This window comes from Paenibacillus sp. FSL H3-0321, from assembly GCF_038002865.1.
Lineage (GTDB): Bacteria > Bacillota > Bacilli > Paenibacillales > Paenibacillaceae > Paenibacillus_AQ.
This window is the reverse complement of record NZ_JBBODH010000001.1, coordinates 4,670,014-5,592,759: the sequence shown is the minus strand read 5'-3', so window position 1 is coordinate 5,592,759 and position 922,746 is coordinate 4,670,014. Positions and strand designations below refer to the sequence as shown.

Sequence of the window (922,746 nt, the reverse complement as noted above, 5' to 3'; positions counted from 1 at the left end):
ATTCCGGCGGCAACACTATCTGCAGCACTGCCCACTGCCCATTTCGAAACGCTGCCTGCATCCGTAAAGGAACTCAGCAGCTCTGAAGCCTCTTTATTCTGGAGCTTATCTTTCAACGCGGTGATTTGCATTGCTTTTGCAATCATTGTCATTGCTTGTTCACGGGTGATCTTGTCCAGCGGACGGAAGTTGCCGTCTTCAAACCCGTTGATTAGTTTGTAGGCATACGCTGTCTGCACTGAACTGCTGTACCAATCCGAAGCCTTCACATCCGAGAAAGCACCCGTACCGTTCTCCAGTTTCAGACCTAACCCCCGTACAACGATTGAGGCGAATTCGGCCCGCGTAATCTCTGCAGCAGGATTAAACGCTCCGTTCCCAACGCCGTCAATAATCATGCGTGAGCCCATGTTGTTGACGATATCTTTTGCCCAATGACCGTCCATATCCTTGAATTCCAGCGGATGCCAGATAATCGAGTAGGTGCTGTTGGTCAAGCTATTGACGATGGCAAAATATTGTTGATCAATCTTAGCCACTTTTGTCGGCACATGTCTCACCGATCCGTCCGGCTCAACCACAACCCCGGTTGTAATTCTGTTCGGGTCCACACCATCCGGAAGAGCAATCATCCGCTCTACATAAGCGTTGAACTTCGTTATTTCAACCGTGGTATCCCCGTATTGAGCCCGGATTACAAAATTAAGTGGTGGAGCAGCAAGCGTAAACTCACCTGCAGCCGCCGAATTCTCCACTATTCTCAGCGTATCCGCTGTCGGCTTAGCGATCTCAATTTGAATTTTGATATCTTCAAGGGCAACTGACGCTCCAAGCTGTGTTGAAATAGACTCAATGTTGATTTGCGCCGCAGGAAGCGTGTAAGTGGCATTTCCGCTTTTAAACTCAAGCACCGCCTGCTTTTGTTCCATGCTCTTGATCATTTGGCCGCTTAACTCGCCTATTACAATATTAGAACTGCTGATCACCGGAATCGTTATCAGAGCTCCTTGGCCTTCGGCTGCCAGCCTTTCTTCCAGCTTCTTCTGATCAATTACGACAGTTGTAACACTCTGCCCGTTCACAGTGGAGGTTGTTGCTGTTCCTGCTCTTTCCACCTTGCCATTAACAAAAACATCAACTCCGTCGTTTGTCACTGGAGTCGTGATTACAGGCGGGTTCTCATTCCCTCCTCCACCAGATGGCGCGGATGGCGCGATTGGCGTAACTTCGTTCGATAGAGCGGATGAGGCACTGCTGCCTGCGCCGTTAATCGCTTTTACCGTAAAAGTATAGGCCATGCCGTTTGTCAGTCCTGTAATTGTAATGGGACCTGTTGTTCCAACCCCCACAATGTTGCCGTGCGAAGCCGTAACCTCATAACCGGTAATTGCACTGCCTCCGGTCTCTGCCGGGGCCGTAAAGCTTACCACCGCTTGTCCATTTCCGGCTACTGCGGTTATATCCGTCGGCGCGCCCGGAACCGTTTTTGGAGTAGCACTCAATTCGTTCGAAGCCGCGCTATCCCCTACTTCATTGGCTGCTTTGACCACAAAATAATAGGCTGTGCCATTATTCAATCCTGTCGCCTTATAGCTGTATACCGAACCGCTGACTGTAGCTATTTCATTGCCATATTCAGAGGAAGAAAGTCTCTGGAATATCTTGTACCCTGTTGAACCCGTAACCGGACTCCAGATCAGGTTGATCTCCCCATTACCGGTAAAAGCGGATTGCAGGAACGGCACACCCGGGATAGGCACCGACGTATCGGTTACTGTAATAACAAGTGTCTGCACTGCGCCCGCTGTAAAGTTGAACGTTAAGCTCGTCGTGCCTTCTGCCAGCGTAGCCAAGTAATCCTTCTGGAGGGTTACTGTGTTGCCTGACACGGTGTAATCACTTCCTGCGGCAAGATATGCCACACCGTTTGAGATGCTGGTGAGATTATTGCCATTCAGCATCATCGTTATTACAACATCCGCCTGTTTGCCCGTATTCTTATCGAAGCTTGCAGTCTTCGGACTGATTGAACTGTTATTGGCTGTTGAAATCGTGTAGCTCTCGCTCAGCACCAAGCTATCCGTCATCCCCGGTTTCACCGCGATGGCCTTAATCGTCTTCGCGCTCGTCAGGGTGATCGCTCCGTTGTACAGCGTACTGCCGATGGTTGGCGTTGTGCCATCCGTCGTGTAGTAAATCAGCGCGCCGATGGTTGTGCTGCTCAGCGTTACCGCCGTGCCGGACGCTAACTCGCCTCCGGCTGGGTTGGCTGTTGGCGCTGCAACCTGCTGCGCCGTAATGGTGTAGCTCTCGCTCAGCACCGAGCTATCCGTCATCCCCGGTTTCACCGCGATGGCCTTAATCGTCTTCGCGCTCGTCAGGGTGATCGCTCCATTGTAGAGCGTGCTGCTGATGGTTGGCGTTGTGCCATCCGTCGTATAGTAAATCAGCGCGCCGCTAGTGGTGCTGCTCAGCGTTACCTCCGTGCCGGACGCTACCTCGCCTCCGGCTGGATTTGCTGTCGGCGCTGCAACCTGCTGCCCCGTAATGGTGTAGCTCTCGCTCAGCACCGTGCTGTCTGTCATCCCCGGTTTCACCGCGATGGCTTTAATTGTCTTCGCGCTCGTTAGCGTAATCGCTCCGCTATAAAGCGTACTGCTGCTAGTTGGCGTTGTCCCATCCGTCGTATAGTAGATCACCGCACCGCTGGTAGCGCTGCTCAGCGTCACCTCCGTGCCCGACGCTACCTCGCCTCCGGCTGGGTTTGCTGTTGGCGCTGCAACTTGCTGCGCCGTAATCGTGTAGCTCTCGCTCAGCACCGTGCTGTCCGTCATCCCCGGTTTCACCGCGATGGCCTTAATCGTCTTCGCGCTCGTCAGCGTAATCGCTCCGCTGTAGAGCGTACTGCTGATGGTTGGCGTTGTGCCATCCGTTGTGTAGTAGATCACCGCGCCGCTGGTGGCGCTGCTCAGCGTTACTGCCGTGCCGGATGCTACCTCGCCTCCGGCTGGGCTGGCTGTTGGCGCGTCCACTTGCGCCATGATCGTGTAGCTCTCGCTCAGCACCGTGCTGTCTGTCATCCCCGGTTTCACCGCGATGGCCTTAATCGTCTTCGCGCTCGTTAGCGTAATCGCTCCACTGTAGAGCGTGCTGCTGCTGGTTGGCGTTGTCCCATCCGTCGTATAGTAGATCACCGCACCGCTGGTAGCGCTGCTCAGCGTCACCTCCGTGCCCGACGCTACCTCGCCTCCGGCTGGGTTTGCTGTTGGCGCTGCAACTTGCTGCGCCGTAATCGTGTAGCTCTCGCTCAGCACCGTGCTGTCCGTCATCCCCGGTTTCACCGCGATGGCCTTAATCGTCTTCGCGCTCGTCAGCGTAATCGCTCCGCTGTAGAGCGTACTGCTGATGGTTGGCGTTGTGCCATCCGTTGTGTAGTAGATCACCGCGCCGCTGGTGGCGCTGCTCAGTGTCACCGCCGTGCCCGACGCAACCTCGCCTCCGGCTGGATTTGCTGTCGGCGCTGCAACCTGCGCCATAATGGTGTAGCTCTCGCTCAGCACCGAGCTATCCGTCATCCCCGGTTTCACCGCGATGGCCTTAATCGTCTTCGCGCTCGTTAGCGTAATCGCTCCACTGTAGAGCGTACTACTGTTGGTTGGCGTTGTGCCATCCGTTGTATAGTAAATCAGCGCGCCGCTAGTGGCGCTGCTCAGCGTTACCTCCGTGCCGGACGCTACCTCGCCTCCGGCTGGGCTGGCTGTTGGCGCGTCTACTTGCGCCATGATCGTGTAGCTCTCGCTCAGCACCGGGCTGTCCGTCATCCCCGGTTTCACCGCGATGGCCTTAATCGTCTTCGCGCTCGTCAGGGTGATCGCTCCGCTGTAGAGCGTACTGCCGATGGTTGGCGTTGTGCCATCCGTTGTGTAGTAGATCACCGCGCCGCTGGTTGCGCTGCTCAGTGTTACTGCCGTGCCGGACGCTACTTCGCCTCCGGCTGGACTGGCTGTTGGCGCGTCTACTTGCGCCATAATCGTGTAGCTCTCGCTCAGCACCGGGCTGTCCGTCATCCCCGGTTTCACCGCGATGGCTTTAATTGTCTTCGCGCTCGTCAGCGTAATCGCTCCGCTGTAGAGCGTACTGCTGCTGGTTGGCGTTGTGCCATCCGTTGTATAGTAGATCACTGCGCCGCTGGTGGCGCTGCTCAGTGTCACCGCCGTGCCGGACGCTACCTCGCCTCCGGCTGAATTTGCTGTCGGCGCTGCAACCTGCGCCATGATCGTGTAGCTCTCGCTCAGCACCGTGCTGTCTGTCATCCCCGGTTTCACCGCGATGGCCTTAATCGTCTTCGCGCTCGTCAGGGTGATCGCTCCGCTGTAGAGCGTACTGCTGCTGGTTGGCGTTGTGCCATCCGTCGTATAGTAGATCACCGCTCCGCTGGTGGCGCTGCTCAATGTCACCGCCGTGCCCGACGCTACCTCGCCTCCGGCTGGATTTGCTGTCGGCGCTGCAACCTGCGCCATAATGGTGTAGCTCTCGCTCAGCACCGAGCTGTCCGTCATCCCCAGTTTCACCGCGATCGCTTTAATCGTCTTCGCGCCCGTCAGGGTGATCGCTCCGCTGTACAGCGTACTGCCGATGCTTGGCGTTGTGCCATCCGTTGTATAGTAGATCACTGCGCCGCTGGTGGCGCTGCTCAGTGTCACCGCCGTGCCCGACGCAACCTCGCCTCCGGCTGGATTTGCTGTCGGCGCTGCAACCTGCGCCATAATCGTGTAGCTCTCGCTCAGCACCAAGCTGTCTGTCATCCCCGGTTTCACCGCGATCGCTTTAATCGTCGTCGCGCTCGTTAGCGTAATTGCTCCATTGTAGAGCATACTGCTGCTGGTTGGCGTTGTGCCATCCGTTGTATAGTAGATCACCGCTCCGCTGGTGGCGCTGCTCAGCGTGATCTCCGTACCCGACGCCACTGCGCCTCCGGCTCCGGTAGGATTCGCTGTTGGCGCATCCACTTGCGCTAGGGATCCGCTTGCCGACATCACCAATTGCGAATTCCCGGAGATAACAATTCCACCATTCAGCTCCATCAGGGCATAAATCGCATTGATATCAATGTCCGACAAATCAACTCCAGCATCCTGCCAGGTAGAGCCCTGGTCTCCTGTGTAGTAAATCCCCGGAACATTGTTGCTGTCGATTGCTACCATATAAATATTGTTTCCCTTTTGTCCCATCATCGTAGAAGCCCCATAGAAACTATAAGTACCAGTTAAAGTTGGGGCGCTCCATGCCGAGAGGTCCTCACTCGTGCGGGAGAATACTTCATAGGTTGTTGAATTATACCCGGTCAGGACATATTTACTTCCGTCATAAACAATATTATTAAAAGCTTCTGTGTGATTAGGATAAGCACCGGAGTGATTTACCCAGGTGTCCCCATCTGTTGAGGTCCAGATACTTGCCTGGTCTACATTACCACTGCTGTCATAGCCATACCCTAAAGCAATAAATTGATTATTATCATAGGTTACGGTATATATGGCATCAATGGATTGCACAGGCAGCACGGGCTCATTCCAGACCACCCCGTCAACCGACGTTTTTATTTTGGGCACCGAACCAGAGCCTGCCCCAACTGCAACAAATTTCCCGTTGCCAAAAGCGATGTCCGTCAAAGATGTGGAATCATTTATACTGCTCCGCACAGTCCACGCTGAACCATCGGTTGAGGTAGCCAGTGCTGCTGTCGTTTGACTCACATCGCCGATAGCCACGTATTTGTTGTTGCCATATGCTGCGGCTGTAAAGGTTCCTGTTCTTGAGGGTAAAGCGGCTTTACTCCATGAAGCCAAATCACCCGAAGTCCATATGGCCCCATCTCCACCTTCTTTGCCAACAGCGACATATTGGGATCCGTCATGGATAACTTCATAAAAAGCTCCCCCCCATTTATAGCTCCAATCCGAGCCGTTAGGGGATACCATCATTCCTTCATTTCCTAGACGGAAATACTTTCCGTTCACGAACATCGAGCTCTGAGTCACAAAATAATTCTTAAACGGCTGCATCGTCCACGTGGTTCCGTTCGTCGAGGTATACACAGCACCATAATTAGGAGCTTCATAGCCGAACATGTAATATTTTGTGCCATCATAAAATCCATTAAACATCTGATTATTATATTGAGAGGAATTCTGCTTAAAGGGGGCACCCAGCAAAGTGAAAGTTGAGAGATCTGTAGAGGTCCAAATATATGCCAAAGGATCTGAAATATAATAGCGGTCCTTCATCCATGTGATCATGTTTGTACCAATAGATGGTCCTGAAGGGCCTGACGGCTGTGCTACAGTCCAGGTTGTGCCATTCGTAGTGGAATATATTTTCCCGTTCCCGGTGCCAATAGCCAGTCTGGATCCATTATTTCCTGCCGTTATTCTCGTTACATAATCGCTAGAAGCAAGGCCAGTAGGGACGACTGAGGTCCAAGTAATTCCGTCTGCCGACGTTAAATATTTCCCCTCTGTTGTGGCGTAGAATGCACTGTTCCCGTTAAATTGAAGAAATTCAACATTCCCTATCCCCTTGCTCACATTGGAGGTGCGCTGCGTCCATGTTGTGCCGTCGGGTGAGGTCAGAATGACTCCCGCGCTCCCGCCTACGACGAATAATCCGTTTCCATAGGCTACCCCGTTAAAAGTGAATGAGCTCGGATCTGCCACTCCAGTGTAGGTGATGTCTGCTTTTGTTTTTACGTTCACCCAGGTCTCTGCATCCGCAGATTTAATAATCGCCCCGTAGTAACCTACTGCGATATACGTATTATTGCCATAGGCAAGATCCGACATTGCACTGGATGGTAAATTGTCGTAGCTTTTCAGCGTAAAAGAATCCGGTGCCGGATTAGCAGCATTTACAGCCTGCGGGTGAAACAAGAACAGCGTTAAAACCCCAAGCAACATCGTTCCAACAGAAAAATAACTTAAACCTCTTTTCATCATTAGCTGCCTCCATTATGTGATCTCGTCTATGAAACTGACAATTTTGTGAACAAACTTAATATCCCATAATTCGACATCCTACGCCTAAATCCTCTAAAAATTAATCATTTAAAAAAATAAATAAAAAAACAGCTATTTGGACAACTCCGCATAGTTGCTTTTGAGTTATTTCGATCTACTATTCAACTCTTATTAAGTATCTCAGGAAAAAATCGCCTGCTTACGCAACCATAACCCACCAGCACGCATCTTAATAGTAAAGGGAGGGGAGCTTCATCTGGATATTATAGAAAGAATTATTGCTAGGGATGAGTCGGCTCTCCGCCTGTTGATGGAGCTTTATGGTGATATGCTGCTCAGAACCGCCTGCCTGCTGCTTAAAGACCAGCAATCTGCCGAAGAAGCCGTGCAGGATACCTTCATTCAGGCTTACGCCAAAATGGTCCAGCTTCAGGATCCGCAGCGGCTAAAGGCCTGGCTGGTTTCCATTGTTGTCAACCGCTGCCGGATGAAGCAGCGGACGTGGAGCTGGCGGAGCATTTTTCCTGCGGCAGAGAGCGGACAATGGATGGAAGAGTCCGGTGCCTCCGCTGGAGCGGAAGAACATTTTATGGTGGAATGGCATCATGTGCGGTTGGTTGAAGCCGTCCGAAGCCTGGATTACATCTATCGTGAAAGTCTGACCTTGTACTATTTCCATGAAATGAGCATCCGCGAAATATCCGCGGAGCTGAATACAGCGGAGAATACGGTTAAATCCCGTCTGGCCAGAGGCCGGATACTGCTTAAGCAGACTTTGGAGAAGGAGGGCATTTCCTATGAATACGGATCGTGAACAAATCAAACAGCGGCTTGATGAGGAGCTCCGTCCCGTCACTTTCACAGGTCATGAACAGGTACTGCGGCAAACCCACCCTCCTACGGGCCGGGCCCGTCTGCTGGCACTGTGGAACAAGGAGCTGGAAATTCCGCTCAAAGCTGTTGGCGCATGCACGGCACTCCTCGTAACAGGAGCACTGCTGTTATATTCACCGCATACCGGTACTGAAACCCAGCAAGCTGTTCAGCAGCCGGGACAACGTGAATTAATCAAAGCCGGAGGCAATATGTACTGGAAAGACATCTATGAGCGGGCGGTGAAACGGTATGATAATTAGATTAAGGGTCAAACATCTGGTGCTGTTTGTGCTGCTGCCCCTCTCTCTGTTGGCTATAGTAGCTGTTGTACTGCCTTTCTCACGATCCGGAACAGGACCCCCCGCCTTAACGGCTTCCACAGCCAAGGATGATCGAATAAAACTTCTCAATACTCTAAATGGCAGCACCGGCAGCAAACGGATGGAGCTGATCCGCACAAAGATCATTGAACCCGGCAATCTGGATACTTCGTACAGCTTCAATGTGTATATCGGAGCTTCGATGACCCAGTCATCACAAAGTGAAAACGAAGAAATTTATTCCCCTCTGCTGCCCGGAGACAGGATCAAATTCCTGCAGGAGTATATTATGCAAGGCCCTGCTGACTATTCCATGCTGAATGCGGTCAAGCAGCTGCTCTATGAGTACGACGTGATTGGCACAATGGATGATGAGGCTGACCAGGCACTGGCAGCTGCGGTGGAGCGGATTAGCAGCACCTCTTCCTTGTCAAAGGAACTGACGCTGATCCGGGCAGAACGGGCACTGAACAGCGGTAATTTCACAGCGGCGGAAGCCCTGCTGAAGCAAGCGGATTTCCTTGTCCAGAACAACGATCTGGAAATGGATGCCCGTACGGCCTGGCTTGGCGGACGACTGCTTTTTGCCCAAGGGAAAAGCCGTGAGGCATTAACTCTGGTTACAACCGCGCTGGAACAATACCGGGTGGGATGGAAAGAACTGAAAAAGGAATATGGCGGGGACGAACTACAGTCAATCCATTCAGGAGAAAGCGGCAATGACAGCAGCGCTGAAGCCTTCGAGCAGGGAACTACTGACAGCGACATCAGACTTATTGCCCTTCGGACGGCACTGCAATCTGCTGTAGATATGGGTATCCATACACCGGCGACCCTACAGGGTACACTCACCAAAAGCGATGGAACCCCGGTGTCGCGGGCCGGCATCTTTCTCCGTGCAGAAAGTGAGGTCCATCATAGTGTTATGCGCAATACCGAACCCTATCAAATCGTTACCGATGAGAGCGGACATTATCAATTCAGAGGGGTTATTCCCGGCTTCTATCAGCTTCAGATCGGCGTCAGCTTTGCCCAGATCGACGGTTGGGCCTGGCCTGTACAGTCTGATGACTGGATTGAAATCAAGCCAGGGGACGATTTTACCGAAAATATCGTTCTGCAGCCGCTGCTTGAACTTAAATCTCCTGTCAATTCACAAGTAGTTACCGGTTCCTCCGTTAAATTTGAATGGGAGCCGGTCAAAACTGCGGCATATTACAACCTGAGCGGCACCGTTAATATAGAAGACGGCTCATTCACTACCATAGTTCGGCAGAACATTAAGGACAACAAGGTATCCATCCCGGCGGAAGAGTTATACGATGCCGGCGGCTTCTCCATCAGCGGCGGCACAGATAACTGGAAAACTATTGAACCGTCCTCCCTGCTTGGGTTCGCAGACCCTGAAGGCCGGTTCTCGTGGACCGTCGATGCTTTTGATGAGCAAGGCAAGCTGCTTACCCGCAGCAACGGCTACCGGCTGAACGATGATACCGTGGGCAATCTGCCTTTCTTCTACTACAAGTCGCGTACACTTACTGCCGCAGACAAGCTTGTTAAGGACAAGAAGCTCGAGCAGGCACTGCAGGCCTATCGCCGGGACTACGCCGCAAATCCGCAGGATGCCCATGCTCTGAAAATGCTGACTCATCTCCTGACAGCCAAAGCCTCCTATGCAAAAGATAAACAAGCGGAGGATGCGACAATACCCTTGTTAATCCAGCTCGTTCAGCTGCGTCCGGATGCCAATTTTACCTTTTCACTTGTAGATCACTACTTTGACCACGCCGACTGGGTGAACTATAACAAATATTACTCCATGTATAATGAGCTTATTCAGGAAAAACCAAGCTCTTATGAGATGGCCATCCATGCCACCGCACTTATGTTTCAGGGGCAATTGGCAGAGGCCCGCAAGCAGTTTGCCGTTGCGCTGGAGGAAGACCTCAGCCACCGCTTTATCGGCAGCTATCTGGCGGCGGAACTAGCCGCCGGCCAGCCGCTCACCTCGGTGCTGGAGCTGGCGAAACGTTATCCTGAGCACGGATATCGAACAAGCGGATACCGCTGGCCTCTGCTGATCTCGAAGCTTCAGTCTGAACGGGAAAAGCAGCCGGAGGTTTTTGACAACCTGCTGCAAGAGAAGCTTGCTTCCTATGTCGCAGGGGAATCGGAGGCATTGCAACAGTGGACCAAGGAGGGTGAGTCTACAGCGCTGAAAAACTTCATGAGGGCTGTTCTTGAGGTTAGTTAAGGAGTTTTCCGGCGATATTCTGCCCCTCTTCATTCGTTGGCATAAGCAAGGGGATAGAGCCGGGTAGTTGAACAACCCGTTTCTATCCCCTTTTGCCTTACTTCAGTTCATCCAGTGCGGCTTTATTTACTACATATGTTCCGGCCATCATATCGTGTAAGGCCCGGTTGTAGCGGGTAACCACAATAATCAGGCAATCGGCAATAATAATAAGGCCCAGAATCTCATTAAGACCATTGTTCAGATTTGCCCAATCGGAAAAATAGCCGGACAACGAAGAAATCATCTTTTCATCAGAAGTTATAACTACTGCAAGCAGCGAGTTGATCAGATAAAGGCTGTAGCGGATCACCGACTGCTTCACCGTAGGATAAGAACCGCTTCCGTTTACAATTCTTGTTTTGAGCAGCAGCCTCCCCGGTGTCCCGCCATACTTCACAACCATAAAAATATTGAACGCTGCCAGTGCCCCCCACTCGATCAACAGCGGAATTAAAGAATTGTAGTTCTCCGCCGACGCAAGCGACCATCTATTCAAATAATAAAACTACTCATTTCAAGCCTGGTTTCCAACGTTTGCTCCATCGAATATTTAACGCTCCCCCTGAAGTGTTTTTACTACTTCTTCATTCTAAGAAATTATTCGCCAAAATATTCAATTTCCCTCCAGCAGCGTCCCGATGGCTTTCCGCAGATTCACAATCTCCGCCATCAGTTCCCGGTTCTCTTCCTCTGTCTCCAGGGCATCGCTCCGCATTAGCCGGGCCAGGCTCATCTCCAGTAACTGCAATTCTCCTTCACGCATCTGCTCCTCAGGGGTCAGCACCCGGCCGCGTTTCTTTGCAGTATATTCCTCATAAGTGCCCGGGAAGAACTGCGGGCTCCGCCCATGCTCCAGCAGCAGCAGCCGGTTGGCGACCTTAGTGTGCAGATAACGGTCATGGGAGACGATAACCAGCCCGCCCGGATAGGCCGCAAGCGCCTCTTCCACCCGTTCCCGGGTGTCGATATCCAGGTAATTGGTCGGTTCATCCAACACCAGCAGATTGCCTCTGCCGAAGTAGAGCCGGAGGAACGCGACCCGGCATTTCTCGCCCATACTAAGATCGCCAATGTGCTTAAAGACATCTTCCCGGGGGAATAAAAAGCAGCCCAGAATCGTCCGCGCCTCCGTCTGCGTCATACCTGGCAATTCCAGCAGGCTGTCAAGTAAGGTCGATTCAGGATTGAGATGATCCAGCTCTTGAGCAAAATACCCGATTTGAGTACGCGGATGTTGGGTCACTTCACCGCCGGAGGGCTGTGCAACTCCTGCGATCAGCTTCAGCAGCGTGGACTTCCCGGCACCGTTCGGTCCCAGAACGGCAAGCCGGTCGCCCCGCCGCAAGGAGAGATTGAAGTCCTCCAGCAGGGCCGGGTTGTCTCCATAGGCACAGCGGATATTGTGTAAGCTCAGCAGCGCATCTCCCTTGAAAGCTTCACTCTCCAGCTTCATGCTCAGCTCGGGTGCTGCTTTCGGCAGCTCCACGCTGTTTTTCTCCAGCCTTGCCAGGCTGGCCTCCTTGGCATGGAGGCGGGAAACATTTTTCTTCGATTTCGAGCGCAGGAAATCGTTCTGCCCGGCGGCGCGGTGCGCCTGCTGGAACCATTCCGCGTAACGGCGGATGCTCTCCAGCAATTGCTCTTTCTCCTGCTCCTGCTTTTTGTATTGCCCTTCAAGCGTGCGGGCCTCCACCGCTTTCTGCTCGCGGTATTCCCTATAGGCGCCGGGATAACGGCGGCAGCCCTGTGGAGTCAGCTCCAGCACAGCAGTAGCTGTCCGGTCAATGAAAGTACGGTCATGGGAAACGTACAATACCGTACCGGGATAGCTCCGTACCCATTCCTCCAGCCACTCCATCGTCTCATTGTCCAGATGATTCGTCGGCTCATCCAGAACCAGCAGCTTGGGCTGCCGGGCGAGCAGCGCAGCGAGCTGAACCCGTGTCTTCTGGCCGCCGCTGAGCAGGCGGTACGGCTGGCTCCATAGCGCAGGATCAAGCTTCAGCTGTCTGAGGCATTTCTCCACCTTGGCTTCCCAGCCATAGCCGTCCAACTGCAGATAGCTCTCATAGATTTCTCCATATTCAGCCACCGCCTCTGCATCGGCACCTTCCGTATCCTGAAGCTGTTTGCCCAGTGTCTCCAGTCTGCATTTAAGCGCAGCTAGCTCTTTCCAGCCGGAGAAAACATACTCCAGCACAGTCATTTCAACTGAAATCTCCAGCTGCTGGTCCAGCACACCCCATTCCTCCGCTGGCAACCCGTAAGAGACACTGCCCTCCTCAAAGGCCAGACGGCCGAGCAGTCCTTGCAGCAGCGTCGTCTTGCCGATCCCGTTGCGCCCGAATAACAGCACGCGTTCCCCTTCTGTGATTTCAAACGACACACCTTCAAATAGGACAATGCCATTCCACTCTTTGCGTATATTTTTGGCTTTTATTAAGGTCTTGGTCATATTTATTCCTCCGCTTCATCAAATACCGAAACTAAAAAAACCGCAGCCAGCGGCCTGCGGTAGAGTTGTGTATGAAGGGGGAGAGATGCCAGGAAACAGTGGTGCGGACGTGGCCTCCCCTGTTTAATTGCAGGGCAAGCCGTCAACACCAGCTTCAATCCTCTATTAGCATCGTATAGGCCCCGAACGACACACGTATCCCTGACCGTACACCCTGCAAGGGCGTCCCGTGGCTTGTGCATAAGCACATCACAAGTTAACTGGTCTGTTGCTGGGAAACGTGTTAGTTATTCATCAGTCGGGTGAACCTCCGTAATTGTCCGAATTTATTATTGGTTACAGTATATAAAGCCTGCCCACGATAAACAAGGTCAAGAATAATTATAGTTAAGAGCTACCTGTGATCAGCATCAACTCCGAGTTGGATCTCCCTATAGATTCGGCCCCTCCTAGATTGAATTAATTCTATAGCTCTTTTTGCATTGCGATCCCTACGAGCTTCTCGCCATCCGGTTTGACCAGTACCTTATATCCGCAGGGGTTGAACCCCTGCTTGCAATAGAACAGCAGTGCTCTTGTATTCGTATTGTGGCAGTATAACTTCATCGTCCGGACTCCATGCTCCTGCTTGGCGGTATCCATCATGGTTTGGATCAGGTAAGCCGCAACCCCTGTGCCCCGGTAGCTTGGACTTACAATCACATTGCCCAGCCAAATTGTATCGCTCTCCTCATCCTTATCATAAAGATTGGCATAGGCAAACGGCTCCGGTGCATCCCCGGATACGATGACTGTCGGACTGTATCTGTTCTCAAGCACCTTCAGGATTTGCTCCGCCGTCAGCGGATAGTGGAATTTGGGGCTTACTAAAAAAACTTCTTCGGCGTCCCGGACAAAAGCACAGATGGAGTCCAGATCCTCCTGTGCTAAAGTCCGGCTGGTCAAATTCAGCGTCATACGGCTCACTCCTCACTTTAGTTGTTTTCCTTGTATCCTCAGACTGAAAGCATCCGCCAGATCACTATTTTTGCCGGAGCATCCAGTCAGCTTATATTCAATCTTCTTACTGGTGACCTCTTTACTGGTTCCTTTGCAGACACTGGTTCTGACTTTACCTTTTGCGTACTCATCGTGGGTATTATCATATATAAATTTCACTGTTTCTCCATCATAGGCAAGATCAATATAGATCGGGTCTGCTTCCTCCGTGTACTGTGTAACCCTGACCTTATCGGAGTGGTTCTCCTCTAAATTGCCGAGAAATTCATCCAGTCGCTCCGCATTGGTAATCATCCCATGGAGGTCTACAACATCTCCGCGTTCCGCAGCTTCGTCAGGACCATAGGAACGGCTGCAGGCCAGCAGCATAGTTGTGCAGATTATAACGTAAAGAGTTGTAAACAAAGCTTTCATCGAAAACCTCCTTTTGCACTTACCTACCTATAACTTCAATATTTATTCTGTAAATCCTGCCCTATCCCCGGTGACAGGATCAGTCGCAACCCTGGTGAATATTTGGACTTCCAAAAAGCGGACACTACCGTTACTCCAGTTCCAAAATTCCTCTTCACTGCTCCTTTCCTTTATCTAAAGTTTTTAAGTTCAATCTATATATGTTAAAAAGACCGCAGCCGGATGCCCTCCCGTCTGCGGTCATACAATTACGATGAACGTTACATTAGTCCGCGAAAGTCACTGTCTGCTCTTTCGGCTTCCAGGTGAACTGCAATCCGAATAGCCCGGTGACGTTGTCCAGCGGAATGAGCAGCCTGCTGCTCTCCAGCCGTGAAGCTGTTATTGCAACCACTTTTCCATTAACTACCGCTTGAGCAGTCTGAGGTTTATGAATCACGGTGCGATCCCCGATGGTAATAATAAGTGCACCGGTCCCTGGCTGAAGTTTCAATGTTCCGCCCCAGAGAGCGACGGATTCTCTTAGAGGTATAAAGACTTTGGAGTCCTCCACTACAAAAGGATCCTTTAGCTTTACACTTTCACCGTGAATGATGAACGTCCCGGCGAACACTTTATGGCCGAGGGTATAACCTGCTTTGGTAGCAATGGTTTCCATATCCGATGAGGAGGACGTAATAATAACGGTTGTATTCTTGGCCACCCGCGGATACAGCCAGTGGATATCGTCATTATGCATCCGGATGCAGCCGGCGCTGACATATTTGCCGATGGAGGATTCATTATTGTTGCCGTGAATGGCATAGGTTGTGCCCATCGTGCCGTTCACTTTCAGTCCGAGCCAGCGGTCACCGAGCGGATTGGCCGGATCTCCGCCGGGAATCTTCTCCTTGTAGTAAGGTCTGTTCTTGACCTTGACCACAATCGGAAAGCTGCCTTCAGGGGTCAGGCTTTTAGTTTTGCCCGTTGCAACCGGAAAAATTTTCTCCAGCTTGCCGCCGCTGAAATAACCGAGTTTGTTTGTCTTCTTGTTGACAATGATCAGCTCTGACGACGCTGCCTTTGCTGCCGCCGCTCCGGTAAAGCAAGCCGTAAACAGCAGCACAAACATTAGCGCCAGCTTGAGACTGCGTGCCCAATAAGCCTTGCACCAGCCGGCCGTATCATGCAGATTCATGTTGCCCCACCTCCAGGTTATGGGTGATTATGGAAACTCATCTACATAGACGAAATCAGGGTTCATTAGTTGCACCGCTGCCTGTACCTATTCGTTCTTGTTTGTCCCATACTCCCGAAAACTGAATAGGTATGAATATTCCGCCGACCCCTCAGAGATAATAAATCCGCAAGTTCAAACTCAAACGCCCAAGGAGGCAAATTACTTTGAATTCAAACCTTTCCAGCCAGATTAGTCATTGCGAGCAAATCATTCAACAGCTTGTGAGCCAGACACAGCAAGCCAGCCAGAATTATCAGCAGCTTCTCCAGCAGGAGCAGCAAAATGCGGTAAGACTGGAAGAACTGGCCCAACGTGAGCACAAGGCGAGTCAAATTATTCAAAATGCGCTGCAGGGCCATAACACAGCCATTCAGCAGCTGCAGCAGGTTACACAGACGCTTAGACAGCTTGAGCAGTCCTCTCAATTTGCCGGAAATACTACAGGCGCTCAAAGCTTTAACCCGTCCTTTAACCCTTCCTATGGTCAACAGCAGCCTATGCATGCGGTGCATACCCCGCTGAACCCGTCGTTCAATCCGATGCCATCGCATACCGGTTCTCCTACCGGCCAGAACTATGGCTCATTGATGAATCAAGGACGGAGCTTTCAATAGGACTTGCTTATCTTTCGAAAAGGCTGTCTCCGGCAGATTATTCTGCTTGAGACAGCCTTTTGTGCTTATCTATACGGCAAATCGGCTGTTGACCCTAGCTTCACACTACCAGTCTTCCTCTTTTCTCAGCCAGACTGATGGTTGCCTCCACCCCGGAATTGAACTCCAGAAAGTCGCTTTCAACTCCATCGCTGAAAATGACTCCGTCCTCCGGCATCTGCGAGGTAATCCGCAGCGGCTGCTGAGCGCCGATCTGCCCGAAGACAACTCCCGCGGAGGTCGTACAGCTGGGGAAAGGTTCCCGCACCGTGAAATAAAGATGCGGATGATCCCAGGCCAGCCGCTGCCCGGAACCGGCCAAGCCAAGTATTGCCTCCGCTTCCGCATCCACTTGCAGCCCGGCTGCGCTGCGGACAATGCCCGTCGCTCCGGCGAGGACGCTCTTGAGCCAGCCGGTGGAACCCATCCCGGTGGAGACAATGATGCCGCTGGAGGACTGCTGCTCGGTTACATCATTCAGTTGAAGCTGGTAACGTGCAGACACATGGGTTTTGCGGCCGATGAACAAATCATTGACGCCGTACAGGCTCTGGCCGTCATTAAGCTCCGCCCGGGCAAGCGTCACTTCGCGCACCTGGCGCTGGCCCCGGAACACCTCAGGCAGAAGGAGCCGCAGATCCTTGACGGTAAACGGCAGCAGTACTCCATCCCAGCGCTGCGGATCGGGATTGACACCGATCAGCGGCTGCTCCCGCAAGTATTTCAGTGTATTGGCTACAAGTCCGTCCTGCCCAAGTACAACCACTGTATCCTCGTCACCGAAGATGAAATTCGGGACATGCTGCCGCTCCAGCAGCTGAACTCTGCCTATGGCGCTCAGCTCAATCACTGCCGTCTCGACCGCCTTGCGGTAATGATGATCCTCGCTGATATAGTCGCTGAAATCCGCACCCAGCCGCTCAATATAGAACTGGGCCTGCTGGATCGTATTGTAGCGGACCACCAGCTCTTCCAGCCGTGTTTTGCGTTTGATCAGAATGGTTTTATTCTCGGACATCCGTCCGCTCATCGCCCTCCCGCTCCTCTCGCCGCACCCGCACCGTTTCCGGCCGATCCGGCCATAATTCCCTGCAGAAGATCCGGGGTAATGTTCAGCTGGCCGATCTTCCCGGCATTCTCAGCCAGTTCCTGGAAGGCGATGGCGATCAGCTTATCCGGCTTCATGCCGACATTGGTCAGTGCCTGCAGCACATTTGGCGATACCCCCTGCAGCGAATTCATGACCGCCGACAGCTCGTAGGCTTTGGCATCCGCTTCCGCTCTTTGGTTGGCCACAGTGAGTTCGATCAGCTCCTGCTTCTTCTCTTCCAGTGCGGTATCGAAGCTGAGCTGCTCTTCCTTCATTTCGTTCTGCTTTTGCTTTACTGAACGCTCTGCATCCAGCTGGGTCTCACGGATCTGCTTCTTCTTCGTCTCAACAGCAATCTCCGTATTCAGCTCATTCTCCTTCACCCGCCGCTCCTGCTCAATGGAGGCATTGCGCCGTTCATACAGCGCATTGTCTGCGCTGCGGAGAATTTCTTCTCTGGCCTGCGCCTCCAGTGCACGAAGGGTCTCCTTGTTCGGAACAATCGCCAGAATCGACAGCCCCATCAGCTCGATCCCCAGCTTCTCAATTTCCGCGTTCCGTTCAATCTCCCCGGTAATGGTCTTGGCCAGACGTTCGCTTGACTGGATGGCTTCCCGCAGGGGCAGTTGCTCCAGCTGCTTCTTGGTCAGCACCTTGGCGATGTTGATGACCCGCTGGGCCAGCTTGCCGGGATCATCGGACAGGTACGTGTTCTTTTTCAAATTGTAGGTATAATTGAGGATTTGTGTGGTCTTGCGGTAATCGACGATCCGGTAGGTCAGCTGGCCCTGGACGGTCACCGTCTGGTAATCGCTCGTAATCTCTTCGAACATAAACGGGACATCAATCGAGGATACCGGCACTACAACAACCGACGTGGTCGGCACGTAATAATGAAAAGAAAGACCGATGCCTTCACGAACGACTTTGCCGTTCTTCACCTTGAGTACATAATCACTGGGCTGGAATTTCACGAATCGGAATCCGAACATAGTCAAAACCTCCCGGTTTATGTTATTAACATTTTGTTATTAACAACAGTTTAGCATGAATATTTGATATTATCAAGTTGTTAATAACATATCGTAACTTAATTTATTTTGAAGAAGCGCAACTAGTTCTCCCCATCCGGGAGCAACAGATTTGTACAAAATGAAAGGACAGTTTGAATTTTGTCCATTGAGTAAAGAACGGGTTTCCTTTAAGATTGGTTTCTAACGAGAATGATTATCATTATTGTTAATCGTTATATATTTCTGGGGAGGCAAGATTCTATGAAAAAGGCAAGACAACCCTTCGCCGCGTTATGTGTCATCTTCGTGATGAGCACCCTTCTGCTCGCGTGCGGAAATTCAGAGGAACCATCTGCCGGCAATGCTGCGGCTAACTCTGCCGGCAGCAATACAGCCGCGAGCGCATCACCTGCTCCGGAGGCATCCGACGCTGGCACTGGTGAAGCTGCAGCGAAAACCCGCTCCTATACGGATTACAAAGGCCATACAGTGGAGATTCCGGTTACACCGAAACGTGTAGTTTACTCCGGAGAAACCTATGGTGACTTACTGGCATTGGGTGTGCAAGCAGTCGGTTATCCGCTTTCGATGGGCGATGGCCAGGTGTTCGAAGACCAATTGAAGGGTGTCGAGGATGTAGGATTCCCGATTAACCTGGAGAAGACTTTGTCGCTTCAACCCGACTTGATTATCTATGCAGGAACGGACGAAGCGGATTTCGAGGCATTGTCCAAAATTGCACCCACTGTAATCTTCGATACTTTCGCCCCGCTGCAGGAACGGATGGCGGAAATCGGCGGACTTCTTGATAAATCGGCTGAAGCGGAAGCCTGGCTGGCCCAGTACAAGTCAAAGGAAACCGCCATGTGGGAGCAATTGAAAAGTGACGGTCTGATGAAAGAGGGAGAAACCGCAGCCGTCTTCACCTATTATCCCGGTGACCGGCTGTTCGTAATGGCCACAACCGGACTGTCGCAGGTGCTGTATGGTGAGAATGGCTTCAAGCCAACCCCCGCGATCCAGAAGGTACTTGACGAAGGTATGGGATTCCAGGAAGTATCTATGGAGGCGATTGAACAATATTCCGGAGACCGGATCTTCCTGCTGACTCCTGTTGCCGATGAAGCCAAGCAATCCACAGAAGCAATGCTGAAAAGTCAGGTGTGGAAAAGTCTTCCCGCTGTTAAGAACGGCTATGTCTACACACAAGACATTATGAAGACATCAAGCGATGCAACTACCCGGGAATGGCTGCTGGGAGAAATCCCTAAATTGCTGAATAATAAATAATTCATCCCTTTTTAAGGGTCCCGGTGTTTAAACGGGGACATATATAAAACAAAGAAGCTTGTCAACGCCAGTTGATAAGCTTCTTTGTTTTATATACAATGTATTTATTGATAATCATTCTCATTATTGAAGGGAGACCGTACCTTGCAGCATCCCTCATCGCCACCTCTCCCTCTTCGCTCGCTATTGTTTCAGCTGTCCAACGCCGAACTGATTATTCAGCCTGCCGACTCCTGCCCAGTACAGCAGACACCACTCTGTCATACGCTTCTTGTCTTTACGGGCGGCAGCGGAGTGCTGCATATTGGCGGCCAGATTGCGCCGCTGAGTGCCGATAAGTGTTACCTGCTGTCTCCCGGAACCTCCTATAGCGCGGACAATCCGGAGATGACCCTGTATTATTACCTTATCTCTTTTACAGCCATTCATGCGGCCGAACTTCCGGAGCGTTATGCCGGGGAGTTGCTGCCGGGCAGACGGGAATTAATCGTTCATCCGTTCACCAGAGTCATCCGCCTGGCGGAAGAACTGGCGATGAAGGAAAACAGCGGCGACGATGTGCAGCACTACAAGCAGCAATTGAAATTTCAGGAACTGCTGCTGCTGCTCTTCGAGCACAATTATCCTTCCGGACAGCTGCCAAGTCCTGCAGAATCTGTGGAAAGAACTGTGGAGTATATGCAGAAGCACTATATGGAGAGCATCACGGTGAAGCAGCTGGCAGAACTTGCGGGCATCTCGCTCTGGCAGTATACTCCGCTCTTCCAAAAGCTTACCGGCACAAAACCGCTCGATTATCTGACCGAGCTGCGCATTCACCATTCGAAGCAATTTTTACTGGACTCCGCCGAACCCCTGCGGGAAATTGCCCGGCAGGTTGGCTTCTCTGATGAATATTATTTCAGCCGCCGCTTCCGCCAGAAGACCGGGGTCACCCCCGGACAATACGCCTATACGCAGCGCCGGAAACCGACGGTCAAGGATTGGACTGGCCATCAGGTGGAAATCCCTGAACGGCCACGACGCATTGTCTATCACGGAGAAACGCTGGGCGATCTGCTCGCGTTAGGCGTGAAGCCTGTCGGCGGAGATGAGGCTTTTGCGCGGAACAGCGTTTATAAGCACCGGCTCAAGAAGCTGGCTAATGTTGGTTTTCCGCTGGACCCGCAGCTGACTGCCTCATTAAACCCCGATCTGATTATCTTCGCCAACGCGGATGAGCGGGCATACCGGGTCGTCTCAAGCATAGCTCCGGCACTGACCTTCGATTCTTTCGCACCACTCGAACAGCGGATGCGGATACTGGGAAGCTGGCTGGGCAAGCAGCGTGAAGCCGAGGCTTGGCTGGCATCCTTCCATGCCAAAAACGCCGCCATGTGGCAGCGTCTTTACGAGGAAACACTCCAGCCCGGAGAGACGGCCTCCGCGCTGATATACGACCACGGAAACCATCTGTTCGCCATGGGAAGGACCGGGCTTTCCAGTGCCCTGTATGCCCCTGGCGGCCTACAGCCGACTGAGGTAATCCGGGGCATTCTGGATCAAGAGCTCGGATTCGCCGAGGTCGATCCGGCGCAGCTGCATACCTATGCGGGAGACCGGATCTTCATGCTCATTCCGGAGCGCAAGGACTCGCTGGAGGCCATGGAGCAGCTGATGCGGAGCCCGCTCTGGAACAGCCTTCCCGCCGTGCAGAAGGGCCAAGTCTATCTGCTAGAGAATGCGAAATGGAACTCTGCAGACGCGTTAACCCGGGAGAAACTGCTCAATCTGCTGCCCAAGCTGCTAGGCGGTCAGCCGGTATGAACGAAGGAGCTGCCTACATTCAGTTCACTTTCCCCATAGATCCAGAATCGAACGGACTTCCTGCAGCCGCCCGGGATCAATCGGCCGCAGCGGATCGCTGTCTTCTCTTACCGCGGACCCGAAATGCACCCGTTCCACAGCTGTTTCACCCAGAAACTCCCTCAGGCCAGAAGCTGTGAGGCCGCTTCCGGCCAGAATGGAGACGGATTTCGCGGAAGATAAACGCTCAAGCACCGCAATCCTTTCCGCGCCTTCGGGCGCAGTCCGCTGCCCTCCGGAGGTCAGAATATCTGTCACCTGAGGGTAGCGTGACAGAATCTCCAGGGCTTCGAGCTGATCCTCGGCCTCGTCAAAGGCCCGGTGGAAGGTCACCTCCATGCCGTCTGCAGCCTGAAGCAGCTGCTTGAGCAGCTCTTCATCCACCGTCCGGTCGCGGCGGAGCATTCCCATGACCACCGACAGCCCTCCTATGGCGGCAATATGGCGGATGTCGCGCAGCATTGTCTCCACATCCGCCTTGTCATACCGGAAAGACCGGGCATGCGGCCGCACCATGACTCTGACCGGGATGCCCACGGCTTCGCGCACGCCTTCCATCAGCCCCAGGCTGGGAGTCAGTCCCCCCTCCAGGATGCCTGAAATCAGCTCAATCCGGTCTGCTCCATGCCGTTCAGCAAGAACGGCATCATTTACGGTCGTTGCAATGACCTCTAACAGCATTGCTCCACTTCCTCTCCTTGATTATATTCATCCCTGCCTTTTTTCTTTTGTTAATCTACATCCCATGAGTATAATGAGCATGATACAGAATTCATCCTATTGTATTTAGCTGTTACATTTTATTGGTGAAAGGAACTAATCCGATGACCCCTAAAATCAATGTTGTACTATTGGAAACATTACTGCCGGAGACAGAGCTTGAATTGAGCGGGCTGTTGACAGAAGTAGTGGAAGATGGCGCCTCGATCGGATTTCTCCCTCCGGTCACAGCTGAGGAGGCTTCAGCCTATTGGAAAAGCGTCCCTGATCCGCATGTGCTGCTCTGGACAGCAATGGAGGGCGACAAAATCGCGGGTACAGTGCAGCTCCATTTAGCCGCCAAAGCCAATGCCCGGCACCGCGCGGAAATTGCCAAACTGATGGTTCATCCGGAGCACCGCCGCAAGGGCATCGCCGGACTGCTGCTCGATACCGCCGAACAAGCCGCAGCGGCAGCAGACAGAACACTGCTTGTGCTGGATACGCGGGAAGGCGATCCCTCCAACCTGCTCTATCAATCACGGGGATACATCGAGGCAGGCCGAATCCCGAATTATTGCCGGTCAGCCAACGGGCAACTGGATGCTACGGTATTATATTATAAGAATTTATAAAATTTATAAACCGGCTGGTTCTTTGACTGCTGTTTTTCCTGCGGGATCACAAAAATCCGGTGTTTCTGCGAATCGCAGAAACACCGGATTTTGCTATAGACAGAGCTATAATCCCTTTACGCCCACCACATATCCAGTGGCTGGTCGCGGATAAGAATGGACTGCAAATTGGTGACAGCCCGGTAGAATCCTTCATCCACTGACATCAGCGGATCTTCATGCTCAATGCTTACCACATAGTCGTAGCCGTAAGTGCGCAGTGCACTCATAATATCCGACCATTCGGAGATGCTATGCCCGCAGCCTACGGAGCGGAAGGTCCAGGCCCGGGTCTGTATATCCCCATAAGGCTGCATATCGGTCAGGCCGTACATGTTGATGTTGTCCTGGTCAAGATAGGTATCCTTGGCGTGAAAATGATGGATCGCGCCTGCCTTGCCGAGAATCTTGATCGCTCCTACCGGATCAATACCCTGCCACCACAGATGGCTCGGATCGAGATTCGCACCAATGGCATCGCAGGTAGCTTCTCTCAGCTTGAGGATCGTATATGGCGTATGGCACAGGAAGCCGCCGTGCAGCTCGATACCGATCTTGACTCCATGCTCTTCGGCCAGCTTGCCGATTTCCTTCCAGTACGGAATCAGCTTCTGTTCCCACTGCCAGGTCAAAATATCGCTGTATACGGTAGGCCAAGGAGTAACCGGCCAGTTAGGTGCTTTGGCGTCGTCACTGTCTCCGGCAGTACCTGAGAACGTATTGACAACCGGTACGCCCATGAGCGAAGCCAGCTTGATCGACTTGCGCAGAATTTCGTCGCCTTGGCGGGCTTCTTCTTTATCCGGTGAGATCGGGTTATTGTGGCAGCTGAAAGCGCTGATGATAATCCCGCGTTTGGTGAATTGTTCGAGATAGGCCTCGCGGGCCGATTCGCTGGCCAGCAGCTCGTCAGTCGGACAGTGCGCATTGCCCGGATTGCCTCCCGAGCCGATTTCCACGGCATTCAGACCAGCAGCAGCAATTTTATCGAGCATCTCTTCGAGCGTTAAGCTTCCGAATACCGGATCAAATACACCTAACTTCATTTATATTCCCACCTTTTCTCTGATTGGCTCCAAAGCTTCGGAATGGCCGTACACCGGATAATCACGTTTGGTCGGAGCACACCAATTGACGCCATTGATAATCACTTTTTGAATTTCCTTGTTGTAATAGGTCGGATGTGATTCATGGCCCGGTTGGAAATAAAAAATCTTCCCGCTTCCGCGCCGGTAAGTCGAACCGCTCGGGAACACATTGCCCCCCTCGAACCAGCCTACAAAGATGAGGCTCTCCGGTGCCGGCACATCAAAATGCGCCCCGTACATCTCTTCCTGCTCCAGGTCGATGTATTCGCCGATGCCTTCGGCAATCGGGTGGCTCGGGTCCATTACCCAGAGACGTTCCTTCTCTTCTGCTTCGCGCCATTTCAGGTCGCAGCTGGTGCCCATCAGCTTCATGAAGATTTTGGACATGTGGCCGGAGTGAAGCACAATCAGCCCCATTCCCTTCAGAACCCGGTTGTACACGCGGCTTACAATCTCGTCGCTGACCTCCTGATGGGCAACATGCCCCCACCAGACCAGCACATCCGTATTCTCCAGCACCTCTTCCGTCAAGCCATGCTCCGGCTCGTCTAGGGTTGCTGTTGCTGTATCAAAGCCTGCTTCCTGCAGGAATCCGGCCAGTTGTCCGTGAATTCCCTGCGGGTACACCCGGCGGATTCGTTCCTCCTGCAATTCATGACGGTATTCATTCCATATGGTTACTCTGGTCACTTTGGACACACTCCTAATTTGAGATAAATTCAGGGATATGCTGAGTTATCCGTTAATGCAAAATTGATAAGCATATATACATGTGGGACTTTAATGTCCTACGTTTCTTAAAGCGGGAAAATCACCCGCTAAATACATGGCTATGTTCATTTCTCGACACTTAAAGGGAAATTGGCCCTTTAATTCTGCCGGGTTCGGTGAATTTGAAAGATCCTTGAAAATTAGCGTGCTCAATTCCCCTTACTTGTCATCTGGATCTGCCAGACTCTCAATTAGCGGGCCGTTTTCCTGTTAATGTATGAAGCATGAGGCAGGGTATCTTTCATTATTACTCAAAATTCTTTAGTCAAAAAACACCGGCATTCCGGTCTCTGACGATTTGTAGATCGCCTCCAGAATGCGTGTAACCACCAGCGCCTGCTCCGGTTTCACCACTGGCTCGGTGTCGTTCACAATGCTGCGGATCCACTGCTCGGCTTCAACCACTGCAGGATCATCTCCGGCACCGTCGTAGAAGTCAACGCCAGCCGCATCAAGTCCGATATACTTCTCGAACGTCTTGCCATAAGCCTCTCCGTTAATGCGCAGCCCCTTCTCCATATCCGCTCCGCCTTCCGTGCCGCAGAGCGCAGTCTTGGCTTCGCCGACATCCAGCGTGTTCAGCGCCCAGCTGGCTTCAAGCACGATCGTTGCGCCATTCTCCATCGTAATGAAGCCGATGGCGGAGTCTTCAACGGTGAATTTCTCCGGGTCCCACGGCCCCCAGGCATTTGCGGCATTTTTGCGGCCGGACAGCTTGTGGTAGGCATTGCCCACGGCATACTTCGGCTTGTAGTTGTCCATCATCCACAGGGTCAAATCAAGAGCATGGGTGCCGATATCGATCAGCGGACCGCCGCCTTGCGCTTCTTCATCGAGAAATACGCCCCAGGTCGGAACCGCACGGCGGCGGATGGCCTTCGCTTTGGCATAATAAATTTCTCCAAGCTCGTTGTTCTCGCATACGGCATGCAGATAAGCTGAATCGGCTCTGAACCGGTTCTGATATCCGATCGTCAGCTTCTTGCCGGTGCGCTTCGCAGCATCAATCATCGCCTGGGCTTCCGCAGTCGTCTTGGCCATTGGCTTCTCACACATTACATGCTTGCCGGCCTCCATGGACGCAATCGAAATCTCCGCATGGGAAATGTTCGGCGTACATACGTGAATCACATCTATGTTGGCATCCTTAAGCAGCTCTCTATAATCGCTGTATACCGCAGCGTTGGCATCTCCGTAATCCGCTTTGGCCTGCTCGGCACGTTCAGGAACGATATCGCAGAAAGCTACCATCACCGCACCTTCCACTTTTTTGAGCGCAGGCATATGTTTGCCGTTCGCGATGCCGCCGCAGCCGATAATTCCAACTTTTAAAGTCATTCTCTCTTAACCTCCACTTGTTGATGTAATATCTCTATCTTACAAATCCGCGGAAGGGCTTTCTTCCTGCAATCTTGCCCTGTTATTCCTGAATATTGTCTTATGGTATTTCAGGGGCGATATCCCCGTCGCTTCCTTGAAAAAATGATGAAAAGTCTTCACGCTGCCAAACCCCGCTGCTTCCGCCACGGCAGACATGGGCAGATTCTGATTGAGCAGAATCCACTTGGCTTTATTCAGCCGGTATTCATTCAGAAAGGCGACAAAGGTCATGCCCGTATTCTTCTTGAACAGCTTGGTAAAATAATACGGGCTGAAGCCCATGTGCCCGGCTACCTCATTTAGCGTAATCGGTTCCTGGTAATGCTGCTCGACATAGATGAAGATCCGCTCCAGCCGTTCCAGCGTTTCCCGCGACTGAATCTGAGTATCCTCCGAGAACTTGGGCCCTCTGTTGCTTCTATTCTTCGGCACTTCCCGCATAATAACCGTCAACAGCTCGAACAGTCTCGCCTTGATGAGATAAGCATAGCCTTCACGCCGCTGCGTATCCTCCTCGTAAATGCTCTCCAGAAGGCCAATCACCTTCGTTGCTACCGCTTCCGGCCAGCTTGAACTGGATTGCTCCATCTCTGTGAACAGATCGCGAAGCGAATATTCATTGCCGCCGGGCGCAGCAACCTCCTGGAACAGTCCGAGATCAAACTGGATCACAAACCGTTCACTTTCAGGCGAGGCGAGGAAATAGTGCACATCTCCGCCATTGATAAACTGTATTTCACCCTGTTCCATGCGGATCGGGGTATCATTTATTCCCAGATTTAGTCTTCCCTTGGTGACATAGATGATTTCGATTTCTTTATGCCAATGCGGATATGTGAGATCGTCACCTCCGCAGACTAAGCTGCGGAAGGGGAAATGCTTATCCACATCCGGAAGTTCGAGATAAATATTCATTAGCGCGGCTCCTTGTCCGGGTAATTAGCTGCATTTAAAATTTCATTGAACCCCACTTTATCTTATCCCCCGGCAGAGGACACATCAAGAGGCGCAAAAAAGAGCCCCGCAGGGCTCTTTTTCACACTATATTTAAATCGAAAACAAATCAGAGTTTAATCTTCAAAACAACCTTCCGCACCGCTTCCTTCTTCCCCGCTTCAATCCCTGTCATATGCCCGTCCTGCGGATAGCAGACGACAAGCGCTCCCGGACCTGCGGTTACCGCCGACACCAGCTCACCCGTAAAGAACACCGCATCTTTCTCGGCGCTGTATTCATCTCTAACCTTGAGCTGCTCAATAGCGGAATAACCGATGCGCTCTGTGCCTTCAAGAATATAATGCAGATCAAGATTGATCCGGTGGGCTTCCCAGAAGCAGTCTCCGGCGTCCTTGGTCTCGTATTCATTGATGAAATAGAACATTTCTTCATTCACATCATGGCGGCCTGCAGCCAGCCCCGCAAAGTCTGTATCCCGCAGGAACTGCAGTCCACGCTGAATTTCCTCTCCGTAAGCAGCCTCATTCTCCAGTAAATGCCCCAATGTATCCACTATCATGCCCGAAATCCTCCTATATTCTCTTATATATCCCCGTTTTGCGGAATAGAAAAAGAATAGTTGATCTCTCGCGGCAGGTCTATGTATTTGTTCACGTACCCCCGGCATAGATTCTTACAATGGGGTCTAAGCTCACAAAACTTAAGTCTATGCTTTCGAAGTGAGTTTTGTTCGAAGTGGATTCAATGAGGTCTAAGCTCACAAAACTTTTAGGAGGCGGTATAATGCTCATTATCCTGATGTACATGTTCGCCGCACTGGGTGTAGGCTTGCTGCTGGCGGCAGCGGTGCTGCGGCATAAACTGTCCGATCCTTCGTCTGACTTGAACAAGCTGATCCATACACTGGCTGATTTTAACCTTAAATTCAGCAAGCGGTTCATCACTCCAGACAAATCTCATATCATTGCCCTGGATGAAGGAGGCAAGCAGCTCGCTATCGGCATGTATTCCCCTGACAACCATGAAACGGCCTCAGCTGCACTTTACACCTTTGATGTGATCCTAGGCTCTGAAATTGTTGAGAACGCCCTCACCCTGACCAAAGTCAGCAAAACCAGCCGGATTACCAGCAGCGGTGCAAAGGCCGGCACAGGTAAAGTACTGGATGCTGCCGCAGTCTACGGAACCGCAAACAGACAGGAAGACGGAAAACCCGAGGAAATTATTGAGCTTACGCTTAAAATCTACCTCAGCAGCAAAGATACGCCCGTACTGTCGATTCCCTTTCTTCCAAGGCAAGTACCAGCCAAAAAATCGGACCTGGAATACTCCCAGGCCCTTATGGAAGTACAGCATGTGCATGAGATGATCCGGGATATTGTCTCAGCATAGTTACTGTGCGGTCATCACCGCAGTTGCGTTCTATGCCGGCGGGGTAAAGCTAAAGTTCAACTTATATAGCTACCAGTTTGCGCGCTTATTGATATTCTTCATATCCGTATTCGTCCACTTGCCATAAATGAAAAAAGCCAGATTTGAAATGTCGGGAAAGTTGGAACGAATTCCCTGTTGTACGTTTTTATACTGGGCATCGGTCCAATCGGTATCCAACGCGGCGATGATTTCGGCATTGCCGATTTTTTGCCGGGTCTGGCTTAGTATTCCTTCGCTGTCATAAACCCAGCTTTGCGGAAATTCCCAATCGTCGAAATAGGCCATCGGAGAAACGAAATCCATGTATGGCATAAATTTGGCGGCATCCTGTCCGACTTCCACAAACTCCGGCGGCAGAATATAAGCCCCGAAAAAGAGTCCTGGCGTAATCCCGTCCAAATCGCTTTTCACATCACGCACATACTCCCCAAGCTTGGTCGTTCTCCAGTCATTCCACTCCTCCCGTTTCGCATTATCCGAAGCAAAGTTAATAGTAATTGGATCATAGCCGTATTGATTTTTATACTGTGTTCTCGTGTAATCGCCCATATCCATGTTGTAATCGTCAAAGCGGAGCCAGTCCAGGACAATACCATCGACATCATAATTTTCAGCAACTTCTTTGATGATAGAGCGCTCATAGGCTTGCACACCAGGATGGAGCGGATTCACGAAATATTCAGTGCCATTGGAGCCTGTAAAAGGCTTCACCTTGCCGTCCACAAGCGCGCGCATCTGCCACTCGCTGTTCTTGTCAAAGGCCGCACGGTCGTGGAACTGCGGAATCCATGCCCTCACCTGAATATTCTTTTTATGTGCCTCAGTAATAACATCCTTGACTGCGTCAAAATTGGAGTATCCCGAAGCGACCGGCGCAATCTTGCTCTTATAAAATGCATAGCCGGACGGAACCTCCTCATCCTCATCCTGCTTCACACTCAAATTGATGACGGAAATATTGTTCTTTGCCGCATTGCTCACGAAGCTGACAACATCATTATGGTTTTTGAAATTGGCGCCTGTCCGCACGATGATCTCGGATACGAAGGGTCCTGTTTGGGCAGATGTTGTCTGGGCCGGAACACTCAGCATAAAGCTCAGCAGCAGCGCGGGCAGGGCCATCAGCAAAGTCCGTTTTCTTTTACCTTTAGTCATTGTTTTCTCCGCCTTTCTATAATTAGATGGGGTGCAGATTAGATGTTACGAATTCCTTATTCCTCCTCCTTTCCCAGACAGACTGAAAGCTCGGAAAGCTTCTGCCTTATCCCTGTGTCCCGTCGTTGCCGGTGAGCTCTGTATGATGAAAGTAAGGGATAGTGATTTGAACAGTTGTTCCGATTCCAAGCCGGCTGTAGAGCAAGACACCGTATGAATCGCCAAATTGCAGCTTGATTCTCTGGTCTACGTTGCGGATGCCATACCCCATCTTGATCCCGCTTGGAGAGAAAATCTGCCGGATGGTTTCCTTAGTCATACCGATGCCGTCGTCAATCACCTTGAATACAATTCCCTGCTGACCAGCCTCCGCCGTAATGCGGATATGAATGGTCTCCCCGTAAAAAGCATGCTCAAGAATGTTCTCCACAAAGGGCTGCAAAATCAGCCTTACAGTATCAAAACCCAGCACCTTTTGGTCAATATCGAAATTAAAGGTGAGATGATCCTCATATTTGATTTTCTGGATGTCAATATAGGTCTGTACATGCTGCAGCTCCTTCTCGACCGGAATCATCGTCCTGCCCTCATTCAGTGTCAGTCTGTAGAATTTCGCAAGGCCGCTGACCATCGAACGGATTTTACTGATCTCACCAAACTGTGCCAGACGGTTTATGGAAGAAAACGAGTTATACAAAAAGTGGGGATTGATCTGTGCCTGAAGAATTTCCAGCTCTGCTTCCTTCTTATGCAGGTTGGAGAGGTAAACTTCCTGAATCAGGCGGTTCATATTCTCCCCCATATTATTTAGTGCCAGGGAGATCTGATTAAATTCGTCATTGCCCCGGTAACTAAGCCTTTTATGCAAATCCCCTTCCTGAAAGGAACGGAGAACAGACACAATTTTGACGACACGCCGGGAAAAATAGCCGGACAGCAGCATACCTGCTGCGGAAAAGAAACCGATCATAATCAGGCAGACGAGAATGGTTACGCTTTTGACCTTCTGGATATCCTGCTCCAAAACTTCATTGGGGATATTGACCGCAAGCGTCCAGTTCAGTTCCTCGACCGGCGCCTTGATTTGCAGATAATCCTTGCTCTCCAGCAGTGGGATTTGCTCGGGTTTCATATTTTCATCCCCTGAAGAAAGGTGGATAATGTCATGATTTTCATTTTCTATATACACTGTACTGCCCTTGCGGAACTTATCATCTTTCACGCTTTCGAGAAGATCGGCAAGCTTGACGGTAATCCGGACAAAACCAAATGGACTCGGTGCAGTGGGCTCATACGTATCCATCAATCTGCGGAGCAAGGAAATATTCCCGTAGGACTCATCATCTTCGATCTGGCGCCACTGCATCGTTACCCCGTATTGTTCCCGGGGAAAACCGCTGAACCATGGCTTGCCCAGAATCCGCTTTTGGTGAAACAGCTGGTAGAACCTCCCCTTCCGCAGCGGGTCCATCCCTTCGTAAGAATAGTAAACCTCGGGTATGGTCTCATTCTGAATATACAGGGACAGTGCAATGTTGCGGTTAGAGGAATGCACCGTATTTTGCAGCATCGGGATCAAATAGCTCTGCAGCGTCTCAAAGCTGTACCAGCCGTCATCGTAGCGCCTTAAGGAATCCGCCAGTGTGCGGTCATAATACAGTGAGTCCGTCAGCCGCTTGGTATCCTCCACCTTATAACGGATATTATCCTGAATCTGCTGAAGCGTGCCCCGGATATTGGCCTTTGTCTGTGTTCGGATGGATTCAACCGCCGTGTTATAAGCAAAGGCACCGACAAAAGCAACCGGGACAATCAGCAGTACAATATAAGAAATCATCAGCTTGTAGCCGAATGACAGAAACCGTTTATTTTGCTTCATAGGCCGCTGTTCTCCTTTGTTCAGCACTGCTTACGGTAATCCCCCGGTGTCATCCCATATTTGTCTTTAAACTGCCTGCTGAAATAAGTCAGGTTTTTATAGCCAACCCTTCCGGCCACCTCGAAAATTTTATATTGGGGATTCTGCAGTAAAGTGCAGGCTTTCTCCAGCCGCTTCTCTACTACGTAATCGCTGAAATTAATACCCGTTCCCTGCTTGAACAGCACGCCGAGATGATTCGGGGAAAAGCTAAACAGATTGCTCACATCCCGGAGTGCGATATTCTGGTCCAGATGCTTCTCCACATAGGCGCAGACCGATTCAAGCAGCTTATTATTTTTCTTTTGCTTCTTTACATGCAGTGTTTCAGAGATTTCAAATACCCTCCGGCGCAGCCAGGACTGGATATCATCCATGGTTTCGAATTTGAACAGAATGTCCAGGTTTTCCATTCGCATGCCCAGCATCTGGAACAGATTCTCGTTTAGTCCTGCCAGATAGGCATCCAGCCGGGAGATAATCTGAATGGCAAAGTTGTAGACGGTAGATTTGGACTTCATCCGGCGGACCAAGGCGAATACATTCTCAAGTTCATCGTGCAGCTGGACAAGCCTGTAATTCGACATTGCGGCAAACAGGGCATCCAGCGTCATTTCGAGACTCTGCACGTCCTCCACGCTGCCTGACTCCAGCTCGGAAAATTGGATCAGACGGCTTTTGCCCGCAAGCATTTTATAATCAAGCGCCTGTTTCGCCTGCTGATAAGAGGTGTGAATTGAAGCGGTGGAAGCTGCTGTGCTGCTCAGGCCTATTGTGATGGTGACCGGAAACCGGACCCCAATAAGTTCAATTAAACCGCTGAGCAGCGCTTCACATTCCGCCAGTTCCTCCATCTGCAGTACAAGCGCACATTCACGGCTGGAAAGCCTGCACAGCGACCAGATCCGGCACTCTGTGCAATAATCCAGTACCGTTTGATACAGCTGATTGACGATCTGCCTCGCCTCCAGCTCGCTGTATGCATTCAGCTTCCAGGCCACATCATCAATCTCAATCACGGCGACCCGCTGCGGAGCAGATGGGCTAATTCCGCATTGCACAAGGACTAGATCATCCATGGTTTCTGCTCCGTCTTGCTGACCATCCAGCAGGCCAAGCAGCCTGTTGTTCTTAAGTACAGGTAAGGTCTTATAGTAATCCGATTCCAGTCTCGACTGCTGGGCCTCATGATCCAATTGGGCCTTCACCTTCTGCAGCACCTCGATCATTTCTTCATCCTCTACAGGCTTCAGGACATAACTCTGCACATTCAGCTCCATCGCCTGCTTGGCATAGTGGAAGTCTTCGTAACCGCTTACAAATATGATTTTCAGCTGTGGGAGCAGCTGCAATGCTTCACGGGACAGCTCCAGACCGGACATAATCGGCATCCGGATATCGGTGATCAGAATATCAACATGATGATTCCGGATATAATCCAGCGCAGCGAAGCCGCTGCTCACCACCGCTGCCACATTCATCTGCAGATCCTTCCAGGGTATAAAGTGCTGCATCCCTCTTAAATCCAGCACTTCATCATCTGACAGCAATACGTTATACATGTTTGACCTCCAATCCGGCCGTGTGATCAAAGCCAACACTTTCTATTGATCACATCATATAACATTTCATTTTTACCGTGTTGCAAAACCTTCATCCTCATTGCAGAAGTCTACAAATCGTTGTTCTTATCAGTGTTTTTGCCGGAACGGTTCCTATACTATGAATTTCAGCAGAGAAATTTGCAAAGGAAGTGTTCAGATGAAAAAAAGCATCGTCACGTCTTCACCACCGGGAGTCCCTCCGGGCGTACGACCGGAAGCCAGCCGCAAATCCTTCTGGTTCAGATTCTCCAGGCAGCTGGATCTTCAACTGATGGTCATCCCGGCAATGATTCTTATCGTGATCTTTTCTTATCTGCCGATGTACGGGGTGCTGATGGCTTTTCAGGATTACGATATTTTTCAAGGATTTCTGCACAGCCCATGGGTAGGCTTCAAGTATTTCCAGATGTTCTTCGAGGCACCCGAATTCTGGACCGTCATGCGCAATACGATTGTGATTAGTGCCCTGAGACTCCTCATCGGATTTCCGGCACCTATACTGCTGGCGCTTATCCTGAACGAAGTGATTCACTCGCGCTTCAAACGGATGATCCAGACCATCAGCTACCTGCCCCACTTCCTGTCCTGGGTCATCGTGTCCGGATTTGTGACCTCCATGCTGGCAACCGATAACGGAAGCGTGAACATGCTGCTGCAAAAGCTGCATTTAATCAGCGAACCTGTCAATTTCCTGTCCATTCCCGGCTACTTCTGGGCCATCCTGATCGGAACAGGAATCTGGAAGGAGATCGGTTTCTCCGGCATCGTATATCTGGCCGCCATTGCGGGCATCAATCCCGAAATTTACGAAGCAGCCTCCATCGACGGAGCAAACCGCTTGAAGAAAATTTGGTACATTACCCTGCCCGGTATTTCCGGCGTAGTTACGATCTTCATGATTCTCGCAGTTGGCGATATCTTGAGCGCAGGCTTTGAGGACATCCTGCTCCTGGCCAAAAACCCTGTACTTCAGGACGTGTCCGATGTCATTGATACTTACGTCTACCGCGTTGGTATCCGCAACTCGCTTTTCTCCTACGCCGCCGCAGTCGGTTTATTCAAGTCGATAATCAGCGTCTTTTTGCTCACAGTTGCCAATCGGATAGCCCGTAAACTGGGACACAGTCTGTGGTAGTCTTCGGCATCGCAACTACACATTGAAATGCAGGTGATCACGGCATGAAAAACAGTCTTTCTGACAATTTGTTTCTCAGTCTCATTTACTCCATGCTCATTCTCATGGCTTTTGTAATGTTGTATCCGTTCTGGAATTCGATCGTTATCTCATTCAACGTGGGTTTGGACACGACGCGTGGGGGGATCACCTTTTGGCCCAGACAATTCACTCTGGAGAATTACATTGTAGTGTTTCAGGATAAGCGGCTAATGACAGGCTTCCTTATTTCCGTGCTGAGAACGGGGATTGGCACAATTCTATCCATTGCCTGTACATCAATCTTTGCCTATGGCATGTCCAAGAAACAGCTCATGGGACGGAAAGGGTATATGATCCTGTGCATCATCACGATGTACTTCAGCGGAGGATTGATTCCTTCCTTTCTGATTAACCGTGAGTTGGGCCTGATGAATAATTTCTGGGTCATGATTGTTCCGAATATAATCAGCGTCTGGAACATGATCATTTTCCGCACGTTTTTTCTCGAACTGCCGGAAGGATTGGAGGAATCGGCAAAAATCGACGGCTGCGGCCACTTCGGCATCTTTTTCAAAATTGTCATCCCGATTTCAGGTCCGGTGATCGCCACACTTTCTCTATTTGCTGCAGTATGGCACTGGAATGACTGGTTTACGGCCAGCATTTACATCACCTCCGGGCATCTGCTCCCGATTCAAACGCTGCTTCAGCAAATTCTAAGCTCCAACATTATGTCTGAACAGATGATGCAGACCAATGCAGCCGCTCAAGGCCACATGGCCCGGCTCCAAAGCGTCACAACCAAATCGCTCACCATGTCCACTATGCTGGTAGCAACTGTACCTATTTTGCTCGTTTATCCATTTTTGCAGAAATATTTTACCAAGGGTGTCATGATCGGTTCCATTAAAGAATGAACTTGGATAAGATCGGTGTAGCAATCATGGCTCACGGCTTATTCATAAAAAACAATCCCATGGGGGTATGAAGATGTTCATTACAAGTGGAAACGGCTTCGCCGTCCTCAAAAGGACGGTATCCGTTTCAGCGAGAAATAGAAGGATAATTTATAGCGTGAAGCATATAAACTCTTATATTTCAAAAAAATCATTCCTGCTGCCGGTATGTATGCTGGGTATGAGTATCATGCTTGCCGCATGCGGTGGAAACACCGGTGAAGACGGGGCAAAGCCAAGCAACAACACTGCCGGGACTGATTCATCCCAACCTTTTGTTTTCGGAGAAACACCGCTCACCTTTTCCTTTTTCGGCAATTATGACTGGTATACGATGAATCCTTGGGGCCAGGATCCGGCGACTAAATGGATTCAGGAGAACAAGAAAGTAACGGTCCAGTCGATCCAGTCCGGCGGTGCGGCTCTGCAGAAATTCAATACAATGATCGCCTCCGGCGAGTTCCCGGATGTCATCTGGGGAGACCGCGGAGCCGAAGTAGAAAAGCTGAGAAAAGCAGGCAAGCTCGTTGCGCTGGACCCCTATCTTGATAAATATCCTAATCTGAAAAAATGGGCAGGAGAAAAAACAATCAATATGCTCCGCTCCGAAGACGGCAAACTGTACCAATTCCCAAATTGGTACACGAAAAATCCGATGGGCAACGGTGGCTACGCTGTAAATAATAAGATCTACAAGGAACTCGGATCGCCGAAGCTGAAAACCTTTGATGATCTGTATGCCTATCTGAAGCTGGTGAAAGAGAAATATCCTGACATTATTCCATTCGAGGTCGGGATGCTGGGTCAAGGGATAGACTTTCTCTACGCCGGGATGGCGGAAGACCGGAATGTCGGGCAGGTCTCTCTGCGTGTGGTCCCCCAGGGGAATGAGCTGAAATCCCTCTTCAGTGATCCGGTCTACCGCGAAACCATGGTGTTCGCCAATAAATTGTTCCGGGAAAAGCTGATTACCCAGGATGCCATCACGCAGACCCGCGACCAGGTCAAGGAAAAGGTGAATAATGGCCGCATAGCGGTCTACGGGGATTTCGATACCACCGTTATCGGCACGGAAGCGAACAGCATGCTGCGCGCCAAAGATCCTGAAGGCGGATACACGATGATCTGGCCTTTGCATAAAGCCGGCGTAGATCCGAAGAAGGTATGGGTCAACGAATTTGATTCTCTTGGCTGGAATGTCAGTGTCATCACAACACAGGCTGAGAATCCAGAAGGCATATTTGCCTATCTGGACTGGCTGACGGGTGAGGAAGGGGAGCGTATTATTTTCTGGGGGCCTGAAGGCATGTACTGGCAGGGCATCAATGAGAAAGGCGCACCCATCTACACAGAAAAATATAAAAATGAAGCCGAGGAGCGTTCCAAGCTCATGGCCATCTGGGATACGTTTCAATGGGCAGGAAATACGGCATTTATTGATGGAGCCAAGGCTGAAAATGAAATGAGTCTGCCTGAGGATAAGCGCGACTGGGCTACGGTCTCCCAAACCACAATCGCCTGGAAGACCTCATTTGATGCCACGGAATTCGGCAATATACAGCCCCTTCCAGATTCAGAAGAGGGCATGATCATGCAGCGTGTAGCCGATATCGCCGATAAGGTGCGGGCTAAAGCCTTGTTCGCCAAGGATGAACAGGAGGTGATCGCCCTGCTAGACAAAGCCGAGCAGGATGCCCAAAAGGCCGGTTATGATAAGCTCCTGAAGTTTGAAACCGGGAAGTGGCAGGACAATATCAAAAAGATAAAAGGGAATTAAACCGTCCCGCTATAAAAAGAACAAGGGTGTTCCCTGCCATGTAAATGGCCGCGGGACGCCCTTTGCTTTGTCAGGATGAGAATGGAAACACATCAATGGATACGGCTGTGGTCAGAATCAATTGGCCCAAGGCACGGACCGGGGCCGCGCGTTTAAGCTTCAGTGAGTTTAAGGAGGTCAACCTTGCCTGCATTCAGCTTCTCAATAATCGCCAGCAGAAAGGTCTCTGCCAGACTGTTCTTTTTGATCTCCCGGGCCGCTTCTTCAAATGTGAACCACATCGCTTGATCCACTTCGGTACTCATCCGGCTCAAGTCTTCCGAAGCAGCCATGCTTATAAAGTTCAGCATCAGCGTATTGGACGGCTCAAAATAAAGGCTGCGCATATATTCATAAGCCACGATATCCAGCCCTACCTCTTCCTTTACCTCGCGGATAAGGGTGGCTTCCGCATTCTCCCCTTTGTTGACGTAACCTGCGAGCAGGATGTAATCCGGCCGGTTATACTGCTTGATTAGCAGAATCTTGTCCATCTCTTTGTTCAACACTGCGGTACTGATAGCCGTGCTAAAAACAGGAAACCGGAACATTCCGCATGCCCCGCAAAAAGGGATCAGCCCCTCCCCGCCGCATTCTTTCAAGATCAGCTCAGTTCCGCATTCTATACAATACTTCAAGAAACATCTCTTCCTCTCCAAGTACACTGAATTCTATCCTATTATACAGGTCCAGGGATATGTAATCGCTAGGTAAAATTTTAGGAATTCGCGTTCTGAGGGGATTTTTGGACAGGTTTTTTTTATCCGGTGTGGAATAAGAAGAGTAGCCTGATTCGTCGGGCTCTATTAAAAAACAACTTGGAGGGACTGCAAACAATGAATCCGCTAATTAACTTTGCGCATCGCGGCGCATCCGCTGTGTGTCCGGAGAATACGATGTCAGCATTCCGCAAGGGCCTTACCCTTGGAGCGACCGGGATTGAAACCGATGTACAGATGACAAAGGATGGCGCACTGATTCTGATTCATGACGAAACGCTGGGCCGCACGACAAACGGCAGCGGGAATGTGAAAGACCACACGCTTAAGGAACTGCTTGACCTGGACGCGGGCTCCTGGTTCGGGGAAGAATTCAAGGGAGAGCTGCTTCCCACCCTCGAAGATCTTCTGGATCTGCTCAAGGATAGCGATACGGTGCTAAATATTGAACTTAAGAACGGGGTCTTTATGTACCCGGGGATGGAGGAAAAGGTTATTGCCGCCGTGCGGGAATTCAACATGAGTGAACGCGTCATATTGTCGAGCTTCAACCATTACTCCCTGGCTCACTGCAAATCGCTGGCACCGGAGATTCGCACCGGGATTTTGTATGGAGAAGGCTTGTACCGCCCGTGGGATTACGCAGCTTCTCTGCAGGCGGATGCGCTGCATGCCTATCATTTCGCTGTGTTGCCGGAGTTTGTCTCCGAGGCGGCGGAGCATGGCATCGCCTATCATCCTTGGACCGTAAATGATCCGGAGCGCATGAAAGAATTAATCGCTGCCGGAGTGTCAGGAATCATTACCGATTATCCGGACTTGCTGGACAGACTGCTTACTGCCAAGGGAGAGTGATGGGGTGAAGAAAGTCTGGCTGCTGGGTTTCGGTTTTTTCAGCATCAGCATTACATGGAGTTTGTATAATGCGTTTGTACCTTTTTTCCTGGAGAAATATGTACACAGTGTAGCTTTGATCAGCTTCATGATGACCATTGATAACTATTTCGCCCTGTTTCTGCAGCCATGGATTGGCAACCGCAGTGACCGTACGGTGAGCCGTTATGGGCGCAGAATGCCTTATCTGCTGATCGGAATGCCGCTGGCTGCCGTACTGACGATGCTGATTCCGTTCCACACCGGGCTGTTCACGCTGCTGCTCTTTATGATGCTGATGAACCTGGCCATGAGCCTGTACCGTTCGCCGACTGTCGCGCTGATGCCGGATATTACGCCGGATAAGCAGCGCACCAAAGCGAACGGCCTGATTAACTTCATGGGAGGGATTGGGTCGATCCTGGCGTTTGGCGTCGGCTCATTCCTCTACAAGGCCAGCCCAGCATTGCCGTTCATTGTTGCCGGTCTCATCACGCTGCTCTGCCTGTTCATCGTGTCGCAGTTCATCAAGGAGGAACGGGATGGGGTGAACAAAGAAGCCGGACTAGGTAGCGAAGAAGTCACAGGTCTATCCGGAGATTCGCAACGCAGCGGTAACATTCCACGGGTCAAACCTACACGCATCTCCTTAAAAAAACAGCTCGACCGGACCACTGTCTGGCTCTTAGCAGCCATCTTCTTCTGGTTCGTAGCTTATCAAGGAGTAGAGACGCTGTTCACATTGTACGGCAAACATCACCTTGGCCTCAGTGAACAGGCAGCCTCCTTCTCGCTGACGTTCTTTTCGCTGGCCTTCGTAGTGTTTGCGATTCCGAGCGGCTGGCTGGGCGGGCGGTTCGGGAAGAAAAAGATGATTGTCACCGGAGTCTGCGGACTGACGGCAGTTTTTGCCCTCGTGGGATTTGCGGAGAATTTGCTTGTGCTGCGGATTCTGCTGCTCGTTGGCGGGATGTTCTGGGCCTGCATTAATATCAATTCATACCCTTATGTAGTAGCGACAGGCACGGAGGAAAGCATCGGTACACGCACCGGAATGTATTATCTGGTCTCCTCGCTGGCCGCCATCACCTCCCCACCGCTGCTTGGGCTGATGATTGACCTTACCGACTACTCCATTCTGTTCTATGCGGCAGCGGTGAGCATGGCAATAGCCCTACTCTGCCTGTTCCTGATGAAAGGACGCAGCAAATTAAATTAATTGGCTTTGGAGCTGCCTGCCCAATTGACAGATTTAAGCGTGTTGCCCTGCTTGTGTATGGTATATCGGCCCTTTCCGAGCTGCTTGGCGCTGTACATTGCCGAATCGGCTTCCTTCAGCAGCGTCATCGGGTCGATCCTGCCATGGCTCAACGTAATGCCGATGCTGACTGAAACAAACAGTTCATGCCGTTCCAGACTGTAAATGCGGGTCGTTTGCTCCAGAATCTGCATAGCAAGCTGCTCCGCTTCCTTACGGCCGCAGCGCTTGGCGACAATTACGAATTCATCCCCGCCGTTCCGGAAGATATGCCGTTTGCCTTTGGAGGAGAACTGTTTCAGACTGCCGCCAACGGCCTGGAGCAGCAAATCGCCCACATGATGGCCAAGTCTGTCATTGATTGACTTGAATCGGTCCAGGTCAAGGAACAGCACCGCAAGCTGCTCATTCGGTTTGCAGTGGTCCCAGAAGTGATCCATCCCGTTTTTGTTCAAGAGGCCTGTCAAGGTGTCCCTGTAGGCAAGTTCCTTCAATTGCTCTCTTTCGGTCAGGATCTGGCGAAGCTTGGAGAACAGATACGTCAGGGCCAAGAGAGTCAGTGCATACAGTGCCAAGGAGATAAACAGGCTGCCCTCAGCCTGTTTCAACCCGGACTGTGACTGCTTGCCCAGCCAGTGCATTCCGTATAATCCGCCGCTGGCGATCAGTATTATCAGGCTCGTGCGCACAGCACGGGCTCTTTGATTTTTATAGGTGAAATTCCGGGTCAGCCGGAGAAGGCTGTACACAGTCAACGCTGCGATGGGAACCGAAAATAGAGCCAATATATAATTACGGGCTTCTTCCATCATGATGCGCACTCCCTTTTACATGAAAATAAATCTGATTAACAGTAATAAGCGATAAGCTTATTATCGGCAGGCGCAGGCTGATCCTGCATGGAATGTTTTGGAAGATGCCGCATGGATAAGGTCTAGCTCTCCATATGCTTCACACAATTATACAACTCGCAGGTCCAGCCGTTGTCCCCTTTAACAATGCGGGTGATAGAGGTATTCTTCAACAGCACGCTGACATCCAGTCCGGGAACCAGTCCGGTCAGGCTGCTCCGCAGAATCGCGCCGTGGCTGACAATCAGGATATTGTGGCCGGGATGCTTCAATGCAATCTCTTCAATCGCCTTGCTCCCCCGTTGCTTGCCTGATTCATTACTCTCCAGCCCGAGGTCCAGCGACTTCCATTCTGTCCCCCAGCGTTCCACCCGCTCTTGCTCCGTGGTGCCCTCAAGCAGTCCCCCGTTCATCTCCCTAATTCCCGGAATCACTCCCGCTACCTGCAGGCCCAGCTTCGCTGCGATCACCTCTGCCGTCTGTCTTGCTCTCAGCAGGTCGCTTGAGTAGATATAGTCCCAGTGTTCTCCGCTGAGACGCTCTGCTATAGCCTCCGCCTGCTGAAGTCCTTCCTCGTCCAAAGGGTTATCCGTATGCCCCTGTATCCGTCCTTCTTTATTCCAAGCTGTGCTGCCATGCCGAATCAAGCCGATTCTTGTCATTGTTGCTACCCGCCTTTATTAATAATAAGTAAGCTTACTAGATTATAAACGAACAGTCTGGAAGATGCATACGCCACCGGATATAAGAATCATCAGTTGATCACCATTCTGCCTGCACTGAAGCCTAAGTAATTGACGGTTAGACTGCCCTTATATGATAATAAGACCCGGTGCTTCATTCTGGAGCATGTTCCAAATTCATCCTGCATAGCAGATCATGCTGCCGCCACTTAAAAGGAGATACTGTTCATCATGAAAAAAATCATCGCCCTCATCCTTACCCTGCTTCTCCCGCTTTACGTTCTTCCTCCAGCATCATCAAGCGCCTCCGCGGCGCCTGCGTCCAAGCTCGCAGTTTATGTGGACAAGGAGAATCATGCTTTCATTCCGCTGCGTTTCCTGAATGATTTTGCCGGCATCCGGTCGATCCTCACTCCTGGCGGAACGATAGAAATTACAAAGGGCGAGGCTTCCCTCCACCTGATTCCGGGCTCGGCGAAGGCTTCCGTGAACGACAAGGCCGTAACCTTGAGTGAGCCGGTCTTCAGCGGCAGCGGCACGACGTATGTTCCGCTGTCTCTGGTCAGCCAAACACTGGGCCTTCAGCTGAAGTGGAATCCGCAGGCCTCGTCGCTCACGCTGACAGCGGACGAAACTTCCGCCACCTTGCCCGTACTCAGCGGAGCACTCCTTAAAGCGGAATCCCCGGCGGTAGTCAGCGGCAAACGCACCTTTAAGGTCGGCAGCCGCTCCTTTACAGTCCAGACAGTCACCGCTTCCCTGCTCCATCCCTCGGTGAAGCTGGATGTAGTGCTTGCCGGCAACACGGTCGGCAAGACGGAGTCACTTGGCAGCATTGCCAAACGCAGCGGTGCTCTCGTTGCGATCAACGGGACCTACTTTGATGCCTACACTAAAGGGGCATACAAAGTCCCTTATGGTTATATCATCAGCGGCGGAAAGATGCTCAAGAACGGCGCTGGAGAACGGCGGGCCGTATTCGCTTATGACCGCAATCTATTGGCAGAGCTGATTCCTGGTACTGAATTCGCATCGCGCTTCCAGAGCGGGACCATCGAAGGTGCGCTTCAGGCAGGCCCCCGGCTGCTGGTTAACGGGAAGGTAGCGGTGGATGTGACCGCCGAAGGCTTCAGGGATCCCAAAATCCGCACCGGCGGCGGAGCCCGCAGTGCGCTGGGCTTGACGCGCGACCACAAGCTGATTCTTCTGACCACCAGCGGGGCTACCATTTCGCAGCTGGCGCAGATTATGAAGCAGGCCGGTGCCTATCAGGCCATGAATCTGGATGGCGGCGCCTCCAGCGGATTGTATTACAACGGTAAATATTTGACAACGCCGGGACGTCTGATCAGCAATGCGCTGGTCATCAAAACCCGTTAACCCATCCTTCCGCAACATTCAAGCAGCCTCCCGCAGCCGGATCTTTTTCCGGCAGCCCGGGAGGTTGTTTGCGTCTGAATCCTGTTTTGCATAAATTTCCCTTAGCATGTTACTGTAATACTGGACAAAGGAGTGAATTCATGGAAACGATTCTGATTGTCGAGGACGACGCCAAGCTGGCAGACCTGCTAAGCAGTTATTTGTCAAAATATGATTTTTATACCGTTATCGTAGATGACTTCAATAGAGTGCTGGAAACCTTTGAGGAGAACACCCCAAGCCTGGTGCTGCTGGACGTCAATCTGCCCAGGTATGACGGATTCTATTGGTGCCGCCAGCTTCGCAAATCCTCACTCTGCCCCATCCTCTTTATTTCTGCCCGCGACAGCGGTATGGATCAGGTGATGGCGCTGGAGAACGGCGGCGACGATTACATTATCAAGCCATTCCAATACGAGGTCGTGCTGGCCAAAATCCGCAGCCATCTGCGTAGAGCTTACGGCTCTTACGCCCACAGCCAGGAAGAGCGCAAGCTTCAAGCCGGAGGACTGACGCTGTATACGGAGCGTTATGTGATCCAGCACAACGGGCTGTCCGCTGAGCTTACGCAGAAGGAAACCGTCCTGCTGGAAGCGCTCTTGCTGAAAGAAGGGCGCGTCGTCTCCCGTGAACGGCTGCTGGACCTGATGTGGGAGGATCAGCATTTCATCGATGATAATACACTTAATGTTTATATCACCCGTGTACGCAAGAAGCTCAAGGATCTTGGTCTTGACGATATCATAGAAACGATAAGAGGCGCCGGCTACCGGCTGAGCCTCTCCGGAGAAACGCCATGAGACTGTTTCTTAAGGATCACCGGCCGCTGCTGCTCTTCTATCTGCTCCAGATGATCCTCATCCCCGTGCTGTACTGGGTTACGGGCGAATACAGACCCTTCTCGATTGTTTTATACGGTATGGGCCTCAGCTTTGCAGTTCTCATCTTATATCTGGGCTACCGGTATGTTCAGCACTATAAGCTATACACCCGCCTGAGCGGACCCGGCGGAGCTCCGGGGGAACAGCTTATCCCGCTTGACGATGCGCCGCTGCCCGAAGCGGTGACGGAGATGCTGCAGCACAACCACCGCTACTATCTGGACCAGCTGCATTCCCATACCCGGCGGATGGATCAGCATATCGATTTCATCAACCGCTGGGTACACCAGATGAAGACGCCGCTTTCCGTCATCCAGCTTACCCTTCAGGATTTGGAGGAGGATGCTGCCAGCAGCATCCAAGAGGAGTTGGAGCGGCTCCGCAAGGGACTGGAGATGGTTATTTACACCTCCAGGCTGGAACGCTTTGAGGATGATTTCCATGTTCAGCCTCTATTGCTTCGCAAAGCCGTAAGCGAGACCGTCGCCGACAACCGCAGGCTGTTCATCCGGCGGGGAGTCCGTGTAGACATTACCGTTGACGATGGACTCTCTGTCTACAGCGACGCCAAATGGCTGAGATTCATGCTGGCCCAGGTTCTCGTCAACGCCGTAAATTATACTGCTGGGACAGACAAGACAGTAACCATTTCCGCGGAGCAGACGGGAACCGGGAGCGTCTTACAGATTAAAGATCAGGGTATTGGCATCTCTCCCGAAGACCTGAAACGGGTGTTCAACCCTTATTTCACCGGAGAACGCGGCCGCCAGTATCATGAATCCACCGGGATGGGCCTCTATCTGGTCCGTGAGATCTGCGCAAGGCTCGGGCATACGGTAGAACTGCAATCCCGGCCCGGAGAGGGGACCACGGTTTGCATTACTTTCGGAGGAGCAGTTGATCCTCTTCGCGGCTGAACTGCAGCATCCGCTCAGCCTCCTAAGGCTGGCTGGAGCTGCCACAAGCATCACAACCGGGAGCATTCCGCCCGCCATGACCAAATGGCTGGTAGAGTGCTCTCTTCTTCATGCCTGCTAATCTCATAATGCAGTCAGAATAAGGAATCCGCTCCCAGGGGATAATACAGCAAATCATCCAGAATCCAGCAACGAGGAGGAGTATCGATGCCAACCCATCTGCAGCAAGGCCGCAAAAAAGGAACTGATCCCGCCCCGACTTCCGTGCCTGCACCGCAGCCTCTTCATCCCTCACTTGATATTACCTTGCAGGAGATTACTAAGCGGATCGGTCAAAGCTCCGACGTTGTTTTCCGCAGATTCACTAATGAATCTTTAAGCTCTCTCTCTCTTGCTTTTATATATATCGACGGGCTTGTTAACGCGGATGCCGTCAACCAGACGGTGCTGCAGCCGCTGATGGAAATGGTTGCCCCCAAGAGCGGCGCCATTTCAGCTAAGGACGCCTTCAGCCTGATTAAAGATCAGATGCTGCCAGTCGGGGGTGTCAAGGAAGGTAAAACACTGGAAAGTCTGCTCCCCATGCTCTTCGACGGCTATACCCTCATTCTGTTTGAAGGACTTCAGGTGGCACTGGCTGCCGATACCTCCGGCTGGGAGAAAAGAAGCATCAACGAACCAACCTCCCAAGGTGTCATCCGCGGACCCAAAGAAGGCTTCACGGAGAGCCTGCGGACTGGCACCTCCATGCTGCGGCGCAGACTCAAAACCTCCGATCTTAGAATAGAAGAGTATAAGATCGGTCAGCGCACTCAGACCGGTGTGGCGCTTGTCTATCTGGAGGGTATCGCCAGCGAACAGGTGCTGGCGGAAATCCGCCGGCGCTTAAACGCGATTGAAACCGACAGCATTCTGGAGAGCAATTACATCGAGGAATTCATTCAGGATGGCGGACTGACTCCCTTTCCGACCATTCAGAACACGGAACGTCCGGATGCGCTTGCCGGAGGCATTCTGGAGGGCCAGGTCGGAATTATTATTGACGGGACTCCCTTTGCACTGCTTGCCCCATCCACTTTCTTCAATTTTTTTCAGTCAAGTGAAGATTATTATCAGCGTTTTGATATTTCTTCTTTCCTGCGGCTGATCCGGTATGGTGCTTTTTTTGTATCCATGCTGCTGCCGGCCTTGTATATCGCCGTGACTACCTTTCACCAGGAAATGCTTCCGACAACCCTGCTGATCAGCCTGGCCGCCCAGCGTGAAGGTGTACCGTTTCCGGCACTGGCGGAAGCTCTGCTGATGGAAGTGACTTTCGATGTGTTGCGCGAGGCCGGGGTCCGTATGCCGCGCACCATCGGGCCGGCGATTTCCATCGTTGGGGCACTCGTGCTGGGACAGGCCGCCGTTCAAGCCGGACTCGTCTCCGCAGCCATGGTTATCGTGGTATCGTTCACCGCCATCTCTAACTTTGTCATCCCGTCCCTGGCCATCGCCAATTCGATCCGCCTGATCCGGTTTGTCATGATGCTGATCGCCGCTACCCTTGGCCTGTTCGGCATCATGTCCTTTTTGATGGTGCTGCTGATTCATTTGGCCGGACTGCGTTCCTTTGGTGTGCCGTACCTGTCCCCGGTAGCTCCAATGACTCCGCGATATTTAAAGGATATCTTTATCCGTGTTCCGCTCTGGAGCATGACCATGCGGCCAAAGACCAATCTGGGCAAAGAAACACGCAGACAAGGCCCGGATCAAAAACCGCAGCCGCAAGAAGAGGCGCAGAACAATCAGCAAACCAGGCAGCCGCAGGAGGAGGATCCCGCTTGAACGGTAAAATCGGCACCACCCAGGCCGCCATGCTGATCGTCAACACTATCTTGCCGACAGCCACCGTCGTGCTTCCCGTCATCATTGGCAACTACGCGGAGCAGGACGCGCCGCTGGCTATTTTGTTATCGACTCTGGCCGGGCTTGTGTTCGCCACGATTGTCGGGACAGTCATCCGCTACAGCAATGGCGCACCGTTTCTGACCTGGATTGGCGAGAAAAGTTCTCCTGTTGCAGCTACGATTCTGGGCCTATTGATGCTGCAGTTCTACCTGGACACATCAGCTACCATTTTGCGCGAATTCGTCAATTTCATCAAAGACAATGTACTCATCGACACCCCGGTCACCGTAATGACCATCCTGATTCTGTTAATTACGATCTATATGGTCAGGCAGGGCCTTGAGTCCATCGCCAGAGTGAACACCCTCGTACTGCTGCTGTACTTTTTCTTCGTGCCGCTCTATCTGTTCGGGCTGTACCGGGACATGGATGTGCACCAGCTGCTGCCGGTCTTTGATCACTCTCTGGCCTCCTTGACACTGGCCGGCATAACACCGGCTACCTGGATGTCCGAAGTGGCGGTGCTGCTGTTTCTGGCTCCTTATTTGCAGAATCCGCAAAAAGCGCGCATCGCCGGCTGGGCAGGACTTCTCTTCGTTTCTGTGCTGATGATGTTTTCGCTCGTAACGACACTGATGGTGTTCGGGTCCGAATTCATCAAACTCAGCACATATCCGGGTTTTTCCACCGCCGGGGTCGTTCATTTCGGCAGATTTATCGAAAAGCTGGACATTCTGTTCATCTCTTATTGGGTCCTGTCCATCTATCTGAAATTCTCGATCTTTCTGTTTGCGACGGTCGAATGCTTCAAACAAACCTTTCGCGTAAACAGCAATCGGCCTTTTACCGGAGCTTTGGGTCTGATAATCGCTTTAGAGTGTCTCTTTACCTGGCAGAGCGCAGACCAATTGAATCTCTACAACAAGGAAGGGCGTTTCCCGGTCTTCTTCCTGTTCAATGTTCTCGTTCCGCTGGCTGCGGTCCTGCTACATCTGCTCCGGAAACCAAGATCCAAACCAAAGGGGTGGAAAACATGAAGCAGCAGCACACCGAATCCTATTCCGCAACTCCCGCGAGACCTCTGGCTTATGCCGCAAAAAAAACGCTCTGCATTGGTCTCTGCCTCCCCCTCCTGTCGACTTTGCTGACCGGATGCTGGGATGACCGGGAACTGAGTGAGCTGGGCATTACCTCCGGTTCGGCATATGACTGGAAGAATAACGAGTGGAAAGCCACATACCAGGTCATCAACCCTTCTTCCGGTGCCAGCAGCATGGGAGGCAGTGGAGGCGGGAGCACCAGCTCTCCACCGTTTGTCACCTTCTCGGTAAAAGGACAAACGATTATGGACGCGATTGAAAGAACCAATCTGACCAGTACGCGTGAGATGTTTTTTTCTCATTCGCGCATCGCCATCATAGGGGAGTCTCTGGCCAAACACGGCATCAGTCAACTGATCGACATGTTCCTGCGCAAGCAGGACGCCCGGGAAACTGTATATGTATTTCTATCCAAAGACGAAGCCGGAGATATTCTGAATCAGCTGATGCAGCTGACCAAAAATCAGGGAGCCGGTATCCAGCTCATGATTGAGCAGGAATCGAAGCTGCTCTCCTTTTATCCCGGCATCCGGCTGTTTGAACTGGCCATGGCCCTGTCCTCCGAATCCGGCAGTGCCGTGCTGCCGGAAATCCTACTTACCGGTGACCAGATCATGGATGAAACCAGTGAGACTGGACGGACCGACCTGCCTTCACGGCTGGCGCTCGGAAGGCTCGGAGTCTTAAAAGGTGAAAAACTGGTGGGATGGCTTACGCAGAAGCAAGCCTTCGGCTTGTCCTTTCTGACGAACAAAATTGATTCTGCCACCATCGCCTTCGCCTCCCGGCCCGAAATCAGCGACAAACCGGACGCCTCGTTCATCCTCCAGGATTCGACCACTTCCGTTCATCCCGTCTGGGATAAAGATCACTACATCATGGATGTGAGCATCAAAGGAAGCGGCGTATTGCAGGAGCTTGGAAGCGTCATGGATTTGAATGAACGGACTTCAATAACGGGGATGGAGCAAGCCATTGAACAGCGCATCCTGGAACTCGTGGGCAACTCATGGAGTGCGGTCAAGACGCTGGGGGCGGACGTCACGGGCTTTGCTGTGAGGATTCACCGCAGTGACCGCAAGCGCTGGAAGCAGATTGAGAAGGACAAAAGCTGGGACCGCATGTTCCAGAATATTGAGATCAAACCGCATGTTTCGATCCAAATTGAACGGAGCGGGCTCAGTAACAAATCCTTTAAATCCATCCAGCATAAGTAAAGGAGCTGCTCTATGAAAATAGCGATCACTCTTCTGCTTTATGCCATAGCTTTCGTCTGGGGCTGCACCTGGCTGCGCGGAGAAGGAAGCAAGCTGCACCGGCTATGGTTTGGCTGCATTCTGGTCTGGTGTGCCTATGAGAACATTTGCGGGATTACAGAAACGCCGCATTTCAATATGGCTACCTTATATATTACTTACTTTCAACCCGCCGGCAGGTTCATTATCAAGTGGTTAGGAGGCTGATTTCGGAGTTATGCAAAAAAAGGAACAGGTGTCTGCCCTGCAAATTGCGTTTATGATTATGCTGTTCGAGATCGGCAGCACGCCGCTCTTTCTGCTGGGCGGCAAGGTCAAGCAGGATTCATGGCTGGCGATGTGCACAGGCTCGCTGGGCGGGTTCATCCTCCTGCTGCTCCTGCTGTGGATCCAGCACCGCTCGCCCATGCTGGACCTCATCGGCATGCTTAAATTTCATTTCGGAGGAGTTGCCGGCTCAGTGATCGGCTTGATCTACTGCTTCTACTTCGCGTATCAGTCGATGCGCAATGTCCGCGATCTCGGCGAGCTGACGGCTTTAACTTTGCTGCCGCGATCTCCGCTGCCCCTCACGATGTTCATTTTTGTAATGATTGCACTCTATGCCATTTGGAAGGGTGCAGAGGTTGTCTTCCGGCTGCCCGAGGTGCTGCTCCCTCTGGTTCTCTTCTTTTATTTCCTGATTGTGCTGCTGCTTGGCATTATGGGCTCCATTGATTTCTACCGGCTAAGTCCAGTCAACGAGGGTGGGTTCATGCCGATTGTAGAAGCTGCACTGCCGGATATTGTCTCCTTTCCCTTCGGTCAAATGATTGTATTCCTGATGTTGTGGTCCCTATGGGAAAAACCCGGTGTGCCGGTAAAAAATACAGTAACCGCCTATATTGCCATCAGCATCTTTCTCATCTTCATGAACGCGCTGAATGTGGCTGTCCTCGGGCCAACGATTGCAGGAATCAGCCAGCTGCCTTTTTTGAAGACAGTCCGTACTTTATCAAACCTCAAATTTGTGGAACGGCTCGATATTCTGGTAACGACCCAGCTCTTTATCGGGCTGCTGATCAAGATGATGCTCTTCTACTTTTGTGCGGTTAAAGGCATCAGTGAACTGAGCGGCAAACCGGCCAAATGGTGGGTATTTCCTGTAGGAGCGGCAATCTATGGCACTTCCTTTCTGGCGAGGGATTATACTCAGCATATTGCCATCGGCCTGGGGCCAAGCCTTAAGATTGACCCGCTGTTCCAAATCGGTTTCCCGCTGCTGCTCTCAATATCCATTCTGCTGCGGGGATGGTTCAAACGAACATCCTCCTGACAAAAGCGAACATAACCTTAACCGCGCTGTAAGGTAACGTTAAGGTAAAACCATAGCATGCCGGAAGCTCATCCTGTACACTCGGAATCAGAAGATAAGCACCCAAGGGGCAACAGCGGGTGACACTCACGTTTTCGGTTAGAAAGGAATGAATTCCATGAATGTGCTCGAAGTCACGGCAATGAATAAAGTATATCCGGGAAAAGTGCTTACGCAGGCTCTTACCGATATTCATCTCAGTATCGAACAAGGTGAATTTGTAGGAATTATGGGCCCTTCGGGCAGCGGCAAAACCACCCTGCTCAACATGGTCTCAACCATTGATCAGCCCTCCTCGGGTGAAGTGAAGATCGGCGGCAGCAATCCCTATCAGATGAACAAAAAAGAGCTGGCCCTGTTCCGCCGCAGGAAGCTTGGTTTTGTGTTCCAGGATTTCAACCTCCTGGAGACATTGACTGTGGGGGAGAATATCGTCCTGCCCCTGACTCTGGACAACCGCAAGCTGTCCGAGATGGACGCGCTGCTGCAGCGGGTGGCCGGGCGCCTGAATATTACAGACATCCTGAATAAGCGGACCTATGAAATTTCCGGCGGACAACGCCAGCGGACGGCGATTGCCCGGGCAATTATTACTTCGCCTGCCATTCTGCTCGCCGATGAGCCGACGGGAGCGCTCGATTCGAACTCCTCCCGGATCGTAATGGAGTCGCTGGAGGACATCAACCGCAAGGAAGGTACGACGCTGATGCTGGTTACGCATGATCCGCTGGCAGCAAGCTATTGCAACCGCATCGTCTTCATCAAGGACGGCAAGCTGGCTGCGGAAATCCACCGCGGCGACAACCGCCAAGCCTTCTTCCAGAAGATCATCGATACACTTTCATTCTGGGGAGGGAATAGTCATGAGCTTTCCTCAATTCGCGTTTAACAATGTGCGGCGCAACGCCCGGGCATATATGGCCTTTTTCCTCAGCAGCGCCTTTATGGTCATGATCTTCTTTTCCTATTCGGTGTTCATCTATCATCCCGACGTGTCCTCTATTGAGCTTGGGAAAAATTCGGCTACCGGGATGAAAATTGCTTCCTATATTGTCTTCATCTTCGCCTTTTTCTTTGTCCTGTACTCGATCAGTGCTTTCCTCAAGCTGCGGAATCTTGAATTCGGCATCCTGATGATTCTGGGCGCGCGTCCCGGGCAGATCAACAGACTGATTCTGCTGGAAAATATGATCATCGGCCTGCTGTCGATCTTGAGCGGCATGGCCGCGGGGATGCTGCTGTCCAAGCTGTTCCTGCTGCTCAGCACGAATATTATAGGGGTCACAGATATGCCGTTTTATTGGCCGGTAAAGGCACTTGTTATCACTTCCGTTTCCTTTCTGGCGCTATTCCTGATAAATTCAATCTTCACCCTGCTGTTCATCCGCAAGAACCAGGTGCTTGAGCTGCTCAAGGGAAGCGTGAAACCGAAAAAGGAGCCCAAAGTATCCTGGCTGCTCTCGCTTCTCGGACTTGCACTGCTGACAACAGGAGCTATTTCCATCGGGCAGGAGCTGTCTCCGAACACGCTGCTAATTGCTGCCGTCACAGGCATCGCCGGTACTTATTTCTTCTACTCCCAGTTGTCGGTGCTGGGCATCCGCCTGCTGAAGCTGAGCCGCAAACGGCTATGGCGCGGAACCAATCTGCTCTGGATCAACGAAATGAGCTACAAGGTTAAAGACAATGCACGGATGCTGTTTCTGGTAACGGTTGTCACTTCATTGGCCTGCATGGCTGCAAGTCTTCTTCTATCCATCAGTTCTTCGAACAATACGACGTATTTGAACAGTCCGTTCGCTATCGACTATTCCGTTGACAATGGACACGATCCCGAACCCGGACTGACCACCATTCATGATGCCCTGGAAAACGCCGGATTGCAGTACACAGAGAACAAAGTGGAATTCATCCGCGTTTCTATCCGAGGCCTTAACGATGTGGACCAGTTTGACAACGTTCAATTGCTGACGGTGTCCGTATTCAATCAACTGGCAGGACAAATGGATGTCACCGGAATCCCTCCTTTGTCTGACGGAGAAGCTGTGCTGCTGCTTAACCCCCAGAATGCCATTTTCGAATATAACGCAGGAGAGAAGGTTCTGCTGGCAGATCAAGTAAATGTGGAACTCGTCCTGAATCATCTTATCAATCCACCGGTCATGCCTTTTGGCCAATACAACCCGTCCGTGATGATTGTCAGCGACAGTGTGTATGCAGAAGCTGCCGGTAAGGCTAGAGCCAATGATCGCGAAATAAATTACTTTTATAAAATCCCGGCGTGGGATGCACTGCTTCCTAAGACCGGGGAGCCGGAGACTGTCATCTCCAGTGAGCTGGTGCAATGGAGCAGGGACAGGAATCATGCGACTGACAACTGGCATACGTTAATAAGTGCACGGGCTGATAGCTATATGAATACCAAGCAGGGAACCTCAATGGTCAGCTTTATCGGCATCTTTATCGCCCTGATCTTCTCGCTCTCTTCAGCCAGCTTTCTCTATTTCAAGCTGCACACGGAGCTGAACGCAGATATGCGGATGTACCATGCACTCTCCAAGATTGGACTCAGCACCAGAGAGATGTCGGCTTCCGCCACCAGACAGATTGCACTGCTGTTCTATATCCCTATTCTTATTGCAGCCGTGCAGACTCTTGTAGTTGTCCGTCCCGTGCTGAAAGTGATGGATATCACGAATGTTACCGTTCCTGTGCTGATCACATCCGCAGCTTTCCTGGTTCTGCAAACCGTCTATTTCATCATTGTCAGATCCCGCTATATTCATAGTCTGAAGAAGATGATGGTGTAACCCGGAGGCGTTAGGCTACAATGAATGCTGTATCCTAGTGATTGAGAATAAAACGCCGCTGCTTGATTGCAACCAGAGAGCAGAATAACAGGCGTACCGGAGGTTCTGCCCGATGTCCAAAGCCGATCATATGCTGTCCATCCTGTGGATGCTGCAACAGCGGAGAAGAACCGCTGCCGAACTCGCGGAGGAGCTGGAGCTCAGCATCCGCTCCGTCTACCGTTATATTGACGCGCTCTGTGCCAGCGGTGTTCCCGTAATTGCCGACGCCGGGCCGGGAGGCGGGTACAGCCTGCCTGAGCATTTCAGTGCAGCGCCCCTGTTCTTCGACACCGGGGAACAGAGGGCGCTCGTACAGGCCTCCGCTTTTGCCCGGGGCAGCGGATACCCTTATGTCGCAGCCCTGGACGGAGCGATTGCCAAGCTCAAACGCTACAGCAATGCGGCGCAGCTGTCGCAAATGGAGCGCCACGAAGCCGGCATGGAGATGCTCCATGCACCTGGCGCTGCGCTGCAGCCGCTGCTGGAGGAGTTGGAGGCCTGCATCGCAGGCAGCCTTACCCTGCAGATGGACTACCGCAAGGGAAACGGAGCGGATATTTCTGCCCGGTCTATAGATCCTTACGGGCTGGTGCTGTGGAAGGGCCAGTGGTATATGGCCGGCTATTGCCATCACCGCCAGGAAATCCGCAGCTTCCGGGTAGACCGGATTGGGGGACTGCAGCGGACCGGGGAAGGCTTTGTGCGCCCTGCCGGATTCTCCGCACGCGAGTTTCTGCTGCGCGGCCTGCTTCCCGGCCAGGATAAAGATTCCGCGCTGGTGGCTGTCATCATCCAGTCCGCGGAAGCCGTCCTGAATGATCTGTGCAGCCATTGGCTGTTCGGCCATACGCTTGCGGAACGAACCCCGGAACAAGCCAGATTCCTGCTGGATGAAGCCTCGTTATACAGCTACGCCCCCTATTTCCTGCTGCCTTACGGCAAAGCGCTTAAGATTCTCGAACCCGCAGCTTTGAGGCAGAAGCTGGCAGCCATCACTGCGGACCTTGCGGATTATTATAAAGAATAATATCTTTCCGGATCACTGACCGCAGCTGTCAGTGATTCTTTTGTATAGTGAGCTTATCCCTGAGGCAAACAATCATAGGACTTTGCCGAGGCAAATGAGAACATAAAAGGCAGGAGGAATACAGCATGAAAGAACTGAAATATCAATTTTATATCGGCGGAACACCAGCACAGGTGTGGGACAGCCTCGTCTCACCGGATAAAGTACAGCAAATCTATTACGGCAGCACGATCCATTCCAGCTTTACAGCAGGGGAGCCGCTGAAATATATCGGGCCGGGGGCAGATGGCCCTGACACCTTGCATGTATACGGCACAGTGCTGGAATTCTCTCTAGAGCAGGCGTTCCGCTTTACCCACAAGGTCGGCCCCTCCTATCTCAAGAGCGGCGAACCGCATGAATCACGCATCTCCTGGCTGCTGGAGCCGGTTGGCGGCTGTACCAAGCTGACGCTGATTCATGATCAATGGCAACCTGATGATCCGTCCTACGGCCCCAGCGAAAGCTCCTGGTGGCAGATTCTCAGCAACATCAAGACCTTGGTAGAGACTGGCAGTACGCTAGATTTTGGAAGCTGGGAGTAGAAGCAGCCGGTTTCCGCCACACCCAATCGAATGTATAGGCACCTTCCTGAGCCATCCCCAACCCTTGGAGAAAAGCAGCAACAGCTGCCTTTCTCCAAGGGTTATTTATTTTTCCCTAAGGAAACTTTTTTGTTGCAAGGACAAATTTATTTACGTATACTAATATTGTGGCAGACTACAAGAATCTAACCCATGTGCATAACATAAATCAATAAATCATACATGCTCAATCATTCTGGATGGAACGGAGGAAAATCTTATGGCCGGAGCCGTAATTCCATTATCTGAAGCTGTGAACGGCAGTACGCTGCGTATCCGCAGCATAGAAGTGCAGGGTGTGCTGAGGAGAAGATTGCTCGACCTCGGGTTTGTCGTCGGCAATGCTGTCGAGGTACTGCGGCGCAGTCCGCTCGGAGACCCTACCGCCTTCCGGGTAAGCAATACAACCATTGCCCTGCGCCGGGAAGAAAGCGCTCTGATTTACGGAGAATTAATCGGAGGTGATGAAGCATGAACCGTTACACTGTAGCTTTTGCAGGCAATCCCAACACGGGCAAGAGCACACTCTTCAATCTATTGACCGGCCTGCGCCAACACACCGGCAACTGGGCGGGCAAGACCGTCATCACCGCCGAAGGCGAGTTTACCCACAAGAACAATACCTACTTGGCTGTAGATCTTCCGGGTACCTACTCCCTGTATTCCAACTCAGCTGACGAGGAGGCTGCAAGGGACTACATTATTTTTGAACAGCCGGATGTGACGCTGGTGGTGCTGGACGCCACTTCGCTGGAGCGCAATCTCAATCTTGCCCTGCAGGTGCTGGAAATTACCGGGCGGGCCGTTGTTTGCATCAACCTGATCGATGAAGCGAAGAAGCTGGGCATTGATATTAACCTGAAGGCCATTTCGAAACGGCTCGGCGTGCCGGTAGCCGCAATTTCGGCCCGGAGTGAAATCGGCATTGAGGCGCTGCTGGATCAAATTGAGCGTGTAGCTACTGGTACTTATACAGCGGAGCCGCTGCGGATTACGTATAGCGATGAGATTGAACAGGGCATTGCTGCGCTCCTTCCTATGGTAGAGCAGACGGTCGGTTCAAGATATCCGGCACGCTGGATTGCCCTGCGGCTGCTGGATGGTGACGAAAGCCTGCTCGCTTCGCTCAAAGCCAATATGGGACAGAGGAATATTTCCGGATCGAAGGGGGTAGTGAGCCATGGAGTCACCGCATGTCATTAAGGGACCCGATCCGATGGATTCCCTGCTCTCTGCAGCGAAGAATCTCGCAGACAAGGGCGGAATCCGTGATGAAATCGTAAGCGGAATATATGGTGTATCTGCGGGGATCTGCAGAGATGCAGTCACCTACCAGGACAAAAAGAAACTGGGCAGCACTTATAAGCTTGATAATATTGTCACCTCCAAAATATGGGGATTCCCCATTATGCTCGCCGGGCTTGGCCTCGTCTTCTGGATTACGATTGCCGGCGCCAACTATCCCTCGAGCTGGCTGGCCTCTCTGTTCGGCATCATCGAAGGTTATTTAACCGCCGGATTCGAAGCGGTGAGCGCTCCGGCCTGGCTGCACGGCGTGCTTGTGCTTGGCCTGTACCGCGGAACCTCCTGGGTTATCAGCGTCATGCTGCCGCCAATGATGATTTTCTTCCCGGTATTTGCGCTGCTGGAGAATTTCGGCTATCTGCCGCGCGTTGCTTTTAATATGGACCGGTTGTTCAAGAAATCCGGCGGGCACGGCAAGCAGGCGTTAACGATGTCGATGGGCTTTGGCTGCAATGCTGCCGCCATTCTCTCCACCCGCATTATCGAATCGCCGCGTGAACGGATGCTGGCCATTCTGACCAATAATTTCGTGCCCTGCAACGGCCGCTGGCCGACCCTTATTCTGCTGTCCTCCATGTTTATGGTGGGGGCTGCTACGACTGGTGCGCTGCGGACCTTCTCGACAGCCCTTGTCCTGATGGGAATCGTAATGGTCGGTATCACGGTAACCTTAACGGTGTCCTGGGTCATGTCCAAAACCGCGCTGCGCGGCGTTCCCACCCACTATACGCTCGAACTGCCGCCGTACCGCCGTCCGCAGATCTGGAAGACGATTGTCCGCTCCTCCAAGGAGAAGTCGCTGAATGTGCTGACCCGCGCAATCGTCGTAGCTGCTCCGGCAGGCATTATCACCTGGATCCTAGCGAATGTGTTCGTTGGCGGAGACAGTGTGCTGAACCATATGGCCGCTTTCTTTGATCCTTTTGCCCAGCTGCTCGGCATGGACGGCTTTATTATGATGGCCTTCATCCTAGGGCTTCCGGCCAATGAAATCGTACTGCCGATTCTGCTTATGGGCTACATGTCCTCCGGTGCTATGGTCGATGTCGAAGGTATCGGCAGCATCAAGGATATCTTCCTGAGCCATGGCTGGACGTGGTTGACCGCGCTCAATATGATGCTGTTCTCCCTGCTCCACTATCCATGCGGCACTACTCTGATCAACATCTACAAAGAGACCAAAAGCATGAAATGGGCAGTGCTCTCGGCCGTCATTCCGCTGGGCATCGCCATTGCAGTCACCTTCCTGGTCGCACAGGCAGCGCGCTTGTTCGGCTGGGTCTGACAGAGTTCTTACGCGCCCGGCTTCTCCCGTATACAGGGAGGGGCCGGGCTGTTTTTGTGTATCCGCACATTTCCGGAGAAAGCGGAATTCCCGCTGCTGCTGCAACTGCCTGACAGGCTCCGTTCAAGGCTCCACTCCCGTGCTGTCCCGTAATTTGACTCCCTCCTTCCCAGATGTTAGGGTGAAATTGAAGCCATATTTTTCCGGGAGGGAATGTTAATGACGGAAGTAAAGCTTACTGTCGGGTACGACGAATTTGAAGAAGGTCAAAGAATAGGTACGGAGATTGAACGCTTGAGCGCAAGTCCTGAAGCTGCGCAACTAACCAGCCTCATCATTGGGGATTGGGGACAGGCCTATGAGAACAGCTCCGAGGAGGCTGTGTCAGCCCTTGTGAAATACAGCGGAAGCTTTCCGGCTCTGCGCAAGCTGTTTATCGGGGAGATGGGTTATGAAGAATGCGAAATTTCGTGGATTACACAAAGCGATCTTTCCCCGCTGCTCCCCGCTTATCCGGAGCTTCAATCACTCACCATTCAAGGCGGAAATGATCTGAGCCTCAGCAGTCTGCAGCATGACAAGCTGGAGGAACTGATTATTATTACCGGCGGACTTGGCAAAAGCGTTCTGGCAGAAATCGCTGCAGGACATTTGCCGAATCTGCGCAAGCTGGAGCTGTACCTTGGCGTGGACAATTATGGCTTTGATGGCGGACTGGAAGATCTCTACCCGCTGATCCAGCCGGATAAGTTCCCTAAGCTTACCTATCTGGGACTGAAAAACAGCGAAATTCAGGATGAAATTGCCGCGGCCGTGGCCGATGCACCCATTCTGGACCAGCTGCATACGCTGGACCTTTCGCTTGGAACGCTTAGTGACAAGGGTGCTGAGGCGCTGCTGGCCAGTGAGCGGATTAAAGGCCTGCAGGCACTGAACCTGAGCTATCATTATATGTCGAATGAAATGATTGCCCGCTGGAAGGCAAGCGGCCTGCCGGCCGATGTCAGCGACCAGCAAAAAAGCGATGACGAGGAAGATTGGCGTTATCCTTCCATCACCGAATGATGCAGGAACCGCAGCCGCTGATCCTGCTATGTTGTCCCGGCGACAGGCGCTCGGACGGCATCCAGCAGGCGCGGAGCCGCCTCGGGATGCCCCCGGCCCTGCTCATCCCGTACTCGGAGCTGCTGCGGGGAAGTTCGCTCGCCGAGCTGCTGGAGCAGACGCTGCACTTGCAGACCAGCGGGCGGTCGGGCCTGTGGCCAGAGCCTTCCGGGTCAGGTCCGGCAGCAGCTCCGCCTCTCCTGCGGCTGGATTCACCCGGCGGCAGCTTCGAGATTGAGCAGGGCCTCATTGCCTTGGGCGCACCGGATGCCGGGGAGCAGGATGACTCGCTGCACCCCTTCGGACATCATCCCGATCCCCATCCGCTGAGTCTCCAGGCCGCCGGGCGGCTGAAGGACATGCCCGGCGTGCTGCATCATCCATCTCAATGGTTCCGCGGCTACTGCCGGCTGCTGTCCAGGCTTCAGCGCGAGGCCGCAGAGCTGCTGCCTGAAGCCCGGTGGCAGAACCATCCCGGGGATATTGCCGCCATGACCGACAAACGCCGGACTCAGCAGATTCTGGCTGAGTCCGGCGTTCCGGTTCCCCGGCCCCTGGGCGGCGGACATCCGCCGTCAGACTATGCGTCCCTGCGGGAGCTGATGATCACGGAGCGGATGCACCGGGTATTCATCAAGCTGTCCTGCGGCTCTGCCGCTTCCGGCGTCATCGCCTATCAGATCAATCCCGCTACGGGAGCCGAAATCGCTGTGACTACTATTGGGGTCGAGCAGTATATCACTCGCCCTCCCGTGTACTATAATTCAGGGAAACTGCGGCGCTATACCGACTCCGCTGACCTGTCCGGAATCATCAACTGGCTCTACAGCCATGGTGCCTATGCCGAGCAATGGATTCCCAAGCCGGGCGCAGCCGGAGTTTCGTTCGATATCCGCCAGCTTGTCGTGCTTGGAGAAGCCTGCCATTCCGTTGCCCGGGTCAGCACTACGCCCATTACGAACCTGCATCTGCGCAGCCAGCGGATGTCTCCGGCAGAAGCCGGGCTCACGGAAGAGGTGCAGGAGCAGGTACGGCGTACAGCCGTGCAGGCCCTTGCCGCCTTCCCCCGCTCGGCTGTTGCCGGAATTGATATCCTCGTATCCTCCGGCAGTTCCCGGCGCACTTATGCTGCGGACGTAAATCCTTTTGGCGACTTGCTCTACGATGTGGAATATGACGGCTGCGGCACGTATGAATGGGAAATGAAAAAGCTGAATGCCATTGCAAATCATGAATGAGAGAAGTTATAGCGTATTGCTATTTTTAATCCATATCTATTAAGAAAGGGCGCTTATAACGGTTATGACAGATATGAATGCCATTGTTGGCACCCATGACATCCTGATGATCACACTGGATACCTTGCGCTACGATGCTGCCGTTCTGGAGGAAGAGAACTGCCCCAATCTGTGCGGCAGCGGTTCCTGGGAGAAACGGCACACGCCCGGCAGCTTCACTTATGCCGCACATCATGCCTTCTTCGGCGGTTTCCTGCCGACTCCCGCAGACACGGACAAAGCTTCGCATGTGAGGCTGTTCCATTCCAGAAATACCGGAATGAAGACCCATCCGCACACATGGCTGTTCGACACGCCGGATCTTGTATCAGGACTTGCTGCCGAAGGCTACCGTACGGTATGTATTGGCGGGGTTATTTTTTTCACTAAAAAGGTCCCGCTTGCCCGCGTACTGCCCGGTTATTTCCAGCACAGCTACTGGCGGATGACCTTCGGTGTCACGAACCCGCGCTCCACGGAGCATCAGGTGAACCACGCCCTGAAGGTGCTGAACGATACTCCGCTGGATCAAAGACTGTTCCTGTTCCTCAATGTGTCAGCCATCCACGGGCCGAACCATTTCTTCCTTCCGGGTGCCCGGAAGGATTCTGTGGACAGCCAGCGTGCCGCACTGCGTTATGCCGACGGAGAGCTGGGGCGCCTGTTTGAGCGCTTTCGCGAACGCGGCAATCCGGTCTTCTGCCTGGCCTTCTCGGACCACGGCACAGCCTATGGGGAAGATGGCTATCAGGGACACCGTCTGGCACATGAGACCGTGTGGAATGTCCCTTACCGGGAATTCATCCTCTAGATTGACAACCCGGTTCAACCCGGAAGAAAGGAGAAACGTATGACGTCAACCGGCAATTTCCTGCAGCATCCTAATGACAACGACGTAAGACCGTCTCTCTCTTCGGAGGAGCTTAAGCGCTGGAAAAAGCAGATTACCGCTAACCCTTACCGCAATTATCTCTATTCCTATCCGCACAAGACAGCCTATCGTGAATTCCAGCCTCCTATTCCGCTGGAACAGCTGTGGCTGGAAGAGCCTGCGGATTCTTTTTTTCTCTATATGCATATTCCGTTCTGCGGCGCACGCTGCGGCTTCTGCAACCTCTTCACCCTGCCGGACAAACGTGCAGATGTCCACGCCACCTATGTGGATGCGCTGGAACGGCAGGCAAAACAGTGGTCGGCCTTTACCGGCCATAAGCCGTATGCCCGGTTCGCGATCGGCGGCGGTACGCCAACCCTGCTGGCCGCCCCGCAGCTAAGCCGGCTGTTCCGGATCGCCCGGGAGATCATGGGCCTGGACACCGCCCTTGCTTCAATCTCAGTCGAAACCTCACCCGAGACAATTACGGAAGAGAAGCTCGCCATCCTGAAGGACAATACCGTGGACCGGGTCAGTATGGGCATCCAGAGCTTTGTCGCCGCCGAATCGGCGGCCATCTACCGTCCGCAGAACCCTGAGGTGGTATACCGGGCACTGGAGCTGCTGGGGAAATATCAATTCCCCATCCTGAATCTGGATCTGATCTACGGGCTTCCGGGCCAGAGCGTGGAGTCCTGGCTCTATTCGCTGAATCAGGCGCTCCTGTATGAACCGGAGGAGATTTTTCTCTATCCGCTCTACACCCGCGAGCATACGATTGTGAAGCCGGGAGATCTGCTGCGCCAGCAGGATCTCCGCCATGATTGCTATACTGCCGCTTGCCAGCTCCTCGCAGAGCACGGCTACCGCCAGTATTCTATGCGCCGCTTCGCTAAGGAAACGGCAGGCACCAGCAAAGCCATCCTCGGCTACAGCTGTCAGGAGGAGGGGATGGTCGGCCTCGGCTGTGGAGCCCGTTCCTATACGCGGGAGGTGCACTACGCCTCCCGCTACGGCGTCAGCCGCAAGGCAACGGAGAGCATCATTGCCGATTATGTGTCGTCCGAGTCTTATGACACGGCCGATTACGGCATTGTGCTAAGCCGGGAAGAACAGAAACGGCGTTTCATTCTGAAAGCTGTGCTGCACAGCGAGGGGCTGAAGCTGGCCGACTACAGCGGACGTTTCTCGGCTTCGCTGTGGAATGATTATCCTGAGCTTGACCTGCTGCTTCAAAGTGGTCTGGGCGAAGTAGAGGAAGGTATCCTGCGGTTAACCCCTGAGGGTCTGGGCTACTCGGACTCCATCGGCGACTGGTTCATCTCGGGTGAAATCAGGGAACGTATGGAAGGATTTATTTTGCCATGAATGCCGTCCTCTACTACCGTGGGGCCCTCACCTCCTGTAATTATGATTGTCCCTACTGTCCGTTCGGCAAGACGAGAGACAGCGCCGCTACGCTTGCCAAGGACCGCGAGGGATTGGAGACCTTTGTCCAGTGGGCTGCGGAGCAAGGTGCGGCGGGCCACCGGCTGTCGATCTTCTTCAATCCTTACGGTGAAGGACTGATTCACCGCTGGTATAAAGAAGCGCTGATTACCCTCTCCCATCTCCCCCATGTGGACAAGGTGGCTATCCAGACCAACCTGTCGGCCAGCCTGGATTTTATCCCGGAGCTGAACCCGGCCACGGCTGCCTTCTGGGCGACCTATCACCCGGGCCAGGTGCGGGAGGAGCGGTTTCTGGCCCAATGTATGGCTGTCTATAAGCAGGGCATTCCCTTCAGTGTCGGCAGTGTGGGCCTGCGCAGCGCCTTTCCGGCAATTGCCTCGCTGCGGGCCGCCCTGCCGGATGATGTCTATCTGTGGGTGAATGCCTACAAAGACAAACCGGATTATTACACACCGGAAGATCTCGCCCTTCTCGGCGGCATTGATCCGCATTTTCATATCAATACAGTCGACTATGAAAGCTTGGGCAAACTCTGCAATGCCGGCAGCAATGTGTTCTATGTGCAGGGACCCGGTCTAGTTAAACGCTGCTATAAGGACAGGGGCGTCATCGGCAACCTCTACCGTGACGGCCTGGAAGGCCTCGCTGCGGAGCGGAGCTGCCGCATGAACTTCTGCGACTGCTATATCGGTTACATCCACATGCCCGGGCTCCGGCTGGAGCAGATTTACGGCTCCGGCCTGCTGGAACGAATACCCTACGGAATCGCGGAGGTGCAGAGATGAGAGCAAATCGGGAAAGTGCTGGAATTGGAGCAGAGCACGAAGGTTCCGAGTTTGGAGCAGCGCACAAAAGTGCGGGGATTCTAGTTGAGCACGAAGGTGCAGAACATAGAGCAGATGCTGGAATTGGAGCAGAACACAAAGGTGTGGGACATGGAGCAGGTACTGGACTTGGAGTAAAGCACGAGGGCACCGGGTTTGGAGCAGCGCACGAAGTTGCAGGGATTCGTTCAGGTCCCGGTATGACTCTGTGGCTCACCGGCTTGTCCGGGGCGGGCAAATCAACGATTGCCTCGCTTCTGACGGACAGACTGAGAGAACAGGGACTGGCCGCCGAATGGCTCGACGGAGATGAGCTGAGGCGTGCGCTCGGACAAGGCCTCGGCTTCAGCCGGGAAGACCGGTTCGAGAATATCCGCCGGGCCGTCTACGTGGCCGGTATGCTGAATCGGCACGGCGTCATATCAGTGGTCTCGGTCATCAGCCCTTATGCGGAAATGCGCGACTATGCCCGCCAGTCGCTGCCCGGTTTCGCAGAAGTCTATGTAGATTGCCCTTTAGAAATCTGCGAGTCGCGGGATGTCAAAGGGCTGTATGCCAAGGCCCGCCGGGGCGAAATCCCCTCCTTCACCGGCATTTCTGATCCTTACCAGGCTCCTGTCAGCCCAGAGTTAACGCTCCGCACAGCCGAGCAGACGCCGGAGGAAAGCGTGAATGAGTTATGGTCCTGGCTAGCACAAAGCGGGACCCTAACTAAGCTTAATAAATAGACCCAAAGCGCCCTGTCTGCTTGCTCGGACAGGGCGCTTTGGGTCTGGGTGCTTGTGGATGAGGGACTAATGCCTGGGCGCCTGCTTAGTTGAGACACTGATGTGCTCTTCTGGCCGCCCACTTAGTTAAGACACCGTTGCGCTTCTGGAGGTCTACTTAGTAGAGACACTGTTGCGCTGGACCTCTGTCAAGAAAGTAGACGGTCACGCAACGGATTTTTGAGTAAATTGCTTAGCAAAACGAGCTGGAGAAAGATACCCCAGTGCGCCATGCATTCGCTTGCGGTTGTAGTAAAACTCAATGTACTGAAAAATGGCATTGTAAGCCTGCTCCTGGTTTTTGAAACGCGGGTTACAGTAAATGAGCTCCTTCTTTAAAATACTGTGCCAAGACTCGATGCAGGCGTTATCGTAACAGTTCCCTTTGCGACTCATACTGGATTCCATGTGGTACGTCTTCAACTGTTCGACATAATCCCTAGAGGTATATTGAGACCCTCGGTCGGAGTGGTGCAGCAACCCCTCACCAGGTCGCTTGGCTGCGTAAGCAGCCTGCAAGGCGTGCAGGACCAGACTGGTTTCCATATGGTTGTACAAGCGCCACCCTACGATTTCACGCGTGCATAAATCCATGACGCTGGCTAGGTACAAGCGGCCTCCCCGGCAAGGGATGTATGTGATGTCCGTGACCCATACGGTATTGGGTTTGAGCACTTTAAACTCTTGATTCAGTGTGTTGGGTGCGATGGGATTATTATGTTTAGAGTCGGTAGTCTGTACACGGTAGGGTTTAGACACGACGGAGCGGAGCTTCATTTGTCGCATGTACACACTCACGGTGCGTTCGGTAACGGTATAGCCCTCTTGGTGCAGCAGACGGGTGATCTTCGGACTTCCATAACGCTTTTTATGATCGGCAAAATGATACTGGATTCGCTCCATGATCGCTGCTTTGCGGAGTTTCTGTGTGCTGGTTTCTCCCGTCCGCCACTTGTAGTAACCGCTCCTTGAAACGTGTAGGGTGTCGCACATCTTCTCCAAGCGAAACTCGGAGCGATGGTTCTCCATAAACTGGAATCTTAGTTCCTTGGTTTGCTGAAGATGTGCACAGCTTTTTTTACAATCGCCAGTTCTTCTTCTGCATCGGCAAGTTTGAGTTCTTTCTCCTGGAGCAGACGGGTCGCCTCTTTCAACTGTGCTTCGAGTTCTCGTACCCGGTCCATACTCGCCGCCGGTTCATTCTTAAGCTCCCGATATTGACCCATCCACTGATGCAGCGTACTTTTCGGGATGTTAAGTTCTTCCGCTAAGTCGCCTAAGGTCTTCGTCTGTTCTTGAATGAACTTCACGGTTTGCTTCTTAAACTCTTCGTTATACCGTTGTCGTTGTTCTCCCATGTGAACACACCTCCGTTGCTATCATTATCGGTCCGTCCGTTAACGGGTGTCCACTATTTATTCTAATTGCAGGAGTCCGTCTAGAGTAATACATACTCGGCAGTGGCAGGCTACTATTGAACCCCCGCCGTACAAATCGCTCTACTCCCAAGCTACCTTCTGTGCATCCTCTCACATTTCTCAATACGACTCCGCGTGAACATCACCAAGCAACGCCACGCGCACTTCAATGTACCCTTATCACACACTTCTCCATGGTACCCTTATACACACTTCTCCATGGTGCTCTTATACACACCTGCTCACGCTCTTCTGCATACAACTTCATCATGTGCTTTCATTTACAATCTAGTTCATTTTTCTAATTGTCCGGCAAGCATCACCAGACGCCGGATGCCCTCCCGCAGCACACCTTCGCTGGCAAAGGAATAGCTGAGCCTCAGCCAGGATTTCATTTCACCGAGCGGATCGCAGATTTCTCCCGGTATGAAGGAGATCGACTGTTCCATACTGCGGTCAAACAACGCTGCCACAGAGATGGATTCGGGCAGCTTCACCCACAGGTTCAGCCCGCCCTCCGGCGCTGTCCACTCCCAGCCGGCAGACGCCAGCTCCTCCTCCACAATTTCCTTATGCACCTGGAGCGCAATGCGCAGCTTGCCGAGATGCCGCTGCAGCCGCGGCGAGGTGTAATAGTGCAGGAAAATCTTCTGGTTAAGCAGCGGAGTCCCGTTATCGGCCAGTGATTTGGCGGTAATCAGCCGCTCCATAAACGGATAACGGCAAGCGACCGCACAGATGCGCAACCCCGGAGCGACATACTTGCTGAAGCTGCTGATATAAATGACCCAGCCCTCCGTATCATAGGCAAAAAACGGCGGCGGCGGCTTCTCCCCGAAATACATATCGCGGAAGGGATCATCCTCCACCAGCAGGCAGCGGTACCGCTCGGCCAGTTCAACCATCAGCTTGCGCTGCCGCGCCGGAACGGTATATCCGGTCGGATTGTGATGGGTCGGGTTCAAGTAGAACATCCGCGGCTTGTGCCTGCGCATCAGCTCCTCCACCGCCTCCAGATCATAGCCCTGCGGTGTAATCTCCACTGGTATAAGCCGTGCACCGGCCCGGCGAAAAATATCCATAGCCACGCTGTACGTCGGCCGCTCCACCAGCACATTGTCCATCGGCCCGAGCACAATACCGGCGATCAGATTGATCGCCTGCTGCGCACCCGAGGTGATCAGCAGCTCCTGCGGCGACAGCTGCAGCCGGTGCTGATCGTGGAAATGGCGGCTCAGCGTTTCGCGCAGCTCCTCATCGCCCTGAACAGAGGAATAGGTTCCCATGACCTTCGGATAAAGGTCGAACACCTTTTTCACATAATCGGACAGGAACAGGTTCGGCAGCAGATTCGGATCAATAAGCGCCTGCGAAAATTGGTATTGGACCGGCATCCGCTGGATATCAGATAAGGGATTGGTCAGTGAATAAGTGGATACCGCTGCCCCCTCGCTTGAACCATCGCCCAGCGCCCTGTCGCCCGGAGATACATAATAACCGGATTTGTCTTTCACATAGACCTTGCCGTCCTCAGTCAGCACCCGGTAGGCCTTGAATACCGTCAGCCGGTGCACCTTCAGCTCTTCCGCCAGCAGACGGATCGAGGGCAGCTTATCATGCGCCTTCCATTCTCCACGTTCCATCCGGTTCAGTATGAATTCGCAGACCTGGCGGAACAAGGGATGGCTTTGGTCCGCCCCCGTAGCTTTTTTCATCGTAATCCACCCTCCCTGTGATAACCGCATATTGCAGCCTCTTCTGCAAATCCTCTTTCCCGTATTGTACCTCATTATTCCTCTCATCTGTTCTGCTGTCTGCAATCTGTTCTGTCCCCACCCCTATATGATTAACAAAATGATTCTACTGGGCTGCCATATTAACTTTACAAAGGGGAACTGGATATGATTCTGTTGGCTTACTCTCTTGTCTGTCTGATCTTCGGCACTACCTTTTTAGCGATTAAAATTGGTGTGGATGCCGGAGCGCCGCCTTTTTTCTCAGCAGGAATCCGTTTCTTTATGGCAGGAGCAATATTGTTCCTCTGGATGGTCTGGAAAGGCAAAGCAAGCTTCTCCCTGCTGCTGCGCAAAGAGATGCTGTTCACCGGAGCCGCGCTGACCTTTGGAACCTTCGCCGGGCTGTACTGGGCGGAGCAACATGTATCCTCCGGGCTTGCCGCCGTGCTGTCAGCTACCGGGCCGATGATGATTCTGCTGCTGCAGACCGCTTTGTTCCGTCAAAAAGCTCCGTCGTATTCGATCTACGGCTGTATCATCGGCTTCACCGGCGTTCTGCTGCTGGTTCTGCCCAGTCTGGCGATAGATGTCTCTCCCTTGTGGCTCATCGGCTGCGCTGCTGTGCTGATTGGGGAATGCTGCTATGCGGCGGGGGCAATTTACTCCAAAAAAGTAACCACAACCTTCTCCGAGGTTTCACCCGTCGCGTTGAATGCAGCACAAATGATATATGGCGGAGCGCTCCTGTTCATCCTGTCGCTTTTCACCGAAAATGTGCATCCCGGGTTTCTTCTCTCGTTCAAAACCGCCGGCTCGCTGCTCTACCTGACCGTTATCGGCTCAATGGTTGGACACACCTTGTTCTACTGGCTCGTCGCCAAGACGAATCCCGTCTTTCCGTCGACCTGGCTGTATATTTCGCCGCCGATCGCCGTTGGTGTGGGTCTTGTATTCTACGGGGAAGCTGTAAGCTGGATAACCGTCCTCGGGGTATTCACCATCATTGCCGGAACCGTGCTTGTGAATGCGGGAGCGTTGAAGCAGCTGATTTTCAAACAAAAACCGCCTGCCCCGATTCTTCAAAAAGGAAGCATTGAGGCTCTTCCACAGGAATAAATATTGTATATTTCCTAAACAAGAGAACAGCCTGGACCCCTGAAAAAATAATGGGCTCCAGGCTGTTCTGTTGTTCTCCTTCCCTATTTCCCAACACAGCTCAGTTCATTACCGTTCCTCATGGCTGAAATGAAAATTCAAAAAAAATATTATATATGACATACTATATGTTGCATTATTGATTATTATTGCGTATTATATAACCAAGTTAGGGGATTATATTACCATTAGGACGTCTAATTGAAAGGGGGATCTTGCTTAACAGAACTCCTTTTCTATAGAGGAGCACCTGATTGTATCCGGAAAGTGGAGGAAACCTGTGATTGAACTGACATCCCGTCAAATGCAAATCATTGACATTGTAAAAAAAAGAGCGCCGATTACCGGTGACCAAATTGCGGAAACCCTGAATCTCAGCCGGCCGACCATCCGCAACGACCTGTCCATCCTGGTCATGCTGGAGTACATTGATGCCAAGCCAAAGGTCGGATATTTCCCCGGCAAGAAAGCAGCTCAGCGTCAAGGCAGCAGCTCTCTGCTGCAGGAAACCAGAGTCAGGGATATCCAGAGTATCCCGATTATTATCCGCGAGACGACAACCATTCAGGATGCCGTGGTTACGCTGTTCCTGCAGGATGTCGGCACGCTTATTATTTGCGATGGCGACGGCAAACTGGCCGGTGTCGCCTCACGCAAGGATTTTCTGAAGGTAACGCTCGGCAATCCCGGCGCAGTATCCATGCCGGTGAGTATGGTAATGACCCGCCAGCCCAAGGTAGTAACCGTTTCTCCCGATGACCCGGTGCTTGAGGCCGCGCATAAAATGATTGTTCACGAGGTAGACAGTCTGCCGGTGGTTGTGCCCAGCGGCACGGAGGAAACCGGCCCCAAGCTTGACGTGGTAGGGCGCCTGACCAAAACCTCCATCGTAAAGCTTCTCCTCGATCTAGAAGCCAAAGGATAACGGAGGAATTGAAACGCATGGAGCAATCTTCACACTTCATTACGATCTGCTCAGATTCGATAGGAGATACGGCGGAGGCGGTTGTGCAGGCTGTCATTCACCAATTTCAGAATCAGCGGGTTACCATCAGAAGATACGGCAATGTAAGACATGAGGACGAACTGCGGAAACTAATGGAGGAAACGGCGCAGCTGCAAGGTTTTGTCGCCTATACACTGGTCCAGCCGGAGCTCCGGGAGATGATCCGTGAAGAGGCTGTCCGGCTGGACCTGAGGATTGTCGATATCATGGGCCCGATGATGCAGGCCTTCATCGACACTTTCGACGATGCGCCTCAGGCCCGGCCGGGACTGCTGCATCAGCTCGACGAAGATTATTTCCAGCGGATCGAAGCGATCGAATTCACGGTTGCCAGTGATGACGGACGCGATCTTGGCGCGATGCTTAAGGCCGACATTGTGCTGCTCGGCATGTCCCGCACCTCCAAGACTCCGCTCAGCATTTTTCTGGCCCACCGGGGCAAGAAGGTCGTCAATTACCCTGTTGTCCCCGAGATTGGCCCGCCGCAGCAGTTGATGAGTCTGCCGCCGAACCGGATCATCGGCCTTACGATGAAGCCGGAATATATGCTGAAGATCCGTTCGGAACGCCTTAAGATGCTGGGGTTGCCGGCAGGCTCCCAATATGCCAGCCTTGAACGCATTCAGGAAGAGACGGAGTATGCAGCAGGGCTTTTTGCCAAGCTGGGCTGCCCCGTCATAGATATTACGAACAAAGCCATTGAGGAGACAGCAGGAATTATTATGGGGTATATCTCCGATTCTCCGGAAACACCGGAAACATCCACACTAAAAATGTAATGGAGGGAAAGCATATGGAACGCGAATTGGCACTGGAGATTGTACGGGTAACTGAATTGGGCGCTTTATCCTCGGCCCGCTGGATTGGCCGGGGCGATAAACATGCGGCGGATGATGCTGCTACGACTGCTATCCGTTCCATGTTCGATTCCGTCTCCATTGACGGGACTGTCGTCATTGGCGAAGGCGAGATGGATGAGGCACCGATGCTCTACATCGGAGAACGGGTCGGGAACAAAAGCGGCCCTTCCGTTGATGTGGCTGTTGATCCGCTGGAGGGCACCGAGGTGGTAGCCTGCGGACTGCACAACGCCCAGTCGGTGATTGCCATTGCGGACCGGGGCAGCCTGCTGCATGCTCCCGACATTTATATGGAGAAGCTCGCCTGCGGCCCCGAGCTGGCCGGCAGGCTCAGCCTCGAAGATCCTGCCGGGGTTACGCTGCGCAAGGCCAGCATGATCACCGGCAAATCGCTCTCCGAGCTGACGGTGATGGTGCTTGACCGCAAGCGGCATGAGGAGCTGATCCGCAGCCTGCGCGAAGCGGGCGTACGAATCAAGCTGATCGGCCACGGCGATGTGGCCGGGGCTATCGCCGCCGCGCTGCCGGACAGCGATGTGGATCTGTACATGGGCTCCGGTGGGGCGCCCGAAGGCGTGCTTGCTGCCGCCGCGCTGAAATGCCTCGGCGGAGAGCTACAGGGAAGACTGCTGCCGGAGGGCCCTTTTGAGATGCAGCGCTGCCTGCATATGGGCATCGACAATCCGACACGCATTCTGTCCATGGAGGATATGGTCGGGACGGGCGATGTTATCTTTGCCGCCACCGGAGTCACCTCCGGTGAATTCCTGAACGGAGTCCGCTTCATCGGCAAGGAACGCGCCGAGACACATTCTGTCATCATGCGGTCACAGAGCCGGACGATCCGTTATATCCGCAGCATCCACTTCCTGCCCGGCAAGGAGATTCCGCAGGGCTACTCGGCCAGACCGAATGCGGCTTTTATGTAAAGAGCCTAACCTGTAGCGCAGAGGATATTCCTTCATAACCTCAAAACAAGGTTTCCCCGGGGCCGAAAAGGATCTTGGGGAAACCTTGTTTTGAGTTATAGTGACCGGAGTTAAACAGGAAACTTTCGCTTAATGCATCCGGCTGTGGTCTCTCAGCAGTTCATCGCTGGAATCGAGCTTCACCTTGCCTGTTTTGTCCACCCGGGCTTCACCAGTCTGCACCTTGTTTTTGGACACATCAGTAGTTCCGGAATATACATTCCCTGTCATTCCCGGCTGGTTCACATCATCCAGCGCCCGTGTTTCAGGAAGATCATGAACAGGAGCAGAATTCATTGTATCCAGCCCCGTATCCTGACGTCCCTCCAGCCCTGATCCGTTAAATGCAGCATCCACTGTGTCTGTTACAGAATTGCGGGCCGTCCCCGTAACATCTCCTGCTGCCATATTATCATCCATATAACGGTCGGCATTGGCTGAATTGTGGCTGCGGAACACAGAATATACCTCTTCGGCCCGTGTATTGTCCGCATCTACCATAACCAGAATACGACCTTCATCTACATAATTATCATAACTTTCCGCTTCATCCTCAGGAATGCCGAGACCAATCAGTCCACCGACCAGTCCGCCGGTTCCTGCACCAACAGCAGCTCCTGCCAATGTCGCGGCAATCGGTCCTGCGGCGAGGATCGGTCCGATTCCCGGTATGGCCAGCGCCCCGATTCCTGCAAGAAGCCCGGTGACACCGCCCAGCAAACCGCCGGTAGCCGCACCGGATGCCATACCCTCTGGCGCCTTGGTGCCCATCTCATTGTTAATCGCGTCAACATCATCTTTGTTTCTGGCAATCACGGAGATATCCTCTGTCAGAAATCCTTGGTTCTTCAAGTCTTCAATTGCCCGTGAAGCTTCATGCTCGGTATAAAATACACCTACTATTTTCTTATTCATAACGATTCCCTCCTGATAGTTAAAGTTTGATGTTGCTTAATCATTCTTTCATAGCTCTTAATTAACCAATCGATCATGCGCTAAACTGCTTTACTTTAAATTCAAAGGAGAGTCCTCAATTATATTTCTCAAACAGGAAATACTCTGGGAAATAAGGGAAATGACACTTTTTGTTCAAACATCCGCTTGGAAAGTTAACTAATCTAACACTAATCTCCCGGATTTATCCTATATATGTAGCCTTTTAGAACAATGCTCTCTACCTCATTACAGAGTTTGCAAAAGAGACTATACTCCTCCTAAAGATACGTCCACAATTCCCACAAGATCGAGGAGGCTTAACCATGAATATGCGTTTAAAGGTGTTAAAAAAACATCTGCTCTTCTGCTGCAGCGAGCACTGCAACAATCAGGAGGTAGAGGATGTTATGCAGGCATTCAAGGAACAGCTGGTAGAGCAAGGCATCCATAAGACGGTTAAAATCAACAAAACCAGCTGTCTCGGGCTATGCGGCAACGGACCGTTTGTTATCGTTTACCCTGACGGCATCTGGTACTACAATGTGACGACAGACGATGTTCCGCGCATCGTGGAAGAGCATCTGGTAAACGGCGAGCCTGTGGAAGAGCTGGTGATGCTGAAAATGGAGGCATAATCCAGCCTGCTCTGCGAGTCCCTCCCCCTCCAAAAGGGGGCTGGGACTTTTTGCGGTTTATCCGCCGTTTCGAATCTATTGTATAATGAGAGCATATCCCGGGCGTTGTCCAGGACAACCTCATACAGGAAAGAGGCTGAAGCATGGCCATATTCAAATATAATTCACAGCGTCCGTTCCGGGGGAATTCCGATCTGCATCTTCATTATTGGGGACGGGAGCAGTGTGCCCCCGGTCATACCGTTGGACCCTGTGTACGCGATTTGTACAAAATCCATTTTATCCACGAAGGTACCGGCAAGGTGGCCGTCGGTGAAGAGACACATACACTTCAGGCGGGTCAGGCCTTTCTGACCTATCCGCATATTGTGACTTATTACGCGGCTGACCTGAATACGCCTTGGAATTATTCATGGATAGCTTTTACCGGAGAAGAAATTGAACACTTGCTGTCCAAAACCTCGCTGTCGCCGGAGCATCCCGTCTTTCCGATGGATGAACTGCTTATGCCCTCACTGTATGATCGGCTGACAGAGGCAGCGGACCGCAGTGACTGCCTGAATCTGCCGCTCAAAGCAATGATGTATGAGTTCTTCTCTCTCCTGCTGAGCAAGGTACCGGCGGCCAAGGATGTATTCCCGATTCCGCGCCAAAAAAGCATTTACGTCGAGCAATGTCTCCACTTCCTGCATGCCCATTACTGTGAAAATGTCACGATGGAGATGATGTCATCTTCCCTTAGGCTGGACCGCAAATACGTATCCGCATTATTTAAACGGACCATCGGCCTTCCGCCGCAGCAGTATCTGCTAAATTACCGGATCGCCAAGGCCTGCGAGCTGCTGATGGAAACCGATTGTACCATCGGTGAGATCTCGCGTTCCGTCGGTTATCAGGACCCGCTGCTCTTCTCCCGCATGTTTAAGAAGGTCAAGGGCTGTTCCCCCAAAGGATACCGCCTCCAGCATGCCGATAATGACATTGTTCTATAAACTTCTTCCTTGCTGACATACGTTTGTCGCCGTGCTTTCGCTACAATAGGAACGTATCCGGAAATGTAGTAAACGCTTCCGAAGCCAGTTTTGTACGAAGTGAGGCAAAGAAGCTGATGCTTACAAAACTTAGTGATGCTTCCGAAGCGAGTTTTATTACGAAGGATGTATGAAAGTAATGCTCCATAAAACTTTTAGGAGGAAAACAAATTGTACAACGCGAATCCTGAACGCTACGACCAGATGAAATATAACCGCACCGGCCGAAGTGGCCTGCTCCTGCCTGCCATTTCGCTCGGGCTGTGGCATAACTTTGGCGGCAATGACGTCTTTGAGAACGGCCGCGCAATGGTCCGGCGGGCCTTCGATCTGGGAATTACCCATTTTGACCTCGCCAACAACTATGGTCCGCCCGCAGGCTCTGCCGAGGAGAGTTTCGGCCAAATTCTTAAGAAGGACTTCACCGCTTACCGCGATGAGCTAATCATCTCCAGCAAAGCCGGATATTACATGTGGCCCGGCCCTTATGGCGAATGGGGCTCGAAGAAAAATCTCGTTGCAAGTCTTGATCAGAGTCTGAAGCGGATGGGCCTTGATTATGTGGATATTTACTATCATCACCGTCCGGACCCGAACACGCCGCTGGAGGAAACCATGAGTGCGCTGGATCTCTTGGTGCGCCAAGGCAAAGCGCTGTATGTCGGCATTTCCAACTACAGTGCCGAGCAGGCGCGCGAGGCCGCTCAAATCCTCCGCCGTCTGGGCACACCTTGCCTGATCCACCAGCCCAACTACTCCATGATGTCCCGCTGGATTGAAGACGGCCTGCAGGATGTGCTTGCCGAAGAAGGCATCGGCACCATCGCCTTCTCGCCGCTGCAAAAAGGCATCCTGACCGACCGTTATCTGAACGGAATTACTGCGGATTCCCGCGCAGCCGGACCCAGCGTATTCCTCTCGGAGAAGGAAATTACCGAAGAGGTCATCGGCAAGGTACGCAAGCTGAATGAACTGGCTGCCGCACGCGGCCAGAAGATGTCGCAGCTTGCCTTGTCGTGGGTGCTTCGCGGCGGCAAAGTCACCTCGGCACTGATTGGCGCAAGCAAGGTAAGCCAGATCGAAGATGCCGTGGCATCCTTGAATGCCCCTGAGCTAAGCGCGGAAGAGCTGGAACAAATCGAAAAGATTTTGCAGGGATAACCCGGAGCTTAATCCTAAAGACGGCAATCGCGTCCATACAGCCAGCAGGCTAGACGGCGCGCGATGGCCGTCTTTTGGCATAGGAATGGTATAATGGACACAAAAACAGCACAGAAAGGGTTGCAGAATGAACAAAAACCGTTTGGGCCAATCCGATTTATATGTAAGTGCCATGGGCCTTGGCTGCATGTCCCTGGGGACCGATGAGACTCATGCTGCGGCGATCATTCACGAAGCGCTGGAGCAGGGCATTAATTTCCTGGATACTGCGGATCTATATGATGAGGGACGAAATGAAGAAATCATTGGCAACGCGGTGCGCCATCGGCGTGCGGACGTCATCCTGGCTACGAAGGTCGGCAACCGCAGAATCCCCGGCAAAGAAGGCTGGAGCTGGGACCCTTCCAAAGCCTATATTAAATCAGCAGTAAAAGAGAGCCTTCGCCGGCTGCAGACAGATTATATCGATCTCTATCAGCTGCATGGAGGAACGATCCAGGACCCCATCGACGAGACGATAGAGGCTTTTGAAGAATTGAAGCAGGAAGGCCTCATCCGTTATTACGGGATCTCCTCGATCCGCCCCAATGTGATCCGGGAATACGTGCAGCGCTCCGCTATTATTAGTGTGATGAGCCAATACAGCATCCTGGACAGACGGCCCGAGGAAGAGCTCCTGCCTTTACTGGCGGAGCATGGAATCAGCCTGATCGCCCGGGGGCCGCTGGCCGGAGGTATATTGACCGAGCAAGGGCGCAGCCGGACAGGCAAGGCGTACCTTGATTATGAAACCGGGGAACTGCCTGGGCTGCAGGAGCATTTGATGCAGCAATCCACTGGTTCCCGTACCCTGACGCAAACAGCGCTTCACTATCCGCTGGGGCATCCAGCTGTGGCTGCGATCATCCCCGGCGCGAGCAGTCTGATGCAGCTGAAGCTGAATATTGCAGCCGCCACGGCCTCCCCGCTCTCTCCTCAGGAGCTTGAGGCCGTCCGTAGCGCAAGCAAACCAAACCGCTACACAGTACACCTTTAATTCAATACACGAAGAAGAGAAGAGGCTATCCCTTGACTGTTGCCGCAGCCGGGATAGCCTCTTCTTCATCAAACTCTGCTGAATTAAGCCAACATCTATAATATCCTCTACGTCAGCCAAAAAACTGTGTAATGTACAGCATGGCGAGCAGTCCGAAGATAAACGAATAGGTGGAGGGCCGCTCATAGCCATGACCATGACTCTCCGGAATCAGCTCCTTATAGACGATGAAGAGCATAGCTCCGGCAGCAAAAGCCAGTCCGTAACCTACGGCATTATTATGCAAATAGCTGGCCGTGCAATACCCGATGACTGCCGACACCATCTCCATAAGTCCGGTTAAACCGGCCATAAACAATGCTTTTCGCCGGGTTGCCTGCGAATTCATCAGGAAGATGGCCAGAATCAGCCCCTCCGGCATATTTTGCGCACCAATGGCAATCGCCACCATAGGACCCAGGCTGGCCTGCTCGCTGGCATAGCTGAAACCTGTGCTGAGACCCTCGGGAATGTTGTGGATGAACAATGCGATCAAAACAAGCAGCGCCTTGGAATCCATGTTGGTGAATCCGGGTTTGTTCTCCACGTCGATATGCGGGATGTTGTTCTCGATCAGATCGAGCAGCAGCACACCGGTAATCAGTCCCAGCGTCAGAGCGATGATCCCCGACTCCCTTATCGCCTGCGGCATTAGGCCAAAGGTAGACGCTGAAACCATAATTCCGGCGGTGAAGGCGACCAGCACATCCTTCCACAGCTCGGAAAGTTTTTTCACAAACAGGATGGGAACCACTCCGAGAACAGTCGCCATCGCCGACAAAAAGCTGCCAAGCAGCGCAGTCGCCAAGTCTTCAACCCCTTTTATGGACAGGACCTCTTAGACAAGCTTATGCTAGCGGCAGCTTTCATTATGTCTGCTTGTTGATTTTTCTCTAGGGTGATGGGATCAGCGGCAAGGTCATCAGGTCCTCGTCCAGATAACTGCCGTTGAGCTTCACCGCATTCCGTTCCGTCCCGTAGCAGGTGAACCCCAGCGATTGGTACAGCCGGATGGCTGGAAGGTTATCTGAGAACACTGCCAAATTAAGGATTTCAAGTCCCGGAGACTGCCTGGCCCTCACAATCAGCTCCGTCATCAGCAAATGCCCCAGCTTCTGCTTCCGTGCCGAGGGACTCACATACATGGCGTATACATTGCCTTTATGGCTGATCTTGTCCCTGCTCTCACGGACAAATGTGACTACACCAACCAGTTCCTCCCGCCCATTAAAGCCGCCAAGCGTGAATTTACCGTCCACCGCATGAAGCCTGGTCCGGGTTGTCTCTATCGGCATTCCCAACTCCGCTTCATAGGAGCTGAGGAAAGCCTCAGGATGGTTCAACAACGACTGCAGCCGAATCTCGCGGTATATTTCCGCATCAGCAGAATTAAGAACTCTTATGTACATAGGGTGTATCCCTCCTCGGCCTGAACTGGAAGATTAATTCCAGATTGTAGGCCATTCCTTTGAATTAGCATAATATATTTTTAATATTTTAAATATAAAAACCTATTTTTCCCTTCGCTTTTGCGCAATTTTATCGTTCAATACGCCTATTTTTTTACAAAAAACTACTTTTATCTACAATAAAAAGCTAATATCACTTAGGTAGACCTATTTTTTTTCAAAGGAGGGTTAGTCTCCTAACATTCACCTTTACAAAAGTACTATTAAACGAAAGCTGGTGTCGTATTGAGAAGGAAGAACAAGGTACGCAGAAATACTCTTATTGTACTATTATGTATTTGTTTAAATCTAATGTCCTTTGGTCAAGCTTTTGCCGCATCCGGTGCTTCCGGGACTTCCGTTGCAGCAAAGGACATATCCGGCCACTGGTCAGAGAACGTCTTAAAAGAATGGCAGCAGCAAGGGTTACTTTCAGGCTATCAGGATGGAACCCTTCAGCCTGACCACAAGATTACCCGCGCGGAATTTGCAGCTTTGATTAACAAATCTTTCGGTTATACAAACACAGCGGAAATTGCTTATAAAGATGTTAAAGCATCTAATTGGTTCTACGCGGATATTGCAAAAGCAACTGCCGCAGGATACATAAAAGGATACACTGATCAGACGTTTAGACCTAACCAGCCGCTTACCCGTGAAGAAATGGCAGCCATTGTGAGCTCTATTCTTAAGCTGAGCGCCACCGATTCACCTGCTGCATTTTCGGATACAGCTGTAGGCCACCAGTGGAGCAAGCTCCAGATTAATGCCATTGCTCAAGCCGGCCTTATGAGTGGAAATGATCAAAAATTCAGACCGCTCGACACAGCCACCAGAGCAGAAGCAGTCAGTGTGCTTGACCGTGCATTGAAGTTTGCAGCGGCCAAATCCTCTGAAAAGGTCGTTTATGACAAAGCCGGGAACTATGGCCCGGAGACAGGTCTTACTACAGTAAAGGGTTCGGTATATATCGAAGCGCCCGGAGTTGTACTGAACAACACGCTTATCACAGGTGATCTGGTGATTGGTGAAGGCGTTGGCAAAGGTGATGTGACGCTAAAGAATGTCACTGTTAAAGGCACCACTACCATTGCCGGAGGCGGTAAAAACAGTATCCACGTAGTGGATTCAGTCCTGGTAACCGTCATTGTCAATAAAAAAGACGGAAGTATCCGAATCGTTACTGAAGGTGCCAGCTCGGTTGAACAGATCACGCTGCAATCCGGCGCGCTACTGGAAGAAGGCAGCGGTACAGGCAGCGGCTTCGGTAATGTCGATCTCTCCGCAGCAATTCCGGCAAATGCACAGGTATCCTTAGCCGGATCCTTCGAGACGGTGGATGTTATGGCAACCTCCATTCAAGTAAACCTGAGTTCCGGTTCGATCGGCCAGCTTCAAGTGGCTCCCGGCGCCGGAAATACGGGAATTGACATTACAGGCGGAGCACGCATCAATGCTCTAATTCTAAATGCCATTGCCAGAGTAACCGGAACAGGCTCCATTGGCACTGCCTCAATCAATGCCAACGGTTCAACTCTTGCCCAGACTCCTGAGCATGTAAACTACGGCAATAATGCTACAGCTGTCATCGGCACTCCGGTTGTTTCCGGAGGCGGCTCATCCGGTGGTTCATCTGGTGACTCATCCGGCGGTTCAAACGGCGGTTCAAACGGCAGCAATCCAGGCACTGTAACAGAGACAGTGTATGGCTTCGAAGGCGTAATTACGGATGTAGACGATCAGCCTGTAGCAGATATGACAATCCATTTCCGTAGAGGCCTCGGAGCAACTACAGGCGAAATCGCAGCAACTGTGGTTACGGATGCGGCAGGTAAATATTTTGCCAATCTGGCCCCTGGAGTTTACACCGGTGAATTATCGAAATCCGGATTTATTACTACTCACGTTGTTGGTGCTTCGCTAAGTACTCATAAGAATATTAACCAGAATGCCACAGCAATTAAAATCCCTGCCAACGACGAAATTCGAATTGTACTCACTTGGGACTTGCTTCCGCTGGATGAAGATTCACATCTGATTGGTGCTGCACCCAATAATAGATCATTCCATACCTGGTACGGCGATAGAGTATATAGTTATAATAATCAAACTTATGCCGATCTGGACCATGATGATGTAGATTCTTACGGCCCGGAGACGACCACCATTCGTAAACGTGTGGATGGAAAGTACACCTTCTTCGTTCACAACTTCAGCGGAAACGGCACAGCCCAAGCGAACACTTTAACCGCTTCCGGTGCCAAAGTAGAAATTTACAACGGCCACAATGCTACGCCTGTTAAGACGTACCACATTCCTGTTACAGACACCAAGATGCTATACTGGTACGTTTTTGATATGAACATATCCGGCAGCGAATTGACCTTTGTGGACAAGAACATGCTGACAGACACGGCTCCAAAGTCTGATCTTGATCAAGACAATGGTCAGGATACTGAGAGTCCTACTGTTAATACAAACTTCCTGAGTGTAGAAAATCATGCCGGTGCCAATGACGTTGTAAATGTGAGAAGCCTTGCACCCGGAGATGTGGTTTCCGTCTACGCAGACGAGATTGACCACAGCCAGTTGTTGCAAACTGCAACAGTGGCCGAAGGCTCAACCAGCGTTAAGCTGACAGGTCTTGATTTCGGTGCAGACAGCACCACTGTCTATATTTCCTTAAAGAAACCGAACCATTCGGAGAGCCATGCTGTACCTATATCTGTCTACTCGGAAGCACAATATGCTGAACTGGAAGCAACGGTCGCCGCTTCATTTAAGGATCAAGTACTGCCTGGCACAATGACTGTGGGAGATGTCGTTTATCTGCCTGATCCACAGCAGCCGCTGCCAAGGGATCTCCGTGTAACTGTATTGAATTATGATGGCCCATCCACAGTGACTGATGATGTATACATCCTAAGAGACTACATGGTATGGTACATGAATTACAACGGCACCGCAGATCCTGTCGACTATAGCATCAAACTGGAATTAAAACGCGACTTTTCCGCGGTTACCAAAGAAATTATTATTACGGTCCCTAGTGTATTCACCGCGCTGCCTGATTCAGTTGAACTTGCCGAAAAAATGCTGCTGGATGACTCAACGCATCCCGGCCTTGCGGAAGCTGTAACTGATGCCAAAGCCGTTATAAACAACACCGATGCAACAGCGGCGGATTGGCTCGAAGCCATAAAAGCTCTTCATGAAATTTTTAATCAGATTGCAAGAGAAAACGAATAGTTCATTAAGCAGATTCAAGTATACGTACAAATTAACGCCAAACAGCCAGGCTTCCCGGAGCCTGGCTGTTTGGCGTAGCTATAGCTTCTGCGTTTTGTTATAGCTTCTGCGTATTGTTATAGCTTCTGCGTATTGATTCCGACTTTCGCTGCAATAAGGAATAACGTAATCAAGCATCTGGGATCCCGGAATGCTAGGCAGTATGAATTAGGCAAGTAAAAAGCAGAGATTCAGACTGGAGCCCTACGCCTCCCGGGTATCACCCATCGCCTTCTGGATCTCAATTAAGGTATGTTCCCCACTTGTATGATTGCAGAAAATGCAGCAGAATTGCTCATTCTCCAGCCAAAAAATGATTCTGCTGCATTTCCTGCAGTAGATTCTAGGCAGGATGAGGTTTTGAGGTAGCGTCAAGAAGTTTGTGTAAAGAGTAGAAGTACCTCCCCGGGTACGGGTTGGGGGTGTAGGTGTTTCTGGGGGAAGGGGGAACCCCGACCCCCAGAAACAGGATTTATCAGTTACTCCTCTCCGGGTGTGGGCAAGGAAGGGTAGCGCGCTTCAAATAGCTCATTTAGCTTCTTTTTGACGGTATCCATACCAAAGCCAGGGACGACCCGTTCTGCATGACGCTCATTGTAGTCTAGCATTTCTAGATACACGATTTTCTCGGCCGCATCCATATTCGTCAAACTGTTCATCGGTTTGAGGCGCTTGCGGATTTCCTTGTTCATTCGCTCAATGGGGTTCGACGTGTAGATCGCTTTGCGGATGGATTCCGGATACTTGTAGAACGTTAGGAGTGTGGACAACTGCTCCTCCCAAGACTTCATTTCCTTCGGATACAGCTTGTTCCACTTGGCCTTGACCGTATCAAAAGTAGCCCGGGCCACTTCCTCATCCGGTGCGGTATACACCGTCTTCAGGGCTTCAATGACATCGGTTTTGTGCTCGATTCGGATTTTGGGGAACGTGGCTCGCACTTTGTGCACGACACAATGCTGCACATCCGCCTGCGGGTACGTCTCTTTAAAGGCAGCATCGAGCCCTGGAAGTCCGTCAAATACACCCAGCAGCACTTCCTGCGCTCCGCGGGTGTACAGGTCTTTAAGGACCTCCCGCCAGCCATTCGAACTCTCTTGACCGCCAACGTAGAACCCCAGGATTTGACGTTGTCCTTCTTCGTCGATACCCATCGCAAAATAGACCACCTCCCCACGGACAGTGCCCCGTTTGAGCTTCACGTACAGCCCATCCAGATAGATCACGGAGTAGCGTTTGCTTAACGGTCGTTTCTGCCACTGGTGGATATCGTCAAGGACGGTAGCGGTAATATTGCTAACGGTTGTCGGAGAGTAATGGCTCCCGAACATGCTTTCAATAAAACGGGCTACATCCCGGGTTCCCATGCCTGATTTGTACATCTGGATCACCGCCTCCTCGAGCCAACCGTCCCGCCGCTGGTACGGCTCAAACAGCTGAGTTTGGAAGAGGGCCTGGCGGTCGCGGGGGACCTCCAGACCCTCCAGGTTGCCGTATTTTGTATGCAGATCTCGCGTGTAGTATCCGTTGCGGCTATTGCGTGTACCTGCTTCCTCACTGGACATGAACGCCTGGATTTCGGCACGCATGATGGATTCCATGTTGTCTTTGACAAACTGAGTGACAAGATTTTCAAATAGATTATTAAGCTGGTTTTCGGGTAGAATAGTCATCGAGTAGGGTTCCTTTCTTGGTGGACTTCGCAATCCCGAGAATACCCTACTTTTTTGTTGCCTGACTAGGCTCCAAATCTTGGTACACAACTTATTTTACGCCATCGGTTTTGAGGTAATTTCGAGCAATTTGACTGTACGAAGTACAGCAGAATCCAAATTCCGCAAGCTAGCAGCCGATTCTATTGCACAAAGTACATTAGTTTGAAACCTACATATTCATGCTGCACTTTGCGGCTTGCAGGACAACTCCCCAGCTATGGATGATACATGCTGGACCTGAGGACTGTATTTGAGGGCTATATTCGAAGGCAGCCTTCGAAGCCTGCATTCGAAGGCTGTGGCTATGCTCAGAAGGATAGTTGTACTCTGTGCAGCTAAAACGCACAAATCAGGCCCCTTCCATGAGTTAGATGTATTTCGTACACTTAAAATTCGCAATTCAAGTCAACTACGCTAGATCGCGCAAATATAAGTGTACGGAGTACAATTATCTGTAATTTGTCTTCAAAACCCCTGAATTTAGTTGTACGAAGTACACTTAGCCGACTTCAACTGCTAATGTTCCTGCACTCACTCCAATTTATACTGCTGCTGTTAACATTACTATTGCTGCTTTCACTCCGCACTTATCACCTAATTGCCTAATTACCTACTCACCTGCTGATGCTTTAATCCTCCGGCGCCGCTTCCTCACTCCTACTCAATTCCTGCGTCCCTCAATCACCCGCTACTCAAACAGACTCAAATACCGTCCCAGGCCGTTTGCCTCCAGCTCCTCCTTGGGAATAAACCGCAGTGCGGCAGAGTTGATGCGGTAGTGCTGCTTCGTTGGCTCCGGGCCGTCGTGGAACAGATGTCCCAGATAGGCTCCGCTCAGCCTGCTCCGCAGCGCCGTCCGCACTTGACCGCTGCTGTAGTCCGCTTCCCTGCGGATCAGTCCCTCCTCAATAGGTCTGGTAAAACCGGGCCAGCCGGTGCCGGAAGCGAATTTATCGGCTGAGCTGAATAGCGGATCGCTGCTCAGCACGTCAACATACAGACCTTCACGGAAATGGTCCCAATATTCATTCTGGTAAGGCGGCTCCGTACTCTTATTCTGCGTGACTTCGTATTGCAGCCCGGTCAGCTGCTTACGCAGCCGCTCCCGGTCTTCGCGGTTGTTCCAGTGCTGCTCAGCGAATTCGCCTCGGCCTGAGCCCTTCAGATACATTTTATAATCCAACGGGTGGGTCTTATAGTAATCCTGATGCAAAGCCTCCGCCGGATAAAATGGGGCCGCAGGCAGAATCTCCGTCACAATTGGAGCTTTAAACCGCTTGCTTGCCTTCAGCGCCTCCTTCGAGGCTTCCGCCTTCTCCCGTTGCTCTTCGCTGTGCACGAAGATCGCCGTCCGGTAGGAATAGCCCCGATCCATAAATTGCCCGCCCTTATCGGTAGGATCTATGAGCTGCCAATATATCTCCAGCAGACGCTCATACGGGAAGAGCTCTGGCTCATAGGTAATCTGCACCGCCTCAATATGCCCTGTGGTCTCCGTTCCCACTTCCTCATAAGTCGGATTGACTGTATGCCCGCCGGTATAGCCAGACACCACCGAAACAATGCCCGGCAGCTCGTCGAACGGCTTGACCATACACCAGAAGCAGCCGCCGGCGAAGGTGGCGAGTTGTTGTACAGCTTTGTCTCCATTCATCCAGAACAACTCCCCCCGAATTTAGTCCAGGCACTTCATCCGTCCATGCCGGAATTCCATTATATATGAATATCCTGCTTCTCCAAAGAAATCAGGGCCACCGGCAAGCAAACGAGGATAACAATAACCGGAATGAGCACCGCTTGAATGTAATCGCCCGCACCCGATAGCAGGATCTGCTCCGAGTCCGCTACATACATCCCGGAAAATTTCATGATTTGCGTCATCAGGGAATGATCCGATACCCATTTCAAGAATGCCGAAGACGAATCCTTGAGATAACCTGTAAGAAGTAAATTACCGAAAATAAAGAAAAAGGTTGCCACCACAGCGGAAGCCGCTTTACGGATCAGCACCCCCAGCATCATGATTACGGCACAATAAGCCGCCAAATATAAGATATTCAACCCGAAAGTCCTGACCGCCTGAATGGAGTCGTCTCTTAAGCTCTCCATCCCGATAGGAGATCCGGTAACGAGCGCCGCAGCCAGGTATAAGATGGAGAAGAGTCCGAAAAATTGCAGCAGCCACCAAAAAATCGCCAGCAGCTCCAGCATATATTTACCCATATAATACCCCGGCCGGCTCTGCCCCGAAGCGATTATATTCTGCACCGAACCGTATTCAAAACCTTCTGTAGAGAAAAAGCAGGCATGCATCGGGATAACCAGATATAGGAACAGGGAGAATGAACCGGCGAGCTTTAAGGGCTGCATAGGACTGCTTAATTCATACCCGCCATGGTTCCCGATGATCACAACCAGCAGAATCGATCCCAGCACAAAAACAGCATTGATGCTTTTGAACGCCAGATCTTTTCGCAAATAATAAATTTCAGCCTGCAAAAAATTCCTCATTGACCTTTGCCTCCAATCAGATCCATATAATAGTGTTCCAGATTAGGCGCGGACAGGTTGAACCCTTCAACCGGAATTCCCTGCTGCAGGAGAACCGTCATCAGCTGCTCCAAATCTGCGGCCGCCTTAGGAATTTCAATGGCCCCGGCAGTATTGATGGAGATGTCTTCAAGCTGCAGCTTCTCCTTCAGAAGAGACATAGCAGCAGCCTGATGAGGTGTTGAAATTGTGATCATTGACTGTGCCGATTGCAGTAATTCTCCGGCAGAGACCTCTTTGATCAGCCGCCCCTGATGTATGAACCCGTATTTTGTCGCCAGCAGCTGAAGCTCACCCAGAATGTGGCTGGAGATCAATATCGTTACCCCCTGCTCATGCGCCAGCAGCTCCAGAATCCTCCGCATGTCCACAATCCCCACAGGGTCCAGCCCGTTGATGGGCTCGTCCAGCACAAGGAACTTCGGATGGTTAAGCAGCGCGATGGCAAGTCCGAGACGCTGGCGCATCCCGAGGGAATATTGCGAGGTTTTTTTGCTTCCGGCATCCGTTAACGCTACAGTCTGCAGCACCTCCCCGATTCTTGCTTTATCCTGAATTCCGAAGATCCGGCAATAAAAACCCAGGTTCTCCTCGGCGTTCATATGCGGATAAAGAGACGGCGTTTCAATCAGAAACCCAACCTGCCGCCTGGCACGGATAAGCTCCTGCTTTTCCCGCTGCCCAAACAGTGAAACTTCTCCGCTTGTCGGGTGTACAAGCCCGCCGATCACCTTCATCAGCGTACTTTTTCCGGCACCATTCTCCCCGACAAATCCGTAGATATCCCCCTCTTCAATGGTCATATTCAAATGCTGAAGCGCAAACGCGGAGCCATACTTTTTAGTCAGCTCTCTGGTTTCGAACACAAGCGGTTTCAATCAGAACACTCCTTCATCTCGCTGATATGTCTACTCGACTACCTTATCATGGGTAAGCGGTCCGGCCACACCGTCTGCTATTTTTAGGCAGGTTGTTGTCGTTTTTAAGGAGCACTTCATAACATCTGGCCCGTTTTTCCGTGGAAATAGTATAATAGAGCGATAAATACGGAACGGAGTGAAGGCATGATTCATATCGCCGTTTGTGACGACGATCTGCAGACTGCAGGACGGATTGAGAACCTGATTTTAGATGCCCGGCACCAATGTTCGGAAGAGCTGGAGGTATCCCTCTATTACTCCGGGGAAAGTTTCGCCCAGGCTCTTCAGGACGGAGACCGCTTTGACCTTATTTTCATGGATATTGAAATGGGTGGAATGGATGGAATTACAGCGGGGCAAGTGCTGCGGGAAGATGACGGAAATGATCTTGTACAATTGATTTATATCTCCAGCCATGAGCAGTATCATCTGCAGCTGTTCGATGTGCGGCCGTCGGGTTTTATTAAGAAGCCGGTTGAACCGGAAGCATTCATACATAAGCTTATTCCCGCCTTGCAAAAGGCCATACGTACCCGCCAGCAGGGCAAAACCAACTTCCTGCCGGTACAGCAAAAAGGAAAGGAGCTGCTGATCCCTTTTCGGGACATCCTCTATTTGGAGAGCAGCATCAGACGGGTTTCCCTTATCACGAAGGACAGGGAGATCCAGTATTACGGCATGCTTAAGGATGAGGAGCGCAAGCTGCCCGGCGGTCATTTCGTGCGGATTCACCAATCTTACATTGTGAACTTTTTCTTTATTAAAGAAATCAGTGCGAAGAGGGTTACGCTAGTCAGCGGCAAGGAGCTGCCGGTCAGCGAGAAGCACAGCTTATCCGTGCGGAAAGCCTACCTCAGCTTTAGGGGGACGCTCGTATGAATACCATGCTGCGGGAAGAGCTGCTGTATCTCATCACTTTTCCGCTGATTCCTGTAATCCTTCATTATTTCTTCAGCCGCAGCTTCACCTGCCGGATCAAGAGCAAACCTTACCTTGTCCTGATCTACGCACTCTATATGGCGTGTCATCTCGCGTTGCATCACAGCCAGCTTCCGGACATGGTTCTGCTCACCGCAAATATCATCTTGATCTTCTTATTGTCACTGCTCTACCGGGGGGATAACCTGTGGAGGGGGTATTCCGCTTTTTTTGCATCGGCCCTCATCTTCCTTGGCGAAGCCGTGATGCCGTTTGCGTATACGGATAGCGGATACATAGCAAACCTCTTTCTTTCCAAGCTGCTGGTATTGTCACTCGTATACCTTCTGCTGCGAATCACCAAAGGGGAAGGACGCGGTAATTTAGCGGGATGGTACTGGAGTCTGCTGCTGGTCTGCCCTGTTCTGAGCGTTATTACTTTGGTCTCGCTGTCGGACAACTTCTTCTTCCAGGCGTATCCTAACCTGTTCCCCGTGGTACCTACCCTGCTGCTGGCGATCAACTGCCTGATTTTTGTGCTCAGCGACCATATCCTGTGCGTGCAGTCCGAGAGAAGCAAACGTCTGCTGCTGGAACAGCAGAACACCTACTATGTTAACCAATATCTGATGACCCGGGACAAGCAGGAGGAAGCCTTCAAATTTCAGCATGACTTCAAAAACATCCTGCTTGGCCTGCGCGCCGGGCTTGCCAAAGATGAAGAAACTTCCGTCCATGAACTGGACCGGCTGCTGGGCACAATTGGACAGCCTGCTGGCAGCTGCGATACCGGAAACCCGGTCATTGATGCGATGATCAGCTACAAGGAGCAGACCGCAGGCAGCTATGACACCCCCTTTCGCTTAGAGCTGAACATTCCGCCGCAGCTTGAGCTGGACACTACGGTGATCAGCGTCATTCTCGGCAATACCCTGGACAATGCAATTGAAGCCTGCCGGGAGACCTTTAATCAGGAGCGTTATGTCTTGATCCATATGCATTATCTGAATGACAGCTTGTTCATAAAAATTCAGAATCCGTATGCCCATGAAATCAGCACCAACCGTTATGGTGAAATCTCTTCGACCAAGGCCGATACACGGTCGCATGGCATCGGACTGCGAAACATCCGGAAAACTGTGGAGGAATGGGGCGGCCTGCTGGATATTTCCTATAACAGCGGTCTGTTTCAAGTCGAGGTCGTTCTGTTCCATATCCCAAGAAAGCTTGATAAAACTATGAGTACAACGATCATATAAAGACAAAAAAACCACCTCCAGGTGGCTTATTTGTCTTTATTGCTCTCCCAAATGTCCTTATGCGTCCAACCTGCATGCACTAGAAGGAGCAGGGTCAGGATCATAACAAACTCTCTGAAACTATTGGAAGTACTCTCTATGTTGTATCCAAAAACAATATTCAACCGGCCCCACATCAGATTGAGGCAGAGCAGCGCGACGGTAATGTAGGTCACCCATACACTGCGGAGGTACAAATTATAACTCCGCTGCGGGCCGCGTCCGATGAAATATTTACTGTAACGGATCACATAGGCGGTGAACACGAAAAATGCAATGGCTTCCAGTGTGAATATAGTTAAATCAATAATTTCCATGAAGGTCATCTCCTCTCTTGCCTAAGCCGGAACGGTGCAGGTCAATAAGGCTTTCGATATCATTCGATTCATAGGCTTCCTGGATTCTGCCTAGTTTTTCAATCTCCCGTTTTACACGACTGGGTTTGATCTCGCTCTTTCTGAATATATCGAGGAGCTTCACTTGTCGACGACCTCCTCACCATTGGTTTTATCGGTGCTCCCTCTTTCTATTAGAAGTTTGACGAGTGTACGATTGTATTGGTTAAGCTGTTTCTCGTTCTCCTCATCGCGTTTCTGATAGTTCTGAATGATCTTTTCCTTACTGGCTAACTGCCTAACGCTCCAGATTAATGCAATAGAGAGAAGGACATTGAGCACGACTGAACCGCTGTTGTCGTTAAATAGGCCAGTCAATGCGTTCAAATCCATCATCATCCCCCCGTTCGTTGTTGGTCTGAGATTCCTGTTGTTTTCGGGTCTAAGCATAATCTGCTCAACCTGTCCAACCTTTCGGCACAAGACATATCATGCTTCGAGCCGGAAGATCGTATATTGTAATCTATTCTTTTTTTATGATTTTGATTGGGTAAAATAGTATTTTGTTAGAATCGCTCCCGTTCCACCTGAACTATTAATCATTCCTGCTGCATCCGGACAACAAAAAAACGGGACCTGTGAAGGTCCCGTTTCTTTGGATAAATAAGGTTGTGTAGACGAATTACATCATGCCGCCCATACCGCCCATGCCGCCCATATCTGGCATTCCGCCGCCTTTTTCAGGCTCCGGTTTGTCAGCGATGACAGCTTCGGTGGTCAGGAACATTGCAGCTACGGATGCTGCATTTTGCAGCGCGTAACGAGTTACTTTGGCAGGGTCAACGATCCCTGCTTCGAACATGTTCACCCACTCATCGGTAGCAGCGTTGTAGCCGATGCCGATAGCTTCTTTTTTCAGACGGTCCACGATTACGGAACCTTCTTGACCAGCGTTTGCTGCGATTGTGCGGACAGGCTCTTCCAGAGCGCGCAGTACAATGTTCACGCCTGTTTTTTCGTCGCCTACTGCATTTACAGCAGCTACAGCAGCATATACGTTCACAAGAGCAGTACCCCCACCGGAGACGATACCTTCTTCAACCGCAGCGCGGGTTGCGTTCAGGGCATCTTCGATGCGAAGCTTGCGTTCTTTAAGTTCTGTTTCAGTTGCAGCGCCTACTTTAACAACGGCTACGCCGCCGGCCAATTTAGCCAGACGCTCCTGCAGTTTTTCCTTGTCGAACTCGGAAGTGGTTTCTTCCAGTTGGGAACGGATTTGGCTTACGCGTGCATTGATGTCCGCTTTGTCGCCGCTTCCGTCTACGATTGTAGTGTTTTCTTTGGTTACGCGCACTTGACGGGCGTTACCCAGTTGTTCGATAGAAGTGCTTTTCAGGTCCAGTCCAAGCTTCTCGGTGATCACTTGGCCGCCAGTCAGGGCAGCGATGTCCTGCAGCATAGCTTCGCGGCGGTCGCCAAAGCCAGGAGCTTTAACAGCAACAGCGTTGAAGGTTCCGCGCAGTTTGTTCACGATCAGCATCGCCTGTGCTTCGCCTTCGATATCTTCAGCGATGATTACGAGCGGACGCGCCTGTTGTACGATCTTCTCAAGCAGCGGAAGAATTTCTTGCGTGCTGCTGATTTTTTTGTCAGTGATCAGGATGTACGGGTTCTCCAGAACAGCTTCCATTTTGTCCGTATCAGTGATCATATAAGGGGAAATATAGCCACGGTCGAACTGCATGCCTTCTACCACTTCAAGCTCAGTCAGGAATCCGCGGGATTCTTCAACGGTGATTACGCCGTCTTTGCCGACTTTTTCCATAGCTTCAGCAATCAGTTGGCCCACTTCATCGTCAGCAGCGGAGATAGCAGCTACTTGAGCGATAGCCTGGGAGTCTTCGATTGGTTTGGCAATATTCTGCAGTTCAGCAACAGCTGCTTTAACCGCTTTGTCGATCCCTTTGCGGATAACCATCGGGTTAGCGCCTGCAGTTACGTTCTTCAGGCCTTCACGGATCATGGCTTGTGCCAGAACAGTTGCAGTTGTAGTACCGTCACCAGCTACATCGTTGGTTTTGGTAGCAACTTCTTTAACGAGCTGTGCGCCCATGTTCTCGAATGCATCTTCAAGCTCGATTTCTTTGGCGATGGTAACACCGTCATTGGTGATCAGCGGGCTGCCGAATTTCTTCTCAAGCACCACGTTGCGGCCTTTAGGTCCGAGTGTAACTTTTACCGCATTTGCCAAAGCATCAACACCGCGCAACATCGAGCGGCGGGCGTCTTCACTGAATTTAATTTCTTTTGCCATTGTGTAATTAACCTCCTAAATTTTTGTGAACGTTACCTCACTGAATTGGCTTCGACAAAAATCACTTCGAAAGCACACGCTTAAGTTATGTGAGCGTTACTTCTTGAATCGGTATCGTGCAAAACTGGCGTTTGAAAGCATCGCTTAGTTTTGTGTAAGTAATTTAGCTATAACTTATGAACGGTCTTCTTAGTCAAGAATCGCGTGAATGTCGCTTTCTTTCATAATCAAATATTCTTTACCTTCGTATTTGATTTCAGTTCCGGCATATTTCGAGAAAATCACGCGGTCGCCTTCTTTAACTTCGAGTGGTACACGCACTCCGTCTTTCAATACACCGCTGCCTACAGCGATAATTTTACCCTCTTGCGGTTTCTCCTTAGAGGAGTCCGGAAGCACAATCCCGAAAGAAGTGGTTTCCTCTTGCTCGCTTGGTTCTACCAATACGCGTTCACCTAGTGGTTTGATCATGAAAAATAGCCTCCTTTGAAATTATGTTGTTTACCTTGAAAACATAGATAGGGTACCGGTGAATCCCAAGGATTCATGCGGCAGTTATGAAAATATCGTCTTAAGCGCAGCTTTTAAGCGCTAATCCCATATTTTCGAGCAGCATTAGCACTCAACCCTCTGTAGTGCTAACAACAATTTTTATGATACTCAACTTGAGGACGGATTTCAAGTCCTTTTACGTAAATTGTGATCTGTTTTTGGGAAAAATATGGTTTCAGAGGTTGTCCGACACATACTCTCTTACATTCTATCCAGCAGAAAATAAAATATGCTGCGGATTGCCAGGGCAACGAACGTTTCTCCGCCATTCGGATACTGAGCCTCGCCAATCTGCTGTTAGTATGGAGTTTCAATAGGATATGCACTAGTATCCCGCTGGCAGAAGCCAGCCCCAACTGCAGCAGCCGGCCACAGCCGCAGAGCAGCCCTGCGGGAGTCTTCTCCCCGCCGGGTCTACTCTTTCCTGACGTAGCGCGCCTCCCGCTCGTTGTCCATAGCCAGCTGCTTGCGGTAAACGAACGCAGACAGAAACACGCTGAACTCATACAGCACCAGCAGCGGGATCGTCACCAAAAAGTCCGAGATGAAATCGGGTGGTGTGATAACCACTGCGATGAAGACGAGCGCAAAATAGGCGTATCTCCGCATCTTACGCAGCCGCAGCGGATTGAGAATTCTCAGCTTCGTCAGGAACATAACAAGCAGCGGCAGCTCAAAGAGCAGAGCCAGCGGAATCACCAGGCTGAACATAAAGCTGAAATACTGTGCGATTCCGTAGGTTTCTTCCAGTCCCATGCCGCGGGTGATCGAGATGGTAAACGACAGCGCCATCGGAAATACAATGTAATAGGCAAAGGCAATGCCCAGCAGAAAAAGGATAAACACATAGGGCACATACCGCAAAGCCGCACTCCGCTCCACTTGCCGCAGCCCGGGACTGATGAAAGCCCACAGCTGATAGACGATGAAAGGCAGGGATACCGTTAGCGAAACTGCCATGGCAATCTTCATGTACATGCCAATGCCATCCCAGAAAGAGAAGGCATGCAGTACAAAACCCTGGGCATGGTCCGCATGGATCAGGTATAAATAGATCGGTTTGGCGACGAACAGTCCGCCTATGAGACCCACTACAAAAACAATCAGCACGTAGATAATCCGCCTACGCAGTTCGGTGAGATGTTCAACTACCGACATTTCTTCCGGTTCCAGAGTCATGACAGACACCACCCAATTGACATATGTATAGCATGATTAATGGCAGAAAAAAAGGGCGTCTTCCCAGTCTGAAACAGAACTGAGAGAAACGCCCCCGCGTAATGGATGGTATTACTCCGGCAGGCGTCTGTCCTGCGGGAGTTCTGTTGCTAATATGTGCGGGGCCGGCGGAACAGGAGCCTCACTCTTCTTGGCCGGCTCAGGTTCGCTGATAATTTCACGCGCCCCGTCCTTAAATTCGCGGAAGGTCCGCCCGACTGCCCGGCCAAGCTCAGGAAGCTTGTTGGGGCCAAAGAGCAATAGCGCTAAAATGACCAGTAAAATAATTCCGGGAGCACCAATACCGTTTAGCATAGTCATTCCTCCTTGTCACTTTGTCCGTTCATGATATCGTTAACAATAAATTAATAATACCATAACTTATGTCACACATCCATCTGTTATCCGGGATGATTTCTGTGACAGGACTGGAATTGACAACTTTATTGACGGTACTGGCCGGTTACCATGAGCAGTGCTTCAGGCAGTTGATCCATAATCGCTGCCAGATTCTCATGGACACCCTTCGGTGTACCCGGCAAATTAACGATCAGCGTTCTCCCGCGAATGCCGCAAATGCCGCGGAACAGCATAACCGAGCGGTTCTTCTGCATGACGGTACTGCGCATGGCCTCAGAGAGGCCGGGCACCTCCCGCTCAATCACACGCCGTGTAGCTTCCGGCGTAACATCACGAATCGCCAGATCAGTTCCTCCGGTAGTCAGCACCAGATCCGCCTGGAAATAATCCGTAAGTTCAATCAAAGCAGCAATAATCTCATCCTGCTCATCCGGCACGATCCGGTACTCAATAATCTCACCGCCGAGCTCCTCTTCCACCAGTTCCCGAATAACCTGGGCGCTCGTGTCTTCCCGTTCGCCCCTGGCCCCCTTATCGCTGGCCGTCAGGATTGCTGTTTTCCACGCCATAGGTTGTCCCTCCCTCTCTATGTATTATGTATGGAAGGCCTGCATTGCGCTGCCTCCTCGCACTTTCCGCCAAGAAGAACGGCTGCGCCGCCCTTTTTAGCAAATAAATACGTCCGCGGGTAATACTCTGAATGACACTCAGGTATCTGTTGTTGCGCTAAGCCTATTGCCACTCCTATGCTTCCAGCGCGTAATCTCCGTTTTTCCCGCCGCTCTTGGATACCAGCATCGTCGGACCGATAATCATGTCCTTTTGCAGCGCCTTGCACATGTCATATACAGTCAGCGCCGCCGCAGAAACCGCAGTCAGCGCCTCCATCTCCACTCCGGTCTTTCCGGTCGTCTTGACGGTTGCTTCTATATAGAGTTCATCTTCGCTGTTATCCGAGAAGCTGATATCAACACCGGTAAGCGGCAGCGGGTGGCACATTGGAATCCAGCTGGAGGTGTTCTTCGCGGCCATAATTCCGGCAACCTGGGCAACAGCCATAACATCGCCTTTGCCGATCTTGCCCGCTTTAATGGCCGCAAGCGTGTTCGGGTCCATCTGCACCTTGCTCCGCGCGACAGCTGTCCGCTTGCTAATTTCCTTGTCGCTGACATCCACCATGCGCGCTCTGCCCTGCTCATTGAAATGGGTTAACTCCACAGCTCCCTCTCCTTCCGGCAATGAATAATGCCGTCTTCCGTAATCAGCATGTCCATATAGGCATCATGGTCATCCATCGGCACTTCCTGCACCAGCTGCTGTCCGTACGCCAGTCCGGCCCATACCGGCGGTCTGGCGGATTCCGTAAGCTCCGCTTCCCAAGCTGCCCGCAAGCGGTCATAGTAGCCGCGCCCGTAACCGAGCCGTCCGCCCCGGGGGTCGAAGGCCAGCCCCGGCACGAATACAACATCCGGCACTCCCTCAGGGCACGGGAGCTCTATAGCGCCGGTAATCGGCTCTTGGATCCCGTAAGCTCCCGGCGCCAAATCCTCCCAGGAAGCTACCGCATGCAGGCTCATCCTTCCGCTGGCCTGAATTACCCGGGGTAGCACTACCTTACGTGCTTGCGCCCAAGCCGCGGTGATAAGCGGACGGGTATCCAGCTCCGAGCGGAACGAAACATAGGCCATGAATGAAGATGCTCCTTCCTGCCGGAGCCATTCTGATGCATGACTGCAGGCCAGAGAAGACCAGAACGTCCTCTGATCCAAGGACAGACTGTCACGGAGGGCGGCTTTCTCCGCGCGAAGCTCCCGCTTCCACTCAGCTAGCGGGAGCTTTTGGCCCGTCATAAGCAGCCGCCTCCTCTTGTTCATATACCTAGCTTATCATAGTTTGTAAACTCAGTTTACCACTCTTCTCCCCGGTTCGCCAAGGTAGCTTGAATCACGTTGTTATACGAATCATCACCCAACTATTTTTCGCTCCAGTACCCGGATTTCCCCTTCGGACGCTGGGGTCTACCTCTCGCGCCGCAAACGCTTTTCATGTAAACTATAGAATAAGTAAGTAATATGGCCGAAGCGTTCAAAGCCGAGGCGAAATAAGCAAGGGCGGAGGTTTCATCGGTATGCTTCTTCAAGCGACAGGAATTACGAAATCATATGGTATACAAAGCGTGCTGGACGGCATCAGTCTGCAAGTAAACGAGAAGGAAAGAGTGGGGCTCGTCGGCGTCAACGGCGCCGGCAAATCCACCTTTCTGCAGATTCTCGCAGGCGAGATGTCTTTTGACAGCGGGCAAATTCATAAATCCAAGGAAACCACAATCGGCTACCTGGCCCAGAACAGCGGCCTCCAGTCGGACAAGACCATTCAGGAGGAAATGCTGGCTGTCTTTGCTCCGCTGATTGAAGCGGAAGCCGAGCTGCGGCAGCTGGAAGCCAGTATCGCCGATCCCCGGCTCGCGGAGGATCCGAAGCGCTATGAGGACCTGCTGGAACGGTATGCCAAACGTTCGGATTGGTTCAAGGACCACGGCGGATATGAGATGAATACGCGGATTCGCAGCGTGCTTCATGGTATGGGCTTCGGTGAATTTGCACCGGAGACACCTATCGCGACGCTAAGCGGCGGGCAGAAGACGCGGCTGGCACTGGCCCGTATCCTGCTTCAGGCTCCGGATCTGCTCATGCTGGATGAGCCGACCAACCATCTGGATATCGAGACGCTCACCTGGCTGGAAGATTACCTGCGCGGCTATGCCGGCGGCATCCTGGTCGTCTCCCATGACCGGTATTTCCTCGACCGGCTGGTCACGACCATCGTTGAAATTGAACGGCATCAGTCCCGGAGATACACCGGGAACTACAGCCGCTACATGGAGCTGAAAGCTGCAGAGTATGAAATCCGCATGAAGCAATATGAGAAACAGCAGGATGAAATCTCGCGGATGGAGGATTTCGTGCAGCGTAATATCGTGCGCGCCTCCACCACCAAGCGTGCGCAGAGCCGCCGCAAAGCACTCGACAAAATGGACCGCCTCGACAAGCCGCTGGGGGATCTCAAGAAGGCCAGCTTCTCCTTCGAGCCTGATTTCATGTCGGGCAAAGAGGTGCTGCAGCTCCGTGACGTCGCTGTGGCCTTCAGCGAAAAATCGGCACCGCTGTTTCAGCACGCTTCCTTCGAGCTGCGGCGCGGCGAAACTGCGGCGCTGATTGGCCCGAACGGGATCGGTAAATCCACGCTGCTGCAGTGCCTGACTGGCACGCGCGAACCTTCGGCCGGAACGGTCAACTGGGGAACAAAAGTGAAAATCGCGTACTACGATCAGGAACAGACCCGGCTGAATCCGCGCAATACGGTGCTGGAAGAGTTATGGAGCGAGTACCCGATGCTGGAAGAAGCGCGAATCCGCACTATCCTCGGCAACTTCCTGTTCAGCGGCGAGGATGTCCTGAAGAAAGTCGCTGCCCTCAGCGGCGGCGAGAAAGCACGGGTAGCACTCTCGAAGCTCATGCTGCGCGGTGCGAACATGCTCATTCTCGATGAGCCGACCAACCATTTGGATCTGGTGAGCCGTGAAGTGCTGGAATCGGCGCTAATCGATTTCGAGGGGACGCTGCTTTTTATCTCCCATGACCGTTATTTTCTTAATAAAATGGCCGAGCGCGTTCTGGAGCTTCACCCCGGCGGCATCGACCAATATCTCGGAAATTATGACGACTATGTCGAGAAGAAGAAGGAGCTTGAAGACATCGCACTGGAGGAAGCCGAACTTGCCTCTGCCAAAGCGTCCCGGAATGCTGACATCGAAGCTTCAGCAGCAGAAAAAGGCACCGCTTCTTCCTATGAAGCCGACAAACAGGCCAAACGCGAGGAACGCAACCGCCAGCGGCGGATTTCCGAGCTGGAAGAGAACATTGCCCGGCTTGAGGAAGACATCGCCCGTGTCGAAAATGAAATGACCAAACCTGAAGTTTATCAGGACTATATGGCGCTTCAAGAACATGAAAGCGACCTGAAGAGCAAGAAAGCAAATCTTACAGAATTATTTAGCGAATGGGAAAACCTTGCTGACGAATAATGTAAATGTGTTAAATAAATATTTTTTAAGTGTTTCTGATTTGTTCAAGAATACTTATCCACAAGCTCATCCACAGATTTCGTGTATAACTCACGCTTCAAAAAGGCCCTTGGGGCCTTTTTTTAGGCGTAAAATCGCTATTTTCGTTGTCAAGGACTTTTTATCCACCGAATTATCCACATTATCCACAATTTCCACAAGAAATGCCCTCTGGAGAAATCAGCATTTTGGGGCTTCAAAAAAAGGGCGTTATTGCTGATTTTACACGGTTTTTACACAACTCGGACAGAATATGTGGATAACGTTGTCCACATCTTGACAAAAGATGCATTCGCTAATTTTCCACTTTTTTCGCTAAAAAAATTAGAGGTGCTCCAGCGGTAAAAGCCCTCACCCTGCCGTGCACAGGATGAGGGCCTTTCCATGTACTTCTCAGGCAGGAAACTCAACGGCCTGAGGAGGATTCTTCGCGCTCCTTTAGGATTCCGCGGCCTGAAATTCCGCGGCCACCGGATCAGCCTCTTCCCCGGCAGACAGCAGCGCGGAATTGCAGGCGGCAATGTAGGCAATCCCCGCCGCCATTACAATATCCTGATGGATCGCTGTCCCCCGGAATTTGCAACCTGCCCATTCCACCATAACGGCAGCCTCAGCCTGGGCGTTCTCACCGCTGCCGAGCGAATGCAGCTCCAGACCGTCAAAGCGGATCTGTTCAGTGATGCCTTGCGCGATCGCTGCAATGACTGCCTCCAGCGGACCGTTGCCGGTGCTGGTATGCGAGGTCTCCTTGCCGCTTTTCAGGTGATGCACCGTAACAGCAGCTACACGGCGCGGCGCACTGCCGGCCAGCACCTGAACCTCGCCCAGCCCGTAGACCTGCGCCTGCTGCCCTGTTGTGCTGCTGACCATCCGCAGCAGTTCGTCGTCGCTGACGGCCTTTTGACGGTCAGCGGTCTCCTTGAAGGATTCGTAGAGCGCATCAAGCTCTGCCGAATCCAAGGCAATGCCGTACTTCGCTGCCCGGTCCTTCAGCGCATGTCTGCCGGAGTGCTTACCCAGAATGATCATGCTGCGCGGAATGCCCAGCCGTTCAGGGTCCATGATCTCATAGGTGCTGCGGTCCTTCAGCAGGCCGTCCTGATGAATCCCCGATTCATGCTGGAAGGCGTTTCTGCCGACAACCGGCTTATTGTAGGCAATCGGAAAATGCATCGCCCCGCTGATGATCCGGGAAGTATCGTACAGCTTATCGAGGACGATTCCCGTCTCTGCGCCAAGGACGTCCCCGCGGGTTTCCAGAGCCATAACCAATTCCTCCAATGCACAGTTGCCAGTACGTTCACCAACGCCGTTGACCGTGACCTCGATTTGGGTCGCGCCGCCCTCGATCGCTGCCAGGCTGTTCGCTACAGCAAGGCCCAAATCGTTGTGGCAATGGGCACTGTAGCTCACGTTCCCGCCGCCTCTGGCACCCAGCCGCACCCGGCGGAACATCTCTCCGTATTCCTGCGGCAGCGCATAGCCGACTGTATCCGGCAGATTAATAATAGTCGCACCTTCTTCAATGACCGCTTCCACCATCTCGATCAGATCGTCGATCCCTGTCCGTGCGGCATCCATGGCGGTAAATTCCACGACATCGCAGAACTGGCGGGCATAGGCTGTCATTTCGCGGGCGGCAGCAACCACCTCGGGTCTGCTCTTGCGCAGCTGATGGCGCAGGTGAATGTCGGAAGAGGAGATGAACAGGTGAATCCGCCGGCGCTGCGCGTCCCGGGTTGCCCGGACTGCGGCATCGATGTCACCTTTGACCGCGCGGGCGAAGCCGCAAATCTCTACGCCCTCCACCTTGCGGGAAATCGTCTCCACCGCTGCAAAATCACCCGGACTCGAGACCGGAAAACCCGGCTCCAGCACATCGACACCCAGTTCGGCGAGCTTGTAGGCCAATATTATCTTTTGCTCGGGAGTCAGGCTCGCACCGGGGGCCTGCTCACCGTCTCGCAGTGTCGTGTCAAAAATCTGTATACGTTTCTTCACCGGAATAATCATGGAATAACCTCCTGAAAGTGGGTTGATTGAACGCATTCCCTTAGTGTGAGTATGCATTTTGCTGAGTTGGTCAGCGTAGTGGTCTGAGCTTTTGTATTACATTTTGGATTACATTTTTGTATTTCCGCTTGTATTACAGTTTGTATTACAGTTTGTATTTCAGTCTGTCTAACACATTGTCATCCTGTCTGTCTCACACTTTGTCTTCCAGTCTGGTCTTACGTGTTCTTCCCTGGCACTTCTTGCGCAGAACCGCACGTCGACTTGCGGCCCTGCTCATTTCCCGCCCACTGCTGCCGGCAGCAAGTAGAGAGTGGACCTCCCGCAGCATGCGGAAAGCCGTCACTCTCAAACGCCGTTACCGGAGGTGTCCGGTCCCCCGTTCACCTCCTGAACAACGCAAAAACCCGCCGTCTCAATAAAGAGACGGCGGGTCACCCCTCCGCGGTACCACTCTTTTTGACGCATAGGCTCCTGGTAATGCCAAGCCCAGCTGCGTCCAGCTCTTCCCCATGTATCCCGTACCGGTTTCATAAGGAACCGACCACGATACATGAAGGTCCGTTAACGGGGACAACCGTTGCGGCGTACCTCATGCCTTTCCGCCGCTCCGCTCCCGGGCGAGATTCAATGTTTTCCGGTGACTGCGTCGCACCACCCCGCAGCTCTCTGTTCACCTTCGTCATCTACTGCTCCCGTTCATTGCGTGTATTCATATTGATTTTGACCTCTGGAACCCTGAAAATCCATACAAAAAAGCCTGCCATCTCATTCAAGAGACGACAGGCTGTTAACCTTCGCGGTACCACTCTTGTTGATATCACGGATCAGCCAAACCTCTGCCATCCTAAGATATCCACTTTACAGCCAAGCAAGATCATCCGGCCTCATAATAATTCCGCCTGTCTTACCCGACCACCCTCTCACGGAGGTAACCCGTAACGGTGTACGAAAGGTACGGCAATCCTGCACGCCGTTCAACACTCCTGTGAACAGGAGGCCCCTGCTTCCACCGCTCCGCTCCCGGACGAGTTCAGGGCTCCTTCGACTGCGTCGCACCTGCCCGCAGCTCTCTTATCCCGGAGTTTCCTTACTGCTTCCATTCATCGCGTTTTGTTTCGTTTAATTGCCTTTGATTATACCCGCGGCTCCAGATGCTGTCAATAGGCGGCTACCGACCACTTCTCCAGCGACAAGCCGGGATCGGCCACCATGTCCAGCGGTGTGTCTCCGTCATGTACCCATTTGACATAGGCCGCCGCGCCGATCATCGCCGCATTGTCGGTGCAGTACACCGGCGGCGGGATGATCAGTTCGATCTTTTCCCTGTCACAACGGGCAATCAGCGCTTCACGCAAGCCTTTGTTCGCAGCAACCCCGCCGCACAGCAGCAGTTGTTTGGCCTCGCAGGCTTTTACGGCACGCACGGCTTTCTCTACAAGCACCTCGACAACCGACTCCTGGAAACCGCGGGCGATGCCGGCAACATCCGGCGTGAGCCCCTTCATCTTGCTCTGATTGACTACATTCAGCACAGCCGACTTCAGACCGCTGAAGCTGAAATCATAGGAATCCGGCTCTAGCCAGACCCGCGGCAGCGGCACAGCTTCCTCCGCCTCCCGGGCCAGCCGGTCTACATGGGGGCCGCCGGGATAAGGAAAACCAAGCGCCCGCGCCACTTTGTCATAAGCCTCGCCTACTGCATCGTCACGGGTGCGTCCAATGATCCGGAATTCCCCTTCCCGTTCCATATTCACGAGTTCAGTGTGTCCCCCGGACACTACAAGAGTCATGCAGGGATACTGCAATTCCTTGACCAGCCGGTTGGCATAAATATGCCCGGCAATATGATGCGTGCCGATCAGCGGCTTGCCCCAGGCCAGCGCAAGGCTCTTGGCCGCAACTACGCCAACCAGCAGCGCGCCTACCAGCCCAGGACCCTGCGTTACGGCAACTGCGGTCAGCTGTTGCGGCTCAACACCCGCCGCAGCCAGCGCTTCTTCGATGACCAGCGTTATAACCTCGACATGCTTGCGTGAAGCCACCTCAGGAACTACACCGCCGAACGCGCGGTGTGTCTCAATCTGGCTTGAAATGATATTCGACAGCACCTCGCTGCCGTCCTTGATAATCGCGACCGATGTCTCGTCACAGCTGGTTTCAATAGCTAATATAAGTACAGGCTGAGCTCCGCCCGTTTCTGTCTTCATTTCAGATCCACGCTTCCTTCCATCATTCCATGCTCCTCGTACTCCGGCAGATCCGCCCACATAATAAGCGCATCCTCACGGTTGTCGGAATAGTAGCCCTTGCGGGTACCCGCGGGCCGGAAGCCTTTTTTTCGATATAAATTCTGGGCTACCTCGTTGGAGACCCGCACCTCCAGCGTAATCGACTTCATGCCTAAATAAGCGGCTGTCTTCATCAGTTCATCCAGCAGCCTGTCCCCCCATTTGCGTCCCCGGTAGGCCTCGAGCAGGGCGATGTTCGTCACATGGGCTTCGTCCACAATTGCCCACATTCCGGCGTACCCGATAATATGGCTCTCCAGCTCCATAACCATATATTTAGCGAAATGATTATGCGTCAGCTCGTTGCGGAACGCTTCCTCGGTCCATGGCATAGTGAAGGCTTCCCGCTCAATTACAAGAATTTCGGGAATATCCTCCAGCTTCATCAGGCGGAAAATAAGCTCGCTACCCTGGTCTCTAATTGGCTCCGATTCCGTCATCTTTTGTTCAGGCTCCCTTCACTGCTCCGGCGCAGATTCGCTTCCGCTTCGGAAAGCTGGGTATAGTTCGGGATTAACCCGTGAATATCGTCACTTCCCGCCAGCAGCCGTTCCTCACCAAGGAAGCCTGTCCAGCGGCCCTCCAGCTCATAAGGTACGGCCCGCACACAACCTTCTTCCATCAATGTACGAAGGCTCTCCTCGCTGCCGTGCAGCTCGGTCTCCCCGACAAACCACAGGATACGCGGCTTTACGCCCTCTGCCGCTGCCTGCTTAAGCCGTTCTTCCAGCTGCAGCACCCAGTCTGCCATAAGGCGGATCGCATCGGGCTCAAGCCGCTTCGGGGACTCATCGCCATTGGCGGCAAACAACGCCGTATATGCTTGGCCCCGGCGCGCGTCGAGCAGCGGAATAATCCAGTCCGGGCCGTTCCCGGCCTTCTCCGGCACCTGTCCTCCGGCTTCCGGGCGCTGCTGCGCAAGAGCGGCGCCAAGGCCGCCCCAGGCCAGTGCATGCAGGCTCGACACGCCCGCTACCGGAACCTTCCAGGCCCAGGCCAGCGTCTTCGCTGCTGTAACCGCAATGCGCGTTCCCGTATAGGAACCGGGTCCGACTCCGACGGAGACTCCTCCCAGCATGTCGGGGGTAGTTCCCGAAGCCTGCAGCGCCTCCTGAATAATCGGCAGCAGATGGACCGAATGGTTCCGCTCCCCGGATGCATTAATTTCATGCAAAAGCCTGCCGTCTCCGGTGATGGCTACACCCAGGACAGCCGTTGATGTATCCAGCGACAAAAACCGCTTGCGCGGCTCTTTATTTTCATTCGTCATCTTTCTTTACCCCACTTCTGGATCAGAGCCCGGCAGACCTCGCCGTAAGGCTCTCCGATTCCGGTAACCGTGATCAGTCGTTCGTCCGGCCCGGCTGTTTCCATGTATATATGCAGATGCCGCGGCGGCATCAACTCTTGTATAATGCTGCTCCATTCCACCAGGCAAACGCCCTGTCCGTAAAAATATTCATCCAGCCCCAGCTCGTCCGCTTCCTGAAGCGAAATCCGGTATACATCCATATGATACAGCGGCAATCTGCCTTCATATTCTTTAATAATTGTAAAAGTAGGACTGTTTACAATCCCTTGTACGCCCAAATGGCGGGCATACCTCTGCGAGAATGCCGTTTTGCCCGCACCCAAATCGCCGTCCAGGCCGATAACCATCCCCGCCGTTGAAGCAGCAGCGACAGCGGCAGCGAGCAGCTCCGTATCCTGCAAGCTGTAAGAACGGTAAGTAAACACCGTTTCAACAATATTGTCCAAGCTGCAACTACCACCTTTTAGAATATACCTTACCGGTAACAATACTCTTAATTATATCGGTATGGTACTGCTACCGCAACAACCTGCTCTACTCCTTTCCCTCGGCAGCAAAGCCCCCGTTGCCGGTCTTTCTTATGCTGCAAGTGCAGTTATCCGTTCCCGGGCGCAGGAAGAGCAGGTTATGCGAGTCCACTTATTCTAACGGTTTCATAATCATGCATCGACAATTTGCCAAATACAAAAAACCGATTGAATAGGGGATACCCTTCAACCGGTTGGGTTCATTGCCTGCCATTAATTCTAACTTCCCTGCTCCTCCAGCCGTTCCACACCAACGGTATGCGTATTGGTCGGCCGAGAGCCGACCTGTACCGTAGCCATGCCATTATCCGCATCAACATGCTCAATCCATACCGGCTCTCCATCCAAATGCACGGAGATCATTTCTTTGGAGGCATAAATAGCCTTCGCCCGCTGTACATCCATTTTTTTGGCTCCTTAAAGTTTTGTGAGCATATGCTCCATTGATTTACCTTCGTACAAAACTAGCTTCGGGAAGCTTGCGCTTTATTTTTGTAAATATACGTTTTTTCACGCCCTAGCTTGATTCCATTCCTTCACAACATCACACTAAGGTCAATGTTCCTCTGTCTCCTCCTCGGCAGCAGGCGGCTCACCAATCGTTGCTACCGCATCGAGGTGCTCTGACTCATCACTTAACCCATTGTCCTCCCTTACCGCAATAATGTTCTCCCAATCCACGACCTCTGCCGGAATGTCCTGCTCCGATAAGCTGTCGATCCATTCATTCGGTCCACGCCCCATATAATACCTCCGCTGCGTTCCTGATTCTTTTTTCATCCTTCAAGGTTTGCTGACTTTATTTTTTCCCATGCTTCGCAAAAAATGCATCCGGCTAGAAAAAGCCCCGCCGCCCCATACTAAGCCAAAGCACTTATTATCAGGAGGCGATATCCATGCATACCGTTTGGAAAGGAGCCATCAGCTTCGGGCTTGTACATGTTCCGGTCAAAATGTTCTCCGCCACGGAGGATAAGGACATTTCCCTGCGTTATATCCACAAGGAATGCGGCAGTCCGCTGTCATACGTGCGCAAATGTCCCGTGTGTGACAAGGAAGTAGCCTGGGAAGAAATCGGCAAAGGCTATGAGTATGAGAAGGGGAAATTTGTCCTCTTCGACAAAGAGGAGCTGGATCAGCTTACCGAGGAGAGCAGCAAAAGCATCACCATTTTGGACTTTGTGGATTTAACGGAGATCGACCCGATTTATTTTCAAAAGACCTATTATCTTTCTCCCGATCAGGCCGGGATGAACGCCTACCGGCTGCTGATGGAAGCTATGCGCCAGACCGGAAAGATCGGCATTGCCAAAATTTCCATCCGCTCCAAAAGCAGTCTCGCCGCCATCCGCGTCTTGTCAGACTGCCTGGCGATTGAAACCATCTATTATCCCGACGAGGTGCGGCCCGTCTCCCAGGTTCCAGGCCTGCCGGAAGCCGGTATGGTCAATGATAAGGAGCTGGATATGGCCAAACTACTCATATCCCAGCTGTCTACACCCTTCGAGCCGGCAAAATACACCGATGACTACCGCCAGCGGATGCTGGATCTGATCTCCCATAAAATTGCCGGTGAAGAATTCCATATTGCTCCGGCGCGGCAGGAGAGCAATGTAATCGACCTGATGGCCGCGCTGCAGGCCAGCATCGAAGCGGTTCAGCATATCCCGACCGACCCCGGGCCCTCCCCGTCCGGTTCTGCGGCCAAACCGCAAACAGCCGCTGCCAGGAAAAAAAACGCCAAGGCCAAAACAACAGCCGCCGCTCCTGCAGCCGCTGTGCTTAACGAAGCAACCGGACCGATTCCGGTCATTTCACCTAAGCCGAAACGCCGCAGCGCCAAGAGCAAAGACACGGTTTCCTAAGCTTATTCGCTTATATTTCCTTTAGGAGGGGTTGCTATGAAGCTGCAGCCAGTCATTCCATTTGAGCCTGTACTGGCCGCGCAGCTTCCGTCCGGCGGCGAGTGGATCGCACAAATCAAATGGGACGGTGTACGCATGCTTTCTTATTACGATGGCAGCCATGCAGAGCTCATTAACCGCCGGGGCAACCGCCGCACGCCGCAATATCCCGAGCTGGCCGAGCCCCGCAGCTATTGCCGGGCCGGCTCTTTTATCCTGGACGGAGAAGTCATTGCGCTCAGTGGCGGCAAACCCTCCTTCCATGAGGTCATGCGCCGCGATAGCCTGAAGAATGAAGCAGCCATCCGGGCGGTTAGACCGCAGGTTCCGGTTCTATATATGGTGTTTGACATCCTGTATTGCAACGGACTATGGCTGCTCGATCAGCCCTTATCCAGGAGGCAGCAGTACTTAAATGAAATGCTGCTGCCCCATCCCCACGTCCAGAATGTGCCGAGCTATGCCAATCCGGCGGAGCTGTTCTCCGCAGCCCAGAGCGGCAGTCTGGAAGGCATCGTATGCAAGGACGTGAACAGTACTTACGCGCCGGGAGGGAAAGACAAACGCTGGCAGAAGCGGAAAATCATCTCCGATGTAACTGCCGTCGCCGGCGGGGTAACCTTTCGTGACGGGATTGTAAATGCACTGCTCTTCGGCCTGTACGATGACAAAGGTAAGCTGCATTACATCGGTCATGCCGGAGCGGGCAGAATGACGGCGGCGAATTGGCGGAACGTGACTGCGGCAGCCCACCGCCTCACCGTCCCGAAGATGCCTTTTGCAGCACTGCCCCAGCGCAGTAAGGATGCGGTATGGATCAAGCCCGAGCTGGTCTTCAAGCTTCATTTTCTGGAATGGAACAGCTCCGGTACCTTTCGCCAACCGGTCATCCAGGCACAAGTAGATCTGCCGCCGCAGTCTTGCCGGATAGAGCAGAAGGGGTAATTAGAAACAAGGAATCAAGCGCAAAAATTGTGCACTGTAGCTATGTACGAGGAAGGAAGGGAGGAATCCGGCATGCCGGCAACGATCAAAGGCTCCATTACTGTAGCCGGACAAGAAATTACGATAACGAACCCCGATAAACCATTATGGCCCGAGGCAGGGATTACCAAACGGATCTATCTGGAAAAGCTGGCCGCACTCTCCCCTTATTTGCTGCGCTATTGCCGGGACCGGCTGCTGACGGTAATTCGCTACCCCCACGGCATTTCCGGCATGTCCTTTTATCAAAAAAACGCCCCGGACCCCCTGCCGGACTTTGTCCGAACGGCGGTACAGGACAAAATTAACTATATCGTGCTTCAGGGCTTGCCAGAGCTGCTCTGGCTGGGCAATCTGGCTGCACTGGAGTTTCATCCTTCCCTGCATTATGCGGGAAGCGGGCTTCCCTGTGAATGGATGATTGATCTTGATCCCTCCCTTGAGGTGGAGCCGCGGATCATGGAAGCGGCCGCTACTGTCGGTGAAGTGCTGAAATCACTGGGACTGGCTTCCATTCCGAAGACTTCAGGGGCCACAGGTGTGCAGATCATCATTCCTATTCGGCCTGGTGTTACTTTTGATGACTTGCGCAAGATCGGGCATTTTGTGGGACGTTATGTCACCGAGAAACGCCCCGATCTGTTCACCCTGGAGCGGCTGAAGAAACACCGCGGAGACAAAATTTATTTTGATTATCTTCAGCACTACGGAGGCAAAACCCTTGCCGCTCCTTATACACCGCGTGCCAGACCGCTGGCCACCGTTTCTACCCCCCTCTTATGGGAAGAGGTACAGCGCAATGTCTCCCCTGCAGATTTTCATCTGCTGAATATTGAGGAACGCCTCAACCGCATGGGCGATTTAATTGTTGGTGTACCGCCTCAGCCGGTAGAGAACATTATCTCCCGGCTCCCTTAATTCTGAAGCAGCAATAAGCCCGCAACTGCCTTTTCAGGCTGCGGGCTTATCAGGCGTCCAGCTTTTGGACGGAAGGTATTATATATGAGAATACGGCGCTGCCAAACGCAACCGCCCTATTGATTACTCTGACTTTCGTAAATATACCTTCCTTCGGATAGCGTTCAGGTTGTGAGAATCGCTAGTGGATTGATTTTTTCTTAAAGCGGCCGCCTTTAACATCATGGATATTGCCAATTGCGATAAAGGCATCGGAATCCCAATCCTCAACAATCGACTTCAGTTTGGCTTCTTCCAAACGGGTGATTACCACAAAAATCACTTTCTTGTTCTCACCGGAGAAGCCGCCTTCCCCATCAAGATAGGTAACACCGCGTCCCAGACGCTCGGTCAGCGCTTCGCCGATATCACGGAATTTATCGCTGATAATCCATACCGACTTGGATTGATCAAGCCCCTCAAGCGTAATATCAATCAGCTTAAACGCAATATAGTAAGCAATTAGAGAAAACATCGCATTATTCCAGCCGAACACGAAACCTGCGCTTGAAAGAATAAACAGGTTGAAAAACATAACTACCTCACCTACGGAAAACGGCAGCTTCTTAGACACGAGAATGGCAACAATCTCTGTACCATCCAGTGATCCCCCGTAACGTACAACGAGTCCTACACCCACGCCGAGAATGACGCCCCCAAACACTGCGGCAAGCAGCGGTTCCACCGTTATGGGATTTACAGGATGGAGCAGCTGAGTACCGATGGACATTACTACTACGGAAAATAATGTGGATAAGGCAAAGGTTTTGCCAATCTGCTTATAACCTATAACCAGAAACGGCAAGTTAAGCAGCGTCAGCAAAATCCCGAGCGGGATGTCAAAAATATCGGACAGCATAATAGAAATACCCGTAATTCCGCCATCAATCAACTGATTGGGAACAAGAAAAATCTCCAGTGCAACAGACATCATACCCGCCCCGAGCACCATCATAATGATCCGCTGGGCCAGTCTGGCGGTCTTCAAAGCCCCCGACTTCTGCGGCTTCTTCTGTTCCTCATTCGTAAAGACATTTTGGCTCACAGTCATAGAACTCCCCCTATAAAAAAGTATAAACAAGAATAATCGAAAGCATAATTGTTAAGCTATACTTTCTTAAATTTCTTCTTATACCTATATTATATCATAAAAGAAGCTCAAATAAGGAACGGAACATGTTCGCGCCTTCGAAAAGTTAGGGTTTTGACCCTTTTTCCGTCATAATAGCGGCGAAAGCAGCTGACAGAGCCCTTGAATCAACTTGACATTTCGTCCCCTCTTGCTGAATTTTGCAGGGTCAATAAATTCGCTATGCTTGAGATCATTCTGGAACGCTGACTTAAGCGAATTAATGATCTCCGGCTGGAGCAGCACGGCGGTAAGCTCGAAGTTGGAGTAGAAGCTGCGCATGTCCAGATTGGCACTGCCCACAGTAGCCAGCAGATCGTCTATGATCATGATTTTGGCATGCATAAACCCCTTCTTGTAGCGGTAGAATTTCACCCCGGCATCCTGCAGATTCTCCAGATAGGATAAAGAAGCATTATAAACCAGCCTGTTGTCTGGTGTGGCAGGGATAATAATTCTCACATCCACACCGCAGAGCACAGCATTCTTAAGTGCCCGGCAAATCGTCGGATCGGGAATGAAATACGGTGAAGCAATCCAGATTCGCTGCCTGGCTGCACATAACGCGGCAAAATACATCTCCAGTGAGGCATCTATTGCTCCATCCGGACCGCTTGCCACAATCAGCACAGACTCCTGTTCTTCACAGCTGTGCTTTGGAAAAAAGCGCGGATGGCTCAGGGCGTCTCCTGCCGCCAATCTCCAATCCTTGAGGAACACGTATTGCAGATTATAAACTGCATCTCCTTCTAGCCGCAGGTGGGTATCCCGCCAGTAGCCCAGCTTGGGATCCTTGCCCAAATAATCATCCCCGACATTCAACCCGCCCGTATACCCTATTAGACCATCAACAACCAGAATTTTGCGGTGATTGCGGTAATTAAAGCGGCGGTCCATGAGTGAGGTCAGCGGCGGCAGAAAGAAATGGACCTCTACGCCCGCATTTTTTAAGGTGCGGATAAATCTGCGGCTCAGCTTATGACTGCCGAGGCCGTCGCATAGCAGACGCACTTTTACCCCCTGGCGGCATTTGCGGATCATGACTTCTTGAAACCGCTCACCCGTCGCATCATCCCGAAAAATATAGAACTCCAGATGGATATTCTCCCGCGCCGTTTCCATCGCTTCCAGCATATCCTCATAGGCCTCTTGGCCGCTGGAAAGAATCCGGCACTTATTGCGTCCGGTAACTGGACTTTCCGAGAGCCCGGAGAGCAGATGCAGCAGTTCATCGCGGCCTTCAAATTCCGGGTTGCCGGTGTCTGACGTATTTTTCACAATCTGAATTTTGCCGGAAACATGGGCGCGAATTTCACGAAGCAGCGGCGTGCAGCGTTTGCCGATCCTGCGGTTCTGCCAATAATCATGGCCCAAAAAATAATAGAACAACAGCCCGGCAGGCGGAGAGCAGAATGTAATGAACAGCCAGGCCAGCGCTCTTTGCGGACGGCGGTGCTCCAGCAGCAGTATTACGGCAATCTGCAGAATAAAAAGGCATAAAATAATTGCAATTATTCTCAAGGCGCACACCTCCTGAAAGTCTATAATAGCTGTCTCCTGCCTGAGCTTCGTACGAGCCGGTTTCGGGCTTTGGCACCCGCATCACTATATCCTCCATGAAAAACCGGGAATTAGCTGCACCCAAGCCAATTCTAGTACAGCTTTTGCCGTAACTCTCCTTCTTTATTCAACCAAACCGTTGTCATGTTCACCAAAGGCCTGGAATACATAGAGTAGTAGGACAATTCGGATGAGCCCATTTAATAGCTAACACTCGCAGGCACGGAGTTTTAGTTACCACGAGGCGGCTGCACAAGCCGCAGAAAGGAGTAGCTATGAAGAGTCAGCCCGATCATAACCGGATTACACTGCTCGTCGTCCGCGAAGCCGGACGTCCGGTCAGACAACTTCAGCTATCGAGGCCGCTTGCCCTGGCCCTCCCGGCCGCAGCCGCCCTGTCTATCTCCAGTCTGGTCACCTCCATGCATTTTCATGCCTCCCGCTCGATTGCAGAGCTGGAATCGGAAGCAGCGGCGCTATCCCTGACTAATCTTCGAATGGAAATGAAGGTCGCTGACAAGGACCAGACACTTCAGCAGCTCCGCAGTCAGGTGACTGAGCTGTCGGAGGAGGCCGAGAACATCAAAGACAAGCTAAAAAGTGTCAGTGAGCTGGAAGCGCAGCTCCAGTCGCTGATTGACAAGGAGAGCGGTTCTACCACTGGAACAGACTCTGGTAAAGGTACAGGCACAGACTCCGATACCGAAAAGACATCCTCCTCCAATGCGTCATCAGGGACGCTCTCTCATGCCACAGCTTCACTGGACACCGTAGACGGATCTGCTCCAGCCGTTACAACAGCGCTAAATGGTGTAAATCACACGGCTGCAGCGGCTTCCAATCCCTCTTCGCTGTCCGGTGTAAGCTACCGGATCGGGGCGCTTTCATCGGTACTGGGCAGTAAGGTAACCCCTCAGGTAGGCGGTGAATATATCGCGGTCTATCAGGAGGATCCCTTGGAGCTGGTCCGGCAAACTAAAGATGATTTTGCCGAAATCCGCAGCATGCTTGAAGAGATGGTGAACAGCATCTCCACCACGATTACCCAGGCCGAGAGGGCAAACAGCGTTCAAGCCAACCTTCAGGCCAAAAAAGCGCTCGCCGAAAAAGCCCGCTTGGCACCAGCCGTGATCTGGCCCACCCATTCCAATGTGATCACCTCAAGCTTCGGCTACCGCTCCGACCCTTTCAAGGGCGTTTCCGCCTATCATTCCGGCATTGATATTGCCGGTGATATCGGTGATCCTGTCTATGCAGCAATGGCCGGTGTGGTCACCGCCTCCGATCAGATGGGTGCAAGAGGAAAATACATTATTATCGAGCATGCGAACGGGCTGGAGACCTGGTATATGCATTTGAACGGAATGACCGTCAAAGCCGGTGACAAGGTGAACAAAGGCGAGCAAATCGGAATGCTGGGCAATACGGGGCGCAGTACAGGTCCCCATCTTCATTTTCAGGTGGTAAAACAGAACAAGGCGGTGAATCCGCTCAATTATGTAAAACCCTAAGGAGGAATTAATAGTGTGGAATAAACCAAAGCAGCAGGCATCCTTTAAGTCTACTGACTCGCTGATCGGTCTTGGAGGTACACTGGAGGGCAAGGTGCAGTGTGATACCAACTTGCGGATTGAAGGCAATTTCAGCGGGGAAATTCAGTGCCAGGGGACAGTGACCGTAGGTGAACAAGGAACGGTCCGTTCCAGCATTAAAGCTCAGGAGATCATTATAGCCGGCAAAGTGTTCGGCGATGTTACCGCCGACCGCCGCCTCACCATGACTGGAACCGGACAACTCCACGGCAACATCCTTGCAGGGACGCTCAGCATTATGGAGGGAAGTGTACTTAACGGTTCCATAGGCATGGCAGAACAGCCCGCCCCGGAGAAAGCGGGCGGACTGCAGGAGGATAAGAATAAAGACAAGGCAGGTAAACGTGCCTCCAAGGCGCAGAGCAAACTGGAAGCCGGCTAAACGGTTTGAACCTGTCTAGGCTCATTCCCGCAGCTTCCCATGTGCACCCGCCTCACAGTCCATCTACGTAAGGTCTTAAGCGGCGACATCCCTTTTACGGAACACGATCCAGGAAACCGCCAGAAACAGCAGATAATATACAGCCAGCACGGCGGCAGAGAACCCAAGGGTTACACCGCCAGGACCGGCATCGCTCAATATATATCCCCGCAAATCCATGTGGGTAAAGATCAGATACTTAGCCCACTCATACCTTTCCGGGCTAAAGATGACGATAAATAAATTTTTGGTAAACATAATAAACAAAGACAGACCGATCGCCAGTCCGCTTGCCCGGAATACACTCGATACCATAAAGGCAAGCGCAGCGGTTAGAAACAGCTCAACATAGCGGCAGAGCACATCGAGGAAGGAGTATTCAACCGGACTCCAATTTCCTAAGTTAGACGCTCCCGCTTCCGCTGAAGAGGAGAAGATCAATGACGAACCATAGGCGAAAGCAATTAATATTGCTGTGCTGAGCAGACTGAAGAGGATCATGGAAATATATTTTGAGAGCAGTATTTTGGAGCGGCTCCACGGGCGAATCAGCAAAAGCTTGATTGTTCCCCAGGAAAATTCGCCCGCCACGGAGTCGGATGCAACTACAACCGTGAAGATCGTATTCAGGAAAAAGGCAACGCTCACGGTCGTCTGAAAGCTCTCCCATAGTCCCATCCTGGACATATCACCACTGCTGGTAAAATAGAACAGTGCCGGAAACAGCGCACTCATTAAAGCCAGAATGAACAACATAATCCATGTACGAACACGGCTGTAAATCTTGATATTCTCATTATGTATGAGAGCAGCGAACTCACCCAATGCCTTCACCTCCTGTAATTTCCAAGAATTGATCTTCCAGTGAGCGGGACAGCGCCTTGATGCTGTAGACCTTGATGCCGCCTGCCACCAGCTTCGCATTCAGTTCGGCCACTTCCTCACGGCTTGCCACGACGGCCAGACCGCCTTCTCTCAATACTCCGCGGCCAATCAGGCTAAACGCCGCTTCCGGATCGCTCACCTCAAACAGTGTTTCCCCAGCTGGCATCACTGCGTCTCCCACTGTCTTCAGCTGTTTCACATCTACAAGCCGGCCATTCTGGATAATTGCGACACTGTCGCACATCAGCTCCATTTCGGACAACAAATGGCTGGAGACAAACACCGTTGTTCCCTCATCTTGGCAAAGACGGCGCAAATAATCGCGAAGCTCACGGATCCCTTGCGGATCAAGCCCGTTTGTCGGCTCATCCAGAATCAGCAGCTTCGGCCGATGCAGCAGGGCCTGAGCCACACCAAGCCGCTGGCGCATGCCCAGAGAATAGGTTTTTACTTTATCATGAATTCTCTGTCCAAGCCCGACGAGTTCCACAACCTCATTGATCCGCTGCTTGTCTACACCCGGTACCATGCGCGCATATTGGCGCAAATTCTGGTATCCGGTCAAGAACTTATACATCTCAGGATTCTCAACAATGGCACCGATATTGGCTACCGCTTCTTCGAAATGATCCTTGATGCTGCGGCCGCAGATCAGAATGTCTCCCTGGCTGATCGAAATAAGCCCTACCATCATGCGAATCGTCGTCGTTTTGCCGGCGCCGTTCGGTCCAAGAAACCCAAAAATTTGACCGGACGGAATGTCCAGCGTTAAATTGCTGACCAGCGTTTTGGAACCTATTTTTTTGGTGACGCCCATTAGGCTGGCTACAGGCTTCGACACTTCTGCCATATTTGGCATTATTTCACTTCCTTTCATTAGTTTGCATTACTATATTACCACAGCTTACCTTTTTCATGAAAATCAAGAAAAATACATTACATAATAAAGGACCGTACCCTTTCATTACAAAAGGATACGGTCCCTTGTTCTTCGACAATTGCTTAAAGATTAGCCACCGACACGGGCAAGCTCACGCATGTTGGCTTCAAAGGCTGCCATTAGGGCAGCTTCGCCGGTCAAGCCGGTTTGCTCAACTTTGCGGATTTGCTCCATCATCCGTTTGTAATCCTTTGGAATCACCCGGGCAAAATTCGGCAGAGCCGCTTCCCAGCCATCCAGAATCCGTCTTCCCGCGGCACTGTCAGTAAGCTCCGTATGACGGGCAATCAGACTGTGCAGTTCAGCGATTTCGTCCGGTTCTTCGACCCGCTCCAGAAGCACCATTTCCAGGTTGCAGCGTTTGATGAAGTTGTTGTTCGGATCGTATACATAAGCGATACCGCCTGACATCCCCGCTGCAAAGTTGCGGCCGGTTTCACCGAGCACAACTACGCGCCCGCCGGTCATATATTCACAGCCATGGTCGCCCACGCCTTCAACGACGACATTCGCACCGGAGTTACGGACGGCGAACCGTTCACCGGCGATGCCGCTGATGTAAGCTTCGCCGCCGGTCGCTCCGTAAAGCGCCGTATTCCCGATAATAATATTGTCCTCAGCGGCGAAGGTTGCCTTCGGCGATGGCTTAATAATCAGCTTGCCGCCGGACAGCCCTTTGCCCACATAGTCATTGGAGTCGCCTTCGACCGTAATCGTAATCCCCTTCGGCATGAACGCGCCCAGACTTTGTCCGGCAGATCCGCTGAAATGCAGGCGGATCGTATCATCAGGCAGGCCTGCCGCTCCATATTTGCGCGTCAGTTCGCTGCCCAGAATCGTTCCTACCGCACGGTTCACGTTCGTGATTGGCAGCGAAGCTTCAACCACCGTACCGAATTCCAGGGCAGGTGCGGCCAGCTCCAGCAGCTTCGAAACGTCGAGCGTTTCTTCAAGACCATGGTTCTGGCGTTTGCTGCGGTAACGTGTGCTTCCTTCCGGCATTGCCGGAGTATGAAGCAGGCTGCTCAGATCGACGCCTTTCTTCTTCCAATGACTCGAAGCGCGTACGGCGTCGAGGCAATCGGTACGTCCAACCATTTCTTCAATGGTGCGGAAACCAAGCTCAGCCATAATCTCACGCAGATCCTGCGCCACGAACGTCATGAAGTTAACAACATGCTGTGGATCGCCTGTAAAGTTCTTACGCAGATCCGGATTCTGTGTTGCTACACCGACCGGACAGGTATCCATCTGGCACACCCGCATCATGATGCAGCCTACGGCTACAAGCGGCGCAGTAGCGAATCCATATTCTTCAGCACCCAGCAATACAGCTACTGCCAGGTCACGGCCACTAAGCATTTTGCCATCTGTCTCGAGCACGACACGGTCGCGGAGGTTATTCAGCATCAGTGTCTGATGGGTCTCAGCGAGACCAAGCTCCCAAGGCAGACCGGCATGGCGGATAGAGTTCATCGGCGATGCGCCGGTTCCTCCGTCATAACCGCTGATCAGAATGATATCGGCACGGCCTTTGGCTACTCCGGCAGCGATGGTACCGACGCCTACCTCAGACACGAGCTTCACGTTAATGCTGGCACGCGGATTGGCATTTTTCAGATCGTAGATCAGCTCTGCCAAATCTTCAATGGAATAAATATCATGATGCGGCGGCGGTGAGATCAGACCTACGCCTGCTGTGGAGCCGCGCACTTCTGCCACCCATGGATATACCTTGCGGCCCGGCAGCTGTCCGCCTTCACCAGGTTTGGCCCCCTGCGCCATTTTGATCTGAATTTCATCCGCATTCACGAGATAGTTCGAAGTCACCCCGAAACGTCCCGATGCGACCTGTTTAATCGCGCTGCGGCGGGAATCACCGTTGCTGTCCGGAATAAAGCGTGCCGGATCTTCGCCGCCCTCACCGGTATTGCTCTTGCCGCCGATGCGGTTCATGGCGATTGCCAGCGTCTCATGTGCTTCCTTACTGATCGAACCAAAGGACATCGCACCGGTCTTGAACCGTTTCATAATTGATTCTGCCGGTTCCACCTCTTCCAGCGGAACTGGCTGATTTGTCGATTTGAATTGCAGCATGGAGCGCAGCGTCTGATGTTTCTCGCTTTCACCCTGAACAAGCGCTGCATATTTCTTGTACATATTGTAATCGCCGCTCCGCACGGAGTGCTGAAGCAGGTGAATGGTCTGCGGGTTGAACAGATGCTCTTCCCCGTCGCTGCGCCATTGGTACTCGCCGCCGGAATCAAGCACTTTATCGTTGCCGTCTTTGTCGGTGAAGGCGCGGTTATGATGAATCAGCGCTTCTGCCGCCACTTCTTCAAGGCCGATACCGCCAATACGGGAAGGCGTCCAGGTAAAGTAACGGTCGACAAATTCCGAATTCAGTCCGACAGCTTCAAAGATCTGTGCGCCACGATACGATTGAATAGTAGAGATACCCATTTTGGACAGTATTTTCACTACGCTCTTTGTCGCAGCCTTAATGTAGTTCTTCACAGCCTTCTCATGCGAAATTCCGCGCAGCAGGCCCTGGCTAATCATGTCATCCAGACTTTCGAAGGCCAGATACGGATTGACCGCACTTACGCCATAGCCCAGAAGAAGCGCATAATGATGGACTTCACGGGGTTCGCCGGACTCCAGCAAAATGCTGACCTTCGTACGTGTTCCCGAGCGGATCAGATGGTGATGCAGGCTGGATACAGCCAGCAGCGCCGGGATGGCCGCATTCTCGCGGTCCACACCGCGGTCGGACAGAATAAGAATATTATGTCCTTTGGCCATTACGCGGTCAGCAGCCTCATTCATGCGCTCCAGTGCGATACGCAGTCCTTCCGCTCCAAGCTCAGCCGGGAACAGAATCGGAATGGACATCGATTTGAAGCCCGCACGGCGGACATGGCGGATCTTGGCGAAATCCTCATTCGATAAAATCGGCGATTCCAGCGAGATCTGTCGACAGCTCTCCGGTTCTGGTTTCAGCAGGTTGCGTTCCGGTCCGATTGTCGTAGCGGTTGACGTTACCAATTCTTCACGAATTGCATCAATCGGCGGATTGGTTACCTGTGCGAACATTTGTTTAAAGTAGTTGTAAAGACGCTGCGGACGATCCGACAGCACAGCCAGCGGAGCATCATAGCCCATGGAGCCGACAGCTTCGGCGCCGGTTGAAGCCATAGGCTCCAGCACCTTGCGCAAATCCTCAAAGGTGTAGCCGAAGGATTGCTGCAGCTGCTGCACATTGTCATGTTTCGGGTTCGGCAGCTCAGGTGCATCCGGAAGCTCGTCAAGTCCGATCAGATGCTCATCCAGCCATTGGCGGTAAGGCTGCTCGGAAGCAATGGACGCTTTCACTTCTTCGTCAGAAATAATCCGGCCCTGCTTCGTATCCACGAGCAGCATCCGGCCTGGTCTCAGGCGGTCTTTATATAGTACATTCTCTGCCGGAATATCAAGAACTCCTGCTTCAGAGGATAAAATAATCATATCGTCTTTGGTTACATAATAACGGGCAGGACGCAGGCCGTTACGGTCAAGAATGGCTCCGATTTGCACACCGTCGGTGAAGCCCATCGCGGCAGGCCCGTCCCACGGCTCCATCAAGGTGCTGTGGTATTCATAAAATGCCTTCTTCTGCTCATCCATGCTGTCATGGTTGCTCCAAGGCTCAGGTACCATCATCATGGCCACATGCGGCAAGGAACGTCCGCTGAGATACAGGAACTCAAACGTATTGTCGAACATAGCGGTGTCGGAACCGTCCGGATTAACAACCGGCTTGATCTTGCTGAGGTCTTCTCCGAATACTTCACTCTTGAACAGCGACTGGCGGGCGTGCATCCAGTTCACATTCCCCCGCAGGGTGTTGATCTCACCATTGTGGATCATGAAACGGTAGGGATGGGCACGCTCCCAGCTCGGGAACGTATTGGTGCTGAACCGGGAGTGGACAAGCGCAATCGCGGATTCCAGCTCTTGGTTCTGCAGATCCAGATAGAACTGGCCTACCTGCTCAGTTGTGAGCATGCCTTTATATACGATCTTACGACAGGACATACTTGGCACGTAGAAGGACTCACCCTCTTCGGTACCGCCATAGCGGATTGCAAGTTCTGCGCGTTTGCGGATTACATACAGCTTGCGTTCAAAAGCCAATTCATCCTTGACGCCTGCGGAACGGCCGATGAATACCTGACGGACATAAGGCTTCGCTGCCTTGGCAGTTTTGCCCAGCATTTCGTCAAAGGTAGGCACATCACGATAGCCAAGCACCACTTGGCCTTCTTCTGCAATAATGTCGCTCAAGAGCGCCTCGTGGCGGGCCCGGATCTCCTCGTTATGAGACAGAAAGATCATACCCACGCCATAGCGGCCCTGCTCCGGCAGTTCAAAGCCAAGCTTAGCGGCTTCCCCTGCAAAGAAACGGTGCGGAATTTGCAGCATGATGCCGGCTCCGTCACCGGAGTTCGGCTCGCTACCCTGGCCCCCCCGATGCTCCATATTGAAGAGCATAGTCAAAGCGTTACTTACAATATCATGGGACGGTGTGCCTTTAATATGGGCAACAAATCCCATGCCGCATGCATCTTTTTCGAACTGGGGATCATAAAGGCCCTGTTTGCCGGGCAGTTCAGTGTGTCTCATTGTACGCAACCTTTCTATAATAAAGTAGAAGTTATCATCGGAAGAACCCGCTTACCGATCTGCATAATGGCGGCATCACTTTCACAAAAAATATAAGGAAAAAGCAAAGCGCAAAGCTCTACTTACATTATATTTACAGGAAAATATTTCAGAGAAAAATCTTAATAATTATTCAAGGCAGATTGGTTATATTATTTTATCATCGACCTGACATGAGCGCAATTTAAACTTTTTTATGAGTTTGATTAACAATTGCTTTTGCGGTACAGCTTTAGTGAATAAAAGCGTAAAAAATCTTTACAATGCATAATTATGCATTAAAACCGAATAAGTTCTTATGCAATGAAAACGCTTATTTCGTTTTCTTTCCATAACATGTCATTTTAATGTCGCATATCATTTCCGCAATAAGCAAAGAACGCCCCTTAAGGAGCGTCCTCTGCTTATTGTTATATTATTGCTATTAACCGATTATACAGTCAAAACTTGTTCACTTTTCATAGCAGCTTCACTTTCATGACTGCGGGTCATGAAATAGGTGAACGTAAGGGCTAGGAATACAAGGCCGTAGATCGCAAGCAGTCCTGCATCGTTCCACATTACACCCGTATCTCCCGTGGAAATTACTGCCTTGAATCCTCTGACGCTGTAGGTCATAGGAAGAAGCGGATTGAAGAATTTCATCCAGTTCGGAATCAATTCAAGCGGGAACGTACCTGCACTTGTCGTCAATTGGAAGATAAGGATGACGATGGCTACAAAACGTCCCGGTTGATCCATCCAGGTTACAATCGCCTGGATCATCCACATGAAGGCAAGACTGGTAATGAAGATAAATGCGTAGAAGAGCGGTACATTCTGCACTTCAAGACCCAATCCGTACAGAACAATAACTGCAGCGAGCAGCGCCTGAAGCACACTCATCATCGTGAATGTAAGCGTACGGCTGACAAACCGGTTGAACCGGCTGGCACCGATCACTTCGGAATCGCGCATTGGAATAATAATCGTGCTGATCAGTGCACCTACAAACAGTCCAAGGGACAGGAAGTAAGGCGCGAAGCCTGTGCCGTAGTTTGGCACGGCATTGACTTTAACTTCTTCGATCTCCACAGGCTGGGCGAACATCGACACCAGTGCGTCGGTCTTATTCACCGAACTGGTCTTTGATGCGGCATCGCCAAGCTTCGTTGCAAGTTCGCCTGAACCGGACTTCAGATCATCAAGACCATCCTTCAGCTGTCCGGCTCCATCGCTTAGCTTCTTCGAGCCATCGGCTACAGAGGTCAGGCCGCTGCTCAGCTGTCCGGCTCCGTTCAGCAGCTTCGAAGTTCCGGCTTCCAGCGCCTTGCCGCCATCGGCCAGCTTCGCACCGCCAGCTGCAGCTTCATCCAGCTTCGCGCCGAACTGCTTCATCCCTGCGGCAAGTGTAGTTCCGCCGGTTTCCAGCTTCGTTGCACCGGCCACGAGCTGTTTTTGTCCTTCCAGCAGCTGCGTGCTGCCGGCATTCAGCTGCTGCGCTCCGTCATGCAGCTGATTGACTCCAGCATCCAGCTGCTCAGAACCGGTATGCAGCTGTCCTGCACCCTGCACAAGCTGCTCCTGTCCGCTGTGGAGCGCTGATGCGCCTTCCACGAGTTGCTGCTGGCTTTGATCCAGCTGCGCGCTGCCTTGAGCGACTGCCGTACTTGCAGCCAGCAGCTTTTGCACATCAGGGCTGGCTGCAAGCTGAGGATTCGATTTGGCCAGCTGCTGCAGGCCATCGGCCACTGCTTTGGCTCCCGCGCTCACTTTCGCGCTGCCATCCTTGGAGGCCTTCAGACCGGCTTCCAGCTTCGCACTGCCTTCGACGGAAGAAGTAAGTCCCGCTTCCAGCTTCGCACTGCCATCGACAACCGACTTCGTGCCGGCTTGAAGCTTAGTCGTACCTTCTACAGCTGATGCTGTACCAGCCTGAAGTGAAGCTGCTCCGGTTTCCGTCTTCTTAAGGCCTTCACTCAGTTGCTTGCTGCCTGCTGCAGTCTGTGATACACCAGCCTGCAGTTTCTTGTGTGCAGCGGACAATTGCTGGAGTCCGCCTGCCAGAGTGCTGCTGCCGTTCTGTATGGCGGCGGCACCCGTATTCAGATCGCTCACACCTTTCGTAAGCGGCGCTACACCATCGAGCAGTTTACCTGTGCCCTCGGTCAGTACTACCAGGTTATCCTTCAGCTTCAGCGCGCCGTCATCCAGCTTGCTTGCGCCATCGGCAATTTTTGTTGCGCCGTCTCCGGCGTCGCCAAGCCCGCTGGCGATCTCCGTAATTTTATCGAATACGGATTCTGTATAAGCTTCTGTTATTTTGGCCGATACTTTTGTCTTAATATCCTTTACCGCAGTTCCGCCAATTTGGCCGGCAAGGAAATTGAAGCCTTCGTTCGGTTCATAAATAATTTTGGCCGGCTGGGGATCAGTACCCAGCAGGGTTGTTGCATTTGCTGAAAAATCTTCAGGCACAATGATCGCCATATAATAAGTACTGTCGTCAAGTCCCGCTTCTGCCTGGTCACGGCTTACGAAATTCCATTCGAACCCGTCGGTTTTCTTAAGTTCTTCTATCAGGTCATTCCCGGCAGTTAGCTTTGAGCCTTCGTAGTCGGCACCTTTATCTTCATTTACGACAGCGACCGGCAGTTCATTCATTTTACCGTAGGGATCCCAGAATGCTTTCAGGAACAACCCGCTGTACAGCACCGGAACGAATAGGACAACAAACATTGGGATCAGCACTTTAGGATTCTTCAGCACTGCCCCAAGGTCCTTGAAAAACACGGATAAAGATTTCATTCTGGTTCTCTCCTTATAATCGTTTGCTCTCTTTTAAAATGCTATGAATCTTCAACTCTTGCTATTGTATTGAAAGTTACAGTAATACCATATGACTGTTTTCCCCAATTGGTCAGTCCAGAGTAAAAAAAAACCTTTCCGGTTTTTGTTCCACTGCCGCCTAAGTAAAAGAACATCCAGGGAAAGCAGACGGTTGACGATGCCATCCCTATTCCAGCTCCAAACTTTACTTTGCTGTTGCCAGCCCTTCGGACAAGAACAAGTGAAAATAATGTTTGATTTGCTCTTTGTTCAAAGGCACATGCACCTTGTTAAGTTCAGCAGTCAGCACAATGTAAAGTCTAAACATTACAACAGATACGATCTTGGGGTCGCAAGGTTTGATTTCGCCTTGACGAATCGCCTGTTCCACCTCCCGTTTCAAATAGTCAAGCACAACACTCTCGATCTTGTCGAGTCCTTCACCAGCCTGCGGCGTTCCGAAATCGCGACTTTCCTGGGAAAGCTTAATGAACAGCTCGTGTTCGCTTCGAAATTCCAGCAAAGCATCCAGAACCCTGTGCAGGTTATCAAAAAAAGGCTTATCCTTTTTGATTTCCCGCTCGGCGATTTTTTTCATTTCGACAATGACATCACGCAGGATTTCATCGAACAGCTGCTCCTTATTCGTGAAAAAGGTATAAATCGTTCCTTTTCCCACATTCGCAATCTTGGCGACTTGATCCATTGTAGTTGCCTTATAGCCAAATAATGAAAAACATTTCGTCGCGGCTTTAAGCACCTGCTGCCTTCGATCTACCACAGCCACCCGTACACTCCCTTTCCTCGGAAATATCGCTGTAACCGCATTTTGACCAATTTACTAATCCGGTCATTCGGTCATTACTTACTTTAACATGATGCCTCCGCGTTTGCAATACTTTAACCAATGTATATTTTTTTTATTTATTGCAGTGATTTAACTTTCTATTTACGTCTTATCTGTATAATGTAAGAAGAAACGTCTGTCTCGTCTTTGAAAAAGGGCGGTTTCCCTGCGGGAAATGGAAGAATAGAATGGCCGGACACACATAGTCTTATATTATGAGATTAACAGCTAATTTCGCTGTATAATAGAAGAGATGATTATATAGAGGTATCTCCAATCCGCCAAAGAAGAGAACCCGCAATTCTACCTATGAAGGAAAGTAGCAGGTGAACTTATGCGAAAGAAAAGAGTACTGCTGTTTTCGGAAGGCTTCGGTACGGGCCATACAGGGGCAGCCTATGCTCTCGCCGAAGGAATAAAGCTGTTGAATCCGGATGTACAATGCCGGGTCATCGAGCTGGGAAAATTCCTGAACCCTACGGTCGCTCCTTGGATTCTTTCCGCTTACCGTAAAACAGTCAGCAGCCAGCCCAAGCTGGTTGGCATGATGTATAAGACCCAATACAATAAATCACTGAACCGGTTGACGAAGCTGGCGCTTCACCGGGTTTTTTATACACATGCCTTACAGGTTATCGAGCAGCTTAAGCCGGATTTAATTATTTGCACACATCCCATTCCCGCAGCCGTTATTTCGAGGTTGAAGCGGCAGGGTCTGAATGTCCCGCTCTTTACACTCATAACAGATTATGACGCACACGCCACCTGGGTCAACGCTGAAGCTGACCGGTATCTAGTCTCTACTCCGCGGGTAAAATCAATTCTGACCGGCCGCGGGGTATCTCCCGAGCTTGTGACGGTCACCGGCATACCGGTGCATCCGAAGTTCTGGGAGCGTTCTAACAAGACCCAGCTCCGCAAGGAACTCGGGCTCGCCGATATTCCTACCGTGCTCATTATGGGCGGAGGCTGGGGACTCATGTTCGGCAAGGATGTTATGGACTCGCTCACGGCCCGAATGGATGATATCCAGCTGATCTTCTGCATGGGCAGCAACGACAAGCTTGTGGCCAAGATGCAGGCCAATCCCCTGCTGAACCATCCCAACGTGAGGATACTTGGTTACAGCAGTGAAATCAATAAGCTGATGGACGCCTCCGATCTGCTGATTACGAAGCCCGGTGGAATGACCTGCACGGAAGGCCAGGCCAAAGGAATACCGATGCTCTTCTACAGCGCCATTCCCGGCCAGGAAGAGAAGAATTGCCAGTATTTCGTGGAGCTTGGCTTGGCCGAGGTGCTGGATTCGAATGTCGTGGACAAATGGTTCTCCCTCCTGCTGCGTGAATATGCCGGACTGGAGGAGCTGCGGAAGCGCCGGCTGGCTCCCGAGCGCCAGCAACCGCATAATTGCGCCTCTACGGTACTGCAGCTGCTGGGCAAACCGGCTGACGGAAAAACCGATTTGCGGGGAGCGCGGACACCGGCCCGCAATGAAGAGGCCGTCTATGTTACCCCTTAAGCTCGAATGTTTGCCGCCAGTTCTGCCTGAACTGCAAAGCCAAAAGAACCTCCAATCCATCAAAGTATGGATTGGAGGTTCTTTTATTATACCGTCAGCGGGAGTTTAGATCTCCACACTTTCCCCTGCATGCAGCGGATAGCCCTGAATCCCCTCCTGCCGCAGCCGGTCACAGAACTCTGCGCCATCCTGGGCAATCGCCGGAAATGTATTGTAATGCAGCGGAATCACTTTATCCGCACGAAGCCATCTTGCTGCCAGCAGCGCATCGTCAGGCCCCATCGTAAGCATGTCCCCGATAGGCAGCGCCGCTATATCAATTGCGTTTCGTTCTCCGATCAGACGCATATCTCCGAACAATGCCGTATCTCCGGCATGAAATAAGGTTTTGCCTCCGATGGTCAGCAGAATGCCCGCCGGTTGTCCGGCATAAATCCAGGTATCCCCTTCTGTAATGGAGGAGGAATGAAAGGCCTGGGTATATTTCACGGTGATTCCTTTATAGGTATGGCTGCCGCCGGTATTCATGTGTTTGACCTGCGCACCTTTGATGCGGCAATATTCTGCCAGTTCATAGACAGCAAAGATCGGACAGTCATTCTTCGCGGCAATCTCCAGCGCATCTCCAAAATGATCGGAATGTCCGTGGGTGAGCAGAACCGCATCGACCGAAAGCTCATCGGGTGAGATCCCCGAATTCGGATTTCCCGACAAAAAAGGATCAATAATAACTTTGGCTTCCTCCGTCTCAACAAGCAGCGCCGAATGACCGTAATAGGTGATTTTCATAGAGTGATCCTCCTAAAAGTTTTGCGGAATTATGCTTCTAGTTCATTGAAACCAAATTATTTATAAAAGGTATGATTGCCGATGGTCTTAGCGTACTCCTGCGAATGGTGGACCGTCAAATCCTGTGCCAGCTTCAGCGACAAGAAGAAATACGTATCATCCGTCACCTCTTTAACTCCAGAGAGCGCAGCATTTACCGCTTTAATGCTGTCCTTATTAGGTTTGACACGTTTAAGACGCCCGTTTGCCACAGGACTGAACTGGCTTTTCTGATAAATGACCTTGTAAATGGTGTCGGGAAAATTGGCTGACCGCAGCCGGTTCAGAACAACGTTGGCAACTGCCACCTTGCCCTGGTACGGTTCGCCTTCTGCTTCTGCCATAACGATTTTTTGCAGCAGTAGCAGGTCTTCATCGGATACGGCGTAGCTCCAGGTTGCTTGCGCTTGCTGTTCCTGGCTTAATAACTGCGTCCGGGAGAAGAACAATTTAGCGGGGGGATGTTGCTGAGATGCCGTTTTCGCTTGTTTTACGGTCTGGCTCCCCTTGGCTGCCGCCTGTCCGAGCGCTTTCTGCGCTGTTGCCGGCGGTGCCTTCACCACAGTGGCCTTAGTCTGAATGGTTACCTTCTTGGCTGCGCTTTGCGGCTTCAGCTTATCGGGAGTGAACCAATTCACGGCTGGCTTGCTGTTCCAGTTAAGCCTCAGATCGGCAACTGTGGTGTAGAGCATGGGTTTGGGTGATTCGGTTATCCTCTTGACACCGGTTGTGGCAGGATGCGACAGGACAGATGCGGCAGATGCATGGGTTGTCTGTAATTTATTCATTGGTACTGTATTTTTGCCCTCTGATACACGCTCGGAGTTCATCAGGCTTATTGAAGAGAAACACACTAGAATAACGCCAACGAGCAGCGCAATACAGCGATTTTGTTTAAAAATAACCATTTTTTACCTCCTATTTTACGGCACATTCCTATTGTATGTAACCGAAAATGGAAGCTTTGAAAACTTTCTTGTCGATTTTAATTTAGAAAAATGTCAATTTTTCAATCATTTCATACATAGGAATGGCATGCATTCTAGTAGCATACACCACAAAAGCATCTACCGTCCAGTCCTTTTCCGAACAATTGTTCTCCTTTTCTCCTCCACAGTGGCGTAAATCCGGCAGCTCTTCGGCGCTGAAGGGCTGCTCACCCCGGTATTTCCGGGCCAGGGTAATATGGGGATTATACTCCCTTGTCTCGGCTTTAAAACCCAAGCCAGAAGTCGCATTAACCACGTCCCGCTGCAGTTCCGCAAGTCTCGCAAGCTCGCCGGAAACCCCTGCCCAGAGCACCTTAGGCGCATGCGGAAGACCAAAAGTCCCCCAGTTCTCCAAGCTTAATCGAAACGGCTTGCTCTTTCCGGATATTTCCTCGAGCGCTTTGAGAAGTGCAGGAATTTCTTTTCTGGGTGTGTCACCGAGAAACTGCAGGGTAATATGATAATCTTCAGAATGTGTCCATTTTGCAAATTTCAGCTTCGCGGAGCATTTTTCAGACTCTTTTTCCAATAATTCACTCAGGTTTGAAGGGACTTTTACGGCAATAAACAAGCGCTCCATATCTCGCTCAGACCTATTACGCTCCATAAAAATTTCACCTTTCCAGACAGATTTGTTATCCTTATTCTATACATTATCAGCCAATCCTATAAAAAAGTATAACGGGAGGGAACCATCATGACGAAATCCATTGTTTGTTTACAGCCCCTTACACCCCAGCAGCAGAAGCTCATTCTCGATGCCGCCCCAGGTTATACCCTCACACTGGGAAACGCCAAAAATCCGGATTTGGAGCTTCTGGCCAATGCAGAAATTGTAATCGGCTGGGGCAAGGGCATCAGCGACACGCTGCTGCGGCCGGATTCACCGCTGCGTTGGGTTCAGACCTGGTCGGCAGGTGTAGAGAAACTCCCGCTTGATCGTTTGGAGGAGCGCGGAATCCTGCTCACGAACGCCAGTGGCGTTCACGCCGAGCCGATCACAGCTGTAATCTTTGGCTTTATGCTGCTCTTCACCCGTAATTTGCATACAGCCGTACGCAACCAGCAGAACCGCCGCTGGCATTCGGAAGGCAATGAAAGTGAATTAACCGGCAAAACAGCCGTCATTGCCGGCACCGGCTCCATCGGCAGTGAAACGGCAAGAATCGCCAAGGCTTTCCGGATGAAGACCATCGGCATAAGCCGTTCCGGTAAACCGGTTGCCGGTTTTGATCAGGTCTACACCACTGACGAGCTGCCTGACGCAGTCCGCCAAGGCGATTTCGTAATCAACACGCTGCCACTCACCGACGAAACACATGGGTTGTTTAATGCGGAAATCTTCTCCAAGTGCAAGCAAGGCACTTATTATATCAACATCGGCCGGGGAGCCACCACCCATACCGAAAACTTGATGGCCGCGCTGAAGAGCGGCCAATTGGCCGGAGCGGGGCTGGATGTCTTTGAGACCGAACCCCTGCCGCAGGATCATCCGCTATGGGGAATGGAGCAGGTGGTGATTACCCCGCATTGTGCCGGCACAACAGACCGGTATGCCGACCGCGTTGTTGATATTTTCACAGACAACCTGCAGTCCTATCTGCAAGATGGCGCCCCTTCGCGCAATAGGGTTGACTATAGCCGCCAGTACTGACGACAGCTCACTCTATTGACTGGCAGCCAAACAGCGTGCAGTTAACCTTCTACCGTCACGTTTATAATAAATACAAGCAAAAACAGCCCCTCACAGGCACATTTACTCCTTGCGTAAATGAACCCGCGAGAGGCTGTCTTCTTATACCTGAAAGCGCGTTACCGATTCACTAAGCTCGGTCAGCAGTGTTTTCAGTTGCCCTATGCCAGCTGCAACTTCATTGGTGGCGCTGAGCTGCTCGTGGGCCGAAGCTGAGGTTTCCTCCACACCTGCCGCCGATTGCTGGGCAAGCGCTGAAATATGCTGGCTGAACTCGTTCATCGTTTCGCTTGCTGCGGTCATCTGCTGAAGATTACCGCCCATCTCTTCAATGGTGCCGGACATAACATGCACCGATTTGTTGATGTCATCCAAAGCTTCGCCTGTCTCAGCAATTTGCCGGCTGCCTTCTTCTGTCCTCATGACCCCCATGCGCAAATGTTCGACCACCTCTTTGGAGTCCAGCTGAATGCCTTGCGTAATCCCGGTAATTTCCGATACCGTCCGCTGCACATCCTCCGAAAGCTTCCGTACCTCTTGCGCCACAACCGCAAATCCGCGCCCGCTGTCTCCGGCTCTGGCTGCTTCAATCGCAGCGTTGATTGCCAGAAGATGCGTCTGTTCGGAAATGCTGCGGATCGAGCCAACCAGCCGGAAGATTCCCTCATTCTTGCGGTTCAGCTCCTCCACCGTTTCCATGGATTGTGATACGGCTTCGGCGATTTGCCCCATTTGTGCCACTGAGCTCTCCATTAATTGTTTGCCTCTGTCACCCTTTGTCCGCACCTGCCCGGAATGAAGCGACAGATCCGTACCTTTGACTGCAAAAGCCTCAATCAGCATATTCAGATCCTCTATCGCTTTGGATGCTTCTACAGCTGCCTCCGCCTGGCTTCCAGAAGCTTTGGCCAACTCCTCCATAGTAAGGGCAATCTGCTGGCTGCCCTCCTTTGTATCGGAAATATTGCGGACCAGCTCATCCCCCTGCCTCGCGATAATACTGGAAACACTACGGATCTGATTCACAATCTCCAGCAATGTCCGGTTCGTATCGTTTACCGTCCTGGCAAGCAAACCGATTTCATCCTGATTTGCAAGCAAGGTATCCTCTGACGTCAAATCACCGCCTGATATTTGTTGCAAATGAACGGTTACCTGCTTCAGCGGATTGATGATTGTGCGCCGGATAACCATATTAATCAGACCGATCACAACCAGCACTACCACTACAGTAATCAGATTCACAATAATGGAAGTATGAAAAATCTCAACGGAACGCTCGCCCTCTTCAGACGCGGCTTTCTGGCTGAGATCAACCAGAGCATCCATATCGGTCTGCATCGAATTAAACGCCGTAATTCCTTTTTGCGAGACCTCCAGTGCCAGTTCTTCGTCGCCTGAGCCGCTCTGCTTGATCGCCTGGTTGTTAATAGTCATAAATTCATCCCATTTATGACTCAGCGACTGCAGCAGCTCCTTCTGCTCCTTGTCCCGCAGCGTATTTCTATAGTTGTTCATAGATTCAGCAACTTTACGGATAAATTGGTCACGTTCCGTTTCCAGCTTCTTTTTCTGTGCAGCATCGGTGCTTAAAATATGCTGCATACTGACCGCCATGATATGTTCGGTGTAATAATTGACATTATGTATTTCTTCCAGAGCAGGGACCATTTGTTCAACAATATTTCCGGTATTCTTTTGCATACCGTTCATTAAATAGAGAGAGGTTCCTCCGATAATCAAGACCAGCAAAGCCAAAACAACGTACCCGGAAGCTATTTTGAAGCCGATGCTTTGCTTCCCCTTGGATGTTACCCCCTTCAATGTCCCATTAACGAATTTGTTTACAGATCCCTTAAGTCCCAGATCCTTTCTCATTTGCGCATCCTCCTCAAACTTTTCCGAAAACCTTACATGTAATTCCATTCTGTTACATTTCATTTTCAAGAATGGGCAAACAAACAGATCTACCTTATATTTCGGCAGATTGAAATAAGAATTTTATATAATGTAAGATATTCATTGCATTCTCTTTAGAACATACCAAAAGACCCAAAGCACACCGCATAGGGGCTTCGGGTCTTCTGCAACGCACTGAGTCTGCGGGCTTTCACCTTGAGTCTTTAGCCTTATTCATTTGAAACCGGTTAATCAATATCCGACCCGGCTGCGGCAAGCGTCACTTCCTGCAGATACAACTTCGCTGTTCCTTCGCCGTTTGTGATCCCTTCAAGCTTGATGCCGATCGTCTTTACGGCAGTCAGGTCAACCCCTTCTGCTTCAGCGGCAGAGGGCAACGAAATGCTCAAAGTTGTATACCCGCTGGAGTCCACTGTTAAGGGCGCTCCGCTGTCTGACCATACCCAGCCAGCTCCTGTCTTGATGAACAGGCGCGCTTTAGCCGCGCCGCCCGACAGTTTGACCTTTGCGTTTATCGTATGGAGACCCGCAATATTCAGCTTCACCGGATCTACAGCGAGTTCAAAGGAGCCGTTATCAACCTGATCGAACTGAACCCCCACCGCCTGCTCCTCCTCCGAAAATTCCGGAGCTTTGGCGCCCGCTTGATCATCATTTGCCGTCACCCAGCCTGTGATATCTTCAGCGCTTGTGAACTGGTACAGAACTCCAGGCGCATGCGCATCCGGCTGTCCGCCAGTCCCGCCTGACATATCCGGAAGTGCCGGGTCATATACCGCTTTAATATCATCAAAGTATAGAACACCTTCATGGGACTGCCCATCCATAGCGTTCACATACAGATTGAAGTTTTGCACCTGCTTCAGTCTTTCCTCTGTGAGCGCACCGGCTTTACCCCAGCTCATTTCGGTCAATTTCTTCAGGCTTAGCACAACCTGCCCGTTCTGATCCGGAGTAATCACGGGATAGGCTTCGAAATATCCGCCGTCAATGACCAGCTGGACAACCAGCTTGAGCGGCTCTTCCTTTTCCGCGTAAGAGTTGCTGCCGTCGGAAGCAACCCACAGACTGACCGCGTTGTAAGCGGACCAATCCAGGGAACCAAGGTTCTTACCGATTCCTGTATAACCGGCACTATCAATGCTATAGTGCATTTTCAATCCATATCCCCCGGAATTTTTAAGGTCCGCACTTAAGGCTACGCTGACATCGTCGCCGCCAGCTTTAGGGTATTTTGCCGCAAGTGCATCATCGCTTGCACCGTAGGATTCATAATCATCCACCAGCGCATGGTCTGCCACCGGCGCGCGGTAGGTATTGTAAAGGCTGATATCATCAACATAAATAGGCAGAGCTCCTTCAGAGACCAGTCCGCTCCCTACAATGGAAATGGCCAGACCGGTTGCCGCTGCAGACTTCTCGGCATTATCCAAGTCAATGGAGGCAGCAAACCTGTAGTATGACGAGCCGTCCACCGTTACTTTTTCCAGGCTGGATAACGTTTTATAACTGGAATCCATGCCGTACTTGGTATTCCAATCTTCCGGAAGTTGAACGACGACGCGGATAGCGGCATTTCCGGTTTCATTCTGGGCAGATTCGGGAATCAGCAGATTGAATTTCACACGGCCCACTTTGGCCAGGTCTACCCCGTCCAGTGCCGCAGATGTAAGCTGCAGCTTCAGCTCCTGCCAGGTATCCCCAGAGGCCAATCCTTCCGAGATATTCAGATTCAGCTTTCCGTCTCCGTCCAGAGCCGCATGCTTGAACTCCGTCTTGATCGTCTCGCCGTTTCCGGCCAGACCGGACCAGCTGCCATTGTTCTGGATGAGCTGGAGATCGTCAGCCGTGTTGAACTTGATCTCTTTAACCGGTACCTCGCCGATCTTCACAAATACGGAGATGCTTTGCGTAAGCAGTGTGTCACCCGGTCCATAAGCTTTTACCGTAATGTCGGTGGAACTGCCGTTCAAGCTGGAATCCGGCTGCCAGACCGCAGCGTAATAGCCGTCCGCTCCCAGTGTCATTTCTTGTTCAACTGTGGACTTTCCGATTGTATAAGTGACCTTCACCGGTGTGAAATTTGCCGTTTTCGAACGGATGACTGCCGCGCCTTCAGTTACCGTACCGACATTATTCGGTGTAACGATATGCAGGAACGGTTCTTTCACTGCAGCATTGACCGCGCGGGAATACTTGTTGTCATCCTTCACATCCCCCGCAAAGGCAGTAGCAGCATCATTATAGAAATTCACAAAATCCGGAAGAAGCTCGTGATCGTCTTTATTCGGAACATTCTTGTAAGGAACATACAGATTATTGCCTTCGCCAAAGTTGGCCCAGGTCAGCATGTAGGAAATCTTCGCCGCATCCGGATCCGCCTTGATGGCGTTCAATAACTTCGTAAACCACTGCAGCTCATTATTTCCCGTTGTTTTCATTCCTGCGGCGCTGTATCCGTATTCCGAGAGGGTCACAATCTTACCCTTATCTTGAGCCAGACCGGAAATCATCTTCAAATCTTTCACAAGGCCATTCAGGAAAGACTCGGAACCTGCGTTGTCCTTATTGTCATATTGGTCCATACCGAGAATATCCACATATTGATCGCCCGGATAAGTCGTCAGATATTCACTTTCGTTGCCGTTAAACGGACCATTCGGGGAAAATACATACAGGAAGTTGTGGACTCCCTTAATGTCCCGCAGATATTCAACAGTGTATCGGTACAGCTCTGCATATTCGCTTTTGGTAGTCGTTGCTGCCCCCCACCAGAACCAGCCTCCATTCTGCTCATGGAACGGACGGAACAACACCGGAATCAGGTTGCCGTCGTCATCTTTGAGATTGCTCGCGAAGTCGGCAATCCGGTCGAGATAGGTGTTAAACCCGCTGTTCTTATCACCGCCCGGCAGAATACGCGCCACTACCGATGAGGTTGCCCCCGGGGAATTGCCCGTATCATTAAAGCTGCCGCCAGTCACAAAATTATAAGGATGCGTACTCAGCGTCAAGATGCCGCCCAGCTTATGCGCCTGCTTCATCGCAGCGTTGAGACCCAGCCTGCTGGCTTCATGATTCCCGCTGACTCCGGGAGGAGCTTCGTATCCGTCCAGACTGAGCGTATCCCAGCCAAACACAGCCGGATAATCGCCTACCGAGCTGTACACATCCGAGATTACATTTCCTGCTTTATCCTTGCCGGCAAAAGATACAGTCGTATCATGCTGATGCCCGAACATAATCTGTTTGCCGCTGGTTTCATCCAGATAAGCGAACAGAGATTTCGTTGCGGCGGATGCAGCCGGGTCAGCAATGTTGACGGTAACGGCAGGCGTCCCTATTCCTCCGGTGCTGCCTGAACCATTAGAGCCGGATGTGGTTCCGGTGGTGGTTCCGTTTGTTGTACTGCCAGAGGTCGTAAATCCGCCATTTCTTACAGAGAAGGTTCCATTCGTCAAAGCTTGTCCGTTAAAACTGACAGAAGAAGCACGAACATCAAGCTTGCTGATCGTCCCCTTGCCTGTTACCGCCGTACCGGAAGCGCCGCTGCCGATGACAACCTCAGCAATCTCCGCTTCTGCGCCCAGCTCAAGAATTGCAGCGCTTTCAATAGCCAGCTGACCAATCGTTGTATGGCCTTCAGCAATGATGCCGATTTTCCCGCCCGGACGGTTCAGGTTGACCGACGCCAGCTTGGAGTTGTTGAAATGAATCGAATTCTCACCACCGGAAATATAAACCGCGCCTTGAACAGTTACATTCTCCAGAGCGGCTTCTCCGCTCTCAATGCCAGGGGCCAAATACAGATTCCCCGAGATACGGGCATCCTTTAGCAGTACTCCGCTGCGGTTGATCAGAACATTGCCCTGAATGTCGCCCCCGGCAACCGTCCCAGCCTCGTGATAGTAGCGGCTGACCAGCCTGTCGACAATGCTGAGCACTTCTGCTCTTGTGATAAGGCGGTCAGGCCGGAAGGATCCGTCCGGATAACCGTTCAAAGTACCCTGCAGCGCCTGGATCGCCTCATTCGCATACAGGCTGATGCCGGAACTATCCGTAAAAGCAAGAGCAGCAGCGCCGTTGCCCGGTGTAAGCGAAAAGACCGAAGCAAGCAATACAGCAGTATCCTGGCGGGTCAACTTTGTATCCGCTTTCGCTTTATTGTCCGGGAAGCCTTTATAATAACCGGCCTGCTTCGCTACAGCCAGATCTTTGGCATACCATGCGCCTGCCGGCACACCCGAGAAATTGGATTCGGGCAGGGCACTAAATCCGAAAAGCTTGTTAATAATACTCGTCAGCTCAGCGCGGGTAACATTGTTATCGGGCTTAAAGCTGCCGTCCGGATATCCTTGCAGCACTCCATTCCCCTGCCATTTCGCGATGCTCTCTTTGGCCCAGTGGGTTGCAAGTTTTTCCTTGCGGGCACTGCCGGCCAGTGCAGGTACAGCCATCGAAAACATCATGAGGGCCGTAAGAAACAGCAGGAAACTCTTCTTAAACTTCTTCAAGACTTCATCCTCCTTTTGTGTAAGGGCTTTCAATAATAATGATAACTCCCCGGTAATATTAGCATCATTATAATAAATAAACAATAACAAAATAAAATAAATACATTAAATCTAACCTTTATTCTTCGAAGTTAAAACTTTTCTCGCACCAAAAACCCCTTAATTAAAAAGGATTGATTAGGTGTTCTAGAAATTAAAATTCAACTCCACTCATTCGTATTATCACCAAATATATAATAACAAAATAATAACAATACACAGCAACGAAAGACCAGAATTCTAAAACAGGGACCATAAATCAAAAGCAAAGACCAGAAAACGCACAAACAGGGCTCTCTGGAGAGCCCTGTTTGTGTTAAAAAGGTAGCGTTCTTAACTTCTTATCCAAGCTTTGCCTGTCCTAGTCCAGATCGTAAATAGAACCGACCTTCAGACCATAAAGCTCATTGTAGATTTTCTCAGCAAAAGCATCTGTCATTCCGGCAATATAATCAATCACCATATGCTCCCACGTCCAGATCGGCCTCTGCGACCGCTGATCCTTCTCAAAGCGCTGCAGCCAGTCGCTCGGAATAATCGCCTTCGACGTTTCAGGATCGAGGAATGCGCCCCAAAGCCGCCGCAAAATCCACTCGCTGCGTTTCTGCAGCCGCTGCACACGCAGGTCGCGAATCATCGTGACCCAGGCGAAGCTTTTGAGCACGCTGACCGTCCGCAGCATGTCCTCATCCTCTTTGCCCTCCTTGATAAAGGTGACCTTCTTCCAGTCTCCGTCATGAATCACGCCTAAGCTGGCGACAAAGGTGCTGACCCAGTAGGCTTTAACCTCACGCCGGGTGCGGGAGTAATCATTTTCGCAGGTCGGCATTTTCTCCATCCATACCCGCAGGAATGAGCTCAGCACCTCTTCAACTTTGGCATGAATAGCCTCCGACTTCCAGCCTTCCCAGAACAAATCCTCCAGCGTGGTAATCTTCTCGACGATCAGCCGCTGGATATAGGCATCATGCATAAAGTGCTCATGGACCTCGATCTTGCCGGCCTTTATGCCATCCTCCAAATCATGGGCGGAATAGGCGATGTCGTCGCAGAGGTCCATAAGCTGGGCTTCCAGCGTCTTCTTGCCTTCCGGCACCCCCCATTCCTTACGGACTTCCCTGATATAATCCCATTCATGAAGATACATGCCTTTCTTGAGTACCGTGCCGGGAAAAGGATACTTGTTGATACCCAGCAGCACTGCGTCGGAAAGGTTCAGGCCGTCGATGTTCTCGCGCTTCTCCAGAAACATGATCAGCCGGAAATTATGGGCATTGCCCTCAAAATGCTCATATTGCCGTTTCAGATTTTCGTGGATCGTCTGCTTCTGCAGCGGACCCGCGCCGGATTTCAGCGCTTCCTCCTCAGTCTTTTTGACCACAAGCTGCTCCAAAATATTATCGAGCACTTCTTCCCCTTTGTGGCCGAATGGCGGGTGGCCGAAATCATGCGCGATGGCTGCACATTCCACCACTTCGGGATCGATTACAAGACCCGGGTTGTCCGCCTGCCCTGTTTCCACCTCCGGGTAAGAGCGCAACAGGCTCTTGGCGGCTTCACGGGCAATTTGCGCCACTTCCAGTGAATGAGTCAGGCGCGTGCGGTAATAATCGCCGGTTCCGGCGCCGAACACCTGTGATTTGCCTTGCAGCCGGCGAAAAGTCGGCGAATGAATCAGGCGCGAATAATCGCGTTCATATGCGGCTCTAGAGGTTTCCAGTCGGGTAATCTCCGGATATTGCCGATGCTCTCTTTTCTCAATAAGTGTCATATCCGCTGCCCCTATCCATTGATCTGTATTTAGTACTTCATTATAAGTCATTTTCGGCAGAACTTTCACTCTAAAATAGAAAGTTGAGCAACTGCCCGGCCGCAGTGAATAGTTTGTAAGGTGCATGGAGCATTCTAAAGCAAAATAACCCGGTTCCTTTGCCACGGGTCATGTATGGAGTGAAAGGTGAATCTTATGAAAACAGGCTGCAGAATAACCTATACCACAATAACAGCATTCATGCTTCTGCTTGGGCTTACTAACAGCGCGCTAGCCAGTCCAAATATTAAAAACCGCTATTATTATGAGCAGCGCGGGGACATGATCTGGGAGGTTCCCACCAGTCAAAAAGTAATAGCACTGACCTTCGACGACGGACCCGATCCTTCCGAGACCACTCAGATTCTGGATGTGCTGCATAAATACAATGCCAAATGCACCTTTTTTGCTATCGGCAAAAAAATCGCCGCCTATCCCGAAGTAGCCAAGCAAGTGATTGCCGAGGGGCATGAACTGGCTAACCATACTTACAACCATGTGTATTTCAAGAAGCCTATTTCCGAGCAGCAGATTCTGCAGGAGCTGGAGTTGACCGAAAAGGAAATCGTAAAGATCTCAGGCAAGCACAGCAGCCTGTTCAGACCGCCTGGCGGCATGTACGATGATACGCTGATTGATGTATCCAACAATATGGGCCTGAAGCCGGTGCTGTGGTCCTGGCATCAGGATACCCGCGACTGGAACCGTCCTGGTGTATGGAGTATCTACAGCAAAGTCATCCGCAATGTAAAAAACGGCGATATCGTACTGTTCCATGATTATGTACACGGACAGTCGCAGACGGGTGAAGCGCTCAAAATCATCCTGCCTGAGCTTGCAAAACGGGGCTTCCGGTTCGTAACCGTTTCCGAACTGATTGAATTATCCGATGCACAGCAGGTGAAGCATGGCCGACATCTTGCTTTTTGAATACTTTTGCCGGCCTTTCCGTGGCTCTTTAATTGCGATTGACCTCAAAATGAGGTAGTCTTGAGCTATTATTATGACTTTATGATCGCTGCTGCAGTCCATCCTTTAGGAGGCTTTATCCATGTCTGAGAACACTTCCTATACTACCGAGGAAATCGCCCGGTTATTGAAGATATCCAAGCTGAAGGTTTATGATTTGATCAAAAAGGGCGAGCTGCCCTCTTACCGTGTCGGTAAGCAAATGCGTGTCGACCTCTCCGATCTGGAGGCCTACAAGCAGAATTCGCGCAGCGGAGCTTCGGCCGGTCTGCCTGCGGGCGATGCAGCCGCACTGCCCCATACTCCCTTTGCGCTGCCGCCAGCCACTTTTACAGCACCGCTTCACTTTTCCCAGCCGCCTGCGTTTACCGGTAAATCCGCCGGAGTCAATGTGGTCATTACCGGGCAGGATATGTCGCTGGACATTCTGGCTACCCACCTGGAGCGCAGCCAGCCCTCCTCCCGGCCGCTTCGTTCCTATGCCGGCAGTCTGGACAGCCTGATTGCGATGTATCATGGGGAGTCCGACATTGTCAGCACCCACCTGCTCGACGGAGATACAGGAGAATATAACCTGCCCTATATCCGCAAGCTGCTTGTCGGCTTCTCCTATGTTGTGGTGCATATGCTGGCGCGAAGTGCAGGATTTTACGTACTAAAGGGCAATCCGAAGGACATCCGTGACTGGTCGGATCTCCAGCAGAAGGGCCTCCGGCTGATTAACCGCGAGCGCGGCTCCGGTGCGCGGGTGCTGCTGGACGAGCAGCTGCGCCTGCACGGTATCCAATCCGCCCAATTAAGCGGTTATGACACTATAGAGAACAGCCATTTGGCTGTAGCCGGAATGGTGGCACGGGGTGAGGCTGCCGTCGGCATCGGCACAGAAAAAGCCGCCAAGATTATTGACGGCATTGAATTCATTCCGCTCATTCAGGAGCGTTATGATCTTGTAATGATCAAGAAGCCGGAGCATGAGCAATGGATCGGGACAGTCATCGAAATTTTACGGTCATCGGCTTTCAAGAACGAACTCAGCTCCATTCACGGCTATGACCTTACCGATACCGGAAGGGTCATTTACGAGACTTAAGCGGAAAGCAGCCAGCCAGTAATTCCTACTCGGCTTCAGTGGAATATTTAATTTTATAACTTCCGCTGGTCCCGGTGCCGACAATTTCCAGCTTGTATTTACCGTCCTTTTTAATCTCCACCTGCTCTTCTGCAGCCTCATTCGTAGGAAGCTCTTTCACAAGCTCATGATCGGGATCATACAGCTTCATGGACAGCTTGCCTTTATCCACTTTGGAGGTATAGTCCAGCAGCAGAGTTTCCCCTTCTTTGAGCTTCAGCGTCTTTGTTTCCGTACCTGACAGCAGCTTATAGAATGCCTTAATTTGTTTACCACTGCTTGATCCAACAAACATCAGCCTTTTTTCACAGCCCGTAAGCAGCAAAGCAGATGTCAATACTGCGAGTATCAGCAGGCTCCACTTTTTGTTCATTTCATTCACTCCCCGGTTCTAATCATGTGCCCGCAATGCGGGCAATATTCCTCTTTAGCACTCACGCTGCCGTCTCTTTTATGCTGCTGTCTGACCACAAAGTAGATCAGCAGCCCGATTAAATTGGGAATATAGATTACGGCAGTCATCCACAACCAGGTGTTCATCCCCATACGCGAAGCATCCCTGTAGATGAATACGGCTATAGCTCCATTCAAACCAATGAGCAGCAGCACGGCCAGCCCCATAAACAAAAACCAGCCACGGTCCTCGCTAAAGACATCCGACATATAGGGAAACATCCAATATCCCATTAAAGCCAGAGTAAGCAAGAAGCCGGTTGTAAGAACCCAAAAAAGCAATTTGCCAAGCGGCTTATGTCTCTTCATATGCCGTCCTCCTTTGAGAATAATGCGGATGTCTGGTGTCCGCCTGCCCCATATACCTGAAAAGTCATGCCCGGGCTGCTGCACCCGATCTGCCGGACAGGCAGAACAGCAGCGCTGCGGCGGCGGATGTCTGAATGAGACCGAAGGCCAGCAGCAGGGCCAGCTTCCACAGCAGGGGAACAGGACCCGTCAGCACGCAGGCTCCCAGCAGCATTAGCACAATAACTTGAATCACCACGACAGCGATAATGCTTCTTCCCAATCTTTCTGCAGCCGTTATTTTCCGGAGCGTATCCGCAACAAGCCGGGGAGGAGCCAGGGCCGGTTCATTAAAATATTGGCTTAGCAGCTGATCCTGCACTTCCTCTTCATTCATCACGCTTCCTCCTTTACATGCTGCATGGAGGTTTGCAGCAGCTTCTTCCCTTGATTGAGCCTTGACTTGACCGTTCCCACGGGAATGCCAAGCATCTCCGCAATCTCCTCATAGCTGAATTCGTTGTAATAATAGAGAACCAGCGGCGCCAAATACCGCTTGGATAACGCACGCAGCCCCTGCTCCAGCTCGGCGTTCCGTTCATTCCGCAGCAAGGCCTCTTCCGTGAGAGGCGACGAATCCCGGATGTTCAGGAAATCCGCCTGGAAAGACGCCTCACCCAGAAAACGGTGCTGGAGTTTTTTCCATCTGCGGTAGCGGTCCCTATGCAGATTGACCGTAACCTGAAACAGCCAGGCTTTAAAGGAACGCTCACAATCATATTTCTCCAGCTTGCGGATGACCCGGACCCACACCTCCTGAAACAGGTCCTCGGCATCCTGGGCATTCAGGGTAAGGTGGCGGCAAAACCGGTACAAATCATCCTTGTATCTGTCGACGAGCAGTCCCAGCATTTCACGGCGGCCGGACCGGCACCCTTCAATGAGTTGTTTATCGGTAATCATGTGCCCCCGCCCACCCTTTCAATTAACATTACGAATGAACTCCAGGCTTTGTTCGAAATTTCACATAATCATTTATTAGCCGTCCTCAAATGTTCTGTTCTCTCTATGATCATAGTAAATAACCTCCGGTCTCGCCATGATGCTTGATGGCAAAACCGGAGGTTATCCGCATACTTCGATTCAAGAACGGCGATTGACAAACATCAGCATAACGGCTGAGATTACGATAATCGAGCATACCCACATCCAGGCCAGCGTCATGTCGCCGCCGTCGACGGCCACATAAATGGCGGTGGGCACCGTCTGTGTACGGCCGGGAATATTGCCTGCTACCATAATCGTAGCTCCAAATTCGCCAAGCCCGCGGGCAAAGCCGAGCACATACCCTGCAGCCAGAGAACGGCTGGCAAGCGGCAGCGTTACATAACGCAGTACCTGCAGTTCACTGGCACCCTGCGCACGCGCCGCATCCTCAAGATCCTTTTCCACATCCTCAAACCCGGCCTTAACGGTCCGGTAGACCAGCGGAAAGGCCACAACCACCGCAGCAATAACGGCAGCTCCCCAGGTAAAGAGGATGGTGTGCTCTGTGAACTGCTCATACAGCCTGCCAATCCAGCTCCGACGTCCCAGAATGACCAGAAGCACAAAGCCGACCACGGTAGGGGGCAGTACAAGCGGCAGCAGCAGAATGGTCTCGACCAGACTGTATCCGGGGAACCTCCGGCCCGCCATCTTCTTGGCCGCGAAGGTTGCCAGAAGGAATACGATGATGCTCGTGATTACTGAGATTTTGACCGAAAGCCAGACCGGGGCGAAAAAATCAGTCCAATTGATCTCCATCCGCTTTCACCCCGCTTAAGTTCGTTTAGAATTACTTGGCAAGCTGAAAGCCGTAGCCGGTAAAAATATCGCTTGCCGTCTTGGTTTGCACGTAGTTATAGAAAGCTTTGGCCTCTGCCTGATGTTTGGAATCCTTAACGATCCCGACCGGATAATTGATTGCTTTGTGCACCTGTGCCCCTACAGTAAGAGCGATCTTCACCTTCTTGGAGGTTAGGGCATCCGTCTTATACACAAATCCGGCATCAGCATTGCCTGTTTCCACGTAGGAGAGCACCTGGCGGACATCCTTGGCGAATACCAGTTTGCTTTGCAGCGTATCCCATACATTCTTCGCGGTCAATGACTGCTGCGCATATTGGCCCGCCGGCACTGATTCCGGTTGTCCGACAGCGACCTTCTTGAACGTTTTATCTGTAAGCTGTGTGATTGTTGTAATCTTGGCTTTGGAATCCGAAGGCACAATGAGAACCAGCCGATTTTTTAGAAGTTCCGTATGGTCTGAAATGAGTTTGCCATCCACCAGCGCTGTCATTTGCTTATCTCCTGCTGAGAAGAACAGATCGGCCGGAGCGCCTTGTTCAATCTGCTTCTGCAATGTACCGGAAGCGCCATAGTTAAAGACGAGGTCGATATCAGGATGCTGCTTCTCATAAAGAACGGCAATCTTGTCAAGACTGTCCTGCAGGCTGGCTGCGGCAGATACAATAATTTCGGTTTTCTTCTTCGCCGCCTCTGCCTGTCTCTCAGGTATTGCCGACAAGCCCACAGCAAGCATTACAGTCATGACAACCAACGCTAATTTCTTGAACATTTCCATTCCTCCCATTTATATATCTTGTATATTTAGATGATATTCTAGCATACCTTTTTTCGTTTTTCTATACATTTGGTTATGTTTGCTTATATTTAGTTATGATTGATACAGATTACACCTTAACATACATTTCTATTTATAATGGGCTTCATAGCAAAAAAGCCCCCAGGCGTGTAAAACGCCTAAGGGCTTCCCTGGACTTCGTTGTTTTAATTCTTCATCCGCGGATCAAGCACATCGCGCAGTCCGTCTCCCATCAGGTTGAATCCGAGTACAGTCAACATGATTGACATCCCCGGAAAAATGACCGTCCACGGCGCTTTCTGAATAAACTGGCGCGAATCGGAGAGCATCTTGCCCCATTCCGGATCAGGCGGCTGTGCACCAAGGCCAAGGAAGCCGAGGGCTGCCGCTTCGATAATGGCCGTTGCGATGCCCAGCGTCCCCTGTACGATGATCGGCGTCAGGCTGTTCGGCAGAATATGGGTCAGCAGAATACGCGTATTCGTCATCCCGATCGCTCTTGCCGCCGTGATGTATTCCTCCGACTTCAAGCTGAGCACCTTGGCCCGAACAAGTCTTCCATAGGTCGGGATGTTCACAATCGCAATGGCGAGCAGCGCATTCCGCAGAGAGGGTCCGAGTATGGCCACAATTGCAATCGCGAGCAGAATACTCGGAAAAGCCAAGAGGATATCAAACATTCTGGAGATCAGCATGTCTACCCACTTGCCATAGAATCCGGCCAGAACCCCCAGAAACGTGCCGACAATAATAGAACCGATCACTGAGGAGAACCCGACCCAAAGCGAGATGCGGGCACCGTACAGGACCCGGCTGAACAGATCTCTTCCCAGATCGTCCGTGCCGAACCAATGGTCAGCCGACGGTGCCTTCAGCCGGTTCACCAGCTCCTGCGCCTTGAAGCTGTACGGCGCGATCAGCGGGGCAAACAGCGCAATTAGTACGAAAAATACGATAATGCAGAGCCCAAGCATAGCCGTCTTGTTCTTGCGGAATGCTCTCCACGCATCATGCCAAGGTCCGGAGCCCTTTTCGGCAGGCACCTTAGGGGGCGTTACATTAACTGTTGCCTGTGCCACAGATTCACCCCTCACTTGTAATTGATGCGTGGATCAACGACGGCATAGAGCAGATCCACAAGCAGATTAATGATAACGAAAATAAAAGCAATAATCAGAATACCGGTCTGAATGACAGGATAGTCACGCGAGCTGATCGCCTCAAATATATATCTTCCCACACCGGGCCAAGCAAAGATCGTCTCTGTCAGCACCGCTCCGCCGAGCAGAGCGCCTGTCTGCAGCCCCACCACAGTCAATACAGGAATCAGCGCATTTTTGAGCGCATGCTTGTATACTACGAGAAATTGCGATAACCCTTTGGCTTTTGCCGTACGGATATAGTCCGAATTCATTACCTCCAGCATGCTGGAGCGGGTCATCCGGGCGATAATCGCCATCGGAATCGTGCCCAGTGCAATGCTTGGCAGGATCAGATGTTTAACAACCGTCCACAACTGGTCCCAGCGGCCTGCCAGTATCGTATCAATCACGTAGAGATTGGTGATGCTCTCCACCGGATTGCGCTGGTCCATCCTGCCTATGGAGGGCAGCCAGTGTAATTTCAGCGAGAATAACAGCTGCTCCATCAGACCAAGCCAGAAAATCGGCATGGACACACCAATGAGCGCTATAATCATTGCGGTATAATCAAACCATGAATTTTGCCGCCAGGCGCTTAGAATACCGGCATTGACTCCCACAACAGTGGCGAACAGCATACTCGCCGCCGTAAGTTCCAGGGTAGCGGCCAGATAAGGCATAATTTCTTTGGCGATTGGCGTTTTGGTACGGATCGAGGTACCCAAATCGCCTTGCAGCAAATCGCCCATATAATTGAAATACTGCTGCAGCCATGGCTTGTCGAGACCCAGTTGTTCCCGCAGCGCCTGCTTGGACTGCTCCGTTGCCTTTTGTCCAAGAATCGTCTCAGCCGGATCTCCCGGAATCGCATGGATAATTGAGAAGACAATGATTGTCATCCCAATCAGCACCGGGATTAAAACCATTACACGTTTTAATAGGTAGGAGTTCAAATCAGCTCACCTACTATTCGAAGTAGATTGCGCTGTAATATTCCGTACCTGTCGGACCTGGAACAAAACCCTTGAGATTGGCTTTGGCAGCCAGCAGCGGAGTCGTGTGCACAAGCGGAATCCATGGCGCATCCGCTTTGATGATTTCCTGAGCCTGTTTGTACAGGTCGGAGCGTTTGGCTTGGTCCGTTTCCTTCTGTGCATTGATCAGAACGGTATGCAATTCTTCATTAATATAGAAGGAACGGTTGTTGCCCGGAATCGCATCTTTATCAAGGAGCGTATACAGGAAGTTATCCGGGTCACCGTTATCACCGGTCCAGCCGAGCATGTAGATGTCATCTTTTTCTCCGACTTTTGTGTCGTCAAGGTAAGTAGCCCATTCAGGGGACTGGATTACCGTCTTCACGCCAATTTTTTCCCAATCGGCTTGAATCGCCTCAGCAACCTTCTTGCCGTCAGGCATATAAGGACGGGAGACCGGCATAGCATACAAGGTCACCGGATCTGGCAGACCCTCAGAATATCCGGCCTCAGCCAGCAGCGCTTTTGCCTTCTCCAGATCATATTCATAATCCTTCACGGCATCGTTATAGCCCCATAGTGATGGAGGCATCGGGTTAACGGCGGCCGTTGCCTGACCTGAGAAGAACGCTTCGATAATGGCCTGCTTATTCACCGCATGGTTCAGTGCTTGTCTTACCTTCACGTTATCAAAAGGTTTCTTATTGAAGTTGAAACCAAGGTACGAGACATTAAACGGCGGGCGTTCAATCTTCTGCAGCTCGGTGTTGCCTTCCAGTGTGGACAGATCATCAGGGCTAAGGTCTTCCATCAGGTCGATCTCACCGTTCTGCAGAGCAGTAAAGCGCGCAGAGTTATCCGGAATGGAGCGGACGATAACTTTGTTCAGCTTAGGAAGCCCTTCTTTCCAGTAGCCCGGATTCTTGTCCAGTGTAATGGAATCATTGTGCTTCCATTCGGTGAACACAAACGGACCTGTGCCTACCGGCTCATTCTTGAAGTTTTCCTTCTTCTCCTTAATGGCTGTAGGGCTGGCAATCCCGAAGGAGGTCATGGCGATATTCTGCAGGAAAGGGGCCTGCGGCTGATTAAGCACAAATTGCACGGTTGTGGCATCAACAGCCTTCACCTCTTTAATGACACGGCTTCCGTCCGGACCGAACATAGAGTCGTAGTAGTCAAAGGAATCACCTTCAAATTTGTATTCACTTGCCGGATCACTCCAGCGCGTGAAGTTGAACACGACAGCCTCGGCATCAAAGTCTGATCCATCATGGAACTTCACACCCGGATGCAGCTTGAAGGTGTAGATTAAGCCGTCGGCTGAGACTTCCCAGCTGTCTGCAAGTGAAGCCTGCACCTCAGAGGTTCCCGGTTTGTATTCCAGCAGAGAGTCAAATACCTGATGGGCAATCTTCAAAGATTCACCATCGGTTACGATTGCCGGGTCCAGCGAAGCCGAGTCACCGCCGCGTCCCAATATCAGTGTATCCTGTGACGTTGCCGCAGAATCAGGAGAGCTTTCCGGTGCGGCAGTTGCCGCTGCATTGCTCCCCGCAGTTGATTCCGTGCTTGCGTTATTATTGCCTCCGCAGCCGCTTAACGTTAATACCGCCCCCAGCGTTACTGCCAGTGCAAGACTACTCCATTTCTTCATCTCTAGAAAACTCCCTTCCTTCATTAAAAGTATTAATGCGTCTATATGCAGCTGCGCCAAAGCGCTGCCATATACCAAGTCCACTAATTGCATTCATGAATGGTTGCTCGCTCTGAATACCAAGTGGAAACGGCTTTGCCGTCCTTTTTAAGGACGGTACCGTTCCAGCGAGAAATAGAAGGATAAGTTATCATGTGAAACATATAATTTCTTATATTTTAAGATAACTCCTGCCGGAGTCTTTCTAAGATGTCGTCAAGTCTTGTTAAGCCAGCCGGGTGTCAGCATCATCATATAAATGGCATGCGGTTAGATGCCCTGGCCCGGTCTCGAGCAACGGTGGTCTTACATTGCGGCATACGTCCATCACCCGGGGACAGCGGGTATTAAAGGCACAACCGACAGGCGCATTGGCCGGACTCGGCACTTCACCCTGCAGAATAACCCGTTTCTTGCGGATATCGGGATCGGGTTCGGGGACAGCCGACAGCAGCGCCTGTGTATACGGGTGCTGCGGTTCGGCATAAAGCTCGTACTTATCGGTAATCTCTACAATCCGTCCCAAGTACATTACGGCGACGCGGTCACAGATATGCTTCACCACACTGAGATCATGGGCTATAAATATGTAGGTAAGTCCAAATTCCTTCTGTAAATCCTGCATTAGATTAATGACCTGAGACTGGATGGATACATCCAGTGCAGACACAGGCTCATCCGCTATAATCAGCTTCGGCTGCAGGGCAAGCGCCCGGGCGATTCCAATCCGCTGCCGTTGTCCGCCGGAGAATTGATGCGGATAACGCTGGAGATGTGCCTTCGCCAAGCCGACCACATCAGCCAGCCGCTCGACAGTATCCCTCCGCTGCCTGGCATCGCCAACACCATGTACAATCATCGGCTCTTCCAGAATACGCTGCACCGTATTCCGCGGGTCAAGGGAAGAGAACGGGTCCTGAAAGACAATCTGCATCTCCCGCCGGCGCTTGCGCATTTCTTCCAGAGTGAGCCTGGTGATATCCTGGCCTTCGAACCAGACCTCCCCTGCTGTAGGCTCGATCAGCCGCAGCAGCGAACGCCCGGTTGTCGATTTGCCGCAGCCGCTTTCCCCCACCAGTCCAAAGGTCTCGCCTTTGTTTACGGAGAAGGAAATATCGTCCACCGCTTTGACAGCCCCTTGCACCTTGTTGAAGAAACCTTTATGAATCGGATAATACTTCTTGAGGCCAATAACCTCGAGCAGGTTCTCGCTCATACTGCATCCTCCTGTTGGCTGTCATGCAGCCAGCATCTGCAGCTGTGCCGGTCTTCCTGCAGTGACAGCTCAGGAAGCGACTCGCGGCAGATGTCCATCATATTCGGACAGCGGGGTGCAAACCGGCAGCCCTGCATATCTTTACTGAGAATCGGCACATTGCCGGGAATGGAATACAGCCGTTCCCGGACCTCGTTCATTCTTGGCACAGACTGTATAAGCCCCCTCGTGTAGGGATGGAGCGGATTCTTAAAAATATCGCGCACACAGCCTTCCTCTACGATCTTGCCGGCATACATAACAGCAACCCGGTGGCACATCTCCGCCACAACTCCAAGTTCATGGGTAATCAGCATGACCGCAGTGCCTTGTTCTTCATTCAACCGCCGGATCAAATCCAGAATCTGCGCCTGAATCGTTACATCCAGCGCCGTTGTGGGTTCATCGGCAATGAGCAGCTCCGGACTGCAGGAGATCGACATCGCGATCATCACCCTTTGGCGCATGCCGCCCGACAACTGGTGAGGATACTCATCAATGATCGCTTCCGGCCGCGGTATCCCTACTTTGCGGAGCATCTCGGCCGCATGCTCCCGCGCTGTTCTTTTCGATAAGCCGCGGTGAAGCCGCACAGTTTCGATAATCTGCTGACCTACCGTAAACAGCGGGTTAAGCGAAGTCATTGGCTCCTGGAAGATCATCGATACCGAGTCTCCGCGGATCTTTCGCATTTCTTTTTCCCTAAGCGGAACAAGGTCCTGCCCTTTTAATAGAATGCGGCCGCTTACGATCCGGCCGGGAGGATTCGGAACCAGCTTCAGGATGGACAATGAAGTGACGCTCTTGCCGCAGCCCGATTCACCAACCACTCCAAGAACCTCACCCGGATCAATATACAAATCGACGCCGTCCACAGCAGGAACCTCTCCACGATCCGTAAAAAAATGAGTATGCAAATCCTCAATTTCCAGAATTGGCTGGATCAAAATGAACCCTCTCTTCTATTAAAAATTGAACAAAGGTCAAATGACAGACCAGTAAATCTCTCTAAAGAGAGATTCAACCGCGAATACCTTACATAATAAGTTAGTTTTTAGCATTAAATCTACATAGTTGTTATTTAATGTATAACATTACTATATAAAACCATAGTAGACAAGAAAAATTTACAAGATTAACTAACCTCATAGGATTTAATGGTATAATTAATGACAAAACAAAAAGATCCTGCTCTATTTGTAGATCAATAGCCATCTTTCCAGTTGAACCCTCATCATATCCCTATAGTAAAACGGCTCCACAATCTCCGCTTCCTCTTCGAATTTCATGATCCAACGAACAAATCCAATATCCTGTTCAACAGCTACCTTAAAGTGGAGAAAGCGGCTCTGGCGGTCCACCTTGCTCGGTTTTACAAACAACTCCTCATATTTGATCCAATCCATCATCCGTTCCGAAAATTTCACCTTGAATTCGATCTCCAGACTGTCTTGGTCCAAACGCCACTTCTGCTTCATAAAAGACTGCAAATCAAATTGCTCCTTGGAAAAAAAACGGTTCAACGGCCTGACACTCGAGAACCCGTTGATGTGAAAAGCCCGGATCATGCCAAAGCGGTGGCAGAAACCGATTAAATGATAGCGGTTCTCCAGCGGAACCAGACAGTACGGATCGATCTGTATCTCCTTCTCTTCATAGGCATTTTCACTGTAATCCGCCTGAAAGCTTCGCTGTTTCATTATAGCCAGCAGAATTTCCGTCAGAAAAGGCGAAGGCTCCCCCTGCGAAGTCCCCCTCTCTGTCCAATGCTGCCCGGCTTCTTTTTTTACGCTTTCCATCTTCTCTTCCCTTTCCGCCTTCTGCTTATATTCCGCAGCCATGATTTTTTCATAGGCGTCTTCAAAATGCGCAGGCAGCAGTGGCTTAATGTCATTCATAATGCCGCGGAGCTGTGAAAATGCGGCCGATTCTTCTTCCGACAAATCTAAAGGATAGAGTGCAAAGTTCCCGATAAAAGCATATCCCTTCCCGTGCCCCAGGTGGGTAATAGGGATATGCATGGCACTTAGCGCATCCATATCCCGGTATATCGTTCTCTCACTGTTGCCGCAGCGTTCCGCCAGCTCACGGGCTAAAATTCCGGGTTTGGCCTGAACTAGCGTAATGATGCGCATCAGCCGGATTAATCGGTCTGTCATTTTCAGTTCCCCTTGATTTATGGTAAAATAGACCCATTATTTTAAATAAATTAGTTATATATATCTAAAAACAGGGAATTAATAACCTCGTTACAAAAATATAATAGAACTATTTTACTATATTACCACATTAATATATCGCTCTATCTGTCAGCCATTCTGGTTTGCACTCAGCGAAATAGTGCAGTTATGTATATGCCCTAGTTACCGGTTGTTGGATCTTAAACTGTGTATTCCTAGAGTCACCAGACCTGAATCCCCACGTCCAACTGCTTGTACAAAGCCTCCGCCTCTTTAACCAGCTGCATGTCTCCAGATTGGGTTGCCAGCAGCAGCAGATCATCCGCCTGTCTGCGCAACTTATCATAGGAAGCTGGGTCGGATGTCTTAGAACTTAAGGCCACTGCTTCTTCCATCACCATCGCTGTCTTGAGCAGCTCCAAATGCTTGGCTACATGAAAGCAGCTGACCGTGCCGAGCACATCGGTATGGTGGGTATACTCTAGGCTTAGCTTATGCAAGGGCAGCTCGCGGATGCGTTCCACCGGGGGTTGTTTATATTGCCACTGCAGCCAGAGTGCTTCATGGTTTCCGGCTGGCATCGCCGCCATAGTGAATTCCAGCGCTATATATTTCCTCCCTCCCGCATGTATTTTGCCAAGCTTAAGCAGCAGCGATCTTCCTTCCCCTGCCTCCACTACACATCCATAACATGCCTTCAGACTTACATGCGCTTCAAGCCATACTCTCAGTTCAATTTCACGGGCAACGACTTTGCGGCTTTTCTTGCGGGTTTCCACACCTTGGACCATGCCTTCCCACTCGACTAGCAAAACTACATCTCGAGCAGCTCCTGCAAAAATCCGGTTTTGACTCCATGTAAATATGGGCTGGATACTTGCTTGCATATTTCCACCTCTTTCTTTTTTTGGATCTTCTATTAATGTACCAATAATGGCGGACAACTCCTTGTCATGGAATATATGTTCGGACCTAGAATATCGACAAAAAAAGAGCCACTCCACTAAAAAGTGGATTGCCTCTTTGCGAAAGATCGTTCTTTTGTCTAAAGATGACGAAAAATTTGTGTAATTTCACCTATTCCCCAGCTTGCCGTTCCGGCGCTCTTCCTTGAACAAGAAACCCAGTGCCCCTTTGGCGCATAGCAATGAGAATAGAAGAAACAGCACTGCCCAAAAGATGGCCGGCAAAGGAGTCAACCTCGCCAGATTGGCCGCATCCCCTGCACGGGAGGGTGTAAATGCCGCAGACGACACCAGAAAAAGTGTACCCATTACGGATTCCTCAAGTGTGAGAAACGCCAGAAACAAGTAATAATATTTGCTGATCTTAGGCCAGAGAAACATCATTGCCAGATTCAGCGCAATAAACCCGGCCAGCCACATCATGCCGAATCCGCCCCGCACATATAAAATCAGCATTATGAGTGCTATGGCGGTCGATAGCATCAGCCCCCATTGCAGCCGGTTTCTTCTATATAAATAGAACAGCAGCAAAGAGAATAACGAAGCCAGCGGATATCCGGCCAGCGATACCAGTATCGCTTGTGCTCCCGCACCAATGGCCGAATAGGTGACCCCGCTGTGATCGGCGTACAGCTCAATGCGCAGCACACTTCCCGAGAGCAGCAGGGTCATGAGCGCATGGCCGAACTCGTGAACCATCGTATCCAGATTGCGGAACAAGGAAGAGAACGGGATTAACCGTGTCAAAAAGGCAGAACCTGCCAGAAACAATAGCGTCTTGAGCCATTTATTCATCACATCAGCCCCTTTCCGTTCAAAGTATACGATAATTTGTACACCTGTGGTAGCAAAACCGAAACCTGAGTGTCTTAAATGCTGTATTACTTTTATGGTTATTGCCGCAAGCCCCAGGGCAAGTGGAAACGGCTTCGCCGTCCTCAAAGGGACGGCATCCGTTTCAGCGAGAAATAGAAGGATAATTTATAGCGTGAAGCATATAAATTCTTATCTTTTAAAAAAGCTTAAGTCCCTTTATATCCATAACTCGGGACAAAAATGTGCTTTATCCGCCAAATGATGCCAGACTTCCCCTGTAAGGTACCCGGAAGTTGTCCGGCTATGTTAAAATAAAAGTAATATTAGCCTATACCAGGTGGTGATATGTAATGAAAAAACATGTAATGAGCAAATTGATCAAGCTGTTAAGTTCGGCCCTGCTGCTGCTTGGGATAACGGCAGCCCTGCCGGCTCCTGCGGCTCAGGCCAATTACTTCAGCGATATATATAAAGGATTGCAGAATTTCTCGGAATTGCCCGGTGAAGTTAATCAATTGCAGGAAAGCTACCAGCAAACGGTGGATGAGCTCCAGCAGACCAAAAATGAGCTGGGCGAAACAACCCAAGCCTTGGGACAGACGCTGCAGGAGATGGAGACGTACCGTACCCAGAACGAGGCTCTTCAGGAGCAGAACCGCCAATTAAGCCTGGTGGTAGATGAATTGAAAAACGATCGTACGGCCCGGGAAAACTACTATAACCGGATTAAAGTTACGGTCATTACCGGGGTTGCCCTTATATTCGGTTATTTCCTGCTCACCCGGCTGCTTCGCTTCGCGATGCGCTACCGGTCCAGAAGAAGCGACCGGCTGCGGTAGTCCGCAAGGAGAGCGTTACCCACAGAAACAAGAAGTCACAGGAACAAGGAAGTGTAAGCTATGAACGTTGATGTCCAGGATGAAGGCGACAGCGGCAGCGGACAAGCCGTTGCCTTTACTGTTGGAGAGAACGAAGAGGTTCATGTGCTGCACCCGCAGCAGATTATTGCTTATCAAGGTCCCTCTTCAGGCCGGGCGGACCGGCTGATGGATGTCAAGGGCATGTACCGCAAGCGCAAGCTGATCCGCTCGGATCTCTCCGGGCCCTGCCGGTTCGTTGCTGCACTCCCTCCAGGCTATCGGATCAAAACGCTGCAGCTCGACGGAAAAAGTGATCTGCTCTATGATTTCAGGCATCTCTTCTTCTATAGTAAAGGGGTTACGATGCAGACCCGGGTGCTCAGCATGAAGAATATGCTCGTGACACGCGATGTCATCAAGGTGAAGTTCTCCGGCAGGGGCAGCATCGGCATCTTAACTGAGGGAACGGTATGCGAAGCCGAGCTGCATCCCTTCGACCCGCTGTATGTGGATGCCGGAAGCGTCATTGCCTACCCCGAGAATGCCAAGCTTGAGCTGACCGTCTACGGCAATCATCTGGCCAGCCAGCATATGAGCTATCATTGGAAGATGACAGGCCACGGACCCGTACTGTTCCAAGCCGGTCGCCAGAGCCGGCGCTTTGAACGCGACAATAATGAGGACGGGATTATCAAACGGTTTCTCCGTGAGGCGCTGCCATTCGGCGGAGTGTTTATCAAGTAGGGATAAATATAAATCTTGATTAACAAAAAGAGTGCCCGTGCGTATCACGCAAGGGCACTCTTTAATTTACAGACAATGCACACAACCCATAAACCCGGCCACAGCTTCTATACCGGGAATCACGGGTTGTTCCTGATTGCTTCTACTTGGTCACTTGGTCTTATGCCAGGTAAGCATTCAGCATCCAGGCGCTCTTCTCAACACTGCTTCTGATACCAATCAGCAGGTCGGCAGTCGGTTGATCGCTCAGCTCTTCTGCTGCCGCGATGGAATGCTTCAGCTCTTCTGCAACAAGGGCAAAATCTTTTACGAGTTGGGTAACCATTTCTTTGGCGCTTTCGCCGCCGACAGCTTCCTTGAGCTCAGAGAGGGCCAGATATTGGGTCATAGTAGAGGCCGGTTGTCCGCCGATAGCAAGCAGACGTTCAGCCAGCTCATCCACATAACCTGCAGCTTCATTGTACAGTTCTTCGAATTTGGCATGCAGTGTGAAGAATTGCGATCCGCTCACATACCAGTGGTAATGATGCAGTTTCACTCCGAGCAGGGTCCAGTTCGCGGTTTGGCGATTTAAAGCAGCATGCAGTTCAGTCTGGCTCTTTACTTGTGTACTCATTCTAATAGCCTCCTATGGTTTGTATATATGTTATTGTATTTAGACTTGTTCTAAATCTATATACAATATAACATGAAGTTATGCTTTTTGCAACGATTACGACGATTTTGTTGCTGCAAATTCTAGCATAACTTTCTGTTATACTCCTATTATTTGTATCACATTGGAGCAAAAGCACCTATATTGACACAAATCACCTCATTGCGGCATAAAAGATTACATGAAATACAAGGGTCTAAACCTAGGTAGTTTCCGCTTGCGCCGCCTTGCCTTTTCCGCTCCGGAAGATCGCCCGCATCTCGTCGCGTTTGGACTTCGGACTAAGCACGTAGACTGTATCTCCTGCCTGAATGACGGTATTGCCATGCGGAGTGACGATATTCTTATCCCGTATGATCGCCGTGAAGAGAATATCATCAGGAAGCCCCAGCTCTGCAATCTGCATCCCGGCAATCGGCATAGAGGGCTGTATTCCGATATGATTGAATTCCGAGTCCGTCTTGCCAAGGGCCACAAGCTCCATGAGGGAAGGCTGCCCCGCTTCTTCCCGCCCGACCAGCTTCAATCTGGAAGCAAGCGGTGAAATCGTCGTCCCCTGAATAACAGCCGATGTAAGGACGACGAAGAAGACGACATTAAAGAACAGCCGTCCCTGCGGAAGACCCGCCAGCAGCGGATAGGTGGCTAGTACAATCGGCACGGCGCCGCGCAGGCCAGCCCACGAGATCAGAGTTTTTTCCCGGAAAGAGAATTTGGCAAAGAGCAGGCTTATAAATACCCCGGCCGGCCGGGCAATTACCATTAGGATGACAGACAGCAGCAGCCCGTCCCAAGCGATATTAGAAAGCTCCTGCGGGAACACCAGCAGCCCCAGCAGAATGAACATGGCAATCTGCATCATCCAGGCAAAGCCGTGATTGAAGTTCATGATGGTGCGGTGATACATCAGTTCGGAATTCCCCAGCGTCAGGCCAATCACATAGACGGCAAGCAGTCCGCTGCCGTGTACCATGGCTGTGAGGCCATAGGTCAGTACGGCAAACCCTATAGCCATTACCGGATACAGACCGGTGGAATCCAGGTTGATTCTGTTGATCAGATATACGGCCAGCTTGCCGATGATGATCCCCAGCAGCAGGCCAATCCCCATTTCCCATACAAAAGACAACAGCAGGCTCCAGATGGCAGTATCGGGATGCTGAATCCATTCAATCAGCGATACGGTCAGAAATACGGCCATCGGATCATTGCTTCCAGATTCAGCCTCCAGTGTGGAGGTCAGCCTTTTGTCGATATTTTTGCCGCCCAGAACAGAGAATACGGCGGCTGCGTCCGTTGAACCGACAATCGCTCCGAACAGCAGGCTTTCTGCCCAAGGCACTCCCAGTATGAATTTGGCGAAAACGCCTACTATGGCTGTAGTCAGCAGCACACCCACCGTGGCCAAGGATAGAGCCGGCGCCATAATCGGCCGGATATCCTTCATGCTGGTCTGCATCCCGCCTTCAAACAGGATCACGACCAGTGCAAAAATCCCGGCAATCTGGGTCAGGGATGCATTGTTAAAATAGACAAAGTGGCTGAGTACCATCCCCACCGCAATAAATAATACGAGCGCCGGCATGCCGAACCGTGTAGAGAATTTTGTGGAAAGCACTCCTACAAGCAGCAGCACCGCCAGCAGCATAATAATCTGATCTGCAAGATGAGTCATCGTTTACTTCGCACCCTTCTGATATGAAATCAAGCAGACGTTACCGCTCCTTGTGTTATTTACGTTATTAACCTCAAAAGTCTTTTCTTGAGTCAGCTGCGGTAAAGACTGCCGGGTGCCCTGCTCTGGTCATCTACACTTCCACACTGAATTTATAATGCTCAAACGGCCGTACATCATACATCTCTTCTATTAACTACATAACAAAAGCCTGACCATGAAAGGTCAGGCTTACGACTCATTTAACATTGAATATTATAATTCAAACTCCTCCGTTGAATCTGAAAGGCCGCCATTCTGTGTCCCCTTGTTATTTGCCACGGCAAGAATATACAGTTTATATTTTTTGCCTTTAATAATGGGACTACCGTTGACGTCTATTGTTGATGCTGTAATTACCGGATTCGTTCCGTTAGGAATGATGGAGTTGTAAGAGGAAGCAGTCACCCCAATGGCATCACCCAGGCCAAAACCCTGCTTGGCCGGAACTACTAATACCCGGTATTCAGAAATATTGGTCTCATTGGACGATTTGGTGAAGCGGGCCAGTATTCTGCTGTCGTTCACTTGATACGTGACGTTGGTTACAGAAACCACAGGGGTTTTGGACGACAACGTAATGTCCGAGGATGCCTGGGACAAGACATTAGAACCTGAGTAATTCCCACTACCAACAGATAATACATATACTTTATAAGTGGTTCCCTCTTTGATCCAATTGCCGCGCACATCTCTGGAGGATGAATTTAATATTTGACTGGTGCTATTCTCTGATGTGCTCACCGCTGTATAGTTGGAGCTGGATATACGATTGGCTTCGGATACGCTGAAGTTGCTGTAATATGAGGTTGGCACCACCATGATCAGATATTTGCTGATGTACCTTTCGTCCACAGCATGAGTAAATGATACTTTCATATCCCGTCCATCACCATTGTCGCTAACATCGCTTACTGTTAGATTAGAAACGGCTCCCATACTGAAGTCAGTCAGCAGCGTAATAACCGATGATGCGCTGGAAAGCACATTTGCACTTGAATTGCTTCCAACCGATAACACGTACACTTGATAACCAGTTCCATTTTTGATCAAATTACCCCGTACGTCTCTGGTTGATGAGGTCAGGATTTGATTGGTGCTGCTTCCTGATGTACTCACCGCTGTATAATTGGAGCTGGATACATTATTCGCTTCAGATACACTGAAGCCGCTGTAATAAGCTGTAGGTACGACCATAATCCGATACTGGTTAATATTAGCTTCGGCTGTGGGATGGACAAAGGACACTTTCATATCCCGGCCGTCTCCATAGTCATTAACATCACTAACGATGAAGCTTGAGATTCCTGTAGTGGACAACGTAATCGCGGATGACGCAGGAGACAGTACTTGATTGGACGCATTCCTGCTATCTACCGCCATGACAAACACCCGGTAGCTCACACCCGACTTTATAAGGGCTCCATCGACATCCCTGGATCCTGAAGCCAAGACCTGAGAAAGATTATTTCCCGTCTTGCTGACTTGGGTGTAGTTAGAGCTGGAAACTGCGTTTGCTGCCGCCACATTGAAATTTGTATAATTCGCTGCTTTGACTACAAATATCCGGTAAGAATTGACCTTCGATTCATCCGGCAACTTGTTGAAGCTGACGGACAAATCCCGTCCATCGCCATTATCCCCGACATCATTCACTTGTATATTGGTTGGTGCGGATACAATATTATTCACCAACGTAAGCGTTGCAGAACTATTCGAAAGGGCACTGGTATTATTCCCTTTGCCTACCGCCAAAACATAAGCAATATACGGTTGATTGACTTTAATTAATTCACCGCTGATATCCCTCGACCCAGCGTTCAGTTTAAACGCAGGATTAGCTCCGATAGACAATACCGTAGAATAATTGGACGGTGCTATCTGTTGGGCGGATGACAAGTTTAATGTGTTCCCCGCTTTCACAATCAGTACCCTGTAATGATCAACAATGGACTCATCTGCCGCCCGGACGAAGCTGACCTGCAGATCACGTCCGTCACCGCTGTCACTCACATCCTGCAGGACTACATTGGATGCCGGACTTACGCTTCCACCTTTACCTCCGGAAGTCGTTATGGACACAGTTCTCGCTTTGGAATTCCATACCACTTCCTGACCCAGAGCTTCGCTGACGAACCGTGTTGGAACCAGCGTTCTGCCCTTCAAACTTTGACCAGGCACATCCAGGATAACAGGCTTATTGTTAATCGTGGCAAGTGTGGAGCCAAGCTTCAATACAATCGTTGTATCCTCTTTTGTTGCTGTTACTGTTTTTGTCTGCTTATCCCACGTGGTGGTGGCATCAAAGGCTTCAAAAATGGCCCGTAACGGCACCAGCGTTCGTCCACGCACCGATATAGGGGGTTGATCAGTAGGTAAAGGAACACCGTCAATCACAATTTTGATAGGTGCATCTGCCTGAGCCGGGGACTGCAGCAGCATCGGGAACACCAGCAACCCCGCTAAAATCGAAATCCATAACTTCTTCACAAGCTCACCCTCCTGGATAATAAATAATTCCATTTTCTTGACTATCCCTTTGACGCATCAACCGGTCTAAAAGTTTCTCGATTTACTGGTTACAATAAATTAATTCAATTTCCACTCCCAGGCCAAGTATTCAGGGATATGGAAACGCAAAAAAAATCCCCGCCACACTTACGGCAGGGATTCATTTCGTGATCCGGCTGGAACGCCCCTTGCAAAGCTACACGACTTCCGGAATTTCAAACGGCTCCTGAAGCGAAGGCCGGCCTACCGGGTAATACCCGAAGCCCAATCCGCTTACCTGCTGCTCCGAGAAGGCGTTTCTGCCATCAATGAGGACGGTGCCGCTCATGGCTGCTTTTACCTCGGCCAGATTGATCTCTTTAAACTGCCTCCACTCTGTCAGCAGGCACAACGCGTCGCTGTCCTTCGCAGCTTCCAGCGCCGAACTGCACCACTGAATTCCGGAATGATTCCGCAGCCGCCGGAAATTATCCATGGCCACCGGGTCGTATACCTTAGGAGTGGCACCAAGCTGAATGAGCCGGTCGACGATCTCCAGTGCGGGAGCCTCCCGGACATCATCGGTTTCCGGCTTGAAGGCCAGCCCCCACAGCGCGATGGTTCTGCCCTCCAGGCTGCCCAGTGCCTGATGAAGCTTGCTGATGACACTATAGCGCTGTTCTTTATTGACTTCCACTACTGATTTCAGCAGCTTAAAATCATAATGCACATTGCCTGCGATTTGGATCAGCGCCGTTGTATCCTTGGGGAAGCAGGAGCCGCCATAGCCAATACCCGCTCCCAGAAACGAGGGCCCGATTCGTGTATCCAGTCCCATTCCCTTGGCTACCTCCGTGACATCGGCCTTTACCTTCTCGCAAATGTTGGCGATCTCGTTGATAAATGAAATTTTGGTAGCCAGAAAAGCATTGGAGGCGTATTTAATCATCTCCGCACTGCGGATGTCTGTGATCAATATTCTGGTGTTCAGCGGCTCATGCAGTCCGCTCAGCAGCTTGGAAGCACGCTGGCTGTCCGTCCCGATGATAATGCGGTCCGGAGCCAGCGTATCCCGGATAGCCGTTCCTTCACGCAGGAACTCCGGAAGCGAAGCAATATCGAACGGCCCTTCGTATAACTCGCTCAGCAGCTCACGGACTCTGTCATTGGTGCCTACCGGCACGGTGCTCTTCACGCAGACTACTTTATAACCGTTCATGGCCGCGCCGATCTCCCTTACGGCTGCATCGACGAACCGCAGATCCGCTTCACCGCTCGGCAGCGAAGGCGTTCCTACCGCTATAATCACCAGCTCTGCATCCGCCACTGCACCGGACAGGTCTGTCGTGAAGCGGAGCCGGCCCGCCTCCATATTTGTGCAGGACATCTCCCCAAGCCCCGGCTCATAAATCGGAATGCCGCCACTCAGAAGCAGCTCAATTTTCTCCGCATCCTTATCGACACAATACACCTGATGCCCAAGCTCTGCATAGCATACACCTGACACCAAACCGACATACCCTGTTCCTATCACAGTAATGTTCATGTCTCTGCTCCTCATCAAAGTTTTGTGAGCTTAAATAGAAGAACTTATCCCCTGGCGATATCGCCGAGAGCGATCCTCGCCTCCCGCTGCTCCGCCTGTTTGGCAAGTGCCGCCTGCCTGGACAAGGCATGAAGAACCAGCGCAAAGCTGCAGACAAATCTTGTCCCCATCCCGATGCAAATGCTCCATGCGGCGCCGGTTGCCCCATAGACCGGGATCAGCAGGAAGGAGCTTGCGATAATGGATACGCAGGTCAGCAGAAATACCGGAATTTGCAGCTTAATATAACGGGAGACGGTTAAAGCTGCACTGAGACAGCCTGTCATGTACCAGATCGTACTTGCCAGCATGATAATAATGAAGACGTTGTTGTACGCGGCATAATCGGGACTGTAGAGCAGGCTGAGCAGAAACTCACCCATGAAATAGGCAACGGAAAGACCCGCAAGTCCGAGCAGCAGGCATAGGCCCATGATCTGCAGGAGCAGCCGTTTGAACCGCTGCAGGTTGTCCCGGTAGTAGCGCGACAGTCTCGGACTCGACGCCTGTGTCATTGCATTGACAAAGGTGCCTCCCGCCATCATGATGTAGGCAATCGCAGAATAGTAGCCGAGCGCTTCCTCACCGCCGATATGCTGGAGAAAATAACGCGGAATGCTGCTGTTCAGCGAATCCAGCGTAGCGGTAATACCCAGTGGCAATACAAGCAGGAGCAGCCCCTTGAGCGTAGTCCGCTCCCCTTTCCCGAAATCCTTCCAGAGACTCACCAGGCGGCCCTTCTTCGGTCTCCCTTCCGCCGAACCGCTGTGCAGCATGGCAGCCCCGTTCTTCATGTCATAGAACAAGAGAATCCCTAGCCAGGCAAGCGCAAGCGCTAAAGCTCCGGCAGCAATGCTTTGGGTCAGATATACGCTTATCCCAAGCACAAGGACAGAGGACAACCCTTTTAGAATCATGGATTTCCCGACATACTCCATCTTTTCATTCCGCTGGAATAGTCCGAAATAAATGTCCGAGACGGATTCGACCATTTTGGCCGCGCAGACGAACCAGACCACAAGAAGCGTATTCAGGGATAGCGGAATGAATGCAGTAACAGCGAGAATGAGGAGGAATACAGCCGTCATCGACAGCAGTCTGAGTGTTAAATATTGCTGGAATGAATACTGGTTGTTGGCATCGGTAGCCTGGAAATCACGAAGCTGGAAATTTGCAAACAGAATGACCGGAGCCGTAATTGACAGAGCCAGCACATACTGGCCGACCATGGCCGGGCTTCCGAGCTTCGCCAGCAAAACCACCATCCCCCATTGGGATAACGAATAAATTAAATTTCCGGTGAACAGCCACGAAAAGTTTTTGCCGGAGGCCTTCTTCATCATTCTCATTGCTACTCTCCTTTAATGGTGCAGCCTTTCAGCTCGTGAATCGTTCTTTGAAATACACGGCGGGAAATCCGACATGAACCTGGTTCGCGGGAATATCTTTCATCACGGTGCTCCTTGCCCCTGCAACCCCCATTTCATAGATTGTTACTCCGGGGTATACAAAGACATGGCTAGCCACCCATGCTCCGTCTTTCAGCTCTATCGGTTTCGTAATGAGACCGAAATGGGGATCATTCAGCTTATGGCTGCCTGTACACAAATAGGCGTTCTGGGATATCACACAATGGTCACCGATCACGATGCTGTCCAGACTGTACAGCTCCGCGTGGTCTCCAATCCAGGAATAATCACCGATCTTGACCTTCCAGGGATACGTGAACTTCGCCGAAGGCCTTATCCTTACCCCTTTGCCTACCTGTGCGCCGAACAGACGCAGCAAAGCGCTGCGGAAGCCATGCATATTGTGCAGCGACACTCTGAACACGGTTGCCTGTATCAGCCACCACAGCATTACTACAGCGCCGCTTCTCCCTCTAACGAACCAGGATTGATCATACTTCGCTAAGTTCATCTTCATTGTTCAGACCTCATCCATAATTAGTTCCAACCGCTTTAGATAGTCCGCTTCCTTATACCTGCGTAGAATCTTACTCCGGTTCTCATCAGCCATTTGCTTCATTCCGCTCCGGTCCTGAAGCAGTCCGGCGATGACTCCGGCAATCGCCTCCGGCGACTGCGGTTCGATCAGAAAGCCGTTCTCCTCAGATACGATGTCGGGAATGCCGGCATGTTTCGTCGAGATAATGGCCAGTCCGTTGCCCATTGCTTCAATTATGGAGATCGGCTGCCCTTCATTGGGATAATAGGTCGGAAGCGCAAAGATATCGCAGCGCTCCAGCAGCCGTTTCTTGCGCTCCCCGGTTACCACGCCATGGTAAGAGACTTTATCCTGCAGCCTGTTCTGCTGAATGTAGGCCAGGAACTCCTCCTCATCCTCCCGATTGAAGAAGCTGCCGGCAAAATGAAAATGAATGTCCCGGTCCCTGAGGCGTTCCGCTGCCATCAACAGATCGAAGTATCCCTTGCTCTTAATGAAATTGCTCAGGTATACCACCTCAAGCGGCTTTCCGGTTTCCATCAGCCTGAAGATTTTGCTCTCATATTCCCATGAGGTTAAGAGCTGGCTGTCCTCAATGCAGTTCTCGCAAATTCTGATTTTCCCGGCATCGACAATCCCGGCAAACAGGCATTCCAGACTTTTGCTGAGGACAATCATCACATCCACTTTGGCGAGCAGTTTCTTGTTGATGGCCCGCTGCAGGGGATTAAACTGGCTGTACAGCTGTCTGAAGTAGCCGCCGTGATAATGAATGACCACTTTTTTGCCCTTCCTGAACAGATTGGCCAGAATAAACATGTCCCGCAGATTGCCCCACTTGGATTGTGAAATGGTAAAGTAAAAAATATCTGTGTCCTGGCGGTTGATCATGCTCATATGAGCAGCAACCTTCTTATTGTCCTTAATATCCACATGGGTAAGTTCGTATTTTTCGTTAAAAAGCCGGGAATTCAGAAGTGTCTCGAGTGCTTTGGACAATCCGTGCACAGGCGGGGGAAATTGGCCGATAATGCAGATTTTCTTCATTATGATCACCTTCATTGTCACTTGGGATAATGTTCTGACCTCCGTAGCTGGACCCACGGGCCCGAATGCATCTTAGCCATCTTTCTTTTATTCTCTGTGCTCTCCGCCTTGCCAATCCGCAGCCGGGACACCTCCTCGCTCTGCAGAATAGCCACCCAAAAGAGCACCTGGATGAAGGCAAAAGAATCAAATTGCAGAAGCGAATACAACAGCAGGACGACCATCAGCTTCGGGAAATTGCCCTTGTGGCTGAGCCTTACTAAAGAGAGCAATAATAAAATCAGCATAATCCCCAGCAGGCCGAATTCCGACAGCAGCCGGGTGTACATGTTATATTGCGGGAGGGTCAGATTGTATTTAGCGTCCCTAAGCTCCTCGTTCTCTTCAAGGGTATCAGCGGGAATATGGTCCAAATTATGCATAAAGCCGTAATAGTAATTCCCCATTCCATACCCGAACCACGGCTTATCGAGAAAGGATCGAAAACCCAGACTGGAGTAAGTGCTTCTGATGCTGAATGAATTATCTTCCGTAATACTGGCAGGATCCTCGTAGATATGCAGAATACGGTAGTAATGATCGGATTTTAATTGAAAGAGATTGTTAACAAACACGATATTCAGCAGAACAGCAGCAGCCGCAAGGTACATCATAAACTTCATGAATAACATCAGGAACTTTTCGGGCTTGCTGGTAACAATGACATACACGACCACAAAAAACAGCAGATCCAGATAATAACGGATAGACAAGGAGAGCAGCGATAACGGGATAAAGATCCATAGCAGGACTTTGTCGGATTTCGTTAAATAATTGTATTTCTTCAGGATGAGATAGGCCGGGAACAGCAGCAGATTGGTATGAAGTCCGATGTAGGATGGCTCCGAGAATGTAAAATGCAGCCGTCCTGCGGTGACGTAAGAATCCCTCTGGACGAAAAAACCGATTACACTGCTTAGCGCGCCGCTATGAAAGGCATACATATATACAAGCTGGAGCAGACCGATTATGACGGCCAGCCAATATCCTCTGAACATCCAGCGGAACAAGGTCAGGAATGAATCCTTGCGGTATTCGCTCGAATGTACATATATTCTGAAGCTCAGATAGATGATAATGCCGGCGGCCAGAGAAACCACTGCATCCTGAAGCCCCGCAAAGGAGTAATTGTTCTGCAGGCCCAGGATTGCGGAGATCAGGACTGCCGATACCAGAACGATAAAGATCCAGATCTCCTTTCTCTGGAACTTCATCCGGATCAGTACCGGAATCTTGAGTACACAATACAGTACGATAAAAATCAGAGAAACCGGCTTGTATGCTCCGCCGAACATATAGGGGAAATTGTCCAGCGGGAGCAATGCAAAAGCGAGATAAATGAAAGCATTCATAGCTATTCTCCTGTACTCTTCTTCTAGTAGATAAAACGGCCGGCATTTTTGCGGTTGACGTTGCTCAGGACGGCCCCAAGCACCCGTGCCTTAACCAGCGCCAGACTCTCTCTGGCCTTAAGCGCAGCGCCATTCTTCACCTTGCCCGGCTTGACTACCAGAAGGACGCCGTCACACTGGGCCGCGATGATCTGGGCATCGCTGTAGGTCAGCAGTGCGGGGGTATCAATCAGGATAAGATCGAACTTCCCGCTAAGCTCAGCCAGCAAATCTTTCATCCGCGGCGAGGTCAGCAGCTCCGCAGGGTTGCCGGAAAGGGGTCCGGCCGGAAGCAGCGTCAATGTTCCGTCAAGCACAGGCACAAGCACTTCCTCCAGCAGAGCCTGGCCATTTAGAACCGCGCTGATTCCCGGGTTTTGCTCTACATTAAATATGGAGTGCTGGGACGGGCTGCGCAGGTCCGCATCAATCAGCAGCACTTTTTTCCGGCACTGCGCGTAAGCCATCGACAAGTTGGCAGCAGTCGTGCTTTTGCCCTCGCCGCTTAATGCCGAAGTAATCATGAGCGTCCGGATGCCTTCATCCTGGTGCGAATAATCAAGAGTAGTCCGCAGCTTGCGGTAGGCCTCGGCAGCCGGGGAATCCAGACTGGGATCCGCAATCAGATAATGCTTAGACTTCGAACGTGACATTCTTCTTCCTCCTCGTCGGCTTGGCTGTATTTCTCGGGGCTGCCACCCGGTCCCGCTGTGTAATCGCCGGGACTGCCGAATACGTAGAGAGACCCAGCACATCGCGGATATCCGCTTCCGTCTTGATCGTATCGTCCAGGTAATCGAGCAAGAACATAAGTCCCGTTCCGATCATCAGGGACAGAACGAGTCCGATAATCATATTGAGCAGCGGCTGCGGTGATGTGGGATCTGGAGTATCAGCCGGATTGGCTTCGCTGAGGACGCTGATATTATCTATTTTCATCACCTTGGGCACTTCTGACTGGAATATGGCAGCCACTGCATTCACAATTGCAGCTGCCTGAGCGTAAGAAGTATCCACTGTCTCCAGGGACATCACCTGGGATTCCTCGACGGCGGATACAGTTACCTTCTTCAGCATTTCATCGGATGTGAGGCCAAGCTGAGGATACTGCTGGACGACCAGATTCATGATCCTCGGCGACATGATGATCTCCTTGTAGGTCGCTATCAGCCGGATGTTGGAGTTGATGGTGCTTAGATCCAGCTTGCCGCCAAGCAGTTCAACCTCCTGCTTGGGGGTTACAATAAGCTTCGTTGACGCCGTATACTGCTTCTCGGTGTATTCATACGTGTATATCCCCGTGGCGGTAGTAATCACAACAACAAGCAGGACCAGCAGCCATAATCGCTTTCGGATTACGGTCCAATACTGTTTTAACTCCACTCAAATTCCTCCATTCGAATTATTAGAACAAATAAACAAATAATAATTATTCAATACGCGACCCACAAGGCATAAACTATTGCTTTATCCCGTTTCCATACCTCTTTACATGCCCATTTTCAACATTCCGCAATTTCAGACAGTCTCTAAGGCTCTCAAAAAAATACCTCGATAAGAGTATTTGTCGACTCAATTATATTCGTTTCGAATAACATTGTAAACAAATAAAAATTTTCAGTTTTACAGCATGCTTTCCAGCATAAACAGTACGTCGGATCGTATGGCTGCAAGCTTCCGCCTGCTGGCAAGGCTGTCAGAAGCATGGCTGCCGAGGAACAGCTGAATGCCCGGCTGTGCAGAAACCGGCCGCAGACCATACCAGGACCCGTCCTCCATTATAAATTTGAGCGCGTCATACCGCGGCATATCCAGCGCCAAATGTTTCCCTTTGGCCAGTTGGATATGCTCCCGGGCCCGGAAGTCATACAACTGCTCAACCTTTAATCCGCCCACTACTCTTAACGCATCCTTGCTCAGCCGCCCCATGATAAAGCTCACCCTCTGCCGGCCTTCAAGTCCGCGGTATGTAAGCTCTATCCTGTCATCTGCGAACCAGCCGTGCTCCGCATACAAGTCCAGCAGCTCTTTGCCAAGTGTTCTGCCCCTGGACTTAAAATAGGCTGACATCTCGGCAATCAGCACAGCATACTGAATGGCGTCACTGCCAGCAATGGAGCCCCCGACCGCAAATCCGCCGTCCTCATCGTAACCGAACAGAAAAGGGAGATTGCCCGAGCGGCAAAATTTCCCCAGCGATGCCCCTCCGCCAAAACCTCCGGTAACATTGATCGTCTTAATCCCCTCTTTTCGGGCAATGGCCGAGGCAAGATCACTTGTAAAAAAAGACTTAAGCAGCACTCCACCGGCAGTGCTTCCCCCTCTGTTGTTCTTTTGCCGCAAAAGATAGTGGAGAAGAAGCGCCGCCGTTTCACTGTGGCTTAATACAAGATACTTGCCCATTTCCGTCTTAATGGACAAGGCCAGCTCACTATACTGCGGGTTGAACGCCAGAATCAGATCGGCATTCATCTCCGCAGCCGCCTCATTCGCCAGCCGCCAATCGTACAGCTCAAAGTATTGGGAGGACGACTTCGCGCTCTGCAGCTTCGGGTCCTGAACAACATGTACCGAGGTAAAGCCGGAACGCAGAAGCGTGCTGCGCAGCAGTCCTGCCTCCTCCTGCCCCGGCTGGATATAAAGGATACGCACAGAAGCGCCCATGATTTGATTGATTTCCCGGGAGACCGGAATCCGGTCCACATCTTCCAGATAGGCGCTGGCGACTTCCTCCCCGGTAAAGACAAGCCTGCCCGTACGGGCCGCCTCCTCTACATTCATCAATCCGATATGAAGCCCGTCTTCCCACTGTTCCATGTAACTGGCCACGCGCAGGTTGGTCTCCGTTTCTACCGGCATTCCATGCTCATCGTAAAGGGTGCAGCCGCTGTAGCCGGAGGCCTCCCCCCCGCTCGACATGAGCAGACCTCCGGCAGCATGTAAATACCGTACGGCGAAGGCCAGTTCACCTGCTGGAGAAGGCTGGCGGAACAGATAACATTTCACCTCATGATTCGCCAGAACGAGCGCCGCCTGCTCCGCAAGCCCTTTGGAAAAGGACGTTGAATCATAGCCGATGGCTATACCTCTCTGCCCGGCGGCAAAACCGCGGCTCTTGATCTCCTCAGCCAGTCCCCGGCAAACGCGGCGGATCGTAAATATATTCATCCGGTTCGTTCCAACCCCGGTAATTCCGTAAATGCCGTGATCCTCAAGCTGCAAATCCTGATAGAAGCGGTCGATAATTTCTGCAGACTTCAGCTCATTCAGCTCTTTGCTGAGATAAGCGGGCAGCTCTGCATTTTTCCAGCGGTTATAACGCCTCTGAACGATTTCCTCCAGCTGATCGGCGATTGCATGCATGTGTTGGCCTCCTTTGGGTTAGGATGATTCGACTATTCAGGAGGTTTTGAAGCAATGCTGTGACATCTCATCCCATGTAGGATACAGCTCGAGCATCCGGTTAGGTTCCCGTACCTGCCCGCTTTGGACCACTATCATCTCCAGGTCGGCAGAAGCTCTGAGCGTATGCAATGTCTTCATCGGAATATGCAGGACATTGCCCGGGCCGATAAGCATGAAATTCCCGTTCTGCACAAACTCTGCCTCTCCCTTGATAATGTTCCAAACCTCTTCCCGGCTGGTGTGCATCCGGTAACTGAGGCTTTTGCCGCCAAGAATGCATACCCGTTTGGTAACGGCACAGCGTCCGTCCTCATACGACTGGTCATCCAGTATTCTCACCCAGCCCCATTGACGCTCTTCATACATCGGTCCCTGATTATAATCAATGTAGTCCTTGATTCTCGGGCTTTCGCTCTTGTCTGTGACCAGAATCCCATCCGGGCTCACCGCCACAACAATATCGGATAAACCGATAATGGATACGGGGATATCAATCTCATTGATCAGGTGGGTGTTGCTGCAATCCCCGCTGATCGTTCCTCTGCCGATTTGATTGTTTTTCATCTCTTCTGTAAGAGTGTTCCACGTCCCGAGATCCTTCCAGTAGCCTTCATAGGGAACCACAGTGATATGGGCTGCCTTCTCTACCACTTCATAATCAAAGCTGATCTTGGGCAGCTGGTCATAGTGCTCCGACAGCTCCTCGTAGTTCACGGGCAGGCCTTGCCCGCTCAATATATCAATAAGATAGCCGAGCCTAAAGGCAAACACTCCGCAGTTCCACAGGGCGCCCTGGGCAATCAGATTTTTGGCCTCCTCTTCCTGCGGTTTCTCACGGAAATGGCTGACTTTCAGGCTGCCGCCGGAGGAATCCGCACCGCTTTCAGGGATGATATAGCCGTATTTGGAAGAGGGATACGTGGGCTGCACGCCGATCAGTGCAAGATCCGCTCTCGTTGCCGACACAACCTCCTCCAACTGCTTGACGGTATCAAAAAAGCGGTTTTCCACAAACGGGTCCACCGGCAGAATGGCGATCACTTCATCCGGATCCACTCCGATGAAGGAATACAGATAGGCCGCTGTAAGCGCGATGGCCGGGAAGGTATCCCTGCGTTCCGGCTCGATAATCAGAGGCACATGCGGGCCGAGCTGGCTGTGCATCATTTCAATCTGCGATTTCCCCGTAGCTACAAACGTGGATGCACCCAGTCCGCTGCGCTCAATCTGCCCCCATACCCTCTGGACCATAGAGACCATTTCCTTCTCTTCGTTCTCCAGTACTTTGAGAAACTGCTTGGAGCGGGAATCGTTGGATAACGGCCACAATCTTTTTCCGGAACCCCCGGACAATAACACCAGCTTCATGAATTCCCCCACCTTTTTATGAGATTTTCAAAGACAGCAGCAGCTCTCTATAACGTTCAAGAGACAGTTCTCTTCTTAAATACTGTTCCAAATAGGCTCTTCCCCGCATCCCGCAGGCCTCCAGCTCTTCACGATCCCATTCATAAAAAGCCAGCACGCTGCGGACAACCTCCTCATAACTGTGAGGCTCGACGAGAAGACCGCAGTTGCTTTCCCGAATCAGGCGGTACGCCTCACTTCCGTTCTCAAGGACACCAAGCACCGGCTTGCCTGCAGCCATAACCCCGTAGATTTTACTGGGAACGGAGACCCCCTTGATTCCCTTCTGATTAACTACCAGATGTACATGGGCAGCGTTCAGGGAGTACACCAGATCCTCTTTCGGCTGGTAAGGCAGAAAATAGACCTGCGAGAGTTCGTGCTCCGCCACATATTCCTGCATCTTGGCTTTCACCGCTCCCTCTCCGATAAAGACGAAGGCGAGATTATCGAGATGACGGAAGGCTGCCGTCTGCTTGATCAGGTTCTCCAGATCGTAATAGAGCCCGAGGTTTCCGGAATACATCACAATGAATTTATTCTGCAGGCCATGCTTCTCAAGGAAGCCCTGGACCTGTGGATGTTCCCTGCTTAAGGGAATAATCTCCTGTTCATTCGTCCAATTGTTAATGACGGTATTCTCTGTCACCTTCTTGTTGGCAAACCGTCTCAGCAGGGTCTCCTGCATATCCTGGCCTACCGTAATAATGTGATCCGCCAGCTTGCAGTTCAGGGTGTCCACCCACTGGGCAAGCTTCATCAGCCTGGCATTCTGCATGAAGCCGACCGCCTTCGCCTGCTCCGGGTTGAAATCCTGGATATTATAAATATGCTTCGACCGTTTCAGCAGCTTGCCGATCGTTCCGATCAGCCCCCCGAGGATCGGCGGTTGTGAGATCGTATAGATAAAATCCACGTTTCTTTGCTTCAGCACGGCAACAATGGCATAAAAAAAGTAGGTTACGATATATCGCAGCCTACTCCATTTATTCAGCTTATCGACAACAGGAAGACGGATACGGATAATTTCAATATTCTCCAGGTGGTCGGTAATGAATCTTCTCTCCTCTGTGTTCGCCTCCCCGGAATAGCCGGGCTGCGAAGCAATGACGGTAATTTGAAAGTCATTCTGCAGATGCAGGCACAGCTCGGTCAGCAGTTGGCCGGTGGAAGCATAATCCGGGTAAAAATAATTGATCACGAACACAATTTTCGGCTTCATAGCCTTGCACCTCTCTCGAAATAATCTTAGCCTTACCTTTTTAATGGCTGGGCCGGCTCGCCATCCGGATGGCCCGGACCACTGATTTGGCATAGGTCGTGGGATGCAGCTTCTTCCACATGCTCAGCTTGATCTTCCGGTCTGCTTTTAAATAGGATACATTGTCGAACAGCCACTGCATCGCTTCATCCATACTGGCCGGGTCCAGAGGATCGGCGATGATCCCGTTCTCCTTGTCGACAATCAGATCACTCGTCACGCCGGCATATTTGGAAGCCAGCACGAAGGTGTTGGAGACAAGCGCTTCGTTGACCACAAGCCCCCACACCTCAATCAGCGAAGGGACCAGCAGGCAGTCGGCCGCCGCCAAATAGCCGGTCAGCTCCTCCTTCTGCTTGTAGCCCTCGAACAGCACCTTCTCTTCCATGCCGTACCGCCGGACCATTTCCTTCAGTTTCTTCTCATCCGGTCCCGTGCCGATAATCCGCAGCCTCCAGTTCTCTTGGTTCAGCCGGGCCAATGACTGGATAGTCTCCTCCAGGCCCTTCCGCTTGATCAGTTGACCGACAAACAGGAGATTCAGCAGCCCCTCCTCTTCCTTATGGGGCTTAACCGCCAGGCGTTTCCGGTAGTAATAGCGGATATCCACCGTATTGAAGCCGACAGCCATTTTCTCATCCGGAATGCCGTAGTGGTTCAGGCATCTGGCTGAGTCCGAGCCATAGGTTACAAAGGAATCCGCCGAACGGAAATACAATCCGCGCACCGCATTCATCGCCCGGTTCTTCACTCTGCTGCTCTCCAGCGTGCTGCCCCACCAGACTACGAACTTTTTACGGAAGAGCTTGGCGTAGAACAAGCTGACCCAATAGCCAATCGCGTCATAGCTCGTGGTGATAATCACATCGGGATTCAGGCGTACCAGCTTAAAGAATAAGCCCGGGTTGATATGCACCCCGAAATCCATACGCTGAATGAACAAATGGAACCCGCGCAGGCAGCTGTACCGGAATCGCATATCCTGATAATCAATATTCCATTCCCGGTTGGCTTCCTTCTCCTCCAGAAACCAGACCGTAAGATCGATATCCTCCGATGCGTCGATCGTGTTATAGACCGGGATACGGTACGGGGCGATCTGATAGGCTATCAATAGTGTTTTTATCATAAGACCCTACCTTTTCTTGATCCTAACGGATGTATTCCAAAGCGGGTTGAACAAGTAATGCCGCCCCTTCGGGTTGTGGTTCCTCTTCGCCCTTGTACGGGGCCATCAGCAGCAGATAGAGCAGCGGGGCATCCAGCAGCGGTTGTGAGATCAGCGAAGTCAGAATAATGGGAATGACTGCGAGTAAATACCGCCTGCGGTCCCCGGCAGCAAGCGCCGGCACCAGATAGACAAGCATCGCGAGCAGCACGCCGGCCACGCCGATCATGGAAGAAGCTGCTACCAGGTTGATCCCCGCGTTGGGAATACGGGTGTTGTACATGCCTTCACCGAACGGATTGTTCCCGAGCGCTTCCAGCCCTGCTTCTGTAGCCATGGTACGGTCAGAGATGGAAGCGCCATGCGTTTCCGTCTTGTCGTTGATCCCGATAAACGGGGCGTACATGACCACCACATAAGTGAAGCAGAGCAAGACGACGCCTCTCATCACTTTTTTATTCATAAAGAGATACAGCACAAGGTTGGCGAAGAGAATCGCAAGCCCTGCCGTTGAGAACGAAGCGATAATCCCCAGCAGCAGTGTTCCTTTAATCCATAACCGGTTCAGCCGGATGGACTTCAGATTGAACAATGACCAGATCAGGAACATCTGCAGAATGCCCGATTCCCTGAACAGCCCCAGCAGCCGCGGAAACCGGATACCGTCTACGGTGTAAACGCCATACATGACGGTGAAGGGGAAGTAGGTCATCCCTGAGGAGGGATAGTCCCCGATTTGGATCCGGAACAACTCCAGCTGCTCCAGGTGAGTCACAAATACAGCCAGCGCGATCGTCACATAGTAGGACACAATGAATCCAATAAAAATGATCACCATGCTGCGAAAGAAAATATAGTTGGCCCTTGCCTCGCTTAGGATGAAGGCCGCGACGAGAACTACGGTGCAGTTCAGCACTGCAGCTTTCAACACATTCAGCAGAAAGATGGAGTTCATCAGCATGGCGTGGCCCAGCAGGTAGCTGAACAGCAGCAGTACCAGGAACAGCACAAGCCGATGAGGGCCCTGAATGGATATTTTCTTCATGGGATGCACCCGGCAATCAATGAGATGAAACAAAAAGGCAAGCATGGCCGCTGCGATTCCCAGTATGGAGTAGCTCTCTCCCAAAGCCGTGGGCTTGATCAAAAAGGCGGTCACCAGCAGGAATCCGATTTTTAAAACAAACGCCATTTACATTATCCTCCCTCCTACCCGGCAAGCTCCTCGAAATACCGCTGCTCGAAAATACCCGGCGACAGGAGCGCCTTATACTCCGAGCTTTGTGATTTCCGGCGGAGTTCATCCATGTTATGTATGGCATAGACGATTTTGTCGCCAAGATCACTGATATCCTCCGCCCGGAAGCTGACCCCCAGTCCATAACGCTCAATACAGTACCCGATCTCCCCGTGGCTCGGTCCAATAATCACCTTGCCTCTGACCGCCGCTTCGGTCAGCGGTCCGCTTTGGCCGGAGAACATTTTGCGGTAAGGCAGCACAATGATGTCCGCCCGCTCGAAATATAACGGCACCTCATGATCCGGAATATATTCCAAACATAGCTCTACCTTGTGCTCCAATCCCTTGTCGCGGATAATCTGCTCCAAATCGCCGCGTGTGAAATCCTGTTCCCTGCCTGCAACGAGGATGGAGAACGGCTGGCCGGTTAATCTCCCGGCTGCTTCCAATAGCAGGTCAATTCCCTTGTCATACCGCAGGCCGCCGAAGCAGAGTAAGGTCGGCACGGACTCCGCAGCGTCTTGGCTGGCATGGATGTCCGGCGCTTGAACGGTTTCCTGCACTAATGCAGGATGCAGGTTGGGATACACGATAGAGCTTACTCTTGACTGCTCCACGCTGGTCAGTTCCAGCACCTGCTTCCTCAGATAATCCCCGTGGACAATTAGCTTGTCGAGATGTTGACGCCGCAGCAGATTCCTCAGCAGCCTGCGCTTGCTCTCTCTTGGCGGATACCAGTGAAGCGTCGCTGTTATTTTCATCCCCCTCAGCGCAGGAATCAGGAACACCAGCGGAATGATCAGCGTATCCAGATATAACAGATGCAGAACGGACTTATGCTTGTAAGCAAAACGCAGTACCTGCAGCAGAAGCAGCGCACGGACCAGCATGGACGGCATATAACGGTGGTACCGCCTTTCCACCGCCCGCTGATAACTGATCCCTGCTGCCTCAAGCTCCGCCTGCCTGCTCTCTTCCAGTTTACTGGAATAGTATGTGACTTCACTGGAGGGCGCCCCCTTCAATACCCCCTTCATCACAGCCAGATTATATTGATAATGATGTCCGGTATTCAGCAAATCAAAGAACAGGTACTTCTTCTGATGATTCTCTTCAGATGCTTTCCATCGTCCCTTCACGAACCGGTTCCCTCCTTTGACCGCTGCCATTCAGAACCACTTTCTCCACGTAATACAACGAGAAGACAACCAGCGGTATGCCGACAAATTTGCCCAGGCCGATGCCTATGGCACCATATCTCGGGATCAATAGAACAAACAGACCCATTGTCACCAGTGTGGTGAGAAGTGAAATGGCAGTATTAAGCCTGACGTACCCGGTTCCATTCAGACAATAATAGGGGACTACACCAAGTGCACCCAGAGATACCGACAATACCAGCACCTGGAACAGCACATAATGGGCTTCAGCAAACTCCGGGCTGATCCATAGGGACAGAATCGGCTTGGCCAGCACAAAGGCTGCCAAACCCGCAGCTCCTACGAATGAAATGGCAATGACCAGTGACTGATGATAGGTCCTCCTGATTTCACGACGGTCATCACTCTTGGAAAGTGAACTGAATTTAGGCAGTAAATATCCTCCGGCCGCAGCGGGAATTTCATGGATTTTCACTACCACCTGCATGCAAACCGTGTAGTACCCCAGTACTTTGGCACCCAGAAATCCCCCGATAATCAATTTGTCCATCTGGGCATTCAGCGTGCTGATCAACATTTGGCCCCAGGAATAAATCCCGTAATGAAACAGCCTTCTGAAGCTGTCCCGCTCGAAATAGGGAGCAAATCGAAGTCCGGGAAGCGCCTTGCGTGTAACGAAGACATTGCATACCGCCAGCAGCACCGTAAACACGAACATCCACTGCACCAGCAGATACAAGTCTCCATACATGACGGCCAGTATGGTGAAGCCAATCGAGCTTGCCAGGTTGAATACGATATTCACCTTGCTGTTCAGATCGTAACGCTGCTTAGCCATGTAGGCACCGGAAAGAATGCCGTTGATGATCCGAATGCCGATGATTCCGCTAAGAAAATAGGAGACGGACAGCACGGTATCCAGCCCTTCCGCCTTCACCAGCAAAGGAAAAATATAAGTGCCGAACAGAAGAAGAAAAAAACTCGCCGACACCGCCAGAATGACCGACAGCGTAAGCGTTACCCGGAAGAGGGCATTAAATCTCTCTTCGCTGTCACTCTCGGAGCCCAGCTTGATCAGCGCATTGCCGAGGCCGAAATTCGATACCGCCAGCACATTAAGCACCGATTGGATAAGAATCCACAGCCCGTACTGCTGATCACCCAGATGCCTGAGCAGCAGCGGTGTTGAAATGAACAGAACGACAGGAGTAATACAATAAGAAAGCAGGCTGTAAATGACGTTATTGAAATCGCGATTGCGTCTCAACCCTGCCAGCCTCAATCTCAGTGCGGTCACAGAGCACTCACCCGCTTTCAGCCTTCATAATTTGAATAAAGGACGGCAGCGCCGTCCCCTGTTAGATCACCTATGCTGTATCGAAATATTAGTTCACTAAAGTAAAGGCATCGTGGTAGCGGATCTCAGCAGCGACGCGCTTCATATCTTCATCCACCATCATATGAATCAGCTCATGGAAGCCGACTTCCAGCTTCCAGTCCAGCTTGGTTTGCGCCTTGGAGGAATCGCCCAGCAGCAGGTCGACCTCAGCCGGACGGACAAATTCAGGATCGATCACCACATACTGCTCATAATCGAGTCCGGCATACGAAAAGGCCACCTGAAGCAGCTCACGGACCGTATGCATTTCACCTGTCGAAATAACATAATCATCCGGCTCCTCCTGCTGGAGCATCAGCCACATCGCCTTGACATAATCCCCGGCAAAGCCCCAATCCCGCAGGGAATCCAGATTGCCCATCCGCAGCTCGCTTTGCAGCCCATGCTTGATACGGGCAACAGCGTCGGTCACCTTGCGGGTGACAAACTCCAGTCCGCGTCTTGGCGATTCATGATTGAATAGAATCCCCGAGCAGGCGAACATGTCAAAGCTCTCCCGGTAATTGACGGTAATCCAGTGGCCGTACACCTTAGCTACACCATAAGGGCTGCGCGGATAAAAAGGGGTAGTCTCCCGCTGCGGGGTTTCTACGACCTTGCCGAACATCTCACTGCTTGAGGCCTGATAGAATCTGGCCGTCGGCTTCACAATCTTGACCGCCTCCAGCATATTGGTAACGGAAACGGCGGTGATCTGACTCGTCAGCAAAGGCTGCGGCCACGATGCGGCTACGAACGACTGCGCCCCCAGGTTGTATACCTCATCCGGGTCAGCGATTCTCACCGCTTCAATCAGGGAAGCCAAATCGGTCAAATCTCCGGAAATCCAATGAATGCGATCTTTAATAGAGTACACATTTTCATAGTTGGGCGTGCTCGTTCTTCTCCGCAGTCCGAATACCTCATAATCCTTGGAGAGAAGAAATTCCGCCAGATAGGACCCGTCTTGCCCTGTAACGCCCGTAATTAAAGCTCTCTTCATTGATGAATTCCCCCGCATCATTATTTTTTCACAGCATACGTATGTTGAAAATCAGCGTACACATCGTGCAGCCCGTCTTCGAGCCCAATTCTTGCTTTCCATCCAAGGGCATTGATTCTGGATACATCAACCAGCTTCCTTGGGGTACCGTCCGCAACGGATGTGTTGAAGGTGATTTCCCCTTCGTAGCCGGTAACCTTTTTAATCAGCAGTGCAAGGTCTTTGATCGCAATGTCATCACCCACACCGATGTTCACGATATCATTGCCCTCATAGTGCTCCATCAGATAGAGACAGGCTTCGGCCAGATCATCCGCATGCAGGAATTCACGTTTCGGATTGCCGGTGCCCCACACTTCCACCGACGGGCTGCCCTGTTCCTTGGCTTCATGGAATTTGCGCAGCAGCGCAGGCAGCACATGGGACGAATACAGATCAAAATTGTCATTCGGCCCGTAAATGTTCGTCGGCATCACAGAAATGAACCGGGTGCCGTACTGCCTGTTATAGGACTGGCACATGTTGATGCCGGCAATTTTGGCCACTGCGTAGGGCGCATTGGTCGGCTCCAGCTCTCCGGTCAGCAGATATTCTTCTTTGAGCGGCTGCGGAGCCAGCTTTGGATAAATGCAGGTCGATCCCAGGAACATCAGCTTGCTCACCCCGTTACGGTAAGCCGCATCAATGACATGGGTCTGAATGAGCAGATTGTCGCGGATAAATTCCGCAGGTTGTTCGTTGTTAGCTGCAATTCCGCCCACTTTAGCCGCAGCAAGGAATACATTCTCAATCTCCTGATCCTCAAAAAAACGGTCCACCTCAGCGCCGTTGCGCAAATCCAGTTCTGTTCTGGAACGGAGGACAAGATTATGAAAGCCCTGCTTCTCAAGTGCGCGGACGATGGCCGAACCGACCAGACCGCGATGTCCAGCTACATATATTCTCGAATGGCGATCCATACGCTTCACCCCGTTATAAATGATTTAGAATGCATTTTTCGATCTCACGAGCTGCCAGGCCGTCATAAACATAATCTTGAGATCCAGGCCCAGCGTTCTCTGCTCAATGTAGAGCAGATCGAGCTCCACCATTTGCTTAAAATTCAGTCCGCTCCGCCCGCTCACCTGCCAAAGCCCTGTACATCCCGGTGTGACCGATAGACGAAGCCGGTCGTATTCCGAGTACTTCTCCACTTCCCGTGGAAGCGACGGCCTTGGGCCGACAAGCGACATATCGCCCTTAAGCACATTTACCAGCTGGGGAAGCTCATCAATGCTTGTTCTGCGGATAAATCTGCCTACCCGGGTCACCCGCGGATCATTTCTCATTTTGAACATGGGGCCGCTCATTTCATTTTGGTTCAACAGGTTCGGCAGAAGCGCTTCCGCATCGGCAATCATCGAGCGGAATTTATAAATCCGGAACAAACGTCCTGCCTTCCCGACCCGGGTTTGACCGAAAAATACGGAACCGCGGGGATCTTCCAGCTTGATAACCAGCGCAAGAATAAGGAAAAGGGGGGACAGCACAAGGAGTGCCGCCGCAGATGCCGCAATGTCAAAGACCCGTTTATTAAATAGATATAATGTCTCCGGCCTGCCTCCGGCACGCCTTACTGCCGGATAGTACCTTTTAGCATACAGGGCCGCTTCCTCTTCTCTTTGACTGGAAGGTATCATCTATTATTCACCTCTTGACTTTGCATACGTACTGGTGTGTTCTCTATCCACAATTTCCCCGAGAGCACTTAACAGTTCATGCCTCAGATCCTGTCTTCTCAAGGCAAAATCAATCGTCGTCAGAATAAACCCGAGCTTCTCGCCCACATCGTACCGTACTCCCTGAAAGTCATAGGCATATACGCCCTGCTCCGTATTGAGCCTTTGAATGGCATCCGTTAACTGAATTTCACCGCCTGCTCCGGTCTCCTGGCTCTCCAGGAAATCAAAGATGTCCGGCGTAAGCACATACCGTCCCATAATCGCCAGATTGGAAGGCGCCTGGCCTAGAGCCGGCTTTTCCACAAAACGGTCCACCTCGTACAGCCGCCCTCTGGCCCGCAGCGGATCTACAATACCGTAACGGTTCGTTTGATCGGCAGGTACCGTCTGGACGCCAATGACTGATCTCCCAAGGCTTTCGTACTGTTCAATCAGCTGTCTGGTGCACGGAACGTCGCTTTGCACAATATCGTCTCCCAGCAGCACGGCAAACGGCTCATCTCCGATAAAGTTGCGCGCACACCATACGGCATGCCCCAGCCCCTTGGCTTCCTTCTGCCGGATATAGTGAAGAGTCACCTGGGAGGAACGCCTTACCTCTTCCAGCAGCTCCAGCTTCCCTTTCTCAAACAAGGTATGCTCAAGCTCAAACGCGATATCGAAATGATCCTCTATGGCGCGTTTTCCTTTGCCGGTAACGATGATAATGTCCTCAATGCCCGCAGCAATCGCCTCTTCCACGATATATTGAATGGTCGGCTTGTCTACGATCGGAAGCATTTCCTTCGGCATTGCTTTGGTAGCGGGAAGAAACCTGGTTCCAAGCCCAGCTGCTGGAATAATAGCCTTTCTTACCTTTTTCATCCCGAACACATCCCTTGTTTCTTTATTGACGAACTGAATTCTTGCAATAAGCGGGCATTTAACCCTTCCTCACGTCACACCCTTGACGATTAACGTCTAAGGTATCAGCACCCACAGCATGACCGAGTGTCTCCAGTGATATAGGTACAGGAGGCATTACCTTTGATCCTGCGAAAAATACAGGCAATGATATACGGAATCTCAGCGTTTGTCCGCTGTTGCTGCCGCACCAACAGTTGGCGGGGCACATATGCTAATGAAGGTTGACGTCTGCCGCTCTAAAGAGGACTGGCCTCCCTCTCATGGTTCTCATCGAGAATAAATGTTTAATAATTTAAATAAAGTTATTCATATCGCGACCAAATAAGTAAAAAAAATATTCCTTGCCTAATCTCTATCAAGTGAAAACGGCTTTGCCGTCCTTTTTAAGGACGGTACCGTTTCAGCGAGAAATAGAAGGATAAGTTATCGTGTGAAACATATAAATTCTTATATTTTTAAAAGCGCTTATCCCATTTCCTTTCATGTTCCCTTTCATTCTTCACATATTCTGACATCGAATGATTATCGCCATATATTATTCATTAGGAGTATTTGTCAAAATTATTATATTCATTTAGAATAACTTTGTAAACAATTAATGTTTTCTTTTCAAGAAAAAAAGTTTTTCAAAGTTACTCATAAACCATTTCATTAAGGAGAGGGATTCATGATGCGCTGGAAAATAGCTTTGCCCCTGGTTGCCGTCCTTACTGCAGCTCTGGCTGTGGGACTCATTTGGAATAAGGCTCCGGAGAAAGCCTGGAGCAGCGATACGGGCGCAGGAAGTGTTCAGGCTTTTGCCATTCCGATGTTCAATGTGAAGGATTACGGGGCCGTAGGGGACGGAGTCACCAATGATACGGCGAGTATCGCCAAGGCTGTAAAGGCTGCGCAGGATTCGGGGGGCGGCACGATTTATTTCGACAGAGGGACTTATCTAATCAACTCTATTCATATCCCTGAAAATATATCCGTTCTAGGTGCAGGCAGAAGAGATGCTACCTTGATCCGCAATGATAACAAGGATGAAGCCGCCTTGCGCCTGCTCGGCAAACAGAGTGTTCAAGGCATCGGGATTAAAGCCCGCATTGGCATTATGCCGAACGGGGACGACATCAACATTATCGACGTCAGATTCGAATGCAGCGTTCAAGGGATTCAGAATGCGGTGACAGTCAACCGGTTAACTGTATTTAACAGCCTGTTCGAAAATTCCGGCTATGGCATTCTGTCGAATATAAATCCGAGCTACGAGGTTAAGATCCTGAATACCCGGTTTGTGAATATCAAAGGAGACGGGATTGAAATCAATGCTCCAAGCCGTGACTGGGTCATCGAGAACTGTGTATTTGATACCAACACCAGCCCTTCCCGCTGGGCGGGATTTGGAGTAGGCGTTGCCTTGTCCGCAAAAGACATTGTCATCAAAAACTCCAGCTTTATTCATATCCGGGGACAAGGTGTTCATGTTGAAGATTATGCGGAGGTAACGATTGTCAATTCAATCTTTAAAAACAACGGCTCTGCCAATTATACCGGTGATCCCAAAGCGGATATCGCGGTATTGTCGAATGCAAAGGTGAAAGTGTACAACAGCAAATTTATGGCCTCTACCGTTGGATACAGCAAAGTGGCTATCTATAATACTGACTTACCTGTGGGGGGAACAATCACCGTATACAATTCCACGTTCCAGAGCAAAACCGTAAACAAACAGGTGACCACTGTTAATTCTATATTTCTCCCTTGAAAATAGAACACTCGTAAAGTACCGGGGGATGTGCGGGGGAGTTTCCCAAGCGGGTTGGCGGCTGTAAAAGGGATGGATGTTCGTTCAGTTATGTTTATGGTATAATATCCAAAAATGATTCAATACGAATTACGCCTATATCCAATCATGTTGGAACCCGCAATTGGAGGCATGCAGATGTTTGCTAAACGGTTGAAACAGCTACGAAAAACAAGAAAATTCTCAATGCAGGAGGTTGCTGAAGCGGTTGGCGTCGCCAAAAGTACGTATGCCGGGTATGAATCCGGATACCGTCAGCCTACCCTTGAAAATACTCAACTGATTGCCAAGAAGCTTCACACTACCTCAGATTATCTCATCGGCCTTACCGATAACCCCGACCCCATGGAAATCACGAACAATGCCAGAGAGATCCTTAACCAGCATCAGCTGCATTGGGACGGCGTTCCTTTGGAAGAGCAGGATTTGGAGCTTGTGCGCATGCTGCTGGAGCGGGTAGTTCAGAACAGGGCGGCCGCCGGTTCTGGCGACAATGGTCAACAATGAATCAATATCCATCATAATCACGGCGGTTCCGCTAGTTAAGGGAGCTGTCGTGATTATTTTTTATTCCTGCTCCTCTTGCAATTCTTATGTATACTTCTCTAGTCTGCTGAATACATTTCAACATATTCCTCTGCAGCCTAGTCAAAAACGAGTAAAATGAGTCAAAAGTACTTAAAATATTAGTTTTATCACCGACACATAGTGACATTCTTTTTTTTGAATTAGTAGTAAAGTAGGCTTACATGAATTACCTAATTTTAGATATTCGCGGAGGAGCTTAGTTGATGAGATTAGAATTTTCTATTCGCAGCTTGCTAAACCAGTTAGGAATGAAGCACGAAGGCACCATAGACCTAAAAGAAAGCTTCCACGCGTTGTATAAACACGGACATATCTCCGAAAGTGAATTCATAAATCTTTGCCGCAATTTCGATAAGAACGGAACAGGGCAGTCCTCGGTTTCCTTATAAATTTCTTATAACTTCATGCCCTCATCAGTTCTCTTAAAAATGCGGCCAGCCCAATCCCAACATCTCTATTCTCTTGAAAAAATCTGCAGCTCCTGAATGGACCAGTAATTTCCTCCCGAGCCGGTCTGCAGAATCCTGATGTACCGCGCATTCACCTTGGCAAACTCTATCTTGGTCTTCTCCAGCTTCCCTTTTCCGGAAGCTATGCGCTTCCAATTGCTGGCGTCATCCGATACATAAAGCTCATATCCCCGTGGATAATCATAAGAAGATAATGTGTAATCCATTTCCACCGCTTCTATACTATGTTCCTTCCCGAGATCGACCTGCAAATACTCTCCGGAGGCTTGATGTTTACCCGTATCCCAGCGTGTGCGCCGGTCTCCGTCAATCGCATTTCCGGGATAGGACGCCTCGGTATTGACATTGGAGGATACCTTCCACTGCGAACGGTCCAAAGGAACCAGTCCTGTTGCTGTAATCTGTGTCTTCTCCGACATGACGCTGGAACCAGGTACCCTAACCGCGTACGTATATAATGTTCCTTCCAGCAGCTTGCTGTCGGTGTATTCCGTATCCTTTATCCCCGTTGCGATAACCTTCAGGTCTGTGCCTGAGCCGTCGGCCCGGAGCACTTCATAGCTTGCTCCAGGGGCCTCCAGCCAGTTCAATTTTACGGACAAACCTTTGACTGCAGCAGCTTTAAAACTCTGCGGTGCAGTATCCGCCACCTCGGAGGATGGCTGCAGGATATACTGCACCGCTTCGCCCGGAGCTAAAGTCTCGGTAAACTCCAGTACAGGTGTAGCGCTTTTGCCGGATACATAGCTGCGTGCCGCCTCGTATGAATCACCGCTGCCGAACCGTTCACCTTCATACACAGTTTTCTTCGGCATGTTTATTTTCACATGAACCGTTTGCGGTGTATCCTCAAAGTTGACGAAATTGACCAGCACCTTGTTGGAGGTGGCTTTGCTTCCGGGTTGAGGCTCAAGTGTTGAGGTATCTACAGCTCGTACATATAACAGCTTGTCGGCTAGTTCATCCTTATTGGTGATTTCATAACTTAATGGAGCTCCGTGGGTAGCATAAGCTAGGCTGAGCCTTCTCATAATGCTGACCCGGGAATCCTCGCCTTCTTTGGTATAGTAGATCTCTGTTTTGGCCGGATCATGCTCTTCCAGATTGAATCCGTACTTGAACAGACTGAAATTCTTGAAGAAGGCGGCATGCTGGATGAACATATCCGCGTAGCCGATATGACCGCGCATAATCCGGTCGAAGACCGCCGATGTCCGTTCAGCCGCCCCGTATTGGTAGGCATCTACATGTGTGTCTGAAGTGCCGAACTCCGTCGTCAGCATTTTTTTGCCGAGGCCGTCCGCAGTTCCGCCAAAGGTTTTCAGATTCTCGGTAAAGCTTCCTCCATGGCTGAAAATATAGGATTCACCATAAGAATGTCCATTCGTTAAATCCGTCACTTCCTCCAGCTCGTTGCGTTGCTCCGAATCACGTTCCCAACCGTCCGGATCGCCGCACTGTTTAAGTGTGCCTTTCTGGTTGCCGCAGGAATCCGTACTATAACTCGGCCAATAGGCCCAACCCGGTGCCACGGTTTGCAGATGGGGAGCTATAGTTTTGCCTTTCTCGTTCAGCCAGTTGGCAATCGCCAGGTTTACTGCCTTCGAACGATTGAACAGGCCGGGTTCATTGTCCACCTCATAATATTGGAAGTAGGGGCTGTACTTCTGGAAATAATCAGTCAGTTTCTTCTCGGCATCATCCGGCAGTGAGCCATCCGCCTTAAGCTTAATATCACCGGTATACAAATACAGCGCAACGGCCTGCATGTTGTAATCCTTGAGCACCTTGTAGTACTCCTCCATATTCGAACAGGAGCGGCCGACATCGCTGGCACAGCTGGTGCGCATAATATTGCCGCTGTAAGCTACTCCAAGCCACTTCATAATATAAGGCAGATGCGTAACTGCACCTTCGTCAAAATAAAATTGCTTGTTGTTCACCATGGTGCCCGTCAGTGTGTAGCTGCCATGAATCGGCTCCTTGATTGGGGCATTCAGCGACTCCAGGCTAAGGTCATCCCAGGTCCACCAGTTGTACTTATCCTCCAAATCGGAGGAATAGATCCCGCGGGCCGCCTGCAGCTTTAGTTCGTTAGTTCCAGCCACCAGCTGCTCTTTCGGGATATATAGCTCATACGTTTTGCGGAACGTATATTTGCTGTCTGTACCGGCAACACCTGCAATCTGGATAATCCCCGACAGCTGCCGGTTGGAGAATACGCTCATTTGCGGAATGGATTTATAGGCATCTATGATGCTTACGCGAAATAAGACCCCGTTGACCGGGATCTTATCCAGCTTATACATAATCCTCAGCTCAGGATTAGTGTCGCCTCTAAGACCGGAGGGCACACTTTGGAGCTCCGCAGTCTTGGCCGAAACGGAGGCAACCTTAAATGCCTCCTTAGCGGCCGAAGAGCCGGCAGCCGCAAATTCACCGGCTGTTCCGTCGTGCTTGCCCAGTTGCCACAGCACAGTTCCGTCCGGCAATGCGGGTCCTGCATCTTTGGCTGCGGACAATTTGGACATGTCAACCTCCACCTCGGCCCTCTTCGTCCCGTCATCTCCGAAGATAGAAACAGACAATAGAAACAAGAGGGTTAAAGCTGCGAATTTTAACAGTAGATGTAGAGGTTTATTCTTGTTCTTCTTAGTTCTAGTCCTCATTCCTTGTCCTCGCTTTCTTCCGGGGTGCCTGCCTCACAATGACTTATTGCTTTCATTTCATTATTTGGAAGTCAACGCGCCTTTGGGAATAACCGCCTGCTTCTGGCTTGGGCTCTTCCACATAAGGCGAATACTGGCATCTCCACTGTTCTCGTAATATTCAACCTTGATGTCGTACGAGCTTCCCGCTTCCAGGACTATGCTTCCCTCACGGCTGACACCGCTTTGCTTCTTCCAGCTGTCGATGATCAGTTTGCCGTCGATCCATACACGTACCCCGTCATCCGAGGAGGCTATGAAATTATATTTCTCATTGTAAACCGGCTTGATTTTGCCGCTCCAGCGCACCGAGAAAGCATCCTTGCCAATTCCTGAAGACGGTGAATCTCCATGCCAGTTGAAGTCGATCTTATTGTCGTTGCGGACCAGGACGGCTTTGCCCGACAGATCCATATTATTGAAATATTCTCCCGTCAATCCGGTTCGGGATACCGGGGCCGGGTTATTGTTTTTACCGACCAGCATTAATTTATAATCATCCCGCGACACGGTATAATCATCGCTCATAAAGTTCTTAATCTGCTCGAGGTTATTTTTCTCGGTCAGCATTTTTCCCCATGTCATGGTATATACCCATTTACTCTGCGTTCGGGACAATATGAGCGGGTCTGGCAGTTCTCCGCTTTCACCGATCCCGATCGGCTTGCCGTCGGCCAGCTTCAGCAGCTTCTCATAATAAGACTGTCTATAGTCATTGTTATAAATATCCGCCGCCAGAACGTCAACCTTCCCGGCACCCGGATAATATGGCTCATAGCCATCCGACCACTCATTAGGCGCATTCGGATTCCATACCCACAGGAGATTATCCAGCTTGTGCACATTCGCCAGACGGTTATACATAATATCCCAAAGTTCGGTGAAGTTGTCCTTCTGCCCCCACCAGAACCAGTTCCCGTTCATTTCATGATAAGGGCGCCATAACACAGGCACTCCCGCATCGCGCAGGTCTCCCAAATATTCGGCTACCTCATCAAGCTCAGCGATCAGGTTCTTATACTGCGGGGTGCCCGGCGTAACATAAGCATCAAAATCCTCTTGGCTCAGGCTCATATGCACATTAGCCCAATCCGGGGAGGTACCCGGCAAATTCTGATGGAAGGTCATCGCCACAATTCCGCCGCCCTGGTGCCATTTGATCGCACTCTTCACGACATTCTGGCGCTGCTTCACGATGGTGCCCTCCGGCTGGTTGTTAATCGCTCCCAGCTCATAACCATGCAATACGGCATATTGTCCGCTTGCATGCTTCAGCTTATTGTTGAATTCATCCGGGGTCTCCAAATAGTCATGCTGCCCGGATATCATTCCCTTGCCTCCAAGATCAACCAGATAGCTGAGCAGATCGGCAGCCTCCTCCGAAGCTGAGGGATTGATGGGAGTGATGGCAGCAGCAGGTGTAACTATCGTCCGGGGAACCGGAAGACTCCTCGCTTCTGACCAGGGCAGCAGGGAAAATATTAATATAAGAGGTAAAATCGTATTAAACAGGCGGTACTTGCGGTAAGTGTTCAAATCGTAATCTCCTTTCTCCAGCGAAATGCCGCCACGGCACACAGGATGAGTTCCCTATGCAGGTTCATACATCCCGAGGCCAAATGGGGGCTATAGCTTAGTAGCCCTGCTGATAAGCAGGGCCACTAAGAGTGGACTTTAGGAATTATAATTGTAACGTCTTAACCAGCACCCGCCGGTGAATACAGAAGCTAACCAGTCGCTCTGCTTAGGAAGCGGAAGGAAGAAACAGGGCGCTCGCAGGAACAGTACCCTTCACTTGGCTTGGGCTTTCCCACATTAGACGCGCTCTGGCATCCCCTTGATTCTCGTAATACTCCACTTTAATATCATATAGCTGCCCGGCATTCAGGCTGATGCTTCCCATGCGTTCGGTTCCACTCTGTTTCATCCAGCTGTCAATCACAAGACTGTCATTGACCCAAACGCGGATGCCGTCATCTGAAGTAGTATAGATTGTGTACGTTTCACTGTAGAGCGGCTTAATCTTGCCGCTCCAGCGTACGGAGAAGAAATCGATGCCGATTGCAGCATCCGGGGTGCCTAGACGCCAATTGAAATCAAGAATGGCGTCGTTACGTACAAGTGCCGGAGTGCCTGACAGCAGCATATTATTGAAATATTCTGCCTTTAGCCCATTCTCAGCAGGTGCTGCTGTCGGTGTTGGTGCCGGCGTCGGTACCGGTGTTGGTGTTGGTGCAGGTGTTGGTGCTGGCGCCGGTGTTGGCGCAGATGTCGGTGTTGCTGTTGGCACCGGTGCTGGTGTTGCTGTCAGCGCAGGCGTTGCTGTTGCCGTTGCGGCTGGTGCTGCTGTCGTCGCTAAAGCCGGTTTTGCAACCAGGCTGGGTGTACTGTCCAATTCTGTCTGGCTGGCAGCAGCTGCCCCGGCATTCACAAACAATGCGCTGGCCGGAACCGTCCCTTTGGCTTGGCTTTGACTTTGCCACATTAAGCGGATATTCGCATCACCGGCATTCTCGTAATACTCGACCTTGATGTCGTACAACTGACCGCCTGTTAAAGCGATGCTCCCGGTACGCTCGGCTCCGCTCTGTTTCATCCAGCTGTCAATGACAGCTTTACCGTTAATATAAACGCGGATACCGTCATCCGAAGTGGTAAAAATCTGATAAATCTCACTATACGTTGGCTTGATTTGACCGGTCCAGCGGACAGAGAAGGAATCTACACCGATTGAAGGATCCGGCGAACCCTGGCGCCAGTTAAAGTTAAGCAATGCATCATTGCGCACCAAGGCCGGCGTACCGGAAAGCGTCATGTTTTTGAAGTATTCTCCCTTAAGTCCGCTCAACACAGGCGCTTCCACTGAATCATTAGAGTCAGGCGTTGGCGTTGCCGTCGGCTTCGACGTTGCCGTTGCCGTCGGTGTTGGCGTTGCCGTTGGTGTTGGTGTCGCTGTCGGTGTTGCCGTTGGTGTCGGCGTCGGCGTTGGCGTTGCCGTTGGTGTCGGTGTTGGCGTTGCCGTTGGTGTCGGCGTCGGCGTTGCTGTTGGTGTCGGCGTTGCTGTTGGTGTCGGCGTCGGTGTTGCCGTTGGCGCAGCGGCTGGTGCACTCCAACTCTTATATTTATTCCGGGTCAGTGTATAGCTATCATTCATGAAACTCTTAATCGTAGTTGTGCTATTTTTCTCATAGAGCATTTTTCCCCAGTTCATCATGAAAACGAAATTTTTCTGGGAGAGCTTCAGTTTGGCCGTGCTGGGCATCTCACCGTTCTCACCAATACCTATCGGTTTACCGGCAGCCAGACTAAGCAAACTGTCATAGTACTTATTCATATAGTCGTTATCATATATATCTGCTGCAAGAACATCCACTTTGCTTGCGCCCGGATAGGTCAGCGCATAAGGATCAGACCAGGCATTCGGTGCATTGGGGTTCCATACCCACAACAGATTGTTTAATTGATGAACGTTCACGAAACGGTCATACATAATATTCCACAGTTCAGCAAAATTACTTTTCTTCCCCCACCAGAACCAGTTGCCGTTCATTTCATGATAAGGTCTCCAAAGTACAGGAACGCCCGCATCCCGCAAGCTTTTGAGCGACACCGCCACTTTATCCAGATCCGTGATCAGGCTGGCGTATTCTGTCGTGCCCGGCGTTACATACCTGTTAAATTCCGCTTGGGTGAGCGGCTTCTGCACATTGGACCAGAGGTACGCCGTCCCCGGCAGATTCTGATGAAAGGTCATTGCGACAATGCCGCCGTTCTTGTACCAGTTGATCGCGCTGTTCACCACATTCTTGCGCTGCGATGCAGCCGTACTCTCCGACTGGCCGCTAATTACGCCAAGCTCATATCCGTGAAGAGCAGCATATTCTCCGCTTGTTCCCTTCAACTTGTTGCTGAATTCATCCGGGCTCTCCAAATAATCGTGCTGTCCAGAGATGATCCCTTTTCCGGTAATGGAATAGAGGTTACTAAGCAGCTTGACAGCTTCGGCTGAAGCGTCCGGATTAACCGGCACTGCTGTGCTTGATGAGGCTTCTGCGGTTGAAGGCGACAGCCCAAATCCTAAAGGCACAGCGGTTAACAATACGGCAAGAGACAGCAAGGTGGACAGCAGACGAGACTTACGGTAAGTTTTCAAAATCATCTTCCTTTCGGTAGCCAGGCTGCCACTCTTGCGAAGGCCCTATGGCTTTGCGTCCCTATCTTTCGATTAGGTTTGCCTTTGTCGTTTTGGAAGGATTAATCCCTCTTACCGTAAGTATCGTCCCTATGAAGTTTTTATTTAGAGCATTAATAAAAATAAATTAATAAATGGTTCTAAATGCCTGTTTTGGATTTGCAACAATTGGTTAAATAGATTATTTAGGCCTAAGAGATAAACTGTTGCAAAGCTATATCTTCCCAATCCAAGGTGATGCGGATGTTATCCTCTTCTACCAGTTCCGAACCGGTCTGTACCTCGATAAACTCTACATCCGTCAGCGCAAGAATCGCATGTTTGGTGCCTTCCGGTATACGCACCACATCTCCCGCCTTCACATTATGCATCTTCTCATTAATCACAATGCTTGCTTCACCGCTGACAAATGTCCAGATTTCACTGCGTTTATGGTGCAGCTGGTAACTGATATTTTTACCCTCTTCGATAAAAATCCGTTTGGTCAGCACTTCATTTCCCTCATCGTATTTCACATAATCTATGACCTTATAATGGCCCCAGCGGCGTTCTTCGTACATGGGTCTTTGTTCAAAAGACTTCAGCACTTCCTTGATTCTCGGACTCTCCGCTTTATGGGTAACCAAAATCCCGTCCGGGCTGGCAGCGATAATCAGATCCTTCGCGCCGATCACCGTAATCGGAATATCCAGCTCATTAATCAGGCATGTGCCTTCGGAATCCGCCGTCACGAACCCTTTGCCTACATGATTGCTGTTCATTTCTTCAGTTAGCGTGTTCCAGGTGCCCAGATCCTTCCAGAATCCGGCATAAGGCTGAACTACGATTTTCTCCTCTTTTTCCACCACTTCATAGTCAAAGCTTATGGAAGCAAGCAGTTTGTACTGCTTCTGCAGTTCCTCGTAGTTCAGCGGCAATCCCTTGCGCTGCAGAATATCAAGCAGATAGCCCAAGCGGAACGCAAACACGCCGCAGTTCCAGAGGGCATTCCGGCTGATCAGTTCCTCGGCCTGCTTACGGTCAGGTTTCTCCTGGAAGTGGCTTACCTGCAGATAACCGCTTGCTCCCGCCTCTGCGCTGGTAGGAATGATATATCCGTATTTTTCTGAAGCATGCTCGGGTACTACACCCATCAGCGCCAGGTTCGCTCCGCTCTCCTGCATCGTTTGCTCAAGCTGCACTACTGTATCGAAGAAGGCGGCTTCCACATAAGGATCGACCGGCAGGATGGCCACGGTCTCGCTTGGCGAAACGCCTTCCATGGAATACAGGTAGGCTGCTGTCAGGGCAATCGCCGGAAACGTATCGCGGCGTTCCGGCTCAACGATGATAGGCACCTCGCTGCCAAGCTGGCTTTGAATCATTTCCACCTGACTGCGGCCGGTAGCCAGATAAGCCGAACCCGACATATTAGCTTCCTCCAGCTGCCGCCATACCCGTTGCACCATGGATTCCGGCTCACCCGTCGGGCTCTCAAGTACCTTCAGAAATTGCTTCGAACGTGAATCGTTGGACAAAGGCCAGAGACGTTTTCCTGAACCGCCTGATAGAAGTACCAGTTTCATATGGAACCCTCCTCATTATGTGTTGACGCGAAAATATCGGATTGTTATTGGTTGCTTCAAACGTGAAAAGCATAAGACTTAGCTGTTATGAGAGTCACTGCAAGGAATGTTTGGACTTTCGGCCGCTGTTGTCTGCAGATTTCTTGATTTATACCGCTGTTCGCGGTGGAAATCCGCAGACAAAGGCGGACGCATTCGCTCCTACAGTTCCAAAATTCCTCTCCGTTCCATTCCAACAGCCTAGCTATTCGCTTCACCCGCAGGCGAAGCTCCCTGCTAAAGATCCGGCTATTGCCGCTTGGCTGGCGGCAGGTAAGAGCGAAGTGCTTTAGTAGAGTAGAGCAAGCTTGAGGCTTAGATCGCGCCGGCCACGCTGGCCGAATACCCGCTCAGTCCGCCCATTTGCGGGCGTCCGACGGAATGGTACTCCAGGCCGGTGCCTTCGATCTGCTCCTTGGAGTAGACGTTGCGGCCATCGATCAGAACCTGGCGGCGCATACTGCCCGCCAAGCGATGCAGGTCGATATCCTTGAACTGGCTCCAGTCGGTTAGCAAGCATACGGCATCGCTGCCTTCTGCCGCCTCTTCCGGCAGGCCGCACCAGCGGAGCTGCGGATGATCGTATTGCATTTTGAAGTTATCGGCGGCAATCGGATCATAGAGCTTCACTGTAGCTCCCTCCGCTACCAGCGCTTCGACGATTTCACGGGCAGGTGCCTCGCGTACATCATCAGTATTCGGCTTGAAGGCCAACCCCCAAATTCCGATAACCGCGCCGCGCAGGCTGCCGAGCGACTCATGAAGTTTGGAAATAATCATAAACCGCTGCCCTTTATTCACCTCAACCACCGATTTCAGCAGCTTGAACTCATAGTCCACGTTGCCGGCGATCTGGATCAGCGCATTGGTATCTTTCGGGAAACAGGAGCCTCCATAACCGATTCCGGCCTGCAGGAAGCTTGAGCCGATTCTCCGGTCCATCCCCATGCCTTCCGCCACTTCGGTTACATCAGCTCCCACTTTTTCACAAATGTTGGCGATTTCGTTGATAAAGGAGATTTTGGTTGCCAGGAAAGCGTTCGATGCATATTTAATCATTTCCGCACTGCGGATATCCGTTACGAAGATATTTTCAGTGAAGCCTTGATGAAGCTGGCGCATCGTTGGCTCCAAAAGCGGATTATCCAGACCAATCACAATCCGGTCAGGATGAAGCGTATCGCGGATCGCCGAGCCTTCACGCAGGAATTCGGGAGCGGAGACGATATCGAAGGGATGATTCGTGTGGGAAGCAATAAGATTGCGGATTTTCTCATTTGTGCCAACCGGTACGGTCGACTTGGTCATGATGATTTTATAGCCTTCCATCGCTTGCGCAATTTCTGTGGCTGCTCCCTCAATATACGTTAAATCCGCTTCGCCGCCCGGCAGGGAAGGCGTTCCTACAGCGAGGATGACGATATCAGAAAGGCGCACCGATTCCTGCAGATCCGCCGAAAAGGACAATCTGCCCTCACGGAGATTCATTTCGATCAGCGCCTCAATACCCGGCTCATAGATGGGGGATTCCATCCGGTTTAATTTATTGATTTTCTCCTCATCCTTATCGACGCAGATGACATGATTCCCGTTAAGTGTAAAACATACGCCAGATACAAGACCGACATAGCCGGTACCGATTACTGCCAGCTTCATATAATCATCCTCCTTTAAGAAAATTAACGTAGGCCTGTTCCACATACTGCTTGAACTGGACCATAAACGTCTGTTCATCGAATTTATGCGCATGCCCCATAATCTTGCTGATGTCCCACGCATAGGACTCCACTTCGTGGATAGCCTTCAGCAGATCATCCACTTCCTGATTCTGAAAGAATACGCCATTTACATAAGGGACTATGGTATCCAGCGCCCCTCCGGCCTGATAAGCAATGACCGGTCTTCCTGCGGCATTCGCCTCCAGGGGCGTAATTCCGAAATCTTCTTCTCCCGGAAAAATAAACGCCCGGCATTTCGACATCAGGCCCGTGACCTCTTCATCCTCAAGCCGGCCCAGAAAAGTTACATTATCTTTGGCCATTCCTTCCAGACGCTTACGGTCCGGCCCGTCGCCGACGATATAGAGCTTAAGGCCATTCCGGCTAAAAGCCTCCACTGCCAGGTCGATCCGTTTGTAGGATACAAGCCGGGAGACGATCAGGTAATAGTCGCCGATAGAGCTGGAACTTGTGAAGCGGGCTGTATTGATCGGCGGGAAGATCACATCGGCATCCCTATGGTAATAGTTCTGAATCCGCGTCTTCACTACGGAAGAGTTGGCCACGAACTGGTTTACATTTTTGGATGTCCGCTGATCCCAGGTCTTGAGCCGCTGCATATAGACCTTGAGCAGTCTTTTGAACAGTCCGGAATTCGATTGCCGCTCCATGTACGTGTCATAATCCCAGGCAAAGCGCATTGGCGTATGACAGTAGCATAGATGAAACGTGGATTCGGGAACCTTTATGCTTTTCATAAAAGCACTGCTGGAGCTCAGGACGATATCGTACCCGCTAAAGTCCAAATCACGAATGGCCATCGGATAAAGCGGCAGTACCCCTTTAAAATTGGCCTTCACTCCCGGGATCTTCTGCAGCCAGGAGGCCCGGATATCCGCATCTTTGAGGTTGTCGGTCAGGCGGCTTCCGTTAAAAACCGTCGTGAAGATCGGAGCCTCCGGATACATGTGGTGGAAGACCTCCACAACTCTTTCCGCTCCGCCCATTTGGATTAAGTAATCGTGCGCTATCGCAATTTTCATGTAAATCATCCTCAAAGTTTTATGGAGCAGCATCATCAAGTAGTGAATGCATGGAAGGAACGGTGCCCTTAAGCTTTAGCATTGTCCGGAAAAACAGCTCAGGTTGCGGCGAGCAATCCTTTGTAATAAGCGACGATGTCCTTGACCGTATTCTCGATGACAAAATGCTCTTTTACCCGCTTCATTCCACTTTCCGCCATCCTTCTTCGCTCTTCGGGATGGTTCAGCATCCAGGTGATGGAGTCTGCAAGTACGACTGGGTCTCCAGGCTGGATCAGCAGTCCCGTTACACCGGGAACCACAATCTCTACCGGGCCGCCTTCATTGGAGGCGATTACCGGCAGTCCAGCCGCCATGCCTTCGACGATAACCTGGCCGAATGGCTCGGGGGTAATCGAAGTGTGAATCAGCAAATCAGCAGTTTTCATAAGGCCTTGTATGTCATCCACATGACCCAGCAGTTTGACGTTGGTAAGCCCATCCTGCTGCATCTTCTGAATTAATTCCTGTTTATATTCCTCTTCCCCGAACAAGGCATCACCGGCCAGCCAGAACTGGACACGGCTGTCGTCCTTGAACGCTTTGGCAGCCTCCAGCACGATATGCTGGCCTTTCCAGTGCGCCAGCCGGCCCACCAGCAGGACGTTGAAATCCTTCTGGTCCCGTCTGCCGATGCTTTCACCGATTGCTTTGGCAAAAGCGGAGTAGACCACCAGTGTCTTCTTCGAGCGCGGCAGCTCCAGCGCATTCAGCGTGGAATGGGAATTGGCAATCACGCCATTGGGAAGCAGGCGTGACAGCAGCCGGATCGCCTTGGCGACAACCGGCTTCAGGTACGGGGCACCGATATGGTCCCGGATATGCCAGATCAGCGGCACTCCCGCTTTCTTCGCGGCAACTGCACCGTAGAAGGCCGATTTCAGGGAGTTGGTGTGCACACAATCCACCTTTTCCTGTTTGAGCAGCGGCGCCAGCTTGCGGCCGTAAGCCAGCAGCTTGAACGCCGCAGCCGGAGCGCCGAGATTGACGGCATTTCTGCCGCGGCTGCGGATGCTCTCATCAAGCGGGATGATGCGGACGTCGATGCCTTTTTCCCGCAGACGTTCAGCCAGCGCCCCTTCTTCAGCCAGGATGACCAGCGGCTGAATCTCTTTGCCGATGTTGGTGAGAATGTTGAACAGCGCAACCTCTCCTCCGCTCCACTTGGCGGTGTGATCAATATAAGCGACTTTTAGCATCCTGCAGCCACACCCTTTCCCAATGTTTGAAGGAATACCGATTCCACTTGATCGCCCACATGCTGCCAGGTGTATTTCTCCAGCACATGGTTTCTGCATTCGTCACGGCCGGGAAGCAGCTTGCGGTTGCTGAGCATATGGATCATGCCTTCCGCCATATCATCACTGGTTGAACCCTTGAACAGCAGCTCCGGGCGGAAGCCCTGCAGAATCTCTTTGTTGCCTCCGACCGGAGTAGCCATAACCGGAAGACCGGAAGCCAGTGCTTCAACGGTGATAAGTCCAAAGCCCTCGAGTGCCTGTGAAGGAACCACGAACATGTCAGCAGCCTGGTAGTAGGAAGCCAGTTCATGATCGGGAATGTAGCCAAGCAGCCTGACTTTGTTACTGAGACCATAATCGGAGATTTTTTCTTCCAGCTCTCCGCGTAGCGGACCTTTGCCTCCGATCAGCAGAATCGCGTTCGGGAACCGCTCGGATACCTGCTTCCAGGCTTCCAAAAGCTGCAGCAGCCCCATCCGGTTCATCAGCCGCCGGACCGTCAGTACCGTCGTTGCTCCCTCCGGTAAATTCAGCGTCCGGCGGACAGCCAGCCGGTTGCTGGCAGGGATGAACCGCTCCACATTGGCCGCACCCGGGATCACGATGATTTTGTGCAGCGGCACACCGTGCAGACTGTGCAGCATATCGCGGAAATATTCGCTAAGTACAATGAACTGGTCCGCCAGCTTGTAGGCCTTGCGTTCAATAGATTTGGCAATCGTTGTTTTGACCCGGTGCTTAATGCCCTGGCCTTCGATCTTCATCTCTTCATTCCATGGGCCATGAAAAGTCATGACCACCGGAATCCCCCGCTTCTTCGCTTCCATCGCCGGCCCAACGCCGTAGGGTGCGAAGTGGGTATATAGAATATCAATGCGCCCGCTCCCGCTGCCCATCAAATCTGCAGCTTTACGCTGAAAAGCATCCTTACGCTTCCAGATCGTTTCCTTGGGATCTCCGGCGTTATGAATAATCAGTTCCTTCGAGGTGGATGGCGTCTCCTGACTGCAGATCAGCGCATGCACCTGGTTGCGTGAGGAGAGCTGCTCGCAAACGGATTTAAAATAAGTGTTAAGCCCGCCGGGCTGTAACGAGGGCCAACTGAGGCCTGTCGTCATAATGTTTAATCCGTCACTGTACGGCATAGCTTCTCTCCCCTTTCTTTTCTTTCTCGGCCTGCCCCTGTGCGTTGTGCTGGGCCAGCTTGCCGGAGCTGTTCAATTCGTAATGCTTGAAGCCGACCATGAATTCATACATCACCCAAAATACGGATACCGCGAACCCTGCAATGCCTTTCTTGAACAAACCATGCAGAAAATATTTCTGCAGGAACCGTGCCGGCGGCCGCAGCAGCAGATTTCTCAGCTTAAACGGCTTACCGCTCGCATAAGCGCTCTGCGCTTCCAGGTCGGTGTATTTATTAAACCGGGTTACATGGTCATTGATGCTGCGGAAGCCCTGATGCCAAAGCGTTCCGTTCAAGCGAACCGTCCGTTCCTCCAACACCTCGGGCATTTCATGCACCAGGGAGTTGCGGATGCCGTACTCCTTGCGGTTGTACAGCCGCACCAGATATTCACCCTTATCCAGCCATCTGCCCAGAAAATCACCGATCCGGTATAGCGAGTAAGCTACGCCCCGGTCCGTCAGCGCCGGCTTGCGCTCAAGAATATCCTTCGCCAGCTCATCGCTGACCACTTCATCGGTATCAATCAGGAAGACCCAATCATGGACGGCGCGTTCCACTCCGAATTCTCTTTGCTTCGCGTATCCGGGCCATGGGTTGACGTATACCCGGCAATCCAGGCTTTCGGCCAATTGCACCGTCCCGTCTTTGCTTCCTCCGTCGATTACAACCACCTCGTCGGCGAAAAGTCGGCAGGATTGAATTGCTTTGGATATTCGAATTTCGTCATCCTGAGCAATGATGACAGCAGATATCGGGTAACTCCCCGGGCCGCCAAGCACGCTTGTCACTGAATCCATGAAGGTTTCCTCCTTTGTCTGTATGTTCTTGGCTTACATTCTATTTCAGGCTGGTTGCCGCAGAACCGCTGCGATGACGGATGTCCTTCCAATCGCTGTTGTCTTCGGATTTCTTTGATTAGACCGCTGTTGCGGTTGAAATCTGAAGACAAAGGCGACCGCTTCGCTTTTCCAGGTCATTCCGTCCTCTCCGCTAATCTGCCTTAAGCCTTCAATAAGGGTAGGCCAAACCCATATTTCTTTTTAACCTTGGGTATCCGCGGGTTTTTTATGAATATAGGAATTCATCGTCGTCTTCATCCACTTAATGTCGTCCCCGTTGATCAGCAGCCGCGGCAGCTTGACCTTCAGGTTGTATTTAATATTGAGAATAATGAACAAGAACCGCAGTACAGCCGATGACAACATCGCCACCCCTGCTCCGAACAATCCAAACTTCGGCACCAGCAGGAAGAGCATCGGGATCACCAGGATCAAGCCCACTCCCTGAAGAATGGATACGAATTTCGGTTTGCCAAGCGCCATAAAGACCTGAGCCAGAATCAGTGTGCCTCCGCTGATCGTAACTTCCAGCAGCAGCAGGCGGAATACGGTCAGCGCCGTATTGAAATCCTTCCCGTACAGCAACGGAATAACGAAGGGGGCCACCAGCATCAGGAACACCGCGCCGAGCAGGGTGCAGGTCGTACTGATCCGGAATGCTTTGAAGGTAAGGGCGATCGCCTCCTCCTTCGAGAGCTCAGAGGCCTTTGGAAAAAGCACCACGGTGATCGAGTTCGAGAAGAAGTTGACCATCCGTGACAAGCTCACTGCTACTGCATACAGTCCCAAATCGGCTGGCCGCAGCAGACCGGCAATAATGATCTGGTCGATATAGCCGGAGAATTGGCCGAGCAGGTCATTTCCGTAAGAGCCGAGGCCATACGTGAATAATCTTTTGAAATTCAGGTATGCGTCCTTCAGCTTCACCCTGTAGGTGCGGAGCAGCAAGATTGTCATTCCGATAAACAGCGGTACTGATGGAACCAAGTAAGCCAGTGCCGTAGTAAATGGATTCATATGATCCGTGAGGATCAGAACGCCAATGGCCGCCAGCGTCAGCAGAGGAACCAGATATCGCATCCAGTTAAAGGTCTTGTAATCCCCTCTGAACTGAAATGCCGCGTTGTTAATCTGCGAGATCACAATCAGCGGACACAGGATCATCGACCATTGCGCAAAAACCACCACCTCCGGACTGAAGGATTCCAGCCAGTAGGGTAGGACAAAGATTCCCACTGTCATGGCCACCATGCCAAACCCAAGGCCGATCATCAGTGCCACCCGGTAGAGCACCCCGGCCTCATCCGGATTCTTCTTGGCATTGTAGATCAGCGCCGAGGGAATACCGAAGCTCATACTGAACGCCAGAAACTGGGACCAGTTCACCATAGCTGTCTGTTCCCCGCGGCCTGTCGGCCCGAGATAGCGGGCAGTCAGCACACCCGTCAGCATATTGACCAGCAGAATCAGCACGCTGACGAACATGGTTTTTACGGCTGCCGAGCTGTTGTCCTTGCTCTTTGTGAATTTCTTGAGCGAGGACCAGACTGTGCTAGTGGGAAGTGATTTCGCGTTCAACTGCTGCATGTGGTGTTCCCTTCTTTCTGCTCTCAATAATCTCTTTGGCGCCTAGCCCAAGGCCGATCAGCATCCATATCAGATATCCCTTGAGTCCGGGGAATCCGTTGTCAGACACCAGGCTGACTACCGCCCCCATCCATGCTGCCAGCGATAGCCGGGCATAGGGCTGAAGACTGTCCTTGCTGGTGACTCTGACCACAATCTGTTTAATGACGGCCCCAAGTGCGCCGAAGAAGAATAAGGCGCCCAGTACTCCAAAGGTAAGCAGCAGTGCGATAACGCCGTTGTCCATGTTGCCGTACTCTCCAAGCTCCCCGCCGTTGCCAATCTTTGTTCCTTGGCCTACACTGCCGATTCCCTGGCCAACCGGATTAGCGGCTACCATCGGCAGCATGTTCTGCCATAAGCTGAGCCGTTCATTATAGGAGTGGTCTTCCTGTACGGAGGTAAGTGTCTCCATGCGGGCCACCAGCCCCTCTGCTCCCGGCAGCTTGGGAACGATCCAGATCAGCGCTACGGCGACAAATCCCAGCTGAAGCAGGGTTTTCCACTTCCCTTTGGAAGGAGAAGAGGCGATGTACACCAGCAGCATAACCAGCAGGACCAGCCAGGCGGAACGCACCAGCGTGGTCAGCAGACAGACCACAACGAGCAGGACACCGATCCAGCGCAGCGTGCCTTGCCATCTTTTCTCCAGAATCATCGGGACGAGGGCGAATACCAGGAAGGTCGCCGCCGGTCCGGGAGAATTCAGAGTGGAAAAGACGCGAATTTCCAAGGGATACGGTGTTCCGATGGACATCATATCTGCATTCCTCATCCAGAAAGCGTCCCAGGGAGGAACCGTCAGATATTGGATGATGCCGTAGATCGCCACCAGGACTGCGATATTGGCAAAAGCGTACAGCAGCCGGTCAATATCCTTAGGCTTGAAACGCGTTACCGCGAAGAACGGAATCAGCAGCAGCGGTACGATGTAGTTAGCCAAATCGTATACCGAGCCTATGCCGTTCTTCGCCAGACCGATCAATGCGCCGTAGGCCAACGCTACCGAGAACAGCAGGATGATCCGCGTGGAGGATTTCCGGATTCTGTGGATTTCCTTCAGCACCGGAATCGCAAGTGTTGCTCCCGTCAGCAGAGGCGCCAGGCTGAGCAGGGATACCGAGTGGTATACCCCTTCGTACCAGTCGGCGAAACGCCGCAGCTCCGGGGCCACCGCCCAGATCAGCAGAGTATAGGCGATCAGGTGTTTTGGCTTCAGCAGCGCCAGCAGGAAGGCGGGGAATAGAATCCCTGCCAGAATGACCCCCTGCAGACTGCTGGAAGAACTGAGCTTCGCACTGGCGAAGCCGATCAGCAGCGGAAGCCCCAGGCACATAACGCAGATCAGCGTCATCATGACACCTGACTTCACCGAAGTGAGGGATGGCAATGTCCGGTTGCTTTCATTCTGGCTCATCATCTTCATTTCCCCACCTCCGCCCTACGGCCATCCAAAATTCGTATATTTACTCAAATCTTCCGCCCTTGATCTTATCCCGCTTGCGCAGCTCTTTAAGCAGCAGGACCAGGAACTGGGCATCATCGACAAGATATCTTTTCCACAAGCGCCCCGGTTCCTGGCTCAGACGCCAGAACCATTCAAGCCCTGTTTTCTGCATAAAGTCCGGCGCCCGTTTGACGGAGCCAGAGAGGAAATCAAAAGTCGCTCCCACGCCGATGGAAATCGGCGCCCGGTATGAGGTGTAATGCCGGTAGATCCATTTTTCCTGCTTCGGTGCGCCCACACCGACGAATACAATATCCGGCTGGGTTTCGGTCAGCATTTGGATAATACGCTGATTCTCTTCCTCGTTGTGCTCAAAACCGTAGGAGGGAGAATAACAGCCGACAATGTTCATGCCGGGATAAGCCGCCTTTAAATTCTTTGTCGCCCGCTCAGGCACACCTTCCGCCGAGCCCAGAAAGAACAGCCGGTACTTTCTTTGCTCGAAGGCGTCACCCAGGCGGCTGAAGAGATCTGATCCGGATACCTTCTGCTTCAGCGGCTTGCCCAGCATCTTCGAAGCCCAGATCAGCGGCATTCCATCCGCCACTACGGCACCTGCTTCGGAATACACCGCCCTAAACTCTTTGTCCTTGCGAAGCTTGATTACATGATCGACATTGCAGGTCAGGATGTAGGATTGATTCCTTTCCTTAATGGTCTTGTCGATGTATTCAAGCAGATCCATGAAATCGTAGTTATCGAAATTGACATCGAACATATTCACTTGGTTCATCGTATCACTTCTTTTTGTGGGGAATCGGTTGGCTGTGAAGATCGATACAGGCAGTTCAGGTACCAACAGAACGGAATAATGGATTGGACCGTCGACAGCGTGTTGTCGGAAAAAGAATAAATTAGGAACGCTGCAATAAAGAGCAGATAGTAAGGTTTGACCGGCGGTGCCAAAGCTCTGTAAACCAGAAGAAACACAGCCAATAAGGAAAGCAACAGCAGGATGGCGCCGATATATCCTCCATCGAAATAAAACCGGATGTACTCGTTGTGCGGAACCACAAAGCCTTTGTACAGCGACCCGTCATTGGCTACAGTCACTGCACCGAGTCCTCTGCCCGCAAGGGGCGAATCCTCCGCTTTGTGCAGGAAATATTCCCAGGCCTCCGCCCGTCCCGACAAATCAACACCCGTTTCGGTCGTCCGTTCGAAGGAGCGCTTCTTGATGTTGTCCAGCTGCAGATAGACAGCCGAGACAATCAGGAGAAACGAGCACAGCAGCGGAATCAGATATTGCGTTCTCCCCTTTAAGTACTGACGGGAAATGTCGTAAAAATAGTAGAGAACCATCAAAACCAGGGCTAATATCGGTCCCCGCGTCCCTGTTCCGATCAGAATTAGAAAGTTCAGCGCCAGCATGGTGTAGAAAAACTTGATATGCTGCGGACTCCGTTTCACCTCAATAAATGCGATGCCCACTCCCATAAAAGCCAGCATAGCCAGATGCGCTGGAATGTTCGCCCCCTGTATCCGTATAGCGCCCGTGAACTCGATATCGAGAAATGAATGGATATGAGCCGCCTGCAGCACCACTCCAGCCAGCACGCTGACCAGCGGCAGCAAAGTGATGATGCGGATTTGCTTCTCAGCCACTTCTTTCTTCCAGTTGATCAGGAGAAACACGAAGGGAAGCGACAGACCGATAAAGGCTTTTATGGCAATGGATGAGCTCATCTCCGGCAGCCAGATCGAGAAGCCAAAGGTGATGAACACCAGTGCCACCATGGCCCAGAGCGGAGGACTGAGACGGAACTTCAGGCCATTGACCAGAATGCAAGGCACCAGAAGCATCAGGATAACCAGCTTATAGAGGGAAAGAATTTCAATCCCGAACATGATGCCGTTATACAAGAAGTTAATGGAGATCGCCGTCGTCAACAGAACGAAATAACTGATCAGTTCAGGACGAGAGAGAGAGACAACCAGCAATATAATCAGGAGTACGGCAGCTACCGCAATTGCCGGCTGGTAAATGACCGCTGTTCCGAGGAACAGGGCAGACACCAGGTAGAGCATTCCGTATGGCAAAGCGTTGATTTTTGAGCCCCACCCAAAATTAGTCATTGTCTTCCCTCACCCCGCTGCAGATTGCCTCTTCCGGTTCCAAATCATATGAAGAGTTCCCCGAATGCTCTCCAGCCGGCATCTGTTCAGAAGCTTTCTTCCCTTGCTTCTGGAGAGGATCGAATCCGCCATGATATAGACTACTTTGGCGGCCGTCTTGACCAGCAGGATCAGATTGCCCTTCACACCTTCGCTTTTCATAGCGTTGGATATGCCTTGACTGTAATATCTTTTCATAATCCAATCTTCAGTCAGACGGCCTGCCGGTACGAAATGATCGACCGCCATCTGAGGATGATAGAGAATGGAATGTCCTTCTCCCTGTATTTGACCGAATAACCAGGTCTCTTCACCGGAGAGAAGTGAATCTCCCTTTCTTCCGAGCTCCAGAGGAAACAGGCTGATGTCAAATACAAGCTTACGCATAGCCATGTTGGCTCCGCAGGGATGCAGCCGTTTCGGATATTCCCTCACCCGGTCACCCAGATCTACAATCGTGTAAGGCAGTTCAAACGGCTTAATAAGCCATTCAGGCCGCTTACTTTCAAAGATCGGAGCGATTTTCCCGCCCATGGCCATTACTTCCGGATGTTGTTCAAAACTGTCAACAATCGTTGTTATCCAGGTTCGGCAAGGAATCGCATCATCATCAAGAAAGGCGATGATTGGCGACTTGGAAGCCAGAATCCCCGTATTTCGGGCTGCCGACAACCCCTGTACCGGTTCCAGAAGATAACGGATATCCATCTCTGCTCCTTCCGTCTCCATAAAGCGTTTGGTGACGGACGCCGTATCATCCTTGGAGTGGTTATCCACCACGATAATCTCTGCCTGATGCAGATTCTCCAATGACAGCAGCGATTGAAGGGTCTTGACTAGCAAAACCGATCGGTTATAGGTACAGATAATGATGGAAATCTTAGGTACCTCTCCGTATTCAAGCATCGGCATTCACCCAATTTCCATATTTTTAATAAGCATTTTTGGATCCGAGCAGCATCAGGGCGGTTTTCGCAATGATTTTGAGATCCAGCTTCGTGCTCCGGATCTGGATGTAGGTTAAATCCAGCTGCACCATCTCGTCGAAGCCGACGCTGTTTCTGGCGTTTACCTGCCAATAACCTGTGCAGCCAGGTGTAACTATGAGCCGCTGCTTGTCGTATTCCGAATACTGCGCCACCTCTTCAACGAGCGGAGGACGGGGGCCAACCAGACTCATATGGCCCATCAGCACGTTCCAGAGCTGAGGCAGTTCATCAATGCTCGTCTTGCGCAGAAATCTTCCCGTCCGTGTAATCCGGGGATCATTCTTGATTTTGAACATTGCGCCGCTCACTTCGTTATAAGCCATCAGATTCGCCTTCAGCTCTTCAGCATTAGACACCATAGATCTGAACTTATACATTGGGAACAGCTTCTCTTCTTTGCCTACCCGGGTTTGCCGGAAGAACACTTTGCCTTTCGGATCCTCCAGCTTGATCAGGACAGCAACAAGAGTGAATAGCGGCAGCAGTACGAGAAGGCCAAGAGCGGAGAAAAAAATGTCGATAATCCGCTTCATCACCAGATAGGAATCCATACCTTTATTCCCTTCTTTGGCATGCAGCATGTAAAGTTTCGGCAGGACGGCCTCATAGTCTTCCGGCAGTTTTTGCATGCTCATTTCTCCTCATTCCTCCTAAAGGTTTTGTGGTTCTCCTCATTTTTAGCTAAGCGTGGTTTGTCCGGCCTTGCTGAGCCATTCCGACATGGCATCCATTACCGGATAGCGCAAGTCCTCACTCTGCAGGGCAAATTCCAATGTGGTTAAAATATATCCAAGGCGTTCGCCGACATCATATCTCGTACCATCAAAGTTATAGGCATATACCCGTTCGCTTTGATTGAGCTTCTGGATCGCATCCGTGAGCTGAATCTCGCCGCCAGCACCTTTTTCCTGCAGGTCCAGGTATTTGAAGATCTTAGGAGTGAACACATAACGGCCCATTATTGCCAGATTGGAAGGTGCTGTACCCAGGGCCGGCTTCTCGACGAAGTTGTTAACCCGGTAGAGTCTTCCATCCTGCAGATCCGGTTCAATAATCCCGTAACGGTTAGTGAATTCATCCGGAATTTCCTGAACACCAATCACTGAGTTCTGTGTTTCTTCATATTGGTCGATCAGCTGCTTCAGGCAAGGAACCTGTCCGGTTACGATGTCATCACCGAGCATAACGCCAAAGGGCTCGTCTCCGATAAAACGTCTTGCGCACCATACCGCATGGCCCAATCCCTTTGGTTCCTTTTGACGGATATAGTGTATTTCTACTTTAGAGGAACGCTGAACCTCTTTAAGCAGTTCAAGCTTGCCGTCCTCCAGCAGCCGGGATTCCAGTTCGAACGCATTATCGAAATGGTCCTCAATTGCACGTTTGCCTTTACCGGTAACGATAATGATATCCTCGATACCGGAAGCGATGGCTTCCTCTACGATGTATTGAATAGTTGGCTTGTTGATGATCGGCAGCATTTCCTTAGGCATTGCTTTCGTCGCGGGAAGGAAGCGCGTTCCTAGCCCAGCAGCAGGGATAATTACCTTTTTTACCTTTTTCATCGCACTTACCTCCTAAAAGTTTTGTGAGCTCATTTACTATGATTCATGGCAATGCCAAGAATTTTGGTTCCGGTCTGATCCATGAGCGTCTTCAGCTTGCGGAGCGCTTCACGCTTCGATTTGCCGTGCCTTGCCACGATGATGACACCGTCCGTCAGCGGGGCCAGGATTCTTGCATCACTGAACTCCACTGCCTGCGGCGAGTCGAGCAGGATAAGATCGAAGCTTGTTTTCAGCTCTTCCAGCAGAGCTGCCATTTTGTCGTTACCCAGCAGATCCGGCGGACTGACAGCGGTAATACCGGCAGGGATCACGGCCAGATTCGCCAAATTTCCGTAAACTGCGACATCTTTGGTTTCCTCAGTGCCGCCCAGATAAGCGGCAAGCCCATGGCTGCCTTCCACTTCAAACACGGAATGCAGTCCGGGATGTCTCAGGTTGCAATCCACAACGGCAACCCTCTTGCCATCCTGAACGAAAGAAACCGCCAGATTGGCCAGAATGGTCGTCTTGCCTTCTCCGCCTTCCGCTGAAGTGAAGAGCAGCACTTTGCCTGCGTTTCCGCCAAGCAGTCCCAGCTGGCGGATATAGGTGCGCAGCGAGCGGAAGGATTCGGAGATATGCGAGGACGGATTCAAGTCCGTGATCAAACTTTTATTCAGCCGCAACATAAGCGCCCTCCCCTACTCTCGAATTAGCATTTGCTGCTTTACCCAAATCACGTTTGCGGATGGTAGGAATGCTTGCAATGACCGGCAGACCCAGGTCGAATTCGGCTTCCTTCTCACTCCGGAGCGTTCCATTGAGTGTTTCCATCAGCAGGATGATCCCTATTGCAGCCATCAGCGAAACTACAAAACTGATGATGATATTCATGTTGGCACCACCGTTGATCGGTCCGGGAACATCGGTTGGGTCAGCAGGCGTCAGGAATGTTACATTATCAAGCTTCATCAGTGTCGGCAAGCTGCGGATGAACGACTGTGAAACCGCGTTTACTATCCCAGCTGCTTTGCTGTAGCTTTCGTCCTGCACGCTGATATTGATGACCGAGCTTTTCTCTGAAGATTTCACCTGCAGCTTCGACGCCAGCTGGTCTTCCGTCAGATTGAATTCCGGGTGATCCGCTACAACATTCTTCATAATCGTGGGGGATTTCATGATTTCCTTATAGCTCTCGATGAGGTTAAGGCTGAAGTTTAGATTGTTTAGATTGTTGCTCTCGGGTACATTTGCGGTGTTATTGACCAGCAGCTGTCCGGAGGCGGAGTAGACGGGTACGACGAAGTTCTTGCTGACGTAGAAGGTGGTGGCGCAGGAGATTAATACAAACACCATGATTAACCATAACCTTTTCTTTATCAGGTTAATGTAATCCAAAATCGTCTTTTCCACAGTAACCCTCCTTCCGCATTAATTCTGAAAGCAATCATGAAAGTTTCAGATATCTTACTTTTATTCTATCAACCCGTACGACTTGCCACATGGGTCATACCATCACTTTAATCTTCACTTTCGTGTGAGTCCTATTGGCACTTAAGTAGACCACTATGGTATACTTTAGTAGTATGCGCTTGGTAAATTGTAACAACTTATGGAAGGAACCCCTACACCAAGCCACCATATTGCGCTGAAATGTCCAAGAAAAAACGGCCTCACCGTCCTTTTCAAAAGGAAAGCGCAGCCGTTTCCGTGTAAAGTATCCCGGTTCATCTGCAGCTTGGAACCCGGAAGATAATAATTCGCACAAAAAAACACGGACATCTAAGTCCGTGCTCCATTCTTTAAGCCATCATAGCTTATCTTAATCATATGACATTTCATATTTGGTCAGCCCGACTGCATTGGCATACAATGCTGCTTGCGTCCGGTCGGCAACCTGCAGCTTCGCCAAAATTTGGCTCACATGCTTCTTGACCGTAAATTCGCTGATGAACAGGCGCGAGGCGATTTCCCTGTTGCAGGCACCCTGACCCAGCTCAATCAGCACTTCCTTCTCTTTCGGTGTTAATTCATCTGTCGGACTGCTGCCGCTCATCCGCATTTTATCTTCCATTAGGCCGGGGTCATAATACTTTCTGCCCTTATGGACCAGTTGAATCGCAAACAGCAATTCCTCCGGCAGCGCTTCTTTCAGCACATATCCATCAACCAGCACTTCTTCTGCCTTCAGGAAATCCTCCCGGCTTGCCGATGAGGTCAGCAGAATAAACTTGCTGGTCAAACCGTGTGCACGCGCTGCTTTGATTACGTCCAGTCCCGATTCATCGGCAAGCTTCAGATCAATCAGCACAAGATCAGGCTGCGTCTCCTCAATTACAAGAAGAGCTTCTTGGCCATTCGTTGCCTCGCCGGCAAAATGCAAATTGGGCTGCATCGAAATCACAGCTGCCAATCCTCTTCTCACCAAAGGATGATCATCAACAATGACGATTTTCACTAGAACGACCTCCTGCCTAAAATTTATGCATTTTTTAATTCAGCCACACCGACAGGTATCGAAATTAAAATTTTTGTGCCTGCATTCTCACTGCTGGACAATTGAAAATCGCCCCCAAGAGACTGCGCCAGATATTGCATATTCTTCATACCCAGTCCGCCTGTGTTATCCTCAGACTCCGTCAACAGCAGACTCGTATCAAAACCTACTCCATCATCGATTATGGAAAGTCTTATCCATTTTGGCTTAAGTGACAGTTCAACATCCACCCGGCTGGCCGCACCATGACGAATGGCATTGCCGGTCGCTTCAGAGATAATCCGGAAAAGCGCTTTGTGGTAGGGATACGGGAGACTGAAGTCATCGCCCGTGATCTTTAGTTCAATCTCCACATCATTCAGTCTGGACAAGCTCTTCAGATGAGACCTTACCATACCCAGCCAGGTTGGACCACCACTCTTCTTGGAGCTAAGACTGTAGATTGTAATCCTCAGCTCCTTGGCCACCTTGGTCGCCGAATCATGGATGAGCTCTATCTGCTCCTCCAGCTCGGAATCAGACATTTTCGGCCAGGTCTGCTTCAGCGAGTGTGTGGCATAGACGATGCCGAATAAACTCTGTGAGACACTGTCATGCATTTCATCCGCAATCCGGTTCTGCTCATTCGTGATGATCAGCCGGTTCTCGATGACACCCAGCTCATGGCGTTCAAGAATAATTGCACTAAGCTCCGACAGAAACATCAACTGCTGGATATACCACCGGCGGCCTTCAAGGCCTTCCGAGGACTCCAGCTTCACGCCGATCATGCCAACAAAGCGGGTGCTCATTCTCACCGGCATCAGCAAAAAATCTCCGAGCCCCGGCAGGCTCTTGAATACAGGCTCGCGCTGCAATCTCCATTCATGCTCATGCTTCTCCAGCTCCGAGAAAAGAAAACGTTCCTCTTCCTGCTGCCAGCCGGTCTGCCGGCTCTGCGGTGCAGGCTCACCGCTTTTCTTGGCGAACCAGAACAAGGCTCTGTCAAGTTTGGTAAGCTTTACCACATAATCCGTAATAACCTGGCCTATGTTCATGAAGTCATGCTGGCTTGATGTTTCTACGATATGATAGAGCGATTTAATGTGCTCCATGGTTTCATTGGTCCGCGCGTTTGCTTCTTCCCGCTGCCGCTTGATCCTGTTAACCATCTGCATAATTATAACCGTAAGTACCAGTGCTAGAAACAGGTTGCCATTTGCCAATGCAGCTTCAGCTAAAGTTTTTCCGGCAGAATTAAGAAAAACATAACAAAATACAGCGAATATGCCAATATACGCAAGCAGCAAACTCCATCCGAAATAGATGGATAACGAACCCGCAGCGATCAGCACAGGGTTAAGCACGTACAGTCTGAAGGAGCTGTCATATGCACCGGTTAACAGCGTCAGTGCAATAATACCCGCCATTTCTACACTTACAGCTACCATAAGGACACGCGGTTTATTCCGGAACCTCCGGTAATACATAGTGAATAGTTGGGCAAATAAGAACAAAATTATTATTAAAAGGGATTTATTAATTACGGAAGGTCCCGCATGGTCCAGGAGGTACATCAGAGATGTGAGGGACAAAGAAAAGTATCTGTAAAATGCTATCATCCTGTCTTCCGCAGTTGTTTTGATTTTCATCCCACCACCCTATTCTCCATTTTTTGGAAAATTCGAGCTTATTTAAGCTTTGTTAAAAGCATCATACATGAGAAAAATCACAATAACAAGTTTCACTATTTACTGACAGCGTTTTCTTTTCAAATAAATAACAGAATATCATTCATTTTTTTTCGAAGTTTCACTCAGAGATATCCATATTTCCAAAAGATAGCGTATTTACTTTCAAAAATGGGTGGACGGACACGTTAAACAGCCTGTCCGCTGAGGGACAGGCTGTTCGGCTGATATATGAATCAGGTGCATCATTAGGCCAGTCATTCCGCATTATACTCGGCTGCAGCTGGGAAGGATGTATGCAACTCAGTTAGATTACAGATACAAATTTGATAGCGCTGTTCGCCAACGATATGATACCCGGTGGACAGAATGCGTACAGAGCAGTTTTTTTGTACGTCCACCTTATGGAGACTGCGGCAACTGATGCAGTAAAATTCACTCATGGCTTCATCTCCGGCATAACATAGTCTTTAAGAACTATCATAAAAATTACTAATATTATCTAAATAATAGCATTTGATTTTTGTGAGTGTCAATATAAAGCTGCATGATCCGACATTCGTCCGCAACAAAAGAAGAAATATGTCGTCTTATATATAGATACTTAGAATTGCTTAGAAATAAAAAAGATCATTATAAAGCACATAGTTAAACATTACCTTTGCTCCAAAAGTCCCTATACCGTGTCACCTTGCGATCGACGCTTTGTACTGGGTAAGGACTGATTATATAATCCATGACCTTGGACATACTTTGCATTCCTTCCTCTGTTTAGGGGTGATATGGTTGTTAGGAAGATGATCATATTCTACATGAATAAGAGGTGTCCACACTATGCCTGAAATTCGCACTTTACAGCTGCTTCCCCATCCACGGACAATCACGCGCTCAGAAGGCTACTTCCGCCTTCCGGCCAAAGCAAGCATTGTTCTCTCCGGTGAGGCGAACCGTTCCGTTCTCCCTGCAGCCCGTAAGCTTCAGCTTGTCATTTCTCAAGTTCTTCAGCTCAGCCTGCCTTTGTCAGTAGGTACACGTCCGGCCGTTTCCTCCGCATGCAGCTTTAGCTACAACCGCCTGCTGCCTGCAGGCGGTTATGAGCTTGTCATCGAAGAGCATGGAATCTTCATTACTTACAGCTCTCCTGAAGGGGCCTATTATGCAGTGGCAACCCTGAAACAGATTCTGGAACAATCCGGCAGAAACGTGCCCTGTCTGCATATCCGGGATGAACCGGACTTTGCCGCAAGAGGACTGATGATTGATATCAGCCGCAACAAAACGCCCAAACTCGAAACCCTTTACCGGATCGTTGATCTTATGGCCGATCTGAAGCTGAACCAACTGCAGTTATATATAGAAGGTTCTCCTTTTGCCTATGAGTCGTTTCCCCAGGTTTGGGAGCTCGAAACGCCTATAACCGGTGAAGAAATTCTGCTGCTGGATGCTTACTGCCGCGAACGTTATATCGAGCTGGTTCCCAACCAGAACAGCTTCGGCCATATGGAAGGATGGCTGACCCGGCCGGAATTCAACGCACTGGCCGAAAGTCCTGAGGGGTTCATGCTGCCAGACCATATGTATGACAGTGATTTATATCCGGAGGGGCTTTTCATGGAGCCGGGCACCTTCGATACTGAAGACCCTAAAGTACTCGAGCTGCTGGGCACAATGTATGATGACCTTCTTCCTTATTTCACCTCGAATCAGTTCAACGTTGGCTGCGACGAGACTTATGAACTGGGACTTGGCAAAAGCAAAGCCGCGGCAGATGCAGCAGGCAAAGGCACGCTCTACTTGTCATTTCTGCAGAAGATTCATGAGCTCGTTGTGCAGCGGGGCAAAACGATGCAGTTCTGGGGTGATATCATCATCCAGCATCCTGAGCTAATTCCCCAGCTGCCAAAAGACATTATTGCCATGGAATGGGGTTACAGCGCAGACCACCCATTCGAGGCGGACACACTGAAATTCCGCGAAGCGCAAATCCCGTTCTATGTCTGCCCGGGAACCAGCTCCTGGAATTCCCTTACCGGACGCACCGGCAATATGCTCGCCAACTTGCATAACGCCGCTGTACACGGCAAAAACAACCGGGCTATCGGCTACCTCATTACGGACTGGGGTGATTTCGGACATTGGCAGCATCTTCCGGTGAGTTATGCCGGATTTGTCTGCGGCGCTGCGCTGGCCTGGAATGTCGACAACAATCTTAATGCCGATGTTGCAGGGTATCTGAGTACCTCGGTCTTTCACGACCGTTCGGGAAAAATTGGGCAATTGCTGCTCGATCTCGGAAATTACTACAAGCTTGAATCCGGCATTTCCCGCCCCAATGATTCGGAAATGTCCATGCTAATGCGCAGTAATCTGGACAACATGGGGATTGTAAATAAACTTACCGCTGAGCATTTCGATAATTTGGAGCAGTACATCAGCCATATTGAAGATCAGCTTGAAGATCTTACGCTGGAATGCACGGATGCCGAACTTGTCACCCAAGAGCTTAAGAACGGCATTCATTTTGTAAAACATGCCGTGCAGCTTGGCCGCATCAAACAGCTGCTGGCTGCGGGACCTGCCGGAATTGATCCGGCACTGGTGGACCACCAGATCCATGATCTCGACCTCCTGCTGCATCATTACCGGCAATTATGGACCCGGCGCAACCGGCCCGGCGGCTTGGAGAAGAGTGTCGCGAAACTTCTCCGGCTGCGCGGCGAGTATGCACAATTAGCTGCACAACTATCCGGTTCGCAGCCGTTGTAAGCTCATACGATTACATGCCAAAAAGCACGGCAGGCGGAAACATCTCCGCCCAGCCGTGCTTTTGAATTACATCTGCTGCTTCAGCCCTGCTCTGACCACGGCTGGCTATGGGAAGTCACCGTTTCTCCGCTCGCCGCCGCCTGCTCCAGCAGCAGTGCCAAATACTGATCCTGGCATCCTTCGGCCAAACTGTAGAAAGAAGGCCCTCCTTGAACATGTCTCTGCATTCGGACAAGGCTCTCTGCAATGGCAATTTCATCGTCCGTGAGCCTGGCCGGGGCAAATGGATTCCGGTACAGCCATTCGCCGTCTCCCATAATCCCTTTGAGATAAAAGCCCTCCAGGTTTCCCCCATGCCCGGCATCCATCCGCCGCAGCTTGCAGTAGAGCGGCGTATCATAGCTCTGGAGCCAGGACACCTCATCGTTCAACAATTCCCCCCGCTCCCCGCGCACCAAAATCCGGTTGCTGCGGATCCATGAAAAATACTGGTCGCCGGTGAAATCGAACACGCCTAGCCGGGCTCCAAAATCCAGAGTGGCCAGCATCTGCCCCGTCTGAACCATCACCTCGGCAACCGGAGGTCCGCTTCGCTGCGGTCCCTTTATAATAGAAGAACAAAAATTCTGTGCACGAATTATTGGATTCTCGAAGCCGATGCCCAGCAGCTGCCGGATGAGGCTGATTCCGTGATATCTGTGTGCAGCCGATACCTGGGCCTGGCTGATCGTGCCAAGCCTGCCGGAAGCGGCCAGCTTGATTCTTGCCGCATGCATCGGCTGGAACAGATACTGCTCGGCAATCTGGATGACGGCAGAACGGCCCACCCGGTTCCATAGCTCCGTCAGCTGTTCCAGATCGGGCGCCGGCGGCGTCTCCGCAAGCACCGGAATACCCGCTTCCGCCAGCTGGATGATATATGGTTTGCTAACCTCTCGTTTCAGACTAATTACCGCAAAGGAATAAGTACCCGCTGAGATAAACTCTTCAATTGAAGTGTAGACCTTCACTCCCCACTCCCTGCTTAGGACATCGGCTTTCTCCTTATTGCGCACAAACATGGCGCCCACAGCGAATTGTTCCGGCAGCTGTTTGGCAATACGCAGATAGAACTCCGCCCGCCAGCCGCCGCCGGCCAGCCCAAACACAATCTTCTCCATGTCCATCCCCCTTTAGCAATTCCCGATCCGTGGATAAGATGAATTATAGTACTCCATTACTATATCACCCCATAAATTATCATTGAAATCCCAGGTTAGTAGGACTATAATCATGACGGATAACCCCATTTTTTCTAAAAAAAATAAAATATTGACAGGGGAGCAGCCTATGGATTGGCTTCATGAGTACGATGAGGAGCTCCGCGCGGTATTTGGCGATGCCAGTGTCATCATCACAGGATTTCCAGAACCGCTTCGTACACAAGGTTTGGCCTATCTTCATCAGTTTAACGTATTTAAAGCAGGAAGCCACAAAAATTACATATGTTATTTACTCCCGTTCTGGCTGCGCTCAGAATACGGTCTTACGTCAGAGCAAGTGCATCAGATGTCGCTGGGAAACGTCTTAATTATGCTCTATTTCTTCCTGCAGGATGATCTGATGGACAGCAAAGAGCCAACCGCCGCAGAGCAGCTGCCGCTTGCGAACCTGCTGTACGTGGAATTCCTCCATATTTACCGGCCTCTTTTCGCCCCGGACTCCTCGTTCTGGTCCTATTTCAAACGTTATCTTTTTGAATGGGCAGACAGTGTGGCAGGCGAGGCCAGCAGTGACTATTTCCTGAACGACCGTGTCAAAATTGCCCACAAAGCCAGTCCGCTTAAGCTCTGCAGTACAGCCGTCCTGCTACTTTCGGATCATGCTTATCTAATTGCGGATTCGGAAGAGATGCTGCATAAGGTACTGATTACACTGCAGATGCTTGATGATTACGAGGATTGGGAGCAGGATTTGGCGGAGGGCAGCTATAATTGCCTGCTGTCTCTGGCCCGTTGCCAGCTTCAGGAGGGTCAAGGCCCGCTTACAGCGGGGAAGGTCAAAGATTTCATCTTTACGGAAGGCGGGCTGGCGTCCTACGCTGAAACAGCGCTCGCCAACCACTGCAAACTCGCAGAATACCGGCTGAAGGCTCCCCATCTGGTAGCTTTCCACCATGTGCTGGTCCAGAATCTCCAGCATATCGCAGCAGCTATCGAAGCAGAGAAACAGCTTTTGCAGGGAGGAGGACTCAGCTACTGGTTATCCAAAAATAGGAATACATAATAAGCACTGCAACTCTATTATGATCATAGAAATAGCAATAGATTAATATAAAATCCTATGTTATGCTCATGAGGTAAATATAACCATTCAGGGGAAGGGTGATTATTTTGTCAGAAGCAATTCTTAGAAATCAAGTTATTCAGAAAGCATGGGAAGATCCAAGTTTCAAGCAGAAGCTGCTCTCAGACCCAAAAGCAGCCCTCAAAGAAGCACTAGGCATCAATCTTCCCGACCATATTACGCTCAAGACGGTAGAGGAAGGCTCCAATGAGTTCTATCTGGTTATTCCTCCCAGTCCTTCTTCAGGCATACTGAAGACCGACGTTACTACACTCGGTTCTTGGTAGAACATCAGATTTAAGACTTCATAAGGAGTTGGAATCACCCGGAGCTTCTGCCAGCGGCAGAATGATGATGGATTCGGTTCCTGCTCCTTTTTTGCTTATAATGCGGACTTCACCATTCATGGCCTCAATGATGCGGAAAGTGACCATAAGTCCCAGGCCTGTGCCCTTCGACTTGTTCGAGAAATACGGCTCGCCAAGCCGGTTCAATACGCCCGGTTCCATTCCCTCCCCGTTATCCTTCACATGAATATACACCCTGTCCCCTTTGGCATATACCGACATATGGATGGTCCCCTCCTCTCCGAGTGACTCGATGCTATTCTTGATGATATTAATAAAAGCCTGCTTGAATTTGGAGGAGTTGCCCTTCACCCAACAATGTTCCTCCACGTCCAGCACCATCTTGCCCCCGTTCAAATGGCATAGCGGAAGCAAGATGCTCTCGATATGCTTGAATTCATCATGAACATTAAGGATCGAGACCTGCTCGAATTCCGGTTTGGCAAAGGTCAGGAAATCCGTAATGATGTTCGCTGCGCGGTCCAGCTCGCTAAGGGCCATGAACAGAAACCTCTGCTCATCTCCGTTCGATTTCTCCATCAGCAGCTGCAAAAATCCTCGCGTAACCTGAAGCGGATTGCGGACTTCATGTGCTACGGATGCAGCAAGCTCGCTGATAATTTCCATTTTTTCTGAACGCTGCAGTTCATTGTTGAACAGCTCCAGCTCCCGGGAATATTTGACCACCTGCTGATGGTTCAGGGCCAGCCTGCGGCCGAGAATAATAATGAGCGAGAGAATGAACACTACCAGCGCCCATTTCCAGTAGAACAGATCATAATTGCCTTGGCGGATATAATACCATACCAGCTCGGCTACTCCAGTAAAGGCTGCAGTTCCGAAGCCGATGGCAAAAATGATCGCATCCTTATTTCTCTTCAAAGAATAGATAATGACACAGGCAATGAGGAGAATGAATTGAAGGATCATTAGAAATCCGATGATAGTGACTGATATAAAATAGTACAGTTCAACAAAACGGTTATCCGACAGTCCATTGATCACTAGACAAACGATGCAGAATAAAGAATATGCTGTCTGGAATTTGCGGAACTTACGGATGATGCCAAACCTTCCGCCGCCGAATATTTTCTCAAACAGATAGGTCAGCGCAGGCAGAAGCGACAGTAACGCCAAATCCAGAAAGACTATGCTCACCGGACCTAAATAACTGTAAAAGGTATAAATAAACGGGGAATACGTGATCGACAGCACTCCGGTGGAGGCAATGACGATAGATAAAGAGGCCGCTATCGAAAAGTAATCCTTGTTGAGATAAAACGCGCACACAAACAGGACTATCGCCACAAACAAAAAGGCACCGCCCAGAATAACGTCTATAAGCCCGTTTTTGATATAGTCCTTAATCAGAACTCCGTGTTCCCCAATGATCACTTGATCCTTGATCCCGATTCGATCCTTAAGCGTTTCAGTCCATATGTACAGATTCTTCCCGTTGTCCCCACTGCTCAGGGGCACGAGCAGTGAATAATTATCCTTAATATAACTGCGGTCAGCTTCAAAGATGAGGCGATCCTCCACGTACACTTTAACATGCAGTGCATATAACGTATCGATATAGACTGAGGGTGAGACATATTTGAATTCCGGAAGCGCAATTCGTGTCCATATAGAAGAGATACCGTCTGGAAGCTCCGTTGTTTTCCCGCTGGACCCGGCGCTCAGCCACCCTTCTTTATCCGAAACAGGAACCAAATAACCTTTGTCCCCAGCCTTGTTGCCCCATTTGATTTGCCAATTTGTGATTTCTTTAGAAGCATAATGACTTTCCGCTGATACCGTGAGCGAACCGCAGATCATAAAAAGCAAAAAAAATGCTGCTATTATATGTAAACTTTTGACGATCAAGCGCATGTAAGCACCTCAGAAGAAAGTTTCAGAAACAAAGTGTTCTGTATTGGTATTATTTCGCGCTGGCCGTTGCCTATCCCTTCATAAAAACGAAATTTACCAAAAAAATTCTAAATTCTTCCGGCTGATGGCAATTTAACAATCACTTCGGTACCTTCATCTTTTGTACTGTGAAATTGAATGGACCCGTCCATCGCTTCTATAATACGGAAGGTAACCATGAGCCCGAGCCCTGTTCCCTTGGTTTTGTTCGAATAGTACGGCTCTCCCAGCCGGGCAAGTTCGCTAACCCTCATGCCTTCCCCGTTATCCTGCACACTGATAATAATATGCTGACCTGATTTCCAGGCGGTTACTTGAATCAACCCATCCTCCTGAAGCGATTCAATGCTGTTCTTGATTAAATTGATAAAAGCCTGTTTAAACTTGGAGGCACTGCCCTTCACTTGAAGATCGCTTTGCAGGCGGAGCTCTATCTCACCACCCTGCAGATTGGCAAGTGGCATCAAAATGCCGGACACATGCTTCAGTTCCTCCGAGACCTCAAATACATCCACCGTTTCCTGCCCCGGTTTGGCGAAGGTCAGAAAATCCGTGATAATCAAGGAAGCCCGGTCCAGCTCCTCCATGGCCATTTCCAGGTACTCCTTTTCCTTCTTGCCGGAGCGTTCACCCAGAATCTGCAGAAACCCCCGGGTTACCTGCAGCGGATTACGAACCTCATGGGCAACCGAAGCAGCGAGCTCACTGATGATCTCCATCTTCTCCGAACGCTGCAGGTCGTTGTTGAATTTCTCCAGATCCCGGGAATATTCCACGGTCTGTTCATAATTCCGGGCCAGCCTTCTCCCGAGGATAATGATCAGAGAAAGGAGGAACCCAACCACTCCCCATTTCCACCAATACAAGTGGTATCTATGTGTGGATGAAAAGTACAGGATCAGCTCACTAAGCGAAGGAACCGCGAAAATAACAAAGCCTATCGTGAAGATAAGAGCTTCCCGGTTGCCTCTAAGAGCATGAATAACCGCAAGGACCAGCAAGTAAAAGAATTGCAGGATCATCATGATGCCGACCACTTGAACACTCATCAGTCTATACAGGTGGTCCAAGCGGTAGGAAAGTAATGTATTCAGCAGCAGAAAACCGAGACAGAATCCCGAATAAACCAGTTGGAAATTACGAAACCGGACCAGCCACAGGCTTTTTCCACGTCCGAATATCCGTTCAAAATACAATGTAAATGCCGGCAGCAGTGTGAGTAAAGCCAGATCAAAACAAACCTCAATCCATTGGTCATGGCCGTGCAAGACGAGCTGCAAAAAAGGTGAGTAGGTGATCAGCAGCATACCGAAGGAAGCAATAACAAGCACAAGCCATAAGCCGCCCGAGAAAAATTCCAGCCTGAAAAACAGCAGGCACATCAACAGCGCAACAGCCATAAATATTAGGGCCGCACCGATGACAAGATCGATCAGATCCTGTTTAACATAATGGGCAAGGAGCTTGTCATAATTCCCTACCCTGATGCCGCCTTCTATACCGAAACCTTTGCTGCCGCCGCTGCTCCACAAATAAAGCTGGCCGCTTTTATCTTCTGCTGACAAAGGAATCAGCACTTTGCTGCCATTATAATTGACCATATCTGCCGAATCGTAAATAAGAACGTTATTCTTGTAAGCTTTAAGCGTATTTCCATACACTTTATCTATAAGCAATGCCGAATTTGCCGCTGTCGGAGGTAAAGTGAAGCGTATCCAGGCTCCTGTCATCCCTTCATTGGTGAGCGGCCTGGATGAACTTGCTGTCTGCTTTATCCAATCCTCATCAGGTGCAGACGCAGCCTCTTCAACATCCTGTATATTTGAACTTCCCCACTTCAGCTCCCATTCCGGCAAGGCAACGCCTGACCGCTCGTCCCACTCCATGACGATACCGATAGGCACTATAGCGATCAAAAGCAGCAGCATGAATATCGCAACTACTCTCTTTGATGATGGCAACTTCATCTTGGCTCCTCAATAAATCATTAGTGGTATTTATATAGTTCATATGATTCTTATTTTCGACAACCTTCGCACTATACCTGCCTAATCTTGCAAAAAACCTCGAAATAAGTAGTTTACCCTTGGTTACACGGTTAAATGGCGCCTGGATTGAATATATTAAGATCAGGCTGAGAATCTCCTCTATACCCGTTCTGATTTCTAATGGACAGGCTGCGCCGGGGTGTACAGATTCGGCGCCGGATAAACGGGTAAAGAACTATTATAGAAGTCGAGGAGGATAGGCTATGGACAAGAAGGAAGACATCACTGCAGACCAACCCTCTGACGAGGAGGGGCTGGTAACCGAGCGGGATATCGATGAACAGTTCGGCCTGTTTCAGGAAGGGTCATTTCCCGGCGCCCTGCCGGACGACGACCAGCAAGCAGCAATTGACCATGCTGTTCCTAAAAAGGGACAGACTTAAGCAAAGGAGTTGAACGGCTATGGGTAATGAATTTAATAAAACTGAAGCCGATTTTGCATATGAGCGTTATACAAAGATGGGAGAAATCTCCCCGGAGCAGGATATTCCGCTGGAAGAACTACGGCCGCTCGGTACGATTACTGAACAGAGCACAAGCGGCAGCGGCACGGATCAGGAAGATAGACGGCCGCTCGAATCTGCATTTACCAGCCATGAACCTGTCGGTGCCGCTCCCATTGATTTCGATGGCGTAGTGGATGACGGTGCCGATCCGGCGCTCGTAGAAGACCACATTCTGGCTGCTGACATTGGCCTCAGTGCACCTGAACCTGCTCTTCGTCCGCGGGCTGAACGACACGGAGAGATAGCCGCTTCACCGGGAAGCCGGCGGGATGAGCTGCTTGAATCCGATGCCGTCTTCGCCGCCGGAGCTGCAGGACTGACGGGCAGCGTCATTGATTATGCCGGTGACGACGAAATCCTGGACGATGAGGAAGAGGATCAGCCACTGGAGGATATTCCCGACGCCGACGAGCTTCAGCCCGGAACCGCTGTGGACCCTGCCTCACCTCCCCTGGATGTAATGCCCGGGACCGATGTCCTAAACGGATCAAACGGAGAAGAAGAATAATGTAGGACTGACGCCAAGCGCCGCCGGAACTTGTTCCGGCGGCGCTTTTTCCATTAAAAATGGACCAAGCCGACAGCTTATCCTAATCCGCACCTCACTGCAGCGTAATCCGGCTGCTATTTCGGCATCGCTGCCGGTTCTCCAGAATGACGGGCTGCGATGACTTTCGCCTCCAGCTTACGGGTCTTCACCAGCACCGCCGCTACCAGCAGCATCACACCGTTGATGACAAACACCCAGCGGATGGGAATGAACGCGCCAAGCAAGCCGCCGATAATCGGACCGGCCATCGTTGCCAGCTGCGAAGCCGCCTGATTCAGTCCGAATGCCCGCCCGCGGAATCCCGGTTCAATGGTCTGGACTATCATTGCGTTAACCGAAGGAAGCACTCCGGCATAGAACAGCCCATAGGCAAAACGCAGTACCGCAAACTCTACATAACCTGAGACAAAATACTGAAGGATGTTCCCAATTCCCCCGCCGATCAGGCCAATAAACAGGACAAGTCCGAAGCCTTTGCGGCTGCCTATTCTCCCCCATTGCGGTGCCATAATCACAGTAGCGATCCCTACGGCGGAGAATACAATTCCCGAGCTTAGTGTAGCGGTGCTTTTGGAAATGCCCATATCAAGCAAATAAATCGGCAGCAGCGGTTCAAGGATCATTACCGAAAAAGTACTGATGCCGGCCAGCGACAACAGGGTAATAAAGGCGCGGTTGTTTCTCGCCTCCCGGATGTCATCCCTGACCCGTGATCTGGGTGCAGAGCGGTCGTAGTTCTCCTCTTTGGCGAAGAAAGTAGCGATTAGGGCCGAGACCAGAACGATCGCCGCCGAGAACAAAAAGGCGCTGCGGTTGCTGGTATAATAACTCACCACGCCGCCAATGAGCGGTCCGATGATGCTGCCGGTAGCTCCCGCAGTCGACATGATGCTCAGCGCATAACCGGTCTTATCCTCGGGCGTATTGGTGGCCACCATGGCGATGGCTGCCGGAACAAAGCCCGCCAGCAGCCCCTGAAAAATCCGTACAATCAGAAATACATATGGGTCATGGACGAAGAAATTAATTAAGTATAAGGCCGCCAGACTGAAGCCCGAGCGGATCAGCATCGGTTTGCGGCCATATTTATCAGCCAGTGAACCCCAGTAAGGTGAAATCAGCGCACTGGCCAGGAAGGTGATGCCGAAGCTGACCCCCGACCAAATCTCCAAATGACTCGTGACCCCTAATTGGTCACTCAAAAAAATTGAAAGGAACGGAATCGAGATCGAATAGGCCGTACTGCAAAAGAAAACACCCACCCAAAGCACGATCAGGTTCCGCTTCCACGAAAACTGCATGAAGCACACATCCCTTCTGTTATACCTTGGAAGCATCTACCTATTCTACCCCTCTTTTAAACTTGTGCCAATCCCGGCCCTCGCACCTCACTTTGCAAGAAGTGGGACAAAGAAGGTATGATAATGAAGAAGAACATGAGATGAACAAGGAAAAAGGAGAGATTACGAACGTGAAGCTAACAAGAAAAAAAACCGTCATCCTTCTGATGATGATGACACTGCTGCTGATCATTGTAGCCGGATGCGGCAACAAAAATGCGGCAGGCAATACTACAAACAGTGAAGCCAGCCCCGCTCCGCAAAAAGAAGCCGCTGCTGCGGCTACCGAAGGTGTCCCTTCTGCAACAGCCAGCCACCCGGTCGTAACCATAGAGATGGATAACGGCGGCGTTATCAAAGCAGAGCTCTATCCGGAAGTCGCTCCAAATACCGTCAATAACTTCATCTCCCTCATTAAAAAGGGGTTTTATGACGGAACCATATTCCATCGCGTGATTCCCGACTTCATGATTCAGGGCGGCGATCCTGACGGTACAGGCATGGGCGGACCGGATTACAGCATTTCCGGCGAATTCTCCGGCAACGGGTTCACCAACAATCTGCTGCATACAGAGGGTGTTCTTTCGATGGCCAGAAGCCAGGATGTCAACTCTGCCGGATCGCAATTTTTCATTATGGCAGCCGCTTATCCGAGCCTGGACGGAAGCTATGCAGCTTTCGGCAAAGTTACAGAGGGTCTTGAGGTAGTGGAATCCATCGTCAACCTGCCGCGTGACGATTCGGACCGCCCGGAAGCGCCTCCGGTGATGAAGAAGGTTACCGTAGATACGCTCGGCGTCACTTATCCGGAACCGCAGAAGGTACAGTAGCCTTTGATGGTTCATCTGCTCTACAAGCAAAAGCCCATCTCCGCTTAACCGGAAATGGGCTTTTGCTTATTTATTTAGAACAACCTCTATCTTCTGCTGATGGCGTGATGCTCATTCCGCAGGAAAGTGCTGCGGCTTGTGCGAAGCAGAGCAATCCGCTCTTCTGCCAACCGGTCTGCTGCGGCATAAGCCGGTATTCCATTGGCCTGTGAAATCTCCAGCACACGGGTAATGCTGCCATAGATCTTGGCAATTTTCTTATAGGCGCGTTCCTTATTATAGCCGTTCAATTCGTCAGCAACGTTGATTACGCCACCGGCGTTAATGACATAGTCCGGCGCGTAAACAATGCCCTTAGCGTGTAAGGCATCACCATGACGCGGCTCCTTCAGCTGATTGTTGGCCGCACCTGCGACAACCTTCGCCTTAAGCAGCGGCAGCGACTCATCATTTATGGTTGCACCGAGTGCGCAAGGGGCATAAATATCGCACGCTACCGAGAGGATGTCCGCAGGATCAACCGCTTTGGCCCCATAGGCCTCTACTGCCCGGGCCACAGCTTCCTTGTTAATATCCGTTACAATAAGCTGTGCTCCCTCTTCGTGAAGATATTTGCACAGTGTAAAGGACACGTTGCCTACACCTTGTACTGCCACCGTCTTGCCAGCCAGCGAATCACTGCCAAAAGCCGCCTTGGCTGCGGCCTTCATCCCTTGATACACCCCGAAGGCTGTAGCTGGTGAAGGATTGCCGGAGGAACCGTAAGTGGCCGAAATCCCGGTAACATAATCCGTCTCCTGATGAATGATATCCATATCCTCTTCCGTGGTGCCTACATCCTCCGCTGTGATATAACGGCCGTTCAAACCTTGTATGTATCTGCCGAAGGCCCGGAACATCGCCTCGTTTTTGTCTTTTTTGGGGTCGCCGATAATCACCGTCTTCCCGCCGCCGAGATTTAGCCCCGCCACAGCATTCTTGTACGTCATACCTTTGGCCAGCCGCAGCGCATCGACAATCGCCGCTTCCTCGGAAGCATAAGTCCACATTCTTGTTCCGCCCAGTGCGGGCCCCAGTGTTGTGTCATGAATCGCAATGATCGCCTTTAACCCTGATGCCTGATCCTGACAAAACAACAGCTCTTCGTAATCGTCCCGCTGCATTGCTGCAAACAATTCCATTTTGTTCATTTCTCCTATCTCATCTCTTTGGTCGTGTTACGTTTCATAACAAAGCTAGTACACCAGGAGCGGATTGTCAATATCATTTGTCCTCTCTCCGTGGATTTTTTGAAAAAAACGACTTTATCAGACACTAACTTCACCTGCGATGTGATATTAGTAAAAGAAATAGCAGAATTGACACTGCTATTCCCAATATTGGTCGGGCCGGTACTCAATCTCGGACTGGACCGCTATCGTTAGACATCCTGAAAAGGCGTCGTAATCTACAGCGTTGTCGCCTACATAATACCAATGCTTGATAACCGGCCCCTCCGCAGGCTCCTCGAAGCGGAACACATTGAGCTCGGACTTCAGCTCCACCACAGCCGCCCCTTTATCGGAAGCTACCCCGCAGATCGTAATTACCGTCAATTCGCCTTGCGGATCAAACGTATAGGTCGGGCCGTCCGTGCTGCTGACCAGCAAACGTCCTGTTACCGAATGCTTAACCAGTACTCTCTCCTGCTGTGCCATTATATGTCCCTCCTTGTAACTGTACTTCGCAAGCGGCTACGGTAGATCAATCACCATAACCAGGATATTCTCTTCAGCGGCAAGACTTAATGCACTGACCTCTTCAATCCGCGCCGAATCCTCTGGCTGCAGCTCGACATCCCCCTGCAGCTTCAGCCGTCCTTCAATTAGATATATAAAAATGCGCCGTCCCGGCTCCTGTTGAAAAGATAATACCTGGCCGGCTTCCGCCCGGCCGAGATAAATCGTCATATCCTGGGCAATACCCACGACCTCTTCCGAAGGCTCTGCAGCCACCACAGGCAGCAGTTCCCCTTCAAGCTTCGCCGGATCAAAGCGGCCGGTGCTGTAAGAAGGTGCCGTTCCGCGGGTACTCGGCATAAACCACAGCTGCAGCAGCCGTACCGGCTCGCTGTCCGAAGGATTATGCTCCGTATGAATAGCGCCGGTTCCAGCCGACATGCGCTGAATGCCGCCAAAGGTTGTTTCTGCTACATTACCCAGATTATCCTCATGGCGCAGCCTGCCGGAAAGCACGATGGAGACGATCTCCATGTCGCTGTGCGGATGGGCACCGAAGCCCCTGCCCGGCGCGATGGTATCATCGTTGCAGACGCGCATCGGACCAAACAAGGTATTATCGGGATCATAGAAATCACCGAATGAGAAGCTGTGGCTGCCTTGCAGCCAGCCGTGATCGAAACGGTGGGCGGATTGTACCGGATAGACTTGAATCATGTGATCCCCTCCTGAAAGTTTTGTGAGCATTCCTTCATAGATCTGCTTCGAACAAAACTGGCCTCGAAAGCATCTGCTAACAATATTTTAGCAGAAAGCACCGCAAAACAAAAAAACCGGCCAGCTTCCGCTGACCAGCCCCTGCTTCCCTTGACAGGTGAAGCTATTTAACCCTGAAATCCGTTCCAATGGGTAACCTGCTCCAGCGGCAATCTGACGGTTGGCCGTCCTTCCACCGCTGCCTTGCCCAGAGCAATCAGCATCACTGTTGTATAACGCTCAGGGATCTGGAAAAGCGCTCTGAAGCCATCGGGGTTGAAGCCGCCCATAGGCACAGTGTCATAGCCTTTCGCTTTGGCTGCAAGCATAAGCTGCATGGATACCAGGCCGCCGTCAACACGCGCGATGTTGTTCAGCACCTCAACCGGCATGCTGGAATATCCATCCCGGCTTCTCTTCGCCATGGCAGCTCCCACCTCCGGAGTCACATATCCGGCAGCCTCCGCGTATTCGTAAATAGCCTCTGCATTGCGGTATGCCTCGGAATCGCCAAGCACGGCGATAACGGCAGAAGCTTCTACCGTCTGCTGCTGGTTGTTGGCGATAGGGAGCAGCTGTGCCTTCAGCTCCTGATCCGTAATGACGATGAACCGCCATGGCTGCAGATTGGAGGAGGATGGCGCAAGAACCGCCTCTCCAAGAATCTCCTTGATCTCCTCCTCGGAAATCTTCCAGGATGGATCATATTTACGCACCGAATGCCGTTCGCGGATCACCTTGTTAAATTCCACTTCCGTTTTCAATTCCGTTGACATCACACTACTCCTCCTCTTCCTAATCCGGTTTATATTCTGTGTTTATTAACACACAGTTAAAAGCAAAAAAAAATACTCTCCCTGCGGCAACTCATCATGATGCGTTTAACTGTATTTTAATATGCACAGTATAATTCAAATAAATGAATCCTGTCAATAACCTGCTTTGCGCACCATATCGGCAAGCGTATACTGCTCCAGCACGTTAAGCACACTGCGATCCATTTCCTCCAAAACATCTCCGCAGGCCGCCTTCATCTGCTCTCCAAAAGCATTGATGCACATCGTATCTTTTACCGCTTTATTGCGGGATTCCCCCACTTCCAGCGCCAGGTATATTTCCGCAAGCGTCAGCTCCTCCGGGGCACGGTTCAGCAAATATCCGCCATCCCTGCCTTCCCGGGTCACCAGAATATGCTCTCTGGTCAGCTTCGCCATCGTGCGTCTCAACAGCGTTGCCTCCGACGAGAGAAGCTCGGCGATCTCGCAGCTTGAACAGGTGTCGCCTTTTTTCGCCAGGATCACAAGCGCCTGCAATACCAGTCCAAACGATTTATATTGAAGAGCTCCGCTGTTTCGCGTTTTTGTCATTATTCCCGCTCCTTTCGCCACATTCATGTAAGCTTAGTATAGAGCCCATCCCCAATTTTGGCAAAGAGAAAGCCCTGCCGGCATCGCAATACGATCTCGGGAGAGCTTGGCCGTTCGCGGAACCGGAAATTCCTGGATATCCGTACGTTTCGTTTAGATTGTAGAGATTTGGATTTCAGAAACAACCGCCCATTCCTTGGAAGTAGTATCCTTCAAATACACCTGGATCTTATAGTTTCCCTTTGCATTAAAGGTGCTGGAGAATTCAGCGGATTTGAACCAGAAGCTGTCCTTCTTGTCCTTGACCGATGCGGCATCAATATTTTCTGTTTTACCCTCCGGATCGCTGATGATTATTTTCAAATCCGATATATCGGTCTTCAGGCTGTCCACCTGCACCAAGACCGAAAATTTGTTGCTGACACCACTTCTGACCTTTCCAAAGATCTTCCCCTGATCATCAAGCAACGCTATGTTAACATTCGGCTTATAGACACGGACAGCCTTGGCGGATTCGTCCCAGAACATAAGCGCCTGCAGCCCCCCAACCAGCTGCTGGGCCGGCAGATAGGTCTCTCCTTCAACTGATAATCCAGCTTGTTTTTGCAGCACATTGTTCAAATAGACCGCTATATCCGGTTTGCCGGGCGCGGCATAAAGCATGGTTCCGCCTGAAATCATCGTTACACAAAGTGCTGCCAAAACCCTCTTTTTCATCTTCCCCATTCTTGCTCCCCCTCTCTATGACTATGCTGTTTATACCCTTCAGAGGGCAATTAGTTGCATAATATTAGAAAACAGTATAGCCGAACATTTGGTAGATCCAAACGGCGGCAGATGTGCATTGCTAAAAAAACCGGCTGCACCCGTCCTGTTAAGGATGGCACAGCCGGTTTCTCTGAAATCATATGATTAGGAACAGGACAACGTCCAGTCTTCCATGCAATTGTTGTTACAGCTTGGCAATCGTTTCAGTAAGCACTGGCACGATTTGCGATTTGCGGGAAACTACACCCTTCAGAATGGCTTTGTTATCTTCCAGCTTTACATTATAAGCCTGCTCTACAGCACCTGCAACGCGGCCCAGAGCCAAACCTACGGAATCGTTGTTCAGGATATCTGTAACAACGAACAGGAACAGATCAAGTCCTTTGTCAGCAATGATCGTATTCAGCGCGGCTTCCAGCTCTACCTGCTTGGAGAGCACATCGTTCACGTCCACCGCATTTACCTGGGCAATTTCCACTTTGTATTCACCCATTTTGAATTCCTTGGCATCCAGGGAAATCAGTTGTGCAATGCTCTTGTCGCTGAGGTCTGCTCCGGCTTTAAGCATGGAAAGTCCGTAGCTGTCTGCATCCACACCGGCAATTTCAGCCAGCTCACGCGCAGCTGCCACATCTTCTTCTGTGCAGGTTGGCGATTTGAACAGCAAAGAATCGGAGATAATGGCAGACAACATCAGACCGGCGATTTCCTTCGGAATCGCTACTCCGTTTTCTTTGTACAGCTTGTTCAGGATTGTTGCTGTGCAGCCAACCGGCTCGGCACGGTAGTACAGCGGATGAGCCGTTTCAAAGTTGGCGATCCGGTGGTGGTCGATAACCTCGACAACCCGCACCTGATCAATATCATTTGCACTTTGCTGCCGTTCATTATGGTCAACCAGAATGACCTGTTTAGCTTCGCCTGCCACATTCTCTACCAGACGCGGAGCTGCCACTCCAAATTGATCGAGCGCAAATTGCGTCTCGCCGCTTACTTCTCCCAGACGAACCGGCTCGGCATCCCAGCCCAGTTCTTTTTTCAGTGCCGCATAAGCAATTGCTGAACAAATCGTATCCGTATCCGGATTTTTGTGTCCAAAGATCAATGTTTTTTCCATTTCCAATCTCCTTACTTTGTTTTTTGTGAGAATAATATACCATACATTGATAGGGACTAGCCAGATTGTGCGGCAGAACTTAAGTTTGAAATGAAAATGCAGAATAAAAAGGCCGTACTACTGCTTCCCGTCACCGTCATGGATCAGCAGCTGGCCGAGCCTTTCCGCCAGCGTACCTCCGCCGACCAAAGAGACATTGCCGATTCGCTCACTGATTTTCTCCAGAAACTCAAGCTCCTTCAGACGGTATAGCGTTTTGTTCTCGTCCATCAGCTTTGCCGTGTTCAGCAGACTGCGGGTGGAGGCTGTTTCTTCACGCCGGGTGATCAGATTGGCCTGTGCCTTCTTCTCTGCCAGCAGCACGGTATTGAGAATATCCTTGATCTCTCCCGGCAGAATAATATCCTTCACTCCGGCAGAATGGAACTGTACGCCATACCCTTCACTCTGCTCCTGCAGCCGGGAGAGTACAAAAGCCCCCACCTCCTGCTTCATCCGCAGCAGATCATCGAGCTTCAGACTGCCGACGTATTCACGGAGCAAAAGCTGCAGGCTGATATACATTTGTTCCTCCACCGATTTGATCGCCAGCGTCCGCTGCGGATTCACAATCGAATACTGGCAGACAAAATTGAGCCGGAGGCTAACCTTATCCTCTGTCAGCATCTCCTGACCGGTCATATCCATTTGCTGCTGGCGCAGGTCAACGGTCTTTACCGCCACCTTCACCGGACCTTTCCAGAAATCATATTTACCCGGAGGCAGCTCCTGCTGCAGCACATTATTGAAATAAAGAATGCCGAGTTCATGTGCGGCTACCTCAAAGCTCTGAATCGCATATGGAAAACACGGCAGGATGGAGCGGTCAATCTCCGCCGGAATCTCCGGCTGGCGGCTATCGGCGCGGATGAACCGGTGTGTGCTGAGCTTCGTCCAGAAAGCATGCTGGCCGGGAGGAAGCAAGGTTCGGAATCTTTCGTCCTCATAATGCAGCACATATTCATAATCCGTTACGTTCACAATCTCCAGGTCACGCAGCAGCGCTTCGTCCTGCATGAAAACTTTCAACGCTTTGCCGGGGACGCTGAACGGCTCGCTTAATTTCAACTTTTCGATTTTCTGATCTGTAAAGCCTGTCAACCAGTATGTACCGGGCTCTAAATATTTGTCGTAGCTGCCTTTCTTGAACAGTAGTCCGCGTTCATCGGCAGCAATCGTGATTTTATTTAACATTAGTTCCTCCCGAATCCGCCTTGATTCTCTGACTTGAGGCGGTTCCTCTGACCGTCGACCCCGGCAAGGAGATTCTCCCGGCTGCGGCTGCGGAGCCGGTCTTAAGGAGCGGGAGGGGCAAGTTCTCGAAGGAAAGGTTCACGGCATAACATCTTGGCCCGCCTGCAGCCTGAAGAGTTATGCAATGCCTGGCCCTCTATCCGTGCCCGTTCCCGGCTCCGGTATCCGCCGGCTGCATAGCAGCGCTTCCGGCACCTGCCCGAAGGACAGGCCGAGAATCTCCGGCAAAGGTCTACTCATGTGCAATGCTCAAATTTTACCAAAGTCGCTTATAAGGCGATGGGGATTCGAACCCCGAAGGAGGATAAGTCCCGGATCTGCTCTGCAGTATACCCGGCCATACAATGGCGGGCACTGCGGGATCATCAGAAATCCCCGCTAAGCACGCAGATCGTAAATACCCAAATCTATTATAATTTGTAAGTACCTCATTAATAAAGCTAAATTCCTTTAATCACAGCCATCGGCTTGCACTTCGCGACCACATCGGCTAAATCCGCCCCCGTAATGCTGTCGATGATCTGGTCCACATCCTTATAGGCTTGCGGGCATTCATCCAGAATCGTCTCCAGGGAACGGTGGTTGACGATGATCTCCTCCTCCGTGCCCACCTTCAGCGACTGGCTGAACTCATCAACTGTCACTGCCAGCCGGGTAGCTCTTCTGGAGCGCACTCTTCCCGCGCCGTGGCAAATGGAGTAGAAGTTCTTCAAGCCTTCCTCCCGCCCGAGCATGATGTACGAGGAGGTACCCATGGAGCCGGGAATCAGTGCGGGATGTCCTGTTTCCTTATACACAGGTGTGTTAAGGAAATGGCCTGGGGGCAACGCACGGGTTGCCCCTTTACGGTGCACCAGCATCGGCTGGCCGCGGTGGAATTCCTTCAGCGCGTAGTTATGCATCAGATCATACAGCACCGGCATTTCAAACTGCGGCCCGTACAGTTCCCGGAAAGCTTCCTGCACCCCGAAAGCGATCATATGCCGGTTGGTTACGGCGAAATTCAGCGCAGAGTACATCAGGTTCAGGTAGACCTGCCCTTCCCGGCTGCTGATCGGCGCGTAATTCAGGTTCGGATCAGGATTACTTACGCCCCACAGATGCATCGCTTCCTTAATGGTTTTCGTATGCTCCCGGCCCACCATTGCGCCCCAGGCCCGGGAGCCGGAATGAATCATCACGACAACCCCGCCGTCAAACAGCCCCCACTTCGCCGCCAGCTCCTTATGCTCCTCGGCAATCTCCAGATATTGAATCTCGCAAAAGTGGTTGCCGCTGCCCAGTGTCCCAAGCTGTCCGTGGGCGTTCTTGCGGATTTTGGGCGGCAGCTGCTCCAGCGCCGCATGGTCATAGCGGAAATTACTTTCCTCCACATGTGTGATCCACTGCGGCGAAGGAATATATTTGCCGGGCAGGCCATTTAGACCATTTCGCACAACCTCCATAATGTCGATGTCGGCATAGTTGCTGTTGACGCGCTCGTTCGTCGGCACATACTTTTCTATCGCTTCAATCAGCTTGCGGCGGACCGCTTTGTCCTGCAAATCCCTCTTGTGCAGCGGTGTGGTGTGGACCCGCATCCCGCAGCCGATATCCACGCCGACAATCGAAGGGGAGACCATACCGTCCTTCATGTTCCAGACTGCCGTGGTGCCGATGCAGGTTCCTACGCCCACATGCGCATCAGGGGTGTAACCCATATACTTATTGCGCGGAATCCGCAGGTTGTTATCAGCCATCTCAAAGATTTTGTCTTCAAACGATCCGTAAATTTCCTTGTTGGCGAACACATGCAGCGCTCCGTGCGGAAGCTCCAGCTCATAATGATTGCCGCCATGGGTTTTGCTGTTCCAATTCATTTCATTCTCCTCCTGAACGTAAAGCTTTTTTTCTGCCCAAAAATTAAAAACTGCCGGTTCACACGGTTCGCCGTCCTCTTCAGGAGCAGCAAAATCCAGCGTAATCCGGCAGCCTCATCTCTTGTTCCTCATAGCTGCAGCGGCGCAGCCATGCTGCGCTCTACAATCGGAATCCCCCTTGTCTTACGCCTCGCAGGAGAGATACCGGGAAGATAGATGTCGCCGGACAAGTAAACATAACGCTCATCTCGATGAACAGCATATAGCGGGCAGGCGGGATCCTGCGGCTGCAATAGCTGTAGCGGTTGCGGTTGCTCCTGTTTCTTTTCCTGACTCTGTTTTTTTATAAATTGTTCATGCCAACTCATCTTTGCGTTCATGGTTCTCTCTCCTTTCACGAATGGGTTCAACCGTGCTGGAATGCTTAAATATAGGGTAAGCTAGCTCATACATAAGTGGAAACGGCTTTGCCTTCCTCAAAAGGACGGTATCCGTTTCAGCGAGAAATAGAAGGATAATTTATAGCGTGAAGCATATAAAATTTTATATTTACAAAAAGACTGCGTCCCTCCGCCTCTTCCCCCAGCCGTCAAAAGGCCAAAGAAAAAGGCTGCGAGATACGCAGCCTGGGTTCCCAAAAACTCTGTGCACAGTTGCAGGTTATGCCTGCATACTGCCGAGCAAGGGGGAGCTGCGCAATACAATCGTATCGTCACTATAGGAGACAAATGATGGCTCATCACCGGATAGAATTCTCTCGCTGAAGCCTGTTTGATCATTCTGTTCAAAGCGATTGAGTATCATCATTGTTCCTGCACCCCCCTGGCCCATTCCGACCCGTAAATTTGTTGCCAGCTTACCATGTTATTCCAGATGATGTCAACTGCTATATAGTTTGAACTTAAGATCGCGGTTGAAATCCACAGACAAAGGTTTTTCAGCCACTATGCAGTCATCAAGGGATCTGACGCTTGGTCTTCGGCAGCGCCTCTGGCACTGCTTCGCCGTTCAGCGGTTCGTTATCCGAGAAGAGATCGGGATTCACAGCCAGCATCCGGCTTAGGATTTCAGTTGTTTCTACTGTGCCGCAGATCATTGCCACGGCATCCCCAAAGCTGCCCTTGCGTAAAGCACCGCCCGCTTGAAGCACCTGCTCCACCTTCCAAAAATGCTGCGACCAGGACAGTCCGCAATGTCTGCGGGAAGGAACGGCGATTTCTTCGCCTTCGGGCGTAACCGTGTAGAGCAGCTCATGGTCATCGGTCATTCTGCCGGGAATATCCACCCATTCCTCGATGCCATGGATGAACGTATTCCGCCGTAAATCGACGCCAAGCAGCATAATGTCGGCTTTGCGGTCGAGCAGCTTACCATAGACTGAATCCCGTGAGCAAGGCGTATCCCGGCTTTCCTCTCCGGCAATGAACGCCTGCGCATCCTTGCCCAGGGCGGCCACGGAATGGGTCGGATGCCAGGAACGGATCACTCCCGGACGGCGGCGGAACAATTCCGGCAAAATCCCGACGCAGACAGGGGAGTTTAATACATCAAATCGCGGATTAGTGGCATTAATATACGACCAGGTGTGTGTCGGCAGCACAAGCAGCCCGTCCTTCATATACTCACTGAGCACATCCAGTACCGTGTCTGCACCTCCCTGCACCTCACCGATGCTTTTTAACGAAGAATGAACGAGCAGTGTCCCCGACGGGTTGATTTCAAGTGCCTTCAACTGTTCAAACAAGCCTGTTTTGGTGTGCATTTTTGCTTCTCTCCTTCACGAAATTGTACAGATCATAAATCCTCTATTGCAAATTAGGTTATTAACTGATAAAATTATAGTAACTTAATAATATTCACAAAAGTTCAAATCTGTATACTCGCCGTTGTGTTCTATCCGATTTCCATATGAACCGAACGATTCCAATACATGCTTAGTCAACTAACAGGAGGTAATATACCATGAGTTTAACATTAAAAGGACTTCACCACGTATCCGCGATTACAAAGAAAGCACCGGAAAATTTCAAATTTTATACCGAAGTGCTTGGTCTGCGCCTGATTAAAAAGACCGTAAACCAAGATGACATCTCCGTGTATCATTTGTTCTACGGGGATGAGCTGGGCAATCCGGGGACAGAATTGACTTTCTTCGAGCTTCCGAATGCTGGACGCAACCGTGACGGCAATAACAGCATCTCTGCCCTTTCACTGCGTGTGCCGGATGATAAGGCGCTTGATTATTGGAAACAGCGTTTAACCGAGTTCAGCGTAGAGCATGATGAAATCACTGAGCGGGGCGGCCGCAAGACATTGGCCTTCCGTGATCCTGAGGGACAGCGTTTCAATCTGGTCTCGGACGAGAACAATCAGGGCGTGCCCGGCGGCAAGCCCTGGGACAAGAGTCCTGTTCCGGCAGAGCATGCCATTGTCGGTCTGGGCCCCGCACATTTAACCGTTGAAACAGCGGAACACACTGCCTTGGTGCTGGAAGATCTGCTTGGCTTCCGCCGCAAAGGCAGCTATCCTTCGCCCGCAGCCGGGCAGCCGGACATCATTGTATATGAAACCGGAGAAGGCGGTTCCGGCACAGAGGTGCATTTGGAGGAACGCAATGACCTTCCCCAGGAACATCTCGGACGGGGCGGTGTACACCATGTGGCCTTCCGCGTGGACAACGAAGAGGAATTAAAGCAATGGATCGAGCGCATCCGCACAGTACAGCTGCCCAATTCCGGGTTCGTTGACCGCTTCTACTTCCGCTCCCTCTACTTCCGCGAGCCTAATGGCATATTGTTCGAGCTGGCTACGGACGGTCCGGGCTTTGCCACGGACGAACCGCTTGAGCATCTGGGTGAATCGCTTGCCCTGCCGCCGTTTTTGGAATCGAAGCGCGCACAGATTGAAGCTCATCTGAAGCCGCTTGATACCCGCCAGCAATCTTAAGCCGGCTGTCTGTTAGTTTTTAAATACTGAGGCACGCCTCTTATATAACAAAGCCGCATTCTCTGTGAATGCGGCTTTGTTCATACTGCTGAATTCTACAGCTGGATATTTAGATTTCCGACCAGGTAACGGTGAAAACGTTATAGCCGGGCTGTGCTGTAGAAGGTCGGCCTGAGATGGAGACCGGGCTGATTCCGCCCAGTTTGCCGGTAATCTTCACAGTTGTTGCAGTTACCGTCTCTGATGCATTTTCCGACCGTTTAATCCGGGCATATTCACTATACACGAACCCCATCGTAGCCAATGTCTCCTGGGTCATATAAGTAAAGGAGGCCTTCATGACTCCGCCCGAATCCGTATCCAAAGTTGTTGTAACCACGGCATCTGCCGGAATCGGAAAATCCTTCGGCAGATTAGCAGGCCGCTTCACACCCGCCGCCGGAGTACTTGTGCCGCTGCCGGAGTTCCCGGAACCCGCAGTACCTCCGGTGCTTCCAGAGCTGCCAGTGCTTCCTGACGCTGCTCCAGTTTCGGCCCCGCTGCCGATTCTCACTTTGGAATTAACCGCATCATAGGCAACAGGCACGTCCAGGGCATCTGCGATGGAGCGGATCGGCAAATACGTCGTCCCCTCATAGGTGATTGGAGCCAAGGTTTTGCCGTTGGCATCCTTCAGCCAGTAGGGAGTTCCGTCCACAACAATACCGAGTCCATGATTCAAGTAAGCCTTGATCTGCTGCAATTTACTTCCTGCGTATACGCCAGCAGAACCGGTTACGGCCATGCCGGCTACAATTGTGGCAATCAGCCATTTTTTATTCATAGCAATCCTCTCCCGTATATTAGAATGATGTGAAATTGAATTTTGCGTCTTAATACTATTTAACACCGGGAGAGCTTTTCAACCTGCTAAGTCTCCAACTTCAGGCGATAATTCCAAGAAGCTCGGACAGATCCCGGATTTCATATGTAGGCTTAATCCCCGCTTCATTGGCTTTCTCCAACGGATTGAACCAGCAGGTGTCGATCCCGTAATTCATTCCGCCCTGGATATCCGATGTCAAAGAATCGCCCACAATCAATACTTTTCCCTTATCCGTAATCCCAAGTTTGGCAAAAGCATAATCGAAAATCCCGGGCTCCGGCTTCTGCGAGCCTGCCTCCTCGGAAATAATAATCTGCTCAAACGTATTGCAGAGTGGCGAACCTTGAATTCTGGACAACTGCACATCTTTGATTCCATTCGTGATAATCGCAAGTCTGCAGCCGGTGAGCTCGCCGCACAGTTCCACCGCCCCCTGAATCAAATAGGTCCCCTCACCCAAAAAACGCAAGTAGACTTCGCTGAAGGCCTCCGGACTGTATTCGAGCTTGTGGCGCGCAAACAACCGGTTGAACCGTTCCACCCTGAGCGCTGCCGAGGTAATCAGCCCCTGCTCCAGATCCTTCCACAGCGCCTGATTGATCTCGCGGTAGCTGGCCGCATATTCCTCCGCCCCCGCCGGCAGCCCGAAATGGGCAAACACATTTAGAAAAGCCTGTCCTTCCGCCATTCCATAGTCAAACAGCGTATCATCGGCATCAAATAAAATAACCTCGTATTTCATAATTCCCCTCCAGTTTTATGTTTCGTCGACAAACGATCTGCTTCTGCGATATAATTTAGACAGACCTGCTTAAAAAAATCAACGGTGGTGATTGTCATTTTATACGTTTTATCGTTTCTGGTGTCATTTTTCATCGTCTATTGGCTGATTCCTCCGCTTAGCAAACTGGCTTTCCGGCTTGATTTTGTGGACAAGCCCCGTCAGGATGTCGAACGCAAAATACATAGGGAGCCCATCCCTCTGACAGCCAGCTATGCCATATTTATCGGATTTTTCATTACATATCTGCTGTTTGCCCGTGACTTCTCACTGGAGACACTAGCCCTGTTCATCGGCGGTGTGCTGCTGCTGACTATAGGCACCATTGATGACTGGTACAAAACCAAGGGCAAGGATTTCCCGGCACTGCCCAAGTTTATCGTACAGATTGCAGCGGCGATCCTTGTTTTTCTCTCCGGTAATGCCTTTACCGGGTTCATTAATCCGTTCTCCGGGGATTACATCTCCCTGCCGGTTATTCTGCAGTTCGTGCTGACGATTATCTGGATCTTCGGCGTAACTACTGTCATTAACTTCTCTGACGGCATGGATGGATTAGCCGGGGGACTCACGGCCATTTCGGCAGTCACTCTGTTTATTGTCGCTGTGACCAAAGGGCAATCTACTTCCGCAATCATGGCCATTGCTCTCGTCGGAGTTACACTTGCCTATCTGCGCTACAACAAGGCACCAGCCAAAATCTTCATGGGCGACGCAGGCGCCACCTTCCTCGGCTTCATTCTGGCCGTGATTGCGCTGGACGGCGCGTTCAAGCAGGCAACGGTGCTGTCGTTGTTCATCCCGATTTTAGCGCTTGGCGTGCCGATTTTTGATAATATCTTTGTCGTCGTCAAACGCTTCATTCAAGGCAAATCGATCTATCAGGCCGACGCCACCCAGGTGCATTACCGCCTGCTCAAGGCCGGTCTTAACCAGAAGCAGGTTGTTGCCGTGCTTTATCTGGTCAGCGTGTGCCTGTCGCTGTCCTCGATCATCCTGTTGCTGATCGAGACTTAACAGACGGCTTATACTCAAACCGCCGGGTTTGCCTGAGCACGAAAATAAGAAAAACACCCTTAAACATGCAGGGTGTTTCAGACTGTAGACCAATAGGGTTTCAGAACTTGTCCCTGAGTTCTGAAACCCTATTATTTTATGTTTTTTACATATTCACCTGCGTTCTCTTATATAAAACTGGTATTGCCGCTGCTATAAGGATCATACCCATAAAAGCGGGTGCGGCAGACCCAAGTGATACATAGATTTGACCTCCAATGACAGGCCCAATCATTCTTGCTAAAGCCTGAATAGATTGGCTCCCCCCTTGAATCCTTCCTTGTTCACTAGAATCGGCAGACTTGGAGAGCATCCCATTAAATGAAGGCCCAAAGATCGAATCACCAAAACCAAATATAAACATGCCAGCGATAAAAAGAGGATAGAGTGAGAACAAAGCAGATAGCGCAATAAGACTGTAGCCTACAATCTCTGAAATCATTCCAAGAACTGCTATCTGTTTATCACTAAGTTTTGTCAAAAGCTTTGGCATTATGAAACCTTGTGAAACGATGTCTTGGGCGCCCATAATTGAAAACACAAGACCGATTAGTGCAGGCTTCCAACTGAAAGTATCCATTGTAAATTGGGATAAAACCGCCTGTAAAGATCCGTTGGGTATCCAAAGTAAAAACGCCGAGACAAGTAGCCTTTTTAAGTTTTTCGTGGAAAGCAGGTTAGCAAGCTGTGTAAATGGATTCAGTCTAACAAAGGTAATCTCTTTCAGTCTATTATTCTTGCCAAGGCTCTCAGGCATAAAAAAGAATCCATAAACAACATTCAATAAAGTTATTATTGCTCCAAAATACATGGGTACAGCATAACCAAACTTGGCAAGTAATCCGCCTAGAGTTGGGCCAATTACGGTGCCTACACCTACAACCGCACTCACCCATCCAAAGTATTTGGTTCTCTGCTCTGGAGGAATGATGTCTGCAAAATATGCGAAAATCGTGCTTATGCTCCCGCCTGTTATACCTTCTATTATGCGCCCGGCAAATAGTACCCATAGAGCTCCGCCTATGCCAAAAATGAAGTACCCGATTGCGGAACCCAAAAGGCATACTAAGAGCAAGGGACGACGGCCATATTTGTCGCTCAAAGCCCCAAGTACGGGGGCCGCAAAAAACACGCAGAGGGCATAAACAGAGGTCAGCAGCGTAACAACTATAGCTTGTTCTCCCGGATTGCTTGTATAAGTCTGCACTAAGAATGGGACGACAGGCATTATGATGCTGAAGCCTATTCCGCAAAGAAACACAGAGATAAGACCGAATATTAAAGCGTGTTTATCTACGGTTTGTTCTGTGTTCTGTTCATTGTGTGATCTAAATATGGACATTAAATCCTCTCCTCAAAAGCCGTTATTTCGTTTCCTTGTCAACAAAATAATATCTCCGTTTTGTTTCCTTGTCAACAAATTAAACAGCAAAAAAAAGGCGGCCCGTTCTCAATAGAGCCCGGCTGCCTGTGGTTTCATTTTCATTATTCCAAGTTATTCCGACTTAAAATCTATACCCAGTTTTTTTATTTCTGCATCTAAATGCCTACTATATTTTTCCACGAAGCTAAGCATACTGTCAAATTGTTCCTCAGTTACCTGCTCAAATATGGCTTTATCCCGCTCTTGAAACTCTTTGTGCAGGTCCTCATGGATTTTATAAATTACCTTCCCTTGCTCAGTAAGCCTAAAATAGATTTCTTTCTTGTTATCCTGCTTCTGGTAGCTTTCGATAAGGCCTTTTTTTATGAGCTTCTTAGTCATTTTACTTATGGCACCGCGAGTCATATAAAAGGACTCCGCAAGTTTTGTTACGTTGGAATCTACATTTTTTTCAATGTATTCGATGCAATGGACTTCAGAAGACTTATAACCCTTAAGACTGTCTTCCATCTTATCCTTATTAAGCCAAACCATCTTGTTATATACGTCCCTGAAGCCCATTATGACCTGTTCTTCTTTGTTCATGGCCTGTCCTCCCACCCGCTCAGTGCATTAACAATATAATATAGTATTTTTTGTTTCTATTTCAACATTGTCAAAATAATTGATTAAATAACCAATACACGAATGGAGGGAATATAGTGTGATTTTAAAACAGATTCACAATGAATTTGACAAAGCAAATAGGGTTTTGAAACAGAAATAATTCGTTTCAAAACCCTATTTGTCTACAGTCTGAAACACCCTTAACCTCCAGGGTGTTTTTTTATTGCGCTGCGTTGCCCCCGCGGTGGCGGGCCAGTTGGCACTGGTTATTGCGGCTGCTTTCCGGGTTGGTGCTGACTGCTGCGACCGGGGTTCAGCTTAGATTCTGGACCCATAATTGTACTTCGTACAACTAAATAGGCAGAAATCACCTCTTGTCACCGTTTAGTTGCACTTCCTGCAATTATAATCGCAAGAAAGGCCGTTACAGACGCATATCCTCATTTATAGCTGTACGGAATACAATTAACGCCTACAGCATGCCAAAACCCTCTTATTTAGTTGTATAGAATACAGTTATCCTAAAACACTTACTTTTGGGATATATCGCCACCTATCATCCTTCCTACCGTCCACCCTCCGATTCCATCCATCCTCACTCCCCGTGTGCTGTCAGACAAACTCTAAGTCAGTCATCCTTATGGGTGAAATCATACAACCTCCGGTAAATAGCCACAATCTCCGGCATCGGCATCCGGACGAGTCCGCTCGACGACGGGGCGACGAACTCGCGCACTCCATCCACTACCGGTTCTATATGCTCCTGAAATCCCCAATCTGCTTTTGGTTTACGGCTGAATTCAGTGTAGACGCCCTTGCCTACAAAGCAGGCTACCTCCGGCCGGTAGAGCGTCAGCTTGGCACGAAGCAACCCCCGCCCCTCGGCATACTCCTCGCGGGTAATATCCTCGGCCCCGCGGGTTGGACGGGCTACAATATTCGTGAAGCCGTAGCCGAGCTTCAGCAGTTCACCGTCCTCCGAGGCATCATAGAGGCGCGGCGTCAGTCCTGACTGCTCAAGAATCCGCCAGAAATTATTGCGCGGATTCGCATAATGATGCCCCAGCTCGCCCGAGCGGAGACTTGGATTGAATCCAATGAAGACGATCTGCAATCCGTGATCCAGGTGATCCGGCACATCTTCCATATCACATTCCTCCTGTACTGGAGATTTGGTGCTATTGTTCTTCCGGTGCACTTAATGGCGCTATGCAGGCGGGTGGAACCGGCTCAGCCAGCCACACCTCATTTCCGGCATAATAGAAGGTTACACCAGACTCTACAGCCTTAACCGTATCCACGGCGAGCAAAACAAGCTTGCCCCTGCGGCTTCCGGCCAGAGTTGCGAAATGCAGCCCCTCCGATAAATGCACATATTGCCTGCCCATCGGCTGCAGCCCCTCTTTTACAATCGCCGGCAGCGCATTCTGGTGAGTGCCATGATAGAGCACGGACGGCGGTGTTCCCGGTTCATAGGCAACTTTGGTGTGGCTGTGTCCGTATCTCGCTTTGACCCGCTCCCCCTCAATGGCGAACCGCTGCTTCTCACTGTTCGTGACCGTTTGGCGGATATCTTCTTCTGTAATATGAGACCACTTCGGGGCTGCGTTTATCACTGCGAGCAATTCCTCCAGCAGACAGGAACCATCCTCCGGATCTAGAAATAGTCCATACTGCTGCGGAGTATGCCGAAGCAGCTTGGTCATAAATTTGCTGAGCGAAACCTCAGCGCTATGGTTTAACATAAATTGCACCTCTTATAATCACTGTATAATCATTTTGTATGGGATTCCATCCCTATAGCTTACAACCGCGGATCCACCGGCTCAGATTCCAGTGCCAAAGCAGCAAGCACACATTCATGAATCCGCTCCAGCGGCTCTTTGCGGATAAAACGTTCCACGGACTCGGCGCTAAGAGCACATTCCATCAGGGCGTGCCGCTCCTTCTTGCCGGTCTTGCGCAGTTTTAACCGTGTCAGATTGTCAGGCTGCAAATAATCGATGCCATATATGATGTGCAGGTATTTGCGTCCCCGGACTTTGATCGCAGGCTGAATCATCGAGCTGCCATTTCGTGATATGAAAAGTTCCGGCTTGATCACGATCCCCTCATGACCATTCTCCGTCATCTCTTCCCACCAGGCGATAACCTCAGCTTCATCGGCTTCACTTGCGACAGTCCGGTATTCAGTCTCCATAAAGAGCGGAGAAACACCCGCAAGTTCGCGGTTTTTCTCCATATGCCAGAGATGGCTATGATCAAAAAAACTCTGGCCGCTATGCGCCAAGGTATGAAAAGGAGCAATCCTGATTCCTTCCAGCCCTCTGACATCCCAGCAGTATTCCTGAAAAGCTTCACGGAACACGCGGGCATTCCGCAGCTTCTCGTCCATTTCCTGTACCCAGCCGGATACATCGCGCCCGTTACTCTCCGCTTCTCGCAGCTTCTCCGCAAGATGTCCGCGGTCCATTACGGCGGCTTCTGCGACATGCGCATACTGGGAAGCGATCAATTCACGAGCCTTCAGGTTCCATGGAATAATTTCGGCATCCAGCAGCAGCAGATCCGTATCATGGCGGACAAAATAATCCGCTTTCCGCAAATCGGCATTCAGCTTAGCCAGTACTTCGGACTCCGTTTCCTTGTCAAAGAATGCCCGGCCCGTCCGGGTATAAATCGTACCCAGTGTGGGACGTCCCACATAGGATACTGCCGCTTCCTTGTCGCGAAACAGCATCAGGATAGCCCTGCTGCCCATGTGCTTTTTCTCGGCGATCATTGTTTCCACACCCTGTTTGCGATAATAGGCAAAAGCCTCACGCGGATGCTCCAGGTAAGATTCATCTGCGGATACTGCCGGAGCCGGACTCATGGTCGGAGGAATATAAACCAGGTCCTCCAGCGGAATCGTAAAATGGGAGACGGTATCAATGGCTGCTTTGACGAATTCACCGCGCACAGAAAGTTCACCATAGGCAGCTGTCATAACGGAGTACCCTTCCACAAACTTCCGCAGGTTAGGCGGAGAGAAACGGCCGCGTTCCCAGCGGATCAGCGGGCTGTCCGGGTCCTGGGCGTAATCTCTGTGCGCCTTGACCGCAACAAACTGCTGTTCAGGATACCGGTAAGCCGTCAATGAGCCGCCAAAGACTGCGCCTTGATCAATGTTGACCGTGTTCTTAACCAGAGTAGGGTAAGGTCTCGGATCATGCCCCCAGACAATTAGCTCACCGGAGTCATGCTGCACATACCATTCCTTGCGTACAGGAGTGCCCTTCCCCTCACTTCCTTCTGTATCACCGTAGCGGCAAAAGTCCTGAATCCGTTTCGACTGCCTGCCGATATACTCATCGCGGATTCCGGCATGGGCAACAACCACCCGCCGTATACCACCCCGTCCATACACCAGATGACTGGGGGCGGAGAGCAGGAACTGCTTCAACTCTTCTCTAAGTTTGCTAGCCGCAGCCTCACCCTCTGCCAGCGCATACCGCTCCAGCTCGGCGGCAAACTTCTCATCGCCATGGCTTAAGGTAACCTTGCGCCCCCCAAGATACCGGGCAATCTTCCAGCCATGGTTGCTGTCGACCATACGTGAGATTCCGGCGTCGCTGTGCCGCTTCCAGAATCTCAGTGCATCCAGTGAGTTGGGACCACGGCTCATTACATCACCTACAGAGATTAGTTCTCTGCCTTTAGGATGGCGGTACAATCCGCTCTCATCAGCGATATAGCCCAGCTGATCAAGCAGTTCCAACAACTCATCGTAACAGCCGTGAATGTCGCCGATCACATCAATCCCTGCACCCATTTCAATCAGCAATTCATTCTGCTTGCGGACAAACTGCACACTTTCCGTTTCTTTCAACATATATGTGAAATCAAAGCCTTCATCGCGCAGCCCTCTTAGCGAACGCTTGAATTGGCTAAATTGCGCCTTGACCCGCTGCCTGCCGCGAGGCAATTCACGTCCCTTATCCCGTTCAAGCAGGATCTGTTCCGGCAGATCGAGCACCCAGGCCGTACAGGGCAGATCATAATCTGCTGCCATCTCTATATATTTCTTACGGTATTCGGGCAGCAAATGTGTGGCATCCACCACCGTCAGCTTCCCCATCCGGCAGCGCATGGATATCATTGTGTTCATCGCTTCAAAGGCCAGTTTCGACAGCAATTGATAATCGCCATACAGAATATCCGCTTCTTCACGGGGATGGCCCTTCCAATCAATAAAATCGATATCACCCACTAATGAGCGGTAATCGTCGGAAGAGACGATCTCTGTCTGCAACAATATGCCTTCTTGCACCAATCTGCGGAGCAGAGTCGTTTTGCCGCTGCCGGAAGGCCCCACCAGTACGACGATGCCTCCATGAGGAAACGGAATGACCCGCTGCCCTTCCTGTCTCTCTATCATTGTGATGTTTCCTCCTTCGTAAATATGGCTATCTGCGTCGGGCAACCGAAGCCTTCCATGTATTCGCCTATCCCCTTCAGCTCCGCAGAGTAACCAAAGGCTGTCGTCCAGCGGGAACACCAGGCGGAAAATGCTTCTCTCCCCCATTCAAAACGATGGTCGCCATGACGCATCTCTTCCTGCTCCATCTCGTAGACCTCGTTGTATTCCTTATTCGGGGTAGTTATAATCAGGGTCTTTGGACCATATTCGGCGAAAACAGTCTCCATCACCCGCGCCAGCCGGTGCTCATCGATATGCTCAATTACCTCACAAAGAATCATTACATCCTTGTTCCGCAGCGACTCATCGAAATAGAACAGGGATCCGGTTACCGGCTTAGGCACGATAGTTCCTTGCCTGCCTTCCAGCTTGGCGAACCGGTCCATGGCTCTCAACTGAGCTGTGGCAGAGGGCTCAACTGCTTTAATATCACGGACACCAGGCACGTTGGCGAGTATGGCAGAGAGCTTGCCTTCCCCCGAGCCGAAGTCAACAATACTGGCTTTAGCTTGCAAAGCTTCAACGGTAGCGGCAATAGCTGCGTAACGCAAATCATTCAACCGGACTTTCGGCTCTTCTGGAGCCTCGGATTCGAAGGATTGATCAGGTAAAGCATTTGGCGCATCCATTGAACCTTTAACAGCAGCTTCCTTTTCATTTTCATCAACAGAAGCTCCGCCGGAATTCTGAGTGCGGCCCTCCAGCGCCTCGAACTGCTTAATTACCCCAGCGAAACGCAGCGTCCGTTTCAGAATCAGCGCTCGCTGAGGATGATCCTGAAGCCAGCCTTCGCCATAACGCCTGATTTTATCAACCTCATCCTCACTGATATAGTAATGCTTGTAATCATCCAATGCGGGAATGAGCACAAAAAGCTGCTGCAAGGCAGTCTGGAGTGTCTGAAATCCTTTTAGTTTAATATAACGGACAGAACTGCGGTTCTTGAGGTCAAAGGAATACTCCGCCTCTCCCCGCTCCAGCACCACTTCATAACCAAGCGCAGTGAACAACTCTTCAAGTGTACGGTCAGGCAAATTGGAGGCTACAGGTCCAAAAGAAAGCTCGAGTGCAAGGCGTTGGCCTACCCAGGGCAGATACGCTTCTTTCGGTTTGCCGTTCAATGCAGTACCCAGTGCGGGACGGATATAGGTGCAGAACAGACTGCTGGTTACAAATTCACGGTCATTGATATATTGCGTGATGTCGTTGTGTGCGGAGGAAGAACCCTTCACCAGCTCAATTGGGTCGGGTGTTACATAGATGACCGCCTCCGTCTCTTCTTCGGAAGAGACTGTGAACACAATACGCACTCTGGCTTCTTTTTCAATCCGGTCATACAGATTATTCGGGTTTTTAGCGAGCAGATGAGAGAGCATTCCTGCTCCTGTTCCTGTCGCCTTGATGATTAAATGCATAAGGTTGATCTCTCCTTAGGTTTCGCTTTGATTTCCCCCGCTAGAAGTCCAGCGGCTGTCTTCTCCCCATACTTCCAGCAGCGCGGCCCGGAACAGCTCATCCAGGGCTGCATCCGCTACACCGCCCCCGCTTCCAAATTGCGAAGCCGCAAGCTCGAAATGCGCGATCTGCTGCTCCAGATAAACGTTAATGACTTCCAGACGCGGCTCCAGATCCAGCTCTTCGCCGGACATTTTACGGTGTAGCAGATCCTGTACAGCCTCTCTAAGCTCGGTTCCTTCAGGAATCAGATCCAGGGCCAGCACATTGAAATCCAGTGGTGGTACCTCCTGGTATTTCTCGATCCAGGCACATGCGAGCAGCGGACGGAGAACGTAGAAATATTTCTTAATTTTGACCTCGCTGCCTTGCAGATAGGTACGGTAATTCCCCCGGGCCATGTTCAGATAATGATAGATACAGGATTTGGGCGAGAAGCTAAGCGGTGACAGCTTGCGGATACTGTCCGCCACCGTGTAATTTTGCTCATACCGGATGGGGGATTGCAGCCATTCCAGCAGCGGCGGATTGGATTTGCGGAAGAGGGTCAGCCCTTTCTTCAGATCCCAGCCGTTAATATCAAGCAACTCGCTGATCGGCCGTTCAATCACATCCCGCTGCTCAAAAATCGAGAGATACGCCTCAGGGCGGCGCAAATACACAAAGCGGACGTCATAATCACTGTCCTTGGACGGAAACCCCCAAGCGCGGCTGCCCGACTCACAGGCATACAGAATACGTACATTCTCCTCCGCCTCAATGCCACGCAGCTCGCGGAGGATCGATTGATGAATTTCAGACATGCTTCATTCTCCTTTCGGACTCTGCCGAAATACAAAAAAGCCACGGACTCCATTCGTCCATGGCCAGGCACCATCATATAGCAGAACCACAGTTAGAGTATCCCCGGCAACCGCCTTACAGGCCGCTGACCGGAAATAACTAAACGCTGCTAACGCTGAACAGTAACCCAAGGCGGACAGATGAATGGAAGATAGGTAATAGCATTATGCGAGTGTAGATTATTCCCTTGTTCAATCATCTGTCCAGACCTCCTGCCGTTCTTGTATTTTCCAAAAGCATAATCCACTCATCCAGTTTCTGTCAACCCGCTGAGGCTAAAACCAGAATCTTAAGGAAGCAGTGATTTTATAGCGGGCGTAAGGTCTTGCTTCCTCAGTGATATATAAGTCACTTCTCCGTACTTATATTTCATCTTTATTACATATTCGCCGGTTCTTCCGCTATAATAGCGTTCTTTTCCCAGAATATCGCCGATAATCTTCTTATCCTTGGTGACCGCCGCAAGACCTTCGCTGCGCGCCAGATCAAAATACCGCTCAATATTATTCCTGCTTGCCGCGTCAAGCTTATCAATATACCCATCCTTAATAATTTCGGCGGATTCCACATCCTGTGCCTGAGTACGAATTTTATCCGCGTATCCCTTTTCGGCCAGCCAGCCCTCAAGCTCATGATAGGAGGGTTTCCACTCATAGCCATAATAGAGCTGGTAGCCCCTTTCATCCGGCTTACCTATCGTTTGGATAGAAGCCTTGGAAACCCGGTTGTCCAGCTGATCTTCATAGGACATGCTCAATATCTCCCGTTTCAGAATTTCCTTGAATTCTTTAACCTCTTGAGGATCGGAGATCGAAATCGCTTTATTTTTGTTGCTGATTCTCAGACTCTCCACATTATCGCCAAGCCGGGAAAGCATATATTCGTTACGCTTGAACTCCTTGTTCTCCATGATCGCCTTTAGCTCCGGTTCGAAGCCGGCTGATGGAATCCAGTAAGACCGCAGCAGCTGCCGCCCATTCTTCAACTGGTAAGCAAAGCTGAACTCCCTGCTGCCGATAGAATTACCCAGAGAACGTTCTTCCTCTCCAGGCCGCACAGTGACAAGTGCCTGATGCAGCTTGCGTACAGCCTCAATATAGCTTTTGTCTTCATTGAAGACTTCCTTCTCTTCATAGGGACGGTTCTGAACTTCCATCGGGCCTTGCCCTGGTTCGGTCAACATCCAGAAATTGCTCCCGGCATAAGCCGCCGTGACCTTGTCCGCTGCCGGCACCCTGCTCTCATAGCCGGTAATCCCAGTGACCGGAACATAGAGCAGGAGTCCCAGCAGGATAGTATAAGCGGCGAAGTCAGCGAATACCCTGCGGGTCATGATCTGCCATGTCTTGCGAATGATCATTTCAGCTACAACATAGCCGATGAGTGCTCCGGCAATACAGCCGCCAATAAGCCAGCCTGTCTGCTGCGGCTTCACATTGCCGAAATAAGACACGGAAACCAGCATGGTGCAGAACATCACCCCTGCTTTGAACAACGGATTGAAATAGGTGAAGGCAATCGCCTGCCCAGCCTTTTCGCTATGCCGTTTGCGGTAAAGCACAAAGGACAGCATAACTACTAAGAGAGTGATCACGAAATATATCCATTTCTCTCCTGTACTGACCTTATCGTATGCATTGCTGAGTCTCACAATCTGCAGAACCGGCGACCAATTGACCATTCTATACTCATCATTATAACCGCCTGAATACCCGTACAAATACCTATTAAGATGCATCCCAGTCAGCATTAACAGCGCGGAGGGAAGAACGAGCAGGATATAAACAACAACCCCCTGGAGAATAGTTTGGCCTGTACATATTCCAACGAAGGCAGTGAAAACGAACAGAAACAAGGTGAGGATGGTAACTGTCAGGCACCACTCCCAGACTTCCGCTCCTTGGTAAATGTACATATTGCCGTCCAGCGGTGCCACGATTGCGGTAACTGCAGCAGTCAGCCAGACCGGAAGAAGCAATAGAATCAGGCCGCTCCATGCATGGGCAGCAAGTAAATGCTCCCGGCGAAGCGGCAGGCTGTGCCACAGATCCGATGAAGGCTTAGACTGCAGAAAACGGAAAAGGAATAGACCGGCTACCACTGGAAGCGTAGCGATAAAGAACACTTGCATATCACCGCCGATACCGAACAAACTCTCGGCTTTCTCAGGCTCCGCATTCGGATTGCCGCTCAAGAACATCTGGAGCGGAAGAAAGAACATCAGACCTAGCGTGTATATAATTCCGATCCAGCCATGCTGGCGCAAGTTTTGGCGGATTACGCTGCTGTTAAAGAAGAATCGGCTGCGCGTCATAACCGGCATCCCCCATTTCATATATAAAGATTTCCTCAAGTGTCAGGGGCAATAGATCCAGTACATACGGATCGTACACCCGAAAAGCCTGCCCGATCCGCTCGCGGTCCCCTTTTACAATATAGAGATTAACGCTGCCACGCTGTTCCTGATGAAGAATCTGCAGCTTAGCTGTCAGTACCGATGCATGCCGTTCATCCCGGAACGCCACCTGCACTTTATGCGTGTCCGCTTTGAGATCGTCCAGATCCTTCTCCACCAGCATTTTGCCGCCGTGCATAATGCCGACATGATCGCATAGATCTTCAATTTCCCGCAGGTTATGTGAGGAGATGATGACGGTCATCCCCCGTTCGGCCACCTCCTGGAACAGCAGATTCTTGATCTGCCGCCGCATGACCGGGTCAAGCCCGTCGATCGGCTCATCCATGATAAGCACATCCGGGGAGCAGCTTAGGGCGAGCCAGAAGGACGCCTGGCGCTGCATACCCTTGGAGAACCGGCTGAGCTTGCGGCCTGTATCGAGCCGAAACATTTTCCCAAGCTCCTGAAAGTGCGCCTCATTCCACCCCGGATAAATAGAGCGGTAAAAGGCGGCCATGCTCTTGATTGATGCCTGCGGGAAGAAATAAGGACTGTCCGGCATGAAAATGATCCTTTGCTTCACCTCGGGGTTTTCAAAGACCGGCTTCCCTTCAAACTTAACCGTGCCCTCTTCCGGCCGGTAAATACCGGCGAGCGTCTTCAGCAGTGTTGTTTTACCCGCACCGTTCGATCCGAGCAGTCCGTAAATTGCTCCTTTATGTACAGTCAGCGAAATGCCGTCAACCGCTTTTTCTCCCTGAAAAATTTTGCTGACGCCGCGAATTTCAATCATGTTTCTCCCCCTCTCTCTGATCCAGCACCTGGCGGTACAGCGCACCTATCTCGCTTTCGGTAAATCCGAGGTAGACGGCTGCTGCCATCAGGCGCAGCAGCTCATTCCGCACTTCCGCCCTCTTGCTCTCGTTCAGCCCCTGCTGAAGCGGAGCCACGAAACTCCCCTTGCCCTGCAAGGAATAGATGTAGCCTTCCCGCTCCAGCTCCCGGTAGGCTTTCTGAATCGTATTCGGATTTACGGTGAGCTGCGAGGATAAGATTCTCACCGAGGGAAGCTGTTCATCTGCCCGCAAAATACCATGCATAATCATTTCTTTGATCTTGCCGGTCAGCTGCTCATAAATCGGCTTGCGGCTGCGGACATCCAATTCGAACATGACAGTTCTCCTTTCTGATGTTGTATCACAAACTGTGTCTAGGTGTATTAACTGTACTACTATTATTAGTACAGTTGGATATACATGTCAACCTCAAATCAAATTAAATTAGGCCAACCAGAAATTACCGGCTGACCTAATCTTATAAAGCCCCAAGGGTCTTTCTTCTATATATGCACGATATACACGGAGATCACTATTGCTGCGGCAAAGTAAGTTCCCCAGGAACCCCGGCCCCCTTCCGTTTCCGGCGTTTGTCGCTGAACAGCGCGAATACAACACCCGGAAGCATAATGAGGCTGGCTAAAACGTAAGTTCTGCTGTATGCCTGTTCAGCTTCATGCTTCATGTCTTCTCCTGCACGCGTCAGGACGAGCTCCATCTCCTGGATTTGCCGGCTCCGGTCAGCGGCAAATGCCTGCTGATCCGAAGGGCCAAGCCCGGCAGCAGCAAGTTCGGCCTCCTTCAATACCTTCTCGGAGGTTTCAGCCGGTGAGCTTTCCACATTTGCCAATGAACCCGCCGCATCAGCAATCACTGTTTTGAGAAAGGGCTGGAGCACAGCATCCTTCTCCACCGCCTTCACTGCGCGGACAGAAGCCGCATTCAGCCCGTCGCTGGTATTTTGCTGCAGCACAGTAACGATAATAGCCACCCCGATCACACCCCCCAGTGACTTTGCCATATTCGTAATCCCCGATGAGATCCCCACCTTCTCTTCAGGCACGTTGCGTACGGCTGAAGACATCACCGGTGCCATGGTGAACCCGGTGCCGATACCGGCCACAACCAGACGGATCAACACTTCCGGAAGCGTTGAGTCTGCATGCAGTCCGCTTAATGAATACATGGCTCCGGCCATCATAATCATTCCAACCGCCCCAAACAGCTGGCTGCCGTATTTATTGGATAACGGCCCGGAAAGGGCTGAACTGACGATCGAGCCCACCGCGATCATGGAAAGTACAAGTCCAGCCCGCAGTTCGGTCATCCCCATCATCCGGGTCAGGAAGAAAGAGGTCAGCAGTGAGATATTCATCAGCCCCGCACCAACAAAAAGCATAGTCAACGTTGCACCGTTGAACGGGGGAATTCTCAGCAGCGACAACGGGAGCATCGGCTCCTTCCCTTTCCACTGTGTGAGGAAAAAGAAGACGAGAAACAGAACCCCTGCAGCCAGCAGTAGCAGCGTCATCCGGGAGTTCCAGCCATAGTCCTGAACTTTAATCAGCGCATAGGTAATAAAAAACATCGCCCCGGTTATTCCCAATGTTCCGCCATAATCAATGGATCGGCCTGCGGTGTCATCTCTGGATTCCTGTATAAACAGACAAGTAAGCACCACGCTCAGCACCCCCAGCGGCACATTGACAAAAAAGATCCATTGCCAGTTCAGATTTTGCGTAATAATCCCGCCAAGTGCCGGCCCGCTCGCAGCCGCAACGCCTGAAACGGCCCCCCATATGCCGATGATCAAGCCATGCATCTCCTTTGGAAAGGTTGTGGTTGTCAGCGGAATGGTAACCGGAACAATGATGGCCCCCGCAAGTCCTTGAAGGACTCTTAATCCAATGAGCATCCCAAGTGAAGAAGCAAAGCCCGCGAGCAGCGAGGTCAAAGTAAACAGCACCACACCGGTGATAAATATTTTCTTCCGTCCGAATTGATCAGCCAGTCTTGAAGCCGTGAGAATAAATACAGCAAACGCCAGGTTATAACCATTCATCACCCACGAAATTTGCGATACGCTGCCGCCAAATTGCCTCGTCATTTCAGGCAAGGCAATATTTATAATCGTCGTATCCAGCAGCGCCATGAAGAAACCCAGAACAATTGCCGTAAAAGAAAAAGCCCTACGCATTCTGATGCTCAATTTCATCTCTCCTTATATGTGAACTTTAGTTCATGTTTGAATTATATGAACTAGAGTTCATGTTTGTCAATAACAAATTTGAACTGTAGTTCAACTTTTATTGACAGTCAAATACCGCTCCTCTACAATCGGTTATAAGGGGGGCTTTAACCATGAGTGAAATGGAAGACAAGACAAGAACGCCGCGGCAGGACCGCAGCATCAAGACCAAGGAAGCCATCGTTCAAGCCGCCATGAGGCTTTTCTCGGAGAAGGGCTACCATCAGACCAATACGAAGCAGATTGCTGCTGCAGCGGGTGTATCCACCGGCAGCTTCTATTCCTATTTCATAGATAAACGGGCCGTATTTATCGATGTGCTTAAGAATTACAGTGAAGCGCTGCTGGCAAGGATAGAAGCCTACATGTCCGAGATTAACATTCAGAGCCCTGACAAGTATGCACTGCTGAGCCATCTGGTAGACAGCCTCATCCTCTCGCACGAGGTCTATACCGGATTCCACAAGGAACTGTCTATTATGTATCTCAGCGACGGGGGTATCAAAGAGCTGATGGACGCACAGTATGAAGTCGGACGTGTCCTAACGCTCCAGTATCTGCAAATGGGTAAGGATGAGCTTAAGATCACAGATTTGGAAGCCGCTGCCTTCCTTGTATTCGAATCCATCAGTGCCATAGTGGATGTCATCGCCTTTTCCTCCCATCGTATTGGAACGGACAGAATAAAGACCGAGCTTGTCAGTATGCTCGTAGGGTATTTGTACATATGACAAGGCTATGCTGTCGGGCCTCCAAATACAGCCCCCTGAAACCACCGCGCAGCACAAAAAAGCGGCTTAAGCAGAAAACAATCTGCTTAAGCCGCTTTTTACACTCTTTCTACATCTTGCCGTAAACGCTGACGATCAGCGCTTATCCTTCCAGAAATTCAGCGGCTCCATATCCTTCGTAATAATCTCAAAGGTATAGCCTTCCTTCTTCAGTGTTTTGAGTACGTCCGGCAGCACTTTCAGTGTAGCTTTCTGATCATGCATCAGGATAACAGGATTGCTGTTGGACTTTTGCAGTTTATGGACCTGTTCCATAACCGTATTATAGATCCTGGCGCTGTTCTCCTTGTATTTCCAGTCGTTCGAGTCCACATTCCAATCCCACAGATGGAAACCCTGGCTCAGCACTCTGTCCCTGAAGGATTTAGTGAAATAAGGTTTACTTCCGTACGGCGGACGGATCAGTGTTGTGCTGGAGCCGGTGATCTTCTTCAGCACTGCATTATCAGCTGACATTTCGGCAAGTGCTGCACCCGGAGAAGCATAAAACTTCTCTTTGCGGTGAGTCATGCCGTGGAGTGCGAGTCCGTGGCTTTCCTCTTCAATTCGTTTCACTGCCGATGGATACCGGTTCATATTGGGTCCAAGCATAAAAAAGGTCGCCTTTACCTCATTTTCGCCCAGAATATCCAGCAGTTGCGAAGTCGTTGCCGACGGTCCGTCGTCAAAGGTAAGATACACTATCCTCCCTTGCTTGCCCGGGGTTGTCTCCGGAGCCGGCTTTGCGCTGACAATCGGCTTTAATTCGCTCTTGAATTGGCTTACGAACGCCGCATCATCCAAAGCCGCCGATGTATCCCGCACTCTTAGTAAATATTTATCCGGCTCAAAGGTTATCATATACCCAAGATAAGTACTTATCCGCAGCGGAACCATCAGCGATCCATTCTGCACAAAGGTACTTATTGGAACAATGGTATCATTCTGGAGTTTGGCGCCTCCGTCATTTTTGAGCAGTAAAAGGGATTTGCCGCCTCCGGCGATCTGAACCCCGTCCTGAAGCATGGAAATGTTCCACTTCAGCTTCTGTGCCAAAGCGCGTACTGGAACATAATAGTTACCTTTTACAGAAACAGCTTCTATTTCCGTCAGTGTGTCGTTCACACCAAGACGTAATGAGGCATTCGTTCCGGCTGCGATTGCCGTGTTCTGTAGAATACCAAAACATAAGAATAAAGACATGAATAACAGCATTGTTTTTTTCATTCGCACAAGCAGTAATCTCCTATCTATGTATATTTATCTATACTTTATCACACATAGATAGATTTGAATTTGAGAGATTGTAACCGCCCAAAGAATATCTTGTTACTTTTTCACAGTGACAAAAGACATATTCTTAATATTTATCAAAAAATCGCAACAATCGTCGAAAGCTGTCGCGGCCGCAAAAAGCGGTTAAAATCAGGCTTTATTGCTAAAATTAATTGTGACGAAATTAGTAACATTTGTGAAAAAGTGAACAAAATTTGAACAACCTTAAAATTACCTTAAACCGCACCACTACAGTGATCTTTGTCATACCTTACGACATTTGTAACAATTCGATCACACATATTTAACTTGTTCGCCATTATTAAGGCCTTATGTGGATTTAATGTTAAAATATGTATTTTGCATTATGGGTAAGTAGTTCTTACTATAGATACAGGTTAATGTTTATTGGCTAATGAACGGCAATGAAAAGAAGTATTGAAGGAAGGAGTTCTATATGAAAAAAAAGGGTCCGTTATACGCTTTGTTCCTCAGCCTAATCCTTCTTCTGCCGGGATGCAGTTCGCTCACCGTTCTGAATCCGAAGGGTCCGGCCGCACGCACTTTATCTGACACCATCATCCTGTCCATTCTGGTGATGATCGGGGTCCTGGCAGTTGTCTACATCTTATATATATTCGTACTGGTGAAATACCGGGCGAAAAAAAGCAACGAAGGTTACATTCCAGAACATGAGGAGGGCAACAAGGTTCTCGAAGCCATCTGGATTATTATCCCGATTATCATCGTAACCTTTTTGTCAGTAGTGACTGTAAAATCAACCCATGCGGTTGAGAATGTCGCGGAGGAATACAAGGACCAGAAGCCTTTGGTTATTTACGCCTCTTCCTCCAACTGGAAATGGCATTTCAGCTATCCTGAGGAGGGAATTGAAACCGTAAACTACGTCAATTTCCCGATTCACCGTGCGGTAGAGTTCAGACTGTACTCTTTCGGCACCATCACCAGCTTCTGGATTCCACAGCTTGCCGGACAGAAGTACGCGATGAGCGACATGCTTACAAAACTTAATCTCTCCGCCGACACCGCAGGTTCATTTATCGGCAAGAACTCGAACTTTAGCGGTAAAGGCTTCGCCCACATGGAATTCGAGGCGCTTGTGATGAGCGACAAAGAATATGCCGAATGGGTCAAAGAGGTTAAGGATACCGCGCCTAAGCTTACGGAGGATGATTTCAAAGGCCTGCTGGCTGCCGAACATCTTGGACGCAAAACCTATTCCTCCACCCATTTGGAGTTCAGCCCGCCGCCGGGAGACCATAGCGAGCATATGAGCGGCGATGGTACGGAAATGGATATAGATAACGGAAATATGGATCATCAGGATAACAAGGACATCCACCCTTCTCCTGAACCGTCCAGCCAGACCGAATTTGACAGCGAGCCCAACCCTGAGGTGAATGAGCCGCTTCCAAGCTCACCTGTAGAAGAACACACACACGAGGGCCACTAACTCGTTCACAGTTTAATGTAACAACCTGAAAGGAGCTACCCTAATGGATTTAGACAAATTTAAGGTTCACGGCGAACCCCTGATATATGGAGCAATGATCAGTATCGCTCTTGCGACCATCGGGATTCTCGTTGGGCTTACCTATTTCAAGAAATGGGGATACCTCTGGCGCGAATGGCTTACAACTGTAGACCATAAGAAGATCGGGGTTATGTATATCCTGGCCGCACTGCTTATGCTGTTCCGCGGCGGTGTTGACGCCATGATGATGCGTCTGCAAACGGCAGCGCCGGAAATGAAATTCCTCGATGCCCAGCATTATAACGAGGTCTTTACCACCCATGGTCTGATCATGATTCTGTTCATGGCCATGCCGTTTATCATCGGTTTAATGAACGTGATTATCCCACTGCAGATCGGCGCGCGAGATGTGGCCTTTCCGCGGCTGAACGCGGTCAGCTTCTGGCTCTTCTTCATGGGAGCTATGCTGCTTAACATTTCGTTCGTAATCGGCGGCTCGCCGGATGCCGGGTGGTCGGCTTACTTCCCGCTAGCGAGTCTGGAATTCAGCCCTACGGTCGGTAATAACTATTACTCCCTGGCGCTGCAGATTTCCGGTATCGGGACACTGATCACAGGCGTTAACTTCATCGTGACGATTCTTAAAATGCGTGCACCAGGCATGACGCTGATGAAGATGCCAATGTTCACCTGGTCCGTACTGATTACGAACATTATTATCGTATTTGCCTTCCCTGTGCTGACTGTGGCACTTGCCCTGATGATGTTCGACCGGCTGTTTGGCTCTCAATTCTTCACGATGGCTAACGGCGGGATGGATATGCTCTGGGCCAACCTGTTCTGGGTGTGGGGACATCCGGAGGTATATATCGTTATTTTGCCGGCATTCGGTATTTACAGCGAAATTATCGCCACCTTCTCCAAAAAGAATTTGTACGGCTACACTTCCATGGTCGTCAGTATGCTGCTTATCTCCCTGCTGTCCTTCCTGGTATGGGCTCACCATTTCTATACCATGGGCCAAGGGGTTATGGTCAACAGCTTCTTCTCCATAACAACTATGGCGATAGCTGTGCCTACCGGGGTTAAGATATTCAACTGGCTGTTCACCCTCCGAAAAGGGCGAATAACCTTTACGACCCCGATGCTGTACACATTGGCTTTTATCCCGATCTTCACTATCGGCGGGGTTACCGGCGTTATGCTGGCGATGGCCAGTGCCGATTATCAGTATCATAATACGATGTTCCTGGTTGCGCATTTCCACTACGTGCTGATTCCGGGCGCCGTGTTCGCCGTTATCGCCGGGTTCCATTACTGGTTCCCTAAAGTATTCGGCTTCCGCCTGAATGAACGTCTGGGCAAACATGCCTTCTGGTGGATTATTATATCCTTCAATGTCACCTTCTTCCCACTGTTCTTCCTGGGACTAATGGGTATGACCCGTCGGATGTACACCTACTCAGAAGAGACCGGCTTTGGTCCGCTGAATATGCTCTCCTTCGCCGGTGCTGTCGGCCTGGCGATCGGATTTGTTATTCTGGTCTACAACATCTACTGGAGCACACGCTACATGCCAAGAGACACAACAAGCGATCCATGGGATGGCCGTACACTGGAATGGGCTACACCAAGTCCGATTCCTGCTTATAACTTTGCAATTGTGCCAAAAGTTCAGACGCGTGATGCCTTCTGGTCCGCGAAGCAGGATAATATTCCGCTCTTTGAAGATAAAATCACTAAAATCCATTTACCAAACAATACCGGGAAGCCATTTATCCTGGGTGTAATCTTCTTCTTCCTGGGCTTCTTCCTAGTATTCAGCATGTGGATTCCTGCCATCGTGGCCGGAATAGGCATCATCATCATGCTGGCTGCCATGTCCTTTGACCGGGATCACGGCTTCTACGTTTCAGCTGAAGAAGTTATTGCTACTGAAAAGAAACTGCGGGGTGAGACTGTATGAAAATAGATGCGTCCAAGCCGCTGGAATATTCAACAGAGGAGAACAGCAACAAGATTTTCGGTTTCTGGGTATTTCTCGGAGCTGAAATTCCGCTCTTCGCCACTTTATTCACCGTTTATTTAGTAATGGTCGACCGTTTCGCCAGCGGACCAAGCGGAAGCGAGCTGTTTGAAATCGGCCCGGTGCTGATTGAAACCTTCCTGCTCCTATCGAGTTCGTTCACGATCGGGCTTGCGATCCATGCTATGCGTCACGGCTACAAGAAGGCCATGATGGTCTTTATGGCAATCACACTGCTGATGGGCCTCGGCTTTATCGGCATAGAAATTGATGAGTTCTTCACCTATGTTCATGAAGGGGCTACACTGCAAACCAGTGGATTCCTATCCAGTCTCTTCGTATTGCTCGGCACGCACGGTGCCCACGTCAGCTTCGGCTTCCTGTGGGGCGCAGCGATTATGATCCAGATCTGGCGTCAGGGCATTAATCCGGCTACCGCCAATAAAGCCTTTATCTTCTCGCTGTTCTGGCATTTCCTGGACGTTGTCTGGATCTTTATCTTCAGCTTCGTCTACCTGAAAGGACTGATGTGACATGATGAAGCAACTGTTCCCAATTCGCCATGTGATGGGTTATCTGGCCTCTCTGGTCCTTTCTGCCGCTGCGCTGGTTGTCATCTATGGTGATCTGTCCGATGGGGCAAATATGGCGGTTCTGCTGATTACAGCCCTTATCCAGGCTTCTCTGCAGCTCTTCGTATTCATGCACATCGGGGAATCCGCAGATACCAAGAAAGAGCTTTATATCAATATCGCTTACGCTTTGTTCGTCGGATTGGTTACCATCTTCGGAACCCTGTTCATCTTCGTATGGGGCTGGTACGCTTAAGAACAAGATAAGCTGGACAACACATTCAGGTCCACTCCGGTCATCCGATCCGGGGCGGGCCTTTTTTTTGTTTTGCAGGATGTTCACAAAAAACACAAATCGCAATCTCAGATGTCTTTCAGTTAGCGCTGGTGAGTGGCTCCGGCGAAGAAATGAACATTCGGCCATATATAAAAAGGAGAGGCCGCCGGAACGTGAAAGTTCCGGTGGTCTCTCCTTATGTAGCCTGTATCTGCTGCTGCAGCTCTGTATTTAGAGTTTGAACTTGGCCAGTTCCTTCTGCAGGTCCTCGGCAAGTGTGGCAAGATACTGGGCAGAAAGCGACATTTCCCCCATCGCCGACAATTGTTCCTCACTGGCAGCGCTTGTATCCTGCACTTCCCCCGCGCCTTTGCGGGAAATCTCATTGGCCTGCTCCATGGCCTGTGATACAGCCTGAGATTCCTGTGAGACATGCCCGACAGCCGCTCTGATGCCCTCCGTCTGCCGGACGGCATCATTAATTGAATGCTGTATTTCCTCAAACGCCTGCGAGACCACTTCACTCTGCGCAAGACCCTCTGATACCAGTTGTGTTCCCAGTGCCATTGAATCTACCGCACTGGCGGTTTGCTGCTGAATGTCAGTTATGATTCCGGTAATCTGCAGCGAGCTTCTTCCTGTAGCCTCCGCCAGCTTGCGGATCTCTCCGGCAACAACAGCGAAGCCCCGGCCATGCTCTCCGGCTCTGGCCGCTTCGATTGACGCATTCAGCGAAAGCAGATTCGTCTGGGTGGCGACTGCATTAATGGTTGTAATAATCGTACTGATCTCCCCGGACAGATTGCCCAGATTGCTGACTATTCTCTGACTCGATGCAACACTAGAGTCAATTTCCTTCATCTGTGCAAGGATTCGCTCAACAGCTTCTGCGCCGCGGTCTGTCGAGACAGCAGCCCCGGCCATCAGTTCAGCCATCTCATTGCCGCTGCGCTCGACGGCGGCAATATCCTCCGTCATGTTCTGCACGGATGCTGTCGTGCGGCTGATGTTCTCGACCTGGACATCAAATCCCACGGCTATTTCATTCGAGGTTTCGGCGATCATTTGCGAAGCGCGTGCGGTCTGTTCTGCACTGGCACTCATTTCCTCAGACGAGGCCGACAGCATCTCCGCACTTTCCGAGACCCCTTGCATCATCACTTTCAGACTATCCAGCATCGAATTGAAGGAAAGGTTGATCTGGCCGATTTCATCCTTGGCTGTATAGGATGCAGCTACGGTCAAATCGCCCTCTTCTGCCCGCTTCATCAATCCCTGCAATTCTTTGAGCGGCTTCGTAATCAGCCGGGTGATTATAATACTGATCAGAATACAGAGAATCAAGGCGGCAGTAATCAGAATCGTGCTCACAGTTGAGGATGTCTTAGCGTCGGCTAAAGTAAGCACATTATGCTCAGCAGCATCCTCTAAAAGCAACCGGGCTGTGTCATCCAGCAGACCGACCATCAGCTTCCTAGACTCGCTAAAGGACACACCCGAGAAAATTTGATAGCCTTCAGTATTAAGATTCTGATTGGCAAGCTGAATGATATTATCGCGCTGTGTCCGGTAATCCGGCAGCAACGACATATACTCGTTGATTTTATTGTTGATTTCAGTATCCTTGAAGGCAATTAATTTCAATTGCTCCAGCAACTCATTGTTTTTTGCAATGTTTTGCTTAATCCCCTCGGTCAGCTCTTTGCTCTTGACGGTTTCCTTGGTAAGCAAAGCTTCCAGCAAAAAAGACTCAATCGACCGGTTGTTGGCCCGCAGCTCCGTAACCAGGTAAATCGGCTGCAAATTCCCGCTATAGGTCTCTTGGGATCGCTTGGCCATTTTTTGGGTGGAGGTAATGCCCGTTAGTCCTAAACCGATCAGTATAGCAACGACAATTACCACAAGCAGTGCCATTTTATATTTCACTTTCAGATGTCTCATATCCCATTCCCGCCTTTTTGTATCTTGCTGTTATCTTATTCATCGGCGAAAAAGGTCGAAATAATGATGATTAAACACGAAAAATGTCGAAATAAACAGAAAAATATCCTAATTTAACAACACTCAGACTTCTTAATGACTGAAATAACATTCCAATGTAATTTCACGCAACAGAATCCATGATATCAGCGGCATAATCATTCCTGCAGCAGCCCGTATTTCTTGCGGAACCGCTCCAGCACCTTGGTCCAGCCACCGGCCAGAATTGCCAGGAAAAATACATTGGACAGGGCATGGGCCAGATCGAAGTAAAAGCTCGAGACGTATGCGGGTAACACAAGCCCCCAGCTAAATGCATCCGGCAGGCTGATAATGTACCAGATATTCATAATCCAGCCGAACAAAAACCCCCAGATGAAGCCGAAGAGAAGCAGGCCGCCTCGTTTCTTCATCCACCAGGTATTCCTCAGCCAGCCCGCCGTCAGGCCCGCCATCCCCCAGGCAAACATCTGCCAGGGTGTCCATGGACCTTGCCCGAAATAAATATTGGATACAAGCGCGGCTACCGCCCCGATGATAAAGCCAGCCTCGGCCCCAAAGACATAAGCGGATAAAATGACAATAGCAGACACTGGCTTCACACTCGGCAACGCGGCAAAAGGAACCCGGCTGACTGCAGCGATTGCCGACAGCACGGCCAGCAGCACCAGCTCCCGCGATTCCAGCGGACGCCGCTCCAGCCGGATAAACAGCGGAAGCAATGCCGCTGCAAGCAGCACGAGGCTGAGCAGTATATAATGACGGTCCTTCAGCGCTGATGTAAGTGCCAGACCGGCCAAAAATACACCTAAAGCAATTAACAGCGGAAGCCGGAATCTTGCCATGTTCTCATCACATCCTCAAGAGTCAATGCTTGCGGCAGCAAATCCCGCACCATGCGGTTTACCACCGTTGTATAGAAATAGTTGCTGCTGAAAAACTCCGCCGGAGCTCCCTCTGCTGTAATGCTTCCGTCAAACAGCATCGCGCAGCGGGTCGCGTATTTTGCAGCAAACTCTACGTCATGCGTCACGATAATAATGCTTATGCCTTGCTCCAACAGCTGCCTTAGCAAGGCTGCCAGTCTTTCCTTCGCCCCGGGGTCCAGCCCCTTGGTCGGCTCATCCAGCAGCAGAACGCCGGGCTTCAGCAGCATTACCATGGCCAGCGCCAGCTTCTGCTGCTGGCCGCCGCTGATATCATGCGGATGGCTGTCCAGTACTTGATGAAGCTGAAATACATCCAGCAGGGCTTCTATCTCCCGTTTCTCCTCCTCAGGAGACATGCCTGCATACCGGGCCATATGCCGCAGTTCCTCCGCTACCGTGTCATAGCTGAAATAGAGCAGCGGGTTCTGGGCCAGAAGTCCGGACTTCAGCCCTTTGGCAGACTCGACCTTGCCGCGCTGCGGCTTCGCCAGCCCGCCCAGTACATGCAGCAGGGTCGATTTCCCAGCACCATTCCCGCCCATGATAGCCAGCAGCTCTCCCCGGTGCAGGGACAACGTCAGCTTGCGCAGCACCTCCGGGCCGTCCTTCTCATAACGGAAGGTGACTTCCCGGCAGCTGAGCAGGGGTGCTGCGGCATTGGCTTTGCCGGTGAAGCGTGAAGCTGCACCGTCTTGTGATGCTGTTGCACAGCCTGCGTTCACGGCTGGATGGACGCCCGCAGCAGGGTGTGAGCCGTCTGCAGGCGTTGCTGCTGCGTGTGAATGCAGCCAGCGTTTGCCCTCGCGCACCGTCAGCGGAATAGATTCCAGCGGAACGGATGAGGCCTCCGGTGACAGGGCGAGGAATAACCGCGACGCTGTCGGCAGGTAGGCCTGATGACTTGCGTTCGGTCCCTGCCCGGCTCCCCGCACGAATCCGCGGGGAGTGTCCTGGGCCTGCAGAACGCCATCCTCCAGCATCAGCACCCGGTCGGCCAGCGGCAGCACCTCCTCCAGCCTGTGCTCACTGATGATGACTGTCATTGACAGCTCCTCATTCAGCCGTTGCAAGGTCTGGATAAACTCGCGGGCAGCGACAGGATCAAGCTGTGAGGTCGGCTCGTCCAGCAGCAGCAGCTTGGGCTGAAGCAGCAGCACGGAGGCCAGATTCAGCAGCTGCTTTTGACCACCTGAGAGCTCATGCACCGATTTGTACAGCAGCGGCTCCAGCCCGAACAGCCCGGCGATTTCCGCCAGCCTGCTGCGCATGACTGATGGCGGGTAGCCCATATTTTCCATCGCAAAAGCCAGCTCATGCCATACGGTATCCATCACAATCTGCGCATCCGGATTCTGAAATACGATCCCGATATCTCCGGCTGCTGTCTCCGCAGGCAATTCCGCCAGCGGCCTCCCTTGATAGCTGATGGACCCGCTGTGCAAGCCTACCGGAGCAAGCTCCCGTTTCAGATGGCGCAGAAGTGTTGTTTTGCCGCAGCCTGAAGGACCGAGAAGCACAACGAACTCGCCCTCCTCTATCGTAAATGAGAGCTCATGGAGCGTGTCTCTCTCTGCATCGGGATACCGGAAGGAAAATCCTTCCGCCGCGATGATCGCCATAACCATTTCTCCTTTCCTTCCAGCCAGAGGGGGATTCCTACGAACAGGCAGAAGCCGGCGTACATGACCGCCTCGCCTGAGCCCCAGGCCATAGGTTTCATCCGCGGATATATCTCAAAGATGCCGTACCCCTGCAGCCAGCCAAACAGCGGAATTATGCCGCTGAGCGAGAGCAGAGCCAAGACGGTTTTGTCCTGCCGGTCAAACCTGTAAATCCCGTACACACTGCGTTTGCGGATGCCGTAGCCGCGTGCTTTCATCGAATCGGCCGTCTGCAGCGCCTCCTCCAGCGACCAGGTCAGAAGCACCTTGAGCAGGGTCATGCCGTCCCGCATTCTTTTGCGCAGCTTTCCTTTGCTTACATCAATGCCTCTGATCTGCTGAATCAGGGAAATTTGCCGCAGCCGCCGCTGAAACAATGGCACAAAACGGATCGTCATCAACGTCAGCAGGGCCGTCTTAGGCGCTACCCCTGCGAACAGGTACATGAATTTATCCGCCGTTACCGTATAGTTGTAAGAAATGAACAATATAAAAATCGTCAGCAGCACGGTCATCATCATCAGTCCGTAGAACACCGCTTCCAACGTAATCGGCTGATCCATAAAATAAAACAGGATATGCGAGCCCCGGTGCGAGAACAAAGGATTAATCACGGCCACGGAGCCGGCCATCAGCAGGTAAAAAGGCAGCCCCCGCAGCAGCTTCCGTCCCTGTCCCTGCAGCAGCAGAAGGCCAAGCAAGCCGGCAATTTCCGTTACCAGAAACAGCGGATGAAACAGCAGGGCAGCGAACAGCAGCAGCCCTGCATAGTATAGCAGGGCTACCGAAGGATGCATGGAGCGGAAGCCGCTGTTCATGGCGCTTTGGCTCCCAGATCTTTGCCCAGATCCAGGGTGTACAGCCACTCAATAGCATCTCCGGGCTGCACGGTATAGCTTCCGGCACCTTTGCCCGGAAACTCCCCGTTCACCTTGTACATCCAGCCGCTCTCTGCTCCATGGTCGAATTCATACAGATTGTCTATTCCTTCCACATAGGCGAAGCCCTTGGAGCCCTGGTATTCCATCTGTATTTTGTTCTTGCGGGTAATCCGTTTCAACAGCTCCAGCGCACTTTCGCCCTTCTCAATTTCAAAGGCTGCCGGAGCCAAAATCACGCCGTACTCCTCATTCCCTGTGATGGAGACGGTAGCTGTGCTCTCCGCAGCGGCGGGCTTCGCAGGCGCTGCCGCTTCGGACGGCGGCTGCGTAACGGCAGCCGCTGGACGCGCGGTGGCTGCGGGCTTATTCGCGCCGGCAGATGGACGCGCGGTGGCTGCGGGCTTATTCGCACCGACAGATGGACGCGCGGTGGCTGCGGGTTTGGCAGAGGACTCTGCCGGGCCCGCACTGGCGCCGCCTGCTGCGCCGGGCACCGCCGACGCCTTCGCGGGGGCTGCTCCGGCGGTACCGGCTGCCGGGCTATGCGCAGCCGGCGCCGTAGTGCCTGCAGGCACGGGACTTGTCACCGTGCCTGAAGCGGTGTCAGGCGGCGCAGATGCCGACGCCCCTTCAAGAGCCGCCGACGCCTTCGCAGAAGGCGAAGCGGTGCTGCCCGCCGGTTCTGACGGCGGGGCCGTATTCGCTGCGTCTCCGGTTTGCGGAGACGCGCTGTTATCAGGGGCGGAGCTTTGTGTAGCGGTGGTATCTGCTGCACTGTTCAGATCAGAACCGGCAGACTGCCGCTCGCCGGAAGAACAGCCGGCCAGTAGCACCACCGCCAAGAGAAGAAGCAAGGGATAAAACAACCATCGTTTGGATTGCTTGGACATTAATTTTCACACCTCCGAAAAAAGGGAAAGGAACGGAGGCTGTCCTGCTGCTCCCCCGTTCCGTTCCTATACTCTATGTTTTCTTTTGAAGCTTCAGTCCGATGAACCTGTTACTCCGCTCAATCGCCTTCTTAAAGATGGATTACACTTAAGGCAATCTTACGGCTACGACCGCCGCCATTTCTCTGGTTACGGCACTTGATGGGTCAAATCCTCCATTGAAGCCGGTCATATAACCGGACTCCGTTACCGCATGGACCGCTGACAGCGCATAGCTGCTGATCCGGCGCCCGTCTGTGAACTTCGCAGTCTGCGCCGAAGCCGCAGAACCGTTCTCCAGCTTGAACGCTCTGGAAATCATCACAGCCATATCCTCGCGGGTAATCCAGCCATTCGGATTAAAGGTTGTATCCGTAACTCCGCCTACCCATCCGAGCTCTTTCGCTTTAAGCACAGCTCCATAATACCATGTGCCGGCCTTTACGTCGCTGAATACTGGTGCAGCCGAAGCTGCAGCAGGTGTCTGATCTGTCAGTCTCAGCAGCAGCGCAGCGAATTCAGCACGGGTAATATTCTGCTTCGGTGCAAAAATCAGGCTTGATCCGCTGACGCCTTCCATCAGCTTTTGCTCATAGGCCTTGTGAACGGAGTCCAGCGCCCATGATGAAATTTTGCTCTCATCGGCAAAGGACACACTGCCGGAAGCGGCTGGCGAGATGCTGAACAGCTTCGCCTCTCCGGTCAGGAACCGGTTGTACGCAGCCAGTGCCAGCAATGCCTGTTCGGTAGCCAGGCTGTTCTCGGGCTGCCCAGCCGAATGAGCATAGCCGCCAGTGCTTTGTCTGAACGAAGCCAGATGGCTGAGAAGTCCGCCCTTAGCTTTAATAAATCTGGAGTCATTAGGACCAACTCCGGCAGCACTCAGGGCAATGATGACCTGCGCGGTGCTCTCGCTGTTTTCTGCTCCCGAGAGCTTGAAGCCGCCGCCTTCAAGCTGCTGCTGCGACAGCCAGGCGATCGCTTTATCCGCAGCCGCTTTTACCTCCGCCTGGTCATTATGGGATGAGAGTGCAGTAACCGCCATAGCGGTAATGTCCACATCATCGGTGCTGCCAGCTGTCAGCGGGAACCCGCCGTCTTTGCTTTGCAGTTCCAGGATGGACTTGATCAGCCGTTCCTTAGTCCACTGCGCATTCGCAGGTACAGCATAAGAACCGCTGTCCAGCGCAATCAGGGCAAAAATGAGGCCGTTGCTGCCCTGGCTTACCATATGGTCATTGTTATAAATTTTCTCAATCAGATTATACCCGCCAATATTCTGCGGATCACCGCCGGCAGCGGCAACAGCCAGCGCCAAACGTTCATAATCCGTAACCTTGCGGAACTCCCCTTTATTCGCGGCAAGCTGCTCCTTCACTCCGTTCAAATAAGCAGCCGGTACTGTGTGGCCGGAACGGGCGAGTCCAATCGCCTGCCAATCGCTGATCTCTTCGGCTGCCGTGATTGCCTTGGCAGTAGCTGCAATATCGCTCTTCAGCTGCTGCTGCTGCGGCTCCCATTTACTGCGGTCCACTACGGCAAAGGCCGTGAAGTGACTGACCTTTCCGGTGATCAGCCCACTTTGCGCATCCAGCGCAGCGGGAACCGGAATCCAGCGGCCGGTGCTTTCGTCAAGCCATGCCAAAGCCAGATTGGCAGGGTTTACCGCCGTAACCGGAACTGTAATCGAGAGATCTACCGGCTTCACAAATTTCGTACCATCTGGTTTGAAATCATAAAGTCCCGATACCAGCTCAGCGCGTTCTGAATTAGTCTCGCGTACGCTGATCTTCACATTGCCGGACACGGAACCGGCTGGCAGCTGCAGCTTCACTTCACCGCCGCTGTCCTGCAAGGTTGCCGCTGCACCCGGAGTGACCTCCTGCTCGAAGACAGCCACGTTTGCCGCCAGCTTTTGCTTAAGGGCAGCCGCTGCTGCTGGGGTCATTTTGGTGCTCAGGTTCGAAACAGCTGTCGTCTGTCCTACTTGATTCAGCGGAAGGGTATTATCCGGGGTGATATCCACATTCACCGTGCTGCCGCCCGTACCTGCTGCTGCACCTCCAGTGCCGGAGGAACCTCCAGCCGATCCCTTCAGATCATCTCCGCCATTAAGCGTATAACGCCAGGCTACGGCATCTCCGCTGCTCAGCTTATAACTTCCGGAACTGTAATCCGGGTAGACACCGTTTACGGAGTACATCCAGCCGCTTTTCTCACCGCGGTCTCTTTCTGCCAAGCCATCAATCGCTTTAATGTATACACTGTCTCCGCTTCCGCCGCTGACAACCTTGCTTCCAAGCTGGCGGATCAGCAGGCTGTATGCGGTCTCTCCCTCGTTCAGCGTCATCTTGGTACCAGCCAGAATGGTTCCCTTAGTAGTGTCTCCAATGACTGTGAGCGTGGCCGATGCCGTCTCAGGCACTTCTACCGAAGCTGTAACTGTCAGCGGCTGCGTGTAGCGGGCAATCTTAGGCGTCCCGCCTTCGACATAACCGGTCACGGCCAGCGTGTATGTTTTGGCAGGCAGGCCTCCCTCAAAGGTTGCAAGCCCTTGCTCATTAGCAGTGATAGTTTTATCGCCAACAGTCACCTGCACTCCCGCAGCCGGTGAAGTCACCGGATCAGAAGTATACGTGTCATTATTCCAGACCCATTTCTTCTGCGTAACCTTAGCGGTGAATGCCTCACCCTGCTTCGGCTGCGCAGGCGAAATCTGTACCGAATCTACTACCTGCGTATTTTCTCCGGCATAGTAGACAAGCACTTTGTCGGAAGTCTGCAGAATATAATCATTTAAGCCCACATCCGGATAAATCCACGCCCCGCCGCGTGATACGGCAAAGGCCCAGTAACCCTGATTGTTATAGGCTCCGTTATCGATTCCATTAATGCCCCCTACAAAGATGCCGAAGGAAGATTCCGTAACCTTTAGCGGAATGTTGTTCGCACCTGCCAGCTGCTGCAGCGCATCAAACGCGTTGTATGCTTCCAGCGTGCCTTCAGCTACCGGACCCTGTGGCCCTTCAATGGACAGATAGGAGGTTACATTGCCCGGAGCTACCTTCAGCGAATCCGTATAGCGGGCAATATTTGGTGTGGCTTCCGCAACATAACCGGTTACGGCCAGCGTGTATATTTTGCCGGACAAGCCTCCTTCAAAAACTGCAACGCCTTGGCTGTCCGTAGTGACTGTTTTACCGCCAATGGTTACCTTCACTCCGGCTGCCGGTGAAACAACCGGTTCGGAAGCAAATGTCGTGTTATTCCATACCCACTCCACCCCGGTAACGGTCACTTTAAACGTTTCTCCCGGTTTTGGCTGCGGTGGAGATACTGCAACGGAATTTACTACCTTCGTGTTGGCACCGGCAAAATAGACAAGCACCTTGTCCTGCACCTGCAGTTTGAAATCACCCATGCCTTCGCTTGGGTAGATCCATTTCCCGCCGCGCGACACCAGGAAGTTCCAATAGCCGTCATGAGTTCCGTTCTTAATCCCATTAATGCCCGACACATAACTGCCGTAGGAGGACTCCGTAATCTCCAGCGGAATATTTCCGGATGCCGTAAGCTTCTTCAATGCCGCCAGCGCGTTGGATGCTTGCAGCGCTCCCTCAGCGACCGGCCCCTCAGGTCCTTCAACCGACAGATGGACTGGTACATTCTTGGAGATTACCTTTACAGCTTGCGAATATTTAGCGATAGTTGGTGCATTGTCCGCAACATAGCCGGTTACGGTTAGCGTATAGTCTCCTGCCGGAACACCTTCGGCAAAGACCGCTTTGCCGTCTTCACCGGTTGTTGCCTTCCGGTCTCCGACCGCCACCTCCACACCAGATGCACTTGAGGTTACAGGACTCGAAATATTTGTGGCGTTGTCCCATACCCATTTTATCTGGGTAACCGTAACTGAGAAAGGCTCCTCCTCACCTGGCTGCGACGCGGACAGCGTCAGCGAATTCACCAGCTGCGTATCGTTGCCCGCATAATAAACGAGGACCCGGTCTGCTTCCTTAAGTTTAAAGTCCTTCATTCCTACATCAGGATCAATCCATGCCCCGTCCCGGGACACAGCATATTTCCAGCCATCCCAGCCGCCGTAGATTCCGGCTTGGATACCGCCGATTCCCGTCACATAGCTGCCCGATTCATTCTTAATCGGAAGGCCCTTCTGGGCTGCCACTTTCTCCAGCACCTCGAGGACATTGCCTGCGTATGCCATCCCTTCTCCCAGCGTGTTCTGCGGCCCTTCAATTACAAGGGGAACATACACTAACGGATTCGGAACCGCAGGCTTAGTGAAGTCATACAGCTTGCCGTTTCCGCCCCCGCTGTACAGGGTGTAGGCCACCAGCGCCTGCAGCCCCTGCTCTGTAGCAAAAGCATTTACATTTCCGCCCTGATTATGGGCAAACCCGCCGCCCTCTACGCTGAAGCTGAGCAGTCTGCTTATCAGATCTGCTTCACCCTTGGTGAATTCTGCTCCTTCCGGGTCTACCCCGAAGGAGGCAAGGCCGATAATGACCTGTGCCGCGCTTTCGCTGCTGCCTCCAAAGCCGCCGTTGCTGTCCTGCGCAGCAGACAGCCAGGCTACTGCTTTTTGCCCGGCAGTTGCAACCACCGGATCACTCTTATGCGCAGCAAGAGCCGTCAAAGCCATCGCCGTCATATCCGGCTCGCTTGCCCCGGAAGTCAAGGCGAACCCGCCGTCTGCATTTTGCTTGGACAGGATCTCGCTCAGCAGCGCCGCTTTGCTCCATTTGGCATCCGCCCCAATAGTATAATTGCCTGAATCCAGTGCCAGCAGCGCATAGACCGGATTGTTCAGCGTCTGGCCGCTCATTTTGTCACTGTTATAGATACGCTCAACCAGATTAAAACCCGGCTCAGAGCCGTTTCCGGCAAAATTTGCCGGATCAGCCCCCACGGCTTGTACCGCGAGCACAATCCGTGCATAATCAGTGACTGCAGCAAAGCTGCCGTTGGCCGTCCGCACTTTTTGCTCCAGCAGCCGGACATAACTTTCCGGTACTTTGTAGCCCGCCTGTGCGAGGCCAACCGCCTGCCATTCTGACGTCACACCGCTGCTGAGCATATACTCGGCAGCCGCATAGGTCGCTCCGGCAACGGTAATCTGCTGCTTCGCTGTTAATGCAGCTGCAGCCGGCTCTGCGCCAGACTCGGCTGCTGCATACACAGCAGCCGTAACACTTTCCGTTCCCCCGGACGCGGTAGCGGCAACCGCCCCGGCAAACACTTGTCCTGAAGGAACAAGCGCTGTTCCCAGAATCGAAATAACCAGCAATAAAGCCAGGCCAAGCATAAAGGACTTGGTAGAGAGAAGAGTCTTCATCATTAACCTCTTTCCGTGAATAAAATAGTTGAAGCGCAGCAGACACAAGAAGAAACGGCTGTGCTCTCCCTTTCAAAAGGACGGGGCCGTTTCTGCGAGAGAGAAGGATAACATACAGCACCAGGCTTATACTTCATCCTCATCCCTCAAAAAAACCGCCCCTGCTAAGGGCGGCCTCGGAAGAATACAAATGAAGCACGGCGGTGCTCAAGCTCCGCCACCACATCCATTTGTAATGTTCCGCATTCTTACCCCACGAAGAATAGAAACGTTCAAGAAAAAGGCAGGTCTCCTGGCTTATGCTTCACCGCTTCCCTCCGCCTTCCCGTCCTTGCTTCACAGGACAGTGGCACCCTTAAGAGTCGCTCCGCATTTACAGTGGCGGGACCGCGCCGGACTTGCACCGGCCTTCCCTTTTAAGCAAATTCTATGGATAGAATCTGCACCCTTTTCACTAGACTATCAAATTTTAATATTCATAATCATATCCACTATTCCCTTGTATGTCTATAGAAAAGCTGTTCCAATGCCGCCCGTTGCCGGCTGATCCCTTTTCGAAAGCATCAAACACACTCTTCGTTGCTCCCAACCTGTCTGCACGCAGTTCATCATTAGTAGCGGAAAAAATGCCCGCTAAGTTTTAGCTACTCCCACATTAATAAGGATTAGGCGGATTTACACCCGCTATTATTTCGCAAAACACGTCATGTGGCTCAACCGGATAATTTAGCGGTAATATTTCGTCTTATACAACTTATTCTCAATCTATAGTCCACATTAAAGGGAAATATTCCCTTTAATGGGTATAATCCGCAATAACCAACACCGGAGCTCAGTGTAAAGAAAAAAATCCTGAACGCGCATCTGCCCTGCTCTCTCCGGGCAAAACATGCGGTTCAGGATTTTGTCTGTTTATATCGCTTTACTCGGGAGCATCGGTTGCTGTTCCGCCATCATCCGTAGGCGTTGGAGTCGCAGTTGCAGTTGCAGTAGGCTGGGCACTCGGTGTAGGGGCTGCCGTAAGTGCTGGATCCGACTGCAGAGTCAGCTTGTAATCGCCTGCGATGATCATGTTGCCCTCGGCCAGCTTAGCCCCCGGTTCCAGATCCACAGTGACTTGGTACGAAGCTCCCCCGGTCACGCCCGGCGAAGGCGCGGATGACACAGCCGGGGTCGCGCCGGCTTCTGTTCCGGCGTCCGCGTTACCCGTCGCGTCGACTTTCGTTCCGGCGTTCGCGTTCCCCGTTGCGTCGACTTCCGTTCCGGCGTTCGCGTTACCCGTCGCGCCGGCTTCCGTTCCGGCGTTCGCGTTACCCGTCGCGCCGGCTTCCGTTCCGGCGTTCGTGGTCCCGGTCGCGCCGGCTTCTGTTCCGGCATCCGCGTTCCCTGTCGCGCCGGCTTCTGCTCCGGCTGACGCATCCGGCGTTGCCGTTCCACTGCTGCCGTTCAAGCCGGCGGCTCCCGCATCCGGCGACGGAGCGAGGCATCGGCTCGACGTCGCCGTGACCTTGTAGACCTCCGGATCCCCACCGGAGGCTGCTACACTGATCTCCGCCGGAGTAAAGGCGGTGCATTCTTCAGCGTCAGCAAAGGTGAACACCAGTCTGCTGCCCGTGCCTTCTCCGCTGCCGCTAAGATACACGGCAGCAGGCGGCTGGCCGCCGCCCGGTGCTGCGCTGCCCTCCGGCAGAGCCGTGTCCGGGCTGTCCGGCCGCAGCAGGCTGATGGCGATAATGACGCCAATCAGTACGATCCCCAGAATGGAGCCGGAGATCAGGAGTTGAAATCGGCTGCGGCTAACCCACCGCGCCAGCGGCGAAGCCAGCTGGGAGCGGGCTTCGTTATATACATTTTGCAGAGCAGGCCCGGCAGCGGAGACATAACTTTTGCGGAAATCCCTGCTCTTGAAGGCTTCACGGTCGCTGTTCAGGAAATACTTTAGAATCGCCCGGCGGTAGCCCGGGTACAGCTTCTTCTTCGACACCGTGAACAGCCGGTTGTTCTGTGACCAGGCCAGGAAACGGTATACCGTTTCTTTGTCGCCGTCCGCTTTGCGCTTCACCAGATCCAGCAGCGCGTCATAATCCAGCGGGCCGCTCTCGCGGTCACTATTGTGATAGAAAGCGAGCGGCAAGCGCTCGAACGGCTCTACACTTCGCGATTCCTTCAGCCACCGCCGTCCGAGCAGCTGTACATCATCCAGCTCCTTTGGTGACAATCCGGCAAAAAGTTCCTCATCCGGATTCTCCTCCCCGAACCAGCGGTAGGCAGCGCGCAGCGCATTGGATTTTTGCCTGCTGATGGAATCAAGCGGCGGCTGCCAATCCGCCGTATTCCGGTAGCGCAGGAACGAAATCTCCAGCAGCTGCTCCTGTGTCAGCTCGCTGAGCGATACACGGTTCAGCAGAAAGCGGTCCGCTGCCGCCATCAGCTCCTTCAGCAGCGAAAGCGCCTCAGGGTTGAACCCGCTGCCTCTGCGGCGCTCTTTTTCCGCCTTCTCTACAGAGTCGTGAATCGAGGCCACCGCCGCAACCGGATCTTTGTCACGCTGCAGCTTCTCCAGCAAATAATCGCTGATTGTATCACGGACAAACGACTGCTGCAGCGCCTCCGGAAGAAACCGGCCCCAGTGGGCGACAAACCGTAAAATGTCAGACGATTGGGCTGCGGCAGCCAAACGGGATTCCATATACGGTTCCAGCAGCGCCTTGCGGAAAATAGGCTGGGCCAGCACTCTTTTGAAAAAGGCTGCACTCAGCTCGTCATTGCTCTCAATGATAGTGTAAGCCACCGCCAATGTATCGTCCCGGTCCGCTGACCGGGCATTCAGCATGCCGTTGATGAAATAATCGACCACTTTGACCCGGTAATTATGTCCCTTCAGCACAAAATACTCCATAAAACGCTCCATAATCTCCGGCTGTGGAATCCCCTTTTGGCGGATCAGGTCATACTCGCGGTCGAAGCGCTCCAGGAACATATCGTTCAGCCGTACCCGGGACTCCAGCGCCCCCTCTGGCTTGAGGTAGGACAGCAGGCCGCTGAGCACAGCATTTTTGTTCTCCGTGTACAAGCTTTCATTGCCCTGCTCAATCTCATAAAAAACCGCCAGCTCATTATAGAGCGCCAACTGCAGCTTGCGGTCCACGTGCTCACCGGGCAGCAGCGAATCGGCAAACCGGGCAAAGTCATCTAAACTGCCCTTGTTCTTCAGCGTTTTCCATACCAGATCGGCATAAGGCTGCTGCGAATCACCGAAATCGGCATTCAGGGTCCGGCCTGAAGCCAGATCGAAGATGAAATCCTTCTCGATACTGCGGTCTCCGGGGCGGAGCGAGCCTTTTTCTACAAAGGTAAGATCAATATATTTGCGGCTTTTTGGCTCGTTTGCATAGGTGAGTACCCCTAGCCTGCGGCGGAAATCATACGGCAAAGCCCCGTAAATAATCTCCGTAAGCTCCAGCGCCCGCTGCGACAGCTCTGCGATGGGAACATCGAGGGCAACATAACTTTTTTTCTTGCTTGCCACAGAGATCATGACCGCCTGCAGCAGCGCCTTGAACAATGCTTCGCTGAACCCGAGACTGCGCAGCACCGTTAGCGGATCAGCCTGTCCTTCACGCTGTAGGGCCGGAATATCGGCCAGCTCCGGCAAGGTTCCTCCAGGCTCACCTTCATAGCTCCCGGCAAAATCGGCATGCAGCCAATCCCCATAGCCCTGAATAATTTCCTCGGCGCGTGTCGGAGGCACTACAAAGTTATGGGCAAAAAAAGCACTCCGCTGCCCGGTAAAGTCAGTCGCCTGATAGCGGCTTTGCCCGATCACCGTGTCGTTTGTTTCCGTATGGAATAAATGCAGCGCGGCCGGATACAGCTCCTCATTTTTTTCGCCGCGCGCCGCCAGCTCAGCCGGGGCATCATAAAGGCAGAAAGGATGAATGATTTTTTTGACAAAATTATTGTCCAGGCTCTCCGACTTCGCTACAGTATCGAATCCTTCGGTTGCCCGGTATACGCCCCGCCGCTCGCGGGTATACATTTGCTGGGTGATCCTGGACCCTGAGAATCTGTTCACGGCCCGTCGCTCCCCTCAATATAGTTCAGCTTATGCAGCAACCAGATAAACGGCTCGTCCACACGGATCGGGCTGACGACACCCTCTATCTTTTGGTTGACCGGATTGCTGCCCAGCGCGGAGACGGCAAAATACCCCGTATTGGCAAAATACACATCCATCGTATCTTTGAACGGACGGTCTACCTTGCCGATAAAGCGGCGGATTTCACCGTCGATGTTCTGGAATTCATCCAGGTTCAGCGTGTTGCGGTGCACATAATTGTTGAATACATTGCTGTTGGACTTGATGTAGTCGCCATCTTCATCCTTCAGCGAATGCAGCATGTCGCTTTTGGCAAGCACGACGGCCGTAGGGATGTCGGTCTTGCTCTTCTCCTGGTAGGCGATGAAATCGCCGAACATCGTCAGCACCACATCACGCGGCTCATCATACTGCGAGACCCATTCTCCGGGACGGTCGCCGTAATTAATCTTGATCTTCTCCCGGATGGAGCGGATCTGCAGCGGATCGACCATGAACAGGATTCCCGCGGAGTTCTTGATATGCTGGCCGTGCAGCCCAAGGTAATCCTGATCGACCATGCCTTCACCGGCAACATCGAAGAACACCAGTGTCAGCGGCGGCTTCTCTTCATCCTTGAACACAAATTGAAAAATAAACGGCTCCTGCATCTTCTCCTTCTGTGTCGAGGCCAGCAAATCGCCGCGCTCAAACAGCGGTTCTTCGTACAGGGTGCGGAACTTGCGGCTGATTTCGGCATTCAGCGGCATGCAGGCCGCGTCGAAATGCCCAGCAGTCGTATGCTGCAGCGTATGGATCAGCGAGGTCATGTACACCGACTTCCCGACCTGAGAGGCACCGATGATCGAGATAATGTTGCTCGGCACCTTGCCTGCGGTCACAGGGAGCTCATTATGGCAGGACGGGCACAGCCGTCTGCGCGTAAGCACACCATAGCGGTCGGTGAGACCGGTCAGCACATGATCAGTATAGTGGTGATATTCCTCGGGAATATCAGCCGGATTAAGCACGGCCTCCATATCATCGACAGTATCGAGGCCGAAACGCTCACGGTATTTATTCAGCGCATCATCTTCGCCGAGCGCATAATTCTCATCATCCTCACGGCTGTGCATAGCCCGAAAAACAACGTCCTCCGGCGAAAACTTGGTGAAGCAGTACGGACAGACAATATCATAAAAAAGCGGCCGCGCCTGCGGCTGATTTTTCTTCTTAAATCGGCTGAAAAAAGACATCTCTCATCCTCCTAAAAGTTCTGTCTGCATAACTTGTTAGTAAGTGCCTACAGAACTAAGTTCCAACAATTTGATCTACTATGACCTGCTGTAGTCTAATCTACTGTAACTGTTTCGCTTTACTTTACTCTATTCTTCTCTTCTCTTCTCTTCTCTTCTCTTCTCTTCTCTGCCTCGCTCTGCGTCCGCATGTAGCTTAATGATAACTGCACTTTGTACAGCTATATCAACGCTCAGACCCACCGCTCCACTTTTACCTGCACTTTGTGCAATTATAGAAGAGCAAATGGCATACTTTATCGGCTTTCCCGAAATATAGATGTACAAAATACAATTAAACCTGCTTAGTAGAAGAAATCGATCGTTTTAGTTGCACGAAATGCAATTCCAGCCACTTCAGACTCCAAAAAGCAGGCCATTCAGACTTACTTACATTCCCGCAAACGCGCGCACCACAGACGTACGAAGCTTACACCTCAAGATACTTACGATCCAAGCAAGCTGCGGACTCATAATTACAAGCTCAACACCGGATTACTCCGGCACCAGCTCATAATACAATCCGTACTTACGGCCATCCGTGAAAAAGATGCGTACAAAATCCTCCTTGCCGATTTCAATCGGCGGAAGGACGCTTCTCCCGGCGGGGAAATCCTGCACAAACGGAAAAAGGATGCCGTCCTCTTTAGAAGCCGGATGCCCGCCCCGTTTCTTGACGTAGCACAGTACATCCTTCGGCACCGGCACTTCGGCGGAAATCGTCATATGTACTGTCTTCAGCTTGCCGAACAGTGCTTTTTTCTGCTGGATGGAATAATAAATCCGCGCCTTGCCTGCACTGACCAAGGCACGGTTCTCGCCATCCGGCTGGCGCACCAGCAGGGTCTCTCCGTTCTCGGTGAGCCGGACAAATATGGTATAAACCACCTGGCCGATATCATCCAGCCTGTCGCGGTATCCATTATTCGCTTTGTACTCCTCGCGCGTATACAGCTTCATGCCGGAGGGCGGAAGCTCTCCGCTATCCGGCGCTTCTGTAGACGCCTTGTGAATACAGACCGCCTGCACGCCATCCGGCCAGCGCCATCGCAGCGTACAGAACCGGTCCTCCACCCGGGAGACCACATCCGCAATAACCGGCGTGGAGGAATGAGCCTCGGCGTACCTCATGACTGTAAACTCCTTTCACTATCCCTATCGTTTTGCATGTTCACTATCTGCTGTCCATACTTTTAGAATCCCTTGCTGCCCCTGTTTCTGCGCGGTGAGTGGAAGCCCTCCGATGACGGTGCTGAGGCTGCAGCATTTCTTTCACCTCTGCGGGATAATCGTCCCTCCCCAACCGGCACAACAAAGGTGAACAAGGAGAGAATCGCAGCCAGAACAAGCAGGGCGATCAGACGGATGATTGCATCCCAGTAAGAATGCCCGCTGAGGCCGAATTCAAGGATCAGACCGGCGAATAGACCGGACACTGCGCCGCCTACTCCGAAGCTTTTTGCGAGGTGGCGGTTATCGAACACAATACCAAGGCCAACACCCAGAGTTATACCGATCAGCATAAGCGCCAAAATACGAACTACTGCATAATACGGGCTGTCGGCGGTCGCATCACTGCGCTCAGTGAGCAAGGTCCGGTCTCCCAAGCGGTCATAAATTTGCTGGAACACATCACCCAGCCGGTTCGCATCTGTAACATCATAGTATTGCCCGCCGGTGACGGAAGCGATGTCTAGCAGCAAATTGGAGCCGGATGTATCGTCCAGCGCCAGTCCAATAGTATTAACCGCGATGCCGCGCTCCACGTACTCGTTGAGTTCCGTAGCGGTGTTGAACTGACTGAATCCGTCGGACAGCAGGATTACCATTGCTCCGCGGCCGGCTTTGTCGTCACTGTTAATAACGTTCATAGCTTCTGTAAGTGCACCGCTGATATTCGTCCCGCCCTCCGTCGTCTGCAAACTGCTGATTACAGCCGATACTTTCTCGCGGTTCGCCGGACTGGAGAGTGAAATCAACGGCTGAACAACCGAAGACTCGTCGCTGAAAGTTACTACAGCCACCTGATTATCTTCGTCCATCTGCCGCACCAGCGCATCCGCAGCCGCATAGCGGCTGTTGTCAGGATCACTCTGCATCATACTGCCGGAGTCATCAATGACCATTACGACATTTTTGATCGGCTTGATTCCGCCGAAGTTCAGCTCGTACACAAACTCTGTTAACACGCCTACTCCAAGCATCAGAACGAGCGTCAGCGGGAGCAGCTTCCAGGACAAGCCCAGATAACGCTGCTTCCAGGACAAGCCGTTCAGCCTTGGAGAGATCATCTCCGCAATCAGACAGCCAAGCCCAACCCCAAGTGCCACAATGGCAAAATAGATTCCGACAAGCACAATCGACGGCAGGTCATAGGGCCTGCGGCTAAGCAGCAGCTCACCGAGAACAAAGGCCACTCCACCGCCCAGCAGGCTGAAGAAGAACAGGAGCAGATTGATTTTTCGCTGCATCGTTATTCATCCTTTCCGGGAACAACTAAAATTTGATATTTATAATTACCGGAGCAGCCAGCCGGTCATGCTGTTGGCATTCTAATCCATGGAAAAACGGCGGCGAAGGAACTCCCTTTGTTTATTGTAATGATACTCAATGAGCCTGGCTATGAAATTACAGTATTAGCAAGTGGAAACGGCTTCGCCGTCCTCAAAAGGACGGTATCCGTTTCAGCGAGAAATAGAAGGATAGTTTATAGCGTGAAGCATATAAATTCTTATCTTTTTAAAAAAAGTATACTCTGGAGCATATTCCTAACGTTCTCTTCTTGGATTGATTCAGTAAAGGGATGACACAAGCGATTCTGCTGCACTATGTGCAATAGAATTACCGCCAAAACGCTGGAAATCCAATTCTATTGCACTTTCTGCAGTAGAATACAGTAGAAACCGCCTCAAACCCCGATTTCACCAAAATCTGCTGTAAAAAGTGCAACAGAACGCCTTACTTGAGTCAACCGAGCCGATTCTGCTGCACTTTTTACAATAGAAACGCTCGCTCATCCGAGAAGAGAAGCACACACAGCCATCCATTCTGTGCCTGTGCCTTAGCGCAACTCCGGGAGCTGCTCAGCTTCAACGCCGTGGAGCCGGTAGCCGCTTGTGGCGTAGGTCTCATAGTAGACCTTTCCATTGCGGTAATAGAGCAGATCCTCCAGATGGAAACCGCCCATCAGGTTCAGCTTCTCGACTCCGCTCCGGCGCTGCTCATGCACGAAGCCGAGCCGGTAGATGCGGGTAGTCTCGTCTGCACCGAAGGCGTAGCGCAGGAACTCGGATGCACTGTCGCCGAAGAAATATTTCTCCTCATGCCGGTGCTCCTGTGTATATTCGAACAGGCGGACATTGATGTTCGCCTCCTCTTCCAGGCTCCGGTACAAGCGCTTGAACAGCTCCTCCTTGGACACAATCTCGCGGTTCTCATAAGCCGCCGCGACGTTGGCCCGCCGCAGCAGCTCTTCCTCGAAAGGCAGCGCGAACGGCTCTGCCGCCAGCAGTTCCCTCCGGCAGATCTCAATCAGCCGTTCCGCGACTGCCGCTCCGCCTTGCTTGAGCAATTCCGAGAGGCTGCCCATAAAACGCTCGCTGAAGAAGATGCCGGCACCACGGCGCGCTTCCATGTCCTTCATGACCTCTTCCGTGACGGTACGGTAATACTCCATAATGTTCCGGTCCACCGTCTCGTTGCTGCGGCCGATGCTATTCAGCGCAAGGCTGTGCAGCTCTTCCTCCAGCGCCTCCATCGTCTGCACCTTAGCCCTGCTCTCCAGGTGCAGCTGCTCCAGTGCGGCATCATATCGGAGGCAGAGCGCAAGCTCGCTCTCAAGACGCAGAATCTCGTACTTTCCTCCATAGACCCGTTCAAATAAATAATGAATGAAATTGCGCACCGTCCGTTTATCCAGCAGCGGCACCCGCTGGAACGGTTGGCGCTCCACGCTTTCCGCGTAGAGCCGCTCCAGCTCCTCCTGTGCGGAGGATAACGCTGAGCGCAGGCCGTTCATATGCTGGCGCAGCGCATGCAGCACACTGCCGCCGGCTTCGCCCTGTCCGGCGGTCCATTCCGCCAGCTGATAGAACGTCACTGGCGGAACAGCCGTCTCCTGGGCCGCCAGAACAGCGGCCCATTCACGGGCAGGATTTACGGCTGCTGTGCGCCCGGCGGATACCTCCGCAAAGTTGCGGCGGAAATAAGCCTGCCCGCCGTCACCGAAGAGCAGATCCTCCGCTTCGCGCAGCGACAGCTGCTTCAGTTCGCTGAAGGACGGACGGCCGTGGCTCATCAGCCCGGTCATTTCCGCAATTCCGGCTTCATCCGGCAGCAGTGCCGCCGCACGTTCACGCAAGGCCTCCGGGTTTAACCCAAGCAGCGACTGCCGCTCACGCAGACTCCATGCAGCGCTGCCTCCGCGCAGTTCTTCCGCAAAATAGCGGAAAGCGTGGTACAGCACCGTCAGCGCAATCTGCCTATTGGGTCTGCGAACGGCGGAAAAGCCGGCGGACGCATACCCCTGCCTTCCCGTACTGCCCCTGATGCCGCTCTTAAAGGTCATATTGTTATAGCCGCCATGTCCGGTGGCGTGGTCGGTGGAGGGCCGCACCCGGTTCTTCAGCAGGCTGATATGGGCGATAATCTCATAATTATCATCCATGCCATGCGGGGACATCATCCCCCGCTCGTTCTTGTCCGAGAGCAGATAGACGAGATCGAACAAGGCCGAGGGGCCATGGGCGACCGGAATCGACAGCCCTTCTTCAGTTACAAGCAGCGGCGCTTTGAACGTATAGTCCGTAAGCTGCATCCCGTCCAGCTCACGCAGAAAAGCCAGCCCTACCGAACTGGAATACCCGAAATTCTCCCCCTGCTCCCGCTCGTTGATCAGGGCGTAAAGGTCGGTCTGCACCGACTTGAACGACTGCCCGAGCACTGCGCGGGCCAGCAGGGCAACTTCCGGCAGCAGCACATTAAGCGGGTCATCGACCCGCGTAATGATGGACAAATGGATGACGTCAAAGGAAGAATACAGCCGCCCATAATCCGCTATGCTGTTGCCGAGCTGCCGGAGGGTCCGGTTCATCCCAGCCAAATAACGGCTGTCTTCGTGAAGTTCGCGGTAGATATCATGGCGGACCGTGCGGGGATCACGTCCCGCCGTTTCCGGCAGGGCCATGCTCATCACCCGCTCCCTTTCGCCTTCACCACCCTGCATCTGACTGCGGCCCTGTTCCTTGCCGCCTGCAGGCGCTGCATGCAGTGCCATCACGCCGCCGGCATTATCCCATTTCCGTTCGCAGCTGTCCAGCACCGGTCCGATGGCCGGTGATACCTTGTCGCCCAGGAACAGAAACAAGGCCGGGTAATGGATGCTGCTGCGTCCATCTCCTTTGCTGCGCTGCGCTTCTTCCTGCGCCGCATATTGCTGGGCATAACTTAATGCTTGTGCTTTAATCATAGGCTTACTTCAGCTTTCTGCGGATGCTGCCAAGCTTGCCGGTCAGGCTCTTGTAGAAGCTGTACATTTCATCGCCGTCCGCATGCTCCACCCGCTCATATTCCAGACTGTCACGCGCCTCCAGGAAGGAGACGTACATGCCTTCCAGCTTGTAGAGCAGCGGAGTGACATCCTCCGCAGCGGTCATTTCACCGGCGCGGCGGGCCGCCTTGCGCAGCAGCAGACTGCGGCTCTTCTCATCCAGCGAGCGGAAATGGCGGTATACCGCATACTCCACATAGCTGCGTTCCTTCATTAAGTTGGCGAAGGGTTCCCAGGCATCTTCGTCCTCGTCACGGTCATAGACGTAAAGCGCGCCTTTTTTGGTGATCGTGTCGGTGTACAGGGCTTCGATGAACTGATCCAGCCATTTGTCTTCGTCGATATATTGATGCAGCAGTGCCTCAAGCTCAGCCGCCTTCGCGGTCAGCGCGTCGTACTTCGCCAGCTCTTCACGCACACGGGTAATCAGCTGCGGGGAACGGATCAGATTCTCCTGGGCCAGTTCCTTATTAATGCTGCCAAAAATATCCTTGATCCCTTCGCGCTCCAGCCCATTCTGGCGCAACGCCTTCAGCTCGTCGGTTGCCTTCTTCACTTCACCGAGATTCGGACGCGAGGAGTCAAGCTGCAGATCATAGCCGCTCAGGAATTTAGCCAAGTCGAACGGCTTGGTGAACACGACCGAAAACCGGCTGCTCGTATTTTCATCCAGCCCTTTTTCGATAATAACTCCGCTCTCCAGTGCTTTCGCGAAATCCGCACGAACTCTGGCGTTGTAATCACGCACACGGGCGTTGACATAGGTATCGCCCCATGATTTTTCCGGAATCGGAGACGGCAGGTAGGTCCAGTTGTTCTTGTCAGTCATCACCAGATGGCGGCCGATGCCTTCCTTGTCGAGGATGGTCCGCTCATAGTTCTCCTCGAACACCCGCAGCGGCGTATACACAAACAGCGGTACCCCATTGCGCGTATTCAGCCAGAAAATCCGGTTCTTCACCTGGCTTTCCTTGATCGTAAACTGTGATTTACCCAGCGCATTATTCTGATAATTGCGGATTCCCTTCAGGATGCCCGGCGCCTTAACCGGCACAGATACGAATCCCCACGACGGGAAGTGCAGGCTGCCGGAGCTGTTGCTGAGATGGAAAATCGGCACGGCGTCCTCATCCAGGCGTCCGGCGATAATCCGCTCCACGAACTTATCCAGCGGCTCCTCGCGGCCGTATTTCATGACCAGGAAATCCTCCATCGAACGGGTAATGAGATCGCCGAACTTATCGCTCAGGAATTCGGAGATAGAACGCACAATGTCGATCTCCTGTTCTTTGACCCAGCGGCCGGAATGCTTCAGCATTTCCCGCGTGAAGTCACGGATCAGGTCATCGCCGTCCTTCTGGTCCATTACCTTCGAGATCGTCGCCGAAATATCCGGCACATTAACGATATTCCAGTAGTAGGTTTTGTTGCCTTTATGGTCGGCCTGCTCTTCACCGTTAATCAAAATATCGCCGTTCTTCTCAAAGATCGTGCTGAGCGCACTGAGAATCTCCGTAAACACACCATAAATCCGGTTGTTTTCTTCATTCAGAAGCTCAAACAGGTCCTCGTAGAATTCGATCATCTGCTCCGTGCGCTCCACATCAGCATGCAGCCAGTACTCGTTGATTTTGGCTTCGATATAGGCGTTTTTCTTCTTTTCCTTGGAGACAAAAGCGCTCCGCGCATCGCCCAGCTTCTCTTCCGCACTCTCCTGCGCCGTCTCGATATCGCGCGGAAGTCTCAGCAGGCTCTCGCGCAGCGCTTCGATATAGGACTGGATCAGCTTCAGAATACAAAAGCCCTTCTCGGTATAAAGCAGGCGAGAGACATAAAACGGTCCCTGCTCAGGATGAAGGAAGATACGCTCCAGCTCCTCACCGAAACGTCCGGTGATTTCGCCCGGCAGCTGCTTCTTGGCCTTGATATATTCTTCACGCGCCCGGGACAGGAAGTTCTGCTCCAGCTCCGTATCCATGTCGACCACCTGGTTCTTGATCACATTGGCATGGCCCAGACGTTCACTGTTCTGGTAGCCGGGCAGCGGCTCCGGCACGCGGGATTCAAAGGTTTTGATCATGGTGTCGAGGTCGATGCCCAGCTTGCGGGCCAGCTTCTCCACATCCTCCTGCCCCGGTGCCTGCTGGAACATCTTGTCCATCTTGTCGAACAGGCGGAAAGCCAGATAGGTGGTCATTTCCTCTATCGGCAGAACCGCGGAAGAGGCCCCGATAATGTTGTATTCATAGTTGGCCGGATAGGTCTTGTTCATCTGCGCAATGTTCGTGCGGATGTTACTGATATAGTCGTGGATCGCAAATTCCTCACCCGACTGCTTTTCCTCGCTGGCCATAAAGTTCGTGATATTCTCCGCGGTTACATTCATGCAATAATCGTAGGCGTTCTCCAGCAGCTTGCCTTCGGTATTGGTCGCCGAGATCAGATGGCACAGATTGAAAGGAGGCAGCGGCGAATTGACCGTCAGTATATTGCCGTATTGCTGGCGGAACCGTTCACCCCGGCTGTCCACATTCATCCAGTAATCCAGCTCTTTGAGCGCCGCATACCCGTTCTTGCGGATATATTCGCGCGTATGCTCGCTGAGGCTCTTGTTTGCCAGGTTCACGTCCGGCGTGAACAGATATCCCAGTGTGTTCACCCGGTCAACACCGGCCGCGCCGTAGTCGCGTTCTATAATCCCGCGCACGATATAAGCAATATCAAGGAACGAGCCGCTTCCTGTTCCCCCGGACAGACCGGTGAGCAGGAATACCATCAGCTTCTTGCTCGTGCCGACGGACAGCGTCTTGATCTTCTTGTCGATGGCGCCCACAACCTGGTTGATCTTCGTAAACAGCAGCAGCCGTCCAGCCTGGCGCACCCCTGCGGCACCGTTCATTCCGTCGGTAATGCTCAGCTCCGGTGACAGCCATTCTGTAATATACGGGTCGAGAATACTGCGGTTCTGCAGCAGTCCGCCGATCTCGGCATTGGCCAGCAGCACAAATTCATTCTGCGGATCGAGGCCGATGCCTTTGTATTTTTTACCGCGGTCCTGCTCATTGGTCTCAAATGCCAAAAATTCCACATTGTCCGGCTTGTCGCGTTTCTTCTTGGAGAGCGGATCTTCCGGCAGCTTGAAGCGGCGGTTGATCTGGTATTTCAAGCGCAGCAGGGCATCAATGCCCGTGCCGCCGAGGCCGATGATCAGGATCGGATTATCGATCGTGTCTACTCTAATTTTGTCGCTGACGATCCCTCCGCCAAGCGATACATCCAATTGCTGAATATGCTCTCTCACTACCGGTTTCATAGGTTTTCCCCCTAGTCAATTTGAAAAATTCCAGTTACAGGAACTCCCCATACCACTAACTTCTCAGCCTTATATTAAATACTCCAGCAAAATCGTCTTATCTACCGTCTGCAGCGCCACGGAAATACGGTCGCCGCTCTTCAATTCTAGTCCGCGCGAGGTATCGGCCACACGGCCCGATCTTTCCACGGATATACCTTCCCCGCCGCGCAGCAGCAGGCGGTCATTCTTGCCCGGTGTGAAGACGAGCTTCTCGCTCTCCTTCAGCTCCGGTGCCAGCTGCAGCAATTGGTGAAGGGTGAATTTCCCCCGGAACGCCGAAAGCTTCTTGTACTGTGGATAGGTCTTCTCTCCGGTATTCCCGTCGAGTACCTCCACCACCATCTGCCCTACAAAACCTCGGGTCGAATTCTTGCGCAACAGCCAGAACGCAACAGCCGCAGCGAGCAGCAGCACGATGCCCCCAATGATAAAATATGGCGTCTTTGAGGAAGACTTCTCCAGAGCAGGTTCTTCACCACCCGGCTTTGTTCCCGCTGCCGGTGGGCTTGTAGCAACCGTCCCCGTCTTGGCGTTGATCTTGAGCACGTCACTCTCACGGTAGAAGCTGCTCTCCTCCGCCCGGACCTTCAGCTCATACTCATGGCTGTCCTTGAGTTCAAAGGTGCCTTTGAAGACCGCTGCGGAGTTATCCAGCGGAATCTCCTGCACATCGCCTGTATCCAGATCCGTGGCGAGCAGTACCGCCTTCATATCTTGATACAAATTACTGAGCGTTACCTGAGCACCATTGCTGAACAGGTGCGAGGAAATCTCAACTTTATCGCCCTTCTTGTAAGTTGCGGCGGAAGGCAGCGCATCGATCTTAAGCTCCAGATCATAGTTGAATACGAGATTGATATCGATCTTATCCTTCGGCACACCCTTCACCTGGAGCTTCCAGTCCCCCTGCTCCGGCGAGATCAGCTTGATCAGGCTATAGCTGCTCGATTTGGACAGCAGGACATCGTCCGACGGGATAGCTATAGATTTTCCCGAAGGATCCGTCAGCTTCGCGGTAACCGGCTGGGAGGACATAATGGATATATTCGCTTCCAGCACACTGCTGTTAGGAACATTGACCGTAACCTCCTGATAGCTTCCGTTCGCCGTAATCGACTGTACAGGCACGACCTTCAGCTTCAAATGGCTGGCAAAAATTTCACTTAGGATCTGCGGCAGATCATCGGCCGAATCCGTTGTGAATGCCTTGCCGCCTGTCTTGTCAGACAGGCCTGCCAGAATTTCTTTATTCAGCTTGCCATCAGCATTGAGCCCTATAGTATAAACCGGGTATCCTTTCTGCTTGGCTGTTTCTATGGCAGCATCCAGTTCCTGATCCGACTGGCTCTGGGTCCGGCCGCTTGATTCATCCAAATCATTGTTGCCGTCAGCCAGCATGACGATCATTGGCTCATGACCCGGGTCACTGCCATTCTCCAGCACCTTGACGGCCTCTTCCATCCCTACGGCGATATCCGTATACGCCCCGCGGCTTAAACCGTCGATGAAATCCTTGAGGTCCTGCTTATCACTGGCAGAGCTGATTTGCAGCAGCGCCTTCTCCCGCTGCACCTTATCGGTGTAGGCTACGATACCGACCTTGTCGCCTTGGGCAGACAGCATATCTATAAACATTTTCATCGCTTCGTTCGCGATCTTGTTCTTGTCACTCTTATTCATGGAGTTGCTGACATCAATCAGCAGTACGGCGTCAATATGAGATGGCGCGGCAGATGTTGCAGCGCTGGCCTGCAATGTCGCAAAGGGCGCAGCGGCCATGAACAGAATCAGCAGCAGTAAAGGTACAACACGCTGCAGCATCGTTGGACTTGTTCTTCTTAGGTGTAAATGTGTACGAAGCATAAAGATGGCTCCTCTTGTGTTATATTCGGGTTATGCGGCAGGGTAACGGTATAGCTAAAATCTGTAAATAGTATGCCATTATGATATAATTAAACCTTGTAAACTTCAACTTTAGGACCGCAGGACCGGCAACCGGGTGCATAGAATCGTCATTCTATCAGCCCCTCCAGACCGCTGTACTTCCAAGAAGAAAGGAAGAGTTCCATGATTTCATACGTCATTCTCGGGATTACGTTTCTATATGCCGTAATTCAGATCTCCTTGTATGCTTCACGCCAGCGCAAGCCGCTTACCCGTGACGACATTGACGAGAGGCTGCTCGCCGCACTGAATGGAGGCGATCCTGCCCGTGAATAAGAAGAAACCCGTAACTTTCCGGCCTTTCAAGGCTCCGCGTTATGCGCATGATAACCTGCGCGTCTGCCGCCATTGCGGCCGTTATACCGCACTAGGCGAAGAGCGCTGCGGCAAATGCGGACGTGCCGCCCTGACTCCGGTGGAGAAGCAGGCCACCTCCATCGCAGGACGCAAAATGCACACCCGCCTGCTGCTCATCCTGCTGCTCACCCTGGTCTCGGTCTATTTCGGCGAGAGCTTGCAGCAGATGGTGCTGTGCGCTGCCGGAGGAGTCGTTCTAGCCGGACTTCTATTCTATACGCAGCGGAAGGTAAGGCAGAACCAGAATCTTTATGCCCTCAATGAACTGCTGGGACGAAATATCATTAACATCAAGGAGGGCCTGGAAATCAACCGTCAGGAGGCTGTATCCGTACTGCGCGAGAATGATGTGCTGGCCTACGAGAAGCTGCGCGAAATTTCCATCCTGCTGCGCGGCGACCGGATTGCCCGCCAGCGTATTGCCCTTCTGCACGGTTTCCAGCTGCGTAAAGATATGTACCTGGAGCTTGAACAGCTGTTGCTGAAGGATTTCGAGCCACTGCTCGCAGAATATATCGGCGAAATCGCCAAGGTCCGCCCTGACCTTATCAAAGACCGTACGCTGCGCTATGTGAAGAATTATGAAGCTCAGATTCTTGAAATGGATAAAGGTGCGGCCATCCTGGTCGGTGTCGCCGGAGCGGCTGTACGCCTGAAGCGTTACGCGCTGCTCTACTCCGGAATGATCGGAAGATACATACAGGATCTGCCCAAGGACCGTTTCCTGCGCTTATCCAGGCTGATCTCTGCCAGCCCCTATGAAGCCTGGAACGGCCTGGATCTTAAGGTGGCGGAAGTCCGTGAAGCCAAATATCGTTGGGACCCTGAATCTTGAGTAAAGTACTGCAATATTTAATAGTGCTTTAAACAAGAAGAAGCGGCTGCACCGTCCAAAGTCAGGACGGTACCGGCTCCGTGAGAAAGGGGCTACTATAATATGACGTTTAAACAAGCCATATCCCTGCGGAATATATTGATCATTTTGTGTACATTCATCCTTATTCTGCTTGGACAGAAGGCATTTAGAATCGAAGACAAGATTCAGGCGGTGCATGAAGGCGACCGGCTGTATGCCGCCGGCGATCTGATTTCCGCAGAGAACCAGTACCGCCTGGCAGCCGCGAATCCTTCTATCCTCTATAAGGAAGAAGAGGTTGCAGCGAAGCTCAAGGAGCTGGCCCCCATAACAGCAATCCGTAGCGGACTAAAGACACTGGTATTAAAAGTGTCCCAGCAGCTGGATACAAAGGATTTTACCGGGTTCATGGAGAGTTATGCTGCTTTGCTTAGCCTGAAAACTGAGTATATGCAGCCGGGAGGGTCTTATGAATCCTATTATCGCCAGTTGTCGGCGGATTCAGGCCTTTCCGGCCAGTTCTCAGCCGGGTTCCAGCAGTTCAAGAGCCAGTTTCTTACCGAACTGGGGACCAGTCAAAGCGGCAGCGGCAATGAAGACAGCGGGGACAGCTTCAAGTGGAATCTGCTGCGGATTCCCGATACCTTTTATGGAGGGAGCCCAGCCAAGGAGAAGCTGCTGGCCGGGTCCTTCCAAGCTCATGATACGGTTAAGCTCAAGGAGCTGGCGGCGGCCGGAAGCTTCGATGCTCTGCTAGATTCCGCCTTGTCCATGATGGATGCCTACAAGAGCCACACTTATAATGCCTCATGGGTACAGGAGCAAGCTGAGGCCAGTGCAAAGAAGATGCTCGGCGGCGATCTGGACAGTGATTCCTATGCCGCCTTTACCGGGCATGCCGTAAGCTACCGCAAATTTGCTGCTTCTGCCAGCCTTGATTCATCCAAGGTGCTTACGTTAATAGACAGCAGCTTAGCGAAGCTGATGAAGAGCGCCGCACGTTTGGTCCGCGGCGGCCAATATGCTGAAGCGGTCCAGCTGTACAGCGACCTCACCGGACTTCAGGACACTACAGAAGACATTGCCGCCGCCAGGATCGCCTGGAATGCTGCGGAGCCTGTCCGCCTGCTGCCGGGCGGTGAGGAGCAGGGCAAATACGCCCATGTCGTCTCCGTCACTGGAAGATACGGAGCCAAGGTAGCTGTGGCCGGAACAGACAGCAGCGGAGTCCTCTACTTCGCGGATATGAGCGAGGACGGGATTGTCTCGACAAGGACCGGCGAAGTCATTGCGGGCTTCGAGAATCTCCGCAATCTTGCTTTTGATGATAAGCTATCTGCCCTCTCCGAAGTGCCTGTGGTCGTCGCCGAGAGCAGCCGTGAGGATGGGCGCACCTCTTTTACCGCTTATCAGATTAAGCCGGAGGGAATCTCCCAGCTCTTCTCGTTTGCCGGAAACAGCTATACGCTGCAGCCGGATGATGATCATGCTATTTTCGTTGAAAATGCAATTGTAGAAAATGGTGGAGACGGCCTGACCGCGGTATACCGATTAACAGAGGGCGTCTACCAGTTCTCCGAGATTCATCAGGAACAGGAATATCCACAGATTTCCGCCATCGAGCTGGAGCTTCATCCCTTTGAGAAGGTTACCCTGCACTGCGATATCTATATTGATTCTTCGGGCAGATCCGTTGCAAGCTCCGATGGACGCCTTATTGTCCTTCAGGGAAATACCGGATCGGTTACGGGGCTAGCCCTGGTGAGCGGTCAGTTCTTGAACAGTTTCGAATATGTAGAGACCGATACAGGAATGCAATACTTGCCCGTGTTCGTGGCAGACTCCTTGGAAAGCATGAGTTTAGTCCTCCCTTAAGCTGCCAATAATACTTCTATTAAAAAGACGTAAGAAAGTAACGGAGGATTGCCGTTTGTCTCTTACGTCTTCTTTTTCGGGGATTGTCCAAAAAATTCTATGATCGCCAAACAGCTGCAGCCTTCTTACGGCGTGCTGCGCTCCCGCTTCCTACTTTTCTTTTCCGGATCAGCAAACGTTTATAACGCTTCTGCGTGTAAAGAACATCGGCGGCCGACGTAATCGTTTCCTTAACCTCACCGAGCACCTCTTTGCTCTCCTCTACGGATGCCTTCATCCGCTGCACCTCGGATTTCACACGATCTGACCGCATTTTCGCCTCATCCTTAGTCTCCTGAATATTGGCCTTGATCTGATCCACCGGCTCCTTTAAGCCGTCCACCGAATGTTTGACACCGTCCAGCGACTGCTTCAAGCCGTCGATACTTTTCTTAAGTTCTTTCAGCGGATTACCCAAACGTATCCCTCCTAATTTCCCTCTATATAAATTGAACCTATATACAGATTGAACTTAAGTTTTAGAGTACAAGATCAGTCGCAACTACGGTGAATATTTGGACTTCCAGCCGCTGTTGTCCTCAAATTTCTTGATTTAAACCGCTATTTAGCGGTAGAAATCCGAAGATTGCTTATGCTTTCGATGCTAGCTTTCCTTCGGAAAGCTTTCAGGCGGACGCTATCGCTCCTACAGTTCCAAAATCCCCCTCCGTTGCTCCTTTCCTTTATCTCAATTTTTTAAGTTCAATCTATATAACTAATACTTACCCAGAACGGTTAAGGAAGATTCACCGCCTGCTGCTTACGAACTGAATAAAGGCTGGGTCACCATCTTCATGTATTTTAGCAAATCCGCTTTTGCCTGTTCATTATGCTCCCACACCCCAAGATTCCAGCACATAAAACGAAGTCCCAGGTATCGGGAAGCTATGGAGAACAGCTCTGCATAACGCGGCTCTGGAATATCACAGCCGAAATTGCCCAGATAGGTCCGGTATGCGCTGGCCTGCTGCAAGCTGCCGCACCGCATCGGAATGTCCATGAACAGTGAGCCGTAGCGGGCTTCCTCCCAGTCAATAAAATACACGTTCTCATTGTTATGCACCAATACGTTGCCGGGATTAAGATCATTGTGGATCATCGTATGAGTACTTGCATCATTGATCACAGCAGACATCTCCTCATCGATGCCATCGGCGGCTTCCTCTATTCCGGAGATGACATCCTGTCCAAACGTCCTCTCAAATGCCGGATTGTCCTTAGCGATATTCCACGAATATCTCCATTGCTCATTGATCATTTCTGCAATATAGGCCTCATCAACCATAGGCAGCCACGGCAAATCTTCCCTGCATCCCATATTGGCCCGATGAATATAGGCCAGCGCCAACATTTCTCTGTCCTGAATTGGTGCAATATCCAGCTTGGCGTAATCCGTATCAACGTCCACGTCCTGAATAACCAGCAAACTGCGGCCCTCATTCAGCGGATAGTTCGACAAGCTGTACGGCACATTCGCTGCCTGTGAATATAATCTGGACAGTGCCGACCGCTCAATAAAGGTGGCTTGCTTGGAATACAGGTAAATGCCCGGTACCTCAAGAGATATAGTTGTTGTGGTTCCGGTAGGATCGGTTGCATCGATTGCATTTTCAGCTGTCATTTTCCAATTTATTTTATGCCGTGACAATCCAACTGCCTGTGATCCCGCGCCTACAGGAATATTGTCAATACCCAGTACTTGAATATCCGGGGAAATGAAGCAGTATATTGTATCTTTTATCAGTTCGGTCAATTTAATATCATCTATACTCATAGGTCATCTTCCTTTGCAACGAATACAATAGCGATAATCATCAAGTGGAAACGGCTTCGCCGTCCTCAAAGGACGGTATCCGTTTCAGCGAGAAATAGAAGGATAATTTATAGCGTGAAACATATAAATTCTTATATTTGAACAAAAGCTCTTTCTAGCGGCGGTAGGTATGCTCGGCAAAACAGGCGGTTTCAACGAAGTGATTTCGCTCATAGAGTCTCTTGGCTCCGGCATTGCTTCCGGCCACCCGCAAAAAAATATTCCCGTCACCCTGCTCTCTCATACGGTTGATGCAGTGATTCAGAATAATTCCGCCATACCCGCGGTTCTGGTACTCCGGCGCTACAACAATATCGCGGATATATTCCCCTTCCGTAATATAAGCACCCACTAAAGAGTCTCGTATCCAAAACGAACGGACCCGGGACTCCGCTTCGTAAGCGGCAAGAGTCGCCAAAAAGGATTCCGGCTCCCGCCGGTACTGGTCCGTGTCCCAACCGTTATCTCTATTCAACTGCTCATACGCCCCATCAAACAAGGCAATGAAGGACTCCAGCATCTCCGGCGTAAATCCCCGTTCCTGCAATAAAGCAGCGGGCTCCGCTTCAACCGGATGGTTCCCGGCATACCTCAGCTGATAACCTTCGATGTCTGGTGAAAACCCCAGCCCTCTCACGAACTGAACGATCTCCGTATTTCTTCCGTATACATTAAAGCAGATCTCCCTCTCTTCGTTTGCCTGTAAATAGGGGTTAATCTTGCTCTCCATCCCCTCCAATAATACATCGGGCTGGCCGCACTGCCTGAACACTGCATAGGCAATGACGCAATCTGCTCCCTCCGCCAGACAGAAGACACCTTGATTGGGACCTGATTCCCCATAGTAAATAACCGACACAGCCCCATCTGCAAAAGCAGCCCTAACATAACCTTCCGCTCCCGACGAAATCATTGAAATCAGTTGCAGGATCTTATTAAATTCCGTCTCATCCATCTTCCTTCCGCCCTCACAATCTGTTATCGTTACGAATCCCCGTTACTTTCTGAGCATTGTCCGGTACACAAATTTGGGCAACGCCGACTGCCTGCGCCAGCGGGATTTCTGTCCTTTGGCAACGGGAGCGAACAACAGCCGGTGCGCCCATTCCAGGTTAAGCTTCTTCCAGATCACCGGTGCCGGCTTCACTTTTCCCGAGAGTACATCCAGGCTGCCGCCAACTCCAAAAACAAGCTTAACGCCAGTCAGCTCCTGCTTATGCTTATACAGCCATTTATCCGAATACGGTGCGCCCATGGCAAGAATGAGAACATCCGGCTTGCTGCGCTGAATGTCTGCTAGTATCCCCTGCTCCTCTGCTGCATTAAAAAATCCATGATGCCTGCCGGCAATCTTCACCTGCGGATAGGAGGTGTTAATCTTCTCTACGGCCTGTCTGCTGGTGATTTCATCGGTTCCCAGGAAATAAAAGCTCCAGCCCAGCTCATTGCCCTTCTCCAGCATCCTGAGCAGCAGGTCATAGCCTGTTACCCTTTCGGGGATCGGCTGGCCTTTTCTTCTGGCAGCCAGTACGATGCCGATCCCGTCAGGCACGATTAAGTCCGCCGAACTGATGATTTCCTGAAGCAGCTCATCGGTTTGACTGGCTAACGTAATCTCCGGATTGGCCGTTATTAGATGAAAGAGCCTGTCCTGTCTATTCTGAACTTGCTCGGCTAACCGAAGCGTAGTTTCCTCAAGCGTCAGCTTGGAAAATGGAACACCTAGAATCGAAACGATATCGTTCATAAATTATTTCCCTCCCAGTCCTCCAGCACATTCCAGCCCATCGCAGGTTCTCCATGGAAGGAGTGCAACGAGCCTATATAAACATGGTTGTTATGAATCCCTGTCTCCAGGTAATGCCGCATCACTTCTTGCGTTGAGGCGGTTACATGCTGATCGGCAATTGCACTGCGATCCACCCACAAGAGCCGGCCTTCTTCACTTTCAATTAAGGTGCTATCTGCCAGACCGCTTTTGCAGAAGCAGCACCTCCTGTTTATCATTAAATAAGAAAGCTACTGCCATTGGTCTAATCCGCACCATCATCTCTCCCCTAAATGAACCCTATTTAAATGACACCATACTTTTGCAGAGCGTAAGCAATCCCTCCTTCACTCGCCTTTTTAGTGACGAAGTCTGCTTTCTGCTTGAGCTGCTCTCCTCCATTGCCCATGGCAATTCCTAAGCCTACATATTCCAGCATATCGATATCGTTTCCCCCGTCTCCAAAGGCGACAGCCTCGGCAGGAGATAACCCGAAGTGCTCCAACACCTTGCGGATCGCCGTTGATTTGGAGACCTCTGTTTCTTCCAGCACATTCATCACATAACCGTGGAACCGGACAAACCGGAGCCTCGGGAACTGCTCTATGTATTTTTGGGCTTCATGTTCATCCGCATATAGGCACATGCAATATATTTCTTCGGACAACGAACCCATAGTTTCAGGATATTCCGTAAGACTTAAAGTCTCCTGGAGCGCCCTCTTCATCCGGTCATCTTCGAACCCGAGGCCGTTCATCGTGAGCAAATCGGTGAAATAAGATAAGCCATGTCCATTATTTCCAGCAAATACCGAGAGCTCGCGGACCGTCTCACTCTTCAGCAGCGACTTATGAATCACTTCCCCATTGCTTTGGACAAGTGCTCCGTTCGCGGAAATAATGGTATCCACACCAAGCCCTCTGAACTCTTCGCACAGACTGTACGGCCTTCCTGTAGCGACCACGACCTTTATTCCTTTCGCAGCCAGCGTTCCAAGCGCTTCTTTCGTGCTGGACGGCATACATCCGTCAACTTCACTTAAGAGCGTGCCATCCACATCAAAAAACACTATTTTGTACATCCTCCAGAACCACTCCCTGATTCATGCGCTATGAAGAGTATCCTCACACTCCAAATATTTACATACTCATTCTCACCATACCAGCAACTTGGACTTCAAATCAATGGAGAATGTATCTTTAGTGATTTCAGATTAAGTGGTAACGGACGAACGCAACATAAAAGACACCCTATGGGTGCCTTGTTTGCAGGAAATGCCACCTGCACAGAGGAATAAGAATAAGAGAAAAAAATTGGAGGTAATTGCTCTTGAATATTGATGTTCTCGATAAAGGTTATGTCCGGCTGGTGAATCATATGGGTTCCGATCTCACCGTTGTTAATGCGGCGCGGGTATCCTATGCCAAACAGTCGGATGCACTCACAGAAAAAGATCTGCGGCTCATTCAATTTCTGGCCAGAGAAGGACATACTTCCCCCTTCCGCCATGCCGTGATCCAATATGAAATCTACGCTCCGCTTATGGTCGCCAGACAGTGGTGGAAATACGTCATCGGCTCGGCCCATTATGAAGGAACCGGTGACAGCCTGGAGGCCTGGAATGAATCAAGCCGCAGGTATATTACGGAAGAACCCGCTTTTTATACCCCTGCCGCCGGGCAATGGCGAAGCGCACCCGCGAACTCCAAACAAGGCAGCGGCGATATCGTAGCCTGGGAGCTTGGAGAGAAATATACCCGGGAGCTCATGAACTATGTGGATTTGGGGATTCAGAAATATGAGGCTGCGCTGGCAGACGGAATCTGTGCGGAACAGGCAAGGCTGTTTCTGCCTGCCTATGGACTCTATGTCCGCTGGTACTGGACAGCTTCGCTGCAATCCGTAGCGCATTTCCTGAATCAGCGGCTGGAGCATGACGCCCAGAAGGAAATACAGGACTATGCCAAAGCCGTACTTGAGATTGTGAAAGCATTGTTCCCGGTGACGATTGACGAGCTGCTGTCCAAATAACTATTCCTTATCGTGAATGCGGAACGACTGCAGATAATTGTGGATATCCTCCTGAGGCGTCTCAAGCAGGCCTGCAAGCATGCTTTGAATGGAGCGCATTGCAGCAATTCTTTCATCGATTTCCAGTATTTTATTGCGGACCCGTTCCTTCAGCGTCTCGGCATCCATCTTTTGACCGAGCATGCCCAGCACTTCACGGATTTCTTTCAGCGAATACCCCAGGGATTTGGCATCCCTGATGAACTTGATCTTCACCAGATAATCCTCCGTATAAATCCGGTAACCATTTGCTACCCGCCCGGGGACAGGCAGGATGCCACTATCCTCGTAATAGCGAATGGTTGCCATGCTTACCCCGGATAATTTCGCCAGCTCTCCGCGTGTCATGCCCTCCATGACTGCTCCCCCCTGCCTTCTCAGTTTTATCTGCTGATTACATTCTCTTGCGGGTATACTCTTGATCAAACTTCACTTCGGGGAAATCGGCTGATGGCCCGTCCAGAAGAGATTGCGGTTTGTTGTTTAAATATTGATCGAAGAAGGCTCTCACATAAGATCTCGTAATATCAATATTTTGCACCGGATCGATATCTTTAGCGAACAGCGACGGCGACAGCAGCGCGATCTCCGTGAAGCTCTGATGAATAAAATGATCGACCGTCAGATAATAAGTGTCGCTCGCGCTTTTCGTCATAACGGATTTCAGATCGGGGGCAAACTCCCCGTAAAATACCTTGTCCTTCTTCGTAACTGACGGATCGAGACTTTGAGCGGTACCTCCGGACATCATGTACATAAACGGCTGCTGCAATCCGGTATGGGCAACCTCCCCCCAGAATCCGCCTTCCAGACTTACGCCTGCCTTGAACCGCTTGTCCTGTGCCAGCGCCTCCGCAGTTGTTGCCCCACCATAGGAATGACCAAATATTCCGGCCCGGTCCAGATCCAGTCTGCCCTGAAACAAACCGTTAGGATCCTGCGCATTCCATTCCGTAAGCGTGTCGAGTACAAAGCTGGCATCGGCTGCGCGAATACCTACTCCTGTGAAATTATACTCATAAAGCTCTGCAGAGGTATCAAACTCGGGATCAGGTTCATAGAAGACCGAATGTCCATCCGGGAATGTGACCTTGGCCGATGTATAGGGATGATCCATCCCTACTACAATATAGCCGTGGCTGACCAGTTCCTCGATGGCCGTCATGCTCTGAAACCGGGTGGAACGAATGCCCGGCGAGAACAGTAAAACCGGATAGCTCGCCTCGGCTGCGGACAGCTTCGCTCCATCGACGACATGTGTAGGGATTTCGGTCACATGACTGAACAGCTGCTTGGGCAGGCCAAATACCAGACTGATAGCTTCTCCGAGCTCGGAAGGATAATGCTCCTTCACCTTCCCCTCAGCCTCTTCCGGGTCCACCGGATACCAGACATTCACCATAAGCTCCCGCTTATCCCCAGGAGCAGCGCTTAAGGTCTCCTCCCGGGATTCATCCGTCAGTTGCCGGGAAATAGTGCCCATCGCATAGCTGCCAGTCGGCTCAGGCATGGTAAACACCGGAAGCAGCCGGCTTAAATACACTGCTGCGCCGGAGAGGATCAATATGAGGGTGAACTGCAGGCTCTTTTTGACTAATGATTTTGAACGGGCTCTATTCTCCGGTTTAATCAGTCTTAGGAGCAACACGATGCCGAGGCCCAACGCCGCAGCGTAAGCCGGCACCATCTGTATACGGTAATGATCTATCGCACCATGCAGAGTCATAACCAAAATCACACTGAGCAGCAGCCCTATATTCAGCCGGCGGTCTCTTTTCATAAACAGAATTCCTGCTGCGGCTGCCAGAACCACAACGATTACAATGACTTCCAATACTCTCACAATACAGCACCTCCACTTTATCTGTGCTCTCCATAATGAAGAACAGCAATGATTGCGGATAAAGCATAAACCCTGAAGTATACTTCAAGGTCAAGGTACCAGCGATATGAAGTTTATGTACGCGGCTCAATCATGGGTCCTTACAGGAGTGATCAGGAACAGCGCTGGCGAAAGCGGGTCTGTAGTCAGGATGACCACCGGGCTTTCTTTCCCTGTGTATCTTACTCTGAGGGACCCGCTATCCAGGCAGCGCAGGATATCCAGCAAGAACCTGCCGTTCAGCGCGATGGTGAAGTCATCCCCCTCCATGGCTTCCAGGCTAATTTCGTCCCGGACCTCTCCTATGTCCGCCGTACCGGATAATAAAACCAGCTTGCCGGAAGCCGCTGTAAGCCGAATGATGTTTCCGCCTGCCAGTACGGACACCCTTTCAACTGCTTGCAGGAAACCATAGGGGCCAATGAGCAGTTCGGATTTGCAGGATTGTGGAATCACATTTTTTACGGCTGAGGGGAAGACCCCCTCAATGAGGACGGACTGTACATGCAGCTCATTTGCCGTGAAGCTGATTTGATGTCGGCTCACTGCAATTTCTGTTGCGGCTTTGTCGTCGCTAAGCATCTTTACGATTTCATTAATATTTTTAGCAGGCACAATAACATTCGTTCCGTTGTTTATGTTATACCCGGTATGCAGCGTGCGGGAAGCAAAACGGATTCCGTCCGTTGCCATCAGGCTGAGATTTCCCCCGGTAAATTCAAAAGAAACTCCCGTCAGTACCGGTCTGGAATCGGATGTGGAGGCAGCCACGCACACCTGTCTTATCGCCGATCGCAATACGTCATTCTGGATGTGAAACTTGCAGGCAGGCTCAGCATCAGTGAAAGGGGAGTGTACGGGCGGGAATTCCGCAGGGTCCAAACCGCATAACCGGACATGCGAATCGCCTGAAGTAATGCTTAGGATAAAAGGTTCTTCGCTCTCACAAGCTATCCACCCGGCATGAAGCCTGCGGATGATCTCACTTAAATAACGGGCCGGCACCACAATTCCGCCGGTTCTTTGCACATTCATCGAGTCCTTATCCTCGGGAACCCTGTACTGGATGGTCATACTTGTATTGCTTGCCGTGAACACCAGAGCCTTCTCATAAGCCTGAATATGTATTCCTGACAGAATTGGATTTGGGCTATTCGCAACAACAGCCTTAAGGACATGCTGCAGAGCATGAAGCAGTGATTCCTTTGTCACATTGACCAGCATTGCCCTCACCTGTCCCTTGTAGTGAATGATTATGAATAATAAGCAGTAATGATATTCCGGATCATTTCCGAGCGGGATAATGCTGTAGCTGTACAATCTGCTTCAAGCTTGTTCCACAGCTCCTCCGGCAATGTCAGGGATACCTTTTTGGTGCACCCGATACCTTTCCTGCCTGCTCCCTCCCGGAGACCGCCTCTTCCAGACAAGAAACCAAGTTGACCGTCTTTGTTGGAGACACCAATTTTGATCGCATTATCGCTCATAGCATTTCACCTTTTCATTTGATTATAGGAACCTTTTTCATAATCTTGGTAATTTAATTCTAGCATACAGTCCACTCCCTGGCAATGCATGGAATGATCCGGAGCGGAATAGAACTGCGCTTGGCTGCGCTGATTCCAGGCCAAAAACCTCCGCCTGCCAAGGCGAAGGTTCATGGGTTAAGGCATAACCGGCTGATCCTGAGCGGATAGGCTAAGCCGGGAATTGTATTTGGAGACACGGCAGGTTTCAGCGCGGCGACCAAGGCAGCTGCTCCACTCCCTTGTCCTTATTGCTGCGGCGAAGGGAATATAGCAGCCAGATACAGGAAATACCCACTCCCGCTGCACAGACCAGAAACACAGCCATGTACATTCCTCCTCCCGATCCGGAAGTGCCGCCGCCAATGACCAGACCGCCCGCTGCTGTGCCGAACATCATTCCGATATTGCGTGACAGCGCCAGCACACTGCTGACCCGGCCAAGCTGGGATTTCTTCGCCAGCCCCATGACGATGCTGGTATTGGGCGAAGTCACCATTCCCATCGAACAGCCGAGCAGTACCACCGGCAGAATCATCGCTCCGGCTCCAAGCGCAGGGGCAGCGAAACCAAGCGCCAGCAGCGTCACGCTCATGAGCAGCAGCCCGGCCGTGAGGATGCCGAGCGGACCTTTGCGGTCCGCGAAGCCCCCGCTTATAGGAGCTGTCACCACAAGCGCGAGAGGGTACCCGATCATGATCAAGCCGACCAGCGCAGGCTCTGCACCGGACAGCCGCAGCAGCGAAGGCAAAGCCAGCTGTGCGGCGAATGCCGCCATGTATGTGATGACCGTAATGACAATTCCGGCGGCAAAGTTCCGGTCAGCGAATAGTCCAAAGCCGCTATCAGCAGACCTGCGGGATTGAGTAGTCGCCGAGGCTTCCGCCGGCTCTGCAGCGGCTGCCGTTTCAGCGGCTTCATCTGTGTTCCCCTTGCGGGAGAAGCGCGCATGTGCCGCAAAGCCTGCGGCTGTAACGGCTGAAGCTGCGAACAGCAGCAGCACCGGCAGAGACTGGAAGGAAGAGCGGCCGCCAAGATCAAGGGCAATCATCAGCGAGGATAGGCAGGCCGCAAACCATACGGCTCCGCCAAGATCGAGCCGCCCTCCAGCCGTTTCGGTATCCTGCGGGATCAGCCGCTCAGCAAGCAGCCCTACACCCCCTGCCACTGCAGCAAGCAGCCAGAAGTTGCTCTCCCAGGAGAACCACTGGATCAGGAAACCTCCCAGCCCCGGCCCGGCCATAGAGCCTGCGGCCACAAAGGTACTCATCAGCCCAAGTGCCCGGCCCCGCTGCTCTGCGGGAAATACAGAGACAATAAGTGCCATATTTGTTGCCTGGTACATGGAGGCGCCCACGCCTTGAATCACCCTGAAGCCCAGCAGCATTACGGCATTCGGAGCGAGTGCGCAGCCCAGTGCGCCCGCCGCAAAAGCGAACAGACCGAAGTTATGCACCTTCCGCCGGCCAAGCCTATCTCCCAGCCGGCCCATCACGGGCAACAGGACGGAGATGACCAGCAGATAAATACTGACCACCCATTGGGCAGAGGCTACCGGTATCCGCAGATCCGCCGAAATGTCGACCAGGGCGATATTAAACATTCCGGCGGAAAGATTGGACAGGAACGCCCCGAGACAGATGACAATCTTAACAGCCGATGGGTTTACCTCCCGCTTGGAAGTCGTAGCCGAGAAGCTCATAGTGCGTTTTGCAGCGCAGATTGATGCCAGATGTTCCAGTTCTCCTCGACTTCCGCGGCTGAAGCGACTACCCCGAAATAGCCCTTCATGTTCTCCAGCGTCATCTCATGCGCCGCCCGGGAATAGGAGGCGCAGGCGTCCTCCGCCAGCACGATATGATAATCCAGCATAAAACCGTCCCGCGCCGTCGATTCCACGCATACATTGGTGCTTACCCCTGTCATGATAAGCGTCTCGATCCGCAGCGAGCGCAGCACGGAATCGAGTCGGGTATTAATAAACGCGCTGTACCGGTGTTTGTTGACCACAATCTCCTCAGGGAGCGGAGCCACCTCATAAAATCCGGCCCCCCAGCTCCCCTTGCGGCAAACTCCCAGCGACCCCCGCCCGGAACGCGAAGCCCACACAGGAGAGTCGGTCGCTTTTTCATGAAAGGTCTGGATAAAAATAACGGGAACCCCGTGCGCTCTGGCAGCATCAATCAGCGAATGCAGCCGCGGCATCATCGCCTTTACACCAGCCACATCGTTTCCGCCTGCGGCAAGCGCACCGTCCGGGTGGCAGTAATCATTCTGCACATCTACTATGACCAAAGCCGTCCGATCCGGCATAATCAAATCTGCTGTCAACTCCATCATCGTCACCTCTTTAGTTTTTGAAGGCCCTGCGGCGCTTACTTCTCTGCGGTCTTCTTTACAAACTGCATATCGACAAGCCCGTCATACGTATATTCGCCTTTATAAATCCCGGTCTTGATCATTACATTCATATCCTTGTCCAGCGCTTCCTCCGAGATGATTCCGTCCGGACTCCAGAGCTTGTCTTCATAAGCGCGGTCAAGTGCTGCCTGCGCCGCCGTATCCGAAAGGGTCGGAAATTCGGCCTTCAGCACTTTCATCGCCATCGTCTTGTCCTCCTGAATAGCCTTTAAGGCTTTGACCACGGCGTTCACCGCCTTCTGCACCGTTTCCGGGTCCTTCTCAAGGGTAGATTTCTTCACGCTCAATACGGAATACGCATAATCGCCCATATCATGGAATTTATAAAATGGCTCGTCCCACACGCCTTTATCCATTCCGTCGCTGATCTGCGGCTCGGCACCGTTCGCAATGTCAGCCGCACCCTGCTGAACCATGGCTACAACGGTTGAGCCATCCGCCGGTTCCAGCAGACGTACATCCTTCTGCGGATCAAGCCCCAGCTCCAGCAGCAAATACTGGGTCAGAAGGTTCGGCGTTCCGCCATGCCGTCCGGCGTTGATTTTTTTGTCCTGAAGAAAGGCCTTTAGCTCTTCATCGGAGCTTCCTGGCGGAGCCGTCCCTTTCTTCGCCATCAAATACACATTGGCACGGTTGACGACATTGCTTACCGAAATGATCGGGTCCGAATTGCCGGTATTCGCCAGCGCATTGGATTCCGGACCGCCGATAACGCCCCAGGCATCCCCGCTGACCACCGAAGTCACATGCGTGCCGCCGGTAGCCTGCAGCATTTCGACCTCAAGCCCTTCTTCCGCAAAATACCCTTCGCGCTGCGCCACATACAGCGGCAGATAACCTGTATAATGCAAAGGTTCGGCAATCACAAGCTTCTTTAGACCTTCCTTGCCGGCTGCGGCTTCGGCGCTTTCCTTATTACTACAGCCCGCAAGCAGAATTATGGCGGAGACCAGCAGCAGGACGGCGGACAGCTTTACTTTTTTCAACTTCATGATTTGTTTCTCCCCTTTATCTTATGAAATAGAACAATCCGCCTTACGCCTTCTTCATTCCATACCCTTTGGACAGCCACTTCTCCAGCAGCACTACCCCTGCATACATGACCATCGACAACACCGACAAGACCACTACCCCCACCCAAACAAGGTTGATATCAAGAATCGTCCCGGCATAAATGACCATCCGGCCGATCCCGTGACTGGAAGCAATAAATTCTCCTACAATGGCTCCGGCCAGCGAAAGTGCAATATTAATCCGCAGACTGCTGATCATCCAGGGCATCGCCCAGGGAATGACCACTTTCGTAAAGACCTGATGGCGTTTCGCGCCCAGCGAGTACATCAGCTTCTCCATATCCTTATCCACACTCTGCACCCCGCTGTGTGCCGACAAGGCCGCAACCACCACCGTCATGGCAAAAGCCAGCGCTACCTTGGAGAAAAACCCGATGCCCAGCAGAATCACCAGCACAGGGGCCAGCGCCAGCTTCGGCATTGCGTTCAGCAGAATGAGGAACGGTTCGCTGATTCCGGCAAATCTCTTCGACCACCAGAAGGAAAGACCAAGCAGCGAGCCCAGCAGGGTTCCGCCGATAAACCCCAGAATGGTGGAACTTGAGGTGTAGGCAATATCCTCAAGCAAAGTTCCCTCCATAATCTGTGTCCAGGTCGTGCTAAGGATGCGGAGCGGGCTGCTCCAATAGTAGGAATCCATCAAGCCGATCCGTGTAAATAGCTCCCAGCAGAGTACAACCAGCAGCGCTACCGAGAGACGCCCGATGCTGATAATCCTGCCGGTCCGGCGCTTCACCGCCTCCTCGTCCTGAATGAACGGCTCCGCCTGCCTTTTGTCCGGCTTCACCGCGCTGTTCCCGGACGCCTCCAGTTTGTGAATGACGTACCCTTTCTTCTGCACACTTTCCATCCTGTTTTCCCCCTAAAAGTTTTGTGTGGTTAGTCTTCATCGATATTCTTCGTACAAAACTCACTTCGAAAGCAGTATACTTACGAGATATGTGCAGCCGGCTCTTCGCTTCCGCCGCCGGACAGCAGGTCCAGCAGATGAGCTTTAAGCTCCATAAAAGAAGCCGATACGGTATCCTCTTTATGTCTCGGACGCGGCATGTCCACAGAAATCTTGGAAATAATTCTGCCCGGGCGGCCGGAGAATACATAGATGTCGTCGGACAGGTAGATCGCCTCGTCAATATCATGAGTTACGAACAATACCGTCTTTCTGAAGTCCTCCCAAATTTCCAGCAGCCAGTTCTGCATCGTCAGCCGGGTCTGGGCATCCAGCGCGCCGAAAGGCTCGTCCAGTAAAATAATGTCCCTGTCATACAGAAGTGTGCGGAGCAGCGCTGCCCGCTGCCGCATGCCTCCCGACAGCTCTGCAGGATGATGGCTGCCGAAGCCTTTCAGCCCGTAGCGGTCCATCAAAGGTTGGGCTCTGGCAACCGCCTCTTTGCGCGGCACTCCGCGGATTTCCATCCCGAGAATAATGTTGTCCAGAATGGTCCTCCAGGGCAGCAGCATATCCTTCTGCAGCATGTAGCCGACATGTCCGGTCTTCCCGATAATATCCTCACCGTCTGCCAGGACACGGCCGGTTGATGGAGGCATCAGTCCGGCAATAATGTTGAACAGGGTAGATTTGCCGCAGCCGCTGGGACCGATAATACTGACAAATCTCCCTTCTTCAATGGATAGATTCGTTTCCTGCATGGCGATAATCTCTTTGCCGTCACGGCGGAACCACTTGCTTACCCCTGAAATTTCAATCTTGGCCTTCATCGCTTCATCCCCCTCAGAATTTTGTGATCATGTGCAGAAATTCAATGGATAAACAAAAAGCCGCCAGTTTTAGACACAGCCCCAGGGCTATTGTCTGAAAACTGACGGCAGGCCGGCTCTCCCACATTCAGAGTTCCAGCGTAACGTTCAGGTAATGCTCCAAATCCTTCTCCAAAATTATGATCGTACCGGAATATTCGGTCTCCACATCATAATCTTTAAGAACGGCTTTGATATTCAATTGAAATTCATCCATAAAAGCCTGCTTGATCTGACGCTTGAATACCTCATGCAGCACCAGATTAATTTCCCTGCTGGCCGAAGCATCATGGGTATCCAGCACCTTCAGTACAGGTACACGGCTGTTGATGGATAAAATGATAATCTTGTTTCCTACAAAATCAACCTTTTGCTGCTTAACACCGGCGTTGAACATCCTCTTATTGATTTCGTTATAGATCCGTAAAATATCCTGTTTCCATTGTCCGGCGGAAGCGATCATGGCGATCACTCCTTCATAGCTAATAATAATGTTATAAAATATCACGGGAACATTGGTAACTACGTCACCGCCTATTGCTTATACATCATTATAGATAAAAAGATAGAGTTGTCAATAACTTAATGTTATATTAAATGACATTTAACTAGAAAATATTTTCAGATGTAAGTAAACATAACTTTCATTTTACTCTAATTTCTACTTCCCACTTCTTTACCTGTAACTTGTTCCGCCCATGGGTTAGTACAGTGTAATTCGCTATTCCCAGCTGGTATTTCCGTGGTATAATTTAGTAAATTTCCGAATTCAAGGGCACTGTTTTCCGGAAGCACCCGGAGACAACCCCGCAGCTTATGCGGGGTTATTTTTGTATAAAGGTGGAATTATCTATGACTGAGCTGCAGGAAACAAGAGCCATTTTAACGAAGGAAGACCTGATCCAGCAGTTTAAAGGCTGCGGAGTGGCGGCAGGGCAAACCCTGTTTGTTCATGCCTCGCTAAGCAAGCTGGGTTTTGTCGTGGGAGGTGCGGAGACCTTAATCCGGGCGTTACTGGAGATAGTGGGGGAAGACGGCACTTTGGTCATGCCTTCGCAAACCTGGAAAAATCTCGATCCTTCGACAGGCGTCCACTGGCAGGAACCGGCAGAATGGTGGCCTGTGATACGGGAGCATTGGCCCGCCTATGATAAAGAGGTTACTCCGGCCATCGGCATGGGTGCCGCGGCTGAAATGCTCCGCAAATGGCCGGGAGCCCAAAGATCGGATCACCCCGCCCGCTCCATAGCAGCAGTAGGCAGACATGCAGCCTATATTACGACGGACCATGATTTGAGCAATATTTTTGGTGCCGGATCGCCACTGGACAAAATTTATCAGCTAAATGGTTATGTCCTCTTAGTTGGCGTCGGCCACGACAGGAATACATCCCTGCATCTGGCCGAAGCCCGGGCTGATTTCCCCGGTAAGCACATGGTAGACGAGAGCAGCGCAGTTCTGGTGGACGGCAAGCGGGAGTGGCTCACTTATTCGACCCAGTCGGTGGATGACAGTGATTTTGTCACGTTAGGGAATGAATACGAGCAAGAAATCAATCTCAAGATTCATCACATCGGCAATGCCGAAATACGGCTGCTAGCGCAAAGACCTCTGGTCGACTGGGCCACGGACTGGATGGGGAAATTCAGAGCTTAAACAGACAGGATTCCGAAGAACGGGGCGGTAGTATGACGATTCAGTCCATATTTATAATGGTGCTAAATTTGACTTATTGTGTAATCAACCCGTGGTTTCTCTACTATGCCTATAGACAATACAAGGCCAACTGGTCGGCAGCCGGGCAAATTCGCGTCTATGATCCAGCCAGACTTAATCCACATAAATTATTGCTTGTGGTCACTCTGCTATACGTGAGTACAATTGTGGTTCTGTGGCTGTTGTACATGTTCAAGGTCAGCCATGTGATCGAGGATCACTGGTTCTCCTATGTTTTCATGCTGGTTCTTCCGGTTGTCGCCAACCATGACCGAGTACTTATGTACATCGGAGAATACGGCATCTCCCAAGAGGGGAACGTGATCCCCTGGGAATTTATCAGCTATTACAAATTCGGCAAATTGAATACGGTCACAAATCGTTTGTTGCTGGAGATACATACAAAGGATAATGTGATATGTGGATTACTTCCATCTGAATCTCAAGAAGAAATAAGGCAGTTTTTGGAGGAAAATAAGATTCAATCAAAGCCGGCATAGTTAAGACATACCGCCATATAAAGGCAGGAGCCCTCTCATCCTGAGAAGGCTCCTTGAGGTCTGTACTCATATCCTGAACAAAAATCATCAACATTTACCCTTGGACAAACCGCAGCGTCACTTTCGTCCCCTGCCCCGGCGTACTCTCGATTACAATGGAACCCCCATACCGCTCCATAATGGCTTTGGCGATGGCAAGGCCAAGCCCGGAACCTCCCTGAGTCCGGTTCCGCGATCCCTCTGTGCGGTAGAAGCGGTCGAAGATATGCGGCAGCTGCTGGGAGGAAATCCCCATCCCCGTATCCGCGACAGACACAATCACTTGTCCATTTTCTATGAAATGCTCAAGACTTACCGTACCGCCTTCAGGCGTATACTTCAGCGCATTCTCTACAATATTGCGCAGCACCTGATAGCTTGCGCTTGCAGGCATCCGGATCAGCAGCGCTTCCCCGCTGCGTTCCTCTTCATAACACAGCTTCACTTCAGGATTCACATGTACGCTCTGGGGAAGCAGCTCATTCAAGGTTGCCTTAAGATCGCAGCCTCCATCACCGGCAACGTCCGGCAGAGGTTCTTCCGTTTCGGCAAGCAGCAGCAGCTGGGCGATCAGCTCCTTCATTCTTCTGGTTTCATCCATCATGAAGGCGAGCGACTCTTCCAGCACATCCGGCGATTTCTTCCCCCACCGCTGCATCATATGCGTATGCCCCTCGATGATGGCGAGCGGTGTCTTAAGCTCATGCGAGGCATCGGCGACAAAGCGCCGCTGCTGGTCAAAGGAGACACTAAGCTTATGCAAGAGCCCATTGAAGGTTGCTCCCAGTTCATAGAGCTCATCCCTCGCGGCAGGCAGCTGCAGCCGCCGGGATAAATTATTGGCTCCGATGCTCTGAACCTCCCCTATCATGCTGCGAATTGGCTTCAAGGCTGAGCGGGCTACAAGCCATCCAGCCACAACTGCTATTCCTGCTGCGATTAATAAGCCAAACATCAGAATTCTGCCTACTTCCCGCACCGCTGTCGCTGTCCTTGAATACCCGCTGTCTGTAAGCCGCAGCTTAACAGACCCGTATGCGGGTAAATCCATGTCATTTTCAGCCTTGTATCTGACGGCTTTATCTACTCCCCCTATCCCCGCCTCCGCCAATACCCGCTCCTTCGAATCCAGCATTTGGAGCCGCTGCCCCTTGTCCAGGTCAGCCGCAAATGACGACAAATCCGGTTTAAGCACCGCTGCGGCTCCGCTGCCTTTTCCAATTCCCGGCTTAAGCAGTGAAGGCAAGAAGGAAACCTCCCCAATCTGAAGCTCAAACTGCCTGAGCTTGGCCTCCAGCAAATTGACTTCCTGACCTTCTGTCCACTGACTGAACATGATATATACAAAGCCGCTGAGCACGATTGCCACCATAAGAGACGCCAGCGCAATGGATGCGCTGACTTTACGGGAGAACGTCCATGTCTTCAAGTCCGCCACCTCAATCCCTTAAGATATAGCCGCTTCCGCGGACGGTATGGATCAGCTTTTCTCCAAAGCCTTCATCCACTTTCATACGCACATACCGGATATAGACATCCACGACATTCGTCTCACCTTCATAGGAATAACCCCATACCAGATTCAGCAGCGCCTCGCGATGCATCAGCCGGTTCTTGTGTTGCAGCAGACAGTTGAGCAGCTCAAATTCGCGCTGCGACAATTCAATGTCCTGACCCGCGCGGCTTACACGATGTGAGGCTACACTTAACGTCAAATCTTTGGCACTGAGCATGTCCCCGGTCTCTTTGGTCTGAAGTCTGCGCTGCACCGAACGCATGCGGGCGAGAAGCTCCTCGATGGCGAATGGCTTCGGCACATAATCATCCGCACCGGTATCCAGCCCGCGGACCCGGTCACTTACGGTATCCCTCGCCGTGATCATAATAATCGGCGTTTGCTTTGCTGCACGGATTCTTTTGCATACTTCTATGCCATTGATTCCGGGCAAATTCAGATCAAGCAGAATAAAGTCAAAGCTCTCACTCAGGGCTTTATCCACCCCATCAGGCCCATCACTTGCAATCGTAGTCTCATAGCCCTCATACGAGAGTTCCAATTCCAGCAGCCGTACCATTGCCATTTCATCTTCGATGATTAAGACGCGCTCCTTCACTCCTGCCCTCACCTCTCCACTTACTTATCTGGTTTTCATTAAGGATAACCCGGCCATGGAGGATGCTTCTATACGATAAGTCCCTTTGCCAATGGTTCCGGTCACGTGATTGTTTTTTACCGCCAGCGGAAAATCAGTCTGCGGCTCGCCAAAGGCCGTCTTCCCGTCGACCTCCACCTCCGCGCTCCCGGGCCAAGCCAGGTACACATTTCCTACATTTGAGGAAACTGCCCAGTTGCCGCCAACCTTTCGACTTTCAATGCGGATGTTCCCGGTGGATGATACGGCTTCGATCGTGGAGCCGGCTTCTTTGGAAGACAGGTTGCCGTTCATGGTCTCCATGTCGAGCGGTCCGGCGATCTGATTAGCCACAATATCCCCATTCATCACGGTGGCCTGAACAGCCTGCTCCGCATCAGACACATGAATGGTGCCATTGTCGCTCCGCAGGGAAATAGTATTGCCGATGCCTTTGGCATCAACGTTGCCGTTCGCTGACGAGAGCTTAACTGTGCCGATGCTGAGAACCTTTGATAAGCTGATGTTGCCGTTGCTCATATTTGCCTGCAGATCCGCTGCCATTTTCTTGGGCAGGGTAACGGTCAGATGAATACTTGCCTCCTTATGATGGCTTCTGCCATAACGTTCACTGTAGGCCTCAATATCCAGAACCGTCCCCTCCTTCACCCGAAGCTCAGTCTTCTCCGCAACAGCCGCCGCCTCCTTCTCACCCGCTTGATCTACAACCACCGTTGTATGAATTTCAATAGCGCTCCCGCTGCCCTGCTTTATTTCAATTGAGCCATTTCGGTTCTTGATAGCAACCGATTGGATGTTATCCGCTAAGGAGATGCTTGTCATGCCTTTGTCAAAAGAAAATCCCGCTGCCGTAGCCTTTGCCCGCGCAAGCGGCGTGGTCTTGAAATCCGCTTCGGACAGCTGCCGTGCAAAGATGAGCCCCAGGCCGCCCCGGCCCGTATAAATCAGCACCAGTACCAGGGATAATCCCGCCAGTAGACACTTCATTGCATACTTCAATATTGAACCTTTCATAGTCATTCCTCCGATTCTTGTGATTGATCGACCTTAGGGTACAACACAATCCATGAGAAAGACTTTGCAGGCAGATTAGAGTTTGATGAGAGCAGGCTGCAATCGAAAAACCACTCCTTTGGCGGAGTGGTTTCGAATACTAATGCTAACAAAGGTTATCTTTTATAAATTGATTAATGCTATCAGCATATTCATCCCATAAATAATCCTGATTCTCAATAATTAATTTCGGGATGTCCCAAGAGTCAACAATTGCTCTTACAAACGCCTGACTCCCGCCCCACAACTCAGCGGCTTCCTTAAAATCATCATCCGTATGCAGAGCCACCGGCCCCCATTCGTTCCCGCGCACACTGCAAATAAACCGCCATTGCCCTTCAACATTCACTTGGTAAAAGTAGATGAGCAGCGGTTCCAGTGGTGATAATATCTCCTGCAGTGCCGACGAGAAATTGAGCAATTGATCATGATTCATGCCCATATGATAAGCGCAGTTTATGGCATCCTGAAACAATACACTTTCAATAATCGTGATATCCTGCGTACTGGCCAGCCTTTCCTGAACAAAAGCCCTGAACAGGGCTTGCAGCCCTTCTATGAATAGATCTGCCTGTGCATCATCCTCAAAGGAGCTGAATTTGTAGCCCTGTATGAACAAAGGATGGTTGTCTTCAAGCTCCAGAATACACCGGTTGGATACATTCCACGCAGACAATTGATCCGAGAGCATCGTCGCGCAGGTCGTTTTCCCGGAACCCGGCATGCCATCAATAATAATAAGTTTTTTGTTGTTCAATTCCATTTCGTATTCTCTCCTCTGTTCCAAATGTCCACAATGGGAATGGATTGTTCAATCCTCTGTTTACTCTCCGCGATCCAGTCCTTAAGCCACTGATTATTTAAGCTGCTGAAGGATTCATCCCCGTCGTAATTGCGGAAAACACCGATATATACGATCATTTCTCTCAGCATTAGAAATAGCGGGATTTGGGCCATCCAATAGTCCTCCAGCGTATTCTCACGCGTATAGCCTTTCATAAAATGAGCCATAAACCGGCGGGCCTGGTCCTCCCGGCTGTCCTTTCCTTCTTCACCACCGTACACATAGACGAGATAATACAGCTGAACCGCGATATCCTCTGCAAACCAGCTGTACTCGGCTTCATCAAAATCAAAAGATGGAGGAATCAGGTCCATATTTTGCAGGAACCAATTCCCGCTCCAATCCTGTCTTTGGTTCTGAGGATCTTGTGGCTGATAGTTTTTGGACAAGGCATGCAGTTTGCCAGTCAGTTGCCCCAGTTTTTCATACAGCAGATGATCTTGAAGACATTCCGGGTAGCTGATTGTTCTGCCACGGGCTTTTTCGAAGCAAACGCAGCTATAAGATCCATCTCTTTGCTCAATAACTTCCACTAATTCACCGTTCCTGGACAATAGGGGTGTGGAGACAGAAACCCCTTCATTCGCCAGAAACAAAATCCAGTCCAGCTCCCCTAGGATCAGCTTCTTAGAACGGTTAGAGCCTGGAGTGATTCTCAATATGCGGTCATGCCTATCCTGCTGAACCTCATAAACCATATTCTGGCTGCCTCCAAGGTAACGGAGCTGGCCGCTGCTTATGCTGTAACAACTGGCTGCGATTTCAAGCATTGGATGGGTAAAAGAATCTTTCGTTCTCATACGAGTGTACCTCCATAGAATTAGAAATCAGATGAGACGGAGGTATAAGGGCAAACCAATCAGCCCAAACCACAGACAGGCAAAATCCGCCGTCCGGTGCTTGGGCATCTGTATATAACAAGGCAAAGCTGTCCCCTGCCGCTAAATCCGGGCATAAAAAGGCCTCCATCTCACCAGTTGATTGAAAAACGGCAAATCAAATAAATCCTTGACTGCAGGATTCAAAAAATTGATAGGCGCCATCTTATCTCAACTTGATGAAACGAAAACCTCGTGACATACATAAGCCTCTTTTCGAATTGCTCTATTTCAGTCTATCGTATCCAGATGCTGGATATCTGTCAACAAGCAGAGGAGACCTTCCTCGGCAAAGGACGGCCTCTTCTGTTCTACCTTTTCATCGCCCTGACTACTACCAGTTATTCCCCGTTCCTGAAACAGTAAAGCTTGTGGAAGTATTCAGGAACTTGCCCGAAGGTGTTCCGGTAACCATATTGTTATTGAAGACCGAGCTGCCGCTGGCGGAGCTTTTGCTCGGTATTCGGGTAGATGCGGTATTTATACGCTTGATGAACGATCATGTGCGACACCCCCTTTTATAGTATTTTCTTACAGTGCAGCACGTACGTTCGCTTGTTCCTCCCGTTTCTAAATGAGCAGTGCTTCTTTCCATTTGGAAAGTGATCGTTTTTCGGCTCACTAAGTTTCAAACTAAGGCGGAATACCTGTTTTTTCTTGATAAGGTGGTAATTCCTGACCATTGATTTTAGAATCGATCATTGTCACAATTAGATTCCTGAGATAGCCGCTGAGCAAAATGGTTGGGAGGCACAGTAATGACGCAAGGGAATATCCGCCCGGAACAGGCTGGAGAGACTGCGAAGGAGATCCGCGGTTCGGCAAGGGAATTGGCTGTACATCTGATTAGGCTGTCCGGAGGATCCGGCAATGTATTAGAAGCCATCCACTGCACAACCCGGCTTCGCCTTAGACTGCGGGACAGTTCCCTAGTGGACGAAGCCGGCCTTTCCGGCATGCAGGAGGTTCAGGGCGTGTTCTTTCGAGCCGAACAGCTGCAAATTATACTGGGATCGGCCAACGTCTTTAAGGTGCACCGCCAGGTTGTCCGCATCCTTCAAGACGGCCAGCTAACACAGCAGGAAGAGGTTCAGTCTGCCGGACCCTCTGAATCCATAAGCCCGGACAGCACTGCCGGGTCCAAGCGGGCTCTACTTCCTTATATGTTTAGACAGATTGTCGATGCGGTAAGCTTTTTTTCCGATATCGTCGTGCCCATGATTCCACTCTTTGTCGGGGTCGGCCTGCTGCTGGGCCTGCTCAGTATGATGGAAGCCTTCGGCTGGGCGCAGCCGGAGAGTGTCCCGTTCCGAACCTTGTCATTGTTGACGGGTTCAGCATTTCAGATTTTGGCTGTGATGTTTGGTTATCACACGGCCAAGCGGTTTGGAGGCACCCCTGCGCTCGGCGCTGCAATCGGCGTTGTCATGACCCGTCCTGATCTATTGCAGGTCACCGGATTCGGAGGAGCACCGATAAGTTCCGAGAATTTATTATTAACGCCGCAGTTCGGGTATCCAGGAGCCGTAATTCCTACGATTCTTGCGGTATTGCTAATGAGTCTAATTGAGAAGTGCCTGCGCCGGATTCTTCCATCATCGACTGCTGTTATGCTGATCCCCTTTTTAAGCCTTGCCGCCGGGGGCAGCATTGCGATTCTGGTCATTGGTCCACTCACCTACGAACTGAGCAGCTCTCTTAGCAGCTTGCTGGAAGTGGTGTTCAGATACGGCAGTTCGTTTTTCGGTCTGCTGCTTGGCGGAATCTACAGCTCTGTTGTCGTGAGCGGTCTGCATCATGGCATTCAGGCAATTGAAATCGGATTGATCACCAATCCGGACGTCGGCGTCAATTTCCTGCTTCCCATCTGGTCTATGGCGAATATCGGCCAAGCTGCCGCCGGACTGGCCGTGTATGCCAGAACCCGTGACAAAGCATTGAAAAAAATAGCCCTACCCGCTTCAATCACCGCCTTTCTCGGCATCACCGAACCGGTCACCTTCGGCGTCAACCTGAAGCTTGGCCGCCCATTCTTAGGCGCTGCTTTGGGAGGTGCCGCCGGAGGGGCTTATGTAGCTTATTATCAGGTGGCAGCTGATTCGTTCGGCTTAACCGGAATTCCAATGATCGCCTTTACCGTCCAGCTCGGGCAGCTGAATCTTATCCATTATTTGATTGGTTTTCTACTGGCAGCAATAACAGCCTTTACGGCCACCTGGATTCTAGGGGTTGACAAGCGACTTCTTAAGGAACAAACAAGCATAGGAGAATAACATGAAAATCAAAAAAATTCTGAACAACAACGCGGTTGTGGTAAACGACCTTGGAGAGGAAAAGATTGTCATGGGTTCCGGTATTGCTTTTCAGAAAGGAAAAAACGATATTATAGATCCGTCCCTTATTGAAAAAGTGTTCATTATGGATGACCCGGATCAATACGGCCATTTGCAGGAAATGCTGAGGACACTGCCTGAAGAAGAGATTACCGCGTCCGAACAAATTATTTCTTATGCTGAACGTGAACTGGAAGTGACGTTTAATGAGCATATTCATATTGCACTGACAGATCACCTCTCCTTCGCTTTGGAGCGGATCGCTAAAGGAACGATGATCCAGAACACGCTGCTGGATGAAATCCGCATTTTATATCCGAGAGAGTTCCAGATTGGACAACAGGCCAAAAACATTATCTATGAAACACTGCAGGTCGAAATTCCCGAGGACGAGGTCGGATATATCGCCATGCATATCCATACTGCCTGGAAAAACGCCGGAGCTCACGGAACAGATGCCGAAATGGCAGCAATGATCCGTGATATTGCTGAAGGTGTGGAACAAGCTGCCGGTGTTACGCTCAAACGAGGCTCCGCCAATTACGAGCGTCTGGTGACTCAGCTTGAAAACGTCCTGAAATCTGATGAAACCGGCAAGCTTCTCAATGAGTTGAACCCTGAAATTGTACGAATTGCCAAAGAACGCTACACCCGGGCCTACTTGCAGGCCAAGGAGGTTGGCGATCAGGTTGAAGAAGATTACGGGTATACTTTCATCGACAGCCAGCTGGTATTTATCGCCATGGAAATTGATCGGATCTGTACACGGTCAATGGATGGTAATATATTGAAATCAAATAACGCAGGACTTTAGACCCTTGATATCAAAACAACATCGAATCCCCCTAGTATCATCCTCAAAAAAAATAGGGATTTCAGTCTATAGCCATTTCCCGTTATAAAATTATAGAATTAACGCGACAACAAAATATGTCGGGATTGTTACTGTTAAGCAGGCAAGACCTAAAAATCCGTTTGGGAATCGATGCGTTTTACGTATCCCCAATGGTATTTTTAGGTCTTTTTTCTGTTTAAAAACAACAAAAATTCGAAATCAAAAGGAGACCGGGAGAATGAATATCAAAAAGATGGTAAGACAAGCAACAGCAGTAACCTTTACAGCAGCTTTACTTACAGGTGGCGGGGCTTCAGCTTTGGCCAAAGAAGATAACAGTAAGAATTACAAAGAAGACTTTGGTTTTTCCCACATTACCCGCGCTGACATGATGAAAATACCGGAACAACAAAAAAGCGAAAACTTTCAAGTTCCTTCGTTTGATGCTTCCACCATCAAAAACATTCCTACTGCAAATACAGTGGATGAGTCTGGCAATGCTCTTGAGCTGGATGTTTGGGACAGCTGGCCGCTTCAGAACGCAGACGGAACCGTTGCCGAATATAATGGCTACCATATCGTGTTCGCTTTAGCGGGAGATCCTGAAAAAGGATGGGACACCTTCGTATACATGTTCTATCAAAAAGTAGGCGACACCTCGATTGATAGCTGGAAAAATGCCGGCAGAGTTTTCAAAAATAGTGATAAATACGTTTCAAACGATCCGATTCTAAATAACCAAGCCGAAGAATGGTCCGGTTCTGCAACCTTGACCAAGGAAGGCAAAGTCCGCTTGTTCTATACCAACCGTCAAGGCTGGGACCCGGCGAATAACTTTTTCGGCAAGCAAACCTTGACGACAGCTCAAGTGAATGTGTCCAAGCCTGATGCGGATACGCTGAAAGTGGATGGCGTGGAAGATCTCAAATCAATCTTTGACGGAGACAGCAAGTTCTATCAAAATGTGGATCAAGCATTCGGTGAAGGTAACTACGACGATAACCACACGTTAAGAGACCCACACTATGTGGAAGATAACGGTCATAAATATCTTGTTTTTGAAGCCAATACCGGAACGGAAACAGGTTACCAGGGAGAACAATCGTTAGACATCAGAACTTATTATGGAGGTAACAAACCCTTCTTCGAAGCTGAAAAAAGCAAATTGTTGTCCGGTCCTAAGAAATCTCTTGCGACCTTAGCGAACGGCGCACTGGGTATTATTGAGTTGAATGATGATTACTCGCTCAAAAAAGTGATGAAGCCGCTGATTGCCTCCAATACCGTAACGGATGAAATTGAACGTGCGAACTTATTTGAAATGAATAACAAATGGTATTTGTTCACCGATTCCAGAGGCTCCAAAATGACCATTGATGGAATCGGCGCTAATGATGTATATATGCTCGGTTATGTAGCAGATTCATTGACGGGTCCTTACAAACCGTTGAACAAAAGCGGGCTTGTACTGCATATGGACCTTGATCCTAGTGATGTTACCTGGACTTACTCTCACTTCGCGATCCCGCAAGCGAAAGGAAATAACGTGGTAATCACAAGCTATATGACTAACAGAGGTTTGTATGAGGACCAGCAGTCCACTTTCGCCCCAAGCTTCCTGTTGAACATTAAAGGCTCGAAGACCTCGGTAGTTAAAGACAGCGTTCTGGAACAAGGACAATTAACGGTTAACTAAGAGGTATCCATTTGAGCAGCCATAAGCGGACGTTTACACGACAGCTCGTTATAGGGATCATTGGTCTAAGCTTTGTGATCACTCTGGGAGTAGCGGGTTATTATTTGGGAAAGAACAATCCACTGAAGCAAGACGAGGATTCTGATCCAAAGCAAACCTTACGGGCCAGCTATCATTTCACAACGCCAGACAAGTGGAAAAACGACCCGCAAAGGCCCATTTATTACGATGGTGCCTACCATTACTATTATTTGTATAACGGTGATTATCCGAGTGGGAATGGCACGGAATGGCGGCATGCCACATCCACAGATCTGGTGTATTGGAAAGATGAAGGCATCGCCATCCCCAAATATAGTAATCCTAATGGCGATGTCTGGTCAGGTTCGGTTGTTGTGGACGAGGCAGGTACCTCAGGTTTCGGAAAAGGCGCTCTTGTCGCGATTGTGACACAACCCTCCGCCGAAGGGGGAGAACAAGAGCAGTATTTATGGTATAGCACCGACCGGGGAAAATCATTTAAGGCTTACAGCAACACTCCTGTTCTGCCGAATCCGGGGACTGCTGATTTTAGAGACCCGAAAATCATGTGGAATGAGCATTCCCGCAAATGGATCATGACTTTGGCAGAAGGTACAAAAATAGGTTTTTACGAGTCTCCGAACTTAAAAGACTGGCACTATACAAGCGGTTTTGTAACGGAGAATATCGGGCTTGTGGAATGTCCCGATCTGTACGTGATGCTTGCGGACGACGGGACCTCTAAATGGGTGCTTGGGGCCAGCGCCAACGGGAAAGCATCAGGAAAGCCGAACACCTACGCTTACTGGACAGGAGCTTTTGACGGAAAGACATTTGTCCCTGATCGGCAGGAACCACAGTGGCTGGACTATGGCTTTGATTGGTATGGCGCTGTAACCTTTGAAGACGGGACTAACAGCGGTCCCCCTGCTCACCGTTACGCTTTAGCGTGGATGAACAATTGGGAATATCCCCATAATACGCCGACGCTGCACGAAGGCTTTAACGGAATGGACTCTATTGTTCGTCAAATTGAACTTAAACAGACTGGCAACGGCATTTATCATCTGGCTTCGCAACCGCTTGAAGCCCTAAGTAAGGCGGCGGATTCAACCGTCTCCTATAAAGAAATCCAAGTAAATGGCTCTACAACACTTCCGTTCACAGGGAATTCGTATGAGCTTGAGGCCGATATGTCCTGGTCTGAGCTCAACAATATGGGATTTAGACTCCGGGAATCCACCGATAAAAGCCGTCATGTAGATGTCGGAGTTTCTGTAGGGGGCGGTTACACCTACGTCAATCGGGCTTATACAGGAAACCCTGACACGAGTGGACGATATCTTGAAAGCACGTCTCCATTCGATGCCAGCCAGAGGAAGGTTCATCTGAGAATTTTTGTCGATAAAACAAGCGTCGAAGTCTTTATTGATGAGGGTATCATCGTGCATTCCAGTCTCATTTTCCCGGAATTAAACGATCAAGGCATTACCTTATTCTCAGAAGGCGGAACAGCGGTCTTTAAAAATGTTGTGATTAAGCAGTTCCATTAAGCTCTTGATTTAAGTCAATGCTCCGTCATAATTAGCCGTTTACAATGAAATCAACAATGTAAACAAGGAGGTTAATTATGACTACCCCAGTTAAAGAAGGATTGGAACTGCGGAAAACAGCACTAACTGCCGGCATATCACTTATCATCATGGCGATTGCAGCATATTTTTCCTATGGTTATGTTCATGGAAGTCTGGTTGTACAAGGCGATGCCAGTGCTACATTGAACAATCTCAGGTCATCCAATATGCTTTTCAGGGCTGAAATCTTTGGCTGGCTCCTCATCCTGATCTGTGACATCGTAGTTGCCTGGGCGTTCTATCTTATCCTGAAGCCCATTGATAAAAAGCTGTCCTTGCTCGGTGCATGGTTCCGTCTTATCTATTCGGCTATATTGGGAATTGCCATACTGAGTTTGCTATTAGTGATGCTTCTCTCGAGCGGCGCAGACTATTTATCATTATTTACAACCGGTCAACTACAGGGATATGTGATGCTGTTTTTGGAAGCTTTTGAATTGATCTGGTCGGCCGGTTTGATCATTTTTGGCGGGCATCTAATGATTGTGGGTTATGTCGCTTTCCGATCTGACACCATCCCTAAAGTCATTGGCATCTTATTGTTAATTGCTGCAGCAGGATATATTATCATTCACTTCTGCAACTCGTTTCTTCCACAATACGATGAGTTCATTACGATCCTTGAATTTGTATTTAATGTGCCAATGATTGTTGGGGAACTGGGGTTTGGGATATGGCTGATGATCAAATCTTCTCCTGATTAATCCGTTTTTTTATTCTGCTTAGTGACTCTGGGGTAACCCCAAGATAACTCGCCAACTGATGCTGGGGTACACGATCGACTAAATATGGCCGTTTCAGCAAAAGTGTCTTGTAGCGTTCTTCAGGTGTAGAACCGATAAATGCAGCGAATTCCTCTTGGACTTCACCAAAGTTGGCCTCTACCATCCTGCGTGTCATGGACTCCAATTGGGAGTGTTTATGATACATGTCCTGTTCGGTATCAAGATCACCAACCACCAATATGGAGTCTTCCAGACATGTTAAAGAATACTCGGATGACTTATCATGTTTATGACGATTGAAGCTTGAAATGCCTTGTTCTTCTGTGTAGAAATTAGATGTGAACTCTTTTCCCGCCTGATCTATGGAGTACTGTCTCACACAGCCCTTCATTACAAAATAACATTTAGTGGGGACATCTCCTTGTCTAAGGAGCGTTGTCCCTTTTTTGTATTCCTCAATATGAATTTCCTTAACAATTGCCTGTCGCTCTTCTTCATTAAGAGATGTGAATCTGGTCAGGTACTTTAGCAATATTGTTTTCACTTTACACCCTCTCATCCCTTGCTTAAGCCATTATGATTCCTATTATTCCTGAACTGCTACTTTCATTATAAGCTCCCTTTACTAATTAACAAAACGGCAGATAAGACCGATATATATACATATCTTTAACTTTATTTAGTATATACATCTACAAATTGGAGGTTCCGTATGAATGTATCGCGTTCTATTCAGCGTTCTCCCCTTCCATTAGTCGATCACGGTCGGCTACAGCGAAAGGGGGCAGAACAGAAGCCCGGTCCAGACATGAAGATTCCAGCAAATCCGCAGACAAAGCTAATTAATCAATTGACCGAGCAAAAGCAGTCCCTGATCGACAGACGTTCCGAGTATGTGGGCAACGCCCTTAAAAGAGGGGATAGTCCCGAAGTGGTTCAGGCCGAGCTAGCTTCCCTGGATGAGCAAATTCAGCAGCTGGACGAGCAAATTCGAATGAATTCTCTCGAAAACCAGCGCAAGACACAGGGTTTGGATGAAGACACTAAAAAAAAGAAGGAGGAGGAGCTTTCCCAAAAATCGTGGAGCCCGGACAAACAAACGCCTGAGGAACAGCAGCTTGCCTATACAACGTACACCTTGAACGGCGTTATATCCGCCCATAATGATTTAAAGCAAAGCGGTTCTGTGAGAATGGCGCAAATCACTTTGCGAACTGAAGCGAAATCCTTGGAAAACAGTAACCCTGTGAAGTCTGCAAGACTATTCCAAAGAGCTTCCAATCTGGATCAGAAACTCATGAACATTGCTAAAAGCGCCCAGGATAAAATGACAGAAGCTGTACAATCAGCCCCTTCGCCAGTTAGTCCGAACGAATCTCCTGCAGATGTGCAAGACAAGAAGGGTCCGGCAACCGAAGACGCTTCATCCACGCCGGAAATACAGATCTATGCAGAAGCAAATAAGGAAAAAATCCCTCCGGGCAGCCAGATTGACCAATTAGTCTAAGGCGTGTCTTCAAACCGCTTCCCCGCCAAAACCTGCCGCTGTATGCCCTAAGGAATCATGGGTACAGTACCATTTTCTGATCACATGCGGAGAAAGGCGTTTCACCACTAGGTAGTTTTTTCGGTGGAGGCTTACGTTTCGGAGTTTCAGAGACTTCGCTCTTCTTCCGAAGGCGTATGTGCGTCCGGAAAGTGTATTCCTGGCTCTGAGTACAAACGGACCGAGTTGCACTTATTTGGGGCTTTTAGCCTGTTACAGGAGGACAACGGACTCCAGCGCAGTTATTTCTCCCTGCTGGCCGTTTTTAGCTAGAATGCAGAGCAGATAAGGTCGCCTGGGTCCGCAAAAGAGAATAAACAGGGATTTTACTATCCATAGCGCCTCCTGAGTCCGTCCCGAGTAAACGAACCCGCTGCGGGCTTTTGGGGCCCTTATCCCGCTTATCTCCCCGTGCGCTCTGTAAACAGCCGCCCCGCGTAGTCGCTAATCAGCGCCTGCATCGCCAGCTTGCCGGCCCAGCCCGCCGGGATGCCGCTTAGACCATAATAGGCTCCGGCAATTTGGCCGTAGACTGCGCCGGTAGTATCGGCGTCATTCCCCAGATTAACGGCGAGCAGTGCACCTTCGGCGAAGCTTGCCGATTTGTGAAAAGCCCACAGCGCCGCTTCCAGCGATTCAACGACATAACCTGTACCTTGAATCTGCGGAGGCTCCTTCCGCTTATAAGAACCGGTATAAATGTCGGCAAGATGCGGTGTCAGCAGGTCCTGCTGAAGCCATTCGGCAAATGCATCAGGGGCCAGCATTTCTTCCTTGCGCCAGCCATGCAGCCCGGCGAGGATGTAGGCGGCCATCAGGCGGCATGCGCTTAGACACTCTTCTGCGGCATGGGTTGTCCTTGAACTGCGTGCCGCAAAGTCTATGGCAGCTGCAGGATGCTGCGCATAGTACATGACCACCGGTGCCAGGCGCATGATCGAGCCGTTCCCGGCTGAACGGGGATCCTCCGATCCGCTGTAAGCTTCCCCCGTGTCCTCGAAATGCTGCAGTGCCGCCCGCGTAGCGTTGCCGATATCGAAGCATTCCCCCGTGCTGCTCAGATAACCCTCGCGGAACCACTCTGTATAGCGCTGCATCTGATCAGCAGCGTCAAAGCCCTGCTTCGCCAGCAGACTTTCCGCCAGGCAAAGCGCCATCGAAGTATCGTCTGTCCATTGTCCGGGCAGCAGTTCAAACACGCCGCCTCCTATGATATCCTCCATAGGCACAAACGTGCCAGGGGCCTTGAATTCCACTGTGGTCCCCAGTGCATCTCCAACCGCCAACCCTTGCAGACAGCCTTGATAACGATCCATATCTAATCCCATAGCAGTAGCTCCTTTGCATGATTTCCTAAATATCAACGTTATACCTATATAGCTTGAACTTAAGATCTTTCTATTTTGGGTTATTATCGTAACTGCGGAGAATGTTTGGACTTCCGGCCGCTGTTGTCTGCAGATTTCTTGATTTTATTCCGCTCTTTGCGGTTGAAATCCACAGACAAAGGCGGACGCTGTCGCTCCGTAAGTATCCAAACTTCCCCTCCGTCACTTCCACCCCTTTTTTATTTTCCAAGTTCAATCTATATAGTAGGCAGTACATTGTCGCGTCATCTGCCGTTACCGCCATTGTCCGTGCACATATATATAGTAAAGGAAGATCACGGATAAAGGGAGCGATGTAATGGAAGCCGGTGCCGCAGGCTCTTTAAACAAGCAGGGAGTTTCCATTATCACCTGCACGAACCGCCAAGGTTATTTGCGTAACTTGTTTAATAATTTCAATAGACAGAAATACCGGACAAAAGAACTGATCATCATCGTGAACAACAATAAGATTCCGCTTGAGTCCTACTATAAGCAGGCCAAAAAGCTCCGCAATGTACACATTTTCCGGATCCCTGCCTCTACCTCTCTCGGCGCTTGTCTAAACTTCGCTGTGCGGAAGGCGAAATACAGCTATATTGCCAAATTTGATGATGATGATTATTACGCCCCCTATTATTTGACGGATAGTTTGCAGGCCTTGCGCAGAACAAAGGCCGACGTAATTGGCAAGCGGTCGCATTATATGTATCTGCAGGGCTCCAAAACACTGATTCTCCGCTTTCCACATGATGAGAACCGGCCCGTAAGCAAACTCCCGGGAGCTACTCTTTTCATTAAGCGCAACGTATTAAGCAAAGTGAAATTTCCGGATCGAAACGTTGGGGAAGACGATCTATTTTGCATCAGGAGCAAAAAAATGGGCTACAAGGTGTATTCCGCAGGAAAATACAACTTTGTCGCCATCCGCCGGAAAAACTCCTCTAATCATACCTGGATCATCAGCGATAAAGAGTTAATTGCTCATCATAAAACGATTCCGTCTGTGAAAAATTACAAAAAGTTTGTGCAGAAAAAGCCCAAGGATATCCGCTCATGATTTCCCCATATCTTGCTTACGAGAAGGATGCGGTTTCGGTCATTACGTGCACCAAACGGCGACAAAATATGGACACCCTTTTCCACAATTACGACAGACAGAATTACAGGAATAAAGAGCTGATCGTGATCTTGAATCATCCAAGCCTGAAGCTAAGCGATTATATCAGGGCCGCGTTACCATATCCTAATGTGAGGGTGTATAGCCTGCCCGGGCATGTCTCGCTGGGTTCCTGCCTGAATTATGGCGTGAAAATGGCCAGATACGGGCTGATTGCCAAATTTGACGATGATGATTATTACGTCCCTGGCTATCTGTCCGGCAGCCGCCGCAGCATGGTGGATACCAATGCCGATATTGTCGGCAAACGCGCCCACTTCATGTACCTGAACGGTAAAAAACTGCTCCTGCTCCGTTATCCCAAACGGGCTGATCAATATGTTTCTCAGGTACAAGGGGCAACCTTACTCATCAAACGTGCTGTTTTGGAGCAGGTGGATTTTCCAGATCTAAACCGGAATGAATGCGTGAAGTTCTGCTCCCGCAGCCTCCGCAAAGGATTTAAAATCTACGCGGGAAGTCCTTACAATTTCCTGGCGATCCGCAGAAGGAACTCCAAAGATCATACCTGGATAATAAGTGATAGATCTTTGCTCAAGGGAAATATGAAGGTACTGAAGGTGCGGGATGTCAAAAAGTATATTTGCCGATAATCTTTCCGTATATAGGGAAGCTCCTGTCCGACTCCCGATATACAGCGGCCCCCGGAGTGATGTGAACATTCTCCGGGGGCCGCCAATCTGTTATAACAGTATTGCTCTCTTATTCACCAGGATACTTAAGTCCCCATTGTCCACGGACCTGATCCAGCAGCTTCATGATGGCTACGGACTCATCGAGCGTCATCACCGGGCTTTCCGTAAGTCCCGCCTGGAGACAGCGTCCCACTTCCTCGGCTTCAAAGGAATATCCGATCGAGGTACGGTCATCCTCAAAGGTCTCGACCAGCTCACCGCCGATGTAAAGCTCAGCTGACTTAGGATTCACCAGTGTTCCTTTGACAAGGATATGGCCCTCTGTCCCGAATACATGGGCTTCCTCCAGCATTTTGAGACGGATACCGCCATTCAGTGAAGCGCTTTTGCCGTCGCCATAGGACAGCAGCAGCGAGAAATGCTCATCCACCCCGGTATCACCGATATGTACGGTGCTGGAGATGGTTTCTGGATGAGGCCCAAAGACCATTGAAGCAAATGAAATCGGATAGATGCCGACATCCAGCAGCGCACCGCCGCCGAGCGCCGGGTTCAGCAGACGTCCTTCCGGATTCCAGTCGGAACGAAAGCCGAGATCTGCCTTCACCAGACGAACATCACCGATCCTTCCGGAAGATAACCATTCTCTGACCTTGACGTTCGCAGGAATGTAGCGGCTCCACATGGCTTCCATCAGGAACAGCTTCTGCTCGCGGGCATACGCCACAATTTCTTCCAATTCACTGCTGTTCACGGTGAACGGTTTCTCGCACAGCACGGCTTTGCCGGCGCGCAGCGCAAGCAGCACATTGTCCTTATGGAACGGATGAGGTGTGCCAATATAGATGGCGTCCACTTCCGGATCGCTCACCAAATCTTCGTAAGTGGCATGGGCCACGGGGATGCCGTGATTTTTGGCGAATTCATCAGCGCTTGCCTGCGTACGTGATCCCACGGCATAAGCGGTCCCGTTACTGGCATGAGCCAGATCTGTAGCGAACTGGTGGGCAATCCAGCCCGTGCTGAGAATGCCCCATTTTACTTTGTAAGCGTTATCCACTGACACCAATATCTCCTCCTTGGGACTATTGCTAGTCCCTTTGATTCTATCAAACTGCGCTTCTCCTGTAAAAGAGTTAGGGTTGCGCCTATGCCATAGCAAGCAGCGCACATATACTAGTCGCGGAGCAACCCACTGTCACAAGCAGCGTTGCCGCATTCCAGGTCCGGTGCACTACAGCGAGATTCTCAATGTAGCTGCGCATGAACACTTTTCGCAGCAGCCAATGCAGCAGCCGGATAAACACAAAACCGCACCAGCCGAACAAACTGATCAACAGCACCTCGTAGCTCCCTTTGTCTACAAACCGGTCAACTACATCCCCATCATAGTGAATTGGCACAAAATCCGGCATCCGCGGGTAAAGGTAGATGTAAAACACAATGGGTATAATTGCAGAAATAATACATAGCGTAAAAGTCACTTTCTTTTTGAACATGGGATGTACCTCCTCACCAAAAATCATGCGGCAACTCCCTCATTGTCCGCTAGTGTGCTTCCTCCAGCTGCAGCAGCAAAATCCGTTCCTTAAATGCTCCGCGGCGCTCCGCCTTCTCTGCACGAATGTTCTCCAGAACTTCGCTGTCCGCTCCATGAGTTTGTGCCAAAGCGCGGATGACCTCCAGCATATCGGCCAGCTCCTCCAGTGCATGCTCATCGCTCTCGGCCTTGAAATACTCCGCCGTTTCTTCACGCAACTTCGCGCGCAAATACTCTATGTATTCTTCGGGTTCCAGTATTCGGGAAGTACAGCTTCGTCCCTGAGAAGTTATCAGCCCCGGAATGCCGTCACGCACAAGCTTCGGATATTCAGCCAAAATCAAACAACTCCCTTAAATTTATATATCGGCTCAGCTCAGCATCAGCAGGACTCTTTCAGCAATCTTTCTACGAAAGGAACATCGGCCGGAGCAAAAACAAAACTCTCCAGTTCAGCAGGCAGCACCCAGCTGTACTCATCATGATCGCTGAGACTGATCTCCCCTTCCAGAAACTCCGCTTTCCAGGCAATCAGCATGATCTGCACACTGCCATAGTTATGCTCATTGACCCCGTAAGCCCCGGTGGGACGTATGGTGATATTCAACTCCTCCATCAGCTCTCTTCGCAGACACTGCGGGACATCTTCGCCGGCCTCCAGCTTGCCGCCGGGGAATTCCCACAATCCGGCCTGCGACTTGCCCTGCCGCCTGCGGGCAATCAATATCTGCCCTTCTTTATTATGTATAATCGCCGCTGCTACTTCAATCATCGTTTTTCCTCCTATAGTTATCCGTTTTTAAACTAGATGGTATATTGTGGTACAATATGGTAAAGTCTGATTTTCATTCAATAATCTATCTGCAAACAGGCTCAATTTACTCTGTAGGGGAGGCTGCATGTGAAGTCTATTTTCAAATCAAATTCTTTATCTGATGACCAAAAAATGAACCAGTCGCTTAGTCTGCGCATCAATGTGTTTTTCTTCAGCACGTTTATTATATTCTGCATTATTATTGTCCGTCTTGCCATTCTACAGTTTGTCGAAGGGCCTACCCTCAAAGATGAGGAAACAAGCAGGGATACGAAAAGTGTACCGCTTGCTTCAATCAGAGGGACTATTTATGCCCAAGCTGGAGAGAAACTGGCCTATTCGACGTCGGTGCAGACCTTATATTTTACTTTAACAAGAGAATATTCCGAAACCTCGACGGACAAGAAGACCAAAAAAACTGCCCGTACTCCAGAGGCCGTCGCCAAGGCCGGCCTTCTTGCAACTGAGCTTGCAGCTGATTTCGCAACACATGGGGCCAAGGTACCTAAAGATGAAGTACTAACCAAAGAAGCAGTGCTGAAAGCCATGGACCTGGATTCCAAAGTTTATTCCGGCTTTATACTGCGTCCGATCAAACGCGGTCTAACGAATAAAGAAGTGGCCTACTTCATGGAGCACAAGGACAAATACCCCAATCTCACGGTAAGTGAAGAGGATGAACGTCATTATGACAAGGATACGGTAGCTTCACAAACGATTGGATATATCAAGCCGTTCAAAAAAACGGACATGGATATTTATAGAAACATCCTGGCGGCGATGAAAAATGAGGGAGACCCCGGTCTGGCTTACAGGGACGATGAGTTTGTCGGGTACGACGGTCTTGAACTCCAGTATCAAAGAGAACTGCGCGGGCGCAACGGATATCTGATGGTAGGCGTTAATGCACAGAACATAGCCGAAGGCATTGAGGAAGTGGTTCCACCCGTCAAAGGCAATGACCTGTGGACCACGATCAACAAAAATGTTCAACTGAAGACAGAGCAGGCTATCCTGGATCAGATTGAATGGGTGCACAGAAATCCGGTACAGGGAAAGGTTCATCCCGACGCCAAGACCGGCTACGCTGTTGCCATGGAGGTTGATACCGGTAATATTGTAGCTATGGCCAGCATGGAGGACTATGACACCAATCTGTGGACCAAGGGTACCCTTCCGCCATCGGTATGGAACGAACTGATGCTAAATTATCTGAACGGTACTATTACACCTATTTCTTCCGGGCGGTCCGGCCACAACTTCGAATCGGCAGTTTTCCTGGGTTCTGTCATCAAGCCGCTGACCGTATTGATCGGCCTGAACGAAGGTTTCATTACAACAAGCACGACCTACACGGACAAAGGCAGCACGACCTTCGGCAGAGCAGGACACGAAACAACCGTGCGCAATGCCGGCGGTCATCCTTACGGATACTTTAGTTCCCCTGCCAAAGCAATTGAGAAATCCTCCAACGTATTTATGATCGATATGATTGGCAAAAAGCTTTATGAGAAATACCATGAAAAAGGTGTCAAGGTCTGGGATAAATATATGAGAGATTTTGGACTTGGTGAATTTCCGGGTAGCGGACTGCCGGGAGAACACAAGGGCATCATCGATTATTTTGACGAAGCTGAGAATGGCAGTCCGCAATCGGCGCTGGTATTTGCCTCCTTCGGGCAGCAGGGGCGTTACACCGCGCTGCAGTTAGCACAATATGCTTCCACCTTGGCAAACCAGGGGACACGGATCAAACCCCAGCTGGTCAGTAAAATCACAGATTCGGCGGGCAAAACCGTAAAGACGTTCGGGAGGGAAGTGCTGAACGAAGTGAAGTTCGATAAGTCCTACTGGCGGGAAGTTATTAAAGGAATGAATACTGACGTTAAGGCATTTGAGGGTTTCCCCTATGACTTTGCACGCAAAACCGGAACCTCCCAGCAGGAATACTACAGAAAAGTCAATGGAGTCAATACGAAGTTTACAGTCGACAACGGGGTATTTATTGCCTTTGCTCCGCGTGAGAATCCGAAGCTTGCTGTGGCTGTAGTCATCCCCGAGGGGGGATTCGGCTCGAACAGTGCCGCACCGGTCGCCCGCAAAATTTTTGACGCGTACGATTGGGAATATGGCCTGGACGGCACACCGAAGAAGAGCATTCCCCCTAAGGAAGATGCGGCTGACAAGACTGCCAGCGATGGAGAAGCAGCGGAAGAGGGGCATTAGTCAGAGCAGCCCGGCCTGATATCCGTAACGCAATGGCCGGGCCGGTAGGACCGATTCAAAGGAGATTAAGTGACTCTCAAAGTTTGAGGACTTGTTCGAGCCCCTCCTCTTCTTAAAGCAAGTGTTTGAACCACAAACAAAGAGCAGGGTTTCTCCAATAACGGGAGAAACCCTGCTCTTTTCCTTTTACAGCCCTGCACTGAAGTTGACTTCCACTTATAAGAGCGATAGGCACAAACAGTCGTGATAGACTCTGTATATTCTATTTAGTAAGCGTAAGTTCCAAGCGTACTTCGAGATTGTTCTCCGTATCCAGTACGATGGAATGTGGACTTACCATGCCGAAATCCTCAAACGTTACGGTTGTTGTTCCCGACAGCAGAAGCTGTCCTCCGCTGTATACGGCCTGTGACTGGAAAGTCACGTCCTTCTCAATCCCTTTGACCGTGAGTGTCCCTTGCATTTCCACGGGTACTGCGGTGCCTTCCGTCCATTCTACCGGCAGTTCGGAGAACGACTTCACGGTGAAGGTCGACTGCGGGAACTGCGTTACCGCGAGGTAATCATCGCTTTTTACATGCTCATCTCTTTGAGCGTTTTCGGAATCCAGCGCGCTCATCTCCAGAGTCCCTTCCCCGGTCATTGCGGCGGCATCCTCAAGATTCACATTCCAGGTTCCCTGAACTTTTTCATTTACAAAATTCACTGTCTCTTTGGAGGTCGTCACCGACCAATAGACCTTGGAAGTGTCAGCAATACTCCAGGCCCCGTTCAATTGTTCCGCTGTAACAGCAGCACCGGAAGCTGTTTCTCCACTCGCATTTGCATTTGCGTTCGCGGCAGCCGTGCCCGCACTATTCGTTCCCTGTTCCTGTGCAGGAATAACAGACTCGATTTCAACGTTATTGCCCAAACTGTTGTTCAAGAAGGCAAAGGCCGTAACGGCTCCGATGATAACGACTCCTGTGGCAATCCAGACCCATGTTTTTTTGTTCATCCTTATTCCCTCCATCCATTTTCTATGCGCCCTGTTAGGCTTGTTTCCCATTCTAACAAAGCAATATGTCGGGAATAAGTCAAAGCACACGCCTGCACAATGTGGTAAACTTGTCGTAAATTTTAATTAAACTGCAGCCGCTGTCCGTATGGCAGTCAACCTGCCGGACGTGTTCAAGGAGGCACTAGATATGAAGTCGATTCTAATTGTTGAAGATGAGGAAGCCATTGCCCGGGTGCTTAGTGCCTATCTCAAAAAAGCCGGCTTCCACGTAACCCGCGCCGCCGACGGACGCGCCGCACTGGAAGCCTTTGAAGTTTCCCCTCCCGCTCTGATCCTGCTCGACATTATGCTGCCGAACATGGACGGCTTCGAGCTGCTTGGCCTGATCCGCGAGAAAAGCAGCTGCCCTGTCATCATGCTGACAGCCCGGGACGGCATCAATGACCGGCTGGCCGGATTAGACGGCGGCGCTGACGATTATATGTCCAAGCCCTTTATCCCGGAAGAAGTAGTAGCCCGCGTAAACGCAGTGCTGCGCCGCCCTTCCCAGTGGTCTGACGGCAGCCGTAAACGCCATTTCGGCAGTCTGTTCATCGACTTTTCAGCACGCAGCCTCTTCCTGAACGGTGCCGAGGTCAGCCTCAGCCCGCGCGATATGTCGGTGATGTTATTTTTGGCTGAACGCCCGAATCAAATTTACACTAGAGAACAGCTGATTGAGCAGGTATGGGAAATGGACTATGAGGGCAGCGACCGTGCCGTAGACCTGTCGATCAAAAGACTGCGCCAGGCACTCTCGCACTGGCCGGCGGATGAAGGGGAGATTCGCACGCTCAGAGGAACGGGGTATCAATTATGGACAACCTGAAGAAACGCACCTCCATCCTCTTCTATTGGACTGTCCGCTACCTGCTGATTATCAGCATCGGACTCCTGCTCACCGCACTCGTCACTTTCTGGTGGATTCAGCAGGAAGCGATGAACAACCGCATGCAGACCACCGGTCTGCTGGCTCAGGAGATCGCCGACCGCAGTGTCGGGACGGACGGAAACATGAACATCAGTCCGACTCTGAGCAAGCTCGTTGAGGACCGCAAGCGCTTCTTCAAATTAACAGTGGAAATGTGCGTGATCATTACAGATAAGGAGGGACAGCTGCTGTTCTCCGAGCCGCCGCTAAGCGATGAAGCGATGCGGCATAAGCTTAATGATACGTTAAACGATTCCCGCAGCCCGGAGTTCAAGGCTGCTGTCGCCCAAATCCAAGGAGACGGTGAAGCGCTGGGGCAGGTCATTGTCCTGCAGTCCAAACGTTCCCTGCGCCATATCCCGAAGGAAGAGATCACCTTCTTCTTGATTCTCGTCGTCTTTCTGATCATCTTAAGCTGGCTGACTATCTATCTCCTCTCCAGCAAGCTGGCCAAACCGATTCAGAATGTGGCCGCCGCCGCCGCACAAATCAGCGGCGGCCAGTATAACATTGTTCTGGAGACAGGGGCTAAGGAACGTGAGATTCACGAGCTGCTGATGTCCTTTCAGGAGATGGCGGGAAAGCTGCAGCAATTCGAGCAGTCACGCGCGGTTATGCTGGCCGGAGTCTCCCATGAGCTGAAGACACCGGTCACTTCGATCAAAGGGCTGGTCCATGCCGTCCGTGAAGGTGTGGTCGAAGGGGAGGAAGCCGGGGAATTCCTTGATATCGCTTTGCTGGAAGCAAGCCGATTGCAGCGTATGGTCGCTGACCTGCTCGACTACAACGCCCTGACTGCCGGTATTGTCGCCGTCCGCCACGACAGGCTGGATGCAGTTCCGCTGCTCGAGGAAATCATCTATCAATGGAAGCTGACACAGAGCGCAGATGTCAACGAACCTCTGCTGCACATGCCGGAGAAATCCCTGTTCCTGCGGGGTGATCCGCTGCGCATCCAGCAGATTATCGTCAATTTATTGAATAACAGCGTGCAGGCCAAGAAACCGGGAAGCAGCCTCCAGCTCACCATCAGCCTCCTATTGGCTCCAGCCGGACACGCCGAAATTACTGTGGCGGACAATGGAACAGGGATTACGCCGGATAATAGAGATAAGGTCTTCGAAGCCTTCTTCCGCAGCAACGACAAGCAAAGCACACTGCGCGGACTGGGCCTCGGTCTGACCTTCAGCCGTCTGCTCGCCGAAGCGATGGGCGGAACACTGGTGCTGGGCAGCGGCCATGAACAAGGCTGCCGCTTCGTGCTGACACTGCCCGTGGCGCCCTGACACCCTGACAAGAGCCAGCGCAAGAAGTAGTCCGGGCGCTCCTCCGCATGGTATAATCACTTACAATAAACCGTGAACCGGAGGCTGTATATGCTTACTTTTGAACAAAAATTAGCTATTCTTGATTCCTACCCCCAGCTTGAACGACGTAATGTATCGCTTGGGCGGGTGAATTATCACTTCGAGCAGAGCCGCCATGAGAAGAAAACTGTTGCTTCCCACCTGCATCCTAACGGCAACGGCTACGTGTTCGCCGGGCTCCTGCGGGGCTACGAAAGTGATGACAAAGGTCTTGTGAATATCCGCGACTATACGGAGTCTGAGCTGCGCGAGCTGCTGGATGCGTCGATCACCTCTTTGTCCATGTATATCCCGGAAGTCACTGCACCGGGCAAAAGAAAAAAGAAAACTGCCACAGTTACCGATACCCTTTGGGTTAATGGAGACGGACATACGTTAAGTCTGAAGCTGGAGGAAGATCTCTGGTACCTCTACGCCGGGCTTCAGCTTGAGATGGCCTTCGAGACGATCCAGGAAGCTGAAGAGTATCTGACGGAAGAAGGTTTTGTCCCTGCCCCGGCGGAAGAGTCCTATATTCGCCCCTATTAAATCAACAAAGCAAAGCCCGGAAAGGTTCTTATGACCTTTGCCGGGCTTTGCTTTGTCTTGCGATTGTTACTATTTACTCTGTTGCAGCCGCAGTTGTTACTTTACTGCTGCTGTTGCTGAAGGCGTCTGTATTTCCTTTGCCTGCAAAGCTTCCTTCGGGACCTCGATGGCCTTGATTTCATTATGCTGCCCGATCTCATTTTTCATCTTCATATCTATGCTGATTTTCTGGCTGTCAGCGGTCATATCCATGACCATATCCACATCCGTGCGGGTGGGCAGGTATGTTTTTTGATTAACTCCATAGACGATTGTCATACTCTTAATGTCCATCTGATCCATCAAAGCCGTCATTTGCGGGTCCGCGCTGCCGCTCTGGTTCATATAGCTTTTCGCCAGTTCCTTCACATTGTCCCCTGATACCTCAGCGGTTAGAACGTAATCCTCGCCATCCTCGGTGACCTTCGTAAATTCTGTGATGGACTTAAATTGTTCCAGCTGCTTCTCAGGACTGGCCGATTGCTGCATAGCAGACATTACTTGCTCAGTCATTTCAGCAGGCATTTTTATCCACTGTCCATTGACCAAGCTAAAGGAACCGGCATCAGTAATGTACTGCTCCATCTTTTGCTCTCCCTGCCCCGCCAGATTTATCTGGATCAGCTGGTGCATTTGCAGCGGGTCCTTCATATATTCTGATTTCATGGTCATTTCAACGTTTTGATCCTGGGTCGTCTCCCCTTGGGTCATGCTCATCTTCTGTGAAATCTGCGATTCCATCGCAAAGCTCTTCAGTCCCTGGCTTGCATCTGCCGTCTTCTGAATAAGCTCTTCTACAGTGGGAGTCCCCTCATTTGCAGTTTGCTCCGCAGCCGCCTGCTCAGTTGCTTCCGGTGCCGGAGCAGCAGTGGCGGATGCTTCGGCAGCATTCGTTGATTTTTCGGCAGCCTCATTGTTGCCACAGGCCGACAGGCTGACTGCCAGTGTTACTCCTAGTACGAATGTTGTCCATTTTCTCAAGATGTTGTCCTCCTAAAGTTTGGTTAGCGTTACCTCACTGAATTGGCTTCGACAAAAATCGCTTCGAAAGCATACGCTAAAGTTTGGTTAGCGTTTATTACCCAACATCTGGAACTCTCTAATCACACTATCAAAAACAACCCGAATTCCGCATGCCCCGGGAGTCGTAAAAAGAACGCTGTCAAGACACGGCAAACTATGGTTAGATGAAGGAGAACGACAAACCAAAGAGAGAAAGAAGCGTGAACCTGTATGAGTTTTGAAATCGTAGAGGCTACAATAACGGAGATTCAAACTGCGCTTGCTGCCGGAGAGATCACTTCGAAGCAGCTGGTGCTCATGTATCTTGAACGCATTGCCGACCATGACAAAAATGGCCTGACGATCAACTCCGTGCTGGAGATCAATCCGGATGCACTGTTCATCGCAGAATCTCTGGATGTAGAACGTTCGCAGCAGGGTCCCCGGGGGCCGATGCACGGCATACCAGTCTTACTGAAGGACAATATCAATACAGGGGATAAAATGCATACCAGTGCGGGATCGCTGGCTTTGGCAGATTCTTTTGCCGGGGAGGATGCCTATATCGTTACTAAACTGCGCGAAGCCGGGGCTGTTATTCTGGGAAAAGCCAACATGACCGAATTCGCCAATTTCATGACGAACGGCATGCCTTCGGGCTACAGCTCCCGGGGCGGACAGGTACTGAACCCTTATAACATATCAACACCGACAGGCGGCTCCAGCGCCGGTTCTGCGGTTGCGGTAGCTTGCAGCTTCTGCACAGTGTCCGTAGGAACGGAGACCTCCGGCTCCATCCTCAACCCCGGTAATCTCGGCTCGATCATTGGGATTAAGCCGACCGTAGGCATGATCAGCCGCTCCGGCATCCTCCCGCTGTCCAATACACAGGATACTGCAGGACCTATGGCAAGAACCGTCCGCGACGCCGTACTGCTGCTGAATGCAATGCTCGGCAAGGACAGCGGCGATGCCGCCATGGGAACAAGCGTGGGCAGACTGCATGAAGATTATACTGCCTTCTTCGACCCAAACGGGCTGCAGGGGGCACGCATTGGAATTCCGCGGGATTATTATTTCGAAGAATTAACGGAAGAGCAGCTGGCATTGTTCAACGCTTCCGTGGAGAGAATGCGTGAGCTTGGAGCGACAATTATCGACCCGGCTGAGATTAAGACCGCACGCGAGATCAAATATTCCTCCGTTGTGCTGAATGAATTCAAAACCTCCATCAATGCCTATCTTGCCCGTCTGGGTCCAGGCGCTCCGATGCGCACACTGAAGGACATTATCGACTTCAATCATGCCCATCCGGTCGAGACGCTAAGGTTCGGGCAAGCCACGCTGATTGATGCTGAATACACCTCTTCCGGCACCTTGACGGAACCGCAATACCTGCGCGACCGCGCCACTGACCTTAAGCTATGCAAGGAACAGGGGATCGACGCCACCATGAGCGAGCACCGGCTGGATGCTCTGCTGTTCCCGGCCGACTTCGGTGCGCGGATTACCTCAAGAGCGGGATATCCGTCCATCGTCGTGCCTTCCGGCTATACATCGGCCGGCGCCCCCTTCGGCGTTACCTTCTCGGCGCAAGCCTACCAGGAGCCTATGCTGATCAAGCTGGCTTATGCGTACGAGCAGAATTATAAGGTCCGTAAAGCGCCTTCGCTGCGCAGCTTTATCTAACCGGCACTTTCGTTAATCCGCAGCTATGCCCATATGCTTGTTGCCTTCATGCGACAGGTCCCAGGTGCGCAGCTCGTAGCTGCGGACGCCCGAGAGGATGTAAGGGTCACGTTCGGCAATGGCCACTGCTTCTTCGCGCGATTCCGCGCGGATAATGACCATCCCGCCAGGAGCATCGCTGAACGGACCACACATCACCAGCTGCCCGCTGCGTTCCAGCTCCTGCAGATGGCGCACATGCCCCCGTATAATTTCCATATCCCTGCGGTCCTGTTCGGTCGGGCTTAACAAAATGACATAACAAATATCTTCTTCATAAACAGAATTCATTGGTATTGCCTCCTCATTCATATTCACGTTGATTTTCTTCATCTGCGATATTCTGGATTTCCTCGGCATGCATCAGGAACAGGCCATAATCCCCCTCCGCATGCAGCTTCAATGCCCGCTCCTTAAAATACTTCGGGCTTCCTTCGGCAGCGTCCTCATCATAGAAGAGCAGAATGCCGTCGCTCTTGCGGAACAGCAGTTCATCCCTGGCCCGGAATTGCCAGCTTCCGTCATAAGGAGCATTGCTTACAGCCCCGTAGTAATCCGCTCCGGCAATGATCCGCCGGTATTCATTCTGCTTCTCCTCCTTCCATTTCTCTTCCGGTGCGGCATGGGCTGTAATAATGCCCAGCTTCAGTCCGGGATACTGCACTTTCAGCTCAAGCACCACCTCGCATGCCCAAAGATCCACCCCGTATTGTCCGGGCGTAATGATCCATTCCAGCCCCTCTTCAATGAGGGGAATCAACCTGCCTGCAAGTGCTTTTTTGATATAAGGAATACCTTGATGTTTGCTGTCAAAAATACCGAGCTCATGCGCACGGTACCCTGTTACCAGTAAGGTTTTCATCTGCTGCCTCTTTCCTGAACGGGTAATCTTGTTGCTCCTCTTTATTATGCATTATACAACATTCCTCTCCGCTAATTGATATACCTGAAGACATGGGTGCGCTCTTAAAATCAGAGGCATCCGTTTTTTGTTTAATAATATTTTCACAGAAATGACTAAACCGCAGCAAACTTTGGAAAACTTCATTTACATAGTTGTTTACTCTTAGAGCTGGGGGTGATTTCATTGCTCGCATCGATCTTATCCTACATCCCGGGCTGGGGAGTTTTTTATCAGGCTGGAATTGCTCTGCTGGTCCCCATAATTGCCAGCCGTCTATACAAAGCCTTGCATTCCTATGTAGGCAGCGGAAGAGGACCGCAGTCCTCAGGCAACGGGAACATGTCTAACCGCAGAGCACAATCAAATACCGCCCTGCCGCAGACCGCCTCTCCCGCAGCGGCCTTCAGCGGAAATTTCGCTGCCGACCTTCACTCTATTAAGGAGGCTATCGGCGGAAACAGTGATCTCCACTTCAGAGAATTCACGCTAACAAAGCTGCAGACTCAAGGAGTGCTTATGTATGTGGACGGCATGCAGAACGACAGGCTGCTTAATATGCAAATGATGCAGTTTCTAATGTTTGAGGCCACCGCCGATAACCTGTCTGCTTCCGGCATCGCCGAACATCTGCTGCCCTTCAGCAATTTGCGCGAAGCCGGTAATCTGGAAGATCTCAACAAATCCGTCCTGTTCGGACATGCCGCTCTGCTGATTGAAGGAATGCCGAAGGGATTGCTGATCCAACTTCCGGGAGGCCCGAACCGTGCGATAGCAGAACCTGTCTCAGAAGCACTGCTGCGCGGACCACGACTCGGCTTCTCCGAGGTGCTGAGCGAGAATACTTCCATGCTGCGCCGCCAGGGATTCAGCGACCAGCTTGAATTGAAGACGTACCGGGCTGGCAGCAGCGTTCAAAGGGATTTGGTGGTTGCCTACATCAAGGATATTGTCAATCCGGAGCTGCTGGAGGAAGTACAGACCCGTATTTCCAAAATAGATATCGACTTTCTCGCTGAATCGGGGTATATCGAGCAGTTGATCGAAGACAACTACCTAAGTCCTTTCCAGCAGGTCCAGAGTACCGAGCGACCTGACAGAGTTATAACTGCCCTGCTGGAAGGCCGCATCGCCATTCTTCTGGACGGGACGCCTTTCGCGCTGATTGTGCCGGTGACATTCAGTATGCTGCTGCAATCTCCGGAAGACTATTATGACCGGTGGCTGCCGGGATCATTTCTGCGGATGCTGCGTTTCGCCGCCGCCTTTCTGGCACTTATGGCTCCATCCCTTTACATTTCCTTCATTTCATTTCATCCGGGGCTTATACCCACGGAGCTGGCAATCTCGATTATCAAGACCCGGCAAGGGGTACCTTTCCCGTCACTGATCGAGGTGCTGATTTTGGAGATATCGATTGAAATTTTACGGGAGGCCGGGATCAGGCTGCCCAAGCCCATTGGACCGGCTATGGGCATCGTCGGCGGTTTGATTATCGGGGATGCGGCGGTGCAGGCGGGTATTGTTAGTCCCTTTTTGGTCATCGTTGTCGCCGTCACCGCCATTTCATCCTTCTCCATTCCGATGTACAGCGCCGGGATTACCCTGCGGCTTCTCCGTTTCGCCGGGATGATGTTTGCTGCGGTTCTCGGCATGTTCGGCACAATCCTGTTTTTCCTGCTGATCTGCAGCCATCTTACCAGGCTTAAGAGCTTCGGAGTGCCTTACCTGACGCCGGTATCGCCGTTTCGCCCAAGGGATTGGAAGGATTTGTTCATCCGTGCACCAATTGCACTGATGAAACGCAGACCTGCCATGATGAAGACACAGAAACCCAAACGGAGGTCATAATCACATTCAAGAGGGGGCCGCACTATGTTTACTCGTTCAGACGATAAAATCACCGCTTCACAGGCTGCTGTGTTCCTGAACAATACCGTGCTTGGCGCAGGTATACTTACGCTGCCGCGGAGTGTGAGTCAAAGTGTGAAGACTCCGGATTCCTGGCTGTCCGTGCTGCTGGGTGGTGTGATTGTTATGGCGGTAATTGCTCTAATGGTGAAGATCAGCCAGCAGTTTCCCGGTAAAACGGTTTTTCAATATGCCGGGAAAATCATTGGCCGGGTTCCTGGAGGTATTCTATGTCTGCTTCTGATTATCTATTTCTTAATCATCGCAGGGTTTGAAATCCGCTCGCTTGCGGAGGTCACACTGTTTTTTCTGCTGGAGGGCACACCGATATGGGCAATCATCCTTCCCTTTATCTGGGTCGGCACCTATCTCGTGTACGGCGGCATTAATTCCATTTCCAGAGTCTTTCAAGTCGTGTTTCCGATCAGTATCATGATTCTGCTCACTTCTTACGCGTTCAGCCTGCAGCTTTTTGATATGAAGCATTTGCGTCCGGTTCTGGGCAACGGCATTCTTCCCGTGCTCAGCGGCCTAAGGTCAACAGTGCTTGTCTATACCGGCTGTGAAGTCGTCATGACACTCGTTGCGTTCATGCAGAATCCCCGGCAGGCGCTAAAAGCGATGCTGGTGGGAATCGGCATCCCGCTCTTCCTGTATCTTCTCACGGTAGTTATGGTCATCGGAGGCCTCTCGATAGATTCTGCTGTTACAAGCACTTGGCCCACCATTGATCTCATTCGAAGTTTTGAAATCCCGGGATTTTTCTTCGAGCGCATGGAGTTTCCGCTCATGGTGATCTGGCTAATGCAAATGTTCTGCAACTTCAGCAGCTTCTTCTTTCAGGCCTCCCTGGGCATCTCCCAAATCTTCCGCCTTTCCATTCATCCGGTGATTTTTGCGCTCGTTCCGGTCATTTTCATTTCCGCTATGGTGCCTAAGTCTCTTAGTGATGTGTTTACCCTCGGCGACGCCATCGGCAAAATGGGAATCATACTGTTCCTTTTGCTGCCGGTAATGCTCTCAGTGATTTGGCTTATTCGCACGAAAGGATTGAAGCAGCATGTGTAAGCGGACATTTCCTCTCATCCTCTGCATGCTCCTGCTTCTGGTTACGCAGACAGGATGCTGGAGCAGCAGAGAGATTGAAGACCTGGGACTGTATTCAGGCCTTTCCTTGGACACGGGCAATCTCACTACCGCAGAACAAAAGCTGGAGGAGCAAGGCGGTACCTATTCCAAGAAAAACTTGGTTACGGTAACGATACAGATTGTTCCAGTTAAATCGACAGGTACAACGGAAAAACAGGGGGGCCAGCAGACCGCTCCTTATGTCAATGTATCGGGGACGGGTGATTCCGTGCTTGAGATCTTCCGTGAATTCTCGATTCGCAACGAACGGCCGATCATCGGGCACCATCTCAAGGTCATTATAGTATCGGCTGATCTGCTCAAGCAGCAGAGTATGGATCAGCTTATGGATTTTGTGCTCCGCGACAATGACATCCGTCCGAGTACGATGGTGTTTATCAGTCAAGGACGCGCAGATGACACGCTCATCTCCAAGCGAACCGATGCAATCCCTTCCTTTCATATCAAAGAAATGATCAGTAATCGATTCAGGACAAGCAAGGTGCTGAGTCCGGTCATTTTGTCACAATTGGATGCACTCATGCATTCCAAGAAGAGTTATGCTCTGCAAAACCTCATTACAGTGGATGGAGATACGGAGTTTTCGGGTGCTGCAATTATTAAAGGGGATACTGGCCACTGGATCGGAACCTTGTCAGAGGAGGACACGGAGTGCCTCTCCTGGCTGACCGGTAAGGGTACAAGCGGTGCGATCAAAGCCTATGACTGGGATAATGAGCCGATGACCTACGAAATGAAGGCAATGAAGAGCAAAATCAAGGCCATTGTAGACGGGGACGACATTTCATTCGAAGTTTCTATTCGTACCGAGGGCCGACTGATAGAAACCTGGAACAAAAAGAGTTATCCTACTTCAGCTGAGTATTCAGAAAAAGTCGGCCGTGTATTTCAGGAGAAGCTGGCGCAGATGATGCAAAAGCTGATGCAGAAGCTGCAAAACGATTATAAAGCGGATGTCGCTAGCTTCGGCGAAACGCTCAGCATCCAGCATCCTGCGGAATGGAAGAAGGTTATGGAGCATTGGGACGATACGTTCAGCCGGTCGAAGATAAGTTTCAAATATGACTTGAAAATAACGGAATTCGGTTCTTTTACTGAAGAGTAAACATGGAGTTTCAATATGCTGACCTTAGCCGCACAAAGGCAAAAAACAGCAGAGCAGCGATTCTCCCGTGAAGGGTGAACTGCTGCTCTGCTGTTTTTTTACAGTGTGAAAATAACCAGGACTGCCTCATGAATAGAAATATCCACTTTGGAGACAGCCCTTATTGCACTCTCGTTTAGTTCTTGTCAGACAAAATCAGGACGCCGCGGCCTGGAACAACGGTGGAGCCGCTGAAACTCTTGCCAGTCAGCAGGTCGGTGCGTTCAGCTGCGCCGATGTCTGCACTGAGATCGCCTTCTTTGTGGTTCAGCAGGAACAGATAGGACACGCCATCTTTCACACGCTGAACGGATTCAATGCCCTCAGGCGCGCTTACCAGCGGCTTGATGCCGTTCTCTTCGCACAGGTTGGCAAGGAATCCTTGCAGGAATCCAACTTCAGGACTGCTGGCCACATAATAGGCCTTACCTTCACCAAAGCTGTTCGCAGTCAATACCGGCATGCCTTTGTAAAAGTCCGAGCCGTACTGCGCCAGCACTTCGGCACCTTCAGAGTGAATCAGATCGCATAGCAGACCGCATTTGTAGGAACCGCTTAACGTTCCCCATTCCTTGTTCATGACGATTTCATTGCTCATGCCCGGCAGCAGGGCATCAATTTCCTCGGCCCAGATGCCGAGCACCTTGCGCAGTTCTCCAGGATAACCGCCCACCGTAACCAGATCATTTTCGTTCACGATGCCGCTGAAATAAGTGGTAATGAACGTGCCGCCAGCCTTCACAAAGGCTTCAACCTTCTCGGCAAATCCCGGCTTGATCATATACAGCACCGGTGCGATTACAATCTTGTACTTGGACAGGTTCTCTTCAACGCCAATCATATCAGCTTCGATATTCTGCTGGTACAGTGCGTCATAATATTTGTGCACTTCGTTAACATAGTCCAGTGCTACGGATGGTCCGCTCGATAGATCAAGCGCCCAGCGGTTTTCCCAGTCGTAAATAATCCCAACCTGCGCCTGGCTGCGTGCATCCAGCAGTTGATCCCCAAGCTGCTCCAGCTCTTTGCCAAGCTCAGCGCATTCACGGAAGACCCGGGTGTGCTCATGTCCTACATGCTCAATAACCGCGCCATGATACTTCTCGCAAGCGCCGATGGAGCGGCGGAGCTGGAAGAACAGGACGGTGTCAGCGCCGCGCGCTACAGCCTGGTAGCTCCACAGGCGCATTACGCCCGGGCGCTTCAGAGAGTTGTACGGCTGCCAGTTCTGCTGGCTTGGCGTTTGCTCCATCAGCATGAAGGGCTGGCCGTTCTTGAGGCCGCGCATCAGGTCATGCGTCATGGCCGTGTGGCTGACCGGTGTATCCAGCGATGGATAGTTGTCCCATGAGATCACGTCCAGATGCTTGGCCCATTCGAAATAATCGAGTTCGGGATAGAAGCCCATCAGGTTGGTAGTAACAGGGATGTTAGTGCTATGCTCCTTGATGGCATCGTATTCAATCTTGTAGCATTCCAGCAAACTGTAAGACATAAATCTGCGGTAATCGAGGGAAATCCCCTGGAAGTTGGTGCGGTTGCCGTTCCATTCTTCGCTGAGTTCATTGGGAACGACAATTTCTTCCCAATCATAGAAGGTATGACCCCAGAAACGGGTATTCCAGGCTTTGTTCAAGCCATCCAGTGAACCGTAGCGTTCCTTCAGCCAGACACGGAAAGCAGCGGCGGACTGCTCGGAATAGTCATAGCCGCCGTATTCATTGGAAATATGCCAAGCCACAAGACCCGGATGATCCTTATAGCGCTCAGCCAGCTTACCTGCCAGTTTAGCCGCATATTTGCGGTATACCGCACTGTTCGGATTGGAGTTATGACGGCCGCCGAACTTGCGTTTTCTGCCCTGCACATCGACGCGGGTCACTTCGGGATAACGGTGAGCCATCCAGGCTGGATGTGCCCCGGTTCCTGTTGCCAGACATACATAGGTTCCATTCTTATATAAGCGGTCCATCAATTCATCCAGGCCGGAGAAATCATAAGTGTCTTCCGACGGCTGAATCAGTGCCCAGGAGAATACATTAATTGTCGCGACATCAATTCCCGCGAGTTTGAACATCCGTTCATCCTCAGCCCATACCGGGGCATCCCACTGCTCGGGATTGTAATCTCCACCATACCAAATCTTTGGCAATTTATCGTTGATCACACTTCGCACATCCTTTATAGTATAAGTATATATTTATTCTAAACGGTTAACGTGTCGCTTTAAATATAAAAATAAGGTCCTTGCATATAACAATATGGAACTACGGGAGATGATGATTGTGCCAGCGACAGCGGTACGCAGAATTGTGTTTGCCCAAGAGGGCGGACAGCAGTTACCCATTACTCTGGACAGTATGGGCTTTAACCCCGATCAGGAAAAAGTATCCCGCCCCGAAGGCTACGACACCTATCACTGGCTGCAGACGGCCCAGGGCGAAGGCATTATATATTTTGAGAACAAAAAAATCACGCTCTCCGAAGGCAGCGGCGTTCTGCTGCTGCCCGGAACTCCGCACCGCTATGAATCGCTAACACCACATCTATGGTGCACCTATTATCTCACCTTCGGCGGCAGCTCAGCCCGGCACATCCTGGAGTCGCTGGGCATGGGCGCCAATTCCTTCTACCGGTGGGAAAGCGAAGCCCCGCTTCCTCATATGCTGAAGGAGATGCTTGACCGCCATGACGCTTCGGGCGATATGTTCAGCCTGGGCGTCTCCACCGACGCTTACCGCTTCCTGCTTACCTTGAGCAAATACGGCCGGCTGCATAACAATACTTCCATTTCCCGCAATGTGGACAAGCTGCAGCCGCTGCTGAAATGGATGGATGTCCATTATGGCGATCCCGATATCGGACTTTATGATCTCGCGTCCCAGCTTGAGGTGTCCGGTCGTTATCTTAACAGCCTGTTTCTGCAGACCTTTGGCCTGTCTCCCTACGCCTATTTCGTCCGCCTGCGCATCCGCAAGAGCAAGGAACTACTCGTCACCCAGCCTGACCTGACGGTAAAAGCTATCTCAAAGCTGGTTGGCTTCCGCGATGTCAGCCACTTCGTGGCCACCTTCCGCAAGCAGTCGGCGACTACACCGGAGCAATTTAGGAAGCTCCACTAACAGCTAACAAGCGCGAAGTGCTATTGGTAAACTGGTGAGGCGTGGGAGGAGATTTATACTCACTCCGAGGAACGCTTGGACATTCAGCCGCTGCTATCTTCAGGAATCCTATCTCTCACTCCGCCCACAATTACTTCTGCTGCACTTTGTGCAGCAGATCCGGCCCGATTTGGCCTTTATTCTGATTCTATTGCATTTCATGCAGCAGATTCAGCGGAATTCGATCCAAATAGCCCTTTGGTTGAATTCTGCTGCACAAAGTGCAATTGACTTGCTTGCCCCTGCCTTGTACGCGGAATCTACTGTACAAACTGCAATGAAATAGTTAATGAAAGCCAACCTCGCTCCCCTGAGCCTAACTTACAACGAGTCTGTTACTTTCACTCTTCCTGCTACTCCGCCAGCTCCAGAATCTCCACCCCGTAAGCCTCCATCTGCAGCTCGCCCGAGCGGATCTCGCCGTTACAGAGCACGCTTGAATAACTGCCCGGAAGCGGCACGGTTTGCGGCATCCGGTTCAGGTTCAGCAGGAACAGGAAGCTGCCGTTCTCTCCGCTGCGGATCGTGGCCTGCACGCCATCCGGCAGACCGGCAAAGCGGGTTACTCCGTACTTACCGGCCAAATCGGCAAGCAGCAGTGACCAGTAGCGTTCTTCGGCATGGGTTCCGAAGTAATACACCTGCCCTTTCCCGAAGCTGTTGACAGTGACAGCCGGAATTCCGGCGTAGAAATCATCGCCGTACCAGGCGACAGGCACCGCCGTGACCGGTGTCAGCAGATCGCACCACTGGCTGCATTCGAAGGAGTTCCCTTCAGGGTCCACTAGGGTATGGACTTCCAGGCCGACAGGATCATATTCGCCAACCCGGACACCTGCTGCCCGGCTTAACAATCCCGGCAGCGGCTGCATGACGCAGATGTTGTTGCTGTCCTTAACGCCGCTGCGGTTCGTCAGAATGAGTACGCCGCCTGCCGCCGCATAAGCTTCAAGCTGCTCCGCAAGCGTCTCGCCCAGCACGTACAGGCTTGGCGCGATGACGACCTTATAACCATCCAGTGGTTCCCCGGCACGGATTACATCGCAGCCAATCCCGAGCTTCGTAAGTGCCCGGTGAGCCTGCTTGATGTTCTCGTAATAGTCCAGACCCTGGGCCTGTGGCTGGATGTCCAGCGCGGCCTTCTGCTCATGGGAATGCAGAATCGCCACTTCATGCTTCAGCACAGTACCCTGCAGCCTGCCGCTGAGGCCGTTTACTTCTCCGCAGAGCTGGCTGAACTCAGCGAATCGGCGGCCCGGAACATTGCTGTGGTCAATCAGGCCATGCCAGTATTGCTCGGCCCCGGCGACAGCACTTCTCCAGCGAAAATGCACGATCGTATCCGCACCTCTGGCAATCGCCTGCCAGGCATAGGCGCGGATAAAACCCGGATACGGTGTCCGCCACATCGGCATCCAGCAGCCTGGTGAGCCGCTGAGCTGCTCCATGATCCAGAAGTTCTGCCGTTTGATCCCGCGTGTGACGTCCAGAGACAACGCTCCGCTATAGGGCGTTGTCTCTTGTTTGTCCGGTGAGGTGTTCGGATAATAGTCGAATGCCGCCACATCGAGGTCGGTGCCCACTGCATACATATCCAGCCGCTGCGGATAACTGTGAAAGTTATGGGTAATAAAATGCTCCGGGCAAATCCTCCGCAGCGAATCAATCTGCGTCTTCTGGAACCGGACAACCGAATCCCATTGAAAACGCTGAAAATCCAGCAGGAACGACGGATTCTGGAACGGCGAGCCGCCCAGCGGTACCGTCAGCTCATTCCAGTCGCTATACTCCCCGCTCCAGACTACCGTTCCCCATGCTGTGTTCACGTTCTCCAGCGTGCCGTACTTTTGCCTAACCCAGCTGCGGAAAGCTTCATAGCAAGTCTTGCAGTGGCAGTCAATCATACCGAATTCATTGTCGGTCTGCCAGCCGATCACAGCAGGATGACCGCTGTAATGGCGGGCCAGCTTTTCGATAATCCGGCTGCCATATTCCCGCAGGGAAGCGCTGTTATAACAGCGGTGCCCGCGCACGCCAGGATGGAACGTCTGCCCATCGGCAAAGACCGGAAGTACATCCGGATAGGTGGTGGTGAGCCAGCGCGGCGGAGTGGCAGTCGGTGTTCCGATCACAACCTGCAATCCGTACTGATGGAACAGCTCCATAGCCCGGTCCAGCCATGCAAAATCAAAGAAACCTTCCCTTGGCTCTAAACGGCTCCATGCGAATTCAGCAACCCGGACCACCTTGACCCCGGTTTCCTTCATTAACTGAATATCCGCTGCCCACAAGGACTCATCCCAGTGTTCCGGGTAATAATCGACGCCGACCTGCACTGCGTTATAACTGTTCAGTGTCATATCTTCCTCTCCTCCCGTTCTCATCCATCCATTTCCACTTTCCATCCTATCAAAAAGACGCCCCCGCTTCACATCAATGATGCGTTGGACGGGGACGTCCGGCAATCCACTTTATCCAATTACGGCCCTTATAGGGCTCTCTGTTTACGGTGAGACGTTATTTCTTCAGCTTGTCCCAAGCAGCCTGCATGCCTTTTTCCCAGCCGGCTTCGTCGACTTTATCGGCAACCAGCTGTTGAATGACGCTTGCGAATTCCTGTGTTACGCCATCAGGGAATTTAGAGGATTGCAGACCGTACACTTTGCCATCCTGTACATATTTCCATACATCCGAACCCAGCAAACCGATGTCTTCCGGAGTAGCTTCGATTGTGGACAAGGCAGGGATGAATTTCCATTTTTTAGTGATGTATTCTTTACCCATATCGGAAGTTACCAGCCAGTTCAGGAATGTCTTAGCTTCTTCTTTCGATCCGGATTCTTTGTTCACAACCAGGTTGGCAGGAATCCCAACAGTCAGCTTGTTATTTTTCTCAGCATCATCATTGATCGGCATAGGGAACATACCGATGTTCATGTCAGGTGTAATGTTGTCTACAAGTGTTTGTGCCCAGTTGCCTTCCTGCATCATAGCGGTTTCGCCGTTAGCGAACATCGCCAGGTGAGTGTTGGCATCAGTAGTTAGTGGGTTTTTTTGTCCGTATTTCACAGTCAGCTTAAGCAGGTTGCTCCAATCTTTGAATACTGGGTTGCCCACGATCGTGGAAGTACCTGCGTTAAGTCCGCTGATGAATTCATCTACATTATCTTGTTGTGCAAAAGCTACGCTGATGCCCTGGTTACCCAGCAGCCACCACTCTTGATAAGCGTTGCCGAAAGGAATAACATCGATAGCCTGCAATTTCTTAGCTGCTTCTTCAAGCTCAGTGATTGTTTTTGGAGTTTCAGTAATGCCGGCTTTTTCGAACAGGTCTTTGTTGTACACATAACCGATACCTTCAAGGTTCATTGGCATACCGTAGGTTTTGCCGTCTTTGGTCATGGGTTCAGCCGCCAAAGGAATCAGATCCTTCACCCAAGGCTGGTCGGACAGATCTTCCAATTTATCGCCCCACAGATCCATTTCGGCATAACCGCCGTTGGAGAAAATGTCAGGTGCATCGCCGGAAGCGAATTTGGTCTTCAACGCTGCTGCATAGTCTGCGCCACCGCCGACAGTTTGGATATCCAGCTTGATGTTAGGGTTTTCTTTTTCAAATTCAACCTTCAGTTCATTGAGGCCTTCAACGATTTCAGTCTTGAATTGGAAGATCTTAACCGTTTTAGTTTCGCCGCTTTTATTGCCAGCGCTTCCATTTTGAGCAGTATTTGAAGCAGTATTGTTATTGTTGCCACCGCATGCCGCGAGCACAACAGACATCAGCAGGACGCTGGACATCATCAGTGCAGAACGTTTCTTCATCATTCTAATTTCCCCCTTGAATAAATTTACTAGCTTTAATATTTGGAACGGGGGGCCCGGTGTTAACCTTTCACCGAGCCAGCCGCTATTCCTTCAACAATGTAACGCTGCATAAACAGGTAGAATACTACGATTGGAGCTACACCAAGCGCAAGCGCCGGAAGCGCCATATCCCATTGCTTCGTGTACTGCCCGAAGAACGAGAAGGTTGCCAGCGGAATGGTCCGAAGTTCCGGTGCCTGAAGAATCAGGGACGGGAGCAGGTAGTCATTCCAGATACCGAGTGCATTCAAGACGATCGTGGTCATCAGCATCGGTTTCAACAGCGGGAGCACAATCCGGAAGAAAGCACTGATCGGATTACAGCCATCCACGGTTGCCGCTTCTTCAATCTCAAGAGGCACCGATTTGATGAAACCATGGAACAGGAAGATCGCCATCGGAACACTGATCCCCAGATTGGTGATAATCAGTCCAGCGAAGGAGTTATTAACTCCAATAATATTAACGACTTTCAGGATCGGAATCATGATCGTCTGGAAAGGAACCACCATTGCCGCTACGAACAGAAGCAGCAGAATCTGATTGAACCGTGTGTTGGCGCGAACCATACGATAGGCAGCCATAGCACTGAACAGCGAGATAAAGACAACACTGATGACTGTGACTATGATCGAATTGCGGAAAGCTTCAGAGAAGCGGGCCAATTTCCATGCATTGGAATAGTTGGACCACATGAAGACTTCCGGCCAGCTTGCCGCGTCGCTTAGGATTTCACCGAACGATTTCACCGAGTTCGCCAGCAAGAAATAAAACGGAGACAGGAAGAGCAGTGCAAGCAGGATCATGAACACTTCAATCCCGATATTCCATCTGCCTTTTGACTTTGCGTTCATTAAGCTTCGACCTCCTTGCTCTTCGTAACACGGACCTGAATCACAGTAATAATCGCCACAATTACGAAGAACAGCAGTGCTTTTGCAGTACCCAGACCGTAACGGTTGTTCAGGAAGGCTTCATTGTAAATATTCATAGCCACGGATTCCGTTGATTTGAACGGTCCGCCTTTCGTCAAGGAAAGGTTAAGGTCGAACATTTTGAAAGACCAGGAAATCGCCAGGAACAAACCGATGGTTACAGCAGGCATGATCAGCGGCACTACAATGTTGCGCAGCACCTGCATCCGGGAAGCCCCGTCAATCTCAGCCGCCTCCAGCACCTCTTTCGACACATTGCTGAGCGAAGCGATGTAGATTACCATCAGATAACCGGAAGACTGCCAGACAAAGACCATGACAATCGCCCAGAAGCCGGTTGTTGCATCACCGAGCCAAGGAAGATTGAAGAAGGACCAGCCAGTCATACCCCCGAGTGTTGAGAACCCTTTGATGAAGATAAACTGCCATATAAAACCAAGCAACAATCCCCCGATAACATTCGGCATGAAGAAAATGGTACGGAGCATATTACGTGTTTTTAAAGGTTTAGTTAGCAGATAGGCCAGGAAAAAGCCCACTACATTGGTCAATATAACCCCCAGCACAGTAAATCTTACTGTAAACCAGAAGGATGACCAGAAATCCGGATCATTTGTAAAAATCGCTTTAAAGTTATCAAAGCCAACCCAGCTTACATTACCAGATACGCCGTTCCAGTCTGTAAAGGAATAATACATCCCCATTAGAAATGGAATAATCGTAATCAGGGTAAAGAACAATAAGGCCGGTCCGACGAAAAAAAGCTGTTGACCAAATTGGGACAACTTATTGCCGCGCATTTACCCGTCCCCCTTTCTTTTACTCACTTACTTGTTTATGATCTAAACATATTATCCGTTTTTTTGCGGACTCCTTACACCTACGCAAGTGATCTTTGAGGTGTAAAATATTGATCGGAAGTGACAAGAATCGATGAAATGGAACAATATCCGCACCAAGCTGATCGTTTTTTTACTCCTGCCAACATTAGTCTGTATTATGGCTACGATGTACATCAGCTATTCCTATACGACAGAGTCCTTAAGGACCCGGGCCGTGGATGAGAATAAGAATCTGCTGTATCAAGGCTACAAAAATATTAATAGTCTGATCCAGGAAGTGAGCCGGCTGTCTCTGATCGCCTATTCGGATTCCGACTTCTACCGCTTGCTTGAAGCCGGATATGACGACTTGACTGCCGATATTTCGATCTATTCCTCGCTCAATTACATCTCGACCTCCATGCCTGATATTTCACAGGTGTATCTGTACGGCGTCAAAGACGGAAAGGCAACACTGGTGACACAAAATACGACACCCAAACGCTGGCAGGCAACCGCTCCTTATGCTGATTCCCAAAACACCGGTGTCTCCCAGGTAGCTGTACAGAGCACTCACATGAGCACCGCCTACGGGGTGACTTCACCGTTTCCGCAGTTCACTTCAGAGCCGGTGTTCACGATGCATAGAAGAATTGAGAAAATCCCGTCCTCCAAGGTCCTCGGCTATTTGTCGGTGGATGTGAGACTGACTGCACTTACCGACATTGTGGATCAATTGTATGAGCAGAATCAGGAGAACGTCTATCTGGTGGATGACAGCGGAACGCTGGTCTACAGCCACGATACCGCCGCTCTGGGCAAACCGCTGAACGCTACCTGGTATAATAAGCAGATTGCAGCGAATGACCGTGATCAAGGGTATTTTGAAGAAGGCGGGGCTGTATTTATTTATCAAAAAATTGAAAGCCCCGGCCTCAACTGGACACTGGTGAAGCAAATTCCGGTATCCTACCTGTTCCGCGAAGCCAAAGAGGCGGCGCAAATCAATATCCTCCTGCTGGTCCTGCTGATGATTATGATTATCGCCTTGACGATCCTCATCTCTTTCCGGATCACGGCTCCAATCAAGCAGCTCAGCCGGTACATGACCCAAGTTCAGACCGGTAATCTTGAGATTGACATCCGCCCAACGGGCAAGGATGAGATCGGCGTGGTGACTGAACATTTCCGCAACATGATGGATACGATCAACAACCTGATTTTGCGGGAATACCGGCTGGAGCTGTCCAATAAAACCAATGAGCTGAGGGCACTGCAGGCACAGATCAACCCGCATTTCCTGAACAATACGCTGCAGATTATCGGCACGCTTGCGCTTGAACTGAAGGTGCCGCAAATCTATGGCCTACTCTCGGCATTGGCCAAAATGATGCGGTACAGCATGTATAATGATGAGAAGATCGTGACCATCCAGAATGAGCTGGACCATGTCAAAGCCTATATCGAGCTGCAGAAGGAACGTTTTGAAAATAAGTTCAGTTTCCGCTACGATATGGAAGAATCGCTGCTCCATGCCCTGATGCCGAAGATGATTCTGCAGCCGATTGTGGAGAATTATTTCAAACACGGCTTTAATCTGTCCCGCAATGACGGATTTATTGAGATCACAGCAGCCAAGCTGGAGTCCGGGCGGATGGAAATTAATATTCAGAACAACGGCCACTCCATCCCGCCGGCCCGGCTGGAAATGCTCCGCAAGGAGCTTCAGCAGCCCGGTTCACTGGACGTCGCCACACTGAAAAGCAGTGACAGCAAACGTGATGCTCCGGGCGCAGGCATCGGCCTGGGGAACGTGCTGGCGCGGCTGCGGCTGGTATGCGGGGATGATGCAGCCCTAACCGTGGACAATCTGGAGACAGGCGGAGTTATAGTCAGACTGGAAATTGAAATATTAGTGGAGAGTGAACGGATATGAAGGCGCTTATAGTAGATGATGAAGCAAGAGTCAGAAAAGCGGTAAGGCTCCTGGTCGACTGGGACGCTCATCACATTGATGAGATTCTGGAAGCGGGAAACGGCAATGAAGCGATTGAAGTCATTCGTGAGGCGAAACCGGCTCTAGTCATCATGGACATGATGATGGAATCGGGCAGCGGAGTTGAGCTGATGACCTGGGTCAATGAATTCGCCGGCAACACCAAATTTATTGTGGTCAGCGGGCATAATGATTTTGACTTCGTACGCCAGACTGTCCGCAACGGCGGCATTGATTATATCCTCAAGCCGATTGAAGCTGAAGCGATCAATACTGCGGTCTCCAAGGCGGTAGCCGCCTGGCGGTCCGAGGAAGAGGAACGCAGCCAGCGGCAGCAGCAGAGCATCCGGCTGAATGAAATCAAACCGATTTACGGGGAGAAACTGCTCTCGGCACTGATAGACGATCCCATCAATTCCGAAGCTTCGCTGCGCAGACTGGTAAGCGAGGGGGTTATTCCGGGGAATGCCGAATCCTCCCGGCTGATCCTCGTACAGACAGACAGCGGGAACAATCCGCTGCTGAAACGGTTCGGCGGTGACAGCGAGCTGCTCTATTACGCCATTGTGAATATCTGCAATGAATTCCTGCATCCGCAAAGCAAGGGCATCGCCTTTCGCTATTGGGGCGGCCCTCCGGAGATCGCAATCATTCTGTGGGATGTGCAGGAATCTGTAGTGGAGCTGATTAGCCGGATCAATCAGGGCATTTACCGTACCCTGCAGTTCCGGATGCACTTTGGCATCAGCAATACAGGAAGCCTGCCGCACCGGCTGTCGATGCAACGCACAGAAGCCGCCGAAGCATTGCTCCGGCGGAATTTGTTAAGTCATGAGGATTATTGCCATTTCCCTTCTTCAACCGATGCACACGGCAAGACCGTTAGTCCATCCGGGGATGGGAGCGCCAGCCACGGATCTCCCGTCATTTTCGCCCATGTTCAGGAGGATTGGAAATTGGCTGTCATCAGCGGAAACAACGAAGCACTGTCAGACGCCGCGCAGCATTGGACCCATGAACTAAGCCGCGGAGGCGTCGTTACTCCCGAAATGCTGAATGCCTGGAAGGCAGATGTCCTGCTGTTCCGTATCCGGCTGGTGCGGGATGCTTTGGGCGTACGGGCAGACGCCGCTCTGGCAGAGCTGGAGCATGCCGACCAGTTGAACCCGGCTCCTTATACCAACGGATATTCTTTCTCCTTGTTTGCCTGGCGCGATTGGTCCTTTGCCCTGATGCAGCGCCTGTCGCAGGAGCTTTCGGCCAGACAGGTCAAAGAGAGCAATCCGATGTCAGACATTGTCCGGTACGTCGAGCAGAATTATGCATCCGACCTCTCCCTGCAGGAGGTAGCGGGCAAATTCTACGTTAGCCGTGAATATGTCTCCCGCAAATTCAAACAGGAATATGGCATCAACTTCTCCGACTATATCGGCAATGTCCGCATTGAGAAGGCCAAGCTGCTGCTGCAGAATCCCAACCTGAAGCTGTCACAAATCTCGGAAATGGTCGGTTTCCATGATGTGAAATATTTCAGCAAGGTATTCAAAAAGCAGGTCGGCAGCTCCCCGAAGGACTACCGTATCCAGAAAAACATTTAAGATTGCAGGAGCTGCCGTAGCAGCTCTTAGTAGCTCTTAGTAGCTTTTAGTAGCTCTTTAGTAGCTTAATAGCTCTTAGCAGCTTTTTGTAGCTCTTTGTAGCTCTTTGTAGCTCTTTGTAGCTCTTCGTAGCTCTTTGTAGCTCTTTGTAGCTCTTCGTAGCTCTTTGTAGCTCTTTGTAGCTCTTTGTAGCTCTTTGTAGCTCTTTGTAGCTCTTTGTAGCTCTTTGTATCTACCATTATCCGGTAATTTTTCCGATTCCGGATGCTGACTGTCCATACGATTGGTGTCGGTACTCAGCGCTTTAACGGGAATATGCAAACTGGGAAGAACCCATGTGTATCTATGTGAGATCTCGTGAGATCTCGTAAGATTGCCGCGAGACTCCAATGAGATTTCAGTGAGCTCCAAGTGAGTTCCAAGTGAGATTCGGAGACCATGGATGACGGTACCCAAGGAAACCGGCAATACGATACACTTAGCGGAGAATCCTGCCGCTATTTTGCTCGAAATGCCCTTTTCGGGAGCATTAAAGGAAAAATTTACCGGTAACTTGAGCTAGTTACCTGAATTACTCCGAATCAGCAAATTTAGCGGGAGAAATTCCCGTTCCACTATGAGTTGACCTCATAGTCAAAGAAATAGCGGGCACTATTCCCGCAATATATGCAATCAGCACCCAGGCCGCAGCGCCGCCTGCTGTATACGGCCATACTCACCAGCAGCGGCCTGCCTTCGAGCCGCTGCCTGTAGTCCCGGCGGCGGCCTGCCTTCGAGTCGCCGCCTGTAGTCTCAGCGGCAGCCACCCGTCAGCTGTGCCCATCACCCGTAGTAACTATCTTACGTCTACGTGTGCGGACAACGCTGACCGATTACTCCGCTCCCCGCTTCAATACCATGCCAAAAAGGCTTCAGCAACGGCCTTCCCGGCGGTGCCGTTCGGATGCGGGTCATATTCGCCGCTCATGTACTCCGCTCTGATTCTGTGCTCAGCCGGGGCCGGCATAGCCAGCACGGAGGCGATGTCAAACACGCGGCTGACACCTGCAGGCGGATTCGTCAGAATCTCCATATTGACCTTACGCCACGCCTGCTCCCGCTCTTCCGCAAAGTTGAACGGCGGCACGGTGCTCAGAATAACCTCTGCCCCTCCATTCGCCTCTTTGATCTTGGCGATAATATCGCTTAAATCCCTGAGCAGCTCTTCTGCCGAACGCTGGCCGATATCAAGATCATTGACCCCGAGCACGATCAGCACCTCATCCCCCTGCTTTGCTTTGTTCATCCACGGGCCATCTGCGGCTACATCATAAGCCCGGCCCCAGCCGGAGCCGATATTCCACAGTCCGTAATCCGTTCCCAGTCCCTCGGCAATCCGCGCAGCCCAATAGCTGTATTGATCCTTCTCCGTCCGTACCCCCTGCGTGATCGAATCGCCCAGGAACACCAGCCTCTTCGCCACTTGTTTCTTGTAGCCGATATAGCTTGGCAGCACCAGCAGCTTGTCCGACAAGCTAAACGCCTCTGCCGATTCCTGCCCGGCCAGATTCCCCGGCCCGTCATAGGCTGAGACCAGAATTCCTTCCACGTTGTAGGGCAGCGTTTTGCCGGGGGATGACGTCTTAATCGTCCAGGTGAACGCCAAATAATGTCCCTCCGACAGTTCCAGGCTTGCTTCATCGCTCCAGAAGGTTTCTCCAGCTTCAACCTGCTTCGTGCGGCTGCCTGCAAAGGTTAGCGGAACCGAAGTCCCGGCGGTTAACGTTCCATCCGGAACACTTCCTCCGTCTGAGAAGTATGCCGCTTCAATGCTCCATTCCCCGCCCGGCTCGCTTCCGTTTGCATCCTGCCCCAGATCCCAAGTCGAATCCACGCTGTTACTGTGCCAGAATTTAAGCGTCAGGCTGCCATTCTCCCGCAAACGGATGTATGTCCGGAAGGTATGGGTGAACGGCTCCGGCGAGTTCATGATATAGTTGGCCGCGCTCGATAATGCTGTAGCTGAAGAGTAGTCCGGCTGGCTGTACACTCCATTGTCTTCTATTATCCTTGTCATATGTAATCCTCCATTATTTAAGCATATCTTAGAGCATCTTAAATTAATTACCGTGTGTTCACAGCATTCAACCTATCTTCACAGCATTTATCCTATCTTTCACATCATTGATCACGTAACCCTCAGCATCCAAAAAGCTCTCTGATGAAATCAGGGACGGAGGTCCCCTGTCATCAGAGAGCTTAAATTATATGCTGTATAAACCTATTTCAGTGTAATGGTGAACGATACGGATTTGCTTCCGGCGTTTACCTTCACTGTAGTCTCATCCGCTTGGTCTGCACCTTCTACGGAAGCGATAGTGCCCAGATCCTTCACTGCCAGCGTGAATGCTTTGCCGCTGCCTTCAGCAGCTACCGTTACAGTATTGCCTTTGCGTTCAGCCTTCACGGTCAGCTCAGGAGCGCCCTTGATGTCACGGACGGTTGCAGTCGTTGCCGCTCCGTCTTCCAGCGAGTACAATCCGAATTTCACGCCATCGGCAAAATCATAATCCGGACGGGTATCTACACTGCCTGTTGCAAGCAGCGAGTTCTGACGGACGAACAGCGGCAGACTGAAGAAATCATGTGTTTCCTTGCGCCATGATCCGCCCTGCACAGTTTCACCGTTAAGCAGGTGTGTCCAGCGTCCAGCAGGCAGATAATATTTCACTTCGCCGTTCTCCTGGAAGATTGGAGCCACCAGCAGGGAATCACCCAGCATGTATTGACGATCCAGCACTTCGCAGGTCGGATCTTCCGGGAATTCCATCACCATCGCCCGCATCGAAGCCCAGCCTTCTTCATGCGCCTGACCGGCCACATCATACAGGTAAGGCATCAAGCTGCATTTGAGCTTGGTGAAGAAGCGGGTAACATCAACAGCTTCATCGTCGTAAGCCCAAGGCACACGGTACGAGGTGCTGCCGTGCAGACGGCTGTGGCTGGACAGGAGGCCAAACGCCAGCCAGCGTTTGAAGACATGCGCCGGAGCCGTGTTCTCGAAGCCGCCGATATCATGACTCCAGAAGCCGAAGCCGGACAGACCGAGGGACAAGCCGCCGCGAAGGCTTTCTGCCATTGATTCATAATCTGCGTAGCAGTCGCCGCCCCAGTGAACCGGGAACTGCTGCCCGCCGGCGGTTGCCGAACGTGCGAATACTGCCGCTTCATTTTTGCCAAGCTTCTCTTCCAATACATCGAAGACAACCTTGTTGTACAGCTGAGTGTAGTAGTTGTGCATTTTCTGCGGATCGGAGCCGTCGAAGTACACAACATCCGTCGGAATCCGTTCGCCGAAGTCCGTCTTGAAGCTGTCTACGCCCATATCCACCAGGTCGCGCAGGTATCCGGCATACCACTCACAAGCTGCAGGGTTCGTGAAGTCCACAAGCCCCATGCCTGCTTGCCACAGGTCAGTCTGGTAGACATCGCCGTTTGCTTTTTTGATCAGATAGCCGTTCTTTTTGCCTTCTTCAAACAACGGTGAACGTTGTCCGATATAAGAGTTGATCCAGACGCAGATTTTCAGGCCTTTTTCCTTCAGGCGTTTCAGCATGCCAACCGGGTCCGGGAATACACGGGAGTCCCACTGGAAATCGGTCCATTGGTATTCACGCATCCAGAAGCAGTCGAAGTGGAAGACATGCAGCGGAAGATCACGCTCAGCCATGCCTTCTACGAAGGAGTTAACTGTTGCTTCATCATAGTCGGTAGTGAACGAAGTTGTCAGCCACAGGCCGAAGGTCCATGCCGGAGGAAGCGCTGGCTTGCCGGTTAGGGAAGTATATTTGCTGATGACCTCTTTGATCGTAGGTCCCTCGATAACGAAGTATTCCAAGCTTTCGCCGGCTACGCTGAATTGGGCCTTTTTCACTTTTTCCGAACCGATTTCATACGAAACTAGCTCAGGCTGATTCACAAATACGCCGTAGCCTTTGCTTGTTACATAGAACGGAATGTTCTTGTACGCCTGCTCGGAGCTTGTACCGCCGTCTTTGTTCCAGATATCAACAACCTGTCCATTTTTGACAAAAGCAGTGAAGCGCTCACCCAGACCATAGACGAATTCACCTACGCCGATATCCAGCTCTTCACGCATGAAGGTGTTGCCGTCCTGATCTGTGATGTAAGCCATGGATTTGTAACCACTGCCTGTAATGCGCTCGTCGCCGCGGTAGAAATCCACTGCCCATTGCTCGCCCTTGCGGATGACTACGCGCAGCCCGCCGCTGATCAGCACGGTTTCCGAATCAGTTTCTTCAATTTGTACGTGGTCGCCAGTTCCCTTGGTCAATTCGAAAGCGGGACCGCGGTCAATTACGCCGTCATTATGAATGATCTTCACGCCTACCACACCCGGAAGCGGAGAATGGAATTTTACGGTCAGCAGCGTTGAGTTAAGGGTTGCTGCGCGTCCTGTAATTGGAGTGGTTTGGGTAATTGCCGTCAAACCCTCAGAAGTTTTTTCCACTACATAGTTTTGCACTGCGCCGTTGATGTTGATTCCGTCGCGAACCAGCCAGAGGCCGTCTGTAAATTTCATGTGTGACTTGCCACCCTTCAATTTGGTGTTTATAGTTGCATTATAACGATAATAAAAATACAAAACTAATATAATATAGCTCATTTATAACACTATTCTGATGTTTTTACCGAAAGGAGCCCAATTATGGACCGCACATCACAACGTTTGCTTAAAGAAGACCGTGTGCATGGTGATGTTATGTTCCCGCTAGCCGCCTATTGGATCGAGCTTCCGGCCGGAACCCATGTCCTGGATACGCACTGGCATGAGGAGGCAGAGTTCTTTATGCTGCTGGAAGGCGAGATTCTGTTTCAGGTCGATACCGATTATTTCCCTCTCAGGGCCGGTGAGGCCGTATTCATCGAATCCGGCGATATTCATGCCGCCTATGTGCTGAAGGAAGGCCCTTGCAGGTTCTGTGCACTTGTCTTTCACCCCGATCTGCTCGCCAGCGCCCAATATGATGCCATTCAGCATACAGTGATTCTGCCGCTGCAGGAGAAACGCCAAAGCTTCCCCAGACATCTTACACCAGAGATTGCCTGGCAGCAGGAACTGCTCCACCATCTCGAACGTTTGATGGAGGCATATGCTAATAAAATGCCCGGATTTGAGTCCTTTATGAAAGGGACTTTGCTTATCATGCTCTCGCAGATCGCGATCGAGGGCCGTTCTGTGAACCATACCCAGTCGGAGGGTGCGGATACAACCAAGATCAACCGGCTGAAGAAGGTCATCCTCTACATCCAGGACAATTATCAGGAGCCAATACGAACCCGTGATTTGTCCGAGCTTATACCCATGAGCGAAGGACAGTTCTGCCGCTTCTTCAAGGCAATGACCCGCAAGACGCCGGTGGATTACATCAATTCCTACCGGATCCGCCAGGCCGCAGATCTGCTGCAGCAAAGCGACCGCAAAATATCCGACATCGCCATGGATGTCGGATTCGATAACGTCAGCTATTTCATTAAGGTGTTCCGCAAGGCGATGAAATGTTCGCCTTCAGAGTTCCGCAAAGGGGCAGTACAGGGTGCCGGGCAGTCGCAGCTGTATCCGTGAGATGAATGAGCCTCGTTGAAGGGTTACAGAACCATGCGATATGCGGCCCCCTTCCTGACATATCAGAAGGTAAGCGTTTCGTGAACCGGCCACTCGACCACCGCTTCTTCGCCTACCCGCAGATCAAGCTCTCTTCTCGTGTTCTGCAGCCGGATAATAAATTGCTGGTCCAGCGACTTGATTACAACTCCGATCAGATAGGAAGAACCCGAGTAATTGATAAAGGCCACTTCACCCGCCAGCGTATTAAGCCCATGCCCGGGTACCGGATGAGGTTCCGGGCTTTGACGCCGCACAGAAACAGCCTCCGGCCGGACCATAACATATGTCGGAGTGCCCCCGTTCCCGGTTTTCTCCGCAGAAATGGGGTTTCCCTTCGTCAGTTCGAAACGCCACATGCCTTCTGATTCCATGACATTGGTGATCGGAAACAAGTTCGATTCTCCCACAAAATCAGCCACGAACGGGTCGGCAGGATGCATATAAATCTGCTGCGGCGTTCCGGTCTGCACGATATTCCCACCGTTCATTACGGCAATACGGTCAGAAATGACCATCGCTTCCTCCTGGTCATGGGTAACAAAAATCCCGGTAAAACCATACTCCCGCTGCAGCACGCGGATTTCAATTCCCAGCGCCTGACGCAGCTTGGCATCTAGGTTACTGAGCGGCTCATCGAACAATACGAGCGGCGGTTTAAGCACAAGAGTCCGGGCCAGCGCAACCCGCTGCTGCTGTCCGCCGGACATTTGCGCGGGGAACCGTTCTGCAAAATCGTTCAGCCGCACGGAATGCAGAGCCGCCTCCACGCGTTCTCTGATTTCCGATTTCGGCACACCGTGACGCTTCAGTCCAAAAGCTACATTTTCAAAAACGCTTAAGTGAGGGAAAAGGGCATAATTCTGGAAGACTAGTCCAATGTTCCTTTTATGCGGAGCAATGTTTGTGAGTTCCCTGCCATCCAGCCGGATAGAACCCGAGGTCGGATCATGCATGCCTGCAATCATGCGCAGGGTTGTCGTTTTCCCGCACCCGCTCGGTCCGAGAAGCGACAGCATCTCACCGCTCTCTACAGTAACATTCAGATTGTTGACTACGGGTTTTTGCCCGTAATTTTTTACGAGATTTTCGATGATCAGTTGGCTCATGGTGTGCCTCCCCGCTATGTTTTTTTGCCCCACCGCATAATGCCGATCCCCAGCAGCCCAATCAGAATCGTGCCTGTAATAATAATGGAAGATACTGCAGCCAGCGAAGGTGACAGATTGAACTGAATATCCGAATAAATGGTCATTGGCAGCGTATTGATACCTGGACCCGTAAGGAATAAGGCGATAACCAGTTCATCAAAGGAAAGCACCAGACTGAGGAACGCACTGGCGAGCAGCGAGGGTCTGGCAAACGGAAGTGTCACCAGGAAGAAGGTTTTCAGCGGCGAAGCGCCGAGAATGATCGAAGCCTCTTCCACCGACCGCTCCATCCGCGAGAATCCGGCCAGCATGGTCCGCACGACATAAGGAATAATTAAGATGATATGGGCGAGCAGCAATCTCAGGAAGAACATCCGTATGCCCAGATAACTGAAGAAAATCAGCAAGCCGATGCCGAACAGCAGCGTCGGAATGACCAGAGGGGACAGAAACAGCCCTTGCAGCGCATTCTTCAGCCGAAATTCAAACCGCTGTATGGCGTAGGCAATCATCGTCCCAAGCGGCAGCGCAAACAGCGTAGTCAAAACAGCCAGCTTAATACTGGTCAGGAAGGGACCGGTGTACCTCCCGCCTGTCAGCACCTCTTCATACCATCGCAGGGAGAAGCCTTTGGGAGGAAACACCAGAAACTCACCGGAATTAAATGATGAAATGAGGATGACAAGCAGCGGTGCCATAATAAATAGATAGATTAGAGTATTTACTATAGTAAGGAGCGGAAATTTCCTTCTCATATCAAACGACTCCTCCCGGCTTCCTGCCGCTAAGCATCCGTCTGTAGAGACTGGTTACCCCAAGCATGGTCAGCAGTAAAATGACGCCCATAGCAGAAGCATAAGGCCAGTTAAGTAGGTTAATTGTCTGGTTGTAGATTTCTGTAGCCATCAGCTTCACCTTGGCCCCCCCGATTAGGGACGGAGTGACGAAAAAGCTTAATGTAATTGAGAAAACAAGCAATGTTCCAGCAATAATCCCCTGTTTAGAGAGCGGCAGGGTGACGAACCAGAATACCTTTGTTTTCGACGCACCCAGATTGGCAGCCGCACTTTCGAGATTGCGGTCCATGCCTTCCAGCACCGAGTAAAGAACGAGCACCATATAAGGAAGCATGACATGCACCAAAGCAATAATAACACCCGCAGGAGTATACAGTAGCTCAAGCGGCTCCTGGATCAACCCTATTCCGAGCAGGAATTGATTCAGAATTCCTTTGCGGCCCAGAATAATAATCCAGCCGAAGTTGCGGATTACGGCGCTTGTCAACAGAGGGAGCGCGATTAAGATGAGCAGCAGGAAACGGTGTTTGGGCTGAGCCCGGGATACCCCATACGCGAGGCAGTATCCCAGAATCAGACAGATGAAGCTTACGGCAACGCCGATGTACACCGAACGCCAGAGCATTTGCAGATAAAACGGATCTGTGAAGAATCTTCCGTATTGCTGCCAGACGAACGCCGCTTCCATGGCTCCGGATGAGTCCGTTTGATAAAAGCTGAGCATCAGCAGCCGGGCAAGCGGGAGGACAAACACCAGCAGGAAAATTATCAGCCCGGGAGCCAGCAGAATCCAGTAAGGGGGAATGCGTTTCAGCATGGCATTGCAGCTCCCTTCAAATAGTAATGATGCAGTGCTACTGTGAAATCAATTTGCTCCACTTCTCCATCCAATCTGCCTTGTTGTTGTTCACCTGCGCCAAATCAAGATGAATCAGGCCGTTAAACGTATCTTCGCCATTCGGAAGGATGCCTTTCAGCTCATCGGACAACTCTGTCTGGCTATTGGTCGGGGAATAGCCGCCACCCTCAGCAGTCAGCTTCTGAATCTCCGGACGCAGCAGGAAGTCTATATATTTCCGGGCAAGCTCAGGGTTCGGGCTGCCTTTCACCACTTGGGCAGTAATATAGATGCCGACGGCTCCCTCCTTGGGAATCGCAAAGTTAATGGGAATTCCCTGTTTACCAAACGTATAGGCATAACCGGAATCGAACGGGGCTATAACTGCCTCATCCTGGGCGAACAAATTGCCGACTTCGGGACTGGATTTCACAATTGCCGCGGCATTGGGCAGCAAAGTCTTGATCGCATCAAGTCCGGGCTGAATATTATCTTCTCCGCCGCCGTTCATCTTGGCGAGGGCTACCAGGAACTGATTGCCGTAGGTGTTGGAGATATCAACCAAACCGACTTGTCCTTTATATTCTTCCTTCCACAGATCATTCCACGAGGCTGGAGGAGTTGGGATTGCATCACGGTTATAAATCATGCCAAGAGCTTCATAGCCGAAGGTAGGTCCATAGCCTTCAGCACTGCGCGCTTCCGGGTACAGCTGGTCCAGGTTCTCCATCTGCTCCGGGTCGAGCTTCATAATCAGATCCTCTTTGGCTGCAATCTGCTCCTGTCCGCCTGAGAACAGCACCACATCAATGGTTTGATTGTTCTTCTCCGCACGAATCTTGGCCAGCGCATCTGCCGAATACAACGTTACGACTTCAACCTCGGCATTGTACTCCTCTTCAAATTGTTTGATATAGGCACGCTGGGTTTCTTCAATCGCTCCGCCGAAAGAGGTGACCACCAGCTTGCCGCCGGAAGGCTTGTCCGTGGCTGCCGCCGCTGGAGCATCCTTACCCGAACTGCAGGCTGTCGCCGTAATCAGAAGTGTCAGTATACCTGCCGCAGCTTTTCCATAGAACCATTTCCGCATCGCACATATCCCCTTATCGTTCAGATGATGGTATATTCCCTTGGTTTAGCCGTTTGATCTTTCGCCCCAGTTGCGGATATACAGATTGCGTGCATTTTCCGAGAGAACCAGGCCAGCCGCAGTATAAGCATATTCTTCATCAATAATTCCATCTGTCACCAGATCCGTCAGCATTTTACCCAGCTCTTTCTTGATCATCCGGCCACCCAGCCAGCTGACTTCGGGAATCGTGAAACCGTCGGAGCCGTACATCACTTTCGTAAAAGGAGCCATTTCAAAGATTTGCCGCAGCTTCGGCTGCACGCCTATGCTGCTGAAGGGAATCATGGAGGACAAGTCGAGATACACATTATGATACTGATTGACCAGGTAACCGGCTTCTTCAACAAACGGATATGCGGTATGAATGAAAATAATCTTTACAGCCTGATAGTGCGGATCGCTGACGATACTGTGCATCAGCAGCGGACTTGCGAGCTTCACATCCAGCAGCGGGGCATCGCCTGCTCCCGAATGCATCTGAATTGGAATGTCATATTCCATGCACAGCTCGAACGCGAGCAGTACGAGATAGTCACGGACATCTTTTTCAGCTTCAGTATTGTCCGGTGATTCCAGGAACCGGCTGTAGCTGGCTGCGGCCTGGCTCTTGCTGATCTTGTTTATTTTCAGTCCGGTATGGTAGGCAATTACGGTCTTAAAAGCAATAGCCCCCTGATTCTCCACCTCGTCCCGCAGCTCCCGGATGTAGGTCTCTTCCAGTTCCCCGAAGGGTACCTTCTCCTCGAACAGCCGGTGATAGGTAGCTTCCACCCGGTGAATGCGGCGGGTCGGAATGGACGACGAGGTCTGATGGAACCAGTCAAGCTCATCCTGGGCCAACCGCGACCCCATAACCGGGAAACCGTAGTCCACCAGCAGTGATTCCAATCCTACATCCTTGAAAAGCATGTCTACATATTCTTTGGGATTGGCTTGATAACGCTGATTGCGCTGCAGGATCAGTTCGTCATCTGTCACGCGGGGATCAAGCCCAAGCAGCTGGATCATCTCTTTACGGACAATTTTGAATAACAGAGTGTTTCGGGTATCGCGGCTCTTGGGGGGGATCAATGAGAGGGTGAAGCAATTATCGAAACTCTTCTTCTCTCTGGTCGGCATGAATGGATGACAATGGTCGTCAATGATGGGCAAGCGGCTGATATCAATCGTCATGGTAATCCCCCTTAATCTTTTGTAAACAAATTGTTTTTGTTATTGTATACAATAATACGTACAAGGATGGTTCTTGTCAACAAAAGTTACATTAGGGGGATGAAAAGATATTTTTATCGAATTAAATGTAATATAACATGACACACAACAAAAAAACCACTTGTTTACGCCCCATTGGGGGCGCAACAAATGGCTTGTCCATACGATACCAATGTGTTTTAAGCTGCAAAATGAACCTTTCAGGATACCTACAGCTTATCGTTGTATCCGTAGTTCACCAGTTCATTTCTGGCTCTGTTCCAATTCTGCTGTGTATAATACCTGGCTTTCTCGGAATCTTTAGCGATGATTGCATCGAGTATGAATTGATGCTCCTCTGTCGCCTTCTCCAAATTGACTCCCGCCACAAACCGGGTCTGAATTTGGTAGGTTTTGTGGAACAGCTTTTCCACATGATAAATGAGTAGCTTATTAGGGCACATGCGGTGCAGGGTCCGGTGAAATTCGATGTCATATTCCTTCCACTGATGGAAGTTAGACAGACTTTTTTGCTCATTCATTCTGCCGATCAGTTCCGTAAGCTGGTTAACATGCTCAGAAGAAGGCTGTTGTGCGGCCAGATAAGCGATCATCCCCTCAACGGCTTCCATCATTTCGTAACATTCCTTCACATCTTCTGCTGTCAGTACACTGACATACGCGCCTTTTCGAGGGTAAACGGTCACAAATCCTTCTACGGACAATAGTCTGATCGCTTCTCTTACCGGAGTCCGGCTCATATCCAGCTTCTTGGCGTATTCTTCTTCTATAATGGGCTGGCCTTGGGTTAGCTGGTTCTCTTTGATATCCCGAAGAATGCTGTCGTATGCAATTTGCGCTTGGTTCTGCTTGCCCATATACACAGTCTCCTTCACCGGTCATGATCATCACAACAATACGCTGATTATAATACTATCTGAATACATCATCTGTAAAGTTAGATCATCACTGCGAGGCAATTCCTCCCGAATCATTTCTACACGCTGCACACCCTGCTTCAGCCTTCCTGAGATCAATGCCTTATGCTTTCCGGATCACAATAAAGCAGGTACTGTCCGGCAACGCCACCTCTTCGCCGCTTTCGTCCATAACGACCACCCTGCCCTGCAGCGCCTCCGTATAACCCTCCTGCAAATAGTGCCGGAACACTTCAACCTTCGCCCGTTCGCCTAGACTGCGCTTGATAAAATCGGCATACTGGCAGGGAGTGAAATAACCGAACTGTTCCTGGACCTCATGGATATACGCTTCTTCTCCCCAAGTGTAGGTGTACAGAAATTCCATGGCATCATTTACAGGCATCAGCACCTCTTGTTCACCGGTCACCGAATACTGAATTTGGCGTCCGGCAAAATCCTTGGCGTAACGTGCAAGCCAGGCCATCCCGTCCTCCTCCAGAAACCGTACGCGGCGCTGATCACTCTCCGGCTCGCCCATAATCCCGTCGCGGATGATGATCACACCGCCGGCTGACAGCACATCAAAGGCGCTGCGCAGAGCTGCGGCCACTGTCCCATGATTAAATTTGACGCCATCCAGCGGCACATACGAATACAGCTCATGCAGTATTGATGAGAAAATAACGGTGTCTACGCTGCCCGTGTCCACGAAATCCGTCAGGTTCAGCGCATCGCCCTGCAGTACCTCCCAGCGGTGCCCTTCCCGCTGCTTGCGCTGCCGCAGCGCTTCAATCACATTGCTGGAAATATCAATGCCGACCGGAGTGACATCCGGCATACGCGCTTCAATCAAATCCAGCAGTACACCTCCGCCGGGTCCAATATCCAGCACTTTGCTGCCGGTGACATACTCCAGAATCACTGCTTTATAATCACCTGTATCATTCATCTGGCTCAAATAGCTGTCCTCGTTATGGAACCGGTCAAAGGCATCGCGGCGCAGATCGAACAGATCGAACAGCAGCAGTACCGCCCGTTCATACAAGGCAGACTTCTCGGCTTCCATACAGAATTCGATCAGCTTCTCTGCGGCGGGTGAGAATTCAAAATCAAAGAACACCGTATCCGGCAAGTGAGCCTGCCGCCGAAGCCGGTGGGCAAGATGCGGATTACCGGAAGACGCGGTTCCGCTCGTGATATCCTGCCAGGTTAATTCCGACAAATACTTCTCGATAATCCGCTTCTTGTACACATTTATCTTCTTCACGCCTTTGTAGTCATAATGGAGCGAATTCATGACAGCCTCAAAGCTGATATGATTCAGACCGGAAAGTTCGGCGCCGCAGGCGGTCAAAGCTATCACTTTCAGGAATTGCTCCAGCGAGAAGGTCTGGAGTGCCGACTCCACATACCAGAAGGTAAGGGGCTGCAGCGGTTCCAGCAAGGAAGGCCGAAACCCTTCGGACTCCAGCCTGCTCCATTCGCTGCCGAAATCCTCCCCTTTGGCAATCGGCCCCGATCGCATACGTTCCAGCCGTTCCTCCATCGGCAGCGGGACATCCAGAGCGCCTGATGCAATTGCCGCAATCAGCTCCATAACCTCCGTGCGCACCTCCTGCCACAGCTCGGGGGAAACGGCGGAAATGATGCAATGGTTCAGCGCGAACAGCAGCCGTTCCAGCTCATCTGCAGTCAGAAGCCCTTCCTCCACCATGGCTGACAGCGGACGGTTTGCGGACGGCGGAACCTCACCGCGAATCTGCTGCCCGATCAGTCCGTGAGTCTCGATCAGCCGGTGTACGATCATCGTCTTCTCCGCATCTGCTACCCCTGCCGCCGTGAGCTGGCCCGCTTGCGGTTTATGCTCTGTTGCCGGATCTCCCCCGGCATACCGCCAGTACAGCTGCGCCGAGCCGATATTATGTACGAAATAATTAATGCCTTCCAGCTGCCACATCCGGCGCTGGCGGGAAGTTCCGCCTTTTGCCGTCTCCGACCAGACCAGTGTCTCCTCGGCCAGTTCCTTGATCCAGTAGGACAAAGGCAGGCTATCCAGCAGGCGTAAGCTCCGTTCCACATAATCCAGCACAGGATTCTGTTCATCCAGTTCGCGCAGCGATTCCACCCGCTCCAGATTGACAATGGTTTGCTCAGCCTGAACAATATATTTCAGCCAGGGAAATGCCTTTGCGGGCAACTCTTCCCTTTCACGGTACGATTCAATCGCTTGCAATGATTTCAGCATGTTTGTGCCTCCCTATGTAATTGAACAACTCTCTCTATACCATAGCCCTGCTACCGGCCATTTGAATCAGAATCGGCAGGAAGTATTCCGGCGTTCTCATGACAAACAACACACCCGTGCCAGCATAAAAGAACATGATGTTGACCACATACAGGATATTCACCCGGAAGGGTCCGTTCCGCTTCTTGCTCCTCCCGCCACAACTGGCCAACAGCAAAATCGATTTCCGTCTCCTGCAATTCGTTTACAAGCGTCCTAAACTGATTAAGTGCGGGTTCGAGCATGGTTACATTGGGCGTATAATCGAGCATGCCCCATCCCAAGCAGCGGATGGCCCCTTCAATGGTTGTGTCTAAAAAGCTCTTCTCCAGTTGCATCCGGTCTCTTGACCATGGCATTTCCGAGATTGTAAAGCCGCAGGTACCACTTCCCAGTACAGATTGATCATGCTCGGCCAGCCATATAACAAAATCCTTCTCATCCGATGTTCTTGCAATCCGCGATCCACTCAGTGCAAGTACGGATATCACTACGGAAAATAAGCCGTTTGAACACCTAATCTCCTGATCCGCCTCTGCGTCTGATCTTGTTATGGTATTAGCCATTTCGGACCACCCTTCAAATTCCCCCGAAGAAATTGCCGATATAACAAACAGCAAGCTTCCAAAGAGAGGCCTGCTGCTTGTCGTATCGTTTATTTATACTGGTTCTGCAGGATAATCGTATTCTAACCTGCCAGAGTAAAACCTGGCAAGAAGACTTGTTTGTACTGTATCCAAATGAAATCCCATTCGCAATATTATCGCCTCTTTGCTCTCCACCAGTACATTCCCGCACCTGCCAAGACCAGGAGTGAGGCTACCGCCACCGGGATGCTCAGGATATGATTTCCTTCATCTGATGGAGAGTCATCGCCGGAGAGCTGTGCTGAAACGGCCGCTGCTGCTGAATCGCCAGAGCCTGCCTGTGTATCTGCCGGTGTTTCGGCTGCTTGTTCCACTGCTTGTTGTTTTACTGTCGCTCTCTTCTTCGCTTCCTCTGCGGATACCCCTACGATCTTCCCGCTTGCTTTTGTAATCGTATACGGGATCACTGCGCCGCTCCAGAAATGCAGCTTCAGCTGCACTTCTCCATCCTTCACTTCCTTCCAGAATTCGTCCGTGAACTTGATCTCTCCAGTGGTATAGTCCGGATAGAAGATACGTTTGTACTCCTTGAAGGGAGTCCAATCATTGGGACCGGCATTGCCGCCAGCCGTATAGACGGCTTCCAGTGTCGCCAGGCTGTCCCCGTTGAACCAGGTCGGGATCGTGAATATCCCCTCCGGGGCTTGCGCACTAATCAGGCCGGGCGTGTCATAATAAATAATATTTATTTTCCAGTCGGCACCCGCACTGAACGTAGCGGTTAAGGTCGCATTCATTCCATACTTCTTCGTGACAAGCTTTTGCAGCAATGCAGACTTGAGGATTAAGTTTTCTCCGTCAAGCTCATAATCCGTACCTTTCACTAACGCATTTTCCTGATTGAGCAGAGAGGTGAAGGTATTCCCGTTCAAATTCAGGGGAATGACCAGATCCTTAATTTCCGAATCTTTAAGAATATAGACCGAATCCGTTTCCGCGTTGGAGGAACGGCCCTTCCAGCCCTGCTTCATCACCTGATGAAGCTCCTCATCCACCCACTTGAGGGTGCGCCTATCGAAATGCTGGCCGTTATCCCACAGCATCAGCGGCATCTTTTTTTCCCGGGAATAGTAGGTGACGTATTCAAAAAACTTCAAAATTTCGCCATGCTGAACAGTATCCAGCGATTTATCGAACCCAAGCAGGCCAAACTCCCCCACGATAACAGGAATCCCTTTGGCGGTGAAGGTGTCGTAAGCCCGGTCGAAAGCCTGAATCAGATCCTCCCTGGCCGTGTTATCGAACGTGGTCGAACCTCCAAGGTTCACACTGAACGCATAATATCCATAGTAGTGGAACGTTGCAATCAGCCTATCGTCGTTTAATTTCGTAATGGTTTTGGCTAACTCATCCAGTCTGGCCCGGGTTGGAGCAGCCGTAAGAGTAGAAAGCACGAGCGGACGCTTATTGTTATTTCCGCCGGAATGACGAACGATAGCATGAAAAGAAACATTCAGTTCATCCAGCATCGCAAAATATTCAGGGGTGTCCTTGCTCCAATCCTCGGAAAAGCGCGGTTCATTCAGGCTCTCAAACATCAGCGTGTCCGGATAATCCTTGAAATGCCCCGCAATCTGCGTCCAGGCCGCATTGAATCTGGCAACCACTTCATCATGCTCCGCCTCCATGTTCAGGACCCAGCTTGTATCGTGATGAAGGTTAATGATGACATGAAGATCCGCAGCCAGCGACCAGTCGACGACTTCTTGAATCCGTGCCATAAACTCTTTCTGGATCACATAATCAGGAGCGTCGCCCATCCGGTGCTTCCAGGTAATCGGGATGCGGATGCTTTTATAGCCTTCAGCAGCAATTTGCTTAATAAATGCCTGGGTTGTACTCGGGTTTCCCCATGAAGTTTCCTCACCCGTAGCCTCGAAGGTGTTTCCTAGATTCCAGCCCGGTCCGATGGCTTCGACGTAAGCTTGCATGGCACTCCTCTTTTCTTTGGTTTCTGCATGCGCAGGTAGAGCCGTCACCGTCACGGCCAGCAGCAACATACAAATCATGACGAACAAACGTTTAGGCTTCATTATCCGGCTCCCTTCCTAATAAAAAATGCTGGAGGCACATTACGCGGGTCTCCAGCATTTCATTTCCCCATGAAGCAATGTATTCTGTTAACCAATAATACCGCTGCGCTCAACGCTCTCTACGAAATAACGCTGCACCACCATATACAGCAAGATCAGCGGGATAATCGCCAGCAAGATGCCGGTATCAATAATCATGGCCACATGGTTTGGATCTGCCTTAATACTAGAGCCGCCTGCACCTATCCCAAGCAACCCCGGAAGCAAGGCATTGGCCTGAGCCGCCAGCGAACTGACCTTCGTAGGCATAAGCGCCACCTCACTCATGAAGAGCGAGGTAAAGAAGGTATCGTTATACTGCCAGACAAAGCAGAACAAAATAACTGTGATCATCGGGGAGACTGCATTAGGCAGCATGATCTGCAGAAATGTTTTAACGCCTCCCGCGCCGTCAATCAAAGCGGCTTCCTCAATTTCTTTCGGCATCCCTTTGAAGAATTGGCGGAAAATATAGATGAATAAGCCTGCTTTTAATCCGATCGCTGTCGCTGATGTAATGATGGAAGGCCAATACGTATTGAGCAGGTTGATGCCTTCTTTGCCTGTGATCAGATGAATAATCCCCAGAATATCAAAGCTTCGGAAATGCAGGTACATAGGCACCATCAGTGTGCTGGTAGGTACAAGCAAGGTTAGAATGACGAGCGCGAACAGGATGTTGCTTCCCGGAAAGTTGAACCGGGCAAAGCCATAACCCGCCAAGGCGCAGGAAGCCGTAGTCAGCAGCGTTGTCACTACGACGAAAAGCAAGGTATTCCCCAGCAGCGGAAAATAATCCAGAATCTGCATCGCCATCTTGATGTTATCCAGCGTAAAGTGGACCGGTATCATATAAATCGTCGGGTTATAAATATCTGCTTTATCCTTGAAGGAGATGGAGAATTTCATAAGCAGCGGGTAAATAATAATAAATGAAATCCCGATGACAAGCGCGTACCGGAACAATGCATACAAAATATCAACCGCCTTACCTCTGACCTTCTGAACTCTATAGTGTTTCGCTTCTCTGTGAACGGGTTGAGGAGATTGCATAGCCGTACCCTCCTTTGCTATTAATCAGTTGTAATGCACTCTTTTAGACAGTACGTAACCAACGATAATCAGGATGAGGCTGATAATCAGCGTATAGATCCAGGACATCGCCGCACTGAGACCGAAGTTTTGTGTGGTGAATGCGGTTGAGAATATCATTTGGGTCACGCTACTACCCGAGAAGGAGTCGATAATGGTATAAATAACGTTGGTCAAGATGAGCGGACTCACTAGCGGGAATGTGATTTTCCAAAAGGATTCATAGGCGGTTGCCCCTTCAATCTTCGCCACCTCATACATCGCCCCGGGAACAGACTGCAGCGCGGCCAGAAAGATCAGAATTTGTACGCCCGAACTCGTAATAATCTCATAGATCCGCAGGATCGCGTCTACAATATAATCCACGAATGACAGCGGCAGCCCGATATCACGCAGAATCATAACCATCGACATGACATTGTACTGTGAGCCCGATTGGCCCAATTCGTTGACAGCCGTCGCATCACCAACCAGATTGATCAGTCCGGACGCTTCTGCCGCCGATATCGCGTTAGAGGCCAGAATGACCGGCAGAAAAAATATGGCCCGGGCCAGAATTCTACCCCGAAACTTCTGATTCAGCAGCGTTGCCGAGAAAAGGCTGAAGAACAGGATCATCGGAACGTTAAGCACCATATCCCTGACAGATTCGGTTAATACCCGGTTAAAGGTTGCATCTACGAACAAAGCATTGTTGAAGTTGGACCAGCCTACCCAATCTAATGAGAAGCCCGATGGATCTACAGTTAATTTACTGAAGCTGAATTTGATGGACTGAATGAGCGGAGTCGCGAACATGAACACGAACCCAAGCAGCCACGGCGCAATAAAGGCTATTCCCAGAAAAGAGCGCTTGTGATTTAAGCTGAGCTTACTTCCTCTCATGACTGCTCACCTTCTATCCCATATTGTCCGGCTCCGATTGCGAACCCATGGACGGTGACATCCTTATCTGTGTGATTCACATAGATCGAAATACCATTACTGTACTGCACCTCCACAACACCCTCCTGATGGCGTATATGGTTCACGATTTGCGCATTCTGTACGGGGGAGAGCACTTTGTTGACTTCCTTGTACATCGAAACCGCCTGATCGTACCAATCTTTGTAATAGGTTGCATACTTGCTGTCAAAATGAGTGAACTTCAGCTTGGAGGAGGGTTCATAGGACCACGAGAAATAGGGTGCTGCACCCAGCTCAATTGAGCGGAGCATCTGCTGCTTGAGATCCTGCTCATCACTCAGATTAACCGGAGTCCCTGCATAGTTGATAAAGCCATGAACAACCATTTCATAGAAAGGAATCTCTTCATCGGTCAGCAAAAATCCGCTGGAGGATGCCGGTACATTGATCAGATGATCGGAGTAAGGCCATGCGTAGGCATTCCCCCCTGCGATCATGGTTTGGTCGATGTTCTGGTCGAGTTTACTGAGCTGCTCTTCCACGATTTGTTTGGCTGTTTCCCGCTGTATGACACGGCTAACCCGGAAATCCGAGCTGAGTACATTGCCGAGATCCCGCAGAGATACGCCTTTCATCCCGAAGGATTTATACTTGTTCATAAACTCGTCAACGTAATAAGGCAGCTTGGCAGGGGACAATAAATAGTAGCTTCCGAGCGTCATATCCATCCCGTTGTATGCCCGATTGTATGGATAGAGCTCTGCCTCTTCCCTTGTCACAAATCTGGATGCGTCGGAGGAAGGTGTAAAGCCGCTATCATTATGGTAAATCTGCTGGAAGGCCACATCGGGGAATAACATCCCGCCTGATTGCTCCAATTTTTCCGTTAATGTAAGGAGCTCCGACTTGCTTCCCAGCACATCTTCAGTCTTCAGCTTATTGGGTGTTGTATGGTTTACACCTTTGGAAGACCAGCCGGTATAGCGCATAAGCAGCCGGTCAATGCCGTCCTGCTTCAATTGATCGGCAATCTGCGCAGCCTGCTCAAAGGAGGTCATTGCCACCTCGGACCGGTAAGGTACGCCAAGAAATGACTTTTGTTTGTCGACAGCCCCCAGCATATCCAGATAAAAAGGAATACCCTGTCCCTCCTCTAAAGGCTGCAGTGATTTCTCCGTCACCAGCTTATTCCGGTACAGCTCAGCCATTCCTGAATAGCTGGCCTCGTCATTGTTCAGGAAGCTGTAGCGAACTTGAATATCGCCTTTGTAAATTTCCTCATTCAGGAGCTGTATTTCCTGAATGGTAGATCCGGTGTACAGTTCAAGCTCATCCTCACCCCGTAAGGTGTAGCTGCTGTGAATGAAATTGTACGAGTTCTTCTTGCCGCTGATATCGGCGGCTATGCTGGCTATGGCATCTCCTTTTTCGATCACGGCGAACCAGGCAGCATCACCAGCCTTTAATCCAAACACCGGCATTCTGGCATTCTCACTGACTTGCCCGCGTCTATAGCTGTTATCATTCGGGTCGGGGCCATACACACGCTGTACGTACTGCTCTTCCTTAACTTTTCCATTATTCAAATGGATCAGGCTGCCGGAACCGTCAGGAACGAGCATATAGCCATCGGTCTGCTGATCGGCAGCACCGAACATATTGAGCACCTCAAGGCTGCGAATCTGATAGTCCCCGCTTTCCTTAACTTGGTTTACAGGGACGGATACAACCAGAGCTCCCCCGTCTAACCGGTATTCCAGCGGAACAATAAAATTCGGCTTGGTCGTTCCGGTCCCGTCCCCCGCTCCATTCTCCTGATTATCAAACGCCAGGTCTTCTGCAGAATAACCGGACTTGGTAAAGGCCGCCGTCATTTTGCTCAGCACCAGCGGTTTGGAGACTTGTGCATCTATGCGCTCCAGCACCTCCGGGTCGCCCTCTTTCGGGTAGTAGCGGAGCCCTACGTATTTTGCCGTGGGCTTATCGAGCTTGGACAGAACCTTTTCTTCCATTCTCGTCTTGCTTATATACTTAGGCAGTGCGTCGATTCCGATCGACGTATCTCCAATCGTATACACAATACGAAGTCCGTTCTTAATGCTTTCGGCAGTAAACTGTTTGCTGCTGATGCTCTGGGCAAAGTTCGTATAGGATTCTAGTGTGCCTACAGCATCACGGAACAACACTGTTAACTGCGATGACAGCAGCTCTTTCTCGAACCCCGAAGCCAGAGCATCCTCTTCGCGGTTGACAGGATTGCTGTACCAGATATGACCTTGGCGTTTATCCTTAACCGCTACTTCCGTGGTTTCAGGATTGTAGTATAAAGACAGCTCCGTATCGTCGGCTACCAGTTGCATTCCCGGTACACCCTTGGACGAATCAGGCAGTGCAGTTAGCTCGCTTCCGGCTTCCAGTTCAGTAGTTACTTCCATATAGGAGGAGGCTTCAACAGCCTTTACTCCGCGGGATGTGAAGAACAGGGCAGAACCGGCAAGAATTAGAATAGCTGCGGCACAGGCGAGTACCGCAGCCAGTATTTTACGATTTTTCACAGGTGCGGCCTCCTTTACGTACGGAAAGTTAATTCCCGATAAATGTTAACGAAGAACTCGATGATTTGCTGAAGCATACTTAATACGAGCGTTCCCAGAAATATGACAATTCCCATGACAACAACCGTGAGCAGCATCGTTACCACTGTTTTGAGCACGGTATATTGATGGACGGTCATAATACCAACGAATAAAAGAGCTACAAACCATATGGAGGAGATCGACATCATCAAATAATAAAAGGCCGTTTCTTCCTCCGCCATAAACCGGCTTGCAATAATCATCGGCGTATAAATGATCACGATGGGGACAAGCGCATAACCTGTGGCCATCATAATTTCTTTGAATTCCCCTTCCCCATCCATGAGCGTTGTGATTGCCCAGTTCGATAAGCACCACAGAAAGAAGGGAAAAACAATCGTAAATAATTGTATGATACTATTCAGATGACGCGGATCATTATAATTGACAAGGAATCCTGCGAACTGATTTTTTAATATCATCGAAATGACTACAAGCAATAGAATCGTCAACGTTACCCGGATTTTACCTTTTCCTTCATACTTCATATCCCAAAAGCTATCAAACGGATGCACAATGAGGTGCAGCGGGAATTTAATGAAATCCTGCCTCATGGGCTTTACCCTCCTTAAGGTTTTGCGAAGCCTGCCGGGATCTTCCTGACAGCCGCTTTCTTCTCCAGAAGCGAAAGAGCCTGAAAGCAAGCCATCCTGACACCAGGATCATTATCACGGTTAGAAATGTTCCGAAGTGCTCCTGCATGACTTCCCTGCGGTACCGTTTGAAGGCCACAGAATAACCGTCGCGGTCCATTCCGAGCTTGAAATATTTCAGCGCCTCTTTATTGCTTTTGTCCATCAGCAATGATTTGCCAATGCCGATATAAGCGATATCATAGTTGGAATTCAGCTTCAGAACTTCCTTCCACACCGGGACAGCCCGGGCATCTTCGCCATTATAGTGAAACCCTACCGCTTGATTGACGCTTGTGCCAAACCGGGTTGGCTTGAAGATGACTATGTTTCCTTTGCCACGGTCAAGTACGAGCTGGTTCCCGTTAGAAAATTCTATGGCAGCCGGTATTTTAAAGGTTCCGACCTGGTTGCCTTTACCGCCGTACACATAGAGAAGGTCACCTTCATCGTTGTACGTGAACACTTTGCCCTGGTTAGCATCAAGAGCACTGTACATCCCGTTGGCAAGAACTTTAATATCCGTGAACTTAGAAGGTCCTACAGAGATGCGGAACCTGATATCACCTTTAACATCAAAGTATCCGAATCGCTTCAGCACATCCTCACCGGATGGATTCAGACGTTTTATCGGTTCCTTCGAGCCCGGATCAATATTCGTGGCATACAGAAACCCTTTAGAATCAACATCAATATTGGAAAACTCTGTAGGCACAAACAATGCCATCTGCGCTTTCTGCGCCTTGGTGGAGAGTAACCGCCATAAATATTCGGTATAGTCACGCTTCACCTTGTTCGTACCGACATAACCGATAAAGTCGCCGTTTTTATCAAACTGCATAATCCCTTCGAATATCCCTTTAGCGATGACATAGACACGTTCCGCCTGGTCTACCGTCACTTTAACAGGAATAAACTTGAAGTCAGCCGGTAAAATATCGGACTTCGGCTGCTCTATCATTCGTAGCAAGTCCCCTTCCGGGGACAGAACAACAATGCGACCGTTATCCGTATCGGCAATAAACAGATTGCCTTCCTGATTAACATATAATCCGCTTGGATTCTTAAATTTTTCCGCTTTGCCCTTGTTATCGAAGCCGCTAATGACCTTATTGACCTTCCAGTCGCTATCCAAACAAATAATCCGTCCGTTCCCGCTATCAGCAATATAGATCAGTCCGCTTGCCGCAACGACCATATCGCCGGGATCCAGAAAATCGCCCACACCGAGATCCTTTCCGGATAGGGTACGGTCAGGTACATAAGCAGCAGGAGCAGGTACCGCTTCTTCCCAGTAATTATAGTTGTAGCTCTCATAGGGCGTAGATTCAGCAGACGCCGGCGCAGGAGCTGCATAACATAACAGCAGGGATGCTGCCATAACCGCGGGCAGCCATTTTTTTGCTATCAACTGTCTTCCCCCCTTAGTCCTTCATTCCCGAAGTAGCCATCGTCTCTATAATCCGGCTCTGCGAAAAAACAAACAGCGTAATGGGTACGCTCATTAAAATGAGAGCTACCGCCGCTGCTGCACCGGAACGGGCAATTCCCCCGGCCACCACTTGGCCCGCCGCAAAATGAAGCGACTTCAGCTGTTCACTGTAAATGAACCCGTTCCCGTCACTGCCCCATAGAATTTGGAATAATAGAATGATGAGCGTCAGCCAAGCCGGCTTTACGTTAGGCATAACGATGGACCAAAAAATGCGGTATTCGCTTGCCCCGTCTATCTTAGCAGCTTCCAGCAGCACATCCGGAATCTGTTCCATAAATTGCTTCATTAAATATAAACCCAGGGAATAAGCAAATGCCGGAATAATGACTGCCCAGTAAGTATCAATCAACCCGAGCCAGGACATGATCATATAGTTTGGCATCGCGGTTACTGCCGGCGTAAACATAAGCGACAAGACAACAATGCTGAACAATATCTTTTTGCCGGGAAAATGATGTTTAGCGAGAGGGTACGCCGCTGCCGAGGCCAGCAATACGTGACCGACAATACCCGTGCCGGTAATAAATACCGTATTGAAAATATACCGCGAGAATGGAACCCAGGAATTTCCGAGCAGGTTAAACAGATCTATGAAGTTGTTCATCGTTGGATGGCGGACAAATAACGTCGGCGGGAAGATAAAGATTTCATCCAGCGGCTTGAACGCATTATTAATAGCGTAGACAAGCGGCAGAATCATAAATGCTCCAAATACGGTGAGCAGGGCGAATAAAGATAAAGTGCCCCATGCTGAACGGTTCACCCGCTTTTTCGGCATCCGGATCGACCGGCTTAACCGTTGTTTTGCATTCATTTGAAAGGGGATATTCATGCCTCTATTCACCCACCTTTCTAAGCAGTTTTTGAACAATTAGGTTCGATCCAACCATGATCAAGAACAACACGGTAGCAATAGCTGAAGCGTAGCCCATCTCAAATCGGGTTGTGCCAAAATCAATCAAATGTGTGACGATGGTTTCCGCTGCATAGTTCACGCTCGGGAACCCTGCCAGCGCAATCGAAACATCAGCTACGGCAAAAGCGGTCGTTATCTGGATAACGGCACCGAACATCAATTGCGGGCGCATGGAAGGCAAGGTGATGTACCACAGCTCCTGCCAGCGATTTTTGATCCCGTCCACAGCTCCCGCTTCATATAACGTTCCATCAACGGTCTGCAGGCCTGCAATGAACGTGAGGAACCCTGTTCCGAGACTGAGCCATAATTGAACAAGGATGATGATAGGCATAATGTAGCCTTCCGTTTTGAGCCATTGGATCGGCTCCAGGATAAAGCCAAACTTCAGTAATAATCCGTTCATGATTCCATACCGGTCCCCGGAGAAGATCATGAGCCAAATGAAATAGACATTTCCCGAAATGGAAGGCGCATAAAAGACGAGCGTCATTACAGCTCTAAGCTTTGGAGACAGTTCATTAATGATCCAGGCAAAAACAAAACAGGCGATATAACTAATCGGCCCTGTGATCACTGCGAATAACAGTGTGTTTTTGAGGGCAATCAGAAAGACGTCATCTTCCAGAAATAAGCGGGTATAGTTCTGCCAGCCTATAAACTTCGGAAACTCCAACATATTGAAGTATGTGAAGCTAAGCACGATCGAGACCAAGACAGGCAAGACCGTAAATACGGCGAACAATATCATATACGGCGCCATCAAAATATACGAATGCTTATTGGCTCTCATTTCCCGCCACTTCAGGCTCCACCAATTTTGCACGCTTGACCCTCCTCCTTACCGCTATAGACCAAACTCTTTCCGTTTGGTGGTGATTTCGTCCTGGATATATTGGACATAGTCCATAATGGATTCCCGCGCTTCCACGCCGCCGACTACCGTTTTGTAGAAAGCGTTGAATAAATGTCTGCCCGTGAAATACCCGCCCGGAACTTCAGGAACACCTTCGGTCCACTCGAACTGGGCTTTCAAATTATCATAATCGGCAACGGGCCAAGGCAAGCTGTCCAACGCTTTGATGTTAGCGGTCGGATAACGGGCTGCCGCCCCCATCAACCCTTCCATCTCACGTCCGAATACCGTTTGCGTCTCTTCACTCGTCCACCATTTCATAAATTCCCAAGACGCCTGCTTGTCTTTGGCCTTATCCATCATCACGACAGCACTTCCGCCGCTGGATACCGTCCGGTCCAAGGTGCCATCTGTTTGCACGGTTCCCGGGATCGGCACGAAGCCCCACATCCCCCGAATCTCCGGAGCAAATACAGAAAGCTGGTTATATAGTGTGTAATCGGCTATGCCGAAAGGCATTTCTCCTGTGCGGAACCGATTGGCAAAGTCATATTCACGTTCAAGCTTGTAATCGGTGTAAAACTCCGTCCATTGCTTGAACGTTTCCATCCCGGTCCGCGAACCGAGATCTGACTCCTGTCCGCCATCCCGGTAAAATTGTCCGCCATTCTGAAATAAGAGAGCGGCATACATCGAGTTAGGCGGGATGTTCTGCCCTTGGACTGCGGATTGGACCACAACCGGCAGTCCAAACTGCATATGGTTCTTACTGAGCACAGCAAGTAAAGTGGATACCTCATCCCATGTCTGAGGCACTTGCAGATGAAGCTCCTCCAAAATGTCCTTCCGGTAGAAGAGCATATTAAAGGTCTGAGTCTCAGGTAAGGCATACACTCCGCTGTCATATCTGTAAGGTACAACTGCGCTTTCCCGGAAACGGCTGCTCACTTCATCAAAGTCTGTAAACTGTGTCAGATCCGCCGCCGCATTGCGCATCGCAAAGTTGACAGGCAGATCATTGCCGATCTGCATCGCTACATCGGGTCCTTGCCCGGCTAAGGTAGCCGGAAGCAATGTCGTCATGTTGACGAGCTTCAGGTTGACATTAATGCCCGTGGCGGATGTGAATGTCTCATCAATCATGGCCTTCATCGTATTCGCCTGATCCCGTCCGCTTCCGATCCAGACGGTTACTGATTTCTGGTCATCCTCTTCTGACACATTTCCGATCTGGTTGTAATCGGTAAAGAAGGAAGCGAAGAAGGTAGCGGTCTCATGCTTAAACTTCGAGCCAAAACCCATCCCTTTCTTGGGAAACTTCTTACCGGGAGAAGCTAAGTAAAGCGCATCTACTTCAAGCGGCTGCTCTCTTGCTGTCTGTACCCATGTTCCAAGTCCCCCGGTATTCGTCTTATATGCGGCCAGTCTTCTTGGAATGGTGTCCGGATCATCCATTAATTCGCCCAACTGCTGTGCCATTGTTTTGAGCAGCGCTTCCTGATCACTCGATTGTCCTGACAACTGGACCAATTGCTTGGCAATCCCGGTTAACCGTTCCCGTTCGGCACCAAACACCTCAAGCATGTCAGGCACTTTTTTATCCAGCTGGTAATCGCGGTATTCATCCGGCTTGGTTCCCGTAATCATCAGGATCTTGCGGTACATGGAATTGAGATTGTACAGGCTGTCCTCCACCTCGCGAATTAAAGGGGCGAACTCGCCAAGGCTTACCTCAAGCCTCACAACATGTTTGCCCTTTTCCAGCTTGTATAAATAAGGTTCGTCCCCACCCATAATGTCCAACCGGTAGGAGCTTTTATATCGAAAAGGAACCTTTGCCATTTCCTCAAACGGCACTACTCCGTCTATGGTCAGCCTCCGGGTGGAATAAATCCCCCTGACATAATTCTGCTGTGTCTTAAAGGCCATTTTATATAATCCGGTCTCAGGGACATCAATTTCCCATTCAATCCACTGGCCGGGTATTCGCCAATTCAGCCCGCCTATGGTATTGATTTTGATCTTGGAAGAACTGTAAGGATGAACCGCGGCACTGGAACGCTCGCTAAGCGGGTACAAGGTCGGCGATGATTTGGCAGCCGCATCCTCTCCCTCGATCCTCAGGAGCTGACCCCTTGAGGCCTGAACACCATCGGCATCCAATTGCTTCTTTACTTCCTTATAAGGCAGCGGCTCAGCTTGCTTAAACAGCTTCAACTGCTTAAGAACGACTGGTTCTCTGGAAGATTCCAAAGTTAACGTGTGTGAGCCTTTAGAGAAATAAAATAAAAAGGGCTCATTCTCATAACCATTAGAGTCTTGGAACGCTTTCTCGCTCCAGCCCGGTTTCTCAATCTGTCTAGGCCTCAGATCATTGCCCTGATTGTCTTGAACCAGCTGATCCAATTGGTCAACCCAAATACGGTCAAACTGCAAGAAAGCTGCTTCCCGAAAAGGGAGCTTGCCGTCAATATATAAGGCGCGCTCAATCGCTGAGCTTTTCCCTTCAACGGGATAATACAGCATGGATAAATTATAGAAGCCCTCTTCCGCGACTTGAACATTCCATTCGACCCTGCCGGATTCCCCCGTTAATAGAGATTGGCCCGCCATGCCTTCGTAATCCGCCAGCTTCTCGAAGCCGTTGCCCTCAACATGACTATAATTAGCCGCCTCCAGTACAATTTCTTGATCAGGTCTGGGAGCCCCCTCATGTTCGGTTAAGTAGGAAACGTATTTATGCTCATTAAAAGCCGCCGTCACCACCGTCGCCGTTGTATCATTGGGTACTTGCTCCTCTGCAGACGTTGCTTGCGCGCTTGCATCTGCCTGTACATTTAAGCCTGCCGGAAGCGTGATCAACAATGCCATTGCAGCAAGCGTTATATTCTTAGCCATTTTGGATTGACGCATTTTACTTATCACCAGAAGTCCTCCTTACAAGCGCAAGCGGTTATCCCCCTTTTACGGGAGAGCTTACGTGCTGTGGTGAAATCTTATATTCATACAACAGGGGGAGTCGTCAAGACATCCCCCTGTTCTTATGACGATACGAACCGCTTCTGTTACTTGCCTAGCTTGGCAATGGAAGCCTCCGCCTCTGGCTTATATTTCTCGGCTGTTGCTGTAACCGATTGATTGTTTACAATAATGTCCTTCATGAAATTGTAGGTCGGGAATTCCGGGTAAGCGGTTTCCAAAAGAATCTGGCCTGTATTGTTGATATGCTCATGCATCATAGCTACATCTTCTTCATGAGTGTAGATGCTTTCCAGCCACTCTTGGCTCGGGAAATCTCCGGTTTGAGTAATATCATAGGTATCTTCGAAAGCTTGGTAGACAGCCTGTGGATCTTTTACGCCTTTAGGAATGAAGAATGCATTCTTGCCGTTATCAGCATAGGTAAGTTCAGGAGATCCTGAGGGTCCATTCGGGAACGGAACAACACCAAAATCGAAAGTCAAATCTCCCAAATTCCAAATTGGAGCCGGGAACATCGCTACATCGCCATCTTTGAAGGTATTGAATTCGTCATAACCAACTTTGTCTGATCCTTTGACTTTGATAACGTTTTCAACGTTGTACAAACGGTTTATAAATTCAGCGGTTTCAATGACTTTGGGATCCGTCAGACCTTGTGTACTTGTGGCTTCGTCCACAATCTTCCCACCGTTAGCTGCGGAGAAGTTGCGCAGGATATCGATAGCCCAGCCCGAGAATCCATAGGTGTCGATTTTACCGTCATTATCCGTATCCTTAGTAGCTTGTTTGGCAACTTCAATGAATTTATCCCAATTCCATTGTCCGCTGGCATAAAGCTCCTGCAAATCGGGAAGTCCCAGTTTTTTGAACAAATCGCGGTTGTAATGGAGGCCCGCACCGCCGGTGCCGGGTTCAGCGAAGGCATAGAACTCGTTTGCAATTTGAGGTGCCTTAACCAGTAGTTTGGCTTCATTGTTGATATTGGAAGCAGCTGTAGTATATTCGCTTACTTTCAGCAGCTGTCCCTTGAGGATTGCAGGCCATGCCGAGTTGTACTCCATAATAACGATATCGGCAAAGGGCTCACCCGTAAGCGCGGTAGCCGTGAATTTAGGCATGAACTCTTCGAAAGGAACATTTACAAATTCGAACTTGCAGTTATACTTTTTCTCTACTTCAGCAATTTTGGCAAGCCGTTCCTTCTCGGAAGCAGAATTGCCTGCAGGCTTCAGGTCCCACCAAGCCGCTACCTTAATTACACGTCCGCCCATGTCAACCGGCGCTGCCGTTGCTTCTGCTGTTGCTTCTACCGCTGCTTCTGTAGCTGCAGGCTCAGTAGTCGCATTTACTTTTGTATTGTTGGCAGCATTGTTTCCGCCACTGCAGGCGGTAAGTAAAAAAACAAAGCATAATAATAAAACTGAATACCCCTTTATCTTTCTCATTCGTCAAACCTCCCGTTAATGATATGAATACGTCAGTGCTGTCCCCTTCTGGATAAAGCGCTTACACGACTGCATAAAAAAATAACAGAAGCACAATTTCCTTCGTTTGTTTGGAACACCACCTTTATTTGTTATTGTATTTTGTTTTTCTTAACATAACAAATATTACCACCACCTAAGAAAACGGTCAATCACTTTTTATCCATAATCTCACTTTTTCCATGAAATTGGACAAGTTGTATCGTAAATAAGTCATTAGCTTGTACATTTTAAATAACATCGTTATTTTTCGCATAACAAAAATAACAATTACCAAAAACATCAAGAAAAAATATAGTCCTAAAACAAAATAACAAAACCAGTAAATAACCGAATTCAAAAAAACAAGTGTTAGTCACTCATTCTTCATGTAAAATTGTAATGTAATTGTCTTCGGGAATTACAAAATAATCTGATTAAAGTAGGATGATTTGTATGCGACGTAAAGTAACTATCCAATCCATAGCTGATTTTACGGGGCTGTCGAAATTTGCAGTGTCAAGGGCATTATCCGGCAAACCCGGAGTCAGTTCACAGACGAGAGATACGATATTCAAGGCCGCCGGACAGCTTGGTTACTTTAAAGACTCTAAGTCTGCGCAAACTCCAGGCGAGCTGGTCGAGCTGGATGCCCGCAAATGGTCCGGCACAGTTCTGGTTTTATTTCCAAACATCCGCTACCAGAACCCGGAATCTTTGTATTGGGGACCGGTATTTAGCGGTATCTCTTCCAGATTGAATCAGAGAGGCATTAACGTATTAACATTAACGGAACCTAAAGACGACTCGATGTTTTCTCTTCTTAACCCTGAAGCGATCATGGGTGTGATTACGGTAGGTTCCATTTCAACACCTATTCTGGTAGAGATTCGTAGCCTGGGCATTCCGGTCATGATGGTGGATCACTCCGACCCCAGCTTTCATTGCGATTCCATCTTTACCGATAATCCGTCATGCATGAAAGAAATGATGAACTTTGTCATTAATAAGGGCTACCGGGACTATCAATTCCTCGGGAACATACGTGATGCCCATAGTTTTTATGAAAGATTCCTTGTCTTTCGGGCAGCACTCGAAGATAATGATATCGAACTTAAGCAGATCCCCTCACTTAACGGACCCGAAATTGATAACTTCAGGGAAACCTTCGCGGCTGCCATTACCGAACACGGGCTGCCCGAGGTCTTTGTATGTGCAAACGATATTTACGCCTTGTTCGCCATGGAGACGATCGAATTTATGGGCATGGCTATACCCGACACTTTGGTGTTTACCGGTTTTGATAATACGCACCCTTCCATACCATTCCTGGCGACCGTTAATGTCAATAAGGAGCTGCTTGGTACAAGAGCTGTAGATCAGCTGCTGTGGAGAATCCTCAATCCAGGCACGAGTTATGAAAAAACACTTATACAGGCAGATGTGATCCTCAAAGACTAGAGCGTGTCTTCAAAATGAAGAGCTCTGGGGAAGCAGGGATTTAGTATTGAAAGTAGGGTCCCTAAAGCCCGCGGCGGGTTCGTTTACTCGTAACGGACTCAGGAGACGCTATGGAGAGTAAAACCCCTGTTTATTCTCTTTTGCGGACCCAGATGACCTTATCAGCTCTGCATTCTATCTAAAAACGGCCATCAGGGAGAAATAACTGCGCTGGAGTCCGTTGTCCTCCTGTAACAGGCTAAAAGCCCCAAATAAGTGCAACTCGATCCGTTTGTACTCAGAGCCAGGAATACACTTTCCAGTCGCAACTACGGTGAATATTTGGACTTCCGGCCGCTGTTGTCTTCAAATTTCTTGATTTTAATCGCTATAAGCGGTAGAAACCCGAAGACTGCTTATGCTTTCGATGCTAGCTTTCCTTCGGAAAGCTTTCAGGCAGACACTACCGTTCCTCCAGTCCTAGCAGATATAAGTTAAACGTCTTTGTTCCATCAAAAAAGAGAACCGGAAAGTCCCGGTTCTCTTTTTTGGATACAGCAACTACAAAAGCTTAAGTTCCAAACCGCTGCCGGTACCCGCATTTGCGGCACAGCTCCTCTACGGCTTCCCTGCGGGAGAAGCCGTAGAACAGGTTGTTCGCCCGCTCGCCCTCGACAATCTCGGAGAAGGGCTTCTCATGGATGTTGCCGAGGTTGATGACACCCTCGCCATCAAGACAGCACGGCACCACCGTGCCGTCGACCAGCACCGCCGCCTGGCTGCGCAGCGCATGGCAGAAGCCTTTGCCGTCGTCCTCCGGCTCATGCAGGGCAGGCCATCTGAACTCATGGTCCTGGTTGAGATAGATGCGCGGGGCGATTTTGACGCCAGTGCCCGGCATAACCTTCTCCTCAATCTTGAAATCCAGCTGAAACGCCTCCTCCAGCAAGGCCAATGTCTCGCGGTTGCGGCTTCGTTCCAGATTGGTCAGGTTATCCTCCGTCAGATTCCATAGCCGGAAGGAGATAATCACACCCTGCGCTGAAACCTCGCGCACGAACGAAATGATCTCCCGGAGATAGCCCTCGCGGTTCTCTGAGCCAGCATGTCCGTCGAAGCTGTGCAGCGAGAAGTTCATCTGCCTAAGCGCCGGCTTGCCGAGAATCTTCGGCCCCGCCTTATGGATCAGCGTGCCGTTGGTCGTAATGTTGACCTTGAAGCCTTTGGCGTGGGCAGCGTCCAGCAGCTCGCCGATCTTCGGATGCAGCAGCGGCTCGCCTTTGACATGAAGATAGATATGACTGCTATGCGGCTTGATCTCGTCCAGAATCGTATTAAAGGTATCGAGCTTCATGAAATTCTTCTGCCGCTCCGTGGGCGGACAGAAGCTGCAGGCCAGGTTGCAGACGCTTGTAATCTCGATGTACACCTTTTTGAAAGTCTTCAAGTTCTGCTCCCCTTTTCCCTCTGTAATCCCAGCGGTTTCAACTATAGATCCGAGGCGTAGCGGAGGCCGATCTGTGCTCTGGCTTCCTCCATTACCTCCGCAACCGCGAGCGAATTGGCATGGCTGTTGGTGTTGCTCTCGCGGTGTCCATTCCTCAGCAGATGGATGAATTCCTGCACCTCATAATACATCGGTTCGAATACCTGCGGCAGCGTAAGCTCCTCGACCGTACCGTCGCGGTAATGAATTTTGACCTGATAGGGCTGGTTGATCTTGTCGATCACCATCGTTCCGTTCTCCCCCTGAATCTCGGCAGGCAAATAGGAATCGGCAATCTTGGAATGCATGACAACCGCATCCATATCGGCATAGCGCATAACCATACTCCCCTCCCCGTCCACTCCGGAAGAAAGCATAATACCCGTAGCCTTAATCGAATCAGGCTTGCCAAACAATGCCACCAGCGGATACAGACAATAAATGCCCAGATCCATAAGCGAGCCGTTCGAATATTCCGGATTAAAAGCATTCAGCACCGTTCCCTGCCGGTATGCATCATATCTCGACGAATATTGACAATAACTGGCGAAATACCGCCGCACTTGACCCAGCTTGTAGAGGTTGTCTCGAATGACGCCGAAATTCGGCATGAAGGTTGATTTCATCGCCTCCATCAGCAGCACATCATTGCTGTTCGCAGCCTCAATCATCGCCCGCAGCTCCGTGCTGTTGGAAGCGGCCGGTTTCTCACATATCACATGCTTGCCATGGTTCATGCACACCAGCGCCTGTTCGGCATGCATGGAATTGGGACTGGCGATATATATGGCGTCCACTTCGCCGCTGGAGACCATCTCCTCCAGATCTGTGTAAATGGCAGCACCCGCATATTTGGCGGCAAAAGCGCGGCCCTTCTCTTCTGTGCGGGAATATACGGCTGTAAGGAGAAATTCCTCATTTTCCAGTCCGGCCTGAACAAAGCGGTCTGTAATCCAGTTGGTGCCTACGACCCCGAATCGAATTGTCATGATGATCCCGTCCTTTTTTTGTTCTCACTAATCTCTATATGCTATTTTCTCACTGTCAGGGTGGTCATGTCCACTTTTAACGGGTAATTTCCGACAAATTCTGATAGGATCACTATGTGAAAAAAAGCACCTGCATAAATGCAGGCGCTTCTCCTCACAACACTTTTAAATTATATAATCGTCCAGCCTCCGTCAACGAACAACGTTTGCCCGGTAGTGTAGCTGCAAGCATCCGAGGCAAAATACAGCACGGCTCCATTCAGCTCACCGGGATTTCCGGGACGGCCCATCGGGCATACGGCGTTGTACATTTTCAAAGCCTGCTCCGAAAAGAGCGTATTCTCTGTCATTTCACTCTTGAACAAGCTCGGTCCAATCGCATTGACAGTAATTCCGTGCTTCGCATACGTTGCTGCCACACCCCGGGTCAGGTGAATCACTCCGCCCTTAGCCGCGTTATAGGAATGGGTAGGGATGGACGCCGAAGCGGTAAGCCCCAGCATGGAGGCGGTATTGACAATCCGGCCGTATTTCCGTTCCTTCATATGGCGGATAACATGTTTGGACATCAGGAACACGCCCTTCAGATCGGTATCAAGCACCCGGTCCCAGGCCTCCTCCTCCAGTGCTTCAATCGGCACGGAATCGACGATACCGGCGTTGTTCAGCAGGATATCAATTTTGCCGAACTCGGCCATCACCTTTTGAACCGCAGCAATAATCTGGTTTTCTTTGGTTACATCACATTCGATCGGGATAATCCGGCGTTCCGGATACTTCGCCGTGATCTTCTCAGCCACCGCCTTCAGCTTGTCATATCTTCTCGCCAATATCGCCACATCAGCCCCTTGATCCGCGAGCATTTCCGCAAACTCCACACCGATCCCGCTAGATGCGCCTGACACGATTGCCGTTTTCCCCGTTAAGTCAAAAAGATTGTTCATCGTAAACCCTCCTAATAGTTTTGTAAGCCTGTTCTGATAATGCCGTGTTCTCGACTTATATGGACGATGGGGTATGTTCCGGCTGCAGCTTGTTCTCCCACCAGTCCCAGCGGAGATAGCAATAGGGCAGGAACTCCATCGGATTGAGTTGTTCCAGCACTTTGCCTTTTTCCAGCACATTCGTGCTGACGGTATAGACCGCTCCCAGCATGTTCACGACTTCAAGCTCGCTCCATGGATCATGCTCAGACTCCTGGAAGGTAATCGAAGCTTCGGCAGCCTTATACACCTTGACGTCACTGACCAGCCGCTGGGTCACCAGCGTAGGCATCAGATCAAAGCCGCTTCCGTCAACCGCATTGGCATACTTGATGTTGTATAAAGGAATGTCTTTGCCGTAATACTCCTCCAGAATCCCTCCGGCCTTGCCGTCATTGAAGCGGTCCTCCATAGTGGCCTTTATGTTGAAAAAGTCAACGCCATGCCGGCTGATCGCACCTTCGAAGGTACGTTCCGAGCTGTTCATACGGATATCGGCCATCTTCTTAGGCAGGCCGCAGACCTCGCGGCCCATCGCCATACCGATATCGCTTGTAATCGGCATGGACAGACAATAGTTGCCCAGCTGTCCGTTATAGTCGGCCAGCACGAACAACCCGGCTTCACGGTAAGGCGGGCAGAAGTTCGTTGCCGGATAGTCGGCCACAAACGCATTGACGAGCGGACGGCTGGCAGGCTTCAGCGGCTTCGGCAGCAGGCGTTCGATAATCTCCGGTTTCGTCTCCCAATACACCGTAAGCATCTCTGCATCATAGAAGGTAGTCGGTCTGCCTCCATACTTCTTGATATCCGCAAAACTTTTCACAAAACTCCCCATCATTGAATCCTCCTTTATTTAGTATCAATTCAGTACAAAAGCTGTCTCGAAGCCGGACTGAATCGCCTGCCCGATTCTGCCGGGCTTGCCGGCATCGCCAATTACCTTCACCTTCGGCAGGGCCAGCTTGAGCTCTTCCGTGAATGAACGCTCAGGTGCAACTCCAATGGACAGCACTACGGCATCCGCTTCCCTCACTGAGGTTTCACCCGTGGCGCTGTTCTCCAGCACAATGGCCCCGTCCCGCACTTCTACCAGCTTCGTCGAAGCCAGCAGCTCCACGCCGCTCTTTTTCAGCCGGGTGACAATGTCAATCAGGTTCGGAAGATACGCATCCGGGCCAACCCGCGGCTGCATTTCCACTACCGTGACCTGATTGCCGAGGCCGGCCAGATATTCCGCCGTCTCCAGTCCGGTCATGCCCGAGCCGATCACTACCGCCCGCTTGTTCTTGATTACAGCAGCTCCGCTTAACACGTCGACAACTGTGCAGACCGCTGCCTTATCCACTCCCGGAATAGCAGGCACAATCGGCCGTGCCCCGGCAGCGACAAATACCGCATACGGATTCAGCGACTTCAGCTGCTCCAGCGTAGGCTTCGTCGAAAGCCGGACATCCACATTCAGCTGCTCCAGCTGATGCTGCATATTGTCGATGAACCAGTTCAGCTTCTCCTTAAGCGGCGGGCGGCTGCCCAGCTCCACGCTGCCTCCCAGCACATCCCGTGCTTCGAACAGCACCGGCTTGAACTCCCGCAGCGCCAGAATCCGCGCAGCCTCCATGCCTGCCGGACCGCCGCCTATCACTGCCACAACCTTACCGCCGCCATCCCGCGGCGGCTCGGCGAATTCAAGCTCCCGCCCTACCCGCGCATTGACGGCGCACTTAATGACCTTGCACTCCATTACTTCCTGGATACAGTACAGGCAGGAGATGCAGGTTCTGATCTCGGCTTCGCGGCCTTCTGCGGCCTTGTTCCCCCACTCCGGATCGGCCAGCTGGGCTCTGCCGAGCGCCACGAAATCCGTATTTCCTTCCTGGAGCAGGCTCTCGGCAAACTCCGGTTTGCGGATTACATCACAAGCAATTACCGGAATTTGAACGGCCTGCTTCATGGCCGCAGCAAGATGTTTTTTCCATCCTTGCGGATAGGAGATCGGCTCAATGATCGTATTGGACGACTCATAGGTGCCAGCGCTTACATTTATGCAGTCTACACCGAGCTGTTCCAGATGTTTCGCTGTGAGCAGCGCCTCTTCCAGCGTAATGCCCCCGGGCACAAATTCATCCCCGTCGATCCGTACGGATACCGGGAATCCGGCCCCGCAGGTCTGCTTGATTCCTTGAACGATCTCGCTCAGGAACCGCATTCTGCCTTCCAGTGAACCGCCGTATTTGTCGGTCCGCAGGTTGGTCAGCGGGCTTAGAAACTGCCCGATCAGATACCCGTGGGCACCATGGATTTCCACACCGTCGATCCCTGCAGTCTGGGCGATAACCGCGCCGAATACGAATTTGCGCACCAGCCCTTCAACCTCTTCCGTAGTCAGCTCCCGGGGCATTTCGCCAATGGCTGATGACATCACTGCGCTAGGCGCCACAATCTGCTTGCCGCCGATCAGCCGCCCGTGATTCTGCCGTCCGGGATGCTGCAGCTGGAGAAAGATTTTGCTGTCATGGCGGTGTATGGCTCTGGCCAGCTTCTCCAGACGCGGAACGAATAACAGATCACTTGCATTCAGCTGGTTGGGAGTTCCCACACCCGTTTCGTTGTCCACCCGCGTAATCTCTGTAATAATCAGGCCGCAGCCGCCGGCGGCACGTTCTTCATAGAAGGCAATCATTTCGTCCGAGGCTTCGCCGCTGGCCGCTGCCAGTGACGTGCCCATGGCCGGCATTACAATCCGGTTCTTCAGGGTAAGACGTCCTATTTTTCCTGCTGCAAACAGTTTCTCATATTTCATCTGCTTAGCACCTCCACCTATAGTGTAAGGCTCCAGTTACTTTGTGAATATATTTACAAGCGCCAAAAATCACTTCTTTATAGTGCAAATTGCACTATGATTATTAGGGGGCGATACCAATGGATGTTACCTTAAATGAGCTGCAGCGTGAAACAATCGAAGTTGAGCACTATACCGCATCTTTGTTCACAGCATACATTTCTGGCGCAGGCCTTTCGGCAATTGTGAACACAGCCGCAGGGCTGCTGGGAAATCCCGTGATTGTGTTTGACGCAAGCTTCAAGATTGTGGCCCACTCCGGCCAGGAGGATATCGACGATTATCTGTGGAACGAGAATATCCGCAAGGGCTACTGCTCTTATGACTTCATTGCGGCTGTGAACCGAATGGAAAGTGTAAGGCGGGGCAAACAAACGGATGCTGCGTATGAAGTTACCTGCGAGGAGACTGCCAATACCAAGCTGATCTCCAAAATAAAAGTAGGCGGCAAGCAAGTCGGCAACGTGCTGCTGCTCGGCTGCAAGAGCCCTTTCCGGCCCAGAGATCCCGAACTGCTGGCGATTGCCGCCACCATCCTTGCGGAAGAAATGGGCAAGAGCAGCTACTACCGCAACGCCAAAAATATAAAGGTGGAGGATTTCATCTGCGGACTGCTGGATCAGCAGCCTCAGGACCCCGGAACTATCCGGGACCGGATGTTATCGGCAGGCCTAAAGTTCGGCACACAACTGCTTGTGCTGCTGTTCGATCTAACCCGCTATGAGGGATCGGGCCGTTATGACGATTATTTAAGAGAGCGTTTACAACAGCTTTTCCCCGGCAGTCCATGCAGCTATTATGAGGGCCGGATCGTGATGATCCATGACGGAAACCTCTCCAAAGAGCTTGCCCGCAGCAGGCAGCTGCAGCAATTTCTGGACCAGACTGGCATCACCATAGGTCTCAGCAGCATGTTCTCCAGTCTGACCCAGTGCAGAATGCACTATCTGCAAGCCTTAAGTGCAATCCGCATCGGCCGGATTCTCTGCCCGGGGCAGCAGTTGACCTACTATGCCGATGTCCAGCTCTATGAGCTGCTTTCTGCCGACGTGATGTCCGGCGAGGAGCAAGTGTATCGTCATCCGGAGCTGCTCAAGCTGCAGGAATACGATGCCGTCCATCAGTCCACCCTGTACCACACCTTCTTTGTTTATCTCAAAAACAACCGGAACATGCAGCTCGCTTCCGACGAGCTGTATGTTCACCGGAATACACTCAGATATAAATTGGATCATATCGCGAGACTGCTGGATACCGATTTTTCCGATTCGGAAAAAATGCTCGCCTATTACGTCTCCTACAAAGTCGCTGATTTCTGCGAGAAAGCCAGGGAACAGCAGTTGGCAGCGGTGCGTGGCGTATAAACGTAAAACGCAGCATGATCAGATCACAGCCCTATGTGTACTGCGCCAAGTGGAAACGGATACCGTCCTCAAGAGGACGGTATCCGTTTCAGCGAGAAATAGAAGGATAATTTATAGCGTGAAGCATATAAATTCTTATATTCTAAGAACGCCAAGAGCCCCCTTCTTCTGGTGAAGAAAGGGGCTCTTGGCGTTTATATGAATCAAGGGTGTCTAGTTCAGCCAACAGCTGGCTTGTTTATCCGTAAAAAGCTTGCAGCTGCCGCACAATCTCCGCCTTGTCATGCTCGACTACCGTCATATGCTGCGGCTTCTCGAACAAGGCCGAAATCTGCGCCGGGAAGTCCTGCTTGATACCAGTCAGGGCAATCGCCTCATCGAATTTGGCCGGATGCGCCGTTGCGAAGGTAATGGCCGTTTCGCCTGAGCCGCTAAAGGCCTCATAAGCCGCGATGCCGCAGGCTGTATGCGGATCCAGCAGATAGCCGTATTCCTGCTCGTATTTGCCGATGGTATCGAGGCATTGCTGGTTCTTGACCCCAAGCGCGGCAAAATCAGCCTGCACCTGGTTGAACAGCTCGCCGTCCACCGTAATTTTGCCGTCTGTTTGCAGCTGTGACATATATGCAGACAGCTTCACTGTATCCTCGTCCAACAGATAATACAGATAGCGTTCAAAATTGCTCGCCACCTGGATGTCCATCGACGGGCTGTAAGTGCCCGTAAAGCTTCCTGGCTTGTATTCTCCGGTCAGCACGAACCGTTCAAGAATGTTGTTTTCGTTGGTCGCGATAATCAGCTTGTTGATCGGCAGGCCCATCTTTTTAGCCAAATAGCCTGAAAAGATGTTGCCGAAGTTGCCGGAAGGCACGCTGATATTGATCTTCTTCTCGTCACTGCCTTCAATTTGCAGATAGGCATAGAAATAATAAACGGTCTGGGCCAGGATACGTACAAAGTTAATGGAGTTAATCGCCCGCAGATGATACCGCCCCTTGAAATCCAGATCCGCGAACAGCTCCTTAATTACCTTCTGGCAATCGTCGAAGTTGCCTTCCACGGACAGGTTCAGCACATTGCTGTCATCCACCGTCGTCATTTGCAGCTCCTGTACCTTGCTTACTTTGCCATGCGGATGCAGGATGCAGATCTTGATCCCTTCCTTGCCGCGAACGCCCTGAATGGCTGCCGCTCCGGTATCGCCCGAGGTTGCGCCGAGGATATGGATGATCTCGCCCCGCACCTTGGAGATATAGGAATACAGCTCACCCATAAACTGCAGCGCCACATCCTTGAAAGCAAACGTAGGTCCATGAAACAGCTCCAGCACATGTAGCGAATCATTAATCTTGCGAAGTGGCGTAACCTCCGGCGCACGGAAATTTCCGTAGCTGGTGTATACCATTTCTTTTAGATCCTCGTAGGGAATTTCGTCGTTGGTATAGTAGGAGAAAATCTCCAGGAACAACTCCTGAAAGCTGAGGCTTCTCCACTCTTCCAGCGTTTCCGGGGAAATCACCGGGGTCTTAAAAGGGACCATCAGCCCTCCATCATCCGCAAGCCCCATCAGAACCGTATCAATAAAGCCTCTGGCTTCCACATTTCCTCTTGTGCTTATATACTCCATACCTGTCTCATCCTCCTGAACCCCTCTTTATTTAACCTATATAGTAACACGTTTAAGCGTTAAAGTCCGTTATTTATGTGTCAACTTTTGCGATAAAAAATCAGGGCTGAACCGGCTGCACTATTTATTCTGCAGCTGCTTCCAGACGGTTTTGTTGCTGTACTTCTTCTCTACGCTGACATCCTCGCCGAACCAGTCCGGGGCGGCGAAGCTTTCTGCTTCCTTCAGCGAATCAAATTCAACCTCAAGCACCGTAAGCTCCAACTGGGTGTAAAGATCAATTTCCACCGTAGTACCGTTCCATAAGCCGGTAATCCGGGTTTTGACCAGCGGAATAGCCTTAACCGCATCAATCATCTGATTATAGATTCCTTCCGAGATGTAATATTCAATCTCCTGGCGGCTGATCCCCTTGCCATCCTTGAAGGTATGTGTAAAGGTAACCTCTCCTGAATCCAAATCGGTAATTTTGCGCACACGCAGTTCCTGCCCGTCTTCGATCGCGAGATAGGTCTGATCTATGCTGTGCCTGGTGAGTACCGTAAGCTGTCCGTCCTCTATAAGCCGCTCCGGATATTCCGGCAGCAGAAACTTGCGTTCGATTTCCATAGCCATGCTGTTCGCTCTCTCCTCTTCCAGTTCCGCTTATATTTTATATTATTAATCATCATAGGGTCGTGTCATACGCAAGTCAATCGCAAAAGCCGAATCTTATGGGAAAAAGCCGGTGCGAGCAGCCAGCATATGCTTATGCTAAAACCATTTTTGCTGAGTCCGCGTTTCTGCCTGAAAGGTTGCTTGTTGAGCTGGTACGGCTGTTGCTCCATAGAAGAATTAGAACCTTGCCACATCATAACTGCACTTCGTGCAACTAAAAAGGCGCATATCAGCGTTAATCAAAATATAATTGCACTGTGTACAGTTAATTATCGCCGATACCAGGAAAAGTAAGCTTATTGTCCTTTTTAAGTGTACGAAATGCAATTATCGCTGAAAATAGGCTGCTGCAGCTCTTTTTAATTGCAGTAAATGCAATTATGTACTTCTGTGAGCTTGGCGCTGGTGAGCAGCCGCCGATTTTGAGCTATTATGAGCTATTATGAGCTATTATGAGCTAGGAGCTATATCAAGCAGAGATGCCTCGTTGCAGCATACAGACGTTAGATTCAGTATTCACAAGAAGACGGGGCATCCCCTGCTGGGATACCCCGTCTTCTTATCTCAATGACTTTACCGCTGCATCTAGCAGCGGCTACTCTTCTCCAAGCGGAAACAGCAGCGGTACCACCCGTCCGGCGCCGACATCAATCAGGCCGTGGTCCGTGATTTTGAGTGCAGGACTGACAGGGAGCGAATGGGTGCTGATCGACATAATCGGGTTGTAATGATTATAACCCAGCGATTCCATCGCCGTCCGCAGCGCGAGCACGCGCTCAGCCGTCTCTGCAAGCGGTGCTTCGGTCAGGATACCGCCAACCGGCAGCTCCAGCAATGCGAGCACCTCGCCATCACATACGACGCAGAAGCCGCCTTGTGCAGCTATCACTGTATTCGCCGCCAGGATCATGTCCTCAGAGTTATGACCTACGACGAGCAGATTGTGATTGTCATGCGAATACGTAGTCGCAATGGCACCGCGTTTAATCGTGTCGCCGCCGATCAGGCCGTAGGCGCGGTTGCCGTTTTTGCCATAACGCTCAAAGGTGGCAATCAGGCCATAGCCGCTTTCCTGCCACTGCAGCTGGCCGCCCTTAACCTCGGCCGCAGCGTGCTTCTCTTCGGTAAACGTGGACACGTTGTTGACCATCATCACCCGGCAGCCATAGCGGCCGTCCGCCAGCTCCGATGACACCGCGAAGTCGCTTGCAGCCAATGGAGCCAACTGCACGCTGCGGTAGAAATGGGCCGGGAACCGCGGCCCCCGCTCCACCTGAGGCAGCGGCTGCATGCGGTCGTAGACCTGGACGCCCCGTTTGTAGACCTTATCAATAGCGAAGCTGTCCAGATCCGACAGCAGCACATAATCGGCGGCTTTGTTCGGGGCGATCACGCCGCGGTCAGCCATCTTCATCCGCCGGGCCGGGGTGAAGGTGGCCGCATAGACCGCGTCCTCCGGGGACATGCCCATGGCGATGGCTTTACGTACCAGATGATCAAGGTGCCCGGTCTGCACCAGGGAATCGGTCATCACATCATCGGTCACGAAGCAGAAATGCTCGCTGACCGCATGGCTGATCAGATACTCCATCACATCCGGAGTCATCGATTTCTCCTGAATCTCGATGAACATCCCGGCTGCAATCCGTGCGGTCAGCCCTTCAATGCTCTGGTGGGTGTGATCCGAATCAATCCCGGCATAGATCAGGCGGTGCAGATCAAGGTCCAGCAGCTTCGGCGTATGCCCCTCGATGACAAGACCGGGATAACGGCTGCGGACATGCTGGATGATACGGTTGCTTTTGCAATCAGGGTCGCGGATGACATCAACATAATTCATCACTTCGCCCAGACAGATCATCTGCTCCGTCTCCATCAGCTCGTCGATATCGGCAATTTCAATTGAGCCGCCCGTTGTCTCCAGCGGAGTCGCCGGCACCGAGCTTGGAATCGCGTAGAACATGTCCACCTGACAGTCCCGGCTGGCCCGGATCATCTCATGTACGCCCTCTACGCCGAATACATTGGCCATTTCATGCGGTTCTGGAACAATTGTAGTTACCCCATGCTGCAGAATACCGTAAGAGAAGGTCTCCGGCGTAATCATCGTGCTCTCGATATGCAGATGGATATCAATCAGGCCTGGCACCATATATCGGCCTTCCGCCTGAATGACTTCCCCGGCTGTGAACGTCTCCGCGCCGAGCGCCCCCACATAGAGGAAACGCCCCTCCTTCACGGCGACATTCGCCGTCTCGAACCGTTTATAGTAACTGTTGTACACTTTAGCGTTCAGTATAAGTTGATCTGTAATCATCATGTATGCTCCTTATGAAGCGCTACTGCACCAGCACCAGCTTCTCTTTTGGAAAATAAACCGTAACCTGCTGTCCTTGAATGAAAGGCTGCTCCATTTCCTGATTAACGGTGAATACACCCAGCTCCGTCTCCACCTGGTATTGATAGCTGCGGCCGAGATACGTGCTGATCTGCACCGTGCCAGGCAGGGTGTTGCCGGCGGCGTTTGGATCAGGCGCAGTGCCGAGCAGCTGCAGATCATCAGGGCGGATGGCACCAAGTAATCCGGTATTGCCTTCCCCGCCCGGCCGTTTGGCCGCCTGGAACTTCAGCGCTCCCCGGCTGAGCTCGATATCCGCTCCCTCGTCATTCCTGCCCTCAAAGGAGATGAAGTTTCCGAACCCGATAAACCGGGCCACAAATTCACTGGCCGGGTACTTGAAGATCGCCGATGGCTTGTCGAGCTGCTCGATCTTGCCATTATTCATCACGGCTACCTGATCGGAGATGGAGAAGCATTCCTCCTGGTCATGGGAGACATAGACGGTCGTAATGCCCAGCTCCTGTTGGATGCGGCGGATTTCCACCCGCATGTTCACCCGCAGATTGGCATCAAGATTACTGAGCGGCTCGTCGAACAGCAGCAGGTCCGGCTCGATGACCAGCGCTCTGGCAATCGCTACCCGTTGGCGTTGTCCGCCGGAAAGGGCAGCGGGCAGTCTTTTCTCAAAGCCGCCCAGGCTGACAATTTCCAGCATCCGGGTAACCCGCTTCTTAACCTCCGCTTCCTTCAGCTTGCGCAGCCGGAGGCCGAACGCCACATTGTCATAGACTGACAGATGCGGGAACAGCGCGTAGCTCTGAAACACAAAGCCGAAATTCCGCTTTTCCACGGGGATCTTGGTATAGTCCTTCCCGCCGAACATAAATGCTCCTGCTTCCGCGTTCAGAAAACCGGCGATCAGCCGCAGTGTGGTCGTTTTGCCGCAGCCGCTTGGGCCAAGCAGCGAGAGAAGCTGCCCCTTGGCCAGCGACAGATTGAAATCCTCCAGGATCAAACGGTTGTCATACGCAACCGATACATGATCAAGACTTAATAGTGACATTGCGTTATGCCTCCGTTTATCGTTTGGTAAAATAAGCGAATCCCATCAGACGCTCAATGACGAACATCAGCGCCGCCGTCAGCACCATCAGAATGACTGAAATCGCGGCAATCGTGGGATCGAAGTAATTTTGCACATAGGTCAGCATTTGAATCGGCAGGGTACTGATCCCCGGACCGGTCATGAACACGGAAATGTCCACATTGTTGAAGGATTCCAGAAAAGCGATCAGAATGGCCGCCAGAATACCGGAACGGATATTGGGCAGGACCACTTTAAAGAATGTGTACAATCTGGAAGCCCCCAGGCTCTGCGCCGCTTCTTCCACAGCGAAATCGAAATTCTCCAGACTCGAGGCAATCACCCGGATAATAAAAGGCAGCATGATTACCGTATGTCCGATTAACAGTCCGGCTACAATCGGCAGCCCGTACACTACAATCAGGTAGCGCAGCAGCGTGAAGCCCAGAACAATGCCGGGAATCAGGACGGGGGACAGAAAAATCGCATTCAGCGTATCCCGTCCGCGGAACCGGTATCTGCTCAGCGCATAGGCCGCAGGCACACCCAGGAGAAGCGCCAGCAGATTGCCGAGCAGCGAGATCACAATCGAGGTCTTGAAGGTCTCCATGAACGCGCTGACCTCGAAGATATTTTTGTACCACTTCAATGAAAAGCCCTCAGGGGGGAATTTCAGGACTGTGCCCGGCTCAAAGGAAGTAACGGAAATGATGATGAGCGGACCCAGCAGAAAAATAAAGACCAACAGCGTATACAGCGACAGCGCGCGGTTTCCTTCCTTCATGTTCTCACCCCTTCGGATTTAATCGGTTGGCCCAGACGTTCATCAGCCCCACGACCACAAATGTAATGACGATCATAATTACGGCAATAACCGAAGCCGCCTGCCAGTCATTCAGCGTCATGGCATTCTGGTACAGGAAGGTGGAGACCACTCGTTCCTTACCGCCGAGCAGCGCCGGCGTGGTATAGGCCGTCAGACTGCCGACGAAGACGAGAATTCCGCCGATGATCAGCCCCGGCACTGTCAGAGGGAAGGTGATTTTGCGGAACGCCGCAAACGGAGAGGCGCCCAGACTGCGCGCCGCCCGGACCAGCTCATGGTCCAGATTCTCCATGACCCCCAGCAGTGTGATGATAATCAGCGGCAGGAATAAATGCACCAGCCCGATCATCATTGCCGTAGGCGTATAGAGAATATCCAGGGGCTTCTCGATCAGCCCGGTGTTGACCAGGAAGGAGTTGATCAGCCCCTTTTTGCCGAGAATAATCATCCAGCTGAAGGAACGCACAACGGGACTGGTCAGCAGCGGGAAGATCGACAGCGCCAGCAGAAGGCTCTTCTTCCGTGCGCTTGCCCGCGAAATATAATAAGCCGCCGGATATCCGAGCAGCATGCAGACCAGCGTGGTCACGACACTTACCCGGAGCGTAGTCAGCAGGATGCGGTTAAAGTACCCGTCGCGGAAAAAATGCAGATACCCTTCCAGCGTCAGCCTCCCATCCTGCACGAAAGTGGAGGCAATGGTCAGCGTGATCGGGACCAGCATGAAGGCTGCCAGGAACAAGAGGCCCGGCAGCAGCAGATACATTGCTCTTTTGTTCTTCATTTTCTAATGACTCCCGTCCTTCTTCGGCTCTTGATTCAAGCTATCAATGAAACACTCCAGAAAAGCAGCCGCGTCCACCTCCAGGCAGACAGCGGCATTTACCGGCTTGCCCAGCCGGTTCTGGAAATCGCAGACGGTCTGGCCGTCGCACAGCTCGCTGCGGGTCTCCACGTCCACATAATAATCGTGCACGGTGACGAACCCGCGGTTCAGTGCCACGCCAACCGCCAGCGGATCATGCAGGGCACAGGCCTGCACACCGTTGCGCTCATAATAACGCTCCCGGTAGCCGGAGGTGCTCTGCTCCACATAATCGCGGATTGCCGGAATGCGCAGCTTCGCAATGTCCTCCGCGCTAAGCAGCGCACGGCGGGTCACATCCAGCCCGACCAGCGTCAGCCGGGGGAACCCGGCAGCCAGTACCTGCTTCGCGGCCTCCGGATCGACATACATGTTGTATTCCGCCGTCGGCGTGATATTGCCGAAGCCCTGCACCACGCCGCCCATGACGATTACCTCGGCGGCATGCTGCGTAAGCTCCGGGCATTTCTGCAGCGCGCGCGCCAGATTGGTCAGCGGCGCGGTCATGATCAGCGTGATTTCGCCGGGCTGCGCCAGCACCTGGCGGATGATGAAGTCCTCCGCAGGCTCTGTTTCCGCCTGCTTTGTTACCGGCATATCACCCAATGCACCGCCGATGCCATCCGCACCGTGCACACGGTGCTCAAAAATCGCTTCGCGGGCCAGCGGCTTGTCCGCTCCGCGGTATACCGGAATCTGCCCGGACACGCCGAGCAGCTGGAGAATTTTACAGGTGTTCAGGGTTGCCTGATCCAGCGAGACATTGCCGCTGACCGTGGTGATGCCGAGAATGTCGAGCTGTCCGCTCGTCACCGCCAGCATAATCGCCAGCGCGTCATCCACCCCAGTATCTACGTCCAGAATGACTTTTTTACGCCCCGTCATCCTTAGCCGCCAATCTCACGGTTGAAGCGGTCCGTCCACTCTGTAATGTGCTCGTTCACGAAGGACATATCCAGCTTGCGCAGCTTGCCGATGACATCCGGTCCGTACGTTACGCCCACAGCTTCTTCAGGTGTCAGCATTACGTTCATATTGACTGGGGAATCGACCTTTGCTTTGGCGGATGCCGCCTGCACTTCATCGCTCAGCTGCCAGTTGATGAATTCTTCGGCAAGCTCTTTATTGTTGCTGTCTTTGACGACGTTGACTGTATTCATTACGGCATAAGCACCTTCAGACGGTGCGATAAATTTGGCGTCAGGCACAGCAGCCTGCAGATCCTTGAAGTACATTTCCATAATCGGACCGCCGGCAATTTCCTCCTGGCCGAACATGTTCACATACTCGGAAGTCTGGGCGTAGTATTTAACAACGTTACTGTCCAGCTCCTTCAGCTTCGTGAATGCTGTATCCTCGTTGAAGTCCGCATTGCCCGCCGCAAGAGATGCCGCATCTACAACCATTGGACCTGCTGTAGCTGTAATTGCCGGCATCGCCAGGTTTTTCTCAAACTTCGTCCACAGATCGCTCCAGCCGGTTACGTCGCCTTTAACCAGTGCCGGATTATAGGCAATTCCCAGGCGTCCGATCGTATACGCAGGACCATATTCTGCACCCAGCGGGGCTTTGGCGATATCATAAAGGTTCTGGAGATTCGGAATCTTGCTGCTGTCGATCGTTTCGAACAACCCTTCATTAATTGCCTGCTGCGCATAATAGTCCGACAGATAAATGACATCCACATCGGAGCTGCCTTGACGGATTTTGTTCAGACGCTCGGCGTTGTTGCCGATTTCCACCACGATTTTCACATTGTGCTCTTTCTCAAACGGCGCATAGACCGATTCCTTGAAGAAATCTTCCGAAAAGCCCCAGGTGGAGACAACCAGTTCCGTAGGCTCGCCCGATTGTGCCGCTTCAGGTGCAGCTGCGTTATTAGTTCCTGTGTTGTTCGTCGAGGTATTGTTGCCGCAAGCAGCAAGCACAGCAGTCAGTGTAAGGGCAAGGCCCGCATTCATTATTTTTTTCATTAGTAAATAACCTCCCAAGTGTAATATGCTGTACAAATCCAGTCTTCATCCTATAGTTGCGGCAATTTCAGTTCTCTTCATTCCAGTGAGCTTCTGGCGGAAAACGGTTTGGCAGCACCTCCTGTTGGTAGTAAAATCTTGATTCCCCTTATTTTTTCATAAAAAAAAGAAAAGCATTCTTGTAGGAACAAGAACACTTTTCTTTGTATAAACAAAGCAAAGAGCTACCCGTAATAAAAGGACGGTCTTCGCTTAAGATAGATCAAAAACGAAAATCCGCAGATATCATGTTGAATCTGTCATTCTCCGGCCAATATCATATTCGTAAAGGCCCACCCTGTCGGTGCGTCGTAATCCCTGAGCAGAACCTCAATCGTTAGTCCCATCTCTGCTTCAAGTCTTTCCTTAAATCTCTTCTTAAACAGCAGTGACATCCGAAAATCCACTTCCTGCTTAAGTTCAGGCGCCTCGCCTTCCAAGGCGGTCGACCGGGGAGATCTGCGGTGCTTGGCGTGAAAGGTAATGACCCGCTGATCGACAGTAACGCGGAGCAGGGTCGTCCCGAAACCAAACAAATCCTTAGAGATCTCATTGTAGATCTGGCACATTTTCTTCTTCTGCTCGCTGTTTTCCAGTTCTGCCATGAAACCACCTTTGAAAACAGAATATCGTACAATTCCTTCGATAGCAATTGTTATTATACATAAATATCGCATTTTCGGCAACAAAAAAGCAATAACTCACATGAAAGTTACATTAAACACGAACGATTAGCGCTTTTCAGCGGGTCAACGTTCAGAAAAATTTGCCGAATTCAGACGCATTTCCACCTCCCATTCCACCGCATTATTCCCCAAACAAAACAAAAGAAGCCAAGTCTCCCTGGCTTCTCCTGCTCTCCTAAATGCTAATTATGCTTGTGCCTTTAAGTGGAAACATCCGCTCACATAGTCCTGCTGGATGTCCGGCAGCGCCAGCCCGGCCTGCATCAGCCGGTCACCGCCGTATACTTCACCGCTGTCTGTAAGCGTGTAGTCATAGTCGGGGTTCAGGCCGCTGAGCAGGAGGCTGCGGCGCGGCGGGTAAGGCACAGCCATTACCCGGAAGTAATAGACCAGCGCCTCGCGCTGATCGTCCGAGACGAACATCCAGGCCGTCTCGTTGCCCTCGAACGGGCTCTGCAGCCGGTACAGATTGCCCTGCTGCACCAGGCCGCGAATTTCTTTATAATTCGCTACCTGCTCTTTCACCAGCTCCTTCTCCTCGTCCGTGAACTTCGTCAGGTCAAGCTCATAGCCGAAGTTCCCGGACATGGCGACATCCCCGCGGAAGGACAGCGGCGTGACGCGTCCAACCTGGTGATTCGGCACCGCCGAGACATGCGCGCCCATCGCACTGACCGGATACACCAGGCTGGTGCCGTACTGGATCTTCAAGCGTTCCGCGGCGTCGGTGTCGTCGCTGGTCCAGGTCTGCGGCATATAGTAGAGCAGACCCGGATCGAAGCGGCCGCCGCCGCTGGAGCAGCTCTCGAAGAGAATATGCGGGAAGTCCGCCGTCAGGCGCTCGATCAGCTCATACAGGCCCAGCACATAGCGGTGGGCAGTTTCCCCCTGGCGCTCAGCCGGCAGGCAAGCCGAGCCGATCTCCGTCAGGTTGCGGTTCATGTCCCATTTGACATAAGCAACCGGCACGGTGGAGAAGATCTTGCTCAGCGCATCGTAGATGTACTCCCGGACCTCCGCACGGGTAAAGTCCAGCACCAGCTGCCAGCGGGCTTCGGTGCGGCGGCGTCCCGGCACATGGAGGCACCAGTCCGGATGCTCACGGTACAGCTCGCTGTCCGGCGAGATCATTTCCGGCTCCACCCACAGGCCGAACTGCATACCAAGGTCGTTGACCCGCTTCGCCACATCAGCCAGTCCGCCCGGCAGCTTACGCAGGTCCTCGGTCCAGTCGCCGAGCGAGGAGTTGTCGGAATCACGCTTGCCGAACCAGCCGTCATCGAGCACAAACAGCTCGATGCCCAGCTTCGAGCCTTCGGCGGCGATCTCCACCAGCTTGTCGGCATTGAAATTGAAATAGGTCGCCTCCCAGTTATTCACCAGAATCGGCCGCTCCTTGTCGCGGTACATCCCCCTTACCAGACGGGTGCGGTACAGGCGGTGATAAATCCGTGACATGCCCCCAAGGCCTTCATTCGAGTAGACCATAACAACTTCAGGAGTCTGGAAGCTTTCTCCCGCAGCCAGATGCCAGGAGAAGTCAAAAGGGTTCAGCCCAATGCAGAGACGGGTGGAACCAAAGGCATCCACCTCCGCTTCAGCCGCAAACCCGCCGCTGTAGACCAGCGAGAAGCCGTATACCTCGCCCTGGTGCTCGTCTGTACCCGGCTTGGCCAGCGCGGCAAACGGATTGTGCTGATGGCTGCTCATTCCACGGCGGGACTGGAGTGCGGTAGTGCCCTGCTCCAGGCGTCTGCGGGTCAGATTCGCTTCCCGCGACCAGCCGCCGGAAAGATAGATCAGATCAAACTGGCCGTCCTCCGGGAAATCGACGGAAGCGCTCAGCGCGCGCAGCAGATCAAGCGGCGCCTGGCCGTCATTAACAAATTCTACCGAGCGGGCAATCACATCCGTGTCACGATATACGGTATAGCGTAAAATAACGTTCAGCGACGAGTAATCATCACGCATCGTAATTTCCAGCGTATCTGCTTCTTCAGGGGACTCCACATACACGGAAGGAAGTCCGGCGAGCGTTGGCTTGCCCTGCAGTACACGGTATCCGGTGTACTGCAGCTCAGTAATCCGCGTGCCGTCCGCAAGCTTTGCCTGATAAGCCGGCACACGGAAATCTCCCGTGCCGTACTGCGGGTATTCCTGCGGAAGCCGGTCCAGGCCGGTGCCCGCCCCGAGATGCGGCAGACCACCCAGATTGCCGTCCTGGCGCAGTTTTTTACCCCAATAGACATGCATCGGATAGTTATTGAAGATGCCGATAATATAACTCATACCCTTGCTCTGTAAATGAAATATCCCCTTGTCTTCCTGTACCCAAATTGCCATGGTCCGGTTCCTTCTCTCTACTGTTTTTTACCCCAGGTAATCTTCCTTCACATAGTCAGCCATCGAATGAATCTCAAGCCCCTTTGGCGCTGCCGGAATGAAGTCACGTTCTCCATTGCCCCGCAGCATAAACTGCACCGTCTTCGGCTCACCCGGAAGCAGATCAAAGAAGTTATCCGAGAAGATACCTTCCTCTACCGCCGTCAGGTACACCCCTCTGGCCAGCACATCGCTGCTGACCGCAAAGTCCAGGCTGCCCGGAATCTCGGTCACCGTAAGAACCGGCCGGTTCAGCTTGCTGTCCTTTGCCGCAGCGAAGTAATGCTCCTTGCGCTCCAGCAGGGAGCCATCCGCCAGCAGAGAAGCCACCAATACCACCTGCTTCGGATCGTTGCCCTGCAGCAGTTCCGCAGTCGGCACCACGAAGACCACCGCAGCCGAATCGGCCTCCAGCTGAACCGGCTGTGTCCATTCACGCAATAGCAAGCCGCTGAAATCATACAGCCGGAGTACCAGTTCACCAGCCAGTGCCTTTTGAAGATCTGAAACGGCATGCACTTGCAGGTTCTCCCCATCCATCTCTTCAATTGAGAGCAGAAGTTCCTGGAAGCTTTTGCGCACCGTATATTGCAGTGCCTTCCAGCGGCCGTAATAATCCATGCCAGCCCAGGAAGCCACCGGCCAGCAGTCGTTCATCTGCCAGTACAACGTTCCCATGCAATACGGTTTGTTTCTTCTGTGGCTTTCAATAGCAATTCTCATCGCCTCTGCCTGAAGAATCTGACTCATATACAGGAATGACCTGAAGTCCTTCGGCTGCGGCAGGTAGATGTCCATATACTCTTTAATGATCAGGTTGCCCCGTCCATTCTTCTGGTGAGCCAGCATCACTTCCGATTCCAGCTCCATATCCTCTTCCTCCGCGTAGCTCAGTACCGATTTCAGCTCAGGGAAGGACTGGAAGCCGTATTCGCTCATGAAGCGGCCTACCTTGACGTTATAGTTCTCAAAAGGCTCAATCCCGTGCCACACACCCCAGTAATGAATATCGCCCTCACCCATGATCCGCGTCGCATGCTGGTCTTGATCAGTAGTAAGTTCACGAAGCGGAGAGGATGGCCAGTAATCAGCACCCGGATGATAAGCCGCTACCGCTTCCGGCAGAATGCGGTGGAAGATTTCTTCATAATAACCCCAAAGCGTTTCGCGGATCTCGGCGCTGTAGCCTTCTTTCCAGCCCCAGCCCATGTTATCCTCATATTGCGACCAGGCGGAGTCAATCTCATTATTGCCGCACCATAGGGCGATGCAGGGATGATTGCGCAATCTGCGTACGTTGTATTCTGCTTCCTTCCGTACATTCTCAAGAAAAGGCTCATCTCCCGGGTACATGCTGCAGGCGAACATGAAATCCTGCCAGACCAGCAGCCCATACTCATCGCACAGCCGGTAAAAAACTTCCTCCTCATAGATCCCGCCGCCCCACACCCGCAGCATGTTCATGTTCGACTCTACCGCTGTGGCAATCTCGTGCCGGTAACGTTCCTCCGTTATTTCCGTGGTGAAGCTGTCGTTCGGAATATGGTTGGAGCCCTTTGCGAATACCGGAACGCCGTTCAGCTCAAACTGGAATGAAGCGCCCTTCGCATCAGGTTTGCGGATCAGCTTGATCTCCCGCAGCCCGGTAGTTACTTCTGCACTGGACAATACCGTAGCGCTATCCAGCAACTCTGCCTGGAAGGTAGTTAAATGAGGCGTGCCCAGCCCATTGCACCACCATAACTCCGGCTGGTCAACGACAATATCCATCTCCACAGTGTGCTTGCCGGAAGGAACAGAAACCGCTTGCATCCATTCCTGTCCATTAGCAGTCGTGATCCGCAGCATTCCCTCGCAAGCTTGCGGAGCTTCAATCTCCACGACAGCTGTAAGCCGCGCCTCTTCCCGCTTGACTTCATTCTGGCGGATATAGAGATCCGTAATGGCTGCGGCATCCCGGCCTTGCAGCACCGCTTCCCGCCAGATTCCGCTGGTAAGAAATCTCGGGCCCCAGTCCCAGCCATAATGATAAGGCGCTTTGCGGGCAAACACGCTAATCCGCTGTTCTTGCAGTCCGCCCAGCTCTGATTGATCATTAGGTGCCGGCAGATCATACCCCAGCTGCGCCAGCTTCGGCAGGTCTTCCTTAACTACGGAACGGAATTTCACGAGAATTTCATTGTCACCGGCCACTAGCAGCCCTTTGACATTTACAGTCCAGGCCCGGAACATGTTGTCTGCTGAAAGCGCATGCACATTATTCACAAAAACATCGGCATAGGTGTCCAAGCCCGCAAAGACCAATTCCGTAATGGCCAGACTCTGCCATTCTTCCTCCAGCCGCAGCTTGCTTCTGTACTCCCAGTCCTTCTTGTCGATCCACTGCAGCTCATGCTCGTTCTTTCCATAAAAGGGCTGTGAAATAAGTCCATTGCGGAGCAAATCCGTGTGTACCGTTCCCGGCACAACCGCCGGAAGCCACGTTTCGTCACCGCAAGCTCTAAATTCCCAGTTTGTCAATTCAAGATGATATGGTTTCATAAGTCCTCCCTATTTCAGCAAAATTCATTTGTTTCATTATATTTTGTTATCTTATTGTTAGCAACAAAGTAATTATAAACCCAGAAAGAAAACAAATAAAGACAACAAATAATAATTGAATACATTTAATGCTGGAATCAATGACGCTATAATGATAATGTAAACGCTAACATCAAAACGAAAAGGGGACAACGCAATGAGAAACAAGTTATTTTCGTTATTTTTTGTTATCACCTTGACCTTCTCTTTATCTCTGACAGGCTGCGGATCGAACAATAATAACAATGCAGCTAAAGCCACAGATGAGCCGGCTGCAACCAAAGCACCAGAGAATTCCGGCAGTGAAGCAACTACTGAGCCGGCGGCTGGAAGCGGTTCCGACATTAGCGGAAAGATCACCTTCCTGACCAACAGAACCGATATGATCGGCAAAGAGTATGACGAATATGTTAAACGCTTTAACGAGAAGTATCCGAACATAAAGGTCGAGTTCGAAGCTTCCCAAACGGACTACAACCAGCAAGCCAAGGTCAGAATGGCCAGTGGTGAGCTTCCCGATGTGATGTTTGTTCCTTCCATTCCTAACTCCGATCTTCCGAAATATTTTGCTTCTCTGGACGATCTCGGCCTGAATGATCAGATCACCTTTAAAGATTTCAAATCCTTTGAAGGCAAGCTGTACGGAATTACCACAGGCAACTCCACCTCAGGCATTGTCTACAATAAAAAAGCCTTCGCCGATGCAGGCATCACCGAAATTCCTAAGACTTGGGATGAATTCCTTGCTGCCTGCGAAAAGCTTAAAGCCAAAGGTGTGATTCCGCTCGCTTCCAACTTCAAGGACAAATGGCCGCTTAACGATTGGGTGTACTCTGTTCCCCGCGTGATTGCAGGCAACCCGGATTTCCCGAACGAAAAGCTGACCTCTGAAACACCTTTCACTATGGACAACGGCTACGGAAAATCACTCAACCTGCTTAGAGAGCTGAACGAAAAGGGCTATCTGGAAAAAGACATCAACTCCACCAACTGGGAACAATCGAAGAAGGATATTGCCTCAGGTAAATTCGCCATGTACTTCCTTGGCAATTGGGTCATCAATCAAGTTATCGGCGCTGGCACCACTTCCGACAACGTAGGTTTCTTCCCGCTTCCTTATGACAACTCGGGCACACTTACTGCCCCGCTCAGCCCTGACTTCTTCTATGCTGTAGCCAAGGACAGCAAAAATCTGGATGCTGCCAAAGCGTTCGTGAAATGGATGATCGAGGATTCCGGTTATGAGGATTTTGCCGGATTTATCTCCCCGCTGAAAGGCAAAGAATCTAAGCTGACCCAGCTGAAGGAATTCCAGGCGACCGGCGTAACCCTGCAAGAGGGTACAGTGGACGATGCCAAGGTAACAGAAATTACCAATAAGGCACAGCTCGACCTGCCGGCTATGGTACAGGAATTCGTCCTGGCCAAGGACCCGCAATCCGTCTTCGACAAATGGAACAAAGCCTGGGCCAAAGCCAAAAAAGACCTCGGCTATTGATCTTTAGCAAGATCAGCAACGTTAGAACCTAGCAATCCCCCGGCGCAAAATGGATTATCGCTTTCTCCGGATAATCCATTTTGTCGTCATTGACCAAAGCGCTATTCAGAAAGAAGGTTAAGCGATGTTCGGAACATTATCCTATAACAAACAAAAGCTCATTATCATTGTATCCTTCCTGCTGATTCCACTGCTCCTGCTGGCGACATTCACTTATTATCCGGCCATTAAACTGGTCTATTACAGCTTTACCAACTGGGACGGGTACAGCCCCGAGAAGCCTTGGGTCGGTCTGGACAATTACCGCGAGGTTTTTGGCAATCCTGATATTTTCAAGGTGTTCACCCATAACTTCGCCTACTTTGCGATGGGGATTGTCCAGAATATTGTCGCCATTTATTTCGCCGTTGTGCTGAACAGCAAGCTGCGGGGTAAAAACGGGTTCCGGATTATGCTCTTCCTGCCTTATATCATGAACGGTGTGGCCGTGGCCTTCATGTTCGGCTATGTGTTTGATACTACCAATGGTTCTCTCAATATGTTCCTGAACAGCATCGGCCTCACCGGACTAGGACAGACCAGTTGGCTCGGTACTGAAGGACTGGTGAACTACTCGCTCGCTTCCACTGGTTTTTGGCGGTTCATGGGCTACAACATGGTCATTTACATTGCCTCGCTGCAGGCGATTCCGAAAGACATTTATGAAGCAGCCAAAATAGATGGTGCAGGCTCGTTTCAGACGCTGTGGAGAATTACGCTGCCGAATATGAAGCCCGTCATTCAATTGAATTTATTCCTCACCGTAACCGGCGCGCTGGAAGTGTTCGATCTGCCATTCGTGCTGACGAAGGGCGGCCCGGCGGGTGCCAGCCAGACTTATGTTCAGCGGGTAGTGGATACCGCCTTTGCTTTTAATAACTACGGCCTGGCCTCAGCGATGAGCGTTATCCTGATCTTCATTGTCGTTGTCGTGCTCTTGCTGCAGCAATTGGTTCTTAACCGGGGAGGAGATAAGTAGCATGGAACATTCCAAACTTAACCTAAAAGACATTTTTAAATACTTCACGCTGCTTATCGGTGTATTCGTCGTACTCTTTCCGCCTTATGTAGTGGTGGTCAACGCCTTTAAATCAACCGATGAATTTAACAGCAGCAGTTCCATGGCTCTGCCGCGCAGTTTCTTCAACTTCGATAACTTCGTGACTGTGTTTCAGCGCGGCGGACTGCTCAGCGGCTTCGGCAACGTACTGATTATTATCATTATTACATTGACCCTGAACATTCTGTTTGGGACAATGGTGGCATATGTACTGGGGCGGTTCTCTTTCAAGTTGAAGCCGATTGTATTTGGTGCTTACCTTGTGGCGACCATCATTCCAAGCATTACTACTCAGGTAGCGACCTTTGGCATCATCAAAAATATGGGCCTCTACAACACCTTGGGTGCTCCAATCGTACTTTATATCGGGGCAGACGTCATTCAGATCATCCTGTATTTGCAGTTCATCCGCAACATCCCCGTTGATCTCGATGAGAATGCGATGGTTGAGGGTGCCTCCCTGTTCAAAATCTACCGTTCGATCATCTTCCCGCTGCTGTCACCGGCGACGGCAACACTGATTATTTTGAAGACGATCAGCATCTACAATGACATGTACATCCCCTATCTATATATGCCAAAACAAAGCCTGGGTGTCGTTACCACCGTCCTCATGCGTTTTCAGGGGGTTAATACGGCCGATTGGAATTTGATCTGTGCAGCCATTCTGCTTATCCTGCTGCCGACAGTCATTCTTTACTTCTTCCTGCAGCGTTATATCTTTGAGGGGGTAACCAGCGGCGCTGTCAAATAGGGGGTACGGAAAGGAATAACCATAGTGGTATCTTACATCAAGAGAATTGTCCGCCGCATGTGGCTGTTCCTGGCCAACCTGCCGATGGAGCGGAAGCTGATTGTCGTATTTATTTTTCTGATCTCCCTGCCAATCACTTACGTCAGTTATCTTTCTTCACGCTCCACCTTCAACTCGGTGCTGTCGAGCTCCACAAAGAGTGCCGGACAGATGGCAGACAGCGCTTCGGATACCATAGACCGGTATGTTGCCGATCTCAAGCGGTACACGGCGCTGCCGCTGTACAATACCGATGTTCAGTTCTACCTGGAGCAGCGTAATACCGATTGGGAAAAGAACACCAGCATGTCGATGTTCCTGAGCTATTTGAACCATACGAAAGAACAGATTATTGCCGTATACTTAGTGGACAAATACGGTTCCGTTTTTTTTGACAGGGCTCCCGGCATCAATGAATTGTTCCCGGCGGAACGGCTGGCGCAGTGGCAGAGCCTCACTGAGGGGGCCGGTGCAGCTCCGGTAGTCCAAGGCAGGCATACGATCCGAGTAAACTCCGGCGACCACAAAGAAGTGTTCAGCGTTCTGCGCACCATTACCTCGGTCAGCACGCTCAAAAATATCGGAATCCTTGTCTTCGACATTGATATCAACAACCTCTTCAAGGGGATCGTTGATCCTGTAAACGCCGTCACCCAGGGCAATACGCTGATCGTGGACGACAAGGGCGAATTAATGTACGACGGTGAGCATATGGACGGCCAAGAGACCCCGAAACAACGGGAACATGCACAGATGCTGCTGCAGAAAGTTACCACTCCCAATGGCCACTTTCAAATCACTTTGGATGGCCTTGATGTTCTTGCAGTGTACAGGGTATCCCAGAAGACCGGTTGGACGACCATTGTTTCCATTCCGCTGGACCGTATCCTCTCCCCGGTGGAGAAGAACCGCAACCGGCTGATTTTCACTACTCTGTCGATTATTGCCTTCGCGCTCGTCGTTGCCACCTTTATTTCCTATGCACTGACCAAACCGCTGAAGTCGATGGTCCGTCTGATGAAGCAGGTGCAGCACGGCAATCTGGATGTCTGGCTGCATCCGAAATATAATGACGAAATCGGGATGCTCGGCAGCCACTTCAACCGGATGATTATCCGGGTCAAGGATCTGCTTCAGGAGGTCTCCCTTACGGAGAAACGCAAACAAAAGGCAGATATGCGGGCGCTGCAGAACCAGATTAACCCGCATTTTATTTACAATACACTGGAGTCCATCCGCATGCTGGCGGAGAGCAGTGATGACCCCCGCGTCGCGAAGCTCACCTATCTGCTCGGGCTGCAGATGCGTTACGGTATTGTCCGCAGTGAAGAAACCGTTACGATCCGTCATGAGCTGGATCATGTGCGTAATTATTTGCATCTGCTGCAAATCCGCTTTCCGGATAAATTCCGGCTCAATATCCATGTGCCGGAGGAATTCCTGCCGCTGCCGGTGATCAAGCTGGTCTTCCAGCCGATTGTCGAGAATGCCGTTTTTCACGGGCTTGAACCTAAGGAGGGGCCGGGTACACTGAACATTACGGCTTGGGAGGAGGACGGTAAAACTGTATTTTGCGTCGAGGATGACGGAATAGGTATGGATGAGGATACCCTGCGCGCTTTGAATAACAGTCTGATGGGCGGGGCAGACGGTGAAATGTTCGGAATCGGTCTGCGAAATGTGAATGAGCGCATCCGTCTACATTACGGCGGCTCCTTCGGATTACACGTGCAGAGTGAACTTGGCACAGGAACCCGTGTGACCTTACGAATCGAGGATCTTTCGGACGATCACAGCGAAGAATAATATCATTCCAAAAAGGGGGACTCGGCTTGCTGCGTATTGCGATTGTAGATGATGAAGTTCTGATTCGCGAAGGTCTGGCACGAATGATCAGCAAAGAGAGCAGCACCTTCGTTGTCACCGGCATTTATCCGGACGGCAAACATTTGCTTGATGCGCTCCCCTCGCTCCACATTGACGTTGTTATAACCGATATCCGTATGCCGCAAATCGACGGGCTGGAGCTGATCCGGCAGCTTAAAGCGAACCACCCCGGAATTCGCAGCCTGCTGATGAGCGGATTCGTTGAATTTAATTATGCCCGGGAAGCCATCCGCAGTTCAGCGGTAGATTATCTGCTCAAACCTATCAACAAAGAACAACTCTTCGAAGTGCTGTATAGTCTGGAGAAGGAGCAGAAGCTGTTGCGTGAAAAAGAAGAATGCCAGCGCACAGGCCTGCTGCACTCCCTGCTGCATATCGAGGAGCCCTCTGCCGTTCTTTTAAGCGGCCTTACCTTGCCCCAGCCTTATTTCACGGTCTATGTCCTTAAAGGAAGCTCCCGGGAAAAAGTCTGCGGAATTGCAGACAGTCTGCGGCAAGAGAAGGCGTTTCTCCTCGATACGCTGGAAGTGCAGAAAGGGCTGCAGGCATGGATCTGTTATTCCGCGCAGCCGCTCACCCCTGAAGAATCACACGAAATCGGAGAGATTATCGGCGTTGCAAGCAAGGGCCAGCGTCTCCATGCGGGGGCCAGCCGCTCCTACGATGATCCCGGCAAATTTAGAACAGCCTATCTTGAAGGCAAGCTGGCCTGTGATGCAGGGATTTATAGTCCGCTGCTGCTGCATTATGTTACGATTAGAGAGCTTCAGACACCGGTGCAGGCTGTCAGTGATCCATTCCCTCCATTCCGGGAGCCGCTGATCCATGAGCTGCAGATTCTAAATGTGGCCGGGGTGCTGGAAGGGCTGCACAAGCTGTTCTCTGTGCTGGAGCTGCAGCAGGCTTATCCCGACTTGATTCTGCGCACTTGCCGGCAGGTTGAGGATACTGCCCGCAAGGAGCTGCAGGAATTTGAAGCGGTCTACCGAAAAGACTGCAGCCAGCGGCTGGAAGAGCAAATCGAAGCCTGCATGACCTTTGCTGAAATTGAGGAACTCTTCGCCTCCTCCTTCTCGGCTGCGCTGAACGAAATCCGCAAGCACCGGCTGGAGATGTCCGGTACCGCCGTTGAAACGGTCAAGCGCTGGGTAGCCGCCCATTATAATCAGCATGCCGATTTGAACATGCTGGCCGGTATAGTATTTTTGACACCAAGCTATTTAAGCAAGCTGTTCAAGCAGGAGACCGGGCTGACTCTGACCGATTATGTGATTGAAATCCGCATCCGCAAAGCGAAGCAGCTGCTGAAGAATGCGCCGGATCTGAAGGTGCACGAAATCGGCACCGAAGTCGGCTATCCCGACCCTGCTTATTTCAACAAGCTGTTCAAGAAGGTTGTCGGTGTTACACCGAACGAATATAAACGCATTTCGCTCGTATAAGGAGAATGATACCTTTGCATCCAGAGTTCCTGAACTCAGAGAACAACCCCGAAATCCAGGTGTACGAAACGACAGAATTATATGGCGAGAGAGGCAGATTCCGCGTACTGCAGTTTTCGGGAGACGCCATTCAGGGCGCCCTTGATCTGGACCACCCCCGGCGGGTGGTCTTTGAATATCCGCGGGCAATGATCCATCTAATGGAGGCTGGCGAACCTTATTTCGAAGATGTATTCCTGATTGGACATGGGATTGGAACGCTTGCCGGTTATTTTGCGGAGAAGCGCTTTAAAGTGGCCGAAGTGAATGCGGAGGTCGTGAAGCTGAGCCGGCAGCATTTTGGCTACAGCCTGGATAATGTCATTGTCGGGGACGGACGGCGCATTCTGGAGGGCGAGCCGGAACGCCGCTATGACTTCATTCTTCTGGATGCCTTCACCGCTGACGGTACTCCCCGGCATCTGGTCTCCAGCGAGTTCTTCGCCCTGGCCCGTTCCAAGCTGAACAGCCGCGGCTCCATCATCATGAACCTGATGGGCAGAAGCGAAAAGGACCGCCTGATAGGGGCCATCCACACGACTTTAGCCGGGGAATTCGCCAATATCAAGGCCTTTGCCCTGCCTTCGGAAGGCACCGCCGACATCCGCAATATCATCATCATGGGCAGCGGCAAGCCGATCCGCTATCAAGCCCGGCAGATGGCCGGGTTTGTGGAAGTCACCCTTGGGCAGGGGCATGTGATCCGGGACTAGGCATAGATAACCTATAAACAGAGGGTCTCCGTTGGGGAACCCCACAACCTGATTAACCCTACCCCCTCACTGGGGTTCCTTGATGAAAAAACATCTGCCACCGCCCATCCCTGAATTTCCAGATTGAACTGCGCAGTGTCTCTCCACCCGTCTCTTCGTTCATGATCCGGTAGGTGGCCAGCACAGCCTCCCCGGATAACGGATGAAGTTCGAACCCGCTCAGGGTCATTCGGACCTCGCCCGCTCCTTCTTCGCCCATCAAGTCCCGCTTATGCCATACCTTCCCGGAGCTTCCAAATTCAAAAAAATCGTCTGCCAGCAATCGCGACAGTTCATCCGGCGAAGTGCGCACCTCGGTGTTCAGCAGCTTCTCTTCCAGTTCACAGATCAGTTTGGCCATTGCGTTCAGTTCCTTGTATCCTATGCCTTTTTTTTCAAGCACTGTAATCCTTCTTTCTGCCACTATTCGTACCCGGCGAAATCCGGCCCTACAATACACCGTTCATTCCACCAAATATCCGGCCAAAAACATTAAAATAGATCATGATAAAAGATAATATAAGGGCTATAGGCAGAATGGACAAAATTTGAATTTTGTTTTTCGGAATGGTAAGTAACAAAACAACTATCATTATTAGATATATCCCCATAAGCCATGGAATTAAATAGTAATGATGGTGAACGGGTAAGTAAGCGTTACGTAATTCAAACCCTTCTGACAGTAATACTGTGATTGGAAGGGCCGAAATAAGATTAGAAAACAATCCGCTCCCGCGTGCATACCACATAACATAAGCACAAACAGGAGATACCACTGCGCATAACCCCCAAAAAACAATTTCTCTTTCTGGAAGAAAATGCAGCACAATCGTTGTGTAAAGATAATAAACGGTAAGCATCGACCCGAAAAAGGCAAATATGTTAACAGCCGCTAATTTGTGAGAATAGCTAAAAACGGATAACAGTGTTGCAACAAATACCCATATACCAAGACGTCCTCCGAGATTGTCAAATATCGGGTTTATATTCGGATTATCCACAAGTTTTGCTGCTAACCCCAAAATAACACCGATAATAATTGCCTTTACTATCGAAAAAACTATTTGTTTTGCAGTGGATTTATTATCCATCGTTTGCTTCCTTCCTCGCCTTATCCCATTCCGACTTGAACTCCGAGATACTCCGGTAACGCTGATCCCGCTCCGGATGTACGGCCCGCAGCGCAACCTTGTACAGTTCCGGTCCCGCTTCCCATTTATCCCTGGAACGGTCACTTTCTCCACCCAGCAGTACAAAAGCAGTAGCCCCCATATTATATACATTGGTGATTTCGTCGATTGGGGCATCCAGAAGGTACTCTTCCGGTGATTTGAACCGTTTGGAGCCCCATAGCTGCTCTCCCATGCCGTTGAAGAAGGGCTTAGGCTGATAGAAATCAATATCGCAAATCGCTGTACGATCCTTAGTGAAATCATAGAGAATGCTTCCATCATAAAAATCTACAGCCACATATCCTTTAGACTCTATGTATTCATGAAAGCCAAAGATGACCTCCAGAGAATCCAGCCGTTTCTCCGTGGACAAGGCCCTATAGCGGTAAAAAGGCGATTTGGGATCACTATACTTGGCTGCTCCGCCAAAAGCCCAATGTGAATGCAGGCACTCGCCTTCCGTCCATTCAAAAACAACTGCATATCCCGTTTCCACAGGACCATGAGATAACAACTGGATTAGCGACGGATGCTGCAGCTCCTCATAGAGAGGAACCGCCTGAATCAATCTTTCAACCGCTTCCGCAGGAACACCATGAAATTCCATCGTTTTCACTCCGGCGAACTTCACAAAATACTTGCATCCGTCTTGCTCAACCCCAAAGCTGATATTTCCGGAATCCTGCTCATCAAACACGCGGAACACCCGCCCCATTGCCGTCAGCCAATCAAAAGAGTAGGCCTCCTGCAGTTGAAACGTAGCCTCGTCAATTACAAATCTATATCCGTTTCCGCTCATCGTCTGCCTCCTGTGCCATTGAATGAAAATCATTCTAGTTCTGCGTTCGACTTTTAGCGTTTGATTGTCCAACCCTTTTTATCAAGTTTATAATAATTAAATCTATCGTTATCAATCCCGATAACACCTTGAAAGTCAAACCCGCATTTTTGTATGACTCTACTCGATGGCAAGTTAATTAAAAGAGCAATAGCATTAAGCAACTCGACGTTCGTATTCTCAAATAAATACTTGACTATCCCTTGTGCGGCTTGGGTTGTATAACCTTTACCTCTATGATCTTTTGATATGGCATACATGATCTCTCGGTTTGGGGGCGGCAATTCATCCTTTAATCCCGTACAGCACCAGCCGATAAGCTCTCCCGTCTCTTTCAATATAATTCCCAAGCGAAGACGGAGTTCACCAATGTCTCCACCTTCCGATACAGCATGTAGAAACTGCTTGTTCTCTGGAATTTCGTAATTTATTAACCAATCTTCTCTTTGCTCTTTTGATACGTTCCAACCTGGCAAGTATTCATGTATTTCAGGCTGCCATGTAAGTGAATGAAACTTATCTAAATCAGAAACTTTGAATTCTCTTAAAATTACGTCCTTACAGTCAATGATAAAAGTGTTTTCTTCAGAAATATAATAAGTATTGCTGTCCATGATATATCCCTCCCTGAAACAAATTGTTCAGTGCATTCAGCTGTTCTTTCTAAAGTTGAGTATTTCCGCTCTCTCCAAAGCCTCAAACTCCACACAGCCTTTATCTATATAATAGGAACTATGATACTTTTCGAAATGAATGCCCATCTTCGTCTGGTCTTGCTGCACAGAAAAACCAAACTCAAGAACTTCATCTATGATTTTTTTATAGTTGTACGTTTTCTTTTTCCCTTCCTGATCTCGGAAATTAGATAAATGAAAAGGCAAAATAGATAAAATCGCATCTGGCTTTAACGTTCTCTTCGCTTCCTCGTACAAGGTAAACCGGTGAGTTCCGTTGCCGTGTAAAATATCGTAATACATGATCATATCCAAAGACCTGTCCTCAAAATTCAAAGTGTAGTCCTTATTCCCCATCAAAACTTGAATGTTATTTAAATGCTCTTCACTGGATACCTTACCCACAACCTTCATGCATTCTTTATTAATATCAACAGAATAAACCGTCCCCCCGGCCATTTAGAGCTTTTGATGCAGCAAAGGTGTAGTGTCCGAAGCCACAACCGTAGTCCAAAATTTCCGCATCTTCTGCAAGTCCTAAGCCTTGAAATAAAGCAACCCCTTCTCCGTTCTCCCACTGTTTAACTGCAATTCCCCAATTCATGCGCATCACGCTTACTTATTCTTCCAACCCCCTCCCTTATCCTTCTTCCCGTTTACCGCGGCTCCTCATCACTCTTCAATACAAAAACAGCCTTAGCCGCACACCCCGGACGGCAATTCCCCGTCTTATTTCCCATTCCTCCGCTTTTTTTGCTAAAATAGAAGGGTCGGCGCATTCTTCAGCTTGTAAGGCGCCAGTCACTGAAACGGAGGCATTACCTGTGGATTATATTATTCTGGACATCGAATTCAACGGCCGCAAATTTGCCAGCGAGCATCCTATGGAGGTCATTGAGATTGGAGCCGTCCGGTTAGACGCTTCATTGCAAGTTAAGGATGAGTTCTCAGCCTTAATTAAACCTATATACTTCTCCACCCTGAATTCGTTCATTAAGAAAAAAACCGGCATTCCCCAAGAGGATATCGACGTCGCCGACCGTTTCCCCAAGGTCATTACCGCCTTTAGAGCCTGGCTGGATCAGAGCAGTGACGGAGTGCTGCTTCTGACCTGGGGCGGCGAGGATATGAAGCGGATCATTCAGGACATCCGGATGCACAAAATGGATGATTCCTACTGGATGGCTGCAACCTATTTTGATCTCTTGAAGGGCGTGCTCCGTGCACGCGGCCTCAGCAATGACATCAGTGTCGAAGGTGCAATGACCCTGTTCGAGCTTGAGCCTTCCGGTTCCGCGCACCGGGCGCTGGACGATGCCAAGATGACCGGGGAGATATTCCGCGCTGTCTTTAACGACCTGGATTTTGAGCGATCCCAGCATTACAAGGACACCTTCTCCAACGCCAGAGAACGCAAGACGGTCAAGATCGCCATCAAGGCAATGATCTCACAAAAAATTGTTCCCACCTGGGAACTGGTCGCCGAACATTACTTCCCGGGTGAAGATGCGCTGGCGGATCCCCGGAAGCTGGCAGAGCTGCGGGAATATTTCACGGCACAGGTCGGCAAGAAATAATCCGGCTTCATGTGTAATACAAGGTTAGCAGCAGTTTCCTTAGTGGACATACTATAGGGAGCTGCTGTTTTTTTGAGCGATATTCCCCACAAAAGAGTGTTTGACATTGCCGTTGCGTGAAGGTGTAGAGTGATCTTGTAAGCAGCAAGCTGCAGCTTACAAGTGTGCAATTGGGTCCAAATAACACTACGCTGAAACAAGTTATGGGAGGTACAGCCACTATGGAATACACGGTGCAGAAGCTGGGAGCTTTGGCGGGCATCAGTACGCGGACATTGCGCTATTACGATGAGGTTGGGATTCTCAAGCCGGCGAGAATCAACTCCTCGGGATACCGCATCTACGGCCAGGCCGAGGTCGACCGGCTGCAGCAGATTCTTTTTTACCGGGAACTGGGCTTAAGCCTCGAAGGGATCAAAGAAATCGTGACCGCACCGTCCTTTGACGGCACCCGGGCACTGCGGGAGCACCATGACCAGCTGCTTCAGCGGAGAGAGCAATTGGATCAATTAATCGCAAACGTCGAAAAAACACTGGCCCAAAGTGAAGGGAGAATAACCATGAGCAATGAAGAGAAATTTGCAGGCTTTAAGCAAAAGCTGATTGACGATAATGAGCGTACGTACGGACAGGAAGCCCGCAGCAAATACGGGGAAGAAGCTGTAGAGAAGTCTAACCGCAAGCTGAAAAATATGACCGAAGAGCAGTATGCCGCCATCCAGCAGCTTGAAGCAGACATGTTCGCAGCCCTTGAGCAAGCGATGGAGGAAGGCGATTCCGCCAGCGAGCTGGCCCAGCAAGCCGCTGAGCTGCACCGCCAGTGGCTGTCCTTCTACTGGGACACCTATACTAAAGAAGCTCACGCCCACGTCGCACAAATGTATGTGGATGACGAACGCTTTACCGCCTATTATGACAAGCGGCGTCCGGGTCTGGCCGAGTTCCTGAGAGATGCTGTGCACGTCTATACAGGTACAAAGCAGTAGTCTTCCACTCCGCTTGCCCGGAGTGATACAGCAGTTGTATGATATATAAAAGCGGGGCAGCCGATATCCGGCTGCCCCGCTTTTATATAGTGTTAATCCCTCTGCATTTTCATGGATTCAATCATCATCGTCATCAGAATCTACATCCGTATACAGAACCTTCGCAGTATAGGCATCGACTCCCACTTCGGTCGTCACTTTGCCGTTTCTGATCTCCACTTCATATACGAAACTTCCATTGTCCCCATCAAGGTCAATTTCAGTAACTGTACCCTTTGCGGAGGCGGAGGCCGCTTCTGCCGCTTTAGCTGCGCTGATCATCGTTCCGCTTTGTGATGTGACTGCTGCGTAGTTGTCGTCATCGTCATCGTCATCGGTTTCTTTGCGCACGCTTAAGATTTTACCTGTGTAGGCATCAACCCGAACGTCAATTTCCTGGTTGTTATGACGGATCTCAACCTCGTAATACGAACCGCTGATTCTCTCCTTCAGATCAATACTCTCTATTCGGCCCTGCGCTGACTTCAGCGCATACGCCTCCGCCTTGTCCACGCCAATCAGTGTCTTGCTTTGACTTTGTGAAGCGGTCGATCCTGCGGAAGCACCCTGAACCTCGCTGATGCTGTATGCACCCCCGAACAGAATGGCTGCCGCCGCTACACTGCTCCATAATTTCATCTTCATCATTTATTGCCGCCTCCTCATGTTCAATCTGTGCTGCTCATGTATTCAATATACACGGCCCAAATGAGAGAAAGGCGACAGTAACATTAGAAATTGATGAGAATTCTGCTTAAGGATGATCCTCATCCGGTTCTTCCCAAGCTACGGACATAATGTTTCCGGAGATCGCGTCCACCTGGACCACCGCTTCACGCCCATCCGTTGTATTCACTTCCACCAGATAAAAGGCGCCTGATTCGTTAATTTCGGTATCCACATCATCCAGTTCTCCCGGCACCTCCTGCAGCGCCAGCTTAACTGCCTCGTCTTCCGACACTGCACGCGGAGCAGTCGGTGAAGGGGATGGCAGGGCGCTGCCGCCTGCCGGAGGGGCCGAAGAAGGCAATGGTGTGGGCCGGACCTCTGCGGAAGCGGCTGGCTCCAGCAGGACAATGGAAACAATCTCACCTGTTGCCCCATCCAGTTCCAGCTCATAGAGACCCTGGCCGGTTTTTAGCTCCGCTACATAGTTGCCGGATTGCAGGGTCAGGTTCTCTACGCTGCCGGAATACTCTTTCAGCACAGCCTGCTTCGCCTGCTCTTTCGTCAACAGCTGTGCGGATTCATTTGCGAATATTTTAAACGCAGCAATGGACAGAAGCAGCACGGCAGCAATAATAATGACGGCTTTGCATATGAATTTTTTGCTCTCAGGTTTCTTTATTTTCATTGTCTTCCCCTGTTCTCAGCCGCAATTCGGATCATAACCGATGTTCCGGCGCCTTCCACACTCTCCATGGACAGCTTGGCTCCAATGGCTTCGGCAATTTCCGCAGCAAGTGACAACCCCAGCCCTGCCCCTCCGCCCTGGCGGCCTCTTGCCTCATCTACTCTGTAGAAGCGGTCGAACACTCTGGGCAGCTCCCCGCTCGGAATCCCGATGCCCCGGTCAGTAATGACAATGTGGCTCTCCTGCCCGGAGGCTCCAAGCGTGATGGTTATGGCTTCATCGCTGTATTTGCGGGCATTGTCCAAAAATATGAACAGCAGCTGTCGCAGCTTCGCTTCATCGCTGAATCCCCTGACCTCCCCCTGTGCATTGACGGTAACTTCTCTGCCATATGCATTGCGGAAGACTTTGGCCGATGCGGTGGCCAGCTCTTGCAGATCAACAACCTTCATGGACAGATCCCATTGTTCGTGGTGCTTTGCCAGCAGCAGCAGCTGCTCGGTCAGCTCTTTCATCCGAATCGCCTCGGAATGGATGGCTTCAACGGATTCATTGAACAATTCAGGATGGGTAAGTCCCCGCCTTTTGAGCAGGCTGGCGTAGCTTTCAATCACCGTCAGCGGGGTACGCAGCTCATGCGAGGCGTCGGACACGAATTTCTCCTGCTTCAAATAATTACTCTCCAGCAAAGCGATCATATCGTTGAACGTGCGCCCCATTTCAACCAGCTCATCTCTGGATGTGTCTTCCAGCGTTAGTCTGCTGAATTTCCCGCTGTTCTTGATCTCCCGCATCGTAGCTGTCATTTGCACAATGGGACGCATAATCAGCCCGGATAGCACACGGCTGGAGAGCAGCAGCGGAAGCAGTGCAAAGGCGGTTGCCCCCGCCAGTACAACCCGCAGCACGCGGAGCGTATTCATCGTACTCTCCAGGCTTTTGGTCATTTGGACATTCATCACGATCCCGTCTATCCAGATGACCGGAGTCGTCACGAAAGCATAGGAACGGCCATCCACCTTGATAATCTCACTAAGCTTGTCTTTATAATATACCGGCTTCAGCCGGCTGATCTCCTGTTCCGACGCCGAAGTCACGGGCGCCGGTCCACTTCCGTCCGGAGCCAGCAGCCGGAGCATTCCCTCAATCGGCACGTACGCCCGGAGCAACTCCGGGGCAGCTACACCGGTTCCAACTCTTCGCATATCGGCAGCGATTTTGGCAGTCTCGGCAGCGGCCTGATCCAGCTGATTATCTGTCGACAACCGGCTGAACATAAAGTAAATGACGAGGTTCATAATGACAAGGAGTACAGCAAACAGCACGCTGGAATAAAGATAAATTTTGCTCCGCAGCTTCATGGGGAGTCCTTCAGGACATACCCGATGCCCCTGACGGTATGAATAAGCTCGCTCTGATCCCCTTGGGTAAGTTTCTTACGGACATAACGGATATACACATCTACGACATTGGTATCACCGTAATAATCGTACCCCCAAACCGCGGTCACAATCTGCTCTCTATTCAGCACCTGGCGCTTGTTCTTCAGCAAGAACACCAGCAGATCGAACTCCCTCGGGGTGAGGTCAATCGTTCTGCCAGCCCGAACAACTTCACGCGTGGTTTCGTTCAGCTCAAGATCATCCGCTTTTAGCCAGCTGCCTGTCTCCTCAATGTTTCGGGTAGACGCAAGCCGCAGCGCAGCGCGGACACGCGCCAGAAGCTCCTCAATTTGAAAGGGCTTGGTGATATAGTCATTTGCCCCAAGGTCAAGACCGGATACTTTGTCTTCCACCGAGCTTTTGGCAGTCAGCATCAGTACAGGGGTAAGCGCATCATTGACCCGGATACGGCGCAGCAGCTCAATTCCGCTGAACCCGGGAAGCATCACATCAAGCAGAAGGAGGTCCGGCTGCTGTGCCTGATAGATTTCAAGCGCCTGATGGCCGCTGCCCGCAATAAATACGCGATAGCCCTCGCATTCCAGCTCAATCTGCAGCAGCCGGGCGATTTTTTCTTCATCCTCCACGACCAGGATGGATTCCGTCATTGGCAGTTCTCCCTTTCTTCGTTCCGCAAGTGGATGATTTAACTACTTGGCTGCCTTCATTGTAGGGCATAACCGGGCGCTGATTCAAACCCTGCCGCACCTTGAAGATGATTTATAGTGTGAACCATATATATGTTTAACTATTAACTATCCAAAAAAGGTGTTCCCGCCGTTTCAATGGCTTAGAACACCCCATTCTAATTGTTTCTATTGCTGCCGGACAATAAATGAACGGTTCTATAGGCTGTGGTGCAGCAGCTCCAGCACCTTCCGCAGCTCGGCAACCGCCACCTGTCCAGGGGCAGATGGCTTATGGGCCGCGCCGAAGGTAAGCGCAGAGCCGAAGATTTCCCCGGCTAGGCGGCTGATTACGCCCTCTCCAGCCATGGACATCGTAATGATCGGACGGTCCGCATACTGCTCCTGCATCCGGTTTGTCGCAGCCAGCAGTGTCAGCACATCTGCCGCGCTGCATGGCATAACGGCGATCTTCGGCAGATCTCCGCCCAGCTCCTGAGCCTTGCGCAACCGGGACACAATCTCCTCCTCGGGAGGTGTTCCCTGGAAATCATGGTTCGACACAATCACGAACACCCCGCAGTCATGCGCGGCAGCGATTAGCGCCTGCACATCAGCTTCCTCATTGAACAGCTCCACATCAATGATATCGACGAGTCCACTCGCGGCTGCAGCCTTATTCAGCCGGATATAATCCTCCGTGGCAATCTGCCGCTCCCCGCCTTCTCTGGCGCTGCGGAATGTGAAGATCAGCGGAAGGTCCGGAAGAATAGCCTGGATCATTTCCAGTACTTCCGTAACTGCCTCAATATTGTCCACTCCGGCAAAAAAATCGCTCCGCCACTCCACCACATCCGGTGCCAGAGCTTTCAGTGCCTCCGCTTCTTCCTTCAGCTCGGTCAATGTTGCTCGGATCAGCGATACGCAAATCTTGGGCATCCCCTCGCCCAGAGTCACATTCTTAACCGTTACAGTGCCACTCATTTACTTCAGCTCCTCATCTATCCGATCTATATCTATCCCCGGCTTACCGTTCAGCTGCTTCTTTCAGGAACTGCTCGACCTCCGGCAGCTTCGGCAGCGACGGAATTGCCCCTTCTTTGCCTACAGCCAGCGCACCAACTGCATTGGCGAACCTCACCGCTTCTTCCAAGGCCACACTGCGGGTCAGTTGGTAAGCCAGCGCCCCGTTAAAGGAATCGCCTGCCGCAACCGTATCAACCGCCTGTACCGGGAATCCGGCAATATGCTGCGCGTTACCGGATTCATTCACGATCAGTGCCCCCTTGGAACCCAGAGTGACAATGACGTTCCGCACCCCTTTTCCCAGCAAAATACGCGCCGCCTGCTCAGCCGCCTCCGTACTGTTTACTTCAATACCGGACAGGATTCCCGCTTCGGTTTCGTTCGGGGTCAGATATGTCACATGTCTCAGCATTTCCTGGCTAAGCTCTCTGGCCGGAGCCGGATTCAGAATGACCGGAATGCCGTGGCGCTGCGCAATGGAGGCCGCCTGTTCACACATTGGAAGATCCGTCTCCAGCTGCATCACGATCATTTCAGCTTCGCTGATTACATGCTCAAGCGCCTGAATATCTGCTGGGCCAAGTTCAATATTCGCTCCCGGCACAACAATAATCCGGTTCTCCCCTTCTCCATCGACCACAATTGACGCGACGCCGGTAGCCTGCGAGTTACTCTGGGCAATATGCCGGACATCAATATGCTCCTGCCGCATAATCTCCAGCAGTTCACTGCCAAAGGCATCCCGGCCGACACTTCCGATCATCGCTACCTCGGCACCAAGACGCGCTGCGGCTACTGCCTGATTGGCGCCTTTTCCTCCCGGTGACAAGGCGAAGCCTTGTCCAAACAAAGTCTCCCCAGCCTCAGGCGCCCGGCTGGTGCGTACCACCATATCCATATTCAAACTTCCGATCACCACTATACTCAAGCTTTACACCACCATTAGTTATTTTGAACGATCTGGATTTACAACCTATACTTATCTTAAGCCGCTGCGGCCATAATTTATCCGCTTTCGGTACAGGACCTGAATATCCTTCCGGTCGGGAACATGCTGAACTGTCACTCTCACATCCATATAGTCCGCTTCAGCGGCAGCAATCACTTCAAAGGGTAATATTGTCCCTTCCTTATCTTATGGCCTGAGGCCGTCTTTATCAAACTTTTCTGTTTATATAGATTGAACTTGTGGTTTTAGAGTACAGGATCAGTCGCAACTACGGTGACTATTTGGACTTCCGGCCGCTTTCGCTCCTCCAGTTCCAAAATCCCCCTCCGTTGCTCCTTTCCTTTATCTCAAATTCCCAAGTTCAATCTATATAGTATTTTCTTGAATCCTTACGTTTGTTCTTCACAAAAACTTCGTTGTGCTTTTTGACTGCAAGTGTGCTAGAATAGGTGTGCAATCGCTTCCAGGGAAGACCACATCATTTTGAGCAAACGTTTGCACCTTAGTTTGAGCCTACAGCAATACCAGATTATAATCTAATTCGTATTAGGAGGCTTATCAAGTGAACGAGAAACAATTACCGTCAGTCGCTTATTTCAGCATGGAGTATGGCCTGCATTCCGATTTCAAAATGTACGCCGGAGGCCTGGGCATCCTGGCCGGAGATTACATCAAGGGTGCGAAGGATATCAACGCTCCTATCATTCCGATCGGGCTGAAGTGGAAGCAAGGGTACACGGATCAAAAGATTGATGCCCACGGCAATCCGTATGACTCCTATCACAACTATGTTTATGATTTTCTTGAAGATACAGGGGTTAAAGTAACAGTTAAAGTAAGAAAAATCGATGTTGTCTGTAAAGTGTGGAAGACTGAGCAGTTTGGCAACAGCCCGCTGTACCTGCTGGACACTGATATTCCCGAGAACAGCGATGCCTGGATTACAGGCCAACTGTACGGCTGGTTCGGCGAAGAGCGGATCGCTCAGGAAATCGTTCTTGGGATTGGCGGCGTTAAAGCGATGCGTGCACTACAAATTCCGATTGATGTCTATCACTTCAATGAAGGACATGCCGCACTGGCCGCCATCGAGCTGATCCGTGAAAAAATGTCCGGCGGCAGCACCTTTGAGGAAGCCTGGAAAGCTACCCGTGAAGAGGTTGTGTTCACTACTCATACACCCATCAAGGAAGGCAATGAAACGCATCCGCTCGACCGCCTCGAGTATATGGGCGCATTCAATGGCTTAACCCGCGATCAAATGGAACGCATCGGTGGAGATCCTTTCAATATGACTGTAGCCGGTCTAAGGCTGTCGCGCATTTCCAATGCAGTGGCCCAGCTTCACGCTGATACGGCGAACAAGATGTGGAAGGAAGTTGCAGGCAGATCGGAGATCATCGGCATTACCAATGCCATTCATACCCCTACCTGGGTGGACGAACGGATTACCCGCACCTTTGAGGAAAACGGCGACCTTTGGGCCACGCATAAAGAAATTAAAAATGAGCTGATCGGATTCATCGAGGAACGCTCCGGCATCGCCCTGAATGCGGACAATCTGCTCATCGGCTTCTCCCGCCGCGCCGCTCCATACAAACGTAGCGACCTGATTTTCTCCCAGCCGGAAATCATTGAGCCTTACCTGAAGGACGGCAAAATCCAAATCGTCTTCTCCGGCAAAGCCCATCCATTGGATGACAACGGCAAAAAAATCGTCAGCAATCTCGTGGCGATGATGAAAAAATATCCGAAAAGTGTCGTTTTCCTGGAAAACTACGATATGACCATTGGAGCACAGCTGACCCGCGGCTCCGACATCTGGCTCAACAATCCGCGCAGACCGCTGGAAGCCAGCGGCACCTCCGGGATGAAAGCGGCTATGAACGGCGTCCTCAACTGCTCGATACTGGATGGCTGGTGGCCGGAAGCCTGCATTGACGGCGAGAATGGCTGGCAGATTGGCGATGGCTTCGAGACCACCGATTTCGAAGTGCTCGACAAGCATGATAGCGACGCGCTTTACGATACCCTCTTGAACCGCGTGCTCCCTACCTTCTATGACAACCGGGAGAAATGGGTACAAATGATGCGCAAGAGCATCGAGACCACTCGTGTTGAATTCGCGAGCAAACGTATGCTGGATGAATATTACAGCAAAATGTATATCAAAGGCTAAGCTGCGTATTTTTCAGCATCAATCATTAGCTATTCTACTTCTCTGACGCCTTAGCCTATCCTGCCTTTCTACCTGCTCCCGTCCGCTGCTGCGGATGGGAGTTATTTGTATGCGGTCTTCTTTAAGATGATTGCTTTAATGAAGCAGGATGATACTGCGTTTCTCAAATCACACTTCATCCTCCATAGCTGCATTGCATTCTTCTTACTTTTCAACGACATTCATGAATATCCTTTACTACGCCTTTTCTTCCATTATCATGATTCCACCCATTTCAGCATATTGTTAATTAAAATCATTATAAAAAAGAATTGCTTTTCCCGGTTTTTTTGTTATTATAGAACTTATACTAAATCTAATATCAAATCTATTACGAGGTGATTGTATTCATGAGTCAGAGCAATAACAAACTTACAACAAGCTGGGGTGCCCCTGTCGGAGACAACCAGAACTCAATGACCGCAGGCTCCCGTGGACCTACCTTGCTGCAGGATGTTCATCTGCTGGAGAAATTGGCCCACTTTAACAGGGAGCGTGTTCCTGAACGTGTTGTCCACGCCAAAGGAGCCGGTGCTCATGGATATTTTGAAGTCACTCAAGATTTGTCACAATATACCAAGGCAGCATTCCTGGCCGAAGTCGGCAAACGCACGCCAATGTTCATTCGCTTTTCCACCGTTGCCGGAGAGCTGGGCTCTTCCGATACGGTCCGTGATCCACGCGGTTTTGCAGTAAAGTTCTACACAGAAGAAGGAAATTATGATCTCGTCGGCAACAATACACCGGTTTTCTTCATTCGCGATGCGATCAAATTCCCGGATTTCATCCATACCCAGAAACGTCACCCGCAGACTCATTTGAAGAATCCGAATGCTGTTTGGGATTTCTGGTCTCTATCTCCTGAATCCCTGCATCAGGTAACCATTCTTATGTCCGACCGCGGCATCCCGGCTACACTCCGTCATATGCACGGGTTCGGCAGCCACACCTTCAAATGGGTGAATGCCGAAGGCAAGGCTGTCTGGGTGAAATACCATTTCAAAACTGAACAGGGCGTAAGAAATCTTGATGTAAATCTGGCAGCACAAATTGCCGGAGAGAACCCGGATTATCATACAGAGGATTTGTTCAACGCAATTGATAAAGGAGATTTCCCGGCATGGAGATTACATGTGCAGATTATGCCTGTAGAGGATGCCGACACGTACCGTTTCGACCCATTCGATGTGACCAAGGTATGGTCGCAGAAGGATTATCCATTAATTGAGGTTGGCCGTATGGTCCTGGACCGCAATCCGGAGAATTATTTCGCAGAAGTAGAGCAGGCTACCTTCTCTCCTGGTTCTTTTGTTCCGGGCATTGAAGCATCCCCCGACAAAATGCTGCAAGGCCGCCTATTCGCCTATGCCGATGCCCACCGCTACCGGGTAGGTGCGAATCATAACCAATTGCCGATCAACCGGCCTATTGCCGAGGTCAACAACAATCAGCGTGACGGTGCAATGAACTCCGGCAGCAACGGCGGCAGCTCTGTGTATTACGAACCTAACAGCTTCGGCGGAGCAACGGAATCTCCGCAGCATAAATCAGCTCCATACAACGTTTCCGGTCAGGCAGACAGTGTCCCTTATGATCACGATGATCATTATACACAAGCCGGCGACCTCTACCGGCTGCTGAGCGAAGAGGAACGTGCGCGCCTTATCCGCAACATTGTTGGCGCCATGACTCCTGTGGAGTTCGACGAGATTAAAATCCGCCAGATCGGCCACTTTTACAAAGCCGATGCTGAATTCGGTCAGCGTATCGCCGAAGGTCTGGGATTGCCTGTACCTCAAGCTGAATAAAATATATGCAAAACCCCGGACCTTGAGGTTCGGGGTTTCTTGTTGCCCTAAAAATGACAGTGTTTGGATCAGGGATAAAAGGATACTCTACTCCTATTCCCTATAAATACTCATCCAATGCTCCAGCCGGTGCTTTAGCTCCACTCTGGCCGATGTCGGCTCCAGGATTTCCGCATTTGGCCCGTATTGCAATATCCACTTCATGAATTCTTTTTCATTGTTCACAGTCACTTCGAACAGCAGACTGCCATCCGGCTCATCGCTCATCCGTGGATGAACAAACAGTTCCTCTTCCTTAATATAGCGCGCAATCTCCGGCTGGAACCGCACCTTGAACTTTATGTTTTTATTGCCGCGGTCAATGGACCATGTATTTTTCAAATATTTCTTAATATTGAAGTTCCCCTTGTCAAAGCTCGCCTCCATTACCTCCACGTCCAGAAAACGGCTGATTCTGAAGGTTCGGATGGCCTTTTTAAGATGGCAATACCCAATGAGGTAAAAGCGCTGATCACGCGGAATCAAATAGTAGGGATCAATCTCACGTTCCGTTGTCGCATCGCGCGACTGCGAGTGATATACAGCTCGGATCCGCCGCTGCTCCACAATCGCCCCTATAATCGGCTGTAGAAAATTCCGGCTTTCTTTACGATAGGCGGGTGTGCCCATCTGAATGATGTCGGCAATGTTCTCCAGAATCCCATTCTGCCTGGATTTCTCCTTCATATGTGTACCCATTACTTTGTCATAAGCTGTATGGAAACCCGGAGGGATTTTGTCCTCATTGAGTACAGAAGGTAAAAGAGAGAATGCCAACGCTTCCTGCTCGGAAAAATCAAGCGGATAGAGAAAGAACTTGCCAAGAAACTTATAGCCGGTGCCTCTACCCTCGTTCGTAACGGGCGCAAAATGGCTGATGATCTCAAGATCCCTGTAGATCGTTCTAACGTTCACATCACATCTGAAAGCCAAATCTGTTGCCGTAATACCAGGATTAGATTGAATCGCATTAATAATTCTGAAAATTCGTATTACTTTATCTGTCATTTGAGTTGCTCCTTAATACTTCCTGATCATTGAAGCCCGTTATCGTAAATCTAATATATCAGCTTCACAGACCCGTTGGCTGTCACGAAACACACTTCCGGCAGACAAAAAAACACGAAGGAACTATCTTCCAACGTGTTCGTCAAGCTACTATTAATTAGTTTACTTTCCCTTTACGATTAGCTATTGATCAAATGTATTCTCAACTCTTTCAGATAAAGTAAAGTAAGCAGTCCAGATTAGATTTTTTATTACAGAAACGATCGTCACCATAATTAAAGGTTCACCTCTATAATAATTACCCGAATAATAACTTAGCCAACAATTTGCAATCGAAATCAGTGATATTACGATCAGGTATCCTCTAACCCAATGAATGGTCTGTTTCTTCTTAAAATAGAACAGAATTATTATGACGAGCAGCATCACAATGTCAAAAGGATTTTGCAAATATGCAAGCCAATGCGAAAAAACATATTCTGGCGATAACTCCCAGCTTTTCTCTGTTACTTTCATTATTGATGAAAATTCATCCAAAACTAAATCCTTTGAAAATTTAATTATCACTATCATGAATCCCAGCCAAATGCTGATTTGAAAAAAAATGAGCCAGCCCCCAAAACCTTGGTGCCCATACGCTTTATGTATCTCTGTATCGTTTGAAATAGAACTGCCCGATAATGCATCTAAATTGAATTTCGAATCCACCATTCCTTCGTCCCTTCAACTTTATTACTATCCCATGAAAAAATGGGCAATTATAACTTATAATCGGTTTATTGGAACTTATTATGTATAGTATTGTCCCACTCCAACTTTCCTAATTTCACTAGACTGTAGCTGCTGCATGACTCTTGAGCACACAGCACAAAAAAAGCCTTGCATATCGCAGGCTTTTTTTGTGGTTTATTCTGTTAAGCGGGTGATGGGAATCGAACCCACGCTATCAGCTTGGAAGGCTGAAGTTCTACCATTGAACTACACCCGCATAGGTGTACAATCGGGATGACACGATTTGAACATGCGACCCCCTGGTCCCAAACCAGGTGCTCTACCAAGCTGAGCTACATCCCGTTGGTATTAAAAATGGCGCGCCCTGAGAGATTCGAACTCCCGGCCTTTTGATTCGTAGTCAAACGCTCTATCCAGCTGAGCTAAGGGCGCAAAATCTATATGGAGCGGACGACGGGAATCGAACCCGCGACCCTCGCCTTGGCAAGGCGATGCTCTACCGCTGAGCCACGTCCGCAAAAACATGGTGCGCGTGAAGGGACTTGAACCCCCACGTCGTAAAACGCCAGATCCTAAGTCTGGTGCGTCTGCCATTCCGCCACACGCGCACACTTTAAAGAAATGGTGAGCCATGAAGGACTCGAACCTTCGACACCCTGATTAAAAGTCAGGTGCTCTACCAACTGAGCTAATGGCTCTCATGAAAATGGCTGGGGATATAGGATTTGAACCTATGCATGACGGAGTCAAAGTCCGTTGCCTTACCGCTTGGCTAATCCCCAATATTTATAATTAGCTAAAAACACGGAACAGGGCGGATACTCTGCACTTCGTTGCGAGATTGCAAAGTAATTCTTGCGAAGCTTATACTTCTGATCCCTGATGCCATACTAATGGCGGAACCGACGGGATTCGAACCCGCGATCTCCTGCGTGACAGGCAGGCATGTTAGGCCAACTACACCACGGTTCCAAATTGGTTGCGGGGGCAGGATTTGAACCTGCGGCCTTCGGGTTATGAGCCCGACGAGCTACCGGGCTGCTCCACCCCGCGTCAGTAAAAGTTATTGTTCCCTTGCGGTCCCAGAAAAACACCTGGAATCCATTGCGAAGCTTCTGCTTCTTAGGGAAATGTTATGGTGGAGGCTGAGGGGATCGAACCCCCGACCCTCTGCTTGTAAGGCAGATGCTCTCCCAGCTGAGCTAAGCCTCCATGATATGACCCGTATGGGATTCGAACCCATGTTACCTCCGTGAAAGGGAGGTGTCTTAACCCCTTGACCAACGGGCCGTGCTTGTTGAAAATTTGTGGCGGAGAGAGAGGGATTCGAACCCTCGAGACGCTTGTGGCGCCTACACGATTTCCAATCGTGCTCCTTCGGCCAAACTCGGACACCTCTCCATAATGGCTCCCCGAACAGGACTCGAACCTGTGACAACTCGATTAACAGTCGAGTGCTCTACCAACTGAGCTATCAGGGAAAATGGTGGGCCTTAGTGGACTCGAACCACCGACCTCACCCTTATCAGGGGTGCGCTCTAACCAGCTGAGCTAAAGGCCCTTCTACCGTATACAAATATTAAGGGCAAAAAAAATACCACAGTGTGTGTGGTTGTCCGCTTGGCGGCGTCCTACTCTCCCAGGACCCTTCGGTCCAAGTACCATCGGCGCTGGAGGGCTTAACGGTCGTGTTCGGGATGGGTACGCGTGGAACCCCTCCGCTATCGCCACCAAACGGGCATTTACAGCGTAAATGCTTCAGGAACCTTAATTCCTGAAAACTGAATCCGAAACGAATCTGCGTCTTAACTAATTGGATAAGCCCTCGACCGATTAGTATTGGTCAGCTCCATGCATTGCTGCACTTCCACCTCCAACCTATCTACCTCGTCGTCTTCAAGGGGTCTTACTAATTGGGAAATCTCATCTTGAGGGGGGCTTCACGCTTAGATGCTTTCAGCGCTTATCCCGTCCGTACGTAGCTACTCAGCCATGCTCCTGGCGGAACAACTGATGCACCAGCGGTACGTCCATCCCGGTCCTCTCGTACTAAGGACAGCTCCTCTCAAATTTCCTGCGCCCACGACAGATAGGGACCGAACTGTCTCACGACGTTCTGAACCCAGCTCGCGTACCGCTTTAATGGGCGAACAGCCCAACCCTTGGGACCTACTTCAGCCCCAGGATGCGATGAGCCGACATCGAGGTGCCAAACCTCCCCGTCGATGTGGACTCTTGGGGGAGATAAGCCTGTTATCCCCAGGGTAGCTTTTATCCGTTGAGCGATGGCCCTTCCATGCGGTACCACCGGATCACTAAGTCCGACTTTCGTCCCTGCTCGACTTGTTGGTCTCGCAGTCAAGCTCCCTTATGCCTTTGCACTCTTCGAATGATTTCCAACCATTCTGAGGGAACCTTTGAACGCCTCCGTTACTCTTTAGGAGGCGACCGCCCCAGTCAAACTGCCCGCCTGACACGGTCCCCGTACCCGTTTAGGGCACTAGGTTAGAACCTAGATACGATCAGGGTGGTATCCCAACGGCGCCTCCGCAGAAGCTTGCGCTCCTGCCTCTACGGCTCCCACCTATCCTGTACAGATCGTACCCAAATTCAATATCAAGCTGCAGTAAAGCTCCATGGGGTCTTTCCGTCTTGTCGCGGGTAACCTGCATCTTCACAGGTATTAAAATTTCACCGGATCTCTCGTTGAGACAGCGCCCAAGTCGTTACGCCATTCGTGCGGGTCAGAATTTACCTGACAAGGAATTTCGCTACCTTAGGACCGTTATAGTTACGGCCGCCGTTTACTGGGGCTTCGGTTCACAGCTTCGGATTGCTCCTAACCGCTCCCCTTAACCTTCCAGCACCGGGCAGGCGTCAGCCCGTATACTTCGCCTTGCGGCTTCGCACAGACCTGTGTTTTTGCTAAACAGTCGCTTGGGCCTTTTCACTGCGGCCCCCTCGGGCTATTCACCCTACCGAGGCACCCCTTCTCCCGAAGTTACGGGGTCATTTTGCCGAGTTCCTTAACGAGAGTTCTTCCGCGCGCCTTAGAATTCTCTTCTCGCCTACCTGTGTCGGTTTGCGGTACGGGCACCTTCTCCTGACTAGAGGCTTTTCTTGGCAGTGTGAGATCATGACCTTCGCTACTATAATTTTCGCTCCCCATCACAGCCCAGCCTTAATGGTGTGCGGATTTGCCTACACACCAGCCTCACTGCTTAGACGGACATCCATCAGTCCGCGTCACTACCCTCCTGCGTCACCCCATCGCTCATAGCGGATTACGGTGGTACAGTAATTTCAAACTGTTGTCCTTCGACTACGCCTTTCGGCCTCGCCTTAGGTCCCGACTTACCCTGAGCGGACGAGCCTTCCTCAGGAAACCTTGGGCTTTCGGCGGATCAGATTCTCACTGATCTTTTCGTTACTCATACCGGCATTCTCACTTGTATGCTGTCCAGCGCTCCTTACGGTACACCTTCAACCTGCATACAACGCTCCCCTACCCCAGATACATAGTATCTAGCCATAGCTTCGGTGGTGTGTTTAGCCCCGTTACATTTTCGGCGCAGAGTCACTCGACCAGTGAGCTATTACGCACTCTTTCAATGGTGGCTGCTTCTAAGCCAACATCCTGGTTGTCTGTGCAACTCCACATCCTTTCCCACTTAACACACACTTGGGGACCTTAGCTGATGGTCTGGGCTGTTTCCCTTTTGACAATGGATCTTAGCACTCACTGTCTGACTCCCGGCAAGAAGTTAATGGCATTCGGAGTTTGACTGAGCTTGGTAACCCTTGCGGGCCCCGCACCCAATCAGTGCTCTACCTCCACCACTCCATTCACCGAGGCTAGCCCTAAAGCTATTTCGGGGAGAACCAGCTATCTCCGAGTTCGATTGGAATTTCTCCGCTACCCCCACCTCATCCCCGCATTTTTCAACATACGTGGGTTCGGGCCTCCAGTGCGTGTTACCGCACCTTCACCCTGGACAGGGGTAGATCACACGGTTTCGGGTCTACGTCCACATACTTAGTCGCCCTATTCAGACTCGCTTTCGCTGCGGCTCCGGCTTCTCACCTTAACCTTGCATGTTAAACGTAACTCGCCGGTTCATTCTACAAAAGGCACGCCATCACCCATAGATCGGGCTCTGACTTTTTGTAAGCACACGGTTTCAGGTTCTATTTCACTCCCCTTCCGGGGTGCTTTTCACCTTTCCCTCACGGTACTGTTTCACTATCGGTCGCCAGGTAGTATTTAGCCTTAGCAGATGGTCCTGCTGGATTCATACGGGGTTTCACGTGCCCCGCACTACTCGGGATCCGTCTCGGAGAGAACACAGTTTAGGCTACAGGGCTTTTACCTCTATCGCGGGCCTTTCCAGACCTCTTCACCTACCATATTCCTTTGTAACTCCATGTGAGACGTCCCACAACCCCAAGGGGCAAGCCCCTTGGTTTAGGCTGTTCCGCGTTCGCTCGCCGCTACTGACGGAATCACTATTGTTTTCTCTTCCTCAGGGTACTTAGATGTTTCAGTTCCCCTGGTCTGCCTCTATCTCCCCTATGTATTCAGAGAGAAGTAACTGCGAATTACCACAGCTGGGTTTCCCCATTCGGACACCCCCGGATCAAAGCTTGCTTACAGCTCCCCGAGGCAGTTTCGTTGTTCGCCACGTCCTTCGTCGGCTCCTGGCGCCTAGGCATCCTCCGTGTGCTCTTATTAGCTTAACCAATGCGTTTTTCCAGAAGGAAAAACGCTAGCATCGCTATAATTAAAACTTGTTTACACAAGTTTCAGCTAAAAGATGTTCTAAAACGCAAATTCGTTTCGGTATCCAGTTTTCAAGGATCAAGGTGTTACTTGAGAGCTTAAACTCTCAAAACTGACCAACGAGTGAGTAACAGGCCTAAACCTGAGTTTTGGAAGCTAAGCTTCCGATTTGAATGTCACCGTTGCAGGTGACGATTCTCCATAGAAAGGAGGTGATCCAGCCGCACCTTCCGATACGGCTACCTTGTTACGACTTCACCCCAATCATCTACCCCACCTTCGGCGGCTGGCTCCCTTGCGGGTTACCCCACCGACTTCGGGTGTTGTAAACTCTCGTGGTGTGACGGGCGGTGTGTACAAGACCCGGGAACGTATTCACCGCGGCATGCTGATCCGCGATTACTAGCAATTCCGACTTCATGCAGGCGAGTTGCAGCCTGCAATCCGAACTGAGACCGGCTTTGCTGGGATTGGCTCCACCTCGCGGCTTCGCTTCCCGTTGTACCGGCCATTGTAGTACGTGTGTAGCCCAGGTCATAAGGGGCATGATGATTTGACGTCATCCCCACCTTCCTCCGGTTTGTCACCGGCAGTCACTCTAGAGTGCCCAGCACTACCTGCTGGCAACTAAAGTCAAGGGTTGCGCTCGTTGCGGGACTTAACCCAACATCTCACGACACGAGCTGACGACAACCATGCACCACCTGTCTCCTCTGTCCCGAAGGCCGCCACTATCTCTAGTGGATTCAGAGGGATGTCAAGACCTGGTAAGGTTCTTCGCGTTGCTTCGAATTAAACCACATACTCCACTGCTTGTGCGGGTCCCCGTCAATTCCTTTGAGTTTCAGTCTTGCGACCGTACTCCCCAGGCGGAGTGCTTACTGTGTTAACTTCGGCACCAAGGGTATCGAAACCCCTAACACCTAGCACTCATCGTTTACGGCGTGGACTACCAGGGTATCTAATCCTGTTTGCTCCCCACGCTTTCGCGCCTCAGCGTCAGTTACAGCCCAGAAAGTCGCCTTCGCCACTGGTGTTCCTCCACATATCTACGCATTTCACCGCTACACGTGGAATTCCACTTTCCTCTTCTGTACTCAAGCCACCCAGTTTCCAGTGCGACCTCAGGTTGAGCCCAAGGTTTAAACACCAGACTTAAATAGCCGCCTGCGCGCGCTTTACGCCCAATAATTCCGGACAACGCTTGCCCCCTACGTATTACCGCGGCTGCTGGCACGTAGTTAGCCGGGGCTTTCTTCTCAGGTACCGTCACTCCGGTAGCAGTTACTCTACCGGACGTTCTTCCCTGGCAACAGAGCTTTACGATCCGAAAACCTTCATCACTCACGCGGCGTTGCTCCGTCAGGCTTTCGCCCATTGCGGAAGATTCCCTACTGCTGCCTCCCGTAGGAGTCTGGGCCGTGTCTCAGTCCCAGTGTGGCCGTTCACCCTCTCAGGTCGGCTACGCATCGTCGCCTTGGTGAGCCGTTACCCCACCAACTAGCTAATGCGCCGCAGGCCCATCTCTTTGTAGCAGATTGCTCCGCCTTTCATCCTTCGTCCATGTGAACAAAGGAATTATCCGGTATTAGCTACCGTTTCCGGTAGTTATCCCAGTCAAAGAGGTAGGTTGCCTACGTGTTACTCACCCGTCCGCCGCTAAGTTAATCCGGAGCAAGCTCCTTCATAACTCCGCTCGACTTGCATGTATTAGGCACGCCGCCAGCGTTCGTCCTGAGCCAGGATCAAACTCTCCAAATTGGTATTTAGAAAGAGCGATTGCTCAATTTGAAACATCTGACGAGAATTTACATTCTCTAATTTTGGATCTCACTTGCGTGATTTCCATACTCACTCGTTGTTCAGTTTTCAAAGATCAAGCTCGTTGTCAGTGTCGATTATCTCGTCACCAGCAACTCTTATAATATATCACATCCAACCGATCAATGCAAGCTCTTTTTTTCAACTTCTTTTTCGAGCCCGGCGTTGATGTTTCGCGGCCAGAAATAGAATATATCATGTATTTGAGAACATTGCAACACTTTATTTATATTACCCCTTTTCAGCTTTATTATTCTGAAGATTCGCTGATTAGCAATTCGTGCACATCTCTTCTCAGACTTAAAGGCGCTCCCTTTACTGGAGTACCCATACGCACGAGCATTTGAATGGTCTCTCCATCCGCTGCATAACTGCGGTGAATATCGCTGTATAGCCGGCTCATTTCGGGATATTCCTCCAACGCCTGGCTTAAGGGCTGTATGGCAAGCCCCAAACGGTGAGCGGACAGCACCAGCCTGCTGTATAACATTCCGCTGCGGACCTGGCTCAAACGGCTGTTGTCGGCAGAACGAATCATGGCAAAGGCAGGCGTGTTGTTTACGGAAGTTTCAGTCGATGTGATGAACTGCTTGGAAGCAGCCTCTCCCTTGTTCAGCGAAGGAAACAGTGTAACCAGACCTTGCAGCATATGACGCATAAGTCCATCCGTTCCCTGCCCCTCTACGGAGAAGCCATAACGATATTTATTCTTCTCTTTTTCATTAGATCGGAATATCTTTGCAGACTCTTCCATGACCGTCTCGACGCCAGCCTCAACAATAGATGCTTCTGTTATGTATGTTGCAAGCCGCTTCTTATTATCCGTATCTTGAACAATTTTTATGGAAATATCTTTATTCTCTTGAAGACCCTGCAGCTCATCCACCTGCTCGGCACGCAGTGCATCCGATCGGTAAGCCCCTCTGTTGGTGTCCGAAAGGAATAAATACGGGTAGAGCGGATGGCTCACGGAGTTCATTCTGGTGAGAGTGATGACCGCTACAGGTTTGGTACGCATACTCTGCACAAGTCTCTTCTCATCATAGTCACCTTCCGGAAACAGCTCAATCGCTGTCTCATAACCCAGTTCTTCTCCGGCAACCCTGGCATATTCTAAAAAAGTCCCCTGCGAAACCATGAACTGCCGCGCATATGGATCAACTGCAGGCGATAAACGTTCACTATCCGCATACAGAGCAAACTTCAGCGGATTGCTGCTGTCCAATTTGATCTTCCAAGGCTGCATGTTGTGGCTGCTGGCAGCCAAAAGCCCATGTGCCGCCAATTGCACCCTCGGGTCCGTGATTGCAGCAGAGTAGCTTGGCTTCCAAGGCTGCAGATACTTCTGCTCCCGGAAGAATCCGCTAATGAACATTAATGAAGCAAAAGTTATGACAAGCAAAACGCCAATCGCTGAAAGAATGAGAATCACCCGTCTTCTCCACCTTATCCCTTTCACGTTCTCTCCCCCTTTAGTTACGGATAGACTCAAGCATGAGAGTAAATGCTGCCGAAACCAGCTCATCCGGTGTTGTAGAATGCATGTGGCGGATGTATTTTTCCTTCTTATGCGCAGTATTCAGCACACCAATTACACAAGACCAAAGTACAAGCGCTGTTTTTACCACATCCAGGTCCTTGCGGATCTCCCCCTCATCCATCCCCTGACCCAAAAGTCCAACCAAATATTCCGTCATTTCTTCACCCAGGGCATAACATTCATCCCTCGCCTCGTCCGTCACCCCACTCTCAAAATCGATCTCTGCGGTCTCATATTCAATAATGGCCTTGAAGTATTCCGGATGCTGCCTGCTGAAGCTGTAAAAAACATCTCCCATTTGCTTCAGACTCTCTATAGCTGTAACTGCGCCTGCATTCTGGATCTTCTGCTTCAGCAAACCGATCATCAGCCTATAGCCCCGAATCATAATTTCAAAATAGATTTGCTCCTTGCTGTTGAAATACACGTATACGGTTCTTTTGCTGAACTCAGCCGCTTTAGCCACATCGTCCATGGTCGCCTGATTGTATCCTTTGGTAAAAAAGACATGCTCCGCCGCTTCCAGAATGTCATTTCGGCGGATCTGTTTTTCCTTCTCCCTGCGTTGATCGATTCCCAATGGTTTTACCGCCCCCATATTACACCACAGTGTTGTTAAGTAAACTATTAGTTTACTTTGCTCCATTTTAAATGTTTTGTCAACCATTGGATTGCTCCAGAAAAGACCAACTGCACGTTGAACAGTCACATACCGCTCAACGTGTATGATTTGATGCCTATATGGTTACAGTAACAAACAGCAGTTTGGTTAAGGCCTATGCTTCCGATTGAGTTATGTACGAAGTGGACCCGAGAAGCGGATGCTCACAATACTTTTAGGAGGTTCAGCATGAATACTCACGAATTTGTGGAGAAGTTTCAGGAGAATCAGCGGAAAGCGGAGAAAAACAAACGCCGGGGGAAAGGGTCACCCGAATCGAAGCTGCCCAATATACAACATAGTACGAATAAATAGACAAGAGGATGTCTGCAAAGCGAGTGGCTTTGACAGACATCCTCTTTTTTTTGCCGAGTGCCTTTAGTGGTCCTACGCCCAAAGGTCTGGCGCTTACTTGCTAAGTTTCGCCACGTTTACGGCTACATTCTCCAACTGTGCTTTACTCAACGATTTATCAGGGGAGCTGATGGTGACATAGCGGTCTGCTACTTTGAAGGTCATCATCGCAAGATCACTAGGTGTGTACCATTTGCCTTCCGTTCCATTCGACAGCTTCACTGTAGTTCCATCATAGGAATCAGAGTAATCGCGGGGAGAAACAACTACTCTCATATGTTTGAATAGAAAGCTTACCCCATCCTCGCCGCCGCCAATTTTCTGGAGAGCATCACCGCTGGTCATTTTGAGTGGAGCATAAGCAGTCTCAAAACCCTGGAAGTTTGCAAATGCCTTGGTGATCTCCTGTTTTTGTGCAGCGCTGTATGAAACGGCGGCCAACGTAACAGATGAGCTGTTATTGGTACCTATGATAACCTGGTTGGATGAGGCGTCGAAGGCCACCGGCACCTTCAGCACATCCGCCATCGCACGTACAGGCAAGTAAGTCGTATTATTATAAGTAATAGGAGCCAGTGTTTTGCCATTACCGTCTACCGGCGTATAAGCCGCTCCGTTTACTTGGAAGCCAATGCTATGGTTCAGATAAGCACTAATCTTTTGCAGATTTGTTCCTGCGTACACACCTGCCGAGCCCGTAACCGCCATACCGAATACCATCGTTGCTATGATCATTTTTTTGCTTTTCATTGAATATCGTCTCCCTTGCGAGTTGGTTTGTTATGTTCTTTGCTATAGTTCAATTTAATCATGAACTTGTTTCTAACTTGTATCCGGATTGTAAAGAAGGATTTCCAAACAGAACTGCCCGCCTATCCTAGCGATAGCGCGGGCTGTTTATGGGAAGAATCAGTATGGACGACTGCCTGGTGCTGTAACTTTATACACCTCAGTGTACAGGATTTCCCTGTACTGATGGAATTCCTCCTGGTTTATCGGGCGGGGATACGTCATAATACGCAGCGGCAGATCAGCCTGTCCTGTACGGAGCGGGGGCTGGTTATACTCATAGGCATTGAGGTGAAAGCCAAGCCGCTCATAAAACCCGATTCTCCGCCGCTCCAGTTCCCCGCTTGGCGGCTCTACCTCCAGCAGAATAGGAACGTCCGAACGGCCGATATAATTGAGCATCAGCTTTTTGCCGAGTCCTCCTCCCCTGATGCCGGGATCTACTGCTATATGCTCGACAAAACGCAGAGCCGGAAACTCCCACGCCGCCAAAAAGGCGAGCGTCCTCCCCTTGGTGTCCTGCTCAGTGAACAGGCGGTAGTTAGGGTTATGCAGCAAAGATCGCTGCCCGCTGTAGGTTCTGATCTCACTCACTGGAAAAGAAGATTTCATAATACCAAATATCTCATCAAAGGTTGTAGGGCCCATAATCAACTGCCTGCTTTCTGGTAAAGTGTGTATCGTTTAGACTGCTGTACAGGAGGTTCAGACCTGCTGCAGCTTGACGGAATATGACCTGCCATTATATTGAAACTTAATCATATCTTTATCTAACGTAAACTGTTTCATTTGCATCTTCCGTTCCTGTTCAAAGGAATATACATATACCTCATATTCATAGCTGCCATCGCCATCAGGACACTGGCTCACCGATACATATAGCTTGTCCTGTTCCTCGATTCCCCAACTATAGAAGTAACCGCCTGCGGCACGAAAGGAGAGAATTTCAATATTATCTGCCGGATCGCCGGTTTTCAGCGCCCAAGCCTGGTTCCTCAACGCCTGTGCGCCTCCCCGGAACATGGTGTACGTATGGTAGACTACATATTCACCTACACCCTGCAGACTATTGAGCTTTGTATATTCATCGGAAGCCTCCGGCAGTGCCAGCGTCCAAAGCTTACGGGCCTTCGCAGCATTCAGCTCGATATCCGCCGGATCGCTAAGATAAATGGTGAAAGGCTCCAGCGGAACACCTGCCGGATCAGTACCTTCCCCCTCCATTGGGGGAGCCGGTGACCAGACGATCCCGCTTGAGGTTGCCGCCGCAAAATTATAACGCTTCGTCGCAACATTGTGGCCTGGGAAGAAATAAGTCGTTCCATTTAATTTAATAGAGAGTGCGTCTGATACCGCCGCTGAGTTAGACGGTCCAGGAACAGCCGGTATGACGGTAGCGGCAGGATTAGCTTGGGCCACCCGGGAAACGATAGGTGACGGAATGGACGAAGAATCCGCTGAAAGATTACCGGCAGCCGCAGGCCGGCTACTGCAGGCTGACATTAAGCAGGACATTGTTAAGAATCCCGTTATAACAGGGATCGGTTTAAAAAGCATGCTGGAGTCTCCTTATCTTTCGTGAAGTTCTTTAATCTATATATTATAAGTCTTCCAAAGGTTGAATGGTCTCAATTTTGATAATTTTTCTCAAATTATGACTATAAAATACATTTTTCTCCTCACAGGTGTCCTTGTAATGCGACTGCGGATGGCGTTACACCTAAATCCAGGCTTCCGCTTCGCTCAGGAGGGGATAACCAAAGCACGAATCTGCGAATAACTCTCAAGCCTGCGCAAATGCCGAGCATATTCTGCTGGCCCCAAGCGAATCATAATCCTGCTCACCCTGCCCCAAGGTACTATACACAAACATTAATTCTATGATCGTTTCTCTTACGCCGTCATCCTTTTTATAGGCATTATAACAAAATAGTCACAGAACCTTCTCTTACCCACCTTCTCATTACCTCTAATTAGCATCTGGTACTAAGTAAAGTGCTATACTATAGAGTATGGATATACCATTACGTTTATATAGGAGAGGTTCATTTGGACAATCAGCATTGGATCGCACCGGAATTCTACAATCTGACTTCGGAAATGGAACAACATCCTTCCGATAAGATTGCGCTTAAATGGTTGCATGAGGATGGTGCTTACGAGGAAATTACCTACGGGGAGCTGCTAGGACAAGCTAACCGGCTTGCCGGCGGCCTTAAAGAACTCGGACTTCAACAAGGTGACCGCGTGCTGGTCATGGTTCCGCGCCGCATTATTGCCTACGCAATCTATCTCGCCTGCCTTAAGCTCGGACTCGCCGTTATCCCTTCCTCCGAGATGCTCCGGGCAAAGGATTTATCCTACCGCCTGCGCCATTCGGAAGCGAGAGCTGTAATCGTCTGGTCTGACGTTACCGCAGAAGTTAACAAAATCGCCGAAGATCTGCCGGCCTTGGACTACCGTCTCTCCGTATCCGGAAATGAAGATGAGCTTGGTGAAGGCTGGATCAGTTTGGAGAGCCTTATGGCGGACAAGCCGGATGCTTTCCCGGCCGTAGCCAGCCGCCGCGACGATATTGCCATCCTTGCTTATACCTCCGGCACTACCGGCAACCCTAAAGCCGTAGTTCATACACATGGCTGGGGATATGCACACCTGCGGATCACCTCATCCCTATGGCTGGACATCCGCGAATCAGATACCGTCTGGGCAACTGCAGCACCGGGCTGGCAAAAATGGATCTGGAGTCCGTTCTTAACTGTGCTCGGCAATGGTGCCACTGGTTTTGTCTACAATGGTCCATTCCATCCGGACCGGTATCTGCAGTTGCTTCAGGATCAAGCTATTCAGGTATTATGCTGCACCCCGACGGAATACCGCTTAATGGCCAAGACGGAAGGACTGCCGCAGTATGACCTGTCCAAACTGCGCTGTGCCGTATCCGCCGGCGAACCTCTGAACGAGGAGGTCATACGGACCTTCCAACAGCATTTCGACATTACCATCCGCGACGGCTACGGCCAGACGGAAAGCACGCTGATCATCGCTGCGCTGAAGGATCAGCCTATCCGTGTCGGGTCCATGGGCCAATCCATCGCGCCGGGCATTGTCGAGGTGATTGACGAGGAAGGGCAGCCGGTTTCTGCGGGTGTTGTCGGCGATATCGCCGTACATTTGAGCATGCCTGCCCTGTTCCAGAACTATTACAAAGACCCTGAACGCAAGGCGAATTGCTCCCACGGGGAGTATTTTGTCACCGGAGACCGGGCGCGCAAAGATGAGGATGGCTATTTCTGGTTTGAAGGCCGGGGAGACGATATCATCATCAGCTCAGGCTACACCATCGGTCCTTTTGAAGTAGAAGAAGCCCTGATGAAGCATGCCATGGTTAAAGAATGCGCAGTTGTGGCCAGCCCTGACGAGATCCGCGGCTCGATCGTAAAAGCCTTTGTCGTGCTAAAGGACAACAGCGCAGGCACACCGGAGCTGATTAAGGAATTGCAGAGTCATGTCAAGGAAATGACAGCCCCTTATAAATATCCGCGCAAAATTGAATTCATCACAGATCTTCCGAAGACTACTTCCGGCAAAATACGGAGAATTGAGCTGCGGGAGCAGGAGAAGCGGTCCGTGCAGGGGTAATGGATTTAAGTATCGTATCAGTGTGTAAACCTAACAAAGAGCAGCCCGGAACCGGGCTGCTCTTTGTTGCAGGTATAGTATCTATTTTATCATTCGGACTGCTTAACGCAGCAGCGACATCAACGATTAACTGAACCGAAGCCCTTGCCCATCGTATTCCTCATCCCCGCTCCGCGTTTGACAGCCAATAGCATAAAAACAAAAACCAACCCAAGCACAAGCGTTGTTACAAGACTTCCCTCTACTCCAAAATCTCCTCCAGTCATCCAATCGGCACCCGTTAATTTCAGCGAATACAACCCATGTGGTGTATTTCCGCTGACTGCGATGCCCAGTACATACCCTTGAAACAGATTCCACGAGATGTGCAGGGCTATCGCAAAATATAAGTTTCCTGTCCGGATGACCATCGTTGAGAAGATAAGGGCTATCAACACAATATTAAGAAAGCATATCCCGTTGTAGCCCGGATTGGCCATATGCGCCAGTGAGAACAGTACAGAGGTGATGGCTACGGCCCAATAAAGGCCCACGCGACTAGCCAGCAGATGCTGAATAAATCCTCTGAACAGAATTTCTTCGCAGATTCCAGCTATGACTGCGGTGATGACCAGATCAACCATATCTAGCCGCATAAATTGAGGGTTGGCCCACTCCCCCTGAAAGGTTGCTGAGCCGAACCCCCACAGCAGCAGAGAAATACATGTCAAGAGTAGCATTCCGCTAATGAATCCTTGAATGAATCTGGCTCCGTCAGGCCGCGGGAGTCCAATAGAGATTAAGGGAAGTTTATGCAGGACACGTACCGTAAACCATACGGTGATCAACATATAAAGACCATTTGATTTGAATATCCGCACCCAGCCGTCCTGGTCGAACCATTGCCGGGAATCCACCCGCAGCGAGACCCCAAATGAGACAATCATTGTAATAGCAAATATTGCCGCTGTCAGCAGCAGTATCTCCCATCCTGCTCTGATTTGGCGGTTTTTATTTCTAAATAGATTATGCATCTAACCTGCACCTTCCCTTTACCAGTCTGTCCATTAGACGGTAAAAAAGGAAGAACACCTGCAACAGATTTGGATTATTCCGCCCAATATTCCGCAGCCGGATTGAGGGCTGCACCTACCTCGCCTTCTTTGACTAAATCGCAGTCGAGATAACCTTCCTCATCTAAAAAATAAACTTCCTGCTTATAGAATTCGCATAACGTCTCCAGAAATTTCTGCGGTGAATCATACATCACAACCAGGTCGCCGTAGTCATGCAGCAGGTCGCAAATCCGCTCCGTTCCGTCAGTGGACCGGTAGTAGCAAATAAAGTCGCTGCCGTAATTGGTCAAGATCGGAAGAATCACTCCGTCTGTCTGGTGGCCCTTCTCCTCCAGAATGCCTGCCAGCACCTGCATTTCCTGCTTATATTCCTTGATATGAATCAGCCTGTATCCCGGTATGAACTCAATCAGGCTCGGTTCTTCTTCATCGCTGCCGGTACCGGAAACCGTGCTGTAGATTACTTCTAGAAGCTCTGGCACTTCGGGTACGATGCTGCTGATTGAAGAGTTACCGTCTTCCGGACGGCTTCCCAGGCTGGCAATATAATTGGGGCGTAATTCCCCGGAGAGCTTAAGAAATTCCTGAAATTGCTCAAAGAGCGGTTCGGTTGATGGGTTTGTGTTCATGTTGTCATCCTTTGTGTAATTGATATAGGAAAAGATTGCTGCTGCAATGTTCCGTTCTCTTCCTCTTGCCACCTTATTATATATCCGCCGGGCTTAGCAATGGAGTAGCGGCTGGAACTAAAAACGAAAGAGCCAAGGGCTTGTCCAGTCCTTGGCTCCCCGCTATATTACTGCTAACTATTTCGTCGCTGAAATCCACAACTTCTCCAGCCATTGATCAAAACCCTCGCCCTTCTCACCTTCGTAAGCATCGTAGACGTCGATTCTCATCTTCTTCAGCTTTTCCTTGAACTCTTCATACGAATGGTCTTTAGGGAGACTCTTCTTGATGCGCAGCGCAATCTTGGATACGCCTCTGAACAGCTCTGCCTTATTCTTCGACGGCACCTTCACATCTTCGCCGAAGGCTTTCAGCTTCTCATACGCAGCTTCTTGAACGGTATATACAGGATCGCTAATCATCAGGCGATTCAGAATATCGATAATTTGTTTGTGCTTCGTCTGTCCCAGCTCTTCCACTGCAGCAAGACGCGCTCTCCAATCCGCCGAACGGCCGGCGGCTTTCTTCAGCTCCTCGTAATTCTCGGGCAGCTCTTGGTTCACTTCTTCATTATTCAAACGATACAATCCCCTTCTTGGTTAAATCTGCTGATAGTGCAATTCTACCGTACTGCACTCCTTGATTTCAATCTTTTGGCCAAACATTAATACGCCGTAAAAAAAATCCTGCAGAATCGCCTTCGACTTCTACAGATTGCGGGCATCTTCGATGTGCCTTATGCCTGATACCAGCGCGGAATGACTCTACTGAAATAATCATAATCCTCCAGTGCCATTCTGCCGCGTGTCATCATGCATTCAATGTCGGCTGCCCCAAAGGGGATCGACCACTTAATCGAAAAAAGCGAGCTGTAGGCCACGTACAGTGCCTGCCTGTTCCAAAATTCCTCTGGAGGCGTTCCTTCGAAATATCCTTCAAGCTTGCCTTTGGCAAACGGAACGCTCCGGTCTCTGTCAAAAAACTGCAGCTTATAGAACTCTTCAACATAATCTCCGTTGTCCCAACGGTTGAAATCAATAACTCCAATCCCGCCTTCAGGGGTGTAGATGAGATTGCCCATGTGAAAGTCTCCGTGCTGGTAGACCTTCTTCACATTATGGATAAGCCCGATATTTTCTTTTACATAAGCAATAGCTTGCTCATCGCCCTTCAAATGATACGGGCAGTCTTCGTATTCTTTGATCCGGGCCAGAATTTTCGCCTGCATCTGTACTTCCCATTGAGGAAGGTCATTGCTATTCGGGATGGAATGCATCAGCTTCAATATCTTTCCCGCCTCCACGCCAAGCTCATACTGTTCCTTAGCCGTTAGCGTAAGCAGACACTCCTCCAACGGACGACCCTCTACCCACGTCAGCAGCATATAGGTATACCTGCCTTGGCCGCATGTTCCGAAATCAATCACCCGTGACATCGGGAAATCAAGCTCATTAAACAGCTTTACAACCTGATGCTCTGCCTGCTTCCGCTGGAAGGCTTCAATGCCTGAGATCCTCAGCAGCAGCTTGCGCCCGGCCTCATCCTCGACATAATACTTTTTATCCTTCGACCAGCCCTTAAGTACCGGTTCAATGATTGTCCATGATTCCGCCCCGTGAATTCCGCTTAGTTCCTCATGCAATTCCCTCTCCCCCTTAAGATCTAGAAGTCAGAGATTTCCCAAACACGCTTCTACTATAACTATTTTAAATTCAGTTCGGGCAACGTCAGTGTCGCTCTCCTCTTCTTGTGGCATCGGATAAATATCTTAACATAAATGGACGCTACTGGAAATGCAGTATTAACTGGCCAAAATCAGAATTATCCACTCGAAAAGTGGGGGATTTCATTCCCCTGTAATGGATGAAAGTGGTAAAATATTCGCGCAGACGGATTCACTGCAGTCCTAATCTGTTCGAAATAAGAAATAGGAGAAGGTGATACTCATTCCAGCAGTTATTGCAGCAGGTTGCATTGCGGTCCTTGCATTGGTTGGACTAGTCTTGAGATTCCTACAGGTACGGAAGCAGATGAGCGCCTGTGAGATCATATTTTCTGAGCGTTTGGCTAACTTCTATGGTCTTTCTTCCCTAGGCCCAGGTCAACTCCGCGGAAACGGCTGGCTGGCCTTGACCAAAGATTCCCTGATGTTCAAGATGTATTTTCCGGCCAAAAGCTTAACCATTCCTCTCGAAACGATAAACAGGGTGGAAGCCGTACGTACCCATCTGGGCAAAACCGGAAAAGCGGGTTCCTCCCTGCTCCGTATCAGCTATCTCTCTGGAGAGCACGAAGAAGCTGCCGCCTGGAACGTGGACCATACCGTACAATGGATCGAAGGGATTAGGGCAAACGGTAGAACAGACCTCTTTTCCCGGGAAGGAAATCGGCATCTATAAAGAGGCATCCGGGTGCTCTACAACGAGATGGAGAATGGTAAATACGTCCGACAGACCGCTTTCAGTGTTTGAATTTTCATTGTGGATTTGGGCAATCATAGAGTTTCTTACATGCTTCTATTGCACATTGTATGTTTAATTAAAGACATGTCCAATGCAAGAACAATGCACATCATCCACATAAAAATTGACAAATTTCGGATGACGGTGTTACGCTCACAATGCGTTCTTTAAATAGAACAAATCCGCCAATGGATCTGTTCACATTCCACTAAGGAGAGTCTCTATGACTGACCGGTATACCCTTGATAAAAGGAGCTTATCTAAGGAAGTATTACTTCTTCTTGCACTACTTACAGCTGACAGCATCGATGATATGGCGGAGCGGAATCCGGTGCGGTTCGCGGATATCGACTGGGAGCTGATGATCCGGCTATCGCTGCATCACCGCGTTTATCCTTTTTTATATCCCAAGCTTAGCCGCATGCAAGGTGAATCTGTACCGTCTGTGGTTACCCAGCGTTTGAAATGGGAGTACCGCAGAAATACCGTCCAGATGCTTCAGCTCAGCGGTGAAATGGGGAATATCGGCGAATCGCTTGCCCGGCTGAATATCCGTTCTCTGTTTCTGAAGGGTCCGGTGCTTGCACAGGATTTATACGGTGATATCTCGCTGCGCACCTCGCGTGACCTCGATTTTATTGTGCCGATGGAACAGCTGACTGAGACAGAAGCATTGCTGGTCTCTCTCGGTTACGTGAAAGAAGAGGAATTCGAGAGCATATTGGGAGACTGGAAGTGGCGCGAACATCACAACACCTTCAATCACCCCGCCAAAAACATCAAGGTTGAGGTTCATTGGCGATTAAGTCCAGGGCCTTCTAAGGAGCCGGATTTTGATGAGCTTTGGAAACATGCACGGACAAGCAGCCAGCTCGGACAAAACGTCCATTACTTGGGCAGGGAGGATTTATTCCTGTTTCTGGCTGCGCATGGGGCAAGGCATGGCTGGTCGAGGCTGAGATGGCTGCTGGATATCAAACAGCTGCTTCTGCAAGAGCCTGACGCCGGCGTGTTGACCGGGCTGCTCCGGCGTTATAATTACGACAGCGTTGGCGGACAAGCCTTGATCCTCGCGGCGGATTTGCTGGAAGCGCCGATTGCTCCCGGTCTGTCCGGGTTGACGGACAAACCGAAGGCTCGCCGGTTGGCACAGCTTGCACTTTTCTATGTGGCACGTATGGTTAACCTGCACAATCCGCCCCTGGAGCCCGAGGTGGAGCGGCATTACAAATATTATCAGCCGGCGATTCTTACGCCGTGGCATCAGTTCCTGTATGCAGCGGGCTTCCTTTATCCTTACGCGGTGGATGAGAAAACGCTGCCCCTGCCGAAGCCACTGCATTTTCTTTATTTCCCCCTACGCCCCTTCTTATGGACTTGGCGGAAACTAACCGGCAAAAAGAATTAACCTTTTTACATAAGTGTGATACGGCAGCTGCTACAGGGCGGGCCAAATACAAATGTACAACGTGGACGGAGATACACGCCTGTGGCTTGGGTTTGGGTTTGGGTTTGGGTTCATAGTGCGGGTTCGAGTTCATAGTGCGGATTCGAGTTCATAGTGCGGTTCGAGTTCATAGTGCGGATTCGAGTTCATAGTGCGGTTCGAGTTCATAGTGCGGTTCGAGTTCATAGTGCGGGTTCGAGTTCATAGTGCGGATTCGAGTTCATAGTGCGGTTCGAGTTCATAGTGCGGTTCGAGTTCATAGTGCGGGTTCGAGTTCATAGTGCGGATTCGACTTCATAGTGCGGATTCGAGTTCATAGTGCGGTTCGAGTTCATAGTGCGGTTCGAGTTCATAGTGCGGTTCGAGTTCATAGTGCGGTTCGAGTTCATAGTGCGGTTCGAGTTCATAGTGCGGTTCGAGTTCATAGTGCGGTTCGAGTGCGAGTACAGGTGGAAGTGCGAGTTCGGGTTCCACCCTTTGTTTGGTTAGTTGTATTTCGTGCAGTTATAATCCAGCTTTTCGTGTTCGATATGGATATAATTGCACTCCTTACATCTATTTTGAGGAATTCAGCTAAAAGTGAGCAAATTCCTGTTTTTAGTTGCACAGACTACATCTAACTCCTAGAAACGGCCGCCGCGGCACCAAATAGCTGCAGTAACTACATCTAACTCGGCTGCTGTCCAAATCAAACCTTCATCTATATAAGCTAACCTTGAGATTGCGGCGGAGTGATGATTTCGCGTGCTTAATCGGAGGACGGCACAAGAGAAGTATGTGTGTGGCGATGGGTGAGCAGGGTATCGGGTGTGCGAGGCGTTGGGTGAACTGAGTTTTGAGTGAGCGGAGTATTGCGTGTGTGGGATGTTGGGTGAACTGAGTTTGGGTGAGCCGAGCATCACGTGTGCGGGGTGTTGGGTGAACTTATACAAAGTGCCGAGCATGGGGTGAGTAAGCATTGCGCGTGCGGGATGTTAGGTGAACTGAGTTTGGACGAGTCGAGCATCGCGTGTGCGGGATGCTAGGTAAACTGAGTTTTGGACGAGTCTAGCTTTGCGTGTGCGGGTTGGGTGGTCGAACATCTAGTGCTGTATGTGGCAGTTAAGCCCACTAATAGCGTCAGTGGGCTTAGAGAGCATTTTCAGTATTTATAATAAGAACTATCAAGGAATCTGGTGTACTTCATACACTAGATTCCTTTCTTTTGGAGCTCAACTAGCATTCTGTTGTATTTCGTACACTAGATTTCTCAAATATAGCTGCATATCGGCGGTTCTGCGAAATTTGACTGCACAAAGTACAGTAGAACCGAAATATACGGTAGCGTCAAGAAGTTTGTGTAAAGAGTAGAAGTACCTCCCCGGGTACGGGTTGGGGGTGTAGGTGTTTCTGGGGGAAGGGGGAACCCCGACCCCCAGAAACAGGATTTATCAGTTACTCCTCTCCGGGTGTGGGCAAGGAAGGGTAGCGCGCTTCAAATAGCTCATTTAGCTTCTTTTTGACGGTATCCATACCAAAGCCAGGGACGACCCGTTCTGCATGACGCTCATTGTAGTCTAGCATTTCTAGATACACGATTTTCTCGGCCGCATCCATATTCGTCAAACTGTTCATCGGTTTGAGGCGCTTGCGGATTTCCTTGTTCATTCGCTCAATGGGGTTCGACGTGTAGATCGCTTTGCGGATGGATTCCGGATACTTGTAGAACGTTAGGAGTGTGGACAACTGTTCCTCCCAAGACTTCATTTCCTTCGGATACAGCTTGTTCCACTTGGCCTTGACCGTATCAAAGGTAGCCCGGGCCACTTCCTCATCCGGTGCGGTATATACCGTCTTCAGGGCTTCAATGACATCGGTTTTGTGCTCGATTCGGATTTTGGGGAACGTGGCTCGCACTTTGTGCACGACACAATGCTGCACATCCGCCTGCGGGTACGTCTCTTTAAAGGCAGCATCGAGCCCTGGAAGTCCGTCAAATACACCCAGCAGCACTTCCTGCGCTCCGCGGGTGTACAGGTCTTTAAGGACCTCCCGCCAGCCATTCGAACTCTCTTGACCGCCAACGTAGAACCCCAGGATTTGACGTTGTCCTTCTTCGTCGATACCCATCGCAAAATAGACCACCTCCCCACGGACAGTACCCCGTTTGAGCTTCACGTACAGCCCATCCAGATAGATCACGGAGTAGCGCTTGCTTAACGGTCGTTTCTGCCACTGGTGGATATCGTCAAGGACGGTAGCGGTAATATTGCTAACGGTTGTCGGAGAGTAATGGCTCCCGAACATGCTTTCAATAAAACGGGCTACATCCCGGGTTCCCATGCCCGATTTGTACATCTGGATCACCGCCTCCTCGAGCCAACCGTCCCGCCGCTGGTACGGCTCAAACAGCTGAGTTTGGAAGAGGGCCTGGCGGTCGCGGGGGACCTCCAGACCCTCCAGGTTGCCGTATTTTGTATGCAGATCTCGCGTGTAGTATCCGTTGCGGCTATTGCGTGTACCTGCTTCCTCACTGGACATGAACGCCTGGATTTCGGCACGCATGATGGATTCCATGTTGTCTTTGACAAACTGAGTGACAAGATTTTCAAATAGATTATTCAGCTGGTTTTCGGGTAAAATAGTCATCGAGTAGGGTTCCTTTCTTGGTGGACTTCGCAATCCCGAGAATACCCTACTTTTTTGTTGCCTGACTAGGCTCCAAATCTTGGTACACAACTTATTTTACGCCATCAAATATACCTGCTTTCAGTGAAATTTTGCTGTACAAAGTGCAATCATTTTCAAGTTCCATGCCAAATTGGCTGATAGATGTGACACCAAAAGCCCCTCCCTGCCGATTTCGGTAGAGAGAGGCCATGCTATTCGTCCATTCGTTCATTCGTCCAATTCGTTCATTCGTTCATTCGTCCATTCGTCTACTCATCTATTTGTCCATTCGCCTGTCATCTATCTATCCCTCTAAGATATCCAGTCGTCAACAGGCCTCGCCAGCTTCAACCCGAAACTGTACGTCGCCTACATCGCCTCTTCCTGGCTGCTGAGCAACCGGCTGAACATGCCCCCTTTTTCTGAGGCCAGCCCGCCGAACACGCCCTGCTGGATGACCCGCCCCTGGTCGATGACCAGAATCTGATCGGCTCCCCGGATGGTGGACAACCGGTGGGCGATCACGATTACCGTCACGGAATGCTTTAGCCGCTCGAGCGCTTCCTGAATCCGCTTCTCGTTTTCGGTATCGAGCGCGCTTGTTGCCTCATCCAGGACCAGGATGGAAGGCTTGCGGATAATCGCGCGTGCCAGCACCAGACGCTGCCGTTCGCCGCCGGACAGGCGGATGCCCCGGTCACCGATCAGCGTATCCAGTCCTTCCGGCAGCTTGCGGACAAAATCGGCCGAAGAAGCAAACTCCAGCGCTTCCCATAGTTCTTCCTCGCTGGCATCCGGTTTGATCATCGTCAGATTATCGCGGATCGTCGCGTTGTACAGAAAAGGATCCTGCGCTACATAACCGATGGAGCGCCGGTAAGACAGGAGGTTGTCTCCTGAAATGGACTGACCGTCGGCCCAGATCTCGCCCGATTCCGGCTGCATCAAGCCCATGAGCAGATCGACTAGCGTGCTTTTTCCTGCGCCCGAACGTCCGACAATCGCCGTCATCTTGTTAGCCGGAATCACCACATTTACCCCCTGGAGCGAATATTGCGGCTCCTGCGGATCATAACGGAAGTTCACGTTCCGGGCTTCCAGGCTTTGCTTCAAAGCCATAGGTGTAACTTGCTTCGCACTTTCCCCTTCCGTACCGTGCTCAGCAGCCTGCAGGCATTCTTCCTGCAGCGCCTGAAGCTGCTTGAAGGAAGGCAGTACAGAGGCGAGCTGCTCCATCAGCGACTGAAGGGCAGCAAAAGTCGGCCACAGCCGGGCAAACACGAGGATAACCAGCAGGAAAGATGGGCCTTCCGCGTGCAGAAACCGGAATGACACGAAGATAAACGCAGCGATCAGGAGCGTCGACGACATTTTGTACAGCAGCTGGGAATTCGAGCGCAGTCTTGTATAGTCCAGCTGCTCGTTTTTGACCTCAGCGGTAAACCTATGCAGCCAATCCAACCGGGAATGCTCCAGATTATTGCTTTTGATATCCTTGATTCCGTTCAATTGGTCCGTGATTCCGGCTAGATACATCTGGCCGAGCTGGGAGCTGCGACTGCCCAGCCTCTTGGCTTTGCGGATGAATCTGCGGGAGAACAAGGACAGCAGGACCGCACATACCAGTACAGAGAGAGTCATCTTAGGGGACAGCCAGAAGGCGAAGCCGATCTGCACCAGTGTGAACAGGAGCGAGGTGAGAAACTGCAGAAAACAGCTGATTCCAGCGAGCACCCTCGCCATTTCCGTGGTCATTACGTTGATAAGGTCCGAGGTGCGTTTTTTGAGGAAAAAGGCCCACTCTGACCGCAAAAGTGCGCTGTAAACATCATACCGCAGCTGCCGGCTGTAGCTCTGCTGAATTTCCACATTACGGACCGCGACGAAACGCGAAATCAAATTTTGACAGAGCACGATAACGACATACCCGCCGAGCACAATCCCAAGTGCCGTAGTCTGCGGCAGCTCTGACAGAAAACCGAGCATAGGTATACTGTACCCCGCTCCTGTTCCGCCTAGCTGAATACCGGCCATTCCCAGCATCGGTACAAGCAGCAGAATGGCTGAGCTCTCCAGCAGTCCGCTGATGACCATGCCAAGCAGGTTAAGGTACAGTTTAACTCCGGACAAGCGCTGAAGCTGCCGGATGTAATAGATTATGGCTTGCATGGTCCCACCTCGATTACTCGGCTTGTAACACTTTGGCAAACTTCTCCACAACTACAAAACCCTGCATGGCATCATCGCCGGAGACATAATAAGCTCCGCTGCGCAGCCAGGCATGGGCGATCATTTGACCTTGCTTATCTCTGGCAACCCCCATATAGAGTGTGCTTTCGATCCCGCGTCTCTCTAACATCTGTAGTCCAGCCACTGCACGGACCATACAGGTACTCTTCCAGGGAGTATAACGGCTGATGACACGAATCGCTTTCGTAATATGCTTAATCCGGGGAATATCGGCTGCATTGGACACCTCAGAAGTCTCCTGAGACTGTATCCCCAGCCGTGGAGCCGTTCTTGCAAACGGAAAAAGCAGCTGGATTCTCACCAGAAAAAGCCTCCATAATGCCTCTGGAATCAGCGCCACAGCAGCCTTGTCAACGGTCAGCAACAGGCGGATGCGACGGAGGGTTGTCATGATCCGCTAACATTTAAGACGAGATCCTCATCCAGCAGACTTTGCACAAAAGCAACCACATCCTGCTCAGCAAGCTCCGCCGAAACTTCAAAAATCTCCTGGATGGTCTCCACAATCCGTCTTACGGTAACCGGTGATGCCAGCGCCGACCAAATCTCTCCGCCAACCTCACCCAAATTGTAGTACTTGCCATTCTTCACATTCAGCATGACTTTCTCGCCATCCATGTCGCTGGCGATATTGCCCTCACGCTGCACAAGGACCGTTTCGAGGGACAAAATATTTGTAGTATTCATAGGTTCATCTCTCCTCCACTTGATGTTGGATCGTTTCATATATAAGCGAAGCTTGTGCCGGGGCACTGAAGCCTGCTTCAGGACGGGTAAGCCGGTACATCGGCAGCCGGTTAACGAAAGAGGCCAACATGCCAAAATGCCATTCTCGGATCCCAATCCGGTCAATCATTGCCTTTTGATAAGTGTGATTAAATAGAGTATGGAACCGTTCCAGGCCGCTGATGGCCTGCAGGGTTACCGGACTTTCTCCGGCCGCCGACAATTCAAACACACCTGCGAGCGGCAGCGGTTCAGCCTGGAAGCGGTCATGCACGGGTACGGCAAATTTAGTTTCACGTTCGAATAACGGGCGGTAAGAGGACGAATTCATTCCCAAATAGTCCAAGCTCTGCTGCCACAACTTTTGCTGCGGATAGCCTGGAATTGCTAATGGATGTCCATTTTGCACCATAACGGGAATAACGTCGTCGCTGATCAGCAGGTGGCCCTGATCCATCAAATAGGAGGCGAGTGTCGATTTACCTGCCCCTGAACGCCCAACCAGCGCGTAAGCCTTGTTGTCCAGTACAAGCGCACTGCCGTGAAGAGGGAGAATTTTTTTTTGCATCAGCAGAACGCCCATGCAGCTTCCCAGAATAAAGAGCCGTACACAGTCGCCGTCCGCACCTGGTGCAGGTGACACTGTAATCGTACTGCCGTCCCGAATGGAGAAAATAGCGGTGTCCTTGGCCTCAAACATAACTTCGTTCCCTGATACACCCAGGCTGGCTGTGACCTTCGGAATGGCCTGCCAACGCTCCGACAAGTCTTCTTGAATGACCGATACACTGCCGATCAACCCCGGCTGGTCAGTAAGAGGAAGCTCCGGCAAGGGAAATTCACTATGAATTTGCAGGCCAAATGCTTTATAAGCCAAGCCTTGAACGATACTCGCCATACGATTCACTCCATCCTGTAAATTCACATGTTCTAAAAGGTGATGATGAAAAGATAGCCCTTCTCCCCCTTCAGCAAGCATAGGGGGATGAGGGCCGCACGACCAAAAGCAGTCTTAGGAGTAGTGCACGATCTCATCCGGATCATCTTGGAAGGAGTCGGCGAGTTTAAATCCTGGTCCAGCCATAGTCATTTTAACGTCGAGCACTTCCAAAGCAGGCTTGCTGTATTCCTTTTTCATATTCTTTCACCCCCTTTCAGGCGTATTTCGATCAGGATAATGATTTCAGAAAGCGGTAAAATACAAGTCCCCGTGTAAGGAGGCGGAACTCCGAATTGTAAATCATCTCCGGTTTAGGCTCACTAATCCGGTCCAAACATCCCGCAAGCACATTGTTGTTCAAGTAGGCTGTAGTCCGGGGGTCCTTAATCATTTCCCGAAGCTCTCCGAGGAAGCTGTCCCACTGCGGCTGCATCCGGAGAATCCCGTCTGCTCCCTGCACCCCGCGCTGCTTCCGATTCATTCTGACTCCATCCGGCAGACGTCCCTCCATGGCTCTGCGAATCAGGGAACGGTCCACACCGTTCTGGACAAACTGTCCCTCCGGCACGGACAGGCAGAAGCGGATCACGCGCAGATCATTCGTGGGATCACGGTCCCATACCCGGTACTTCAGCGACATCTTGGTAGCCACTGTTCCGTTGACATTCCAGATATGCGGCTGCTCAAAATGCTTCTGGCGGATATCATAAACCGTCTGTGAAGAGGGTCTACGGTCCATATTGAATTCCCGAAGACGTTCATGGACCTCCGTTCGTTTGGCAAAATCGGGATGAATCAGCTCAAGCTGCATCTCCCGTTTCCGGGGCAGCAGCCGCTCAAGCGCCGGAAAGGCCTTTTTGCCGACGATCTGCAGCACCTTTCTGCGGTTCGCTTCCATCGACTGGTTGTATTGCTTATTCTCACGGTAGAAAGAGAGCCACCGGAATTCACGAATCAGCTTGGCCTGATAATCCAGCGCAGGTCCCCAGGAAACACTCCAATTGCCTCTTTGTCCACTCAGCAGAACACCAAGTCCCTGCTGTTGTGCCTGTTCAAATATGCCTTTAAGCCAGTAAGAATTTTCAATGAACTTGTAGGGCATCTCCAGAATATCCAGCCATTCGTCAATCTCGGTATAAGGACTCTGCTCGGGAAAGTTCAGAAAGCTCGGCTCAATATTCCCTACATGATCAATCGTCTCCTGAATAAAGGGACGCTCATCTGCTACCCTTTTGCCCAGATTAAAACCGGTAAAGCTGTCTACAGGATAATAACTGAAGGTGTGCAATGGTTTCCCGCGGCGACGGAGTTCTTCAGCAGCGAAGCTGACTACCGAGCCGGAGTCAAGCCCCCCGCTCAGGTTGGCACCGGCGGCAAGATGGGTCCGAAGCCTGTCTTTGACCGCCTGTCCGAAGACTTCGCGGAAGGCTTCCTCGTATTCCCCGTTGGAGCCAAGACGCAGTTTAGGCGGTGCCTGCAATATAAAGTAACGGGAGAATGTAATTTTCTCCCCGGTGATGGTCATGGAATGTGAAGGCGGCAGCTGTTCAATAGCTTGATAAACCGTTGAAAAGCAGTCCGTGGCATCGACTCTATTCTGAATAGCCAGAAACTCTGAGACCCATTCTTCATTCAGCTTATGGCTTACACCCGGCATAGATAAGAGCGGATGAATAACTGTGCAAAAAGCGAAACTTTCAGTGGATCTATGAAAATAGAGCGTCCGGTTGCCGGAGAAATCTCTGGCTCCGAAAAGGGTTTGCTTGCGCTCGTCCCAGATCATGAAGGCAAAGTCTCCTACCAGATGAACGGGTGTCTGATCTCCCCACTTCTCGTAGGCGAGCAGGATAAGCAAGCTGTCGGGTATGGTGTCCCGGTCTTCATAGGGCACCTGAAGCAGCCCAAACAGCTCGCTGCGGTTGTCGATAATGGCATCCGCTGTAATTGCCAGCCTCCGCTCGGGATCATAAAACGGCAGCTTTTCGTTCAAGGATTGTGGAGTAATCCACTGCGCCCGGCAACCGAGGAAAATCCCCTGACCCTGCCAGCCCCTGGCATCATCCGCAGGATAACGGCTCAGCTGCTGCATAAGACTCGGTCCCTGATCAGGATTAAGATTATGGTGCTGCAATTGGCAGATACCGGCGATTGCGCTCATTTTGTGGCCTCCACCTGTATAAAAAATCTCCACTCGGCTCTTAAAACCCGGCAGGAGTTTTCCAGCGTTTATATTTTAATAGTTCTTAATAAAGAACACTTCTTAATATATAAGATAACGGTATTGCCATTCATTGTGAATAGCACCTAAGACTACTTTTAGGTATCCTTTAGCGTATTGACCTCAGTAGACTTTTGTGGTAGGACAAAATAACACTTTTGACCTTAACGGGTTAATGATCATACAGAAAAAAAACGTCCAAGAGAGATCCTGGGACAGCGGGAGTACATGTCTCTGCCGGTAGTCAGTTCGATATTACTGCTTCCGGGAATAGTTAGTGCCGTCGGTTGATTATTGTTCGGCCATTGCTTACTATAATAAATAGTATCGGCAACCTGATCAGTCAGCCACCAGACAAGCAATACCCTAAATATAACGATTAAGGAGTGTCTATTGTGTCAAATAAACTGATCGGCGCGGCAGCAGTCATCCTGAATCTGGAAGGGCATGTCCTTCTGGTTAAACACAGCTACGGGAAATACAATTGGGAACTGCCCGGAGGGTTATCCGAGGCACAAGAGTCGGCAGAGGAAAGCGCGCGGCGCGAAGTGCTGGAGGAAACAGGTCTTAAGGTCACTCCAGAGTCTTTAACCGGGGTCTACTATGACCCGGGTAATGACATGCACCATTTTGTTTTCACTTGTAAAGAAGACTCATATCAAGCACCTAAGCCCTGCTCGCCGGAGATTGTGGAGTGCAAATATTGTGCTGTAGACGATCTGCCCCGGCCCATTAGCGATTTCACAGTGCAAAGAATCCTGCACGCGCTGAATCCCGCCAGCCAGCAACTTTTCCATGTGATCGGACCCAGACAATGGACCGAGTAAAACCAAACAGGATTCATATCATTGGTCCCGTCGGCAGCGGCAAATCCACCTTAGCAAGAAATCTGTCCTCCGCATTAGATATCCCTTATTACGAGCTCGACAACATCGTATGGAGGCGGACAGAAGGCGGTGATGTCAGGAACAGCGTGGAAGACAGAGACCAGATACTGAATAATATCCTTGCCTCTGACAAGTGGATCATTGAAGGCGTGCATCATAAATGGGTAATGCAATCCTTCGAGCAGGCAGAGATGATTATGTATCTGGACACGCATATCTGGAAAAGGAATTACCGCATATTCAAACGATTCGCCATACAAAAACTGGGGTTTCAAAAAGGAAATTATAAACAATCCTTTGAAATGCTGAAAAAAATGTACATATGGAATTACGGACATCAGCAGAAAGAGCGGCCTGACATTTTTGCAGCCTTGAAGCCGTATCAGGATAAGCTGCTTGTGTTACGGGACAACAGCAAGCTTCACAAGCACATTAAGCTATAAATCCGCCTGTATTATTGCTGGAATCGTCCCGTAACCCTATAGTTCGGTATATCAAGCGATACATTAATGTTGAACGCAAAGTCAATTTTGTTGTCATGGAAGGCTATTGTATAGGTGACCACATATGGCGTTTCGATGTAGAACAGGATGAGTTGAAGCTTGCTGGCATTTTCCCAGAGTGCATACGTGACCACCTCCTGCCGCTCTTGGGATAAGTCTTTAGGGAATACATCTACCCCATGAAGCGGCTTGGAAAAATGAAACAGAATGACGTTATCCCGCTCATCCCCATAGAACATATGAAGCTCAAGTTGTTCGTCTTTCCACTCGAAAATGATTTTTTGGAGACCGTGGGGATTTTCATTGATTAAATAACCTCTGTTGACCAGATTCGGTATATTTTCCGGTATAGGCTTGAAGGCAGGAACAGGATAAGCCATAGCCCCCAACCGGTGCTGGAGCTTGAGCATATCCTCAGAGTGACTGGAAATCCGTTTGACCCCACCTTGGTCTAATCGATCGATAATGAACTTATAAATCAAGTCTAAAAGATGCTGCAGCTTCGTCATATTCTCAAAGGCCGAGGTGGCGGCAATGACTATTTGCTGTTCAGGAGCCACAAAACAGAGCTGGCCAAAAGAGCCGTCCCCCCGAAACGCCCCACGCCGGCATAGATGAAATTGGTATCCATAGCCTTGTGCCGAGTCGACCCGGTCTGCTCTGGCGAGGCGGCGGTTGTCACTTTGTTCCGTAGTAGCTAATTCGATGTACTGCTCAGAAACAATTCTTTTTCCCGCATACAGTCCTTTATTCAGCAGCAACTGGCCCAATTTCGCGATACTTTCAATAGATAAGCTTAATCCCATCCCGCCTGCTGTAATGCCCAGCGGACAAGTCTCCCATGATGGGCGGGGTATGCCCAAAGGCTCAAACAATCTTGGCATCAAATAATTGACCAGACCCTGTCCCGCAACCTGCTCCATAATGGCAGACAGCATATAGGTAGAATGCGTGCTGTACACATAATAACTTCCCGGCTCATGCGGAACGTCCTGTGCCAGAAATGCCCGCACAAAGTCCTGCTCCCTGGCCACAGCAGCATAGATATTATCATGGTGGCCTGCGTTCATGGATAAAAGATGGTGCACCGTCATTTTCGCCAAGTTGGCAGAGATCCGCTGCGGCAGCTTGTCCGGAAAGAAGGAGATCACCGGGGCCTCCAGTTCCATGAGTCCCTCGTCACAGGCGATGCCTACAGCTATGGAGGTGACGCTTTTGCTCAGCGAATACAGCAATTGCGGGCAATCCGGACGATACGGTGTCCGCGAGAACTCAGCCGTTACCACTCCGTTCTGCAGCAGCATAAACTGGTTCACCTCAAGCTCCCGTTGTTCGATCGCAATGAAGAAATCTAAGAGGTCTCTGGAAGATATCCCGTGATGATCGGGGATACCTCTGGATAACTTCATGGTTTATACCTCCTAATCTAAAATATTATATAGAATGAACTTAAAAACTTGAGATAAGGAAAAGGAGCAACGGAGGGGGATTTTGGAACTGGAGGAGCGGTAGTGTCCGCCTTTGTCTTCGGATTTCTACCGCTAATAGCGGTTAAAATCAAGAAATTCTTACGACAACAGCGGCCGGAAGTCCAAATATTCACCGTAGTTGCGACTGATCCTGTACTCTAAAACCTTAAGTTCAATCTATATAGTTGTTTTATCGTTACTATTTGTTTTCCGAGTGTATTAATTCATAGTATAGAACAATTACGATAGAATATAGTCTAGTCAAATCTAATCAAGGAGTTGGACCTATGGACACCGCAGATAGCAGCCTTATTATGTTATCCATACCTGAAAGCTTTGAAAGTGAACGGCTGCTGATCCGCGCCCCACATTGGGGAGATGGTCTTGCTGTAAACGAGGCCGTCAAAGAAAGCATTGAGGAATTGCGTCCGTGGATGCCTTGGGCAAACAAAGTGCCTACCGTTGAGGAATCCGAAGCAAGCATCCGCCGCTCGCGGCTGGAATTCCTGGAGCGTACAGATCTGAGGCTGCTCTTATTCCGGAAGGAAACGGGGGAATTGATCGGCAGCAGCGGCCTGCACCGGATCGATTGGCAGTCACGCAAGTTCGAGATTGGATATTGGGTTCGTTCCGCTTTCGCTAGACAGGGGTACATTACAGAAGCCGTAGATGCCATTACGAAATACGCGATTCAGGAGCTGCAGGCGAACCGGATTGAAATCCGCTGTGATTCCCGCAATGTGCAGAGTGCAAGAATTGCTGAGCGTTCAGGCTTTACCTTGGAAGGGACGCTGCGCAACGACAAATGTGATGTAACGGGTACTTTAAGACATACTATGATATTTGCCAAGGTTCGGGGTGTAGAGTACGGAGGGGAGTGAATTCCCCCATTGTTCCTAGCTATAATAACGAAAAAAGCAGGCGCCGTTTGCATAACAGCGTCTGCTTTTTGGACTATCCTGATTACGGCGTCGGCATCCCGCCATTGGCATTCAGCGTTTCACCACTGATGTAGCTGGACTCCTGGCTTGCCAGGAAGACATAGGCCGGAGCCATTTCGGCGGGCTGGCCGGGACGGTTCAGCGGCGTCTTCGCCCCGAAGTCCTTCAGCACCTCTTCCGGCTGGCCGCCGCTGACCTGAAGCGGGGTCCACACCGGACCGGGAGCCACAACGTTCACCCTGATCCCCTTGCCCGCCACCTGCTGGGCGAGTGATTTGCTGAACGTATTAATCGCAGCCTTGGTGGTTGCGTAGTCCAGCAGAATCGGTGCAGGCTGATACGCCTGAATCGAAGAAGTATTGATGATCGTGCTGCCCGGCTTCATGTGTTTGATCGCCGCCTTGCAGAGCCAGAACAGCGAGTACACATTCGTCTTGAAGGTGGCGTCGAACTGCTCCGTAGTGAGATCGGCGATATCGGTGACGAATTGCTGCTTGCCCGCAATATTGGCCAGAATATCGACTCCGCCCAGTTGTTCGACAGCGGCGGCAATCACCTGCTCGCAGTAGCCCTCATCCTTGAGATCGCCTGGCAGAGCGACTGCCTTACGGCCGGCTTCCTCTACAAGCTTGACCACTTCCTTCGCGTCAGCCTCTTCCTCCGGCATGTAGGACAGGACTATATCAGCACCTTCGCGGGCAAAGGCAATCGCCACCGCGCGGCCAATCCCGCTGTCTGCTCCGGTAACAATCGCTTTGCGTCCGGTAAGCCGTCCGCTGCCGCGGTAAGTTTCCGCACCGTCATCCGGCTTCGGATGCATCGCCTTCTCCAGTCCCGGAGCGGGCTGCTGCTGCTGGAACTCCGGCGTGGCTTTCTGATATTGTTTCACAGGGTCCTGAATCGTATATTGATCACTCATCGTAAATTCCTCCTCAGTCCAAAATGATTCGACTCTTTTCTCTTTATGTAACCAGAACTGGGTCCTCTAAACGAAAGATTATTTCCAATCCGCAGCAAAAGGCACAACAAAAAGGCCGCCCTTACGAATAAGGATGCGGCCTGATGCTGTTAGGATCGGGAGAGAGTCCCGCTATAATTTGCTGCCTAGTTCACCGGAATCGTATAGAATAGCCGCGAACTATTGCTGTTGGTGTACCAGACAATATTGCCCCCGCTGACGACCGGATTGCATTCGGATAATACAAAATGCTTAATCGTCTGGATCGCACCTGCGGCTTGCCCCGAACCATCGATGAATACATATTTCAAATCACCCGGATGATTGTCCTTATCAAATTCCTGCCACAGCACCATGAATTTGTCATCCGTTATCTTCACCAGTTTCGGTATGGAGGCAATACGATCGGTGCCTGCATACTTAGCCAGGGTGATATGGTTAACGGAAGCGCTGGCAAGGCTGTTCTTGGGCAATACATTCAGCATAATATCCCGCTGATCCTTATCCAGCCCAACCATCTCATAAGAGGTGTAGTCTTTAACCAAGGAATGGTCGATGCTGTTCATAGCGACAATATAATTGCCTGCGGACATTTCGAATCCGCCAACCGAAACCCCGGTGGCATTCGCCCCGGTTCTCCCCGGAATCTGGAACAGGTCCACCTCGCTGTAACTCTTGCCGTCGCCTTTATTCAGGACAATTGAACGGGGATAGGCATCGCCATGATCCACAAGCACATGGCTGCTTCCATCGAACAGCACATATTGATCGAAGGAGTGGCTGACATGATTTTTCTGAAATCTTCCCATATCATTGGTCACGGTCATGGTGCCGGTGTTCACGATAATTGTGAGCTGGGACTGATGGTTTAATCCGTCTTCTGTCGTGTATCTTTCACGGCTGGTGTGGAAGACAAGCGTATCTCCCTGCTCGGCCATCCTTCCGGAGGCTGCATCAAAAGGTACTACCGTGTAGCTCTCCCCGCCTTTAACGGACACACTGTCGATACGGTTGAAGCTTTTATCATAACGGACGATGCGAATGACCTCTTTGCTGTTATCCTCTTCACGGTTCTCTTGTCCAAACGCAATATAGTTGTACTTCACACCACTGTAGAAGCCGCCGAACAGCGGAAGCTCATATGCTACTTTTTGAGTTGCTGTCAATTCATATTTGGCATTGTACGTTTCAATCGCAACCTCCTTGCCCGCCTCAATGACGCTTACTGTCCCGTCGCTATTGTTGACAAGGTAGGACTCTATTGTACTTTTCCATCTGGGAAAATTAGAAGATTCGGCATTGCTCTCCACCGGAGCCCCCGTCTTCACGCGGTACGCATGGTCCGGAACCTTAGAGTACATCGCCAGCTGGTTCAGCTTATTGTCGTATTCGAGCTCAAAGGGAATCTTGGCGGCCAAATCTCTCAACTGAAAATAATTTCTGCCGTCAATCGTGTAGGCCTTAATAGACTGCAACTGCCCGTCAAGCACCACCTTGGAATTGGACAGTGTAGCGCTATAGCTGCTGCTCTGGCTGTAATATTTGCTGCCTCCGCTCTCCTCAGGCGTATAGGCTTGTCCGGTTATGATCTCAATCGCGTTGTTTTTCTTATTCCAGGTAATATCGAACTGGCTGGAGGTTCCCGAGAAATGTTCGGCGATATCACGCAAGCTGTAATAATTATTGCCGAGTATCGCGAATCCGTTAGACTGTTTCTCTTCTCCATTAATAAATGTGCTGCTCTCTGCCACCTTAGCCTTCACCGCATTGTCCGCAAAGGTTGTGCTGCCAAAGGCTGGTGTAACCATTAACAATATAAGCAGCAGACTAAATAGCTTTTTCATTCGTTGTTTCCTCCATCGACTATAATTTTGCTAAGAATACTCCTGCCTGCTCCAACATTGAACCTTACCGAATGCCCCCGTTTCCGCTTGGTCTAAGAACCGCTATACTATGTATGTTTTTGTTGCTTTGGTGCCTTATGAAATAGAATATTTACTTACTTACGCAGTTTCTCCCTTTTTTCTTGGCCCGGTATAAGGCGGTGTCCGCAGACTTCATGACCGTATCCGGCGTTTTGTTTTTTTCATTTTTTTGGGCAACGCCGATGCTTATCGTTATGTATATGGGCCTGGCTGATCTCGTGCTTGCAGATTTCGATTTGCGCTTTGTTTTGCCTTTTCCTCTATTCTTCCCCCGCAGTGTAAAAGCACGCTTAGCCACTTTCTCGCGCAGCTCTTCCAGATGCGGCAAAGCATCCTGAATGCTTTTACCCGGGAACAGGATCGTAAATTCCTCACCGCCATAACGGAAGGGCCTTCCGCCTCCGGCAACCTCTCTTAAAGTAGAAGCCACCAGCCTTAGCACTTCATCCCCCGTATCATGGCCATAAGTATCATTGAATTTCTTAAAGTGATCGATGTCCAGCATGGCAATCGCATAATTCATCCCCAGCTTCATCATATCCTGCTTCAAGGCCCGCCTGGAAGGAAGTCCGGTCAGCTCATCGGAGAACGCCATCGAATACGAATCCTGAATGATCGAGGTAATCAGAATGATCCCCGACACGCCCCATAATATGGCATACCGGATAGGATCATACTCGCTATGCAGCACATATAACATTCCCGCCAGCACCGCAATGAAAGAAATATCCTGCGATGACTTCTGGGAAACTTGCCTGATGATAAGTCTTATCCCCGCCAACACAAAAGCAACCAGCGAGGCTTGCGACAATGGGGTGAGATCACGCAGCGTTACAGGCAGCAGATCCTTGCCGATCCGGTGCAGAATGGCGCTTTGGTCCGGGTTCAACAACCATACGGCTGCTGCTGCCTGAGCCAATATAAATGCAATGCGGAGAAGTCCCCATAGACTGAATATCCCGCGCTCCTTAAAGAAAGAGAAGATCAGGACATTAACAGGAATCACCAGGCAAAGAATGGAGTGAAGATCGGACACCGACACCTCGCCACCCGCGCCGGGCAGCTCCCGCAAATATTGCAGTGAGGCCAGACTGAGCGTAAAAATAAGGAGCAGAAAAAACTCCCGGCTGCGGTTGAATTTCCAGGAGAGGACGCCTCCGATCAGAAAGATGGGGTAGGGGGCAAGCCTCACAAGCTCCAGCTGCGGCTGGGACAAGGTATGTGTGTTATTGGCAAAGAAATACGCCAGCACAAGCAGAGCAAACGGCAGTATGATCGTGGATGCGACTTTGAGTATATTTTTCAACGTTCAATAAATCCTCCGTGTCCATTCAACTATACTTATTTATCGGTTACATGCCCGCGCCCGCTTAATTATGAATCGCACCTTTTTACCCGCCTGCACATAAAAAAACCTATCCATTACTGCGGATAGGTTTGTCCGATCTATAGCTTTTGTGAACGCACATGCGTTAAGTACGTTTAGAATTCCTCATAGGTCGCCGGATCTTGATCCGCGATACGCCCGGATGCTGAGGTTAGTCCCGAAATTGTCTCCATTTCTGCTTCAGTCAGAGCGAAATCAAACACGTTCAGGTTATCCCGCTGATGCTCTACAGATCCTGCTTTGGGAATCGGAACCGCTCCAAGCTGGACATGCCAGCGCAGGATGACCTGGGAGATTGACTTGTTATATCTTCCGGCAATTTCAGCAAGCTTGTCATTCTCTAGAATACTGCTGCCGCGTCCGAGCGGACTCCAGGATTCGGTCACGATTCCGTGCTCTTTATGCCATCGACGCTGCTCTTCCTGGTTAAACAGGGGATGCAGCTCGATTTGATTCATGCTTGGCGCTACTCCGGTTTCCTTGATCAAACGCTCTATATGCTCCGGCAAAAAGTTGCAGACCCCTATGGAGCGGATCAGCCCTTGCTTCTTGGCCTCGATCATCGCCTGCCAAGCCTCAACGTATAAATTCACATTGGGGTTCGGCCAATGGATGAGATAGAAATCATAATAGTCCAATCCGGCCCGATATAAGGATTCCTGGATCGTTTCCACCGCTTTGTCATAAGCGTGATGGCGCCCCGGCAGCTTGGACGTAATGAACAGCTGATCCCTCGGCACAGAGCTTTGGCGAACCGCTTCGCCAATCGTTCCTTCATTCTCATAATTAAAGGCGCTATCCAGCAAGCGATAGCCGGCATCAATCGCTGTTGTAAGACTCTTTACACCGCCCACACCCTTCAAGCGGTAAGTCCCAAATCCAATCGCAGGCACCTTTAGTCCATCGTTCAATTCAATTTCCGGGATTCTTTCAGTCATCGTTACTCTTCTCCTTTGTGTCGTGCAATTCCCAAACGGGCTGCACTCTATTTATGTTGAAGACGCAAACGCGCTTGCACCCAGTTCTAGTTTACCTTATTTAGTCTGGAGGTGTCGCCTCTGTAACTCTCTGTGCTTTGAGCGGATCAGGATCATTCAGCATTTAAATGGACTCGATTCAGCCTGCTCATACATTCAGGTCTTCCTTAATTTTATAACGGACTGCAATGAACGTGAATACTGCAATAGCTGCAACCGCAACAAAAGTCGTATGCATAACTTCGCCGGTATTATTGAAGTCCTTTATGCGGACCAGCGTATTGATGAGCAGGTATTTCGACAGGTGAATTCCCTCAACAAGCGATTCCAGTGCAGCCAGCGACATTCCCACAACATTTAGGGCCAGGATAAATCCAGCGGTCAAACTTACCAGCAGGTTTTTGGCGATCATTGCAATACAGAGAATCAGGATCGAAAATGCCCAATGCAGCAAAAACTGGCCGACCAGCAGTTTAACGAAAAAACCAAGATCACCAAGGCTGGCATTACCAAAGAATAGGCTTCTTCCAATCCAGTCAGACATCAGCAGCGTGATGAACAGAAGGATTATAAACACGGCCAGGATCAACATTTTCGACAAGACAGAATAGATTCTTGCTTTTCTCATCGAGATATAATTTTTGTGGAATCCGGAGTTATATTCACTCATATAGAAATAAATACTGAAGACCGCAATGTAAATCAGCATCCAGGAGGAGGGCTGTGAAATATTATATTGGATAAACTCGCTCTCATTCATGCTGCTGACCACAACGCCTCCCTCTTCAATCGACTGTGAGTATTGCTGCATCATAAAGATGCCGAAGATTTGAAAAGCACAGAACAGCAGCAGCAGCAAATACATGATTTTATTATTTCTGAAGCGGTGAAAATCCATCTTAAGGATATTAATCATAGTGATCACCCGCACTTTCCGTCCGTTCCAGGAAGTATTGCTCCAGGCTCTGCTTATGCTTATAAATTGAATCTACCGATACCCCATGATCCACCAGCACCTTCGTAATTTGCCGGATTTCAATGTTCCGGTCATAGACATACAGCGTTTGACCGTAGGCAACCTTGTACTTTGAGATTTGCAGTTCCCGCTCCAAAACCGGAATGGCCGTTTTGGCTTCATCCACCCCGATCTCAATCCGTTCCTCACATTTCTGCAGCAGTTCTTCTCTGGAGATCACCTCAACAATCTCACCCTGATGAATAATTGCATACTTAGTCGCGATTTTGGATAACTCCTCAAGAAAATGACTCGAAATGATAATGGTTAAGCCGTCTTTGTTCAGCTCCAGGATCAACTGTCTAATCTCAACAATACCTTCCGGGTCAAGCCCGTTGATCGGCTCATCGAGTATCAGGACATCCGGACTTCCGAGTAAAGCAATCGCTATGCCGAGCCGTTGTTTCATCCCCATGGAATAGCTTTTGACTTTAGCTGTATTCTTATGATCTAGTCCAACCAGCTGCAGCAATTTCTCTATCTGCTTGTTCCTATCCTTGAGGCCATAAGCCATGGCCAATAGATTCAAGTTCTCATAGGCCGAATAATGGGGATAGAGTCCGGCATTTTCAATCAGCACGCCCATCCGCTCGAAGAAAGACTGATTCTCACCCGAAGACCGGTTAAAAAAATGAAGTTCTCCCGACGTCGGATAAATTAATCCGCCGATCATTTTCAGCAGCGTCGATTTCCCCGCCCCATTTTTCCCGATTAATCCTACAATCTCACCTTTGAATATTTTGAGATCGGCATTCAGCACAGCGGTTTTTGATTTGTACCTTTTCGTAAGTCCACTCATTTCAATAATACAATCTGACATGGTAGCACCCTCCTTCACCATAAGTTAACAGGATGAAGGCTAAGACATCGCCAATAAAAGGTTAAGAAATGTCAAAGCGTTTCACTTACTCAGCCTGAAGCCGATTCCCCAGATCGTATCAATATAAGGTTCACTATCATAGCGCTTAATTTTATTGCGGATATTGCTGATATGCACCGTTATCGTTTTGTCTTCTCCCATATAGATTTCATCCCATGCCAGCTCGTACAAATCCTGCTTCGTGAATACCCGCGTTGGGTTCCTCACCAGCAGTTCAACAATTTTATACTCCTGTCTCGTCAGACTAAGTGTCTTATCCTTTACTTTGACACTGTATGCCGTGCTGTCCAGCAGCAGGTTTTTATGCTTGTACTCCTTGGAGGATTCATCTGCCGCGTTTCTTTTGATATGGACATGGATGCGGGCAATCAGCTCTTCTATTTCAAAAGGCTTGGTGACATAATCGTCTGCTCCCAAAGCGAACAGGTTCAACTTATGATCCAACTGGTCTTTAGCCGACAGGATGATCACCGGGACCCCAGACTTTAAATCCTTCCGCAAATAATGCATGAATTCTTCCCCCGATAAACCGGGCAGCATCAGATCCAGCACAATGAGTTGGTACTCGCGGTGAGCCAGATTCATCTTCCCTTCACTGCCGGAATATGCTTGTGTGCAAAGAAACTTGTCTGCTGTAAGACCGTCATAAATAATTCCGTTAATATGTTCATCATCCTCAATAATCAGGACCCGCTGATTGTTCCCGTTCCCGCACATCTGCATTCTCCTTCGCTGTTTTCATAAATTCTGTTTTTAGGCAAAAGGTATCGCCGATGCATTCGGCCTCCGTATCTCCGTTCATCTTTTCCATAAGTGATTTCACAATTGATAGACCCAAACCGGAGGAATGAACGGTACGTGAAGGATCTTCTTTATAGAACCGGGTGAAAATCCGCTCCATATTGACCTGGGTCCCTGCCTTCAGCAGATTGGTGAAATGGATACACACGGTATCCTGCTTATCCTCATAACCAATAGATAACGAACCTTCCCCATGTATAAAATAGTTGCCGACGATATTCGCAAATACCCGCTCCACGGCATTCACATTCCCCACGATAGAAACGGGCAACTCCGGAAGATTAAGCATGGGTTCATCACCGGCCCGGGAAAAATCATCAATGAAATGAAATAAGTTCCGCTTCAGCACATCCATAACGTCAACAGATTCAAGTTCAAAGCTATATTCCGGATTCTGCAGCTTGGTGTATAAAAACAACTCGTCAACCAACTTGATGATCTGCTGAATTCTGGATTGGGCTAGTGTTACATATTGTGTCTTGTCTTGAAGTTGTTCTGAGCGCAGAGCTAATTGGAGATAACCATCTAATGAAGTAAGCGGGGTTCTGATATCATGCGACAGGCTGATGATCGTAGAATTCATCTCTTCATTTTTCCGGCTGAATTGCTGATCCAGGGCTCTTTGACGGCTTAACAAAGCATTGCAGCGGTGGATTAAGCTATCGATTTCCTTAGGCTTTAATTGTGTTCCTATAAACTTAAAAGAATTATGTTCCATAATAAAAGACAGCTGATTCCCGATATCCCTAATCTGGCTTTTATAATACAGCAGGTAAATAGTTTGGGCCATTAACAAAATAATAGCTATAACCAGGACAATAATCATGGTGTCACTTCCTTCCATATGAATATCATTATATACGACTACACATCAAAAAAGAGACGCGGCTCTCACACGTCCCTTTTTCTTCCCTGTTCTACATTCTCAATTCACCGCTAACAGAGAATCCGCATATTAAACAAAATGTCTCGTATCATTATTCCGACCAAAGTTATAGGTCGCGAGCAAGAAAAAGACCACGGAAAAAGCGAATAAAATCAACAGATTAAACCCTATCCCGCCGAAGTTCTCCCCGCTCTGCAGACTTTCGAACGACTCCAGTACCCAAGTCTGGGGCAGGAAGCTCGCAATCCGCTGTACCGCCTCCGGCATCACACTAACCGGGAAGAAGCAGCCGGAGATGAAGCAGGTCGGAACGATAATCAGATTCTGCAGCGCACCCGCAGCAGCCGTACTTTTCGCCACAGACACGATAACAAGCGAAATGCTGACGGATACCAAGGCGAATAAAATCAACAGCCCGAACATCTCCCACATAGCTACGCCCGGATCGAGCCGGAATACTTCCCGCATAACGAACAAAGTAACAGCGATTTGGGCAATCATTATCAGCAAATTCACTATAATATTGGACAGCACATATGTCCGGGCGTGAACAGGTGAGGAGAGAATGCGGAAATACGTGCGGTTCTCCCGATTTTTCAGGATCAGCTCCGACAGGTTTACCGCCGAGGTCATCATGAACATGATCAGGAAACCAATGGATTGAAAAGACATTTCCTGCGCAGCAGAGGTATCCTCCACCCATTCGGACTGCAGCTGGAATTCCGCGCTCCGGTACTCCTCATACAGCTCATTAAAAGCAGTCTCCTCTCCACCGGCTGCTCTGCCGATAGCCGCCACATGATCGATATATCCATACAGCATCGACTTGAGATATAAGGTTGCTTCTGCCCCCTTCAGCGACTCTATTTCGATATGACCGGGTTCGCCTTGCAGCACACTCTCGGAATAGCCGGATTCCATAATGAGCCCGCTGTCCAGTTTGCCGCTGGCAAGCCGGGTTGTGAGTTCATTTTCCGTCACCTCTGCTAGTTGTATATTATCCAATCCCCGCATGAAGCCTAGCGTATCTGCGGCAATTCTGCCTCCGGTGTCCTTATTCACAATACCCACCTTGAGCACAGTTGGCCCTTGCGAGCCATAGAGCAGTGTACACAGTAGAATTCCGGCAACCGGAAGGCCAAAATATAAAATCAGAGCGGAACGTTTCCGAAAAGTAGCTTTCAAGGTCCTCCAGACCAGAAACCAGATATCCTTCTTCATTTACATGCCCTCCTTATGCCGCATAATCACAATCGCCGCCCCCAGAAACAATGCCGCCAGTCCCAGGTTCAGGCCCATAACCGGCCAGGCAGCTGACAACCGGTTTCCATAGATCACCTCAGTCAGCGCATGATTGGCCCATTGGTTCGGTGACAGCTTAACCACCCATCCCAACAGCCCCCCTCCATCACCTACAGGAAAATATGCGCCTCCCGCCAGTGAAGCAATCTGCAGTACAATCATAATAATGCCTTGTGATGCCGCTCCCTTTAGAATATAACTGCCGGCCAGTCCGAAGCTGATCGCCATAACCACTTCCGACAGCAGCACACCGAGCACGATTGCCATATGTTCTCCCCAATAGGCATTGAACACGTATTTGCTGAACAGGATTAACACAAGGACACATAACATATTAATAACCAGACTGCCCATCAGCTTGCCCGTCAGCATCTCCCGCTTCGATAAAGGTGCCGTCATCAGTCTGGGGGCTGTGCCCCGTGTAATTTCATTCTTAATCAGCCCCGATGCAGGCATTGCGCTCCATAATCCGATCATCACGGTCATCGCCAGCGCATAATAATCAATCGAACCCGGCTTCCGGTCAGGAACAATCGATACCTCTTGAATATAATTCCGCTGTGCAGGGTCAATGATCAACAGTTCCGCCTTCCCCGGCTGGAGCCGGCTCACAGTCTCAGCTGCATTATAGCTGTCTGTAAACGAAACCAGCATTCCCTGTACTATGCTGCTCTCAAGTGTACTGCGGCTGCTTCCATATAGTTCAATCCCGCTATCCTTAAGCTCTATGTAGCTTGCATACCGGCCCTTCTCTACTTCTTCACGTCCGTTCATCCCTGTCTGCAAAGGATCCATCTGTATCCCGGATTTATCTGCTTCTAAAGAGAACAGGCTGAATGCCCGGGATAAGGGTTCATTTGCGCTCATATCCTTCACAATCACCTTTACAGTCCCGATACTGACATTGCTGTTAAACGCATTAGTCAGTGTGAGCCCGAGAATAAGGATCAGCACAATCGGGAAAGCGAGCATGAACAGCATCGTGCCCCAGTCGCGGACCCCCTGTTTTATCTCCTTGAATGCAATCGACAACGTATTCACCGGTTATCCTCTCCTTTCCCAGTCAGTCCCGCAAGCTGCGTCCTGTGAGTGTCAGGAACACGGTTTCCAGACTTGGCTCCCGCTCCTCCACCGACCGGATTTCCGCCCCCTCGTCCATCAGCTTCTTCAGGATCCGGTTCAGATTGTCCACCGCCGCATCGCTTTGAATCACAATAACCTGCCCGTCCTGCTGCACGGTACGGATGCCCGGTATGTCTTTCAAATGTTCTCCTTCCCCTCCGCCTGATGACTTCAGCTCCAGACGGATATCCTTCCTATCCGTAATGCTCGCTTTCAGCTGTTCCTTGGTGCCTTCGGCTATAATCTTGCCATGGTCCACAATGGCGATCCGTGAGCACAGCTCCTCGACTTCCTCCATGTAATGGCTTGTGTAAATGATCGTGCTGCCCGTTTCATTCAATTGCCGTACGGAGGACAGGATGTAATTGCGCGACTGGGGATCAATTCCCACGGTTGGCTCATCCATAATAATCAGCTTCGGCTTATGGGCGATCGCACAGGCGATATTCAGGCGCCGCTTCATGCCTCCCGAGAAGGTCTTGGGAAAGGCCTTGGCTTTATCGCCCAGCCCCACGAACTCTAATGCCTCAAGCACTCTTTCCTTCAGCACAGTTCCTCTCAGTCCATATAATCCGGCAAAAAAACTCACATTCTCATAAGCGGTCATATCCTCGTAGATGGCTAAATCCTGCGGCACAATGCCAAGATTCAGCTTGGCGAACCGGCTCTCCTTCATAATATCCTTGTCCAGAATGCGGATTTCACCTCCACTGGGCCGCAGCAGGGAGGAGATCATATTAATGGTTGTGCTTTTCCCCGCACCGTTAGCTCCGAGAAATCCGAAGATTTCGCCTTCCCGGACCGTTAAGGACAGGTTATCGACAGCCAGAAAATCGCCGAATTTCTTCGTCAGGCCTCGAATATCCAATACATTCATGCCGGAATCCCTCCAATTTTTCAGTGGCTTGCTGCCTGTTCTTCTTGTGCAGTTCTATTGTAAGAAAAAAGGATGCCCTTATGTCAGTGCATAAGTTCATCCTTAAGGTATGAGAATCTACTATTCTTCCAGGGACAGGGTGAATAATCTCACCTGTCTCCGTATGGAATCAATGTGGTAACCGTGAATCCCCGCTTGCCGTCTGCAATCACAGTCCCGCTTACCGCCGCCGTCCGCTCTTCCATTCCGCTTAGTCCAATCCCCTTGATGATCCTGGCCGCCCCTCGACCATTGTCGGAGACAACAGCCTTAATATACTGCTTGAGTACCCTGATCTCGACATGCACTGCTGAAGCCACAGCATATTTAGCTGTATTGGTCAGCGCTTCGGATACATTCTTATGTATAATTCCCCATTGCAGCGGAGTAATGACCTCCATGTCACCAGCATGTACAACTGATGTCATCAGACCTGCCTGAGCACCAAAGGACTCCACAGCCTTATTTAAGCGGTGCAGACCCAGCTGTTCTGTGGCCGGCTTGTTATTGTGCAGCGTGAGCCGGATTTCTTCAATACCCTGCTTGGAGATGTTTATAGCGTTCTGAAGTAATCCTCCTGCTGTTACAGGATCGGTGCTTAACAGCCTCTTCGCTGCCTCCATCTGGATCAGCGCACCGGTCATCGAATGCCCGATACCGTCATGAATTTCCTGAGTCAGCCGGTTACGCTCCTCCAGCTTGACTGTGTACTCCGAGGTTTTGATCAAGTCATGGCTCTCCAGCAGATGTTTGGCCTTCTGCTCCAGGTCCGTGCGCAGCTGCTCCAGTTCTCTGGACTGTGTGCAGACCTTAGCCACCGCTTGTCTCAGCACCGTATAGCTGAGAAAGCTCAGTACAGCAAGGCCGCTGTAGAGAACAAGCATGGAAGGGGGCAGGTAGAGCATCGGCAATAGCACCAGCAGTAGTCCCGCAGACAACCCCCACCTGCTTCTGGCGCTGCGGAATTCCGCGAATTCATAGACAATAAGCGGAAACAGCATCCAGAAAGACGGATGTGTGTAAATTGCACAGCCTATAAGATAGACCATGAGCAGCAGAAGAAGTGCCTGCCGGAACAAAGCAGTATGCACAATTGAGATCAGCAGATTCATGGCAATGTAGATCAGAACAAGCAGCACCAGCCAGCGATCAGGCTCCACAACTGTGAAATATGCCGTAAAGATGACCAACAGCAGCAGCAGTATTTTGTTGCCGGCTATCCATAATTGCATCATGCAGCCACCATCCTTTCGCTCAGCGGGCCTGTCCCTTCAGATAATAGATGGCGATCTGGGTACGGTGCTGCAGCGCCGTCTTATTCAGAATCGAGGTAATATAATTGGCGGTTGTTCCTTCGGAAATAAACAGCTGGCCGGAGATCTCTTTATTTGACAAGCCCTTGGCAATCAGCGCCATCACCTCCAGCTCCCGCTTGGTGAACAGAGTACGGTCAAAGGGTCCAGCCCCAAAAGGAGTGGTGTGCAAAGACTCTTCCTGCGGGCTAATCGCTGAGGACTTCGGTGTTTCTGACGTCTCTGTCATCGTAGCCCTCAGCTTATCCAGCATCACATCCTGAATCACGTTGTTCCCGGCCTGCACACTCTTAATAGCATCACGGATACGCTCCGGATCATTGTTCTTGAGCAGATAGCCCTTTGCCCCGAAACGGATGGCATCAAGGATATAGGCATCATCATCGAATGTCGTTAAGATGAGCGGCTTGGTCGCCGTCTCTAACACCAGCAGCCTTGCCGCTTCCACGCCATTCATGTTTGGCATGCGCACATCAAGCAGTGCCACATCAACCTCATGCGTCCGACAATAATCAACGGCAGTTCGGCCATCCCCTACCGTATCCAGCACCTCAAACTCTTCAAATGTGTTCAATATAATCTTCATCCCCTCACGGATGAAGGAATTATCATCAGCAATCAGCACCCGGATCTTCATGAAGCAGACTCTCCTCTAACAGATTTCAAAGGAATCTCCAAAATAGAAGATCCTGAATCAGACCCCCTCATTATACATGTTATTCCATTTACAATGTGAATAAGTGTATTTAGAAACTATTATTCCCTTTAAGAGCAGTAAGCTTGAAATATGACATACTGCCGTCACTGCTCTATGGTATAACTAGAATAAAAACGAGGTGTGTGCTGTGGCAAGCTATGAATATTCGTCCAAAGAGGAACTAATCGAGACCATTCATTCCAAATATGTGCTGCTGGATGCAGAATTTGACGGGATCGACGACAGCCAGAGGGATGCTAGAATACCTGAGGTGGATAAAACACCCGCCGAAATTATCGCCTACCAGCTTGGCTGGCTTCCGCTTGTCATGGGCTGGGACAAGGATGAACGGGAAGGCCATGAGGTACACATGCCGTCACCCGGCTATAAATGGAACCAGCTTGGCGGACTTTACCAGTCCTTCTACGAGCAATATGCCGCATTATCCCTCGCCGAGCTGCGAGACCTATTCCGTCAGAGGGAGCAGGAGTGGCTGGAATGGATCGGTACGTTAACCGAAGAAGAGCTGTTCACCCAAGGCACCCGCAAATGGACCGGCAGCAAGGACAACTGGCCGATGGCCCGCTGGATTCACATCAATTCAGTCGCCCCGTTCACCAACTTCCGCGCCAAAATCAGAAAGTGGAAGAAACACAGTGCAGAGGGGAACCAGGGTAATGCATAAAGATACCTTTGTTATTCTTGAGCTTGTGGATCAGGCTGCGGGATTCTCCATTGCCTCATCCAAAGCATTAATCACTTCGAGAGAGGATCTCTACCTGCTGGACTATTTGCTGAAACCGGATTTTATATTGAAGGAAGAGCGTTAAGCTCGTTATTGGAGCAAGCCATAGAGTCCCGTTTACTCCCCCCAATCGGGTAAGTGGCTAAATGGACATTTGCACCTGATAAGCCGCCCATTATCAGCGGAACACTATCAATTTGCGGAGGATCGGATAACGGTGTGCAAATTTTTACAGTTGCACACAATCGACATTTTTCGTGATAAACTTACATACACTGCCGCGATAAAGCAGGAGTCAGGGCTTAGTTATATTTCCATATTGAAACCGGGGGGAAGTAATGAAAACAGCATTGCTCAAGTGGAACCAAGTGAGCCTGGTACAACGAATACTTGTGGGGATTGTAGTTGGTATAATTTTGGCTGTATCCATTCCTGATGCAACAGGGGTCAGCATTTTCGGCTCTTTGTTTGTACAGGCATTAAAGGCAGTCGCACCTGTATTGGTCTTGCTCTTAGTCATGTCGGCCATATCCAAACATAAAAAAGGCCAACAAACGAATATGAAAGCGATTCTTGCTCTGTATGGTTTAAGTACATTTTTAGCAGGGCTGATTGCAGTTATCGTAAGTTTTATGTTTCCGGTACGCTTATCACTTGTAACGGGTGTGAGCGGCCTGACTCCACCTGATGGAATTGTAGAAGTACTCAAAGCATTGCTGTTTAATGTGGCCGATAACCCGGTAAACGCCCTAATGAATGCCAACTATATCGGTATCCTGACATGGGCTATATTACTTGGCTTTGCTCTTAGAAATGCTAATGATAACACCAAAGACACGCTTACTTCTTTTTCAGATGCTGTCTCGCAAATCGTCAAGTGGGTAATCAGCTTGGCACCCTTAGGTATCATGGGTCTTGTCTTTGATTCTGTTACAGCAAAGGGACTTTCATCCCTGCTTGATTACGGTAAACTACTTCTTGTTCTCATTGGATGTATGTTATTTATGGCACTTGTGATTAACCCGTTAATTGTATATCTGAATATTCGTAGAAATCCTTACCCCCTTGTTTTCCATTGCCTGAAGGAAAGTGGGATTACCGCATTCTTCACTCGCAGCTCAGCCGCAAACATTCCCATCAACATGAGATTATGTGAAAAGCTCAATCTGGATGCAGATACGTATTCTGTGTCCATTCCCTTAGGTGCCACGATTAATATGGCTGGTGCAGCTGTTACGATTTCTGTCTTGACCCTCGCTGCTGTTCACACGGTCGGCATTGAAGTGGATTTTGGTATGGCGCTTGTTCTTAGCGTGCTGTCTGCTATATCTGCTGCAGGTGCCTCAGGTGTTGCCGGAGGATCGCTCTTACTGATTCCTCTAGCATGCAGCGTCTTTGGCATTCCGAATGATATTGCGATTCAAGTCGTTGGTGTAGGTTTCATTATCGGTGTTCTGCAGGACTCTTTCGAGACTGCGCTTAACTCATCTTCCGACTTACTATTCACAGCAACCGCTGAATATGCAAAAAACCGCAAAGAAGGCGTGGAATTTGTGATTAATACCCAATAAATAAATGTAGATAAAAACAAGCAGGAGACCTTGGGCTCCTGCTTGTTTATTGTTCCCGGTTGGATTGGGTTTCTACGAAAAGCTGCTGAATGAGGAAAACGGTATTCCCAATGGATTTTATTCCTCACGGGAATCTCAGCAAGTGAAGGTTGCTATCTTGAGATGGCTATCGGGTGGTGAACAATTGGAGCCTTCCTATCTAATCTCCACTACAATTTGTTTGATTGCAGCTGCGCTTATAGTCAGGCTGGCAAGGGTGTCCAGCCAATGATCGCCTGCGCTGACAAATTCAATTTCCAAATCCGCCGCAGGCTGGTTAAGCGCAAGAACGGCTCCGGCGCTGTTGCCACTGTCGAAAATGAGCATACTGCGCTGGATGGCGGATATGCTGTAATGATTTTGCCTGAGCATATAGATGATGCGTAGCCTTGCAATTTCTTCATCTCCATAGACGCGGGATTGATCAGGCTGCCGCGGAACACAGATCAGCCCGTTGCGCTCCCAATTGCGCAGCACTTCCGGTGTGACTCCTAACAAAGAGGCGGCTTCCTTATGGCTATACACATTCCCTGTGCCGGGCAACTGGCCTTTCTCGGTCCAATTCTTAAGCAGCGACGCTGTTTCCAGTGCAGAGGCGTATTCCTTCTCCAATAGATGCTGATAGGCTTCAGCATTGGTTAACGCCAGCTCCACATCCCATGATTTAAGGGCAGCTGCAACCGAAAAGGCGGTGTTTCTTAGAGTGCGGTTGGTGTAGGGGGTACCGAAGATCAATCGGCAAACCCGAAGCTGTGTAAGATGTCTGTATGTAAACTGCCGATAGCGGTTTTCCGTGCGTTCTACTGGTGAGATCAGCCCTATTTTTTCATAAAACCTTATCGTATTGGGATGTACGCCCAGCTCCTGAGCGATTTGTCCTGTCCTATAAAATGCTTCACCGGATGTATTAAGAATCGGCTTGGGCTTCGCGGGTGATTCACCGGGGATAAACTTCATAATCTCTCCAATGTCACAAGCAAGCGCTGTGCAAATCCGGGCCAGAACGCCAAGATCGGGACGCTTAATTTCATTGGTGATATACAGATTCAGCTGACTTCTCTGAACGTGCGCAAGCTGAGCCAGCTTCCCGCTGTCAATGCCTTTCCTGCTCATGACTGACCCAAGGATAATATCGAAGTGTCCCCACTGTTCCGGCATGCAACAACCCCCTCTGGAAAAAAGATACAACTGTTATACCACAGAAAACAACAGCTATCAAATAGAACCCTCCAGTTTTGCACCACCCCTCCCCCGGCATGATAAACTCCTGTCATCAAAGGAGGATGAATCTATGGCGTATCATATCGAAGCAAATGGATTATCAAAAACATATCGTATTCCGGTCAGGGAAGCTGGCCTTCGTTCGGCGTTCGGCAGCTTGTTCCGTCCGCAGTTTAATGAGGTTAAGGCTGTAGACGAGGTGAGCTTTGCCATAGAACGCGGCGAAATGGTCGGGTTCATCGGGCCGAATGGCGCAGGCAAGACCACGACACTCAAAATGCTCTCCGGGCTGCTCTACCCGACTTCAGGCAGTGCAACGGCGGCAGGATTTACCCCCTGGCAGCGCAAACCCCAATATCTCAAGAAGATCAGCATGCTCATGGGCAATCGCAGCCAAATGCAGTGGAATAACACCGTGTATGATACGATGCACATTTTCAAAGAGATCTACGGAGTGCCCACAGCGGATTTCAAAAGACATCTTGCAGAGCTTGGGGACATGTTCGATGTAGGTAAGCTTATGCAAAAGCGAGCACGCAACCTCTCGCTCGGTGAACGGTCCAAATGCGAATTTATTGTCACCCTTCTGCATAAGCCGGAAATCCTGTATCTGGATGAGCCGACACTTGGGATGGACGTGACAATGCAATTAAGGCTGCGGCAATATATGAAGGAATATAACCAGAAATTTGGTACAACGGTTATTCTGACAAGCCATTATATGTCCGATATCACTTCGCTTTGCTCCAGGGTGATGCTGATCAACGGCGGACATTTGGTCTATGACGGTAAGCTGTCCAGCCTGACGGACAAGATCACACCGTACCGGATCATCAAGCTGACCCTTGAAGAAGAGAATCCTCCGCTGAGCCCGGAGAGCCTTCAGATAGATGGAATTCCCGCAGAATGGATTGAGAATAGCGGGAATGAACATACCCTCCGGGTAAAGAAAGAGGATGTCGTGAGGGCCAGCGGAATGCTGATGAGCAGGTATATCCTCATTGATTTCGGAATCGCTGATCCCCCCATTGAATCAGTGATTGACACCATATATGCAGAGGGGATCACCGTATGAATATCCGCGGCGGAATAGCGATGATTCGGGGCCAGCTCTTCAATTTCATGTCGGAAAAAGGATTCTTCTGGACGCTTGCACTCGGCTGGATGATCGGGCCTGTGATCTATATGATCGTCTGGTCGACGGCTGCGTCATCCGGCACAATCGGGGGATATGACAGGAATGCCTTTGTTCTATACTATCTGTGCCTCATCCTCATCAATCAAATGACGTATCCGACGACACACTGGTCAACGGCTCAAGCGATACATAATGGCTCGATATCCTCAGCGCTGCTGCGTCCGTTGCCTCTTATTTATGGAGCGGTCGGACAAGAAGCGGCTGTCAAAATGGTATGCATCCCGTTTGTTGCAGTTGTGGTTACGCTGCTCGGGTTATTGCTGGGCGTGCAGGCCAGTTTTACATTTGTGTCCATAGCTGCCGGCCTTGCGGCCCTTATGCTTGCACTCATGATTCGCCTTCTGCTCGCCTACATCCTGTCCCTTCTCGCTTTTTGGACACAGCATTCCTCGGCACTGCTCAGTGTCAACGATACCTTCATCTTTCTGTTCGGCGGACAGGTGGCTCCGCTTGCCTTGTTCCCCGGCCAGCTTAACCAGCTTACGCATTTTCTGCCCTACCGGTACATGATCTCTTTCCCGGTGGAGGCGCTTATGGGCACATTACACCGTGAGAGCATGATCCGGGGCTTCACCATGCAACTGCTCTGGACTGCTGTATTGATGCTTGTGTGTTATGGTGTAAACCGGTACGGCCAGCGTAAATATTCGGCAGTGGGGGGATAATCATGAGATATTTCAGACTAATCTTCACCTTCATGAAGGCGGCGTTTCAGAATGAGTCAGCATATCGGCTGAACTTTGTTATGAATTTTTTAAGTGCGGTGTTAGGTCTGGCAGGCGGTATTGGGGGAATTTATATTCTCTACGTCAACAATGAGGTCCTTAACGGCTGGACGATGCCGGAGACTCTGGCTGTGCTCGGCGTTTACATGCTGGTGCAAGCCGTAAAAAATGTTGTGATCGGCCCCAGCATGAATAAGCTTGGCGGCATGGACGGCGAGATTGAAAGCGGGACGTTTGATTATACCCTATTGAAACCTATATCGACCCAATATTATATCAGTGTGCGGGAATGGTCTCTCTGGTCGATTTTGCATATCGCCGTTGCCACAGGTGTAATCCTTTTCGCGATAGACGGCATGAACAGCGAAATTACCCTCCTAGCCGCTGCTCAGTTTCTGCTTGCACTAGTTATTTCACTCGGAATTCTGTATTCCGTGATGCTGATTCTGAGCTCTGTCGCTTTTTGGTACAGAGGGACCTACATGTTGTGGATTATGGAAGATATCCTGCAAGCGGGAAGGTATCCGATCGGCATCTATCCGCGCCCGCTCCGGTTGGTCTTGACATGGGTGCTGCCTGTCGGGTTCATTGTATCGGTTCCGGCTGAAGCACTTGTCCAGAAAGCTGAGCCCCTCATGCTTGCGGCAGGGGCCGTGCTTATGGTCATCCTTTTTACAGTTGCGACACTCTTCTTCAACCGCAGCCTCCACAAGTATTCCAGCGCATCCAGCTGAACAACCAATTTGGATGATCCCGACGAAAAGCTTGGCTGGAAGCACATCGCTGCCTGGTTGTTCCACTTTTACGATGGCAGCTTCCCAGTTGTATAATTCGCTTTGAAGCGTAATCGCTCTAACTCTTATACGACGTAAAGAGAACGTCCATTTCAGGATGTTCTCTTTACGTATTTTAATCGATTGCATAGCCGATCGTCAGGATGAACCCGTACAGCTCGTAGCCAATCTGAGTATATAGGCGAATGGCCTTCTGATTGTTTCCATGTGTGCCCAAGGTGGCGATTGATTTGCCCTGCTGCTTCAGATGCTCCAGAGCTGTGCATATCACGCTCCGGGCGACGCCTTGTTTCTGCCATTCCGGTATGACAAAAACACTTTCCGTTGCGCCCCGCTCATCCGTGATGCGCCATGTGGACGTGTTGCCGATCAATTGATTGCCAGCAAACGCACAAAAATTGACCATTTCCGGCGATCCCTGCATCCAGCGTAAATGGTTCATACTCCACGCGACACCGTCAAAGGAAGCGAGCTCAGCTTGATGGTACTGTTCCAAAGCCTCGCTGTTATCTAGTAGAAATGGCAGCACCTGCACCCCCTCCGGTAAAGAATAGCGGGGAATGTCCTGACTGAGGTCGAATCTAAATACGACAATCGTGTCCCGGATGGTAAATCCGCGGGCCAGGTAGTAGCTCAAATCCTTGAGATTATCCGCATCTAAATATTCAGCCAATACAATGCGCTTGTCCGGATGCTCGGCTTTAATTTCTCTGGACCGTATAATTAACGCATCCGTCAGGGCATCTTTGATCTGTTCATCCTCAACACCGTCCGCAAATAGGATTTGAAACTTTAGATATCGGATGAAATCCTTATCTTCATCATGTCCGGCCGCATGAAAGGTCTCATGCTCCATCAGGTGGGCAACCGCAATAATTTTATCTTCCCCATTCACTGCGCATAACATATTTCTCTTATCCAGATCGCCATGATACAGATAGGTCATATTAAGAACAAAATCCAGGCTCCCGATCTGCTCCGCATCTTCTTCTTTCGGATTTCGGATTACAAAGTCCTTCATTACTAGCATCGCCCTCCAATTTTCTCGGGTACCGCTTACTTTCCTAATTCAATATTGACTGAGTACACTGCACCCGGCAAGGTAGACTTTAAATATAGTCATCTATAGCTTTCGTTTTTCTTCATTTTTGCATGGTATAGTAAAATATCTAAATAGGAAATAAAACACAGTTTAGTGAGAGGTGGTTGCTAATGAAGGAGCCGTATACAGCAAGGCTTGTGCTGTTCGCACAAAACGCACAAAGTATCAAAAAGGAGTTCCCTTGGCAAAATGCGCTGGTCAGCCGGTTAGCGGCATTACTGTACACAACAGAGGATAAGGTTGCAGATGAAGGGGCGATCCGCGCCAGCTATGAGCTGATCAAGGAGAACACCGGCCTCTTCTCCTCATTCAGGGGGTCTTCTGCAATCAGCATTTCTGCCCTGCTCTCCCTTTCTGCCGACAGGGAAGGACAGCTTAGAAACACGCTGTCCGTATATGACATGTTGAAGGATATCAAATTCTATGGCTCCGATTACCTGGTCGTGGCGGCTTATCAAATTGCCGCAAACCAAGCGCCGGATCAATATCTGCGCACGGTAGAGCGGGCAAAGCGGTTTTATGACTACATGAAGGCGAAGCACCGTTTCCTCACGGGGCAGGATGATTACATCTTCGCCGCCATGCTCGGCCTGTCCGATATCGATATCGAAAGCGGCGTGGAACGGATGGAGCAGCTTTATGCCACGCTTAAGCCCGAATTCCGGTCCGGCAACAGCGTGCAAGCCTTGACACAAGTACTGGTTCTTGGCAATCAAGCCAAGGCGGCGGCGGACCGTGTACTGGCCTTACGCGATGCCTTCCTTGCACAGAACATCCGCATGGACAAGCAATTCACCCTCTCTTCGCTTGGCGTGCTGTCCCTGCTTCCCCTAAGCAGGGAAGACATTGTGAACGATGTCTCCGGGACCTTCGAATTTCTCCGCACGCAAAAGGGGTTCGGCAAATGGTCGATCACCGAGCAGGAGCTGCTGCTGCTGTCTGCTGCGCTGGCAGCGATCAAAGCGGTGGATGAAGTGCAAAACGGTATCCTGAACACGGTGCTCTCCACCAGCATTACCAACATTATCATTGCCCAGCAGACTGCAATCACCGCAGCTGCAGTTGCTTCGGCTGCCGCGGCGGCCTCGTCAAGCTGATGACGGGGGAAGATCGGGAGCGCATACGCCGGATCACAACCAGAACGGAAGCTCTGCTATCCGGTCTATTGGACATTTGGGAAGCATCGGTACGCCTTACCCATCATTTTCTCTCCGAACAGGATATCGCTGCTCTTCGGCCTGTGGTTCTTGAAGGACTCCGGGAAATCGGCCATTTGCTTGTGTTCACCGATGAACAGGAGCAGCCGCTGGGCTTCATAGGGGTGCAGGATCATAAGATTGAGATGCTGTTCGTAGCCCCTGAGGCGATGGGGCAAGGCATCGGCAGAAAGCTGGTTGCCCGGGTTTTTGAAGCACTGGATGTACACGAGGTGGACGTGAATGAGCAGAATCCCCAAGCTGCAGGGTTCTACGAGCATATGGGATTTCAAGTGTTTGACCGGTCTGCATTGGATGGGCAGGGAAATCCTTTTCCTATCCTGCATATGAAATTATCGTCCCTTATTTGACAAAAAGCCAGCCGATATCGGCTGGCTTTGCTCATATTGTTATCAAGCGTTATTCCACTGACTTGAGCGCCTCAATCATATGAATCCGTTTGAGCTTGATATGCATGAAAACCATAACAATCCCCGAGAACAACAAGGTTAACAGCGCGGCATACACATAGCTGGGCCACTTGATAATTGGGGCGAACATCGTCGCATCCAGCTCAGCCGTCCTCAGAACGAAGCTGTGCAGCAATATGCCGAGGCCGGAACCGGCCACAATGCCGAGCACACTCAGCAGAATATTCTCGCGGTAAATATACAACGTTACTTCCTTATCATAAAAGCCCAGCACCTTGATCGTCGACAGCTCGCGGATCCGCTCGGACACATTGATATTGGTTAAGTTGTAAAGTACGACAAAAGCCAGTGCCGCCGCTGACACAATGAGCACCAAGGTTACAACGTCCATGCTCTTCATGGTATCGTCGAAGGCGGAGCCTACACTGCTGGAGAAGCTGACCGCAGCAACACGCTCACTAGCCGTCAGCTTTTCACTGAGTCCGTCTTCCCAGGCTGCATCCTGCACGCCATAGTTCAGCAGTTCTGTGTTGAATACCGGTTCTTTCCCGAATACAGAAGAATAATACGCCGGTGTCATGTACACATAGTGCATCACATAGTTCTCCGTAATCCCCGCGACCTGAATCTTGAAGGTTTCGTTCTTGTTGTCCACGACGGTCAACTTGTCGCCCGGCTCAACCCCGTACAGCTTAGCCAGCTTCTCCGAGACAATAGCCCCCTCGTCCGTAAGCTTCCGCCCTTCTCCACTTGTCCGGTCCCGCAGCTCCACATAGTCGGATAAAGAATCAACGGATGCTGGTATGAACAAATTCACATCCTGGTCATTTACACCGCTGGCACGTGCGGTCATCGTTTCCTGCGCCACATTCAGCGTCCCGGTAATGGCGGACTCACCGGTGATCAACTGCTCATAGGCATCCCGTGAACCGGCAGGCACATCATCATGCAGCGCTACAAGCGCATCATATTTCATAATCGTGCCGAATTGCTCTCCGGCGATGCTGCCGATCGAGTCCTTGAGGCCAAACCCGGTCAGGATCAGCGCCGTACAGCCAGCTACACCGAACACAGTCATGAACATCCGCTGCTTGTAGCGGAACAGATTCCGTGCGGTAACCTTCTGGACAAAATTCAGCCGTTTCCAGACAAAGGATACCCGCTCCAATATAATCCGCTGCCCGCTCTTCGGTGCCTTCGGACGCATCAATACAGAAGCGTTGCTGCGCAGCTCTACCCGGGAAGCAATCCAAGCCGTGAGCGTAGTGCAAATTAGCGCCACAATAACGGAGAGGATGGAATACGAAGGATAGAAGCTTTTAACGATATCCGGCAGGTTATAGAGCGAACTGTACGCATTATAGATAATGGTAGGCAACAGGGTGAAGCCCACGGCAAGCCCAACCACCGAAGCCGCCAGACTGGCAAGCGTGCCATAGACCATGAATTTGGCCATAATGTCACGGTTGCCATAACCAAGCGCTTTAAGTGTTCCGATCTGCAGGCGGTGCTCCTCAACCATCCGTGTCATGGTCGTCAGGCTGACCAGCGCAGCAATCAGGAAAAAGAACACCGGAAACACGCTCGCAATCGCCGACAACCGGTCAGCGTTATCTTTATATTCGGTATACCCCGGACTTACATTCCGGTCTGTGACATAGATTTTGGGCAACTCCAGCCCCGCGAGCTGCTGCTTGGCAGCAGCCACCTCCAGGGGGCCGCCGGACAACGCTTTCCCGCCTTCCGCCCGCAGCTCCGCAAGCCGCGCTTCCGGCACGCCGGATAGCGCCTGCTCCACCGCTTGGGTATGCTGTTCGATCAGCGCCTCATACTTCGGCGAATAAGCCTTCAGCCCGGCAGTATCCGTGAAAGACAAGTAGGCTTCCGTATAAACCGGCAGCTTAAAGTCTGCCTCCGGGATAGCGGCGAACGCATCCGCCGTGCCTTTGCCAATCGTACTGGTCCCCCGGTTGTTCTTCTCAATAAACTGGGGGCTCCGCACAAAGCCCACTACGGTATAATCCAGTGTCCCGAAGTCGTCTGACAGCTCCGTATCCTTACCGTTTCCGCTAAACGTTACCTTGTCTCCCAGCGCATATTCTCCGGCCAGCACGTCATCCAGCACGATTTCTCCGGAATGCTCCGGTAGATGTCCTTCGATCATGCGGTATTGGTTAAGCGTTGCATCTGTATTGTAGGAAAAGACCTTAAGGATCAAAGCATTGTCTCCGGCGAACACATCCGCGCTGTAACCCGGCTGAATCTCACCGATCCCCGGCACATCCTTCAGCAGCTTAAGGTTGTCTTCGGTCAAACCGTAGGTGCTCTGCACTTTCAGATCCATCAGCCCCGTCTCCCGGTAAAAGGTTCCGGCGGTATCCAGCATATCCGGCCCGGCTGCCTTGATCCCTGAGAAAAAGCTGACGCCCAGCATAATAATTGCAAATATTGAAATAAAGCGGGCCTTGGTGTGCCCGATTTCACGAAAAATATCTTTCCATAGCGCTCGTTTTTTCATGGATGCCTTCTCCTTACCATTCGATATCGTCAACGGATACCGGCGAAGGATTGGTTACCATCTTCCGTACCTTAGCGTTGTTGATCTCAATGACCCGGTCTGCCATCGGGGCAATCGCCAGATTATGCGTGATTACGATGACCGTAGTTCCGGTATTGCGGCAGGTATCCTGCAGCAGCTTCAGCACCTGCTTGCCGGTGTTGTAGTCAAGTGCGCCTGTCGGCTCGTCGCAGAGCAGCAGCTTCGGCTGCTTAGCCAGCGCTCTGGCAATCGCGACGCGTTGCTGCTCACCGCCGGACAGCTGAGCCGGGAAATTATCCAGCCGCGCCCCCAGTCCTACATCCTCCAGCACCTTACGCGCATCCAAGGCACGCGGGGAAATCTGCGAAGCAAGCTCGACATTCTCCAGCGTTGTCAGATTGGGCACCAGGTTGTAGAACTGAAACACAAAACCCACGTCATTGCGGCGGTAGCCTGTTAACTCCCTGGCACTGAACTTTGCAATGTCCGTACCGTCCACAATGACCTGACCTTCGTCAGCGGAATCCATTCCGCCAAGAATATTAAGCACGGTCGATTTACCCGCGCCGCTGGGACCGACAATGACGGCAAATTCACCTTTATTAATCTCAAAATCAATCCCGTCGTTGGCGACAATCACATTCTCGCCCATCCTGTAACGCTTGTACTCACCCTTTACGGCAACAAAGCTCATGCCTCATCCTCCTGTCTCTATCCGGACCAAGCCAGTTATCACTCTATGTACATTTCAATACGCTGTCCGGTGCGGCTGCATATGGTTTAAGTTTATCACAAATACAAAGTTGAGGCCCGCCGGGGCTCGGCAGGATCAGCGGATCCGGCATCGTGTGATTTGTTATAGGAGAGGCCGTATGCTAAGTTAGCAATATCTGTTTATATCATTTTATTTTGCTAGGAGGCCGTGAAATGGATTACGCCAAGTCAAAAGCTGCCCTTGCAGACGAAGCAGCTTCATACGTCGAGAACTATAAAAAGTACGCATGGTTTCATCAGCCCCGCTCCATTTATGAGCTGGACACACTGAAACTTCTCCAGGTCAAACAGATCACAACCTACGAGCCTTTAAAAGAATTCGCAAATCTCAAGAAGCTTGAATTCGGCACCACAAATTCCAGGCTGACCCTGCCTGATCTTGCCGGCCTGGACTCCGCTACGAGTCTGGAACATCTAAGCTTCATAAGTAAAACAACGATTAAAAAGAATATAGAGACCCTTTCCCGGCTTGAGCATCTGGAATCTCTGCAAATGTTCTATGTCCAGCACACGCTGCCCGATCAATTACTGTCCCCTCTTAAATCCTTAAAGTCGGTCAGTTTCTCCAAGCATAATTATGACAGTCAAACCGTTCTCCCGGACAGCCTGGAGACTATCAGTATGAGCTTTGATGAGATTGAGGCTGTGCCAGGCTTTGCACCCGCCGCGGGTGTGAAGAAGGTTTCTTTGGGAGGGCAAACCTGCCAGCTGGAAAGCCTAGATTCATTCGGGGTTTTTCCAAATGTAGAGGAAATCAGATTGATCGCTCCTAAAAAGCTTGTGGATCTTTCATATGTTTCACAGCTGAGGAAACTGAAGGTTCTGGACGCTAATTTTGCTGCCGCAAGTGACCTAAGTCCCTTCTACCAGCATGACAGCATTGAGGAAATACGGCTTAGAGGCTCATCTGTGGAGAGTTTTCAAGAAATGGGGATTTGTCCAAACCTAAAAACATTGTATCTGGAAAAAACAAAACTGAATTCCATCGAAGGCATACGGGAGCAATTCCCCCATTTGGAGCTGCTTTGGATATGGGGAACCAAGGTAAAGAATCTGGAAGCACTGACCGGGATGTCGTCGTTAATCAACCTGGATCTGACTATGCTCAAGCCAAAATCATGGGAATTCATCTCCACCCTGACCGGGCTTGAAACACTGGATTTATGCAAAACCTCATTTTCGGATCCCAGCCTACTCCTGAACCTCCCTCATTTGAAGAAGCTCAGACTGTCAGGAAGCAATGTTGACTCCCAGTCTAGTGAATATAAGGAATTAGAAGAGGAAATAACCGGGCGAAACGGTAAGCTGAGTTAGTAATGAACCTGACCGCCAGTAGACTATGAAGAGTGCTCCCCCGGCTGTTCGTCGGGGCACTCTCCCGCTCTCGCCGCGGTAATAACGGACAAATAATCTTCTATCATATGCCGGCTAATATTCATTTCGTTAAGATATAAATCGGCCAGTGTTTTTTTGAACCGCAACAGCATCTCCCGGTCGTCAGCAGCTTCGGGGACGGGAGTATACTGTACCAAAAACACTGTTCTAGCCACATCATATAGTAAATCTCCATGACACACGTTCATGAAGTCAATAACAACGGGCTGCCCGCTTACGAGCAATATATTACCGGGATGAAGATCGCCATGGCAAAGGGTGTCTCCATCCTTAAGTTTATCCAGAATCCCGCATATTTGTCCGTGATCCATTCTTTTAGACGACGGAACATTTAATAGATGATATTTTAGAAAGTCTTTGTAATTCAATACATCACTGACTTTGTTCTGAAGAATTGTCTTATGCAGTCTTGCCATATATTCAGCACAGCCCTGAAGGTCGCCTGTCCTCAAAACCCAATCCAACAGGGATTCACCATCCACTTTCTCATATATAATGCCCATGCGCTCTTCGCAGCTAATCATTTCATAGGCCTTTGCTTTGGCAAAGCTCAAATCATTGATCATTCTGGTGTTTTGAAACTCTGTTTCCACAGCACTTTGGGGATAACCCGAGGCGAAAAGCTTAAGCACTTTCCCTTCTTCCCATTCATATACGGTCGCCGTATTCCCCTCACCAATGATCTTCCCATATTTCATTTAGATCACACTGCCTTTTCATATTAATTTTTTCGAAAAACACGACAATTTTAGATGATTGAAATGAACAACAACAGGTTGGAATAGTGCAATAATTCCGGGGCAGGTCGTGGTATTATGGCAGCATAAACCAAGAATGGAAGTGTTTTTTCATGCACAAGGATCTGGAAGCATCCTTTAACAAAGTCGTAGAGATTTTAAAAAAAGATCAGCGCTGCAAAGGCGGCTGGCACTATGGGTCGATCAGCAGAGGGGCAGAAGATATTTATTCGGATTATGATCCTGTTTTTCTGGTAGCGGATAAGGACTTTGAATCTTTTGCCGCAGATGTGCCCACAGTTCTTGCCGCTGCTTCAGATGAGCTATTAATTTTTTGGGGCGAAAGCTTTAATAATGAGTATTTCAAAAATTACTGTAGTGTGCTTCGTATAGGCAGCCAGCTGCACCAGTTCGATTTCTTCATTATTAACGCTGATTATCCTGAAGAATGGATGTGCAGGCAGCATTGCAAAGGCTGTACAAGAGATCAGCTTATTTTTGACAGAGCCGGTGAAACAGCAGCATTCCTTGATCAGGGTTATCGTACAGATAATAATCTTCCCGACACTGTAAGGGCTATGGATACTTACTGGTTACATACAGAGATGTTGATTAAATACTTTAAGCGAAAGGATTTATTTAAAATCATCAAGAACATGGATGTGTTGTTCCATTCGCATGTAGACCTGTTGTTAAGCTGGTATGATACGCTGGACTGGGGTGCTTGGGAGAGCAAAGTAAAACTTTGTGTGCCCGAGGAGAAGCAAGAACATCTGAAAGCCTATTATACAACTGCAGAATTTCATGATTTAGAAGCTGCTGTCAAAAAAAGCATAGCCCTATTTCAAGTGGACGCGGCAGAAATATGCAAGGCTAAGGGTATTGAGTACCCTGACAAAATAGCTGCGCAGATTACTGCATACTTTCATAACAGAATAGACTCAGAGGCTTAGGGATCATGATCTTGGCAACCGGTGTTTCCTGCTGTTTAGCGGGGAATCAGCCGGCTGTATTGCCTGGAGAGAAACTTCATATAGATCAGCAAGTATTTGCGGCTGATGAAGGCAATTCCACCAACAAACAGGCTGAACAGAAGGGCAACAGGGATGCTCCACGCGTAGGGAACTTCGTAGCCGTTACCCAGGTTCATATTGATCCAGGAAACGCCGAAGCTGCGGATCACCCCTGCCAGCAAGATCAAAACTGCGCTAAAGCCAAAGCCATAAGCGATAGTAGCCAGGATCGGAATAATCATGATACTTAGCAATCCGGTAGTGCAATAAAAAGTCACCATCTGCCACAGGGATTTCAGCGACAGGCTCCTGCCCCGGCCCATCATATATTCACTTTGGTAAGCCTTGGCCAGCTTGCGCGGATTGCCAAGTCGAGCTAATATGACCGCCTCCGGCTGGCCGCTCGCCATGCCGTCGGCTATGCTGCTTTCAATTTCACGGACAGCATCTACCCGTTCCTCCTCAGGCAAAAAATCCAATGCCTCATAAAACCTGCGAAGATAATCATTCGAGTTTGTCTCCATTTGTGTTTCCCTCCAACTGAACATGTATTTGCCGCACCTGATTACCTAATCAATACAGCTGAATTTGCCCGATTGCACCTACAACCTTGCTCCATTCCTCTGTCATGGAAGCAAGCAGCTCGCGTCCAGGCGGGGTGAGCGAATAATACTTGCGGCGCGGGCCAGTCTCCGATTCCTTCCAAAAGGCTTCTAAATAATTCTCCTTAAGCAGCCGCCGCAAAAGAGGATAAAGCGTCCCTTCATTAACGGCCAGCACCTCCCATTGACCCAGCGCCGTCACAAGCTCATAACCGTAACGGGGCTGGCTGCTGATCAGCTGCAGGATGCAATATTCCAGCAGCCCCCGGCGCACCTGAGAAATCCATTCCGACATATCCAAAGCCATCCCCCCTTACACTACTATAATACCACACAGTACTGTGCGGCGTACACTAGTGAACAAACTTTATTTTCCTGTTTTTCTATGACTACCCCAAACAACAAATGATAACGGTTTCAAGATAACTAAAGAAGAGAGGCTGCCTAATGAGCTAAGCAGCCATCTCTTCTACATTATAGATTCCAGCAAATATCTCAATATGGTTTCACATCATACGCCTATACGTTTTTACGCACTTTTTCTTTGATCGGCATCAACAGGTCCAACTGGATCGTGCTGTCATCCGCCGCAAGCATGTACTTGTGGATGTAATTCAGATGTTCCTCCAAAAGACCGCTCATGTATTCGGGATCTCCTCCCGCATACTCGTATATTTCGTTGTTCTTCACCCACTCGCCAAGCCGCTCCCATTCGTCGAAAGCTCCCATGGGAATCATATGGGCGGCATAGAGGCCACCGGCAAAGGTTTTCTTGACAAAGGGTGCCTCCACTGACAGCTCATCCGGAATGGTGATCCATCTTTCATAGCCATGATCACTCCCATCTGGCAGTTGCCCATCCGGATGATTGAACCCGATATGGCGGAAATCCGGCTTGATCTGCGGCAGCTTGTTTTTTTGAATAAACTCATAAATCGGTTCCTTCCCCTCAAGCTCCGCTGTCTTCCCAATAATGTGCAGTGCGGCTACCGACATCGGCGGCAAATAAAGAATCCGCACCTCCCTGTCCGTCAGCTTCTCCAGCCGGTCGTTCGCCTGATTTAAATCCTCCATCGTCTTGTCCTCCTTGAAATGGATTTTGCTTGTGATTAAGGAGTCGAACAGCGGCAGGATGGACACATCATCTAGCAGATTCCGCTTCAGATTCAGTTGAGTACTTTCATTCAGTCGGACGATGAACGTGTTCAGAATGGTGCGTATGGTAGAGAGCGCTGTAATTTCATCCGCTACCTGCTTCAGGTTCTGTTCAAACGTTGCGATGATTTCCGCCGAATCCTTGCTCTCCAGAATCACAATGATTTGCTTTAGTGGAATCCTAAGCTTCCGCAACACCACGATTTGCTGCAGACGCAGCACCGTTTCGGCATCATAGGTCCGGTATGCATATTCCGCTACCTTTGTACTTTGGATCAGTCCGATTTGCTCATAGTAGCGCAAGGTGCGCGTAGAGAGCTTAAAGCTTTTGGATATCTGGCTAATGGTCTGAAGCTCCATGCGACTCCTCCTCTCAGGGTCATTGTAAAGTGCGACGCGACGTCAAAGTCAAGGACCCATATTCAACCCGTTCCTTCTCTAATTCCGCAAAATCAATCAAACCCCCTTCGAAAGAGTTCAATTGATTGTAACAAGAAAATATTCCAGTAGCCGATACTTGGCCGTTTGATAATGTTATAATCACCTTGATTTATTCATTCTTTTTCCAGCAAGAGTGAAAGAACATTCAGAAACAGGTGATTAGATGTTCGAACTAAAATGGCTGTGGCAGAACCTGGAGGGAAACCGTACGCGGTACATTCTGGCGCTCTGCCTCTCGGTGGTAGGCTCAAGTCTTACGATCGTGAATCCGTACATCAGTCAGCGCATTGTCGACACGTTCATAGCCGGCGATAATGCGCAGCAGAATCTCACACAAGAGCGGGGGCTCTTGATCGCGCTCTGCCTGGGCATGATCGGCTTTTCCCTGCTCCGCACGGGTCTTGCTTATTTGACAACCATGCAGTACGAAAAGTCCTCGCAGAACATGATGTACAACATCCGTATTTATTTGTACAACAAGATTCAGGGACAGGACAGGGAATATTACGACCATAACCGCACCGGCGACCTCATGACCAAGATGACCGGCGATCTGGACATGGTCCGGCACTCCATGGCATGGATTTTCAAGACGATCATCGAATCGTTAACGATTTTCCTTGCTGCCGTTATCTATTTTTTCACGATAGATGCGGAGTTGACGCTGTGGATGCTTATCCTGTCGCCACCGATTTTTATCGTGGCCTTCATCTTCGCCAAACGCGTCCGTCCAATGTATATTGACCTGCGCGAGCGGCTGTCCCAGCTTAACACTACTACACAGGAGAATATTTCAGGCAACCGTGTAGTCAAGGCTTTCGCCCGCGAGGAGTTCGAGATCGAAAAATTCACAGAGAAGAATGTCAACTATTCAACAGCTAACAAAAAGGCTGCCCTGGTATGGCTTGATTATTTTCCTTATCTGGAATCCTTCGCTCAGGGCTTCAACGTCATCCTGATGCTGGCCGGCGGGCTGTTCCTTATGGAAGGCCGGATCACTTTTGGTGAATTCGCTGCCTTCTCTTCGCTCATCTGGGCCATATCCAACCCGATGCGCAACATTGGGATTATTATCAACGACATTCAGCGCTTTTTTGCCAGCTTGACTAAAATCATCGACATCTATTATGCCCGGCCTAATATTGTAAACGAACATAAGTCCATACAGAAACGCCGTTACGAAGGCCGCATTGAGTTCGATCAGGTGCGCTTCAAATATGATAGCGCTACCGTGCTGGACGATGTCAGCTTTACGGTTGAACCCGGTGAAACGATAGCGATCATGGGCTCGACGGGATCGGGCAAAACGACAATCATCAACCTGATCCCCCGCTTCTACGACGTATCCGCAGGACGTGTGCTGGTAGACGGCGTGGATGTCCGCCAGCTTGAGCTTGATGAGCTCCGCGACAATATCGGCATGGCAACCCAGGACGTTCTCTTGTTCTCCGATACCATCGACGGAAACATCGCCTATGGCGACCCCGATCTTCCGGAGGAAGAGGCCATGGCCTATGCCGGGCTCGCAGCTGCCCACGACTTCATCTCCAAAATGCCCGAAGGGTATGACACCGTTGTCGGAGAACGTGGGGTTGGACTGTCCGGAGGACAAAAGCAGCGTATTGCGCTGGCGCGGGCCTTGGCGGTCCACCGTCCTATTCTGATTCTGGACGATACGACCTCTGCCGTTGACCTTGAGACGGAGGAACACATTCAGAAAAGTCTGCGCGATCTGGACTATCCCTGCACGAAGATCATTATCGCGCAGCGGGTGTCTACTACCTCGCAGGCTGACCGCATTCTCATTCTGGATGGCGGACGCCTGATTGAAGAGGGTACCCACGCCGAGCTGCTGGCGAAACGGGGCTACTACTACGATGTGTTTATGCTGCAGAATGAGGGTATTGGAAGGCAGGTGACCGCTAATGGCAAGGAATAAATTCGACGTCGATGAGAATCTGGAATCGCCGTTTAATATCAAACACTTCCGTCGTGCAATGGTGTATATCAAAAGGAAGAAAAAGCCCATGATCTTTGCGTTTGTGCTCAGCGCGATTTCAGCGGCCATTTCACTGTCCGCTCCTCTGATCATGCAGCATGTCGTCGACGTGACCATTCCCGCCAAAGCCAAACTTCCGCTGCTGGGCTGGTCCGCGCTGATGCTTGTGACCATCGTGGTCAGTGTTATTCTGGCTACCTATCGCTCACGCATCATGACAAGCGTCGGACAGGACATTATTTTTGACATCCGCACGGATTTGTTTAAGCATCTGCAGGATTTGCCTTTCAAATATTATGATGACCGGCCGCAGGGCAAAATCCTGATCCGGGTCGTGAATTACGTCAATTCGGTTTCGGATGTGCTGTCCAACGGTATTATCAACTTTGTTCTGGAAATCGTGAATCTGGTCTTTATTGCCGCATTCATGTTCGCTGTCGATGTACGGCTCTCGTTCGTTATCCTGGCAGGACTGCCCGTATTCTTCGGCATCATGCTGCTGATCAAAACCCGGCAGCGCCGGGCATGGCAGGCGGTGTCCAACAAAAGCTCCAATCTGAACGCCTACCTGCAGGAAAGCATCAGCGGCATCGGCGTCACCCAAATGTTCAACCGTGAACAGCGCAATGAGGGAATTTTCACGCGTCTGGCCGGCAATTTCCGCAAGGAATGGATAACAGCGGTGCGTTTCAACATGCTGATCCCGTTTAGCGTCGACAACCTGAGCACCATCGTTACAACGATGATCTTTCTGGTGGGTCTCCTGACGCTGGACCCTGTAAATGTCACCTTTGGTGTGATTCTTGCCATGAGCAGCTATGCCGCCCGCTTCTGGCAGCCGATTCTGAATCTCTCGAACCTGTACAATAACTTTATCAATGCCGTCGCCTACCTGGAGCGTATCTTCGAAACGCTGGATGAGCCGGTTACCGTCAGCGATATTCCGGATGCGAAGACACTGCCGCCTGTACAGGGCCACGTCACCTTCGACAACGTAACCTTCGCCTATGATCCAGGGCTTAACATTCTGGAGAACATCTCCTTTGATGTTCTGGCAGGACAAAGCATCGCCCTGGTGGGTCCGACAGGCGCAGGCAAAACAACGGTCGTCAATCTGATCTCCCGCTTCTACAATCTTACCGGCGGCAGGATTCTTATGGACGGACAGGATATCTCGCAGGTTACGCTGAAGTCCCTTCGCAGCCAGATGGGGATCATGCTGCAGGACAGCTTCATTTTCTCCGGGACCATCCTGGATAATATCCGTTACGGCAAACTCGATGCTACTGAGGAAGAAGTGATCGCTGCGGCCAAGACCGTTTGTGCCGACGAATTCATCCGTGAGTTTGATCAGGGTTACCTGACCGAGGTTAACGAACGTGGCTCCAAGCTCTCGCAAGGGCAGCGGCAGCTCATTTCGTTCGCCAGAACGCTGCTGGCTGATCCGCGCATTCTGATCCTGGATGAAGCGACTTCTTCAATCGACGCGAAAACTGAACGTCTGCTCCAGAAGGGCCTCAATGAGCTGCTTAAGGGACGCACCTCGTTCATTATCGCGCATCGCCTGTCCACCGTAAAAAACTGCGACCGCATTATGTATGTCGCAAACAAAGGCATCGCGGAAAGCGGGTCGCATGACGAGCTTATAGCACGCAAGGGCCACTATTACCGGCTTTATACGGCGCAGAAAATGGAAGCATAGCCACTAAATCAAACTCAGACATTATTCTATAGCTGTCATAATCCCTTTCAGGATGAACCTGGAAGGGATTTTTTTATTCGCTAAAACCCACGGCATAGGAGCAGCAGAATTTATCGGCAAAGCTTTGAAAGCATATGGGGATATGCAGGCGGGGGGCAGAGTCCCGCCAATATAAGCTCAGGCTGCTTACGCAACCTGAGCTTCCTAATTCTAAGCACTACTTCCCGGCCAGCAAACGGCTGGGAAGCACCCTCTGTGTATTTTCAGCTTCCACTAGTTATTCACGGACGGGATCTTTACCAGCACGTTATAGTCCAGACCTGGCTTCAGATCCTTCAGGATGCCATCTTCAATCAAACGGCCATCAACATACACTTCTATTGTCTGAACGCCCGGTTCCCGCTTCATATTAATATGCAGCTCTGCGCCCCTGAAGCTGCGCTTCACCTTCACTCCCTGCCAAGCGGACGGAAGCTGCGGCTTAAATTGCAGTCCCGCCGGATTCCCCTGCAATCCAAACAGGCCATCGATCAGACAGCGATACACCCACGGAACTGTTCCCGTGTTAAAAAGATGACTGGAACGTCCGGCTGTATGCGGAAACTGTCTATAGGCGCCACGGTAATAGTTCGGAATAAAGACCGGCAATTGGCCCCGCCGGATGAGATCCTCCGCGTCCGGTCCCGGGATCATCTTGCGCAGCAGCCGGTACGCATCCTCCTTCTCTCCTACTGCATACAGCCCGTAGATATAAAAGGCAGCCGCATGATTGTATACAGCTCCATTCTCAGCCGTTCCCGGGTGCTTCTGCGTAACTCTGCCCACATCCTCGCGCATTGAGGTATAGGAGGGTGCCAGCTTCTCCACACCGTACGGGGTTTCCAATTGCTCTCTGACCGCCCGGATGAGCTTCTCCTGCTTCACTTCATCGGCAGCCCCGCTGAGCAGCGCCCATCCCTGGGGGTTAATGAAAATCCGGCCTTCCTGATCTGCACTGATGCCGAAGACCACATTGTCATCGGTTATTCCCCTTGCATACCAGTCGCCATCCCATAAGTAGGTGTTGACTGCAGCATTCATTTCATCCGCCGCCAAACGGAACTCGTTGCTGAACTCCGGCCGGCTGCTATGTTCACAGAGTTCAGCCCAGATCATACATGCATAAGCCGTAGCTATCGTCAGCCATCCGGAAACCCCTTTCCCCTGGTAGCCAACCATATTCATGGGGTCGCACCAATCGCCTTGATTGATATAATTCAGTCCCCGTTCATCCCGCTCATGGATAAGCCAGTGCATGGCCCGGTTAATATGTTCAAATACAGTTCCGTTCTCCTCTCCACCTGCATAAGGAACCCTCTCGTCCAGGATGGAATAATCATTCGTTTCATCCAGATAGGTACTGAGGCAAATAGGCAGCCAGACGCAATGATCCGTATGCGGAACCTGATTAATATATTTCAGTTCAGCACCCTCATGCAAAATAATACCGTCCGGCATGGCTCCGCTTACATTTTGCTGGCTTACAGCTGTCAGGAAAGCCTCTCTTGCCACCTGCGGCTTAATATAACTCATCCCCATATTATCCTGCAGATAGTTACGGGTCTGGGGATCTGTCGTCAGGCGGTTGGTCTGGCCATGATAATACATTTGCCGGGGCAGCCAATGGTTCACAAAGTTATCCAGATCGGCGTCAGGAGTGGTGATCGTAAGGCAACCTCTGCCTTCCTCTATGTAATCCGCGTACTCCCGTTCTGCTAGAACAAACCCATCCTCACCACTGGAATCGCAGTCCAGGAAATAATACTGGCGGATTTGGGCAATCTCCCGCTCATCGCGGGCCGGACCAAAGATAAACCGGTATTCCCGCTCTTCCCCCGGGTCCAGATTTATTCTGTACTGCAGGACTGCAACAGGCGTTTCATAGCGTGCCTCCCCTTTGGATAAGGCTTCCTGCTGGATGGCTGACGGTGATGTTATACCGCCTTCGCCTTCAAAGGCCTCCTGATTAACTTCCCATGCGGAAGGCTCATGATCGGCGAGCAGGAAGGTTTGGTCTTTCAGATGTTTGATCTTGTCGTAATCCTGATACTTCTGATAAGGGGTAACGGAGGAAGCTACAATTCCCTGCAGATCTTTCTTGTACTCTCCGGATTGATTCATCCATGACATATAGCCTACGGTAAAGTAGGGATAGATGCTTATGTTTCTTTTATTCGGCGAACGGTTCGTCACCTTCACGCGCCACAGCTCCATGGCATCCTCTTTCGGCAGGCTCAAGCTCATCTCGATACCGATGCCGCCGCTTGCTATCTTCCAGCTGATATTGTGTTTGCCTACAGCAAAGGTGTACTGATCAGGAAGCACGCGGACAGGTTCATACGGCGCAGAGAAAACTTCACCGCTCTCCTCATCCTTTACATAGACAAACCGGCCGGGATGATGTGCATAATAAGGCTGCTCCGGCTGCATGAACGTCTTGGCTTCCAAATTCGGCGCATAGGAATACTTGGCGGGTTCCGGCTGCATAAACTGGGCTACGGCATACCCGCGGCAGTTCATATGAATCATCATCTGCTCATTCCACAAAAACCCCGAAGCCTTTGGAAGCATTGTAGGACTTGTCAACTCGACATACTCATGATTTTCTGATGCTCTTATCATTTCCGTGCCTCTCTTTCTTCACCAGCTATAATTCCTAAATTATACCTTATCGCAAGAACGGTTGTCATAAACGCGGAGTTTGACACAGCTGTATTCTAAAACTGATTTTACATCTTAACACTGTAAAGATTATATGCTACAATCTTAACAGCGCTAAGATTAATGGAAGGATGCATCCATCACATGAAAGACAAACCCTATCACCACGGCAATCTGCGAAATCAGCTTATAGAAGCCGGCATCACACTTATTAATGAAGATGGTTTGAAGAGCTTTTCCTTGCGCAAGGTCGCAGCGAAATGCAGTGTCAGCCATACCGCACCTTACAGTCATTTTAAGAATATTGACGAATTGATTTACGCTATGGGCGAGCATGTCACTGCGCAATTTATGGACACACTGCGTACATCCATTCACGGAAAGGAGGGCACTCAGGAGGCGATTTCCTTGCTGGGGCAGGCCTACATTGACTTTTTCGTTGACCATCCGCAGTATTTTCAATTTCTTTTCTACCATTCGGACATCACCATTGACCTGGACCATTATAATTCGGATAATTATCCGCCGTTTGCTCTATTCCGCACAACAGCCTATCAGTTGTTTGAGAGCTTTGGCCTGCCGGAAGAAGAATATGCGAAGCAGCTGGTTGCCCTATGGTCAATGGTGCACGGAATGGCCTCACTGCTCACCAATAACGGGGTCCGGTATTCCGGAGATTGGCGGGATATCTTTACGCTCAAACCTGTATTTTAGGAGGATAACCCATGAAAATGATTATTCACGACTTGGATCCGCAACAATTTGCGGCATTGGTTGAAGACAACACCCCCGACGTAACTGTAATCTCCGACATGGTACTATCCGTCATTGTATCGGCTGCTTCGGGTGCTGGATCCGGACGCCTGGAGTCTGTGTTCTGAAGGACGGCTATAACAACATGGGGGAACTTCTCTCGAAATGCGATGAACTGACGATTATCAGTAAATGTGAATATGGAAGCTACAGTCCTTTCATCCTCAATGTGTTGAACCGGAGCATTTCCTACGTGCTGCCTTATTTTGTAACCAAAAACGGTGAAACCCATCACCGCAACCGTTATGACCATGAATTTGCCCTGACCGTGCATTTTTACGGTGAAGACATCACTGAAGCCGAGAAGGGAACAGCACAAAAACTGGTCGCAGCAAATAGCTTAAATTTGTATTCCTCAGGGAATTCGGTCTATTTTCATAACGGGCTGCAAGCCGTCAAGGAGGTACTGGCATGAACATCGCAATGATCAACGGAAGCCCCAAGCTGCGAAAAAGCAATTCAGACCACCTGCTGAAGACACTGGAGCCGCTCATAAGCACCGGGCATGAAATCACCCATTATAACATTAACAAAAAACCGCTGACCCCCGGGCAATATAACGAACTGTGCGGCATGGATATATTGATTATTGCCTTCCCGCTTTATGTGGATGGAGTCCCGTCCCATCTATTCAGAATGCTTGTTACCCTTGAGGAATACATGAAAACGCGGCGTGAGAAGGATATTTACGTTTATACCCTGATGAATAATGGTTTTTTTGAAGGGAAGCAGAATCACATTGCCCTTGAGATCATTCAGAACTGGTGCATCCGTTCCGGTCTAATTTTCGGGCAGGGTCTCGGTCAAGGCGCCGGTGAGATGATGGACTTTATCGAGAAGGTTCCCCTTGGAACGGGCCCGCTTAAGAATCTGGGCAAGGCAATGGAAAGCCTGGCTCATAATGTACATTCGCAAAGTATAGATGAATCTATGCTCTTCAGTCCAAACTTCCCGCGCTTCGCCTGGAAGTTTGCCGCGACCCACTCTTTCTGGAACGCCACCGCCAAGAAGAACGGCCTGAAGAAGAAGGACATCCGAAGAACCCTATAGCTTGCCTTGGGATTACGCTTGAGACTTCAGCGGCCTCCCGCAGCGGACAGTACAAGGCAGGGAGTGCTCACTGTCTCCCGCCTTGCCCGCCGTCCGTCCCTTGACTGCCGCTTCTTCCCGGACCTCCACCCTTTATTCCCTGGCCGGCCCCACCCCGGTCCGTGCCGCCGTTCACTCCCGGGAACCCGTTCATTCTTGAGCCGGAGTCCGTTTTTGTGATTTTTTGAGCGGTTATGGCCTCGCATGAGGTGAGCACCAGTGAACAACCCAGCACTGCTGCAAGTAAGAAGATTGAGTATCTCTTGGTTCGCATCTTCAATCACCTCTTTCTGTTCAACATATAATCATATACGTCTTTGAATCCCATGTACGACAGCACGATCAATAACGGATACACCGGATAGATATAACGGGACTTTATTTCCCATAGCAGATAGAATGCGATAAAACCCAGAACCACCAGAATTAAAGAGGTTTCCTCAAACCTTTTAGCCCTTATGCCGCCTATCAAACGAATGAGAATAAAGCCATACATCAGGAAATTCTGGACGTACAGCACCCAGAGCAGACCGCTTCTATACTTCGAATCTCCTTTAAACAAATCCGTGGCAAAGGTAGTATAACTATAGCGGTCCATCACAAACCCCGCTCTCCCTCCGCTTCTGGACGATCCGTCATTTCCAATGCCGTATCTCTCCATCTGGTACGTCCCTTCTGTCCAGGTCCACACCAGCTTTTTATAATACATTTCCGCGAGTTCACCCAGACTGGCCTCAGAGAGCTTATCGCCGATGGATGCCTTGAACAGCTCTACGCTGTCCGTTTTATTATAGTTTGCCTCTCTCTGGTATATATTGTAGCTCTGCTGATTGTCCCAGAACCCAAGGGTCTCCAGATTAATGCCCATATTCAGCCACATATAGACGGGAGCGGAATTCTTGTTCACCGGCTCATCTACGACATGCGTTGCCTGCAGTACAGCATTCTGGGTCCAGCCGGGCACATTGAACAGCAATACTGTTATGCCTATAGAAGCTAATGCCTTCTTAAGCCCAAGGGTCCGGATGCTGAAGAACAGGCAGATCAGGACTGCGATCAGAAAGATCATCCCGGTGCTTCTGAAATAGTTACCGATAGCCAGCAGGATGGCAGCCAGCAGGATATCCTTCATGGACATTCTTCGGAGGAACCTGACGGCAAAATATAAAGCGCTGGTCAGAAAAGCTGTAGCAATCACATCGTTATATATAAAATTGCTCATGAACAAGGAAGGAATATAGGTTGCGGCAATTATCAAAACCCCATAATCATTTTCTTTCGACCGGGCATTAAGCTCTTTATACAGCAAATAGACCATTAACGTTGTAACGAGCGAGAACAGGATGTTGAATATTTTAATCACCAGATAATTATCCGGAAATAAGAACAGCAATGTTTTCAGGTACAGGACCATGGAGAAATTAAACGGAAACATATACAGATATCCCCCCGTTTGAAAAGAGGAATAATCCTGTTCATACAGCATATCCATCGCCAGCGACAGCACCGTTTGCGAATCATCCGTCGGCATCCGGGGAAACAGGAAAATGATCACGAGCTGGATCGCAAACGAAAACAGCAGCACAGCCGGAATTACGATTTTCCTGCTGTACCGGTTAAGCTTTAAGCACATTCTGTACAGCACAAAGCTTACAGCCAGAACGGCCGCGGCCGCCAGGATAAACAGAACCCATTGTTGTTTCTCCAGAACCGTGGTGTCACCGTACACAGAGTAGGTATACTTTGCCCGGATAAAAAAGGAGGATGCGATAAAAAGTCCAATACAGAAAGCAAGCATGATATACAGTATTCTTTGAGTTCCCCTTACCATGGAAAACCTCCTATGCGTAATAGTTTCACAGCTTTATATTCTCTTGCCCCGATTCATAGACGTATTATAAACACCCAACCTGAATATCCAATGAAAATCGTGAGGGTCGAAGTCCCCCGCCTATCACAAGCCCTATAGTGCCTGTGTATCCAAAAAAAAAGACGCTGCGGGGAGCAATTCCCCGAGCGTCTTCCAGCGTTCATGTAGTTCAGCTGTTGCATGGCGAACGCTCCAGTTCAATAATCATCCCTAGGCGTTCTCCCTCGATCCGCGCGTCCAGCTTACCCCCATGCAGCCTGATGATCTCGGCAGCAATGGATAGGCCCAGCCCCGCGCCTTCGCCAGCCCGCGACGAATCCCGCTTGTAGAACCGTTCAAACAACCGCTGCAGCTCCGCGCTGTCCATCGCTTGGGCCGGCGTGCTCCACAATTCCAGCCGCACCAGGAGTTGGCGGCGGCTCTCTGCCACCGGTTCCCGGAGGCGGATGACAAGCTCCGTATCTGCGCGGCTGTATTTGAAGGCGTTAGACAACAGATTTTCGAGCACCCGGACGAAAAGGTCAGCATCCACCTCCACATAAACCGCCTGATCCGGGAGCAGCAGAACCGGCTCAATATGCGTGTCCCTGCTTTGGGGATGGTACCCCTCCACAACCTGGCGCAGTAGCTCCTGCATATTCACCCTGCTCTTATTTATCACCGGCGGTTTCCATTTCAGCTTCGAAATTTCAAAAAACTCATCAATCAGCTTCTTTAAGTACCCGGTCCGCTCCTCCAGAACCTCGACGTACCGCTCCCTTTCCAGCTCACTGCCATATGATTTCTCTTTGAGCAAACTGAGAAAACCCATGATGGAAGTTAACGGCGTGCGCAGGTCATGGGAAATATTGAGCAGAAAATCCTTCTCCTTGCTCCGGCTTGCGACGATTTGCTCGGCCATATCATTCAGTGCTGTAGCCATGGTGGTAAGCTCGTTGTTGTATTTTAACGGGATACGAGCCTGAAAATCAGTCGCGTACAGCGTATGCGTGCCCCGTTCGAGAGTATGCATATACCGGATTCTCCCCCGGACACCAAGATAAAAAAGCAGCAAAAACACAACAACACCCAGCAAAGATACAGGACTCTCTGTATAAGTAATCGTGCTTGCAGCCACCAGATAGAGCCCGTTTCCGAGCTTCCGCGTTTCCTGCAATTTTGTGCCGGAGCCGTTGTTATAGCTGATGTTGATGCCTTCCTTTGGTGAAAAGAAAACGATATTGTAGACCTGCTCCTCCTCGGGATTGCCGATCACGAAACCTCCAGCCCCCGGCGCAGGGGAATAATCTGCGGTAGACAGCAACGCCTTTCCCCCCGGCAATGTCTCCCCGGAGCGGACAATGACAACATGCGAATTGGCTTGAAGCAGCTCCCCCTGCCCATTCACCACAGACACGACTACTTCCTCTGCGGCCCTAAAGCTTTTATTGTAGTCCAAGGGAAACTTGACCCGCAGCTCCTGCTCCAGCCGATGGGGAATAGCCGCCTCGCCTGCCCGGGCCTCCAGCCAAGCCGCCAGCGGATTGCCAACCTTCTCCCTGTAGCTCATCATCCGCTCCGTATCGGTCTGCGCCGGATAAAATAATGCCGAGCCTTTCAGGAAATGGGCTGTCAACGAAACTGCGACCAGCGTGGCTGCCAGTGACAGAATAAAAATCAGGACCAGTTCCCCGACTAGCCCTGTTTTAAGCTTCTTTGTCCACTTTATAACCAACACCCCAGACCGTTCTGATGTACTTGGAATTTTTGACGGTATCCCCCAGCTTTTCCCGCAGATTACGGATATGGGTAAGCACGGTGTTGTCGCTCTCCAGGTAGGTATCCTCCCAGACCAGCTCATAAATATCGCGTGAGGTAAACACCCGGCCCTTATTCCTGGCCAGCAGCAGCAATATCCCATATTCTTTTGGCGTCATGTTGATCTCCACACCATTTTTGGACACTACATGCTCCTCCGGCAACAGAGTGATATCCTTAATCTGCAGCTCCCCCGGGGCTACAGCCGTCTTTTCTGCAGCCGCCGGCCTGCGCTTTAAAATCGCTGAGATTCGCAAGGAAAGCTCCGTCAGATCAAAAGGCTTCGTCACATAATCATCGCAGCCGGCAATGAATCCCCTGATTTTATCCTCCTGCTGATCCTTGGCGGTCAGGAAAATTACCGGAACCTCCGAGATTTCCCTAATCCGCCCAATCAGATCAAAACCATTCATGACCGGCATCATAATATCCAGTAAAATGAGCTGAAAGACCTCATTCCGAATGTGTTCCAGCGCCTTCTCCCCATCATAACAGGACGAAATGCTGTACCCTTCCCGCTCCAAAAATATTGATAAAAATTCCACAATCGTCCGGTCGTCATCCACAATTAAAATCCGGGCGCACATCTCGGCCAGCCGCCTTTCGTTCCCTGTCTCCTCTATGCAAAAAGCAGCAGCTTCATCAGATACATGTAAAAGATTCCGCTCGCTCCGGCCAGTCCCATTCCCAGTATGACCGCTGCGTCAAGGAGATGCAGTTTTTTGCTTCGCCCATATTTTACCGCAAATCCAGCCGAGCACGCTATGCCTGCTGCGATTCCCGCTGCAAGGAGGTTGGCGGCAAGCAGCCAGTGGCCCTGTACCGCACGGCTTTCGGAGAAAACGCCCAACATCGTAACTACCGCCGTACCAAGAATAAGCGGAGCAATAAGATAGGCAGGAAGCCTGTGCCGCAGGCTCATCCGCTTGGGTCCCGATTTTTTGCGTCTGCAAATGGCAATCACTCCCGCTATAAGACCCAGCAATGCGCCAGCCAGCGCTACTTTCCAAGCCAATCCTCCGGCCCCTGCTTTCCAGGGATTCAGCTTAACAAACGCCTGGAAGGGCACTGTAGTATCCAGCACGGCATATTTGCTCCCGCCCTCCCCTTCTTTAAGCACAAGATATTTATTGACCTTTTTATTGTAAAAAATCTGCTTGCCAATCTGTGTATATTGCCCGTTCAGCGCCTCACCCGCCGATTTCAGGGTAACCGCCCCTTGCTCACTGACGGTCACTCTTGGTGTAACCATCTGGTAACGCAGCTTGGAAACCCCCGGGCCCAGTCCCTCGCTAATCACCATAGCGTATGTACCCGCGTAGGCTTGAATGCTTGCAGCGGGTTCCGGCGCCTCCCCGGTCGATTCGGCCAGCGGCTGATCCAGACTTACTCCGAAAAAGGAGTAGAACTGTTCCTCAAAGGCATCCCGGAAGGTCCCGTCGTCTCCTTCGTATTGGGAGTTGCAGCCGATGAAAAACCCGAGTCCCTTGGACGGCATGACAGATATCAGACTGGAAAAAGCCTCCGTATCTCCGGGGTGAACCAGAATGGCAGGATTTTTGTAGTTTTGAAAAAAGCCGTAGGCATAACCGGGCATCAGGGGATGCACGGAATATTGCAGCGAGTGCATCTGCTTGGCGGTGTCTTGTTGTAAAATCGCGTTCTCCCCTTGGCCCCCACCCTGCAGATGGGCCAATACAAACTTGCCCATATCGTCAGCGGTTGACCAGATAGAGCCAGCGGGGTAGGTCAAAACCTCTCCCTGCTTCATTTTGACAAACCCCTTATCGTAAGAATATCCCTGGGCCAATTGCTGGTTCAAACGCTCCGGCGTAAGATAGGTCAAGCTGTTGTCCATATGTAGAGGAGCAAAAATATGCTGGCGGATATAGTCATCGTAAGACAGGCCGCTTGCTCTTTCCACAATATATCCGGCGAGGGTGAAGCCTTCATTGCTATACTGCACCGCATCTCCCGGTGCCCTCACCAGCGGCGGCAGCAGCTTTTGCAGAGTCTGCTCCAGCGGAACCCGCTGCTCCGGTACCGTGTTCGACCAAGCCCCTTTGCGCTGTTCGGCATTGGCGAATCCCCCGGTATTGGTCAGCAAATGTTTCATGGTTAGCGGAGTTTTGTAAGAGTTGTCTACTTGCAGCGAATCCGGCAAATACTGGTTCACATCCGCCGCCAAGTCCAGTTTCCCCTGCTCCGCCAGCTGCATGGCTGCTGTAGCCGTAAAAACCTTGGAGACCGAAGCGATGCTGAAACGGGTCTTGAGCGGATCTACCGGCACCTTGGCCTCCACATCCGCATAGCCGTAGCCCTTCTCCAGCAAGACAGCGCCATCCTTGACCACCGCCAAAGTTACGCCCGGCACATGGTACTTGTCCATCGCTGTCTTCATAAATTCATCGGTCTGCTGCTCGAAGCGCTCCCGTTCCGCGGAAGCGGCTGCTTCCTCATGCTGCTCCGGCGAGGTGGCCGCTGCAGACGATAGCGACTGCGCCTCCTTCGGCTGCACCTTCATCGCTTGTGCCTGCGCAGACTGCGGCTGCATCGCCACTGGTTGCGCCAAAATCGCCACCACCAGCCCTATTTTCATCAATAACCCTGTTCTCATGCTCCCACTCCTGTCTCTATTAAGACCTTATAGGACCATGATACAGCGGCAACATGGAGAAAAAAGCGGTATAAATCTAAAGGAAAAATAAAGCCGCGCACAATGCGCAATCCGGCGAATAACTGCGAAATCGAAATAGGCCATGAGCTCTACTGACGTAGAAATTCATGGCCTTATCCATTTACGGAAAACCATACTATAATTACCCAAGTATTACCTAACGCAATCTTTCTAATTATAAAGCATCATGATATAATCGCAGAAGCAATAGAATAGGCTTAAAGGGTCGGTCGGCTACCTCTCTAAGAAGGGAGGGATGCCTTGTGACAGTGTTTGAAGCAATGATGATTATGCTAACCTTTGGTTCGCTTATCGTAGCGCTGCTGTCCAATAAACGCAAATAGACCGCCCCCTCACAAAGGCATGCGGTCTATCTGTCGTATCCTGTTTGTTGAGGCCTACCGCCCTTAGAAGCGGCTATTGCATGGGGAGTCGTGTTGGCAGCACGGCTCTCTTTGCATTGTACGCTTGTTCTGCTTTTATTATAACATGGCAAGAGGGGATTTCAATCCACACTCCACACTTTCCATGTGAAACAACGCCACTCTTCTTACGCTTTCTTTTTCCATAATTAATCGATTGCTGTCCAAATGTCTAACGCAAGGGAACGAATCTCAAGGTTCGTATGATTTCTATATAATCTTAAAAGCCGGGCACAATCCGGACTCCACAATAAAACACTTCCTGCAACCTCAAGCAATGAAAGTCCAATAAACTGAGATTCATAACAATCTTCCGACCCTATGACATCTACAATTTCTAATAGGGTTTCTGGATTCCAGTAGCCTTTGCTGTCTTTTAAATTTTGTGCAACCTGCTTATAGGCATCGCCTAAACGATGTGGCTGATTTGAAATGCAATGAACTATTTTAGTTAGGTAAGCAACGGATTCCTGAACATTATTCCAATCTATTGAGGCTACATACAATTTCATTACAACCTGCTTTAAGGTCTCATCCGCTGCCAGACAGTCAATAATACCCATATACAGAGGCACGAGGTTTACGCGTGTGTTCTTTGGCAAAGAGGTCAGTTGGTCAGCAAATTTCAACAGCCGTTGCCGATGAGGCAAATCTCTTTTGGCATTAGCATTCCATTCCTCAATAATTTCAACACTGGTCAAATCCTTAAACACACCAATTACCCTCTCATTGACCTTGCCATCACGGCATGTTTCTGTCAGCGTGTTCATTGCAATATTCCATCTGGCGTTATCTTCTAAATCCAGAATAACCTTTGCAGCGGCAGCCGCAATGATTTCTTCATGTCCATTTGTCCAACGTATCATACTGTTCAAAGCAAATCTTCCAACATCCGGATCTGTATGACCGGCAATTCTAATGATTAATTCTAAATACCGGGATCTATAGTTTACCGGAAGTTCATTGGGTTGTTGCAATAGTACACTTTTCGCAATATCACTTTGTGATGAAATGGCCATGTTGCTTAAAATCTTCCATCCGCATTCATCATCTAAAAGCTGTCTCGCTGCATGCCCTATGGCAATGATTACATCTTTATGTGCATTAGGCTTTTCAAACTCGTTCATCAATAGCGGAATGCTGTCACTGCTTCTATAAGCACCCAGTAACCGGATGGCCTCTTTTCTGACAGTGATTTTAAGTTTGTCCCGGTTTAACAGTTCTTTAAGTATTGAAGTCAATACAGCCGGATTCACTCTACGAATGCATCTGGGTATCGAGTACATGGCTACACGGGCTCTGTCTCCATCCAAATTCTCCAGTAGAACGGGAAGTGCCTTTTCGGGTTCTTCCAACAATGAAAGTGCATAAAGTGCAGCTTCTACTACAGCTACTTCCTTATCTTTTAAATACTTTACCAGCTTATCCGGACTGACCTCAGGCATTCTTGCCATTAGCTTTATAGCTGTTGAACGTTCATAAAAACTGCGTTTGGCATCTGACGCAATGCTTTCTATTGAGGTTCTAAAAGATTGTTGCTGACGCGGCAGCCACCTATGGAACCCATCCGTAGCCGGCACAACATGAATGGTTTTCCCCGTTAAAAACCTGCCCGAAATAACCTCACCCGAAATAAATGGATCCAGCCATTCTTGACGTTTCAGATGCAGATGCAGGAACACTTCATTTACGGTAATAAACGATTTATCCAGGGTTAATAATTCTCTGACTCTCTCATCCCGTGTTTTAGGATCTGCAAGCCAATGTCTTGCCGCCCGTACTGCGATAGAAGCTGTTTTCTCCTTCACCGCATCGCTTAGTAAATTTTGAAGTTTGGAGATGCCAAAGCCTCTTTTTCCAAAGGAGTTCGCCAGGCTGATCACCAAATTGTAGTCTTCCCTTTGATTTGCCGCCACTGCCAGCGGATAAATCACTTCAAATAAACGCTCTTCTATACCCCGGGGTATATTCTCCTGGAAGGATGGAAGGGTAAGCTGTCCGCTCTGCTTGGCTAACTTTACAATCGTGCTTAAAGCGAACTTAAAGATCTCACTTCCGGGATTTACTGCATTAAACCGCATAATCACAAATGCTAATTCCTGAGTGGCATGCCTTGTAGCATAGGAAGTATCTCTAGCCCCAATAATACTATCAACGAGTAAAGTAAGTTCCTTTACATTCTCATCCGTAAACATAGATGCCGGGCTGTTTGCGAGCTCTCTAATCACTGCAGAGCGTACAGGATCCTGATCATTTTTGATGCGGCCCAAATACACCAAAGTTTCATTCATACCTTGTCTTGATAACGCAGTACTCTTAATCAGCTGCACAAGTCCCATTGCGCGTTCGTCTGCATTAGAGGCATATGCCGCTTTTTCAAGCAGCTCTCTTGAATGATGAATAGAACGGCAAGCCGAAATCCTAACCGTTTTGTCCCGGCTGTCATAGATTTCACGCAGACCAAGCATTCGGGTTGCTTCCTTGTCGCGTAATGTATGCGGTAACTGATACAGTAATGTCTCCGGAAAAATCCGTGCTTTACGCTTGTCCTCTTCATAGACCGACTCAAAAATCGCCTTACGCTTTGAAGGAGCCATACACCCAAGTAATTTCGCTATATGTATGGGGTTATCTGCAAGCAGCCTGGCTAATTCAATCCATTGCTCTATGGACAAATAATTTTTTCTTTTTAAAATGCCATCCGGCACACCATGAGAGATCAGATCGCTTCGTGACTCCTTCCGGGTTAGCAGCTTATACACTGCTTCAGGATGGATTCGGACTAAAGTACCCAGATGTTTTTTAAGCGCAGGATGGATAATACCCATGGGTCCATGATTCATGGCACATTCGAGAATGAAATCCGGCTTTACATGGCATAAAGCTTCGATAGCTGCAGAAAATCTCCACCACACATATCCCTTTTCCCTAAGGGGGGTGCCTTCTAACGTTGTTTTAAAATACTCCGCAACGGCATCAAGATGACGGCTGGCTAATTTTTTCCAGTTCACAACGATATATCCAATCTCTGCAAGCCATTTACTGACCGTTTTCTTAGAACATGCAGGCAGCAGAATAGAGGCCTCCTCCGCCCCCCACCGGGCATACACCACAGGCAGTAAACGCTCCGCCAATTCTTGACGATTAATAAATGAAATACTGCGCAATACTTTGCGGCGGCAATCATGGGATAGCTCCGGAAGTTCACGTTCAATATCAATATCTGAAGCCACCTTGGCCAGAAGACCGGCTGCCTGATTTCTAATAGTAGCCATAGGATGCTTTAACGCTGACACAATAATCTTTGCATCCTGTGTGGCAATAGCCCCCGCTAAAGCTAACTGTGCCTCATAGACACCGCCTTCCAGTAATGACCCGAGCAATTTTGAATATCGGGCGGAACCATGATTATTACGGCCCAGTATAGCTATTTTATGAATCCTGTCTGAATAGCCTAGTGAGTCTAATTCTTTAAGCAGACTTTTTTTATCCATTGGATTTTTTTTGAAAATCATAGGTCCCCTCCTTCTCCTCTTCTTGTGTCATCTAAACTTTATTCTATATATATCAATCCATACCCTTTAAAAAAATCTCATACCATGCTTTCTTTTGCATCGGCAAAAATTCATTAGATTATTTTATCTATATTGTATCCTTTTATTGACAATATGTAACCAGGTCGTTACAATGATAATGTAATTGGTTGATTACATATAGGAAGGAGTTCATTACATTGGTTAATAATCGTATTAAAGTTTTGAGAGCTGAACGAGACTGGACACAAGCAGATCTGGCAGAACATGTCGGGATTTCACGACAAGCAGTTATATCCATTGAAAAATATAAATATACACCTTCGTTGGAGTTGGCTTTCAAAATTGCCAAAGCATTTAATGTATCTATTAATGAAGTATTTGTACTTGAGGAGGAGGAAAAATAATGATTTATCAATTCGTAATGTTAGTGGTGTTGGTCGTATTAGGTATATGCACTATTGCCCTTCCATGCTTCCAAGCTGTAAAAATAAAAGAATATAGAAATGATGAACGTTGGCAATTGATTCAGAATAAGGCGAACCACGTGGCAATGCACTACTATAGTGCACTTGGCTTTGCAATTTGTATTGGAGTTTTTATAACAACAATCTTCGATATTCAATATAGTATGGGTCTTGATAGAGTGTTGCTATATTCGTTAATTGCAATTTTTATGCGAAATGCAATTGAATTATTTTCCTTACGCCACTTTGATAAAGTTTTATAAGCTTTACAAACACAGTTAATACGAGGCCTTATTCGCAGACAAACTCCTTTGTTCCTAATGGAACTCAGGAGTTTGTCTTGTTCAAGAAGCTAGACCCTGCGCATAAGCGAACGGCGTCCCGCCCAGATGTAAACACCAGAGGTTACCGCCACAATGAGAATGAACGGGATCACATCCAGCCGGGGCGACAAAGCCGTTCCCCTTGGATACATCGCGTAGTAGGCCGTTGTAGAAGGAAACCAGGCGCCGATCGAAGCATGAAGCCCGGTAAGCACAATGTTGGCTATCACGATCGAAGCCGATAAAATCAAAGAGGAAACAAACGACTTCAAGCGCATAGATACCCATAACTGCAGCGCCGCAAACGGCAGTATGGCCAGCCAGCCCCCAACCGTACCGATGATCAATTCGGTAAAATCCAAATCGTTCCCCAATTGAAGCAGTTCTCCCGCGAGCAGATATGATCCGGCAAAAAGCAGTTGAATCAACCCCATCAGCAGCATCAGCGTTCCCAATTTGGCATAATAGACACGGTAACGGGGAATGGGCAGACAAAACAGTTGCTTCCAGCCCCCGTTTGTATGCTCATAACGGCAGATAAAAGAAGCTAGTACCCCGGCATAAAGCGGATAAAAAAACAAACCGTGAAAGCTGGCCATATGCAGATAAAAGGTTTTCCATCCGCGCTCAAAAAAACCGACAAAATTTTCCGAATTTAAACTATTCATTCCGAGCATCACAGTTCCCAGCGCACCGAGGAGGAACAGGATGAAGATGACGGGATACTGCAGCTTCATTCGTTCGGCTTTCATCAAATTTTCCATAATCACACCCCTGTTAATTAAAATTGTTTGTTTTTAAAATGCAAGGCCCCGGCGGCTAGCAGCACCGTTCCCAGGCCTGCACTGATGCCAATCCACCTCTCGGGATATGCCATGAACGGACTGGACATCGTCGGATAGGCCCATGGCCACAGCCAGGTCCATAATGCTGCTCCGCTGTCCCGCGCTATGAATAGGCCAGAAACAGCGCCCAGGAAGCCGATGGACATCGGAATGGCCGGGTTCGAGAATTGGATAGACAGCCACATCTGCAGCCCCAGCACCGCAGTTGATGCGAGAAAGCTGTACATAATTTGCTTGATTAGAAGCTGGAACGGCAGCGGTTCTGAAGTGTAGCAAATCCAGAGCAGGGTCAGGCCGGCAATAATCAGCAAGGCCGTACACAACAGCAGGAAAAGAACCCACAGCGCCTTGGCCCAATAAAGAACAGAGCGGGAAACAGGCAAGGTCAGCAGCTGCTTCCAACTATTGGATTCGTGCTCCAAACCGGCAATCATACCCGTGAATAACGCAGTATTTAGCAGCAATACGAAACCTAGAAACATATACATCACATTAAATACGCTGTATACACCTGCCGGGCCTTTGAAATAGAGATACCATTCCAGCGACATAAATGCGATGAACAGCCCGGCGCTGATAACCGGCAGCCAGCGGGCCGCAGGTTTGAGCCTCATGCCTTCAGCCCGCAGGGCCCGCCACATCATAAGCTTACTCCTTTTCCGGTCAACTCCATGAACAGCTCTTCCAGCGATTTGCTGTTTTCCCGTACATTCATAATCCCGTAAGGGCCCAGCAGTTTGAACAATTCTGCCTGCGACATACTGACATTCTCTGCCGAAATTGACAGCATATTTCCTTCCCGCTCCACGGCAAATCCTTGCAGCATTAGCGTGCGAAGCGCTTCCTCCGGGCGCTCCACTGCAAATTCCATGACTTTTCCCCTGCGCCGCTCCAGCATTTCCAATGCTCCCTGATAGACCAGCTTGCCGCTGCTGATAATTCCGATCTCATCTGCAATCGTATCCACCTCGCTCAGCAGATGGCTGGAGAGCATGATCGTCATTCCCTGATCATGGGCCAGTGACAGCATCAGATGCCGTATTTCTTGGATACCGGCCGGGTCTAGGCCGTTGGTCGGCTCATCCAGGATCAGCAGCTGCGGATCCCGCAGCAAGGCTGCTGCTATGCCGAGCCGCTGCTTCATGCCAAGGGAATATCCGCTCACCTTGCGGTTCGCGCTTGATGTCAGCCGCACAATTTCCAGCACCTCACCGATGCGCCGGTCAGGCAGCTTCAGCAGTGTGCTCAGTATTTTCAAATTTTTGTACCCGGTCAAATGCCCGTAATAGGATGGGTTCTCTACTAATGAGCCTACCTTGCGTAAAATCTCCTGACTGTTGCCCGGCATCTCTTGTCCAAAAATACGGATCGTCCCGCTATCGGCCCGGAGCAAACCCAGCAGCATTTTGATCGTTGTAGTTTTCCCTGCACCGTTCGGCCCTAGAAAACCGTATATTTTCCCCTCGGGAACCTCCAGGTTTACCTCATTCACCGACACCTGCTCGCCGAAGCGGCGGGTCAGCCCTTTTGTCTCCACTATAAGTTGTGGCATCTCCTGTCACCTCATATCTTTGATATAAAGACAATAATAGGCGCTGGAAGTAGCAGCGGGGTAAAGAAAAGTAAAAATTAAGTAAAAAAACAGGCCAACACCACAAAAAAGTGGATGTCCGGCCTGCATTCAATAAAGAAAAAAAAGTGTGATTTGCGTTCCTTGCTGCGGTTTGCTATGTACAGCCATTTTGCCGCAATGCCTTGTTACAAAACCCTTTGCCAGCACCATGCCCAGGCCGGAGCCCGTAAGTCTGGCCCGCGCCGACAGCATATTGTCCTCCGCAGCGTTCAGCCGCTCTAACGCCGCCGCATCGATTCCCGTCCCATTGTCGCGAATCTCAACCGTCAGTCCGTACTGATCCCAGCGTAGCCCGGTTTCAATGTGGCACCCCGCGGGATTGTGAACCACGGCATTCCACAGCAAATTATGCAGTGCCCGCCGAATCATGCGTTGGTCGATATCAAGACATTTCTCCCCGTCGGTATTGAAGGCAAAGGTATGCTGTGCAGCCAGCGGATGATCAGCGACATCGGTAACGATCTGCCTGATAAACCCTGCCATCTCCGTAGACTCCCGCGAGAGCGGAACCTCGCTGCCGTCCAGCTGATAGAAAGCATTCATATCTTCAATAAGCTGCTCTACCTGGATCGTCTTTTGTTCCATTAAGGAGCCGAACTGAATTATTTCTGCAGTAGACCACGCATATTGATCAGCGGCTGCAATCATGGAGCTGTAACCGCGAATATAGGCCAACGGGGTTTTCAGATCATGCCGCACGCCCGCAATCCAGCTTTTGCGCTTCTCATCCAATTCATGTCTTTCTTTCTCCGTACGCTGCATTGCAAGGGTCAATGTGGACAACTGCCCGATTATTTCTTTAAAGAGAGTATAAGGCAGCGTGAGCTGATTCCCGGGAATGGGGCGGCCGCGCCAATTACTCCGCGAAGGTTCATCATATTGACCTTGTGCCAGCCGCTTCAACCAGTTCAGCATATAAAAAATCGACTTCGTCAGGCTCCACAGATAGAAAACAAGCGCAGCCAAGCACACGATCAGGAAACTCCAGATTTGAAACTGTATGTACTCAATTCCCTTCAGCCATGGAACCATTTGCCGGATAAAAATAAAAAGGATAAACAGAACAAGCCAGGCGGCGATAACACCTATACCCAGGGCAAGCAAAAAAAGCAGCAGCCGCAAGCCAACACGAACGATCCCTTTCATATTTGACCAGCCGGTACGGGGTTCGGAATAAATTTGTAGCCTAACCCACGGAAATTGACAATGTAACGAGGCTGCTTCGGGTCCTGCTCTATTTTGTTTCTGATTTTGGAAATATAAATAACAACCGTTTTCTCATCGCCCAGCTGCATTTCACCCCAGACCTGTTCATAGAGCTGGGCCGTTGTGAACAGCCGGCTCGGATGCTCGGCAAAAAACAGCAGCAGCGCAAACTCCTTAGCCGTACAGTGAAGCTGCTGGCCGCGTACCGTCAGCCCGCCGGTATCCTTGCTGATTTCAAAATCAGCAAAAGTGTAACAGGCAGATGGAGCCTCCTGCTGATACAGTCTTCTTCTGGCAAGCTGGGCTTTGATCCGCGCCACCACCTCCAGGGAGTTGAACGGCTTGGTAATATAATCGTCCCCGCCCATCGCAAATCCGGTCAGCTTGTCATAATCGGCAGCCCGCGAAGTCAGGAATAAGATCGGGGCGTTTGTTTTTTTGCGCAGCTCCAGACACAGCTCGAAGCCATTACAGTCCGGGAGCATCACATCCAGTAAAATTATATCCGGTTCCCGGCTGTCCATCAGGCTCATCGCCTCCGCCCCGGTAGAAGCGGTAAGGACGGAAGAATACCCTTCCCTGGACAGCAGCAGTTCCAGCATGCAGGCAATTCCTGCTTCATCTTCTATAATCAATATCGCATCGTTCATCGCCATTTCCCTCCATTTTCCATCCTATTATACTGCAAAATGGAAATGGTATCTTCCGAGTGTGTCAAACCCGCCTGGAATTGGGCTCAGGCCTTCAAGTTCGGCAGGCCCTTGAAGCAAACGGAGGATTTCCGGACAATAAGCTTGGGCGGGATAATGATCTTGACCGGATCGCTCTGCAAGCCTCCGATCCTGTCCAGCATTTGCCGGGCCGCCTCAACGCCCCATTGGTCATGAAAGACCGATACTGTGGTCAGCTTAGGCTCCACCGTTTCCGTCTCCAGAATATTGTCAAAGCCCACAATGGCCATATGCTCACCTGGGATAAAACCTTGCAGCCGCAAGCCGATGGTGACGCCAAGGGCAATAATATCATTATGGCAGAAGCAGGCCGTCGGCGGGTTCTCCAGCTGTAGCACCTCCTGAATGGCGCGGATTCCTCCCTCACGGTTCAGCGGGGTAGGTATAATGAGCTTGGGGTCCACTTCCAGGCCGTATTCCTGCAGGGCGCTGCAGTAGCCGTCTATCCGTTCCTGGTAGGCTGTATTGCCGGGAAGCATACCACCGATATAGGCGATCCGCCGGTGTCCCTGCTCTACCAGATGCCGGACAGCCAATTGGGAACCTAGTCTGTAATCCGTTCCCACATAATCCGCGCCGGAGCCCGCCACCTCCCGCCCCATGAGAAGCGCCGGTATTTGCAGGGCGCGCAGCTTGTTGAACAGAGTCGGCTGGGTGTCGACCACCGGAGTCAGAATAATCCCGCATACCCGGTGCTCCAGCATCGTTTCCAGCACCCGTTCCTGCTTCTCCCGGGATTCGGAGGACATGCCCAGCAGGAAAGTAAACTGCTGTTCATAGAGCATGTCCTCGACCTTCGTTAGCATCTGATGATAGAAGGGGTTTTCAAAATCGGTAATCACGATTCCCACTGTGGAAGAGCTTTGGGAGCGGAAGCTCGCCGCCACCCTGTCATACACATAGCCGAGCTTTTCGATGGATTCTATTACTTTCTTGTGGGTGCTGGGCTTAATAGACTTGCTTCCTCTGACGACCAGCGATGCTGTCGCCCGGGAAACCCCGGCATCATCGGCCACATCCTGAAGGGTAACCCGCTTGTCCCGCGAAGCCAAACCGCATTCCTCCTTTTTCCGTACGATTCATTTCCTTTATCCGGATAAATTTACAATAGTATAGCATACATTTCAAACAGATAATATTTAGTATTGACAGGCTCACAGGCACCTGCTACGATTATCCCCAGTAAACTTATATGCATTTAAGATTATTATTTCCGGACGGAACAAAAATTTTTTTTCTCACAAAATTAGATCGATATAATTTTACGGGAAAAGGACGGTTTCGGCAAGATTTATTCCCCGGAAAGCTGCAGAAGGTTCCATGTTGTCTGGTTATCCGGTTGTTACGGTGAAAGGGGTTTTGCCATGATCGAAATCAAAGAGTTATACAAATCCTTCGGGGACAAGCCTGTACTCTCGGGCATTAATGTAACCATCGGGGACGGAGATATTTATGGTCTTGTAGGTATAAGCGGCGCCGGGAAGTCCACCCTGCTGCGCTGCATCAACGGGCTGGAAACCTTCGAACAGGGGACCCTGCGGGTGAACGGTACGGACATCAGCAGGCTGCGTGGTGCCGAACTCCGCAAGTTCCGCAGCGGCATCGGCATGATCTTCCAGCAGTTTTCCCTGTTGGAGCGGAAGACTGTTTATGAAAATATCATGTTTCCGATGAAGTGTTACAACTACAAGAAAGCTGAGGCTGATGCGCGTGTTCATGAGCTTCTGCGGCTGGTGGAGCTGTCGGACAAAATCCACTCCCGGCCCAACCAGCTTTCAGGGGGCCAGAAACAACGGGTAGCCATTGCCAGAGCCCTGGCCATGAATCCGAAGATTCTGCTGTGTGACGAAGCTACCAGCGCCCTGGATCCCAATATTACAAACTCCATCCTGGCGCTTTTGAAGAAAATCAATCAGGAGTTGGGCATTACCATCGTGATTGTGACTCACCAGATGGAGGTAGTGAAGGAGGTCTGCACCGATATGGCTCTCTTGAGCAAAGGGGAGCTAAAGGTATCGGGTTCCGTGCAGGATATTTTCCTGGGCCGCTCAGAGGTGCTGGACGAGCTTCTCGGGTTGCCCGGTACGGGGCAGCCGGAAGACAAGGTAGTGTTCGAGATCGTACAGCGGCCAGGTCAGAATGATCTGCTGTCACGGTTCGCCACAGCTACGGGAATCCGTTTCGAGGTTGTATGGGGCGGGCTTGACCGGTATGCGGAGAGCATCGCGGGAGCCTTTACCCTTGCGGTGGACAAGGACGACTTCCCCAAGGCACAGACTTTTCTTGAGGATACGAGTACAGAATGGAGGAGAGTGTAATTTACCAGTACGATTTCCAGACCATTTTGGACCGCATCATTTTGCCCGGCTTGCGCGAAACGCTTATCATGCTGGGCGGCACAGTCGTCACCTGCACCTTCTTCGGCTTTGTGCTGGCGCTTATTCTTATTACCACCGATGTGAACGGGCTCAGACCCAACCGGCTGGTGTACGAAACCATAAGTGCCATTATCAACGTGCTTCGCTCCGTGCCCTTTATCATTCTTATTATTACCATCATTCCGCTGACACGGCTTGTGGTGGGCACGACCATCGGAACCACGGCGGCTATTTTTTCCATAACCATTGTGGGCTCTCCGCTTATCGCCAGACTTCTGGAGGGCTGCTTCAAGGAAGTTAATCCCAGCCTCATCGAGGCAGCCAAATCCTTTGGTGCCTCTGATTGGCAAATTACATTCCATGTCATTGTGAGTGAATCCATTCCGTCCATCGTATCCCATCTGACCTTAGGGTATGTTTCCCTGCTCGGCTTTACGGCCATGGCCGGCACAGTGGGCGCTGGAGGACTGGGAGCGGTGGCGCTGACCTACGGCTACCAGAACTTCAACGATACCATCATGTACAGCACTGTGGTCATTCTCATTGTTATTGTGCAGTTCATCCAGTTCGGCGGCAATTTTCTTTATCGAAAGCTAAAATAAGCTTTTATTCCAAACCAATCCCAAGAAAAGAGGTATGCTTTTATGAAAAAAATGTCCTTCACCGCTCTGTCGCTGGTCATCGTCCTTTCCCTGTCGGTGTTGGCGGGCTGCGGCAAAAGCGCCTCCGGTGACCAGTCCAAACAAATCGTCATCGGGGTTATCGCCCGTGAGCAGCCGGATATCGATTACGTGGCCGAAAAGCTGAAGACCGAAGGCTATGACATTGAGGTGAAGGTGTTTAACGACAACATCGCGCTGAACAATGCCACAGCGGAAGGCGAAATTGACGCCAACTACTTTCAGAATGAGAAGTACCTGACCAGCTTCAACCAAAGCAATGGTACGAACCTGATTACCTATGGTCCAAATATCTATACGACTCCTGTGGTTTTTGTATCTAAAAAACACAAAAGCTTAGACAGCCTTCCGGAAGGTGCCAAAATCGGCATCGCCAACGATTCCGCCAACCGGGCCCGGGAACTGCAGCTGCTTGCCACCAACGGTCTAATCAAGCTCCGTGAGGGTGTAGATCTGCCAACCCTGCTGGATATTACGGAAAACAAGAAAAAGCTAAATTTTGTAGAAATTGATCCCCGGAGCCGGGTAGGCGCATTTGCTGACCTGGAAGCCATGACCGCTCCCTCCATTACCGTGTATCAAATGAAAGATCCCGAGGTCACCATCGATACGGCGCTGCTTCAGGAAACCCCAGAGGTTTACAAGCAGTACGGGGGTATCGTTCTCGCTATCAATAAAGACACGGAAGAACAAAACAAGGAATGGCTGGATAAGGCTGTGAACATTCTGTCCTCCAAGGAGTATGCGGAATGGCTGCTAGAAACCTATAGCGGTGTGAAAAAACCTTACAACTCATAATCCGGCACTATTAAAATCTTATATAAAAAAAGGAGAACTGATCCAAATGGCAACTGTAATCGTTTTGGCAAACACATCCCTGAATGAGGCTGACAAAAAACGTTTTGTAGAGGAAATCGGCACCGCCGTAACGGAATCACTGCAGCTTCCGCCCCATCTGAAATCCATCACCCTGCAGGAGTTTCCGCGTATCAACAGCACGCCGAAGGATTACGAGGAGATTACCTTCTTCGTGTACACAGCTCCGGGCAAACCTGTGGAAGCCAAGCGTGCCCTTGTCCGCAACATCCAGCTTACAGCGGAGCGGGTACTGGCCGGAGTGAACGTGAAGACCATCGTCATTATTAAGGAACACGGAGATGAAAATGTGGGCGTGGGCGGCCAGCTGCGGCTGGACCAGATCCAGGCTTAAGGAGCGGCGCTATGAAAACAATGCAAATCGGCAGTAGTGGAATCGAGGCTTCGGTCCTGACTCTGGGCGCTTTCGGCATGGGCGGGGGCTTCCAGTTCCCGGACACGGACGATGGGGAATCCATCCGGGCCATCCATGCGGCACTGGATGCAGGCATCAACTGCATCGATACGGCGCCCGTGTACGGCTTCGGCCACAGTGAGGAAATCGTGGGACAAGCGATCAAGGGAAGACGCGACAAGGTGATCCTGTCTACCAAATGCGGGCTGTGGTGGGGTGATGAGGAAGGCAGCTACCGCTTCACCTGGGAGGGGCGCCGGGTCAAGCGCAACCTTAGCCCCCGTGTCATCCGCATTGAAGTAGAGGAGAGCCTGAAGCGGCTGGGTACAGATTACATCGATATTTACTATACTCATAACCCGGCCATAGAGCCGTTCCTGACGCCTATTGAGGAAACCATCGGTACCTTGATGGAGCTGAAGAAGGAAGGGAAAATACGGGCCATTGGTGCATCAAACTGCGAGCCCCATCATATTCAAAGCTATATCGGGCACGGGGAAATTTCCATTGTACAGAAGAAATACAACATGTTGTCCAGAGAGGCGGAGGCGGATGTGCTGCCTCTGTGCAAGGACAATGGCATCAGCTTCCATGCCTATTCCCCGTTGGCCCAGGGTCTTCTTAGCGGGCACATCGGCAAGGATTACCAACTGCCCCAGGACGATCCCCGGCACAATGACCGCTGGTGGCAAGGAGAGGCTTTCCTGCTGGCTGTTGATTTCGCCCGGGAGCTCGAGGGATTTGCGCTGGAATTCGGCATCTCCACCAGTTCTCTGGCAGTGGCATATTTGCGGGCCAAGCATGAGCATGTGAATGTAATTCTGGGCATCCGCAAGGAACGCCACCTGCATGAAAATCTGGCCGGAGCAGACTTCCGTTTCCCGGACGGTGCTATAGAGGAAATCGACCGCCGGCTTAACCGGCTGCATCTTACGGCTGCCGGGCAGGGCCGATGAAGCCAAGCTCTATGGAGATGAAGAGCAGCCAGGAACTGGACTGGCACATTTCTCAGTTTCTTGAAGCGAACCAGGAAGCCATGATCGAGGATGCCAAAGGGCTCATCCGCATCAACAGCGTAGGCCTGGCTTACAATCCCGGAAGCTCCCAGCCCTTCGGCGAAGGCTGCAGCTCTGTCCTGGACGAAGCCATCCGGCTCATGCAGCGGGAGAAGCTGGATGTGACGGACTTTGACGGCTACGGTGTCAAAGGGGAATTGGCAGCTTCGGAGCGGGGAAGCATCGGATTTTTCGCCCATCTGGACGTGGTGCCGGAGGGCGGGGACTGGAGCTTCCCGCCTTACGAGCCCTTTGTACGGGATGGCTACCTATTTGGACGTGGGGCCATGGATAATAAAGCGGCGGCTGTGGCGGCGCTTTATGTGCTGAAATTTTTTGCTGACAGCAAGCTGCCCCTCGGGCATGGGCTGTATCTGTTTCTTGGCTGCAATGAGGAAAACGGCATGCGCGATATCCGCCACTTCCTGTCCCGGCATGAGCCTCCTCAGTTCGGGATTGTGCCTGACGCCTATTTTCCCCTGTGCTTTGCCGAAAAGGGAATGCTGCGTGCGGACTTCGAAGGTGAAGTGGCAGACGGCAACCTGCTGGCCTTCAACGGAGGAACCGAATATAACGTGGTTCCCGCAGCCGCCTCGGCAATCTTGCGGGACGTGGACCCGGAGCATGCAAGACAGGTGCTGCCCGGTTCCTTCACGGTTGAGGCTCTGCCGGAGGGCATCCGCATTACGGCATCGGGAAAAGCGGGACATGCTGCCTTCCCCGAGGGCACGGACAATGCTGCCGTGAAGCTGGCAGCCGCTCTTGCCGCCCATGGGCTGGTTCGGGGCAGCCGGACGCTGCGGGCGCTGGCTTTCGTGCAGGAATGCTTCGCCAGTCCTTACGGGCATGGCTTGGGCATCGCCTTCCGTGACATGTCGGGAGAAGCCACAGTCAATGCAGCCGTCCGTATGGAAAACGGCAGGCTTCGCCTGTTATGCGACATCCGCTACGGGGTTACCCAGGAGAAAAGCGGTATACAGCAGTTGCTGGAAGAGGCGGCTGCCCGTTACGGTATGCGGCTGACCCGCACGGAGGATAGTCCGCCGCATTATATCGCCCCGGATGACCCCATTGCGGCGGCCCTATGTGATCTGGCCAACCGGGAGCTGGGCACCAACCAGCCCCCTTATGCCATGGGCGGCATTACCCACGCCAGATGGCTGCCACGGGCAGCAGCCTTCGGCCCTCTGCGCCGGGACAAGCCCTCCCCTTTTCCTGCCGGAAGAGGAGGAGGTCACCAGCCGGACGAGGCCATGTATTTGGAGGCCATATGGGAGGCCTTCCAGATTTATGTTAAGGCGGTTCTTGTGATAGACAAGCTGTTAAGCGAGGAGAAAGAACAAAATTAACAGTGTGAAGCACCGGCCTGAAGGGTCGGTGCTTCTGGTTGTCTCCACTGGCATGGAACCCGAATGGAGAAGCTTTTTTCACTCTACATAGTCTTCTTTTAAAATACTGTATATCTCTAAATCGATGATTCCTTTACCTGCCCATAGTGTCGCTTGTCTTAATGTTCCTTCTTTGATGAAGCCATTCTTCAATAATACCTTCTTTGAAGTCTCATTTAGAGGCATCACTTCAGCTTGTATTCTGTTGACGTTGACATCCATAAACAAAAAATCGATTAATATTTTTACCGCTTCGCTAGCAATACCTTTGCCCCAATGTGCTTCCGATAAAAAGTAGCCAATCGTCACAGCATTTACCTTTTGATTAAAGTCGGCAGCTTCAATAATTCCAAGCAACCGATCAGGTTTAGGACTGGCGAATATCCCCCACTTAACTCTTGACCTTTTATTAAAATCTCTCTCGAAATGGCCAATCATATTTTTCACAGTATCTTTATTGTGTTTGGGTATTATGCCACAGTATTCAAATACTTTGTCATTGTTATAGATTTCAAAAACTTCCTCAAGATGATAATCTTCAATCTTCTTCAATACGAAACCCTCTGACTTCAGGTTAGGTAACTGCTCAAAAACCGCTTCAATGTTCATTCCGTCACGCTCCATATTTTCTATATTTAAGTCATCGTGTTTTCTTGACCGGTATGTATAAATCGACTTTACATTTCCCTTCCTTATCCTTAGCAGGATCATTCATACAGAATTCGAGGCGTGGCCTATCGTCGGCATCATACTCACTGTTCGGTAACCATAGACTGAATACATTTTGATAGGCGAGAACAAATTTATCGATTGTGTCGTAGTATGGATATACAGCATACATTCCACCGGATAGTGTTTTGAATTCCACATGTTTTGTATGTCCGGATCTCTCGAATCCATTTGGCAATGTGACACAAGCATCGTATCGGCAAGCAAATTCTTCTACGAGATTTATTAGTTTCAGCCAAAAGATAAACAGCCTTTTGTAAACGCTCTTGATTTACAAACGCAACTGGAGTCACACCGACAATAGAGGTAAATATTCTTGTAAAATGATATTTCGAAAAATTTGAAACGCCAGCCAATATATCGAGAGTGAGTTTTTGATTGCTATTTTCCTTAATGTATTTAATTACGTTATCAATCCTATTAATATAGTCATTATTCATCTATCAATCCCCCAATATCTATGTATTTATTGATTACTAAAATTATACATTATTTGCATCCATTATAAGCGCTTATAAATAAGTAAGGGTGAACGGGTCTATTGCAGCAAAAAGCTCAAGCACCGGGCATATAGCCGCAGGCTTGAGCTTTTTAACTGTTTTAATTCCTTCAATCAATTTCCTGTTCCTATACAGACTTTATTACCACCAGTTTTCGTAACTTTTTGTATAAACACATAGGTGCTCTCATTTGACAACTCATCCACAAATTCGAAATCAAACCCGGTAAACCCTTTGATATCCTCCACGCACCTGATTTGCCGCTCAGCCATGAAGCGTACCATTTCACCTCGGGCCATCTTGACCAGGGTTGCTTTTTCAATCACCTTACCACCGATGTACTGCCCGAATACACAAGTAACCATTCGAACTTCTCTGCCCAGATAAGGGGCAATGCATTTGCTGTATTCCTTAGAGGCTAAATTCAGAATGCAGCCGCTCTCCGCAAGAAGCTGATCGGCCAGTTTTCTGCCCCAAAATCCATAAATCGAACTGAAGCCCGGTCCGGCCAGTTTGGCCTGCATTTCCAGTCTGTATGGAACAACCCCGTCAAACGGCCGGAGTATCCCGTAGAACCCCGACAAGATCCGTAAATGCTGCTGAAGATACTCCAGCTCCTCCGTTTCTAGCACCCCCGGTGCCATGTATTGATACTGAATCCCTTCGTAGGCGAAGAGAGCAGGTACCAAATTGCGGGTTAAATCCATATTCTCAATCCGCTGGGCATTCAGCGTGGTGATAGCATCATTGCATTTCCATAGGGATTTTGCTTCTTCATAGTTCAGCTTTTTTAATGTGGCCAGCAGAATTTCCGACTCGTTTATAAATTGCGGCATCTGGCGGCTAGTAAAGACATCCGTGTCCGGCTTCATCTTTTTGGCAGGCGAAATAATAATTCTCATGTTGCTCCCTTTTCTTGCCCCGTGGGGAAAATAATGTACCCTTATCCTATTCCAATTGGTCTTCGGAACCAGGCTATCATAGTTTACTTAGAAACTTATATCAGATCTTCATATTTGCGCTTACCGTAGAGTATTCGTCTAATTTCAACAATATCGTCAAACACGACATAGAATACCATATAATTCTCTACAACTAGAAAACGATATTCATCTTTTAGACCATTAATGTTGTAACAGATCGGCCCTGAAAAAGGGAACAGCTCTAACCTGGATATGGCCTCATCAAACTTATCCACGAGATCATTCGCTGCATCCGGCGCAGAAAGCTCATTACACACATAATCAACAATGTCCTGCAAATCTAAATAAGCCAAAGTTAGATAACGCAGTTTATATTTCCCGTCCATAAGCGCCTCCTCCAGGTGAATTACTCATACCTATCTGTTCCAACAACCAGCCTCTTTCCAGAGAAAATCTCTGTTCGGCTTCTTGAATCTGCTCTTCATATTTCCGCTTATTCTCTCTAAGCTCAGCTCCTACTCGATTCATCAAATCTATAGAGAGTAAGGGGATTTCAAATTTTTCTAATTTGGACGGATTAATCAATTTAATTGTAGTCCCTGTCTGCAGACCATCAAGCATTCTACGTCCCACTTCACTTTGTAAGAACTCATACAAAACATAGACATTATATAGAGCATGATCCACTCTGATGATGGACAGGTTACCGCTCACAAAAGCTTCCTCACACTTCTCTTCTACAATTGCGAATTTGACCACAGACCCTTTGGAAGTCATGATGATATCCATAGGGCGGATCGCAAATTTCTCCAGCCAGTCCTGCTTCTTATACGTTATCCTTGACTCCTCATCATAGGCAATTCTTCCATTCTCGATATCTTTAATATTCAATAAATAGTGAGTGGCTGTATTTGATAGCTCCTCAAGCTCTTCTTTCGTTAGTTGAACGCCACGTCTAATTGCGGCAATCTCACCAAGCTTGACTGTTTGATGAAAAGAATGTTTCAACACATCAAAGTCTAAATATTCCTTGGGGTTAAGACTATAATCGTACTCTCTTATCTTCGCCAGATCAACAAATCTGCTGAAGTTCTCCTCTTCAATTCCATTTCTATATGCATAGACAATTTTCGAAATCCCCTCTTCCTGAATCGAGCATTGGTTCCTATTTAATCTCTGTGTATACTTGCTGGCGTCAATAAACAATATCAGTCCACGCCTACTTTTTGACTTAGCCTTATTAAATATAATGAGTTCTGTACCCACTCTCGTTTTAAGGTAAAGATTCTCCGGCAACGTAATTACTGCTTCAATTAAGTCTTCTTCCGTAATCGCTTTGCGAATATGCACTTCAGTACTCCTTACCAACGTGCCCTTTGTGCCGACTACGGCTGCTTGTCCATGGTTATTTAAATGATATAAGGCATTCTGATAAAATGCCCAATCTGCAGAGGACTTGGGAGGAATGCCATACTTGTATCTTGGATCATTCTGACCTTCCGATTGGTTCCATACCATTCCGAAAGGAGCATCTGACCAGATAAAGTCAACCGTTAACCGTTCAGGCTCTCGATAAATCCTATCTAACACATCTTTATTCGTAATATGAAAAAAGGGGATATTATTGATGTTCAACAATAACTTCGAAATCAAATAATCTGATGCATTTTTCTCTTCACCATAATAAGAGACAGGCTTATTAGATCCCTCAACTCTGAAATGTCTAAACAATTCAATTGCAAAACTAGATATTCCAGAACAATAATCAGCAACTGAAGAAATATTCTTGAAATCAATCAAACCCAAAACTAGCTTAATGATTGTTTCCGGCGTCTGATTCCCTCCATTATTACTACTATATTTCAACGCAATGAAATTAATAAATTGAACAATCTCTTCTTGATCGATGAATTGAATATTGATAATCTTCTCAATCATTGTTTTAAAGACTGTGTCAGAGTAGTTATATTGAAGGAATGAGGGAACCAATCCTGTAAAAACTCCTTTAAACTCTTTGTGTAGATGCTCAAGTTCAATCACGGTTTGGTCCAGCATATGGGCAATTGATCGTGATTCTGAGAGTACAGCTCGAGAAACTTGGTCCTTTTCACTATATTCTAACTCTCTTAAATAAAATATAGTCACAATAACCAAGATCATTCGAGCTATCTGTTCGTTAGGATAGAGGCCCTCTAGATCTTCCGTTATGGACTCAAGTATGTATTTAAGCTCGTTCTCTCTTTTATTCATTAGCGTACCTCCAAATATGTATGGCCATACCTATTTATAACTTTCTAAAAAAACACGTCTTAGTAAGACGTGGGAAAATCTTCTCATGGTTAAAAATGGATGTAAATAATGTTACTTATTGGGTCTATTCCGAATCTGCATCCTCAAATTATTGAACACCTCAGAGTGACTATAACGTTCATTAGAGGTATCAGCTTCATGCTCAGATTCTTTAAGCTTCATAAAGATCTCTTGGTTCTGTTGAATATTTTCATATTGCTTGATGCTCATAACAACCATATCACCATATCCGTTTTTCGTGAGAAAAACTGGTTCCTGACTTTCGTGTACTATTTTAGATATTTCAGCAAAGTTGTTGCGCAAATCGGATACAGGTCTAATCTGTGGCATAGCTCCCCCTCCTTCTTAGCGACATCATATCATAATTATGATATCGATTCAATATTATGATCCATGTGAAGGTTACAAACATTGCTCCCCTTATCTCCATCATACTTCTCTTATCATAACTCTATACAACCTTATCATGGCAAAAAAGCTCAAGCATCGGCATATAGCCGCAGGCTTGAGCTTTTTGAATGTTATTTAATCGCCAATAGTTAAGATAATCGTGTCATACGGAGCTAACTCCAACATTTGTTGCCCATACTCCGTATCAATCGTAGTGCTTTGAAGCTGATCACTATTGTTAATCACAACCAGCATTTTACTTTCCGGATAATAGGCACACTCTGTAAATAAGTTATCCGTAATGTACTTCGTTTCATGTAACTCATTGCCCGCAAAGCGAATCAGATTCAACAGCAATCTTGTATTCGCAAAGCTGAATTCGAACGAAGGAAGGTAGATCCCTTGGCCTTTACCGAAGGCATGAGTAGACAGTGTGATCCTGCCACCCGTTTCATCCACTACCGCAGCTGACCCGTCGGTAAGATAAATGCTATTCTTGGGTGTTATGCTGGCCCCTTCAGGTACCAAGCTGTGCTCGTCCCGAGTCTCATAAGTCCATTTTCCATGAGCGACCCTGGAGCCGGTATCCTCATCCAGACCGAGAACATGTGCCATTCTGAAGTAGCTGTCATAGCCATCGACCGCCGAAGGCTGGTTAATCCCGATAAAAGCACCGCCCTCATACACCCATTGGGTCAGTATATCCACACACTTGTTTTCCTTCCAGTAGTCCCCACCGCTCCAGGCAGATCCGGCAGAGCCGGCATTGATCACTACATCACAACCCTGCAGTACGCCCTGACGGATATCCTCAAAATCAATGAACTGGACGTCAACCGGCAATCCGGATAAAGCCTCATTAATATGAATCAAATCATGCATATACGTTTCATGAAAATGGCCGGACAATGTCCATGATCTTAATTTGCCCCAAGCGTGGAGAATGGCTACCTTCGTCTTAATCTGATAAGGCTTGCCTTGTTGATGCAGCTCTTTAATTTCTCTAAATTCATTGGCAATCTTTTCGATGTAATCGCAGAAATCCGGGTAAGGCTCGACCAGATGCAAATACCCGCCCAGTCCGATCCGGTCAATAGACTCCCTTAGGAGCGCGCGCCGGATGTTGATCCAGTACTTTTTGGCATCCAGCGTGGGATCGCCGCCCTCCATAAAGGTAGGATGCCCGCCTAACCCGACCGGAAAAAGATACGGATGCAGCCGGATCTCATGCGTATCCACTTTTACACCTGAACACAACCGTGCCTCATAACCCGAGAACACGCATTTAATCATCCCGTCAAAGCCAAACTCCTGAAAGCGGTCATTGTAAGGCTCTACGCCAACCCAGCTATCATCATAGAAGACATACGCCAGTTTGTCGTGCCGATGCACAATGTCAATCAATTGCTTGCCAAATCCGATTACAAAATCATTGATAAAGGCCATCCAGTCGAGCTTGCGCTGCTCAGCCGGGATGTGACTGACGCGATATTTGCCGCCATTCACAAAATCCTCGGCAGTCAGCGAATATCCATATCTCTTGGCGAACAGATCAAGCGCTCTTGAACTTACCGTGAAATCGTATGAACCCCAGTCCGAGAACAGATGGCGGTTGCGCTCACTGCTGCCCCAGATCCAGGCGAAATTATAAAAAAGCGAAGTAAACCGGACAACCGTTGTTTCCTTATGCTGTACACACCATTCTTCCATCCAGTCCAGCAGATACTTTTGCGTTTCCGGATAGATGGGATCAATCTGCATCAAATGCTCTTTATCCCAGTTGTTCGTCGTATGATTGTACATGGAGATCTCTTCCCAGATCCGGTAGGCCATGAAGCTGACCGTGTATTTATGCCAAGGAGCAATTCCGGTAAGGACTACATTTCCCGATTCCCGATCATAATTCCACTGTTCTCTTGGAACTTCCTCCCCGGTCGTCCGGTCTACAACCTGCCAATATTTAAATGCCTCTTTGGAATCATTCACTCTGAATTGTTCAGCAAAAAAATCCTCCATCAGATAGATGGATACATAATCTTGTACAGCCACCTTTGGATTCGTAATTAAAAAACACTGCTGCAGCTTATCCGGATTTTGCGACGCCCACACATTATGTTCCCTAATGATACAGATTGTAGAGTAGATACCGTATCCTGCATTTATAATCTCATCGGACAATTGCGTGCCGTCGCTGTCACGGATGACATCGGCACCCCACCGTTCAGCGAGTTTCAGGGTCAGTGCCTCATAACCGGATTCTCCCGGCAGGGTAAAGGCTCCCTTGGTTAGATTAGACAACCTGATTCCCTCCTATTTAAGCATATCGGACAGAAAAGCGAGTGCTAAGCCTTGACCCCAGCCCTGAATCCAGTCTTTGGGGATATTCCGATACCCTTCCCGATCCTTCATCACCGCTGTTCCGCCCGATACACCCAGTACCCGCCCATCTTCGCTGATATTGTCCAAGATGCCTTTCAGGGCCTTTTGCACATATTTGGTATGCAGCGGATTGCCGTTATTGATCATAGCCGCCGCAATCCCGCAAGATGCGGATACTTCTTCATAGGACTCTTCGTCATCCAGCACCGTCCGCCACAAGCCGTTCTCCGTCTGAACAAGCTTGAGTGCCGCCAACTGATCCCGGAGTGAACATTCTACATCCATACACTGCGGATACAAATACCAGTCCTTCAAAAGCGGCTTGACCTGCGACATGGTGTAGGCGCCCCAAGCATTCGCTCTACCCCAATATAACCCGGACATGTGATCCTGCTTGATGTTATTGTAGCCGTGGTACCAGAAACCGCTGCTTGGGTCCTGCAGGTATTTGATATGCCAGTAATATTGATTCAGGGCATCCTGGATCATTTCCTGGTCATTTAGCTTGCTTCCTACGCGGAGCAGAAAAAATGCCGCCATAAACAACGTATCCGCCCAGGCCTGCTCCGGAAAATCATTCGACACAGATACGGTATGCTGCAGCACATTGTCCCCGAACCTCAGCGCATTGCTGCGGATATAATCCACCTTACTCATCACAATATCCCAATATTTCTGGTTGCCTGTCTCTTCATATAAGGTGATCAGCATGTGGCCCATGGCACAGGTATTTACCGTCCAGTCCGGCAGGCCCAGCTCGATATATTCATCTGCCCACTGGACAAGCATTTCCAAATACTCTTTATTTCCTATGGTCTGATAGGCTCTGGATACCCCATAATAAGCCACCCCGCAAGGCCAGTCCCACGTTAAATCCATCGCAAGTGTTTTTCTGGTGACTTTGTCGATAACGCTTAATATTTCTTCCCTGTCATAATTGATTTGAAGCATCTCTATTCCCCTCTCCTTCGCACACGCCCCCAAAGGCGCCTTTAGAGCCGTCCGTCTTATTGTAAACGCTTTATATACTCTATTGTAAGCAGTATAATGGTATACATCTAAGCACATTCGCAGCAAAACTGCGCAATTTCAACCATTTGTTGTTGAAGCAACACAAATTCACGTTATGGAATGGGAGCAGCGAATATGCCCAGAAAAAAGAAACCTGTCATCGAGTACCGCCATTACAGCTTGCCTATCCATTTCCCTGTCCTGCTGTTAAGCGGGGACCGCTGGAGGATTTCCGATATCAAAAGCGAACACCTTCATTTCCATAACCATTTGGAGATTGGCATTTGCTATTCAGATAGCGGCATTATGGAGATCAAAGGAGAAGCTGTCCCCTTTAAAGCCGGAGATGTGACCTTCCTCCCCAGATACCTGCCCCATACCACGTACAGTTCGCCTGATACCGCCAGTCTGTGGTCCTATCTCTTTTTTTCACCGGAGGAGCTGTTTCAGCATTCCTTCAAAAGTGCCTACAGCAGCTTCGAGCCGAACCTGTGGAGGGTGCTGGGAAAGAACTGTATTTTGAACAAGGAGCAATATCCCAAAGTCTATTCCCTAGCCACGTCGGTCGTAGAGGAGCTCAAGCAGCAGAAGCCTTACTACCAGGAAAGCGCTTACGGTTTGTTACTGTCTCTCTATATAGAATTGCTTAGAATTCATTCCACAAATGAAACGCTGGCCGAACAAGAAACAGAGCATAGTATGAAGGGCTATTTCGCCATTTCTCCAGCTCTGGAGTATATCACGAAAAACTATATGACCCCCATCACCATTGATTTCCTGGCGGATTCATGCCACTTAAGCACAACGCATTTCCGCAGAAAATTCCATGAAATCATGGGAACGGCACCTCTCGATTTCCTGAGCAGCACCCGAATCGAAGAGGCCTGCAAGCAGCTAAAAAGCACGGATGATTCCATTCTTTCGATCTCTGAGCAGGTCGGTTTTCGTTCTATTTCCAGCTTCAACCGCTGCTTCTCCAGGCTCATGGGAGAGTCGCCCAAACAATGGCGTAAAGGGGCACAGTCCGAAGCGCAGTCGGCGAAGGCATCGATATTGGAGTTTACGGGGTGGGTGTGAGGTGGGCGTATATGGTTTTAGTAATCTTTCCGATCTTCAAAGTGCTCCGGTGGCTTATCCTCCAGCAAGACGATATCTTCTCCTTGCCGTTGTCTCATTTTAATGTTCTCTTTTCCCCAAGTACACATAACGTCAACGATCTTATTGGCTGTAACTCCATATTCCGTGAGGCTATATTCGACTTTTGGCGGCATCTGCGGGTATACATATCTTCTGACGAGTCCATCCGCCTCAAGTTCCCGAAGCTGCTGGATCAGAACCTTTTGTGAAATGCCTTGAATATTGCGCTGTAATTCGCTTGTTCTCTTCGCACCGGGCATCAGTAAGCAGATGATCAGAGATTTCCACTTTCCACCGATGATTTCAAGTGTTGCCTCTATGCCCAGATGATATTGCTTCATTGAATAACACCTCGTTAATGACGATCTTATAACACAGGTCTAAAAATTCATTGTTGCATATATTTTTTTCCGAGTCCAGTACGTACTTTGAAGTAACCATCTTACTTTATTGTGTGTATTTTCTTTTTTTGGGGCCTGCAAGATAATGATGATATTCAAAAAAATACAGGCCTGTGAAGGGAGATTCCCAATGAAAACACTGGTGATTCTGGCACACCCGAACCTTGAGGCTTCAAGGGTCAACCAGCGATGGAAAGAAGAATTGCTGCAATATCCAAGCGATATTACAGTTCATGAGATTTACAAAGAGTATCCTAACTGGAATATAGATGTTCCTAGAGAGCAAAATTTATTAGAAGCCTATAATCATATTATCTTTCAATTTCCATTGTATTGGTACAGCTATCCTCCACTATTAAAAAAATGGTTTGACGATGTATTTGCTTACGGGTGGGCTTATGGTTCACAAGGTGACAAGCTTAAAGGGAAGAGGTTAGGGCTTGCCATGTCCATCGGCGATAAAAAAGAAAATTATTTGCCGGAGGGCTCTGTTTCTTTTACCGTGGATGAAATGATCACGCCTTTCAAAGCCAGTACAAGACATGTAGGTGCAGTGGCCCTCCCCTACTTTGCTGTCTTCGGAGCTTCATTTCAAGCCAGCGATGAAGAAATTAATAATAGTGCAAAAGAATATATCAACTATATCTTTAAGCACCAAAAGTAACTAAATACAAATACAACAGGGGCTATCCCAAGTCTTTATCTAAGACTTTATGGATAGCCCCTACTTCACAAAAGTGGACAACGCTCCACTTGTGAGCCCTGTGCTCAAACCAACTCAAAGACTGCACGCTTCAACCACACTGTCAAACGAGTCTACAATGTTTCCGTACTGAGCGTAAAGCCCTCGATTACGACTTCTTCGTCAACCTCGATCATGATGCAGCGTTTCCCTTGATAATTCACCTGCTTCACATATCTTAGGTCCTGCGGGCTGACGGAAATGGTGGCTACCTTTGTCTCGATCTTAATCGATTTTGAAGTATATTTCGGTATAACACTGCTTGCCTTCATTTCATAGTACTTATCGTCGACGACCGTTTCGAACGCCCGCTCCACCTTTTCTGCCGTCACATTCTCCACGCCGCTTACCTTCAGGACGCGTTCCACATCCTTATAATCCAGCTTGGGGGCTTCCTCCTCCTCTGCACCATCTTCGATGACCTGCTGGATTTCCTCATACACCTGGGCGAGAGTGGTCGTATCGAGCTGTTCACCCGCCAATTCCTTCACGATATCTTCGAAGAAGCTTCTCTCTTCCAATGCTGTTACAGATCTCTCGGCATTCAGGACCTGCTCGATGAACTGCGGGTCCGGATAATTCGATTTTCCCGTACAATACAGAATGCGGTTCACATCAGAATAGTTGTCTGTCACACTCGGATAAAAGAACCCTTGCTCCGGTGAACTCAGCTTGATGATCGGATCGACAATGATATTGTACTTAAATTCCCGCTCCACATAGTCGAACATGAGGTTTTTGCGCTGCTGTTCCGTGGAATTCACGCTGCACAGAATGAACGGATGCGCGAACATCTCGTCCTTCCCGCTCTCTTCGGCTTCATCATTCCTGGCCTTAGTCGGCCGGTAATACTGCCCGCGAACAAAAGTGATTACCATATCCTTCTCATACTTAACATCTACCAGCATCTTGTCCACGAGCAGCATCATCAGGTCCTGCCATTCTTCAGCATCACCTGTCACCAGGCCTTGGTGAAGCATTACCCGCGTCGGGTCCTCCGCTTCCTCCTGAAACTTCAGCTCGAACAGCTTATGGTCCAGCTCACCCGTTAGCAGTTTTTTAAAATTCCCCATATACAGTTCCTGCTTCTCTCTGTCCACGAGGCCAAACGGCAGGCGCTCCCAATGATAGATCTCGTTGCTCTCCTTCATAATATACACGTTAAGAATATCGTAGATGTTCATCAAATCATGATCTAGCTTAAACTGCTTGCGTATGTGTGCGACTTCTTTTTTGTTCATAATGGGTTCGGCGGCTCCTTAGATGTGTAATAACTTTATTCAGTATAAATGATAAGGAATGAAAATGGTAAGGACGGAATTTGTTAAATATATTACAGCTGGCAAAATACCCGTAACGGATCATCACAGGCATTTACCGGGAGATACGGAACTCCGCTATAATTTCTCAACATATTGCTTCGCTTCGCCCAGAGACAGATTAGTATGCATGCGAACCAATTTGATTGCCGGAATGAGCTTACCGTCCTGCTTCATTTTCCATACAGAGGCTTGGATGTCATCGGGTAGAATCCGTCCTGCGCTGGCTGCTTCCTCTCTGCGTTTCAGTTCAGCGGCTACTTTCTGCTCCAGGTCTGCCGGCAGCGTCTCGTCTACCGTCTGAATTAGCTTATAATCGCGTTCTGGCAATCTTCTGTTAACCGCCCCAAGTACGGTCCCGACAATCGAATAGAGGGCCAAATACTGCACGAAGCGGTACAGATACAGCCATGCCGTACTGAGCTCTATAATCTCCCCATCCTGCTTCAGAATCGCTATGTTATCAGAAATGGCATATTCACCGGGTGCATAATTATTTACGTCCTGCATGACCTGCAATTCCCCCATAGGAGACACGATCCATTCAAGCGGCTTATTGTACATGGGGTTGCCTGAAGTATCAAACATCATGCCCACCAATGTAACTACGGCGATGACATAGACAATATGGTTACTCCACGTAAACCGTTTACCAAGCACCACCCCAGTAAAAATCACCAGCAAAGTAAGACCCCTTATGTAATAGTTATGTAGATAGATTTGTAAAACTGCAGGTAAGACCCATCCGAACAACAGCACCATAGTGGCTGCAAACACAAAGACAACTAATAGAACAATGGCATTCTTCTTCATCCATCAACGCATCCTTTCTTCAGATATATTATATTCTTACCCCAATGTGCAGACGTTGTTATAAGAAAAGATAAGGGCGAACAGGAGATGCTGACCAAAATACAAGTAACGCTCACTTCTCCGGTTTCGCATCTCCGGCAATATATTGCTATAGAGGAGTTGTAACTGTCACGGGATTTAGCAGAGCTTCATCATCATAAATTTTGAGCGGGGAGGGCTTCCTTTGCAAGAATTATTTACAGAAATGATCACGAAAGACGTCAAACCCTTTTTCTCCAAACATGATTATCTTAAAAAAGATCTGAATTTCTACAAACCGGATGATACTCTCGTCTATAAATTCAATATTCAAAAATCGAAGGCGAACACCTGGAATCACGTCCTGTTCTACGGGATTTGATCTATTGTGCAAAAAAAGAACGCCTAATCAAGACGTTCTTTACACTTAACAACATCGTATAATAACAGAAGCGATAGAAGGGTATATGGGCGACAAAAAGAAATAGGCCGTCCTGCTCAAAGGTAGCGGTCCTATTTCTATGGATAAACCCTTTAAGCCTCCGCCATTACAATGCCAGCGATCCGCCTATTTTATGGCCAAGCCCACGTCCGCTAAAATCTCACTCCCGAACGCCCCAAACCGAATCAAATAACTCATCCACTGCCTGAATTCTGGTCACCGATGGTGTCTGTATAAGATTTTCTTTCTCCAGCCAATGCTGAAGGGATGAATATCCGGATAGACAATCCACTGGGGCAAAAAGAATTTCCGGGACATATCCATCCAGACCGTTTCTGATTTCCATCAGCAATTTGCCTAGTCCTTCTCTTCCAGTTCGCTTGTTAACGACGTGTTTTTAGAAGGGGCCATCCCTGTCAAATGCATAAGCCCCGAAATAAACTCCGCCTCAGAGCCGGAGCCGAATACAAAGTGTTTTGAACACCATATCTACAAATCGATCTCATCTTTTCCTAAAGATAAATATGTTAGTCTGCTGCCATAGCAAGTTGCATTGATAATCTGATCGGAAGAGCGGCATCAGCCATTTGGTTTATATCCCCTACAAAAAACAAATCCTTTATAGGATAATAAAAAGCAAACGAGCCTGTGGACCCGGAATGACCGACCAGTTCACCTTTTCCCATAAAAAGTGTGACCCATCCATTTAAGGGAATTTGCATATACCCGCCACCGTAGTAAATGGGCCCCATGGAAGCCTGCAGCTTGTTATAGATTGATATCCTGTTGAGAATTGTTTTATTAAACAGCCTTCCTCCAAAGAAAGCCTTTACAAATATCATTAATTCATAAGCAGTAGTGACACAACCGCCACTTGCACGGCTGCTAATAACAAACTTAGGGCGATGAAGGAGCTGATTCATATAATAGACTTGTGGTATATCATCGTTTTCGCTATCTGGAAGATATGTATTTACAAGCCCGAGCGGTTCGATAATATACTTTTTATATGCATTTGATAATGTTAATTGGCTTTCAGCTTCAATAATTTCACCAAGTATATCAAAGTTTATATCTGCGTAGTAAGCTTTCCCTTTGCCTCGTGGCGCAAAATGTGGGCTCAGTTTCTTAACCCAGGCGATCATCTCACTAAAGGTGATATAAAAATCCTCTTTAATAACCCGCTCTTTTACACTGTCTTTACCTTCTTCATATACATCAGGCAGTCCACTTGTCTGAAACAGCAAATCCGATATTGTTAATTCAAAAGAGTAATCCTTACCTTTGTAAACATGAAGCCCGTTTAAAGTTTCAACTTCAAAATACTTTGAAATCTTTTCGTCTAATGACAGCTTCCCCTGCTCTACCAAAATCAAAATACAAGCAGTAGTAAATAACTTTGTGATACTCGCCATAAGCAAAGGTGAATTTAATTCCTTCCCGCCATAGCCTTTACTAAATGAGAAGTCCTCGTTTGTGCTTTCTATTAATAAAATTCCCTCATTGATTTTCTTTGAGCTTGTGAATTTATTGAATACCTTTTCAAATTTCTGCATTTTAATATTCGACATAATTTACGCCCCCCATTATAATCCGTCTTTCTGTATGTATGGAGTATTCCAGCTAAAATGGCAAGCCGAACAAGCAGAACCGGATAAAATCAACCACGCCATGCGCAATCATCGCTGAAGTCGCATCCCGCTTCCACTGCAAATAAGCAAAAGGCAGCCCGAAAATAACCGTGTACAGTATGACACTAACAAGACCCGAAATCACCCCCTGGCTCATAAAGGCCTCTGGCGTATGAATCAGCACATGCGGAATGACCATCATAAACCAGCAGGTAAACCGCTGCCCCTTCGTAGCAATTCTTCCTTGCAGCAGGCTGTAGCAAAAGGCAAAAAACAAGGTTCGCATAGCGATCTCTTCAAGAACTGCCGGACTCAGCGATACGAGAAAGCGTGACAGCGAAAGCTGAAAATCGAGCTCATTATTGGAGAGCATCAGCCCCACATTTACAGCACCCAAAGCCAGCCCGAAGAGCAGCCCCCATATAATACTGCCCGTGACCCCGCCCTTTTCATTCCGTCTCAAAAATTGAACCGGGCTCTCCCGATATACTGCAAATGTACTGAATACAGCAAGTGCAGCCATCACGGTAATCAGAAAGCTGCTGATTATGGAGTAAGCACTTCCTTGAAGATAGGACAAGGATACCAGCCCACCCAAAATCAACGAGATACAAATTTGCTTGGCCGACGGCAACCGATGCCGGAAAAGCAGAACACTCGAAAGGACCAGCGACCACACATCCATTACAAGCCACATCCGCTGTGTTGCATTAATATCCGATACCACACTCATATTCAAAATAAAGATAACGACAAATATGACAAACATGATCCATATGCCTCGAAGCGATTTGCCCTTCATACTAGCCCTCCCGAACCCTATGTTGTTCCTCGGCCACCATCATATCGGAATAAGCCGCAGCTTGTCTGTGAGCTTAACAACATTAGAAGCCCCGAAAAAACATAAATTCCCCAAACATACACTAAAGAAAATGGAGCCTTGACTTTCCTATTATAGGATAGTTTATGATCGCTTTACATAACCAGTAAGGGAGTGGAATAATTGGAAGCTATTATAGTGAAGGAACTGAGTAAGATATTTAAAAATGGAAAAAAGGCTTTAAGCAATTTCAGCTTAACTGTTTCACAAGGAGAAATATTTTCTCTGCTTGGCCAAAACGGGGCGGGAAAATCCACATTGATCAACATCCTTACCACTTTCATCTTACCAACTTCCGGTGAAGTTACAATTATGGGACATAATTTAAAGAAAGAAAGCCAAAGCATCCGAAACTGCATCTCCTGTGTCGCTCAACATACATCCATAGACAAACACATGTCACTTAAGGAGAATTTAGAATTTCAAGGCAGACTGTTCGGTCTAGATTCTACAGCCATACACGCTCGCAGTGAAGAACTAATACAAGCCTTCCACCTAACAGAATATTGTGATTTCAATGTATCCGAATATTCAGGAGGGGTGGCAAGACGGCTCGATATTGCAATGAGTATGATATCCCATCCAAAAGTTTTATTTTTAGATGAGCCGACCGTTGGCTTGGACATAGAATCAAGACAGATTTTGTGGCAAATGATTAAGACAATTCAAGAGAAGTTTAACACGACTATATTTTTGACAACTCATTATTTGGAAGAAGCTCAATTATTAAGCAGCACAATTTGCATCATGAAAGACGGGCAACCTCTAATTCAAGGCAGCATGGAAGAACTTAGACAATATTTCAGCGAGCCTGTTATTAGAGTTGAGCTTAATACCGTTGATAACATTGCTGCTATTGTAGAACGTTTGAATGCTCAGAATTTTTTCAAACATATAAGAGTCGAGGAAAATACATTATATATTTCTGTAGATGACAGCTCTGAAGGCTTTGCTAAAACAAATTTATTGTTAACCGAAAATAATATTGGATTTTGTGCCATAGAAATTCAAAATCCTTCATTATCCGATATTTTCCTGAAATTCACTAGTAAGTCCATAAGATGAGCTTTTAAATAATTATACGGGAGGAAGTAAAATGAGAACCTTCAGCATTGTCTTAAGAAATGTAAAATGGCGATTCAAAAATATGGAAACTATAATTATGACACTCATACAGCCGTTAATTTGGCTGCTATTATTTACAACGATGTTCCAATCGGAAACGTATGTTGGAGATAATTATACGGCTTATACGCTTCCTGGAATTCTGATTCTCGTAACACTTACATCCTCCGGTATGAGCGGAATTTCGAATTACTCTTGGAAATCAGAAGGGATTTTTTACCGAATATTCATCTCTCCTGTAAAAAGAAGCTCTATTGTATTAGGACATATTTTTGATGCAGCTATTTTAACTTTTGTCGAAGTTTTTATACTCTTTATTTTTTCTTTTTTCCTGTCAGTCAAAATAGCAACTGGAATGCTCGGGTGCCTACTCATTATTTGTTTAATCTTCTTGTGCGTTTTTTTTGTAGCAAGCCTCTCCTATGCTCTTAGTATGATTTTCAAAACGGAAAATTCCTTTTTAGCCATTGTTAATACATTCACCCTTCCCATCTTTTTTGTGAGTACTTCATTGATGTCTTATGAATATATCCCGGATGCTTTCAAAATCCCAGTATCGGTAAATCCTTTCACATATGTTATAAATGGTATAAGGGGTCTAATTTCACAAAACTCTATTGACTGGAACTCGATATTAGGTACTATCTTGTTATTTCTGATCTTGGGCGTTTCGGCATTTCTGCTCGCTTTACATTTATTGAAAACCAGAAATTAGACAATGGTAGGGAGGATTTCGATGCTTAGAATTAGTGACTTTTCCATTCTTTCGCAGTTAAGTACTAAGATGCTTAGGCATTATGCTGACATTGATTTACTTCCTCCGGGCTTTATTGATGAAAGTACTGGTTATCGGTATTATTATGAACACCAGCTGGCAGTAGCTAACAAAATAAACATGTTGAAAACCATGGGACTCAGTCTGCATCTAATAAAAAAGATTTTATATGAATATGATGAGGATATTCATCTGATGAAGTTCTTGAATATGCAAGCGACACAATTGCAGGAGGAAATAAATGAGAAGCAAGATAAAATATTGTTGATAAACTCCATGATTAAACACCTAAACGCTCAGAAAGAGTCATCAAAATATACAGTAACGGCAAAGAAAATACCACAACGACGGGTCATTTATTTACGCGCACAAATCAAGCAGTATCAGGATGAAACTCTGTTATGGAAAAGACTATCCAGGATCGTTCGTGGCCAGAATGTGCGACTAAGCTATCCGCATTTTAATATAACAGTTTTTTACGAAGAGGATGTTCAAAATCAAAGGATTGATATTGAAGTCCAAAAATGCATTTCAGGGGATTATGAAAATCTGCAAGAAGCAAATATTAAAATAGAAAAAGAACAAACCGTGGCTTCATTTATCTATGAAGGAAGTTATAACAAACTTAGTGAAGTGAATGAAACAATCGCTAGATGGATATTAGATAATGATTATGAACTGAACGGCTCCCCATTTAATATTTATCATATCTCCCCTGAAGAGGCCAACGAAGCTGCCAACTTATTAACGGAAATTTGTTTTCCTATAAAGAAAAAAACAAATTTCATACGATAATAATGAATATTTGACCTCTCGATGAATGCACCCTTTCTTTTTTATATGACATAAGATGACATATTTAAGATTTATAATGGGTAGTAGATCAACGAAAGGAGTAACAAATCATGAACCGAAAAATAATTTTAGATTTAGCAGTTACTTTAGATGGTTTTATCGAAGGGACAAACGGGGAGCTTGATTGGTGCATTATGGATTCTGAGATGGAGTTTATTCATTTCTTAAATCAGATTGACACTATTTTGTATGGAAGAACAAGCTATGATTTATGGGGACAATATACTCCAGGAATTGAACAAGATGCTACTGAAAAAGAAACTTGGGAATTAATTCATAGTAAAGAAAAATACGTGTTTTCCAGGACACAAAAAGGGACTGACAATAAAGCAATATTCATAAATGATAATATTCTTGAAGAAGTAAATACATTAAAAAACACGCCTGGCAAAGACATCTGGCTATATGGTGGAGCAAGTCTTATTACAACTTTTATCAATTTAGGGCTTGTTGATGAATTTAGATTATCTGTTCACCCAGTCATTTTGGGAGAAGGAAAACCGTTGTTTATTGATATTAAACAGAGGTTGAGTTTGAAAATGGTTAATACAAGAAAGTTCTCCTCTGGCGTTGTGCAACTAATCTATCATTTGAATGAGAACTAAACCAAAAAAAATGAAGCGGGCATACGCCCGCTCCATTCCTTAATCTTCTCTTTTCCTTAAATCAACCTGCCATATACTGACTTTGGAAAAGCAAATCATAGGTCTCGTTTCGGTTACATAGGTTTTGATGGGTATCGAAAGCTACCACCCTGCCATCTTTAAGAACCATTACCTTGTCGCAGTCCAGAATAGTAGATAAACGATGAGCAATGGAAATCATGGTTTTCCCCGATGAAAGGCTCTTGAGTTCTGTTATGATGTCATTCTCATTTTCGTTGTCAAGAGCGCTGGTACTTTCGTCAAAAATGATGATGTCCCTGTCCTGTAACAAAGCACGGGCAATCGATAAGCGCTGTCTCTGGCCTCCTGAAAGCTGTACACCCTTTTCTCCGATTATCGTATCCAATTTATTCTGCAAGGTTTCAATGAAGTCATAAATACTCGCTCTGCGGCAGCACTCTATCAATTCCGCATCGGTTGCGCCGGCTTTTGCCAGCAATAAGTTTTCTCTGATCGTCATATTGAAAAGAACGGGTTCCTGCACAACTATACTAACTTTTTCTGACACACTCTCGCTGTTCACCGTATAGATATCAATGCCGCCAATCTGTACAGTCCCCCCTTGCGGGTTAATCTGCCCGGTCAACAGTTTAGCGATTGTAGACTTGCCGCTGCCGCTTTCTCCCACGATGGCCAGATGTTCGCCCTTACTCACGGAGAACGAAATACCGTCAAGAGCAAATGCTTCGTTCCCCTCATAGGTAAATCTCAGATTTTCAACGTTTAGATTTGTCCCGTCAATTTTCTTATAGGGTCTCTTGCCTGCTTCTAAATTTAATATCTCGATAACTTTTCCGATATTCACTGAATCATTCTTATAATTCATCATGGAATTACTAATGCTCTCTATGTACCCGAAGAACTGCCCGTAAAAGCTGATAAAAACAAGCAGCACACCGACTTCCGAGTAGCCCTTAATTACAAATAATCCGCCAATAAAGTAGATAAACAACTGGGTAATGAAGTTTTTCGTGAAGAACGAATAGGTAATCCCCAGATGCAAATAGAGCTGGTTGAGGAACCAAATATGTCTTATTTTCTTGTAGTGTCCGTTTAATTCATCCAATTGTGCGTCTTCAAGGTTGTTGGTCTTAACATCCTTCCAGTTCTGAAAATTCGAGTGTAGGAAGGATTCATATTTAATTTGCAGTTTCCATAGTTCCTCTCCGGTTGTCTTCGTTTTACCTCCCAAAAAATTAACCGTAAATAAAGAGACCGGAACAAAAACAAAACTGAGGAGCGCGATTCGCCAGTCGTAGCATAACAAAATAACCGCCAGCGCAGCAGCGTAAACGACAGCATAGATAAAATCTAATATATGGGTCGTAAAAAAATTCCCGGCAGCAGTAGAATCGTTTTCAATCCGGCTTCTAACGTCGCCAATGCTATATTTGCTATATACATCATTATCAAGGCTGATATACTTTTTCAGCAATTTATTCTTTATTCTCAGGTCATATTTTAGTATTAACCGGTTGGAAAACCGCTTACTGACTGCAATCCCGATTGTCGCGAACAGGAAAACAGCCAGATAACCGCTGATGACCGGCCACAGCTCATTCATATTCTTATCTACTAAAACGCGATTAACCAAAAACGAATACAAGAACAGAGGGATAAGCCCGAATATTAAGTTCCACAGCTTGAAAAAACCGAGCGCAATCAACGGCTTGTTAATACCGTCTATATCCCGGGTTAATGCCTTAAATGTGTCCAAGCGTTTCATACAGCTTCACCTCCTAAACACTGTTCGCTGAATAAGTCTATATACGTTTTATTGTTTCTAATCAGTACGTCGTGAGTATCAAAGCCTTTGACAACGCCATCCGCTAAAACCGCGATTTTATCACAGCTTTTAATGGTGGAAAAACGGTGGGCAATGATAATAAGCGTCCGATCTTGTGACATCTCACTCATCACGTTCCGGATAAGCGCTTCGTTCCGGCTGTCGAGGAATGCTGTGGCTTCGTCGAAGACCAAAATCTTAGGATTCTTGACAAGTATCCTTGCGATAGCCAGACGCTGCTTCTGCCCGCCGGATAATTCTTGCCCTTCAGTCCCAAGCAGCGTGTCCAGTCCGTCAGGGAATGTCAGGACAACATCATAAAGGGCGGCTTTCTTAATAGCTTCCATTAATGCGTCATCATTATCCTTGTTGTTGGTAAATGAAAGATTGTAACGCAGGGTATTATCGTAAAGGATGGTCTCCTGATGGACAATCCCCACCTGGCTCCGCAAGCTATGCAGGTTATACTCATTGACATTCATTCCGTCGATCAGAAGCTCGCCGCTGTCAACGTTATATAGATTGTAGAGCAGGTTCCCCATCGTTGTTTTACCTGCGCCACTTTTTCCGACAATGCCAATCGTGCTTCCTGCATCCACGCGAAGATTGAATCCGTTCAGAATAGGTCTATCTTCGGTGTATCCAAAGGTGACATTGTTAAATTCAATCTTGCCCTCCTTTATTTGTTTTGGAGGATGGTTTTCTTTGTAATCTTCTTCCTCTTCATTCAATATATCCACGACACGTTGTAAGGAGACGGTCTGTCCCCAGACATCGACAATTTTGCTGTTGATGGAGCTGAAGTAGTTCACAGCTATATTGAAATAGCTTATGGCGGCCACAAAAACGCCGAGCTGCATTTGGCCTTTAACGATGAAATAGGCGCAGATCACAAATATCAACAGCTGTGCGATAAGTGTGATGAACGAATTAAGCCTTTCTGTCGTCACTTCGATTCTTCCGTTTTCCACGTTCATTTTATTGATGGATGTCGTTTTTCTTAAATAAACGCTCCTTACTTTTTTACTTGCGTTAAGGATTTTTATCTCCCGCAAATTTTTCACAATCTCAAATAAGTAAGAGGATAGTTTACCCTGTTCCGCTGCAATGTCTTTATTGACCTTCTGCGCTCTTGCCTTGAAATATTTTGAGCTAAAAAACACGACGGGAACCAGCACGACCGTAAAAGCCCCCAGAAATATATTGTAGTAAAACATGAAGCAGACAGCGAATAGGATATGCAGAAAGTTGGAATATCCCCAAAGTCCGCTCCAGAAAATGAGATTCATAATATCCGCGGCGTCGTGGTTCATTCGGCTGATCATATCCCCGCTGTACATCCCGGAGAGGTCTTTCCCTTTTTTATGTAATATCTTTTTGAAAAGAGCCCGCCGTATATCAAAGACAAAACCCGTCATCAATTGCGAGGAAATGAGATTGTTTAATGTCGCAACGACAAACTGATTGAAAATGAGTATGCCGGCATAGATTAAGCACAAATTCAAAAAGGCGCTCATGTCTTTATCATAAAAAGCGATATTGATAACTTTCCCGCCCAGGAACGGATAAATAAGATTGATCATCGTCATTAATGTAGTGATTATGAATCCGCATACAAGTACCCATTTGTGCATCAGCATAAATTTAGTGACCCATTGCCTTTTTGTCATAAACTCACCGCTTTCCATATATTCACAAATGGTATCATAGCACAAATGTTCGTATGTGAGAAGCTCAAAAACACCTGCCAATGACAGGTGCTTGTGAATTAATAACAAATTTATTCAGTGGCTCCGCACTAAGCTGAGGTTCCTTGGCTGCCGCTCAGGCCAGCAAGGCGCGGGCCACCTGATCCACAATGCAATTGATGCCTGTCGGTCCATAGCAGCCGATCCATGTAGCGGCATCCACCGGATATATATGCTGCCGCCTGTCTGCATCCAGCATGCCCCAGACGCTTTGCTCTGTCACAGATATTCCCTCCTGCATCATCTCGTTGCTAAGTAAAAAGTAGTGGTTAGCATGCACAGCCGGTAGTCTGTCGACTGAAATATGATAAGCCGTGTCGGAGGTGTCTGCGACAAATAGCGGAGCAGGCAGACCAAGGTCCCGGTACAGCACGGCGCCTGTGCGATGAGAGGCAGTATGTACCCGAACCACTGACTCACGCGGGCGGATCAGAGCCACGCTTTTACCCGCCAGTACCGGGGCAAGTTCTTCTGACAGTAATGCCGTCCGGTGAATGTAATCTGTAATAATACGTTCCGCCTCCGCCCGTTTGCCTGTCAGTTCGCCGAACAGGCTCAGAATTCTCTGCCAGCTCTCATTACGCTTAAACATTATAGTTGGAGCAATCCGGCTTAAGCGTTCATAGTGCTGATCATGCACCTCGGTACAGATAATCAAATCCGGCTGCAGCCGTTCCACAGCCTGCAGGTCCGGGTACTCATAGGTTCCGAGCATTTCCGTTGCCTTAAGCCGGTCCCTGATATATGGGGGGAAATTTAACGCCGCACTGCCCAAGCCTACACTTCCTGCCGGTAGCATCTCAAGCGCAAGCAAATGGTCAGCATATTGAACGTCGAGTACGGCGATTCGCTGCGGAGAAGAGGTAACGCAATATTCGCCTCGCATATGGCATATCACCGTTCCCTTCAGCGATTCGTACGAGCAGGCCAAGCGGTCCGGCAGCCCGGAACAAGCGGAGAGCGAACCGGTCCCGGAAGCGGCAGTGCGCCTGTAGAGCTGTGGGGGAACTCCATAATATTTCTTGAACGCTCTGCTGAAGTAATACATGTCGTGGTAGCCTGTTCTTTCAGCGATTTCGCCGATGGGAGCGTCCGTATGACGCAGCATCCGCTCTGCATTCTCCATCCGCAGCTGGATCACATATTCCATCGGTCCAAGCAGCTTCTCCTGTTTGAACCGCCGCTGCAGCTGTCTCGCACCGCATCCGGCAAGCGCAGCCAGCTCTTTAAGCTTCAGCTCCTGACGATAATGCCCCGCTATATAGGCAGCTACAACATCCACCATGTCCGGCTCTGCACCGCCCCGGCCGCGTTCATGCTCCATAATAAGCTCATACAGCACTCCTTGCAGCAGCGCATTGGCATGGAAACGCTCCAGCCCCTCTCCACGGCTCCATTTGGCTACAATCTTGTCCGCCGCCTGATGCAGCTCCGCCGGGAGCACAGGATAGTGAACAAACGAAGTGCGCAGCGGGTGATTACGCTGCGGGAACAGAACATGGGCGGCTCCCGTCATAGGAATTGCCTTGTAGATAATAACGGTATAATGAATGTTTTCTGATCCGGCAGTCAAAGTAAAAGCTGATCCCTTGACAGCGTGACAAGCAAAAGAGGCCCGGATATGGCAAACTTCACCATTCATCACAAGCCCCCCTTCTCCGCCGCCTGCCAGCAGCAACAGATTGGCTGTCAATCCCGTTTCGCTCATAACACCGCCAGGCGGCAAAGTACCGCTGCGCACGTCAAGCGTCTTGATTGTCGTATCACTCCATAAACTTGCCTGCTCTTGCAGCGGCATTTCGCTCATCTCCTGACAATGTTTCTATTGTCATTTTAATTGAGATTCATTCTCATTGTCAATTTTCGGGCACTTTACGCAATATTCTCCTGACATCCGGTAATAAAAGCAGCAGGTGATGCGCTTGTTCTTCGCAACCTGAACCAGGTCATTATTCTCTGTAAAACGGGTAAACGGATTCCGCCTTTCACCAAACAGTTGCCCGGGGGCCATCCGGGTCAGGAACGTAAAATCTGCATTCATCCGTTGCCTTTCTTGTCTGGATTCGTCTGCTCCAGGAGAATACAGCGGAGCAATACGCACCATAATATTCTCCCAAAGCACCGCTATAGAGACGGGGCCAATGGCGGCAAGCGTCTGCAGCAGCGGCGCAAGTCTTACCGCAAAAATCTCCTCTACGACCTCTTCCCGCCACACTTCCCTGTCTTCCGGTGGCGATGCTGCCCGAAGTCCGTTCAGCGCCAGGAAAGGAAAAGGTGTATCCACTTTAAAAGCCGGGGAAGCCGGATGATAAAGGAAGCTGTTGTCCAGCGGGAAGGAGACTTCCCGATTATGAAAGGTCATAGCGGTCAGCAACGGCGCGATCCACAGATAGCCGATCCGCTTGGCCAGCATAGAAGCGGCAACCTGCATATCCGGCGCGCCGATATAATCCTTAAGCCAGCTTACATATTCACGGCATGCAGCTTCTTCATACAACTGGCTCAGAGCAATAGTACGGACGCTGCCTTTAGGCGGCTCACCTAGCCACAGCCGGTATTCTTCCGCCATTTTCTTCCAGGATACAGACGACAGATAGTTGTCCATTTCAATGCGATCCCAGCAGCGCTTCCGAGGCCTGATCTACGATAATGTTGAGAGCAATGGGACCATAGTAAGCGATCCAGAGCGTTGAATTCACGTTATATGCACGGTTATTCTTGACTGCATCAAGGGATTTCCAGACCGGACTGCCCGCCAGAGCCTCTGCCTCTTTGGCAAACAATTCATCCGATAGCAGGAAATAGTGATCTGCTCCGATATCAGCGACTCTCTCCATCGAAATTTCTACGGAGGTGTCATCTTTAATCTCCTGAACGAATGCAGGGACATTTAACCCCAAATCCTCATAAAGAATGCTTCCGGTCCGATGCTCGGGACCATGTACACGAATACCTTCCGGTCTCGGGCGAATCAGCGCTACCGTTTCGTCGCCCAGCTTCGCCGACAGCTTCTCCCGCAGTCCGACGATTTTGTCCTCGTAAGCCTGACGCACTACCTCCGCCTCCGCCTGCTTGCCTGTTATCGTACCGATGGTAGCCAACGTATCCCGCCAATCCTCGTAGAAGTCGAGTACTATTGTAGGCGCAATTTTACTGACGCTGTCATACACCTGCTCCTGAAAGTCGGTCATCAATATAAGATCCGGATTCAACGCCACAATAGCCTCAAGATTGGGCTCATCGCGTGTACCGAGGACCTTCACCTCACCCAGTTGGTCGCCTAAATATTCTGGAAACTTGGCGTCCTTCCCTCCAGCCACAACGCTGCCTGCCGGGTGCTCACCAATCGCTATCAATTGATCGACAAATTTCACATCAAGCGCAGCAATCACCTTCGGCTTCCCGGTCAGCGTATATTCGCCCTTCATGTGCTGGATGGTAACCGGGAAGGCTGCAGCAGCCTGCGCCTCCGGCGATGTCTGAGCCTGTGTTTCAGACGCTGGAGACGGCTCGGCTGAAGCTGCAGCAGACGGCTGTGCGGCTGTGCCTGCATTGGTGCCCCCTCCATTGCCGCAAGCCGTCAGCACAAGTACCAGTGCCAGCATCCATACCATTAATGGTCCACATTTTTGGGCGGCGTTTATCCTGCTGCCGGTTGCCTGCCTCTTTGTTGCTCTGTTCATGCTGACTCCCCCTTTTGTATGATAATGATTTTCATTATCATATTATATAAAGCGAGTATAATCGATCAACACACTCCGTTTCCATGTACTTTTGCGACATTGCAGCCGGATTAATGCGACATTGTGTTCCATAGGAGCATGCTTCCTTTTACACAGTATCCCTTCGGGATTCCGATAAGCCAATATAAAAAGACTGCCGACAATACCTTCGACAGTCTTAAGGAAGGGGACCTGCTCCCCTCATTAACTAAGTTAAATATTAATTACCCCAATATTGCTGGGCAATCTGTTGTCCTTGTGTAATCTTCGCCCACTGTTCATCTTCCGTTAATTCATTGCCGCCATCACAGGATGCAAACCCGCATTGATGAGAAAGTAATAATCTATCCTTGTCAATAATTTTCGATGCTTCATCAAGCATTTGAACTACACGGGCCTCATCGTCAAGCGTACTGGTCTTAGAAGACAACAATCCAAGTACAATTTCTGTATCAGGCTTATCTTTGAACACCGCAAGCGCCTCAAGGGAGCCTGCACGGTCATCATCCCATTCCAGGAAAAAGCGGTCGTATTTCAACTGCTTCAAGAACAGATTAGCAATTTTGGCATAGGAGCCACCACCCATATTACGGGAATCATAGTTACCACGGCAGTTATGAGTCCAAATTTTGAGGCCTAAGCTATGACCGAAGTCAATGATTGTATTGTTAATGTCAATAAATTCTGTAGCTAGAGCCTGTACTTCCTCTTGATTGATATTCTCGCCGGTATATGGAGAGTTCGGGTTATCATCTGCAAATAGCTCCCATAAGCAATCGTCGAATTGAAGGATTTGTCCTCCAGCAGCAGCAAATTCCCCTACAAAATCCTTATAAGCCTTAACCAGACCGTCTTTAAGCTCATGTCTGTCCTTATAAACCGCTTCTGTGCCGCCAATGTTATCCGACCACGATAACTCACCAAAAATATGGGATGGAGATGGTACGCACAGCTTGGTTTCACGGTCGCCTGCAAGGGCTTGAAGTTTCTTAAATACATCAATAAAATGATGGTTCTTTCCACCTAATTCACCTGTGATGCGCAAACCAATATCTTTTCGAGTCTCATATTTCGAAGCCCCATCTGTATCTCTGAAAAAATATCCATGATCCGCTATATAGCGGCTAATTCCTTGGAAGCCCCAGACAAAATCCAAATGCCACATAGATTTAGAATGTTCTCCATCCGTAAGAATGGACAAACCATTATTAATTTCTTTATCGACTACAGCCTGAATCGCCTCAGCTTCACACTGCTCATACCCTTGAAAATCCTGGTAGAAGGGGTAGCTGATATCATCACGATGTTCAATCTGCTGTTTATATTCTAATAAATTCGACGGACGCAACAGGCTGCCTACGATTTGAAATCTATTGCACATGTAAAATCCTCCTCTATTCTCACACATCTCTTTCTCTTGTGTTTAAATTCTAGCATGGAGGACTTAGAGGTACGTAACACTTAAAAATGATATCTGGTTATAGTCAAAAAGTATAATGAGTGTCTTAGCTTTCTAAGGTTATCAAATAAATAGCTATTATAGCCTTCTTAAAGGCGAACTATATAAACAACAACCCGAACTTAGAAAAGTTCGGGTATCATAACCAATACCGCAACGGATTCCACATGCCTTGAGCGGTTATCACGGAAGACGCTTCAATTCCGGAAAGAAATAAGCAACCTCCGCTTCATATCTGTCCTGTGCCGACAGGCAGGTGTCCAGCAAATATCCTTTTTCCGAAGAGTACTCCTTCAGGCCGCGGTAATAAAACAGCTTATACTCATGGTCGATGATAAAGGGGAGTATACCATTTTTCAAACATTCCTTGAACAGGATGATCCTGCCGACACGACCGTTTCCGTCCTGAAAAGGATGGATGCTTTCAAATTCATGATGGAAGTCTACGATGTCCTCAAACGAAATTCCGGGTTTTTGGTGATACATGGTGAGCAGCTTCCCCATCGCGCTTGCCACTTTTCCCGGAGCAGTTGTTTTCATATCTCCTACCACATTGGGCCTGACTTTGTAATCCCCCACGCGGAACCAGTCTTTTCTTTCATCTGAAGTATTTCTTTTTAAGATTCTATGGAATTCCTTGATCATTTCTTCGGATAAGTCTTCATGTGCAAGGTTCAACATATAGTCAAAGCAGGCGAAGTGGTTTACCGTCTCAATAATATCGTCAACACTTGCTGTTTCTTCAGGTTCTACGTTTATTGTGTTGGTTTCAAAAATATATCGTGTCTGATCCTCAGATAACCGACTGCCTTCGATCCGGTTGGAGTTATAGGCAAGCTTAATTTGGGTCTGATGGTACAGCCCTCCTTTAAGCCCCATCTTCATTTCTTCCTGTAAGAGCTCTATTAATGTTTCATATTTCATCCACATTTCTCCCAGTAAATTCAGAATGATTCCATGAATCTTAACAGTCAAAATAGCCTTACCTATTGTTATCATTATAGCATTCTCTATTGTAAAATATGCAGTTGTGCAAGATTCTGTCTGAGCTTCTCCACATCCGCGAATTCCGCGAGTTGGATTGAACTCCTTGTAAATTTGAGCCATTGGAGACTCCGCATATTTCTCGTCAATTAAAGGCTTTTTAAATTGTGCCTCCGGATTATCCCAGCCAAATTGTTCATGCAAGCCATATAGATAAATTCTCCCTGCACGCCCGACGATGATGAGCACTACATCTATGCTAAAACGCTACGATCATAGACAGCCACGGTCGCGCGCAGCTGACCGAGCTGTTTGTCTCTGCCACGATGTCTCAAGAAATTAGATCTATAGCGTAGAATAGTAGAGAAGATTGAGGCCGTTATACACGATATGCACCACGACCCCGGGCCAGATGGAACCCGTCTTGCGGAACAGTATACCATTCAGGATGCCGACCATGAATGCGTCGAACAGGATGACGTTGAATCCATGAACGACGCCGAAGATCGCAGCGCTGCCAACCACGCCGGCCCATGCTCCGTAACGGTTCAGCGCATTGGCAATAACGCCACGGAATACAAACTCCTCGCCGAGCGGCGTGAGGATAGCGCCAGTGATAAGCAGAACGAAGAGTGAGAGCGCGCCACCTTGCGCTGCCGTCTGGAAGTCCGCTTGGTTGTTCAGCTCGGTGATGAAGTGAAAATACACCCCCTCTATAACGAAGCATCCGCCGAACGCGACAACACCGAGGGCGGCTCCCACAAGCAGCCATTTCCGTTCGATCGCCCGGAAACCGAAAGCGCGCAGATCGCGAACCCGCAGGGCGTAGGCTGCGAACAAGGCGGCGAGGCCAACGAGACCATTGCCTACACCCCCGATGTTAATTCGGAAGATGGCCTGCTCGTCAGGGATTTGCGACATCCAAAGACCGAGCATAACAATGCCGATCAGATAGAGACCCAGTGCAGTTAGGGTCTCTGGCCAGCCAGGTCGGGCTTGGGGCATAGTGGACGTGGAAGAGCTAATTACCTCCATGAGTTCCTTTTCAGTTTCAGACAATTTTTGAACATTTTTCACGGGTGTACACCTCTTTGCATCGTTATGCGTAGATAACGACTTATTTAGTATATAAGTTGATACGCTAGAGATTTCAGAGATTATCGGCAGAACGGAACGAACGGTCTATAAATATTTGCGGCTGACGAAGGAACAGCAAGAACAACTGAAGCAGACCATCGTATCACCTATACGCTAGCTCGGTGGATGAAGTCAGGCAACAAGCCTTCACAGAAGTAACTTTTCCTACTTTGAAAAAAGGTTAATGGACGAGAAAATCGCTCACTTGCTCTTCAAAGATGAGTCGATGATCCGCGATTACCAAGCGCTTCAGCATACGTGGTTTCTCAAAGGCAAGCAACGTGTCATCCAGACAACAGGCAAACATCGTGGTGTTAAACGATCACGGCCGTCCCGCTTACGGCAACCATCAGCATGCCATCGCGAATGACTTCATAATCAATGTCGACTCCGACAATCGTATTAGCTCCCATCCCTGAAGCTTTCTGAGTCATCTCAGCAAATGCCGTATCTCTCGCTTCCTGAAGCTTGCCTTCGTAAGCGCCCGAACGCCCCCCTACGAGGTCGGTAATCGAAGCCTTAAAGTCTCTGAATACGTTGGCTCCTATAATGACTTCACCGGTGGCAATGCCCAGATACTGCCTTATCGGGGAACCTTCAATAGTTGATGTAGTGGTTATAATCATAAATTATCCTCCTCAATTGGCCTGGCTATAGGGTAATACTTTTGTTGCTGTTTTCCGCTTCAGGCCCCAACCGGCCTTTTTCGGATGACATGAATACAACAAGAGCGGCGGTGACTAGGGACGATCTTCTCATAAACCAATCCTTTGTATGTTCGAATAGCTTTCTCACCCCTATCCTACCAGCCCCAATGAAACAGAACCTAAACGGATAGACAAACATCAGCTTAATTTCACTCCCGCCGTTTAGGTTCTGTTAAAGTGATTATGCTACTATGGAAATGGGTGAAAACAATGACAAATCTATCCGATTTTAAAATCGCAATCGTCGACGACGAGCCTTCGATTGTCACGATGCTGCAAATGGTGCTTCGCAGGGAAGGGTTTCATCAGCTGTACACGGCCTCCACCTGTGCGGAAGCTCTCGATTTAGCGAAGCGTGAAGCCCCCGATATCCTCCTGCTCGACATCATGCTCCCCGACGGCAGCGGCCTGGAGCTCTGCTCCAAGCTCCGCAAATACGGGAATCCGCATATTTTGTTTCTGACGGCCAAGGCTTCCGATCTCGATGTCCTGCGAGGCTTCGCTATGGGCGGGGACGATTATATCACGAAGCCCTTCAATCCTCTGGAGGTGGCCGCAAGAATTCAGGCACGCATACGCCGACTGGAGCCAGAAACCTCGACGTCCAGTCCGGCGAAACGGCCCGATCCGGGGATTTATCGGTTTGGCCGCTTCACCGTCAACGAGGTGGAGGGCGAACTAATCGTGGAGGGACAGCCAGTTCCTTGCCCCGCGCAGGAATTCCAGCTGCTGCTGCACTTCTGTAAGTTTCCCGGCATCGTATTTTCCAAAACACAGCTCTACGACAAGGTTTGGGGGATCAACGGACAGGGCGATGATTCGACGGTAATGGTGCATATCCGGCGCATCCGAGAGCGGATCGAGATCGACCCCGGTAATCCGAAGCTGCTGCTTACCGTACGCGGGCTTGGCTACAAGCTGGTGAAGGAGCCGCAGGAGCGATGAAGATCCAACAGCGCATGGCCTTCCACTTCACGTATCAATTGATTTTTTATGCCCTGCTTATGGTGGCTATTACTCTGGTTGCCTGCATCTTGTTTTTCCAGAACATGACGAGTAATGAGATACGCCGGAACTTTCCGGTTGGCGTCCTGCAGCAGATCGCTCAAGAAGCTCATTACAAGGACGGGACGATTCAGATCTCCCCCGAGTGGGACAAGCTCATCGAGGAAAAAGGCATGTGGCTACAGGTTGTCAGTGCCGAAGGAGAGGTGATCTACGCCGTCAATACAACTCCGCATCATACGCTGCCGGCCTCCTACTCCATCGCTCAACTGCTCGATATCCAAGAGACACGGACGTTTGGGACGTATGCCGTACACACTCAGCTTAATTTTGCTTTTCAAGACCCGCTTCTGTATATGCTGGGCTATCCTAGTCCTGACCTTGACCAGCTCGTTGCCTGGTTTCATGCCTACGGGCAGGATGGGATCGTGCGTAGCGAAGCGGTTTCCCACTTGGACCAGCGGCTGCGCAAAACCGGCAGCTATCTGCAGGTGATCGACCCCGAGAGCCATATCGTACAAGGCATCGGCGATGGAGCATACGTGCAGAAGGCGTATCGACAGCTGGATATCCTGGCCATCCAGCAATCGCCCGGCAACTATGACACGAATATTGTCGCCCATCGGGACAAGCTGAGCGGAATGACGTGGATTCTCTATACACCCCATGCAGCGGGAGCCCCTCTGAAGCATCCTGTGATGGAAAAGGCAACGCGTGGACTCGTCCGGATTACAGTTCTGATCCTGCTCTTGGCGCTGCCGATCTCCATCTGGCATGGCTACCGCTACGGTCAGCCGCTGATTCTGTTCGCAGGCTGGTTCGAACGTATGGGCCGGGGACAGTACGACCAGGTACTGACCGCCAAGGACATGCGCAAGGTATTCCGCCGCAACGGCATGATGCGCATCCGCTACAGGCTCTATAAGGAAGTGATTGAATCCTTCTATCAGATGACTCATCAATTGGCTCAGATCGAGAAGGAACGCGAGAGGCTGGAAAAGGCGCAAGCGGAGTGGATGTCAGGGATTTCCCACGATCTGCGCACGCCACTGGCCACAATTCAAGGTTATGGGTATATGCTGGAGAGCTTGCCTGAGCAATGGAGCCAGGAGGAGATGCGCATCATGGGCTCGACGATCCGGGAAAAGGGGGATTATATGCTGGAGCTGATCTCCGACTTCTCATTGATTCATCAGCTCAAGCAGGGCGATTCGATCATGAAGTTTCGGGAGATCGACTTGGTTGAGCTGGTGCGCTGCTCCGTACTGAAGTACGTCAACGACGCCATGATGTCTGAGTATCAGTTTCACTATGTTGGGGAGGATTGTCCCTTGCTGATACAGGCCGATGAAACCTGGCTGATGCGGTTGATGGACAATTTGCTGTCCAACGCCGTGAAGCATAACCCGCCTGGCGTGATTGTCAACGTCTATGTCGGCAGGATGAACGACAAGGCATGCATACGAGTAATCGATAATGGCAAAGGGATGGACGAGGAAACGCTGCATCATTTGTTCAATCGCTACTACCGGGGAACGAATTCCGATGAATCGACGGAAGGATCCGGGCTCGGGATGAGCATCGCCAAAACCATCGTGGAAGCGCATAGCGGCGAAATCCAGGTAAAATCCAAAGTGTGGCAAGGCACGATAATTGAGATCTTATTGCCCAACTGAGCGTTTGGCTGGGAATGATTCTTCCCTGTGTAAACGCTCAGCTGAGCAAAATCAGGACACCGCTCTTTCTCATCTCTAGGGGGAGACTGATCTGTAAGCATAATTGTAAGCGGCCCCCCCACCCATAAGCACGTATAATATCAAAAAAACTGCAGTCTCCAGTATGTACTCCCAACATTGAACACGATTCCACATGTGTGGAGTAAGCAGAGTCAACACATACAACAACAAATTAACGGGAACGTGCAGCCATCACGGTAATCAGGAAGCTGCTGATTATCATGATGATTTGGCCTCCCGTTACTTCAAATATTCCGAACCTCCACAACCCTCCCTAAATCCACATACTGCTCATGATCCAGTTTCACCTTTACTTTACCCCTGCGGCGTTTCTCACGCCATTCGCGAATATCTTCCTCCGTTTCTAAACGGAGCTCTGCAATCTCCAAGGCCCGGTCCAGGATATACTTACTGGTATAGAGCACCGTATAAATCCCTTGTCCTCCCAGCAAGACAGGCGCCGCTAACTGCTGCCAGGCCTCAATCGTGAAGCGTATATACAGCTCTTCTTCTGTACCCGGGCGAGAAGGAACCTCCTTGATCTCCTTACGCCGCAGCACCTTCCAATCGGCTACTTTCCCAACCCAATGAATCCCCGTTTTCGCAGGATCATAGAATTTTTTTCTGGATTGGCACATTGCCACGTATTCGATCTGAGTGAGGATCTTTACATCTGAAAGATTTTTTAATGGCATATGATAAAAAGATTTCTGCAACGCCACCTCCACTTGCTCCGGTCCGCGCACAGAACCGACCAGCACATTCTTGCCCGCAAGCTGATTGGCATAGTATTCTCTCGTCCCCCGTGGACGTGTGGAGCGCTCAAAAGCTTTTTCCGGACTATCCCGGATAATCTCATCCAGGAATTGCTCCACCAAGCTTGTAGAATTCGGTAAGAATGGTAACGCGCCGATATTTAATAGCTCAATGCTTTTGTAAAAGTGGTGGGCTTTGTACCGCTCCTCATCCGGATAGGGAAACAACACATACGCCCCAAACATGCTTCGCTCATATTCCCCTGAGCCTTTTTCCTGATACACAATCGCGTCCCGATAGCGGTGCATCGTGTTGATGTCATCCTCTTCCGGCCCAGGCTGTCCATACGTCCGATGATAGGAAGTCCCCTCATAGGCAGGGTTTAAGCGATACTTGGCATCGAAGACATACTTGTACTCTTTGATTGTGCCCGCATCCTTCTTCTTCAGGGTTAGCACATTATCCGGGCGCTGATTAAGCGTTGGAGTCTTGTCCGTTCCAGGAATCGCATTATAATACAGGATGAACTGCTCCCCGTTGACCGGATTCTCATAGACCATCTTGGCGCTCTGCGAGCGATCCAGCGTAACAAAAATACCGTTCCGATTCACCTTAATAATATCCTGCTTCACCAGCTTATACTTCTGCCCCAGGAGCTGATTCAGCTTCAAGAAGCACCAATACTCATAGAGCTGAGCAACATCCTTCATAGATAAGCGGAACAGGTCGCCTTGGATAGACAGGCCTTTAAGCAGCATCAGATAACAGCGATAGACCTCGCGGTATCCAGGGGCCATCTGCAGCACAAGCGTAACGGACATCTGCTTCAGCACTCCAGCCTCACGCAAGAAATCCATCTTGAGCACCCGCTCTAGCTGAGTGAGCATGGCGTCTAACCTTTTGATAAGTAATGGATCTGGGGTTCGGCTGTTCATCTTCCAGCGACCCTTGAGCTCCTTCAGCTTCCCATGAATACGTTCCAGCATCCAGCGGATGAACCGATTCTCATTAGTATCATAAGCGAGCCGTTTACGTGTCTCTATTAAATGTGTAGCTGTATAATTCCGGCTGCCGATTGTTAAGAATCCATGGTTCGTATCTTCTCTCAATCGTTCGGGATGTTTCGTGAGCTCGCGGATATTCTCTCTCCCTGCTTTTTTGACCCGATTGGCATCCACGAGTCGGCGATCCTGGAGCAGCGCGTAATTAGGATTCTTGTTAATCCGCTCGACGGCATCCAAGAGCTGTCTAAAGACATGCTGTAGTATGGTGAAGAACTCCGTCAGGCTCTGATGCTGCGTCTCCCGCAGGCCTGTTAGTTGGTAGGTTCGGCGCAAAAAATCAAAGGCCAAATTATAAATCTGCGCGTTTACTTCATTCAAAATATTCTGGTAATCCAGCTTGTAATCCATCTTGGAGGGGAAAATCTCCATTTCTACCCGCAGTAAAGTCTGTCCCGCGCTTCGGACCTCCCACTCCGTCAAACCAACCTCATTCCCAAAGTTCAGAACACCCGCAAGAATAGAGTCCCCTAGAGGCTTAACCGCCTGCCGCAGCAGCACATTCTCATGATAAAAAGAAAGGCTATCCGTGCTCTTATTCTGGATAACCAATTCATACGACTGTGTCTCATAAAAACAAGGAAATACCGACTCATTCGGCTGCCACTCCACCATCCCGCCCAGTTCAGGTGAGAAGACTTTGATCTGCACATTACCCAGCCGTTCGGAGCAATCTAGCCCAAGCTGTGCACTCACCCACTCCTGACTAGAAGAACGATGAAGCTGCAACGTCTCTACCGTAGGATGATAGGGACGTCCTTGAAGAAAAAGCGTAAAAAGCTCCGTTTCTACACGGAGCAACTCGGCCGCCCCATTAAGAGAGCCAGAATGAGGTGAATCCATCTTCCTCCAGCCTCCTGAGCATAAAAGCCAATTTACGAGCAGTTTGCGGATGTTTGGCCGTAGGCGGAGTTTGGCCAGCAGCCCATCTCATATAGAGTGGAGTAGCATCCTCTTTGAGTTCTTCAATATTTACCGTCACGCCAGCACCACTACCAATAGCACCCTTAATCAAGCTCAACAGAACTCGGCGAACCGAGGAGTGGCTCCCTTGGATGCGCGGCAGTATCTTTTGCAGCAGCTGCCAGTCAAAGGCTTCTTCCTCACTCATCAGCTTGAACCGATCGTTATAAATCATATAAAAGCAAATCGCATCCCGCACCCGGAAGCCCACATGAGCATGAATATCCTCAAGCAAGGCATTGATCTTAACCAATCTTTCTGTCGTCCGGACAACGAGCTCTTTGTTGACATCATAGGCATCTACTAGCTGCAAATAATCGGAGCGCAGGAAAAGATGATTCAGTTCGGCAGCGTCAAAGCTATCACTAGCCTCCACCTGCTCATCCAAATCCGGATACTGCTCTAGATTGATGTAATTGAACTCTAGGGTGCTTGCGCGGTCGAGTACTTTTTTGCTAAAAGGATGTGTGGTCTCGTCCATGTTCACCGTCCCGATCAAGAACACATTCTCCGGGATGCCAAGACTGCCATACTCCTCTTGATCCTCAGGCGCATCCAGCAAAGTTGGAGAGATAAGGTCCTGCGTCGTAATCTTTTCCTCTCGCCACTCCTGTGTTTCCATAACACTTAACAGATCACTGAAATAATGCTCCACCCGTGCCAAATTCATCTCATCCAGGCAGATAAAATAAAGCTTATGCTGATTCTCCGGCTTCCGCGCATCCACGAGCACCTTCGTAATCGGACCCGGCTGAAACCTCCCCGAGAGGTCCTTGTACCCCAGCAGATCCGCAGGATCACTCCAATCCGGCCGGACTGGAATCAAGGTAAACTGACCATTATCCCTCGTTGCTCCAAGCGCCTCCGCAAAGAGCTTCACTAGCCGAGTCTTTCCTGTGCCCGATATACCTGCCAGGATGACAAAAGGCTTGGCCTTTAGCGAGAGGTAGAAGTTCTCAATCAGGTGCTCAGGGAAAAAGAAGCCTTGGCGGCGGATGTGGGATTGGATTTGGTGGAGTAATGTTGTAATCGTAGAATCTGACGGCGGTAAAATAGAAATCACCTCATGCGAGCTCTCCGTATTGGAGGCAGCCTCATCTTGATCTAGAATGGTAAAATCGGGCCAAGTCATCTCTGCCGTGAGCGATTGAAGCATTTGAAGTCCTTGTCTTGAAAAGCGGAACAAATACCCTTGATTCACACCGCCTCCAGAATGAAGCGGACCTTGGGTTAAATTCAGTTGCATAATTTGCTGATTAAACTGTTGTATCCTAATAGGCGGAATAAGTTCCGCATACTCCGATCGAACCAATCGTCCTTCTTCTTGCCAGCTCGTATTGGCCATGGAGCCTGGTTTAAGTGCTTCCACTGCAGCATTTGTTACTTGGCTAACATAACGAATAGCTTTATTTGAATAATGGAGGATGATATCTCCTTGTTTAACTTCCTTCATTGTCTCCCAATGATACAGTTTTCGTCCTTGAGTATTCAGTAGAGGCGCCCATAGAATCCCCTCTTCCTTCTCTGCTTGAATGGTAGTTCCCTGGTTTACCCACCATACATTAGGCTTCGACTTATACGTTATAAACTCTAAACGGTATTCGAAAGGAACTCCTGTCGCAAAGAAATCTATGTATTCAGCTTGATCTTCAGGAACGACAACCTGGGGTTTCTTCGCATCATCTGCTAGTTGATTCGTTCTCTCTTGCATAATGTAGGAGTATGAATGCTTGAAGGTTTCAATTAACAAATCCTTCAACGTTTGATTTCCATTATAGCGGAGTTGAAGAGCTTCCCTGCTAGCAGAAACTTGATCGCTTTTAACTAACGCAGCCTCATAGTTCCTATCCCCATAGATGAGCTTAACCTCTCGTCTATCACCTAGGTTAGGCTGTTGACCATGATTAGCTTCCAAAAAATCCGGATGAAACTCAACAGGAATTTGCGTGCCGTCACGAAAGATGGAAAAGTCCACTTTTTTGCGGCCGATTAGCTTAGGAATCTCGGTATCCTTCCACCAGCTTCGTAGTTGTTTGATCATTTCAGTTAACTCCCTTAGTCCTATGATAGGTAACTTACAGGTGCTTCTCGGTCTTTTGCTTTATTCTCTGTACATGAAGCTTGCGGATCTCGGCATCGGTGATATTAGCCTGAACCAAATGATCGTATATGGTTTGGGCCTGCGCCGCAGATATAGGAGATTCAGGAGTTCCCGTTTTCAAGCTGATCAGCTTCCTAGAGATAAACTCACTTAGTTCCACATCATAGACAACCAGTTCGTCCGAGTGGATTTTCCGAAGCTCCGGATCAATACTGAACCCGACATCTCATCGTGAATGAAACCATAGAGATGAATTTCACTGCGGCTACACCTTTTAACAGGCTCTCGATGGCCTTGATATGTCCATAGTTTTGCTTCAGCGGATTGTACATCTTGTAACGGTTGCTGACTGTCCATTGTTGATCCGTTCGTCCACCTTTAATTTCTCCATTGTAGTTTTTCGTCTCAATGACAAATAAGCAATACGGGGAAATAACAATATGATCAATCTGGGTATAACCTGTTCGAGACTTGGGATTAGGGAGCAATAGATCGGTTAACGATTTACACTCCTTAGGTAGCTGGTCAAGTTGGATATTGATTTTATGCTCGCCTAGCTCTCCAATTCGTGTGGCAGTAACCTTCGGTTTCGACTTAGGAGTTGGTGCCTTACGCACAGTCTGTGGCGGCTTAGTGTCGGACTTTTTGAAGAGAGATAATAGCGCTTTAAACATAGCAAAACCTCGATATCAACTAGATTTACAATATGTATGGTAATTCGACAATATGGGAATGTATTCCTTCCAAACATGCACACAAGAAAAAAGGACTGTCGCATGGACAGTCCCAACATAAAGTTAACGCATACCTTGGATTCCCTCTTAATCTGAGAGAACAGAAGGAACAGCAAATGCATTAGCAAGCTGCATTCCATCCTTGAGCCCTTGTAGATATAGACGTTCATAAAGAACGGATTGCTTTAAAGAAAGCTTATCCTCCCAATACTCAAACTCTGGCTTACGTGCAATATCCATGGAGGCAAACAATGCTTGAAAAGCTTTGCGCTCTGCTTCAAAAGCTTGTCTAGGCTCGGATTGATGTTCAATCAGTGCACTCACCTCATCCAATCGACCTTGAATCGTTTGTATAAACCATGCTGGAAAACTCACCACATCTCCTCCAAGACAGAAGTTTAAACGAAACGCATGTGAATATCCGTTCTTTTCTTGATACATCTGATTAATAAGTTCATCCACTCTACGACTCTGAACCTGAAGTGCCTCATTGGTGCTTAACGGAATTCCCTGCTCCAGTGACTGCTGCCCGAGTTCATTCAACTTGCGCTTCTCCTCCTCATATTTGTGCGTCAGATTGTGCATTGCATCCTCACCTTTCTGGCAGAGCTATTTTCATTAGCTAAGCTTTTCAAATGGCTACAACTCGCACTCCAATGAAATTCTTGTCACCCGGAGACTCTTTTCGATGCTTCATTTCGGTATCACCTCACAGTATAGCCAAATTGTATGCGAAGAAAATGTTATTTTATTGCGAATATCGAATTAAATTAAAATAAACTAATGGACGTATTAGAATTTCTATACCCATCTATAGAAAAGAGAATTCATTTCCAAGTTGCAAACCTTCGGCTTAGACATTAGCCCAACCAGTTTATCAAGATTGGAAGGTCAACATAGACTCGTGCAGGATTATGAGTGGTTGCTATTTCGAAGGCGTTGGAGGTTTCTGTTGGGGAGTTGTTGGGGGAGAAATAAATGAGCCCCCTTAAAACACGTATTTTTCTTTACTATGAAATTCAAGAGGCTCTTTCGTATTATTAGGTCAGCCAGAAAATTAACTTGGATCTGAAAATATGGAATGATGCAATGGAAACGATGGATCTGCTCGACGTAATTTACTTTCCAACTCGGCCTTTTGTTTTTTAAGTCCTGCCACTTTCCTATCTTCGCCTAGCTCTTTTATGTAGATGAGTATTTTCTGATTGTTCGCTTTGACAATTTCCTAAGTAGAACGTTTCAGAATTTGAGATGGAATGTAATGATTCAGCGTTCCTTTATGAGACCTGCTACCATTTATGCTAAAAGCGTAGTTTCCAAGCAAAAACTCTATAAACTTTTTCCTTAGTAAAAGAAGTAGGTGATGCCTTAAAGACATCACCAAAAAACTCTAGATGAAAAAACCTAATGAACTATATACACAAACCACATTACACAGATTGATTTAATCTATCCTTTTATTCTTTACTTGTTTTTATTCGTACATTCCTCTTCCAAAAGGTTAACTCTTCAATCGCTTTTAAAAGAAGATTTGTGTTGTCAGGTGATATTGATTTTGCAATCAACTGGTCTATAATAGCCAATGTCCCTAACTCTCCCTCAAGTAACTTTCTACCTAGAAGGGATAATTGATTGTATTCAATTTCAGATAGGTGTGGAAGCGGGGCTTTTTTTAAATGAGTTGCTTCTAACTTTAGTGCGCCACCTCCCATCACAGACCCAATCAATTCACAAACCAGTAAAAACCAACTACTATTCAACAATGCAATCAACCCATATTGGTCAATCTTCGCTTCATTTGTGATCCATATTGATGAAAAATTCGCATCAATAACAGTAGGTGGATCAGTATTAAGAAAAAATTTAGGTGTTTGATTTATTATCCTGGGTACGAATATTAACGGTTTGTGTCTATCCGCCAATTCAGGAAGCATATACCAATACCTTACTGTATTTGGATCATGACTTTTCATCTTAGTCTTATTTGTTTTAACAGCTGATAAGTAGGGAATATATTTAGGATCAGTCTCTGAACCTATGTTTTTAACACTTACCTCATCAATAAAATCTGATAAGTCTTTATTCATTATCTTTCTACTTATGCTTATTTCTTTTATTGCATGGAAATCTCCAGGATGTATCACTTTATCAAGTATCAAAACTCTCCCACTAACTTCAGATGAATCAAGTGCAAACCCTAAAGGTAACTCGGCCTGTTTTCTGAGCACTGGTTCTAGTAATATAGTAGGTAATTCAATCGTGTCTTTATTAAAAATTTTATCAACTTTAACTACAGTGTATTCTTCGTCTTCCCTCACGTAATCTACATAGAAAAACTTATTTGCCCCCGTCCTCAACCCTTGTCCTATTGACACACCCATGTTCTCTAAGGAAACAAAACCTGAAGATGATACTTCAAGCATTCTCTTTAACGTTGTAGGAAATATATTAATATTTTCAATACCCTTATTAACAGATGTATAGTTACCTTCTATGTTTTTAAACCAGTTGTATTTTTTTGCATTTACAAGTACGTTTTCAAGCGTGTCTGAAGTCTCTACAATTTGACATATCTTCATCGATACATACTTTTCCAAATTCTGTTTAATTTCTTTTTTAAAAGTAAGTTCCTTATTGTCCACTGGGGAAACTAAATGACTCACTAAACTAATCTCATCCCCATGTTCTTTTCTTAAAGCAATGTGAACATACTGTTTTCCTTGATAATGTGTAATTAGGTTTGAGACTCGTGTCCTTCTCTTGGCAATTATTAAGTTAGTTTTGACCTGAGCTTCCTTGAACCAACACCTATCAACATCTTCAATAACATACTCTAATTCAAAATACTTTAACAATAAGTATTGAATAGAATAAGAATAATCTCGTTTTAACCAGGCCTCAGGCACTACCATAGCTAACCTTCCACCAATCTTTGTGAAAAGGCAACACAGAATCCAAGACGGAACAGCAAGGTCAGACAATCCTGAATACCCCTTAACTATTTCGGTAAATATTCTTTTATCTTCAATATCTAAGTGCACCATTTCTTGAACAAACTCTAATAAAGATTTTCTCACTTCTTCTGCAGTAGGTAAATCTTGGTTGTCGCTATTATTACTCAGTGTTTGATAGCGGACATAAGGAGGATTAGTTATAACTAGATCAAACTGTAAAAAAGGTAACTTTCTAACGATATCTGTTGAGAGCGCATTTGCATGAAATAAATGATGCAATTCATTAGACTTATTTACGGTTTCAAAATTTTTTTTAGCAGCATTTATTGCTATAGCATCTATATCTATACCGTACAAGTCTGCTTTTTCATTAAATGTATTAGCTGCAACAAGCATATCAGCTTTACCGCACATAGGATCAATAATCAAATTATACTCTGGATATACTGAAAAAGCCGAAAGAAGTTTGGATAACTTTTCTTCCGTGAAGTACTGCCCCAATCTTTTCTTCCTGTTTATTTTAGAGATATTTTGGTCCCTACTCTTTATATGCAAAATAATCACCCTCACGAACTACAGCACTTAGAGAACCTAATTTATTGTAGAAATCACTTGCATCTGTAGCAACCATGATTTCTCTCTCTAAGCAATAGTTTATAAATCTTGAATACAATCTTTCAGCTGTGACTTTTTCTTTTCTGTTTTCTGCTTCCATAAGTAGTTCAAAAATAATTTGGGTTATATCACTTTCGTTAGAGAAAGGTTGAGAGATACTATTGTTTTTTTCCAATAACAATAATGGATCTCCCTTTACAGTAACATTTGAAGAAACTTGTTTAAAACTTCCCTGCACCTTGTCGAGTACACTCGATAGGACAATCTTTAAATTAGCTTTATTAAATGCATTTTGTAAAGCTCTCCATACCTCAGCCTTAGCGGAATGAAATACTATAGTAGCAGTCCCATCGTTCATCAATATTCTTGAAATCTCAGTAAAGACTTTTGACATTAATTCCTCGTATTCAATAATCCCTTTTTTCTGTGAAGAATTAATAATAATTTCTTCCTCTACATTAGTTTTATTACCAAGCCAAATCTCATTTAAAAAGTTGAGTTCAGAGTATGGAATGTAGTCTCCGAAAGGTGGATCAGTAAAAACATATCTTACTGAGTAATTATCAATTTCATTCATAGCCGTACTACTTTTATTAATAACTTTTACAGTGCTGCTACTATTACTTACAGTTTGAAACGCTTTATAGAAAGTATTAATTTTTCTTTCGAGACCTATAAGTATATTTTTCTCTACAGGTAGATTACTTACATATAGTACACCAGATTGAGCACCAGTTAATACAAAGTCGTTTTGATTTTTTTTAAGCACTACTCTGGTCATTAGGGTGCTGTGAGAGGAATTATAACTCAAAGCAAGTAGCCTCAAAGCTTCTTGTACCTCTTCGGGTGCATTATTTATTTCATTTAATAATTCTGAAATGATGTGAAGGTTTCTTTTTGTATAAAAGTGATGCGCATAAGTAATACCAAAATGGTAACCCGATCTATACAAATCGCCCCACTCAAGCTTCTCTTTAGGGATTGGTGCATCAAAATTGCTATATTCTATTTCGCAAAGCAGTTGACTATCGGAATCCAAATATCCCCTAACCCACTTCCTTTTTCCTGTCTGTCCATATATTTTTTTTATTATTCTTTTCTTTCTAAGAATTTTTTTATTTAAAACCTTATCAAAATATTCTTCAGTCGCTCTTGTTACATTGCTTATACTAGTTGAGTAGTGACAATTCGGACAAATGAACGTATCGGACAATGCGAGAGGATTGTAACTTACTGCTTGATCCCAGTAGCTTGACTCTGTTCCGCAATTGTTACAGCTAAGGACCTCACTCCAGATAGCATGTCTTAGAACTCCCTGATCTCCACTGGGATCTTCTACTCTATACATCCAACCAAGTTTACTATCAACTGTTTTTAAAAGCTTTTTAGCCTCTTTTATAAATATTTCTGGGTCTGGCGGATTACACATAATACTCCCTATAAAAGAACCTAATGAACTAAGTTCATATATATATGCTTTTCTAGGTCCCCATTTAACTGATGCTCCCATCTCATTTGCAATTTCTATGACCTCAGGGGTTGGATTAGAACACAAATGAGTTGCTAACCCCGTCGTTCCACTACCGCCAAATGTGTCTACTATCACTTCTCCAGGTTCTGTATGAGAAGCGATAAACACAGCAATAACCTCAGGGGATATCTTAGTAGGGTAGGAAAAAGCATTGTATAAATTCCCACTTCTCTTAGAAGGGAATGCTTTGTCATATATTTTTTTCATATCTAAATTTTCCATTAACTCACCCCATCTATTTGCGAACTGTTGTTCTATATAATTATACACGAAAAACTGTGAGTTGTTTACGATATCTTAGTATTTATATTTGGTGTAGAATATTGGTAAACCATATTATGTTTAGGAGAATATCAAAGATGGACAACTTAACTACTCAGCTAGAATTAGGTCATGTGGATGAATCACTAAACTTGATCAGATCTATTATTTCAAGTAGTACGCTTAGTGAAAGTGCTCGAAAAGAATTGTTAATCCAATATCTCCCACGAATTTTCCCACAGAGAGACAATCGTTCCAAACTTGAATCGTTTGCCGCAGGTGCAGAATCGTATGTTAGAACTGCACCATCTCAAGCAAGCACTTCCACTCGTGGATTTGTTGATACTTTAAATGGAAAGTTGATTGTAGAATTTAAGAAAGATTTATTAAATACCAAATCATTTGAAGAAGCTCAACTTGAATTAAAGCGCTATGTATCTAGCTTGTGGACACAAAGTGGTACGAATGCTTCTTTTGCATGTATTTCAACTGACGTGATAAATTGGAGAGTTTACCGTCCGTCCCCTTTAATGGTTCCTGCAGAAGGTATATATACTGCTGATATGGTCAATCTAGAATTAATTGAACACCTACAGGTTAATGCAGCTGATGAATCAAATGCTCAACATTTAACTATTTTCTTAAAGAGAATTCTAATCGATGAGAATTTACTTACCTTGACTGCAGATAGTATTCAAAGAGATTTTGGATTAAATAGTAATCTGTTTGCAATAGTTTACCCACAGTTACTAAATATTATCCAGAATTCATCAGTTAACTCTGAGGTGAGATTAGCATTAGATCTATGGAAAAAACAAAATAATTACAATGCTATATCAGAAACCGTGTTAAATATTGATCTGTATACCAAACAAGTATACTTACTTATCCTATCAAGATTAATGGTTGCAACAAGTTTTCAAAAGACCTTAATTAATGACGATCGAATAATTAGAGGAATTTTAAATGGAGAATTCTTTCGTAATGTTGCTAAAATAAATAACCTTGTTGACTATGATTATTATGGCTGGATAACTAACGATCAATGGGTCAATAATTTCTTTCCAGTTGCAAGACATCTTTTCCATCATTTAAAAATGTATGATTTCGAAACTGTTAAAGAAGAAAACATGATTCAACTAATATATGATGAAATGTTACCTGATGAGCAGAGGGGGGCGTTAGGCCAAAAAAGCACCCCAAGTTACTTGGCAGATAAGATTATTGATGAATTATTTGTAAATCTAAATGAAAACTTTAAATATCTAGATCCTGCTTGCGGTTGTGGTAACTTTATAAGGGCAGCTCTAAAAAAAACTCGAGAGTATTATAATGATAGAGAGTGCACCGATGAAGAAAAATTATTATTAATAACTGACACTGTAACTGGCATTGATATTGATCCTACTGCCGTAATACTTTCAAAAGCAGTTTGGGCAATGACCTTAACAGATTTAATAAAAGAATCTCAACGACCAATTGATATACCTATTTATCATGCAGATTCTTTATTCATCGCGAAAGATGAAACCACCGCTACTGACAATGACGTCCCTGTAATCTCATTTGATAACGTAAGAATTGAAATTCCTAACCTTATTCTCAGTCACGCAAAAGAATTTGATTCGTTTATAAATTGGTGTAACAGAAGAGCACTACAAGTTGCGAAACACTACGAACTCACTAATGAATTAGTGCCATTTGAAAGTACCGATTTAAGAAATAAATTAGAAAACATATTAACCGAAAATTTTATAAACCTGCTAAAGGAATCCGACTTAGAATTATTAAATAAGTCAACAGCGAGTTTAATTAATGAGATGGCTTACAGAATTATAGAAAAACGGGACGGCCTTTGGGCATTTGTCCTTAGAAATAGCTTCCGACCAAGTTTAATCGCAGGTCAATTCGATTTAATTGCTACAAATCCACCTTGGTTAACAATAAGTAGCCTTCCTAATGTACCATATAAAGACCAATTGGAGAAACAAGGGCGATTTTTTGATATAAGTCCACCAGGTGATAGTTTTTTACATTCTGAAATATCTACAACATTCGCTTTACACAATATAAAACACTTTTTAAAAGAAAACGGAAATGTGGCATTTGTTGTTTCACGAAGCATTGCTGATGGAGATAATCATTCACCTTTTAGGCAATTTAATTTTAGAAAAACAGTTTCATTTAGTATCAATGAGTTTTGGGATCTAGAAGAGATGGTTGATTTATTCAATTTACCAAGTTGTGTGATTTTAGGATCAAAAAAGCAATTCACGGGCACGATCTATGATAATATCGCCGCAAGATTTTATCATAGAGATATGGATCACTATCAGAGAGGTAACATTGCACTTTGTACTTTAGCGGATAAAAATGCTTGGCTTCGCGTAGATGAGACCGGGTATACGGTTCGTGGATGGAACTACTATACTCCAAGATTTAAGCAAGGCGCAGATTTAATGCCCCGTACAGCCTTATTTATAGATTTAATTGACGATAATAATACAAATAATATAGTTCATGTTCAAACATCAGCAATAGAGTTAGCAAATAAAGATAATAAAAAACTTAAAGGCATCCAATTTGAAAATTTCGTAAATAGAAAGTATATATTTTCAACTGTGACTTCTAATACCTTACTACCTTTTGCCATACTAGAAGATTATCTGCCTAAAATATTACTACCAACTGAGATTATTGGAAACCGACCTAGAATGTTAACCCCCGAACAATTAATTGATCGCGGTGATGAATCAATCGCAGATTGGTTTGAAGAAATTGATAATCACAAAGCGTTAAATGGTAGTATATACCAGAAAATCAACTTGCGTGGCAAAATAACTCAGCAATCACACCTACTTAAAGCTTATTTGATTCATTGTGGTGCTGGTGGAAGTATACCTTGTGCTGCTATTCAACGTAACCATATAGATGGAACATATCCTTTTATAGCAGACCAAACCACCTATGTTTATGGAACAGATGACGAAGAAGAAGCACTATATTTATTAGGAATGATAAATTCTAATTACTTAAATGAAATCATTAGACCTTTTCAAGCCAGGGGACTCTTTGGGGAAAGACATATTCATAAGTTAATCTATAAAGTTATACCTCCATTTGATCCAGAAAATATATTGCACCAGCAAATAGTCGGTTTTTCCCGACATCTGGAAATCATTTCAAAAAAACTTATTAACCAACAAGCAACCTTTCATGATTTCAATAGACCTATTAAGGATAGAAGAACTTCCTTAAGAGCAGCTCTTAATATTGAAATCGTAAATAACCTTAATAGTGTTATAGAACTTACTTTAAATGAACTTAAACATTAAAATTTTAATCTTAAATGATAAGTTCATAGTGCGTGATAAATCTGGTTTTTCCCTGTGCTTCATTCAACCTATCTAAATCCAAATGGTAGTATTACAGCGAAAAAGCTCAAGTTTCAGCGGAATAGCCGCAGACTTGAGCTTTTTATATACCATGGTTCTTTTCCCGTTCCCTACCAAATTATATTACTAAGATTAGTCTATTAGTTACACTAATCTTTCAGCACAAACTCTGCTCATCTCTATCCTCAAAATAACCCTTCCATTTTAGTAACCAGGATATAAAATATAATACAAATATCTATAATTCAGAAAAAATTTCATTTTGAAAACCCTTCTGCAACCTTCATGCCGAAAGCAGGTTAAAAATATCTAAGATAACAAACTCATACATCCATTTGCTCAGTATATCCACACATTGTTATCATTTAAGCACTCCTGATTTTCCTATCATCTAATTCCGGAGCCGAGCAATATAAAAATACATATTTACATTTCAACCTCATAGAATGTGAATATATATTTCCAAATGAAAACATAGACAAGTTGTATTTCCAAAGCAAAGCTTGACTTGGACTTTACTCATAGATAGCCAATAATAGAAAATCACCTCTGTTTCATTCCAACACCAACAACGCCCCCCTCTCTACATATGTCGAGTGTTCAGTGAGAACAACCTCGACCCAAAGTGCCCCAACAAATAAAAACCGACGACCTAAATCAAATAGGGTCTTCGGTTTCATAATCACAACTATTCGCTACTTAAGAGTGAGTTCTTAATTATCACTACCCTATCCATTTACCGGGCGCCCCCTCGCCCATCTTTAATCATTCGCAGGTAAAATCATCCACCTCACAACCCACCCCGCCGCAACTCATAAAAATACCGCACAACCGGATGCTTCAGCTCCATCTTCTCCGCCATCCCCAAGATCCGCTTCTTCCCAACTCTTCTGTCCACCAATGCTAGTATATTCAATACCATATCGCTGCTCTCCAAGCTCTCCTCTATAGGAGTAGTCAGAAACTTATTAGCCACCACGATAAAATTCGACTTCGTTAATGCAGCCTGTGCTGACATAAGCTCTTTTGCATGTTCTGTACTTTTTCTGCTTCTGGCCATTACTATTAGACGATCCTCCGGCACTGGTCCCTTGGTTGCTTTTCTGATCGCTTCAATGTCGTCACTAGTGATAGGAATTTGGATATCTGGATCATTCTTAATTTCCAGCTCCGTTTGATACCATCTGATAGTGTTCGTTTTATCACTCATGTTGAGTACGTTCTTTTTATCTACCGAAATATAACAAATCCCTGATTTATCAGGCAGATAACGGTAGCCTGGTGCGCGGTATTCTACCCTTCCATTTAACGCAGGACAGAGAAAGCCCTCCAGTTGTTGCTTCAATTTGCTCCAGGACATGTAATCCCCTCCATATACAAACAGAGGAAAGGCTTGTTGGCTCCGGGTTTATCCCCTCTCCATTCAGCCGATCCTCTATCATTTCGCTTCAATTTTCTATCTAAGCCAAACGCCCGCGCACAGCTTTATTTCCTCGGAATGGCAATTCCGAGCCTGAATAACATTCAAGCGTATACACTAATTTCATCACCCAACAAACGGACTCTCAGTCAACCCTAGCGCTACACGTAAAAGGTTCGCATCGTTTATTTGAAGTTACAATCCTTTCACATAAATCCATCTTCAGGTTCACCAACGTCAAAATCTAATACCTTTGTTGCTTCTGATTTAAACCTTGTTATCCAGGAATCCCAATCGCTCTGATTCATCTGGGCATAAAATGACAATCCGCCCGGCTCAACGGATGCTTCAATAAAAACATCATCATCTTCCTGCCCGAACCAATGTGGAATCCCGTCTTTATACCCCTTCCAACCGGGCATAGACTTATATATAGCAGCAACTTTACTCCATACTTCATCAGGTAGATGATACCATATATTGAGATTACAATGATGAGAGTTTATGTTATTCATTTACTGGGCACCACTTCTCTTATTGCTGCCTACAATTGTAGGTCAGCGAATCAGTAAGTCGAGTTTGGCAACGACATCTGACAGTATGATCTGTGGTACTTTACAGATGAACACTGCCTGTCGGGATTGCCAATCTAGACTCTTTACTTGATCGGCAAGGATAACCCCTTCGATGGGCAGATCCTGCGGAATGACTACTTCAAACGGGTAGCCCTTTGGTTTAGAAGTTACCGGACAGAGCAAGGAAAGTCCGACCTTACCATTATAGGAAGCAGGAGACACGACAAAAGCCGGACGTTTGCCTGCCTGTTCATGCCCCGCTTGCGGGTTGAACTGCAACCATACCAAGTCGCCTCGATCCGGCACATACCCGCCCGTTACCATACTTCCCGTCCTTGTTGTTTGCCTGTAGAGACCTCATTATGGAGATTTCCCGGGGTGACCTGGGAAAGGATTTCGTCCAGTGTAGCCGACTTCGGCTTGATGATAAGATGTCCATCTTCCACATCAAGATCGACTTTGGAGCCTTCCTCAATACCGACCTTTAGGGCAAGGGATTTCGGAATGCGAATGCCCAAGCTGTTACCCCATTTTCGAACCTGAAACATAGAACCGCCTCCCAGAATGTATAAACAAAGTGTAAACAAAGTTTTTTTAGAAGTCAAATCATTGTGTAGAATATATATAAAAAACAGAGGAAAGGCTTGTTGGCTCCGGGCTCATCCCCTTCCCCATTCATCCGATCCTCACTCGTTTAGCGTCTATTCTATTTCCCACTCGGATTTCTACAATCTTGGCAGCTTAATTCCCACTTTCCTCCGCCTCGTCATGCTCCTTGCTTCCAAATTCATCGAGCAGCGCACGCACTTCACTTGTGGACTTAGTGTTCATTAAGTTATTTCTTAATTCACTTGCCCCGCGAAATCCGCGGACATATATTTTAAAGAATCGTTGAAGAGGGCTGAACGAACGTGGTGCCTGTACGGAGTATTTATCATAGAGATCCAGATGCAGCCGCAGCAGATCAAGCAATTCCTCACTACTGTGATCCTTCGGCTCCTGCTCAAAAGCAAACGGATTCTGAAAAATACCGCGACCAATCATAATACCATCCACACCGTACTCTTCAGCGAGCTTAAGACCAGTCTGACGGTCGGGGATATCCCCGTTAATGGTCAGGAGTGTATGGGGTGCCACCTCATCGCGAAGCTTCTTAATCTCCGGAATCAGCTCCCAGTGAGCATCTACTTTACTCATTTCCTCTCTTGTGCGCAGATGAATAGACAGATTAACAATGTCTTGCTTCAAAATATGGGTCAACCAGCCGCGCCATTCGTCTAAGTCACTGAAACCGAGTCTTGTTTTCACACTGACAGGCAGTCCCCCGGCTTTTGCGGCTTGGATGATTTCGGCTGCGGTTTCCGGACGGCAGATCAGGCCGCTTCCCTTCCCGTTCTGTGCTACATTCGCTACAGGGCAACCCATATTAATATCGATGCCCTTGAACCCTTCTTTCGCCATACCGATGCTCATTTGACGGAAGTATTCCGGCTTGTCTCCCCAGATATGTGCTACGATGGGCTGTTCATCCTCTGTAAAAGTCAAACGCCCGCGCACAGCATGGTGCCCCTCGGGGTGACAATAGCTCTCTGTATTCGCAAACTCCGTAAAAAACACATCCGGTCTGGCAGCAATACTTACGACATGGCGAAAAACAACATCCGTCACATCTTCCATAGGCGCCAGTATAAAAAAAGGCCGTGGTAAATCACGCCAAAAATTATTTGTCATCTCAAAAACCTCTCTATGAATACGGCATGATAAATCAAAGTATATCATAAAAGAAGGGGTATTTTTTTGTTTTACACCTCATCCTATATATTTCCGTCGAAAGAAATATAATAAAGCTATGGAGGTGTTGTGCGTGGGAAATACATGGCTTGTTCCGGTTGACGCTGAAAAACCGGCTGACGGACGATATAGGAGCGCTAAAGTAAAGGCTGGTGAATATAAATGAAACGGATATTTTTGGTTGAGGACGATAAGGCAATCGCTAAAAACCTTATCCTTTTGCTTCGCTCGGAGGGATTTACAGTCATCCACGCCCCTACGCGGAGTGAAGCCCTTGCCGCACTTGCCGGGAATAAATTTGACTTGGCGTTGATTGATATTTCTTTGCCTGACGGAAATGGCTTTACGGTTTGCACGGAAATCAAAGAAACAGGGGATGTACCCGTTATCTTTCTGACGGCTTCCGGCGATGAGGCGAGTGTTGTTACCGGGCTAAATATGGGCGCGGACGACTATATCACCAAGCCTTTTCGTCCGCGTGAATTGATTGCGCGAATTGGAACCGCCCTGCGAAAACGCGGGCGTTCCGGGGCGGATTTTGAAATTCGCGGGCTTCATGTCGATACGGCAAGCGGCGTTGTGAAAAAAAACGGCAACGAGGTTTTTCTTTCAGCATTAGAATACCGCTTGTTGCTGGTGTTTATTAGCAATCCAAAAAGTATTATCACGAGGGGCAAGCTACTTGACGAATTGTGGGACGCGGCGGGTGAGTTTGTCAATGACAATACATTGACCGTGTACATCAAACGCTTGCGGGAGAAGATAGAGAACGACCCGGCAAGCCCGCAAATTATTCTGACCGTTCGCGGGACAGGGTATAGATTGGGGGGCGGGCATGCTTCGGAATAGAGAGTTTCGACAGTTTTCCATTTTGTTCTCCTTCATGGCCGCCGCCGCTGTAATGCTGGGTTTTGCAATAAATGAGGTGGCGGGAATCCTTGCCCTTGCTTCTGCCGCCGCCTTTGGCACAGCGTTTTTCGTGTTTACCAAAGCCCGATACAAAAGCATTGCGCGGATTTCAAATCAAATTGATCTTGTACTTCATAATGCTGACCATCTGTATATTGGTGAATCGGACGAGGGCGAACTTTCCATTCTGCACAGCGAGATAACAAAAATGATGCTGCGTATTCGGGAGCAAAACGACGCGCTGAAAAAAGAAAAAGAACATCTTGCCGATTCGCTTGCCGACATAGCCCACCAGCTCCGAACTCCGCTCACATCCGCGAACCTGATTCTGTCATTGTTAGCGAATAACCCTGATGAGAACGAGCGGAAAGCATTTGTACGGGAAACAGAGGAATTGCTTGTGCGGATGGATTGGCTGATTACTTCTCTATTGAAATTATCCCGCTTGGACGCGGGCATTGTGGTGTTCCAAAGCGGGCAGATCGATGTAAACGCTCTTGTATGCGCCGCGCTTCGCCCGTTCCTAATCTCAATGGAACTGCACAATATTGATTTGCAAATGGACGTGCCGAAAGGGGTACTGATTCAGGGCGATTCGGGTTGGCTTTCGGAAGCCATTCAAAATATCCTCAAAAATTGCATGGAAAGCGCAGGCGAGAACGGGAAGATTGAGATTGTCTGCACGGACAACCCGCTGTTTACCGGGATTGCTATCCACGACAGCGGCGCGGGCTTTGAAAAAGAAGATTTACCCTGCCTGTTTGACAGGTTTTATCGCGGGAAAAACCCAAACGCTACAGGATACGGGATTGGACTTTCTCTCTGCAAGATGATTATTACACGGCAGGGAGGGACGATTACCGCAAAAAATCACCCGCAGGGCGGTGCGATATTTGCCATTCGTTTCCCAAAGTGACGAATCTCTCACCTGAAAGTCACAGCGATGTAAGATGAAGGTTCTATTATATGGGTAAACCATGAGAAGGAGACTCACATAATGGAGTTCTTAAAAATTGAAAATCTATGCAAGGTCTACGGCAAGGGCGAAAACCAAGTTACCGCGCTTGACCATGTTTCGCTTACCATCGAAAAGGGGGAGTTTACCGCAATCATCGGCTCCTCCGGCTCCGGCAAATCCACATTGCTTCACATCATCGGCGGCGTGGACGTGCCGACAAGCGGAAAGGTGTATTTGGACGGGCAGGATGTATATGCCCAAAGCAATGAGAAACTCGCCATCTTCCGCAGGCGGCAGGTCGGACTGATTTACCAGTTTCACAACCTCATTCCCACTCTGAATGTGATGGAAAACATCACCTTACCTATACTGATGGACAAGCGGAAGGTCAACGAGGAACGGCTGAATGACTTGTTGGATCTGCTTGGGCTGAAGGACCGGAAAATGCATTTACCCAATCAGCTTTCGGGCGGTCAGCAACAGCGCGTTTCCATAGGACGCGCTCTGATGAATGCCCCGGCGGTCATGCTTGCCGACGAACCCACGGGCAGTTTGGACAGCCGAAATGGACATGAAATTATCAACCTGCTGAAATTAAGCAATCAAAAATATCGGCAGACTCTTCTCATCGTCACGCATGACGAAAATATCGCCCTGCAAGCAGACCGCATTATCGGCATATCAGACGGCAAAGTAGTGCGGGACGAGAGGCAGGTGGCACGGTCATGAACATTTTCAACAAGGTCGCCCTACAAGGACTGAAAAAGAACCGCACACGAACGCTAGTAACGATTATCGGAGTTGTTCTGTCTGCTGCCATGATTACGGCGGTCGCCACCTTTGGCGTATCCCTGCTGAGCTATATGACAAATGGCGCAATTGCAAAATACGGCGATTGGCATGTCGAGTTTTTGGATGTTAATTCCTCTTTCGTACAGGAACGAACCCACGACGATGGAGTTGCAAGCACCGCAACCTTTGAAAATATCGGTTACGCAGCGCTTGACGGCGGCAAAACCCCGGGCAAGCCGTATCTTTTTCTGGCTGGTTACAGTGAGGAAACCTTGGATGCTCTGCCTGTCACACTATTTTCCGGCAGGATGCCCGAAAACAGCGGAGAGATTCTTGTTTCGGGGAAAGTCGCAACCGAAGCCGGAGTGAAATTCGCGGTGGGCGACACCGTTTCCCTCACGGTGGGAAGCCGCATGAGCGGCGGCGAAAAGCTCGGTCAGAATGTCCCGTACAATGCCCAGAGCGAAACCTTTGTACCTCAGGGTGAGAAAACCTACAAGGTTGTGGGTATTTGTCAAAGACCCCGCTTTGAGGAAAACTCCGCGCCAGGATATACCCTAATCACTAAAACAGATGCCGGGGATAGCACAGATAGCTTCAGCCTGTTTGTCACACTGAAAAACCCGCGCCAAATACATGCTTACATCGACAAAACAGCCGGAGACCATGCGTATTTTTTGAATGATTATGTGCTGCGCTTCATGGGCCTTTCGGACGATAACATGTTCAACAGGCTTCTGTATGCGGTTGGCGGCATTGTGGTCGCCATCATCATGATAGGCTCGATTTTTCTGATTTACAACTCCTTCAACATCTCCCTGAATGAGCGTACACAGCAGTTTGGTATCCTCATGTCGGTGGGAGCCACGGCAAAGCAGCTACGAAATTCAGTGCTGTTTGAGGGACTTTGCATCGGTGCAGTCGGCATACCGATAGGTATACTGGTTGGCATGGGCGGCATCAAACTCGTAATCGACATTGTCGCCAAGACGTTTGGTAACATCCTCTACACTGATGTCCCATTGAATGTGACAGTATCTATTCCCGCAATTATTGCTGCGGCAGCGGTCAGCATGGTTACGATTCTGATTTCGGCCTATATCCCGGCAAGAAAAGCTGTAAACACGCCTGTGATGGAGTGTATTCGCCAGACGAACGAGGTCAAGGTTGAATCCAAAGCTATTAAAACTTCAAACCTGTCACAGCACATTTACGGTTTGGAGGGAACCCTTGCACTCAAGAATTTTAAGAGAAACAAGAAACGCTATCGCAGCATTGTGCTGTCACTTGTTTTAAGCGTAGTGCTGTTTATATCAGCCAGTGCTTTTGTGACGGATCTGAAGCTGGCGTTAGGTCAGTCGACAGAGGTTACGACCTACGACATCGCCTTTGCCGCACGGGACATGGACGACAGCGAAATGCTGCCGCTATATGACAAGATGAAGACCGCTGATGGCGTCTATGCAAGCTCATATCAGGCGCTTGTTACCTATTCAGGCACTGCCAAAGCAAGCGATATGACAGACGATTACTGGGAATATGCGCCTTCTTATGCAACGGGCGACACCGTTAAACTGCCCATGCAATTTCAGTTCCTTGATGAAAGCACCTATCTTAGTATTCTTGCAGAGCTGGGTCTGCCGGCAGAGGAATATACCGGGCAAAATGCGAAGCTGATTTCCGTTGCCAAGATTGAAGAGGCGGGCGAGTATGTGGACGTGTTCAAAAACTCTGCCATGAATTTCACCATTGTGCCCAAGACAGATGACGGGGCGGAGCCGGAACAGGGGAAAAACGTCAGCATTACGTTTGTCGATACCGCGCCGCCCGATACACTCCCGATTCTGGATGCCACGGAGCCGACGCCGATCTTTTTCTATGTGATGGCTCCCTATTCGCTCAAAGAGCAGTATGTAACACCTGACACTCATGTGGCTATGAAGGGCATGACCTTTCAGTCAGAGAGCCCCACGCAGTCGGCAGCTGAAATGGAAACGATGATCGAGGGCGCGGGGATCACAGCTGCGTACAATATGTACAATATGAACAGACTGATGGATGAGAGCCGTAATTATATCTTCATTGCCAACGTGTTTGCCTATACTTTTATCATTATGATTTCGCTGATTGCAATTGCCAATGTGTTCAACACCATTTCCACGAACATCAAGCTGCGCCGGCGGGAGCTTGCCATGCTTCGCTCGGTGGGAATGTCGGAACACGATTTCCAGAAGATGATGAATTTCGAGTGTGCCTTTTATGGCATGAGGGCGCTGCTCGTCGGACTTCCCGTAGCGGTGATTTTCTCTTGGCTGATTTACAAAGGGATGTTCATAGGCGGAGCGGACGGTATCGTTTTTGTGCTGCCTTGGGCCAGCATCGGAATCAGCGTGTTCAGCGTTCTCTTTATTGTGTTTGTTACAATGCTGTATGCCATTAGCAAGATCAAAAAGGAAAATATTATTGATGCGCTTCGGGATGATATGACTTGATTCAAAACCGGTAAGCAAAGTGAAAAGGCAGTTCAAAAAGTAGTACAAACCTACTTTTTGAACTGCCTCATTTTGTCTAAACAGCTTCATGAACTATATCTACAAGAGATTCGCAACTCTAAATAAGTTTAAGATCCTTTGGTGTAAGGTCATCCAAAACTAGGTGTTCACCAGCCAATCTCTTTGTTTTCAACTGTTCAAACACTTCCATGAAATCACTCTCCAAACAAAGGACAAAAAAGCTATCCGTGAAATTACAGGCAACATTACAGATTATTGATTTTGTGATTTTTCAACAAAATGGTATGAAAAAATTGACTTTTGTCCAAACTGATGCATATATTATATTTGTAATTTGCAAAAATACTGCAAAATGGAGGTGTAATCATGCTGCTTGATTTCAGAACCAAAAACTTTAAATCATTTCAAGACGAGCTTGTCTTCTCCATGACTCCTGCCCCCAAGCAAAAGGGTTTGGATTACAGTCTGCTTAAAGAAAAAATTGGAGCTAAGGAATACAAAGGCCTAAGCTCAGCGGTCATTTACGGCCCGAATGCATCGGGTAAGACAAACATCATAGGAGCCATGGATATCCTGAAACAAATCATGTTAAGAGGACATATCCGCAATGAAGATAAAAAGTCCCGCTCTAATCCTGCCGCTGGGGCATTGGAGTTGATTCCCAACAAAGCGGATAAACAGAAGACTCCGGTCGATTTCGCGATCAAGTTTACCGACAGCGGATTTCTTTTTGACTATAGATTGTCCCTTGATCTGGGGAGCTTTCTGGAAGAAGACTACGATCGTAAAGTACTGACCGAAGCTTTATATATAAACGAAAAGATGATTTTTTCCCGCAACCCGTCGCTGGAGTTAGGTGACACGAATATCATCAGAAAGTACGCGATCAATGGATTTGAGGAAAATGAAAAGAGTGTGAGAAATTTAGCCAAAAAGAATTTGATCGATGATGAGTTATTTCTAATGAACGGCTTCAAAGCGATGTTCAGTTCCAAGCTGGTTGGCATCATAACGGATTGGCTTGAGAATAGATTCATGGTTTTCTGCAGGGCAGATGCTCTTCAGGCTCGGCCTTCCACCTCGAAAAAGGACACCCTTTATGTCAATACAACCGTCAATGATGCCGCCCGGATATTCGGGATCAATTCCAATGGACTCGGCTTCCTTTCGTCGGATGAGGATTCAGAACCGAAGCTGTATTCCATTCTTGATAAAAAAGGCATTGTGCAAGCAGACACCTTCGAGTCTTACGGAACCATTCGCTTTGTCAACATGTTCCCGGTTGTTATTGATGCTCTTCTAAGCGGAGGGACGCTTGTTATTGATGAATTCGATGCTTCCCTGCATCCGATGGCGATCATGAGTATCGTAAACATTTTTCACAATGATGATTTGAATAAAAAAAATGCACAACTGATCTTCAACACACACAATCCTATCTTCCTGAATTCGAATCTGTTTCGGCGCGATGAAATCAAGTTTGTGGAGCGTGACGAAGAGACCTTTCGCAGCACCCATTATTCGTTGTCCGATTTTGGCACCTCCGGAGAAAAAGCCGTCCGCATGGGCGGAGATTACATGAAAAATTATTTCGTCAGTCAGTATGGCGCCATCAAAGACGTGGACTTCACCTCTGTGTTTGAACAACTACTGGAATCCAGAGGGGAGTTGTAAATAGATGACTGTCAAAAAAACTAATCGAAAATATTATTTTTCTGTAGAAGGTGAGACGGAAAAATGGTATCTGGACTGGATCAAGCAATTGATAAATAACGATCCCTCTGCTACGCATACAGTAACCGTTGATTGCAAGAAAGAAAAAAATCCGCTTAAGCGAGCGAAATCATTAACGATACTCGACAAAACGGTCATCACACACTGGTTTGACTATGAAAGTGATGAGGATGTTCATATCAGACAATTTAAAGAAACATTGGATGCGCTGAAAGAGTCCACAACCTTTAAAAAGCAGATTAAATACAATTTAGGATACAGTAACTTCACTTTCGAACTGTGGATGATCTTGCATAAGAGAAGTTATAATGCTGCACTTGCCCACAGGCGGCAATATCTGCAAGGGATAAACAGCGCCTTTGGAGAAAACTTTGCAGAACTCTCCGATTATAAAGAAGAGGCTAGCTTCAAGAGAGTTCTCAGAAAAATATCTTTGGATGATGTACGGTCGGCAATTGTTCGAGCAAAAGGTATCATGAAAAGAAATGAAGAAGCCGGCTTAATTCTGCATCAGTATAAAGGTTACAAGTACTATAAAGAGAATCCTTCGCTCCTCGTTCATGAGTCTATCGAAAATATGCTGAAGGACTGTGGACTGATCTGAATTTGTTATGAATGCTCTTTTGGGGGATGCAAGGCAGCATCGGCGTGGTCATGTCGCACAAAAGCAGCAGTACGTTGCGTTTACAGCTGGCTACATACTGGGCCAGTTTGACGCTGACGGTCGTTTTACCGCTGCCGGGACTGCTCCATATGACCAGCACCTGGTTTTTTCCTCCGGCCAGGCCGGTTCCGGTTCCTTGTTTGTTCGAGAAAATAAGCAGCCCTTCATAAAGTTGAGCATTTACACGCCTCCGCCTTCCGGTACGGAAGGTACCAGTGTTTTGGCGCCACCAGCTAGCGCTGGAGTAAGGGGGGCCTCATCTTTCTTCGGAACGGAAGGCATGAATCAAGCAGGAGATCAAACGTCTGCGGGAGGAGCGTGACCAGTTGATCCGCTGCGAAAGGTTCGGATAATCTGGAGCAAGCGTCTCTGTATTTGATCTTCTTCAAATGAGAATACATCATTCTTGTTCATTGCCCTCTCCTACTCTCTTAGAAAATAAAAAAAGCAACCACACGCTGAAATGTGATTGCTTTGAGTCCTGCCTTATTTTGTTGTTAAGAATGTCCATTAGCCTCTTAAGAGTACCTTCTCGCTGCTCCAGTGCTGCCCTTTACTCCTGCTGCTCTTCCAGCCAAGCAATCATGTCAACGAAAGGCCCCATAGGGCAGCTTTAAAACCCCTGCCTCAGTCAAACACCTAGCCAAACCGCCATTTAGCCCTAGAATTAAAGTCCATCTATGGAAAGGGCACTTTTCGCCCCGAAAGCCGCCAACAAAATAACGTAAAAAATCAACATGTAGTGACATTGTTATAACTAAACACTACATATTTTTTTCAGCCTTTGCCGATAAAGTCCATCCAAGCTACACACTCCACATGTAATGGCTGCGTAAAATAGACATCTATCGATGTGGCAGTATTCGCTTAAATTGGCCCTATCAATCATAGCAAGAAATAATATATTAACTACAATTTCCAATACCAACAGCCCTGTGTCGGATATGATAGGGAAGCCACTGGCACATAGTTCATCAATATACCGAGAAACTGTTCTTATATTTATCTCTAGCTTTTCCGATATTTACTTCACAGTCAATCTCTCTCCCGAATTCAACATCCATAATATTGTTGGCATATTACCATTTTTGGCATAACATAACCCTCACCTTGTATTGCCACTCTACCTAAATTCTAACAAACACTTGAAGTGTTTGCTAATCCACTGTATTCCTTAATTTTGAGCCTGCTTAACGACGTAAGATCGGTCATATTATGAATAAGCATGGATTAGGATTCAATTAAACCGTCGCGCAATATGTACTTTCAACAAGAGTTTTTAAGTAGGATAAGCATTGAATAAACGCGATCGAAGGCGGATAATGAGAAATAAGAGTTTGATAAAACATTACTTTTTATTAAAAGTGCTTGGTATAAAAATATGATGGGGGCGTTATTATATGGGCGTTTCAAGTGATAAAAATGAAGATACTAATGGAGAAATATTTTTTTTGAATACTAATTTTGAAATAGACATCAATAATCTATACGATGAAAATTCCTGGTATTCCAGTTTGAAAAATCGAGATGAGGAAATTGAAGGAATAAAGAGTTTGATCATTGAAGAATTTAATATAATTATGGAAAATACTAAAAAATCACTTAATGACTATAATAAGAACGAAAAATTTGATTTAAGTTTAACTTTTTTGAAAGATATGCATTTTGTAGCTTGTACTTCTAATTCGGAGATAAAATTAAGTGAAGGTCTTATAATACACTACTATAATTTTTTTAAAGGCTTTTTAAAAGCACACCACAATTCATATGATTTCGATGATGGTATTGTAGAAATGATACCTATTAAGTTTATTTTATATCATGAAATAGGACATGTTGTTCATGGTCATATAAAATTGCTTGAAAACCGTAAATCTAATAATGAAGCTATATCAACATTAGATCAAAAATCTCTTGAATATGATGCCGATGCTTTTGCTTTAAGCAGAATTTATGATGAGTATAATGGCGTTATCAAAAATTCAATAGATAACTGTAATAATAGTGAGGAATTCAAAAAAGGATTTGAATTGATGCTACTAGTACTTATTTTTGAAAAAGTTATATTAGGAATAGTGATAGCTTTTTTTATAATAAGAAAGCCAGATGATTTTAATAAGTTCGATACAAAAAAACATCCTCCTACATTTTACAGAGAAGTCCTAGCTATTGAATCATTAAAAAGTTTGTTGGCCTCAAAAATTAATGTTCAAAAAATTTTCGCTGACTGTGAATTAACATTAACTAAGTATGTAGGATATGACGATTCTATTATGCAAAAATTTGTAGCTGATATATTAGACAATATCGTTCATGTAGACGATATTATTAAAAACTGGAATGAAAGAGTTAAATATGAAGTAAAAAAGTACTCTCGATTTCCGGTTGAAGGTATTGATTTTGTCTTCGAAGATGGGAAGCCAGTTTTAAAGGGTACTTTCTAAAGCTTTATTTCGATAGGAAGACAGGTATATTAGCTATGTTCATGTTAATAATAGAACCATCACGCTCCCTATTTTGCCCCGCCGATATGGTTGGGGCTTTCTTTGTGCGTATAGAAGATATTCGCAAAAATTTCAGACGGGTATGACAAGCCTTAACATCGGCTCAGAAGCAATAATTTGTTCATCAGGCACTGGGTGGGGATACTACAAAGACGACTATCAATAGCCGCCCCAACTAAACTTATGGACAAAAAAAAGAAGCGGGATTTCTCCCGCTGCGTTGCTGTATACGCCAATACATCTCAACTATTAGTCTTTCCTGACCAACAGTGAACAGCACTCCACATGTGACGAGTAGACAGGGAGTACAGGCTTTTAATACTAATGGAATGGCATTTACCCACAACTTCTAGGCGCCCTAATACGGCGTCTTTTCTTTTGCGCGTGAGAATACACGAAACGCTATACTGCCAAATTCGGCGTCTGACGGCATAAAATATATCACGTAATATTACTATCTTGTTTTTGAAGTCACTGTTAATATATTCTCTTGAGAAAATTCATACCACGTTACATCCCTTTTAGCATCTTCTTCTTTAACAAAAGCTATATATGAATCTTCAGTAACTAGTTTATTATTGATGTAGTATGCAATGGCGAATGTGGTGGATGATTCATCAGTAGCACTTGATTCATGATAAGCTAATTTGTCAGTTTCACAGGAATTGGTTTGGAATCTTAATTTTCCATATCCGTTGTAAGTTAACCCGCCGCTTAACCATCTAAATGTTCCGTCAGTTTTAAGAAAACGTAACTGGTTGTTTCCAAAAAAGTAGCCATAGACTTCACCGTTCATATAATGCAGGACTTCAACAAAATTTGGATTCTCATCTACTGTTAATCCAAGAACAACTTCAGGTATTCTGTCACCATCCATATCAAGCACGGCAAAGTGATTTATTTTAATTTTAGATGTAGTTCCATAAATCTCGTTATTAGTTAAAAAATCATTCAAATACACCTTTTTCTTAGTTTCTGTGCTGTAAAATTCAATCTTATTTTGCAATACTATCTTATATGCTTCCATTGCTAAACTCTTATTGTTCTCAGGTTTACTTTCAGAAGGAGTAATATGTGCAGAAGAAGTAATTGTTGGAACACTGGTGTCAGAAATTTTATTACTACTTGAGCTACTGTCATTATTCAGGTTTGAGCTGCTTTTATTGGTGGAACACGCAGTTATTGAAATACTTAACAGAAACATAAGAAGCACACACTTAATTTGTGATTTCATTTAATCTCTCCTCAACTATTTGCTTCTGTCGCACTTCATATTACAATCCGTCATTTATATATGCTACAAACGGGTGAAGAATAAGAATGTTCAAGTCTTCTTTTCCGAAATGTTAAGTAACAAGTATATTCCCCGACAGGCGTAATGGGACGTATATTTGCGGCGGTTACGTTAAGCATACGTCCGCTTTCTGTTCGTCTCACATTATCGAACAGCAGAAGCTTGATGAAAGGATTAAGATTCACTATAACCTTTCCAATCCTTACGCCACCAACTAAGGTACAGTCTATTCGGCTGTATCCTTTCTTTCGAGTCTTACTGTAACCTCCACATGGGATGAGTGCTGACGGTAGAATAAACTATGATGTGGCTGTTTTTACCTTTTTTACAAAAAAGGAAGTAGTCAAAAACAAATATAATTAACCAATACATTTTTCCCAAAAAATAGATGTGTTATTGTAATTTTATATAATGATAACGAGGAGAGATTTGCGATTGGATAAAAACTTAAGTATAGCAAAGGAAGCATTAAGTAGAAAGTTTTTGGAGTAAGCAGGAAGTGATCCACTCCGAAATGGTCTGGCTTCACGCCTTAGCCTTAGATACAGATTTAACCCTGCCTTCACCTTACAAGAATACCCGCGGAGAATTCATTACGACCGTAAACAATACAAACTGCACTTTACTACAATGGGTGGAAGGTGAGCAGAAACCTTTAATCCTTACAATAGATGACGCTAAATATATAGGTGAAATGACCGGTAAATTACATAGGCAAGCCTCTAACTGGCAAATCCCAAGTTTATTTGAACGTCCTGCCTTTGATAGTTCCCGTATATTACAATCACTGGGCAAGCTTAAGGAGCGGGCTAATGCAGGTCTGCTTAATACAAGCGATACCGAACTTCTTCAGATTGCAGGTGGGCAGGTAATTACAATGATGAACTCTATTGAGAGAACGTCCGGTAATTGGGGAATGATTCATGCCGATTTGATTCCAAGTAATATTGTGTTTCATGAAAAAGAGGCGCGGCCCATCGATTTTGGCGCTTGCGGGTTTGGTTACTATTTGGTTGATCTGGGCTGGACGTTCTCATATATACATCCTTCATTCAGAGAACAGTTACTGAAATCATATTCTAAGTATCATTCATTACCGGATAACTATATTGAGCTATTGGAAGGTTTTTTCGTTGCAGCACAGCTTGAGACCATGAATTTCTGGCTGGGTCTGCCCGACTCGCAGGAGTGGTTACCAGACCATATCAGTAAATTAGCCAGTAGAGAAATTAATGCCTATGTAAACAATGAATCGTTTCTCTTCACAGGTGTTCCGTATTGGGAATAACAATTTATACCGTCATAAGCAAGAGCGGAATGGATAGAACACGACGGATTACTACATTGCCGCCATAACGGAAAAAGATTGCCCCAAAACGATGAGCAAGCTTGAAATACCAGCTCTTTTATGGGCAATATTTGAGATACCCGGCCCCCCTGCCTGCAGCAATACCAAAGTTGAAATGTTCTCAAACGAAAGCATTAGCATACACAATATCTTTCAACCCTGATGTCAAAAAGGAGCCTAGCCGGCTCCTTTTTGACATCAGTTTTTTTGAGTCATCCACGCCACCGACTCCACATGTGCGGGTTTCGTAATTTATTTATTTATTTTGCCGTTTGATTGATAAAATCAACTTCATACTGCCGCTCACCGTATTTTTTTCATTGTCAGTAATATAGGAGTGTTGTTCGATCATGTGTTCAGTTAAAATCAAGGCCGCATTGCCCTGTATATCAAGAATGCGCCAATGATACCCGCCAAATGGCAAGATGAGCCGATATTAAAGTCCCTCATTCTCTTTCTCCTCGTCCCCTTACTTTTTATTCGAATCAGGGCGCCGCGGATTGACCATGCCAAAGATATGATACGGTGTTATCCCATTTGCAAATAGGCTGTCTACCAACTTGACCAATTCTTCCGACGATAGATCTTTGCCGTTGCGTATCCAAAGGCGAAACATAGATATTAATGTTGATATGTAAAACTCAATTATGTATGGTGCTAAAACATCATTTGTTGGAAAGTCCACAATCAATCTCTCAAAGGGAATTTCTCTTTTCAGGCGTTCAACAAAATGAACAGAACCATAGTCGCCCAAGAGGGCTTTAAGAACTGAAATTTCCTCTGCATTTTCCAAGCATTGAAGTGCATCTTGAAAAGTATGTGTAGAAAACTCTCTGCTTGCCATTTCCTCGTTAATGGTTTTAAAGACACGCTCTTCAACGCAGTCCAACAACTCATAGATATCCGTAAAGTATTGATAAAATGTACTGCGATTATATCCTGATTGGTTAGCAATCTCTTGAATGGAAATTTTTTCAATTGGTTTTTGGCTATATAAATCACAGAATACATTTATAAATGTTTGCCTAGTTTTGTCCGTAATTTCAGGTTGCTTATTCATTATTTGCCTCCATTTTCTGTTCAATCGATTATACGACAGATAATAAAAATCTGATGGTTGATGACCGTATAGTGAATCTATACAATAACATTATACAACACGTTGTTTGATCATCAACAAGGATTAATATATATTTTTAGGAGGCTAATATGAGAATTTTATTCTTCGGTAGAGGTGTAATATCGACCCAATATGCTTGGGCTTTTGAAAAGGCAGGGCATACAGTTGAGTTTTACGTTAGAAAAGGGAGAAAAGAAACCTTCGGAAGCAACATAGAGCTTGAAATGTGGGACGCACGAAGAGGGAAACAGCTAATAAAAGAAAGCTGGAACGTCAAACTGCATGAGGAGATGAGCCCAAATTATGATCTCATTATTGTGAGTGTCAACACGGAACAACTTCCAGAAGCAGCACAATTACTATCGACTGCTGCTGGAAACACCCCTGTCCTAATATTCAATAACGTTTGGCAAGATTTGAAATCATCGATCTCACCATTGTCTATGAACAATGTTGTCTTTGGGTTCCCAGGAGGAGGAGGAGGCATCGCGGACAATAGGCTTAGAGGTGGCTTTTTAAAAATGCTATTTCTGGAAAAACCACGGGTAGGCACTGAACATATTAACAACAAGGTCAAAGAACTATTTGAAAGTGCCCATTTTAAAATTAGTTGGATAAAGGATATGCAAAACTGGCTATGGAATCACTTTGCCATGAATGCGGCTATAGAGACCGAGGTGTTAAAACTGGGAAGTTTTCCAGCACTCATGAATCATAGTGACTCATTCGCAAATGTTGGTAAGAATATGAGGGGAATTATCCCTGTACTTAAAGCAAGAGGTGCAAAGATTGATACGATTTCTCTACTGTTAACTAAGATTCCACCGGCACTTCTCGGCACGCTTTTTAACAAGGTTATTTTTGCAAAGGGCAGCTTACCACGACTTTTCATCGAATACAACAATAGTAAAGCAGGTTTTGCGGTACTTGAAGTTGTGAGAGAAGCAAAAAAGTTAGGTATTCCTTTACCACGTCTTACTTTGGCATTTGAAAACACTGAACAACACAAAGCTATTGATAATTCCATATCATAAAAATTTCCAGGATTCTCTGTCATCATGCGGATAATTTTGGCCTTAGATTCTATTTTGCTCCAAGCCTTTCCTTCATTGAGCTTAGCTTTTGATTATCGTGGTAAGCACCTGCCCGTATCACAGCGTTAATACCATAAAGATTTTGTACGCTTTCTATGGGGTTGGCGTCCAGAAGGACCAAATCGGTGTTTTTGCCGATATCCACGGTCCCCATATCATTCATCCGGTCCAGAAATCCAGCCCCGTTCAGGGTTGTCATCTGAAGAACATGAAGCGGCGGGATACCGGCCTTCTCCAACTCGTCTTCGATATCTTAATTTATTTGTAGAATCCGATTGTTCTTCTAAAGAGTAAGCCAAAATTTGTGATACATTAGGACTCATTCAGGTAAATGTGGCTCCAAATCACTACTCCCTCACCAACAACACACAGCATTCCACATGCACCGTATGCGGGAACATATCCACCGGAGTTACCTCCACTGTTCTGTACCCGCCATCCTCCAATATCCGCAAATCCCTCGCCAGTGTCGATGGATTACAAGATACATACACCACCCGCTCCGGCTTCATCGCCAGAATCGTATCCAACAGGCGCGGGTCGCAGCCTTTACGCGGCGGATCAACGACGATGACGTCCGGCGTGACGCCCTGCTCTTTCCAGTTCGGGATCACGTCCTCTGAGGCACCTACCTCGAACACTACGTTGTTCATATTGTTAAGCCGTGCGTTCGCACGCGCGTCCTCAATAGCTTCAGGCACAATCTCTACGCCGTACACCTTAGACGCGTGCTGCGCCAGGAACAACGAGATTGTCCCGATGCCGCAATAGGCATCGATTACAGTCTCCTTGCCTGTCAGACCGGCATATTCTACGGTTTTACTGTACAGTACCTCAGTCTGTGACGGATTCACCTGATAGAACGAACGGGCGGAGATGGCGAACTGCACATCGCCGATGTAATCGTAGATGACGTCGGTGCCCCATAAGACACGGGTCTCATCTCCGAAAATGACATTTGTCTTCTGCGTATTGATGTTCTGGCAGATGCTTGCCACATCCGGCAGCTGTTCGCGGATGCTGCCGAGCCAGGCGTCAAGATGCGGGATGTCGCGGCCGTTCGTGACCAGTACCAGCATCATCTGCCCGGTGCGGAAGGCTTTCTTCACAACGACGTGGCGCAGCAGGCCGCGTCCGGTCTCTTCGTTGTAGGCGGAGATGCCTAGCTCTCTGCCTATGCGTTTCACTGCGGCAACGACGTCGTCGTTATGCTCATGCTGGATCAGACAGGTCTCCATGTCTACGATCCGGTGGCTGCCGCGGGCATAGAAGCCGCCGACAAGGCCGCCTTCGGTGACGCCGATCGGTACCTGGGCCTTGTTGCGGTAGCGCCAAGGCTCGTCCATGCCCAAGGTTGGCCGGACGATAATACCGTCAGCCTGGCCACCCGCAGCACCTGCACTGGCCACACTCCCGCCCTCAGCTGCCGCACTTTCTGCCCCGGCAGTCAGATCCCCCGGTTCAACGGCCTCCTTTGCACCAGCGTTCCCAGCAGCTGCGCCTCTGCCCGGCGCACCCGCCACCTGCAGCTTCCCGATCCGCTGCAGGTTGTCCACCACCAGCTGGCGTTTCCACGCCAGCTGGGCGGTGTAATCCATATGCTGCAGCTGACAGCCGCCGCATTGGTCATAGATGGCGCAGGGCGGCGCGATGCGGTCGCTGCTGGCCTGCACAAGCTCCAGAAGCTTGGCGTAGCCATACTGCTTCTTCGTCTTAAGCACCTTCGCCCGGACCTTCTCACCGGGGAGAGCGCCCTGCACAAATAGGGTAAAGCCCTCTACGCGGCCTACCCCTTCGCCTTCATGGGTCATGCCGATGATATCGAGCATAACCTCGTCATTCTTATTCACTGGCAGTCCGGCGACAGGCGCCGTGCCTTCCCGGCGGCTTGCGCTACGTCCACTGCGGTGTTTACTCATATCTATAGGTTCACTTCTTTCATTATCTTCGCTTTTGCAATAAAAGTGCAGGCCAGCCTTACAGCCACCTGCACTTCCCTTCATTTAACTGCCTCAAGGCTTCTGCGCAAAAATCCGCAAATGCTGCGGCAGGATCTGGAATTTACCTGGCAGCGTACCGCCGAGTTCACCATCCAGATTAAGCTGGACATACCCCGGGGAAGTGACTTCCATGGCATCGGTACGGAAATAAACGACCTTCTTATCCTGCAAATGCTCACCGCGGATCGCCAAAGTCACGAGACGGATGAACTCTGCAAGGTTGCATTTCTTAACAGCAATGACGTCGAACAGTCCATCGTCAATGCTTGCATCCGGGGCAAGCTTCTCAAAGCCGCCTACCGAATTGGTGTTGGCGATCAGGAACAGCATGAATTCGTCATGAATCAGCTCCTGGCCATTGGCACGGATGTATAGCTCCTGCGGAGAGAGACTGGCCATTTTCTCAATACCCTTCAGGTAATAAGCAAGCTGGCCCATCATCGTCTTAAGTCTGCTTGGAACCTCGTATGTCAGCTCGGTCAGGCTGCCGCCGCCGGCTATATTAATGAAGTAACGGTCATTGGCTTTGCCGAGGTCAATCAGGCGCGACTCCTGGCGAAGAATCAGATCACAGGAATCCTCCCAGTTCTTCGGAATACCCATAGCCCGGGCAAAATCATTGGTTGTACCCAGCGGCAGTACGCCAAGCGGGGGAAGATTCGGTCTCTCCGCCATGCCGTTGATTACCTCATTTAATGTGCCGTCGCCGCCGGCCGCTATGATCAGATCATAAGTTCCGCGTTCGACCGCATCAATTGTGGCTGCCGTAGCATCGCCCTCACCGGTTGTTGCGTGACATGAGGTTTCGATGCCGCCAATATCCAGCCGGTCCAAAATGTCGGCGAGCCGCTTTTTCATTTCTTCCCGTCCAGAAGTCGGATTATAAATCAGTCTCGCAGTTTTCATTACCGGAACGCCACCTGTTTTTATAATAGATAACCTTACTGATTATACCCAATTCTGCACCCCACAAGCAATGCCAGAGCCTGAGGAAGAATATATTTTACTTATTGCGATGACATCAAATCAGCAGCAGCAGCAGAAAAGTATAAATATATGTATGCGGCAGCCACCGAAAAAAACACAATAGAAACGCGATCTTTTCAAAGTTAGCGGCTTTAGCGGCTACATCAGTCCGATGATATTTATACCTGCGCCCGCAGCTTCACGAGCATCGTATTTACCTGCTCTTCGATCCAGTGCGGCAGCAGCGGATGAGGCAGCAGTGTCCGTCCTGAATAAGCATACTTTAATCCCTGAAGTCTCTCCGGAATGACTACCTTGGTGAAATAGCCTTCACTTAAAAAGAGCGGAGCCACCAGTACATCATAGCCCTGCTCCTGCCAATATACCGTCCGGCTTCTGATACTGTCCGGGTTCAGCAGGCCGTAATCGGCCGCCGCCACTCCGCTCACAGTGCGCACACGTTCCGCCAGTGAGGAAATGCCCTGCTCCCAGCGCTGGCGGAAGCCGTCATGCTTGCTGCCGTGTCCCACGAGCAGAATCGTCTCCCGCTGCGGATTAGCGGACAGCTCACGGACCTTGTCCCAGATCATGACCGCAATATCCGGATCATCATCGACGGGGTAGCCGAAATGGATACGCGCATTAACCGTAAAGCGTTCAAGATCCGTTTCACGTTCAGGGGCAGCTTTGGCGCCGAGCGCATACTCTATTTCATCAATATGCGTACTTCCCGAAGACACAAACAAGGGGATCACAATAATATCTGTGACCCCTGCATGTTCCAATTCATTTATACCATCCTGTATCAGACAGCCCTCTACCAGCTCCAAAAAAGAAACCGCCACAGGCAGCTCCTTCTCCAGTGATAAATGGCCGACAGCTTCTTCAACAATAGAAACCCATGTCTTGTCCCGTGAGCCGTGACTAATAATGAGTACGCCCGGCTTCATCAATTATCGTCCCAGACGTTCCAGTGTAAGCTTATACCCGTCATTGCCGTAATTCAGGCAGCGTTTCACACGGGAAATAGTCGCTGTGCTTGCGCCAGTCTCTGCTTCAATCTGATTATAAGTAGAGCCTTTACCCAGCATCCGCGCAACTTCCAGACGCTGTGAGAGCGATTGGATTTCGTTTACTGTGCAAAGATCATCAAAGAAAACATAACATTCTTCCATATTTTTCAATGTTAAAATAGCCTCAAATAATTGGTCAATACTTTTATCGTTTAGCTTCTTAAGCTGCATCGTAGATCATCCCCTAAAAGTTTGGTCAGCATTAGCATCATTGAATAAGCATCGTACAAAACTGACATTAAATACATAATTTAATATGACTATCTTGCCTCTACTATATTGTACTGGAGCAGTTTTTTCAAGCATTAACGGTTTCACGCTGTAAAGAACGAAAATCATGGACAAACGTCCACCCCAGGCGCACACAATTTATGTATTCGACAGTCTTCATTCAAAATCCTTATAGGATTACCGCCTTAATTATAGTACTACATAAGCACCGAAAATCAAGCATAGACACGGTTTCTTCACTTCCCGTCCCTCCTTGTAGGCATTCGCCCTTTTCCGCTACTATCCCGGTAACCCGGGCATTCGTCTATACCTTATGTTCGCCCATGACATACAGTATAGCAAACCACTAACGAAGGATTGTGATGTTATGCCTCATCATTACTATAATCATTCCCGCCGGGATGGGCGTTCGCTGGCCGGGCCGTACACGTCTTCCCCCTATCCCGGTATCACTTCATATGCGCCGCCTGTTCCCGTGGAAACCGGATTGCTTCCTGCCCTTGGAGCGGAAGCTGCCGAAACAGCGCTGGCCCTGCCTGCCGCTGAAGCCGCCACCGCCAAAGCAGGCGGATTGCTGGGCAGTCTCGGCGGACTCGGCAATCTCGCGAATATGGAGCAGATCAAAGGTATCGTCGACCGGCTGGGCGGAATTGACGGCATCGTGAGCTCCATGGGCAAGGTGCAGAAGGTGATGCAGGGTTTTCAGCAAATGGCCCCTATGGTTAAGCTCGTAATGGGAAGCTTCGGAAAAGGCAAAAAAAGCGGGGCAGGCGCGCTCGCAGCGGAAGAGGATGCCGCTCTGTACAGCCCCAAACGGCGTAAAAAAAGACGCTCCGCTCCGAAGCGCCGCAATTCCCCGCCCAAGAACCGTAAAAAAACGGCTCCTGCCTCCAGTAAACGCCGCCGCACTTAAGCGGTGGCGTTTACGCTTCCTTTACTTAAACCATCCGCTCCGCCGGAACCATCTGAACATCCCCACTCCGAGCAACAGCATTAGCAGCAGTACCAAGGGATAACCGTACGTCCAGTGGAGCTCCGGCATCATCTGGAAGTTCATCCCGTATATCCCGGCAATCAGGGTCAGCGGCATGAATACAGTAGTAATTACCGTGAGGGTCTTCATGATGGAATTCATCCGGTTGGAGTTAAGCGAAATATAGCTGTCGCGCAGATCAGCGGTCATTTCCCGGTCCACCTCGATCATATCGGTCAGCTTCAACAGATGATCATAGATATCGCCAAAATAAATCCGTTCCTCTCCATTGCTCTGCACATGCTGCGAATTGAGGATCCGGTACATCAGGTCGCGCATCGGCACAATCGTCCGGCGCAGCTTAAGCAGCCGTCCGCGCACATTGAAGACCTGGCTCATAAGCTCTTCCACTGACTCGCTGCCGCCGCTGCTTTCCAGATCGGCCAATTCATCTTCAAGGCTGTACAGGCTAGGAAAATACTTATCGACCAGCTTGTCCATTACGGTGTAGGCTGCCGCAATTGGACCGCCCGACCAGCCTTTGCGGCTGTGAATCTCCGATTGCACCGAAGCCCAGGCCTCATCCATCTCCGACTTCTCCTGATGGTGATAGGACACGAGAAAGTTTTTACTCAGAAACAGGTCGACCTCTTCCGCCTCCAGCGTGCGCTCATTGAGCGCATGCAGCACAAAAAACTGCACATCCTCGTAATAATCCAGCTTCGGCCGCTGCAAGATATGCATACAATCCTCAATTGCCAAGGGATGAAAATGAAAATAGGTGTCCAGCAGCAGGGACTCCTCCGCCGTAGGCATAGCAAAATCCGCCCAAATCCAGGCATAATCAGCAATCACTATATTTTGCAGTGCCAGCCCTGTCAGCACTTCACCCTGATGTGTTATCACTAATGTACGTATCATAATGAATCCTCCGTTTGTTCCTACTTACGCCTTTCAGCAGCTTCATGTTACCATTGTACCGCATGAGGCATCCCCAGCCCAAATGTTGATGTGAAGCCTACCCTGCTTACATCTCTGCGCAAAAAAATAACCACCAGCCTGCTGTTCAGCAGTTCCGGAGGTCCCATGATCCCTACATCTATAGTTGCACCTTAGCGGCCCAGGCCGTCCAGCAGTTCCAGATGCAGCACTTGCAGAAATTTCTTGATATTCACCTTAACCTTGCCGGAATCCCGGCCCTGCTCGATCTCCCTCATCTTCAGCCGCACCTCCTCAAAATCAAAATAAAGCGGCGCGTAATATTCGAACTTGGGATTCCCGTAATCCGTCAGTCCAATGGAGGCCAGATTCGTCAGTCCGGCAGACAACGCGCGGCGCAGTCGCTGTTCAATCGCTTTCACCTCTTTCGCTGCTTCGGCGGGAACGGTTTTATAGCTGGCTGCAGCCATTTCGTAGAGTTCCTTAAGCGGTGGCAGACTTCCGCGGTTACTGTGCGTTGCGGCCAGCTCCATCATCGTGATAATATCGCGGCTTCCGCTTTCGGACACCATGCCCATATTCATCAGAATCGGCTGAATGATCTCCCGTACGGAACGTTTACTGATCTGCACCGGCGGCAGTCCGAACTGCAGTCCCTCCAGCTTGCTGAGGCTAGATTTGATCTCATCCAGGTAGCGGTTAATCGCATAACGCTCGTTCACCTTATACAGCACGGCCTCCACTTCGATCTTATTGATCGGTTTGCGGATGAAGAACTCGATTCCGCTGCGGTAAGCGCGGCCTACCATGTCACTGTTTTCAATTTGCGAGATCATTACGAATTTGGAGCGGCAGCCCTGGGCTTGCAGCGAGATAATTGTCTCGATCCCATCCTGATCAGGCATGAGCAGATCCATCAGTACGATGTCCGGACATTCACTTAAGATCAGCCGTACCCCGTCCTGCCCGCATTCCGCGGTACCCGCCACTTCGCCAAGCCCGCTATCCTCAATGATATGCTGCAGCATTCTTCTGGCGGCCGCATCATCATCCACTATACAGAAAGAAAGCGGCATCCTTTATTCCTCCTTCCGCAGCTTTGCCGTCGGTAAAATAATCTGAAACATCGCCCCTCCGGTATGGGAGGCCTTATGAACCGTAATCTCGCCCTCAAATGCATCAACAATATCCCGCACATGCGAAAGTCCGATTCCCGTAGCAGCAATACCTTCTTCATCAAATTTCGTTGTGAACCCGGGCTCGAACAGCAGCTCACGATCACGTTCCTTAATTCCGCCGCCGCTGTCAGTTACGGTGAGGATCGTAGACCCGGCTTTCTCATAGATATCTAGGGATACGCTCCCTATTCCTTTTATAACCTCAACCGCATTGGCGGTAAGATTGTTCAGCAGGGTAAGCAGTGGAATGTAGCTTGCGGTGGTATAATCGGAGTCTTGGGGAATATGGGTACTGAAGCTGATACTCTTACCCAGCATTTCGGCGTACTTGGCATTGCTCTTCACGGTAAAACTCAGGATGCCGGATAGACGCATGTCCCCGGTAACCTCGCGCTCCACCAGCTTCACCAGACCGGCCAAAATCCGCTGGGTATCCTTCTTCACCTCATGAATCTGCTGGGTAATATCCAGTACCTGGCGGCTGTATAACTGATGCTCCTCACCGGCCTTAAGATTCCGATATAGGTCATAGCTGCTCAAGGTAACACTCTCCAGTGTTCCAATCGACTTCTTCAGATAAAATACTTCACCGTAGAGGCCCGAGCCGAATCCGAGCATTTGCTCAATCCGCTGCTTCTGTTCTCTTTGCGCGATTCGCAGCTGGCTGACGGAAATACTGCTGTACACACCGGTCGTAAAATACGTGCGGATGACAGCAATAACCATCAGATAAGTCCATTCATTCAGCCGGAAAGAGGCCGAGTCCAGCACAATCAGCCGGGTCAGCAGCTCCATTTCATTCGACACCAGATCAATAAGCGACGCAACACCGCCAAGCACAAGCGGATGGAAGGTATCCAGCCGGCTCTTAAGCAAATGCATCAATATTGCGAAGACAATATAATAGACCATTGCTGAGAAATGGCTGGTTAAACTCTGCACAAAGCTCAGCTCAGCGCCTCCCGCAGCATCCAATCCGGTACGAAACAGCAGCACGACAATGCCTGTGGCAATACCTGTACTAATGTAAGGCAGCCGCCTCATTAAAAGCAAAAACAGCAGAAACGCACTGCTGCCCATTGCAATCCGGAAGATGTCGCCATCAAACGGATTTATTTTGAATTCACCGGCCAATGCCGTCCCGGCGGCTACTATGATAATCTGCGCATATTTGGATTTCAGTATGAAATGTCCCATCGCCCACTGCTCCTGCCAAAGATGTTGACAATTATACTACCATAACCGCCTCTGCTTTCCTACGCTAAAGTACACGATCCCTGTCCGTCAGACCACTTTATTCTCCAATCTTCGCGAGAGGATCGACAGCAGGAAATTGACTGCAAAGTAAATCAGTGCTACGAGCAGCAACGTAGGAATTGCATAGCTGTAGCCGTGCCCGATGACAATCCCGGCGTTATGCATCAGCTCCGGCAAAGAGATCACAACTGCGAGCGAGGTATCTTTTAGCAGTGAGATGAATTGGCTTACCAGAGGCGGAACCATACGCCGCAATCCTTGAGGCAGCACTATATGCCATAAGGTCTGGAAATTGCTGAGTCCGGAGGATCGCGCCGCTTCAATTTGCCCCTTGTCAATCGAGGTTAATCCGCCGCGCACAATCTCAGCAATCATTGCAGCTTCAAATATCGTTAATGCGGCAATAGCCGCCGTGATCAATCCCAGCTTGATCCCCACCTCCGGCAGCGCAAAACGGATGAAGAAAATAATCAGCAGCAGCGGCAGATTACGGATCAGCTCCACCAGTACGAACATTACCGGCGACAATACCGGCACTTCCGAATAACGGATCACTCCCATAATACAGCCAATGACAAAGCTCAGGATGATCGATACAAAAGCCACGATGAGCGTAATATACAGCCCATCCAGCAGAAACTTTAAATTATCAATGGAGTATGCGCCGGTAAAATCCAAAATAGTAACCCTCCTTAGGTGCTTTGCATGGGAAGTGTTGAAATGTTGATATACGGACGGATGATTGTCCGTAGGGTTTGGAGTGGGGAACGTGATGCGGTAGCTGGCTGGAGGCTGGGGCTATGCTGGATGCATGGATTCTAAAGATGCGGGCTTGGAATCGATCCGGTGACGGGTAACTGCGGTGAATGTTGGACCTCCGGCCGCTGTTATGTTTGGATTTCCTGATTTGAACCGCTGGCTGCGGTAGAAATCCAAACATAAAGGCGGACGCTAACGCTCCTCCAGTTCCAAAATTCCCCTCCGTTACTTTCACCTTCTCTATGCCTGCTTATCTTCATCATTATTTATCCGGTATAGCTTAGGCTTCCAGGCGGGCACTACCGCTTCCGCCCCCCACAGCGCCAAACCCTCTCTCCATTCATTCCTTCTTATCAACTGGAATTCAAAGCTTCGCCAAGCAAAGCTAAGATCGCGAGCCATTGATCGAAGGCCTGTTATCCCGGCCTTCTCTCATCGTTACGAACCTTAATACATAAACCGCGAACCTTACAGCCGCTTCACGGACTGTAAAAACTTTAAACCCTAAACCGCAAACCTTACAGCCGCTTCGCGGACTGGTAACAACTAATAATTCACCCCATAAAACATCCTATTCTAGTAATTGCGCTGCAGACGGCGCTCCCATACCCGCACGCCGTAGCTAAGCGGAAGAGTCAATACGAGATAAAACAATGCTACGAAAATGTAGGTATCGAATGTGCGGTATGTTTCAGTTGAAATGCTATCTGCAAAATACATCAAATCAAGACCGGCGACGATGGTCAGCACCGAGGAGTTTTTAATCAGGTTAATAAACTGGTTGCCAAGCGGCGGGATGACCAGCTTAATCGCCTGCGGGAGAATGACATGCAGCATAGTCTGTATGTAGCTGAGTCCGGACGAACGTGCGGCCTCCATTTGCCCTTTGGGAACAGCCAAGATTCCGGCGCGGATCGCCTCGGCGATAAAGGCTGAGGTGTATACGGCCAGGCCGATAGTTCCTGCCTTGAAGCCATCAAGTGTGAATCCCAGTGCAGAAGGACCGTAATAGAAAATATACACCACGAGCAATAGCGGAATATTACGGATAAACTCGACGTAGCCCGTTCCGAACCAGCGCAGCCCCTTCACCGGTGTAATGCGGAAGACGGCAATCACTGTACCCACCAGAAAGCTGCCGAGGAGAGCGAGTACGCTGGAGAGTAAAGTGCCCTTGAAGCCCTCCATATACTGGCCGAAATAATCGGTTAATATCGTAAAATCCATGGATCTCACCTACCCTTGCCTAAAGATGCTTGCTCACTTGCCCCGTTCATCATCCGTTTGATCTTACAGGCAGAAACGGCAGAGCCGCCCTTTAAAGGACGGCTACCGTTCATGCAAGGACCAATGGTGAATGTAGAGCATGATGTCAAAGATGCCTGACCCTCCTTATTTTGCCGGAGCTTTACCGATCCACTTCGTATAGATGGCAGCATAGTCACCGCTTGCTTTCAGTCCGTCCAAGGTATCATTAATGGCTTGAACTACATCGGTGTTGCCCTTCTGTACCGCAATGCCGTAAGGTTCGTCGGTGAACGGTTCGCCTACAACCTCGAAGCCCGGGTCCTGCGAAGCCATACCATACAGGATGGCATCATCTGTTGTTAGCGCATCCCCTTGACCCGCCTTCAGGGCGCTGAACGCATCCTGGTAGTTATCAAATTCCAGTACAGTTACACCCGGAACCTTCTCTTTAATGTTTTTGATCGAGGTTGCACCCTTGGAGCCGAGTATCTTGGTATCCTTCGTTACATCCTCAAGACCGGTGATCGTACTGCCCTTCTTTACTAGCAGCGATTGTCCGGCTTGGAAATAAACGTCGGAGAAGTCAACCTCCTTCTTGCGCTCTTCGGTGATGGTCATGGTAGCAACAACCATATCGATCTCACCATTGTTCAGCATTGGAATCCTTGTCTTGGAGGTTACTTCCTTCAGTTCAATTGCGTTCTCGTCACCGAGGATATGTTTGGCAATGGCCTTGGAAATGTCGATGTCGAAGCCTTCCACGTTGCCCGATCCCGGATCTTTCAGTCCGAACAGTCTCGTATCGTATTTCACACCTACCAGCAGCTTGCCGCGTTCCTTAATCTTGGCAATGGCTTTGGAATCGGTAGATCCCCCTGAAGCATTGTTGCCGCCGCCAGCATTGTTACTGTTCACATTGTTGTTGCCACATCCGGCAATTACGAACAGGGCGGCAGCGATCATCAGCACACTTAACCGTTTGAAGCTTTTGGACATTTTCATTTCTCTTCCTCCCCTTATTGCTGTCTATTTGGTTAATGACTTAATACACGGCTGAGAAATGTGCGTGTCCGCTCTTCCTGCGGGCTGGCGAAGAACTGCTCCGGCTCCGCTTCTTCTACGATTTGTCCCTGATCCATGAAAATAACCCGGTCCGCAACCTCGCGGGCAAACCCCATCTCATGGGTGACCACAACCATCGTCATGCCTTCACGGGCCAGCGTCCGCATCACGTCCAGCACCTCACCAACCATTTCCGGATCCAGCGCGGATGTCGGTTCGTCAAAAAGCATTATTTTCGGCTTCATCGCCAGTCCCCGGGCAATTGCCACACGTTGCTGCTGGCCGCCTGACAACTGGGACGGATAAGCCAGAGCTTTATCGGCAATCCCTACCTTTTCCAGGTAATACATCGCTGTCTTCTCCGCTTCCGCCTTGGAAAGCCCAAGCACCTTGATCGGTGCCAGTGTAATATTGTCGATCACCTTTTTATGCGGATACAGGTTGAAATGCTGAAACACCATTCCAATTTCTTTGCGCAGCTTATTGATATCCGTCTTGCGTTCATTTACAGTTATCCCGTCCACGGTCAATCCGCCGCTCGTAATCGTCTCCAGCCGGTTAATGCAACGCAGCATCGTGCTTTTACCGGAGCCGGAAGGACCGACCACGACAACCACTTCCCCTTCCTGAACATGCAGGTCGATTGCTTTCAGTACATGAAAATGTCCGTAATGTTTGTCTACTTGATGAAAGTCGATCAACGACAGGCCTCCTTTGCCACGCTTTTTAAGTTCTTGCACAATCTTTGAACCGTTCTCTGTCAGCTATGGTAACACTTAAAACACACCTTACTTTAAAGACTACGAAATCCTACATAATACTACGCGAATCACAAATTTTTCATGTCATTTTCTTTTTTAAACGTGATATATTTCCTTTTCTTTTACCTCTGATTAATGCATTTTATCGGGATTGCGTTACTTTTTGTGACATTCCTCTCTTGAAATATAAAAAGACACCTTTCGGTGTCTCCGTTCTGATCCTATTCCATTCATCTAAAAAGACAACAAAAAAAGATGTCCGCAGCCATCCGTGGCTTCCGTGACATCTTCATACCGTGCTCTAGAAGAAAATTGTGAAGATAACTCCCGCCAGCACTGCACTGATCGGAATTGTAATAAACCAGGTGACGATAATCCGTCCGGCAACTCCCCATTTCACAGCGGAGAAGCGTTTGGCAGAGCCTACACCAAGAATAGAGGATGTAATGGCATGCGTTGAACTTACCGGCAAATGCATCAGTGTGGCCGAGAAAATAACAGAAGCCGCGGATATATCCGCTGCAAAGCCGTTGATCGGCTCGATTTTGAAAATTTTGGTCCCCATCGTCTTAATGATCTTCCAGCCGCCAATCGACGTTCCAAGTGCCATCGACGTAGCTGCAGCAATCTTAACCCACAGCGGAACCTCCATAGTCTCCAGACGTCCCGAAGTCACGAGCGCAAAGGTGATAATCCCCATCGCCTTCTGGGCATCATTCGTGCCGTGCGTGAAGGATTGCAGCGCCGCTGTAATGATCTGCATCGAGCGGAAGCCTTTATTCACCGTATGCGGACTGCGTTTGGCGAAGATCCATTTCAGTATCGTCATAACAATATAACCAATGACAAAGGCAATGAGCGGGGAGAAAATCAATCCTTCCACAATCTCAACAAAACCGCTCCATTTGATGTGGTCCGTACCGGCCCCTACATATACAGCACCGGCCAGTGCTCCGATAAGTGCATGTGAAGAAGAAGAAGGAATCCCCAGCCACCAGGTAACCAGATTCCAGATAATCGCGGCAATCAGGGTAGCTATAACAATATCAATCCCGTTATCTAGCAAGGTAGGGTCGGTAATGCTGCCGCCGATCTTCTTGGCTACTCCTGTAAACATCAGAGCCCCTACAAAGTTCATCGACGCCGCCATAATGATAGCGGTACGCGGCTTTAGCGCCCGTGTGGAGACGGAGGTGGCGATTGCGTTGGCTGTATCATGGAAGCCGTTGATGAAATCGAACGCAAGCGCGAGAAATATAACAAAACCTAGCATAAATAATGATGTTTCCATATTTCAGAGCCCCTTATGAGTTGCGCATGATGATCGATTCCAGCATGTTGGCTACGTCTTCACATTTATCCGTGGTCGTCTCCAACCGCTCATACAGCTCTTTGCGCTTGATCAGCTCAATCGGGTCTTTTACGGTCTCGAATAAGGCTTTGGTGCAAATGCGAAGCACTTCATCCCCTTGATTCTCCAGATCATTCAGACGAATGGTATACTCACGAATCGCCAGGAGTTTCTTCTGGGACAGCAAATGAACGGCTTTTTGGATTTCATAGGCAGATTGGCGCAGAATTTCCGCGAATTGAACGATATATTCATCAGGGTCCAGCAGGTTATACATATAGAAACGCGAGGCCGAAGCTTCCAGGCCGTCAATGACATCGTCCATACTGGTAATTAAGTCCATAATGTCGTCGCGTTCCAGCGGCGTGATGAAGGTCTTGTTCAACTCTTTAATAACGGTGTGCGTGTAAGTATCGCATTGGGATTCGTACTTCTTCATCACCGCAGCGAAGTTTTCGACATTCTCCTGGAGAGTTGTAATATTCTGAGCGAAGTAATCCGCAGCCTGGACAATGGTGTCAGCCATATTTTCCAGGGTCTCAAAGAAAATGTCCTTTTTTTTAAACTTCATTAGTTTAAACCCCTTTACATAAAATTGCCGTGAAAACTTGAAGCCACTCATATGTAAACAGCATGAAAATGAATGACAACCCTTGTTATCTTATCATATCAATAGAAGGGATAGAAGTAAAAAGAACGAACTTTTTTACACTATATTAACAATTCCCAGTAATAACAGAAATAATTCTCTGAACAGCCATTTTCCAGGTTTGGAATCACGTTGTACTTGGAACCGCTGTATAGCTCACATGGCTGCTGAAGGCTGGCGCATTAGGGACGATCAGAATATGTGTGACGCCCGGATACATCAGCGCTTCTGTCCCGTCACTCTTCACAAACCGGATGACATCGTCCGGCTTGCGTGACCATTTGCCTTTGATCACCTGCCCGCGCTGAAACAGCAGCGCTTCGCCGCCCAGCTCCACATCAATCTGCAGTCTGCCGACATCATCCAGCACCTTATGGTCCGATCCAATTACCATGACATTCGCCGCTTCCACAGGACTGGCATTATTCAGATCCAAATGCGGCTTCCCGTTCACCCAGCGCAGGTAGGTCCGCGTCTCGGGATTATATTTATAACCTACGTTATAACTCGTCAGCAGAAAGTTTACATTTAACTCCACAGCAGCCTCACCTTCAGTCGGCAAGAAATCGGGATCGGTGAATGGATACCCGGAAACCTGGGCTTTCTCCGCATACCCCAGCTTTCCGGCACCCTCCCGCAGCTTAGCTGCATTGCTGTAGAGGTTATGCGGAGCTTTGCGCTCCTTGTCCCGCCAGAAATAGGCACCGGCCCGGCCGATCTCATCCATATCCTCCTTCTTCTGACCTTGCAGAATCGCATAAGCAGCGGGGCTGCCGCCGGCATGTACCGTGACCGCCCCATAACTCTCACCGATATCGATCAGATAAGGGCGGATACTGCGGATAGGTCCGATTTTGACGACTCCGGTATGACTCTGGAAGATCCCGATCAGCCGGGTAATTCCGCCTTCGGCCAACACTTCGTACAGAATGTCCGCTTCGCTGATACCGGACTGCGGCCGGGCAGCGGGTGCATTATTGATCATTACAGCCAAAGGCCTCAGCAGCTCACCTTGCACCGGAAGCCCGGTCAATCCGGACAACTGCCCCGTGTTAGCAGGATCGGTTGTCGGCGACGGCTCTATGGAAGCCGTTGGCACCGGAGACAGTGTTGGCGACGGGGACGGGGCAGGTGGATTCTCCGCGCTTGGTGTTCCGCAGGCTGAGAGCAGCAGTGCAGTAAGCATAAGGCCGGATATGAGACGGGAAGAATAGCGGTTCATGGTCATAAACTTGTTGTTCCTCCTAAAAGTTTTGTGAGCTTAACTTCATAGACTCTACTCCGTACAAAACTGGCTTCGAAAGCATGTGCTTAAAGTTTTGTAGCTTTACTTCTTTGAATTCACTTCGTACAAAATTCACACAAAACCCGTATCGCGTTTCTTCCATTTAATCACAGGCTAGCAGATTTGTCTTGCACACTGCCTTCTTCACCCGCAAAAAAGGATACAGCCCGCTATCGGCTGTATCCTATGTTTATTGTATGAATTTGCGCTAGTCTACCATCCAGCAGTTCAGGCTGAGCGTTCCGTATTGATACGCCTGAATCATCAGTTGTGCCCGCTTGCCTTCATCTGCGGCGCCCATAATATAGAAGAGCGGAACAAAATGTTCCCTTCCATAAGACGGAACCGCTTCGCGCACATGCGGTGCCTGCTTCTCGTATGCGAACAAAGACGGCAGATCCCATACCGCAAGTCCTTTGGCAACCCACGCATCGAAATCGAGCGCCCATTGCTCGGGTGTATCATCCTGCTTGAGCAGCCGCAGATTGTGGACTAATCCTCCGCTTCCGATCAGCAGTATTCCCTCATCCCGCAGCGGAGCCAGCATTCGCCCGATAGTATACTGCTCCTCGGGAGAGCGCAAAGAATCGACGGATAAGGCCACTACCGGAATATCGGCCTGCGGGAACATCTTCTTCAGGATCACCCATACGCCATGATCAAGGCCGCGCCCCAGAACAGGCTGATGGGCGAGATTATTCTCCTTGAAGAGCTCGGAAATACGGTTGCTGAGTGCGGGATCACCCGGGGCAGGATAGGTCAGCGAATACATTTCTTCCGGAAATCCATAGAAATCATGCTGCGTCTCATGCTGTGCGTCCACTGTAATCAGCTGCTCAGGGCTATCCCAATGCGCGGAGAAAACTACAATACCGCGGAGCTTCCCCAGATCCTGACCAAGCCGCTCCAGGAAACGCGTGTACTCATTATCCTCCAGAGCGAGGAGCGGAGAACCGTGCGCAATAAAAAATGCCGGTAATTTCATAGGGTGCCAACCTCCATAACCCAGTATATGGTGTGCCCCTTTATTTTACCGCTAAATCACAGTTATTGCTAATGCTACATATCACCTATATCATCCAGTTCTGCCATTCCTGCTGCAGATGCTCCTGCTGGTTCATCCACTCCCGGGTCCGTTTCAGCACCTGCTCCTGCGCCGGGCCTGAGGAAAAGGTATGGTCTCCCTGAAAAATGATCTCCTTGTCGCAGCGCCCCTCCGGACGGGTCCAGAACAGCTTCTGGTAAAGGAAGGCATAATCAACCGGAATGACATCGTCGGAGGTGCCATGAATAACGAGCACATCTCCACTGAACTTCCCGGCCTCCTGAAAAGGCTGGAAAGCAGCCAGCGAGTTGAAGTATACCGGCGTAAACGTATATCCGGCGTAATCGGACGACCCGCTCTTCACCGACCGGTCATAAGCTTCCCTTCCTACAATCTTTACGATATCATTGAACGGATAGCCGACAGCAGACCACAGGACCAGATTCTTCACCCTCCGGTCGCGGACTCCGGTCAAGAGAGCTACGGCACCGCCGAGACTGTGTCCGATAAGCGTAACGCGCTGCGGATCCACATCAGCAGAACCGATCCCGTAATCAAGCACGGCCCGGGTCTGGGCAATCATGGATTCCATATCCTCGCTGCCGTAATTCCCGGTGCTCTCTCCGCATCCTGCATAATCAAAGCGGATCACCATATATCCGTCCTGCGCCAATTCACGGGCTGCCTTGACAAAGATCCGGTCAACGCCGATCCGGCTGCCTACAAAACCATGGCAAATAACCGCCAGAGGCACACGGTCCTTGCAGCGGCCGCTGCCCCCCTTTTCACGCGATGGATAATGTATGCTTGCTGTGAGCTCCTCCTGGTTATGCCGGATAATAATGTTCCGTTCCATGGCCTTATCCTCCTCTAAAAGTAAAGCTATTCCAAAGTATAATAATTCCGATTAATTTAGTGTGATTTATATCTTTATTATACGGTTTACGTTATTATTGTCAACAAGAAGCCAGCGGAAATCAATAATAACCGAAAAGGCCCCTTCCGCTCCCAAAGGAACAAAAGAGGCCCCTGCCCGCAAAACTCACTCAATCGTAGCTGTCGTGAAACATATCATGGGTTTCCCGTCTGCCTTCCCAATCCTCCAGGCCGTTATCCTGGTCCTGCCCCGCTGCGTCCCACAGGCTGAAGCCGTCGGAATTGCCCCAATCGCCCACTTCATTAGCCTGCACAGGCGCGAAGCCGTCACCCATGAATTTGCCTGGTTCTTCTTTTTTCTCATGCCCCATAACGCTGCCTGCCTTCCTATAAGCTGTATTTGGTGAAGCAACTTCAAACTTCCTTATCAGTGTTCACTCTTCCAAAAGGATTATTCACGGGACAGGCAAAATGGATGTCCTTGCACACAACAGCCGCCCAACCGTATACTCTAGGTTATAGGCTATCTCGATCAAGACTACTGGAGGTTTACATCCATACTATGAAAGTCAAAGCTATGATTAAACAAAATAACGTTCTGCGCGAGCAGATGACACCCTCTAACCGCTCTTATATGGAAGATATGATTCTGGAGATGCGGAGCAGCCGGGTAGAAGCCGTCCGCGCGGAGGAACTGCTGCTGGAAGCAGCAAACCTTATGCTGCGGGAACAGAGTAAAGGCAAAGATGCCAAGCAAATATTCGGAGAGCAGCCGGGAGATTATTTCCGGGAGATCATAGACAGCATTCCTAAACGGCCTGTGCGCAGCCAGTGGAACTATTACTTGATGATATCCTGGGCATCTCTGACCAGTCTGTTCGCTGTACTCGCAATTGCCGGGCTCATCCTGTTATGGATCACCGGGTCAGCAGGCATATTCAGCCAGATCAGCCTGTTTACGATTCTCCTCGTAGGCGCAGGGTCCGTGGTTATCATTGAACTGCTTATGAAATGGCTGTCTTCCCTGTCCGAAAGCGATGCCCCCAAACCTAAACCCTTTGATCTCAAAGGGCTGGGCGTCTATGTCGTTATCGTCATCATCGCCGTATTTGCCGGGGCATTCCTCGAAAACTTGTTTCCGGTCATCTCCATCTCCCCCTGGGTGAGCCTGATTCTGTGTCTGGGCGGAGGGCTTGGACTAAAACTTATATTCTTCAGATCATAGATTTCTTATTCTACTTCCGACCAAACAGGAGGAACTTCCATGAAGAAGCACATCATACTAACCGCGGTTATTGCTGCAGTACTGGGAATCCAGCCGGGCTTCGCTGCACCCGTGCAGGCGGAAGGATCAGCCGCTGCATCTGCCGGAGCCTCCAAATCGGTGGTAACTGAAGCCGCTAAGAAGCAACATGCCGAGGCGGTCTATAAAACGACCTTGTCGCTGCTGAAATCTTCCAGCACGCTTCATCAGGGAATCAGCTACCTGAACAGCAACATTTACTCAGTCACCCCCTATCAGGCGGCATTAATGACCCTGAGGCTGGAGAATCTGCAAAAATCGCTGCTGCAATCCTGGGAGAGCAAATTCAGCAGCAACGAAATCCAGCGAAAACTCACCTCCATCTACAAAGAGGGCAGCAGCATGGCCAAGCTTGCCGAGAGTACAGAGGATGCTGCCTTGAGCAGCCTGCTGAAGAGCGCCGGAGAGAGCGGCTACAAGCTGGAGAATGCGGAAGGGACTTTTTTTCCAATCATCGATTATTCAACCTACCGCAGATATAAAATGTATGTTACGGATGACATCCGCGATTATATTACGATTATGGCCATCGAGTCGGAGCTTCCTTCATCCAAGGACAACGGCCTTGTGATTTCCTGGACGGATGTGGCTGCCCGGGCGCTGTCCCAGGAAGAGTTCACCCTGTCCTACCCCAAATCCAACCGGATCGCGGCAGTTAAGTCGCTGTATTCCATGTATGTTGGCGATACTTTCTATGGGCAGAACAATACGCCGCTCTTCCACTATGACAATCTGGAGATGGATCTGGAAGCCCAGAAAGCCTATAGCAGCATACTGGCCAAGCACAACGGCAGCAGTCAATTTCTCCAGAAGCTGGATGGCCTTATGAAGCTGTTGAAGGAGAATGGCTATAAGCTTGATGAAGGTGTCCAGCAGTATCTGAAGACAGAAGTCCCCCTCACCTGAACTATGCAAAAATGCCCGCCCCTGCTGTTTCGGGGGCGGGCATTTTGCATAGATACCGGTAAACCGTGTTTCCCTGTTTAAATCAGCATATTAAACAGATTGGGCTCCTTGTTGATCTCGGTATAATCAAGACCCTTCTGCTGCATCCGTTCGATCAGCGGAGCGTAGTCATCTGTGTTCAGAAGCTCGATGCCGACCAGCGCCGGGCCGTTCTCTTTGTCATTCTTCTTCGTATACTCGAACCGTGTAATATCATCGTTAGGCCCAAGCACCTCGGCCAGGAACTCACGCAATGCACCGGCCCGCTGCGGAAAGTTGACCATAAAGTAATGCTTCAGACCTTCATAAATCAATGACCGTTCTTTAATTTCCTGCATCCGGTCAATGTCATTGTTGCCGCCGCTCACGATGCAGACCACCGTCTTGCCGCGGATTTGATCACGGTACTGATCAAGCGCAGCCATGGGCAGCGAGCCTGCCGGTTCAACGACAATGGCATTTTCGTTGTACAGCTCCAGAATTGTCGTGCACGCCTTGCCCTCCGGTACCTTAATAACGTCATCCAGATGCCGGGAGCAAATATCATAGGTAAGTCCGCCGACACGCTTCACAGCTGCGCCGTCCACAAACTTATTGATTTCTTCAAGGGTCACTACAGCCCCGTTGTTCATGGCTTCACTCATGGAAGCCGCACCGGTCGGCTCTACACCAATCACCTTGGTATTCGGGCTTACAGTCTTCACGTAGGTAGCTACACCAGCAGCCAGACCGCCCCCGCCGATGGTAACGAACATGAAGTCCGCCGGCTTGTCCAAACTTTCCATAATCTCCATGGCAACCGTCCCGTTGCCGGCGATAATACGCGGCTCATCGAAGGGATGGATCAGTGTCATCCCGTGATCTATACAAGCCTGCAAGGCTTCATCATACGCATCGTCGAAGGTATCCCCCTTCAGAATAACCTCAACATATTCACCGCCGAACCGCCGGACCTGTTTGATCTTCTGGTTGGGGGTCGTGGTTGGCATATAGATCTTGCCCTTAATGCCTAGTGCTTTGCAGGAATACGCCACGCCCTGCGCATGGTTTCCCGCGCTGGCACAGACAATTCCCTTGCTTCTATCCTCCGCAGACAAACTGCGAATCATATTGTACGCGCCGCGAATCTTGAAAGAACGGACAATCTGCAAGTCCTCACGTTTCAAATACACATTGCAGCCGTATTTGGCCGACAACACCGCATCCAGCTGCAGCGGTGTACGGACGATAACCTCCCGCAGCACATGGTGTGCCCGCACAATATCTTCCATTCCTACGATCCGGTTTTCGCCTTCTCTCATCAATTCCTCGCCTCACTGTCTCTATCTAATCTATTTGCTTCTTGTAACATACTCTTCCAAGGACATTTTATCAAGCATTGTCCTCTCCGGGCAACACATGAATACCTTTTATATACGGCCTAGTTCGGCAGTTAGGCTTTGAATCTGGATACCGTTGTCAGCAATTGGGCGGAGCTGTGTTTGATTTCTTCCATCTCGGCCACGATGCCCCCGGATTTGCCAATAATCTGCTCGGCTTGGGCAGCGATGCTCCCCGCGCCCTCAGCTCCCTCGTTCGTGGCACTGCTGGTCTCGCTGATTGCGGTGAGCATACTCTGGATGGAAGCCAGCAGCTGCTCGGAGGTGGCGCTGAAGTCCGTTACCAGCTCATCGATATATTTGGCGTCCTCGCTATACTGACGGCCTGTCTCCTGCATGGAATTATAGTCCTGCAGCACCTGCTGGTCCATAAAGCGCAGCATACTCTCCGCCCCCTCCACCAGGCCGGACACCGCTCTAACTACGGCCTCCGTTGCCTCCTGAATCTCAGTCACCGTGTCTCGCGAGTTGTCGGCCAGCTTACGGATCTCCTCCGCCACAACAGCGAATCCCCGGCCTGCTTCTCCCGCTCTGGCTGCTTCAATCGAGGCGTTCAGCGACAGCAGGTTGGTCTGGGCAGCAATCTCCAGAATCGCACTAGTCAAGGCGCCAATCCGTGAAATGGATTTCGATTGCTCTATCGCGCTCCGCAGCTTTTCTTCGCTTTCTCCATACATCTCATCCGCCTGCTTCCGCGAGCGGAACGCCCCCTCTTTGAGCCGTTCGGCCCGCTCATTGATCGCTCTGGCAGCATCAGCGCCCTCCTGGGCTTTGCGGGCAATGCCGCTGACCGCATGCCCGATCTCATTCGTGCTGGCGTTCATTTCCTCCATAGAGGCTGCCGTCTGCTGCATTCCAGCCGATAATTCCTCCGTTATAGCCGAGATCTCGGAGATGCTTCCGTCCAGCGCAGATACATTTCTCTCCGTATTGTCTACAGCACCCGAAATGCTCTGCGAGCTGCCCATAATGTCCTGAATCAGCGCCTGCTGCGAAGAGATCATCTCGTTGAAGCCGTGCGCCAATACCCCGATTTCTCCTTTGGCTGTAACCTTGGCCCGTACCGCCAAATCACCGGACATCGCCTTCTGGAAAGCAGTAGTCAGGATCGGAATCTGCTTCAGAATGCTGTTGGAGACAAAATAGAGCAGCACGGACATCACTACTATAGAAGCGATGATGGAGAGTATGAAGATCAGTTTGAACATCTGCAGTTCCTTCTCCGCATTTTTTTCAGGAACAATCAGCGCTACCGACCACTGGTTCTCCACCGCAGGGGAATAGGATACATAGCTTGCCTTTCCGTCGATATCCGTCTGGATGACATTGGAGCCCCACTCAGTCATTTTTTCACCGACTGCTTTCCAGTCCTCGCCAAGATCGCCCATCTTCTTCAGCAGAATATTATCGCTGTCCGGATGATAGATGAACGTACCGGTCTTATCAATCAGTACGGCAAAACCGCTGCCCTTATAATTAAAAGCACTCAACGCCTGTGTTATTTGCTCCGTGGAGATATCCGCTCCCGCCACTCCAATCAGCTTGCCGGCATCATTCAGAATCGGCGCACTGACACTGACTACCATCTTGCCCGAGCCGGCATCAATATAAGGGTCTGTAACTGTAACACGGTTATTCTTGGCCGTCACCGCGTACCAGTCGCGTTCCTTCAAATTAAAATCTGCCGGAGGTTCAAACTCATCCTGGGTAATTACTTTGTTCAACGCATCCAGTCCCACATATACGTTCAGCAGGTTTTTGTTGTTGTCCTTAATCAGATTAAGTGTACGGATCAGTTCAGTATAGCCGTTTGTCGTCTTAAGTGTATCCCCGGAGTCTGCCCGATCGATAAAGTCACGGACATAAGCATTGGCATTGAGCAGCTCCACACTGTTCATAGCGGGCTGAAGCAGATCATTGACCTTTACACTGATTTTCTCCTTCTCATAGGTCAGCGAGCTGTTCAGATCATCTACAATAATTTGTTTCGCATTGCTGTAGATCACAACCGATACAATAACGAAAATAGCAACGACAGATAAAATCACGGACAAAAACAGCTTGCCGCGGATACCCATATTGCTAAAGGCTCGAATCATTGAACGCAATGCGGAGAACAGCCCGCTTACCTTCTTTTCCTGTACAGCCGGGTGATCCGGCTCCTTCTTCTCCACAACCTTAAGCTCAGGCTGCAGCCCGTTCTTGATCTTCTCTTCCTTATTTTTTCTTAGTGCCATAGGACTCCCGCCTTCCATAAAATATGGGCCGACAATACTCTCTCTATGAATGTTTCCTTGTTTTCGACTTATTTCTGCAAAAAATCCCTTTATCCCTTTAACGTTTTACCTGGAGCTGTGAAAAAACTGTGTCCATGTCAGGTATTTTCACAAAATAGCAGAATAAAAAACACATTTTTATGTAAAAATGCGTAATTCGACCCTATTTATGCTGATATCAAGGATTTCGTCGGTTTTTATGTGAGGATTTATATCAGAAAGGGGGGGGGTAAATAGAGAGTGAAGAGGGAGGTGATCCGATTTATTCTTAAAGCTTAGCGCTGGGAGAGGATTGCAGTTGCGGCACCAGATGATACTTCGAAAATTGTGCAAACGATTTGCCGCAACCACGCAAGTTTTTATAACTTTTAACTTTTAATCCTTCTGTGTTCAGACAAACCGGAGACGCAGGGAGTGGGTAGGCCAAAGCTCCTCGTTTACAGGTTCATTGTTGCTATGGAACGATTTCATGGCTGTACGCGTGCCAGAACTCCTGTTGTATTCATTTATAAGTTCGTCGAGCACCATCGATTGATGGAGCACGGCGGGATGGCCCAGAGTATATTGATTTTCCAACTTATTCAGCTTATACCGGGCTTGTTCAATGCGTTGTTTCAAACATTCCGCTTCCTTCACTCTTATCCCTCCTCATTTAAGTATTTTAGAAGAGTATTTCTTTTTCCGGGTGAAAATTTTTTTCAGAGAACTTCCGCTATAAATTAAAAAAGACACAGCCTGAGCGGCTGTGTCCGGTATACATCATATGATGAACTATTGCTTCAGCATCCACTTGAGCAGGTCCGGCATGCTGGCCCATAAACGGGAGTGCATGATGACATATTCAATCGCTTCATTAGAATCTCCCAAGCCTACAAAATCCGGCAGGTTATGCGGCAGCCGCTTCACGCCCAGTAAATAATCCGGCACATGCTTGTTCACGCCACGCGCTACACGGTACAGCATCTTGAGCTGGGAAGTGATTCCGTTCTTCTTGTATTCAAGGACAATCCGGTCATAGGCAAATGCAGCCGCGGCATCATCCTTGCCGTATTTCTTCAGCACACGTTCTGCATCATTCAACCGGTTGGTGTACAAGTACGCAGCCGCCAGCAAATAACGCGCACCGGTATTGTCTTCCGGATTAAGCTCCATGATGCGTTCCAGCATCTGCGCCGCTTCTTCCGCGTTGCCACTGAACCAGCAAGACTCGGCATAGCTCTTGCAGACGCGGATGTATGGCCGGGTTTCATGCAGGCCCCAGAAGTATCCTTTATTTTGGTTAAAATACAGCTCCCCCAGCTCACGCTCACCCGCAGCAATTCCCGCTTTGAGGTAGGCACGCGCCTCCTGCTCATTCTCCGATTCCTCAGCCAGAATAAGATAAGCGTCGGAATTGTCCGGATATAATTCAAGTGCAGCTTCAGCCAGTTGAATCCGCCGTTTGGTAGAAGTGGCTTCCGCTACCTGATACAGAAGGGCTTGTGCTTTCTCCTTAGGAGTACCCGGACCGTTCAGCACTAGCAGCTCGTCAGACTCGCCGCCCATGCCGTATTCCTCCACGTAGTTAAGCATTTCCTTAACCTTGCGGGAAATCGTAGCCGCAGTAACCTCATATTTGGTTGCAAGTTCAGCCTGCGAAATCATAAAGCCGTACTCCTCGGACAGTAAATACTCGATCGCGGCACAGAAGGAGCCCATTTTCTTCACAGCAGGTTTAGTCTGGCGGGAGAAGCCGTTCCAAAGCACTAATGCTTCAAAAATCAGCTCCCGCTCGTACTGGTTTCTCATGCTTTCGATAAGCTGCATCGCCAGCTGCTCGTGGGCCGGATGCTCCCATTTCAGCTCGCGTGTTACCATCTTTTTCAGCTTGGTCAGGGTAAGCTTGCTCTCTGGACGAAGGACAGGCTCCAAAGCCTCAGGGCTCATGACAGGTTCAGTTACTACAGCCTCATGGGCTGCTGCCTCCTCCGTTGTTACGAGCCGAAGTATGGATTCAACCGCTGAGGTTTCTTTACCAAGGCAGCATCTTTTATATTTTTTCCCGCTTCCACATGGGCACAAGTCATTTCTTCCAACCTTACTCAAAAATAATTCCCCCTTAAATCTGTGACTAGCCATACACATAAGCGCATCGCTACTTTTGCACTATAAGTATCATTTCCCGGCAAGACGTATTCTATATTACGGGAACTTCACGGGCACTCCAAAAACCTAATTTAAAAAAGGCCTTTCCATGAAAGGAAAGACCCTTTATCTGTATATATCCGCACATTTTCCCCCGTACGAATTGTATTATAGCACTTCTTCTATCACTTGTCAGTCCTTTTTTGGGACTAATAGCGTAAAAATTTGCTAGGTTGCAGTCCTTTATCCTCAGATGAGCGCCTTCATGGCGATGTCACTGCGGTTCTGCTTTCCCTGGAAAGATATTGTTTCTGCACTGGCGTATGCGGCCGCACGGGCATCTGCAATACTCGCGCCCCTGCCGACAACACCAAGCACCCGTCCGCCATTCGTAACCCAGCTTCCATCTTCGCCGCGTGCCGTCCCGGCATGGAAGATCAGCGCGTCCTGGCTGCTCTCCAGACCGGAGATAGGCACGTCTTTAGGATAAGGACCCGGATAACCCTCTGAAGCCAGCACTACGCATACAGCCGCTTCATCGCTCCACTGAATCTCAATATCCGCCAGCCTGCCTTCAGTGACAGCCAGAAAAATCTCCAGCAGATCACTCTTCAGCCTAGGCAGTACGACCTGCGTCTCGGGATCGCCGAAGCGGGCATTGAACTCAATCGTCTTCGGCTTGCCATCCGGTGAAATCATCAGCCCGGCAAACAATACGCCGCTAAAAGGGCGGCCTTCGGCCACCATGGCTTTGGCCGTTGGCTCGATGATCGTTTCCACCGCCTCGCGGATAATATCCTCAGCAATGTGCGGCAGAGGTGAATAAGTGCCCATTCCACCGGTGTTCGGTCCTTTGTCGCCGTCGAATATCGGCTTGTGATCCTGCGCCGCCGCCATTGGCCGCACCGTTTCACCGTCAACAAACGCAAGAATCGACATTTCCTGCCCGGCGAGGAATTCTTCGATGACTACCTGCGCACCGGCTTCTCCGAATACCTTGTCCACCATAATATCACGCAGCGCCTGCTCGGCTTCTTCACGCGAATAAGCTACGGTAACGCCTTTGCCGGCAGCCAGGCCGTCGGCCTTGATGACGATCGGCAGCTCCTGTGCGCGCAAATAAGCAAGTGCTGCTTCATAACCGCTGAACTTCTCGTAGGCTGCTGTCGGGATGCTGTATTTGTGCAGCAGATCCTTCATAAACGTTTTGCTGCCTTCGATTTCAGCGGCATTCTTTCGCGGGCCGAACACAGGAATATTCTGCGCTTCAAAGGCATCAACGATACCTGCCGCGAGCGGATCATCCGGTCCAATGACTACAAGACCAACCTCACGCTCCTTGGCAAAGGCAGTCAGCCTGTCGAATTCGAACACGCCGATCGGCACACATTCAGCAAGCTGCGCGATCCCGGCATTGCCGGGTGCACAGTAGATTTTACCGGCTTTGGGGCTTTGGGACAGACTCCAGATGATCGCATGCTCCCGGCCCCCGCCGCCAACCACTAAAATATCCATATAAACGAAATCCTCCCCGGGCCTCTAGTGTTTGAAATGGCGGACGCCGGTGAAGACCATGGCAATTCCATATTCATTCGCAACCTTGATGGATTCCTCATCCTTGATCGAGCCGCCCGGTTGAATAACTGCGGTAATTCCAGCCTTCGCAGCCATTTCCAGCGTGTCGCCCATCGGGAAAAAGGCATCGGAAGCCAGTACAGCGCCTTTGGACTTCTCTCCGGCCTGTTCAATGGCAATTTTGGCCGCTCCGACACGGTTCATTTGTCCGGCGCCTACGCCAACAGTCATATCATTGGCCGCCAGTACAATCGCATTGGACTTCACATGCTTAACCACTTTCCAGCCGAACAGCAATTGCTTAAGCTCTTCTTCGGTTGGCTTGCGGGTAGTGACCACTTGAAGCTCTTCCGGATTCACGGAGTGCACATCACTCTCCTGCACCACCATACCGCCCTCAATGGAGGTAACGACAAAGCTGCTCTTGCGTGCGGAGGCCGTGCTTAAGCTGCCGATTTTGAGCAGGCGGATGTTCTTCTTCTTCGTAAGGATCTCCAGCGCTTCTTCCGTGAAGCCCGGTGCCAGCACGATTTCCAGGAAAATATCTTTCAGCAGGTTAGCGGTATCCGCATCAATAATACGGTTCGCAGCCACAATCCCGCCGAAAATGGAGGTTGGATCGGCATTGTAGGCTTTTTGGTAAGCCTCGTATACACTTGCGCCCACGCCCACGCCGCATGGATTCATATGCTTAACGGCCACAACCGCCGGCTCTTCAAATTCTTTGACGATTTGCAGCGCCGCATTGGCATCGTTAATGTTGTTGTAGGACAGCTCTTTGCCGTGCAGCTGCTCGGCTGCCGTCAGCGTATCCTGCGCAGCGAGCGGCTTGCGGTAGAACGCCGCCTTCTGATGCGGGTTCTCCCCGTAACGCAGATCCTGAATCTTCTCGTAAGTCACCGTATAGCGCTCCGGCAGCGGTTCACCGGTCACATTAGCCAAATAATCGGCAATCAGGGCATCGTAAGCCGCCGTATGGCGGAACACTTTTGCCGCAAGACGTTTGCGGGTCTCAAGGGTCGTATCTCCGCCTGCACGCACCTCATCAAGCACACCTGCATAATCGGCCGCGTCCACCACCACACTGACAAAAGCATGATTCTTCGCCGCCGAACGCAGCATCGTCGGTCCGCCGATATCGATGTTCTCGATAGCTTCCTCGTACGATACATCCGGCTTGGCAATCGTCTCCGCGAACGGATACAGGTTCACCACGACCAGATCGATGTAGTCCAGCCCAAGCTCGGTCATCTGACGCGTGTGTTCCTCGTTGTCACGAACTGCCAGCAGTCCGCTGTGTACGGCGGGATGCAGCGTTTTGACGCGTCCGTCCATAATTTCCGGGAACCCTGTGACATCGGAAATACCGATGACTGGTACGCCTTCTTTAGCCAAAAGTGTGCTAGTGCCGCCTGTGGAGATGATTTCTACGCCCAATGCAGACAACTCGCGGCAAAAATCCACGATGCCCTGTTTATCCGATACGCTGACCAGCGCTCTTTTGATACTCACTTTGAATAGTCCTCCTCCGGATGATGCCCGATTAGTTGTGTTTGAATGGTTAACGCTTAAACATGTGATGCCCTAAACTTGTATAACTGATCTACAAGCTCTTTCACCCGAATAAACCAGCCTTGCCAAATCACTAAAATTCCAGCAGCTTACAGCATTCTTTCTAAGGCATAAATCAGGCGTTCCATCACTCTCCGACACCCTTTGCCCGCTTGTGCAATATTTCCCGAGAAATATCGGAAGTGACCGCAGAGATCAACCTTTGTCGATAAAAAGATCAGCACACTGCGCAATCCGCCAGTATTTAACGCTATAGACGTGCTAAACAATACTTTTTTTAAAAATTTCTGCGGAATCGCAGCTCATGTCCATAGTATGCGACACAGGATGACTCCATTTATGGCAAGCTCCCTGTCCTAAGCAGCAATCGCGCTTATACTTCTATTCGGAAATTGTGGCTTTTCTTCCGTCCAATCCAATTTTCCCGGCGGCAAAAGCAGATACTACCTCAGGGTAAAGCTCATACTCTACCTGATGAATTCGTCCGGCAAGGGTTTCCGCTGTATCTTCGGCCTCTACGGCAACGCCGCGCTGGGCAATAACCGGCCCGGTGTCCATACCTCCATCGACAAAATGCACCGTAACCCCAGTCAGCTTCACACCGTAGTCTAATGCCTGGCCGATGGCGTCCTTGCCGGCAAAGGCTGGCAGCAGAGAAGGATGAATGTTGATGATCCGCCCGGCGTAAGGCGTAAGCAGCACCGGAGTAATCAGCCGCATATATCCCGCCAGTACGACAAGCCCGATATCCCGGCGCTGCAGCTCAGCTACAATCTCCGCTTCATACAGCTCCCGGCTTGCGAAGTCCTTCGGCCGCAGCAGGAGGGCAGGAATCCCCGCTTCCTCCGCACGCTGTGCCACTAGCGCTTCCGGCCTGTCGGATACCAGCAGCTCAATGCGGCCTCCGCCAAGCTTCCCTGCGTTCTGAGCCTGAATCAGCGCAGCAAAATTGCTGCCCTGCCCGGAGGCAAACACAGCGATCCGGCTGTACTGCATCACACTTCAGCTCCCGTAAAGGTAACCTTGCGTTCCCCTTCCGTTACTGTGCCGATCAGATAAGCCTCTTCCCCGCCTGCTTTCAGCAGTTCCAGCGCTTTTTCTCCGTCTTCTGCAGACACTACCAGCACCAGACCCACGCCCATGTTGAAGGTAGTGAACATATCGCGGTTACTTACATTGCCTTTGCTCTGCAGCAAGCCGAAAATCGGCAAAATCGGCCAGGAGCCATAATTAATCTCCACATTCACATGATCCGGCAGTACGCGCGGAATGTTCTCGATGAACCCGCCTCCGGTAATATGCGCCATACCTTTGACCGGCAGCTGTTCCAGCAGCGCGAGCAGCGGCTTCACATAAATCTTCGTCGGAGCCAGCAGCACATCCACCAGCGGAGCTCCAAGCTCAGGGACCACATCGTTCAGCGCATAGCCGTCTTCCTCAAGCAGAAGCTTGCGTACCAGCGAGAAGCCGTTGCTGTGCACACCGCTGGACGCGAGACCGATCACCGTATCACCCGGCGCGATGTTTACGCCCGTAACCAGCTTCGCTTTGTCGGCTACGCCAACTGTGAAACCGGCGATATCATATTCGCCCGCCGAATACATCCCCGGCATCTCAGCCGTTTCACCGCCGATGAGCGCGCAGCCTGCCTGATGACAGCCTTCCGCGATGCCGGCAACAATAGCCTCGATCTTCTCCGGCACAACCTTGTCACAGGCGAGATAATCGAGGAAGAACAGCGGCTCTGCGCCTTGTACTACAATATCATTCACACACATGGCTACGGCATCGATGCCAATCGTGTCGTGGCGGTCGGCCGCGAAAGCGATTTTGAGCTTCGTACCCACGCCGTCGGTTCCCGATACGAGCACCGGTTCTTCATACTTGTCCTTATTGAGACCAAACAGCGCGCCGAATCCGCCCAGCTCCGTCATAACCTCCGGACGGTACGTGCGCTTTACATGCTTCTTCATGCGTTCAACGGCTTCATTGCCAGCCGCAATATCCACTCCGGCGTTTTTATAAGCTTCCGACACTTTTGGACACCTCATTATTAGTTAGTTTAGAGCGCGTTTCGGGGCGGCAGGGATTGGGTGGTGGCTATAGTCGTCATTACGAGGAATGTTTGGACTTCCGGTCGCTGTTATGGTTGGATTTCCTTGATTTGAACCGCTGTTCGCGGTAGAAATCCAACCATAAAGGCGAACGCTACGCTCCTACAGTTCCAAACTTCCTCTCCATGACTCCAGCCACCGGGGTCAAACCCAGCCGCAAGCCGCTGTACGCGCCTTGCACAGCAGCAGCAAGGCCTCGGCGCTTGGCAAAGCCAAAGCGCCTCCTCAGCGAGAAAAGCGTTCCCTGCATTTGCGCAGCAAACAAGGGAGAGCTTTAAGAGCTTTGTCTTGGCGCGCGGGGCGAAGCCGGGCGCGCCCAAGCGAGAGGACCCCCGATTTTGCGCAGCAAACAGGACGGGTTCTTGAGCACTTGGCCCGGCGAGGCAGCATGCCGCCAGGGCGCGGAGCGCCGTAGAGCGTGTCCCGGCCGTGCGCAGCACACAGGGACACAGCGGGCCCCCGCACCCCAGCCTTCTTAGCAAGTTAAAAGCAAACTCCTACCGCCAAACTTTCGGGTGGCCGGAGGGCAGAGCCCTTCGGAATCCCCCTTCGCAAGGGGGACTTAGGGGGATGGGCCACTCGACTATAGGGGGATGGACCCGCTTAACAGGAACACCCGTCCTTCTCTTCCCCGCCGAAATCAACCTGCGTCGGGTAATCGTTATCGAAGCAGGAGAGGCATAAACCGCCTTTGTAATCATCGCTATTATAACCGCCGATGGATTGGATCAGCCCTTCCGGTGAAAGGAAAGCCAGGGAATCGGCGTTGATCTCCTCGCACATTTCCTGAATACTCTTGTAGGAGGCGATGAGTTCACGCCGATCAGGTGTATCAATGCCGTAGAAGCAAGGGTTCTTGAATGGCGGCGAGGTAATCCGCACATGCACTTCAAGCGCTCCGGCCTCGCGCAGCAGGTTCACGATCCGGCGCGAGGTGGTGCCTCGCACAATGGAATCGTCGATCATGACGACGCGCTGGCCTTCAACGACGCGGCGCACGGCGCTCAGCTTCATCTTCACGCCTTGCTCACGAAGCTCCTGGCTCGGCTGGATGAACGTCCGGCCAGTGTATTTGTTCTTGATCAGTCCCAGCTCATAAGGGATACCTGTTTGCTCGGCAAAGCCGATGGCTGCGGAGATACTGGAATCCGGTACGCCGGTTACAATGTCCGCATCCACAAAAGCTTCAAGCGCCATCCGGCTGCCCATCCGCTTGCGGGCGGAGTGCAGGTTCGAGCCGTTCAGGTCGCTGTCCGGCCGGGCAAAATAGATATATTCCATGGCACACAGCGCCTTGCGCTTCGGCTCAGCGAAGCGGTCTTCCCGGATGCCGTCCTTATCAAGCACGAGCAATTCACCCGGCTCAATATCACGCACCAGCTTGGCACCGATAACTTCCAGCGCACAGGACTCTGAAGCGAAGACATAGGCTTCACCGAGCTGGCCCATTACGAGTGGACGAAGTCCGTGCGGATCCGAAGCGACGATCAGCTTGTCGTTGGTCATCAGCAGGAAGGCAAAACCGCCGACCAGCTGCTGCAGGGCATCTTTCGTGGCTTCGACAAAATCCTTCTGCGAACGTGCGATCAGATGCGCCAGTACCTCGGTATCGCTTGTAGTCTGGAAAATAGAGCCGCCTTGCTCCAGCTGCTTGCGGATCAGCGGTTCGTTGACAATATTGCCGTTGGTGGCAATGGCCAGATCGCCGTCACGGTATTTGAAGACAAGCGGCTGCGCATTGGTCAGCCGGCTGTCGCCGCTGGTGGAATAACGCACATGGCCGATGGACATGTCACCCACCAGTGAAGCAATTTTATCTTTATCGAATACTTCCTTGACGAGGCCCATGCCGCGGTGATAGTTGAAGTCGCGTCCGTTTGCCACGCAGATGCCCGCGCTTTCCTCTCCCCGGTGCTGCAGCGCATGCAGTCCATAATAAGACATGGAGGCGGCTTCCGGGTGTCCGAAGACCCCGAATACGCCGCATTCTTCTTTTAAAGTGTCAAAAATATCTCCCGAGCCCGTTCCTTCGTTGTAAAAATCGCCGGTCCACAGGATTGGAGCCGCCTGCTCTTTCCCGGTCTTTATTTCATAAGACATGGAATAGCATCCTCCCAAATGGTTTTTAATTCCGTTACAGCTTCATCCAGTGCAGTCTTGCCGTCTAGAGCCAGGCGCAGTCTGTCCCCGCCAACGGTTCCGATGATTTCCACCGGCACGCCGTAAGCGGCAACTGCTGCTTTCAGCTCTTCCGCACGATCAGGAGCAGCGGTCAGTACGATACGGGATTGGCTCTCGCTGAACAAGGCCACATCGGGCCGCAGCCCGTTCGCGGACAGCTCTACGTTAGCGCCAATACCGCCGCTGATGCAGCTCTCTGCCAGTGCAGCCGCAAGGCCGCCTTCGGAAAGGTCATGCGCCGAGCGGACCAGACCGCCGCGGATCGTGCCAAGCACAGCATCCAGCAGCTTTTGTTCAGTAGCCAAATCCAGTGCCGGTGGACGGCCTTCCGTCAGGCCATGTACAGCATATTGGAACTCACTGCCGCCAAGCTCAGCCTTGGTCACCCCAAGCAGCAAAATGGCGTCGCCCTCTTGCTTGAAGGCTTGAGTAGTAATGTGATCGGTATCTTCCACGAGACCCACCATGCCGACAACCGGTGTCGGATAGATCGCTCCCGAAGCATTTTCGTTGTACAGGCTGACATTTCCGCCGATAACCGGCGTATCCAGCACACGGCAGGCTTCAGCCATGCCGTCTACCGCACGTTCCATCTGCCAGAAAATCTCCGGTTTCTCGGGACTGCCAAAGTTCAGGTTATCTGTAATTGCCAGCGGTTTAGCCCCGGAGCAGACAATGTTGCGCGCCGCTTCGCTGACTGCAATCCGGCCACCGACTTCAGGGTCCAGATAGACATAACGGCCATTGCAGTCCGTAGTCATTGCCAGGCCTTTGCGTGTGCCGTGGATCGTAACCACTGCCGCATCAGAACCGGGACGAACCGCTGTGCTGGTGCGAACCATATAGTCATATTGGTTGTATACCCATGCTTTGCTTGCTACCGTAGGGGAAGCGAGTACCGTGCGCAGCGCGCCGCCCAGATCGGTAACCTCGGCATAACGCAAAGTATCGACCGATGCATTCTCTTCATAATAAGCAGGAACTGCTGACGGTTTGTTGTAGATTGGACACTCATCTACGAGAGCCGTTACCGGCATATCGCCGACAACCTCACCGTGATGGAACAGCTTCAGGCGGCCGTCATCGGTTACCTTGCCCACTTTGCGGCAAATGACGCCCCAGCGGTCAAAAATCTCCTGTGCCTGCGCCTCATCCTTAGGCTCCACCACAAACAGCATCCGTTCCTGTGATTCCGACAGCATCATCTCGTAAGGGGTCATGCCTTCTTCACGCTGCGGTACCTGATCCAGATACAGCTCCAGGCCATTGCCCGCTTTGCTGGCCATTTCTGCACTGGAGCAGGTCAGGCCTGCTGCGCCCATATCCTGAATGCCAAGCACGATGCCGCTGTCGATCAGCTCCAGACAGGATTCCATCACCAGCTTCTCCATAAACGGATCCCCAACCTGCACTGCTGTCTTCTTGGCTTCCGACTCCTCGCTCAGCTCCACGGAGGCAAACGTCGCCCCGTGAATACCATCACGTCCTGTAGGCGGACCTACGTAGAATACGGGGTTGCCTACACCTTTGGCGACACCGCGCTGGATTTTATCATGGTCGATCAGGCCGACACACATCGCATTGACCAGCGGATTACCGTCATAGCTGTTGTCGAACATGATTTCGCCGCCCACGGTCGGAATGCCGATACAGTTGCCGTAACCTGCGATACCGGACACGACATGCTCGAACAAATATTTTACCCGGTCGCTCTCAAGCTTCCCGAAACGCAGGGAGTTGAGCAGCGCTACCGGTCTAGCACCCATGGAGAAAATATCGCGGATAATCCCGCCCACGCCTGTAGCCGCACCTTGATAAGGTTCTACCGCCGACGGATGGTTGTGGCTTTCGATTTTGAATACAACCGCCTGGTTGTCACCGATATCAACAATGCCGGCGCCTTCGCCCGGTCCCATCAGGACACGCGGTCCGCTGGTCGGGAAACGGCTAAGAAGCGGCTTGGAATTTTTGTAGGCGCAGTGCTCGGACCACATTACACTGAATACGCCGATTTCTGTATAGTTGGGCTTGCGGCCCATGAAGGACGTGATCAGTTCATATTCGCTGTCCGACACGCCGAATTGACTGTAGATTTTCTGCTCCGCGATTTGCTCTGCGGTCGGCTCCTTAACGGATACTTGCTGCGTCATAACGATCCCTCCAGGTTTTGAGTATAGATGTAAACATCCGTTTGCCGTCTTCCGAGCCCAGCAGACTGTTCGCTGCACGTTCCGGGTGAGGCATCATGCCAACCACATTGCCCGCTGCGTTGCTGACGCCTGCAATATCGGCTACCGAGCCGTTCGGATTGTCGCTATATGTGAATACGATCTGATTGTTTGCTTTGAGCGACGCCAAAGTCTCTTCATCACAGTAATAATTACCTTCGCCATGCGCGATCGGAATGACAATCTCTTCATCCTTCGCATAATCAACAGTAAACGGGGTTGTGTTATTAACGACCTTAAGCACGGTATCATGACAGCGGAATTTCATCGACATGTTGCGGCGCAGCGCACCCGGCAGAAGTCCCGCTTCGGTCAGAATCTGGAACCCGTTGCAGATGCCAAGCACGAATTTGCCCTGCTCCGCAGCTTTGGCCACTTCAGCCATCACCGGAGCAAACCGGGAAATCGCGCCGCAGCGCAGATAGTCACCATAAGAGAAGCCGCCTGGTACCAGAATGCAGTCATACGCCGACAGGTCTGTCGCAGTATGCCACACATAATCCACGGGTTCGCCAAGGCTGTCTTCTACCGCCTTATAACAGTCAATGTCGCAATTGGAGCCTGGAAAGACGAGTACAGCAAATTTCATGACTTTTAGTCCTCCAATTCGTAGCGGTAATCCTCGATCACCGTGTTGGCCAGCAGCTTTTCGCACATTTCCTTGAGGCGTCCTTCCGCTTCGGCGCGGTTATCTGTATCGAGGATAAGCTCCATATATTTGCCGATACGCAGACTTTCAACTTCCTGGAACCCTACCGAATGCAATGCTCCTTGCACGGCAACACCTTGGGGATCGAGCACGCTTTTCTTGATGGTGACATAGACTGTCGCTTTTAACATACGCTTGTAGTTCCTCCTAAAATTTTATGGGCCTCAATGGGCAATCAACAAGAACTCGGATGTACCTGAGTTTAATATTGAGATAACTGCATTCTGTACAGCTAAATTCCTTTTATTTCGGGCAAAACCCACTTTAATTGCATTCCATACAGCTATATTTTGAAACAACCGCCGTTCCAGGCTTGTTCGCCTGATTTAGTTGTACCGGATACATTTATAAGGCAGCCAGCGGCGATTTTGCTCAAAATAAATGCAGAGAATGCAACTAGCGGATACACTACAGCTGGCCAAGTTAATAAACTATAAAGACTTGCCGGTAAGGCGATGATAGATGTCCAGATAACGGCGGCTCGTTTCTTCCACGACTTCAAGCGGCAGCGGGTCCGGCGTGCTGTTCCTGTCCCAGGAGGATGCGGCAAGATACGTCCGGACAGGCTCTTTGTCCATGCTGTCGATTTCAATATCCAGACTGTATTTATCTTTGGCCCAGAAGCGGGAAGCATCCGGGGTGAAAATCTCGTCGATCAGAATCACCTTGCCGTCCAGCAAACCAAACTCAAACTTGCAGTCCGCTAGGATGATACCTCGCTCTTCACAGTACTCTTTGGCAAAAGCGAACAGCTTCAGGCTTTTCTCCTTCAGCTCAAGCGCCAGGTCGGCACCGATCAGCTCCTGCATCTGCTCAAAAGGGATATCCTCATCATGGCCTACATCATTTTTGGCCGCAGGGGTGAAGATCGGCTGGGCCAGTACGGCGTTTTTACGCAGGCCTTGGGGTAGTTCAATACCGTTAACCTTCCCGGTCTCCTGGTACTGCCGCCAGCCCCCGCCGGTGATGCAGCCGCGCACGACACATTCAATATCAATGCGCTCTGCTTTGCGGACAACCATGATCCGGTTCTTGAGCGCCTCTCTGTCGCGTGCGATATCTCCGAGCTGGTCCACATCAATATGCACGACATGGTTCTCCATCAGTTCCTTCGTCTTGCCAAACCAGAAAGCGCTGAGCCGGTTCAGCACATTGCCCTTCTCCGGCACCGCCGGATCAAGCACATAGTCGAACGCAGAAATCCGGTCCGTAACGACAATCAGGGTCTGTTCCCCCAAGTCATACAATTCGCGAACCTTTCCTTTATAGAGCAGCGGTGCATTTACGAGATCCACAGCCGTGGATACGGCAGGGTGTGTCATGACCTTTCCTCCCTTGAACAAATGATCTTGCTAATATCTTGAGCAAAAAGCGCTGGGACGTTTTATTTCCTTCGATCTGGATCAACAGAAATTTGTAATACTTCCTCTGGTTAATAGGTTCACTGCAAGAAATATTTGGACTTCCGATCGCTGTTATGGTCATATTTCTCTGATTTAACCGCAAGCTGCGGTAGAAATCTGACCATAGCTCATGCTTCCGAAGCGAGCTTTCCTACGGAAAGCTTTCAGGCGAACGCTGACGCTTCTACAGTTCCAAAATTTCTCTCCGTTCCACTTTACCCCAAGTGCTTATTTCATTCTCACTGTAGCTCCGCTTCTCAGTATAGAAAAACTGCCTAGTGCTCCCGCTCGTATTATTCTCCAGCTCCTCCGTTCACCACTAACTTACCTTTTATTAGATAAGCTCCAGCTTACGGAAGATAGTGTCGACATGCTTAAGGTGCCATGTAGGGTTGAATGCATCTTCGATCTCTTCCGGGCTGAGTACGGCGGTGATTTCAGGTGTGGCTTCGACGATGTCGCGGAACTGGGTTTGCTCTTCCCAAGCCTGCATCGCACGAGGCTGAACGGTATCGTAAGCCTGCTCGCGGCTGAAGCCCTTGTCGATCAGCTTGGTCAGGATACGGCCGGAGAACGGCACGCCGAAGGTCCGGTTCATGTTGCGCTTCATATTTTCCGGGAACACGGTCAGGTTCTTCACGATGTTGCCGAAACGATTCAGCATATAGTTGAGCAGCATGGTCGCATCCGGCAGAATAATCCGTTCCACCGAAGAGTGCGAGATGTCGCGTTCATGCCACAGCGGTACATTCTCATAAGCAGTAACCATATGGCCGCGAATGACGCGCGACAGGCCGGAAATATTCTCGCAGCCGATCGGATTGCGTTTATGCGGCATGGCGGAGGAGCCTTTTTGACCTTTGGCAAAAGCCTCTTCCACCTCGCGGATTTCACTCTTTTGCAGCGCGCGGATCTCGGTGGCGAACTTGTCCAGCGAAGTGGCGACCAGCGCCAGCGCAGCCATATATTCGGCATGGCGGTCACGCTGCAGGGTCTGCGTGGAGATCGGTGCCGGGCTGGTGCCCAGCTTGCGGCAGACGAACTCTTCCACGAACGGGTCGATGTTGGCATAAGTGCCGACCGCGCCGGAGATTTTACCGAACTGCACGCCGTTCGCAGCATGGCGGAAGCGCTCCAGGTTGCGTTTCATTTCCTCATACCACAGCGCCATCTTGAGTCCAAAGGTCGTCGGCTCAGCGTGAACGCCATGTGTGCGTCCCATCATCGGCGTATCCTTGTAAGCTACCGCTTTATCCTTAAGAATTTCAATGAAGTTAATGATGTCCTGCTCCAGAATTTCGTTCGCCTGGCGCAGCAGGTAACCCAGCGCCGTATCAACAACATCCGTGGAGGTTAATCCGTAATGCACCCATTTGCGCTCCGCGCCAAGGCTTTCGGATACCGCACGGGTAAAGGCGATCACGTCATGACGGGTTTCAAGTTCAATCTCGTTGATGCGTTCAATATCAAACTTGGCATCCTTGCGCAGCTTAGCGGCGTCTTCCTGCGGAATAACTCCCAGCTCCGCCCAGGCTTCGCACGCACATATTTCCACTTCGAGCCATGCATTGAATTTATTTTCTTCGGTCCAAATGGCCCGCATCTCAGGTCTGCTGTATCGTTCGATCATATCTTGTCAGTTCCTCCAAAGGTTAGTTTGCTCCACCCAGGACAAGCCGTCTCCGGTGTCCTTGCAGAGCAGGTTGATATGGCCCATCTTGCGGCCGGTCTTGCTCTCAGTCTTGCCATATATATGAAGCTTGGGGGAAATCCCCAGCCGGTTTGCTGCTTCGTCCATCTCACTAATCCGCTCCACTGCCCCGTCCAGATGCTGCCCAAGCACATTCACCATGACTACAGGAGTCAAAAGCGAGGTATCGCCAAGCGGCAAGTTGCAGATCGCCCGGACATGCTGCTCGAACTGCGAGGTGACGCAGGCGTCCATCGTGTAATGCCCTGAATTATGCGGGCGCGGAGCCAGTTCATTGACGAACAATTCTCCGTCGTCCGTCACGAACATCTCTACCGCCAGCAGTCCGACGGCATTCAGTCCGGACACCAGCCGCTCGGCAAGCTCGCAGGCTCTCCGCTGAATCTCCTCCGGCACACGGGCAGGCACAATCGACAGATGCAGGATGTTGTTTACGTGAATGTTCTCGGCAGGCGGAAAGCTCTTAACCTCACCGGATGCGCTGCGGGCAGCAATAACAGAGATTTCGCAGCTAAAAGCAACGAATTTCTCCAGCACCAGCTCCGGCATAACGTTTCCGGCTGAGGCTGCGGAATCGGTGGAGCTGTCTGTTCCGCCAGCTTGCGGCGCCTCCTGCGCTCCGCCAGCTCCCGGCGCGACCTGCCGGAAGGCTGCTTCCAGCTCTTCCGGCCGGCGGATGACGGCTTGTCCCTTGCCGTCATACCCCCCTGTGGCTGTCTTCAGCACACAGGGCAGGCCCAGGTCGGCGGCCGCGGCGTTCAGCTCCGCCAGGCTGCCGACCTTGCGGTACGGGGCAACGGGCACGCCTGCCGCCTCGATGGCCGCTTTCTCGCGCAGCCGGTGCTGCGTGGTGTACAGCAGCGCGCTGCCCTGGGGCACGTACGACTCTGCCGTCAGCAGCGCGGCCACGCCCGCATCGACGTTCTCGAACTCGTACGTGATCACGTCCGAGCGGCGCGCCAGCTCCCGCGCTGCGTCCCGGTCGTTGTACGCCGCGTGAATCTGCGGCGTCACCTGCCCGCAGGGCGCATCCGGCGCCGGGTCCAGCGCCACGAAGCGGTAACCCATGGCGCTGCCGGCCAGCGCCATCATCCGCCCGAGCTGGCCGCCGCCCAGCACGCCGATGGTTGCACCGGGGCGCAGCGTCCGGGGCCTGTCTCCACCCGGTGCGGCGACGTAGGACACCGCAGCCTCCTGGCCTGGAGCTTCCAGGCCATTCTCTTCACCCCGCTGTCCAGCTTGTCCCTGCTGTGCCACGACGTCCATGCCATTATCTGCGCCCCGCTGTTCAGCCTGTCCCTGCTGTGCCAGGACGTCCAGGCCATTCTCCTCGACCCGCTGTCCAGCTTGTCCCTGCTGTGCCACGACGTCCATGCCATTCTCTTCGCCCCGCTGTTCAGCCTGTCCCTGCTGTGCCAGGACGTCCAGGCCATCCGCTGCTTCGCCCCGGGACTGCCTCCCGTCCCGCGACGTGCTCACTTCCAAACCAACCGGCTTCAGCTCTTCCGGTTTCATAAGGTGTCGCTGCTTTCCAGCACTTCGCGCTCTGTAGCTTCGCGCCGCTGCTGCACCCGGCTCTGCACCTCTGGCTCGAACGCGCCGATTATCTGCGCCGCGAGCAGCCCTGCATTGACGGCCCCGGCACGGCCAATGGCTACTGTCGCCACCGGAATGCCGCCTGGCATCTGCACAATGGAAAGCAGTGAGTCCAGACCGTTAAGCGCCTTGGACTGCACCGGAACACCGATAACGGGCAGCACTGTCTTCGCTGCCACCATACCCGGCAGATGCGCCGCGCCGCCTGCTCCGGCGATAATAACGCGAAGTCCGCGGCCCGCCGCTTCCTCCGCATAGCGGAACATCAGATCCGGTGTGCGGTGTGCGGAAATCACTTTTTTCTCATAAGGCACACCCAGCTCTTCCAGCACCGCACAGGTATGCTCCATCGTTTCCCAGTCGGATTTGCTGCCCATAATAACCCCAACTTGCACAGACATGACTCAACCTACCTTCCGTTCCCGATATTGATACTCTTATCTGCTTTAAGTTTGTCCCATTTCTCGCAAGTTTCCCATAATTCCGAAAAAAAAAGCCCGGATTCCAAACGCATTCTGCTGCGGGTGGACCCAGACTACTGCAGGAATCAGGAGGGACTGCTCCATCTGTCTCCGCCTCGGCAGAGCATACAGGGACAAGCACATAGTGCACTGCCCTAATATCCCCGGGGCGGCGCTGATGGCCATTCTAGTCATCCTATTTCCTCGTAGTCCGGAAATTTACGGTTGCCGGGTAGAAACTTCCGGGCCTTATCCCCGGTTTTATACGAGCTCTTCATAGGTTCAGTTTAACAATGGCCTACACTTCATGTCAACTTAAACACGAACATTGTAAAATTTACACGTTAAATCGTTCGCTTTTTGGCAAATTCTAATTCCTGTTCTTGGCTAATTGGGCAGGGAAACTAAAGAAAAAGGGGGGAACACCTTTGTGCTCCTCCCGGAATAAAATCTATTATTTTACGACCAATACCGGAATACGGGCGCTCTGCACCACATTATGGCTTACGCTGCCCAGAACAAATTCACGTATTCCGCCAAGTCCGCGGCTGCCGATTACAATAACATCCACATCATGCTCCTTGGAATAATTCAAGATCACTTCTGCAGGAGATCCTTGCAGCAGCTCCACCGTAGCATTCAGTCCTTCTGCTTCAAGCCGGCTCTTCACTTCTTCTGTGGTCTGCACCGCCAGATCATAGTAATCTTTGTTTACAGAAGCAGGTAGAGGCGCAAGAGCTTCCCCGATAAAAAAGCGCGGGAATTCAAATGCGTGTACAACGTAAAGAGATGAACCCGGAGTTACCTTAGCCAGCTCGATCGCGCGCTCCAATGCCTGATTGGATGCCTTGGAACCGTCATAGGCGAGCAAAATTTTTGAGAATAACATGTACGCCACCTCTTTTTCTGTTTTGTGTAGCCATAACGTAATTCAAAAAAGCTTATCTTAAAAAGTACCCATACAGCAGGATATTAAGCAGCAACAGCAGCGGAATTCCGATCCTGAAAGAAGTATGCCGCGTCTTGTGGCGCTTGCGGTACATGGCAGTCAGCACACCCAGCGCACCGCCCATAAATGCCAGCAAAAAAAGCGTCTTCTCAGGTACGCGTTCCCGCCTTGTACGGGCCTTGTTCTTGTCCTCGGACATTACCACATACCCGATAATATTAATTAGTGCAAACCACAGCAACACACCCTTGACCATTCCTTCCGGCTCTCCTCCCTCTTATCCTATCTACTTCATATTATAGTACCCTTTCCGGCAAAAAACCAATAATCCTCACATTACCTGCCATGTATACGCCCTTGCTTTCCTGTTCTTTCGCGGGACCCGCCAGCATCCGTAATCCATACCCAGGATAATACGGCAGCAAGTGCTGCCGCGATTCCGCCCAGCCAGAATCCGCCGCTTAGACCATAGGCAGAGCTCATCCAACCCGCCACAAACGGCCCTCCAGACATGCCTATTGCATACACCGCCTGATAGAAGCCCATCGCAGTTGCCCGTTTAAAGGGCGCCACTCCCGATACTGATTTGCCAAGCAGCAGCGGAAAAATAAGTCCCTGCATAAAGCCGTTCCCGATTTGTGTCGCACACAAGGCGGCAAGCGTCGGCATTGAAGGAATCAGCAGCGTGAACAGCGCGCTTCCGGCAAAACCCAGCAGCAGTGTCCCACGGTCGCCAAGCAGCCTGCCAAATAAACGGGAACCGTAGAGTGTCGCAACGGCATGGGGCAGCATGAATGCCAAAGTCAGCCAGCCTAAGCTTTCCTTGCTTGCACCGATGTCCAGCGCCTGGTTCGGAGTATAGCCGAACATTGTAATAAAGAGCACACAGTGCGCCAGCACGGATAACAGCGAGACTTTGACCAGCAGCGGCTCTTTAATTACCGCAGCAAGGTCTTTAAGCTGGATCGCGTTCTCCCGCTTCTCCTGCTGCTGTTCCGGCAGACGCAGGGCGAGTACCAGAGCCGCTATCGCCACAAGCCCGCCGATAACAAACGGGGCATTCCAGCCCCAGTGCTCCACCATGTAGCCGCTGATCATCATGCTCATCAACTGGGCGATGACCGTGGTGAACTGCAGCATGCCCATCGCTTTTCCCGCTTCCTCTTTCGGAAAATAGCCGGCAAACATCACCGAGTACACTACCCAGGCGGAGGCTGCTATTCCGGATACGGCACGAGCCGCCAGTGCCCAGCCCGGATGCGCTCCCGCCATAAACAGCAGGCAGCTTGCGCCGCTGGCGATCAGCCCCAGATAAATGAACGGCCGCCGCCGGTTCAAATAATCCGAACCGATTCCGATCGGCAGCCGGAACAGAATCTGCATCAGACCGTATATCCCTAGCACTGAGCCGACCATAACATACGAAGCTCCGAGATGCTCCACATAGGGAGAGAGCACCGGAACATAAATATATGAAGAGAACCAGAACATAAAGACGATGACCAGGAAGAAGAAACGGCTGCTTTCCTTGGTTTTTGAAGCTTCTACCGACTGGGCCCCGTTTTCTTTTTGCTTAGGCACTGTCACTTTACCACCCGCTCATTCATTTTTTAGAGTTGCTCCTGCTCTTTTGCCGATCTTCTTAGTAAAACATATCTGTCTTTTGTTTGACAGCCCTAAAATCCACTCCGGATTCTGATTATTTCACGGTTAACCGGAATTTGTGTCTCTCCAAGCACTTCGGTGCACAGCAGCACCTAAGCCGCCCTTCTTAACCTAAATAAGCCTGCCGGGGATTCCGGCAGGCTTATTTAGGTTTCTAATTTATAGTTTAAATGTCCGCTCCACAGAGGTTATTACGCTTAATTCCCCTTCTGTTTGGCCTCCATTGCCGCTTTGAGCAGCTCACCCAGATTCGAGCCTACGCTTTCAGGTTTGCTGTACTGCTGTACCAGCTTCTGCTGCTCACGTTTATTGATATGCTTGTGGTCCTTGTCCATTGTCTCTGTTATTCCGCAGCCCAGACACTGTACGTAGAGGCCCGCCTTGCCTTCTTTGAGCTCCATTTTCTTATGGCACTGCGGACAACGGCGGTTCGAAAGCCGTTTCTCTCCGGCACGGGTATAGCCGCAGTCATCAGCAGGGCAGACCAGCAGCTTGCCCTTTTTGGTCTTCTTCTCCAGCATTCTTGTCCCACATTCAGGACAATGGCTGCTGGAGACATTATGCGGCTTGTATTCTGCGCCGCTGCTCTTGACGCCGGATACGAGTTCCTGCGCCATACTGCGGATGCCTTGCAGAAAAGGCTCAGGCCGCCCTTGTCCGCGGGCAATCTTCTCCAGCTCGGCCTCCCAGCGCGCCGTCAGCTCCGGCGTGCGCAGCTGTGCCGAGACTAGTTCAATCAACTGCTTCCCTTTGCCTGTCGGGTGAAGAGAATTGCCTTGCCGCTCGATAGTATCCGAGCTGACCAGCTTTTCAATGATATCGGCCCGGGTTGCGGGTGTTCCGAGGCCATGCTTCTCCATCTGAGTCAGCAGCGAAGCCTCGTTATACCGTTTGGGCGGCTGTGTCCGCCCTGGGCGGATCACACAGCGCAGAACCTTAACGGCCTCACCTTCACGCAGCTCCGGCAGCTTCACACTGCTTGCCGCAGGCTCATCGGCTGTATTATCTTCTTCGTCGTCATTGCTCATATCACCGCCGTACACCTCACGCCAGCCTGCGTCCTTTACCGTGGTGCCTTTCACATGAAAGCTCTCGCCTTCCACGCTTACCGTGACGGCCACCGCGTCATAACGGGCCGGCGGATAGAACAGGCTGATAAATCGCCGCACGATCAGATCATAGAGCTTACGCTCTTCCGCACTAAGCAGATTTAAGAGCACTGTCTGCTCCGTAGGAATAATGGCATGGTGATCGCTCACCTTGCTGTCATCTACTATCCGCTTTGTAATGGGCAGCGGTTTACGCAGCAGCGGCCGTGCCAATGCCGCATAGGGTCCGACCGCGATGCTGTCCAGCCGTTCCTTTAACGTCCCCGTCATATCCGAGGTTAGATAACGGCTGTCCGTACGCGGATAAGTGACCAGCTTATGCTGCTCGTATAGACGCTGCAGCACACTGGATGTTTGTTTTGCCGAGAAGCCGAACTTGCGGTTGGCATCCCTCTGCAGCTCGGTGAGATCATAAGCCAGTGGATGCGGCTCGCTTTTCTCGCTTTTTTGCACCTTGGCGATACGCCCGCTTCGGCCGGTAAGCTTGTCATTGAGCTTCGCTGTCTTCTCCTTGTCAAAAATCCGGCCATCCCCGCCCGGAGCACGCCAACCCGCCTGGAAATTCCCGAAATCTGCGGTCAACATCTCATACTCCTGGGAACGGAAGCCTGTAATTTCGTTCTCCCGGTCCATGATCATGCCGAGCGTGGGTGTCTGCACACGGCCAGCCGACAGCGGAGCACCGAACTTGCAGGTTAAAGCACGGGTAACGTTAAGACCAATCATCCAGTCCGCCTCTGCACGGCAGCGCGCCGATTCATACAGACGGTCAAAATCCCGGCCCGGACGCAGTGACGCAAATCCCTCTTTGATCGCCTTATCCGTCTGCGAAGAAATCCATAGACGCCGGAACGGCTTTTTCCAGCCGGCCATATTCATGATCCAGCGGGCCAGAAGCTCCCCTTCCCGCGCTGCATCCGTTGCAACGATCAGTTCGTCGATATCCTGGCGTTTCATCAGCTGCTGCACAGCCTTATACTGCTGGCTTGTCTCACGCAGCACCTTCAGTTTGGCCTTCTCCGGCAGAATCGGCAAATCCTCCAATGCCCAAGAAGCAAATTTATTGTTATAGTCTTCAGGCTCTGCCAGACCGACCAAATGCCCCAAAGCCCAGGTAACTACATATTTCGGACCTTCAATATAGCTTTTCTGTTTATTCCCGCATCCCAGCACCCGGGCAATCTCACGCGCAACCGACGGCTTTTCCGCCAATACCAATACCTTCATAATTCTCTCCCTTCCTTGCCAACAACCTATTATACCATGATCTAAAAGACCGCAAATATCGTCAGGCTGAATTCCACCTCCACATTATACAATAGGCTGTATCCGTTATCCGAAAGGAGTCACAGTAAATGTCCAAGCAAGAAGTGTATAATGTCATACCAGTAGGTGTGGTTGCCGGGCAGCCTGACAATCTGCGTCTTGAGCTTAAACCTGAATTTCACCCTGCCTTGAAAGGCCTGCAAAATTTCAGCCATTGCCAGATCCTTTGGTGGATTCATGAGTTTGCAGATGACCACTTCCGGCAAACCACGCAGGTTCAGCCTCCATATGAGGCACCTTTAAGTGGAGTTTTTGCCTCCCGCTCTCCTGTCCGCCCCAATCCTTTAGGCCTTAGTGTAGCTACCATAGTGTCTGTTGATATGGAATCGGGCATTGTCGAGATTGCCGGACTGGATGCTTACCCTGGTACGCCAATTCTCGATATCAAGGCTTACTTTCCCACTACGGACCGCGTCAAAGATGTCACTGTCCCTGAATGGGCCGCTGGCTGGGGAGACTGGGTAGCTGATTAATGAGTGCTGATAGCTGCTCAACTGCAGTGACTTACATTTTATTCCATTAATTCCCGAGGGGGTAGACATGAACAATTACCAGCTCGTCGTCCAGGCTTTGGACCATATTGAAGCTGAACTGAAATCTCCATTGTCTGTAACTGCCCTCTCCAGGAGAACCGGCTATTCTCTGTATCATTTCATTCGTTTATTCCAGGCCATTACGGGGATAACACCGGGGGATTATATAGCCAGACGCAAAATTACCGAGGCTGCCAAGGATCTTAAACGATGGCCGGAGCGTTCTTTCCAGGACATTGCACTGGATTATCATTTTAACGACTACGAGACCTTCACCAGGGCCTTTAAAAGGTTGCTGCATACCACACCGACGCAGGTCCGCAATAAACGAAATAATCCTCTGCTTCCACTGCTGCACCGGCTTCACGAACAGGACCTGCTTCATTTGCCTGTAGTTCAAGGAACGCCTCCGCAGATCGTAAAGCTAGATGAAATTACTCTCAAGGGACCTATTGTGAATGTTATCGCTGACTATTCTGTAATCTCCGAAGCCTGGTCCCAGCTGTTCACCAGAGTGCCCAGTCTGCACGGCCGCAGGCTTCCCGAACGATATTATCAAGTGGGCTACTGGGCTGATGATTTTGAAAACAGCGGGGTTTCCTTTATATGTGCTTGCGAGCTTTACCCTCAGCCAGAGATATCGGGCCGTCGTCAATATGCCGTAACTCAAACCTCTTATCGCCATTCCGCCTCTGAACAAGCGCAACTATCAGCGGATTTTCCTATGTATACCTTGCCTGCAGCCACCTATTTAAAGTTCATACATAAAGGGTTGTCGAAGGATGTCTCTTATACCTACAAATATATTTATGAGACTTGGCTTCCAAAAAGCGAATACCGGCTTTCCCTGCCTTACGAATTCGAATATTATGGTGAGCAATATCTGGGCCCGGATGACAAAAATTCAATAAGCGAGATTTATGTTCCCTTGGAACTGGTATAACACAAATGTCCGTATCTGCTAAGCAGACACGGACATTTGTATAGGGATTCTAAGTCTCGGATAGTTGCCCCTCAAGTATAATTCCTATATGTATTTCCGTTAACGTGCTTCTTCACCAAGTTCCAGACAAGCTGCAAATGATATGGCCTGCTCCAGCTTTCCCTGAACAAATGCACCTTCACTTGTTAGCTGTGACCGCACAATCATCAGTTCATCCCCATATTTTGCCTCCTGTACATAAGTAATCCGGAACCGCTTCAGTTCCTTCACACCCCATTCCTCCAGAGACAAAGCATCGCAGCACAAATCACCATAACGTGCATTATTCAAATGATTATTGCTGTCCAGACCACTGTATCTGACCTGATACTGGTAGGCTTGTTCCATGGAGATGTCCTGAGGAATGGTTACCTTATCTGGAATACTGCCAACCGAATCACCTTCATAATGCAGTACTGATATGGGAAGAGCAGATGGCCGCAGCAGCTTACGCTTCTCTGTATCTACAAGCGCCCAGGTTGAACGCGCCACAGCTACCTCTGTATGGTCCTTATCATAAATACGGTAGTCACGCTGCCATATGGCTCCTTTGGTCCCTTTACTCCATGTGTGCACTATCAACTCATCATTCAGCCGGGGGATACGTTTAAACTCCAGATCAAGAGTGATCATCATCCAGCCCATTCCGGCCTCCAGCATCTGTTCAAGACTGAGGCCAAGTGCACTTACCGCTGAGTCAGCCGTACGCTGCATCATTTCCAGAATAAAAGACAGCTTAGCCTGGGAACGGTAATCCGTATCGCTGGCTTGAACTACAAATCTTTCTATCCACACAAGATCGTCTGTATTATCCACTGAAATATCCCCTTTGCTTGCGAAGCTCCCTATTATCAACATTAAAAGTCACATATATCCACAAATACTCAATACTATCCACATTAATTGGGGACTACTTTTGATTCATTGTATATTTCATGATTCTTATCCACATGTGGACAAGTTTTTCTTCTATTCACTTTATCCCCTATCCTATCCACATTCAATAGCCAGCAGTTAAATCTTAACGCAAAAGGCAACAAAAAAGCCACTGTTGAGAATCTCAACAATGGCTTTGTGTGCTTGGCGGCGTCCTACTCTCCCAGGACCCTTCGGTCCAAGTACCATCGGCGCTGGAGGGCTTAACGGTCGTGTTCGGGATGGGTACGCGTGGAACCCCTCCGCTATCGCCACCAAACGGGCATTTACAGCGTAAATGCTTCAGGAACCTTAATTCCTGAAAACTGAATCCGAAACGAATCTGCGTCTTAATTCTTGGATAAGCCCTCGACCGATTAGTATTGGTCAGCTCCATGCATTGCTGCACTTCCACCTCCAACCTATCTACCTCGTCGTCTTCAAGGGGTCTTACTAATTGGGAAATCTCATCTTGAGGGGGGCTTCACGCTTAGATGCTTTCAGCGCTTATCCCGTCCGTACGTAGCTACTCAGCCATGCTCCTGGCGGAACAACTGATGCACCAGCGGTACGTCCATCCCGGTCCTCTCGTACTAAGGACAGCTCCTCTCAAATTTCCTGCGCCCACGACAGATAGGGACCGAACTGTCTCACGACGTTCTGAACCCAGCTCGCGTACCGCTTTAATGGGCGAACAGCCCAACCCTTGGGACCTACTTCAGCCCCAGGATGCGATGAGCCGACATCGAGGTGCCAAACCTCCCCGTCGATGTGGACTCTTGGGGGAGATAAGCCTGTTATCCCCAGGGTAGCTTTTATCCGTTGAGCGATGGCCCTTCCATGCGGTACCACCGGATCACTAAGTCCGACTTTCGTCCCTGCTCGACTTGTTGGTCTCGCAGTCAAGCTCCCTTATGCCTTTGCACTCTTCGAATGATTTCCAACCATTCTGAGGGAACCTTTGAACGCCTCCGTTACTCTTTAGGAGGCGACCGCCCCAGTCAAACTGCCCGCCTGACACGGTCCCCGTACCCGATTAGGGCACTAGGTTAGAACCTAGATACGATCAGGGTGGTATCCCAACGGCGCCTCCGCAGAAGCTTGCGCTCCTGCCTCTACGGCTCCCACCTATCCTGTACAGATCGTACCCAAATTCAATATCAAGCTGCAGTAAAGCTCCATGGGGTCTTTCCGTCTTGTCGCGGGTAACCTGCATCTTCACAGGTATTAAAATTTCACCGGATCTCTCGTTGAGACAGCGCCCAAGTCGTTACGCCATTCGTGCGGGTCAGAATTTACCTGACAAGGAATTTCGCTACCTTAGGACCGTTATAGTTACGGCCGCCGTTTACTGGGGCTTCGGTTCACAGCTTCGGATTGCTCCTAACCGCTCCCCTTAACCTTCCAGCACCGGGCAGGCGTCAGCCCGTATACTTCGCCTTGCGGCTTCGCACAGACCTGTGTTTTTGCTAAACAGTCGCTTGGGCCTTTTCACTGCGGCCCCCTCGGGCTATTCACCCTACCGAGGCACCCCTTCTCCCGAAGTTACGGGGTCATTTTGCCGAGTTCCTTAACGAGAGTTCTTCCGCGCGCCTTAGAATTCTCTTCTCGCCTACCTGTGTCGGTTTGCGGTACGGGCACCTTCTCCTGACTAGAGGCTTTTCTTGGCAGTGTGAGATCATGACCTTCGCTACTATAATTTTCGCTCCCCATCACAGCCCAGCCTTAATGGTGTGCGGATTTGCCTACACACCAGCCTCACTGCTTAGACGGACATCCATCAGTCCGCGTCACTACCCTCCTGCGTCACCCCATCGCTCATAGCGGATTACGGTGGTACAGTAATTTCAAACTGTTGTCCTTCGACTACGCCTTTCGGCCTCGCCTTAGGTCCCGACTTACCCTGAGCGGACGAGCCTTCCTCAGGAAACCTTGGGCTTTCGGCGGATCAGATTCTCACTGATCTTTTCGTTACTCATACCGGCATTCTCACTTGTATGCTGTCCAGCGCTCCTTACGGTACACCTTCAACCTGCATACAACGCTCCCCTACCCCAGATACATAGTATCTAGCCATAGCTTCGGTGGTGTGTTTAGCCCCGTTACATTTTCGGCGCAGAGTCACTCGACCAGTGAGCTATTACGCACTCTTTCAATGGTGGCTGCTTCTAAGCCAACATCCTGGTTGTCTGTGCAACTCCACATCCTTTCCCACTTAACACACACTTGGGGACCTTAGCTGATGGTCTGGGCTGTTTCCCTTTTGACAATGGATCTTAGCACTCACTGTCTGACTCCCGGCAAGAAGTTAATGGCATTCGGAGTTTGACTGAGCTTGGTAACCCTTGCGGGCCCCGCACCCAATCAGTGCTCTACCTCCACCACTCCATTCACCGAGGCTAGCCCTAAAGCTATTTCGGGGAGAACCAGCTATCTCCGAGTTCGATTGGAATTTCTCCGCTACCCCCACCTCATCCCCGCATTTTTCAACATACGTGGGTTCGGGCCTCCAGTGCGTGTTACCGCACCTTCACCCTGGACAGGGGTAGATCACACGGTTTCGGGTCTACGTCCACATACTCAGTCGCCCTATTCAGACTCGCTTTCGCTGCGGCTCCGGCTTCTCACCTTAACCTTGCATGTTAAACGTAACTCGCCGGTTCATTCTACAAAAGGCACGCCATCACCCATAGATCGGGCTCTGACTTTTTGTAAGCACACGGTTTCAGGTTCTATTTCACTCCCCTTCCGGGGTGCTTTTCACCTTTCCCTCACGGTACTGTTTCACTATCGGTCGCCAGGTAGTATTTAGCCTTAGCAGATGGTCCTGCTGGATTCATACGGGGTTTCACGTGCCCCGCACTACTCGGGATCCGTCTCGGAGAGAACACAGTTTAGGCTACAGGGCTTTTACCTCTATCGCGGGCCTTTCCAGACCTCTTCACCTACCATATTCCTTTGTAACTCCATGTGAGACGTCCCACAACCCCAAGGGGCAAGCCCCTTGGTTTAGGCTGTTCCGCGTTCGCTCGCCGCTACTGACGGAATCACTATTGTTTTCTCTTCCTCAGGGTACTTAGATGTTTCAGTTCCCCTGGTCTGCCTCTATCTCCCCTATGTATTCAGAGAGAAGTAACTGCGAATTACCACAGCTGGGTTTCCCCATTCGGACACCCCCGGATCAAAGCTTGCTTACAGCTCCCCGAGGCAGTTTCGTTGTTCGCCACGTCCTTCGTCGGCTCCTGGCGCCTAGGCATCCTCCGTGTGCTCTTATTAGCTTAACCAATGCGTTTTTCCAGAAGGAAAATCGCTAGCATCGCTATAATTAAAACTTGTTCACACAAGTTTCAGCTAAAAGATGTTCTAAAACGCAAATTCGTTTCGGTATCCAGTTTTCAAGGATCAAGGTACTACTTGAGAGCTTAAACTCTCAAAACTGACCAACGAGTGAGTAACAGGCCTAAACCTGAGTTTTGGAAGCTAAGCTTCCGATTTGAATGTTTCCGTTGCAGGAAACGATTCTCCATAGAAAGGAGGTGATCCAGCCGCACCTTCCGATACGGCTACCTTGTTACGACTTCACCCCAATCATCTACCCCACCTTCGGCGGCTGGCTCCCTTGCGGGTTACCCCACCGACTTCGGGTGTTGTAAACTCTCGTGGTGTGACGGGCGGTGTGTACAAGACCCGGGAACGTATTCACCGCGGCATGCTGATCCGCGATTACTAGCAATTCCGACTTCATGCAGGCGAGTTGCAGCCTGCAATCCGAACTGAGACCGGCTTTGCTGGGATTGGCTCCACCTCGCGGCTTCGCTTCCCGTTGTACCGGCCATTGTAGTACGTGTGTAGCCCAGGTCATAAGGGGCATGATGATTTGACGTCATCCCCACCTTCCTCCGGTTTGTCACCGGCAGTCACTCTAGAGTGCCCAGCTCGACCTGCTGGCAACTAAAGTCAAGGGTTGCGCTCGTTGCGGGACTTAACCCAACATCTCACGACACGAGCTGACGACAACCATGCACCACCTGTCTCCTCTGTCCCGAAGGCCGCCACTATCTCTAGTGGATTCAGAGGGATGTCAAGACCTGGTAAGGTTCTTCGCGTTGCTTCGAATTAAACCACATACTCCACTGCTTGTGCGGGTCCCCGTCAATTCCTTTGAGTTTCAGTCTTGCGACCGTACTCCCCAGGCGGAGTGCTTACTGTGTTAACTTCGGCACCAAGGGTATCGAAACCCCTAACACCTAGCACTCATCGTTTACGGCGTGGACTACCAGGGTATCTAATCCTGTTTGCTCCCCACGCTTTCGCGCCTCAGCGTCAGTTACAGCCCAGAAAGTCGCCTTCGCCACTGGTGTTCCTCCACATATCTACGCATTTCACCGCTACACGTGGAATTCCACTTTCCTCTTCTGTACTCAAGCCACCCAGTTTCCAGTGCGACCTCAGGTTGAGCCCAAGGTTTAAACACCAGACTTAAATAGCCGCCTGCGCGCGCTTTACGCCCAATAATTCCGGACAACGCTTGCCCCCTACGTATTACCGCGGCTGCTGGCACGTAGTTAGCCGGGGCTTTCTTCTCAGGTACCGTCACTCCGGTAGCAGTTACTCTACCGGACGTTCTTCCCTGGCAACAGAGCTTTACGATCCGAAAACCTTCATCACTCACGCGGCGTTGCTCCGTCAGGCTTTCGCCCATTGCGGAAGATTCCCTACTGCTGCCTCCCGTAGGAGTCTGGGCCGTGTCTCAGTCCCAGTGTGGCCGTTCACCCTCTCAGGTCGGCTACGCATCGTCGCCTTGGTGAGCCGTTACCCCACCAACTAGCTAATGCGCCGCAGGCCCATCTCCTTGTAGCAGATTGCTCCGCCTTTCATCCTTCGTCCATGTGAACAAAGGAATTATCCGGTATTAGCTACCGTTTCCGGTAGTTATCCCAGTCAAAGAGGTAGGTTGCCTACGTGTTACTCACCCGTCCGCCGCTAAGTTAATCCGGAGCAAGCTCCTTCATAACTCCGCTCGACTTGCATGTATTAGGCACGCCGCCAGCGTTCGTCCTGAGCCAGGATCAAACTCTCCAAATTGGTATTTAGAAAGAGCGATTGCTCAATTTGAAACATCTGACGAGAATTTACATTCTCTAATTTTGGATCTCACTTGCGTGATTTCCATACTCACTCGTTGTTCAGTTTTCAAAGATCAAGCTCGTTGTCAGTGTCGATTATCTCGTCACCAGCAACTCTTATAATATATCACGTTTGATTTAGAAACGCAAGCTTTTTTTTGAAACAACTTTTCAGCCATTCCTTATTTACTTGGGTGCGCTCTAACAACGCTTACCTATAATACCCCACATCAATATAAAAAAGCAACCCCTTAAACAAAAAAAGATAACCGGCTTAAATATTAAGCCGGTTATCTTAGAGTAATCATCATTCTACAGGATTAGTAGATCTTAGCTGCTGTATATTTGCTCGACGCTTTGGTGAAGCCTGTTTCTTTGTTCTTACCCAATCCGGCGTCTACTGTCGTATCGATCGTTACCCATTTGCCGTTAAGCAATACTTCATTCCAGGCATGATATACAGATACATAACTCGTATTGCCCATTACCAGCTTTGTCGGAATCCCTTCACTGCGGAGCATGGTGGCGAACAAAGATGCATAATCGTAGCAAATCCCTTTCTTACTAGCAAGTGTGTTGTCGTTGTTCGGGATATAATCCTGCGTAACATTAGCTGCTAAGGTGTAGTCGTACTTTACATTCGCCACGATGTAATTATAGATAGCTTGTACCTTTGCTTCATCAGTGGTCAGCCCTTGCGTGAGCTGCTTAGCTTTCAGTACTGCTTTATCGGAAGAATTCCATTTCACATTCTGTACGGAACTCAAATATACGGCATTGGTGTTGCTCATGCTCAGATCTACGGTTTCGGAAGAAAGTACTTTGTATTTGTTGCCGCTGGTGTTCTCTAAGACTGACACTTTATAAGCGCCATTCCCCTGCTGCAGTGGAAACGTTTCTGTAGATTTGGAGGCATATAAGTTATAAGAGTAGCTCTTATTGTCTTTGGTAATCATGAGCTTGATACGTTTGTCCTTGGGAACATCATAGGAAACTTGGACAACCCCTTGGCTCAATTGCGATGTATTTAACCAGCCTGACTCTACGCTGGAAGCGTTAGCTGTGCTTACTTGAACTGAAGTAACCAGGACGAACAAGGTCAAGAACATATAATAGAACTTCTTCATGGATAAAACCCCTTTCGGTAGCTGGCTGCCATCCATACCCGGGAAGGCCCTTTAGCTTTGCGTCCCTACCTTTCGATAGGTTTGCCGTTATCGTTTAAGCTTTATCTGTTCCTACTACTATTGGAATATACTAGATTCATCTTAAGAACAAACAAAAAAAGCCTCTTCATTCGGTAGCTGGCTGCCATCCTTACCGGGAAGGCCCTTTAGCTTTGCGTCCCTACCTTTCGATAGGTTTGCCGTTATCGTGTTTAGCTTTTATAGTTATATAGTATCATATTAATGCCTAGTTACAAGACCTAAATCACTAGATTTCTACTTAATTCATTTAAATTTTTATAATTTTCGCATTTTATGATCTGTTCTCTTACTTCAAACCGCTTTAGCGTGGATAATCAGTCGATGGGTCGGATTTACCAAAGGATCACATGTAATGAGGGTAAGGATCTTATCTTGTTTATTCCCGTTCAGTACAGACACATCGGTAGGCTCAACAATCGAGATATCGTAAACCTCGTATTTATACTCCTGATCGCTTGTCTTGACGGAAATGGTATCTCCGACCTTTACTTCGTTCAGTCTGTTGAATAATCTCCCTGCAGTCCTAGACCTGTGTGCAGCTATGGCAGCATTGCCTATTTCACCGATTGGAGCGGTTTCCTTCATATGGGCTGCGGCATGCTTCATGTTGGCTTTGGTCGCCCCTTCCAATATGGGCAATTTCAAATCGATTTTGTCGATTGTGATAATTCCGGTCACTTTGCCGCCGACCTCTATTTCCTGCTCTGCCGGTTCGGCAGCCTGCACTGGTTCATCCCCAGCTGATTCTTCTGCCAGCAGTGCAGTGACCTCGGCGTACTGTTTTTTCAGATCGAGCTCTGACGAAGGGGCCAGCTCACTATAAGCCTGTTCAGCCTCCTTCAGCAGCTTCTCTTGCTGCCGGTCGTTATACCATTCGCTCGCTTTTGGATACAGCATGACTAGAACTCCTGCAATTATGATCAAATAGGAAAACTTACGCATCAAATCCCCCCCCGATCTTTAAGATAAAGAAACTCCACGGCCCATCATCTGACTTAAAATACCCATTTACGGCTACCAAAGAAATTGATGATGACGGTGACGAACGTAACCAGCACTTTGGAAATCAGCACCTGAACTCCAAATTTGTCCGTTAGCAGATGCATCAGCAGCACTGATATCCCCAGTACAACCAGGTTCAGTATGATGAATCGGACTAATTGCATACGGTTAAAACTGTCCTTGCTAGCCTGACTCTTATCCTTAAAGGTCACCTTCTTGTTCCAAAAGAAACTGTTCGCTGTCCCTGCGCTATAAGAAATTATCTGTGCCGGGGTGTTCATCATACCCAGAGAATGCAGCAAGGTAAATACGGCGAAATCAATCAGCGTATTCAGTAAGCCTACAGCATTAAATTTTAAAAACTGGATAAATCCCGCATTCAGCTTCCTATCTGCCATAATCATTGTCCTCTTGCCGCTCCTCATGCTCCCCACCCCGGTAACCCTTGGTCTCACGCACGATATACAGCGGTCTATCCTTGGATTCATCATATATCCGTCCAATATATTCACCTATTACGCCAAGCAGCATCAGCACGATGCCGTTAAACAACAAATTGACGCCGACGATGGAAGCCCAGCCCGGAACCGTCCATGAGGTGAAAAAGATTCTCTGGAATAATACAAAGAACAGATACACAAAGCTGGAGAAGGAGAGAAAGAAGCCTACATATGAGGCTATTTTCAGCGGCTTATGTGAAAATGAGGTGATTCCGTCAACCGCAAACCGGATCATTTTCTTCAGCGGGTATTTGGTTTCACCTGCAAAACGTTCCTCCCGCACATATTCCACCATCGTCTGCCGGAAGCCGACCCAGCTCACCAAACCTCTGACATAGCGGTTTTTCTCTTTGAGACCGCGCAGCACATCGCATACTTTACGGTCGATGAGCCGGAAGTCGCCTGTATCGGTGGGAATCTCCACACTGGTCATGCTGCTGAGCAGACGGTAAAAGAGCTTGGCGGTCACTTTCTTGAAAATAGTCTCCCCATGCCGTTTCAGCCGTTTGGCGTAAACTACCTCATAGCCCTCTTTCCACTTGGCAATCATCTGCAAAATGACCTCGGGCGGATCTTGAAGATCCGCGTCAATCACCACAACAGCCTGGCCTTGCGCATAGTCCATTCCGGCCGTAATCGCGACCTGATGGCCGAAGTTACGGGAGAAGTCAATCAGCTTAACATGCTCGTCGCTGCTGCTGATTCCACTCATGATCTCAGCTGTGCGATCCCGGCTCCCGTCATTGACGAAGATCAGTTCATAGGTATCACCGCATTCGTCCATGACTTTCTTAAGCCGCTCATACGTATATTGAATAACTTCTTCCTCATTGTACATGGGGACAATAACACTGTATCTGGCTTTCACCTTTGTTCCTCCTAAAAGTTTTGTAGCACTACGCGCTCCCCTCCTAGAATACCCAGGAAGGGAACCAGCGCAGCACATCCGTCACATAATCTCTGTCTACCACCATTCCCGACAACACCGGATAGAACAGTACAAAAAGCAGTGCTGCGACAGCCACATACGCATACCGGATATACCTAGCTTCCCGATATTTGCTGTCCAGCAGCTTCATGATATATATAATAGCAAGAATCATGAACGGTACCATCGCAAAATAATGGTATAGGAACGTCTCACGCGGCACAAGCATCCAAGGGACATACTGCGAGAAAAAGCCGATCCAGATCATGTACATGCTTTTGTCTTTCCGTTTTATGGTAAGCCATACCGTAGCCAGCATCGCGAAGATCCCGGTCCACCAGATTAACGGATTGCCTATGGTGACTATGCTGCTCACCTTGCCTTCCGGCAATCCTTCGCCGCCGCTGAAGAACCATACCGGCCGTTTCATAAACGGCCATTCCCACCAGGAGGAAGCAAACGGATGCGTGGCGACAAGCTGGCTGTGGTAGTTATACATATTCTTTTGCGCATCGATCAAGCCTTTTACAGTAAACCCGTCGGCTGTTACGGACAGCGCAGGGATAAAGGACAGGCTATAGATAACGGCAGGAATAACTACAAAGAAAACAACACAGCTGGCCAGCGTAACGATGGTGTTCTTCCAAAAGGAACTATCTGCCGTCCGGCAGGCGTCCTTGAGCTCCTGATCACTTAATTTGCCTTCAGCCAGCACACGCCCAGCGGCCTTATGTTCCCTATAGCGTTCAAATAAGGCGAGCGCCAGCATAATGGCCAGCCCGGCTCCTCCATAGAGCACAATCCATTTGGAGGCGACGCCGATCCCGAAGAACACTCCGGACCAGAACAGCGGGACGAGTGTCTTGCGCAGCGGAACACGGTAGAAATTCATTGTGAAATACCGCTGCATGAAATAGAACATTAACATGATGAAGAATACGCCGTATACATCAATTGTAGAAATCCGGGTCTGCGTAAAATGCATGAAATCCAGTGCGAACAGTCCCGCGGCAAGGGCGGCGTAAATGCTCTTTTTGAACAAGCGCAGCGCCATGATATAGATTAGCGGCAGCATAGCGATTCCGAACAAAGTACCGATAATCCGCCAGCCGAACGGATTAACACCGAATACCTCCATGCCGATAGCAATCAGAAGCTTGCCGAGCGGCGGGTGGGTATTCTCATAAGGGACGATGCCATGCGTGTATTCATAAGCTGTCCGTGCATGGTAAATCTCATCAAAATAGGTGCTGTTCATGAAACCGGTATTTTCCGGTATGATTGACTGTTCGTCAAACAGGTTGGAGGGGACGCCTCTTTTTGGCGCTGCACCGGCATCCGGGGTGACACTTGTAACCGGAAGCGGAGTTTTTCCACCCCCCTGCTCGTAGAAGGCCATTTCATTTAAGGTAAAGCCCGGTGAAGTCACCGTAAGTTTCACGTATCTTGCCGCAACGTTCAGCGGCTGGCTTTTCCAGATGAATACATTGCCGACATCCTCATTCACATCGAGCGGACTGCTCCAGGCATCCGGCGTCTGGCTGAATTCCAGTTTGAATTTACCGGTCCCGACACCTCCAAATACGTTGACACGCTCCAACTGGCGGCTCTGGCCCAGATCGACATAAAAGCTTTCGCCGCTGGCGGCCGGTTCCCATAAGGTTTCGGGAGCTTTTGATGAGCCCAGGTGGTAAAGAGCCAGGGCTGCGTAGACGGCAGTAATAGCCAGCATCCAGATCCAGTCTTTACGCTGCAGTCTGAACCTGGATCTCTTACCCGGCTGCGGAAGCGGACGAAGCTCCTCGGCGAGTTTCATATCAGCTTCGTACTTCTCTGCCGGGGCAGAAGGCAGCGGAAGCAGCTTCGTTTCGTTACGGATATACAACGAATACCCAATGTACAGCATATATAACAACAAAGCGAGATTGGCAATCGACGTAACCAGAACAATTCCGTCCGAAGGCGGATTATTTCCGGCGTTCAGATGGGCAAGCGTGTAGCCTACATTAATGTATTGCGTCAGCGAAAATCCGAGAAACAGCGTCAGAAAACGGCGGTCCCGGCTTTCAATATAAGCGAACAGCGAGAGAATCAGAACCGGATACATGTAACGCTCATGCATTTTGGTTCCGAGTACAAACATAATGACAATCAGCACCATGCCGATGAAGAAAGATTTGGACAGCTCCTTGCGGTCCCGCTTGAAGGAATAATACGCCGCCACGGCTACTGCTGCCAGGATGCAGACATAACCCCAGACCCGGTACGTAATCCCAAGCCATGTAAAATCGAGCGGGGACCACATCGGGTCAGTCAGTGCATAGAGATTAAACGCATTAACCGTAGAATACGGATAGGAAGACAGCGTGCTCTTATACAGATCAATAAGCGCGCCTACCCCGCCGTTATTCCAGAAGAATGGTGCCGCCAGCAAGGCAAAGATCCCAAGTCCGTAAAGAGCGCCTACCGCAAGCTGCTTCCAGGCCCGGTGATGATAGAAGGCAAACAGCAGGACTGGTGTGAAGATAAGTGCCTGCGGTTTGATCAGCGTGGCCAAGGCAAAAAATATCGCTGCACGCACAAAGGCTTTATCGGAGGCCCCGGCAATGCTGAGCAGCAGGAACACTAAAAAGAACGAATCTGCCTGTCCCCAGGCAGCGGAATCCATCAGCACCGCCGGATTAAACAGGAAGAGCAGCGCTAAGCCGATTGCCATGCCTGATCCGAGCTTTTTGCGTCCGCCTTTGTAAATCAAATACCCCAGCACCAGATCGGAAAGGATCGCCGGCAGTTTAAAGAGCAGCGTTTCCCCGCCTGAGCCATGCGCCAGGCCGAACAAACCGCGGATCGAGGCTAACAGATACAATATATATAAATACCCTGGAGGATAGTCTGCAAAATAACCCTCCTCATAGAACTTGCCCGGACCCAAATCCACCATGCGCTGGCCCCAGGCTATAAAGGTATTCATGTCATTCTGATAGCCCTGCGCAGTCAGGCCAATCCAGACCCGCAGGATTAAAGCAGCTCCAACGATCAGATAAAGCCATCTTGTATAAATCACATCCGGCTGCTTCAGCAGTCTGTCGCTCTGGAAGGCTCTATTATATAGAAAAGCGAAGAACACACTGAATAACGCCGAGATCAGCAGCAGCTTGGCCGGTGATACCTTATGCGGTGTTTCCTCTGCCGGATTGTCTCCTCCCTGGGAGGCGGCGCCGCTATCCAGCGAAATGACGCCAGCTCCCTCGGGGGCGGCATCCAGCTGTTCTACAGCCAAATCATCGAAATAAGCTTTGCCCTGAATCAAATTGGCATATCCGCCAAGGGCTGCACCTATACCAAGTTCGGTCTGCTCTTTCCCGGTCTGACCAATAAACTCAAGATACTGCCAGTCTCCGGCAGTATCAGTTGTAGCGGGATACCCGCTGCCGATGCCGACCGGGAATATATTAGCCCCCAGCCCCTGGCCTGCGGCGCTGGCGATTTTGACAAACCCCGAGATCTTGTAATAGCTGTCCGGAGTAACGCTTATATTCTGCACCCATTTCAGATGATTCGGTTCAAGATTCTCAATGACTGCGGCTTTACTGCCGGAATGAACCTCCCCGGACTGGACTGACAATACGCCGGAGCCGTCTCCGGATATCCATGCATCCTTGGTCCAGCTGGAAGGTGCTCCCTCCTCCCCATCTTCAAAGCCTGGATTCTGCAATAAGTTTCCTTCTGCATAGATGCTTGTTACCGGAAGCACAAACAATAACAGCATCAAAACAATGATAGCAGCCGCGCGTGTATTTTTGATCATCGTTCCAACCTCACCTCGTCAATGTTAATCCAGCCGTTCCCGCCGGTTATAAAAATCTCTGCCCGATCTCCCTGATTTAGAGCAACAGGCGGCAGTGTAATCTGATGGTATTCGTCTCCCTTGGTCAGCTCTGCTTCAGCCTGCACGATACCGTTCACCCGCAATCCGATCTTTCCACCCTCGCCGCCGGCACTCACCATGGCTGACAGCTTGTATTCCCCCGGCTCTGTTGGTGCTGTAAAAGCCTGCACGACACTTTTGTCACCACCGGCATCAAGATAGGCAAGATAAGTTCCGGCACCCGGGTTATTGCTGGCAACCCCCGTTCCCTCTGAAAAGCTCCAGCCAGCAGCCCCCTCTTCAAAACCACCGTTTGAAAACTCCTTATCCGCTGTTGTGTCCAGGGGCGTTCCCCCGTCTGCATACTCTTTAACGAGAAGAACACTATAATAGGCAAAATGCTTGACCGTCCCCTCTCCTGTCACAGCTTCAGGGAGGGGGGTTCCGTTCCTGAAGAGATATGCCGAATTCCCGGTCACAACGTCCGGTTTGCCGAACCTGTATCTGCCAAAGGCAGATACCTGCTGAAAAGCCGCTCCCGGATTGACATAGACAACAGATTCCAGAAAATCATGCGGATTGATTCTTTCGTAAAACAGCACAAAGATATAAGGCATATTGATTTCATCCGTAATGTAGACATCTTCTGTACTGTGTTCAGATGCATATTGTATCGCCTCACCCAGCGAATCATAAAACGCCGGACCGATACGCCCGGGGAATTCACGGAAATATGCATTCGTGAATGACCCGAACAAAATGGTGAAAGCAAGAGCAGACAGAATGCCTGCAATTTTTAATTTTTGGTATAGCCATGTAAACCCTGCTGCAACCAGCAGGATCAACGGATAAAAGATAATGTTGATCCGGTTGATATTCACACTCGTGATAAAGGCCATGAGTATGGCAAGGGAGAGCCACAGCAGCACAACCGCATGCGGGATACCCTCGCGGCCGCGTGTCCGCAGCGTATGAATCATCACAAGAAGGCCAGCTATAGCAAAAGGCAAAGCGATCGGGTAAGCATAGCCATACGGTGAGATTGAATTCCACGGCAGGCCGTCGCTTCCACTGAGTAGTATTTTGCCAAAAGCACTAAAATTGTCTGCAGCGGTCTGCAGCAGCTGTCCGCTGAATACGGAAGAGACCTCTTCTACACGCGGCATAGTTAATTTGGGAATAGAAAAGAATGGAGTCGCTATCCCCGGCTGTTCATAGCGGTTGATAACTACAAATAAAAATATGGGAAGGGCCAGCAGGATTAATAGTGCGCTGTTCCACAATAATGTCCGTAATTTTAGCGCTCTACTATACAATAGAAGAAGTGCGGTGCCTAAGGCAAATAAAGGTACAAAAAAGTAGGCTGTTCCGTATGCATAAAGCGACAGGGCAAGCATGATTGTAAAGCCGTAAGTCCATTTGGCGCTACGGAAGGATTTCAGTCCAAAATATACCGCAATACATACCAGAGTAGGCAGCAGGTTGGACTCCAGCGCCCATCTTGACATCATAATATGCCAAGGATTAATCGCGATAAAGAACATAGCGGCAAGACCGGCCACTTTCGATGGGAACAGCTGCCTCATAATTAAATAGAAAAATAGCATGCCCAGCAGCCCCATCACGATACTTACCGCCCGCACAGACAGTGGTGTCAGCCCGAACAGCAGGAGAAAAGGCAGCGATAAATAGGCATAAAGTGCATTCTGCCCGCTGCCCCAGGAAATGAGATGAATGGGCAGATGAACGCCGTTGCGGTCTATCCCATAATGCAGGATGGCATAAGCATCATAGCCTATGGATGCTTCATCCTGGTTAAGTCCCGGAGGGATACTCCCTATGTATATCACCCGCACGATGGCCCCCAGCAGGAAGATCAGCAATGGCCAAGGGTTGTTCTTCCAGGAGCTGTACGCTCTATTAACAATGCCGGACAACATTAATCACCTCTTCAACAATATAATCTAAATGCCGGTTGAAGAAAAGACCGGGACCGGTCGATGTCCCTGGCCGAAACCGCAAGATACAGGTGCTTTGATTCTTGTTCTGCTACAGCAAAACGGCCCCTTCATCACTGAAGGAGCCGTAATATTCGGGTTTATATTAGAAGTAGACTTAGCCTTGGCTGCCGATCAACACGTAGCGCAGCACAATTAGAACGGCGAGCACCCACATCATCCAGTGGATATCGTATTTCTTTTTGCCGGCCAGATTGGCTACACAAGCCAGGATTACATAGGTAACAATCCCGAACGAAATGCCGTTGGCAATGTTGTAAGTGAATGGCATGATGACGAAAGTCAGGAAGGCTGGAATAGCATAAACCATATCCTGAAAGTCGATCTCGCGAATCGATTGTGCCATAAGCACACCGACCACAATCAATGCCGCTGCCGTAGCGGAACCAGGAATTAGCGCAACCACCGGAGCAAGGAACAGAGCAAGCAAGAAGCAAACACCGGTTGTTACGGCAGTCAGACCTGTCCGGCCGCCTTCAGCAACCCCGGCAGCACTTTCTACATAAGCAGTAGTGGTGGAAGTACCCAGCATCGCACCGCCGGCAACAGCAACTGCATCAACAAACATCGCATTGCCGACACGTCTCTTGCCATCTTCCTTGTCCTTCATAATTCCCGCACGTTCAGCAGTACCGACAAGCGTGCCAAAGGTATCAAACAATTCTACGAACGTAAAGGTGGCAATTGCGGAAACAATACCGGTGTGCATAATGCCTTCCCAGTCAAATTCCCAGAAATTCAGCTGTGTGAAATCAGGAACCCAAGGCGTCTGTGGATTGTTCAGCGAGCTGAAATCAACTGCACCCATGAGGATGGCGACAACAGTAGTTCCCAGAATTCCGAACAAAATCGCGCCGCGGACTTGCAGCACCATCAGAATGGAAATCAGCAGCAAGCCGATGATGACCAGCTGGACATTGGTATTTTCAAGGCTGCCCATATGAATAACAGTTTCGAAGGACAAAACATCAGTGAACTTGTTAGCAGCAATGTCGCTGCCGGCTTCAACGCCGATAGTCATAAGACCGCTGTTCTTCAAGCCGATAATGGTAATAAACATCCCGATCCCAACGGTAATGGCATGCTTCAGATTGTCAGGGATGGCTGTGAGCAACATTTGCCGCACCCTCGTTACCGTTAGCAGGATGAAGATGATACCGGAAATGAATACGGCAGTCAGACCCATCTGCCAGGTAAATTCATGTTCAGTTGTAGCCGAGGATAAAACCACGGATGCGAAATATGCATTAAGGCCCATGCCAGGCGCCAGAGCTACCGGGAAATTAATGAAAAGTCCCATGGCAATTGTAAAAATACCAGCTGCCAGCGCTGTAGCCAGAAACACGGAATACCAGCCCATGTCAATCCGGCCAAAAGCCGTCAAAGTGCTGGGATTAACCGAAAGAATGTAAGCCATTGCCATGAATGTGGTCAGACCGGCCATAATCTCTGTGCGTACTGTGGTGCCGTTTTCTTTCAACTTGAAAAAGCGATTCAAATTGTTCTCCCCCTAAGATCTATGTGAGTGTCTCGCGCGGAACAGAAAAGCCGGTATCTTGGTAGACACCGGCCCGAAAAAAGAGGATTCACCCGCCTGTCTTCAGCACAAAGGCCAAAGATTCCGGGAACTCGCTCTTCTTAATCGTAGCCAGGTCATTACGGTGACCTTGTAGAGACTTTCGGGCCGATTCCCGAAATTATACGAATATTTATGTTGCTCAACGCTTTATCATTTTAGGTGTACATCACATAAGTTGTCAATGGCAAATACGAACAATGCGCGTTATATTTTTAATATTGTTCGTAAATCAAACATTTTCATGACAAAATCTGCAGGAATGGTTAATCCGGAACCTCACTCATAGGATACGGGCGGTATTTCTCTATTTTCATTGCGAATTCCCGCAGTCTTGTAATACCTTCCTCACTGCAGGAGATGATGGAGCATCCGTCAAAAGTGCTGGTTTTGCCATCATAAAGACAAGTAAAGCGCCAGACATTGCTTACGGTTTGCTCCTTGGCATCAAAAAAGGATTCAAGGATATCCCATTGCAGAACCTTATTCCCTGGCTCATGCCAGCCGCGAAACCACTCCTGACATTCGAGAATGCCGGAGTATTCTGCACCATCACATTCTTCTATTCTGACATCCTTATGTAAAACGCTAAGAAATGCAGCCTCATCCTGCTCCAGCCAAGCTGTGAAATAGACTGCCGCCAGCTGTTCGCCCTGGATCTGATTCATTTTTCCGCCTCCGTTCTCCATTCAATCGTTAATGTCTGCGTGCAATTGCATGCTATCATTTTTACCACCTGACACGAAATTCATTTTCTTACATTCAACAAAAAAAGCCGGAAGCACCCTGTTAAAATGGTGTTCCGGCTCTGGATATACTTTTATTCAGCTGATTGCTATTCCCATTCAATCGTTGCAGGCGGTTTCGAGGTAATATCATAAACGATGCGGTTCACGTTATCCACTTCGTTGACGATACGTACGGAGATTTTCTCAAGAATATCCCACGGAATACGCGCCCAGTCAGCGGTCATACCGTCGATGGAAGTAACTGCACGGATGCCCACGGTGTAGGAATAAGTGCGCTCGTCTCCCATAACCCCGACACTCTTCATGTTAGGAAGTGCAGTGAAATACTGCCAAATTTCCTGGTCCAAACCGGCCTTGATGATTTCCTCGCGCAGGATGTAATCGGAGTCGCGGACAATCGTCAGCTTCTCTTCGGTCACTTCGCCCAATACGCGGATAGCAAGTCCAGGACCCGGGAATGGCTGGCGCCAGACGATGGCACGCGGCATGCCCAGCTCTTCTCCCAGTTTACGGACCTCATCCTTGAACAGCGTGTTCAAAGGCTCGATCAGGCTGAACTTCATGTCTTCCGGCAATCCGCCGACATTGTGATGCGATTTGATAGTCTGTGCTGTTGCTGTTCCGCTCTCCACAATATCCGTATACAGCGTACCTTGGGCGAGGAATGCGAAGTCACCCAGCTTGGCCGATTCTTCGTCAAAGCAATAGATAAACTCGTTGCCGATGATTTTACGTTTTTGTTCTGGATCGGATACACCGGCCAGCTTGCCCAGGAAACGCTCGCGGGCATCAATCTTCACGACGTGAATATCGAATTTGCCGACGAAAGTCTCCATTACACTCTCTGCTTCGCCTTTGCGCAGCAGGCCGTGGTCAATAAACATACAGGTCAATTGATCGCCGATGGCCCGGTGAATCAGCATAGCCACAACGGAGGAATCCACACCGCCGCTGAGTGCGCAAAGCACCTTCTTGTCCCCGACTTTGTCACGGATATCCTTGATGGCATCGTCAATGAACGATTCCATCGTCCATTTGCCCTCGCAGCCGCAGATCTCGTACAGGAAGTTCGAAATCATCTCATTGCCTTTCACGGAGTGGCGAACCTCCGGATGGAACTGCACCGCGTAGAATTTGCGGGCAGCATTGCTCATTGCGGCAATCGGCGCACTCTCCGTACCGGCATCCAGCTTAAATCCGGATGGAAGCTCCACTACATGGTCGCCGTGGCTCATCCATACCATCTGTTTGCTCTCCAGGCCTGCTGCAAGCACAGCACCCGCTTCGAAATCGACATCAGCTTTGCCGTATTCGCGTTTGGCTGCACGCTCCACCTTGCCGCCGAGCTGCTGAGCCATGAGCTGCATGCCGTAGCAAATGCCGAAAATTGGCAGTCCCAAATCATAGATAGCCGGATCCAGATGTGGTGCGTCCTCAGCATACACACTGCTTGGTCCTCCGGAGAATACGATCCCCTTCGGCGAAAGTGCTTTGATCTTCTCAATTGGCGTATTGTACGGCAGAAGCTCGCTGTATACCCCCAGGTCCCGAATTCTGCGCGCGATAAGTTGGTTATACTGTCCCCCGAAATCGAGAACGACGATCATTTCATTTGGCTTGTTCATTACGTGCCTCCCTTGATTATTGGATTCATTATACTCATGGATAAATCTCATCGTCAAGGAAAGGAGAGCACGCATCTCTTATGCTTTTGGCGCAGTTCATCCGGCCGCTTGAACGATCTGAGGAGAGCGGAAAAGACTTATGGCATCTTTTGGTCAAGGTATCCGCTTCCATGCGGCCTATAAGGATTTATTGGCCAGCCGGTGCCCGCCAGAAAGCCTCAGGTCAGGCGGAAAATGATGAGCAGGCAGCGGCTGATAAAGCCTGCGGCCTCCGCAGCGGCTGCATCCGGCGGCGGCTGCGCCGGGCCGGGGCGCGGCGTGGCACGCTGCGCCTGTGCCGTGCCGCTGTACGCCAGGGTTTCCCACTGGCGGACGAACACCCGGACGGCGGTGCGCAGCCCCGCGTCCTCTATATTCAGGGAGGCTGCGTACTCCCTGGCCGTCACACCGGGCAGCGGCGGGCCGTACCGCGCCGCCAGCCCGTGCCAGGCCAGAGCGGCTGCGCGCAGCTGCCGCTCGCGGCTCACGCTGCCGGCGCGGCGCGCCGCCGGCAGCAGAGCCAGGCTGCGCCGCCAGCGCCAGGTGGCAGCGAGCACAATCGCCGCTGCAGCAGCAAGCGGCGCGGGGTTCCCGCCCGCCAGCGGCAGGGCGGGCAGGATGTCCGCGCCGCCAGCTGCGGACGCGGGGGTTCCCTGCGGCGCAGATGCAGCCGCAGCGGGGGCCGCCGCCGGACCTGCGGCGGCGAGGGCAGCACCGGGGGTGGGATCAAACGGGATCCAGCCGGCGCCGGGGAAATAGACCTCCACCCAGGCATGGGCATCGCCTTGGGTAACGGCATAACGCTGCGGCAGGGAACCGGCCTCCGGTGTCCCCGGTCCATAGCCCTGGACATAACGGGCCGGAATGCCGCTACTCCGCAGCAGCACCGTCATCGCCGTGGCGAAATGCACGCAGTAGCCCTGCTTCGTCGTGAAGATGAAATCATCGGCGAAGTCGGCGCCGGCTGGCGGAATCCTCGTCTGCAGGCTATAAGAGTAGCCGCTCTGCAAATAATCGCGTACAGCGGCAACGGCATCATAGCGGCTTACGGCAGAAGCTGTGAGCCGCTGTGCCAAGGCGGCGACCCGCTCCGGCATTGCCGCGGGAAGCTGCAGATAACTATCGGCAATGGACTCTGGATCCTCGCTGCCCAGAGCGCGAAGCACAGCCGGATCACTCTCCGGCAGCAGAGAGCTCACTGTATACCCGGCAATCTTCGCAGAGCTTTCCGTCTCAGGCAGGCGGAAGCTGTTCTTCTCCCGGTTCGCCAGCACATAGCCTAGCCGGCTGCCGTCCGCCAGCCTCACCTGTTCCACGTTCACCACGGTTCCGGCGCTGAACAGCGGCAGGTTGCCGGAGGAAGGATGGGAAAACTGGATTTCCTGTATCAATGTCCGGTCTTCGTCATTGGCGAATACCGGCAAGCTTTCGGCAGGCAAGCTCGTTAAACTAAGCGGTAGGTATACCGTCCCTTCCCTGCTCCAGCGGCGGCCGTCATAATAAGCTGAGCTTTCTCCTCTCCAGTAAGCCGGGCGGCTGGATGTGACCGTAAATACGGCTTTCGTACTGGGGGATAGCGGTGCCCCAAGCTCACCTTTGCCCGAACCGTAACCTGTAGTTCCTGCCTCAAGCCGGATTTCATCCTCCGTCTGCCGCTGAACTTGTCCACTCGCCCATTCCTGTAATTGGTTAAACACCGGCTTCAGAGTAATAGGTACAGCCGGCCGCGTTCCATACAGCTGGCCGCCTATCCAGGATGCTGCCGTCAGCAGCATTGCCCCTGCGAGAGCATAACCTCCCCAGCGGGCATAGGGAAGACTGACCCGGCCGGTTCGCTCCTTCAGGCGCAGCAGCCCGCTCATGCCCTGCATCCACAGAATCAGTCCCGCAGAGACCAGCACTTCGCCGGTTGTCTTTACCCCAAATCCTATATCCAGCATCAGAAGATAACATACAGTCACAGCTGCGAACAGAGCCGTGCTTCCTCTGTACAGCGCCAGCTGCTGCACGGAAGAAACCAGCAAACCCCAGCCCAATACCAGAATCAACAGCCGGCTGTGTTCACTTAGCTTCGAAATCTGTCCCGTGAACAACAGGACGGCGTCCTCCGGAATTCCTGCAACATAAGGGCCAAATTGCGCTATTCCTTCACTGCTGACACAGGTGTATAGCCAAGTCAGAGCAATCAGAATAGACCGGATACTGAGCTGCAGCCATCCCGGGAGCCGAAAACAGCCCCATAACAGCAGTGCCGCAGCAGAAAACATCAGGATTTCGAGCAGTTTCGCAGTAGAGGGCAATGTTGTGGATCTGTGCAGCGGAAGCAGCCATGCCATAAACATTCCCATAATCGCCAAAGAGAACAGCAAACGATAATGCAGGGGGATGTCCTCCCTGTTATCGGTATAACTGTTCTCAGCTTGTCCATCCACCGCCTGCGGTTTAACCGTCACTGCCGGTTTGCCGAACGGCCCCTCGCCCTTCCAAGTGCTGGAAGAATCAGCCGATATTCCGGCAGTCCCCCGATATCTACCGTTCTGTCCGTTTCCCCGGAGATTCATGGAATTCCGCCCCCTTGTACCCGTATGACAGAGAGGAATTCTCCAGACAGTAGATCCGCGCTCCAAGCCGCTCCAGACTGCCCCCTACCGTCCCGGTATTACGCTGTGTGCAATCCCGCGGCCATTCCTTCATCCCCGTTGATTGCTGCTGATTTACCGGAGCAGGCTGGTCCCACACAAAATAAATCTCCACCTTCACGCCCTGTACCAAGAACCGGGCAAGCGTCCGCGCGGATTCCTCCTCCAGCCTGCCTGTGATCACCGTTACCGTCATTCCCGGAATCCAGCTCCGTGAAGCATCTTCCAGCAGGTCGCTCAAGCTTCGGGTACCGTCGGGAGCAATTTCCGTAAGCATATCCTGCACTCTGGCAGGAATTTTGCCGAGTCCCTCATGTCTGGCCATACCTTCCGGCCATCCGCCGCTGAACAGCTGCACATATGTGCCGGAGCGCTCCGCTGCAAGCAACAGGCCCATTGCTGCAGATACGGCTTTTTCGAATGCCGGAGTTGTTGTGCCACGCAGCCCGCGCGGAGTGAGCGCTCCGTAGGGAATCTCATAATTTTCCGGGCTGTTGGCAAGAACGATACAAGCCATCCGGCCCTGTTCACGCACCGGTACCCTGCTCTGCAGCGTTCCCTTACGGGCGCTGTTCTTCCAGTCAATCCGGCTAAGCGGATCACCCGGGGCATACTCACGGAGATCTGCCGCTTCACTGCCGCTGTCTCTTCCCCTGCCTATGAGCATCATATCCCCGGCCAGCAGGCCGCTCCCCGGCACAGCTGCCCCTACATAGAGCGGTCTGGGAAGCACTTTGAAGCAGTCCTTGAACTCCGGCTTGGTTCCGCCTGTGAACAGCCCCGGCAGATCTCCCCAGCTTATGCTGCAGCTCTGAAGCCGATGAGTTCCCCGGGGGACTTCCTGCAGCTCATAAGAATAGGTGAATTTGCGCCGGAACCCGGGAAACAGCAATTCCTGATGCCGCCGTCCGCCCCAGGTATCGGCAATGATCATCCACGGGAGTGGAATCCGTGAAGAGAAGCTAAGCTGTACTTCTACAGTCAACGTATCTCCGGCTGCCGGACGCAAAGGGGATATACGGCGGACAATCTGCACTTTCCGTGGACCGCAGAGCTGCAGCAGGAGTCCGCCGAACATAAGAATTCCGGCTGCCGACAAGAGGAACAGCAGAGACGCACCTCCACGCCATGCATATAAAGCACCGATGACTGCCGTTATAGCCAGCATCCGCAGCCATTCACCTAAAGCACTGCGGTTTCGCGGGACAGGCCGGATCATGTCACCCGGGGAATCAGACTTCTGCTGCTGCATATTTTTTTCTTGCTCTATTAATGATGAAGAGGACAAGGGGAAACCCTTCCTTCGGCATAGACTAGCTCCGCCCTGCTGCCGCGATCAACGAGGAAGTACTTTCGGAGCCTATTACTGTCTATTCTTCCCACGAAAAAGAGTGCCCAAACCCTTGGAGGTTACTTTGGTCCCGTTCTTGAACGGCATGCCGAAGGGCTGCCTAAGTTGTTCTAACTCTGCGCTCCTCTGCCGTCGCGCGGGCCTCCTGCGGCAAATGCCCCGCTGTTGTGAGCAATTCCCGCAGGGATATCCAGAGAGAGGAACCGATCATTTGCACCTCTGCCCCTCTTGTTTCCAAACTTCCGTCAGGCAAAGCAAGTTTTAGCTGCTTCTGTAATGCATCCACTGTCAGGTTCCGCCCGTTCCAGGCAATCAGTCCGCTGCGGCTGGCGCTATCCCAGCTAACCCGCCCGCCCAGCCGTTCAATGACCGCTCGCAGGGGAACCATGTATTGCCCTTGGCTGATTCTGTATTCTCCCGGGTCCAGTTTGGTCTCCAGCCTGCCCACCTCAAGGACCAGCGGCTTGCCGGAGGCAAATAATCCGGCATTCGGCACAATGTTAGAATGAATCCAATCCTGTGGAGGTTTCGAGCGGTTGGCGCCTGCCATAGTTGCAGATACTCTGAAGTGTACAGGCTGCTGACTTGCATCCAGCTGACCAAAGTTATATCCGGCAGCCTTATAACGCTCAATAATCTTGGGCAGTGCTTTGGCACTCTCTTCATGTCCCGCACCGTCATGCAGCAGCAGGATGACTTGGGAGGAAGACATGTCCGCCACCGATCCCTGCAGGATTTCCGACGCCGGCACACCCCTGCGTCTGGAATCTCCGCTGTCCACTGTCCAGTCCATTACCGAGTAGCCCGCCTGCTTCAGCAGGTCGAAATAGGTTGCATCAAAATGGCCGAAGGTGCCTCCCGGCGCACGGACAAGCTGCGGACGGACCCCGGTAATCTCTCTGACAATCTCTTCCGTTTGCTTGATTTGCGTCCAAAATTCTGTGAATCCGCTATATAAATCATGATAATTATGATTATAGGTATGATTGCCGATGACATGCCCCTGCTCCCAAATCGCATTAATCAGCTCGGGGCGGCTCCGGGCCTGCTCTCCCAGCACGAAGAAGGTCGCCTTCACCTCCTGCTGGCGCAGTATTTCCAGCACCTTGGCAGTGACTTTGCTGGGCCCGTCGTCAAACGTAAGATAGACTGTCTTCTGTGTTTTCTTTGGGGCTGCCGCCACCACAGCTGCTGCGGGTGCATCCTTGGATTTGACTAACGCTGATATAGCTGCCGAATCTTCTGGATTCTGGAGATTTTGGGTCGATGTTATTGCCGTGGAGACAACCGGTGCAGGTGAGGCAGAGCCGCCGGAATTCACGGGCGGGGCAGGCAAATCTTGCGTCTGAGCAGCCGGAAGATTATTCTTAGAGAGTACAGGATCAATTATCCCAGCCTGTAGAGGATACATTTTCGACGATGCCGAAGACTGTCCAGTTTCCCAATCAGGCTTTACCAATAATATAATTGCCATAGCAAGCAGCCCGCGGATAAGGATCCGGCGGATCTGGGTACTTTTGCTATCTTTCATCTTCTCTACCTCCAGCATTCTATTCACTTCCAGAACCATTTGGTAGATTGTATGAAGACAAGCTTCAAAATAGAATTAGGCATGCGGCCCTTGGAGAGTGACAATATTATGGAAATGTTGAGATGGATACAGGAATTGTTCGCCAATTACGGATACAGTGTGCTCTTCTTCGGATTGCTGCTGGAATTTATTGCGCTGCCCTTTCCCGGGGAAACAACAATGGCTTTTGCAGGCTTTCTTTCCTATACCGGCAAGCTTGATTTCATGACACTGATAGTACTGGCTTTTGCAGGAACAACAAGCGGGATGACCATTACTTATTTCGTCGGGCTCAAGGCAGGGATGCCGTTTATCCAGCGCTACGGCAAATGGTTTCTCTTTTCACCGGCCAAGCTGGAGAAAACGCAGCGCTGGTTCGAGCGGTACGGCAGCTTTCTGATCTCAATCGGCTATTTCATTCCCGGCGTCCGGCATTTCACCGGCTATTTCGCCGGTATTATCGCTTTGCCTTTCCGCAAGTTTGCCCTGTATGCCTATGGAGGAGCGCTGCTCTGGGTACTGGCTTTTCTGGGCATAGGCAAATTGTTCGGGCCGCAGTGGATGGGCATCTTCCACCTGTTTGAGCTGTATGCCCTATGGATTGTCTCCGGAATCCTGGCTATCGCAGCCCTGATCTTTCTTTACCGCTACCGCCGGGGCATTTCCGCCCGCCTGCTGCGGCGCAAGGTCAAAGGTTAAATCTTAAGCATAATGCAAAAAACATAGAGAGCTTCCGGGGACGCCACGCAACCTGAAACATTAAAAAAGCAGCCGTTTGACGCATAATTCGAAGAACCCTTCGAAGAGCATCGACAGCTGCTTTTCTTATGCAACTCGAGATGAACTTACTGACTTTAAATACGGGACAGACTCTTCCGTTTGCTGCGAACCAGGTAATATCCTCCCAGCAGCAGCGCAATTCCGGCAAAACCGGCACCTCCGGCAAACCCTAATTGCCTGGGTTCCACGTAGTCAAGCAGCCAGCCTGCGCTTAGCATCGATACCCCAATCAGTGAACCGCCCGCCGCCGACAGCATTCCGAAAATAACCGGCTGCATGGAAGACGGCGTCTCTCTCATCACCAGCGTGTCCAGACAGGCATTGCCAACTCCACCCGATAAAGACAGCAGAATATACAGGAGAAATGCGGCCGCAAAATGGCTGCTGGCACTGATCCCCATCAGCAGTAAGCCTTCCGCCAGCAATCCTGCCAGTGCCACCGCGAGCAGCCTCTTCTTCAGCAGACGGCCGGCAAAAAAGCTGAGGCTAAGCCCGATGCCAAGTGCCGCATAAAATGCCCCGACTCCGACATCCCCGGCATGAAACACCTGCACGGCATACACACTGATCAGTACATTGTCCCAGCCGTTGATAACCGGCACCAGCAGCTCATAAGCAATAATAACCTGCAGCACCAGACTTCCCCCTGCCACGTATTTAAGCGTCCGCAGGCGCCCTGCTTTGCCTTGCTGCAGTTCGCTCTGTTCTGCGGAAGCATCATGTTTTGTCCCCGCTTCAGTTTCCCCGGCATGATTCGGAAACTGCAAACCCCATAGCAATAAAGCTGCAACCAGAAAAGATGCGGCGTTCATGACGAATGCCGTCTCCGGCCCGAACCAAAGGGACACCAGCCCTCCCGTAAAGGCCCCTAGAATGAGCACAGAGCCATTCATCAGCTGTTCCAGGCCATTAATGCGGAGCAATGAATCCGGAGCAGCCAGGAGCGGGATAGAAGACTTGCGGACCGGACTGTAAACCGCCTCTCCCGCTGCGAGTATAAAACTGCCCGCATACAGCAGCCACAGCCGGTCCTCCCCATTGATCCAAAGAAAGGACAAGGCTACAGGCACTCGCATAATATCAACGGCCATCATAATCGTTTTACGCGGCAGCCTGCCTGCCAGCATCCCGCCGAGCGGAGCCATAAAAAGATAAGGCAGCACCCTTACACCAAGCGATATGCCTACCGCCATTCCCGATCCGGTCAGTTGAAGCACCAGCGCCAGCATGGCCACACTGCTGAACCGGTCGCCTATTCCATTGATTAATCCGGCTGCGAACAGCCTGGAATACCCCTGCCCGCGCAGAACAGATAATCCATTTCCGGTTTGTGTCATTTCATGAACCCTCACAATCTAAATTAAATAAATATCTAATTAGATATTAATCGAATAATATATTTATGACAATGTATTATTTTCTTTCTTTGGCCAAGATTATAGAATGAGGGTTGACTGCAACTCTCCGGGAAAGAAGGGACTCATCTTTTGAAAATAGATCGTTTGCTCTCCATAGTAATCCTGTTGATGAACCGCCCGCTCATTCAGGCCAAGGAGCTGGCCGACATGTTCGAGGTCTCCGCCCGCACCATCTACCGCGATATCGACAGCATTAACAATGCTGGCATCCCTGTCGTAACCTATCAGGGTGCAAACGGCGGAATTGGTCTCATGGAGGGATACCGCCTGGACCGCAATCTGCTGACGGAGCGTGAGCTGGCCGATATTTTCACCGCTTTGCAAAGCGTCTCTTCCTATGTCGGAGGAGAACACACACTGCTGATGGAAAAAATCAGCAGTGTAATCCCCCCTGCCCAATCCGCCGCCTTCCGCAGCAAAACAACCCAGTTGATCGTCGATTTCTCTCCTTGGGGGCTGAATGGCCCCCTGGAAGAACGGCTGACTCTGCTCAAGGAAGCGCTGGAAGAAGGAGTCGCTGTCGCCTTCGAATATGTAAACGCCGACGGCAGGATGAGCAAGCGCTCTGTGGAACCTTACACGCTGGTGCTCAAAGGGCAAGCCTGGTATTTGTACGGCCTGTGTGCAAAGCACGGAGAGTTCCGCTTATTCAAGCTGCTGCGTATGAAAGCGCTGGTAAAGGAAGACCGGGTGTATGTCCGGCAGGATATCCCCCTGAAGGATTTCCCCTGGACTAAAGGGTGGATGCGGCCCGCTGACTCACTGCCAGTGGTACTGCATTTCTCAGCGGCAGGCAAACATCTCGCCGAAGATTATTTTGATTCGACTGAACTTCAGCCGGACGGCAACGGCGGGTACACCGTTAGGGTTCATTATCCGGAGGATAACTGGCTTTACGGTTTTTTGCTGGGGTTCGGAACCTCGGTTGAGGTGCTGGAGCCGGAGCATATCCGCGTCCGGATGGGAGAACTTGCTGCAGGCATCGCAGCAAAATACAAATAATTCGCAAACGCTAGCAACGCTCCAACAAACCTGACTGAATGCTGTCTAGTTTGTTGGTTTATACTGGACTGGAATGCGGGCGGTACTCGTCCCGCGAAATCTAAGGGAGTGTGTTGATATGAATATAGAAGAGACTTCGCCCCATCAACATGAGGCCGTATTCTGCCAGAGCTGCGGAATGCCAATGCCGGAAGCGGAGCTGCTGGGCAGCGAGCAGGATGGCACTAAGAATGAGGATTATTGTATCTACTGTTACGAAGCTGGGGAATTCAAGCAGCCTGACATAACGCTGCAGGGTATGACGGATCTCTGTACCGGATTCATGGTGGAGGAAGGTATGGATGAGGCTGCGGCCCACAAGCTGCTCGCCGAGTCGCTTCCTTCACTGAAACGCTGGAAGACGGCAGCCGCGGTGGAGTAAGCGGGGTCTTCTCCATAACAAAAGGGACTAGCCATACACCCGCCGGTGCTGGTTAGTCCCTTCTTTAGTACATCACAAGTTATGCTTGTTGAGATTTAACGGCTTGAGGTTGTAAAGACTCGGCTTCTTCCGTCTTCAGGAAGTCCGGCTGCGGTGAAGTCTTCTTGATGAACAAGGCCAGCACCAGAGCCACTACGGTCACCCAGGTTGCCACGGCGAATGCATGGGTAATCCCATTGATCGTCGCGTCCTGCGTAAGTTTGAGCATCGCCGCCTTATCGGTCTGTGAGACCGCGCCGCTGGTTACTGCTTCCGTAATATTGCTCTTCGTGCGGTTGGTCATCAGGCTGACAAACAGCGCCATCCCAAGTGCTCCCCCGACTGTACGCAGTGTGTTCGACATCGCTGTACCGTGAGAGCTGAGCCGCTGCGGCAGCTGGTTAAGTCCGGCTGTCACAATCGGCATCATCAGCATCGACATCCCGAACATCCGCGCCGTATACGTCAGGATCAGATGTGTATAGGTTGTGGAATCCGTAATTTGACTGAATTCCCATGTTGTAATGGTGGTAATAAGCAATCCGATAACCGCTAGCCATCTTGCACCAATCTTATCAAAGATAATCCCGGTGATCGGAGACATAATCCCCATCAGAATAGCACCCGGCAGCAGCATCAACCCGGATTCCATCGGTGTAAAGCCGCGGATGGTCTGAAGATAGATCGGCAGCAGGATCATACCGGCGTACATGGCCATGGTAATAATAATATTGATTACCGTTGTAAGTGAGTACATGTTATAACGGAAAATGCGGAATTCGAGCAGCGGTTTGTCGGCGGTAAGCTCGCGCCATACAAACAGGACCAATGCCAGGGTTCCGAGAATCAGACAGGTAATAACAGTCGTGCTGCCCCAGCCATCTGTTCCCGCATCACTGAAGCCATACAGCAGTCCGCCGAAACCAAGGGTTGAGAACACGACGCCGGTCTTATCCAGCTTCGGAGAAGTCAGCTTTCCGACGTTCTGCATAGTCTTCATCCCAAGCAGTGTGGAGAAAATGGCCAGCGGCAGTACGATAAAGAACAGTACCCGCCAGGAGTAGTTCTGCACAACCCAGCCCGAGAGGGTAGGTCCGATTGCCGGGGCAAAAATCATCGCTACCGCCATAAGCCCCATGGCTTTACCGCGTTCTTCAATCGGGAAGATACGCAGGAACACAATGTTCATCAGCGGCATCAGAATACCGGCACCGACGGCCTGGATTACTCTGCCGACCATAATCATTTCAAATCCGGTTCCGATACCGCAGACAAGCGTACCTATGGAAAATAGTATCATTGCTGTAGTAAACAATTGGCGGGTGGTAAACTTCTCCACCAGATAAGCACTGATTGGAATGAGCACACCGTTCACAAGCATAAACCCTGTGGTCAGCCATTGTGCCGTATTGGCGACAATGTTAAGATCCTCCATCATTTTCGGAAGCGCCACATTCATCAGCGTTTGATTCAACAACGCCACGAAAGCGCCAATTAAGAGCGCTGCGATGATAGGCCCTTTGCGTATAGCCTTAGTTTCCGCAGCAGCGTTAGCAGTTATTGTACTCATGGTTACTTTTTATCTCTCCCTTGTACCAAAATTTTTACGATTTCACCATGAAGCCGCAGCAGTTCCTTGACATCCTCTGAAGGTATGTCGGACAGCGGCTGCAAATGCTTTCTCATGGACTGCTTGCTTCGTTCCCTGATTTCCTGACCTTTGTCCGTCACCGCCAGCTTGAATATACGCCGGTCGCTCTGCGAGCGTTGTCTGGTGATCAGCCCTGCCTTTACCATACGGTCAACTACTCCGCTAGCAGCGCTGTTCCCCAAATGGAGCAGGTCGGCAAGCTCGGTAATTCCGATGTCTGGGTGCATAGCCAATTTGCGCAGCACCATCAGTTGGGTGGAGGTAATCTGCAGCTCCTCTGCGTCCTTCCACAAAAGCTGCTGGAAATTATGATTGATACAGCGGAAAGAGGTCAGAATATCATCAAGCTGCTGTTCTTTTTCCTCCAACACCATCACCCCGTTAGTTTGATAAATAAATACTTCGTATACGAACTATTTTACTCTTTACCTATTTATCCGTCAATCAATTACTGAAAATTTCTGAAAAACTCTTTCTTTCTTTCATTTAACTAACATGCTCCGCCGCCCCAGAATAGACACCCTTCCAGAGTGCCCAGCTTTGGGAATTTTAGATATAATTTAGATGGATGACAATACTCGAAAGCGGTGATTGTGCAATGAATCCTGAACAGCGGAAAATTTGGAGTGACGGACATAAAACTTTAACGGGACTCTTGAAGAGGCCGGAGGAGCATGAGAATGCGGTTGCTTTATTCCTGAGATTGCATGCCTCTCTGTACGCGTCAAACGGGGAACATCCGGAGCAGCCAACCTATGAAGACGAACTCCTGAAAGATATCCGCGAGCAGACTCTACGCAGCTATCCAGTACATACCCCCGGCAGTAAAAATTCTATAGTGTGGCATCTTTGGCACAGCGCGAGAATTGAAGATATCACAATGAATATTCTTGCCGCCGGCAGTGGGCAGGTTCTTCACGAGGCGCATTTTGCCGACAAATTACAGACGGTTCACATTCATTCAGGCAATGGCATGACCGATGAGGAAATTTCCGGTTTCAGCTCGTCGGTTCATATCGAGTCTTTATTTGAGTACAGGAAAGCGGTTGCCAGCAGAACGCGGAGTATCCTTCCTTCACTGAGCTCGGAGCAATTGAGGGCGAAGCTGAGTCCTGCCAGGATCAGAAGAATATCGGAGGAAGGGGCGGTAAAAGATACGGAGCAATGGCTGATTGATTATTGGGGAAATAAAAACATCGCCGGTCTGGTGCTGATGCCAGCCACAAGGCATAATTTCATCCACCTCAACAAAGCGATGCGCGTGAAGCTTAAGCTGCAGAAATAAGATCATTCTAATGTTTCTTATAAAATAAAGCGGGCCCGGGGAAATTGCCCCGGACCCGCTTTTTAATATGGATTGTACTATATGGATTGCACTTCTCTTATACCCCGCTCCCTAAGCTCCCCACCACCACCGGCCGCTGTGGTCCTGAGATTTCAGCAGCAGTTGAACTGCTGCCGCTTTCCAGACCGCAGGCGATCGACATCATCAGTTTGATCCGGTTGGCCTGGTTCACTACACTGACCCCGGCATCATAATCAATAGCGGCGATATTGGCCCCGGGATACAGCTCCTTCAGTCCTTTGATAGAGCCGCGTCCGGTAATATGGTTCGGCAGACAGGCAAACGGCTGGATGCAGACAATGTTATTCACACCGTTATCCAGCAAATCCATCATCTCCGCCGTCAGGAACCAGCCTTCGCCCATCTGATTGCCGACGGACACAAGCCGGCTGGCCTTCTCCGCGAGGCCGTAAATATTCTCGCGGCCTTTGGCCAGTCCCGCTTCCTCCAGCGCCACTTTAACCGGCTTACGGTAGATTTCCAGATAAGAGATCAGCATGGGATTGATGTATCCCAGCTTCTTGCTTTTGCCGAATTGCTCCGCTTTGTAGATCGGATTGTACACGCAATAAAAGATAAAATCGAGGAAGTCCGGCATTACTGCTTCGCCGCCTTCGGCTTCGATCATCTCAATGATCCGGTTGTTGGCGTCCGGATGGAACTTAATCAATATTTCGCCGACAATGCCCACCCGCGGCTTCACTGCCGGTGTGACCGCCAGGCGGCTGAACTCGGCGACGATCTCGCGGATCACCCGCTTATACTCCCGGAAGGAGAACGTCGACAGGCTGCTCTTGCAGCGCTCCATCCCTTTGCGGTAGAGGGCTTCCGCGCTTCCCGGAATCCGCTCATAGGGTCTGAAACGGTGCAGCAGCCGCATCATCAGATCACCATAGCAGGCAGCGGCGATCAGCCGGTTCGCCAGCTTGAGGTGGATGCGAAAGCCCGGCTGATTCTCCATTCCCGAAGCATTGAGAGAGATGACGGGAATTTGCCCCAGGTCGGAATCCTTCAGCGCCTTGCGCAGCAGCGAGATATAGTTGGTAGCCCGGCAGCCCCCGCCTGTCTGCGACATGATGACCGCTGTCCGGTTAGGATCGTAGTCGCCGCTCTTCAGGGCCGAGAGGATTTGCCCGATGGTGACAATCGCCGGATAACATGCATCATTATTGACGAATCTGAGACCTTCCTCGGTCTCCTGCGGACCGGTGGTTTCCAGTACCTTGAGACGGTACCCGGCGTCACGGAAGACCCGTTCGAACAATTCAAAGTGAACCGGCGACATCTGCGGTGCCAGAATGGTATAGGTCTCCTTCATTTCCTTCGTAAACGGAACATTGGCCTGTGTCTTATAGAGGAGCTGCGGCTGCACATCACCCTTCTCACGCTCGCGCATCGCTGCCTGCAGCGACCGCAGCCGGATGCGCGCAGCGCCGAGATTGCTGATCTCATCAATCTTGATCAGGGTATATACCTTGTTGTGGCGCTCCATAATCTCCTGTACGGCATCACAAGTGATCGCGTCGATGCCGCAGCCAAAGGAGGTGAGCTGCACCAGCTCCAGATCATTTCTGCCGGCTGCAAGGCGGGCGGCACGGTACATCCGGGCGTGGTACGTCCATTGATTCACTACAGCCACATCGCCTTCGCTGCGGTCCAGATGGCAGACCGAATCCTCGGTCAGCACGGCGAGCCCCATTCCGGTAATCATATCGGCGATGCCGTGATTGATTTCAGGATCGGCATGGTAGGGATGGCCGCAGAGCAGAATCCCCTTTGTCCCTGTAGACGTCAGAAATGCCAGCGTTTCTTCGCCCTTCGTACGCAGATCATTTTTGGCTTGCTCAGCTTCGGCAATTCCAGCCTGTACCGCTGCCGCTATCTCTTCTCTCGGAATATCCATAAAGGTCTTGATCAAGCTCTTGGTCAGGGCCGAAATATCGTCGAAGGTCAGAAAGGGGCTGACGAGCGGAACACCACTTTCCTTGAGACCATCCATATTATTGCGGATAACCTCAGGATAAGAAGCAACCACCGGGCAGTTGAAGTGATTCTGCGCCGCATCGTCCTCCTTCTTCTCATACACAACCGCCGGATAAAAGATAAAATCGACGCCTTTGCCGATCAGGCTCTGCACATGTCCATGGGCCATCTTCGCGGGATAGCAGATCGATTCCGAAGGGATCGTATCCATTCCGCTCTCATACAGCTTCTTGCTCGACTTCGGCGACAACACTGTCCGGTAGCGCAGTGTCGTAAAAAAGGTGTGCCAGAACGGATAATTCTCGAACATATTCATGGTCCGCGGAATGCCGACGGTGCCCCGCTCTGCCTGTTCTTCCGGCAGCCCTTCATAGTCAAAAAACCGTTCATATTTATACTGCATCAGGTTCGGCAGGTTGTTCTTCTCTTTCTTGCCACCCGCACCGCGTTCGCAGCGGTTACCGGTAACGTGAAAGCTCTTATCGGGGAAACGGCTGATGGTCAGTGCGCAATTGTTGGCGCAGCGGCTGCAGCGGCCCGGCGACACCTGATATTGGAAGGTTTCCAGCTCTTCCGGGCCAAGAATCGTGCTGAAGCCGTCCAAGCCGGCATGTTCTCTGGCAATAATCGCACAGCCGTAGGCCCCCATAACACCGGCAATATCAGGTCTGACCACAGTCCGGCCAGTCAGCAGCTCAAAGGCCCGCAGTACGGCTTCGTTATAGAAGGTGCCGCCCTGCACAATGATGTTGCACCCGAGGTCCTCGGGGTTGCGGATTTTGATAACCTTTTGCAGAGCGTTCTTGATTACGGAATAGGCGAGTCCTGCGGACAGGTCAGCCAGGGAAGCCCCTTCCTTCTGCACCTGCTTCACCTTGGAATTCATAAATACTGTACAGCGCGAGCCCAGATTCACCGGTTTGCTAGAATCCAGCGCGGACTTGGCAAATTCCTCGATACCGAGCTCCAGCGCGGAGGCGAAGCTCTCCAGAAAAGAGCCGCAGCCCGCCGAGCAGGCTTCATTCAGCATCAGGCTGTCAATTGCCCCTCCGCGGATCTTGATGCATTTCATATCCTGTCCGCCGATATCCAGAATAAAGTCCACCTCAGGCATGAACTTGGACGCAGCCTTATAGTGGGCCACTGTCTCCACTTCACCGCCGTCGGTACGCAGCCCGGCCTTAACCAATCCTTCGCCGTAACCGGTCGCATAGGAGCCGGCGATATAGCAGCCTTCCGGCAGAATCCGGTAAATCTCCTTCAGCGCATCGGTGACGGACTGCAGCGGATTGCCTTTGTTGCTCCCGTAAAAGGTATAGAGGATTTCATCGGCGGAGCCGGTAATGACAAGTTTTGTTGTCGTCGAACCGGCATCAATACCGAGATAGCAAGGTCCGCGGTATGAAGCCAGCTCAGCGCGGGCAACCGAAGCCCTGCCATGGCGAAGCCGGAACTCGGCTAAATCCTCCGCGGTCGCAAACAGAGGCGCCAGTTCGGCATCCTCTGCACGGTCCGCCTTGAAGTCCACCGCTTCAATCCGTTCCAGCCAGCTAGGCAGCGGCAGCACGAGCGGGTTGCTCTGTGACAGCGCCGAACCAATCGCGACAAAATATTGCGAGCGTTCCGGGAACAGCACCTCCCCTTCCTTCAGTCCCAGCGTCTCTGCGAAACGTTCCCGCAAGGCGGGCAGAAACGTCAGCGGTCCGCCCAGGAAAGCCACCCGTCCGCGAATCGGACGGCCGCAGGCGAGGCCGCTGATCGTCTGGTTCACGATGCTCTGGAAGATCGAAGCCGCAACATCCTCGCGCCGCGCCCCTTCGTTCAGCAGCGGCTGCACATCGCTCTTGGCGAATACGCCGCAGCGCGAGGCGATCGGGTAGATCCGCTCATGCTTCTCTGCCAGCGTATTCAGTCCGGCAGGGTCGGTCTGCAGCAGCGAAGCCATCTGGTCGATGAACGCTCCGGTGCCGCCGGCGCAGGCAGTGTTCATGCGCTGCTCGATGCCGCCGCTTAAATAAATAATCTTGGCATCCTCCCCGCCAAGCTCAATCGCCGTGTCGCACCCTGGAATCAGCTCGCTGATCGCTTTGGTGCAGGCGATGACCTCCTGGACAAAGGGTACTCCGCCAAGCTTTGATAAGGACAGGCCCGAGGAACCGCTTACAGTCAATGCTGCCTCTCTATCCGGGAACCTGTGCTGTACATCTGACAGGAGGGATAGAGCCGCTTTTTTTATATCGCTATAATGTCTCACGTAATCCTGATAAATAATTGTACTTCGTTCCATAACAACCAATTTGGCCGTAGTTGATCCGACGTCCAGCCCAATACGCAGTATCATCATGCCATCACCATGCCTTGCTCCAAATTTGAAGTAATATGAGGCAACTATATCATGAGAGCGCATTAGGAAGGCTGTTAAAAATGTAACAGACATTTACAATTCACTACTAGCATACTTAATTATTTCGTGATTTCACTCAATGCTGTCTCCACATGACCCTTAACGCGAATTTTTCTCCACGCTGCCGCAAGCTTGCCTTGCTCATCTATAAGAAAGGTGGAGCGCACGATGCCCATAAACTCCTTGCCGTACAGCTTTTTCAGCTGCCACACCCCGAACATCTCGCTTACACTATGCTCCTCGTCGGACAAGAGCGGAAAAGGCAGGCCGTTCTTCAGGGCAAACTTGGCATGCGAGGCCAGATTGTCGGCACTGATTCCGAGTACCACGGCACCCTGCGCGGCAATCCGGTCGTGGGCGTCACGGAAATCGCAAGCCTCCTGTGTGCAGGCGGGGGTCATATTCTTCGGGTAAAAATATAGCAGCACCTTGCGGCCGCGATACTGGCTTAAGCTGATGTTCCGGCCCGTGGATGCGGGAAGGCTGAAGTCCGGGACTTCATCACCGATTTCAATTCCATTCATTTATAGTTCACTCCTAAAGTTTTTGGGGGAATATTCCGAAATTGCTTGTATTCCTAAAAGAAATTATAATGTAGAGAATGCAAATGCGAAAGGAAGAACGAAATGCCTCCAAGAAAGAAACGGCACGTAAAAGCCGGCAAAACGAAGAAGAAACCGCTGCTCTGGACTCTGGCAATTATACTTCTCGTGGTGATCGGCGGAATTGTCTACTATTTCTCCTCCGTCTACAACCAGCTCGACAACATGCACAAGACCGGTGATAAATCGCCGTTCGCGTCCGTGCCCTCCCCTTCGGCGGATGTTATTGAGCCTCCTAAATGGGAAGGCACGGAGCCTGTAAATATCCTGCTTATGGGCGTGGATGCCCGTGGTGTGAAGAAAGGGGAAGTCCCGCGCTCGGATACGATGCTGGTTGCCTCCCTTGATCCGGTGCGAAAGAAGTTCTATGTCTTCTCCATTCTCCGGGATACCTATGTATCTATACCAGAACATGGCAAAGACCGTATTAATACGGCAATTACACACGGACCCAATACGGCGATGCAGACAGTAAGCGACTTGCTGGGCATCCCGATTCAATATTATGTCTATACCGATTTCCAGGGCTTCATCAAGTTGGTGGATGCCGTCGGCGGGGTGGATTACGAGGTTGAAAAAGATATGGTCTACAAGACAAAAGCTGACGGGCCGGAATTCGACATTGATCTGAAGAAAGGCTTTCAGCATCTTGACGGCAACATGGCGCTGCAATATGTGCGTTTCCGTCATGATAAGACATCCGACTTCACCCGGACGGAACGGCAGCGGGGTTTCCTCAAAGCTGTAGCGGACAAGGTGATCAGCACCACTTCCATTCTTAAACTGCCTAACATATTATCTGAGGTGATCCCATACATCGATACCAACATGGATATGGGCGATATGTGGAAGCTTGCCACCGTCGGCTATGACGGCTCGATGGGCGGCAGCCAGCAAATACCGCCGATGAACTTGCTGACAGAAGATACAACAAGCGGAGGCTCCTCCGTTATCGGCATCAGCAGTGAAGATAAACTGAAGCAATTCGTGCAGGATACCATAACTGCTCCTGAGCCGACACCGTCGACTGAGGCTTCCCCGGACAGCAGTCCGTCCGCTAGCGCAGAGAACAATTAAACAAGTGGAAGCGGCTTTGCCGTCCTTTTTAAGGACGGTACCGTTTCAGCGAGAAATAGAAGGATAAGTTATCGTGTGAAACATATAAATTCTTATATTTTCAACAACCCATGCTTGGCCTCAGGACGGGCGAACAGCGGCATCCGCCGCCAGTTCGCCCGTTCCCTTGCCCAAGACATATGAAAGGATGATTATTCATGAACCGTACCACATCAGAACAGTTGTATCAGGAAGCCCTTCAGCATATCGTCGGAGGCGTCAACAGCCCCTCCCGGTCCTTCAAGGCCGTTGGCGGCGGAGCGCCGGTATTTATGAAACGCGCGGGAGGCTCACGCTTCTGGGACGAGGACGGCAACGAGTACATCGATTACCTCGCAGCCTACGGGCCGATTATTACCGGCCATGCCCATCCGCATATCACAGCGGCGATTACGGAAGCCGCACAGAATGGCATCCTGTATGGCACACCCACCCAGCTTGAAATCAAGCTGGCCAAAATGCTCAAGGAAGCAATCCCTTCTATGGATAAAGTGCGGTTCGTCAACTCCGGCACGGAAGCCGTTATGACCACAATCCGGGTGGCACGCGCTTATACCAAGCGCAGTAAGATCGTGAAATTCGCCGGCTGCTACCATGGCCACTCCGACCTTGTGCTGGTCGCTGCCGGCTCCGGCCCTTCCACACTGGGCATTCCTGACAGCGCCGGAGTTCCCGGCAGCATCGCCCAGGAAGTCATCACCGTTCCGTTCAACGATCTTGGCGGACTGCGCGAGGCGCTGGAGAAATGGGGCGGCGATGTAGCCGCTGTTATGGTGGAACCGATCGTCGGCAATTTCGGTATGGTTATGCCGGAGCCCGGTTTCCTGGAGGGGCTGTGCAAGCTGGCCCATGATAACGGATCGCTTGTCATTTATGACGAGGTCATCACCGCTTTCCGTTTCCATTACGGTTCTACACAAACTTATGCAGGCCTTGATAATCACGAAGATATTACACCTGATCTGACCGCGCTCGGCAAAATCATCGGCGGCGGTCTTCCGATCGGCGCTTACGGCGGCCGCAAGCATGTGATGGAGCAGGTTGCGCCGCTCGGTCCCGCTTACCAGGCCGGAACTATGGCCGGCAACCCTGCCTCCATCTCGGCAGGTATCGCCTGTCTTGAGGTGCTGCAGGGTGAAGGAGTATATGAGGAAATGGAACGGCTCGCCATCCGGCTGACAGAGGGACTGCAGCAATCGGCAGACCGTCACGGCATTCCGTTAACGATCAACCGGATCCGCGGGGCGTTCTCCACCCATTTCTGCGCTCACCCGATCACCAACTACGAGGAAGCTCAAGATACGGACGGCGAAATGTTCGCCAGCTTCTTCCGCCATATGCTGAACCGCGGGATCAACCTTGCCCCGTCCAAATATGAGGCCTGGTTCTTGACCACAGCGCATACGGATGCCGATATTGACGCAACACTGGAAGCTGCGGAAGCTTCCTTCCAGGCAATGGCGGCAGAGAAATAATCATAAACAACTGCCCGGCTGCAGCACTGATTACTTAAGCTTACTAGACCTGCTTCCATTAACAAATTCAAACCCACTGCGGCTTACCGCAGTGGGTTATTTGCATAGCCGTATTCAAGTGTGGGAATCAAACCAGCCGATCAATAGAAATCAATCTGCTTGTCCAGCTTGACCTCTTCGAAGACGGGACGCTGGAATCTGCTGCTTCCGGGCACCAGAGAAAACTGTGTGGTGCTGAGATCCTCCGGAAGAGGCGGAGAGATCATGAACTGCATGTGAACATGCGCTCCGCCGCCGTTTGCACCGTGATTTTCTACTTCATAGCTTGTCTCACTTAGAACAGCAAGCTTAAGCATGGGATTAATATGGACACGCTCCACCGTTTCTTTCAAGCACTTGATTTCCAGGGTGACGATGCTTAGCTTCTCATACTGCATGGAGTGGGTCAGCATATATTCAAAATCGCCATCCAGCGTAGTCTTCATTATTGCCAGCACCCCAAGCAGCGGCCCGGGCTCATCCCAGAAATGCCGTCTGGGCCGGGCTTCGTTCAGATTGCTTAGAATCAGCGATATTTCCGAAACCTCAAGACCAGACTCCGCCGCCAGTTGCTTCAAGGTTTCCTCTTCCGGAAATAGCGCCCTCCCTCCGGAGAGCGCCTTGCGCTGCTGCACCAGTCTTAAGATCTGTTCATCAATTACTCTGGCCTCATCATTGTAATCATTCGGTATTCCCCGTAGTGGCATCCTGCTCCAGCCCATTTCTTTTCCCTCCCAGGTTCAGTGTAATCTGTTTCCATCCTAGCTATGATTGTGATATTATATCACTTTTTTCCCATTTATAAGAAATCTAGATAGACAGCACAAAAAGCTGTCATCCCTAAAGACAACAGCTTTCTGCCATCGGCAGCTCTCTTCAGTTTGCTTTCTGATCATATAGGCTGCGGATTTCTACATCCTGCGGAAGTTTGAACGGATTCTCCTGGTTGATCCGGTCATAGAACATAATCCCGTCCAGGTGGTCCATTTCATGCTGAATCACTATGGCCTGGTAACCCTTGAACTTCAGGACGATTTCCTTGCCGTTCAGATCATAGCCTTTTACCTTTACCGTCTCATATCTCGGAACAAAACCATGAACCGGCCGGTCCACAGACAGGCAGCCCTCGCTCTCCGGCAAATACACCATCGCCAGCGAATGGCTAATGATCTTGGGATTCACCCAGGTATGCTCCACAATCTTGCCCTTGTCATCCTTCAGGTACATCACGAACATCCGCTTCTGAAGGCCGATCTGATTCGCGGATAAGCCAATGCCGGAACGCAGCTTATGTTTGGCGGAAGCCTCCGGGTCCTGGCTGTTCTTCAGAAACTGCATCATGCATTGCAGCGCTTCACGGTCAGCATCCTGCAGCGGCAGCTGTACCGGCTCGGTTACACTGCGGAGAATAGGATGACCTTCCCGAATAATATCATCCATCGTGATCACATAATCTTCACTATATTTTGTACTAGACAACAACACTCATCCACCTTTGCCATGCGGGCTAAATTCATAATGATGATTTATAAATTGCTACTTGCACCTATAAGTATTTGCTCAAGGCGTTACACTATTATCTTATGCAGCTTTATGGATTTATGAAAGCAGTCTTCAACTGGCTGCTGTATTTCACGTCGAAACCGAGTCCCGTAGCAAGTGCGGCAAGCGGCAGGTAAGTTTTCTCCTCTTTGCCGACCTTTTGCAGAAACGCCGGTGTATCAATTGCTTGATCTTCCCCATTGACCTTAATATACTTAGAGCCAATGGTAATAACCACCGTCCGGTCACCGTAAACAATTGTTGCGCTGGCTGTCTTACTGTCCCACTTTCCACTGGCACCCACAGCATTCAGAACATCACGCAGTGCGAGAAAGTTCTGGCCGTTCTTAATGACTGGCTTATTTGGGGTATTAAGCTCTGTGCCTTTTACCACAATCGACATCGGTGCCGAACCCGGCGCTGTTGCAGCAACAGACGGTGTGCGGTATTCTCCCCACTGCAGTTCTGCAAACACCCGGGCGATTTTCTCATATCCCAGCTGTGTAGGATGAAAATCCAACGATATGATATGTGTCAGCGAGCCCTCAAGACCCACGAATTGTTTGGCAATATGGGCTACCCGCACCGGTGCCCCGGTCTGGTCGAAACTGGCCGCAATACTGTCCGCCATGGCTGTCAACCGCTCCGCTGCGCCCATCAGCTTGGGATAGGCCTCTTTTACCGCAAATTTGGGAGCCGGCTGATACTGATCGGCTATCAGAATGGTTGCTTGCGGGTTCACGACACGGATGTTCTCAAGCGCTGTCTTCACATTCGTATTGTAGGCGCTCAAACGCTGCTCCAGCTGAGCCTGGAAATCTTCATCCGTCAGTTGCTTGTACTGAAGGAATAGGCTGCTGACATCATTTCCGCCGATCGTGACTGTAATTAGATCCGCCTGAGCAAGCTCGGTCCGAATCTGCGGAGTCAGTGCCGCAAACTGCTCTATCCGCGGATCGGGCAGCCCTGCCTGAATACCCTCAGCTGTAATCACAGCCCCGTCTTTAATCGCACCGGTATAATTAAGCAGCCCTGTTGAGGTCAGCCCCAGAATACCGTAATTGCCGAGTGTGCTTCTTCCATGATAATACCCCTGTTCCAGCAGTCTTTCTGCGTAACCGTAGGGTTTCACGTTTACATCGGTCATCCCCGGCTCATATCCGGCAGTTATCGAATCTCCCAGTGCTACAATGCGAAAGATATCCTGCTCCGATCCCTGGGTTGCTGCAGCAGCCTCCTCGGCCTTGGCGTATCCTGCACCTGCGCTAACCAGTATGGCGAGCAGCAGCAGACCGCTTGTTCCGGCAGCCGCTATTTTCCTCCATGTATTCAGCATCGTTCCCCTCCTAAAAGTAATATAATTCCATTCTAACATTCTGCCGCTCTGCGCAGAAGAGCGGTTTCCCGTATCGGGAAACCGCTCCTGCTGTTGGCCCGGTGACTTATTCCTGTCCGCTGCCGGACCCGGTGCTGTTCTTTGTACCCTCGGCGTTGCGGGGAGCGTGGCTCTTTCCTGCACGCTCCAGAAATCTGTCATAACGGTCATCCAGTTCATAAGCTATTTTACGGTAGCGCAAGGTTTCTTCTACAATAGGATCGAGTGTAGTCTGGATCCGGATTTCATACTTGGGCGAGATTTGACGGATTTCTTTGTCCTTGTTGTCGCCCTGCTCCATGTCCCCGTCTTCCAAAAGCTCACTGAGCTTGCGCTCCAGATCATCATTACGGCTCATGGTTCCAGTTGCCTCCTTAAAGCTAAAATCCCGTTGCTTTGGCTTCCTTCAGGGATGAAACCAGATAATCATGAATTTTACCGTTGCTCGCCACAACATGGCGAGTGCCGATGTCATAAGGATTACCCAAGGTATCGGTAACCTTGCCGCCGGATTCCCTCACGAGCAGCACGCCCGCTGCGCAATCCCAAGGACTCAGGCCGACCTCCCAGTAACCATCCACCCGGCCAACCGCCACGTAGGCCAGATGCAGCGCAGCTGAACCTCCGGCACGGATGCCGCGGACCTGAGGCAGAATCTGCTGCAGTCCCGCCATATTCGCCGGCTGCGCAAAGGTGCGGTCCGGCGGAAAGCCCATCGCAATAAGACTGTCCCCAGGTACCGTCTCGGCAGAAACCGAGGTAGGAACGCCGTGCATGTAAGCTCCTTTACCCTTCTCGGCGACGAACATCTCGTCACGGATAGGGTCGTAAATAACGCCTACAGTAAGTTCTCCCTTAACGGCGAGAGCTATGGAAACACAGTAGAACGGAAATCCGTGCACAAAATTGGTGGTGCCGTCAATCGGATCGACAATCCACAGGTATTCGTGTTGGCGTCCTTCTTCCAGAGCGGCAGCAACCGAATCTGTTCCCGGCTGAACACCCTCTTCTCCAAGGATAGCATGGTCAGGATAATGGGTCAGGATCAGCCGGCGGATCATCTGCTCCACGCCTTTATCAACTTCCGTTACCAGGTCCTGGGCCGATGTCTTGCTGCCCAGCTCCTTCACTTGACCTTGTCTGCTCTTGATCCATTCCCCCGCTTTGGCTGCCGCGTTAATCGCTGCCGCCGTGTGCCCTTTGCTTGTAACTACATAGGGCTCCCGTTCCTTCCGGTTCTCAGGATTTAAAGGATTCATATCTTCACTCCACTTTCTTGTACTTAATCGCTCTCCCATGAAACATTGCTGCTACACACAGGCTCACTGCTGCTTAAGTTTCATTCAACGTACCTTATTTCAGTCTACTTATCAAGTCAAACCTGCCAGGCTTCCTGCCAAATCTTCTGGCATGGTGCAGGTTACGGCTCAATATTAATACTGGCCCCGTCCAATATCGTAATTCCGTTGCCGGCTTCCGCCAGCTCCTTCATTGCCTCCATCAGACCAAACAGGGCACCATCTTTCGATTTCGCTTCAATCATGGCATCCACAGCAGGGGTATCGGCTGCAATCCGCTTTAGAAAAGCCAGCAGCGGCGCCGGTTCCACACCATCGGCATGGCTGCGGGGATCAGAAGGACTGCGCGGACTGGAGACATGGATCTTAGGCGGCAGCAGTTCGCCTGGAAGCACATCCTTCAGTGCCAGCGGACTCTTCCAGGTCTTCTGAATCTCCGGCCACAGCTCCCATGGAAGCTCGCCTTCATTATTCACCCACTGGTGATGAATATCGAGCACCATCGGCAGCCCGAGACTGCGGGCAACCTCCAGCGTCTCCTGCGCGTTAAATGTCTTATCGTCGTTCTCGAGCGTAACCCGCTCCTGTAGTTCAGGAGCAAGCCCTGCAAAATGCTCCCGGAACCGCGCTGCCGCCACAGGCTTGTCCCCATAGGCCCCGCCGATATGAATGTTGCTCTTGGCCGTTGCCGGCAGCCCCATTGCAACGAGCATATCCGTATGATGCTGCAAATCACGGATGGAACTCGCCAGCACCTCGGGACGGGGCGTGCTTAGCACCGTAAAGTGATCAGGATGAAAGGACACCCTCATCCCGTGCTTCTTCACATAGCTGCCCACTTCGGCAAACTCTTCAGCCAGTACGGCCAAAGGGTTCCAGTCCCGCAGATCAGGATGCGTTGCCAGCGGAATCAGCTTGGAAGTCATGCGGTACACCATAATATCTGAGCCGGCATTATGCTTCAGCAGGCGCAGCGTATTATGCAGGTTCGTCTTCGCAAGGGTCTCCAGACGCCGCAGCCCGGCTTCACGGTCGTTCAGCTTCGCAAAGCTTGCCATCGTCATTGTCTTGGATGGTGAACAGTCTGGGATGACGGTGGACATGGCTACATATCCAAAGCGGACAATCATCCTTCTTCCCCGAAGAACATCTCATAGGCAAGCGCCGTCTGCACCCGCGACTCTTCTTCGTTCAGCTTGCGTACCAGCTCCATCTCGACCGCTGTAACCTCATTGCCCTGGAAGTTGATCTCCGCGATCGAAGCGGAGATCTTGACGATCGCCACAGCCACATTCTCCGGTGTATAGGCAATAACCTTCTGGCCGGTCGGATACACGCGAAAACCCTGCTTCACCATCTTGGTGCGGCCGTACTCCAGCAATTCATACAGCTCCTGCTCATTCTTGAACTTGCAGACCGAATTGAATTCCGATTGAAAACCCATGCTGTTGTCTCTCCTTTCCGGCCGGAAGGATCCCGCCGCTCACCTGATTTTATTCATTGTCGTATTTAAGGCCTTGTTTATACTTGTAACGTTCCAGCGCCAGCTCGATCATGCGGTCCAGCAGAGCAGGATACGATACACCTGTCTCGCGCCACAGCAGCGGGTACATACTGAACGGCGTAAAGCCCGGCATTGTATTCACTTCATTAATCAGAATTTGGCCGTCGGATTTCCGTACGAAGAAGTCGGCACGGGTAATCCCGCTGCCTTCGATCGCCCGGAAGGCAGCAATCGCCGATTCACGCAGGCGGTCCGCCACCTCAGGGTCGACAGGAGCCGGAATCAGCATCTGCGATTTGCCGTCGATATATTTTGCCGCATAGTCATAATATTCTCCGGAAGAGACGATTTCACCCGGAACGGAAGCCTCGGGTTCCTCATTGCCAAGTACAGCAACCTCCACCTCGCGGGCATCAACAAATTCTTCAATGATGACCTTGGTATCATAGCGGAAAGCAAAATCGACAGCCTTGATTAGACTTTCCTTATCTACGGCTTTGGAAATGCCCACACTGGAGCCCAGATTGGCCGGCTTGACGAACACAGGGTAACCCAGCTTATCCTCTACCCCCATAATCAGCTCATGGCTTTTGTGCTTCCACACGGCAGCGTTGAAATAACAGTACTCGCATTGCGCAAGTCCCGCTTCACCGAACAGCTTCTTCATCACGACCTTATCCATACCTGCGGATGAAGCCAGCACGCCTGCGCCGATATAAGGAATATTCGCCATTTCAAACAGGCCCTGAATCGTACCGTCTTCCCCATTGGTGCCGTGCAGCAGCGGGAACATCACATCAATGCTCTTCTCCCCGCCCGCTAGTCCGCTGAATACCGCATTCAATGCTGTGCCCATATCTCCGGCTACCCCGGCAAGCTTCAACTGCTCAATTCCGCTGTAAGCGGCGGTGAGTGTTTCGCCAACCTTCCACAGCCCCTGTTTGGAAATATAGAAAGGAATAATCTCATATTTATCGTAGTCAAAAGCGTTCATAACCGCGAATGCCGTCTGCAGCGATACCTCATGCTCTCCGGATTTGCCGCCGTACACCAGTCCTACGGTTAATTTTGTGTTCCCCATGCCCTAACCTCTTTCTGAATTATAAGTAGTCATTGATATGAAAAAAACGGTAGGCCGTTCTGTCGGTCCATGCATAGGAATCACGGTAATCCCAAAAGCGGTGACGGCTGCTGACCGTTCTTGCATTCACCAGCGGCATTCCGCCCGCGTCAAAAGCGGTGACGATCGTGCTGTGCTGGTAATGGCCGTTGCCGTCCCAGTCGTACAGGATGACATCGCCAAGCATCAGCTGATCCGGCCGCTCCACGGCCTCAGCGCGAAGTCCGCTGCTCCGCTCCCCGCTCAAATAGCGCTGCAGGCTGTCCGACACAGCCCAGCTGAAGCTCCACCATTCCTGCGCTCCATTGTAGCCTTTGTACCACCAGCCGGTTTCTCTTTTACCAGTATAGTTGATAGGTGCGCCCCCTGCAAAGAGACATTGAGACACATAATTTGTGCAGTCCACATCAAAAACCTCAAACTCCGGATTGCCGTCCTTCCACCAGCGGTCAGCATAGGCTGCCGCTTCTTCCCGGCGGTAACGGACCTCCTTCGATCCGGCAATCCCGCGGAGCACATTCCGGTTAAGCAGCGGCTGCGACGGCTGCGGGGCAGGCAGTACCTCGCCCCATTTGGACAACCGCAGTGCGGGATCCGCATCCAGTGCTCTGCGCTGCGTATTTCTTTCCTGCACACTGCGCTCCACAGTGGCTATCTCCCAGGCGCTGCCCTCCCGCACAAAAGTCAGACGTTCCGTCTCGATCGTATCCTCACGGTGCGTCATTCCGCCCTTCTCATAATACAGTGCACTGTGCAGCGCTACATCGGCTACGACCTCACCCGGATTCTGGCGGACGGTGCGCAGCGTCCTGACACCGGTCTCCGCACGCAGAGGAGTAATCCCCCGGCGGTTATACCACTGGGCAAGCCGCCGGGAGCGCTCCCCCTGGGCCACTAGATAACGCGGGTCCATGACGGCAGTACGGCGCGGTTCGGCCCCCGGTGCCACCCGTGCCTTGTTTAACTGATCCACATAAACATACAAGCTTTTCTTCCACTCTAATTCCATCCCGTTTCCCGCCCCTTCATCCCTGTTTGGCTGCTGTCCTATGTATATGAAGGAATACCTGCGGCTATACAGATGGAATCAGTGAATGACAAGCAGGCCAAGCTAATTTCCAAGCTTTAGGCAAAGCGCAAGATAGCCTGCCGGACAGGGCAAATCTGGGTGAAAAAGCAGGAAAAAAAACTTTACTCCCCCCTTTGTAACCGTTATACTTAACATACAAACAATATGAAATGATGTTTCACCAGATGAAACGAGGAGGCGCATATATGCCAAGCAAGGACCATTTTTCCCTGGCTAAGAACCTGGAGTCAGGCGGCAAAACCTACCGCTACTATCATCTTAATTCCCTTGAAGAACAAGGCGCAGGCAGCATTTCATCCCTGCCATTTTCCATCAAAGTACTGCTTGAGGCGGCTGTCCGCCAGTATGACGGACGGGCGATCACGGAAGAGCATGTAAAACAGCTGGCCGGCTGGTCAGGTGGCATAGACCGCAATAAAGAGATTCCTTTTATTCCTGCGCGGATCGTCCTGCAGGATTTCACCGGTGTGCCCGTGGTTGTCGATCTCGCTGCAATGCGCGATACCGTCAAGAAAGCGGGAGGCGATCCCAAGAAGATCAATCCGCTCGTTCCGGTTGACCTTGTCATTGACCACTCTGTCATGGTCGATGCCTTTGGCACCGCCGATGCGCTCGAATACAACATGAATGTAGAATTTGAACGCAATGAAGAACGCTACCGCTTCCTGCGCTGGGCGCAGACCGCTTTCAACAACTTCCGCGCTGTTCCGCCGGCAACAGGAATTGTGCATCAGGTCAACCTGGAGTATTTGGCGTCCGTGGCCACTACCAAGTCCGTTGACGGTGAAACTGTAGTCTATCCTGATTCCCTGGTCGGCACAGATTCCCATACCACTATGATCAACGGCCTCGGAGTCGTCGGCTGGGGTGTAGGCGGTATTGAAGCCGAAGCAGGCATGCTTGGGCAGCCGCTGTATTTTGTTACACCGGATGTAGTTGGCTTTAAGCTTACAGGCAGCCTGATGGAAGGTGCTACGGCAACCGACCTGGCCTTGACAGTAACGCAAATGCTGCGCAAGAAAGGCGTTGTCGGCAAATTCGTAGAGTTCTACGGACCGGGCCTTGCCAACATCAGCCTTGCTGACCGTGCGACCGTAGCCAACATGGCTCCCGAATACGGAGCGACCATCGGGTTCTTCCCGGTTGATGAAGAAACGCTGGCCTACCTGCGCAGCACCGGACGTCCGGATGAACTGGTCGAGCTGGTCGGTGACTATTACAAAGCTCAAGGCATGTTCCGCACCGCGGATACACCGGACCCGCAGTTCAGCGACGTCATCGAGCTTGATCTTGCCTCTGTTGTTACGAGCCTTGCCGGACCGAAACGTCCGCAGGACCGTGTCGAGCTGACACATATGAAAGAGAACTTCGAGGGCATCATCCGTACCCCTGTTGACAAGGGAGGCTACGGCCTCAGTGATGAGAAGATTGCCGAAGTCGTGGAAGTACAGCACAAGAATGGCAGCACCAGCAAGCTCAGCGCCGGTGCCGTCGTAATCGCAGCGATCACCAGCTGTACGAACACCTCCAACCCGAGCGTTATGCTTGGAGCCGGGCTGCTGGCCAAAAAAGCCGTGGAACGCGGTCTGACTAAGCCAGGCTATGTGAAGAGCAGTCTCACTCCGGGATCGCTTGTGGTTACGGAATACCTGGAAAAAGCCGATCTTCTGAAGCCGCTTGAGGCTCTGGGCTTCTATCTGGCCGGCTACGGCTGCGCTACCTGTATCGGCAACTCCGGCCCGCTGCCGGATGAAGTCAGCCAGGCCATTTCAGAACATGATATGACAGTAGCTGCAGTAATATCCGGCAACCGGAACTTCGAAGGCCGTGTGCATGCCCAGGTTAAAGCAAACTACCTGGCCTCCCCGCCGCTCGTTGTAGCCTATGCCCTGGCCGGCACTGTGAACATTGATCTGAAGACTGAGCCGCTGGGTTATGATCCGCAGGGTGAGCCTGTATTCCTTGCAGACATCTGGCCGACTTCTGCAGAGATTCGTGAAGCAATCAGCCTCTCCCTGAGTCCCGAGATGTTCCGGCGTAAATACGAGAATGTATTTACTGCCAACGAACGTTGGAATTCGATTCCTGTGCCGGAAGGCGAGCTGTATGAATGGGATGACAACTCCACATACATCCAGAACCCGCCGTTCTTTGAGCATCTGGCGGATGGTGTCGGAGATATCAAGGACATCAGCAACGCGCGGGTATTAGCACTGCTTGCCGACTCCGTCACTACCGACCATATTTCGCCGGCGGGCAATATCTCCACCTCCGGTCCTGCCGGAGAATATCTGCGCAGCCATGGCGTGGAACGCGCCGACTTCAACTCCTACGGCTCACGCCGCGGGAACCATGAGGTGATGATGCGCGGCACGTTCGCCAACATCCGGATCCGCAACGCGGTTGCACCGGGTACGGAAGGCGGGGTAACCACCTTCCTGCCGAGCGAAGAAGTGATGTCGATCTATGATGCGTCCATGCTGTACCAGTCGGCTGGACAGAACCTGATCGTTATCGCGGGCAAGGAATACGGCACAGGCAGCTCACGCGACTGGGCCGCCAAAGGTACGCTGCTGCTTGGGGTCAAGGCGGTCATCGCCGAGAGCTTCGAGCGGATTCACCGCAGCAATCTGGTCGGCATGGGCGTTCTGCCGCTGCAATTCCAGGAAGGCCACGGCTGGAGCAGCATGGGACTGACCGGACGCGAGACCTTCAATATCACCGGACTCGACAACTACGTGCTGCCAGGCCAGGAACTGACCGTCACCGCTACCCGCGAGGACGGCACACAGTTTGAATTCCCGGTCATTGCCCGGTTAGACAGTACCGTTGACATCGACTACTACCGCAATGGCGGCATTCTGCAGACGGTACTCCGCCAGATGCTGGCTGATGCTGCCGCTTCGGAAACTGCGCTGCCTGTAGAATAACTACAGATGGTCAGGATGGATGAACCCACTGTGCTTGTGTTCCATCCATCCTGACGGTGCTGAACAGACTAAATAGCCCCCGACAATCCCGTAAGGGAGATTGTCGGGGGCTATTTAGCTTACCCTGTGGTGAAGCTTCATCCAATCCAAGCGGTATCTGCAGCTTCGGATCGGGCCTAAATCTCGATGCGTTCGGCATCGAGGATTACCTTATAGATAAGTGCAATAATTTGCGAGCGGTCGGTTACGTTCATCTTGTTAAAGATGCGGCTCAGGTGGTTTTTGACGGTATGCTCGCTGATAAACAGCGTGTTGGCAATTTCCTTATTCGTTTTCCCGTGGACAATTAGCTCAAGTACTTCTTCTTCCCGGGGTGAGACCCCCCATTCTTCCTTGAGTGTAGTCAATGCCGGGCTATCCAGCAGCCTCGCTGCCGATACGATTCTCTTCTTAGGCCGCGAATCCTCCCGGCTCAGCAGAAACGACTGGAACGAGGAAATCCGTTCATCCTCAATCCAGGAAGCAATATTGTAGTCCTTGCTGTATCTGGATGGATCAATCCATTTGTGCGGAGGGCTGCCCAGATGTTTCTGATCTGCACCTCTTCCTGTATGCTGCAGTATCAGTGCAAGCACCTGGCCGGATAGAGGCAGGGGAGGCTTCTCCACAGTAAAGAATTGAGAGGCCAACTCGTCCACCTGCTGCAGCAGCGAGATTTCATCCGGGTAATATCCAAAATCCATTAACGCTTCAATATGGAAAGGAGACAGCAGAGCCGTCTTTCCCACCCTTTCAGCTTCCTCTTCAGTCAGGCCTATGTAACGGGCAAAATCTACCGCCATATCGGAAGCGTCCAGCGATAGACTGCTCAGTTCAGTGTTTGCATTCTGGAGGTAACGGCGCAGTTCGGTCATAAAGGCCTCAGCCTGCCCGATATACCTTTCTTCCTTCTCCAGAAGACGAATGGCAACAGTGGCCAGACAGGCTACCGATTCGATGAAGGTCTGCCATTGCTCCGCTTCACTTCGCCCCCTGAATCCGACAGACAACAGTCCTTTGAACTCGTTCCCGGATAGCAGCGGACATTCGAGCAGAACCGAACCTCCTGCCATCTCAAAGATGACAGCAGACGAGAGAAAGGATTGCTGGGAGTAGCGGGACTCCAGCCCTTTGACATACAATGCATCCTCATCTGAGGTCCAGCCTCTGGAAAAATACGTAATGTTTGAACTCTCGATTTCCTGAAAGTAAACCAACGTGGATGAGGGATAGAAAGGCATGGCCATGACAACATCCAGCAGTTGCATACCCAGATCTTTCCTCGACAACGCTTGCGGCAGCAGTCTAGCCGCTTCCTTAAGAAGGAACGCTCCTTCTTCAAGCAGTTTTCCCCTGTGCAGCAGCATTTCTCCCCAGTCGGATATTCCCAGCAAAGAGGCAACGATTTGCTCCTGCCGGTCGTAGCCCTGAACCTGTTCATTTCTTCCAAAGCTGATTGCCAGCAAAAGCGCCCTTTTGCCGTTGTTGATCAAAACCGGATAACAAGACAGGCATTCCGGCAGCGTCATTCCCCGCCGGGTGAAGTAAAGGGATCTTGGATCTTTGGCAATGTCTTTCCAATGTCTCGGATCTTTGCCAAGGACCGCTTGTCCAAAAAAACCGTCCCCTTGCGGAAATACAGCATTCAGCAAAAGATGTGCCTCTTTTCCCGCAGCATAATTCACCTTGAATTGCCCTTCATCGTTCTCCTTGGCAAAGGCATACAAATCGGCGGCTGAAAAAGTCCCTGCCAGTTGCTGGAGCACCTCTTCAATCTTCAGGAAATCCTCCTCCAGATGAGTCAGTAGCCGCGAAATCATCATAGTGTTTCTTTCCGTCACCGGCTTAAGGGCAGAGCCTCCTATTAATTTACACAGGATACTGCCAAGAACGGCTATCTTGTCCCTGATCTCGAATACACGTTCACTACTGCTCTCGGGTAAGGCAGCTAGCTCAGAACTTAGCTGATCATATTCCGGATGATTCTTCATCTTGGACTCGAAGGCTTGCAATACCAGTTCCTTCGCACCTTCCTCCATATAGAGGCCTGACCAGAGATAATAAATCTCTCCGTACTCCGGAACCAGCGGGGTAATGATATATTTCAATCCGGGAATCCACCGGTCCAAGACGGCAGGATGTGACAAGGCCCCCAAGCGGCGCAGTGTCTGCTCAAAGGGACGGTGTACGTGCTGCAAGGAGTCAATAATCTCCTTATAAAACCTTCCTGCAATGGTTGGACGGGTTATCAAGTTTCCTTCCTGATCCGTTAGCACAAGAGCCTGACTCGTAACAGCACCGAATGTGTCTTGAAGTTGTTGAATCTCTTCCATTAATGAATCGGGTACTGCAGCGCTCAATGGAATCACCCATCCCCCCGGAATAAAAAGTATAATTACTTATAAAATCTGAAACCTATAATTTTTTATCATAGTTCATTTTCCCTATAGTTACAAATTGAATATTACTGCTTCTGGCAGCTTTCTCTTTAATTTACCCCCATAATTCGACTGCATAACCAGACTTTCCCGATTACCCCATCATCAATCCCATTTCGGCTGCATTCTCCGAAAGAATCACAGCATATTCCTCGAGAGTTTCCCGGGACAAGCGGCTGACAGGGCCGGACAGGGAAAGGGCTGCCACTACGCTGCCATTGCGGCCGACAATAGGAACAGCCACTGCAGCAGCCCCTGGTTCCCGCTCCTCGAAGCTGGTCGCATAGCCCCGGCGGGTAATTTCCTTAAGCTGCTCCAAGTATAGGCTTCTATCTACAGTTTCCGGCCAAGCCGGATCTGCCAGCAGCCGGATCTGCACCTCATGCGGCGCATAGGCGGCCAGCACCTTGCTGGAAGCGCCAACAGATAAGGGCAGCCGGGCACCAATCTGTGCCACCCGGCGGATTGCCTGCCGGCTCTGCACAGCCTGAATGCGCACACGTTCCAGACCGTCGCGCAGATAGAGGCTCACCGTCTCTCCCAGCCGGTCGCGCAGCCGCTCCATCGCCGGAAGCAGCAGTGCCGCCGGTTCATCCAGCGTCGGCAGATGGGTAGACAGCTCCCAAATCCGCATACCAAGCCGGTATTTCTCGGTACTTTCATTGCGCATCAGAAAGCCCTTCTCCTCCAGGGTAGTGAGCAGCCGGTGCACAGTACTCTTATGGAGGCTGATTTTGGCGGCAATCTCAGTCAAGCTTAGATCATCATTCTCCTTCGTAAAACACAGCAATATATCCAGCGCCCGTTCTACAGCGCGTACGGTCAGTTTACGATCCTCCACAGCAATCTCCCCTTACCTGTTTCATTAAATGAAACCCGGTTACATAATTGTACATAGTTAATTCTATCTTAGAGCAAAAGCCCAAGGAAAGTCCAGTATATTAACTGACAGGAAAAGGCTGGGCCGCACTTTACAGTTAGATTACAAAAACGGCGAATTCATTGACTTTATGAGGGCGTCCCCATACGATTAAACATATGAATTAATTATGCCGATACAAATGGAAATAGTTCATTACATGAAACAGTTCAGTTTGATTTTGACTTTGCGATTTTAGGAGTGGATCTTATGGATCTGGCAACCCACCGTACCGGCAGACCGGTCTCACGCAAGACCAAGGAGGATAAGTCAGACATCGCCCCCAACCTTTCACTGGGGATGATTCGCGTTAAACATATTGTAGTTGCATTGCTGTTATCTGTATTTTTCTTCTTTGTGTTCTGCTTCATTGCCCTGCATGGCTATATTGCCTGGGTGCTGTCTAATCCGACAGTGGCTCCCCTGTACTCCAACCCTTCACTGGCCAAGGGGCTGGACTATGAAGATGTGACCTTTCAGGCGCATGACGGAAGCCGGACGATGCAGGGTTGGTATATCCCGTCCAAGGACTCTACCAAAACCATTGTCTTCAGTCATGGCTACGGCGCCAACCGCGAGGAATCCTGGGTACCGATGTATGATCTGGCCCATTATGCCCATAGCCTGAATTTCAACGTCGTCATGTTCGACTATGGCTTCGCTTCCCAGACCAACAAGGATATCGCTACCGGCGGCAAAAAAGAATCCCAGCAGCTCTTAGGCGCCATACAGTTCGCCAAGGACCGGGGAGCCGGAGAGATCGTCGTTTGGGGCTTCTCCATGGGTGCCGGCACAGCGCTTCAGGCGGGGCTAGTTACCGAGGACGTCGATGCGATGATTCTGGACAGCACCTTTTTGTTGGAGCCGGATACACTTTACCATAATATCAAGCAAAATATCGATCTTCCCCGCCAGCCTTCCCTGGAAATTATGGAGCTGCTCTTCCCGGTACTGAACGGCACAGGGCTGAATCAAATTCCTTATTCCAAGGTAAAAGCTGAAGACTATCCTTTCCCTGTTCTGTTCATGCACGGCACGAAGGATGACAAGGCGCCATACCCGATTGCCGAAGAGCTTGCGGCCAACCAGAGCAATCCGTACTCGGATTCGTGGATCGTAGAAAACAGCCACCATGAGCTGCTGTTCCGGGAGCATCCCCGCGAATATCTGCGCCGTGTTTCCGCTTTTCTGGGCAATGTGCATTTGGCTAAGAGCCAGGAGAATGAGCAGACTTCCATTGCCGGCAAATAACCTCACTAAGACATCATCTTTGTTCAAAAATAATAGCGTGCAGAATGTATTCATAAAATACAACTCTGCACGCTATTTTTGTTGTTTAGCTGCTACCACCCTAGCAAAGCCCTTATATATGAATCAGCCGACCCTTTGCAGTCTGCAGCTTTGCACTTAATCTCTTCAAAGAAGTTCTCTCTAGGCAAGGCCACATAAGACACTGCTTCCACTCATATAATGAACCGTTTAAGATATCGGACGGGAGGACTGCATGTAATGTTATATGTATATGGACCGTTGCTGCCAGCACGAATACTCGAAGAAACTGTATTTTGGAAGACCCAGGAGAAAGAGCATACCGAAGTCATCAAAGCAATTGTGCCTCAATTGGAAGAGCCTTATGTCAAACTGCTCGATGAATGGGCTGTTGTCTTTGGTGCCACAGAGCAAGCCGCGCGGCGGCTGCTGGAAACTTCGCTCACTCCGGCATTTGCCGGACAGCTTGAACTTGCTGCCGAAACAGAGCTGCTGCTGCAGACGGTCTGTTCCCAGTCGCATGAGTTCATCCGCCAGCTATACGCACTGTGTGAAAGCAGCAAGGCGGTGAAAGCCCAGCCGCTGGCTGCTATTGTACTGCTGCATATTATTCGCGAGTCCGAGTATTTCCTTGCTGTTCTGGGGGGAATGAGCACACCCGGACAGGTATCCGTTCTAATGCGGGAAAGCGCAGCGGACCCTGCGGAGTTTGCGTCTGTAGCTTCTGCAGAGGGCAGCGGCAACGGGTTTGGGCCGGCAACCCCGGCAGCCCAAGCCCGCGAACCCGGTTCTGTGCCTATAGGCGGGCATAAACTGCCTCCGCTCCCTTATGCTTATAATGCGCTTGAACCGTATATCGACGAGAAAACCATGACCATCCATCATGACAAACATCACCAAAGCTACGTAGACGGATTGAACAAAGCAGAAATTAAGCTGGCAGAAGCCCGCAAAACCAACGATTTCGATCTCGTCAAACATTGGGAACGAGAGCTTGCTTTTAATGGTGCCGGGCATTATCTTCACACCATCTTCTGGAACGTAATGTCTCCACAAGGCGGCGGGCGTCCAACCGGCGCCTTGCTGGACGCCATTGAACGCAGCTTCGGCAGCTATGATGCCTTTAAAGCGCAATTTACTGAAGCAGCGAATAAGGTTGAAGGCGGTGGCTGGGCTATTCTTGTCTGGAGCCCGCGCAGCCGCAGACTGGAAATCCTCACTGCTGAGAAACACCAGGATTTGTCGCAATGGGATGTTGTGCCACTGCTCGCCCTCGATGTGTGGGAGCATGCCTATTACCTCAAGCATCAGAACAACCGCGCAGCCTATATTCAAGACTGGTGGAAGGTCGTCAATTGGCCTTATGTCTCACAGCGTTATGCCTCCGCCCGCAAGCTGGTCTGGCAGCCCTTTTGAGATTTTCGAAATAAACAGAGCCCTGCTCTCATCTAAAGTGAAAGCAGGGCTCTGTATGTGTACATATCCGGGAGAATCTCCCCTATCATCCTATTCCTTGATCAAAGCCAAAAACTCCGCGCGTGCGGCAGCCTCCTCACGGAAGCTTCCTCTCGTCGCCATGGTCACCGTCTTGCTGCCGGGCTTCTTCACCCCACGGGCACACATGCACAGATGCTCGCCTTCTACGACGACCATGACCCCATGAGGATTCAGCACCTCGGTCATGATGTCGGCAATTTGAGTCGTGATCCGCTCCTGTACCTGCAGACGCCGGCTAACCGCTTCAACGAGACGGGCCAGTTTGCTTAGTCCGGCAATACGCCCGCTTGGGACGTAGCCGATATGCACTTTGCCGAAGAAAGGAGCCATGTGATGCTCGCATTGGCTGTAATAGACGATATCCTTTACAATGACAAGCTCTTCGTGGGATTCATCAAAAGTTACACCAAGCGCCTCCCGGGGATCTATTGAATAACCGCCAAATATCTCCTCGTACATCCGCGTGACCCGTGCCGGTGTTTCCAACAGCCCTTCACGGCCGGTGTCCTCTCCGATTAACTCCAATATCTTCTCAACATGGTACTCGATCTGCTCGCGGTTCACCGAGACCTTGCCGTTTACGTATTCCTTGATGCCCCCCATGAAACCTCCCCCTTCCGCACCCGCGTATACCTTCATCTATCCGGGCCGTGTTACTTTCCCTTGCGCCGCTGCCCTTTGTTTGCAACAGGAGCACGTCCTGGCTGATTATTGTTCTTCATCATTTGCTGTGCACGCTGCATTTGCTTGCCGTTCAGGTTGTAACCCATTTGCTTCGCAACCTTCTGCAGCATTTCCGGATCATTTTGCATCGTTGTCATTTGTCTGCGTAGATAATATACACCGATAAAGAATCCGCCGATCAGACCAACAACAAGCGTAATAATAGGCCATACAATATTCATCTGGAATCCACCTTTGTACTCAATTGTCTGCAGCGCCCGCTGCGGGCATGCGAATCTATCATAGCATTTCAAGAACTGGACAGCAATTGGTAAATCCCATGAGTCAGAAGAGGTAGGTTCCAGTGTCATCCGGGCGGGCGTGCTCTGCTTCGAGCTGCAGCAGCCGGGTCTTAATCGCAAGGCCCCCGGCGTAGCCGACCAGCGTTCCTCCCGCACCGATTACCCGGTGGCACGGCACAATTACCGGAACAGGATTGCGGTTATTAGCTCCGCCTACAGCGCGCACAGCCTGCGGATTGCCGATCCGCACAGCAATATCCTTATAGGAAGCGGACTCTCCGTAGGGAATGCCACGCAGCGCCTCCCATACCTGAAGCTGGAAGGCCGTGCCACGCATATCCAGAGGCAGCGTGAAGTCCTGCAGTCCTCCGGCAAAATACGCCTCAAGCTGCGCTTTAGCCTGCTCCAGCCTGGACTCATCTTCGATTAATATCACGGTTCCAATCTGTACCTTGAGCCATTTCTCCAGGTTCTCCCGGCCCCCGGCAAATGTCCCGAATTCTATAAGACATAATCCCGCTTCTGTTGCACATAAGGTCAGCGGGCCAATCGGCGATTCCATTTCACTGTAATACACAGCAGTTTCAGTTCCCAGACTGCCCCCCGCCAGCTTGCTCATCGCTCTCCTTCTCCTCCCGCTTCAGCAGCTTGTCCAGCGCCCGTTCAAGCATCTCCCGGACCTGGTTGTCCCCTTCAGCCAACAGTGCCTCTTCAACAGCCGCGAGCGCCTCTCCGCCGCCAATGCGCCCAAGCGCCCAGGCCGCAGTCCCGCGCATTTCCGGGCGTGACTCCCGCAGCACAATTTCGGTCAGCTTCGGTACAGCGCCAGCCTCTTTGAAATTGCCAAGCGCGATAATCGCATTGCGCTGGATCGGCTTTTTGCCGCGCCAGGCCGCCGAACTGCTGCCGAATTTCTCTTTGAACTCACGATTGCTGAGCTCAAGAATCGGCAGCAAAAGCGGCTTGACGATCTCCGGATCAGGCAGCAGCTCCGGGCGATGGTTCCAGTTCTTCCCGCGATTTATCGGGCAGACAATCTGGCAGGTATCGCAGCCATACAGCCGGTTGCCGATCTTGGTCATATACTCATCGCTTAAGAACCCTTTGGTCTGCGTTAAATAGGAAATGCAGGCCTGGGCGTTAAGCTGACCCGGGCCAACGAGTGCCCCGGTAGGACAAGCGTCAATACACTTCGTACACTCACCGCAGCCTTCCTCCACGGGTGCATCCGGGGGAAACGGAATATTCGTCACCATTTCCCCAAGATAGATCCATGACCCCCACTTGGGAGAGATGATCGCACAGTTCTTGGCACTGAAGCCGATTCCTGCCCGCTCCGCTACAGCTCTGTCTACCAGCACGCCAGTATCCACCATACTCTCCAGCACGGCATCCGGCACACGCTCGCGGATAAAAGCCTCAAGCTTCCCCAGAGCTTCACGCAGCACATGATGGTAATCCTGGCCCCAGGAAGCCCGGGCCAGAATCCCCCGGCGCGCACCCGGCTCAGATTTGGGCGGATTCTCCATCTTGGAAGGATAGGCCACCGCAATGGCCAGAATGGATAGCGGTGTCTCACCGGACGGAAGTGCCGGAATAGTCCGCTTATCCAAATCAGGCTCTTCAAAACCGGATTCATACCCTTTGTCCCGGTGATCCTGCAGGATATTTTTTAAATATAGAAACGGCTCCGCCGTCGCAAACCCGATATCATCTATGCCCAGTGCCGGAGCGGCAGCCTTGATCTCCGCCTTGAGATCTTCCCATATGGAAGGCGGAGGAGCATAGGATGACTGAGTTTTAATGTTCATTTCCGCCTTCACCTTCTCTTATAATGAATTCAGTTTGGAGAGCGGCCACCAGATATAAACTGCCTTGCCGACAATACTCTTCTGCGGGACGGTGCCAAAGTAACGGCTGTCCTTACTGGCTCCGGCATGCCGGTTATCGCCCATCACAAAATAGTTTCCCTTTTCGACAGTCAGCCCCGAAAAATCAGGATCCTGAATTTCCGTATCAATATAAGGCTCATCGGCCATTTCTCCGTTAACGTACAGTTTATGGCCCTGCACCTCTATGAAATCACCGGGTATCCCAATGACGCGTTTCACCAGATATTCCTTGCGGTCCGGGCCGGTGCTGGGATCATGCAGCACAATAACATCTCCCCGCGACGGGTTCGCAAAGCTCAAAGTGATCTTGTTAATGATCAGCTTCTCCCCCTCAACCAGCGTAGGCTGCATGGACTGGCCGACCACAGTAGAAATATTGAAAATAAATAAATTCAAAAGCGACATGAACCCAAATACAATTGCCGCGGTGATTACCCAATCCCGCAGTTCTAGAATCCATCTGTTTCCCGGCTGCAGTTTGGAACCGTGATGTGTGACAGATCTGTATCTTTGCTTGCGGCTTCGCATGAATTCCCCTTCAAGCTCCCGGTCCATATGCCACCTTCTTGCCCAGATTGGTAGATCAAGTCTATAACAATAGAAAAGCATATCTCCCGGCCATTTGCAATGGACTCCGGGGAGATATGCTTTAGTATAATGGATCAGACTATGCAAGTCGCTATAGTTCTCTATTTAGTAAATGTTTCCGCTTACGCAGCGCCCAAGATAAAGGTCATTATCCAACGATGCTGAGCTTCCGTACTGATTTGAAGATTTGATTCTCGTCATATCCCATAGCTTCATACAGCGGCAGTGCGAAGGAATTGTGCTCATCAACGGCTACGAAAATACCGCTGACCTTGCGCGCCTGAAATCTGTGTTCCATCGCGGTTACAAGACTTCTGCCGATTCCTCTGCGGCGGTAGTCGGGATGGACGGCAATTCGGAAATAACAGCCGTGGTTCTTCTCGATTGTACCTATCAGCGCACCAACAATTTCTTCTTCATCCTCAGCAACTACAATGAGATCTGAATCCCAAGAAAGCTGTCTGGAGAAGGGCTCGATCGTACTTTCAAAACATTCTTCCGATAATGCGCTCTGCAGCAGTTCAGTCACAGGGGTAACGTCGCTTAATTGAAAGGAACGAACGTGCATTCTTTAAAATCTCCCTTTTCTATGGCTTAGAATTTAACAAAAAGAAGGAGTTCCCGTAACAGTATAAAGAGGAAAAAAGGCATCAGAAAAGCAAAAATGGATGAATTTCGAGGATGTTGTCGAATCCATCATTTCAAGCAGCTTTTCTTGCGATCAAAGAAGTATTAACCCAATGTAAAATAGTCGGTAACTTCTCTAATCTCCAAAAACCGAGGAATACCTGCTTTTGACTCTATTAAAGCACACTTTTCTCGCGATATCACCATTTTTCTTTTGAAAGCGCTTGATATGAAGCGTTTTCATGAAACATGTTTACATATTTTCTTTATAAAGGTAAATTCAAAGGTATAAAAGCAAAGTCTCCACGGAATTCTATAAGTTTAACACAGCATTTACACTTCCGGTCAGGTTTGTTAGATCGCAACTTTTTAAACGTTTATGTTTGTTTAATGTTGCATTATTGTTCCAGATACGGTTTAATAAAAGTATCTTATCGGATATAACCAATAAGAGGCATTGGAAATAAGGGGTTTTGACGTCAAGACTGCCAAAATTCTTTATCTATACAATTCTAATAAACTCAGGAGGGATTTTTCCATGGCATTTCAATTACCGGCACTTCCTTATCCGAACAACGCTCTTGAACCGCACATCGACGCATTGACGATGGAGATTCATCATGACAGGCACCATAATACTTATGTGACGAACCTGAACGCCGCTCTGGAAAAAGCACCTGAACTTCAAAACAAGAGCATCGAAGAGCTTCTCACCGACCTGAACGCTGTACCTGAAGCCATCCGCACTGCTGTTCGCAACAACGGTGGTGGACACGCAAACCATACCCTGTTCTGGGAAGTCATCGGACCAAACGCCGGCGGCGCACCTACAGGTACACTGGCAGCTGCGATTGACAGCGAGCTGGGCGGATTCGACAAATTCAAAGAAGATTTTGCTACTGCAGCAACTACCCGTTTCGGCAGCGGCTGGGCTTGGCTCGTGGTTAAGGACGGCAAACTTGCTGTAACAAGCACACCGAACCAAGACAACCCAATCAGTGAAGGTGCTACTCCAATCCTCGGCCTCGATGTATGGGAGCATGCTTACTACCTGAACTATCAAAACAAACGCCCTGACTACATCAAAGCCTTCTGGAATGTAGTAAACTGGGAAGAAGTCGGCAAACGTTACGAAAGCGCGAAGTAAGGAACTGCGGCGACATCGCCGCGCCTCGCTCAGCCTACTCTAATCTATAACTTAAACGGCCCCGTCCTTTTTTAAGGATGGGGCCGTTGCTGTACGCAGGGTGCGGTGTCCAGCTTACACCTTATCCCTAGATGTGAAAACGGCTGCGCCGTGTCCGGTTAGGACATGGCGCAGCCGTTTTTCATTGATAGGCCCAAAGTTGATGCGGCAGCGTACGCTTAGCGCGCTACAGTAGCGAATGTTTTTGTACAAACCAATTGTTATTTAGACTGAACTTGATCCGTAGCGCTTATGTCTGATTGCTATCAGGCATTTTTATGTGATTGCACTTTCTGCAGTAAAATGCTCATTGCTCAGCAATAAATGACATTCTGCTGTATTTTGTACAACAGATTTCTGGATTTATCGCCAAAAACGCCTATTCTACTAGATTCTGCTGTACAGAGTGCATTAGATTCTATTTTCCGGGTAATTTAGGGGTCATCTGCTGTAAAAAGTGCAACAGAACTGCGTCTCGACCTGAACCTGAAGGGGATACGAGTTGGCTCAGCTGCAATTCGGTTTAGTATTCTAGACTTAGGACGTTACCTGTGCCCCGGTTTCCTTGATAAGCCGTTCCGCTTCATTACCTGCACGTGCTCACTCTCTCAGGTAATCGCGCTTCGCTCCGGTTCGCCCTAGAACCCCATTTACCGCCCGTTCTGCCAGCTTATTCAGTCCTATTCCCCCTATTTCCCTCTTCAAGCCACTCTTCTCCAGTCTTACAGCTTCTGTGCTTCCAGCTCATCGAAATAATGGTTAAGCAGCTTCAAGAAAACGTTCGGAAAGGCGTAGTTCGCCATGTCCTCGCGGTTAATCCACCGCACGGCTCCGGCATCCTCCGGATTTCCGCTGCCGTCTGCGAACTGCTCGACCGGGCTGTCCGCGGCGGAGAAGAGATCAACCGCATACGCATCTGGCGTGTCCATAGCACGCACAACACTGGCTGCCGGCATGCCTGAGGCCAGTACAGCACCAGCTTGCGTGCCATCTGCGGGTGGAGCACCAGCTTGCGTGCCATCTGCGGGCGCAATAGTGCCTGGTGTGCCATTTACAGACACAGCACCGCCTTGCGGACCTTCTACAGATGCAGCACCGCCTTGTGTGCCATCTGCGGGTGCAGCACCGCCATCCGTGGGCACGGCGGCAGCTGCGTATGCCGCCCGTCCCTCCGCCGCCAGCGGCAGCGCCGGGGCGTCCTCTTCCCTGCAGCGGTACACCTGCAGGGTCCACACGATATGGCTGAACGTATGTTCCGCAGCCATCCAGTGCTCTGCAGGCCGGGCGAAGATCCCGGCCTGCCGCAGTGACCGGCGCAGCCGGTCCAGCGCTGCCGCCTCAGGCAGCAGCGCAGCGGAAGCGCCGCCCTCCGCAGGCGGCGCCGGCCAGTGCGGCAGCTCCCACATGCGGGCCAAAAGCCCGCTGGATGGCCGCTGCCGGATCAGCACCCGGCCCGCGTGCTCGCCGCGGCCCGTAACGAGGGCCGCCAGCCGCTCCTCGGGGCGCGGCGGCTTGGCCTTGGTCTTGACGGGCAGCGAAGTCTCGCAGCCCGCCAGGCGCGCAGCACAGTGCTCCATCACCGGGCAAGGCAGACAGCGCGGTGATTTGGGCGTGCAGACGAGTGCCCCGAGCTCCATTAGCGCCTGGTTGAAATGCGAAGCCTCCCCCTCCGGGATCAGCTCCGCCGCCAGCCGCTCCATCTTCACCCGCGTCGGCCCCTTAGCGATGTCATCCTCCATCAGGAAATAGCGGGACAATACCCGCATCACATTTCCGTCCACCGCAGGTTCAGGCCGGTTGAACGCAATGCTGAGAATGGCTCCTGCCGTATAGGGGCCAACCCCTTTAAGGCTGAATACGGCATCGCGGTCATTCGGAACCATTCCGCCGTATTGTTCCTTCACCTGCCGCGCGGCATGCTGAAGATTCCGTGCACGGGAATAGTAGCCAAGACCCTCCCAGCATTTCAGCACATCCTCCTCCGGTGCGTCGGCAAGCGATTCCACCGTAGGAAACCGCTCAATGAAGCGGTTGAAATACGGAATAACCGTATCGACTCTCGTCTGCTGCAGCATAATTTCCGAGATCCAGATATAATACGGATTGCGATGGCGCCGCCAAGGCAAATCACGTTTCTGCCCATGGTACCATTCAAGCAGATTACGGCTAAAAAACAACTTAGTGTCTTGCTGCGCCTGCTCCTGTTGTTCATGCGTTGTCATCATTTATTCTCCTTGATTCTTATATTTACTTCACACGGGCATCAGTGGAGTCACGGCCCGTCAGTTCATTCAAGTCCCATGCTGTAAGCTCCAGCTTTCCTTGCCGCTCAAACCCTCCGTTCCATTACCGCAAAGGTCGAAGCCAGCTCGCGGCTGTGGGTAATGGTGAGATGAATGAGGTACTCCCGGCCTTTCAGCCGGAGCCGTTCCCAGGCCTCCTCCGAGAGTGTAACTATCGGTTTGCCATATGCATCCGGCAGAATCTGAATATCCTGAAATCCCACTTCCCGGCCGATGCCGCAGCCGAGCGCTTTCACAACCGCCTCCTTGGCCGCGAACCGCCCGGCTATGAACTCCGCAGCATTGCCGCCCCGCCGCTCCAGAAGCTCAAGCTCTGCCTCTGTAAGGATGCGCCGGATAAACTTCGCTCCAGATCCTTTATTCATTAATGCTTCAATCCGCTGGATTTCCAGCACATCATGCCCGATCCCGTATATCAAAATCCCACGCTCCTTATGGACGTGCAGTCATAAACCGCTTGAATCTGATAGCTATCCTTAATAGCTTTGTTAATGGTATGATCTTCATATACATTGTCCTTAAATCATATAGATTATAGTTGTCCCGGATTCTTTCTGCTATCTTAAAAGAAAAAACCGCCGAAGTCTATCCTGCTACTTCCCTCATCATGAATCTTAACCACAGAATCTCAATTCTATATTAAGAAGACATAATAATCTCTGCTAAAGAGAGGGGAATTGACCGATGAACCGCAATTTTCAGTTGCCTGCCGGAGAAGATGCCGTCCTGCGCTGCTCACATTTTCCAGCTCAAGGCAAAGCCAATAGTTTGATTGTTATTGCCCACGGATACAAGGGCTTTAAGGATTGGGGAATGTTCCCTTACCTCGCAGCCGCGCTCAGCCAGGAGCATGAAGTGATCTCCTTCAATTTCTCCCATGCGGGAATCGGCGAGGATCTGCAGAATTTCACCGAGCTTGAGAAGTTCGCCCGCAATACCTATAACCGCGAGATCAAAGACATGGAGATCCTGCTTTCCTATCTCAGCCAGCATCATAAATTTGGCAGCCTGCCCTTATTCCTGCTGGGTCACAGCCGCGGCGGCGGCGATTGTCTGCTATACGCACTGGACCACCCCGAGGAGATTGCAGGAGTCATCTCCTGGAACGGAATCACCGATCTGGATTTGTTCACAGATGAACAAAAACGCGAAATGAAACAAAGCGGCCGGACTCATGTACTCAATGGCCGCACGGGTCAGCAAATGCCGCTCGATGCCGTCATTATTGAAGATCTGGAGCGGCAAGCCGGGCGCTACAATCTTCTGGAGCGAATGAAAACTGCCGCTTTCCCCGTTGTCCTCATTCAGGGAACCCAGGATAGCGAACGGCTGCGCCGCGGCTCGGAGCAATTGGTCAACCTCCGGCCCGATATAGAGCGGGTGCAAATTCCGGAGGGCAATCATACCTTTGGCAGTGTCCATCCTTTTGCCGGGACCACTCCGCAGCTGGAACAGGCGATCGGCGCTACCCGCGAATTTATCCGCAGCGTACTAGCGGGATGACCACCGGCCCGCCGCCAACGGAAGACCGCCATATCATATAATACTACACACAAAACCGCCGGAAAGTCTGAGTATACACACAGATTCTCCGGCGGTTTTTGTATAAACTTCTCCTTCTAGATGCCCGGTATTACATTGCGCTTGTGCGCCGTTCTCCGGTAATAAGCTTCCAGTTTCCCGGCAACCTCAGGGCTGACCTGTTTGCCCTCCAGATAGTCGCTGTTGTCATCATACGTAATACCCAGCTCGGTTTCATCCGTCTGTCCGGGCCAGAGGCCGGCCGTCGGTGCTTTGGTCACGATATCCGCCGGTACTCCCAGATAGGCTGCGAGCTGGCGTACCTGGCGCTTGTTCAGCGAGCTCAGCGGTGTAATATCGACTGCGCCATCGCCCCATTTGGTGTAAAATCCGGTGATGGCCTCGGAGGCATGATCCGTTCCTACTACCAGCAGATTATTCTCGAAGGAGAGCGCGTACTGCATAACCATGCGGGTTCTCGCCTTCACATTGCCTTTGCCCTGATGTGTAATGTGACGGTGCTGGCCCAGCGCTTTCAGGCTATGTTCGACCTCAAGTGCGATCTCGTTAACAGCTTCTTCAATATTGGTCTCAACCCTATGTGTCAGTTCAAAAGCTTCAGCAACCGCATAACTGTGCTCGATATCCTCCTGAACACCGTAAGGCTGAAATACGCCAAGGGTGATGTACTCCTTGCCTTCTTCTGCGGTCAGCTCATCGGTTGCCCGTTTGCATAGGCCTGTTGCCACCGCACTGTCGACCCCGCCGCTGATCGCTATGAGCAGCCCTTTTGCTCCTGCCTGCCGTACATATGCTTTCAGGAAATCGACACGCCTCCGTACCTCTGCCTCTTCATCAATGGCCGGCTTTACGCCGAGGGCAGCAATAATCTCTTCTTGCAAGCTCACAAACCACACCCCGTTTCATCACTTTGAACATATCAATTCTTATATTTTGAAAAAATCCCGCAGCAGCCGGATTGCCGGCCACCGCGAGATCCTATGAATTAACCGCTATTACTGGCACAAACGGTTGAATACTTCCTTCAATTCAGCAGCGATTTCGGCAGCTGAACGGTCTTCTACCCCATGACGCTCAATAAAATGAACAAGCTCCCCATCCTTCATCAAAGCGATAGATGGTGAAGAAGGCGGATATGGAGCGAAGTATTCACGCGCTTTGGCAGTGGCTTCCTTCTCCTGTCCGGCGAACACGGTGAACAGATGATCCGGCAGAATTTCGTTCTGCAAAGCTTGGGCTACACCAGGACGGCATTGGCCGGCTGCACAGCCGCATACAGAATTGACGACAACAAGCGACGTCCCCTTTGCGGTTGGAAGAGTGGTTTCCACCTCTTCTGGAGTCAACAACTCCTGGAACCCGATACTTGTCAGGTCATCACGCATAGGCTGAATTGAATCTCTCATATATTGATTAAATGACATGGACATTCCTCTGCACTCTCCTTTGCCTTGTAAAGTGTTTGGTCAGGCTGCATTACAGCAGCACTTACTAACTTTATTATACATGCATACTCTGTGAAAGCAAGGGAGAGACCTGCTGCTGCTGCGGAGCCCATCGTCTGTGACTTGTGCCTCTATCACGGGACGTTCACTTCAGAAGCCTAGTCGTTGCTGCGTTTTCTTCCTTCTCAAAAGGAAAGGATACAGTGAACACTGTGCCCACGCCCTCCTGCGATTCAACCGCGATCTTTCCGTTATGCCGCTCGGCAATACTCAGACAAAGCGATAACCCGAGCCCGGTTCCATGATTTTTTGTTGTGAAGAAGGGGACAAATAAATTCTCAATCTGGCTTGTTGAAATTCCGCCTCCAGTGTCCTTAATCATCAGCTCAACTCTATCCTCATTCACACGTGTCTCCAAGGTCAACACCCCCTTCGGGTCCATGGCCTCCATCCCGTTGCGGGCCAGATTAAGGACAAGTTGCTTAATCTCCCTGACATTCAGCATCAGCAGAAGCAATGACGGGTTTAGCCGGAGTTCAATGCTCTGGCCCCGGAGATTGGCATCCGCCCAGATCAAAGGACTCAGCTCTTCTACTATAAGATGAAGTTGCACCATTTCTTTATCCGATACACGGGTCTGTGCCAGGGACAGAAAGTCATTGATGATGGCGTTGGCCCGGTCTAGCTCATCCATTACGATCTGGTAGTATGAATCCAGCTCTCCCGGACTCTTCTCTCTCATAAGCTGGAGAAATCCGCGAACGACTGCCATGGGATTGCGGATCTCATGCGTGATGCCTGCAGCCATCTGTCCAACCAGCGTTAGCCGCTCTACATTATCAAGCTCGCTGCGGAGTTTCGCCTCCTCGGTCAGATCCTTAACGATCATCACAATGCCGCCAGGAATTCCGGAATCCTGCGGCAGAGGCTCCGTATAAATTTGATATGTACTCGTTGCACATGTAATTTTGGCATTGGTGCGTTGTTTGCTGCGGACGATGTTCTCCAGCCGGGAATAGGTCTGCTCATCAATATATTTTCTGAAAAGCTGGCCTGCGGGCTGGGACATTATAGTCTCCCTTGTCAGTTCAGGATAATGGCGATGAATCAGCTTGAGCATAAATTCGTTAAGTTCTGTCACATACCCGCTGTCATCCATCGACATAATATTCAGCTGTACTGCGTCGGTAATCTGCTGAAGCTTCTCTGATTCCAGCTTGAATTTCTCGGAGATCCCCTTCATCTGCTCCTTGATTTGAAGCTTATCCCAAGCGGTTTCGATACAAAATATAAATAATCCGCCGAGCATAATAGTAATAAACAGATATAACGTTACCAGCAAGGTATCTGCCGAAAGGGTTTCATATATATTCCTGCCCTTCATTTTGGGCACGAGCACAATAAAGAGCATGCTGGGAGCCAGAACGGCCCATAGCACGCCTATCTTCTGAATAATCTTTCCCTTCTTAAAAGGCCGGACAAAGCCAAACAATAGCGGAAACATAAGAACCCCAATATTAACTACCATATTGCCGATTCCCGGTGGTACCGAAAACAGAGCCGTGCAGAGCATAAAAAAAGCAGCCAGGCTTATCCCGGAGCGGAAATTGCCATATAATATACCGATATAAGCGGGCAATATAGCTAAATTCAAATAAACAACCCCGAATAATGTTGTTGAGAAAATGGTACAGAGGGTAATGCTAATGGCACAGCAAATAATCAGCAAAGCCTGATCATCCGGAAATTGCCGATTTCTGCGTATAATGTGGCTTTGGTCCAGCCACCATTGAAACAGAAATATAAAGGAACTGGCAGATAAGATTTGCAATAAAATATCCTTTACCGCATCTAAAATTGCAATCACTCCCCAAGTTGGACAAATTACCCTGTCCCCTTAGATTAAAGCACAGCCAGGCTCTTCTGACAACGATAATCACTTACCGGTTTCACAGGTCTGGCTACACCGCGGCCGGAATGGTATGATGCCGTTAGTAGAATACCGAAAATGCTGAAATTCGCTATTCCTTAAGCATGTAAAGGAGCAGATTCATGAGCAACTATGATGTGATCGTCATTGGAGGCGGCCCCTCCGGACTGATGGCCAGCGTGGCCGCGGCAGAGCACGGCGCCTCCGTATTATTAATTGATAAAGGGGCCAAGCTGGGCCGGAAGCTTGGAATCTCGGGCGGCGGGCGCTGCAATGTAACCAACGTCAAGGAAACTTCCGAGCTTATTGCCCATATTCCGGGCAACGGCCGCTTTTTATACAGCGCGTTTGATCATTTTAATAATCGCGATATTGTAGAATTCTTTGAAGATTTGGGCATCGCCCTGAAAGAGGAAGACAACGGGCGGATGTTTCCCGTGTCGGACAAGGCCTCCAGCGTCGTTTCCGCTCTAATCGGCAAAGTTCGCAGCCTGGGTGTGCAGATTATGACGGATAGCCCGGTGCAGGAGGTCCTGTACGGAGACAGTAAAGTAGAAGGAGTCCGCCTGAAATCAGGCAAGGGGGTTGCCGCTGGCGCTGTCGTAATCGCCACGGGAGGCAAATCTGTGCCTCAGACCGGTTCCACCGGGGACGGCTATCCTTGGGCGATCACCGCCGGACATACAATTACGGAACTGTTCCCAACGGAAGTGCCCATTGTTTCTAGGGAGGAATGGATCAAGTCAGGGGAACTTCAGGGGTTGTCCCTGCGGGATGTGACGCTGAGCGTCTGGAATCCCAAAGGCAAGAGGGTGATCTCCCACCGGGGAGATATGATCTTCACTCATTTCGGGCTGTCCGGCCCGATTGCGCTGCGGTGCAGCCAGTTCCTGAGCCAGGTCCAGCGCAAATCCGGAACGGACACAGTTGAGCTGTCCATCGACCTTTTTCCCGACCATCACCCGCAGGAGGTGGAGTCCCAGCTGCAGAACAAGCTGGAATTGGAGCCTAAGAAGGCCATCCGTAATTCCTTGAAAGGTTTGATTCCGGAGCGCCTCATTCCGCTGCTGCTGGCCAAAGCCGGGGTGGACGGAGATATCACCGGCCATCATCTTCCCAAAAGCGCCTTGCAAGCGCTGGCCGCCCTTCTGAAACGGATGCCGGTCTATGTTCACGGCACCCGGTCTCTGGCTGAAGCTTTTGTTACCGGCGGAGGTGTCAATCTGAAGGAAATTGATCCCAAGACGATGGAGTCTAAGCTTATGCAGGGACTTTATTTTTGCGGTGAGGTGCTGGATATTCACGGTTATACTGGCGGCTACAATATTACCGCTGCTTTCTCCACAGGTTACACAGCAGGCAAACATGCAGCTGGACAGCATTAAAAGCAAGGGGGCGTCCACCGTCTAGGACTACTAAACCCGCCAAGTCATCGCCCATGCCGGGCGAACATTTAAAAACAGCGTTACTTGCGTAAATCCGCAAGTAACGCTGTTTTGTATTTAGCAGGTCTGCGGCACCTATCTCTGAAACCGCATCGTGCTGAACATTCTGGCAATGAACATCCCGATTAAATAACCAAGTGGAATAAACAGCAGAAGCCCCCACCATCCATACAAAGGAATGCACACCACACCAGAACAGATTGCTGTATATGGAACTAGCAGAATCGGTATTGCTGCGGAACCGGCATCGGCTTTCTGAGCTTTGGTAAAGGGCAGGATCCCGATGTAGTCGTCCCCTGCAAACAATAACCAGAAAGAAGTCAGCCAGTAGGCCATTAATAACGCCAGAATAATGAGCAATCCCCATTTCAAAACCCCTGGAACGATAAAAATAGCTACCATGGAAACGCCCATGAACGCAAAGTAGAGCTTCAGGTGTGCCGGATTGCGCACAAGTGCTTTAATGCCTGCCGCCGCGAAGCGGCTCTCCGGCTGCTTCGAAGCCAGGAGCGGTTGTGATTTGCGGAAAATCCATGGTTTAAAGCGTGTGGGGCGCGGTTTATCAAGCACGCCGCGCAGCAATAAACCGGCGATTCTCATCCGCTGCTTGTAGTCTTCCCGCACATCGCTCATAAAGGTTGCGTGCAGCCGCAAGCGGAAGCGTATGGCCCATACAACCACAGCACCATATACGGCGGCGGCTGCCAGCAGGAGCAAGGACTGGCTGTCCCAATAAATAGCAGCCCTGACATAAGCGGCACAGGGGACGGTCACGGCCGGAATGAGCCACAGCCAGCGGCGGAAGCCCTGGCGCTGTACTTTAACAAGGTGTCCCAGCAGTTTGACGCACCAGCTGCAGGTTATGGTCATTGCAAGTAGCGATGCGGCAGCTGCCCCACTGAGTCCATACCCCCGGACGATGAAGGGCAGCAGAATAGCAAATACCGCAGCCATCTTGAGGGCTGTTACGGCAAGACTATACAGAAGCCCCCGCAGCATAATGCTTCTGATCCAGTTTTGCCGCTGCCTGAGAAACAACGAATCCCCTTCCTGGAGCAGCAGCACCATACCTCCGGTAGCAATTAGAGCCGCCAGCAGCAGCGGAAGCAGCATAAAGGGGATCGCGGTCGTCCATGTTGGCATTTCCCCGCTCCAGAACCCGAAATAGAACCGTCCGCCCAGCAGGCCGCCGGGAATAACGAGGTAGAGCAGGACCGTCCAGTCGGCCGCCGTACGGATAATCGCCGATTGCTCACGCCAATGGGAGATCAGGCGCCGCCGGAACAGCTGCGGAGCCGTAGGAAAAGCATACCCGGCTTTTTTGCCGGAAGTTTTAGGGTTAAGAACAGCCTGTTCCTGACTGCTCATGTCAATTCGTCGAAGCAATCAAACAACGACCCCTCCGGCAATCCGGCAATGTCGCGGATTTCCTCCAAAGTGCCTGTTGCCGTTACTTCCCCGCTGGAGATCAGCACGAAGCTGTCGCAGATTTTCTCCGCAGTATCCAGTACATGCGTGGACATCAGAACGCCCGCACCGCGCTTCCGCTCGGCCTCCAGGAGACGCAGGAAATCCTTCGTGGCACGGGGGTCAAGCCCGATAAACGGCTCGTCCACAATGTAGACATCGGGCTGGACCAGGAAGCCAAGCATCAGCATCATCTTTTGCTTCATACCTTTGGAGAAGCCTGCAGGCAGGTCATCGCGCACATTTCCCATACCGAACTGCACCAGAAGCTTCTCGGCGGTGGCCACAAAAGTCTCGTAGCTCAAACCGTAGGCTGCGGCTGCCAAATCGAGATGCTCCCACAGTGTCAGGTCCTCGTAAAATACCGGCTGTTCCGGCACGTATGCATACGATTGACTCTCTCCGCCGATAATCACTTTAGCCTTGGCATATTTCAACAAGCCGAGCAGCGTCTTGATGGTAGTGCTTTTCCCTGCTCCGTTTGGTCCGATCAATCCCAGCAGCTGGCCGCGCCGCACCTGGAAAGAAACATCTGAAATCCGTTTGTCGCCCGCTTCGTAACCGGCTTCCTCAATGGAAACATCGAGCACAATATCTTCCTCTTCCCATTCGCCCTCAGCTTTGAACCCCTCTGCAGACTCATCTTCAAACTCTGTCTCTTTCATACGGCTTCCATCTCCTAAGTGTCAATTCACAAGTGTCCCGGCTGCTATTACCGTTCTTTTTTATCCATTATACGGACAAATGGGAAGAATCATCAAACATTACTTCCCCGAAGTGCGGAAAGAGACCTCTCCGGTTTAAGGAAAGATCCCCAGATTACACGATGATCAGGCAACACTTTCCTGCAGATCCTGAAGCACCCTTTTGTCTTTACCCTCAATTCTGGCCCGCAGGACCAGCATTGCCGCGCCGAGCAGTGCCGTCAGCACACCGGAGACAACATATGCTATAACCGCTCCCGATGCCGTCACCAGCGCACCTCCGGCTACCGGTCCGAGAATAACCGCCGCGCTGGTCAAGCTGCTGACGGCACCAAAGACACGGCCTGTGTATGCTTCCGGAGTCCGGCGCTGCAGCATGGAGTTAAAGGGGATGAAGACCAGGCCTGCTCCCGCTCCGGCAAGCGTAAATGAGCCGAACAGCATGACATTCATCCAAAGGCCAGCTTCCCCGTATTCGGTCACTAAAGCGGCACTGACGAATACACTCCCCATAAGGATAGCCCCGGCGCTCATCAGGACAAGCGGATGTTTGCCGCTGCCCTTCCGTCCTATCGCCAAGGCAGCGCACAGGGTGCCCAAGCCGCTGGCAGCCACGCACCAGCCTAATAAATCTCCACTGACTCCGGGGATTTCGCGGAATAGCGTCACCGTCTGGGAATCGGCGATTGTCAGCACCATCAGTACGGCTACGAGCATAACGACTCCGCTGAGCACCGCCGGCATCATGCCGATCAGGCGCAGTCCGGCACCGGCTTCCTTGCGGAAAGACCCACGTTCCTGCGGGTTTGTTCCGGCCACTTGGCCCCTTTCCGTCCTGAACTTGCCTACGTGCGGTACAGCGAGCAGAATCAGCGCCGAGAGCAGATAGGTTGCCGAGTCGATAATGTAGCAGACCGAAATCCCGAATGCCGCCACCAGAAGACCGCCGGCAGCAGGGCCTACAATTTTGGTAATCTGTTCAATAGAAGAACTGAGAGCGATGGCCTGATCCATCTGCGCCGGGGGAACCAGTTCTTTAAGCTTGCCGCTTTTGGCCGGAGAGAAAAGCATATCCATAACCCCCTTGGCTACTAAGAGGAGGTATACCTGCCATAAGGAGCCGGCAAAGACGAGGCCCATAACAATCCCTGCACGGACGAGGTCGGAGCCAATCATGAGGGCTTTGCGGTCCATCATATCGCTTAAATACCCGGCCAAAGGACCGCCTAGCAGCATCGGCACGGCCATACATAGCGATAACATCGTGATTTCCCATGGCGTAGCCTGCCATTTCAGGCCAACCATCGTCAGCAGCGCCAGCAGATGCAGCCAGTCCCCTACATTGGAGATAAGCTGCGCCGAAATGAGCAGCATAAAGGGCTTATTCGCTGTCAGCCTTTCTGTTTGTGTCTCCTGATGCTTTTCTTCTTTCATACTTACTCCACTCCCCATGCTAATCTTTGCTTCTTTGTAATTTATAGTAAGGGAGTCCAAAGGTTTGTTCATCAATCCCCGGGAGTAAATCTCCGCTGCGCCAGAGGCTGAATATGCCCTCCTACCGGAGACGTACACCAAAAAAACCAATTCAATATGCACCTTTTGCGCGCTCTAAAAAAATTGTTTGATTTTTAATAATTAAAAGTGTGCTCATTGTGACAAATCACATGTTCTTGATCCATTGTTTGACGTATTGTAAAGCTATATCAAGTCATTGCACGGCTAAACCGTGCAATTCAAGCCATGATTTAGTACCGTACGGGGCAACCCGTACGATTAACGATAACGATAGAGGGTGGAGAAGCATGATACAATCCTATGAACGCGATACTCAACTGACATTGCATTTGTACCGGGTTTTTGCCAAGTCTTTCAAGAGCATCAACGAGCATGCCGTTACCGGAAGCAAGATTGAAGGTTTCAATCCCACTGCTTTTGCTGTTATGGAGGTCCTCTACTATAAGGGGCCACAACCCATTCAGCAGATCGGCGCCAAACTGCTCTTGCAGAGCGGAAATGTTACTTACGTGATCGACAAGCTCGAGGAACGCGGCTACCTGCAGCGCAAGCCTTGCGCAAACGACCGCCGGGTTATTTTCGCCGAGCTGACTTCGGAAGGCGAACATCTGATGAACGAAATGTATCCGAAGTATTCGGAGCGTCTGCACCTCGCTTTTAGTGGCCTGAGTGATGAAGAGAAGGAACAAATGATTATTCTTTTGAAGAAGATGGGTCTGCAGGCTGAGAAACTCTCCCCGCTCCCACGCAAATAGGGTTCGGGCCGACGAGATTGTGAATCTATTCACTTTTCAGAATTGCTCTAGATCAAGTAGAAACGGCTGAGCCGTCCTGTTAAGGATGACTCAGCCGTTTCTTTTTTCTTGCAGCAATAGAAGGGTTCTGACACAAGTGTTATTCACTAAGCCTTCTTAAGCACCGGATTCTCCTCTGCAATGGAAGGAACACCACTCCGCAGACCCGAAGAAATAATCAGGGACAAGACTGCGAATGCCGCCATCACAACAAAAAGTGAATGCAGGCCGCCTTCCAGCGCACCATGCAGACTGCTCCAGGCTTCCCCGGTCAGTGTGCTGCCGCCATGCGGATTAAGCAGTGTATTGATGTCATCCCCTGTAACTGCACTGCCAGGCTGCTCCGCCAGACGTCTGTCAATCGTAAGGTTCAGCCAGGAACCGAAAATTGCTACCCCAACCGTCTGCCCGAGTGAACGGGTAAACGTATTGAGTGCCGTTGAGGCCCCGCGCTGCTCATGCTCCACAGAGGACTGGGCGATAATGGTAAATACGGTAGAGGCATAGCCAAACCCGACTCCGCAGAACAGCATAAGACATAGAAGCAGCAACTGTGAGGAATCCCCGTTCATAAACGCAAGGCCGATGGCCCCTATGGAAATCAGCGCCAGACCAAGCATGCCCGTCCGGCGGGAGCCGGAGCGCAGGATCATCCGTCCTCCGGCAATGGAGCCCAGCATCCAGCCTACCGACATCGGAGCGAGCAGCAGGCCTGAGAGGGCTGCACTTTTTCCGAACACTCCTTGAACCCACAGCGGTACATAGGTGGACAAGCCAATGATCAAGGTACTGACCAGCAGATTGGCCCCGGTGGATACAGCAATATTACGAACAGAGAACAGCGTGAGCGGAAGCATCGGTTCAGGAGCACGGCGCTCCACAAACAGAAATACTACCAGCAGCAGAATTGCCGCCCCCAATATCGCCAGCAGCAGCGGAGACGTCCAGGGCAGATTCTGCCCTCCTGTCGTCAGTCCGAAGAGCAGCGCGCCCATCCCTGCCGCGAACAGCAGCACACCGGCTACATCAATCTTCGTCTTGCGTCTTACCCGTTCTTCCTTCAGATAGCGGGAAATAAATATAATCGATAACAGGCCAAAAGGCAGATTAAACACAAACACCCAGCGCCAGCTTAAGTAATCAACAACATAGCCGCCGAGCAGCGGTCCAACCAGAGAGGATATCCCCCATACCGAACTCAGCAGCCCTTGTGTCTTTGCCCGTTCTTTAATGCTGTAGATGTCACCGATTATCGTAAAGGTCATCGGAATCAGTGCTCCCGCTCCGATTCCTTGGATACCGCGGAATATAATAAGCTGTTCCATGCTCTGCGATATGCCGCACAACAGCGAGCCGAGCAAGAATACCACAGCACCGCCGATGAACACAGGCTTGCGGCCAATCAGATCGCTCAGCTTGCCAAATATCGGGGTCGTGACTGCCATGGCCAGCAGATAGGCGGTAAATATCCAGCTCAGCCACTGCATCCCCTGGAAATCCCCAACAATCGCCGGTCCGGCAGGTCCGGTTACTGTTCCTTCAATTGCTGCCAAAAACGTAGCCAGCAGCACCCCTATCAAGATAAGCTTGCGTTCTGTTTCTCCTGGAGACTTCAATGAATCCAAATCCTCTCTCTATATATTAGCGTCTGGCCTCACTGCACAGCAGCGCATACAGAATAACGTCCTGAAAGCCTGAGGACGTATGACGGTATTCCCGCAACAGCCCCTCCCGCCGGAAGCCCAGTGCTGAAAATAACCTCTGCGCCCGGACATTGTCCGGATGGCATAATACTTCAATCCGGTTCAGCCCCATGGTGCCGAAGCCGAAATCCAGTACAAGCTCCAGCGCTTCCTGCATATATCCCTGCCCCCAATGGGGCGGTGACAGCTCACAGCCGATTTCTCCCCGGTACGCTCCCGGCAGCTGCCAGTAGTTATAGCCGCAGCTGCCGATTACGTCACCCTCCGGTCCTATGATGCTCCAGCGCAGACTCTCTTCTTCCCGCGCCATTTGCCGGAGTAATCCAATCAGATGCTCTGCATCAGCGGCCGAAGACAGAGGGGGCATGTCCAGCCAGGGCGCTACCTCAGGATGACACCAGAGATCATATAATGCAGCGGCATGATCTTCGGTCATAACACGCAGTTCCACTCTTTCTCCGCTCAAAGCCGGTACCATCCCATTGCACACGTACAACGCTCTCGTCCCCTTCCAACCTTATAAGTATACAACATATGTAAGGATGTCCTGAATAGAAACATAAATTTCACATATAGAAACGGTACTGTCCTTAACCGGGACGGTACCGTTTCAGTGAGAAATCGTTTAAAAAACGCCTTTATCGGGGCGGCTTGATCCCACCCTGATGCAGACGTTTGTTTTGTACATAAGGTTCGCTCATGCTGTTGTATAGTGGAAACCGGCATAATCTCCAGGATTAACCTGAGGCCCCTGCTGCCTTGACCGGCTTAAGCACCTCGGTGCAGAGAACCTGGAGCTTTTCCTGAATCGCCTTGAATTCTTCAATCCCCGTCCCGGTAATACTGAACTCCTCGCCATGGGCAGTCAGGAAGTTCTCCTGGCAGAGCCGTTCCAGTTCCTGCTTCACTTCACGTTCCGCCACCCGGTATCCCAAATTCTCGAGTTCCGGCTGCATTTCTGATACTGTAAGGTCCCTCTCATGTGCAAAATAAAGCATATGGATCCCTACGAACAAGTTCTGTACATCGGCGCGCATATTCCACTCCTTCCGGCCAAAAGCCTCCAGTTTTAGTAAATTCAATCACTGCTTATTCTTATAAAAGCATTACCCTAGTGATGGCTTGTGGAAACACGGGGGACTGTTACGGTAAGGGTGTGAGCTCTGCAATCTGCTAAATCCGGTAATGCTTGACGTATTGAACGTTGCTGTACTATGTTGTTAGTTACAGTTATGGATTCATACTGACTCAAGGTACAGGAAGGTGATGCTTCATGTTTCAGGCTATGCCCTACGACGGAACGCGCAGCGAGCGTTTTGAAGCGGTTCTATCCCAGCTGGGAGCGCTGATGGAAGGGGAGCCAAATGCCGTTGCCAATCTGGCGAATGCCTCGGCATTGCTTAAGTTCTCTCTACCGGATACCAATTGGGCCGGTTTCTATTTATTTGACGGCAAGGAGCTTGTGCTTGGCCCCTTTCAGGGGCTGCCTGCCTGTATCCGTATTCCACTGGGCCGCGGAGTATGCGGAACGGCCGCAAGCGAACGCCGGACGCTCGTTGTGGATGATGTTCATGCCTTCCCGGGACATATTGCCTGTGATGCCGCTTCGAACAGCGAAATCGTCGTGCCGCTGATTAAGGAGGACCGGCTGCTGGGTGTGCTGGATATCGACAGCCCGCTCAAGCACCGCTTCGATGATGAGGAACGCCGCTTCCTGGAGCGGTTCGCGGCTATGGTTTCGGACGTAATCTAATTTTCCCGGCTGCATGTAAAAGGCCGCCACATTCGCAGGAGCACCTGCGTTTGTGACGGCCTTTTTGCTGTTGTTCATTCTTATGCTGAGGATAACGCCCGATTACTGCCGGACCGGACTAATATTCCAGATTTCGGAGGCGTAGCGGCTGATCGTGTTGTCACTGGAAAATTTGCCGGAGTGGCCGATGTTGATAATCGACTTTTTCAGCCATTCCTTCTGGTTGCGGTAGGCGAGATCGATTTTGACATGGGTCTCCACATAGCTGGCAAAATCCTTAAGCACAAAAAATTCATCGTTATTGTCGAGCAGTGACTGATAGAGCGAATCGAACTCCTGGGTATGGCAGCAGATTGGCCCCGGTGTGATGAGCTGATCCAGCACTTCCTTGACTCGTCCATCGCCATTATAGATATCACGGGAATGATAGCCCCCATACTGGTAGTAATCCAGCACCTGCTCTGCCCGCAGTCCGAACAGGAACATGTTGTTGTCACCCAGCATTTCGTGCATTTCCACGTTGGCCCCGTCCATCGTGCCGATGGTCAGCGCACCGTTCATCATAAACTTCATGTTGCCGGTGCCGGAAGCCTCCTTGCTTGCTGTAGAGATTTGTTCGCTTACATCGGCTGCGGGAATAATCTTCTCCGCCAAAGAGACCGAATAATTCTCCAGGAAAAAGATGCGGATCTTGCCTTTGATGTCCGGATCCTTGTTGACGACATCAGCCACAGTATTAATCAGTTTAATAATCCGTTTGGCCAAATGATAGCTAGGTGCGGCCTTGGCCCCGAATATAAAGGTACGCGGCACCATGTCCATAGAAGGATTGTCTTTAAGCTGATTATACATATGCATAATATGCAGGATGTTCAGCAACTGGCGTTTGTAGGCATGCAGCCGTTTGACCTGTACATCGAAGATGGAATCCGGGTCTACCTGCACTCCATGCTTCTTGCCGATGTATTCCGCCAGGCGCTGCTTGTTGCGGCGTTTGATGCCGGCCACCTGCTCCTGGAATGAAGCATCCTCACAATATTTAATTAGCCCGATCATCTCCTGCGGATGGTGAATCCAGCGTGTGCCAATGGATTCATTGATCAGTCCGGCCAGCTCGGGATTGGCATGCAGCAGCCAGCGGCGGTGCGTGATGCCGTTCGTCTTGTTATTGAAGCGGTGCGGATACATTTCATTGAACAGCCGCATCTCGCGTTTCTGCAAAATCTCCGTATGCAGCGCAGCTACTCCATTCACGCTATGGCTGGCTACTATCGCCAGATGGGCCATCCGCACCTGATCATCATGAATAATTGCCATCTGGTTGATCCGGTCCTGATCGCCGGGATATTTGCTCATCAGCTCACCGCAGAACCGGGCGTTGATTTCCTCAATAATGAGGAAAATACGAGGCAGCAGCTCCCGGACCATCCCCATCGGCCATTTCTCCAGCGCCTCGCTGAGAATGGTATGGTTGGTATAAGACACCATCCGTGTCGTCATGCTCCAGGCCTGCTTCCAGCCGATGCCGTGTTCATCCATCAGAATCCGCATCAGCTCAGGGATAACCAGCGTTGGATGCGTATCATTGATGTGCAGAGCCACTTTGTCTGGCAGCAATTCAATCGGCAGGCCCGTCTTGCTGTAAGTCCGCAGAATGCTCTGCAGACCTGCGCTGCACAAGAAATACTGCTGCTTCAGACGGAGCAGCTTGCCTTCATACTGTGAATCATCCGGGTACAGGAATTCAGAAATGGATTCCACCGAACGTTTGTATTCCAGAAACTTGTGATAATCCGTTCCAGCCAGAGAGCCGGTTATTCTCGAAGACGGGTTGATCGATTCGGCACTCCAGTTCCGAAGGGTATTCACATGCTTGCGGTCCGCGCCAATAATCGGAATATCATAAGGAACCGCCCGCACCGCTTCATAATCTTTATGCTCGAAGGCCAGCTCACCGTTCTCCTCACGGGTCTCCACATGTCCCCAGAACCGCACTTCCACCTGCTTGTCTTCCCGGCGCAATTCCCACACATTATCGTTCTGCAGCCAATAATCGGGCAACTCCACCTGATATCCGTCAACAATCTTTTGCTCAAACAGGCCGTATTTATAACGGATGCCGCAGCCATGCCCTGCATACTGCAGGGAAGCCAGCGAATCCATGAAGCAGGCAGCCAAACGCCCCAGACCTCCGTTACCAAGGCCTGCATCTGCTTCTTCCTCTTCAATATCCTGAAGACAAAAGCCCAGTTCTGCAAGCCCTTCGCGTACTACCTCCAGCACGCCCATGTTGAGCAGATTATTGCCCAGAAGCCTGCCGATCAGAAATTCCATGGAAAAATAGTAGACCTGCTTTTCCTTATCAACCTTATACTTCTGGTTGGTATCTGCCCAGTTTTTGCCTGCATTCTCTCGGATCATATTGCCGATGATGTTATACACATCAGCATTCGAAGCTTCTTCAAGCGGCTTACCCAATTTCCTGATGAGTGCCTCGCGGAACGCTTGTTTAAAGGTTTCTTTATCGTTGAACAACAGCGGGTTCCTCCTGACAGATCCTTATTTTGTGAATGGCATATTTATGAAAACTCAGGATCAGCTGAACGGGGGGCTGCCCGGTTCAACTGATCCTGAGGTTAAATTTTGCTGCTCTTGGCTATAACAAATGGACGTTTGTTATCTCCGACCAGAATCCGGTCTCTGCTTAAGTGCACATCTTTATCCATAATGACATTTTCAATCACGGCATTTTCTTCAATTACACATTTCTGCATGATGACAGAATTGATGATTCGGGCGCCTTCTTTGATCTGCACGCCCCGGAAGATCACGCTGTTCTCCACGGTTCCGGCAATGATACAGCCGTTGGCCACCAGGGAGTTGCTGACCTCTGCACTATCCAGATAACGGGTTGGCGCTTCATATTTAATCTTGGTCTGCACCGGATTCTCCTTGAACAGGCTGAAATAATTGTCCTGGCGGAGCAGCTCCAGACTATTTTTGTAATAGCTTTCCAGCGAATTGATCACTGCATGATAACCTTTGTACTCGTAAGCGGCAATTTTGAATTTGTGCCGGTTCTTCTGGATCACATCGCGGAAGAAGAAACTCTCGCCATGGGCGATGCAATGTTCTACCTGCTCCAGGAACATTTTTTTCTCCATGATGAAGATATCCAAATACACATTGTGATGGTCCTTCTCATGATGAATATTCGTAACCGCATTCTCTTCGTCTACCTCAACACGCAAGCAGGGATCATGCTCAGGCTGGAGCTGGTCTATCGTTTTGTAGACAAGCGTTACATCCGCACCCTTCTCCAGATGGTATTGGAACACCTCCTGGAAATCCACAGTGTTGATATGCTGACTGCCGGAGAACACAATATATTTGGCCGAGGCCCGTTTGAAGAAATCCAGATTGTTATGATAATGCTGCAAATCCCCAAGCGAGGTGTCTGTCGGATCATTCCAGTCAGGCGGCAGAATAAACAGTCCTCCGTGCTTGCGGTTCATATCCCAGGACTTGCCGTCACCGAGATGGTCCATCAGCGAACGGTATTTACGGCGGACAAACAGTCCAACGCTTTCCAGCTCTGCCCGCATCATATTGGAAAGAACGAAATCGATCAGCCGGTAGCGGCTGGCAAAAGGCACGGCAGCACCGCAGCGGAAATAGGTCAACTCATTTAATTTATCCAGTTCATGATCAAGATTGATTACACCCATAAGCTTTTTCATCCCGGTTCACCGTCCTCTAATGGTTATATGGTTTTGGCTGCAACTGATTTACGTTTCTTGCTCCGATTATCGATCAGCAGGATTTCGTCCTCATTCTCCCGATCGACTCCGATCTCCATATAATCCTCGATTACCGTATTTTCGCTGATGATAGCCTTATGGATCCGTACATTCTTGCCGATCTTGACCTTGGGCATAATGACGGAGTCGGTAATGACGCTGCCTTCTCCCACTTCCACACCGTAAAAGAGCACCGAATGCTTCACCTCTCCATACACGATGCAGCCCTCATTAATAATGCAGCTCGATACCTTCGCTCCTGGAGCTACATATTGTGCCGGCTGATTCGGATTGCGGGTGAAAATGCGCCAATTGGGATCATTCAGATTCAGCGGCGGATGATCGCTTAACAAATCCATATTGGCCTCCCACAGGCTGGCCACTGTACCTACATCTCTCCAGTAGCCTTCAAATGGATAGGCAAAAAGGGATTTGTCGTCCTCCAGCATCAGAGGAATGATATCTTTGCCGAAATCATGGGAGGAGTCTGCATTCTCCCCGTCTTCCAGCAGATGCTTGCGGAGAACCTCCCATTTGAATATATAAACGCCCATCGACGCCAGCGTGCTCTTCGGCTTCACCGGCTTCTCGTCAAACTCATAAATTTTCAGATCTTCATCTGTGTTGAGAATGCCAAAGCGGCTGGCCTCCTCAAGCGGAACATCAATGACCGAGATGGTGCAGTCGGCGTTTCTAGCTTTGTGGTATTGCAGCATAGCATTGTAATCCATTTTGTAAATATGGTCGCCGGAAAGTATAAGCACATGCTCCGGATCAAATTGATCAACAAATTTCAGATTGCGGTAAATTGCATCAGCCGTTCCCCGGTACCAGCTGCTTCCATTCTCCCGTTCATGCGGCGGCAATACAAATACACCGCCATCCTTACGGTTCAAATCCCAGTCACTTCCTACCCCAATGTATGAATGCAGTACAAGCGGCTCATATTGAGTGAGCACACCAACTGTATCAATACCTGAATTGGAGCAATTGCTTAAGGGGAAGTCGATGATTCTGTAAGTTCCTCCAAAATAAACAGCGGGCTTGGCAAGCGTTTTGGTCAATCCCTTCAACCTTTTCCCTTGGCCTCCCGCCAATAGCATGGCTACCATTTCTTTTTTCTTCATGGAAGAGCCTCCTTGACATATGGGTAGTAAAGCATGTAATAAATAAGGTTGAATGAAGTTTGATGGTGCGAAATAGACCCAAGATAGAATTCAAAAAGAAGTGAACCAGCAAGAAGTAAAATGAAAGAAATGTGCTTGATAGGAAATTTGGATAAGGTTAACAAACGGGGGGACACCTGATATCGGGACAAGTTGCCGGATTCATGAGAAAAGCTCTCCAAAAACCGGGTTTGTATCCTTATTGTAAAGTGTTCTAGGGTCGCCGTCAAAACCCTTTATTGAATTCCAAAAACCTTAAATTGTAATTACATTCCTTATTAATAGAACTTATATTTCTTATAACTAGATTAACCAGAATGATTAACCATGAACTAAAAATTCTAATCTGATATTGAACTTAAGCAGACGCTTCTTTCAGCAAACATTCAACGTAATGTGTCATAATGAACTATCTTTTACTGTAAACGGAGGTACTACTCATGAAAGCTGCCCAAGGCGTGCGACTACTGCTCGTAGATGACGAGCCTCATATCCTGCAGTTTCTGGAACTGGGTCTGATGAACGAAGGGTTTGAAGTAATGACTGCACCTGACGGTGTCAGCGCGATCGCAATTGCTGCCGATTTCAAACCGCATGTGGCCATTCTGGATGTGATGATGCCGGGGATGGACGGCTTTGAGGTCTGCCGTTACCTGCGTTCAGAAGAAGCGGAGATTGCGGTCATCATGCTGACTGCAAAAGACGAAGTGGACGACCGGGTCAAGGGCCTGTCCATCGGGGCTGACGACTATATGGTCAAGCCGTTCAGCTTCGACGAGCTGCTGGCCCGGATCCAGGCCCGGCTGCGCAATCAGTTCCCGGGATTGCTTGGGGAAGTGCGCTGCGGCCCCTTCCGGATTGACGGCCGCCGCAAGGAAATCCGCCACAAGGAAGAGGTTCTGGAGCTGTCCCCTACGGAATATGAGCTGCTGCAATACCTGGTCATCAATCATGGCCTGGTACTGAGCAAGCCGATGATTCTGGACAAGGTATGGGGATATGATTTTGGCGGAGAGGAAAATATCGTGGAGGTCTATATCCGTTCTCTCCGCGAGAAGCTTGGCGATAAAGAGCATAAGATTATCCGCACGCTGCGCGGCGCAGGATACCGCGTGGACCTGGTATGATTGCCCGCCTCTCGGGCTTATTCAGCAGGCTCCCGTCTCCGCGTTCCCTGCGCAAGCAGCTGCTGGCCATCTCGCTCATCATTTTGTCCGTGCTGCTGCTGCTGATCGGTGTGCTGCAGTATGTGCTGATGCGGAACTTCATCTACACCAACCGGGCGGAATCCATGGAAACGCAGCTGAGGTCCGTGCCGCGTGAGTTCTATTTTACGTTTCTCAATTCCGGGAACAGTACTCCGGCTGACTTGAGTATTTCAGGCGCTTCAGACCCTTCTTGGACAACAGACACACCAGGGATGGTTAAACCGGAACTTCCTGGTGCCAGTCCCGCCACGAGCGGCGGTGACGCAGCACCCGGAGAGAACAGCCCGGACGGGCAGCGGATGGGCGGTGACAGGCGTCCTCTCCTGCTGGATGCCCATACAACTATCGCCATCTACAGCCCGGACGGCACCTTTAAGGATTTCCAGGAGGATACGCTTTCCGATTCTGCCGCTCCAAGAATGACGAACAAAGAGTATGATGAGCTGCTCAAACATACTACGGACAAACAAACGGGAGAATACCGGCTGATAACCGCTGAGGATGGCAGTGAGCACCTGGCCGTGTTCATGAATCTGCGCAAACCGGGTGCACCCAAAATGCTGCTGCAAATGAGCGTGGCCACCGGCCCGCTGAGAGATGTAATCATGCAGCAGCTGATGATCTTCGCCGGCTTGGCGGTAATTGCTTTACTAGCCGGGCTGTTCCTGTATTTGCCTGCACTGCGCAAAACACTGGTTCCCTTATCCAATATGGGCGAAGCTGCGCAAATCATCGACGCCGGCAATTTGGACGTGCGCTTCCCCGTCAACCAGGGACAGACAGAAATCGACAAGCTGTCCCAGTCCTTCAACGGGATGCTGGAGCGTCTGGAAATTTCGTTCCATAATGAACGTGAAGCCAAGGAACAAATGCGCCGTTTCGCCGCCGATGCTTCCCATGAGCTGCGGACTCCCCTCACTTCGATTCATGGCTTCCTCGAGGTGCTGCTGCGGGGGGCGGCGGATAATAAAGACCAGCTTTACGGCGCACTGAACAGCATGCACGGTGAATCCAAACGGATTAATAAGCTGGTCGAAGACCTGCTCCTGCTGGCCCGTATGGACGGCGCGCCTCAGCTAAGGGTCAAGAACCTGCTGCTGGGTGAAGTCATCGATGAGATGCAGCCACAGCTCCTGGTACTGGCCGCGAACCGCAAGGTCAACTTCGATATTTCTTACGGCATCCGTGGCATGTATGACCCCGACAAAATCAAACAGGTCATTCTCAACTTGTTCCACAATGCCGTTCAGCATACGGATGCCGACAAGGGGACGATCCATATCTCCCTGCACGCCCGGGACACCGAAGCAACGCTGACTGTCAGGGACAACGGCTCCGGCATCTCTGCTGACCATCTCCCCCATGTGTTCGACCGGTTCTACCGCAGCGATTCCTCGCGCACGCGCAAATACGGCGGTTCGGGCCTTGGATTGTCCATTACAAAGTCTATTGTGGAGGCACATAACGGGAACATCAGCGTGGAGAGTACTCTCGGTGGAGGCACTGTCTTTAAAGTCTCTCTTCCTTGCTTGCTGGATTAGCTTATGTAGTGTAATTAACGTTATAATAGTGTGTGAAAAGGATGTTATGCTCACAAAACTTAAGTTTATGCTTTCGAAGTGAGTTTTGTACGAAGTCGATTCAAGGATGTTATGCTCACAAAACTTAAGCTTATGCTTTCGAAGTAAGTTTTGTACGAAGTCGATTCAAGGATGTTATGCTCACAAAACTTTTAGGAGGTCGAATTCATGTACGAAATCGCCGTGATCGGAGCCGGACCAGCCGGTGCCAGTGCAGCCCTGTTCGCCGCCAAAGCGGGCAAAAAAACGCTGCTGATTGACAATGACAAAGGAATGACCCGCAGAGGGTGGTATGAGAATTTTTATGGAATCTCCGAAATCGGCGGTCCCGACCTCGTGGAAACCGGACACAAGCAAGCCGTCAAATTCGGGGCGGAATTAGTGGCTGATCAAGCTGTGGGTCTTACCGCCGGCAGTGAGGGTTTTATCATTGAAAGCGAGAGCGGTGCCACTTATGAGGCGAAACATGTGATTCTGGCTACAGGCGTCCTGACCGATTTGGCTGCTAAAGCCGGTGTGGAAACCAAGGATGGCACGGAGCCAAGAATCAAGACCGTGGTAGCCGTCAACGCCGAAGGCAAAACAAATGTCGAAGGCATCTGGGCCGCCGGAACCGTTGCCGGAGTAAGCGTGCACGCTATTATTACCGCAGGTGACGGCGCGAAGGTCGCCATTAATGTCATCAGTGAATTGAACGGTGCAAGATATGTCGATCACGATCTGCTGAAGGCATAATTATATTCATACGAGAGGGACTCCGGGCGGATACTTCGCTTCATGAGTCCCTCTCTTAGCTGGATTGAGGCCAGCCGCGATTGCGGTTGGCCTTTTTCAAAATATAAGAATTTATATGTTTCACACGATAACTTATCCTTCTATTTCTCGCTGAAACGGTACCGTCCTTAAAAAAGGACGGCAAAGCCGTTTCCACTTGTCCGATAATTGCAGTTTGTACAGCTATTTCCCCACGTTTAGCGGCCTACGAAGAGGTAGTTGCACTCCGTACATTTATTTTCACGAAATTCCACTGAACCCCAACTGTTCACAATTTTTAATTGTACCCAATACACCTATACTCTAAAATCGGCCCTTAACGCACCAAATAGCTGTAGCAAATACAACTACGTTCACTCAAGCGTTCAAATAATAATCTTTATGCTGATCACCTGCCCGTTCTCTGTACTGCGACGTGATAGCGGGGGGAACGATCCACTTTTCTTTAGCAGCAAAGGGCACACGTGACAACACTAAATTTGTAATATGTACAGTTTCGATTGGCGGGCCTGCACAAAAGGCTGCTCCAAATTATGATGGCTGTAAGCCAAACATTATCCGGAACAGCCTTTTAAGTTTACACTGGGTCTGCGTGAACGTCTGCCCCAGCATCATCAAAGGATGCGGCTGCTTCTGCCTGCAGCCGTACTTCCCAATACAGCCTGAGCTTCTCACTGCCCTCCAGGCTGCCGAGCAGCTTGCGTAAATACGGCAGGAGTTGCGGCCGCAACTCTTCCCGCTGCAGCCCTATTTCCAGGGTGGCCTGAATGTACCCGAACTTGTCCCCAATATCATAACGTTTGCCCTGCAGATCCAGGGCCAGCAGCCCTTCATTCCGGCACACTTCATGCAAAGCATCCGTCAGTTGATATTCACCGCCAGCTCCGCGCTCAAGTCTGGCCAGCACCGAAAAGATCGAAGGCTGCAAAATGTACCGGCCCATAATCGCATATTCCGAAGGCGCGGCCTGCGGCACAGGCTTCTCCACCAGTCCGCTTACGGCATGCACACCGTCTATGGAACCTCCTGAAGCAATGATCCCGTATTTACTGACTTCCTGCCTTGGCACCCTTTGAACACCGACAATCATCTTCTCCGCCTGCTCATACAGCCTCATCATCTGCGAGAGTGCCGGGGGCTCGGACACCATGATGTCATCACCGAGCAGCACCGCGAACGGCTCATCTCCGATAAATTGCTCTGCACAATGAATGGCATGACCCAGCCCCAGCGGTTCTTTTTGCCGGATGTAATGAATGCCTGCCAGCTCGCTGATTCCCTGCACCTCGCGGAGCAGGTCCAGTTTTCCTTTCTCCAGCAAGGTCTGCTCCAGCTCCACCGATTTGTCAAAATGATCCTCAATCGATTTTTTGTTGCGGCCGGTTACGATAATAATACTCTCAATACCGGAGCGGACCGCTTCCTCTACGATGTATTGAATCGCCGGCTTATCCACAATGGGCAGCATTTCCTTCGGCTGGGCCTTGGTAGCCGGCAGGAAGCGCGTGCCCAGACCGGCGGCGGGAATCACAGCTTTTCTGATTTTCACGTTGGATCGCTCCCTTCGTTATTTGTTAAGAGGAGCCATTCTGCGCTCCCGCACATCCTGCTGCTTTTTGCCGCCATAGAACTCCTGGACGATATAGAGTGGACGGCCCTTGGACTCATCATAAATCCGGCCGACATATTCACCGAGAATGCCCAGCATAATAAGCACGAATCCGTTGAAGGTCAAGGTAATGCCGATCATCGACGCCCAGCCCTTAACGGCCTCGTCCGTAAAGAGCACCAGGTACAGCACATACATAAGGTAGAGAAACCCGGATGCGGACAGCAACGCTCCCAAGTAGCCCGCCAGCTTCAGCGGTTTGTAGGAAAAGGATGTGATGCCGTCCAGAGACAGCTTGAGCATCCGCTTGAGGGGATATTTGGTTTCTCCCGCGAGCCGTTCATCGCGTTCATATTCGATCGCCTTTTGACGAAAGCCCACCCAACTGACGAGGCCGCGTACAAAACGGTTTTTTTCCGGCAGACGTTTCAGCTCATCGCAGACCTTGCGGTCAATGAGCCGGAAATCTCCGGTATCCACCGGAATCGAGATGTCCGTTGAGTAGCGCAGCACTCTGTAAAAGGCGCTTGCCGTCCACTTTTTGAACAAGGACTCCCCGCGGCGTTTGATGCGCTTGGCGTATACAACCTCATAACCTTGCTTCCACTCTGTAATCATGTCCAGAATCAGCTCCGGCGGGTCCTGCAAATCGGCGTCGATAATGACCACCGCATCGCCCAGTGCATAATCCATCCCCGCAGTTATCGCGATCTGATGCCCGAAATTCCGCGAAAGGTCGATCAGCTTCACACTTTCATCCCAGTAGCTGTATTCTTCAATCATTTGCGCACAGTTGTCAGTACTGCCGTCATTGACGAAGAGCAGTTCATACGGCTCACCTGTCGTTCCCATCACTTTTTTGATCCGGCGGTATGTCTCCTGAATCACTGCCTCTTCATTAAACATCGGAATAATTATGGAATAGCGCACGTTGTAGCCCATGAGCAGCTCCTCCTCAAATTGTAGTGATGAAGCACGCAGGACAAATAATGCGGCGCGCTTCATATATATCCGGCAAACAGAATTAGTTCAGGGTAATCTCGTACAAGGTTCCGCCATTGCTGCCTGTAACTGTACCTTGCCAATCGGCTGACGGCACCTCTGTACCGTTCTCGGTAATCCAGCTCGTGATTTCGGAATTGCCGCCGCGTCCGCCGCCCATACCGCCGCTGGTAACGAGGAAGTATTTCACTTTCCCGCTCTCGACTAGCGCCTTCAGGGTATCGGTTGTATAAGGCACATCGGAACTATTGAACCCGTTCAGGATCACAACCGATTCACCTTCGTCGATAATGTAAGGGCCTGCCGTTCCGTAATCCATAGCGGCGAACAGATACTTCTCACCGGTATTATGCTCCTTCAGGTAGGCCAGCAGAGTCTCGTTCACACCGGAGGTACTGTTTCTGCCGCCTCCGCCTCCAGCTCCAGCTCCATCTGGGCCCATGCCTCCGCCTCCGCGGCTTTCACTGCTGTCAGGTCCTGCTGCCGGGGTCATGCTGTTCAAGCCATAGGTGATCGGTGTAAAAGCCCAATAGAGCGGGCCGATCAACAGTACGAGCAGACCGGCGATGGCTGCAGCTTGTGCAAATGGCTTTTTGTTATCTTTAACTATTCGAAGAATTAAGAGCAGAAGGGCGGCAATCATTCCTGCTGCCAGAACCCCTATCGCCCAACCCTTGCCGATGGTATCGTCATAAGGATGAATAATGTACCATTCAAAAACCGCTGTTGTGAGAACTGCCGGCGGCAGCAGCCAGGAAAGCCAGGTTGAACGTTCCTTGTAATAGCTCCAGAGCTGGGACCAGCCTGCTCCAGCCAGCGCCGCAATCGGCGGTGCCATCATAATCAGGTAATATTGATGGAAGAATCCGGCGATGCTGAAGAATCCCATGACCGGCACCAGCCAAGCCAGCCAGAACAGTGCCTCCTTATGCTTCTGCGTGAAGTTTGTTCTGCGCAGGCTGGCAAAGATACCGATACACCCGAACAATACGAATGGCAGCAGCCAGCTGGCTTGACCGGACAGAGCGGATTGGAACAGCCGCAGGGGACCGGCTGTCCCCGTATTGAACATTCCGCCACCCCCGCCGTTCATGCCGCCGCGATTACCTTGGAACACGTCGCCGCCGAACTGCCGTCCTCCATCATCCGTTTGACTTCCCGGTGCCTGCCCCGGCATTCCGCCATCCTCCGAGGATTGGCCTCCGGTGGCAGAGCCGTCGGTTTGGCCCGGAGGTGTTCCCCGGCCGTCACTTCGTTCGCCATCAGCTCCATTCATCCCCGGCATCTCGCCATTTAACGCCGGCATCCCACCGTTCATTGCCGGCATCTCACCGCCACTGCCGAACATTCCGCCGCCATTGGGCGGCATTCCACCGCTGCCCCCGCCGCCAGTACTGCGGTCGCCGGTTAAACGGGAGACCCCGTTATATCCAAAGGCCAGATTTAAAACAGAGTTGGTGCCGCTGCTGCCCATATAGGGACGTTTACTCGCTGGAATGGAATCGACAATGACGGCCCAGGAGAGCGAAACCGCTAGCAGTACTGCGGTGCAGGCTGCCAACACCCCGGTTTTTTTCTTCCAGTTCACTTTGCCGGCCAGAATATAAAAGAGATAAAATGCCGGTAAAACCATATATGCCTGCAGCATCTTCTCATTGAAGGCAACTCCGATTAGCCCAAATGCAGCGAGAAGACTGCCGATTCTATTCGTCTTTGTTCCTTTGAACAGAAACCATGCTGCCAGCAGCAGCGTGAACACCAGCATGGCATCAATATTGTTCGTCCGGCTGACAGCAGCGGCTACCGGTGTAGAAGCCATGGCCAGTGCCGCTAACCGCGCTGCGGTTCTGCCGAAGGTTGGCTTGACCATCAGGTATACGAGAAGCACTGATCCTACACCGCCAAGTGCCTGAGGCAGGATGACGCTCCAGCCATGCAGCCCGAAGATCAGGGCGCTGACCGTCTGAATCCAGAATGTAACCGGCGGCTTATCCACCGTTACTGAACCTGCAGAGTCAAGCGATGCGAAGAAGAAATTGTGAAAGCTCTGCATCATGCTGCCCACCGCAGTGGTATAGTACGTATTTACATATTGATCATTCCAGATTCCATAGCCGTACAGAAACGCTGCAAGCAGCAAGATGCACAGCAGCACAACATCTGAACCCGGCTTCTTAAGCAGTCTCATCTTTCTCCACTCCCATTCCTCTATAACTCAATCATTCCGGCAGTGCTCTGCCCCCCGGTCCAATCTTTGATTAGCTGTATTATTGCATCCGTACCTTAACTCATAATGAAATGTGGCTGAATGTTTGCTGAAAGCTAGGAGAGCGGCATAGCCTTCCTAATAGCGCAGGCTGCCGGGTGCTGGCGGTACTTGGTATCGCGCTTTAGGAATTCTTTTCTGCGGGAAAACCAAGGAAGATTCAGAGGGGAAACCTATCAAGACATCAAAAAAAAGCCCCGGAATCCAGGGCTTCATATAAATACTGCTATGTACATAAATGCAGCGGATTGCATAAACCGCAAAAACCATAATTACGTGATTTGTATTCTAAACCGAACGTCCTAATGCAGCCAGCTTGTTTACCGTATTCCAATTGCGGGCGGTAATAGGCGTCCCGAGAAGCTTGTCCAGCTGAACCTTAAACAGCGGCGATTGGCTTACACTCAACTCATACAGCGTGTACATCTCCTTGCCTGTTACCCGCACCTTATCCGCTCCATCCTCGTAGGGACGCAGCTTCTCCAGTGCCTCTGCCGTAGGTTCATCAGCCAGAAAGGAGACATACAGCCGCTTGAACTCGTCAGCTTCCGTAAGCTGAAAAGGGTTGCCCGCAATCGCTGCTTCCAGCTCTTCCAGACTGCGGATAATTACGGATACGTCAAAACCAAAGGTCTCCCGGATCTGCTCTCCGATCACTGCAGCAAGCTCGTGACCTGAACCCTGCGTGCTTTCAAATACAACATTGCCGCTCTGGATATAGGTGCGGACATGCTCAAAGTGCAGTGACTGGAACATGCTTTTCAAATCCTGCATTTTAATGATTTTGTTGCCGCCGACATTAATGCCGCGCAGCAGCGCAATATATGTAGTCATAACACACCTCTTCCCATAGGTAATTCAAATGGCCGAACTCTTGCTCAGACGTTTACGGATTTCCCGGACAAGCTGCTCCTTCTCCTGCACAGGAACACCCTCAACAAGGCGCGCCGCCGCTACGGGTAGAATCCAACTGTCTATTGCGGCATAGGATTGCCCCGACAATGCGAGGTATTCCCGGATATATCCTTTGGTAAGCCTTTGTCTCATAAAACCTATAACGAATTTCGCCAACTGAGAGGCTCCCGGAGGCATGGCGCCCATACTGAAGAGAAGCACCGAACGCGCCGCATCACCGGCAGGATTCCCCATGATACCGGTCATCCAGTCGATGATCCAGGCTTGTTCATTTATAAGCACATTGTCGGGGTGAAAGTCTCCATGGCACAGCTTATTCCCCTCCGGGAGTCCTTCCAGGTGGTCCAGCACCGCCGACTTCTCCTCCATGGTGAGCATGGGTGCTGCAATAATGCTTTTTCTCAGCTCCGCCTTTTGCCGGCCAAAGTCTTCTGTTCCCTCCAACTGATGCAGGTTATTATGCAGTCTAGCCATCTGTTTGGCATATTTGCCAAGCTGCCAGGGCTGTCCGCTGATCATCCCCAGCAGGGAACGGCCCTGAATTTGCTGAAATACGATTCCTTTACGTCCGTCAATCCCGACAAGCTCCAGCGGCTCAGGAGTGCAGAGACCCTGTTCAAATACATATTTACTGACCAGATATTCCCGTTCCACATACGGCTCCGGGATGTCCCCGTTGTAGAGTTTAATGATTCTTCCTTCGCCATGCTCCCACACCTCTGCCGTTCGCCCTTTTCCAACCTGCTTCCCCTGCATCTTATGTTACGCCTCCCGTTTATTCCAAATGGATACGTTCAAATCCAATATCATTCGATCCACTCCTTGAGATAGATTAGATGGCTATTCAATGCTACAATGCATCGCGGAAAAATTCATGATAGAAATTAATAATCACCAGAAGCACCGCCAGCGACTCATTGACGCTGCCTACCTCCAGCGCATGATTGGCATCGTCGATCCTGTATACCCTGATATTCTGCAGTCCGGTGATCTCGGCGGAATGCTGTTCATTGAACAGCGGATCGCTGCCGCCGTAGATCATGCTGCCCCGGCTCTGCTTTATCCAGGGGATGGAGTCTACAAGCGGTGTCAAATAAAGATGGGAGGTTTTCTGCTGAACACCCATTTCAGCCGCCACTCTTCCGGCTATGACCGTACCCATGCTTTTACTGATGAACAACAGCTGTTCATATTCGGGAAGTGCAGGAAGCGCGGCAATCGCCGCCTTGCATTCCTCTATAACGATATCCATGTCTTCGCGCTTAAAGTCCGCCCGTGCACTCTGATAGCCGTACTCCAGCAGCAGCAGATCACAGCCATGTTCCCGGGCCACCTTGGCCGCATAATCGAGCAGCGAACGCTCCACGGAATAATCCTTCCCCGGAAAGACGACAGCCAGTGCCTTCGCTTCGCCTTGGGCCACATATTTATGTCTGACTTCCCTGCCCCAATGCGAGGACATAACGATACGTGATACACTCATAATGCCTTCTCCTTCCCGTTATCCGTCATCAGCCGTTCTAAACGGATTTGAAATATTTAAAGAAATCAATCGTTTCCTGAAGATCAGCCTCGTCCTGATAAATGTCCATCATCCTGCCGAGTTCAAGCGCAAAATCAACATACCCGTTGGGCTTAGCCGTAAGAATATTTCCGTCCCTGATTACATTGACCTCGTCTGATGCTCCCGCGTCCGGCAATCCTTTGGAACTCTCCGCAGCTTCCCTGCCCTCCTGGTTGTCCACATAGGATCTGCCCTCCAGAACCCCGGCAGCTTTCAGCACCGTAACCCCGCCGCAAATACCTGCGACCGTTTTACCTGAAGCGTTCATGCTGCGGATCAAGGCAAGCAGCCCCTCATTCGCAGCAAGCTCTTCCACTTCACCCCCAGGGATAACCAGCAGATCTATAGCGTTCACATCAATATTCCCGAGTACCGCTGACGGGTTAATCGAGAAGCCCTCACAGGAAATAACGGGCATACTGTTCAGCCCCAAGGTATGGACCTCGCTCTGTGTCTTCATAAAATAAGCAGCCAAAACTACCTCAAACTGAACAAAGCTGTTATATACAAGTACATATGTATTCATCGTTAAGCCAACAGCCCCTTCCACCTTTACAGTCGCAAACATCCTATTCTCTATGAATATCATTATAGCTATCTTCCCTGCAGCTGGGAAATCACAAAAAAAAGCCCGGCCCGGGAGGCGGTGGAGTTTAAGCTTCTCAGATCCGGCACTACGGCTGCGGGGCTGTCTGCTTGCGGCTCGCTTTTCTGGACATAAACTCGGCAACAATCCATAAGAGCAGCGGAATGGCCACCTGAAACGGCAGGGCATAAATTTTGTAGATATGATAGGCAAAGTATTGCATTTGAAGAATATCCTTGTAGATAAAGACAGACATGTAGACCATGATCAGGCCCATCTGCATCACAACGGAACGGTAGCTCTTCAGATTGAACACTTTAGCTACTCCATTACTGGTTACATACAGACATAAACTCGTTTTAATGAACAGCGCGGTTACAAAAGTAATGGAGGACGAGCCTTCAATTCTGGTGAGAAAATCCCCCACATTAATTCTGCTCACCGCGACATAGGAGGGAAAATACAGACTGGATAAAATCTCGGGACCCAGCACCAGCAAATTCCGCAAGGTAACGAAGATCATTATGATTCCTGCAATTAGCAGGCTGCTGAGCAGCACCCGAAACGCTGAACCTTTCTTCGGGAGCACACTAAACGCGCCGAGAAAAACAACAATTTCGCCAAACGGAAAGGTAAAGGAGCCTATTGCATCCGTAAAGACAGGTCCCCAGCCGCTTTCCAGCAGCGGTTTCAAATAATGGAACTCATACTTGGGAATGGAAAGCAGCTGTGCTAAGGCAGTCGCCATTATTGTAAACAGCAGCAGAAATTTGGCGCTTCTCCCAAGCACCTCAAGTCCCGCGTTCACTACCCAAATGCAGAGGAGGCCGATGATCAGCATCGGTGCAAACATCGGTGTCGCGGTTAAGGCTACCGTCTTGCTGAATTCCCCGAAATTCCGCAGCACAAGCGAGCCCAGATGCAATGTATACCAGATATACAGGCAGGAGAACAGCCTCCCGAGAATAGGGCCGAACACCGCATGCAGCATATCATACAGATCCTTGCCCGGAAACAGCGCATGGAGCCTCGCATAGAGGAGCATGAGCGGAACCGCCAGCACAATGGCAAAAATCAGCCCGATCCAGCTGCTGTTGCCGGATTGCCCCGAGACTCCCATGAACAGTGAACTGCCGATAATAAACAGGATCGCTATGCTGATCGACTGTCCCGCCGGTACGATTTCTTTGCTCATGTCTTCCCCTCCTTTCAGGAGTGCATTCTAGAACAGCTTTTTAATCAAATAAACGATCGGCTCTGAGGGACTGGGAATTTCCCAATGCATCGACAAGGCAAAAGCCAGGGAGAAGGAGATCAGGCACAGCGCGGAGCAAACGTACAAATCCCGCTTCTTCCCTTGCTTGAGCAGACCATAGGGGTCAACCAGCACGACAACGGCATACATAAGCACTACATAAAAGAACATGCTAATCCCCCAGCTTAATCGCCCGTGTAGTTTTGGCAGTGCTCTGAATGATCACCTTGGAGCTGACGTCCACATCCAGATTGACAAATTGATCCGGCCATTGCTCGCGGAGCCTGGTCCACGTCTTGGGCAGATTCTCATGAACAGCTTCACCAAAGCCAAAGATATCGGCATGGTATTCCTGCTGCACCTTATGGATTAAGGAGAGTATCTCCTTTTGCAAATCTTCGCCTGCGCGTTTTTCAATGGCCGCTATGCTTTCGTTGCCGGATAAACCCACTGCAGTCATCACTTCGTCCAGCCCGGTATGCGTCACTGTATTGATCTGTATATGAACTTTACCGTCTATCATTGCAGGTTTGACTTTCGTCCTGCTTGATAATATTTCAAGGGAATAAGCGGGAGTCCCCTGCGCACTATTCACCTCCAGTACACCACCTTTTATATCATTTTTGGCGAAAAGCATGTTTTTAGTCTCTTTCCCGTTCAATTTCCCGACCATTTTATCCTTTACAAATACTGCAGCTCCATCTACACGCTCATTTTTCTGCCCGTTCTTCTCATTGATGTACACCAGCGGTGCGACGGCATTATAACCTGAGGTCTCCAGCTTGTCGATGAAATCCCAGATTTCCACAACCGGAGCGCTGCCGACATACTTTTCATCACGCATCATCTGTGCCAGTTCAAAGGACATAATCGCTTCTGTTGTACTGTTCTGGTTAACTACATCCCGTGCATTTTTCTGTTCGGATACAAAAATAAAGACATCGGATCGGGTCTCTGTATCCCTGCTGTACCAGTCTATTGCTTTGATCAAGCCTTCCCGCGCAACCTCTTCACTGAAAATAATCACCTTGGCGTGACTCCAGAAGAGCTTCTTGCCGGTCATCGATATCATGTCGCGGGCGATTTCAAATATAGTATCTCCTGTAAAACTAAGCGTCTTGAAGCCTGCCTGATTCTGCTGAAGTCCACCCTGGGTATCCACCATTTCCACAGTCATCTGCAGCTTGCCGTCCGCCTTGTTCCTGTCGATGGCTACGCCGGCCACGATGGACATATCATCCACCTCGGAATAATTCCAGCAGCCGGAGATGACAAACAGCAGCACTGCGGAGAGCAGCGCAGACAGTATTTTTTGTCCCCTGTTCATAACCGCTTAACCGGTTTCTTGGGCGGCTTCCGCTTCATGTTGCGCGCCCCGATGATCGCCGGACGCAGATACATGTCCCACCAAGGTGCACGGATGGCGGTATCCTTGATATCCTGCGGCCGGATCGAGCCCACCCCGAGCATATAGGGAACTCCGAAGGACCGCAGGCTCATCAAATGGATGACCAAACCGAGCAAGCCGAAGAAGTAGCCGTAGATTCCAAAAAAGAAGCTCATCAGCAGCAAAAGGATCCGGACTACGATCAACGGTCCGGTGAGCCGGGGATTCAGCAGGGTGGTAATCCCGGTAAGGCCCACAACAATAACCATCGGGGCACTGACGATCCGCGCATCCACCGCAGCCTGGCCCAGCACCAGCGCGCCTACAATGCTGACCGCCTGGCCAATGGAATTGGGAATCCGTGCCCCCGCTTCACGCAGAATCTCAAAGATGGTCAGCATAAGAATTGCCTCGACTACTGTGGGAAAGGGAACCGATAATCGTGCGGTGGCAATACTTAGCAGCAGTAATGTAGGAACCATCTCCTGGCTGTAAGTAACAAGTGCGACATAAAGCGCAGGAATACTGATGGACATGAAGGCTCCCATCACTCTGAGCACACGGTTGAAAGTAGCGAACATATAACCGATATAATAATCCTCACTGGCCTGGAAATTCTCCACAAAAACATAAGGCAGCGTCAGGGCAAACGGACTTCCTTCAATCAGCAGGGCAATTCTGCCCTCCATGATCTTACTCACCACCGAATCCGGGCGCTCCGTACTGCCGATCATCTCAAAAGGCGAATAAGGTTCATCACGGATAAGCTCGGCCAGATAACCGGTATCCAGCAAATGGTCGAGCTGTACCCTCGCAAGCCTTCCATGCAGCTCCTTGAGAATATCCGGTGAAGCAAGGCTTTCCATATAGCAGATACAGGCCTGGGTTTTAGACCGGGTACCGATGTCGGTAAATACAAACTTCAAATCGGAATTCTGCACTCTGCGGCGGATCAGCGTCAGGTTGGTCATCAGCGATTCATTGAAGCCTTCCCTTGGGCCCCGGACCGCTTTGTCGGTCGTAGGTTCTTCAATGGCGCGGGTCTGCCAGCCTTGGGCATTAATATTCAGCGCACCGGCGTATCCGTCCAGCAGAAATACCGTTTTCCCTCCCACTATAGCCCCTACTAATTCATCCAAATCCGTAGAGACCATAATGTCACTGATATTGATAATCCGAAGGCGGATAAGTTCCATAAGCTCTGCCGGGGTTCCCAGATCCTTGTCCAGGAATTCGTAGGTCATCAGCGGTTTGGTAATGCCATTCTGAATCAAGTCCCGGTCGGTCATCCCATCCACATAAATCAGGCCACAGCGGATCCGCGTGTTATGTGTATTCTCAATGATCCGTACTCTCAGTGTCCCGTCGTTGCTGAAGATACGCCGGAATAGAGCCACCGTCTCATCCAATGAGGGACTGAGCGGCTGGGAAGAAGATATTTTGCCGGAAGAACGGTCGCTTGTTTCCACAGCCTCTGTATTCTTCACAGTATTCACTCCCGTCACTATTCTTTTGATCTGATTATCCCCCGACACTCTAACTCCTATTCCCCAACTTTTTGCTGTAGAGGAAATTATGAGCTTGCTTCTCACAAGTGGAAACGGCTTCGCCGTCCTCAAAAGGACGGTATCCGTTTCAGCGAGAAATAGAAGGATAATTTACAGCGTGAAGCATATAAATTCTTATATTTGCAAAAAAAGAAGCCGCGGCTGCGGCTCCTTCTGAAAGAGTGTGCTATGTAGTTAATTGATAAATGTGTTGCGCACTCGGCGCGACCGTATAAAGTAAGGAATCCATACCAGGAGTAGAACCATGCTTCTGCCAATACTTTGCACGTCCGGATCCTCTCCGAACTCGGCAAGCAGCGGAATATTGGTGAGCAGCACGTAATCAACGATATGAAACAACGTATTGGCGGCATAAAAAAGGATCATCCAGCGCGGAAAAGAAGCCTTTTTGCGGTACATCAACACGACCAGAAAAGCAGCAAATAAAAGAAAGACAACGTTGCCTGCCAATTCGAAAATCAATGTCGGCTTCCATAGCGGGTCATAAACGTTAGAATCCGGTGAAGTAAGTATATCCCATACCTCTCCGCCAAGCGTTGTGAAGAAAAAATGAATTACAGATAAAATCAAAGTAAAAATAGTAAGAAAAAGTCCAATCTGCACAAGCACCAGCCAGCCGCCAATCCCCTTCGGCTCATTGGACATCAGCTTCATCCCGCGTTTATCGGGTATCAATGTTCCCAAACCACATGCCCCCTCTGTTATAATTCATTGTAATGATCTGAAGATACTACTGCCTACGTAAGCTTAAGGAGCCGTTATGACACCATTTACAGAGAAGGTTATTTGTATTATTCAATCCATCCCCGAGGGAAAGGTTATGACCTATGGCGGGATCGCCCGTGCAGCAGGAAGCCCCAGGGCGGCCCGGCAGGTCGTGCGCATTCTCCATTCCATGAGCCGCAAATACAAGCTGCCTTGGCATAGAGTTGTTAATTCCAAAGGCAAAATTGCTCTTGCCGAAGACGAAGCAGTCTCTACACAAAGATTGTATCTGCTGGGAGAAGGCGTTCTTTTTGATGATCATGGCGTGATCGACCTGGAGTTGTTTCAGTTCCATCCGGAGCAGGACGTTTATCTTTTTCCGCCTTTGGAATAAGCCTGCACACTCCCTGTGCCCAGACCATTCAGCAGGAAATACAGCGTAGCATAGATGACCAGCAGAACAGCTGCGACGAACAGGCTGAAGAAGAGCGATTGCCGGTTCAGGCTGTCAACCACCAGCTGGTAGAGCTGATGCCGGTCGGTCAGAACATCCCAGCTGTTGAGCCGGTATACCCGGCCGAGCAATACGCCATATCCGCCCAGCGCACAGGCTGCGAGGACAAAAATCCAGGAGAGCAGCAGATTGCTTCTGCGGAAGATGACGCTTTGAAATTGGTACAGGGAGAAAAAACCGGTCAGCCAGCCACTCCAGGTGAACAACAGCAAGGTGATTAAATCGTACCAATACCGGCTCTGAACAACTCCGTCTACGAAATATATGTTCTTTCTGATCGTCAAATGCAGCAGGTCGGTCATCAGATAGGGTGCATTCGGAAAAAACAGCAGCCATGCTATGCCAAGCGGCAGCAGCAGCAGCCCGGAAACCTTACGCTTATCCAGGCCGTAAGCGGCCATGGAGAATAAAAAGGGAATCCAGGCCAGAAAGAAGTTCCAGAGCAAAAAATCAAAAAACGTATCGGTCCGCAGCGAAACCACACGGTAGACAGCCAGCGTCGCCAGTGACAGTCCTGCCAAAAGCATGAATACTTTAGGATAATTCAATTCCTTCATTAGGGTGCGGTCTCCTTATCAATCGTAGTGAGATCTGTTCCAGTATAGAACAGATTCATTACGTTAATTGTACAAATCTGGCAGTCATTAGTCCATTATAATATAACAGCCCGGGCAAAATGCACCCGGGCTGTTATATTATAATGAAATTTAGCAACACAGGGATTGGCCCATGCTGTTCCCTCTGGTTCGGCAGTGCTTACTTAAACTTCGCTGCTCAGTTTACCCGCCACTGCCGGTTTGCGGGCTCTAAAGACGCTGCGGCCCGGCGATTCTTCAAGGCCGCACAACGCGCCGCATTCCCGGAACGCCCCATGCCTGCAGCCGGCACAGCGGACCGGATTGATCAGTTCCAGCGCTTCATTGATCGCTTCTCCAGTATGGTCAAAAAACTGCGCGGCCCCTATTTTATCGTACAGCCCCGTCTTCTTCAGCAGATCAAGCGGCTGCGGTTGAATGCCGGAGATCATCAGCCTTCCTCCGTCTGCCTGCAGCTGCTTCACCAGCCCAGACAGATTGGCCTCCCCGGTGGTATCCATAAACGGCACCTTGCCCATACGCAGCAATATAATTTTTGCAAGGTCCGGGCCAAGCTCCGGCATCGTTGACTCGAATCTGTAGGCTGCTCCAAAGAACAACGGGCCTTCCACATTATAAATTCCGATTTGCGGGCAATCATGGCTCTCCGTTACCATATGCGCCTCTACTTTGACCGACGAGGGGTCGGGCAGCACCTTAGATACGAGATGCCCTTCACCCATCCGTTTCACAAACAGGACTACGGCAAGCACCAGCCCGGCCTCTACCGCAATCGTTAAATCCGCAAATATCGTTAAGAGGAAGGTAAGGAACAACACCAGGGAATCCCCGGTTTTGAGCTTCAGCAGGTGCAGAAATTCCTTGCGTTCGCTCATATTCCAGGCGACCACCATCAGGATTGGCGCCATGGCCGCAAGCGGAATGCTGGAAGCATAAGGCGCAAACAGCAGAAGAATAAGGAACACTACGACACCGTGAATCACTCCCGACAGCGGGGATGCGGCCCCGCTGCGAATGTTGGTGGCGGTTCTGGCAATTGCACCTGTGGCCGGGATGCCGCCAAACATAGGTGCGGCTATATTCGCGATACCCTGGCCAATCAGCTCACGGTTGCTGTTATGGCGGCTGCCAGTCATCCCGTCGGCTACCACCGCCGACAGCAGTGACTCAATCGCCCCCAGCATGGCGATGATAAATGCCGGACGAAGCAGCTGCCTGATCCGCTCCCAGGTGATCACCGGAAAGTGAAAACTCGGCAGCGTGTTTGGAATATCGCCGTATGCAGAGCCGATCGTAGTCACCTTGCCGCTGAAGAACAGCACCGCAACTAGCGTTGCGAACAGCAACCCGATCAGCGATCCCGGCACCTTGGGCGCAAAACGCATGCCGAGCACGACAACCGCCAGACAAATGACCGCTGTCAGAACACTGTACAGGTTGATCGTTGAGATATGCTGGCCGATCTCTTGCATGTTGTCCACGAAGCTCTCATGCCGCTCCATATCCTTCAGGCCGAGGAAATTGGCGATCTGCCCGCTGAAGATAATGACGGCAATCCCTGCCGTAAAGCCGATGGTTACCGGCTTCGGGATAAACTTAATCAGAACTCCCAGCCTCAGCAGCCCCATAACGACGAGGATGACTCCGGCCATCATTCCTGCAATCAGCAGGTTCTCGTACCCGTACTCCATGGCAATCGCGAACAAAATTGGAATAAAGGCTCCTGTAGGTCCGCCAATCTGAAATTTCGAACCTCCGAATAAGGAGATCAGTATACCTGCGACAATGGTTGTATAAATCCCGTACTCCGGCTTCACGCCCGAGGCAATAGCAAAAGCCATCCCAAGCGGGATGGCAATAACGCCGACGATCGTCCCTGAAATGATATCCTTACGCAGAGAAGCAATGCTGTAGCCTTTAAAGCGGCCCCACCCTGTCATCATCTAACCTTCTTTTCTTTGAATATCTGATTATTTGAATATAAGAGCAACATTACTCCTGCCTGCCGCTCTTGTCAACGGGAAATCCGCCCCCGGATGGTCCGGGGTTATTCGCTGCGGATGCCCTCCAGGAGCGAAATGGCATTCACGAGATGATTATCGAATATCTGTCTGGCTACCGCCAGCAGGTCTTTAATCAGGGGGTCGCGCAGAGAATAAATGACGGTGGTTCCTTCTTTTACACTGGCTACTACATTCTTGGCGCGGAGTACAGCAAGCTGCTGGGATACGGCGGAGCCTTCCGAGCCGAGAATCGCCTGCAGTTCGTTCACATTCTTCTCGCCTTCGCTCAGCAGCTCCAGAATGCGGATCCGCATCGGATGAGCCAGCGCCTTGAAAAATTCCGTCTTAAATTGCTGAATATCGCTGTTCATTGGACTTCTGCTCCTCATGGCTTTACTTCAAATCTATTGTTATCTTAGCTTATTTCTTGTGCAGTGGCTATGCCGGCAGTAAATTGCATGCCGTATACGGCTGCAGCACCCCGCCCCGCTTACAAGAATACGGGATACATCCCCAGTTCTCCGGTCCGGATCTCCACATAGCCGCCCAGCACCATCGGCTCGCCCAGGCATTCGAACATGATCAGGTCGCCGGCAATCCGCAGATAACCTGTTCCATCTGCCTCAATATTCTCCAGCACCCCGGTTAAGATTATCTTATCCCCATCCATTCGGATGCCGTAATCCACGCCGCTTACAGGCACAATATCCACCCAGCGCATAAATAGCGGGGAAAGCTCAAATTCGACCTCAAGCTCCTCACCCGCTTCCACAGGATTACCATTCCATATCCCCTTGCCCTCACCATACTCCGCAGCAAAATACACTTCGTTCTTACGGGGGCCGTTCCGCAATATTGTAATGTTCATCTCTTCCGCTCCATCATCATAGTGTTACCGTTTATTATACAGGATAGTGATCCCATTAACGATCAGGTGTAGTTCTGGGTTGCCTTATTTAGATAAGTGCCGGGATGCATCCACGGATGCTTGAAGAACTCCTTCTTGTCGCTGATCTTTTTCGAAACACCAAGGTCATAATCAATCATGGATTTGATCCTTTTCGCGAATCCTTCTCCCTTGACCAGCAGTCCCAGCTCAAAGTCATGGCAGGCGCTTCTTTCATTGATATTATAGGAGCCGTGAAAAACGGCCCGCGACCTGTGGTCATAGGTGATTTTCCAGTGGGAGAAACGCCCCGTAAAGCTGTAGTCATAAAAAGAAACGCCGTTAAGAAAAGGCTCATACATATTGCTGCGCACAGCCGCCCGGTTCGTCGGGTGGTCATTGACTTCCAGCGGATTGCATATAGCCAGATGGCAGGAACAGTCCGGGCCAAGCTCACCCAGCCGGTCCCAGAAGGCCTGATCAATCAGATAGGGGTTCACGATCACTGTCTCCTCCGCTGCATAAGTAATCAAATCCAGATAATACTGCTGGATCAGATTAACGGGGTTGCCCGGAAAACTCACGAAGAGCGTACACTCCTCCTCACCTAATGCATAATTTGTATCAGGATGGTAGAAGTCATCTTCCGGATCAAAATGATCGCCCCCAAGCAACAGCCATCTTGATTGAAAAACAGCATTCAGCGGCAATGCCGCCGCGCCCTGAATCCGGAAGCAGCCATCATGCCACTCTTCCTCCCCGCTTGGAGTGCCCATGGGCCGACCGTCTACTTCTACCAGTGAAGAGGCCTCTATCGGCGTCTGATACGTATATTGATCCCCGAAGTTCAGACTGCCGACAATCGAAGTAATCCCGTCAATGACCATGAATTTCCGGTGGTCAATGACATTGAGTCCTGTGATCTCCACGTCCTCCTGTACCTTATCCTGCAGGAAGAGAATACTTTCGGATACCCCCCTGGACTTCAGCTCCGCCCGTTTCTCACTCCATTCTGCCGCAGAATAATAGGAGTTGAACGTATCGAGCAGCCTGGCCCCTGCATTCTCCAGCATTCTGGAGATCTTTGAGAACTTACCCACCTCGAGATTCTTCCCATAGCCAAGTGCGGTAACCGTATAATTCACCATGATGCGGACTTCGACACCCCGTTCCAGTGCCTGCAGCAGCGCTGCCGCAATCAGATTTCCCGAATGGTCGTTAAAGAACAGCATTATGGACAAATGAATATAACGGCGCGCCTTCCCGATTTCCTCAAGGATCATTTCCAGGCACTGCGGTCCGTTCACATAAGGGTCTACCCGGTTATGCCGTGTCGTCTGCGGAGCCAGCATTCGAAGCTTGTCTGAGTCCAGTCCGCTGACTTCAAGTGCAAGCCGTTCAAGCAGTTCTCTGCTAAAACCCGGCATGCCGGACAGCTGGCTAATCTCTGTAATCACCCCGCCGAGAGCCTGCCGATGCGCACGCGCCTCCCGGTCATTCAATACATCGGCAAGCAGTTCCTTGGCCTTATCCATTTCCTTTGCAGCCTTCAGGGAGCCACCCGATAAATAATAATTCACAACGTTTATGATATCCTGCTCTACCCTGTTATCCCATTCCGCTGCCGGAAGTTTGTTCATATGTAAGTCCTCCATTCCACTGCCCTTCCTCTCAGGTGCACATAGGTCTCTGATCGGGCTAAGGTTAGATACCCCTCAGGATTTACTTATAAACAACCGCTACCCGCACGCGCAAATGCCCCCATACAAAATCGCCTCATATCATCTCTCTATTCATTATGGATAAACAGGATCAAAAAGCTTCAGTCCCGCCATCCGATCCACCGCTTCTGCAAGCCGCGCTTCATCGCTCACTAGCCCAACCCGCACATAACCTTCGCCATACGCACCGAAGCCAATACCGGGAGCTACCACCACATGCGCCTTCTCCAGCAGCAAACCGGCAAAACTCTGTGAGGTATAGCCTTCAGGAACCGGCAGCCAGGCAAAAAACGAGCCTTTAGGCGCCTCCACCTTCCAGCCAATCTTCCGCAAGCCGCCGATTAAGAGGTTGCGCCGCGACTCGTAGCGGTCCAGGTTCTCCCGGACAGCATCCTGTGGTCCCAGCAGCGCAGCCGCAGCTGCTTCCTGCACTGCCCCGAACAGGCTCACGTACATATGATCCTGCAAGAGGTTCAGACTCTCGATAACGCTGGCGTTACCGGCAGCAAAAGCCACGCGCCAGCCGGCCATATTATAGGTTTTTGACAAAGTATAGATCTCAATGCCGTTCTCCTTAGCCCCCGGCGTCTGCAGGTAGCTGCGCGGCTTCTGTCCATCATACCCGATGGCAGCATAAGCGAAATCATGCACAACACAAATCCTGTGTTCTGCCGCGAAGCTCACGGTCTGCTCGAAAAAATCCTCCGTAGCTACCGCACCGGTAGGATTGTTCGGATAATTAAGGAACATCAGCTTGGCCTTGGCGGCTAGCTCCGGGCTGATGTCCCCGTAAGCGGGCAGAAATCCATGTTCCGCAGTCAACGGCATCTTCTCCATGGCCGCCCGGGCCAGCTCGATGCCTGACCAGTAATCAGGATATCCGGGATCCGGCACAAGTGCTATATCCCCCGGATTGAGGAGACACTGCACCACTTCAACCAGCCCGGTTTTTCCGCCGAACAGAATGGCGATCTCCTGCTGCGGATCCAGCTCCACTCCATACTCCCGCTTATAAAAGCTGGCTGCCGCTTCCTTGAGATAGCTGTGGCCGCGAAACGGCGGATACCTGTGGTTCAGCGGGTTAGCCGCTGCCGCCTGCAGTGCTTCTACAATGTGGGCCGGTGTAGGCATATCGGGATTCCCCTGTCCAAGATGGATCACATCATGTCCTGCGGCGGCGACAAGGCTGGCCTTGGCAACCAGCGCGGCGAAAAACTGCTTGGGCAAAGCATTCAACACATCGGAAGGCTCAAAAACATTCACTGGCAATGGTCACCCTTTCCTCAGAGGTTACTTGCTGTAATCGTCATCCATATTATAATACAAAAAAAAGAGCCTCCTAGTCCTAGTGGAGTGCTCTTTTCTTCCTGGCTGCAGTTATTCCCTGCTGCCAATAAACTTTCGGATAAATACGATTTGACCAATGTGATAGGCATTGTGCATTGCCGCGTTGCTGATAATCTCCCACCATTCCGCCGGCACAGGAAACCCTGCCGCTTTAGCCTCAAGTCTGTCTTCCTGCAGCAGCGGCTGCCAACCAAGCAGCACCTCCAGCAGCTTCGTCCTTAACTGATCGAAGGCTGTGCCCTCCGGTATGGCAAAACTGCTGTTATTATCCTCAATCGGAGGGACAGCATCTACCCGGCCCAGACGGTATCTGGTTTGCCAGGTATTGTTCCAATACAGCAGATGCTGCGTAATTTCAGCGATACTGTTGCTGTTCCCGTCAGGCTTCCAAAAGGCTTCTTCCTCTGTTAAACCCTCAACCGCCTGCGCGAACGGAGAATACCAGCTTGGATCATTGGCATTGGCTAGTAACTGATTGGCCAGAACATCCTTTGCGTGAACGATTCCCTATCCCTCCCACTTGTTACATTCCCCTTACTGCTGCAACAGCTCGCCGTTATATACCTTCACATCCAGCGGCGCAGTCAGAAATTCGCCTGCCTTAGCGGCAAACCCCGTGAAGTGAGGGCTTGTGTTATGGCTGCCCACAGCAGCTGCATCGCGCCAGGTTTCGACCATAATATATACATTCTCCTGTGAGGCGTGCTTGTACAGCTCATAAGAGAGGTTGCCTTCTTCCTCATGAGTTGCTGCAAGCAGCGTCTTGGCTTCAGCCAGGAACTGCTCCTCGCGTTCGGGGTTCACTTGCATTAAAGCGTGGATAATAATCATAGTTTTGTTCCTCCTAATGGTTTTGTCAGAATGAACTTCACAACTGAAATTGGGAGCTTACGCTCTTATTTCCACTCGGCAATAGTGTCAATCGGCAGACGGACGGATGCGTATCCTTCTCCATCCGCTTTGCCAATCGAAATCAGCATAACCGGGATGTAACGGTCTTTGTCCATGCCGAAGACTTCAGCAATTTGATCCTTTTCGAATCCGCCGATAGGGTTGGTGTCATAGCCGTGGGCACGGGCAGCCAGCATCAGCTGCATGGAAGCCAATGCGCCGTCAATCATCACAGTCTCTCTGTTCACATCCGCTGGCAGTGTCGCGAAATGGCTGGCCAGACGGGTTAATTGGTTCTCTTTCACATCCTGAGGCATAAGTCCGCGCTCAACAGCCGTACCGTAAATCTGTTCAGCATAATCAAAATTGTTCAAGTCGCCGAATACGGCAATAACTGCTGCGGAGGTTTCTACCTGCACCTGATTGAAGCGGGCGATAGGAGCCAATTTGGCTTTGCCTTCCGCACTTTCGATCACGAGGAAGCGCCAAGGCTGCATGTTGACCGAGGAAGGAGCCAGTGTAGTCTCAGTTAGAATCTCGGTCATTTCCTCTTTGCTGATTTTGACAGAGGTATCATATTTGCGGACCGAGCGGCGGCCTGTAATAATAGAATTGAAATCGTTGGTTCTGGTAGCATTCATTTGTAATAATCTCCTTTATAATTGGTATATAAGTCAGGCTACAGTAAATTGATGTTTTGCTGCAGCCGGGTAAGCATATCTATAAGCACTTTGAGCTCCTGCTCTTCAAATCCGGTGAGCAATGAGCGGAGGAACCGGATCTTCTCCTCCTTGTAGGAGAGAATTTTCTCACGTCCTTGTTCAGTGAGCGAGACCAAAGTCACCCTGTTGTCGGCAGGATTATTGCGGCGGGAGATCATGCCGTTCTCCTCCAGCCCCTTCAAATGGCGGGTGACCGCTGCAGCATCAATGTCGACTTCCTTTTGCAGCGAAATCTGACTGATTTCTGCAACCTGAAACAGCTCGTGAAGCAGGCGGAGCCGCGTAGGGCTGATGCCTGCACAACGTTCAAACTTGGGGCTGATTCCCTTGTTCAGCGCCTGCAGCAGTTCAAATATTTGCTCTTCTTCCTCAGGCAGATGTTCAGTCAAAATTAACCCCCTTATAGTTTTATAAGCTCCACTACTGTGGATTGCTTTGTACAAAACTGGATTCAAAAAGAATACACTAACGCAAATATATTGCGCAAAATCCTTTTGATAAAAATTAGTTTACACCGATATGGTTGACCCGTCAACTAATTTATCAATAATTATTAAAGAGGAGGCTGGAAATATGAAAATTTCCCTGATTCAGCTCGATATAGCATTTGGCAAACCCGAGGCAAATTATGTGGCCGCTGAACACAAAATACGCCAGGCCGCAGCAACTCGTCCTGACTGCCTCATTCTCCCCGAATTATGGACGACCGGATACGATCTAACACGGCTTGATGAAATTTCCGATCCAGAGGGGCAGATTACGAAGGACTTTATTTCCGGCCTGGCCCGCGAATATGGCATCAACATCGTTGCCGGTTCCGTAGCCAACAAGCAGGCTGCCGGGATCACCAACAGCATGTTCGTCTTTGGCCGTAATGGCGGGCTTGCCGGGGAATACAGCAAGCTGCATCTGTTCCGCCTGATGGATGAGCACCTGTATCTTCAGCCAGGAGAAGACAAGGGGCTGTTCAGCCTGGACGGTACGTTATGCGCCGGATTGATCTGCTATGATATCCGCTTCCCGGAGTGGGTGCGCGCCCATACGGCACTCGGAGCGGAGGTGCTGTTCATCAGCGCCGAATGGCCGTTGCCCCGGCTGTCCCACTGGCGTGCCCTGCTGATCAGCCGGGCAATCGAAAACCAATGCTACGTCGTCGCCTGCAACCGCGCCGGAGCTGATCCGGCGAACATTTTCGCCGGGCATTCCATGATCATTGATCCGTGGGGCGACATTATATGTGAGGCCGGAGAAAGCGAGGAAATCCTGAGCGGCGTCATTGATTTACAGAAGGTGCGGGAGGTAAGACAGCAGATTCCGATCTTTTCCGACAGACGGCCAGAGCTGTATACGTAGCCGCTGCCCGCAGGAAAAGCCGAAACAAGAATTATATAGTTTGAACAAAACAGCGGTCTCATTACACCGCACCATATAGATGTATTTACTGCAACTAATCCGGTCCAAAATGGAGATTATTTGGAAATAAGTGTATTTCCTGCAATTAAAAATTCCGGAAAGCTATGTTTGGGCCGGATCGACACTTTTTAAGTGTACAGAATGCAGTTATCTCCTTGCCGGGCCTAAAAGGTCAGGTTTTAGTTGTATAAAGTGCAGCTATCCGCTTAGCAGTGCCTCTTATTATCGTGGACACTGTGCGGTTAGCATGGGCACGGTATTTGTCGCAAACTTGCGTTCAGCTCAGCTTATATCAGTAACATTGCGGCTCCTTATCACCCCATAACAAAAGGTGCTGCCGCAGCTGCTTAAAGCAGCTGTCTTGCAGCACCTTTTGCGGGGTTTGGCCGGAATCGCCATACCCAAACCCCAAACTCAAACCCCAGTTCCAACTCAAGCTTCAGCTCACATTCAAGCTCAATCCCTGCAGACGCTCAGCGGGCATAACGTTCCCGCAGCACCCGTGCCGCTTCCAGCACACGCTGATCCGCATACTGCAAGTCATAACCGGTCTCCTCCCTGAGGAGGGCAGCCGGTTTAAGCTGCACTCCGCGCCCGGCGATTGCCTGCCGGATGCCTGAAACGAACACCGCCGCCGAAGCCGGCCCGCCGAGTTCGCTTAACGCAGCGATGGTCTCCGGGCGGACCCGCGGATAAGACAAAGACTCGTCCCCGCCGGACGCAGTCTCATAGAATCCGCGGATCAGCTCTCCGCGCTCCTGCCCGGAGCCGGAGACCACAACGAACGCGTGAACGAAATACGCGCTGCTCTGCCGCCGCTGGGCAATGCCGCAGAACTTGCGGCCGCCGATAGCCAGATCGAAATCGCCGGGACAATAGGAACCGGTGATTTCTCCGGCCTGGATCAACGCCGCAGCCTGCGGATGGCTTACCGCTACGGCTTCCTGAATCAGGGAAGCCAGCAGCCGGAAATCGTCGTGAAAATCCAGCTTGCCCGGAGTTTTCGGAAGGACCAGCGCCACATTGACGATCCCGGCATCCAGCGGCACGGCAGCCCCGCCGGAGTGACGGACCGCCGTACGAAACCCGCGCCGCTCAAGCCCGGCCATCGCCTCATCTGCGCGGGGCAGTTTGCTGTCCCGCAGGCCCAGTGCAACACCTGCGGGATGACTCCAGAGATGCAGGGCTGGAGGGGCCAGTCCCGCTCCAATGTCCCGGCACAGCGTCTCCTCAAATGCAAAGGGAACCAGCATGCCTCCTGCCTCTCCAGCATCTCCTGCCATCACAGCATGCTCTGCCTTCCCCACATCTCCAGCCATCACAGCATGCTCTGCCTTCCCCACATCTCCGGCCATCACAGCATGCTCCGCCTCTCCACCATCTCCGGCCAATGTAACATGTTCCGCTTCTCCCGCATCTCCTGACTTCACAGCATGTTCCGCCACCGCTCCACCTTCAGCAGCCTCACTTCCGCCATATTTTGCTGCCTTCCCGTCATCATCTGACAAATGCTCAAACAGCACCATTTCATTCGGAAGAGCGCGCTCCGCGCCCGATTCTGCTCTGTTAATTCCTTTATTGATCATCATTCATCCCCCGAGTACCTATTGAATGTTAACCTTTGTCCGAACCAATAGTCATATTGTAACCGATCCGCAGCCTGGCGCGAAGGCAAAGCGTGGGTTCAGCATTTGAAATAGCCGCAGGATACCGTTATCCTAATACCATAACAAGTTTCAATCAGCGGCAAGATTAAGCGCTGAAGCTCATGCTATACACAACCTTGAGGAGTGATGCCGCATGACAGTCGAACAACTTGCGAAGGACAGGCAGTTAAGCAAGACCAGACAATGGGAACAGGCGATGCACAAGCTGTATATCAACTTTAGAGACTACAGCAAAGACGCGCTCAAAAACTTTGATGACGAAGAGATTCATCAAGCCAGAGTCAACAGCCGCAAGCTGCTGACCCTGCTGTCCATTCTCGACCCGGATCATTCCGCCGCAGCCGAGCTGTACAGCGTATTCAAGCAGGCCCAGAAAAGGCTGGGCAAGGTCAGGGATGCAGATGTTCTTATTGAATCTTTCAAGGAAAGACGCAAGAGCGCCAAGGAAGCCGGCGAGGTGAAAACTGCCGAACTGCTGAAGGCGGTCATCAAACACCAGAAGGATAAGCGGAAGGAATACCGCAAGAAGCTGGAGGCTGAGCTCCCAAAGCTGGCCGGCAAGGAATTGGACGGGTTATGGGAAGCTTTTCGAAGCAGCACGCTTGAGCCACTGGCAGCGAAAAGAGATGTAAACGTCGTCATGCGCGAACTTGAAGTAGCTTTTGAGCAGAAGAAAAAAACATGCAAAACCCTATTCAAAGGTGCCGAGGCCGAATCACAGGAAGCCTTCGACGCGCTGCATGAGCTGCGGATCGCCGCCAAGGAGCTGCGCTATACAGCCAATGCGGCCGCATTCGCACTCAACCAGAAATTCCATGCCCATGAGGAGATTTACAAACAGATCCAGGAGCAGCTTGGCGAAATTAATGACAAACGCGTATGGCTGGAAACACTGAATTCCATCGGACGTGATGAGCTGGGTGTTGGCAAAAAGACGTGGAATGAGTTCACAGATGCTCTTCGGACCGAAGTGCTGGAGGCATTGCATCATAATGAGGTTGTTCCCGTTGCGGAGAAAGCCAAGTCACTTTGAATTCATAAATAGACATAGGAAGAGGCAGGAAGCGCATGCTGGACATGACGCTCACTGCCTCTTATTCTCTTATCTGTTGCTTACAGCCGCATACTTGTTCAATACACCCTGGTAGGCCGATTTAGGACGCAGGCCGACCAGCTTCTCCACTGGTTGACCTCCACTATACACAATCACCGTAGGCAGGCCCATGACTCCGGCTTCCCCCGCCAGCTCCGGCAGTTCATCACAGTTCACCTTAACGATAGCCACACTGTCTCCATACTCGTCATTCAGCTCCTCTAGAACAGGCAGCAACATCTTGCAGGGCGCGCACCATGGCGCTCCGTAATCAACCAGTACGGTCCCGCTGCCTCTTAGTTTGGCCTTCAGATCCTCAGTTTTCTCTGCATTGATAATAGCCATCGTTAGTTCCTCCCATGTGTATATCTTGAATAATACAAAAAGTACATTCTTTGGACCGTCTTCATTCGGACAGCGCGTTATCAGCTGCCTCTGCCTCCAGCCGTTCCTGCTGGATGGAGGCCATCCGCTGCTGCAGGTTCAGCTTAATTTGGCTGAGCTGCACAATCTGGCGCTCAATCTCCTCCAGCTTGCTGCGGTATAGCGGCATCACTTCCGCGCAGAATGCTTCTTTATTCTTCAGCACGCAGTGCAGAAAACCGGAAATCTCTTCCGTGGACAAACCCAAATTTAAATACAGCTTAATCGTCTCCACCGTCTCTACAGCAAGCGCTGAATACTCCCGGTATCCATTCGCCTGGCGGAGGGGAGCGATAAGTCCCTGACGCTCATAATAACGCAGTGATCGGACACTGACGCCCGTCTGTGCTGCAAGTTCACCTATTTTCATAGCATTCATTCTCCCCGGGGTTCATGAGAACTTCTATTCCAAGTATAAACCCTGACACCAGTGTAAGGGTCAAGGACTTTCTTGAATAACCGTGCTTTATTCGGTGGAAGTCCCGGAAGCCCCGTATTCCTCTATATGCAGCTTGACATCAATGGTTATCGGAACCCGGCTGAAGGTTTCATCCCAGTTCCCTTTCACCTTCCTCCATACGGCAGGATGCTGAATACGCAGGATTTTGCCGAATCCGGCGGCGTCGGCATGCAGCTTTTGCTGCATTGTCTCCACAGAGGCTCCGGCCATTTCCTTTACCTTATCCTGCAGCACCAGTTCATCCTGCTTCATATAAGCAGCGTCCAGCTTTTGTCCTCCATGTGCGAAAGTCTCCGCATATCTGCCCGTTGACTCGATCTTCACGGCAAAAGAGATCTCGCCTTCCTCGACCTTAGCCTTGATTTTGCTGCCCATGGACTTAACCTCATAAGTAATCAGCCTGCCGCTGCCATCCTCAGTAGTCTTAAGCACTCCGCCTTTCCCTTTTCCCGTAAGCCAGACGACACCCTCCAGCTCCTCCTCGTTTAAGAAGCCTTGCAGCTTGCCCGTCTCCCCCTTGATCACACCGGCTCCGGCAAATTTCATCTCATTTTTAGCAGCTATTACATTCTGCAACATAAAGGTGGTTTTCCCATGCAGGGGACCTGCGGCCTTTGCGATAGACACTGGCTCCCAGATCCGCAGGTTCCGGTCCCTGTTGCCAAATATTCCCTCCAGCACAAACGCAGGTGTCTGGCCCGGAAGCACGTTGTTCAGCACATCACTGGCCTTTCCCTTGCTGACGAGAATCAGCACACTGGGGCGGATATCATTATCCCGGCTGAAAAAATCGACCAGCTCTGAAAGCTTGGTAGAACGTGCCAGCTGCTCGCCGATTACGATGACCTTCAGATGATGTCCAATGGGAGGATTGTTTGTACGCAGCGACAGTTCACGGATCGCTTCGAAGATGGAGTCTCCGGTTTCAGTCATATTATAGAAATTTCTGGAGGATGCACCTTCCTTTTTTGAACCCACTGAACCTTGGGGTACGATAAATTGGTAGGTGCAGGACATTCGTCTATTCTTCGGGTACCCCCCGCCCCTCTGCTCAAAATCCTCTTCGATTGGTGTTTCATCCGCTATGTCGAGCGCCACGGCCACTTCCATATTTAAGTTCTCAATAGGCGTGCTGCTCCAGCAGCCGGATAACCCTATGCTTTGAATTAGAAGCACGGCAAGCAGTACGATTCGCTTCATGATCCGGCTCTCCTGAAATGAGCAACAATTAGCAGCGGCAACGGCAGCAATCCGAACAGCAGAATGGCCCAATTACCAAGGCTGGTGCCGAATGCGAACAGGCCATTGATATTCGGAGGAGTTTCCGTAATAAAATAAACAAGCGGAAGCAAGGCGAATAGGCAATGGTCGAGCTTTTTGTTGAAGATTTGCGAAATTCCCAGCGCGGCTCCATAGAAGGAAATGCAGAAGGTACAAAAAATTTGCATAATCCAGATGACCAGGAGCAAGGATTCGAAACGTTCAAACAGCAGGTTCACCTCAAAGCTGCGTATCAGATCGATGAAGGGCCATGTCCGGGTGACTACACCCTCTACAGAAAGTGCCCCTATCGTCATTACAACAGCAACCACATAAAAGATCATAGAAATCAATGTCCCTACGACAAGCACCCGCCCTGCTTTTTTGGGTTTTTCCATAAAAGCTACAAGGAACAGCAGCGCTTCACCAGCCGTATACGTCAGAGCTGTCGGCCTAGTGCCTCTCAATACCGGACCCAGCCCTTCCCCGAGCACAGGGCGGAGATTGTCTATATCAAATATTTTCAGGCTAAGCAGACAGACCCCGAAAAAAATCGCCGCGGCCATGGGGGCAATCAGTCTGCACATCCGGGACAGCGCATTAATTCCCCCTCTGCATAAATAAAGCGCAATCCACATGAATACAGAGGCAACCGCCCAATAGGGTGTACCCTCCAGCAAAAAGAATCCGGTAACCTCCTGCATCGAACGCAGCTCATAACCGGAAATACATAAAAAATACGCAGCGATGACCACTCCCAGAATCGCCGCAAGCGGCTTGCCGATAATAATTCTGCTGTACTGATAAAAGGTCTTGCCCGGAAACCGCTGGCTAAGCAGCACAATTACCATGCCGGCCACCATGGACAGCAGGGCACTCAAAATAAGCGATATCCACACGTCAGGAGTGCCGGCAGCCTGTACAATTGTCCGGGGAAGGGTGAATACGCCTGCTACGAGGATGTAATTGACCATAATAATGGTCGCTTGGCTCGTCGTGATGCTATCCTGTACTTTCGCATTCATGGTTCTCACCTCGATCTCCTGAGTTGTGGTTTATTTTTTACGTATTGGATCCTTGGGCTGCAGCAATGCAGGACGGCGCTTCATCAATTGCAGGGGGATGCGGATAATGAAATCGCGCAGGTCGCTCATCCTGTAGGGAGTTACCATGCTTAAATAGGGAACCCCGAAGCTCTTCAGTTTAATCAAATGGCTGCTGAGCAGGAGGAAAAACATAACGACACCGTAAAGCCCGAATACAGCAGCGAAAAACATCGCCAGGAAACGGAGAAAGCGCAAGGTAATCCCCGCACTGTACATGGGAATCGAGAAAGAGGAGATCGCTGTAACCGCAACGACAATGACCAGAATCGGACTGACAATCCCCGCCTCTACCGCTGCCTGGCCGATAATCAGCCCCCCGACAATGCCCATGGCCGGTCCAATGGGTTTGGGCAGACGCAGGCCGGCCTCACGCAATATTTCGATAGAGATTTCCATAATCAGCGCTTCAATTAATGTAGCAAAGGGGACCCCCTGCCTGGAGCTGATGATTGAAATCGCCAGTTTGGTAGGAATCAGCCCGGGATGAAACGAGAGAAAAGAAATGTAGAGCGCCGGAGCAAACAACGAGACCGATGCGGCAAAAAAACGCAGGAGCCGCAGCAGTGTACCCGAAAACCAGCGGTCATAATAATCCTCCGGTGACTGCAGCAGCATTCCGAAGGTAGTCGGCATTATCAGCGCAAACGGTGTGCCATCCAGAAGAATGGCCGCTCTTCCCTCCAGCAGCGCCGCCATGACCCGGTCCGGGCGTTCTGTGTTCTGGATCTGCTGAAAGGGGCTGAGGTAGTTGTCTTCCATGAGTTGTTCCAAATATCCTGATTCCTGGACATCATCTATATTGATCGTCTTGATTCTCCGGGTGATTTCCTTAATCAGCTCATCGTTGGCGACGCCCTTGAGATAGGTCAGCACCAGTTCCTTCTCAATTCGCTCTCCCACGGTAAAAGAAATCATGGCCAGCTCCGTGCTCTGCCCGTGTCTTCGCAGCATCGCCGTATTATCACTGAGCGTTTCATTGAAACCCAGCCGCGGACCGCGCAGAAGCGCCTCCGATATCGGCTCCTCCACACTTCTTGTGTTGCCTTTCGGAGTACCCAGTATAAAAACCTCTGCCATTCCTTCAATCAGCAATACCGCAGAGCCGAACAATACCTTTTGCAGCGAGAGTCTCAGCTGGTCGGTATATTCAATTTCCGAGACCTGTACTACCTTGTGCACGATAATCCCTTTCAATATTTCTGCTGGCGGTGCTGTGGTCATGCCTTCAAAGGGCCGCACCGTGTTCATCAACGGCATCAGGATGTTCTGGTCCATGCCCTCTTTGTCCGTAAGTCCATCCACAAAAAACAGCGCGGCCTTGATTTCCAGGCTTCCGATGCGCAGCTCTCTGACATTGACGTCGGACATATCGGCACTTATCTCCCTGAAGGACTGTACATCGCGGTGGAACTCTCCGGTATAGGTCAAGGAAGGAGCGGCCTGTTCAGTGTTGTTTTGAGCAGGGGGTGCGGCTGTGGCGGTTTTTTTATTCTGCACGGCGATGCTGGTCTGATCTGCTTCCCCCGTATCTTCGGAGCTTGGAACACCCCCGCCTTTTTTGCCTTCAGCCCGCATTCCCCGGGTGCTCGCCTTGCCCTCTTTCATTCGGAGCCAGATCATTAGGCGGGTTAAGACGACCGGAACGATGAAGATGACAAAACCTTGAAACAGCACCTTCCAGCCGGGCACAAGATCCCATAGCATCTTCCACATTCCATGCGTCCCCCTTTTTATTCGTAACCCTATTTTGACCGAAGCTGGAACATTCATACATCAAAAAAACAGCTGCATGCTCCTCTTGGGAAACGTGCAGCTGTTATGATGTGCTAAAACGATTCAAAGATAGGAGTTACAGCAGACCCGCTGCCCACATTCCGCCTTGGCGGATCATTTGGCGGAACGGCTCTACCGAGAAGGAAGGCAAATGATGCCCCGGCATCAGATAAACTACACGGCCAAGTCCGAACTCATGGCACCAGGCCGCCTGACGCATGGCCCCTTCATGAAGGTACTCTGCCAGCACGGTCGTCTCAAAATAAGGATGCATTTCAAAGTAGTACGGCTCGTCCTCGATGACGAACTCGCTGATCCCCTGCATAATGGGATGCCCGTGTGCCGGTATTTTCATATGCAGGGAGGTGTATTCCGGATGATGGGTGAAATGCGCGCCCAGCATGGCGCCCAGCTCCTGATTCCGCTGCAGGGAGATTCCGTTATGTATAACGAGCAGACCTCCGCCCCCCGCTACATAAGACAGCAAAGCGGCACTTTGCTCCGGGGCTATTTTCTGATCGGAAAATTCGGTATAAGCGATAACCAGCTTCAATCCCTCGAGGTTGTCTTTGTTCAGGAGACTGTAATCTTCAGAAGCCTCCACCTGCAGATCAGGTGACAGAATGCGCTTAATCTCATGATCCACACCGGCAAAAGGATGGTATTTCACCTCACTGTAGCTGCCAAGTGCAAGTGCTTTCCCTTCAGACATGTTCTTCCCGCCTCTCTTCCTGCTTCTCTTAGTGTATAGTTACCAGGGCCAGGCATTGCCGTCCAGGTCGAGATAAGCCGGCTCCTCACCCATATACTTCTTGTGCTCCTGCACGATATTCATAATCTTACGCGCCGACTCTTCAGGAGGAATAGGTGCCTCCAGAGCCTTCTCACCATTCATATAGGACTGCAGCCAGCCGGGGTGAAAGACCATAACCTGCCCGCCCATCACCTTCAAATGGTTGTGCATCAGGGAGGACTGCATATTAAGCGCTGCTTTGGACATACAGTATCCGTACATATTAATCCGTTTGTTCCGGCCAATGCTTCCGGCTTCTGAGGAGATATTAACAATCAATTTCTGCTTGCTCTGCATTAACAGGCCCATCAATTCATTACTGACCCTCAAAGAACCAAGCGTGTTTACATTATAAATGTGAGCCATGGCTTCATCGTCCATATCAACAAGCATCGTGGCATCATCAGCTCTATGAATAATACCGGCATTATTGATAATCATATCAACATGAGCGGTACTGCCCGAAATGCTGCGTGCCGCTTGCTTGACACTCTCACGGTCGCCGATATCCAGCGGAATCAGAGTTAATCGGTCCGGGTACTGCTTTTTCAGTGCGTCCAGCAATTCCGACTCCTTCATATACTGACCGGCAAATACGGAATATTTGTTCTCTAGAAGCCAGCTTGCCAGAAAAAAACCTAAACCACGGTCAGCACCGGTAACAAAAGCAACCCTTTTCATGAATATGGACACACCCTTTACGATTCTTCAGGATACACGCGGCATCTCTTTCACATTAGCATGGCAATCACGTTTTTTCAACGTCCTTCATGGGACTGTAATTCTGCTGAAAGGGGTGCTCTAACTTCCTTTTTGATTTAATTTTGAACTATGTTACAATCGTAGTTACAAGTACTTATAGGAAGGTGAGATACCGATGTCTATCCAACAACTTCACACTCTGGAAGAACTGCAGCAATATGTTGCGCAACCAGGTAAAAAACTGCTTTTCAAGCATAGCACTACCTGCCCGATCAGCGCCAAGGCCAACGAGGAATTCACTGCCTATACGCAAGGCTCCGAGACTCCAGCTGCCATTGTCCATGTGATTGAAGACCGTCCGCTGTCCAATCAGATTGCCGAAGATTTCGGGATCAAGCATGAATCTCCGCAGATCTTCCTGCTGGAAGACGGCGAAGTCCGCTGGAACACCTCCCATTGGAAAATCACCCGGGACGCCATCAAGGCAGCTGTGAGCCAATGAGCCAGCCGGTAATTGTCTATTCCACCACAGGATGCAGCGACTGCAATCAAGTGAAGCAGTGGCTAACCGAGCAAAAGGTTAGCTTCGAGGTGCGTGATGTTATGACAAGTACAGTGTATCAGGAAGAAGTCGAGAAGCTGGGCTTCATGGGTGTGCCTGTTACTGTGTACGAAGGCCGCGCAGTCAAGGGCTTCAACGTTTCCGAACTTAAGGAGCTTATTGGAGCAACCGCTGAATAATTCATAGCGTGAGGCATATAAATATTTATATTCAAGTGGAAACGGCTTTGCCGTCCTTTTTAAGGACGGTACCGTTTCAGCGAGAAATAGAAGGATAAGTTATCGTGTGAAACATATAAATTCTTATATTTTTGAAAAAGGCATCTCCTTGGACCTCTGTCCAGGAGATGCCTTTTATTTGCCCTTTTATTTGGCCTTATCCTGGATTCGTTGAGACATCCGCCAGAAAAGAGACATTTCCGCTGTGGGAATAGATGACGGAATCCGCTCCAAGTCCTTTATAGACCAGTCTGGGATTCATCGAAGTCGTAATTACGTATATTGGCTTTGTCGTCCAGGTCCGGCACATCTGGATATACCGGCAGCATAAGGTCACACTGCTCTCGAACAGAAATACTCTGCCTACCGGAAAAGAGGGGCGGAACCATGTATTCTGATGATGTGTATCCACCACAAGATTGACCTCGATTCCCAGTTCCTCCAGACGCCGCTTCTCCGCTGCATTGTTGGCGATTCCTGCGATCTTGTAGCCTCTGAACTTTAAGATTTTGATAAAATGCTCCCCCGCTTTAGTCGGAGCGTTAATGAGTACATATTCTTCCGAATTCGCCATATCTTCCTCTCCTCCGGCCTAGGACTTCCATTCATTTGCCCGTACGAACACAGCAAAAAACCACAAAGGAATTCCCTCTGTGGTCCAATTAACGGTCACATTGTGCTCATCCTCTCTAATACGCTTACGAGGTTAGCTGTCGGATTCGGGCAGTGAGAGTCGCCCTACCTGTATCCATGCGAGCATTCTCTCGCACTTTCACAGGATTCACCCCATAACCGGCTCCGACTCTCACATCGGCTGCCGATTGTTGGTTCCCCCGCTTTCCATAACGGAAATTAAGCGGACTGCGTATTCGATTGTGTAGTAAACAGAAGTAATCATACTCTGGCGATCACGGCCTTGTAAACCGCCAAACCTGCCAAAATAATGCATTTAGTAAACCCAATCCAGATCGGGTAGCGCTTACTTAAGCCTCAATCTCATCATTCCTCTTATTTACTCGGCTTATCAACGATTTGCGAAAAAGCATTCAGCGTTGTGATTATATTCACCCGCTGTTGAGCAAATTGCCTTTTGGGCTCTAATCACCCTAAATCAAAAGCAGTCGTATGCACGAGATAAAAAGCTGAAAATCGTTGATAAACACCCTTTTAGCACTTCTTATCGTTTCTTTTGCCATAATCCCCTGAAAATCGGCTCAGAAGAATGTTTTTTTCTTTTTACAAAGCTCATGCGAAAAGGTATGATTCGGTTTGAATCCAATGCATGAAATGCGATATGAACGCTGAATTCCCGCAATGCGGGAAACGGGGGAACCATCAGGCCCGCAGGGCCTTACCTGGAAGATAAGAATCTTTCTTGGGGTGAATCCGAAGGAGACTGTGGTCTCATTAGGTAGGGCGACTCTCACCGTCCGAATCCGACAGCTAACCCCGTAAGCGACTAGAGAGAACCTTGATCCGCCACGTGTTTTCGCCAGGTGTATTTAAGCCTGTACCAAAACCGCAGCAGAGGTCCTCCTCTGCTGCGGTTTTTTGTGCTGAGGCTGCAGCTTATAAATGGGTAGGAGGGAAAACGAAATGAACCAGCGCAGGCTGTCACGTATAGAAGTGTTTGTATTCGATGCCCCCTGGCCATTCCATCATGCCGCGGAGTCATCCGGCAAGTGCCGGTATGGTGTGCTGAAGCTTACGTGCAAGGCTGGGTGCAGCTGGGGAGCGGGGATACTGTCTGCGGAAGGCGATCATTTTGACGTCATTAAATGGAGCAGCTTTCTGAGAAGTATACGCAATCACAGGCTAGAAGAAGCCATAGAAATTGTACAGCAGCTAGGTGCGCAGTGGGAGCCGGGTCAGCAAGAAATCGTGCAAACGGCCCTGCTGGATTTAAAAGCCAAGCTGCAAGGCAAGGTCGTCACGTCACATCTGCAAATGGTCCCCTATTCCCGTACGGCTGGGGCCGGCGGTACGCCCCCCTTCAGACGGATGTACTATAAACCTTCAAGTTCCCTGCTGCATAAAGGCAGCTGGCAGGAACCGGACATAGCCGAGCTAATGGACAGATCCATCACTTATTTCTCCATCTTATAATTTCTTATTCAGGAAGGAACGTGAAGACATGCCAGACCCATTATCCCCGGAATGGACAGCTGCCAGCGAGTTTGCGGAATATGTCCAAAAGAACACCGGAAATATTTATGCACTCACCAGTCTGCTGCTGGGAGAGGGTGCCGTTGCGGAAAAGACTGCGATGAAAACCTTCACTGAGCTTTATACCCGGTACCTTCATGATGATTTCATCCCGCAGCCTTTCTCTCTGGATGCGTACCGGGAGTGCATTCAGCAGTGCTCCCGGGCTGCGGAGGAGTGCAGCCTCTTTGTTTCCAATGGATTAGCCTGGGAGGATCAGATTGTGCAGGTGTTATGGTACGGCATGCTGCTGCCCCTGCCGGCAATCAGCACCATTCTTGAGCAAAGCGTGCCGGTGCTGAAAACCCGGCTGAGACATGTGCGCGAGCAAATGTGCCGGTTGGAAACGTTGCGGCCTGAAGCAAACTTGTTTGTTGTATAGCTTCGTATGGAATATAGCAACTTGTCAAAGCGCATGAAAAAGCCGCAGCATAGTGCTGCGGCCTTTTCTATTTATACTCAGCTCTTGCCCTTGCCGCCTTTTGCGAATCTCCAGGCCGCTGTACAGCAGCCCAGCAAGCCCACTCCGAGCATTAACGTCTGCAGCACACCCAGCAGGGTAGAGCCCTCCGGCTTAAGCATGCTGCTGAGCAGAATCAGCAGAATTGAAGCTGCGAGGATCGCGGGGATTTGATTGTTTTTTTTCAAGATTACCACTCCTTATCTTATTAAATAAGGTACACTATAACCCTTCATTTAACCAGCAGGATCCTGAACTCTCCATTCTCTATATGTAGAGACGTATAGAAACAAGCCTTAGAACGCAAACAGAGGCATCATAGTCAACAGCTTTGATTCGTGGGTTCTTCCAGTGCTTCCAAAGGCACATTTGCAGCTTCCTTCGAAACCATCTATCTATCGTTTGAAAGACTGGTGTATCCGCCAGCGAGAAGTATCCGCACCAGCTTAAAGGTACTGACTCAGTTCACGGTGGATACCCTTGTCTAAGCTAATGGCTAGTACTGCCTTCACCATTCTGGACATGAACCCTAGAGATAGCGCCCATGCTGGGCGAACTAAAGGAAGCCGCAGTTTCCGAACCACGGCTTCCTTAGTTAAAACCTATGATCACTTTTCAATGCGCGCATAATGCAGCTCATTATTATTTGGTATCATAAATAAATCATTATTCTTTTATTTTATATTTCGAAAAAACCTCCTTCTTAATTTTTTCATGTTCTACATTCTCTGAATCCGAAGCAAAAGAAACTTCTGTCTCATTAAGGTTGAATTTACCGTTGTTCACGTTAATTACAACGTACTGACCTTGGTCATTTTGCATCAAAAATATAATATATTTCTCCCCTTTTTCTAGTTCAGAATATTCTTCACGAGTAATCTTATTTTCTTTTTTTTCAGGTTTTGCATATCCTATTGGTTCAATAATCTTAAGCGATTGCGATGTTGCAAGATTAAAATCTTGAGGACCTTTTAAAATTTTATCGATTTTCAAATCAGTTAGTGTATAGAAGTCCTGAATTGCTCCATCTCCAAAATACGTTGTAATATGTTCTCTTTCAGGAAAATCCATTGTAGGACTACCAACGAGAATTAAGTCTGCAGCTTGGTCTAATTGATTTACATCATTAAATAGAATATAGTTTGCATCCATATTTATTGTCTCTGCTTTTTCAATGGGCGTACTTTCAGCTTTATTGTTTGCTTCCAATCCTGAAGTATTGATAATGGCAATAGTTAATGCTATCAAAGCAAGGATAATTATCTGCTTGCTGTTAAATTTAATTTTTTTCTTCAACACAATGTATCACCCCTAATTTTAATTTCCCCATTTTGCTTTAAGTTGGTTCTTGTCATACTGTTGAGGGCCAATTGTTTGAACACCTTGAAACATTACAGAATCGGTTATACCTGATTGTGTCGTATGAGCCAAAGATAAGGTATGACCAAGTTCATGAATTGCATTTGAAATTCTTACTGCTGATGAACCAGGAGATTCATATACAATTAAATTATTATTATAGCTTGCGAAGGTCGTAAATGCTCTTGGTACATTATTATTTACGGGATTTCCATTAGCATCGTAATAAGAAGATAATCCAAGAAAAGTAGGATCAGCTGAAAAGCCAACATAATATTTGTCTGGCAAGCCACTCGATGAGGTGGTTTTCCCAATGGCAACATTAGAAGAAATCCCCCCCCAACTTGCTCTTGCCGTATCATATATTCCTTCATATCCATATGTTACTACGGAAGAATCGTAATAGGCATTAAACTTTGCAGAAGAACGTCCGCCTGCAAAAAAATCAGCAAATGCACTAGTTGGAATGCATATAGCCAAAATAAAAACGGATAGTAAAGTGCCTACTAATCTTGTCTTCTTCATTTAAAAACACCACCTGTATAATTTTTTAAAGGATTTTATTTCTATTAATTAACTAATGATTCTAATTAAAGCAATTTCACACATTAATTAAAATGTTTTACGATTAATAAGTATTATACAAACTTTGAGAGACTTTCTTTATCTACAAACTGCTTTTTAAATTACGAAGCCTTAGAATCGATTACCCAAAATGTTTTTACTCTACAAGCTTTACTTGTGGCACAAAAACCTAAGCTTTTTGAAAAAGATGCTGGCCAGCTAGTCCTTTTCTAAGCACACTAATCATAACACTGGATGACATTTATATTAATAGGACATTTTTCCTTTTTTTCTAATTGAAAACATAAATAAAATTCTTTCTAGATCTTACTTCAATAAACGGTTCATAAGAACTAGTTGATTCTTTACAAATTCAACTCCCCAGTTTTGCTAGACAATAGAATCTTCCTCGCTTAATCTTTTTAGTTTACTGAATTATAAGCTAAGTGATTTACAACAATTGCACAAAATTTTACAAATAAAACACAGGTTCTTATCTGAGCATTTTGCATAATTCATATTTCGATTGAGAGTCCATGGTTAGGCCACAGCGAAATCTCAGTGTTGTGAGAGCGGAGCGATAAATGGACAGACGGGCAGAATTTCAATGAATTTGAAATTTCAAGCGGCGTTTTGGACTCGTTGCTTGACGATGGCAAGTGCAGAGGCAAGTAACACAATCGCATTCAAATATTGGTGTGTTGTCACTTTTTGAATCCCCCAGACGTGAAGCTGGTCTGCAGTTAAATAGGTCTTCATTCGAGAGTTGCAGCGTTCTACACTGGTTCGTTTATTGTAAAGTTCCTTCCAGCCTCGGCTTTCCCGATGCGGCAACGCGTAACGCCGGAGATCCGTTTGACTGTTGATTTTAACCACCATTCCATAATTGGACGACGAACAAGTGACCATACCCAAAGGACAATCCACTTGACCTGTCGCATGTGGACAACGAAATTTCAAATGTACCTTTTCCTGTCCCCAATACGTCATAGGAAATCCCATCGAACAACAAGGCGTGCCTTTGCGGGTGATCCCCGCTGGCGGTTCCTTTTCATTTCGTGGATTCAGCGGAATAATGGCTTGCGCCTTGACGTTCCGGGCCGCCTCGTAGTTTTTCATTTGGTCGTAGCCCGCATCCAGCATGAAGAATTTCACTTTGGATTTTGCAGCGACAATCGTCATGAGTGCAGGCCCTTCGTCTCCGTCGTTCACATGGGCAGGAGTCACCTGGAGCACCATAGGAAGTTCACTCTTGGCATCGACGGCCAGATGCAGCTTATAGCCAAACCACTTGACTTTGTTGCCGAAGGTGTCGAACTTTGCACCCCAGTTGGCATGGCCAGTGAGCTCGCTTTTTCGCTTGGGTTCTTTTTTCTCGTAGGCGTGAATGGCTGCGCTGTCGATGGCGACATGAGTGCCGTCGATGATTCCAGCTTCTTGGCACTGAGCCACAAGATCCTCAAACAACTGCTTGGCAAGGCTTTTGCGAGTCAACTCGGCAAAAACCCGGCTTAACGTGGAAATTGAAGGGGCGGGGATGTCCAGCCGAAGTCCACATTGGTAACGGAAACGAAGGTCAAACTCCAGTCTGCGCGCTAGGCCGGTGAACGTATCGATGTTCTCTAAGGGAGCCGCGAGTAATGCGCGAAGAATGCCTTGACGGCAGTGCCCGTCCGCTCCTCGGGGTGAAGGATTTCTCAATTGTCTCGCGTAAGGTCGCAGGTCCAGTGCGCTGAAAAAGATGGGCAATCGCTCTTTTGATTCGATTTTTTGAAGCTCCTCAAAGGAAAATAGACTTTCTTGGAGAATATACAAAGGGGACTTCCTCCTCTTGAGTGTTTTGGTGTCGTTACCAAAAAACTTCTCCAAGTTGGGGTGAAGTCCTTTTTTATGCTCAAAATCTCTTTGTGTACCAAGGGCTTAGATTAATGCAAAATGCTCATCTATATAACGTGTATTGGTAAATGTAAAAGCATGACCTCACTTTAGATATGATAGTCATCAGGCCCTCTTTATCATATGAAGGCCTATTTATCGGTTTCGTTAAACGGAGTCACTAATTCAATATAAAAAAGCCGCGGTTTCCGAACCGCGGCTTCCTCAGTAAAACCTATGATCACTTCTTAGTGTGCGCGTTTAGAATGTCTGCCAAAGATGATTAATGACGCAATCATACCGGCAATGCCCATTCCTGTCAAAAGCCCTTGAATAAAATCAAGCAGATTCGATCCATTGGACGGCATTAACCTGGCGACCAGTGCGATTAACGAAGATACTGCAAACAGCAACCCGAATGTTTGTTCATGCTTTTTATTCATCCTTGCCACTCCTCAAAAGGTTTATATTGATGATTCCAATTAAATTTTGTAGGCCTTCATCGCTTTTCTGATCTCCTTGATGCTTGGGCGTTTGCCGTACATCAGCACTCCCGTGCGGTAGATCTTGGCGGCCAGCCAGCCGAACAGTAAGGTGGTTGCCAGTAAGATGAGAATCGAGACCAGAATCTCCCAGGTCGCTACCTCGCCAACGCCAATACGCAGCAGCATGCTGAGCGGAGAAGTGAATGGAACAAAGCTTGCTACCTTAACTAGCAGGGTATCCGGGACAGAGATGCTGAACATCGGAAGATATAAATTGACGAAGCCTAGCATAAGGATCGGCATGATCGCCTGGCCCAGGTCCTCGGTACGGCTGACAATGGAACCTACAGCTGCGTACATCAAGGCGTACAGGAAGTAGCCCAGAATATAGAGTACCAGTCCGTATAGAAGGATACTGATGTCCAGCTGCCCCAGATCAAGATCAAAATCGGTCAGGATACTGGCATTATGCGGAAGCATAAGGTTGGCGGCTACGCCTGCGGAGATAATCGCAATTTGCAGGATGCCGACCAGGAAGATGCCAATCACTTTGCCGAACATTTGCGTCAGTGGTGCAGCACTCGTAATCAGGATTTCCATGATACGGGAGCTTTTCTCTGAAGTGATTTCGGCGGAGATCATATTGCCTGTCATCATAATCGACATAAAGAACAGCATAAGCAGGGCATATACAATCACATAGTTGATAATTGGCGGTGATTCCTCTGCCGTACCTTCATTTCCTGCTCCTTCTGAGCTGATCTGCTGGGTACCAATGGATACCGGGGTGTACATTGCAGCCACCTGTTCCGCAGTCAGCTTATCGCCTACAATCAGCTGAGTATTGGCTTGCTGCAGTGCATTCTGCAGATAGCTCTGCACATCCGAATCAATCTCACCGTTCTTGCTGTAGTAGGTAACTGCGGGAATGCCTTCACCGCTCTGTGCACCCAATGTGATATAGCCCTCGATGTTTTCCTCATCCAGACCCTTCTTGAGCGCTGCATCATCGGCAGTAGCATATGGACTGATCGTTACCGGGGTCACGCCTTCAGGCGGACTATAGGCCTGGAGGAGCTCAGCTACGCGGTTGCCATCCTCTGCCACGACTCCGATCTGCACTTGGTTCTTTGCGGACCCGTCGTCTCCCTGGAACAGCTTCACCATATACGGAATGTTCATCCCGATGCTCAGCAGAACCACCAGAATCAGCGTAGTAATCAGAAATGCCTTGGTTCTTACTTTATTCTTGAATGTAAAACCGATAATCGTCCCCATTTTATTCATTGGATTCACCTACCGCTCTAATAAAGATTTGGTTTAGCGTCGGTTCCTTGATCTCAAAATGCTCTACCTCGCCCTGTGCAACAGCATGCTGCAAAATGCGCTGGGCCGCACCGATTTCGCGGATCGAAAGAACATATCCCCGTTCCTGCCGCTGGACGGCAGTTACACCGGCGATACCTTCCAGGCCAGCCACTTCGCCCACTGTGCGGAGTATAACCTCCTCGCGCGGGTAGCCTTTCTTAATCTCGCGGATATCTCCCTGGACCACTGTATTGGAACGGTCAAGAATAGTAATGTTGCGGCATAGCTCCTCAACATGCTCCATCCGGTGTGTAGAGAACAGGATACTGGTGCCCTGATCCCTCATTTCGCGGACGGTATCCTTCAGCAGCTCCACATTGACGGGATCAAGCCCGCTGAAAGCTTCATCGAGAATCAGGATTTGCGGTTTATGGACAACCGCGGCGATAAAGCCCATTTTCTGCTGATTCCCCTTGGAGAGCTCTTCAATTTTCTTATTGTAATATTCCGGGACCTCAAAGCGGTCCAGCCAATAACGCAGGCTCTTGTCCGCATCGCCTGCCGCCATGCCGCGCAGCCGGGCCAGATAAATAATCTGGTCGCTCACCTTCACCTTCGGGTACAGTCCGCGTTCTTCCGGCAGATAGCCCATCAGATGCTGCAGCTCATTGCTATAGGACTTGCCGTTGTAGAGAATCTTGCCCTCGTCGGGATAGATCAGGCCAAGCACCATGCGCATTGTTGTTGTTTTGCCGGCGCCATTGGCTCCGAGCAGGCCGTAAATCTCACCTTGCTCTACTTTTAGATTGATTTTGTTTACTGCGGTTTTGTCTCCGTACTGCTTTACTACCTGTTCAAGCTTCAAAGCTTCCATTCGTTAGTCCCCTCTCTTCTGGTCGATCAGGATCGGACGATGTCCTTGTGTCCATAAGCTTAAAATCTCATCCAGCTCCAGACTGCGGCTCTTGATAACCTTTACGCCCAAGTCCTGAATGCGTTTCTCATTCTGATTAAATTGCTGGGTTATAAATGAAGCGACTCCCGGTGTCTCCAGTGCAAACTGCTGAGCCCCCGGCAATTCAGCCGCCAGTCCCCTAAGCTCTTCCTCATCCTGCACGCCCACCCACACCTCGCTCCATGAACCAAACAGGCTGTCCTTCTCCGCCATTCCAAGCAGCTGTCCCCGATGCATCAGTACAATAAAATCAGCCAGCCGCCGAACCTCCTCGACGATATGGGTGGAGATAACAACGGTCGCATCGCTCTCATCCATATACTTGCGGATCGACTCAATCATACTCTTCCAGGCGAAGGGGTCGAGACCCGAGGAGGGCTCATCCAGCAGCAGCAGCCGGGGCCGGGAAGCCAGCGCAGCGGCAATCTCGAATTTACGGCGTTCACCTTTGGACATCTTGCCCAGCTTGGCTCCCCTCGGTACTTCAAATTTATCCTGCAGCTCCTGAAAGTAGCTATGATCCCAGGAAGGGTACCAATGCCGGCGGAATTCGGCGGCCTCATCTGAGGTCCAGTAATTCTCCTCCGTTAGCGGGGTTTCCGGCACATAGGCAATGCTCTGGCGTAGTTCAAGCGGCAGACCTGCCTTGTGCTGCTGTTCAAACCAGAGGATCTCGCCTTCCTCCGGAAAGGTCAGCTGCAGCAGCATATGAAGTAACGTGCTCTTGCCGGAGCCGTTCTGGCCCACCAGTGCGGTAATATAGCCTTGCGGGAAATTCAGATTAAGCGGCCCTATCGTCCTGCTGCGCCGCTTCTTGCTTACATTCCGCAGCTCTATGGCCTGCTGTACCATGAGATGAACCCACCTTTCATTCCTGTTTGTTGTATTTGTCTTTTACAATCTCTACAAATATTCCCGTCAGTTCCTCTTCACTGCATTGGACCGACAGGCCAACATCCACCGCACTTTCCAGAGCTTTACGGACGGCATCCCGTTTGTATTCTTCCATCGCCCCGTCGCCCACATGGGAGACAAAGGTTCCGGTTCCCTGTCTTGTCCGCAGCAGCCCCTCATTCTCCAGATCCTGATAGACCCGGCGGACGGTGATCACGCTGCATTTCAGATCTCCGGCAAATTCACGTATGGAGGGAAGCAGTGTCCCTTCCGTGATGCCTCCGCTGATGATCAGCGACCGGAGCTGGGTTTCGATCTGATGGTACAGCGGCTCGGCACTGTTCTCGTTAATCTGTATCGGTATCCACATAAGTTACCTCCGCCCTCTCATACGAGATCGCGGCTTTTAAGCCGATGTATCGTCAATTTGGAAAATAATTGCACGGATACCGTGCCCAGCAGCAGCGTTCCCCACATCAGCGGAGATAACAGCCCCCATTCCTTCGAGCAGGAGACGCTGTACAGAAACAAATTTCCATCCGCCCATTGAATCAGCAGCGCAACCCCGAAGGACGACGTCATCAGGGCCAGGGTGATCCAAAAGTACGCTTTGCCGCTAACCAGAAACTCCACAAAAATATAGATGCCAGTCATCATCAGGCCATAACCGATCCAGGTAAATGCAAACGCAACGTATGAAGTCCCTGGCAGCTGGCTGCGTATATCGTCACTAATGGCGTACATTAAACCGAAGAACAATACGCCATTCAGACAAAATGAGAACATTGCATCCAGCTTTCTTTTGCACAGGATCACCGCAGCCGGAACAGGCAAACTCCGCATATAGGCCAACATCCGGGTATAGGAGTCTTCACTTAAATATTTCATGGTACGCCGCGAGAACGTGAAGCCCAGCATGGGAATCATAGAAATCAGCAGGAAGTCGGACATCAGCCTTCCGTCACTTCCGCTCAGCGCATCTTCCGTGACCATTACAGTCATAGCGGCCATATATCCCATAAAGATAATGGAAAACAGCAGGGCCCTCACTATGTTCAGCTTGTCACCGCGGAAATCTGCACGGACCAGCACCCAGGCGTCTCTAAATATTGTCATTACCTTTAACCTCGCTTTGTTGTTTCTCCTGCGGTAGGCTGCAGCGGATAGACACGGTTCAGTGTGTATCTCTCTGTGCTTACTGTATATATCTATATACACAGTATATGACCTGTATTTTCCATTGTCAAGAATCATTTGTAATAAATTTCAATCGGCTATAAAGTAGGAATCAGCGGAGATTTGTAGGCTACTCGAGAGAAAATACTCAGTATCGGGGAGGTTCATATGATTAGTGACCCATGGTTTACTGTTCAGCAAATGGATGAAGCCACATTCGCAATCAGCGAATACGGGCATTGGGAGAAGGTGCATTCCTTTCTGCTGCTGGGGGAGGAAAAAGCTGCACTGATTGATACCGGTCTTGGCATCGGCAATATCAAAGAAATAACGGATCAGCTGACCCGCTTGCCGATTGAAGTGCTCACCACTCATGTACATACGGACCATATCGGCGGCCATGGACTATTCAGCAGTATTTATGTCCATGAAGCGGATAAGGACTGGCTGGTCCATGGCATTCAGGGTTTGTCTATCGGGCAAATCCGCAGGGACATCGGCAGAGATCTGACCCGGCCTGTGCCGGAGGGCTTTGACCCGGACGCTTACAAGCCTTTTCAGGGCGAGCCAGCCGGCTTATTAAGCGATGGGGACCTCATCTCTCTGGGCGGCAGAACACTTAAGGTGTACCACACTCCCGGGCATTCTCCGGGTCATGTATGCTTTGTCGATAAAGACCGCGGTTATTTGTTTACGGGTGATCTGCTGTATGATGAGACGCCTGTGTATGCTTTTTATCCTTCAACAAGTCCTGCCGATTTGGTCAATTCCCTGGAGAGAATGGCTGCATTAGACGGAATCAACAAAGTTTACGGTTCACATAATACACTGGGTCTAGAAGCGGAGATTCTGGAGGAAGTGAAGCTGGCGGTTAAGTTTCTACGGGAACATGAACTGGATCATTTCGGCACGGGGATTCACACATTTAACGGCTTTAGTGTGCAGTTCTGATACGGAACGTCTGTGATCATGCGGACTACAGTTCCGTTATATTGCCCAATCTCGCGGCTTGTGAAGGAGTTCAGACTCAGAAGACGCTCACGCCCAATCCTGTTAAGGCAAAGAGGGACTGTCCCAAGCATCCATTCGCATGGCGCAGGCACAGTCTCTCAGTAATCCCATTAAATACTACAATTTAAAATTCAAGATTTATGTATATCGTGCCATATTTTGTCGTACAATATCACTTATGCGACATTTTTCCCGAAAAAAAATAGGCTTCTGCGTACTTGCGCATTACGAAGCGATTATGCATTCATTATAGGGCATATCCATACTGCTGTATAGGAACTTCCCAGAAATACTAGCGTATTTTGTAAAACTTTGTCTTATTGAATAAAAATCCGCAGGCTGTCCTCTACAAAATCAGGGGCAGCCTTTTGAATTTGCTGCACGGTATGGAGATACCGCTGAGTAGTATTGATGTGGGAATGCCCCAGCGATTCCTGCACCTGCTGTAGTGAGGCGCCCTGCAGCAACGCAAGTGTGGCATTGGTGTGGCGCAGCCAATGTGGAGTAAGCTTTTTCTCAATTGAGCTCGCCTCTCCGGCTGTCTTGATAATCCGCTCTACTTGTCTTGATGATAACGGGAACATCAGAAGCTCCGGGGCAGGATCACCTTTCCCGGCAATGGCGCTGGATAATTGGGAGTACAGCTGCCAAAGGGTCGGCGGTACCTTGATCTCTCTGCGTTTGCCGCCTTTAGCATTCGCGATGGTCAGCCAGAGAGAGGTTTCCAGCGGATCTGTGTGGAAATCCCCCCATTTCATCGCCGTCAGCTCAGATACACGAAGCCCCAGCATCACCAGCGTCAGCCCAATCAGGTAATTGCGCAGGCCCTGCGTCTGGAGCTCCCCCAGCAAATCCCCCACCTCTCTTTTGGTTAAGAAATTTTTTCGGCTGGTAATCGTAATTTTGGGAATCCGCACACTTGAGGTCGGATTAGCTGCAAAGATGCCAATATGCTGATCACTGCCCCATTTATAAAATGATTTCAAAGGTGCGAGGAACGCGGCAATACTTGCCGGCGCCAGTTGCTTAGGATAGCTGTAACCTCCCTGGGTCAGAAAGAATTTATACGCCTCAATCTCCCTCCAGGTAACCTCCTGCAAGGATGTGCCAACTATAAATTTACGGAAATCAGCAATCGCCCGCCTATAATTACGACGTGTATTTGCATTGGCACAGCAGGTTGCCACAAACATCTGAACAATCTGATCGTCACTGAAATTGCCCTCCCCAGAGTAAACCAAACCTAACTGGGCGTTGCTCAATTCTGCTTGTTTTATTGTCATTTCATTGCTCCTCTATGATTAAAAATGTCGCATAAGTGATATTGTACGACATCTTTCCGGTTTTTTGTCTCATTTCCTCACGTCGAGAAGGACCAGAGACACATCAGGAGTAACATGCTAATGAATTGTTAAGAAAAGGAGGAAGGAACCCAGCGCCTGAGGAGCGGCTGCTTAATCACTTATTTGAGAAAACGGAGGTAAAATATGGAGGCTGCCACACAGAAGCAATATGTCGAATTCGGGGTGGACAACGAGCATTATGCCATCCCCATCTCCGATGTTCATGAAATTATAAGAATGCAGGAAATTACGGATATTCCAAACGGCCACTACTACGTTAAGGGCATTATCAATCTGAGAGGGAAAATTGTGCCGGTGCTAAGCCTGAGGGTGCTGCTGGATATGGCGGAAATTGCCGAGACTAAGCATACACGCATCCTGGTGGTTCATCACCTGGAGGAATCCATTGGTGTCATTGTTGACAACGTGAATAAAGTGACTACGTTCAATGATATTCAGCCCGCACCGGACAGTGTCTCCGGAATCAGCGGTTCCTTCTTCACCGGAATAGGCTTCTCTTCTTCGGGTCTGGTCGGAATTCTGAAGCTGGATGAGATACTGCTGCGCGAATAACCGGAGGCTACACGGAGAGAAGGTGAATTATGGTTGACTTATCAGAATATCGGGGAATTTTTCTTGAAGAACTGGAGGAGCAGCTGCAACTGATCGAAGATGAAGTTCTCCGGCTGGAGCAGATAGGGGAGACGGAAGACGGAATACAGCAATTCTTCCGGGCAGCCCATACCCTCAAAGGCTCCTCGGCGTCCATGGGTTACAACAGGCTGAAGGAGGTCACACACCATCTTGAGCATCTGCTTCACCAAATGAGGAACGGGGAGCGGCAAGTAACGGATGAGCTTATCCGCCTGTTCTTCCAGGCACTGGATGGAATGCGCGCGCTGCAAAGTGAAATCGCCGCTGCAGACCATGAGACGACAGACGTATCCGAGCTGATTCAGAGGCTCAAGACATTTGGTGCGCAGGGACTGCATGGACATGACCGAGGTCCGGCTGTACAGCCAAACAAAACTGAAACTCCGCTACAGCTTTTCTGGCTTCATGTATGGCTCTCCCCGGCCTGTGAAATGAAGCTGCCACGTCTACATCTTATCGACGCCAAGCTGCGGGACCTCGCCACGGTCCTTAGAATGAAGCCGGAGCTGGAAGAGATTGAAGCCCATGACAGCAGGGTCGATGGTGCATCCTGGATGCTGTCCCCCAAGAGGAATATCGAGGAACTCCGGCAGCAGATCTCCTCCATTATGGATGTTGAGAGTATCTACATAGAAGAAGTGAAGGACATCTCACTTAACCCTGCTGCAGAAAAAAATCCGGCGCAGCCGGAACCGGAGAGCCGGGGCCTCCCGGACCCGCTGGAGGCACTGCCGGCTACTGCTGACAAGATAAAGCCCCAAACCATTCGCGTACATATTGAGCGGCTGGAAAAGCTGATGAACCTGGCGGGTGAATTGGTAATTGATCAAACCCGGTTCCATCTCCTGAACCGCAGATTTCACGGGCAATACGGAGCCAATGGCCTGACAGAGGAGCTGGGACAGTTGGCCGATCATCTGTCGACGATCACCCGTGAACTGCAGGAGAATATGATCAAGGTACGGATGCTGCCTATAGAGCAGCTGTTCAACCGGCTGCCGCGCATGGTCAGAGATTTGTCATACTCGCTGAACAAGCAGATCGAGCTGGTCATTGAAGGCAAGGAAACAGAGCTGGACCGGACACTAATTGAGGAACTCGGCGACCCGCTTATCCATCTTCTGCGGAATGCGCTGGATCACGGCATAGAAACCCCGGAAATCCGGCGTAGCGCGGGCAAAAGTGAAACAGGCACCGTCCGGGTTGCCGCCTCCCATGAGGATAATCAGGTCATCCTCGTCATTGAGGACGACGGGGCTGGAATCGATGCCGAGGCCATCCTCCAATCCGCCATCAATAAGAGCATCATCACAGCCGAAGAGGCCCGTTACATGAATGAGGATGAAGCGCTGCGCCTTATTTTCAGACCCGGCTTTTCTACTGCCGCTCAAGTAAGCGATATCTCCGGCCGCGGGGTAGGGATGGATATTGTCCGCAATGATATTGAACGGATTAACGGAATGATTGATATTGAGACCACCAAAGGGCAAGGCACCCGGTTCCGTATCCGCCTGCCCTTTACCCTGGCTATCATTCGGGGGCTTCTGGTAAATGCCGGCAATGCGACCTTTGTCATTCCCATGAGCAGTGTGGCCGAAATTATCCGCACCGCTTACGGTGAGATCAAGACCGTTCGGGGCCAACCGGTTATTACAGCACGCAACCAGCTCGTCCCGGTGGTCTGGCTGCATGATTGCCTGGGGATTCCAAGAGCGGAGACAACTGCATCTTCGATCCCGCTGATCATTCTGGGGCGCGGGGAGAAACGGCTGGCGCTGGCAGTGGATACGCTTGTCGGCAATCAGGACATTGTAATTAAAACGCTGGGCTCATACATAGGCAAGTCAGACAGCACTTCAGGGGCCACCATCCTGGGAAACGGCAAAATCGCACTCATCATCGACACCGCAAGTCTGTTTTTCAAAGCAGGTGCTTTGGTTTAACAAATTCATGATCACTGGGGGAATCGGGTATGAAATGGTTTTATAATTTAAAAACAAGCGTGAAGTTAATCTCATCCTTTTTGGTGGTTGCTGTCATTTTGGCCTTCGTGGGTCTTTATGGTCTGAACAATCTGGGTTCAATCAATGACAGTCTTGATGATATGTATACGAACAATCTGGTGCCCGTCTCCTCTCTTCAAAGCTCCCAGAACAGCTTCACCAGTATGCGCGGCATCGCCCGGGATCTGTATATTAAAGAAACGCCTGCGGAACGGAAGCAGCGCGTGGAAGACTATGAAACTGAAAAGCAGAATGTGCTGGATAGCATCGCAGCCTTCCGCAAAACAAAGCTCAGCGAAGACTCCATCCAGGCGATCGCTCCATTCGAAGCTGCCTGGAACGAATATTTGAATACTTATGAATCCCTGATCAGCGCATCCCTTGCCCAGCGGGACGACGAACTGCTGGACACGCTCCGCAGCACCACTCTGGCCAATGAAGCGGATGCCCTAAAGCAAATCATCAACAATCTGATCAGCATCAATATCAAAGAAGCGGATCAGGCCAAACAGGATGGAGCATCCCTGTACAACTCCTCGCGGACTATTACGCTTGCTGTCGTTGTAGCTGCCGTGATGCTGTGCATCCTGCTCGGCTATATGATCTCCCGAATCATCTCGAAGCCGCTGGCTAAGGTAGTCCAGATCCTCTCCAAGGTAGCTGATGGCGACTTACGTAGCCAGACGGAGATCGACACCAAAGATGAAATCGGCATGCTGGCGTTTAAGGTCAATGAGATGGTCAGCAATCTTCGCCGGACTGTCGGGTCCATCCTTACGCATTCCCAAAGCCTGTCCGCCGCCGCAGAAGAGATTTCCGCCAGTACACAGGAGATAGCCAGCGGCAGCACAAGCACTGCGAATGATGCCGGGACGATCAGCGAATTATTTAAAGAGCTCTCCAGCGCCATCCACTCCGTAGCGCAGAACACCGAACAGGCCTCGGTCATCTCGGATGAAACTGTGCTGATTGCCGAAGATGGCAACAGCATCATTCAGGAATCTATGGAGAGCATGCAGTCTGTCAGCGGGCAGATGGCCCGGCTGGAGGAGGACTCCCAAAAGGTCGGGGACATTATCGATGTCATCGAGGATATCGCTGATCAGACAAATCTGCTCGCGCTTAACGCAGCTATTGAAGCCGCAAGGGCCGGAGAGCAGGGACGCGGCTTCGCCGTGGTTGCCGATGAGGTGCGGAAGCTTGCCGAACGCAGCGGCGAGGCCACCAAGCAGATTACAGGCATCATCAAGGGCATGCAGGCGAACACACGCTACAGTGTAAGCGCCGTACAGGAAAGTGCCGAATTGTCGCAGAAAACCGGCGTCTCTTTTCATAAGATCGTCACGATGGTGAATAACGCCGGCCAGAAAATTTCCGAGATCGCTGCTGCCAGTGAAGAGCAAGCGGCACAGTCGACCAATGTGCTGGCCGCTGTCGAGAATATTTCTGCCACCACCCAACAGTCTGCCGCAAGCAGCGAGGAGTCTGCATCTTCCGCCCAATCTCTGGCCAGCCTGGCCGAGGAGCTGCAGAGCACCGTCTCCTCCTTCCGCCTGTAGCCTATATTTGAACAAAAGACCTGTGAACCTGCAAGTTCCAAAGCGGAACCGCAGGCCTCACAGGTCTTTTGGTACTTTTACAGTGTCAGATCAGGCACCTAAAATAATTTGCCAGACCGGCTTTGTGTGCCCGCCCGGATAAAAGATGTACAGCAGCACATACACAGCGACACCCGTAATAGCAGTAATAAACCAGATGACAGCAGTCACTCTTCCCCATTTCCGGTGTTTGGCAAATTGAGCCTTGAAGCCCAGCGTCAGCGTAGTGATGCCGAATACGGCGGCTACCGTCGCCAGCACGATATGGAAAATCAGAAAGATGTGGTAGAGCGTCGACAAATCGGCCGGTCCACCCCAGGATGTGTTGCCTACGAATGCCGTTCTGGACACGTACACAATGAAAAACAAGATGGCAGCAACAGCGGCGGCAATCATTGTCTTCTTGTGCGCTTCGCGCTTGCCCTTAATGATTTGTCTCCAGCCAATCGCCACCAGCAACGCGCTGATTACGATGAAAGATGTGCTGATCGTTGGAAACAATGTGAAAATATCCATGATTATCCCCCTCGGCGCTCGCCAGCTATGCACGAGCAAGAAGAAGCCGCTACATTGTTCTTTGCAGAGCGTATGCTTCCGATGCCAGCAATACTCTGTATCGCTCTCAGGTATCCGTTGCTTTTAGAAATACAAGGATAATTCAGGCGTGTGACTCAGCCTTCCTTGTATTTCAAATAGCCATCCCCCGGTTCGGCGGATGGCGCGGAAACCTCCGCATCGTCTTGCCCGTTCTCTTTTTTATACCAATGATAGAACACATAAGCAAGCATCGAGGCAAAAATAAATTCCTGAATGAACTTCATGGCGATGCCCCCCACCTGCTGATCGACCTTGGGCGACAGCCATCCGAAGAACGCCGGACCGCCGAACGTCTGCAGCAATGAAGCGGGATTTCCCGATACACAGTAGCCCATCGCCCGTGCCCAGGTGTCGGGATCACTGTACGTGGCATATAGTGGAGTCCCCGCAAAAATAATCAGCCCGCAGGCCGGTGTCAGCAGCACCATATTCAGGAAGATAAAGCCTACCTGACCCAGGCCGCCAAGTTTCCGGTACTCCGGCAGAGGATTTATCAGATTCCACCACATGAGCACAGAGGTCAGAAAAAGCAGGCCGTAATAGAGCCGGTGAACTGTAAAATGCAGCATCACGTAATCATGAACCACTGGAATATGGTAGAGCGAGAACAGTCCGTTGAACAGAAGGGCCGCCACCACCGGCTGTGCCAGAAAGGCAAAACGCCGCAGTGGGTTCACCTTAAGAAAAGTACGCCAGAGCCAATCCGGAATCCCGAGCATAATCAGCGGCACTGCCACCAGATAGGACAGCGCCATACTGACCATATGGAAGGAAAAGAAGATATGGCCCAGCAGGCTGACCGGACCGCCCTGCGCAAGGTAAAGAGCCAACATTCCGCTAAGAAACAGCCCCCTGCGCCATATAGGAACTGCCGAAGCACCGGAGAACCGACCGGCAAGCGGACCGATCAATACGAAATATCCAGCCGTCAGCAGCAGCAGGACCGCCAGAAAAAGCGGACTCCACAAATCCTCAAAGCTGAAATATTGTAATCCCAGCATGATCAGAAGCCTCCTTAATCCCACCAAACCCAATACAGTGCCATGATAATGCAGGTTCCGGCGATAAAAAAGCCGCCCAGCATAAATAGAATCGGTATCAAATGTCCCTTGTCCTTCAGATGCATCCAGAAGCCCATCTGCAGAAAAACCTGCAGAACGGCCATGACCAGCAGCAGAATCACGGCAAAGGTCGCGTTGACTCCTCCGGCCGCAACAGCTGCGAAGGCAATCAGCGTCAGAATAACAGAGAAGATAAACACCACGATATGCCGCTGCGGCCCTTCCTGCCGGTGGCGGTGCTTCACCGCGCTATCCGGAGAACGCTGTTCTGTCGCCATAGCTAACCCACCTTTCCGAGCAGGTAAACAACCGTGAAGATAAACACCCATACCACATCGATAAAATGCCAGTACATCGCGGACACATAAATTTTTGGTGCCGTAACCACCGTCAGCCCTTTATAGCTCAGCTGCCCGATCAGCACAGCGATCCACACAATCCCGAAAGCAACGTGAGCACCGTGGAACCCGACCAGTGTATAGAACGCCGAGCTGAATGCACTGGTAGTCATCCCGAATTTCTCGTGTCTTATATACTCGCTGAATTCGTAGATTTCCAGCCCGAGAAAGGCCGCGCCAAGCACTACAGTAACCAGCAGCCAGTTCCGCAGCAAGGCAGGCTGGTTCCGGTGCATCGCCTGAATGGCGAATACGCTCGTCAGGCTGCTCACCAGCAGCAGGAAGGTTGCGGCGGCAACCAGCGGCAGATGGAACAATTCGTTCGCAGACGGACCGTCATTCGTCTGGTTTCGCAGCGCCAGGAACGTAGCGAACAAGGTGCCGAAAAGCACCGCTTCTCCACCAAGGAACAACCAGAAGGCCAGCACTTTGTTGCGGCCTTCCGCCGTTGCCTTTTCCGGTTCGTGCGGGAGAGTGCCTTTTGAAGCTTCAGCATGTGCCGTTGTCATGTCGGTTCACCTTCCTTCCAGCTCTTCGGGTTCGATATGCCAGCCATGATCATCAAAGAGCGAGCGCATCAGCATCGACCCGAAGGTTATCAGAAGACCCAGCGCCGTAACGATATAGTTATTAAAGAGAAAACTCATAAAGCTGTTGCCAAAATCATCACGGCTGAACATAAAGCCAAGTCCGGCAATAAAGATACCAACCGACATCAGGAACGGGTGCACCGTCGCTGAAGGCATATGAATGGAGCCTACCGGTTCGGATGGCGTCATGCCCTTGTGCCCGGCTGTTTTTTCCTTCCAGAAAGCATCCAGACCGCGCACCAGCGGCGTTTGCTTGAAATTGTATTCCGGAGGCGGTGAGGAAATGGTCCATTCCAGCGTCCGCCCGTCTTCCCACGGATCATCCGCCGCATCTGCCGGCTTTCTGGAAGTGATGAAGACATTGGCCAGGAAAAACAGCATCCCCACACCCATAAGCCCTGCCCCGATCGTACTGATCAAATTTAGCAGGTCGAATTGCTGATTCGGCAAATACGTAAATACGCGGCGCTGCATCCCCATAAGCCCCAGAAAATGCTGTACAAAAAAGGTCATGTGAAACCCGATGATAAAGGTCCAGAAGGTCCATTTGCCCAGGTGTTCGCTGAGCATTCTTCCGAACATTTTAGGCCACCAATAATGCAGGCCCGCGAATAAGCCGAGCACCAGGCCGCCGACAATTACATAGTGGAAATGGGCAACGACAAAATACGTGTCATGAAACTGAAAATCGGCAGGAGCAGAAGCCAGCATGACACCTGTAACCCCGCCCATGGTGAAGGTTGGAATAAAGCCGACCGCGAATAAATTCGGAGTGGTAAAGCGTACTTGCCCGCCCCACATCGTGAACAGCCAATTGAAAATTTTAATTCCTGTCGGAACGGCGATCAGCATCGTGGATACAGAGAACAAGGCGTTCGCTACCGGTCCGAGGCCGGTGGTGAACATATGATGCGCCCAGACCATGAAGCCAAGGAAGGCGATCAGGATCGTCGCGAAGACCATGGAGCTGTACCCGAACAGCCGCTTACGCGAGAACGTCGGGATGACCTCGGAGATGATGCCGAAGGCCGGAAGAATCAGAATATACACTTCGGGATGACCAAAGATCCAAAAAATATGCTGCCAGAGTACCGGATTGCCGCCGCCGCTGGTCTCAAAGAAATTGGCGCCGAGAATCCGGTCGAAGGTTAGCAGCACAAGCCCTACTGTAACTGCGGGAAAAGCGAACAGGATAATAGCGGAAGTGATAAAGGTGGCCCAGGCGAACATCGGCATCCGCATAAACGACATTCCCGGAGCCCGCATCGTAATGATCGTAGCCAGGAAGTTGATGCCGCCGATTAGTGTGCCTAGCCCGGCAATCTGCAAGCCGATCGTGTAGAAGTCCACCCCGTGGGTGGTGCTGTAGGAGCTGGAGGACAGTGGGGTATAAGCGGTCCAGCCGGCATCGGGCGCTCCCCCCATAACCCAGCTGAGATTAAGCAGAATGCCGCCGAACAGAAACGTCCAGAAGCCAAGCGCATTCAGAAAAGGAAAAGCTACATCGCGCGCACCGATCTGCAGTGGGATAACCGCATTCATCAGCGCGAAAATGACCGGCATAACCCCGAGAAAAATCATCGTTGTCCCATGCATCGTAATCAATTCGTTAAAGGTCTGGGCATCCAGAAAGGTATTCATCGGCTTGATCAGCTGGATGCGGATCAGAATGGCCTCCAGCCCGCCAATGCCAAAAAAGATCCCTCCGGCCCAAAGGTACAAAATTGCAATCTTCTTATGATCGACGGTGGTAATCCAGTCCATGATCCCGGTATGCCGTTTGACGCTGTGGCCATGCCTCAAGGGCCCGGAAGGATTCAAGGATTGCGCTGTTTGAGCCAAGGTACGTACCCCCTTTTCAAATATGCTGCTTCTGTTTTGGGCAATAGGCTTTATTCCAGCGTGTAGCCGGCCAGATATTCGGCAATTCCGTCAATCTCTTCATCACTGAGTCCCAGTTCCTTGGGGTCAGGCATCCGGTTGCCCGGCTTGACGCTTTGCGGATCATGCAGCCAGGTCTTAAGATTCTCCAGGATCGGCGCTCCGTCGACACCTGTGTCGTCGTTCAGCAGGATACCAGCCACCGACTCGCGGGACCCGATCCCGGTGAGGGATGGACCGTTGCTGCCTACCATATCACCCACTGCATGGCAGGTCAGGCACGCGGATTTGAACTTTTCCGCAAGCGCCGGATCTTCAGGCATCACCGCCGGGGCTTTCATGGAAGCAATCCATGCCGTGAACGCATCCTTGCTGACCGACTTCACTTTAAATTCCATAAATCCGTGGGAAGGACCGCACAGCTCCGCGCATTTGCCGCGGTAAACGCCTTCATTTGGCGCACTGAAGCTGAAATGGTTCGTTGACCCGTCCGGGTTGGTATCTATTTTGCCGGAGAGAGAAGGTACCCAGAAGGAGTGCAGCACATCCTTTGTAGTCAGCTCAAAGGCGATATCCACGCCCGCAGGAATCACCAGATCCTGCGCCGTTGTCACACCGTAATCGGGGTATTCGAATTCCCACCAGTATTGGTGGCCGGTCACCTTGACCTTAACTGCATTCTTATCATTCGAATGATCATCTCCTGCGGCAAACACCGCCTGCACGGTCGGAACCGCCAGCACAATTACAAGGATCAGCGGGATGACCGTCCACAGCACTTCAAGCTTGAAGCTGCCTTCCACCTGTTCAGGGATCTCATGCTGGCCCGGTTTCCTGCGGTAACGGATAAGCACGTAGGCCGCAATGGCAAAGACGATCAGCAGCACGACAATCATGATGGTAATCGACAGCTTCATGAGTCCGAACGAGCTTTCCGCTGCAGGTCCCTGCGGTCTGAGCACCGACAAGTCCTGCCGCCCGCATCCTGCGAGAATGAGTCCAAGCGTTGCTGCCATGGGAAGAAGCCGTTTACCAGCCTGCCACGTTTTCATCATTGATCTACCCCGCTTTTCCCGATTTCGTAGATTAGAGGATTTTCCTGTCAATTATAACAATCACTATTAATATAAGTTTATGGGGGTCTTTTGTCAATCGTTCACAGCAAGTTCACAAAGCATTTTTTCAAACAGCAAAAGCTTGTCCTTACTGTATTTAAGAGCGCTTACATAAAATGAATCTTTTATCATTTTTTCTTTAAAGCGCATACATATCTATTTGTGTCTATAAATTCATTTGACTATTTTATGATTTATGATCTTGCAATAAATATGCGCACAAAAAAAACCGCTTCCTGCGGCAGCAAGCCGCCCGGGCACGGTTTATGAGAATCCTCATGGATGTAATTCCAAATTTGATGTCGTCAAATAGCAGGAAGTATTCCTGTCTGTAAATTAGGAGACGGATGAGTTTATTCTTCCCAACTCATGCTCCACGACCATAGTCAGCTCTTCTTCATAGCCTCCCGTGATCCGATACTTCCGGACATACTCCTTCACAAATTTCTTGGGATCTTTGGGCCGGAAAATGCGTGTCATTTCCCGTAGACTTTCCTTCACTTCGTTATGACCTTTACTTGCCATGATCAGTTCCCTCCCAAAACATTGAAAATGAATGCTCCGTTGTAGAGAATGCATGATGAAAAGTCCGCCGTAACCTCGAAATGCAAGTCAAGAAACCGTAACACATACGTGGCTTGCATTATCCGCCTAAACGTTCATTCCATAAATATGGAGGTCCGCCTTGCCGGTGAAGCAGGTTCGTCGTGATTTGGGCTGAGAGTAAGATGCACCAAATGCGGAACACCTTGACACTTTACTTACCCGAAGAGCCACTTGCTGAATCACTCCTTTCGGGCCTTATCGTTATATTGTATCATATTCCAGTCCAACTTCCACCTTTCCTTGTAAAATTTACGTACGTAAAATATTTTTTTACTCTTCTCTACCGCAGCAGGTGAGGCTTGCAGACTTTTGGTTAAAATAACGTATCCGCCGCCGCATCTTAGACTGCAGCAGGCAGCTTGGAAAGGGGATTGCTATGAGCCAGCAGCTGTCTTTACTACACACACCTAACAACCCGGCACCCGTTATAGCAGCAGCCCGTCCGGATGACACCGGAACCTGTCCTCTTCGACTGGAGAAGGCCCATCAGGCAGTTACGAAAGAATATCCCAAAATGCATAGTATGCTTGTCGTCCGCCACGGGCAACTGATATTTGAACGGTATTACGGGGGATATCATGCCGGAATGCTGAATGATCTTCGTTCGGCCACCAAAAGCTTCCTCTCTCTTCTTATCGGCATTGCCATCGGCAAAGGCCATATTCCGGGAGTCCACACTTTTGTAGCCGAAGCGCTTCAGAGATATCTGCCGCCCCGCTGCTCTCCGCAGCTATCGGAAATTACGCTGCGCCACCTGCTGACCATGACCTCCGGCTTCAGGTGGATTACCGGCAGGAAGCTCGGAGAACCGCTCGTACGTAATCTGCAGCGCAGCCGCCGCTGGACTTCTTACGCTCTTAGCCTGCCCATTGATCATGAAAATATTGGGCAATTTCAATACCGCAGCAGCGACTCGCATCTAATATCGGTTATGCTGAGCGAATTCTCAGGGCTAGACGCTTACAGCTATGCCAGAGAGCATCTGTTTGGACCGCTGGACATTCACCACACCGCCTGGCTGCCCAGTCCTGAAGGGCACAGCATGGGCCATATCGGCTTATACCTGACCTCGCGTGATCTGGCTAAAGTCGGTATAGTCCTGCTGGGCGGCGGCCTTTACAAAGGACAGCAGATGATCCCGCAGAATTGGCTGGAAGATGCGTTCACAGCCCAGACCCCCGGGTATCCGGCCTACGGTCATTACGGGTATCAATTCTGGAACGGCATGATGAGCAGCCAGCCCTACGTGCTGGCACATGGACACGGGGGCCAGCAGCTATTGCTGCTGCCGAAGCTGGACGCCGCCGTTATCTTCACCGCCGAGAGCGCCGTCAGCCGGTGGAAAAACCCCCGCAGACTGGTTGAACAATACATTATACCGGCGATGGAGCTTTAGCATGTCTAACGAAAAGAAAGAATGCCTTTTTACTTGAACCCCTTCCCGGTCCACATACTTTGCCGGGACAAATCATAGGCTCATAGAGAAGAGGGAACCGGTTAACCGCCTTCTTCTCCAAGTACAAGGAGAGTGAGCCTTTTGTCCCCTTTCAGATCTTCCACCGGACTGCCTGACCATATTGCCGCCGCACTATGCTACTTCTTTCCCTTTATTGGGGGCATCGTTTTTCTTGCCCTGGAGAAACGCAGCCGCTTCGTGCTCTTTCATGCGTTGCAGTCGCTGATCGCCTTCGGGACACTGATGATTGTCCATGTCCTCAGCGGCTTCATTCCGCTGCTCGGCGCTCTCGTCGCAGCCTTAATTTCCCTTTGCAGCTTCGCCGTATGGCTTCTCATGATTTACCATACTTTGGGCGGAAGATGGTATAAGCTTCCCTGGGCAGGGGAGATCGCCGAAAGCCAGCTCCGTCAGTTGTAGCCTGCCTCCTGCTGTTTATCCTTATTTTTAAGATTCCCTTTTGAACGTCCACTCCGTACAATGGAATCAGGACATAGAGGAATCTACAGGCTGGAGGAACATACATGTACTTATTGATCATAAATCCCCGTTCCGGCGGCGGAGCAGGCCAGCGGACATGGCACACGGTCGAAGGGATGCTGCATTCACGCGGCATCCCTCATGAGCCCTTGTTCACGCAGAACGCCGACCGCGCCGAAACCCAGGTGCTTGGGGCGCTCGCCCGGCGCGACGACTGGCGCGCCGCCATCGTCATCGGCGGCGACGGCACGATCCACAGCGTGCTGGGCGCGCTGCGGCGCAGAGGTGTGCCGCTGGCCGTCATCCCCGCCGGCTCCGGCAATGACACGGCACGCGGCTTCGGCATCCCGCTGGCCACAGAAGCCGCGCTGGAGGCTGCGCTGCAGGACCGCTGCCTCGAAGCCGATCTGCTCTCGGGGGCAGGCGGCCTCACCCTGACCGCCGTAGCCAGCGGCTTCGATGCACAGGTAGCCGTAAATGTGAACAACGGCTTCTACAAACGGCTGTGCAACGCCATCGGCGCCGGACAGCTGGCCTATATCATCGGCATTCTGCATACGCTGATGACCTTCAAGCCCTGCCGGGTGAGCGTCACCTGCGACGGGAAGGAGCAGGCTTTCGAGAAAGCCTGGCTCGTCTCGATCTGCAACCTGCCAAGCTATGGCGGCGGGCTGCTGATCTGCCCGCAGGCGGAGGCCGATGACGGCCTGCTCGACGTCTGCGTCGTGCATGGCTGCAGCCGCATGCAGGTGCTGCGGCTGTTCCCGACGCTGCTGAAGGGCACGCATGTTGCGCTGCCCTTCGTGACGATGCTGCGCGGGCACAGCGTAGCTGTCCACTTCGCGCAGGCCCGCCATGCCATCGGCGACGGCGAGCCCCTCGGCACTGCGCCGCTGGCCGTGCGCTGCGAGCCGGGCGCGCTGCGCGTGCTCTCGCCGCTGGCTGCGGCCCGGGAACAGGGCGCGGCTGGCCCTTGTCAGGCAAGCGTGTAGGACGCGACCGGCCCGTACCCAGTCAGCGTCGTATGGGATGCGGCTGGCCGGGGTACCCGCAGCGCGAGTTCCATCGCGCTTGCGAATGAATGGCCTGCGGTGGCCACGCTTCGGCGGCCTGCGGCTAGCCCGCAAGCGCAGCTCCATTCTGCTTATACTTAGTCCTCCCAGCTGCGGCTATGCTGCTGCCCTTTGGGTTCGCGGGAGATAATTGCAGTTTGTACAACTAAACGGGCTGATTTCACTTCCGTTCAGTACTTAACTGCACTCTGTACATCTAAATTCCGGTTTCTGGTCCATTTTCGGCATTAAGACGGATATCTACTGTACAAAATACAACTAAAACGGAATGCCGAGCATATAAGGAATATTTAGTTGTACAAATTGCAATTACTGCGCAGTACTCCCTATAGCCACAGCATAAAGACCCCATACTCCGCAAAGCTGGAGCATGGGGTCTTTATGAGCTATAATACTGCGGGGTCAGCCCGGCAGGCCGCCGGCTTCCTCCACGAAGGAGATCAAGCCATCGTCAAGCGAAGCAATCCGTACCAGCGATTCCACACGGTAGCCGGCTTCCTTCAGCAGCTTGTTGCCGGGCTGGAAAGCTTTTTCGATCACGATGCCGATTCCGGCTACGCTGCCTCCCGCCTGCTCCACGATCCGGGCCAGCCCGAAGGCCGCTTCACCGTTGGCAAGGAAATCATCGACGATCAGCACGCGTTCACCGGGAGCAATGAACTTTTTGGAAACTGTGATATCATTGCTTTCTTTTTTCGTAAAAGAGTAGACCTTCTCCACATAAATATCTTCGGTCAGGGTCAATGATTTCTGCTTGCGTGCAAAAATGAGCGGAACCTCAAGCTCCAGCGCCGTCATAATGCCGGGGGCAATCCCCGAGGATTCGATGGTCAGCACCTTCGTCACCTTTTCTCCGGCAAAACGGCGGGTAAACTCGCGGCCGACCTCACGCATCAGAAACGGGTCCATCTGGTGATTCAGAAAAGAATCGACCTTGAGCACACCTTGACCGAGAACAATACCTTCATTTATAACCTTTTGTCTCAATAACTCCATTCTGTGCTCCTTCCTCTCCATCTCAAATGGACCCTGTCTTAGTTTTTACAGGCCGGACGGCTTCTGCGGCAGCAAATTGCCGACAATCGACTTCAGTTCGTTGTCCTCTTTGCTATTCGCCTTGCCGCTGTCAAAGCTCGTGATGCGGATTTCCGAGTACTTCTCTCCCGGATTCACAGGTTTAAAAATCAGCTTCTCACGGTCTTCCAGCCGAACGTTGAACTTCATGTCCTTGAACATGCCAATCAGTTCATTTTCTCCCGGGACTTTACCCTCTTCCAGAAACAAGAGACCTCTGAGTGACTTGATCCCTTCCGGATGCTGCACATCAAAATGAATAATACACTCCACGCTTTCACCTCCCCAGCTTAATTTCGGCTTGCAAGCAGCTTGACCCTTACCCAAACACGTTTCCTAATGGCCTGGCTCTTGCTGCTCTTCCGAGTCTTCCGAGTCTTCCAATTCTTCCAATTCTTCCAATTCCTTATGTTCCTCTTGTTCGTCCGGTTGCTCCTGTTCGCCCAGTTGTTCATGCTCCTGGTCATGCAGCACATATTTACCGTAAATGTGGCTGTAGCGTTCCCCGTACCTTCTTGTTAGCTCGGGGCCCATATCCTCTTCCAGCTCGAAGAGCACCATCTCCTGCGTAAAGTGGTTCAGCAGCAGTTCCACCAGCACCTGATGTTCGGTTACGACCGCCTGCGCCGTTCCGTCCTCATACCGCATGCCGAGCATGCACCAGTTCCTGTCGATCACAAAGGAAAACTTCCGCCCGCCGCTCCGGCGCGGCTTGCCGCCCAGCGGCGGCCATACCGGATAAGGTGCGGGAACCTCGTTGCCGCCGTCAAAGGCCCACAACAGCTTCACTCCCCGCAGCTCTGCCTGCTCCAGCTCATTGCGCAGCAGCGAAGCCTCCTCACGCCATACATCTACTACGATTTCCTGCTCAGCAAGATTCAGTTGGCGGATCAATTCCTCCATCACATTCCGGTCACCCTCCACATTGTAGAAAGAGGGATTGACCGGGCCGCCGCGCGGCATTTCGCTTTCCATATAAGCCAGTGAAGCCGATACCCGTCCGGAGATCATGGTCGCGAGCTCTTCCGGGTCCAGCACACTGTAACGCGCCGGTTCCCCTTCACCGCATCTTACATAACCTTGCTGAGTCAGACGCTGAAGCGCCGCATATACGTTGGATCTTGATACTCCGAGCTGCTTTGCCACTTCATAACCCGAAGCCTGGCCTTTGCTGGCCAGCTCGACCATAATTTTGGATTCCATCTCTGTGAAACCCAAATTGCGCAGATGCAGCAGCAACTGTTCCATCTATGTTGTCCCCCTAGCTGACTGTAAATGCTGACTAGATTTGTTCTGATCCGCAACGCGGGCACCACATGGAACCCTTGGGCAAATCCGCCCTGCAGATCTGACATTTGACGATATCCCGCACGCCGCCTTCACTGGATGCAGCTTCTTCCGCAGGCTCACCGGCTTTCCAGTCGCGGATACGCCGGTCAAGCTCCAGCTGTCTTTCCCGCTCCCGTTCAAGCTCATCGGCTTCACGGCGGCTGCGTTCGGTATCCTGCACCGCTCCGCCATATTCCTCCTGCGGCAGTTCATCGTCTACCGGAAGCACTTCGGTATACACCGTACGCTGCTCCGATCTCATCGCCAGCTCTTTTTCCGCTTCCGTCAGCTCCTCCTCGCCATAATATTGATCTTCCTCTTCATCCTCATGAATGCCGTGCACTGTGACGGGCACCGCTTCTTTTCTTGAAGCCGGTTCCTCCAGCTTGCGTCCGCATTTCGGACAGAAATTGGCGTCCAGAGCTACAACATTCCCACAGGTGCAGAGCTTTTCATTCTTAAGCTCGGCAATCCGGAAGCGCAGCTCCTCAATCTGTTCCTGAAGCTTCAGGCAGGCCCGGGAATGCTCCACCATTTTGCCTTCGGCCAGGGACAAATCCTTCGAACGATATCCGTCGTAGAACAGCTTTCCCATTTTCATAAATTCAATTTCCATCTCATGTTCGATATCGGAAATATGCCCGTTCAGCTTGCCGATCTCCACCGAGCTTTGCGCTTTTTCACTCACCCGGCTGGCACCGTCTTTAATGCGTTGCAGAAAATTCATTGTAGTTCCTCCTTCTCCAGAGTGAGAACAGGGCCGATTTGCAGCCAAATATTATTCCAAATAAACCCTCAACGCTCCGTGCAATAGCGGAAACGTGCTTCTATCATACCAAATGTCTCGATTAGATTCATTATTTGTCGTTCTGTGTATAATAGTAAAAAATAACCATGTACAAGCTTACCAACGATGGAGGGATCGATCTTGCCGGACGAAGAGAAAAAACGCTATTTCGTATCCGTAAACCACAGCCTTGTTCAGGACGTGCGCAATGACTCCAATGCATTTGAAGTGCTGCTTAACGCTGAAGAGCTTACCCTTCTCCAGGATCTCCTGAACGAACTCGAACTCGGGGATGATTACGCCTTCCGGCGCGCCTTTGTGCCTTATAAGTCTGCCGATCACGATGAAGCTGCCCGGCAATTTGACGATGAGACCGTCAGACTGTACCAGACCCTGCACCGTTTTGGCAGCATAGAGACACGGCAGACCATTGAGCAGCTGGGTATACTCCCCAAACTGGAAAATACCGGGTATCATGATAAAGGTTATGACGGAGGCTCCCCTACGAACAAATAATCAACCTAAGCGCCGCACTTTCTATCCCTTATGTGTGCTAATACGCTGCTGCGGGAAGAATGTTGCGCTATTTTGGGTTGGCCGGATTATAGTTGCAAACAGCCTGGACTCTTCGGCACTACAGGGGGGTCTGGGTTTTTTTTGCTTCTGGGGCAGTACATCGGTTAAAATAGGGATATAGACTGGTCCCGGAATGTATAACATATCTTTATTCATGGGTTCATTTTATCCAGTCACAAATAACTAAACTTGGGAGAGTCTCAGTGGAAGAATATGATAGTACACAGGTTACACTGAATCAGCTGCAGGTGCATGTCAAGGATCTGAAGAAGTGGCAGGTTAATGGGGATTTCGCCAAACAGATCGAGGATTTCAAAGCTTTGCCGGCGCTGTACCGCCATGCCCTGAATGAGCTTGAGAATAAAATTGATGTGATCAAAACGGAATGGCAGGTGCGCGACGGCTTCAGTCCGATTGAGCATGTCAAGTCGCGGATCAAAGAGCCGAAGAGCATCCTGCAGAAGATGGAACGCAAAGGGCATGAGTTTACCCTGGAAAATATGGAGCAGCACATTCATGATATTGCAGGCATGCGGATTGTCTGTGCTTTTGTGAAGGATATTTATCGTCTGGTCGATCATCTGTGTGCGCGGGAGGACATCCGTGTGCTGGAGATCAAAGACTATATTGCACATCCCAAACCCAACGGCTATCAAAGTCTGCATCTGATTGTGTCGATACCGCTTGTGCTGCTGGAAGGAACCCACTGGGTAAAAGCGGAAATCCAGCTGCGTACACTTGCCATGGATTTCTGGGCCAGTATGGAGCATATCCTCTACTACAAATTCGATAAGCAGCTTCCGTCGCATGTCGCCGAGGAACTGAAAGAAGCCGCACGTGCCGCCGATGAGCTAGATCAAAAAATGCTCCGCCTGCGCAGGGAGATTCTTGAGTTATCCGAAGGAAGCAGTGCGGGTGAAACCCCGTCCGGGGAGTAATTCTGTTTCTGTTTGCGGACCGTAGCTGAAAAGGTAATAAAAGAGGCAGTGCCCTACAGCTGAGCTGTTGTGGCACTGCCTTTCTATTATTCTCAAGAAGGAAGCAGCAGGTTTCTCCATGTGTGGCCCCCGTCTGCCGTGCTCCAAAGGATTTTCGGCCCGGAAATCCAGCCGTTTCGAGACGTAGAGAACTGTATCTCCGTTGCCTTATCGAACGCTGAACCTTTGGCAACCTGTTTCCAGCTACCTCCGCCATCGTCTGTAGCAAGCAGCTTGCCGCCTGCCTGCAGCGCCCAGCCTGAACGGGCATTCAGCCAAGCTGTCCTTGACGCTTCAACCCCTTGAATGCCGGGGCCATGCTTCCAAGTCTCTCCGCCATTATTGCTGGTGTAAAAGACCATGCTTTTAACGCCGTTCAGGACAATTTCCAGCGGCAGTACCCCATCCTTCTTATCCTTTCCGGAAAAGACAGGAGGGTAGCTGTTGCTATACGCATACCCCGAAAGCGCTGGCGGGGAGACGAGCTTCTCCGGCTTCCAGCTCTTGCCCCCATCAGCAGTTCTAAAGGTAAGAATGGACTTCTGTCCGTGATTGCTGGAGGTTATCCAGCCGTTATCGCTATCCCGGAAGGTTATGCCCGTTGGATAGGCAGCAATGCTTGCGGTAAGATCGCCCACTCTGCTCCAGCTTGTCCCTCCATCCACCGTGCGGTATAACGACTTCTCCATCATGCCAAGTGCCGGTTCGGAACATAGCAGAATATACCCGCCCTGCTTATCGGGAAAATGCATAAACCCGCTGGCGTATCCTTGCTCCCAGCTTTTCTTCACCGGAAGGCGAATAGTCTTCCAGGACTTTCCCTTGTCTAGCGTATGAAAAAGGGCTGTAGGCTTGTGCGGGCCATAGGCGCTTAGAATCCACGCCTCATTGTCACCCGCAAAGTAATGCGCCAGTTTGCCAAGCTGGACATCATTACCGGGCATGGGCACCGTATTGCTAAGCGGATGCTTCCAGCTTAACGCACCGTCCGCTGTATGCCACACTCCGCCCAGCGTGATTCCCCAGCCCTCTTTCACGCCTGTCATTTGGAAATTGTCCGGATACCCCTTCAGGGTGATGCTGGAGCTTTGCGCCGGTGTCGCCCCGATGGTTGAGGCAGAAATTAGAAGCGTTCCTGCTATGAACAGAGAAGCCAGAATTTTATAAACTCTCAATTTAAGCTCTCCCTCATTCCCTGTTTGTCCTGTTATCATAAGACCTCAGCAGGAACATTGGGTTACGATCAGTTCATTCCGCAGTGAAAATATTGTTAATTAAGAGCAACCAGAGCAGCCTTACAGCTTACCCAGCCCTGCCGCCCTACGGGCTGCGGCTTCTGCGACACGCCGCATGATGAGCACAAGCCCCTCACCGGCACGGGGTGTCTTGTCGAGCAGGGTCCCCCAGTTTTCGGTCGGCTTCGCAACCACCGGTGAAGCTGGAAACGGCCGGGCTGCGATTTCATGAAACATGGGACCCGGCTGGTGGAGCGAGCCTTCAGCAGCCGCTTCGGCCAGCCATTCTCCAGTCGGGACAGCCGGCCCTTTGCGCTCCAGCCGGGCCAGTTCGGCTGCAAGCAGGCCGGACGGGGCCGGGCCGGCATCCTCGCTGTCCTCCGCTTCCTCTTCCGCCCAAAGGGCAAAAACTCCGGCCAGCAGCGTCTCTTTGTTCAAACCGCGCAGTTCAAACGCCAGCAGCGGCTCCTCTTCCAGCTGCTTTTTGACCAATCCCAGCAGGGCCATCTGTTCCGGCCCTGAAAGCTTCTGTCCGGCCAACGCCAGTTCTTCATCGCCGGGCAGAAGCTTCATCGCCGCCAGGCCTCCACTCAGGTTGCCCTGCAGCAGACCATACAGCTCACCCGGGTGCTCCGCAAGCCGGATCAGCACCTCCTGTTTCACTTCATCAGACCAGCGCGGAATTTCCAAAGAGAGAACCGTCGTTGGCGCTTGCCCTTGGGCGGCGGCGACGGCAGTGGCGTTTCGTTTGGTCTGCACTCCCGGCGCTTTGGCCGATAGCTGTGTTCCCGTCGCCTTAACCACCCCGGGCTCAATTTCCAGCCGCAGTTCCAGCAGTTCACTCATTGCCCATTCCTCCTTTATGCCAAGCTTGTTCCACTACATCCAGTCCTGCCCCTGAAGCTCGATAAGCTCCTTAAGCTCATGATTGGACATCTCTGTCAGCCAGTTTTCTCCGGAACCGACAACCTGCTCCGACAGGCTTTTTTTACGCTCGATCAGTTCATCAATCCGTTCTTCCAGCGTTCCCTGGCAGATCAGCTTATGAACCTGCACATTCTTATGCTGGCCGATCCGGAACGCCCGGTCGGTCGCCTGATTCTCCACCGCCGGATTCCACCAGCGGTCATAATGTATGACATGGTTAGCCCGTGTAAGGTTCAGACCCACACCGCCGGCTTTGAGCGATAGTACAAAAAACGCCGGCCCTTCCCCCTCCTGAAAGGCATGCACCATCTCATCGCGCTCCCGTTTGGGGATGCCGCCATGCAGGAACAGCGGCGGCGAGCCGTATCGTTTCGCCAGCCTGCTGACCAGCAGCTCGCCCATCGCCACATACTGGGTGAAAATAAGTGCAGATTCCCCAAGCTCGGCAATGCTGTCCAGCACCTCGAACATCACATCCATTTTGCCGGAATGCTCACTGCGTTGGGTCCGGCCCTCCTCTTTGCGGTACAGCTGCGGATGGTCGCATATTTGCTTCAGCTTGGTCAATGAAGACAATACCAGCCCCCGGCGGGCCATGCCGGAGCGTTCCCCGATGACACCGAGCATTTCATCCACTACACCCTGATACAGCGCCGCCTGCGTTTCTGTAAGCGGACAATAAGATTTCAGCTCCAGCTTCTCCGGCAGATCCTTGGAAATGTCCGGATCACTCTTGAGCCGCCGCAGCAAGAAGGGCGAGACGAGGCGATGCAGCTCGCGCAGCCGCTCTCCGCCTTCACCGGATACATACCGCTGGCGGAATGAATGATAAGTCCCCAGATACCCCGGATTCAAAAAGTGAAAAATGGACCACAGCTCGCCAAGCCGGTTCTCCACCGGTGTGCCTGTCATGGCAATGCGATGCGGCGCTGACAGCTTCATCACACTCTGTGCCTGCTTGGTGCGGTGATTCTTGATATACTGCGCTTCATCCAGCACAACGGTCGACCACCGGACGCCAGCGAGATCCTCGCTGTCCCGGCCTGCGAGATGATAAGTGGTCAGCACGATTTCATGGCTGGTGGCCAAGTCGATAAAGCCTTCCCCGCGAACCCGTCTTCCCCCGTGGTGAATATGCACACTCAGCGATGGTGCGAAACGCTGCAGCTCCCGCTGCCAGTTGCCAAGCAGCGAGGTCGGGCAGAGAATCAGCACCGGCTCACGCTTCTCCTCCGGCGGAGCAGCCAGGGCACGGTCCAGCAGACAGGTGATGACCTGCACCGTCTTGCCGAGGCCCATGTCATCGGCAAGGCATACCCCAAAGCCAAGACCGCTGAGCGCAGCCAGCCATTGAAAGCCGCGCTCCTGATAAGGTCTAAGCGTTCCATGAAGACCCGGCGGCACAGAGCGCAGCGGAAGGCCCCGCAGAACATCGCCATGCATGAGCGAAGCGAGCATGCCGGAGGTTTCCATGCCGGTCACCGACATTCCCTTCCAGAGCCGCTCATCACCATCCTCGGCCTCCAGACGCATCCAGTCAGCCGCCGACATTTCTCCGCTTTCGTTGCGCTTCATATATCTCAGAACCTGGCGGATCTCCTTCGGATCGACTTCAATCCATTCTCCCCGGAAGCGCACAAAAGGTACTCCGGCCTCCACCAGCGCATTCAGCTCTTCCTCGCTGATCGTGTTATCGCCCAGCGAAGCCTCGATGCGGAAGGAAATCAGCTCTTCCATGCCGAGGGAAGGCTGGGTCGAACCATCTATGCTGCCGGCCGGAGGCTGCATCTTCATCTTCATCCCGATCCGCCGCCGGCCTTCACGGCTCCAGCGGGATGGCATCTGCACCGTAATTCCCCGTTCCCGCAGCTGCTGCACGCTCTCCTTCAGAAAGAAATAGACGCGGTCCGGCTCCAGTTGAACTCCATCCGGAGCCGGTCCGGCCAGCGCACGCTCAATATCCGGCGATATTTTCGCGGCCCGGCCGAGTGCAGCCAGCAGCTGCTGCTGAATATTGCGGTAGCGCTTGCCCCATAAAGTGAACTCCCGTTCCCTGCTGCTCCAGATCGCCGCCGCAGGAATCCAGAATTCCCCTTCTTCCCGGTTCTCCGCCCAGAAGGTTAAATTCCAGGCATCGCCTTCGTTCGCAGGCGGCTCCAGGCGCAGACCCAGACTAAGCTGGCCGCTGTGTACCTCCTCCGCCCCGGAGTTCGGAATCTCATTCTCAGCCGTACCGTTTACGGCGGCAAGGAGGTCCGCCACCTCGGCCGGAGTCCCCTGGACCGGGATATCACGGCTGCCGGTGAGCAGGCTGTTCCACCACAGCTCGGTCAGCGGTGAATAACCACGGCGATAATTCGCTTTGAATGGCCCAAGCTCGCTTTCCATTCCCGCAATAACCTTTTTGATCTCGGCAGTCATTACAGCCTGCAGAAAAGAATACAGCACGTACGCTCCCGCTTCTTCACGCGACGACAAGTCACCCTCCTCCGCAACATGGGTTCCCAGTGCCAGCACCGGCATGGAAGCTGCCATCTGCAGAAAGAACTCCTTATCAGCCTCCTGCCGAAAGGCCGGAGACCAGCAGGCCGCAGCGGCTTGCTCCCCCCCGCGGCGGCGCGAGCCTATAGGCCTCGGCGGCATTGCGCCGGGCACAATCCCGCCTGTGCCCATCAGTTCAAGGGCAAAACGGGCCGCAGCCGCCCAATAGCGCAGTTCACCGCCAGGCTCCACTCCCTGTGCACGGCACATTTCCTCGTCCCAGGCCAGCAGCAGCTCAAAGGCGTCCTTCGGGGCCAAGGCAAGCCCTTCCAGCGTGCGCCCCGGCAGTCCGCGCCGCGTTGTCCTCCCTTCCGCAGAGGCAGCGGCCGGATACTTCACTTCCGCCAGCCGCAGCGCAGCACCCGCAAAAGGACGTCCTCCTCCCCGAAGCTCCAGCCGTTTGACCACACGTGTCCATGCGTCAACTTTCGGCTCTGAAGTTTCACCGGAGAAGCAGAATAATACGTCCCCTAACCATATTGCATACAGATGCTTAATCATTGGTGATCTCCTGTCTTTTTATGCAAACAGAAAGCGTCAGACGGTTCCGCTAGAAGAAACGGCTTCGCCGCCCTAAAGGACGGAATCCGTTTCTAACATTGCAGAAGGCTGAATCCTTCTCCGCGAGAAATATATTTTTAAGCTGAAAAAATTTCAGAAGTTTTTTTCTTCATCCCTTCATCTTATACGAAAAAGTCCTGATTTAAAAACGTTTCTGTATATTTTCTGCAGATTTTATATTCCGGCACTGTCCGTAATTGAAAAAAACCCGCCAGCGGGCGGGTTCAAGTCGTATCAAAGGGTTCTAAAGTGTTCCGGTTGCTGCTCCGCTACCTCCATCCGCAGCTCCCCGCCTTCCGGGTCATCGTCCACTTGAATAATCACCGCACCGCTCTTGCCATTGCGTGCCCAGCCCCGCCGTCCTTCCTTAAGCTGCTCCAGACTGATTTCGGAGAGTCCTTCCACCGATTGGGTGAAGAAAGACGGATAACAGAGCGCGAAGCGCAGCATCTCCCTGCGGGGCGTAAATTCACGGACTGCATAAGACCAGCTTATCCGCAATGTCCCTGCTTCTCCGGCGGCCTGTACGTCGATTTGCGAATATTGCCCTCTTCTGTACCCGAAGCTGTGCCCGTCATCTTCATACAGGGTAAAGGCAGCCGAGAATCCTTCCCTGGCTTCCGCACCATACAGGTGAAACACCACCGTTTCCTCTGTTTCTTCGAGTGCGTATTGTTTGAGCGGACCTTCGGCGACAAAACTTCCGGCCTTCACATACATCGGCATAATGTTCAGCGGTGCATCGGCGAGGATATGGCGTCCGCCCTCATGAACTTCACCATCCCAATAATCCAGCCAGCACCCTTCAGGCAGATACACCGAGCGATGCTCCGTATCCGGGCGGTAGACAGGGGCGATCAGCACATTTTCCCCGAGCAAAAATTGATCGCACAGGTTGGTCACATAGGGGTCGCGCGGGTACTCCAGAATCAGCGGCCGGATCACGGGAAGCCCACAGGTTTCCGCCTCATGAAAAAGGTTGTAGATATGAGGCATCCAGCGGTAGCGCAGGCCGATGAATTCACGGAGAATCCCTTCGACCTCCTCACCGAACGACCATGGCTCCTGGCGCAGGGTACCGATGGAGGAATGGTTGCGGCAATAGGGGAAGAAAACACCCATCTGTGTCCAGCGTACCAGAAGCTGCGCGGAGGTATGGTGGGCGAAGCCGCCGATATCCGGCCCGGAGAAGGCCAGTCCCGAGAGTCCCATATTAAGCACCATAGGTATCGCCATCGCCATATGCTCCCAGAAGCTGCGGTTATCCCCCGTCCATACCGCGGCGTAACGCTGTATCCCGGCATAACCGGCCCGGGTCAGCACAAAGGGGCGCTCTCCCCCCATATGCTCCGCCAAGCCTTCATAGGTTGCTTTGGACATCATCATCCCATACAGGTTATGGTATTCCTCATGTGTGATCGGATGCCCGTTGTTGAAATGCATCACATCCAGATCCATCGTTTTGCTCTCATTAAACACCGCCGGCTCGTTCATATCATTCCAGATTCCGTCAATGCCGAGGCCGGTATAGTATTTATGCAGATCGCCCCACCATTCAGCCGTCCGGCTGTCGCTGAAATCAGGGAAGGCGCTGATTCCCGGCCACACCTCGCCGAAGAATATATCGCCTTCCAGCCTGCGGCAGAAATGCTTTTCGAGAACCCCTTGCTTGTACACCTCGTAATTGGGGTCTTTCTTGACGCCGGGATCAACAATCGGTACGATCCGCACACCGAGCTCCTTCAGCTCCGATATCATCTTTTCCGGCTCGGGAAAGTTTACAGGATCAAAGGTGAAGACACGGTATTCATCCATATAATGAATATCCAGATAAATGACGTCGCAGGGAATCCTCTTCTCACGGAAGGTCCGGGCAAGCTGCAGCACCTCCTGCTGGTTCATATAACTATAACGCGACTGGTGGTAGCCGATCGCCCATTTAGGCGGAAGCGCAATCCGTCCGGTCAGCGAAGTGTATCTTGTTACAACATCCTTCATTTCGGGACCATTGATAAAGTAGATATCATAAGCTCCAGTGGAGCAGCCGATCGTAAAAGCAACCCCATGGGATCGCATATCAAAATCGCTCCGGCCCGTATTGTCGAGGAATAATCCGTAGGTGAGGTCGCCATGCATATGAATAATCAGCGGAATGGACTCATATAGGGCTTCTATCTCCGGCAAATGTGGCGCAAACACATCGGTGTTCCAGTTCGTATAACGCTCCCCGCGTTTGTCGAGAAAGCTGGATTTCTCCCCCAGCCCGTAAAAATGCGAATCCGGCTGCATATCATACTCGGCATGACTGGCCCCGCGCGGATTCCAGCTTGTCAGGTTCTGCTGCATGATGACCTTGCCCTCCATATTTTCCACACGGAGAAGGAATGAGGTTTTCTCAAGGATCAGCCGAATCGCGCTGGTAGTGAAGATCAGTGCATCCTCTGTCTCCTCTACCGGGAACAAATGCGGCACACAGCTCTCCGCCAGCACTGCTGCAGATGTTGTCAGATCCGGAACGCTGCTGCGAAACACCTTCATCCGGAACATTTCATCATTCAAAAAAACAAATACAACCCCGCCGCGCTCCCCGCGGACGATATAAATATTCTCTGAACGTTCCCAGGATTCAATGCTTCCCGGGGTATTCCAGGTTTCCTTCATAACAAGTGGACCCATTTTTTCGGGACGTATTGCTTCGCTGCTCTCCATCGCCTCTTATCCCCCTCCGGCTATTGCCGCCTTGTTAAAATTCCCTATTCTACTTCTATTACCCCGCTTGTGCGGACGGCTATCCGCAACTTTATGACCTGCAGGTCATTTTTTTGGGTAATATAGTCTTAACCACTGATAAAGCGGGTATATTCTATGTAGACTCAGACTTCACCGTTATACAATTTACTTAAGGAGTGAATGACGATGAGACGCAATAACCCTTATAAGTGGTGGAACCTGCTGTTCTACTTCGGCGTAATTGCCGTGAACATCCTTTCGGTTGCCCTGCCTCTGGGCGGGAACAGCACCGGTGAGATTTCAGACAAGTATCATACCTATTTCACACCGGCCGGTTATGCTTTTTCCATCTGGTCGCTGATCTATCTCCTGCTCGCCGGTTTTATCGTATATCAATTCCGCGAGAGCACCGGGTCACGGGATTCGGTTAACTCTTTGGGCATTTGGTTTGTGCTGAGCTGCGTCTTTAATATGGGCTGGCTGTTCCTCTGGCATTATCTTTACATCGAGCTGTCGCTGGTTGCCATGGTGCTCATGCTGATTACACTAATCGTCATCTATCGTAAAACCCGCAGCGTCACCGATCCGGCCACAGGCGAAAAATGGCTGATCAAGCTGCCCCTCAGTATTTATCTCGGCTGGATCTCGGTTGCCACAATTGTAAATGTCAGCGTCGTGCTGGAGAAGAACAACTGGGACGGATTCGGACTCAGTGATCCCCCCTGGGCGGTTATCATGCTCTGCGTAGGCGTACTGCTTGCTGTAATGGTCAGTTTCCCTCACCGGGACAGCATTTATCCACTGGTCTTCGTCTGGGCGTTCATCGCGATTGCCCTTGAGCACAGAGACACCGGAAATGTATTCGTGACCGCTTCAGTGGCGGCAGGCCTGCTGCTGCTCTACAGCATTTGGCTGATGTTTACTTCGCGCCGCCGGAGCAGATATTAACGCGGTTCCCGGAGTTTCAACAACAGGCTGTTTACAGCCCATTCACTGGTCAAAAAAAACCCGTTGCCTGATTGTACCGGCAACGGGTTTTTGAATCCATTTGATTTCGTTCAGTTAGCTTATCTAATTAACAACTATAAGGCCCATTATTTCTTGCGCGCTACCGCTTCGATCTCCACAAGACCATCCTTCGGCAGGCGTGCAACTTCAACCGCACTGCGGGCAGGATAAGGTTCTGTAAAGAAGCTGCTGTACACTTCATTCACAGCTGCAAAGTCATTCATATCCTTGAGATACACAGTCGTCTTCACAACATGACCCAGCGATGCCCCGGCCTCTTCCAAAATGGCCTGAACGTTGCTTAGCGACTGGCGTGCCTGCTCTTGTACACTTTCCGCAAGTTCTCCTGTTTCCGGATTCAGGCCAAGCTGTCCTGAAGTATATACCCAGTTTCCGGCTACAATCGCCTGACTATATGGCCCGATGGCTCCTGGGGCTTTGGTTGTAGCAACCTGTTTTTTACTCATGATACGCTCCTCCTGTGGGTACGCGACATTAATGTCATGATGTACATATGAATTTATGTCCCATTGTACGTGCTGCACTCTGTTTAATGCAAACTTCCCTTCTAGCGGCGACCAATAACATGTATCACATCATTGGGATAAACATGTACGCCGCCTGTGTTGGCAAGTGCAATATTCACCATTGCTTTCGCCACTTTGGCACCGGGAATAGCCCGGTACTTCGCTGCTTTGCCGACCATCGCAAAATCAAGTGCCTTCATCAGCACAGCAGCGGCACGTTCTCCCAGCCTGAATTCCTGACGTTCTCCCAGCAGCAATGAGGGCCGGAACAGGTGCAGGCCATGAAACCCCGCGGCGATTAATCCCTCTTCCGTCCTGCCCTTGGTACGGCTGTAGAAATTGCGGGATTTGGCGCTGGCCCCCATGGAGGACACCGCCAGAAACTGCCTCACACCGCATTCTTTGGCAATTGCAGCGGCCGCAAGCGGATACTGCAAATCCACACGTTCAAATTGCTCCTGTGAGCCTGCTTTTTTAATCGTGGTGCCCAGGCAGCAGAAGACAGCGTAGGCCCCGCTGAATTGTTCCTTATATTGCCCAAGCTTTTCCCAGTCAATACTGGTTTGCTTCAGCTTGGGATGCTGCAGCTCCAGCGGGCGGCGGACCAGCACCCGGACCTCATCCCAATCCCCGGTTAGCAGTTCCCCGGTAACTGCCTTGCCTACCAAACCGGTCGCTCCCAGCACTACGGCTATTCTAGTCACGTAATCCCTCCTTTGCTGTGGCACTGCAAATGTTTATCTTCAAATGATAAGTCTATTCATCTCTGAGAATACGGCGTCCCAGCAGCAGCGCCAGGACGATCATCAGCACCCCGACAACCAGCTGCATCCCATAGACCTGCGTCCAGCGGGGCCATTCTGCGATCCATTCGTAAATTCTGCCCCCGATCAGCGGCCCGAAAAAAGCAGCCAGACCCGTAAGCGCCGCATACATTGCCATATACATTGGCCGTTCCTTTTTCGGCGTATCCCCGATAATGAAGTTAAAGGCCAGCTGGTTGAAGCCGCCTACCCCCATGCCGAATACGATATGGGCGGCAAACAGAACCGGCAGCATCGGGAGCACGGAGAGCATGCCCCACAGCAGCGAGGATGTCGCAATAATCGGCAGCGTCCAGAGCAGCAGGCGCTTATTGCTGTATTTTGCATTCAAATTGCCCCACACGTAGAAGCTGGCCATCATGAAGAGGGTCTGCGACACATTCAGCAGCGACAAGGTCTCATAATTGATATGGAGAAGCTGCAGCATCACATAGGAATAAAGCGGAACCGTAAGGTTCTGCAGCAGCAGCCAGGCGGACAGAAATAAGGTTGACTTCATAAACAGCGTATCATGTAGCGGTTTCCTGAACATCGGCAGAAAGTCCTTCTCCTCTGATTTCTCAAAAGGCACATCCGGATAGAAGAAGAAGACGATGATGTTCGAAATAGAGAATATCCATACCACGATATATAAAATTAGGAAGCCGTGCCCGCCGGGATAACGGTCAAGAACAATCCCGCCGCCATACATCACAAGGCTCCCCAAAGCATTCAGGAAGGTGTTGCGGATGCCAAAATATCGGCCTCTCACACGGGCAGGGACGAGATCGCTGATGACTGAGCTCCACAGCACACCACCCGCCGTGTTAGCAATGAAAGCGATTGTATATAACACTATAAATGCAATAACCCAATGCTCTTTAGGAAAGATGAACGGTACAAGTCCGGTTGAACCCCACAGCAATCTGTGCAAGCCGATAAAAGTTACCATAGCCCACTTGCGGCTTGGCAGCTTCTGGATCAGAAAGGCTACACCTATTTGCGCAACATTGACCAGGGTAGTAAGCGCCAGCACAAAACCAATCTGGCTGGAGGTAGCTCCTAAATATAATAGAAAGCCGGTCAGAAACTGACCTTGCAGCAGCACCTGGAAGATAGTAGACGGTATCCCCTCGAATGTAGCGATCTGCAGATTCTTGCGTTGTACCGAGGCTTTGCGGATACGCTTTGGACGAATACCGGGCAGCCTGTTTCTCATGATGTTCATGGGGGTATTAACACTCCTTAGATGCGGCGTTTGCTTCATTCTACTCCGCATCATCATCCTGTCAATACACCAAAATCACAAATTAAATTGGAGCAGAAATCCACCGCAGCGCGGAGCCTTACAAAGGCAAATAAAGGGAAAATTGACTGCCCTGATCCTCCTGGCTTTGTAAAGTGATGAATCCGCCAAGCAGCCTGGCCAGATCATTGCTGATGGACAGCCCCAGCCCTGTTCCGCCATATTTCCGTCCAATAGTCTGATCCGCCTGTTGAAAGGCTTCGAAGATGATATCATGCTTCTCTGCGGCTATTCCGATGCCGCTGTCTTCCACGTCAAAAACAATCCAGCGCCGCTCGAGCGCCCCTTCCTTACGCTCCAGTGTGCGGATGTTTAAGGAGACATGTCCCGACACTGTGAACTTAATGGCATTGGAGAGCAGGTTACGGAGAATCTGCTGCACCCGCTGGGGATCTGAATGAATGACTAGCGGCACGTCATCATGCAGTGCGATGTTGAACTCCAGCCCCTTTTGTCTGGCTGATACACTAAACTGCACAGCCAGCAGCTCAGGGATTTCACTGACATTCAAATCTTCCTTAAGAATATCAAGCTTGCCTGCTTCTACTTTTGACAAGTCCAAAATATCATTGATCAGCGTCAGCAGATCCTCCCCCGAACGGTGAATGATCCCGGCATATTCGGCCATTTCCTCCGGAGTCAGCGATGCCTCATTTTCTTCTATTAATTGTGAAAGATTAATGATGCTGTTCAGCGGTGTTCTAAGCTCATGCGACATATTGGCCAGAAACTCCGATTTGTACTGGGAGGCCATCATCAGCTGCTCAGCTCTCTTCTCCAATACGATCTTATTCTTATGCAGCTCCTCCGTCTGGGCAGAGAGCAGCTCATTCGCTCTGACAACCTGTCCGTTGCGCAGCAGCTCTAATTGGAAGTCACGGATAATAAGCGCGAACAGTATACTTAGACCCAGCCCGGCGGGCAACGTGACCGGCATAATATCCGTTATGTATTCCCGGGCAGGTATAACTCCAAAAATGGTGATATTGATTACGTTCATTAAGTTAACTACGAGAATAGTCACTAACCCTTTGTTCATTATGGAAGCAGTGGTACGCCGTATCCAGAAGCTCAGGCCGGCGCAGACGAAACCCAGGATAGATAAGTTCAGCACTCCTGCCACTGCTGCTTCATTAATGCCGAAGGTTAACCTCGTGAGCCCGGTTCCTACACCAATAATAATAAGGATGAAGGGATGCGGGTAAGCCAGAGTAGAAATAATGAGCGGGACAAACCGCAAATCAAAGATAACGTGCTCTTCCAGTCTGTACCCGAAGAAGGAGCTGATCCAGCCGGCAAAGATAGCGAGCAGCACCCAACTAACCTTTTTAACCCTTTCAGGAACATATGTAATTGTGTGTTTATATATTAAATTCGCCAGATAAGCCAATGTTATGAGAAGGGCTGTGTTCATAAAAAATATCTTCAAATATTCCATAGCTTCACTCCTACATCATTTATGTAATAGCAAACACTTATCTATACTATCACAGTGGCAAATTGAATTCATGAAACTACAGCTCTATTGCTGTGTATCCGAACAGTGCGTGAAGCTAGTTTCTTACAATTAAAGAAGAGCGCAAATCAAATGCGATTTGCGCTCCTGTCTTTCAGCTCTATAGTAGGCTCTTCCAGGTCATATTCGGCTTGTGTCCACATCTCTGCATCCGGAATCGTGTAATACCGGGAATGGTAGGTGCAGAACACCTCACCTTGTTGTGTAAGTACCCGATCACCATGGATTTCAATAATCCTGCCGGTTACAACTTGGAATTTGTCCATAAGACACCGCCTCTTCATGAATATGGGATTATCCTGTCACGAGGCCTGATTTTCCGCTAGCTGCGGAACGACTTCTCCCAGTTGTGGTATTCCGCCTCTGCGGCATCCTTGGTATGTCCGTAACGTTCCTGCAATTTACCGACCAATTTATCCTTCTCGCCGTCAATTACGTCAAGATCATCGTCAGTAAGCTTGCCCCATTGTTTTTTGGCTTCACCTTTAAGCTGCAGCCATTTTCCCTTAACCACATTGTTATCCATTACATGTCATCTCCTTAGCCTTATTTAGGTATCGTTTAGAAGCTCATGTCTAGTAAATACTTAACCGTGCTCCCCGGATATGAATCTGGACAGTCTGCGGAATGAAGTCGTATTTTGTCACATAATAGTCTTTTAAAATGGGTATCAATATATTTTAAAAATTGATATAATCCAAATGTAAATTAATTTTTTGTTCGTTAAGTGATTATTTTCACATGATATTTTCCTCCCTTGTGCTAAAATGCCATCGAAGTAGAAACAAGATGTCTAAATTTTTTTCTAATGCTGACCGATATATGTCAAGGTAATGCTACAATTAGGGTCTAAAGCCTTGGGTACACGTGACATATGTCATTTATAAAGTGATTTTTGTCACTTCCAACGACTATTAAAATGTTTTACATTTTAATATATATATTTTAAACTATTTTTGGAGGTCATATCAAATGAAAAAAGCTTCTGTAATCTTGTCGAGCGCTCTTGTACTCGGTACTCTGCTCGCGGGTTGTGGCAACAACAATGATGCTAACAACGCTGCACCAACAAATGCTCCTGTAGAAACTACCGCACCAGCTACCAACTCCGGCAGCAACACTGCTGGAACAGAGACTGGAAAATACAAGGACGGTACTTACTTCGGAACTATTGAAGCAGATGCAGAAACCGGCTGGCAAACTTACGCCCTGCTGACTGTAGAAGGCGGAAAAATTACCAAAGCTGATTGGAATGCTTTTAACGTTAAAAACGCAGGCGATCTGAAGAAAAAAGTTTCTGAAGATGGTAAATATGGTTTGGTTGAAAAGGGCGGCGCTCAATCCGAATGGCATGAGCAAGCAGTTAAAGCCGAAGCTTACCTGATCGAAAAACAAGATCCTGCAGCAATCACTGTTGATGCTGAAGGACATACAGATGCAATCTCCGGTGTATCCGTACATGTAAATGACTTTGTCGCTGCTGCTCAAGCTGCACTTGCTGCCGGTCCTGCCGAAGCTGGTGCTTACAAAGATGGCGGATATCATGCAGAAGGCGAAATGGATAAAGAATCCGGCTGGAAATCTACGGTTGACCTGACTGTTGCAAACGGAAATGTTGTTGCTGTTAAATTCAGCGGTTTGAATGCTGCAGGCGACGATAAGAAACAATTCTCTGTAGACGGCAAATACGGCATGAAAGCCGGCGGCGCTTCTGCTGAATGGCATGAAGAAATCGCATTGGCTGAAAAGTATTTCCTTGAAAACAAAGGTGCTGCTCCTACTTTGGATGCCGAAGGCAAAACAGATGCCATTTCCGGCGTTTCTATCCACGTAGGCGAATACTTTACACTGGCAGAAAAAGCACTCGAAGGCGCGAAATAATAATTCGCACTCCTCTTGCAGCTAATCAGACGAATGAGGTGAGTTTCTCTTGAAAAAAATAGTCATTTTGGGCGGCGGCTACGGCGGCGTACTCACGGCTAAGAAACTGGCAAAGAAATTTAAGAACGACAAAGATGTAGAAATCAAACTGATCGACCGGAATCCCTATCACACTCTATTGACTGAGCTGCATGAGGTTTCAGCGAACCGCGCGCCCGAGGATTCAATTAAGATTGATCTGAAGAAAATCTTTGCAGGTCTTAAAGTAGATGTAGTTCTTGACGAAATCAGCAACATTGATTTCAAGAATAAGAAGCTTAAATCCGACAAAGCTACCTATGCTTATGATTACCTTGTAATCGGCACAGGCAGCAAACCTACTTTCTTCGGGATTCCGGGAGCTGAAGAGAACACCTTCTCCTTCTGGTCCTATGACGACGCGGTTGCGCTCAAACGTCAAATCCGCGATATGTATACCAAAGCGGCTCAAGAAAAAAATGCGGCTGTACGCCGTTCCATGCTGACCTTCGTTATTATCGGTGCCGGCTTTACAGGTGTCGAGCTGGTTGGGGAAATGGCCGAACAACGCGAAGAATTGTGCAAAGAGTTCTACATCGACCCATCTGAAGTGCGGCTGATTGTAGCCGATATGGCTCCTAAGATTCTGCCTATCCTGCCGGATAAGCTGATCCAGAAAGCAGAAGCCCGCCTTCGCAAGATGAATGTAGAAATCGTTACAGGCGCCAAGATCACCGAAGTAGGCAAAGGCAGTGTGGCTCTCGGTGAGAAAAACATCGTGGATGCACAGACCATCGTTTGGACAGCCGGTGTTGAAGGCTCGGAAATTGTTGGCAACCTTGAAGTTCAGCAACAAGGACGCAAGCGGATTGTAACGAACGAAAACCTTGAAAGTGTAGACCACAAGAACGTATACGTTGTAGGGGATAACATCTTCTTCATCCCTGAAGGCGAAACACGTCCTGTACCACAAATGGTTGAGAACGCCGAACAAGCAGCTCCAGTCATTGCCGGCAACATTACCGCCGACATCAAAGGAACTGCCAAGAAGGCTTACAAACCAGGTTTCCACGGTACAATGGTTTCCATAGGCAGCCGCTACGGTGTAGCCAACGTCGGCCTCCCAGGCAAGCTGTTTATGCTTACCGGCTTTATGGCTATGCTCTCCAAACACTTTATCAATATGTTCTACCTGTCCCAGGTTGTTGGTTTCAACAAAGTCTGGACTTATATGATGCATGAGTTCTTCCATGTGGAAAACCGCAAGAGCTTCCTCGGCGGCCACTTCTCCAAACGTTCGCCGAACTTCTGGCTCGTTCCGCTCCGCATGCTTCTCGGGGGCATGTGGCTGTATGAAGGTATCGACAAGATGAAGAAGATATGGGAAGATCCGGATAAGATTTTCTTGATTCCTGCAGCTCCATTCGCTACAGATGCCGCATCATCGGCCAGCGTTGCCGTGGATGCAGTAAAAGACACAGTGGATGCACAGTCGGCTGCTTCTGCAGTTACGACAGCCAAAGAAGCGGTTGAAGCTTTGCCGGTTCCAGGCTTCGTATATGATATTACGAACTGGTTCATGGATCTAATGTTCTACAACAATGACGGAACCTATACGTTCCTGGCTAAATGGTTCCAAATCGGTATGGTTTGTGCCGAAATCGTCTTTGGTATTATGCTTATCGTAGGTCTGTTCACAGCAATTGCTTCGATCGCTACCATCGGTATGGCCGTCATGATCTGGTCTACGAAGATGGCGTCGACGGAAATGCTCTGGTATGTTGGTGCGGCAATCGCCACAATCGGCGGATCCGGCAGCATCTTCGGTCTGGATTACTACGTTCTTCCTTGGCTTAAGAAGCAGTGGAAAAGGATACCGCTCGTCCGGCGATGGTATCTGTATACTGACTGACGTTAGGCAGGAATGAAATACCGCTGCAGTTGAATATGATGTTCATAAGAGTAATGTGTCCCTAGGACACATTACTCTCCTTATTTACACAGGTGAAAGTATCTTTCACGTCCTAATTTGTATTTGATCTTCCAGCAAGCAGGCAATGATTCAAGCAAACGCCTGTCTTTGTTTTAAATAATGGTTTTGTAGGGATAATCAAGGCTATGGTTTCTTCCGGCAAAACCGACAAGAAGGAGAGAATATGGTGAACAAACAACTCATTGAAGATACCTTCCGGCTATTGCAGACTGAAATGTCACCGATTGCCGGAATTCAGTTGCCTCTCTCTCCGGCAGAATGTGAGCAGCTGCTCCCGGTACTGGAACGCCATGATCTGGAATATAACCGCAAAGTCCATTTGCTAGGTATTTACACGATTCTTACCATGGCGGCAGGGCGCCATATGGAATGTGTCCCACATCATCCCGACCTGACCCGCAACATTTTGGATGGAGATTACTTATACAGCTTCTACCTTCAGTTTGCGGTGAAATGCCGCGAGCTGGATCTGGTTGCATATTTGGCTCCCTCGATCAAAAAAATGCAGATACGGCGTGCAAATGGAGACTTCACGGATCAAAATCCGGCTGCGGGGATTGAAGAATTCCTTCTCCAAGAGCAAAGGCAGCAGAACCGCACAAGCAAAGCCATTTGACAGGTGGGAATCTTAACTATGAAGCTGCATGAAGCCTTGAATATAGACATCAATGAAATTAACCGCGAAATTGAAAATCTTGTAGCCCGTGACCGGGATGTGCCCAAAAAGTCACAGCTGGCCCAGAGTATTCTTGAGCTGATCGGCTCAGGCGGGAAACGCCTGCGCCCGCTCATGGTCATTGTGGGCAGCCGGTTCGGACGCAAGTCTCCAGGCCGCAGAGCGCTGCAATTATCTGCTGCTGCCGAGTTTATTCACGCAGCCTCTTTAATTCATGATGATATCATTGACGATGCCGAGCTTCGGCGGGGCGGGGCAGCGCTTCATACCAAAACAGGTGTATTATCCGCTGTGCATATCGGAAACTATATGTCCGCCCGTGTCATTGAGCTCTTAAGCAAATACACAGGTGACAAAAACCGCTACGTCCATGATCTATCCTCCGTAGCCACCGCTCAATTATGCCTGGGTGAATACCAGCAAATGGAGCATGCCTACGATTATGATCTGACGTTTGAGCAGTACCTGGAGAAATCGCGTAACAAAACAGCGCTGCTGATGGCCACCTGCCTCAGGGTAGGCGCACTGTCCGCTGAAAGCACTGAAGAAGTGGCGAATCTTCTCTATGCCTTCGGTGAAGCGCTCGGAATGTCGTTTCAGATCCAGGATGATCTCTTGGACTTCACCCAATCTGCCGAGGTGCTTGGTAAACCGGCCGGAAGCGACCTGCGCAACGGCCAGGTTACCCTGCCCACCCTCTTTGCACTGCAGGACCCCGAGCTGGCCCCTCTCATCCGCAGGATCGGCCCCGGCTCATCCGGGAAGGAAGTCGCCGAGGTACTGGAGCTGATCAACCGCAGCGATGCCTTATCCCGTACCGAGGACGTCAGCCAGAATTACCTGGATCAGGCCTCAGCCATAGTGCAGCAACTTTCCGGTTATCCGGCGAATGCCGACCTGGAGACGCTGCTGCAGTACTTCGCGGGACGTGACCGCTGAAGTCCGGCTTAGAGATCCAATGGATGCTGAATGGAGTAAGCCATCACCCTAAATACTATGTTCCACATACAAAAGAGAGCCCCACAGCGCGGGCTCTCTTTTGTATGTATTCAACTGTCATACTATTCTTCGCATCCTCACATACTCAAACTGAGTCTGGATTAGGATCCTTGGCCTTTTTGCTATGTTAAAAAGTAAACGCAGCACAGCGTACGTGTGCGTGCATGAGCGTGGTTGAGCGTACACTGTGGTCCATGTGCGTGCGTCCATGTGCGTGGTGCGTGAGCGTGGTGCTCTGAGCGGACTGTGGTCCATGAAGCGTGCGTCCGTGTGCGTGGTGCTGAGCGGACTGTGGTCCATGAAGCGTGCGTCCGTGTGCGTGCGTGGTGCTGAGCATACTGTGGTCCATGTGCGTGCGTCCATGTGCGTGAGCGTGTGTGCTGAGCATACTGTGGTCCATGTGCGTGCGTCCATGTGCGTGCGCGTGTGTGCTGAGCATACTGTGGTCCATGTGCGTGCGTCCATGTGCGTGAGCGTGTGTACGTGAGCATATTTAGCAGTGACACTCGCCTATATTCAACTTCTTTTCTTTGTTGTAGACAGGGCTGGATAGGACATTTTTATCCAAAGTGGTGCTGTGATTAGCCATCGGACTCCAGCGACGTTATTTCGAGAATTAACTCAACATTCGTGATCTATCGGACCGTAGTGCAGTTACTTTGCATTTTCGAAGCCCATTTTGCTGCTTTCTGCAGGAATAAGGTCTCTCCAGTCCGCGTGCAAAGGAAATGAGCTAAGATCAGGTGAATAGCGTCTCCTTAGTCCGGATACAGAAATAAAGGAAAGCTGTCTGCTTTGAATCATTCTTCCCCACGCAAAAAAAGCGCGCAAGCCTAAGCTTTCCGCGCTCTTCTGCCACCCCCCACTGGGTAGGCATGTTGTTTTTTTTGTGTTAGCCTTACGGGGTGCCAAGGCGGATTAGGACGCGGAGCGGAGGGGAGGTTTGGAACTGGAGGAGCGCCAGCGCCCGCCTTTATGTTTGGATTTCTACCGCAGACAGCGGAACAAAATTAGGAAATCCAAACATAACAGCGGCCGGAAGTCCAAACATTCCCCGGAGCGCAGCTCTCCTAATCGCCCGCCGCCTCCATACCCCTAGTTAACGTAAAAATAATCAATCAGCGTACACAGCAATATCACCATACTGATCACCTGATTCAAATTATAAGAAGCCACCTTCATCAGCTTCCGGTTCGACGGCTTGATGATCTTATGCTCCGCCATCAGAAGCAGCGTGGCAATACCGATGCCCACAAGATACATCCAGCCCAGATCACGCCAGAGATAGAGGAACAGCAGCAGCAGGATCATAATGAAATGCAGGCCTTTGGAGATCCGCAGTGCATTTTCGAGCCCGAAGAAGCTGGGGATCGACCACAACCCGTGCCGCCGGTCAAAGTCGATATCCTGAGTGCCGTAAATGATGTCAAAGCCGGCAATCCAGAGCATCACGACTGTACCAATCACAAACGGCGTAAAAGCGATATTTCCTGTCACGGCGAACCAGGCACCGATCGGTGCCGAGGCAATGACGAAGCCCAGGTATAGATGGCTGAGAAAGGTAAACCGTTTTGTGTAGGAGTAAGTAGAAATCAGGACAATAGCCACTGGCGACAGCAGCAGACAAAGCAAGTTCAGCATACCGGCAGCGACTATAAACAGCGCGTAGTTGATGACAATGAACAGGATGACTTCCTTCTCCGCAAGCAGCCGCTGCGGCAGATGGCGGTGCGCCGTGCGTGGGTTCTGTTTGTCAAAGGTGCGGTCCACCAACCGGTTAAAGGCGTTCGCGCCGTTGCGTGCCCCGATTAAGGCAATAAGCCCCCACAGCATCATATGGCCGGATGGCCATCCCCCGGCAGCCCACACCATCGAGATAATCGCAAACGGCAGCGAAAAGAGCGTATGCGAGAACATAACCAGTTCGCTGAACATTTTCAGCTTGAGCGCGGTGGTTTTGAAAGCATTCAATATAACCATATCATTCTTCCTTTATCTTCATTTCCTGTGAGGGTGTGAGGCTTGAAGCAGCACTTCATTCAGTGCTTTTATCATACCATCAATATCTTCCGCTGTAACGATCAGCGGCGGTTGAAAGGCGAGAACATTGCGGTTCACACCGTTTTTGCCAATCAAATATCCACGGTCCTTCATCTCTTCCAGCACATCGTCCGTCAACTCTGCCGCAGGAACGGCGTCGCTGCCAGCCAGCTCCGCCCCCAGCATCAAGCCGGTACCCCGCACGTCGGAGATCAGTGCCGGATAACGCTCCTGCAGCTGCTGCAGACCGCGCTTCAGCCGCTCTCCAAGCTCTGCCGCCCGCTCCGCCAGCCGTTCGCCCTCAATATAATCCAATACGGCCAATGCCGTAGCCGCCGAGACAGGATTGCCTCCGAAGGTGGAGGCTGAAGGCCGGTTCAACGAGGCGGCAATTTCATCCGTAGTCGCGAAGGCAGCCACCGGAACCCCGTTGCCCAGCGCCTTGGCCATACTGATGATATCCGGAATCACACCGAAATGCTCCATGGCGAACATGGCTCCGGTGCGGCCGTAGCCGGTCTGAATCTCATCATCAATAAGCAGCACACCGTATTGGTCCAGCAGCGCCTTGACTTTGCGGAAATACCAGGAGACCGGCATAATCATGCCGCCATTGCCCTGAATCGGTTCGACGATCATCGCAGCAATGTGGTCGCCTTTCTCCTGCAGCACATGTTCGAGGTTCTGGAGCGACCGCGCCCCGGCCTCTTCCAGCGTAAGTTCAGGATCATACGGGCGTGTAATGAACGTTACGTCCTCATCCAGATATTTGTCGGTTCTCCACATTTGGAGGCCGGTTACGCTCATCGTAAGATTAGTCCGGCCGTGCAGCCCGCTTTCCAGGGCAATGAACCCTTTGCGGCCGGTATGCATTCGGGCCAGCAGCAAAGCCCCTTCGTTGGCCTCTGAGCCGCTGTTGACGAAGAAGGTCCGGCGCAAGCTCCCCGGCAGCAGCTGTTCGAGCCGTTCCGCCAAGTCCACACCCGGCTGTGTTAGGTAGACCGTGGACGTGTGCTGAAGCTGCTGAAGCTGCTCGATCGTGCGGGCTGTAATCGCCGGGTTGCAGTGCCCACAGGCCACGACGGATACCCCGGCGAAAAAGTCCGTATATTGCTTGCCGTTCTCATCATAGACAAACTGCATGCTTCCGCGCACCAATTGCGGGGCATCACGGTAAAAGTGTGCAGTGCAGGGATAGAAATACTGCTTTCTTTTAGCAGCTACCCCATCTCTTCCAATGAATTGCTGTTGTTCCATCTATGGTCCCTCTCCTTCTGCTGCTTCTCTATAACTCTCTTAATATGGGAAATAAATCAGTGCAATAGTTTGTGAAAAAAATAACTTATCACTCTAGCATTTACCGTTAAAATCACTATCCAGAAACCCTTAAAAATTTAACTATCAATTGAACTGCAGCGAACCCAGGGTATAACCTGCATACACCGGCTTCAAACCGCCGAGCAGCTCTTCCTTTTCCAAAGAACCGTTGATTGCTGCCTGATAAGCCTTAATAATACCGCGCAGCTCTTCCACACTATAGGTCGCTCCTTCAATCCGCAAGCTGGCAATGCCAAGGCCCTTCATCTCCTCCACCATAGGCAGATAGCAAAGCTCCTTGGAGAACAGCAGGTGGCAGCGGCCGTATTGGTCACGATACACCGGATTCTCGCCTTTATCCGTCTTCAGCACCAGTACCTCATTGCTTACATACAGGTTGTCTTCTTCACCAATCGGCTCCATCACCTCGGTATTCTCGAACAGATCATGCTCCATATACATCAGCGCCGGTGTGCCGTGAACGACAACTTCGAGCGGCAACTCGCAGCCGGAGGTAAAGGATGCAAAATGCTCCATCGTCATTTCCGGTGAAACCGTTAGCTTAGCCAGTCCCAGTCCGGCATACAGCCCGGCAGAAAGATGATTGTATACATTCAGATTGGCGTCCCCGATCATCGGGTATCCCGTCTGGGCGAAACGGCGAATCGCTCCAAGGTTCGTAATCAGCAGCCCGTCAATCGGCAGGCGTTCCCCGCTCAGCAGATGATCGTATTGATCAAAATGCAGCTCCGTCATCATCCGCGGCATCCCGAGGTAGAGCTTTGTCTTTCCTTTTAAGGCGCCAAGTTCCTTAATGTCCTGCTTTGTAAACGGACGGTCCGGCTCAAATACATCACCTGGCAGATATAAATGATCTACACCCAGCTCAAGCACCAAACGGGCCTGCTCCATATTATTCACGCGTACTGCAAGCTCCGGTTTACTTTGCTCACTGCGTCTGCCTTCCGCAAGCCGCTCACGCAGCTGCATTACCCGGTCCACCGATAGCTCCCGCTCTGCAGTAGGTGTACTGAATACCTTGCCTGTGCTGTAAAATTTGCCTGTACCTTCATAGCGGCGGTTGATGTTTGCCAGTCCCGGCTTGCCAAAAGCATACGCGGTGGAAAAGTCACGTTTCCGGTTTTGGTGCAGCATCTTAGTATCTACGGTACGGTCAAAGCCAATTGGATCCTCAATATAACGGTCAATGGCTTCACCATAGCTGTTCGCAAGCATCACCATGAACTCTTTGTCGCGCATCCGGCCCTCAATTTTAAAAGAAGTAATGCCTGACTCAATCAGCTCCGGAAGATGCTCATACATGAACATGTCTTTGACAGCCAGCGGATATTCAGCCGGGAAGACATAGCCGTCTTTCTTGATCCGGTAATCCCAGCGGCAAGGTTTCATGCATTTACCCCGGTTGCTGCTCATGCCGAAGACCTGGGAGCTGAAGTAGCAGTTCGCCCCGTGCACAGAGCACATATCGCCGTGAATGAAATACTCCAGCTCCATGCCGCTCCGCTGACCCAGCAGCTTTGCCGTCTGCAGATCCATCTCACGCGAGGTCACCACCCGGCTTACCCCAAGATCACGCAACGCGTAAACCATCTCCAGATTGTGCACATTCATCATCACCGAGGCGTGAACCGGAAGCGTAAGCTCCATCTCGCGGATCAGCTCCAGCACAGCCATATCTTGAACGATCAGCGCATCGGGATGAACTCCGTCGAGAAAACGAAGATACTCTCTGGCTTCCTCCACATCATCCTCACTGAACAGGTTGTTTACCGTAATATATACTTTTTTGTCCAGGCTGTGGGCGATCGCAAGGGCTTCAATAATCTCCTCATGAGACAGGTTGTAGCCTTTGCGCATCATTCTCATGTTCAGCACAGGACCGCCAAAATAGACTGCGTCACATCCCGACTGCACCACTTCCTTGAAAATTTCAAACGTTCCCGCCGGTGCCAGCAGTTCGATTTCCTTGCCATTAAAATAACGTGCCATTTTTGTTTCCCCCTAAAATTACAATAATGCTACTGCAACTCCCATGATGATGAACATAGCGACAAAAACAGTATCGGCCCAGCCCCACCTGAGGCGGTGATACCGGCTGCGCGGCGCATCCATGCGGAACCCGCGGGCTTCCATGGAATAGACCAAATCCTGAGCGCGCCGGAAGGCGCTGGAGATTACCGGCACAAGCAGCGAGACGAGCATCCGCCCTTTTTCCTTAAGCGGCAGCTCCTTCAGGTCGGCTCCGCGCGAGGCTTGCGCCTTCATGATGATCTGCGATTCGTCGAGAATCGTCGGAATGAAGCGCAGGGCGATGCTGATCATCAGCGTAATCCGTTCCGGCGACAGCCCCAGCTTTTTGAACGGGGTGAGGATGCCCTCCAGACCCCGGTTCAGCTTCGCAGGTTTTGTAGTGAAGGTAAGCAAGGCCGTGAAGGTGATCAGGAAAAACATGCGGATAACGGAAAACGCGGCCAGCCGCAGCCCGTCTTCATGCAGCGAAAAAGAGCCGATAGAGAACACCGCAGCGCCTTCCTTAACAGTCAGGGCCTGAACGACAAAGATAAACAACATTAAATAACGCAGCGGCTTGGCCGCCTTGACGAAATACTTAAGCGATATTCGGGTTGATGACATGACCGCTATCGAAAAAACGGCCAGCAGCGCCATCGCCATCCAGGAATGCGATAGTAAAATAACAACTAAATATAAGATCATCCCGATGATTTTAGCCCGGGCATCCAGCTTGTGTACCCAGGAGCCGGTCTCAATGCTGCGCCCGAGCAGCAGCCGATCATTCATAGCTATCCCTCTTTCCTGCAAGGCCCGGGCCCTCCGCTGCTCCAGGCAGCGAAGCAATCAGCTCGGCGAGGCTGCCCGCGGTCAACCGGGGCTTCTCCCCCGCAAGACCGAAGCGGTCGGCAACCGCCCGCCAGTAGCGGAGCGACTGCGGCACCGTCAGGCCGCAGCGTTCCAGAATATCCGAATCGGCAGCAAGCTCCTGGCTAGTGCCCTGAAAAGCCAGCTCGCCTTCCTTAAGCAGGACCCAGCGGTCGGCATAGGGAAGCAGCTCATCCATCCGGTGCGTCACGATGATAATCGTCCGGCCCTGCTCGCGGCAGAGCCGCTCCAGCAGCCCGATCAGCTCCGCCCGGCTGATCGGGTCGAGTGTCGCTGTCGGTTCATCCAGCACAACGATATCCGGGTCCATGGCCAGCACCGAAGCGATGGCCGCCTTGCGCATCTGTCCGCCGCTTAGACGGAACGGATTGCGCTCCAGCAGTCCAAGATCGAGCCCCATGTCTGTCATCGCCTTGCGTGTGCGCTCCTTGGCTTCCTCAAGACTCATGCCAAAGTTAAGCGGGCCGAAGCACAGATCCTTCTCTACCGTCTCCTCAAACATCTGCTGCTCGGGAAACTGAAAGACCAGACCGACCCGGCGGCGCAGCGGAAGCAGCTTCGGAGATTTCTCGCCGGCACGGATAGTTACATCAAGGACACTGACCGTCCCCTCCGTCGGCTTCAGAATTCCGTTGAACAGCTGCAGAAGTGTCGATTTTCCCGAGCCGGTTGCCCCGGCAATGCCCACCATCGATCCGCTGGGAATGTTAAGATTAATCCCGTGCAGCGCCGTCTGCCTCCAAAGGCTCCGGTCCGCGTAGGTGTAGCTTACTTGTTGTAGTTGTATGGCCATAATGTGTCTATAAGCTCCTTTTCACTGGCGGGAACATCCACCTTGATCCCCAGGTTCTGCAGTTCACGGGCAAGCCGCCAAGGATACGGCTCCCGCAGGTGGCACTTCTCCAGAAGCACTTCATTCCGGAACAATTCCGCAGGGGTTACATCTGCGGCCAGTCCGCCCCCGTGCAGGGCCAGCACGCGATCCGAGGCCAGAATTTCATCGGCATCATGTGTGATCATGAGCAGGGTATAGTTCCCTTCCGCACGCATATCCTGCAGAATGCCCATCAGCTCGTTCCGGCTTCCTTCGTCCAACATGGAAGAGGCCTCGTCAAAGATGACGATGCCTGGCTTCATGGCTAGAATGGAGGCAATGGCGACCCGCTGCTTCTGGCCTCCCGACAGCTCGCCGGGATGCTTGGCCAGCAGATGGCCGATCCCCAGCTTCATGGCATAGGATTTCAGCCGTTCCTCCATCTCCGCGTAGGGTAAACACAGCCCCTCCAGGCCGAATACGATGTCTTCCTCTACCGTTGCCCCGATAAACTGGTTGTCAGGGTTCTGGAACACCATGCCAATGCACTGACGGATCGTTCCAATATTCTCTTCCTGCAGTTTATGGCCGCAGATGAAGATCTCTCCGGCACTTTTAGGCAGCAGGGCATTCAGCAGCTTGACCAGCGTTGACTTGCCGCAGCCGTTCGGTCCCACGATGCTTACCCATTCCCCCTGCTGGATAGATAGTGTAATATTCTGGAGGATCGGGTGCTCCGGGTTATATCCAAACGATACGCCTGCCAGTGAGATCACTGGCGGTTCCGCTCCAGCTTCCAGCTCATTGTTAAATTCATTCATGTTAGTCATCCTTCCCAGCTAGTGACCCGTTCCGCCCAAGAACTCTTCAAACAGCGATATTTTGGATAACGAGGCTACCACATAACGCACCGCGAAACCGACGACAATCCCTGTTACCACTCCGGTAATCAGCAGCATCGGAAAGTAGTAGAAAGTGCTCGATGATTTCAACACTATGGAAGCGGCGAGCAGCTGCCCTGTGTTGTGGGCCAGTCCGCCGGCAATACTGATCCCAATGACACTGAGTCTTTTCCCGCCAAACCGGACGAGCAGGTACATGACAACAAAGCTGAACAAAGAGCCAAATAAGCTGAACAGCAGACTTGAGAAGGTACCCAGCAAAAATGCGGTAAGCAAGGTCTTGAGGATTACCAGTACAAATGCGTCACGTGCGCGCAAAAAATAAATGCAGGTCAAAATCATAATGTTGGCAAATCCCAGCTTGGCACCGGGCATCAGCCCCATCCCTGCGAGTGGAATCTGGGCTTCCACAATACTCAGCACAACCGCCACCGCGGCAAAGAGTGCTACAATCACCGTTCTTTTCAGGGCCGTTGAAGACTCACTACTGGACATAGGCATCTATATCATCTCCTCCCGACGCGCCTGCAATTTCTACTAATACCCTATGCGGCAAACAAACGATCGTCTGCTTGGGCAAGGTAATAAACCCAAAACCTAGACATACCTTGTCGGGACAGTCGGCGTCATACATTTCAATACCATAATCATGCACTTTTAAAATGTTATACCCGCGATCGGTACGGACTTCTACCGTTTGATCTTCCTCTGTAAGCTGAACCGTCTTGAACAGCTTGCCGTCCACCATTATATTGGCCACAAGATTTTTCCCCGGGCCGCCTTTATCGTCTGAAAACCACCTCGGTGCAAGAAAAGCGAGAGCGGCAATGAGCACGATGGAAACCAGCAGCACATCTGCGCGTTTCATAAAATTCTCCCTTATTTTTTAATTAAAATCCAGACTTAATAATTATAACGGTCTACCCTCAATCCTTCAATGAATGTAGTCGTTAATTGTCGGTTTTAAAGACCAGTTCACAAAATAGGCACGCAACGAGAAGCGGATACCTCCATAAATTGGATGGTATCCGCTTCCGCAAGAAATATTAGGATAAACAGCAAGCAACACCCTGCTTGCCCGTTTCACCCCGCCCTTCCGGGAACATCCTCTTCTTCTGAACTTGCCGCCTTCCCGAAGTATGCCAGGAATAATCCGGCGAATTCAGGATCCCACTGGCTCCCTCTGCCCTGTTCCAGAATAGCCAGCGCCCGTTCATGATCCATCCCTTTCCGGTAGGGGCGGTCCGATGTCATGGCGTCGTAGGCATCGGCTACGGCGATGATTCTGCCATGCAGCGGAATGGACATTCCGACAAGGCCATCCGGATAACCTTTGCCGTCGTAACGCTCATGATGTGAGCGGACTCCACTTATGTAAGGCGCCATCTTCTCCACAGGCTCAATCTGCCGCAAAATATTTTCCCCAAGCACCGGATGGCTCTTAATCTGATCAAATTCCTCATCCGTAAGATTCCCCTCTTTAAACAGGACATTGTCGGGCACACCGATTTTGCCGATGTCATGTAGCAGAGCAGATTTCCGCAGGTCATCGAGCCTTTGACCCGTCAGCCCCGCCAATTGTCCAATAATAACCGAGTACTCCGCCACCCGCAGTGAATGTCCCGCGGTATAGGAATCACGGGCATCCAGAGCCACGGCAAGCGTGGTGAAGTAGCTGTCCAGAAGCTGTCTGTTCTGCTGTTCCCGGGCCTGAAGCCCCCGCACCATCATATTAAACCCGGCCACCAGCTTGGAAAATTCATCGGAATATTCATCCTGCACCTGCAAAAGGCGCCCGTCCTTGACGTTATTCATTGCCTTGTATAGTTCATTGATCGGGTGTTGAACGCTGTTAGTCAGGAGCCAGGCGGCAATGGATGAGAATAATGTGCCGACCATCAGCACCATCCCTGCCCAAGCCCAATAGCTCTGCAAGCCGGCCAGCGAACTGCTGTCGAGGCTGTCCAAACGGATATGTGTTGCCATGATAAAAAGAAACAGCGGAAACGTCCCGATCAGCATGCAGCTAATCAGAAATTTCGGGCGGATGGCTACAAAAACATGTCCTTCCAGCGAAAAATCCACATTATATATATCCAAAGCCCGGTTTCTGAATTCTTTGATTAGCGGAACAATGGCCGAGCAGGTCAGGAAAAATTCGATCAGCGCATGCATGCACGCTACCAGAACCGCCCCGACCATGGCCAGCAGCAGATAGAAATAAGGGAGGTTGATTAATCCGGTGCGAATCATCCAAAAGGTCATTAAGGCCGCCGGCAAGGATAACCCGAGAAGATGCGGGCCTAGAATCCGCTGTACTGCATTTCTGGGCATCCGGTGGGTATAGAGGTAAGCTTCTTCCAGCATGGCCAGCGTAGGCCGCTGTTCTTTCATTGCAGTCCGTATCGGTTTGAGCTGATTCATGAACACACTGACTTCCGTGATTGCCATTATTGAAAAAGAGAGCAGCAATACGATTAGCAGGCGGGAATACTCCACCGCACTTATCTCCAGCGAAGAGAGCAGCAACAGGCTTCCCACCGCAAGTACGGCAATCACGGAGCCAAAAAAATAATTTCTGATCTGCTTCTTCAAAAACACCCCGTATATATTCATCTGTTCCCCCATTTCCAGCCTTACCCTGCTGCTTATGTTCTACTTGCATTACTATATATTCCGTGATATAATTAAGTAATATTTGTTTTCGTGTATATACATCCCCATCAAGAAGATGTCAGGCCGATTGGTTACTTTCTATTTATTATCGGCATTTTGGACACAAGATCTTACGTTTTCTTGCATGACTCTTCCTTTTTATGAGACTAAATTCGAACATAGCATTCCGATTCACACTGGCGCGGCCACGGAGCCGCAAGGACAAAAGAGAGGTAGGGCTTTTGTCGTTTTGGAAGGATTATTCTCGCCATACGGCTGCTGGAAATAACAGGGAATTACGACACCCGTTTCGCTCACAAACGGCGGGGGATTAAATATACGAGAAGATATGGACGTGCCGTTCCCCGTTGCAAGGAACGCCGCCATATGTGGAACATATAAGCGCCCGATATCCGCAGCTTGCGGAGATCGGGCGCGTCTACTTTCCGGAGGTTTATCCGGAACTAATGTACATAACGGGCAACAAACTGGCTTACTTTGCCGATGTATCCGGCCTTATCCGTGTCATAAGCAAGTCCATGCCCCGCGCCATGCACTACAAACTTGTCCTTGGGGCTGCGGCATGCCTGGTACACTTTCTCCATCATGGCATAGGGTACGAACTTATCGGCATCACCATGGATGAACAGGATCGGCACCCGTGCCTTACGCACCTGCTTCAGCGCTGATGCCTCACCGAAGAAATAGCCTGCTTTCAGCCGGGTAATCAGACTGGCAATCTGCACGAAGGGAAAGCTTGGCAGATGATACATCCGCCAGAGCTGATAAGAGAGCTGTGCTTTGACCGAACTATATCCGCAGTCGGCAACAACCGCCTTCACCTGCGGCGGAAGCTCTTCACCTGCGGTCATCATCACCGTTGCTCCGCCCATAGACACCCCATGCAGCACAATCTGCGCCTGCGGCCCATTCTCTTCAATGATGTATTCGATCCACTTTACATAATCCCGGCGTTCGGGCCAGCCAAACCCTATGTAATTGCCCGTGCTTTCACCATGTCCCCTGGCATCGGGAATCAGCACATTATAGCCCAGCTTTTCATAATAAATCTTGGCGTAAGCCCCCATATCCTTTGCTTTGCCGGAATAGCCGTGGGCAACGATTGCTGTACGTCCGGCTGCCCGCTCTGACGGCAGATAATAACCCCGCAGCTTCAGTCCATCCTCTGAGCTCATGTCGACATTCCGGAAGCTCTGCCGGGCGATCCACTCCGCCCCTTCTCCCCAGGATGCTCCGGCCACCGGCGGATCTACCTTCAGCGCGGATGAATTCGCCAAAAACTCCTTAGGCGCCCGATGTATCGCCACTCCATAGAAAAAGAAACCCGCATAGGTCAATCCTCCGGCAATGACAATAATAATCGCCAGTATAATTACACTCCACATGAATATTCTCACCTTTCCTTCTCGTAGCTGCGGGATACTCCAGTCACAATCATGCGGGCTCCGCAATGATTTCTGCATAGTATAACATGGTAGCCTCGCCTGCGAGAAATGTACATATAACAGATGGATTGAAATCTAAACGATTGTTGTATAATAACCCTCAAAACTTAGGAAACACCCTATAAAAAGGCCGCTTCCGGGATTTCCTCTCCCCTAAGCGGCCTTGGTTATATTTAGAACATGGCGTATAGACTACTATTGGCCCGAATGTGATTCAATGAAAGCCTCAGCGTTTTCGTCTGCTGGTTCTTGCCGTTCTGCTCAGCAGCAGACCTACTCCGGCAATAGCGAGACCAGTAATATAATAAGGTGCCGGGCTGGCTTCACCCGTCTGCGGCAGACTCTCGGCCGGATCCACTGGCCCTAGCGGAATTTCTTCATCAAGAACAATCTCTTCATCCGGTACCGGAGCAGGTACTGGATCAGTCGCTGGAGTAGTCTCCGGCGTTGGCTGCACAGGCGAAGGTGTGGTCACAGGGCCCAAAGGCAGCGGATCCTCATCAATCGTAATCTCCTGATCGTCATTCGTACCAATCACCGTTGGTGTCGGCGCTGGTGTCGGGTCTACCGTTGGCGTTACACTCGTCGGTGCTGGCGTTGGGTCTACCGTTGGCTCCGGTGTCGGTGTCGGTGTCGGTGTCGGCTCCGGTGTTGGCGTTGGTGTCGGTGTTGGTGTTGGCGTTGGTGTCGGCTCCGGCGTTGGTGTCGGTGTTGGTGTTGGCGTTGGTGTCGGCTCCGGCGTTGGTGTCGGTGTCGGTGTTGGCGTCGGCTCCGGCGTTGGTGTCGGTGTCGGTGTCGGCTCCGGCGTTGGTGTTGGCGTCGGTGTCGGCTCCGGCGTCGGTGTCGGTGTTGGTGTTGGCGTCGGTGTCGGCGTTGGCGTCGGCGTCGCCGTCGGCTCCGGCGTTGGTGTCGGCTCCGGCGTTGGTGTCGGTGTTGGTGTTGGTATCGGTGTAGCCGTTGGTGTTGGCGTTGGCGTCGGTGTCGGTGTTGGCGTCGCCGTCGGCTCCGGCGTTGGTGTCGGCTCCGGCGTTGGTGTCGGTGTTGGTGTCGGTGTTGGCGTTGGTGTTGGCGTTGGTGTCGGTGTCGGCTCCGGCGTTGGTGTCGGTGTTGGCGTTGGTGTCGGCTCCGGCGTTGGTGTCGGTGTTGGCGTTGGTGTTGGCGTTGGTGTTGGCGTTGGTGTCGGTGTCGGTGTCGGCTCCGGCGTTGGTGTCGGCGTTGGCGTCGGCTCCGGCGTTGGTGTCGGTGTCGGCTCCGGCGTCGGTGTTGGCGTCGCCGTTGGTGTTGGTGTTGGTGTTGGTGTTGGCGTCGCCGTTGGTGTTGGCGTCGCCGTTGGTGTTGGTGTCGCCGTTGGCGTCGGTGTTGGCGTCGGCTCCGGCGTTGGCGTCGGCTCCGGCGTTGGCGTCGGCTCCGGCGTTGGCGTCGGCTCCGGCGTTGGCGTCGCCGTTGGTGTTGGTGTTGGTGTCGGTGTCGCCGTTGGTGTTGGTGTTGGTGTCGGTGTTGGCGTCGGCGTTGGCGTCGGTGTCGGTGTTGGCCCGACTGGCGGCACCGTTCCCTCAAAGGTATGATGATGCATCTGAATATAACCGCTGAATCCTTTTGCAATAAGGGTACCATGCAGCTCAGCACGGCTGAATGCCACAAAGGCATGAGGAGCCAACATGGTGCCTTCAATGGTTGTGTTGCCATTTGCTACAGAAGAAGCTTCGTAGAAGTTGAACAACACATTGTGAGGTTTGCCGTTCCACATTTGAAAATCCGGAATGACGACCTTATTCCCGCTTACATTGATAATTACCGTGGCATTTCCTGCAATGTTGAACTGGAGACCGTTGGTAACTGCCAAATCCGCAGCAGTCAAATGAATGACATTAAAGGAATCCGGAGCGTTAATCGTTATTTTCCCACCATCTCTGACAAAGGGCTGTGTTTGTTTCAGAGCAGCGAGTTCACTCGAACGCTGAATCAAAAATTGCTCCTCAGCTTGAAAATCGATCGGATGACCCTGCCGCGTGCCTCCCTTAAGATCGGCTCCTGAACTTTTCATGCTGCCTCCATATACAGAGGTGCCATAAACTGTTCCATTTGAAAAGTCGATGTCTTTGCCGGCGATAAGCACATCTCCGCCTACAGCATCCTTGGATACGCCATATCCTTGAAGAGTAATGTTCCCTGCAGCAGCAAGCCGTCCGTGGATCTGGTCATTGCTTTGCGCGAAATCTCCAAAGATAAAGGCGTTGAAATTCCCGGCGACTCCCAGCACCGGTGTTGGGGTGTACGGCATGCTTGCCGCCGCCTCTGCATTGATCCCCGGATGAAGCATATTGCCGATGGTTAAAATCCCCGTCAGAATCAAAGCTAATGATTTTTTCTTCAACAATGATATATACCTCCTATGTAACTATTCTATGAATGCACAGATTGGCCCATAACAACAAAAAGACCGCCAAGAAGGGTTAGCTTCATGGCGGCCGGACGATCATGGCACCTTTAGAGTGCTGTAGATTCCTGACTTTGCGTCCCGCTCTTTCGAACGGTTTGCGATTATACATGAGAAGTTGGTAACAGTTGTTTTCTATGTAGTCTATGACTTTTGTTACTTTCGGACTAGAATCAGTCTATCTCTTCACCCCTCCGTTTGTCAATCTATTCCTTATTCTTTTGATAGATTCTCTGCAAAAGTCCTCAACCCCGCTTCACCTAAGGGTTTCGTTGTATTCACCGATCACATAAAACAAATTTTCAATATTAAAAATTAGTATATTCGAACCACTTTTCAACTTATGTCGAAACGGCAAAAAAACTGTCGCCAGCTCTTGGCAGCAGTTTTTGGTCATTGTCAATTTACACAAGTCAGCGGGCAACAGCCGGACTTAGAATTTGTATATTTTATAACAGCTGAACCCAGCCGATCATGGACATCCATAGTGGAACACTTAAAAACAACCCGAACAGCAACCCGCGGCGGAGACTTCCCTCATAATTCATCACAATTCTCCTTTTTAATGAGCTTTATTTTTCAATATTTATTATTTCAATTTTAATATAAAATAATTCTTATAATTATTTTGTGAATTATGTCACATTGTTTCAGCTGTTTAGAAATTCCATTGATTAATTTTTGAATAATCGGTTAAAATACGAATATACGTTCTTGTTAGAGGTGATTGAATTTATGCATAGAGCGGAGAGTAACGATAATACACTGGTCAAATCCTATATATTGCTTCCGCTGATTTTATCAGCCTTTGAACGGGATTCAGCCATTATGTCGACACAACTGCGGACCCCCGCCCCATACATGGATGTTCTCCGTACTGCTGCGAATGCGGCTACTGCCGATCTGAGGGATGTGCGCGCCGAAATGAGGAAACGCGGAGTTAAGGTCTATGAACAGCAGCGGCTCCAGGTCGGCATCGAGGCCAAATTTATATGCCGGGGATATCATGAACGGATGCTGCTGCTGGATGACGTCATCGCTGCACAAGCCGCTATCCATATGCGCAAATACCTGGGACTCGATATCTCCGGCTACCACAGCTATGAGGAACAGTACAAAATCAAATCCGGCCCTCAAGCAAGCCTATAGCCTTTGGTGCGTTGAAGAATAAAAACAGGCCTCGCCATGGGAGTCGGCAAGACCTGTAAAGTACCCGCTATAAATTACATTAAAACCTTCCAATAGCCCAATGTGCCGAAAATAACTACCAGCGCCACGGGATATAGAATTCTCCGGCTTACCTTATCCTTAAACGTAAGAAATAAACATAACATGCAAAGCCACGCAATAAGAAGACTGCCCATTTCCTATGCATACGCTCCTTCCTGAGCCCATTCATACCTGTATTCCACCGAACCGCCGGTACCGTCATAACATTTTCCGTCTATCCAATCAGACTTGCCGGTCTGAAATTCCATAAGCGCTTCACCGCTCCCATTGCGGAACAGGATGCTCCCAGAAGCCCAGCCGGCCCTTGGCCGGAATGTTGTCCTCCAGCGGAGTGACCCCCGTCAGTTCCCAGGCAAACCGGCCCTCCCTATAATCTCCAAAGATATATTCGCTGCCGTAGGGCCAGCCTTCTTCAGCCATACCAGCTGTAACTTCATAACAGTTTATCAGCGATCCTGTCGCTATAATCGCTCCGGCAGGCAAATTGTCCGCTGTAAAACCATGACGGGCGAGCACCGATTGGAAAGGCTCCCGTAAGCATACTGCCTTATCAATCTTCAAACCGGCATGAATGGCGATTTCACCCCGGTAAGCCGTTCTCCAGGAACGGGTCTCGAATGATTTTTCACCAAGAGCAATGAGCGTCGCCCAAGGCTGCCGTATAGTCAGGCATCGCATAACATCCTGCCCCCTCTCTGCAACAAAGGAAAGGCGCAGCCCACCGGGAATCCGGAAAACCGCGCCGCATATAGTTTTTTTAAGATGCTGGTGAAGGAAATTGCCCCCGGCTTAAGCATTATGAGCGTAACCCACACCTATCTGTAAGGTTCAATTAGGTTCTGTATATTCTTTGCGGCGCTTCACTACTCATTATAAGGTTCAATAAGGTTTTGTAAAGTTTCTCTCGACTGCTTTACTCTTCCTTTTGCCCTTAGGATTCCTCCACTATTGGAATAACTTAGCTTCTGCAAATCCAAACAATTATTAATGGGCATTCGCCGTCAACAATATAGGTTATAGTCCATAGACTGTTGTCAGGATGTATTTATCTGAGGAGGTATTATTTTATGGACGCAAATAATTATCAACAAGTCTCTTGGAGTTGCATGAATAAGTACGTTGGTGTAACTACTACAGATGGTCAGTCTCATGATGGGTTTATTGCCCATGTAGACCAGGATTTCGTTACTCTTGCTATTCCCACAAACGAGATGTTTCAGGGTATGCCTGCGCAAAACTCTACCTACAGACAATTCGGGTTCCATCCAGGTTTTTTCCCCAGACGCCGCTTTATCCAGAGACGGATCCCTTTTGGCGCCATTACTGCTTTGTTCTTACTCCCGTTTTTTATTTAATGACATGAGGGAGGGAATCCCCCTCCCTTCGCATATGCCAGCCCCTCAAAATAACTGCCGCTGTATAACCGCTATCCCCCGCTGTGCAATCTCTACATATAATCCCATAGTTCCCAATGAGACAAGCTAGTGAAGCATGTATTACAACTCTTGGCGGCTAGCTGTCTCTAAATGATTGCCTCCCTGCGGACGAACTCTTTGGAATAGCTGCATAGCATATCTCAAAAACTATGGGAGGCTTGATGTATGACACGTTTACTCGATGCACGGACTTCACAAAACGCTAGCATTGCCGGCAGCATGAATGGCGCAGGATTGACAGCAAACCAAAATGTATTAATTGGCCAGATTGGATTAACCACTGCCGGATCTCAGGGCCCTATTAGGGTACAGTTCAATGGCGTCGCAACTTTTTTTGTGTTTTCAGGAGGATTTATCACGTTAAACCTGTTTGTGGTTAGAGGGAGTGCAGCTACTGATCCCATAGTTGCTTCAAACCGGCTTCAATTAAATCCCGGTGCAACAACACCTACTAATTTGTTCCCGCTTTACTTAATAGGCTCTGACTACAATCCCGCTCCAGCAGATGAGATCATCTATTCCTTATTTGTGAACAGCACTGTAAACGTTAACCGTGTCGGACCTGAAAGTTTTAATGGGTGTGCTTATTCAGACTAGCGCTTAGCTCTTTATTCATCTGGTAATTGATATGTTTTTCGGAAAAAGTTATGCAAAGACGCTCTACTTACTGCACTAAATCCAGCGATCCAAAATGCAGTAAACGGATATTTTGGCTCTCCGCGTAATCAAAGATAAAAATCAATCCAGGTACCCACTGATCCAGAGCCTCTTGCTCTGGACCACTGGGTTAAAAACATGCCGGAATCAATCATTTTATCAAATACTATATTTTACATTATTGTAATCTAATTAATACATAAATTAACTTAATTACCCTGGAATAATATAGTAAAATGAGACGGAAACAAACAAATTTCACATTTTAGAAAGGAGACATTATTAGACTTAAAGAATAAATACACCAGAAAAAGGAGAATTATCGTGAAAAATATTAAAAAAACGCTGCTTTCATCCTCCCTCATTCTCTCACTAGTAATTTCCTCATCTCCATCTGTGTTTGCTTCTGAAAGTCAAGAAAATGAAATCCAAAATTATCAAGCAGAAGCACCAGCTACACCTCTTGCAGAAAACGATCTTAGTGAAGAAGATCTTTTCCACAAACAAGTTTTTGATCAAATTCAAGTAGAAGATGAGATGGCAAAAGAACTCTTCACTTCTCAAGAAGACCAGTTGTCCTTAGAGAATGAACAATTATTCAACGAACCTAACGAACTCAATTCCAAAGCTGCAACTCAATCACTTACTAAATCTTTTCTGAGAAGTCAGTGGAATTTGGGAGCAAGTATTTTAATAGCCGGCGGGTATTATTTGTCCGGAACATTTTTGCAACATTCTCTGGCCGATTCACCCAGTACTTTAATATATTATCACGGATCAAATCAAGCCAGTTCGATTCAGTATTCCTCTGAATTTCAAAAAGCATTGTTGCTATTTAGAAATAGTATTCCCAAGACCTCAGCTACATACTATTCACAAAATACTTCCTTTGCATTGAATGCAAACAGAGATCAATATCTTGCGCTGCATAATGTAAACGCTACATTCGCAGCACAAAAGTTATCATCAGGCGCATGGTCTATCATTGCGACCGTTCGTGACCGCTATAACTTTGAATATTGGAACTACAGTAGCGCTAATGGCCTGCCTGGCAGATTTGTTACAATAGTAAATAACTATGCAGCCGATAATCAAAGACTTGGAGTAGTAGTGCCATACGATATTTATTTCTACATCAATACCTATTAACCTATAAATCACTAGAGGTCAGAGAGATTCTGACCTCTAGTATACGAATGTTAGTTAACGCATATTGGTAAACTATATAAAGTAATATTTAATCATTCAGAATAAGCGGGGCATACAGGATGAAAAAAACATTGACTATTTTATTCATGATTTGTGTAGTAGCTCTAACTTCATCATGTACGATTGTAGAGGACGCAAGAGATAATAGAGAGCCTAACATTATAATTCTAACTGGTAACTACAGATTATTTCAGAGCAATGATGAGATAAATTTTATTAAGGGTAAGCTGGATGAGGACCCGGTTAAGGTCGATTCTTTTATAGAGGAAGTGGGCTGGAATAAAAAATATATCGCCTTTAAGCGTATTACACTGGATAAAAAACATGAGGAAGGCATTCTCGATGTTTCAACAGGGAAAGTAATTCTTGCTGAAGATAAAGAGACCGTTATTGAGCAACTTCACGGGCTGGGCGTTAAAGATCTTGAACTGTATCCCGTAAAGCAGCTTATAGAAGAGAAAAAGAAAAAGCTGGAGACTAATTAATCAGATGAATATCTCCCCCTTTAATCAGAAACTGCAGCAAAAAAGCGCAGCCTCCGAAATTCCGGAAAGCCGCGCCATGATTGAGTTGCTAAGGATGCTGGTGAAGGGAATTGAACCCCCGGCCTACGCATTACGAGTGCATAACATATGGGTTTCATAGGTATTTATTAGGTTCTATTCGTTATAGTTTGTGCGTTCCACTGCGTATAAGGTTCTATAAGTATTGTTATGGTTTCTCATGACGGTAGAAAAAATGGTAGAAGTCCAAGTTATCAGTGATATTTGACAATCCCTATAATGTCCCCATTCCAATGATAGGTATAGCTTATACAGTCGAGATACTCCATTCGATTTATTCGCATGCACATGCGCATTATATTACGCATTTTATTATTGACGCGCAATATAATGCGTGTTATAATTAAATTATAGAAAGGAGGTAAGCGATGGGGAAACAAAAAACAGTCCGAGAAGTTATCCAAGCCCTTCGGGATGCAGGGTTCAGACCTTCACCGAACCACGGGAAAGGCACCAGTCATCAACGCTACATACACCCGACAGACCCAACCCGATATGCTGATGTTAGCGCCCATGCAGGCGGGCGCTCCATACCGAAAGGGACACTCAAGAACATAGAACGGACTTCCGGGGTTGAGTTTTAACCCCGGCTTTCCCCTCTGCTTACCTCTCATTTTAAAGGAGCGTGATGATTTGAATACCTATGTGTATCCAGTAGTGGTTGAACAGGCAGAAGACGGCGGCATCGGCATGTATTTCCCTGACTTTTCTGGCACTGCGATTATTCCCAAGGATTTGGCTGACGGCATTTGGCGTGCGAAGGAATTGCTTGCCTTCCGTCTTCTGGAGCTGGAGGAAAAAGGCGAAGCCTTCCCTGCACCTTCCCTGCCAGATCGTATTGAGCTTGAAGACGCTACAGACCGAATTGTCTTCGTTGATGTATTCCTGCCTCCGTATAAGGACGCAGCCGCTAACAAGTCTGTAACTAAGAATTGTTCTATTCCAAAGTGGATGCGTGACGCTGGAGACGCTGCAGGCTTGAATTACTCTCTACTGCTGCAAAATGCGGTTAAAGAAGCGCTCCGTATCGAAGCGAATAGCCAATAATGGCAATTGAACTGCCCGCCTGATGATGGCCGGATGGAAAACAAATAAAAAGGCTCCCAATAATCTGGGAGTCCTTTTGTATATTGTTGATCTTAATAAAATGCATGGATTGATTTTCCTAAATCTGCTAAAATATTTTTATTTAGAACTATTTTAGTGGAGGAATTGAATTAATGAAAAGAATAGGCTTATTGTTTTTAATGGTTGTATTTGTACTCGCCGGTTGTTCTAGCAAAGAGGAAAGTTCCATCAGTGCGGATGATGTTGTTGCTAAGTTTAAAGCAGTTGGATTAGAAGCAGAGAACGCTACTGATATTGCAAGTAAAGACATGGGCATTGCTCCAATGCGCTTTGATGAAGGGAAACGAATCATAGTTCCTTCTATCGGGGATGATAGCGGTGGACGTGTATTTGTTTTTAAGAAGAAGTCTGACCTTGAAGAATTACAAAAGTATTATGATGAACTCGGAAAAGCATCTGCAATGACGTTTTCTCATACTTATTCAAAGGGGAACGTATTGCTACAAATGACGGGCGAAATGGAAGAAGAAGAGTTTAATAAATATAAAGAGGTAATGGATCAATTGTAATATCCCTTCCCCCGCCGGTATGTGTTTGGCGGGGCTTTTCATATTCCCAAACGCTTGATAATCCGAAATCAATAGTAGTTCCAGTAATCCGTATTGCTCCCTTTTTGGTCAACATTATGGGATGGATTGTCTCTTTCCCAGCCCTCTATAATTACGGCCCTCTCCGGGGGCATGCCCGAGTCCCACACGATATAGTGTTCCTGGGCCAGCACTGTGAGCCCTTCTTTGATCTGCACCGGCATACGTCCGCTTAACCTCTCCAGCTCCGGCATACCAGGGAGACTGCCAAAGTGTCGCTGATAATGGGTTATGATAAGCAGCAACTTGCGCGGGGTATCGTCAAGCATCATTTACACCCCCATAAACAAGAACATTTGTTTGTATTATAACCGGATAAGGGATTTTTAAGCAATGGCTCAAACTGTCATGAAACGCAAAAAAAAGCCCGCCGACCTGTTAAGGTTGACGAGCTTTCTGCCGATGCTTTCGGATTGCACGTTTCGGTGCTTCCGATCCGTGTAAAGTCAGATTACCATTATAGGAATAACTTGTAAACCGAAAACCCAAACGCTTGGGAATCCACTCTTTACTTTTTGGCAACAGTAAATGTCAGCCAAGCAAGCTCTGATGTTGTCAGCGTCTTATTGTCGATCTTGTCCAACCATGCCGTATCCTTAATCGTACCTGAATCCAGCAGTACCTTAACTTGAGCGCGCAGTGTGTTCCATTGATAGTTTGTTAATTCCAAAGTGTTTTCCCCCTTGACCGGTTCGGTCTCAATAGATTTGTTGAATAGTTCCAGTTCTTCCTGTCGCCGGCGCACGAGTCCGGCCAGGACATTCCCCCCGCCCTTGTTGTACTTCGTGATATTTTGGGAAATCTCCGCTATTGTCCGGCCTGCGCAAAGCTTTTTTAAGCTACCGTTTCCGCAGTTATAGCAAAAGCTCACCAGCGCATCAAATTGGTTTTGGTTAAGCTGCGCTGTAACCGGCACGTAATTAGAGTTGTTAACGTATCCCTCATATTTGGCAAGGTCGGCGACCAGCATGCTGTCAGCCTGTGCCTGCGTAATGGTCATGTCTAATTGAACGTCAGGTCCGTAGTGGCCCCAACCAATAGTGTAATGGGTTTCCGTTGGCACAGGCTTGTAAGCCTTGAGCCTGCAGCCCTCAAACGACTTGATGAACTTAATTCCCACTTGCGATATTTTACGGCTCATCTTTATTCCCCCTTTTTGGCCTGCTTGACCAATTGGTTTCCGTATACCGCGACAGCGCCGCAGAGGATACCTTGCAGGATGCTCTCAGGAGTAAAGCCCAATGTGAAGCAGACAGCAAATAGGGCCACCAGCGTGACCACATAGATGATCGTCCAGTCCGGCACCCGCGGCGTCTGCTTCAGGATGTAACCGACCACCCAACATGCCACCACGACGATAAGCAATTCTGGCTTAATAAAGTTAGCCACTGTATTCCATTCCATAATTTCCCTCTCCCTTATTCCTCAATTTTGTCTATCCGCTTATGTGCTTGCTTGGCTGACTCTTCAACCCTCGTCACTCGCTCTGTCAGCGCATCAAATCTCCTTACCTGATCCTTTAACTCAAACCGGACATCATCAACGCCATGCTTGATGTACTCAACGTCTGTACGCAAGGCTGCACCACTCCCGGCCTCTTGAGCCACATCCTTTTTAAACGCTGATGTCCTAGTCACCCACCCAAGGACAACTCCGCTTATTGCTGCGACTATTGCTGTGATTGTTGTTATCTCCACTCCCGTTCCCCCGCTCTCCCCTCAACGTAAAAACCCCCGGATCGGCTCCGAGGGCAAAATAAAAACGCCTACTATGCGGCGCTCGTTTTAATCTCTTCAGCTTGCTTTGCTGTAATCTTCTTTGCAGCCACAAATACTTGGACCTGCTCAACGGTATAACGGCCAGCTTCAAAATGTCGCTTAATCAATGCGTACCAATCCATATTAGATAACACCTCCTTCCACGAGGCTCAAGAGTAGTGATGCTTGATCCCGCTCGGACTGATCGAGTCGTGCCTGAGTCTGAGCAAGCTCCAAAGCCATTCCCGCAGTCTCTGTTTCCGCGAGTGCTATCCGCTCCGTGAGTGGCTTCTGATAGACTGGTTCCGTCGGTTCCTCAGGGTCAATAGGATCATAAGAAAATTCAAGCTTCTTTGTTTCCAGATTGACGTGATAGCTAGTAGCGTTTAAAAAATCCTGTGCATGCTGGCGATATTCCAACTCAATCAGGCCCACGGTTTCCGGCACCCGCTCTGCCAGTAGCTTGTAAGACTCAAAATCCTGCTCTCGGGTTGTTGGTGCCACGATGCCGATCCGTTCACCGGTATTGAAGATTACATTGCCTGTTTTCAGTTCATAGTAAATTTTCATTCCAATTTCCACTATAAATCCCTCCTGTTTTTTTTATTCTGTCGCCCGCCATGTGATTAGTCGCCCATTGCCATATAACATATCACTTGTAAAACCTCCACTAAATACTGTGCTATTAGCAAAGTTTATATAATACTGCTGGGTGGCATTACCTGTAACCTGCGAAGCGTACCATGCTCCGTACGAACGTCCTATGCGAAAGGTGTGTTGATCCTCTGTCCATGCGATTTCCACTGTACTAGGTGTAAATCCCAGTCCAGTAACTGTGGCGGTTTGCCCGGATCCATGAACAAATGTTCCTTCCGCAGAGCGTCTTCCCTCTACCAGCGCACCTTCTAAGTCGCCTACCTTCACCCCACTCCTTAGATTGGCAGCTGTTAGACCGGGAATAGCTGCTGTAACCCATGAGGATACGCCATTGTAGTTCCCGGCGGGAGGCATTATAAAAAACCTGTCTCCAGCCCACACGGTGTACTGTACTCCTGGTGTATGTCCATCATGCATGGGCATTGTGCCACGCGTCCCGGCAATGGTCGTATCGTTCGTAACCTTGGATGCATCGAAGGTTACAGCAGCTACTACACCAATGCCGTTATGGTATCCCTCCAAGATAGCTTGGGCTATTGCGCTTGGTGTGATGGTTACAGCTCCACGAACAGGCATAGCGCCGGGCGCGTTGTAGTTTTCTTTGGAACTGAAATACTTGTCAGCCCGCACATCGGCCCGGTCTGCAGTTCCCGGTATCCATAAAACCATTGTTTATCCCTCCTCTGTGATAATTACATCCACATAAACAAAATCCGCAATGGTAGTCTTTGCGTGTACTTCTACCGGTTTATTCGCTGCTATTGTAAGTGTCAAAGGGATGAAAGAATAATCGGTAGGCGCCATTTGATTCTCCGGTAAAATGTATATGGTCCTTGAGGCAGTCTCTCCTGGAGGAGTATATACTACAGCCATAGACACACTCCGTACAGCAGCTACGCGCATACTTGTTTTAATAGTGACCATGGTAATTTTTGATGGTACGTAGTTAGCTAGAAGTGTTGACGATGTTGTTGTTAAGGGCTTGTCAAGAGCAACGTACCTATTTAAAGATACATTTGCAATCTTCCCGGTATAATCCTTAACAGGTATCTCTAGCCAAGGCGACCAAACACCCCCATCCGTCCGGGCGCGGAAGAACCTAACTGTTCCAAACACGCTTATTGCATCTTGAATCACATACCCGCTCGCGGCAACTTTAACATCTAATAGATAATATCCAGGTGGTGGACCATTCAGATACGCCCCGCCCTCTACATATAGGCTATAACCTCCGTTACTTACATAGTCATTGAGATTAGCGCCACCATGAATCGTTTGCCTCCCTTTATATAGCTCTATGTCGTTGTGAGTATCCCACGACACATAGTTTGTTCCTCCCAAGCGGTGGAACATGGTTGCCCCGTCTGTGACCAGACCGTTATTTGCTCCCATATATACTGCATTACCTACTGCAAAGTTACCGTCTGCATTTCGCGCAACAAGGGTATTGGCGTTCGAATTAGAGGTGTAGGTAGGCATATTCGCGCTGTTCCAACTTCTTCTCCACCCATTAACGTATTCAGGTCCGTTGTGAGCATAGATGAATTCCGAATTTATTGTATCGGATTCCACAGCAGCTTGTGGGGCGGTAAGGATACGGACAGTGAAAAAGGTTGAGTTTCCAGTCACCTCAACTACTGCTCCTGCTAACGAGATATGACCAAATCCTGAATCGGTGATAGTGCGATTGTAAGCATACGCCCATCCCCCTCTTGCTACCCAATGTCCACTAGCAGTAAACGCCCCTATATTTGTTAGAAGGGTTATGAACTCAGCGGTGGTCATCGGAGCATCTGAATCTCCGAAGTTTATATATGGAACAGATAAAGCAAACGAGTCTACTTTTCTTCCTCCCACAAATTCGGCGTTCAGGTTTTTCACCATAGTGCTGTTAAACACTTTCATAGTGCCATCTTTCTTCCATTGCATGACTTGATTGGCTGATGGGTCGCTGCCGTAACCTATATAGGCATGTTCTAATTCTCCTGACACCCCAGTGCCAAACGCGCCGAATTGAAATTGCTTGGAAATATCACCATTGCGAATGGTGAAGCCGCGCGCCCACCCTGTGCTGAAAGGCACGTCGATTAATGCGCCAATCTCAATGGCATTCCCAGTCATCTTCATGTCACCGGAAGAAGTCACTTCCCCGGAAACATACATGCCATCGCTATTTAGTTGCATTCTTTCTCCACTGTAATCATCTTCCCGGAAAGACATAACTCCCCCGTCCACAAGCTGATACCATATCTTTCCTGTATCTGACTCTGTGTAAATAATTTCAGGGACAGCTCCACTTAAATTTATACCCGCAAGCGAAATATATCTGTTGGCACCCAACTCTACTACACCACCAGCAGCGCCCTTTTGCCCTATAGGGATTGATGCAGCCTTTGCCGCTGCCTCTGCTGCGTCAGCTGCCGCATCTGCTGCCAGTGTTGCCGCATCCCTTGCAGCATTAGCTTTAGCTGTAGCATCTAAGGCAGCAGCAGCCTGAGCATTATCTGCTTTTGTTTGAGCACCGGTTGTTGTCTCCTTGGCGTCCCAAGCTACTTGTTTGGCCGCTGTTACATGGACAGATGTATCAGCCTTATGACTGGATATGACGGATCGTATTTCCGCAAGGACTTTGTATGTCCTGTTAAAAAACCAGTTGAGCCAACCCGCTGGTGGTTTATCATTTACGGCCCATCCCGCAACTTTCTTTGAGTTTGGCGGTTCAATCCCACCCTCTTGCCATTCTGGTAGTTGTTCATTGAAATCTGCCAATCTAATCCCTCCTATATTGGCAATGGATAATCATCACCGGGAACGTATACCTCTCCCAGCTCCCCACCGATAGTCATGTCTGGATCTGCCAAGCCGAGAGGGCTTGTCTCCAAAACATCGTATTGTGAGGATAGCGCAAACGTCCCGGCCAACTCGATCTGCGCCACCCTCACGCCAGCCGCAACAGTTTTCTGAATGATCCGAGCAAACTGAAAAGGCGACATGCCAACCTCATTTAGTCGCCTTACTGGTACCCTTATTAAGTTGATTGCCGCTGGCTCCGGCTCTAATGGATCGTCGAATTTCTCAACGATCCGAATGTCGGAATAGTCACAGTCCAACGCGATAGCCAACACTCGAATAATTGTATTTACATCGGTCTTCGACAGGTTCCGGGCAATCTTGGATTTTAGCAGCACCCGGTACACTTCATCCGTCGCCGCGCCTCTCGATTGCACAATGTTGGTGCCGATCCGGTCCAGCGTCGTTCCCTGGGCCGAGTCGATGTCTCGCCAATCACGAATACGTTCGAAAGTGTCTCCTAGCCGCGTCAACTCGGAATGTATGATTCCGATCAGCTTGCCCAGGTTGCTGTCAGGAGATTTATTGTAAGTATCCGCAAAGCGCCGCAGCATGTCCTTTACGCTAAACATGGCTATCCACCGCAATCTGTACCGCTGTGGTCTGCGCAACCTCATACGGTTGTATCGCAACATTGCCGCTTCCCAGGCTGTCGGACACCTTACCAACAGTAAGCACAATGTCCTCCACACCCTCTACGCTATATACAGCGCCGATTAAGCGTGTATACACCACTGGGTTGCCCATACTCAGGCCGTTATAGTAGGAGCCGGCGGCATCAACCCCGCCGATATAGCGCAGGATAGCCCCTCGAATCTGATCATCACCATCAACAGGATATTGCGCATTTTTCGTGACATTGACCGACACCTTAATATTGACCTCAGCGGCGCGGGAAAACTTGACCGTATGCATCAAACCGCCTAAGTCCTCCACCTGTTTAGTGATATTCCCGTGAGCCTCCACGCCGCCTGACTTGGTTGCAAAGATGGCGTTGGCAATCTCCTGCTCATCGCCGCCCAGCACGTAAGCTTCAAATGACTTCGGTGGGCGTCCAGCAGCGTCCGGGGAAATACCAGTATTCTCAATGATGGTCGCCGCCCGGACTGCTGGCATCCGCAGCAGCGCACCGCGCAGGGCATCTACGGATGCCGCACCACCTCCGGCCACGGACAAATCAAAGCGATTTCTAAACTCGGCGTCTGTCTCTTTCTCACGGCCGCCGGTGACAGCCGCCGCATTGGTTATACCGGTAATCTCCGGTACCGGATTAACAACAACGGTAATAGCACCCGCAGCCACATTACCGGATGCTCCTGCATCCAGCGCCTCGATTGCAACTTTTTCCACACCCCCGGTCAAGGTTACATCTGCCATCGTTTCAAAGACGACACCATCCGCCGTCGCCGCCCGAAATCCAGCCGGAACGACATAACCCGAGGTGCCGATAATCGTCAGTTCTCCAGCGGACCACTGCGCCAGCGTTCGGGTAATACCGACCTGCGGACCCAGCCGGTCCAAGTTGTTCCCCGTGGCCGTGGGAATGTACCCGCTGTTGTATACGTCCTCGGCCATGGTCCAAATGGCGGCAAGGAAAAAAGCGAATATCCGCAAGATGATGCCCAACGGTGACCGGGCTGACGTATTTACCGTATCGCCAAATGCTTCCCGGGCCTTGTCCTCCATCTGCCCCAGCAGATCGTCAAAGCGCAGACGCTTAAATCCTTTGCTATCCAACAACGGTATCAACCCCCTCAATCTTTATTACATCTCCGTTGATGGCCGTGGCCGTTATGTTTGCGCTCACTGTCCGGCTTGGACGATCAAATGTAACCACGACGTCATTGACCTCCGTAATCCTCGGCTCTTGCAACATGCCCACCGTCAATTCGGAACGCACTTCATCGGCGGTGACGCCCTTGCCTGTGATCCGAGAGAAGTCTATCCCCAGTTCAGGGTCTAAGAACCACTCCCCCTGATTGGTGCCTAGCGCCAACTTGCAGCACTGTGCAATTTCTTCCGGTCCGGTCACCAGCTGCAGTTCATCGCCCAGGAACACCAAATCCCCTGATGCATCCAGCATTAAAGACTGCACGGCATCACCCCCACGATTACCGCATCATTCCGGCTGTGTCGCCTGCCAGTGTCCGGGGCCGCCACTTGGCCGGAGAGTGTATTTTTGATCTCGGCATCAGCGCAGACAACAAACACGACGTCACCGCGCTCCAGCGCCGGGCGCATAATCGTCTCAATCTCCTGCAGGCCATCGCCCAGGCTAAACTTAACCTTTTGTCCGGTTACCGGTACTGACATGATCTGTGCAGGCTGTCCGCCGGTCAGTTTAAGCAACGGCTGCACATCAGCCCGCAGCGTAACCGTATCAAAAGCAACAACCTTGCAGGGCATTGCTACGTTTATAATTTCTCCCTGCTTACCCCTGTGGGCTTCCATTATCCCTGCCAGCGCACCAGCGGGATTTATCTTTGTCATAAAACCGCCTCCACCTCAGTGATAAAATCACCGGTATTGCTAAATTTATGGCTACCGCCGCGAACGTGCAGCCTGCCCGAAAACTCCCGGCAGGTCAGGTTAATGACGGATGCCGTTGTAATCCGGCGCTGCAGCTGCGCTTGAATCTTATATCCCTTGATGCCGTTGTCCTCGAAAAACTCCGGGCTGCCGATTAATCCGGTATCCGGTGACAGGGAAAAGACAGCATCCGCGCCGCTGCGGAGATTACGCACATACAATTTACTTTGATTGATATAACAGGATGTTCTGCAGTCCTTGCAGACCTCCGTAATAATATCAGTGACCTTGCCCTTTGCGGTGTAACCCTCTTGGTATCTGTAGTCCTGGTAAAGTTGCATTTGAGCTACAGGTAAACCAATATAACCCGCCATCTGCTTTATAATCGCGCTGGCCAGAGTACCTTTAGCAAAGGCAATCTCTGTGACCTCGCGCTTGCTCAGATCCTCACTGTCCAGCACGTTGATGGTAGTTACCTTGTCTACGCCTTCCCATCGTGTGCGGACGGCGGATATGCGGCCATGTAGGATTATGCCAATATCTCCGGTATAGCCCGCATTGAGCATTAGCACCCCGTTACGCTTAATGTTGTTGATGGTGGTCTGTGCCAGATTCCAGACCCTTAGCTCCGACTCATTGGGCAGTGCATCATTGTCAAATGGTACACTGCCATCCATCGTGTACTTGGAAAGCGCAAAGGACATATTTCCGGTCATAATCTCCGCAATCCGCCCAAAATTTTGTTTAGCCATCTGCACCATCCCATATATACAGAAAGACGCTCACTCCGAGCGTCTCCCATGTTACAGCTATACTGTTTTCTGATTTGTCATACGGCACAATGGGCAGGCGCGGAAACCGGTTATCCTGTACGTCGTAAAAGAGCGTCTGACCGTATACTAGCTTTTCCCCGTACACTAAGGTTTCCCCATCCCGTTCCAGATCGACGGTGAAGAAATCGTAATCTGGATTGTAATGCACCTCGAAAGTGAACAGGGTATCGGAAATAGAAATATCAAACCTGTATGGAATAAGCTCTTTCTCAATCTCGATGTATTCCATTGATCAACCTCCCCACTTGCTGCCGGACTTGAATTTCACTTTCTCCACTTTTTCCTTTTCCTTTTTTTTGCTTCCGGACTTGCTTGTCTTGCTGGATTTAGAAGACTTGTCCTTTGTCTGCTTTGTACCGGAGTTAATGATCTTAGCGACCTGCGCCTTGATCGGGGACGGCAGCGTCTCCACATAGGATGATGTCGCTATCCTTACCTCGCGTAACTGCATGCTAAATGTCATACCGTCCGCCGTTTTGTAATCTGTCGATGTGCTAAAATCTGTGATCACACCAGTAAATGCATTACGGCCCACATACTTGACAATCTGCCCTTTATCCTTAATCGCGATAATGTGAGCGCGGTTCTTGGCGGCAACTGGTCCAGAAATCACGCCGGATAGGGACATCGTTCTCGCCTGCGCCTGTACGTGATCAATGAGGTTAATTCCTTTTTCAACCGGTTGCTCAGTGACCGTGACCGGGAAGCTTGGCGACTCCTGCTCCACTGTGATATAGATGCCATCAATTAGCGCCAACGATATCCACCCCCAGTATGCGAGCTGCCGATTCGATGAAGTCTTGTAACTTTTGGTCGATTACATTGCCCATTTGCTGAACAGTGTTAGTATCGGCATTACCTTGAATGATGATTTTGATCTCTGGAGCCGTGATATTCGTCTTCTGGTTTGTGGTGTTCCGGGCAGGCGCTGTTTCAGGTGTATACCTGGAATATTCTTCGTTTTTGGAAGTGGCCTGATTCTCGATAGCTTCATTTGCCATAGATCCCGAGGCAATACCGACTTTAGGAGTCACGTCTTCCAATCCTTTGACAAACCCTTCCCCTGTATACAAACCTACTTCCATCATTACGCGAGACGGGGAATGAATTCCGAGAACCTCTCTGACTTTATCGGCAATGCTATTTCCTATGTCGGCCATTGTCGTTTTCAAAGTTTCGGCCATAGAAGATATCCCGTTTATCAGCCCCTGGATAATGTTTTTTCCGATTTCATAAAGATTGATCCCACCGAAGAATCCAGTCACCTTGCCCCACATCTCAGACACAGCAGTCCACAAATTAACCCCAGCTGTTTTGACGCCTGCGACAATCTGCCCCCATATGCCGATGATTTTGTTCCAGACCTGAGTCATAAGGCTGTTAGTAGTTGAAAATACCTTGTTCCAGGCTCCCTTTACTGCGCTCCAGACATTTGAAGCCGCTCCAGTTACCGTGCCGGTAATCCCATTCCATACCGCCGTGATTTTGTTCCACACAGCCGTAAACACAGTCCGGGTTGTCTCGCTCACTCTGCCCCATGCACGGGTTACGCCGCTCCAGACCGCTGTACCAGCCCCAGTGATTGTACTGACAATGCCTCTCCACACCGAGGACAGCCAGCTCCCTATCGCCGTAAAGACAGATATGGTTACAGCCTTAACCTTATCCCAATGCTTAATGATAAGGCCAACAGCAAGACCAATAGGGCCACCAAGCACGGTCAGGAAAACTATACCCCAACGCTTAAGGAATCCTGTCACCGCATTAAAAGCCGTCTTAAAGGCTGTAGGAACTGTAATCCTGAAGAAATCAATCGTCTCCGTTACTGAAGACTTTATTCCACCCCACATCTTATCAATGAAGCCCCGGAACTTATCGGATCTCTTATAGGCTACTGTAAAAGCTACGCCAAGACCCACAAGTGCCATCACCAAAAGGGTAATTGGATTAATTGCCATCACGGCATTGAGTGCCGCTTGTGCTGCAGTAAACCCGCCTGTTATGGCTGCTCCAATTTTTTGAGCTAAGGTCACAGCCTTGGTTGCCGTTGCAACCCCGAACATAATGGTTTTGTAGGTAAGAAACGCCGCCGCAATCCCTGAAACGATTGGTAGAAAACCCGACCACTCAACAATAGCGCTGCCAACCTCGTACATCTTCCCGGCAATATTCTGGATCTCCGGCCATAACTCCCGTGCTGCACCAAGTAGACCTTGCCCGATGGTCACCACAATCGGCTGCAGGCTACTCCAAAGCTCCTTTCCTTTATCGACTAATTGCCCAAAGGCAGCTCCGGCCTGTATACCAAATTGCTGCAAATACGGTATTGCTGCCTGCACCCATCCGCTGACATGTTCAATCGCTGCACCCAAACCGCTCCCGACCATATCCCCAAAGGCGGCGATTTTTGACTGATGGCTGGATATCCAAGAACCGAACATATTAAGGTAAGGCAGTAACTTTTGCCCGATTGGAATTAAAATTCCTGTTTCAATATGCCGTTTAAAATACTGGAACGAATCCCCAATGCTTGTGAAGGAATTGAACAGATTGGCAGCAGAATCCTTGTTTTGGTCAAAACTTGTGTTGACATCGTCAAGCGCGGAGAATGCTTTCACGCCCAATTCCTCAAACATCGTGCCGAATAGGCCGACCCCGATGGTATTTTGCTGCACCGGGTCCTCGATGTCAGAAATCATAGATACGATATCTCGAAAAGATTGTTTAGCTGCAGGCCCACCTTTGGAAAAGGTCTGCATCATCTTGTTAGCATCTAAGCCCAATGCTTGAAAGGATGCTTCCGCCGTTCCTCCGGCCTCTATGGACAGAATACTGAACTCATTCATGGCGTCGCCAAGAAGGTCTGTGTTTCTGGCACCAGCCGCCAAACCATTTGTAAGGTATCCCATGGTATCCTCCATGGTGAAACCCATACTCGCAAACGCTTGGGAATATTCGTTTATTGAGTCCAGCATATCGCCCTGTGTGTTGGTGCCGTTGGTCTGCCCTTGGGTCAGGAGGTTAAAAGCTTCGGTACTGGTCACTCCAAAGTTTTTCATGGCGACAGATACCCCGGCAATGGACTCATTAACGTCACCATCGAATTTGTCAGAGTACAGCATTGCCTCGCGGGAAGCAGTTTCCAAGGCACCGCCTGTAAGCCCGGTTGCTTTAGCTACGTCGGAAATTTTACTGCCAAGATCATCCCAGTTCTCACCGAAATTATCATTATATAGATTCATGGCAATTCCCCGAGTGGCTTCCATCTGATCTGTTGTCTGGCCTGTAGTCAGCTGCACCTTGGACATGGCGCTTTCAAAATTGGACGCTGCGCTTAGTGCGCCCGCTCCGATACCAACCAGCGCCGCACCACCCGCAGCGCCTAATCCAACGACTCCTTTGGTTAACCTGCCGACTTTTGAATCCGCATCGTCGATGCCCTTTGAATTGAATTTAAACCCCACCGCATACATGAGTGATCCAATAATGCCGCCTGCCATATGTCCCCTCCTTTCCAGCAAACAAAAATAGACGCCCGAGAAGGACGCCTATTTCTTGCTCTTATTAAGTTCCTTTTGCTGTTTGATATGGATATCCAAAGCCGCATTTGCCTCAGCGATATCCTCATCATCCATAGTCAGCAAATCAGAGTACGTAATCCCCATATCCGACAGCAACAAACGCCACTGGGGCCAGTTCTCTTCTGCGCGGCGTTTGGCTTCGATCTTACTTATCCTCGGCATCGTCTTCCGGCTCGGTGTCGTCCTGCCCGGTGATAAAGGCGAAAGCTTTACCGACAAGCTCCGTCATTTCGCTATAGGATTCAAAATCATCCCATGTTGTTTTTGGCTCCACAATAACATACTGCATCATTTCCTCAGCAATTTTTTCATCTGATGGAATGCCAAACTTATTTTTAATCCGGTCCGTGATTTTGGTAACGTTCCGCACTCCAGGATGCTGCAGCGTGTACTCTTTACCGGATTTCGTCTTTACTTTCTTCTGTGAAAAATTAGCCATGATATTGGCCCCTCTCAGGTATTGGATTTTAGTTCATGCTCAAATCAAGACACTGAAACTCATACTCTTTGTCGCCAGCCTCGGAACCGTACTCGCGGTCTGCTGGCTTTTTGACGTACGCCTCTGTCGCGGTATTCGTCTCTTTTGGATCGCCGGAGTACATAACCGATACCGGCACCAACTTGTCGCTATTGGCTAACCCATCCAGATAGGCGCATTGCGGGCTTGTGCGTTGCAAAGTGATGGTAATCGTCCCCAAGGGATTGTTCACCTTATTGCGAATTACATCCCCCTGCGCCCCGACCGATACGGTAAACCGCTCTTCATCTTTGGCAACGGTCACCAGGTCCTCGCCAAATCCCGTCAAAAATACGCCGCCTACAATCACGGCGACGTCCATCGGATCATATGTTTTTGGCACGTTGATTCCTCCTTATTTACACAAATTTAATGGTACCGCGAATGGCGGCGGTGTGAATCGCTCCGGCCAGAACAAAATCAAACTGACCATCCGGGTAATTCCGGGCAGCTACCTGAGCCGGATCAACCTGGCTGCGCGGCGGGAACGTAGTATGATACAGCGCCACGCCGTCGTCGTCGGATGCAATCATGCCCTGCAGGTAAGACCGCTGCAACACCGTGCGCACCGCACTCTCGATCTGCGCAATACCTACGTTGTCGTAGTTGATCTTTTGCATGGCGTGCTGTGCTTGGTTAAACAGATCCTGCACGGCAAACTGAATGGAGTCCACGACGTAATCCTGGCTATGAATAAAGTCGATAAACTTCCCGCTGACCGCCTTACCTTCACTGGTGACGTTTGTCCCGGCCTTGGTGACGTAGGTGTTAGCCCCCAGCGCATGGATTGCATTAAGCTCTGTAACGTCAATGTCCATCGGTGTAATTCCGACCAGCGTCCAGCCCTTCCATGTCACGCTACCTACCGGCAGACTACCGACAGCCCCCACCCAAGCCGCTTCAGGGTAATTATTGACCGTGGTGTGATAGATTACCTCTGTGCGGTCATAGTTTTTAGCCTTGATGGTCGCCAAGTCCGCTTTGCTACTGGTCCGGGCAAAAAATTGCCGGGAATTATCGGCCTCCACGGCGTCAGCAATCAAGGTCAAATCTTCCACTGTGGTTGTGGTGGTGACAAGAAAGTGCCAGTCCTTGAGAAACAGAGTCGGCAGCATATCCGCCAGCGTTACTGGTGTTGTTCCAGTCTTGCGGGCCACGATAGCAATCTCAGCAGGTGGGTTTTTTTGGGCAAAAAGAGCAAATGCCGCCTTATACTCTTCTGTGCTAACCTCATAATCGGTCTTTACTGCCTCAATATCCGCGTAATTTTTGAAATCCTTGCCTGCCGTACTCGCCCCGAGAATCAAGGGCTTGCCGAATCCACCCAAGATAGGCGTCGGCTTTTGCACGGCAATGGTTACTGTAACGTCGCTAATCGACAAAATAATCACTCCTTTGTATTGGTGCTGTTTCAATCCAGCCGGACAGGTCGGTAATCACAAGGTCGGTGGCGCGGAAATCAACGTCGAAGCCCTGCCGCCGTTCCCACTCTTCCCCGATATTAATGTCTCGGTTCTGAACTTCTCCGATCTCGATAACAATTACATCCAGCGTGTTTTTCAAAAGCTCTCGACCAGCTGTTTTAAACCAATCCCGGGCAAGCATGGCATTCTGAATGCTGTCCTCCGTCGCATCGGCGTACGAATTAAAAGAGACGGTAAATGTCACCGTCTCCCGCCTGTATTGCTGGCTATTATGCTGAGTAATGACCGGCTGCCCTACCGCACCACCGAAGCCATCCCGGAAATCGTAGGTCAGGAAGCTACCCACCGGCATTTTACCGCCGCCGCTCATCTCGATCACCTGAATATTCAGGGCAGCCTTCAGACCGCGAGCTATCGCGGACCGGATCGCTTTAAATGGGAGCATTGGCGACCACCTTCCGCAAAATATACTGATTGATATCGCTGTACTCTCGTTCGGTTTCCTCGGCCACTCGGTACTGTACGCCCTGGTGTTCTACGATATCGTCTATATCGTGGGCGTACAGCGTGAATAGTCTCCGGTCTGACTCCGTATAATCCCCACCTTCTGCGGCCCGTAGGCGGGCGCTCAGGGGCTGCACGCTGCCGCGCAGGGGTAGGCGTATCGACTCGCCGTTTACCCAAACGCCATCCTCATCGTAGTATCCACCGGAATCTTCCCGCAGCAGCGCATAAGACCGAAAATACTTGCGGACCGCACCAGCGAATCTAAAATTCTGCATTCTTACTGCCCCCTTGGCACAATGTCGTAAGTCAGCGAGTCTTTCAGCTCATCTTCCCGGTGCAGCAGCTTGCGCTTGCCCGACTTCCGGGCTGCATACCGGGCAGATAATGGCGGCTGCTTGATCCGCTCGAAATTCTTCTTCATGCGGTCCAGCCCCGTTTCGCCAATCTCCGCATAAAGAGAGGCCACAGATTTACGGCCGTGGGCAATCTCCGTCACCCCGGCCCGCACTAACTTGCCTATCGGGGTCTGCCCCTTCTTTTTGCCCGTCCCGATGAAGGAACGCGCCGGAATGTTCATCTTGATACTGCCGTATTCGTGGACGCCAGCAATCATTGCCAGCTCGGCGTCACCTTGCATACCGATACGGACCTTTTGCTCTGTTAAGGGGCGAAGCCGCTCGGCCAGCTGCCGCAGGTTATCCTCTCCGGTCACCTGTACTCCGACACGCCGCGCCCTTGCTCTTTGACTTGCCATGACTAAACCCACCTCCCAACATATGGCGAAACAAGAGATACCACGGTAGGCGGCAACCCTTCACCGTCAGCGCTGTAGTTTACAGAGATATCGCCCACCCGCTCTGCTGTCACACCAGGCGTGCGGAGCATGAATTGGGCATGGAAGATACAAGCCAATTCCAACACTTCCGGCAGCGTGCGCGGTTTTTCCGCTGTTGCATCACCGGGCAGTACATAACCAGCGGTGTACGTCACCTTGATATTGTGTTCTCCCGCAGGCCAGCCGGAAGGGCAGAATATTCGCCCTTCCTCCAGCAGCTCATACTCGCCTACAGGCTTTCCGGGAATAACTACTTCCTCGATACTCTCCACTGGATAATTCCGCAGGTTGATATATGAGGAACGGGAGTTTCCGCCGTGCCGCTCGGTGTAACTCTGCAACTTGAATGAACGCTTGCAGTAGTTTTCAATGACCTGAGAAGATGCTGCAATTTGGATCTGCAGCATCTCTTCTTCCAACGAATCACCTTGAACGCCCATCGCTTTCTTAAGACGGTCTACCGTGGTCAGCATTACGCCCCGGAAATGGTCAACTGACCATAAACAACGGCTTCATTATCGAAGAATGTAACATCTTCTCGCTCAATGGCGCGAACATCCGTAGAATTACGGCCAAAGGCTTTCCCGCCGACATTAGTCGAAGCAAGTGAAACTTGCTGGCGGTCAAAGAGGACAATCGCCTCTTTCAAATCACCGATGATAATAGGCGCCTTCTTTGTAGTGGTCCCGGTTGTAGGCAATAAGCGATTAGCAAAGACGACAACCGGCTTACCATAAAGCAATTTCTGCGTGGGCTGTGTCGGATTGGGCTGCAGCAGAGCTTTTCCATCAGAATCTTTCAATTGGTCAAGATAGTTGAAAGCATCCTGGTTGGTAAGGATGATTGCACCCAGACTGATAGACGGGTCAAGCGTTACGTTCAGGATTGTTTTAATTTCATCCAGCCCCGAAACAGCTACTTTAGTCAGAGTATCCAGCAGCTTCAAGATAAGCTTATTACGTGTAATGACGGACTTCTTGGCAATCCATTTCGCAAGATAGGCCATTAAATTCTGGTCTGTATCCTGCAGTAAGCTATTCGAAATTGGAAGGATGCCCCCCCGGTCTTTGATGTTATAAGTAACCGGAGTAAACTTGGGATTGTCCATATCGTCAAGGTCGGTCAGTTCCGTAATCTCGGTAAACTCAGTAATGTCGGCGTTTTTCTCAATTACGCGCGAACCGGAACGAGTGGTTACAGGTTCTACGGTTACGTAAGGTTCCAGCGAGACAAACTGACGTTTTCTTTCATTAATCATCGTTTGAATGTCCTGCGGAATAATAAGACCGCCGTCCTCACCACTTCCTCCACTCATACCGGCGCGGGTTTCTTCTGCTGAAGCATCCAGCAAGGCACGTTCTTCCGTGGATAAATTCCGCTTGCGCAGCTCCTTCAGGAAAGCGTTGCGGTACTGCTCTTGCTTTGGTGGTTTGTTATCCCGATGTTCCGGCTCTGCGGGTGGCGCAGTGTCGCCCGGCGTGTCCAGCTCACGCATTTCAACCATCAAATCAATCTGCGCCCGTAGCTCCGCTGCCGCATCTTTTGCCGCCCGAGCTTCTTCCATCTTCTTGCCCTCCATTAATGACCGGGCTTCTTCCAACTTTTCCGCCAGTTTCTGGCGCAATTCACGTTCTTTCGGGTCCATAGTGTACCTCCATTTGATATTTTGGCAAAACAAAAATCGACTCCTTAGCCGATAGCCAATAAGTCGATTTCAAGTAATAGCTTTTCTTTTTCAAATTTGCGCTGCTCTTTGGACGTAATGCCCAGTTTATCAATGCTGCGCTGATCCACTTCGCTGTCCAGGTATGCTGGGAAGGGAGTCGGTGATACTTCAAACAAATTGATATCTAGCAAGGTACGGATATAAACATCCTCTTCCTTTATATACTCCCAAGCGTCCCCGTTACTCCGAACATAGAAGCCGAAGCTCACACCGTCAACATCACCGCGCCGCACAGATTCATAGGCATCATTGCCCCATGTATTGTTTGGTAGATCAATTTCAAACGATAGGCCCACATCATCTTCCAGCAACCGCAGCGTCCCCGGCTTCGTCGATCCAAGAACAAAGTCACTCCGATGATTCCAAAAGGCCTTAATCACGTTCTCTTGCAGGCTGCGGGAGAATGCCCCCTTTGCTACACGCTCGTAGAACTCGCCCCAAATCAATTGGCTGCGCTGATTAAACTTGACGACATACCCGCCGATGGTCTGGGTCTGACTTTCGCCCTCGCCCTCCGTACTGCGCACCTCAATTTTAGCTGGCAAATAGCGAATAACCTTTTCACTCATTGTTGTTGTCACCCCCCTTCGTTCGAGGCATCTTTACTAAGGCCCGCTTTCAACATTTGATATTGGTCCATCTTCTCCAGGTTGACATAGTTCAGGCTGACAAAGTGCACGTCGCCTTTGTCGCCAATGTTGTCCCGCTCTTCCAGTTCCCGCACTTCGTTTATGGTGTAAGCGCCCATTGCAATCATTTCCTTGTAATAGGCTGCGCGGCTGGTGCTGTCTCCCCTCAATTCGCTAGACATGTTGAATTTGGTGTAATATTTCTTTCGCTCCGACTCCGTGAACAGCTTATAATCACATTCCTGTTCCCAATTCGTGGTGATAGGCTGTAGCGTACTCTTCACATACTCCAAAGATTGGTTTTCCATATTGCTGAACTTTACATCCGTCAGGCCCAGCTTATAGCCCGGCACCTTGTATATCTTGGCGGTCTCCATAATGCCGAATTTGCTGGTTTCAATAAATTGAGCATCATTCAGGGGCATGCCAAGGTTTTGATATTCCATCCCAGCATCCAGGATAGCTATCCGGTGCGCGTTGTTAAGTCCAGAATTCGCCTTCTGCCATTCGTCTCGCGTTTTATCCTTGGCCGGTTTATCCAAGGTACCATTCGGTATTTTCAGAATTCCCCGCGTGGCCGTACCATTGGCATAAAAGGAACCCAGGAACTTGCGCTGTGACTTCTGCACCCCCAGCTCCTCGCGGATAACGGAGATCGGGGTAATTCCCTTAAGACCACTTTTGCTGATGCTCTTAAAGTGGAGAACGTCAAAATGATTCAACTTCCGCATTTCCCCATTGGGCAGTGTCGTCACATACCAAACCTGACCAGTATCTTTATCGACCTGGACGTCTGTCTTCGATGGATCAAGAGGCCATAACCCTTTTGGAAATCCGTTATTGGGTCCGCTTGTCTCCCATTCAATATTTGCATAACCGTTGCCCCAGACCGTGACATGAACCTGCATCAGTTCCTTGAATGTGTACGCGCTCATGTATGGATTCGGACGAGATCCCAGCAGCCTAGAAACAGGGTGACTACTGTCACGTTCGATCCCCGCTCCGCGCTTTTTAAAAACCTGAATCGGCAGCTTACCGATGTCCCCGCCAAGGACGGAAGCACAGGTGTACACGTTGCTGTTTAGCAGCGCAGAATCTGCAGTTATCGTTTCCCCGCTGGCTGTGTTGGAGACACCAAAAAGATCAAGCAGCCACTGCGGGGGATTCAACAGACTGTCCTCCGAAGATCGCCGGTTCCACCAGCGCTGCACAAAGTTTCTTCGTTTCACATTTCACCTCCTTGCTAAAAGGAAAAGTCCTCGCTCATGATGTGATCATTCAGGTTAATGGTGGAGTCGCCCACCATTGCCCGGACCATGGCATTTATGATGGCCGCAAGCAAGTCAATCCGCTGACTGTCGTCCTTATGCTTCTTCGAAAGCTTAATATTTCCGTTGTTATCCGCAACTTCAACGGCATTAGACAAGCACCAAGTCAGCAATGGACTGCCGTCATGAACGATTAAGCCGCGTAGAATCAGCTCACGGAAGAACTTTGTCGGTTCTGAAAGAGTTTGAACGCCTTGCCGGATCTCAACGCGGTTGTACCCTTCCGCTTCTAAATCCTGTGTGAAATGCGTCGCGTTGTATGGATCATAGCAAACCTCTTCAATAAACCAGGATTCGTTCTGCTCCATTTGCTGAATATGAGATTTGATGAAGCTATAATCCACGACAGAGCCGGGTGTAAGTGTACACCACCCCTCTGCAGCCCACTGCCGATAAGGAACCCGGTCACTATGCTCATGCTTGGTAGCCGTTTCCTCCGGCATAAATCCGTGAGCCGTCACTGCATACCTCCCGTCTTCCAGCCGGAACACAAAGCCAGATCCGGTCAAGTCTGTCGTTTTGGATAAATCCAATCCGTTGCGGGTCGCATAACCGCGAACCAAATCTAAAAAAGCACTTCGCGACACGGCGAGTGCTTTCCATTTGTCCATAATGCCGGACATATATTTATTTTCACTATCCGCCTGCCAGAGATTTACCCGCTTTGTCAGCCATTCCCGGATTTTTTGTGGATCTCCTGAATTGAACGCTTCATCATGCTCAATTCGGATCTGCTTGAGTAATTCTGCTGAATATTCATTTTCTTCCTGAAGAATGGGATTTGCTTTCGGCCAGTTTTTTTCATCATGCGGATCATCTCCCTTGTCCAACTCCCGAATCATGGCAAAGTAAGATTCTATCATAGGACTTTCCCCGTCAAGCATTTTGCATAACGAATCATATTCCTTCTTGCAAGGGCTATTCTCGGCATCCTTTCCCGCGGTTGATATAATCTGCATTAAGGATTGCAGCCTCTTACCAAAACCTGAATAAGATACGTCTACAATTTCACTGGTAGGATGAGCATGCCATTCGTCAACTATAACAAGACAAGGCGCTCCTGAATCCTTATTCTTTGTATCCTTTGACAATGGCCGGAGCCATCCACCGCGTTTGGCATGCTCAATGTAGGTGCGTTTAATCCGTAAACGTTTTGAAATATCCGGGCTTTTTTCACCCATTCCTTTAGCATCCAGCCATACCCGCTTAGCCTGCTGCTTGTCGACTGCCGCACATTCCACTTCTGGGCTATCTTCATAACGCTTCAAATGTGGCATGCCGGGCGGATATACACAATCACCGCACATGCCGTATAAGGATAAACCCGACATTTCTGTGGATTTAACGTTTCCCCGCGCCCGAAGGTGTAACGCCTTAGTAATCCTCCGTTTTCCGCTATCCATATGCACCCAACCGTAAACAAAGCCTAGGTCGAACTTTTGGAAGGGCAGCAGCTTAATCAATTGTCCAGAGAACGGACCGCGAACATGACGGCAGCAACGCTCAAACCATTCAAAGATACGATCTGCCCGAGATTCATCGAAGACATACGGGAAGTTCGGCGTTGCCTGCCTCTGCAGATCGGATAAATGTCGCTTACATGCTTGCCGCTCACGCTTGCATGCCAAGCGCATCCCAGATACAACCTCACCAGCATAAAGATTTGTTGGATGGACGTCTTCCCAATCAATCGAAGAGTCCGGCATTTTCGTCTTCCTCCTGGTCCGCCGTCTTCTTTGCTAGTCGCGCACGTGCTTCCGCATTAAGCCCCAGCTTGTTGGAATAAGAAAGAATGAGACGGGAATAGCTCTGCGCCATTTTCACATAAGCGCTAACAACCATATTCCCTTGAGCATTTATTTCTGTATAGCCTTCGATGTCAATCAGCCGGTTCGCGTCCTGGTACTTCGCTACTGCATCGCAATAAGCGCCCAGCACATCTTCGTCCACCTTGTCCAGCACTTCGAATTCAGCCATGTCCTTAACCGTCTTCCGCCAGACCTTCCGGGCTTCGTCGTTCAGCCATCCGGGAATTTTAAGAGTCTGCTTTTTCTTTTTTCGTTCGAATTTTTTCGAAGCAGCTTCCCGGGCATTAACCTCGGATTCTGTCCAATGCTTGCCACCGCCTTTCTGTCCCACCCGCATGTGATTAAAATTAACAATATCTGACATACTTTCCGTACCTCCTTTTGAAACTTTCGCTGGGGACATTTTTTCACACAAGAGTCCGATGCGGTCTAATCTGATTCAAAAAATTTTTTTCAAAACCCGGGGGGTGTCAGACTGCCCGGAGAAATCACCGGACTATGCGTATTCATAAATTCAAATGGTTCGCATGTGGAGATTCGACCATTGCTTTTCTTGATGATCCAGTCTCTATTCTTGGCTCGCAATGGTCCTTCAGGTGTCGCAACAACCAGCATCCCATCGACAAACCCTGCGTCACCGCCTACAAAGCTTTCAATCTCACTGAAGTTGCCTTTAAACTGGACGGCTTCAACAAACACGCCATTACTGTAGAACCTGTTCACGCCCGAATCCTCCGTCCTCTCTGACCGTCTTCTCGTCATGGCAAGCCTTGCACAGCGCCTGCCAATTGTTGCGGTCCCAGAATAAATCCTTGTCGCCCTTATGCGGGATGATGTGGTCAACCACGGTAGCAGCAATCACTAGACCCGCATCCCTGCAATACACACACACCGGATGTTTCCGCAAGTAACCCAGCCGAGCTTTACGCCACTGACCGTCATAGCCGCGCTGTGCAGCCGTCCCACGGTATCTATCATAGCTATGCTTCTCTTGGGTATGGTCGGCACAGTAACGGCCCCTAGTGAGGTTCCTACAGCCCACACGGCTGCATGGCTTAAGTGGAGATTGTGCCATAATTAACCCCTTTTGCTGCTGCTGAATAACTGGTAAATACTGTGTGATCTAATTACACATATCTTACATTGTGTTAAACTCATTCACCTGTCATAAACCCTTGCTCTATAAGGCCTTTCAGCCTGTCCCAGAAATGAGTTTCACCTATCCTTAATATGAGTAACTGACTATGCTTTGTGGCGCTTCAAGGCCATGTCCATGCTGTCTTGTTCCATGCCAATATACCGAAGCGTGATCTTAGGAGAAGCATGGTTAAAGAAGTCCATCAGCATGCCGATATCCTTGTCCGTTGTCTCATTGTAGAAGATATAGCCAAATGTTTTCCTTAATGTATGACAGCCCATTTCGGAGAGACCGAATTCGTCACCAATAGAACGCATAACCTTGTATGCCATTTCGCGGGTAATCGCCCGATTCATTCCTTCTCTGCTTCTGATCAGAAATTCATTCGGTGGCTTCCCCTCTATATAAGACAACAATTCCTTCTTCAGTTCGGGAGCCATGAATATACGTTTCTGCTTATTGGTCTTCTTCTCTCTAATCGAGATGTGAGAACCCGATACATCCTTAACACGTAATCTCAAAATGTCACTGATCCGCAGGCCCGTATAAATACCCAGCAGGAACATTATGAAATCTCTAAGATTCTTATTCTTAAGATAATCCTTAATGTCTTGCAGCGTTTCCGGGTCACGAATCGGCTGAACAAAGTTCATTTGCTCTCACCGTCCGCCTTAATACAACCTGACGGTTTGGAACAGAACTGAGCTGCTGCTTCCCATTTCCCCCATATACAACCCTTGCAATTAACCGGCTGTTTCGGTTCTGGCGGTTCCCTAAGCCTCCTTATCTCATTCATTGCTTTTCCCCCAATATAAAAAGCCGCCCTTATAAAAGAGCGACTTTGAGTATTTACATTTATTTGCCATTTCCCGTATTTGCGCTGGCTTAATCACAACGCCAATATATCGCGCCCGGGTGGAGCGCGTTGAGAGCATCTTCAACTCTCATTCCCCGCACCATACCGCCGCGAACACCTACTTGCTACTTGTGCTACAGCTCCACTCCCTTTGCGTCTTGCGCTTGTCAAAGGTGTTTCATCACTGATTCAGCATGGCCGAGTCCTGCTGGGGTAAGGGGTAGCAGGGACACCCGGGAATAATAAAGCAAATTCCCTATGTCCCTACTTTAAATCCAAAATACAGACGCTTTGCGGACGCAAAACAGACCCTAAACAGACAGTCAACAGACGCAATACAGACAGAATACAGACACGTTTTACATGATGCCGAGCATCTTCAGCGTTGAGGCTACCATTCCGATTCCTTCCAGTATCTTTCGATCTAAGGACCGTTCGGAAAATGAGTGCCATTTTACAACTGCTGCCTTTCGTGGGTAAAAATTAAGGAAGCGATATTTCATAATATCTCTGATTTCTCTATTTTTAATAGCTTCGATTGCTAGCACTATATTATGAATCGCCGGTTCCCATTCCCGCAGCAGTTTTTCTTCAGCAGCCGAACGAACTTCTCTCTCTTTAAGACCGTCAACAATATCGACCATTGTAGAGTATTCTTCAAGCAGGATTCTGGTTCTATCGACGTCCGATTTATCCGCGCTGGGAAACAATTCCCCTTGCTCCCATGCCATTGCCATTCCCCTCAATCCCCTTTGTGTTATAATGGGTTGAGGTAGAAATACTGTTCATTGACCCCCGGCCCCGGCCAAGGATTAGGGGGTCTTTTCATGTTCATTAAGCATACTTTTGACCTCGCGGAATCTTGCCGTCTTCATCCAGTACAAGATCGCTAATTATAATCGCTGATGATTCCGGGATGTAAATCCCCTTGAATTCCCCGAATGTTATGCTGTATCCGCTGCGTTCACGCTGCGCCCGGAAGGAAACCCCGGAAACGATGCAGCCAGCCGGTGAATTGACATTTTTCACTGTCTTGATGATCACCCTTATGCCTCCTTTCTCCGATTTTCGAATATATTTGCTGTCTTCGGCACCGATACCCACTCAAACCCTCTATTATCACCTCCCGGATCTTCCATCAGGTAGGAATACCCCTTTGGAACAAAGTCGCCAGTATGAATCCGCAAATCTCCGAATGCTGTTTTTACTATTTGATGCTGAGCCAATTCGGAACGAGAGCACACACATAACTGCATACGTTCGATTTTCCTGCCTCTGCGGATTACCCTACTTAATGCCATATTGATCATGTTAACCGCCTGTGGATGGATTGGGGATAAGGTACTCATTTAGATTAACTCCCTCCGGCAACCTCACCCATACCACTGCCCCTTGTGGGTGATTGTATTTTATCGGCTCAGGGAAAACTTGTATTTCCTCCAACACCCAAGCGTACAGTTCTCTATAATGCTTAACTAAATTTGATTCACTGGCTGGAATGCAATGCTTATGGCGACTTTTCGCAAAATCCTCTGATGAAAGTTTTATACAGTCCACTAATTGCGCTGTACCATAAACCAGACCACTACCACTTTTAACAATTGCTATTGTGCCGCGTTTGTAAGTTATCCGGCTGCGAATTTCCCAAGTTTTCCGTCCAGATAGAATCAAGTCAGCCCATTTGGGTTTTATGACCAGACCATCCATGCAGTATTTCCCTCCTTATTACATAGTTTGTGTCGAACTGCGCATTAATCTTCTCCGATGTAATTTCCTTCCTCATCGTAGTAATCAGGGCGCTCCTTCACATTATCAAACACCCATTTATTTGCCGCTGGCGTCCCTTTTTCCGGGAGAGAGTAGATCAAGGTTCCGAGTCGGTCAATCTTCAAGTGTCCAAAATTATACCCGGTGTCCTCATCAGCGTATTTAAAGTCAAAAGAGAAATCAGGGAATTTCTGAGCCAGTTCTTCAATAACGGGCATTGGTGCGTTCCAAGCTGTTTCAAACTTAATGCCTTGTTCCTGGCTTTCAATCTCATAGGCGTTCCATTTCGTTCCCCAATTTTTAATGCTCCACTCATACCAAGGCGGTGAAATTCCTGGCGTTCCGAATGATTCCTCGATTTCCTTTGGCATCGGAATAAGCGAGTTGAAGTCGAACAGTGTGTCGTCTGTTTTAACATAATCCAAGACTTCCTTTACCGATCTTCCTTCAGGAGCAGTAATTGTAATGATATTGGTAATATGGTTAGGCATCGTATGCCCTCCTTAGTTTTTAATTTCGATATATGCGTCTATTGCTCAGTGTCTTCGTACTGCGATACAAATTACAGTTCAACTTCGCATGTAGCCCCTTTAAAAACCGTTGCATAGTGTTCGCTAGTGTAATGACCTCTCAATTCTTGACCTACTACCAATTCAACCTCTCCAACAGTTTTAAACTTCTGTGTTAAATGCGCCTTTACTATTTGCTCGATTTCTTTTGGTGTTAATGTAATTTGCATCTTCACTTTTCATCACCCTTTCGTTATGTCGTAGTATGCGTCTACCGTTCTTTATTTGGTCAAGCCTTTCACAACTAAAACGATAAGAAGAATAAATACGGCGAAGGAGATGGGACCATACAACGGCAGTAGTACAACCCCCCATTTCCAATCAATAACTTCCGTCAGTTTCAATATAATGAAGACAATCCCCAGCAGGCCGAAGAAACCAACTCCCCCGTTTGCCTTGTTGTTTTTATCACTCACGTTCAGTTCATCCTTTCAGGAATATTTTTTGTCTATCGCTCCTTACCACTCGTTACGACCTGCTACAATCGCCATTTCTTCCAGTGTCAGTTCCACATCTACCCGATCATTTTCCCAACCGGATTATTAAAATCTCGACCGTCTTTGTACCCTTGTGCATGAGCTGCACTGTCTCCTAAAGCAGACACGTTAATCGGTTTACCCGTTTTCCAATTCGCCTTTTCGTGATACTGAACTACTGCGTCATGCTTTACCAGTACCAAAGATAGGCATTCTGACTCTATTTGTTCCTTGAATTTTTCACGCAATCCCTCAAGAAATCCAGTAATATAGTCATTCTTTAACATATTGGTCTGCCGTCGTGAACCGAAGTAGTAGCGGCGTGACTTCAAATATTCGCTTGAATGATGTTTAATTGCATTTTCAGCAAATAAATATATCTCCTTTGCTATTTCAACATCTTCAGGAAGCCCGAGAAAACCGACATATGAGCCATTGGCATAAAATGAATAGCAACGAAAGTTATCGGCGACAATTAGCGTCAGCTTGCGGTGCCACCATTCAATTCTATTTCTGCGAATTTTACCTTCCAGTGCTTCCGGTTGTTTTTGTTCAGTAGAACCAATATCAGAAGCAGTTAAGCCGTGTTTAGCCATCAAGCGTTGAGCGAGTAAAATCGCAGCCTGAGCTTCATCTGCATTTGAATTTCCATTTGCCAACTTTAGGGCTTTTTGAATTTTTCTAATTGCTGAATCCATATAATCCATCCCTTTCATGGTTAACTGCTCCGCCTCAAATCTGCAGCACGGACAGCGGTAAAAGTCCTCCCGGATCTCCACCATCCCGGCACAACACTCCAGCAAGATCATGAGGCGTGCGCCCGTCCATAATTGACGAACTTGTTAAACTGCTTAAGGAATACCAGTTCAACGGTTCCTACCGGGCCATTACGCTGCTTGGAAATGATAATTTCGATGATGTTCTTTTTCTCAGAATCGGCGTTGTAGTAATCATCCCGGTAAAGGAAGGCAACAATATCGGCGTCCTGTTCGATGGAACCGGATTCCCGAAGGTCACTCATCATAGGACGCTTGTCCTGACGCTGCTCGACGCCCCGGCTGAGCTGGGACAATGCAATAACCGGAACGTCAAGTTCACGGGCTATTTGTTTGAGCGTCCGCGATATTTCGGAAACTTCCTGCTGCCTATTCTCGCTGCCGCGACCAGCAATGAGTTGCAAATAGTCAATGACGATCAGGCCAAGACCTCTTTCCTTTTTCAATCTCCGGCACTTTGCCCGAATCTCATGTACTGTTATGACTCCTGTATCATCAATAAAAATGTCCGATTCTCCCAGTATTCCAGCCGCAGTAGCTAACCGGGTCCAATCATCTTCCCGCATGGCTCCAGACCGCAGTGTTCCGGCATCTAAATTCACTTCCGCGCTAACCATACGCTGTACAAGCTGCGGCGCGGACATTTCAAGACTGAAAACCGCGACTGTTTCCTTGGAACGAACAGCCACATTCTGCGCGATGTTTAAAGCAAAGGCCGTTTTCCCGACCGATGGCCGAGCCGCAACAATAATCAAGTCACCGTTCTGAAACCCTGTGGTCATTTGGTCTAAGTCCGTGTAACCCGTATGAATTCCCGTAATCTCGCCGTTTATGACGCTTTCTGCCTTTTCCGCAGTGTTTTCAACGACTTCTATAACTACATCTTTGATAGATCTGAAATCAGCCTTAGAGGATGCTTGATCCGAAAGAAGTGCAGAATCATTCAGCATGCTGCTGACAACCAGTCCGGCGTCGTCGCTATCATAAGCGAGCTGCATCTGCCGTTCGGCGGCAAAGATGGCTTTTCGTAAAGTATGCTTGTCCTCAAGGTCGCCGATGTAATAGCCAACATTGGCCGCAGTAGGTACAGCATGAGCCAACTTAGCCAGATAGCTAACACCACCGACTTTCTCAAGCTGCTTCATGCCGTTCAATTCATTCACAAGCGCGGGAAGCTCAATGGGACTCCCGACTTTGTACAGATTGAGAATGGCCTTAAATATCTGCTGGTGTGCCGGATTAAAGAATACTGCAGGCTCCAGCAAAGATGCACTATCTGCGGCATCCCCTGACTTGTCGATGAGAACAGCACCCAGTACCGTTGCTTCAGAAGCCTGGCTATTTGGTAGGACGCGAGTTGATTCCGAGCTTTGCATAAAGGGCCTCCTTATATCCTGCAGGTGGCAATACCACATCTGCGCGATTGTTTTGTCTTTCAGCCAGCAGGTGCGCGGCCTCTACTTTGCTACGAAAATCCTCTTTCATATCTCCCTGTCCACCGCGTATCTGAGCGATTTTCGGGGGCCAAGAGTTTGTTAAAATGTGCTGCCGCACGTTCTCGACGGCCTTGTCAAAAGGGAAGTCCTTCAAAGCTTCGTAAAGCCGGGTAACCTCCTGGTCACTGGTGTCGATCTGGTGTGTATATTCCTGTTTGAGCTTAATCAGCAGGTCAATGACTTGTGCTCTTCTCAAACTCCTTGGCCTCCTTTGCACGGCGCTGCAGGTCTTCAAGTTCCTGCTGCTGCTTAGTTTTGCGCGGCGGCTCTGACTGAGCTGCCTGAGTTTTAGGCTTTCTAGAAGGCTTGCTGACTACCTGGGACTTTCTCCAAGCTTCCTTAATGCCTTTTTCGTAATAAGCAAAGCTGTTTGGCTGCTCAAAAGGATCACCGTCTCGGGCTTGCTTTGCCTGCTTCGCCTTAAACATGGTTTTCATAGTTTGGATGGTAAAAGGGGCTGAAATCCCTCCGGCGACCATCTGACCCATGGCATGTCGTTCAGCAGTAGAAACGTGTATGTCAAATTTTGAGTGCATTTTGCAATAAGCGTCTAAGATGGCAAGATAGCCATCGTCGGCGGGTGGGTTTTGATTCGGTTCTTCTTCCCACCACTCTTTTTCTAATTTAGTAATAGTAGTAGTAGTAATAATATCTTTTGCATCGGACATTTTTGTCTGATCACTACCCAATTCCGGCCCATGATCGGACATTTCTGTCTGATCACTATCGCTGTGAACGGACAAATATGTCTGATCACCTTCACAGTGAACGGACAAATATGTCTGATCACTGTCATTGTGATCGGATATTTCTGTCTGATCACTTTCAAAATGAACGGACATTTTTGTCTGATCGCTTTCCGGTGAACGGACATTTTTGTCCGATCTCTTCAAAAGCCCTTTTTTCGAATGTTTGACCTTGATAATCAAACCCCGGGGCGCTCTGGTGATATGAAGGTATCCATGATCCTGCAGATCACTGATCCACCTACTGACTGTTTTGTCTTTTACCCCGAAGTTCGCGCCGATTTCAGATAGTTTCATCGGCTTGCCACCAAGGACAATCCCCCAAACGGTTCCATCGTCTTCGACTTCGGCGGTAGTGGAGCTAATGCACCAGACAAATAGCCATAATGCTGAGCCGATTTTTTTACAGTGATCCGGCGTCAGCAGCCCCGAGAACATTGGAAAGGAAAAGCTATCTGCGGGCATATTTTCACCTCTGCTGCCTTATCATCGTTTGCCCTTCTTTGTCAGGGGCCGCTTTAATATCTCAGTCACATCCGTTCGGAGGATAAAGGCTAAATTACCATCTTCCTGCCGGAGCTTAGCCCAAGTTCGAGCTAAACCCCATGTATCTGTGATCTCGCCGGACAGGCCGCAGCTTGTCCGCACTGTATCTCCTTTGAGTACGAGCATCATTGCCGCCCCCTTACATCGCGTAACGCATGCGTAGGGCTGTAATGAGGATATCTGCATCCTTGTCGTTTAAGCGGTCTGCATCAGACATATCAAACTTGACACGGCCATTAAAGATATAAAGCGCAGCGTAAAGCATGAACTTCTCCGATAGACTCCAATCTTTTGAAGCTTCCAGCAGTGCCTCCACATGAACAGTCAACTCTTCAAAATCAACAAATTCCGGCTTCAAAAATTGCTTAAGCTTGTTATGATGTGTAAAAATGTAAAGCAGCCCCCGCCAGTAACGATCCTGAAGTAAATGTTCAGGTATCATAATGCCATTCCCCCTTCGAGATTGATTTGTGATGCGTCGGCCGCATCTTGGAATCCCGGACGGAGGAAAGGTTATTTCTAAGGTCCGACATTCCAAGAGGGGGCCGAAGCCCTACCCTATTTACTTTCTGAATCAATTGCTTTGCCGCTCTTTGGCTTGGCAACTGGACTATTGGCCTTCACCTGCTTACTCTCTGCAAGCTGCTGACGGAGTTTATCCATGTCTGCGTAAAGCTTCCGCTGCTCCGCATTGTTCACTTCACGTTCAACGTTAAGCTGATCCTGAAGTTGACGGCGCTCTGCAAGCAAAGCCTTTTCCTGTTCAAGCTCAGCTCGGGCCTTAATATCCTCAATCTCGCGTTGATGCCGGACCGCTGAATCCTGAGAAAGTTCCTCGCGGCGGTGAATCTCACGTTCGTGTTCTACTGTCAGGGCCTCAATCTCCAGCGCCTGACTATCGGTTAACCGGGTTAACTCGGTTAACCGATAGTCAGGCGCCTTTGCTTGGTTAACTGCGTCTTGTTGATCGGCGACAAGCGCGGAGAGTGAATCAATCCGAACCTTGTATTCTGAAATCAATTGTTCCCCACGCTCGTTGGCTTGCTGGAGCTGCTGCACATGCTTTTCCAGATCCCCAATTTGCTTACGCTGCTCAGTCCCGGCTTGCGCTTCTTTCTTCAACTGGTCATTAAGCCCCCGAATTTCATCCTGCTGGGCTGTAAGCTCATTTGATACATCGGCAAGCCGGGCAGCATGACCTTCGCTCAAATCAGCACGTAAGTGGCTCTCGGTTTGAATCATGGAGAGGAACAGTTCCGTCATTCTGCGGGAGTGAAGCGCCATTTCGTCGAGCTGTTTGGAATACCCGGCATACTCCCCGTTCTTCAACTGTTCCATTTCATAGAGTGAAGTCATATGGAGCAGAAATTCCTCTTGCTCGGCAAAACCAGATTCAGCAAACAAATCATCAATAAATTTCTTGTTAGCCGACGATACCTTGAATCCCTTAACTGTTTTTTTATCATCACTCATAGCCGTGCCTCCTTGCGTTTAGGCTGATCTACGGTTAAAATGGACACAACGAGACTCATAATCCGCGTTCTCAACTGCGACTGCCCTGACCGGCGGTCGTTTTTCATTTCCATTTTTGCTATGCGGATCATGGTATTTAGGTAAACCTCAGCGTCCCATGCTTTCCCCGGCAACAACTTATCCGGCTGCTTGCGGATCACCCGCAAATTATGCTTCGCTGTCTTCCCGGCAGCTCTCGCTTCGGCAACCATTGCTTTTCTTTCCATCCTTCTACCTCATTTCACATAGTTTTTTGCTTTAAGCTCGGCCCGATGCTCTGTCCAAAGGGCTATGTATGAGAATTCATATTTACAGCAAAGTGCAGCTGTATTATGTGTGAGTGCCGTAATTGCCTCGATCTGCTCCATAAGACCGCTCTTGATAAGCTCCCGGTCGCTGGATGTCAATTGTTCAAGGCTCTTTGTGATCGGAAGCCTTAGTAATGCCTGCAATGCCTCCTGAATTTCTTCGATGGTTTTGATGTGGGTTGAGCTGGGATGAAGATCGGCGTTATCCAGCCATGGAACTGAAGCGCCCCCTGTTACCTCTGCCGCAGCTGCAAGCACCAGCTGCGGATCATCATAATGTTGTACCGCTGCCCTCATAACCGGTTCAGATGCCTTGCGGCTCCCTTTTACGATCTTCCCAATCTGCGAACCATCCACATGTGCGGCCCTTCCTGCTTGGGCTAAGGTGTCACCTCGCTGTTTCATAGCTTCTTTAAGTGCTGACGGAAAATGTCCAACTGCCATATCAAATCCTCCTATGTTTGTCCAAATATAGGGAATGCTTTTGGACAGAGGCATGATGTATGATTATGTCAAGCAATTCCCCTTGCCCACCATTCCCGGCCGCCGCAGAAGTCAAAGTGCGGCGGTCTTTTCATTACTAGAAGCTTTGAAGTTTTCTCTAAACCAACTAAGAAAATCGCCCCAAATGATGCGTTTCTGTCGCTCACCGCCTAAGTCATATACTGGGCAGCCCTTTATAGAAACAATGTCATATACTTGGTCCTTAGATACCTTCAATCGTTTTGCTAGTTCAGGAACGGTTATCACGTCTGTTTCTGAGAAAGGGATCGCAACTGATGTTTGATTATTCATTTAAATCGCCTCTTTCGTTGCTAATTGTTCCTTAAAGGAACATTCGTCCTTAAAAAAATTTTCCCACGGGAACTTAAGAACACTAGCAATAGCCTTTGCAGCTGGAACAGCAGGAGTTTTAGTGCCACTTTCAATATTTGTATAATAACTCCGCGAGATACCCGCCTCATCTGCTACCTGCTCATGAGTTTTTCCCGTTGTTTCGCGGAGTTCTTTTAACCAAATCCTCATTTAGTATCACCTCCAATGTTCCTTTAAGTAACTTTGTAATTCGATTATATGTTACTAAAAGAAACATGTCAATCATATTTGTTTCTTTTAGTAACATATGTTTCAAGTTTCTTTCAGGAACATTATAATGGGTATATCTTGTATAGTTGGAGTTGTGTACATGGAGATAGTAGGCAAACGAATAAAGGGTGAAAGAGAGACCCTTAAAAAGCAAGATCAAAAGTGGACTCAGGAATATGTCGCCGATCTTGTTGGTATTGCTAGGTCAACATACACCGCTTATGAGAACGGTACAAAATTACCACCCGTGGATACATTGAATAAAATAGGTGACATATTCAATTGTGACACTGATTATTTAAGTGGCAGATCGAATATACGTAAGAAACCAGAAATCAGCCTATCTTTCTACGACGGTTCATCAGATTGGACAGAAGATGAATTTAAAGCTGCGGACGAATTTATAAAGGAAATTAGAGAAGCACGACAGAGAGCTTTAAATAAAGCGAATAAAGAAAAATAATGAGGTTTTATTCATTGCCAGCAATGGCTTTTCTTTTACATAAAAAACAGAACATATGTGCGCTAAATGGAGGAATTCAATATGAACTTATCCAAATACTTCAAAACTCCGTTGGAGCAAACGATTGAGGATTACTACCTTTCGTGGGCTATCTTGAGGCCAGAGGATTTAACCATAGAACGAGTATCTAATGCATTTAATGTAGATGTACATTTAAAACGCATTAAATCGTTTTCTGATAATGAATTATATGTGATTGTTATCAATCAACAGGATGAACGAGACGAGCAGCGTAAAACTTTCTTTCACGAACTTGGTCACGTGCTTCGTCATGCCGGAGATCAACGTCAAATGTCGAGGCTTTTCCGGCAAATGCAGGAAGCCGATGCAGAACGTTTTTGCTTATACTCTGCGATCCCGTTCTTCATGCTTGAAAAACTGCAACTCCCGGTTGTAGAAGATGAAGCCGCTGGGAAACTTGCAGCAGTATTCCAAGTCCCTCCGGAATTCGCACTTCAGCGGCTGAAACAGATTCGCGAGCGAATTTCTAACGTCGAATTTATGGCCGCTTTTACATATACTGCTGCGACCAATGAAAAACCCTTGCCAAGCGCAGCAGTAACAGAGCCGATCATTCGAGGTGTCTACGGACTTGACGATCTATCTAGGCCCCACACGCTAGTCATTGAGCAGCGCGGAGGCTTTGAGTGGAATCAGCCGCTCTATATCGAAGTTAATGGAACCTTTAAAAGCGTCGATGTTCGTCCGGCCTCTATCCGGGATGGTGCCATTGTTCGTCCAAGCGATCTTTCTGTCCCTTTGGGCAACTCTGGATATGTAATGATCGACATGGGGCGTATAGCTTCCAGGTATGGTCATACCGCCAATAAATTGTTTCTAACTGTGGAAGATCTAGAAGATGCTATTAATTTTTAATACCTAAGGAGGCGAGAACGTGCGAGGTCACATTGCTCAAAAAGGAAAAAAGTATTACATAGTAATTGAGACGAAACATGAGGTGACTAACAAGAGGGTACGGAAATGGATATCAGGGCCGGATGGTGGTTTTGATAGAAAAAAGGATGCAGAAAGAGCCATGCCCGATATTCTAAGTGCTTTTCAAAAGGGGACATATGTTGAGCCAACAAAGAAAACATTCGGGGAGATCATGGAGAAATGGTTGGAAGATAAGCGCACATCAGTAAAATATAATACTTGGAAGTCATACGAGTGGCTTGTGAATACTCATATTATCCCGGCACTCGGTAACATACAAGCTGTTAGACTCAAACCACAAGACTTTCATAATCTATATCACAAAACTTTACTGCCGAAACTTTCAGTAGGCTCAATTAAAAAGGCGCATGTACTTATTATGGATGCATTGAACCGAGCCGTAGTATGGGGAGAGATTACGCAAAACGTAGCAACTGCAGTCACACTCCCTCAAGGAAAGAAAGTGAAATTTGAAGTTTGGAATGAGCAGCAGCTTAATCTATTTCTGGAAGAGGCGGCTCACGATCAGCATCATGTAGCTTTCGAGCTTGCGGCATCAACCGGAATGCGTCAAAGCGAAATTCTGGCTGTCAGACGGAAAGATGTAGATTTAACTAAGAATATGCTCTCTGTGCGGCAAGCATATACACTCGCTGAGGTTGGGCATGACTTTGATGATACTAAAAATGATAGTAGTCAGCGATCCATTGCTTTGTTTAAAAATACAGTGGATATGCTAGAGAATCACTTTATAGATATTGATAAATTAGCTAAAGATAATCCACTGTACAATGACAGCGGTCTGGTTGTTCAGAGTGGAATTGGAACGCCGGTCAATCCCCGGAACCTTATGCGTAATTATTACGCTATCATTGAAAAAATCCAGAAAGAACAGGAGAAACTAAAAGATTCCGGTGAACCATACATCGATCTCCCACGCATCCGTTTCCACGATCTTCGGCACACTCACGCCACGCTACTGCTGAAGGCCGGTATACATCCTAAGATCGTTCAAGAGCGCCTGGGGCATTCTTCGATTAACGTCACATTGGACACATACTCCCACGTACTTCCGAACCTGCAGGAAGCTGTACTAAAGAATATTGGTGACTCCATTACAGGAGATCGCAAGCCTATTTTGGTAGAAGAAACTACCCAGAATGCCACTTTAGTCGAATGAAGGGTAGAAGAATGGTAGAAGAACATAAAAGGCGCAGTCCCCGAAATACCGGAAAACCGCGCCACACAAAGGTTTTAAGGATGCTGGTGAAGGGAATTGAACCCCCGGCCTACGCATTACGAGTGCGTTGCTCTACCCCTGAGCTACACCAGCTTAAAGCATTTTTTCTGTCAAACAAAAAATATTATACAACTTCCAGCCAAAAACGCAACCTTTTTTTACAACATCTGGGCTTCAATTCTCCTCCAGCTTACGTTCAACGGACTGCAGCTTGCTGCGGCTTGTAGACGGCTTGTCGCGGCGGTCATCAATCTTCAGCGACGTGGATACCCGCTGCGCCCCGGCAGCGAAAGGTGACTCATGCAGCGCTTCTACGGCAGCGAGAATCCGCGGGATCGGCCCTTCGATAATCGTCCCCATGGATGTAAGCTCATAAGTGATTCCTTCCACTCCCCTGAGCACACGCTGCATATCGGCCACATAGCTGCTAAGGCTCGTGCTGCCTGTGCCGATCGGAATTACGGTTACTTCGCCAATTGCCATCCTGAATCCCTCCTTAATATGCTGTAAAGCAAAACCCTTTATGGAAACTTCCTCGTGGTAACTCATTCCGGACTATAAGCCTAAAACTCCTGATACATGTCTTCAGCCTATTCTTATTGTAGCAACTCCGCCGCACACCCACAAATCGCCGTGAGGATTGTTGCACGATTTAACACCATCCGTAACCCTTCGTCCCCCATATTTCTCCGTTAGGCATTCCAGTGTCACGCTCACTATATTTATGGAGTCTTTGTGGCATCTTTTAAGACAATTTATGAATTTATCCAGACACTTTTTGCACCCAACTTGTGGATTACCTGTGGACTAACTGTGGATCATTTGTGAGTAAAACCGCAGAACCCGCTCCCCGCGCGGAGTTTCAAAAAATGGTTTACAAACACAACATATTGGGTTATTTTTATCTAACGACAACAAAATATAGTGGAAACAGGTGTTTCGCTCTTTCAAGCGAGCTGAAGCTTAATAGGGAAACGCGGTGCAAATCCGCTGTGGTCCCGCCACTGTAACCGGATGCCTGCAGGCTTTCTGAAGCCCGCGAAGCAGCGTCTACCGGCAATAGCCACTGAGGGGCGGTAAAGCTCTCGGGAAGGCGCTGGAAGATTCACCGGAAGCCAGGAGACCTGCCTGTTTCGCCGACACCATCATTCATGCCTGCGAGGACCAGGTGAGGTGTCCGCAATGCGGCCTGCACAAGCAGACATAGCCTTCCCGTGTTTTAAGGAGCCAAGGCTGCCGATACCTGAAGGCGATAAACCGTTATCGCCCTCAGGTATCGGCTTCTGCGGAATATATAAGAACAGGACAGAGATTACCCCTGTCCCCTGCTTATATGTTCATCAAGACAACCGGCAAATATCCTTTAAGGATATTTCGTACGCATTCGGGCATTTCCCGCCTCCTCGGCGGGAGATGCTTTTTTACTGCTATCAGGAAGTATATACTTCGTTCTTACTATACCGAGGGGAGAGAGCTAGACAATGACGCTGCTGGAGAAACGGTACAACGGTGGACAAGCTGCACAGGAAGTTCTTTTGGAGGAAGTTATTCATTTGGGACGGGATATTATCGACAGCCGGGATTTGGATCTGCTGCGCGAGAATGCCAATTTGAACGGAGAAAGCTTCTCCGGCAAAATGAGCAAATTCGGCAGTGAATATTCCAAGTGGTATGCCCGCAACTTCACGATGCCGCCACAGCTCGTGCAGGCCATTCAGGATAATGTCGTGTACGTCCACGATCTGGATCAATACGCCATCGGAACGACCAACTGCATCTTCATCCCGTTTGAGCGCCTTCTCCGCGAAGGCTTCAATACCGGCAACGGCAGTGTCCGTCCTCCGAACTCAATTATGACCGCAATGTCGCTGGTGGCGATTATTTTCCAATCCCAGCAAAATGCCCAGTACGGCGGCGTATCCGCCAATAAACTGGATTACGACCTTGCCCCATACGTGACCAAATCCTTCGCTAAGCTGTTCCGCAAGGGACTGGAATACTTTGAAGAAGGACAAGCCGGTGATCACCTCGGCGAAATCACAATGAGCCGCAGCGATCTGGCGGAGCAGTACCCGCGCGCCTTCCGCTTTGCGCAGAAAGAGACCGAAAGCGAAACACTACAGGCAGCAGAGAGTATGATACATAATCTCAATACGATGTCCAGCCGTTCCGGCGGACAGATTCCTTTTACCAGCATCAACTATGGCACCTGCACCTCCCCCGAAGGCCAGCTTGTGATCAGCTCCCTGCTGACCGCCACCATGAACGGCCTCGGCAGCGGAGAAACACCGGTGTTTCCGATCCAAATCTTCAAATGCAAGCAAGGCGTCAACCAGCAGCAGGGCGATCCGAACTATGAGCTGTTTCTTAAAGCAGCCGAATGTTCCGCACGCAGACTGTATCCGAACTTTGCCAATCTGGATGCTCCGCTCAACATGCAATACTATGATCCGGCTGACCCGGACACTGAATTTGCTACGATGGGCTGCCGCACCCGGGTGCTGGGTGACCGTTTCGGACGCGATCACTGCTCAGGCAAAGGCAATCTGTCCTTCAACACCCTTAATCTGGTCCGTCTAGGCCTTGCTCACGGCACTGTGACAGGCCGCCGTCTTGCTCCCGACGAGGAAGGCTTCTACGACGACCTGAATCATTATATGGATATTGCGCTGGAGGGCCTGCTGCACCGTTTCCGGATCCAGGCGGCCCAAAAAGCCAAAGCCTCCGATTTCATGATGCGCGAAGGCGTCTGGGAAGGCGGCGAGCAGCTTGCTCCAGAGGACAGCGTAGGCGATCTGCTGAAGCACGGCAGTCTGTCGCTCGGCTTCATCGGTATGGCGGAGTGCATGAAGGCCATGTACGGCAAACATCATGGCGAGGACATGGAGGTCCATGCCAAAGCACTCGCCGTTGTCCGCCATATGCGTGAGTACTGCGACCGCAAGAGCGAAGAACTTGATCTTAACATCACGCTGTTTGCAACACCTGCCGAAGGTTTGTCCGGCAAATTCACCAAGGTGGACCACAAGGTGCTTGGCTCAATTCCCGGCGTAACCGACCGCGAATATTATACGAACTCCTTCCACATTCCTGTGTATTACGAGATCAGTGCGGCCAAGAAGATTAGCCTTGAGGCCCCTTTCCATGAGTACTGCAACGCCGGAGCCATTTCCTATGTGGAACTGAACGGCAATGCCCGCAGCAACCCGGCGGCTTTTGTCAAAATCATCCGCTACGCGCTGGAGCAGGAAATCAGCTATTTCAGCATTAACCACCCGATTGACCGCTGCTCCGGCTGCGGCTATGAAGGGGTTATCGGCACGAACTGCCCTTCCTGCGGCGCGCATGAGCATGACACCCATATCCGCCGCCTGCGCCGGGTAACCGGATATTTGACCGGTGACTACCAGACCCGCTTCAACGCCGCCAAGCAGGCCGAAGTAAGAGACCGCATCAAGCATCTATGAATATTTGCGGCTACTACCCGGAATCAATTAATGAGGGAGAGGGCATGCGGGCCGTCCTCTTCCTCAGCGGCTGCCGCCACCGCTGCCCGGGCTGCTTCAATCCGAAAACGTGGAATTTCAATTTCGGTGAAGTGTTCACCCTGGAGCGGCAGCGTGAGATTATCGCTGAAATTGCTGCTAATCCGCTGCTGGACGGCCTGACGCTGGCCGGCGGGGACCCTTTTTTCTCGGCAGAAGAGGCTGCGGGCTTTATCCATGAGCTTCGCGCCGTACTGCCGGATTTCTCAATTTGGATTTATACCGGTTATACGTATGAAGAGCTGACGGCTTCTCCGGGCTCGCCGGAATGGAATCTGCTGGCCTTGTGCCATGTAGTGATTGACGGACGATTTGTAGAAGAGCTTAAAGATACTACCCTTCCCTACCGGGGAAGCAGCAACCAGCGGATTATCGACATTCCGGCCAGCCTTGCCGGCAAGGAAATCATCCATTGGCAGCCTGCTGTACTTTAGCTTCTTGGAAATATAAATTTCATGGTATACTTTAAGCTTCTGTTTTCCGCAGACTCGGATTCTAGCACGCGATACGATCTATCGCCTGTTTCGAAGGCAGCTTTGAAATGTCGGCTGAGCCGCCATTTCCTGGCCGCTTTCTGCGCTATAATATATCAATTTTTAATATTGAAAATTAAACCCAAATACGAAAGGATGAATCCCCTATGCCAGAACTCGTAGTGAAACCCGACAACCGCCAATTGGCTTTTGATCAAATCCGCCTCTCCGTTTACGCCGACCGTATCCTGAACGGCCTTGAGCAATTAAGCAAAGAAACCTTGCTGCGCGGGGTGCAGTCCAAGCTTCGCCGGAGTGAGGTCAGCGGAGAAGAAATCAGTAGTGCCTTCACCATGAGCGCCCTTGAGCTCGTAACCAAAGAAGAACCGGACTGGAAGTTCGCTGCTGCCCGCTCGCTTTTGACGACCCTATACAAAAAAGCCGCAGTTAACCGCCGCTATAAAGCATACCCGGATGAGCCATACGGCGAATTGTACCCGCTGATTTCCGATCTGGTGAAGAAGGGCATCTACCGTGAAGAACTTCTGACCCACTACACCAAAGAACAGATTGCCGAGCTTGGCAGCTGCATTGATTATACACGCGACCTGCTGTTCGATTACATCGGCTTGCTTACCCTGTCCGACCGTTACCTGGCCCATGACTTTGACGGGCGTGTGATGGAGCTTCCGCAGGAGCGTTATATGATTATCGCTATGTTCCTCATGCACACAGAGCCGGAAGAGAAACGTCTGGATCTGGTCAAAGAAGCCTACTGGGCGATGAGCAACATTTATATGACGGCTGCAACGCCAACGATGTCCAACGCTGGTAAAAAGGTTGCCGGACAGCTCTCCAGCTGCTTCATCGACACCGTCGACGACTCGCTCGAAGGTATCTTCGACTCCAACACCGACGTAGCCCGGCTGAGCAAAATGGGCGGCGGCATCGGCGTCTACCTCGGCAAGGTGCGGGCCCGCGGCTCCGATATCCGCGGCCACAAGAACACCAGCTCCGGCGTTATCCCATGGATCCGCCAGTTGAACAATACCGCCGTCAGCGTCGACCAATTGGGTACCCGCAAGGGTGCCGTTGCCGTCTACCTCGACGTCTTCCATAAAGATATTCTCGCCTTCCTCGACCTGAAGCTGAACAACGGCGACGAGCGGATGCGCGCGCATGACGTGTTCCACGGCGTCTGCCTGCCGGATCTGTTCATGGAGGCCGTAGAAGCGCGCGGCCACTGGAACCTTTTCTGTCCGCATGAGGTGAAGAAGGTAATGGGCTGGAAAGATGAGAACGGCCGCGCACTCGGCCTTGAGGATTTCTATGACGAAAAGCTTGGCCAAGGCGCATTCCGCGACAAATATGCCGAAGCTACCGCCAATCTGGAGCTGTCCCGCATTACGGTTCCGGCCATCGACATCATGAAGCGGATTATGAAATCACAGCTGGAAACCGGCACACCTTACATGTTCTACCGCGATACAGTGAACCGCTCTAACCCGAACCGGCACCAGGGGATGGTCTTTTCCTCCAACCTGTGCACGGAAATTATGCAGAACCAGTCGCCAACGGTCATTGAGAGTGAAGAGCTGGTTACCAAAGACGGCCAGACCCGGATCATTATCTCGAAGGTTCCCGGCGACTTCGTAGTCTGCAACCTGAACTCCATCCACCTGGCACGCGCCATCCCGGCCGGAGTGCTGGAGCGGCTGGTGCCGATTCAGGTACGCATGCTCGACAACGTCATCGACATTAACAATATCGAAGTGCTGCAGGCGCAGTACACAAACAGCCAATACCGTGCAGTTGGCCTCGGTACCTTCGGCCTGCATCACCTGCTGGCGCTGGAGGGCATCCGCTGGGAGTCCGACGAAGCCGTGGAATACAACAATCACCTGTATGAGCACATTAACTATCTGTTGGTACGCTCCAGCATGGAGCTGGCCCGCGAGAAGGGCCGCTATCCGAAGTTTGCCGGCTCCGACTGGGATACCGGAGCCTACTTCGACTCGCGCGGTTATACAAGCGGCGAGCAGGAAGGCAAATATGTGACAACTGAGCAGTGGCGTGAGCTGCAGCAGGAAGTAGCGAAAGACGGCGTACGCAATGCCTGGATGTTCGCGATTGCTCCAAACGGCTCGACCTCGATCATCGCCGGCTCCACAGCCAGTATTGATCCTCTGTACGAGCTGCTCTCCTACGAGGAGAAAACAACCTACAAGATCGCCAACCCGGCACCCGATCTGTCCGAGAAGACGATTTGGTACTACAAAACGGCGTTCCTGATTGACCAGAACTGGTCGATCCGCATGGCCTCAGCCCGCCAGCGCCACGTCGATCAGGGCCAGAGCTTCAATCTGTACGTGACGCCGGACATCAAGGCCACCGATTTCCTGAACCTGCATCTGAACGCCTGGAAGGGCGGACTCAAGTCGACGTATTATGTGCGGAGCCGTGCATTAACCATAGAAGAGTGTGAATCTTGCGCGAGCTAAGCCTTTCATTCCAATTTTAAAACCCAGCGCAATAACCGTCACTGCGAGGAATGTTTAGATCTCCGGCCGCTGTTATACTCAGATTTCTTGATTTATACCGCATTTACGGTTGAAATCCGAGTATAAAGGCGAACGCTAACGCTCCTCCAATTCCAAACTTCCTCTCCGTGACTAAGCGCTGGTTTTTAAAGTAAGCATTCACCAGTTAGCTGCGCGAACGTTGTCCCAATATCAAGATTGGCGGTTGACCAATTCAGGCTTTCTCTTCCTTGTTCAATGCGCAGTATGCCATTTTTTACCTATTTTTAATCAATAACGGGAATTCCTGCCGCTACCTGTGCCCCTGGATTGAAAATCCCACAAGGAACAGGAATTCTGCCCGCTAAGTTTTCACAAAAGGGCTCTATTTGATAAACAGCCCATAATAGCGACATGAATTCCCTCTATAAGCATAAATAGAACCATTCATACAAAATTACCGGGTGACTTTCCCGTTACCCCCTTAGGAGCCAGGAAGCTTGCTCCCCCTCTCCATTTGGAAGCCCGCTTCCGGCGAGAGGGCATGTCGGCGGAAACCTTTCACCAGTTAGCTGTGCAAAATATAGGAGGGAAACAAAATGCAACTGCAAAAGATTTTTAATACAGAAGCGCCGAATATGTCTACCCGCATCATTGACGGGGAATGCTCGGGCATTCTGAACTGGAACGATATCCGCATGCCGCATATGTATAAGCTGTACAAGGTGCTGCTGCTCAACCACTGGATCGCCGATGAAATTCCGATGTCCAAGGACGCCCAGCAGTTCCCGATGCTTGAAGCTGAAGAACAGCGTGTGTTCAAGATCAACATCTCCCTGCTCGCGGTGCTGGACTCCATGCAGACCATGTTTGTGGGCGACGTAAAGCGGTATTTTACCGACTCTTCCCTGGAGGCGATCTCCGCGATCATCGGACAGCAGGAGGTTGTGCACAACCAATCCTACTCCTACGTCCTCTCTTCCATCGTTTCGGACAGCGAGCAGAAGGAAATCTTCGAATACTGGAAACATGATCCGGTCCTGCTGGAGCGCAACCAGTTCATCTCCGATATTTATCAGGAGTTCCGCGACGAGCCGTCGAAAGAAACCTTTTTCCGCGCGCTGGTAGCCGATCTCATTCTGGAAGGGATTTTCTTCTACAGCACGTTTGCTTTCTTCTACAATCTGGCCCGTGACCAGAAGATGATGGCAACCAGCCAGATGATCTCCTACATCCAGCGCGACGAGAACCAGCATTGCTACTTCTTCGCGGAAGTGTTCAAGCAGCTGCTCGCGGATTTCCCAGAGCTCAACACTCCGGAGAATATGGATTACGTGTACCGCACCATCGACCGCGCCGTAGAGCTGGAAACCAACTGGGGTCACTACACACTCACCAACGTGCGCGGCATTGACATGAACGAGCTGAGCGATTATATCAAATACACAGCTAACAAACGCCTGACCCTGATGGGCATGGAAAAAGCCTATAAAGGCGTGGACGTCAACTGCATGCCATGGATCAAGCCTTTCTCCGACGAAGCGCTGAACGCCACCAAAACCGATTTCTTCGAAGCTAAGTCGCGCAATTACGGCAAAGTCGGCGACGACAACGGGTTCGACGATTTGTAAGTGCGGCGAAATGGCGGGCTACGCTAATCTAATGCAGAATGTGCACTAGATTAACCTGATCTCAGCCCAAAAAGACCATCTGCTGTATTTCGTGCAGTCGATTGCCTGAAAAAAGCCATTTTGAGCCGGATGAGCCTTAATTCTGCTGTACAAAATGCAGTCAAATTCGATTAGTGTCTGAAACGCGGCAATTCTGCTGCACAAAGTGCAATCCTCCTATGTTTCCTGCCCTTTCCGTCCTTCTTTGATCCAGCCCACAACGCTCCGCGGGCTGCGTAAAACAAATAACAAGAACGTAGAGCGCCTTGGCCGGGGTGCTCTAGTTATCGGCGGGAGTAGCGGTCCAGTAGCATGATCCTGTTTCACTGCTCTTTCCCTATTGTTCTCCAGCCCACTAACTTCCTGAAGTTTACGGAATAGAAAACTTAAAACATAAAAAAAGGACGTCCCTTATTGCTCAGGACGTCCAAAATGAAGTAAAAAATCTATTTAATTTGATCTTTCCTTACTTCACCGGAAATAGGTACAATAATATCCGCTAATACCGTATGACCTTTGGGTAAAGCTTGCGTTACCGACTTTTCAGCCCCTACTCTACCATATGTGACACTATGATCCACACGTTCTTGTAAAAAATAATATTGTGTTTTGTCTTCCGGCGGCCGTTTTCCTTTTTCTTCCGTTTTCTCCCCTGAATCTTCTTCTACACCTTCCCAAACTAAATGTTTAACATCATCCTTAATTTCATAGTAAGTATATAAATTTCCAACAACATAATAATATCTCAATGCTTCTCCTTCAGGAAAGATATACTGATAATAAACGCCTTCCTCGGTATTATGAAGCGTATTTTCATCCTTAGAAGGAAGGTCTACAGCGATTTTACGTGCCGCAACCAAATCCGTACCTTGATACAGCTTGTTATATGTTTCTACTTGATCAGCACTCCGGATAATGACAGTATTTTTGTCCGCCTTCCACTCCACCTCTGCTTTAAGGGCTTCGCTGATGAAGCGCAAAGGCACAACAACACGATTCTTGTTCAATTGAGCAGGCATATCCAAAGTAAGAGTTTTTTCTCCATAAGAAGCTTCTTTTTGACCGATCGTAAGTACAAGCTTGTCTTTGGTCCCAGGAGTATTGACAGTCACCGTTTTCTTACCAGCATTCCAGACTAAATTGAGTTTCAGCGGCTTTAAGGAAGCTAAAGAAACCATAGTTCGCCCTGTGACGGAAACGGGTGGAGCATCTGAATTAACAACCTCACTATTGATCACCAATTGAATCGCTGGTGCAGCAGAAAGCGGGATAGCAAATGTTAAGAGCATACTTAAAGTAAAAAAAAATGAAAGAAAAATTTTTTCCATACTTAACTAACCTCCAATAATTTGTAATTACACTAAATTATAGACGTTCCAAACAAGAAAAGTTTTGTATTCCAAGAAAATATACTGCGTGACGTTACGCTATTTAATATAATAAGCATTTGTTACAAAATGCTTGATAAGTGCCGGGAAGCACCACATTTTAGGAGGAATACTATCGTAGCCAGTATTGATTATGCTAAATTCGCTAAAATCCACCCTACTACAGGAAGATACACCAATCAAGATTTTTAACACCGCGTAACCTTACCAATATAAAAGAGCTCCTTCTATCCACCGGATAAAAGGAGCTCTTTGGTATTATAGTACGAGAGGCATAGTTAGCGCAGCCGGTTACTCTCCGGCCTTGCGGGCCGCTTTATGCGCAGTCTCTTCCGCCAGCTCCACCAGTACGCTGTTCAGCCGCAGCTTGAGTTCCTCGGCCAGTTCAACTATCCCCTGATCACTCCGCACAGCCTGTGAGTCCACGGCATATACGCCGCCTAGAATATGCCGCGCGCCGAGCACGGACAATACCGGCTTCAGTGCGTAGTCTATGGTGAGCAAATGTGCCAGGCTGCCGCCCATAAAGAGCGGGAGCACGATTTTGCCGGCCAGCCCTTTTTGCGGGATCAAATCGAGGAAGGTCTTGAGCACCCCTGTGTAGGACGCTTTATACACTGGACTAACCACGATTACTGCTTCTGCTTCGGCTACAAGACCATTGGCTTTGACGATTGCTTCACTTTCAAACTTGGTATGGATCAAATCCTCCGCCGGCAGCTCAGCGACATTAATGCGCTCCACCTCAAACCCGCGCCCGCGTAAATCGTCCTCCGCATATTCAATAACCGCGTTGATCCGCGATACCAGAGACGGCGTTCCGTTGATCACAACTATTTTGCCCATTTCTCCACCTCTTCCGTTCATTTCACAATATATGCAAGATGCACCTGATCTCAAGCCTGAATACTTTAAATTAGTAATAATCCTATCAAAGAGCAAGGATTAATGTCAAACAGGAATTACCCTTGCACCCCGCAAAATCATGGGATATAATAAGCGGCAATACTATATCCCGACCAGGCCAATGAACGGCATCCAACCGCGAGGCGTCTGCGACCGGAGCATTTACTTGTTCCCTAAGTTTACCGGGTTTCGCCCGTTACCGCGAAGACCAAAGAGGATCGAATTCCGCTACTGAAGCAGCTTTACAGGGATTCGGTCAACCTGGGTGGCACCGCGAGCTGACGCTCCTCGTCCCATGGATGAGGGCGTTTTTTGCATTTTTTTAAACCAAAAGGAGCGAAGCGGTATGCTGGACATGAATTGGATCAGGGAGAATGAGGAACTTGTAAGAAACACGGCAGTGTGGAAAAAGGTGGATTTCCCGCTGGATGAATTGCTGGAATGGGACGATAAGCGGCGGGGTTTGCGCCGGGACACGGAGCAGCACCGGGCACAGCGCAACACGCTGACCAAAGAAGTGGAACAGCTGCTGCGGCAAGGTGACACCCCAGGCGGAGAAGCTGCCAAGGAGCAGGTGCGGAAGATCAACGTCCTGCTCGGCAAGCTTGAAGCAGATCTGGCGGAGGCGGACCGCCGCTGCGGAGAGCTGCAGCTGCTCGCGCCGAACCCGGTATCGGGCGATACGCCCATCGGCGACGATGACAGCCAGAATGTGGAGCTGCGGCGGACCGGTGCGCTGCCGGATTTCGGCTTCGCGCCACGCGATCATGTCGAGCTCGGCGAACTGCATGATATCATCGATATACCGCGTGGTGTCAAGGCTGGCGGACCGCGCAGCTATGTGCTGAAAGGTGCGGGTCTGAACCTGCATCTCGCTGTGCAGAGGCTGGCCCTGGATGTGCTGGCAGCACGCGGCTTCACGACAATGGATGTGCCGGTCATCGTCCGGCCGGAGGCGCTGGAGCGGACGGGATTTTTCCCCGGCGGCATGGATCAGACCTATGAGCTGACAGGTGAAAAACGCTGGCTGGCCGGAACCTCGGAAGTGTCGCTTGTTTCATTATATAGCGATGAGATTGTCGATCTTGCGGAGCCTATGCGGTTAGCCGGGATGTCCACCTGCTTCCGCCGCGAAGTCGGCTCAGCGGGACGCGATGTGCGCGGCCTGTACCGCGTGCATCAGTTCTCGAAGATCGAACAGGTTGTGTTATGCAGAGGCGATAACAAGGTCTCGGAGCAAATGCTGCAGGAAATTCTGGCGAATGCCGAGCATATTTTGCAGCTGCTCGAGCTGCCTTACCGGGTCGTGGCCGTCTGCAGCGGAGATATGGCGCTGAAAACGCATAAGCAATACGACATCGAGACCTGGATGCCCAGCAGAGGCGCTTATGGGGAGACCCATTCGGCCTCGAACCTGCTCGATTTCCAGGCCCGCCGTTCGGGCATCCGTTACCGGGATGAGGACGGACGGCTCCAATACTGCCACACCTTGAACAACACCGCAGTGGCTACGCCTCGGATTCTGATTCCGCTGCTTGAGAACCATCAGCAGGAGGACGGAACGATTTATATTCCGAAGGCGCTCCAGCCTTATATGGGGGGCAGGGAGTACCTCCCTGCTCCGGCACAGACGGAGAAGTAGCAAATACCGTTCCTGCAAAACTCTTTCTTATCGTTTCACAAATGCCCTTGGCCTTACCGCGGCCGGGGGCATTTTTACGTTCTCTTCACATAAACATAACATACAGATAACACTAACCAACTCAGAAAAAGACAATCTCAAACCTATCATTTCATAGATTCAACACAACTCTTTGGATTGAACGAGAAAAATATCATCGTCTTTTGTGCTCCGAACCGAAATTTCCAATATTTCTATGTTATTCAACCCATGTTTAATATATATTTAATGGTAGACAACCTATCATTTAATGAACAAATGATAGAGTTAAGTTAGGTTGAGTGATTATCATAAACGAGAGGAGAAGATTCGAACAAATGAAAATCTCATCAAGGCAAAGAAAATGGTGGTCTGCGGCACTCTCAATGCTGCTCATTACCGGTATTGCCCTGCCCGCACCACAGACCGCTTCTGCGGCCGAGGATAACAGCTCACCCGTAATCTCCCAGGTATATGGTGGCGGAGGAAACTCCGGAGCCAAGTACAAAAATGACTTTATTGAGCTTTATAATCCGACCGATACAGCTGTCGATCTGACTGGCTGGAAGGTTAGATATGCAGCAGCTGGTGCATCATCCAATTTTGAAGATAAAGAAAAAATGTTCACCCCATTAAGCGGGAGTATCCCTCCTGGCGGATTCTTTTTGATACAGGAAGCGGCTGGCTCTGGAGGTACTGATGCCTTGCCGGCACCTAATTTGGTTTCCGAAGGTACCGCTGTCATTTCTATGGCAGGTGCAAGTGGCAAGGTTGAACTATTGGATGCTTCGGGCACCCGGATGGACCTTGTGGGGTATGGTTCTGCAAGTATTTTTGAGGGTTCAGGCCCAACTGTTCCCTTAACCAACACAACCGCGGCCGTGCGCAAGTCATCTAACGCTTTACCATCCGGAAATCGCGGACAAGATACCAATGATAATGCCGCAGACTTTATTACTACGCAAGCACCAGATCCGCGCAGTTCCGGTTCCGGGGTAGTCGACCCCAAATCTCCGGCCGTTGCCGCATCCATCGCTTCCGGCCTGCTCGTGGGCAAGGGAACTGAACTCGCCCTTACTACAAGCAGTGTAACCGCAAGCGTATACTACAGTGTATATGCAAATGGCAGCACTGACGCCTTAGCAGATTACGCATGGTATAATGCCCCGATTGTTCTGCAGGATGACAGTATCCTGATCAAAGCTTTCTCTAAAGAAGAAGGCAAACCCGACAGCGATATTTCACAGTTTAGCTATACGACCAAGGATGCAGTGAGCGGACTGACGATTCCCCAGATCCAGGGCACCGTCCAATCTTCTACTTATACAGGTCAATTGGTGAAGGGCGTGCCGGGCATTGTGACTTACACAAGCGGCAGCACCTTCTATATCCAGAACCCGACGCCAGACAGCGATGTCCGGACTTCCGAGGCGATCATGGTCTACCTCCCCGGGAACAAGGTGAAGGTTGGTGATTCCGTGCTCGTGGACGGAACGGTCAAGGAATATAAGGAAGGCGGATATGATGGCGCCTCCGATCTGCTGACTACGGAAATTGCCGCAGCTCAGGCAAAAGTCATATCTTCCGGAAACGCTCTTCCCGCTGCTACCGTTCTTGGCACCGGTGGCCGCGCTATTCCCACTGCTGTCATTTCGGCCGGTTTGAGCAAAGAGCTTGAACCTGCCAAATATGCGCTCGACTTCTACGAGAGCCTTGAAGGCATGCGCGTTCAGCTCAATACCCCAAAGATTATCGGACCTTATGATTATGAAATTCCGGTTACCGTAAACAACGGTACCAGCACGACAGAAGTCAGCTCTCCGGCGGGCGGTCTGGTCCTTACAGGAGCAGACTATAATCCCCAGCGGATTCTGATTGCCAAGAAACCAAGCAGCCCGGTCAAAACAGGGCAGGTTTTTGCCGGCAACATCACCGGTATTCTCGGCTATGATTACGGAAACTTCAAAGTGCGTCCGGATAGCGAACTGCCTGCGGTAAACCCGGGAACCTCCAAGGACCGGGAAACTACCGCTTTGACAGCCGAAGCGGACAAATTGACGGTCGCTTCATTTAATGTGGAGAATTTCTCCAAGATCATAGATCCCAAAAAACCCAATAAAATCGAAAATATAGCCAAAGCGATTGTAAGCAATTTGAAAACACCGGATATCGTCGGCCTGCTGGAAATCCAGGACAACGACAGTGCCACGGACAGCGGCAATGTCGATGCAGCTGAGAGCTACAAGGCGCTGATTGACGCCATCACAGCACAGGGCGGTCCAGTCTATGCATATACTGACATCTCCCCTGCAAACAACATGGATGGCGGTGCACCAGGCGCTAACATCCGGGCCGGATTTATTTACAATACTGCACGCGTTAAACTGGCTGGATCAGCCAGCAAAGGCGACGCAACAACAGCAGTTGCTTACACTAAAGACGGCGGACTCAGCCTGAATCCGGGCCGGATTGATCCAACCCACTCCGCATTCAAGAGTTCCCGCAAGCCGCTTGCGGCCGAATTTATGTTTAACAATGAAAAAGTTATGGTTATCGCTAATCACTTCAATTCCAAAACAGGCGATACTGGCCTTTATGGCGACACACAGCCTCCGGTTAAGGCAAGTGAAACCCAACGGGCGGAAATCGCCAATGTGGTAAATGGCTTCGTGTCAGATGTCCTGACCAAGAATCCGGAAGCCAATATCGTCGTTCTTGGCGATCTGAATGACTTCCAGTTCTCGAACACACTAAAGGTCCTGAAAGGCAGCGCATTGACCAATCTGATCGACACCCTGCCTCTGGGAGAGCGCTACTCCTATATTTATGAGGGCAATTCCCAAACGCTGGATCACATGCTGGTCAACAATAAGCTGGCCTCCAGATCCACACTCGACATCGTGCACATCAATGCCGACTTCCAGGAAGAAGAAGGACGGGTAAGCGACCATGACCCGCTGCTGACTCAAATTGACTTCGGTACCGACACTTTCAACCTGCGTGTGCTACACACAAATGATACGCACAGCCACCTGGAGAATGTAACCAGACGCACGTCGGCGATTAGCAGTGAACGCACAGGCAACACGGTGCTGCTGGATGCAGGGGACGTGTTCTCCGGAACCTTGTATTTTACCCAGTTCAAGGGGCAGGCAGATATCAAGTTCATGAACAACATCGGCTATGACGCGATGACATTCGGCAACCATGAGTTCGATCTGAACAAGGATCAGCCGGAAGTGCTGAAGGACTTCGTGACGGCAGCCAAATTCCCGTTCGCCAGCTCTAACATCGATTTCACTACGAAGAAAAGTGAACTCGCGGAGCTCTATCACAATACGATCGGAACGCTGGAAACCGATGAGTCCCTGAGCACGGCCAAGGATGGCAACATTTATCCTGCGGTCATCAAGGATATTTACGGCGAGAAAATCGGTATTTTTGGCCTAACAACCGAGGACACCGTTGGACTGGCATCGCCAGGTGATAAAATCAGCTTCAAGGACCATGTGGAAAGCGCCAAAAACACAGTTAAAATGCTGGAGGAACAGGGAATTAACAAGATCATCGCCGTTACCCATCTGGGTTACACTGTTGATCAGGAACTGGCGAAGGCTGTTCCCGGAATTGATATTATCGTTGGCGGACATTCGCATACGAAGGTCGATAATCCTCCTACGCCAATTGTTAATGCCGGAACCGGCAAGAATGTACTGATCGTGCAGACTGGTGAATACAGCCAATTCCTCGGCGAATTGGACGTAACCTTTGATAAAGACGGTGAAATTCTCGCCTACAACGGCAAACTGCTGGATGTTAATCTATTCGGCGAGGATGCTGCAGCCAAAGCTTTGCTTGCTCCTTACGACGCTGAATTGGCAGCTGTCCGCAGCGAAGTCGTAGGCTTCACTGACGTCGACCTCTACACCAACCGCACCATCGACGGTAAGTCTGTACGCGTTGTGCGTCAGGAAGAAACACCGATCGGCAACATGATTGCCGACAGTATCGCGGAAAAAGTCAAAGAGCTTATGCCGAATTTTGTGCCGGAAAGCGACCTTGCTTCCATTAAGGGCGTTGTGGCCATCCAGAATGGCGGCGGCATCCGTGCAGCCATCGACAAAGGCGACATCACGATGGGCGAAGTGCTGACCACACTGCCTTTCGCCAACAGCCTTGCTGCGCTCAAGGTAACGGGCTCGGAAATCATCTCCTCTCTGGAGAACTCGGTCAGCGGCCTGAGCTCCGACCAAGGACGTTTTGCTCAGGTTTCCGGCATGAAATACACGTATGATTCCACGAAAACACCTGAAATTGTGGATTCTATAACAGGCAAAGTAACACAAACCGGGGAACGTATCGTATCCGTCGATATCCTGCAGGCTGACGGCTCCTACGCACCGGTTGACCCGAACGCTTACTATCTTCTGTCCACGAATTCCTTCATGGCAGGCGGCGGAGACTTCTACCGTGCCCTGGCTGCTGCCAAGGCAGACGGACGTTATTATGAGCTTGGTCTTCCGGACTTCGAGGTTCTCTTGTCCTATTTGAATAAGCATAAACCGGTCAATGTCGAAGTCGAGGGCCGTATCACGGACCTGAAGGGAACTCCGTCACCGGACGAAGATTTCTCTTTACGCATTCTGCACACCAACGATACGCACAGCCATCTGGAAACTGTAGTTAAACGGATGACAGCGATCAAGCAAGAACGGACCGGCAACTCCATCCTGCTTGATGCAGGGGATGTATTCTCCGGCACACTGTATTTTACGAAATTCGAAGGACTGGCTGATCTTGAATTCATGAACTATATCGGTTATGACGCTATGACCTTCGGAAATCATGAGTTTGATAAAGGACTGCCTGCATTAAGATCGTTTATTAATGAGGCCAAATTCCCGTTCATCAGCTCAAATATCGACTTCACGAGCAAGGATAACGAACTTAAGGATATTTTTGTAAATCAAACCGGCGGCACTACCGCCACACCAGCACTGGATGGCCACATCTATCCTTCGGTCATTAAGGATGTGTATGGTGAAAAAATCGGCATATTCGGACTCACCACTGAGGACACCGTGGGCTTGTCTTCACCAGGTGACAAGATTGCCTTTAAAGATTACAAAACAAGCGCAGAGAACACAGTGAAAGCACTGAAGGAACAAGGCATCAACAAAATCATTGCTGTCTCCCATCTGGGGTACAACATGGATCAGCAATTGGCTGTTCAGGTGCCTGGCATCGACGTAATTGTCGGCGGGCACACCCATACCAAGCTGGACACTCCTGTAATCTTCAATAAAGACGGCGAACCGACACTGGTTGTACAGACCGGGGAGTATGGCCAGAACCTCGGCGAACTGGATGTTGAATTCGACGACAACGGCGTTATTACCAACTATACGGGCAAGCTGCTGGACGTAAGCAAGTTCGCCGATGATCAAGCCGCTAAGGAAATGCTGGCCAAATATGACGCGCAGCTTGCGGAAATCCGCCAGACCCTTGTCGGCAAAACCGATGTGCCTCTGGTCTATGAACGACTTGTAGACGGAAAAACAACCCGTGTTGTGCGCAAGGAAGAAACCAATCTGGGCAATCTCATTGCCGACGGCATTAACGCCAAAGCCAAGGAATTGGTAAGCAAGCTGATTTCTGCCGAAGATCTTTCCACGATTAAAGGCTTTGTCGCTATTCAGAATGGCGGCGGCATCCGTGCCGGCATTGATCAGGGAGATATTACACTCGGTGAAGTGCTGACTGTAATGCCGTTCTCCAACAGTCTGGTGGCTCTCAAGGTTACCGGACAAGAGATTATTGATTCTCTGGAGAACAGCGTCAGCGGACTTGAAACCGACCAAGGACGGTTCGCACAGGTTTCAGGTATGCGCTATACCTACGACTCCACCAAACCGGCAGAAAAAATCAATGCAACTACAAACGTTCTGGAGCAGGAAGGGGCGCGCATAGTTTCGGTTGATATTAAACAAGCCGATGGCAGCTACGTTGCCATTGACCCTGCAGCTTACTATATCCTGTCCACGAACTCCTTCATGGCAGGCGGCGGAGATTTCTACCGCTCACTGGCTACAGCTAAGGCAGACGGCCGGTTCTATGAGCTGTACCTGCCGGATTATGAGGTCTTTACCGACTATCTGAAAAAATCCGGCACTGTAAACCCTGCTACGGAAGGCCGTATTACCGATCTGAAAGGATCGACGCCAACAACACCACCTTCCACTGGTGGCGGATCGCTGCCAACGCCGGCACCAACACCTAGTGCAACACCGGCACCATCAGCAGCACCGCAGGTGACTACAATTACAGCAGCCGATCTGACCGGCAAATTGGCATCACTGCCTAGCGGCAGCAATGAGCTCGTCATTCCGGTTACTGCCACTGCAGGCGGAGTACAGGTTGTACTGCCAGGCAGCGTGCTGGTCAAGCAGGCCGCAACCAACCCTGCGACAGTTCTTACGTTCACTTCACAGGGAGCTTCCTACTCGCTTCCGTTAAGTGTCCTGAACGGAACAGCACTGGCTGCGCAGCTTGGCACCACCGACTTTACGATTACAGTTTCCATGCTGCTGGCAAGTCCGGCAACACTCAGCAGCGTGAATCAGGCGCTGGCTTCCCAAGCCGGTTCCGTCACTCTGGCGGCTCCGGTCATTGAATTCAGCATTACCGCACAAGCGGGAACTAACAGCGTGCCGCTCAACAGCTTCGGAAGCACTTATGTGAAGCGGAGTATCACTGCTCCAGGGAAACTGAACTCCGAGAGTGCAACAGCGGTATCCTTTGATCCGGCAACGGGCAAAATTTCCTTCGTGCCTTCTCTCTTTACAACAAAGGCTGACGGAACTACCGATGTCACCATTAAACGGAACAGCAACAGCTATTACACGGTTGTGAAATCAGCCAAAACATTCGGAGACATCACGGGGCACTGGGCCAAGTCGGCCATTGATCTCTTGGCCTCCAAGCTGATCATTACCGGAACCAGCGATACGGCGTTCTCCCCTGCCCAGAAGGTGACACGGGCGGAATTTGCGGCACTGATCACACGCTCCCTTGGCCTTGCGGCAACAAGCAGCGGAGCAGCCTTCACTGATGTCAGTGCAAACGCATGGTATGCCGATGCCATTCACACGGCAGCCGCAGCGGGCCTGATCACGGGCTACACAGACGGCAGCTTTAAGCCGAACAGTCCAATCACCCGTCAGGAGATGGCCTCCATTCTGTCGAAGGCGATGAAGTACACCGGGGCAACCTTAACTGCCGATCCGGCCCGGCTTGCGAAATTCAGCGATGCCGCCGACATTGCCGCATGGTCGCAAAGTGCGGTAGAGGAAATTGCTGCAGCGGGCATCATCCAGGGCAGAGCGGACGGCTCATTCGCTCCACAAATGTCTGCTACCCGCGCGGAAGCAGTCACCATGCTGGAGAAGACTCTGAAGTCCCTTCAGTTCATCAACTAAGCTGAGACAACTTTTACAGCAGCATAAAAAGGCGGTTCCAAAGGCGCAAATGGCGTCCGGCGGAACCGCCTTTTTTTATTTTTCCTTTATATTGAAATTATTATTTAGTTCGCATATAATAAAACAAATAAACAGTTCTATATTTATAGAACAAATATCTTGCACACACATTTACAGAAGGAAATGAGGAACCCCAACGATGTACAAAGTAGAAGTCGACTTTGCGCCCATGTATGAATGTATCGCCAGCCTGAACGCTTTTCTCTGGAAGCAGAATCATAATGCCATGGATGGAGGAAAGCTCTGGGTCCGTGAGGTCCAGGCCAGATTTGCACCGGTGCAGCTCCAGAGAATGCGGGAGATTATTACCCTTGTCGAGGATTTCAGTTTGGCGCCGTATATTTGGAGTTGTCCGGGGGACCGTTCGGTCAGCGGCTTTATGCACTGGTTCGAGGATCTGTCTGCGGGTGAGCTGTTTGAGATTGCCGGACGCTTCGGACAATCCGTCCCGTCCAATCTTGCGGAGCTGCGGAACTCCACCTCTGAAATTCTGCGTGCCTGGGATGCAGGTTATTTCAGTGGAATCAATCCCGAAATCCTTGAAGGGTTAAGCCGGGAGGCTGAAGCCAGACGGGCGATGCTGAACGGCGGGAATGACATGGAGGTCTTCGAACAGGCAACCGAGGGCATGCGGCTGTATCCTGCCGAGCAGCTGAAGCAGGTGATTATTATTCCGCAATATCATCCCCGGCCTCTGGTTACTTCCGCTATGTACGATGAATTTGTATTTACCAGCTACTCCTGTGATGTTCTTCCTCCGGAAGAAGGACGTCCGGCTCCCGCACTGCTCCGGCTTACCCGGGCGCTGTCCGATGAGACGCGGCTGTACATTCTCCGCCTGCTTGCAGGCAAACAGCTGAACTTCACCGAGATCGTCAAGCAGGTCGGCCTGTCCAAAAGCACGATTCATTATCATCTTATCGCTCTGCGTGCAGCTGGTCTCGTCATTGTCCACTCCAGCGGAAAAAGCGTATCGTACAGTCTGCGTCTTGAAGCACTGGACAATCTGCCTCATCAGATCGGGGCCTACCTGGAGAGCTGATGCAGTGATTGGAACTGATCTAGTAGGGTTTGCCTTGAAAGGGGAGTACATCCTGTGAAAAAACGCAGCTATTATGGTTTGCTGTCCACCATATCTTTGAGCGCCTTCGGGGACGCTTTTGGCCTGCTGGCCATGGAATGGCTGGTCTACGAGCTGACCGGCTCCAAACTGGCTATGGGGGCACTGGCCCTCAGCTCCGGCATTCCGGAGCTGCTTCTGCGCCTGCTGGGCTCGCCGCTGTCCGACCGGCTGCACCGCGTGCGCTTCATGGCCTGCCTGGCGGCTATCCGCCTGCTGGCGATTGCGCTGCCGCTGGGCATGGGCCTGGCCGGGAAGCTGCAGCTCTGGCATCTCTTCGCCGCCGCCAGCCTCAGCGGGGCCTGCGCCGCGCTGTTCATGCCGACGGCCATGGCGGTGATTCCCGGCGTCGCCGACAGCCGGAAGCTGGTGCGCGCCTTCGCCATTATCGACGGCTGCAAGGGCGCGGCCGCGCTGCTGGGCCCGGCGCTTGCCGGTGTATTGACCGCCGCCAGCGGAGCCCTGCCGGCGCTTAGCATCAACGCGGTTTGTTATACCGCTGCCATAGCCACTCTGCTCTGCCTGCCGAAGATGCCGAAGCCATCGCCGCGCTCCGGCACCTTCTCCGTACCGGCTTATATGCGGGAGATTGCCGAAGGCTTCACCTTCTACAAGCAGTTTCCGGCGATGTTGACCATTATGATGATGGCCTCCATCAGCAACTTAAGCTCCGTTGCCGTCTGGACTATGATGGTTCCCTATGTACGCGAGGTACTCCACCGTGACGCGGCGGCTATGGGTACACTAACAACAGCTTCCGCACTTGGAACCTTAGCCGGACTCGGCATAATTTCCCTGCTGGGTGAAATCAAACGAAGACGTTTCGTGATGCTGGGAAGCCTGGGAGCCATTGGGCTCTCCACTGCGCTCTGGGGCCTGATTCCGAGCTTTCCGTTTGCGCTCGCTGCCGTATTCGCCGCCGGAGTCCTTGGCCCCTTCTTCGGCTCGTTAAGCTCCTCCCTGCATGGCCGGCTGGTTCCCGGCAACCTGCAGGGCCGGGTCAACTCGATCCGCTTCCTGATCGGCGGCAGCCTGCAGCCCTTTGGCGCTTTTGCAGGGGGAGCCGTCGCCGAGCTTTACGGCGTACCTGCACTGTTCCTGGCCGCCGGGCTGCTTCCTCTCCTTTGCGCCGGACTGGCGCTGCTGCTTCCGGGCCTGAAGGCGCTGGACGGCGACCTGTCAGCACTTGAAGCTAAGACCCGGCAGAGCGGCGGGACCTTTGTAGCGCAAAGCGCAATCGCCGAACAGTGACGGAACAAATAAATGCTCAGATCAGCCCACCGGAAACAGGCGATGCCGGATTCCCGGATCATCGCCTGTTGGCTGCTTCTATTCGATTAATAATCTACCGGAACACAAATCACGAATCAGCTAGGATTCCATTCCGGCTTCGCTTGTTTCATAATGGCTCGTATCTCCATGCAGCACAATTTCCGGCACACCGTCCGTAATATCAATTCTGCACAGGCAGGTCGGATAAATATATGGCAGATCCCATAGCTGCTCCATTGCCCTGCCTTCAAAATGGGCCATCAGCACCTTAATCACTACAGTATGCGTAACAATGAGTACGGTCTGCCCTTCATGCTTGTCCACAATCTCCAGAAGCTTCTGCAGTGCCCGTTCCTGCACCTCCCGGAACGTCTCGCTGCCTTCTACAGAGAATTTCTCCGGGTCTTTCCAGAAATAATGATGCTGCTCCGGATGAGCGCGCTCAATTTCCGCAGACTCGCAGCCTTCCCACAAGCCCATTCGGATCTCCTTGAATTCATCGCAAGCGATTACCGGGAGCGTCCGTTCTCCACAGATAATCTCTGCCGTCCGCAGGGTCCGCTCACTGGAGCTTGCGTAGACGGCATCAATCTGTACCTTGTTTAATCCACGGTTCAACCATTCCGCCTGCTGCACGCCAAGCGGCGTAAGCGGCGAATCCTGATGTCCCTGCATCCGCTGCTGGACATTCCACTCCGTCTGTCCATGCCGTGTGAAATATATTGTTGTCGTCCCCATGTTCGCTCCCCTTTTCCTGGCTCCGATTGTTCGTGATTCATTCATTTCTAGATTCAAAGAATTCCTTTCTATATAGATTGAACTTAAGGTTTTAGATTACAGATCAGTCGCAACTACAGTGAATATTTGGACTTCCTGCCGCTGTTGTCTTCGGATTTCTTGATTTTAACCGCAAATAGCGGTAGAAATCCGAAGACAAAGGCGGACGCTACCGCTCCTCCAGTTCCAAAATCCCCCTCCGTCGCTCCTTCCCTTATCTCAAGTTTTCAAGTTCAATCTATATAGATTCAAAGAATTCCTCTCTAGGTTATTCCTACCTCGTGTCAGTTTCACTTAATCATTACTTTCTTCAGCATTACTTCCGCTTCTTCTCCAGCCACTTCACCGCATAATCAACAATCTCCTGCTGCGGAATCAGCTGAGCTGCCGAGGCGGCAACCGTACCATATGTAATCCGTCCCGTATCTTGGCCAAATTCCCCGCCAAGCGCTGCGAAGTCATCCGAATTCCAGTTGAAATCTCTGAATTCCACCCATCGTCTGGCTCCGTCCACCAGCATTGGCGCTCCGGCGGTTACCTCCTGCTTCCCGGCATAACTAGACCGGTGTTCGGCCAGATGAAGTGAGGTATTGTTGACATGATCCACCCCGAGCAGCAGCACGCTTCCATTCAGATCGTAGATCCGGGCGAGGGGAGAATGTTCCCCCAAGGCAAAATCCAGCGCATGGCCGTCAATAATCATATCCCGGTGTTTCCCCCATGCGGCGAAGGAATGGATCGGATGGCTGCTGCGCCTAACCCCCTTCTGCTTGCGGAAGCAGTCGGGTATGATCCCCATTCCCCTCAGCAGCGTCATGTCCGGATCATAGGCCGGCATCTGCTCCCTGATACTCTGCCACCATTCCTTGGGCACCGGCGGATTGCTCCAGCCGGCCGGATCGGTCAGATCGGAGGAATGGGTAGGCATCACGAGCGTCCCTTCCTCCCCCAGCACCTGCTCCAGGGCGAGAATAACCGCCACCGGTCCGCCGGCTACCCACTGGCCCAGCGATTTAAAGGACGAATGCAGCAGCAAAGTCATACCTTCGGTTACTCCCAGCTTCCGGAAATCTGCCGCAAGCGTCTCAACCGTTATCAAATCCCCTTGAATTTCTTCCACTTTAAACCCTCCAAACGGCTAATAGAATTCCTTGTTATCCGCGCGGGAAGGCAGCCTCTCCAGCTGCTTCATCCGGAATTCCCCCGGAGAGATGCCCTCCAGCTCCTTAAATACCCGGGCAAACTGCTTGCTGTTCTCGAACCCGACAGCCTCAGACACCTCCGCCAGCTTGATGCGGTTTTCGGACAATAGTTTCTTTGCATGGCGGATGCGGACTTTTTTCAAGTATACGACAAAGCTTTCGCCGGTATAAGCCTTAAAGGCTTCACTGAAATAGGAGTAGCTAAGCGAAACGTAATTGCTGACCATCGCCATATTCAGCGGGCGGGAATAATGGTCCTCGATGTAGGCCAGCGCTTCTTCCATATCGGCATGCTCACTATGAGCAGTCCTAATGCCTATAATATAATCGTTTATACTGATGAGCAAATGCTCCAGTGCACGGTAATAGTCATGGAAATGGCGGTAATTGTACAAATCACCGACCGTACGGTACAGCTTCAGCACCTCTACGGATGCCTCTCCGTGTACCCGGAACACCTCATCCAGCACACGTTCATTCATACTCCGGCCCACACTCTCCAGGTAAGCCAAATCCAATTGCGGCAAATGTTCGATCTGAAAAATAACGCCCAGGAGACTCCTGATCTCCTTCTCACGGTCTGTGCCCAGCATGTTGAGCAGCTTGCGCAGCTCCTCGTCCGGTGACGGAAAGCTAAGCCGGTCGGCCTGGATATCGGTATAATCCATGAAGCTTGCCTGCGGGGACAGGAAGGTATACTGCAGCGCGCGGCAGGCTTCTTTGTAGCAGGTCTGGAATTCCTCAAGACTGCGGCCTGTGCTGCCTATACCGATGAGCAGCCCCTTCAGCTCCCTGGCCCCGGCTTGCCGGGACAGCTCCAGAAAACCTTCCCTGCCGCCGACCAGCACCAGCTTCCCCTCCCAATCTGTCAGAATCTCGATAAATTTCTGTTCCAGCGGACCGACCAGCCGTTCGGCCATCCCCTGCACTTCCTCCGGCTTCATTCGCGCGCCGTCACTATAATAATAATTCAGTACACCAACTGTAAAAGGCAGCTCCAACCGGCCCAGTTCCTCTTGCTGTTCGGGCGATGGCTGCACCTTCTGCGGCATCAGCAGTCCCTTCAAACGGGCCGAACGCAGCTCCCTGCGGAAACCCTCCGTTTCCAGCTCCAGTCTGTGGACGCCGGACTCACGCTCCTTCTTCTCCTGAACGATTTGCTCCAGAATACTGAACAGCTCATCCCGGCGGATAGGCTTTAGCAAGTAATCCTTGGCACGGTAGCGGATGGCACTTTTGGCATATTCAAAATCATCATAGCCGCTCAGGATGATAACAGCCGGGTCTTCACCCGGCGCTGCCTCCGCAGACAAGTGCTCCAGCAGTGCAATGCCATCCATGACCGGCATGCGGATATCCGTAATAATAATGTCTCTGTGTTCCTGCCTGAACAGCTCCAGCGCCTCCGCACCATTACCTGCCAGCGCAATATTATACTGCGACGGATATTCCCTTTCGATCATCGCTTTCAGGCCCTGGCGGATCATTTTTTCATCATCTACAATCAGCAGTTTCATCATGGTTGTTTATCCCCCGTCAAAAGAACTTTAGGCAGCGTCATGAAGACCGTAGTCCATTTCCCAGGCTCACTCTGCACTTCCAGCCCATAAGCGCCGCCATAAAACAGCTGCAGCCGCTGGTGTACATTCCTTAGTCCGATTCCGCTTGCTCTAGGATTATTGGCTCCCGTACCGCTAAAGCTTGCGGCCGGCTGCTCTTCTTTGACAGCGTACACGCTCTCGTTCAAAGTGGCCAACCGCTCCGCCGTAAGCCCGATCCCATTATCATGGACAGCTATAAAGATATCGCCTTCGGATTCCGAGATATCAATACAGATGATTCTCTCCTTCATTTCCTCTTTATCTCCGGTCCAGGCATGCTTAACACTGTTCTCAACTATAGGCTGCAATGACATCTTCAGTACCTCCAGCTCTAAATAGTGAGCTTCAATGCGAAGCTTCAAAACAATAGGATACTCGAAGCGGATATTCATCACTTCAATGTAATTTTCGATATGGCGGACTTCATCACGCAGCTTCACATACTCACCAGACCATTTGAAATTATAACGCATCATGCCGCCGAGCGAGGTCAGTGCATCGGAAATCGTACGCTGATTCTCCATTTCAGCCAGCATTTTAATATTTTCGAGTGTATTATACAGAAAGTGGGCATCGATCTGGTTGTGTAATGTACGAAGCTCTGCCTCCTTGGATAGGGCTTGCTTCTGTACGGCTTGAGCAACCAAAGTATTAATCGTATTCATCAGCTTTGAGAAATGATGTGCGAGTTCGCCCACTTCCCCGCCGCCCCGGATCGTAATCCCCGTGTATGCCTCACCTCTACGCACTTTTTTCATCGTTTCGGTCAAGCGGCGCAAGTTCTTAAGAATAAATGCATTAAGCACGTAAGCAATAACGGTCACTAATATAATAAAACCGATGTTAACGCCGATAATTAAATTCCGTGTATGTGAAATCTCCTTCATGACGCCTTCCATGGAGACTACATTAAGCAGGTGCGCATCAATCCGGTCCAGCGGAGTGTTAATAAACAGAAAAGACTTCCCGTTCTCCGTATAGTGAATATCCCAATTCCCTGTCTTATTATACGATTGCAGACGATCCGTAATTGCTGCAGCCATCTTCCTGTTCTCTTGCAGAAAAGAGTGGTCTGGCCGCGTAAACAGCTGCATCTCCCCATCAACCAGCAACATTTGAGATTGGCTATCCTGTACAGTTGTATAAGTCTTAGGCGTAAACCGCTCCAGCAGCATGTCGACTTGAACCATTCCGATATGGTTATCTGCTGGAATACTCATTTCACGCAGCAGCGATACTTTTGGCACAAGCTTTGGTTTTTGTCCGTAAAAACGCTCCAGCAGATCCCGGTCACTATTTAGAAAAGACCACGAAAATTTCCCCTTCAGCTTTTCTGCTTTCTGGTACCAAGGCTCAGAGGCTACACGGCTTTCACGGAAGATAATGGGCGAAATCTCATGAACATTACTATTCGAATACAAGCGCAAGTGTTCGATGTTCGGATTGTTATATTGGATGCGTGTCATATTCGTAAAGACATTGGTATTAAAATCCACTAACTCTACCAGATCCGGTTCTTCCGTATTTGCCAGATAATCCTGTACCTCCTTATCCTCATAGGCCATTTGAACCGCACGTTCCATCGCTTCGACCTGATTATTGATATGCAGCTTCTCCATCTGCAGCAGATAGCTGTTCTTGTCGATAGCATCCTTGAAGTAAGTATTGTTGATAGCCTTATACGAATAAAAGGACACCATTAAACAGGGGCCCAAAATAATAAAAATATATGCGGCGATTAAGCGGCTTTGCAGTGAACGCCTCCCCCACCAATAAAAAAATGATTCCCATATATCCCGAGTACGCTTGCCCAGTTTCACGCTGTAACGTTCACCTCACCGTTAGTACGACTACTTATTTTAAACGCCCAAAAGCCCGCGGTCAGCGGGCGTTTTGAACCTTACTATTTTACATGCCGAGTTTCTTCTTGTTCTCTTCATATTTCGTTTGTTGGAAAGCCTGCACCTTTTCAAGACCCAGATCCTTTTGTTTGTCGATGTAATCTGTCCAAATTTTGTCAAATTCTCCGTCCGAAGAAGCCATCAGCAGCTTCGGTAGTGTTTTGCTGCGCAGCTCTTTAACTTTGGCTAATATAATCCCTTCTGGAGAGTTGGCCAATGGATCAATCTGGTCAAACTCGGAGATACTGTGTGTTTTTCCCCGGGTCCAGTCTTCAAGCTGTTTGAAAGGCTCTACCGATTTAGGTGTCCATTGATCTGTAATATTGGTATTCATTAGCATCCAGAAGGTAAAGGAGGAGCCGTATTGCTTGTCGAATGCAGAACGGTCTTTATTCATCAGTTCAAATACTTCGGGTTTGAATTGATCTTTGCCATCGATGGTATCGTAGCTCACACCTTTTTCCCCTAAATAAAGGTCTTTATTGCCTTCCTCACTGTTCAGGTAGCTGAGGAACTTGATGGCACGGGCTTTATCCTTCACATCTTTGGAGATAAGGGTTACTGTCCAGCCGGAAATAGCAGGTCCGTTCAGCGTAGGCGCATCCAGGTTCGTGTTAGCCGGTCCGTCTACAGCGATATAGATTTTATTCGGGTCTTGCTGATACATTGTGCCAAGCTGTGTTGCAAAGTCGGTACGTTGATACAGCATTGCGAAGTAACGTCCTTGAGCAATTTTTTCTTCCATTTGCGGACGTTTGTCGATAAAGATATCCTTGGCCAGCAGTCCGTCCTGATTGGCTTGGCGAAGTGTCTTCATCCATCTGATATATTCAGGATCTGTCTCGCGGTTGTACAGCTTACCGTCTTTTTCTCTTGGAATCGCCAGGAAGTTCTGAATGTATTGCTCCAACGAATCGTTACCGGTTGCGGTAAACTCATGCAGACCCAGCGGAATCATCGGTTGTCCATCGATATCAGGGAATTTCTCTTTTGCAGCCTTCAGCGCGTTCATGAATCCTTCCGGTGTGCGCATGTCTGGGCTGCCGATAGCCTCATACATATCCTTGCGGACAACGAAGGTTTGGTTGGATACATATTTATCGCCATATTTCTCGTAGTCGGCTGGAGAAGAGGAAGCATTAGGATAGCCGTAAACATTACCATCCGCTTGAGTATACCATCCTAATTTGTCTGGATCGGATACTTTGTAGAAATAAGGGTCATATTCATCAGCCAGCTTATTAAGCGGAAGCACAAGCTCGCCTTCGATCATTTTCTTAACAGCATCTTCGTACCAGCCCAGCGTGATGAAGTCGGGCAGCTTACCGGAAGCCATAAGGGTATTCAGTTTTTCATTTTCATTACCTGCAGGAACGATGAAGTTAATATCTACACCGGTTTTTTTGGTAATATATTGGGAGGTTGGGTCTACACCCCATTTATTAGGGAACCAGGCGAAATTTAGATACCAGTCAAAGGTAATCGGAGAAGTATCGGACTTCCATCCGGGTTCATCCGCAGATACGGGCGCTTTGGTCGCCTCTGCTGTTGCTGACGCATTGGCCGCTTTCCCGTTATTAGCCTTACCCTCGTTATTTTTCTCACCATTGCCGCTGGAACAGGCTGCTGTTGAAAGTGACATGATTAATGTCAGCAGCAGAAGCACCATTTTCTTTGGCTTACGTTTTATTCCCATGCTTTTTTACCCCTTTTCTGAGAATGTGTAATTATAAGCTATAACCCCAGAACCGTTGCGAAACGACTGGAGGAGTTACCTTGGTGTGCCGAAGCTTTGTTTTACAGGTCACTTTTAGCCCTTGATCGAGCCAATCATCATTCCCTTGACAAAATAACGCTGCAGGAACGGGTATACGAATACAATTGGAAGTGTAGTGACCACCATAGTCGCTAATTTAATCGACTGTGACGTTACCGTTTTGGTAAGGGCGCTGCCCTGAACGGCAACCATCATCTGGTTTGAACTGGACTGGGCCACAACACGGTACAAATAGGTCTGAATGGGCTGCATACTCTCATTGTTGATGTAAATCATCCCTGTAAAATAGTCATTCCATTGATACACGCCATGGAACAACGCAATCGTAGCAAGGACGGGCATGGATACCGGCAGTATAATCCGCAGGAAAATCGACCAGTCATTGGCCCCGTCAATCCGGGCCGCCTCTTCCAATCCGTCTGGAATTTCCCTGAAGAAGGTCATCAGGATGATTAGATCATAGAAGCTGAACAACACTGGAATAATATAAACCCAGAAGTTCTCTAATAGATGCAGATCCCGCATGAGCAGATAGCTCGGAATGAGCCCCCCCGCAAAGAAGAGAGTTACTGTACCCATCAGAATATAAATTTTGCCTCCGATCAGATCCTTGCGGGAAAGCGCATAAGCTACCATGGCTGTAAAGAATACATGGGCGACTACACCGATTGCGGTCTTAGCCACGGTAATCCACATGGCCCGCATAATGCCGGGGCTTGCGAATACCGCCTCGAAGTTCTTAAAGGTGAACATGCGCGGCCACCAGTAAATATTGCCCAACATGGCGTCTTTGCCATCGTTAAAGGCGTTGATCAGCACGTACCAGATAGGATATAGGGTAATGAAACATATACATAACATGAAGACATTGTTGGCTAGATCGAAGATGACTTCGCCCTTTGTTTTGCGATTCAGTGCAAACATGTGCAGGTCCTCCTTGGCCTAAAACAACGATGTGTCGTTGATTTTTTTGGTTACTCGATTGGCAATCAGCAGCAGAATGAGAGCGATAACTGATTTGAACAGCCCGATAGCAGCAGAATAAGAGAAACGCGCCGAAAGTAGGCCGGTCTGGTAAACATAATAATCAATTACATTACTACTGCTGTCATTAAGCGAATTGCGCAGGACCAGAATCTGGTCAAAGTTGGAGTTCATCACACCGCCGACCGCAAGAATAAACAGGATGCTGATCGTCGATTTGATCGATGGCAAAGTAACATACCACATCTTCTGGAACCTTCCGGCTCCGTCAATCGTTGCTGCTTCATACATCTCGGGAGATACACCGGCGATCGCTGCCAGATAGATGATAGCTGACCAGCCAAGCTCTTTCCAAATATCAGAGGTGATGATGATGGTCCAGAAATACTTGGGCTCAGCCAAGAAAGTAATGGGCTGGTCGATTAAGTGAAGCCCCATCAAGATATGGTTGATGATCCCGACATCCGCCAGCCATGTGGCGAGAATCCCGCCGAGCACTACCCAGGAAAGAAAATGCGGCAGGTAGGAAATCGTCTGAATGGTTTTCTTATACCGGATCGAACGGACTTCATTCAGAAAAAGTGCGAATAGGATCGGCAAAGGAAAACCGACAAACAGCTTGATTAAACTGATCCCCAGAGTGTTTTTCATGACATTCCCAAAATTATCATCCGCTAGAAACTCCCTAAAGTGGGTAAGACCTACCCAGGGGGCCTCGGAAATCGACTTGACGATGTTGTACTCCTTAAAAGCGATGATGATGCTGTACATTGGAATATAGTTGAAAATGATCATCCAGACCACGCCGAGCAATGCCATTGTCTGCAGATGGCGCTGGGCCAGAAATCTCCTCCAGAATGGCCGTTTGTTACCAAAACCGGTTTCGATTGCCGCAGGAATCAGCGGCCGTTTCGCCGGATTTATTCCGTCGCCTCTTTTGTTCTCCATGATATGGACCTCCAAAACCAATCTATCTATATTTAAAGCGCTTACAGCTTTATGTATTTATTGTAATTGTATTCCGCGTTCCCCGAAAGGCCGCAATTTTCATATTTAGGGGCTCATTTTTCGGATAAGGACGAGATTTAAGATATTTTATACAAAAAGAGAAAGGCCTTTTCAGCCTTCCTCATTTGCACAGTCTCTTTAACCCATAATTGCACGGATCGCCACAATCTCTCCCCGGCGCAGGTCTTCAGCTTCCGCACCGCGCAGCAGCGCTCCCGAAATAGGGGTAACGGTCCCGTCACGGTAGACCAGTGTAAGGTTCTGGATCACCGCCCGCTCTGCTCCAAAGGTATTGGCCCGTTTGGGGTTGTGATAGGTGACCTCCGTGCCCCCCAGGAAGGTGAACGACAGATTGCCCTGTTCATCGAACAGCCAGCCCGGTAGTGCCGGTGCAAGCGCCAGCGTCAACTCACCATCCTCTACTGTGAACACACGGCTTCCGGCCATCATCGTTCTCCACATGCTCAGGAACTCTGCGGTGGAACCGCTGAGTCTGGCTACAAATCCCCGGCCATGAGTGCCCGGGTCCGGATTTCCGCCCGTAGCTATGAACGAGGAATTCTCCAGGGTGCTGCGCCCGTATACAGCCGGATCGAGGAACGGAATCAGCGAAGTCTTCATTTCACTGAAGAACTCCTCGTACAGCCCTGATTTCAGCAGCTCCAGCAAATATTTATAGGACATATGCAGGAAATTGGACTCCCGCTCCTGCCAGCCCGGAGTAAACGCCCGTATCCGCCCGATATCGTTCGACTCCTGCTCCAGCGAGACCGACGTCCGGTACATCGAAGTGACTAGATCGTATAGACCGGTATTTTTGACTCTGGTATAGATGTCCTTGGCCTGCTCCGGGCTTTCCAGCGTTTTGAGCCAGCGGGTTGGCCCCTCCAGGAAATACGGCAGGGCATAGGCTTCGAACTCTTCCACCACAGCCTTCGGCAAGCCGTAGCCGCTGATTACCGGTTTACCCGCTTCATCCGTCACCGGCTGAAAGCGCACGGCCTCGAACCGGAAATAAGTTGGTGCAAGCCCGCCGCCCATTTCTACTGCTCTATCAATGCCTACATTAATTTTGAGCAGGAATTTGCCAAGCGCCTCACGGATGACGGCAAGTGTGACCTCGGCCAATTCACCGGTAATTCCGAACCGGATGCTCTCCCGGTAAGCTTCACGTGCCGAAGCCACAGTATCCCAGTAGCCAAATTGGCTGGTCCCGCCGGCAAGCATAAGCGTCACGGCTTGATGCACCCGCTCCAGCAGCTGCGCCATCTCCACCGGAAGCGCTACAGCTTCGGTTCCATCCCCCCCGTTCTCCAGCGCCTCCAGTAAGAAGAGGATCATCCGTTTCAGCTCGAACGTCTCACTCATCCCTGAACCAAATAATCCGGGCAGCCCGTTCATGGCATCATTCCAGCCTGGTTTGTTGCCTTCCATTTCCACGCCCATGCCATACGGATCAAGGGTCGCAAATTTATTCAAGGCAAGTGAGATCATCTTCACGAACAGGTTCGTGCGGTAAATCTCCCCGAACCCGCCTTCCGTGCGCAGCCACTGGGTATCTCCGGCTTTGCGCTGCAGTCTGTGCAGCTTCTCCTCGTCCTCCAGCAGCGAACCGTACTGCCGGACCTTCCCGCCGCTCAGCACATACTTCTCGCTGCGCGGAAGCACATAGGCCGGACTGTCATAGAACGTGTAGGATTCATCCCCGAACAGCAGTTCCTGCTGTTTATCCGGGAATACATCCAGATAACCTTCGACCAGATCAAGATTGTACGTCCAGTGGTCGGACCAGAAGCCTTCGCCAAAGGCAGCCTCTATATTCTGCTGCGCCAGGGCAAGCACACCGCTGAGCAATTGCTGTTCGTCTACCTTCAGCGTAACGTTGTGGTCGGCGATGTAATTGATCAGGCGGCCCGGTGTGAAGCGGCCTGCGCATAGCTTCACGAGTTCCTCCCGGTGATCGGCTGCAGCTTCGGTAATCCAGCCGTTCAGCTTTTCCACATTCTCCGGCAGCACTTCAAAGCTGGTTCCCTGCACACTGAGCGGATTATAGCCGTCCGCCTGAATCAGGCTGTAGAACATTTTGATGTTAAAGCTGCCGACCTGCGGATGGAAAAATACATCGTTGCGCCGGTTCTGGTTCATATCGCGGAAATTCCCGTTGCCCTGGGAATAATATTCCGGTGCCAGAGAGAAGAAATTATAATCCCGCTCCATATCGCCGTGCTTGCGCGAGTATAGATGTACGACAAAGCCGTCTCCCCCGTTGTCAAAGATAAACGGATAGCCGCCGCGCAGAAAGTTGTCGAGATAGGACTGCCGGCAGTAGGCATCGAACACTGCTGAGGAGGTATGGGTGGCGATATCCGCCGTCAGCTCCTCGGTCAGGCTGGCTGCCTCCTGCGCCTTGGCCGTAATATACTCCTCGCGGCAGATCTCCGCCGATTTCTGATTGATCTTCCCGATCTCGTTGACATGCCCGATGATCGTATTCAGCGTCAGCTTGCCGCCGGGAGCAAGCGTACGTGCTGTACCGCTGAAGCCGCATGGCACCTTGTTCACCGGATATTGCGGCTGTTCCAGCAGCTTCGCAAGTGGCTGTCCGGCGAAGCCGTCCGGGTAGGCAAGCGAGGTGTTTCCGCCAAACACAAGCTCGAAATCTACAATCGGCGCCAGCATTTCCCCCTCCGCTGTGAAGGAAAGGTAGAAATGGCCGTTATTGATTTCACTGATTTCCGCATCATCATTCGTGCTGGAGCGCAGCTTGTAGAATGGAATGCCATTCTCCAGGTTGTATACATCCATCCAACTGCGCAGCAGGTTGCCCATTTCCTTGTAGCTGCTGTTCTCCACACCATAAGGCAGAATCTCCGGCAACCCGTCCAGTAGCTCAAACTCCAGCTTCTCAGTGCCTGTATTTTCGATTTCCACCCGCCGGATAAGCGCGGCGTAATCGTCATTTGGCAGGTTAAAGTAGTGTACGGTCGTCTTTAATCCATGCCCGGCATGCGCTTCCTCAATGGTTAGCCCGTTTGGCAGGATGGTCATGGTCCGCTTGGCTGCTGGATCAGGACGTGCCGACTGGAACGGCTCATAGATTTCTGGCGTATTGCCCAGCTTGATGAAGGTGCGGAAGCCGGAAGACGCTACATTTTTATAAGAAATATTCGCCGGAGAAAATTCCATGATCGGCGAGTTTTTATCCCGTACCCCGAAGCTGCAGACCCCTTGGCCCCGGTTGACATAGAAGGTCCACATCGGAATTCCCTTGAGCCCGGCGAGCCCGGGCAAAAAGCTGGCAAACGGCTTGCTCTCGTGAAATTGCTCCATCACAAATTTGCCTGCATCAAAATAAGATTTGCTCATGACAAGCCCTCCTAAAAGTTTTGTGAGCTTATGCTTCCTGAATTAGCTTCGTACAAAACTCGCTTCGGAAGCATTTGCTTAAGTTTTGTGAGCTTATGCCTCCTGAATTGACTTCGTACAAAACTCGCTTCGGAAGCATTTGCTTAAGTTTTGTGAGCTTATGCTGACCTACGAGAGGACATGCGTGACGATGGAGTGCGGCGCCAGGCGGCATTCAGCCAGCTCTGCACCCAGACCCAGGGTCAGGGAACGCTCTTCCTCGCTCTCATTCATCAGCACCACGGCAATGCTGCCGTCCGGATTGCGGAAAGCTGTGGAAAGCACACCTTCTGCAGTGGACTCCAGCCCAATCCGCACAGCACCCGGAGCGATAAATTTACTGAAATGCCCGATGTAATAATAAGAGCTGTTATAGTGCACCTCGTCCGTCGTCGTATCGGCAATGATCGGAGCATCGCAGAAATTGCCTACATGGTTTGGTCCTCCAGTCTCATCCAGCACCAGATTCCAGTCCAAATACCCTTCGGTCCAGGCGTTAAGATCACCGATCATATTCCGCCCGTAGCGTTCTCCTGTGAACCACTCTCCAAGCCGTACGCCGCCCTCCTGGCAGCCTTCCGTGAACAGCAGATGCTTATCCGGGAAAAGCTCATGCACCTTGGCCACCTTGTCGAATTCCTCACCGCCGTACCAGTGAAGACCGCTGCCCCATACATATTGCGCCGCTTCGGGATCGGACAGGATAGGTGTTACACGTTCGACCATAATATCGCGGTTGTGGTCCCAAATCACGATATTCACATCCGCCAACCCCGCTTTGTGCATGACCGGTCCGAGGTGATTTTTAACAAAATCCCGTTCCTCTTCCGCGCTGTAGACACAAGAATCCCAGGTCTGAACAGCTGCCGGCTCATTCTGAACCGAGACCGCCCATACCGGAATGCCCTCTTTGCGGTAGGCTTCAATGAACTTTGTATAATAACGCGCCCAGGCATCCCCGTATTCCGGTTTCAGCGAACCGCCGTTATTCATCTCCCCGTTCGTCTTCATCCATGCCGGAGGGCTCCAGGGAGAAGCCAGCATCGTGAAAGGTCCGCCTTTTACCTCCATGGCATCCTTGATCAGCGGCAGCACCCACTTATGGTCATGGGAGATGTCAAAGGTAGCCAGCTCTGTATCATGGTCCTGCACATAGGTGTAATTGCCGAGTGCGAAGTCACAGCTATGAATATGCACGCGGCCCATACTGTAATTCAATCCCTCGACAGGGTGAAAATAGCGGTGTATAACCTCTGCACGTTTGCCCGGACTCATCCGCGACAAAGTATAGGCCGCCGCTTCAGTGAAAGCACCGCCAAAACCTATCATCTTTTGAAATTCTACCTCGGGCTGCAGCTGCACATCGGCCTGCTGTCCGGCAGTACGGGCTTTAAACTGGATTCCCTCCTTCGGACTTAAACGTTCTCCTGTTTCTTTGGCAGTTACTACTGTGCTTACCGTTGTCATTTTGTCTGTCTCCTTTTGGATAAATTATGAATGCTATGATAATCGAAACCGGTTTCGATTATTTCGAAAAAAAAGTGCACCGAGGCGAACTTCCTTTTATTCATTGCCTGGCGGTGCACAGGAATCCCTCACGACCACTTCGACGGGAAGCACAAGCGCTTCCATTCCTTGCCGATTGCCGTCGATCGAAGCCAGAAGAATCTCAGCCGCCCGGGTTCCGAGATTAGCTGTATCCTGCCTAATAGTCGTCAGAGCTGGAGTAACATACCGGGCAAGCTCAATATCATCGTAACCCATAACGGAAATATCCGCCGGTACCGCCAGCCCCTTGTCTTTGGCTGCCATAACCGCGCCTAATGCCAGCAAGTCACCCGAAGCAAAGACGGCTGTCGGGCGTTCCGGCAGTTCAAGAAGACTCTGCATCGCGGCATAGCCGCTCTCCAGGGAATAAAAAGCCCCCACAGAAACATACCCCTCCTGCACCTTAAGCCCGTGCTGCTTCATTGCAGCCTTGTATCCATTCTCTCGCTGTTTGCCCGGGAATGTATTCTCTCCCCCGGAAATATGGGCGATTCTCCGGTGTCCCAAAGAAGTCAGGTATTCCACCGCCTGCAGCGCACCGGCAATATTGTCCGAGCAGACCGTATGTGACTGAGTTGTCTCATAATCCAGTATAACCGTGGGAATATTGCTCTCCAGCAGCTCCTGAAAATAAGGATCTTCATAATCAGAGAGAAACACCACGACTCCGTCCACACCATGAATCCGGCAATTTTCCAAATACCCGCTTTGCTTGCCGCCGACATCCTTGGAGATAAACATCAGGGCATACCCTTTGGCCACAGCAACCTGCTTGAAGCTCTCAATCACCGCGCCGAAAAACGGATGACGGATACCGACACCCGTGCCCTCTACGAACAGCACGCCAAGGGTCCATGATTTCTTCGTAGTCAGCGTGCGTGCATGTGCATTGGGCAAATAGCCCATCTCGCGGGCAGTCCGCAGAATCTCCTGGCGTGTCTTCTCCCGCACATCGGAGTAGTTATTAAATGCCTTTGATACCGTAGTTGGAGAGTAACCGGTTCTTTTGGCAATATCATATATAGTTGTCATTCCGGTGCACTCCCCCGGCTCAAATGAAAGCCCTTTATTTGTTCACTGCAATTCTAACGTCTTTCCGCACGTCCGTCCAGCATAAAATATCCCTGTACCGCAGGCAGCAATGTAACAGCCTGAATCAGCAGGCCCAAGCTGGTATAGACCACATGGACAATGGATACGGCGTTCATCATGTAGGTCTGCACCATAATCCAGATAATTTGCCCGAAGCCGATATAGAGGGAAAGTGCCCACGCACTATGCAGTGTCCTGAACGGATTCAGCGGGGCCGCCCACTTCCAATCCGGCTTCTTGACTAGGCCATACAGCACCAGCAGCGGCAGAAGTCCAAAGATCACCAGCAGCAGAATGCCAGGGATTGCAAAATTCTCAAAGGGCGATCTTTCCAGCACGGAAGACGGCATCCCGATCATTTCACCACTGGGGTCTGCCAGCAGCACCAGTCCTCCCCCTATCGCTCCGACTCCCAGAAAAGCTTGAAGAATATACAGTAAAATTACAGCACCCGGTCTTTTCCCGGCTTGTGTCATTGCTAATCCCCTCGCATTCATCGTCCCAAAATATCGATCTAACTTGCTTTGAGTAGATTTTACAGGTTCTCCCTCCACCCTGCTAAGACAGATGTCACAAATTAGGGAATCGGCGAATTTTTATGCTTGCGGTGTGAACAGACACACTTTACGTTATACTAAAGTTATTATCTGTTGAACAGGAAGTCTTTACTAATCCATAAAAAAATGAGGGGACCGGGTGACGCTGGCAAAGCATCATCCACACATGCCTATGACCGATACGAACCAGCCTTTATCCAAACAATGCGCCTATTGCCATAAACTAAAACCACTTGCCGAATTCCGCCGGCGGACCGGCAAACGCTCCAAGGGCCAGTCCCGCCGCGGGGCCTGCCGGGAATGCCGCAAGGCCCGCGAAGCGGGATCGGCTCCTGCACTGCTCCGCGGTATGGGAGCTGTGTCAGTGTCCGCTGTTTCAGCTCAAACTTCCGAACCCGGACCTGCGGCTGCGTCCCGCCGGTCACCGGCTCCATCGGCCCCGGCTCCTGCAGCTTCCAAGCCGCCTGCACCCAAAACCCATCTGCACTCCTTGCCGGAGCGCTCCAAGGAGGGTAAGGCCGCAACCCTTACCTCTGCAGTCAAGGGAAAGACGCGTCCGCGCGGAGCTGAGCAGCGGCGGAAAGCGCCGCAGCCGTTCGGACCGAAGCCTGATCCGCAGGACGCTTCCTCCCTGATCCCTTCATTTAAGGGGATGATTCTGATGCGCGGACATAGCGACAAGGGGCGCCGCTGGCACCAGGAAATCGATCTGGAGCTGGCTGTGACCCTTGTCAGAGAGCATGCCGCAGTAGTTGTGAACCGCCGCACGATTCGCCGCCTGTACAGCAATAAGGATTTTCGGGCGTTAATTCTAAACAGGGACAACTATACTTGTCATTTCTGCGGCTTATACGGAGACACTATTGATCACTTGCTGCCTCGCGCCAAAGGCGGCCACACCACTCCCGACAACTGCGTCTGTGCCTGCAATCAATGCAACCAGACAAAAGCGGACCAATATGTAGAAGAATTTATGGGCCGTTAAGAGCAGCGGGGCAGCTTTAGAAATCGACCTGCTGATCAAGCTTGCTCTACCCGGCTCCATTCCACTCACGCCCCTAAATTTTTTCCATTTTATAACACGATCTATTGTATTGTCCAATTCAAGCAGAACTTTCTCTTCTCTTTAATGATCAACACCAAGTGCCTGAACAACAATAAACGCTCCTTCCGCCGGTGGCTGCTGTGCTGTTGGGCAGCAGTAGCCAGGCGAGAGGAGCGCTATTGAAAGTTAAAGATAGGGATGCAACGACTTGTTCATTCAGCTGGTAATATTCTTAACCCGGCCGACTTGTCCGTCCGTCAGCCGCACCTTGATGCCGTGCGGATGGCGGGGCGAATTGGTCAAAATATCTTTGACCGTGCCATGCGTAAGTTTGCCAGTTGGCTGGTCTTGCTTGAGTACAATATCCACCTCAAGTCCGGGGCGGATGTCTGCTCTGGATTGCCCGCTCATGATGTTCTCCCCTTTCATAGGTTATAATGGAGTCAACAATTACTGAAAAGAATAGGGATGAGGACAGCTATGGCCTTCGGAATTAACAGAGAAGAATTAACCCGGTGGAAACAGGCAGTCTCGGCAGGAGAGATCGCTTTTCTGACGCATTATTGGATTGACCCGCGCTTTCCGGGAATTACCACAGTGACTAAAGTAGGCTGCAGTGACCTGCCCCGTCTAAAACGCTGGTGTAAGAAAAATGGTCTTCCACCGCAGTATATCCACAACCGCAAACCCTTCCCCCATTTCGATCTTATGGGTCCGAAACAGCCGGAAATACTCCGGCAGGAGGGATTATGGGAGCAGTTGGAGCGGTTCCGCATGATTTGAAATAATACCGTATTTGCGTGGCCCGATTACTTCTTGTTCCGCAGATCCTTCATAATCTGGCGCCCGGTAGGGGTCTGAGCCAAGCCGCCCCCTGCCGTTTCACGGTGCTTCTCAGGCATAGCGGAACCGACTTCCAGCATTACCTTGATCACTTCGTCCGAAGGGATTACGCTGCGCACGCCGGCCAGCGCCATATCCGCTGCGGCGAGTGCCGTAACGGCACCAAAGCCGTTGCGCACAATGCAGGGAATTTCCACAAGGCCACCCACAGGATCACAGATTAGGCCGAGTGTATTTTTGAGCGCTAGACCTACAGCATGCACTGCCTGTGCCGGGGTTCCGCCGCGCAGCTCGGTCAGCGCTCCCGCAGCCATCCCGATCGCCGAACCAACCTCTGCCTGGCAGCCGCCTTCCGCACCGGATACAAAGGAGTTATTGGCGATCACGTAACCAATGGCACCGGCGGCGAACAAGCCCGACACCATATAATCATCGTCCCAGCCAAACCGCTCCTGGCAGCTTAGGAATACACCGGGAATGATTCCGCAGGAGCCTGCGGTCGGTGTGGCAATAATGCGGCCCATAGACGCATTCACTTCAGATACAGCCAGCGCATAGGCCATCGCGGTACCGGCAGATCCGCCAAGACACGGTTCATCTGCCGCATTGTAGGCAGCAACCCGCTGCGCATCAAGGCCGGTCAGACCGCTGCGCGAGGTGGTATCCTCGTGCATGCCGCGGTGCACCGCCTCTTTCATCACTCCGTAGTACTGGCTCATCGTGGCGAACTCCTGCTCTGTGGAACGTCCGGACTCTGCGCTCTGCTCCTCAAGCATAAGCTTCCCGATACCCAAACCCCGTTCCTCGCATAGTACCGCCAACTGGCTTAAAGTTTGAAAATTCATGATGAGCTATCCTTCCCTTTCTTTACTTGCGTTGGTTCGTTTAAATCAACAACCTTCACCGACTTCACGGCCGGCAGGCCCGCCAGATCCTTGAGCAGCTCTGCTGTGGCTGGCTCATCGAGCTCCAGCACTGTCAAAGCCGCACCGCTGCGGTTCTTGCGGTCCAGGGACATATGTCCGATATTAAACTGGCCTTTGCGCATCACATCGGTAACACTCGCGAGTACTCCCAAATAGTCCATATGGTTAATCAGCACTGTCGGATACATTCCCGTAAGTTTAACCCCGAAGCCGTCGATATCTACAATTTCAATATTGCCGCCGCCAATCGAGATCCCCGTAAGCGTCATTTCTGTTCCGGTCTCCCGGCCGACAAGACGCAAGCGAACCGTATTGGGGTGGGGGAACAGCCCCGTTCCCTGCCGGAAGGAAATCTCCATCCCGTCCTCTTGCGCAAGCTCGATAGAATCAGGCAGACGGTGGTCATCCGTAGCGAAATCCAGCAGGCCACCGGCAATTGCCCGGTCTGTGCCATGCCCCTGATAGGTTGCGGCAAAGGAACCGAAGAAAATGACCTCAGCCTCGCTTGGCACTTCACTAAGCACCTGACGGGCTGCTCTGCCAATCCGGGCCGCTCCCGCAGTATGCGAACTGGAAGGCCCGACCATCGCCGGGCCGATAATTGAGAATACATCTTTAAAGCGCATAGTTCAGATCGCCACCTATCAAAATTCGACAATATACTCACATATATTATACTGCACGAATGCAGAAGCTACACTATTACATTGGTATGTCACCTTACGATAGATCATTATCAGGGCCGATGCTCTGAAATCTCTCCGCCTGACCAAGTATCCTGTGAGAAAAGAACAATCCCGTCCCGTTCCTGCCAGCCGATGCCCGACCAGAAGCTGCGGCCCAGCTCATTCCCCTCAATAACCATCAAGTGGCATTTCACAATGCCGGCTTCCCGCAATCTGCCTAGACAACGGGAGACCAGTTCACGGCCGACTCCTGCTCCGCGGCATTCTCCGCTGACAGCTACATGATACATATACCCTCTCCGCCCGTCATGTCCGCACATTGCAGTCCCGGCAATTTTGCCCGCTTCATTCTCGCAGACTAGACTCAGTCCGGGGTTGCGCTCCAGATAACGGACAATTTCTTCCCGGGAGTCAGCCTGGCTGAGGTTCATGCCTGTAGTATTCCCCCATAAAAGATACGCTTCCTCATAATCATCTGCAACCATTGCTCTGTACTTCAATATTCCTCCCCCGTTTCCATTGTTCATTGTATGTAGGGATAAGCCTTCTTGCACATGTATTCCAGCTCCTCTTGACGAAGCCCGCCAAGGTCCAGCAGCGCCTCATAAGGATCGCCTTCCAGCTTCAGCAGTCTCGCAAAAGCCGGTTCCGTCTTCATTCCGCCTGACTTCAGCAAAAGAATTTCTTCGCGGAAACTTTCCCCCAGCAGATCCAATATCCGCCCCTCTACCAGCATATGCAGCCAAGCGTTCTGCTGCCGCGCTGGCTTGGCTTGCCCGAACAATTCAATCGGCCAGCCTCCGGCATGAAAATTAATCTTGGTGCGTGTTATTCCCCCAACCACCCGGGTTACGGCGGAATATCCGGTCAACTGCCCGAAATAACCGTGAACCTCGGCGGTAAAGCGCACGGGGTCATGTACCTCGCAGATCAGATCGAGATCGCTGCCTTCCACTTGAATTCCCAGAGGTATCGTACCTGCAAGCAGCGGATCATAGTCCGCAAGAAGCTCCATAATCCGCAGTTCCTGAAGCAGATTGTATACTTCTCTTTGAAGTACCGTGCCCTGCTGCAAATAGGCAATATTAAACCAGTTCACACGATCCGCCATACGTTCCTCCCAGGTAATATATCATATTCTTTTTTCATAGAATGCAAGATTTGTCCCGCTGATCATTGCCCGCTTCAAATGCCGGATTCACACTGCGGGAGCGCACGCTTTTCTGGGCGCATGCATAAAAATATACGGAAAGACAGCATCCAAGGAGGAAACCTGCGATATGAATCCCACTTACCCCTATTATGGGGAACAGACGGTATGCCGCAAGCAGCCCATTGCCTTTCCGCCGCAGCATCAGAACCGCCAGCCGGGCCTTGAAAGTCTGATGAGCCCCCGCCCGATCAGCGAAAACCCTGAGAGCTTCGGCAGCCGAAAGCTGGAAGGCAAGGTGGCGCTGATTACCGGAGGGGAAAGCGGCATCGGCAAGGCGGCGGCCATCGCATTTGCCAGGGAAGGGGCGGATGTAGCCATTGCCTATCTGTACGAAGCCTCGGATGCCGAAGTCACACAGCGGCGCATTGAACAATTGGGCCGCCGCTGCCTGCGGATCGAAACTGATTTGCGGCATAAGCAAAACTGCTTCCAGGCCGTAGAGCAGACAGTACAGACCTTTGGCAAGCTGGATATCCTCGTCAATAACCATGGTGTGCAGTATCCGCAGAAGAGCATTCTCGATATTTCAGAAGAACAGCTGCTCCAGACCTTTCATACCAACATTATTCCGTTCTTTTACCTGACACAGGCCGCACTGCCGCATTTGAAAAAAGGCAGCTCCATCATTAACACCGCCTCAATCACCGCTTACCAGGGCCACAAAGAGCTCATCGATTATTCAGCCACCAAAGGTGCCATCGTCACCTTTACACGCTCTCTTGCCCTTTCGCTCGCCGATACCGGAATCCGTGTCAACAGTGTCGCCCCCGGGCCGGTCTGGACACCGCTCATTCCCTCCAGCTACTCCGCTGCCGAGGTCAGCGTCTTCGGAACGGATACTCCGCTCCGGCGTGCGGCTCAGCCTTATGAATTAGCCGGAGCCTATGTCTATCTGGCCAGTTCCGATTCTTCTTATGCTACAGGCGCATGTATTCATGTTAATGGAGGGGACATGGTCACAAGCTGAGCTGCCGCCGGTAAAGGCCCTGAATCCGCCGTAGTAGCGTTAATCCCACCCTGAAAGGAAGTTTTAGGATGAATAAAATCAAGGATTACGATCTTCCGTCCGTCCGCCTATCCGCAGGCATGTACGCACTGGCGAAACTCTCCGCCGCCGGTCTGACCTTTATGCTCGTCTCCCTGCTGATGCTGTTCTTTCCGCACGAAGGCGGAGTGCCGGAAGGCTGGCCGATATCGGTGCCCTATGCCATTTACGCTTATGGACTGCCGGCGGCACTGCTGGCAGATCTGCTGCTGCGCATGTTCCGTTCGTCTTCGCTCGGACCGTCACTGGTCCTGTATGCAGCTGCCGGCTTTGGCGCAGGTCTGTGGCTGGCCTCGGAGCAGGGCGGAGAAGCCATGACCTGCGGCATCTACGGCATAGCTGTACTCCTGGTATTCCGGCTCGCCCAGGTAGCCGGCGAGCGGCAGCCGCTGCTGCTTCCCGTATTCGCGCTATTCATCCCGCTGCTCTGCCTGCTGCTGCTCTAGCCTGCAGGCAGTTGCACCGGGTGCCGGACCGGCATGCATCCGGCAGGATGCATAGTGTGATCTGGCTTCTCCACACAGCTTCCTGCAATCAGAGTGCTTCAATGATATCCCCGGCAATTAATGCCGCCGGATGATGCCGCAGGCGGGCTGCCCGTTCTCCGGCCAGTCCGTGCAGATACACGCCAAAAGCCGCAGCCTGTGCGGCATTCAGCCCTTGAGCCAGCAGTCCGGAAATGATGCCTGTCAGCACATCGCCCGCTCCGCCGGTTCCCATACCCGGATGGCCTGTGACATTTACATAGGCTTGTCCTTCAGGCGTTGCAATAACTGTATGCGCCCCTTTCAGCACAAGCACCACGCCATGCTCCCGGGCATAGTCCAATGCCAGACCGATCCGGTCGCGCTGCACTTCTGCCGTGGGAAGACCTGCCAGCCGGGCCATTTCTCCCGGATGCGGCGTCAAGATCACAGGCCCCCGGCGGGTCCAGGAGCTGTAATCGGCATCAGCCAGGATGTTTAAAGCATCGGCATCGATGACCAGGGGCGTTTCCGTCCCCTCCCAAATCGTGCGGAGCCAATCCGTATCGCCCTCGAACCGGCCAAGGCCAGGACCAACGGCGATAACCTCCTTTCCGGCACCCAGCCGCAGCACCTCTGCGGCCGTGCCTGCTTTCCAGGTGCCATCCTCTGCGCTGCCGGCTGCAGCCAGCATCATTTCAGGGGCGGCACCGATCACATAGGGCAGCAGCCCGCCGGGCAGTGCCCAGGTAACCAAGCCGCAACCCGCCCGCAGCGCAGCCCGGGCGGAGAGCAGGCCTGCACCGCTCATGGCCAGGCTTCCGCCGGCCAGCAGGACATGCCCGTAAGTGCCCTTGTGGCCTTCGGGCGAGCGGCGGCGCGACACGTCGATCTGAAGACGTGTCCGCAGCACCTCCGGCGTCAGCAGGCAAGCCTGCACGCCGTGTTTCCGGGCCAAGGCAGCCGGGATGCCGATGGAGCGGACCACCACATGCCCGGCTGCTCCCGCGCCGGGATATTGCACCAGCCCGCGTTTGAGAAACGCGAGGCAGACTGTCACTGCTGCATGAATGCACGGCTCATGCAGCTCTCCCGTGTCCGCGTTCAGCCCGCTCGGGATGTCCGCGGACACCACCGGTTTGCCGCTGCCGTTCGCGGCGGCAATCAGCTCCGCATAGGCACCGCGCGGGGCTCCCGCGCTGCCGGTGCCGAGCAGCGCATCCACGATGCCGCTGCATGCGGCAAAGTCCAGCCGGTCCACGCCGTAGATGGCGGCGGGCAGGCCCATGGCTGCAGCGGCATCCCGCTGCAGTGCGGCTTCGCCGGCCAGCGACTCCGGCGCGGCCGCGTACACCAGAGTGACGGCGATGCCCGCCTCACGCAGGTGCCTGGCGGCGGCGAGGCCGTCGCCGCCGTTATTGCCTTTGCCGACGAGAATCAGCCAGTGCTCGGCTTCGGCAGAGTCCAGGGTCAGCGCGGTATCGCCGCTGACCCTAAACCCCGGCGGCTGAATCCCCGGGCCGCCGCTTCCCTGGATGGCAGCAACGCCTCTGCCGCTGCCACGCCCTGCTCCCGGTTCCTCGCCGCCACGCCCCACATCCGTTCCCGCGTCTCTGCCATTCTCTGCACCCGGTCCCCCGTTTATATAGCCGCCGCGCCCCGCTATATCTGCATCAGCCCAACCGCCTCCCGTTCCGGCCCGTCCACCGTTCCTGTCTTCTCCGCCTGCGCCTCCGCCGTGCCTGCTACGGCACAGCGCGATAACCTCCTCGGCGATGGCCCGACCCGCATTCTCCATCAGCGCAACCGCCGGAATGCTCAAACCCTCAATCGTTATGCGGTCCAATTGCCGCATCTGCTCAACAGTTACCAGATCCATGACTCGCACCCCTTTCGCTACATTTCCATCGCAACAATAAAGGGTAAGCCTTACGGCATAAAATGCAATAAGTCTTACCCTTTGCGCATAGCCGGAATCCACTGCCCCGGCACTATATCGGTCCTGTTGTTCAGTTCAAGGCAGTCTTAGAACTGCTTCTGTTCTGTACCCAGCTCTGCTAATAAGCTACCGTAAATCTCTCCCGGCTGAAATTGCCTTCCTCCAGCTCATCAATGACCGCCACGGCGAAATCCTCCACGCTGATGCTGCTCTCGCCATTTTCATCCACGATAAGCCGGTCCAGTCCGATGCGGAACATGCCTGTCCGGCGGCCCGGGACGATGAACGCAGGCGGACTGATATACGTATAATCAAGTGCCGAGCCTCTATAAATTTCATAGGCGTTGGCATGTGCGGCAGCCAGCGGCCGCAGCTCCTCGGGGAATTCGGCCGTGTCCATCAGCCACTCTCCCGATTCCGTCTTCAGACTGCCCGCTCCGCCGACGATCATCAGCCGTTCCACCCCGGCTATACGCATCCCCTCCAGGAGCGAATCCGCTGCGCCAAGCAGATCATTTTCCCGCCCGGAATCCGGTCCAAACGCACTGATGACTTCCCCATGCCCGCCAACTACGGCAGCTACCGAGGAAGGATTCAGGATATCAACGGTGGCAATCTGCAGCCGCTCATGCTCGATTTGCAGCGAATCCGGCTGGCGGACGGCTGCGGTTACTTCGTGTTTTCTTTTTAGTGCTTCCTGTACAATTGCTTTTCCCAGCGTCCCCGACGCACCTAGCACAACAACATCCATCTCTAGTTTTCCTCGCTTTCTCAAGCCCTAATTCTAATTTATCCCATAGTGGCGTTCTGAAACCCTTCGGGTAGAAACAGCATTCAAATACCCCCGCTAGGTGGGGGTCGGCCAGCCTCACTATCATAAGATTACAATCTGCCATTCCGGCCAGCTACCGCCGCAGGAACATCCCTTGCGAATAAGGGATTACCGGAACAAAACCATACTGATCATACAGCTTCGAAGCTTTCCCGTCAGCAATGAGGCTAATATACGACGGATTGGGCACCGTATCCAGAAATGCCCTGATCTCACCCATAATAACTTTCCCGAAGCCACGCCCTTGACGGGAGGGCTTAACGGCAATATCCGTTACCTGAAAGAAACAGCCTCCGTCCCCGATGACGCGTCCCATCCCTACCAGCATGTCCTCTTCATAGAGGGATACTGCATAACAAGAACGCGGAAGCCCGGTCATAGCCCCCTCTACACTCATCGGACTAAGTCCTGCCTCAACCCGCAGCGCCAGATATTGCTCCACCGAGGGAGATTCATGTCTAATTTCTACTTTTTCTGCTGTATCCATATTGTCCTTCCCTTCTCGTTCCTACTAACGTTCTCAGGATCTGCAATGCTGTTACCAATATATACTTAAGCATTGATTTCAAGCAAGGCCGGGTAACCGGCTGACGGAATAGGTACATGCGGAGATTTGAAACGTTGAAGGAATTCTGACGTAACAGAACTAATAAATTGTTTAGAAAAGCAATAATATTATTCTCAGCCTGCATCCCGGGGTAACCTAGAGATAAAGCCAAATATTTACAATATCATAAAGAAAGGAATGGTGAAGTACTCATGTCTTCTCTGGGGAAATTATTGAAATGGGGGACTTTCACTTATGAAGCGTTCCTGGCCCTGCCGATCATTGGAGGGATGTTCGTTGTAGCCAATGCATGGGTCCCGCTCGGCATCGCCTTTTTGCTGCACGCAGTGGCTGTTATCATCATGCTTAAGGAACGGGGGCCTTTTATCGGCAACGTCATTGGTATCATTACCTCGATAGTCGCTCTAATTCCGATCGTTGGCTGGATCATGCATGTGATCACGGCGATAGTCTTACTGCTTGAAGGCCTCTCCTCTTCCCGTCGGGGACCGCGTTATTAAGGCAATACTTATTTTAATGCCCCGGGTGGAAATAGCCTGGAATTGATGTGCTCTATCGAGGTTCCGGCAGAACTGAAGCATATCACTGACAAATTATCTTTTGCCGAATGGGAAGCCTTAATTAAATGAGCATTTTGCATAATTCATATTTCGATTGAGAGTCCATGGTTAGGCCACAGCGAAATCTCAGTGTTGTGAGAGCGGAGCGATAAATGGACAGACGGGCAGAATTTCAATGAATTTGAAATTTCAAGCGGCGTTTTGGACTCGTTGCTTGACGATGGCAAGTGCAGAGGCAAGTAACACAATCGCATTCAAATATTGGTGTGTTGTCACTTTTTGAATCCCCCAGACGTGAAGCTGGTCTGCAGTTAAATAGGTCTTCATTCGAGAGTTGCAGCGTTCTACACTGGTTCGTTTATTGTAAAGTTCCTTCCAGCCTCGGCTTTCCCGATGCGGCAACGCGTAACGCCGGAGATCCGTTTGACTGTTGATTTTAACCACCATTCCATAATTGGACGACGAACAAGTGACCATACCCAAAGGACAATCCACTTGACCTGTCGCATGTGGACAACGAAATTTCAAATGTACCTTTTCCTGTCCCCAATACGTCATAGGAAATCCCATCGAACAACAAGGCGTGCCTTTGCGGGTGATCCCCGCTGGCGGTTCCTTTTCATTTCGTGGATTCAGCGGAATAATGGCTTGCGCCTTGACGTTCCGGGCCGCCTCGTAGTTTTTCATTTGGTCGTAGCCCGCATCCAGCATGAAGAATTTCACTTTGGATTTTGCAGCGACAATCGTCATGAGTGCAGGCCCTTCGTCTCCGTCGTTCACATGGGCAGGAGTCACCTGGAGCACCATAGGAAGTTCACTCTTGGCATCGACGGCCAGATGCAGCTTATAGCCAAACCACTTGACTTTGTTGCCGAAGGTGTCGAACTTTGCACCCCAGTTGGCATGGCCAGTGAGCTCGCTTTTTCGCTTGGGTTCTTTTTTCTCGTAGGCGTGAATGGCTGCGCTGTCGATGGCGACATGAGTGCCGTCGATGATTCCAGCTTCTTGGCACTGAGCCACAAGATCCTCAAACAACTGCTTGGCAAGGCTTTTGCGAGTCAACTCGGCAAAAACCCGGCTTAACGTGGAAATTGAAGGGGCGGGGATGTCCAGCCGAAGTCCACATTGGTAACGGAAACGAAGGTCAAACTCCAGTCTGCGCGCTAGGCCGGTGAACGTATCGATGTTCTCTAAGGGAGCCGCGAGTAATGCGCGAAGAATGCCTTGACGGCAGTGCCCGTCCGCTCCTCGGGGTGAAGGATTTCTCAATTGTCTCGCGTAAGGTCGCAGGTCCAGTGCGCTGAAAAAGATGGGCAATCGCTCTTTTGATTCGATTTTTTGAAGCTCCTCAAAGGAAAATAGACTTTCTTGGAGAATATACAAAGGGGACTTCCTCCTCTTGAGTGTTTTGGTGTCGTTACCAAAAAACTTCTCCAAGTTGGGGTGAAGTCCTTTTTTATGCTCAAAATCTCTTTGTGTACCAAGGGCTTAGATTAATGCAAAATGCTCAAATAAAAAAAAGAAAGACCTTCAACTGATGGAGGTCTTTCTTTATACCTTCTATCCTCGTCCCGCAGAACGGGTATCGGTGCGCCGGCTTCCGGTCTCTCCACTATATCGTGCATTTGCAGTGCTGTTCTCGAAACGTTTGCGTTCCGTACGCTCCATCTGTACTATCTGACCTTCATGCACTACGATGTGCAATGAGCCAAACTCCATGTCATCCAGAAGTCCTGCAATCCGCGTCAGCCATACCTCATCCACTTTCAGTGGCTTAACCATTCTCCAGCCTCCCTTTCCCCGGACAGGGGATGTTCTCCGCCTTGAATCCCGTTATTACCAACTTGTTTACTAAGATTTAACTTAGCATGGAACTAAAAGAGCTGTCAATGAGCATTTTTTCGTAACAGCCAGCTTTTGATGATCATTGTTACCAAGGCGAGCAGCAGCAGCAATGAAGCCACCGCAAACGATGCCGAAAATTGATATTCATTATATAAAATCTCGACATGCAGCGGCAGCGTATTCGTTTCTCCCCGGATATGCCCGGAGACTACCGATACCGCGCCGAACTCGCCCATAGCACGGGCATTACAGAGAATAATCCCGTACAGCAAACCCCATTTAATATTGGGCAGTGTCACACGCCAGAAAATCTGCCAGCCGTGCGCCCCCAGCGTAATCGCCGCTTCTTCCTCCTGTGTACCTTGATCTTCCATCAGCGGAATCAGCTCACGGGCCACAAAAGGGAACGTTACAAACAGCGTAGCCAGCACAATGCCCGGGAGCGCAAATACAATCTTGATATCATGGTCGCTGAGCCAGGACCCGAACCAGCCATGCGCGCCGAACACCAGAATAAAGATCAGCCCGCCGATGACCGGTGACACAGCGAACGGCAGATCAATTAAGGTAATGAGGAAGCCTTTGCCGCGAAAACGGAATTTGGTCACTGCCCAGGCGGCCGCCACGCCAAAGATTGTATTCAGCGGGACGGTAATCGCGGCCACCAGCAGCGTCAGCCGCAGCGCCGAAGCGGCGTCGGGATCAGTCAGCGCGGCCCAGTAGACATCCCAGCCCCTCTTCAGCGCTTCTGTCAGCACGACGATCAGCGGCAGGGCGATCAGCCAGAACAGCACCAGCCCGGCGGCGGCAATCAGCACCCACTTCACCGCAGGAGATTCGTTCGTAGCAGGCGAGGATACGCTGCTTTTCCGCCCTGGAGCGAGCATCGGCACAGTACCGGCCATAATTATTCCTCCTAAATTTTTGTGAGCGTTACTTCACTGAATTGGCTTCGACAAAAATCACTTCGGAAGCATATGCTTAATTTTTGTGAGCAATACCTCACCAAATGGGCTTCGACAAAAATCACCTCGAAAGCATACGCTTAAGTTTTGTACTTCCCCTATCGTGAGCTTTTGCGGGCCCAGCGCTGCAGCAGGTTAATCACGAACAGCATCAGGAAGGAGATCAGCAGGAGAAGAAGCGCCACCGCTGTAGCGCCGGCATAATCGAATTGCTCCAGCTTGGTCATAATGAGCAGCGGGGCAATCTCTGTTCTCATCGGCATGTTGCCGGAGATGAACACCACCGACCCGTATTCTCCGATCCCCCGGGCAAAAGCCAGTGCAAAGCCGGTGAGCAGCGCAGGGAACAGCTCCGGCAGCACAATCCGCAGAAAGGTCCGCCAGCGGCCTGCCCCCAGCGTCGCGGCGGCTTCTTCCATGTCTCTGTCCAGATCCTCCAGCACGGGCTGTACGGTGCGGACAACAAACGGAATGCCGATAAACATCAGCGCAAGCGTGATGCCCAGCGGCGTGAAGGCAACCTTCAGGCCGAGCGGCTCCAGAAGGGAGCCGATCCAGCCATTCTGTGAGTAAAGTGCTGTCAACGAGACACCCGCTACGGCTGTCGGCAGTGCAAACGGGAGATCGATCAGGGCGTCGAATACTCTTTTTCCGGGAAACTCATAGCGTACCAGCACCCATGCCAGCAGCAGTCCCAGAAAAGCATTCGTCAAAGCTGCCGCTGCCGCAGTGCCCAGGCTGACCCGGTAGGAAGCCAGGACGCGCGGGTCTGTGGCCACATCCCAGAATTTAGCCCAGCTGAGTCCGGTGGAGTTGAAGAGCAGCGCCGAAAGCGGCAGCAGGACAACGAGACTCAAATACAGTACACTGTAGCCCATCGTAAGCCCGAAGCCGGGCAGCACCTTGCGCCGCACCGCAGCCGTAGTAGTGACATTCATTTACGTATTCATCCTTTCCTGCCTTCAGCTTATGGGCTGATCAGCACCCTTAACGGGACGAACTTTCCGAAGCCTATCTTTACAGATCCTGCGGCTCTATCACCAGCAGCGAGTTATAAATGACCCGCACTTAAAGTAAGAGTTAGCTGCCCGGTACATAAATCTTGTCGAAAATGCCTCCGTCATTGAAATGTTTCTCCTGCGTTTCTTTCCAGGTGCCGAATTTATCAGCCAGCGTAAACAGCTTGATGTCCGGGAATTGGTCCTTGAACTGTTCCTTCACACTTTCCAGAGTGGGGCGGTAGTAGTTCTCTGCAGCTATTTTTTGGCCTTCTTCGGTGTAGAGATATTTCAGATAAGCCTCGGATACCTCACGCGTTCCTCTTTTATCGACAACCTTGTCGACTACGGCAACCGGAGGTTCAGCCAGAATGCTCTCGGAAGGATTCACAATTTCAAATTTGTCCGGCCCCAGCTCTTTGATGGACAGATAGGCTTCATTCTCCCAGGCAATCAGCACATCACCGATTCCGCGTTCCACAAAGGTTGTCGTAGAACCACGCGCCCCGGTATCCAGTACCGGCACATGCTTGAACAGCTCCTGCACAAATTCCTGTGCTTTGGCTTCGTCATTATTGTTGTGGTCGAGCGCATAACCCCATGCCGCCAGATAGTTCCAGCGTGCACCACCGGAGGTTTTCGGATTCGGTGTAATCACCTCTACACCTTCCTTAAGCAAATCCGGCCAGTCCTTTATGCCCTTCGGATTGCCTTTACGCACGAGGAAAACAATAGTCGACGTGTAGGGTGAGCTGTTAAGCTCAAATTTATTTTGCCAGCCTTCATTGATGAGTCCTGTTTCCTGCAAAGCGTCAATATCATATCCAAGCGCCAGCGTGACTACATCCGCTTCCAGACCGTCAATAACGGCACGGCTTTGTTTGCCTGAACCGCCATGGGACTGCTTGATCGTTACTTTCTGGCCAGTTTCCTGCTCCCAATAAGCCGAAAAAGCCTTGTTGTAGCTCTCATAAAGCTCACGTGTAGGATCATAGGATACATTTAGCAGCTCTACCGGATCTTTAGACGGTGCTTTGGTCGCTTCTGCCGTTGCCGCCGCATTGGTGCTCTCCGGCGTACCGGTTGCTGCACCTGCGCTGTTGTTCGTATTGTTAGTATTACTTCCGCAAGCAGTAAGCCCTGCCGTCAACAATAGTGTAAATCCGGCGAGCAGCCCCTTCTTGATCCCTTTCTTCATCACAATCACTCCCCCATGTTTTCTCTTAAATAGATGATTGCTGAACTCTCTATGCGCTAATTTCTGCAAAAAAGGACGGAGGAAGGCCCACGTATGGCAGGTCAAATCGGTCCTGAAAGACACGTATCTGCGAGCCTGAAGCGGGCGTTCCTCCGTCTGTACGGTAAGAACTCTTATTCAATTATTCCTACCCATTTAGTAGGTTATAAAGACATAATACTGAAAGCTCCTTACCCTGTCAAACCTTTTTTTAGAAAAAGACGGCAATCAGACATTCTCCGGCTGAGCGGCAGCAAGTGGCGGCCGTTCCTGCAAGATCCACTTGTTATTAAAGCTCTAAAGTAATAAGATTGCTACATCTAATAGGGGAAAAAGAGAGAGTGGAAATCACCGCAAAATGTCGGGGGAGACAATCATGGGAATGGATTTGGAGTATGCTCCGGCGCCGGGGAGACCGCGGCTGCACCGGAGGATACGCAGCAGCCTTGCAAAGCGAATTAGGGAAACTTACCGTTATGATACAGCACTATGGAGGATGGCACTTACCGGTCCTTGGATAATATGTGTTCTTATTTTTACGGCGGCTATTCTGGGCATCCCCACCGGTCTGGGTGCCCCGGCGGATATTATATTGGCGGCCGGAACCGGCACCATCTTCCTCGCTCTGGCAGCCAACATACTGGCTCTGGTGCTGGCATTGACCGGACTGCCTGTCCCGCGGTTATTTACGGGCTCTATATTGAGTGCGGCGGGCGCCGTTCTGCTAATCCTGTATTATGCTGAATTGGAGATTGAAGCAGCTGCTGCCGTCGCTGTTCTTGCCGCCTTATTCGGCGGGTTCGGAGGACTTGTACTTGGCCTGCTGCGCAGCAGGCGGATCGTTTCGGGACTACTGCTCGCAGTTGCTGTCGCCTTATCTTCGATAGCCCTGCCGATCAAGAGCCACGGCGGAGCGATGCCCGTGTTGGCAGCGTCCACGGTGATTAAGGATGATATCCCCGCTGCAAATCCGGGAGAGCCCGGTGACTATACCTATCGCAGCTTTACTTACGGCAGTGGCGAGGACTTGCACCGTTCTGAATACGGTAAGAAAGTCGATCTTCTCTCCTCCACTGCGGATGCCTCGGCCTATATCAAAACCTGGCCTAAGCTGCGGACTATATTCTGGGGATTCGACTACAGCTCGCTCCCTTTAAATGCCCGTGTCTGGATGCCCGACGGTGAAGGCCCCTTCCCGCTTGTGCTTATGGTTCATGGCAACCATATGATGGAGGACTACTCCGACGGAGGCTACGCTTACTTGGGCCAGCTGCTGGCCAGCCGGGGATTTATCGCACTCTCCCTGGATGAGAACTTCCTGAATTATTCAGCCTGGTCCGGCATTCCCGACAACGACTTCAAGGTGCGGACCTGGATGATTCTGAAGCATCTCCAGCAGATCGGCATCTTCAATGAACAGGCCGGCAACCCTTTCTATCACAAGGTGGATTACACCAAGACCGCCCTGCTCGGCCATAGCCGCGGCGGGCAGGCTGTTGCCATGGCAGCCGATGCCGAACGCTGGTTCAAAAGCGATCCCGTACTGGCTGACGCCAATAAGTTTTCGATAGCCTCGGTCATTGCTCTCGCTCCCACAGATAAGGCAATCGACGAGAAGCAGGCCAAGCTGATTGACGTCAATTACCTGACCCTGCAAGGCGCACGGGACGGGGATGTGCATGACTTCTATGGAGACCGCCAGTATATTCGTTCTAGTTATTCCCGCGGCTCCTCCGCTTTCAAAAGCTCTCTATATATCGCCGATGCCAATCATAGCCAGTTCAATACCGACTGGGGACTCTTGGATCAGTCATTGCCGGCAGGATTGTTCCTCAGCCGAACGCATATTATGGACGGAGACGAGCAGCGGCAAATTGCTAAGGTCTATGTAGCTGCGTTCCTGGAAACAACCCTGCATGGAGAGGCTGGCTATCGCGGGCTATTCCGCGATTACCGCAGCGGAGCGAAGTGGCTGCCGGATACTGCGTATTATAGCCGATTCCAGAGCGGAGAATTCATCCCGGTAGCTACTTTTGACGAAGACCGCAACAAGAACACGGCACTAGGCGGAACGGCAGCTGCCACGGGACTTAGCTGGACGGAAGAAGTTGCCCGGGACCGTGAGCTGAAGAGCAAAGCAACGCATGGCATCCTGCTGGAACGCAGTGCCAGCAACAGCGGAGAAGAAGCTGCTTACACCATCACGTTTAAAGATAGTGTCACTAGCGATATTGCCGAGTCCGATGCAGAAGGTCTGACCTTTTCCCTGGCTAACCGCAACGCCGATGCTGATGAGGATGATGAGGATGAGGATGAGGATGAGGATACCGGCACTGCCGATAATACAAAGCCTTCCCCCTCGCCTGATGTAGTGGTCGAACTCACGGATAGCAATGACATTGCAGCCCGCCTGCCGCTGGACGAGGTGATGGAGGTTCTGCCGCTGCCCCAAACCCAGTTCACGGTAAATTCCTGGCTGGAAAAACGGGTAAGCGACGGCAAATACGGCGATCTTTCGGAAGCCGTGTTCCAGACCTACGAGCTGCCGTTTGAAGCCTTTCTGGAGGAGGAGCCTGCGCTTGACCCCGGCAAGCTGACTGAAATAACCTTCTATCTGCAGGAAGAAGGCGATAAAATCATGCTCGACGATATCGGATTTTATAACTGATCCGGCGAAATCAATGGATTACACTAAATAGGGCCTCTCCCTTTCACTGATTAACAGCGAAGGGAGAGGCCCTTATCCTATTACAATTCCTTCTTGCTTCTTGTTACAGGGCTTTTATGCAGACCGGTGAAGGAACTTCCAGTTCATTGCCGGTAGGAATCAGCCTGCCACTCTCACAGTCGATTCTAAACGAGACGATATTGCCGCTGTTCTGATTGGCAGCGAGCAGCATTCCCCCCATAATAGCAAAGTTGCGCGGTGTCCGGCCGCCCGAATTGACCCAGTCCGCCGGTTCAAGCAGGCCTGTAGCTGCATCAATAAGGAATAGGGCGATACTGTCATGGCCGCGGTTGGAGGCATAAAGGAACCGTCCGCAAGGAGAAACATGGATGTCAGCTGCCGTATCATCACTGCCAGCTGTGTACTGCTCCGGCAGTGAGCTGACACTCTGGAATACTCTCAGGTCCCCCTGCTGTTCGTCGCTTGCAAATACCGTAATGGTGCTGTTCAGCTCATTGATCAGATATAACCATTGTTCCGTGGGGTGATAGGCCAGATGGCGCGGTCCCGAACCGGGAGGCAGATCGACTTCACGATGTGTAATCAGCTTTCCGTCCTGCACACGGTACAGCAGAACCTGATCGAGACCCAGATCACAGACCAGCACCCGCCCGCCGGTACTGTCGGGAATTACCGAATGGGGATGCGGCGCTTCCTGGCGGTCTGGGCGAATCCCTGAACCTTCATGCCGGACCTGAGCCGACATCTCTTGGAGAGAACCGTCCCCGCTCACAGGAAACACGTTGACATTGCCGCCCGTGTAATTGGCGACATATATGTAATCCCCTTGCGGATGAATGGAGACATAACAGGGGGCACCGCCTTCTGTACTTCTGCCGCCTAGCGGGTGCAAGGCTTTGGTTCCGGCCTCAATGGCAAAGGCATGAATTTCTCCCTCATCCTGTTCGCTGACTGCATATAGAACAGTTCCCGCACGGTTTACAGCCAGATAGGACGGATTCTCAATGCCCTTGGTACCGTCCAGAACTCTCATTTCCCCTGTATCCTTGTTCAAAGCCCCCAGCAGAATAGCATCCTCTTCCTTGGTATTATAAGTCCCCACATAAAATAGTACTTCATTAGGCTGTTGCATAGCAGCGTCTCCTTTTAGTGTAATAGCAGCGTATCTTGCTTGACCCCGGCAGACCCGCTTTTCGGAGCCATCGTTTGCAGGTATATTTCCTTACTTCTTATATACCCTGCACAGCACCCTGTTCACTCATATCCGCGCTTCATTTTCACTATAACATGTTTATATACCCAACACATTATGCGGGTTAAACAGCATGTTTTGGGGCATACTTGAATACTGATAATAAGCAGCAAGGCAATATTTTACACATGGTTTAAACGTTCCGCTTGAGGTTAATAGTAACCATCGAAGATAACAAACACAAAGGAGCTGAAGCATAATGAGTTTATTATGGATGTTAATTGTAGGCGGGGTAATTGGTTGGTTGGCAGGTCTGATCATGGGCAGAGATATTCCTGGAGGCATTATCGGCAACATTATTGCCGGTATTCTGGGTTCATGGCTCGGTGGCATGCTGCTCGGAAGCTGGGGACCAAAAATCAGTGATTTCTACGTCTTCCCTTCATTGATTGGTGCCATTGTCCTGATCTTTATCGTCAGCCTGATCCTCCGTTCGGTCGGTGGACGCAGCCGTTCTTAAGCTTGCCGGCGATCGAAGCTGAACCAGATGAGTTGAACATTTGGACACAACCCGCCAGGGTTACCCTGGCGGGTTTATTGTGTCTGGAGGATCAGAGATCCTCAGCAAACCGGCCTGAATTTTAGTTTCAGCTGCGATTCTGAACATCACAGAATTTCTGCTATAATGGAGAAATAGTGACACAAATCACAGAGAGGAAAGTGAATCATGGGCAATATTAACCCCTCGCTTCTGCATGTGGGCTCCACACTGGGGGCCGTGTTTATGGCGCTGATGGTTATTTTTATCCGCCTGAAGGCAAGCGCGAGACCGGTGACCCTCCGTAAAATATGGATACCGCCGCTCGGCATGTCCACAGGTTTTGCCATGTTCGTTGTACCAGAGGTCCAGTTTCCCTGGTGGTGGGCGGTTGCGGCTTTCCTGATCGGCTGGTTCATTTTCGCCTATCCGTTAATGCGCAGCACAGTCTTTGAAGAACGGGACGGCCAGATTTACGCCCAGCGGTCCAAGAGTTTCGCCTTCATTCTGCTCGGATTGCTGCTGATCCGCACAGTGCTTCATGAGTTTATCAACCGATATGTATCCATACCGCAGTCAGGCGGATTATTTTTTATTCTGGCCTTTGGCATGATCCTCCACTGGAGGGTGTACATGTATAAGCGCTATACCCGAATGGCTCTGCCGAAGGCACCTATTCCCCAGCCCCGCGGATAAGAATGAAGCATAAAATGAGTAAAAAGAGCATTTCATTGACCCTTAGGGCCGCACGAATGCTCTTTTTTTTTATTTTCCGGAAGTCCACCTTCACGCTACAAGCATAGAATATTCTATAACTCCGCCCAGTCATTCCTAACCTTCCATGTCATTTGTGGCAAAAAATGTTCGGTCAAAACACGCTTTTTCACCTTCATGTCAGGTAACTTGCAATCAGATCAGTTAAAATATAAGCATACTTCACCAAGGAATAGGAAACGTATACTTTTTAGAGAGCGAGGACAAGGCAATTGAAAACGAAATCGAGAAAAGTGGCGATCGTCGGCTCCGGTAATGTGGGCTCCAGCTGCGCCTATTCCATGGTCAACCAGGCGATATGCGATGAGATCATGATGGTCGACCGCACCTATGACTGGGCCATGGCACAAGCGCTTGACCTCTCGCACTGCATGGATTTCACAGGGACACGCACCAAAGTATATGCCGGTACCGCAAGCGATTGCGGCGGAATGGATGTCGTTATCCTGACTGCCGGGGCCAATCCCAAACCGGGTCAGACCAGACTTGATGTCCTGGATGATGCTGCGGTTATAACTAAGTCTATTATTACGGAAATTATGGCTGGCGGATTCGACGGTATCTTTGTAATTGCCGCCAATCCGGTTGATATTGTCACCTATATGGTATGGAAAATCTCCGGACTGCCGCGCCACCGCATTATCGGCACCGGCACCTCTATTGATTCATCGCGGCTGAAGACGCTGCTGTCGGAAGTATTCTCCATTGATCCCCGTAGTGTGAACGGCTATGCACTCGGCGAACATGGAGAATCCCAGTTTGTTGCCTGGTCGCATGTAACGATCGGCGGCAAACCGCTTCTGCAGATTATGGAGCAGCACCGCGAACGGTTCAGGGATCTGGATCTGGAGGATCTCGCCCGCAAAACGAAGGATGCCGGCTGGGAGATCTTCACACGCAAAGGCTCCACGCATTTTGGCATTGGCAGTGCTCTGGCTTATATCACGCGCTCCATCCTGAATGATGAACACAAAATCATTGCCGTCTCGGCGATTCTGGACGGAGAGTACGGGCAAAAGAATGTATGCGCCGGAGCTCCTGCCATTATCGGCGGGGGCGGCATTCAGGAACTGCTGGAGCTGAATCTCAGTGATCAGGAGTATGCGAAGTTTGACGCTTCATGCGGCATCATCCGATCCGGCATCGAAAGCCTGCATCTGGAAGAGAAGGTTTAATTCTTAGCTCAAACGAAACAGCCCCCGGCTGCCGCGCTGCAACGCGCGAAGCCGGGGGCTGTTCTTATTTTATCTGCTGATTAACGGAATTTTTCGATCTCTTCTTTCAGCTCAGACATCATCAGATTCAGTGATTCCGCAGAATTGACTACCTGCTTCATCAGCTCCTTCTGATCCGTTGAGGCCTCAGCGACCGCCTGGGCGTTGTCCGCGGAAGTCTTGGCGATAATCAGCATATCGGAAATGGATGCCGTAATTTCTTCCGTGCCTGCAGACATCTCTTCATTAATAGCGGATACGTCCTGGATCTGCACCGAAACTTCACGGATGGAGGAACGGATATGGTCAAAGGCGGACCCAACTTTCGTCATCTTGTCCATACCATCGCCAATTTCGGAAATGCTCTTCTCCATGGATACTGCGGCATTCGTTGTCGAATTCTGAATTTGTCTGATTAATTCAACAATATGCACAATCGCTGTATTGGTACGCTCGGCCAGCTTCTTCACTTCATTCGCTACCACTCCGAAGCCCCGTCCATGCTCGCCCGCTCTGGCTGCCTCGATGGAAGCATTCAAGGACAGCAGCCCTGTCTGGTTGGATATCTCTGAAATCACATCGACGATTTGCCCGATTTGTTCCGATTGCTGTGTCAGTGTGCCGATGAGTTCAGCTGTCTGGCCCGCAGTAGAACTGATTACCTTCATCTGTTCAAATGTCGCCTTGATCTCATGATAGCCGTTCTCGACCTCTGCACTTACAGACTCCGCCTGATCGGATACACTCACGGAGGATTCAGCAATCCTTTGCAAGCCTACCGCCATCTCTTCCGTAGCCCGCGCGGACTGTTCCGAACCTCTGAACTGCTCCTCCATTCCTTGCGCCACTTCCTGAATCACCTCTGCAATCTCTGCCGAAGTGTTGGAGGACTGAGTGGCGTAATCCAGCAGACCTTCCGCAGATACCGCTACCTCCACTACGGTTGTATCGATCTTGCTGACAATTCCGGAGAGGGATTCAATCATATGATTAATACTCCGGCTCATCTGGCCGATTTCATCCTCGGAGCCAACAACCACCCGCTCATTCAGCCGTCCGTCTGCCACCCTTTTCATCACTTCCGAAATAGCGACAATCGGCTTAACAATCTTCCGGGTAAGATAGAGGGACAATACCACGACAAGCAAAATAACGATGACTACAAAAATTGTCGTCAAGGTCTGGGCCGAATTCACTTTAGCGTAAACTTCGCTTTTGGGAACATTAATCAGCAGCTTCCAATCGGTTCCAGGGATGGTTTTGAAATATGTAATAAGAACTTTGCCCTCTTCGCCCTTATAGGTTACCGAACCGTTAGGCTTGCTCAATATACTTTTAACCGCTTTTTGCGTCCCGGGTTTCTCTGCATAATCCGCAATATTTTTTCCGATCTTGCCCGGATCAGAGGAGGCATAATAGTTCCCTTCCCCTGAAACTATAAATCCGTACCCGGTTTCGCCCACCTTGATATTTTTGGCCATTTCCATCATAATCTCCGGTGTAACCGAGAAGGCAATACCGCCGTTAAACTGGTTATCCTTATCCATAATCGGGACCATAATCGTAATGATATGTTTATTCAGCTGTTCCAGAAAAGTCATATCAGCTATTGACGGTTTATGTGTCTCCTTGGCCTCCAAGAAATACGGGGAGGTACCCGAATCCGCCGTCATCCCCATCATATTGCTGAGTTTACCTTCTTTACTAATAACGCTATAGCCTTCAGACTGAGTGTCACTTTCCTCGAGCACCTTGATTACCGGGAAAATGCTCTCCGGCTTTGCCGTATCGAACTCGGGATGCATAGTGATCAGTTCCTGCACCGCAGAGGTTTTGGACTCCAGCCATTCCCCGAGCTGAGAACTATTCATATTCAGAGTACTTTCCGCCAGCTCTTGACTATCCGACTTGGTTACACCGCCGAAATACTGCATAAAAAAGATGGTAGCTCCCAGCAAAGGCACGATGGAAATGGCAAGAATCACAAGCGACCATTTCGTCTGCACGGATACTGGCTTTCTTTTCTTTGCTTTCATTTTCATTTTTTCCTGCTTCATTTCTGTCTCTTCCACCTTAAGTCCTCCTAGCAGTACTAGATACAATTTTCCAATTGCTGTAAATGTATACTAATATATCGGCAAAAACAGACATAAATCATTATATTCACGACAAAAAATAAGCCCTTAGTCCCACAATATGGAATCTAAAGAGCTTACTTTTTCATACTATTTTCATGTTTTTTCACATAATTTTCAAGCTAACTACAGGACTCCTATGACATTCATTCTGTTTTAGGCGCCTGCAGCGCCCTGATGCTGTTCAGCACAGCAAGCACGGTTACACCCACATCCGAGAATACCGCCTCCCACATGGTAGCAATCCCGAATGCACCCAGCAGCAGAAAGATCGCCTTGACCGCCAGGGCAAAAATTATATTCTGCCAGACAATGCTCCGCGTCCGCTTGGCTATTCCGATGGCCTCAGCAATCTTCGACGGTTCGTCGGTCATAATGACAATATCCGCCGCTTCAATTGCTGCATCCGAGCCAAGTCCGCCCATTGCAATGCCCACATCTGCCCTCGCCAGCACAGGGGTATCGTTGATTCCGTCGCCGACAAAAATAATTTTCTCCCGCTGTGACTTCTCCTTCTCCAATCTTTCGACAGCTTCCACTTTATGCTGCGGCAGAAGCTCGGCATGAATTTCATCAATTCCCAGCTGGCGCCCGACAGCCTCCGCTACCGACGAAGCGTCACCTGTCAGCATGACCGTCTTGCGGATGCCCAACGCCTTCAATTTGCGGATCGCCTGAAGGGAGTCGTCCTTCACTTCATCAGATATGACCAGATATCCTGCATATTGTTTATCAACAGCGATATGAACAATTGTTCCGCTCACCTCAGAAGTCCCGCTGGAGATTCCCTCGCGCTCCATGAGCCGGGCATTTCCGGCGAGCACTGCCCTGCCTTCTACAGTAACGGCTATGCCATGACCGGAGATTTCATTGTAATCGGCAATAACTTCACCTGGAATATCTGCGCCGTAAGCCGACCGGATGGATTCCGCAATAGGATGGGGCGAATGGCTCTCTGCATAAGCGGCAAGCCGCAGCAGCTCACTCTCGGCAATACCTTCCGCAGGAAAGATGCCAGTAACTTTGAACTGCCCTTTCGTCAGCGTTCCCGTCTTATCGAACACGACAATCTTCACATCATTCAGTGCCTCAAGATAATTGCTGCCTTTAACCAGAATGCCATTCCGGGAAGCC

At 50.4% G+C, this 922,746-nt stretch carries 808 protein-coding genes, 15 tRNA genes, 6 rRNA genes, 5 pseudogenes, 10 riboswitches and 1 other annotated feature (2 of these 845 cut by a window edge); of the genes and pseudogenes, 237 read left to right on the top strand and 597 right to left on the bottom strand.

The window, feature by feature from the left end; translation table 11 throughout:
• Positions 1–6,995, bottom strand: partial view of a chitobiase/beta-hexosaminidase C-terminal domain-containing protein gene (locus MHI45_RS24975; protein ID WP_341119583.1) — the 5' portion only. Its footprint begins 106 nt before the window's first position; the window shows 6,995 of its 7,101 coding nt (coding positions 1–6,995); the start codon lies at positions 6,993–6,995; its stop codon lies off the left edge, out of view.
• 328 nt (positions 6,996–7,323) lie between these two features.
• On the opposite strand from MHI45_RS24975, the gene MHI45_RS24970 reads away from it, so the two are divergent.
• Genes MHI45_RS24970 through MHI45_RS24960 form a run of 3 tightly spaced genes read left to right on the top strand, consistent with a single transcriptional unit; the run spans position 7,324 to position 10,466 of the window.
• Positions 7,324–7,830: an RNA polymerase sigma factor gene (locus tag MHI45_RS24970; RefSeq protein ID WP_445667510.1), complete on the top strand. Its 507-nt coding sequence runs from the start codon at positions 7,324–7,326 to the stop codon at positions 7,828–7,830.
• The gene (locus tag MHI45_RS24965) at positions 7,814–8,152 is read left to right on the top strand and encodes a hypothetical protein (protein WP_076113697.1); all 339 of its coding nucleotides are present in this window, start codon (positions 7,814–7,816) and stop codon (positions 8,150–8,152) included. Before MHI45_RS24970 ends, MHI45_RS24965 begins: the two co-directional genes overlap by 17 nt.
• The gene (locus MHI45_RS24960; protein WP_340894438.1) at positions 8,142–10,466 is read left to right on the top strand and encodes a hypothetical protein; all 2,325 of its coding nucleotides are present in this window, start codon (positions 8,142–8,144) and stop codon (positions 10,464–10,466) included. Before MHI45_RS24965 ends, MHI45_RS24960 begins: the two co-directional genes overlap by 11 nt.
• Positions 10,467–10,563: 97 nt before the next feature.
• Here the strand turns inward: MHI45_RS24960 and MHI45_RS24955 are convergent, their stop codons facing one another.
• From MHI45_RS24955 to MHI45_RS24935, 5 genes are all read right to left on the bottom strand, one after another.
• Complete coding sequence (locus MHI45_RS24955) at positions 10,564–11,004, bottom strand: RDD family protein (RefSeq protein WP_340894439.1); 441 nt, start codon at positions 11,002–11,004, stop codon at positions 10,564–10,566.
• A gap of 117 nt (positions 11,005–11,121) precedes the next feature.
• Positions 11,122–12,963, bottom strand: coding sequence for a ribosomal protection-like ABC-F family protein (abc-f, locus tag MHI45_RS24950; protein WP_340894441.1), 1,842 nt, complete (start codon positions 12,961–12,963; stop codon positions 11,122–11,124).
• Positions 12,964–13,428: 465 nt separating this feature from the next.
• A complete protein-coding gene (locus MHI45_RS24945; RefSeq protein WP_340894442.1) occupies positions 13,429–13,920 on the bottom strand; it encodes a GNAT family N-acetyltransferase in 492 nt (163 codons plus the stop codon).
• Between the two features lie 12 nt (positions 13,921–13,932).
• On the bottom strand, positions 13,933–14,376 hold the full coding sequence (locus MHI45_RS24940; RefSeq protein ID WP_340894443.1) for a DUF4362 domain-containing protein: 444 nt from the start codon (positions 14,374–14,376) through the stop codon (positions 13,933–13,935).
• Positions 14,377–14,641: 265 nt separating this feature from the next.
• Positions 14,642–15,553: a L,D-transpeptidase family protein gene (locus MHI45_RS24935; RefSeq protein ID WP_340894444.1), complete on the bottom strand. Its 912-nt coding sequence runs from the start codon at positions 15,551–15,553 to the stop codon at positions 14,642–14,644.
• Between the two features lie 206 nt (positions 15,554–15,759).
• On the opposite strand from MHI45_RS24935, the gene MHI45_RS24930 reads away from it, so the two are divergent.
• Positions 15,760–16,209 carry a hypothetical protein gene (locus MHI45_RS24930; protein WP_256718240.1) on the top strand — a complete coding sequence of 150 codons (450 nt, stop codon included), beginning with the start codon at positions 15,760–15,762 and terminating at the stop codon, positions 16,207–16,209.
• 100 nt (positions 16,210–16,309) lie between these two features.
• Here MHI45_RS24930 and MHI45_RS24925 read toward each other — a convergent pair whose 3' ends face one another.
• On the bottom strand, positions 16,310–17,278 hold the full coding sequence (locus MHI45_RS24925) for a sugar kinase (RefSeq protein ID WP_340894446.1): 969 nt from the start codon (positions 17,276–17,278) through the stop codon (positions 16,310–16,312).
• The gene (locus MHI45_RS24920) at positions 17,275–18,330 is read right to left on the bottom strand and encodes an SPFH domain-containing protein (RefSeq protein ID WP_038586865.1); all 1,056 of its coding nucleotides are present in this window, start codon (positions 18,328–18,330) and stop codon (positions 17,275–17,277) included. Before MHI45_RS24920 ends, MHI45_RS24925 begins: the two co-directional genes overlap by 4 nt.
• A 282-nt stretch (positions 18,331–18,612) precedes the next feature.
• Between MHI45_RS24920 and MHI45_RS24915 the strand changes: the two genes are divergently transcribed.
• A complete protein-coding gene (locus tag MHI45_RS24915; RefSeq protein WP_340894449.1) occupies positions 18,613–19,641 on the top strand; it encodes an ABC transporter substrate-binding protein in 1,029 nt (342 codons plus the stop codon).
• 144 nt (positions 19,642–19,785) lie between these two features.
• A complete protein-coding gene (locus tag MHI45_RS24910) occupies positions 19,786–21,447 on the top strand; it encodes an AraC family transcriptional regulator (protein WP_341119582.1) in 1,662 nt (553 codons plus the stop codon).
• A 24-nt stretch (positions 21,448–21,471) separates the two neighbouring features.
• Here the strand turns inward: MHI45_RS24910 and MHI45_RS24905 are convergent, their stop codons facing one another.
• Positions 21,472–22,167, bottom strand: coding sequence for a copper homeostasis protein CutC (locus MHI45_RS24905; RefSeq protein ID WP_076113688.1), 696 nt, complete (start codon positions 22,165–22,167; stop codon positions 21,472–21,474).
• 143 nt (positions 22,168–22,310) lie between these two features.
• On the opposite strand from MHI45_RS24905, the gene MHI45_RS24900 reads away from it, so the two are divergent.
• A complete protein-coding gene (locus tag MHI45_RS24900; protein ID WP_076113687.1) occupies positions 22,311–22,820 on the top strand; it encodes a GNAT family N-acetyltransferase in 510 nt (169 codons plus the stop codon).
• A gap of 116 nt (positions 22,821–22,936) precedes the next feature.
• On the opposite strand, the gene MHI45_RS24895 is transcribed toward MHI45_RS24900, so the two are convergent.
• The 5 genes from MHI45_RS24895 to MHI45_RS24875 all read right to left on the bottom strand — a co-directional run bounded on the left by MHI45_RS24895 (position 22,937) and on the right by MHI45_RS24875 (position 27,614).
• A complete protein-coding gene (locus MHI45_RS24895; protein WP_076113686.1) occupies positions 22,937–23,905 on the bottom strand; it encodes a sugar phosphate isomerase/epimerase family protein in 969 nt (322 codons plus the stop codon).
• Positions 23,906–24,637 carry a ThuA domain-containing protein gene (locus MHI45_RS24890; protein WP_076113685.1) on the bottom strand — a complete coding sequence of 244 codons (732 nt, stop codon included), beginning with the start codon at positions 24,635–24,637 and terminating at the stop codon, positions 23,906–23,908.
• A 342-nt stretch (positions 24,638–24,979) separates the two neighbouring features.
• Positions 24,980–26,056 (bottom strand): Gfo/Idh/MocA family protein, encoded by a 1,077-nt coding sequence (locus MHI45_RS24885; protein ID WP_038586849.1) that lies wholly within the window; start codon positions 26,054–26,056, stop codon positions 24,980–24,982.
• 39 nt (positions 26,057–26,095) lie between these two features.
• Positions 26,096–27,013, bottom strand: a complete 918-nt coding sequence (locus MHI45_RS24880) for an AraC family transcriptional regulator (protein ID WP_076113684.1) — start codon at positions 27,011–27,013, stop codon at positions 26,096–26,098.
• 148 nt (positions 27,014–27,161) lie between these two features.
• On the bottom strand, positions 27,162–27,614 hold the full coding sequence (locus tag MHI45_RS24875; RefSeq protein ID WP_076113683.1) for a YhcH/YjgK/YiaL family protein: 453 nt from the start codon (positions 27,612–27,614) through the stop codon (positions 27,162–27,164).
• 224 nt (positions 27,615–27,838) lie between these two features.
• On the opposite strand from MHI45_RS24875, the gene MHI45_RS24870 reads away from it, so the two are divergent.
• Positions 27,839–28,447 carry a hypothetical protein gene (locus MHI45_RS24870; RefSeq protein ID WP_076113682.1) on the top strand — a complete coding sequence of 203 codons (609 nt, stop codon included), beginning with the start codon at positions 27,839–27,841 and terminating at the stop codon, positions 28,445–28,447.
• 69 nt (positions 28,448–28,516) lie between these two features.
• On the opposite strand, the gene MHI45_RS24865 is transcribed toward MHI45_RS24870, so the two are convergent.
• The 3 genes from MHI45_RS24865 to MHI45_RS24855 form a co-directional block, all read right to left on the bottom strand.
• Complete coding sequence (locus MHI45_RS24865) at positions 28,517–29,644, bottom strand: family 10 glycosylhydrolase (RefSeq protein WP_076113681.1); 1,128 nt, start codon at positions 29,642–29,644, stop codon at positions 28,517–28,519.
• 106 nt (positions 29,645–29,750) lie between these two features.
• On the bottom strand, positions 29,751–31,523 hold the full coding sequence (locus tag MHI45_RS24860) for a sensor histidine kinase (RefSeq protein ID WP_076113680.1): 1,773 nt from the start codon (positions 31,521–31,523) through the stop codon (positions 29,751–29,753).
• Positions 31,524–31,543: 20 nt separating this feature from the next.
• Positions 31,544–33,124, bottom strand: coding sequence for a response regulator (locus tag MHI45_RS24855; RefSeq protein WP_076113679.1), 1,581 nt, complete (start codon positions 33,122–33,124; stop codon positions 31,544–31,546).
• 313 nt (positions 33,125–33,437) lie between these two features.
• Between MHI45_RS24855 and MHI45_RS24850 the strand changes: the two genes are divergently transcribed.
• The 3 genes from MHI45_RS24850 to MHI45_RS24840 all read left to right on the top strand — a co-directional run bounded on the left by MHI45_RS24850 (position 33,438) and on the right by MHI45_RS24840 (position 37,055).
• Positions 33,438–34,301, top strand: a complete 864-nt coding sequence (locus tag MHI45_RS24850; RefSeq protein WP_038598724.1) for an ABC transporter permease — start codon at positions 33,438–33,440, stop codon at positions 34,299–34,301.
• 44 nt (positions 34,302–34,345) lie between these two features.
• A complete protein-coding gene (locus MHI45_RS24845) occupies positions 34,346–35,239 on the top strand; it encodes a carbohydrate ABC transporter permease (RefSeq protein WP_038586830.1) in 894 nt (297 codons plus the stop codon).
• 211 nt (positions 35,240–35,450) lie between these two features.
• The gene (locus tag MHI45_RS24840; RefSeq protein WP_076113703.1) at positions 35,451–37,055 is read left to right on the top strand and encodes an extracellular solute-binding protein; all 1,605 of its coding nucleotides are present in this window, start codon (positions 35,451–35,453) and stop codon (positions 37,053–37,055) included.
• A 152-nt stretch (positions 37,056–37,207) separates the two neighbouring features.
• Here MHI45_RS24840 and MHI45_RS24835 read toward each other — a convergent pair whose 3' ends face one another.
• Positions 37,208–37,732 carry an NUDIX domain-containing protein gene (locus MHI45_RS24835; RefSeq protein ID WP_076113678.1) on the bottom strand — a complete coding sequence of 175 codons (525 nt, stop codon included), beginning with the start codon at positions 37,730–37,732 and terminating at the stop codon, positions 37,208–37,210.
• Positions 37,733–37,930: 198 nt separating this feature from the next.
• Between MHI45_RS24835 and MHI45_RS24830 the strand changes: the two genes are divergently transcribed.
• Positions 37,931–38,668, top strand: a complete 738-nt coding sequence (locus MHI45_RS24830; RefSeq protein WP_076113677.1) for a glycerophosphodiester phosphodiesterase — start codon at positions 37,931–37,933, stop codon at positions 38,666–38,668.
• Positions 38,669–38,672: 4 nt separating this feature from the next.
• On the top strand, positions 38,673–39,905 hold the full coding sequence (locus tag MHI45_RS24825; RefSeq protein ID WP_076113676.1) for an SLC45 family MFS transporter: 1,233 nt from the start codon (positions 38,673–38,675) through the stop codon (positions 39,903–39,905).
• On the opposite strand, the gene MHI45_RS24820 is transcribed toward MHI45_RS24825, so the two are convergent.
• Complete coding sequence (locus tag MHI45_RS24820) at positions 39,902–40,756, bottom strand: GGDEF domain-containing protein (RefSeq protein WP_076113675.1); 855 nt, start codon at positions 40,754–40,756, stop codon at positions 39,902–39,904. The two genes, MHI45_RS24825 and MHI45_RS24820, sit on opposite strands and share 4 nt — an antisense overlap.
• A 122-nt stretch (positions 40,757–40,878) precedes the next feature.
• Positions 40,879–41,457, bottom strand: coding sequence for a histidine phosphatase family protein (locus MHI45_RS24815; protein WP_076113674.1), 579 nt, complete (start codon positions 41,455–41,457; stop codon positions 40,879–40,881).
• A 252-nt stretch (positions 41,458–41,709) separates the two neighbouring features.
• Here MHI45_RS24815 and MHI45_RS24810 point away from each other — a divergent pair, with 252 nt between their 5' ends.
• From MHI45_RS24810 to cysC, 21 genes are all read left to right on the top strand, one after another.
• The gene (locus tag MHI45_RS24810) at positions 41,710–42,858 is read left to right on the top strand and encodes a phosphodiester glycosidase family protein (protein WP_076113673.1); all 1,149 of its coding nucleotides are present in this window, start codon (positions 41,710–41,712) and stop codon (positions 42,856–42,858) included.
• A 140-nt stretch (positions 42,859–42,998) separates the two neighbouring features.
• Positions 42,999–43,697, top strand: a complete 699-nt coding sequence (locus tag MHI45_RS24805) for a response regulator transcription factor (protein ID WP_076113672.1) — start codon at positions 42,999–43,001, stop codon at positions 43,695–43,697.
• The gene (locus tag MHI45_RS24800; RefSeq protein ID WP_076113671.1) at positions 43,694–44,695 is read left to right on the top strand and encodes a sensor histidine kinase; all 1,002 of its coding nucleotides are present in this window, start codon (positions 43,694–43,696) and stop codon (positions 44,693–44,695) included. Before MHI45_RS24805 ends, MHI45_RS24800 begins: the two co-directional genes overlap by 4 nt.
• 207 nt (positions 44,696–44,902) lie before the next feature.
• On the top strand, positions 44,903–46,522 hold the full coding sequence (locus tag MHI45_RS24795; protein ID WP_076113670.1) for a spore germination protein: 1,620 nt from the start codon (positions 44,903–44,905) through the stop codon (positions 46,520–46,522).
• Positions 46,519–47,622, top strand: a complete 1,104-nt coding sequence (locus tag MHI45_RS24790; RefSeq protein ID WP_076113669.1) for a GerAB/ArcD/ProY family transporter — start codon at positions 46,519–46,521, stop codon at positions 47,620–47,622. The genes MHI45_RS24795 and MHI45_RS24790 overlap by 4 nt, the downstream gene beginning before the upstream one ends.
• The gene (locus MHI45_RS24785) at positions 47,619–48,902 is read left to right on the top strand and encodes a Ger(x)C family spore germination protein (protein WP_083675893.1); all 1,284 of its coding nucleotides are present in this window, start codon (positions 47,619–47,621) and stop codon (positions 48,900–48,902) included. Before MHI45_RS24790 ends, MHI45_RS24785 begins: the two co-directional genes overlap by 4 nt.
• Before the next feature lie 12 nt (positions 48,903–48,914).
• Positions 48,915–49,148 carry a hypothetical protein gene (locus MHI45_RS24780; RefSeq protein WP_076113668.1) on the top strand — a complete coding sequence of 78 codons (234 nt, stop codon included), beginning with the start codon at positions 48,915–48,917 and terminating at the stop codon, positions 49,146–49,148.
• A gap of 10 nt (positions 49,149–49,158) precedes the next feature.
• On the top strand, positions 49,159–50,256 hold the full coding sequence (locus MHI45_RS24775) for a GerAB/ArcD/ProY family transporter (RefSeq protein WP_076113667.1): 1,098 nt from the start codon (positions 49,159–49,161) through the stop codon (positions 50,254–50,256).
• Positions 50,257–50,413: 157 nt separating this feature from the next.
• Positions 50,414–51,184 carry an ABC transporter ATP-binding protein gene (locus MHI45_RS24770; protein WP_076113666.1) on the top strand — a complete coding sequence of 257 codons (771 nt, stop codon included), beginning with the start codon at positions 50,414–50,416 and terminating at the stop codon, positions 51,182–51,184.
• The gene (locus tag MHI45_RS24765) at positions 51,159–53,105 is read left to right on the top strand and encodes an FtsX-like permease family protein (protein WP_076113665.1); all 1,947 of its coding nucleotides are present in this window, start codon (positions 51,159–51,161) and stop codon (positions 53,103–53,105) included. Before MHI45_RS24770 ends, MHI45_RS24765 begins: the two co-directional genes overlap by 26 nt.
• Before the next feature lie 112 nt (positions 53,106–53,217).
• Positions 53,218–54,174 (top strand): helix-turn-helix transcriptional regulator, encoded by a 957-nt coding sequence (locus MHI45_RS24760; RefSeq protein WP_076113664.1) that lies wholly within the window; start codon positions 53,218–53,220, stop codon positions 54,172–54,174.
• A 125-nt stretch (positions 54,175–54,299) separates the two neighbouring features.
• Positions 54,300–54,758, top strand: coding sequence for an SRPBCC domain-containing protein (locus MHI45_RS24755; protein ID WP_076113663.1), 459 nt, complete (start codon positions 54,300–54,302; stop codon positions 54,756–54,758).
• A gap of 259 nt (positions 54,759–55,017) precedes the next feature.
• Positions 55,018–55,272 (top strand): FeoA family protein, encoded by a 255-nt coding sequence (locus tag MHI45_RS24750; RefSeq protein WP_076113662.1) that lies wholly within the window; start codon positions 55,018–55,020, stop codon positions 55,270–55,272.
• Positions 55,269–56,000 (top strand): FeoB small GTPase domain-containing protein, encoded by a 732-nt coding sequence (locus tag MHI45_RS24745; protein WP_038586779.1) that lies wholly within the window; start codon positions 55,269–55,271, stop codon positions 55,998–56,000. The genes MHI45_RS24750 and MHI45_RS24745 overlap by 4 nt, the downstream gene beginning before the upstream one ends.
• Positions 55,978–57,387, top strand: coding sequence for a nucleoside recognition domain-containing protein (locus MHI45_RS24740; protein WP_076113661.1), 1,410 nt, complete (start codon positions 55,978–55,980; stop codon positions 57,385–57,387). Before MHI45_RS24745 ends, MHI45_RS24740 begins: the two co-directional genes overlap by 23 nt.
• A 219-nt stretch (positions 57,388–57,606) precedes the next feature.
• Complete coding sequence (locus tag MHI45_RS24735) at positions 57,607–58,452, top strand: STM4015 family protein (protein WP_076113660.1); 846 nt, start codon at positions 57,607–57,609, stop codon at positions 58,450–58,452.
• Positions 58,425–59,729 carry an STM4014 family protein gene (locus MHI45_RS24730; RefSeq protein WP_256718236.1) on the top strand — a complete coding sequence of 435 codons (1,305 nt, stop codon included), beginning with the start codon at positions 58,425–58,427 and terminating at the stop codon, positions 59,727–59,729. Before MHI45_RS24735 ends, MHI45_RS24730 begins: the two co-directional genes overlap by 28 nt.
• Positions 59,730–59,793: 64 nt before the next feature.
• Positions 59,794–60,579: an STM4013/SEN3800 family hydrolase gene (locus tag MHI45_RS24725; protein WP_076113658.1), complete on the top strand. Its 786-nt coding sequence runs from the start codon at positions 59,794–59,796 to the stop codon at positions 60,577–60,579.
• A gap of 39 nt (positions 60,580–60,618) precedes the next feature.
• The gene (locus tag MHI45_RS24720; protein WP_076113657.1) at positions 60,619–62,010 is read left to right on the top strand and encodes an STM4012 family radical SAM protein; all 1,392 of its coding nucleotides are present in this window, start codon (positions 60,619–60,621) and stop codon (positions 62,008–62,010) included.
• Complete coding sequence (locus MHI45_RS24715) at positions 62,007–62,879, top strand: STM4011 family radical SAM protein (protein ID WP_076113656.1); 873 nt, start codon at positions 62,007–62,009, stop codon at positions 62,877–62,879. The genes MHI45_RS24720 and MHI45_RS24715 overlap by 4 nt, the downstream gene beginning before the upstream one ends.
• Positions 62,876–63,646, top strand: a complete 771-nt coding sequence (gene cysC, locus MHI45_RS24710; protein ID WP_256718235.1) for an adenylyl-sulfate kinase — start codon at positions 62,876–62,878, stop codon at positions 63,644–63,646. Before MHI45_RS24715 ends, cysC begins: the two co-directional genes overlap by 4 nt.
• A gap of 204 nt (positions 63,647–63,850) precedes the next feature.
• Here the strand turns inward: cysC and MHI45_RS24705 are convergent, their stop codons facing one another.
• The 3 genes from MHI45_RS24705 to MHI45_RS24695 all read right to left on the bottom strand — a co-directional run bounded on the left by MHI45_RS24705 (position 63,851) and on the right by MHI45_RS24695 (position 66,818).
• Positions 63,851–64,714 (bottom strand): IS3 family transposase, encoded by an 864-nt coding sequence (locus MHI45_RS24705; protein ID WP_341119579.1) that lies wholly within the window; start codon positions 64,712–64,714, stop codon positions 63,851–63,853.
• An 11-nt stretch (positions 64,715–64,725) separates the two neighbouring features.
• Positions 64,726–65,043 (bottom strand): transposase, encoded by a 318-nt coding sequence (locus MHI45_RS24700; protein ID WP_341119577.1) that lies wholly within the window; start codon positions 65,041–65,043, stop codon positions 64,726–64,728.
• A gap of 353 nt (positions 65,044–65,396) precedes the next feature.
• Positions 65,397–66,818, bottom strand: coding sequence for an aminotransferase-like domain-containing protein (locus tag MHI45_RS24695; protein WP_340894494.1), 1,422 nt, complete (start codon positions 66,816–66,818; stop codon positions 65,397–65,399).
• A 186-nt stretch (positions 66,819–67,004) separates the two neighbouring features.
• On the opposite strand from MHI45_RS24695, the gene MHI45_RS24690 reads away from it, so the two are divergent.
• The 4 genes from MHI45_RS24690 (at position 67,005) to glpX (ending at position 70,789) form a co-directional block, all read left to right on the top strand.
• Positions 67,005–67,955, top strand: coding sequence for a DMT family transporter (locus MHI45_RS24690; RefSeq protein WP_038586760.1), 951 nt, complete (start codon positions 67,005–67,007; stop codon positions 67,953–67,955).
• Positions 67,956–68,298: 343 nt separating this feature from the next.
• Positions 68,299–68,919 carry a helix-turn-helix transcriptional regulator gene (locus MHI45_RS24685; RefSeq protein WP_052092453.1) on the top strand — a complete coding sequence of 207 codons (621 nt, stop codon included), beginning with the start codon at positions 68,299–68,301 and terminating at the stop codon, positions 68,917–68,919.
• A gap of 17 nt (positions 68,920–68,936) precedes the next feature.
• Entirely contained in the window at positions 68,937–69,779 is an 843-nt protein-coding gene (locus tag MHI45_RS24680; protein WP_038586753.1) for a pyruvate, water dikinase regulatory protein, read from the top strand.
• Positions 69,780–69,793: 14 nt separating this feature from the next.
• Positions 69,794–70,789, top strand: a complete 996-nt coding sequence (glpX, locus tag MHI45_RS24675; RefSeq protein WP_076114426.1) for a class II fructose-bisphosphatase — start codon at positions 69,794–69,796, stop codon at positions 70,787–70,789.
• 129 nt (positions 70,790–70,918) lie between these two features.
• On the opposite strand, the gene MHI45_RS35240 is transcribed toward glpX, so the two are convergent.
• Positions 70,919–71,743 (bottom strand): general stress protein, encoded by an 825-nt coding sequence (locus tag MHI45_RS35240; protein ID WP_445667509.1) that lies wholly within the window; start codon positions 71,741–71,743, stop codon positions 70,919–70,921.
• A 344-nt stretch (positions 71,744–72,087) separates the two neighbouring features.
• Between MHI45_RS35240 and MHI45_RS24665 the strand changes: the two genes are divergently transcribed.
• The 4 genes from MHI45_RS24665 to MHI45_RS24650 all read left to right on the top strand — a co-directional run bounded on the left by MHI45_RS24665 (position 72,088) and on the right by MHI45_RS24650 (position 75,627).
• Positions 72,088–72,399 (top strand): (2Fe-2S) ferredoxin domain-containing protein, encoded by a 312-nt coding sequence (locus MHI45_RS24665; RefSeq protein ID WP_076114424.1) that lies wholly within the window; start codon positions 72,088–72,090, stop codon positions 72,397–72,399.
• Positions 72,400–72,542: 143 nt separating this feature from the next.
• The gene (locus tag MHI45_RS24660) at positions 72,543–73,391 is read left to right on the top strand and encodes an AraC family transcriptional regulator (protein ID WP_340894498.1); all 849 of its coding nucleotides are present in this window, start codon (positions 72,543–72,545) and stop codon (positions 73,389–73,391) included.
• A 210-nt stretch (positions 73,392–73,601) separates the two neighbouring features.
• Positions 73,602–74,591, top strand: coding sequence for an L-glyceraldehyde 3-phosphate reductase (gene mgrA / locus MHI45_RS24655; RefSeq protein ID WP_340894499.1), 990 nt, complete (start codon positions 73,602–73,604; stop codon positions 74,589–74,591).
• Positions 74,592–74,718: 127 nt separating this feature from the next.
• Positions 74,719–75,627 (top strand): aldo/keto reductase, encoded by a 909-nt coding sequence (locus MHI45_RS24650; RefSeq protein WP_340894502.1) that lies wholly within the window; start codon positions 74,719–74,721, stop codon positions 75,625–75,627.
• Between the two features lie 112 nt (positions 75,628–75,739).
• On the opposite strand, the gene MHI45_RS24645 is transcribed toward MHI45_RS24650, so the two are convergent.
• Positions 75,740–76,474 (bottom strand): ZIP family metal transporter, encoded by a 735-nt coding sequence (locus tag MHI45_RS24645; protein WP_083675959.1) that lies wholly within the window; start codon positions 76,472–76,474, stop codon positions 75,740–75,742.
• Positions 76,475–76,559: 85 nt separating this feature from the next.
• A complete protein-coding gene (locus tag MHI45_RS24640; RefSeq protein WP_340894506.1) occupies positions 76,560–77,075 on the bottom strand; it encodes a GNAT family N-acetyltransferase in 516 nt (171 codons plus the stop codon).
• A 285-nt stretch (positions 77,076–77,360) separates the two neighbouring features.
• Between MHI45_RS24640 and MHI45_RS24635 the strand changes: the two genes are divergently transcribed.
• Positions 77,361–80,363, top strand: coding sequence for an S-layer homology domain-containing protein (locus tag MHI45_RS24635; protein ID WP_341159864.1), 3,003 nt, complete (start codon positions 77,361–77,363; stop codon positions 80,361–80,363).
• A 518-nt stretch (positions 80,364–80,881) separates the two neighbouring features.
• Here MHI45_RS24635 and MHI45_RS24630 read toward each other — a convergent pair.
• From MHI45_RS24630 to MHI45_RS24615, 4 genes are all read right to left on the bottom strand, one after another.
• Positions 80,882–82,075: an IS256 family transposase gene (locus MHI45_RS24630; protein WP_076114668.1), complete on the bottom strand. Its 1,194-nt coding sequence runs from the start codon at positions 82,073–82,075 to the stop codon at positions 80,882–80,884.
• 730 nt (positions 82,076–82,805) lie between these two features.
• Entirely contained in the window at positions 82,806–83,771 is a 966-nt protein-coding gene (gene msrA, locus MHI45_RS24625) for a peptide-methionine (S)-S-oxide reductase MsrA (RefSeq protein WP_076113511.1), read from the bottom strand.
• A gap of 59 nt (positions 83,772–83,830) precedes the next feature.
• Positions 83,831–84,628: a hypothetical protein gene (locus MHI45_RS24620; RefSeq protein WP_076113510.1), complete on the bottom strand. Its 798-nt coding sequence runs from the start codon at positions 84,626–84,628 to the stop codon at positions 83,831–83,833.
• The gene (locus tag MHI45_RS24615; RefSeq protein ID WP_076113509.1) at positions 84,625–85,545 is read right to left on the bottom strand and encodes an ATP-binding cassette domain-containing protein; all 921 of its coding nucleotides are present in this window, start codon (positions 85,543–85,545) and stop codon (positions 84,625–84,627) included. The genes MHI45_RS24620 and MHI45_RS24615 overlap by 4 nt, the downstream gene beginning before the upstream one ends.
• 186 nt (positions 85,546–85,731) lie before the next feature.
• Here MHI45_RS24615 and MHI45_RS24610 point away from each other — a divergent pair, with 186 nt between their 5' ends.
• Both MHI45_RS24610 and MHI45_RS24605 read left to right on the top strand, forming a co-directional pair.
• Positions 85,732–86,466, top strand: a complete 735-nt coding sequence (locus MHI45_RS24610) for a LytR/AlgR family response regulator transcription factor (RefSeq protein WP_076113508.1) — start codon at positions 85,732–85,734, stop codon at positions 86,464–86,466.
• Entirely contained in the window at positions 86,463–87,764 is a 1,302-nt protein-coding gene (locus tag MHI45_RS24605; protein WP_076113507.1) for an ATP-binding protein, read from the top strand. The genes MHI45_RS24610 and MHI45_RS24605 overlap by 4 nt, the downstream gene beginning before the upstream one ends.
• 26 nt (positions 87,765–87,790) lie before the next feature.
• On the opposite strand, the gene MHI45_RS24600 is transcribed toward MHI45_RS24605, so the two are convergent.
• From MHI45_RS24600 to MHI45_RS24555, 10 genes are all read right to left on the bottom strand, one after another.
• Entirely contained in the window at positions 87,791–88,120 is a 330-nt protein-coding gene (locus MHI45_RS24600; RefSeq protein WP_076113506.1) for a hypothetical protein, read from the bottom strand.
• Entirely contained in the window at positions 88,107–88,283 is a 177-nt protein-coding gene (locus MHI45_RS24595) for a hypothetical protein (RefSeq protein WP_156130817.1), read from the bottom strand. Before MHI45_RS24595 ends, MHI45_RS24600 begins: the two co-directional genes overlap by 14 nt.
• Complete coding sequence (locus MHI45_RS24590) at positions 88,280–88,588, bottom strand: hypothetical protein (protein ID WP_144024455.1); 309 nt, start codon at positions 88,586–88,588, stop codon at positions 88,280–88,282. The genes MHI45_RS24595 and MHI45_RS24590 overlap by 4 nt, the downstream gene beginning before the upstream one ends.
• 232 nt (positions 88,589–88,820) lie before the next feature.
• Positions 88,821–90,452: a chaperonin GroEL gene (gene groL, locus MHI45_RS24585; RefSeq protein WP_038586705.1), complete on the bottom strand. Its 1,632-nt coding sequence runs from the start codon at positions 90,450–90,452 to the stop codon at positions 88,821–88,823.
• Positions 90,453–90,641: 189 nt separating this feature from the next.
• Entirely contained in the window at positions 90,642–90,923 is a 282-nt protein-coding gene (gene groES / locus MHI45_RS24580; protein WP_038586703.1) for a co-chaperone GroES, read from the bottom strand.
• Positions 90,924–91,418: 495 nt separating this feature from the next.
• Positions 91,419–92,183, bottom strand: a complete 765-nt coding sequence (gene tatC, locus MHI45_RS24575) for a twin-arginine translocase subunit TatC (RefSeq protein WP_038586700.1) — start codon at positions 92,181–92,183, stop codon at positions 91,419–91,421.
• Positions 92,184–92,294: 111 nt separating this feature from the next.
• Positions 92,295–92,537, bottom strand: a complete 243-nt coding sequence (tatA, locus tag MHI45_RS24570) for a twin-arginine translocase TatA/TatE family subunit (RefSeq protein ID WP_038586698.1) — start codon at positions 92,535–92,537, stop codon at positions 92,295–92,297.
• Between the two features lie 128 nt (positions 92,538–92,665).
• Positions 92,666–93,151: a MogA/MoaB family molybdenum cofactor biosynthesis protein gene (locus tag MHI45_RS24565; protein ID WP_076113505.1), complete on the bottom strand. Its 486-nt coding sequence runs from the start codon at positions 93,149–93,151 to the stop codon at positions 92,666–92,668.
• A 175-nt stretch (positions 93,152–93,326) separates the two neighbouring features.
• Complete coding sequence (moaC, locus tag MHI45_RS24560; RefSeq protein ID WP_076113504.1) at positions 93,327–93,800, bottom strand: cyclic pyranopterin monophosphate synthase MoaC; 474 nt, start codon at positions 93,798–93,800, stop codon at positions 93,327–93,329.
• A complete protein-coding gene (locus MHI45_RS24555; protein ID WP_340894529.1) occupies positions 93,791–94,432 on the bottom strand; it encodes a 5-formyltetrahydrofolate cyclo-ligase in 642 nt (213 codons plus the stop codon). Before MHI45_RS24555 ends, moaC begins: the two co-directional genes overlap by 10 nt.
• A gap of 278 nt (positions 94,433–94,710) precedes the next feature.
• Between MHI45_RS24555 and MHI45_RS24550 the strand changes: the two genes are divergently transcribed.
• Positions 94,711–96,666, top strand: a complete 1,956-nt coding sequence (locus MHI45_RS24550; RefSeq protein ID WP_076113502.1) for an ABC-F family ATP-binding cassette domain-containing protein — start codon at positions 94,711–94,713, stop codon at positions 96,664–96,666.
• A gap of 477 nt (positions 96,667–97,143) precedes the next feature.
• On the opposite strand, the gene MHI45_RS24545 is transcribed toward MHI45_RS24550, so the two are convergent.
• The 7 genes from MHI45_RS24545 to MHI45_RS24515 all read right to left on the bottom strand — a co-directional run bounded on the left by MHI45_RS24545 (position 97,144) and on the right by MHI45_RS24515 (position 103,592).
• Positions 97,144–98,718 carry a 2-isopropylmalate synthase gene (locus MHI45_RS24545; protein WP_341119574.1) on the bottom strand — a complete coding sequence of 525 codons (1,575 nt, stop codon included), beginning with the start codon at positions 98,716–98,718 and terminating at the stop codon, positions 97,144–97,146.
• A 419-nt stretch (positions 98,719–99,137) separates the two neighbouring features.
• Positions 99,138–99,430, bottom strand: a binding site (T-box leader).
• Between the two features lie 448 nt (positions 99,431–99,878).
• Entirely contained in the window at positions 99,879–100,928 is a 1,050-nt protein-coding gene (tsaD, locus tag MHI45_RS24540; RefSeq protein WP_340894532.1) for a tRNA (adenosine(37)-N6)-threonylcarbamoyltransferase complex transferase subunit TsaD, read from the bottom strand.
• Positions 100,925–101,449 carry a ribosomal protein S18-alanine N-acetyltransferase gene (gene rimI / locus MHI45_RS24535; protein ID WP_038586681.1) on the bottom strand — a complete coding sequence of 175 codons (525 nt, stop codon included), beginning with the start codon at positions 101,447–101,449 and terminating at the stop codon, positions 100,925–100,927. The genes tsaD and rimI overlap by 4 nt, the downstream gene beginning before the upstream one ends.
• Positions 101,446–102,279 carry a tRNA (adenosine(37)-N6)-threonylcarbamoyltransferase complex dimerization subunit type 1 TsaB gene (gene tsaB / locus MHI45_RS24530; RefSeq protein WP_340894533.1) on the bottom strand — a complete coding sequence of 278 codons (834 nt, stop codon included), beginning with the start codon at positions 102,277–102,279 and terminating at the stop codon, positions 101,446–101,448. The genes rimI and tsaB overlap by 4 nt, the downstream gene beginning before the upstream one ends.
• Entirely contained in the window at positions 102,276–102,767 is a 492-nt protein-coding gene (gene tsaE / locus MHI45_RS24525) for a tRNA (adenosine(37)-N6)-threonylcarbamoyltransferase complex ATPase subunit type 1 TsaE (protein ID WP_445322152.1), read from the bottom strand. The genes tsaB and tsaE overlap by 4 nt, the downstream gene beginning before the upstream one ends.
• A gap of 300 nt (positions 102,768–103,067) precedes the next feature.
• Entirely contained in the window at positions 103,068–103,253 is a 186-nt protein-coding gene (locus MHI45_RS24520; protein ID WP_076113499.1) for an H-type small acid-soluble spore protein, read from the bottom strand.
• 150 nt (positions 103,254–103,403) lie between these two features.
• Positions 103,404–103,592: a hypothetical protein gene (locus MHI45_RS24515; protein WP_076113498.1), complete on the bottom strand. Its 189-nt coding sequence runs from the start codon at positions 103,590–103,592 to the stop codon at positions 103,404–103,406.
• A gap of 152 nt (positions 103,593–103,744) precedes the next feature.
• Here MHI45_RS24515 and ku point away from each other — a divergent pair, with 152 nt between their 5' ends.
• From ku to ligD, 3 genes are all read left to right on the top strand, one after another.
• Positions 103,745–104,713, top strand: a complete 969-nt coding sequence (gene ku / locus MHI45_RS24510) for a non-homologous end joining protein Ku (protein ID WP_076113497.1) — start codon at positions 103,745–103,747, stop codon at positions 104,711–104,713.
• 36 nt (positions 104,714–104,749) lie between these two features.
• Complete coding sequence (locus MHI45_RS24505) at positions 104,750–105,697, top strand: ATP-dependent DNA ligase (protein ID WP_076113496.1); 948 nt, start codon at positions 104,750–104,752, stop codon at positions 105,695–105,697.
• A gap of 72 nt (positions 105,698–105,769) precedes the next feature.
• Positions 105,770–106,654, top strand: coding sequence for a non-homologous end-joining DNA ligase (gene ligD / locus MHI45_RS24500; RefSeq protein ID WP_076113495.1), 885 nt, complete (start codon positions 105,770–105,772; stop codon positions 106,652–106,654).
• Between the two features lie 181 nt (positions 106,655–106,835).
• Here the strand turns inward: ligD and MHI45_RS24495 are convergent, their stop codons facing one another.
• Together MHI45_RS24495 and cls are read right to left on the bottom strand one after the other, a co-directional pair.
• Entirely contained in the window at positions 106,836–107,744 is a 909-nt protein-coding gene (locus MHI45_RS24495; RefSeq protein ID WP_076113494.1) for a YitT family protein, read from the bottom strand.
• 168 nt (positions 107,745–107,912) lie between these two features.
• Positions 107,913–109,343: a cardiolipin synthase gene (gene cls, locus MHI45_RS24490; protein WP_076113493.1), complete on the bottom strand. Its 1,431-nt coding sequence runs from the start codon at positions 109,341–109,343 to the stop codon at positions 107,913–107,915.
• A gap of 314 nt (positions 109,344–109,657) precedes the next feature.
• On the opposite strand from cls, the gene MHI45_RS24485 reads away from it, so the two are divergent.
• Entirely contained in the window at positions 109,658–110,893 is a 1,236-nt protein-coding gene (locus MHI45_RS24485; RefSeq protein WP_076113492.1) for a peptidoglycan DD-metalloendopeptidase family protein, read from the top strand.
• 13 nt (positions 110,894–110,906) lie between these two features.
• The gene (locus tag MHI45_RS24480; protein WP_076113491.1) at positions 110,907–111,356 is read left to right on the top strand and encodes a bactofilin family protein; all 450 of its coding nucleotides are present in this window, start codon (positions 110,907–110,909) and stop codon (positions 111,354–111,356) included.
• A gap of 75 nt (positions 111,357–111,431) precedes the next feature.
• Here MHI45_RS24480 and MHI45_RS24475 read toward each other — a convergent pair whose 3' ends face one another.
• The 5 genes from MHI45_RS24475 to MHI45_RS24455 form a co-directional block, all read right to left on the bottom strand.
• Positions 111,432–112,220 (bottom strand): ABC transporter permease, encoded by a 789-nt coding sequence (locus MHI45_RS24475; protein ID WP_076113490.1) that lies wholly within the window; start codon positions 112,218–112,220, stop codon positions 111,432–111,434.
• The gene (locus MHI45_RS24470) at positions 112,213–113,130 is read right to left on the bottom strand and encodes an ABC transporter ATP-binding protein (RefSeq protein ID WP_038598699.1); all 918 of its coding nucleotides are present in this window, start codon (positions 113,128–113,130) and stop codon (positions 112,213–112,215) included. The genes MHI45_RS24475 and MHI45_RS24470 overlap by 8 nt, the downstream gene beginning before the upstream one ends.
• 159 nt (positions 113,131–113,289) lie before the next feature.
• The gene (gene gltB / locus MHI45_RS24465) at positions 113,290–117,885 is read right to left on the bottom strand and encodes a glutamate synthase large subunit (protein ID WP_076113489.1); all 4,596 of its coding nucleotides are present in this window, start codon (positions 117,883–117,885) and stop codon (positions 113,290–113,292) included.
• Between the two features lie 471 nt (positions 117,886–118,356).
• Positions 118,357–120,711 (bottom strand): YhgE/Pip domain-containing protein, encoded by a 2,355-nt coding sequence (locus MHI45_RS24460; protein WP_076113488.1) that lies wholly within the window; start codon positions 120,709–120,711, stop codon positions 118,357–118,359.
• A 226-nt stretch (positions 120,712–120,937) separates the two neighbouring features.
• Complete coding sequence (locus tag MHI45_RS24455) at positions 120,938–121,519, bottom strand: TetR/AcrR family transcriptional regulator (RefSeq protein ID WP_038586643.1); 582 nt, start codon at positions 121,517–121,519, stop codon at positions 120,938–120,940.
• A 394-nt stretch (positions 121,520–121,913) separates the two neighbouring features.
• Between MHI45_RS24455 and MHI45_RS24450 the strand changes: the two genes are divergently transcribed.
• Positions 121,914–123,101 carry an MGDG synthase family glycosyltransferase gene (locus MHI45_RS24450; protein ID WP_076113487.1) on the top strand — a complete coding sequence of 396 codons (1,188 nt, stop codon included), beginning with the start codon at positions 121,914–121,916 and terminating at the stop codon, positions 123,099–123,101.
• 105 nt (positions 123,102–123,206) lie between these two features.
• On the opposite strand, the gene MHI45_RS24445 is transcribed toward MHI45_RS24450, so the two are convergent.
• The 3 genes from MHI45_RS24445 to thpR all read right to left on the bottom strand — a co-directional run bounded on the left by MHI45_RS24445 (position 123,207) and on the right by thpR (position 125,525).
• Positions 123,207–123,890: a metal-dependent hydrolase gene (locus MHI45_RS24445; RefSeq protein ID WP_076113486.1), complete on the bottom strand. Its 684-nt coding sequence runs from the start codon at positions 123,888–123,890 to the stop codon at positions 123,207–123,209.
• A 56-nt stretch (positions 123,891–123,946) separates the two neighbouring features.
• Complete coding sequence (locus MHI45_RS24440; protein ID WP_076113485.1) at positions 123,947–124,837, bottom strand: cell wall hydrolase; 891 nt, start codon at positions 124,835–124,837, stop codon at positions 123,947–123,949.
• Between the two features lie 82 nt (positions 124,838–124,919).
• Positions 124,920–125,525 carry an RNA 2',3'-cyclic phosphodiesterase gene (thpR, locus tag MHI45_RS24435; RefSeq protein ID WP_083675877.1) on the bottom strand — a complete coding sequence of 202 codons (606 nt, stop codon included), beginning with the start codon at positions 125,523–125,525 and terminating at the stop codon, positions 124,920–124,922.
• Positions 125,526–125,615: 90 nt separating this feature from the next.
• Here thpR and MHI45_RS24430 point away from each other — a divergent pair, with 90 nt between their 5' ends.
• On the top strand, positions 125,616–126,572 hold the full coding sequence (locus tag MHI45_RS24430) for a D-2-hydroxyacid dehydrogenase (RefSeq protein WP_076113484.1): 957 nt from the start codon (positions 125,616–125,618) through the stop codon (positions 126,570–126,572).
• Positions 126,573–126,713: 141 nt separating this feature from the next.
• Here MHI45_RS24430 and MHI45_RS24425 read toward each other — a convergent pair whose 3' ends face one another.
• The 3 genes from MHI45_RS24425 to MHI45_RS24415 all read right to left on the bottom strand — a co-directional run bounded on the left by MHI45_RS24425 (position 126,714) and on the right by MHI45_RS24415 (position 134,855).
• Positions 126,714–128,489, bottom strand: a complete 1,776-nt coding sequence (locus MHI45_RS24425; RefSeq protein WP_076113483.1) for a methyl-accepting chemotaxis protein — start codon at positions 128,487–128,489, stop codon at positions 126,714–126,716.
• A gap of 269 nt (positions 128,490–128,758) precedes the next feature.
• Positions 128,759–133,045 carry a glycosyl hydrolase gene (locus MHI45_RS24420; RefSeq protein WP_341119571.1) on the bottom strand — a complete coding sequence of 1,429 codons (4,287 nt, stop codon included), beginning with the start codon at positions 133,043–133,045 and terminating at the stop codon, positions 128,759–128,761.
• Positions 133,046–133,445: 400 nt separating this feature from the next.
• Positions 133,446–134,855 carry a deoxyguanosinetriphosphate triphosphohydrolase family protein gene (locus tag MHI45_RS24415; RefSeq protein WP_340894554.1) on the bottom strand — a complete coding sequence of 470 codons (1,410 nt, stop codon included), beginning with the start codon at positions 134,853–134,855 and terminating at the stop codon, positions 133,446–133,448.
• A 195-nt stretch (positions 134,856–135,050) separates the two neighbouring features.
• Between MHI45_RS24415 and MHI45_RS24410 the strand changes: the two genes are divergently transcribed.
• Both MHI45_RS24410 and MHI45_RS24405 read left to right on the top strand, forming a co-directional pair.
• Positions 135,051–135,824, top strand: a complete 774-nt coding sequence (locus tag MHI45_RS24410) for a polysaccharide deacetylase family protein (protein ID WP_341119835.1) — start codon at positions 135,051–135,053, stop codon at positions 135,822–135,824.
• Between the two features lie 121 nt (positions 135,825–135,945).
• Positions 135,946–136,953, top strand: coding sequence for a helix-turn-helix transcriptional regulator (locus MHI45_RS24405; protein ID WP_341119569.1), 1,008 nt, complete (start codon positions 135,946–135,948; stop codon positions 136,951–136,953).
• Between the two features lie 25 nt (positions 136,954–136,978).
• Here MHI45_RS24405 and MHI45_RS24400 read toward each other — a convergent pair whose 3' ends face one another.
• The 14 genes from MHI45_RS24400 to MHI45_RS24335 form a co-directional block, all read right to left on the bottom strand.
• On the bottom strand, positions 136,979–137,365 hold the full coding sequence (locus MHI45_RS24400) for a hypothetical protein (protein WP_341119568.1): 387 nt from the start codon (positions 137,363–137,365) through the stop codon (positions 136,979–136,981).
• 5 nt (positions 137,366–137,370) lie between these two features.
• Positions 137,371–137,754 (bottom strand): hypothetical protein, encoded by a 384-nt coding sequence (locus MHI45_RS24395; RefSeq protein ID WP_076113478.1) that lies wholly within the window; start codon positions 137,752–137,754, stop codon positions 137,371–137,373.
• A 64-nt stretch (positions 137,755–137,818) separates the two neighbouring features.
• The gene (locus tag MHI45_RS24390; RefSeq protein WP_076113477.1) at positions 137,819–138,130 is read right to left on the bottom strand and encodes a hypothetical protein; all 312 of its coding nucleotides are present in this window, start codon (positions 138,128–138,130) and stop codon (positions 137,819–137,821) included.
• Positions 138,130–138,696, bottom strand: a complete 567-nt coding sequence (locus tag MHI45_RS24385; RefSeq protein WP_076113476.1) for an RNA polymerase sigma factor — start codon at positions 138,694–138,696, stop codon at positions 138,130–138,132. The genes MHI45_RS24390 and MHI45_RS24385 overlap by 1 nt, the downstream gene beginning before the upstream one ends.
• A 180-nt stretch (positions 138,697–138,876) precedes the next feature.
• Positions 138,877–139,539, bottom strand: coding sequence for a molybdate ABC transporter permease subunit (gene modB / locus MHI45_RS24380; RefSeq protein WP_038586608.1), 663 nt, complete (start codon positions 139,537–139,539; stop codon positions 138,877–138,879).
• Between the two features lie 31 nt (positions 139,540–139,570).
• Positions 139,571–140,353, bottom strand: coding sequence for a molybdate ABC transporter substrate-binding protein (gene modA / locus MHI45_RS24375; protein ID WP_076113475.1), 783 nt, complete (start codon positions 140,351–140,353; stop codon positions 139,571–139,573).
• A gap of 212 nt (positions 140,354–140,565) precedes the next feature.
• Complete coding sequence (nikC, locus tag MHI45_RS24370; protein WP_076113474.1) at positions 140,566–141,459, bottom strand: nickel transporter permease; 894 nt, start codon at positions 141,457–141,459, stop codon at positions 140,566–140,568.
• Between the two features lie 11 nt (positions 141,460–141,470).
• Positions 141,471–142,475, bottom strand: coding sequence for an ABC transporter permease (locus MHI45_RS24365; RefSeq protein WP_076113473.1), 1,005 nt, complete (start codon positions 142,473–142,475; stop codon positions 141,471–141,473).
• A 13-nt stretch (positions 142,476–142,488) separates the two neighbouring features.
• Positions 142,489–144,156, bottom strand: coding sequence for an ABC transporter substrate-binding protein (locus MHI45_RS24360; protein WP_256718230.1), 1,668 nt, complete (start codon positions 144,154–144,156; stop codon positions 142,489–142,491).
• Between the two features lie 265 nt (positions 144,157–144,421).
• The gene (locus tag MHI45_RS24355) at positions 144,422–145,411 is read right to left on the bottom strand and encodes an ABC transporter ATP-binding protein (protein WP_076113472.1); all 990 of its coding nucleotides are present in this window, start codon (positions 145,409–145,411) and stop codon (positions 144,422–144,424) included.
• On the bottom strand, positions 145,408–146,397 hold the full coding sequence (locus MHI45_RS24350; RefSeq protein WP_341119565.1) for an ABC transporter ATP-binding protein: 990 nt from the start codon (positions 146,395–146,397) through the stop codon (positions 145,408–145,410). The genes MHI45_RS24355 and MHI45_RS24350 overlap by 4 nt, the downstream gene beginning before the upstream one ends.
• A gap of 246 nt (positions 146,398–146,643) precedes the next feature.
• Positions 146,644–147,609: a helix-turn-helix transcriptional regulator gene (locus tag MHI45_RS24345; protein ID WP_076113470.1), complete on the bottom strand. Its 966-nt coding sequence runs from the start codon at positions 147,607–147,609 to the stop codon at positions 146,644–146,646.
• Positions 147,610–147,851: 242 nt separating this feature from the next.
• The gene (locus MHI45_RS24340) at positions 147,852–148,517 is read right to left on the bottom strand and encodes a hypothetical protein (RefSeq protein WP_038586588.1); all 666 of its coding nucleotides are present in this window, start codon (positions 148,515–148,517) and stop codon (positions 147,852–147,854) included.
• A gap of 186 nt (positions 148,518–148,703) precedes the next feature.
• Positions 148,704–149,390 (bottom strand): M50 family metallopeptidase, encoded by a 687-nt coding sequence (locus MHI45_RS24335; RefSeq protein ID WP_076113469.1) that lies wholly within the window; start codon positions 149,388–149,390, stop codon positions 148,704–148,706.
• A 371-nt stretch (positions 149,391–149,761) separates the two neighbouring features.
• On the opposite strand from MHI45_RS24335, the gene MHI45_RS24330 reads away from it, so the two are divergent.
• Positions 149,762–150,250, top strand: a complete 489-nt coding sequence (locus MHI45_RS24330) for a hypothetical protein (protein WP_038586583.1) — start codon at positions 149,762–149,764, stop codon at positions 150,248–150,250.
• Between the two features lie 60 nt (positions 150,251–150,310).
• Positions 150,311–151,015 carry an AIM24 family protein gene (locus MHI45_RS24325; RefSeq protein ID WP_038586581.1) on the top strand — a complete coding sequence of 235 codons (705 nt, stop codon included), beginning with the start codon at positions 150,311–150,313 and terminating at the stop codon, positions 151,013–151,015.
• A gap of 160 nt (positions 151,016–151,175) precedes the next feature.
• Here the strand turns inward: MHI45_RS24325 and MHI45_RS24320 are convergent, their stop codons facing one another.
• The 21 genes from MHI45_RS24320 to galU (MHI45_RS24220) all read right to left on the bottom strand — a co-directional run bounded on the left by MHI45_RS24320 (position 151,176) and on the right by galU (MHI45_RS24220) (position 176,490).
• Positions 151,176–151,631 carry a Dps family protein gene (locus tag MHI45_RS24320; protein WP_038586577.1) on the bottom strand — a complete coding sequence of 152 codons (456 nt, stop codon included), beginning with the start codon at positions 151,629–151,631 and terminating at the stop codon, positions 151,176–151,178.
• Between the two features lie 241 nt (positions 151,632–151,872).
• Positions 151,873–153,345 carry a potassium/proton antiporter gene (locus MHI45_RS24315; protein ID WP_341119561.1) on the bottom strand — a complete coding sequence of 491 codons (1,473 nt, stop codon included), beginning with the start codon at positions 153,343–153,345 and terminating at the stop codon, positions 151,873–151,875.
• 255 nt (positions 153,346–153,600) lie between these two features.
• Positions 153,601–155,874 (bottom strand): copper amine oxidase N-terminal domain-containing protein, encoded by a 2,274-nt coding sequence (locus tag MHI45_RS24310; RefSeq protein ID WP_341119560.1) that lies wholly within the window; start codon positions 155,872–155,874, stop codon positions 153,601–153,603.
• A gap of 217 nt (positions 155,875–156,091) precedes the next feature.
• Entirely contained in the window at positions 156,092–157,420 is a 1,329-nt protein-coding gene (locus MHI45_RS24305; RefSeq protein ID WP_340894573.1) for a UDP-glucose dehydrogenase family protein, read from the bottom strand.
• A 44-nt stretch (positions 157,421–157,464) separates the two neighbouring features.
• Positions 157,465–158,808 carry a lipopolysaccharide biosynthesis protein gene (locus MHI45_RS24300; protein ID WP_341119559.1) on the bottom strand — a complete coding sequence of 448 codons (1,344 nt, stop codon included), beginning with the start codon at positions 158,806–158,808 and terminating at the stop codon, positions 157,465–157,467.
• Positions 158,809–158,836: 28 nt separating this feature from the next.
• A complete protein-coding gene (locus MHI45_RS24295; protein ID WP_038586568.1) occupies positions 158,837–159,385 on the bottom strand; it encodes a WcaF family extracellular polysaccharide biosynthesis acetyltransferase in 549 nt (182 codons plus the stop codon).
• Positions 159,386–159,388: 3 nt separating this feature from the next.
• A complete protein-coding gene (locus MHI45_RS24290) occupies positions 159,389–160,453 on the bottom strand; it encodes a glycosyltransferase family 4 protein (RefSeq protein WP_341119558.1) in 1,065 nt (354 codons plus the stop codon).
• A gap of 17 nt (positions 160,454–160,470) precedes the next feature.
• Positions 160,471–161,844, bottom strand: coding sequence for an O-antigen ligase family protein (locus MHI45_RS24285; RefSeq protein ID WP_340894578.1), 1,374 nt, complete (start codon positions 161,842–161,844; stop codon positions 160,471–160,473).
• 23 nt (positions 161,845–161,867) lie between these two features.
• A complete protein-coding gene (locus tag MHI45_RS24280) occupies positions 161,868–162,536 on the bottom strand; it encodes a CpsD/CapB family tyrosine-protein kinase (protein ID WP_038586561.1) in 669 nt (222 codons plus the stop codon).
• Positions 162,517–163,266: a YveK family protein gene (locus tag MHI45_RS24275; RefSeq protein WP_038586558.1), complete on the bottom strand. Its 750-nt coding sequence runs from the start codon at positions 163,264–163,266 to the stop codon at positions 162,517–162,519. Before MHI45_RS24275 ends, MHI45_RS24280 begins: the two co-directional genes overlap by 20 nt.
• 240 nt (positions 163,267–163,506) lie before the next feature.
• The gene (locus MHI45_RS24270; RefSeq protein WP_076109979.1) at positions 163,507–165,246 is read right to left on the bottom strand and encodes a hypothetical protein; all 1,740 of its coding nucleotides are present in this window, start codon (positions 165,244–165,246) and stop codon (positions 163,507–163,509) included.
• Between the two features lie 36 nt (positions 165,247–165,282).
• The gene (locus tag MHI45_RS24265; protein ID WP_341119557.1) at positions 165,283–166,656 is read right to left on the bottom strand and encodes a sugar phosphate nucleotidyltransferase; all 1,374 of its coding nucleotides are present in this window, start codon (positions 166,654–166,656) and stop codon (positions 165,283–165,285) included.
• A gap of 16 nt (positions 166,657–166,672) precedes the next feature.
• A complete protein-coding gene (locus MHI45_RS24260) occupies positions 166,673–167,917 on the bottom strand; it encodes a glycosyltransferase family 4 protein (protein WP_341119556.1) in 1,245 nt (414 codons plus the stop codon).
• Positions 167,918–167,957: 40 nt separating this feature from the next.
• Positions 167,958–169,085, bottom strand: a complete 1,128-nt coding sequence (locus MHI45_RS24255; RefSeq protein ID WP_076109982.1) for a glycosyltransferase family 4 protein — start codon at positions 169,083–169,085, stop codon at positions 167,958–167,960.
• 22 nt (positions 169,086–169,107) lie between these two features.
• Positions 169,108–170,316, bottom strand: a complete 1,209-nt coding sequence (locus MHI45_RS24250; protein ID WP_341119555.1) for a hypothetical protein — start codon at positions 170,314–170,316, stop codon at positions 169,108–169,110.
• 17 nt (positions 170,317–170,333) lie between these two features.
• Positions 170,334–171,503, bottom strand: coding sequence for a glycosyltransferase family 4 protein (locus tag MHI45_RS24245; protein WP_341119554.1), 1,170 nt, complete (start codon positions 171,501–171,503; stop codon positions 170,334–170,336).
• Positions 171,478–172,791 carry a lipopolysaccharide biosynthesis protein gene (locus MHI45_RS24240; RefSeq protein ID WP_076109984.1) on the bottom strand — a complete coding sequence of 438 codons (1,314 nt, stop codon included), beginning with the start codon at positions 172,789–172,791 and terminating at the stop codon, positions 171,478–171,480. The genes MHI45_RS24245 and MHI45_RS24240 overlap by 26 nt, the downstream gene beginning before the upstream one ends.
• A 118-nt stretch (positions 172,792–172,909) precedes the next feature.
• The gene (gmd, locus tag MHI45_RS24235; RefSeq protein ID WP_038586541.1) at positions 172,910–173,905 is read right to left on the bottom strand and encodes a GDP-mannose 4,6-dehydratase; all 996 of its coding nucleotides are present in this window, start codon (positions 173,903–173,905) and stop codon (positions 172,910–172,912) included.
• Between the two features lie 20 nt (positions 173,906–173,925).
• Entirely contained in the window at positions 173,926–174,864 is a 939-nt protein-coding gene (locus MHI45_RS24230; RefSeq protein WP_341119552.1) for a GDP-L-fucose synthase family protein, read from the bottom strand.
• A 24-nt stretch (positions 174,865–174,888) separates the two neighbouring features.
• Positions 174,889–175,584 carry a sugar transferase gene (locus MHI45_RS24225; protein ID WP_076109986.1) on the bottom strand — a complete coding sequence of 232 codons (696 nt, stop codon included), beginning with the start codon at positions 175,582–175,584 and terminating at the stop codon, positions 174,889–174,891.
• Positions 175,585–175,587: 3 nt separating this feature from the next.
• Positions 175,588–176,490, bottom strand: a complete 903-nt coding sequence (gene galU, locus MHI45_RS24220) for a UTP--glucose-1-phosphate uridylyltransferase GalU (protein WP_076109987.1) — start codon at positions 176,488–176,490, stop codon at positions 175,588–175,590.
• Between the two features lie 709 nt (positions 176,491–177,199).
• On the opposite strand from galU (MHI45_RS24220), the gene MHI45_RS24215 reads away from it, so the two are divergent.
• Together MHI45_RS24215 and MHI45_RS24210 are read left to right on the top strand one after the other, a co-directional pair.
• Complete coding sequence (locus MHI45_RS24215) at positions 177,200–178,282, top strand: glycosyl hydrolase family 28-related protein (RefSeq protein WP_076109988.1); 1,083 nt, start codon at positions 177,200–177,202, stop codon at positions 178,280–178,282.
• A gap of 177 nt (positions 178,283–178,459) precedes the next feature.
• Positions 178,460–178,828 carry a helix-turn-helix domain-containing protein gene (locus tag MHI45_RS24210; protein WP_076109989.1) on the top strand — a complete coding sequence of 123 codons (369 nt, stop codon included), beginning with the start codon at positions 178,460–178,462 and terminating at the stop codon, positions 178,826–178,828.
• Positions 178,829–179,363: 535 nt separating this feature from the next.
• On the opposite strand, the gene MHI45_RS24205 is transcribed toward MHI45_RS24210, so the two are convergent.
• From MHI45_RS24205 to MHI45_RS24190, 4 genes are all read right to left on the bottom strand, one after another.
• Positions 179,364–181,910, bottom strand: coding sequence for a discoidin domain-containing protein (locus MHI45_RS24205; RefSeq protein WP_341119549.1), 2,547 nt, complete (start codon positions 181,908–181,910; stop codon positions 179,364–179,366).
• A gap of 198 nt (positions 181,911–182,108) precedes the next feature.
• Complete coding sequence (locus tag MHI45_RS24200; RefSeq protein ID WP_341119547.1) at positions 182,109–183,623, bottom strand: glycosyl hydrolase; 1,515 nt, start codon at positions 183,621–183,623, stop codon at positions 182,109–182,111.
• Positions 183,624–183,831: 208 nt separating this feature from the next.
• The gene (locus MHI45_RS24195; protein WP_340894594.1) at positions 183,832–186,240 is read right to left on the bottom strand and encodes a PA14 domain-containing protein; all 2,409 of its coding nucleotides are present in this window, start codon (positions 186,238–186,240) and stop codon (positions 183,832–183,834) included.
• Between the two features lie 12 nt (positions 186,241–186,252).
• A riboswitch (cyclic di-GMP riboswitch) is annotated at positions 186,253–186,333 on the bottom strand.
• Between the two features lie 137 nt (positions 186,334–186,470).
• On the bottom strand, positions 186,471–187,844 hold the full coding sequence (locus tag MHI45_RS24190; RefSeq protein ID WP_340894595.1) for a sugar phosphate nucleotidyltransferase: 1,374 nt from the start codon (positions 187,842–187,844) through the stop codon (positions 186,471–186,473).
• Positions 187,845–187,906: 62 nt separating this feature from the next.
• Between MHI45_RS24190 and MHI45_RS24185 the strand changes: the two genes are divergently transcribed.
• The gene (locus MHI45_RS24185; protein WP_341119544.1) at positions 187,907–188,176 is read left to right on the top strand and encodes a hypothetical protein; all 270 of its coding nucleotides are present in this window, start codon (positions 187,907–187,909) and stop codon (positions 188,174–188,176) included.
• Positions 188,177–188,198: 22 nt separating this feature from the next.
• Here the strand turns inward: MHI45_RS24185 and MHI45_RS24180 are convergent, their stop codons facing one another.
• The 16 genes from MHI45_RS24180 to MHI45_RS24105 form a co-directional block, all read right to left on the bottom strand.
• Complete coding sequence (locus MHI45_RS24180; RefSeq protein ID WP_038586516.1) at positions 188,199–189,539, bottom strand: UDP-glucose dehydrogenase family protein; 1,341 nt, start codon at positions 189,537–189,539, stop codon at positions 188,199–188,201.
• A 4-nt stretch (positions 189,540–189,543) separates the two neighbouring features.
• Positions 189,544–190,644, bottom strand: a complete 1,101-nt coding sequence (locus MHI45_RS24175) for a glycosyltransferase (RefSeq protein WP_038586514.1) — start codon at positions 190,642–190,644, stop codon at positions 189,544–189,546.
• Between the two features lie 98 nt (positions 190,645–190,742).
• The gene (locus MHI45_RS24170; protein ID WP_038586511.1) at positions 190,743–191,882 is read right to left on the bottom strand and encodes a glycosyltransferase family 4 protein; all 1,140 of its coding nucleotides are present in this window, start codon (positions 191,880–191,882) and stop codon (positions 190,743–190,745) included.
• Positions 191,876–193,069 carry a glycosyltransferase family 4 protein gene (locus MHI45_RS24165; protein WP_038586508.1) on the bottom strand — a complete coding sequence of 398 codons (1,194 nt, stop codon included), beginning with the start codon at positions 193,067–193,069 and terminating at the stop codon, positions 191,876–191,878. Before MHI45_RS24165 ends, MHI45_RS24170 begins: the two co-directional genes overlap by 7 nt.
• On the bottom strand, positions 193,056–193,910 hold the full coding sequence (locus MHI45_RS24160; RefSeq protein WP_038586505.1) for a glycosyltransferase family 2 protein: 855 nt from the start codon (positions 193,908–193,910) through the stop codon (positions 193,056–193,058). Before MHI45_RS24160 ends, MHI45_RS24165 begins: the two co-directional genes overlap by 14 nt.
• 243 nt (positions 193,911–194,153) lie before the next feature.
• Positions 194,154–195,539 (bottom strand): oligosaccharide flippase family protein, encoded by a 1,386-nt coding sequence (locus MHI45_RS24155; RefSeq protein ID WP_341119542.1) that lies wholly within the window; start codon positions 195,537–195,539, stop codon positions 194,154–194,156.
• The gene (locus MHI45_RS24150; RefSeq protein WP_445322198.1) at positions 195,505–196,998 is read right to left on the bottom strand and encodes an O-antigen ligase family protein; all 1,494 of its coding nucleotides are present in this window, start codon (positions 196,996–196,998) and stop codon (positions 195,505–195,507) included. The genes MHI45_RS24155 and MHI45_RS24150 overlap by 35 nt, the downstream gene beginning before the upstream one ends.
• 46 nt (positions 196,999–197,044) lie before the next feature.
• A complete protein-coding gene (locus tag MHI45_RS24145; protein WP_038586496.1) occupies positions 197,045–197,818 on the bottom strand; it encodes a WecB/TagA/CpsF family glycosyltransferase in 774 nt (257 codons plus the stop codon).
• A complete protein-coding gene (locus tag MHI45_RS24140) occupies positions 197,815–199,161 on the bottom strand; it encodes an O-antigen ligase family protein (RefSeq protein WP_340894602.1) in 1,347 nt (448 codons plus the stop codon). The genes MHI45_RS24145 and MHI45_RS24140 overlap by 4 nt, the downstream gene beginning before the upstream one ends.
• 9 nt (positions 199,162–199,170) lie before the next feature.
• Positions 199,171–200,112, bottom strand: coding sequence for a glycosyltransferase (locus tag MHI45_RS24135; protein ID WP_340894603.1), 942 nt, complete (start codon positions 200,110–200,112; stop codon positions 199,171–199,173).
• Positions 200,113–200,131: 19 nt separating this feature from the next.
• On the bottom strand, positions 200,132–200,824 hold the full coding sequence (locus MHI45_RS24130) for a sugar transferase (RefSeq protein WP_076109995.1): 693 nt from the start codon (positions 200,822–200,824) through the stop codon (positions 200,132–200,134).
• 42 nt (positions 200,825–200,866) lie between these two features.
• A complete protein-coding gene (gene galU / locus MHI45_RS24125) occupies positions 200,867–201,754 on the bottom strand; it encodes a UTP--glucose-1-phosphate uridylyltransferase GalU (protein ID WP_038586488.1) in 888 nt (295 codons plus the stop codon).
• A gap of 29 nt (positions 201,755–201,783) precedes the next feature.
• Complete coding sequence (locus MHI45_RS24120) at positions 201,784–202,425, bottom strand: CpsD/CapB family tyrosine-protein kinase (protein ID WP_340894606.1); 642 nt, start codon at positions 202,423–202,425, stop codon at positions 201,784–201,786.
• Positions 202,409–203,149, bottom strand: a complete 741-nt coding sequence (locus MHI45_RS24115) for a YveK family protein (RefSeq protein WP_076109997.1) — start codon at positions 203,147–203,149, stop codon at positions 202,409–202,411. Before MHI45_RS24115 ends, MHI45_RS24120 begins: the two co-directional genes overlap by 17 nt.
• 409 nt (positions 203,150–203,558) lie before the next feature.
• Positions 203,559–204,194: a response regulator gene (locus tag MHI45_RS24110; RefSeq protein WP_038586479.1), complete on the bottom strand. Its 636-nt coding sequence runs from the start codon at positions 204,192–204,194 to the stop codon at positions 203,559–203,561.
• Positions 204,195–204,217: 23 nt separating this feature from the next.
• Complete coding sequence (locus MHI45_RS24105; protein ID WP_341119539.1) at positions 204,218–205,642, bottom strand: sensor histidine kinase; 1,425 nt, start codon at positions 205,640–205,642, stop codon at positions 204,218–204,220.
• A 1,095-nt stretch (positions 205,643–206,737) separates the two neighbouring features.
• On the opposite strand from MHI45_RS24105, the gene MHI45_RS24100 reads away from it, so the two are divergent.
• Positions 206,738–208,669 carry a glycoside hydrolase family 20 zincin-like fold domain-containing protein gene (locus MHI45_RS24100; protein WP_340894609.1) on the top strand — a complete coding sequence of 644 codons (1,932 nt, stop codon included), beginning with the start codon at positions 206,738–206,740 and terminating at the stop codon, positions 208,667–208,669.
• Positions 208,670–208,749: 80 nt separating this feature from the next.
• On the opposite strand, the gene MHI45_RS24095 is transcribed toward MHI45_RS24100, so the two are convergent.
• Positions 208,750–209,829 (bottom strand): Gfo/Idh/MocA family protein, encoded by a 1,080-nt coding sequence (locus MHI45_RS24095; protein ID WP_340894610.1) that lies wholly within the window; start codon positions 209,827–209,829, stop codon positions 208,750–208,752.
• Positions 209,830–209,998: 169 nt separating this feature from the next.
• Between MHI45_RS24095 and MHI45_RS24090 the strand changes: the two genes are divergently transcribed.
• Complete coding sequence (locus tag MHI45_RS24090; protein ID WP_340894611.1) at positions 209,999–210,934, top strand: hypothetical protein; 936 nt, start codon at positions 209,999–210,001, stop codon at positions 210,932–210,934.
• Between the two features lie 104 nt (positions 210,935–211,038).
• Positions 211,039–211,281 carry an NHLP leader peptide family RiPP precursor gene (locus tag MHI45_RS24085; protein ID WP_038598665.1) on the top strand — a complete coding sequence of 81 codons (243 nt, stop codon included), beginning with the start codon at positions 211,039–211,041 and terminating at the stop codon, positions 211,279–211,281.
• Positions 211,282–211,299: 18 nt separating this feature from the next.
• Here MHI45_RS24085 and MHI45_RS24080 read toward each other — a convergent pair whose 3' ends face one another.
• Both MHI45_RS24080 and MHI45_RS24075 read right to left on the bottom strand, forming a co-directional pair.
• Positions 211,300–213,162: a HAMP domain-containing sensor histidine kinase gene (locus MHI45_RS24080; RefSeq protein WP_340899607.1), complete on the bottom strand. Its 1,863-nt coding sequence runs from the start codon at positions 213,160–213,162 to the stop codon at positions 211,300–211,302.
• A gap of 161 nt (positions 213,163–213,323) precedes the next feature.
• Entirely contained in the window at positions 213,324–215,222 is a 1,899-nt protein-coding gene (locus MHI45_RS24075; protein WP_341119536.1) for an ATP-binding protein, read from the bottom strand.
• A gap of 284 nt (positions 215,223–215,506) precedes the next feature.
• Between MHI45_RS24075 and MHI45_RS24070 the strand changes: the two genes are divergently transcribed.
• Both MHI45_RS24070 and MHI45_RS24065 read left to right on the top strand, forming a co-directional pair.
• On the top strand, positions 215,507–215,686 hold the full coding sequence (locus MHI45_RS24070; protein WP_340894613.1) for a hypothetical protein: 180 nt from the start codon (positions 215,507–215,509) through the stop codon (positions 215,684–215,686).
• 19 nt (positions 215,687–215,705) lie between these two features.
• Positions 215,706–216,317, top strand: a complete 612-nt coding sequence (locus MHI45_RS24065) for a hypothetical protein (protein ID WP_340894614.1) — start codon at positions 215,706–215,708, stop codon at positions 216,315–216,317.
• A gap of 116 nt (positions 216,318–216,433) precedes the next feature.
• Here the strand turns inward: MHI45_RS24065 and MHI45_RS24060 are convergent, their stop codons facing one another.
• Positions 216,434–217,660 carry an MFS transporter gene (locus MHI45_RS24060; RefSeq protein WP_076110006.1) on the bottom strand — a complete coding sequence of 409 codons (1,227 nt, stop codon included), beginning with the start codon at positions 217,658–217,660 and terminating at the stop codon, positions 216,434–216,436.
• Positions 217,661–217,800: 140 nt separating this feature from the next.
• Here MHI45_RS24060 and MHI45_RS24055 point away from each other — a divergent pair, with 140 nt between their 5' ends.
• On the top strand, positions 217,801–218,529 hold the full coding sequence (locus MHI45_RS24055) for a peptidylprolyl isomerase (protein WP_340894615.1): 729 nt from the start codon (positions 217,801–217,803) through the stop codon (positions 218,527–218,529).
• 86 nt (positions 218,530–218,615) lie between these two features.
• Here MHI45_RS24055 and MHI45_RS24050 read toward each other — a convergent pair whose 3' ends face one another.
• The 13 genes from MHI45_RS24050 to MHI45_RS23990 form a co-directional block, all read right to left on the bottom strand.
• Positions 218,616–219,710 carry a Glu/Leu/Phe/Val family dehydrogenase gene (locus MHI45_RS24050; RefSeq protein ID WP_076110008.1) on the bottom strand — a complete coding sequence of 365 codons (1,095 nt, stop codon included), beginning with the start codon at positions 219,708–219,710 and terminating at the stop codon, positions 218,616–218,618.
• A gap of 186 nt (positions 219,711–219,896) precedes the next feature.
• Positions 219,897–220,226, bottom strand: coding sequence for a hypothetical protein (locus MHI45_RS24045; RefSeq protein WP_340894617.1), 330 nt, complete (start codon positions 220,224–220,226; stop codon positions 219,897–219,899).
• A gap of 36 nt (positions 220,227–220,262) precedes the next feature.
• Complete coding sequence (locus MHI45_RS24040; RefSeq protein ID WP_340894618.1) at positions 220,263–220,964, bottom strand: pirin family protein; 702 nt, start codon at positions 220,962–220,964, stop codon at positions 220,263–220,265.
• 167 nt (positions 220,965–221,131) lie between these two features.
• Complete coding sequence (locus tag MHI45_RS24035) at positions 221,132–221,779, bottom strand: nitroreductase family protein (RefSeq protein WP_076110011.1); 648 nt, start codon at positions 221,777–221,779, stop codon at positions 221,132–221,134.
• A 153-nt stretch (positions 221,780–221,932) separates the two neighbouring features.
• A complete protein-coding gene (locus MHI45_RS24030) occupies positions 221,933–222,370 on the bottom strand; it encodes an RrF2 family transcriptional regulator (RefSeq protein ID WP_340894621.1) in 438 nt (145 codons plus the stop codon).
• A gap of 153 nt (positions 222,371–222,523) precedes the next feature.
• The gene (locus tag MHI45_RS24025) at positions 222,524–223,096 is read right to left on the bottom strand and encodes a copper amine oxidase (RefSeq protein WP_340894622.1); all 573 of its coding nucleotides are present in this window, start codon (positions 223,094–223,096) and stop codon (positions 222,524–222,526) included.
• Positions 223,097–223,322: 226 nt separating this feature from the next.
• Positions 223,323–224,255, bottom strand: coding sequence for a manganese-dependent inorganic pyrophosphatase (locus MHI45_RS24020; protein WP_341119534.1), 933 nt, complete (start codon positions 224,253–224,255; stop codon positions 223,323–223,325).
• Positions 224,256–224,372: 117 nt separating this feature from the next.
• Positions 224,373–225,488, bottom strand: a complete 1,116-nt coding sequence (locus MHI45_RS24015; RefSeq protein WP_341119532.1) for a slipin family protein — start codon at positions 225,486–225,488, stop codon at positions 224,373–224,375.
• A gap of 177 nt (positions 225,489–225,665) precedes the next feature.
• A complete protein-coding gene (locus MHI45_RS24010; RefSeq protein WP_269322465.1) occupies positions 225,666–225,788 on the bottom strand; it encodes a hypothetical protein in 123 nt (40 codons plus the stop codon).
• A gap of 200 nt (positions 225,789–225,988) precedes the next feature.
• The gene (locus MHI45_RS24005) at positions 225,989–227,407 is read right to left on the bottom strand and encodes an RtcB family protein (protein WP_341119530.1); all 1,419 of its coding nucleotides are present in this window, start codon (positions 227,405–227,407) and stop codon (positions 225,989–225,991) included.
• A gap of 128 nt (positions 227,408–227,535) precedes the next feature.
• The gene (locus MHI45_RS24000) at positions 227,536–227,787 is read right to left on the bottom strand and encodes a hypothetical protein (protein WP_341119527.1); all 252 of its coding nucleotides are present in this window, start codon (positions 227,785–227,787) and stop codon (positions 227,536–227,538) included.
• A gap of 280 nt (positions 227,788–228,067) precedes the next feature.
• Positions 228,068–228,214 carry a hypothetical protein gene (locus MHI45_RS23995; RefSeq protein WP_156130815.1) on the bottom strand — a complete coding sequence of 49 codons (147 nt, stop codon included), beginning with the start codon at positions 228,212–228,214 and terminating at the stop codon, positions 228,068–228,070.
• A 148-nt stretch (positions 228,215–228,362) separates the two neighbouring features.
• Positions 228,363–229,169, bottom strand: coding sequence for an AAC(3) family N-acetyltransferase (locus tag MHI45_RS23990; RefSeq protein WP_340894634.1), 807 nt, complete (start codon positions 229,167–229,169; stop codon positions 228,363–228,365).
• 200 nt (positions 229,170–229,369) lie between these two features.
• On the opposite strand from MHI45_RS23990, the gene MHI45_RS23985 reads away from it, so the two are divergent.
• Positions 229,370–230,353 carry a ring-cleaving dioxygenase gene (locus MHI45_RS23985; RefSeq protein WP_076110018.1) on the top strand — a complete coding sequence of 328 codons (984 nt, stop codon included), beginning with the start codon at positions 229,370–229,372 and terminating at the stop codon, positions 230,351–230,353.
• A 109-nt stretch (positions 230,354–230,462) separates the two neighbouring features.
• Here MHI45_RS23985 and MHI45_RS23980 read toward each other — a convergent pair whose 3' ends face one another.
• Both MHI45_RS23980 and MHI45_RS23975 read right to left on the bottom strand, forming a co-directional pair.
• Positions 230,463–231,176 (bottom strand): hypothetical protein, encoded by a 714-nt coding sequence (locus MHI45_RS23980; protein WP_340894636.1) that lies wholly within the window; start codon positions 231,174–231,176, stop codon positions 230,463–230,465.
• Positions 231,177–231,276: 100 nt separating this feature from the next.
• Positions 231,277–231,960 (bottom strand): YjjG family noncanonical pyrimidine nucleotidase, encoded by a 684-nt coding sequence (locus MHI45_RS23975; RefSeq protein WP_076110020.1) that lies wholly within the window; start codon positions 231,958–231,960, stop codon positions 231,277–231,279.
• Between the two features lie 96 nt (positions 231,961–232,056).
• On the opposite strand from MHI45_RS23975, the gene MHI45_RS23970 reads away from it, so the two are divergent.
• Positions 232,057–233,016: an MraY family glycosyltransferase gene (locus MHI45_RS23970; RefSeq protein WP_179091714.1), complete on the top strand. Its 960-nt coding sequence runs from the start codon at positions 232,057–232,059 to the stop codon at positions 233,014–233,016.
• Positions 233,017–233,161: 145 nt separating this feature from the next.
• On the opposite strand, the gene MHI45_RS23965 is transcribed toward MHI45_RS23970, so the two are convergent.
• From MHI45_RS23965 to MHI45_RS23915, 11 genes are all read right to left on the bottom strand, one after another.
• Positions 233,162–234,397 carry an MFS transporter gene (locus tag MHI45_RS23965; protein ID WP_076110021.1) on the bottom strand — a complete coding sequence of 412 codons (1,236 nt, stop codon included), beginning with the start codon at positions 234,395–234,397 and terminating at the stop codon, positions 233,162–233,164.
• A 153-nt stretch (positions 234,398–234,550) separates the two neighbouring features.
• Positions 234,551–235,024: a MarR family transcriptional regulator gene (locus MHI45_RS23960; RefSeq protein ID WP_076110022.1), complete on the bottom strand. Its 474-nt coding sequence runs from the start codon at positions 235,022–235,024 to the stop codon at positions 234,551–234,553.
• Positions 235,025–235,673: 649 nt separating this feature from the next.
• The gene (locus tag MHI45_RS23955; RefSeq protein WP_341119525.1) at positions 235,674–236,192 is read right to left on the bottom strand and encodes a mismatch-specific DNA-glycosylase; all 519 of its coding nucleotides are present in this window, start codon (positions 236,190–236,192) and stop codon (positions 235,674–235,676) included.
• A 31-nt stretch (positions 236,193–236,223) separates the two neighbouring features.
• Positions 236,224–236,790: an RNA 2'-phosphotransferase gene (locus MHI45_RS23950; RefSeq protein WP_076110310.1), complete on the bottom strand. Its 567-nt coding sequence runs from the start codon at positions 236,788–236,790 to the stop codon at positions 236,224–236,226.
• A gap of 59 nt (positions 236,791–236,849) precedes the next feature.
• Positions 236,850–239,465 (bottom strand): polynucleotide kinase-phosphatase, encoded by a 2,616-nt coding sequence (locus MHI45_RS23945; RefSeq protein ID WP_341119523.1) that lies wholly within the window; start codon positions 239,463–239,465, stop codon positions 236,850–236,852.
• Positions 239,462–240,922, bottom strand: coding sequence for a 3' terminal RNA ribose 2'-O-methyltransferase Hen1 (locus MHI45_RS23940; RefSeq protein WP_341119521.1), 1,461 nt, complete (start codon positions 240,920–240,922; stop codon positions 239,462–239,464). Before MHI45_RS23940 ends, MHI45_RS23945 begins: the two co-directional genes overlap by 4 nt.
• Before the next feature lie 15 nt (positions 240,923–240,937).
• Positions 240,938–241,765, bottom strand: coding sequence for a nucleotidyltransferase domain-containing protein (locus MHI45_RS23935; protein WP_076110313.1), 828 nt, complete (start codon positions 241,763–241,765; stop codon positions 240,938–240,940).
• 329 nt (positions 241,766–242,094) lie between these two features.
• Positions 242,095–244,140: a DUF6449 domain-containing protein gene (locus MHI45_RS23930; protein ID WP_341119517.1), complete on the bottom strand. Its 2,046-nt coding sequence runs from the start codon at positions 244,138–244,140 to the stop codon at positions 242,095–242,097.
• Positions 244,094–244,996: an ABC transporter ATP-binding protein gene (locus MHI45_RS23925; RefSeq protein WP_038586402.1), complete on the bottom strand. Its 903-nt coding sequence runs from the start codon at positions 244,994–244,996 to the stop codon at positions 244,094–244,096. The genes MHI45_RS23930 and MHI45_RS23925 overlap by 47 nt, the downstream gene beginning before the upstream one ends.
• Positions 244,989–245,375: a GntR family transcriptional regulator gene (locus tag MHI45_RS23920; protein WP_340894644.1), complete on the bottom strand. Its 387-nt coding sequence runs from the start codon at positions 245,373–245,375 to the stop codon at positions 244,989–244,991. The genes MHI45_RS23925 and MHI45_RS23920 overlap by 8 nt, the downstream gene beginning before the upstream one ends.
• 196 nt (positions 245,376–245,571) lie before the next feature.
• The gene (locus MHI45_RS23915) at positions 245,572–247,248 is read right to left on the bottom strand and encodes an MFS transporter (protein WP_340894645.1); all 1,677 of its coding nucleotides are present in this window, start codon (positions 247,246–247,248) and stop codon (positions 245,572–245,574) included.
• Positions 247,249–247,400: 152 nt separating this feature from the next.
• Between MHI45_RS23915 and MHI45_RS23910 the strand changes: the two genes are divergently transcribed.
• Entirely contained in the window at positions 247,401–248,018 is a 618-nt protein-coding gene (locus tag MHI45_RS23910) for a TetR/AcrR family transcriptional regulator (protein ID WP_341119514.1), read from the top strand.
• Positions 248,019–248,153: 135 nt separating this feature from the next.
• On the opposite strand, the gene MHI45_RS23905 is transcribed toward MHI45_RS23910, so the two are convergent.
• Complete coding sequence (locus MHI45_RS23905; RefSeq protein WP_076110315.1) at positions 248,154–249,284, bottom strand: polysaccharide deacetylase; 1,131 nt, start codon at positions 249,282–249,284, stop codon at positions 248,154–248,156.
• Positions 249,285–249,789: 505 nt separating this feature from the next.
• Here MHI45_RS23905 and qoxA point away from each other — a divergent pair.
• From qoxA to qoxD, 4 genes are read left to right on the top strand one after another with little or no spacing between them, the layout of a single operon-like run.
• A complete protein-coding gene (gene qoxA / locus MHI45_RS23900; protein WP_076110316.1) occupies positions 249,790–250,806 on the top strand; it encodes a cytochrome aa3 quinol oxidase subunit II in 1,017 nt (338 codons plus the stop codon).
• A 43-nt stretch (positions 250,807–250,849) separates the two neighbouring features.
• Positions 250,850–252,793 carry a cytochrome aa3 quinol oxidase subunit I gene (qoxB, locus tag MHI45_RS23895; RefSeq protein ID WP_038586390.1) on the top strand — a complete coding sequence of 648 codons (1,944 nt, stop codon included), beginning with the start codon at positions 250,850–250,852 and terminating at the stop codon, positions 252,791–252,793.
• Entirely contained in the window at positions 252,790–253,386 is a 597-nt protein-coding gene (gene qoxC / locus MHI45_RS23890; protein ID WP_076110317.1) for a cytochrome aa3 quinol oxidase subunit III, read from the top strand. The genes qoxB and qoxC overlap by 4 nt, the downstream gene beginning before the upstream one ends.
• Before the next feature lies 1 nt (position 253,387).
• Entirely contained in the window at positions 253,388–253,681 is a 294-nt protein-coding gene (gene qoxD, locus MHI45_RS23885; protein ID WP_081965692.1) for a cytochrome aa3 quinol oxidase subunit IV, read from the top strand.
• Between the two features lie 252 nt (positions 253,682–253,933).
• On the opposite strand, the gene MHI45_RS23880 is transcribed toward qoxD, so the two are convergent.
• The 5 genes from MHI45_RS23880 to MHI45_RS23860 all read right to left on the bottom strand — a co-directional run bounded on the left by MHI45_RS23880 (position 253,934) and on the right by MHI45_RS23860 (position 259,389).
• On the bottom strand, positions 253,934–255,643 hold the full coding sequence (locus tag MHI45_RS23880) for a methyl-accepting chemotaxis protein (RefSeq protein WP_076110318.1): 1,710 nt from the start codon (positions 255,641–255,643) through the stop codon (positions 253,934–253,936).
• A gap of 197 nt (positions 255,644–255,840) precedes the next feature.
• Positions 255,841–256,527: an ECF transporter S component gene (locus MHI45_RS23875; RefSeq protein WP_341119511.1), complete on the bottom strand. Its 687-nt coding sequence runs from the start codon at positions 256,525–256,527 to the stop codon at positions 255,841–255,843.
• Entirely contained in the window at positions 256,500–258,230 is a 1,731-nt protein-coding gene (locus MHI45_RS23870; protein ID WP_076110320.1) for an ABC transporter ATP-binding protein, read from the bottom strand. The genes MHI45_RS23875 and MHI45_RS23870 overlap by 28 nt, the downstream gene beginning before the upstream one ends.
• A complete protein-coding gene (locus MHI45_RS23865; protein ID WP_076110321.1) occupies positions 258,146–259,090 on the bottom strand; it encodes an energy-coupling factor transporter transmembrane component T in 945 nt (314 codons plus the stop codon). Before MHI45_RS23865 ends, MHI45_RS23870 begins: the two co-directional genes overlap by 85 nt.
• On the bottom strand, positions 259,087–259,389 hold the full coding sequence (locus tag MHI45_RS23860; protein WP_179091725.1) for a DUF4430 domain-containing protein: 303 nt from the start codon (positions 259,387–259,389) through the stop codon (positions 259,087–259,089). The genes MHI45_RS23865 and MHI45_RS23860 overlap by 4 nt, the downstream gene beginning before the upstream one ends.
• Positions 259,390–259,426: 37 nt before the next feature.
• Here MHI45_RS23860 and MHI45_RS23855 point away from each other — a divergent pair, with 37 nt between their 5' ends.
• Positions 259,427–260,014 carry a hypothetical protein gene (locus tag MHI45_RS23855; protein WP_076110323.1) on the top strand — a complete coding sequence of 196 codons (588 nt, stop codon included), beginning with the start codon at positions 259,427–259,429 and terminating at the stop codon, positions 260,012–260,014.
• A 177-nt stretch (positions 260,015–260,191) separates the two neighbouring features.
• Here the strand turns inward: MHI45_RS23855 and MHI45_RS23850 are convergent, their stop codons facing one another.
• From MHI45_RS23850 to MHI45_RS23815, 8 genes are all read right to left on the bottom strand, one after another.
• Complete coding sequence (locus MHI45_RS23850) at positions 260,192–265,441, bottom strand: DUF4430 domain-containing protein (protein ID WP_083675579.1); 5,250 nt, start codon at positions 265,439–265,441, stop codon at positions 260,192–260,194.
• Between the two features lie 262 nt (positions 265,442–265,703).
• Positions 265,704–265,903, bottom strand: a riboswitch (cobalamin riboswitch).
• Between the two features lie 457 nt (positions 265,904–266,360).
• Entirely contained in the window at positions 266,361–269,513 is a 3,153-nt protein-coding gene (locus MHI45_RS23845) for a GAP1-N2 domain-containing protein (RefSeq protein ID WP_341119506.1), read from the bottom strand.
• Positions 269,510–270,772, bottom strand: coding sequence for a hypothetical protein (locus MHI45_RS23840; protein ID WP_038586374.1), 1,263 nt, complete (start codon positions 270,770–270,772; stop codon positions 269,510–269,512). The genes MHI45_RS23845 and MHI45_RS23840 overlap by 4 nt, the downstream gene beginning before the upstream one ends.
• 534 nt (positions 270,773–271,306) lie before the next feature.
• Positions 271,307–271,942: a hypothetical protein gene (locus tag MHI45_RS23835; protein WP_038586373.1), complete on the bottom strand. Its 636-nt coding sequence runs from the start codon at positions 271,940–271,942 to the stop codon at positions 271,307–271,309.
• Positions 271,943–272,004: 62 nt separating this feature from the next.
• On the bottom strand, positions 272,005–273,282 hold the full coding sequence (locus MHI45_RS23830) for a VWA domain-containing protein (RefSeq protein ID WP_341119504.1): 1,278 nt from the start codon (positions 273,280–273,282) through the stop codon (positions 272,005–272,007).
• A 590-nt stretch (positions 273,283–273,872) separates the two neighbouring features.
• Positions 273,873–276,278 (bottom strand): transcription initiation factor TFIID, encoded by a 2,406-nt coding sequence (locus MHI45_RS23825; protein WP_341119502.1) that lies wholly within the window; start codon positions 276,276–276,278, stop codon positions 273,873–273,875.
• Positions 276,279–276,282: 4 nt separating this feature from the next.
• Positions 276,283–279,672: a tubulin-like doman-containing protein gene (locus MHI45_RS23820; protein WP_076110328.1), complete on the bottom strand. Its 3,390-nt coding sequence runs from the start codon at positions 279,670–279,672 to the stop codon at positions 276,283–276,285.
• Positions 279,673–279,741: 69 nt separating this feature from the next.
• Entirely contained in the window at positions 279,742–281,535 is a 1,794-nt protein-coding gene (locus MHI45_RS23815) for a vWA domain-containing protein (protein ID WP_038586364.1), read from the bottom strand.
• 246 nt (positions 281,536–281,781) lie between these two features.
• On the opposite strand from MHI45_RS23815, the gene MHI45_RS23810 reads away from it, so the two are divergent.
• The 3 genes from MHI45_RS23810 to MHI45_RS23800 all read left to right on the top strand — a co-directional run bounded on the left by MHI45_RS23810 (position 281,782) and on the right by MHI45_RS23800 (position 284,746).
• Positions 281,782–281,934, top strand: coding sequence for a hypothetical protein (locus MHI45_RS23810; protein WP_156130813.1), 153 nt, complete (start codon positions 281,782–281,784; stop codon positions 281,932–281,934).
• Positions 281,927–282,850, top strand: a complete 924-nt coding sequence (locus MHI45_RS23805; protein WP_052091822.1) for a hypothetical protein — start codon at positions 281,927–281,929, stop codon at positions 282,848–282,850. Before MHI45_RS23810 ends, MHI45_RS23805 begins: the two co-directional genes overlap by 8 nt.
• A 102-nt stretch (positions 282,851–282,952) precedes the next feature.
• Positions 282,953–284,746 carry a hypothetical protein gene (locus MHI45_RS23800; protein WP_076110331.1) on the top strand — a complete coding sequence of 598 codons (1,794 nt, stop codon included), beginning with the start codon at positions 282,953–282,955 and terminating at the stop codon, positions 284,744–284,746.
• A gap of 97 nt (positions 284,747–284,843) precedes the next feature.
• Here the strand turns inward: MHI45_RS23800 and MHI45_RS23795 are convergent, their stop codons facing one another.
• From MHI45_RS23795 to MHI45_RS23770, 6 genes are all read right to left on the bottom strand, one after another.
• Entirely contained in the window at positions 284,844–285,203 is a 360-nt protein-coding gene (locus MHI45_RS23795) for a DUF948 domain-containing protein (protein ID WP_076110332.1), read from the bottom strand.
• A 342-nt stretch (positions 285,204–285,545) separates the two neighbouring features.
• On the bottom strand, positions 285,546–286,559 hold the full coding sequence (locus MHI45_RS23790) for a phosphotransferase family protein (RefSeq protein WP_076110333.1): 1,014 nt from the start codon (positions 286,557–286,559) through the stop codon (positions 285,546–285,548).
• Between the two features lie 154 nt (positions 286,560–286,713).
• Complete coding sequence (locus tag MHI45_RS23785; RefSeq protein WP_076110334.1) at positions 286,714–287,553, bottom strand: GNAT family N-acetyltransferase; 840 nt, start codon at positions 287,551–287,553, stop codon at positions 286,714–286,716.
• 42 nt (positions 287,554–287,595) lie between these two features.
• Positions 287,596–288,345: a WecB/TagA/CpsF family glycosyltransferase gene (locus MHI45_RS23780; protein ID WP_076110335.1), complete on the bottom strand. Its 750-nt coding sequence runs from the start codon at positions 288,343–288,345 to the stop codon at positions 287,596–287,598.
• Positions 288,342–288,527 carry a hypothetical protein gene (locus MHI45_RS23775; protein WP_076110336.1) on the bottom strand — a complete coding sequence of 62 codons (186 nt, stop codon included), beginning with the start codon at positions 288,525–288,527 and terminating at the stop codon, positions 288,342–288,344. Before MHI45_RS23775 ends, MHI45_RS23780 begins: the two co-directional genes overlap by 4 nt.
• Before the next feature lie 143 nt (positions 288,528–288,670).
• Entirely contained in the window at positions 288,671–289,447 is a 777-nt protein-coding gene (locus MHI45_RS23770; RefSeq protein WP_038586345.1) for a Cof-type HAD-IIB family hydrolase, read from the bottom strand.
• A 242-nt stretch (positions 289,448–289,689) separates the two neighbouring features.
• Between MHI45_RS23770 and thyX the strand changes: the two genes are divergently transcribed.
• Complete coding sequence (thyX, locus tag MHI45_RS23765) at positions 289,690–290,397, top strand: FAD-dependent thymidylate synthase (protein WP_038586341.1); 708 nt, start codon at positions 289,690–289,692, stop codon at positions 290,395–290,397.
• Here the strand turns inward: thyX and MHI45_RS23760 are convergent, their stop codons facing one another.
• From MHI45_RS23760 to MHI45_RS23715, 10 genes are all read right to left on the bottom strand, one after another.
• Positions 290,398–290,793 carry a MerR family transcriptional regulator gene (locus tag MHI45_RS23760; protein ID WP_076110337.1) on the bottom strand — a complete coding sequence of 132 codons (396 nt, stop codon included), beginning with the start codon at positions 290,791–290,793 and terminating at the stop codon, positions 290,398–290,400.
• Positions 290,794–290,830: 37 nt separating this feature from the next.
• Positions 290,831–292,279, bottom strand: coding sequence for an alpha/beta hydrolase family protein (locus MHI45_RS23755; protein ID WP_076110338.1), 1,449 nt, complete (start codon positions 292,277–292,279; stop codon positions 290,831–290,833).
• Positions 292,280–292,405: 126 nt separating this feature from the next.
• Positions 292,406–293,542 (bottom strand): DNA polymerase III subunit beta, encoded by a 1,137-nt coding sequence (gene dnaN / locus MHI45_RS23750; RefSeq protein ID WP_076110339.1) that lies wholly within the window; start codon positions 293,540–293,542, stop codon positions 292,406–292,408.
• Between the two features lie 29 nt (positions 293,543–293,571).
• Positions 293,572–293,805, bottom strand: coding sequence for a ribbon-helix-helix domain-containing protein (locus tag MHI45_RS23745; RefSeq protein ID WP_038586333.1), 234 nt, complete (start codon positions 293,803–293,805; stop codon positions 293,572–293,574).
• A gap of 247 nt (positions 293,806–294,052) precedes the next feature.
• On the bottom strand, positions 294,053–295,546 hold the full coding sequence (locus MHI45_RS23740) for an MFS transporter (protein ID WP_076110340.1): 1,494 nt from the start codon (positions 295,544–295,546) through the stop codon (positions 294,053–294,055).
• Positions 295,543–296,181, bottom strand: a complete 639-nt coding sequence (locus tag MHI45_RS23735) for a cysteine hydrolase family protein (protein ID WP_076110341.1) — start codon at positions 296,179–296,181, stop codon at positions 295,543–295,545. The genes MHI45_RS23740 and MHI45_RS23735 overlap by 4 nt, the downstream gene beginning before the upstream one ends.
• A 38-nt stretch (positions 296,182–296,219) precedes the next feature.
• Complete coding sequence (locus MHI45_RS23730) at positions 296,220–297,257, bottom strand: ABC transporter substrate-binding protein (RefSeq protein ID WP_076110342.1); 1,038 nt, start codon at positions 297,255–297,257, stop codon at positions 296,220–296,222.
• A 43-nt stretch (positions 297,258–297,300) separates the two neighbouring features.
• Entirely contained in the window at positions 297,301–298,188 is an 888-nt protein-coding gene (locus MHI45_RS23725) for an ABC transporter permease (RefSeq protein WP_076110343.1), read from the bottom strand.
• 80 nt (positions 298,189–298,268) lie between these two features.
• The gene (locus MHI45_RS23720; RefSeq protein WP_038586322.1) at positions 298,269–299,057 is read right to left on the bottom strand and encodes an ABC transporter ATP-binding protein; all 789 of its coding nucleotides are present in this window, start codon (positions 299,055–299,057) and stop codon (positions 298,269–298,271) included.
• 127 nt (positions 299,058–299,184) lie between these two features.
• Entirely contained in the window at positions 299,185–299,559 is a 375-nt protein-coding gene (locus MHI45_RS23715) for a Na-translocating system protein MpsC family protein (protein WP_179091728.1), read from the bottom strand.
• Positions 299,560–299,948: 389 nt separating this feature from the next.
• On the opposite strand from MHI45_RS23715, the gene MHI45_RS23710 reads away from it, so the two are divergent.
• Both MHI45_RS23710 and MHI45_RS23705 read left to right on the top strand, forming a co-directional pair.
• On the top strand, positions 299,949–300,752 hold the full coding sequence (locus MHI45_RS23710; RefSeq protein ID WP_076110344.1) for an aminoglycoside N(3)-acetyltransferase: 804 nt from the start codon (positions 299,949–299,951) through the stop codon (positions 300,750–300,752).
• A 32-nt stretch (positions 300,753–300,784) separates the two neighbouring features.
• Positions 300,785–301,312, top strand: coding sequence for a DUF5673 domain-containing protein (locus MHI45_RS23705; protein WP_076110345.1), 528 nt, complete (start codon positions 300,785–300,787; stop codon positions 301,310–301,312).
• Between the two features lie 94 nt (positions 301,313–301,406).
• Here the strand turns inward: MHI45_RS23705 and MHI45_RS23700 are convergent, their stop codons facing one another.
• The 6 genes from MHI45_RS23700 to MHI45_RS35235 all read right to left on the bottom strand — a co-directional run bounded on the left by MHI45_RS23700 (position 301,407) and on the right by MHI45_RS35235 (position 306,782).
• Positions 301,407–302,780, bottom strand: a complete 1,374-nt coding sequence (locus tag MHI45_RS23700) for a sensor histidine kinase (RefSeq protein WP_076110346.1) — start codon at positions 302,778–302,780, stop codon at positions 301,407–301,409.
• Between the two features lie 10 nt (positions 302,781–302,790).
• Positions 302,791–303,465 carry a response regulator transcription factor gene (locus MHI45_RS23695; protein WP_076110347.1) on the bottom strand — a complete coding sequence of 225 codons (675 nt, stop codon included), beginning with the start codon at positions 303,463–303,465 and terminating at the stop codon, positions 302,791–302,793.
• 24 nt (positions 303,466–303,489) lie between these two features.
• Positions 303,490–304,518, bottom strand: a complete 1,029-nt coding sequence (locus MHI45_RS23690) for a DUF4097 family beta strand repeat-containing protein (RefSeq protein ID WP_076110348.1) — start codon at positions 304,516–304,518, stop codon at positions 303,490–303,492.
• A 145-nt stretch (positions 304,519–304,663) separates the two neighbouring features.
• Entirely contained in the window at positions 304,664–305,320 is a 657-nt protein-coding gene (locus tag MHI45_RS23685) for a hypothetical protein (RefSeq protein WP_076110349.1), read from the bottom strand.
• Positions 305,311–306,201, bottom strand: a complete 891-nt coding sequence (locus tag MHI45_RS23680) for a phosphotransferase enzyme family protein (protein WP_076110350.1) — start codon at positions 306,199–306,201, stop codon at positions 305,311–305,313. The genes MHI45_RS23685 and MHI45_RS23680 overlap by 10 nt, the downstream gene beginning before the upstream one ends.
• Positions 306,202–306,698: 497 nt before the next feature.
• Positions 306,699–306,782 carry a helix-turn-helix domain-containing protein gene (locus MHI45_RS35235; RefSeq protein WP_076110351.1) on the bottom strand — a complete coding sequence of 28 codons (84 nt, stop codon included), beginning with the start codon at positions 306,780–306,782 and terminating at the stop codon, positions 306,699–306,701.
• Positions 306,783–307,037: 255 nt separating this feature from the next.
• Here MHI45_RS35235 and MHI45_RS23675 point away from each other — a divergent pair, with 255 nt between their 5' ends.
• From MHI45_RS23675 to MHI45_RS23655, 5 genes are all read left to right on the top strand, one after another.
• Positions 307,038–308,552, top strand: a complete 1,515-nt coding sequence (locus tag MHI45_RS23675) for a PTS transporter subunit EIIC (RefSeq protein ID WP_083675583.1) — start codon at positions 307,038–307,040, stop codon at positions 308,550–308,552.
• A gap of 1 nt (position 308,553) precedes the next feature.
• A complete protein-coding gene (locus tag MHI45_RS23670; protein WP_076110352.1) occupies positions 308,554–309,426 on the top strand; it encodes a PRD domain-containing protein in 873 nt (290 codons plus the stop codon).
• 259 nt (positions 309,427–309,685) lie between these two features.
• Complete coding sequence (locus MHI45_RS23665) at positions 309,686–311,143, top strand: glycoside hydrolase family 68 protein (RefSeq protein ID WP_076110353.1); 1,458 nt, start codon at positions 309,686–309,688, stop codon at positions 311,141–311,143.
• Between the two features lie 104 nt (positions 311,144–311,247).
• Positions 311,248–312,717, top strand: coding sequence for a glycoside hydrolase family 32 protein (locus tag MHI45_RS23660; RefSeq protein ID WP_256718091.1), 1,470 nt, complete (start codon positions 311,248–311,250; stop codon positions 312,715–312,717).
• A 77-nt stretch (positions 312,718–312,794) separates the two neighbouring features.
• Complete coding sequence (locus MHI45_RS23655) at positions 312,795–313,502, top strand: DUF4386 domain-containing protein (protein WP_076110355.1); 708 nt, start codon at positions 312,795–312,797, stop codon at positions 313,500–313,502.
• Here MHI45_RS23655 and MHI45_RS23650 read toward each other — a convergent pair.
• Positions 313,483–314,067, bottom strand: a complete 585-nt coding sequence (locus MHI45_RS23650; RefSeq protein ID WP_076110356.1) for a Crp/Fnr family transcriptional regulator — start codon at positions 314,065–314,067, stop codon at positions 313,483–313,485. The genes MHI45_RS23655 and MHI45_RS23650 overlap by 20 nt on opposite strands.
• A 168-nt stretch (positions 314,068–314,235) precedes the next feature.
• Here MHI45_RS23650 and MHI45_RS23645 point away from each other — a divergent pair, with 168 nt between their 5' ends.
• The gene (locus MHI45_RS23645; RefSeq protein WP_076110357.1) at positions 314,236–315,030 is read left to right on the top strand and encodes a hypothetical protein; all 795 of its coding nucleotides are present in this window, start codon (positions 314,236–314,238) and stop codon (positions 315,028–315,030) included.
• A 440-nt stretch (positions 315,031–315,470) separates the two neighbouring features.
• Here MHI45_RS23645 and MHI45_RS23640 read toward each other — a convergent pair whose 3' ends face one another.
• Positions 315,471–316,397, bottom strand: a complete 927-nt coding sequence (locus MHI45_RS23640; protein WP_076110358.1) for an ADP-ribosylglycohydrolase family protein — start codon at positions 316,395–316,397, stop codon at positions 315,471–315,473.
• A 358-nt stretch (positions 316,398–316,755) separates the two neighbouring features.
• Between MHI45_RS23640 and MHI45_RS23635 the strand changes: the two genes are divergently transcribed.
• Together MHI45_RS23635 and MHI45_RS23630 are read left to right on the top strand one after the other, a co-directional pair.
• Positions 316,756–317,496 carry a glycosyltransferase gene (locus MHI45_RS23635; RefSeq protein ID WP_076110359.1) on the top strand — a complete coding sequence of 247 codons (741 nt, stop codon included), beginning with the start codon at positions 316,756–316,758 and terminating at the stop codon, positions 317,494–317,496.
• Positions 317,493–318,209, top strand: coding sequence for a glycosyltransferase (locus MHI45_RS23630; RefSeq protein ID WP_076110360.1), 717 nt, complete (start codon positions 317,493–317,495; stop codon positions 318,207–318,209). The genes MHI45_RS23635 and MHI45_RS23630 overlap by 4 nt, the downstream gene beginning before the upstream one ends.
• A 109-nt stretch (positions 318,210–318,318) precedes the next feature.
• On the opposite strand, the gene MHI45_RS23625 is transcribed toward MHI45_RS23630, so the two are convergent.
• From MHI45_RS23625 to MHI45_RS23610, 4 genes are all read right to left on the bottom strand, one after another.
• Complete coding sequence (locus tag MHI45_RS23625) at positions 318,319–319,317, bottom strand: Gfo/Idh/MocA family protein (RefSeq protein ID WP_076110361.1); 999 nt, start codon at positions 319,315–319,317, stop codon at positions 318,319–318,321.
• An 82-nt stretch (positions 319,318–319,399) separates the two neighbouring features.
• A complete protein-coding gene (locus MHI45_RS23620) occupies positions 319,400–319,750 on the bottom strand; it encodes a DUF1648 domain-containing protein (RefSeq protein WP_076110362.1) in 351 nt (116 codons plus the stop codon).
• A 49-nt stretch (positions 319,751–319,799) separates the two neighbouring features.
• Positions 319,800–320,129, bottom strand: a complete 330-nt coding sequence (locus MHI45_RS23615; protein WP_076110363.1) for a nucleoside triphosphate pyrophosphohydrolase — start codon at positions 320,127–320,129, stop codon at positions 319,800–319,802.
• A 44-nt stretch (positions 320,130–320,173) separates the two neighbouring features.
• A complete protein-coding gene (locus tag MHI45_RS23610) occupies positions 320,174–320,563 on the bottom strand; it encodes a (deoxy)nucleoside triphosphate pyrophosphohydrolase (protein ID WP_076110364.1) in 390 nt (129 codons plus the stop codon).
• A 174-nt stretch (positions 320,564–320,737) separates the two neighbouring features.
• Here MHI45_RS23610 and MHI45_RS23605 point away from each other — a divergent pair, with 174 nt between their 5' ends.
• Positions 320,738–322,831 carry a peptidoglycan D,D-transpeptidase FtsI family protein gene (locus tag MHI45_RS23605; protein WP_083675590.1) on the top strand — a complete coding sequence of 698 codons (2,094 nt, stop codon included), beginning with the start codon at positions 320,738–320,740 and terminating at the stop codon, positions 322,829–322,831.
• Positions 322,832–323,093: 262 nt separating this feature from the next.
• Here the strand turns inward: MHI45_RS23605 and MHI45_RS23600 are convergent, their stop codons facing one another.
• Positions 323,094–323,828 (bottom strand): YceI family protein, encoded by a 735-nt coding sequence (locus tag MHI45_RS23600; protein WP_076110366.1) that lies wholly within the window; start codon positions 323,826–323,828, stop codon positions 323,094–323,096.
• A gap of 190 nt (positions 323,829–324,018) precedes the next feature.
• On the opposite strand from MHI45_RS23600, the gene MHI45_RS23595 reads away from it, so the two are divergent.
• The 3 genes from MHI45_RS23595 (at position 324,019) to MHI45_RS23585 (ending at position 326,696) form a co-directional block, all read left to right on the top strand.
• The gene (locus MHI45_RS23595; protein WP_076110367.1) at positions 324,019–324,699 is read left to right on the top strand and encodes a response regulator transcription factor; all 681 of its coding nucleotides are present in this window, start codon (positions 324,019–324,021) and stop codon (positions 324,697–324,699) included.
• On the top strand, positions 324,687–326,087 hold the full coding sequence (locus MHI45_RS23590; protein ID WP_076110368.1) for a sensor histidine kinase: 1,401 nt from the start codon (positions 324,687–324,689) through the stop codon (positions 326,085–326,087). Before MHI45_RS23595 ends, MHI45_RS23590 begins: the two co-directional genes overlap by 13 nt.
• Positions 326,088–326,177: 90 nt before the next feature.
• Positions 326,178–326,696: a hypothetical protein gene (locus tag MHI45_RS23585; RefSeq protein WP_076110369.1), complete on the top strand. Its 519-nt coding sequence runs from the start codon at positions 326,178–326,180 to the stop codon at positions 326,694–326,696.
• A gap of 96 nt (positions 326,697–326,792) precedes the next feature.
• Here the strand turns inward: MHI45_RS23585 and MHI45_RS23580 are convergent, their stop codons facing one another.
• The gene (locus MHI45_RS23580) at positions 326,793–327,716 is read right to left on the bottom strand and encodes a DUF6612 family protein (protein ID WP_076110370.1); all 924 of its coding nucleotides are present in this window, start codon (positions 327,714–327,716) and stop codon (positions 326,793–326,795) included.
• Positions 327,717–327,968: 252 nt separating this feature from the next.
• On the opposite strand from MHI45_RS23580, the gene MHI45_RS23575 reads away from it, so the two are divergent.
• On the top strand, positions 327,969–329,426 hold the full coding sequence (locus MHI45_RS23575) for an amidase family protein (RefSeq protein WP_076110371.1): 1,458 nt from the start codon (positions 327,969–327,971) through the stop codon (positions 329,424–329,426).
• Between the two features lie 12 nt (positions 329,427–329,438).
• Here MHI45_RS23575 and MHI45_RS23570 read toward each other — a convergent pair whose 3' ends face one another.
• Both MHI45_RS23570 and MHI45_RS23565 read right to left on the bottom strand, forming a co-directional pair.
• The gene (locus MHI45_RS23570; protein ID WP_081965684.1) at positions 329,439–329,756 is read right to left on the bottom strand and encodes a YciI family protein; all 318 of its coding nucleotides are present in this window, start codon (positions 329,754–329,756) and stop codon (positions 329,439–329,441) included.
• A gap of 13 nt (positions 329,757–329,769) precedes the next feature.
• Complete coding sequence (locus MHI45_RS23565) at positions 329,770–330,327, bottom strand: DUF1273 domain-containing protein (RefSeq protein WP_076110372.1); 558 nt, start codon at positions 330,325–330,327, stop codon at positions 329,770–329,772.
• Between the two features lie 225 nt (positions 330,328–330,552).
• Here MHI45_RS23565 and MHI45_RS23560 point away from each other — a divergent pair, with 225 nt between their 5' ends.
• Genes MHI45_RS23560 through MHI45_RS23550 form a run of 3 tightly spaced genes read left to right on the top strand, consistent with a single transcriptional unit; the run spans position 330,553 to position 334,531 of the window.
• Positions 330,553–332,217 (top strand): spore germination protein, encoded by a 1,665-nt coding sequence (locus MHI45_RS23560; RefSeq protein ID WP_076110373.1) that lies wholly within the window; start codon positions 330,553–330,555, stop codon positions 332,215–332,217.
• Positions 332,218–332,241: 24 nt separating this feature from the next.
• Complete coding sequence (locus tag MHI45_RS23555; RefSeq protein ID WP_076110374.1) at positions 332,242–333,345, top strand: GerAB/ArcD/ProY family transporter; 1,104 nt, start codon at positions 332,242–332,244, stop codon at positions 333,343–333,345.
• Entirely contained in the window at positions 333,338–334,531 is a 1,194-nt protein-coding gene (locus tag MHI45_RS23550) for a Ger(x)C family spore germination protein (RefSeq protein WP_076110375.1), read from the top strand. The genes MHI45_RS23555 and MHI45_RS23550 overlap by 8 nt, the downstream gene beginning before the upstream one ends.
• Positions 334,532–334,706: 175 nt before the next feature.
• On the opposite strand, the gene MHI45_RS23545 is transcribed toward MHI45_RS23550, so the two are convergent.
• Complete coding sequence (locus tag MHI45_RS23545) at positions 334,707–336,737, bottom strand: beta-galactosidase (RefSeq protein ID WP_076110376.1); 2,031 nt, start codon at positions 336,735–336,737, stop codon at positions 334,707–334,709.
• A gap of 118 nt (positions 336,738–336,855) precedes the next feature.
• Between MHI45_RS23545 and MHI45_RS23540 the strand changes: the two genes are divergently transcribed.
• Positions 336,856–337,692 carry an AraC family transcriptional regulator gene (locus tag MHI45_RS23540; protein WP_445667508.1) on the top strand — a complete coding sequence of 279 codons (837 nt, stop codon included), beginning with the start codon at positions 336,856–336,858 and terminating at the stop codon, positions 337,690–337,692.
• A gap of 392 nt (positions 337,693–338,084) precedes the next feature.
• Here the strand turns inward: MHI45_RS23540 and MHI45_RS23535 are convergent, their stop codons facing one another.
• The 4 genes from MHI45_RS23535 to MHI45_RS23520 all read right to left on the bottom strand — a co-directional run bounded on the left by MHI45_RS23535 (position 338,085) and on the right by MHI45_RS23520 (position 343,330).
• Complete coding sequence (locus tag MHI45_RS23535) at positions 338,085–340,091, bottom strand: beta-galactosidase (RefSeq protein ID WP_083675585.1); 2,007 nt, start codon at positions 340,089–340,091, stop codon at positions 338,085–338,087.
• A 157-nt stretch (positions 340,092–340,248) separates the two neighbouring features.
• Positions 340,249–341,556, bottom strand: coding sequence for an ABC transporter substrate-binding protein (locus tag MHI45_RS23530; protein WP_076110377.1), 1,308 nt, complete (start codon positions 341,554–341,556; stop codon positions 340,249–340,251).
• A gap of 59 nt (positions 341,557–341,615) precedes the next feature.
• Positions 341,616–342,449, bottom strand: coding sequence for a carbohydrate ABC transporter permease (locus tag MHI45_RS23525; protein WP_038586231.1), 834 nt, complete (start codon positions 342,447–342,449; stop codon positions 341,616–341,618).
• A complete protein-coding gene (locus MHI45_RS23520; RefSeq protein WP_038586228.1) occupies positions 342,449–343,330 on the bottom strand; it encodes a carbohydrate ABC transporter permease in 882 nt (293 codons plus the stop codon). Before MHI45_RS23520 ends, MHI45_RS23525 begins: the two co-directional genes overlap by 1 nt.
• Before the next feature lie 133 nt (positions 343,331–343,463).
• Between MHI45_RS23520 and MHI45_RS23515 the strand changes: the two genes are divergently transcribed.
• Together MHI45_RS23515 and MHI45_RS23510 are read left to right on the top strand one after the other, a co-directional pair.
• Entirely contained in the window at positions 343,464–345,287 is a 1,824-nt protein-coding gene (locus MHI45_RS23515) for a cache domain-containing sensor histidine kinase (protein WP_076110378.1), read from the top strand.
• Entirely contained in the window at positions 345,284–346,945 is a 1,662-nt protein-coding gene (locus tag MHI45_RS23510) for a helix-turn-helix domain-containing protein (protein ID WP_076110379.1), read from the top strand. The genes MHI45_RS23515 and MHI45_RS23510 overlap by 4 nt, the downstream gene beginning before the upstream one ends.
• 614 nt (positions 346,946–347,559) lie before the next feature.
• On the opposite strand, the gene MHI45_RS23505 is transcribed toward MHI45_RS23510, so the two are convergent.
• From MHI45_RS23505 to yicI, 3 genes are all read right to left on the bottom strand, one after another.
• Positions 347,560–347,751 carry a hypothetical protein gene (locus tag MHI45_RS23505; RefSeq protein WP_076110381.1) on the bottom strand — a complete coding sequence of 64 codons (192 nt, stop codon included), beginning with the start codon at positions 347,749–347,751 and terminating at the stop codon, positions 347,560–347,562.
• An 83-nt stretch (positions 347,752–347,834) separates the two neighbouring features.
• Complete coding sequence (locus MHI45_RS23500; protein ID WP_076110382.1) at positions 347,835–349,001, bottom strand: SGNH/GDSL hydrolase family protein; 1,167 nt, start codon at positions 348,999–349,001, stop codon at positions 347,835–347,837.
• 204 nt (positions 349,002–349,205) lie between these two features.
• Entirely contained in the window at positions 349,206–351,527 is a 2,322-nt protein-coding gene (gene yicI, locus MHI45_RS23495; RefSeq protein WP_076110383.1) for an alpha-xylosidase, read from the bottom strand.
• Positions 351,528–351,653: 126 nt separating this feature from the next.
• Between yicI and MHI45_RS23490 the strand changes: the two genes are divergently transcribed.
• Positions 351,654–352,571 carry an AraC family transcriptional regulator gene (locus tag MHI45_RS23490; protein ID WP_038586210.1) on the top strand — a complete coding sequence of 306 codons (918 nt, stop codon included), beginning with the start codon at positions 351,654–351,656 and terminating at the stop codon, positions 352,569–352,571.
• Between the two features lie 62 nt (positions 352,572–352,633).
• Here the strand turns inward: MHI45_RS23490 and MHI45_RS23485 are convergent, their stop codons facing one another.
• The 18 genes from MHI45_RS23485 to MHI45_RS23400 all read right to left on the bottom strand — a co-directional run bounded on the left by MHI45_RS23485 (position 352,634) and on the right by MHI45_RS23400 (position 376,602).
• Entirely contained in the window at positions 352,634–353,719 is a 1,086-nt protein-coding gene (locus MHI45_RS23485; protein WP_076110384.1) for an ABC transporter ATP-binding protein, read from the bottom strand.
• Between the two features lie 14 nt (positions 353,720–353,733).
• Positions 353,734–354,516 carry an ABC transporter permease gene (locus MHI45_RS23480; RefSeq protein WP_038586204.1) on the bottom strand — a complete coding sequence of 261 codons (783 nt, stop codon included), beginning with the start codon at positions 354,514–354,516 and terminating at the stop codon, positions 353,734–353,736.
• A gap of 1 nt (position 354,517) precedes the next feature.
• Positions 354,518–355,375 (bottom strand): ABC transporter permease, encoded by an 858-nt coding sequence (locus tag MHI45_RS23475; RefSeq protein ID WP_038586199.1) that lies wholly within the window; start codon positions 355,373–355,375, stop codon positions 354,518–354,520.
• A 37-nt stretch (positions 355,376–355,412) separates the two neighbouring features.
• Positions 355,413–356,486 carry an ABC transporter substrate-binding protein gene (locus MHI45_RS23470; RefSeq protein WP_340894711.1) on the bottom strand — a complete coding sequence of 358 codons (1,074 nt, stop codon included), beginning with the start codon at positions 356,484–356,486 and terminating at the stop codon, positions 355,413–355,415.
• A 45-nt stretch (positions 356,487–356,531) separates the two neighbouring features.
• Entirely contained in the window at positions 356,532–357,701 is a 1,170-nt protein-coding gene (locus MHI45_RS23465; RefSeq protein WP_340894712.1) for an amidohydrolase family protein, read from the bottom strand.
• 248 nt (positions 357,702–357,949) lie between these two features.
• Positions 357,950–358,597, bottom strand: a complete 648-nt coding sequence (locus tag MHI45_RS23460; protein WP_076110388.1) for a GntR family transcriptional regulator — start codon at positions 358,595–358,597, stop codon at positions 357,950–357,952.
• Between the two features lie 163 nt (positions 358,598–358,760).
• Positions 358,761–360,884, bottom strand: a complete 2,124-nt coding sequence (locus MHI45_RS23455; protein ID WP_340894714.1) for a class I SAM-dependent methyltransferase — start codon at positions 360,882–360,884, stop codon at positions 358,761–358,763.
• A 50-nt stretch (positions 360,885–360,934) separates the two neighbouring features.
• On the bottom strand, positions 360,935–361,489 hold the full coding sequence (locus tag MHI45_RS23450) for a hypothetical protein (RefSeq protein WP_340894716.1): 555 nt from the start codon (positions 361,487–361,489) through the stop codon (positions 360,935–360,937).
• A gap of 194 nt (positions 361,490–361,683) precedes the next feature.
• On the bottom strand, positions 361,684–363,603 hold the full coding sequence (locus MHI45_RS23445; protein ID WP_340894717.1) for a cellulase family glycosylhydrolase: 1,920 nt from the start codon (positions 363,601–363,603) through the stop codon (positions 361,684–361,686).
• Between the two features lie 87 nt (positions 363,604–363,690).
• Positions 363,691–364,695 (bottom strand): carbohydrate ABC transporter permease, encoded by a 1,005-nt coding sequence (locus MHI45_RS23440; protein ID WP_076110392.1) that lies wholly within the window; start codon positions 364,693–364,695, stop codon positions 363,691–363,693.
• A gap of 24 nt (positions 364,696–364,719) precedes the next feature.
• Positions 364,720–365,619, bottom strand: coding sequence for a carbohydrate ABC transporter permease (locus MHI45_RS23435; protein ID WP_076110393.1), 900 nt, complete (start codon positions 365,617–365,619; stop codon positions 364,720–364,722).
• On the bottom strand, positions 365,616–368,195 hold the full coding sequence (locus MHI45_RS23430; RefSeq protein ID WP_076110394.1) for a DUF5696 domain-containing protein: 2,580 nt from the start codon (positions 368,193–368,195) through the stop codon (positions 365,616–365,618). Before MHI45_RS23430 ends, MHI45_RS23435 begins: the two co-directional genes overlap by 4 nt.
• 14 nt (positions 368,196–368,209) lie before the next feature.
• Positions 368,210–368,830 carry a YIP1 family protein gene (locus MHI45_RS23425; protein WP_076110395.1) on the bottom strand — a complete coding sequence of 207 codons (621 nt, stop codon included), beginning with the start codon at positions 368,828–368,830 and terminating at the stop codon, positions 368,210–368,212.
• Positions 368,811–370,319: an NHL repeat-containing protein gene (locus MHI45_RS23420; RefSeq protein ID WP_076110396.1), complete on the bottom strand. Its 1,509-nt coding sequence runs from the start codon at positions 370,317–370,319 to the stop codon at positions 368,811–368,813. Before MHI45_RS23420 ends, MHI45_RS23425 begins: the two co-directional genes overlap by 20 nt.
• Before the next feature lie 13 nt (positions 370,320–370,332).
• Complete coding sequence (locus MHI45_RS23415) at positions 370,333–371,181, bottom strand: carbohydrate ABC transporter permease (protein WP_379144308.1); 849 nt, start codon at positions 371,179–371,181, stop codon at positions 370,333–370,335.
• Between the two features lie 58 nt (positions 371,182–371,239).
• Positions 371,240–372,112, bottom strand: a complete 873-nt coding sequence (locus MHI45_RS23410) for a carbohydrate ABC transporter permease (protein WP_081966099.1) — start codon at positions 372,110–372,112, stop codon at positions 371,240–371,242.
• Positions 372,113–372,166: 54 nt separating this feature from the next.
• Positions 372,167–375,046: an extracellular solute-binding protein gene (locus MHI45_RS23405; RefSeq protein ID WP_439823161.1), complete on the bottom strand. Its 2,880-nt coding sequence runs from the start codon at positions 375,044–375,046 to the stop codon at positions 372,167–372,169.
• 194 nt (positions 375,047–375,240) lie between these two features.
• Positions 375,241–376,602, bottom strand: a complete 1,362-nt coding sequence (locus MHI45_RS23400) for an ABC transporter substrate-binding protein (protein WP_076110397.1) — start codon at positions 376,600–376,602, stop codon at positions 375,241–375,243.
• Positions 376,603–377,076: 474 nt separating this feature from the next.
• Between MHI45_RS23400 and MHI45_RS23395 the strand changes: the two genes are divergently transcribed.
• Positions 377,077–378,081: a LacI family DNA-binding transcriptional regulator gene (locus MHI45_RS23395; protein ID WP_076110398.1), complete on the top strand. Its 1,005-nt coding sequence runs from the start codon at positions 377,077–377,079 to the stop codon at positions 378,079–378,081.
• Positions 378,082–378,631: 550 nt separating this feature from the next.
• On the opposite strand, the gene MHI45_RS23390 is transcribed toward MHI45_RS23395, so the two are convergent.
• The 5 genes from MHI45_RS23390 to MHI45_RS23370 all read right to left on the bottom strand — a co-directional run bounded on the left by MHI45_RS23390 (position 378,632) and on the right by MHI45_RS23370 (position 384,321).
• Positions 378,632–379,507 carry a radical SAM/SPASM domain-containing protein gene (locus MHI45_RS23390; RefSeq protein ID WP_076110399.1) on the bottom strand — a complete coding sequence of 292 codons (876 nt, stop codon included), beginning with the start codon at positions 379,505–379,507 and terminating at the stop codon, positions 378,632–378,634.
• Between the two features lie 41 nt (positions 379,508–379,548).
• On the bottom strand, positions 379,549–380,535 hold the full coding sequence (locus MHI45_RS23385) for a Gfo/Idh/MocA family protein (protein WP_076110400.1): 987 nt from the start codon (positions 380,533–380,535) through the stop codon (positions 379,549–379,551).
• A 170-nt stretch (positions 380,536–380,705) separates the two neighbouring features.
• Complete coding sequence (locus MHI45_RS23380) at positions 380,706–381,479, bottom strand: SDR family NAD(P)-dependent oxidoreductase (RefSeq protein ID WP_038586158.1); 774 nt, start codon at positions 381,477–381,479, stop codon at positions 380,706–380,708.
• Positions 381,480–381,534: 55 nt separating this feature from the next.
• Positions 381,535–382,359, bottom strand: a complete 825-nt coding sequence (locus MHI45_RS23375) for an acetoacetate decarboxylase family protein (RefSeq protein ID WP_083675588.1) — start codon at positions 382,357–382,359, stop codon at positions 381,535–381,537.
• 21 nt (positions 382,360–382,380) lie between these two features.
• Complete coding sequence (locus tag MHI45_RS23370; RefSeq protein WP_076110401.1) at positions 382,381–384,321, bottom strand: NAD(P)/FAD-dependent oxidoreductase; 1,941 nt, start codon at positions 384,319–384,321, stop codon at positions 382,381–382,383.
• Positions 384,322–384,440: 119 nt separating this feature from the next.
• Here MHI45_RS23370 and MHI45_RS23365 point away from each other — a divergent pair, with 119 nt between their 5' ends.
• Positions 384,441–385,724, top strand: coding sequence for a PucR family transcriptional regulator (locus MHI45_RS23365; RefSeq protein WP_076110402.1), 1,284 nt, complete (start codon positions 384,441–384,443; stop codon positions 385,722–385,724).
• 238 nt (positions 385,725–385,962) lie between these two features.
• On the opposite strand, the gene thrC is transcribed toward MHI45_RS23365, so the two are convergent.
• The 11 genes from thrC to MHI45_RS23310 form a co-directional block, all read right to left on the bottom strand.
• Complete coding sequence (thrC, locus tag MHI45_RS23360; RefSeq protein ID WP_076110403.1) at positions 385,963–387,351, bottom strand: threonine synthase; 1,389 nt, start codon at positions 387,349–387,351, stop codon at positions 385,963–385,965.
• 120 nt (positions 387,352–387,471) lie between these two features.
• A complete protein-coding gene (locus tag MHI45_RS23355; RefSeq protein ID WP_076110404.1) occupies positions 387,472–387,966 on the bottom strand; it encodes a CYTH domain-containing protein in 495 nt (164 codons plus the stop codon).
• Positions 387,967–388,603: 637 nt separating this feature from the next.
• Positions 388,604–390,325, bottom strand: coding sequence for an adenine deaminase (locus MHI45_RS23350; protein ID WP_076110405.1), 1,722 nt, complete (start codon positions 390,323–390,325; stop codon positions 388,604–388,606).
• Positions 390,326–390,347: 22 nt separating this feature from the next.
• Complete coding sequence (locus MHI45_RS23345; protein ID WP_076110406.1) at positions 390,348–391,412, bottom strand: ABC transporter ATP-binding protein; 1,065 nt, start codon at positions 391,410–391,412, stop codon at positions 390,348–390,350.
• Positions 391,413–391,428: 16 nt separating this feature from the next.
• Positions 391,429–392,217, bottom strand: a complete 789-nt coding sequence (locus tag MHI45_RS23340; protein WP_038586142.1) for an ABC transporter permease — start codon at positions 392,215–392,217, stop codon at positions 391,429–391,431.
• 4 nt (positions 392,218–392,221) lie between these two features.
• Positions 392,222–393,043, bottom strand: coding sequence for an ABC transporter permease (locus MHI45_RS23335; RefSeq protein WP_076110407.1), 822 nt, complete (start codon positions 393,041–393,043; stop codon positions 392,222–392,224).
• Between the two features lie 3 nt (positions 393,044–393,046).
• Positions 393,047–394,009: a nucleoside hydrolase gene (locus MHI45_RS23330; protein ID WP_076110408.1), complete on the bottom strand. Its 963-nt coding sequence runs from the start codon at positions 394,007–394,009 to the stop codon at positions 393,047–393,049.
• A gap of 2 nt (positions 394,010–394,011) precedes the next feature.
• On the bottom strand, positions 394,012–395,097 hold the full coding sequence (locus tag MHI45_RS23325) for an ABC transporter substrate-binding protein (protein WP_076110409.1): 1,086 nt from the start codon (positions 395,095–395,097) through the stop codon (positions 394,012–394,014).
• Between the two features lie 299 nt (positions 395,098–395,396).
• The gene (locus MHI45_RS23320) at positions 395,397–395,741 is read right to left on the bottom strand and encodes a DUF2294 domain-containing protein (RefSeq protein ID WP_076110410.1); all 345 of its coding nucleotides are present in this window, start codon (positions 395,739–395,741) and stop codon (positions 395,397–395,399) included.
• Positions 395,742–396,008: 267 nt separating this feature from the next.
• Positions 396,009–398,165 (bottom strand): alpha-galactosidase, encoded by a 2,157-nt coding sequence (locus tag MHI45_RS23315; RefSeq protein WP_076110411.1) that lies wholly within the window; start codon positions 398,163–398,165, stop codon positions 396,009–396,011.
• 27 nt (positions 398,166–398,192) lie between these two features.
• A complete protein-coding gene (locus MHI45_RS23310; protein ID WP_076110412.1) occupies positions 398,193–400,745 on the bottom strand; it encodes a beta-mannosidase in 2,553 nt (850 codons plus the stop codon).
• 196 nt (positions 400,746–400,941) lie between these two features.
• Between MHI45_RS23310 and MHI45_RS23305 the strand changes: the two genes are divergently transcribed.
• From MHI45_RS23305 to MHI45_RS23280, 6 genes are all read left to right on the top strand, one after another.
• Complete coding sequence (locus MHI45_RS23305) at positions 400,942–402,282, top strand: ABC transporter substrate-binding protein (protein WP_076110413.1); 1,341 nt, start codon at positions 400,942–400,944, stop codon at positions 402,280–402,282.
• A gap of 124 nt (positions 402,283–402,406) precedes the next feature.
• Positions 402,407–403,300 carry a carbohydrate ABC transporter permease gene (locus MHI45_RS23300; protein ID WP_038586119.1) on the top strand — a complete coding sequence of 298 codons (894 nt, stop codon included), beginning with the start codon at positions 402,407–402,409 and terminating at the stop codon, positions 403,298–403,300.
• A gap of 1 nt (position 403,301) precedes the next feature.
• Complete coding sequence (locus tag MHI45_RS23295; protein ID WP_076110414.1) at positions 403,302–404,135, top strand: carbohydrate ABC transporter permease; 834 nt, start codon at positions 403,302–403,304, stop codon at positions 404,133–404,135.
• Between the two features lie 24 nt (positions 404,136–404,159).
• Positions 404,160–405,980, top strand: a complete 1,821-nt coding sequence (locus tag MHI45_RS23290) for a cache domain-containing sensor histidine kinase (RefSeq protein ID WP_076110415.1) — start codon at positions 404,160–404,162, stop codon at positions 405,978–405,980.
• Positions 405,981–406,006: 26 nt separating this feature from the next.
• On the top strand, positions 406,007–407,503 hold the full coding sequence (locus MHI45_RS23285; protein ID WP_076110416.1) for a response regulator: 1,497 nt from the start codon (positions 406,007–406,009) through the stop codon (positions 407,501–407,503).
• A gap of 5 nt (positions 407,504–407,508) precedes the next feature.
• Entirely contained in the window at positions 407,509–408,255 is a 747-nt protein-coding gene (locus MHI45_RS23280; RefSeq protein WP_076110417.1) for a spermidine synthase, read from the top strand.
• A 58-nt stretch (positions 408,256–408,313) separates the two neighbouring features.
• Here the strand turns inward: MHI45_RS23280 and MHI45_RS23275 are convergent, their stop codons facing one another.
• The 5 genes from MHI45_RS23275 to MHI45_RS23255 all read right to left on the bottom strand — a co-directional run bounded on the left by MHI45_RS23275 (position 408,314) and on the right by MHI45_RS23255 (position 411,437).
• Positions 408,314–408,655, bottom strand: a complete 342-nt coding sequence (locus tag MHI45_RS23275; RefSeq protein WP_076110440.1) for a nuclear transport factor 2 family protein — start codon at positions 408,653–408,655, stop codon at positions 408,314–408,316.
• Positions 408,656–408,743: 88 nt separating this feature from the next.
• Positions 408,744–409,385, bottom strand: coding sequence for a hypothetical protein (locus MHI45_RS23270; RefSeq protein WP_076110418.1), 642 nt, complete (start codon positions 409,383–409,385; stop codon positions 408,744–408,746).
• Complete coding sequence (locus tag MHI45_RS23265) at positions 409,378–410,265, bottom strand: serine/threonine protein kinase (RefSeq protein WP_076110419.1); 888 nt, start codon at positions 410,263–410,265, stop codon at positions 409,378–409,380. Before MHI45_RS23265 ends, MHI45_RS23270 begins: the two co-directional genes overlap by 8 nt.
• 53 nt (positions 410,266–410,318) lie before the next feature.
• Positions 410,319–410,918 (bottom strand): GNAT family N-acetyltransferase, encoded by a 600-nt coding sequence (locus MHI45_RS23260; protein WP_076110420.1) that lies wholly within the window; start codon positions 410,916–410,918, stop codon positions 410,319–410,321.
• A 36-nt stretch (positions 410,919–410,954) separates the two neighbouring features.
• A complete protein-coding gene (locus MHI45_RS23255; protein ID WP_076110421.1) occupies positions 410,955–411,437 on the bottom strand; it encodes a methyltransferase domain-containing protein in 483 nt (160 codons plus the stop codon).
• 365 nt (positions 411,438–411,802) lie between these two features.
• Between MHI45_RS23255 and MHI45_RS23250 the strand changes: the two genes are divergently transcribed.
• On the top strand, positions 411,803–412,555 hold the full coding sequence (locus MHI45_RS23250; RefSeq protein WP_076110422.1) for a 3'-5' exonuclease: 753 nt from the start codon (positions 411,803–411,805) through the stop codon (positions 412,553–412,555).
• Positions 412,556–412,776: 221 nt separating this feature from the next.
• Positions 412,777–413,541, top strand: coding sequence for a MerR family transcriptional regulator (locus tag MHI45_RS23245; RefSeq protein WP_076110423.1), 765 nt, complete (start codon positions 412,777–412,779; stop codon positions 413,539–413,541).
• A gap of 117 nt (positions 413,542–413,658) precedes the next feature.
• On the opposite strand, the gene MHI45_RS23240 is transcribed toward MHI45_RS23245, so the two are convergent.
• The 6 genes from MHI45_RS23240 to rbsK form a co-directional block, all read right to left on the bottom strand.
• Positions 413,659–414,228 carry a PepSY domain-containing protein gene (locus tag MHI45_RS23240; RefSeq protein WP_076110424.1) on the bottom strand — a complete coding sequence of 190 codons (570 nt, stop codon included), beginning with the start codon at positions 414,226–414,228 and terminating at the stop codon, positions 413,659–413,661.
• Positions 414,229–414,334: 106 nt separating this feature from the next.
• Positions 414,335–414,934 carry a PepSY domain-containing protein gene (locus tag MHI45_RS23235; RefSeq protein WP_076110425.1) on the bottom strand — a complete coding sequence of 200 codons (600 nt, stop codon included), beginning with the start codon at positions 414,932–414,934 and terminating at the stop codon, positions 414,335–414,337.
• Positions 414,931–416,295, bottom strand: a complete 1,365-nt coding sequence (locus MHI45_RS23230) for a sensor histidine kinase (protein ID WP_076110426.1) — start codon at positions 416,293–416,295, stop codon at positions 414,931–414,933. The genes MHI45_RS23235 and MHI45_RS23230 overlap by 4 nt, the downstream gene beginning before the upstream one ends.
• Complete coding sequence (locus MHI45_RS23225) at positions 416,292–416,984, bottom strand: response regulator transcription factor (RefSeq protein WP_340894757.1); 693 nt, start codon at positions 416,982–416,984, stop codon at positions 416,292–416,294. Before MHI45_RS23225 ends, MHI45_RS23230 begins: the two co-directional genes overlap by 4 nt.
• Before the next feature lie 237 nt (positions 416,985–417,221).
• Positions 417,222–417,986 carry a type I 3-dehydroquinate dehydratase gene (aroD, locus tag MHI45_RS23220; protein WP_341119488.1) on the bottom strand — a complete coding sequence of 255 codons (765 nt, stop codon included), beginning with the start codon at positions 417,984–417,986 and terminating at the stop codon, positions 417,222–417,224.
• 43 nt (positions 417,987–418,029) lie between these two features.
• A complete protein-coding gene (gene rbsK / locus MHI45_RS23215) occupies positions 418,030–418,947 on the bottom strand; it encodes a ribokinase (protein ID WP_341119834.1) in 918 nt (305 codons plus the stop codon).
• A gap of 592 nt (positions 418,948–419,539) precedes the next feature.
• Between rbsK and glgP the strand changes: the two genes are divergently transcribed.
• Both glgP and katA read left to right on the top strand, forming a co-directional pair.
• A complete protein-coding gene (gene glgP, locus MHI45_RS23210; RefSeq protein ID WP_076110430.1) occupies positions 419,540–421,156 on the top strand; it encodes an alpha-glucan family phosphorylase in 1,617 nt (538 codons plus the stop codon).
• Between the two features lie 389 nt (positions 421,157–421,545).
• Complete coding sequence (katA, locus tag MHI45_RS23205) at positions 421,546–423,003, top strand: catalase KatA (protein WP_076110431.1); 1,458 nt, start codon at positions 421,546–421,548, stop codon at positions 423,001–423,003.
• Positions 423,004–423,096: 93 nt separating this feature from the next.
• Here the strand turns inward: katA and MHI45_RS23200 are convergent, their stop codons facing one another.
• The 21 genes from MHI45_RS23200 to MHI45_RS23100 form a co-directional block, all read right to left on the bottom strand.
• Positions 423,097–424,050: a helix-turn-helix transcriptional regulator gene (locus MHI45_RS23200; RefSeq protein WP_076110432.1), complete on the bottom strand. Its 954-nt coding sequence runs from the start codon at positions 424,048–424,050 to the stop codon at positions 423,097–423,099.
• A 183-nt stretch (positions 424,051–424,233) separates the two neighbouring features.
• Positions 424,234–424,761, bottom strand: coding sequence for a DUF2569 family protein (locus MHI45_RS23195; RefSeq protein ID WP_076110433.1), 528 nt, complete (start codon positions 424,759–424,761; stop codon positions 424,234–424,236).
• A gap of 206 nt (positions 424,762–424,967) precedes the next feature.
• Positions 424,968–425,038: transfer RNA gene (locus MHI45_RS23190), tRNA-Gly, on the bottom strand.
• Between the two features lie 12 nt (positions 425,039–425,050).
• A tRNA-Pro gene (locus MHI45_RS23185) sits at positions 425,051–425,124 on the bottom strand.
• Positions 425,125–425,137: 13 nt separating this feature from the next.
• Positions 425,138–425,214 (bottom strand) — tRNA-Arg (locus MHI45_RS23180).
• A gap of 10 nt (positions 425,215–425,224) precedes the next feature.
• Positions 425,225–425,299: transfer RNA gene (locus tag MHI45_RS23175), tRNA-Gly, on the bottom strand.
• Between the two features lie 7 nt (positions 425,300–425,306).
• Positions 425,307–425,390, bottom strand: a tRNA-Leu gene (locus MHI45_RS23170).
• Between the two features lie 14 nt (positions 425,391–425,404).
• Positions 425,405–425,480, bottom strand: a tRNA-Lys gene (locus tag MHI45_RS23165).
• 9 nt (positions 425,481–425,489) lie between these two features.
• A tRNA-Gln gene (locus MHI45_RS23160) sits at positions 425,490–425,564 on the bottom strand.
• A 112-nt stretch (positions 425,565–425,676) separates the two neighbouring features.
• Positions 425,677–425,754, bottom strand: a tRNA-Asp gene (locus tag MHI45_RS23155).
• Between the two features lie 4 nt (positions 425,755–425,758).
• A tRNA-Met gene (locus MHI45_RS23150) sits at positions 425,759–425,835 on the bottom strand.
• A gap of 83 nt (positions 425,836–425,918) precedes the next feature.
• Positions 425,919–425,994: transfer RNA gene (locus MHI45_RS23145), tRNA-Val, on the bottom strand.
• A gap of 6 nt (positions 425,995–426,000) precedes the next feature.
• A tRNA-Glu gene (locus tag MHI45_RS23140) sits at positions 426,001–426,072 on the bottom strand.
• Positions 426,073–426,090: 18 nt separating this feature from the next.
• A tRNA-Ser gene (locus tag MHI45_RS23135) sits at positions 426,091–426,183 on the bottom strand.
• A 4-nt stretch (positions 426,184–426,187) separates the two neighbouring features.
• Positions 426,188–426,263 (bottom strand) — tRNA-Asn (locus tag MHI45_RS23130).
• 3 nt (positions 426,264–426,266) lie between these two features.
• A tRNA-Ile gene (locus tag MHI45_RS23125) sits at positions 426,267–426,343 on the bottom strand.
• Positions 426,344–426,400: 57 nt separating this feature from the next.
• A 5S ribosomal RNA gene (rrf, locus tag MHI45_RS23120) occupies positions 426,401–426,517 on the bottom strand.
• Positions 426,518–426,595: 78 nt separating this feature from the next.
• Positions 426,596–429,522, bottom strand: a 23S ribosomal RNA gene (locus MHI45_RS23115).
• A gap of 245 nt (positions 429,523–429,767) precedes the next feature.
• Positions 429,768–431,323 (bottom strand): 16S ribosomal RNA (locus MHI45_RS23110).
• The 16S, 23S and 5S rRNA genes sit together here with 14 tRNA genes alongside, the layout of an rRNA operon.
• A 310-nt stretch (positions 431,324–431,633) precedes the next feature.
• Positions 431,634–432,842, bottom strand: a complete 1,209-nt coding sequence (locus MHI45_RS23105; RefSeq protein ID WP_076114484.1) for an Acg family FMN-binding oxidoreductase — start codon at positions 432,840–432,842, stop codon at positions 431,634–431,636.
• Positions 432,843–432,855: 13 nt separating this feature from the next.
• Complete coding sequence (locus MHI45_RS23100) at positions 432,856–433,503, bottom strand: TetR/AcrR family transcriptional regulator (RefSeq protein WP_076114485.1); 648 nt, start codon at positions 433,501–433,503, stop codon at positions 432,856–432,858.
• A 270-nt stretch (positions 433,504–433,773) separates the two neighbouring features.
• Here MHI45_RS23100 and MHI45_RS23095 point away from each other — a divergent pair, with 270 nt between their 5' ends.
• The gene (locus tag MHI45_RS23095; protein WP_076114486.1) at positions 433,774–433,899 is read left to right on the top strand and encodes a DUF4023 family protein; all 126 of its coding nucleotides are present in this window, start codon (positions 433,774–433,776) and stop codon (positions 433,897–433,899) included.
• 93 nt (positions 433,900–433,992) lie between these two features.
• Here MHI45_RS23095 and MHI45_RS23090 read toward each other — a convergent pair whose 3' ends face one another.
• The 3 genes from MHI45_RS23090 to MHI45_RS23080 form a co-directional block, all read right to left on the bottom strand.
• On the bottom strand, positions 433,993–434,688 hold the full coding sequence (locus MHI45_RS23090; RefSeq protein ID WP_076114487.1) for a hypothetical protein: 696 nt from the start codon (positions 434,686–434,688) through the stop codon (positions 433,993–433,995).
• A gap of 159 nt (positions 434,689–434,847) precedes the next feature.
• On the bottom strand, positions 434,848–435,375 hold the full coding sequence (locus MHI45_RS23085) for a GNAT family N-acetyltransferase (protein WP_076114488.1): 528 nt from the start codon (positions 435,373–435,375) through the stop codon (positions 434,848–434,850).
• Positions 435,376–435,432: 57 nt separating this feature from the next.
• Positions 435,433–436,284: a hypothetical protein gene (locus tag MHI45_RS23080; RefSeq protein ID WP_144024508.1), complete on the bottom strand. Its 852-nt coding sequence runs from the start codon at positions 436,282–436,284 to the stop codon at positions 435,433–435,435.
• A gap of 543 nt (positions 436,285–436,827) precedes the next feature.
• Between MHI45_RS23080 and MHI45_RS23075 the strand changes: the two genes are divergently transcribed.
• On the top strand, positions 436,828–438,369 hold the full coding sequence (locus MHI45_RS23075; protein WP_076114495.1) for an acyl-CoA synthetase: 1,542 nt from the start codon (positions 436,828–436,830) through the stop codon (positions 438,367–438,369).
• Positions 438,370–438,488: 119 nt separating this feature from the next.
• On the opposite strand, the gene MHI45_RS23070 is transcribed toward MHI45_RS23075, so the two are convergent.
• The 4 genes from MHI45_RS23070 to MHI45_RS23055 form a co-directional block, all read right to left on the bottom strand.
• Positions 438,489–439,382, bottom strand: coding sequence for a CPBP family intramembrane glutamic endopeptidase (locus MHI45_RS23070; RefSeq protein WP_038586042.1), 894 nt, complete (start codon positions 439,380–439,382; stop codon positions 438,489–438,491).
• Between the two features lie 74 nt (positions 439,383–439,456).
• On the bottom strand, positions 439,457–440,053 hold the full coding sequence (locus MHI45_RS23065) for a hypothetical protein (protein WP_076114496.1): 597 nt from the start codon (positions 440,051–440,053) through the stop codon (positions 439,457–439,459).
• A 177-nt stretch (positions 440,054–440,230) separates the two neighbouring features.
• Positions 440,231–440,671 carry a HEAT repeat domain-containing protein gene (locus MHI45_RS23060; protein ID WP_076114491.1) on the bottom strand — a complete coding sequence of 147 codons (441 nt, stop codon included), beginning with the start codon at positions 440,669–440,671 and terminating at the stop codon, positions 440,231–440,233.
• Positions 440,672–440,829: 158 nt separating this feature from the next.
• Positions 440,830–441,735 carry an aminoglycoside phosphotransferase family protein gene (locus MHI45_RS23055; protein ID WP_076114492.1) on the bottom strand — a complete coding sequence of 302 codons (906 nt, stop codon included), beginning with the start codon at positions 441,733–441,735 and terminating at the stop codon, positions 440,830–440,832.
• Positions 441,736–442,123: 388 nt separating this feature from the next.
• Here MHI45_RS23055 and MHI45_RS23050 point away from each other — a divergent pair, with 388 nt between their 5' ends.
• Entirely contained in the window at positions 442,124–442,492 is a 369-nt protein-coding gene (locus tag MHI45_RS23050) for a hypothetical protein (RefSeq protein ID WP_144024509.1), read from the top strand.
• A 286-nt stretch (positions 442,493–442,778) separates the two neighbouring features.
• Entirely contained in the window at positions 442,779–443,963 is a 1,185-nt protein-coding gene (locus MHI45_RS23045; protein WP_076114494.1) for a nucleotidyltransferase domain-containing protein, read from the top strand.
• A 1,473-nt stretch (positions 443,964–445,436) separates the two neighbouring features.
• Here the strand turns inward: MHI45_RS23045 and MHI45_RS23040 are convergent.
• The 7 genes from MHI45_RS23040 to MHI45_RS23010 form a co-directional block, all read right to left on the bottom strand.
• Positions 445,437–446,630: an IS256 family transposase gene (locus MHI45_RS23040; protein ID WP_076114668.1), complete on the bottom strand. Its 1,194-nt coding sequence runs from the start codon at positions 446,628–446,630 to the stop codon at positions 445,437–445,439.
• A gap of 390 nt (positions 446,631–447,020) precedes the next feature.
• On the bottom strand, positions 447,021–448,820 hold the full coding sequence (locus MHI45_RS23035; RefSeq protein WP_076110301.1) for an ABC transporter ATP-binding protein: 1,800 nt from the start codon (positions 448,818–448,820) through the stop codon (positions 447,021–447,023).
• Between the two features lie 13 nt (positions 448,821–448,833).
• A complete protein-coding gene (locus tag MHI45_RS23030; protein ID WP_038586029.1) occupies positions 448,834–449,292 on the bottom strand; it encodes a lasso peptide biosynthesis B2 protein in 459 nt (152 codons plus the stop codon).
• Complete coding sequence (locus MHI45_RS23025) at positions 449,289–449,588, bottom strand: lasso peptide biosynthesis PqqD family chaperone (RefSeq protein WP_076110300.1); 300 nt, start codon at positions 449,586–449,588, stop codon at positions 449,289–449,291. Before MHI45_RS23025 ends, MHI45_RS23030 begins: the two co-directional genes overlap by 4 nt.
• A gap of 4 nt (positions 449,589–449,592) precedes the next feature.
• Positions 449,593–450,525 carry a hypothetical protein gene (locus tag MHI45_RS23020; protein WP_076110299.1) on the bottom strand — a complete coding sequence of 311 codons (933 nt, stop codon included), beginning with the start codon at positions 450,523–450,525 and terminating at the stop codon, positions 449,593–449,595.
• Between the two features lie 114 nt (positions 450,526–450,639).
• Entirely contained in the window at positions 450,640–450,765 is a 126-nt protein-coding gene (locus tag MHI45_RS23015; RefSeq protein ID WP_038586022.1) for a paeninodin family lasso peptide, read from the bottom strand.
• Between the two features lie 31 nt (positions 450,766–450,796).
• On the bottom strand, positions 450,797–452,725 hold the full coding sequence (locus MHI45_RS23010; protein ID WP_076110298.1) for an asparagine synthase-related protein: 1,929 nt from the start codon (positions 452,723–452,725) through the stop codon (positions 450,797–450,799).
• A 455-nt stretch (positions 452,726–453,180) separates the two neighbouring features.
• Here MHI45_RS23010 and MHI45_RS23005 point away from each other — a divergent pair, with 455 nt between their 5' ends.
• Together MHI45_RS23005 and MHI45_RS23000 are read left to right on the top strand one after the other, a co-directional pair.
• Positions 453,181–453,612 carry an NUDIX domain-containing protein gene (locus MHI45_RS23005; RefSeq protein ID WP_052091810.1) on the top strand — a complete coding sequence of 144 codons (432 nt, stop codon included), beginning with the start codon at positions 453,181–453,183 and terminating at the stop codon, positions 453,610–453,612.
• Entirely contained in the window at positions 453,600–454,115 is a 516-nt protein-coding gene (locus MHI45_RS23000; RefSeq protein WP_340894785.1) for an AAA family ATPase, read from the top strand. Before MHI45_RS23005 ends, MHI45_RS23000 begins: the two co-directional genes overlap by 13 nt.
• A gap of 11 nt (positions 454,116–454,126) precedes the next feature.
• Here the strand turns inward: MHI45_RS23000 and MHI45_RS22995 are convergent, their stop codons facing one another.
• Positions 454,127–455,584: a serine hydrolase domain-containing protein gene (locus tag MHI45_RS22995; RefSeq protein ID WP_340894786.1), complete on the bottom strand. Its 1,458-nt coding sequence runs from the start codon at positions 455,582–455,584 to the stop codon at positions 454,127–454,129.
• 347 nt (positions 455,585–455,931) lie between these two features.
• On the opposite strand from MHI45_RS22995, the gene MHI45_RS22990 reads away from it, so the two are divergent.
• Complete coding sequence (locus MHI45_RS22990) at positions 455,932–456,525, top strand: GNAT family N-acetyltransferase (RefSeq protein WP_340894787.1); 594 nt, start codon at positions 455,932–455,934, stop codon at positions 456,523–456,525.
• Positions 456,526–456,607: 82 nt separating this feature from the next.
• Here MHI45_RS22990 and MHI45_RS22985 read toward each other — a convergent pair whose 3' ends face one another.
• The 13 genes from MHI45_RS22985 to MHI45_RS22925 all read right to left on the bottom strand — a co-directional run bounded on the left by MHI45_RS22985 (position 456,608) and on the right by MHI45_RS22925 (position 470,704).
• Positions 456,608–457,504, bottom strand: coding sequence for an SDR family oxidoreductase (locus MHI45_RS22985; protein ID WP_076110293.1), 897 nt, complete (start codon positions 457,502–457,504; stop codon positions 456,608–456,610).
• Between the two features lie 185 nt (positions 457,505–457,689).
• The gene (locus MHI45_RS22980; RefSeq protein WP_340894789.1) at positions 457,690–459,387 is read right to left on the bottom strand and encodes a hypothetical protein; all 1,698 of its coding nucleotides are present in this window, start codon (positions 459,385–459,387) and stop codon (positions 457,690–457,692) included.
• 151 nt (positions 459,388–459,538) lie between these two features.
• The gene (locus MHI45_RS22975) at positions 459,539–460,774 is read right to left on the bottom strand and encodes a GGDEF domain-containing protein (RefSeq protein WP_341119487.1); all 1,236 of its coding nucleotides are present in this window, start codon (positions 460,772–460,774) and stop codon (positions 459,539–459,541) included.
• A gap of 176 nt (positions 460,775–460,950) precedes the next feature.
• Entirely contained in the window at positions 460,951–461,793 is an 843-nt protein-coding gene (locus MHI45_RS22970; RefSeq protein WP_076110290.1) for an aldo/keto reductase, read from the bottom strand.
• A gap of 187 nt (positions 461,794–461,980) precedes the next feature.
• The gene (locus tag MHI45_RS22965; RefSeq protein WP_038585999.1) at positions 461,981–462,748 is read right to left on the bottom strand and encodes an ABC transporter permease; all 768 of its coding nucleotides are present in this window, start codon (positions 462,746–462,748) and stop codon (positions 461,981–461,983) included.
• Positions 462,741–463,667, bottom strand: coding sequence for an ABC transporter ATP-binding protein (locus tag MHI45_RS22960; protein WP_038585997.1), 927 nt, complete (start codon positions 463,665–463,667; stop codon positions 462,741–462,743). Before MHI45_RS22960 ends, MHI45_RS22965 begins: the two co-directional genes overlap by 8 nt.
• A gap of 81 nt (positions 463,668–463,748) precedes the next feature.
• Positions 463,749–464,444, bottom strand: a complete 696-nt coding sequence (locus MHI45_RS22955; RefSeq protein ID WP_052091808.1) for a response regulator transcription factor — start codon at positions 464,442–464,444, stop codon at positions 463,749–463,751.
• Positions 464,404–465,354, bottom strand: coding sequence for a sensor histidine kinase (locus MHI45_RS22950; protein ID WP_076110289.1), 951 nt, complete (start codon positions 465,352–465,354; stop codon positions 464,404–464,406). Before MHI45_RS22950 ends, MHI45_RS22955 begins: the two co-directional genes overlap by 41 nt.
• Positions 465,355–465,483: 129 nt before the next feature.
• Complete coding sequence (locus MHI45_RS22945) at positions 465,484–466,635, bottom strand: ABC transporter permease (protein ID WP_076110288.1); 1,152 nt, start codon at positions 466,633–466,635, stop codon at positions 465,484–465,486.
• Positions 466,636–467,757: an ABC transporter permease gene (locus MHI45_RS22940; protein WP_076110287.1), complete on the bottom strand. Its 1,122-nt coding sequence runs from the start codon at positions 467,755–467,757 to the stop codon at positions 466,636–466,638.
• Between the two features lie 22 nt (positions 467,758–467,779).
• Positions 467,780–468,715 carry an ABC transporter ATP-binding protein gene (locus tag MHI45_RS22935; RefSeq protein ID WP_076110286.1) on the bottom strand — a complete coding sequence of 312 codons (936 nt, stop codon included), beginning with the start codon at positions 468,713–468,715 and terminating at the stop codon, positions 467,780–467,782.
• Positions 468,716–468,864: 149 nt separating this feature from the next.
• Entirely contained in the window at positions 468,865–469,989 is a 1,125-nt protein-coding gene (locus MHI45_RS22930; protein ID WP_083675573.1) for a sensor histidine kinase, read from the bottom strand.
• 19 nt (positions 469,990–470,008) lie between these two features.
• Entirely contained in the window at positions 470,009–470,704 is a 696-nt protein-coding gene (locus tag MHI45_RS22925; RefSeq protein WP_076110285.1) for a response regulator transcription factor, read from the bottom strand.
• A 208-nt stretch (positions 470,705–470,912) separates the two neighbouring features.
• Between MHI45_RS22925 and MHI45_RS22920 the strand changes: the two genes are divergently transcribed.
• From MHI45_RS22920 to sstT, 3 genes are all read left to right on the top strand, one after another.
• The gene (locus MHI45_RS22920) at positions 470,913–471,449 is read left to right on the top strand and encodes a ClbS/DfsB family four-helix bundle protein (protein ID WP_076110284.1); all 537 of its coding nucleotides are present in this window, start codon (positions 470,913–470,915) and stop codon (positions 471,447–471,449) included.
• Positions 471,442–471,594, top strand: a complete 153-nt coding sequence (locus tag MHI45_RS22915) for a hypothetical protein (protein ID WP_179091723.1) — start codon at positions 471,442–471,444, stop codon at positions 471,592–471,594. The genes MHI45_RS22920 and MHI45_RS22915 overlap by 8 nt, the downstream gene beginning before the upstream one ends.
• Before the next feature lie 253 nt (positions 471,595–471,847).
• The gene (gene sstT, locus MHI45_RS22910) at positions 471,848–473,080 is read left to right on the top strand and encodes a serine/threonine transporter SstT (protein ID WP_076110283.1); all 1,233 of its coding nucleotides are present in this window, start codon (positions 471,848–471,850) and stop codon (positions 473,078–473,080) included.
• Positions 473,081–473,275: 195 nt separating this feature from the next.
• Here the strand turns inward: sstT and MHI45_RS22905 are convergent, their stop codons facing one another.
• Positions 473,276–474,277, bottom strand: a complete 1,002-nt coding sequence (locus MHI45_RS22905; protein WP_076110282.1) for a MerR family transcriptional regulator — start codon at positions 474,275–474,277, stop codon at positions 473,276–473,278.
• Positions 474,278–474,410: 133 nt separating this feature from the next.
• On the opposite strand from MHI45_RS22905, the gene MHI45_RS22900 reads away from it, so the two are divergent.
• From MHI45_RS22900 to MHI45_RS22890, 3 genes are read left to right on the top strand one after another with little or no spacing between them, the layout of a single operon-like run.
• Entirely contained in the window at positions 474,411–475,415 is a 1,005-nt protein-coding gene (locus tag MHI45_RS22900) for an ABC transporter ATP-binding protein (RefSeq protein ID WP_076110281.1), read from the top strand.
• Positions 475,412–476,203 carry an ABC-2 family transporter protein gene (locus MHI45_RS22895; RefSeq protein ID WP_341119485.1) on the top strand — a complete coding sequence of 264 codons (792 nt, stop codon included), beginning with the start codon at positions 475,412–475,414 and terminating at the stop codon, positions 476,201–476,203. Before MHI45_RS22900 ends, MHI45_RS22895 begins: the two co-directional genes overlap by 4 nt.
• A gap of 2 nt (positions 476,204–476,205) precedes the next feature.
• A complete protein-coding gene (locus tag MHI45_RS22890; protein WP_076110279.1) occupies positions 476,206–476,997 on the top strand; it encodes an ABC transporter permease in 792 nt (263 codons plus the stop codon).
• A gap of 175 nt (positions 476,998–477,172) precedes the next feature.
• Here MHI45_RS22890 and MHI45_RS22885 read toward each other — a convergent pair whose 3' ends face one another.
• Positions 477,173–478,078, bottom strand: coding sequence for a GNAT family N-acetyltransferase (locus MHI45_RS22885; protein ID WP_076110278.1), 906 nt, complete (start codon positions 478,076–478,078; stop codon positions 477,173–477,175).
• 191 nt (positions 478,079–478,269) lie between these two features.
• Between MHI45_RS22885 and MHI45_RS22880 the strand changes: the two genes are divergently transcribed.
• Both MHI45_RS22880 and MHI45_RS22875 read left to right on the top strand, forming a co-directional pair.
• On the top strand, positions 478,270–479,256 hold the full coding sequence (locus MHI45_RS22880) for a DUF4003 family protein (RefSeq protein WP_076110277.1): 987 nt from the start codon (positions 478,270–478,272) through the stop codon (positions 479,254–479,256).
• Positions 479,256–479,726, top strand: coding sequence for a GNAT family N-acetyltransferase (locus MHI45_RS22875; protein ID WP_076110276.1), 471 nt, complete (start codon positions 479,256–479,258; stop codon positions 479,724–479,726). Before MHI45_RS22880 ends, MHI45_RS22875 begins: the two co-directional genes overlap by 1 nt.
• Positions 479,727–479,775: 49 nt before the next feature.
• Here the strand turns inward: MHI45_RS22875 and MHI45_RS22870 are convergent, their stop codons facing one another.
• Both MHI45_RS22870 and MHI45_RS22865 read right to left on the bottom strand, forming a co-directional pair.
• Positions 479,776–482,304, bottom strand: coding sequence for an ABC transporter permease (locus MHI45_RS22870; RefSeq protein ID WP_076110275.1), 2,529 nt, complete (start codon positions 482,302–482,304; stop codon positions 479,776–479,778).
• Positions 482,305–482,317: 13 nt separating this feature from the next.
• A complete protein-coding gene (locus tag MHI45_RS22865; RefSeq protein WP_076110274.1) occupies positions 482,318–483,019 on the bottom strand; it encodes an ABC transporter ATP-binding protein in 702 nt (233 codons plus the stop codon).
• Positions 483,020–483,252: 233 nt separating this feature from the next.
• On the opposite strand from MHI45_RS22865, the gene MHI45_RS22860 reads away from it, so the two are divergent.
• Positions 483,253–484,413, top strand: a complete 1,161-nt coding sequence (locus tag MHI45_RS22860) for a hypothetical protein (RefSeq protein WP_076110273.1) — start codon at positions 483,253–483,255, stop codon at positions 484,411–484,413.
• 23 nt (positions 484,414–484,436) lie between these two features.
• Here the strand turns inward: MHI45_RS22860 and MHI45_RS22855 are convergent, their stop codons facing one another.
• Positions 484,437–485,192: an aminoglycoside phosphotransferase family protein gene (locus MHI45_RS22855; protein ID WP_076110272.1), complete on the bottom strand. Its 756-nt coding sequence runs from the start codon at positions 485,190–485,192 to the stop codon at positions 484,437–484,439.
• 152 nt (positions 485,193–485,344) lie between these two features.
• On the opposite strand from MHI45_RS22855, the gene MHI45_RS22850 reads away from it, so the two are divergent.
• Positions 485,345–486,184, top strand: coding sequence for an aminoglycoside 6-adenylyltransferase (locus MHI45_RS22850; RefSeq protein ID WP_076110271.1), 840 nt, complete (start codon positions 485,345–485,347; stop codon positions 486,182–486,184).
• A gap of 35 nt (positions 486,185–486,219) precedes the next feature.
• Here the strand turns inward: MHI45_RS22850 and MHI45_RS22845 are convergent, their stop codons facing one another.
• The 3 genes from MHI45_RS22845 to MHI45_RS22835 form a co-directional block, all read right to left on the bottom strand.
• Entirely contained in the window at positions 486,220–486,768 is a 549-nt protein-coding gene (locus MHI45_RS22845; RefSeq protein ID WP_076110270.1) for a DUF1700 domain-containing protein, read from the bottom strand.
• A 49-nt stretch (positions 486,769–486,817) separates the two neighbouring features.
• The gene (locus MHI45_RS22840; RefSeq protein ID WP_052092434.1) at positions 486,818–487,141 is read right to left on the bottom strand and encodes a PadR family transcriptional regulator; all 324 of its coding nucleotides are present in this window, start codon (positions 487,139–487,141) and stop codon (positions 486,818–486,820) included.
• Positions 487,142–487,365: 224 nt separating this feature from the next.
• Positions 487,366–488,361, bottom strand: coding sequence for an effector binding domain-containing protein (locus MHI45_RS22835; RefSeq protein WP_076110269.1), 996 nt, complete (start codon positions 488,359–488,361; stop codon positions 487,366–487,368).
• 244 nt (positions 488,362–488,605) lie between these two features.
• Here MHI45_RS22835 and MHI45_RS22830 point away from each other — a divergent pair, with 244 nt between their 5' ends.
• Positions 488,606–490,381, top strand: coding sequence for an ABC transporter ATP-binding protein (locus MHI45_RS22830; protein ID WP_076110268.1), 1,776 nt, complete (start codon positions 488,606–488,608; stop codon positions 490,379–490,381).
• Positions 490,368–492,143: an ABC transporter ATP-binding protein gene (locus tag MHI45_RS22825; protein WP_038585936.1), complete on the top strand. Its 1,776-nt coding sequence runs from the start codon at positions 490,368–490,370 to the stop codon at positions 492,141–492,143. The genes MHI45_RS22830 and MHI45_RS22825 overlap by 14 nt, the downstream gene beginning before the upstream one ends.
• A 273-nt stretch (positions 492,144–492,416) precedes the next feature.
• Here MHI45_RS22825 and MHI45_RS22820 read toward each other — a convergent pair whose 3' ends face one another.
• Positions 492,417–494,804 (bottom strand): GH36-type glycosyl hydrolase domain-containing protein, encoded by a 2,388-nt coding sequence (locus MHI45_RS22820; protein WP_076110267.1) that lies wholly within the window; start codon positions 494,802–494,804, stop codon positions 492,417–492,419.
• A gap of 183 nt (positions 494,805–494,987) precedes the next feature.
• Between MHI45_RS22820 and MHI45_RS22815 the strand changes: the two genes are divergently transcribed.
• Genes MHI45_RS22815 through MHI45_RS22800 form a run of 4 tightly spaced genes read left to right on the top strand, consistent with a single transcriptional unit; the run spans position 494,988 to position 496,706 of the window.
• On the top strand, positions 494,988–495,557 hold the full coding sequence (locus tag MHI45_RS22815) for a TetR/AcrR family transcriptional regulator (protein WP_076110266.1): 570 nt from the start codon (positions 494,988–494,990) through the stop codon (positions 495,555–495,557).
• Positions 495,558–495,568: 11 nt separating this feature from the next.
• A complete protein-coding gene (locus tag MHI45_RS22810; protein WP_256718087.1) occupies positions 495,569–495,724 on the top strand; it encodes a hypothetical protein in 156 nt (51 codons plus the stop codon).
• Positions 495,725–495,741: 17 nt separating this feature from the next.
• Entirely contained in the window at positions 495,742–496,071 is a 330-nt protein-coding gene (locus MHI45_RS22805; protein WP_256718086.1) for a hypothetical protein, read from the top strand.
• Complete coding sequence (locus MHI45_RS22800; RefSeq protein ID WP_076110265.1) at positions 496,068–496,706, top strand: hypothetical protein; 639 nt, start codon at positions 496,068–496,070, stop codon at positions 496,704–496,706. The genes MHI45_RS22805 and MHI45_RS22800 overlap by 4 nt, the downstream gene beginning before the upstream one ends.
• Before the next feature lie 67 nt (positions 496,707–496,773).
• Here the strand turns inward: MHI45_RS22800 and MHI45_RS22795 are convergent, their stop codons facing one another.
• The 5 genes from MHI45_RS22795 to MHI45_RS22775 all read right to left on the bottom strand — a co-directional run bounded on the left by MHI45_RS22795 (position 496,774) and on the right by MHI45_RS22775 (position 503,029).
• Positions 496,774–497,019 (bottom strand): hypothetical protein, encoded by a 246-nt coding sequence (locus tag MHI45_RS22795; protein WP_076110264.1) that lies wholly within the window; start codon positions 497,017–497,019, stop codon positions 496,774–496,776.
• A gap of 6 nt (positions 497,020–497,025) precedes the next feature.
• Positions 497,026–498,576, bottom strand: coding sequence for a glycosyltransferase family 39 protein (locus MHI45_RS22790; protein ID WP_076110263.1), 1,551 nt, complete (start codon positions 498,574–498,576; stop codon positions 497,026–497,028).
• Positions 498,577–498,784: 208 nt separating this feature from the next.
• Positions 498,785–500,332 carry a HAMP domain-containing sensor histidine kinase gene (locus MHI45_RS22785; protein WP_144024290.1) on the bottom strand — a complete coding sequence of 516 codons (1,548 nt, stop codon included), beginning with the start codon at positions 500,330–500,332 and terminating at the stop codon, positions 498,785–498,787.
• The gene (locus tag MHI45_RS22780; RefSeq protein WP_076110261.1) at positions 500,301–500,999 is read right to left on the bottom strand and encodes a response regulator transcription factor; all 699 of its coding nucleotides are present in this window, start codon (positions 500,997–500,999) and stop codon (positions 500,301–500,303) included. Before MHI45_RS22780 ends, MHI45_RS22785 begins: the two co-directional genes overlap by 32 nt.
• Before the next feature lie 32 nt (positions 501,000–501,031).
• Positions 501,032–503,029, bottom strand: coding sequence for a serine hydrolase domain-containing protein (locus MHI45_RS22775; protein ID WP_076110260.1), 1,998 nt, complete (start codon positions 503,027–503,029; stop codon positions 501,032–501,034).
• Between the two features lie 323 nt (positions 503,030–503,352).
• Between MHI45_RS22775 and MHI45_RS35230 the strand changes: the two genes are divergently transcribed.
• Positions 503,353–503,433 carry a putative holin-like toxin gene (locus MHI45_RS35230; protein ID WP_368665125.1) on the top strand — a complete coding sequence of 27 codons (81 nt, stop codon included), beginning with the start codon at positions 503,353–503,355 and terminating at the stop codon, positions 503,431–503,433.
• Between the two features lie 227 nt (positions 503,434–503,660).
• Here MHI45_RS35230 and MHI45_RS22770 read toward each other — a convergent pair whose 3' ends face one another.
• The gene (locus MHI45_RS22770; protein ID WP_076110259.1) at positions 503,661–507,026 is read right to left on the bottom strand and encodes a HEAT repeat domain-containing protein; all 3,366 of its coding nucleotides are present in this window, start codon (positions 507,024–507,026) and stop codon (positions 503,661–503,663) included.
• Between the two features lie 218 nt (positions 507,027–507,244).
• On the opposite strand from MHI45_RS22770, the gene MHI45_RS22765 reads away from it, so the two are divergent.
• Positions 507,245–507,451, top strand: coding sequence for a helix-turn-helix transcriptional regulator (locus MHI45_RS22765; RefSeq protein WP_076110258.1), 207 nt, complete (start codon positions 507,245–507,247; stop codon positions 507,449–507,451).
• Positions 507,451–507,774, top strand: coding sequence for a DUF2178 domain-containing protein (locus tag MHI45_RS22760; RefSeq protein WP_076110257.1), 324 nt, complete (start codon positions 507,451–507,453; stop codon positions 507,772–507,774). Before MHI45_RS22765 ends, MHI45_RS22760 begins: the two co-directional genes overlap by 1 nt.
• Before the next feature lie 89 nt (positions 507,775–507,863).
• Here the strand turns inward: MHI45_RS22760 and MHI45_RS22755 are convergent, their stop codons facing one another.
• The 6 genes from MHI45_RS22755 to MHI45_RS22730 all read right to left on the bottom strand — a co-directional run bounded on the left by MHI45_RS22755 (position 507,864) and on the right by MHI45_RS22730 (position 513,301).
• A complete protein-coding gene (locus MHI45_RS22755) occupies positions 507,864–508,598 on the bottom strand; it encodes an ABC transporter permease (RefSeq protein WP_076110256.1) in 735 nt (244 codons plus the stop codon).
• A 17-nt stretch (positions 508,599–508,615) separates the two neighbouring features.
• Complete coding sequence (locus tag MHI45_RS22750; RefSeq protein WP_076110255.1) at positions 508,616–509,323, bottom strand: ABC transporter permease; 708 nt, start codon at positions 509,321–509,323, stop codon at positions 508,616–508,618.
• Positions 509,320–510,231, bottom strand: a complete 912-nt coding sequence (locus MHI45_RS22745; RefSeq protein ID WP_076110254.1) for an ABC transporter ATP-binding protein — start codon at positions 510,229–510,231, stop codon at positions 509,320–509,322. The genes MHI45_RS22750 and MHI45_RS22745 overlap by 4 nt, the downstream gene beginning before the upstream one ends.
• Before the next feature lie 129 nt (positions 510,232–510,360).
• Positions 510,361–511,458, bottom strand: a complete 1,098-nt coding sequence (locus MHI45_RS22740; protein WP_076110253.1) for a sensor histidine kinase — start codon at positions 511,456–511,458, stop codon at positions 510,361–510,363.
• Positions 511,455–512,168 (bottom strand): response regulator transcription factor, encoded by a 714-nt coding sequence (locus MHI45_RS22735; RefSeq protein WP_076110252.1) that lies wholly within the window; start codon positions 512,166–512,168, stop codon positions 511,455–511,457. Before MHI45_RS22735 ends, MHI45_RS22740 begins: the two co-directional genes overlap by 4 nt.
• 86 nt (positions 512,169–512,254) lie before the next feature.
• The gene (locus MHI45_RS22730) at positions 512,255–513,301 is read right to left on the bottom strand and encodes a LacI family DNA-binding transcriptional regulator (protein ID WP_052091801.1); all 1,047 of its coding nucleotides are present in this window, start codon (positions 513,299–513,301) and stop codon (positions 512,255–512,257) included.
• Positions 513,302–513,613: 312 nt separating this feature from the next.
• Between MHI45_RS22730 and MHI45_RS22725 the strand changes: the two genes are divergently transcribed.
• The 6 genes from MHI45_RS22725 to MHI45_RS22700 are packed head-to-tail and all read left to right on the top strand — an operon-like array spanning position 513,614 to position 518,981.
• Positions 513,614–514,567, top strand: a complete 954-nt coding sequence (locus tag MHI45_RS22725; protein ID WP_076110251.1) for a methionine ABC transporter ATP-binding protein — start codon at positions 513,614–513,616, stop codon at positions 514,565–514,567.
• Positions 514,552–515,229: a methionine ABC transporter permease gene (locus MHI45_RS22720; RefSeq protein WP_076110250.1), complete on the top strand. Its 678-nt coding sequence runs from the start codon at positions 514,552–514,554 to the stop codon at positions 515,227–515,229. Before MHI45_RS22725 ends, MHI45_RS22720 begins: the two co-directional genes overlap by 16 nt.
• A gap of 42 nt (positions 515,230–515,271) precedes the next feature.
• Positions 515,272–516,105: a MetQ/NlpA family ABC transporter substrate-binding protein gene (locus MHI45_RS22715; RefSeq protein ID WP_076110249.1), complete on the top strand. Its 834-nt coding sequence runs from the start codon at positions 515,272–515,274 to the stop codon at positions 516,103–516,105.
• 46 nt (positions 516,106–516,151) lie between these two features.
• Positions 516,152–516,517 carry a tautomerase family protein gene (locus tag MHI45_RS22710; protein WP_076110248.1) on the top strand — a complete coding sequence of 122 codons (366 nt, stop codon included), beginning with the start codon at positions 516,152–516,154 and terminating at the stop codon, positions 516,515–516,517.
• Between the two features lie 11 nt (positions 516,518–516,528).
• Positions 516,529–517,533 carry an aldo/keto reductase gene (locus MHI45_RS22705; RefSeq protein WP_076110247.1) on the top strand — a complete coding sequence of 335 codons (1,005 nt, stop codon included), beginning with the start codon at positions 516,529–516,531 and terminating at the stop codon, positions 517,531–517,533.
• Complete coding sequence (locus tag MHI45_RS22700; protein ID WP_083675569.1) at positions 517,530–518,981, top strand: Sapep family Mn(2+)-dependent dipeptidase; 1,452 nt, start codon at positions 517,530–517,532, stop codon at positions 518,979–518,981. Before MHI45_RS22705 ends, MHI45_RS22700 begins: the two co-directional genes overlap by 4 nt.
• A 78-nt stretch (positions 518,982–519,059) precedes the next feature.
• Here MHI45_RS22700 and MHI45_RS22695 read toward each other — a convergent pair whose 3' ends face one another.
• From MHI45_RS22695 to MHI45_RS22655, 9 genes are all read right to left on the bottom strand, one after another.
• A complete protein-coding gene (locus MHI45_RS22695; RefSeq protein ID WP_076110246.1) occupies positions 519,060–519,629 on the bottom strand; it encodes a GNAT family N-acetyltransferase in 570 nt (189 codons plus the stop codon).
• A gap of 31 nt (positions 519,630–519,660) precedes the next feature.
• On the bottom strand, positions 519,661–519,927 hold the full coding sequence (locus tag MHI45_RS22690; protein ID WP_076110245.1) for a GyrI-like domain-containing protein: 267 nt from the start codon (positions 519,925–519,927) through the stop codon (positions 519,661–519,663).
• Positions 519,824–520,189: an AraC family transcriptional regulator gene (locus tag MHI45_RS35225; RefSeq protein WP_076110244.1), complete on the bottom strand. Its 366-nt coding sequence runs from the start codon at positions 520,187–520,189 to the stop codon at positions 519,824–519,826. The genes MHI45_RS22690 and MHI45_RS35225 overlap by 104 nt, the downstream gene beginning before the upstream one ends.
• Positions 520,190–520,362: 173 nt before the next feature.
• A complete protein-coding gene (yaaA, locus tag MHI45_RS22680) occupies positions 520,363–521,151 on the bottom strand; it encodes a peroxide stress protein YaaA (protein WP_076110243.1) in 789 nt (262 codons plus the stop codon).
• 95 nt (positions 521,152–521,246) lie between these two features.
• Entirely contained in the window at positions 521,247–521,558 is a 312-nt protein-coding gene (locus tag MHI45_RS22675; RefSeq protein WP_076110242.1) for a type II toxin-antitoxin system RelE/ParE family toxin, read from the bottom strand.
• Positions 521,542–523,422 (bottom strand): N-6 DNA methylase, encoded by a 1,881-nt coding sequence (locus tag MHI45_RS22670; RefSeq protein WP_076110241.1) that lies wholly within the window; start codon positions 523,420–523,422, stop codon positions 521,542–521,544. The genes MHI45_RS22675 and MHI45_RS22670 overlap by 17 nt, the downstream gene beginning before the upstream one ends.
• A 111-nt stretch (positions 523,423–523,533) precedes the next feature.
• Positions 523,534–523,812: a type II toxin-antitoxin system Phd/YefM family antitoxin gene (locus tag MHI45_RS22665; protein WP_076110240.1), complete on the bottom strand. Its 279-nt coding sequence runs from the start codon at positions 523,810–523,812 to the stop codon at positions 523,534–523,536.
• 195 nt (positions 523,813–524,007) lie between these two features.
• Positions 524,008–526,170, bottom strand: coding sequence for a 1,3-beta-galactosyl-N-acetylhexosamine phosphorylase (gene gnpA / locus MHI45_RS22660; protein ID WP_076110239.1), 2,163 nt, complete (start codon positions 526,168–526,170; stop codon positions 524,008–524,010).
• Positions 526,171–526,182: 12 nt separating this feature from the next.
• Positions 526,183–527,202: a glycoside hydrolase family 88/105 protein gene (locus MHI45_RS22655; RefSeq protein ID WP_076110238.1), complete on the bottom strand. Its 1,020-nt coding sequence runs from the start codon at positions 527,200–527,202 to the stop codon at positions 526,183–526,185.
• Positions 527,203–527,397: 195 nt separating this feature from the next.
• On the opposite strand from MHI45_RS22655, the gene MHI45_RS22650 reads away from it, so the two are divergent.
• A complete protein-coding gene (locus tag MHI45_RS22650) occupies positions 527,398–528,339 on the top strand; it encodes an AraC family transcriptional regulator (RefSeq protein ID WP_076110237.1) in 942 nt (313 codons plus the stop codon).
• Positions 528,340–528,356: 17 nt separating this feature from the next.
• On the opposite strand, the gene MHI45_RS22645 is transcribed toward MHI45_RS22650, so the two are convergent.
• The gene (locus MHI45_RS22645) at positions 528,357–528,740 is read right to left on the bottom strand and encodes a winged helix-turn-helix transcriptional regulator (protein WP_076110236.1); all 384 of its coding nucleotides are present in this window, start codon (positions 528,738–528,740) and stop codon (positions 528,357–528,359) included.
• Positions 528,741–528,930: 190 nt separating this feature from the next.
• Here MHI45_RS22645 and MHI45_RS22640 point away from each other — a divergent pair, with 190 nt between their 5' ends.
• Positions 528,931–529,464 carry an NAD(P)H-dependent oxidoreductase gene (locus tag MHI45_RS22640; RefSeq protein ID WP_076110235.1) on the top strand — a complete coding sequence of 178 codons (534 nt, stop codon included), beginning with the start codon at positions 528,931–528,933 and terminating at the stop codon, positions 529,462–529,464.
• Between the two features lie 152 nt (positions 529,465–529,616).
• On the opposite strand, the gene MHI45_RS22635 is transcribed toward MHI45_RS22640, so the two are convergent.
• Together MHI45_RS22635 and MHI45_RS22630 are read right to left on the bottom strand one after the other, a co-directional pair.
• Positions 529,617–530,783, bottom strand: a complete 1,167-nt coding sequence (locus MHI45_RS22635; RefSeq protein ID WP_038585868.1) for a DUF4317 domain-containing protein — start codon at positions 530,781–530,783, stop codon at positions 529,617–529,619.
• A gap of 156 nt (positions 530,784–530,939) precedes the next feature.
• The gene (locus MHI45_RS22630) at positions 530,940–531,674 is read right to left on the bottom strand and encodes a hypothetical protein (protein ID WP_076110234.1); all 735 of its coding nucleotides are present in this window, start codon (positions 531,672–531,674) and stop codon (positions 530,940–530,942) included.
• A 223-nt stretch (positions 531,675–531,897) separates the two neighbouring features.
• On the opposite strand from MHI45_RS22630, the gene MHI45_RS22625 reads away from it, so the two are divergent.
• Positions 531,898–532,074 (top strand): hypothetical protein, encoded by a 177-nt coding sequence (locus MHI45_RS22625; RefSeq protein ID WP_179091722.1) that lies wholly within the window; start codon positions 531,898–531,900, stop codon positions 532,072–532,074.
• Between the two features lie 220 nt (positions 532,075–532,294).
• Here the strand turns inward: MHI45_RS22625 and MHI45_RS22620 are convergent, their stop codons facing one another.
• The 3 genes from MHI45_RS22620 to MHI45_RS22610 all read right to left on the bottom strand — a co-directional run bounded on the left by MHI45_RS22620 (position 532,295) and on the right by MHI45_RS22610 (position 534,567).
• Positions 532,295–532,486 carry a hypothetical protein gene (locus MHI45_RS22620; protein WP_076110233.1) on the bottom strand — a complete coding sequence of 64 codons (192 nt, stop codon included), beginning with the start codon at positions 532,484–532,486 and terminating at the stop codon, positions 532,295–532,297.
• A 175-nt stretch (positions 532,487–532,661) separates the two neighbouring features.
• On the bottom strand, positions 532,662–533,705 hold the full coding sequence (locus MHI45_RS22615; RefSeq protein WP_076110232.1) for a serine hydrolase domain-containing protein: 1,044 nt from the start codon (positions 533,703–533,705) through the stop codon (positions 532,662–532,664).
• 52 nt (positions 533,706–533,757) lie between these two features.
• Complete coding sequence (locus MHI45_RS22610; RefSeq protein WP_341119484.1) at positions 533,758–534,567, bottom strand: hypothetical protein; 810 nt, start codon at positions 534,565–534,567, stop codon at positions 533,758–533,760.
• 201 nt (positions 534,568–534,768) lie between these two features.
• Here MHI45_RS22610 and MHI45_RS22605 point away from each other — a divergent pair, with 201 nt between their 5' ends.
• The 4 genes from MHI45_RS22605 (at position 534,769) to MHI45_RS22590 (ending at position 538,005) form a co-directional block, all read left to right on the top strand.
• Positions 534,769–535,710 (top strand): ABC transporter ATP-binding protein, encoded by a 942-nt coding sequence (locus MHI45_RS22605; RefSeq protein WP_341119483.1) that lies wholly within the window; start codon positions 534,769–534,771, stop codon positions 535,708–535,710.
• Positions 535,711–535,741: 31 nt separating this feature from the next.
• Positions 535,742–536,485, top strand: coding sequence for an ABC transporter permease (locus MHI45_RS22600; protein ID WP_341119482.1), 744 nt, complete (start codon positions 535,742–535,744; stop codon positions 536,483–536,485).
• 21 nt (positions 536,486–536,506) lie between these two features.
• A complete protein-coding gene (locus MHI45_RS22595) occupies positions 536,507–537,340 on the top strand; it encodes a MerR family transcriptional regulator (RefSeq protein WP_341119481.1) in 834 nt (277 codons plus the stop codon).
• Between the two features lie 110 nt (positions 537,341–537,450).
• Positions 537,451–538,005: a dihydrofolate reductase family protein gene (locus MHI45_RS22590; RefSeq protein WP_341119480.1), complete on the top strand. Its 555-nt coding sequence runs from the start codon at positions 537,451–537,453 to the stop codon at positions 538,003–538,005.
• A 61-nt stretch (positions 538,006–538,066) separates the two neighbouring features.
• On the opposite strand, the gene MHI45_RS22585 is transcribed toward MHI45_RS22590, so the two are convergent.
• The 8 genes from MHI45_RS22585 to MHI45_RS22550 form a co-directional block, all read right to left on the bottom strand.
• The gene (locus tag MHI45_RS22585; RefSeq protein WP_341119479.1) at positions 538,067–539,791 is read right to left on the bottom strand and encodes an ABC transporter ATP-binding protein; all 1,725 of its coding nucleotides are present in this window, start codon (positions 539,789–539,791) and stop codon (positions 538,067–538,069) included.
• Positions 539,788–541,521, bottom strand: a complete 1,734-nt coding sequence (locus MHI45_RS22580; RefSeq protein WP_341119478.1) for an ABC transporter ATP-binding protein — start codon at positions 541,519–541,521, stop codon at positions 539,788–539,790. The genes MHI45_RS22585 and MHI45_RS22580 overlap by 4 nt, the downstream gene beginning before the upstream one ends.
• A 154-nt stretch (positions 541,522–541,675) precedes the next feature.
• A complete protein-coding gene (locus tag MHI45_RS22575; protein WP_341119477.1) occupies positions 541,676–543,397 on the bottom strand; it encodes a helix-turn-helix domain-containing protein in 1,722 nt (573 codons plus the stop codon).
• A gap of 30 nt (positions 543,398–543,427) precedes the next feature.
• Positions 543,428–544,204 (bottom strand): IucA/IucC family C-terminal-domain containing protein, encoded by a 777-nt coding sequence (locus MHI45_RS22570; protein ID WP_341119476.1) that lies wholly within the window; start codon positions 544,202–544,204, stop codon positions 543,428–543,430.
• A 1-nt stretch (position 544,205) separates the two neighbouring features.
• A complete protein-coding gene (locus MHI45_RS22565) occupies positions 544,206–545,282 on the bottom strand; it encodes an ABC transporter substrate-binding protein (protein ID WP_341119475.1) in 1,077 nt (358 codons plus the stop codon).
• A gap of 259 nt (positions 545,283–545,541) precedes the next feature.
• Positions 545,542–546,702, bottom strand: coding sequence for a cobalamin-independent methionine synthase II family protein (locus tag MHI45_RS22560; protein WP_341119474.1), 1,161 nt, complete (start codon positions 546,700–546,702; stop codon positions 545,542–545,544).
• 261 nt (positions 546,703–546,963) lie between these two features.
• Positions 546,964–548,013, bottom strand: coding sequence for a Fic family protein (locus MHI45_RS22555; RefSeq protein WP_341119473.1), 1,050 nt, complete (start codon positions 548,011–548,013; stop codon positions 546,964–546,966).
• A 96-nt stretch (positions 548,014–548,109) separates the two neighbouring features.
• Positions 548,110–548,841 carry a CPBP family intramembrane glutamic endopeptidase gene (locus MHI45_RS22550; RefSeq protein WP_340894893.1) on the bottom strand — a complete coding sequence of 244 codons (732 nt, stop codon included), beginning with the start codon at positions 548,839–548,841 and terminating at the stop codon, positions 548,110–548,112.
• Positions 548,842–548,990: 149 nt separating this feature from the next.
• Here MHI45_RS22550 and MHI45_RS22545 point away from each other — a divergent pair.
• Positions 548,991–549,220: pseudogene (locus MHI45_RS22545) on the top strand (hypothetical protein); the annotation flags it as partial.
• Here the strand turns inward: MHI45_RS22545 and MHI45_RS22540 are convergent.
• A complete protein-coding gene (locus MHI45_RS22540; protein ID WP_038585821.1) occupies positions 549,216–549,527 on the bottom strand; it encodes a YbjQ family protein in 312 nt (103 codons plus the stop codon). The pseudogene MHI45_RS22545 and the gene MHI45_RS22540 overlap by 5 nt on opposite strands.
• 291 nt (positions 549,528–549,818) lie before the next feature.
• Here MHI45_RS22540 and MHI45_RS22535 point away from each other — a divergent pair, with 291 nt between their 5' ends.
• Complete coding sequence (locus MHI45_RS22535; RefSeq protein WP_340894897.1) at positions 549,819–550,553, top strand: response regulator transcription factor; 735 nt, start codon at positions 549,819–549,821, stop codon at positions 550,551–550,553.
• Positions 550,550–552,289, top strand: a complete 1,740-nt coding sequence (locus MHI45_RS22530; protein WP_340894900.1) for a sensor histidine kinase — start codon at positions 550,550–550,552, stop codon at positions 552,287–552,289. The genes MHI45_RS22535 and MHI45_RS22530 overlap by 4 nt, the downstream gene beginning before the upstream one ends.
• A 305-nt stretch (positions 552,290–552,594) precedes the next feature.
• Here MHI45_RS22530 and MHI45_RS22525 read toward each other — a convergent pair whose 3' ends face one another.
• The 7 genes from MHI45_RS22525 to MHI45_RS22495 all read right to left on the bottom strand — a co-directional run bounded on the left by MHI45_RS22525 (position 552,595) and on the right by MHI45_RS22495 (position 563,286).
• On the bottom strand, positions 552,595–555,009 hold the full coding sequence (locus MHI45_RS22525; RefSeq protein ID WP_341119472.1) for a restriction endonuclease-like protein: 2,415 nt from the start codon (positions 555,007–555,009) through the stop codon (positions 552,595–552,597).
• Positions 554,981–557,170, bottom strand: a complete 2,190-nt coding sequence (locus tag MHI45_RS22520; protein WP_341119471.1) for an McrB family protein — start codon at positions 557,168–557,170, stop codon at positions 554,981–554,983. The genes MHI45_RS22525 and MHI45_RS22520 overlap by 29 nt, the downstream gene beginning before the upstream one ends.
• Positions 557,171–557,204: 34 nt before the next feature.
• On the bottom strand, positions 557,205–557,351 hold the full coding sequence (locus MHI45_RS22515; protein ID WP_341119469.1) for a hypothetical protein: 147 nt from the start codon (positions 557,349–557,351) through the stop codon (positions 557,205–557,207).
• 85 nt (positions 557,352–557,436) lie between these two features.
• Positions 557,437–557,904, bottom strand: coding sequence for a nuclease-related domain-containing protein (locus MHI45_RS22510; RefSeq protein WP_341119468.1), 468 nt, complete (start codon positions 557,902–557,904; stop codon positions 557,437–557,439).
• Between the two features lie 147 nt (positions 557,905–558,051).
• Positions 558,052–558,549, bottom strand: coding sequence for a hypothetical protein (locus tag MHI45_RS22505; protein ID WP_341119467.1), 498 nt, complete (start codon positions 558,547–558,549; stop codon positions 558,052–558,054).
• Positions 558,550–559,421: 872 nt separating this feature from the next.
• On the bottom strand, positions 559,422–561,482 hold the full coding sequence (locus MHI45_RS22500) for an N-6 DNA methylase (protein ID WP_341119833.1): 2,061 nt from the start codon (positions 561,480–561,482) through the stop codon (positions 559,422–559,424).
• A complete protein-coding gene (locus MHI45_RS22495; RefSeq protein ID WP_341119465.1) occupies positions 561,457–563,286 on the bottom strand; it encodes a DNA methyltransferase in 1,830 nt (609 codons plus the stop codon). Before MHI45_RS22495 ends, MHI45_RS22500 begins: the two co-directional genes overlap by 26 nt.
• 137 nt (positions 563,287–563,423) lie before the next feature.
• Between MHI45_RS22495 and MHI45_RS22490 the strand changes: the two genes are divergently transcribed.
• On the top strand, positions 563,424–566,660 hold the full coding sequence (locus MHI45_RS22490) for an Eco57I restriction-modification methylase domain-containing protein (protein WP_341119464.1): 3,237 nt from the start codon (positions 563,424–563,426) through the stop codon (positions 566,658–566,660).
• Positions 566,661–567,510: 850 nt separating this feature from the next.
• Here MHI45_RS22490 and MHI45_RS22485 read toward each other — a convergent pair.
• The 5 genes from MHI45_RS22485 to MHI45_RS22465 form a co-directional block, all read right to left on the bottom strand.
• Positions 567,511–568,080, bottom strand: coding sequence for an SF0329 family protein (locus tag MHI45_RS22485; protein ID WP_341119463.1), 570 nt, complete (start codon positions 568,078–568,080; stop codon positions 567,511–567,513).
• Between the two features lie 266 nt (positions 568,081–568,346).
• Entirely contained in the window at positions 568,347–568,655 is a 309-nt protein-coding gene (locus tag MHI45_RS22480) for a hypothetical protein (RefSeq protein WP_038585776.1), read from the bottom strand.
• Between the two features lie 42 nt (positions 568,656–568,697).
• The gene (gene mazF, locus MHI45_RS22475; protein WP_340894921.1) at positions 568,698–569,039 is read right to left on the bottom strand and encodes an endoribonuclease MazF; all 342 of its coding nucleotides are present in this window, start codon (positions 569,037–569,039) and stop codon (positions 568,698–568,700) included.
• On the bottom strand, positions 569,033–569,263 hold the full coding sequence (locus MHI45_RS22470) for an AbrB/MazE/SpoVT family DNA-binding domain-containing protein (RefSeq protein ID WP_340894924.1): 231 nt from the start codon (positions 569,261–569,263) through the stop codon (positions 569,033–569,035). Before MHI45_RS22470 ends, mazF begins: the two co-directional genes overlap by 7 nt.
• Positions 569,264–569,456: 193 nt before the next feature.
• Positions 569,457–570,446 carry a tRNA dihydrouridine synthase gene (locus MHI45_RS22465; protein WP_340894928.1) on the bottom strand — a complete coding sequence of 330 codons (990 nt, stop codon included), beginning with the start codon at positions 570,444–570,446 and terminating at the stop codon, positions 569,457–569,459.
• 222 nt (positions 570,447–570,668) lie between these two features.
• Between MHI45_RS22465 and MHI45_RS22460 the strand changes: the two genes are divergently transcribed.
• The 7 genes from MHI45_RS22460 (at position 570,669) to MHI45_RS22430 (ending at position 578,246) form a co-directional block, all read left to right on the top strand.
• Positions 570,669–571,355: a response regulator transcription factor gene (locus MHI45_RS22460; protein WP_341119462.1), complete on the top strand. Its 687-nt coding sequence runs from the start codon at positions 570,669–570,671 to the stop codon at positions 571,353–571,355.
• A gap of 22 nt (positions 571,356–571,377) precedes the next feature.
• Positions 571,378–572,331, top strand: coding sequence for a sensor histidine kinase (locus MHI45_RS22455; protein WP_341119461.1), 954 nt, complete (start codon positions 571,378–571,380; stop codon positions 572,329–572,331).
• Positions 572,332–572,412: 81 nt separating this feature from the next.
• Complete coding sequence (locus MHI45_RS22450; protein WP_038585755.1) at positions 572,413–573,102, top strand: ABC transporter ATP-binding protein; 690 nt, start codon at positions 572,413–572,415, stop codon at positions 573,100–573,102.
• Positions 573,099–575,657 carry an ABC transporter permease gene (locus tag MHI45_RS22445; protein WP_341119460.1) on the top strand — a complete coding sequence of 853 codons (2,559 nt, stop codon included), beginning with the start codon at positions 573,099–573,101 and terminating at the stop codon, positions 575,655–575,657. Before MHI45_RS22450 ends, MHI45_RS22445 begins: the two co-directional genes overlap by 4 nt.
• 387 nt (positions 575,658–576,044) lie before the next feature.
• A complete protein-coding gene (locus MHI45_RS22440) occupies positions 576,045–577,352 on the top strand; it encodes an AAA family ATPase (protein WP_076110195.1) in 1,308 nt (435 codons plus the stop codon).
• 4 nt (positions 577,353–577,356) lie between these two features.
• A complete protein-coding gene (locus MHI45_RS22435) occupies positions 577,357–578,016 on the top strand; it encodes an RloB domain-containing protein (RefSeq protein WP_076110194.1) in 660 nt (219 codons plus the stop codon).
• A gap of 26 nt (positions 578,017–578,042) precedes the next feature.
• Positions 578,043–578,246 carry a hypothetical protein gene (locus MHI45_RS22430; protein ID WP_341119456.1) on the top strand — a complete coding sequence of 68 codons (204 nt, stop codon included), beginning with the start codon at positions 578,043–578,045 and terminating at the stop codon, positions 578,244–578,246.
• A 761-nt stretch (positions 578,247–579,007) separates the two neighbouring features.
• On the opposite strand, the pseudogene MHI45_RS22425 reads toward MHI45_RS22430, so the two are convergent.
• Positions 579,008–579,154, bottom strand: a pseudogene (locus MHI45_RS22425) (HTH domain-containing protein); the annotation flags it as partial.
• Between the two features lie 322 nt (positions 579,155–579,476).
• Here MHI45_RS22425 and MHI45_RS22420 point away from each other — a divergent pair.
• On the top strand, positions 579,477–580,520 hold the full coding sequence (locus MHI45_RS22420) for a hypothetical protein (protein ID WP_341119454.1): 1,044 nt from the start codon (positions 579,477–579,479) through the stop codon (positions 580,518–580,520).
• A gap of 514 nt (positions 580,521–581,034) precedes the next feature.
• Here the strand turns inward: MHI45_RS22420 and MHI45_RS22415 are convergent.
• The gene (locus MHI45_RS22415; RefSeq protein WP_340894941.1) at positions 581,035–581,814 is read right to left on the bottom strand and encodes a hypothetical protein; all 780 of its coding nucleotides are present in this window, start codon (positions 581,812–581,814) and stop codon (positions 581,035–581,037) included.
• A 559-nt stretch (positions 581,815–582,373) separates the two neighbouring features.
• Between MHI45_RS22415 and MHI45_RS22410 the strand changes: the two genes are divergently transcribed.
• Positions 582,374–583,162 (top strand): phosphotransferase enzyme family protein, encoded by a 789-nt coding sequence (locus tag MHI45_RS22410; protein WP_341119452.1) that lies wholly within the window; start codon positions 582,374–582,376, stop codon positions 583,160–583,162.
• A gap of 529 nt (positions 583,163–583,691) precedes the next feature.
• On the opposite strand, the gene MHI45_RS22405 is transcribed toward MHI45_RS22410, so the two are convergent.
• A complete protein-coding gene (locus tag MHI45_RS22405; RefSeq protein ID WP_341119449.1) occupies positions 583,692–584,282 on the bottom strand; it encodes a TetR/AcrR family transcriptional regulator in 591 nt (196 codons plus the stop codon).
• A 149-nt stretch (positions 584,283–584,431) separates the two neighbouring features.
• On the opposite strand from MHI45_RS22405, the gene MHI45_RS22400 reads away from it, so the two are divergent.
• Positions 584,432–585,376, top strand: coding sequence for a ketopantoate reductase family protein (locus MHI45_RS22400; RefSeq protein WP_038585742.1), 945 nt, complete (start codon positions 584,432–584,434; stop codon positions 585,374–585,376).
• A 49-nt stretch (positions 585,377–585,425) separates the two neighbouring features.
• Here MHI45_RS22400 and MHI45_RS22395 read toward each other — a convergent pair whose 3' ends face one another.
• The 5 genes from MHI45_RS22395 to MHI45_RS22375 all read right to left on the bottom strand — a co-directional run bounded on the left by MHI45_RS22395 (position 585,426) and on the right by MHI45_RS22375 (position 589,646).
• A complete protein-coding gene (locus MHI45_RS22395; RefSeq protein ID WP_076110188.1) occupies positions 585,426–585,674 on the bottom strand; it encodes an amidohydrolase family protein in 249 nt (82 codons plus the stop codon).
• Positions 585,675–585,783: 109 nt separating this feature from the next.
• Positions 585,784–587,355, bottom strand: a complete 1,572-nt coding sequence (rlmD, locus tag MHI45_RS22390) for a 23S rRNA (uracil(1939)-C(5))-methyltransferase RlmD (RefSeq protein WP_341119446.1) — start codon at positions 587,353–587,355, stop codon at positions 585,784–585,786.
• Positions 587,356–587,448: 93 nt separating this feature from the next.
• Positions 587,449–588,342, bottom strand: a complete 894-nt coding sequence (locus MHI45_RS22385) for a diacylglycerol kinase (protein ID WP_038585736.1) — start codon at positions 588,340–588,342, stop codon at positions 587,449–587,451.
• Between the two features lie 239 nt (positions 588,343–588,581).
• Entirely contained in the window at positions 588,582–589,355 is a 774-nt protein-coding gene (locus MHI45_RS22380) for a sirohydrochlorin chelatase (protein ID WP_076110187.1), read from the bottom strand.
• Complete coding sequence (locus MHI45_RS22375; protein WP_019913624.1) at positions 589,356–589,646, bottom strand: YerC/YecD family TrpR-related protein; 291 nt, start codon at positions 589,644–589,646, stop codon at positions 589,356–589,358.
• 427 nt (positions 589,647–590,073) lie between these two features.
• On the opposite strand from MHI45_RS22375, the gene MHI45_RS22370 reads away from it, so the two are divergent.
• Positions 590,074–590,619 carry a hypothetical protein gene (locus tag MHI45_RS22370; RefSeq protein WP_076110186.1) on the top strand — a complete coding sequence of 182 codons (546 nt, stop codon included), beginning with the start codon at positions 590,074–590,076 and terminating at the stop codon, positions 590,617–590,619.
• Between the two features lie 21 nt (positions 590,620–590,640).
• Here MHI45_RS22370 and corA read toward each other — a convergent pair whose 3' ends face one another.
• The 13 genes from corA to MHI45_RS22305 all read right to left on the bottom strand — a co-directional run bounded on the left by corA (position 590,641) and on the right by MHI45_RS22305 (position 603,460).
• Entirely contained in the window at positions 590,641–591,600 is a 960-nt protein-coding gene (gene corA / locus MHI45_RS22365) for a magnesium/cobalt transporter CorA (protein ID WP_076110185.1), read from the bottom strand.
• A gap of 191 nt (positions 591,601–591,791) precedes the next feature.
• Positions 591,792–592,694 (bottom strand): response regulator, encoded by a 903-nt coding sequence (locus tag MHI45_RS22360; RefSeq protein WP_038585726.1) that lies wholly within the window; start codon positions 592,692–592,694, stop codon positions 591,792–591,794.
• 3 nt (positions 592,695–592,697) lie between these two features.
• Positions 592,698–593,993, bottom strand: coding sequence for an ATP-binding protein (locus MHI45_RS22355; RefSeq protein ID WP_076110184.1), 1,296 nt, complete (start codon positions 593,991–593,993; stop codon positions 592,698–592,700).
• Between the two features lie 87 nt (positions 593,994–594,080).
• Positions 594,081–594,731: an amino acid ABC transporter permease gene (locus tag MHI45_RS22350; protein WP_038585720.1), complete on the bottom strand. Its 651-nt coding sequence runs from the start codon at positions 594,729–594,731 to the stop codon at positions 594,081–594,083.
• 657 nt (positions 594,732–595,388) lie between these two features.
• Positions 595,389–596,039 (bottom strand): amino acid ABC transporter permease, encoded by a 651-nt coding sequence (locus MHI45_RS22345; RefSeq protein ID WP_076110183.1) that lies wholly within the window; start codon positions 596,037–596,039, stop codon positions 595,389–595,391.
• A 165-nt stretch (positions 596,040–596,204) separates the two neighbouring features.
• Entirely contained in the window at positions 596,205–597,056 is an 852-nt protein-coding gene (locus MHI45_RS22340) for a glutamate ABC transporter substrate-binding protein (protein ID WP_076110305.1), read from the bottom strand.
• A gap of 38 nt (positions 597,057–597,094) precedes the next feature.
• Positions 597,095–597,823 (bottom strand): amino acid ABC transporter ATP-binding protein, encoded by a 729-nt coding sequence (locus MHI45_RS22335; protein ID WP_038585714.1) that lies wholly within the window; start codon positions 597,821–597,823, stop codon positions 597,095–597,097.
• A 361-nt stretch (positions 597,824–598,184) separates the two neighbouring features.
• Entirely contained in the window at positions 598,185–599,174 is a 990-nt protein-coding gene (locus MHI45_RS22330) for an inorganic phosphate transporter (RefSeq protein ID WP_038585711.1), read from the bottom strand.
• 13 nt (positions 599,175–599,187) lie between these two features.
• Positions 599,188–599,805 (bottom strand): DUF47 domain-containing protein, encoded by a 618-nt coding sequence (locus MHI45_RS22325; protein WP_038585709.1) that lies wholly within the window; start codon positions 599,803–599,805, stop codon positions 599,188–599,190.
• 205 nt (positions 599,806–600,010) lie between these two features.
• Positions 600,011–601,111 carry a DUF3048 domain-containing protein gene (locus tag MHI45_RS22320; protein ID WP_076110182.1) on the bottom strand — a complete coding sequence of 367 codons (1,101 nt, stop codon included), beginning with the start codon at positions 601,109–601,111 and terminating at the stop codon, positions 600,011–600,013.
• A 265-nt stretch (positions 601,112–601,376) separates the two neighbouring features.
• The gene (locus tag MHI45_RS22315; RefSeq protein WP_076110181.1) at positions 601,377–602,153 is read right to left on the bottom strand and encodes a DODA-type extradiol aromatic ring-opening family dioxygenase; all 777 of its coding nucleotides are present in this window, start codon (positions 602,151–602,153) and stop codon (positions 601,377–601,379) included.
• Between the two features lie 85 nt (positions 602,154–602,238).
• A complete protein-coding gene (locus MHI45_RS22310; protein WP_076110180.1) occupies positions 602,239–603,069 on the bottom strand; it encodes an alpha/beta hydrolase family protein in 831 nt (276 codons plus the stop codon).
• A gap of 190 nt (positions 603,070–603,259) precedes the next feature.
• Complete coding sequence (locus tag MHI45_RS22305; RefSeq protein WP_076110179.1) at positions 603,260–603,460, bottom strand: hypothetical protein; 201 nt, start codon at positions 603,458–603,460, stop codon at positions 603,260–603,262.
• A gap of 191 nt (positions 603,461–603,651) precedes the next feature.
• Between MHI45_RS22305 and MHI45_RS22300 the strand changes: the two genes are divergently transcribed.
• Both MHI45_RS22300 and MHI45_RS22295 read left to right on the top strand, forming a co-directional pair.
• Positions 603,652–604,314, top strand: a complete 663-nt coding sequence (locus MHI45_RS22300; protein WP_076110178.1) for a DUF1129 family protein — start codon at positions 603,652–603,654, stop codon at positions 604,312–604,314.
• Positions 604,315–604,353: 39 nt separating this feature from the next.
• Positions 604,354–605,298 carry a hypothetical protein gene (locus MHI45_RS22295; protein WP_083675563.1) on the top strand — a complete coding sequence of 315 codons (945 nt, stop codon included), beginning with the start codon at positions 604,354–604,356 and terminating at the stop codon, positions 605,296–605,298.
• 77 nt (positions 605,299–605,375) lie between these two features.
• Here the strand turns inward: MHI45_RS22295 and ilvA are convergent, their stop codons facing one another.
• The 20 genes from ilvA to MHI45_RS22195 form a co-directional block, all read right to left on the bottom strand.
• A complete protein-coding gene (gene ilvA, locus MHI45_RS22290) occupies positions 605,376–606,638 on the bottom strand; it encodes a threonine ammonia-lyase IlvA (protein WP_076110177.1) in 1,263 nt (420 codons plus the stop codon).
• Positions 606,639–606,769: 131 nt separating this feature from the next.
• The gene (locus MHI45_RS22285) at positions 606,770–608,953 is read right to left on the bottom strand and encodes a methyl-accepting chemotaxis protein (protein WP_076110176.1); all 2,184 of its coding nucleotides are present in this window, start codon (positions 608,951–608,953) and stop codon (positions 606,770–606,772) included.
• Between the two features lie 429 nt (positions 608,954–609,382).
• The gene (locus tag MHI45_RS22280) at positions 609,383–609,610 is read right to left on the bottom strand and encodes an aspartyl-phosphate phosphatase Spo0E family protein (RefSeq protein WP_306080819.1); all 228 of its coding nucleotides are present in this window, start codon (positions 609,608–609,610) and stop codon (positions 609,383–609,385) included.
• 153 nt (positions 609,611–609,763) lie between these two features.
• A complete protein-coding gene (locus tag MHI45_RS22275; protein ID WP_076110174.1) occupies positions 609,764–611,077 on the bottom strand; it encodes an SEC-C metal-binding domain-containing protein in 1,314 nt (437 codons plus the stop codon).
• A gap of 288 nt (positions 611,078–611,365) precedes the next feature.
• Positions 611,366–612,631 carry a phosphoribosylamine--glycine ligase gene (gene purD, locus MHI45_RS22270; RefSeq protein ID WP_038585689.1) on the bottom strand — a complete coding sequence of 422 codons (1,266 nt, stop codon included), beginning with the start codon at positions 612,629–612,631 and terminating at the stop codon, positions 611,366–611,368.
• Positions 612,632–612,655: 24 nt separating this feature from the next.
• Positions 612,656–614,203, bottom strand: a complete 1,548-nt coding sequence (purH, locus tag MHI45_RS22265; RefSeq protein WP_076110173.1) for a bifunctional phosphoribosylaminoimidazolecarboxamide formyltransferase/IMP cyclohydrolase — start codon at positions 614,201–614,203, stop codon at positions 612,656–612,658.
• 441 nt (positions 614,204–614,644) lie between these two features.
• Positions 614,645–615,259 (bottom strand): phosphoribosylglycinamide formyltransferase, encoded by a 615-nt coding sequence (gene purN / locus MHI45_RS22260; protein ID WP_076110172.1) that lies wholly within the window; start codon positions 615,257–615,259, stop codon positions 614,645–614,647.
• Positions 615,259–616,299, bottom strand: a complete 1,041-nt coding sequence (purM, locus tag MHI45_RS22255) for a phosphoribosylformylglycinamidine cyclo-ligase (protein ID WP_076110171.1) — start codon at positions 616,297–616,299, stop codon at positions 615,259–615,261. Before purM ends, purN begins: the two co-directional genes overlap by 1 nt.
• Before the next feature lie 681 nt (positions 616,300–616,980).
• On the bottom strand, positions 616,981–618,477 hold the full coding sequence (gene purF, locus MHI45_RS22250) for an amidophosphoribosyltransferase (protein ID WP_341119440.1): 1,497 nt from the start codon (positions 618,475–618,477) through the stop codon (positions 616,981–616,983).
• Positions 618,462–620,708 carry a phosphoribosylformylglycinamidine synthase subunit PurL gene (purL, locus tag MHI45_RS22245; protein WP_038585673.1) on the bottom strand — a complete coding sequence of 749 codons (2,247 nt, stop codon included), beginning with the start codon at positions 620,706–620,708 and terminating at the stop codon, positions 618,462–618,464. The genes purF and purL overlap by 16 nt, the downstream gene beginning before the upstream one ends.
• The gene (purQ, locus tag MHI45_RS22240; RefSeq protein ID WP_038585669.1) at positions 620,686–621,375 is read right to left on the bottom strand and encodes a phosphoribosylformylglycinamidine synthase subunit PurQ; all 690 of its coding nucleotides are present in this window, start codon (positions 621,373–621,375) and stop codon (positions 620,686–620,688) included. The genes purL and purQ overlap by 23 nt, the downstream gene beginning before the upstream one ends.
• Positions 621,376–621,380: 5 nt before the next feature.
• A complete protein-coding gene (purS, locus tag MHI45_RS22235) occupies positions 621,381–621,626 on the bottom strand; it encodes a phosphoribosylformylglycinamidine synthase subunit PurS (protein WP_076110168.1) in 246 nt (81 codons plus the stop codon).
• Between the two features lie 300 nt (positions 621,627–621,926).
• Positions 621,927–622,817, bottom strand: a complete 891-nt coding sequence (locus tag MHI45_RS22230) for a phosphoribosylaminoimidazolesuccinocarboxamide synthase (RefSeq protein ID WP_076110167.1) — start codon at positions 622,815–622,817, stop codon at positions 621,927–621,929.
• A 415-nt stretch (positions 622,818–623,232) separates the two neighbouring features.
• Positions 623,233–624,528, bottom strand: a complete 1,296-nt coding sequence (gene purB, locus MHI45_RS22225) for an adenylosuccinate lyase (protein WP_038585664.1) — start codon at positions 624,526–624,528, stop codon at positions 623,233–623,235.
• A gap of 6 nt (positions 624,529–624,534) precedes the next feature.
• Positions 624,535–625,794 carry a 5-(carboxyamino)imidazole ribonucleotide synthase gene (locus MHI45_RS22220; protein ID WP_076110303.1) on the bottom strand — a complete coding sequence of 420 codons (1,260 nt, stop codon included), beginning with the start codon at positions 625,792–625,794 and terminating at the stop codon, positions 624,535–624,537.
• Between the two features lie 326 nt (positions 625,795–626,120).
• Positions 626,121–626,606 (bottom strand): 5-(carboxyamino)imidazole ribonucleotide mutase, encoded by a 486-nt coding sequence (gene purE, locus MHI45_RS22215; RefSeq protein ID WP_076110166.1) that lies wholly within the window; start codon positions 626,604–626,606, stop codon positions 626,121–626,123.
• Positions 626,607–626,853: 247 nt separating this feature from the next.
• A riboswitch (purine riboswitch) is annotated at positions 626,854–626,955 on the bottom strand.
• Between the two features lie 165 nt (positions 626,956–627,120).
• Positions 627,121–627,555, bottom strand: coding sequence for a universal stress protein (locus MHI45_RS22210; protein WP_038585655.1), 435 nt, complete (start codon positions 627,553–627,555; stop codon positions 627,121–627,123).
• 52 nt (positions 627,556–627,607) lie between these two features.
• A complete protein-coding gene (locus tag MHI45_RS22205) occupies positions 627,608–627,871 on the bottom strand; it encodes a DUF1294 domain-containing protein (RefSeq protein WP_038585652.1) in 264 nt (87 codons plus the stop codon).
• Positions 627,872–627,951: 80 nt separating this feature from the next.
• Entirely contained in the window at positions 627,952–629,196 is a 1,245-nt protein-coding gene (locus MHI45_RS22200; RefSeq protein WP_256718083.1) for an MFS transporter, read from the bottom strand.
• Positions 629,197–629,477: 281 nt separating this feature from the next.
• Positions 629,478–631,616 carry a DNA topoisomerase III gene (locus tag MHI45_RS22195; RefSeq protein WP_076110164.1) on the bottom strand — a complete coding sequence of 713 codons (2,139 nt, stop codon included), beginning with the start codon at positions 631,614–631,616 and terminating at the stop codon, positions 629,478–629,480.
• Between the two features lie 128 nt (positions 631,617–631,744).
• Here MHI45_RS22195 and tsaA point away from each other — a divergent pair, with 128 nt between their 5' ends.
• Positions 631,745–632,188, top strand: coding sequence for a tRNA (N6-threonylcarbamoyladenosine(37)-N6)-methyltransferase TrmO (tsaA, locus tag MHI45_RS22190; protein WP_076110163.1), 444 nt, complete (start codon positions 631,745–631,747; stop codon positions 632,186–632,188).
• 67 nt (positions 632,189–632,255) lie between these two features.
• On the top strand, positions 632,256–633,191 hold the full coding sequence (locus MHI45_RS22185) for an AraC family transcriptional regulator (RefSeq protein ID WP_076110162.1): 936 nt from the start codon (positions 632,256–632,258) through the stop codon (positions 633,189–633,191).
• A gap of 99 nt (positions 633,192–633,290) precedes the next feature.
• Here MHI45_RS22185 and MHI45_RS22180 read toward each other — a convergent pair whose 3' ends face one another.
• From MHI45_RS22180 to MHI45_RS22105, 16 genes are all read right to left on the bottom strand, one after another.
• Complete coding sequence (locus MHI45_RS22180) at positions 633,291–634,046, bottom strand: acyl-[acyl-carrier-protein] thioesterase (protein ID WP_179091718.1); 756 nt, start codon at positions 634,044–634,046, stop codon at positions 633,291–633,293.
• Between the two features lie 262 nt (positions 634,047–634,308).
• Positions 634,309–634,425, bottom strand: a 5S ribosomal RNA gene (gene rrf / locus MHI45_RS22175).
• A 77-nt stretch (positions 634,426–634,502) separates the two neighbouring features.
• Positions 634,503–637,429 (bottom strand): 23S ribosomal RNA (locus MHI45_RS22170).
• A gap of 245 nt (positions 637,430–637,674) precedes the next feature.
• Positions 637,675–639,230, bottom strand: a 16S ribosomal RNA gene (locus tag MHI45_RS22165).
• 361 nt (positions 639,231–639,591) lie between these two features.
• Positions 639,592–640,398 carry a transglutaminase-like domain-containing protein gene (locus tag MHI45_RS22160; protein ID WP_076114278.1) on the bottom strand — a complete coding sequence of 269 codons (807 nt, stop codon included), beginning with the start codon at positions 640,396–640,398 and terminating at the stop codon, positions 639,592–639,594.
• Between the two features lie 13 nt (positions 640,399–640,411).
• Positions 640,412–640,494, bottom strand: a riboswitch (cyclic di-GMP riboswitch).
• Positions 640,495–640,567: 73 nt separating this feature from the next.
• Positions 640,568–640,649, bottom strand: a riboswitch (cyclic di-GMP riboswitch).
• A 121-nt stretch (positions 640,650–640,770) separates the two neighbouring features.
• Positions 640,771–641,376 (bottom strand): class D sortase, encoded by a 606-nt coding sequence (locus MHI45_RS22155; RefSeq protein WP_256718281.1) that lies wholly within the window; start codon positions 641,374–641,376, stop codon positions 640,771–640,773.
• 98 nt (positions 641,377–641,474) lie between these two features.
• Complete coding sequence (locus tag MHI45_RS22150; RefSeq protein ID WP_076114268.1) at positions 641,475–641,879, bottom strand: GtrA family protein; 405 nt, start codon at positions 641,877–641,879, stop codon at positions 641,475–641,477.
• A complete protein-coding gene (locus tag MHI45_RS22145) occupies positions 641,869–642,849 on the bottom strand; it encodes a glycosyltransferase family 2 protein (protein ID WP_038585635.1) in 981 nt (326 codons plus the stop codon). The genes MHI45_RS22150 and MHI45_RS22145 overlap by 11 nt, the downstream gene beginning before the upstream one ends.
• 43 nt (positions 642,850–642,892) lie before the next feature.
• Positions 642,893–646,717 carry a phospholipid carrier-dependent glycosyltransferase gene (locus tag MHI45_RS22140; RefSeq protein WP_083675944.1) on the bottom strand — a complete coding sequence of 1,275 codons (3,825 nt, stop codon included), beginning with the start codon at positions 646,715–646,717 and terminating at the stop codon, positions 642,893–642,895.
• On the bottom strand, positions 646,714–648,717 hold the full coding sequence (locus tag MHI45_RS22135; protein ID WP_076114269.1) for a glycosyltransferase family 39 protein: 2,004 nt from the start codon (positions 648,715–648,717) through the stop codon (positions 646,714–646,716). The genes MHI45_RS22140 and MHI45_RS22135 overlap by 4 nt, the downstream gene beginning before the upstream one ends.
• A 175-nt stretch (positions 648,718–648,892) precedes the next feature.
• Positions 648,893–650,293: an NCS2 family permease gene (locus MHI45_RS22130; protein ID WP_076114270.1), complete on the bottom strand. Its 1,401-nt coding sequence runs from the start codon at positions 650,291–650,293 to the stop codon at positions 648,893–648,895.
• A gap of 127 nt (positions 650,294–650,420) precedes the next feature.
• Positions 650,421–650,520, bottom strand: a riboswitch (purine riboswitch).
• Positions 650,521–650,637: 117 nt separating this feature from the next.
• Positions 650,638–651,039 carry a nuclear transport factor 2 family protein gene (locus MHI45_RS22125; RefSeq protein ID WP_076114271.1) on the bottom strand — a complete coding sequence of 134 codons (402 nt, stop codon included), beginning with the start codon at positions 651,037–651,039 and terminating at the stop codon, positions 650,638–650,640.
• Positions 651,040–651,206: 167 nt separating this feature from the next.
• Positions 651,207–652,745 carry a glutamine-hydrolyzing GMP synthase gene (gene guaA, locus MHI45_RS22120; RefSeq protein WP_076114272.1) on the bottom strand — a complete coding sequence of 513 codons (1,539 nt, stop codon included), beginning with the start codon at positions 652,743–652,745 and terminating at the stop codon, positions 651,207–651,209.
• Between the two features lie 218 nt (positions 652,746–652,963).
• Positions 652,964–655,345, bottom strand: coding sequence for a DUF4129 domain-containing transglutaminase family protein (locus MHI45_RS22115; RefSeq protein WP_076114273.1), 2,382 nt, complete (start codon positions 655,343–655,345; stop codon positions 652,964–652,966).
• On the bottom strand, positions 655,314–656,711 hold the full coding sequence (locus MHI45_RS22110; RefSeq protein WP_076114274.1) for a DUF58 domain-containing protein: 1,398 nt from the start codon (positions 656,709–656,711) through the stop codon (positions 655,314–655,316). The genes MHI45_RS22115 and MHI45_RS22110 overlap by 32 nt, the downstream gene beginning before the upstream one ends.
• Positions 656,712–656,874: 163 nt before the next feature.
• On the bottom strand, positions 656,875–658,305 hold the full coding sequence (locus MHI45_RS22105) for a polysaccharide deacetylase (RefSeq protein ID WP_341119439.1): 1,431 nt from the start codon (positions 658,303–658,305) through the stop codon (positions 656,875–656,877).
• A gap of 108 nt (positions 658,306–658,413) precedes the next feature.
• On the opposite strand from MHI45_RS22105, the gene MHI45_RS22100 reads away from it, so the two are divergent.
• Positions 658,414–659,043, top strand: coding sequence for a DedA family protein (locus tag MHI45_RS22100; protein WP_038585622.1), 630 nt, complete (start codon positions 658,414–658,416; stop codon positions 659,041–659,043).
• Positions 659,044–659,198: 155 nt separating this feature from the next.
• On the opposite strand, the gene MHI45_RS22095 is transcribed toward MHI45_RS22100, so the two are convergent.
• Positions 659,199–660,461 (bottom strand): MFS transporter, encoded by a 1,263-nt coding sequence (locus MHI45_RS22095; RefSeq protein ID WP_341119438.1) that lies wholly within the window; start codon positions 660,459–660,461, stop codon positions 659,199–659,201.
• A gap of 150 nt (positions 660,462–660,611) precedes the next feature.
• On the opposite strand from MHI45_RS22095, the gene MHI45_RS22090 reads away from it, so the two are divergent.
• Together MHI45_RS22090 and MHI45_RS22085 are read left to right on the top strand one after the other, a co-directional pair.
• On the top strand, positions 660,612–661,544 hold the full coding sequence (locus MHI45_RS22090) for a helix-turn-helix transcriptional regulator (protein ID WP_038585614.1): 933 nt from the start codon (positions 660,612–660,614) through the stop codon (positions 661,542–661,544).
• A gap of 118 nt (positions 661,545–661,662) precedes the next feature.
• Complete coding sequence (locus MHI45_RS22085) at positions 661,663–661,965, top strand: zinc ribbon domain-containing protein (RefSeq protein WP_076112781.1); 303 nt, start codon at positions 661,663–661,665, stop codon at positions 661,963–661,965.
• Positions 661,966–662,044: 79 nt separating this feature from the next.
• Here the strand turns inward: MHI45_RS22085 and MHI45_RS22080 are convergent, their stop codons facing one another.
• The gene (locus MHI45_RS22080) at positions 662,045–663,574 is read right to left on the bottom strand and encodes a DHA2 family efflux MFS transporter permease subunit (protein WP_076112782.1); all 1,530 of its coding nucleotides are present in this window, start codon (positions 663,572–663,574) and stop codon (positions 662,045–662,047) included.
• A 2-nt stretch (positions 663,575–663,576) separates the two neighbouring features.
• Positions 663,577–664,023: a MarR family winged helix-turn-helix transcriptional regulator gene (locus MHI45_RS22075; RefSeq protein WP_076112783.1), complete on the bottom strand. Its 447-nt coding sequence runs from the start codon at positions 664,021–664,023 to the stop codon at positions 663,577–663,579.
• 230 nt (positions 664,024–664,253) lie between these two features.
• On the opposite strand from MHI45_RS22075, the gene MHI45_RS22070 reads away from it, so the two are divergent.
• Positions 664,254–664,940 (top strand): hypothetical protein, encoded by a 687-nt coding sequence (locus tag MHI45_RS22070; protein WP_076112784.1) that lies wholly within the window; start codon positions 664,254–664,256, stop codon positions 664,938–664,940.
• 97 nt (positions 664,941–665,037) lie between these two features.
• Here the strand turns inward: MHI45_RS22070 and MHI45_RS22065 are convergent, their stop codons facing one another.
• Both MHI45_RS22065 and bcp read right to left on the bottom strand, forming a co-directional pair.
• Positions 665,038–669,327, bottom strand: coding sequence for a 2-hydroxyacyl-CoA dehydratase (locus tag MHI45_RS22065; protein ID WP_076112785.1), 4,290 nt, complete (start codon positions 669,325–669,327; stop codon positions 665,038–665,040).
• A 119-nt stretch (positions 669,328–669,446) separates the two neighbouring features.
• Positions 669,447–669,911, bottom strand: coding sequence for a thioredoxin-dependent thiol peroxidase (gene bcp, locus MHI45_RS22060; protein WP_076112786.1), 465 nt, complete (start codon positions 669,909–669,911; stop codon positions 669,447–669,449).
• A 102-nt stretch (positions 669,912–670,013) separates the two neighbouring features.
• Between bcp and MHI45_RS22055 the strand changes: the two genes are divergently transcribed.
• Together MHI45_RS22055 and MHI45_RS22050 are read left to right on the top strand one after the other, a co-directional pair.
• Complete coding sequence (locus tag MHI45_RS22055) at positions 670,014–671,066, top strand: LCP family protein (RefSeq protein WP_076112787.1); 1,053 nt, start codon at positions 670,014–670,016, stop codon at positions 671,064–671,066.
• A gap of 197 nt (positions 671,067–671,263) precedes the next feature.
• Positions 671,264–672,580, top strand: coding sequence for a glutamate-1-semialdehyde 2,1-aminomutase (locus tag MHI45_RS22050; protein ID WP_341119437.1), 1,317 nt, complete (start codon positions 671,264–671,266; stop codon positions 672,578–672,580).
• 140 nt (positions 672,581–672,720) lie between these two features.
• On the opposite strand, the gene MHI45_RS22045 is transcribed toward MHI45_RS22050, so the two are convergent.
• The 9 genes from MHI45_RS22045 to MHI45_RS22005 all read right to left on the bottom strand — a co-directional run bounded on the left by MHI45_RS22045 (position 672,721) and on the right by MHI45_RS22005 (position 680,467).
• A complete protein-coding gene (locus tag MHI45_RS22045; RefSeq protein WP_038585598.1) occupies positions 672,721–673,341 on the bottom strand; it encodes a hypothetical protein in 621 nt (206 codons plus the stop codon).
• A gap of 154 nt (positions 673,342–673,495) precedes the next feature.
• Positions 673,496–674,059, bottom strand: a complete 564-nt coding sequence (gene def / locus MHI45_RS22040) for a peptide deformylase (protein ID WP_038598485.1) — start codon at positions 674,057–674,059, stop codon at positions 673,496–673,498.
• A gap of 151 nt (positions 674,060–674,210) precedes the next feature.
• Entirely contained in the window at positions 674,211–675,497 is a 1,287-nt protein-coding gene (locus MHI45_RS22035; protein ID WP_038585596.1) for a stalk domain-containing protein, read from the bottom strand.
• Between the two features lie 106 nt (positions 675,498–675,603).
• On the bottom strand, positions 675,604–675,894 hold the full coding sequence (locus tag MHI45_RS22030; protein WP_341119436.1) for a hypothetical protein: 291 nt from the start codon (positions 675,892–675,894) through the stop codon (positions 675,604–675,606).
• A gap of 22 nt (positions 675,895–675,916) precedes the next feature.
• Complete coding sequence (locus MHI45_RS22025; RefSeq protein ID WP_340895002.1) at positions 675,917–676,795, bottom strand: inositol monophosphatase family protein; 879 nt, start codon at positions 676,793–676,795, stop codon at positions 675,917–675,919.
• A 161-nt stretch (positions 676,796–676,956) separates the two neighbouring features.
• Positions 676,957–677,964 carry a UV DNA damage repair endonuclease UvsE gene (gene uvsE, locus MHI45_RS22020; protein ID WP_341119435.1) on the bottom strand — a complete coding sequence of 336 codons (1,008 nt, stop codon included), beginning with the start codon at positions 677,962–677,964 and terminating at the stop codon, positions 676,957–676,959.
• A complete protein-coding gene (locus MHI45_RS22015; protein WP_038585586.1) occupies positions 677,961–678,278 on the bottom strand; it encodes a hypothetical protein in 318 nt (105 codons plus the stop codon). The genes uvsE and MHI45_RS22015 overlap by 4 nt, the downstream gene beginning before the upstream one ends.
• A 49-nt stretch (positions 678,279–678,327) precedes the next feature.
• On the bottom strand, positions 678,328–679,419 hold the full coding sequence (locus MHI45_RS22010; protein WP_341119434.1) for a D-alanine--D-alanine ligase: 1,092 nt from the start codon (positions 679,417–679,419) through the stop codon (positions 678,328–678,330).
• Between the two features lie 19 nt (positions 679,420–679,438).
• A complete protein-coding gene (locus MHI45_RS22005; protein ID WP_038585582.1) occupies positions 679,439–680,467 on the bottom strand; it encodes an amidase domain-containing protein in 1,029 nt (342 codons plus the stop codon).
• A gap of 266 nt (positions 680,468–680,733) precedes the next feature.
• On the opposite strand from MHI45_RS22005, the gene acnA reads away from it, so the two are divergent.
• Positions 680,734–683,478 carry an aconitate hydratase AcnA gene (acnA, locus tag MHI45_RS22000; protein WP_341119433.1) on the top strand — a complete coding sequence of 915 codons (2,745 nt, stop codon included), beginning with the start codon at positions 680,734–680,736 and terminating at the stop codon, positions 683,476–683,478.
• A gap of 176 nt (positions 683,479–683,654) precedes the next feature.
• Here acnA and MHI45_RS21995 read toward each other — a convergent pair whose 3' ends face one another.
• On the bottom strand, positions 683,655–685,886 hold the full coding sequence (locus tag MHI45_RS21995) for a response regulator transcription factor (protein WP_341119432.1): 2,232 nt from the start codon (positions 685,884–685,886) through the stop codon (positions 683,655–683,657).
• A gap of 163 nt (positions 685,887–686,049) precedes the next feature.
• On the bottom strand, positions 686,050–686,796 hold the full coding sequence (locus MHI45_RS21990) for an IclR family transcriptional regulator (protein WP_038585575.1): 747 nt from the start codon (positions 686,794–686,796) through the stop codon (positions 686,050–686,052).
• A gap of 288 nt (positions 686,797–687,084) precedes the next feature.
• On the opposite strand from MHI45_RS21990, the gene MHI45_RS21985 reads away from it, so the two are divergent.
• A complete protein-coding gene (locus tag MHI45_RS21985; protein WP_340895012.1) occupies positions 687,085–688,125 on the top strand; it encodes an alpha/beta hydrolase in 1,041 nt (346 codons plus the stop codon).
• A 258-nt stretch (positions 688,126–688,383) separates the two neighbouring features.
• Positions 688,384–689,559: a Fe-Mn family superoxide dismutase gene (locus tag MHI45_RS21980; protein WP_076112799.1), complete on the top strand. Its 1,176-nt coding sequence runs from the start codon at positions 688,384–688,386 to the stop codon at positions 689,557–689,559.
• A 90-nt stretch (positions 689,560–689,649) separates the two neighbouring features.
• Here the strand turns inward: MHI45_RS21980 and folE are convergent, their stop codons facing one another.
• The 5 genes and pseudogenes from folE to MHI45_RS21950 all read right to left on the bottom strand — a co-directional run bounded on the left by folE (position 689,650) and on the right by MHI45_RS21950 (position 693,653).
• Positions 689,650–690,243 (bottom strand): GTP cyclohydrolase I FolE, encoded by a 594-nt coding sequence (gene folE, locus MHI45_RS21975; protein WP_076112800.1) that lies wholly within the window; start codon positions 690,241–690,243, stop codon positions 689,650–689,652.
• 50 nt (positions 690,244–690,293) lie between these two features.
• Complete coding sequence (locus MHI45_RS21970; protein WP_038585565.1) at positions 690,294–690,545, bottom strand: YneF family protein; 252 nt, start codon at positions 690,543–690,545, stop codon at positions 690,294–690,296.
• 103 nt (positions 690,546–690,648) lie between these two features.
• A pseudogene (queG, locus tag MHI45_RS21960) lies at positions 690,649–692,416 on the bottom strand (tRNA epoxyqueuosine(34) reductase QueG).
• 18 nt (positions 692,417–692,434) lie between these two features.
• A complete protein-coding gene (gene lepB / locus MHI45_RS21955; protein ID WP_083675806.1) occupies positions 692,435–693,052 on the bottom strand; it encodes a signal peptidase I in 618 nt (205 codons plus the stop codon).
• A gap of 181 nt (positions 693,053–693,233) precedes the next feature.
• Positions 693,234–693,653 carry a GNAT family N-acetyltransferase gene (locus MHI45_RS21950; protein WP_076112803.1) on the bottom strand — a complete coding sequence of 140 codons (420 nt, stop codon included), beginning with the start codon at positions 693,651–693,653 and terminating at the stop codon, positions 693,234–693,236.
• A 597-nt stretch (positions 693,654–694,250) separates the two neighbouring features.
• Between MHI45_RS21950 and MHI45_RS21945 the strand changes: the two genes are divergently transcribed.
• Positions 694,251–694,859 (top strand): superoxide dismutase, encoded by a 609-nt coding sequence (locus MHI45_RS21945; protein WP_076112804.1) that lies wholly within the window; start codon positions 694,251–694,253, stop codon positions 694,857–694,859.
• Between the two features lie 761 nt (positions 694,860–695,620).
• Here MHI45_RS21945 and mutY read toward each other — a convergent pair.
• Entirely contained in the window at positions 695,621–697,123 is a 1,503-nt protein-coding gene (gene mutY / locus MHI45_RS21940) for an A/G-specific adenine glycosylase (protein WP_439823183.1), read from the bottom strand.
• 104 nt (positions 697,124–697,227) lie between these two features.
• Positions 697,228–697,620: a holo-ACP synthase gene (gene acpS, locus MHI45_RS21935; protein ID WP_076112806.1), complete on the bottom strand. Its 393-nt coding sequence runs from the start codon at positions 697,618–697,620 to the stop codon at positions 697,228–697,230.
• Between the two features lie 265 nt (positions 697,621–697,885).
• Here acpS and MHI45_RS21930 point away from each other — a divergent pair, with 265 nt between their 5' ends.
• Positions 697,886–698,704, top strand: a complete 819-nt coding sequence (locus MHI45_RS21930; RefSeq protein WP_076112807.1) for an alpha/beta hydrolase family protein — start codon at positions 697,886–697,888, stop codon at positions 698,702–698,704.
• A gap of 116 nt (positions 698,705–698,820) precedes the next feature.
• Here MHI45_RS21930 and nadE read toward each other — a convergent pair whose 3' ends face one another.
• The 3 genes from nadE to MHI45_RS21915 all read right to left on the bottom strand — a co-directional run bounded on the left by nadE (position 698,821) and on the right by MHI45_RS21915 (position 701,842).
• Entirely contained in the window at positions 698,821–699,630 is an 810-nt protein-coding gene (gene nadE / locus MHI45_RS21925) for an ammonia-dependent NAD(+) synthetase (protein ID WP_076112808.1), read from the bottom strand.
• 108 nt (positions 699,631–699,738) lie between these two features.
• Positions 699,739–700,173 (bottom strand): BrxA/BrxB family bacilliredoxin, encoded by a 435-nt coding sequence (locus MHI45_RS21920; RefSeq protein ID WP_038585544.1) that lies wholly within the window; start codon positions 700,171–700,173, stop codon positions 699,739–699,741.
• A 160-nt stretch (positions 700,174–700,333) separates the two neighbouring features.
• Positions 700,334–701,842, bottom strand: a complete 1,509-nt coding sequence (locus MHI45_RS21915; protein ID WP_144024416.1) for an ATP-binding protein — start codon at positions 701,840–701,842, stop codon at positions 700,334–700,336.
• A 398-nt stretch (positions 701,843–702,240) separates the two neighbouring features.
• On the opposite strand from MHI45_RS21915, the gene MHI45_RS21910 reads away from it, so the two are divergent.
• Positions 702,241–703,503 carry a BaiN/RdsA family NAD(P)/FAD-dependent oxidoreductase gene (locus MHI45_RS21910; protein WP_076112809.1) on the top strand — a complete coding sequence of 421 codons (1,263 nt, stop codon included), beginning with the start codon at positions 702,241–702,243 and terminating at the stop codon, positions 703,501–703,503.
• Between the two features lie 135 nt (positions 703,504–703,638).
• Here MHI45_RS21910 and MHI45_RS21905 read toward each other — a convergent pair whose 3' ends face one another.
• The 3 genes from MHI45_RS21905 to MHI45_RS21895 form a co-directional block, all read right to left on the bottom strand.
• Complete coding sequence (locus MHI45_RS21905; RefSeq protein WP_144024417.1) at positions 703,639–704,949, bottom strand: ABC transporter permease; 1,311 nt, start codon at positions 704,947–704,949, stop codon at positions 703,639–703,641.
• Entirely contained in the window at positions 704,928–705,695 is a 768-nt protein-coding gene (locus MHI45_RS21900; protein WP_083675808.1) for an ABC transporter ATP-binding protein, read from the bottom strand. The genes MHI45_RS21905 and MHI45_RS21900 overlap by 22 nt, the downstream gene beginning before the upstream one ends.
• Positions 705,696–705,860: 165 nt before the next feature.
• Positions 705,861–707,168 (bottom strand): MFS transporter, encoded by a 1,308-nt coding sequence (locus MHI45_RS21895; RefSeq protein WP_076112811.1) that lies wholly within the window; start codon positions 707,166–707,168, stop codon positions 705,861–705,863.
• Between the two features lie 368 nt (positions 707,169–707,536).
• On the opposite strand from MHI45_RS21895, the gene MHI45_RS21890 reads away from it, so the two are divergent.
• A complete protein-coding gene (locus MHI45_RS21890) occupies positions 707,537–708,004 on the top strand; it encodes a MarR family winged helix-turn-helix transcriptional regulator (protein ID WP_076112812.1) in 468 nt (155 codons plus the stop codon).
• Positions 708,005–708,150: 146 nt separating this feature from the next.
• Here MHI45_RS21890 and MHI45_RS21885 read toward each other — a convergent pair whose 3' ends face one another.
• The 3 genes from MHI45_RS21885 to MHI45_RS21875 form a co-directional block, all read right to left on the bottom strand.
• Positions 708,151–709,659: an MDR family MFS transporter gene (locus tag MHI45_RS21885; RefSeq protein WP_438495430.1), complete on the bottom strand. Its 1,509-nt coding sequence runs from the start codon at positions 709,657–709,659 to the stop codon at positions 708,151–708,153.
• A 25-nt stretch (positions 709,660–709,684) separates the two neighbouring features.
• The gene (locus MHI45_RS21880; protein ID WP_256718204.1) at positions 709,685–710,212 is read right to left on the bottom strand and encodes a GNAT family N-acetyltransferase; all 528 of its coding nucleotides are present in this window, start codon (positions 710,210–710,212) and stop codon (positions 709,685–709,687) included.
• A gap of 271 nt (positions 710,213–710,483) precedes the next feature.
• Positions 710,484–710,783, bottom strand: coding sequence for a hypothetical protein (locus MHI45_RS21875; protein ID WP_076112814.1), 300 nt, complete (start codon positions 710,781–710,783; stop codon positions 710,484–710,486).
• A gap of 236 nt (positions 710,784–711,019) precedes the next feature.
• On the opposite strand from MHI45_RS21875, the gene MHI45_RS21870 reads away from it, so the two are divergent.
• Positions 711,020–711,499, top strand: a complete 480-nt coding sequence (locus tag MHI45_RS21870; protein WP_076112815.1) for a GAF domain-containing protein — start codon at positions 711,020–711,022, stop codon at positions 711,497–711,499.
• Between the two features lie 102 nt (positions 711,500–711,601).
• On the opposite strand, the gene MHI45_RS21865 is transcribed toward MHI45_RS21870, so the two are convergent.
• The 3 genes from MHI45_RS21865 to MHI45_RS21855 form a co-directional block, all read right to left on the bottom strand.
• Complete coding sequence (locus MHI45_RS21865; protein WP_076112816.1) at positions 711,602–714,034, bottom strand: glycogen/starch/alpha-glucan phosphorylase; 2,433 nt, start codon at positions 714,032–714,034, stop codon at positions 711,602–711,604.
• A gap of 101 nt (positions 714,035–714,135) precedes the next feature.
• A complete protein-coding gene (glgD, locus tag MHI45_RS21860; RefSeq protein WP_038585525.1) occupies positions 714,136–715,239 on the bottom strand; it encodes a glucose-1-phosphate adenylyltransferase subunit GlgD in 1,104 nt (367 codons plus the stop codon).
• Positions 715,240–715,262: 23 nt separating this feature from the next.
• Positions 715,263–716,426 carry a glucose-1-phosphate adenylyltransferase gene (locus MHI45_RS21855; RefSeq protein WP_076112817.1) on the bottom strand — a complete coding sequence of 388 codons (1,164 nt, stop codon included), beginning with the start codon at positions 716,424–716,426 and terminating at the stop codon, positions 715,263–715,265.
• Positions 716,427–716,905: 479 nt separating this feature from the next.
• Here MHI45_RS21855 and MHI45_RS21850 point away from each other — a divergent pair, with 479 nt between their 5' ends.
• From MHI45_RS21850 to MHI45_RS21840, 3 genes are all read left to right on the top strand, one after another.
• The gene (locus MHI45_RS21850) at positions 716,906–717,592 is read left to right on the top strand and encodes a response regulator transcription factor (protein ID WP_076112818.1); all 687 of its coding nucleotides are present in this window, start codon (positions 716,906–716,908) and stop codon (positions 717,590–717,592) included.
• The gene (locus MHI45_RS21845; RefSeq protein WP_076112819.1) at positions 717,589–719,214 is read left to right on the top strand and encodes a sensor histidine kinase; all 1,626 of its coding nucleotides are present in this window, start codon (positions 717,589–717,591) and stop codon (positions 719,212–719,214) included. The genes MHI45_RS21850 and MHI45_RS21845 overlap by 4 nt, the downstream gene beginning before the upstream one ends.
• 207 nt (positions 719,215–719,421) lie before the next feature.
• Positions 719,422–719,988, top strand: coding sequence for an FAD-dependent oxidoreductase (locus tag MHI45_RS21840; protein WP_076112820.1), 567 nt, complete (start codon positions 719,422–719,424; stop codon positions 719,986–719,988).
• Between the two features lie 700 nt (positions 719,989–720,688).
• On the opposite strand, the pseudogene galU (MHI45_RS21835) reads toward MHI45_RS21840, so the two are convergent.
• The 12 genes and pseudogenes from galU (MHI45_RS21835) to MHI45_RS21780 all read right to left on the bottom strand — a co-directional run.
• A pseudogene (gene galU / locus MHI45_RS21835) lies at positions 720,689–721,576 on the bottom strand (UTP--glucose-1-phosphate uridylyltransferase GalU); the annotation flags it as partial.
• Positions 721,577–721,594: 18 nt separating this feature from the next.
• A complete protein-coding gene (locus MHI45_RS21830; protein ID WP_038585510.1) occupies positions 721,595–722,578 on the bottom strand; it encodes a glycosyltransferase family 2 protein in 984 nt (327 codons plus the stop codon).
• 82 nt (positions 722,579–722,660) lie between these two features.
• Positions 722,661–724,826 (bottom strand): glycosyltransferase family 39 protein, encoded by a 2,166-nt coding sequence (locus MHI45_RS21825; RefSeq protein WP_076112822.1) that lies wholly within the window; start codon positions 724,824–724,826, stop codon positions 722,661–722,663.
• Between the two features lie 366 nt (positions 724,827–725,192).
• Entirely contained in the window at positions 725,193–725,738 is a 546-nt protein-coding gene (locus MHI45_RS21820) for a DUF1697 domain-containing protein (protein ID WP_076112823.1), read from the bottom strand.
• 24 nt (positions 725,739–725,762) lie between these two features.
• Positions 725,763–726,575, bottom strand: coding sequence for a phosphotransferase family protein (locus MHI45_RS21815; protein ID WP_076112824.1), 813 nt, complete (start codon positions 726,573–726,575; stop codon positions 725,763–725,765).
• A gap of 94 nt (positions 726,576–726,669) precedes the next feature.
• Positions 726,670–727,302, bottom strand: coding sequence for a hypothetical protein (locus tag MHI45_RS21810; RefSeq protein WP_076112825.1), 633 nt, complete (start codon positions 727,300–727,302; stop codon positions 726,670–726,672).
• A 37-nt stretch (positions 727,303–727,339) separates the two neighbouring features.
• Positions 727,340–727,972 carry a DJ-1/PfpI family protein gene (locus tag MHI45_RS21805; RefSeq protein ID WP_341159863.1) on the bottom strand — a complete coding sequence of 211 codons (633 nt, stop codon included), beginning with the start codon at positions 727,970–727,972 and terminating at the stop codon, positions 727,340–727,342.
• 85 nt (positions 727,973–728,057) lie between these two features.
• Positions 728,058–729,164 (bottom strand): GerAB/ArcD/ProY family transporter, encoded by a 1,107-nt coding sequence (locus MHI45_RS21800; RefSeq protein ID WP_076112826.1) that lies wholly within the window; start codon positions 729,162–729,164, stop codon positions 728,058–728,060.
• A gap of 27 nt (positions 729,165–729,191) precedes the next feature.
• Entirely contained in the window at positions 729,192–729,395 is a 204-nt protein-coding gene (locus MHI45_RS21795; protein WP_076112827.1) for a hypothetical protein, read from the bottom strand.
• Position 729,396: 1 nt separating this feature from the next.
• A complete protein-coding gene (locus tag MHI45_RS21790; RefSeq protein ID WP_076112828.1) occupies positions 729,397–730,551 on the bottom strand; it encodes a Ger(x)C family spore germination protein in 1,155 nt (384 codons plus the stop codon).
• Positions 730,548–732,098 carry a spore germination protein gene (locus tag MHI45_RS21785; protein WP_179091816.1) on the bottom strand — a complete coding sequence of 517 codons (1,551 nt, stop codon included), beginning with the start codon at positions 732,096–732,098 and terminating at the stop codon, positions 730,548–730,550. The genes MHI45_RS21790 and MHI45_RS21785 overlap by 4 nt, the downstream gene beginning before the upstream one ends.
• A 255-nt stretch (positions 732,099–732,353) precedes the next feature.
• On the bottom strand, positions 732,354–732,863 hold the full coding sequence (locus tag MHI45_RS21780) for a DUF2569 domain-containing protein (RefSeq protein WP_076112829.1): 510 nt from the start codon (positions 732,861–732,863) through the stop codon (positions 732,354–732,356).
• Between the two features lie 76 nt (positions 732,864–732,939).
• On the opposite strand from MHI45_RS21780, the gene MHI45_RS21775 reads away from it, so the two are divergent.
• The gene (locus tag MHI45_RS21775; RefSeq protein ID WP_076112830.1) at positions 732,940–733,278 is read left to right on the top strand and encodes an MGMT family protein; all 339 of its coding nucleotides are present in this window, start codon (positions 732,940–732,942) and stop codon (positions 733,276–733,278) included.
• Here the strand turns inward: MHI45_RS21775 and MHI45_RS21770 are convergent.
• From MHI45_RS21770 to MHI45_RS21725, 10 genes are all read right to left on the bottom strand, one after another.
• On the bottom strand, positions 733,254–733,955 hold the full coding sequence (locus MHI45_RS21770) for a DUF1361 domain-containing protein (protein WP_076112831.1): 702 nt from the start codon (positions 733,953–733,955) through the stop codon (positions 733,254–733,256). The two genes, MHI45_RS21775 and MHI45_RS21770, sit on opposite strands and share 25 nt — an antisense overlap.
• Before the next feature lie 203 nt (positions 733,956–734,158).
• Positions 734,159–735,934 carry a SulP family inorganic anion transporter gene (locus tag MHI45_RS21765; protein WP_076112832.1) on the bottom strand — a complete coding sequence of 592 codons (1,776 nt, stop codon included), beginning with the start codon at positions 735,932–735,934 and terminating at the stop codon, positions 734,159–734,161.
• Between the two features lie 107 nt (positions 735,935–736,041).
• A complete protein-coding gene (locus MHI45_RS21760) occupies positions 736,042–736,368 on the bottom strand; it encodes an ArsR/SmtB family transcription factor (RefSeq protein WP_038585474.1) in 327 nt (108 codons plus the stop codon).
• A gap of 119 nt (positions 736,369–736,487) precedes the next feature.
• Positions 736,488–736,865: a hypothetical protein gene (locus tag MHI45_RS21755; RefSeq protein ID WP_076112833.1), complete on the bottom strand. Its 378-nt coding sequence runs from the start codon at positions 736,863–736,865 to the stop codon at positions 736,488–736,490.
• A gap of 62 nt (positions 736,866–736,927) precedes the next feature.
• A complete protein-coding gene (locus MHI45_RS21750) occupies positions 736,928–738,523 on the bottom strand; it encodes a phospholipase D-like domain-containing protein (RefSeq protein ID WP_256718205.1) in 1,596 nt (531 codons plus the stop codon).
• Between the two features lie 156 nt (positions 738,524–738,679).
• On the bottom strand, positions 738,680–739,867 hold the full coding sequence (locus tag MHI45_RS21745; protein ID WP_076112860.1) for a pyridoxal phosphate-dependent aminotransferase: 1,188 nt from the start codon (positions 739,865–739,867) through the stop codon (positions 738,680–738,682).
• A gap of 114 nt (positions 739,868–739,981) precedes the next feature.
• The gene (locus tag MHI45_RS21740; RefSeq protein ID WP_076112835.1) at positions 739,982–740,455 is read right to left on the bottom strand and encodes a DinB family protein; all 474 of its coding nucleotides are present in this window, start codon (positions 740,453–740,455) and stop codon (positions 739,982–739,984) included.
• Between the two features lie 30 nt (positions 740,456–740,485).
• The gene (locus MHI45_RS21735; RefSeq protein ID WP_076112836.1) at positions 740,486–740,782 is read right to left on the bottom strand and encodes a putative quinol monooxygenase; all 297 of its coding nucleotides are present in this window, start codon (positions 740,780–740,782) and stop codon (positions 740,486–740,488) included.
• Positions 740,783–740,847: 65 nt separating this feature from the next.
• Positions 740,848–741,483 (bottom strand): nitroreductase family protein, encoded by a 636-nt coding sequence (locus MHI45_RS21730; RefSeq protein WP_076112837.1) that lies wholly within the window; start codon positions 741,481–741,483, stop codon positions 740,848–740,850.
• Between the two features lie 38 nt (positions 741,484–741,521).
• Positions 741,522–741,953, bottom strand: coding sequence for a MarR family winged helix-turn-helix transcriptional regulator (locus tag MHI45_RS21725; RefSeq protein WP_076112838.1), 432 nt, complete (start codon positions 741,951–741,953; stop codon positions 741,522–741,524).
• Positions 741,954–742,137: 184 nt separating this feature from the next.
• On the opposite strand from MHI45_RS21725, the gene MHI45_RS21720 reads away from it, so the two are divergent.
• Complete coding sequence (locus MHI45_RS21720; protein WP_076112839.1) at positions 742,138–742,917, top strand: carbon-nitrogen family hydrolase; 780 nt, start codon at positions 742,138–742,140, stop codon at positions 742,915–742,917.
• A gap of 533 nt (positions 742,918–743,450) precedes the next feature.
• On the opposite strand, the gene MHI45_RS21715 is transcribed toward MHI45_RS21720, so the two are convergent.
• Positions 743,451–744,566 (bottom strand): lipoate--protein ligase family protein, encoded by a 1,116-nt coding sequence (locus MHI45_RS21715; protein ID WP_144024419.1) that lies wholly within the window; start codon positions 744,564–744,566, stop codon positions 743,451–743,453.
• 211 nt (positions 744,567–744,777) lie between these two features.
• Here MHI45_RS21715 and MHI45_RS21710 point away from each other — a divergent pair, with 211 nt between their 5' ends.
• Positions 744,778–745,677: a CHAD domain-containing protein gene (locus MHI45_RS21710; protein WP_076112840.1), complete on the top strand. Its 900-nt coding sequence runs from the start codon at positions 744,778–744,780 to the stop codon at positions 745,675–745,677.
• Between the two features lie 69 nt (positions 745,678–745,746).
• On the opposite strand, the gene MHI45_RS21705 is transcribed toward MHI45_RS21710, so the two are convergent.
• The 7 genes from MHI45_RS21705 to MHI45_RS21675 all read right to left on the bottom strand — a co-directional run bounded on the left by MHI45_RS21705 (position 745,747) and on the right by MHI45_RS21675 (position 752,233).
• The gene (locus MHI45_RS21705) at positions 745,747–746,082 is read right to left on the bottom strand and encodes a thioredoxin family protein (protein WP_076112841.1); all 336 of its coding nucleotides are present in this window, start codon (positions 746,080–746,082) and stop codon (positions 745,747–745,749) included.
• 61 nt (positions 746,083–746,143) lie between these two features.
• The gene (locus MHI45_RS21700) at positions 746,144–746,530 is read right to left on the bottom strand and encodes a MerR family transcriptional regulator (protein ID WP_076112842.1); all 387 of its coding nucleotides are present in this window, start codon (positions 746,528–746,530) and stop codon (positions 746,144–746,146) included.
• A 96-nt stretch (positions 746,531–746,626) separates the two neighbouring features.
• Complete coding sequence (locus MHI45_RS21695; RefSeq protein WP_076112843.1) at positions 746,627–747,820, bottom strand: Ger(x)C family spore germination protein; 1,194 nt, start codon at positions 747,818–747,820, stop codon at positions 746,627–746,629.
• On the bottom strand, positions 747,817–748,905 hold the full coding sequence (locus tag MHI45_RS21690; protein WP_076112844.1) for a spore germination protein: 1,089 nt from the start codon (positions 748,903–748,905) through the stop codon (positions 747,817–747,819). Before MHI45_RS21690 ends, MHI45_RS21695 begins: the two co-directional genes overlap by 4 nt.
• A 30-nt stretch (positions 748,906–748,935) precedes the next feature.
• A complete protein-coding gene (locus MHI45_RS21685) occupies positions 748,936–750,699 on the bottom strand; it encodes a spore germination protein (protein ID WP_076112845.1) in 1,764 nt (587 codons plus the stop codon).
• A 136-nt stretch (positions 750,700–750,835) separates the two neighbouring features.
• A complete protein-coding gene (locus MHI45_RS21680; RefSeq protein ID WP_076112846.1) occupies positions 750,836–751,471 on the bottom strand; it encodes a ThuA domain-containing protein in 636 nt (211 codons plus the stop codon).
• Positions 751,472–751,510: 39 nt separating this feature from the next.
• Entirely contained in the window at positions 751,511–752,233 is a 723-nt protein-coding gene (locus tag MHI45_RS21675; protein WP_076112847.1) for an SDR family NAD(P)-dependent oxidoreductase, read from the bottom strand.
• 196 nt (positions 752,234–752,429) lie between these two features.
• Here MHI45_RS21675 and ytxJ point away from each other — a divergent pair, with 196 nt between their 5' ends.
• Both ytxJ and MHI45_RS21665 read left to right on the top strand, forming a co-directional pair.
• Positions 752,430–752,756 carry a bacillithiol system redox-active protein YtxJ gene (ytxJ, locus tag MHI45_RS21670; protein WP_038585439.1) on the top strand — a complete coding sequence of 109 codons (327 nt, stop codon included), beginning with the start codon at positions 752,430–752,432 and terminating at the stop codon, positions 752,754–752,756.
• Positions 752,753–752,995, top strand: a complete 243-nt coding sequence (locus tag MHI45_RS21665) for a glutaredoxin family protein (protein ID WP_076112848.1) — start codon at positions 752,753–752,755, stop codon at positions 752,993–752,995. Before ytxJ ends, MHI45_RS21665 begins: the two co-directional genes overlap by 4 nt.
• A 196-nt stretch (positions 752,996–753,191) precedes the next feature.
• On the opposite strand, the gene MHI45_RS21660 is transcribed toward MHI45_RS21665, so the two are convergent.
• A complete protein-coding gene (locus MHI45_RS21660; protein WP_038585433.1) occupies positions 753,192–753,608 on the bottom strand; it encodes a hypothetical protein in 417 nt (138 codons plus the stop codon).
• Positions 753,609–753,714: 106 nt separating this feature from the next.
• A riboswitch (cyclic di-AMP (ydaO/yuaA leader) is annotated at positions 753,715–753,903 on the bottom strand.
• 420 nt (positions 753,904–754,323) lie between these two features.
• A riboswitch (cyclic di-AMP (ydaO/yuaA leader) is annotated at positions 754,324–754,506 on the top strand.
• Between the two features lie 124 nt (positions 754,507–754,630).
• Between MHI45_RS21660 and MHI45_RS21655 the strand changes: the two genes are divergently transcribed.
• Both MHI45_RS21655 and MHI45_RS21650 read left to right on the top strand, forming a co-directional pair.
• Positions 754,631–755,140: a hypothetical protein gene (locus MHI45_RS21655; RefSeq protein WP_076112849.1), complete on the top strand. Its 510-nt coding sequence runs from the start codon at positions 754,631–754,633 to the stop codon at positions 755,138–755,140.
• A 28-nt stretch (positions 755,141–755,168) separates the two neighbouring features.
• Complete coding sequence (locus tag MHI45_RS21650; RefSeq protein ID WP_076112850.1) at positions 755,169–755,621, top strand: hypothetical protein; 453 nt, start codon at positions 755,169–755,171, stop codon at positions 755,619–755,621.
• A 77-nt stretch (positions 755,622–755,698) separates the two neighbouring features.
• On the opposite strand, the gene MHI45_RS21645 is transcribed toward MHI45_RS21650, so the two are convergent.
• From MHI45_RS21645 to MHI45_RS21595, 11 genes and pseudogenes are all read right to left on the bottom strand, one after another.
• Complete coding sequence (locus MHI45_RS21645; RefSeq protein WP_038585425.1) at positions 755,699–755,887, bottom strand: hypothetical protein; 189 nt, start codon at positions 755,885–755,887, stop codon at positions 755,699–755,701.
• Positions 755,888–755,966: 79 nt separating this feature from the next.
• Positions 755,967–756,131: pseudogene (locus tag MHI45_RS35220) on the bottom strand (group II intron maturase-specific domain-containing protein); the annotation flags it as partial.
• Positions 756,132–756,365: 234 nt separating this feature from the next.
• Positions 756,366–756,998, bottom strand: a complete 633-nt coding sequence (locus MHI45_RS21635) for a hypothetical protein (RefSeq protein ID WP_076112851.1) — start codon at positions 756,996–756,998, stop codon at positions 756,366–756,368.
• An 18-nt stretch (positions 756,999–757,016) separates the two neighbouring features.
• The gene (locus MHI45_RS21630; RefSeq protein WP_076112852.1) at positions 757,017–757,583 is read right to left on the bottom strand and encodes a hypothetical protein; all 567 of its coding nucleotides are present in this window, start codon (positions 757,581–757,583) and stop codon (positions 757,017–757,019) included.
• A gap of 660 nt (positions 757,584–758,243) precedes the next feature.
• On the bottom strand, positions 758,244–759,437 hold the full coding sequence (locus MHI45_RS21625) for a transposase (protein WP_076114670.1): 1,194 nt from the start codon (positions 759,435–759,437) through the stop codon (positions 758,244–758,246).
• A 308-nt stretch (positions 759,438–759,745) separates the two neighbouring features.
• Positions 759,746–759,940, bottom strand: coding sequence for a hypothetical protein (locus tag MHI45_RS21620; protein WP_076113742.1), 195 nt, complete (start codon positions 759,938–759,940; stop codon positions 759,746–759,748).
• Positions 759,941–759,979: 39 nt separating this feature from the next.
• Positions 759,980–761,269, bottom strand: coding sequence for an ABC transporter permease (locus MHI45_RS21615; protein WP_076113741.1), 1,290 nt, complete (start codon positions 761,267–761,269; stop codon positions 759,980–759,982).
• On the bottom strand, positions 761,262–762,164 hold the full coding sequence (locus MHI45_RS21610; protein ID WP_076113740.1) for an ABC transporter ATP-binding protein: 903 nt from the start codon (positions 762,162–762,164) through the stop codon (positions 761,262–761,264). Before MHI45_RS21610 ends, MHI45_RS21615 begins: the two co-directional genes overlap by 8 nt.
• Before the next feature lie 3 nt (positions 762,165–762,167).
• The gene (locus MHI45_RS21605; protein ID WP_076113739.1) at positions 762,168–763,097 is read right to left on the bottom strand and encodes an ATP-binding cassette domain-containing protein; all 930 of its coding nucleotides are present in this window, start codon (positions 763,095–763,097) and stop codon (positions 762,168–762,170) included.
• 16 nt (positions 763,098–763,113) lie between these two features.
• Complete coding sequence (locus tag MHI45_RS21600) at positions 763,114–763,509, bottom strand: GntR family transcriptional regulator (RefSeq protein ID WP_038585414.1); 396 nt, start codon at positions 763,507–763,509, stop codon at positions 763,114–763,116.
• Between the two features lie 17 nt (positions 763,510–763,526).
• Positions 763,527–764,255, bottom strand: coding sequence for a hypothetical protein (locus MHI45_RS21595; RefSeq protein ID WP_076113738.1), 729 nt, complete (start codon positions 764,253–764,255; stop codon positions 763,527–763,529).
• 228 nt (positions 764,256–764,483) lie between these two features.
• Here MHI45_RS21595 and MHI45_RS21590 point away from each other — a divergent pair, with 228 nt between their 5' ends.
• Positions 764,484–765,266, top strand: a complete 783-nt coding sequence (locus MHI45_RS21590; protein WP_076113737.1) for an MBL fold metallo-hydrolase — start codon at positions 764,484–764,486, stop codon at positions 765,264–765,266.
• 377 nt (positions 765,267–765,643) lie between these two features.
• On the opposite strand, the gene MHI45_RS21585 is transcribed toward MHI45_RS21590, so the two are convergent.
• Positions 765,644–766,609 carry a tyrosine-type recombinase/integrase gene (locus MHI45_RS21585; protein WP_038585405.1) on the bottom strand — a complete coding sequence of 322 codons (966 nt, stop codon included), beginning with the start codon at positions 766,607–766,609 and terminating at the stop codon, positions 765,644–765,646.
• A gap of 204 nt (positions 766,610–766,813) precedes the next feature.
• Between MHI45_RS21585 and MHI45_RS21580 the strand changes: the two genes are divergently transcribed.
• Genes MHI45_RS21580 through MHI45_RS21570 form a run of 3 tightly spaced genes read left to right on the top strand, consistent with a single transcriptional unit; the run spans position 766,814 to position 770,885 of the window.
• Positions 766,814–767,242, top strand: coding sequence for a chemotaxis protein CheW (locus MHI45_RS21580; RefSeq protein WP_076113736.1), 429 nt, complete (start codon positions 766,814–766,816; stop codon positions 767,240–767,242).
• 29 nt (positions 767,243–767,271) lie between these two features.
• A complete protein-coding gene (locus MHI45_RS21575; RefSeq protein ID WP_341119431.1) occupies positions 767,272–769,266 on the top strand; it encodes a chemotaxis protein CheA in 1,995 nt (664 codons plus the stop codon).
• A 29-nt stretch (positions 769,267–769,295) separates the two neighbouring features.
• Complete coding sequence (locus MHI45_RS21570; RefSeq protein WP_076113734.1) at positions 769,296–770,885, top strand: methyl-accepting chemotaxis protein; 1,590 nt, start codon at positions 769,296–769,298, stop codon at positions 770,883–770,885.
• A 90-nt stretch (positions 770,886–770,975) separates the two neighbouring features.
• Here MHI45_RS21570 and MHI45_RS21565 read toward each other — a convergent pair whose 3' ends face one another.
• The 7 genes from MHI45_RS21565 to MHI45_RS21535 form a co-directional block, all read right to left on the bottom strand.
• Positions 770,976–771,440 (bottom strand): DUF420 domain-containing protein, encoded by a 465-nt coding sequence (locus MHI45_RS21565; RefSeq protein WP_038585395.1) that lies wholly within the window; start codon positions 771,438–771,440, stop codon positions 770,976–770,978.
• 155 nt (positions 771,441–771,595) lie between these two features.
• On the bottom strand, positions 771,596–772,522 hold the full coding sequence (gene ctaG, locus MHI45_RS21560; RefSeq protein ID WP_341119430.1) for a cytochrome c oxidase assembly factor CtaG: 927 nt from the start codon (positions 772,520–772,522) through the stop codon (positions 771,596–771,598).
• 14 nt (positions 772,523–772,536) lie between these two features.
• On the bottom strand, positions 772,537–772,860 hold the full coding sequence (locus MHI45_RS21555) for a cytochrome C oxidase subunit IV family protein (RefSeq protein ID WP_038585393.1): 324 nt from the start codon (positions 772,858–772,860) through the stop codon (positions 772,537–772,539).
• Positions 772,861–772,862: 2 nt separating this feature from the next.
• Entirely contained in the window at positions 772,863–773,489 is a 627-nt protein-coding gene (locus tag MHI45_RS21550) for a cytochrome (ubi)quinol oxidase subunit III (protein ID WP_038585391.1), read from the bottom strand.
• A gap of 6 nt (positions 773,490–773,495) precedes the next feature.
• Positions 773,496–775,334 carry a cytochrome c oxidase subunit I gene (gene ctaD / locus MHI45_RS21545; protein WP_076113745.1) on the bottom strand — a complete coding sequence of 613 codons (1,839 nt, stop codon included), beginning with the start codon at positions 775,332–775,334 and terminating at the stop codon, positions 773,496–773,498.
• Positions 775,335–775,462: 128 nt separating this feature from the next.
• Entirely contained in the window at positions 775,463–776,506 is a 1,044-nt protein-coding gene (coxB, locus tag MHI45_RS21540; RefSeq protein ID WP_341119429.1) for a cytochrome c oxidase subunit II, read from the bottom strand.
• Between the two features lie 396 nt (positions 776,507–776,902).
• On the bottom strand, positions 776,903–777,091 hold the full coding sequence (locus MHI45_RS21535) for a hypothetical protein (protein ID WP_038585388.1): 189 nt from the start codon (positions 777,089–777,091) through the stop codon (positions 776,903–776,905).
• A gap of 457 nt (positions 777,092–777,548) precedes the next feature.
• On the opposite strand from MHI45_RS21535, the gene MHI45_RS21530 reads away from it, so the two are divergent.
• From MHI45_RS21530 to MHI45_RS21520, 3 genes are all read left to right on the top strand, one after another.
• Positions 777,549–778,568, top strand: a complete 1,020-nt coding sequence (locus MHI45_RS21530) for a serine hydrolase domain-containing protein (protein WP_341119428.1) — start codon at positions 777,549–777,551, stop codon at positions 778,566–778,568.
• A 141-nt stretch (positions 778,569–778,709) separates the two neighbouring features.
• A complete protein-coding gene (locus MHI45_RS21525; RefSeq protein ID WP_341119427.1) occupies positions 778,710–779,048 on the top strand; it encodes a DUF4870 domain-containing protein in 339 nt (112 codons plus the stop codon).
• A 104-nt stretch (positions 779,049–779,152) separates the two neighbouring features.
• Positions 779,153–780,100 (top strand): diacylglycerol/lipid kinase family protein, encoded by a 948-nt coding sequence (locus MHI45_RS21520; protein ID WP_341119426.1) that lies wholly within the window; start codon positions 779,153–779,155, stop codon positions 780,098–780,100.
• A gap of 483 nt (positions 780,101–780,583) precedes the next feature.
• On the opposite strand, the gene MHI45_RS21515 is transcribed toward MHI45_RS21520, so the two are convergent.
• The 4 genes from MHI45_RS21515 to MHI45_RS21500 form a co-directional block, all read right to left on the bottom strand.
• A complete protein-coding gene (locus MHI45_RS21515; RefSeq protein ID WP_038585377.1) occupies positions 780,584–781,177 on the bottom strand; it encodes a xanthine phosphoribosyltransferase in 594 nt (197 codons plus the stop codon).
• A gap of 45 nt (positions 781,178–781,222) precedes the next feature.
• On the bottom strand, positions 781,223–781,528 hold the full coding sequence (locus tag MHI45_RS21510) for a hypothetical protein (protein WP_038585374.1): 306 nt from the start codon (positions 781,526–781,528) through the stop codon (positions 781,223–781,225).
• A gap of 63 nt (positions 781,529–781,591) precedes the next feature.
• Entirely contained in the window at positions 781,592–782,503 is a 912-nt protein-coding gene (locus tag MHI45_RS21505) for a TrmB family transcriptional regulator (RefSeq protein ID WP_340895123.1), read from the bottom strand.
• Between the two features lie 34 nt (positions 782,504–782,537).
• On the bottom strand, positions 782,538–783,311 hold the full coding sequence (locus MHI45_RS21500; protein WP_076113725.1) for a zinc ribbon domain-containing protein: 774 nt from the start codon (positions 783,309–783,311) through the stop codon (positions 782,538–782,540).
• 201 nt (positions 783,312–783,512) lie between these two features.
• Here MHI45_RS21500 and MHI45_RS21495 point away from each other — a divergent pair, with 201 nt between their 5' ends.
• Both MHI45_RS21495 and MHI45_RS21490 read left to right on the top strand, forming a co-directional pair.
• Positions 783,513–783,887: a hypothetical protein gene (locus MHI45_RS21495; protein WP_341119425.1), complete on the top strand. Its 375-nt coding sequence runs from the start codon at positions 783,513–783,515 to the stop codon at positions 783,885–783,887.
• A gap of 293 nt (positions 783,888–784,180) precedes the next feature.
• On the top strand, positions 784,181–784,885 hold the full coding sequence (locus MHI45_RS21490) for a GTP pyrophosphokinase (RefSeq protein WP_439823191.1): 705 nt from the start codon (positions 784,181–784,183) through the stop codon (positions 784,883–784,885).
• A 92-nt stretch (positions 784,886–784,977) separates the two neighbouring features.
• Here the strand turns inward: MHI45_RS21490 and MHI45_RS21485 are convergent, their stop codons facing one another.
• The 4 genes from MHI45_RS21485 to MHI45_RS21470 all read right to left on the bottom strand — a co-directional run bounded on the left by MHI45_RS21485 (position 784,978) and on the right by MHI45_RS21470 (position 792,897).
• Positions 784,978–786,099: a WD40/YVTN/BNR-like repeat-containing protein gene (locus MHI45_RS21485; RefSeq protein WP_341119424.1), complete on the bottom strand. Its 1,122-nt coding sequence runs from the start codon at positions 786,097–786,099 to the stop codon at positions 784,978–784,980.
• 120 nt (positions 786,100–786,219) lie between these two features.
• Complete coding sequence (locus MHI45_RS21480; RefSeq protein ID WP_341119423.1) at positions 786,220–787,005, bottom strand: hypothetical protein; 786 nt, start codon at positions 787,003–787,005, stop codon at positions 786,220–786,222.
• A 33-nt stretch (positions 787,006–787,038) separates the two neighbouring features.
• Positions 787,039–790,128: a DEAD/DEAH box helicase gene (locus MHI45_RS21475; protein ID WP_340895127.1), complete on the bottom strand. Its 3,090-nt coding sequence runs from the start codon at positions 790,126–790,128 to the stop codon at positions 787,039–787,041.
• 294 nt (positions 790,129–790,422) lie between these two features.
• A complete protein-coding gene (locus MHI45_RS21470; RefSeq protein WP_341119422.1) occupies positions 790,423–792,897 on the bottom strand; it encodes a glycoside hydrolase family 31 protein in 2,475 nt (824 codons plus the stop codon).
• Positions 792,898–793,104: 207 nt separating this feature from the next.
• Here MHI45_RS21470 and MHI45_RS21465 point away from each other — a divergent pair, with 207 nt between their 5' ends.
• On the top strand, positions 793,105–793,866 hold the full coding sequence (locus MHI45_RS21465) for a tryptophan-rich sensory protein (protein WP_341119421.1): 762 nt from the start codon (positions 793,105–793,107) through the stop codon (positions 793,864–793,866).
• 146 nt (positions 793,867–794,012) lie between these two features.
• Here MHI45_RS21465 and MHI45_RS21460 read toward each other — a convergent pair whose 3' ends face one another.
• The 6 genes from MHI45_RS21460 to MHI45_RS21435 form a co-directional block, all read right to left on the bottom strand.
• Positions 794,013–794,393 carry a RidA family protein gene (locus MHI45_RS21460; RefSeq protein WP_341119420.1) on the bottom strand — a complete coding sequence of 127 codons (381 nt, stop codon included), beginning with the start codon at positions 794,391–794,393 and terminating at the stop codon, positions 794,013–794,015.
• A gap of 101 nt (positions 794,394–794,494) precedes the next feature.
• Positions 794,495–795,157, bottom strand: coding sequence for an oxidoreductase (locus MHI45_RS21455; RefSeq protein ID WP_340895132.1), 663 nt, complete (start codon positions 795,155–795,157; stop codon positions 794,495–794,497).
• 52 nt (positions 795,158–795,209) lie between these two features.
• On the bottom strand, positions 795,210–796,484 hold the full coding sequence (locus MHI45_RS21450; RefSeq protein ID WP_081965654.1) for an MFS transporter: 1,275 nt from the start codon (positions 796,482–796,484) through the stop codon (positions 795,210–795,212).
• 118 nt (positions 796,485–796,602) lie between these two features.
• Entirely contained in the window at positions 796,603–798,000 is a 1,398-nt protein-coding gene (locus MHI45_RS21445; protein WP_340895133.1) for an ATP-binding protein, read from the bottom strand.
• Positions 798,001–798,146: 146 nt separating this feature from the next.
• Positions 798,147–798,344: a hypothetical protein gene (locus MHI45_RS21440; RefSeq protein ID WP_076113714.1), complete on the bottom strand. Its 198-nt coding sequence runs from the start codon at positions 798,342–798,344 to the stop codon at positions 798,147–798,149.
• 56 nt (positions 798,345–798,400) lie between these two features.
• Complete coding sequence (locus tag MHI45_RS21435; protein ID WP_076113713.1) at positions 798,401–798,604, bottom strand: CsbD family protein; 204 nt, start codon at positions 798,602–798,604, stop codon at positions 798,401–798,403.
• A gap of 446 nt (positions 798,605–799,050) precedes the next feature.
• Between MHI45_RS21435 and MHI45_RS21430 the strand changes: the two genes are divergently transcribed.
• The 4 genes from MHI45_RS21430 (at position 799,051) to MHI45_RS21415 (ending at position 803,585) form a co-directional block, all read left to right on the top strand.
• Positions 799,051–799,959 carry a hypothetical protein gene (locus tag MHI45_RS21430; RefSeq protein ID WP_038585344.1) on the top strand — a complete coding sequence of 303 codons (909 nt, stop codon included), beginning with the start codon at positions 799,051–799,053 and terminating at the stop codon, positions 799,957–799,959.
• A 49-nt stretch (positions 799,960–800,008) separates the two neighbouring features.
• On the top strand, positions 800,009–801,889 hold the full coding sequence (locus MHI45_RS21425; protein WP_038585341.1) for an FAD-dependent oxidoreductase: 1,881 nt from the start codon (positions 800,009–800,011) through the stop codon (positions 801,887–801,889).
• Between the two features lie 244 nt (positions 801,890–802,133).
• Complete coding sequence (locus MHI45_RS21420) at positions 802,134–802,586, top strand: hypothetical protein (RefSeq protein WP_083675896.1); 453 nt, start codon at positions 802,134–802,136, stop codon at positions 802,584–802,586.
• A gap of 18 nt (positions 802,587–802,604) precedes the next feature.
• Positions 802,605–803,585, top strand: a complete 981-nt coding sequence (locus tag MHI45_RS21415; RefSeq protein ID WP_038585338.1) for a polyprenyl synthetase family protein — start codon at positions 802,605–802,607, stop codon at positions 803,583–803,585.
• Positions 803,586–804,740: 1,155 nt separating this feature from the next.
• Here the strand turns inward: MHI45_RS21415 and MHI45_RS21410 are convergent.
• From MHI45_RS21410 to MHI45_RS21360, 11 genes are all read right to left on the bottom strand, one after another.
• A complete protein-coding gene (locus MHI45_RS21410; protein ID WP_076113712.1) occupies positions 804,741–805,625 on the bottom strand; it encodes a UbiA-like polyprenyltransferase in 885 nt (294 codons plus the stop codon).
• Between the two features lie 18 nt (positions 805,626–805,643).
• A complete protein-coding gene (locus MHI45_RS21405) occupies positions 805,644–806,942 on the bottom strand; it encodes an aspartate aminotransferase family protein (protein WP_341119419.1) in 1,299 nt (432 codons plus the stop codon).
• Between the two features lie 144 nt (positions 806,943–807,086).
• Positions 807,087–809,012, bottom strand: coding sequence for a peptidase U32 family protein (locus tag MHI45_RS21400; protein WP_076113710.1), 1,926 nt, complete (start codon positions 809,010–809,012; stop codon positions 807,087–807,089).
• A gap of 18 nt (positions 809,013–809,030) precedes the next feature.
• Positions 809,031–809,822: an energy-coupling factor transporter transmembrane component T family protein gene (locus MHI45_RS21395; RefSeq protein WP_076113709.1), complete on the bottom strand. Its 792-nt coding sequence runs from the start codon at positions 809,820–809,822 to the stop codon at positions 809,031–809,033.
• Positions 809,815–810,714, bottom strand: coding sequence for an energy-coupling factor transporter ATPase (locus MHI45_RS21390; protein WP_341119418.1), 900 nt, complete (start codon positions 810,712–810,714; stop codon positions 809,815–809,817). The genes MHI45_RS21395 and MHI45_RS21390 overlap by 8 nt, the downstream gene beginning before the upstream one ends.
• Positions 810,690–811,556, bottom strand: coding sequence for an ATP-binding cassette domain-containing protein (locus tag MHI45_RS21385; RefSeq protein WP_341119417.1), 867 nt, complete (start codon positions 811,554–811,556; stop codon positions 810,690–810,692). Before MHI45_RS21385 ends, MHI45_RS21390 begins: the two co-directional genes overlap by 25 nt.
• Positions 811,557–811,574: 18 nt before the next feature.
• On the bottom strand, positions 811,575–812,138 hold the full coding sequence (locus tag MHI45_RS21380) for a Gx transporter family protein (protein WP_076113706.1): 564 nt from the start codon (positions 812,136–812,138) through the stop codon (positions 811,575–811,577).
• A complete protein-coding gene (locus MHI45_RS21375) occupies positions 812,122–812,505 on the bottom strand; it encodes a NusG domain II-containing protein (protein WP_076113705.1) in 384 nt (127 codons plus the stop codon). Before MHI45_RS21375 ends, MHI45_RS21380 begins: the two co-directional genes overlap by 17 nt.
• A 215-nt stretch (positions 812,506–812,720) precedes the next feature.
• The gene (locus tag MHI45_RS21370) at positions 812,721–814,253 is read right to left on the bottom strand and encodes an HD domain-containing phosphohydrolase (RefSeq protein ID WP_341119416.1); all 1,533 of its coding nucleotides are present in this window, start codon (positions 814,251–814,253) and stop codon (positions 812,721–812,723) included.
• A gap of 503 nt (positions 814,254–814,756) precedes the next feature.
• Entirely contained in the window at positions 814,757–815,698 is a 942-nt protein-coding gene (locus tag MHI45_RS21365) for an alpha/beta hydrolase (RefSeq protein ID WP_341119414.1), read from the bottom strand.
• A 286-nt stretch (positions 815,699–815,984) separates the two neighbouring features.
• Positions 815,985–818,135 carry a choice-of-anchor A family protein gene (locus MHI45_RS21360; protein ID WP_341119413.1) on the bottom strand — a complete coding sequence of 717 codons (2,151 nt, stop codon included), beginning with the start codon at positions 818,133–818,135 and terminating at the stop codon, positions 815,985–815,987.
• Between the two features lie 83 nt (positions 818,136–818,218).
• Positions 818,219–818,308: riboswitch (cyclic di-GMP riboswitch) on the bottom strand.
• Positions 818,309–818,930: 622 nt separating this feature from the next.
• On the opposite strand from MHI45_RS21360, the gene MHI45_RS21355 reads away from it, so the two are divergent.
• Positions 818,931–819,344, top strand: coding sequence for a hypothetical protein (locus MHI45_RS21355; protein WP_341119412.1), 414 nt, complete (start codon positions 818,931–818,933; stop codon positions 819,342–819,344).
• A 336-nt stretch (positions 819,345–819,680) separates the two neighbouring features.
• Here MHI45_RS21355 and MHI45_RS21350 read toward each other — a convergent pair whose 3' ends face one another.
• Positions 819,681–820,103, bottom strand: a complete 423-nt coding sequence (locus MHI45_RS21350) for an ASCH domain-containing protein (protein ID WP_341119411.1) — start codon at positions 820,101–820,103, stop codon at positions 819,681–819,683.
• Positions 820,104–820,492: 389 nt separating this feature from the next.
• On the opposite strand from MHI45_RS21350, the gene MHI45_RS21345 reads away from it, so the two are divergent.
• The 7 genes from MHI45_RS21345 (at position 820,493) to MHI45_RS21315 (ending at position 824,927) form a co-directional block, all read left to right on the top strand.
• Positions 820,493–820,780 carry a phosphatidylinositol kinase gene (locus MHI45_RS21345; RefSeq protein ID WP_076114619.1) on the top strand — a complete coding sequence of 96 codons (288 nt, stop codon included), beginning with the start codon at positions 820,493–820,495 and terminating at the stop codon, positions 820,778–820,780.
• Between the two features lie 246 nt (positions 820,781–821,026).
• Positions 821,027–821,458 (top strand): hypothetical protein, encoded by a 432-nt coding sequence (locus tag MHI45_RS21340; protein WP_038585295.1) that lies wholly within the window; start codon positions 821,027–821,029, stop codon positions 821,456–821,458.
• A gap of 384 nt (positions 821,459–821,842) precedes the next feature.
• Positions 821,843–822,667 carry a hypothetical protein gene (locus MHI45_RS21335; RefSeq protein WP_341119410.1) on the top strand — a complete coding sequence of 275 codons (825 nt, stop codon included), beginning with the start codon at positions 821,843–821,845 and terminating at the stop codon, positions 822,665–822,667.
• A gap of 119 nt (positions 822,668–822,786) precedes the next feature.
• Positions 822,787–823,212 carry a hypothetical protein gene (locus MHI45_RS21330; protein ID WP_076114621.1) on the top strand — a complete coding sequence of 142 codons (426 nt, stop codon included), beginning with the start codon at positions 822,787–822,789 and terminating at the stop codon, positions 823,210–823,212.
• Between the two features lie 446 nt (positions 823,213–823,658).
• Positions 823,659–823,874 carry a type II toxin-antitoxin system HicA family toxin gene (locus tag MHI45_RS21325; RefSeq protein ID WP_042201831.1) on the top strand — a complete coding sequence of 72 codons (216 nt, stop codon included), beginning with the start codon at positions 823,659–823,661 and terminating at the stop codon, positions 823,872–823,874.
• A gap of 49 nt (positions 823,875–823,923) precedes the next feature.
• Positions 823,924–824,337, top strand: coding sequence for a type II toxin-antitoxin system HicB family antitoxin (locus MHI45_RS21320; protein WP_341119409.1), 414 nt, complete (start codon positions 823,924–823,926; stop codon positions 824,335–824,337).
• 173 nt (positions 824,338–824,510) lie between these two features.
• Complete coding sequence (locus MHI45_RS21315) at positions 824,511–824,927, top strand: stress protein (RefSeq protein ID WP_341119408.1); 417 nt, start codon at positions 824,511–824,513, stop codon at positions 824,925–824,927.
• A 68-nt stretch (positions 824,928–824,995) separates the two neighbouring features.
• Here the strand turns inward: MHI45_RS21315 and MHI45_RS21310 are convergent, their stop codons facing one another.
• From MHI45_RS21310 to MHI45_RS21075, 48 genes are all read right to left on the bottom strand, one after another.
• Positions 824,996–825,277, bottom strand: a complete 282-nt coding sequence (locus tag MHI45_RS21310; RefSeq protein WP_341119407.1) for a hypothetical protein — start codon at positions 825,275–825,277, stop codon at positions 824,996–824,998.
• A 236-nt stretch (positions 825,278–825,513) separates the two neighbouring features.
• Positions 825,514–826,146, bottom strand: coding sequence for a lysozyme (locus MHI45_RS21305; protein ID WP_341119406.1), 633 nt, complete (start codon positions 826,144–826,146; stop codon positions 825,514–825,516).
• A gap of 2 nt (positions 826,147–826,148) precedes the next feature.
• A complete protein-coding gene (locus MHI45_RS21300) occupies positions 826,149–826,409 on the bottom strand; it encodes a phage holin family protein (RefSeq protein WP_341119405.1) in 261 nt (86 codons plus the stop codon).
• 14 nt (positions 826,410–826,423) lie between these two features.
• Entirely contained in the window at positions 826,424–826,702 is a 279-nt protein-coding gene (locus MHI45_RS21295) for a hypothetical protein (RefSeq protein ID WP_341119404.1), read from the bottom strand.
• A gap of 71 nt (positions 826,703–826,773) precedes the next feature.
• Positions 826,774–826,905 carry an XkdX family protein gene (locus MHI45_RS21290; protein ID WP_341119403.1) on the bottom strand — a complete coding sequence of 44 codons (132 nt, stop codon included), beginning with the start codon at positions 826,903–826,905 and terminating at the stop codon, positions 826,774–826,776.
• Position 826,906: 1 nt separating this feature from the next.
• Entirely contained in the window at positions 826,907–827,344 is a 438-nt protein-coding gene (locus tag MHI45_RS21285; protein WP_341119402.1) for a hypothetical protein, read from the bottom strand.
• Positions 827,345–827,365: 21 nt separating this feature from the next.
• On the bottom strand, positions 827,366–828,088 hold the full coding sequence (locus tag MHI45_RS21280; RefSeq protein WP_341119401.1) for a hypothetical protein: 723 nt from the start codon (positions 828,086–828,088) through the stop codon (positions 827,366–827,368).
• A gap of 3 nt (positions 828,089–828,091) precedes the next feature.
• Positions 828,092–830,188: a pyocin knob domain-containing protein gene (locus tag MHI45_RS21275; RefSeq protein WP_341119400.1), complete on the bottom strand. Its 2,097-nt coding sequence runs from the start codon at positions 830,186–830,188 to the stop codon at positions 828,092–828,094.
• An 11-nt stretch (positions 830,189–830,199) separates the two neighbouring features.
• Complete coding sequence (locus tag MHI45_RS21270) at positions 830,200–830,841, bottom strand: hypothetical protein (protein ID WP_341119399.1); 642 nt, start codon at positions 830,839–830,841, stop codon at positions 830,200–830,202.
• Positions 830,834–832,009, bottom strand: a complete 1,176-nt coding sequence (locus MHI45_RS21265) for a baseplate J/gp47 family protein (protein ID WP_341119398.1) — start codon at positions 832,007–832,009, stop codon at positions 830,834–830,836. Before MHI45_RS21265 ends, MHI45_RS21270 begins: the two co-directional genes overlap by 8 nt.
• Entirely contained in the window at positions 831,999–832,364 is a 366-nt protein-coding gene (locus tag MHI45_RS21260) for a DUF2634 domain-containing protein (protein WP_341119397.1), read from the bottom strand. Before MHI45_RS21260 ends, MHI45_RS21265 begins: the two co-directional genes overlap by 11 nt.
• Positions 832,352–832,759 (bottom strand): Gp138 family membrane-puncturing spike protein, encoded by a 408-nt coding sequence (locus MHI45_RS21255; protein WP_341119396.1) that lies wholly within the window; start codon positions 832,757–832,759, stop codon positions 832,352–832,354. The genes MHI45_RS21260 and MHI45_RS21255 overlap by 13 nt, the downstream gene beginning before the upstream one ends.
• Entirely contained in the window at positions 832,756–833,550 is a 795-nt protein-coding gene (locus MHI45_RS21250; protein WP_341119395.1) for a phage protein, read from the bottom strand. Before MHI45_RS21250 ends, MHI45_RS21255 begins: the two co-directional genes overlap by 4 nt.
• Complete coding sequence (locus MHI45_RS21245; protein WP_341119394.1) at positions 833,543–833,860, bottom strand: phage baseplate plug family protein; 318 nt, start codon at positions 833,858–833,860, stop codon at positions 833,543–833,545. Before MHI45_RS21245 ends, MHI45_RS21250 begins: the two co-directional genes overlap by 8 nt.
• Before the next feature lie 3 nt (positions 833,861–833,863).
• On the bottom strand, positions 833,864–834,388 hold the full coding sequence (locus MHI45_RS21240) for a phage baseplate protein (protein WP_341119393.1): 525 nt from the start codon (positions 834,386–834,388) through the stop codon (positions 833,864–833,866).
• On the bottom strand, positions 834,375–837,131 hold the full coding sequence (locus MHI45_RS21235) for a phage tail tape measure protein (RefSeq protein ID WP_341119392.1): 2,757 nt from the start codon (positions 837,129–837,131) through the stop codon (positions 834,375–834,377). Before MHI45_RS21235 ends, MHI45_RS21240 begins: the two co-directional genes overlap by 14 nt.
• A gap of 48 nt (positions 837,132–837,179) precedes the next feature.
• On the bottom strand, positions 837,180–837,374 hold the full coding sequence (locus MHI45_RS21230) for a hypothetical protein (RefSeq protein WP_341119391.1): 195 nt from the start codon (positions 837,372–837,374) through the stop codon (positions 837,180–837,182).
• Positions 837,358–837,651: a hypothetical protein gene (locus MHI45_RS21225; protein WP_341119390.1), complete on the bottom strand. Its 294-nt coding sequence runs from the start codon at positions 837,649–837,651 to the stop codon at positions 837,358–837,360. The genes MHI45_RS21230 and MHI45_RS21225 overlap by 17 nt, the downstream gene beginning before the upstream one ends.
• Positions 837,652–837,679: 28 nt before the next feature.
• On the bottom strand, positions 837,680–838,072 hold the full coding sequence (locus tag MHI45_RS21220; RefSeq protein WP_341119389.1) for a phage structural protein: 393 nt from the start codon (positions 838,070–838,072) through the stop codon (positions 837,680–837,682).
• 16 nt (positions 838,073–838,088) lie between these two features.
• On the bottom strand, positions 838,089–839,111 hold the full coding sequence (locus MHI45_RS21215) for a DUF3383 family protein (RefSeq protein WP_445667507.1): 1,023 nt from the start codon (positions 839,109–839,111) through the stop codon (positions 838,089–838,091).
• Complete coding sequence (locus tag MHI45_RS21210; protein ID WP_341119388.1) at positions 839,101–839,598, bottom strand: phage neck terminator protein; 498 nt, start codon at positions 839,596–839,598, stop codon at positions 839,101–839,103. Before MHI45_RS21210 ends, MHI45_RS21215 begins: the two co-directional genes overlap by 11 nt.
• Positions 839,585–839,935: a hypothetical protein gene (locus MHI45_RS21205; RefSeq protein ID WP_341119387.1), complete on the bottom strand. Its 351-nt coding sequence runs from the start codon at positions 839,933–839,935 to the stop codon at positions 839,585–839,587. Before MHI45_RS21205 ends, MHI45_RS21210 begins: the two co-directional genes overlap by 14 nt.
• Before the next feature lie 2 nt (positions 839,936–839,937).
• On the bottom strand, positions 839,938–840,414 hold the full coding sequence (locus MHI45_RS21200) for a hypothetical protein (RefSeq protein ID WP_341119386.1): 477 nt from the start codon (positions 840,412–840,414) through the stop codon (positions 839,938–839,940).
• 2 nt (positions 840,415–840,416) lie between these two features.
• Positions 840,417–840,968 carry a phage gp6-like head-tail connector protein gene (locus MHI45_RS21195; RefSeq protein WP_341119385.1) on the bottom strand — a complete coding sequence of 184 codons (552 nt, stop codon included), beginning with the start codon at positions 840,966–840,968 and terminating at the stop codon, positions 840,417–840,419.
• Positions 840,968–842,140, bottom strand: a complete 1,173-nt coding sequence (locus MHI45_RS21190; RefSeq protein ID WP_341119383.1) for a phage major capsid protein — start codon at positions 842,138–842,140, stop codon at positions 840,968–840,970. The genes MHI45_RS21195 and MHI45_RS21190 overlap by 1 nt, the downstream gene beginning before the upstream one ends.
• 44 nt (positions 842,141–842,184) lie before the next feature.
• Positions 842,185–842,790 (bottom strand): HK97 family phage prohead protease, encoded by a 606-nt coding sequence (locus MHI45_RS21185; protein WP_341119382.1) that lies wholly within the window; start codon positions 842,788–842,790, stop codon positions 842,185–842,187.
• Between the two features lie 8 nt (positions 842,791–842,798).
• A complete protein-coding gene (locus MHI45_RS21180) occupies positions 842,799–844,079 on the bottom strand; it encodes a phage portal protein (RefSeq protein ID WP_341119381.1) in 1,281 nt (426 codons plus the stop codon).
• A gap of 14 nt (positions 844,080–844,093) precedes the next feature.
• On the bottom strand, positions 844,094–845,884 hold the full coding sequence (locus MHI45_RS21175) for a terminase large subunit (RefSeq protein ID WP_341119380.1): 1,791 nt from the start codon (positions 845,882–845,884) through the stop codon (positions 844,094–844,096).
• The gene (locus MHI45_RS21170; protein ID WP_341119379.1) at positions 845,865–846,350 is read right to left on the bottom strand and encodes a phage terminase small subunit P27 family; all 486 of its coding nucleotides are present in this window, start codon (positions 846,348–846,350) and stop codon (positions 845,865–845,867) included. The genes MHI45_RS21175 and MHI45_RS21170 overlap by 20 nt, the downstream gene beginning before the upstream one ends.
• Before the next feature lie 89 nt (positions 846,351–846,439).
• Positions 846,440–846,709: a hypothetical protein gene (locus tag MHI45_RS21165; protein WP_341119378.1), complete on the bottom strand. Its 270-nt coding sequence runs from the start codon at positions 846,707–846,709 to the stop codon at positions 846,440–846,442.
• Positions 846,690–847,061, bottom strand: coding sequence for an HNH endonuclease (locus MHI45_RS21160; protein ID WP_341119377.1), 372 nt, complete (start codon positions 847,059–847,061; stop codon positions 846,690–846,692). Before MHI45_RS21160 ends, MHI45_RS21165 begins: the two co-directional genes overlap by 20 nt.
• Before the next feature lie 167 nt (positions 847,062–847,228).
• Positions 847,229–847,777, bottom strand: a complete 549-nt coding sequence (locus MHI45_RS21155; RefSeq protein ID WP_341119376.1) for a site-specific integrase — start codon at positions 847,775–847,777, stop codon at positions 847,229–847,231.
• A gap of 562 nt (positions 847,778–848,339) precedes the next feature.
• Positions 848,340–848,717: a hypothetical protein gene (locus MHI45_RS21150; RefSeq protein WP_341119375.1), complete on the bottom strand. Its 378-nt coding sequence runs from the start codon at positions 848,715–848,717 to the stop codon at positions 848,340–848,342.
• 97 nt (positions 848,718–848,814) lie between these two features.
• Positions 848,815–849,024: a hypothetical protein gene (locus MHI45_RS21145; RefSeq protein ID WP_341119374.1), complete on the bottom strand. Its 210-nt coding sequence runs from the start codon at positions 849,022–849,024 to the stop codon at positions 848,815–848,817.
• A gap of 267 nt (positions 849,025–849,291) precedes the next feature.
• Positions 849,292–849,687 carry an ASCH domain-containing protein gene (locus MHI45_RS21140; RefSeq protein WP_341119373.1) on the bottom strand — a complete coding sequence of 132 codons (396 nt, stop codon included), beginning with the start codon at positions 849,685–849,687 and terminating at the stop codon, positions 849,292–849,294.
• 44 nt (positions 849,688–849,731) lie between these two features.
• On the bottom strand, positions 849,732–850,238 hold the full coding sequence (locus MHI45_RS21135; RefSeq protein ID WP_341119372.1) for a DUF1281 family ferredoxin-like fold protein: 507 nt from the start codon (positions 850,236–850,238) through the stop codon (positions 849,732–849,734).
• 71 nt (positions 850,239–850,309) lie between these two features.
• On the bottom strand, positions 850,310–850,492 hold the full coding sequence (locus MHI45_RS21130; protein ID WP_341119852.1) for a hypothetical protein: 183 nt from the start codon (positions 850,490–850,492) through the stop codon (positions 850,310–850,312).
• A 45-nt stretch (positions 850,493–850,537) separates the two neighbouring features.
• A complete protein-coding gene (locus MHI45_RS21125; RefSeq protein WP_341119371.1) occupies positions 850,538–850,732 on the bottom strand; it encodes a hypothetical protein in 195 nt (64 codons plus the stop codon).
• 98 nt (positions 850,733–850,830) lie between these two features.
• Positions 850,831–851,508, bottom strand: coding sequence for a DUF2786 domain-containing protein (locus MHI45_RS21120; RefSeq protein ID WP_341119370.1), 678 nt, complete (start codon positions 851,506–851,508; stop codon positions 850,831–850,833).
• An 89-nt stretch (positions 851,509–851,597) separates the two neighbouring features.
• The gene (gene dnaB, locus MHI45_RS21115) at positions 851,598–852,944 is read right to left on the bottom strand and encodes a replicative DNA helicase (RefSeq protein ID WP_341119369.1); all 1,347 of its coding nucleotides are present in this window, start codon (positions 852,942–852,944) and stop codon (positions 851,598–851,600) included.
• Entirely contained in the window at positions 852,907–853,260 is a 354-nt protein-coding gene (locus tag MHI45_RS21110) for a hypothetical protein (RefSeq protein ID WP_341119368.1), read from the bottom strand. Before MHI45_RS21110 ends, dnaB begins: the two co-directional genes overlap by 38 nt.
• Complete coding sequence (locus tag MHI45_RS21105) at positions 853,238–854,275, bottom strand: hypothetical protein (protein ID WP_341119367.1); 1,038 nt, start codon at positions 854,273–854,275, stop codon at positions 853,238–853,240. Before MHI45_RS21105 ends, MHI45_RS21110 begins: the two co-directional genes overlap by 23 nt.
• Before the next feature lie 220 nt (positions 854,276–854,495).
• Positions 854,496–854,798 carry a hypothetical protein gene (locus MHI45_RS21100; RefSeq protein WP_341119366.1) on the bottom strand — a complete coding sequence of 101 codons (303 nt, stop codon included), beginning with the start codon at positions 854,796–854,798 and terminating at the stop codon, positions 854,496–854,498.
• Positions 854,799–854,914: 116 nt separating this feature from the next.
• Complete coding sequence (locus tag MHI45_RS21095; RefSeq protein WP_341119365.1) at positions 854,915–855,829, bottom strand: hypothetical protein; 915 nt, start codon at positions 855,827–855,829, stop codon at positions 854,915–854,917.
• The gene (locus tag MHI45_RS21090) at positions 855,826–856,095 is read right to left on the bottom strand and encodes a hypothetical protein (protein WP_341119364.1); all 270 of its coding nucleotides are present in this window, start codon (positions 856,093–856,095) and stop codon (positions 855,826–855,828) included. Before MHI45_RS21090 ends, MHI45_RS21095 begins: the two co-directional genes overlap by 4 nt.
• Positions 856,096–856,104: 9 nt before the next feature.
• Positions 856,105–856,620 carry a helix-turn-helix domain-containing protein gene (locus MHI45_RS21085; protein ID WP_341119363.1) on the bottom strand — a complete coding sequence of 172 codons (516 nt, stop codon included), beginning with the start codon at positions 856,618–856,620 and terminating at the stop codon, positions 856,105–856,107.
• 111 nt (positions 856,621–856,731) lie between these two features.
• Positions 856,732–856,971: a hypothetical protein gene (locus tag MHI45_RS21080; protein WP_341119362.1), complete on the bottom strand. Its 240-nt coding sequence runs from the start codon at positions 856,969–856,971 to the stop codon at positions 856,732–856,734.
• On the bottom strand, positions 856,972–857,202 hold the full coding sequence (locus MHI45_RS21075) for a helix-turn-helix transcriptional regulator (protein ID WP_341119361.1): 231 nt from the start codon (positions 857,200–857,202) through the stop codon (positions 856,972–856,974).
• Between the two features lie 160 nt (positions 857,203–857,362).
• Here MHI45_RS21075 and MHI45_RS21070 point away from each other — a divergent pair, with 160 nt between their 5' ends.
• The 3 genes from MHI45_RS21070 (at position 857,363) to MHI45_RS21060 (ending at position 859,901) form a co-directional block, all read left to right on the top strand.
• Positions 857,363–857,725: a helix-turn-helix domain-containing protein gene (locus MHI45_RS21070; protein ID WP_341119360.1), complete on the top strand. Its 363-nt coding sequence runs from the start codon at positions 857,363–857,365 to the stop codon at positions 857,723–857,725.
• Positions 857,726–857,806: 81 nt separating this feature from the next.
• The gene (locus tag MHI45_RS21065) at positions 857,807–858,661 is read left to right on the top strand and encodes an ImmA/IrrE family metallo-endopeptidase (protein WP_341119359.1); all 855 of its coding nucleotides are present in this window, start codon (positions 857,807–857,809) and stop codon (positions 858,659–858,661) included.
• 19 nt (positions 858,662–858,680) lie between these two features.
• Positions 858,681–859,901, top strand: coding sequence for a site-specific integrase (locus MHI45_RS21060; protein ID WP_341119358.1), 1,221 nt, complete (start codon positions 858,681–858,683; stop codon positions 859,899–859,901).
• Positions 859,902–859,982: 81 nt separating this feature from the next.
• Here MHI45_RS21060 and MHI45_RS21055 read toward each other — a convergent pair.
• Together MHI45_RS21055 and MHI45_RS21050 are read right to left on the bottom strand one after the other, a co-directional pair.
• Positions 859,983–860,054, bottom strand: a tRNA-Thr gene (locus MHI45_RS21055).
• A gap of 81 nt (positions 860,055–860,135) precedes the next feature.
• The gene (locus MHI45_RS21050; RefSeq protein WP_038585290.1) at positions 860,136–860,444 is read right to left on the bottom strand and encodes an MTH1187 family thiamine-binding protein; all 309 of its coding nucleotides are present in this window, start codon (positions 860,442–860,444) and stop codon (positions 860,136–860,138) included.
• 432 nt (positions 860,445–860,876) lie between these two features.
• A riboswitch (cobalamin riboswitch) is annotated at positions 860,877–861,107 on the top strand.
• 335 nt (positions 861,108–861,442) lie between these two features.
• On the opposite strand from MHI45_RS21050, the gene MHI45_RS21045 reads away from it, so the two are divergent.
• The 4 genes from MHI45_RS21045 (at position 861,443) to MHI45_RS21030 (ending at position 868,129) form a co-directional block, all read left to right on the top strand.
• Entirely contained in the window at positions 861,443–863,428 is a 1,986-nt protein-coding gene (locus MHI45_RS21045) for an anaerobic ribonucleoside triphosphate reductase (protein ID WP_340895155.1), read from the top strand.
• Entirely contained in the window at positions 863,425–863,940 is a 516-nt protein-coding gene (gene nrdG, locus MHI45_RS21040; protein ID WP_038585284.1) for an anaerobic ribonucleoside-triphosphate reductase activating protein, read from the top strand. Before MHI45_RS21045 ends, nrdG begins: the two co-directional genes overlap by 4 nt.
• Before the next feature lie 206 nt (positions 863,941–864,146).
• Positions 864,147–866,480 carry a ribonucleoside-diphosphate reductase subunit alpha gene (locus MHI45_RS21035; protein WP_076113856.1) on the top strand — a complete coding sequence of 778 codons (2,334 nt, stop codon included), beginning with the start codon at positions 864,147–864,149 and terminating at the stop codon, positions 866,478–866,480.
• 617 nt (positions 866,481–867,097) lie between these two features.
• Positions 867,098–868,129, top strand: a complete 1,032-nt coding sequence (locus MHI45_RS21030) for a ribonucleotide-diphosphate reductase subunit beta (protein ID WP_076113857.1) — start codon at positions 867,098–867,100, stop codon at positions 868,127–868,129.
• Positions 868,130–868,614: 485 nt separating this feature from the next.
• On the opposite strand, the gene MHI45_RS21025 is transcribed toward MHI45_RS21030, so the two are convergent.
• Positions 868,615–869,496 carry a copper amine oxidase N-terminal domain-containing protein gene (locus MHI45_RS21025; protein ID WP_076113858.1) on the bottom strand — a complete coding sequence of 294 codons (882 nt, stop codon included), beginning with the start codon at positions 869,494–869,496 and terminating at the stop codon, positions 868,615–868,617.
• Positions 869,497–869,847: 351 nt separating this feature from the next.
• Positions 869,848–870,402, bottom strand: coding sequence for an NADPH-dependent FMN reductase (gene ssuE, locus MHI45_RS21020; RefSeq protein ID WP_076113859.1), 555 nt, complete (start codon positions 870,400–870,402; stop codon positions 869,848–869,850).
• A gap of 406 nt (positions 870,403–870,808) precedes the next feature.
• On the opposite strand from ssuE, the gene serS reads away from it, so the two are divergent.
• The 4 genes from serS to MHI45_RS21000 all read left to right on the top strand — a co-directional run bounded on the left by serS (position 870,809) and on the right by MHI45_RS21000 (position 882,031).
• The gene (gene serS, locus MHI45_RS21015) at positions 870,809–872,104 is read left to right on the top strand and encodes a serine--tRNA ligase (RefSeq protein WP_076113860.1); all 1,296 of its coding nucleotides are present in this window, start codon (positions 870,809–870,811) and stop codon (positions 872,102–872,104) included.
• A 356-nt stretch (positions 872,105–872,460) separates the two neighbouring features.
• Positions 872,461–879,600 (top strand): 5'-nucleotidase C-terminal domain-containing protein, encoded by a 7,140-nt coding sequence (locus MHI45_RS21010; protein WP_076113861.1) that lies wholly within the window; start codon positions 872,461–872,463, stop codon positions 879,598–879,600.
• A 199-nt stretch (positions 879,601–879,799) separates the two neighbouring features.
• The gene (locus MHI45_RS21005; RefSeq protein WP_076113862.1) at positions 879,800–880,702 is read left to right on the top strand and encodes an ArsR/SmtB family transcription factor; all 903 of its coding nucleotides are present in this window, start codon (positions 879,800–879,802) and stop codon (positions 880,700–880,702) included.
• A 54-nt stretch (positions 880,703–880,756) separates the two neighbouring features.
• Entirely contained in the window at positions 880,757–882,031 is a 1,275-nt protein-coding gene (locus MHI45_RS21000) for an MFS transporter (protein ID WP_076113863.1), read from the top strand.
• Positions 882,032–882,151: 120 nt separating this feature from the next.
• Here the strand turns inward: MHI45_RS21000 and MHI45_RS20995 are convergent, their stop codons facing one another.
• The 11 genes from MHI45_RS20995 to MHI45_RS20945 all read right to left on the bottom strand — a co-directional run bounded on the left by MHI45_RS20995 (position 882,152) and on the right by MHI45_RS20945 (position 897,823).
• Positions 882,152–882,790 carry a histidine phosphatase family protein gene (locus MHI45_RS20995; protein WP_076113864.1) on the bottom strand — a complete coding sequence of 213 codons (639 nt, stop codon included), beginning with the start codon at positions 882,788–882,790 and terminating at the stop codon, positions 882,152–882,154.
• 355 nt (positions 882,791–883,145) lie between these two features.
• Positions 883,146–883,949 (bottom strand): aminoglycoside N(3)-acetyltransferase, encoded by an 804-nt coding sequence (locus tag MHI45_RS20990; protein ID WP_076113865.1) that lies wholly within the window; start codon positions 883,947–883,949, stop codon positions 883,146–883,148.
• A gap of 18 nt (positions 883,950–883,967) precedes the next feature.
• Positions 883,968–885,551 carry a response regulator gene (locus MHI45_RS20985; RefSeq protein ID WP_076113866.1) on the bottom strand — a complete coding sequence of 528 codons (1,584 nt, stop codon included), beginning with the start codon at positions 885,549–885,551 and terminating at the stop codon, positions 883,968–883,970.
• Positions 885,548–887,332, bottom strand: a complete 1,785-nt coding sequence (locus tag MHI45_RS20980) for a cache domain-containing sensor histidine kinase (RefSeq protein ID WP_256718253.1) — start codon at positions 887,330–887,332, stop codon at positions 885,548–885,550. The genes MHI45_RS20985 and MHI45_RS20980 overlap by 4 nt, the downstream gene beginning before the upstream one ends.
• 208 nt (positions 887,333–887,540) lie before the next feature.
• A complete protein-coding gene (locus tag MHI45_RS20975; protein ID WP_076113868.1) occupies positions 887,541–889,229 on the bottom strand; it encodes an extracellular solute-binding protein in 1,689 nt (562 codons plus the stop codon).
• A gap of 114 nt (positions 889,230–889,343) precedes the next feature.
• The gene (locus MHI45_RS20970) at positions 889,344–890,234 is read right to left on the bottom strand and encodes a carbohydrate ABC transporter permease (RefSeq protein WP_076113869.1); all 891 of its coding nucleotides are present in this window, start codon (positions 890,232–890,234) and stop codon (positions 889,344–889,346) included.
• Positions 890,235–890,252: 18 nt separating this feature from the next.
• Positions 890,253–891,242, bottom strand: a complete 990-nt coding sequence (locus tag MHI45_RS20965) for an ABC transporter permease (RefSeq protein ID WP_083675906.1) — start codon at positions 891,240–891,242, stop codon at positions 890,253–890,255.
• A gap of 198 nt (positions 891,243–891,440) precedes the next feature.
• Positions 891,441–894,668 carry a cellobiose phosphorylase gene (locus MHI45_RS20960; RefSeq protein WP_076113870.1) on the bottom strand — a complete coding sequence of 1,076 codons (3,228 nt, stop codon included), beginning with the start codon at positions 894,666–894,668 and terminating at the stop codon, positions 891,441–891,443.
• Positions 894,669–894,836: 168 nt separating this feature from the next.
• Positions 894,837–896,174: a glycoside hydrolase family 30 protein gene (locus MHI45_RS20955; RefSeq protein ID WP_076113871.1), complete on the bottom strand. Its 1,338-nt coding sequence runs from the start codon at positions 896,172–896,174 to the stop codon at positions 894,837–894,839.
• Positions 896,175–896,270: 96 nt separating this feature from the next.
• On the bottom strand, positions 896,271–897,287 hold the full coding sequence (locus tag MHI45_RS20950) for a LacI family DNA-binding transcriptional regulator (protein ID WP_076113872.1): 1,017 nt from the start codon (positions 897,285–897,287) through the stop codon (positions 896,271–896,273).
• 53 nt (positions 897,288–897,340) lie between these two features.
• Positions 897,341–897,823: a hypothetical protein gene (locus MHI45_RS20945; RefSeq protein ID WP_076113873.1), complete on the bottom strand. Its 483-nt coding sequence runs from the start codon at positions 897,821–897,823 to the stop codon at positions 897,341–897,343.
• 220 nt (positions 897,824–898,043) lie between these two features.
• On the opposite strand from MHI45_RS20945, the gene MHI45_RS20940 reads away from it, so the two are divergent.
• Entirely contained in the window at positions 898,044–898,889 is an 846-nt protein-coding gene (locus tag MHI45_RS20940) for an HNH endonuclease (protein ID WP_256718254.1), read from the top strand.
• A gap of 276 nt (positions 898,890–899,165) precedes the next feature.
• Here MHI45_RS20940 and MHI45_RS20935 read toward each other — a convergent pair whose 3' ends face one another.
• Positions 899,166–899,360 carry a YwbE family protein gene (locus MHI45_RS20935; protein ID WP_038585239.1) on the bottom strand — a complete coding sequence of 65 codons (195 nt, stop codon included), beginning with the start codon at positions 899,358–899,360 and terminating at the stop codon, positions 899,166–899,168.
• Positions 899,361–899,429: 69 nt separating this feature from the next.
• On the opposite strand from MHI45_RS20935, the gene MHI45_RS20930 reads away from it, so the two are divergent.
• On the top strand, positions 899,430–899,732 hold the full coding sequence (locus MHI45_RS20930; RefSeq protein ID WP_076113874.1) for a hypothetical protein: 303 nt from the start codon (positions 899,430–899,432) through the stop codon (positions 899,730–899,732).
• Positions 899,733–899,758: 26 nt separating this feature from the next.
• Here the strand turns inward: MHI45_RS20930 and sdaAA are convergent, their stop codons facing one another.
• The 4 genes from sdaAA to MHI45_RS20910 form a co-directional block, all read right to left on the bottom strand.
• The gene (sdaAA, locus tag MHI45_RS20925) at positions 899,759–900,637 is read right to left on the bottom strand and encodes an L-serine ammonia-lyase, iron-sulfur-dependent, subunit alpha (protein WP_076113875.1); all 879 of its coding nucleotides are present in this window, start codon (positions 900,635–900,637) and stop codon (positions 899,759–899,761) included.
• Positions 900,634–901,344, bottom strand: coding sequence for an L-serine ammonia-lyase, iron-sulfur-dependent subunit beta (gene sdaAB, locus MHI45_RS20920; protein WP_076113876.1), 711 nt, complete (start codon positions 901,342–901,344; stop codon positions 900,634–900,636). Before sdaAB ends, sdaAA begins: the two co-directional genes overlap by 4 nt.
• 110 nt (positions 901,345–901,454) lie before the next feature.
• Positions 901,455–901,904 carry a GNAT family N-acetyltransferase gene (locus tag MHI45_RS20915; RefSeq protein ID WP_256718255.1) on the bottom strand — a complete coding sequence of 150 codons (450 nt, stop codon included), beginning with the start codon at positions 901,902–901,904 and terminating at the stop codon, positions 901,455–901,457.
• 23 nt (positions 901,905–901,927) lie between these two features.
• A complete protein-coding gene (locus MHI45_RS20910) occupies positions 901,928–902,515 on the bottom strand; it encodes a DUF4269 domain-containing protein (protein ID WP_076113878.1) in 588 nt (195 codons plus the stop codon).
• Positions 902,516–902,684: 169 nt separating this feature from the next.
• On the opposite strand from MHI45_RS20910, the gene MHI45_RS20905 reads away from it, so the two are divergent.
• Together MHI45_RS20905 and MHI45_RS20900 are read left to right on the top strand one after the other, a co-directional pair.
• Positions 902,685–903,584, top strand: a complete 900-nt coding sequence (locus tag MHI45_RS20905) for an SDR family oxidoreductase (protein WP_076113879.1) — start codon at positions 902,685–902,687, stop codon at positions 903,582–903,584.
• Positions 903,585–903,652: 68 nt separating this feature from the next.
• Positions 903,653–904,108, top strand: coding sequence for a hypothetical protein (locus MHI45_RS20900; protein WP_038585218.1), 456 nt, complete (start codon positions 903,653–903,655; stop codon positions 904,106–904,108).
• 88 nt (positions 904,109–904,196) lie between these two features.
• Here MHI45_RS20900 and MHI45_RS20895 read toward each other — a convergent pair whose 3' ends face one another.
• From MHI45_RS20895 to MHI45_RS20885, 3 genes are all read right to left on the bottom strand, one after another.
• Positions 904,197–906,005, bottom strand: a complete 1,809-nt coding sequence (locus tag MHI45_RS20895; protein WP_076113880.1) for a bifunctional ADP-dependent NAD(P)H-hydrate dehydratase/NAD(P)H-hydrate epimerase — start codon at positions 906,003–906,005, stop codon at positions 904,197–904,199.
• A 178-nt stretch (positions 906,006–906,183) separates the two neighbouring features.
• Positions 906,184–906,816, bottom strand: a complete 633-nt coding sequence (locus MHI45_RS20890) for an NAD(P)-dependent oxidoreductase (RefSeq protein ID WP_076113881.1) — start codon at positions 906,814–906,816, stop codon at positions 906,184–906,186.
• A gap of 154 nt (positions 906,817–906,970) precedes the next feature.
• Positions 906,971–907,384 (bottom strand): GNAT family N-acetyltransferase, encoded by a 414-nt coding sequence (locus MHI45_RS20885; protein WP_076113882.1) that lies wholly within the window; start codon positions 907,382–907,384, stop codon positions 906,971–906,973.
• A 293-nt stretch (positions 907,385–907,677) separates the two neighbouring features.
• Here MHI45_RS20885 and MHI45_RS20880 point away from each other — a divergent pair, with 293 nt between their 5' ends.
• Complete coding sequence (locus MHI45_RS20880; RefSeq protein ID WP_256718256.1) at positions 907,678–907,965, top strand: hypothetical protein; 288 nt, start codon at positions 907,678–907,680, stop codon at positions 907,963–907,965.
• 249 nt (positions 907,966–908,214) lie between these two features.
• On the opposite strand, the gene MHI45_RS20870 is transcribed toward MHI45_RS20880, so the two are convergent.
• The 5 genes from MHI45_RS20870 to MHI45_RS20850 form a co-directional block, all read right to left on the bottom strand.
• Positions 908,215–909,408, bottom strand: coding sequence for a transposase (locus MHI45_RS20870; protein ID WP_076114670.1), 1,194 nt, complete (start codon positions 909,406–909,408; stop codon positions 908,215–908,217).
• 177 nt (positions 909,409–909,585) lie between these two features.
• Positions 909,586–909,807, bottom strand: coding sequence for a YezD family protein (locus MHI45_RS20865; protein WP_038585204.1), 222 nt, complete (start codon positions 909,805–909,807; stop codon positions 909,586–909,588).
• Positions 909,808–909,911: 104 nt separating this feature from the next.
• Positions 909,912–910,775, bottom strand: coding sequence for a sulfate ABC transporter permease subunit CysW (gene cysW, locus MHI45_RS20860; protein WP_076111678.1), 864 nt, complete (start codon positions 910,773–910,775; stop codon positions 909,912–909,914).
• A gap of 158 nt (positions 910,776–910,933) precedes the next feature.
• The gene (cysT, locus tag MHI45_RS20855; protein WP_340895194.1) at positions 910,934–911,773 is read right to left on the bottom strand and encodes a sulfate ABC transporter permease subunit CysT; all 840 of its coding nucleotides are present in this window, start codon (positions 911,771–911,773) and stop codon (positions 910,934–910,936) included.
• Between the two features lie 142 nt (positions 911,774–911,915).
• Positions 911,916–913,031: a sulfate ABC transporter substrate-binding protein gene (locus MHI45_RS20850; RefSeq protein ID WP_038585197.1), complete on the bottom strand. Its 1,116-nt coding sequence runs from the start codon at positions 913,029–913,031 to the stop codon at positions 911,916–911,918.
• A 93-nt stretch (positions 913,032–913,124) separates the two neighbouring features.
• Between MHI45_RS20850 and MHI45_RS20845 the strand changes: the two genes are divergently transcribed.
• Positions 913,125–913,376, top strand: coding sequence for a hypothetical protein (locus MHI45_RS20845; RefSeq protein ID WP_340895195.1), 252 nt, complete (start codon positions 913,125–913,127; stop codon positions 913,374–913,376).
• A gap of 70 nt (positions 913,377–913,446) precedes the next feature.
• A complete protein-coding gene (locus MHI45_RS20840; protein ID WP_340895197.1) occupies positions 913,447–915,738 on the top strand; it encodes a poly(ethylene terephthalate) hydrolase family protein in 2,292 nt (763 codons plus the stop codon).
• A 103-nt stretch (positions 915,739–915,841) separates the two neighbouring features.
• Here MHI45_RS20840 and MHI45_RS20835 read toward each other — a convergent pair whose 3' ends face one another.
• Positions 915,842–916,891 carry a lactonase family protein gene (locus MHI45_RS20835; protein WP_340895199.1) on the bottom strand — a complete coding sequence of 350 codons (1,050 nt, stop codon included), beginning with the start codon at positions 916,889–916,891 and terminating at the stop codon, positions 915,842–915,844.
• Positions 916,892–917,210: 319 nt separating this feature from the next.
• Here MHI45_RS20835 and MHI45_RS20830 point away from each other — a divergent pair, with 319 nt between their 5' ends.
• The 3 genes from MHI45_RS20830 (at position 917,211) to MHI45_RS20820 (ending at position 919,438) form a co-directional block, all read left to right on the top strand.
• On the top strand, positions 917,211–917,471 hold the full coding sequence (locus tag MHI45_RS20830; protein WP_054943165.1) for a GlsB/YeaQ/YmgE family stress response membrane protein: 261 nt from the start codon (positions 917,211–917,213) through the stop codon (positions 917,469–917,471).
• 207 nt (positions 917,472–917,678) lie between these two features.
• On the top strand, positions 917,679–918,185 hold the full coding sequence (locus MHI45_RS20825) for a CcdC family protein (RefSeq protein WP_340895202.1): 507 nt from the start codon (positions 917,679–917,681) through the stop codon (positions 918,183–918,185).
• 290 nt (positions 918,186–918,475) lie between these two features.
• On the top strand, positions 918,476–919,438 hold the full coding sequence (locus tag MHI45_RS20820; protein WP_340895204.1) for an L-lactate dehydrogenase: 963 nt from the start codon (positions 918,476–918,478) through the stop codon (positions 919,436–919,438).
• An 80-nt stretch (positions 919,439–919,518) separates the two neighbouring features.
• Here the strand turns inward: MHI45_RS20820 and MHI45_RS20815 are convergent, their stop codons facing one another.
• Positions 919,519–921,549 (bottom strand): methyl-accepting chemotaxis protein, encoded by a 2,031-nt coding sequence (locus MHI45_RS20815; protein WP_340895205.1) that lies wholly within the window; start codon positions 921,547–921,549, stop codon positions 919,519–919,521.
• Between the two features lie 209 nt (positions 921,550–921,758).
• On the bottom strand, positions 921,759–922,746 hold the 3' end of the coding sequence (locus MHI45_RS20810) for a heavy metal translocating P-type ATPase (RefSeq protein WP_445322158.1). 1,340 nt of this gene lie beyond the right edge of the window; 988 of the gene's 2,328 nt are visible here — the last part of the coding sequence; its start codon lies beyond the right edge, outside the window; it ends in the stop codon at positions 921,759–921,761.

What these genes read in the sequence shown, in the direction of transcription:
- MHI45_RS24965 (WP_076113697.1), top strand. Translation starts at nt 7,814, where the DNA reads ATGAATACGGATCGTGAACAAATCAAACAGCGGCTTGATGAGGAGCTC.
- MHI45_RS24960 (WP_340894438.1), top strand. Translation starts at nt 8,142, where the DNA reads ATGATAATTAGATTAAGGGTCAAACATCTGGTGCTGTTTGTGCTGCTG.
- abc-f (WP_340894441.1), bottom strand. Translation starts at nt 12,963, where the DNA reads ATGACCAAGACCTTAATAAAAGCCAAAAATATACGCAAAGAGTGGAAT.
- MHI45_RS24945 (WP_340894442.1), bottom strand. Translation starts at nt 13,920, where the DNA reads ATGACGCTGAATTTGACCAGCCGGACTTTAGCACAGGAGGATCTGGAC.
- MHI45_RS24940 (WP_340894443.1), bottom strand. Translation starts at nt 14,376, where the DNA reads ATGAAAGCTTTGTTTACAACTCTTTACGTTATAATCTGCACAACTATG.
- MHI45_RS24935 (WP_340894444.1), bottom strand. Translation starts at nt 15,553, where the DNA reads ATGAATCTGCATGATACGGCCGGCTGGTGCAAGGCTTATTGGGCACGC.
- MHI45_RS24925 (WP_340894446.1), bottom strand. Translation starts at nt 17,278, where the DNA reads ATGAGCGGACGGATGTCCGAGAATAAAACCATTCTGATCAAACGCAAA.
- MHI45_RS24920 (WP_038586865.1), bottom strand. Translation starts at nt 18,330, where the DNA reads ATGTTCGGATTCCGATTCGTGAAATTCCAGCCCAGTGATTATGTACTC.
- MHI45_RS24915 (WP_340894449.1), top strand. Translation starts at nt 18,613, where the DNA reads ATGAAAAAGGCAAGACAACCCTTCGCCGCGTTATGTGTCATCTTCGTG.
- MHI45_RS24905 (WP_076113688.1), bottom strand. Translation starts at nt 22,167, where the DNA reads ATGCTGTTAGAGGTCATTGCAACGACCGTAAATGATGCCGTTCTTGCT.
- MHI45_RS24900 (WP_076113687.1), top strand. Translation starts at nt 22,311, where the DNA reads ATGACCCCTAAAATCAATGTTGTACTATTGGAAACATTACTGCCGGAG.
- MHI45_RS24895 (WP_076113686.1), bottom strand. Translation starts at nt 23,905, where the DNA reads ATGAAGTTAGGTGTATTTGATCCGGTATTCGGAAGCTTAACGCTCGAA.
- MHI45_RS24885 (WP_038586849.1), bottom strand. Translation starts at nt 26,056, where the DNA reads ATGACTTTAAAAGTTGGAATTATCGGCTGCGGCGGCATCGCGAACGGC.
- MHI45_RS24880 (WP_076113684.1), bottom strand. Translation starts at nt 27,013, where the DNA reads ATGAATATTTATCTCGAACTTCCGGATGTGGATAAGCATTTCCCCTTC.
- MHI45_RS24875 (WP_076113683.1), bottom strand. Translation starts at nt 27,614, where the DNA reads ATGATAGTGGATACATTGGGGCATTTACTGGAGAATGAGGCTGCTTAC.
- MHI45_RS24870 (WP_076113682.1), top strand. Translation starts at nt 27,839, where the DNA reads ATGCTCATTATCCTGATGTACATGTTCGCCGCACTGGGTGTAGGCTTG.
- MHI45_RS24865 (WP_076113681.1), bottom strand. Translation starts at nt 29,644, where the DNA reads ATGACTAAAGGTAAAAGAAAACGGACTTTGCTGATGGCCCTGCCCGCG.
- MHI45_RS24860 (WP_076113680.1), bottom strand. Translation starts at nt 31,523, where the DNA reads ATGAAGCAAAATAAACGGTTTCTGTCATTCGGCTACAAGCTGATGATT.
- MHI45_RS24855 (WP_076113679.1), bottom strand. Translation starts at nt 33,124, where the DNA reads ATGTATAACGTATTGCTGTCAGATGATGAAGTGCTGGATTTAAGAGGG.
- MHI45_RS24850 (WP_038598724.1), top strand. Translation starts at nt 33,438, where the DNA reads ATGGTCATCCCGGCAATGATTCTTATCGTGATCTTTTCTTATCTGCCG.
- MHI45_RS24845 (WP_038586830.1), top strand. Translation starts at nt 34,346, where the DNA reads ATGAAAAACAGTCTTTCTGACAATTTGTTTCTCAGTCTCATTTACTCC.
- MHI45_RS24840 (WP_076113703.1), top strand. Translation starts at nt 35,451, where the DNA reads ATGCTGGGTATGAGTATCATGCTTGCCGCATGCGGTGGAAACACCGGT.
- MHI45_RS24830 (WP_076113677.1), top strand. Translation starts at nt 37,931, where the DNA reads ATGAATCCGCTAATTAACTTTGCGCATCGCGGCGCATCCGCTGTGTGT.
- MHI45_RS24820 (WP_076113675.1), bottom strand. Translation starts at nt 40,756, where the DNA reads ATGATGGAAGAAGCCCGTAATTATATATTGGCTCTATTTTCGGTTCCC.
- MHI45_RS24815 (WP_076113674.1), bottom strand. Translation starts at nt 41,457, where the DNA reads ATGACAAGAATCGGCTTGATTCGGCATGGCAGCACAGCTTGGAATAAA.
- MHI45_RS24810 (WP_076113673.1), top strand. Translation starts at nt 41,710, where the DNA reads ATGAAAAAAATCATCGCCCTCATCCTTACCCTGCTTCTCCCGCTTTAC.
- MHI45_RS24805 (WP_076113672.1), top strand. Translation starts at nt 42,999, where the DNA reads ATGGAAACGATTCTGATTGTCGAGGACGACGCCAAGCTGGCAGACCTG.
- MHI45_RS24800 (WP_076113671.1), top strand. Translation starts at nt 43,694, where the DNA reads ATGAGACTGTTTCTTAAGGATCACCGGCCGCTGCTGCTCTTCTATCTG.
- MHI45_RS24795 (WP_076113670.1), top strand. Translation starts at nt 44,903, where the DNA reads ATGCCAACCCATCTGCAGCAAGGCCGCAAAAAAGGAACTGATCCCGCC.
- MHI45_RS24785 (WP_083675893.1), top strand. Translation starts at nt 47,619, where the DNA reads ATGAAGCAGCAGCACACCGAATCCTATTCCGCAACTCCCGCGAGACCT.
- MHI45_RS24780 (WP_076113668.1), top strand. Translation starts at nt 48,915, where the DNA reads ATGAAAATAGCGATCACTCTTCTGCTTTATGCCATAGCTTTCGTCTGG.
- MHI45_RS24775 (WP_076113667.1), top strand. Translation starts at nt 49,159, where the DNA reads ATGCAAAAAAAGGAACAGGTGTCTGCCCTGCAAATTGCGTTTATGATT.
- MHI45_RS24770 (WP_076113666.1), top strand. Translation starts at nt 50,414, where the DNA reads ATGAATGTGCTCGAAGTCACGGCAATGAATAAAGTATATCCGGGAAAA.
- MHI45_RS24765 (WP_076113665.1), top strand. Translation starts at nt 51,159, where the DNA reads ATGAGCTTTCCTCAATTCGCGTTTAACAATGTGCGGCGCAACGCCCGG.
- MHI45_RS24760 (WP_076113664.1), top strand. Translation starts at nt 53,218, where the DNA reads ATGTCCAAAGCCGATCATATGCTGTCCATCCTGTGGATGCTGCAACAG.
- MHI45_RS24755 (WP_076113663.1), top strand. Translation starts at nt 54,300, where the DNA reads ATGAAAGAACTGAAATATCAATTTTATATCGGCGGAACACCAGCACAG.
- MHI45_RS24750 (WP_076113662.1), top strand. Translation starts at nt 55,018, where the DNA reads ATGGCCGGAGCCGTAATTCCATTATCTGAAGCTGTGAACGGCAGTACG.
- MHI45_RS24745 (WP_038586779.1), top strand. Translation starts at nt 55,269, where the DNA reads ATGAACCGTTACACTGTAGCTTTTGCAGGCAATCCCAACACGGGCAAG.
- MHI45_RS24740 (WP_076113661.1), top strand. Translation starts at nt 55,978, where the DNA reads ATGGAGTCACCGCATGTCATTAAGGGACCCGATCCGATGGATTCCCTG.
- MHI45_RS24735 (WP_076113660.1), top strand. Translation starts at nt 57,607, where the DNA reads ATGACGGAAGTAAAGCTTACTGTCGGGTACGACGAATTTGAAGAAGGT.
- MHI45_RS24725 (WP_076113658.1), top strand. Translation starts at nt 59,794, where the DNA reads ATGACAGATATGAATGCCATTGTTGGCACCCATGACATCCTGATGATC.
- MHI45_RS24720 (WP_076113657.1), top strand. Translation starts at nt 60,619, where the DNA reads ATGACGTCAACCGGCAATTTCCTGCAGCATCCTAATGACAACGACGTA.
- MHI45_RS24715 (WP_076113656.1), top strand. Translation starts at nt 62,007, where the DNA reads ATGAATGCCGTCCTCTACTACCGTGGGGCCCTCACCTCCTGTAATTAT.
- cysC (WP_256718235.1), top strand. Translation starts at nt 62,876, where the DNA reads ATGAGAGCAAATCGGGAAAGTGCTGGAATTGGAGCAGAGCACGAAGGT.
- MHI45_RS24705 (WP_341119579.1), bottom strand. Translation starts at nt 64,714, where the DNA reads ATGGAGAACCATCGCTCCGAGTTTCGCTTGGAGAAGATGTGCGACACC.
- MHI45_RS24700 (WP_341119577.1), bottom strand. Translation starts at nt 65,043, where the DNA reads ATGGGAGAACAACGACAACGGTATAACGAAGAGTTTAAGAAGCAAACC.
- MHI45_RS24695 (WP_340894494.1), bottom strand. Translation starts at nt 66,818, where the DNA reads ATGAAAAAAGCTACGGGGGCGGACCAAAGCCATCCCTTGTTCCGCCAG.
- MHI45_RS24690 (WP_038586760.1), top strand. Translation starts at nt 67,005, where the DNA reads ATGATTCTGTTGGCTTACTCTCTTGTCTGTCTGATCTTCGGCACTACC.
- MHI45_RS24685 (WP_052092453.1), top strand. Translation starts at nt 68,299, where the DNA reads ATGCAAATCATTGACATTGTAAAAAAAAGAGCGCCGATTACCGGTGAC.
- MHI45_RS24680 (WP_038586753.1), top strand. Translation starts at nt 68,937, where the DNA reads ATGGAGCAATCTTCACACTTCATTACGATCTGCTCAGATTCGATAGGA.
- glpX (WP_076114426.1), top strand. Translation starts at nt 69,794, where the DNA reads ATGGAACGCGAATTGGCACTGGAGATTGTACGGGTAACTGAATTGGGC.
- MHI45_RS35240 (WP_445667509.1), bottom strand. Translation starts at nt 71,743, where the DNA reads ATGAATAAGAAAATAGTAGGTGTATTTTATACCGAGCATGAAGCTTCA.
- MHI45_RS24665 (WP_076114424.1), top strand. Translation starts at nt 72,088, where the DNA reads ATGAATATGCGTTTAAAGGTGTTAAAAAAACATCTGCTCTTCTGCTGC.
- MHI45_RS24660 (WP_340894498.1), top strand. Translation starts at nt 72,543, where the DNA reads ATGGCCATATTCAAATATAATTCACAGCGTCCGTTCCGGGGGAATTCC.
- MHI45_RS24650 (WP_340894502.1), top strand. Translation starts at nt 74,719, where the DNA reads ATGAACAAAAACCGTTTGGGCCAATCCGATTTATATGTAAGTGCCATG.
- MHI45_RS24640 (WP_340894506.1), bottom strand. Translation starts at nt 77,075, where the DNA reads ATGTACATAAGAGTTCTTAATTCTGCTGATGCGGAAATATACCGCGAG.
- MHI45_RS24630 (WP_076114668.1), bottom strand. Translation starts at nt 82,075, where the DNA reads ATGACTATTCTACCCGAAAACCAGCTTAATAATCTATTTGAAAATCTT.
- msrA (WP_076113511.1), bottom strand. Translation starts at nt 83,771, where the DNA reads ATGAATGGAGACAAAGCTGTACAACAACTCGCCACCTTCGCCGGCGGC.
- MHI45_RS24620 (WP_076113510.1), bottom strand. Translation starts at nt 84,628, where the DNA reads ATGAGGAATTTTTTGCAGGCTGAAATTTATTATTTGCGAAAAGATCTG.
- MHI45_RS24610 (WP_076113508.1), top strand. Translation starts at nt 85,732, where the DNA reads ATGATTCATATCGCCGTTTGTGACGACGATCTGCAGACTGCAGGACGG.
- MHI45_RS24605 (WP_076113507.1), top strand. Translation starts at nt 86,463, where the DNA reads ATGAATACCATGCTGCGGGAAGAGCTGCTGTATCTCATCACTTTTCCG.
- MHI45_RS24600 (WP_076113506.1), bottom strand. Translation starts at nt 88,120, where the DNA reads ATGGAAATTATTGATTTAACTATATTCACACTGGAAGCCATTGCATTT.
- MHI45_RS24590 (WP_144024455.1), bottom strand. Translation starts at nt 88,588, where the DNA reads ATGCTTAGACCCGAAAACAACAGGAATCTCAGACCAACAACGAACGGG.
- groL (WP_038586705.1), bottom strand. Translation starts at nt 90,452, where the DNA reads ATGGCAAAAGAAATTAAATTCAGTGAAGACGCCCGCCGCTCGATGTTG.
- groES (WP_038586703.1), bottom strand. Translation starts at nt 90,923, where the DNA reads ATGATCAAACCACTAGGTGAACGCGTATTGGTAGAACCAAGCGAGCAA.
- tatC (WP_038586700.1), bottom strand. Translation starts at nt 92,183, where the DNA reads ATGACTCTGGAACCGGAAGAAATGTCGGTAGTTGAACATCTCACCGAA.
- tatA (WP_038586698.1), bottom strand. Translation starts at nt 92,537, where the DNA reads ATGCTAAACGGTATTGGTGCTCCCGGAATTATTTTACTGGTCATTTTA.
- MHI45_RS24565 (WP_076113505.1), bottom strand. Translation starts at nt 93,151, where the DNA reads ATGGCGTGGAAAACAGCAATCCTGACGGCCAGCGATAAGGGGGCCAGG.
- MHI45_RS24555 (WP_340894529.1), bottom strand. Translation starts at nt 94,432, where the DNA reads ATGACGGGCCAAAAGCTCCCGCTAGCTGAGTGGAAGCGGGAGCTTCGC.
- MHI45_RS24550 (WP_076113502.1), top strand. Translation starts at nt 94,711, where the DNA reads ATGCTTCTTCAAGCGACAGGAATTACGAAATCATATGGTATACAAAGC.
- MHI45_RS24545 (WP_341119574.1), bottom strand. Translation starts at nt 98,718, where the DNA reads ATGATTATTCCGGTGAAGAAACGTATACAGATTTTTGACACGACACTG.
- tsaD (WP_340894532.1), bottom strand. Translation starts at nt 100,928, where the DNA reads ATGAAGACAGAAACGGGCGGAGCTCAGCCTGTACTTATATTAGCTATT.
- rimI (WP_038586681.1), bottom strand. Translation starts at nt 101,449, where the DNA reads ATGACGGAATCGGAGCCAATTAGAGACCAGGGTAGCGAGCTTATTTTC.
- tsaB (WP_340894533.1), bottom strand. Translation starts at nt 102,279, where the DNA reads ATGACGAATGAAAATAAAGAGCCGCGCAAGCGGTTTTTGTCGCTGGAT.
- MHI45_RS24520 (WP_076113499.1), bottom strand. Translation starts at nt 103,253, where the DNA reads ATGGATGTACAGCGGGCGAAGGCTATTTATGCCTCCAAAGAAATGATC.
- MHI45_RS24515 (WP_076113498.1), bottom strand. Translation starts at nt 103,592, where the DNA reads ATGGGGCGTGGACCGAATGAATGGATCGACAGCTTATCGGAGCAGGAC.
- ku (WP_076113497.1), top strand. Translation starts at nt 103,745, where the DNA reads ATGCATACCGTTTGGAAAGGAGCCATCAGCTTCGGGCTTGTACATGTT.
- MHI45_RS24505 (WP_076113496.1), top strand. Translation starts at nt 104,750, where the DNA reads ATGAAGCTGCAGCCAGTCATTCCATTTGAGCCTGTACTGGCCGCGCAG.
- ligD (WP_076113495.1), top strand. Translation starts at nt 105,770, where the DNA reads ATGCCGGCAACGATCAAAGGCTCCATTACTGTAGCCGGACAAGAAATT.
- MHI45_RS24495 (WP_076113494.1), bottom strand. Translation starts at nt 107,744, where the DNA reads ATGACTGTGAGCCAAAATGTCTTTACGAATGAGGAACAGAAGAAGCCG.
- MHI45_RS24485 (WP_076113492.1), top strand. Translation starts at nt 109,658, where the DNA reads ATGAAGAGTCAGCCCGATCATAACCGGATTACACTGCTCGTCGTCCGC.
- MHI45_RS24470 (WP_038598699.1), bottom strand. Translation starts at nt 113,130, where the DNA reads ATGGCAGAAGTGTCGAAGCCTGTAGCCAGCCTAATGGGCGTCACCAAA.
- gltB (WP_076113489.1), bottom strand. Translation starts at nt 117,885, where the DNA reads ATGAGACACACTGAACTGCCCGGCAAACAGGGCCTTTATGATCCCCAG.
- MHI45_RS24460 (WP_076113488.1), bottom strand. Translation starts at nt 120,711, where the DNA reads ATGAAATCTTTATCCGTGTTTTTCAAGGACCTTGGGGCAGTGCTGAAG.
- MHI45_RS24450 (WP_076113487.1), top strand. Translation starts at nt 121,914, where the DNA reads ATGCGAAAGAAAAGAGTACTGCTGTTTTCGGAAGGCTTCGGTACGGGC.
- MHI45_RS24445 (WP_076113486.1), bottom strand. Translation starts at nt 123,890, where the DNA reads ATGAAAATCACCTATTACGGTCATTCGGCGCTGCTTGTTGAGACGGAG.
- MHI45_RS24440 (WP_076113485.1), bottom strand. Translation starts at nt 124,837, where the DNA reads ATGGTTATTTTTAAACAAAATCGCTGTATTGCGCTGCTCGTTGGCGTT.
- thpR (WP_083675877.1), bottom strand. Translation starts at nt 125,525, where the DNA reads ATGGAGCGTAATAGGTCTGAGCGAGATATGGAGCGCTTGTTTATTGCC.
- MHI45_RS24430 (WP_076113484.1), top strand. Translation starts at nt 125,616, where the DNA reads ATGACGAAATCCATTGTTTGTTTACAGCCCCTTACACCCCAGCAGCAG.
- MHI45_RS24425 (WP_076113483.1), bottom strand. Translation starts at nt 128,489, where the DNA reads ATGAGAAAGGATCTGGGACTTAAGGGATCTGTAAACAAATTCGTTAAT.
- MHI45_RS24415 (WP_340894554.1), bottom strand. Translation starts at nt 134,855, where the DNA reads ATGACACTTATTGAGAAAAGAGAGCATCGGCAATATCCGGAGATTACC.
- MHI45_RS24410 (WP_341119835.1), top strand. Translation starts at nt 135,051, where the DNA reads ATGAAAACAGGCTGCAGAATAACCTATACCACAATAACAGCATTCATG.
- MHI45_RS24405 (WP_341119569.1), top strand. Translation starts at nt 135,946, where the DNA reads ATGTCTGAGAACACTTCCTATACTACCGAGGAAATCGCCCGGTTATTG.
- MHI45_RS24400 (WP_341119568.1), bottom strand. Translation starts at nt 137,365, where the DNA reads ATGAACAAAAAGTGGAGCCTGCTGATACTCGCAGTATTGACATCTGCT.
- MHI45_RS24395 (WP_076113478.1), bottom strand. Translation starts at nt 137,754, where the DNA reads ATGAAGAGACATAAGCCGCTTGGCAAATTGCTTTTTTGGGTTCTTACA.
- MHI45_RS24390 (WP_076113477.1), bottom strand. Translation starts at nt 138,130, where the DNA reads ATGAATGAAGAGGAAGTGCAGGATCAGCTGCTAAGCCAATATTTTAAT.
- MHI45_RS24385 (WP_076113476.1), bottom strand. Translation starts at nt 138,696, where the DNA reads ATGATTACCGATAAACAACTCATTGAAGGGTGCCGGTCCGGCCGCCGT.
- modB (WP_038586608.1), bottom strand. Translation starts at nt 139,539, where the DNA reads ATGGAGATCAATTGGACTGATTTTTTCGCCCCGGTCTGGCTTTCGGTC.
- modA (WP_076113475.1), bottom strand. Translation starts at nt 140,353, where the DNA reads ATGTTCAAGAAATTAGCGTTGGTTGTCATGACTGTAATGCTTGCTGTG.
- MHI45_RS24360 (WP_256718230.1), bottom strand. Translation starts at nt 144,156, where the DNA reads ATGAAGAAATGGAGTAGTCTTGCACTGGCAGTAACGCTGGGGGCGGTA.
- MHI45_RS24355 (WP_076113472.1), bottom strand. Translation starts at nt 145,411, where the DNA reads ATGAGCGAGAACCTGCTCGAGGTTATTGGCCTCAAGAAGTATTATCCG.
- MHI45_RS24345 (WP_076113470.1), bottom strand. Translation starts at nt 147,609, where the DNA reads ATGACAGACCGATTAATCCGGCTGATGCGCATCATTACGCTAGTTCAG.
- MHI45_RS24340 (WP_038586588.1), bottom strand. Translation starts at nt 148,517, where the DNA reads ATGCAAGCAAGTATCCAGCCCATATTTACATGGAGTCAAAACCGGATT.
- MHI45_RS24335 (WP_076113469.1), bottom strand. Translation starts at nt 149,390, where the DNA reads ATGAATAAATGGCTCAAGACGCTATTGTTTCTGGCAGGTTCTGCCTTT.
- MHI45_RS24330 (WP_038586583.1), top strand. Translation starts at nt 149,762, where the DNA reads ATGAAAAAACATGTAATGAGCAAATTGATCAAGCTGTTAAGTTCGGCC.
- MHI45_RS24325 (WP_038586581.1), top strand. Translation starts at nt 150,311, where the DNA reads ATGAACGTTGATGTCCAGGATGAAGGCGACAGCGGCAGCGGACAAGCC.
- MHI45_RS24320 (WP_038586577.1), bottom strand. Translation starts at nt 151,631, where the DNA reads ATGAGTACACAAGTAAAGAGCCAGACTGAACTGCATGCTGCTTTAAAT.
- MHI45_RS24315 (WP_341119561.1), bottom strand. Translation starts at nt 153,345, where the DNA reads ATGACTCATCTTGCAGATCAGATTATTATGCTGCTGGCGGTGCTGCTG.
- MHI45_RS24305 (WP_340894573.1), bottom strand. Translation starts at nt 157,420, where the DNA reads ATGAACATTACTGTGATAGGAACAGGGTATGTCGGTTTGGTGTCAGGT.
- MHI45_RS24300 (WP_341119559.1), bottom strand. Translation starts at nt 158,808, where the DNA reads ATGAGAATGATGAAGAAGGCCTCCGGCAAAAACTTTTCGTGGCTGTTC.
- MHI45_RS24295 (WP_038586568.1), bottom strand. Translation starts at nt 159,385, where the DNA reads ATGAAGATGAACTTAGCGAAGTATGATCAATCCTGGTTCGTTAGAGGG.
- MHI45_RS24290 (WP_341119558.1), bottom strand. Translation starts at nt 160,453, where the DNA reads ATGAAGAAAATCTGCATTATCGGCCAATTTCCCCCGCCTGTGCACGGA.
- MHI45_RS24285 (WP_340894578.1), bottom strand. Translation starts at nt 161,844, where the DNA reads ATGAATGCTTTCATTTATCTCGCTTTTGCATTGCTCCCGCTGGACAAT.
- MHI45_RS24280 (WP_038586561.1), bottom strand. Translation starts at nt 162,536, where the DNA reads ATGTCACGTTCGAAGTCTAAGCATTATCTGATTGCGGATCCCAGTCTG.
- MHI45_RS24270 (WP_076109979.1), bottom strand. Translation starts at nt 165,246, where the DNA reads ATGCATGCAATCGCCGATCAGCTGGAGGAAATCGTTCAGAGGCGTTAT.
- MHI45_RS24265 (WP_341119557.1), bottom strand. Translation starts at nt 166,656, where the DNA reads ATGAAGCTGGTGTTATTGTCCGGGGGTTCCGGAAAAAGATTGTGGCCG.
- MHI45_RS24260 (WP_341119556.1), bottom strand. Translation starts at nt 167,917, where the DNA reads ATGAAGCCGAAAATTGTGTTCGTGATCAATTATTTTTACCCGGATTAT.
- MHI45_RS24255 (WP_076109982.1), bottom strand. Translation starts at nt 169,085, where the DNA reads ATGATAAAAACACTATTGATAGCCTATCAGATCGCCCCGTACCGTATC.
- MHI45_RS24250 (WP_341119555.1), bottom strand. Translation starts at nt 170,316, where the DNA reads ATGGCGTTTGTTTTAAAAATCGGATTCCTGCTGGTGACCGCCTTTTTG.
- gmd (WP_038586541.1), bottom strand. Translation starts at nt 173,905, where the DNA reads ATGAAGAGAGCTTTAATTACGGGCGTTACAGGGCAAGACGGGTCCTAT.
- MHI45_RS24230 (WP_341119552.1), bottom strand. Translation starts at nt 174,864, where the DNA reads ATGGATCGCCATTCGAGAATATATGTAGCTGGACATCGCGGTCTGGTC.
- MHI45_RS24225 (WP_076109986.1), bottom strand. Translation starts at nt 175,584, where the DNA reads ATGATACCTTCCAGTCAAAGAGAAGAGGAAGCGGCCCTGTATGCTAAA.
- galU (WP_076109987.1), bottom strand. Translation starts at nt 176,490, where the DNA reads ATGAAAAAGGTAAGAAAGGCTATTATTCCAGCAGCTGGGCTTGGAACC.
- MHI45_RS24215 (WP_076109988.1), top strand. Translation starts at nt 177,200, where the DNA reads ATGATGCGCTGGAAAATAGCTTTGCCCCTGGTTGCCGTCCTTACTGCA.
- MHI45_RS24210 (WP_076109989.1), top strand. Translation starts at nt 178,460, where the DNA reads ATGTTTGCTAAACGGTTGAAACAGCTACGAAAAACAAGAAAATTCTCA.
- MHI45_RS24205 (WP_341119549.1), bottom strand. Translation starts at nt 181,910, where the DNA reads ATGTCCAAATTGTCCGCAGCCAAAGATGCAGGACCCGCATTGCCGGAC.
- MHI45_RS24190 (WP_340894595.1), bottom strand. Translation starts at nt 187,844, where the DNA reads ATGAAACTGGTACTTCTATCAGGCGGTTCAGGAAAACGTCTCTGGCCT.
- MHI45_RS24180 (WP_038586516.1), bottom strand. Translation starts at nt 189,539, where the DNA reads ATGAAGCTGGCAGTAATCGGTACCGGCTATGTCGGTCTTGTATCTGGC.
- MHI45_RS24175 (WP_038586514.1), bottom strand. Translation starts at nt 190,644, where the DNA reads ATGAAAATTGCGATAGCGCACGATTACTTAATCCAAATGGGCGGAGCG.
- MHI45_RS24170 (WP_038586511.1), bottom strand. Translation starts at nt 191,882, where the DNA reads ATGCTAAAAGTCGCTTATATTGATCACACCGCCAAGTGGAGCGGAGGA.
- MHI45_RS24165 (WP_038586508.1), bottom strand. Translation starts at nt 193,069, where the DNA reads ATGCCGTACAGTGACGGATTAAACATTATGACGACAGGCCTCAGTTGG.
- MHI45_RS24160 (WP_038586505.1), bottom strand. Translation starts at nt 193,910, where the DNA reads ATGGATTCAGTGACAAGCGTGCTTGGCGGCCCGGGGAGTTACCCGATA.
- MHI45_RS24155 (WP_341119542.1), bottom strand. Translation starts at nt 195,539, where the DNA reads ATGCAGCAGTTGAACGCGAAATCACTTCCCACTAGCACAGTCTGGTCC.
- MHI45_RS24150 (WP_445322198.1), bottom strand. Translation starts at nt 196,998, where the DNA reads ATGATGAGCCAGAATGAAAGCAACCGGACATTGCCATCCCTCACTTCG.
- MHI45_RS24145 (WP_038586496.1), bottom strand. Translation starts at nt 197,818, where the DNA reads ATGAACCAAGTGAATATGTTCGATGTCAATTTCGATAACTACGATTTC.
- MHI45_RS24140 (WP_340894602.1), bottom strand. Translation starts at nt 199,161, where the DNA reads ATGACTAATTTTGGGTGGGGCTCAAAAATCAACGCTTTGCCATACGGA.
- MHI45_RS24135 (WP_340894603.1), bottom strand. Translation starts at nt 200,112, where the DNA reads ATGCCGATGCTTGAATACGGAGAGGTACCTAAGATTTCCATCATTATC.
- MHI45_RS24130 (WP_076109995.1), bottom strand. Translation starts at nt 200,824, where the DNA reads ATGAGCATGCAAAAACTGCCGGAAGACTATGAGGCCGTCCTGCCGAAA.
- galU (WP_038586488.1), bottom strand. Translation starts at nt 201,754, where the DNA reads ATGAAAAAGGTAAAAAAGGTAATTATCCCTGCTGCTGGGCTAGGAACG.
- MHI45_RS24120 (WP_340894606.1), bottom strand. Translation starts at nt 202,425, where the DNA reads ATGTTGCGGCTGAATAAAAGTTTGATCACGGACTTGAATCCGTCCTCG.
- MHI45_RS24105 (WP_341119539.1), bottom strand. Translation starts at nt 205,642, where the DNA reads ATGGCGGGTATTATTGCACTGACGCTGTTAACCGGTGCATATGACAGC.
- MHI45_RS24100 (WP_340894609.1), top strand. Translation starts at nt 206,738, where the DNA reads ATGCCTGAAATTCGCACTTTACAGCTGCTTCCCCATCCACGGACAATC.
- MHI45_RS24095 (WP_340894610.1), bottom strand. Translation starts at nt 209,829, where the DNA reads ATGGAGAAGATTGTGTTTGGGCTGGCCGGCGGCGGCTGGCGGGCGGAG.
- MHI45_RS24090 (WP_340894611.1), top strand. Translation starts at nt 209,999, where the DNA reads ATGGATTGGCTTCATGAGTACGATGAGGAGCTCCGCGCGGTATTTGGC.
- MHI45_RS24080 (WP_340899607.1), bottom strand. Translation starts at nt 213,162, where the DNA reads ATGATCTGCGGTTCGCTCACGGTATCAGCGGAAAGTCATTATGCTTCT.
- MHI45_RS24075 (WP_341119536.1), bottom strand. Translation starts at nt 215,222, where the DNA reads ATGAAGTTGCCATCATCAAAGAGAGTAGTTGCGATATTCATGCTGCTG.
- MHI45_RS24070 (WP_340894613.1), top strand. Translation starts at nt 215,507, where the DNA reads ATGGACAAGAAGGAAGACATCACTGCAGACCAACCCTCTGACGAGGAG.
- MHI45_RS24065 (WP_340894614.1), top strand. Translation starts at nt 215,706, where the DNA reads ATGGGTAATGAATTTAATAAAACTGAAGCCGATTTTGCATATGAGCGT.
- MHI45_RS24060 (WP_076110006.1), bottom strand. Translation starts at nt 217,660, where the DNA reads ATGCAGTTTTCGTGGAAGCGGAACCTGATCGTGCTTTGGGTGGGTGTT.
- MHI45_RS24055 (WP_340894615.1), top strand. Translation starts at nt 217,801, where the DNA reads ATGAACAAGGAAAAAGGAGAGATTACGAACGTGAAGCTAACAAGAAAA.
- MHI45_RS24050 (WP_076110008.1), bottom strand. Translation starts at nt 219,710, where the DNA reads ATGGAATTGTTTGCAGCAATGCAGCGGGACGATTACGAAGAGCTGTTG.
- MHI45_RS24045 (WP_340894617.1), bottom strand. Translation starts at nt 220,226, where the DNA reads ATGGCACAGCAGGAGAGAGTACTGGTTAAGCATTCGGTAACAGGACGT.
- MHI45_RS24040 (WP_340894618.1), bottom strand. Translation starts at nt 220,964, where the DNA reads ATGATTCAAGTCTATCCGGTACAATCCGCCCACCGTTTCGATCACGGC.
- MHI45_RS24035 (WP_076110011.1), bottom strand. Translation starts at nt 221,779, where the DNA reads ATGTCAACGGAATTGAAAACGGAAGTGGAATTTAACAAGGTGATCCGC.
- MHI45_RS24030 (WP_340894621.1), bottom strand. Translation starts at nt 222,370, where the DNA reads ATGACAAAAACGCGAAACAGCGGAGCTCTTCAATATAAATCGTTTGGA.
- MHI45_RS24025 (WP_340894622.1), bottom strand. Translation starts at nt 223,096, where the DNA reads ATGGGGAAGATGAAAAAGAGGGTTTTGGCAGCACTTTGTGTAACGATG.
- MHI45_RS24020 (WP_341119534.1), bottom strand. Translation starts at nt 224,255, where the DNA reads ATGGAAAAAACATTGATCTTTGGACACAAAAATCCGGATACGGATACG.
- MHI45_RS24015 (WP_341119532.1), bottom strand. Translation starts at nt 225,488, where the DNA reads ATGTTAAATAAAATCACGATTGCTGCCGATGAACGCGGACTACTGTTC.
- MHI45_RS24010 (WP_269322465.1), bottom strand. Translation starts at nt 225,788, where the DNA reads ATGAGTAGACCTTTGCCGGAGATTCTCGGCCTGTCCTTCGGGCAGGTG.
- MHI45_RS24005 (WP_341119530.1), bottom strand. Translation starts at nt 227,407, where the DNA reads ATGAATTGGAACAGCAAAACCCATGGCGGCAATCATTATGAGCTGGAG.
- MHI45_RS24000 (WP_341119527.1), bottom strand. Translation starts at nt 227,787, where the DNA reads ATGAACGCAAAGATGAGTTGGCATGAACAATTTATAAAAAAACAGAGT.
- MHI45_RS23995 (WP_156130815.1), bottom strand. Translation starts at nt 228,214, where the DNA reads ATGATGATACTCAATCGCTTTGAACAGAATGATCAAACAGGCTTCAGC.
- MHI45_RS23990 (WP_340894634.1), bottom strand. Translation starts at nt 229,169, where the DNA reads ATGCACACCAAAACAGGCTTGTTTGAACAGTTGAAGGCACTTGAAATC.
- MHI45_RS23985 (WP_076110018.1), top strand. Translation starts at nt 229,370, where the DNA reads ATGAGTTTAACATTAAAAGGACTTCACCACGTATCCGCGATTACAAAG.
- MHI45_RS23980 (WP_340894636.1), bottom strand. Translation starts at nt 231,176, where the DNA reads ATGAATAAAAAATGGCTGATTGCCACAATTGTAGCCGGCATGGCCGTA.
- MHI45_RS23975 (WP_076110020.1), bottom strand. Translation starts at nt 231,960, where the DNA reads ATGAAATACGAGGTTATTTTATTTGATGCCGATGATACGCTGTTTGAC.
- MHI45_RS23965 (WP_076110021.1), bottom strand. Translation starts at nt 234,397, where the DNA reads ATGTCCATATTTAGATCACACAATGAACAGAACACAGAACAAACCGTA.
- MHI45_RS23960 (WP_076110022.1), bottom strand. Translation starts at nt 235,024, where the DNA reads ATGAACAAAGAAGAACAGGTCATAATGGGCTTCAGGGACGTATATAAC.
- MHI45_RS23955 (WP_341119525.1), bottom strand. Translation starts at nt 236,192, where the DNA reads ATGGAAGATGTGCCGGATCACCTGGATCACGGATTGCAGATCGTCTTC.
- MHI45_RS23950 (WP_076110310.1), bottom strand. Translation starts at nt 236,790, where the DNA reads ATGTTAAACCATAGCGCTGAGGTTTCGCTCAGCAAATTTATGACCAAG.
- MHI45_RS23945 (WP_341119523.1), bottom strand. Translation starts at nt 239,465, where the DNA reads ATGATAGAGAGACAGGAAGGGCAGCGGGTCATTCCGTTTCCTCATGGA.
- MHI45_RS23940 (WP_341119521.1), bottom strand. Translation starts at nt 240,922, where the DNA reads ATGCATTTAATCATCAAGGCGACAGGAACAGGAGCAGGAATGCTCTCT.
- MHI45_RS23935 (WP_076110313.1), bottom strand. Translation starts at nt 241,765, where the DNA reads ATGTCTGAAATTCATCAATCGATCCTCCGCGAGCTGCGTGGCATTGAG.
- MHI45_RS23930 (WP_341119517.1), bottom strand. Translation starts at nt 244,140, where the DNA reads ATGAAATGGGGGATGCCGGTTATGACGCGCAGCCGATTCTTCTTTAAC.
- MHI45_RS23925 (WP_038586402.1), bottom strand. Translation starts at nt 244,996, where the DNA reads ATGATTGAAATTCGCGGCGTCAGCAAAATTTTTCAGGGAGAAAAAGCG.
- MHI45_RS23920 (WP_340894644.1), bottom strand. Translation starts at nt 245,375, where the DNA reads ATGTTCGAATTGGATGTCCGCAGCCGCAAGCCGATTTATGAGCAGCTG.
- MHI45_RS23910 (WP_341119514.1), top strand. Translation starts at nt 247,401, where the DNA reads ATGAGTGAAATGGAAGACAAGACAAGAACGCCGCGGCAGGACCGCAGC.
- MHI45_RS23905 (WP_076110315.1), bottom strand. Translation starts at nt 249,284, where the DNA reads ATGAAAAAAACAATGCTGTTATTCATGTCTTTATTCTTATGTTTTGGT.
- qoxA (WP_076110316.1), top strand. Translation starts at nt 249,790, where the DNA reads ATGAAAAAAAAGGGTCCGTTATACGCTTTGTTCCTCAGCCTAATCCTT.
- qoxB (WP_038586390.1), top strand. Translation starts at nt 250,850, where the DNA reads ATGGATTTAGACAAATTTAAGGTTCACGGCGAACCCCTGATATATGGA.
- qoxC (WP_076110317.1), top strand. Translation starts at nt 252,790, where the DNA reads ATGAAAATAGATGCGTCCAAGCCGCTGGAATATTCAACAGAGGAGAAC.
- qoxD (WP_081965692.1), top strand. Translation starts at nt 253,388, where the DNA reads ATGATGAAGCAACTGTTCCCAATTCGCCATGTGATGGGTTATCTGGCC.
- MHI45_RS23880 (WP_076110318.1), bottom strand. Translation starts at nt 255,643, where the DNA reads ATGAGACATCTGAAAGTGAAATATAAAATGGCACTGCTTGTGGTAATT.
- MHI45_RS23875 (WP_341119511.1), bottom strand. Translation starts at nt 256,527, where the DNA reads ATGGCAAGATTCCGGCTTCCGCTGTTAATTGCTTTAGGTGTATTTTTG.
- MHI45_RS23870 (WP_076110320.1), bottom strand. Translation starts at nt 258,230, where the DNA reads ATGGCGATCATCGCGGCGGAAGGATTTTCCTTCCGGTATCCCGATGCA.
- MHI45_RS23865 (WP_076110321.1), bottom strand. Translation starts at nt 259,090, where the DNA reads ATGAACAGCGGCTTCCGCTCCATGCATCCTTCGGTAGCCCTGCTATAC.
- MHI45_RS23850 (WP_083675579.1), bottom strand. Translation starts at nt 265,441, where the DNA reads ATGATGAAGACTCTTCTCTCTACCAAGTCCTTTATGCTTGGCCTGGCT.
- MHI45_RS23840 (WP_038586374.1), bottom strand. Translation starts at nt 270,772, where the DNA reads ATGTCTTTTTTCAGCCGATTTAAGAAGAAAAATCAGCCGCAGGCGCGG.
- MHI45_RS23835 (WP_038586373.1), bottom strand. Translation starts at nt 271,942, where the DNA reads ATGAGGTACGCCGAGGCTCATTCCTCCACGCCGGTTATTGCGGATGTG.
- MHI45_RS23830 (WP_341119504.1), bottom strand. Translation starts at nt 273,282, where the DNA reads ATGCAGCGAAAAATCAATCTGCTCCTGTTCTTCTTCAGCCTGCTGGGC.
- MHI45_RS23825 (WP_341119502.1), bottom strand. Translation starts at nt 276,278, where the DNA reads ATGATTAAAGCACAAGCATTAAGTTATGCCCAGCAATATGCGGCGCAG.
- MHI45_RS23820 (WP_076110328.1), bottom strand. Translation starts at nt 279,672, where the DNA reads ATGAAACCGGTAGTGAGAGAGCATATTCAGCAATTGGATGTATCGCTT.
- MHI45_RS23815 (WP_038586364.1), bottom strand. Translation starts at nt 281,535, where the DNA reads ATGCTGCAGCGTGTTGTACCTTTACTGCTGCTGATTCTGTTCATGGCC.
- MHI45_RS23810 (WP_156130813.1), top strand. Translation starts at nt 281,782, where the DNA reads ATGATTTCATACGTCATTCTCGGGATTACGTTTCTATATGCCGTAATT.
- MHI45_RS23800 (WP_076110331.1), top strand. Translation starts at nt 282,953, where the DNA reads ATGACGTTTAAACAAGCCATATCCCTGCGGAATATATTGATCATTTTG.
- MHI45_RS23790 (WP_076110333.1), bottom strand. Translation starts at nt 286,559, where the DNA reads ATGAGTATAGATGATATTAAATTGACCGAACTGATAAAAGATACAATA.
- MHI45_RS23785 (WP_076110334.1), bottom strand. Translation starts at nt 287,553, where the DNA reads ATGGATGAGACGGAATTTAATAAGATCCTGCAACTGATTTCAATGATT.
- MHI45_RS23780 (WP_076110335.1), bottom strand. Translation starts at nt 288,345, where the DNA reads ATGAACGATATCGTTTCGATTCTAGGTGTTCCATTTTCCAAGCTGACG.
- MHI45_RS23770 (WP_038586345.1), bottom strand. Translation starts at nt 289,447, where the DNA reads ATGTACAAAATAGTGTTTTTTGATGTGGATGGCACGCTCTTAAGTGAA.
- MHI45_RS23760 (WP_076110337.1), bottom strand. Translation starts at nt 290,793, where the DNA reads ATGGAGGGCATGACACGCGGAGAGCTGGCGAAATTATCCGGGGTAAGC.
- dnaN (WP_076110339.1), bottom strand. Translation starts at nt 293,542, where the DNA reads ATGCTGGTCAATGTGACAAAGGAATCACTGCTTCATGCTCTGCAGCAT.
- MHI45_RS23745 (WP_038586333.1), bottom strand. Translation starts at nt 293,805, where the DNA reads ATGAGCGATAATGCGATCAAAATTGGTGTCTCCAACAAAGACGGTCAA.
- MHI45_RS23740 (WP_076110340.1), bottom strand. Translation starts at nt 295,546, where the DNA reads ATGAGCTTCTCGGCTACGACTTCCAAGCGGGAGGTAAACCCATCGGCT.
- MHI45_RS23735 (WP_076110341.1), bottom strand. Translation starts at nt 296,181, where the DNA reads ATGGAGTTGACAGCAGATTTGATTATGCCGGATCGGACGGCTTTGGTC.
- MHI45_RS23730 (WP_076110342.1), bottom strand. Translation starts at nt 297,257, where the DNA reads ATGAAGTTGAAAAAAGTAAAGCTGTCCGCCGTCCTGCTGCTGGTCTCC.
- MHI45_RS23725 (WP_076110343.1), bottom strand. Translation starts at nt 298,188, where the DNA reads ATGGAAAGTGTGCAGAAGAAAGGGTACGTCATTCACAAACTGGAGGCG.
- MHI45_RS23720 (WP_038586322.1), bottom strand. Translation starts at nt 299,057, where the DNA reads ATGAAGGCCAAGATTGAAATTTCAGGGGTAAGCAAGTGGTTCCGCCGT.
- MHI45_RS23715 (WP_179091728.1), bottom strand. Translation starts at nt 299,559, where the DNA reads ATGATCGCTTCCGCCGGACAATGGAAACAGGATATTTTACGGATCTAT.
- MHI45_RS23710 (WP_076110344.1), top strand. Translation starts at nt 299,949, where the DNA reads ATGACTGAGCTGCAGGAAACAAGAGCCATTTTAACGAAGGAAGACCTG.
- MHI45_RS23705 (WP_076110345.1), top strand. Translation starts at nt 300,785, where the DNA reads ATGACGATTCAGTCCATATTTATAATGGTGCTAAATTTGACTTATTGT.
- MHI45_RS23690 (WP_076110348.1), bottom strand. Translation starts at nt 304,518, where the DNA reads ATGAAAGGTTCAATATTGAAGTATGCAATGAAGTGTCTACTGGCGGGA.
- MHI45_RS23685 (WP_076110349.1), bottom strand. Translation starts at nt 305,320, where the DNA reads ATGGAATTGAACAACAAAAAACTTATTATTATTGATGGCATGCCGGGT.
- MHI45_RS23680 (WP_076110350.1), bottom strand. Translation starts at nt 306,201, where the DNA reads ATGAGAACGAAAGATTCTTTTACCCATCCAATGCTTGAAATCGCAGCC.
- MHI45_RS35235 (WP_076110351.1), bottom strand. Translation starts at nt 306,782, where the DNA reads ATGATCGTTCATCAAGCGTATAAATACCGCATCTACCCGAATACCGAG.
- MHI45_RS23675 (WP_083675583.1), top strand. Translation starts at nt 307,038, where the DNA reads ATGACGCAAGGGAATATCCGCCCGGAACAGGCTGGAGAGACTGCGAAG.
- MHI45_RS23670 (WP_076110352.1), top strand. Translation starts at nt 308,554, where the DNA reads ATGAAAATCAAAAAAATTCTGAACAACAACGCGGTTGTGGTAAACGAC.
- MHI45_RS23665 (WP_076110353.1), top strand. Translation starts at nt 309,686, where the DNA reads ATGAATATCAAAAAGATGGTAAGACAAGCAACAGCAGTAACCTTTACA.
- MHI45_RS23655 (WP_076110355.1), top strand. Translation starts at nt 312,795, where the DNA reads ATGACTACCCCAGTTAAAGAAGGATTGGAACTGCGGAAAACAGCACTA.
- MHI45_RS23645 (WP_076110357.1), top strand. Translation starts at nt 314,236, where the DNA reads ATGAATGTATCGCGTTCTATTCAGCGTTCTCCCCTTCCATTAGTCGAT.
- MHI45_RS23640 (WP_076110358.1), bottom strand. Translation starts at nt 316,397, where the DNA reads ATGGGATTAGATATGGATCGTTATCAAGGCTGTCTGCAAGGGTTGGCG.
- MHI45_RS23635 (WP_076110359.1), top strand. Translation starts at nt 316,756, where the DNA reads ATGGAAGCCGGTGCCGCAGGCTCTTTAAACAAGCAGGGAGTTTCCATT.
- MHI45_RS23630 (WP_076110360.1), top strand. Translation starts at nt 317,493, where the DNA reads ATGATTTCCCCATATCTTGCTTACGAGAAGGATGCGGTTTCGGTCATT.
- MHI45_RS23620 (WP_076110362.1), bottom strand. Translation starts at nt 319,750, where the DNA reads ATGTTCAAAAAGAAAGTGACTTTTACGCTATGTATTATTTCTGCAATT.
- MHI45_RS23610 (WP_076110364.1), bottom strand. Translation starts at nt 320,563, where the DNA reads ATGATTGAAGTAGCAGCGGCGATTATACATAATAAAGAAGGGCAGATA.
- MHI45_RS23605 (WP_083675590.1), top strand. Translation starts at nt 320,738, where the DNA reads ATGAACCAGTCGCTTAGTCTGCGCATCAATGTGTTTTTCTTCAGCACG.
- MHI45_RS23600 (WP_076110366.1), bottom strand. Translation starts at nt 323,828, where the DNA reads ATGAACAAAAAAACATGGGTCTGGATTGCCACAGGAGTCGTTATCATC.
- MHI45_RS23595 (WP_076110367.1), top strand. Translation starts at nt 324,019, where the DNA reads ATGAAGTCGATTCTAATTGTTGAAGATGAGGAAGCCATTGCCCGGGTG.
- MHI45_RS23590 (WP_076110368.1), top strand. Translation starts at nt 324,687, where the DNA reads ATGGACAACCTGAAGAAACGCACCTCCATCCTCTTCTATTGGACTGTC.
- MHI45_RS23585 (WP_076110369.1), top strand. Translation starts at nt 326,178, where the DNA reads ATGCTTACTTTTGAACAAAAATTAGCTATTCTTGATTCCTACCCCCAG.
- MHI45_RS23575 (WP_076110371.1), top strand. Translation starts at nt 327,969, where the DNA reads ATGAGTTTTGAAATCGTAGAGGCTACAATAACGGAGATTCAAACTGCG.
- MHI45_RS23570 (WP_081965684.1), bottom strand. Translation starts at nt 329,756, where the DNA reads ATGAATTCTGTTTATGAAGAAGATATTTGTTATGTCATTTTGTTAAGC.
- MHI45_RS23565 (WP_076110372.1), bottom strand. Translation starts at nt 330,327, where the DNA reads ATGAAAACCTTACTGGTAACAGGGTACCGTGCGCATGAGCTCGGTATT.
- MHI45_RS23555 (WP_076110374.1), top strand. Translation starts at nt 332,242, where the DNA reads ATGTTTACTCGTTCAGACGATAAAATCACCGCTTCACAGGCTGCTGTG.
- MHI45_RS23550 (WP_076110375.1), top strand. Translation starts at nt 333,338, where the DNA reads ATGTGTAAGCGGACATTTCCTCTCATCCTCTGCATGCTCCTGCTTCTG.
- MHI45_RS23535 (WP_083675585.1), bottom strand. Translation starts at nt 340,091, where the DNA reads ATGACACTGAACAGTTATAACGCAGTGCAGGTCGGCGTCGATTATTAC.
- MHI45_RS23530 (WP_076110377.1), bottom strand. Translation starts at nt 341,556, where the DNA reads ATGATGAAGAAACGTTCTGCACTGATGATGTCCAGCGTCCTGCTGATG.
- MHI45_RS23525 (WP_038586231.1), bottom strand. Translation starts at nt 342,449, where the DNA reads ATGAACGCAAAGTCAAAAGGCAGATGGAATATCGGGATTGAAGTGTTC.
- MHI45_RS23520 (WP_038586228.1), bottom strand. Translation starts at nt 343,330, where the DNA reads ATGCGCGGCAATAAGTTGTCCCAATTTGGTCAACAGCTTTTTTTCGTC.
- MHI45_RS23515 (WP_076110378.1), top strand. Translation starts at nt 343,464, where the DNA reads ATGAAATGGAACAATATCCGCACCAAGCTGATCGTTTTTTTACTCCTG.
- MHI45_RS23510 (WP_076110379.1), top strand. Translation starts at nt 345,284, where the DNA reads ATGAAGGCGCTTATAGTAGATGATGAAGCAAGAGTCAGAAAAGCGGTA.
- MHI45_RS23500 (WP_076110382.1), bottom strand. Translation starts at nt 349,001, where the DNA reads ATGACAAGGATAATAGAAGACAATGGAGTGTACAGCCAGCCGGACTAC.
- yicI (WP_076110383.1), bottom strand. Translation starts at nt 351,527, where the DNA reads ATGAAATTTACAGACGGCCTCTGGCTGGTTCGCGACGGAATCAACATC.
- MHI45_RS23490 (WP_038586210.1), top strand. Translation starts at nt 351,654, where the DNA reads ATGGACCGCACATCACAACGTTTGCTTAAAGAAGACCGTGTGCATGGT.
- MHI45_RS23485 (WP_076110384.1), bottom strand. Translation starts at nt 353,719, where the DNA reads ATGAGCCAACTGATCATCGAAAATCTCGTAAAAAATTACGGGCAAAAA.
- MHI45_RS23480 (WP_038586204.1), bottom strand. Translation starts at nt 354,516, where the DNA reads ATGAGAAGGAAATTTCCGCTCCTTACTATAGTAAATACTCTAATCTAT.
- MHI45_RS23475 (WP_038586199.1), bottom strand. Translation starts at nt 355,375, where the DNA reads ATGCTGAAACGCATTCCCCCTTACTGGATTCTGCTGGCTCCCGGGCTG.
- MHI45_RS23470 (WP_340894711.1), bottom strand. Translation starts at nt 356,486, where the DNA reads ATGCGGAAATGGTTCTATGGAAAAGCTGCGGCAGGTATACTGACACTT.
- MHI45_RS23465 (WP_340894712.1), bottom strand. Translation starts at nt 357,701, where the DNA reads ATGACGATTGATATCAGCCGCTTGCCCATCATTGACGACCATTGTCAT.
- MHI45_RS23460 (WP_076110388.1), bottom strand. Translation starts at nt 358,597, where the DNA reads ATGGGCAAGCAGAACCAAGCGCAAATTGCATACGACAGCATTCTTCGG.
- MHI45_RS23455 (WP_340894714.1), bottom strand. Translation starts at nt 360,884, where the DNA reads ATGCTGAAATCATTGCAAGCGATTGAATCGTACCGTGAAAGGGAAGAG.
- MHI45_RS23450 (WP_340894716.1), bottom strand. Translation starts at nt 361,489, where the DNA reads ATGGCTAATACCATAACAAGATCAGACGCAGAGGCGGATCAGGAGATT.
- MHI45_RS23445 (WP_340894717.1), bottom strand. Translation starts at nt 363,603, where the DNA reads ATGAAGCCTAAACGTTTGTTCGTCATGATTTGTATGTTGCTGCTGGCC.
- MHI45_RS23440 (WP_076110392.1), bottom strand. Translation starts at nt 364,695, where the DNA reads ATGCAATCTCCTCAACCCGTTCACAGAGAAGCGAAACACTATAGAGTT.
- MHI45_RS23435 (WP_076110393.1), bottom strand. Translation starts at nt 365,619, where the DNA reads ATGAGAGGAAGTAAGCTCAGCTTAAATCACAAGCGCTCTTTTCTGGGA.
- MHI45_RS23425 (WP_076110395.1), bottom strand. Translation starts at nt 368,830, where the DNA reads ATGAGGCAGGATTTCATTAAATTCCCGCTGCACCTCATTGTGCATCCG.
- MHI45_RS23415 (WP_379144308.1), bottom strand. Translation starts at nt 371,181, where the DNA reads ATGCCGAAAAAGCGGGTGAACCGTTCAGCATGGGGCACTTTATCTTTA.
- MHI45_RS23410 (WP_081966099.1), bottom strand. Translation starts at nt 372,112, where the DNA reads ATGAGAGCCAATAAGCATTCGTATATTTTGATGGCGCCGTATATGATA.
- MHI45_RS23405 (WP_439823161.1), bottom strand. Translation starts at nt 375,046, where the DNA reads ATGGCATTGTTGATCACGCTTCCGGCAGGCTTAAATGTACAGGCAGAT.
- MHI45_RS23400 (WP_076110397.1), bottom strand. Translation starts at nt 376,602, where the DNA reads ATGAGAAAGATAAAGGGGTATTCAGTTTTATTATTATGCTTTGTTTTT.
- MHI45_RS23395 (WP_076110398.1), top strand. Translation starts at nt 377,077, where the DNA reads ATGCGACGTAAAGTAACTATCCAATCCATAGCTGATTTTACGGGGCTG.
- MHI45_RS23385 (WP_076110400.1), bottom strand. Translation starts at nt 380,535, where the DNA reads ATGACAATTCGATTCGGGGTCGTAGGCACCAACTGGATTACAGACCGC.
- MHI45_RS23380 (WP_038586158.1), bottom strand. Translation starts at nt 381,479, where the DNA reads ATGAACAATCTTTTTGACTTAACGGGGAAAACGGCAATCGTGTCAGGC.
- MHI45_RS23375 (WP_083675588.1), bottom strand. Translation starts at nt 382,359, where the DNA reads ATGATGGGGAGTTTTGTGAAAAGTTTTGCGGATATCAAGAAGTATGGA.
- MHI45_RS23370 (WP_076110401.1), bottom strand. Translation starts at nt 384,321, where the DNA reads ATGAAATATGAGAAACTGTTTGCAGCAGGAAAAATAGGACGTCTTACC.
- MHI45_RS23365 (WP_076110402.1), top strand. Translation starts at nt 384,441, where the DNA reads ATGGATGTTACCTTAAATGAGCTGCAGCGTGAAACAATCGAAGTTGAG.
- thrC (WP_076110403.1), bottom strand. Translation starts at nt 387,351, where the DNA reads ATGGAGTATATAAGCACAAGAGGAAATGTGGAAGCCAGAGGCTTTATT.
- MHI45_RS23355 (WP_076110404.1), bottom strand. Translation starts at nt 387,966, where the DNA reads ATGGCTATGGAAATCGAACGCAAGTTTCTGCTGCCGGAATATCCGGAG.
- MHI45_RS23350 (WP_076110405.1), bottom strand. Translation starts at nt 390,325, where the DNA reads ATGATTACAGATCAACTTATACTGAACGCTAAAGTGTACAACAGTTAC.
- MHI45_RS23345 (WP_076110406.1), bottom strand. Translation starts at nt 391,412, where the DNA reads ATGTCACTATTAAGTCTTGATCATGTATCGGTTGCGTATGACAACCGT.
- MHI45_RS23340 (WP_038586142.1), bottom strand. Translation starts at nt 392,217, where the DNA reads ATGAAGGAAGGAAACCGCGCGCTGTCGCTGTATACGCTGTTGGTCTTT.
- MHI45_RS23335 (WP_076110407.1), bottom strand. Translation starts at nt 393,043, where the DNA reads ATGAAGAACAAAAGAGCAATGTATCTGCTGCTGCCGGGCCTCTTGTTC.
- MHI45_RS23330 (WP_076110408.1), bottom strand. Translation starts at nt 394,009, where the DNA reads ATGACGGGGCGTAAAAAAGTCATTCTGGACGTAGATACTGGGGTGGAT.
- MHI45_RS23325 (WP_076110409.1), bottom strand. Translation starts at nt 395,097, where the DNA reads ATGAAAAAAATAATGAATGCGGGCCTTGCCCTTACACTGACTGCTGTG.
- MHI45_RS23320 (WP_076110410.1), bottom strand. Translation starts at nt 395,741, where the DNA reads ATGGCAGAACTGGAAAACAGCGAGCAGAAGAAGAAAATGTGCCAGATC.
- MHI45_RS23315 (WP_076110411.1), bottom strand. Translation starts at nt 398,165, where the DNA reads ATGGCAATTTGGGTACAGGAAGACAAGGGGATATTTCATTTACAGAGC.
- MHI45_RS23310 (WP_076110412.1), bottom strand. Translation starts at nt 400,745, where the DNA reads ATGAAACCATATCATCTTGAATTGACAAACTGGGAATTTAGAGCTTGC.
- MHI45_RS23305 (WP_076110413.1), top strand. Translation starts at nt 400,942, where the DNA reads ATGAGAAACAAGTTATTTTCGTTATTTTTTGTTATCACCTTGACCTTC.
- MHI45_RS23300 (WP_038586119.1), top strand. Translation starts at nt 402,407, where the DNA reads ATGTTCGGAACATTATCCTATAACAAACAAAAGCTCATTATCATTGTA.
- MHI45_RS23295 (WP_076110414.1), top strand. Translation starts at nt 403,302, where the DNA reads ATGGAACATTCCAAACTTAACCTAAAAGACATTTTTAAATACTTCACG.
- MHI45_RS23280 (WP_076110417.1), top strand. Translation starts at nt 407,509, where the DNA reads ATGATACCTTTGCATCCAGAGTTCCTGAACTCAGAGAACAACCCCGAA.
- MHI45_RS23275 (WP_076110440.1), bottom strand. Translation starts at nt 408,655, where the DNA reads ATGGCCAAACTGATCTGTGAACTGGAAGAGAAGCTGCTGAACACCGAG.
- MHI45_RS23270 (WP_076110418.1), bottom strand. Translation starts at nt 409,385, where the DNA reads ATGGATAATAAATCCACTGCAAAACAAATAGTTTTTTCGATAGTAAAG.
- MHI45_RS23265 (WP_076110419.1), bottom strand. Translation starts at nt 410,265, where the DNA reads ATGAGCGGAAACGGATATAGATTTGTAATTGACGAGGCTACGTTTCAA.
- MHI45_RS23260 (WP_076110420.1), bottom strand. Translation starts at nt 410,918, where the DNA reads ATGGACAGCAATACTTATTATATTTCTGAAGAAAACACTTTTATCATT.
- MHI45_RS23255 (WP_076110421.1), bottom strand. Translation starts at nt 411,437, where the DNA reads ATGGCCGGGGGGACGGTTTATTCTGTTGATATTAATAAAGAATGCATG.
- MHI45_RS23245 (WP_076110423.1), top strand. Translation starts at nt 412,777, where the DNA reads ATGGAATACACGGTGCAGAAGCTGGGAGCTTTGGCGGGCATCAGTACG.
- MHI45_RS23240 (WP_076110424.1), bottom strand. Translation starts at nt 414,228, where the DNA reads ATGATGAAGATGAAATTATGGAGCAGTGTAGCGGCGGCAGCCATTCTG.
- MHI45_RS23235 (WP_076110425.1), bottom strand. Translation starts at nt 414,934, where the DNA reads ATGAAAATAAAGAAACCTGAGAGCAAAAAATTCATATGCAAAGCCGTC.
- MHI45_RS23230 (WP_076110426.1), bottom strand. Translation starts at nt 416,295, where the DNA reads ATGAAGCTGCGGAGCAAAATTTATCTTTATTCCAGCGTGCTGTTTGCT.
- MHI45_RS23225 (WP_340894757.1), bottom strand. Translation starts at nt 416,984, where the DNA reads ATGACGGAATCCATCCTGGTCGTGGAGGATGAAGAAAAAATCGCCCGG.
- aroD (WP_341119488.1), bottom strand. Translation starts at nt 417,986, where the DNA reads ATGAGTGGCACTGTAACGGTTAAGAATGTGACTCTGGGCGAGGGGATG.
- katA (WP_076110431.1), top strand. Translation starts at nt 421,546, where the DNA reads ATGAGTCAGAGCAATAACAAACTTACAACAAGCTGGGGTGCCCCTGTC.
- MHI45_RS23200 (WP_076110432.1), bottom strand. Translation starts at nt 424,050, where the DNA reads ATGACAGATAAAGTAATACGAATTTTCAGAATTATTAATGCGATTCAA.
- MHI45_RS23195 (WP_076110433.1), bottom strand. Translation starts at nt 424,761, where the DNA reads ATGGTGGATTCGAAATTCAATTTAGATGCATTATCGGGCAGTTCTATT.
- MHI45_RS23095 (WP_076114486.1), top strand. Translation starts at nt 433,774, where the DNA reads ATGAATACTCACGAATTTGTGGAGAAGTTTCAGGAGAATCAGCGGAAA.
- MHI45_RS23090 (WP_076114487.1), bottom strand. Translation starts at nt 434,688, where the DNA reads ATGAAAAGCAAAAAAATGATCATAGCAACGATGGTATTCGGTATGGCG.
- MHI45_RS23085 (WP_076114488.1), bottom strand. Translation starts at nt 435,375, where the DNA reads ATGGGCCCTACAACCTTTGATGAGATATTTGGTATTATGAAATCTTCT.
- MHI45_RS23080 (WP_144024508.1), bottom strand. Translation starts at nt 436,284, where the DNA reads ATGCTTTTTAAACCGATCCCTGTTATAACGGGATTCTTAACAATGTCC.
- MHI45_RS23075 (WP_076114495.1), top strand. Translation starts at nt 436,828, where the DNA reads ATGGAACAACATCCTTCCGATAAGATTGCGCTTAAATGGTTGCATGAG.
- MHI45_RS23070 (WP_038586042.1), bottom strand. Translation starts at nt 439,382, where the DNA reads ATGCATAATCTATTTAGAAATAAAAACCGCCAAATCAGAGCAGGATGG.
- MHI45_RS23065 (WP_076114496.1), bottom strand. Translation starts at nt 440,053, where the DNA reads ATGAACACAAACCCATCAACCGAACCGCTCTTTGAGCAATTTCAGGAA.
- MHI45_RS23050 (WP_144024509.1), top strand. Translation starts at nt 442,124, where the DNA reads ATGAGCGCCTGTGAGATCATATTTTCTGAGCGTTTGGCTAACTTCTAT.
- MHI45_RS23045 (WP_076114494.1), top strand. Translation starts at nt 442,779, where the DNA reads ATGACTGACCGGTATACCCTTGATAAAAGGAGCTTATCTAAGGAAGTA.
- MHI45_RS23040 (WP_076114668.1), bottom strand. Translation starts at nt 446,630, where the DNA reads ATGACTATTTTACCCGAAAACCAGCTGAATAATCTATTTGAAAATCTT.
- MHI45_RS23035 (WP_076110301.1), bottom strand. Translation starts at nt 448,820, where the DNA reads ATGCAAGCCATAATCTATTACATCCGGCAGCTTCAGCGCTTGTCCGGA.
- MHI45_RS23030 (WP_038586029.1), bottom strand. Translation starts at nt 449,292, where the DNA reads ATGACAACCCTCCGTCGCATCCGCCTGTTGCTGACCGTTGACAAGGCT.
- MHI45_RS23025 (WP_076110300.1), bottom strand. Translation starts at nt 449,588, where the DNA reads ATGAATACTACAAATATTTTGTCCCTCGAAACGGTCCTTGTGCAGCGT.
- MHI45_RS23020 (WP_076110299.1), bottom strand. Translation starts at nt 450,525, where the DNA reads ATGGCGAGTATCGTTCAAGGCTTGGCTTATAAAGCATTTGGCCTGCAA.
- MHI45_RS23015 (WP_038586022.1), bottom strand. Translation starts at nt 450,765, where the DNA reads ATGAAAAAGGAATACAGCAAGCCTGCTTTGGAAGTGCTCGACGTTAAA.
- MHI45_RS23010 (WP_076110298.1), bottom strand. Translation starts at nt 452,725, where the DNA reads ATGAGCGCAATCGCCGGTATCTGCCAATTGCAGCACCATAATCTTAAT.
- MHI45_RS23000 (WP_340894785.1), top strand. Translation starts at nt 453,600, where the DNA reads ATGGACCGAGTAAAACCAAACAGGATTCATATCATTGGTCCCGTCGGC.
- MHI45_RS22995 (WP_340894786.1), bottom strand. Translation starts at nt 455,584, where the DNA reads ATGAAGTTATCCAGAGGTATCCCCGATCATCACGGGATATCTTCCAGA.
- MHI45_RS22990 (WP_340894787.1), top strand. Translation starts at nt 455,932, where the DNA reads ATGGACACCGCAGATAGCAGCCTTATTATGTTATCCATACCTGAAAGC.
- MHI45_RS22985 (WP_076110293.1), bottom strand. Translation starts at nt 457,504, where the DNA reads ATGAGTGATCAATATACGATTCAGGACCCTGTGAAACAATATCAGAAA.
- MHI45_RS22980 (WP_340894789.1), bottom strand. Translation starts at nt 459,387, where the DNA reads ATGAAAAAGCTATTTAGTCTGCTGCTTATATTGTTAATGGTTACACCA.
- MHI45_RS22970 (WP_076110290.1), bottom strand. Translation starts at nt 461,793, where the DNA reads ATGACTGAAAGAATCCCGGAAATTGAATTGAACGATGGACTAAAGGTG.
- MHI45_RS22965 (WP_038585999.1), bottom strand. Translation starts at nt 462,748, where the DNA reads ATGATTAATATCCTTAAGATGGATTTTCACCGCTTCAGAAATAATAAA.
- MHI45_RS22960 (WP_038585997.1), bottom strand. Translation starts at nt 463,667, where the DNA reads ATGTCAGATTGTATTATTGAAATGAGTGGACTTACGAAAAGGTACAAA.
- MHI45_RS22955 (WP_052091808.1), bottom strand. Translation starts at nt 464,444, where the DNA reads ATGTGCGGGAACGGGAACAATCAGCGGGTCCTGATTATTGAGGATGAT.
- MHI45_RS22950 (WP_076110289.1), bottom strand. Translation starts at nt 465,354, where the DNA reads ATGATTATTGTCCTGGTTATAGCTATTATTTTGTTAATGGCCCAAACT.
- MHI45_RS22945 (WP_076110288.1), bottom strand. Translation starts at nt 466,635, where the DNA reads ATGAAGAAGGATATCTGGTTTCTGGTCTGGAGGACCTTGAAAGCTACT.
- MHI45_RS22935 (WP_076110286.1), bottom strand. Translation starts at nt 468,715, where the DNA reads ATGAATGTATTGGATATTCGAGGCCTGACGAAGAAATTCGGCGATTTT.
- MHI45_RS22930 (WP_083675573.1), bottom strand. Translation starts at nt 469,989, where the DNA reads ATGATGCAATTATGGATAGCCGGCAACAAAATACTGCTGCTGCTGTTG.
- MHI45_RS22925 (WP_076110285.1), bottom strand. Translation starts at nt 470,704, where the DNA reads ATGAAGATCCGGGTGCTGATTGCTGATGATAATTCCTTCATCCGTGAG.
- MHI45_RS22915 (WP_179091723.1), top strand. Translation starts at nt 471,442, where the DNA reads ATGCATAAAGATACCTTTGTTATTCTTGAGCTTGTGGATCAGGCTGCG.
- sstT (WP_076110283.1), top strand. Translation starts at nt 471,848, where the DNA reads ATGAAAACAGCATTGCTCAAGTGGAACCAAGTGAGCCTGGTACAACGA.
- MHI45_RS22905 (WP_076110282.1), bottom strand. Translation starts at nt 474,277, where the DNA reads ATGCCGGAACAGTGGGGACACTTCGATATTATCCTTGGGTCAGTCATG.
- MHI45_RS22900 (WP_076110281.1), top strand. Translation starts at nt 474,411, where the DNA reads ATGGCGTATCATATCGAAGCAAATGGATTATCAAAAACATATCGTATT.
- MHI45_RS22895 (WP_341119485.1), top strand. Translation starts at nt 475,412, where the DNA reads ATGAATATCCGCGGCGGAATAGCGATGATTCGGGGCCAGCTCTTCAAT.
- MHI45_RS22890 (WP_076110279.1), top strand. Translation starts at nt 476,206, where the DNA reads ATGAGATATTTCAGACTAATCTTCACCTTCATGAAGGCGGCGTTTCAG.
- MHI45_RS22885 (WP_076110278.1), bottom strand. Translation starts at nt 478,078, where the DNA reads ATGAAGGACTTTGTAATCCGAAATCCGAAAGAAGAAGATGCGGAGCAG.
- MHI45_RS22880 (WP_076110277.1), top strand. Translation starts at nt 478,270, where the DNA reads ATGAAGGAGCCGTATACAGCAAGGCTTGTGCTGTTCGCACAAAACGCA.
- MHI45_RS22875 (WP_076110276.1), top strand. Translation starts at nt 479,256, where the DNA reads ATGACGGGGGAAGATCGGGAGCGCATACGCCGGATCACAACCAGAACG.
- MHI45_RS22870 (WP_076110275.1), bottom strand. Translation starts at nt 482,304, where the DNA reads ATGAAAAAACGAGCGCTATGGAAAGATATTTTTCGTGAAATCGGGCAC.
- MHI45_RS22865 (WP_076110274.1), bottom strand. Translation starts at nt 483,019, where the DNA reads ATGAGCTTTGTTGCCGTAAAGGGTGAGTACAAGCGTTACAGGATGGGC.
- MHI45_RS22860 (WP_076110273.1), top strand. Translation starts at nt 483,253, where the DNA reads ATGGATTACGCCAAGTCAAAAGCTGCCCTTGCAGACGAAGCAGCTTCA.
- MHI45_RS22855 (WP_076110272.1), bottom strand. Translation starts at nt 485,192, where the DNA reads ATGAAATATGGGAAGATCATTGGTGAGGGGAATACGGCGACCGTATAT.
- MHI45_RS22850 (WP_076110271.1), top strand. Translation starts at nt 485,345, where the DNA reads ATGCACAAGGATCTGGAAGCATCCTTTAACAAAGTCGTAGAGATTTTA.
- MHI45_RS22845 (WP_076110270.1), bottom strand. Translation starts at nt 486,768, where the DNA reads ATGGAGACAAACTCGAATGATTATCTTCGCAGGTTTTATGAGGCATTG.
- MHI45_RS22840 (WP_052092434.1), bottom strand. Translation starts at nt 487,141, where the DNA reads ATGTCGGAATGGATTTCTCAGGTGCGCCGGGGGCTGCTGGAATATTGC.
- MHI45_RS22835 (WP_076110269.1), bottom strand. Translation starts at nt 488,361, where the DNA reads ATGGAGCTTCAGACCATTAGCCAGATATCCAAAAGCTTTAAGCTCTCT.
- MHI45_RS22830 (WP_076110268.1), top strand. Translation starts at nt 488,606, where the DNA reads ATGTTCGAACTAAAATGGCTGTGGCAGAACCTGGAGGGAAACCGTACG.
- MHI45_RS22825 (WP_038585936.1), top strand. Translation starts at nt 490,368, where the DNA reads ATGGCAAGGAATAAATTCGACGTCGATGAGAATCTGGAATCGCCGTTT.
- MHI45_RS22820 (WP_076110267.1), bottom strand. Translation starts at nt 494,804, where the DNA reads ATGATAAGAGCATCAGAAAATCATGAGTATGTCGAGTTGACAAGTCCT.
- MHI45_RS22815 (WP_076110266.1), top strand. Translation starts at nt 494,988, where the DNA reads ATGAAAGACAAACCCTATCACCACGGCAATCTGCGAAATCAGCTTATA.
- MHI45_RS22810 (WP_256718087.1), top strand. Translation starts at nt 495,569, where the DNA reads ATGAAAATGATTATTCACGACTTGGATCCGCAACAATTTGCGGCATTG.
- MHI45_RS22805 (WP_256718086.1), top strand. Translation starts at nt 495,742, where the DNA reads ATGGGGGAACTTCTCTCGAAATGCGATGAACTGACGATTATCAGTAAA.
- MHI45_RS22800 (WP_076110265.1), top strand. Translation starts at nt 496,068, where the DNA reads ATGAACATCGCAATGATCAACGGAAGCCCCAAGCTGCGAAAAAGCAAT.
- MHI45_RS22795 (WP_076110264.1), bottom strand. Translation starts at nt 497,019, where the DNA reads ATGCGAACCAAGAGATACTCAATCTTCTTACTTGCAGCAGTGCTGGGT.
- MHI45_RS22790 (WP_076110263.1), bottom strand. Translation starts at nt 498,576, where the DNA reads ATGGTAAGGGGAACTCAAAGAATACTGTATATCATGCTTGCTTTCTGT.
- MHI45_RS22780 (WP_076110261.1), bottom strand. Translation starts at nt 500,999, where the DNA reads ATGTGCGCCCGGATTTTAATTGTGGATGACGACCGGACGATTGTGGAA.
- MHI45_RS22775 (WP_076110260.1), bottom strand. Translation starts at nt 503,029, where the DNA reads ATGAGAACAGGGTTATTGATGAAAATAGGGCTGGTGGTGGCGATTTTG.
- MHI45_RS22770 (WP_076110259.1), bottom strand. Translation starts at nt 507,026, where the DNA reads ATGATTTTCAAAAAAAATCCAATGGATAAAAAAAGTCTGCTTAAAGAA.
- MHI45_RS22760 (WP_076110257.1), top strand. Translation starts at nt 507,451, where the DNA reads ATGATTTATCAATTCGTAATGTTAGTGGTGTTGGTCGTATTAGGTATA.
- MHI45_RS22755 (WP_076110256.1), bottom strand. Translation starts at nt 508,598, where the DNA reads ATGGAAAATTTGATGAAAGCCGAACGAATGAAGCTGCAGTATCCCGTC.
- MHI45_RS22750 (WP_076110255.1), bottom strand. Translation starts at nt 509,323, where the DNA reads ATGATGTGGCGGGCCCTGCGGGCTGAAGGCATGAGGCTCAAACCTGCG.
- MHI45_RS22745 (WP_076110254.1), bottom strand. Translation starts at nt 510,231, where the DNA reads ATGCCACAACTTATAGTGGAGACAAAAGGGCTGACCCGCCGCTTCGGC.
- MHI45_RS22740 (WP_076110253.1), bottom strand. Translation starts at nt 511,458, where the DNA reads ATGAAAGGGATCGTTCGTGTTGGCTTGCGGCTGCTGCTTTTTTTGCTT.
- MHI45_RS22735 (WP_076110252.1), bottom strand. Translation starts at nt 512,168, where the DNA reads ATGAACGATGCGATATTGATTATAGAAGATGAAGCAGGAATTGCCTGC.
- MHI45_RS22725 (WP_076110251.1), top strand. Translation starts at nt 513,614, where the DNA reads ATGATCGAAATCAAAGAGTTATACAAATCCTTCGGGGACAAGCCTGTA.
- MHI45_RS22720 (WP_076110250.1), top strand. Translation starts at nt 514,552, where the DNA reads ATGGAGGAGAGTGTAATTTACCAGTACGATTTCCAGACCATTTTGGAC.
- MHI45_RS22715 (WP_076110249.1), top strand. Translation starts at nt 515,272, where the DNA reads ATGAAAAAAATGTCCTTCACCGCTCTGTCGCTGGTCATCGTCCTTTCC.
- MHI45_RS22710 (WP_076110248.1), top strand. Translation starts at nt 516,152, where the DNA reads ATGGCAACTGTAATCGTTTTGGCAAACACATCCCTGAATGAGGCTGAC.
- MHI45_RS22705 (WP_076110247.1), top strand. Translation starts at nt 516,529, where the DNA reads ATGAAAACAATGCAAATCGGCAGTAGTGGAATCGAGGCTTCGGTCCTG.
- MHI45_RS22700 (WP_083675569.1), top strand. Translation starts at nt 517,530, where the DNA reads ATGAAGCCAAGCTCTATGGAGATGAAGAGCAGCCAGGAACTGGACTGG.
- MHI45_RS22695 (WP_076110246.1), bottom strand. Translation starts at nt 519,629, where the DNA reads ATGAACATTGAAGCGGTTTTTGAGCAGTTACCTAACCTGAAGTCAGAG.
- MHI45_RS35225 (WP_076110244.1), bottom strand. Translation starts at nt 520,189, where the DNA reads ATGAATAATGACTATATTAATAGGATTGATAACGTAATTAAATACATT.
- yaaA (WP_076110243.1), bottom strand. Translation starts at nt 521,151, where the DNA reads ATGAGAATTATTATTTCGCCTGCCAAAAAGATGAAGCCGGACACGGAT.
- MHI45_RS22675 (WP_076110242.1), bottom strand. Translation starts at nt 521,558, where the DNA reads ATGGACGGGAAATATAAACTGCGTTATCTAACTTTGGCTTATTTAGAT.
- MHI45_RS22670 (WP_076110241.1), bottom strand. Translation starts at nt 523,422, where the DNA reads ATGAATAAAAGAGAGAACGAGCTTAAATACATACTTGAGTCCATAACG.
- MHI45_RS22665 (WP_076110240.1), bottom strand. Translation starts at nt 523,812, where the DNA reads ATGCCACAGATTAGACCTGTATCCGATTTGCGCAACAACTTTGCTGAA.
- MHI45_RS22655 (WP_076110238.1), bottom strand. Translation starts at nt 527,202, where the DNA reads ATGCTTCAAATCAATTATGACAGGGAAGAAATATTAAGCGTTATCGAC.
- MHI45_RS22650 (WP_076110237.1), top strand. Translation starts at nt 527,398, where the DNA reads ATGCCCAGAAAAAAGAAACCTGTCATCGAGTACCGCCATTACAGCTTG.
- MHI45_RS22645 (WP_076110236.1), bottom strand. Translation starts at nt 528,740, where the DNA reads ATGAAGCAATATCATCTGGGCATAGAGGCAACACTTGAAATCATCGGT.
- MHI45_RS22640 (WP_076110235.1), top strand. Translation starts at nt 528,931, where the DNA reads ATGAAAACACTGGTGATTCTGGCACACCCGAACCTTGAGGCTTCAAGG.
- MHI45_RS22635 (WP_038585868.1), bottom strand. Translation starts at nt 530,783, where the DNA reads ATGAACAAAAAAGAAGTCGCACACATACGCAAGCAGTTTAAGCTAGAT.
- MHI45_RS22630 (WP_076110234.1), bottom strand. Translation starts at nt 531,674, where the DNA reads ATGAAGAAGAATGCCATTGTTCTATTAGTTGTCTTTGTGTTTGCAGCC.
- MHI45_RS22615 (WP_076110232.1), bottom strand. Translation starts at nt 533,705, where the DNA reads ATGTCGAATATTAAAATGCAGAAATTTGAAAAGGTATTCAATAAATTC.
- MHI45_RS22610 (WP_341119484.1), bottom strand. Translation starts at nt 534,567, where the DNA reads ATGAAGGGCAAATCGCTTCGAGGCATATGGATCATGTTTGTCATATTT.
- MHI45_RS22600 (WP_341119482.1), top strand. Translation starts at nt 535,742, where the DNA reads ATGAGAACCTTCAGCATTGTCTTAAGAAATGTAAAATGGCGATTCAAA.
- MHI45_RS22595 (WP_341119481.1), top strand. Translation starts at nt 536,507, where the DNA reads ATGCTTAGAATTAGTGACTTTTCCATTCTTTCGCAGTTAAGTACTAAG.
- MHI45_RS22590 (WP_341119480.1), top strand. Translation starts at nt 537,451, where the DNA reads ATGAACCGAAAAATAATTTTAGATTTAGCAGTTACTTTAGATGGTTTT.
- MHI45_RS22585 (WP_341119479.1), bottom strand. Translation starts at nt 539,791, where the DNA reads ATGAAACGCTTGGACACATTTAAGGCATTAACCCGGGATATAGACGGT.
- MHI45_RS22580 (WP_341119478.1), bottom strand. Translation starts at nt 541,521, where the DNA reads ATGACAAAAAGGCAATGGGTCACTAAATTTATGCTGATGCACAAATGG.
- MHI45_RS22575 (WP_341119477.1), bottom strand. Translation starts at nt 543,397, where the DNA reads ATGCCGCTGCAAGAGCAGGCAAGTTTATGGAGTGATACGACAATCAAG.
- MHI45_RS22570 (WP_341119476.1), bottom strand. Translation starts at nt 544,204, where the DNA reads ATGGACAACTATCTGTCGTCTGTATCCTGGAAGAAAATGGCGGAAGAA.
- MHI45_RS22565 (WP_341119475.1), bottom strand. Translation starts at nt 545,282, where the DNA reads ATGAACAGAGCAACAAAGAGGCAGGCAACCGGCAGCAGGATAAACGCC.
- MHI45_RS22560 (WP_341119474.1), bottom strand. Translation starts at nt 546,702, where the DNA reads ATGTGCAATAGATTTCAAATCGTAGGCAGCCTGTTGCGTCCGTCGAAT.
- MHI45_RS22540 (WP_038585821.1), bottom strand. Translation starts at nt 549,527, where the DNA reads ATGATTATAACCACTACATCAACTATTGAAGGTTCCCCGATAAGGCAG.
- MHI45_RS22535 (WP_340894897.1), top strand. Translation starts at nt 549,819, where the DNA reads ATGACAAATCTATCCGATTTTAAAATCGCAATCGTCGACGACGAGCCT.
- MHI45_RS22530 (WP_340894900.1), top strand. Translation starts at nt 550,550, where the DNA reads ATGAAGATCCAACAGCGCATGGCCTTCCACTTCACGTATCAATTGATT.
- MHI45_RS22525 (WP_341119472.1), bottom strand. Translation starts at nt 555,009, where the DNA reads ATGGATTCACCTCATTCTGGCTCTCTTAATGGGGCGGCCGAGTTGCTC.
- MHI45_RS22520 (WP_341119471.1), bottom strand. Translation starts at nt 557,170, where the DNA reads ATGATCAAACAACTACGAAGCTGGTGGAAGGATACCGAGATTCCTAAG.
- MHI45_RS22510 (WP_341119468.1), bottom strand. Translation starts at nt 557,904, where the DNA reads ATGTTTAAAGCGCTATTATCTCTCTTCAAAAAGTCCGACACTAAGCCG.
- MHI45_RS22505 (WP_341119467.1), bottom strand. Translation starts at nt 558,549, where the DNA reads ATGCACAATCTGACGCACAAATATGAGGAGGAGAAGCGCAAGTTGAAT.
- MHI45_RS22495 (WP_341119465.1), bottom strand. Translation starts at nt 563,286, where the DNA reads ATGGAAAATTTAGATATGAAAAAAATATATGACAAAGCATTCCCTTCT.
- MHI45_RS22490 (WP_341119464.1), top strand. Translation starts at nt 563,424, where the DNA reads ATGGACAACTTAACTACTCAGCTAGAATTAGGTCATGTGGATGAATCA.
- MHI45_RS22485 (WP_341119463.1), bottom strand. Translation starts at nt 568,080, where the DNA reads ATGTCCTGGAGCAAATTGAAGCAACAACTGGAGGGCTTTCTCTGTCCT.
- MHI45_RS22480 (WP_038585776.1), bottom strand. Translation starts at nt 568,655, where the DNA reads ATGAATAACATAAACTCTCATCATTGTAATCTCAATATATGGTATCAT.
- mazF (WP_340894921.1), bottom strand. Translation starts at nt 569,039, where the DNA reads ATGGTAACGGGCGGGTATGTGCCGGATCGAGGCGACTTGGTATGGTTG.
- MHI45_RS22470 (WP_340894924.1), bottom strand. Translation starts at nt 569,263, where the DNA reads ATGTTTCAGGTTCGAAAATGGGGTAACAGCTTGGGCATTCGCATTCCG.
- MHI45_RS22465 (WP_340894928.1), bottom strand. Translation starts at nt 570,446, where the DNA reads ATGACAAATAATTTTTGGCGTGATTTACCACGGCCTTTTTTTATACTG.
- MHI45_RS22460 (WP_341119462.1), top strand. Translation starts at nt 570,669, where the DNA reads ATGAAACGGATATTTTTGGTTGAGGACGATAAGGCAATCGCTAAAAAC.
- MHI45_RS22450 (WP_038585755.1), top strand. Translation starts at nt 572,413, where the DNA reads ATGGAGTTCTTAAAAATTGAAAATCTATGCAAGGTCTACGGCAAGGGC.
- MHI45_RS22445 (WP_341119460.1), top strand. Translation starts at nt 573,099, where the DNA reads ATGAACATTTTCAACAAGGTCGCCCTACAAGGACTGAAAAAGAACCGC.
- MHI45_RS22440 (WP_076110195.1), top strand. Translation starts at nt 576,045, where the DNA reads ATGCTGCTTGATTTCAGAACCAAAAACTTTAAATCATTTCAAGACGAG.
- MHI45_RS22435 (WP_076110194.1), top strand. Translation starts at nt 577,357, where the DNA reads ATGACTGTCAAAAAAACTAATCGAAAATATTATTTTTCTGTAGAAGGT.
- MHI45_RS22430 (WP_341119456.1), top strand. Translation starts at nt 578,043, where the DNA reads ATGCAAGGCAGCATCGGCGTGGTCATGTCGCACAAAAGCAGCAGTACG.
- MHI45_RS22420 (WP_341119454.1), top strand. Translation starts at nt 579,477, where the DNA reads ATGGGCGTTTCAAGTGATAAAAATGAAGATACTAATGGAGAAATATTT.
- MHI45_RS22415 (WP_340894941.1), bottom strand. Translation starts at nt 581,814, where the DNA reads ATGAAATCACAAATTAAGTGTGTGCTTCTTATGTTTCTGTTAAGTATT.
- MHI45_RS22405 (WP_341119449.1), bottom strand. Translation starts at nt 584,282, where the DNA reads ATGAATAAGCAACCTGAAATTACGGACAAAACTAGGCAAACATTTATA.
- MHI45_RS22400 (WP_038585742.1), top strand. Translation starts at nt 584,432, where the DNA reads ATGAGAATTTTATTCTTCGGTAGAGGTGTAATATCGACCCAATATGCT.
- rlmD (WP_341119446.1), bottom strand. Translation starts at nt 587,355, where the DNA reads ATGAGTAAACACCGCAGTGGACGTAGCGCAAGCCGCCGGGAAGGCACG.
- MHI45_RS22385 (WP_038585736.1), bottom strand. Translation starts at nt 588,342, where the DNA reads ATGAAAACTGCGAGACTGATTTATAATCCGACTTCTGGACGGGAAGAA.
- MHI45_RS22375 (WP_019913624.1), bottom strand. Translation starts at nt 589,646, where the DNA reads ATGCAGCTTAAGAAGCTAAACGATAAAAGTATTGACCAATTATTTGAG.
- MHI45_RS22370 (WP_076110186.1), top strand. Translation starts at nt 590,074, where the DNA reads ATGCCTCATCATTACTATAATCATTCCCGCCGGGATGGGCGTTCGCTG.
- corA (WP_076110185.1), bottom strand. Translation starts at nt 591,600, where the DNA reads ATGATACGTACATTAGTGATAACACATCAGGGTGAAGTGCTGACAGGG.
- MHI45_RS22360 (WP_038585726.1), bottom strand. Translation starts at nt 592,694, where the DNA reads ATGCCGCTTTCTTTCTGTATAGTGGATGATGATGCGGCCGCCAGAAGA.
- MHI45_RS22355 (WP_076110184.1), bottom strand. Translation starts at nt 593,993, where the DNA reads ATGGGACATTTCATACTGAAATCCAAATATGCGCAGATTATCATAGTA.
- MHI45_RS22345 (WP_076110183.1), bottom strand. Translation starts at nt 596,039, where the DNA reads ATGGATTTTACGATATTAACCGATTATTTCGGCCAGTATATGGAGGGC.
- MHI45_RS22340 (WP_076110305.1), bottom strand. Translation starts at nt 597,056, where the DNA reads ATGTCCAAAAGCTTCAAACGGTTAAGTGTGCTGATGATCGCTGCCGCC.
- MHI45_RS22330 (WP_038585711.1), bottom strand. Translation starts at nt 599,174, where the DNA reads ATGGAAACATCATTATTTATGCTAGGTTTTGTTATATTTCTCGCGCTT.
- MHI45_RS22325 (WP_038585709.1), bottom strand. Translation starts at nt 599,805, where the DNA reads ATGAAGTTTAAAAAAAAGGACATTTTCTTTGAGACCCTGGAAAATATG.
- MHI45_RS22320 (WP_076110182.1), bottom strand. Translation starts at nt 601,111, where the DNA reads ATGACCATGAACCGCTATTCTTCCCGTCTCATATCCGGCCTTATGCTT.
- MHI45_RS22315 (WP_076110181.1), bottom strand. Translation starts at nt 602,153, where the DNA reads ATGAAATTACCGGCATTTTTTATTGCGCACGGTTCTCCGCTCCTCGCT.
- MHI45_RS22310 (WP_076110180.1), bottom strand. Translation starts at nt 603,069, where the DNA reads ATGGAACGGAACATTATTATCCGGCATAACCAGGAGGAGCTCACAGCA.
- MHI45_RS22305 (WP_076110179.1), bottom strand. Translation starts at nt 603,460, where the DNA reads ATGGGGCATGAGAAAAAAGAAGAACCAGGCAAATTCATGGGTGACGGC.
- MHI45_RS22300 (WP_076110178.1), top strand. Translation starts at nt 603,652, where the DNA reads ATGAAAGTCAAAGCTATGATTAAACAAAATAACGTTCTGCGCGAGCAG.
- MHI45_RS22295 (WP_083675563.1), top strand. Translation starts at nt 604,354, where the DNA reads ATGAAGAAGCACATCATACTAACCGCGGTTATTGCTGCAGTACTGGGA.
- ilvA (WP_076110177.1), bottom strand. Translation starts at nt 606,638, where the DNA reads ATGAGAGAAGGCGAAAACCGGATCGTAGGAATGGAAGATATTGTGCGG.
- MHI45_RS22285 (WP_076110176.1), bottom strand. Translation starts at nt 608,953, where the DNA reads ATGGCACTAAGAAAAAATAAGGAAGAGAAGATCAAGAACGGGCTGCAG.
- purD (WP_038585689.1), bottom strand. Translation starts at nt 612,631, where the DNA reads ATGGATATTTTAGTGGTTGGCGGCGGGGGCCGGGAGCATGCGATCATC.
- purN (WP_076110172.1), bottom strand. Translation starts at nt 615,259, where the DNA reads ATGCAGTACAGCCGGATCGCTGTGTTTGCCTCCGGGCAGGGCAGCAAT.
- purF (WP_341119440.1), bottom strand. Translation starts at nt 618,477, where the DNA reads ATGTCTTATGAAATAAAGACCGGGAAAGAGCAGGCGGCTCCAATCCTG.
- purL (WP_038585673.1), bottom strand. Translation starts at nt 620,708, where the DNA reads ATGACGCAGCAAGTATCCGTTAAGGAGCCGACCGCAGAGCAAATCGCG.
- purQ (WP_038585669.1), bottom strand. Translation starts at nt 621,375, where the DNA reads ATGAAATTTGCTGTACTCGTCTTTCCAGGCTCCAATTGCGACATTGAC.
- purS (WP_076110168.1), bottom strand. Translation starts at nt 621,626, where the DNA reads ATGTTAAAAGCGACAGTCTATGTCACCATCAAGAAAAGCGTGCTCGAT.
- MHI45_RS22230 (WP_076110167.1), bottom strand. Translation starts at nt 622,817, where the DNA reads ATGACACACCCTGCCGTATCCACGGCTGTGGATCTCGTAAATGCACCG.
- purB (WP_038585664.1), bottom strand. Translation starts at nt 624,528, where the DNA reads ATGATCGAACGATACAGCAGACCTGAGATGCGGGCCATTTGGACCGAA.
- purE (WP_076110166.1), bottom strand. Translation starts at nt 626,606, where the DNA reads ATGTCTGTGCAAGTTGGGGTTATTATGGGCAGCAAATCCGACTGGGAA.
- MHI45_RS22210 (WP_038585655.1), bottom strand. Translation starts at nt 627,555, where the DNA reads ATGTTATTCTCAAAAATTTTGCTCGCCTATGACGGTTCCAAGGCATCC.
- MHI45_RS22205 (WP_038585652.1), bottom strand. Translation starts at nt 627,871, where the DNA reads ATGGTCAAGGGTGTGTTGCTGTGGTTTGCACTAATTAATATTATCGGG.
- MHI45_RS22195 (WP_076110164.1), bottom strand. Translation starts at nt 631,616, where the DNA reads ATGAAGGTATTGGTATTGGCGGAAAAGCCGTCGGTTGCGCGTGAGATT.
- tsaA (WP_076110163.1), top strand. Translation starts at nt 631,745, where the DNA reads ATGTCCAAGCAAGAAGTGTATAATGTCATACCAGTAGGTGTGGTTGCC.
- MHI45_RS22185 (WP_076110162.1), top strand. Translation starts at nt 632,256, where the DNA reads ATGAACAATTACCAGCTCGTCGTCCAGGCTTTGGACCATATTGAAGCT.
- MHI45_RS22160 (WP_076114278.1), bottom strand. Translation starts at nt 640,398, where the DNA reads ATGAAGAAGTTCTATTATATGTTCTTGACCTTGTTCGTCCTGGTTACT.
- MHI45_RS22155 (WP_256718281.1), bottom strand. Translation starts at nt 641,376, where the DNA reads ATGCTGTATCCAAAAGCGAGCGAATGGTATAACGACCGGCAGCAAGAG.
- MHI45_RS22150 (WP_076114268.1), bottom strand. Translation starts at nt 641,879, where the DNA reads ATGGCAGATAGGAAGCTGAATGCGGGATTTATCCAGTTTTTAAAATTT.
- MHI45_RS22140 (WP_083675944.1), bottom strand. Translation starts at nt 646,717, where the DNA reads ATGATCAAAAATACACGCGCGGCTGCTATCATTGTTTTGATGCTGTTA.
- MHI45_RS22135 (WP_076114269.1), bottom strand. Translation starts at nt 648,717, where the DNA reads ATGTTGTCCGGCATTGTTAATAGAGCGTACAGCTCCTGGAAGAACAAC.
- MHI45_RS22125 (WP_076114271.1), bottom strand. Translation starts at nt 651,039, where the DNA reads ATGAATCAGATCCAGGGCGAACAGCTGGCGGCAGTCTATTTCACAGCT.
- guaA (WP_076114272.1), bottom strand. Translation starts at nt 652,745, where the DNA reads ATGAACAAGCCAAATGAAATGATCGTCGTTCTCGATTTCGGGGGACAG.
- MHI45_RS22115 (WP_076114273.1), bottom strand. Translation starts at nt 655,345, where the DNA reads ATGAATCTCCGGGGAAACGGACAGAACGGTAGATATCGGGGGACTGCC.
- MHI45_RS22105 (WP_341119439.1), bottom strand. Translation starts at nt 658,305, where the DNA reads ATGAAAGATAGCAAAAGTACCCAGATCCGCCGGATCCTTATCCGCGGG.
- MHI45_RS22100 (WP_038585622.1), top strand. Translation starts at nt 658,414, where the DNA reads ATGGAAATGTTGAGATGGATACAGGAATTGTTCGCCAATTACGGATAC.
- MHI45_RS22095 (WP_341119438.1), bottom strand. Translation starts at nt 660,461, where the DNA reads ATGACACAAACCGGAAATGGATTATCTGTTCTGCGCGGGCAGGGGTAT.
- MHI45_RS22085 (WP_076112781.1), top strand. Translation starts at nt 661,663, where the DNA reads ATGAATATAGAAGAGACTTCGCCCCATCAACATGAGGCCGTATTCTGC.
- MHI45_RS22080 (WP_076112782.1), bottom strand. Translation starts at nt 663,574, where the DNA reads ATGAGTACAATAACTGCTAACGCTGCTGCGGAAACTAAGGCTATACGC.
- MHI45_RS22070 (WP_076112784.1), top strand. Translation starts at nt 664,254, where the DNA reads ATGAATCCTGAACAGCGGAAAATTTGGAGTGACGGACATAAAACTTTA.
- MHI45_RS22065 (WP_076112785.1), bottom strand. Translation starts at nt 669,327, where the DNA reads ATGATGATACTGCGTATTGGGCTGGACGTCGGATCAACTACGGCCAAA.
- bcp (WP_076112786.1), bottom strand. Translation starts at nt 669,911, where the DNA reads ATGAATGGAATTGAAATCGGTGATGAAGTCCCGGACTTCAGCCTTCCC.
- MHI45_RS22055 (WP_076112787.1), top strand. Translation starts at nt 670,014, where the DNA reads ATGCCTCCAAGAAAGAAACGGCACGTAAAAGCCGGCAAAACGAAGAAG.
- MHI45_RS22050 (WP_341119437.1), top strand. Translation starts at nt 671,264, where the DNA reads ATGAACCGTACCACATCAGAACAGTTGTATCAGGAAGCCCTTCAGCAT.
- MHI45_RS22045 (WP_038585598.1), bottom strand. Translation starts at nt 673,341, where the DNA reads ATGGGCTGGAGCAGGATGCCACTACGGGGAATACCGAATGATTACAAT.
- def (WP_038598485.1), bottom strand. Translation starts at nt 674,059, where the DNA reads ATGGATGATATTATTCGGGAAGGTCATCCTATTCTCCGCAGTGTAACC.
- MHI45_RS22035 (WP_038585596.1), bottom strand. Translation starts at nt 675,497, where the DNA reads ATGCTGAATACATGGAGGAAAATAGCGGCTGCCGGAACAAGCGGTCTG.
- MHI45_RS22030 (WP_341119436.1), bottom strand. Translation starts at nt 675,894, where the DNA reads ATGAGCCGTAATGATGATCTGGAGCGCAAGCTCAGTGAGCTTTTGGAA.
- MHI45_RS22025 (WP_340895002.1), bottom strand. Translation starts at nt 676,795, where the DNA reads ATGAATCCTTTAAATCCTGAGAACCGGAAGGAACGGGAGCCCTATGTA.
- uvsE (WP_341119435.1), bottom strand. Translation starts at nt 677,964, where the DNA reads ATGATTGTCCGCTTTGGATATGTAGCCATGTCCACCGTCATCCCAGAC.
- MHI45_RS22015 (WP_038585586.1), bottom strand. Translation starts at nt 678,278, where the DNA reads ATGGGTTTTCAATCGGAATTCAATTCGGTCTGCAAGTTCAAGAATGAG.
- MHI45_RS22010 (WP_341119434.1), bottom strand. Translation starts at nt 679,419, where the DNA reads ATGGGGAACACAAAATTAACCGTAGGACTGGTGTACGGCGGCAAATCC.
- MHI45_RS22005 (WP_038585582.1), bottom strand. Translation starts at nt 680,467, where the DNA reads ATGGAATTAGAGTGGAAGAAAAGCTTGTATGTTTATGTGGATCAGTTA.
- acnA (WP_341119433.1), top strand. Translation starts at nt 680,734, where the DNA reads ATGCCAAGCAAGGACCATTTTTCCCTGGCTAAGAACCTGGAGTCAGGC.
- MHI45_RS21985 (WP_340895012.1), top strand. Translation starts at nt 687,085, where the DNA reads ATGGATCTGGCAACCCACCGTACCGGCAGACCGGTCTCACGCAAGACC.
- MHI45_RS21980 (WP_076112799.1), top strand. Translation starts at nt 688,384, where the DNA reads ATGTTATATGTATATGGACCGTTGCTGCCAGCACGAATACTCGAAGAA.
- folE (WP_076112800.1), bottom strand. Translation starts at nt 690,243, where the DNA reads ATGGGGGGCATCAAGGAATACGTAAACGGCAAGGTCTCGGTGAACCGC.
- MHI45_RS21970 (WP_038585565.1), bottom strand. Translation starts at nt 690,545, where the DNA reads ATGAATATTGTATGGCCTATTATTACGCTTGTTGTTGGTCTGATCGGC.
- lepB (WP_083675806.1), bottom strand. Translation starts at nt 693,052, where the DNA reads ATGGACCGGGAGCTTGAAGGGGAATTCATGCGAAGCCGCAAGCAAAGA.
- MHI45_RS21950 (WP_076112803.1), bottom strand. Translation starts at nt 693,653, where the DNA reads ATGCACGTTCGTTCCTTTCAATTAAGCGACGTTACCCCTGTGACTGAA.
- MHI45_RS21945 (WP_076112804.1), top strand. Translation starts at nt 694,251, where the DNA reads ATGGCATTTCAATTACCGGCACTTCCTTATCCGAACAACGCTCTTGAA.
- mutY (WP_439823183.1), bottom strand. Translation starts at nt 697,123, where the DNA reads ATGATGACAACGCATGAACAACAGGAGCAGGCGCAGCAAGACACTAAG.
- MHI45_RS21930 (WP_076112807.1), top strand. Translation starts at nt 697,886, where the DNA reads ATGAACCGCAATTTTCAGTTGCCTGCCGGAGAAGATGCCGTCCTGCGC.
- MHI45_RS21920 (WP_038585544.1), bottom strand. Translation starts at nt 700,173, where the DNA reads ATGTCCATGTCATTTAATCAATATATGAGAGATTCAATTCAGCCTATG.
- MHI45_RS21910 (WP_076112809.1), top strand. Translation starts at nt 702,241, where the DNA reads ATGAGCAACTATGATGTGATCGTCATTGGAGGCGGCCCCTCCGGACTG.
- MHI45_RS21900 (WP_083675808.1), bottom strand. Translation starts at nt 705,695, where the DNA reads ATGAAAGAGACAGAGTTTGAAGATGAGTCTGCAGAGGGGTTCAAAGCT.
- MHI45_RS21895 (WP_076112811.1), bottom strand. Translation starts at nt 707,168, where the DNA reads ATGAAAGAAGAAAAGCATCAGGAGACACAAACAGAAAGGCTGACAGCG.
- MHI45_RS21890 (WP_076112812.1), top strand. Translation starts at nt 707,537, where the DNA reads ATGATACAATCCTATGAACGCGATACTCAACTGACATTGCATTTGTAC.
- MHI45_RS21875 (WP_076112814.1), bottom strand. Translation starts at nt 710,783, where the DNA reads ATGCGCGCCGATGTACAGAACTTGTTCGTAGGGATCCATATGCTTTAT.
- MHI45_RS21870 (WP_076112815.1), top strand. Translation starts at nt 711,020, where the DNA reads ATGTTTCAGGCTATGCCCTACGACGGAACGCGCAGCGAGCGTTTTGAA.
- glgD (WP_038585525.1), bottom strand. Translation starts at nt 715,239, where the DNA reads ATGAAAAAGCTTATGGGTGTAATCAATCTTGATCATGAACTGGATAAA.
- MHI45_RS21855 (WP_076112817.1), bottom strand. Translation starts at nt 716,426, where the DNA reads ATGAAGAAAAAAGAAATGGTAGCCATGCTATTGGCGGGAGGCCAAGGG.
- MHI45_RS21850 (WP_076112818.1), top strand. Translation starts at nt 716,906, where the DNA reads ATGAAAGCTGCCCAAGGCGTGCGACTACTGCTCGTAGATGACGAGCCT.
- MHI45_RS21845 (WP_076112819.1), top strand. Translation starts at nt 717,589, where the DNA reads ATGATTGCCCGCCTCTCGGGCTTATTCAGCAGGCTCCCGTCTCCGCGT.
- MHI45_RS21840 (WP_076112820.1), top strand. Translation starts at nt 719,422, where the DNA reads ATGTACGAAATCGCCGTGATCGGAGCCGGACCAGCCGGTGCCAGTGCA.
- MHI45_RS21830 (WP_038585510.1), bottom strand. Translation starts at nt 722,578, where the DNA reads ATGGGCTACAACGTGCGCTATTCCATAATTATTCCGATGTTTAATGAA.
- MHI45_RS21825 (WP_076112822.1), bottom strand. Translation starts at nt 724,826, where the DNA reads ATGAGACTGCTTAAGAAGCCGGGTTCAGATGTTGTGCTGCTGTGCATC.
- MHI45_RS21820 (WP_076112823.1), bottom strand. Translation starts at nt 725,738, where the DNA reads ATGACTACATATATTGCGCTGCTGCGCGGCATTAATGTCGGCGGCAAC.
- MHI45_RS21815 (WP_076112824.1), bottom strand. Translation starts at nt 726,575, where the DNA reads ATGCAGGGGAAGCAGGTTGGAAAAGGGCGAACGGCAGAGGTGTGGGAG.
- MHI45_RS21810 (WP_076112825.1), bottom strand. Translation starts at nt 727,302, where the DNA reads ATGAGTGTATCACGTATCGTTATGTCCTCGCATTGGGGCAGGGAAGTC.
- MHI45_RS21805 (WP_341159863.1), bottom strand. Translation starts at nt 727,972, where the DNA reads ATGATATTCATAGAGAATAGGATGTTTGCGACTGTAAAGGTGGAAGGG.
- MHI45_RS21800 (WP_076112826.1), bottom strand. Translation starts at nt 729,164, where the DNA reads ATGAGCAAAGAAATCGTACCGGCGGGACAGTCGATCAGCATAGCGATC.
- MHI45_RS21795 (WP_076112827.1), bottom strand. Translation starts at nt 729,395, where the DNA reads ATGTTCTTTTATGTAGTGCTTATGTATGCCGTTGTCGTGCTGGTTGAC.
- MHI45_RS21790 (WP_076112828.1), bottom strand. Translation starts at nt 730,551, where the DNA reads ATGAACAGGGGACAAAAAATACTGTCTGCGCTGCTCTCCGCAGTGCTG.
- MHI45_RS21775 (WP_076112830.1), top strand. Translation starts at nt 732,940, where the DNA reads ATGACACCATTTACAGAGAAGGTTATTTGTATTATTCAATCCATCCCC.
- MHI45_RS21770 (WP_076112831.1), bottom strand. Translation starts at nt 733,955, where the DNA reads ATGAAGGAATTGAATTATCCTAAAGTATTCATGCTTTTGGCAGGACTG.
- MHI45_RS21765 (WP_076112832.1), bottom strand. Translation starts at nt 735,934, where the DNA reads ATGACAGGGTGGGGCCGCTTTAAAGGCTACAGCATTGCTTCTCTGCGT.
- MHI45_RS21760 (WP_038585474.1), bottom strand. Translation starts at nt 736,368, where the DNA reads ATGAACAGCGATATTCAGCAATTTAAGACGGAATTTTTCAAGGCGCTG.
- MHI45_RS21755 (WP_076112833.1), bottom strand. Translation starts at nt 736,865, where the DNA reads ATGAACATTACAATATTGCGGAACGGCCCCCGTAAGAACGAAGTGTAT.
- MHI45_RS21750 (WP_256718205.1), bottom strand. Translation starts at nt 738,523, where the DNA reads ATGAACAAACTTCCGGCAGCGGAATGGGATAACAGGGTAGAGCAGGAT.
- MHI45_RS21735 (WP_076112836.1), bottom strand. Translation starts at nt 740,782, where the DNA reads ATGATTATTATCCACGCTTTAATGCAAGTGAACCCCGAACGCGAGGAG.
- MHI45_RS21730 (WP_076112837.1), bottom strand. Translation starts at nt 741,483, where the DNA reads ATGAATGCTACCAGAACCAACGATTTCAATTCTATTATTACAGGCCGC.
- MHI45_RS21720 (WP_076112839.1), top strand. Translation starts at nt 742,138, where the DNA reads ATGAAAATTTCCCTGATTCAGCTCGATATAGCATTTGGCAAACCCGAG.
- MHI45_RS21715 (WP_144024419.1), bottom strand. Translation starts at nt 744,566, where the DNA reads ATGATGATCAATAAAGGAATTAACAGAGCAGAATCGGGCGCGGAGCGC.
- MHI45_RS21710 (WP_076112840.1), top strand. Translation starts at nt 744,778, where the DNA reads ATGACAGTCGAACAACTTGCGAAGGACAGGCAGTTAAGCAAGACCAGA.
- MHI45_RS21705 (WP_076112841.1), bottom strand. Translation starts at nt 746,082, where the DNA reads ATGGCTATTATCAATGCAGAGAAAACTGAGGATCTGAAGGCCAAACTA.
- MHI45_RS21700 (WP_076112842.1), bottom strand. Translation starts at nt 746,530, where the DNA reads ATGAAAATAGGTGAACTTGCAGCACAGACGGGCGTCAGTGTCCGATCA.
- MHI45_RS21695 (WP_076112843.1), bottom strand. Translation starts at nt 747,820, where the DNA reads ATGAAGCGAATCGTACTGCTTGCCGTGCTTCTAATTCAAAGCATAGGG.
- MHI45_RS21690 (WP_076112844.1), bottom strand. Translation starts at nt 748,905, where the DNA reads ATGAATGCGAAAGTACAGGATAGCATCACGACGAGCCAAGCGACCATT.
- MHI45_RS21685 (WP_076112845.1), bottom strand. Translation starts at nt 750,699, where the DNA reads ATGTGGAAGATGCTATGGGATCTTGTGCCCGGCTGGAAGGTGCTGTTT.
- MHI45_RS21680 (WP_076112846.1), bottom strand. Translation starts at nt 751,471, where the DNA reads ATGTCTGAAGGGAAAGCACTTGCACTTGGCAGCTACAGTGAGGTGAAA.
- MHI45_RS21675 (WP_076112847.1), bottom strand. Translation starts at nt 752,233, where the DNA reads ATGAAAAGGGTTGCTTTTGTTACCGGTGCTGACCGTGGTTTAGGTTTT.
- ytxJ (WP_038585439.1), top strand. Translation starts at nt 752,430, where the DNA reads ATGTCTATCCAACAACTTCACACTCTGGAAGAACTGCAGCAATATGTT.
- MHI45_RS21665 (WP_076112848.1), top strand. Translation starts at nt 752,753, where the DNA reads ATGAGCCAGCCGGTAATTGTCTATTCCACCACAGGATGCAGCGACTGC.
- MHI45_RS21660 (WP_038585433.1), bottom strand. Translation starts at nt 753,608, where the DNA reads ATGGCGAATTCGGAAGAATATGTACTCATTAACGCTCCGACTAAAGCG.
- MHI45_RS21655 (WP_076112849.1), top strand. Translation starts at nt 754,631, where the DNA reads ATGAACCAGCGCAGGCTGTCACGTATAGAAGTGTTTGTATTCGATGCC.
- MHI45_RS21650 (WP_076112850.1), top strand. Translation starts at nt 755,169, where the DNA reads ATGCCAGACCCATTATCCCCGGAATGGACAGCTGCCAGCGAGTTTGCG.
- MHI45_RS21630 (WP_076112852.1), bottom strand. Translation starts at nt 757,583, where the DNA reads ATGAAGAAGACAAGATTAGTAGGCACTTTACTATCCGTTTTTATTTTG.
- MHI45_RS21620 (WP_076113742.1), bottom strand. Translation starts at nt 759,940, where the DNA reads ATGAATAAAAAGCATGAACAAACATTCGGGTTGCTGTTTGCAGTATCT.
- MHI45_RS21615 (WP_076113741.1), bottom strand. Translation starts at nt 761,269, where the DNA reads ATGAATAAAATGGGGACGATTATCGGTTTTACATTCAAGAATAAAGTA.
- MHI45_RS21610 (WP_076113740.1), bottom strand. Translation starts at nt 762,164, where the DNA reads ATGGAAGCTTTGAAGCTTGAACAGGTAGTAAAGCAGTACGGAGACAAA.
- MHI45_RS21605 (WP_076113739.1), bottom strand. Translation starts at nt 763,097, where the DNA reads ATGGTACAGCAGGCCATAGAGCTGCGGAATGTAAGCAAGAAGCGGCGC.
- MHI45_RS21600 (WP_038585414.1), bottom strand. Translation starts at nt 763,509, where the DNA reads ATGTGGATACCGATACAGATTAACGAGAACAGTGCCGAGCCGCTGTAC.
- MHI45_RS21595 (WP_076113738.1), bottom strand. Translation starts at nt 764,255, where the DNA reads ATGACAATATTTAGAGACGCCTGGGTGCTGGTCCGTGCAGATTTCCGC.
- MHI45_RS21590 (WP_076113737.1), top strand. Translation starts at nt 764,484, where the DNA reads ATGATTAGTGACCCATGGTTTACTGTTCAGCAAATGGATGAAGCCACA.
- MHI45_RS21585 (WP_038585405.1), bottom strand. Translation starts at nt 766,609, where the DNA reads ATGACAATAAAACAAGCAGAATTGAGCAACGCCCAGTTAGGTTTGGTT.
- MHI45_RS21580 (WP_076113736.1), top strand. Translation starts at nt 766,814, where the DNA reads ATGGAGGCTGCCACACAGAAGCAATATGTCGAATTCGGGGTGGACAAC.
- MHI45_RS21575 (WP_341119431.1), top strand. Translation starts at nt 767,272, where the DNA reads ATGGTTGACTTATCAGAATATCGGGGAATTTTTCTTGAAGAACTGGAG.
- MHI45_RS21570 (WP_076113734.1), top strand. Translation starts at nt 769,296, where the DNA reads ATGAAATGGTTTTATAATTTAAAAACAAGCGTGAAGTTAATCTCATCC.
- MHI45_RS21565 (WP_038585395.1), bottom strand. Translation starts at nt 771,440, where the DNA reads ATGGATATTTTCACATTGTTTCCAACGATCAGCACATCTTTCATCGTA.
- ctaG (WP_341119430.1), bottom strand. Translation starts at nt 772,522, where the DNA reads ATGCTGGGATTACAATATTTCAGCTTTGAGGATTTGTGGAGTCCGCTT.
- MHI45_RS21555 (WP_038585393.1), bottom strand. Translation starts at nt 772,860, where the DNA reads ATGGCGACAGAACAGCGTTCTCCGGATAGCGCGGTGAAGCACCGCCAC.
- MHI45_RS21550 (WP_038585391.1), bottom strand. Translation starts at nt 773,489, where the DNA reads ATGACAACGGCACATGCTGAAGCTTCAAAAGGCACTCTCCCGCACGAA.
- ctaD (WP_076113745.1), bottom strand. Translation starts at nt 775,334, where the DNA reads ATGGACTGGATTACCACCGTCGATCATAAGAAGATTGCAATTTTGTAC.
- coxB (WP_341119429.1), bottom strand. Translation starts at nt 776,506, where the DNA reads ATGATGAAAACGTGGCAGGCTGGTAAACGGCTTCTTCCCATGGCAGCA.
- MHI45_RS21535 (WP_038585388.1), bottom strand. Translation starts at nt 777,091, where the DNA reads ATGGCAAGTAAAGGTCATAACGAAGTGAAGGAAAGTCTACGGGAAATG.
- MHI45_RS21530 (WP_341119428.1), top strand. Translation starts at nt 777,549, where the DNA reads ATGAGCCAGCAGCTGTCTTTACTACACACACCTAACAACCCGGCACCC.
- MHI45_RS21520 (WP_341119426.1), top strand. Translation starts at nt 779,153, where the DNA reads ATGTACTTATTGATCATAAATCCCCGTTCCGGCGGCGGAGCAGGCCAG.
- MHI45_RS21515 (WP_038585377.1), bottom strand. Translation starts at nt 781,177, where the DNA reads ATGGAGTTATTGAGACAAAAGGTTATAAATGAAGGTATTGTTCTCGGT.
- MHI45_RS21505 (WP_340895123.1), bottom strand. Translation starts at nt 782,503, where the DNA reads ATGGAACAGTTGCTGCTGCATCTGCGCAATTTGGGTTTCACAGAGATG.
- MHI45_RS21500 (WP_076113725.1), bottom strand. Translation starts at nt 783,311, where the DNA reads ATGAATTTTCTGCAACGCATTAAAGACGGTGCCAGCCGGGTGAGTGAA.
- MHI45_RS21480 (WP_341119423.1), bottom strand. Translation starts at nt 787,005, where the DNA reads ATGAGTGAACTGCTGGAACTGCGGCTGGAAATTGAGCCCGGGGTGGTT.
- MHI45_RS21475 (WP_340895127.1), bottom strand. Translation starts at nt 790,128, where the DNA reads ATGATTAAGCATCTGTATGCAATATGGTTAGGGGACGTATTATTCTGC.
- MHI45_RS21470 (WP_341119422.1), bottom strand. Translation starts at nt 792,897, where the DNA reads ATGGAGAGCAGCGAAGCAATACGTCCCGAAAAAATGGGTCCACTTGTT.
- MHI45_RS21465 (WP_341119421.1), top strand. Translation starts at nt 793,105, where the DNA reads ATGAGACGCAATAACCCTTATAAGTGGTGGAACCTGCTGTTCTACTTC.
- MHI45_RS21460 (WP_341119420.1), bottom strand. Translation starts at nt 794,393, where the DNA reads ATGAGTAAAAAACAGGTTGCTACAACCAAAGCCCCAGGAGCCATCGGG.
- MHI45_RS21450 (WP_081965654.1), bottom strand. Translation starts at nt 796,484, where the DNA reads ATGAACATCATGAGAAACAGGCTGCCCGGTATTCGTCCAAAGCGTATC.
- MHI45_RS21445 (WP_340895133.1), bottom strand. Translation starts at nt 798,000, where the DNA reads ATGGAATATTTGAAGATATTTTTTATGAACACAGCCCTTCTCATAACA.
- MHI45_RS21440 (WP_076113714.1), bottom strand. Translation starts at nt 798,344, where the DNA reads ATGGACAAATTCCAAGTTGTAACCGGCAGGATTATTGAAATCCATGGT.
- MHI45_RS21435 (WP_076113713.1), bottom strand. Translation starts at nt 798,604, where the DNA reads ATGGATAACAATGTGGTTAAGGGAAAATGGCTGCAGCTTAAAGGTGAA.
- MHI45_RS21430 (WP_038585344.1), top strand. Translation starts at nt 799,051, where the DNA reads ATGAAAAAAGCTTCTGTAATCTTGTCGAGCGCTCTTGTACTCGGTACT.
- MHI45_RS21420 (WP_083675896.1), top strand. Translation starts at nt 802,134, where the DNA reads ATGGTGAACAAACAACTCATTGAAGATACCTTCCGGCTATTGCAGACT.
- MHI45_RS21415 (WP_038585338.1), top strand. Translation starts at nt 802,605, where the DNA reads ATGAAGCTGCATGAAGCCTTGAATATAGACATCAATGAAATTAACCGC.
- MHI45_RS21410 (WP_076113712.1), bottom strand. Translation starts at nt 805,625, where the DNA reads ATGGTTATATTGAATGCTTTCAAAACCACCGCGCTCAAGCTGAAAATG.
- MHI45_RS21405 (WP_341119419.1), bottom strand. Translation starts at nt 806,942, where the DNA reads ATGGAACAACAGCAATTCATTGGAAGAGATGGGGTAGCTGCTAAAAGA.
- MHI45_RS21400 (WP_076113710.1), bottom strand. Translation starts at nt 809,012, where the DNA reads ATGGCACGTTATTTTAATGGCAAGGAAATCGAACTGCTGGCACCGGCG.
- MHI45_RS21395 (WP_076113709.1), bottom strand. Translation starts at nt 809,822, where the DNA reads ATGAATGATCGGCTGCTGCTCGGGCGCAGCATTGAGACCGGCTCCTGG.
- MHI45_RS21390 (WP_341119418.1), bottom strand. Translation starts at nt 810,714, where the DNA reads ATGGCCATACAACTACAACAAGTAAGCTACACCTACGCGGACCGGAGC.
- MHI45_RS21385 (WP_341119417.1), bottom strand. Translation starts at nt 811,556, where the DNA reads ATGAATGAATTTAACAATGAGCTGGAAGCTGGAGCGGAACCGCCAGTG.
- MHI45_RS21380 (WP_076113706.1), bottom strand. Translation starts at nt 812,138, where the DNA reads ATGCCTATGTCCAGTAGTGAGTCTTCAACGGCCCTGAAAAGAACGGTG.
- MHI45_RS21375 (WP_076113705.1), bottom strand. Translation starts at nt 812,505, where the DNA reads ATGAAACGCGCAGATGTGCTGCTGGTTTCCATCGTGCTCATTGCCGCT.
- MHI45_RS21370 (WP_341119416.1), bottom strand. Translation starts at nt 814,253, where the DNA reads ATGAATATATACGGGGTGTTTTTGAAGAAGCAGATCAGAAATTATTTT.
- MHI45_RS21365 (WP_341119414.1), bottom strand. Translation starts at nt 815,698, where the DNA reads ATGTGGAGTGTAATTATACTGGCGATTATTATTGTCATTGCCGGAGGA.
- MHI45_RS21355 (WP_341119412.1), top strand. Translation starts at nt 818,931, where the DNA reads ATGCATAGAGCGGAGAGTAACGATAATACACTGGTCAAATCCTATATA.
- MHI45_RS21350 (WP_341119411.1), bottom strand. Translation starts at nt 820,103, where the DNA reads ATGCGATGCCTGACTATACGGCAGCCTTGGGCGACGCTCATTGCTCTT.
- MHI45_RS21345 (WP_076114619.1), top strand. Translation starts at nt 820,493, where the DNA reads ATGGACGCAAATAATTATCAACAAGTCTCTTGGAGTTGCATGAATAAG.
- MHI45_RS21340 (WP_038585295.1), top strand. Translation starts at nt 821,027, where the DNA reads ATGACACGTTTACTCGATGCACGGACTTCACAAAACGCTAGCATTGCC.
- MHI45_RS21330 (WP_076114621.1), top strand. Translation starts at nt 822,787, where the DNA reads ATGAAAAAAACATTGACTATTTTATTCATGATTTGTGTAGTAGCTCTA.
- MHI45_RS21325 (WP_042201831.1), top strand. Translation starts at nt 823,659, where the DNA reads ATGGGGAAACAAAAAACAGTCCGAGAAGTTATCCAAGCCCTTCGGGAT.
- MHI45_RS21315 (WP_341119408.1), top strand. Translation starts at nt 824,511, where the DNA reads ATGAAAAGAATAGGCTTATTGTTTTTAATGGTTGTATTTGTACTCGCC.
- MHI45_RS21310 (WP_341119407.1), bottom strand. Translation starts at nt 825,277, where the DNA reads ATGATGCTTGACGATACCCCGCGCAAGTTGCTGCTTATCATAACCCAT.
- MHI45_RS21305 (WP_341119406.1), bottom strand. Translation starts at nt 826,146, where the DNA reads ATGAGCCGTAAAATATCGCAAGTGGGAATTAAGTTCATCAAGTCGTTT.
- MHI45_RS21300 (WP_341119405.1), bottom strand. Translation starts at nt 826,409, where the DNA reads ATGGAATGGAATACAGTGGCTAACTTTATTAAGCCAGAATTGCTTATC.
- MHI45_RS21290 (WP_341119403.1), bottom strand. Translation starts at nt 826,905, where the DNA reads ATGGATTGGTACGCATTGATTAAGCGACATTTTGAAGCTGGCCGTTAT.
- MHI45_RS21280 (WP_341119401.1), bottom strand. Translation starts at nt 828,088, where the DNA reads ATGGTTTTATGGATACCGGGAACTGCAGACCGGGCCGATGTGCGGGCT.
- MHI45_RS21270 (WP_341119399.1), bottom strand. Translation starts at nt 830,841, where the DNA reads ATGTTTAGCGTAAAGGACATGCTGCGGCGCTTTGCGGATACTTACAAT.
- MHI45_RS21255 (WP_341119396.1), bottom strand. Translation starts at nt 832,759, where the DNA reads ATGACAAAGATAAATCCCGCTGGTGCGCTGGCAGGGATAATGGAAGCC.
- MHI45_RS21250 (WP_341119395.1), bottom strand. Translation starts at nt 833,550, where the DNA reads ATGGCTAAACAAAATTTTGGGCGGATTGCGGAGATTATGACCGGAAAT.
- MHI45_RS21245 (WP_341119394.1), bottom strand. Translation starts at nt 833,860, where the DNA reads ATGGAATACATCGAGATTGAGAAAGAGCTTATTCCATACAGGTTTGAT.
- MHI45_RS21235 (WP_341119392.1), bottom strand. Translation starts at nt 837,131, where the DNA reads ATGGCAGGCGGCATTATTGGATCACTCATGTATGCGGTGGGGTTTAAA.
- MHI45_RS21230 (WP_341119391.1), bottom strand. Translation starts at nt 837,374, where the DNA reads ATGCCGAGGATAAGTAAGATCGAAGCCAAACGCCGCGCAGAAGAGAAC.
- MHI45_RS21225 (WP_341119390.1), bottom strand. Translation starts at nt 837,651, where the DNA reads ATGGCTAATTTTTCACAGAAGAAAGTAAAGACGAAATCCGGTAAAGAG.
- MHI45_RS21210 (WP_341119388.1), bottom strand. Translation starts at nt 839,598, where the DNA reads ATGCTCCCATTTAAAGCGATCCGGTCCGCGATAGCTCGCGGTCTGAAG.
- MHI45_RS21205 (WP_341119387.1), bottom strand. Translation starts at nt 839,935, where the DNA reads ATGCAGAATTTTAGATTCGCTGGTGCGGTCCGCAAGTATTTTCGGTCT.
- MHI45_RS21200 (WP_341119386.1), bottom strand. Translation starts at nt 840,414, where the DNA reads ATGGCAAGTCAAAGAGCAAGGGCGCGGCGTGTCGGAGTACAGGTGACC.
- MHI45_RS21195 (WP_341119385.1), bottom strand. Translation starts at nt 840,968, where the DNA reads ATGCTGACCACGGTAGACCGTCTTAAGAAAGCGATGGGCGTTCAAGGT.
- MHI45_RS21190 (WP_341119383.1), bottom strand. Translation starts at nt 842,140, where the DNA reads ATGGACCCGAAAGAACGTGAATTGCGCCAGAAACTGGCGGAAAAGTTG.
- MHI45_RS21185 (WP_341119382.1), bottom strand. Translation starts at nt 842,790, where the DNA reads ATGAGTGAAAAGGTTATTCGCTATTTGCCAGCTAAAATTGAGGTGCGC.
- MHI45_RS21175 (WP_341119380.1), bottom strand. Translation starts at nt 845,884, where the DNA reads ATGCCGGACTCTTCGATTGATTGGGAAGACGTCCATCCAACAAATCTT.
- MHI45_RS21170 (WP_341119379.1), bottom strand. Translation starts at nt 846,350, where the DNA reads ATGTCAGATATTGTTAATTTTAATCACATGCGGGTGGGACAGAAAGGC.
- MHI45_RS21160 (WP_341119377.1), bottom strand. Translation starts at nt 847,061, where the DNA reads ATGGCACAATCTCCACTTAAGCCATGCAGCCGTGTGGGCTGTAGGAAC.
- MHI45_RS21155 (WP_341119376.1), bottom strand. Translation starts at nt 847,777, where the DNA reads ATGAACTTTGTTCAGCCGATTCGTGACCCGGAAACGCTGCAAGACATT.
- MHI45_RS21150 (WP_341119375.1), bottom strand. Translation starts at nt 848,717, where the DNA reads ATGGCAATGGCATGGGAGCAAGGGGAATTGTTTCCCAGCGCGGATAAA.
- MHI45_RS21140 (WP_341119373.1), bottom strand. Translation starts at nt 849,687, where the DNA reads ATGGATGGTCTGGTCATAAAACCCAAATGGGCTGACTTGATTCTATCT.
- MHI45_RS21135 (WP_341119372.1), bottom strand. Translation starts at nt 850,238, where the DNA reads ATGCCTAACCATATTACCAATATCATTACAATTACTGCTCCTGAAGGA.
- MHI45_RS21120 (WP_341119370.1), bottom strand. Translation starts at nt 851,508, where the DNA reads ATGAAAGGGATGGATTATATGGATTCAGCAATTAGAAAAATTCAAAAA.
- dnaB (WP_341119369.1), bottom strand. Translation starts at nt 852,944, where the DNA reads ATGCAAAGCTCGGAATCAACTCGCGTCCTACCAAATAGCCAGGCTTCT.
- MHI45_RS21105 (WP_341119367.1), bottom strand. Translation starts at nt 854,275, where the DNA reads ATGCCCGCAGATAGCTTTTCCTTTCCAATGTTCTCGGGGCTGCTGACG.
- MHI45_RS21100 (WP_341119366.1), bottom strand. Translation starts at nt 854,798, where the DNA reads ATGATACCTGAACATTTACTTCAGGATCGTTACTGGCGGGGGCTGCTT.
- MHI45_RS21095 (WP_341119365.1), bottom strand. Translation starts at nt 855,829, where the DNA reads ATGAGTGATGATAAAAAAACAGTTAAGGGATTCAAGGTATCGTCGGCT.
- MHI45_RS21090 (WP_341119364.1), bottom strand. Translation starts at nt 856,095, where the DNA reads ATGGAAAGAAAAGCAATGGTTGCCGAAGCGAGAGCTGCCGGGAAGACA.
- MHI45_RS21085 (WP_341119363.1), bottom strand. Translation starts at nt 856,620, where the DNA reads ATGGCAGTTGGACATTTTCCGTCAGCACTTAAAGAAGCTATGAAACAG.
- MHI45_RS21080 (WP_341119362.1), bottom strand. Translation starts at nt 856,971, where the DNA reads ATGAATAATCAAACATCAGTTGCGATCCCTTTCTCAGAAACAGACGTG.
- MHI45_RS21075 (WP_341119361.1), bottom strand. Translation starts at nt 857,202, where the DNA reads ATGAGGATTTGGTTAAAAGAACTCCGCGAAACAACGGGAAAAACTCAT.
- MHI45_RS21070 (WP_341119360.1), top strand. Translation starts at nt 857,363, where the DNA reads ATGGAGATAGTAGGCAAACGAATAAAGGGTGAAAGAGAGACCCTTAAA.
- MHI45_RS21065 (WP_341119359.1), top strand. Translation starts at nt 857,807, where the DNA reads ATGAACTTATCCAAATACTTCAAAACTCCGTTGGAGCAAACGATTGAG.
- MHI45_RS21050 (WP_038585290.1), bottom strand. Translation starts at nt 860,444, where the DNA reads ATGGCAATTGGCGAAGTAACCGTAATTCCGATCGGCACAGGCAGCACG.
- MHI45_RS21045 (WP_340895155.1), top strand. Translation starts at nt 861,443, where the DNA reads ATGACGCTGCTGGAGAAACGGTACAACGGTGGACAAGCTGCACAGGAA.
- nrdG (WP_038585284.1), top strand. Translation starts at nt 863,425, where the DNA reads ATGAATATTTGCGGCTACTACCCGGAATCAATTAATGAGGGAGAGGGC.
- MHI45_RS21035 (WP_076113856.1), top strand. Translation starts at nt 864,147, where the DNA reads ATGCCAGAACTCGTAGTGAAACCCGACAACCGCCAATTGGCTTTTGAT.
- MHI45_RS21030 (WP_076113857.1), top strand. Translation starts at nt 867,098, where the DNA reads ATGCAACTGCAAAAGATTTTTAATACAGAAGCGCCGAATATGTCTACC.
- MHI45_RS21025 (WP_076113858.1), bottom strand. Translation starts at nt 869,496, where the DNA reads ATGGAAAAAATTTTTCTTTCATTTTTTTTTACTTTAAGTATGCTCTTA.
- ssuE (WP_076113859.1), bottom strand. Translation starts at nt 870,402, where the DNA reads ATGGGCAAAATAGTTGTGATCAACGGAACGCCGTCTCTGGTATCGCGG.
- serS (WP_076113860.1), top strand. Translation starts at nt 870,809, where the DNA reads ATGCTGGACATGAATTGGATCAGGGAGAATGAGGAACTTGTAAGAAAC.
- MHI45_RS21010 (WP_076113861.1), top strand. Translation starts at nt 872,461, where the DNA reads ATGAAAATCTCATCAAGGCAAAGAAAATGGTGGTCTGCGGCACTCTCA.
- MHI45_RS21005 (WP_076113862.1), top strand. Translation starts at nt 879,800, where the DNA reads ATGTACAAAGTAGAAGTCGACTTTGCGCCCATGTATGAATGTATCGCC.
- MHI45_RS20995 (WP_076113864.1), bottom strand. Translation starts at nt 882,790, where the DNA reads ATGGGGACGACAACAATATATTTCACACGGCATGGACAGACGGAGTGG.
- MHI45_RS20985 (WP_076113866.1), bottom strand. Translation starts at nt 885,551, where the DNA reads ATGATGAAACTGCTGATTGTAGATGATGAAAAAATGATCCGCCAGGGC.
- MHI45_RS20980 (WP_256718253.1), bottom strand. Translation starts at nt 887,332, where the DNA reads ATGGTGTCCTTTTATTCGTATAAGGCTATCAACAATACTTACTTCAAG.
- MHI45_RS20975 (WP_076113868.1), bottom strand. Translation starts at nt 889,229, where the DNA reads ATGGGAATAAAACGTAAGCCAAAGAAAATGGTGCTTCTGCTGCTGACA.
- MHI45_RS20970 (WP_076113869.1), bottom strand. Translation starts at nt 890,234, where the DNA reads ATGTTTGCACTGAATCGCAAAACAAAGGGCGAAGTCATCTTCGATCTA.
- MHI45_RS20965 (WP_083675906.1), bottom strand. Translation starts at nt 891,242, where the DNA reads ATGGAGAACAAAAGAGGCGACGGAATAAATCCGGCGAAACGGCCGCTG.
- MHI45_RS20960 (WP_076113870.1), bottom strand. Translation starts at nt 894,668, where the DNA reads ATGAGCAAATCTTATTTTGATGCAGGCAAATTTGTGATGGAGCAATTT.
- MHI45_RS20955 (WP_076113871.1), bottom strand. Translation starts at nt 896,174, where the DNA reads ATGACAACGGTAAGCACAGTAGTAACTGCCAAAGAAACAGGAGAACGT.
- MHI45_RS20950 (WP_076113872.1), bottom strand. Translation starts at nt 897,287, where the DNA reads ATGACAACTATATATGATATTGCCAAAAGAACCGGTTACTCTCCAACT.
- MHI45_RS20945 (WP_076113873.1), bottom strand. Translation starts at nt 897,823, where the DNA reads ATGACACAAGCCGGGAAAAGACCGGGTGCTGTAATTTTACTGTATATT.
- MHI45_RS20935 (WP_038585239.1), bottom strand. Translation starts at nt 899,360, where the DNA reads ATGAGCGGGCAATCCAGAGCAGACATCCGCCCCGGACTTGAGGTGGAT.
- MHI45_RS20930 (WP_076113874.1), top strand. Translation starts at nt 899,430, where the DNA reads ATGGCCTTCGGAATTAACAGAGAAGAATTAACCCGGTGGAAACAGGCA.
- sdaAA (WP_076113875.1), bottom strand. Translation starts at nt 900,637, where the DNA reads ATGAATTTTCAAACTTTAAGCCAGTTGGCGGTACTATGCGAGGAACGG.
- sdaAB (WP_076113876.1), bottom strand. Translation starts at nt 901,344, where the DNA reads ATGCGCTTTAAAGATGTATTCTCAATTATCGGCCCGGCGATGGTCGGG.
- MHI45_RS20910 (WP_076113878.1), bottom strand. Translation starts at nt 902,515, where the DNA reads ATGGCGGATCGTGTGAACTGGTTTAATATTGCCTATTTGCAGCAGGGC.
- MHI45_RS20905 (WP_076113879.1), top strand. Translation starts at nt 902,685, where the DNA reads ATGAATCCCACTTACCCCTATTATGGGGAACAGACGGTATGCCGCAAG.
- MHI45_RS20900 (WP_038585218.1), top strand. Translation starts at nt 903,653, where the DNA reads ATGAATAAAATCAAGGATTACGATCTTCCGTCCGTCCGCCTATCCGCA.
- MHI45_RS20895 (WP_076113880.1), bottom strand. Translation starts at nt 906,005, where the DNA reads ATGGATCTGGTAACTGTTGAGCAGATGCGGCAATTGGACCGCATAACG.
- MHI45_RS20890 (WP_076113881.1), bottom strand. Translation starts at nt 906,816, where the DNA reads ATGGATGTTGTTGTGCTAGGTGCGTCGGGGACGCTGGGAAAAGCAATT.
- MHI45_RS20885 (WP_076113882.1), bottom strand. Translation starts at nt 907,384, where the DNA reads ATGGATACAGCAGAAAAAGTAGAAATTAGACATGAATCTCCCTCGGTG.
- MHI45_RS20865 (WP_038585204.1), bottom strand. Translation starts at nt 909,807, where the DNA reads ATGGTTAAGCCACTGAAAGTGGATGAGGTATGGCTGACGCGGATTGCA.
- cysW (WP_076111678.1), bottom strand. Translation starts at nt 910,775, where the DNA reads ATGGCCGGTACTGTGCCGATGCTCGCTCCAGGGCGGAAAAGCAGCGTA.
- cysT (WP_340895194.1), bottom strand. Translation starts at nt 911,773, where the DNA reads ATGAATGTCACTACTACGGCTGCGGTGCGGCGCAAGGTGCTGCCCGGC.
- MHI45_RS20850 (WP_038585197.1), bottom strand. Translation starts at nt 913,031, where the DNA reads ATGAAGAAAGGGATCAAGAAGGGGCTGCTCGCCGGATTTACACTATTG.
- MHI45_RS20845 (WP_340895195.1), top strand. Translation starts at nt 913,125, where the DNA reads ATGGCAGGTCAAATCGGTCCTGAAAGACACGTATCTGCGAGCCTGAAG.
- MHI45_RS20840 (WP_340895197.1), top strand. Translation starts at nt 913,447, where the DNA reads ATGGGAATGGATTTGGAGTATGCTCCGGCGCCGGGGAGACCGCGGCTG.
- MHI45_RS20835 (WP_340895199.1), bottom strand. Translation starts at nt 916,891, where the DNA reads ATGCAACAGCCTAATGAAGTACTATTTTATGTGGGGACTTATAATACC.
- MHI45_RS20830 (WP_054943165.1), top strand. Translation starts at nt 917,211, where the DNA reads ATGAGTTTATTATGGATGTTAATTGTAGGCGGGGTAATTGGTTGGTTG.
- MHI45_RS20825 (WP_340895202.1), top strand. Translation starts at nt 917,679, where the DNA reads ATGGGCAATATTAACCCCTCGCTTCTGCATGTGGGCTCCACACTGGGG.